A 666,468-nucleotide genomic window follows, 5' to 3' on the forward strand; every position below is an offset into this window, starting at 1 on the left:
CTGGCGGGTCTCGCCGCGGCCGATGACGATGATGTCGCCCTCGGCGCTCGCTTCGGGTTCTGCGGGTGCGGGATCGGCGGCAGGTGCGGCCGGTGCAGCGGCGACGTCGTCGCGACCGGTTGCAGTAGCGGCGAGCGGCCAGCCGAGCGCAGTGCCGGCGAGCAGGCAAGCGGTGAGAACACGCATTATGAAATCCCCTTAGGCAGAACGAGGCGCGCAACTGCGCGTCGCCCGCCGCCTAGGCGTTGTGCGTTGCACAATTACGCCGACGTGATGACAGTTCGATGCCGGTTGCATGGCGAATCCGAGACACCTTGCGGCGCGCGGTGCGTTACGCTCCAATCATCACGGCAAAGCTGCGGCCGGACGGGTTGTGTTGCATAAGTGCAACACTATATCGCACGAGCAAGTGGAGATGGGAGCAACATGAACCTCGAAAAATTCACCGACCGCGCCAAAGGCTTCCTCCAATCGGCGCAAACCGTCGCGATCCGCATGAGCCACCAGCGCATCGCGCCCGAGCATTTGCTGAAAGCGCTGCTTGAGGACGAGCAGGGCATGGCTGCCGGGCTGATCACCGCGGCTGGCGGTGATGCGAAAAAGGCGGTGAGCGAAACCGACCTCGCTTTGTCCAAGATCCCTGCCGTGTCGGGCGGTGGCGCGCAGCAGACGCCGGGCCTCGACAATGACGCGGTGCGCGTGCTCGACCAGGCCGAGCAAATCGCCGCCAAGGCGGGCGATAGCTTCGTGACGGTCGAGCGGCTGCTGGTCGCACTGGCCCTGTCGCTGAACACCGCGGCGGGCAAAGCGCTGCAGGCGGCGGGCGTTCGCGCCGATGCGCTCAACACCGCGATCAACAATGTGCGCGGCGGGCGGACCGCCGATTCCGCGGGCGCCGAGGACCGTTTTGACGCGCTGAAGAAATTCGCCCGCGACCTGACTCAGGCTGCGCGTGACGGCAAGCTCGATCCGGTGATCGGGCGCGACGAGGAAATCCGCCGCACGATTCAGATCCTCGCGCGCCGCACCAAGAATAATCCGGTGCTGATCGGCGAACCCGGCGTCGGCAAGACCGCGATCGCCGAGGGCCTCGCGCTGCGCATCGCCAATGGCGATGTGCCCGACACGCTGAAGGACCGCCGCCTGATGTCGCTCGACATGGGCAGCCTGATCGCCGGCGCGAAATATCGCGGCGAGTTCGAGGAACGATTGAAGGGCGTACTCGACGAGGTCAAATCGGCCGAGGGCGACATCGTGCTGTTCATCGACGAAATGCACACGCTGATCGGCGCGGGCAAATCGGAAGGCGCAATGGACGCGTCGAATATGATCAAGCCGGCATTGGCGCGCGGCGAACTGCACTGCGTCGGCGCGACCACGCTCGACGAATATCGCAAGCATGTCGAAAAGGACCCGGCGCTGCAGCGGCGCTTCCAGCCGGTATTCGTCGGCGAGCCCACCGTCGAGGACACGATCTCAATCCTGCGCGGGCTGAAGGAAAAGTACGAACTGCATCACGGCGTGCGCATCACCGATGCGGCGATCGTCGCCTCGGCGACGCTCGGCAATCGCTACATCACCGACCGTTTCCTGCCCGACAAGGCGATCGACCTGATGGACGAAGCGGCGAGCCGGATCCGCATGGAGGTGGAATCCAAGCCCGAGGAGATCGAGACGCTCGATCGGCGCATCATTCAGCTCAAGATCGAACGCGAGGCTTTGAAGCGCGAGAGCGATGCCGCGTCGCGCGACCGGCTCGCTGCGCTGGAAGGCGAGCTCGCCAATCTCGAGCAACAATCGGCCGAACTGACCACGCGCTGGCAGGCCGAGAAGGATAAGATCTCCGCCGAGGCGAAGGTCAAGGAAAAGCTCGACGCGGCGCGGCTGGAGCTTGAACAGGCGCAGCGTGCCGGCGACCTCGCCAGGGCAGGTGAGCTGTCCTACGGTACGATCCCGCAACTGCAGCGCCAGCTTGACGAGGCGGCCGGCGCGACCAAGGGCGCGATGCTGCGCGAGGAAGTGACCGCCGACGACATCGCCGCGGTGGTCAGCCGCTGGACCGGCATTCCGGTCGACCGCATGCTCGAGGGCGAGCGCGCCAAGCTGCTCGGCATGGAAGAGGCGATCGGCAAGCGCGTGATCGGCCAGCAACAGGCGGTCCATGCGGTGTCGACCGCTGTACGCCGCGCGCGCGCCGGACTGCAGGAGCCGAACCGTCCGCTTGGCTCGTTCCTGTTCCTCGGCCCGACCGGCGTCGGCAAGACCGAGCTGACCAAGGCACTCGCCGAATTCCTGTTCGACGATCCTTCCGCCATGGTGCGGATCGACATGAGCGAGTTCATGGAGAAGCACGCGGTCGCGCGGCTGATCGGCGCCCCTCCCGGCTATGTTGGTTATGAAGAGGGTGGAGTTCTAACCGAATCGGTTCGCCGACGTCCCTATCAGGTGATCCTGTTCGACGAGGTCGAGAAGGCGCATGGCGATGTGTTCAACATCCTGCTTCAGGTGCTCGACGATGGCCGGCTGACCGACGGGCAGGGCCGCACGGTCGATTTCTCCAACACGCTGATCATCCTGACCTCGAATTTGGGCAGCCAGTATCTCACCAACCTGGCCGACGGCCAGCCGGTGAGCGATGTCGAGCCGCAAGTGATGGAAATCGTGCGCGGTCATTTCCGTCCCGAATTCCTCAACCGGCTCGATGAGATCATCCTGTTCCACCGGTTGGGGCAAAGCGAGATGGCACCGATCGTCGACATCCAGGTGTCGCGCATCGGCAAGCTGCTCGCCGATCGCAAGGTGACGCTCGACCTGACCGACGCGGCGCGGTCGTGGCTGGGCAGGGTTGGATACGACCCGGTCTATGGCGCGCGGCCATTGAAACGGGCGGTGCAGCGTTACCTGCAGGATCCGCTCGCCGACCTGATCCTGCGTGGAGAGGTGAAGGACGGGGCAAATGTGCGCGTCGACGAAGGCGACGGTGCGCTCAGGCTGACGATCGACTAGGGTTCGGGCCGGTCGCTAGGCCGGCGCGCATCAAGCAATAGTGTCGGTGTGGAACAATGGCGCTCCGACACTATTCGATATGCGACAGAGCTCAGCAACCGGACTTTTGCTGGCACGAACCAAGCTGAGACCGCTCGACCAGGCTGCGATCGCTTTGGCGCTGCGCGGCCCATTCACTCCGGGTCATGCACACTTTCCGCACCGCCAAACGGCTGCCAAGAACTTCCTGCTTTTCACAGACCACCTGATTCGGATCTGGCGTCTTCCGCTGCGTCGATGGCGCGGGATCCTTGGCCGCTGCGGGCATCGCCAGCGCAAAACTGATCAATATTCCCAATGCGACTCGGTTCATTACCATCCTTTCAAAGTCGAAACGGAGCTAAAACTATAATAGCTGGACGTGAAAACCCAGACTTTTCGAACGCCCGAGATCTCGAACGATATGCGGGAACGGGGCTAAACCGGCGGCGCGACATCAAAGGCGACAGTTAGTCTTTCCCCGTTCGCAAAAGGACGCGTCCCATGCCACATCCATGAAGGGAAGAGAACCAGTCGCCCAGGCCGCGGTTCAACCATATGCAGTGGGGGAAGATCGAGGCCGAGGGCTTCCTGCGGCTGTCCAAGCGTCAGCCAACCGGCGTCTCCGCCACCGCGCACTGTCTCGTCCGGCAATGCGACATAGAGCGCGGAGCTGAGCCAACCGGCCGGATGAACATGATTGGTATGATAGCCCGAATCGGCAAGGCGCACCGACCAGGCGCCCGAAAAGCGGATCGGGCGGTCGCGGCGATAGCGAAGCGTCGGGTGCAAAGGATCGACCGGGGGCAGCCGGGCGACATGCGTTTCTACTGCATCGATCAGAACGGTGCGGAGCGCCTGGATTGCCGCATCGCTGCGTCGAAGCAAATGGCCATCGGTTTGAGTGCCGCCCCGCACGGACTGGTCGAGAGGCTGCGCGCGAGCGAGATGCAGATCGCGCAACACCGCCGCCAACTGGTCAAGGTCCGGCAGGCGATCGGCCAGGTCGATCACCGAGACCAGCCGATCGTCGCCTTCCAGCCACTGCCAGCGCGGATCCCCGGTCAAACGCCAGGCGATAGCGGCATTAGGCCAGATCAGCGCTGCGTCTCGCCGGGCGGTCCATCGGTCAATAAGGGGAAGCGCCTGTTCGACGCGACCGGAGCGCAGGAAATGACGCACGCGACGCACTGCGAATGTTTCTTCATCGGCGAGCGAGACACGCGCGAACAACGCTTCGGCGCGCACGACGTCGCCCGCCTCCGACAGCGCGATGGCTTCATTCGCATCAAAAAAGGGAGTGTCGCCCAGTTGTGCACGGCCTCGACGGATCACATCCAATGCCGCTGTATGTTGCTCGCCCTCGTTCAGCGTGAGGACCAGCGACTGCCACAAAGCCGCATTCCGCGGATGATCGGTCAGAGCGCGCTCAAACGAAGCCGTGGCAGTGGCGCACTCACCCATCATCGTGCGTAATCGCGCGAGGGTTGCATGTCCCTCCACCCAAGCCGGGCTGCTGGCAAGCAACGAGTCGAGTTCGGCGATAGCGCGGACGCCATCGCCCCCTGCGAACCGGGCCGCCGCCATGCCTAAATGGACGCCGCCATTGTCAGGATTGAGCATGCGGGCACGGTCAAACAGTGCGACGGCATCGAGCCCAGCCTCGAGCGCGACCTGCGCGCGGCCCTGGGCGATCTTCGCATCGGCCGGAGCAAGACGTGCCGCGCGGTCAAAAGCAATGGCGGCCTCGCCGTGCTGATCCAGCCCGCGGTATAACAGGCCGGTGCATTGCCAGAGCAAAGCATTGTCGCGGACGCGCTCGGCCGCTGCGGCGAGTGCAGGAAGGAGCTCTGCTTCGTTACCGTCGTCCAGCGCCTGCAGGGCACATTGGGCCAGCGCGTTTGGATTCTCGGCGGACGGTTCGCCTGGGCGGGAGCTCACAGGCCTGCCACTCCTGCGCCCTCAGCCTCCATCATCGCCTTGATCGCTGCTTGCTCCGTCGGGCTCAGGTCCGGATGCCATGCATCGATGATGAACACGACGCGAAGCAAGTCGCTTGGATTCATTGCCTCGTGCTCGATCGTGTCGTCGAACAGAAATGCCGCGCCGCGCTGCCATGCTCGCGTCTCCGCGCCGACGCGGAACCAACATCCTTCCGGAACGATCAGCGGCAAATGACAGACGAGACGCGTGTTGGCCACGCCAGTATGTGGCGGAATCCGGGTTCCGGGAGCGAGTAGCGAGAACATCGCATTGGGCGAACAACCGGCGATACGTGGCTGTGGAATGCGGTCGAGCAGCGACATGGTTTGCGGGCAATGGCGCGCATTGGCGTCGATGCGCCTGCCGTTCTGCATCAGATGGATCGCGGTCCAGTCCGGATTACGGTTCAATGCCTGCCATTGCCGCAGGGGTGCATGATCCGGATACTGGATATAGGGTACCAGTTCGGCGCGTTCGGCTCCCATGACCGTGCCAAACTCGGCGGCGATCAAATCGGTCGCGGCCTCGAGCTCGACGAGCCAGGGAAATAATTCCGAAGGGTGAAATTCGCGCTCGGTCAGTTCGGGAAAATGGAAATGCGTCGGTTCGCTGTGAAAAGGCCGCGTGCGGCGAAGCGCATTGGTACGGAAGCGCGCAATGCGCTTGCGCTCTGCGATATCTGCTGCCTGCTCTGGACCGGTCATTGCTGCCTTTAGCCGCGCCTCGCGCGCGTCAAGCCATGCGGTACAACGCTGCTCCCCTTCCGCGACCACTGGCTCCAACTGCGGAGGTAGAGGACCATCAGGCCTTTGCGCGAGTGCACGACTCCAGGCTTCACCCGCGGACGGGTCGCCGATGCGTTCGAGCAAACTGGCACGCATCAGCAGCGCCGCGAAATCGAGCGGCGCGACGGCAAGCGCGCGGTGCACCGCATCTAGGGCGACACGCGGCTGACTCAGCGCGCGGCTTACGCCGGCAAGACGCATCAGAATGGCGAAGTCGCCGGGTTGGACCTCCGCCGCTTCGCGCAACAGCGCCTGCGCCCGCGTGAAGTTCTGCGCAGCGGATGCTCGATCGGCCTCCGCCACTAGGACGGCTGGATTGCTCAAAGCGAATAGCCGAATTTCTCGACCCATGGCGCCAGCGTCGGCAGGATCGGCTCAAGATGATGGCGATATCGCTCCCACCGTCCGGCGGCGCGTTTATAGATCGGTTCGGTGACTTGCGAATAGCTGGCAGTAGTTATCAGCCCACGGCTCTTGGCCGTGCTGACATGGTCGAGCGCCGCCCCATGCCAGTCAAGACCCAGAAAATCGAACAATGGCCTTACCTCGGCTTCAACGTCCTCGACGAGCCGCTCATATACTATCGTGTGCACCTTGAGCGGGAACAGCTCGCGCGTGCGCTCCCAATGCTGGAAATTGAGATCGTAGAATTCGGCCGCATCCTTCAGTCGGAGGAAGTTGGACATGGCCGAGTTCAGTCGGAAATGGCTCATAAAGCAACTGAGCAGCACATCGCAGGGATGCCGTAGCGCGAGGATGAAGCGCGCGTTTGGGAAAAGGCGCTGAATCAGCAACGCCTTGTTGAGAAACAAAGGCGACTTGTCGATCAGCAGCTGAGAAGGGGCGATCGGCGTAACCTTGCCAACCTCTTCAAAGTAATGCCGCCGGGCATCCACGACGCCTTGCCCATCCAATGCGGGAATTCCGGCAATACCACCGATCTGCTTATCGACGTGATTCAGCGCGGGCTTTTCTTCCATCACCACCACGTCGGGATGGCCCATCAATATCGTGTCGAGCAAGGTCGTGCCCGATCGCGGAAAACCTACCAGGAAGGTCGGATCGGGACGATCGGTCATGGGCGTCGCCACGGGCCAGGCCTTCGCCCATGACGGTGTCATGAACGTCAGTTCCGTTCGGAGTTGATCCCGCAACTCCGCGGCCCGCTGCACTGGAGCGGTCGGGTTGGCTTCGTTCAGCTGGTTGTTCTCGACAAAGGCCGCGAAGGCCTCATCCGTACGTCCCAGGCGGTCGAGAATTGTGCCGCGAAGATGGGCCACTCGTTCCGGCTCGACCTCGACCGGGACCCGAGCCAGGCAGGCGAGCGCTTGTTCGAAACGCGATTGGCGACGATGTTCCAAGGCGCGGAGAAACGCCAGCACCTCTTCATCAATCCCGTTTGCCTCGGCAAGGGCGATCAGCGGCGCAAATTCATGCTCTCGATTGGTGTGTTCGTATTGAACCGCCAGCCCGAGATAGGCATCGACGATGCCCGGATCGAGCCGGAGAGTATTGCGAAAGGCTCGCTCGGCGTCTTCAATCCGCTCCACCAGACCGCATTCGATCGCGAGCTTCAATTGCAAATCGGCATTTCCCCCATCACGGGCAATCGCCTGCTCTAACGCTTCCAGCGCTTCTTCCTGTCGGGCGTCTATCTTGAATTGAACGTAGAGCTCGTAGAGCACGCGCGCGTCTTCGGGGAATTCTTTTGCCGTCCGACGCAGCAATGTCTCGGATTCGGCAGCTCGGCCGGCTTTCCGTAGTGCTAATGCAAGATTGAGACGCGTTGGTGCCGCCAGTGGATTCAGCTCCATTGCGCGCTGAAGCGCGGCCACGCTACCTTCAAGGTCGTTAACCGCCGATCGGGCATTCCCCAGATTATTCCAGCTCTCGAAATCTTGCGGATCGTAGCGAACCACATGCGCATAGGCTTCGATCGCATCGGGGAATAACGCGAGCGATTGCGAGAGAAAACCACGATAGCGCGCGATCCGTAACGTCGCATCGGCGAGCGCCAGTTCGTGCGTCGCGATATCGAGCGCCGCTGCCTGATCGCCGGCGTCGAGCAGTGCCGCGATCAGATTGCACGTGATCGTCGTATCGCCAGGGCGGCGGTCATGCGCGGCGCGCAGATGCCGGATCGCTCCCGACGTATCGCCAGCGCGCGCGCGGAGCATGCCGAGAAAGGCGTTGAGTGCAACGGGGTCTCCCTCGCGTGAAAGGCCGGCTTCGGCGATCGCTCGCGCCTCATGCAGGTCGCCGACCCGAGCCGCGTTCATCGCTTTTCGCAGAATATCGGCCGTGTGAGAATCCAGCAGGGGTGCGCTCGCCATGCCGCCTGTTTGAACCGTCCTGCGGTGCCAATGCAATCCCGTTCAAGAAAACGACCGCGAAATAAAAAAAGGGCGGCAGATCTAGGATCTGCCGCCCCGCATATCAGTCTTGCGACGTGGCTTAGAAGTTGAGCGTCACGCCAGCGAACAAGTAACGACCCAATGCATCGTAGGTCGCCGGATAAGTGTTGCCGTTGCACGGACCGGTCGGGCACAGGTTCGTACCGTCGACACCGCCATTGCCGCTCGTCACGTAAGGCGGTTGCTTGTCGAGGAGGTTGTTCACGCCAAGACGGAATGTGAACTTGTCATCGACGTTGAACGACGTCGCCAGATCGAAGTAGCTGTACGACTTGATTTCCAGGCCCGGGTTGAAGTTGGTGGCACCGCCAAGCGACTGATTGTCGTGCTCCAGCGTTTCCGCTTTCACCTTGCCGATATAACGCCACTGCAGCGAAATCCCGATACCATCGGCAAAGTTGAAGGTCGCCCGCGCCTTGTGGCGCCATTTCGGCAGTGGCGCACCGCTGTTTACAGTGCCGCCCGAGCTGCAGGTTGGACCATAAAGCCCAGCGCAGTCATAGGGCTGAGTGATGCCGTTATCGACCTTGTACTTGTCGAGGTAAGTACCGTTCATGCTGAGGTTCAGCGTGCCGAGATTGCCGATCCCAGTCGACCAGGCCGAGCTGACTTCGATACCCCGGGTCTGCGTGCTCCCCTGGTTGTTGGGAATGTTGTCGACATAACCGCCCGGAGTCAGCCAGATCGAGCCCGCTGCGTCGCGGTTGATCAGGCTGCAAGAAATCGGCGTGAAGGTTGCCGTCGCATTGAGACCGCAATCCTTGAGGATCGCGTCCTGCGCAGGCGGGCTGATCGCACCCTTGATCTTGATGTCGAACCAGTCGACCGTCAGCGAGAATTTGCGCAGGAACGACGGCTGAAACACAATGCCGAAAGTCTTGGTCGTGGCAATTTCAGGCTTCAGGTCGGGGTTGCCGCCGATCAGGCCGTTATACTGGCCGGCCGGGTTGCCGGCCGTGCCGGAGCCGACCGTCAGACCCTGCGCGATACAGCCATATTCCGTCGCCGTGATCGCGTGACCGGAGCACGGATCCGAGGACCCGTTCAGGCCGACCGTCGGGGTAGCGAACAGTTCCTGGATGTTCGGCGCGCGTGCCGCACGGTTGTACGCGCCACGGAACCGGATATCCCGGATCGGTGCGAAATCCACCCCGATCTTGAAGGTATCAGTGTCGTATTTCCTGTCGGCACTCGTTTCGTATGACGAATGACGATAGCCCAAGTTAAGCGACAGATCGTGGATGAAGCTCTCATGGATCAGCGGAACCTGCGCTTCACCGAAGACTTCGAACACATGGAAGCTGCCCGAAATCGGCAGCGTCGCGCCGCCCTGCCCAGTCAGATCGCCCGTGCTGAATGCGTTGTCGGTCTGCAGTTCCAGCGATTCCTTGCGATATTCAACACCAAGGTTGACCGCAACGCCGTCGCTCGCCCAGGGCGACTTGATTCCATAATCGCCGAGCAGGCCGGTGAGCGACGCGCTGGCAATCTGTTCGGACGTCTGGCCCTTCTGGAAGCCGGTCGCCGAAAGATAGGCAACCGATGCTGGGCTAGCCGCACCCGCGCCATTGAAGACGTTGTAGGGAACGCAGCTTGGATCGCTGCCATCGAGCACCGAGCGGCAGATCGGATCGAACCCTGGCGTCCGTGGATCATCGACGACATTCAGCGCGCGACCCAGTCGGGCTACTGAGAATTCGTTCGAATAAACCTGTGAATAGTTCGACCGGCCATATTGATAATAGGCATCATAGGACCAGTTCTTGTCGAGATCGCCCTTGGAGCCGATCACGCCACGAAAGTTGGTATGCTGCAGGTCGGATTGGCGAGGCCCGCCTTCGACGTTGCGACGCAGGAGCTGCATGAAGCCCTGATTATAGGTCGTGCCGAACGAGTCAGTAAAGACGAGCGGCGCAGCGCCCGGATTGGTATTGTAGGGAGCCGACTGAGCTAGCGGGAAGTTCCCCAGATAGCCGTTGATCAGATTGGGAGCAGCGCAGATCACGTTGCGCTGCACTGCAGACATTAACGCGTTGTCACAATTGACCGTCAGCGTGTTGCCGAAATCACCCGATGGCGCGATCTGCGCGACCGTGCGATCGTCCATGAACATGAATTCGACATAAGGCTTGATTGCGTCGCTGACTTCGTAGTTGGCGAACAGGCCGGCCGTGTAGCGCTCGTCTGGGCGCTGATAATGATTGGTTGGCGCAAAGTTGTACGGCGACGTCGTGTTCGCGAACCCGCCACCGGGCTGGAACGTATAAACAGTCGATGAAGCGGTGTTGAGATTGGGGTCGAACAGCACGACCGTGCCGTTGGCGTTGGTCAACGAGCCGCCGCAGCGCGGAACGCCGCCACCCGAATTCTGCAGTACGCACGCACTATAGTCGCGCTTGTTCTGCGTGATCGCATTTGCCTTGCGATAGCCGAAATAGACCAGCGCATGACCGCGATCATCGGCAAACTTGCTGCCGATCGAGATCGTGGCATCGACCGTGCCGCCATCAACGACATTGCCCTTGGGATTGGCGAAGCCCTTGGCGTCGAGCAGCGGGCTGAGGAACTTGTCGCGGTTATTGTGCTGGTACAGGCTGTACTGGCCATCGATCCGAACGCCGGTGAAATCGGTATCGACGATAAAATTGACCACGCCCGCGACCGCGTCCGCACCGTAAGTGGAGGATGCGCCGCCGGTCAGAACTTCGACCCGCTTCAGGATCGATGCTGGAATGATGTTGATGTCGGCAGCCGAACCACTGGTCGGGCTGGGATCACCTGGCAGCAGGCGCCGGCCATTGACCAAGGTGAGCGTACGGTTGGTACCAAGGCCGCGAAGATCGACCGATGCCGTGCCGTCGGAGCCGTTGGCCAGCGTCGAGGCCTGGCTGGCAAAGACCGATGGCAGCGAGTTGAGCAGATCTTCGACCTTCGTCGTACCCTGGAGCTTGATGTCCTGGCTGCTGACGAGCGTGACGGGGCTGACCCCTTCGAGGTTCGGCTGAGGAATGCGCGAACCGGTTACGACGATGTCCTCTGTCGGCGTGTCGGCGGCGGTCGCCGGAAGTTCAGTAGCCTGCGGATCGGCTGCCTGCGCAAAGGCCGGCCCGGAGATCAGCGCCAAGCCCAGCACGATCGGCGCGGCGCCGTTCCGGAGCTTCGCGATGGTTGCAAATTTATTCACGTCCCTTTTCCTTTCGCATCCGCGGCCCTGACCGCGAGGCTGTCCGTATCCGCAAGTGATTTTCTTGTCAGATCGGGCAATGGTGCGATGAGTGCCTTTCCGGCAATGCGCTGTAAACGGATTTGCTTGCGGCGCAGCAAATTGACTTACTAGTGTTGCGTCCTTGCCACATATCGCGGATGCCGGCGATTGAACGATAAAGCTGATGACATCCGGGGAGAAAGACGATGAAGCTGTTTTGCGCCGTACTGCTGGGCGGTATCGTGGCGAGCCCGGTCTTGGCAAAGGAGAAAGAGCCTCCGGTCCGTGCCCAAGCCTTTCAGCGACTGGTCGATTGCCGCACAATCAAGGATTCTGCGGCTCGTCTGGCCTGTTACGATACTGAAGTCGCCACGCTCGACGCGGCCGAAACGTCGAAAGATGTCGTCATCGTGGACAAGGAACAGCTCCGTCAGGCGAAGCGCACTTTGTTCGGACTGAGCTTGCCAAGCATCAAGCTGTTCGGGGGTGACGACGACGATGCCGTCGCCCAAATCGAATCCAAGATCGCATCGGCAAGCGAAGACGTGAACGGCTGGACGATACGGCTGGTCGATGGCTCCGTATGGCGCCAGATCGACAGCAAACCCTTCTATCGTCTTCCGAAAGCCGGCCTCGATGTCGTAGTCAAACGCGCGGCGCTCGGCAGCTACATGTTGCGGGTCGGCGGCTCACCGGGGGTTCGCGTCAAGCGCGTTATTTGAACGCGGGCGACGAGCTAAACTTATTCCGCACGCGGCATCGGCCCCGCCAACAACAGCGGGTCGATCCGTGACCCGCGCCATTTGAGACCCCAGTGAAGATGTGGACCGGTCGCCCGGCCGCTCATCCCGATGGCGCCGACCACCTGGCCGCGCCGCACCCGCTCGCCGACATGGACATCGATCCGCGATAGATGGAGGAACGCCGAATTGAGTTCCATCCCGTGATCGATCATCAGCAGATTGCCCTCCAGCGTGAAGGGATGATCGGCGGCGAGGATGACCACGCCGTCCGCCGGCGCTAGCACCGGCGTCCCGGCCGGCCGGGCGATGTCGGTGCCCGAATGATAGGCGCCCGGCTGTCCCTGATAGACGCGCTGCGACCCGAACATGCCCGAGATACGCCCGGTTGTCGGCCACAGGAACACCTGCCGCCAGCCTTGCGAATCCGACCGCACGCGCCGCGCGGCATTGATCTGCGCAATTTCGGCGGGGCGCAGCCGCTCCATCTCCGGTTGCGGCCGGGGGAATTTGGGCAGGGTATTGAGCCGTTCGATCAACCAGGCGCGCGGTGCGACGACCAGCGCGTCGCTGACCTGGCGGCCGTCATCGAGCGTGGCGACCAGAGTCGCCGAAGGCGGCGCGTCGCGATCGAAGGCGATCAGGAAGCGGCCATCGGCGGTCACCGGCACCGAGGCGCCGTTGAACGTCAGCATGCTCGTGCCGGCGGGCGCGATACCGATCACCGCGCCGCCCTGCATCCGCGGGCCGCTATAGCTGAAGGTTACCGGGCCGGGCGCACGGCGCAATTGCGGGGTGGGCTTGTCGGCCCGTACCGATGGCGGCACCGGCTGGACCCGCGGATGGTCCGTCACATTAGTGCAGCTTCCGAGCAGCATCAGCGCGGTGCCCCCCACACTCCAGCGCCGCATGCGCTTCATCTGGGCGGGCTCATCGCTTCGGTCGCGATCTCGGCGGTGGCATAGGCCTCCTGCGCAGCGACGCTCCAATAGCGCAAATCCTCAAGCGGGATGCGCGCGCCGGACACCGCGCAAACGACATGATCGCCGGTCGTCAGCACGCGAAAGCCGTTCGCCATATAATGAAGGCGCGCGGGGCGGTCACTGTTCGACATCAACATGGCATATCATCCGGTTACAATAATTTGGCGGTTACAATAATTTCGGTTGGTCGGGCTTGCTCTTGTCCGGCGCGCCTCTGTCATATGCCGTGCCGCCGCCGCGCTCAACCCGCGCCTCGACTTCTCCGTCCCGGAAATGGAGCGTAAGGGCTCCCGCCGCTCGTGCCGCCGCCGCCGTTGCGATCACCGCACCCGACAGTCTGGCCGAAACACGCACATAACCACGATCGAGCAACCGGTCGGGATTGAGCGATTCGACCAGCCGCCACGTCCGCTCAAGCCGGTCGCGCGCGCCGGCAAGCTGGCGTTCGAGCACCGACAACCGCAACGCGCCACCTGATCGGTCGAGGCTCCCTCGCGCCAGAGTCACGCGCCGTTCGAGCCCGCGATCGAGCCGTGCACCGATATCGTCGGCCTTTTGCCGCTGCGGGCCGAGCAGCGTGTCGCGTTTCGGCAGAACACGGACCAGCGCGTCGAGCCGTTCGCGGCTGAGCTCATGATAACGCCGTGCACAGCGTTCGGTGCGCTGGCGATAACCGTCAAGCGTCAGCCGCAGATCGGCCAGTACCGGCACTGCCATCTCCGCCGCCGCGGTCGGCGTCGGGGCGCGCAGGTCGGCGGCGAAATCGGCCAATGTGGTATCGGTTTCATGCCCGACCGCTGAGATGATCGGGATCGAACAGGCGGCAATGGCGCGCACCACGATCTCTTCGTTGAACGCCCATAGATCCTCGATCGAGCCGCCACCGCGCGCGACGATCACGAGATCGGGACGCGGTACCGGACCGCCCGGCGGAATCGCGTCGAAGCCACGCACCGCCGCGGCGACCTCGGCCGCCGCGCCGTCGCCCTGCACCTTGACCGGCCAGACGATGACATGCGTCGGACAGCGATCCTCAAGCCGGTGAATGATATCGCGGATCACCGCGCCGGTCGGCGATGTGACCACGCCGATCACGCGCGGCAGGAACGGCAGGCGCTTTTTAATCGAGTTATCGAACAGCCCTTCGCCCGCGAGCTTGGCCTTCAGCTTTTCAAGCAGCGCCATCAGCGCGCCTTCACCCGCCAGTTCCATCCGCTCGATGATGATCTGATATTTCGATCGCCCGGGATAGGTCGTCACCTTGCCGGTAACGATCACCTCGACCCCGTCCTGTGGCTGGAAAGCCAGGCCGGACACCTGCCCCTTCCAGATCACGCCGTCGATCACCGCGCTGTCGTCTTTCAGGCTGAGATAGGCATGACCCGAGGCGACTCGCTTGTAGCCGGAAATCTCGCCGCGCAGCCGAACATGGCCGAATTCGCCCTCGACCACGCGCTTCAGCTTCAGCGCCAGTTCGCCGACGCTGACCGGCGCGGCGTTGTCGCCCGCGATCTCCTCGGCTACGAGCCGGCCCATGTCCGTTGGGGGCATGTCGGAAAAAGGGTCGGCCATGAATATCCTGCTGATCGGATCGGGTGGCCGCGAGCATGCCCTTGCGTGGCGGCTGGCGCAATCGCCGGGCTGTACCAAACTCTATGCCGCGCCGGGCAATCCGGGCATCGCCGAGCATGCCGACCTGGTCGCGCTCGACCCCGCCGATCACCGCGCGGTGATCGATTTCTGCATTCGCCATTCGATCGGCTTCGTCGTGATCGGCCCCGAAGCGCCGCTGGTCGACGGCCTGGCCGACAATATCCGCACCATGGGCCTGCCGGTGTTCGGACCCGACAAGGCGGCGGCGCGGCTTGAGGGATCGAAGGGCTTCACCAAAGATCTGTGCGCGCGCGCGAACATCCCGACCGCGGCTTATGCCAAGGTCATATCGCGCGACGGTGCGTTGGCCACGCTCGACGATTTCACCATTCCCGTGGTGATCAAGGCCGATGGCCTGGCCGCCGGCAAGGGCGTGACTGTGGCGATGAGCCGCGAGGAAGCGGAAGGCGCGATCGCCGACCTCTTCTCCGTGTCGGGGGCCGAGGCGGTGATCGAGGAGTTCATGGAGGGCGAGGAAGTCAGCCTGTTCGTGTTGAGCGACGGCAGCGCGATCCTTCCGTTCGGATCGGCGCAGGATCATAAACGCGTCGGCGACGGCGATACCGGACCCAATACCGGCGGCATGGGCGCGTACAGCCCGGCGCCGGTCCTGACGCCGGCGCTGGAGCAACGGGCGATCGACGAGATCGTCGCACCGACCGTCGCGGCGCTGGCGGCGATGGGGGCGCCTTTTTCCGGCGTGTTGTTTGCGGGACTGATGCTCACGGCCGATGGCCCCAAGCTGATCGAATATAATGCCCGCTTCGGCGATCCCGAATGCCAGGTGCTGATGATGCGGTTGCAGGACGATCTGCTCGATCTGATGCTGGCGACCGCACGCGGCGAGCTTGCCGGGCGCGATGCGGTGCGCTTCTCCGCCGACACCGCGCTGACAGTGGTGATGGCGGCGCGGGGCTACCCCGCCGCACCGGAGACCGGCGGCGCGATCGATGGCATTGCCGCGGCCGAAAAGACCGGGGCGCGCGTCTTCCAGGCCGGCACGCGATCGGATGACGGCAAGCTCTTCGCGGCGGGTGGGCGTGTGCTCGCGGTGACCGCGACCGGTGCAAATGCCGGAGCGGCTCAGGCGGCAGCCTATGCGGCGGTCGGCAAGATCCACTTCCCGAGCGGCTTCAACCGCGGCGATATCGGCTGGCGCGAAGTAGAGCGGGAAACTCGCTGACCTGGCGGTGGGATCGACGACCGCAGATGGTGCTTTGTCGCCGGCCGTTCGTTAGAAGCGCACAGGATCGAGGCAGATCGACAGCGATGTTAAGCCAGCAAACTCAAGCGACAATGGGGCAGCCGATATGATGACGACAATCACTGCTGTGGAACTGATCATCATCGCGATATTCGCGCTGGTCACGATCTTCGGCATCTCGTGGGGCATCAAACGCAAACGCGAACGGCTGACGTCTGAAGCGGCGACCAATCAACATCGCGAGGCGATGCTCGGCTCAGTGCCAGATGCCGCCCGTGCTACGGCGGTGGTTACACCGCCCGTGACCCCTTCGCCACCACCGATCGTTGACGCACCCGTGGTCGTGGCGACACCGCCGCTGGTCGATGAACCTTCAAGCGTCGGTGACCCGCCGATCGCGGACGAACCGCCAATTGCTGACGAACCAATCGTGGCTGCCGCCGCATTCGACGCCAGCCCGGCGACGCTCGCCGCCGACATGGTCGCCAATACGCCAGTGCCCGAACCACTGGCCGGCGATATTACTCAGCTCAAGGGTCTCGGCCCCAAACTTGCCGCACAGCTTGCCGAACTCGGCATCACCCGCGTCGATCAGATCGCGGCAATGAGCACGGCGGAGATCGAGGAACTCGATGCGAAGCTTGGCGCATTCAAGGGCCGTATCGCCCGGGATCGTTGGGTCGAGCAGGCAAAGCTGCTGAGTGCCGGAGACCGTGCTGCCTATGAAGCGGAGTTCGGCAAACTCGGCGGATAGGGTGACGGATCCGGCGCATATCGGTCGAACGCGGCGACCAGTTCCTCGAAGCGGCGATCGGTGCCGGATACGCTGATCGCAATATCGCCGAAGCCCATCGCCCTGTTGACCCCGGCGAGCTTGCCCAGCGTATGGCTCGATGGATAGAGCACCGGATCGAACAGCCATGGGGCAAGCAGGTGCTGGCTGCGTAGCGCCATCGCCTCGGCGCGCTCGATCGCCGGCCAGGGGATGCGCTCATCGGACCAGCGCCGCCACAGGATGCCCCCGCGCGTCGATCTCCAGCACCGGGCCGGTACGCAGCAGCTGGCGCGCGCCGACCAGTCCGCATGCCCCGAAGAACAAGGCGCCAAGCCAGCCGGTGACCAGTGCCAGTGGATCGGTCAGGCCCTTGGTCTGCATGATGATGATGATGATGATGATGACGATGGCGGCAACGACAAAGCCGAGCGCGCCCAGCACCTCAGGCCGGAACGCCAGCGCGAGACATGAGCGACGAAACCGCCGTCCATTTCAGCCCTTCTTCTTCACCACGCTGACGAGCAATTTGTCGATCCGCCGGCCGTCGAGATCGACCACCTCGAATTTCCAGCCCTGTTCGACAAAGCTTTCGCCCTCGCCCGGCAAATGGCGGAACACCGCGAGCGCGAGGCCAGCGACGGTCGCGTAATCGCGGTCCTCGGGCAGGTCGATGCCGAGCCGTTCGGCCAGCGCGTCGGCCGCCATCTGCCCGGCGACGAGCAGCGACCCGTCGTCGCGTTCGACCACTGAGGGACTGTCGTCCGGATCGGTGTCCGAGGCGAACTCGCCGGCGATCGCGGCGAGCAGGTCGGCCGGCGTGACGATGCCTTCGAAATGACCATATTCGTCGTGCAGCAGCGCCATCGGCACCTCGGCCTCGCGGAGCGCGATCAGCGCATCCATCGCATCGAGCTGATCGAGCACGACCGGCGCCTGGCGCATCAGCGCGCGCAGATCGAGCGGGGCGCCACTGAGCAATGCGATCGCCACGTCGCGCGCCTGAACCACGCCGATCACCGCATCGACCGATCCTTCGGCGACCGGCAAGCGGCTGTGCGATGCCGTCATCAGCGCGGCGCGGATGCCGGCGGAATCGAGCCCGACATCGATCCAGTCGATATCGGTGCGCGGCGTCATCACTTCGCGCACCGGACGATCGGCAAGGCGCACCACACCCGATATGATCGAGCGTTCATGCTCCTCGATCACACCCGATTTCGACGCTTCGGCGACAATCAGATGAAGTTCCTCCGCCGTGACATGGTCCTCGGTCTCACGCTTCATGCCCATCAGCCGGAAGAGCAGCGCACTGGTCGAATCGAGCAGCCACACGATCGGCGCGGTCCCCCAGGCGAGCCAGCGCATCGGCGCCGCCATGAACGCGGCGATCGGTTCGGGCGCACGCAACGCGATCTGTTTGGGCACCAGCTCGCCGACGATCAGCGAGGCATAGGTGGTGAGGGAGATGACCAGCGCAAAGCCGACCGTCGCGGTCGTTTCGGGCGACAGGCCGAGCCAATGAAGACGTGCCGCGACCGGCTCACCCAGGCTTGCACCCGAATAGGCGCCGGCGAGAATACCGATCAGCGTGATGCCGATCTGCACTGTCGACAGGAATTTACCGGGATCGGCGGCGAGCAGGATCGCAGCCCGCGCACCGCGCTTGCCGCTGCGCGCCATCGCTTCGAGCCGCGCCTTGCGCGACGAGACGATCGCCAGCTCCGACATCGCGAAGACGCCGTTCAACGAGACCAGCGCGAAGATGATCGCGACGTCGATCCAGGGAAAGGGGGGAAGCGGTGCCATGACGCTCCTGACCCTTTGGCGCGAATCTGTCGGTTTCACAACAGCGCGATCATCTTTCATTCAAATCGGATGCGGAACAATCGCGCGACGAGACGAGTTATTGTGACCGTTCAGTCGCTCCGCACCGATGGTTCGGGGGATGAATCCAAGGGAGAATTTCAAGTGATCAAATCCAGGCTGTTGCTCGGTGCAACGCTCGCCGCGCTGGTCGCCACCAGCGCCTGCACGACCGATCCGGAAACTGGCGAGCGCCGCATGTCCAAGGCAGCGATCGGCGGCATCGGCGGCGCGCTGGGCGGCTATCTGCTTGGCGATCTGGTCGGCGGGCGCAACGACCGGACCGAGAAGATCGTCGGCGCCGGCATCGGCGGCCTCGCCGGCGCTGGCATCGGCGCCTATATGGACAAACAGGAACGCGAGATGCGCGCGCGCACTGCGGGTACCGACGTCCAGGTCATCCGCCAGGGCGACGATTTGATCCTCAACATTCCGTCGGGAATCAACTTCGCCACCGACAGCGCGGCGGTCGCACCGACCTTCCAGCGCACGCTCGATCAGGTCGGCCAGGTACTCGGCCAGTATAACCGGACCTATGTCGATGTGTACGGCCATACCGATTCGACCGGCAGCGATGCATATAACCAAAGCCTGTCGGAACGCCGCGCTGTGTCGGTTGCCGACTATCTGTCGAGCCGCGGCGTCCAGTCGGCGCGCATCGGGACGCGTGGCTTTGGCGAATCGCAGCCGATCGCATCGAACGACACGGAGGAAGGCCGCGCCGCCAACCGCCGGGTCGAAATCAAGATCGTGCCGATCCCGGAGAGCGATCTGCGCTAACCGGTGTTCCTGTCCGACTGCAAAGGCGGCGTTGCGAAAGCAGCGCCGCCTTTTGCTTATCGCCGCACGGCAAAGAAATCCCTGAGCAGCGCCGCCGCTTCGTCTTCGCCGATCCCGGCATAGATTTCCGGGCGGTGATGGCAGGTCGGCTGGGCGAAGAAGCGCGGGCCATGGGCAACCGCGCCGCCCTTCACGTCTTCCGCACCATAATAGAGCCGGGCGATTCGCGCATGGGCGATCGCGCCGGCGCACATCGCGCAAGGCTCCAGCGTGACCCACAGGTCGCATTCCTCGAGACGGTCCGTACCAAGTGCCTCGGCGGCGGCGCGAATCGCGCGGATCTCGGCATGAGCGGTGGGATCGTGGAGCGTGCGCGGAGCATTGGCCGCGATGGCGATGATCTGACCAGCATGGACCACCACAGCACCGACTGGCACCTCGCCATCGGCCGCCGCGGCATGGGCGGCATCGAGCGCGGCGCGCATCGGAGCAGGCATCGGAAACATTATACAGCTATGCCTGCCCGCAGCGGCCCGGGCCAGCCCCGGGCCGCCGTTGGAGTCTATTGGCAACTCGCGAGAGCGCGGGTTTCCAAACAGTCTCTTATTGGGCGGGCGCGGCGCTGTTGCTCGATGGCGTGTTCATCTTCACCGTGGGCACGGTGATCGTCTTTTGCGTGGTGCCAACGGTCGGCACCTCGATCGTCTTGTTTTCGGTACCGACCGAGATCGTCGCCATGTCGGCCTTGACCTTGGGCGCGGAGCCGCCTTCGAGCTTGACGGTGGGCAGAGATCCGGCCGTCCCGTTGAACGTCAGCAGGCCGAACGACATGAGGCCGACGACGACGAGAGCGGCGAGGCCGATTAGAACGAGTAGGGCGCGCATATACATTCTCCAGATCGACAAAATCGAATCGTTACCGTAACCAAACGCCACAGCAGCGCGGTTGGTTGCACGGGAATAGCCTGAATCGGTTGACGCCCTGTCCCGTCTCGGGTATCCGCGCCGCCTTCATGGGATTACCGGGCCGTCATGGCCCTGACCTTCAGGATACGATCATGTCGCGGATTTGCGAGCTGACCGGCAAGGGCCGGCTGGTAGGAAACAATGTTTCCCACGCCAACAACAAGACCAAGCGCACCTTTCTGCCGAATCTGCAGAATGTGACTTTGATGTCGGACGCACTGGGCACCAGCGTGAAGCTGCGCGTCTCGACCCATGGTCTGCGTTCGGTGGAACATGTCGGCGGGCTCGACAACTGGCTGGTCAAGACCACCGACGACAAGCTGTCGCTGCGTGCACGCCGCCTGAAGCGCGACGTTCGCAAGAAGCTCTCCACGGCAGTCGCCGCCTGACACTTTAGTTTGCAAATGCGTTGTTGACGCATTTGGGACGGTGCCAGCCCGCTCCCCTCCCGGCCACCCATCCAGGATATTCTGTGGGTGGCCGGGAGGGGAGTGGGCTGGCGCCGTCTTGAAATTCGCTCTTTCGCGAATTTCAACAAGCCTTAGGCGCCTGGTTCCAGTTTGAACTTGAGTAACAACGTGCGTTCCAGCACGAACTGGTTATCGTCCGAGACGATCCAGATTATCGTGTCGCGCCCCTCGCGCGTGACCGCGACCCCCTCATAATTGTCGTGCAGCAGCGGCGCCGCGAGCGTCGCGATTTCACGCCCGCGCACCATCGCGCCAGGCCGGATTTTCCGCTGGTCGACGATCGTCAGCTTGGCGGCGAAATCGAACGGCAGCGCGAATCGGCGGTTGAGGATCAGCAGCCGGCCATCGGGCAGCAATGTCGCATCGCTCGGATCATACCCTTCGGGCGGCAAATAGCCGAAGCGGAAGCCGGACCGCGGATGGCTGACCGGATCGCCGACGAATCGGAGCGCCGCCCGGCCTTTGCCCCTTGGCCCCTTGCTCGTCTCGGCAATGACGATCATGCCGCCGTCCGTGGTGCGCACCATCGTCTCGGGTCCGCCATTATCGTTCCAGCGGTGCATCGCCGGCGGGGCGACATGGCCAAGCACCCTGGTCAGCGACGAATCATAACGCCAGATCGCATTGGCCCGCTCGAAGCCGACCCAGACATCGCCGTTTGCCGGGTCGGCGGTCAGCGATTCGCTGTCACGATCGCTTTTCTGCCAGCCGTTGCCGGGGCCGTCGGGTAATTCGGCGAAATGCGGGTCGCGGACGCGGCCGTAAGTGTCCATCGCGAACCGGACGATATTGCCGCCATCGCTGAGCAGGGTGAAGCGGTCGCCCTGTACCTGCATTGCGGAGAAGCCACCAAAAGTGCGGTCCGGGCTGCTGAGCTGCACACCGCCGAGCCAGTAGAGCTTGCCGACGCGGCGCCGTGCCGGATCGTCGGGATCGAGCGCCACCCGGGTCGATTCGATCCGTGCGGTGCGGCCGAGCAGATCGAGGCGCTTGGGACCGCTCCAGGACGGCACCAGCAGCAGGACGAGCAGGATCGACAGCAGGATGCGCACGCGCCCCTCATAACCGCGAACGGCGCGCCGGCCAGCGGCGTTTGCCGGAAAATGGAACGGGCCGGAATAGAAGGGGGCGAGATGAACCGGCGATAACGGACGCATTCAGACACCGGTCAATGCGACTCGCCTAGAAGAAGTGCATCGACGGCGATCAGCAAATCCCGTCGCCACGAAATTCGAGACGAAGGAGACCGATCATGTTCAAGAAATTCACACTCGCCGCCGTCGCGCTCGCCATGGGCACCACCGCACTGGTTTCCGCGACCCCGGCCTCGGCTCAGCGCTATGATCGCTACAGCGATCGTTACGATCGTAACGACGACCGTGGCTATCGTGATTATCGCCGCGATGATCGCCGTTACTACAACGACAATCGCCGCAACTATCGCGACAACCGCCGCTATCGCAATAACCGTTGCGACAATGGTACCGGCGGCACGATCGTCGGCGCGATCGCCGGTGGCCTGCTTGGTCACGAAATCGCCGGTCGCCGCGGTGACCAGACGCTTGGTGCCGTGCTCGGCGCCGGTGCGGGCGCCCTGGCCGGCCGTGCGATCGATCGTTCGGATAACCCCCGTTACTGCCGCTGATAGCTCCCCGGTAGTAAGCTTGGCCCTCCGGTAGCGTATCGAGGGTCAGGGCCGGCTCCCGCAAGGGGGCCGGCCCTTCGTTTGGCAAAGCGCGGCTACGCCCGCGCGGTGCGCAAAGCGCAACGCCCAAACCGGCCGGCGGGCGCTTCAGCGACCCGACCGACGGCGGCTTTGCCGCTGGCTTCGACCCTACCCACCGCTCGTTCCGAGCGAAGTCGAGAAACAAGTAGGCGCTGCGCTCAGTTTCTCGACTTCGCTCGAAACGAACGGTGAGCGCTACGGGTTTGGTAAGGCCGGCGGCAAAGCCGCCGTCGGACGGGTTGGCTCTGCCACCCGCCGGCCGTGCCGGGTGATGCTCGCTTTCCGAGCACCGGCGGCACGCAGTGCCGCCTTCACCCGTCAGTACATATGCTGCCCGCCATTAATCGACAGCGTCGACCCGGTCACGAACCCGCCTTCTTCCGAGCACAGGAACGCAACGCCGCGCGCAATCTCATGCGCCTGGCCCAAACGTCCGACAGGAATCTTCGCGACGATCTTTTCCAGCACATCGGCAGGAACGGCGGCGACCATGTCGGTGTCGATATAACCCGGCGCGATCGCATTGACCGTCACCCCGGCGCGCGCGCCTTCCTGGGCCAGCGCCTTGGTGAAGCCGTGGATGCCCGATTTGGCGGCGGCATAATTGACCTGGCCGTACTGGCCGGCCTGGCCGTTGATCGATCCGATATTGACGATCCGGCCCCATTTACGGTCGCGCATGCCGGCAAAGGTCGCCTTGGCCATGTTGAAACAACCGCCGAGATTGGTGTCGATCACCTCTTTCCACGCCTGATAGCTCATCTTCAGAATCGTGCCGTCGCGCGTGATGCCGGCATTGTTGACGACGATGTCCACCGCGCCGAGCTCTTCCGCGACCTGCGCGCACCCCGCCTGGGTCGCGTCATAATCGCCGACATCCCATTTATAGGCCTTGATCCCGGTGCGTTCGCTGAACTCTCGTGCGCGTTCGTCATTGCCCGCATAATTGGCGGCGACGGTCACGCCCATCTCCTTGAGCGCAAGGCTGATCGCCTCACCGATTCCGCGCGTGCCTCCGGTAACGATCGCGACGCGTGCCATATATTCTCTCCACAAGATTTGCCGTTGGACCAAAGGCTAGGCGGTGACGTTCCAGCCTTCAAGCTCTCGTGACAGAAGACTTTGCAGCATGGCGATGCCGACCGGACTTTCATTGAGGCACGGCAGATACGCGAAGTGCGTGCCGCCTGCGTTCAGGAAGCTGTCGCGGCCGCGGATCGCCAGCTCCTCAAGCGTCTCGAGGCAATCGGCGGAGAAACCCGGTGCGACGAGCGCGACCTTCTTCACGTCCTGTCCCGGCAAGGCCTCGAGCGTCATGTCCGTTGCCGGCGTGAGCCATTTCGCGCGCCCGAAGCGCGACTGGAACGCGATCACCAGGTCGCGGCCAAGCGCTTCGCCGAGCAGGCGCGCGGTCTTCTGGCAGTGACAATGATAGGGGTCGCCCAGTTCCAGCGTACGCTGTGGCATGCCATGAAAGCTGGCGACGATCGCCTCAGGCTCGAAATCGAGCCGCGCGAGCGATGCCTCAACCGATTGCTTAAGCGCATCGATATAGGCGGGCTCGTCATGATAAGGCGGCAACGTGCGGATCGCCGGCTGCCAGCGCATTTTCGCCAGCGCGGCAAATGCCTTGTCATTGGCGGTCGCGGTCGTCGCGGCGCAATATTGCGGATAGAGCGGCGCGATCAGGATACGGTCGCATCCGGCCTGTTTCAGCGCGGCGAGCCGATCGGGGATCGACGGGTTGCCATAGCGCATCGCCCAGTCGACCATCACGTCCGGCCCGAAAACACCCTGTAGCGCGGCGCTTTGCAACCTGGTGATCGCGGCGAGCGGCGACCCGTCCTCGCGCCACACCAGGTTATAGGCATGCGCGGATTTCTTCGGCCTGGTGTTGAGGATGATGCCGCGCAGGATCGGCTGCCAGGCGATCGCCGGAATCTCCACCACGCGCCGGTCCGACAGAAACTCGGCCAGATAGCGTTTGACCGATTTCGCATCGGGCCCGTCGGGCGTGCCGAGATTGGTCAGCAGGACACCGATCTTGCGAGGCGCGATAGGTGGATGATCGCCAGGAAGGATCACGCTTCTCCGGGTCTGAGTGGCAAGCTGCGCATGCGGAAACCGGTCGCGGCCTGCAGCGCGTTGGCGATCGCCGGGGCGACCGGCGGCACGGCGAGCTCGCTCACCCCGCCGGGATCGGCCTCGTTACGGATCAGTTCGACCGTGATGTCCGGCGTGTCGGCGAGGCGCGGCAGCGCGAGGTCGCCGAAACCGCGCGCATCGGCGAGATTCTCGGTAAAGCCGGTCGATCCGCCAAGCGCCGCCGCCATGCCGAAGATCAGCCCGCTTTCGATCGCCTGCATCACCACGTCGGGATTGACCTGGCGTCCGCAATCGACCGCCGCGACCAGCCGATCGACCACCGGGCGCTGATCGTCGCCGACATGCGCCTCGGCCAGCACGGCGATATAGGACCCGCGAAATGCGTGGCAGGCGATGCCCTGACCGCTGCCCGCAACGCCACCTTCCCAGCCGCCCAGCGCCGCCGCGGTCGACAGGCAACGCGCCAGCCGCGCGTCCCCGCCAAGCATGCCGATACGGAATGACAGCGGCTCGTTGCCGCCGACATGTGCGAGTTCATCGAGAAAACATTCGGTGAAAAACGCGGTGTAGCTGTGTGCGCCCGAGCGCCAATGACCGGTCGGCACGCCGATCTCGGCTGGGTGATGATCGACCGCATAAGCCGGCATGCGGTAGAATGGCCTGGCGCCGGCCACCGCATAAGCGTCGCCGCCCCGGCTTGTCGCGAGCAGGGCGCGGGCAGTGGTATCGCCCGAGAGCAGCCGCCCGGCGATCTCGCGTCCGGTCGAAGGCGCGGCGATCTTCGCCAGCCAGCCAAGAATCTGCCCGTTGGGCCCGAGCCGCGCACTCATCCGCGCCGAAGCCGGCGGCCGGTAGCGATCGTGCAGCATATCCTCGCTCCGCGACCAGACGAGCTGCACCGGACGTTTGAGCCGCTCGGCGAGCAACGCCGCCTGTTCGGCGACCTGATGTTCGAGATTGGCGCCGAACGAGCCGCCGACGAGCATCGGATGAACGACGACCTGAGTCTCGGGAATGCCCAGCACCGCCGCCGCCGCACCGCGCGCAAGCCCCGGTGCCTGGGTCGGCAGCCAGAGTTCGAGCAGGCCGTCATGATAGTGCGCGGTCGCGGTCATCGTCTCGATCGCGGCATGGACGGCCAGGCCGGCACGGTATTGCGCGGTCACCACGTTCGCGCCCTTGAATACCGGGCCGAGATCGCCGAGCGCGGCCATGCGCGTGCCGGGCCCGTCCAGCGCGGCGTCGAGCGCCGCATCGATCGTCGCGCTGCTGACGATCGCACCCCTGGTTTCGAAACGCGGGCTGAGCGCGTCGAGCGCCTTGTTCGCCGCCCACCAGTTATTGGCGACCGCCGCGACCCAGCGGTCATTGGTCACGACCGAGAGCACACCGCGAATCCTGTCGGCCGCCGCACGATCGACGCGGATCAGTTTCGAATCGCCGACCGGCCCCTGGCGGATCGCGGCATAGACCATGTCGGGCAAGCGTATGTCGCCCGCGAAATTGGCCGAACCATCGACCTTGGCGGGCACGTCGAGCCGCGGCAGCGACTGGCCGTAAAGCCGGTTGGTGTCGCCGCCGCGCAACGGAATCGGGCTCGGCACCTTATGGCCGGCCGCGTCGGCCGCCAGTTCGGCGAAGCGCAATTTCTTCGTGCCATGAACGACGAAGCCGGCCGCGGTGCCGGTCGATTGCCACTCCACCCCCCAGCGCTTCGCCGCTTCCTTCGACAGCATGATCCGCGCCGCAGCGCCCGCCGCGCGCAATTCACCCTCGAACGCGCGCACCGAGCTGGAGCCGCCCGTCAGAACCAGCGCGCTGCGTTGCGCATGCGTCGCGCGCAGCGATTCGGGCAGCGCGCCGAACGCGCCGCCGAACAGCTCGCCCGCGGCAAGCGCATTGGCATAAAGCGGGTTGAGCGGCGCCGGCTGAACCGAGACGGTGCGCCAGTCGGCACCAAGCTCGTCGGCGACGATTTGCGGCAAGGTGGTGTAGACACCCTGACCATGTTCGGCCTGCGGCACCGCGACCGTGACATGGCCGTCAATGCCGATCTTGAGCCAGGCGCCGAACACCGTCTCGCCCTTGGCCGGGGTCAAATTGGGCACATAGCTGCGCGGCCACACGGCCCAGGCGATAATCAGCCCGACACCCGCCCCGCCGCCGATCAGCAGCGTACGTCGGTCGATCCTTGCCGGAGTGTCGCGCTGCGCCATCGACCTGCTCTATCGTGGTGAATGAGGTGTGGAAAGACATGGCGGCACGCGCCGACTCATATGGCCGGAAGAGGGACGCCCGGAGCCGCGTTCGAACGACGAGCCGTCGGACAGGCGAATTGAATCAGTGAAAATGTTCGGTTTCGACAGCCCGACATTGCCCGCCCTGCGGCAGTTCAAATTCGCGTGGCTACGGGAAGTTTTGCAGGAAAGAGCTTTTTCGAGTGGTTCACGGGAATTTACGGGAAAAACTGCGGGAAAACCGACCAGCCCGCACGGAAATTTTGCGGCGCGCTCACGGGAAAATCGGGAAGTGGCTGAGGCGGGAGTCATGGTGCTCGATTCCGGTCTGCTGATTCAAGATGGCCTGCTCGATTCCCGGCCCGCCCGATTCAACTGATCTAGTGGATGTGCTTTTACCCAACGCTCAAGGCGTGGGAGAGAACAGGCATAGCGACACCAGATAGCGAAGTGAATCAAGCGAGGCCTTCTGGGTCAAACGAGCGCGACGCGACTTATATCTGGCATGGATTGGCTGATTGCGGTCTGGCAGCTTGCAGGCAAACAGGTCCGGTAGCGGACGGTCGTTCAGTTAGTTGCTGGATCGGGGATGACCCAGATTCGGCCATTCAGCGGGGCGGCAGTGTTTCCCACAACCTGCCATCCATTTATCTTGGCTAAGTGCAGACACCGCTCCTCGCGAAACTCCCAACTTCGATGTTTGGATGACGAACGGTGCTACTGCGTTGCTGAGATCATTCGGCGGACGCACTCCACGCACCGTCGTACCCAAAATCTGGCTCATCTAAAGAGCGACCGCAAAACGACGCGCGAACCCTCATTGACAGGGGGCCGGATCTAAATTCTATATATCTCACCAATAGCGCTTGAATCCACGATCATGCTGGAGCGTCGCTGGGGTGGGAGAGGTATAATGGCCAGCAAGGCAATCGCTGCTGACGACGCGGTCTCGATCCGCCCGGAGCAGGGCTACCCGTCTCCCGTCTATGGCTGGTTTATGGTCTTCGTGCTGACGGTGGCGTATGTTTTCTCATTCCTGGACCGACAGATCCTCAGCCTCCTGGTCGAGCCGATGAAGCGCGATCTCGCGCTCAGCGATACGCAGATCAGCCTGTTGCAAGGCTTGGCCTTTGCGCTGTGCAACGTGCTGGTCGGCCTTCCGCTCGGTCGCCTCGTCGATTCGAAGCGACGCACCTGGCTCGTCGCCGGCGGGATAGCCTTTTGGAGCCTCGCCACCGCCGGGTGCGGACTGGTGCGAAGCTATGGTGCGTTACTCGCCTTGCGCATGGGCGTCGGTGCGGGTGAGGCCGTCCTGACGCCGGCGGCCAATTCACTGATCGGCGATCATTTCCCGCCGCATAAAGTCGGCTTGCCCTTGGCCGTCTACAGTATCGGGATTTACATTGGCGGTGGTCTGGCCCTGGTGATCGGTGCGACGATTATCGCGGGAACCTTGCAGTCCGGCCCGGCGCTGCTGCCGTTGATAGGCGAGATCAGGCCTTGGCAAATGGTCTTTTTGATCATTGGCCTGCCTGGCCTGCTTGTCGCCCTGGTGGCACTGTGCCTTCGCGAACCGCGACGGACGGGCGCGGTGCATTCGGTGACCGCTGCAGATGGCAGCCAGGTCGCCGCAGCCTTGCCGTTGCGCGATGTGCTCGCTTATCTCCGTGAGAACAAGCGCGCCTTTCTGGCGATCAACCTGTTCATGGGATTCTCCGCGGTCGCGGGCTATGGGGTCGCGGCCTGGATCCCGACGATGTTCATCCGGCGCTATGGCTGGAGCGCGGTGGAGATCGGCCATATCTACGGTTTGCTGCTGCTCACCTTCGGCACCGCCGGCGTGCTCTGCGGCGGGTGGCTTGGCGATGTGATGACCCGGCGGCGCGGCGCATCGGGCCGGCTGCGCGCGGCATTATGGGTGAAGCTCGCGACGATCCCGTTGATCTTCGGGTATACGCTGCTCCCGAACGGGTCCTGGGCGCTGGTGCCGCTGGCGGGCGCGGTGTTCCTGCCCACCTTTCTGAATGGCCTGAGCCCCGCGATCATCCAGCAGATGGTGCCGAACCAGATGCGCGGCACCGCGATCTCGATCGCCCTTCTGGTCATCAACCTGCTGGGGCTTGGGCTGGGGCCAACGCTGATCGCGTTGATGACCGACTATCTGTTCCACGATCCGGCGATGATCCATCTCGCCATTCTGGCGGTCAGTGTCGCCATGCTGATGCTATCGCTTACCTGCCTGCTGATCGGCTATCGGCCTTATGTCGCGCTGGTCGATCGGCTGCAGCATGCTGGACCCGCGCCTGCGAGCAGCGGGGTGTCGACCGACAGGGTTGCTGTACCTTGATCGCCGCAGACGATATGCCGGAGCGATGACCGAGCAACGATCGAAAAGTGCCGGCACCGAGCCGCCGTCAGCAGCGACCAGCGATCGTCAGCCGCGCTTCAATCGGGATGAACGCCAGGCCGACCTGCTGCGATATGCGGCGCGCGAAGTGCTCGACCAGGGCGGATTCCCCATTTCGTTCGAGCGGCTGGCTTGTGCCGCCAATGTCAGCAAGGCCTTGATCTACAACTATTTTCCGAACCAGCATGTTCTGGGATCCGCGCTCCTGGGCGAAGCGCTCGGCGGCGTCGACCGCGGCGCGCTGCGCCAGGCGGTCGCGCAGCCCGATCTTCTGCATGCTGCACGTGCCTGTGCGCTGGCCTATTTCGAACTAGTCAGCCGCCAGGGGCCGCTCCTGCACGTTCTGCTTGCCGATGCCTTTCTCGAACAAGGGGCGGACCGAAAACTATTTGGTCGTGCCGCAATGCTCCTGTTGCCATTGGCGCGACGACTGAAACGCGATTTGCGCCTGTCATCGCGCGAGGCCATGGTCATCGTGCAGTTGCTGCTCACGGTACCGGAGGAAGCGGGCCGAAAGGTTTTCCAGCATGATGCCGATCCCGAACTTGCCAGGCGGCTGTGCGGTGAGACGATCGTGGCGAGCCTGGCCGCTTTGGACAGCCAGACGCCCGAGCAGCTGGCGGACGTTGCCGCGAGCGCGGACTTCCTATGAGCGGCTGCCGTAGCGATCGATCATATGCGCCTGCCCGCCACCGATGGCGGGCATGACGAGGCGCTCGGCCGTTTCGAGATCGATCTTGCCGCGCGCCAGCAGCCGACCGCCCCGGAGCGACACCGCCGTCAGCATCGCGCCGACAATCGTGCTGACCTGTGGCGGCACCCGATACGCCTCCTGATACACGTCGCCGAACACCTTGCGGTTGGCGTTGCGCCGGTCCTCATGTTCACCCCGAAGGATGGCCCGAACATCGGGCAAAGCGAGCAATCGCTGCAACACTTCGCCGCGGGTGGCGACTTGCCGCAGATAGGCAAGCGTCGTCAGTGTGTAGCGCATTTGCGGATCGGTGCATTGGCGGCTGGCGGCAAGGCGCGCCTTGTTCATTTCGACCAGTTCGGAACGTGCGATCGCGGCGAGCAACTCAGCGGCGCTGTTGAAATAATTATAGCTCTGCGCCTCGCTCATCCCCAGTTCGCGCGCGACCCGTTTCATCGACACCGCATGGACGCCTTCGCTCCGGACCAGCGCCTCGCCCTGCGCCAAGATCTTCTCGCGCCGCTCCTCTCGCGTGAGCCGCAGCCGCGGCCGTCGCGATCGCGACCGGGCCGGCGCGATCGTGGCGTGTAATTCGGTTCCCGGCGGCGCGGCAGGCAGAGGCGCCTGAGCCTCGTCCTTGCCGGCATAGACTTTCGCCCAATATCCCCGCGTCGGATAGGGCACCAGCAATCGGTCGCAGATCTTCGCCAATCCGTTGCCGGATAAACCGAGCTCGCTCGCAATCGTCGTCATCGGCTTGGACCAGACCAGGTCGTACATTTCACCACGGGACAGCCTGGTCCCGTCGATGGCCGGTGCCGGCTCACTCGGCGCGACTGCGGAATGGGGCGGGCGGCGCATCGCGCGATCAAGCACGTTCGGCGGTCGGTTGGCAAGAGATCGATGGGGCTTGACGGATTGTCCAGTTCGAATCTAGTTTATAACTATCGCACCAATAATAACCGATAAGGATCGGGTGCGTCAGGAGAGAGTATCGCCGCGACGCAGGCCCGCGTCGCGGCCCTCCTCCGCATCTTGTCCGATCGAGGTCGGATCTTTTGAGGGGAGGATCAGAATGCACGCACGCACGACCATCGGGATGCTGCTGACCGGGGTTTCCGCAATAGCCGTTCCATCTGTAGCGGCCGCGCAAACCACGCCCGTTCAATCCGTTCAGGCTGACAGCGTCGCGACCCGGGCCGTGCCTGTCGATGCGACCGACATGGCCACGGAGACACCACCCTCCGCCGACGCGTCGGCAGACATCGTCGTGACGGCGCAACGACGCGCTGAAAGCGTTCAGCGGGTGCCCGTCGCGATCACGGCAGCACGCGGCGACGCACTCCAACGCCTCAATATCACCAGTCCCCAGCAGCTCACGCTGATCGACCCGAGCGTGAAGTACAAGCAAAGTACCAGCGCAGGGAATTCCGGCTTTCTGATCCGCGGCATCGGCACCAGCAGCTTTTCAGCCGGGATCGAACAGAGCATCTCGACGGTGGTCGACGGCGTGGTGCTCGGCGATCCCTCGACCATCTCGACATTGGTCGATATCGACCGGGTGGAAATCCTGCGCGGTCCGCAGGGCATGCTGTTCGGGAAGAACGCATCGGCCGGGCTCGTTTCCTTCACGACCGTTCGCCCCAAGATCGGTGTCACCGAACTGATCGGTCATGGCGAAGTCGGCTCGCAGGGCCATGGCGTCGCCAATCTCATCGGCAATCTGCCGCTGTCCGATACCACGGCGCTGCGGGTTTTCGGCTTCTACAAGCAACGCGACGGGGTTGTCCGCAACCTCAATCCGGCATTGCCGCGCGATGTGGATGGGCAGCTAAATTATGGCGGCGGCGCCAAGTTCCTGTGGAAGCCCAGCGACACGTTGAGCTTCTTCCTGTCCGCCGATTATTCCGAAGTCGGTCGGTTCTGCTGCTCGATGGTCTGGGCGAAGAATGCTCCGGGATACGCTCCCGCCGTGTCACTCGCTCAATATGGCGGCACCGCGTCGCCGACCAACCGGGACGTCGCGATCGGCGGACGGTCCTATGGCTATGCCCGTCGCGGGGGTGGCTCGCTGGAGGTTAATTACGACATGGGGGACTATGCGCTGACGTCGCTCAGCGCCTATCGGCAATCCTATCGCGAATCATTCTATGACGGCGACAATACGACCGTGAACTATGTCGACCGCAACGGCGGTTCGAACGCTCTGCGTCAGTTAAGCCAGGAACTCCGGCTTACCTCGCCCACCGGGGGGCTTGTCGACTATGTCGCCGGCCTGTTCTTCTTCGACCAGCATGCGACCGGATATATCGACCAGCAGGGCCGGCTGGAATGGATCGTTCCCGCGTCGAACGGGACGGTCATCCGCGTGGTCCCAACGCAGCCCGTCGGCACCATTTTCGACGGAAACCTGACCAACCGGGTCCATTCGCGCAGTTATGCCGCGTTCGCCCAGGCCAACGTGCATGCGACGGGCAAGCTCAACTTCATCCTCGGCGGTCGCCTCACGCGGGATGTGTTGAAGCTCAACTATAGCCGTGGTTCGGTGCCGGGCACGGTACCAATCCCCGGTGGCGTGACATTATCGCTGCGTCAAAGCACCGCGAACACGAACTTCTCCTTCCGCCTGGGGGCGCAATATAGTGTGAGCGACGACATCATGGCCTACGCCACCGTATCGCGGGGGTATAAAGGCCCGGGGTTCAGCGGCCTGACGGTTTCCAACGCTTCCCAGGATCAGCGTGTCGCGCCGGAAATCCCGACCAACTATGAAATCGGCATCCGCGCCGCCTTGCTCGACCGGCGGCTGACGTTGAACGCGACGCTGTTCAAGACTCATGTCCGTGACTTCCAAGCGCAGGTCGCCGATCTGTCGAGCGCAAGCTATGCCAACCGCATTACCAATGCCGGATCGCTCAACAGCAAAGGTGTCGAATTCAGTATCATAGCCCGGCCGACCTCCGACCTGACGCTCAGCGGCGGCGGTTCTTATGTCGATGCGAAATATGGCGAGTTCAACGGCGTGCAATGCTATTTCGGCCAACCCAAGGTCGCGCAGGGTGGGCCTTGCACGGCTCCGCCCGCCAACCCGAACTCGATCGACGGCTTCTTCAACGCCGCCGGCTTGCGGCTATCCGCCGCGCCGAAGTTCAGTTATAATATCGTCGCCGATTACCAGCGATCGGTCGGATCCGATCTGCGCGCTTCGGTGCAATTCAACTTCAATGGCCAGTCCGACGTCAATTATTCGGCCAATGGCGACCCGGGCACGATCCAGAAGGCGTTCGGCCTGCTTGGCGGCAATGTGGGGATCGGCGCCGCGGACGGCCGGTGGCGCGTCGGCCTGTTCGCGATCAACCTGCTCGATAAAAGATGGGCCGCCCAGAAGAATCCAAGTCCGACGACCACATTAAACCCGGGCGGCTATTTGCAATATTACAGCCCGGACGCTGTGCGTACCGTCGGCCTGACGTTTGATTTCAGACTGTGATGGAGACTGGTCAAATGAGGTTTTACGGCGCGCCGATGCCGGCCCCCAATCCCCGCAGGGTGCGCATCTTCGCTGCGGAGAAATCGATCTCGCTGCCCGAGATCCCGCTTGATCTGCGCGAACGAGACCATAAGTCCGCCGACCATCTCAAGCGAAACTCGCTCGGGCAGGTTCCCGTGCTCGAACTCGATGACGGCACGACGATCACCGAAACCGTCTCGATCTGCCGGTACCTCGACGCGGTCTATCAAGACCCGCCGATGTTCGGCCGGACTCCGGTCGAGATCGGCGTCATCGACATGTGGATTCGCCGGATCGAGATCCAACTCGCCGAGCCGACACGGATGTTTTGGCGCCATGCCCACCCCGCTACGGCCACCCTGGTCGAACAACATGTCGTGTTTGGAGAGTCCAATCGTCTCACCTTGTCACGAGCCATGGACTGGTTCGATCGAGAGATCAGCGATGGGCGGAGCTTCATCACCGGCAACACCTACACGATGCCCGACATCGCGGCATTGACGATGATCGATTTCGCGACCCTGATCGGCCTCGATCCGATCGCCGGCCGAAAATCGGTCGCCGCCTGGCATGAACGGGTTTCATCCCGCCCCAGCGCTACGGCATAACTCGCCCGCAACTTTCAGGAATTGTACCATGCAAGCTCGCCAGATTCATTTGATACGTCGCCCGAAAGGCGTGCCCGTCGCTGAAGATTTCAAGATCGTATCGGTGGACTTGGCCGACCCGCAAGCCGGCGAAGTCGAGGTCGAGGCGCTATTGCTCTCGGTCGATCCCTATATGCGTCCGCGGCTCAACGCCGATCAGGCACTGCACGAGGCGATGCTCGGCACGGGCATTGGACGCATCGTCAAATCGCGGGATCCGGCAGTGCCGGAAGGAACGCTGGTCCGCCATGCAGCCGGCATGCGCGAGCGATTCCTGTCGGCGGGCAATGCCGTGCGCATCCTCCGGCCCGATCCGGCCTTGCCGCTGAGCGTGTACATGCATGCGCTGGGCGGTACCGGGCTGACCGCTTATGGCGGCCTGCTCAAGATCGGCGCGTTGCAGGAGGGCGAGCAGGTCGTCGTCTCAACCGCGGGCGGTGCCGTTGGCTCCGTCGCGGTGCAGATCGCCAAGATCAGACAGTGCCATGTGGTTGGTATTACGGGAAGCGATGGGAAGCTGGCCTGGCTATTGGAACAGGCCGGGATCGACGCTGCGATCAACTACCGGACACAGGACCTGTCCGCCGCGCTAGCCGCCGTGACGCCGAAGGGTATCGACGTCTATTTCGAGAATGTCGGCGGCGCTCATCTCGATGCATCTCTACCACGTATGAATGTCAACGGGCGCATTCCGCTGTGCGGGATGATCTCGACCTATAACGGAGCGGGCGAGGGCGTAAACAATCTCTCCGAGATGATCTACCGCCGCGTCAGGATGCAGGGCTTCGTTTCAACAGACTTCGCTTCCCTGAGCGACCAATTCGTTGAAGACATGACGGCTTGGCTCAAGGCTGGACAGATCAAATATCAGGAAACGGTTATCCCAGGGTTCGAAAGCACCCCGGAGGCGTTGATCGGCCTGTTCAGCGGCCGCAATTCTGGCAAGATGCTCGTTAGCGTGTGCAACTGAGCCGCCAGGCAAGAAACTATTAGCGTCCAACTCGGTCATTGGTTCAGGGCCGCGCGCGGCTTCAATCGCTTGCGGACGTGCTGCAGCCTTGACCCAGTTGTCGGTATACAGCGACGCCTACCGCCCACCATTCGTGTCGAACGCCCTTACGTGAACGAATGACCGCTTTCGGGATTAGCTTCGAGGCGGCTGGATGGCCGAGATTGGCGCCAAGCTGCCACCGAAGCAGTTCGTAAAAAGTCTGCGTCGTTGGTTCGGAGTGTGGGCACTTCCGACATAGATTCACACCAGTCCGAAACCCAAAACCAGGCCACCTCAAGCCTCAGCCAAAGCCCGCGCCCGGTACGTCTCCCGGATACTCACCTTGTCGATCTTCTCGGTCCCCAACCGCGGCAAGGGATCGGCCGAGGTCCAGATGCGCTGCGGCACCTTGAACGCGGCGATGTGTGCGAACAGGAAGGCGCATAGTTCTTCGGGCGTCAGTTCCTCGCCGTCGCGATATTTGACCACCGCGCCCGGCACTTCGCCGAAACGCTCGTCGGGCAGGCCGAACACCGCGGCTTCGGCGACCGCGGGATGTTCGTAGATCGCCGCCTCGACCTCCTGGCAGGAGATATTCTCGCCGCCGCGGATGATGATGTCCTTCTTGCGATCGACGATGAACAGATAACCCTCGTCATCGAGATAACCGATGTCGCCGGTCAGGAAATATCCGTCGCTGGTGAACGCCTCTCGCGTCGCCTCCGGCCGGTTGTAATATTCGCGGAAATTGCAGACCGTACGGATGCCGACCTCGCCGCGCGCGCCCGCCGCGACCGGATTGCCGTGCCCGTCGAGGATCGCGAGATCGACCAGGGGCCGCGACGCGCGACCGGTCGAATTGGGCTTGGCGATATAGTTGCTGCGCCAATTGCCGCAGCCGACCCCGTTGGTTTCGGTCAGGCCATAGCCGAGCAACGGCGCGCCCTCGCCCTTGGGGCCGCCCATTTCGTCCTTGATCCGCCGGACATGATCGACCGGGCGCGGCGCACCGCCGGCGGCGAAGTCCGAGACGGTCGAGAGATTATATTTCGAGCGATTGGGATGCGTGAGCATCTCGAAGCTCATCAGCGGTACGCCGACGAAATAGGTCACGCTTTCGGCCTCGATCAGCCGCATCGCTTCCTCGGCATCCCATTTCGGCATCAGCACGAGCTTTCGACCCATCGCGAAGCTTTGCAGGAACACCGGCACTTCCGCCGTCACATGGAACAGCGGCACGTTGAGCAGGGTCGCGTGCTGGGCCGGCGGCGAAACGCCGTCCTCGGTCGAGATGCCAAGCATGACCAGGGCCTGGGTAAGATAATTGAAGATCGCCTGGATCACCGCGCGGTGATCGCTGATCGCGCCCTTGGACTGGCCGGTCGAGCCGGAGGTGAACAGGATCGTCGCATCGTCGCTGCCGGCAAGCATCGGCAGCGTTTCCGCCTGACCAAGGCCGGTCACCGGCGCCAAGGCGGCGGCGAGCGGCTGGAGATCGTCGATCGTCACGACCCGCGCGGTCAGGCCCGCAACCTCGGCGAGGCGCCTGGCACGCGGCGGATCGGCGAAGACCAGGCTGCATTCGACATCGCGCAGCGCTTCGTCGAGCTCGGCCGATTGCCACCAGCCATTGAGCAGCGTGGCGATGCCGCCGGCCATGACGATGCCCATGTAGAGCGCGATCCAGCTCGGCGAATTGCGCATCGCGATCCCGATCCGGTCGCCCTTTTGTATGCCGAGCTCTCCGGACAAGGCACCCGCGACCTGCTGGGCGAGTGCGTAGACTTCGGCGAAGGTCAGCCGCTCGGGGCCAGCAACGAGAAAGGTCTTGTCGGCATGTTCGGCGCTGTAATGCGCGAAATACCAGGACAGAGCGGGCGGCGCGGTGGCGATCATCGGCACCTCGACGCCGAAACGGTCGAGCGACACGTTCGTCAGCGGCAACGGCGCGCCCACTCCGCTCAGCTTGCCCAGCCCTTCATCCATTCGCCGGTCAAGCTCGGTGCGCATGCTCTCTCCTATTGGTTCTCGTGACCACCCCCTTTATGGAGACTGGAAACCCCGGGGAAAAGCCTTGATCCTGACTGCCGCCACCGCCGTCCAGACGCATCTGAGTTTCAATGGCCTCGGGCTCGATCCCGTGGCGCTCGATCTCGGCTTCTTCCAGATCAAATGGTATTCGATCGCCTACATCACCGGCATCATGGTCGGCTGGTGGTATCTGCTCAAGCTGATCGCCCAGCCCGGCGCGCCGATGGCGCGGCGCCATGCCGACGATCTGGTCTTTTATGCGACGCTCGGCATCATCCTGGGCGGGCGGATCGGTTATGTGATCTTCTACGCGCCCGAGATGCTCCTGAACCCGACGCACATCCTGCGGCTGTGGGACGGCGGCATGTCGTTCCATGGCGGGGTGATCGGCACCAGCCTCGCGCTGATCCTGTTTGCGCGCAAGAACGGGCTGAACTGGTTGCGCATCCACGATTATGTCGCTTGTGTCGTGCCGTTCGGCCTGTTCTTCGGGCGGCTCGCCAATTTCGTGAACGGCGAATTATGGGGCAAGCCGAGCAATGTCGCCTGGGCGATCATCTTCGAGCGTGGCGGCGGGCCGATAGCGCGCCATCCGAGCCAGCTCTACGAAGCCGCGCTGGAGGGCGTCGTTCTGTTCCTGGTCCTGTGGTTCGCCTTCTGGAAGACCAAGGCGCGGTATGACCCGGGCAAGCTCGTCGGCATCTTCGTCGCCGGTTATGGCATCGCGCGATTTATCGTCGAATTCTTTCGCGAGCCTGATTCGCAGTTCCGCGGCACGTTCGTCGAATCGACCGGCCTGCATATGGGGCAATGGCTGTGCGTGCCGATGATCCTGGGCGGTGCCTATCTGATCGCGACCGCGGCGAAACGGCGCGAGCGGGTCGAGCCGATCGCCGGCAGCGAGAGCGTCGCCTGAATTCTCTCCCCTCCCGCTTGCGGGAGGGGGTGGGGGAGGGCATGTCCTCCCGCGCTATGACTTTGACAGACCCTCCCCTAACCCCTCCCGCAAGCGGGAGGGGAATTGACGCGCCCCTTCCCGATCGACTCGCCCGGGCGATCACGCTCGCCGGGCCGATCCCGATCGCGCATTTCATGGGTGCGGCAAATGCGCATTATTATGCGACCCGCGACCCGCTTGGCGCGGCCGGCGACTTCGTCACCGCACCGGAGATCAGCCAGATGTTCGGCGAGTTGATCGGCCTGTGGTGCGCCGATCTGTCGGACCGCGCCGGGCGACCCGAGATCGCCTGGGTCGAGCTTGGCCCGGGACGCGGCACACTTGCCGCCGATGCGCTGCGTGCGATGGCGACGGTCGGGCTGGCACCGCCGGTGCATTTCGTCGAGACCAGTCCGGTGCTGCGCACGGCGCAAAGCCAGCATGTGCCGCACGCCGACTGGCACGACAGCGTCGCCACCCTGCCGGCCGATCGGCCGTTGATCGTCATCGCCAATGAATTCTTCGACGCGCTGCCGATCCATCAGCTGGTGCGCACGATCGGCGGCTGGCACGAACGGCTGGTCGCCTGCCAGGACCTGCTGTTCCTGCCGATCGCGGGCAAGCAGGTGCCCGAGGCGATCCTGCCGCCGGAGTTGCGCGAAGCGCCACCCGGATCGATCGTCGAAACTTCCCCGGCGAGCGTCGCGATCATGCGCGAGCTGAGCGCCCGGATCGTGGCGCAGGGCGGCGCGGCGCTGGTGATCGATTATGGTTATGAGGGGCCGGCGATCGGCGACACGCTGCAGGCGGTGCGCGCGCATGGGTTCGTCAATCCATTCGAGAATCCCGGCGACCATGACCTGACCGCGCATGTCGACATGGCGACTTTGGCCATCGCGGCACAAGCCGAAGGCGCGGTCGCGAGCGGCCCGGTGACGCAAGGAGTGTTGCTCGACACGCTGGGCATCGCCGCGCGCGCGACCGCGCTTGCCGCCGCCGCACCCGATCGTGCCGCGGGCATCGCCGCCGATCGCGAGCGGCTCGCCGCGCCCGCGGCAATGGGCGATCTGTTCAAGGCGATCGCGGTGACCGCACCCGGCTGGCCGACCCCGGCGGGCTTCGCATGATCAGCTATCGGGATGCCCGCACGATCGACGGACCGGCGCTGTCGGCGATGGCGCGGCGCAGCTTCACCGAGACCTTCGGCACGCTCTATCGCCAGTCCGATCTCGCCGCCTTTCTCGACGAAGCCTTCGGCGCGAATGGCCTGCCCTCGCAATTGTCCGATCCCGATTTCGCGGTCCGGCTCGCACTCGATGGCGACCAGATCATCGGTTTCGTCAAAATGGGTCCGGTGACCTTTCCCGGCGAATGGCGCCCCGACGCGATCGAGCTTTATCAATTCTATGTGCTGGGGCCGTGGCAGGGTCAGGGCGTCGCGCAGGCATTGATGGAATGGGCGCTGGAGCATTCGCGTTCGCATGGCGCGAAGGAGATCATCCTCAGCGTCTATGTCGACAATCACCGCGCGCACCGATTCTATGAACGCTACGGTTTTCGCGATATCGGCCGCTATGCGTTTCGCGTCGGCGAAACGGTCGATGACGACAATCTGATGAGGCTCGTCCTGTGAGTGATCTTGAATACCGTACCCCGACCGAAGCCGACGGCGCCGCGCTGTCCGCGATGGCGCGCAAGAGCTTCGCCGCGACCTTCGCGAGCAAGATCGCGCCGGCCGAAATGGGCGCCTATCTCGACCTGGCATACGGCCCGAGCGGGCACATGCAGCGCGACCTCGGCGATCCGGCGGTCCTTTGGCGCGCAGCGTTCCAGGACGGCAAGCCACTTGGTTACGTCAAGGTGATGCCGATGAGCCTGCCCTATGATGCCGCCGTGCCCGGCGCGCTCGAGGTGCGGCAGCTTTACGTGAATGAGGATGTGAAGGGCGCCGGCGTCGCCGCCGCGCTGATGGCATGGGCGATCGACACCGCCCGCGCTCGCGGCGTGGGCGAGCTTTATCTCGCCGTGTTCGACGACAATGAGCGCGCGGTGCGTTTCTATTCGCGGCACGGTTTCGCCAAGGTCGGCCGATTCGATTTCGTCACCGGTGGGCAGGTGCATGACGATGGCATCTGGAGATTGATATTGTGAACGAGGTCGAGGTGATCCGCAGCGGCGCGCTGGGCGGCGTGGCGCACGGCTTTCTCGGACGGCGCGGCGGCGTCTCGACCGGGATCCATGCCGGGTTGAATGTCGGCATCGGATCGGATGACGAGCCGGACGCCGTGACAAAGAATCGCGCGCGCGCGGTTGAGGCGGTGCTGCCCGGTGCAAACCTGGTCACGGTGTTCCAGATCCATTCCGCCGATGTGGTCGCGGTCACCGCGCCACCGGCGGAGCGCCCGCGCGGCGATGCGCTGGTCACCGACCGACCCGGCCTGTTGCTCGGCATCCTGACCGCCGATTGCGCGCCGGTGCTGTTCGTCGATGCTGCGGCCGGTGTGATCGGCGCAGCACATGCCGGCTGGAAAGGCGCGATCGGCGGCGTCACCGACGCTACGATCGCCGCGATGGAGACGCTTGGCGCAAAGCGCGAGCGGATTGCCGCGGCGGTCGGCCCGTGCATCGCGCGCGCCAGTTACGAAGTCGATGACGGTTTCCTGGCAAACTTCGCGACCGACGATCCGGCAAACGAACGCTTTTTCGCGCCGGGCAAGCCGGGACACCATCAATTCGACCTCGAAGCCTATGTCGTTGCGCGCCTCGCCGCCGCCGGGCTGACGCGAATCGAAGCGCTGGGACTCGACACCTATGCCGATGAGGATCGCTTCTTCAGCTTTCGTCGCGCGACGCATCGCGGCGAGCCGGGTTATGGGCGGCAGATTTCGCTGATCGGTCTGGAAGGCTAGGGCGGAAAGAGTTGGCTGGAATCTGCTAACCCGTGCGGGCTGAGCTTGTCGAAGCCCCCGTGCCACAAGCAACCTGCCACTTGTGGGTCACTGCCCTTCGACAGGCTCAGGGCGAACGGCGCGGGATCAACTCAGATCGAAACTGCTCCGAGTGCTCGCTCCGAGGAAATCAGCGTGTCTTCACCTCGTCCGGATCGGTCAGTTGCGACAGAATCAAGCCATTGCCGTCCGGATCGGTAAGCATGAAATAGCGCCCCCAGGGCTCTTCCGCGACCGCCGCCAGGGTGAGGCCGAGCCCGGTCAGCCGGGCATGTTCCGCATCGACATTATCGATTCCGAGCATCAGGCCTTGCTGGCCGCCGGGTTTGAGATGTTCGAACCAGGTGACCAGCGCGATCGTCGCACCCCCGTCCTTCGGTTGCAGCTGGATCCAGCGCATGTCCGGTCCCATCGGATCGTCGCGAAGCAAGGTCAGGCCAAGCGTGTCGACATAGAAGGAACGCGCGCGATCGAGATCGGTTACGGGTATCGAGACAATTGCGATCGGCATCATCTTCCCCCTTTCAACGGTCCGGACAGTATCAAATGCGACTATCCGGCGCTAGGAGGGGCCATCATCCCAATCGGATATCCAAATCATGGCAATCAAGAACGAAACCGAAGCCGATCTGACCGGCGTCCCCCCACGCGGCAAGCCAAAGGCGAGCATCGAGAAGATCGGCGACCGCAAATTAAAGCCCTCGACCATGATGATGGGCCATGGCTACGACCCGATGCTGTCGGAAGGCGCGCTGAAGCCGCCGATCTTCCTCACCTCGACCTTCGTCTTCCCCAATGCAGCAGCAGGCAAGCGTCATTTCGAAGGCGTCACCGGAAAGCGTCCCGGCGGGTCGGAGGGGCTGGTCTATTCGCGTTTCAACGGACCGAACCAGGAAATCCTCGAGGATCGGCTTGGCATCTGGGAGGAGGCTGAAGACGCGCTCGCTTTCTCCTCGGGCATGTCGGCGATCGCCACCCTGTTCCTGTCGATGGTCAAGCCGGGCGACACGATCGTGCATTCCGGCCCGCTTTATGCCGCGACCGAGACGCTGATCGCGCGCATTCTCGGCCGGTTCGGCGTGCACTGGCTCGACTTTCCGGCGGGTGCGACGCGCGAGGAGATCGATGCCGTCCTGTCCAAGGCGTCGAGCGGCAATGTCGCGCTGATTTATCTCGAAAGCCCGGCCAACCCGACCAACGCGCTGGTCGATATCCAGGCGGTGGCGGCGAGCCGCGACGCGATCTTCAAGGGCGCCAAGCCGCCGATCGCGATCGATAATACGTTTCTTGGCCCGTTATGGCTGAAGCCATTGCAGCATGGTGCCGACATCGTCGTCTACAGCCTGACCAAATATGCCGGCGGGCATAGCGACCTCGTCGCGGGCGGCGTGCTCGGGTCGAAGGAGCATATCAACACCATCCGGCTGATGCGCAACACGATCGGTACGATCTGCGACCCCAATACCGCCTGGATGCTGATGCGCAGCCTGGAGACGCTCGAACTGCGCATGAGCCGCGCCGGGGAAAATGCGGTCAAGGTATGTGAGTATCTGCGCACCCACCCCAAGGTCGAGCGGGTCGGTTATCTCGGCTTCCTCGAGAGCACGCCCGGCATGGAACGCCAGGCCGATATCTATCGCCGCCACTGCACCGGGGCCGGCAGCACTTTCTCGCTGATCGTCAAGGGCGGCGAGAAGGAGGCGTTCGCGTTTCTCGACGCGCTCAAGATCGCCAAGTTGGCGGTCAGCCTGGGCGGGACCGAGACGCTTGCCAGCCATCCCGCGGCGATGACGCATCTGTCGGTGCCCGACGCACGCAAACAGGCATTGGGCATCACCGACAACCTTGTGCGAATCTCGATCGGCGTGGAAGATGCGGACGACCTGATCGCCGATTTCGAACAGGCATTGGAGGCGATTTGAGCGACAGCGCGGAAATGATCGAGGGCGTCGACCCCGGGCAGATGCTCGGCGATTTCGCAACGCCCTTATGGTTTCCGCGTTTTCGCGAAGGCGTCTGGGGTCCCTGGTCGCTGCGCGTGATCGCGATGAGTGGCGCGCGTGGTTATTGGGGGCGGACCTATAACCTGCACGGCACGGTGATCCTGATGGGTCCGTTCGAAAAGGACGCCGCCGCCTGGATGTCGATCGTACCGATGGAGATCGAAAGCCAGGAGATCGGCATCGCCGCCGCGCATGGCCACACCGTCGTGCTTGGGCTTGGCATGGGGTGGTGTGCGGCCAATGTCGCGCTCAACCCGGCGGTGACCCGCGTCACGGTGGTCGAGCGCGACCCCGACATCATCGCGCTGATCGAGACGCTCGGCGTGTTCGGCCAGTTGCCCGAAGCGGCGCGCGCCAAGATCGCCGTGGTGCAGGACGATGCGCTGACCTGGCGCCCCGACGGCGCGGTCGACAGCCTGCAGGCGGATATCTGGGCGAAGTTCGTCGAGCCGCGGAAATGGGACGATGTCCGGCGCATGCAGGACAATATCGATGCCGGCTCGATCTATTTCTGGGGCCAGGAAATGGAGCTGTGGCGCCTTGCCTGCCGGTCGCGCGGCGCACTGCCGGAGCGGCTGGAGGAGGGCGAACTTGCCGCACTGGTCGCGCAGACCGGCCTGCCGCTGATCAGCCAGAGCGGGTCGGGTTATGAAGACCGCATTGCGGAAGCATCGCGCTGGTGGACGCCGAAGGAAGATGGGTGGTGGGACGCGCGCTAAGTCGCTTGCCCTGCCCATCGCGGCGCGCGATCATGGCGCATGACCGATCTCGACAGCTTCATCACCGGCCTGCCCAAAGCCGAGCTCCATCTTCATATCGAAGGCAGCCTCGAGCCTGAGCTGATGTTCGCGCTGGCCGAACGCAACCGGGTCGCGATCCCCTTTGCCAGTGTCGAGGAGGTGCGCGCGGCGTACAGCTTTTCACGGCTGCAGGATTTTCTCGACATCTATTACAAGGGCGCGGACGTGTTGCGCACCGAGCGGGATTTCCACGACCTCGCCATCGCCTATTTCGACCGCGCGGCGGCCGACGGTGTGATCCACGCCGAGATCATGTTCGATCCCCAGACGCACACCGCGCGGGGCATCTCATTCGACATCGTGATCACCGGCCTGTTGTCGGGCATGGCCGAGGCGGAAGCGAAGCACGGGCTGACGTCGAAGCTGATCCTGTCCTTCCTGCGTCATCTCGACGAGGAAGATGCGTTCGCCACGCTCAAACTGGCCGAGCCCTGGATCGATCGGATCGCCGCGGTCGGGCTCGATTCATCCGAACTCGGTCATCCGCCGGAGAAATTCGCGCGCGTGTTCGCCGCGGCGCGGGCGCTGGGGCTGAGACTGGTCGCGCATGCCGGCGAGGAAGGGCCGCCCGATTATGTCTATCAGGCGCTCGACCTGCTTGGCATCGACCGGCTCGACCATGGCAATCGCAGCCTGGAGGATCCGGTGCTGACCGCGCGGCTGGCGCGGACGGGCATGACCCTGACCGTCTGCCCATTGTCCAATTTGAAGCTGTGCGTGGTCGACAGCATGGAAGCGCATCCGATCGACCGCATGCTTCGCGCGGGCTTGCGGGCGACGGTCAATTCGGACGATCCGGCCTATTTCGGCGGTTACATCGCGGACAATTACCGCGCCGCCGCCGCCGGGCGCGGGCTCGATCGCGATGACCTGGTCGCTTTGGCGCGCAACTCCTTTCTCGGGTCGTTCCTCAATGATGACGAGGTCGCCGGGCACCTCACAACGCTGGATGCCTATGTCGAGGGGCGCGCGGCATGACGATCTACACGCATATTCCGCAGGCGCAGTTCGTTGCCGACATCCGCACGCTGGCGGGTCGGCTCGATGGCGATGCCGGCTGGAAACCGACCTTCATCATCGGCATCGGCCGGGGTGGGCTCGTGCCCGCGGTGTTCCTGAGTCACGCCACCGGGCTGCCAATGCTGTCGGTCGATTTTTCGTCGCAGGTCGAGGATTTCTCCGACGCGCCGCTGGTCCGCCTCGCGGCGCGCACGCGCGACGGTGAACGGCTGCTGTTTCTCGACGATATCAACGATACCGGCCGCACCATCGCCAATCTGCGTCGCGCACTGGCCGAGGCAGGCGCGGTGCCGGGCAGCATTCGATTTGCCACGCTGATGGACAATATCCGCTCCGACCAGCGCGTCGAATATCATGCGCGCGAGATCGACCGGTCAGTGACAAAGGACTGGTTCATCTTTCCCTGGGAAGCGGTCGCGCCCGATGTGGCGATCGCGCTCGACGCGGCGGCGGTGCCGGAGCGAACGGCTTAGACTTCTTTATACCCCTCCCTGCAAGGGAGGGGTTAGGGGTGGGTCAGCGGCGAGCGGGGCTCGAAGCCCCGGTCGCCGCTTCGCGCCGAACGATGCGCTTCGCGATCGCACCCACCCCTGCCCCCTCCCTTGCAGGGAGGGGAAAACAGCCTCAGCCGTCTCCGACGCGCTCGATATCCGCGCCGACCGCCTGAAGTTTTTCCTCGAGCCGCTCATAGCCGCGATCGAGGTGGTAGACGCGCTGCACCTGGGTTTCGCCCGATGCCACGAGGCCGGCAAGAACCAGGCTCATCGAGGCGCGCAAATCGGTCGCCATCACCGGCGCGCCGACCAGAGGCGAGACGCCGCGTACCACGGCGGTGCGGCCGCGCACCTGAATGTCGGCGCCCATCCGCGCCAGCTCGGGCACGTGCATGTAGCGGTTCTCGAAGATCGTTTCGGTCAGTACGCTGGCGCCATCGGCCTGGGTGAGCATCGCCATAAACTGGGCCTGCATGTCGGTTGCGAAGCCGGGAAAGGGCGCGGTCGACAGGGTCAGCGGGCCGAGGCCGTTCGATGCCTCGACATAAAGATTGCTGCCACGCTCCTCGACCGTCACGCCGGCCTCGACAAGTGCCGCGACGGTCGCGCGCATGTCGTGCATGCCGACGCCGACCAGCTCAAGCGCACCGCCGGTGATCGCCGCGGCGCAGGCATAGCTGCCCGCTTCGATCCGGTCGGGCATCACGCGATAGGTCGCGCCGTGCAGCCGATCGCGGCCTTCGATCTCCAGCGTCTCGGTGCCGATGCCCGAGATGCTCGCGCCCATCGCAACGAGCAGGTTGCACAGATCGACGATCTCGGGCTCGCGCGCGGCATTCTCGATGATCGAGCCGCCTTTGGCGGTAACCGCCGCCATGATGACATTCTCGGTCGCGCCGACCGAGACGATCGGGAAAGTGTATTTGCCGCCCGACAGGCGTCCGCCCGGCGCGGTTGCCTTGACATAACCGGCGGCCATTTCGAGGTTGGCGCCGATCGCCTCGAGCGCCTTCAGATGCAGGTCGATCGGGCGGTTGCCGATTGCGCAGCCACCGGGCAGCGACACGGTCGCCTCACCGGCGCGGCCGATCAACGGGCCGAGCACCAGGATCGACGCGCGCATTTTCCGCACGATATCGTACGGCGCCTCGGTCGAGGTCAGCTTTCCGGCGCGGATCGTCATGACCCGGCCGAAATCTTCCGGCCGTGATCCCTCGATCTGAGTCGAGGCGCCAAGCTGGTTGAGCAGATGCCCGAAACTGTCGACATCGGCGAGGCGTGGCAGGTTGCGCAAGGTCACCGGTTCGTCGGTGAGCAACGCACACGGCATCAGTGTGAGCGCCGCATTCTTCGCGCCTGAGATGGGCAGTTTGCCTGAAAGGCGATTGCCGCCGCGGATGAGAATTCGGTCCATGCCGAGCTTCTATCGCGTGTGCGCGTCCGCGCAACTGCCGTCTGGTGCGGATCGCCGTTGGAGGGCAACGGACCAGCGTCGACCTACTCCTACGCCTTCTCCAGCGTACATTGCAGCGGATGCTGATTCTGCCGCGCGAATTCGGTGACCTGCGCGACCTTGGTCTCGGCGACCTCGTAGCTGAACGTACCGCACACGCCGACGCCCTTTTGATGGACATGCAGCATGACGCGAGTCGCCGCCTCCATATCCATGCGAAAGAAGCGCTGCAGTACGAGGACGACGAACTCCATCGGCGTGTAATCGTCGTTGAGCAGCAGCACGCGATACGGTGTCGGCTGCTTGGTGCGGACGCGGGTACGCGTGGCGACGCCGAGGCCGGTGCCTTCGTCGTCACCAGTGCCGCCCTCATCGGGACCTTCGGCCATCGCCTTGATATTGAGCTGATCGATCATGAAGTCCGAAAATATGGCACGACAGAGCCCAAGGGCAAGGGGGTGCACGCGGGTTAGGGTTGTTTTAGGCGGTCGATCCCCGGCTTTTCATGGTGATTTGTTCACTGCCCATGAATCCCTTTGGCTGCCAATCAAACAGCCGGGCCAGGGCTTTCCCAAGAACGCGACATACAAAAGCTAGTCGAACACCTTCCCTATGTCGTCGACATCGAGGTCGCCACGCTTCAGCGCAAGGGCACCACGCACACCGTTGATCATGACCACCAGCAGAATGGCGTTGATGACGATGCCACCAAGGCCGATCATCGTGATGAGCTTTGCGACAATCTCGACGACAAGCAAAAGCGTCGCGACCCCGCCCCATATGACGCCCTTGCCGGCGCGCAACCGGAAGCCGGCGATGGTAAAGACGATGGTTTCGACCGCGACGCCCGCGATTCCCCCTGCGAGCTCTGCTGCGGGACCGGTGTGCGTCGCAACAATCACCGCGATGCCCAGAATGGTCAGCCCGGCCGCGATAAAACAGGCCAGGCCACCATTTTGCGCGGCGCTCTCCGCCCCGTCCTTGGTCGTCAGATCGATGTTCCAGAAAGCCATTCTATTCCCCCTCGCCCACTTGACGACATCCTAGCAGAGCAACGCATATCGTCGAGCGGGCTCGTGAGTTCGGCGGGATCCCCGTGCAACGAAAAAGAGCGGCCCCTTGCGGGACCGCCCTTTCCTGATCGGTTCGATTGCCAGCGATTAAGCGGCGATCTTGACCTTTTCGACCGCAACGGCAACGCGGTTCGAGATCGGCTGAGCGACCTCGCCGGCCAGCTTCAGCACGGCTTCGGTGTTCTTCGAGGTCTGTGCGACGATCGCATCGAACGACGAGCGGACATAGTCGCTGTGCAGCTTGAAGAAATCGGTCGGCGACTTGACGGTCGACAGGCTCTTCAGCGCGGCGGTCGCGCCTTCGAACTGCTTGCGGCTGTAATCAGCGGCATCCTGGCCGAGCGTCTCGAAGCCTTTGGCTGCGATCTTGCCCGATTCGACCAGGGCTTCGATGTTGCCCTTGCTGAATTCGTTGATTTCTTCGAACGCCTTGGTGCTCTTCTCCACAGCGGCCTTGGCGCGGTCGTTCGCATCGGCGAACAGGGTCTTTGCCTTGTCGGCAGCAGTCTTCAGCGTAGCTTCCATGACAGTCACTTCCTTCTGGATGACGGCCTTCGCTTTTGCGACGACCGGCTTGATTGCGGTGGGCACAGCCAGCTTGGCTGCGACGGTCTTGATCTTGATCGGGGCAGGCTTGAGGACCGCCTTGGCGGCGACCTTCTTCTTGGCCACCGGCTTGCGCTTGGCGGCGGTAACGGGCTTTGCCGCAGCCTTGGCAACCGTTTTTACGGGCGCCGGCTTGCCTTCAACCTTGGGCGCGGGCGCTGCTTCGACCTTGGCGGTCGGTGCTGCGACGGCTGGAGCCGGATCGGCCTTGGGCGCAGGTGCCGCTGCCGTTACGGCAGGAGCGGAAACCGGCGCAGCGACCGGCGCGGGCGCCTTGATGGCCGTGTCAGTGTTAGGCGACTTGCTGGCCAAAACGGCCTCCTTACATTCGTTGCTGCACTGCAATATAATTGCTGCGGCCCCAAAAGCAAGGATTTTTGTTGCAATGCAACATAACAGTCATGCACCGATAAAGAAACAAATATAACAGTGGCTTAACGAGACCTCACATAAGTCCCCGGCGCATCTTCGAGCGCCTTGAGCTTACCCCTGCCAGGCTGCCGCGCGGCCTTTGCCGCAACCGTTGCCAAGTTCTGATCGTGCAGCCAGCCAAGCCAGTCCGGCCACCAACTGCCCTTGGTCTCGGTTGCGCCGGCGACGAACTCGGCCAGCGTCTTCACGGGCGCCGGATTGAGCCAATATTGATATTTGTGCAGCGAGGGCGGATTGACCACGCCGGCGATATGCCCCGACCCGGCGAGAACGAATTTGATCGGCCCGGCGAAATGATGCGTGATGCTCCACACGCTTTCCGCCGGCGCAATATGGTCCTCGCGCCCGGCCTGGATATAGGCCGGCGTCTTCACTTTGGTCAGATCAATCGGCGTACCGCCGGCCTGCAGCGCGCCCGGTTTGGCGAGCAGATTGTCGCGGTACAGGTCGGTCAGATAACTAAGATGCCATTTGCTCGGCAAATTGGTCGTGTCGCCGTTCCAGTGGAGCAGATCGAACGGCGCATAATCCTGGCCGAGGAGGTAATTGTTGGTGACGTAGTTCCAGATCAGGTCGCGCCCGCGCAACAGGTTGAAGGTCAGCGCCATGTAGCGGCCGTCGAGAAAGCCATCGGGGGACATTTTGGCGATCGAAGCGAGCTGATCGTCATCGACGAAATGGAGCAGCTCACCGGCATTGGCGAAGTCGATCTGGGCGGTGAAGAAGGTCGCGCTCTTCACCTTCTCCGCTTCGCCGCGCGCCGCGAGAATGGCGAGCGTTGCGGCAAGCGTGGTGCCGGCGACGCAATAGCCGATCGCATGGACCGCATCGACCTTCAGCGCATCGCGAATCGTGTCGATCGCATCGATCTGGGCGGCGATATAATCGTCCCACAGCACGTCCTTCATGCTCGCATCGGCCGACTTCCACGACACCATGAACACGGTGATGCCCTGATCGACCGCCCAGCGGATGAAGCTCTTCTCCGGCGTCAGGTCGAGAATGTAGAAACGGTTGATCCAGGGCGGGAAGATCACCAGCGGCACGGCGAGCACAGTCTCGGTGGTCGGCGTGTACTGGATCAGTTCGTAAAGCGGGGTGCGGTGCACCACCTTGCCGGGGGTCGTGGCAAGGTTGCGACCGACCTCGAACGCGTTCGGATCGGTGTGGGTGAGCTGCCCCTTGCCGATATCGGCCAGCATGTTCTGCAGGCCCTTCAGCAGATTCTCGCCACCGGTCTCGATCGTCTTTTCGAGCACTTGCGGGTTGGTGGCGGGAAAATTGCTCGGGCTCATCGCGTCGAGAAAACCGCGCGAGGCAAAGCGCAACTGCTCCTTCTGCTTTGTGTCCACCCCCTGCATCGCATCGACATTCTGCAGCAGGTGATCGGAGATCAGGAAATAGCTTTGCCGGATCCAGTCGAACATCGGGTTGTCACGCCATGCCGCATCTTTGAAGCGCTTGTCGCGGGCATGTTCTGGTTTCTCCTCCGTTGCCGGCGCACCGGCCGGGTCGAGGAAACGTTGCCAAAGCGACAGGCTGTCGGTCCAGAAGGACTGCGCACGTTCGATCGTGGCCGCATCGTTGAAGCCGGGAATCACGGGTATGCCGCTTGCCTCAGGCGGCGTCATTGCGCCGAGCCCTTGTTCGAGCATCATCTGCTGCGCCCGGCCGATCACCCAGGTCCAGTGCTGAAGTTCCTCCAGGCTGGGCAAGGTCGGTATGGACGTGTCGGACTTGGCCATGGGATTCCTCGGAAGCTTCCTCGGGACTTTCGGGCACCCTAACGCATGGGCACGCTTGCGTCATTCCTGCCAAAGGAAGAAAGACGTAAGCAGGACAATACCGTCCCAGTGCAGAGAACCACTCATGTCCGACGATTTCTACCGCATCCGCCGCCTGCCGCCCTATGTCATCGCCGAAGTGAACGCGATGCGGGCCGAGGCGCGAGCGGGCGGCGAGGACATCATTGATCTCGGCATGGGCAATCCCGACCTGCCACCGCCACCGCACGTGATCGAGAAATTGTGCGAAGTCGCACGCAAGCCCGATGCGCATGGCTATTCGGCGTCGAAAGGCATTCCCGGCCTGCGCAAGGCGCAGAGCGGCTATTACAAGCGCCGCTTCGGCGTCGACCTGAACCCTGACACCGAAGTCGTCGTCACGCTCGGATCGAAAGAGGGCCTCGCCAATCTCGCCCAGGCGATCACCGCGCCGGGCGATGTCGTGCTCGCGCCTAATCCGAGCTATCCGATCCACACTTTCGGTTTCATCATCGCCGGCGCGACGATCCGCAGCGTGCCCACCACCCCCGACGAGCATTATTTCGAAGCGCTGGAGCGCGCGATGGCCTTCACCGTGCCGCGTCCGAGCGTGCTGGTGATGGGCTATCCGTCCAATCCGACCGCCGAAGTGGTCGATCTTGCCTTTTACGAACGCGTCGTCGCCTTCGCCAAGGAGCACAAATTGTGGGTGCTGTCCGACCTGGCTTATTCCGAGCTTTATTATGACGGCAAGCCGACCCCCTCGATCCTGCAGGTGCCGGGCGCAAAGGATGTGGCGGTCGAATTCACCTCGCTGTCGAAAACCTATTCGATGGCCGGGTGGCGAATCGGCTTTGCGGTCGGCAATCCGACGCTGATCGCTGCGCTGACACGCGTGAAATCCTATCTCGATTACGGCGCCTTCACCCCGATCCAGGCCGCCGCGGTCGCCGCGATCAACGGGCCGCAGGATATTGTCGAGCAGAACCGCAAGCTATACCAGCATCGCCGCGACGTGCTGGTCGAAAGCTTCGGCCGCGCCGGATGGGACATCCCCTCACCGCGCGCATCGATGTTCGCCTGGGCGCCGCTGCCGCCGGCGCTCGCGCATCTCGGCAGCCTCGAATTCTCCAAGCAATTGCTGACTCATGCCAAGGTCGCGGTCGCCCCGGGCGTCGGCTATGGCGAAAATGGCGAGGGTTTCGTGCGCATCGCGATGGTCGAGAATGAACAGCGCCTGCGCCAGGCGGCGCGCAACGTGAAGAAATATCTCCAGAGCATGGGGGTCAACACGCCGGCCAGTTCCGGCGCGCGCTCGGCCTGATGTTGCTGTTCAACTGATGTTTCTGTTTCGAGGTGTCGAGAGTCATCCCCGGTCGTTCGTCAAGGCGGTGTCGTGGCGCGCGCTGGGGAGCATCGACACCTTCATTCTGAGCTACCTGTTCACCGGCAGCGCGAAATCGGCCGGCGCGATCGCGGGCACCGAGGTCTTCACCAAGATCATCCTGTTCTATTTCCACGAGCGCGCCTGGTCGCTGGTGCGCTGGGGCCATCGGGTCGAAGATCCAGCCGTGCGAGACCAATCGGGCGAGGGCGCGACGCCGGTCCGAACAGGCGGTTTGCGGGAGGCGGATTGACGCGCCCGCCGCCGCGCGTCATCGAGGCGCCATGACCGACAGAATCGCCACCAAACTCGCCGAACTCGGCCTCGTCCTGCCCGAAGCCGCGGCGCCGATCGCCTCCTATGTCCCGGCCGTCGAAGCCGGCGGACTGCTCCATATCTCCGGCCAGCTGCCGTTCAAGGATGGCGCGGTGATGACCGGGCGGCTCGGCGAGAACCAGGATCTCGCTTATGGTCAGGAAGCTGCGCAACGTTGCGCATTGATGCTGGTCGCACAGATGAAGCAGGCGCTTGGCGGCCTGCACCGCGTCGAACGGATCGTGAAGCTCGGCGTGTTCATCAATTCGACGGGTGATTTCACTGACCAGCCCAAGGTCGCCAATGGCGCATCAGACCTGATGGTCGCCCTGTTCGGCGAAGCCGGCAAACATGCGCGCGCCGCGGTCGGCGTGCCGGCATTGCCGCTGAATGCAGCGGTGGAGATCGACGCAATCGTCAAGATCGCGGAATAGCGCGGGCCGGTTCAAACAAATCCAAGCAACGCCTTGGAGCAGGCCTTCTCGACCTCTACCTTAGAGGCAATGACCGCCGTCACCGCCCGAATCGCCCACGGCGTCGCCGCCATTGCGCCCGCCGAATGGGATGCGTGCGCCGGCACGGGCAATCCCTTTCTGAGCCACGCGTTCCTTTCGATCCTCGAGGAATCGGGCAGCGTCACCCCACAGGCCGGGTGGCAGGCGATCCCGATCGTGGTCGATGGCGCGGACGGTACCCCCGGCGCAATCGCGCCAGCCTATGCCAAGAGCCATAGCCAGGGCGAATATGTCTTCGATCATGGCTGGGCCGATGCGTGGGAACGCGCCGGGGGGAGCTATTACCCCAAGCTGCAGATCGCGGTGCCGTTCACGCCGGTGCCCGGCCCGCGGCTGTTGCTGCGCGACCCGGCACTGGCCGCGCCATTGATCGCGGCGATCGAGGCGGTGACCGACCAGCATGGCCTGTCCTCCGCTCACGCGACTTTCGTCGAACCCGACCAGCTGCCGCTGTTCGAGGCGGCGGGTTGGCTGATCCGCGCGGGCACGCAATTCCACTGGCGGAATGACGGATATCACAGCTTCGACGATTTTCTTGACTGCCTCGCCAGCCGCAAGCGCAAGACGATCCGCAAGGAGCGCGCCGCTGCAGTCGAGGGGCTGACGATCCGCCATGTCACGGGCAATGAAATCAGCGAAGCGGACTGGGACGCCTTCTGGATTTTCTATCAGGATACCGGCTCGCGCAAATGGGGCCGCCCCTATCTTACCCGTGAAGCCTTTACGCTGCTCGGTCAGCGTATGGCTGATGACATATTGCTGATCCTTGCCGAGCGCGATGGCCGGCCGATCGCCGGCGCGCTCAACCTGATCGGCGCGGACGCGCTGTACGGGCGTTACTGGGGATGCACCGAGGAGGTGCCGTTCCTGCACTTCGAGCTATGTTATTACCAGGCGATCGACGCCGCGATCGCACGCCGGCTGGCGACGGTGGAAGCCGGCGCACAGGGCGAGCACAAGCTGGCGCGTGGCTATGTGCCGGTCACGACCTGGTCGGCGCACTACATCCCGGACCGGAATTTCCGTCGCGCAATCGCCGATTTCCTCGTGCGCGAGCGAGAATCGGTCGAGTCCGATCAGGAATATCTGACCGAGCTCACGCCGTTCAAAAAGGCACTCGCCTGACATATTTGGGGTAAAGCTCGGCATCGGCGACGTTCGGGCCGGGTTTCGAATGATCGACCTTGAACAATACGCTGGTCCCGTCACGCCACACTTCGGTCAGCCCGGTATTGAATTTCGGATCATAGGCCGGCGGCTGGATCAACCACACATAGTCGAAAGCGTTGCGCGGAAAGCGTGCCATCGAACGGCTGATCGGGCGCCACCATTCGCGCGGGCATTGCACGCTGGTCACGATTTGCGACGGATCATGCGCGAAGCCCTGCGCCTTGGTGTATTTCGCGGTGAGCAATTGCGCGCCGGGCATCGACCATTGGTCGTTGGAATAGGCGATGCGCCGCTCAAGAGCGATCGCCGGGAGGTGTTCGACCCGCGACATCAGCCATTGGTTGCCGCACTGCTCGCCGACGAAACTGACCAGTCGCGCACCGACCGGCACATGGTTCAGCGCCTGCAGTTCGCGATCATATTTCTGGTCGAACATCCAATAGCTGATCGTTCCCGCGCCGATCCGGACGAGGAAGAAGGCGCAGCCGAGCGCCGCCAGCATGGCCGTCCCGCGGATCGACAGGCCCGGCCGGGGCCTGAGCGAGATCACCGCGATGGCGAGCATGAACGGCGCGAGCCGCATATCGGCATAGGCGGAGCCGAACACGATGCGCGGCAGCACGACGAACACCGCGAGCAGGAACAGTGCCGACAAGCCGAGATTGCGCGAATATTCGATAGCGGGGTCGCGGAAACCCTTGAACAGGATGAGATAGACGACCGCGGTCGAGGCAATGTCGAAAAACTGCCACCGGTCCTTCAGGGCCATGGTCAGCCAGCCCATCTTGGCGCGCCAGTTGAACCAGTCGGCGGTCTGGCCGGTGACATGGTTACCGGTGCGCCAGGCGACCATCAGCAACATCGGCAGCGCCAGCGGCAGGCAACTCAGCCCGGCGCGCACCCAGGCCTTGAACCAATGCCGCCACCCCTTGCCGCGGATCGCGTCATGCTGACGGATCATCTCGGATGAAAAAGCGAGTACGCCGAGTACGCCCCAGCCAAAGGTGTGGCACAACCACAACAGACAGGAGAGCGGCACGAAGATCGCCGCGCGCAGCCTTAACCGGCCGAGCCGCGCAAGCCGCAGCCACAGCGCGAACGCGTTGAGCGCGATCGCCATTGCCAGCGCGAAATTGACGAAGCCGAACTGGAACGGGAAACTATACGCCAACGGCAAGGCGAACAAAGCGGTTGCCGGGATGCGTCCATGCACTTCGCGCGCGATCCACAACAGGCCAAGGACAGTCAGCGCGGGAATGGCGATGACGATCAGCTTGACCGCCAGTTCGAGCCCGAAGACCGGCGCCAGCGGAATGACCAGCAGGTCGACGCCGAGATTGCCGATCAGCGACCAGTTGAAATCATACCAGTCCCGCAGCCATGGATAGGTGCCGATATCGAGTTGAACGCGGTAACGGCCCATATGGCCGGGCAGGTCGACCAAAGGCGGGATGTCGGGTTTGAGCAGCGGAATGATCGAGACGAGCACCATCAACGCCACGAACCAGCGCGTCTGCCACCAAAGCAGCCTGTCGGTATCCCCCTGCATAGTCACCGCCTTACCGCGATGAATGCGAGGCAAACAAGCGCGGTTCGACGGTAAATAGTGTCAAACCCGCGCTATTCCGCGCAATTGGTCGCATCCAGCGTGGAATCCGGCCCCGGCGGAGCTGTGCGAGCAAGTGATCAGGGTTGCCCGACATTGTCGTACCGAGTTCATCGAAACTGCCCGGACACAGCGCGATATAACGAACCTGCCAGTTTTGTGCGATCGATCGCGCCTGATCGGGCGTGCCCAGGAAGAAGCGATAGACTGCGGCGTTGCCGGCATTGTTACGATGATAGGGCGCCCCGACGACCGTCAACCGGGTCGCGACAAGCGCATAAGCACCGAGATCGAGCGGCGCGATCAGCCGTCCTTGGGGCAACGTGCCGAGTTCGGCCAGCGCCTCGGGCGAGGTGCAGCCCGGCCCGGCCCGGCCCCCGGTCTGGCTCCGACCTTGGCTCTGGCCCTCCGATTGCGGCGCGAAAGCATTGGCGGCGAGCGGGTAGAGCATGCCGGCCGAGCCGAGCCATGCCGCGGCGAGCCATAGCGAACCGCGTCGCCGCGCGACCGCGATCACCGCCGCGAGGGCCGGCGAAGCGAGGATCGCGCCGGCATAGGCGCCACGCAATTGCAGGCAGGTGAGCGCCAGCGCGGCAAGCTGAAACACGAGCAGCACCGACCAGAAACCGTCACGCGTCGCGCGCAACCGCCACAGGCTGGCGGCGATCCCGGCGACCATCAGTCCGGCATAGCCGATCGCCACCTCCGGCCGCGCGGCGAACAAAGGCTGCGCCTCGCCGACATTGGCGAGCCACAAGCGGTTGAGCATCGGATCCACCCCGCCATAAGGCGCCAGGCACGACGGCGCGACGAGCCACAGGCCCGATATCGCGGCGACCCCCAGCGCCATGGCCAGGCCAGCCCGGATATCGCGCCGCGCGCTGGCATAACCGGCAATCGCCAGCACGATCGGCGCGAACGCGGCGAACTGAGTCGCGCGCCATACGATCGCGGTGAAGCCATCGCATCCGGCGAAATCGAATTGTTCGGTCTTGAGCACGGTATTTGCGGCAAGCAGCCCGGCGGCCAGCGCGATGCCGAAACCCATCAGCGCATCGTCCCCACCGCGCCGGCCCCAGATCCAGCCGGTCACCAGCACCACGGCCGCCGCGGCGAGCAGCGGCAAGGTTTCCACCCCGATCGCGATGCTTGCCGCCGCCGCCAGCCCGGCGGTGAGGCCCCGCGACATGTCCGGCACATGGACCAGCGCATGGACGATGACGAGCAACAGAACCACCTGAAACCCGTGATGATCGATCCGGCCGGGCAGGAAGATCGTCGTCGTCGGATAGGCGATCGCCGCCACGACCAGCGCGGTGCGGGCAATCTCCGCACCGCCCAGCGCGCGCGCGATACGCGCGGTTAGCAGCAACGCGCCGGCGAGCAGCAGCGTCGGCCACGCGATCACCGCCGCGATTTCGGCAAAGTGCCGGCCAGCGAACGGAGTCAGCGCAGCGATGATCCCGCCCGGCACCAGATCGGGCAGGCGCGACCAGTGCATCGCGAGGCCGGGCGGCGCGCCGAGGCGGTGCTGTGCAAGATCGGAGAAACGCTGCCCGCCGAGCCAGTCGCGGATCTGTTGCAGGCGCATCACATCGTCGGTGTCGGGCAGGCGCAGCGCGGACAATTGATGCCAGTCGCGCAAGGTCCAGGCGGCGGCAAGCAGCAACGCCAGGACCAACGCGGCCAGCGTGTCCCCCTTCATGCCTTGCCGATCGCCATAATCCATCCCCGCGCTCTACGCAGCGGACGGTTAAATTGCCGTTCCCACTAAATCCTCCTCCGGGAACCGGGGGAGGATTTAAGGTTACCGATCGCGTCGTCCGAGCAAGCGCAGCCGTAATGCGTTGAGCTTGATGAAGCCCGCCGCGTCGCGCTGGTCATAGGCGCCCTGATCGTCCTCGAAGGTCACGACCTTTTCCGAGTAAAGCGAATTGGGCGATTTGCGCCCCGTGACGATGACCGACCCCTTGTAGAGCTTGAGCCGGACCGTGCCCGAGACCTTTTCCTGACTATGGTCGATCGCCGCCTGAAGCATCTCGCGCTCAGGGCTGAACCAGAAGCCGTTATAGATCAGCTCGGCATAACGCGGTGCGAGTTCGTCCTTGAGATGCGCGGCGCCCCGATCGAGCGTGAGCTGCTCGATCCCGCGATGGGCAAGATGATAGATGGTACCGCCAGGCGTTTCGTACATGCCGCGCGACTTCATGCCGACGAAGCGGTTTTCGACCAGGTCGAGCCGGCCGATGCCATGCTTGCGGCCCAGTTCGTTGAGCGACTCCAGCAGCGTCGCCGGCGACATGCCGACGCCGTTGATCGCGACGCCGTCACCGCGTTCGAAATCGACCGTGATTGTCTCAGGTTCGTTCGGCGCGTCCTCCGGGTTGACGGTGCGCGAATAGACATAGTCGGGGACTTCGTCCCACGGATCCTCAAGCACTTTTCCTTCCGACGAGGTGTGCAGCATGTTGGCGTCGGTCGAGAATGGCGATTCGCCGCGCTTGTCCTTGGGCACCGGAATCTGATGCTGTTCGGCAAAGGCGATCAGCGCGGTGCGGCTGGTCAAATCCCATTCGCGCCACGGCGCGATTACCTTGATATCGGGTGCGAGCGCATAATAGCCGAGTTCGAAGCGCACCTGGTCATTGCCCTTGCCGGTCGCGCCATGGCTGACCGCATCGGCGCCAACCAGCTTGGCGATCTCGACCTGACGCTTGGCGATCAGCGGCCGGGCGATCGAGGTGCCGAGCAGGTACAGCCCCTCGTACAGCGCGTTGGAGCGCATCATCGGGAAGACATAGTCGCGTACGAATTCCTCGCGCAGGTCATCGATGAAGATGTGTTCGGGCTTGACCCCCATCAGCTCGGCCTTGGCGCGTGCCGGTGCGAGTTCCTCCCCCTGGCCGAGATCGGCAGTGAAGGTCACCACCTCGCAATTATAGGTCTGCTGCAGCCATTTCAGGATCACGCTGGTGTCGAGACCGCCCGAATAGGCGAGGACGACGCGGTTGATCTGATCGGATGTCGGTTTGGACACGGGCAGGCTCCGGAGACAAGGGGACGCGGGCGGGTATCAGCCCACCTCGCGGACGGCAAGTCGAAGCGCTGTCTATTCGGGCGATGCGGTTTTCATGCCTCTGAGCAGGGCAGGCAGATAAAGGCCCAATGCGCCGGCGCGATAGGCATAACCGAGCAGCATCGCCCACCACAGGCCGATCGAACCAAACGGGCGGAGCAGCAGGTCGGTGACGATATACAATGTGGTCGCGACGATCGCGGCGTTGCGCAGCGCACGGCCGCGCGTGGCGCCGATAAAGATGCCATCGAGCAGCCACGCCGGCACGCCAATCAGCGGAATCGCCGCGGCAAAGGGCAGCAGCGCGCGTGCCTGAGTTCGCACATCGGCATTGGCCGCAAGCAGGTCGATCAACGGACCGCCAGCGAGGAAGAAGAGCAGCGCGAAACCGAGGCCGGCGAGCAGCGAGAATTCTCCGGTCAGTCGGATCGCGCGGCGCATCTGAGCCTCGGACCGGGCGCCGATCGCATGGCCGACGCGTGATTCGGCGGTGAAGGCGAAACCGTCGAGCACGAACGCGGCGACACTGACGAACTGCATCAATACGTGATTCGCCGCGAGCGGCACCGTTCCCAGTCGCGCACCGGCATTGGTGAACCACACGAACAGCAAAAGCAGCGCAATGGTACGGATCATGATGTCGGCGTTGACCGCGAACAGCCGCTTCAGCGCGCCGCCGCCGAACAGCGTGGCCGAGCCCAGCCGGCGCCAATCGATTCCTCGCCCGACGATCAGCAGCCCGGTGGCGAGCGCGATCCATTCCGCGCAGGACGTACCCAGCCCGACGCCGCGTGCGCCCATGGCGAAATGCCATACCAACATCAGGTCGAGCGCAATGTTCGCGAGGTTCATCACGATCTGCAGCGCCAGCGCCGCCCGTGTACGGCCGACACCGAACAGCCAGCCATTGATCGCGAACACGGCGAGGCCGGCCGGTGCGCCGATGAACCGCGCGCCGACAAAGGCGCGCGCGGCATCATCAAGCGCGCCGCCGCCGGACAATGCGGCAAAGGCGAGCGGGATCAGCAACAGCTGCAAGGCGAACAGGACCACGCCCAGCGCCAGGCCGACCGCGACACCGCGGAGCAGCATCGCCTCAACTTCCGGCACGTCGCCCGCGCCCGCCGCCTGCGCGGTCATCCCGGTCATGCCCATGCGCAGGAAACCGAAGGTCCAGAAGATCAGATTGATCACCGTCGCGCCGAGCGCCACCCCGGCCAGCGCCGCCGCGTCGCCGGTCGCGCCGATCACCGCGGTATCGACCAGCCCGACCAGCGGCACCGTGGTCTGGCCCAGCATGATCGGCCAGGCCTGGGCAAAGATCGACCGGCGGGTGAGCACAAGCGAGGTCATTGGCGGCGCTTAGGCAGGAATATCGTGTTGCGCTAGATTATCGGTATTTCGAGTCGGGGAATGATGATGGCGGAGAACAAGACCCAGGAAACCGGTGCGAGCGTGGAAACATTCCTCGCACGGGTCGAACCCGAACAGCGCCGCAGCGACGCGCGGATCATCATCGATCTGATGACCCGCATCTCGGGCGAACCGGCGACGATGTGGGGCCCCTCGATCATCGGCTTCGGCCGCTATCGATACCGCTATGACAGCGGCCGCGAGGGCGAAATGGCGCGGATCGGATTCAGTCCGCGCAAAGCGAGTCTGGTGCTTTATATCGCCGGCGGCTTTCCTCGTCACGACGCGCTGATGGCGCAGCTCGGCAATTTCACCACCGGCAAGTCCTGCCTTTACGTCAAGAAGCTGAGCGACGTGGACATGGGCGCGCTGGAAGCGCTGATCGTCGAGTCGCTCGACTATATGCGGATGACTTATCCGCCAGCCTGACGCAGCCGACGCTCCTCTTCATACATATAATCACGCGTGATCGGCAGGACGGTGCGGTTGCGCGCGAACTGGATCTGGTAATTGACCATCCCGCCATAACGGAACGCGGCGCTCGCACCCGCCAGATAGAACAGCCACATGCGATAGAAGCGCTCGTCGTACAGTTCGACGATCTGCGCCTTTGCCGCGACGGTGCGGTCGTACCAGAGATCGAGCGTGTAGCTGTAATGCAGCCGCAGCACCTCGACATCGGTGAGGAAGAATTTCTGCCCTTCGTTGGCGCGCACGATTTCCGACAGTGCAGGGTTGTAGCCGCCCGGGAAGATATATTTCGCGGTCCAGTCGTCGGTCACGCCGGGCGCGCCGGCCCGGCCGATGGTGTGGAGCAGCATCACGCCGTCTTCGGTCAGCAGGCTGCGGCATTTGCGCATGAAGGTGCGGTAATGCGCCGGGCCGACATGTTCGAACATGCCGACCGAGACGATGCGATCGAACGTGCCGGTGACGTGGCGATAATCGATCAGTTCGAACTTCACCTTGTCGGCGACACCCGCTTCCTCGGCACGGCGGCGCGCGACTTTGATTTGCTCCTCCGACAGGGTGACCCCCAGCACTTCGGCGCCGGTCTTGGCATGGAGGTACAGCGCCATGCCGCCCCAGCCGCAGCCGATATCGAGCACGCGCATGCCCGGCTTGAGCGCGAGCTTGGCGGCGATATGCGCCTTTTTGTCGTCCTGCGCCTGTTCGAGGCTGTTGGCCGGATCGGTGAAATAGGCGCAGCTATATTGCCGGTCGGCGTCGAGGAAGAGATCATAAAGCCGGTCCGACAGGTCATAATGGTGCGCGACGTTGCGCTTCGACGCGCGCGCCATGTTGATCCGGCCGACGCGGTGCACCACGGCCGCGACCGCGCGGCGTGGTGGAGAGGCGATCAACGCGGCCTTGCCTTCCTCCCACAGATCATTGGCGGTCATCAGCGTGACCAGACCCATGATGTCGTCGCCATCGACGAGCAGCCGGCCATTCATATAGGCTTCGCCCGCGCCCAGGCTCGGATTGCGCACGATGAAGTTTGCCGCGCCCTTGTCGGCGAAGCGTATCGTGACATTGGGGAAATCAGGATCCGCCGTACCGAAGCTACGGATGTTGCCATCGGCATGGTGGACGGTGAGCTGTCCGCGCTTCACGCGGGCGGCCAGGAATCGATCGATCAGCGCCATGCCCGCTCCCGTATCAATTCAGATGCCCGCATACCAATCGTAATCGACACGATCTTCCCAATATCCGCCTTTTCCGAGGCCGATTCCGGCCAGCGACGCTACGGCATCGACGCGCATGACATATTTGGCGTGTTTGTAACCGAGCTGCCGCTCGACCCGCAGCCGGACCGGCGCGCCGTGTCCGACATCGAGCAGATGATTGTTCATTGCCCAGGCGAGAATCGTCTGCGGATGGAACGCGTCGACCAGGTCGATCGATTCGTAATAGGGCTGTCCGCCATAGAGATCGGCGCAAGTGAACACGATATAGCGCGCGCCGTCCTTGATATCCGCCAGTTTGAGCAGAGATCCGAGTGTCGGTCCGCGCCACTTCCCGATCGCGCTCCAGCCCTCGACGCAATCGTGCCGCGTGATCTGGCTTCGCGCGGGCATCGAGCGGAGCTGGGCCAGCGACAGATCGAGCGGCCGCGCGACCAGGCCGGCGACCTGCAGCCGCCACGCGGCAAACTTGTCCGCCACCATCGCATTATAGCTCGGCGTATCGGGATTGGCGGTGCCGTTGGTGCGGAAGCGCGGCGACATCTGATCGGGACGGAATTCAGGCGCCAGTGCGCCGCGATTGGACAAAGCGCGTTGCAGCCCGAGATTCATCTGTTCGCCGGAGAAGAGGATTTTGCGAAAACCGGGGTTCTGCGCGACCTTGTCGCAGCCGCTGAGCAGTAGCCCGGCCGTCGCGGTCCCACCGATGATGAGCGAGCGCCTGGTGATGAAACCGGTCATTGCTCATCCTCTGGAACCGTCCAGCGCCCGGTGATCATCGATCGCACCTCGTTCCACGCACCCGCGAGGATGACCAGCACGAGATGGACGATGATGAACGCAACCAGCCCGGCGGCGGCGATGAAATGGATCGAGCGCGCCGATTGCCGCCCGCCGAACAGATCGAGCAGCCAGGGCCATGCCGCATCCATGCCCGGCGACATGGTGAGGCCGGTGAAGATCATCAACGGAATCAGGATGAAGATGACCAGCACATAGGAAAGCTTCTGGAAGATATTGTACGCGCCCGGAGTCTTCGCATCGTGAAAACGAAAGGCGAGATGTTCCTTCACATCATGGAGCAGCGCGGCGGGTTTCAACTCGCGCAGGCGAACCCGCAAGTCGCGCTGGAAATGCTTGTTGATCAGGCTCGACACCATCAGGAACAACAGGCCGAAAGCGAACACCAGCGCGAACAGCAAATGCCAGCGCCGCGCGATCGCGAGATTATAGCTGGCGGGAATGGTCAGCCAGCCCGGCCAGCGCGGCGTGTGCAGCCAGGCATGATCGAAATTGGCGCCATATGCGCCCCAATAAAGATGCGGATGGGCATTGAGGATGGTCAGCCCGCTGCCGAGCAGAATGAAGACCGCGACGACATTGACCCAGTGCCACAGCCGTGTGGTCAGCTTGTGGCGATAAATCGACGCGCCGCCCGGCGGTGCGGTTGCCGTATCCGTCTCGGCGGAAACAGGTTCGTTCCGGTGGTCCATCCAGGCCCTTACTCGCGCGCTACTGGCGTTCCGTTACATATCGGGCATCGCCGCGCAATTGACCAGTGACCGATACGAGCGGTGGCGATCGCCGGATGCCGAGACGCCAGTTCCGGAATCACGCATAAGCGCGCCAGAAGAACACCGCCGTCGTCACGCCCGTGATCAGTATTGTCCAAGTGCGGATGACGCGCGGCGGCAAGATCAGGCCCAGGCGCGCGCCGAGATAACCGCCAATCAGCGCGCCGGCGAGCATCGGCAGGCACAACATCCAACGCACCATGCCAGTGGCGATAAAGACAATCGCCGCTGCCGCATTCGCGGTCGCCAGCATCAGGGTGCGCGGTGCGGCAAGCTTGTGCGGTTCCGCGCCTGACAACAGGCCCCATGTCGCGGTCATCATCAGCCCGACGCCGCCGCCGAAATAACCGCCATAGATGCCGAGCAGCGTTTGCGCACAGATCAGGGTCTTCGGGCCGATACGGATCCGCTCACCGAGCACCGTCGAGGCGCGCTTGCCGAATGCGATGGCGATCGTCGCGAGCAACAATAGCCAGGGAATGACGAGGTCGAAAATGCGCGTCGGCGTGACGACGAGCAACAGGCTGCCCGCCATCCCGCCGGCAAAGGTGATTGCGGTAAGCAACCGCACCGACAGGCCGGACATCGGCTCGAGGCCCGCGCGATAAGCCCAGGCGCTAGCCACCGCGCCGGGCTGCAGCGCGACGTTGCTGGTCGCGTTGGCGATCGGACTGGGCAGACCGAGTGCGATCAGCGCCGGCATGGTGGCAAAGGTGCCGCCACCGGCCAGCGCATTCATAGCGCCGCCAAGCATGCCGGCACCGGCCGCGAAGGCGAGATCAGCGAGAGTCACGAAGCGCGCTACCCTTCCGTTCGCCCCGAGCTTGTCGAAGGGCCGTTCTTCTTGTCCGCCATAGAGAGAAAGAACGGTGCTTCGACAAGCATGGCTCGAGCTTCGTCGAGAGGCTCAGCACGAACGGGAGAGGTATCGACTGCGCTCAACCAAGCGCGGCGAGCTTTTCCTCGGCCTGCGCGTCGAGCTCGGCGCGGCTCTTCTTTTCCGAAGCGGTCTTAAGCTGGCCGCAGGCCGCGTCGATATCGCGTCCGCGCGGCGTGCGCACGGGTGCCGAAATGCCGGCTTCGAAAATGATGTTGGAAAAGCTGCGGATCCGCTCCGGCGTCGAGCATTCGTACGGCGCGCCGGGCCAGGGATTGAACGGGATCAGATTGACCTTGGCCGGCAAGTCGTAGTGTTTGATCAGCCGGACCAACTCACGCGCCTCGGCGTCGCTGTCATTCTTGTCGCGGAGCATGACATATTCGAACGTGATGCGCCGCGCATTGTTGGCGCCGGGATAATCGGCACAGGCCTGAAGCAGTTCCTCGATGCCGTATTTGCGGTTGATCGGGACGATCTCGTCACGCACTTCCTTGGTCACGGCGTGAAGCGACACGGCGAGGTTGACGCCGATCTCGGTCCCCGCGCGCGCCATCATCGGCACCACGCCCGACGTCGACAGTGTGATGCGGCGCTTCGACAGCGCGATGCCGTCGCCGTCCATGATCAGTTTCAGCGCGTCGCGCACCGCATCGAAATTATACAGCGGCTCGCCCATGCCCATCATCACGATGTTGGTCAGCATCCGCCCCTCGGGCTGGCTCGGCCATTCGCCAAGACCATCGCGCGCCAGCATGACCTGACCGACGATTTCCGCGGCAGTCAGGTTGCGCACAAGCCGCATCGTACCGGTATGGCAGAAACGGCAATTGAGCGTGCAGCCGACCTGCGACGATACGCACAAGGTGCCCCGATCGGCGTCGGGGATGAACACCATCTCGTAATCCTGGCCGTCATCCGAACGCAGCAGCCATTTGCGCGTCCCGTCGGTCGACACCTGCGCCTCGACCACTTGCGGACGGCTGATCACGAAACGTTGCGCGAGCCAGGGCTGCATCGTCTTCGAGATATCGGTCATCAGCGAAAAATCGGTGACGCCGCGATTGTAGATCCAGTGCCACAATTGCTTGGCGCGCAATTTCGCCTGTTTCGGCTCGAGCTGCGACGTCTCCAGCGCCATGCGCAAGTCGAGCTTGGACAGGCCGAGCAAGTCGATTCGTCCATCGCTACGCGGCACGAAGCTGCGCGGCACGGGCACAGGGTCAATGTGCCCGGGAATGGGCATGAGAGTCGTCGCGGTGTTCGGCATGCCCGCCATGTAGTCGAAAACACGATGGATTTCCAGCATGCGCCCGACGCCCCGCAACGACACCGTCCGGCATCAGCGATCGATACAGCCCAGCGCCGTCAGCGTAGCAGCCACTGCCCGATCAAGCGGCGTGTGCGGCTCCGGTCCGATCGCGGCGATCAGGGCGGCATTGTCCAGCCTGACGGGGTGCTCCCAAAAGGACCGCATCTCGATCATTTCGCGCATCGTCGGATTGAACGGCGCGATCAGCGGCAACAAGGCCCATGGCATGCGTGACGGCTTGATGTCTGGCTTTCCCGCCGCACGAGCGATGGCGCGCGTGATCGCGGTGCCGTCACCATCCCAGGTTCCGGCGAAATGATAGCGCGCCAGATCGGGCAACGACGCTTCGATGTTCAGCAACCGGGCAAATGCCTCGCCGACATCGGGCAGATACGCCCAGGCATGTCCCACCCCGCGTTTGCCGGGATGAAGGATCGACCGCACCGGCTTGCCGGGTTTGACAAGCCCTTGTGAAAACCAGTTATTTCCCGGCCGCGGCCCGAAGAAGTCGCCGGCGCGCAGGATGATCGCCCGAACACCCGACTCGGCGATACGCCGTTCCATCGCGATGCGGATCGCGCCCTTGCGCGTGAAGGCGTGCTGCGGTGAATCGGGTAGCGCCACCGGCGTGGCGTGCGGGTCGTAATTATAGATCGTGCCCGGCAAAGCGAGCCGTGCGCCGGTGGCTCGCGCCGCGGCGATGCTGTTGTCGAGCATCGGGAGGACTAGCTTTTCCCAGTCGCGATAGCCCGGCGGATTGACCGCATGGACGATCGCGTCCGCATCACGTGCCGCCTGCATCACCGCATCTGCGTCGAGCGCATCGCCTTGCACCCATTCGATTCCGTCGCCCGTTGCCGGCACGCGCCGGGCAAGTCCGCGCACCCGCCAGCCATGGGCGAGCAAGGCTCGTGCGGTTTCACCGCCTACGCCGCCGGTCGCACCCAATACCAACACTGTGTTCGTCATGATTGTCTCCATCGCTTGATGACGACGATATCGGTCAGCGATTGCTCAAAATAAATTGTCGAGCTTTGACCATCGGCCTATCATAAAATGATGAGCAATGATTTCGCAGGCGAGGATGATTGGGAACGCCACCGCGCCTTTTTGGCGGTGCTGCAGGGCGGCAGCCTGTCGGCGGCGGCGCGGATGCTCGCGCTGGCGCAACCCACGGTCCGGCGCCGGATCGCCGAGCTCGAACACCGGCTCGGCGTGGCGCTGTTCACGCGCGCGCCCGACGGGTTGCGGCCGACCGACGCTGCCCTTTCCTTGCGCGAGCCCGCCGAAGCGATGGCAATCGCCGCCGCCGCCTTTGCCCGTGCCGCGCAGAATCGCGAGGGCGAGGTCGCCGGGCTGGTGCGCATCTCGGCGAGCGACGTGATCGCCATCGAAGTGTTGCCGCCGATCCTCGCCGAGCTGCGCCGGCGCCATCCGGCGCTGACCATCATGCTGTCGCCCAGCAACCGGAACGAGGATTTGCTGCGGCGCGAAGCCGATATCGCCGTGCGAATGGTGCGGCCTGCCCAGGATGCGCTGGTCGCACGACGCATCGGGGCGATCGAGCTCGGGCTCCATGCGCATACCGACCTGCTCGGCGGACGCCCGTTGCCCCAAACGCTCGATGATGTACGGGCGATCGGCCTGATCGGGGTCGAGACCGACAATGCGGTGCTGCGCGGTTTGCGTGCGCAAGGCATCATGTTCACGCCGGTCGACTTCGCCTTTCGCACCGACAGCGACGTGGCGCAGTTCGCCGCAATTCGCGCCGGAATGGGCATCGGCGTGTGTCAGGTACCGCTCGCCGCGCATTATCCCGCCCTGATTCGCGTATTACCCGACGCGTTCAGCATCGATCTCGACACCTGGGTCGTGATGCATGAGGATTTGCGGACATCGACACCGGTACGGGCGGCATTCGACGCGCTTGTCGCCGGGCTCGACGCCTATCTCGCACAACCCAGCGACGCGGCATCGATCGCGGTCGCGGCACCGCGCAGCGCATAGACATCGGCGAACGGCGCGCCGGTCTTGCTCAATGTCTCGACGCTCATGCTGCGGCCCGACCGGATCGCCGCGACGACCGCAGCGTCGGTGCGTTTGTCGGGCGCCCAGGCATCGGCGCTGCCGGCGACCAGCGCGAAGCGGCGCTCGCCGACCGACAGCGTGACGCGCGCGCGCGGATCGCGTTCACGGCTGAGGCGGATATGGAGCTGGTTGCGCGCGCCCTGACCCGGCCAGGTCGCGATGCTCGCAAAGGGCCGCCAGCGCGATGCTCCGCCCGACGCGACCGGCTGGGCGATCGCATAGCAGCGCCGTGGCGATGGGTCGGTGAAGGCGCCCCAGCGATCGAATATGCCAAGCGATTCGCGGGCCACAGCCGGCCCGGCGACCAGCGCGAGCAGCAGCAGCGCGCGCTTCATGCCGGGGCGTGGCCAGTGCCAAGGTGCACGACCGACTCGATGCCATGCTCGATCTTGACCACCGACCCTTGCGGCAATCCGGGCAAGGCGGGGGCACCGAAGCCGGTGATCTCATCCGCACCGGTCATCACGCCGCGCAGCACCCGGCTGGAAATGCCATGCATGATGACCAGCCGGTCGCCCGGATCATGATCGGTGTCGCCGAGCCAGCCGCCGACCCGCGTCGCGATCTGATGATAGAGTTCGCCATCGGGCGAGGAGATCAACAGGCCCGATGCGGAATCGAACACCGGGCCGACCTCGGCAATCACATCGGCATAATAACGGCCGCCCCAGCCGCCCATACCGATTTCGACCAGGCGCTGATCGGTCTGCGCGCCGTGCCAGTCGAGTTCGAGATGCTCGGCGATCACTGCCAGGGTCTGCAGCGCGCGGCCGGTCGGCGAGGCCCACAAAGTCAATGCCGGTTTCGGCCCCAATTCCGCCCGCAACGCCCGGCCCATTTCATCCGCCTGGGCGAATCCGGCGCGAGTCAGCGGCGTGTGCGGGTGATCCCCCTGCATTCTTTGCGCGGCGTTGAACACGGTTTCGCCGTGCCGCGCGATAAAGTCCCTGCCGAGTCTCCTCGGGCGCTGATCTGCCTTGGAAGTCATGCCCCGCCATTCAACCCCGTGTGGCGCAAAAGCAACGGTTTTCCTTGTTTATCTGAGGTTCATGCAACTTCGAATGGGCTCACCTATTTGAGCATCCCCGTCCGAGTTTTGGGGGCGGGAACGACCAATGGAGTATGGTTATGCGTAAGTTTGTTCTCACCGCCGCCGCCAGCGCACTGGCGCTGGGTATCGCCGCCCCCGCTTTCGCGCAGGACGCCCCCGCCGATGTCACCTTCACCGGCCCGCGCGTCGGCGTGATCCTTGGCTATGACAAGCTTCAGCCCGGTAGCGGGCCCAATTCCGATATCGACAGCGATCGCAAGGCCGACGGCCTCGTCTATGGCGGCGACATCGGTTACGACGTTGCGCTTGGCAGCCTGGTCGTCGGCGCCGAAGGCGAAATCACCGGATCGACCTCCAAGGTCACCAACAACCCGCTCGACGCGGCCGCTCTCGGCTATGGCCGGGTCAAGTCGGGACGCGACTTGTATGCCGGTGTTCGCGTCGGCTTCCTCGCCGCACCGAGCACGTTGATCTATGCCAAGGGTGGCTACACCAATGGCCGACTCGATCTGGTCGCCAGCGATGGTACGACCACGACCGGCCAGCATTTCAACCTTGACGGTTATCGTCTGGGTGCCGGTGTCGAGCAGTCGATCGGCAGCAACACCTATGCGAAGGTCGAGTATCGCTACTCGAATTATGGCAATGCGCGATTCGAATATGCGAATGGCGCGAACACCAATAATTTCGATGTCGATACCGACCGGCATCAGATCGCGGTCGGCGTCGGCTACCGCTTCTGAGACGAACGCCCGATTTAGGGCCGAAAACTAGTCTCTATCTAGGGCCGGAGCGCTTGCTCCGGCCCTTTTTATCGTTAAGGAAAGGAGACGGCTAATTGCCCCCGGCTGTTGACGCTCGGTGGGAAGGAAATTGGGCGGCGGCCCGGGGGATTTACGATGAAGGCGACGATCGAACGCGCGACTCTGTTGAAGGGCCTCAGCCACGTCCAGTCGGTGGTCGAGCGGCGCAACACCATTCCGATCCTGTCGAACGTCCTGCTCGAGGCGACCGCCGAAGGCGGCCTCAAGCTGATGGCGACCGATCTGGACCTGCAGATCAACGAGACCGTGGCGGCCGCGGTCGACCAGCCCGGTGCGACCACCGTGTCGGCGCACACTCTGTTCGACATTGCGCGCAAACTGCCCGAAGGCAGCCAGGTCAGCCTCGCCGCGGCCGAGGGCAAGCTGACGATCATGGCGGGCCGCGCCAAGTTCCAGCTCGGCACCCTGCCGCGCGACGATTTCCCTGTGATCGCGGAAGGCGAACTGCCGGTCAGCTTCGAACTGCCCGCCGAAACGCTCAAGCAGATCATCGACAAGACGCGCTTTGCGATCTCGACCGAAGAGACGCGTTATTATCTCAACGGCATTTTCTGGCACGTGTCGGATGATCCGCTGCCCGTGCTCAAGGCCGCCGCGACCGACGGCCATCGGCTCGCCCGCGTAACCATGCCGCGACCCGACGGCGCCGAAGGCATGCCCGACGTGATCATCCCGCGTAAATGCATCGCCGAACTGCGCAAGCTGCTCGAGGAGATTGACGGCTCGGTCGGCGTGTCGCTCTCGCCGACCAAGATTCGTTTCGATCTCGGCCAGGCATTGCTGACCTCGAAGCTGATCGACGGCACCTTCCCCGATTACAGTCGCGTCATTCCGACCGGCAACGACAAGATCCTCAAGATCGACCCGCGCAGCTTTGAGGAGGGTGTCGACCGCGTCTCGACCATCGCCACGGAAAAGACTCGTGCGGTGAAGATGGCGCTCGACCGCGACAAGATCACCCTGTCGGTGACCAGCCCTGAAAACGGTACCGCTGCGGAAGAGGTCCCGGGCGAATATGCTTCGATGGGCTTCGAAATCGGCTTCAACAGCCGTTACCTGCTCGACATTCTCGGTCAGCTGCATGGCGACACGATCGAGGTCCACCTTGCCGATGCCGCCGCCCCGACGCTGATCCGCGAGAATGACAAATCATCGGCGCTCTACGTGCTGATGCCGATGCGCGTTTGATGCGGGATACGATCCACGGCATCGTCCTGTTGTGGATGAGGTGTTGACCGTCCAATGCCCAGCAAAATGACTGGGTTGTCCTTATGCCTGCCGCGCCGATGAACGATCGTTCCGCACCGAACTGGCATGCATCATTGCTCGATCGACTTTCGACGCCGCTCGGCGCGGCATGCCTGTGCCTGTTCGTCGCACTCGCGGCGCGCGCGGTGCAATTTGGCAACCCGGTCATCCATGTCGATGACCAGTTCTACCTCTTTGTCGGCGACCGGATGTGGCAAGGCGCGATGCCGTATCGCGACATCTGGGATCGCAAGCCGGTCGGTCTGTTCCTGATCTTCGCCGCGATTCGGGCGCTCGGCGGCGAAGGCGTCGTCCAGTATCAACTGGTCGCGACCGCTTTTGCCCTATCGACCGCGCTCGTCATCCGCACCATCGCCCGCCGCATCGCCGGTCCACGCGGCGCGACCGCCGCGGCGGTCATCTACCTGACCGCGCTCGGCATATCGGGCGGCGATGGCGGGCAGTCGCCGGTATTCTACAACCTGCCGGTCGCGCTTGCGGTATTGGCGACGCTGGCGGCGGTGGCGCGGGAACGCTTCGATAGCCGCGCCATGATGCTCGGCTCGGCAGCGATGCTGCTGATGGGGATCGCGATCCAGATCAAATATACGGTGTTGTTCGAGGGTGGTTTTCTGGGCCTGGTGCTGTTGTGGCGCGCGCACCGTTCCGGGCATGGTTGGGCCGCCATATCGACGCTCGCGCTGGGATGGATGATCCTCGGCCTCGCCCCGACCGGTCTGGCCTGGGGATATTTCGCCGCGGCCGGCCTTGGCCCCGATTTTGTCTACGCCAATTTCACTTCGATCTTCGACCGTCGCAAGGAACCGGTCGACGTCGTGCTGGGTCGGCTTGCCGCGATCGCCATCCGTCTCGCGCCGCTATCGATCGCGGCATGGTTTGGCATCGCCGGCGCGCGGCAACGCAATCCCGACGAAACCGCGATCCTGTCGCTTTCGCGACACGTGATTACGGGTTGGACGCTGACCGCGGTTGGCGCGGTGCTGTTGTTCGGCAGTTATTTCGATCATTACGCATTGCCGTTGCTCGTGCCGCTGACGGTCGCGGCTGCGCCGTTGCTCGGCGATCCCCACTCGGGCATTGCGCTGATCATCCGCGATCGCAGACGCACAATCTCTATCGCCGCGTTCCTCATCATCGCGACCAGCATCGTCACGATCTCCACCTCGGCGCGGTTCCGCAAGGAGCGCGGCACCGGACCGGAAGTGCGGGCGATGGCGGCCTATCTGAAACCGCGATTGAAGGATTGCCTGTTCATCTACGAAGGCGACGTCATCCTCTACATGATGACCAAAAGCTGCCTGCCGACGCGTTGGCCATTCCCGGACCATCTCAACAACAAACGCGAAGTCGGCGCGATCGGCGTCGATGTGATGACCGAAGTGCGGCGGATCATGGCCAAGCGCCCGACCTATGTCGTGTCGCGCGACGCGCCGCAGAGCAAATCCTACGTCGCCGGATGGGACGAGATGCAGACCATCCTCGCGCGCGATTATCGCCAGGCCGCGCGGTGGCGGGTCGGTCCCGGCTATCGGATTATCTACGAGCGCCTGCCGGGACATTGACATGCGACACTCCGACCTCTACTAACACTATTGTCAGTAAGGATCGATTCGATGGCAAAGCTTCCCCCCTTTCCCGGAACCACCGGTCGTCGCGACTGGCGCACCGCATTCGATGCGATCCGCAAGCTGCTCTCCAATGGAGACGACACGACGCAGGTTTTCCGCATCATGCGGGCGCTGAACGTCGGCAATGCGCCGATGAACTATGCGCGCTTCATCGCCACCGAAGAAGGTGGCCGGATGGCCTACGAACGAGTCGAACTGGCGCAGCGTTTCACCGACAAGGCATTCGTCGCGAGTTTCGCGCCGGGCACGGTCGGTGCGGCCTATCGCAATTTCCTCGAGACCACCGGCTATTCGGCTGACGGCCTGGCCGAGATCAGCAAGATCAACCGCGAAGAAGACATGCCGCACCCTTATGCCTGGTTCGGTCGGCGAGTGCGCGACACGCACGACATCTGGCACGTGCTGACCGGTTACAAGGCCGACGAAAGCCTGGGCGAAGCGGCGTTGGTCGCGTTTTCCTATGCTCAGGTCGGCGGGCTCGGCTGGGCATTCATCGGCGGCGCGGCGGCGCTCAAGAGCCTCAAGGTCACCGGCGGCACATTGTTTGCCCGGGCCGTATGGGAAGGCTATCGTAACGGCCGCAAGGCGAAATGGATTTCCGGCGAGGATTATCTGACGCTGCTGCACGAGCCGATCGACGCGGTGCGGGCGCGGCTCAACATCGTGACGCCGACCGCCTATCTGCACGCGCAACGCGAACTGGGCGCCGAACTGGCGTCTTATCTCAGTGCGTCGAAGGCGGACAAAGCGGCGCCCGCACCGGAGCGGGCAGCCGCCTGAAGCCGTTGTTTCACTCCCGCTCGGGTACCGGCACGTTGAAGCCGTTGAGCGTCATCGACACCAGCGCATAAAGACCGACGAGATAGATCAGCTCGTTCGCCCCATGCTGACCAAAGGTGTCGACGGCGAGCCGATAACATGGCTCGGGCAGCACACCGCCATTGACCAGCGCGAAGGCGACATCATAGGCGACGCTTTCTGTGTCGCTCAGGTCGACCGGCTTGATGTTCGCACATAGTTCGGACAACCGCCGGGGCGGCATCTTTTCGCGCTCCGCAACGGCGATGTGCGCGTAAATCTCATAGGCCGCGTCGAAATGCGCGCCTGTGACCAGGATCGCGACCTGCCGCGCGCTATCAGGCAAGGCCGCCTGCATCGACATCGCCTTGGTCAGATCCCACACCGCTTTGCCGATCACCGGTTCGTGCAACCACGGATTCCACGGGCCGATCAGCGCGCCGTCTGCGTCCACAGTCTTGAAGTCATTGAAGTTGGACGCGATTCCCGCTTTCATATCGTCGTAAAGCGGCTTCTGGGCATCGGTCAGGTCGGCGGGCGGGATGAGCGGCAGGCGCATGGAATTCTCCGGCTGTATCGCGATGGACAGATCACGGTTCCCGCGCGATGGCGCCGGAGCGATTGACGATCGCTTTCGTTCCATCAGCACTGCGTGCGAAAATCGCACCCGCGATTGCGTTTCGCGCTAAGGCTTTGATTGGAAATGCGCTGAGGCGCATTTGGCGGTTCCGGCCCGCTCCCCCTCCCGGCCACCCATTCAGGATACGCTGTGGGTGGCTGGGAGGGGGAGCGGGCCGGAACCGCCTTTGAAATTCGCGCTTTCGCGAATTTTCAAACAGCCTCTAAGGCATTCGACGACCATGCTCGCTCGTCTCGTCCTCACCGATTTTCGCAACCATGCCGATACCGTGATCGCGCCGGGGCCGGGCTTCGTCGTGCTGACCGGCGAGAATGGCGCAGGCAAGACCAATGTACTGGAGGCGGTGTCGCTGCTCGCGCCCGGCCGCGGGCTGCGCCGCGCCCCGCTGGGCGAGATGGCGCGTCAGGACGGGCCAGGGGGCTTCGGCGTTGCCGCCGATCTCCACTCTGCCGGTGATGGCGACATCCAGATCGCGACTGGCACTCAGGCCGCCGCGCCCGAACGCCGCATCGTCCGTATCCAGGGCGCCCCCGCCGCCGCAACGGCGCTGTCGGAATGGCTCAGCGTGCTGTGGCTGACCCCGGCGATGGACCGTCTGTTCGTCGAGCCGGCGAGCGAACGCCGCCGCTTTCTCGACCGGCTGACGCTCGCGCTCAACCCGGGTCATGCGGTGCACAGCAATCGCTATGAAGCGGCGATGCGCGCGCGCAACCGGCTGCTCGCCGACGATCTGCCGCCCGACCCCGACTGGCTGACCGCGCTCGAAGCGCAGATGGCGGAGCATGGCACAGCGATCGATCTGGCGCGGCGCGATACCGTCGCTTCGCTCGGCATCACCCTGGCCGACCAGCCCGAAGGCCCGTTCGCGCGCGCCGGGCTGGCGCTGCAGGGCTGGACCGGCGCCGGCAACACGCTTGCCGCCGACCTCGCGCGCGGTCGCGCGCGCGATGCCGCCGCCGCACGCGCGCTCGCCGGCCCGCACCGCACCGATCTCGCCGTCACCCATCTCGGCAAAAACCAGGCCGCCGCGCTGTGCTCGACCGGCGAGCAGAAAGCGTTGCTGCTCGGCCTGATCCTCGCCCATGCCGATCTCGTCGCCGCGCGCACCGGACTCGCGCCGATCCTGCTGCTCGACGAAGTCGCGGCGCACCTCGATCCCGTACGCCGCGCCGCCTTGTTCGAGCGCCTCACCGGCAAGGGACAGGTGTGGATGACCGGCACGGAAGACGCGCTGTTCGATGCACTCGGCCCCGACGTGTTCCGCATGACGCTGGGCGGCGGCGCTCGCTGAACCCAGCCTGTCAGGGCAACTCACGCGCGGTTCAAGCGTCTCCTGCCATCTGAGCCATATGGGGCGGGGGCCAGGAGACGAATAATGACAAAATTGAACAAGCCGATATCCGGTATCGCAGCCGCCGCTGTCGCGCTGCTCGCCGGCGCCAGCCCGGCCTTCGCCCAGGACCGCTGGGATTGGAACGGCGGCCGTCATGGTGACCGCGAGTACCGCCTGATCGGCGCGGGCGTGCCGATTCTCTTTCCCGAACTGCGCGCGACCAATCGCGGCCGTGCCTTCGTGATGCGTAATTTCGACGTCAACCGTGACGGTCGCGTCAATCCGCGCGAAGCTCGGGCCGCCAACCGCGCTTTTGCCAACGTCGCCGGCCCGCGTCGCGACCGTTTCGACTGGAACAGCCGTGATCATGCCGTGGTCGTCGAGGAACGCGGCGGCTGGGATCGCGGCGCGATGCGCGGCTACGGGTTCCGCCAGACGTCGCGCGGCGCAACGCTGCGCCTGCAGGAAGATGTGCTGTTCAAGACCGACAGCGCGGTACTGCGGCCCGGTGCGATCGAGAAATTGCGCCCGCTTGCCGACTATCTCAGCTCGGAACGCGGCGTGCGCGTGGCGATCGACGGTTATACCGATTCGCGCGGTACCGATGCGCATAACCAGGCGCTATCGGAACGCCGCGCCGACAGCGTGCGCGTCGCGTTCGACGAGATGGGTGTGACCCGTGCGCGCTTCTCGGTGGTCGGGCATGGCGAGGCCGATCCGGTCGCGACCAATGCAACTCCGGCTGGCATGCGTCAGAATCGGCGGGTCGAAGTGACCTTACTGGGTCAACGCGCCGATCGTTTCAGCAATATCGATTAAAATCAATAGAGTGCCAGTCGCCTATTTGTGGCGACTGGCACTCCAGCTGACTGCCGATCATGACGCTACGGAACTTCCACGCTTCGGAGTTCGTTACGTCGCCGCTTTAGAATTTCAGGAGAAGAGTTATGCGTAACTATTCAATGATGACGCGCGCACTATGCGTTTCCGCATTGCTACTTTCATCGGCCACACCTGCCTTTGCACGCGGCAAGACCGATCGCGCGCATGAGGCGATCGCCGCGGCCAAGGCAAAGGTCGAGGCAGCGAACAAACTCGGTGCCTCGGGCGAAGTACCCCGCTTGCAGGCTCAGGCTCAGGCCGCACTACGCAGCGCTGAAGAAGATCTCGCCGCCAAACGCAAGGACGAAGCGATCGCCGAGGCCAATCGCGCGTCCGAGCTTGCGGACACGGCGATCGGCATTTCCGAGCGCAATCGCAATGAAGCCGTGAATGCCGAACGCGCCGCAGCAGCCGATGCGCAGCAGGAAGCCGCCGCCGCCAATGCCCGCGCGCAGGCCGCGCAACAGGAGGCCAATGCTGCCGCCGCCGATGCCGCTGCGGCACGCGCCACGCCGCCACCCGCCCCGATCGTGATCGCACCACCGGCGCCGACGCCAACGACGACGATCACCACGGAAACGGTCAAGACCGCAGCGCCAGCGACCGTGGCACGCAAGAAGGTCACCGTGCGCAAGCCGGTGCGACGCGTCGTGAAAAGGTCGAGCACGCCGGCACGTACGGTCGAGAAAACCACGACCACGGTTACGACCAAAGCTGAATAAGCAAGACCGGCGGCCTGCGCCCCGCGCGGGCCGCCATTTTGCTTCCGTTTCCGAGAGTGAATCCCTATATACTCGGTATGGCTGAAGACCCCAACAAGAACGACTATGGCGCTGACTCGATCAAGGTCCTGAAGGGCCTCGACGCAGTGCGTAAACGCCCCGGCATGTATATCGGCGATACCGATGACGGCTCCGGCCTCCACCATATGGTGTTCGAGGTCAGCGACAATGCGATCGACGAGGCGCTGGCCGGGCATTGCGACCGGATCGACATCACGCTCAACCCCGACGGATCGGTGTCGGTCGAGGATAATGGCCGCGGCATTCCGACCGGTATTCATACCGAGGAAGGCGTGTCGGCGGCCGAGGTCATCATGACTCAGCTTCACGCCGGCGGTAAATTCGAAAACACATCCGACGACAATGCCTACAAAGTGTCCGGCGGCCTGCACGGCGTCGGCGTATCGGTGGTCAACGCGCTGAGCGAATGGCTCGACCTGACGATCTGGCGCGACGACCAGGAGCATTATATGCGCTTCGCCTTTGGCGATGCGGTTGCGCCGCTCAAGATCGTCGGTCCCGGAAACGGCAAGAAGGGCACCAAGGTCACATTCCTGCCCTCGCCTGCGACGTTCAAGATCATCGAGTTCGATTTCGAAAAGCTCGAGCATCGCTATCGCGAACTCGCGTTCCTCAATTCGGGCGTTCGCCTGTTCCTCAACGATGCGCGGCACGAAGAGCATAAGACGGTCGAGCTTTATTATGAGGGCGGCATCGCCGCGTTCGTGAAATATCTCGATCGCAACAAGATCGCGCTGATGCCCGATCCGGTCGCCATTTCCGGCACGCGCGACGATGTCACGATCGACGTCGCGCTGGAGTGGAACGACAGCTATTACGAGAACGTCCTCGCCTTCACCAACAACATCCCGCAGCGCGATGGCGGCACGCATATGGCCGCGTTCCGCGCGGCGATGACGCGTACGCTGAACAATTATGCCGAGAAATCGGGTCTCCTGAAAAAGGAGAAGGTCACGCTGACCGGTGACGATATGCGCGAAGGGCTGACCGCGATCGTTTCGGTCAAGCTGCCCGATCCCAAGTTCAGCAGCCAGACCAAGGATAAGCTGGTCTCGTCCGAGGTGCGCCAGCCGCTCGAAAGCCTGATGGCCGACAAGCTCGCTGAATGGCTTGAGGAGAATCCGGCGCATGGCAAGGCGATCGTCGCCAAGATCATCGACGCCGCCGCCGCGCGCGAAGCCGCGAAGAAGGCGCGCGAACTGACCCGGCGCAAGGGCGTGATGGACATCGCCTCGCTGCCGGGCAAGCTCGCCGATTGCCAGGAGCGTGATCCGGCCAAGTCCGAACTGTTCCTGGTCGAGGGTGACTCGGCCGGCGGCTCGGCGAAGCAGGGCCGCGACCGGCATTTCCAGGCAATCCTCCCGCTGCGCGGCAAGATCCTCAACGTCGAGCGCGCACGGTTCGACCGGATGCTGTCGAGCCGCGAAATCGGCACCTTGATCCAGGCGATGGGCACCGGCATCGGCCGCGATGATTTCAAGATCGAGAAGCTGCGCTACCACAAGATCGTCATTATGACCGACGCAGACGTGGACGGCGCGCATATCCGCACGCTGCTGCTGACCTTTTTCTATCGCCAGATGCCCGAGATCATCACCAACGGGCACCTCTTCATTGCTCAGCCGCCGCTTTACAAAGCGACGCGCGGGCGCAGCGAAGTGTATCTGAAGGATGATAACGCGCTCGACGACTATCTGGTCGAGAATGGCGTTGCCGGCACGCTGCTCGAAGGCGCCGCCGGCGGCGCGCGTTCGGGCGCCGACCTGCGCAGCCTGGTCGATCATGCGCGGCGCATGCGCACGCTGATGCGCTATGTTCCGCGGCGTTACGACCCGACGATGGTCGAGGCGCTGGCGATGGGCGGTGCGCTCGATCCCGCGGCCAGCCGCGATGTGCGTATGGCGCGGGTCGCCGAGGTAACGACCGGCCTGATCGCCGCCGATCCCGAGGCGCGCTGGACCGCGCGCCTGACTGAGGAAGGTGGCATCCATTTCGAGCGCGCCTGGCGCGGCGTGACCGATCATCACATCATCGAAGCGGCGTTTCTCGGCTCGGCCGAGGCGCGCAAGCTCCATGCGCTTGCGGTCGAGCAGGCGGACTCCTTCACGCAAACCGCCAAGCTGATCTCGACCAAGGCGGCAAGCGCCGCCCAGGCCGAAGCGGATGCGGCGAACGAAGCGGACGACGAGGACGCACCAATCGCGGTCGGCAAGGGCGAGACGATGGTCGCGCGGCCAAGCCAGTTGCTCGACGCGGTGCTCGCGGCGGGCCGCAAGGGCCTGGCGATCTCGCGCTATAAGGGTCTGGGCGAGATGAATGCCGAGCAATTGTGGGAAACCACGCTCGACCCGCAGAATCGCTCGCTGCTTCGCGTCGAGGTCGATCAGGCCGATGTCGCGGATGAGATCTTCACCCGCCTGATGGGCGATGTGGTCGAACCGCGCCGCGAATTCATCCAGGAGAATGCACTAAGCGTCGCCAATCTCGACGTCTGAGATTGCCCGGGACCGCGCCGGCGGGGCGTTCGCGTTACCGACCGGACCGTGCAAGCTTTCCGGGTGGACGCGTGCGCCCAAGCGCTTATCATCGCGCCGTAACGAACGTCGCATAACGACGGCGTGATCATATGGCAGGAGAGCGGTGATGAAGGCAGTGATGTTCGCAGGGCTGGCATTTGCCGGGTTGATCGTTGCCGGTGCCGGCATGACCGGGATCGAAGCCAGGACGACGAGCGCTCCCTTGTCGGCGGCAGGCGCCGATACGAGCAGTGCGGTCATAACCAAGGCGCTGGCCGATCCGGCACGCGCCGATCAGGCGGGCGACGATGCGCGTCGCAAGGCCGCAGAGGTGCTGGCCTTTTCGGGCGCGAAGCCGGGCGACCGGGTGATCGATTTCTTTCCGGGCTCGGGATATTGGACGCGCATCTTCACCGGCATCGTCGGCTCTGACGGTCATGTCTTCGCATTATGGCCGGCTGCGGCAGCAACCTACGCCGAAAAGCAGCTCCCGGCGCTGAAGGAGCGCAAGCTCGCCAATGTCACCGCCGAGTTGCAGACCGCTCCACTGCCGACGGTCGACGCACCTGTCGACCTGTTTTGGACCGTGCAGAATTATCACGACATTCCCAATGGCGGTCGAGGTGAAGCGGCCTTGGCGGCATTCAACGCAGCGGTATTCAAGACACTCAAACCCGGCGGCGTCTATATCGTCATCGACCATGCGGATGCCGCGGGAAGTGGCTTGAGCGGCACCGAGACACTGCACCGGATCGATCCGGCGGTGGTCAAGAGCCAGGTGCTGGCAGCAGGCTTTGCCTTTGAAGGCAGTTCGGATGCACTCGCCAATCCTGCCGACGATCACAAGGCGAAGGTCTTCGACCCCGCGGTCCGCGGCAAGACCGACCAGTTCGTCTTCAAGTTCCGCAAGCCGCGCTGATCGACCAGGGGCAGGCATCGGTCATGAAACAGTCGATCGTCATCGCCGCACTCGCGGCCGGCACGCTCGCCGCATGCGGCCCAACCGCGACGCCGGACCACGCAACCAATAGCGTTGCTCCGGCGGCGCAGAGCGGCGCACTACCCGCCAATATCGCCGCAGCCGCCGCCGATCCGGCACGCGGCGACATGCGTATGACCGATGCGAAGCGGCACGGGCCCGAGATTCTCGCCTTTGCCGGGGTCAAGAGCGACGACAAGGTGATCGACCTGATCCCCGGCGGCGGATACTGGACCAAATTGTTCGCCAAATCGGTCGGTCCGTCGGGCCATGTCTATGGCATCTGGCCGCAACCCTATGCGGCCGAAGCACGCACCAATGTGCTCGATTACCAGAAGCTCGCCGGCTCGGCCGACTTCGCCAATGTCAGCGCATCGACTCAGCCGGCGACTACATTGCAAGCGGCGGAACCCGTCGACATCGTCTTCACCGCGCAGAATTACCACGATTATCCCGACAAATTCATGGGCTCGATCGATCCCGCGGTGTTCAACAAGCTGGCGTTTGCCGCGCTGAAACCGGGCGGCACCTTGCTGATCATCGACCATGTCGCGCAGGCGGGATCGGCGATGCGCGATACCGATACGCTGCACCGGATCGATCCGGCAACGGTCAAGTCACAACTCGCCGCCGCCGGTTTCGAATTCGTCGGCGAAAGCGCGTTGCTCGCCAACCCGGCCGACGATCACAGCTTGCCGGTTTTCGACAAGGCGGTGCGCGGCAAGACCGACCAGTTCATCTACAAGTTCCGCAAGCCGGGCTGATTCCAGGCAGGCGATTTCAGCGCAGCGCCCCGCGCAGGGTAGCGCGCACACCGCTGTGCGCGGGGTCATATTCGACGATCGATTGCAGGCTCTGCGCCATCGCGCGGATCAGCTTGGTACCAAGCCCGGTACCGCGCGCCGGTGCGTTTTCCGTCATGCCGATGCCGTCATCCTCGACCGCCAGGACGAAATGCTCGTCCTCATCCCGACTCAATGCGATCCGCACTTCGCCCGCATGGCCGGCCGGATAGGCGTATTTGCACGCATTGGTGACCAGTTCGGTGACGATCACGCCAAGCGAAACGGCACGATCGGTCTTCATGCGGATCGGGTCGGCGGCGAGCGACAAGGTGCGCGGCGCGGCGTTGCTCGACCAGGTTTCGCCCAGTTCCTCGACCAGCGCGCCGAGATATTCCTGCATGTCGACGCTCTCGACATCGTTCGAGGTGTAGAGACGCCGATGGACTTGCGCGATCGCGGCGATGCGGCGTTGCGTATCCTCCAGCGCATCGCGCGCGCCGCTGTCGTCGAGCGCGCCGGCCTGCAGCCGCACCATCGCCGAAACGAGCTGGAGGCTGTTGGCGACGCGGTGATTGACCTCGCTGAGCAATGTTTCGAGCCGTGCATTGCTTGCGCGCAACTGCTCCTCGGCGGCGCTTTTGTCGCGTTCCAGTGCCGCGCGCTCGAGCACCTGGTCGAACGCAGCGGTGAGTAGATCGAAGAAATCGCTGCCGACGGTCTTCACGACATAGTCGGCGGCACCGGCCTTGAGCGCGGCGACCGCGATCCGGCCCTCTTCCGACCCCGTGACATAGACGACCGGCGGCGGCGCCGGGAGCGCGCGGAGCTTCTTCAGCGTCTCCAGCCCATCCATGCCGGGCATGTAATGGTCGACCGCGATCAGGTCGAAATCCGCTGTGCCGACCAGAGCCAGCCCCTCGGCCCCGCCCTCGGCGAGCGTGACGGCATAACCCCGACGCGTCAGCGACTTCGCCGCCAACGTGCGCAGGCCGGCATCGTCGTCGATATAAAGGACTTTAATCGGCACGGCCTGAGTCAAGCCTGACCCTCGATGTCGGGCACCTGAATGACCGAGAGGAACAGGCCGAGTTGGCGGATCGCCTGGGCGAAGCTTTCGTAATTGACCGGCTTGGTGATGTAGACGTTGCAGCCCAGATCATAGCAGCGCTGGATCTCGACCTTGTCGTCGGTGGTGGTCAGCACCACGACCGGCGTACGCTTCAATGCGGGCTCGCTCTTGATCTTGGCGAGGATGTCGGTCCCGCTCATATCGGGCAGGTTGAGGTCGAGCAGCACCAGCGCCGGACCGTTGAGCGCCGGGCCGTTGGCGTCATTGAACAGATAGTGCAGCGCGCTGGTGCCGTCGGTGAAATGGGTGATGTCGTTGAGAATCCCGGCGCGCCGGATGTTCTTCTCGATCAGACGGGCATGGCCTTCGTCATCCTCGATCATCACGATACTGACGGAACGATGGTCGTTCATTTGCGATTATCCTGTGCTTCGGAAAGGGTGGCGGGCAGGGTCAGCCGGAACGTCGCACCTTTACCGAGTTCGGAGCTGACGTCGATAATGCCGCCAAGACGATAGGCCAGGGCGCGGACATGGGCGAGGCCGATCCCTTCGCCCGGCTGGTCCTGATGACCCGAGCGGCGGAACAGGTCGAACACGCGCTGATGATCGCCGGGCGCGATCCCGCGGCCATTGTCCTCGATCTCATAGGTCACGCGCGGCCCGCTGCGCGACCCGCGCACGATGACGCGGCCGGGGCGGCCTGGTTGAAGATATTTGACCGCATTCTCGATCAGATTGGAGAAGATCTGCTCGATCGCCAGCCGGTCGCTGACCAGGGCGGGCAATTCTCCCTCGACGATCAATGTCGCATCGCGATCGTCGATCATGTGTTTGAGCGTTGCGCCGATCGTCTCGACTTGCGCATTCATGTCGATCGGCTGGGGTGAGATGACGCGGCGTCCCTCGCGCGACAATTTCAGGATCGCGTTGATCAGCCGGTCCATCTTCTGCGTCGAGGTGCGGATGAAACCGATCGCCTCGGGCAAATCCTCGCGCGCCGCCAGCCGCGCCTCTTGCGTGACGATATCGGGCGCGGATTCCTCGGCGCGATCGATCAGCTCGGTGATCGCCGCGGTCGCGGTGTCGAGTTCGGCGGTGAAGCCCATCACATTGACCAGCGGGCTGCGCAGGTCATGGCTGACGATATAGGCGAAGCGCTGGATTTCCTCATTCGCGCGCGAGAGATCGGCAGTGCGCTCCTTAACCAGCCCTTCAAGCGAATCGGCGAAGTCGCGAAGCACATCTCGCGATGCGGCGAGGTCGCGCGTGTAGCGCAGCACCGTCAGCAGGGAGGCGACCGCAACCAGCAGCAGCAAGATGCCGGCGACGATCAGCGTCGCATAGAAGGCGCGCACGCTTGCGCGTTGTTCGGCATCGCGAATGCCAAGCAAGCGCCGCTCCTCGTCACCCATGGCCATACTGAGATCGCGAATGGCGCGCATCCGCCGCCCACTGCTTTCCTCGACGAAAAGGCGGATCGCCTCGTCTCTTCGGCCGGCACGGGCCAACGCCATGGTCCGGTCGCGTTGCACCTTCAGATCGTCGGTGAGCGCCCTTAATCGAGCAAGGTTGGCGCGCTGACGTGGATTGTCACCGGACAGCAGCCCGATCCGGTCCAGCGCGACGGGCAGCCTGTTCGCGGTGGTCGTATAGGTATCGAAATAGATGGGCTGCCCGGTGAGAAGATATCCCCGGCGCGTGGTTTCCGACTGCTCGATGATGGTTCCCGCCTGGGCGATCGCGATCTCGACCTCATAGGTGTGACTGATCGAGCGCGTATGTTCCTGGTTCCGCACGGTCACCAGGAAGGCCGCGATCCCGGCAGCGATCAGGCTGAGGAAACCGATCACCATGAAGGTGATCAGCACGCGTCCAACCGAAGCCTCCCGGCCTCCAAGGCGCTGAACGAGCGTGCGAAACATTGTTGCGTTCTATGAGGGGTGCGGAGGAAAGACCAGCGCGACTCGATTGACTTCGATCAATCCGAATCGGCGCGCGGATCAGTCCTGAAACAGCGTCCCTTGCGGCTTGTCACGACCGACCACTCCACCGCCACGACGCCGTGCGAGCTCGGTTTCGGCGGTGAAGCGCACGTCGATGTCGCGGTCGCCAAGGAAGATAGCGAGCGAATCGTCACTGATCTCGCGCCAGTCCTTGCCGCGATCCGGCCCCTGCCGGACACTCGGCAACAGGCCAGGCAGGTTCGACCATTCGATCAGCTGCGCCACGCCGACCTGGTTGAGCATGTCACGCAGATGGAAGGCAGTGACATAGGAATCGGGGAAGGCGCGGTGCGCGGGCAGGCCGCGCTCATGGATCATCCCTTCCGGCTTGCGCCAGTAACGCAGCATCTGGTTCGAGAAGCTCGGGCTGTCGGGCCAGAGTCGCAGCGCGCATTTCCAGGTGCAGATCCATTGCGCATTATGGGTCAGCGCGGGCGTGCAGAATTTCATCTCATAGTCCGCGCGGTGCGCGGCGAGCGCGATCCGGCGCGGCCAAGGATCAAGCACCGGGCGCGCGACATCATGCCAGAAGGGCGCGTCGGCGACCTGTTCGTCGAGGATGTGATGGATCGCCTGAGTCAGCGGCGGGATCGGCCGCCCCGGATTGACGAAGCGTGCACCGCCCTCGCCCTGCAGCTCCCAGCGGCCATCGGCACCGAGCGCGACATCCTGCCAGCCAATCTCGCACACGCCGTGCGCAGGCGGGGCCTGGCCAGTGGTTTCGAGGTCGACGACGCGGATGATCTGGGGAGGTGGCGGAGGCATTGCATTCTAGGTGGCGGTTGCCGGGGCGAAATGCGAGTCTCTTCTTGGCGACAAAATCCCGAAGACGGCAGGGTTGGGCGTCGACCGGCCTGTGGACAGGCGAGTCATTGGTGGGTTTCGTCATGTCAAAGAGCGGTCGGCGGTCGTGATTGGAGAGTGCTAACCGTTGCGCCCGCAGCGTTGAATCGGCGGCATTGGTCCGCCTGAAACTGCTGCGTTTCCAAACCCGAATTTCCCGTGGCTACGGGAAAGCCAACGGGAAAATGCTTTTTCGGGCGCGCCACGGGAATTTACGGGAAAAACTACGGGAATTTCGGTGGAGCCGCACGGGAATTTTGTGAGCGCGCTACGGGAATATCGGGAAAAAACTGGGGTGAGATCATGGTCTGCTCGCTTCCGGATCTGCTCGATTCAATGGCCGGCCAGTGGGTTTTACCGATGACGTCAATGTGGCGCGGAGGGCAGACATGACGACGACGGTGAGCGCCGTGAATCGGTGCCAGCACCATAGCCGTCACCCCAGCGCAGGCTGGCATCTCTCTGCGAGGCTCGACGTGGTCGCCCAACCATGGAGACCCCCAGCCTTCGCTGGGGTGACGCCTTGGGTGGTCAGCACTGCCGGTTTTGACAAGCGATCCCGTACGAGATCAGTGCCCCGCCTGTTCCCCGCGCACCAGCCCGCTCGCGGCAAGCTGCGCGTCGATCATCGCGAGCAGCCGGTCGAGTGCGGCCTGATCCTTTGCTTCGGCGCGGGCAACAAGTACGTCCTGCGTGTTCGACGCGCGCAGCAGCCACCAGCCGTCGGGCGTGTTGACCCGCGCACCATCGGTGCGATTCACGTCCGCGCCTTCGTTTTCGAGCCGGCTCAGCACTTCCTCGACCACCGCGAACTTGCGGCTTTCATCGACCTGGAAGCGCATCTCCGGCGTGTTGACCAGGGCCGGCATCGCGCCCCTGATCTCGGTCATCGACTTACCGATCATGTGCACCGCACGGATCAGCCGGACGGCAGCATATTGCGCGTCGTCAAAGCCGTAATAATCATGCGCGAAGAAGATATGGCCGCTCATCTCGCCGGCGAGAGGTGCGCCCGTTTCCTTCATCTTGGTCTTGATCAGGCTGTGACCGGTCTTCCACATCAGCGGCTCGCCGCCGAGCTCCCTCACCCGGTCGAACAGTGCCTGCGATGCCTTCACATCCGCGATGATCGTCGCGCCGGGCAGTTCCTTGAGCACCGGCTCGGCCAGGATCGACAATAATTGATCACCCCAGATCACCCGACCCTGGCCGTCGATCGCGCCGATCCGGTCGCCATCGCCGTCAAAGGCGAGGCCGAAATCGAGCTGTTTCTCGGCAACCAGCTTTTTCAGATCGGCGAGGTTCTTCTCCTCGGTCGGATCGGGATGGTGATTGGGGAACGTGCCGTCGACATCGGTGAACAGCAGATGATGTTCGCCGGGCAGCAGCTTGGTCAGCTTCTCAATCACCGGGCCCGAAGCGCCGTTGCCGGCGTCCCAGCCGATCCGGTACGCGCCACCGGCATAGCCGGCGAGCAGGCGCCCGACATAATCGTCGACGATGTCGGCCTCGGTGACCACGCCCTCGCCTTCTTCCCAGTCGCCGGTCTCAGCCAGTTTCGCCAGATCCTGAATGTCGGCACCGAAAAACGGCAAATGCTGCAGCACCATCTTGAAGCCGTTGTAATTGCCCGGATTATGGCTGCCGGTGATCTGAATGCCGCCATCCACTTCAAGGATCGCCTCGGCATAATAAAGCTGCGGCGTCGGCCCCATGCCGGTGCGCACCACATCAACCCCCGACGCGGTCAGCCCGGCGATCAGCGCGGCCTCGAGCTCTGGCGACGAGGTGCGTCCGTCATAGCCGACAGCCACGCGCGTGCCCCCGGCGCGACGCACGCGCGTCGCGAAACCGCGCCCGATCGCGGTCGCATCGGCCGGACCCAATGTTTTTCCGACGATGCCGCGAATGTCATATTCGCGCAGAGACGTGGGGTCGAAAACATGGGTCATTCGAAAAAGCTCCGTGAAAGTGTCGGTCGCCTAATCTTCGGCGCGCCGGAAAGTTCAATGGCGCCGCAGCAACACATCGCGCGCGGCGTTGACCCGGCGCGTCAATTCGGCAGATCCGCCATGATCCGGATGGACCGCATTGATGAGGCGGCGGTGCGCGGCGCGGATCTCGGTCTCGCTTGCCTCCGCAGGCACGCCCAACACCGCGCGCGCCGCGCTATCCTCGCCATTCTGCGGCTCCGGCCGAATTCGCCGGTGAGTCCGTTTCGGACCCTGCCACAAATACCAGCCGGTATAGGCGACCAGTATAGCGATCAGTATTTTGAAGATCATGGTCGCGGGCTCAAGCGAACAGCGGCAAGACAGGTTCGGGCAAAGCGAGCGCACCCATCATCTCACGCAGTTCCTGGCGCGCGGCGACATGGGCAAGGCCCATTTCGCCGAATTCGCGCGCGTCGAGCATGGTCAGCCCCTTGGGAAAGAGCTCGCGATAGATGACACGTTCGCCAAGGCCCGGAATGATGCGGAAACCGACGCGCTTGGCCAGCTGGTCGAGCGCCTCAGACACGCGGCGCATATTGCGTGCCTCGATATGCTGGACGCGGTTTCGCAGCACGACCCAGTCGATGGTCGAACCATCGGCCTTGGCGCGCGCCTTGCGCGCATCCCAGATCAGCTCGGCATAGAAGCTTGGACGAGTGACTTTGTAAGTCACCGGATCGACCTGCCCGATCAGGTCGAAATCGACGAAACTGTCGTTCATCGGCGTGACCAAAGTGTCCGCTCGCTGCGCCGCGATGCGCGCAAAGCGGTCGTCGCGACCGGGCGTGTCGATGACCAGGAAGTCGCAATCCCGGGTGAGCGACTCATACACCTCTTCAAAGCGCGTCAGGCTTTCGCCGTCATGCGTTGCATGGCGCGGGATCGGTAGTTCGCGATTGGTCCGTTTCGATGTCTCGGCGCGATTGTCGAGGTACCGCCCCATGGTGCGCTGGCGATGATCGAGGTCGAACGCGGCGACCCGCGCCCCGCGTGCTTCCAGCGCGATCGCAACATGCACCGCAGTCGTCGATTTCCCCGTGCCGCCCTTTTCATTGGCGAACACGATGATGTGCGGCTTCCGCACCTGTGGCTTTTGCGCAACCGTCGACAAAGTCTGCTACATCCCCTGGTTGCTAGGCTGGACCGCCCCCCATAGAAGGCCCGACCGTCCATACCGCCCGTCCATATCGAAGGCCCGACCAGCGTGCAAACCATCCGTCAGACCGAGTCCCTGCGTGAGGCAGTCGCGGCATATCGCGCAGAAGGTGCCCGCGTCGCGCTGGTGCCGACGATGGGCGCGCTGCACGCCGGACATATGGCGCTGGTCGAGGCGGCGAAGCGGCCGGGCACGCGGGTGATCGCGTCGATCTTCGTCAATCCCAAGCAGTTCGGCGCGAGCGAAGACCTGTCGCGCTATCCGCGCAAGGAAGCGGCCGACACGCGCATGTTGAAAGAGGCGGGCTGCGACCTGCTCTGGATGCCGGCGGTCGAGGCGATGTACCCGGACGGTTTCGCCACCAACATCTCGGTTGCCGGGGTCAGCGAAGGGCTCGACGGCGCGGCGCGGCCGGGGCATTTCGACGGCGTCGCGACGGTCGTGACCAAATTGTTCAATCAGGTCCGTCCCGACATCGCCTATTTCGGCGAGAAGGATTTCCAGCAGCTCGCGGTGATTCGCCGCATGGTGATCGACCTGGATATGGATATCGAAATCATCGGCGTGCCGACGCAACGCGAGGATGACGGCCTCGCCCTGTCGTCGCGCAATGTCTATCTCGACGAGGAACAGCGCGCCCGTGCCGTGGCGCTGCCGCGCTCGCTCGGGGTCGCCGCGAAGGCAATCGGCCGTGGCGACGATCCGGAAGCTGCGCTCCAGACTGCACGAGAAGCGCTTATCGCCGCCGGTTTCGAGATCGACTATGTCGAACTGGTCGATGCCACCACGCTCGCGCCCGATGGTGATCCCGGGCAGCCGCGACGCCTGCTCGCCGCCGCCCGGCTCGGCACGACCAGACTGATCGACAATCTCGCAATCGACGCGTTTTCGATTCAGCAAAGCTGAACAATCCAAAACAGCCCCAACGCCCGTTAACCATTTGTTGACCACAGACCGGCAAGGTTGTGCCGTAGAAATGGTTAATGGGGGTTAATTGACATGGGCAGCAGCCTGAAGAGCGCACAGTTCCTGATCGAGAGCCGGCTCGCCGATGCGGCGCGCGGCGATCCGGATGCGTGTTATGATCTCGGCATGGTCTATTCGAGCGGCGCGGCCGGAATCGATATCGACCTGATCGAGGCGCATAAATGGTTCAACCTAGCCGCGGTCGCGGGCAGCGAAGCGGCACAACTCTGCCGCAGCGAGATATCGGAGGACATGACCGCGCGCGAAATCTCGATCGCACAAAAGTCAGCGCGCGCCTGGCTGCAGATGACGAGCGTTCGCGCCGCCTGAGATGGCCTTGTCCTTCGATCGGGCGTAGCACCGTCTCCGTAACGATATACGGAGAGGACGATGCACCTGACGATCACCGCACTGACCGCGGTCGCGCTTGCGCTGCTGCTGGTCATTCTGTCGGTCACCACGATCCGTATGCGCATGAAACATCGCGCATCGTTCGGCGACGCCGGTCAGCACGGCCTGACCTCCGCCATCCGCGCGCATGGCAACCTCACCGAATATGCGCCGATCGGGCTGATCCTGATCGCGCTGCTCGAAGTCAATGACGCCAGCCACACCCCGCTGGGCATCGTTGCCGCCGCCTTCGTTGCCTGTCGCCTGCTCAATGCGATCGGGCTGTTCAACCCGCCCGGACCACCAACCGCGACCCGATCGATCGGCATCGTCGGCACGCTGCTGATCCTGTTCGGGTTGGCGATCTGGCTGTTCATCCAGGTGCATTTGCCGCTGCTCGGCTGACGCCATTATCCAGCGAGCGGCAATTCCATATCGACGCGGTGCATGCCGGGTCCCCAGCCATTGTCGATCCGGCCGAGTTCGCGCGCGCCGAAGCGCGCGAAGAAAGGCGCGGAATGCTGGCTCGCCGCGATATCGAGCAGCGCGGCGTCCAGACCGAGCGCCCGCTCCTTCGCGGCAGCCATCATCGCCGCGCCGATGCCGCCGCCCTGCATCGCCGGATCGACCAGTATCCAGTTGAGATGCGCCCGGCCGGTCGCGCCCGGAGCGACAGCAAATCCGGCAGCGAGATCGGCGCCGCGCTCGACCACCATATAAAGACCGGCATTCCCGTCGAGATAATTCATGAAGTCCGCGCGTTCATTGACCGCGAAAAAGGCCGGCGCGTTGGCGTCGAAAATCGCCAGCATGCGATCGCGGTCGGTCTCGGCGTAACGCCGGATCCTGGTCATTCAGCCGCCACTGCCGCTTTTGTCTTTTTCGCCGGCGCCTTTTTGGCCGGAGCCTTTTTCGCTCCCGCCTTGGCTGGCGCTTTTTTGACCGGCGCTTTCTTCTTACCCTTTTTCGACGGTCCCGCCGCCGCACGCGCGTCGAGCAATTGCGCCGCCTCTTCGAGCGTCAGCGCATCCTTCTCGATCGACTTGGGCAAGGTCGCATTGGTTTCGCCATCGGTAACATAGGGTCCGTAGCGCCCCTCCATCAGCTTGATCTCCGCCTCGGTCCGCGGATGCTTGCCGAGGATCTTGAGCGGCGCCTGGGCGCCGCGCTGCGGACGCCCGCCGCCCGCCGCCGCCTCGGCGAGCTTGACCACCGCCGCATTCATCCCCGTTTCAAACACGTCCAGTGTCGATGTCAGCCGGGCATATTTGCCGGCATGGGCGAGATAGGGTCCGTAACGCCCGATCGACGCGGTGATCGGCTCACCGCTTTCAGGGTGCGTGCCCACGGTGCGCGGCAAGCTGAGCAGTTTCAATGCCCATTCCAGATCGAGTTCGGGAATGTCCTTGGGAATCGAGGCGCGCTTTGCATCCTTGCCTTCACCAAGCTGAATATAGGGACCGAACCGCCCCGATTTACGTTCGACCGGGAGGTTGGTCTCCGGGTCCACACCCATCGTCTCGGGACCGGCATCGCCGCCCTCGTCGCCGCCGCCCTGACCGAAGCGACGGGTATATTTGCACTCCGGATAATTGGAGCAGGCAACGAACGCGCCGAATTTGCCGCCGCGCAGCGCAAGCCGGCCCTCGCCGCAATTGGGGCAGAGCCGCGCATCGCCGCCATCGGCCTTGGCCGGGAAGAGATAGGGTTCGAGGAACAGGTCGAGCGCCGCGGTCACTTCCGACGGCTTCTGCTCCATCACTTCGGTGGTGCGCGGCTTGAAGTCCTTCCAGAACGCCTCAAGCACAGACTGCCATTGCGCGCGGCCGCCCGAGACTTCGTCGAGTTGGTCCTCAAGACCCGCGGTAAAGTCGTACCCGACATATTGTTCGAAAAAGCGTTCAAGGAACGCCGTCACCAGCCGTCCGCTTTCCTCCGCGAAGAAGCGATTCTTCTCGACCCGCACATAGGCGCGGTCCTTCAGCGTCTTGATGATCGAGGCATAGGTCGACGGGCGGCCGATGCCGAGTTCCTCGAGCCGCTTGACCAGCGATGCTTCGGAGAAGCGCGGTGGCGGTTGCGTGAAATGCTGTTCGGCGGTGACCTGTTTCTTGGCCGGCGCGTCGCCCTCGCGCATGCGCGGCAGGCGGCGGCTTTCTTCGTCGGCACTGTCGTCCGAGCCTTCCTCGTACAAAGCGAGATAACCGGGGAAGAGCACGACCTGACCCGTGGCGCGCAGGCCGGTCTGGCCCGATCCGTCGAGCAGTTCGACCGTGGTGCGCTCCATCCGCGCGGACGCCATCTGCGAAGCGAGCGCGCGTTTCCAGATCAGATCGTAAAGCCGCGCATGATCGCCGCCGCCCATCTTGTCCTTGCCGAAATCGGTCGGACGGATCGCCTCATGCGCTTCCTGCGCATTCTTGGCCTTGGTCTGGTACTGGCGCGGGCTATCCGGGACATAACTCGCGTCATAGCGATCGGCGACCGCTTTTCGCGCGGCGGAGATGGCGCTGCTGTCCATCTGCACGCCGTCCGTGCGCATATAAGTGATCGCGCCGTCTTCGTAGAGCCCTTGAGCGATGCGCATGGTATGATCGGCGGAGAAGCCGAGCTTGCGCGATGCCTCCTGCTGCAGCGTCGACGTGGTGAAGGGCGGCGGCGGATTGCGCGTGGCCGGCTTGACCTCGACCGAGTCGACGCTGAAACGGCCTTCCTCGACCGCCTTCTTGGCGCGCAAAGCGGTGCCTTCCTCGCCAATCGACAGCCGGTCGAGCTTCTTGCCTTCGAAGGTCACGAGCCGCGCCTGGAACGGCGTGCCGTCCTGTTCCATATCGGCGACGACCGACCAATATTCCTGTGCCTTGAACGCTTCGATCTCGCGTTCGCGCTGGACGATCAGGCGCAGTGCGACCGATTGGACACGGCCAGCCGACTTGGCGCCGGGCAGTTTGCGCCACAGCACCGGGGAGAGCGTGAAGCCGACCAGATAGTCGAGCGCGCGGCGCGCGCGATACGCATCGATCAAGTCGGTATCGAGCTCGCGCGGATGCTTCATCGCCTCGGTCACCGTCGCCTTGGTGATCGCGTTAAAGGTCACGCGCTGCACATCCTTGGGCAGCACCTTGCGATTGCGCAGCACTTCCTGAACGTGCCACGAAATCGCCTCGCCCTCACGATCGGGATCGGTTGCGAGGATCAGACGGTCGGCGGTCTTGGCGAGATCCGCGATCGCCTTTAATTGCTTCGCCTTGTCGGCGTAATTTTCCCATTCCATCGCGAATCCGTCATCGGGATTCACCGAGCCGTCCTTGGGCGGCAAGTCGCGCACATGGCCGTAGCTCGCGAGAACGCGATAGTCCGAGCCCAGATATTTCTCGATGGTTTTCGCCTTGGCGGGCGATTCGACGATGACAAGCTGCATAAATGGAAAAAGCGTCCTTACGTGTACGCGCGAGGGTGGAAAGCTTCGGGCCTGCCCGTCAAGGGGCATTACCATCAACAGATAGGAGGTCAGCTTTTGTTAGGAAGTGGCCGTCACAGTCAGATTGAGGAAGTGGAGACAAATTTCAGTTGGGTCTCAATGACATGGTCGATTACGAAACCCTGATGCTTGAACATGACGCCCTCACTGTGCTGGCGACCCGGCTGATCGACATGGTCGTGCCCGATGATGGAATGGACATCGGCCCGACGCGCCTGACAGCGGCGATCGCGGCGCGCGATGCGCTATCCGGCGCGCTGATGCAGCACCTCCATACCGAGGATAGCACCATCTACCCTAAGCTGATCGGTGGCAACGATGCCTCCGCGGCAGCGGCGGCGCGACAAGTCGTTGCTGAATTCAAGGACCTGATCGGCGACTGGATGGCCTATATGGCGGACTGGCCAATCACGCGGATCGAAGCCGAATGGCCGGTTTTCAGGAGCGCCACGATGGAGTTGATGCGCCGGCTGAATGGGCGAGTAAGGCGCGAGAACGAACTTCTCTATCCGCTTGCGCTCGCCGCCGCGCATATAACGTTGCGGGCCACGCCGGAATGCTGAACATCGGTACCCCACCGGCGCGAGGGTGAGGATATCGGTCATCGACGGGGCTCCCTTTGCGCCGGCTGCTGGTCGATTTCCCAGACATGATCCTCGACCAGGATCGACCGCACCGGCCGGCCGCGCGCGTCGCGTGACGGTTCGAAGCGGAAGCGCTGCTCGATCAGCCGGCAGGTGGTAAAGTCGAGCAATTCATTGCCGCTCGAATGGGTGATGAGGCAGCCGGTCGCGCGACCATTGGCTTCGACCGTGTAGCGCACCGACACGGTGCCGCCGATTCCCGCCGCGCCGACCGCGCCGGGATAGTCCGAATCCTTCAATCGTCCGCTGCGCCGGCGCGGCGGGCTTTCATAACCGCCATCGCCGTCACCATCGCCGTACCTGCCGCTGCCCAGCCCATTGCCTTCGCCGCCAGCCCCCGTGCCCGGCCCGCGTATATCCGCAGCCCCGGCCGATGCCTGGGCGCCAGGTCCGGCGATCGGGGCGGCGACCACCGGCGGCGGCACGGTCGTCACGACGACTGGTTGCGGCGCGACCACCTCGGTCGGTTTGGCGCGCAGATTGGGCGGCGACGCCGCGCCCTCGGCCCGGCTCGCCTTGCGGTGCGGGATCGTTCTCTCGGGTGGCGGGGGCGGTAGGCTCGGCGCGATGCCGAACAGCTTGAGGTCGTCGCTTAGCCGGTCGGTCGAATGCACCGCGAGGCCGGCGATCAGGATATAGCCAAGCACCAGCTGCACGACCACCGCGGCGATCGCGCCCTTGATCCGATCGGGCAGTCTCGATTGATCAGCCGTCACGCGCGATCCTCGATCCGAAAGCGGTGCCGGTATAACGCCCACCGGCCCGATCCGTCGCATCGTCGATGACCGCCGCTAGGCGTCGGACGGGCGAGAGCGAGAAATCGGTGCAGACCTCACTCAGGCAAAAATCTCGCTGAGGTGATCCTGCGTCGGCCGCAACAACGAGTAGAGCGCGACGCTCAGCAGCCATGAGCTGACGAACGCCGCGAATATCACGGGATAGAGTATCAGCGACGCAATCAACGGCTGCTGGTCGATCAGCATGCCCGCAACGCCGATCGCGATCACAGCCGCTGGCACGAAGATCACCAGCAGCACGCCGAGGATAGGCCATAGGTTCGGCCGAGTCAGCGCCCAGCTTTCGCCGAGCGCGCCGCTGACCGTCTGCTCTTCCGCCAGCAGGACGGCCGACGCCACCGACCAGCGCACGCTGAGAAATATGCCAGGCACGATGAGCAGGACATAACCGAGGAGAATGCCGAGGCCGGACAGGATATTGACCCCCCAGAACGCGCCGAGGCCATTTCGGCGCGTCTCGTCACGCAGGCCGCGCCGCTCGAGCGCTGTTCGAACCAAGACATATTGCGCGACCAGGCTGGCGATGCCCGCCGGCAGAGTGCCGGCATCGCCGATCGTCAAATCCAGCGCGATGTTGACCCCGACGAGACCGGCGAGGCAGGCCATCGCGGTCCCGGCATTTTCCTGCATGAGTTCGCCCAGCCGGGTGAAGATGTCCTGAACCGTCAATGCTTCATCCATCGTCCCGACCCCTCGATCAAACGCCGCTCACCCGGCCGCCGGCATGGCGTTCGAGCCGCCCGGCCAGCTCCAGTTCAAGCAACACCATCTGCACCACCGCCGGCGCGAAGCCCGACTGACGGATCAATTCATCGACCGCGACCGGCACCGGACCGAGCAACGACGTCAGCGCATGACGCTCGGCATCGCTGGCATCCTCGGGCAGCGGCCCGGCGAAGCGCGTGACCGGCGAGCGCACCATTCCCGCATCGATTGGGCGAATCGTTTCGAGCACATCGGCGGCGGACTGAATGAGGATCGCGCCGTCGCGGATCAGGCCGTTACACCCCTGCGCGCGCGGATCGAGCGGCGAGCCCGGTACCGCCATCACTTCGCGACCCTTCTCACCCGCCAGCCGCGCAGTAATCAGCGAGCCGGACTTTGGCGCAGCCTCGACCACCACTGTCCCAACCGCGAGCCCGGCAATGATGCGGTTGCGATAGGGAAAGTGGCGCGCACGCGGCTCAGTACCGGGCGGTTGTTCGGCGATCAGCAGACCTTCGCTCGCGATCCGTTCCTGCAGCACCGCATTTTCGGGCGGATAGACGATGTCGATGCCGCCGGCGATCACCGCGATCGTGCCGCCCTCCAGCGCGCCGATATGAGCGGCGGTATCGACACCGCGCGCCAGACCCGACACGACCGCAACGCCTTCATCGGCAAGCTGATACGCCAGTTGCCGCGCAAAACGGCACGCGGCAGCAGACGCGTTGCGCGCGCCGACCATCGCCACCGCGCTGCGGGCCAGCAACGCCATATTCCCGCGCACCATCATCACCGGCGGTGCATCGTCGATCTCGGCGAGCAGTGATGGATAGTCGACCTCGTCGATAAACAGGTGCCGCGCGCCGAGTTTCGCCGCCATTGCCAGTTCACGCTCCGCGACCGACCGGTCCGCCACGACCGGCGCACGACCACCGCCCCGCGCGGCAAGATCCGGCAGTATGTCGATCGCGGCAGCGGCATCGCCGAAGCGCGTAATGAGCTGGCGGTAGGTGACCGGGCCGATCTGCGCGGTACGGATCAGGCGGAGACGGGCAATCGCCGCTTCTTCGCCCCGCCCGACGGGTTCAGCCACTCTTGCGGCCGATCCGGGGCTCGGTACCGTCAAGCAGGCGGTCGATATTGGCGCGGTGCTTCCACAGCACCAGCAATGCGAGCGCGAGCAGCAGCAGGACGATGTCGAACTGTTCGAAGAAAGCGGCGGCGACCGGCGCGCTGACCGCCGCTGCCATGCCGGCGAGCGACGAGACGCGCAGCGCCGCGAGCAGGCCAAGCCACACGCCGGCATAAATCAGCGCGCTCGGCCAATGCAGCGCGAGGATGATGCCCATCATCGTCGCGACACCCTTGCCGCCACGAAATTTGAGCCAGACCGGATACAGATGGCCGATAAAAGCCGCGGCGGCCGCCACCACAGCGGTTCCGGGGAAAAGAAATTCGCACAGAATCACCGCGGCCCAGCCCTTGGCCGCGTCGAGCAGCAGCGTCGCCGCCGCAAGCCCCTTGCGTCCGGTGCGCAACACATTGGTCGCACCGATATTACCCGAACCGATCGTGCGCAGGTCGCCAGCGCCGGCCAGCCGCGTCAGAATCACCCCGAACGGGATCGATCCGAGCAGATAGCCCAGCACCAGCGCGCCCGCCGGCGCCAACCACAGATATTCCGTCGGCAAGTCGTCCCCCTTATGTTCGGATATAGCGGACACCGCGCAAGACGCCAACAATCTCCGTCAACCGACCTTGCCCCCGCGCCCATCGACGCTAAGCGACAGATATGAGCGATATGCGGCCGATCCTGTTCTTCGATTCCGGTGTCGGCGGCCTGTCGGTACTCGGTCCGACGCGCGCGCTGCTGCCGGCGGCGCCATTTGTCTATGTCGCCGATTCGGCCGGTTTTCCTTATGGCACCAAGAGCGAAGCCGAGATCGCCGCGCGCGTGCCCGCCTTGCTCGGGCGGCTCGCCGAACGATATCGTCCGCGCCTGATTGTCATTGCCTGCAACACCGCATCGACCATTGCGCTGGCGGCGGTGCGCGCCGCGCTCGACTTGCCCATCGTCGGTACCGTACCGGCGATCAAACCTGCCGCCGCGATCAGCGTGACGCGCGCGATCGGGGTGCTCGGCACCAAGGCCACAGTGCGCCAGCCCTATGTCGACGACCTCACCGCGCGCTTCGCCAGCGATTGCCTGGTGCTGCGCCACGGGTCGGCCGAACTGGTCGAACTGGCCGAAGCCAAGCTGCGCGGCACGGCGACCGACCCGGCGCGCTATGCCGCGGTACTTGATGGGCTGTTAAGCCAGCCGGGCGGCGAGCGGATCGACACGATCGTCAACGCCTGCACCCATTTTCCGCTGGTCGAGGCCGAATTGACCGCCGCCGCACCCCGGGCGATCCGCTTCGTCGATGGCAGCGCGGGGATTGCGCGGCGCGTGGCGACGCTGACGCAGGGGCAGGAATGGCCCGACGCCGCAGGTGAGGGGCGCGCCGTTTTCACCGGCGGAAACGCCGATATCGCCGCGCTGGCACCGGCGCTGGCGCGCTATGGCCTGAACCGGCTGGAACCGCTTTAGGGCCAAGGGCGCTGGCATCACCGGCCCCGGGCCGTTACCAGCGACGAGCGTGATGGTTCATGGCGGCCACAAGGACGGGGACTGTTCTGACCGATACCGTACAGGAGCCGCCATTCGCGGCGCGGAACGCCATTCGCGACCATGGCGTGCTGCTTGCAACCTATGTGGTGGCGATGCTGCTGTTTTTTCGCGCACCGGTGCTGAGCGGGTTCGATCTGGGCTTTGGCGATCGTGCCGATGGCCTGATCGAAATTTCCATTCTCGAACATTGGCGCAACGTCCTGTCCGGCGCCAGCAACTGGGCGACGACCGGCTATTTTTATCCCTATGCCGGCACGCTGGGCTATAATGACGGCTATTTCCTGTACGGCCTGGTCTATTCGTTCTGGCGCCTGTTTGCCGATCCATTTCTCGCCGACACGCTGAACATCTTCACCTTCAAGACGATCGGCTTTTTCGCCGCCTATGCGCTGGTGGCGCGAAGTCTGAACTGGGGCCGCCGGTCGGCACTGTTCGTCGCATCGATCTTCACCATCGCCAATGGCCTGTGGGTGCAGGCGGGGCATGCTCAACTTCATATCGTCGCGCTTCTGCCGCTCGCGATGATCCTGGTGATTGCCATCGTTCGCGCCGAACGGGAAGGACGTCCCGGCCGCAGCCGCCTCGCCGCGATCGCATTGGCGGCGCTGCTCGCCGCCTGGCTTCTCACCGCCTATTATATGGCCTGGTTCGCCATATTCTTTTCGGCACTCTATGTAATATCATATGCAGCGACGATACTATTCACCGACCATCGTCTGCTTTTCGCTCATTTCTATCGCCGAATCACGACGTTATTCATATTCTTGTTCTCATTTATCATATGCCTGATTCCCTTTCTTGTTCTCTATCTGCCGAAGTTGCGGGAGACGAACGGCCATGATTTCAAGGCTTATTCCTATTATTTGATCAGGCCGCTCGACCTGATCAATGTCGGATCCGAAAATTATCTATGGGGATGGCTGATCCGCCTGTTCCGTGACGCCATGGGCGATGCGGAACGGGCCGACCGGCTGATGGGCGGCGAACATGTGACGGGCTTCCCCGTGCTGCTGTTCATTCTGATCCTGGTTGCCATCGTCGGAGTCATTGCCGGGCGTCGCCCCGCCGCCGGACGCCCGACCCCACCCGAACTGCGCGCGCTGGCACTGGCGGTGGTCTTGAGCTGGGTGGTTGCCCTGAAGTTTTTCGGCTTCTCCTTCTGGCAGATCGTATCCGAATTCGTGCCCGGGGCGGGCGGAATCAGGGTCATTCTGCGCTATCAGTTGTTCGTGATCCTGCCCGCACTGCTGCTGGTGGTCTGGGCCCATCGCGAACGGGCGCACCGCCTGATGCAGGGAAGGCCCGGGCTGATGAGCGGCCTGATCATGCTGCTCATCGCGGAGCAACTCGGCAGTGCGTCGGCGGCGCATTTGAGCCGATCGGCGCACAGCGCGGAATTATCGGCGATCCCGGCGCCGCCGGCGTCGTGCCGCTCCTTCTACATCGTCGCCGCGCGCAAGGACGAAGCGACCTATGCGAACGACAAATTCGACAAGCTCTATCCGCACAATGTCGATGCCATGTTCCTTGCGCAACGCTGGAGGCTGCCGACGATCAATGGTTTTTCGACCTTTAATCCGCCGGACTGGGAATTCGCCGACCCGCTGGCATCGAGCTATGATTTCCGCGCGATGAGCTATGCGCGGCGACATGAACTGCGGCATGTCTGCCGGCTGGACATGCGCGACACCAAGCCGTGGAGATTGATGCCGGAAACGGAATGACAGCCGAAGAGCGCCAGCCGCCGGTCGATTTGCGCTCGATACGCCTAAACTGGTGCAATCCGATCACGCTGATCGTTGAAAGTCGCTGGAATTCCGCACCGGAGCGCGCTAGGGCGCGCTTATGGAAGCGGACGGAAAGTCGCTGCGGGGAGTCGACTACTCGCGCATCTTCACCCAGGCGATCGATCGCCTGCACGTCGAAGGACGCTATCGCGTCTTCATCGACATCCTGCGCAACAAGGGCGCGTTTCCCAACGCACGCTGCTTTGCCGGCCATAACGGGCCGAAGCCGATCACCGTGTGGTGTTCGAACGACTATCTCGCCATGGGCCAGCATCCGGATGTGATCGCGGCGATGGAAGAGGCGCTGCACGATGTCGGCGCCGGGTCGGGCGGCACACGCAATATCGGCGGCAACACGCATTATCATGTCGACCTGGAAGGCGAACTCGCCGACCTGCACGGCAAAGAAGGCGCGTTGCTGTTCACCTCGGGCTATGTCTCGAACGAAGCGACGCTGGCGACGCTGGCGAAGATCCTGCCCGGATGCATCATCTTTTCCGACGAGATGAACCATGCCTCGATGATCGCAGGTATCCGCAATTCGGGCTGCGAGAAGCATGTCTTCCGCCATAACGATCTCGAGCATCTCGAGGAGTTGCTTGCCGCGGTCGATCCGGCCGCGCCGAAGCTGATCGCGTTCGAGAGCGTCTATTCGATGGAGGGCGATATCGCCCCGATCGCCGCGATCTGCGACCTGGCCGACAAATACAGCGCGCTGACCTATCTCGACGAAGTCCATGCGGTCGGCATGTACGGCGCGCGCGGCGGCGGCATTTCGGAGCGTGACGGCGTTGCCGATCGACTGACGATTATCGAAGGCACGCTGGGCAAGGCGTTCGGGGTGATGGGCGGTTACATCACCGCCGACCAGACGATCATCGATGTGATTCGCAGCTATGCGCCGGGTTTCATCTTTACCACCAGCCTGTCGCCGGTGCTGGTTTCCGGCGCTCTGGCCAGCGTGCGCCATCTGAAGGCATCGAGCGTCGAGCGCGAGGGCCAGCAGGCCGCTGCGACGATGCTCAAGACGATGTTCGCCGAGGCCGGCTTGCCGGTGATGAATTCGACCACGCACATTGTGCCGCTGATGGTCGGCGACCCGATCAAGGCGAAGAAGATCAGCGATATCCTGCTCGCCGAATACGGCGTCTATGTTCAGCCGATCAATTATCCGACCGTGCCGCGCGGCACCGAGCGGCTTCGCTTCACGCCCGGCCCGGCACATGACGAGATCATGATGCGCGAGCTGACTGGCGCGCTGGTCGAGATCTGGAGCCGGCTGGAGTTGCGCAAGGCGGCCTGATCATGCCGACACGCAATGCAGACGATTGGGTGATCGCCACGGGCATGGCCGGCGGCAAACGCACCATCATCCGTGCCCTGTCCGAGATACCAGCGGCATTGGATCGCGGCGACCGCACGATCCTGATTCTGATCACCTGGACCTATGACGATACCGCAACGGGTATGCCGGATGTGACAACGCTCGATACGATCGAGGATTTCGAAGCGGCGATCTTCGCGTCGATCGATCAGGATGATTGGGCGACCGAGGCGGCAGCGATCACCGGCAATGGCGCCAAGCAATGGCGGTTCTACTGCGCCGACGAGAATGATTTCGTCACGCGCTTCAGTGCGGCGCTCGATGGCCATCCGGTCTATCCGATCGAGCTGGAGGCGATCGCCGATCCGGAATGGCAGGCGCTGCGCGAACTGCACCCCGCCTGAGCGCGGAAGCCTATTCCCCGAAGCTGCCGGCGCGATAGAGCAGGGTGATCGCCACGCGCCGGTTGCGTGGGTCCATCGCGTTGGCAACGATCATCGGCTCGCGGTCGGCCACGCCCTCGATCCGGTTGAAGCGGTTTTCGGCTATGCCGCCGGACGCCAGCCGCCGGCGTGTCGCTTCGGCGCGGCTCGACGAGAGCATCCAGTTGTTCATCGCCAGCGGGTCGCCATAAGGCAAGCTGTCGGTATGGCCGCGGATCATGATCGGGTTTTCCATCGACCCGATCGATTCGGCGATCAGCCCGATCAGCTTCGACGCCTCGGGTTCGAGCGCGGTCGTGCCGAGCGAGAACATCGAATAATCGGCATCGTCGAGCAGGTCGATACGCATGCCGTCACGCGTGCGCATGAAGCGGACATGCTTGCCGAGCTTGGACAGTTTCGGGCTGGCGGCCATTTCCTGCATGACGCGCTTGCGCATCGTCTCGAAATTCTTCTGATCCTCGAGGCCAAGCGCCATCTTGTTCTTCATCGAACCCTTTTGCCCGGTGCCGACCCGCGTCCCGCCAGTCGCCTCGACCGGCACGGTCATTGACCGCGTGCCTGTCTGCTGCGCTTTGTGCGGGTAATTGTCCTTGTCAGTGATCGACGAGCCGCCGAACATGCCGTTCGAGCCGGCACTATTCTGTTTGAGCTCGATCAAGGTCGGCGCGAAATAATCGGCCAAGGCCTTGCGCTGCTTCTCGGTGGTCGCACCGAGCAGCCACATGAGCAGGAAGAACGCCATCATCGCGGTCACGAAATCGGCATAGGCGACTTTCCACGCGCCGCCATGATGACCACCATGACCCTCGATATAGATCTTCTTGTAGATGATCTTGGGCGGCTGGTTCGAGCCGTGCGGCGCGCGGGCAGCCATTTTAGCGCCCTCTCAGGCCGTCAAATACTTCAGCGAAGCCTGGCTGGTTCGAATGCGCGATGCCCGAGCGCGCCGCTTCGATGACCAGCGGCTGCGGGTGACCGTGCAGCGACGCGATGATGATCTGCTTGACGACATGATAGATCGCGCCGTCGGCATCGATCACCTGCTGAAGCCGGTTGGCGAGCGGCGAGACGATGCCATAAGCAAGCAGCACGCCCATGAAGGTACCGACCAGCGCCGAGCCGATCATCGCGCCGAGAATCGCCGGCGGCTTGTCGATCGAGCCCATCGTCTTGACCACGCCGAGCACGGCAGCGACGATACCCAGAGCGGGCAGGGCATCGGCCAGCGTCGCGAGCGTTCCCTGCGGTCCCTGCACTTCGTGGTGATGGGTCTTGATCATGTTATCCATGACTTCCTCGACCGCATGCACGTCGAGCGTGCCCGATGACACCACGACCAGGCGCAGCGTGTCGGCGATCAGATTGACCAATGTATGATCAGCGAGCAGGCGGGGATATTCGGCGAAGATCGCCGATGACTTCGGATCCTCGACATGCGGTTCGAGCGCGATCGGCCCTTCCGTGCGGAGCATCTTCATCAGTTTCGACACCAGGAAGATGGTGTCGAGATAATCCTGTTTCTTGTATTTCGGGCCCTTGAAGATCTTGCTGAAGCTGCTGCCCAGCGCTTTCAATTCCTTGCCCGAATTGCCGATGATCAGCGCGCCGACCGCGGCGCCGCCGATGATGAGCATTTCGTGCGGGATCGCCTCCATAACCGGGCCGAGTGCCCCGCCGGTGATCGCGAAGCCGCCGAAGATCATCACCAGAAGGACGACGAGGCCGATTACCGGAAACATGTGTGTGAAACTTCCCCCAAGGATCGGCTCATGCAGCCCGAACCGGGCCGTCGCGATCAATGGTTAACCGGACTTCGTAGCCAACTGGTTAACCAGAGCGTGATCAGCTCAGATAATTGAACAGTGAGAGCGAGCTGAGCTTGGTGAAGCTCGCCTGAGTCGCCGACAGGACGGTCATCGTCTTCTGCAATTCGGTAATCGCGGCGGTGATGTCGGTATCCTCGATCCCCTGGCGAGTGATCTCACGTGTCGTACCGACATCCTTGAGCCGCTGCGCCTCCAGATCCATCCGTGCGCCGCGTGCACCGACCGAGCCGCGCGCCTGGGTGACCTGCGCCAGTGCCGCCTTCAAACCGTCGCCCGCCGCGGTATTCGCAGTCGGGCTGCCGCCCGCGTCGAGCGAATCGGCAAAGCTGCTGAGCAGCGCGAACATATCGGTCGTGCCGCCAGCCGTTTCGATTCCGCCGAACAGGCGCGCCGCGCTATCGGTCGCCTGCACCGAATTACCATCGCCGATCGGAATCGCCGAGGGTTCGCCGGTGCCGACGAAACTGACCGTACCGTCGCTCGCGACTGATACCGCGCTGTCGCCGCTCGATGCGCCGAACAGCGGCTGGCCGCGCAGATCCTTGCTGTTGGCCACGCCGACAATGTCGTCGAGAATCGCACGGACCTGCCCCGCGAGCACCTTGCGGTTGTCGTCGGACAGCGTCGCGCCGCCGGCCTGAATGACCAGCTCCTGCGCACGCTGAAGCTGTGTTTCGACCGACGAGAGCGCACTGTCCGACTGCTCGAGCAAGCTCTGCGCGAGACCGACATTGGATGCATAGGCGGTATCGTTCGCCGCGCCGATCTTGAGCGCGGCGAGCTGGCGATAACCGACCGCATCGTCGGACGGTGCCTGCAGCTTCTTTTCGGTCGAGATCTCCGTCTGCAACCGGTCGGCCTTTTGCGACAGCTTGGCCATCAGGCTGGTCGACCGGTCATAGAGTTGGCTGGTGCTGATCTGCATGGCTGAACTCACTGAATGCTGAGGATCGATTGCAGCGTCTCGCGCGCAACCTGGATGACACGGGCCGATGCCTGATAGGCCTGCTGGAAGCGCAGCAGGTCGACCGCCTCGCTGTCGATATTGACGCCCGACACGGCGTCGCGTGCGGCGACCGCGCCGTCGCGGATCGAGGATTGCGCCTCGGCCACGGTGCGGCGACCGGCCAAAGTCGCGGCGTTGCTCGCGACCAATGCAGTGGTCTTGCCTTCGAAGCCGCCCGAATTGCGCACCGCTTCGAGCGCGGCGAGATTGCTGTTGTCGCGCGTGCCGCCCCCAACCGACGCGGCGGCGATGCCGCGCGGATCGGTCAGCGACACGCTGATCTCAGTCGGCTGCACGCCGACGCTGAACAGCGCCGCGCCGGCATTGCCGTCGAGGTCGCGCCCGCCAGCCTGGACGGTGTTGACGCCCGCAACGAACTGGGTAGCGATCGCGTCGACCTGTTCGCGCGCATCGGCGATACGCTGCGCGCCGTCGGCGATGCCGGCAAGCACCCCACCCTGTGGCGAGATGGCGACCGTGACGCCATTGCTCTGCAGTGTGAAAGAAGCCGTGCCCTCTTCGTTGCGGGCATAGCTGACATGACCGGATTGATTGCCGGCGACAAACACCGGACCGCTCGCACCACCGAGCCGCACGGTCGCGCGGCCGGTCGTATCGATCGTTGCAGAGACGTCGCTGATTGCGCTCATCTGTTCGAGCAACTGGTCGCGCTGGTCGGCAAGCTGCGCCGCATTGGCGGTGCCGGGCGAAGCACGGCCGAGGCCATCATTGACCTTGGCCAGTGCCGCGCCGAGCTGATCGAGGCTCTTCACAGCATTGTCGGCGGTCGCATCGAGATCGGCAGCAATCGAATCGAGCGCCCGGCCGGTACCGGCAAAGGCGTTGGCGACCGACGTCGCGGATTCGAGCATGGCGACGCGCGGCGTGGTCGCCGACGGATCGGCGGCGACGGTCTTGGCCGAATTGAAAAAGCCGGTCAGCCGATCGGACAACTGGTTGCCGGTCAGCGCGTTCTCGATCCGGTCGAGCCAGGTGATGCCGGTTTCGGTGCGCGACAGATCGGCGCTGGCCGAACGGACATCGGCGGCGCGGAACATATCGGCGGAGCGGTTTACGCCCGAGATCATTACGCCGCCGCCATTGGAGACGTCGCGCTGGAACACGCTGCCACCGGCCGCGCTGATCTCGTTCATCGTCGATGTGCGGCGCGCGTAACCGGGCGTCGCGGCATTGGCGATATTGTCGGAAACGGTGGTCAACGCGCTTTGATACGCGCGCACCCCGCTGGCGCCGATGCCGAGCAGGTCGCTCATGGCGTCGTCGCTCCGCTAGTCGCCGCCTTTTGCGCGGCGGCGGTCTTTTCGGCATCGGCTTGCGATTTGGCGAGGAAATCGACCATCGCCTTGCCGATACCGAGCGGCGCGCTGTCGGCCATCGACTGTGCGATCTTCTGGTCCTGCATGTCGCGGAACGTGTCGAGTCCCTTGCTCTCGAACAATTCACTGGCGAGGTGCGCCTGGCGCATCGATTTCAGCATCATGCCGGTGAACACCGCCTCGAATTGCTTGCCCGCCTTTTCAAGATTGCCGCGCGACGACAGCCGGCTCGTGTCGAGCGAGATGCCGCTGGTCGGAGCCACAGGGGTGGGAAGGGAGCTGCTCACGGGGGCGCTCACAGCACGATCAATTCGGCTTTGAGCGCGCCCGCTTCCTTGAGCGCTTCGAGAATCGCGACCAGATCGGCCGGCGACGCGCCGATCGCGTTGACCGCCTTGACCACATCGGCGAGTTTCGGGCCGGGCTCGATCAGGAACATCGGACGACGCTCCTCCTCGACCGCGACGCCGCTCTTCTGTTCCTTGGCGGTCTGGCCCTGGCTGAACGGCTCGGGCTGAACGACGCGCTCCTGTTCGTCGATGCGTACGGTGAGCTTGCCGTGCGTAACGGCGGCGCGACCGACGCGGACCGCGGAATTGATCACCACGGTGCCGGTGCGAGCGTTGACGATCACCTTTGCCGAAGGTTCGGCCGAGACGACATCGAGATTTTCGATCGTGCTCATCAGCGTCGCGCGGATATCGCCGCCGACTGGCGCGCGGACCGATACCGACACGGCGTCGATCGCCTGGGCGGAACCCATGCCGAGCCGGCCGTTAATCGCGGCCGCGACGTTCTGCGCGGTGGTGAAATCGGCACGCTGCAGGTTGAAGGTCAGATAGGGTGCATTCTCGAAGCCGGTTTGCACCGCGCGCTCGACCGTCGCCCCCTCCGGGATACGGCCGGCCGAGGGCACGTTGACGACGATGCTCGAGCCATCCTTGCCTTCGGCACCAAGGCCGCCGACTGCGAGGTTGCCCTGCGCCATCGCGTAGATCTGACCATCCGCGCCGAGCATCGGCGTCAGGATCAGGCTGCCGCCACGCAAGGACTTGGCCTTGCCGATCGAGGCGACGGTGATGTCGAGGCGCTGGCCGGGCTTGGCGAAAGCGGGCAGATCGGCGGTGATCAGCACGACCGCCGCGTTCTTCATGCCCGGATTGGCGTTGGGCGGCAGCTGCAGGCCGAAGCGCGACGCGACCGCCTTCAACGACTGCACGGTATATTCGAGATTGTCGTCGCCCGTGCCCGGCAGCCCGACCACGATGCCATAACCCGTCAGCTGGTTCGAACGAATACCCTGAAAACCGCCCAGATCCTTAATCCGGTCGGCATTTGCGGGCGTCGCGACCAGCAGGGCGGCGAACGCAGCGATAAGGATGCGGAGCATGACGGGCGCTTTCATCAGAACGGGCTGATCACGGAGAAGAAGCGGCTGAACCAGCCCTGGCGACTGGCGCGGGCGACGTCGCCCTTGCCGGTATAAGCGATCTGGGCGTCGGCGACGCGGGTCGAGGGGACGCGGTTATAGGCGTCGATATCGGCCATGCGCACGATGCCGCGGATCTGGACGAATTCGTCGCCGCGGTTGAGCGTGACGCGCTTTTGCCCCTTCACCAGCATGGTGCCGTTGGGGAAAACCTCGGCCACTGTGACGCTGACTTCGCCCGACAAGGTGTTGGACTGGTCAGCGCTGCCGGTACCGGTGAAATTGCGCTTGCCGCTGATCGTCGCATCGGTCTGATTAAACAGGTTGAGCGCGCCGGTGGTCGGCGGGGTCAGGCTCGCGCCGCCGCCCGAATCGAGTTTCGAACTGGCGGACTTGGAAGCGATCGTACGCTCGACCAGCACGATGGTCAGCGGATCGCCGACGCGGCGCGCGCGCCAACCCTCGTAAAGCGCGGCATAGCCGTCCGACGCCTGGAAGATCGATCCGTTCGCGGGCGCCGCCACGGCCGGAGGCGGTGCCGGCATCGTCGCGGAGAAATCGACCGGGGGCTGTTTTTTGCCGAACAAGCGCGCGTCGGCGGTCGACGGCACACAGGTTGCGGCGACGAGCGCGGCCGCAGAAATGAGGGAAAGTCTGGTCATGGCGTTAACCATCACAGATTTTGGTTAACATATTTCAACATGTCGTCGGTCGCGGAGATCATTTTCGAATTGACCTCATACGCACGCTGCGTTTCGATCATGTCGACCAGTTCCTCGACGACATTGACGTTCGACGCTTCGAGCATGCCCTGGCGGATATTGCCGCGTCCATCGAGCCCGGCGACGCCGAGATTCACGGCGCCACTCGCGGCGGTTTCGGTGAGATAGTTGTCACCCTGTGCAAGCAGGCCCGCCCCGTTGGGGAAGGTCGCGATCTGAATCTGACCGAGTTCACTCGCCTCGGTCTGGCCAGTGATGGTCGCCGATACCGTGCCGTCCGTGCCGACGGTGATCGAGGTGGCGCCTTCGGGAACGGTGATGCCGGGCATCACCTGATAGCCTTCGGAAGTGACCATCATGCCCTCGGGCGAGCGCGAGAAATTGCCCGCCCGGGTATAACCGAGCGTGCCGCCGGGCATCTGGACCTGAAAATATCCGTCGCCGTCGAGCGCCAGATCAAGCGCATTGCCCGTGGTCTGCATCGCACCCTGGGTGTCGATCCGTGCCGTGCCCTGGATGCGCACGCCGGTGCCGAGATTGAGGCCGACGGCATATTTGGTTTCGGACGTGCTCGCCGTGCCCGGCGTGGTCACGGTCTGATAGGCGAGCGTTTCGAACGCCGCGCGGTCACGCTTGTATCCGGTGGTATTCACGTTCGCGAGGTTGTTCGAGATCACGCGCATCCGCATGTCCTGGGCGTCGAGCCCGGTGCGGGCGATGTGCATGGCTGCGCTGGTCATGTCTTTGGATTCCTTATGAAGGCATCCGCATCAGCGATGCGGCGCTTGCGTCCATGTCCTTGGCTTCCTTCATCAGGTTGGCCTGGACCTCATAGGCGCGCTGGTTCTCGATCATATCGACCAGCGCCTGAGTCATGTTGACGTTCGATCCCTCAAGGGCACCGGACGTCAGCTTTCCCTCCATATCCTCGGGCAGCACACCACCGCCCTTCACATGGAGGAGATTATCGAGACCCTTGACGGTCACCGACCCCTTGGTGCTGACCAGCTTGAGCTTGTCGATCACCTGCGGATTGTTGGCATCGCCGCCGATCGGCACGATCGAGATGGTGCCGTCCGAGGCGATCGTCATCGATTGATAGGGCGGCATGGTGATCGGGCCGCCCGACCCCATCACCGGAAAGCCGTCGCCGGTTTCGAGCAAGCCGGTCGGCGCGACCTGAAGATCGCCGCGCCGCGTATAGGCTTCGCTGCCGTCAGGCGACTGGACGGTCAGCCAGGATTCGCCGTTGACGGCGATGTCGAGCGGCCGGCCGGTCTGCATCACCGTGCCGGCGCGCCGATCGGCATCGACCACCGATTCGGACGCCGTGGTGCGGGTTTCGAAGCCCGAACCCTTGACCGACAGCCGGTCGAACACCACGCGATCGGAGCGGAATCCGATCGTCGAGGCGTTCGCGATGTTGTTCGCGATCGACGCCTGCGACGCCATATGCGCCTTGAGGCCCGAAGCCGCGGTATAGACCAGCTTGTCCATTCAGGGTTCCTTGTCCGCCTAAGATCAATTGCGGATGTTGAAGATCGTCTGCGAGATCTGGTTGGCGGTATCGAGCGCCTTGGCATTCGCCTGGAAATTGCGCTGTGCCGCGATCAGGCCGACCAGTTCTTCGGTGACATCGACATTCGATCCTTCGATCGTGCCCGACATCATCGAGCCGTAGCCGCTGTCATTCGCGGCGCCGAGCTTGGCCTGGCCGGAGATGCCACTGGCCGACCAATAGCTGTTGCCGTTCTGGCGCAGGCCAGCCGGATTGTCGAAATTGGCGAGTGCGACCTTGCCGAGCGCGACCGTATCGCCGTTCGAAAAGCTGGCCGAGACAAGACCGGATTCGTCGACCGTGACGCCCGACAATTCGCCGACCGTCGCGCCGTCCTGGGTGCGGCCCTCGACCATGAAGGCGCTTGCCTTTTGCGTGGTGCCGGCAAGATCGAAGGTGAGCGACTGCGCTGCGCCACCCGTGCTGGGTGTGAACGGATCATAGCTGATCGGCGTGGTCGGTGCGGTCATCGTGCCGGATGCGTCGAAGGTGACAGTCGCGGGCGTCGCCGATCCGCCGACCGTCAGCGGCTGGCTGCCGACATAGCTGTGGACCGACCAGCTGGTTTCCGATTCACGCACATAATAGCTGGTCATCGTCATCGCCTTGCCTGCCGAGTCGTAGATCGTCGTCGCGGTCGAGTTATTGTAGGTCGATGCGTTGAGCGGATCGAACGTGCCGGTCGGCACCTGCGCGCTCGAATAAAGGTTCACGTCGAGCGTGACCTTCGACGTCGCGACGGGCGTGCCGCTCGTTTCGGGCAGGCGCAGATTGATCAGGCCGTCGCTGCCGGTGGCCGTGACATTGCCGTCGGCATCGACCGGATAGACCTGCAGTGCGCTGTTCTGGGCATCGACGACGTTATGAGTCGCAGGATCGACCTTGAAGCTGCCGTTGCGAGTATAGGCGACCGCGGAATTGATACCGTTGGTCTTGACCGCGAAGAAGCCGTCGCCGCTGATCGCGAGATCGAGCGACGAACCGGTCGTCTTCAGATTGCCTTCCGTGAACAACTGGCGGTTGCCCTTAACGACCGTGCCCGAACCAACCATCTTGGTCGGGTCGGTGCTCAGGTTCGATGCGATCACATCGGCAAAGTCGGTGCGACTGCGCTTGAAGCCGTTGGTCGCGACATTGGCGAGGTTGTGCGAGATGGTCGACATCTCGGTCTGCGCCGCCTGCAGGCCGCTGAGCGAAGTGTAGAAGGACATGGAATTTGCTCCTGTTGAAGTCGATCAGCCGATCTGGCGAACGGCGGTGATGGGAACCTGGCCGATGCCGGGCAATGTGAGGACGGGTGTGCCCGAGGCGGGCATCGAGACTGCGGCGACCGGCGCCCACACGAGCGTACGGCTGGTCACGGCGCTATTGTTCTGAGCGGCGGTGACGACGACCTTGAACGGGCCGTTACCGGCGTCCGCACCGGCGTCCGTCTTGCCGTCCCAGTCGAATTCGACGGTGCCCTTGCTCTGCGGGCCAAGCTGCATGTTCTTGAGCACCTGGCCGTCGGCGGATTGGATCGAGATATTTACCTGGGTCGCGTCACCATCGAGTTCGATCGCGCCGGCGATCCCGCCGGCGGTGCGACCGAAAGCGACATTGCCTTCGGTCAGGACAGTGCGGCCGACATAGGCGAGCGCATCGCTCTGGCTGGTACCGGCGAGCTTGTCGGAGATCGCCTTGAGCGTCGAGTTCATCTCGCTGATGCCTGCGACCGACGAGAATTGCGCCATCTGGGCGACCATCTGCGTGTTGTCGACCGGTGCGAACGGGTCCTGGTTCTTGAGCTGCGCGGTCATCAGCTTGAGGAAATCGCTCTGCCCGAGCTGACCCGACGCCGATGGCGACGGCGTCGGCGTACTGGTCGTGCGATTGATGCCGAGATTATTCAGCGTGGTATCGAAACTGCTCATGATCAGCGGCCCAGCTTGAGGGTATCGAGGATCAGCGACTTTGCCGTCTGCATCACCTCGACATTGTTTTGATAACCGCGCGCCGTCTCCATCATGTCGACCAGCTCGCGGGTTTCATCGACCGCGCTTTCCCAGACATTGCCGTCCTTGTCGGCCATCGGGTGCGACGGATCGTAGCGTTTGGTGGGGGCTTCCCCGGCATTGACGATGCTCTCGACATTGACCGTGGCGAGGCCCGTCGCCTTGTCATATTCGGTGCGGAACACCGGCTTGATCGTGCGATAGGCGCCGGCCTCACTCGACGCGACCGACCCGGCATTGGCCAGGTTCGACGCGGTGGTGTTCATCCGCGTGAGCTGCGCCGACATCGCCTTGCCGGCGACCTGGAAAATGGTGAGCGGGTTATCGGACATGACTTATTCTCCCCTCAGCGCGCGCGTGATCGTGCTGATGCGTCCGTTCAGGAACGAGAGTGTCGTCTGATACTGGATCGCGTTTTCGGCGAAGGCGGTCTGCTCGGTCGACAGCTCGACGGTGTTGCCGTCGAGCGATGGCGACATCGGATTGCGATAGCGGACCGCGTCGCTCATCCCGTTGGCGGAGAGTCCCCCCGGACCCTCCGCCGCCTGGAGCGCAACCTGGAAGTCCAGATCCTTCGCCTTGAAACCCGGCGTGGAGGCGTTTGCGATGTTCGAGGCGAGCAGCCCCATGCGTTGCGAACGCACCTGGAGCGCTGCTCCATGAACCCCGAAAAGATTGTTCTCGTCCACCGTATCGGTCTCCGCACCTTGTTGTGCGCGGAAAGCTAAGCAATGGCCGTGCCAACCGGCCGCCAACGGCCCGATCCCGCTCCGATGGCGGTCCACAGGCATTCGGACGGCAGAGCGGGCGGCAACACTTTGCCGGTCGGCGGCAATCATTGCCGTTGGCGCCGGCCCGACGGCAAGGTGCAGCACGGTGTCGGCGAACTGGCCCGCCCCTTGCAGTAATCGCGCCGATGACATCCGCAGCCACAGTCGCCCAGATGCTGGGCCCATTCCTCGATCCCGCCGCGATCGCCATTGTCGGCGGCGGCACGTTGCTCGCCGTCGTGCTGCGCACGTCGCTGCGCGACCTGGCCGGAGCGATGGCGGCGCTGGCCAGCCTACCGCGCCGCCGCTTCGATGCTACGCCACTGATCGATCAGATCGCAGCGCTTGGGCGGATCGCCCGGCGCCACGGCGTGATGGCGCTCGATCGCTCGGTGATCGCCGATCCCGATGTCGCCGCCGCCGTCGCCGCGATCGTCGATGGCCAGGGGCCGGACGACGTCGCGGAGATCGTCCAGCATTGCCGCCGCGCGCGGATCGAGCGTCAGCTCGCCGCGGTCGAAGTGTGGAACGGCGCCGCCGAGGTCGCCCCGGCAATGGGCATGATCGGAACGCTGATCGGCCTGGTCGCGATGTTCACCCGGATGACCGACACGAGCGCGATCGGCGCGGCGATGGCGATCGCACTGCTCGCGACGTTATATGGCGCGATCCTCGCCAATCTGGTCGCCGCACCGATCGCGACGCGACTTAAACGCCGGGCCCGGATCGAAGCGTTCGAACGGACACGGCTGGAAGGACCCCTGATCGCGCTCGCCATGCGTGAGCGCCCGCGCGGCATGGAACGGCCCGTGATCGCCGAATTGGCCGGCGTCGCATGACGATCGAGGATTTCCCCGAAGATGTGCCGGGCCGCCCGGCCTGGCTGATGACGCTCGCCGATCTGGCGCTGCTGCTGGTCGGTTTCTTCGTATTCGTGCAGGCAGCGCAACATCTCGATCAGAACGCGCTCGCCAAAGGTATCCGCGAGGGTTTCGGCGCGCCGGCCAGCACGATTGTGGTGCCGGTCGAGCCGATGCCGGTCGCGGCCGCCGCGATGCTCAATTTCGCGCCGGGTTCGGCGGCATTGCCGTCATCGCCCACCGGCCTGATCGCCTGGGCGCGCGAGGCAACCCGCGACCCCCGCGTCACGCTGAAGATCAGCGGCGGCACCGATGGCTCCGCGACCGATGTCGATGCCGGCACCGGCAGCGGCGCCGTACTCGCCGCCGACCGCGCCCGCGCGGTTGCCGCCGAACTTGCGCGCGGCAAGGCGGTCGCGCCGGGCCGCATGACCATCGTCAACACTGTCACTGCCAATCGCCGGTCCGTCATCGTGACGATCGGCTTCGAGGGCGATCATACCGGCAACCGGCAATGATCGGCCGCCCGGCAACCCTATCCTGCCGTTCTGGAGACAACATCATGTTCCGTCCCTTCCTTGCCGCATTGCTGCCCGCGCTCATGATCGCGGCACCGGCCAGCGCAGCGCCCTTTCAGGATACCGTCTCGCTCGACCGCGCCGTCGCCGCCTTTACCGGGCGCGGAATCGGCGACCTGGGTGGAGCACGCAGTGTCGTCGATGGACGATTGAAGCTCGCGCAATGCGCCACGCTTGCTCTGTCATGGCGTTCCGACGCGCATGACGCGGTGGTCGTATCGTGCACCGGGCCGGAATGGCGCATCTTCGTACCGGTCCGTTTCGCGGCGACCGAACCGCGCAAGGCCGCGCCGCAAACCGTCGCGGCGGTGATCCCGGCACCAAAGGTCGACCCGGTGATCAAGCGCGGCGACCCGGTGACGATCGAGGCCGGATCGCCTGGTTTCTCGATCACGCGCGAGGGAGTCGCGGCAGGCGATGCGGCCCCGGGCGGGCGTTTCCTGGTCAAGATCGATGGCGGCCGGGCACCGGTCCAGGCGGTCGCGGTGGCCAGCGGACGCGCGACCCTGCCCGGATGGGCGGAATAATCGCCCTCCCCCGAACAAGCCGAATAATTTTTGTAAAGGTTTGCGCAATGCTGTCGTTTATCCCTGTGTGGCATGACCCGGAAAGGGGCGAACATGGTGGATCCTCTCGGCGCAAAGCCGGTTCAGACCGGCGATCGTGGCATTGCCCCGATCGAGCGCGTCGTGGCGCTGGCCGCCGTGCAGAAGCCGACCGCACCGGAAACGGAAATGGTCAGCCAATCTTCGCTCGCCACCGCGGCGAAGGAATTCTCCGCCAAGCCGCCAATCGACCACGAGCGTATCGCAAAGATCCGCAGGGCGATCGAGGAAGGCACTTTCCCGATCTATCCCGCGCAGATCGCCGATCGGTTGATCGCGTTGAAGTACGAATGGACCGGCCATGACGAGGCGTGACGCCCTGATCAGCGTGATCGATTCGCTGCACACCGAAATCGCCGCGCTGAAGGCCAATGATATCGAGGCGCTGGAGCGCGCGACCCAGGCGAAACTTGCCGGGATCGACACGATCGCATCGATGGGCACCGCGCCGGTCGGCCCCGAGCTGCGCGAACTCGCCGAAGAGGCCAATCGCCTCAACGAGACCTGCCGCATCTATGTGAACCTGATGGCGGCAAATGTTCGCCGTCGCCTGCAAACTCTGACCGGCGATGCCGGTGCGGGTTACCGGCCCAGCGGCGGGATCGCTGCCTACGCGTAAGGACAGCATGTCCTGCCGCCAATCGACGCTCGCGAAAGTACAGAAATGGCACGGTCCTTGCTGGTGTTTCCCTGAATAAGGGCAATCAGCCGAGGACCGATGAGTTTCAATCCGTTCGCCATCACCGGGAAAAGTTCTGGCCAGTCGGTTCAGTCGGCGATTGCGCTGGCGAGCCAGAAGACCGGAGTCGATTTCAATTACCTGATGGGTCAGGCGCAGCTCGAAAGCGGGATGCGCACCAATGCCCGTGCGAGCACCTCAAGCGCGTCGGGCCTGTATCAGTTTATCGATCAGAGCTGGCTGCGCGTGATGAAGCAGCATGGCGCCGAACATGGCCTGGGCTGGGCCGCCGACAGCATCAAGACCACCAGCAGCGGCCGCATGACGGTGAGCGATCCGACCATGCGCCGCGCGATCCTCAATTTGCGCAACGACCCGCAAACCGCTTCGCTGATGGCGGCCGAGCATGCGTCCGACAACAAGGACGCGATCGAACGGTCGCTCGGCCGCGACGCAACCGGCACCGACCTTTATATGGCGCATTTCCTCGGCCTGGGCGGCGCGCGGTCGTTCCTCGGTGCGATGGAGAACAATCCGGGCCGCAGCGGCGCGAGCATGTTCCCCGCCGCGGCGCGCGCCAATCGCAATATCTTCTATGGCTCGAACGGCCAGCCGCGTTCGCTCGAACAGATTTATAGCCGCTTCGCCGCCAAGCTCGACAAAGGCGCCAGCATCGCCACCGGCACGACCAATAGCAGTGCAAGCGACGCTTTCGCGATGAAGCCGGTGACCATGGCATCGGCGATGGAAATCGATGGCGCGACGGTCATTCCGGGAACGGGCGAGAGCGGCGACAATGCCGGTGCCTGGGCCAAGGCGACGCTCGACCAGATCAACGGCAGCACCAACCGGCAGACACAGAGCGCAAGCCTGATGCGCCCCACACCGACCACTGCACGGCTCGCTTATATGATGCTCGCGAGCCTGGGAGCTTAACGCATGGCCATTGCTCTCAAGTCGCGCGGCGTGTTGCCGCTGCTGCGCAGCTCCGCTCTGCCGCTCGCGACATTGCTGCTTGTCATCCTGATGGTCGTGCCGATCCCGACCTTCCTGCTCGACGTCTTCTTCATCATGAATATCGCGATCAGCCTCGCAGTACTGATGGTCGCGCTCAATGCGCAGAAGCCGCTCGATTTCTCGGCTTTTCCGACCGTGTTGCTGTTCGCCACCCTGTTCCGGCTTGGCCTCAACGTCGCCTCGACCCGCGTCGTGCTCGGCCATGGCCATGAAGGCGAAGCCGCTGCCGGTCATGTGATCGAGGCATTCGGCACCTTCGTCATCGGTGGCGATTATATCGTCGGCCTGTTCGTCTTCTCGATCCTCGTCATCATCAACATGATCGTCGTCACCAAGGGCGCGGGCCGCGTGTCGGAAGTCTCCGCGCGCTTCACCCTCGACGCGCTGCCCGGCAAGCAGATGGCGATCGACGCCGATCTCAATGCCGGCCTGATCACCCCGGAAGAAGCCAAGGCGCGCCGCGTCGAAGTATCGACCGAGGCCGATTTCTACGGCTCGATGGATGGTTCGTCCAAGTTCGTGAAGGGCGACGCGGTCGCTGGCCTGTTGATCCTGTTCGCCAATATCGCCGGCGGCCTGATCCTCGGCCCGGTCAGCCACGGCATGTCGATCGGCGATGCGGCTCAGACCTATGTGCTGCTCGCGATCGGCGACGCGCTTGTCGCGCAGCTTCCCTCGCTGATCCTGTCGATCGCCGCCGCCGCGATCGTCACCCGCGTCACGTCAAGCCAGGATCTCGCCGGCCAGATCGGCAGCCAGTTCGCCTCGGCGCGCACCTGGACGCCGGTCGCCATCATCCTTGCCTTGCTCGGCATCATGCCAGGCATGCCGCACTTCATCATTCTGCCCGCAGCCGCAATCGCCGGTTTCGCTGCCTGGAAACTCAATCAGCAGGCCAAGCGGCCCGCGCCGGTCGAGATCGTCGCGGCCGAGCCGATCGACCAGTCGAAGATCGGCTGGAACGAGGTGTCTGACGACATGCAGATCGTGCTCGACATCGGCTACGGCCTGGTGCCGCTGGTCGACGAGCGCCGTGGCAGCCCGTTGATGGGCCGGATCACCGGTGTGCGTCGCCAGCTGTCGAAAGAACTGGGCTTCGTCGTGCCGCAGGTACGGGTCCGCGACGACATCAACCTGCCGCCCTTCGCCTATCGCATCAATGTCGGCGGCGTCACCGTCGGCGAAGACAGCGTCTCGCCCGACGAGATGCTCGCGCTCGACACCGGCCAGGCGGTCGGCACGTTGAATGGCAAGCGCGCCAAGGATCCGACGTTCGGGCTCGACGCGGTGTGGATCGCACAGGGCGACGCCGATGCCGCGACCGGCGCGGGTTATCTCGTGGTCGATCCTGGCACGGTGGTCGCGACGCACCTTAACCATCAGCTCGGCGCGCATGCATCCGAACTGCTTGGCCCCGACGAAGTGCAGAACTTGCTCGACGGTCTGAAAGACCGCGCCGCCAACCTGGTCGCCGCGCTCTCGCCCAATCCCTTGCCGCTGACCACACTCACTCAGGTGCTACGCGGCCTGCTTGCGGAGAATGTGCCGTTGAAGGAATTCCGTCGCATCGCCGCCGCCATCGCCGTCGCCGCGCAGAAATCACCCGATGCCGACGAGATCATCGAGATGATCCGCCCCGAACTGGGCGGGCTGATCATCCAGAAACTGTGTGGCGTGCGCGAGCCGTTGCGAGTGATGACACTCGAAGGCCAGCTCGAGGGATTGCTCGGCCAGGCGGTGCGTTCCGATCCGTCGCGCCGTCACACGATCGAGCCCGATCTCGGCCGCCGCATCGTCGATGCACTGCAGCGCGCCGCCGCACCGCTGATCGCCGACGCCAAGCCGTTCGCATTGGTCGTGCAGCCGGCGATCCGCGTCGCGATCCGCAAGCTGGTGCGCACCATCTTGCCCGACACGCCGGTCATGAGCTTCTTCGAAGTGCCGGAGGAAAAGGCCGTCGAAGTGGTCGCCGTGATCGGCGCACCCGAGGCGCTGGCAGCATGAGCGCGCATCCCTTTCCCGCCGCCTTTGCTGACGCTGCGCCCCTGACCTATGGCCGCAGCGGCACGGCGCCCGATCTCGACAAACTCGCGCGCAAGCATCTGCCTTTGGTTCGGCGCATCGCCTGGCATGTCCATGGCAGCATGAGCAGCCTGGTCGAGGTGGAGGATCTGATCCAGATCGGCATGGTTGCGCTGGTCGAGGCGGTCAGCGGCTTCGAAGATCGCGGTCAGGTGACATTCGAACAATATCTCGTCACGCGCGTGCGCGGATCGATGATCGACGAATTGCGCCGTCAGGCGACGTTGACGCGCGGCGCGATGCAGCGCCGCCGTGCCTTTAACGAAGCGATCAAGGCGCTGACCGCGGAGACCGGGCAGGCACCGGCCGAAACAGCCATTGCGGAGAAACTCGGCGTGACGATTGAGAAGCTCAGGATCGACTATGCGACCGCTGAACCGCTGCGCTTCGAGCCGATCGACGACATTTATAGCGACGACAAACCATGGTTCGCGAGCGACGATCCCGATGCGTTCGAACAGCTTGCCGAGGCCGATCTGCGCGAGACGCTGATCGCGGCGATTTCGGCTTTGCCCGAACGCGAGGCGCAGGTGATCCAGCTCTATTATGTCGAGGAACTCAATCTCGAGGAGATTGGGATGGTACTGGGCGTCGGCGCCGCGCGAATCTGCCAGATCAAGAAATCGGCGCATGATCGATTGAAGAAAGTGCTCGCCAGAAAAATCTGAGGTCTCGCGTCAGCGCGGCAGCGCCTCGTCACCGAGACGTTCGACGAGATAGTCGATGAATACCCTCACCCGGGCGGGCATCGTCGCCCCGCCGACGAACAGTGCGTGGATCGGCTCGCGGTCACCCGGATTGAACGCGTCGAGGATGCTCACCAGCCGGCCCGCCGCGATATCCTCGGTCACGTGGAACGTGCCGACGCGCGCGATACCAATTCCGTCACGCGCCAGCTGAGCGACGGTCTCGCCATTGTTGGCCTCGATATTGCCCGTAACGGCCAGTTCCCGCGTGCCGCGATTGTCGCGAAACGGCCAGCCCGTCTGGTGGCGTCGAAAATTGAAGCCGATGCAATTATGCGCCAGCAGATCGTCGGGCCGTTGCGGCATGCCGTGTCGCGCGAGATAGGTCGGTGAGGCGACGACCGACCGGCCGCTATCGCCGAGGCGCCGCGCGGTCAGACTCGAATCAGCCAGTGGGCCGATGCGGATCGCGACATCCGCGCGTTCTTCCAACAGGTCGATCACCGTATCGGTCAGACTGATATCGGCCACGATATCGGGATAGCGCGCGAGGAAATCGCCGAGCAACGGCACGACGGCGATCCGACCGTGCGCCAGCGTTGCGCTGATGCGCAACCGTCCGCGTGGCGCACCCCGATCGGCGGCGATGCGTTCGGCATCGTCGAGATCGCGCAGGATACGTTGTGCGGCGCGATGATAAGCCTCACCCTCACTGGTCAGGGCGAGCGCGCGTGTGGTGCGCACAAAGAGGCGTACGCCCAGTCGCGCTTCGAGCTTGGTCACGGTGCGGCTGACCGCCGATGGCGTGAGATTGAGGGCGCGCGCCGCCGCAGAGAAACTGCCCCGCGCGACGACCTCGGCAATAACTTCCATTTCGCCGGTTCGATCAATCCAGTCACGCGCCATTTGTGCGTTTCACTCACAGATGCTTATCAATCAGTCAGCCTACAGCTTTAATCACGTGACGACCATATCCACGGCTCGCAGGGAGTCGTTCCGTATGAAGATCAATCCACCCATTCTCGCGCTGGCCGTCGGCGCCTTCGGCATCGGCGTAACGGAGTTCGCGCCGATGGGCCTGTTGCCGATCATGGCGACCGACCTTGGCGTCTCGATCCCAACCGCCGGTCTGCTGGTCAGTGCCTATGCATTGGGCGTGCTGCTCTGTGCGCCGCTGATGACGCTGACCACCGCGCGGGTGCCGCGCAAGACGTTGCTGATCGCGCTGATGGGCATCTTCACGATCGGCAATCTGCTGTCGGCACTGTCCGGCGGTTACGCGATGTTGATGGCCGCGCGGATCATCACGTCGATGACGCATGGCGCATTCTTCGGTGTGGGATCGATCGTCGCGGCAAGCGTGGTGCCGGCCAACAAGCGTGCCGGCGCGGTCGCGGCGATGTTCATGGGCCTGACCATCGCCAATGTCGCCGGTGTGCCGGCCGCGTCCTGGATTGGCGAAGTCGCCGGATGGCGCGCGGCGTTCTTCGGTATCGCTGGCCTTGGTGTCCTGGCGATGACAGCGCTGTGGCTCGCCGTGCCTTATGCAAAGCTGACCGAGACAGCGGATATGCGCGCCGAACTGCGTGTCCTGAAACGCCCGCAAGTGCTCACCGCGCTCGCGCTGACCGTGATCGGCTCAGGCGCGATGTTCACCGTGTTCACCTATATCGCGCCGATCCTGCGCGAAGAAACCCATGCCTCGGTCGCCTTCATCACCGCCATGCTCGCGGTCTATGGCATCGGCCTGACCGTCGGCAACTGGCTCGGCGGGCGTTATGCCGACCGCTCGATCGACGGCACGTTGATCGCTGTGCTCGCCGCACTGACCGGCTTGCTGCTGTTGTTCGCGGTGACGATGCACTGGCCGGTACCCGCCGCGCTATCGATCTTCGCCTGGGGCGTGGCGACTTTTGCGCTGGTGCCGCCGTTGCAGATGCGCGTGATGGCCGCCGCGTCGGACGCGCCCAATCTGGCCAGCGCGATGAACATCGGCGCGTTCAACCTCGGCAATGCGATCGGCGCTGCGATCGGCGGCGCGGTGATCAGCCTGGGTCTGGGTTATGTCGCCGTCTCGATCGCCGGCGCGATCGTCGCCGGCGCCGCACTCGTCCTGGCGCTGGCGACGCGAGGGCAGGACATCGCTGTCGCAGAGCCGGTCGTCTGCGCTACGTGAAAATGCTAAAAACCCCGGCGGTCTTGCGACCACCGGGGTTTTCAGTTGCCCGCCTCCTTGCGGAGAAGAGCCCGGTCGGCGCCGACACCCTATAGGGGGGCGGTGCCGGCGCCGTAGCCGTTAACTTAACGCAGCAGCGACAGAACGCCCTGCTGGCTCTGGTTCGCCTGTGCGAGCATCGCGGTCGATGCCTGGCTCAGGATCTGCGCCTTGGCGAGGTTGGTCGTTTCGGCCGAGAAGTCGGCGTCTTCGATCCGGCTGCGCGCGTCGGTCAGGTTCGTGACGTTCGAAGTCAGGTTGTTGACCACCGACTGCAGGCGGTTCTGCGACGCACCAAGCGATGCACGCTTGGTCGACACGACACCGAGTGCGGTATCAACGGTAGCGAGCGCGGCATCGGCATCGGTCGAGGTGGCGACGGTCACCGCAGCAACGCCGGTCAGCGTGACGGCGGTCAGCGCGAGATCGACGGTGTCGCCCGAGTTCGCACCGGTCTGGATCGAAACCGTGCCCGACGTGCCCGCCGAACCGTCGAAAAGCTTGACGCCGTTGAATTCGGTGTTCGAGACGATGTCGGCGATCTGCGTGCGCAGTTCGGTGACTTCGGTCTGCAGGTTGGTGCGGTCGTCGTCCGAATAGGTGCCGGAAGCCGACTGAACCGCGAGTTCACGAACGCGCTGCAGCATGTTGGTGACTTCGCCGAGCGCGCCTTCAGCCGTCTGCGCCATCGACATACCGTCGTTCGCATTGCGAACGGCCTGGTTCATGCCGCGGATCTGCGACGTCATCGACGATGCGATGGCGAGGCCGGCGGCGTCGTCCTTTGCCGAGTTGATACGTTTGCCGGTCGACAGGCGCTCGATGCTCTGCTGCAGGTTCAGGTTTGCCGCGGTCGAAGCGTTCGAAGCGCGCAGCGAACCGATATTGGTTCCGATAACAGTCATGTCAAAATCTCCATTATGACTCTGACGATCCCCGCCGCCCCCAAGCGGAGGGCTGAGCCGTCAAGCCATAGAACGACCGGCCGGCGACGGGATTAAGCACTTTTGCAAACCATCATCGAAAATCATTTTCGTGCCGGCGCTTTGCCTGCCGTCGAGCCAGGACGCCGCGCACGGGAGCACGCTCGCGCGTGAGGGCGGGACGTGCGCCCGGAAATATTTTGCCGGGCGGCAACGTGTTTAACGGGTCGTTTACCATCACGACCGCATGTCTCCTCGCCTCGAAGGGGGAAGTCCATGCGTTCCATCGTTCCATCAGCTGCAGTGCTCCGGCAGAAATATGCCCTGGTATCGTCGTTGCGCTCGCAAGGCTTCACGGTGCGGTCGTTCGAGGATGGCCGGACGCAGCCTGGCGACCTGTTCCTGATCGCGGAAGGTGAAGTGCCGCCCGCCCCCGCACGCACGGTGATCATCGGCGACAAGGGCCGCCATGTCAGCCCCTCGCGCGACGGCAGCCCGGCACGCATCGCCTTCTCCTCCGAAGATGCCGCCGTCGGTAACGGCTTTGTCCGCGCGCTGGTCGCCGGGGCTGAGACGCCAACTGCCGCCGACCCCGAGAGCCTCGCCCTTTATGCGCTCGCCGAGCGCGTTGCCGCTGCCGACATCACCGTGCTGATCAATGGTCCGACCGGCACCGGCAAGGAAGTGCTCGCGCGGCATATCCATCTTTCTTCCGACCGCCGCGACGGCCCGTTCATCGCGATCAATTGCGCAGCGCTACCCGAAACGATGCTCGAAGCCTTGCTGTTCGGCCATCAGAAAGGCGCGTTCACCGGCGCGTCCTCGGGCGGCGAAGGTTTTTTTCGCGCTGCCAATGGTGGCACGCTGCTGCTCGACGAGATCGCGGAGATGCCGATCCAGCTCCAGGCCAAATTGCTCCGCGCGTTGCAGGAGCGTGAGGTCGTGCCGATCGGTGCCTCGACCCCGCAAGCGATCGACGTCCGCGTCATCGCCTGCGCCAACCGCGACCTGCAGACCGAAGTCGCCGAAGGCCGGTTCCGCGCCGATCTCTATTACCGTCTGTCGGTCTTCCCGCTTCATACCAAGCCGCTCAACGAGCGTCGCCAGGACATTCCCGCGCTCGCCGCGACGATGATCCTGCGCCATGCCGGTAACCGCGTGTCGGTGCCATGGCCCGACGCCGCGGCGATCGAGGCACTGGTCCGCCATGACTGGCCCGGCAATGTGCGCGAACTCGAAAACGTCATCCAGCGCGCATTGCTGTTCGCCGCCGGCGACACGATCGGCCCCGAGCATATCGTGTTCGACCGCGCGCCGACACCGCTAGCCGCCAATGATCAACCGGTGGCCACCCCGACGACCCTGGGCAACATCGTCCAGATGCATGAATTCCAGGCGATCCGCGAAACGCTCGTCGCGTGCGGCGGCAGTCGGATCGAAACCGCAAAGCGGCTCGGCATTTCGGAGCGCACCTTGCGCTATCGTCTCGCCAAGGCGCGCGAACAGGGTGAGGACATCACCCGCCATCATAATCAGGCGGCATCGGCATGAGCGCGATCGGCAGTGTCGGCGGCGCGACTGGCGTCGATCGGGTGATGGCGCTTCGCGCCCAGATTCTCGAACGCAATCAGGCGCTGCAACGCGCCAACACCTCGGCGGGCGCCACTACCGGCGTGACCGAGACGAAGCCGACCAGCTTCGCCGCGACGATGGAAGACGCGCTGAAAAGCGTCAACCAGGGCCAAGCCAAGGCCGGCGAATTGTCCGCCGCATACGAACGCGGTGAAACGATCGACATCGCCAAGGTGATGCTCGCCCGTCAACAAGCTTCGGTCGGCTTCGAGGCGACCCTGCAGGTCCGCAACAAACTCCTGTCCGCCTATAAGGACATTATGAGCATGCCGGTATAAACCATGAGCAACGCCCTCACCCCGCAATCGAATTCGTCCCTTCCGGAGCGTTTCGCCAATCCGCTGCAGCAGATCTCCGGTCTGCTCGCCCAACCCGCGGTGCGCCGCAGCCTGCCGATGATTCTGATGGTCGGCCTGATCGCCGCCGCTGTGCTGGCATGGATGACGTTCAGCGCGGCACCGCAGAAAACCTTGTTCGCGCAGCTCAGCGACGCCGACAAGGGTTCGGTGACGCAAGCGCTCGATCAGGCGAACATCTCCAGCCGCATCGATAGCGGTTCGGGCGCTTTGACCGTCGATGAAGACGATTATTCCCGCGCCCGCATCCTCCTCGCGGGGCAAGGCCTGCCCAAGGCGACACCGGGCGGCTATGCGATCCTCGACCAGCTGCCGATGGGCGTTAGCCGCGCGGTCGAAGGCGAACGCTTGCGCCAGGCCCGCGAAACCGAACTCGCCCGCTCGATCGAGGAAATCGATTCGGTCGCCGAAGCGCGCGTGCACCTTGCGACACCGGAAGCATCGGTGTTCGTCCGCGACAATGCCGCGCCATCGGCATCGGTCATCCTCAAGCTCCAGACCGGGCGTAGCCTCGCCGATTCGCAGGTCTCGTCGATCATCAACCTCGTCGCCTCTTCAGTACCGGGAATGAAGTCCGACGCGGTGACGATCGTCGATCAGATGGGTGGGCTGCTGACCAAGGGCGCCAACCAAAGCGCGTCGGGCATCGCCAGCGACGAACGCATCGCCTTTCAGCGCCGCGTCGAGGACAAATATCGTGCGCAGGTCGTGCAGCTGCTCACGCCGCTGCTTGGCGCGGGCAATTTCACCACCGAAATCCAGGCGGATGTCGATCTGAACGAAACTCAGGCGACGCGCGAAAGCTATGAGAAGCAGGGCGCTCTGCGCGCCGAACAAGGCAACTGGACCGGCAATCAGAAGGGCGATTCCACGCAACCCGGCGGCATTCCCGGCGCATTGTCCAACACCCCCGCGCCGCCATCAACAATCTCATCACCCGCCGCCGACGCGGCAGCCGCTGCTGCCAAACCGGGTGCTACGCCGGCTGCCCCCGGCGCACCCGCTGCCGAACAGCCGGTGAAGCAGAGCGATCAGTTCGCCCGCGCCTATGACCTCGGCAAAGAAGTCTCAGTCAGCCGCACCGCGCCCGGTGCGATCACCCGGCTGTCGGTAGCCGTGCTGCTGCGCGATCCGGAGGCCGGCAAGCCGCGCAGCCCGGTCGAAATCCAGCAGATCACCCAGCTCGTCCAGACCGCCGTCGGTTACAGCCAGCCGCGCGGCGACCAGGTGACGGTGATCAGCCGCAAGTTCGCCGGCGCCGCGACGGTCGACGACAAGCAACCCTGGTATGATGCCGGCTGGCTGCCCGTAGTCGCCCGCAACGTCACCGCGATCGTCATCGCGATGCTCGTTCTGATGCTCGGCGTCCGTCCGCTCGCCCGTGCGCTGATGAAGAAACGCGACGACGCGACGCCCCGCCTCGCGCTGGGTCGTGATCTGGGCGGCACAGGCCAACCGCAAATGGCGTCATCGGTAAGCATCGACGCGATCGACGGCGCACAGAATTACGACGACCGCATCGGCATGGTGCGCGGCTTCACCCGCGATAACCCGGCCCGCGCCGCGCTCGCCGTCAGGGATATGATCAAGTCATGACCGCGCCCTTTCGCAACTATACCGGCGTCGAACGCGCCGCCGTGCTGATGATGCTGGTCGGCGAGGAAGAAGCCGCGGCAATCCTGCAGAAGCTCGACCCCGAAGAGGTTCGCCAGCTCGGCAAGGCGATGTTCGCCGTCGCCGATGTCAGCGAGAGCGAAGTCGAATTCGTGCTCGACGATTTCGTCGGCAAGGCGCGTGAGCGTACCGGCATCACGTTCGATCCGCGCCCGCAGATTGAGGCGGTGATGACCCGCGCGCTGGGCCAGGAAAAGGCCGACAGCGTACTCGCCCGGATCATTCCGACCGAGGATGCCTGCCAGATCGACCTGCTTGACTGGCTCGACGCCGGAGAGATCGCCGGCATGATCGAAAAGGAGCATCCGCAGATCGCTGCCGTGCTGATCGCCAATCTCGATCCGAATGTCGGTGCTCAGGTGCTTGAGCTGCTGCCCGATGCGGCGCAGCCCGACATTCTTCACCGCATCGCGCGGCTTGGCCCGATCACGCCCGAGGCGATCGAAACGCTGACCACGATGCTTGCCGGGCGCGCCGGGTCGGCCAAGCAATCTGCCGGCCTGACGCTCGGCGGAACGCGCGACGCCGCCAAGATTCTGTCGAGCGGTCGCAAGGCGACCGAGCAGCGCGTTATGCCGAAGCTGTTCAAGATCGACCGCGAAGTTGCCAAGGCGATCGAAGAGGCGATGTTCGTGTTCGACAATCTGCTTGAGCTCGACGATAAGAATCTGGGCACACTGATCCGCAACATCGATGGCGATATCCTGACCCGCGCACTGAAGGGCGTCGACGAAAGCGTTCGCGCTCGCTTCCTGGGTTGCATGTCGAGCCGCGCCGCCGATGGCATCCGCGACGAGATGGAAGCCCGTGGCCCGATGAAACTCAGCGAGGTGCTCGAGGCGCAGAAGGTGATTATCCAGATCGCGCGCAACCTCGCCAAAGACGGCACGATCATGATGGGCGGCGGCGAGGATGACTATGTCTGATTTCGCCCCCGGTTTCTCCGCGCGTCACAATGCCGCGGCACAGATACTGCACCAGGCCTTCTCACTGCCCGATGAAGGATTTGCGCCGTCGGATCTACGCGCCCGCGCCAAGCCGTCGGGTCCGGTGCCCTTCTCGCCGCAGGTCAATCCAAAGCATTTCGAACCGGCCGATCCCAATTCCAACCCGACCGAAGGATGGGACCCGTTCGATACGGGCACGCCATCCGGGTTCATCGATCCGATCGAAAGCGCCCATGCCGCCGGTTTTGCCGAAGGCGTCGCGGCCACGCTTGCCGAGAGCAATGAAGCGGGCGAACGCGACCGAGCGCTGCTCGCCGAGCTTGCCGCGGCGCTACGTGCCGACGATCGGCTCGACCGCGAACGCATGGCGCGCCAGTTACGTCAAACCGTGCTTTTCCTCGTCTCCAGACTGGTCGGCGAGGTCGGCATCGCGCCCGATATCCTTGCCGGCCGCATCGACGCCGCCGCCGACATCCTCGCCGACAGCGCCGAATCGGCGATGCTCCGGGTCAATCCCGACGATGTCGCGCTGCTCGAAGGCAAATTGCCCCGGACCGTGTTCGCAGTCGGCGATCCCGCCGTCGCGCGCGGTGGCTTCGTGCTCGAATCAGCGTCGACCATTGTCGAGGATGGCCCCGAGCTATGGCTCGAACAGCTCGCACTCGCGATCGACCGCGTCGCCGTACCGCCCAAATAACCCGCCAGAATGAAACGGCCCGCATGTTGAACCGCTTCACGTCCGACTATCTCGAATCACTCGGTGTCCCGGACTTCGCGCCAGCGCCCAAGGTATCGGGCCGCCTCGCTTCGTTCGATGGCCTGCTGATGGAAGCGATTGGCCTGCAATTGCCGGTCGGGACCGTCTGCCAGGTCGGCGCGAAAGGCGCGGGAGTCGAGGCCGAAGTGATCGGTTTCCGCAATGGCCGCACCTTGTTGATGAATCTCGGCGGCCCCGCGCCGCTACTGCCGCAAGCACCGGTTCGACCGATCGGCCCTCCCGGTGAAGCCGAGGTCGGCGCCGCATTGCTCGGCCGCGTGGTGGATGGCGCGGGTAAGCCGATCGACGGTCTCGGCCCGATTCGCGGCGCCGGACGCTGGCCGATCGGCGGTAAGCTGCAAAGCCCGCTCGATCGCGGCCGCGTGCTGCAACCGATGGATGTCGGCGTGCGCGCGATCAACGGCTTGCTGACCATTGGCCAGGGCCAGCGCATCGGCATCATGGCCGGTTCGGGTGTCGGAAAGTCGGTGCTGCTCGGCATGATCGTGCGCGCGGCGCAGGCCGATGTGATCGTCATCGGCCTGATCGGCGAGCGCAGCCGCGAAGTCGCCGACTTTCTCGAAACCAAGGTTGCCGGCGAAGCGCGGGCGCGTTCGGTCGTTGTCGCCGTGCCGGCCAATCATTCCCCCGTGCTGCGCATTCGCGGTGCGCTGCGCACTCATGCGATTGCCGAGGCGTTCCGCGCCGAAGGCAAAAAGGTGTTGCTGATCATGGACAGCCTGACTCGCGTCGCGCATGCCGGTCGCGAGATCGGCCTGGCGCTCGGCGAACCGGCCAGTGCGCGCGGTTACCCGCCCAGCGCGATCGCCATGCTGCCCAATCTGATCGAACGAGCCGGCACCTGCGTGTCGAGCGGCGGATCGATCACCGCCATCTATACCGTGCTTGCCGATGGCGATGACGGCAACGACCCGGTGGTCGATTCGGCCCGCTCGATTCTCGACGGCCATATCGTCCTGTCGCGTCAGCTTGCCGAGCGTGGCGTCTATCCGGCAATCGATATCGGCCCCTCGGTCAGCCGGGTGATGACCGATATCGTCGGCAAACCGCACGCCAACGCCGCGCGCGTGCTGCGACGGCATCTCGCAACCTATGAAGAGAATCGCGACCTGGTGCTGATGGGCGCGTATCGCTCGGGCGCGGATCCGGCGATCGACGCCGCTATCGCCTGCCACCCTGCAGTGATGGAATATATCCGCCAGGATCCCGACGAGACCGTATCGCTGAGCGATGCGACCGAGGAGCTCGTCGGCGTGTTCGGTCCGGCCTGAGATGGCGCACACGCGCAAGCTCGACCGCATCCTGCGCGTCCGTACCCTGCAACTCGGATTGGTTCGCGCCGAGGAGGCACGCGCCAATGAGCGAGTCGTCAGCGAGACATCGCTGAAGAATCGAATCGCCCAACTCGCCGAGGGCATCGCGCCCGCGCCGAGCGGCGGCCACGCTTTTTCGATGATCGCCGCGGCGCATTTCCGCGACCGGCTACAGCAATCGGCGGAAGCGGCGGATGCCCGGCTGCGTGTCGCCGAACAAGGCGTCGAACGCGCAGCCAATGCCTCGCGCGAAGCCAAGCGCGATCAGAGCGCGATTGAGAAGCTGCTCGCCCGCGCCGATGCGGAAGCGGCGATCAAGGCAATCCGCGCGATGGAGAGCGCTCCCTCGGTCAGGAAAATCCGGCACGATCCTTGCTGATTGCCCAGTGGCGATAATCGCCGACCGGGATGACTGAATGATCGAATTTTCGACAGCATTGGCGAGACCAACCGAAAAAGCGCCGAATAGCGCCGCTTCCGGCGGCGATCGCGCGCAGTTCGCCTCGACCCTGGCCGACTTTCTCGATGCGGGAGAGCCCGCCCCGCCCGATGCCCCGACACTGCCGGCCCTCCCGACCAAGCGGCAGGATATTGCCGGTGGCGGCGAAGCCTTGCCCGATGAGGCCGATGGCGAGACCGATCCGACGCTGATCTGGATGCCTGTCGCCTTGCCGATACCCGTACCGGTGATGCGGGTCATTCCGCTGCCTGGCACGGCGCTGAAAGGCGCGATTGATGCGACGCTGCCCGGCGGCCCCGCCCTGCTTCCGCCGACGCCCGGCGCGCCCGATCCGCTTTCATCGGTCACGGTGCCGGACTCGATCGCCGCGACCGACGCGAAGCTTGACGTGTCTCGCGTCCTGCCGGTCGAGGGAAAAGCTGCCCCGACCAAAACGGCGATCCAGCGCGTCATCACCGTCGACAAGCCGCCGGTGATGGACGACATCCAGGCATCGACGGCAAAGCAGGCTGCTTCACAGCCGACTCCGCCTGCCGCCCCGGTCGCGCAGCCAGCCAGCCAGGCGTTCGCCGCCGCGATCCTTGCCGCGGCCAGCCATCGCGAGCGGCGTGACAGCGACGATCGATCGGCCGCCGGCGCGGCGATGGCGTCCGCGCTCTCCGCCGTCGCCGAGACTGCCCACAAGCCGATCGTCCAGGCGGCCGGCGATGTGCAGCGCGCGGCCCTCGACCTGCGTCAGGACACCGGTCTGCAGGCGATGATCGATCGCATCGAAGTGCTGCGCGACGATGCCAATTCGCGCGACACGCGAATCCGGCTCGTTCCCGACGCGCTGGGCGCGGTCGATATCGCGGTACGCAAGGACGGCGACCGGCTGCACGTCCATTTCACCGCCGAAACTGCGGCCACCCGCACCCTGCTGACCGAAGCACAGCCGCGCCTCGCGGAACTGGCCGAGGCGCGCGGCGTGCGCATCGCCCAATCGACCGTCGATGGCAGCGGCCATGGTCCGGGGCGCCAACCGCACCAGCAGACTCCGACCCAACCGAGGGCACCGGTCCGCGTAGCGCGTGACACCGAGACCGAACAATCCACCGAACATCGCATCGCCTGAATTGAAGGAAACGAATGATGAGCGACATCGTAGAAGACGTGAAGGCGCCCAAGAAAAAGGGCGGATTGATGAAGAAACTGATGATCGGCGTCGGCCTGCTCGTGCTGGTCGGCGGCGGCGTCGGCGCCGGACTCTATGCCTCGGGCGCCGGCCTGATCGGCGGCGGCGCGCATGCCGAGAGCGAAGCGGCCGGCCCCAAGCTGGTCGCGAAGAGCGACCAAAAGCGTGCCTCGGAAGCCGGCGGCGAAGGCCATGGCGAGGAAGCGGCGAGCGAAGGCGTCGGCAAGCCCACCCCCAAGGGATCGGGCGGCGACAAGTTCGCGTCGAATTATTACGCGATGGAAAAGGAGTTCACCTCCAACCTCCAGGACAGCGTCCATTTCGTCCAGGTCGGCATCGCCATCTCGACACCCTATGACGACACCGTCATCGACAATCTCAAAACCAACGAGATTGCGGTCCGTTCGGCGATCCTCATGGCGCTTGGCGATACGTCCGAGGAACAGGTCTTTACGGTTGAGGGAAAGACCCAGCTGCAGCGCAAACTGGCCAAGGCGATCAACGACACGCTTAAGGAAAAAGAAGGTTTTGGCGGCGTTGGTAACGTCTACTTTACCAATTTTGTTGTTCAGTGAACAATGATGGTTAACGACGCTTCACCAAACGCTCCGGATCGACGGGAACGACCCCGCCAGCAGGCTGAAAATGCCACGCTGGGGGTCGCGAATATCAATCCGTTCGGCGACCTGCACACGCTGCAGCATCTGTCCGCGCGCCTCGCGCGGTCGTTGCGCGGCGTGTTCGAGCCGTTGCTGCGTCGTGAAGTCCGCACCTTTGCCGAACCTCTGGTCGTGCAGCGCTTCGCCGATTACCGTGCTGAGCGTCCTGATGGCCTGACCGCATGGCTGCCGCTCGGCATGACGCCCCCCGCCGGCAATGCGGTCGCGGTGCTCGACGGACGTTTCGTGCTCGAAGTGCTCGACCTGTTCTTCGGCGGCACCGGTTCGACACCGCATGAATTGCCCGCCGAATTCAGCCCGAGCGCCGAGGCGATGATCGCGCGGCTCGGCATGCTGCTCGCGGCCCCGCTCAAGGCAGCCTGGGAGCCATTGGCGCGAATCGAGTTCATGCCCGGTCATGTCGAGGCCAACCCGGCGCTGATTCAGGGCCTGGACGGCGACGACCCGGTCGTGGTGACCCGGTTCGGCATTGCCGCCGGCTCCTCCAAGCCGGTGTTTCTAGATCTTCTCTATCCGGTCGCCGCGCTCAAGCCGCACACTCCGTCACTGACCGGCAAGGTGCACGCCAAGACGGCTGCCCCCGATCCCGCCTGGCGCACCGGTCTGACCCGCGCCGTGATGGGCGTGAAATTCCCGATCCGCTCGGTCCTGGCCGAGCCGATGGTCTCGCTCAACCTGCTGATGGACCTGAAACCCGGCGACGTCATTCCGATCAGTTTCGGCGCGGAAGTGCCGGTGATGGTCGGCGGCGACCGACTCGGCTTCGGCACCGTCGGCACGTCGAACGGCAAGGCCGCGATCAAGCTCAATTCGATCACCCGTGAACTCGAGGATTTCCAATGAACGACATGACCGGCGGATTCCCGGTCGACGCCTCGCTCGCAGCCAATTTCCGGCTGCTGCAGGATGTCGACGTCAAACTGACCGTGGAGATCGGCTCGACTCAGCTGACCCTGCGAGAATTGCTCGCGCTCGGCGAGTCGAGCGTTATCGAGCTTGATCGCCAGGCCAATGAATTGCTCGACGTGTTCGTCAACGGCACGCTGATCGGCCGTGGCGAAGTGGTCACGGTCGGCGATCGTTTCGGCGTGCGCATGACCGAACTGGTTTCCCCTGAGAAGCGGACCTGACCGATCATGATGTGGTCCTATATCCTGAAGCTCGTCGTGCTGCTGCCGCTTGTTTGCGGCCTGATGATCGGCTGCCTCTATCTGTGGCGCAAGCTTGAGTCGCGCATGCCGGGTCAGCCCGCCAACCGCATGCTCAAGGTGCAGGAAACGATGATGATCTCCCCCGGCCTGCGCATGGCGGTGCTCGAATTCGAGGGCCGCAAGCTGCTCGTCTCGGTCGGCCGTGGCGGCGTCAATCTTATCGACAAGATCGAACCAAAATGAGCGCTCCCCAGCTTCGCCGCGTCCGCGAGGACGGCCCGACCCTGTTCCGCGGCACGCCGCCAAAGCGTGCCAGCATGGCCGGCAAGCTGTTGCTGATCATCCTCGGCATCATCGTCGCGCTGGTCATTGCGCATCCCGCGCTTGCTCAAGGGGTGCCGCCGGTAACTCCGCCCGCCACGCCCAATGTCGGCGACGGGATCGATCGCGCGCTCGGCGAACTCGGTGGTGGCGACGCGCCGATGGCGCTGTCGCTGCAAGTCCTCATCATCATGGGCCTGTTGTCGATCCTGCCCGGGATCCTGCTGATGATGACCAGCTTCACGCGGATCATCATCGTGCTGGCGATCCTGCGCCAGGCGCTCGGTCTGCAACAGACCCCGCCAAACCAGGTGCTGATCGGCCTGTCGCTGTTCCTCAGCTTCTTCATCATGGCGCCGGTGATCAGCACGATGAACACCACCGCGATCCAGCCCTATTCGGAAGGAAAGATCGGCGCGACCGAGATGATCAAGACCGCCGGCGTCCCGCTGCATGCGTTCATGGTCAAGCAGACCCGCGTCAAGGACATCACGATGTTCTCGACCATCGCCAAGAGCGGTCCTTATGCCAAGCCGGAGGACGTACCCTTCTCCGTGCTGCTGCCGTCGTTCGTGACCAGCGAATTGAAGACCGCGTTCCAGATCGGCTTCCTGATCTTCCTGCCCTTCATCGTTATCGATCTGGTCGTCGCGACCGTGCTGATGTCGCTCGGCATGATGATGCTGTCGCCGACGATCATCTCCCTGCCTTTCAAGCTGCTGCTGTTCGTGCTCGTCGATGGATGGGCGCTGACGATGGGATCGCTCGCTAACAGTTTCGTGAGTTAGCGGAGCCGTGGACGCGCAATATTTCCTCACCGTCGCCAACGAGACGATGTGGGTGCTGGCACTCGCCGCCGCACCGATCCTGATCCCGGCACTACTCGCCGGCCTGATCCTCGGCATGATCCAGGCGGCGACGTCGATCAACGAGCAGACTCTGTCGTTCGTACCCAAGCTGATCGTCGTCGCGATTTCGATCATGGTGTTCGGCAGCCTGATTCTCGGGCTGCTGAGCGATTTCACGATCGGCATCTTCGAGCGGATTCCGGATCTGGTTCGGTGAGCGTGTCGGACACATGAGCGTCCTGGGCTTCGGCCTCTCGATCGAGCCTCAGCTCTGGGCCCTGGTCTTCGTCATGGTGCGGATCGGTGCGGCGTTCATCGCCGCGCCGGTGTTCGGCGCCGTGTCGGTGCCGGTGACGGTACGCGTCACTTTGTCGGCGGCGATCGGTTTCCTGGTCATTGCTGCCCATCCGATCGTGCCACCCGCCCAAGTCTTTTCCGCCGCGACCGTGCTCGCCATCGCCGCCGAGGCGCTGGTCGGACTCGCCATCGGCTTCGTGCTGCAGATCGCCTTTGCCGCCCCAATGCTCGCCAGCGAAGTGATCGGCATTTCCATGGGCATCGGTTTCGCCAACGCGATCGACCCGCAGAACGGGCGTTCTTCGCCCGCACTCGGCCAGTTCTTCTCGATCATGCTCACCTTGCTGTTCCTGTCGGTCAACGGGCACCTCGTGCTCGTCGAGATGATCGTGAAAAGCTATGATGTGCTGCCGGTCGGCGCCGCGTGGCTCAGCGCGGACAAGCTCAAGGGCATCGCCTTTTTCGGCGGCTACACTTTCCTTGCCGGCCTGCTGCTCGCCTTGCCGGTCGGTTTCCTGCTGCTCTGCCTCAATCTCGTGGTCGGCATGCTGTCGCGCTCCGCTCCCGCGCTCAACCTGTTCGCGGTCGGCCTGCCCGCCAGCCTCGCGGTCGGCGTCATCGCGCTGGCGATCGCCTTCCCGGCGATGGGCGATTACATGCTGGTGATCATCCGCGAAGCGCTCGCCGCAACGCAGAATCTGGTGCTCGGCTGATGGCTGAGGAATTCGGCGACAAGACAGAAGCACCAACCGCCAAGCGCAAACGCGACGCGGTCGAACAAGGCGACATACTCCGCTCACGCGAATTCGCGACCGCGCTGGTGGTGATGGCCGGCTGTGGCTGGCTCGCCATGTTCGGGCCCTCGCTGGTTGCCGCGTGCAAGGCGGTGATGACCTCGAGCTTCCAGTTTGGCCGGGGCGATGTCGATGATTTCGAGCCATTCCGTCCGCTCCTCGCTTCGGGCTGGAAACTTGCGCCGTCGATGATCTCGCTGTTCGTGATCACGCTCGGCGCGGCCATACTCAGCCAGCTTGGACTCGGCTCGCTGCGCTTCAATGGCGGTCTGCTCGCGCCCAAAGGCAGCCGGATCAATCCGGCATCGGGGCTGAAGCGAATCTTCGGCCCGCAAGGCTGGATCGAGCTCGGCAAATCCTTGCTCAAGATCGTGCTGCTCGGATCGATCGGCACCTATATGCTATGGTCGTCGTCGAAGATGATGGTCGGGCTGGTTTCGTCCGATGTCGAGGTCGCGACCGGCGCGCTCGGCGGCACGCTGATGGGCATCTTGTTCGCCATGGCGGCGGGCCTGCTGATCATCGCCGGGATCGACGTACCGATCCAGCTGATCCGCCTGTTGAACAAGCTGCGCATGACCAAGCAAGCGGTCAAGGACGAGCATAAAGAAAGCGAAGGGTCGCCCGAATCCAAGGGCGCGATCCGCCAACGCCAGCGCGACATGATGCGGCGCGGCACGCGCAAGGCCGTCGCCGAGGCGCATGTCGTGCTGACCAACCCGACGCATTTCGCGGTCGCGCTGCGCTACGATCGTGACAATGACCAAGTGCCGGTGGTGGTCGCCAAGGGTCGCGGTGCGATGGCCCTTGCGATCCGCGAGATCGCCGCGGAGAACAAGGTGCCGGTGCTCGAATACCCCGCCATCGCTCGCGCGGTCTATTACACCAGCCGTGAGGGCCAAGAGGTCCGCGACGACCTGTATCTCGCGATCGCGACGATCCTGGCGTTCGTGTTCGGCATCAATGTCGCCGCCGGCGGCAGTGCTCCCGCGATTGCTCCCGCCGTTGCCCCCGCCGTCACTGTGCCACCCACTGCGCGTTTCGACGAAAACGGGGTCAATCAGAGCTAAAGAATCCGCGCCAACGGTCGATCTTAGAGGTGAGCGAAAAGGAATATCATGACCGCATCGATCACATCCACGCTCGGCGCCGGTTCGGGCATCGATATCCCGGCGCTGGTGTCATCGCTGGTCGAGGCGCAATTCGCCAACAAGACCAAGCAGCTCACCGACAAGTCCGAGACGCTGACCAAGCAGATTTCGGGCGTTTCCACCTTGAAGAGCGGGATTACCGGTTTCTCCTCGGCGCTCGCCAGCCTGGTCAAGGGCGGCACGCTGGCGACCGCACCGACCAGCTCCAACACAAATATCCTCAATGTCAGCGGTCTGTCCGGCGCGAAACTTGCCGGCCTCTCGGCAACGCTCGAGGTGCGCCAGCTCGCCGGTGCGCAAGCCGCGACCAGCGCACCGGTCGCCGATCCGATCGCTTCGGCCGGCCTTGGCAGCTTCACCCTGACCTTTGGTACCGCGACCGTCGTCGACGGCGCGATGACCGGCTTTACCGCCGGCGCCACCACCCCCGTCAATATCCCGATCACCGTCGGTAATTCCGGGCTGAACGGCATCGCCCGGTCAATCAACGCCGCCAATGCCGGGGTCACCGCAACGGTGCTGAGCGACGCCAACGGATCGCGGCTGAGCATCAAGGGACCGACCGGCGAGGCCAAGGCGTTCACGCTGACCGCAACCGAGGATCCGGCAGCACCCGGGCTGTCGAGCCTGAATATTGGCCCCGGCAGCGGCACGACGATCGGCACCGTCGCCAAGGATGCGATCGTCGCGGTCGATGGCGTCGCGCTGAAGCGGTCGAGCAACAGCATCAGCGACCTGATCACTGGCGTGAAGATCGACCTGGTCAGCGCGCAGGTCGGCACCATTGTCACGCTCGGTACCAGCGCGCCGACCAGCGCCCTGTCGCAGGCGGTCAGCGATTTCGTCGAGACCTTCAACCAGCTCAATGCGATGATCACCGAACAGATCGATCCGGTCAGCGGCGGGCTGAAAGGCGACACGGCGGCGACCACGCTGCAGCGCTCGCTGCGTCAATTGACTCTGACTCCGCTACTCACCGATGCGGCGGACGGCGTGCCGACGACGCTGGCCGAGATCGGCGTGCGGACCAATCGCGACGGCACGCTGTCGCTCGACACCGCACGGCTCGGCGCGGCGCTGGTCAAATGGCCCGAAGCGGTCGAGGCGATGTTCGCCGACGGCAAGGGCGCAACCGGCAAGGGCATATCGGGGGCGCTGAGCGCGATTTCCGATACCGCGATCAGCACCAAGGTCGGGCTTGGCGCCAGTGCCGCGCGTTATACCAAGGCACAGGCCGATCTGAGCGAGGACCAGGCCGACGTCACCGACGCCGAAGCGACGATGAGCAAGCGCCTGACCGCGCAATATGCCGCGATGGACGCGCGCGTCGCGGCCTATAAATCGACCCTCACCTTCGTCCAGCAACAGGTCGATGCCTGGAACAGCAACAATTGATGTACGCGACCGCACTGGGTCGTGACCCTGAAGCCACTTATCGCCAGATTGACATTGCGGGGCGCACGGCGGAGGCCGATGGGCCGGCGCTGGTACAACTTCTCTATGAGGAGTTGATCCGCGCGCTCGGCGGCGCCGCCTGGGCAGCGGAGAACCGTCAGTTTCGCATGAAGAGCGAGAAAGTCACCCGCGCCACGGCGATCCTCTTCGCGCTCGAAGCGGGTCTCGACTTCGAATCCGGCGGCACCGTCGCTCCGGCGCTTGCCCAGCTTTACGGCAGCGCGCGGCGTACCGTCGTCGAAGCCAGTATCGGCCATGATCCGGCACCGTTCCGCGAGATCGCGGCCAGCCTGTCGGAAATCGCCCAGGCCTGGCGGGAAGCCCGTGCCGCCTGATCGTTATGCCCTGATCGTTTCGGGCGCGTTAACCAAATAATGACCGCCGCTCGATAGGCTCGAACGATCATCAGTGGAACGGGTCGATCATGGAGCTATTCGAACAACCGGCGGCATCACGACACGGCCCGGTGCGCACGATCCTCGCGGTCGATGACAGCCGCACCAATCTCGGCGTGATTGGCCGGCGGCTTTCGCATCTTGGTTACCTCACCGCGCTCAGCGACAATGGTGCCGACGCGCTCGACCTGATCGCGGCGCGCGGCTTCGACCTCGTCCTGCTCGACATGGTCATGCCGCGTATGTCGGGTATTACCGTGCTGCACGAGATTCGCGGCAACCCCGAAACCGCCGACTTGCCGGTGATCATGCTGACCGGCCGCAGCGACCCGGCGGCAGCGGTCCAGGCGCTCGCGGCTGGCGCCGACGATCATGTCGCCAAACCCTTTGCCTTTGATGTCCTTGCCGCGCGCATTGAGCGCACCCTGGCACGCGCACGACGGATCAACGATCTGAAGCGCTCCAACGCCACGCTCGACGCGCGGATCGCCTCGCGTGCGATGGAATTGGGCGAAGCGCGCTCCGAACTCGCCGTAACGCGCGCCGACCGGATGCGTCTGATCGCATCGATCCAGGCGCTCAACGACGAAGTCGAACGGTTGAGCCTGGGCGTCTAACCGGCCAGGGTCAGATCGACCGATAGCCCTTTTCCAGGATCGACCGGCGCGGCATTGCATTCGATCCGCGCCGCATCCGCGCGCGCGCGATCGAGGATCGTGGCCGGGACATCGGCGCGATGATACACCCGATCGGCAAGCGCCAGCACCCTTGCCTGACGCAGCGTGAGATCATCGGCATCGGGCGAGGTCAGAGCGATCTCGACCAGTTCGCTTCGGCTCGCATCATTGCTCGCCCCAATCCACGCATCGACCGCCCCTTCTCCCGCACGAAACGGATCGAGCGCGCCGCCTTCGGCAAACGCGCCGCCCAGCGCACGACGACGATCGCCTGAATCGGGGTAGCGCCGCCGGATCGTCGGGCGACCAGTGAACAGCGCCGTCGCCAATCCGCCCAGCGTCGCGGGCAGCAGAGCCTCAAGCCGTTGACGCAGCGCCGCCGCAAGTCCTGCCGAAGCGCCGCCAGTGCCGATCGCGATCAGCACCGGATCGCGATCGACGATCGCCGGCAAGGTGAAGTCGCACCAGTCGGGCCGGTCGACCGCATTGACCAGGATATGCCGCGCCCTTAGCCGATCGATCGCTGCCCTGGCGTCTTGTTCGTCGTCGATCGCGACGATCGCCAGCACCGCCTCGGCATCCTCGTCGCTGACCACGGCCCCGGCGCGTTCAAGCAGGCGCCGCTTCGCGTCTGCCGCTTCGCCCTTGCCAAGCAGGATCACCGGCCGGCCCGCCAGCCGCACGAACAGCGGCAGGCTGTGCCAGCTCATCCCGCAACCTTATCGGCTTTGAGCCATTCGGGCAGGCGTTCGGCGGCAAGGATCGTCTCGGGCTGGATACGATCGGCGACCACGGCGAAGCGATCGCCATCGACCAATACCTCGGGCACTAGGGCGCGACTATTATAGGTGCTTGCCATCGTCGCGCCATAAGCACCGGCGCTGTGGAACACCGCCAGGTCGCCCGAATGGACCGCATCGATGTCGCGTCCCATTGCGAAAGTGTCGCCGCTTTCGCACACCGGCCCGGCGATATTCGCAATCATGCGCTTGCCGTCGGGCCGCACTGCGGCGAAATCATGCCAGGCATCATAAAGCGCGGGCCGGGCAAGGTCGTTCATCGCGGCATCGACGATGACATAGGGATTGATCGCGCCGGGCTTGACCCAGATCACCTTGGTCAGCAGCACGCCGGCATTGGCGACGATCAGGCGACCGGGTTCGAACATCAGCTCGACGTCCCAGTCCTTCGTCACCCGCGCGACCATCGCGCCATATTCGGCGGCGCTTGGCGGCACATCGCCGTCTTTGTACACTACGCCAAGACCACCGCCGAGATCGACCCGGGTGATGAAATGGCCGAACTTGCGCAATTCGGCGATCAGCGCACCGATCCGCGTATAGGCCGCCTCAAGCGGGGCCAGGTCGAGCAGCTGGCTGCCGATATGGATCGCAATGCCGTGCAGGCTGAGGCCGTCGAGTTCCGCAAGACGGCCATACATTTCCACCGCCTGATCAATCGGCACGCCGAACTTGTTTTCCTTGCGCCCGGTGGAGATCTTGGCGTGCGTGCCGGCATCGACATCGGGATTGACGCGCAGGGTGGCCGGCGCGCGCAGCCCGCGCGCGTGTGCCAGCGCGGCGAGCACTTCGCCCTCTTCCTCAAGTTCGAGATTGAACTGGCCGATCCCGGCATCGAGCGCGGCGGTCATTTCCTCGCGTGTCTTGCCGACGCCCGAAAAGACGATGTCCTTTGCCGGCATGCCCCCGGCGAGCGCGCGCATCATCTCGCCACCCGAGACGACATCGGCGCCATAGCCCTCATTGGCGAGCACGCGCAGTACGGCGAGGTTGGGATTGGCCTTGATTGCATAAGCGAGGTGGATGCGAGTCACGCCCGCACCGGTCAGGCCTTCGCGAAAAGTGCGTGCATGGTGCTGAAACGCGGCGGTCGAATAGACATAGACCGGCGTGCCGACCTTGTCGGCGATGGTCGAGAGCGCCACGCCCTCGGCATGGAGCGCGCCGTTCACCGGCGTAAAATTATCCATCGGTGAAACCGTCAATTGGAGGGGGGAAGGTCGAATTCGTCGCTGCGTCGCTCATCCGAGCTTTTCAGCAAATCGTCGCTGCGTTCGGGCCGCGCCTGGTTGTTCGGCAGCAACAACTGTTTGGCCGTCGGGGTCGCCTTGGCGCCATAAGGTGCGATGGGCAATTTCTTGCCCGGCGCCGGCTCGAGTCCGTCGGACGCGCCGCATCCTGCCAGCGCCAGCGCGATCGGTAGAACAGCGTATTTTGCGGCATGCTTCGCGACGCTTTTCGCAGGATTTGTCATCGCCCATCTCCCTCTCGCGCCGCTGCGATCGCCGCCCGCACGCGCGCCGGTGCGGTGCCGCCAAAGCTCGTCCGGCTGGCAACCGATGCATCGACGCTCAATACGTCATACACGCTCGCGTCAATCCGCGCATCGATCGCCTGCAGATCGGTAATCGATAATCTATCGAGCGCCACGCCCAATTCCTCGGCCCGCTTCACCGCGCTACCGGTGATGTGGTGCGCCTCGCGGAACGGCACGCCGGCTTCGCGCACCAGCCAATCGGCCAGATCGGTCGCGGTCGAAAAACCGGCCTCCGCCACCGCGCGCATGCGATCGGTGCGGAAGGTCGCGCTGTCGACCATGCCGGTCATCGCGGCGATCGACAGTGCGAGCAGGTCGTGCGCCTCGAACACCGGCGGCTTGTCGTCCTGCATGTCCTTCGAATAGGCGAGCGGCAGACCTTTCATGGTGATCATCAGTGCGGTCAGGCAGCCGATGATCCGCCCGGAATGGCCGCGCACCAGTTCGGCCGCGTCGGGATTGCGCTTCTGCGGCATGATCGACGAGCCGGTCGACCATTGATCGGACAGCGAAACGAAGCCGAAGGGTTGCGACGCCCATAGGATGAACTCTTCGGCCAGCCGCGACAGATGCAGTGCGCACTGCGCGGCAGCGGTGAGGTATTCGATCGCGAAGTCGCGGTCGCTGACCCCATCGAGCGAATTGCGCATCGGCCCGTCGAACCCAAGCGCCGCCGCCGTCGCCTCACGGTCGATCGGGAACCCCGTACCCGCCAGCGCTGCCGAACCGAGCGGCGAGCGGTTGAGCCGCGTCCGCGCATCGGCGAAACGGCTGCGGTCGCGCGCAATCATCTCGTGATACGCCATCAAATGATGCCCAAGCGTCACCGGCTGCGCGCTTTGCAAATGGGTAAAGCCGGGCATGACGCTGTCGGCATGCTCCTCGGCACGAGTCAGCAGCGCCTGCTGAAACGCGACCAGCGCCGCGCCGACCTGATCGATCGCGTCGCGCACCCAGAGCCGGAAATCGGTCGCGACCTGATCATTGCGCGAGCGTGCGGTATGCAGCCGGCCGGCGACCGGGCCGATCGCCGCGGCGAGTTTCGCCTCGGTCTGCATATGGCCTCGGTCTGCATATGAATGTCTTCGAGCGTCAGATCCTCGGCCACGCCATTGGCGTCGTAGTCCGCCGCGACCTGGTCGAGTCCGGCGGAAATGATTGCCGCGTCTTCGATCGAAACGATGCCCTGCTTGCCGAGCATCGCGACATGGGCCTTGGATCCAGCCACATCCTGGCGCCACAGCCGCTTGTCGAATGGGATCGAGGCATTTATCTCGCGCATCACTGCTGCCGGGCCCTCGGCAAAACGCCCGCCCCACATCGCATTGGAACCATCAATGTCGCTGCGCTCGACGATCATCTGTCTCCTGAGTATCGGCCTGATGGCCGGCGGCTGCGATAGGCAAGACTCGGCCGCGGAGCAAGCGAACGCCGTAGCGGCAACAAATGCGCAGGCTGAATCGAGCGCTGCGCGACCGGCAATCGATAGCACGAAAGAAGGCGAGAAGGTCGTGGTCGACACGATCGGCACGCTCGATCGCAGCCATAAGGGCGAAACGGCACCCGCCGTGCAATTCCAGACCCCGACCGGCACCACCACCTCGATCGCCGATTTCACCGGCAAGCCGCTGTTGCTCAACTTATGGGCGACCTGGTGCGCCCCGTGCGTCGCCGAAATGCCGACGCTCGATGCGGTCGCCGGGCGGCTGACCGTGATCGCGGTCAGCCAGGATTTGGACGGCGCGGCCAAGGTGACGCCGTTCTTCGCCAAGGCGGGGCTGAAGAATCTCAAACCCTATCTCGACCCGAACGTGGCGCTCAGCACCACTTATCAGGCGAGCCTGCCGACCAGCATATTATATGATTCGTCGGGCAAGGAAGTGTGGCGCATGGTCGGTGGGATGGATTGGACCAGCGAGACCGCGAAGGAATTGCTGGCCGAGGCGAAATAGACCTGCCCGGAAAAGCTGGATGCCCCGTGAGGATTCGAACCTCAATTAACGGAGTCAGAGTCCGTAGTCTTACCTTTAGACGACGGGGCAACAGCGGGCCGCGAGATAGGCGTAGCCCTCCGGGCTGTCAACCGACGCAAAGTCCGTTGAGGGGGCCCACGGTCCGCTCGCTTGCCGCTTCAGCCATGCTGCGCTAGCATCAGGCCAACCACCGAACGGGCGCATCTCGCGCCCGCGACGGGCAGAACAGAATGGTGAGTGTGAACGGCATGGGGGATCAGTCGCCCAGAATGCCGTACCGGCAGGAGAATCCTGCCCGTCCGGCGCCGAGTCCTGGCAGGGAGGCCTCCAAGGCTTCGTCTGGCAAGGGACCCGCGAACAAGGCCCAGGGAAGCCCGCGTGCGCGCTGGCCGGAGGCGCGCCATTATGCCGCGCTCGACCTTGGCACCAATAATTGCCGGCTGCTGATCGCGCGGCCCCAGGGTGACGGCTTTGCCGTGATCGACGCGTTTTCGCGCATCGTGCGGCTCGGCGAAGGCCTCGCCGCGACCGGACGGCTGAGCGATGCGGCGATCGACCGCACGCTGTCCGCACTGAAGGTCTGCGCCGACAAGCTCAAACGCCGCAATGTCGCGCTCGCGCGCTCGGTGGCGACCGAGGCATGCCGGCGCGCCGAGAACGGCCCCGACTTTATCGCACGCGCCTATGCCGAGACGGGCATCCATCTCGACATCATCTCGGCCGAGGAGGAAGCGCGCCTGGCCGTGTTGGGCTGCCATGTGCTGCTCGAGCCCGGCGACGGCCCCGCTTTGATTTTCGACATTGGCGGCGGATCGACCGAGCTGGTGCTGGTCGATACGCGGCCGGTCGTGCCCAAAGTGCTCGACTGGCACAGCGCACCGTGGGGCGTCGTCTCGCTGACCGAGCATGCCGGCCAGGCGGTCGGCGCGGAGGGGCGACTGGCGCTTTATGCACGAATGCGCGCGCTGGTGGCAGAGAGCTTTGCCGGGTTTGCCAGCCGGTTGCCGCGTGATCTCGATGGACCGCGACTGCTTGGCACATCGGGCACGGTGACGACGCTGGCCAGCGTCCATCTCGGCCTGTCGCATTACGACCGGTCGCAGGTCGACGGCCTGATCGTGCCAGCGACATCGATGCGGCGGATCAGCGCCGATCTGTCGCGGATGGACCTGAACGAGCGCGCCACCCTGCCGTGCATCGGCACCGAGCGCGCCGACCTGGTTGTGGCCGGATGCGCGATCCTGGAGACGATCATGGATCTATGGCCGGCCGAACGGCTCGGCGTCGCCGATCGCGGCATTCGCGAAGGCATATTGCGCCGCCTGATGCGGGGAGACCGGTTGTGAGCAAGGATGGGGGCGGCTTGCGCGTCCGGGTCAAGACCGCGCGCAAACGCACGCCGCAATCGACGCGCTGGCTCGAGCGGCAATTGAACGATCCGTACGTCAAGCGCGCCAAGGCCGATGGTTATCGCAGCCGCGCGGCGTACAAGCTGATCGAGCTCGACGAGCGTTTCGGCTTCATCAAGGGCAAAAGGCGCGTCGTCGATCTCGGTATCGCGCCGGGTGGATGGAGCCAGGTGGTCGGGCGGCAGAATCCCAAGGCGGCGATCGTCGGCATCGATCTGTTGCCGGTCGATCCGATCGACAATGTCGTCATCCTGCAAATGGATTTCATGGCCGACGCCGCGCCCGCGAAACTGATCGAAGAACTGGGCGGCGCGCCCGATCTCGTCCTGTCGGATATGGCAGCGAACACAGTCGGCCATCCGCAGACCGATGCGTTGCGTACCATGGCGCTGGTCGAGGCGGGGCTGGCCTTCGCGATCGAGACGCTCGAACCGAACGGCGCGTTCATCGGAAAGGTGTTTGCGGGCGGCGCGGATGCCGCGCTGGTCGCCGAGATGAAGCGCAATTTCGCCACCGTGAAACATGCCAAGCCACCGGCGAGCCGCAAGGGATCGTCGGAATGGTATGTCGTGGCGCAGGGGTTCAAGGGGCGGCGGGACAAGGTCGCAGACGAGTAACGACTATCGGTGTTCGCTCTGCACTTGTCGAAGAGCCTGTTCGAACATCCGATCGCAGATATGGGACACCCTATTGTGTCACGTTTCTGCGCGCCGACGATATGCCACAAAGGGTGTCCCATATCTCTCTGCCCCGCACGGCTTGTCGATGAATCACGCCGGACACAAAAAAGCCCGGGACTTTCGCCCCGGGCTCTTGTTCGCAAGCAACCGATTCGGGCTCAGCCCTCGTAATCGGCGCCCAGATTCTGGTTGCGCGGCGGCGCGGCGGCGGTGAGGCGGAGCGCCTCGGCCGATGCGGCGATGCTGCCGACGGCATCCGCCTCGTCCTCGTCATCGACCTGGACGCGCTGCAGACCCGAAATCACCGCCTCTTCGAGATGCGGCGGCTTGACGGTTTCCTCGGCGATCTCGCGTAGCGCGACGACCGGGTTTTTGTCGCGATCGCGATCGATCGTGAGGTCAGCACCGCCCGAAATCTGGCGTGCACGCTGAGCGGCAAACAGAACCAGATCGAACCGGTTGGAAATCTTGTCGACGCAATCTTCGACAGTGACGCGCGCCATGAATGGCTTTCCTTCGTTACGACGATGAGATGAAGCGCCGCGATCTAGGGTGCGGCCCGCAAAGAGTCAAGGAATCCAGCTTGCCCGCACCGCTTCGTACCGCCATCACCAAACCGATGATCGACCCGCCCGCACAGCCGAGCTTCACCGTGGACGGCAATCGCCTGACCATGCTCGACACAGGACCAAGGCGGATCGAGGCGCTGATCGCGCTGATCGAGCGCGCTCAGCGCACGCTACGGGTACTCTACTACATCTATGTCGACGACGACGCTGGCGCACGGGTCCGTCAGGCGCTGATCGCCGCGGCGGGGCGCGGGGTCGCGGTCTCGCTGATCGTCGACGGACTGGGCAGCGAGCCTGCCGCTCAGCGCCATTTCTTCGAACCGTTCGATGCGGCCGGCGTGACAGTGTGTCGATTCGTGCCGCGCTGGGGCCGTCGCTATCTGCTGCGCAATCACCAGAAGCTCGCGCTGGCCGATGCCGAATTACCGGATCGTGCCCGAGTCATCATCGGCGGTTTCAACATCGAGGACAGTTATTTCGGCACGCCGGCCGAACAGGCGTGGCGCGACCTGGGGCTGCTGGTCGAGGGTCCGGCGGCAACCCGGCTGGCGGGGTATTTCGACGCGCTGTCGCGCTGGGCGAAAAAACCCAAAGGGTCGATGCGCACGCTGCGCCGTATGCTCGACACCTGGAGCGAGCCGCACGGCACCGCGCGCTGGCTGCTCGGCGGACCGACGCGACGGCTGTCGCCCTGGGCGCGGACGGTTAAGCGCGACATGCGGAGTGCCGGGCGCTTCGACCTGATCGCGGGCTATTTCGCGCCCAATCCGGCGATGCTCACCCGGCTCGACCGGATCGGCAAGCGGGGGCGGGTACGCATCGTGCTGCCGTCGAAGAACGATCACGGCGCATCGATCTGGGCGTCGCGCTTCACTTATGCCGGATTGCTGCGCAAGCGCGTGCAGATTTACGAATATCTGACCACCAAGCTGCACACCAAGCTCTTCGTGATCGACAATGTGGTTTATGTCGGGTCGGCCAATTTCGACATCCGCAGCATGTTCCTCAATCTGGAGATCATGCTGCGAATCGACGATCCCGCCTTCGCCGCGCACGCCCGCGCCTATGTCGAGGACGAGATTGCCGAATCGGAGGCGATCACGCCGGCGCTGTACAAACAACGCACCACGCCGTGGCTCAGGGTGAAACAGGCCGCGGCCTATTTCGTGATGGCGGTGCTCGATTATAACGTTACGCGCCGACTGAACTTCGGCCCTGACGGGCATTAGTTCGAGAAGACGGTGCCGGCCCGCTCCCCAGCCAAAAAAATCCGTTAGGTGTCGCTGCGCGGTTTGAAATCGAGGCTGAGCGAATTCATGCAGTAACGCAGGCCGGTCGGCGGCGGGCCATCCGGAAAAACATGGCCGAGATGGCCATCGCATTTCGAACACCGCGCTTCGATCCGCGTCATGCCGTGGCTGACGTCACGATGTTCGGTGACATTCTCCGCAGCGATCGGCTGGGTGAAGCTCGGCCAGCCGGAACCCGAATCATATTTGTCGGCGCTGTCGAACAGCGGTGTCGCGCATCCCGCGCAGCGATACACGCCGTCGGCCTTGTTGTTATTGTAGCGGCCCGAGAAAGCAGGCTCGGTCCCGGCCTCGCGCAGGACATGATATTGCTCGGGCGACAGCTTTTTGCGCCATTCGGCTTCGGACAGGGTCAGATGATCCATCAGCTCAACCTTAATTTAGGGGAAAACTATGCGCCCGCGCGATCATGCCCGATCCGGGTCAATCGCGCGACAATCTCGATCAAAAATGGTGCCGCTCGCGCGATCGGCAAGACCGTACGAGCTATGCGCGGCGATTCGGCACCATCGCGGATCAATCCGGCCACACCAATCGGTCGGAACAGATCGCGTGCCAGCCGCTGCTGGAACACCATCGCGGCGGGCGCGCCACCGGTTGCATAAGCGCCGGCCGCGCGAATCCCGCTGGCAATGGCGATGCCCATACCCTCCCCCGCAAGTGACGGTATGACGCCAGCCTGGTCGCCGAGCCGAAACAGGCCAGCCTCGCCCCGCTGCGCGCGCCAGCCATAGGGGATATTGGCAACGGCATCGATCCCGCCGCCAGCCACCCGCCACGCCAGCCGTTCGCCGAGGCTCGGCAGTTCGCAACCGAGCGCATCAAGCAGCCGTTCGGGATCGCCGGCTTCGGTCAGCCGCGACCGGTGCACCGCCATGCATAGATTGGCCGTCCCATCCTCCTGCAACACGATCCCGGCATAACCGCGATCGAACAAATGGAGCTCGATCGCGTCGCCGATCATCCGATCGAGCGCCGGCGACGGCCCGAGGCGGACGCGCAGACCGAGCGTGGGATCCTTGCCGCGCGCCGATTCGGGGCGGGCGAGCCCGCGAATGTCGTGCTTGCCGCTGGCCAGAAACAGCGCGTCGGCCGCGATCTCCGTACCGTCAGCAAGTCGCGCGGCGCGACTTTCTATCGTCTTGACCGTGACGCCACGCTCGATCGCCGCCCCCGCGGCCTCGGCGCGGGCGAGCAACAGCCTGTCGAGATGACGGCGCGACACGGCATGCGCCCGACGCGGCAGCGACGCTTCAACGACCTTGTCGCCAGCAAGCAACCGGACCCGCGTGACCCGGGCCGGGCCAAGCGCTTGTGGGTCGATGCCGAGGCTGGCGAGCGAATCGAGCGTACGCCAGCTGAGGAAACCGCCGCACAGCGCATCGCCGGTCTCACGCGCACGCTCGACCAACAAATGCGGCAATCCGGCACGCGCCAGGACGATCGCGGCGCTGGCCCCGGCGGGCCCGCCGCCGACGATCAGCGCAGGCGTTCGACGCATAACCTGAACGGGAAGACGCGCTCGACCCGCGCATCGGTGATGCCGGCTTCGGCAAGGAGCGGCGGCCATTCGGCCGGCCGATAGGAGCGTGCGATCGACAGCTGGCCATCGTGCCGCACGATCGGATGCCACCGCGCTAGCGTCGCGAGGATTGGAAAGCCCCAATGCGCGAAACCGTGACGGTGGAGGTCGTTGACCTGCCAGCCCGTCGCCGCCTTCGCCTCCATGAAGCGCAGGAAGTCGATTAGCTGATCGTGCGTCATGTGATGCACGACGAGGCTGCTGATCACGAAGTCCCAGCCCTCCGTATGATCCGCATAATCGCCGGTGATATAGTCGATATCCATGTCATCCGGCGTATGGGCGCGGGCCGCGAGCTCGCTACGCGGATTGAGATCGACCCCGACCAGTTCGGCGGCGATACCGCGCCGCTTCGCCCAGCGCGCGATGCGGCGAAGCATGTCGCCATCGCCGAAACCGACATCGAGCAAGCGGAAGCGCGTCATGCCGCGCGTGCCGCGCCTCAGGAAGTCGAGCGTCGGGCGTGCCGCCATCGTCACGACATTGACCCGCGCGAGATCGCCGACGACATCGGCATAGGCGCCGGCGTCGAGATCCTCGGCATCCATCAGTTCCTCGGCCTGGGCGCGGACAGCGAGGCTCATGTCCCACTCCTGAACCCGAAACCCTCGGCCGCAAGGCCGGGGCCGAAGGCCAGTGCGACGCCATCGGCGACCGGCGGTCCGGCGAGCAACCGGGCGAGCACGAATATCAAGGTCGCCGAAGACATATTGCCATTGTCGGCAAGCACGCCGCGCGATGCGGTGAGCGCCCGCGGTGACAGGTGCAACGCGCCTTCGACCGTGTCGAGGATCGAACGGCCGCCGGCATGAACCGCCCAGCCATCGATCTCGCGCGGATCGCGACCGCCGGTCGCCGCCTGCGCGAAGGCCGGATCCGCAAGGCCCGCAGCGATTCGCGCCGGCACTTCGCCCGACAAATGCATTGCGAAGCCGCGATCGGTGATGTCCCAGCGGATCAGTTCGTCCGAATCGGGCAAGGTGGTCGCAAACGGCTCGCCGATAACGAAGCCGCCCGGCTCGCCGGTGACCAGAGCGGCCGCCGCGCCATCGCCGAACTGAAGCATCGCGAGCAGCGGCTCGATCTCCGCCACATCCTGCAGATGCAGCGTGGAAAGCTCGACGCTCAACACCAGCACGCGCGCGGCAGGGTCGGAGCGGACGATGTGGCGCGCGGTGCGCAACGCCGCGACCGCGGCGTAACAGCCCATGAAACCGATCAGCAGTCGCTCGACCGAGGGTGACAGGCCGATCCGCCGCGCGATGATCTGATCGATGCCGGGCGCGACGAAGCCGGTGCAGCTGGCCACGACGAAATGGGTGATCTCGTCGAGTTTTGCGTGAGCGCCCAGCGCTTCGATCGCGGCGATGCCGAGCGCGGGGGCGGCGTCGGCATAGAGCACCATCCGCGCTGCCGTGCCGGGCTGGGCCGCATCGGCATAGAAGCCGCCCGCATCGACCGGCGATCCGCCCTCCCCGGTCGGCGGCAGGATCGACCAGCGATGCTCGATCGCCGAGCGTACGGCCATGCGATCGAACAGCTTCGCGACGCGCGGATCGGTCAGCCGCTCGCGTGCCCAGCCGATGAAAGCATGATGGATATCATGGTCCGGAACCGCGGTGCCGATCGCATTGAGATACACGGAAACGGGCAAGGACACAGGCAGGGACAAGGGCGGGGGCGGCTTTCAGCAGCGCGGCCATGTGCCGTGCATGAGTTGCATAACGCTACTGTAAGCTGCGTGTTCAATCGCGGCAATGGCGCGACAGATCGCCGCGTCGGGCGATCGCTCCCCCGGCGCCGATCGGCGCGGGGTGCTGTTGCGATTTCAGAGAGTGGTGCGGCCGAGAAGACTCGAACTTCCACGGGCTTTCGCCCACAACGACCTCAACGTTGCGCGTCTACCAGTTCCGCCACGGCCGCACGTGAAACACCACCGGACAAGCCCCGGCAGCTGGTAGGGGAGCGCCCCTAGCAAGCACTTCGACAGATAGCAACCGGGGAACGCATCGCGCGCACCGCCCTTCCCCCGCCACCCTGCGCGCTATAGCAGGGCCGCCATGTCGAGCCCTGCGCCCTTCACGATCCGATCGGAGACGCGGCGCATCCTCGCACTGGCCTGGCCGGTCGCGCTGACCAGCCTGAACTGGACGATCCTGCACGTCACCGACGTCGTCGTGGTCGGTCTGGTCAGCACCGATGAGGTCGCCGCCTTGGGCGCGAGCCGATCGCTGACCTTCGTGACGATCGTCGCCGGGCTCGCCTGGCTGTCCGGCGTGCTGGTCTTCGTGTCGCGCGCTGATGGAGCCGGCGATTTGAAACGCACCGGCGTGGTGTTGCGCGAAGGCCTGGCGCTTGCCCTGGTGCTGGGCATTTTCAGCGCAATCATGCTGAGCCTGTTCGCGGGGCCGATGCTGACCGGCATGGGCGTCGCCGATGCGCTGGTCGATCCCGCGGCGCGCGTCGTGCGCGTGATGGCCCTGTCCTACCCATTCCAGATGATAATCGTCGCGGCGAGCTTCTTCCTTGAGGGTGTCAGCCGCCCGCGCCGGGTGATGACCGTCAATCTGACCATGTTGCCGTTCAACGCGCTGCTCGCCTGGGCGATGTCGGGTGGGCATCTCGGTTTTCCGGTAATGGGCGCGGTGGGCGCGGCGATGGCCACGGCGATCGCCTCGGCCGCCGGTGCTGCAGGGATGATCGGCGCGGTATGGACCCTGCCGCGTGCCGCCGCGCGCGGCATACACGGCGTCTCGCGCGCGGCATGGCGCGGCGTGCCGGCCGGCGCGGCACGCCTGGCGCTGTTCGGCATCGTGCCGGCAGTGGCATCGGGGCTCGAACTGGTCGGCTTCTCTATTCTGATCGCGCTGTCGACACAATTGGGCGACGTCACCGCACACGCCTTCCAGATCGTCTTCTCGATCCACAATGTCACCTTCGGCGTTGCCCTGGGCCTCGGATCCGCCGCCGGCGTGCGCGTCGGCAATGCGGTCGGTGAGGGCGATGCGGTGCAGGCGATCCCGCGCACGCTGATTGCGGTCGTCATCGCCGCCCTGCTGACCGGCCTGCTCGCGATCATATTGATCGTCGCGCGGGGCCCGCTCGTGGCGGCGTTCCCGGCGGTCGCCGAGGTCCATCTGCTCGCGCTGGCGATGCTGACGATATGGGCGCCGTTCATTCTGTTCGACGGTGTGCAGGTCGTGCTGGTCTATGCGCTACGCTCGCTCGGCGATCAGGTCGTCGCCGGGGTCAACAGCGTCATTGCCTTTTTCCTGGTGACGGGCGGCGCTGGCTGGTGGCTGGTCCATCACGGTGCCGGACCGATCGGCCTGGTCTATGCTTCAGGACTGGGCATGGTCGCCGCCACCATTTTGCACGGCATACGTTTCTGGATGATCAGCGTGGCGTTGCGCCGGAAAAACTCAGCACCAGTTCCTTCGAATTGACCGGCACGTCGAGCTTGGCGCTGTTGAATTCGATCGAACCGCGTGGCGGCAACACCGTCGCGTCGGGCCGGATCGTCCAATTATAGACCAGCCTCCCCTGCGGGTCGCGCAGTTCGGCGCGGATATCGGGTACCGATTGGCGTGTGTCGGTCGGGTTGACCACCTTGCCGCTGACCGCAAACAACTGGCTGCCGCTGAGCAGGTCGCGGCGATCGGGTTTGTTGGCGACCAGTCGGAGCGGTGTCTCCGCCTCGGCTAGCGGGATGCCGAGCCGCGCGATGAGGCCCGGCGCATCGGCAAAGAGCAAGACGCCGATACCGATCAGCATGGCGATTCCGGCGCCCAGCGCGATTGCCGTCCATCGCCGTGCAGGGTTGCGCCGCGGGCGGAACGGCGCGCGGTGCGCGAAGGCATCGTAATCATCGTCGTCACCCGCATAAGCCGGGTCGGGCGCCATCTGTGGTGGAGGTGGCGACGGCGCGTAAACCTGGGCGGGCGCGCCCGACGGTTGGGGAGACGGTTTGGGAGAGGGCTCGGTGACCGACGGTTGCGGTTCCGCCTCGGCGCGGGCGACCAGATCGAGCACCGTACCCGGCTGAAACCAGCTATGCTTGCAGCTGGCACAGCGCACCGTTCGTCCGTCGGCCCCGATCGCCGAATCGGGAACAAGGTATCGGGTACGGCATTCGGGGCATTCGAGGATCATGGCTGGACGCTTTACGGCCGCCGGATGACACCCGGCTGGTGACCCAAAACTAAACACCTGATGACCCGCCGTGGCAAGTCTTCTGGGACAAGTCCTGCTCTTCGGGGCGAGCTCTGCGCACCATGCTTGATGCCCCGGGTGCGAACGTGCGATGGCGGGACGGGGCAAATCAAAGAGTGAGCGGGCGTGCGCCGGTAATGGCCAATATCGTGCAGTTCGAAAATGTGGGGCTGCGCTACGGCACGGGCCAGGAAACGCTGTCCGACGTCAGCTTCACGCTGTCGAGCGGCTCCTTTTATTTCCTCACCGGCGCATCGGGCGCGGGCAAGACGTCATTGCTCAAGCTGCTCTATCTCGCGCAGCGCCCGACACGCGGGCTGATCAGGCTGTTCGGCGAGGATGCGGTAACACTGCCGCGCAAGCGACTGCCGGGCTTTCGCCGGCGCATTGGCGTGGTGTTCCAGGACTTCCGCCTGCTCCCGCATCTGTCGGCTTATGACAATATCGCGCTTCCCTTGCGTGTATCGGGCGTGCCGGAGAGCGATGTCGAGGCCCCGGTGCGCGAGATGCTCGCCTGGGTTGGGCTGTCCGATCGGGTCGAAGCCAAGCCGCGCACCATGTCGGGCGGCGAACAGCAGCGGGTCGCAATCGCGCGCGCGGTGATCGGACGCCCGGAAATCCTCGTCGCCGATGAACCGACCGGTAACGTCGACCCCGATATGGCCGAGCGGCTGCTGCACCTGTTCGAATCGCTCAACCGGCTCGGCACCACTGTGGTGGTCGCGACGCACGACTTCCATCTGCTCGGGCGGATCCCCGGCGCGCATATGATGCGGCTGGATAGCGGCCGCCTGCTCGACCCGACCGGCTCATTGCGCTTCCCGCCGGTCGCCACCGAGGACGAAACGTGAGTGTCCGTCTGATCCCCTCGGCCGCCGATCGCCGCCTGCTCGACGAAAGCCGGGGCACGCGCGCGATGATGTGGATCATGGCGATCATGCTGTTCCTGACCGTGCTGGCCGGCGCGCTCGGCCTGGGCACGCGGTCGGCCGCCAATCTGCTCGACCGCCAGCTTGCCGGACGGCTGACGGTGCAGATCGTCGAGCCGGTCGAGCGCAGCCGCGACGCACAGGCCGCCGCGGCGATCGCTACGCTGCGCGGCTTGCCCGAAGTGAGCAAGGCGACGCTGGTCGATCGTGCCGAACTGGCGTCATTGCTTCGTCCGTGGCTCGGTCCGGACGGGGCCGACCCCGATCTGCCGATCCCCGCGATGATCGATGTCGATCTCGGCAGCAGCGGCGACGCGGCGGTCGCGCGAGTCACCGCGGCAGTGCAGGCAACGGCGCCGGCGGCGCGGATCGATCGCCACGAAAGCTGGATGTCGCCGATCAGCAATTTCATGACGATGGTCACAGGGCTCGCCGCGGCGCTGGTGCTGTTGATGGCGGCAGCGACCGCGGCAGTGGTCATTCTTGCCGCGCGCTCAGGGCTCGAAACACACCGCGACACGATCCAGGTGTTGCACATGCTGGGATCGACCGATGTCCAGGTCGCCCGGCTGTTCCAGCGGCGCATTGCACTCGACACGTTGTTCGGTGGCGTCATCGGTACGATGCTGGCCTGCGGCATGGTCGGGCTGATCGGCATACGGCTTGGCGCGCTCGGCTCCGATCTGCTTAGCGGACTGACGCTCGATCCAGGCGACTGGATGCTGCTCGCTTTATTGCCATTTGCCTTCGCGCTGCTCGCGACCTTCGCGGCGCGGACCGCCGTGCTCGGCGTGTTGAGGAAAGTGCTGTGATCTGGCGCACATTATGCGTCGCGGCGATCCTGTGGCTGCTCGGCTTCGCGCTGTTCATGCTCGCATTGCCCAAGCCGCTCGACGATGTGATGACCGATGCGATCGTTGTGCCGACCGGCGGCGCGGGACGGATCGACCGCGGCCTGGTGCTGCTCAAGGCCAAGGCCGCCAAGCGGATGCTGATCACCGGCGTCGCGCCCGAGGTACGGCCGGTCGAGCTGGCCGTCGCGTACAAGAGTTCCCTCAAGCTGTTTGAATGCTGCATCGACCTGGGTCACGAGGCGGTCGATACGCGTTCCAATGCTGAGGAGACCGCACGTTGGGTGCGCGAGCACCAATACAAATCGGTACGGCTGGTGACGTCAGACTGGCACGTCGCACGCGCGCAGCTCGAACTGGTCTATGCCCTAGGCGACGATGTGACGGTGGTCGGTGACGGCGTGCCGAGCAATCCGCGCTTCGCACTGCTCATCGCCGAATATAACAAGCTGTTGCTGCGTCGTGTGGCGCTCTGGCTAGGGGTTCTCGGGATCGGAATCGGACAATGAACGGCCTGCGTACCCTGTTGTTCAAGCTGGTTTTCTACACCGTATCGGTGCCGATCGTGATGGTCACGCCGATCAGCGCCCTGTTCGGGCGTCAGGCGATCATCCGCAACACGCATTTCTGGACCCGCTTTCATCACTGGGCGACGCGCAACATCCTGGGCATCAACCAGCATATCGAAGGCACCCAGTTCAGTGACGGCCCGGTAATCTACGCTGCCAAGCATCAGGCGATGTATGAAACGCTTGAGCTCGGGCGGATGCTCAAGACGCCGGCGATCGTGATGAAGCAGGAACTGGCGAGCATTCCCGTGTGGGGGTGGGCAGCGCGACGTTATGGCGTCATCGTGGTCGATCGCGAGGCATCTGCAGGCGCGCTGCGTCGGATGCTGCGCGAGGCACGGGTCGCACTGGCCGAGGGGCGGTCGATCCTGATCTTTCCCGAAGGCACACGCGTGGCACCAGGCGAACAGCCGCCCTTGCGCGCAGGATTTGCCGGGCTCTACCAGATGCTCAAAATTCCGGTCGTGCCGATCGCGATCGATTCCGGGCTGGTCTGGCCCAAACACGGCCCGAAAAAGCCGGGCGTGGTCACTTTCCGCTTCGGCAACATAATCCCGCCGGGACTCCCCCGCGCCGAGGCCGAAGCGCGGGTCCATGCCGCGATCAATGCGCTGGATGTACCGAAGGCTGAGTAGATCGCTGATGGGTTTGACTCCGGTGATGTCCGTCATCCGGGTTGAAATCAGTCGTGGCTGCGTCCGAAATCGGGTGCGGGATCGTCCTGGCCCTGTTCGATGATGCCGCGCCGGATTGCCCGGGTGCGTTCGAAATGGTCGAACAGTTCGTCGCCCTTGCCGAGCCGGATCGCGCGCTGGAGCGCGGTCAGATCCTCGGAGAAGCGCTGCAGCATATCGAGCACCGCTTCGCGGTTGGACAGGAACACGTCGCGCCACATCGTCGGGTCTGACGCCGCGATGCGCGTGAAGTCGCGGAAACCACCGGCGGAATATTTGATCACCTCCGACTGAGTCACTTCCTCCAGGTCCGAGGCGGTGCCGACGATGGTATAAGCGATGAGATGCGGCAAATGGCTGGTCACCGCGAGTACGCGGTCATGATGATCGGGTGCCATCAATTCGATATCTGCGCCGAGCCGACGCCAGAATTCGGCGACACGTTCGACTGCGACCGGATCGGCGCCTTCGGCTGGCGTAATGATGCACCAGCGCTTGTGGAACAGCGTGGCGAAGCCCGCCTCGGGACCGCTACGCTCGGTGCCGGCGACAGGATGGGCCGGAATGATCGTCGCGCCGGGCAAAGCCTCACCGAGCGCGCGCGCAACCTCCGCCTTGCACGACCCGACATCGCTGACGATCGCATCGGCGGGCAGATCGGCGGCGAAGTCGGCAGCCGCAGCGCCCATCGCACCGACCGGCACGCACAGGATCACCAGGTCGGCATCGATCACCGCCGCGCCGGCAGTATCGGCGATATCGTCGCACAATTGCAGCGCATCCGCAGTCGCGCGCACCGCCGGATCGGCGTCATGGCCGGTCAGCCGCACCGTCGGCATGGTCTGACGCACCGCGCGCGCGATCGACGAGCCGATCAGCCCGAGCCCGATGATCGTGACACGTGCGAAGGGCAGCATCAGGCGACCGTTTCGACCAGCTGGCGCAGCGCCGCGGCGACGCCGCGCGTCTCCTCCTCGGTGCCGATGGTGATGCGCAGGCCGTGTGGGAGGCCCTGTCCGGGCAGCCAGCGCACGATATAGCCCGCGTCCATCAGCCCCTTATACGCGGCTTCGGCGGTCAGCGTTCCTTCGAACAGAACCAGGATGAAATTGGCCTTGGACGGCACGGCGCGTAAGCCCGCATTGCCGAGCGACGCGATCTGATCGGCGAACCACGCGCGCCAGGTCGCGTTATGCGACCGGGTATGTTCAACAAAATCAGTATCGCCGATCGCCGCGACCGCCGCATGCTGACCCGCAATGGTGATGTTGAAGGGCAGGCGGATCCGGTGCAGCGCCTCGACGATCTCCGCCGAGGCATAACCCCAGCCGATCCGTTCGGCAGCAAGGCCGTGGATCTTGGAAAAGGTGCGCGTCACCAGCACGTTGGGCGCATCGATCGCCAGCGCCATGCTCCCGTCGTCGTCCTCGGGCGCGAGATATTCGGCATAGGCCTGGTCGATCACCAGCAGGACATCGGCGGGTAGCTCGGCATGGAGCCGCGCGATCTCGCTCGCCGGCGAATAGGTGCCAGTCGGGTTGTTGGGGTTGGCGATATAAACGATCCGGGTGCGATCGGTGACACAGGCGAGAATCGCGTCGACATCGGTCGCATAATCCTTGTCAGGTGCGATCACCGGCACCGCACCAACGCGCCGCGCGGCGATTTCGTAGACCGAGAAGCCGTAGTGGACGAAGATCACTTCGTCGCCCGGCCCCGCGAAAGCGCCGGCCGCGAGATGGAGGATTTCGTCCGAACCATTGCCATAGATCACGCGCTGCGGATCAAGGCCGTGTTTCTCCGCCAGCGCTTCGCGCACGATCGCACCGCTGGCATCCGGGTAACGCGCGAGCGAGGTCTTGGCCGCGGCGAAGGCCTCGCTTGCCTTGGGCGAGGTGCCGAGCGGATTCTCATTCGACGAGAGCTTCGCGACCTTGCGGCCGTCATCGGTGGTCGAGCGGCCAGGAATATATGGCGCGATTGCCATGATCCAGGGTTTGGGCGTGGGTTTAACGGTCATGGCGCGCGGCATAACGCGTGGCCGCGAATTGACAAGGATTGGCGGCTGTTTGCCCCGAGCGACCGGGAAGCCGATTTGGATATTCTCGCGATTCCGTCATGCTGAACGTGTTTCAGCATCCAGGCGCGGTCATTCGCCCTACGAGCGACGTCTTTGGGGTAGCTGACCGCACATGGATGCTGAAACAAGTTCAGTATGACGTGGAGGGTGTTCACAATCGCCGGCGAACTCGCTAGCGCCTGCGGCGTGTCCGACACTGATCAACGCTTCGGCCTGGCCCGTACCGTCACCCTGCCCGGGCCGCTTCGGCTCGATGGCGGCGGACTGCTGTCGCCGGTCGATATCGCATACGAAACCTATGGCGACCTTGACGCCGATGGTGGCAATGCGATCCTGATCTGCCACGCGCTGACCGGCGACCAACATGTCGCGAGCGATCATCCAATCACCGGCAAACCGGGCTGGTGGGCGCGCATGGTCGGGCCGGGCAAGCCGATCGACCCGGCGCGCCATTTCATCGTCTGCGCCAATGTGCTGGGCAGTTGCATGGGGTCATCGGGGCCGGCGAGTGTCAATCCGGCGACCGGAGCGCCTTGGGGCATGGCGTTCCCGGTGATCACGATCCGCGACATGGTGCGCGCGCAGGCGATGCTGCTCGATCATCTCGGGATCGGCGTGCTGCGTGCGGTGGTCGGCGGTTCGATGGGCGGGATGCAGGCGCTGAGCTGGCCGGCGACTTTCCCCGAACGCGTACGGGCGGTGGTGGTGATCGCATCGGCGGCACGTCATTCGGCGCAGAATATCGCCTTTCACGAGGTCGGCCGCCAGGCGATCATGGCCGACCCTAAATGGCGCGACGGGGACTATTATAACGGCGGGAATGGCGGAGGTGATCCGCCCGCGGCGGGACTCGCCGTGGCGCGCATGGCGGCGCACATCACCTATTTGTCGGAAGCGGGACTGACCGAGAAATTCGGCCGGCGGCTGCAGGCTCGACCCGACCGGCCCGATGGCGCGAAGTCGTTCGGCTTCGACGCGGATTTTCAGATCGAAAGCTATCTACGCCACCAGGGGATCAGTTTCGTCGACCGCTTCGACGCCAATTCGTATCTCTATATCACGCGGGCGATGGATTATTTCGACCTGGCGGAGGAGCATGGCGGGCATCTGGCCGGCGCGTTCAAGGGGACGCGCGCACGCTTTTGCCTGGTCAGCTTCGATACCGACTGGCTTTATCCGACGCGTGAATCGCGCGCCATCGTCCATGCGCTCAACGCCGCCGGCGCACCGGTCAGCTTTGTCGAACTGTCGAGCCCTTTCGGACATGATGCTTTCCTGCTCGAATCACCCGAATTGAACCGGGTGGTCGACGGTTTCCTGAGGGCTGGCGCATGATCACCCTGTCCGACGACAAGGCACGACTGCAGATCGACCGTGTCCATGGCTGGCTGGCGTCGAGCTATTGGTCGCCGGGCATCGATCGCGCTTTGGTCGAACGGGCGATCGCGGGGTCGCATTGCCTGGGCGCGTATCGCGACGGGATTCAAGTCGGCTATGCGCGCGCGATCACCGACCATGCGACCTTTGCCTGGATCGCCGATGTCTGGATCGATGCCGATCAGCGCGGCGAAGGCCTGGGTCGCCGCATGGTTTCATGGTTCATCGAACATCCCGCGTTCCAGGGTATCCGCCGCATCGCGCTGGTCACGCGCGACGCGCATGGGGTTTACCAACAGATCGGTTTCGAGCCGCTGGCGCGGCCGGAGCGCTATATGGAGCGCGTCGATCCAGCCTTTGCGCAAATATTGCAGGACGACCGATGACGCTTCGCCCCGATCTTGCGATCATCGCTGAACATGTTGCGCAAGGCGCGCGTGTGCTCGATGTCGGCTGTGGCGACGGTGCGCTGATGGCGGCGCTGCGCGACACACGCGGGGTCGATGCGCGCGGCCTGGAGATCGTGCCGGGCAATGTTGCCGCCGCCGTGTCGCGCGGATTGTCGGTGATCCAGGGCGATGCCGATATCGACCTGGCCGATTATCCCGATGCCAGCTTCGACTATGCGGTACTCAGCCAGACGCTGCAGACAGCCAAGCGGCCCGATGTCGTACTCGATCATTTGTTGCGCGTCGGCCGGCAGGCGTTCGTATCCTTTCCCAATTTTGCGCATTGGCGCGTGCGCACCTCGTTGATGTGGGGCGGACGGATGCCCGTAACCCGGCTGCTGCCCGAACAATGGTTCGACACGCCCAATATTCATCATGTCACGATCGACGATTTTCGGGGCTTCCTCAAAGAGCGCGGAATCACCGTCGAAGACGCGTGGTTCCTGTCGGGCGACAAGCTGACGACATCGGCCGCGGCCAATTTCCTCGCCGAACATGCGGTCTTCCTGTTGAGAAATTGATCTCGATCAAGGAACCAAGCGGTTACTTTTCTGTTCTGAGCTTATCAACTGCTTGGAACCGCCCATTTAATGTCCGCAACTGCACTTATTGTCGAAGACGAGATCTTCGTCGCTCTGGACCTGGAACGCATCCTTACCGATGCGGGCTATAAGGTGAAGGCGATCGCGGCGGACAAGTCGGGCGCGATCGAGGCGGCGCACGATTGCAGTTTCGCGCTGGTCGACATCAACCTGCGCGATGGAGCCACCGGCCCGGAACTCGCCCGAACGCTGGCAGCCGATTACGGCATCAAAGTGGTATTCGTGACTGCCAATCCAGGGCAGATCGCCAATCCAAGCGGCGCGCTGGGTTATGTACGCAAACCATTCAGCGAATCGGCAATCCTGGCAGCGGCGGCGATAGCCAGCGCCAAGACTGAAGCACGGACCGGCGCTAACGATGATTTCGTGTTGCTGAACGGCGTTACGGACGCCTGCTGAAGGCCGATTTCGGAACGCGCACCGCGAAGCGCAGCCCCGCCGGATCCCATGATCGGTCGATTGCACCGCCCAATTGCCGCACGACACTCATTTCGATCAGTTGCGAGCCAAAGCCGTTGCTCGCCGGCGGAATGATCACGGCCGGGCCGTCGCGTTCCACCCAATTCAGCATCACCTGATCGCCATCAATCGTACAATCGAGATCGATTCGGCCAAGATCGTTCGACAGCGCGCCATATTTGGTCGCGTTGGTCGCCAGTTCGTGGAACAGCAGGGCGAGCGGAGTAGCTGAGCGATCGTCGATCTCGACATCGGCGCCGGTGATCGCGACGCGCTTCCCCGTTGCCGGCTGGTAGGGACGGAACAGTTCGTCGAGCAGGCCGTGCAGACTGGTCTGCGCCAGTTCCGGACGCGACTGGGCGCTATGCGGCCGGACGAAATCATGCGCACGGCCAAGCGCGGTCACGCGTGAGCGCAGATCGTCGGCGATCGGTGAGAAACCCGGGTTCATTCGGGCCGCGAAACTGATCAGGCCAGATATCACCGCGAAGATGTTCTTGATCCGATGGCTCAGCTCCTGCGCGATGATCTCGCGCTCCTCGCTCGATTCTTTCTGCTCATGGATATCGGTGCAAGTGCCGAACCAGCGCGTGATCGCACCCGCTTCGTCGCGGATCGGCAGCGCGCGGCCCAAGGTCCAGCGATACACACCATCGGCGCGGCGCAGGCGATATTCGATCTGATAGGGCTCGCCGGTATCGAGCGAGTGCCGCCAGCTTGTCCAGGCGCGCTCCCGATCGTGGGGGTGGAACATGCCGTTCCACTCCTCGCCATCGGTCGAGCCCTCCGGCATGCCGGTGAATTCGTACCAGCGCGCATTGTAATAATCGTGATAGCCGTCGGGCAGGGTCGACCAGACCATTTGCGGCATGGAATCGGCGAGTACGCGAAAGCGGTTATGGCTTTCCGACAAAGCGCGGTGATTGGCATTCTCTGTATCGCGCCATACCGCCGCGTCGCGGCTGTCGTTGAGCCGCGCCATCACCGTCCCGGCCAGCGTCCTCAACCCCTGATGCTGTAATGGCGTCAGCCCCGCACGCGGCACCGAATCGATCACGCACAGCGAGCCGAGTGGCGTGCCGTCATCGGCAATCAGCGGCGCACCGGCATAGAAGCGGATATTGGGCTCGCCGGTGACCAGCACATTGTCGGCGAAGCGCGGATCACACGCCGCATCGGGCACGACCATGACGTCATCGCCGAGCATCGCGAATGCGCAGAACGACGTTTCGCGCGGCGTCTCACTCGCCGCCAGCCCGGTCCGCGCCAGAAAGGTCTGGCGCCGCTCTTCGACCAGGCTGACGAGCGCGATCGGCGCGTCGCACAAGGTCGCAGCGAAATCGGTGATCGATTTAAGGCCCGAATCGTCGCGCAGCGATTCGATATCGTGTTCGGCCAGCGCCGCGGCGCGGGCCGATTCGTCGATGCGCCAGCCGCTCGCAGCCGGCGCATCGGTGGATGGGGAATCAATCATGCGATCAAGACAACGCGGCAGGCCGGTCCGGGTTCAAAACGGCCAGCTTAGCGCGTTCGGTCATCAGAACGGTACGTCGTCGTCGAGATCATCCGAGAAGCTGCCACGGCTCGCACCGCCCGACGTACCGCCGCTGCGGTTACCACCGCCACTGCCATAACCACCGCCCGAACCGCCCCCGGCACCGCCGCCGAAATCGTTGCCTCCGCCGAAATCGTCACGCGCGCCGCCACCGCCGCCCATGCCACCACCAGCACCGCCGCCGCCGGGCGCGCCGTCAAGCATGGTCAGGACGCTGTTGAAGCCCTGCAGCACGATTTCGGTCGAATATTTATCCTGGCCCTGCGCGTCCTGCCATTTGCGGGTCTTAAGCGCGCCTTCGATATAGACTTTCGACCCCTTGCGCAGATAACGCTCCGCGACATTGGCCAGACCTTCGTTGAAGATCGCCACCGAATGCCATTCGGTCGCTTCCTTGCGCTCGCCGGTATTCTTGTCCTTCCAGGTGTCGGACGTGGCGATGCGCAGGTTCACCACCTTGCCGCCATTCTGGAAGCTCTTGCTTTCGGGGTCGCGCCCGAGATTGCCGACGATGATGACCTTGTTGACGCTGCCCGCCATAACTTCTTCCTACAATCCGAGTCCAATGGCGGCCCAATAGGTCGCTCCTGCAGCGATGTAGGCGAGCGCGAACAAATAGCCAACCATGAAGGCAGGCCATTTCCACCCATTGGTCTCGCGCCGCGTGACCGCGATGGTCGAAATGCATTGCGGCGCGAACACGAACCACATCAGGAAGGCGAGCGCAGTCGGCAGGCTCCAGCGGCCGCGCAGATTCTCCGACAGCTTGCCCTGGCCGGCCTCGTCTTCCGGATTGTCGATCGCATAGACCGTCGCCATCGCGCCGACCGCGGCCTCACGTGCCGCCATCGCGGGCAACAGCGACAATGCGATGTCGTGATTGAAACCGATCGGCGCGACGACCACCTCGATCCCGCTCGCGATGCGACCGGCGATCGAATACTCACTCTGTCGCTGCCCCACCGGCGCGACCGGATAGCTCGCCAGCACCCAGAGCAGGGCGACGGTCATCGCGATCGTGGTGCCGGCGCGCTTGAGGAAGATCAGCGCGCGGCTCCACAGTCCAAGCGCGACATCGCCCAGGCGGGGCCATTGATATTTCGGCATTTCCATCATGAAGCCTGATGATGGCCCCCTGGTCACCGTTCGGCGCAGGGTGAGCGCCGCGAAGAACGCCCCGACGACGCCGAGCACGTAAAGGCCGAGCATCACCAGCCCCTGCAGGCCGACAAACGGCAGGATGCGTGTATTGGGGATCAGCGCGCCGATCACCAGCGTATAGACCGGCAGACGCGCGGAACACGTCATCAGCGGCGCGATCAGGATCGTGGTCAGCCGGTCCTTCTCATCGTCGATCGAGCGCGTCGCCATGATTCCGGGCACCGCGCAGGCGAAAGAGGAGAGCAAGGGGATAAAGGCGCGCCCGGACAGGCCGACACTGGCCATCAGCCGGTCCATCATGAACGCCGCGCGGACCATATAACCGCTCGCTTCGAGCACCAGGATGAAGGTGAACAGGATCAGGATCTGCGGCAGGAACACGATCACCGCGCCGACCCCGGCGATGACGCCGTCGCTCAGGAAAGAACGGATCCCGGTGATAACGCCGTCGCTCAGCACCGATCGGACAAAGCCGGGCACTGGTGCAGCGCGGACGCCGGTCTCGATCCAGGCGAACAGCGACTCGATCCAGCCGATCGGCATTTCAGACCAGGCGAACACCGCCTGGAACATGATGAACAGGATCGCCAGCAACAGGATGGGGCCAGCCACCGGATGCAGCGCGACCGCGTCGAGCATATGCGTCCAGCGCCGCACCGCCGTTTCGGAGATGGTCGAGGCGCTGGCAATGCTGCGCGCACGGCGCTGCAAGGTGACGATATCCTCACCGACATGGCCTTCGCTCGAACGCAGGCGCAGCGCGGCGCCCGATCCGATCACGCCGGTCAGCGCGGCCTTCAGCTCGTCTAGGCCACGCCGGCGTACCGCCACGGTCGGGATCACCGGCACGCCGAGCTCGGCCGAGAGCTTCGTCGGATCGAGCGTCAGCCCATCGCGCTCGGCAAGGTCGATCATGTTGAGCGCAACCACCACCGGCAGGCCAAGCGCAATCAGCTGCAACGCGAAGCGCAGGTGATTATCGAGATTGGCCGCATCGACAACGATGACGATCGCGTCGGGCAGCCGTTCGCCGGTCTGTGTTCCGGTCACTACGTCGCGTGTCACGCGTTCATCGGGACTTGAGGGATCAAGGCTATAGGCGCCAGGCAGGTCGACCAGTTCCACCGGCCGGCCATCGGCCAATGCCAGCTTGCCCGAATGACGTTCGACCGTGACGCCGGGATAATTGCCGACCTTTTGCCGCGCGCCGGTCAGCGCGTTGAACAATGCGCTCTTGCCGGCATTGGGATTACCGACCAGCGCCACCAATGGGATCGACGTCATTTATCCGGCGATGGGGGCAACATGGATCGTACCGGCCACGGCGCGGCGAAGCGCTACCGTCATCCGGCCGATCCGGCACGCCATCGGCCCCTGACCGAGCGGCGAACGGTGCAGCACCTCGATCCCGACACCCTCGTCGAAACCGAGCTCGCGTAAGCGCCGCGCCTCCGGAATGCTCAGACCTTGCCAGTCGATTCCCGCAACCGTCGCACGCTGACCGCGCGGCAGCGACTCGAGACTGATGGGAACAGCGATGGTGGTGACGGCGTCCATGATGCGACTGATTATCAATAACCGCTGTCAGATACTAGCGGAATCACACCACCGGATAGCGCAGCCGGCCGATAAAGCGCGACAGGCTCGGCATATTCTCGGTGCGCGACAAGAACCCGGCCTTGGCCTTTTCGAAGTGCATGATGCCATCGATGCGGCGCGACAGAAAGGCGCTGGTATCGGCATGGCCGACGCTCGCGTCGTCAAGGAACACGGTCAGCGTCGCGGCATAGACGCCGGCGAGGATCGTACGCTTGGTATAATGATTATAATCGGTCGCGGTGTCGCCCGCCGCGCGCCACATCACATCCGCGGCACGCCAGCCGAGTTTCGCCCCGCGCACGAGATTCTGCGGCAGGCTGAGGATCGCCAGCGCACGGCGCAGCGCTTCGCGATCGGGGGCGGTGACGGCAAGACGCGCCTCGACCAAGCCGGCGATCTTCGCGCGGATCTTCATCGTCGCCAGCGTCTCGGGCGGCAGAGCGGCAAGCATCGCACGGTCGATACCGGCGAACCACGCATCGATCATGTCGACCGGGCCGTCGGAAAAGGCGAGCAACGCGATGTCCCGATCGACGCCGGCCGCATCGGCCGCCGCATCGCGCGCGGCGGCGCCCCAGCCGTCGAACGCGGCATTGGCGGCGATCAGCGGCGCGAGCGCATCGCGTATTTCGTCCAGCGTCGGATCCTGTGGCAGCGCATCGGTCATCGCGGCGTCTCCTCGGACACCAATCTAGACCCGGCCCCATCGGACGCAAGCTCGGGCTGGACCGAAGAGGATGGGCGTCGCACCAGCACGAGTGCGACCGCAACCAGGACCGCGCCGATCCAGTCGGCGGCGCCGAGCCGCTCATCATAGATCAGCCACCCGATCGCGGCCCCAACCATCGGCTGGGTCAGCAAGCCGAGGCCGATGACCAAAGGCGGGAGTTGGCCGAGCGCATAGATCATCAGCCCCTGCCCGAACACCTGGCTGGCCAGCGCGAGCCCGATCAGTGGCGTCCAGTCGCCCGGCAGGATGCGTTCACCCAGCGCGAACGCGAAGACGAGCAAGGGCAGGATACTGGCGATCGTCGCCAGCGCCAGTGCGGGGAGCGGCGGCATCGTGTCGCGCGCACGCGCCATGCAGATGAAATAGAGCGTGTAGAGAATGCCGGCGAACAGACACAGCAAATCACCGACCAGATTGCGCGGATTGAGGCTGTAGGACTGGCCCATCAGCAACGCCGCGCCGATCGCGGCCAGGATCAGCGCGATCCCTTGTGTTCGGGTCGGCCAGGCACGCGCGACCAGGAAGCCATAGAGCGGAAAGATCAACGTCGCCGAATTGCCGAACAAGGTCGCATTGGCCAGCGTGGTGCGCAGGATGCCAAGATGCCAGCTTGCCAGATCGGCGGCGAAACTCACCCCGGAAATGGCGAGCATCAGCCACAGCCCCCGGCTCAGCCCGGCTGGTCGCCACCCGCCCGCCAGCGCCGCGGCGATCAGCACCGGCGCGGCGAGCGTCACGCGCCAGAAGCCGGCGGCGACCGGTCCGACATCGGTGAGGCGCACGAACCAGGGACCAAACGCGAGTAGGATATTGCCCGCGATCAGCGCCGCGAAGGCCAGGCCATGGGAAGCCTGGGGTGTGGTGGGAGTATCGGCCATGCTAGTTTTTCTTGGGATCGGGCGGGTGCATAGCGCGCCTTAGCGCTCTATCTGTCCGCAGTCAGGTAGCAAAAGGAAACGTAATGCCCGCCCTATCGTCGCCCAGTCTGTTCGACCCGATCCAGCTCGGTGCGATCCATTCCCCCAACCGCATCCTCATGGCTCCCCTGACGCGCGGCCGTGCGACCAGGGACGCGGTACCGACCGAGTTGATGGTGGAATATTACACCCAACGCGCCAGTGCGGGCGTAATCATCAGCGAAGCGACCGGGATCAGCCGCGAAGGACTGGGCTGGCCGTTCGCGCCGGGTTTATGGACCGACGAGCAGGTCGAAGCGTGGAAGCCGGTGACCAGCTCGGTCCATGCCGCCGGCGGGCGCATCATCGCGCAGATGTGGCATATGGGCCGTCAGGTTCATTCCTCCGTGATCGGCGGCCAGCCGGTATCGTCCTCCGCCACCGCCACGGCAGGCCAGGCGCATACTTATGACGGCAAACAGGATTTCGAGGCCGCCCGACCGCTGCAGATCGACGAGATTCCGCGTCTGTTGAACGATTATGAGCTGGCGACGCGTAACGCGCTCGCCGCCGGGTTCGACGGCGTGCAGATCCACGGTGCGAATGGCTATCTGCTTGACCAGTTCCTGCGCGACAACGCCAATTTCCGCGACGACATCTATGGCGGCAGTATCGAGAATCGCGTCCGCCTGATGCGCGAAGTGGTCGAGCGCGTCGCCTCGGTCGCCGGCGCCGACCGCACCTCGATCCGCCTCTCGCCCAATGGTGAATCACAGGGCGTGGACGACAGCAGCCCGGATAAATTGTTCACCATGGCGGCCAGGGCGCTCGACGAAATCGGCATCGCTTTCCTCGAACTGCGTGAGCCCGGTCCGGAGGGCACGTTCGGCCGGACCGACGTGCCCAAGCTGTCGCCGGCGATCCGCCAGGTGTTCAGCGGACCGCTGGTGGTCAATTCAGATTATACGACCGTCGAAGAGGCGCAGGCCGTGATCGATGCGGGCACGGCGGACGCGATCGCGTTCGGCCGCACCTTCCTCGCCAACCCCGACCTGCCCGAGCGACTGCGCACCGGCGCCGAACTCAACCCGTCGGACTGGAAGACCTGGTACAGTCAGGGCCCGGAAGGATATGTTGACTATCCGGCGCTCGCACGCGTCGCGGCGGAATAGTCCCGCCGCGTTCGTGTCGCTCAATCAAGCGGCACGAACCGCAGCGGCAACCCGTCCTTGGGCCGGGGAATCGGCCAGGCCTGCCATTCGTCGCCCGAACCCGCATCGAGTTCGATGCGGTAACGGCTCAGCAGTTGCGCCATCAGGATGCGGATTTGCATCGTCGCGAAGTGCAGTCCCAGGCACATATGCGCGCCGCCGCCGAATGGCACCCAGGCATATTTGTGCCGGCCCTTGCTTGCCTCCGGCGTGAAACGCAGCGGATCGAAAGCGGTCGGGTCGGGCCAGAGTTCGGGCATTTGATGGGTGTAGGCGATATTGACGCCGATAAAGGTGCCGGCCGGAATGTCGTAGCCGCCAAAGCTGAAGGCCTTCAGCGCGCGCCTCGGCAATGACGGAACCGGCGGGATCAGCCGCAGCGCTTCCTTGAAGGCATAATCGGTCAGCACCAACCGGTCGAGCTGCCCAGTCGGGACGCCGCCGCCATCATTGAGGCCGAACGAGAGAATCTCCTCACGCAACCGGTCCTGCCATTCGACATGGCGGCCAAGCAGCATGACCAGGCTAGTCGCCGACGAGGTGATCGTGTCGTGCGCGGCCATCATCAGGAAGTTCATATGATCGATGATCGCCGCGTCGCTCAGCGGCGCGCCGTCATCATCGACCGCCCGGCAGAATTGCGAGAAGAAATCCTGCCCCCCTTCTCGCTTGGCTCCATCCGCGCGCCGTTTGGGGATTTCGCGCGCGAACATCTCGCCGAGATATTCGCGCGCCTTGACGCCCTTGCGCATCATCGTGCCGGGCAGCGGGATCCGCACCGGGGCGATCGTTGCCTGAACCTCGTCGACGAACGCCTGGTTGATCCGGTCGGCCTCCTCGCCAAGCGGCATGCCGAGAAAGGCGTCGGCGGCAAGATCGAGCGTCAGCGCCTTTATCGCGTCGTAGAAATTGAGCGGCTTGTTGGCCCATCCGCTGACCTGGTTGGCGATGCCGGCGTTCAGGCTTTCGGCATAATGCCGCATCGGTTCGGGTTTGAACGCGACCGACAATATCTTGCGGTCGGCACGGTGCTTTTCGAAATCCATCAGCATCAGCCCGCGCGGAAAGAGCAGGTTGAGCATCGGGCCCCAGCCCTGTTCCGACGAGAAGATCTTCTCGCGATCGAACAGTAGCAGTTCGTTCGCGTCGGGCCCAAGCAGCACGAGATTGGGCCCGCCGAAACTGTTGTTGCGATAGACCTTGCCATAGGTCGTCGCCATGCGCTTGCCGAAACCGACCGGGTCCTTGAGCAGGCGCAGCGTGTTGCCGATGAAAGGCAGGCCGTTTTCGCCGGGAATCGCGCTCAGCGATCCCGGTTTCGGGCGGGGCAGCCAGTGCGGGTTCGCCTTGAAGCCGTGCGCATAAGCCATACCGATCTCCCTTACTTACATCAGTATAAGTAAGCGGCGCCGAGAGCAATATCAGCGTGGCAATTTCGGGAATTGATCGAGCCACCAAGCGAGAAGCCGGGTTGGGTTTCTGCCGAAGAGCATGATCACGACGACCATGACGAACAACGCATTGAAGCCTAACCAGACCACCAGCAGCATGGCGGTAATTGCCGTGCCCAGCATCACGGCAAGCGTACCCCCAAGCCAACGCACTCCAGCATCATCGAGCGCAATCTGCCGTGGCGCTTTCGGGTCGAACCACTCGGCGGTGGTAAAGATCGGGTGCCCATTCGCATCCGTCGCGCCGGCACAGGCAGCGAGCGCCGACCGGCGCAGGATACCCGGCATGCGCATGCCGGCGTCTCTTCCTCGGGGCGTGATCGGTGTGGTCCCGATCTGACGGGGAGCCGGTGAGGTCGGCGTAACCGGCCTGGCACCCTCCGCCCAGGTATCGGTGACGGTGATCTTACCCTTATGTTCAACCACGCGGTAACGCGGAGGCGGAATGTCGGTCATCCATACCTCCGCGCGCGCCAAGCGTCGGCGCTCTGCCCCCAATTGTCGACCGGGTCCGATTCGAATGGCGGCGGCAGGCGGGTCGGGCCGCGGTTGATGCCGCCGAGCCTGCGTGCAAGCGCGATCGACGGCGCATTGTCGGGGTCGATCGAATGCATCACATCGTCCCAGCGCAGCACATCGACCGCATAATCGATTGCCGCGGCCGCCGCCTCGAACGCAAGGCCCTTGCCGGCAAATTCGGGCAGCACGCCCCATCCGACCTCAGTGCCCGGCCAGCCTTCCGGTTGCCAGGGGCCGGCGCGGCCGATCCAGCGCCCGCTGTCGCGTTCGACCAGCGAGAACATCGAAAAACCGCGGATCGACCAGGCACCGGCCATCGCGCACAGCCCGCGCCAAGCGAGGCTGCGCGGCTGCACGCCGCCGAGAAACCGCATCGCCATCTCGTCGGCGTGGAAGCGTGCCCAATCCTCGAAATCCTCCACGGCGACCGGCCGCAAGATCAGGCGTTCGGTGAACAGCACGGGCAGGGTCATCAGCCGAAGCGGCTTTTCAATTCGAACATGGCGATCGCTGCCTTGGCCGCCTCGCCGCCCTTGTCCTTTTCGGTGGGACGCGCACGCGTGAGCGCCTGCGCCTCATTCTCGACGGTCAGGATACCGTTGCCGATCGCGACACCGTCCATCGACAGCGCCATCAGCCCGCGCGCGCTTTCACCCGCGACGATCTCGAAATGATAGGTCTCGCCGCGAATCACGACGCCGAGCGCGACAAAGCCATCATAGGCGCCGCTATCCGCGGCCAGGGCCACGGCACCGGGAATCTCCAGCGCGCCAGGGACGGTGATCGTCTCATGACTGTGTCCGGCAGTTTCGATCACAGCGCGGGCGCCCTCGATCAGCAGGTCGTTGAGATGGTCGTAGAAGCGTGCCTCGACGATCAGGAATTTTGCCACGTTTAGTCCTTGGGAAGTCCGAAATGGGAAAGTGCGCCACCTTGATAGCGCGGGTCGTCGCTGATGTCGCGTATCGCCCAAATCGGCGATGGCAAAGCGCGCAGGCCGGCATCGTCGGGCCATTCGATCTCTGCAAGTTCAAGCGGGGCCAGTAACCCAAGAAACTGATCGATGCTGAAAATATTTGCCCCGCCAGTCACCTCGAAGCGGCGCTTGGTCAGCGAGGCGCCCGGAAGACGATCGAACACGGCGAATTCGGCTTCGCTCAGATAGGCGGTGACGATCGGACGCGCGAGAGGATCGGTGACGTCATATTTCTTGGTGAGCTTGAGCGAACATGCGCCAGTCATACTGTCAGTCATGCGGCGCAGTCTTAGACGGGTGCTCGTGATATAACGGTCTTCGATCAGCGTGAAGGGTTGCGCCGAAAGATCCGGTCGTGATGCAGGATCGACCAGCCAGCGGCGTTCGCGCTCGATATGGGCATATTTCGGATCGCGCGCTTCATCGACGCCCGAGCGCATTATTCGCCTCCGGTCCCCGGAATCGCGCGCTCGCCGACGATCGACAGGCCATAACCATCGAGGCCAACCAATGTGTGATGCGTATTGGTCAGTAACACCATGTCCTGCACGCCAAGCTCGGCGAGAATCTGCGCGCCGACGCCATAGTCGCGCAGTTCCTCGATCTCCGGCGCACCCGCGCCCTTGCCTTCACCACGCAGCTTGATGAAGCGCGACAGGCTGTCCTTCATCGGGCGGTTGATCACCACGATCACGCCCGACCCGGCTTCCGCGATCATTTCCATCGATCGCGACAACAGGCCCGACCGCTCCGACGTCTCGCCAAACATGTCGACGAAATAGGATGCGGTATGCATCCGTACGAGCGTCGGGGCTTCGGGATCGATATAGCCCTTCACCAGCGCGATCGTCTCATCGCCGCTGGCTTTGTTGAAGAAGGTCATCGCGCGCCAGTCGCCGCCCCATTTGCTCTCGAACACCATTTCCGCGCGCTTCTCGACCAGATGGTCGTGCTTGCGGCGATAGGCGATCAGGTCGCGGATCGTGCCCATCTTCAGATTGTGCAGCCGGGCAAAGGCGACGAGGTCGTCCATCCGCGCCATGGTGCCGTCGTCCTTCATGATCTCGCAGATCACGCCCGACGGGTTGAGCCCGGCGAGCCGCGCGACATCGACAGCCGCCTCGGTATGGCCGGCACGGACCAGCACGCCGCCATCGCGTGCGACCAGCGGGAAGACATGGCCTGGAGTAACAATGTCCTCCTTGCCCTTGCCCGCATCGATCGCGACCGAGATGGTACGCGCACGATCGGCGGCGGAAATGCCCGTGGTCACGCCCTCGCGTGCCTCGATCGAGGTGGTGAAGGCGGTTTCGTGCCGCGTGCCATTGGCGCGGCTCATGAGTTCGAGACCGAGCGCGTCGACCCGCGTCTTGGTCATCGACAAACAGATCAACCCGCGGCCGTGCGTCGCCATGAAATTGATCGCATCGGGCGTCGCCATCTGCGCCGGGATGATCAGATCGCCTTCATTTTCGCGGTCTTCGTCATCGACCAGGATGAACATGCGTCCGTTGCGTGCTTCGTCAATGATCTCCTCGATCGAAACCAGAGCCGGCGTATCGTCATTCGAGAAGATGAAGGTCTCGAGCTTGCGCAATGTATCGGCGGTCGGGTTCCAGTCGGACTGGTCGAGATCCCGCAATGTGTTGGCATGAAGCCCCGCCGCACGGGCGAGGCCGGAACGCGACATGCCACCATCAGTGACGAGGGCGCGCAGCTTTTCGATCAATTGGGTGCTCATGCGCCGATCTAAATCACATCACAATGTGATCGTCAATAAACAAATCACATTGCCGTGGCCATGAAAAATCAGGTCGGCAGCAACTGTCGCATCCGGCCGAGATAACGTGCCAGCACATCGATCTCGATATTGATCGCATGGCCGGCCTCCAGCGTATCGAATGTGGTGACCGCGGCGGTATGCGGGATGATATTGACGCCGATCGTCACGCGACCATCATTGTCCTCCACCTCGTTCACGGTCAGCGACACGCCATCGAGCGTGATCGATCCCTTGGCTGCCACAAAGGGTGCGATATCGGGGCCCGCGGAAATGCGCACTCGTTTGGATCCCCCTTCGTCGGCAATCGATACGACCTCGCCGATGCCATCGACATGACCGGTGACGATATGGCCGCCCAATTCTTCGCCCAGCCTCAGCGCGCGCTCCAGGTTGAGTCGCCGCCCCTCGGTCCATTGGCCTTGTGCTGTGCGGCTGATCGTTTCGGCCGAGACGTCGACCGCGAACCAGCCGGGCGCGCCGCTCGCGGACTTGTCGACCACCGTCAGACACACGCCGGAGCATGAGATCGACGCACCGAGATCGACCGTATCCATGTCGTAAGCGGTCGCGATGCGCAGGCGCATATCGCCCTGCATCTCGATCGCCATGATCGTGCCGATATCGGTGATGATGCCAGTGAACATTCAGACGGGCTCCGCAACGCGCTTGTCAACCTGGCGCTCGTAGACTTCGAGCCGGTCGCTGCCAAGCATGCGGCTGTCGGCGAGCCACCACCGGCCGTGCGCGTCGGCCAGATCGCCGAGGCCGATGTCGGGTAGGGTGCGGCCGCCGCCGACAATGATCGGAGCACGGTAGAGCAACAGGCGATCGACCAAGTCGGCAGAGAGGAAAGCAGCTGCGGTTTGCACGCCGCCCTCTACGAGCAGGTGATCGACGCCCGAAAGTACGGCAACCTGTTCTGGCGCGGCGATATGTTCCCAGCCATCTTCCGGTGCGGCCGACAACAGGATGCGGCGCGGGCTGCGCTGTTCGAGTCCGGCCAAGCGGACGTCGAGCACCGGCGAATCGGCTTGCCAGGTGCCGCGTCCGACCAGGATCGCCTCGTGCCGCGACCGCTCGAGATGGGCGTGAGCGCGCGCCTCGGGACCGGTGATCCATCGGCTCGATCCGTCGGCCAGCGCGGTTGCACCGTCGAGCGACAGCGCCAGTTTCAACGTTACGAACGGCCGGCTAAGCGCCTGGCGCAACAGGAATCCGGCAATCGAACGCCGTGCCTCGACCGCGCGAAGACCATTGGAGACCGCGATGCCGGCATCCCTCAGCCTGGCGATGCCAAGGCCGTCAGTGCGGGGATCGGGGTCGCGGATCGCAACCACGACGCGCGCCACGCCCGCGGCGATCAGCGAATCGGCGCAAGCCGGCCCGCGCGGCGAGGCATGTGCACAGGGTTCCAGCGTGACGTAACAGGTTGCACCGCGTGCATCGTCACCGGCCGCCGCCAGCGCCATCGCCTCGGCATGGGGGCGCCCGCCCGGCTGGGTCCAGCCGCGCCCGAGGACGCGCCCGTCGCTGACGATAACACAACCGACATTGGGATTGGGTGCGGTACGGCCGCGACCGCGCTCGGCAAGGGCGAGCGCGGCGGCCATCCAGCGCGAATCGGCCCAACGCGACGCGGCTCGTATCGCCCCGCTCAGATGCCGATCTTTTCGAGCTTGTCGTTCAGCCGCTTGAATTCCTGCTGGGTCTTGACGCGCTGCGCCTCTTCATCGGCGCGGCGCTTGGCCTCGATCGGGCCGTCGATCTTCTGTTGCGCGCGAATTTCGGCATCGGTGCGCGATGCCGGCCATTGCTGAACATAGATGATGTTGGGCCGATAGACTCGCTCTTCGCGGCTATCGATCGTGAAGCCGACCAGGATCGTACCGAACAGCGCGACCGACAGCAGCAGGAAACCCAGTTCGTGCGGCCGGCGCTCGCGCATAAAGCCACGCAGGTCGGTGACCGCGCGGAAAATATTGAAATGGCCAAGGACGGATTTGGTGAACTTCATGCGCGCAAAGATAGGCGCGCGCGGGCGGCGATGCCAGCCCCGCGCGCCTCACCCATTCAACCGTCCTCGTCGAGCCGGAAGCTGACGCTCAGGATTTGCCAGGATTCCTGCGGCACCCCATCGCGGGTCGCCGGCTTGAAGCGCCATTTGTTCAATGCCTGGCGCTCGGTCACTTCGAAAAAGGCGTCACTCGCTGCGCTGACCTTCTCGACTTGCTTCACCCGGCCATCGGTGCCGATCAGCACGCGGACCACGACGCGCCCTTCATTGCCCGCACGCCGCTCGGCAGGCGGGTAGATCGGCTGGAACGCATTGGCGTATCTCGAGTCGCGCGTTGCGCCAGTCAGCGTAGGTATGTGGACCGGCACGTACGGCGCCGGGCCCGTGCCAGTCGCTGTTCCCTCCGGGACACCAGGATCGAGCGATGTAGTGCCGACCAATTCGGTCATATCCGCACTGCGCGGCATGATCGTATCGGGAATGAATGGCCGTTCGACTACCGGCTGAGTCAATTTCGGTTCGATCTTCGGTTCGATTTTCTTGATCGGCTCGATCGGCGGCGGATCCGGAAGCGGAATATTTCGCCCCTCGAATATCGGATCCACTTGGGTAATAATCTCCGGCGCCGAGAAGATCAGCGCGGCGAGGATCGCGCCGTTCAATCCGATCGCGACACTGAGCGAACCGGGCTTGATCCCGGTCTTGCCATATCGATCCGCGTACATTGGCCGTCTCCATCATCTCCTTGAGGGGCTCCAACCGGTCTATTGCCGGATTATAGGGCGATGATACATCATCTCTGATTGGGCGCAAGGATATAATATTACCTGCCGAATAGCGGTTATCGGGAGAGGCGCGCCATACTGCGGTCACGGCCGATCAGCGGCAGCAAAGCAGCCATGTCGGGCCCATGATCGCGACCTGTCAGCGCGCGGCGCAGCGGCAGGAACAGGGCTTTACCACCGCGCCCGCTTGACGCTTTCAGCGCGGCGGTCAGCGCGTGCCAAGGGTCGGCGCTCCAGTCGAGATCGGCCGCGACTCGCGCCGCCTCAGCCAGGAAATCGCGGTCGGCATCCTCGACCACCGAATCGATCGGCCCCTCGATCACGTGCCACCAATCGGCCGAATCGGCGACGATCGCGAGATTGGGGCGCACCGCTGCCCATTCCGCGCGGCCCATGCCGGCCGGTAGCCGGCCGGCGACGATGTCGAAATCCAGGCCATGGATGAGACGCGTATTGAGCGCGGCGAGTTCGGCATCGTCGAAACGCGCCGGCGCGCGACCGAATCGGGCGAAATCGAAGCTCTCGATCAAGGGCGCCACATCGGCGATCGGCTCGACCGGATCGCTGGTCCCCAATCGCGCGAGCAAAGCACGGATCGCCTGCGGCTCGATACCCTTTTCGCGAAACGAATCGACGCCGAGCGAGCCGAGACGCTTCGACAATTTTCCTTCGCTACCGACCAGCAACGCCTCATGCGCAAATGCGGGCGGAGTCGCACCCATCGCGGCGAACATCTGCAATTGCAGCGCGGTGTTCGACACATGATCCTCACCGCGCACGACATGAGTCACGCCCATATCCGCATCGTCGATCGCCGAGGGCAGCATATAAAGCCAGGACCCATCGGCGCGGCGGATCACCGGGTCGCTCATCGTCGCAGCATCGAAGCGCTGATGCCCGCGGATGAGATCATCCCATTCGATCGGCAAGGAATGATCGAGCTTGAAGCGCCAGTGCGGGCGAAGACCGTCGGCCTCCAGCGCGGCACGATCGCTGTCGCTCAGCGCCAGCGCGGCGCGATCATAGATCGGCGGCAAACCGCGACCGGCGGCGATCTTGCGCTTCAGATCCAGTTCCTGCGCGGTCTCATAAGCGGGGTAAACATGACCGGCGTCGCGCAGCGCCGTGAAACGCGCCTCATACAATGCGAAGCGCGCCGATTGCCGCTCCTCGCCGTCGCGCGCCAGGCCGAGCCAGTCGAGATCGGCGCGGATCGCGGTGACGAACGCCTCTTCGCTGCGCTCCGCATCGGTATCGTCGATGCGCAGCCAGAATTGCCCGCCATTCTTCTGTGCCCACAACCAATTGTGGAGCGCGGTGCGAATATTGCCGACGTGCAGGTTTCCAGTCGGGCTGGGGGCGAAACGGGTGATGACGGTCATGCAAAGCGCCTTAGCCGCGCACGCCGCGCCGTGCCAGCTTGTGCATTTGGCCGTCACGAAATCGTCACGCCCCTTTCGCCATGCGCAAGTGCTGGCTAAGAGCCGCTTCATCGGGGTCGCGGGAGTTCGTCGAGATGAAATTATTGACCGGCAATTCAAACCTGCCGCTGGCGCGCGATGTCGCGGCCTATCTCGAGATTCCGTTGACCGAGGCGAGCGTGCGGCGCTTCGCCGACGAGGAAGTATTCGTCGAGATCCATGAGAATGTCCGCGGTGAGGACGTGTTCGTACTGCAATCGACTGGGTATCCGGCGAACGACAATCTGATGGAGCTGCTGATCTGCATCGATGCGCTGAAGCGTGCATCGGCCAAGCGCATCACCGCCGTCGTGCCCTATTTCGGCTATGCCCGGCAGGACCGCAAACCCGGGCCGCGCACACCCATCTCGGCCAAGCTGGTCGCCAATCTGATCACCGTTGCGGGTGCCGACCGCGTACTCTCGATCGATCTTCATGCCGGGCAGATCCAGGGCTTCTTCGATATCCCGACCGACAATCTCTACGGCGCGCCAGTGATGTCGGCGGATATCCTGACCCGTTTCGGCGACAAGAACATCATGATCGTGTCGCCCGACGTCGGCGGCGTGGTGCGCGCTCGCGCATTGGCCAAGCGGCTCAACAACGCGCCGCTGGCAATCGTCGACAAGCGTCGCGAGCGCGCCGGCGAATCGGAGGTGATGAACATCATTGGTGAGGTCGAGGGCCGCTTCTGCATCCTGATCGACGATATCGTCGATTCGGCCGGCACCTTGTGCAACGCCGCCGCGGCGCTGAAGGAAGCGGGCGCCGAGGGCGTCGTCGCTTATGTCACGCACGGCGTGCTGTCGGGTGGCGCGGTCGCGCGGGTCGAAGGATCCGAGCTCGAGGAACTGGTGATCACCGATTCGATCGGCAGCCATGAGGTGATCAAGAACGCCAAGCGCATTCGCCATCTGACCATCGCGCCGCTGCTCGGCGAAGCGATCAAGCGGATCGCGGATGAAAGCTCGGTGTCTTCGCTGTTCGACTAAGCGCTCAGCGACGGAATTCTCAACCTCCAGATCAGGTCAGCGCATCCCAGATGAGCTTGGCCCCGACCAGCATCATCAGCACATAGATCGCGGCGTAGAAACGGTCCGGCGCGATGCGGCGCACGAGCCAGACGCCGGCCAAGGTCGATGCGATCGCTACCGGTAACAGCATCGCCGCGGTCACGAGATTGTCGTGGCTGAACTGGCCGAGCGCCCAATAGGCCGGCACCTTCGCCCAATTGACGATCGCAAAGAAGATCGCGGTGGTACCGACCAGCACATCGCGGTCGAGCCGGCGGGGCAGGACCCAGACCTGAAAGGGCGGCTGTCCGGCATGGGCGATCTGGCTGGTGAAGCCCGAGGCGATTCCGCACAGCGCCCCGACCCAGCCGGGCGAGCGCGAGGATGCGCGCAGCATGCCGCCGCGTTCGACCCAAAGGCGGTAACCGCCGAACAGCAACGAGATCGCGCCGACCAGACCGAGCACCGCATCGGCCGATACCTGCGCCGCGAAAAAATAACCGAGCAATATGCCAAGCGCCGCACCGGGCAGCATCCAGGCGATCACGTACCGATCCCAGGTCTTGCGGAACGCCCACACGCCGACCACGTCCTGCACGATCAGGATCGGCAACAGGATTGCCGCCGCTCGCACCGGCGAGATCGCCAGCGCCATCATCGGCAGCGACAGCGCGCCCATGCCGGCGAACCCGCCCTTGGACAGGCCGAGCAGGATCACGGCGGGCACCGCGAGCGCGAAGAACAGGGTGGAGTCGGTCAATCGACGGGGACGGCATCCGGCCGCGAGACGGGCGCGCGGACGCCGGCATGCGAGCGGCGCTTGAGTTCGGCCTTCAGTGCCTCGGGTTTGGGCGCCCAGAGGAAACCGAAACTGACCGTGCCGGCCTTGGTCTCGACCACATGATGCAACCGGTGCGCCTGGATGATGCGCTTCATATAGGATGATCTCGGCAGATAGCGCGTCGCGATGCGGCGATGGACGATCACATCATGAAAGCCGAAATAGATCGCGCCATAGCCGGCGATGCCCGCGCCGATCCAGGTGAAGCCCGGCCACCAGCCGAGTTGCGCGCCACCAAGCAGCAGCACGAAGGACGGCACTGCGAAGATCACCGCATAGAGATCGTTCAATTCCCAATTGCCGGTGCGCGGGCGATGATGGCTTTCGTGCAGGAACCAGCCGAACCCATGCATCACCCAGCGATGCGCGACATAGGCGACGAGCTCCATCGCCAGGATCGTCGCGAAAAACAGCGGCAGGCCGGTTGTCCAGTGCATGGCACGCGATATAGCGGGGGGACGGGCTTATTGCGAGGTGCCTCGAGATGACGCTACCGGAGTCTTCCATTCGTTCGGGGCTGATGTTGGCATTTGCGCTGGCCCTCGCCGCGTGTTCAAGCCCGGAGACGCTCACGCGCGATGGCCTTATCAATGCCGGCGTGCCGCAGCCGGTCGCCCGCTGCATGGCGGGGCGGATGGTCGACCGGCTCTCGCTGCTGCAGCTGCGCCGCCTGTCGGCGCTGGGCAAGGCGAAGCAATCGCGCGATCTCGAACAACTCCTTCACCGCGTCCGCTCGCTCAATGATCCGCAGATCCTGAGCGTGACGACCAGTTCGGCAGCGCTTTGTGCCGTCGGGCTCGGCGGCTGAGCCCAGACGACTAGTGTCCACGCCAAGGGGTGGATTCACTTGACGTGCTGTGCTTAAGGCCCCTTGCAACATTGATTTTGCGACATCGATTTTCCTGAAGAGGCGCCCGCCCCCATGAACATCCACGAATATCAGGCCAAGGAATTGCTCGCCAAGTTCGGCGTCCCCGTACCGGCAGGCTTTGCCGCGCTGACCGTCGACGAGGCGGTCGCCGCCGCCGCCAAGCTGCCCGGGCCGCTTTATGTCGTGAAGGCGCAGATCCATGCCGGCGGCCGTGGCAAGGGCAAGTTCAAGGAACTCGGCCCCGACGCCAAGGGCGGCGTCCGGCTGGCCAAGACCGCCGATGAAGTTCGCGCGGCAGCGGCCGACATGCTCGGCAACACGCTGGTGACGATCCAGACCGGCGAACATGGCAAGCAGGTCAACCGCCTGTACATCACCGATGGCGTCGACATCGCCAAGGAGTTCTACCTGGCGCTGCTCGTCAACCGCGCATCGGGTCGCATCTCGATGGTCGTGTCGACCGAGGGCGGCATGGACATCGAAACCGTCGCGCACGATACGCCGGAAAAGATCCAAACCTTCGACATCGATCCTGCGACCGGCTTCATGCCGCATCACGGCCGCGCTGTCGCCAACGCACTCGGTCTCGAGGGCGATCTCGCCAAGCAGGCCGCTTCGACCGCCTCGAAACTGTATGATGCGTTCCTCGGCACCGATGCCGAGCAGATCGAGATCAACCCGCTCGCCGTCACCGATGACGGGCAGTTGCTGGTGCTCGACGCCAAGGTCGGCTTCGACGGCAACGCGATGTTCCGCCACCCCGACCTGATGGCGTTGCGCGACGAAAGCGAAGAGGATCCGGCCGAGCTCGAAGCGTCGAAATACGACCTTGCTTACATCAAGCTCGATGGTGATATCGGCTGCATGGTCAATGGCGCCGGCCTTGCCATGGCGACGATGGACATCATCAAGCTCAACGGCATGTTTCCGGCCAATTTCCTCGACGTCGGCGGCGGCGCTTCGAAGGAGAAGGTGACCGCGGCGTTCAAGATCATTCTCGCCGATCCGGCGGTGAAGGGCATCCTGGTCAACATCTTCGGCGGCATCATGAAGTGCGACATCATCGCCGACGGCATCGTCGCGGCGGCCAAGGAAGTGAACCTTTCGGTGCCGCTGGTGGTTCGCCTGGAAGGGACCAATGTCGAGGAAGGCAAGCGCATCCTCTCGACCTCCGGTCTCGCCATCGTGCCTGCCAACGATCTCGGCGACGCGGCGCGGAAGATCGTTGCCGAAGTCAAAGCTGCAGCCTGAGCGTTTCCTCCCCAGGAACGCATTAGGTCACACGGAGAAGATGCAATGAAGGTGCTGGTGCCGGTCAAGCGGGTGCTTGACTATAACGTGAAACCCCGCGTGAAAGCGGACGGGACGGGCGTCGATCTGGCGAACGTCAAGATGAGCATGAACCCGTTCGATGAGATCGCGGTCGAGGAAGCCATCCGCCTGAAAGACAAGGGTGTCACAGAGATCGTCGTCGTGTCGATCGGTGAGCAAAAGGCGCAGGAAACGCTGCGCACTGCACTCGCCATGGGTGCCGACCGTGCGATCCTGATCGTCTCGGACGAGAAGGTCGAGCCGCTGGGCGTGGCCAAGCTGCTCGCCAAGATCGTCGAGGAAGAGAAGCCCGACCTGGTGATCCTCGGCAAACAGGCGATCGACGACGACAACAACCAGACCGGCCAGATGCTCGCCGGCCTGCTCGGCGTCGGCCAGGCGACTTTCGCGTCGAAGGTCGAGCTCGCGTCGGACAGCGTCACGGTGACGCGCGAAGTCGATGGCGGCTCGGAGACTGAGAAGCTCTCGCTTCCCGCGATCATCACCACCGATCTGCGCCTCAACGAGCCGCGCTATGCGTCGCTGCCCAACATCATGAAGGCCAAGTCCAAGCCGCTCGCGCAAAAGACCCCGGCCGATTACGGCGTCGATGTCTCCCCGCGCCTGACCACGCTGAAAGTGGTCGAGCCGGCCAAGCGCACCGCCGGCGTCAAGGTCGCCGATGTCGATGAGCTGGTGGCTAAACTCAAGGCGATGGGAGTTGCCCAATGACTGGTAACGTGAAGACGCTCGTCTGGGTCGAACATGACGGCAAGGTCGTCAAGGATGCCACGCTCGCCGTGGTCACCGCCGCGTCGAAGCTCGGCGAGGTCCATCTGCTCGTCGCCGGTTCGGGCGTCGATGCGGTTGCCGCCGAAGCCGCCAAGATCGCCGGCGTGGGCAAGGTCCATGTCGCCGACGACGCCGCCTATGCGCACGCGCTGGCCGAGAATGTCGCGCCGCTCGTCGTCTCGCTGATGGCGGATCACGACGCGTTCCTCGTCCCCGCGACGTCGAACGGCAAGAATATCGCGCCGCGTGTCGCCGCGTTGCTCGACGTGATGCAGATCAGCGACATTTTGTCGGTCGAGAGCGGAGATACGTTCACGCGCCCGATCTATGCCGGCAACGCGATCGCCACGGTGCAGTCGAAAGATGCCAAGAAGATCATTTCGGTGCGCGGTACCGCGTTCGAAAAGGCCGCCACCTCGGGTGGGTCAGGCACGATTGAGAAGGTCGCGTCGACCGGTGATGCGGGCAAGTCGACCTATGTCGGCAGCGAGATCGCCAAGTCGGAGCGTCCCGAACTGACCAGCGCGAAGATCATCGTGTCGGGTGGCCGCGCGCTGCAGAATTCCGAAAACTTCCATTCGATCATCGAACCGCTTGCCGACAAGCTCGGCGCCGGCGTCGGTGCGTCACGCGCCGCGGTCGATGCGGGTTATGTCCCGAACGACTATCAGGTCGGCCAGACCGGCAAGATCGTCGCCCCCGAGGTCTATATCGCGATCGGCATTTCCGGCGCGATCCAGCATCTTGCGGGGATGAAGGATTCCAAGACGATCATCGCGATCAACAAGGACGAGGATGCGCCGATCTTCCAGGTCGCGGACATTGGCCTGGTCGGCGATCTGTTCAAGATCGTACCGGAGCTGACCGAAAAGCTCTGACGCCGTGACGGCGTTGACGCTCGAGTTTGATGGGGCGGTGCGATCTGATCGCGCCGCCCTTTCGATTCTGGGCGCGCTCGACGACCTCGCTGATCGTCAACCACAGGATCGCGCCGGAATCAGACTTCGGGGCGTCGAAGCGCTTGCCCCGTTGCTGGCGAACGATGGGTCTCTCGGCGCACTGGCCGCTCGAACGCTCGGGTCCGGGTGTCGGCCGGTGCGTGCGATCCTGTTCGACAAGACCGAAGCGACCAACTGGGCACTGGGCTGGCATCAGGACCGGACGATCGTCGTGCGCGAACGTCGCGAGACACCGGGGTTCGGGCCCTGGACGGTCAAGGCCGGGTTGATCCATGTCGCGCCGCCCGCCGATCTGCTCGCCGGCATGGTGACGATGCGCGTTCATCTCGATCCCGTCCCTGCCGACAATGCGCCGCTGCTGATCGCGCCGGGATCGCATCGGTTCGGCCGGATCGCGGAAGGGGATATAGATGCGGTGGTCGAGCGATGCGGCACGATCGCCTGTCTCGCCGAACGCGGCGATGTGTGGCTGTATGCGACGCTGATCCTGCATGCATCTGAAGCGGCGACCAGACCGACGCGACGCCGTGTGCTGCAAATCGATTTCGCTGCGGACAACCTGCCGGGTGACCTCGATTGGCTCGGGCTCCAGGGCGGCGAGGCCGCGCCATAATGCCCATTTCCGGCAGCTGCGCGAATTGCTGCGGGAAATCCTGCGGGAATTTTGTTGGCGCGGCACGGGAATTTTGCGGAAGATTGGTTCGCGCAGAGAGCGCAGAGAAGTGATTTTCACCGGCTTGGGATCATTTCCTCTCCGCGCCCCCGCACGAACCAATCTTCTATTCAGACACAAGCCCGGAGGGATGAGTCGTCATTGAAGAGGCTTGATATTATCTGGTCATGAGAAGGAGCGCGGCGACGCGATGCAAGGGTTCCGTCTGACACCACGCTGCCATGATCGACGCGAGTTTTGAATCACGCCCGGCCGGCCTGAGCCGGCCGGGCGAATCGCGCCGGTCAGAATTTCGCCGACAATTGCACGCCATAGAGACGCGGCTCGGCGGGGATGTAGGTCGGGATACCGAACCCGCCGCCGGTGTTGCCCGCATCGAGCAGATAATCCTTGTTGAACAGATTTCGGGCGAAGCCGACCAATTCGAACTGGTCGCTATGGCTGCCGCCAAAACCAAGACCGGCGCGCACATTGACCAGAGTCACCGGGCCTTGCGCGATCAACGGGTTGTTGGGGATTTCGAAGAAAATCCGGCTGCGATAGGTGATCGTCGGCGTTGCGAAGAGACGCAAGCCGTTGCCGACCGGCGCGTCGATCATGATACCGCCCGATGCCTGAACTTCAGGCTGAAGCCGGAACTTCGCACCGCGGAAATTCGGCGCGATCCCCGGCTTGTCGTCGATTCCGCCATCGATATAACCAATATTGGCGAACGCGCTGAACCATTTGGCGGGGCGGATGTTCAGTTCGGCTTCGACGCCCTTGTTGCTTGCCGTGCCGGCGCTTTGCGTCTGGGTGGTGCCGTTAGGCAGGACCACGCTGACCTGGAAATTGTCATAGGTCATGTAATAGGCACCGATCGATCCCGACACGATGCCCGCCGATCCCTTCAGCCCGACCTCGTAATTCCAGACATTCTCTGCCGCCACCGGCGTGAAGGCAGCGACCGGTCCGGTTGCCCTCGCTGCCGCCCCAAGCTGCACGGTCGCCGAGCGGCGGCCCTTCGATACGGTGGCAAAGGCATTCACCTTGTCCGACAGGCGGTACAGTGCGTTGAAGCGCGGCAGAACGGCGGAAAAACTGTCTTCGGTGCGGAAGGTCTGGCCAGCGGTATCGACCTGGCCGGGAATCAGCGACGCACCGCCGGTGATCACCGAACGCGGCACGCGGGCGAAAAAGCCCGATTGGCGCTTTTCGATCAGCAGACGCACGCCGGCGGTCAGTTCGAGCCGGGGTGTCGGCGTGAAGGTGCCGTCGGCAAATACCGAATAGCTGTCGTTGATGCCCGAGTTCTGGAACACCGAGCTGTATGGAATCACTGTCGCCGCGCCGCCGGTGAGAATGGCGGTGGCCGCCGAGGCGGCAACGGTGCCGTTCGGGGCGATACAGGCGAGCCCCGGGATCAGCCGTGCGGCACATTGCAGATAAGTGCCTTCTTCGGTCGAGAAAGGCACATTCTGCAGACTGTTTTCATGGAAGAAGTTGAACCCGAACGAACCACGAAACCGATCGCTGGTGTAAGCGAAGCGCGTTTCGTGATTAAATTGGCTGCCCTTGGCGCCTTCGGCGAATTCGAGATACCAGGCCGCCGAGCCGTCGGCGTCGAAGATTTCGAGCGAATCGAACTTGCGATAGGCATTGACCATGGTCACCGACCAGTCATCGGCAAAATTATAACCGAGCGTCAGATTGGCGTCATAGACGTCGCGCTTCAGGCCGAGCTTTGCCGCGCCCAGCGCTTGCGCCGACAAAGGTGACCCACCAAGATAGGCATCACCGAACGGATTGCCCGGACCCGACGAGGTCGGCAGCGCGCGCGAAACGAATGCGGTGCCGGGATTACGCTGACGATCATAAGTCAGGATCAGATCGGCGGTAAAGTCCTCCGTCGGCGTGAAGCGCAGCGATCCGCGCACGCCGAGCTGGTTCTGGCCGTTGAGATCATCCTGGTTGGGCGCTAGATTATTCACATAACCATCGCGCTTCTTAAACGCGAAGGCGATGCGGCCGGCGATTTTGTCCGACCCGAGGTTGATATGGCCGGCGAGCAAGCGCTGGTCGAAATTACCGATCCCGCCGGTCAACTCGCCCGAAAATCCCTCTTTCGGACGCGCCGAGATGATGCTGATCGCGCCGACCGCCGAGGCGGTGCCGAACAGCGTCGCCTGCGGCCCCTTGATCACCTCGATCCGTTCGACGTCGTAAATGTCCTGATACGATCCGCGCGAGCGCGAGATGTCGACGCCGTTATAATAGAGCGTGACGCGCGCCGCCTGCTGTGCCGACCCCGAATCCGATGTGATGCCACGAATGACGATGCCGGGATTGTTGGCGCTCTGTTCCTGAATGTTGAGCCCGGGGACGAAAAAGGCCAGCTCGTCGAGATCGGAAACGCCGAGCTCCTTCATCCGCTCGCCGGTCACCGCAGTGAGGGTGATCGGCACGTTGACCTCCTTCTCGCTGCGCTTCTGCGCGGTCACGACAATGTCGTTCTTGTCGATCTCGGGGTTTGTTTCCTGCACTTGCGCCATGGCGGGCAGCGCCGTGACCGAGGCGAGCAGAAAGGCGAGTGTGGACGTGATGCGCATGGTAAGCCCCCGTTGAAGTACGAACGCCTTCGCGGGTGCAGCATGGTCGTGACGCGAACATTACCGTTCAGTGTCGGTTTGGATATTCGTTGGAAGGGCACTGGGAAGCTCGCCGCATCCATGCCGCGACAGAGGCTCGTCGATGAGAAGCGGGAGTCGATGAGAAGCGGGTTAGCTCAAAGCGGTCTCAACATCGCGGGACTGATGCAGGATGCGGACGATCAAAACACGGTCGTCATTGATGTTGTAGAAAATGCGATGGCTGCGATGAATCAAGCAGCGGACGGCAGGCCGCAGGCGCGGATAAATTGCACCGATCGCAGGGAATTCGCGGAGTTGCTCGCATCGCACCTCAAGGCCGGTCAGACAGGCATCCGCGACATCGGTCCCGAACTGTTCAACGCTGAAGGCTGCAATATCATCGATGTCGGCAATGGCGGCAGTGCTGAAAACCAGCCTAGCCATCCGAATTCAAATACTTCGCTCTGACCTCATTGAAGATCTGGAAAGACTGACGCGGATCGACGCCGGAGGCTAGCCCCTTGTCGATTTCCGTCTGCAACCAAGCAACCTCTTCCGCGCTGGCCCGGTCGCGATAGGCAAGTTCACTGAAATAGGCATCGATACTTGGAAATTCCCCGGCCTCGACGCGCGATCGAGCCCAGTCGATTTCCTCCTCGGGAACGGCAATGCTGACCTGTTTCATAAGCCCAAGATAAGAACGCACCTATGAGCTGTCAAAAGCCGCTCAGCAGGCTGGTCACATTCGCGCCCAGAGCATCGACCGCATATCCGCCCTCCATCGCGATCACCGTCGGCCAGCCGCGTGCGGCGATATCGCGTGCCAGCGTCGCATAGTCGGCGGTGGTCAGCTTGAAGTCGGAGATCGGGTCGCCATCCCAGGTATCGGCGCCGAAACTCAGGATCAGCAAGTCGGGACCGAACCGGGCGATCGCGTCCAGCGCTGTCGCCTGGGCTGCGCGAAAGGCATCGAGCGTTGCGCCCTGAGGCAAGGGCAGGTTGAGCGTGGTACCTTGCCCTTCGCCTTCGCCGTCCTCATCGGCATGGCCCCAGAAAAACGGATAGTCGGTCGCCGGATCGGCATGGATCGAGGCGTAGAAGACATCGCCGCGATCCCAGAAAATGTCCTGCGTGCCGTTACCGTGATGATAGTCGATATCGAGGATCGCGACGCGTTTCGTCCTCGCATCGCGTGCCGCCTGGGCGGCGATCGCGGCGGTGTTGAGATAGCAATAACCGCCGAGATAATCCGCGCCGGCATGATGGCCGGGCGGCCGGCACAGCGCGAATGCCACGCGGTCGCCGCCAAGTACGGCGTGGGTCGCCGAGAGGACGCTTTGTGCGCTCCAATAGGCGGCACCCCAGGTGTCGGCGGTCAGCGGGGTGGAGGCATCGAGGCTATATTGCCCAGCCAGCGCGTCGATCCGGTCGAGCTTAAGCGGCCGGCGCCCGACGATCGGCCAAATATAACCCATCACATCGCCGGGGCGACCGGCGGCGGCCCAGCGCTCCGGCGCGGTCTTGAGGAAGTCGATATAGCCGGCATCATGGATGGCGAGGATCGGCGCCTCACCGTGATCGGTGGGCTGTTCCACACCCGGCAATACCGCACGGATCGCCGCGGCGCGCAGCGGCGTCTCGGAATAATCGATGAAGCCGCCATTATGCAGTTCCCGGCGCGGCGCATGGGCCAGCTGCCGGGAGTCGAAGAATGCCCGCATCATGCCTCCATCGTCGTCTTTGAAGGAGCCGCCGCGAAGCGCAGCACAAGGAAGCCGGCGACCGCCGACAGAATCGACCCCGCGAGTACGCCGATCTTGACCTTGTCGATCAGCACCGCTTCGCCGGGGAAGGCGAGGCCGCCGATGAACAGGCTCATGGTGAAGCCGATTCCGGCGAGCAAGGCGACGCCATAGAGTTGCGCCCAGCTCGTCCCTTTGGGCCGCTGCGCGATCTTCAATCGCTCGGCCAGCGCGATGCCGCCAAGAATTCCCGCCTGCTTGCCCAGGAACAGGCCCGCCGTCACGCCGATCACCAGTGGTTCGGCAAGGATTGAGAGCGACATGCCGCTCAGCGCGACACCGGCATTGGCGAAACCGAACAAGGGCACGATGACGAACGCGACCCAAGGACTGAGCGCGTGTTCGAGCCGGTGGAGAGGCGAATGCGCGTCGTCGGGCGCGCCGGGGCTCGGTGTGATCGGGATGAAGACTGCCGCGAGCACACCGGCAACGGTCGCATGGACGCCCGACAACAGCACCAGCCACCAAAGCACGACGGCGGCAAGGAGATACGGCGCGAGCGACCGCACGCCGCGCCGGCTCATCGCTGCCATGATCGCGAGCACACCGGCCGCCGCGGCGAGCGCGCCTAAATCGAGGCCATGGCTATAGGCAACCGCGATGATCGCGACCGCGCCCATATCGTCGACGATCGCGACGGTCGTCAGGAACAGCTTCAACGCCGGCGGCACGCGCGGGCCGAGCAGCGCCATCACACCGATTGCGAAAGCGATGTCGGTCGCCGCCGGGATCGCCCAGCCGGGACGCAGCGCGGCATCGCCCATGGTGATAGCGAGGTAGATCAGTGCCGGCACGATCATCCCCGCCGCCGCCGCGACGATCGGCAGGCGCCGCCGTGCTGGCTGCGCGAGCTGCCCATCGATCAGCTCGCGCTTGATCTCCAGCCCGACGAGCAGGAAAAACAGCGCCATCAGCGCGTCGTTGATCCACAGATGCACCGTCATCGGCCCCAGCGCCGGCGCGAGCACCGGACCGGTTTCGAGATGCAGGAAGTGGAAATAGTCAGGAGCGAGCGGCGAATTGGCCGCGATCATCGCCAGCATGGCGGCGGCGATCAGTACGATCCCGCCCGCCGCCTCGTCTTTCAGGAAAGCGCGGAGCGCCGGTACCCGTGTTTTGCCCGTCATGCCTCATCTTAACTGCGGTGGCGGGCAGGGCAATCAAAACAGGCTAGGCTGCTCGTCCAGTCCTTTGAGAGTCCAGCGCCCGAGAACTTCGTGTCGGGTCTGGCCGAGCAGGCTATGGATCAGCACGAACTCTTCCGCTCTCCAACGCACTGGCGGTGCCAGTTTGCTGATCGGCGCGCCGTCGCGATAGGCGAGGGTCATGTGCGGCGAGAACCGATAGTCCTGGCGCTGCGACAGGCCCATTCGCGCCATCGCTGCCGCGATCTTCGCCCTGAGCGCGTCGAGCGAAGCATTTTTAAGCCTGGGGCGAAGGGCAATTGTTTCCGTGCCGCCCGATACCCGATCGAGTACGACTTCGAACGGGGCTGCGGTGATCTCCTCTCCAACCGCCAGCAGTGCAGCCACGACCTTTTCCGGCCAACGCTCGAAATCGTCGAGGATATCGAGCGTGATGTGCAGGCGCTCCGCTTGCATCATTCGACCGCCACCCGCGAACGGCTGCATCACACTCACGATTTGTCGCGCAATAATTGCTGGCGGCAGCAACGCGAAAAAGAAGCGATGCCGAACGCTGATTTTGTTCTCGAACATGACACATTCCTTCGAATCGATGTGTATGTTCTATATATGTTCCGACAAATTGAGTCGAATCCGCGCTACCCCCGCAAGCGCCTCGGCGATGAGCTTCCGTGTGTTGGGAATGCCGTAGAGCGCAATAAAGCTGCCCATGCGCGGACCTTGTTCCGCACCGAGCAAGGTTTCGTACAGTGCCTTGAACCAGTCGCGCAGGTTTTCGAATCCGCCGGTCTTGCCGATCTCATAGACGATATTCTGAATCTCCTCGGCGGTTGCGCCGTTGGGCAGCGCCGCGAGATCGGCATCGAGCCGCTCAAGCGCCGCAACCTCCACGCCCTCCGGCTTGCGCCGCTTGAGCGTGGGCGTGACGAAATCGCGGCCATAAGCGAGCGCGCGGTCGATCAGCCGGTCAAGCTCGGGATAGCGCTCGGGCGAAGCATCCTTCACATAATTGCCGAGATAGCCCCAGACCTGTTCCTTGGTCGCATCGCCCATCACGCTGACCAGGTTGAGCAACAGGCCGAAAGTGACCGGCAATTCGCCCGCCGGCAGCTTGCCGTCATGGATGTGATGCACGGGGTTGCCGAGCCGTTCCTTCAGCTGCTGACCGGCATAATTGCCGCGAAACTGCCAGTAATCGTCGACCGCGCGCGGGATCACGCCCATGTGCAGCGTCTTGGCCTTTTTCGGTTCCCGATAGATATAAAAGGCAAGGCTCTCCTCCGGGCCATAGGTCAGCCAGTCGTCAATGCTGAGCCCGTTGCCCTTGGACTTGGAGATCTTCTCGCCCTTTTCGTCGAGGAACATCTCGTAATTGAAGCCCTCGGGCGGGCGACCACCGAGCACGCGGGTGATCTTCGACGATTGCACGACCGAATCGATCAGATCCTTGCCGGCCATCTCATAATCGACCCCCAGCGCGACCCAGCGCATCGCCCAGTCGACCTTCCATTGCAGCTTGGCCCGGCCACCGAGAATCGACTGTTCGATCCGTTCGCCCTCATCCATGAAGGCGATCGTGCCCGCATCGGCGTCGATCACCTCGACCGGCACCTGCAGGACGATGCCGCTCTTCGGGCTGATCGGCAGCACTGGCGAATAAGTCGCCTGGCGATCGGCGCGCAGCGTCGGCAGCATCACGTCGAGGATCGCCTGATACTGGCGCAACACCGACTTCAGCGCGCGGTCGAAGCGGCCATTGGTGTAATAGTCGGTCGACGAAGCGAATTCATACTCAAAGCCGTAGCGATCGAGGAAATCGCGCAGCATCGCATTGTTGTGTGCGGCGAAGCTGTCATGCGTGCCAAACGGATCGGGGATGCGAGTCAGTGGCTTACCGAGATATTCGGCGAGCATGCCCTTGTTGGGGACATTGTCCGGCACCTTGCGAAGGCCGTCCATGTCGTCGGAAAAAGCGATCAGCTTGGTCGGCGTATCGGACAGCGCATGGAAGGCGTTGCGCACCATGGTCGTGCGCAGCACTTCGTTGAAGGTGCCGATATGCGGGAGTCCCGAAGGACCATAGCCGGTTTCGAACAGCACCGGACCGTCCTGCTTGCCGTTGGGATAGCGTTTGAGCAGCTTGCGCGCCTCTTCATAAGGCCAGGCCTTGGATTCCATGGCGGCGGTGCGCAATTCACTCACTTGCTGTTGCCCTTTCGTTCCGGTCACGCCACTGTCTTGCGCGAATGGCCGCGTCTTTGCCCTATCCCGCCCTCCACGCAAGCCATAGCGGCATCTGGATCGCCACGGCCGATGGCTCGCGCCAGGTCGGGCGCGGCGAAGCGATCCGCATTGCCGCCGATACGCCGGTGATCATGCTCAACGCCGTGCTGGCCGGACAGCGACTCGGCTATGCCGATCTGTCGGGGCTCGACCTGCTCGAATTGTTCGCTTTCATGTGCCCGGCGCGCTTCATGGTGCCGACGCCGCGCGGTCTGGCGCGAGTTACGGGGCTCGAAGTGCCAGCGCGCGACGACGAGATCGCGGCGTTCCTGCTCCGCGCGGCCGAGGCGATGCTGGCGATTCCTCAGGGTGACTGGCCCGAGCGCGAGGGCGCCTGGACAAGCGCTCAATCGCTCGCCCGGTTACGCTGGCCCTGGGCGCCTGTCGTGGCCGAGCATATAAAAATGCCCGAGCAGCATGAGCGCTGGCTGTTCTCGCGCCTGCCCGAATGGTCGGAAGGCGCACCACGCCCCGCGCCGCGTACCATTTCGATCGATGCGGCGGAGACACAGGAACGGCTGACGCGCCTGACCGGCAGCGCCGCGGAGCAGCGTCCCGGCCAGCGTGCCTATGCCGAAGCGGCGATCGAGGCGTTCGAACCGCGCATGGTGCGCGACGCACCGAACATGGTGCTGGCGGAAGCAGGCACGGGGATCGGCAAGACGCTCGGCTATCTCGCGCCTGCCTCACTCTGGGCGGAAAAGGCCGACGGCGCGGTGTGGGTGTCGACCTTCACCAAGGCGCTGCAGCGGCAATTGGCGCACGAAACGGCGCGGCTCTATCCCAATGCCGAGATACGCAAGGCCAAGGTCGTGACGCGCAAGGGGCGGGAGAATTATGTCTGCCTGCTCAACCTCGAAGATGCGCTGCAGGGCGGATTCGCCGGGCGCGCGGCGGTGCTGGCGCAGCTGGTCGCGCGCTGGGCCGGTTACACCGCTGACGGCGACATGGTCGGCGGCGACCTGCCCGGCTGGTTGCCGACCCTGTTCCGGCGCAACGGGCCGACCGCGCTGACCGATCGGCGTGGCGAATGCGTCTATGCCGGCTGCCCGCATTACCGCAAATGCTTCATTGAGCGCGCCGCGCGGAGCAGCGCGGAGGCGGATATCGTCATCGCCAACCATGCGCTGGTGATGGTCAATGCCGCGCGCGGGCGTGAAACGACGAGCCGCCCGACCCGCTATGTGTTCGACGAGGGGCATCATATCTTCGATGCCGCCGACGCGATGTTCTCGACCGCGCTGACCGGCCAGGAGACTATTGAGCTGCGGCGCTGGGTGGTCGGGCCCGAATCGGGATCGCGCGGACGGCGACGCGGACTGGCCGCGCGGCTTTCCGATGTCGCGAGCTATGACGAGCAGGGTGCGCGGGCGATCAACGATGCGGTGATCGCGGCGCAGGGGCTGGCCGCGGACGGCTGGCTGCAGCGGCTGGGCGAGGGCGCACCGTTCGGGCCGATCGAGTCGCTGCTCGCGGCGGTGCGCGGGCTGACTTACGCGCGCGCCGAGACCGCAGGCGATGCCGGCTATGGCCTGGAGACCGAACTCGCCGAGCCCGATGCCGCGCTGATCGAGGCGGCCGGGCCGGCCGCGCATGCGCTCGATGCGTTGGTCCGGCCGCTGGTTGCGCTCGGGCGGCGGCTCGAGGCGGTACTGGCCGAGGCGCCCGACTGGCTCGACGGCCAAGCGCGGGCGCGTGTCGAGGGGGCAGTGGCCTCGCTCGGCTGGCGCGCCGAGACGGTCGCTGCATGGCTGGCGCTGCTCGCAAGGATCGGTGGACCCGCCAGTCCCGACTTCGTCGACTGGCTCGCGGTCGACCGGATCGAGGGGCGCGACTATGATATCGGGCTGCACCGCCATTGGCTGGATCCGAGCAAACCCTTTGCCGAAACCGTGCTCAAGCAAGCGCATGGTGCACTAGTCACGTCAGCGACCCTGCGCGGCGGCGGCGACTGGGGCGTGGCGGAGGCGCGCACCGGTGCGCATCATCTGGTCAAGCCGGCAGCACATTTCGAAGCGATCAGCCCATTCGATTATGCGTCGCAGGCCGAAGTATTGATCGTCACCGATGTGAAGCGCGGCGATACCGGCGCGCTCGCCAACGCCTATGCGCGGCTGATGTCGGCGGCCGGCGGCGGGACTTTGGGCCTGTTTACCGCGATCCGGCGCTTACGCGCGGTGCATGCGCGAATCGCCGACCGGCTGGCGCGTGATGGGCTCTCGCTGCTCGCCCAGCATGTCGATCCGATCGATACCGGCACGCTGGTCGATATTTTTCGCGACGATGCCTCCGCCTCCCTGCTTGGCACCGATGCGCTGCGCGATGGCGTCGATGTGCCGGGCCGGTCGCTGCGGCTGGTGGTGATGGAGGGTGTGCCCTGGCCCAAACCGACCGTGCTGCATGCGGCGCGGCGACTGGCCGGCGGCGGCAGCGCCTATGACGATCGCATCGTGCGGGCGCGGCTGGCACAGGCGTTCGGGCGGCTGATTCGGCGCACCGACGATCATGGCGCCTTTGTGTTGCTGTCCGCTGCGATGCCGTCGCGGCTGCTCGCCGCCTTTCCGCCCGGCGTGCCGATCGCCCGCGTGACCCTCGACGAGGCGGTGGTTCGTGTCTCGCGTCTTCCTTCCGTCATCGAAAGTGGGCATGAGGCGCGCGAAGACCCCGGCAGAAATGCCAGTGGAAATGGGGGCGAGGGATTGGAGACGCGACAGGCGCCATGAAGACATTGACGCTGCTCCGCCACGCCAAATCGGGCTGGGACGATCCCGTCTCGCGCGATTTCGATCGTCCGCTCAACGGCAAGGGCAAGCGCGCGGCGGCGATGGTCGGACGCCATATGAAATCGCTTGGCCTGGCCTTCGACCATGTCATCGCTTCGCCGGCGGTGCGCGTGATCGAAACGCTGGATGAGGTTTCAACCGGTTATGGCGAGGCGCTGGCGCCCGCCTGGGACCGGCGCATCTATCTCGCCTCGGCAGTGACTCTGCTCGACGTCATTCACGATTTGCCCGAAACCGCCGAACATGTGCTGTTCGCCGGGCATAACCCGGGACTTGAGGATCTGGTTCTGATGCTCGTGCCCGACACACTGGCCGAGCCGCTGCGCGACGAGGTCGAGCAGAAATACCCAACCGCGACGATCGCCGAGCTGCGCTTCGAATCGGGCAATTGGGGCGATGTCGCGGCGGGCACCGCACGGCTCGCGCGTTTCGTGCGGCCCAGGGATCTCGATCCGGCACTGGGGCCGGACGAGGATTGAAATCATGTAAGGTGGGTGATTCCCACTTCTCCCCTCCCTTTATGGGAGGGGAGTAGAAGAGGTAAGGGTCAAGACTAATCTCGCCCCTTTTCCAACAAGCCCTTCAACCCGGCGAGCGCGCCGAGTGGTTTGACCTCGTCCTCGCTGATCACGCCTGCCGCGCGTAGTGCCGCCGCCGCGCGCGGGCCGCGCGGGAAGGGATCGAGCGCCAGCGCCATGGTTTCCGCCGCCGCTTCGCCCAGGTCGATCGCCGATCCGGCATAGAACATCGTGTCGAGCGCATCCTCGGACAATTCGATTTCTTCCTCGTCGACCGCATTATCGGCGACGAAGCGTAGCGCGACATCCTCTTCCACTTTCATCGGCAGCGGGTCGTCGGTGACCGAACAGGCCTGCACGACCGCCGCCGAGACATGACCGCGCGCGACGATACCCGCGGCTTCGATGCGGACCTTGAACTCGCCCTGGAGCCGGTCGATCGCCACCAGCCCGAAGCGGACCGCCAGCGCGACACATTCGGCGGGATTCGCAGCGATCGAGACACTGCGATCGCCCGCGCCGAACGTATCGATTCGTTCGGGACGCGAGAATTCGGCGGGACGCGAGAATTCGGGGGCGCTCACGACAATTGCCCCGCGATCACGGCATCGGTGCCGAGCGCGCCGAGCGCCGCATCGAAGGCGAGCAGTGAATCGCGCACATGACCGACCGCAAAAGTGCCCGGATCGACGCCACGATACAGGTTGCGCAACAGCGCGGGGGTCAGATCGCCAGCCGCGAGCCCGTCACGATAGGCACCGATGCGTCCGCCGAACATGCTCATCATCTTGCCGATATGCTTGCCGACCACGACGTCGCCGATGCCGATCTCACGTAATTGACCGTCCATATCGTCGACGAAGCGCTCGGTCATGGCGGCGCTGGTCGCGGCGCCGGCCGGATCCTTTTCCAGCCGCAGCACGACGAACGCCAGAATCGCGGCGATCATGTCGAAGCGGCCATCGACCGTGTCGGGCACCTGTCCGTCAAGATACCAGTGCGGCGCGCGGGCATGTGTCACCACCGCATTATAGAGCGGCAGTGCGTCTTCACTTTGGCGCCCGAACATCTTCGCCATCCAGCCCATCTGCGCTCCACTTTTCCCTGCGCCCTTGTTTGGCCGCGAAGCTCGGCATATTGAGACGATCGGTCCGCGATGCAATGCGCATCTGGGCGCGTCTGGTTTCGTGTGCGTAATGCCCCGCTGGGAGAGTTTGATGAGCGTCACCATTGCCCGATTGATGATGGGTGCCGCACTCGGCCTCTTGGCCATTACGGCAAGCGCCTGCACGCCGCTTCGGTCGCATCAGGGTTATATCATCGATGCCGACCTGGTGAATTCGGTCCAGCCCGGCGTCGATAACCGCCAGTCGGTGCTGCAAACGCTGGGCAAGCCGAGCTTCACCAGTCAGTTCAACCAGGGCGACTGGTATTATGTCGCGCGCGACACGCGCAACCTGGCGTTCAACAATCCCAAAGTCGTCTCGCAAATCACGCTGCGCGTGGCATTCGACCAGAACGGCACGGTGACCGGCGTCAGCCGCGGTGGCATGGAGCAGATCGCCTCAATCAGCCCATCGGGTGAGAAAACGCCGACATTGGGCCGGAAGCGCGGCCTGTTCGACGAATTGTTCGGCAATATCGGCACGGTCGGCGCGGTCGGTGGACAGCCGGGCGGCGGTGGCGACCGCGACGAGCCGTAAAACCCTTTCGGTTTCCTGACTGAGACGTTCCCGCTCCATTCAGCGCGGCCCTGCGAAAAGGGCGCGTGACGGCATCCCATCGGACGCCGTCGAATGAGAATGGAGTGAGACATCATGCGTAAACTGATCGTCACGGCATTGATGGCCGCAGTGGCCATCCCCTCTATCGCCATACCGACCGCTGCCAGCGCGCAATCGCAGCGCGAAGTACGTCGCGACCGCCAAGATCTGCGCCAGGAGCAGCGTGAGCTGAACCGTGCGCGGCGTAGCGGCGATCGTCACGATATCCGCGAAGAGCGCCGCGATGTCCGCGGCGCGCGCCAGGAACTGCGCGAGGATATTCGCGATCGCAACCGCGCTTGGGGCCGCAACGACTGGCGAGGCTATCGCGACCATAATCGCGGCATCTATGCGCGGGGCAATTGGCGGGCGCCGTTCCGCTATACAGCGTTCCGCCCCGGCATCCGGATCGCGCCGAGCTATTTCGGATCGCGTTACTATATCGCCGACCCGTGGCGCTATCGCTTGCCATTGACCGGCCGCAACCAGCGCTGGGTGCGTCATTATGACGACGTGGTCCTGGTCGATACGCGGCGCGGGATCGTGATCGACGTGATCCGCAACTTCTATCGGTAAGCGGATCCGCCCGGCGGCTGGTGTCGCCGGGTTTCCACTTCGCGCAAAATCCGGGCCGCGAACGCGTCACAACGCGTTCGCGGCCCGGATTTCGTTTGATCAGCGAATCGTGAAGACGATCTGGTCGACCACACGGCCACCGACATCGACCAGGCTGAGCCGATGCTGCCCCGGCCCCGCCAGCATCAGCGGCCGGGAATCAGCCGCGCCGAGATCGCGCTTGTCGAGTCGCAACCGGTGCGCCGCAACCTCTCCCGACACGCCGACCGCGAGCCGTTGCCGGTCGGGCGGAATATCCGGATCGAGCGCGTAGACGCTGCCCGATACCGGATTGACGATGCGCGGGCGACGCGATGCTTCCGGTGCGGCGGCAATCTGCGTCTGCGCGGTGCCGGCGAGGAAATATTCCAGGCGCGGCTGTTCGATCCCGCCGGTGAAGCGAATCGCGCGTTCCTCGATCCCGGTGGGGCGTTTCGGACGCACGCCGGGGCGGTCCGCATGGAGCGCGAGCATCAAGTCGCGCCACACCGGCGCCGCCCCGCTCGTGCCGGACACCGCGCGCATCGGATCGCCCTCGAGATTGCCGACCCACACCGCGACGGTGAAGCGATCGGAAAAGCCGATGCACCAATTGTCGCGCATCGCCTTTGACGTGCCGGTCTTGACCGCGGCCCAGAAGGGCAGGCGCAGCGCGCTGTCGAGGCCGAAGGTCCCCGCGCGCGCATTGGCGTCGGCGATCATGTCCGACACCAGCCAGGCAGCCTGTGGCGTGGTGACCGTGCGGGCCGGCGGACGCGGATCATCGGCGGTCAGCCGCAGCGGCGTCCAGCGCCCGCCATTGGCCAGCGCGCGATAGGCATCGGCCTGTTCGAGCAAGGTCACCTCGGCCGAGCCGAGCGCCAGGCTGAAACCATAATATTCCCCGCCTTCGGTCATACCGCGATAGCCGGTGTCCCAGAGCCGGTCGCGAAACGGCTCGACCCCGACCAGCAGCAAGGTGCGCACCGCAGGCACGTTGAGCGAGCCGGCCAATGCGCTGCGTGCCGAGACCGGCCCTTTGAAACCGCGATCGTAATTCTGCGGCACATACAGGCCCGACGCAGTGTCGAGCTGGACCGGCGAATCATCGAGGATCGAGGCGGGGGTGAGATATCCTTTCTCGATCGCCTGGGCGTAGAGGAACGGTTTGAGGGTCGATCCGGCCTGCCGATAGCTCGACGCGCCATCGACCGCGGGTGCGGTCGAGGCGCCGCCGATCCCGCCGACATAAGCGAGCACGTCGCCGCTGGCATTATCGACCACCACCACCGCACCGTCGCGCGCGCGGCTCCCGCCGAGACCCTGAAGCTGGCGGCGCAGCGCGATCGTCGCGATACGTTGCAGGCGCGCGTCGAGCGTCGTGTTTACCCGCAAGCCGGCCTTGGTGAGCAGCCGCTGGCCGAGATGCGGCGCAAGGCCGGGATCAAGCGCGAGGCTGCGCGCCGGACCGAGCATCGATGCCGCCTCGCCGGGGAAACGCGAACAATAACGCTCGTGCGACAGCGCACAGGCGCGCCGTGCGACGAGACGCGGATCGGCCTGCGGATTGGGCAACAGCGCAGCGAGCATCAGCGCATCGTCGCGGCCCAGAGTTTCGGGCGTCTTGCCGAACAAGCCAAGCGCCGCCGCCCCGACCCCTTGCGCTTCACCGCGGAAACCGGCGAGGTTGAGATAGGCTTCAAGGATCTGGTCCTTGCTCCACGCCCCGTCGATCGCCCACCCGGCGCGGATCTGGCGTAATTTGTCCAGCGTGCCACGCGACCCGGGATTGGCGAGCGTGGGCGCGAGAAAGCCGGCGACCTGCATCGAGATGGTGCTCGCGCCGCGGTGACGCTTGCCGCGAATCCGGTCGCGCAAGGCACCGAGCAGCGCCAGGGTATCGACCCCGCCATGGCTGAAGAAGCGCTGGTCCTCGGCCGCGACCAATGTGTCGCGGGTGACCGGCGAAACCTTGTCGAGCGGTGTCCAGGCAAGGCGGCGAGCAGCGAAATCGACCCGTGCCGAATCGATCAGCACGCCATTACGGTCGTACAGCCATGCTTCGGACGGATGCCAGCTGGCGCGAACCTGCGCATAATCGGGCAGGGGCGGGGGTTGCGTGGCATAGTCGGCGGCGGCGAACAGCGCGATGGCGGCGGACATGCCGCTCAGGGTCAGGCCCTTTTTGCTTGTGACCGCGCCCCACCATTGTTCGGGCCTGCCTTGCCGGAGTGCCGCACTTCTCTTTTCCCATAGCTGGAAAAGATAAGAACGGCCCTTCGACAAGCTCAGGGCGAACGGACGTTTGCGTTCGGGATCGGCCACGTCCCTACCGCTGCACCACCGTCACGGGCGCATTGGGCAGCGCGGCACGGATCGCCGGCGAATACATCGCCTCGACCCGTGTCGGCGGCAGGCTGAAGCGCCCCGCGCCGTTCAGTCGCATGGTGTAGGCGATGGTGAACGATCCGCGCGGCACCCAGGCGAAATAGCCGCGCCACGAGTCGCGACGCCGCTCGACATAGCTCGGCTGCACGCCGTCGCCGCCGCTGACCTCACCGAGCATCGCTGACTGGCCGCCGAGATTGCCAACGATCGTCGCGCCCGCCGGGATCGGATCATTGACCACCACCCAGTTGCGTTCGGCCGACGCCTCGACGCTGATCGTCACCTTGATCACGTCGCCGCGCGTCAGCACACCGGGAGTACGCGCCTGCACCACCTGGGTCTTCTTGGTCATTTTGTAGCCGGCGTTGAGCGGCTGAGTCAGCGGCACCGCCGCCGAGACCGAGACCATCGCCCATGGCCCCGCTTCGCTGCCTTGCGCCATTCTGAGCGGGGTCGCCGCCGCCGGAAGCGGGAACGAAGCCTGGCGCAGATCGACCGAGAGCGGCCACGCCTTGCTGATCGTCTGCGAGCCGAGCGACAGCGTGGTCGACCCGGTGATCGCGCTCGCCGGATAAAGCGTGCCGAATTTGCGCGCGGCGATCGTGCCCCAGGCATTGGCGGTGGTCGTATCCCAATGCCCGCGCTGCTGGCGCAACGAGACGCCGACCATCATCTTCGGCGCATCGTCCTGCCAGCCGGGGCGGCCGAGCGTGGCGATGACCGATTTGATCGACGCTTCGTCGCCCGACGACATCAGCCACCACGACGCGTTGCTTTGGTCGGAGAGATCGAGCCGCGTGCCTTCATAGACCAGACGCGTGCGCAGCTCGGCTTCGGCATTGGCCTTGAGCGCCACCGCATTGGCGATGCCAGGGATGCGGTCGAGCGCGACGAGATAATCGGCCAGCGTGCTGGTCGGCATCTCTTTCGGTGCGATGCCGATCTGGCCGAGCATGGCCGGTGTTGCCGCGCCCTGGCGGGCGAGCGCGGTCAACGCGGCGACGCGCTGGAGCCGGACATCGCCATATTCCTCTCGCCGCAAACGCCCGTCGACCACCGACTTCATCGCTTCGATCATGCGCGTGCGCGGCCCTTCGGGGATCGGCAGGCCGGCATCGGCGGTCAGCGACAAGACATAGGCGGTCAGCGCTTCCGATCCGGTCAGGCTTTCCGACGGCCAGTAACGCAACAGGCCATCGGATGCCTGATAGGTCGGGATTTCACCCGCCAATCGCGTCCAGGCGCCACTGTCGCCGAGCGCAACCGCACGCGACAAGCGTTGTTCGAAACAGTCATAGGGATAGGCGCTCATATAGGCGCGCACCCCCTGCAACGGCGGCTGCAGCGTATCGTCGAGACGGATGTCGACCGTGCCGCGACCCGGCAGCGCCCCGGCCGGCGGTGCGATCTGGATCGAGGTCGCCGTGCCCACGCGAGCGAGCGTCGCCGCCCAAACCTCGACCGGGATTGCGGGGATCACGTCCTGAGAGACGGTGATCTGGTCGAGCGCTTTTCCGCCTTCCGCCTTGGCTTTCACTTGCCAGCGCAGCGCAGCGATATTCTCCGGCGCGGTCAGGTTCCACGCGACCGGCGCCGCGCCGCCCGCCGGAATGGTGACGGTGAGCGGGCGTCCTTCCGCGACGCGCGGCGTGACATCGACCGTTGCGGTGACTTTCATCGGTTTGTCCGAGCCGTTGCGCAGCGTGAAGGCGGCGGCATAATAATCGCCGGAGCGCACCAGTGTCGGCATGCCGGCATAGATCGACAGATCCTGCGCGGTGCGGACGCTGGCCATGCCGGTGCCGAACAATTGCGCGCCATCGGTGGCGATCGCAACCAGCTTGAACGAGGTCAGCGCGTCGGACAGCGTCACGGGAACCCGCGCGCGGCCTTGCGCATCGAGCGCGACGCGGCCTTTCCACAGCAATACCGGCTGGAAATTCTCGCGGTTGAGACCCGACAGGTCGCCGCCACCACCGCCGCCGGCCTCGACCGCCTTGCGACCGTAATGGCGCTTGCCGACAACCTGCATCTGCGCGGTCGAGGTAAGCACCGCCAAGGGCCGTTCGCCCATCATCGCGGTAAGCACGTCCCAGCTGTCATTCGGCGCGAGTTGCAGCAGCGCCTCATCGACCGCCACGAACGCAACGTCGGCGCTCGCCGCCGGTTTGCCGTCGGGCGTTTTGACCTGGACATCGACTTGCGCGGTGTCGCGCGCGGCATAGCGTTGCTTGTCGGCCTTGACCGCGACCTGCAGCTTGTGCGCGTCCCAGCCGACCTTCACCTTAGCGATGCCGAGGCGGTAAGCGGGCTTGGCGAGATCGACCAGAGCGGTCGGCTCCTGGCCTTCGGGCGGACCGCTGGCCAGGCCAAGACTCTGCGCGATGCCGTTGACCCAGCTCCAGAAGCCGCTCTGCACGCGGCCACGCACCGCCATGACCGACACGAACACGTCAGGCGCATAGCTGCCCGGCATCTTCACCTCGACCACCGGGTCCTTGCCCGACAGCGTCGTCACGAAGCTCGACAGCACGCCTTCACGCTCGACCGTGACCAGAGCGGTCGCCTCGCGGAACGGCATGCGCACCTGGAAACGCGCGGTCTCACCGGCCTTGTAGCTGGTCTGTTCGGGGACGATGTCCATACGGTCGCCATTGTCGCCGCCGAACCACCAATCCTCATCACCCGCGAGCCATACCGACTGCGTCGCGTGCGCGACATTGCCATTGGCGTCGCTGGTCGTCGCAACGGCATAGACCTCGCCCGAAACACCGGGATCGATCGTGCATTGCGCCAATCCTTGCGCATCGGTCGTCGCGCTGCAGGTCGCGGACAGCTTCTCGGTACGCATCTGATTGTCATAGGCGTAGAAACCGCCGATCAGCCGGCGCCGCGCGGTCAGCACCTTGCGGCTGTACAGCGCAACCGAGATAGACTGGTTGGCGATCGGCTTGTTCGAAGTGTCGAGCGCGACGAAGCGTAGGCGCAGATCGTCCTGCTTCATCAGCCAGCCATCGCTCTTGATGCCGAGCTGTACCGCCGAGGAATAGATCGGGATGCGCTTCGAGGCGGTCAGCACCTCGCCATTGGCGTCCTGATAATCCATCTCGACCAGCATGTCGGCACCGTTTTCCAGCGTCTGCGGCACGTCGATCGTGGTGCGCGAGGTGCCGTCGCCGCCGAGCGTCGCGGGCAACGTCTGGGTCGGCGGCAGCGGGGTCGATTCCTCCTCGCCATCACCATTTAGCGGCTTCACGCCTTCCTTTATGTCGGTGCCGCCGAAACTATAGCCCTCATAACCCTCAGGGTTGGCGTTGCGCCCGAACCAGCCGACCCGCATATCGACCGCGAGGTTCGACGCGCCGCCACCCGACAGATACCCGACGAACAGGTCGAGCGGCATCGTCTTGGGCCGCACCGACGCTTCCTTCGGACCGGTCACGCTGGCGCGCATGGTCGGCAATTTATATTCGTCCACCTTGAACGATTGCTCGGTGTAGATCGTGCGATCTCCGATGATCACCTGCAGGTCGTAATCGCCCATCGGCGCGCCTTGTGGCGCGGCCCATTCGGTCTCGCCGATGCCACTCGCGTCGATCGTCAGCGGCAGATCGAACTGCGTGTCGGACCCGCGATGCGACAGGCGCAGCGTGCCGGTAAAGGCCGGGGTCATCGCAAAGCCCTCGCCCAGCGGCTTACGCACAATATGCTTCATATGGATCGTCTCGCCCTGACGGACGAGCGCACGATCGAACACGGTGTGGAGGATTTCGCTCTTGGCTTCATAGCCATAGGGCAGATCGAAATCATACGGCCGGATGCCCTGGCCCCATTCGGTCAGGGTGAAGCTGAAATCGTCGCCGGCGCGCGCCGAGACCATCAGCGGACCCATCGAACCATTCTCGCACGAGCCATAGGTTTGCGGTTCGGGCAGACCGGCGGGTACGAACAGCCCGCCCGCCTTGTCAGTCACGCCGCGCGCGAGCAGCCTGCCGGTGCAGCTGTCGGAAATGCGCACTTCGGCATCGGGCATCGGCTTGCCGGTGTCGAGTTGAGTCACCCAGGCAAGGCTGCGTTCGCGGCCCCATTTGAAATGCACCGCCATGTTGGTGACCAGAGCGGCGCTGGCGACATAACGCGGTGCCTTGCGCCCGAGCAGCGCCTGGCCAAGCACAGGACTCGCCAGTTCGACAACATAGAATCCGGGCTTGGTCAGGTTGATCCCGACGACCTCGAAATCCTTGCCCTTGCCGGGCAGCGGGACCTTCAGCGCGGTCGCGGAGCCGCCGGCGAGGATCGGCGCGGCACCGGTATTGTTGATGCGGATCGTTTCCTTGCCGCGCTTCACCTCTTCCGATTGATAATCATCGGCCTTGTCCACGATGCGCAGCCAATTGGCGATCTGCCCGTCCGAGGCATCGACGCGCAGCGACTGTCCGGCGATGGCGAGATTGCTGCCCTGGAGCGACTCCTCAACGTTGCGCACGGTGACCGGCAGCACGCCGCCTTCCTTCGCTTCGAGGATGCCAAACGGCGCGGCGAACTTCACCAGCGGCGGTGCCTCGTCAAAGCGAATATCGAGCGGGAAGCGCTCGGCATTGGCGAGTATGCGGCCGCTCTCATCCTTGATCCCGGCCGGGATGCTCAACTTGGCAGCGGTCGCGGCGGGCAACGGGCTGGAGAAGCTGATATCGCTGATCGTCGCCTTTTTCTTGTCGTCGTCATAGAACACCGGCTTGATCGTCTTGCCATCGGCGGTGGTGATGCTGATCTGCTGCGCGGCACTCATCGGGACCGGTGCAGTGAAGCGGATATAGGCCTTTTCGACCGGCGAGCAGCCGGCTTGGGCATTGACGCGGCTGCATTCGAAACGCGCGGTGAACGGCTTGCGCACGGTGTAGTCGAAACGCTGGTCGGCCCCGGCGAGCTTGCCGCCCGCTCCGGCAATGTTCGCGCCCCACATCAGTGCAACATCGCGGCCCGGCGGTAGCGGACGGCGGCATTTGAGCGCGGTGACGCCTTCATAGGCCTTGGCGCGATCGGCAGCGGAGGCCGGTACCGTCGCGGGCAGCCCGGCATTTTCCAGGAAGCTGCGCACGTTCCAATTGTCGGTGCCCATCTCGCCGAGCAGCTTGCCCGGCAGATCGGCGGACAGGACATCGACCGGAATCTTCTCGCCAATGCCCTCGACCGAGCAATAGGCATTGGCCCCGACCGAGGCGGCGGTCGCGGGCAGGTTGGCGGCGACCAGGAAGGTCTGATCTTCCTCGATCTCGCCATTATATTGCGCGGGCAGCACGGCGCGCGCGACCGGCCCGCCGCTGTCGACCTTGAAGCTTTGCTGGCCCGTCACGGCATAACCCGACACGCTTTTCAGCGCGGCCTTGAGCTTGAATTCGCACACCGTCCCGCCCGGCAGCGAGCTCTTGAATTCATGCACGAAAGTCTGCGGATCGACCCAACGTCCTTCGCCCTCAACCGGGCAGGTCACGTCGAACGGCCCGATCGCGCGTGGGTCGCCGAGCGCGACCATCGGCTGGCTGAAGCGCGCGGTGAAGCGCTCGATCGCGCCGCCGCCGATGCCCGGGGTGGCGAGAATGACCTGCGGACTGTTGTCACCGAGCGCCGCGACGGGCGCGAGCGCCAGTCCCAGAAGAGTGAGGCGAATTGCCAGCTTCATCGAACGCTCCCCTGAACCGGCGAAAAGGCTAATGCTTTCAACAGGCGCAAGTCCAGTACCGATTTCCGGCTGGGAGCGCTTCCGCCTCGTCCGCGAACAGGTTAGTCACTGACGGCAATGGACCTGTATCTGCCCATCGCCAACCTGTCGGTCAACGCGCTCGTCATCGTCCTGCTAGGGGGCGGCGTTGGCATATTGTCGGGCATGTTCGGGGTCGGCGGCGGGTTCCTGACCACACCGTTACTGATCGTCTATGGCATCCCGCCAACGGTTGCCGCAGCTTCGGCGGCGAGCCAGGTGACCGGCGCCAGCGTATCCGGCGTGTTCGCGCATGTCCGGCGCAAGGGTGTCGACTTCAAGATGGGCGGGGTGCTGGTGGCGGGCGGTGTGGTCGGGTCGTTCGCCGGCGCCGGCATCTTCCGATTGCTTCAGGCGAGCGGCCAGATCGATACCGTGATCGCGGTGATCTATGTCCTCATGCTTGGCTCGATCGGCGGGCTGATGGGATCTGAATCGCTCCAGGCGATCCGTGTGACGCGTGGCGCCAAGCCGCCCAAGCCGCGCAAGCGCCGCCATCATCCGCTGGTCGCCTCGCTGCCCGGACGCACGCGTTTCTATGCCTCGGGCCTTTATATCTCGCCGCTCGCACCGCTGTTGCTTGGTTTCTTCACCGGCATATTGACGATCCTGCTCGGGGTCGGCGGCGGGTTTATCCTGGTGCCGGCGATGCTCTATCTGCTCGGCATGGGCACGCAGGTGGTGGTCGGCACATCATTGTTCCAGACGTTGTTCGTGACCGCTGCCGCGACCATGGTCCATGCGATGACGACCAAGGCGGTCGATATCGTGCTCGCGGCCTTGCTGCTGCTCGGATCGGTGGTCGGCGCGCAGATCGGCGCGCGTCTGGCCAGCCGGGTGAAGCCCGAATATCTCCGCCTCGCGCTCGCGGTGATCGTGCTGCTCGTCGCGATCCGCATCGGCATTGGGCTGGGCTGGCGGCCCGACGAAATCTATTCGGTCGAACTGTCGTGAAGCGGCTGGTGCTGATCCTCCTTACGCCGTTGCTGATGGCGCAGGCAAAACCGGTCCTCGTCCCCGACGTGTCGCAGCGTAATATCGAGATCGCTTATTCCTTCACCGGCGCCGAACTGCTGCTGTTCGGCGCGATTCTCTATCCCGGCGGGCGTTTGCCCGGGATCGAGAAGCCGACCGATGTCGTCGTCGTCGTAAAAGGTCCGGTGCAATCGATCCTGGTGCGTGAGAAGGAAAAGGTCGCCGGTATCTGGGTCAACGCGGCACGGCTGCGCTATCGTTCGGCACCCAGTTTCTACGCGATCGTCTCGTCCAAGCCGATCGATCAGCTGGTCGATGATCGCACCCGCGCGATCTACGAGCTCGGACTCGACAGCCTGCAATTATCGCCGGCGAGCAGCGCGCCGCCGGAGGAGCAGAATCGCTTCGCCGGTGGCCTGGTCGACCTCAAGCGGCGTTCGGGGCTCTATTATGAAGCGCCGCGCGCGGTGGAGATCACCGACGGCGTGCTCTACCGCGCGCGCGTCGTCATACCGGCCCGCGTGCCGGTCGGGCGTTTCACCGCGGAAACCTTCCTGATCCGCGACGGCCGCGTGCTAGCCGCGGCGACGCGCGACATCGATATCCGCAAATCGGGCTTCGAACGCTTCGTCGCGCGCGCCGCGGACAATCATTCGATCGCATATGGCCTGGTCGCGGTCGCGCTCTCGGTAATCTTCGGCTGGACCGCCGGTTATGTCGCGCGGCGTGTTTGAGTGAGCCGGTGCCGGCCCGCTCCCCCTCTCCCCAACACCCAATCTTTACGAGTTTGCGCCATAGCTTCATGGGTTAACCCCGGGGGATATCCCAGATGACGGAAATGTTGGGCGGCCAGGCTTTCGACAAGGCAGCGCCCGCAACGGCGGCGGCGGTGATGCCCGGCGCCGCAGGTGATGCAATCGGCGTCGTGATCGAGATCGCCGGCTCGAGCAGTCAGGTCGTACTCGACGCACGCGCACTCGACTTGTTCGCGGACAGCCCGGATCCAGTGGTCGCCGGCGCCGGATCGGTCGGCAGCCAGATCAAGATGCGCGTCGGCGGCACCTGGCTGATCGCAAATATCCGCTCATTGCGCATGGTCGATGGCCATACCGACCGTATCGCCGCCCAGGTCGATTTTCTCGGCGAAGGCGATGAGGAAAAGCTGACTGGCAAGCTTTACAAGTTCCGCCGCGGCGTGACGCGCTACCCGGTGCCCGGTACGCAAGTCTTCCCGGTATCGACCGCCGACCTGAAACAGGTCTACGCCGCCGATGATCGCGCCTTTATCGAGATCGGCACGGTCTATCCAACTCGCGACATCCGCGCCTCACTGTATATCGATGCCATGCTCGGCAAGCATTTCGCGTTGCTTGGGTCGACCGGTACCGGCAAGTCGACCAGCGCCGCGCTGATCCTGCACCGAATCTGCGAGCTGGCGCCGCAGGGCCATATCGTGATGGTCGATCCGCATGGCGAATATGCCGCCGCGTTCAAGACCAATGGCGCGATCTTCGACGTGTCGAACCTGCAAATGCCGTATTGGCTAATGAATTTCGAGGAACATTGCGAAGTGTTCCTGACCACGTCGGGATCGGAGCGCCAGATCGATGGCGACATCCTCGCCAAATGCCTGTTGATGGCGCGCGCCAAGGGGCGGCTAGGGCAGGAGATCACCAAGCTGACGGTCGATGCGCCGATTCCCTATCTGCTCAGCGACCTGACCAATCTGATCAGCCTGGAAATGGGCAAGATGGACCGCGCCGGCGACACCGCGCCCTATCTGCGGCTCAAGACCAAGATCGACGAGATCAAGGCAGACCCGCGCTATGGCTTCATGTTTTCGGGCATGCTGGTCGCCGATACGATGGCGAATTTCATCGAGCGCATCTTTCGCCTGCCCGGTGGCGGCAAGCCGATCTCGATCATCGACGTTTCCGGTGTGCCGTCGGACATCACATCGGTGGTGGTCGCGGTGCTCAGCCGGATGGTGTTCGACTTCGCGATCTGGTCGCGCAACGAACCGCAGCGGCCGATCCTGTTGGTGTGCGAGGAAGCGCATCGCTACATTCCGAACGAACGCAACGCCGACAGTTCTTCGGTCGGTCGCATCCTGAGCCGGATCGCCAAGGAAGGCCGTAAATACGGCGTGTCGCTCGGCCTGATCACGCAGCGGCCGTCCGATCTGGCCGAAGGCGTGTTGTCGCAGTGCGGCACAATCATCTCGATGCGTCTGAACAACGACCGCGATCAGGCTTTTGTGCGCGCGGCGATGCCCGAAGGCGCGCGCGGTTTCCTCGATTCGATCCCCGCATTACGCAACCGCGAATGTATCATTTGCGGCGAAGGCGTCGCGATCCCGATCCGCGTATCGTTCGACGGTCTGGAAGAGAGCAAGCGCCCGGCCTCGGACGATCCGCTCTTCTCCGATTTGTGGCGCGAAGTTGGGTCGGAGGATCAAATCATCGCGCGCACGATCAAGCGCTGGCGGTCGCAGGGACGGTAGCCGGGCGTTTTCGATTCTCCTTGACCTGGCGAGATAGGTTACACCGGTTGTTGCATATCTTCGCGCGGGCTCGAGAACGATCGGGTCACACCGGGCCGGATGGGCGGTCGAGAGAGATATGGGACACCCCTCGTGGCATATCTCCGGCGTCCGGCGCGACGACATATCCTATAAGAATCAGTGATTTAGGTTGATTTCACATCGCCGCATCGTGGCGGGATCAGAGGAGTCCACGGCCGGCCTGATGCATGATAGCATTGATAGCGGTCCACGTTACCGGTGAGCCGCGAATAACACTGCCGTTTGTTCGAAATGAAGCCCGGGTCCGCTACGAACCAGCGAACCGTTAGCGCCCGCCCGGTCGGACCGACATCAGCGACGCGACGCGCGCCTTGAACGCCTTGAGCGTTGCGCCCGAGAGCTGCGCCATGGTGGTGAACGAGACCGAGCGCGGGTTGATCGCGACGCCGTTCTTCCACAATTCATAATGGAGATGCGGTCCGGTCGACATGCCGGTTGAGCCGACATAACCGATCACCTGGCCGCGCGCGACGCGGGTGCCGGGGCGCACCGCGATGCGGCTCATATGACCATAGCCGGTGGCCATGCCGCCGCCATGGATCAGCTTGACGAAATTGCCATAACCGCCGTTGCGCCCGGCCAGCGCGACCACGCCGTCCATCGCGGCATAGATTGGCGAACCATAAGCCGCGGCGATATCGAGCCCCTTGTGCATCCGCGCGGTGTGCAGGATCGGGTGAATACGAATGCCGAAGTTCGAGGTCAGGCGGCCGGCGACGGGCATGCCCATCGCGCCGCGGCGTTCGCCGACGCCATTCGCCTCGAACCATTGCTCGCGGCCTTCGCTGCCCCATTTGACCAGCTGAACCTTCTTGCGGCCCTGATCGAGGCCGGCGAACATCAGGGAGCCGAGTTGCACCTCGCCGGTCGCGGCGCGGGCCTGTTCGATGATGATGTCGAACGTGTCGGCGGATCTGACGTCGCCGCCGATCGAGATGCGCGAGGCGATCGCCTTGATATAAGCCTCGACCGCCCTGGCCGGGGCGCCAGCGGCGCGCGCAGAGCGATAGAGGCTCGATCCAACCAGGCCCTGAATACGCATCGGGGTATGATCGATGGCGATCGGCTGGCGCGTCATGCTTAGCGCATTGCCGGTGCGACTGACCGAAAGCTTGAGATCGAACTTGGCGCGAAAGGCGAGTTGCTCGAGCGGCCGGGCCACCGTGCGATCGGGGCGGCGGCCCAGAGTCATGTCGATCCGCGTGCCGGGTTTGATGTCGTCCAGCGCTACCGCGTTCGACACCAGGCTGGTCACCTCGGCGGAATCGGTCTTGGACACGCCCGCGCGCTCAAGCATGCGCGCGAAGCTGTCGCCCTGACCCAATGTCGTGGTCAGGTCCTGACGCGGTCGTTCGGGCTGTTGGGCAAGCGGCGCGACCAGATCGTTCGCGGCCATGTGCCGGCCGGTCGCCGCGCCCCAAGCGAGCGGCGCGATCGATTGCGCGCGGGCTTCGTCCCATTCGCTTCCGGACATCGCAGGCGCGACATCGCCAAGGATGGGACGATCGAAACCGGGCGAGAGAAAGCAAGTCGCGGTGATCAGCGCGGCGCAGGTCGCGGCCCCGCGCCACCAGTCGGCGGAGCCGATCCGCGCACCGAGATCGGGTGCCCAGTCGATCTGCGCGATGCCGGTGCGGAGTTTGTCGAACGGGGATAGAACTGTCGGCACATACGCGCCACGGCCGAACGAGAGGGTGGCCGTGCCACCCGCCTGCTCCTGTCCATGATCGCTGCGTAAGAACAAGGCGACTGATCCCCAAGTCACTCGTCGCCGTCACCCCCGGCAATGGGTGGAATGACTGTGACGCCAAAATCCTAAAGTCAAATTAAGGAATGTTCCGCATCCGGAACTCTACGGCCAGCCGTTAGCCCGTTGCGGCGAAACGAGATTTTTTGACGGAACTGCTAGATATATTAAGTGCTTGGGTGCGAATTTGTGCGCGGCGGGTTGCGCGCGCACCGTGCCGCGCCGATGTTGTTTCCGCCATGAGCCGCGCCGATCCCGACCTGACCGTCACTGCCGTGCTGGGTCCGACCAACACCGGCAAGACGCACCTCGCGGTCGAGCGCATGTGCGGCCATTCAAGCGGCATGATCGGCTTTCCGCTCCGCCTGCTGGCGCGTGAAGTTTACGACCGGGTGGTCAAGCTGAAAGGCGAAGCCCGTGTCGCGCTGATCACCGGCGAAGAGAAAATCGTGCCGAAGGATGCGCGCTGGTTCCTGTGCACCGCCGAAAGCATGCCGCTCGATCGCGACCTCGCCTTTGTCGGGATCGATGAGGCACAGCTCGGCGCGGATGCCGAGCGTGGTCATGTCTTCACCGACCGGTTGTTGCGCGCGCGGGGCCGGGAGGAGACGATGATCCTTGGCTCCGAAGCGCTACGCCCCATGCTGAAAGCATTGGTGCCCGAAGCGGATATCCAGAACCGGCCGCGCTTTTCGACGCTCAGCTTTGCCGGGGCGAAGAAGATCTCGCGCTTGCCCAAACGATCCGCGATCGTCGCGTTCAGTGCCGAGGAAGTCTATGCCGTGGCCGAGATGCTGCGGCGGCTGCGCGGCGGGGCGGCGGTGGTGATGGGTGCGCTCTCGCCGCGCACGCGCAACGCGCAGGTCGCGATGTTCCAGGCCGGCGAGGTCGATTACCTCGTCGCGACCGATGCGATCGGCATGGGCCTGAACATGGATGTCGCGCATGTCGCCTTTGCCAGCCTCAACAAGTTCGACGGCCATCGCCAGCGCCGCCTGACCGTTGCCGAAATGGCGCAGATCGCCGGCCGCGCGGGCCGCCACCAGCGCGACGGCACATTCGGTGCACTGGTCGAGCAAGGGCCGGGCGCGTTCACGCCCGAAGAGGTGCTGGCGATCGAGGAGCATCGCTTCCCAAAGCTCGATTTCCTCTATTGGCGCGATGGCGAGCCCGACATGGCGAGCGTCGATGACTTGATCGCCACGCTCGAAGCCCGGCCCGACAGCCGCGTGCTGCGCGCCGCGCCCGAGGCGGTCGATCTCGCCGTACTCAAGCGGCTGGCCGGTGAGGGATGGGTGCGCGATCGCGTGCGATCTCCCGCGATGGTCGCGCGGCTATGGGCGGCGTGCGGCCTGCCCGATTTCCGCAAGCTCGGCGTCGATCCGCATGCGCGGTTCGTCGGGCGCGTGTTCGGCCATCTCAGCGAAGGATCGGGCCATATCCCGCATATATGGTTCGCCGACGAGATCGCGCGTCTCGACACCGTCGCCGGCGATGTCGAGACGCTGGCCGGACGGATCGCGGCGGCGCGCAGCTGGGCCTATATCGCCAATCGCCCCGACTGGCTCGCCGATCCGGTGCATTGGGCGGCGCGCGCCGGCGAAGTCGAAGAACGGCTGTCGGACGCGCTTCATCTCAGCCTGACTCAGCGTTTCGTCGATAAGCGCACGACCATGCTGCTGCGCCAGATCGGCGCCGATCCGCGCGCGCTGCCCGTGGTGATCGGCGAGCAGGGTGAGGTGATGGTCGAGGATCATCCGATCGGGCGGCTCGAAGGATTCCGCTTCATCGTCGCGCCCGATGCCGGCCATAGCGACAAAAGGCTGTTGCTCGCCGCCGCCGAACGCCGGTTGGGCGACGAGCGGGCGCGGCGCGGCGGCGCGCTGGTAGAAGCCGAGGATTCCGCGCTGGCACTGACAGGCGACACGGGTGCGATGCCTATGCTCGCGTGGAACGGGCTCCCAATCGCGACATTGACCGCCGGCACCACGCTGGTCCGTCCGCGTGTGAAGCTCGACAAGGCGCTCGACTGCCTCGATGTCGCGATGCGCACGAAGATCGTCGCGCGGTTCGATCGCTGGATCGCCAGCCAGACCATGCAGCGCCTTCCCGCGCTGGTCGCACTCGATGCCGCAGCGCGCGACGCCGGCGCCAGCCCGGCGCTCCGCGCGGTTGCGGCGGCCCTGGTCGATCGCGGCGGTCTTGCCGCGCGGATCGATCTGCACGTCGCGGTCGATGGGCTCGATCAACCGGCGCGCAAGCGGTTGCGTGCGATCGGCGTGACGATCGGCGCGCTCGATTTATTCGATCCGCGCCTGCTCAAGCCCGGCGCCGCGCGCTGGCGGCGGGCGCTGCTCTCCGCGCAGACCGGTACGCCGATCGTCGAGGGTCCGCCCGATGGTGCGACTGTGCTGGCACGCGGCACGCCCGGCGCGACACTCGACGCCGGTTTCCGCCAGATCGCCACTCAGGCGGTGCGCGTCGACCTGGTCGAACGTATCGCCCGTAGCGCGCATGACGCGCGCGCCGGACGGCGCCCATTCGCGCCCGATCCCGCGCTCGCCATCTCGATCGGCCTGGCACCTGCTACGCTGGAGCGATTGATGGCGGGCCTCGGCTTTCGCACCGCGCCGCCGGAGAATGATCGCCCGCGCTGGGTCTGGCGCGGCCAGGCGCGCGCCAAGGCGACGCCACCACCGCGCGACAACGCCTTTTCGGCGCTCGCCGATCTTGCATTGTTCCGCGGTTGAGCTTCGTGGCTGACGGCACGACAATGCGGCTCGACCGCTTTTTATGGTTCGCACGGCTGACGAAGACGCGCAGCACGGCGCAGGCCGTCGCGACGAATAGCCGATTGCGCATTGACGGCCGACCGATCGACCGCGCGCACGCCGCAGTGCGGATCGGCAATGTACTGACCTTCCTGAGCAACAACACCATCCGCGTCGTCCGCATTGAGGCATTACCGCCACGCCGCGGTCCGGCGCCCGAAGCGCGGGCCTGCTACACCGAGCTCACTGAGAACGTCTCGCAGCAAGCCGGACCCGATTGACGAGGCCAGACTCGGCGCATAGCAGAAGCGGGTTCTGCCTGTTGGGGCCTATACGGGATACCGCTATGACCTACGTCGTCACCGACGCCTGCATCAAGTGCAAGTATATGGACTGTGTCGAGGTGTGCCCCGTCGACTGTTTCTATGAAGGCGAGAACATGCTCGTCATCAACCCGAGCGAATGCATCGATTGCGGCGTGTGCGAACCCGAATGCCCGGCAGAGGCAATCCTGCCCGATACCGAATCCGGTCTCGAGCAATGGATGGAGCTCAACAACACCTTCTCTGCGCAATGGCCCAATGTCACGCGCAAGAACGATCAGACCCCGGCGGATGCCGACGAGCACAAGGGCGAAGAGGGTAAATTCGACAAGTTCTTCTCGCCCGACCCTGGTGCGGGGGACTAGTCCCGGTCTTTTGCCAGATCGTCGAGTGTCTTCAGCAGCTGCTGCGCCTCAGTACGCTGCGCCGCGTATTTGTCGGCCGAAGCGGCCAGCGTCAGCCATTGCCGGGCCTCCTCCATGGCAGCCTTGTCGACAAAGTTCTTTCCATCGCGCTTGATCAGCATGCGCGAGAACGCCTCGCGTCCCAGCATCAAGGCAGCATCCGGCCGGCCGTTATCATAGGCGACCCTCCACCAGCGAGCCGCGACCACCCTGTCCAGCGGCACGCCGTCCCCATTCCAATATATCTGCCCCAACAGAAAGGCCGCGTTCGGCTGTTTCTGCTGGGCGGCGTCAGTCAGCCAGCGTCGAGCCTCAACCGCATCCTTGGCAATATGTTCACCGGTCAACAGATAGCCGCCCAGATCGGTCGCGGCATCGGGATCACCCGCCGCTGCACCAGCCCTACACAGTGCAAGGCCAGCGGCAGGATCGCGTACCCCGCCTTCGCCCTTGATCATCATGTTGCCCAACGCGCAGCCAGATTTCGGATAGCCCAGCTCTTGAGCCTGACGATATAATAACCGGGCTCGCGGTAGATCACGCGTCATACCGCGCCCGTTGTAAAGACATTGAGCGAGGTTCTGAGCCGAATCGCCACGCACTGTCGCAGTGCGTTTAAAATAGTTGCAGGCGCGGGCTGGGTCGGCAGCCAATCCAGCAAAACCGCCCCGATTGAATATCTCACCGAGAAACTCGTTTGCACTGGCATCGCCGCCCACAGCAAGTTTCTCAAGCTTTTCGACCAAGGCTTCGCCACCCAGGTTATTGGCCCGCTGAGCCAGTGCATGAACTTCCGGCGATACAAGCGGAACCGCCTGGCCACCCTGACCTAACAGCAATAATATGGCCGACGACATGATCATACGCGATTCCTATCGCCGGGCACGAACTGTGACAATCGACGGAAGGCGCAACGCGAAAAAAGCAGGTTTGGCTGGTAATTTTATTACGACTGTGTTAAATAGCCGGAGACGGAAGGCACGGTTGCGCGTTCTTCCAGTCTGGAGACGTACTGAAATCAACATTCCCCTATCGCGCGCATCCGGCATCGTGGCCGTCGCGCTTCCTCGGGGGCACCGGTCCACAGAAAGGCTCAACGGAATGGCTGCCAAGGCGCTGTCCTTCGACGTCGGCGATTATGTCGTTTATCCAAAGCACGGCGTCGGCCGTGTCATCGAACTGCAGCGGCAGGAAATCGCCGGCATGCAGCTCGAACTCTATGTGCTGCGTTTCGAGAAAGAACGCATGACATTGCGCGTGCCCACCAACAAGGCTGAATCGGTCGGGATGCGCAAGCTTTCCTCCGACAAGACGCTGCGCGAGGCGCTCGACACGCTGACCGGCAAGCCGCGCGTCAAGCGCACCATGTGGTCGCGCCGTGCGCAGGAATATGAAGCCAAGATCAATTCGGGCGACCTGGTGTCGATCGCCGAAGTGGTCCGCGATCTGTTCCGTGCCGACGACCAGCCCGAGCAGAGCTATTCGGAGCGTCAGATCTTCGAAGGCGCGACCAGCCGCCTCGCACGCGAACTCGCCGCGATGGAGCAGGTCGACGAGCCGACCGCACAGGAAAAGATCCTCGAGATCCTGCGCAAGGCCGCGGCAATCCACAACAAGGACAAGATTCCCGCCTGATCGGGATTTTTGACCGGATAATGAAAAGGGCGGCCAGCGATGGCCGCCCTTTTCATTAGTCCCCTTCCTATTTGCCCCGTTATATATTTGCACCGTGACGATCAGTGTGTTATCAAACCAACACACACTGGGAGAGTTTCGATGCGCCTTTTCACCCTGATCGCCGCCCTGCCGCTTGCGGCCTGTTCGTATGGCTCCGATGCTGCCGACAGCAAGCCGGGCCTGCCGGGATCGGGCAGCAGTACGACACGCACCTTCGCCGTCACCGATTTCGACCAGGTCGACCTGCGCGGATCGGACGATGTCGATATTCGCGTCGGCACCGGATTCTCGGTCCGTGCCGAGGGCGCGTCCGAAGAACTCGACAAGCTCAAGATCGAGAAGGTCGGCAGCACGCTGAAGGTCGGCCGGATCAACGGCACTGGCTTCAACTGGGGCGGTGGCAAACATAACGGCGTGAAGGTCTTCGTGACCATGCCGCGGATCGCCCAGGCGGGCATCGCCGGATCGGGCAATCTGGCGATCGACCGCGTCGAAGGGCAAAGCTTCACTGGCGAGACCGCGGGATCGGGTAATCTGGCGGTTGCCGCACTGAATGTGCAGACCGCCAAATTCTCGATCGCCGGATCGGGCAATATGAGCTTGACGGGCACCGCCAAGCAATTGTCGATGGAGATTGCCGGATCCGGCGACATCGACGCCGGGGGCGTCAAGGCCGAGGGCGCGAGCGTCTCGATCGCGGGATCGGGCAGCGCCAAGGCCGATGTGGCTGGCCCAGCCGATGTGTCGGTCATGGGGTCCGGCGATGTCGATCTGGGCAAGGGCGCGAAATGCAAGACCAGCAAGATGGGATCGGGCGAGGTGCGCTGCGGTTGAATTTCGTTTGAAATGCGCTGACCGCACATTTCGAACAATCTCGATATGCTTGCCCGATATGCTTGGCAGCATGGCGGATCGGTGCGATGCAGGTCGCATGATCCGCCATTCGCTCGCCGCCCTGCTTGTCCTGTTGTCCGTCGGCGCGGCGGCCAGCGCCGATGCTGCCGAGCGCAATTATTCGGTCGGCAGTTTCGACCGCATCCGCATCGATGGCCCGTTCGACGTCCGGCTCGACACGGGCAAGGCGCCCGGCGCGCATGCCGATGCCGATGTCCGTACGCTCGACCAGCTCGTCATCAGAGTCGAGGGCACGACGCTGATCGTCCGGATCGGCAATGAAGGCTGGGGCGAAACGCCCGGAGCTGCGCGCAAGGCCCCAATCGTCACACTGTCCACGCCGATGCTGCGCGCAGCCAACGTCAATGCCGGCGCGCGGCTGACCGTCAACGGCATGAATGGCCAGCGCATCGACCTTTCGATCAACGGCTCCGGCGTGCTGGTTGTTTCCGATATCGCGGCCGACCAGTTGAATGCGACGGTGATCGGCACCGGCAACATCACGCTGAACGGCCGCGCTGCAAAGACCCGCCTTCTGACCAACGGCTCGGGTTCGATCGACGCCAGTGCGCTCGACGTCAGTGATCTGGTCGTACGCCTCGACGGCACCGGCGAAACGCGCGCCGCGGCGCGTTATACCGCGTCGGTGACCACGACGGGGCTAGGCGCGGTGATTGTCACGGGCGACCCCGCCTGCACGGTCCGGGCGATCGCCGGGGGCCCGGTGACATGCGGTAAACTCAAACCGTCTAGATAAGGCCAAGCCCGGACAGCTTGCCCATCAATGCGGCGGGCATCACGTCGCCGGCCACTTCATCCACGCCGAGATCGACCGGCGCATCGGCGTCCTCGAGATAGCGCCAGCCCTGATGCGCGCGTTTCGGCCGCGCATGGGTGAACACCAGCTTCGGATCGATATGGATCGCGACCTTACCGCCTTCCGCGTCGCCGAAATGCAGGATCGGCGACCGCGCCACGAGTTGATGCTTGATGATCCAGAATAGCGAACCACCACCGATGATTTCCTCATGCCGTTTGGGCAGGTAGCGCGTCGTCAGAAACACTGGCCCCGCTTCGGCGCGCGCGAGCAGCCGTTCGGCGAGGTGATCGAGGCTGGTCGCGCCGAACGCGACTTTGGTGAGATGAAGCGGCATCTGTCCGAAATGGGTCGCCGGCGGCTAGCCGCCAAGCCCCCAGAGCGATGCGAGCCCGAGGAAACAGAAGAATCCCATCACATCAGTCATCATGGTCACGAACACCGCCGAGGACACCGCCGGATCGACCCCGGCGCGTTCGAGCCCGACCGGGATCAGCACACCAGACAGGCCGGCGACGAGATTGTTGATCACCATCGCCATGGCGATAACGATCGCGAGATCAGAGTTGCCGAAGATCAGCCAGGTGCCCATGCCGATCAAGATCCCAAGCATCGCGCCATTGGCGGCGGCGATGCGGAATTCGCGCAGGATCATGCGTGCGGTGTTGGAACTGGTCAGCTGATTGGTCGCCAGCGCGCGCACCACCACCGCCAAGGTCTGGGTGCCGGCATTGCCGCCCATGCCCGAGACGATCGGCATCAGCACCGCGAGCAGCGCGAATCTGGCGATTTCGCCCCGAAACGCCCCAACCACCGACGCCGCGAGCATCGCAGTGCCGAGATTGACGACCAGCCAGGTGATCCGGGTGCGCACGGTCAGCGCGATCGGTTCGTTGATGTCGCCTTCGCCGGCGCCCGACAGGCGCAGGATATCTTCACCCGCTTCTTCGGAAATGATGTGGACGATGTCATCGACCGTGATCATACCGACCAGCCGCCCGCCCGCATCGACCACGGCGGCGGAGATCAGCGCATATTTCTGGAACCGCAACGCGACCTCTTCCTGGTCCATATCGACCGGAATCAATGTCTGTTCGCGCTTCATTACATCCGCGATCGACACGGTGCGCGGAGTACGCAGGATCCAGGAGAGCTGACATGTGCCGACCGGTTTGTGACCAGGATCAACGACGAAGATTTCCCAGAAATCGGTGGTCAGTTCCTCATGACCGCGCAGATAATCGATCGCGTCGCCCACCGTCCAATGTTCGGGCACCGCGATCAGCTCGCGCTGCATCAATCGACCGGCCGATTCCTCCGGATAGGACAGGGCCTCCTCGATCGCGGCGCGATCGTCGGGGTCGAGCGCGCGAAGCACGGCGCGCTGCTCGTCTTCTTCCATGTCCTCGATGATCGCGACGGCATCGTCGGTATCGAGTTCGGAGGCGATGTCGGCGACCTGAGTCGCGCTGAGCGAATCAATCAGGTCCTCGCGGACATAATCGTTCATCTCGGCGAACACATCGCCATCGAGCAGGTCGGTAATCGCTTTCGCGAGGTCGCCACGGCGCTCGTTCGGAGTCAGTTCGAACAGATCGGCGATATCGGCCGGATGGAGCGGCTCGACCAAGGCGCGTGCTGCCTCGTCATCACCCGCCTCGACCGCGTCGAGCACCGCACGCACGAATTCGGGCTTGAGCCGATCGTCTTCGTCGAGCTGGCCGGTTTCGACCTCGTCTTCGTCCGGCGTCAGGTCGGTCTCGCTCATCTTGGGACCTCCCTTGCCGATATGGCGCGCCCGGTGCCGGGGCGGTCTAACGTCCTGAGGCAATTATGCCAATCCGGACTGACGGCCTTTGTCAGAGGACTGGCGAAAAGCGAGCGGATAGGAGGATGACGGCTCACAAGCCGGTCGGGAGGGGTATGACGCGACCCTCGCTCCTCCCGATCTCCCTTGTGGTGAGCATGAGCGGCAACACCCGATTTGCCAGCCGTGGCGCGGATCGCTACGGCGCGGGTTTCCCCTTTCAGGAGCCCGACATGGCCGACACCCCCGAAACCCTGACGCTGACGCTCGAGAGCGGCACCGTGACGATCAAGCTTCGCCCCGACCTCGCGCCACAGCATGTCGCGCGCATTGTCGAGCTGGCCAATGACGGCTTCTACGACGGCGTCGTGTTCCACCGCGTGATCCCCGGCTTCATGGCGCAGGGCGGCGATCCGACCGGCACCGGCATGCACGGATCGGACAAGCATCCCAATTTGCCCGCCGAATTCTCCAAAGAACCGCATGTCCGCGGTGTGGCGTCGATGGCGCGCGCGCAGAGCCCGAATTCGGCCAACAGCCAGTTCTTCATCTGCCTCGATGATGCCCGCTTCCTCGACGGTCAGTACACCGTATGGGGCGAAGTAACCGAGGGCATGGAGCATGTCGACGCGCTGCCCAAAGGCGAGCCACCGCGCAGCCCGGGCAAGATCGTATCGATGCGCGCCGCATAACCGACCTATGGGCCGGTCGAACGGCCGGCCCGTCCTATTTCTCCGCGACGGCCTCGATCAGCCAGTCGTGGAACAGCTTGACCGGCCGCAGGCTCAGCGCGCGCGGGCGGCACACGAACCAATAGCTGTACGGGCTTTCGACCTCGATATCGAACAGCCGCACCAGCCGGTCGTCATGCGCATCCTCGAAATGGCTTTCATGCATGAAGGCGATGCCGAGACCCTGCGCCGCCGCTTCGAGCATCAATGGCCCCGAATCGAAATGATCGATCGCCAGCGGCTCGAGGTCGCCGAGCCCCGCCGCATGGCGCCACGCGCTGAACGTGTCGGGCATGTCGCGATGGACCAATGCGGTCAGCGACTTAATCTGCGCCGGATCGGTGACCGGATTGTCACCCTCGATCAGTGCGCGTGCGCCGATGACATAAACCGAATTGCGATCGAGCCGCTTGGCATAAAGTCCGGGATCGATGTCGCGCGCCAGTGCGATCACCGCATCGAGTCCATCGCCGAGCCGCATCACGCCGTGTCCGGCAGTGTCGATATCGAGATGAAGTTCGGGATGCCTTGCGCGCAATTCGCCGAGCTTCGGAAATAGTCGCTGCGATGCGAACAACGGCATGATGCCGAGCCGGAGACGCAGCACATCGCTGCCCCCCATCATCGATTCGACCGCGTCGGACAGGCTGTCGATCGTCGGCGCAATCTGCGCGAGCAGGCGTTCGCCATCGGCATTGAGCACCACCGCCTGATGGCGGCGTTCGAACAATGGCTTGTCGATAAAACGTTCGAGCGCCTGAACGCGCCGGCTGAGCGCGGGTGGCGACAGCGCGAGTTCGGCGGAAGCCGCCTTGATCGACCCCAGCCGAGCCACCTGCACAAAGGCCTCGATTGCGGTCAATGGCGGCAATCTACGCATGAAAACCCCGCCTAATTGTGCGCTGCACCATATACCCTATCCTCGAAACCTTCCATCCCCCCTCGTACTGTTATCACCAGTAGTTGCATGAAACGCAATCACCGTCGCTCTTTTCGCACTTGCACAATAAACTGTGGCGGCGCACAAAGACGGTGCCTTTCAGGCATCCTCTCCTAAAACTTTCAAGGCCGATCCTTTGGGGTCGGCCCTTTTTTTGTCTTTTTCAACAGGTTGGCGTCTCAGTGACGACGCAACCATTGTTGCACTCTCGTATTGCCGGAACCCGCTCCCTATCTCACGCGCTCAACAGCCAAGTCTGGCGAGGGGAGTCTCATGGCCGATAGTGAATCACCGGTCCACAAATTGCAGGTCGCCAATGCGCGACCTGAAGACAGCGGCCGCGGGCTCGCGCATATTCCGCGTGCGCTGATGATGGCGCTCGGCCTGGCCGAGGGCGATGTGATCGAGATTGTCGGGAAATCGACTACGCCGGCGCGTGCGGTTGCGCCATATCACGAAGATGAAGGACTGGAGATCATCCGCATCGACGGCCTGCAGCGCGCCAATGCCGGCGCGGGCGCGGGTGATTTCGTCGAAGTGCGCAAGGTCGAATCCAAACCGGCGACGCGCGTCGTTTTCGCACCCGCTCAGCAGAACCTGCGTCTGCAGGGGTCATCCAACGCGTTGAAGCGCACGTTCTTCGGCCGGCCGCTGTGCCAGGGTGACGTCGTCGCGACCGCCGGCCAGCAGCGCGTCGACAATATGCCGCCCGGTGTACAGCAATTCCTTCGCGCTCCCGCTTATGCGCTGCAGGAGATCCGCCTCTCGGTGATCGCCACCACGCCCAAGGGTGTCGTGCATGTCGATGAGAATACCGAGATCGAGCTGCGCCCCGAATATGAGGAGCCGAAGGAAGCGCGCCGCGCCGACGTCACCTATGACGATATCGGCGGCATGGGCCCGACGATCGATCAGTTGCGCGAGATGGTCGAATTGCCGCTGCGTTATCCCGAACTGTTCCAGCGGCTCGGCGTCGATCCGCCCAAGGGCGTCTTGCTGCATGGGCCGCCCGGTACCGGCAAGACACGCCTCGCACGCGCCGTCGCCAATGAGAGCGCCGCCGAGTTCTTTCTGATCAACGGCCCCGAGATCATGGGGTCGGCCTATGGCGAATCGGAAAGCAAGCTGCGCCAGGTGTTCGAGGACGCGGCCAAGGCGTCGCCATCGATCGTGTTCATCGACGAGATCGATTCGATCGCGCCGAAACGCGGCCAAGTGTCGGGCGAGGCGGAAAAGCGCCTCGTCGCGCAATTGTTGACGCTGATGGACGGGCTCGAAGCGCGCACCAATGTGGTGGTGATCGCCGCGACAAATCGCCCCGAAGCGATCGACGAAGCACTGCGTCGGCCCGGCCGGTTCGACCGCGAGATCGTCGTTGGTGTGCCCGACGAGCGCGGCCGTCGCGAGATTCTCGGGATCCACACACGCGGGATGCCGCTTGGCGACAAGGTCGATCTCGGCGAGCTTGCGCGAACCACTTACGGCTTTGTCGGCGCCGACCTTGCCGCGCTCGCGCGCGAGGCGGCGATCGAGGCGGTGCGCAAGATCATGCCGCGGCTCAATCTCGCAGAAGGCACGATTCCGCCCGAGGTGCTCGATACACTCGCCGTCACACGCGAGGATTTCCTCGATGCGCTGAAACGTGTCCAGCCAAGCGCGATGCGTGAGGTGATGGTCGAAGCGCCGCGCGTCCGCTGGGAGGATGTCGGCGGACTCGACAAGGCGCAGATGCGCTTGAAGGAAGGCGTCGAACTGCCGCTCAAGGATCCCGATGCGTTCCGCCGCCTCGGCATCCGGCCGGCCAAGGGTTTCCTGCTCTATGGACCGCCCGGGACCGGCAAGACTCTGCTCGCCAAGGCGGTCGCGCGCGAGGCGGAGGCGAATTTCATCGCCACCAAATCATCCGACCTGCTGAGCAAATGGTATGGCGAGAGCGAACAGCAGATCGCCAAGCTGTTCAGCCGCGCCCGTCAGGTCGCACCGTGCGTGATCTTCATCGACGAACTCGATTCGCTCGTTCCCGCACGCGGCGGCGGCCTTGGCGAACCGCAAGTCACCGAACGGGTGGTCAATACCATCCTGGCCGAGATGGACGGGTTGGAGGAGTTGCAATCGGTCGTCGTGATCGGCGCGACCAACCGGCCGAACCTGATCGATCCGGCGCTGCTCCGTCCAGGTCGGTTCGACGAGCTGATCTATGTCGGTGTGCCCGACAAGGACGGCCGCCGGCGTATCCTGGCGATCCAGACCGGCAAGATGCCGCTTGCCGGCGATGTCGACCTCGATTCGCTGGCCGAGCGGACCGACCGCTTCACTGGGGCCGATCTCGAGGATCTGGTGCGCCGCGCAGGCCTCGTCGCGCTGCGCCAGTCGCTCAGCGTTGCTGAAGTGACGATGGCGCATTTCGAAGAGGCGCTCGACGAATCGCGCGCTTCGGTCACCCCCGAGATGGAGCGCGATTACGAGCAGATGGCGTCGCGACTGAAGCAGGATGCGTCAGCATTGCAGCCGATTGGCTTCATCACGCCCGGCCAGTTGCGGCCGCGTGGCCCGAAGGGGACTGATTGACCGACCGATCGGAATCTCGTCCGGCGGAAACGGTGGCGCGCAGCAGGAAGACCAATCCCGGGATTCTATTAGGCGTCGCCGCCTTTTCGATCTGGGGCTTGCTGCCCGCGTTCCTGAAGCTGCTCAAGCCGCTGCCGGCGCCGGACATCCTCGCGCACCGCATCCTCTGGTCGCTGCTGTTGCTGGCCCTGCTGGCGGCAGCGCTTCGTCATGGGCCGGCGCTGCTCAGGATCGTGCGGACCCCGCGCCTGTTGCTCGCGCTCACCGGGTCGGCGGCGCTGATCGCCATCAACTGGCTTTGCTATATCGTGGCGGTAAATGGCGGCCATGTCGCCGAGGCCAGTCTCGGTTATTTCATCAACCCGCTGGTCAATGTCGTACTCGGCGTGGTGATCCTGCGCGAGCGGCTCGGCCGGATCGAAGCGATCGCGGTGATCATCGCGACCGCTGCGGTGCTTTTCCTCGCCATCTGGCAGGGCGGGATACCGGTCATTCCGCTGACGCTCGCTTTCTCGTTCGGATTCTACGGTTTGATCCGCAAGATCACGCCGGTGGATGCGATCGACGGCCTGCTGATTGAAACCGCGATCCTCACACCGCCGGCGCTGGGCTGGCTCCTGCTCGCTGGCACGGCACTGTCCGCCAACGGACCGGGCGTGCCGCTCCTGGTCGCTACCGGAATCCTCACCGCATTGCCGCTGCTGCTGTTTGCCGCGGCGGCGAAGCGCGTGCGTTATACCGATCTGGGACTGCTGCAATATATCGCGCCGACACTTCAGCTGGTGCTGGCGGTGTTCGTTTATGGCGAGAAACTTTATCCGGCGCAGATCGGCGCATTTGCGCTGATCTGGATCGCGCTTGCCCTCTACGCCCTTGGCGCGTCGATCGGTGCGCGACGACATGCACCGGCCGTACCCGACTAATCGTCCAACGCAGGGGCTTTCAGGCTTTTCCAGGCATAGAGGATCAGGATCAGCAGCCCGGCGCTCGCGGTCAGATAAGGCAGCGAATGTTGCGCCTCATACAGGCCGACACCGATCGACGGGCCAAGCACGAATGACGCACCGTTGATCGACGTGACCTTGCCCGCCACCGATCCTTGCGATTCAGGCCCGACGGCGAGCGACGATCCGGCGGTGAAGCCAGGGCGGACGAAGCCGAACCCGGCCGAGGCAATCGCATAAGCAAGCGCGATGCCGTAGAGCGAGGTGGCGATTCCCGTCATGGCGGTGCCGATCGCCGCGACCACCAGGCCGGCGAGGACCAATCGGCGCGGCGTCAGATTGAGCAACGGAATCAGGCCCCATTACACCAACAGGGACGATCCCGCGCCCATCATCAGCACGATGCCGGTCGGCTGTAACGCCTCGATCGGCGCGACGTTCAGCCGGTCGATCACCAGGAAACCGATCGCCTGACCGGTCATCGCCTGGGCATGGCCCATGACCAGACCCATGATCATCCAGGCGCGGATGCGCGGATCGGCATAACCGACGCGCTGGTCGTGGCTATGCGTGGCGGCGGTAACGCTCGCACCGCTCGCCTGCCCGCCGATCGAGGGATAGGCATTCGCCGCCCCATGAGTGCCGGGCTCTGCGATCAGGTCGTTGGGCAACATGCGGCGCACAGCGAGGAAGATGCACGCGCCAAATGCCGCGCCGAAATAAGCCGGGCCGGCGAGCCCGATCTCAATCCCACCAACATGACCGAGCGTCAGATAGGGCGCGATCGCCGGCCCGAGGATCGTGCCCAGCCCAAACGCCGATCCGAGCAGGGTCAGCGCACGGGTGCGCTCCTCACGCGTCGTGCGCCCGGCGACCAGCGCCTGCACCGCCGGCGGCGCCGCCGAGCCGAAGCTGCCATAGATGAGCCGGCCGAGGATGAAGGTCAGGAACGCCGCCGTGCCGCCGATCCAGCCATTGATTCCCGCCGTTAGCACGATTCCGCACAGCAGCAGCGAGATGGTGAAGCCGCCGACGCCGAGCAGGATCATCGCGCGCCGCCCGTGGCGGTCGGACCGATTCGCCCAGAAAGGGGCGGACATCACCCACAGCAAGGCCGAAACGGAAAAAGCGGCAGCGACCGCGCTGTCGGGCACTTTCAGCGAGCGGCCGAGCGCGGGCAGCACCGATTGCAGCGCGGTATTGCCCGCCGCGATCGTCAGCATGACGAGGAACAGTAAGATGAAGTCGCGATTGACGGGGGTTGCGGGCTTCATCGCCGCAGGCCCGAGGCGTGCGGAGCCCCAATTTCACGATGGACGAGCCGGCGGGTCGCCAGCTTTTTCATCGCATTCGTCCGGTCGTCGTGCATGTGCCTCGCTTAGGCGAATCGCGAGGTCACGCAAGCCCGACAGCAGACGAGAAGCAACCCGATCGCTTGAATGTTCGTTACAAGTTTGCGACGGGTGAAACCGACACGTCTATTTCCCTTACGAACAGGACCATGATGCCAGCATCCACCGCCGCTCAACGCCGTCGGCGCCTTCGCGCCGCAGGTGTCCCCTCACCCATGGGGATGTTCCTGAAAGGCTTTATCAAGCATCCGGTGATGGTGGGGGCAATCTTCCCCTCGTCCGGCAAGCTGGTGCGTAAGGTGCTTTCCCGAGTCGATTGGCAAAACACCAAATTGTTCGTCGAATATGGCCCCGGTGTGGGTACCTTCTGCTCGTCGGTGCTCGAAAAACTGGGCCCCGACGCAAAATATATCGCGATCGACACCAATCCCGATTTCGTCCGCTATCTGCGCCACGAAATCGTCGATCCGCGCTTCACCGTGGTCAATGGTTCGGCCGCCGATGTGCGCCAGATCATCACCGATCATGGTTTCGAGCAGGCCGATTATGTCCTGTCGGGCTTGCCTTTTTCAACCTTACCGGCTGGCGTGGGCGATGCGATCGGCGCAGCGACCGCCGATGTGCTCCGGCCCGGTGGCGCCTTCCTGGTCTATCAATATTCGCCCAAATGCTATGATTTCATCGCGCCCTATATTCCGCGCGTCGAACACACGATGGAATGGTGGAACCTGCCGCCGGCACAGCTTTACTGGGCATGGAAGGATTAAGCTGGTTCTCGTGGCCGCTTGTGAGCCACGGGATTAGCGCGTAATCTCCGGCAGCTTCATGGCCACCTCAACAAAGCCCAAATCGTCCAGACCATGGCGTCGGCGGCTCGTCCGAACGCTGCAGGTGTTCGGCGTGCTCGCCCTTCTTGGGCTGATCGCGCTGGTCATCGCGGTCTATGTCGCACGCGCGCAGCTGCCGAGTTACGACGAGCTGAAATCCTCGCCCAATGGGCAGATGATCCGCGTCCACGCCGCCGATGGCACGGTCATCGTGTCGCTCGGGCCGAGCTATGGCGAATGGCTGCCCTACGACAAAATCCCTGTGGTGATGCGCGACGCGATGGTTTCGGTCGAGGATCGCCGTTTCCGCTCGCATCCCGGCGTGGATCCGATCGGGGTGCTGCGCGCGGTCAAGCTCGCCTTCAATAATCGCGGCACCGACAAGCGACTTCAGGGCGCATCGACGATTACGCAGCAGGTCGCGCGGACCATTTTCCTGTCGAACAAATATGATTTCGGTCGCAAGATTCGAGAGGCGATCCTGGCCCTGGCGATCGAACGCAAGTTCACCAAAGACCAGATCCTCGAACTCTATCTCAACAAGGTCTATTTTGGCGGCGGCGCTTACGGCATCGACGCCGCGTCGCGCCGCTTCTTCGGGCATGGCGCCGATACGCTGAACTTGAATGAGGCGGCGGTGGTCGCCGGTCTGGTCAAGGCGCCGTCGCGCTATTCGCCGACCGCCGATGCCGAGGCGGCGATCGGCCGCGCCGGCGTGGTGATCAAGCTGATGCAGGAAACCGGCAAGATCACTGCCGCGCAGGCGGCTCAGGCCAACCCCTCGTCGGTCACGCTCGCGCCTGAGCCCAAACAGAATAGTGTGCGATACTTCACCGACTGGGCGCTGCCCCAGCTTGAGGTACTGATCGACGAAACGACCCGTCCGCTTGAGGTGTGGACAACGCTCGACCTCGGTATGCAGCGCGCGGCCGATGCCTCGGTTCGCGCCAATGCACCGAAAAATGCACAAGGGGCATTGGTATCGATCGATCGCGATGGCGCGGTGCGCGCGATGGTCGGCGGCACCGATTATGTCTCGTCCAACTATAACCGCGCGACTCAGGCTGTGCGTCAGCCGGGATCGGCGTTCAAGCTGTTCGTCTATCTTGCCGCGCTCGAGGCCGGGCATAAACCCGAAGACACGCTGGTCGACGAACCGGTCACGATCAAGGGCTGGAGCCCGCGCAATTCGTCGGGCGCCAATCGCGGCGAAATGACGCTGCGCACCGCCTTTGCCTATTCGGTCAACACGATCGCGGCGAAGCTCGGGCTTGAGGTCGGCTTCGGCACGATCGCCGACATGGCACGCCGTTTTGGCATCACCACGCCGGTCGATACCCATCCGGCGATGGTGCTCGGCACGTCCGATGTGCGCCTGATCGACATGACCCGCGCCTTTGCCAGCGTCGCCAACAAGGGCGTCGCGGTGACGCCCTATGGCATCACCAAGGTTACCGCGCAGGGCGTGACGATCTATGCGCAGGAAGTCGATCGCAGCCAGGTACTGGTCGCGCCTTATGTCGCGGCGCAGATGACCGACCTGCTGCAGACCGCGGTCAACACCGGCACCGGTAAGGCGGCACAGATCGGCCGACCGGTCGCGGGCAAGACCGGTACGACGACGTCGAACAAGGATGGCTGGTTCGTCGGCTTTTCAAGCGGGCTGACCACCGGCGTGTGGATGGGCCGCGACGACGCCAAGGTGGTGCCCGGCCTGCAGGGCGGCACCGCGCCGGCGCGCGCCTTTGCCGGTTTCATGAAGATCGCAGTGGCCAATCGCCCGGTCGAGCAGTTCGACACTCAGGTCACGCTGCCCGAATGGCAGCTCGAGCCCGACGAGGAATCCTATTTCGGTGAGGCGGACAACAGCCTGTTTGTCGATCAGGACGGCAATCCGATCGAACCCGGTGCCGCGGTCGAGCCGTCCGAGGGCGATTCACAGGTCGATCCCGACGGCCAGCCCGTGCCACCCACCAGCGGCGCCAATCCCCGGCCGCAGGAACGGCTCGACCAGGACTGGATCGACAAGGTGCTCGATCGCAACCAGGCCCCGCCCCAGCGTCCCAACTCGGCACCTGGCCGGCCCCCAGCGACGCTACCGCCGGAAACGCCGCGCGAACGGCCTCAGGAAACCCGCCCGAACCAGTGAAGCGCCGCGCCGTTGGCGCGCAGCCAGGCGCGCGATGCGGCCGGGTCGCCTTCGGTCAAGGCATCGGCGAGTGCGTGGAATTCAGCGCTGTGATTCATATGGACCCGGTGCGCCACCTCATGCGCAACGGTCGAGCGGCGCACAAAGGGCGGCATCAGGATGAGCCGCCAGCTGTAGCGGATCACGCCGGTCGACGCACAACTGCCCCAGCGCGCGCGGGGATCGCCGATCGATACGCGCGTCACGGTTACATCGGCGCGAGCGGCGAATTCGGCGGTTTCCGCGCTCAGGACACGGAGCGCCTCACGTCTCAGCCAGGTCTCGATCCGCCGCGACAAGGCGTCGAGCGGTCCGCCGCAGCGAAGCAATGCTCCTTCGCGAACGACCCGGCGCGGCAGGGCCTCATGCCAGTCGATCGTTAGAATCGCATCGTCGAACGGGATCTCGGCACCGGGCGCAAAGGGCCGCGCCTGCGGCAATTTCGCGCGCTGTGCCTCGACCCAACCGCGCTGTTCCTCGGCCCAGCGCAGCGCCGCTTTCAGCGGTGCGCGCGGCGGCAGGGTCAGGCGCACCCGCCCGCTCGCCGGATCGACCGAAAGCTTGGCGCGGCGCGCGCGCGCGTTGCGGACGACTTCGACCGTTTCCGTCACAGCGTCTCCATCACAAGCGCCGGTCGACGATATGATGCTCCAACTCTCCGGCATCAACCTCGGAGATCGTCCAGCCACGCACCGATTCACCGGCACGGTGGACCGCGTCGCGATCGCCGCACACGAGATAATGCCAGCGTGGCAAGGGTTCGTTGTCGCGACGCAAACGATAGGCGCAGGTATCGGGCAGCCAGTCGATCTCATGCACATTGTCACGCGTCAGCCGGACGCATTCGCTGACGAATGCGTGACGGTGGCGGTAGTTCGAGCATTGCGCGGTGGCTCGGTCGAGCAAGCGGCACGCGACATTGGTCGGAATCAGTTCACCAGTTTCCTCGTCCTCAAGCTTGTGGATACAGCATTTGCCGCAGCCGTCACACAGGGCTTCCCACTGGCCGCGATCGAGCTTCTCTAACGGCGTATCTTCCCAGAACGCGCCACTCATATGACCAGACTCACTTGACCCAGCGCTTGAGTTCGATGGCGATCGCCTCCGGCTTGCCGTCCTGCGGCAGGAGCGCGAGCGGCTTGCCGTCGGGGTCCATCAGATACGCAACGCGCGAATGATCCATCAGATAACCGCCGCCGGGCGCCGGATCGCCCTTTTTATAATAGATCGCAAACGCCTTTGCGACCTTGGCGATCGCCTCCGGGCTACCGGTCAGGCCGACCATGCGCGGATGAAAGGCGGAGACGAATTGTTTGAGCGCTGCGGGCGTATCGCGCTCGGGATCGACCGAGATGAAGATCGGCACGATTTTCGCACCTAAACCGGGATCGCTCTTTTCCAGCAGGCGCAGTCCGGCGCCGAGATTCTGCACATCGACCGGGCAGACGTCGGGACAGAAGGTGTAGCCAAAATAGACGATGCGGTATTTGCCCTTGTACGCGGTATCGCTGACCTGCCGGCCGTCTTGATCGGTCAGGGTGAAGGGGCCGCCAATCGCCGCACCCTCAAGCGGCGCGCGCGGCAGCGCGGACGGCCCCGAACAAGCGGCGAGCAGCGCCGCGATAAGAAACATGGCGAGCGTACGGGCGATCAGTTTCATGGCGCGGTCAGCCATGATCTGTTAAGGCGACCCACGCAAGTTGGGTTGATTGTTCATCGTGCGGTGCACACATGATCACGCAGATGATTTTAAGGGCCGGCACGAGACAATGACCGTTCGTTTGAAGCAGATCGCGCTGGCCACTGCCGCGCTCCTCGTGACCACCGGAATCGCACAGGCGCAGCAGCAATCGGAGAGCTACAAGTTCCTCGAGGCGGTGCGTGGCGGCAAGGGCACCGAGGTGCTCGACATGCTCAACAAACCGGGCAGCCGGATAATCAACACGCGCGATATCGGTACCAGGGAAGGCGCCTTGCACATTGTCGTCAAGCGTGGCGATTCGGTCTATTTGCGCTTCCTGCTGCAACAGAATGCCGACCCCAATTTGCGCGACGGCGAGGGGAATACAGCGATGCTGCTCGCGGTGAATGGTGGCCAATCTGGATTGGTCGATATCCTGATCGAAGCCAAGGCGGATGTGAATCTGGGCAATTCGCGTGGCGAAACGCCATTGATTCGCGCCGTCCAGCGTCGCGACCTCGGCCTTGCCCGCACATTGCTCACCGCGGGTGCCGACCCCGATCAGCCCGACCTGCTCGCCGGCATGTCGGCGCGCGATTACGCGCATGACGACAAACGCTCGACAGTGATGGCCAAGCTGATCGATGAAACCCCGAAAAAAGCGCGCAGAGCCGTTTCGGGTCCCAAGCTCTAACCGTCGCCGGGCCGGAACTCGGCGACCAGGTCGAAACGATCGCCGCGAAACAGCTGGCGCACATGCGTGACCGGTTCGCCGGTTCGCCAGGTCATCCGTTCGAGCTCGAGACAGGCCGCGCGCGGCCGCAACGCCAGCGCACGCGCCTCTGCCGGTATCGCCTCCACCGCCCGGATACGATGGCGCGCGGATGTCCAGGGGATATGCGCGAGCAGCCAAGCGCCGGGTGCCTCATCGACAAAGTCCTGAGTGGCCGCTTTGGGTATAGTGCCGAGCGCGATCAGCCGGCGTTCGAGCGCGAACGGTTCGCCACCGCTGAAATGGACACCCTCGACCAGCATCGCAGGCAGTGGAATATCACCGCCCTCACCGTGGTTTACGTTGCGATACAGAGTGCGCTGCCAGCGATACTCCTCGCCACGCGCAGCGATGATCTGCGCCAGATCGGGGACCGCCAGGACCGCCGAATGAACCTGTGGATGCGCAACGAAAGATCCAGCCTTGCGTCGCCGCTCGATCAGACCGGTCCGGGCGAGCGCGCCAAGTGCCTTGCCGACCGTCGCACGCGAGCAGCCATAGGTCACGACAAGTTCGTGTTCGAAGGGAATCCGATCACCCGGACGCCACGCGCCCGAGTGAATCCGCGCCTCGATATCAGTGCGTATCCGCTCGGCGACCGTCACGCCAAAAGACCTGCCACGGTTTGGCGGTAGCGCGCGGCCACCGCGTCGGCAGCAATATGCCGGCCCGCCTCGACGCATTTCCGTCCGCCACGCCACACCGACTCGATCGCGCCGTGCCGCGCGGCGAAGATCCAATGATCGAGCAGGGTCTCGATCGTGGCGCCGTACAGGGCAGGATGGTTCATATCGAATGACACGATATCGGCCGAACCGCCGACGCGCAGCCCCGAAGCGATCCCCAGCGCCTGTGCGCCACCCGATTGGGCCGCCTCGAACAGGCGTCGCCCGACTGACGGCCGGGTATCGTCGGCGAGCAACGCCCGACGGCGATGTGACAGGCGCTGCGAATATTCGACCGCGCGCAGTTCGCTCGCGGCATCAACAAGAATGTTCGAATCGGTGCCCACGCCGAGCCGTCCGCCAGCGGCGAGATAACGCAGCGCCGGGAATATGCCGTCGCCAAGATTGGCTTCGGTCACGGGACACAGGCCGGCAACGGCGCCGCTGGCGGCGAGCCGGTCGCATTCGGTATCGGTCAGATGAGTCGCGTGGATCAGGCACCAGCGCCGGTCGACCGGCTGGTTGTCGAGCAGCCATTCGACTGGCCGCGCTCCGCTCCACGCCAGACAGGCTTCGACCTCGCGCAGCTGTTCCGCCGCATGAATATGGATTGGCCCGTGGCCGGCTAGCGCAACGAGCGCGTCCATCTCCTCAGGCGTGACGGCGCGCAACGAATGCGGCGCGATGCCCAGGATCATGTCGCCCGACAGCTTCGCCCGGCTTTGTTCGATCAGCTGCGCGAAACCATCGATATCGGACAGGAAACGACGCTGTCCAGGTGCCGGTTTGGCGCCGCCGAAATCGCCATGCGCGTAGAACACCGGCAACAAGGTCAGCCCGATCCCGCTGATGTCGGTCGCCGCGATGATCGCGCCGGCGGTTTCGGCCGGATCGGCATAGCGGCCACCATCGACGTCATTGTGCAAATAATGGAATTCGCCGACCCGAGTGAAACCCGATTCGAGCATCTCGACATAGGCCTGAGCGGTAATCGCCGCGATATCATCAGGGCCGAGCCGGTCGAGGAAGCGATACATCACCTCGCGCCAGCTCCAGAAATCGTCATCAGGCCGGCCGCGCCGCTCCGACAGGCCGGCCATGCCACGCTGGAAGCCATGGCTGTGCACATTGCACAGGCCGGGCACGCCGGTGCCGTGGCGGTCGTCCTTTGCCAACGCGTCGATGCCGGTCTCGATCGAGGCGATACGCCCATCGACGACGCCGATGCGGACCCGATCGGCCCAGCCCTGCGGCAGCAATATATGCTCGAACCAAAGATGCTGCATCGGGGCCTCCTGATTATTATGTCTAGACATAATAAATGTGGCGGGCAAGTATAGAGGTCATGGAGCGACTCTGGATCAATGCCCGATTGGCCACGATGACCGGCGATGGCCTTGGCGTGGTCGAGGACGGCATGGTCGCGTGCGAGCAGGGCCGGATTGTCTATGCCGGGCCAGGTGGAGGCGGGCCACGGGAAGCGGCTGAAGTGATCGACTGCGCCGGGCGCTGGATCACCCCCGGGCTGATCGATTGCCACACGCATCTCATCCATGCCGGTGACCGTGCCGGCGAATGGGCAATGCGGCTGGAAGGCGCGTCCTATGAGGAAATCGCGCGTGCGGGCGGCGGCATCCTGTCGACAATGCGCGCGACTCGCGCGGCGAGCGAAGCCGAGTTGGTCGAGATCGCCTTGCCCCGGCTTGATGCGTTGCTCGCCGAAGGTGTCACCACGATCGAGGTCAAATCGGGTTATGGCCTGACCCTCAACGATGAACTGAAGATGCTGCGCGCCGCGCGCGCTCTGGGCGACGAGCGCGCGATCAGGGTGTCACCGACTTTGCTCGGGGCGCATGCGTTGCCGCCGGAATATGCCGGGCGGGCGGACGATTATATCAACTTGGTGTGCGGCGCGATGATTCCGGCCTCGGTTGGCCTGGCCGATGCCGTCGATGCCTTTTGCGAAGGCATCGGCTTCTCGATCGAACAATCCGGCCGTGTCCTCACCGCGGCTAAAGCCGCTGGGTTGCCGGTCAAGCTCCATGCCGAGCAATTGTCCGCGCTGCACGGCGCCAGCCTCGCCGCCAGCCATGGCGCGCTGTCCGCCGACCATCTCGAATATGCCGAGGACAGCGATGTCCGTGCAATGGCGGCGGCGGGGACGGTCGCGGTGCTGTTGCCCGGCGCCTTTTACTTCATGCGCGAGGCCAAGCTACCGCCGATCGACCTGTTCCGTGCGCACCATGTCCCGATCGCGATTGCCACCGACTGCAACCCGGGCACTTCACCGACCACCTCATTGCTGCTCATGCTCAATATGGCATCGACATTGTTCCGCTTGACCGTGACCGAGGCGCTGCGCGGCGTCACTATCAACGCCGCCGGAGCGATCGGGCTGTCCGCACAGATCGGCACGCTTGAAGCGGGCAAAACCTGCGACCTGGCGGTGTGGGACATCTCCAATCCGGCCGAGCTGGTTTACCGGATCGGCTTCAATCCCTTGTTCATGCGCGTGAAGGACGGCCAATGCTGCTGATTCCGGGTGTCGTACCCTATGCCGACTGGCGCGCGCTTTATCTCGGCGCGAGACCAAGCCTCGACTCCGCCAGTCGCGCCGGGATTGCCGACAGCGCCGCGGCGGTCGAACGCATCCTAGCGCGGGGCGAACCGGTTTACGGGATCAACACCGGCTTTGGAAAACTTGCCAGCGTACGTATCGAGGCGGCGGACCTCGCTACCCTGCAACGCAATATCGTATTAAGCCATGCCGCCGGCGTCGGTGCGCCGATGCCGGTGGCCATCGCCCGGCTGATGATGGCACTGAAGCTCGCCAGCCTCGCGCGCGGCGCGTCGGGTGTGGCGCCGGCGACGGTCGAACTGCTCGAAGCGATGCTGACCTATGACCTGGTCCCGGTAATCCCTGCCCAGGGATCGGTCGGCGCCTCGGGCGACCTCGCCCCACTCGCGCATATGGCCGCGGCGATGATCGGGGTCGGTGAGATGTTCGTTGGTGAGAAGCGCATGCCCGCCGCCGAAGCGCTTGCCGCTGCCGGCCTTGCGCCGCTCGCACTGGGGCCGAAGGAGGGGCTCGCGCTGCTCAACGGCACGCAGTTCTCGACCGCCTATGCGCTCGCCGGTGTGTTCGAGGCGGAGCGTCTCTATCGCACCGCGCTGGTCACCGGCGTGCTCTCGACCGAGGCCGCAAAGGGTTCGGATACGCCGTTCGATCATCGCATCCACACGCTGCGCGGCCATGCTGGCCAGATCGAGACGGCCGATGCGTTGCGTGACCTGATGGCTGGATCGGCGATCCGCGCATCTCACCGCGAAGACGATCTGCGCGTACAGGATCCTTATTGCCTACGCTGCCAGCCACAGGTGATGGGCGCGATCCTGACCCTGTTGCGCCAGGCGGCCAACACGCTGATCGTCGAGGCGAATGGCGTGTCGGACAATCCGCTGATCTTCGTTGGAACTGACGGAGCCCCCGACGAAGCTTTATCGGGTGGCAATTTCCACGCCGAACCTGTCGCCTTCGCCGCCGATATGATCGCGCTGGCCTTGTGCGAGATCGGCAGTCTGGCCGAGCGGCGCATCGCCATGCTGGTCGACCCGGCCTTGTCGGGCCTGCCTGCCTTCCTGACGCCGCACCCCGGCCTCAACTCCGGTTTCATGATCCCGCAGGTGACCGCGGCGGCTCTGGTCTCGGAGAACAAACAGCGCGCTTATCCGGCGAGCGTCGATTCGATCCCGACCTCGGCAAATCAGGAGGATCATGTGTCGATGGCGGCGCACGGCGCAAGGCGGTTGTGCGAGATGGCGGCCAATGTCGATATGGTGCTGGCGATCGAGCTGCTTGCCGGCGCGCAGGGTTGCGATTTCCACGCGCCGCTGGTGTCGAGCCCGCCGATCGAGGCGGTGCGCGGCCTGCTTCGCGCGCAAGTCCCGACGCTGGAAGAGGATCGCCACATGGCGCCCGATATCGAGGCTGCCGCTGCGCTGCTCCGCTCGCCGGCCTTGCTCGATGCGGTTGCGGCCTTGCCGGGCCTCGCGCCGTGAACTGGCTCCATGTCGAGCGGCGCGATGCGCCGCTGATCCTGGCCTTTCCCCATGGCGGCAGTTTGATCCCAGACGATCTGATCGGACAGTTTCGGTCGCCCTGGTGGGCGATCCGCGATGCGGACTGGCATATCGCGGCGCTTTATGACGGGCTCGCCGAAGCGACGACGATCCGCACCGATATCTCGCGCAGCGTGATCGACTGCAACCGTCCGCCATCGGGTGTGTCACTTTATCCCGGTCAGGCGACCACCGGCCTTTGTCCGATCGACACGTTCGATGGTGAAGCGCTTTATCGCGACGGCGAGATGCCCGACATCGACGCACGCCGCGTGGCGTATTTCACCCCCTATCATGACGCGATCGAGGCGGAGATCGCGCGGCTGCGCGCGCTGCATCCTTGGGTCGTGGTCTATGATTGCCATTCGATCCGCAGCGTCATCCCGCGCTTGTTCGACGGCGAGCTGCCCGAATTGAATATCGGCACCGATAATGGCGTGACCTGCGATTCCACACTGAGCGATGCGGTGGTCGCGGCCTGTGGCGAGCGGTCGCATGTACTCAATGGGCGTTTCCGCGGCGGCTGGACCACGCGTCACTATGGTCGTCCGGCCAACGGCGTGCACGCGATCCAGATGGAAATCGCGATGCGCGCCTATCTCGATGAGCCCAAGGGCGAGCCCGACGAGTCCAACTGGCCACCGACCTGGACTCCCGATCGCGCCGCTCCCTTGCGCGCCGACTTGGCCAATATCCTCACCGCCGCCCTGACTTTTGCGAAAGGCCCCGCATGACCCGCCTCGACAATCAGCGTCATATCGTCGCTCCGACCGGCCCCGAGCTCAGCGCGAAAAGCTGGCTGACCGAGGCGCCGCTGCGCATGCTGATGAATAATCTTGATCCACGGGTGGCGGAGAACCCGCAGGAACTGGTTGTTTATGGCGGCATCGGTCGTGCCGCGCGCGACTGGGAGAGTTTCGACCGGATCGTCGAGGCGTTACGCCGACTGGGCGATGAAGAGACTTTGCTCGTCCAGTCGGGCAAACCGGTCGGTGTGTTCCGCACCCACCGCGACGCGCCGCGTGTGCTGATCGCCAATTCGAACCTGGTACCGAAATGGGCGACCTGGGAGCATTTCCACGAACTCGATCGCGCCGGACTGATGATGTACGGCCAGATGACTGCCGGCAGCTGGATCTATATCGGCAGCCAGGGGATCGTGCAGGGAACCTACGAGACATTCGTCGAGGCGGGCCGCCAGCATTATGGGGGCGACCTGTCGGGTCGCTGGATACTGACTGCCGGGCTTGGCGGCATGGGCGGTGCACAAACGCTCGCCGCGACCATGGCGGGCGCGTCGTGCCTCGCGGTCGAATGCCAGCCGAGCCGGATCGAGATGCGGTTGCAGACGGGCTATCTCGATTGCATGACCGAAAGCCTGGATGAGGCGCTGGAGATCGTCACCACCGCAAAATCGCCAATCTCGGTCGGGCTGCTCAGCAATGCGGCGGATATCTATCCCGAACTCGCGCGGCGTGGCGTTCGCCCCGATCTCGTCACCGACCAGACTTCGGCGCATGATCCGATCAACGGTTATTTGCCGCAGGGCTGGACGCTGGAACGCTGGATGGCCGAGCGCCAGAACGATCCGGCCGCGGTGGCGCGTGCCGCCAAGGCATCGATGGCGATCCATGTCCGCGCCATGCTCGATTTCTGGAAAGCCGGCGTGCCGGTGGTCGATTATGGCAACAATATCCGCCAGGTCGCGCTCGATGAGGGCGTGACCGACGCCTTCGCCTTTCCCGGCTTCGTCCCGGCCTATATCCGTCCGCTTTTCTGCCGGGGTGTCGGACCATTCCGCTGGGTCGCGCTGTCCGGCGACCCCGAGGATATCTACAAGACCGACGCCAAGGTGAAGGAGCTGTTGCCCGACAACACGCATCTGCATCGCTGGCTCGACATGGCGCGCGAGCGGATTCACTTCCAGGGCCTGCCGGCGCGGATCTGCTGGGTCGGGTTGGGCGATCGCCACCGGCTCGGCCTCGCCTTCAATGAAATGGTCGCATCGGGCGAGTTGAAGGCGCCGGTCGTGATCGGCCGCGATCATCTTGATTCAGGTTCGGTCGCCAGCCCCAACCGCGAAACCGAAGCGATGCGCGACGGGTCCGACGCGGTGTCGGACTGGCCCTTGCTCAATGCGCTGCTCAACACCGCTAGTGGTGCGACCTGGGTGTCGCTGCATCATGGCGGCGGGGTCGGCATGGGATATTCGCAACATGCCGGCATGGTCATCGTCGCCGACGGCACGCCCGAAGCAGCGGCACGGTTGGGACGCGTATTGTGGAACGACCCGGCGACCGGCGTGATGCGCCATGCCGATGCCGGGTATGACGATGCGATCGATTGCGCGCGAACGATGGGCCTGGATTTGCCGGGGCTTTGAGGCGGAAGAGGGTTCGCGCCGAAACGCGAGATCAGAGCATCGCCCCTGCTTCGGGATCGATCATGCCGATCAGGCGCCGACCCGCGCGCCGTGCGAATGCCAGGGTGCAGCGCTTGCGTGTGGCGGCGGGCAGGGGATCGGTATGCGCCTCGCGCACGATCTCCGCATCGTAGCGATCGGCGATGATGATTCCCGTACGCGCGGGCAGAAACGCTTCGCCATCAAGCGGCGTGGCATCGAATCCTGCGGGAATCGCCCAGTAGAAACGGTCGCAACAGCCGAGATAGTCGGTCCATTTGCCGTCGCCGAGCAAATCGGCGCGCGACACCTTGACCTCGACGATGAGGATTTGCCCACGCGAATCGATCGCCATCAGGTCGGCGCGTCGGCCACCGTCGAGCGGTACTTCCGCCATCGCGACCAGATCATGCCGCAATAGCATCCGCACCGTCCCGCGACACACATCGGCGGCGCACATCGGCGATCCGGGCGTATCGACACAGGGATCGGGCAAAACAGACTGGGGAGGGCGCTGCAGCATCCTCCCGATCTAGAACAATAGGCGAACGGAATAAAGCCCCAAGGGCTTCAGGCGTTACGACTTAGCGATAGAAGACGTGATTGCCGATCGACGCGACCTTGCTCATCCGCCAGCCCGGCGAGACGCGACGAGCGTGGAAATACAGCGCATTGGCCGCGGGGCTGTCCCAATGATCGGCCATGGCGACCTGCGCCACGGCGACTGCGGTGCGGAATTGCTTGTTGTTGGCAATCGTCGGAATGTGACCGCCGCGCACGAACGAGAATTGTCCGCGCTGGGTCACGACCGAGCACACCGATTTCGGAAAACGGCCCGACTTGGTGCGATTGAGGATAACTTCGGCGACCGCGAGCTGCCCGGTAAGCGATTCGCTCTTGGCCTCGAAATAGATCGCGCTGGCCATGCAATTCAGATCGCCCTGGATTGTCTCGGGCGCATCCTGGTCGGCAACGGCTGCGGCGAGGCTGGGATATTCGACGTCGTCGGTCGTAGCGACAGGCACTTCAGGATCGGAAGCAGGCGTAGATTTGGTCGCGGGCAGCGGCTCGATAGCCGGAATCAGCGCCGAATTTTCGGCAGCAGGTGGAACGGATACGAGCGACGGTGCGTTTACCGTGCGATCCAGTTCAAAGGCGAAGCCCGGTGTGCTGACGCCGATAAGTGCGGCGATTCCGAGCGACATCGCCGCAAGTGCTGCGGCGCGTTGAAAAAACGACATTCAATCTTCGAACTATGCGGTTGGTGCGTGGCACGACAAGCTCGATCTTCAAGCTGTCGCCCAGGCTGCCCCCCGACTGCGTAATCGAACGGATCGCACCCGCTTCGACACAACGCATTTGACAGAGATGGCGCTATCTTTGTGCAGCGCAACAATGTCAATCGTCGAGGATCGTTTCAGCGGCGAACCGTTCGGCAAACGGGATGTCCAGTTCGATCACCCACAGATCCGGATCGCGCGATCGCCTGCGTTGCCAATATTGCTCGATGCCGCCCGGCTTATCGGCCTCCTCACGCGCGGATTCGATCAACTCGATCGACCCCTCCGGCCCGATTCCTCGTTCCAGCGCGCGAGGATTTCGGCCATTTTCCAGTGCGATAATCAGAATCGCGCCGGCTTGGTCATCACCCCGCGCGAGCAACATGCCCATCCCGCCAGCGTCGTTGACCCGACGCAGCAGCGCGCTGACCAGGATCCCGCTGGGCAGCCGCCCGCTCATGGGGCGGGACGATATCCGGGCAAGCTGGCAAGCGCGACACGCGAGCGCATGAAGGTACCGGTGCCGCGCGCCGCCTCCTCGCCATCGGCATCGATCAACCGCGCCTCGGCGACGAAGACACGGCGCTGACCGCTGACCCAGCGCCCTTCCGCAGTCACCGGCCCCGCCTTGAGCGGACGCGTGAACAACAGATTGAACGCCGTGGTGAGCAGGAAGCGATCAGTAACCATGCTGTTTGCGGCATAAAAGGCCGCGTCGTCGAGCATCTTGAAATAGCTCGTGCCATGCGCCGCACCCGCAGCATGATAATAACGCTCGTCGATCAGGAAATGGATTCTTGCCACGCCGCTTGCAGGAATTTCCAAGGTCGATTCGAACAGCTGGTTGATCGGTGCTGCGGCATAAAGCGCCTCAAGCGCTTGGAAATGCGCCTCCGCCCCGCTCACTGCTTCAGGCAGCATCGCGCTCTTCGTCTTGCGTGAACAGGGCATAAAGCGCGTCGGTCGATGCCGCGCCACGCAATTTGGCGACGAAACCCCGGTCGCGCAGCCGCCGGGATACGCGCGCCAATGCCTTCAGGTGCGTCGCCCCCGCATCGGGTGGCGAGAGCAGGACGAACACCAGGTCGATCGGCAAATCATCGATCGCCTGAAACTCGACCGGCTGCGTCAGGCGCACGAACAGGCCGACAACATGTGACAATCCGGCAAGCTTGCCGTGCGGGATGGCGACGCCGCCACCGAAACCGGTCGAGCCCAGTTTCTCGCGCGCCGACAGCGCATCGGCGATCGCCTTCGCATCAAGCCCATGATTTTCGGCAAGAATCGCCGCCGCCTGTTGCAGCAACGATTTCTTGGTTGCCGCCACCATTCCCTGGACCACGTCCTCGGGCAGCAGCAAATCGCTGAAATCGTTCATCATTGTCCCTGAATCGCCTTAGCGTCACGCCCCCGCGTTCGGCGCGCAATAGCGCCGAACGCGGGCCGTTGAAAGCCTCAGGCCGAGCGGTGCGGTTCGACCCAGCCGATGGTGCCGTCGCCACGGCGATAAACCATATTGTACGCACCTGATCCGCTGTTCTTGAACAGCAAGGCGGTGGTGTTGCGCAGGTCAAGCATCATCACTGCGTCGGATACGCTGGCGTCGGGCACATCGACCCGCGTTTCGGCAACGATCAGCGGGAAATCCGCCGCCTCGACCTCATCTTCGGACTCGCGGAACACCGTATAGCCAGCATTGTCATAGGCGCCATTCTCGGCTGCGCCATTCGCCGCCCCGGCCGAATGGCGGTCCTTCAACCGGCGCATATAACGACGCAGCTGCTTTTCGATCTTGTCGGCCGCGCCGTCAAACGCGACATGCGCGTCCTTGCCATTGTTCGTGCCCTTAAGCACCAGGCCGTGCATCACGTGCGCGACGATATCGCAGGTGAAGCCGTTATCATGCGGACCCTTGCCAAAGGTGACATGCGCCGAAATCGCGCGCGAAAAATATTTGGTGGCAATGCCCTGGAGCCGATCATCGACATGGCTTTTCAGCGCCTTGCCGGTGTCGACCTGGTGGCCCGATACCCGGATTTCCATGAGCATTCTCCTTATTGGGGCCATCCAATCTGGGTGGATCCCGCTACCGCGTCAACCTGACGCCTCAAGCCGCCAAAGAGGATTGGCGATCTTTTCAATAAACGCCGCATGACGCGCAAGTTCCGCATCGCTCGCTTCGAATAGCCGCGGTGGACGTATGATCGCGGGTGCCGCCGCCGGCACGAAGCTGATCTGCTCCTCGATCGTCTCGCTGACCAGGGTCAGTCCGATCTGACGGCCGCCGGTCAATTCGACATAAACCTGCGACAGCAATTGCGCATCGAGCAGCGCGCCGTGCAGCACGCGATGGCTGCGGTCGATGCCATAACGACTGCACAGCGCATCGAGGCTGTGCTTGGCGCCCGGATGCCGCGTGCGCGCCATCGCAACGGTATCGACCATTCGATTCATATCGATCGGCGCCCGCCCGCATTTCAGCAGCTCGCCATTGAGAAACCCGAAATCGAAACCGGCGTTGTGCGCGATCAACGGGCAATCACCGATGAACTCGATCAGCGCTTCGGCCTGGTGTGAAAAAAGCGGTTTGTCGGCGAGAAAGGCGTCGCCCAGTCCGTGAATCCGTTGCGCCTCGGACGGCATCGGCCGCTCCGGATTGAAATAGGCGTGGAAGGTGCGCCCGGTCTCAACCCGATTGACGATCTCGACACAACCGATCTCGACCATGCGGTCGCCATTGTCGAAGCTGAAGCCTGTGGTTTCGGTGTCGAAGACGATCTCGCGCATGCGGCTGATTATCGACCTTCGGGACCGATCAAGCAAGCGATCACCGCATCGACCGCAGCGCGCGTCTCAGCGAGCGAACCGCCCGTCGGAATGACATAGTCGGCGCGCGCGCGCTTCTCCGCATCGGGCGTTTGACGCGCGAGAATCGCATCGAGCCGGTCGGCATGCATGCCCGGCCGAGCGAGTACACGGTGGCGCTGGATATCTGTCGGCGCGCTGACCACGACCACCTTGTCGACGCGCGATTCGCCACCGGTTTCGAACAACAAAGGAATGTCGAACACGACAAGCGGCGCAGCGGAATTTTCGGCGAGGAATGCGGCACGCTCCTCGGCCACGGCGGGATGGACTAGTGCCTCGAGTCGCTTGAGCGCTGCCGGATGGCCGAGTACCGCCTCGCCCAATCGGGTCCGGTCGACGCCCTCGGGGCCGGTCGTATCGGGAAACATCGCCTCGATCGCTGCGACCAGCCGGCCAGCCTTGCCCTGCAGCCGGTGCACTGCCGCGTCGGCATCGAACACCGGTATGCCGCGATCGGCAAACATTGCCGCGACGGTTGATTTGCCCATACCAATCGATCCGGTCAGCCCGATCGTGATCATGACATCAGCAGGTCGCGTAATTCGTCATCGCGATCACGCGGCGATTCCGCCCCAAACAACAGTTCAAAGGCGAGCGCCGCCTGACCGATCAACATGTCGAGGCCATCGACCGTATCGAGATCGCGATCACGCGCTGCCGCGAGCAGCGGCGTTTCGAGCGGCGCATAGACGATATCGTAGACCACTGCATCATCGGGCAGCGGTGCCAGGTCGATCTCGAGTGGCGGCTGACCGACCATGCCGAGCGCGCTGGTGTTGACCAGCAAGGCGGCGGACGGGATCGCGTTGCCGAGCGGCAACGCGTTGCCCTTCAGCCCGAATGACGACAGCAAGGCGGCCGCCTTCAGCACATTGCGATTAATGATCGTCACCGGTCCGACCCCAAGTCGCGACAGCGCGAACAGCACCGCACGGGCAGCCCCGCCTGCGCCGATAACCACCACCGGCTTGCCGGCCAGATCGAGTCCGGAGATTGGCGCATAGAATCCGCCAGCATCCGTGTTGGTGCCGATCACTGCGCCATCCTCGACGCGCAGCGCAAGATTGATCGCGCCGATCGTACCGCGCACGCCACCGCGGTCCTCGATCAACTCCAGCGCCGCCTGTTTATGCGGCAAGGTGATATTGCACCCTTGCCAGAGCGGATCGTCGCGCCGCGCGGCGAAATAGGCCGGCAGGCCCTCGGCCGTGACGAGATGCGCACGGTATTCGGCATCGATGCCGAGCGCTTCGATCCAGAACCCATGGATCAGCGGCGATTTGGACTGCGCGATCGGATCGCCGATCACCTCCGCATAACGCCTGTTCATGCCGGCAGCACTCCCCGCACTCTGAGATAATCGAGCACCGGTAGCAGCGGCATACCGAGCACGGTGAACTGGCTACCCTCGATCCGTGAGAAGAGCTGAGCGCCCGGACCTTCGATGCGGTAGCAGCCGACACACCCAGAAATGGCCGGCCATTCGGCATCGAGATAGGTTTCGATGAAGCTCGCGGACAACGGCCGCACATGCATTTTGGCGCGATCGACGATGCGCCAGACCGCACGGCCCTGTTCGGCCATCACCGCGGCACTGACCAGCTCGTGCCTTTTGCCTGAAAGGCGGCGGAGATGGTCGGCCGCCTGGGCACGATCGACCGGCTTGTCGAGCATCGTGCCGTCCTCGAGCGCAACGATCGAATCGCTGCCCAGCACCAGGGACTCGCCGTCGCGCTGCGATACTTTCAGCGCCTTCAGCTCGGCCAGCGCGTCGGCCATATCGCGCGCGGCCAGACCTTCGCCGGCGAGCGCTGCCTTGGCGCTCTCCTCATCGACTCCTGCCGCGACCGCCTCAAACGGCACACCCGCCGCGGTGAGCATCGCACGACGCGAAGCACTTTTCGAGGCCAAGACCAGTTTCATGCAATCCCCTTCACGCCGCATCGTTCACGCTGCCCCATTCACGGAGCACCGTCGCGCTCGCCGACCAATGCGATGATCGCCGCCGCCGTTTCCTCGATCGAGCGCCGCGTCACGTCGATCACCGGCCAGCCATTATCCGCGAACATGCGCCGGGCATAGGCGACCTCCCGGGTCACAGCTTCCTCATTCACATAGTCGGTCTCGGGCACTTGATTGAGCGACAACAGTCGATTGCGTCGCACCTGGATCAACCGGTCGGCGCTAGTCGTCAGGCCCACCACCAGCGGATGCTTGAGCGAATAAAGCATTGCCGGCGGCGGCGATTCCACCACGATCGGGATATTGGCGGTCTTGAAGCCACGATTGGCGAGATAGATCGAGGTCGGTGTCTTCGACGAGCGCGATACACCCGCCAGGACGATGTCCGCTTCCTCCCAATTCTCCCAGCCGATGCCGTCATCATGCGCCATGGTGAACTGGATCGCGTCGACCCGCGCGAAATAGGCAGCATCCAGCGCATGTTGCCGACCGGGCCGCGCCTTGGCCTGCTGGCCGAGCAAGCCGGACAACGCATCATTGACCGAATCGAGCGGCGCCACGGCCGGGAGGCCAAGCGCCCGGCATCGCGCCTCAAGCGTACGACGCGTCGTGCTGTTGACCAGAGTGAAAATCACCAGGCCGGGATTCTGTGCGATTTCCTGCAAGATCCGCTCGAGATGCGCTTCGGTGCGAACCATCGGCCAGAAATGACGGATCGTCTCGACATCGTCATATTGCGCCAGCGCCGCCTTGGCGATGTTCTCCAGCGTCTCCCCGGTGGAATCGGAGAGGAGATGGAGGTGCAATCTCATCGGTTGGACAAGCCTGTGGAAAACATCGTCCGAATCGGTAGCGGAACTCGGGGCTCGCGAAAAGCGGTGCGAGGCTGCGGATAAGTCGCGGCTTGTCCACAATACCATCGACAGGGCCCGATTCACCCCACAGCCTGTGGATAACGGGCATAATCTGTCCGACTCCGCGGCTTTGCACGGGACTCGCGTGGTCAAGCTGTTGGCATTATCGGGACGACGGCATAAGCCCCGACTTCCACCCGCCAATCACTTCAACAACCTCTTAGATTCTTAAATCTATATAGAAGAAGGACTGCTCGGCGTTGACCGATGCCCCGGATTTCAAACCCGCGATTGAGAAACCCCTGCTCGCCACGCTGAACGGCGCGAAATTCGCTATACCACCGGTATGGCTGATGCGTCAGGCTGGCCGGTATTTGCCGGAATATCGCGCGCTTCGGGCGGAAAAAGGCGGTTTTCTGGCGCTGGCGACAGATCCTGACACCGCCGCCGAAGTCACGCTGCAGCCAATCCACCGCTTCGGTTTCGACGGCGCCATCCTGTTCTCGGATATCCTGATAGTGCCTTGGGCGCTGGGTCAGGATCTAAGCTTCGGCGTGGGTGAAGGACCACGACTGGAACCTGCGCTGGTCGATCATGCGCTGGCGGGCCTGCAGGCGGCCCCTGAGCGTCTTGAACCGGTCTATGGCACCGTCGCGCGCGTTGCGGCAGCGCTGGCGCCTGAGACGACGTTTCTGGGCTTTGCGGGAAGTCCCTGGACCGTGGCCACCTATATGGTCGCGGGCCATGGCAGTCGCGACCAGGGCGAGACGCGCCGTTTTGCCTATGCCGATGAAGGGGCTTTCGGCACGATCATCGATGCGATCGCCGACATGACGATAGAGTATCTGTCGCGCCAAATCGCAGCTGGGGTCGATGTGGTGCAATTGTTCGATAGCTGGTCGGGCAGTCTGTCGCCGGCGCAATTCGAACGCTGGGTGATCGCCCCGACCGCGCGGATCGTCGCTGCGTTGCATGATCGTCATCCCGACACGCCGGTGATCGGTTTTCCCAAGGGGGCCGGTGGCAAGTTGCCAGCCTATGCCCGGGAAACCGGCGTCGATGCGCTCGGTCTCGACGAAACGGTCGATCCCCTATGGGCCGCCGCCTCGTTGCCCCGCGATCTACCGGTACAGGGCAATCTCGACCCGCTCGTGCTGATCGCCGGCGGCGAGGCGCAGGACGCCGCGGCGGCCCATATCCTTGAAGCGTTCGCTGATCGCCCGCATATCTTCAACCTTGGCCACGGCATCCTGCAGGACACGCCGATTGCTCATGTCGAGCGGCTGCTCGACTTCGTAAGGACGCCGCGATGATCGGAATGCTCGGCACCGCCTATCCGTGGGTCAAAGCGGCGCATATCATCTTCGTGATCTTCTGGATGGCCGGTATGTTCATGCTGCCGCGTTATCTGGTTTACCATCAGGAAGCGGCGCCTGGTTCGGCTGAGGCGCAAACATGGGTTGAGCGCGAGAACAAACTGCGCAAGATGATCCTGACTCCGTCGATGATCCTGGTCTGGATTCTGGGACTGCTGCTCGCCGCCAATCTCGGCCTGTTTTCCGGCACGCCGGGTCTCGGCTGGCTCCACACCAAGCTGCTTCTGGTCGTGGTGCTGAGCGGCTATCATGGCTGGGCGGTCGGTTATGCGAAGAAACTCGCCGCGGGAAAGCAGACGCTGACCGGCAAACAGCTGCGCATGCTCAACGAACTCCCGGCGATTCTCGTCACGCTGATCGTCGTTCTGGTAATTGTTCGCCCCTTCTGACAGCTTGACTTGAGCAGGAGGGACACCTAGGTCGCGGTCAGCCGACACGCGCTCCTGCCGTGCCGGTATCTTCTCCAGCATCGTCGCATATTCTTTGCAGACCGACGCTCCCCGACCAGCCCCGTGACGCCGGACGCCCCAAATGCATCTCAAAGACCTCAAGAACAAAAAACCCGCTGAACTGGTCGAAATGGCCGAGGGCCTTGGCATCGAGGGGGCATCGACGCTGCGTAAGCAGGATCTGATGTTCGCGATCCTCAAGGTCCAGGCCGAAAATGGCGAACAGATCATGGGGCTTGGCACGATCGAAGTGCTGCCTGACGGTTTCGGTTTTCTGCGCTCGCCGGAGGCGAATTACCTCGCTGGACCGGATGATATCTATATCTCGCCCAATCAGGTCCGTAAGTTCGGCCTGCGCACCGGCGATACGGTCGAAGGCGAAATCCGCGGGCCCAAGGACGGCGAACGCTATTTCGCGCTGGTCAAACTGACCGCGGTCAATTTCGACGATCCCGATGCGGTCCGTCACCGCGTCAATTTCGACAACCTCACTCCGCTTTATCCCGACGAGAAGCTGACGCTCGATCCGCAGGATCCGACGATCAAGGACAAGTCGGCGCGGGTCATCGATATCGTGTCGCCGCAGGGCAAGGGCCAGCGCGCGCTGATCGTTGCGCCGCCGCGCGTCGGCAAGACCGTGTTGTTGCAGAACATGGCCAAGGCGATCACCGACAATCACCCCGAGGTGTTCCTGATCGTCCTGCTGATAGACGAACGCCCCGAGGAAGTGACCGACATGCAGCGTTCGGTGAAGGGCGAGGTGATTTCCTCGACCTTCGACGAACCGGCGCAGCGCCACGTTCAAGTCGCTGAAATGGTTATTGAAAAGGCCAAGCGCTTGGTCGAGCACAAGAAGGATGTTGTCATCCTGCTCGATTCGATCACGCGTCTTGGCCGTGCTTACAACACTGTCGTGCCGTCATCGGGCAAGGTGTTGACCGGCGGTGTCGACGCGAACGCGCTGCAGCGCCCGAAGCGCTTTTTCGGTGCCGCGCGCAACATCGAGGAGGGTGGCTCGCTCTCGATCATCGCCACCGCGCTGATCGATACCGGCAGCCGCATGGACGAAGTGATCTTCGAGGAATTCAAGGGCACCGGTAACTCGGAAATCGTGCTCGATCGCAAGGTCGCCGACAAGCGTATCTTCCCGGCGCTCGATGTCGGCAAGTCCGGCACGCGTAAGGAAGAGCTGCTGGTCGATCAGGGCAAGCTGTCGAAGATGTGGGTATTGCGCCGCATCCTCATGCAGATGGGCACGATCGACGCGATGGAATTCCTGCTCGACAAGATGAAGAATTCGAAGACCAACGAAGATTTCTTCGATTCGATGAACCAGTAGCATGATCCTCGAACACGCGCTGCTGCAGGTCAGACCGGGGCAGGGCGCGGCGTTCGAGGAAGCGATCCTGGCGGCGCGACCGTTGATCGCGGCATCGCCGGGGTTCATCTCGATTGAGGTTCGCCCCGCGTCCGAACAGGCAGATCTATATCTGCTGGTTGTCGGCTGGACCGATATTGCCGCGCATCGTGATGGATTCCGCAGCTCGGATCGATATGCGCAGTGGCGCGCACTGCTGCATGGCTTCTATAAGCCGATGCCGACCATCACATATTTCGCCCAAGACCTGTTTGCCCAAGATCCATTTGCGGAGTCGATTCCTTGAGCGTCATCGCCCTATTGTCTGCCGCTGTCCCTATGGTTGAACCCATGTCGCTCAGCTGGTTGTGGGATCACATCGTTAGCGATTTCGCCAATATCGGTACCGCTTCCGCAATGACCGCGTTTGCGACTGTCGTTCTGCTCGATGTCGCCCTGGCCGGGGATAATGCGATCATCGTCGGCGCACTCGCTGCGGGATTGCCGGCGGATCAGCGCAAAAAGGTAATCGCGATCGGCATTCTCGCCGCATTGCTGCTGCGCATCGTGTTTGCGGTGGCCGTGCTCTACGGGCTGGAGAGCTTCAAACATTATGGTTTGGTGCTTGGCGGCGGCCTGTTGCTGCTCTGGGTCGCCTGGAAGATGTACCGCGAACTGCGCCCGCGCGGCGCCCCTGGCGGGTCTGCCGAGGTGGACGGCGACGAGCATAGCGGGATCAGGCCGGCCAAGAGCTTCATTTCGGCTGCCTGGGCGGTCGCGGTCGCCGATGTGTCGATGAGCCTCGACAATGTCCTCGCCGTGGCCGGCGCAGCGCGCGAGCATCCGGGTATCATGGTGATCGGGCTGATCCTGTCGGTTGCGCTGATGGGCATCGCCGCCAATGTGATCGCCAAATATATTGAGCGTTATCGCTGGATCGCCTGGGTCGGCCTGGTCATCATCCTGTATGTCGCGGGCAAGATGATCTTCGAAGGCTGGTACGATGTGCAGCCCTTCATCAACACCGTTGCCAGCTAAGATGATGACCAACCGCGATATTTTCGCGGTTGGTTAAAGTTGCATCTAGCCGAGATTTTCGGCAAAAAATGCCGCGCTACGGCTGTCCGCAAGATCGGCGGCGATGGCTGAGCGGCGTTCGCCAACTTCGGTCGCGAAGCCGTGATCCTCGCCGGGATAGTCGTACAGCGTGACCTTGGGATGATCGTCCAATCCCTCGTGCATGCGCGCCTGGGCCGCCTTGTCGACAAAATGGTCCTCCTGCGGAATGTGCAGCAGCACCGGACGGGCGATCGCGTGTTTCTCGCCGAGCAGGCCATCGATGCCGACGCCGTAATAACCGATGCTGGCGTCCACGTCGGTGCGCGTCGCGGTCATGAAGGCGAGGCGGCCGCCCAGGCAATAACCGACCGCACCGACCTTGCCGCCATCGACCAAAATGCGCGCCGCGCGGATCGCCGCTTCTATATCGGTGACGCCAAGTTGCTGGTCGAATTCACCGAACAGACCCAGGCCACGTTCGAATTCCGGCTTGGTGTCGGGATCCAGCTCAATACCCGGCGCGATCCGCCAGAACAGGTCGGGAGCGATGGCGAGATAACCGGCCTCGGCCAGTCGATCGCATTTGCGGCGGATGCCCGCGTTCACGCCGAAAATCTCCTGGATAACGACGATCGCGGCGCGAGGCTTGCCTGCAGGCTCAGCGACATAGGCGCTGAAGCTGCCCCCATGGTCGAGCGTTTCGATGCTGATCGTTGCGGTCATAACAGCGTCCTTTCAGAGTAGCGGCGTTCATGATCGAGCAGCCATTGTTTGGTCGCGGGCCCATCACCTGCCGAATAAGCACCGAGCGCTCCGTCGGCATTGAGGACACGGTGACAGGGCACCACGATTGGAAAGGGCTTGCGCGCACAGGCCGGGCCGATGGATCGCGACAGCATGCCATAGCTGGTCGTGCCACCGAACGGGATCGCGACCATTGCGTCACGCAATATCTTTCCTCGAGGCGTTCCCGCTGACGTAAACGGAAGGGAAAAATACATTTCTCTCGCCCACAAACCATTGTTCTAATTGGTTTATCGTGTTGATCACGGCGGCCGCTTTGCCCCTGATTGGCATAACGCCGGACTGCTCGATCAAGATCGCATCGATGCTTGCCTCGCCGCCGCAAACCCGCACCATGCCGATGGGCGTTGCGATCAGGGCAAAGTCTTGCGCATACATGAAGAACACTATGCCGAGCGCACGGTGCACGCTCAAGCGGAGAGACGCGGATGAAGATCAATGTCGAGGTGGACTGCACCCCTGAAGAGGCGCGCCGGGTCATGGGCTTGCCCGATTTCACGCCAGTTCATGAAAAATATATCGCGATGCTGACGGATTCGATGGACGGCGTGGTCGCGCCCGACATGCTGGAGAATGTGATGAAGAGTTGGGCGCCGATGGGTGACGCCGGCATGAATCTTTGGCGCAAGATGTTCGAATCATCGACCAAGTCCAGCGGTTGATTCCCCGCCATTGACCGATGATACGATCTTCGCGGTGTCGAGTGGGCCGCCGCCGGCTGCCATTGCGATATTGCGCATCAGCGGGCCGGCCGCTTTCGCCGCTGCAAAGGCTCTGGCGGGCGATTTGCCGCCCCCACGTTTGGCGACATTGCGCAGATTGCGCGCGGCAGACGGAGACCTGTTGGATCACGCCTTGCTTTTGACTTTTCCGGGCCCGACAAGCGCGACCGGTGAGGATATCGTCGAGTTGCATCTTCATGGCGGCCGCGCCGTGGTCGTCGCGGTTGAACGCGCGCTTGAAGCCTTGACCGATCTGAGGCGCGCTGAGCCAGGGGAGTTCACGCGCCGCGCGCTGATGGCGGGGCGGATTGACCTGACGGAAGCGGAGGGCCTGGGCGATCTTCTTTCCGCCGAAACCGAGACTCAGCGGCGCGCCGCGATCGCCGCTGCGGACGGCGGTGTACGCCGTCGCATTGAGCATTGGTCCAGGCAATTGCTTGCACTCGCCGCTCGCGTAGAAGCGCAGCTCGATTTCGCAGATGAGGATGATGTCGCGCCGGAGGGCGACGCTGCGATTAGGCAGACCGCACGGGCTATCGCAGATAATATCACAGCGATACTGGCAAACCCGCCGGTTGAGAGGCTGCGGGATGGCATTCGCGTCGTGCTGGCAGGGCCGCCCAATAGCGGCAAGTCAACGCTGATCAACGTGCTGGCGGATCGTGATGTGTCGATCGTATCGCCTATCGCCGGGACGACGCGTGACCGGATCGAGGTATCGGTTAGCCAGGGCGGCATCGCCTACCTATTGATCGATACGGCGGGTCTGGCTGGCGAAACACTGGATTCGATCGAAGCGATCGGGATGGAACGCGCCGAAGCGGCGATGCGGGCTGCCGACATCGTATTGTGGCTCGGTGATGATCCGCCGCCAATGGCGGGGTATCTCTGGATTCATGCGCGCGCCGATGTGGCCGGTCGAAGAGATTTACCGGAAGGGCCGTTGGTTGCCGTTGCTGCGGCGACCGGGGATGGCGTCGCTGATCTGTGGCGCCTGATCGGAGCGCGCGCTGCTGGCCTATTACCGCGTTTTGATGACGTGGTTCTTAATCGCCGCCAGCATGATCTGATCAGGCAATGCGCCGCATCGGTTGCTGAGGCGGCGCTAGCGTCCGACATGTTGATCACTGCCGAAAACCTCCGACTCGGTTTGGCAGCGCTTGATCGCGTTACCGGGCACAGCGATACCGAGGCAATGCTAGACACCTTGTTCAGCCAATTTTGCATCGGCAAATGACGTTCCACGTGGAACAGTTTTGACATGAGGGGCATCGCAACCTAGCGCACAGACCATGAGCGAGTTCGACGTTATCGTTATTGGCGGCGGCCATGCCGGCACTGAAGCGGCTGCGGCTGCGGCGCGCTGTGGCGCGCGCACCGCGCTGATCAGCTTCGATACCTCAAAAATTGGTGCCATGTCGTGCAATCCGGCGATTGGCGGGTTGGGCAAGGGGCATCTTGTTCGAGAAGTCGATGCGTTTGACGGGTTGATCGCGCGTGCCACCGACGCGGCGGGCATCCATTATCGTATGCTCAACCGCAGCAAAGGTAGTGCGGTGCAAGGGCCGCGAGTGCAAGCCGACCGGCGACTTTATGCGGCCGCGATTCAGCAGATGCTGCGCGACCAGGACAATCTAACAATCGTCGAGGGGGAAGCCGCGGCATTGTCCTTCGATGATGCGCGGGACGTAAACGGTCTTATCCTGGCAGACGGTCGGACCCTTGCAGCACGCTCGGTCATCCTGGCGACGGGCACGTTTCTTGGCGGGCGTATGTTCCGCGGCGAAGAACGGCTCACCGGCGGAAGAGTGGGCGAAGCGGCAGCGACGCGCCTCGCGGTTCAGCTCCGCGACGCCAAGCTTCCCATGGCGCGATTAAAGACGGGCACACCGCCCCGGCTCGACGGGCGTACGATCGACTGGTCTGCGCTTGTCGAACAGCCCAGCGACATAGAATTATGGACCATGTCGCCGCTGTCGCACGGGCGCCCCTTGCCGCAGCTGTTTTGCGCGATCACCCGCACAACCGCGCGCACCCATGGCATCATCCGCGCATCGCTCGATCGTTCGCCGCTCTTCGGCGGCGCGATTGCTGGCGCGGGGCCGCGCTATTGTCCGTCGATCGAAGACAAGATCCATCGTTTCGGCGACCGCGATGGGCATCAGATTTTTCTCGAACCCGAAGGGCTCGATGACTTCGCCATCTATCCCAATGGCATTTCGACTTCGCTGCCCACCGACGTCCAGGCCGCGATGATCGCATCGATTCCAGGGCTCGAGCAGACGAGCATCATGGTGCCGGGCTATGCGGTGGAATATGACCATATCGATCCCCGTGCACTCGCGCCGACTCTGGAAGTTCGAAATATGCCTGGCCTGTTTTGCGCCGGTCAGATCAATGGGACGACGGGATATGAGGAAGCCGCAGGGCAGGGGCTGGTTGCCGGCTTGAACGCTGCCGCGCGAGCGCTCGATATGAAACCAGTCGTCCTCGATCGGGCGAGCAGCTATCTCGGCGTCATGATTGACGACCTTGTCCTGCAGGGGATCACTGAGCCCTATCGCATGCTCACCGCACGTGCCGAGTATCGCCTGCGGCTACGCGCAGACAATGCCGAAACCCGATTGGGGGACATTGCAGAGAGCGCTGGTTGCCTCGGGAAAGTGCGACGGGGTCGGTTGGCAGCGCGACGCAAGGCGTTGACCAATATCGCCGAAGCACTGGAGCAGCGTGTTGCCTCTGTCGAAATTGTCGAACGTGGCGGTATTGGTGCTGAAGGACCTGCGCAGCGCGGCGCCGATTGGCTGCGCCTTGCGGGTGTGGATATCGCGCATGTCGCGCCGGATTTGACCCGGCAATACGATGCGACGCTGATCGCCGAAGCGGTGGAGGACGCGCGTTATGCGCCATATATAGCTCGCCAGGCCAATGACATTGCACGATTGCAGGGCAATGATGCGATCGCTCTTCCGGGCGATGTTGATTTTGCTTCGATCCCCGGCCTGTCCAATGAAATGGTCGAGAGGTTGGCGGCAGCGGCTCCTGCTACGCTGGGTGCGGCGGGACGGATCAGGGGAATCACTCCGGCGGCGCTCACGGCGATCCTGCTCTATGTGCGGCGGCGAGCGGCATGACCGAATACGAAGCTCAGCAATGGGTGATCGAGCACTTCGGTGTTGTGGCTCATGCACGGCTGGCACAGTTCGCCGATCTCGTACGGGCTGAATCGGTAAACCAGAATCTGATATCCGCATCGACGCTGGAAGGTATATGGGCGCGTCATATCGTTGATTCAGCGCAACTCATTAAACTCGCTGATGATGTTGAAGGAGATTGGCTTGATATCGGTACGGGCGCGGGGTTTCCGGGCCTTGTCGTAGCGATATTGCAAAACCGCCCCATGACGCTGGTTGAGCCGCGTCGACGCAGAGCTGATTTCCTTAAGGTATCAGCCGGGGCACTCGAAATCGCCAATCGGGTCACGGTCGTTGCTTCAAAGGTGGAGGCGGTCCGCAGTTCAGCTGCTGTCATTTCTGCCAGAGCAGTCGCGCCGGTGGGGGCTTTGCTGGCTTCGGCGTCTCATGCCGGCACGCAAAATACACGTTGGTTATTGCCAAAGGGCCTGCGCGCGCGCGAAGAGGTAGCGCAGGCCCGGCAGACATGGCATGGTATGTTTCACGTGGAACACAGCATTACCGATCCGAATTCGCTCATCGTAATCGCCAATAAGGTGTCTCGCCGATGAATGTCATTGCGGTCGCGAACCAGAAGGGCGGAGTCGGCAAGACGACGACCGCGATCAATCTCGGCACCGCCCTCGCGGCGACCGGAAAGCAGGTGCTGATCATTGATCTGGACCCGCAGGGCAATGCCTCGACCGGCCTCGGTATCAATCGAGCTGATCGCGACAAATCGACCTACGATATTCTGCTCGGAGAAATGCCGGTTGCCGAAGCGGCCATGCCCACATGCGTCCCCAAGCTCGACATCGTACCGGCTACCGCTGACCTCTCCGGTGCGGAGATTGAACTTGTCGAATATGAAGAGCGTACTCACCGCCTTAGTCGTGCACTGGGTCGATGTGACAGCCGCTGGGACGTTGTGCTGATCGATTGTCCGCCATCGCTGGGACTATTGACGCTAAACGCCATGGTCGCGGCCAATTCGCTACTCGTGCCGCTTCAATGTGAGTTTTTCGCACTTGAGGGGCTTAGCCAGCTACTTGGCACGGTCGAGCGGATCCGCGAGCGTTTTAACCCCGGCCTGTCGATTCTCGGCGTTGCGCTGACCATGTATGATCGTCGCAACCGGCTGACCGATCAGGTTTCGGCGGATGTTCGTGCCGTACTCGGCCGAGTCGTGTTCGAAACGGTCATCCCGCGCAACGTGCGCCTGTCCGAAGCACCGAGCCACGGCGTGCCGGCCCTGATTTACGATTATCGCTGCTCCGGGTCGGAGGCGTATATGGCGCTGGCCCGCGAGCTGATCGTCCGTCTTCCCAAAACCGCATCCGCCGTCCCCAACAGCGTTAAGGCCGCATGACCGATCAGGAACCGACCCCCGCAAATCGTATCAAACCCCGCGCTGGATTGGGGCGCGGCCTCAACGCTCTGCTCGGTGATGTCGCGCGCGAAGAACCAGTTGCCGAGGGCAGTTCCAGATCGCCCGGTATCCGCACCTTGCCGGTCGGATCGCTCAGCCCTCATCCAGGCCAGCCGCGGCGGCATTTCGACGAAGCCGCGCTTGAAGAGCTTGCCACATCGATCGCGATGCGCGGTTTAATCCAGCCAATCGTCGTTCGGCCCCACGGCAAGGGGTATCAGATTGTCGCCGGAGAGCGCCGGTGGCGCGCGGCACAGCGCGCGAGATTGCATGAAGTCCCTGTAATCGTTCGGGATTTTGACGATGCTGAAACTCTCGAAGTTGCGCTTGTCGAGAATATCCAGCGCCAGGATCTCAACGCGATCGAAGAAGCCGAGGCATATCACCGTTTGATCGACGATTTCGGCCACACCCAGGATGCGTTGGGCAAGCTGGTCCACAAATCGCGCAGTCACATCGCCAATTTGCTGCGGCTGCTCGATTTGCCTCAACCGGTGCAAGAACGCGTGGTCACGGGTGACCTGACCATGGGCCATGCCCGCGCGTTGATCGGTGCCGAGGATATCGAAAGCCTGGTCGATCAGGTGATCGCCGAGGGACTATCGGTACGCGAAACGGAGCGCCTAGTGCGCGCGGCTAAGCCCGAAACACAACGCGCGCGTCGTGGCGGGGATGGGGGACGCGATGCCGATCTGGCGGCGCTTGAACATCAACTGGGAGATTTGCTCGGCCTGTCGGTGCGCATTGCGCATAGCCCCAAGGGTGGCACGCTGACGCTGAGCTATTCGACGCTCGACCAGCTCGACATGGTCTGTCAGCGGCTCAGCGGCGAGCGCATCTAGAAATCGAGCGTAAAATCCGATCCGTTCCTGCCTGAGTGGAAATCGCTTGGAGGAATCCATATCGAGAGGATGGCGCGGAGGGGGCCCATCGCCTGCGGGCAACGCTCGAGAGCCCAAATTGCCGCGAGCCACGACCCGGCGGTGCCCAAATGCCTTTGTCGGCTTAGCGCATGATATATAACGATATTATATAAACTTCCCACAGCGCGACGGTAGGAAGATATGACACCACCGGTGTCCCATATCTCCCACTGTTTCCCCACAGCCAGGGCGCCGGTGGCGATTCAGCCAGCACACAGATTCGGCATGGCATCTCCTGGTAGAACTATGCCGGCTCGCTTTTCTTAGTGTTGAAACAGGATTGCCGCAGGGCTGTGAGCGCAAACCCTCGCGCATGACCGGAACCGTAGCCACGCATTTGATATAACGCTTGATGCCCTAGCGCTGCCGCGCCGCCATTCTAGCGACCGCCAGGATCGCTGACTGGGCGAGCACTTGCCCGGCGCTCGCCGATCCCATCATGCCGCGTTCGGCTAGCCGTATTCGGTCGATCGCGGCCGCGAGCCGGTCGCTCTTCCAATGCCGCAAAGCGCGGGCGGTAATTGCTTTTTCGCGAAAAAAGACACTCTCGGACACTTGCGCGACGCCGGCACCGGCATCGACCTGCGCGCGCAACTCGGCCAGGGTCATGAGCCGCCGCGCGAGCTGACGCAGCACCGGAATCGGCGAGACACCCGCTTCGTCGAGCCGCGCCAGCTCGGTGCCAAGCGTATCGGGCCGCCCGTCGATCGCGGCATCGATCGCGCGACTCATTTCGGCGTCGCCCAGGTCGGCGCCGATTGCGTCGAGCGCGGCGTCGTCGATCTCGCGCGGGCGATCGGGCGCGGCGTCGAGGTAAAGGGCGAGCTTTTCAAGCTCGCGGGTCATCACAGACCGGTCGCCGCCACTGGCATTGGCCAGCCGCATCGCGGTGTCGCCAGTGGTCCGCAGTCCCTGTTCGCGCGCGATCGCCACCGCTAGCTTCTCGGCGTCCGCGCCCTCGGGCACATAGCAGGCGAACGCCATTGCGCGTGGCGAGGCGAGGGCGAGTTTGACCACCTTGGCCGATGATTTGAGCGATGGTGCGATCGCGACCACCGGGTTCCCGGCGCGTTCGCCATCGAGCAGCAAGGTGAATGCCTCAAGCGATTCCTCGCCCGCGCCCGCAATGCGGATATGCCGCGCACCGCCGAACAGCGACAGCGATGCGGCTTCATCGCCGAGCCGGCCGGGATTTGATTTCAGCGCCGAGGGTTCGAGATCGACTCGTTCGGCGTCAGGTCCCATGGCGCGGGCAAGCCGCACCGCCCATTCCTGCGCGCCCGCCTCGTCCGGGCCGTGGAACAGGTAAAGCCGGATATCCGGACTGACGGCGTCGATCGCCCCACGTAACTGGTTGGCGTTCGCCTTCACCAGGCCGCTTTCATGGGGCCTTGGGCGCTTGCGTCCGCTGGGCGTAAAGCGCGACGCGCGACACGATCTGGTCGGCGACGATGTCGGACAGCCGTTCGAGCGCGGTATTCTCGGCTGCGATCGTGGCATATTCGGAGCCGACCACATCGATACCGGCATCGGAGCCCGCCGTGGCGTCGAGCAGGACCGCGCCGTTGGCGAGATCAATCAGTTGATAGCGTGCCCGAAGCTTGCGCTGTTCACGCGCGACACTATCGTCGCGGCGTACGCCAAGGCCGGTGATCTTGTCATCGAGCCGCACCTCGAGCCGGTAAAGTGGCGTGGCGCCACCGGCCGACAAGCGAGAATTCAATGCCCCGGTCATCAACCAGCCAGCCTTGCCCTCGATCGGGGCGACCTCGATCCGCGTCAATGTCGTCGCAACCACGCCAGATCCACCGCCGGCGTATAGCGGACGCAAGCCGCAGCCCGATACGCAAAGGGCGCTCAGGACAAGGGCGGCAAGGCTGGCGATGCGCTTCATGCGACGATGTTTATCAGACGATCGGGCACATAGATGATCTTTTTCGGTGTTCCGCCCTCAAGAATGCGTTGAACATTGGCATTGGCCAGCGCGATTGGCTCCACCGTCTCGCGTGGACTGCCCTTGGGCATGGTCAGCGTATCGCGCAGCTTGCCGTTGACCTGCACCGCGATGGTCACTTCATCCTCGACCAGCAGCGCCGGATCGACCTCGGGCCAGGCGGCATCGGCGATCAGGCCTTCTCCGCCGGCCACAGCCCAGGCTTCCTCGGCAAGATGCGGCGCCATCGGCGCGACGAGCAGCATCAGCGTACGAATCGCGCTGGTGCGCGAGGCGGACGGGGTGGCGCGTTCGATCGCATTGACCAGCTCGTATAGCTTGGCGACCGCCTTGTTGAAGGCCAGCGCCTCGATATCGATTGCGATCCCGGCGATCGTCTGGTGCAGCTTGCGGTCGATCGCCACATCGCTGCCCTCGGCCGTTTCAAGACCGTCGAACAGCCGCCACAGCCGCTGCGTAAAGCGCCATGAGCCCTCGATTCCGGCCTCGCTCCACGGCAGGTCGCGTTCCGGCGGGGAATCCGAAAGCATGAACCAGCGCACCGCGTCCGCGCCGTACTGATCGACGATCGGTTCGGGATCGACCGTGTTCTTCTTCGACTTTGACATCTTCTCGACGCGACCGATCATGACCGGTTCGCCGGTCGCCGTCTCGAACACGCCGTTATCGCGCCGCTCGATATCGTCGGGCGACAGCCACAGCGGCTTGCTGATCGTATCGACCCCGTCGGTGCCGACCTCTTGCACGATTCGGCTATAGGTTTCGTGCGTCACCATGCCCTGCGTGAACAGGCCGGCGAACGGCTCGGCCACATCGAGCCGCCCGATATGCTTCAACGCGCGCGTCCAGAAGCGCGCATAGAGAAGATGCAGGATCGCATGTTCGACCCCGCCGATATACTGGCCGACGGGCAGCCATTTCTCGGCCACTTCGCGATCGAACGGCTTGTCCTTGGGCTGGCTGGCAAAGCGTATGAAATACCAGGATGAATCGACGAATGTGTCGAGCGTGTCGGTCTCGCGCCGCGCTGCGCCACCACAGCTCGGGCAATCGACATGTTTCCAGGTCGGATGGCGGTCTAGCGGATTGCCGGGGATGTCGAAGCTGACATCCTCGGGCAGCACCACCGGCAATTGCTCGCGCGGCACCGGCACTGCGCCGCACACGTCGCAATGAATGATCGGGATCGGCGTGCCCCAGTAACGCTGGCGCGATACGCCCCAGTCGCGCAGCCGGAATACGGTCGATCCCTTGCCCCAGCCGTCATCTTCCGCGCGACGGATCACGGTGCGCTTGGCATCCTCGACATCCATACCGTCGAGGAAATGCGAATTCACCAGCGTGCCGGGTCCGGTATAGGCTTCGTTGTCCGCGAACACCGAATCCTCGACATCGCCGTCGGAGACCACGCGCCGCACCGGCAGATCGTATTTGCGCGCGAAATCGAGATCGCGCTGGTCATGCGCCGGCACGCCGAACACGGCGCCCGAGCCATAGTCCATGAGCACGAAATTGGCGATATAGACCGGCAATTGCCAAGCCGAATCAAAGGGATGTGTTGCCCGAAGCCCGGTGTCGAAGCCGAGCTTCTCCTGTGTCTCCAGTTCCGCCGCGGTGGTCCCGCCGCGCTTGCACAGTTCGATGAACTCTGCCGCTGCCGGGTTCGTCTCAGCTGCCGCTCGCGCGATCGGATGGTCCGCCGCGACCGCGACGAAGCTCGCGCCGAAGATCGTATCCGGCCGGGTCGTGAAGACCTCGACCTTTTGTCCGTCGCCGAGCGCGAAGTTGAAGGTCAGCCCCTGGCTGCGGCCGATCCAGTTCTCCTGCATTAGCTTGACCTTGTCGGGCCAATGCTCGAGCGCGCCGAGCCCGTCGATCAGTTCGTCGGCGAAATCAGTGATCTTGAGAAACCACTGGCTTAGCTTGCGCCGTTCGACCAGCGCGCCGGAACGCCAGCCGCGTCCGTCGATAACCTGTTCATTGGCCAGCACGGTCATGTCGACCGGGTCCCAATTGACCGCCGATTCCTTGCGATAGACCAGGTCGTGCGCGAACAGGTCGAGGAACAAGGCCTGTTCATGCCCGTAATAATCGGGCTCGCACGTCGCCAGCTCGCGCGTCCAGTCGAGCGCGAAGCCAAGCCGCTTCAACTGCGCCTTCATCGTCGCGATATTGGCGCGGGTCCAGCCGCCCGGATGGACGCCCTTTTCCATTGCGGCATTTTCGGCCGGCATGCCGAACGCGTCCCACCCCATCGGGTGGAGCACTTCATGTCCGATCATCCGGCGATAGCGCGCGAGAACGTCGCCCATCGTATAGTTGCGGACATGGCCCATATGGATCCGCCCCGAGGGGTAGGGAAACATTTCGAGCACGTAGGAACGGGGCTTCGCTGAATCGTCGCGCGCGGCGAAGGTGCGGCGTTCGTCCCACACCGCCTGCCATGCCGCGTCCGCCTTCAGCGCGTTGAAGCGCGAGGCCATTAAGTAATTACCTTATCCAGCGAGAGACGCGCGGCGCAGATCGCGGGCGCGCGTCAAAATGGCATCTTCCAGCTTCTGGACTGTCGCCGCCTTGACCGGCGCTGCAATCCATTGGCCATTCTGATTGACTTCGCGAAGTGCCGCGACGCGGAGGCCATCGGCGCGCAGATCCTGGTCGAGGATCGTCACGGTTACCTTGACCCGCTCGGTCGGCGCCGACGGGTTGATGTACCAGTCGGTCACGATCACGCCGCCGTTCGAATCGGTCTGCAGCAGCGGCATGAAGCTCAGCGTGTCGAGGCTGGCACGCCACAAATAGCTGTTCACGCCGATGGTGGTGATCTTCGACGCGGCGAGATCGGCCTGGGGGCGATCCTTGCCATGGCCGCATGCACCGAGCGCAAGGGCGGGGGCGACGGCGAGCAAAGCCAGAAGCGCGGGGGCCGGACGGCGGATCATTGGCGGTTTCCTGGGCGTAATTTGAACACGAGCGTGCATCTATAGATGGTCTCGCGCCCGCCGCAAGCATGGGCGGGCAACAGCGCTATTCGCGTGCCCCTGTGGGCGGTTTGCAACACTTACCAATAAAGCGACTCTGAACGGTAGTGACTCGCGCCGGAATCGTGATAGGCGCGTTATGAAACTTGGCGCGGATTCTCGCCGGGAGTGGGGTTGCACGTGATCGTTGGTCGCACGATTGTCGGGGTTGCTGTGGGGGCGCTGGTCGCCGCCGGCCTCGCTGTCGCGCCTGCGCTCGGTGCTTCGGAGGTCTCCAGCCGCATCGACAAGCGGCCGGTCGCGGTTCGCAGCGTCGGCACCTTCACGCCGGCATCGGCCGATCCGCGGCTTGCGGCGGTGTTCGCGCGCGGTGGCCTTGATACCACCGGCTTCCGCTTCACACCGTCCGAAACACGTCGCAACGTCAATCGCGCAGTGACTGTCGCGGTCCGTGCCCGTTCGACGCGCAGCGCGATCGACGCCGAACGGACGATTGCCGCGCCCGTCGCCTCGTCGGTCAGCCTGACGCCGATCGCCTATAATCTTGGCGTCTCGGTCGGCTGGAAGCGCTTCGCCTTGTCGGGCGATCTCGCACGGGTTGATCTCGCCGCACTGCCCGGCAGCCGTGAAAGCGTCGATCTCGGGATCAGCTATACCGGACGCAAGTTTAGCGGCCGAGTGAAGGCGGTCGCCGATCGACCGCTGGCCAATTCGCCCAAGCTGGTCGAAGAGGCTCCGGCCTATGCGCTCGATGTGGGCGGCTCCTATTCGCTCACTCGCAACCTCGATGTGACCGCGGGCGTGCGCTACAAGTCGGAAGCCGAGCGCTTGCCGCGTCTCGCCGACGAACGCCGCGAAAGCCAGGCCGTCTATATCGGAACCGCTTTCCGCTTCTGATCCTTTCGGCGCGCCTGCTGCCAGGCATCGATTGCCGCCCAGCCATAAAAGCCCAAAAGCTTCGTTGATCGTGCGCGTGACGCGCTCATGCCGCCGAGCGCGATCGTCTTTATCTGTAGCCCCCGCACCATCAACGCGGCGCGTATCGGGCCGAGCGACGGCTCGCCCGGGTGAGTCCTGGTCGGAAAGACCGGCGAAACGAACAAGAGGTCAGCGTCGGCGCGAATTCCGGCGATCGCTTCACGTCGCGAATGTGCCGGCCAGGTTCTGATACCGGCACTTCGGACCGATCCCGGGCCGTGAATGCCCATTTCGCCCACCATCCGTTCCCGGCCGGCGCGAATCAGAGTCAGCCGCCTGCGCCGCGCGATCCGCAAGATCCGCGCAAACAGCGCGTGGCGCTCGGACAGGGGCGTGCCGAAGTGCCGAAAAACGATCCCCGCACCGCGCGGCAGCGCCGCGATCGCTGGCCATAACGCGTCGCCCATGCGCTCGTCGGTCATCAGCCAGACGGACGGCACATGTTTCGGTCGGTTGGGGTGGCGAGCGGACACGGTGCTGCCTATAGCAGCGCCGATGCCGCCACACGATCCCGCCACTCGCCTCGCCACCGTCAAAGAATCGATCGCCCGCGCTGCCGTTCTGGCACAGCGCAAGGCGAGTGATGTGACGCTGATTGCCGTCTCCAAAACGCAGGACGCGGAAGCGATCATGCCGTTGCTTGCCGCCGGCCAGCGCGACTTTGGCGAGAATCGGGTACAGGAAGCCCAAGACAAATGGCCCGCGCTTCGCGAAACAGCGCCCGATGTGATCCTTCACCTGATCGGCCAGCTTCAGTCGAACAAGGCGGACGAAGCCGTCGCATTGTTCGATGCGATCCATTCGGTCGACCGGTCCTCGCTGATCACCGCGCTCGCCAAGGCAATGGACAAGGCGGACCGCCGCCCATCCTGTTTTATCCAGGTCAATATCGGCGACGAAGACCAGAAGGGCGGCTGCGCGATCGCCGATCTGCCCGCGCTGCTCACCGAGGCGCGGATGGCGAATCTGCCGGTCGTTGGCCTGATGGCAATCCCGCCCGCCGATGTCGAAGCCGCGCCCTATTTCGCACTGCTCGCGAAGATCGCGCGCGACAATGGTCTGATCGGGGACCTGGGCGGCCTCAGCATGGGCATGTCGAGCGATTTCGAGACCGCCGTGACGATCGGCGCGACCCATGTCCGGGTCGGCACCGCATTGTTCGGTGTTCGGGCATGAAAGTCGATGGGATCATCTTCGACTTCGATGGTGTGCTGATCGAAAGCGAGCTGGTCGGCAACCGCCAGATCGCCACCTATCTCACCGGAATCGGCCATCCGACCACGACCGAGGAGTCGATGGCCAATTTCATGGGGCTGGCCGGCGGTGACTTCATCGCTGCGGTCGAGCGCTGGATCGGCCGCGTCGTACCTGACGATTTCCACACCGCGCGCAAGGCTGAGGATGAGCGGGTGATGGCCGAAGGCATCGATGCGGTGGCTGGTGCGATCGCCTTTGTCCGCGATCTGCCCGGCGATCTGCCGATCGCCATTGCCTCGTCGAGCTCGAGCCGCTGGATCGAGCGCCATCTCGACCATATCGGTTTGCGCGCCCGCTTCGGATCGATGATCTTCAGCGGCCGCGAGCATGTCGCGCGTGGCAAACCCGCGCCCGATCTCTATCTCTACGTGGCGGCGGCGCTCGGCATCGACATTGCGCGCGCAGCGATCATCGAGGATTCACCGGTCGGCGCGACCGGCGCGGTCGCTTCAGGCGCGCAGGTGATCGGATTCGTCGGCGGCAGCCACTGCGCGCCCGACCATGGCGACCGGCTGCGCGCAATTGGCGTGCATGACATCGCAACGACCTTTGACGAGATCGCCGCGCTGCTCAGCTAAGCTGGCGGGAAACCAATCGCGCCTAGAATTCATGCCCGGTGCGGTCGCGCTTGGTCGCGAGATAGCGTTCGTTGTGCGGGTTGGTCGGCAGGAAATGGGGGACACGCTCGACCACGTTGATACCAGCGGTTTCGAGCTGTGCGACCTTTTGCGGGTTGTTGGTCAACAACCGTACCGAGCGCTGGCCAAGCAGTGCTAGCATCCGCGCCGCGACCGAGAAATCGCGCGCATCGACCGCAAAGCCAAGCCGTGTGTTGGCATCGACCGTATCGAAACCCTGGTCCTGCAGCGCATAGGCGCGCAGCTTGTTGATCAGGCCGATCCCGCGGCCCTCCTGGCGCAAGTAAAGCAGGATGCCCCAGCCACTCGCGGCGATCGCGGCGATCGCGGCGTCCAGCTGTGGCCCGCAATCGCATTTCAGGCTGCCGAGCACATCGCCGGTCAGGCATTCGCTGTGCAGCCTTACCAGCGGCGGCTGGCCATTGGGTGCGCCGATCAGCAGGGCGATATGCTCGCCCGGCGCCTCCGGCGTGCGAAACGCGACGATCTCGGCATCCTCCGCGCCCGATACCGGCAGCCGCGCGCGCGTCGCGATGGTCAGGCGCGCCGAATCCTCATGCGCGTCGATATCTGCGACGGCGATCACCTGGTCGGCGGTGCCGCCGGGGACGACGAAGAACGCTGGCAGCATCCCGCTGATCCGGGCGAGACGCAGCGCCGCCGTTGCCGCCGTGCGCGCTTCAAGTGGAATGGCGCGGAACGGACCCTTCATCGGCGTCTGCAGGTCGAATTGCGGATCGGCCAGCGCCGTCGCGGTGGCGAAATCGAGCCAGGGTGTGCGTTCGACCAGCACCGGCGCGTCGGGCACGGCCGCCTCGAGCTGGTTGGCCAGCTTGAGCGTCGCCGCGCGCCCTGCCGACAGCAGGACCGGTGCGACCTCGTCCGGGTCGAATGCCGCGAGTCGCACCGGATCGGCGGTCTCGATCGGCAGCAGCGCCAATGTGCCGTCGGTGCCGGCGATGGCGATCGGCCAGCCGCGCCGCAGCGAATCGATCGCGCGCGCCGCTGCCCGCCCATCTCCCGCCGCGCCGCTCCCCTTATCGTTCACAGCGCGAATTCGGTCATGATCGGAACATGGTCCGAGGGTTTGAGCCAGTTGCGGCAATCCTCGAACACGGTGTGCCCGATCGCCGTCCCGGCGACATCGGCGGTCGCCCACATATGGTCGAGCCGCCGCCCGCGATCCGACAATTGCCAGTCCTTGGCGCGATAGCTCCACCAGGTGAACAGGCGCGCCGGATCGGGGTGGAAATGCCGCCCGAGATCGACCCAGTCGTTCGAGGCTTTTAATCCGTCGAGCGCAGCGACCTCGATCGGCGTGTGGCTGACCACGTCGAGCAATTGCTTGTGGCTCCACACATCGCATTCGAGCGGTGCGATATTGAAATCGCCGACCAGCAACGTCGGCACGTTCAGCCCTTCCGACCAGCGCGTCATGCGCTCGACAAAATCGAGCTTCTGACCGAATTTGGGATTCACCTCGCGATTGGGAATATCGCCGCCGGCGGGCACATAGACATTTTCGACGCGCAAGCCGTTCGGCAGCCTGACGCCGATATGCCGCGCCTCCAGATTGGCCTGCCAGTCGAAGCGGTCGTCCTCGATCAGCGGTACACGGCTGATGATCGCGACACCGTGATGCATCTTCTGCCCGTGCAGAAAGATATGGTCGTAACCCAGCGCGCGGAACGGCGCGGCAGGAAAGTCCCCGTCGATCACCTTGGTTTCCTGCAGGCACAATATGTCAGGCGCGACCTCGCGCAGGAATTGTTCGACGATCTCGATACGAAACCGCACCGAATTGATGTTCCATGAAACGATTTTGAGCGTGTCCGACATCCCGGCGATGTAGCCATGCCGTCACGCGAGCGCCAGTGCGCTGCGCCACAGGGCGATCCGGGACTGAGACAGGTTCGCCCCAAAAAAGGAAAGGCCCCCGCTCCGGGGGCATGGAGCGAGGGCCGACCTAGCGTTCGTCACGCAGGCAGGATGGGGACCTTATTCGAGCAACAGGGGGAAAATCCCGAACTGCCCCTCATCCGCGAGGGTCGTATTAGTGTCTCAAACCTGTCGCCAATATGAATGAAACCCTATCGCGGCCCGGAATTTCTCCGTGGATCGTTCCAGCGGAACGCTCCGTCGCTGATTGCCGCATTGAAGCGCTGATTGGTCAACCGGATGGTCGTTCGGTTGTTCTGGCTATCGAGCGCGACCCAGCCCTGCAGCATCAATCCGCCCGGCGCGGATGCGTTGCGCACGAAGACCAAAGTGATGCGGCCATATTCGGGATGCTTGGGATCGTTCGCCTCGACCGAAATGATCCGCGGATCGGCGCCGGGGATCACCTTGGCGAAACGCGTCATGTCGCGATCGGGGTTAAGCAGGACCGACAGCGGCGAATTGCCGATCGGCCAGCGTTGCACCTGACGCACCGAATAATCGATAAAGGTCAGTGCCTTGCCGTCGCCGACGATCAGGATCGGGACGCCTTTTTCATATTGGAAGCGGATCTTGCCCGGTTTCTTGAGCGTCACCACCCCGGTCAGCACTTTGCCGACCCGGTCGGTCTGGGTGAAGTTGGCGGTCATGCTCTGCACCGATTGCAGATGCTGCTGGACCTGGCCGAGTTGGCCTGGGGCGGAAGCCGGCGCGGCGGCAATAAGGACGGGCACCGCGGCAAGCGCGGATAATAAACGGAAATTCACGAAACTCTCCCGATACAGGCCGCATGCAGTGGCGGCCCCGGCTTGAACCCGCTCTGAACCGTTTGATCTATAACGGGTTCCCGTCGCGGTCGCGCAACACGTCGCGGCGGCCGACATGGTCGGGTCGCGACACGATGCCGTCCTTCTCCATTCGTTCGATCAGCCGCGCGGCCGAATTGTAACCGATGCGCAGCTGACGCTGCAGCCAGGAGGTCGACGCCTTCTGGCTCTCGACGACGAGCTGGATGGCGGAGCGATATTGCTGATCCTCGGCCGAATCCTCGCCGGTCGGTGCGCCGTCCAGCGCGAAGCCATCCTCCGGTTCCTCGGTGACCGACTGGATATAATCGGGCCGGCCCTGGGCGCGCCAGTGATCGGCGACCGCGCGAACCTCGTCGTCGGACACGAACGGCCCGTGGACGCGGACCACGCCCTTGCCGCCAGGCATATAAAGCATATCGCCCTTACCGAGCAGTTGTTCGGCGCCCTGTTCGCCCAGGATGGTACGCGAATCGATCTTCGACGTGACGTGGAAGCTGATCCGCGTCGGCAGGTTCGCCTTGATCACGCCGGTGATGACGTCGACCGACGGACGCTGCGTCGCCATGATCAGATGGATGCCGGCCGCGCGGGCCTTTTGCGCGAGCCGTTGAATGAGGAATTCGACTTCCTTGCCCGCGGTCATCATCAGGTCGGCAAGCTCGTCGACGATCACCACGATCTGCGGTAGCGGCTGGAAGTCGAGCGTCTCCTCCTCATAGACCGGCTGGCGCGTGTCGGGGTCGTAACCGGTCTGCACGCGGCGGCCGAGCGGCTGGCCCTTGGCACGGGCGGCGCGGACCTTCTCGTTGAAGCTGGCGAGGCTGCGCACGCCGACCGACGACATTTGCCGGTAGCGATCTTCCATCTGCTCGACCGCCCATTTCAGCGCGCGCACCGCCTTGGCCGGGTCGGTGACGACGGGGGAGAGCAGATGCGGAATATCCTCGTACATGCTCAATTCGAGCATCTTGGGATCGATCATGATCATCCGGCACTGGTCGGGCCGCAAGCGATAGAGCAGCGACAGGATCATGCAGTTGAGACCGACCGACTTGCCCGAGCCGGTGGTGCCGGCGACGAGCAGATGCGGCATCGGCGCGAGATCGGCGATCACCGGATCGCCGGCGATGTTCTTGCCCAGCACCAGCGGCAGCGAAGCGGACTGGTCCTCGAAGCTCTGCGAGCCGATTAATTCGTGCAGTCCGACGGTCTCACGCCGCGCGTTGGGCAATTCGATACCGATCACGGTGCGGCCGGGAATGGTCGCGACGCGCGCGGAAATCGCCGACATGTTGCGCGCGATATCGTCGGCGAGCTGGATCACCCGGCTCGCCTTGATTCCCGATGCCGGTTCCAGCTCGTACATCGTCACCACCGGGCCGGGGCGGATATTGATGATCGATCCCTTGACGTGGAAATCGTCGAGCACCGATTCGAGCAACCGGGCATTGCGCTCCAGCGCGGCCTTGTCGACCGGCCCGCCCGGCGCCGGTGGCGCGGGCTTGAGCAAGTCGAGTGGCGGCAATTGCGAATTGTCGCCCAGGTCGAACGAAGCCTGTTTGGTCTTCGGTTTGGCGATCGAGGGCGCGAGCGATCGTTCGGCGATCACCGGGCCGGGCCGCGAATCGGGTTTGGCGACCGGGCGCGGCTCCGGCTTGCGTGCCGCGGCGCGCGGCGATTCGGGCGCCAGCACCTGCTGATCGGGAATGCTCAGATCGGCGTGGAACGGGAGAAGCTGTTGCCATTCGCGCTCCAGGCCGATGAGCATCGACCGCACATAGACGACGATACCGATGATGCCGGTCAGCAGCCCGACGCCGCGTCCGGTCCACATGATCGCAGTCGGATCACCGATGAAATCCACGCCCCAGCGCAGCAGGTCGGCCAGGATGAGCCCGAATATCCCCCCGACACCGGCGGGCAATTTCGGGATCGCGCTGGACCATATGAAGGACAATGCCGTGCCGATCAGCACCACGCCGATCACCGCGCCGACCAGCATCCTGACCCAGCGAATGGTGGGATGGCCGCGCCATAGACGTGACGCCATGATCGGGGCGATCGGCAGCAACATGATCGTCGGGAATGGACCGAACAGGGTGAACGCCAGATCGGCGAACCACGAGCCGGGCAGGCCGAGCCAATTTTCCGCCGGGGTGCCCGACGCAGTGCTCAGCGAGGGATCGCCAGAATGATAGCTGGCCAGCGCGATCACCATCAGGATGGTCAGCGTGAACAAGGCGATTGCGCTGAGCAAGGCGCTGCTGCGCACGGCTCCCGCCTTCATCGTCTCGCGCCAAAGCGGTGGCTGCGCCCGGCTCGCCATGTTTCGTCCTCGTCTGTCCGCTGTCTGTTCCGTTATGATCGCGCTTGTCGACTCCCCCGTCAAGCATTTGGCGTCAAGCCAAGGGTGTCGGGTCAGGCATCGGGTGAACGACATTTGGATATGGGCCTGTGAGCCGTCGCACTCTGATCGGGTGCGGTGTTCAATGTTCAACCGTTCAATCTGCTATACATTTTGAGCGGTTGAACATTGAACACTGAACGCCGTCATCGACCCACCACGCCTTTCGATAGCGCGATGGACCCAGCGGATATGTTGCGTTCGGCCGCGACGCCGCATCAGGCTGGGTCGACAGTCACATCTCGCGCGTGTCGATAAGCCAAGATGCTTCGCGTAGAGATGCGGGGATGACCGGTCAGCGGCACTGGATGGCAGATCGCATTAGGGTCAATCGACATTCAGCCGTTGGCGCGTGCTTTCCTCACCCTATACGTCACCCCGGCCTTGTGCCGGGGTCCACCCGGCGGCTTCGACAGCAAGCGCCTCGACGTGCGGAGCGTGCGGCACGGTGAACCCCGGAACCAGTCCGGGGTGACGGCTTGGGGACTGGCAACGCGCCCAGAAAGCCGACGGGAGACCCGTGAATGTCGATCGGCCCTAGTCCTGACCTGGCCTTGCCACTTCCCCGGCGAAGACAATCGGAAAAGAGTCTTGATCAAGAGGCCTTTGGCCTTGCGCCTTGATATGAAGAAGACAGCCGCCCGCATTACCCCGATCCGCTGAATCCGAGTCTGGCTGACGCAATGGCCGACGCTGTCCGAACGCTGACAGGAGTCGCGGATCACTTGAATCAGCGTCACCCCTGGCGGCTCGACGAGGGGTGTTCAATGTTCAACCGTTCAAACCGTATAGGGTTTTGAACGGTTGAACACCGGGCGTGATGGCGCTCGTTCACGCGATCGCCCGGAGACGCGCATTGGCAGCGCAGGGAGAGGGCGTTACACAGCGCGGATGGAAAAAGCCGATGTGATCATCTTAGGCGGCGGGCTGGTGGGCAGCGCGCTTGCCGTGGCGCTCGACACGCATGGACTGACGTCAATCGTCGTCGATATTGCCGATCCCGATGTGATCCTTGCGGCGGGGTTCGACGGGCGCGCTTCCGCGATTGCCAGTGCGCCGTACCGGATGCTCAGCGCGATCGGCGTGGTCGACCGGCTGGTCGGGCAGGGTTGCCCGATCCAGGGCATCCGGGTCAGCGATGGGCTCGAACCCGGCGCGCTCGATTTCGAGCCCGGTGATGACGCCAATGCAGATAACAGGGCGCTCGGCCATATGTTCGAGAACCGCCTGTTGCGCGGCGCATTATATGCGGCCGCCCAGGCCGCGCCGGGCGTCGATCTGCGTATGAAGACCCGTGCGGTGGCTGTCGATCGTGGGCCTCATGGCGTCACTGTTCAGCTCGATTCGGGCGCGACGATCACCGCACCGTTGCTGATCGCCGCCGAAGGGCGCAATTCGCCGACGCGCGATGCCGCCGGGATCAGGGTCGCGCGCTGGACTTATGACCACGCCGCGATCGTCACGTCGCTGCATCACGAACGGTCGCATGAGAATGTCGCATTCGAAATCTTCTATCCGCAAGGGCCGTTCGCGATCCTGCCGCTCAACGACGATGCCAAGGGCCATCGCTCGGCGATCGTCTGGTCGGTCAAGCGTCACGAAGCGCCCGGCATGATGAAATTGTCCGACCGCGGTTTCCTTGCCGAGGCGGAAAAGAAGATGGGCGGCTTTCTCGGCAGACTCGGGCCGCTCGGCGGGCGCTCGAGCTACCCGCTCGGTTTCCACCACGCCGCGCAGATCGTCTCGGACCGGCTCGCGCTGGTCGGCGACGCCGCGCACGGCATCCATCCGATCGCTGGCCAGGGCGTCAATGTCGGCTTTCGCGACGTGGCGACTTTGGTCGAGGTGCTGGTCGAGGGCAAAAGGATCGGTCTCGATCTCGGCGATCCGGCGCTGCTCGCGCGTTACCAGCGCTGGCGCAGCCTCGACACGCTGATGGTGTCGATCGCCACCGACGGCCTCACTCGCCTGTTCGGCATCCCCGGCAAGACCGCCAACGCGGTGCGCCGCTTCGGCCTGTCGGCGGTGCAGAAAATGCCGCCGCTCAAGGATCGCTTCATGGCCGAAGCACGCGGCGAAAGCGGCGAAGTGCCGAAATTGCTGCAGGGATTGATGGTCTAGGCGACGGGCTCGGCCACTTCGAGTTCGACGGTTTCCGCCTTGCCCGAAGGGCGGATCATGATGAACGTGCCCGACCAGATGCCCGGTATGTCCCAGATGCCGTTGATCTCGTTGCCGTCCGGGCTGACCGATCCGCGATAGGACACGGTGTAATCCGCCCTGTTCGGGTCATCATAGGCCTTCACAAAAGTAACGCTCGCGCCATCGTGCTGGCCTTCCAGCCACGCGATCAGCGTAGTGTCATGGTCGCTCCATTCATCGCTGGGTTCGGATGTTTCGCCGGTCAGGAGTCCGCCGCGATCGTGCAGTACCGCCACGAACGTGTTCGATCCGTGCCCGCCCGGATAATTGAAGATGCCGTCCCAGCGACCGCTCAGGTCGCTCGCAGCAGCGTCCTTCACTGCAGCGTCACCGATTCCTCGCCGTCGTGCCGGCCGAAGAATTGCATCAACTGGATGATCAGCTCGGCGCGATCTTCGATCCCCTCCGCCTCAAGCAACGCTTGTTTCGCGGCGACGTCGAACGGCGCGATTTGGGCGATGCCATTGACCAGGGCCTCGTCGTCAAGCCGCGTCACCGCTTCCCAGTCGACCGCATAGCCTTGCGCATCGGCAAAGCGGCGCGATTCCATTTCAAGCGACGAACGCCGCGACAGCGAGAGGATCTCGGCCTCGGCGGCGACCGGCAGCAACTCGGCCTCGACCTGGCGGAACGCCGTCGTGACGTCGAGTTCGCGCACGATGCGGAACAGTGACAGGCCTTCGAGCACGAGATTGTAACGCCCGTCCTCGATCGCTTCGAACTCGGCGATCTTGCCGACACAGCCTATATCGAACAGCGCCGGCGGCTCGTGCTGCGCGCCTAAGTTGGCACCCATATGAGGCCGAGGCTGGATCATGCCGATACGCCGGTCGCGCGCCATCGAATCGGAGATCATCGCGCGGTACCGCGGCTCGAAGATGTGCAGCGGCAGATGCATCCCCGGAAACAGCAGCGCGCCCGCCAAGGGAAAGACGGACAGGCGCGTGTTTCGCGGCGGGATGCTCATCCGAACAGTATCGCGGACAATCGTCGCCGCTGCGCCGAAACCCAGGGGTCCTCAAGGCCGACCACGTCGAACAGCTTGAGTAATTGCGTGCGTGCCGCGCCCTCGTTCCAATCGCGCTCGGCGGCGATGATCGTGAGCAGCGAATCGGCCGCCGCATCGCGGTCGCCCGCCGCCATCTGACCACCGGCAAGCTCGAATCGCTTGTCGTGATTCTCGGGGTTGGCCGCGACTTCCGCCGCCAGTCCGGCGAGATCGTCCACCGGCTTGGCGTCACGCGCCAGCGCCAGCGCCGATTTGGCGCGCTCGATCTCGGGCAGCTTCGCCATCTCGGCGGGCAAAGCGGCAATCGCCGCATCGGCCTCATCGACCCGATTCGCTGCGACCAAAGCGCGCAGCCGGCCCGACAGGATGGCGGGATGATCGGGCGCCATCTCGCTCAACTGGTCGAACACGGAGAGTGCGCGCTCGCCATCGCCTTCGGCCAGCACCTGCTCGCCCATCGCGATCAGCGGTTCGAGCTCGGCCTCGAGCGACGCGGCTTCGCTTTGCACGGGAATCTGCTTGAGCAGCTGGTCGAGCATCACGCGCAGCTGCGATTCGGTCCGTGCCGGGGTCAGGTCGGCGACCAGCTGACCCTGGAACATCGCATAGACGGTCGGGATCGACTTGATCTGGAACTGCGCGGCGATGAACTGATTCTTGTCGGTATCGACTTTGGCCAGCACCACGCCCTTATCGGCATAATCGGCGGCGACCTTCTCCAGGATCGGGGTCAACGCCTTGCACGGCCCGCACCATTCGGCCCAGAAATCGATGATCACGAGGCTCGTCTGCGACGGCTCGACCACGTCGCGGCGGAAAGCCTCCACGGCCTCGCGTTCGGCGGCGCTCATTCCAAGGGTAGCCAAGTGCTGCTCCAGTATCTTCAGTGTTGGCGCCTTATGTGGGCGCTCGGGCCAGCAAGCCAACCCTTTTCGTGGTAATGCGACGCTTATGGCGACGGGGCCAAGATGAGGGGCTTGCCGGACCCGTAACCCGCTGCTAGAGGCCACCGCCTTACCCGCCCGGTCCGTGACCAGGCAGGCGCCAGAGCGGGCGTAGCTCAGGGGTAGAGCACAACCTTGCCAAGGTTGGGGTCGAGGGTTCGAATCCCTTCGCCCGCTCCAGTCGCCGCACGAGATTTAGCGAAGCTAAAACGAGAAAGTGCGGCGACCCGGCCGGCGCGGCTTAGGCCGCGACCGACGACTCGGCAAAGTCCGAGTCGCTCTTCTCAATCCTTCTGCACCTCCGCCGCATAATGCGCCGCGATGTCATCGCTGGTGGTCAGCCACACCCCCTCATGTCCCGCGATATAGGCCAGCGCCTTTTCCAGATATTTGTGCCGAAACGGCTGGTTGATCACGAATGGGTGGAGGCACAACGCCATCACCCGGCCGCCCTGTTCGGCATCGCGATAGAGCTGGTCGAACTGGTCGACCACGGTGCGATAGAATTCCTCGCCCGACAGGCCATGCCCGGTGAACAGCATGACGTCATTGAGTTCGACCGAATAAGGTACCGAGATCATGCCCGGCACATTGAGCGGGAAGGGCTGATCGTCGGCGCACCAGTCGAGCACATAGGACAGCCCGAGTTCCTTGAGCAGGCCCGGCGTTTCGAATGTCTCGGTCAGCGCCGGACCCATCCAGCCGGTGATTCGCTTGCCCGTCGCCGCCGTGATCGTCGCGACCACCTCGGCCAGATAGGCCCGCTCCTGCTCGATCGTCATGTCCGCCTGGAAGATCGAGTTGTTCCTGCCGTGCGCGACCCAGGCCCAATCACGGGCACGTCCCGCATCGATGATCTGCGGGTAACGCGCACAGACATCGGCATTGAGCAGCACCGAGGCGCGCAAGCCGTATCGATCGAGCGCCTCGATCATGCGCCAGATGCCCACGCGCACGCCATAATCGCGCCAGCCATAATTGAGCGGATCGGGCTTGAGCTTGGCGGTGCCGGCGAAGATGCTCGTCGACGGTTTGTCGATCTCATAATGTTCGATGTTCACACCGACATAAAAAGCGACGCGTGCCGCGTTCGGCCAATCAAGCCGGGGCCGAGTCACGATCGGCGAATAGTCGTACAATGCGTTGTCCATATCGGTCTCTCCATGCCGGATGCGATGGAGGGCGACATAAATCGCCGCCTGACTCGGGAGAATGTGGCTGCTATTCCGAAGATATCGGATCTTTCCGTCCGTAATGGAGGAATGGCGTGGATAGCCTGGGCGCGCTCAACGCATTCGTTCAGGCCGCCGAGGCGCGAAGCTTCACCGGTGCGGGACGGCATCTCGGCGTATCCTCTTCGGCGATCGGCAAGGCCGTCGCGCGGCTCGAGGAGCGGCTCGGCGTGCGGCTGTTCCATCGCTCGACGCGGAGCATCACCCTGACGCCCGAGGGCGCGCGGTTCCTCGAACGCTGTCGCCGTATCTTCAGTGAGATGGAGGCGGCAGAACAGGAGATCGCCCAGACCCAGGGCGTCCCGCGCGGCAGGTTGCGGATCAGCATGCCACTTGCCGGCATGCTGATGATGCCGACGGTGAGCGCATTCATGCGCGCTTATCCGGAGGTCGAACTCGATCTCGATTTCACCGACCGGCTCGTCGATATCATCGATGAGGGGTTCGACGGCGTGGTGCGCGCGGGCGAGGTCAGCGATTCGCGGTTGATGTCACGCACCCTGGGTGTCTTCCGGCTCAAGCTCGTGGCGTCACCGGGCTATCTTGCCATGCGGGGCACACCGCAAAGGCCGGAGGCGCTCATCGATCACGCTTGCTTGCAGCATCGCTTCGCCACCAACGGCAAGCTCGAGTCCTGGCCGCTGGCCGCTGGCGTGAAGGAGATCGATTTACCCAACACGGCGGTGGTGAATACGATCGAGCCTTTGATCCATATGGCCGAACAGGGACTCGGCATCGCCTGCCTGCCGGATTTCGCTTTGCGCCGTCAGTTCCGCGACGGGACTTTGGTCGCCGTGCTCGAACCTTATGTGCAGCACCAGGGGGTGTTCCGCATGCTCTGGCCGTCAAGTCGCCATCTCTCGCCCAAACTGCGCGTCTTCGTTGATTTCATGGCGCAGAATCTTTTCGCCGATTGACCGTCCCGCGGTGAAGTTGCGCGGCGCGACTTGCCTGGTCAGCCCGCCTTCTTCGCTCCATCCAGTGTCAGGAAAGCAATCGCGCCCGACGCCACCGCCAGCACCGCGCAGATCAGCGCCGCCGCCTGGAACGCCGAGGTCAGCGCCGCACCGACCTGCGCGATCACCGCACCGGTCAGCGCGGTGGCGATCAGACCGCCGGTGCGTGCGATCGCGCTGTTGAAGCCCGACGCGGTGCCGGTATGGCGCTCGTCGACCGAGGACAGCACCGCGGTGGTCAGCGGCGCGACCGCGCCCGCCATGCCGAGCGCGATCACGACCATGCCGGGCAGCACGCTGGTCCAGTAGCTCGCTTGCGGATCGACTCGCACCATCAACGCAAAGCCGAGCCCGGTGACCGCTGGGCCGATCGTCAGCGGCCAGCGCGGGCCGATTCGCTCGGTCGTCCGGCCCATCACCCGTGACGCAACGCCGATCACAATCGAAAAGGGCAGCAGCGCCATGCCGGCCTGGAGCGGCGTATATCCCCCGCCGACGATCAGCAGATATGGCAGCAGCACGAACAGCCCGCCCAGCGCGCCGTAAAGCAGGAAGGTCAGCGCGGTCAGTCCGACGAACGCGCGCGATCCGAACAGCGACAGCGGCATCATCGCGCGTTCGCCCCGGTGATGTTCGGTGATCAGGAACAAGGCGAGCAGCACGATCCCCGCACCGGCCCCGATCCACACTATCGCGCTCGCCTCATGATGACTCGACCATAAGGTCAGCGCCCAGGTCAGTGCGCCGAGAGCGGCCGTGGCGAGCAGCGCCCCGGGCCAGTCGAGCGGCTGCTCGCCCTCCGCGCTCTCGGCGACATATCTCCAGGCGATCAGCATCGCCGCCGCCGCGACGGGCAGGTTGATCAGGAAGATGAAGCGCCAGCCGAACGCATCGACCAGCCACCCGCCGAGCGGCGGCCCCGCGGCGCTGGCGATCGCCCCGGCCGCCGCCCAGGTGCCGATTGCCCGGCCCCGTGCCTCGCCCTTGAACGCATTGCCGAGGATCGCGAGGCTGTTGGGCATCAACATCGCGGCGCCGATGCCTTGCACCGCGCGTGCGGCCAGCAGGATCTCGAGCGACGCGGCCATGGCACAGGCGATCGAGGCGAGGGCGAATAGCGCGGTCCCGGCGATCAGCATGCGCCGCCGCCCGAAATGATCGCCCGCCGCGCCGCCAAGCAGAAGCAGCGCAGAAAGCGGCAGCAGATAGGCGTTGATCGTCCATTGCAGATCGGCCGCACCGCCGCCGAAACTATGCCCGATCGCGGGCAGTGCGACATTGACCACCGAGCCGTCGATAAAGGCGAGGCTCGACGCAAGGATCGTCGCGACCAGCGTCCAGTTGGGATGCGCCGCGCTGCCGCCCGCGCCTGTTGCGGCCTGGTCGCAAGGGGCGGGGAGCGCGGTATTCATCCCGCGCCGGACGCCAGCAGGTCGCGCTCCTTCGGGTGCCGATTGAGATAGGCGGCGACGAACCCGCATTGCGGGTCGATCTTCAACCCCTGCGCACGGACGTCGTCGAGCGCATGGCTGATCAACTGGCTGGCGATGCCGCGCCCTTCCAGTGCCCGTGGCACGATCGTGTGAGTGAATATGATGACGTCACCACGCTGCTCATAGGCGGCGAAGGCAAGCTCGCCGCCCTCCTGCAATTCGTAGCGGCTCTCGGCGCGGTTGTTGATGATCTCGGCCATGTCGGGATTGTCGCCGCTTTACCGCGCCGGGGCAACAGGAGAGCATGATCCTTGCCGCGTGCCGATCCGATCGGTGGCTCGTGCGTTGCGACGTCATGCCATCAAGCGTGATCAGATCGTTCGACTATTACGAGGCCGCGCGGCGGCTCGACATCGAGTTCGTCAGCGGCCGGCGCTACACCTATCTCGACGTGCCCGTATCGGAGGTCGCAGCGATGCGGCGCTCGGGGTCGAAGGGCGGCTTCTTCAATCGCCGCATTCGCGATCGCTACGCCTTTATCGAACGCTGATCAGCCGAGGAAATTGCTCAGGATGTCGGGGTGGAATGCCCATCCAGCAAAACCGCACACCCCCATGAAGATGCCGAATGCACCAAACGCCCATGACGCCGCGATCAGGCCAAAGCTTTCGGTCAGGGCGGCGACCGCAGCGAGCGAAATCGCGGTCGAGATCAGCGCCTCGCTTGCGTCGAACTGATCATCATGGACGTTGAGCGCGTCATACTGGTCGGCAAAACCTTGAGCCTGGGTGGCGAGCTTCGGCGCCTCGGCGCGGTATTTGGCGATCTTCGTATCGGTCTCGGCCAGCGCGGCCGCTGCGGTCTTGGCTGAAGGAAGGGCGCTGGCCAGGATCGCGATCTCGCTCCGCGCTGTCTCGGCGATATGCGTCTTGGTCTTGGTCGCCTGATATTCGCCCCAGCGATCGACCGAATCCGCCTTGGCTTGCTGCATCGCCTGGACGATGTTGCCGTCCTTGATGTTGCCCAGGCCCATGAACACCGACAGGATCACGACGGTGATCGCGACCAGGCGGTTCAGGCGCTTGTCCTTGGCCTCGGCGGTGACTTCGACTTCCATGGCGTTCTCCAGCGTCGGATGTCGGCTCGACGCGCGCCATGCGCCAATGAATTCTTCGTCATGAAACGCGTGCGCCGGTCCAGGTCACACGGTGACTCCGCCTGATACCGTCAGCACCTGACCGGATACGAATCCCGCTGCCTCGCTGACGAAATAGGAAACGGCATGCGCGATATCGGCAGGGCTGCCGGCCCGGCGCACCGGTATTCGGGTCACCGCATCGGCCAGATGATCCTCCAGCGACAGGCCGCGCCGCGCTGCGGTGGCATCAGTCATCGCGGTCACGATCAGGCCCGGCGCGACGACATTTGCGGTGATGCCGAACGGTCCCAGTTCGACCGCCAGCGACTTGATGAAGCCGTGCATACCGGCCTTTGCCGCACAATAATTGGCGCGTCCCGCATGGCCCTGCGCGGAAATGCTCGAAATGTTCACCACCCGGCCCCAGCGCGCCGCCATCATGTACGGCAGGACGGCCTTTGCCATCAGGAACGAGCCGCGCAGATGGACATTCTGCACCGCGTCCCAATCGTCGATCGACATGTCGGCGAACGACACGTCGCGCGCGAAACCGGCATTGTTGACCAAAATGGTTGGCGCACCCAGATCGGATGCGACGCGTGCAACGGCATCTGCGACCGCATCCGGGTTCGCGATGTCCGCAGCGGCGGCCGCGACCTTGCCGATCGGACAAAGCTGTTCCACTGCGGCGTGGCAGGCGTCGGGGTCGATATCGACGATCCCGACGGCATATCCATCCTCAACCAACCGTCGTGCGATCCCGTGTCCGATGCCATGCGCCGCGCCGGTGACGATCGCGGTTCGCTGATTCACGGTTCGAGGTTTCCTTCGCATGCGCATTGATGGCCGCTCGAGGTGATTGGATCATGGCAGCGATGTCCAAATCGATCGAGCCTGTAAATGGGCAATGTCGGCCGTTTACCCGCGCCGATTTCGCGCTAGTCTCGGCTCATGACACAAGCACCCATTCGCGCCGGCATTGGCGGCTGGACCTTCGAACCATGGCGCGGGACCTTCTATCCCGACAAATGGCCGCAGAAGCGCGAGCTCGAATATGCCGCGAGCCATCTGACCGCGATCGAGGTCAACGGGACCTATTATAGCGGGTTCAAGCCGGCGACGTTCGAAGGCTGGGCCAAGGCCGCGCCCGACGAGTTTGTCTTCGCGGTCAAGGCATCCCGCTTCTGCACCAACCGCAAGGTGCTGGCCGAGGCGGGCGATTCGATCACGCGCTTCACCGGCCAGGGCATCGTCGAGTTGGGCGACAAGCTCGGCCCGATCCTGTGGCAGTTCATGGCGACCAAGAAGTTCGACGCCGAGGATTTCGGTGCCTTCCTGAAACTGCTGCCCGATAGCCAGGATGGCGTGAAGCTGCGCCACGCGATCCAGGTACGGCACGAGAGTTTCGCGGTGCCGGAATTCATCGAATTGTGCCGTGCCGCCGGTGTCGCGATCGTGTTCGCGGATTCGCCGCAATATCCTGCGATCGCCGATATCACTGGCGATTTCGTTTATGCCCGGCTGGAAAGCGGCGAGGATGACAATCCGCTTTGCTATCCCAAGGCAGCGATCGATCGCTGGGCTGATACGGCGAAAATCTGGGCAAGCGGCGGATCGCCCAAGGGGCTGCCCGTTGATCGTCTGACGTATGTCGGCACCTCGGCCCCGGAAAAGCCACGCGAAACCTTTGTTTTCTTCATCCATGGCGGCAAAGTGCGTGCGCCGGCCGCAGCCATGGCGCTGATCGAGCGGATCAAGGATTGAGCCTCTGTCGGCCCCTATTCAGAATAGGCTCGGTCGTTGGAAAGGGAGTGGGTCGGCGCTATCCAAGCCGAAAGATTCAGCGTGCCGATCCGGCAGGTGAGCTGGGCGGCACCGGGACAAGTTCGTAAAGGTCAAGCAGCGCGCCCTTGCCCGGATGGGTGAGGACCAGCCGCCAGCGGAACGGCGCCACGCGTTCGATCACGCCGGCGACGTCGCGCGCGGGATCGCTGCCATAAGGCGGCGCGATCTTTTCACCGCCGGTGCGAAAGGTGCCGAGAAACACCTGACGCTTGTCGGTGTCCGCATGCAGCCATCCGCCGGGCAAGGTCGTGCCGGTCTGTTTGGTGAAGGACAGGCTTTTGGCGTCGCCTTCAACATAGCAGAAATCGGGTGCGAAGCTCGCGAAGCCGGCGCGCCCGCCGAAGCGGACCAGGCGGCAGCGATAGGAGCCTGGCGGGAGCGCGGGCAGGTCGAGCGCCGCGTCGGGCTGGACCAGCGGCCCTTCCGCGGCGAGCTTCTTGGCGAGACGCTTGGGCACGGCGGCGCGCGCGCTCGACCAGCGCGCCGGCAGCGCGTTGATCCGCGCAAGGTCTTCCTGGGTTGCGACCGATTCCCAGCCTGAGCTTTGTTTGGATACATCAACGGCAACGGACGTGCGACCGCGCGTCGTTGCGCAGCCGGCGGCCAGCGGCACGATCAGGGCAAGCGTCATCAAGGCGCGAAGCATGGCGGCTGATCCTCGGCGGGTGTGAAGTACGTCCCCGCCACGACACAAATGCTTGGCGGGTTAACAATTCGTATGCCGAGATAGTTAACGAAAGGTTAATTTATTCATCTGGTGCGACGAGGCGTTGGTCGCAACCGCCAGCCGTCGGGGTCGGACTGAAGACAATGATTCCAGGTGCCTATGGCGCCCCAAAAAGCGGAAGATCAGCCCGCCGGGATCGTCTCATTGTCCGAAAGGTCGGCAGCTCCGGATTGGCCGAGGATCGCGGCCGCCTCGATCGTGTCTAGCGCGCGGCGCGCGCCGATGTAGCGCCGTGCAGCGGCGGTCCAGCGCGTCGCTTGGGCAGCGCCGGGCATGCGCGCGACCTCGGCCAGTGCCGCTTCGACCTTGCCCGCCTCAAGCAGTTGGCGGGCGCGGGCGAGACGATCGACCGGCAGTGGTGACGGGGTCGTCGCCTTGTGCAGCACGACCAGATTGCCCAGTTCGCGGCGAAAGCTCGACCACCAGCCAGTGCTTGCCGCCCCGGTGACCAGTTCGGGTGCGATACCGTCGAGCCCGGCGCGCAGTTCGCTGATCGTCACCGGTTCGCGTGCTGCCTGCAGGATCGCCGCGACGGCGCGCGGCTGGCCGGTGCCGAAGCGCGCGCGCAAATGCTGCTCGACATAACCGAGCGCCAGGCCGCGATCGAGCGCACGGCGCGCGGCAAAGGCGATCATCATGCCCTCCGCGCGCGTCGCATAACCCGATGCGGTCTGCGCATCGGTGCTGACGCGCGTGGTGCGCGCTTCCAGATCGGCGAGCCGTGCGGCGAGTTCGCTTTCGCGCGACGACAGCGCGTTGAGGTCGATTACCGGCGCTACGGCGGCCGGCGGACCGGCGGCAGGCACCACGACGACCGGCAACTGCCCCTTGGGCACGACCGCCACTGCCTGTTGTGCCGGGAACCAGCGGCTTTGATAGTGCAGGATGGCGGCCATCGCGATCGAACCACCGACAAAGGCCAGCACGGCGATGATCATGGCCGTGCGCCAGGGAGACTGGACGGTCGCAGCCATGGGGGCCGGGGCGGGTGTCTGCCCGGTAAAATCTGTCGGCATATCGCTCATGCTGCCTTATCCCCGTGCGCGCCGTCCCGGTCAATCGGCCAGCATTCGGGCCACCCCGAGCAGCATGCCGTCGTCGGGTGCGGTCGCGGCGAGCCCGCCGGCCCAGCCCGCGCCGGCTGCGTCGAGGATGGCGTCACTCAAAGCGGCAAGCCTGATCCGCGACCGGTCAACGACCAGCCCACCCAGCCTGTGCGCCGCTCGCGCCGAATGAAGCAGCGCCACCGCCCCGTCTAGCGCTTCGATCTCACGGCGCGCGAGGGGCAACGCGTCGCTGCCATAGACGGTGATTGCTGTGGCAATGACGTCACTGTTGACCGGAATCCTTTCCCGGCCACCAACAAACAGCGCACGCCGTATGCCGCGCGCCTCGGCAAGGGCCAGTAACGCTGTCACATCGGCGACCCCGGTCGCCATGACGTCAAACCCGGCTGAACGCGCCATCGTGGCGGTGCGTTCTCCCACAGCCAGGACCGGCAGCGCCAGCATCGAGCGCAGCGCCTCACCGCCATGCCGGATCGTATTGGCGCTGGTCAGGATCAGCGCATCATGGATGTCGGGGTCGGGCGCTGTCCAGGCAACCGGGCGCACGGCAAACAAGGGCAGGCGGATCACCGTCAGGCCCAGCGCTTCGGCGCGGGCGGCGGTGGCGCTGTTGCCCGGCTCGGGCCGCAGCACGGCCACCGGCCGAGTCATGCTGCGAACAGCGCCCGCACCGCCGCAGGCGCGCGATCGAGCAAGTCGTGCGTTAGGCGCTGCGCCAGATCGGTCTCGCCGATTGATCCGGTTATTTCACCTGTCACATGCTCACGGCCATCCTCGGACAGCAATTCGGCGCGCAGCACCATTTTGTCGCCGTCGATCTGCGCAAGTGCCGCGACGGGCGAATGGCAATCGGCATCGAGCGCAGCAAGCAGCGCACGCTCGATCAGCACGCAACGATGGGTCACGCCATGATCGATTGCTCTGACCAGCCCGGCGGCACGGGCATTGCCGGCGCGGGTCTCGATCCCCACCGCCCCTTGTGCCGGCGCGGGCAGCATGACGTCAGTCGCGATCGCCACGCCGACATCGTGCCGTCCGAGCCGGTCAAGTCCGGCAGCGGCGAGCAGAGTCGCATCGACCTCCCCGGCCGCCAGCTTGGCCAGCCTCGTGTCGACGTTGCCGCGGAACAGCGCAATTTTCAAATCGGGGCGCAACCGCAACAACTGTGCACTGCGTCGCGGTGAGCTGGTGCCGACAATGCCGTCCCGGCGGATTTCGTCGATGCTTGCCGCGCCGATCAGCCGGTCACGCACATCGGCGCGTGCCAGCATCGCGGTGATCGCCAACGTATCTGGGCGGATCGTCTCGACATCCTTCATCGAGTGGACCGAACAATCGATCTCGTCGGCCAGCAGCGCACGGTCGAGCTCCTTGGTCCACAACGCCTTGCCGCCGATCTCGGCCAGCGCGCGGTCCTGCACCCGGTCGCCGGTGGTGACGACGGTGACGATTTCGACTTCTTCTTCCTGCCAGCCATGGGCAAGACAAAGCGCGGTGCGAACCATGCGGGCCTGGGTCAGGGCAAGCGGCGACCCTCTGGTACCGAGACGGAAGAGAATGGGCATAGCTTGTGCTAGCCGCCGATCGGGCTAGAGGAAAGCCGTGGCGCTGATCCTCGGCCTTGAATCCAGTTGTGACGAAACCGCAGCCGCGCTTGTGACGAGCGATCGCGTCATCCTCGCGCATCGTCTTGCCGGGCAGGAAGCGGCGCATCGCCCCTATGGCGGCGTCGTGCCGGAAATCGCCGCGCGAGCCCATGTCGAGGCATTGATGCCGCTGATCGAGGATGCGCTTGGCGACGCCGGCGTCACGCTGAGCGAGGTCGATGCCATTGCCGCGACTGCGGGACCGGGTCTGATCGGTGGCGTCATGGTCGGCCTGGTCACCGGCAAGGCGCTGGCCCATGCCGCCGGCAAGCCGCTGGTTGCTGTCAATCATCTCGAAGGCCATGCGCTCAGCCCGCGCCTGACCGATCCCGATCTCGACTTTCCTTATCTGCTGCTGCTCGTCTCGGGCGGGCATTGCCAGTTACTGCTGGTCGAGGGCGTCGGCGCCTATCGCCGCCTCGCCACGACGATCGACGATGCCGCGGGCGAAGCGTTCGACAAGACCGCGAAACTGCTCGGCCTGGGTTTTCCCGGCGGCCCGGCGGTCGAGCGCGCGGCACTGCTCGGCAATCCCAGGGCCGTGCCGCTGCCCCGGCCGCTAAAGGGCGCGGTGGAGCCGCATTTCTCCTTCGCCGGACTAAAGAGCGCCGTGTCGCGAGCGCGCGACACGGGCAATTGGAACGCGGAGGATATCGCCGCCTCGTTCCAGGCGGCGGTGGTCGATTGCCTGATCGACCGCACGACCAAGGCGCTGGGCAATGCGCCCGGCGCGACCGCTCTGGTTGTCGCGGGCGGCGTCGCGGCCAATCAGGCAGTGCGTTCGGCGCTGGAAAGCCTGGCGCAGGCCAATGGTCTGCGCTTCGTCGCGCCACCCTTGTGGCTGTGCACCGACAATGCCGCGATGATCGCCTGGGCGGGAGCGGAACGCTTCGCCGCTGGTTTCACCGATCCGCTCGATATCGCCGCACGGCCGCGCTGGCCGCTCGATCCGGCAGCCGAGGCGGTACGTGGCGCGGGAGTGAAGGCATGAGGATCTGCTCATGAAGATAGGGGTAATCGGCGGCGGTGCCTGGGGCACCGCGCTGGCCCAGGTCGCGGCGCGCGGCGGCGACCCCGTGTTGCTCTGGGCGCGCGAGCGTGACGTCGTGGCGTCAATCAACGCTGACCATGAGAATCCGGTCTTCCTCGCCGGTGTGCCATTGCCGGAGAATATCCGCGCCACCGGGGCGCTCGACGATCTATCGGCATGCGACGCGCTGCTCGTTGTCGTGCCCGCTCAGCATGTCCGCTCGGTCCTCGCCGATATCGATGTTGGGGCAACGCCACTCGTGCTCTGCGCCAAGGGCATCGAGACGGGCACCCAATTGCTCGTCGGACAAGTTGCCGGTCAGGTCCATCCACAGGCGCCCATCGCGGTGCTGTCGGGGCCGACCTTCGCGCATGAGGTCGCCGCCGGGCAGCCGACTGCCGTTACGCTCGCCTGTGAGAACGAAGCACTCGGCGCGGCTCTGGCCGATCGGCTCGCCGGCCCTGCGTTCCGCACTTATGCCTCGAATGACGTAATCGGTGCGGAAATCGGTGGTGCGGTCAAGAATGTGCTCGCCATTGCCTGTGGCGTGGTCGAGGGCGCGGGGCTCGGGCAGAATGCCCGCGCCGCGCTGATTGCGCGCGGTTTCGCTGAGATGACGCGCTTTGGCCTGGCGCGGGGCGCGCGTGCCGAGACGCTGGCCGGGTTGTCCGGGCTCGGCGATCTCGTGCTGACTTGCTCCTCGACCAGTTCGCGCAACTTCTCGCTCGGTGTCGGGCTGGGGCAGGGGCGCAGTTCCAGCGAGATGCTCGCCGACCGCCGCACCGTGGCGGAAGGCGCCTTCACTGCACCGGTGCTGTGCCAGGCGGCGATCGCGGCGGGTGTTGCGATGCCGGTGGTCGATGCGGTCTGCGCGCTGCTTGAAGGCGCCGATGTCGGCGATGTGGTCGGCGCGCTGCTCGCTCGGCCGCTGACTCGCGAAGTATGATGCGCTGGGTCGCATTGCTGCGCGGGGTCAATCTCGGTGGCCGCAAGCTGCTGATGACCGATCTCAAGGCGATCACCGAAGGACTTGGTTTCACGCGGGTCGAAACGTTGCTCGCCTCCGGCAATGTCCTGTTCGACTCTGAGCAGCTGGGACCTGAGATCGAGACGATGCTTGAGGCGGCGCTGGAGCAATATGGCCTGAAGACTGACGTCATGGTGCGCGGCCTGGCCGAAATCCGTGCTGTCATCGCCGCCAATCCCTTTGCGGATGCGGTGCTCGATCATCCCAGTCATGTGCTGGTCAGTTTCCACCGCGAACCCTTTCCGCCCGACCGGATCGCACGGCTTGCCGAGGTCCATGGCGGCCCGGAACGGCTCCACGCCGTCGGGCGCGAACTCTATACCGATTTTCTTGGCCAGCAGCAGATGCGCGACTCGAAGCTGCTCCAGGGCATGAGCAAAGCGAAATTCCCCAAGATTGCCACCGCGCGCAACTGGAACACCGTGACCAAGCTCGCCACGCTGCTCGACGCGTAGCTTGCCCGGCCCTGGCGATCGATATCGCCGCGAGATGCTGCGGAGTGGCGATCGGACGAGACGTCGGTCAGGCGCTCTTGTCTCGCTCTTTCAAATGGCTGCGAGGTGCCAGGCGATGGTCGCCCTGTTTCGATCGAAACGGCTCCTGTTATTGCCCCCGTTATCTCCTGTTTTCATAACAGAAGCGGAATCAGCTATGCTATTGAAAATAGACGGGTAATCGGCAGCCAGCCCCAACAATAACAGGGGCGAGAAAATATACTGCCGGAAACGGGGGATAACAGGGGCGAAAGCCGGGCAATTAGTGGATGTGAAGTGCCCTAGCCGCCGCCCAGCGCCCGCGCCGACAGCGCGACGCAGTCCGCATCGCTCGCCTTGGGACCCTGGTTGCCGGTGATCGACCGCCCGATCGCTTTCAGCACATTGCCAACCGACTTCATCTTGGGTGGAATAGCAATGTCGGGGTCGCGGATCGTGCCCGCAACGGTTACCGATCCGGGCAGGCGCAACACGCTCTTCTGCTTCGGCGCGCCGGTCAGGGTGATCGCCAGCGCTTCGGACGGGAAACTGACGCTACCTTGGCCGTTCGACTGGCTGAGTGTGGTGTCGAGCACCAGTGGATCGACCCGGCCGACGCCCCGCCGCATGTCGAGTCGCAGCACGATGCAGCGCAAGCCGGCACGTTCGTCATCATCGCTGGTCAGCGCGCGCGAGGCGTCGAAGCCGATCATCGCCGCGACCTTGGCCGGCAGCCCGCCGTCACGTGCGACCAGACCGATGCTGCCATTGGCGTTGCCGACCGCTTCGCGGATGGTGCTGCCGGGGCCGGACAGATTCGCGCGGGCATCGACCCGCCCGTCGACTGCGCCGCCACCGCCGGCCAGCGCACCGACGCTGCTGCCGCTGAGCTTCAGATCGATCGTCACCATTGGCACCTTGACGCCACCACGTTGGTCGACGCGCATCGATCCGGTGATCGTGCCCTGTTTGAGACCGATGGCCAGCGGTGCGACGACCAGCAACTGATGATCTAGCTTGAGGCTTCCACGCAACGAGGTGACCGATGACGGTCGCTTCCCGCCGATCACTTGCCGCACATTGAAACGGATATCGCCGTCAGTATCATCGATCTTGACGATGTTGATCCGCGTATTGGGCACCAGTCTCAGCCCGATCGACTGCTCCAGCGCGGCGGCCTTGGCGAGCCCGGCATCGGAAGCGAAATCGTCGAAGTTCAGCCGGTTCGACACGACATCGCCGTCGAGCAGAGTACGCCCCCCCCGTCGACGCACGGTCAGGCCACCGGCAATGTCCGACTGGCCGATCGTGCCACTTAGCTTCGTGATCGTCCAGTCCAGCCCGTCCTGCCGGGCATGCGCCTTCAGCCGCACGTCCTGAGTACCGAACAGGCCTGCCTCGATCACCGCGTCGATCATCTTCAGATCGTCGGCGCGCGCGGTCAGGTCGATCGTCATGGCGCTGGCGTCGAGCGGCGAATCCATCTTACCGATTACCCTCATGCCCAGCCGTGGCCCTTCGATGGTCGCTTCGAAGGGCCAGAGCCTACCGGCGACGTTTTCGATCGCGGCGCCTTTGGCACTGAGCGCGACCGGCGCTCCTAGGATTTCGCCTTTGCCGTTCAGCACGATGCCCTTGGCGCTGTCCGCGGTCATTTTGACCGTAAAGCTGCGCCCGACCTTGGCGTCGCGGTAGCTGATGATGCTATCGACGATACGCAACGCGGTCAGGCGCGGGACTGGGCCGGACTCATCGGATCCGGACTGACGCCAGTTCTCGCGCCCATCCTTCGCCCGCACGAGATTGAGGCGCAGGCCGGACACATCGATCGATTCGGGCCGAAAATTGCCGGTCAGTAGCGGGAAAACGGAAAAACGAACCGTTGCCGCCCTGATCGTCGCGAGATCACCGGTCCCGACCCACTCGGCTTGCGGAATACGCATGTCATGAATCGCGATCGTCGGCGAGAACGAGAAGCCGTCGAGCCGGTCGATCCGCCCGATCGTCACTGGCCGGCCGAAGCTCTTGCTCATTCGGCTCTCGACCGTCGATTTCAGGCTGCCCCAAGGGAATGCTGCGAGGCCGAGCAAGGCAAGCACGATCAGGGCGACCAAGCCGCCGACGGTCCAGTAAAGCCGTCGATCGGCGATAATGGTCTTGAATCTCACGGCCTTTCGACGCGTCAACGCGTCGATTCGTTCCGTTTCGGTCAGAAATCGACCGCGATGCCCTTCAATTCCCAGTCGCCATAACGCACCGGATTAAGGCCGAGTGGGTCTTCCGCTCCCGCCTCGTTTTCACCCTTCGGATCGGGCGTCGGCACCGGCGGATTCTTCGACAGATAGGCTGGTGGCTTCACATGTGGCGGCCGCTGGGCCATGGGCTGCTCCCTGAGTGAACGGTGAAACGCGATTGAACCGCGACTCTCCCGACGACACATCGGTCCTGAAAGGAGTTGGTTCAAGTGAATCAGCTAAAGACGACGACATTGCCGCGCAACTCGCTCGGTCGGCGCTGAATTGGCTCATTCCCAATCCAACCAGCCCGAGCCCGCCGGCGTTCCTGCACGGCGCGCGGCACTGCGCCTGCTCGATGCCGTGCTTCGTCAGGGCCTGCCACTCGAGGCCGCGCTCGATCGCGCGACCTCCGGGATCGATCGTGCCGACGACCGCGCGCTCGCCCATGCCATTGCCGCTGAGACGTTACGCCGCCTGCCCGATCTCGACGCGCTGATCGATTCCGCGACCGCGCGACCTTTGCCCGAAGACGCCAAGGCGCGGTCGGCGCTGCGCATCGCCCTGGTCCAGACGCTCGCGCTCGGCACCCCGGCGCATGCCGCGATCAGCACCGTACTGCCGCTGGTCGATGGCGGGCCGCGCAAGCTGGTCCATGGCGTGTTCGGCACTTTATCGCGGCAGGGCGCGAGCTTGCCCGAGATTCCGACCTTGCCCGATCCCGTTGCGATCCGCTGGCATGCCGCCTGGGGCGACGATGCGATCGAAGGCGCCGAGCACGCCATCGCCGCGCCGCCGCCGCTCGATCTGGTCATCGCCGATCCCGCCACGACCGATGAATGGGCGGAGAAACTCGGCGGCGTGTCGCTGATGCCTGGCCATGTGCGCCTGCCCAGCGGCCATGTACCCGAATTGCCCGGCTTCGAAGAGGGTGTCTGGTGGGTGCAGGACATCGCGGCTTCGCTTCCCGCGCGACTGATCGGGCGCGGTACCGGCGTCGCGCTTGATCTATGCGCCGCGCCCGGCGGCAAGACGATGCAGCTCGCAAGCGCCGGTTGGCGGGTGACTTCGGTTGACAGTGCGGAAAGTCGTCTGGCGCGACTTCACGATAACCTCGCGCGGACGAAATTGTCGGCGGACGTCGTCACCGCTGATGTCCTGAAATGGTCGCCGCCCTCGCCGGCCGACGCGGTTCTGCTCGATGCGCCGTGCAGCGCGACCGGTATTTTCCGTCGCCATCCCGACGTACTTCACCGCATTCGCCCCTCGCAGATTTCCGAAATGGCCGCGCTGCAGGAGAAGATGCTGGCGCGCGCCGCCGACTGGGTTCGGCCCGGCGGGTTGCTGGTCTATGCGACCTGCTCGCTCGAACCGGCCGAGGGCGAGAAGCAGCTCAAGCGCTTCCTTGGCACGCGCGGCGACTATGCGGTCGATCGGATCCGTCAGGAAGAATTGCCCGAAGGCTTGACCGCGCATGCTGAAGGGTATCTGCGCACATTGCCCGGCGCGCTCGCCGATCAGGGCGGCTGTGACGGGTTTTTCATGGCGCGGATGAGGCGCGCTATCTGATCCATCCCTTGCGGGCCGAGTCGGTCGTGCTAGAGGGTCGGATCATGCAACATCCAGTCCGTATCGCCCCTTCGATCCTGTCCGCCGATTTCGCCCGGCTCGGTGAGGAGGTGCGCGCGATCGACGCCGCCGGCGCCGACTGGATCCATGTCGACGTCATGGACGGACATTTCGTGCCCAACATCACGATCGGGCCGGCGGTCGTGAAGGCATTGCGTCCGCACACCGCCAAGCCGCTCGACGTGCATCTCATGATCGCGCCGGTCGACGCATTCCTTGAGGATTTTGCCGAAGCGGGCGCCGATACGATCAGTGTCCATGTAGAGGCCGGGGCGCACACCCACCGCACGATCCAGCGCATCAAGGGCCTCGGCAAGCGCGCCGGCGTGGTGCTGACCCCACAGACGCCGGCCAAGGCGCTCGACTATTTGCTCGAAGAGGTCGACCTGGTGCTGGTGATGAGCGTCAATCCCGGTTTCGGCGGGCAGAGCTTCATCGAGAGCCAGCTGCGCAAGATCGAAGCGATCCGCAAGATGATCGACAAGGCCGGGCTAAGCGTCGATCTTGAGGTCGATGGGGGGATCGACCGCGCCACCGCGCCGCGCGCGATCGCGGCCGGCGCCGATGTGCTGGTCGCCGGCACCGCCACCTTTCGCGGGGGGGCATCCGCCTATGCCGATAATATCGCGGCATTGAGAGGCTGAGTGAGCGATCCCAGCGAGCCCGGCAACGATGGGATCGATGAAGGCAAGCGGCTGATCAGGCTGGGCGGCGACAAGGGGTTGTCGCTGTCCGAACGCCTTGCCGAACGGCTCCACCGCCTGACCTGGCGCACTCCGATCCATGGGCTGAAATTGAAGGGCCGGCATCCACTCAAGCTGATCGCGGTGCCCGACGATCCCTTTCTCGGCGATGTGAAGCGCGGACATGCCTTGCTTGAGGGCAATCTCAGCTTTCGTGGTGAAATCCGGCCGATCGATGCGATCAACCTGAGCAAGCCCGATTATTCCCGCGCGCTTGGCGATCATGTGCAAAGCTTCGCCTGGCTGCGCGACTTGTCGACCGTCGCGACGCGAGCGCAGGCAACGCCGATCGCCGAGGGGCTGATGCGCCGCTGGCTCGATGTGCATGCCGACACGGTCAGTGAGCCGGCCTGGCGTGCCGATCTCTGGGGCCGGCGCATCCTGTTCTGGACCGCCCATGCGCCATTGGTGCTATCTTCGACCGACCTAGTCTATCGTAGTCGGCTGCTCAATACGCTTGCGCGCGGTGCACGGCATATCGATCGCGGCGCGGAGAAGATGGCACCCGGCGCACCACGCATCGCCGCCTTGTGCGGCGTAGTCGCGGCGGGGCTGTTGATCGCCGGCGGCGATGCGCGTCGCTCATCAACTGAGGCGGCTTTGATCAAGGCGCTGTCGGCGTCGGTGTTCGATGACGGCGGTAGTGTCGCGCGCTCGCCGCATGCACAACTCGACATCATAATGCTGCTGACGATGCTGCGCGAGGTCTATGACTCGCGCCGGCTGGAACCGCCCGCCGCGCTGCTCGAAGTACTCAACCGCATGGTCCCGGCGCTGCTCGGCGTCTGTCACGGCGACAAGGGACTGTCGAGCTGGCAGGGCGGTGGTCCGGTGTCGGGCGAGACGCTCAGGCAGATCATCGACGCGACCGGGGTACGCGCAAGACCGCTGCGCCAGGCGCGCGACTGGGGCTATCAGCGCCTCGCCGCCGGTCCGGCCGTGCTGATCATGGACGCGGCACCGCCGCCCGTGGCGCGGTTGGTCGAGGGCGGTTGCGCTTCGACCCTTGCCTTCGAATTTTCCGATGGTCCACACCGGCTGGTGGTCAATTGCGGTGGCGCGCGGGCCGCCGTGGCGCAATTGCCCGCTGCGCTTGCCGACGGCCTGCGCACCACAGCGGCGCATTCGACGCTGATCGTCGGCGACAGCAATTCGACCGCGATCCATCCCGATGGCACACTCGGGCGCGGCGTCGCTGAGGTCGAACTGGCGCGGCAGGAAAGCGATGCCGGCAGCCGGATCGAAGCGAGCCATGACGGGTATGCGCGGCGCTTCGGCTTCATCCATCGCCGCCAGCTGGTACTGACCGGCAATGGCCGCGAACTGCGTGGCGAGGATTTGTTGCTGCCCGAGGGCAAGCGCCGCAAGACCGTCACGACCGCCTTTGCGATCCGCTTCCATCTCGGCCAGGGCGTGCAGGCCTCACCCACCGCCGATGGCATGGCCGCGCTGTTGCGCATGCCCGGTGGCGCGCTGTGGCAGTATCGCTGCCGCGGCGGCACGCTGACGATCGAGGACAGTTTGTGGATCGACGCCGAAGGCCGCCCACAATCGACTTACCAGCTCGTCATCACGGGCGAATCCCCCGCCGGCGGGTCCAGCGTCAACTGGGCCTTCAAACGCGCCAACTGATCTTTTTTCCGGAGCCCACATGACCAGCATTCCCATCCGCCGCGCCCTGCTTTCGGTGTCGGACAAGACCGGCATCATCGATCTGGGTCAGGCGCTAGCCCGTCACGGTGTCGAACTGGTCTCGACCGGCGGCACCGCCAAGGCGCTGCGCGATGCCGGACTCGATGTGCGCGACATCAGCAACCTGACCGGTTTTCCGGAGATGATGGATGGCCGGGTCAAGACGCTCCACCCCAAGGTCCATGGCGGGCTGCTCGCGGTGCGTGACGATCCCGCGCATGTCGCATCGATGGCCGAACATGACATCGGCGCGATCGATCTGGTGATCGTCAACCTCTATCCGTTCGCGCAGACCGTCGCGAAGGGCGCCGACCGGCCCGAGATCATCGAGAATATCGATATCGGCGGCCCGTCAATGGTGCGCTCGGCGGCCAAGAACCACGCATTCGTCGCGGTCGTCACCGATCCGTCCGACTATACCGCACTTATATCCGAAATGGATTCATCAGGCGGTGCAACGACGATCGAGCTGCGCAAGCGCCTCGCCGCGCGCGCCTTTGCCGCAACCGCGGCTTATGACGGCATGATCGCCAGCTGGTTCGGCTTTGCCGACCAAGGCGAGGCTTTCCCGGAAACGCTGCCGATCACGCTGAAGCGTAGCGCATCGCTGCGCTACGGCGAAAACCCGCACCAATCCGCTGCCTTCTACAGCGCGACTGGTCCGCATGCGAAGGGCATTGGCCAGGCACGGCAAGTGCAAGGTAAGGAGCTGAGCTATAATAATCTCAACGACGCCGATGCCGCACTCGAACTGATCGCGGAATTCCGCGATGCCGCGCCGTCGGTGGTGATCGTCAAGCATGCCAACCCATGCGGGGTCGCGTCGGCTGCGACATTGGAAGAGGCCTATGCCGCCGCCTTTGCGTGCGACACGGTATCAGCGTTCGGCGGGATCATCGCGCTCAACCGCCGGCTCGACGAAGCGACCGCGCGGGCGATCTCGGGCATCTTCACCGAAGTCGTCGTTGCGCCCGATGCCGATGAAGCGGCACTGGCGATCTTCGCGGCGAAGAAGAATCTGCGCCTCCTGCTCACCGGCGACCTGCCCGACGCGGCGCGGACTGGATTGCAGGCAAAGTCGATTACCGGCGGCTGGCTGGTCCAGACGCGCGATAACGGCGCTACGCCGGAACTGAAAGTGGTGACGAAGCGCGCGCCGACCCCGGCGGAACTGGCCGACTGTCGCTTTGCCTGGACCGTCGCCAAGCACGTCAAGTCGAACGCGATCGTCTACGCCAAGGATGGTTCGACCGCCGGCATCGGTGCGGGCCAGATGAACCGACTCGAATCCGCGCGCATCGCCGCCTGGAAGGCGAAGGACGCGGCAGACAAGGCGGGCTGGACGACGCCGCGCACGATTGGCTCGGCGGTGGCTTCCGACGCCTTCTTCCCCTTCGCCGACGGCCTGCTCGCCGCGGTCGAGGCGGGAGCGACTGCGATCATCCAGCCCGGCGGCTCGATCCGCGACGACGAAGTCATCGCGGCGGCGGATGAGGCGGGGCTGGCGATGGTCTTCACCGGCATGCGCCACTTCCGACACTAGGTCAGATCGGCCTTCGCATAACAGGCATCGGATCGAAAGGCGGGTTCGGAATGACGACGCAAGCTTCTCCAGATCCGTGTGATCGGCAACCCATCCAGCGCAACTCGGGCCGACACCGGGCGGTTGCCCTGACCGCGGCACACGAAGCGGAAGCCGTTCTGTCGCTGTTCGAAGCCGAGCATCCGAATGACGGTCGACCGCGCATGGCGATCGAAGCGATCCGCGGTTGGGCCAGCGGACGGCGCGAACTCAGCCTGGCCGAAGTGCGCAAGCTTTCTCTCGGGTCCCATGCCGCCGCACGCGAAGCTTCATCATCAGCGGCCCGGTTCGTGGCGCGCGCGGCAGGCCAGGCGGTGGCGACATGGCATGTGCCGACCCATGCAACGGCGGTCCCCGCTTATGCCACCAAAGCAATCGCCGCGATGAAAACCGAGATAACGAGCCGTTAGCGCCGGCTTAGACCGGCAGCGCGCCCTCGGCCGATTCTGGCCCCGCTTTGGGAATCTTGCGAAACAGCGCGCGATCCGACGGGCCGAATGCCCATTTGAACAGCACGAATAAATAAGTCGCGCAAATCGTGGGAATGCCGATCGCCGCCTCCGCCCATTCATAGCTTTTGGGCAGTGCGGTGAAGGCGCTGCCGACCAGCCCGGCGGCCAATGCCGCCCACAGCAAGGGCCAGCGCCAGCCGGCGACACCCGCGCCGAGCAGGCGCGACAGGAATTTCGATTTGATCACCGAGGTCAGGCTGACCGACAGCAGCAGCGCGATCGCCGGGCCCGCTGCCTGATAATTGACCGGCCATCCTCCATTGCGGATCGCGAAGATCAGCGCAAAGCTGAGCACGATCTGGAAACACAGCATGCCAAGCGAGATCAGCAGGTTCTTCAACCGCGCGATATAGACCAGTGCGCTTTCACACACCGCACCGGTCGACGCCGCCGCCTCGGCCGACAATAAGAAAGCAAGCGCCGCCGTGCCTGCGACGAACTGCGGACCAACCACACCCATCACCGCTTCGCCGGGGATCGATCCCATCAGTGCGAGTCCGACTTGCGCCGCCATGATCCAGAAGCCGACCTGCTTGACCTGCGCTGCCACCGCCTCGCGGTCGTTGCGCGCGAGTGCGGTAGTGATGACCGGGCCGAGGATCGGGTCGAAACTGGTCTTGAGCTTGGCCGGGATCGAAGCGACCTGCTGTGCCATATAATAGATGCCGACCACTTTGGGTTCGAACATCACGCCGAGGATGAAGCGGTCGACGTTGCGCGTGCCCCATTCGACCGCATCGGCGCCGGCGAGCGGCATGTTGCGCCCGGCCAGCGCGAGCAGCGGGCGCACACGCGGTTTCCAGCCATGGGGGATGCCATAGCTGCGCACGAACGGGATCAGCGACGCGACCAGTGCCGCCGCCATCGACAGGATGTAGGACAGGACCAGTCCATCGCGCAGCGAATAGAAGGAGAAGGCCCAGGCCGCGGCGCTGATCGTCCACGGCTCGACGATCGCGCGGGCGGTCACTGTCGCCTTGACGTTGCGGCGATAGGCGAGCGCGGCAAGGCTGACGTCCGACCACGCGGTAGCAAAGATGATGCACGGCAGCCACCGGTCCATCCCGGTGATCGGCGTGTTGGGATACATCACCTCGGGGAACAGAATCAGCACCGCGCTGGCGATCAGTGAGACGACGAAGGCCACCGCCATCGCGTCCCACACGACATGGACATGCGGGCGCTCCGTATCCGACAGCGCCTGTGCCAGGCCGCGCTTCAGCCCGAGCGTCGCGAGCAGTGCGGCGAGCTCGACCACCACCACGGCAATCGCAAACCGTCCGACCGTTTCCGGGCCATAGACGCGACCGGCGATGAACAGGAAGGGCAGGCGCGCCGCAAGCCGCAACAGGAACCCGATGATGTTGGTCCGCCCGCCCTTGGCGAGCGCGTTGAGATCATCGATGTCCCCCGTCGCTGCGGTCAATGCGCCGCGCCCCAGCTCTTCCCGGTCCCGATCTCGATGCCGAGTGGCACGCTCAGCACCACCGCCGGTTCGGCGGCGGTGGCCATGACGCGCTCGATCACCGGTTTTGCCGCTTCGACATCGCCTTCGGGCAGTTCGAACACCAGTTCATCATGCACCTGCAGCAGCATGCGCACATCGGGCAATCCTGCTTCGAGCAAGGCGGGCCCCATCCGCGCCATTGCCCGCTTGATGATGTCGGCGCTGGTGCCCTGGATCGGCGCGTTGATCGCCGCGCGCTCGGCGCCCTGGCGCTCATGCTGGATCTTTGATTTGATACGCGGAAAGTGCGTCTTCCGGCCGAACAGGGTCGTCGTATAGCCGGTCTCGCGCACGCCTTCGGTGGTCTGGACGATATAGTTGCTGATCCCGGGGAAGCGCTCGAAATAGCGGTCGATCATCGCTTGCGCCTCCTCCGCGGTGACGTCGAGCCGGCCGGCCAGGCCCCAGCGGCTGATGCCATAGAGGATCGCGAAGTTGATCGTCTTGGCACGGCCACGCGTGTCGCGGTTCACCTCGCCGAACAATTCCTGCGCGGTCAGGCTGTGGATGTCGTCGCCATTGGCGAACGCCGCCTTCAGCGCGGGCACGTCGGCCATATGCGCGGCAAGACGCAGTTCGATCTGCGAATAATCGGCCGCGAGCAGGACATTGCCCTCTTCGGCGACGAACGCATCGCGGATCTGCCGGCCGACCTCGGTACGGATCGGAATATTCTGCAAGTTCGGGTCAGTCGAGGACAGCCGCCCGGTTTGCGCTCCGGTCAGCGAGTAACTGGTATGGACGCGGCCGGTCGCCGGGTTGATCTGCGCCTGCAACGCGTCGGTATAAGTGGATTTGAGCTTGGACAGCTGGCGCCAGTCGAGCACTTTGCGCGCGATATCCTTGCCCGGCGAGTCCTTGTCTGCCGCGATCCGCTCAAGCTCGTTGACGTCGGTCGAATAGACCCCGGATTTTCCTTTGCGCCCGCCCTTGATGCCCATGCGCTCGAACAGCACGTCACCCAGTTGCTTGGGGCTGCCGATGGTGAAGGCACCGCCAGCCAGCGCATGGATCTCGACCTCGAGCGCGCCCATCTGGTGTGCGAACTCGGTCGAGAGCTGCGACAGCTTCGCCGCATCGACCTTGATACCGTGCCGCTCCATTTGTGCGATCACCGGGATCAGCGGGCGATCGACCATCTCATAGACGCGCGTGACCTGTTCCGCCGGCAGGCGCGGCTTGAACCGCCGCCACAACCGCAAGGTCACATCGGCATCCTCGGCGGCGTAGCGCGTCGCCGCCTTCAGATCGATCTCGGCAAAGCCGCGCTGCGTCTTGCCGGTGCCGACCACATCCTTGAACGCGATGCAGCTGTGCGACAGGTGCGTCGCGGCCAGCTCATCCATGCCGTGCCCGTGCAGGCCGGCATCGAGATCGAAGCTCATCACGATCGTGTCGTCGAACGGCGCGACATCCAGGCCAGCGCGACCGAGCACGATCATGTCATATTTGAGATTGTGCCCGATCTTGAGGACGCTCGGATCCTCGAACAAGGTTTTGAGCTTCGCGAGCGCGACCGCGCGGTCGATCTGCACCGGCACCTCGGCGAACATGTCGGTGCCGCCATGTGCGAGCGGGATGTAACAGGCCCGGTTGGGTTGCAGCGCCATGCTCACCCCGACCAGTTCGGCGCGGGTCGCATCGACTCCGGTCGTCTCGGTATCGATCGCGATCCAGCCCTGATGCCGTGCCGTGGCGATCCACTCGTCCAGCGCGGCCGTATCGACCACCGTCTCGTATCCGTCATGGTCGCACGGCGGATCCTCCACCAGCGGAACCGTCTTCGGTGTCTCGACCGGCGCGTCCGCGACCGCCGATAGCTTGGCGATCAGCGATTTGAAGCCGTGATGTTCGAGGAACGCACGCAGCGGCGCATCGGGAATGCCTTGCAGCGCCAGATCGTCGAGCGGCTCGGGCAACGGCACATCGCACTTCAGTTCGACCAGCACGCGGCTCAATCGCGCCATATCGGCCTGTTCGATCAGATTGTCGCGAAGTTTGCCCGGCTTCATCGACGGCGCGGCGGCGAGTACGCCTTCCAGATCGCCATGTTCGTTGATCAGCTTGGATGCGGTCTTCGGACCGACCCCGGTCACACCCGGCACATTGTCGACACTGTCGCCCATTAGTGCGAGCACGTCACCGAGTCGCTCCGGCCCGACTCCAAACTTCTCCTGGACATGTTCAGGCCCGAGCCGTCGGTTGTTCATCGTGTCATAAAGGTCGAGCCCGGGCTCGATCAGCTGCATCAGATCCTTGTCGGAACTGACGATCGTGACCAGCCAGCCCTGCGCCAGCGCCGCTTTCGAATAACAGGCGATGATGTCGTCGGCTTCCAGCCCCTCGGTCTCGATGCACGGCAGCGAAAAGGCGCGCGTGGCGTCACGAATCATGGGAAATTGCGGAACCAGGTCCTCGGGCGGCGGCGGCCGCTGTGCCTTGTATTTATCGTATAGCTCGTTGCGGAAGGTGTGGCTCGACTTGTCGAGGATCACCGCCATATGCGTCGGGCCATCGGCCTTATGCAGCTCGTCGACGAGCTTCCAGATCATCGTGGTGTAACCATAGACGGCGCCGACCGGCTCGCCATGCACATTGGTCAGTGGCGGCAGCCGGTGATAGGCACGGAAGATATAACCGGAACCATCGACAAGATAGAGATGAGGCATGGCCGGGGAATAGCCGTAACCTGCGAGCGGCACAAAGCCTTTAGCTGGGCGCTTTAGCGGGCGCCTTTCGCTCGCCGCTGTTGCGACGCTCAAGCTGCGTCGTGGAAGATGATCCCCAAAGTGTGCCGCGCACCCGAGCGCAAGGTGGATACGCCGTGGCGCATCGTCACGCGGTAATCGCCGCGCCCGCCCCGCACCGGCCGATGGTTGACCGCGAAGACCACCGCGTCGCCCTGTCGGAGCGGCACCACCTCGACGCGCGACTGCATGCGCGGGCGTTGTTCGGTCAACACGAAATCGCCGCCGGTGAAATCCTGTTGTGGTCGCGACAACAGGATGGCGACCTGCAGCGGGAAGACATGCTCGCCATACAAATCCTGATGCAGGCAATTATAATCGCCCGTTCCGTAGCGCAGGAGCAGGGGCGTCGGTCGCCTTTGTCCCGCCGCATGGCACCGTGCCAGGAAATCGTCATGGCGGTCCGGGAAACGAACATCGCTCCCCAGCCGCTCGACCCATCTATTGGCGATAGGCTGTAGTCGCGGATACAGTGCGGCGCGCAAGGTCGCGACGAACGGCGGCAACGGATAAGCGAAATAACCATAGGCACCGCGGCCAAAGCCGTGCCGTGCCATCACGATCCGGCTGCGGAACAGCGCGTCGTCGTTATAGCCGGCGGCAATGGTGGCACAGGCTTCGGTATCGAGCAGGCCGGGCAACAGCGCACAGCCGCCCGCATCGAGTGCGGCGTCCGTCCCCGGCCAATCCTGCGCGGCGATCCGCGCGTCGATCTCATCGATGTTCATGCCGACTCGCATCGCACGGCATTCTTAACGCGGAACTCTGCCGCTTGCGCTCAAACCGTCAAACCGAAAGCGCCTCTGCTATAAGTGCTGTGCCCGGCAAGTGCCGATCCAGCAGGGCAGTTCCCAGGCAAGGCGTGTCCTCCATCGGGCGACCGGCGCGACCGGCGCTGGCGATGTGAACGGCGGGGTCGGACCGGGTCCGCCCTGCGGCCAGTGGAGACCGGCAATGCCGTCCGGGTACCACCGGATGCCAGGGCCGAAATCCCGGCTGAGCGCAAGCAAGCGGATGTGGCCGTGGTCCAGCACTTGTCGATATTCGAAGACATTCCGCATTGGCCCGGCCGGGTCGGTCGTTGCGGATCTCGCGAAATAGATCGTGCCCCAGTCGGCATTTGGCGGTGCGATGACATCGATCCGCCGTGCGGGCTCGTCGGGTCCGGCAGGCACGGCGACGAGGCGCAACCCGGTCAGCAGGAATGTCCCCGCTATGACGGCAATGGCGTAGCGGGGCGCCGCGCGTGCGTCGCGTATCAGCAGCCACGCCATCAGCCCCAGCAGCGGCAGGAGCCATTTGAAATAATGGAGGCCGTTGAAGCGCCACAATCCGGTCGGCAGCAGATCGATATAGGCGGCAAAGACCATGATATAGCTCGCCGTGGCGAGCAACAGACAGGCTGCATAGCTGTGGCGCCGCGAGTCATCTGCCCGGCGGAGCAGGACGAAGAACGATCCTGCAAGTCCAAGCACGATCCACGGAATCCTGGTGAGCAACCCGGTGCCCTGGGGAAACCAGGGCGCGGGATCGACGAACAGGATCGACATCTTCCAGCCCAGATCGGCGAAATGCGTGCCGATCTCCATGGACAGTCGCGTATAATCGCTCGGTACGGCGCCGTAGATGGCGAGATGAAGTGCGGCGTAGCCAAGGATCGGCGCTGCTGCGGCGGCGAGCGCTGCGGTGATCTGGCGCCAGCCCAGCATGCCGCGCCGCGCGAGGATGATGGCGACCGACAGGCAGAGCGTCGTGGGCACGACCATATCGGCCGGCCGGGCGAGCGGAATCATCGCGGCGACGAAAGCGAAGCCCGCCGCATCGCGTGGCCGCGCCGGCGACTGGGCAACGATTAGGTCGCCGGTCCGCGCCATCAACCACCAGATCAATGCGGCGGACAGGGTCGAGGTCCAGGGCTGGACCCAGGCCTGCCATAGCTCGGGCGGCCAGGCGATGCTCAACAGCAGGATGATCAGCGCCGCACGCATGCCGATGCCGAGATGTGCTGCCACGCGGATCAGGGCATACACCAGCATGGCGACGCAGATCAGATCGAGCGGCAGGAACGGGTTGCCCGGCAGCAGCGGTACGAACGGCACGGCCAGCAGCGGATAGAGCAGGGGATACCAGTGGCTCGCGGGCGAAAGATCGCCCTGCGCCAGGGCAAGTGTGGAACGCAGATACTGGCTCTGATCATACCAGGCGTGCCACGACGACCCGGTCACCAATTTTATCGGCCCCGATTTGAGCATGCAGAGCAGCAGATAGACCAAGGTAGCGATCAGCGCCGGGTGCCAGTGCCGCAAAACAGCGCTCAACCGGCTCGGTCGAGCCTCCCGCCCATAATCCATCCCATATCCCCCGGTTACGATGGGATACAGGATCGCGTCGCCGGCGCAAGACGGACTGCCGCTCCGCGCTCATTCGCGACGCGAACGCGCTCAGTGGCCGGCGCTCTCCATGATGGCATTGATCTCGAACCGCTCCGGCGCGGCGGTCGGGCAGCCACCTGCGCGCCGGTAGACGCAGAATTCCATCGGCGCCCCCTTTCGGCCGGGCGCGCAATAGGTCAGGCGGTAAGCCGGGCCGAGCGCGGCGCCGGCGGCAAGCGGCGCGATCGCGACATTGAACGAGGCGCGCCACGGGGCCGCTTCGGCCGTCGCGGCCGGGCCTGAGAAATTATAGATCGGCGTCTGGCGACCATAGAAACTGTAGTTCGCGGGCGCCGGCGGTTTGGGACTGAAGAACCCCAGACCGCACGCCGCGGGATCGGCCCCCGCCACGCGTATCGCGAGCAGGATGGTGCGATGCGCTTGCCATAATTTTTGGGATGTTCCCGATACAGCGGCAATGCCGGAACATATCGCCCACGCCGCGATCATACCGATAGTCGTCCATTTCCCAGCCCGCGGGCTTGCGTTACGCGTTACGCGGGCCAGCAGGTCGCCACTGCCAAGGCTTGCCAGCAGGACGAACAGCGCCAGCGTCGGCAGGATGAAGCGCATTTCCTTGTGTGGGATCAGCGAATGCGCGGCGAGATGGACCAGAGCGAGTAGCAGCAACACAGGTTGGCGGCGCACGCCGACCAAAGCGAGCGTCACGATGGCAATGCTGGCAATGCCCCAATTTCGCACCGTCTGCGTTAGGTACCAATACCATGGCTCGACCCCAAACGCGGCGCTCTTGTGCTCGATCAGGTTGATGCGAAAATTCTCGATCATCCATCGGAACGGCACCTCGCCGGAAACCAGATCGACCCCCGCCGAGATCGCCAGCGCAGCGATGCCCCCGACGATCATCGGTACCCAGCGGTGCACGTCGCGACCCCCGCCGACAATCGCTAGCGTACCGACGATCGGCGCCATCTGCAGTCGTGCGCACACCGCGAGCCCGAGCAACAGACCGGCCACCGCGATGTGTCGCCGACCGGCATCGGCGCCCTTGCCGATCAACAGCCAGGCCGCGGGCATGAACAGCGACAGCGAGATCGGTTCGGACAAGGTGCGCGGGCCGTAGAACAGTAATTCGCTCCAGATCGCAGCGACAATACCGGCAATCAGCGCGTGGCGACGGCCGACCAGCGCTCCGAAACGATACCAGGCCCACACCACGCCCAGCGATCCGAGCGCACATAATAGCCGTGGCAACAGCACGGGCAGCATCGTGCCTGGCGCGATGAACTGGCCCACGCCCATCGGCCCCGCCAGCACCGCAGGGATCAGCCAGGACCGGATTCCGGCACGATATTCCCAGGCGCGCACCCATCTGCCGGTGGTCAGATAGTGTGCCGGCTCCAGATACTGCCAGAGTTCGTCGGGATGGGCGATAGCCGGCATGAAGGCGACTACGATGCGAAGCGCCAATGCCAGCAGGAGGATGACCGTCAGCGCGCGGTGGGCCGGAAGGCGAAATATGTTCCGGCCGTTCGTTGTGACCTTTGTCTCGTCAGTGATGGTTGACCACCACTGCTGCAACGACCGCCTGCATCAGCGCCTGGCGTTCGGGGATCGACTTGATCGTGTCGCCGATCATCACCGCAATGGCGTAGCTCTTGCCATCGGGCGCCATCAGCAGACCGACATCATTATAGCCGGCGGTGCGTCCGGCCAGGTCCTGGCCGGTGCCGGTCTTGTGCCCAAAGGTCCAGCCCTGTGGCACCGCGCCGCGCAGGCGCATCTTGCCGGTTTTGGACGATTCCATCGTGCCGATCAGATAGCTGGTCGAATCGGGCGAAAGCAGCCGGCCTTGTTTGAGCTTGGCCAGTGCGCCGGCGATCGCCATCGGCGCGGCGCCGTCGGGCGGGTCGGTAATATAGCTTTCGAACGCCTCAAGCCGCTCAGTCCGCGGCAAGCTCGCCCGCGCGCGCGTGAAGGCGTTGCCAACGGCATATTCGGGCTTCCAGGCGAGCCCGGCGGTCTTGGCCTGTAACAACCGCTCGCCAGGGCCGAAGCGGATATCGCCGAGCTGGTTGCGTTCGATGAACGCACGTACCACACGCGGCCCGCCGACATAACGCAGCAGCCGGTCGTTGGCGGTATTGTCGCTCATCGTCAGCGCGCGCTGCAGCAATCCGCCGATCGTTGTCTGATAACCCTCGGCCCTGACCAGCGCCGCGATCGGCTGATGGAACAGTGTCAGGTCTTCGGGCTTGACCGTGACCGGATCGTCGAGCTTGAGGCGGCCCGAATCGCGCAGGTCGAGCACCGTCATCGCCACCCACAGCTTGCTGACGCTCTGTTGCGGCAAGAGAATGCTGCCGTTGCTCTGCACACTCCAGCCACTGTCGATCGAGCGTACCGCGATACCGACGCGACCGTTAAAGCCACGGCCAAGCGTTTCGATGTTGGCGACCAACGCCTGTGGCGCGGTCACCTCAAGCGGCGCCGACGGTGGAACGGGAACGACGACTTGATAGGGTGGGCGATAGGCTGGCACCGGCGCTGTCGGGCGCGCGGCAACGATACGTGATTGAGGGCGAGATGGGGGTATGGCGGTGCTGCACGATGCCACCACCACAGAGATGAGCGCGATCGCCGCCAATCGACCCCGCCCCGAATTCAACACGCCGTCAATAGAGAGTCGTTCAGTCACACATGATGCCCCGTCCCCGAGCATGAGACTTTATAACCATAATTTTGTTGCGAAATCCCTGATGGCCAAGATTGCGGTGAAACGCCGCTGACACGCGGTGGGACGGTGCCATGGCTATCCGCGGCAACCCACTGACTCTGAACGCGACTTTCAGGGAATCAAAACCGTGTCGATCGCCTCGGGCAGCATCTCGGGATAATCGAGCGTGTAATGCAGTCCGCGCGATTCATGGCGGTGCAGCGCCGAGCGCACGATCAAATCGGCGGTCTGGAGCAAGTTGCGCAGCTCGATCAGGTCGGGGGTGACGCGGAAATGTCCGTAATAATCATTTACTTCCTCGGTCAGCAGGCGGATGCGATGCTGCGCGCGCTCGAGCCTCTTGGTGGTGCGGACGATGCCGACATAATTCCACATGAAACGGCGGATCTCGGTCCAGTTCTGCTTGATGACGACTTCTTCGTCCGAATCCTCGACCCGGCTCTCGTCCCAGGCGCGGATCGGCGGCGGTTCGGGCAGTTCGTCCCAATGTGCGTTGATATGCTTTGCCGCCGCCTCCCCGAACACGAAGCATTCGAGCAGCGAGTTGGACGCGAGCCGGTTGGCGCCGTGCAGGCCGGATTCGCTACACTCGCCGGCCGCATACAGGCCGGGCAGGTCGGTCTTGCCGTCGAGATCGATGACCACGCCACCACAGGTATAATGCTGCGCCGGCACGACGGGGATCGGATCCTTGGTCATGTCGATGCCGAGGCCGAGCAGCTTTTCGTAGATATTGGGGAAATGCTCCTTCACGAAATCGGGGCCTTTGTGGCTGATATCGAGATGGACGTAATCGAGGCCGAGCCGCTTGATCTCATGATCGATCGCGCGCGCCACGATGTCGCGCGGGGCAAGTTCGGCGCGGGCATCGAAATCGGGCATGAAGCGATAGCCGGTTTCCGGGATCAGCAAATGGCCGCCCTCGCCGCGCACCGCCTCGGTGATCAGGAAGTTCTTGACCTCCAGATTGTACAGGCAGGTCGGGTGGAACTGCATGAATTCCATGTTCGACACGCGGCATCCCGCGCGCCATGCCATGGCGATGCCGTCGCCGGTCGCGCCCCTGGGGGCGGTCGAGAAGAGATAGGTCCGCCCCGCGCCGCCCGTGGCGAGGATCGTCGCGCGCGCGGTGTACAGCTCGACCAGGCCCGTCGCGCGGTTGACGGCATAGACGCCCCACACATGGCCGGAACCCGAATAGCGTTCCTCGTGCCGCCCCGTGGCGAGGTCGATCGCGACCATGTCGGGGATCAAAGTGATGTTGGGATGTTCGGTCGCGGCACGTTGCAGCGCTTCCTGCACCGCCCAGCCGGTCGCATCGTCGACATGGACGATGCGGCGGTGGCTGTGTCCGCCTTCGCGCGTCAGGTGCCTGGCGTCGCCATCCATATTGAACGGGACGCCCAAAGCGGCGAGGCGTTCGATCGCGGCGGGCGCGCTTTCGACAACGAATTCCACAGTTGCGCGGTCGTTGAGGCCCGCGCCGGCGACCATCGTGTCCTCGATATGGCTGTCGAACGTGTCGCCGGGTTCAAGCACTGCGGCGATCCCCCCTTGCGCCCAGGCGGTGGACCCCTCATTGAGCCCGCCTTTGGCGAGCACCGTCACCTTGAACCGGTCGGCGAGGTTGAGTGCGGCGGTGAGGCCGGCCGCGCCCGATCCAATGATCAGGACATCGCTTTGCTTTGACTCCGGCACGCTCACTCCGTTCTTGAGCTTATGTGTCGCTTGCGCTCGAACGCGACAACAAGCAGAGGCTGGCCCTGACCGTCAGCCGTTCGATGCCCGTGTCAGGTTCAGGAACACATCCTCGAGATCGGCTTCTCGGGTCGAAACATCGACGATGCCATAACCGTCGGCCTGCACCGCCGCGAGCACTTCGCCGGCATTGGCGATATCCTTGCGATAAGTGATGGCGAGCGTCCGGCTGCCCTTCAATTCGATCTTCTGGAAACACACTGCATCGGGAGGCGTCACGACGTCGCGATCGACTGTTACTTCGACCAGTTTCTCGGTCGCCATGCCGACCAGTTCGCGGGTCGGCTTGTTGGCGATCACCTTGCCATGGTTGATGATCGCGATGCGATCGCACAACTGTTCGGCCTCTTCGAGATAATGGGTGGTCAGCACCACCGTCACACCTTGGGCGTTGAGTTGGCGGACATAGGCCCAAAGTTGCTGGCGGAGCTCGATATCGACACCGGCGGTCGGCTCGTCGAGCACCAGTACGGGCGGTGTATGCACCATTGCCTTGGCCACCATCAGGCGGCGCTTCATGCCGCCCGACAGGGTGCGGGCATAGGCGTTGGCCTTATCCTCCAGATGCACTGCGCGGAGCAATTCCATCGAGCGGCGCTTCGCCTTGGGCACGCCATACAGCCCGGCCTGGATTTCCAGCGTCTCGACTGGTGTGAAGAAGGGGTCGAACAGGATTTCCTGATTGACGATGCCGATCGACACCTTGGCATTGCGCGGGTGCTGATCGATGTCGAAGCCCCAGATCGACGCACTGCCGCTGGTCTTGTTGACCAGCCCGGCGAGGATATTGATCAAGGTCGACTTGCCCGCGCCGTTCGGCCCGAGCAACCCAAAGATGCTGCCGCGCTCGACCTCGAGCGTCACATCGTCGAGCGCGCGCTTGCCGCCCGCATAGGTCTTGCACAGATTGGCGATCGAGATGGCGGCTTCGGTCATGTGGCTGCGATAGGCGCAGAGCCAGCCAACCTCAATCCTCCCTGTGCCAGAGAGGATTGTCGGAAACTCGTCACCTTGCTATCCGCAACTCATGATCGCCCCACCCGAAACCCTCCGCGTCAGCCATACCCGTGTCGCCTGTGACGGCGCGACCGATATTCCGGGCGGCGCGTCGCTCGGTCATCCACGCGTCTGGCTGCAGATCGACGAGCATGGTTATGTCGATTGTGGCTATTGCGATCGGCGCTTCGTGCTGATCGGTGGGCCGGCCGATGGTGCCGATCAGGCGACACTTCCCGATATCGCGTCTGGCGCGAGCCTCTAACGCCCCTATATTGCGGGGCATGACCAGTCCCGCAGACCCCCGCGCCTTTCTCTACCATGCCGGCCAGCTCGAGCCCGAAGAGGCGCAGCGCCTGACCGCGCAAGCCTTGTCCAAGGCCGACGACGGCGAGCTCTATCTCCAGTATCGCAAGGCCGAGGCGTTCGGTTTCGATGACGGCCGGCTGAAGACCGCGAGCTACGACACCCATTCGGGTTTCGGCCTGCGCGCCGTGTCGGGCGAGACAACCGCCTTTGCGCATGCCAATGAGCTGAGCGCCGCCGCGATCAACCGTGCCGCCGAGACGATGGCGCTGATCGATCCGTCGACCGGGCCCAAAGCGGGTCCACCACAGGGTACGAACCGGCATCTCTATACCGACGCCGATCCGCTCGACCTCGTGCCGTTCGCCGATAAGGTGAATCTGTGCCAGACAATCGACGCTGCCGCCCGTGCGCGCGATCCGCGAGTCGCGCAGGTCTCGGTCTCGCTCTCGGGGACGTGGAGCGTGGTCGAGATCGTCCGCGCGGATGGTTTCGTCGCGACCGACATCCGCCCGCTGGTACGCCTCAACGTCTCGATCGTGGTCGAGCAGAATGGCCGGCGTGAGACCGGCAGTTTCGGCCTTGGCGGGCGCTATCTTTACGACCAGCTGATGCAGCCCGAGACCTGGAACCGCGCGATCGACGAGGCGCTGGCGCAAGCTGTGGTCAATCTCGATTCGGTCGCCGCGCCGGCCGGCGAAATGACCGTGCTTCTTGGCCCGGGCTGGCCCGGCATTCTGCTGCACGAAGCGATCGGCCACGGCCTGGAAGGCGATTTCAACCGCAAGGGCACATCGGCCTTTTCCGGCCGGATCGGCGAGCGCGTCGCGGCACCGGGCGTGACCGTGGTCGATGACGGATCGATCGCCGATCGCCGCGGCTCGCTGTCGATCGATGACGAAGGCACACCGACACAGGAGAATATCCTGATCGAGGACGGCATCCTCAAAGGCTATATCCAGGATCGGCTCAACGCCCGGTTGATGGGCGTCGAGCCGACCGGAAACGGCCGGCGGGAAAGCTTCGCCCATGCGCCGATGCCGCGCATGACCAACACCTTCATGCGTGGCGGCAAGGATGATCCCGCCGAGCTTTTGAGTCGTGTGAAGTCGGGAATCTTTGCCAAGAGCTTCGGCGGCGGTCAGGTCGATATCGTTTCGGGCAAGTTCGTGTTCAGCTGCACCGAGGCGTACAAGATTGAGAATGGCCAGCTCGGCGCGCCGATCAAGGGCGCGACCTTGATCGGCGACGGTCCGTCCTGTCTGACCCGGGTCGAAGGGATCGGTAACGACTTCGCGCTCGATGAGGGCATCGGTATGTGCGGCAAGGGCGGGCAGAGCGTTCCCGCCGGTGTCGGACAACCGACCTTGCTCGTCGCCGGCCTGACGATCGGCGGCACGGCGGTTTGATCTTCGCACCAGAAGCGCTCGCCGCTTATTGGCGGCGCATCGGAATCGCGGCACCATCGGAGCCGGATCGTGCCGCGCTTGCCGCGATCGTTGCGGCACATACCGCGCGCATTCCGTTCGAGGGTCTTGATCCGCTGATGGGGCGCGCTGTCGATCTGGCGCCCGACGCGCTCGCCGCCAAGCTGCTGACCGGGGGGCGAGGCGGGTTCTGCTTCGAACATAATCTGATTCTGAAAAGCGCGCTGGAGGCGGTTGGCTTCATCGTCACTGGGCTCGCCGCGCGTGTGTTGTGGTACGCCCCGCCGGGTACCGTCACGCCGCGCACGCATATGGCGTTGCTGGTCGATTTGCCCGGCGGACCGGCGATCGTCGATGCGGGATTTGGCGGCAATGTGCTGACCGGTGTGCTCGACCTGGTCGCCGATATCGAGCAGAAGACACCACATGAGCCGTTCCGGCTGATCCGCGATGGCGATTATTGGGTCCAGCAGGTGAGCATCGCTGGCGAATGGCTGCCCACCTATCGCTTCACGCTCGAGCCTCAGGCGGAGATCGATTACCAATTGCCCAGCTGGTACATGTCAACCAGCCCAAAATCGCATTTCGTGTTCGGCCTGACTTGCTCCATCACACCTCCGGGCCGGCGGCTCGCGTTGCGCAACTTCGATTATTCGATCCATCATAGTGGCGGCGCGACCGAACGCCGGAGGCTGGGCAGCGCGGCGGAGATTTGCGATGTTATCGAACGGGAGATCGGCATCGCGATACCCGACCGGTCCGCGTTGTGCCGCCGTATCGATGAGGGATTATCGTGATGACGTCATGGCCCGCACTGGACTGGACCGTCTGGCGTGAGACCGCGATCGGCCTGCAGCTGCGCACTCAGATCATCGGTAAAGTGCGGCTCGCACTGACGCCGTGGCTCAACCATAGCTGGCACGTACCGCTCTATCTCACAGCTCGGGGGCTTTCGACCTCATCGATCCCCTGTGGTGAACGCATTCTGCAGATCGATTTCGATTTCATCGCCGAGCGGGTCATGCTGGCGACGAGCGATGGGGAAGTCCGCACGGTACCGCTCGCTACGGGCACGATCGCCGAATTCCATAGCGCCATTATGGCGGCACTCGCTGAGTTGGGCGTCTCGTGCAACTTCGATCCGAAGCCGAGCGAGATGCCGGATCCCGTGCCCTTTGCCGAGGATCATGTCGAACGACCCTATGATGCCGATGCGGTGCGCGACTTCTGGCGGGCAATGATCCGCATCGCGCATGTACTCGGCGAATTCCGTACCGGTTTTCTCGGCAAGGCCAGCCCGACGCATTTCTTCTGGGGCAGTTTCGACCTTGCCTCGACGCGCTTTTCCGGGCGTGACGCACCGCGCCATCCCGGTGGCGTGCCTGGCCTGCCCGATGCGGTGGCGTGCGAGGCTTATAGTCATGAGGAATCGAGTGTCGGTTTCTGGCCGGGCAGCGACGCTTATCCGCAAGCGTCCTTCTACGCTTATGCCTATCCGGCACCGCCGGGCTATGCCGATGCCAGGGTCGAGCCGGTCGAGGCCGAGTTCAATACCGATCTCGGCGAATTCCTGCTTTCCTATGATGCGGTGCGCACCGCCGCCGATCCCGACGCGGCGCTACTCGCCTTTTGCCGCTCGACCTATGATTCGGCCGCGGATCTTGGCGGTTGGGACCGCGGGGCGCTCGAATGCCCGCTCGGCCGGCCGCGGATTCCGCGGGAGTCTAGGCACAACCTTGCTATTGGAGGCTTGAGCGAAAGGGCAAGACATGGCCGAATTCTTTGATGCACTGACCGACGATCACCGCGCCTTCATCGCGCGCCAGCCGGTGTTCTTCGTTGCCACCGCTGCACCCGACGCGCGGATCAACCTCAGCCCCAAGGGCATGGATTGTTTTCGCGTGCTCGACGACAGACGCGTCGCCTATCTCGATGTCGCGGGATCGGGCAATGAAACCAATGCGCATCTGCTTGCCGACGGACGCATCACGATCATGTTCTGCGCGTTCGACAACCCCGCCTTGATCTTCCGCATCTATGGCCGGGGCGCGGCGATTCTGCCGCAGGACGATCGCTGGGCCGAACTCGCGGCGAACTTCACGCCGCTTCCCGGCACGCGTCAGATCTTCGAGATCGCAATCGATCAGGCGCAGACTTCGTGCGGCTGGGGCGTGCCGCATATGAGCTTCGAGCGTGAGCGCCAGACCCTCAGCAAATATCATGCTGCCTCGACCGATGAGGCGCGCTTCGGCAAATATGCCATCTGCACCGCCAGTATCGACGGTTTGCCGGTACGCAACCCGACGCGCCCGGCGTACTGAATATGGCGCTCGTCGAACTGGGCCGTTTCAACCGCAATGAAGCGCATATTCTGATCGGGCGGCTCGACTCCGAAGGCGTCGTCGCGATCCCCTTCGACGGCGAGGCGAGTATCGGTGACGGGAGCTACCTGTTCATTGCGGTGCGCGTGTTGGTCGATGAAGACGATCTGGCGACCGCGAAGGCGATCGTGGAGTCTGCTGCCTGATTCTCGGGCACCCCTTCGCAACTGCACAAATTTTTACCTCTGCTTAATCTCTGGCGACGCGATTCCGCGCATTTCGCCCGCGATTCCGCGTCGTTTCGACTCTGGCACGAGCATTGCTGTGTCGCTCCCGGGACAATGAAAGGGGGCGCGAATGAAGCTCGTCATAGCAATCATCAAGCCGTTCAAACTCGACGAAGTGCGCGAGGCGCTTACTGAAATCGGGGTCGCGGGCATGACCGTGACCGAAGTGAAGGGCTTTGGCCGACAAAAGGGCCAGACCGAAATCTATCGCGGTGCGGAATACAGCACGAACATGGTGCCGAAGATCAAGATCGAGATCGTCTGCGCCACCGACCTCGCCGCGCGCGTGGTCGAGACGGTGCAGGCCGCGGCGAACACCGGCGCGATCGGTGACGGCAAGATCTTCGTGCTCGATGTCGGACAGGCGGTGCGCATCCGCACCGGCGAAACCGACCAGACAGCGCTGTGATGAAGGGGGTAATGATGAAGCATGGTTTGAAACTTGCCGCCGGCGCGGGACTCGCGCTGTTTGCGGCGATGCCTGCCTGGGCCAATGCGGCCTCGGCCGTAGCCGAAGCGGCGCCCGCAGCGGCGGCAACGGTAGCTGCCGTCGTCCCGACGGATGCGATGGTCAGCAAGGGCGACGTGTCGTGGATGCTGCTTTCTTCGGCGTTCGTGCTGATGATGTCGGTGCCTGGCCTCGCACTCTTCTATGGCGGCCTGGTCCGCACCAAGAATATGCTGTCGGTTCTGATGCAGGTGCTGACGATCGTCTGCGTGGCGGGCCTCGTCTGGTGCGCCTGGGGCTATTCGATGGCTTTCACCAATGGCGGTAGCCTCAATGGCTTCGTCGGCGGCTTCTCCAAGGCGCTGCTCAAGGGCGTCGATGCGAACACATTCGCGGCGACCTTCTCCAACGGCGTCTATCTGCCGGAAACGGTGTTCGTCGTCTTCCAGATGACCTTCGCGATGATCACGCCGGCGCTGATCGTCGGCGCTTTTGCGGAACGCGTGAAGTTCACACCGCTGATCATCTTCGTGGTGGCGTGGCTGACGCTGGTCTACTTCCCGATGGCGCACATGGTCTGGTACTGGCCAGGCCCGGACTTCACCGCCGGCCTGCCTGACGATCACGGCTATCTCTGGGGTCTCGGCGCGCTCGATTTCGCTGGCGGCACCGTGGTGCACATCAATGCGGGTATCGCCGGCCTGATGGGTTGCCTCGTGATCGGCAAGCGTGTCGGTTACCAGACCGAGCCGATGCCGCCGCACTCGTTGACGATGACCATGATCGGCGCCTCGCTGCTGTGGGTCGGCTGGTTCGGCTTCAACGCCGGCTCCAACCTAGAAGCCAACAAGTTCGCCGCTCTCGCCTTCATCAACACCATGACTGCGACCGCCGCAGCGGGTGCAATGTGGGCGATCATCGAACAGATCATCCACAAGAAGCCGTCTCTGCTCGGCGCTGCTTCGGGTGTGGTCGCCGGCCTGGTGGCGATCACCCCGGCTGCCGGCTTCGCCAGCCCGATGACCTCCATCATACTCGGCGCCGTCGCATCGATCGTCTGCTTCTTCTTCGTCACCACGGTGAAGCGGAAGTTCAAATATGATGATACGCTGGACGTGTTCGGCATCCACTGCGTCGGCGGCATCATCGGTGCCCTCGGCACCGCGATCGTCGCCAACCCGGCGTTTGGTGGTCAGGGCTTTATGGACTTCACCGTCATTCCCGCGGTCGCCGGCACCTATGACATGGGCGCTCAGATCATCACTCAGGCAAAGGCGGTCGGCGTAACGCTGCTGCTGTCGGGCGGCGTCTCGCTCGTCCTGTTCCTGATCCTGAAGCATACCATTGGCCTCCGCCCGAGCGCTGAAGTCGAGCAAGAAGGCCTCGACATCAACGAACATGGCGAACGCGCCTACAACTATTGACGAGATTGGGGACCGGCTTCGGGGGAGGCCGGTTTCCAAACCATGTTCCTCCTGCGGACGACCTCAGGCCGGTGCGGCAACGCACCGGCCCTTTTTTATGTCTCGGATTGATCCTCGGACTGATCGGACTCAGCCGCGTCTTCCGCTTCGGCCCGGGCCTTGGCATCCTGCTGTTGGCGATAACGCCGCGCGGCCAGCGTCGCGCCGATGATCATGCCGCCCGGCACCAGGCATACGGTGGCGATGAGGCCAATCCGGCTCCACAATTTCTTGTCCATCCGGCGTCCCTAGCGCCTCAGGTGAGATCGGCCTTCACGAAATCGGCGCAGCGCTCACCGATCATGATCGACGGCGCATTGGTGTTGCCCGAGATCAGTTTGGGCATGATCGAGGCGTCGGCGACGTACAGCCCCTCGACCCCGCGCACGCGCAGCTTCGGATCGCACACCGCCATATCGTCCGATCCCATGCGCGCCGTGCCGACCGGATGATAGATAGTGTCGGCGCGCGCGCGGATCAGCCGTTCCAGCGCCTCGTCGTTTTGCAGGTCGATCGGGTAACGATCCTTGCCCTTATGGTTGGCCAAAGGCGGCGTCTCAAGGATGCGGTACATCGCGCGCACCCCCTTCATCATCAATTCGATATCGCGCCGGTCGGTGAGGAAAGCGGGGTCGATCAGCGGCGCGGTGCGGGCGTCGATCGATTGTAGCTTCACCGTGCCATGGCTTTCGGGGCGCAGCACGCAGACATGGCAGGAAAAACCATGGCTTTTCAGCTTGGTGCGCCCGTGATCCTCAAGCACCACAGGCACAAAATGCAACTGGATGTCAGGCGCGGGCGATTTCGGATCGAGCGTCAGGAAACCACCGGCCTCGGCATAGGGCGTGGTCATCGATCCGGTGCGCCGGCGGAACCATTCGATCACTGCGCCGGCCGATTTCAGCGTGCCGGCCAGCGATCCGCCGATGAAATAGCTGCCCTTGGTCTCGAACCCCGCGACATAATCGACATGGTCCTGCAAATTGGTGCCGACCGCGGGACGGTCGGTGCGCACCGCGAGGCCATGCTCGTTCAGATGCGCGCCGGGACCGATGCCCGACAGCATGAGCAATTGCGGCGTACCGAACACGCCGCCGGCGAGCACCACCGCACGCCGCGCCTTGATGATCTTCTCCTGCCCGTCCTGCAGATAAGCGACGCCCCAGGCGCGGCCTTCGTCGAACAGCACGCGTTCGGCGATGACATCGGTCAGGACCTCGAGATTGCGGCGTTCCCTGGCGGGTTCGATATAGGCACGCGACGCGCTCCAGCGTTCGCCGCCATGCTGCGTCACCTGGTAAAGGCCGACACCTTCCTGGCGCGCGCCGTTGAAATCCTCATTGGCCGGGATTTGCAGGTTGCGGCCGGATTCGACGAACTCCAGGCTGCCGCGATGCGGCGAACGCTGTTCGCTGACCCTGAGCGGCCCATCGCCGCCATGAAAATCGTCAACGCCGCGCTCGTTGTTCTCGGCTTTCCTGAACCAGGGCAGGACCTCCTCATAAGACCAGCCGGGGCAACCCATCGCCGCCCAATTGTCGTAATCCCACTGACTCCCACGCAGATAGAGCATGGCGTTGATCGCGCTCGATCCGCCGAGCCCGCGGCCGCGCGGCTGGAAACCGCGCCGGCCGTTAAGCCCGGCCTGCGGCACGGTTTCGAACTTCCAGTTGGTCTTGTCGTTCTGGAAGGCGAGGAAGCCGGGGATGCGGGTACGCAAACCGGTGTTGCGACCGCCCGCTTCGAGCAAGGCGACGGTATATTTCCCATCTTCGCTCAGGCGGCCCGCGGCGGCGCTCCCGCCCGATCCTCCTCCGACGACGACGATATCGGCTTCTTCCACTGCGCATCCCCCGCTCGGCGCTGTTTTTCGAGCCAGCGCTCCTTGATGATTTCCGACGTGTCGCGGCTACCGTCATGGCTCCACCCCGGCGGCATGACCATATAACCGATCTTCGCGCGCCAGCCTGGCGCTGCCCAAACGTCCCTGGCGATGCCGATCCATTCGTGGAATGCGGCCCAGATCAGGTTGAAGCTGCCGAGATTGTGCACGATGCCATAGCGTGGCCGATCGTCATCGCGCTCTGGCTCGAACGTCCCGAACATCCGGTCCCAGACGATGAACACGCCGGCATAATTCTTGTCGAGATAACGCGCATTGGTCGCGTGATGGACGCGATGGTGCGATGGCGTGTTCATCACCGCTTCGAACCAGCGCGGCATGCGCCCGATCACTTCGGTATGGATCCAGAATTGATAGATCAGGTTGATCGCCGCGACGAACACCAGCATCGTCGGCGGGAAACCGATCAGCGCAAGCGGCAGGCGGAACAGGAAGCCAAGGCTGATGAACCCGGTCCAGGTCTGCCTGAGCGCGGTCGACAGGTTATAATGCTGGCTCGAATGATGGATGACATGGCTTGCCCAGAACCAGCGCACGCGGTGCGCCATGCGATGAAAGACATAATAGGCCAGGTCGTCGATCACAAAGGCGATCACGAACCAATACCAGGCATAATCGATCTGGAAGAGGCGGTACTGCGACACCCACACCACCATGGCGAAGGTGATGCCCGCGGTCAGCGCGCCGGCCACCGTACTTCCCAGTCCGAGCGACAATGACGTCAGCGTATCGCGCGGTTCATAACGAGTCCGGTCCCGCAGTCGCGCAACGATCATTTCGATCAGCACGAGCAGCACGAAGCCGGGCACCGCGTAAGTAACCGGGTCATATTTGACAAGGAAATGCCAATCCATAACGGACTGCTTACACTCTTGTCAGCGACGCTTCCAGCCCACGCACGTCATCGTCGATCACGCCAAGCAATATGACCCGACCGAACAGCCGCTCACCGGTCTCGACCTCGACACCCTCGATCGCCGGGCGGATGTGCAGCGGCGCGAGCAGGCGGCGCGCGGCAACCTTCGCGCCATGGCGCTTGAGGACCGCGATCGCGCCATTGCCGGCGACCAGCGCGGCATTGCCGTCGCTGCTGACAATCGCTGCGCGTGCCTCGAACCCGGCGAGCATATCCTCGGCCATCTCGCGCGCCTTGGCGGCATCACTGATTCGGCTTTCGCCGAGCTTGAGCAGATGGGCGATTCCGGCGAGCCCGAGGATCGCGATCAGGCTGCCGACAAGCTGGACCCAGTTCACCGGCCCGACGCTAGCGCATCGAGCAACGGGCGAATCCCGGTCAAATCATATCCCGTGGCTGCCGCTTTCGCCATCACCGTGTCGGGGTGATCGCCCTGCTTGACCCGCGCGAGCGCCCAGAGATTGCACGATCGCGTGCCTGATCGGCAATAAGCCAGCACCGGGCCGCCCGCATCTTCCAGCGCGGTCACCATCGCATCGACCTGATTGCCCGAAAAGCCGGCATGGGTGACCGGAATCTCGGTATAGTGCAGGCCCAGTGTCTCGGCCACCGCGCGGATCGCCGCGCCGTCGGGCTGGCCGGGGTCCTCATTGTCGGGGCGATTGTTGATGATCGCGGTGAAACCTGCGCGCGCGATTTCGGTCACATCGGCGGGACTGATTTGCGGCGCAACCGAGATGCCATCGTCGATTTTGCGTAAGGTCATAGTCCTACCTTTTCATAACTCGCCAGTGCCGCTGCGACATCCGGCGACGATCGATATCGGTTTGTCAGGTCGTGCAGTTTGGCATCGATTCCGCGGCAAGTCTCGTCGACCGCTGCCGCGATCTCGTTGCGGCGCTCCGCGTCATAGGGTTCCTCACCGGCCCAATGCTCGCACTCCTCATAATTTGCGATGAAATGCTGCACGTCGCCAGGCAGGCCGCGCGCCTTGGGATAAGCGGCGAGCTGTTGTTCGTTGAAGGCGGGTGCCGCTTCGGGCGCCGCTTCGGTCACGGGGGCAAGCGCGGAAGGCGGTGTAGGGGAGGCTTTTGGGGCAATGATTATCGCCTCGTTACGCACCACCAATGCCGTGTTGGTCTCGATCGTCCCTGCATTGCCGGGCTGAGGCTCGGCTGAACAGGCACAGAGCGCCACGCTTGCGAGCAATATGGTCGTCTTCATGCCAACTCCCGGATCACTTGCAGAAACGCATCGCCATAGGCCTCCAGCTTGCGCTGGCCAACGCCGGAGATGCGGCCGAGCGCGCTGCTGTTTGCCGGCCGCGACGTCGCCATCTCGCGCAACACCGAATCGTGGAAGATGACATAGGGCGGCACGCTCGCCTCCTGCGCCAACTCGCGGCGCTTGGCGCGCAGCGCTTCGAACAGCGGATCGCCGGTCGGGTTGGCCGCTGCACTGCCGCGCCGCCGCCGCTCGCGCTTGGGTGGGATGATCAGCGACACCGTGTCGCCTTCCTTCAGAATGCCGCGCGCGCCGGGGCCGAACTCCAGCCCCCCAAAGTCATTGGCGCGGAGCGCATCGCGCAGCAGCAAGGCGCGCGCAACCGGTTTGATCAGCGCCGTTTCTTCGGGCGATGCAGCGATGCCGAACACGCCGAGTGCCTCATGCCCGTTCATCAGGCTGCGCTCGCTCGACTGGCCGGTCAGGATGCTCTCGATGTAGCCGATGCCGAAGCTCTGCCCGGTGCGGAATACCGCGGAGAGGAATTTACGCGCCACCTCGGTCGCGTCGACCGCGCTTGGTGGGGTCAGACAATTGTCGCAATTGCCGCAATTCTCCGGACTGTCGTCGCCGAAATGCTTGAGCAGGATGCGCCGCCGACACCCTGCCGTCTCGACCAGCGCGCCGAGTGCGTTCAATCGCGTGCGCTCGCCCGCCTGGCGGTGCGGTTCGACTTCCGAAATGCGCTGTCGTGCCTTGGCGAAATCCTCCGCACCCCAGAACAGATGCGCGATCGCGGGGTCGCCATCGCGACCGGCGCGGCCCGTCTCCTGATAGTAGGATTCGATCGATTTCGGCATGCCGGCATGTGCGACGAAGCGGACATCGGGTTTGTCGATGCCCATGCCGAACGCGACCGTGGCGACGATCACCATATCCTCGCTGGCGACGAAATCGGCCTGGTTGCGCGACCGCACATGCGGTTCGAGTCCCGCATGATAGGGCCGCGTCGTCCGCCCCGTCGCGGCGAGTTTCTCCGCGAGCTGCTCTACGCCTTTGCGCGTCTGCGCGTAGACGATGCCCGGACCAGGCTGCTCGGCAATCAGGTCGGCGATCTGCCGCGTCGTGTTGTCCTTGGGGCTGATCATGTAGCGGATATTGGGCCGGTCGAACCCGGCGACGATCATGCCCTCGCGCGGAATGCCGAGCTGATCGAGAATGTCCGCGCGGGTCACTGCATCGGCGGTCGCGGTCAGCGCAAGCCGCGGGATGTTCGGGAAATGATCGAGCAAGGGCCGAAGGAGCCGATAGTCGGGGCGGAAATCATGGCCCCATTCGGACACGCAATGTGCCTCGTCGATCGCGAACAGCGCAAGCGGCGCCTGGCCGAGCAAGTTACGAAAGCTCTCCCCCGAGGCGCGTTCCGGCGCGACATAGAGCAAGTCGAGCTCACCGCGCCGAAAGCGCGCGATCGTTTCCATCTGGTCGGTATCGACGGATGTCAGGGTCGCCGCACGAATGCCGATCGCCGACGCCGCGCGCAACTGGTCGTGCATCAGCGCGATCAACGGGGAAACGACCACGCAAGTGCCCGGCAGCGTCACGGCCGGCAGCTGATAGCAGAGCGACTTGCCCGCACCGGTCGGCATCACGGCGAGCGTATTCTCTGCCGCCAATACGCGATCCACCACCTGCCGCTGCACGCCACGGAATTCAGGAAAGCCGAAGGTCTGGCGCAGAATGTCGAGCGGTTCGTTCACCGCCCCCTATTCGCGGGCAAGCGAGCGCGACGCAAGCGGGCTCGAGCCGAAACCATGATCATTTCCGCGGGATCAGTGGCGACGAGAAACTGCCATTGATGGTGTTGCCGTCGAGCTGGTTGGTGCCATAGCTGCCGAGTGTGGCGCCGCCATTGACCAGCAACCCGGTCGCATTGGCGGTGACCGTCGTGTTACCAACGCGCGCGGTGACCCCGGGTCCATTGATCATCATGGCATGCCCGGTTGCTATTCCGCCGCCATCCCTTGTTGGGCAGCGTCCTGCTCCTCGGCGCGCTCCTGCGCCTGGCGGTTCCACATCTCGGCATACAGACCGCCCTTGCGCAGCAGCTTTGCGTGATTGCCGCGCTCGACCACCTGACCCGCCTCAAGCACGACGATCTCGTCGGCATTGATCACCGTCGACAGGCGATGGGCGATGACGATTGTCGTGCGGCGCGCGGAAATCGCTTCCAGCGTGTCCTGAATCTCGCCCTCGGTGCGGCTGTCGAGCGCGCTGGTCGCCTCGTCGAGAATCAGGATCGGCGGGTTCTTGAGCAAGGTGCGGGCGATCGCCACGCGCTGCTTCTCGCCGCCCGACAATTTCAGCCCGCGCTCGCCGACGCGCGTGTGGTATCCATCGCTCTGGCCCTCAATGAACCCTGCAATCGCCGCGCCACGTGCCGCGGTCTCGATTTCGTCCTGGCCGGCGCCCTCCCGGCCATAGGCGATATTGTAACCGATCGTGTCGTTGAACAGCACCGTGTCTTGCGGCACGATACCGATCGCGGCGCGTAGGCTCGCCTGGGTGACTTGCGAGATATCCTGGTCGTCAATCGTGATGCGCCCGCCGGTCAGGTCGTAAAAGCGGTACATCAGCCGTGCGAGCGTCGACTTGCCGGCGCCCGATGGCCCGACCACCGCCAATGTATGCCCGGCCGGAATATTGAGGTCGATGCCCTTGAGAATTACACGCCCGCCATTTTCGGCATCATCATAGCCGAAGCGCACGTCCTCGAACCGCACATGCCCTTTGCTTACGACCAAAGCCGTCGCGCCGGGTACATCGACCACTTCCGACGGTGTGTCGATCAGGTCGAACATCGCGCCCATGTCGATAACCCCCTGGCGGATCGTGCGATAAACCATGCCGAGCAGGTCGAGCGGGCGGAACAATTGCGCGAGCAGAGTCGAGACGAGCACCACATTGCCGGCGGTGAAGCGTCCGCTGCTCCATCCCCACACGATCAGGCCCATACCGAACGCCATCATCAGGTTGGTGATCAGCGCTTGGCCGATATTGAGCCAGGCGAGCGAATTCTCACTGCGCACCGCCGCGCCGGCATAAGCCGCCATTGCACCATCATAGCGTTTAGCCTCGCGCTCCTCGGCACCGAAATATTTGACGGTTTCGAAATTGAGCAATGAATCGACCGCATGGCTGACCGCGCCGGTGTCGAGATCGTTCATCTGCGTGCGCAGCGCCGCGCGCCAGTCGGTCACCGCGCGGGTGAAGGCGATATAGACGACGACCATGATCAGCGTCGCCGTCACCAACCAGCCGCCGAACTTGGTCCAGAAGATGCCGACCACCATGGCCAGTTCGAGCACCGTCGGCGCGATGTTGAAGAGCAGGAAATAAAGCATCGTATCGATGCTCTTGGTACCGCGCTCGACCACCTTGGTGACGGCGCCGGTGCGCCGCTCGAGATGGAAGCGCAGCGATAATTGGTGCAGATGGCGAAATACCGTCGCGGCAAGCCGCCGCGTCGCATCCTGGCCGACGCGTTCGAACACGGTGTTGCGCAGGTTGTCGAACAGTACCGAGCCGAAGCGCGCAGCGGCGTAACCGATGACCAGAGCGAGGATCAGCGTGGTCGCGCTGCGATCGCCCCCCGCTGACCCTTGGCCCATACCATCAACCGCGCCCTGCAGCGCAAACGGCGCGCCATAGACCTGGACCACTTTCGACACCACGACCAGCGACATGGCCAGCACGATACGCACGCGCAGCGCGGGCGAGTCGGCCGGCCAGAGATAGGGCAGGAACCGCCTGAGCGTCGGCAGGAGCGGACGCTCTTTGGAAGTCGGTTCGGTCATGGGAGGCATAGCAAGAACATGTAGGCCGCCTGCGCGTCTCATAAAAGGTCAATCCCCCGAGAATTCATTTCACGGAACAAGAGAGTCGTCTCATCGATTTAACTTGCCTGTACGGGAGAAGAGACATGGAACCCTTGTTCTACGTCATGGCGATCATGGGATGTGCGGACGGCAGCGCGAATTGCGCCGAGGCCCGGGTCGAGCCGGCGCGTTATGAAACGATCCAGCAATGCCAGGCGGCGATGCCAGCCGCACTCGGCCGTAACAGCGATATCGATTATCCGGTGGTCAGCGCCGCATGCCGCGCGAATGGCCAGCGCATGGTCCGGAACAAAGATCATCGCGGCACTCAGGGCTGATTGGCTGCCACGCATCGAAATGATACGAGTCCCCATCGTTCGTGCGCTGGGGGCTTTGTCATGAAGAAGTTGCTGGGCACCGTTCTCGGTGCGATAGCCGCGATCACGATCGTTTCGCTGGCCGACTGGTTCGCCGGGACGCTGTATCCCTTGTCGGGTGAACTCGACAGCGCCGATCCGGACACGACCGCCGCGATTATCGCCGGCATGCCGCTCCCTGCGAAGCTGCTTATCGTGTTCGGCTGGTTTCTCGCCGCATTCACCGGCGCGTGGCTGGCGCTCAGGGTTTCGGATTGGCGCTGGTCCGGCTGGATCGTCGCGGTGCTGGTCGTCGCCGGCGGTATCGTCAACATCCTGCTGCTGCCGCATCCCTTATGGATGCAGGGCTGTGCGATCGTCCTGCCATTGCTCGGTGGATGGATCGCCGGGCGGCTCCACCATAAACCCTATCCCGGCGAGCCGTTACTCGGCTGAACGCGGCGCGGTTCGATCTGCCCGGCTTCCATTGGGAGCGACCAGCGGATCTGGTCACGCAGCAAGGCTTCGAGATCCTGCGCGCCGACATTATGCGCAGCGGCGCGTTTGCGCAGCAACGCCGCGAGCAGCGCCGCCCGACTGGGCGGTTCTGGTCGTGCGGCGCGCCCCTGCGCAAGCGCGCGGGACAGGCGGAGGGAGAGCATGGTCACCGCCAGAGCGATGCAGTGTGCGAGTAAGTGATTGGTGATCAACCAGAGTTAGCGCGATCTTCACCTTATCGACGGGGCCGCGTCCATAAGGCCGGGTCACGTGGAACGGGTGGGTAGAGCGCGCGGCGCCGCAACGCTTCACCCAAGGCACGGCTGATGAACCCGATCTTCGCTGAAGTCGATGTCGTTACCCGGTGGTCCCAGGCATGCTCGCCGCGCGCCGCGACCGCGCGTCCGATCGCGCCATAGATTCCTGCCGCCGCCAGTACGGCCCAGGCCGATCGCAGGTCGAGTCTGGTCGTGCCGATCCGCGCGCTTGCCTCGAACGCCGCGGCGCGATCGGCCAGCCGTTGTGTCAGGATTGCCAGCCGCGACCGGAATGGCGGTTTCATGTGCTGGCCTGGCGGCATGTCCATCTCGACCAGCCATTCTTCGGGCACATAACAGCGCCCGACTCGATCATCTTCTTCGATATCGCGTGCGATATTGGCGAGCTGGAACGCCATGCCCAGGTCGCAGGCGCGGTCGAGCGTCGCCTCGTCGTCCGGCGAAACACCCATGATCACCGCCATCATGCAGCCGACGACGCCCGCGACATGATAGCAATATTTATAGAGATCGGCCTCCGACCGCGGTCGCCAGTCGCGCGCGTCGAGCGCGAAACCCTCGATCAGGTCGCGCGCGAAACCGTGCGGCAGGCACGTCTCCGCCGCGACGATACGCAGCGCGTCGAAGGCGGGATCGCCGACCCATTCACCCGCCAGCGCGGCTTCGGTCATCGCGCGGACCCGGACGAGCCGTTCGGGCGCGTCGGCCACGACGCTCATACCGTGGCCATGATCCTGTCCATCGGCGATATCGTCGCACGCCCGGCACCAGGCATAGAGCAACCAGGCGCGTTCGCGCGTCGGGCGGTTGAACAATTTGCTGGCAGCGGCGAAACTCTTCGATCCGCGTGCGATCGATTCCTGCGCGGTGGCGACGATTGCGTCGCGTGTGGGGAGGGCTGCGGTCATCTCATACACCGTCCCGCGAAAGGGAAGGCTCGTAGTGGCGAGGCTTCACTCACAGATCGGACGCGCTCATCTTGGTGATCGCCTCGATCGGCTGGCTCTTAGCCATCCTGGCCAGCAGCGCTTCGATTCCGGTATCGACGATCAGCAAACCCTGATGCTGCGGCCGCAGGAAACCGACCTCGCCCATCTTGCGGTAAAAGGCGATGAGATGGTCGTAATAGCCCGCGACATTGAGCAACCCGATCGGCTTGGCATGATAGCCGATCTGCGCCCAGCTCATCGCTTCCCAGAGTTCGTCCATCGTGCCGGTCCCGCCGGGCAGATTGACGAAGCCGTCGGACAGGTCGGTGAACGCCTGTTTGCGCTGGTGCATCGTCTCGACGATATGCAGTTCAGTGCAGCCGCGATGCGCGACCTCGATATCGACCAGTGCCTGGGTGATGATGCCGATCACCTCGCCGCCCGCCGCCAGCGCGCTGTCGGCGACTGCACCCATCAGCCCGAGCCGCCCGCCACCATAGACAACACCGATGCCGCGCTCGGCGAGCAGGCGGCCGACCGCACGCGCGGACTCGATATAGACCGGGTCGGCCGGCGTGGCAGAGCCACAATAGATGGCAAGACGCTTCATGATTTAATCGACAACTTTCAGGGTAAAGGATGCGCCTTCGGGCAGATGGCGCGTCTGGCGTTCGACATCACCGGTCCAGCCGACAACTTCTGCAATCGGCAGGATACAGAGATTCTCCGGCGCATAATCGCCTTGCAGCAAGGCATGCGGCTTCAGCGAGTAACATCTTCCCTCTCCGGGAGGGCCCAGGCGCTGATGCGCGGCAGCAACCAGAACGGCGGCATCCCAGGTGAACCGGACGTTCTCATCTGAGAAATATCGTGCCAGTCCGGAATCATCGTCCGCGATTCGATTCAACTCACGCATTTCGGGATCGAGATACCAAAAGGCGCCGGCTTCGTCCTTGACGACGAGATGCCCGAACGGGCTTGTGGCCGTAACCTGCGCGGGCGCAACTCCTGTCCAGCCCCAATGCTCGCGCACGACTTCGACCAGCGCGGGGGTCACCGCGCACTCTCCAGCATTAGTGCAGCCGTCGCCTTGGCGCTGCCGACCACGCCCGGAATCCCCGCACCTGGATGCGTCCCCGCGCCGACGAAATAGAGGTTCGGGATATGATCGTCGCGATTGTGCACGCGGAACCAGGCGCTCTGCGTCAGGATCGGCTCCAGGCTGAACGCGCTACCGAGATGCGCGTTGAGATCCGCTGCGAAATCGTTCGGCGCATAATGGAATTTGGTCACGATCCGCTCATGGATGTCGGGGATCAGCCGCCGCCCCACTTCGTCCAGGATGCGTTTTTCGAGGATCGGCCCGATCTCCTCCCAATCGACCGGGAACTTGCCCATGTGCGGCACCGGGGCCAGCGCATAGAAAGTCGAATGCCCCTCCGGCGCGAGGCTCGGATCAGTGACCGTCGGGTGATGGAGGTAGAGCGAGAAGTCCTCCGGCAGGATGCCGGTATCGTACAGGTCGGCGAGCAGGCCCTTATAACGCGGCCCGAACAGGATCATGTGATGCGGAATCCCCGGCCATGTGCCCTTGATCCCGAAATGCACGACGAACAGCGAAGGTGAATAGCGTTTGCGTTCGAGCTTCGCCTTGGTCCGCTGCGCGCTGCGCGAGGTTTTCAGCAGGTCGCGATAGATGTGCATCACATCGCCATTGCACGCGATCATATCGGCGGTGCCGACCCAGCCGGCTTTTGTGGTCACGCCGGTCGCGCGATCGCCCAGCGTCTCGATGCTGGTCACCGGATCGTCGAGCCGGAGCTTGCCGCCGAGCCGCTCGAAATGCGTCACCATGCCGGCGATCAGCTGGTTGGTGCCGCCCATCGCGAACCACACGCCGCCGTCGCGTTCCAGCTTGTGGATCAACGCATAGATCGCGCTTGTGGTCATCGGATTGCCTCCGACCAGCAGCGTGTGGAACGACAGCGCCTGGCGCAGATGCTCGTCCTTCACGAAGCTCGACACGATTGAATAGACCGACCGCCAGGCCTGATATTTGGCCAAAGCCGGTGCCGCCTTGATCATCGAGGCGAAGTCGAGAAACGCGACATGGCCGAGCTTCTCATATCCTTCCTTGAACACGCCGGCCGAGTAATCGAGGAACTTGCGATATCCCGCAACATCCTCGGGATTGAGCTTGGCGATTTCGGCGTTCAGCACCTGATCGTTGTTGGTGTAATCGAAGCTGACGCCATCGGGCCAGTTGAGCCGGTAGAAGGGCGATACCGGAGCGAGCGTGACGTCCTCGGCCATGTCGCGCCCGGTCAGCGCCCATAATTCCTGCAGGCACGGCGGGTCGGTGATGACGGTCGGCCCGGCATCGAAGGTGAAGCCGTCCTTCTCCCAGACATAGGCACGCCCGCCGGCCTTGTCGCGTGCCTCGACGATGGTCGTGTCCACGCCCGCCGATTGTAAGCGGATGCCAAGCGCGAGACCACCGAATCCGGCGCCGATGATGATGGCGGAGCGTGGCGGCATGCTGCTCATCGATTCGTCCGGGGCCGGCCGCCCAAAATAGCGTTGATCGCGCGGCCGATCGGCACCGGTGGCTTGCCGGTCAATATACGCGCCTTATCGGTCATGGTCGAACGTCCTGCATAAAAGCGGCCTATAAGCGCTGGCGACAGCCGATAGAAGCGTTCGAGAATGCGGTAGCGTTCCGCCGGCTCCGCGGCGCGGAACAACATCTTGTCGAGCATGCGATAGAAGCCACGCTCACGCCATCGCGCCCGGGCATAACGATATGTCAGATCGTGCAGTGCGCTGCCCGACAGGTCGGTTGATTCAGCGACCAGTGCGGCAAGCCGCACTGCATCGGGTAATGAATAGCCCGTGGTCGGATGGAACAGCCCTGCGCGCATGCCGGTCTTGGCCACCTTGTTGCCGCCCGATCGCCAATATTCCTCGAAATCGCCGCCCATCGCGACCGGCAAGACGCCCGTTTCTTCGCGCACGACATGATCCACCTGCCAGCCTCTGCCATCGACATAGGAGTCGATCCGGACGCCTAGGGCCGCGCGATCGATGGCCGGGTCGTCGCTGTAATACGTGTCCTCGACGAACATTCGCGTCGCGGCGAAGGGCAGGCAATAGACGAAGCGATAACCATCGAGCTGCTCGATCGTGGCATCCATCACCATCGGTCGCATCAGCTCGTGGGGCGCGACCATGTCGAATTCGCGCCCAAGGAACTTCTGCCAGCCGAGATCGAGCAGCCCGAGATCACCCGGTCCGCGCGCGTCGATTACGCCTTTCGCCTCGACCCGGTCGCCGTCCGCCAGCACGATCGCGCGCGGGCTGGCGCCGAGCACCTTGCGGCCCATCATCAGCGCGCCTTCGGGTAGCGCCGCGCGAACCACTGCGTCGAGCCGCTCGGACTCGATCGAATAATAGGGGTTGGCCAGCGTTCGGGCATGACCGGGAAAGGCGACGTCGTAGGATTTCCAGCCGTGGCAGATCAGCGGCGCAACGATCCCGCGGTCACTATCGGCAACATCGCTGGCGAAGAACGACCAGACATGATTGCCGCCGATTCGTGAGCTCTCCTCGACGATCCGCACATCGAGTTCGGGATGCCGGCGCTTCAGCGCCAGCGCCATCAAACCGCCGGCGAGTCCCGCGCCGACGATCGCTACATCGCACGGAATGATCGTCGCCATGGATCAGCGCCTAACCGATCCACGCCCCTGCGCAAGCGCGGAATTGGGCGGTGTGGTGATGTGGCCACTACTGCCGTTACGGCGCGCGTGGCGGCTCGTGCCCGTAACTTGGCTTGCCGCATGCTGTGCCGATGCTAGGAATTGCATCTGGGAGGCTTTGGGGGAGACGGCGATGCGACGGTTCGGGCTCGAAGCATTGGCTCTGGCCGCCACGGTATTGGCCCCAGCGGCGCATGCCGACAAACCCGATATGCCGGCACATGCCGGAGAGGCAAGCAAGCCACCGACCATCCAGACCGCCGATCTCGCCGCAGTTGCCGCCCGTGGTGCGGAGATCTACGCCTTCGACCAGGCGGCCTGGCACACCACCGATGCGATGCTGGCGCGCAAGCTGCCTCAGGACGTCATGCGCGCGATCCGCGGCTGGGTGGTCGAGCCGGCGGGCGACCTGTTGACCGTGACCTATTACGGGCTGAACGACGCGACGCCCTATGCGATCTATGTCGCCGATTATCGCGATGGGAAGATACTCAACGACCGCGTACCCGATACGGACGGCGATCGCAGTCTGTCGGCACAAGCGGTGCGCATGGCGGCGGCGCATGATGTGGCGGTCGCGCAACCCTTTGGCGCCTGTGTCGAGCGGCCCTTCAACACCGTTACCTTGCCGCCCCGTCCGGGCAGCGGGACCATTCCGGTCTATCTGCTCACCCCGATGCTGAAACGCGACGCTTATCCCGCTGGCGGCCATCATGAGGTCGATATCGGTCCTGACGGCAAGCTGCTGGCGGTGCGGGATTTCAGCAAAAGCTGCCTGACGCTCGACAGCCCGCCTGATACGAAGGGCTTATGGATGACGCATTTGCTCGATCCACATCCCACCGAGATGCATGTCTATCTCTCGCTCTGGTCGGGCAAGCCGGTGTTTGTCGGCACCCCGGACGATGCTGTGTGGAGCGTCAACGGCACCAGGATCGTGAAAATGGACCCGAAAAAGGGCGGCGCGAAAGAGAAGTAACGCCGCCCTTTTCGGTTCATGCTGCCTGGAGCAGCGGCATCTCGGTTGCCATCGCGCGGGCGACCGAGGGCCGGGTCCGCATCTTCGTGCGCCACGCTTCGAGCACCGGCCAGATCTTGATCGGCACCCCGGCATATTCGCACCAGTTGAGCACTGCGAGCAGATAGGCATCGGCAACACTGAACCTGCCGATCAGAAAATCCTGCCCCTTGAGCTGCTGCGAGAGCAAGTCGAAACGCTTGGGCAACATGCCCAGGGCCCAGTCCCGTGCGCCCCGGCTCGACTTCTTGGTCATCAATGGCGAGAAGACGCCCTTGTGCACCTCGGTCGCGACGAAGTTGAGCCAGCGCATCATCTGATAACGCGCCTCGGTATAGGGCGCCGGCGCGAGCACGCCCTCGGCGGCGAGATCGGCGATATAGGTCAGCACCACCGTGCCCTCGCTCAGCACGATGCCGCCCGTCTCCAGCGCCGGGACATAATCCATTGGACTGATCGCCGAGAAGGGGCGGCCATCGGGCAAGACCTGGCCCGGCACGACCTGGATGAACTCGGCCTCGAGCTCAGCTTCCTCGATCGCGATGCGCGTCGCGAGCGAGCAGGCGAAGGGAACGAAATACAGCTTCATGGCGGCCTCCCGGGGCTTGGTTGATTTCTGTACCATTTCGCATAATATAAAGCGCGTCAATGATTCTTTGCGAAATGGTACATAATTGTCCGAGTCCCCTGCCGATATTCCCAAAGGCCGATCACGCGGCCGCCCGCGTGGCTTCGATCCCGAGATCGCGCTGAAGGCGGCGAGCGAGCGCTTCCGCACCCAGGGCTATGCCGCGACTTCGCTCGATGATCTGGTCGATGCGACGGGCCTGGCGCGACCAAGCCTCTATGCGGCGTTCGGCGACAAGCGCGCGATCTATCTGGCGGCGCTGGCGCGTGTCTATGATCGCGCCGAACGCGGTTTCAATGCGATCGCGGCACAACAACTTGGTGTCCGCACGCTGGTCGAAATCATGCTGATGTTCACTATCGACGGCTATCTGTCGGGCGAGAAGGGGCCATCGGGCTGCCTCGCGGTTAGCACCGCGAGCACGGAATCGGCGTCGGACCCTCAGGTGCGCGAGGCACTCGCCAGGTTCCTCGCGATGGAGGATCGCCGGATCGAGGAATTGCTCACCGCGGCCGGCAGCATGCGTCCGGCGGCCGATGCGCGGATCGTCGCCTCGGTCATCCACTCGCTTAGTGTCCGTGCGCGGGCCGGCGCGCCACGCGAAGCGCTCGAACAGATCGCGATGGACTGTGCCGCGCTGATCGCGTGACGGATATGCTCAGCCGTCTATAAGGGCACGGCATGACCGTCTTTCTCGCCATCCTGCTTTCCGCCGTCGCCATGACGGTGATCGTCGGCGTGCGGTATCTGATCGTCAGCGGCGGCTTCGCACTGGCCACCCGCTGGCGCTCGCCAGGCCTTTATACCGGCCTCGACCCGCAAATCCGGCGCGAGATATCATGGAGCCTCGCGTCCGCGGCAATCTATGGCGTCCCGGCGGGGATCGTCGCCTGGGGCTGGCAGAATCGCGGCTGGACCTTGATCTACAGCGACATCCACGTCTGGCCGCTCTGGTATCTGCCCCTGTCAGTGCTGCTTTATCTTTTCGCGCACGACACCTGGTTCTATTGGACGCATCGCTGGATGCACCGGCCACGACCGTTCCGTATCGCCCATGCCGTCCACCATGCCAGCCGCCCGCCCACCGCCTGGGCGGCGATGGCGTTCCATCCGTACGAGGCGCTGACCGGCGCTGTGGTAATTCCGCTACTGGTCGTCCTGATTCCGATCCATATTGCCGCCCTCGGGCTGGTGCTGACGATCATGACCGTTATGGGGGTCACCAACCATATGGGCTGGGAAATTTTCCCGCGCTTCATGTGGCGGGGGCCGGTGGGGGCCTGGCTCATCACCGCCAGCCATCATCAACGGCACCATGAACAGTATAAATGCAATTATGGGCTTTATTTCCGGTTCTGGGATCGGATCTGTGGCACCGACCGGGGGGTTGGACATTTTGGCAAACGATAAGGGTAAGACCATCGCACTTGCACACCGTTTCGCCACCCGGCGATTGGCACGACGGCTTGGCGCCGCCCTGGTTCTCGCAAGTATGTTGCCCGGCGCGATGCCGGTCGCCGACCTGCATGTCGATATCGCCAAGTTGCGTTCGACCAAGGGCATGCTGCGCATTTGCCTGACCGCCGATCCGAAGAATTTCCCCGCATGCCTCGATGACGCCCGCGCGGTGACTCGCTCGGTCCGTGCCGATGCGCCGGCGATCCTGTTCGCCGGGCTGCCGCGCGGCGACTATGCGGTCGCCGTGATCCATGACGAGAATGGTAACAAGAAGCTCGACACATTTGTCGGCATTCCGCGCGAAGGTTTCGGCTTCTCGCGCAACCCGGCGATCGGCTTTGGTCCGCCACGCTTTTCGGCGGCGCAATTCACGCTCACCGGCAACGCCGACGAACAGCAGATCAGGATGAAGTATCTCCTCTGACATTTGCTGAAACCCGCTCTTCCGGGAGTTTTCACGCAAGCCTCAAGCGCGGTGCAGCGGAGCCAAAGCGGCAAGCGGTGCGTTGCCCCCGATGGAATCATTTCACCCCGGAGCCGCCTGTGTCATTGAAAAACAGTATTTTTCTGTCCGTTGCCCTGTTGTCGCCCATCGTCGCGGCGCCCGCTTTGGCGCAGGATTCGACCCCGGCCGCCAATCCCGCATCCTCCGAGCCGGAGGTCGTCACCGGTGGCGACAGCCTCTCGATCGCGATCGGCGTCGGCACCATCCCTAGCTATGAGGGCTCGGATACCAACCGCATCGTGCCCATCGGGGTCGTTCGCGGCTCGCTGTCGGGCATCAACTTCATCACGCGCGGCACGCAGCTGTTCGTCGATGTCGTACCCAATGATCCGGGACCTGGCTTCGATTTCGAACTTGGTCCGGTGGTCGGCGCCAATTTCAACCGCAACAGCATCAAGCGAATCGACGACCCGCGCGTCGGCGCGCTTGGCACGCGCAAGACCGCGATCGAGGTCGGCGGCTATCTCGGCATCGGCAAGACCGGCCTGATCACCAGCGACTATGACAAGCTCTCGTTCAGCGTTTCGTACATTCGGGACGTGAACAACGCCCATAAAAGCTATCTGATCACGCCGCAGCTGGATTACGGCACGCCGCTCAGCCGCAAGGCCTATGTCGGCATCTCGGCGAATGCGACCTATGCCGGCGACGGCTATGCGCAGACCTATTTCAGCGTCGATGCCCCCGGTTCGCTGGCCAGCACGCTGCCCCAATACAGCGCGGGCAAGGGGTGGAAGAATTATTCGATCTCCGGCCTCGCGACTTATTCGCTGACCGGCGACCTGACTCACGGCCTGTCTCTAATCGGCGGCGTTTCCTATTCGCGATTGCTCAACGACTTTGCCGAAAGCCCGGTGACGCGCATCGCCGGCGACCGCAACCAGTGGCTGGGCGCGATCGGGATCGGCTACACCTTCTAGAAATATTCGCACCGATCAGAATTATTTAATCGGCCGCGCATCCGGGCAACCGGCGCGGCCGTATCTGTTTTTGCAAATGTTCCAATGATTTGCCTCGTGCCGTCCGCTCGGCGCGAATGCTTACGCTTGCGAGCAGAAACCGACGCCTGAAGACCCACGACGCACAGCGGGACAAATCTAGAGGGAGGCCCAAGCCGATGACCGAGACAAGTCAGCAACTGATCGAGGCGTTCGACGCCAGGGTCGATCGGCGCAACGAGCGCCGGGAGTTCTTCAAAACGGCATTCGGCGCCGCGGCGGTGGCCGGCGCGGGCGTTTCGGCGCTGACGCTGGCCGGCACGGCCACGGCGCAAAGCGTGACCGATGCCGATGTGCTCAATTTCGCGCTCAACCTCGAATATCTCGAAGCGCAATTCTACAATTACGCCGTGTTCGGTACCGGGCTTGCTGCGGCCAGCCTGACCGGCACGGGCACTCAGGGCGCGGTGACCGGCGGCCGGGCGGTGTCATTCACTGATCCGCTGGTCGCGCAATATGCCAAGGAAATCGCGCTCGACGAACGTGCGCATGTCGAATTCCTGCGTACGCAACTCGGTGGCGCGGCCGTGGCCCAGCCGGCGATCGATATCGGCGTCACGCCGACCAGCGCGTTCAGCAACGCGGCGCGAGCCGCCGGGCTGATCGGCCCCGGCGCCGCCTTCGACGTTTATGCGACCGATGAGAATTTCCTGCTCGGCGCGTTCATCTTCGAGGATGTCGGTGTCACCGCCTATAAGGGCGCGGCGCCGCTGATCAGCAACAAGGCCTATCTCGAGGCCGCCGCCGGATTGCTCGCGGTGGAGGCATATCATGCCTCGCTGGTGCGCACCGTGCTTTATGCAAAGGGTATCGCGACGCCGTCGCTGCGCACTTCGGCGGATGCGATCTCCGCCGCCCGTGACAGCCTGGATGGCACCAGCGATCTCGATCAGGGCATCTCCCCGGAAACCGTTGGCGGGTTGGTGCAATCCAACATCGTGCCGCTCGACGGCAACGGTATCGCGTTCAGCCGGACGACGGGCCAGGTGCTCAACATCGTTTATCTGACCAACACCGCCGCCGCGATGGGGGGCTTTTTCCCCGCCGGCGTCAACGGGACGATCAGGACCAGCGCCGCGAACTGATCCGCGCGCAGCCCGTCCTTAAGGGAGATATCCGATGCAACATAGTGAAACGCTTCTTCAGGTCATCGAAGCCAGTGACCGCCGCCGTGACGAACGGCGCAAATTCATCCAATATGCCGGCGGCGGCGCGCTCGCGCTGGGCGCCACCTCGCTGCTGTCCGCGTGCGGCGGCGGCAACAATAGTGGCGCGGTGACGCCTGCGCCGTCACCGACGCCGACCCCGTCACCGACCTCGACCGCCCCGATTGGCGATGCCGACATTCTCAACTTCGCGCTCAACCTCGAATATCTCGAGGCGCAATTCTATTCCTACGCCGCATTCGGCACTGGCCTTCCGGCGACGATGCTGGGCGGCACCGGGCGGCAGGGTGCGGCGACCGGTGGGCAGAAAGTGACCTTTACCGATCCCGTGGTCGAACAATATGCCCGTGAAATCGCCCGCGATGAGATCGCCCATGTCGCTTTTCTGCGGAGTGCGCTCGGCACCGCAGCGGTCGCGCAACCCGGTATCGACATTTCGGGCGCGGCGGACGGTCCCTTCACCGCCGCGGCACGCGCGGCTGGTGTGGTCGGGGCTACCGGCGTGTTCAACCCTTATGCCAGCGACGAGAATTTCCTACTCGGCGCGTTCATCTTCGAAGATGTCGGGGTGACCGCGTACAAGGGCGCGTCGCCGCTCTTGACCAGCAAGGTCTATCTCGAGGCCGCCGCCGGTATCCTCGCGGCGGAGGCCTATCATGCCGGCCTGGTCCGCACCGTGCTTTATGCCAAGGGTATGAACACCGCGATGCTGCGCACCGCGGCGGGGCAGATCTCCAATGCGCGCGATAGCCTCGATGGCCCGAGCGACGACGACCAGGGCATCGTCAACGCGGGCGACGCGACGCAGTCGAACATCGTGCCGACCGATAGCGACGGTCTTGCCTTTAGCCGGACACCGGGGGCGGTACTCAACATCGTCTATTTGACCAAGGCGGCGACGGTCGGCGGCGGTTTCTTCCCGGGCGGCGTCAACGGCCGGATCGCCACGAGCACCGCGCAACCCTGATCCGCCCCGATCATCACACACTCTCCCTGGCCGCGCGTGCGAACGCGCGGCCCTTTTTTTGGCGCGAGGTAAAAGCCGGGATGCGGGATCGCCCTGGCCAAAACGTCATATAATCAATTGATCGGCATCGTATCTGGTTGCGCTGGTTGAATGGATCAGCCAGTGTCGCGCCATGTTTGGGGGCGACACCGGACCATCGTAACGGATGTAATCGCAGCTATTGCCCAAAGACCCGCCAGCCATCACAGCGCGCCTGTAAAAGTATCAAAGGGAAGGTTCGTGCCCATGACCGACACAAATGAGCAATTGATCGAGGCACTCGATGCCCACACCGAACGGCGCAATGACCGGCGTGAATTCTTCAAGGCGGCGCTCGGCGCGGCGGCGGTCGCGGGCGCCGGTGCCTCGGCGATCACGCTTGGCGGCATCGCCACGGCACAAGGCCTCACCGATACGGATTGGTTCAACTTCGCGCTCAACCTGGAATATCTCGAGGCGCAATTCTACAGCTATGCGGCGTTCGGCACGGGGCTGGCGAACGCCGACCTGGCTCCCGGCTCGGCCTCTACTACCACGCAGGGCGCGGTCACCGGCGGCGCTCAGGTGTCCTTCGCCGATCCGCTCGTCGCGCAATATGCCAAGGAAATCGCCCAGGACAAGATCGCCCATGTCCGGTTCCTGCGCACCACGCTCAGCGGGGCTCAGGTCGCGCAGCCGGCGATCGACATCGGCGTTACTCCGACCAGCGCGTTCAGCAAATTGGCGCAGGCCGCCAGCGTGGTCGGTGCAGGGACTGGCTTCAATGTCTATGCCAATGACGAGAATTTCCTGCTCGGCGCCTTCATGCTCGCGGATGTCGGTGTCACCGCGTACAAGGGTCTGACACCGCTGCTCACCAACGCGAACGACCTCGCTGCCGTCGCCGGTATCCTCGCGACCAAGGCGTATCACGCATCCACCATCCGTACCGTGCTTTATGCCAAGGGCGCGACCACGGCGTCGCTGCGCACCAATGCCGATGCGATCTCCAATGCGCGCGATGTGCTCGACGGTGCCGGCGCCACCAGGGAGTTCGACCAGGGCATCTCGCCGACCGGCACCGGTACGACTCTTCAGTCGAACATTACGCCGCTCGACGGCAACGGTCTCGCCTTCAGCCGGACGACGGGCCAGGTACTCAATATCGTCTATCTGACATCGGCTTCGGTCACGGCCGGCGGTTTTTACCCCGCCGGCCTTAACGGCACGATCCGGACGAGCACGGCGAGCACCTAACTTTGCCGTCGATCCGAGCGTCCGAGCGTCCGAGCGATTATACAGAATTCAGGGGAGTTGACCCGATGACCGATACCGAAAAGCTGATCAATATTCTCGAAGCCGGCGAAACGCACGGCGCCGAGCGTCGCGTGTTCCTCCGGCGCGCCAGCGGCGTTGCCCTGGCGGCGGGTGCCAGCTCGCTGCTCGCCGCCTGCGGCGGCGGCGATGATAGCACGCCGACCCCGACGCCAACCGCGACCGGCACGCCGACTCCAACCCCGACCTCGACCTCGACCAGCACACCGGCGGCAACCGACGCCGATGTGCTGAACTTCGCGCTCAATCTCGAATATCTCCTGGCGCAATTCTATCAATTCGCCGCCAATGGCGCTGGCCTTGCCGCCACGCTGATCACTGGTAGCGGCACTGCCGGTGCCGCGACCGGTGGACGCCAGGTGACTTTCACCGATCCGCTGGTGCAGCAATATGCCAAGGAGATCGCGGCCGACAAACTGGCGCATGTGACATTCCTGCGCTCCGTGCTCGGCACGGCGGTGGCCGCGCAGCCGGCGATCGACATCGGCGTCACCGCAACCAGCGCGTTCAGCAAACTGGCGCAAAACGCCGGTGTGGTCGGCGCGGGTGCCGCCTTCGACGTCTACGCCAATGACGCGAATTTCCTGCTTGGCGCGTTCATGTTGGCGGATGTCGGCGTCACCGCGTACCGGGGCGGTGCCGGCCTGATCGGCAGCAAGACCTATATCGAGGCAGCGGCGGGCATACTCGCGGCGCATGCCTATCATGCCGGCCTGATCCGCACCGTCTTGTATCAAAAGGGCGTCGCCACGCCGAGCCTGCGCACCGATGCGGGCAAGATCTCCGACGCGCGCGACGCGCTGGACGGCACCGGCACCGGCGCTGACAAGGACCAGGGCATCACCGGCGATGCGACCACCGCGAACATCACCCCCGCCGACGCTGACGGCCTCGCCTTCTCGCGTACCCTCGGACAAGTGCTCAACATTGCCTATCTCAACCCGGCGTCGGTGGTCGGCGGCGGTTTCTTCACCGCCGGCCTCAACGGCACAATCAAGACCAGCAGCTTGAACGGCGTGGGTCCGACCGGATTCTGACGACACGCTGATCGTTTCTCCCTGGCCGCGCGGTAGCCCGCGCGGCCTTTTCTTTGCCCGCCTTCTTTGTGCGTCGTTCGGCTCGGGTTCTTCGCTGACCGTAAATGGCAATCCGACACGGCCGTGCTTCCCTTACTGCGACGATGTGCTAGACCATGGCCATCCCCGGGGGGCTGCGCCTGAGCAGCTGAGATATGGCTGATGCCATGACCCGCCGAACCTGATCCGGTTAAAGCCGGCGGAGGGAGGGAGCGGCATTCGCCTCGCGAAATCCGTGTCCTCGCTCCGAACATTTGGAGCGAACACCATGGCCGACATTCCCGCCCGCACCGAAATTGGCGTTACGACAGGCCCCATTCGCGGCTCACGCAAAATCCATGTCGGACCGTTGCGCGTTGCGATGCGAGAGATTGTGCTCGACCCAAGCTGCGACGAACCGCCTTTGCGCGTCTATGACACCAGCGGCCCGTACACCGACCCCAAGGCGCTGATCGATATCAATGCCGGCCTGGGCCAGCTGCGTCGCGACTGGATTGTCGCGCGCGGCGATGTGGAAGAATATGACGCGCGCGAGATCCGCCCGGAGGATAACGGTCTTTCCGGCCCCGATCGCTCGGCGGGGGTCCCGCAATTCCCCAATGTCGTGAAGCGCCCGCTGCGCGCCAAGGCCGGCCACAACGTCAGCCAGATGCATTACGCCCGGCGCGGCATCGTCACGCCCGAAATGGAATATGTCGCGATCCGCGAAAATATGGGCCGCGCGCAGATGAAGGAAGCGCTGATCCGCGACGGCCAGGATTTCGGCGCGTCGATCCCCGATTACGTCACCCCCGAATTCGTCCGGGATGAGGTCGCGCGCGGCCGCGCGATCATCCCCAACAATATCAACCACCCCGAATCCGAACCGATGGCGATCGGCCGCAACTTCCTGGTCAAGATCAACGCCAATATCGGCAACAGCGCCGTCGCCTCAAACGTGGCGAACGAAGTCGACAAGATGGTCTGGTCGATCCGCTGGGGCGCGGACACGGTGATGGATTTGTCCACCGGCCGCAACATCCACGACACACGCGAATGGATCATCCGCAACTCGCCCGTGCCGATCGGCACCGTGCCGATCTACCAGGCGCTCGAAAAGGTCGGCGGCGTGGCCGAGGATCTGACCTGGGAAATCTTCCGCGACACGCTGATCGAACAGGCCGAACAGGGCGTGGATTATTTCACCATCCATGCCGGCGTGCGCCTCGCTTACATCCCGATGACCGCGAAGCGCGTCACCGGCATCGTCAGCCGCGGCGGCAGCATCATGGCGAAATGGTGCCTCAGCCACCATAAGGAAAGCTTCCTCTACGAACGCTTCGACGAGATTACCGAGATCATGAAGGCGTACGACATCGCCTATTCATTGGGCGATGGTCTGCGCCCCGGCAGCATCGCCGACGCCAATGACGAAGCACAGTTCAGCGAACTCTACACGCTCGGCGAACTCACCCACCGCGCTTGGAAGAGTGACGTGCAGGTGATGATCGAAGGCCCCGGCCATGTGCCGATGCACAAGATCAAGGAGAATATGGACAAGCAGCTCGAGGTCTGCGGAGAGGCGCCCTTCTACACACTCGGGCCGCTCACCACCGACATCGCGCCGGGTTACGACCATATCACCAGCGGCATCGGCGCAGCGATGATCGGCTGGTACGGCACCGCGATGCTTTGCTACGTCACACCGAAGGAACATCTGGGGCTGCCGGATCGCGATGACGTGAAGGTCGGCGTGGTCACCTACAAGCTTGCCGCCCATGCCGCCGATCTGGCGAAGGGCCACCCGGCCTCGAAGATGCGCGACGACGCCCTGTCTCGCGCCCGCTTCGAATTCCGCTGGCGCGACCAGTTCAACCTGTCGCTCGATCCCGACACGGCGGAGCAATATCACGACCAGACCTTGCCCGCCGAAGGCGCCAAGACCGCGCATTTCTGCTCGATGTGCGGCCCGAAATTCTGCTCGATGAAGATCACCCAGGAAGTCCGCGACTTCGCCGCGAAGCAGAACCAGCCGGCGGATGCGTTCATCGCGGCGGACGGTGACGCGGCGCAGGGTGCTGACGCGGCGCGGTCGGTCTTTGCCAATCCGGCTGCGCTGGCTGAGGCCGAAAAGGGCATGGCTGAGATGAGTGAGGTGTTCAAAGAGAAGGGCGGGGAGATTTATCTGCCAGCGGAGTGACGATGGGGAGTGGTTAGGCGAGTTTTACTAACGCCGGAATATGTCGCGGCGCCCAGCGACCGCGCCTCCCCCATCATACTCTCATCTGCTACGCTTCCCTATGCGCGCCCGTAACCCGCTCTACATCATGGCCAAGCCGTCGCACGAAGCGCAGGCGCAGATCATCGCGCTCGCCCGCAACGATCCCGGCCGCGGTGCGGACCTGCTCCACGTCACCCTGGTATCGCTGTTCGACCTTCATTACGCGCCGCCCGAATGGCTCCCCGCGGTGATCGCCGCGCTCGACAGCATCGACGCCCCGGCCTTCCCGCTTGCCTTCGACCGGATCGAGAACCGCAAGGCCGTCACGCTGCGCACCCGCGCGCCGCTGGCCGAGGCCCGCGCATTCCAGGCGGCGTTGGTCCGTCATCTCCTCGAACGCAAGGCGCCGATGATGCTCGGCACCACGCCCGAACCGCACGTGACGATCAACTATCGCGGCGACCGGCTCGGCAGCCAGAAGATCGCGTCGATTGGCTGGACGGTTGAGGAAATCCTGCTGGTTGAGAGCATTGTCGGCCAGACCACGCATGTCGAACACGGCCGCTGGCGACTTCGTGGTGCCGACTGATGCCCACGCCCGTGTCACCCCTGTCTTCCGGAATAGGTCTCGCCGCAGTATTTGCATGCCGCGATCGAGATCGGATTACGATGACGCTCCTCTTAATTCCCCTGGGCATTTGCACTTTGACTACATCTCTTTGAGTGAGGCACGGGCAGAGCCAGGCTGGTCTTAATAATCAGTAAAATCAATAGGATGGCTCGCGCGTCTCGTGCCGAAGATATACAACGTAGGGTGTCCCATATCTCCTCCCTTCCCCAATCGCGCGGCTCGATTCAGGCGCTGCTAAATTGCCGCTATCGCAGCACGCATGGAAACGCGGCCCTCAAGTTTCAAACTTCCCTCTGTCTGTCAGCTCACGGCAACGGAACACTTGATTCCCGGTGGCAGCCCGAAGTCGCGATGACTGCGCATCGATTGCCCCGCGTCCGGCAAAATCTGCGGACGGCACTATTGCTGCGGCGTATCCCTCAGCGCGGCCAGCCTGGCGCGATAGTCGGCCAACAGCCTAGGATCGTCATCATCACCATGCTGCGTGATGAAGGCGGTCAATGCGCGTCGATATTCATCGCGAAACTCCGCATTGTCCGGCGCGGCCGCCAGCTTCGCCGCCGCGGTTTCGACCGGCGCGCGATCCTCCTCGATCTGGTGTTTCCGGCCATAGGACGATCGGTCGACCATGATCGCGATATTGCGCGGAAAGCCGGGCACATATTTGACCGTAAACCGCTCGCCCTCGGGCGGGATCAATATCTGGTTGCGCCATGGATAGATCGATGCCGACATGGTGTCGAAGCTGGTCTCGACATCGCGCCCGTCCGCGGTTCGCACCACGGCCTCGTAATACCAGATCGGATTGTCGTTCAGCGTCGAACTGGTTTCCTCGGAGTGGACGATCACCGCGCTGCCGACCGTCCCGGCGGCATTGAGGAAGATCGCGTTCACCGCCGACCCGAAAAAGGGGCTCAGCGCGCCCAACACGAAGCCGGGTATACCGAGGAACAGCCACCCGCTCCAGCCGGTCAGTCTGGTCAGCAGCGCGCCGATCATGAACGCGGTCAGCGGATAGAGCGGCAGGGCGAGAAAAGGATGCTGGCTGAGGAAATAAAGGACCGCCGAAACTGCACCCATCCCACGTCCTCCTACACCGTCGCGACACTGCCAGCCCTATGGTCACGGCGTCTGCGGGGGTCAATTCGGATCGCGGCCCGGACGGGAATTCGGTCTTGCCGGTGGCTCGCTTCGCCCGCGCCATCGGTCAAAAAATCGCTATCGGGCCTGATAAAGAAGAAATGGTCGTGCTAGAAATCGGCCATGCCCCATCTCGCCCATATTGCCCTGGTCGTCCGCGACTATGACGAAGCGCTCGCTTTCTATGTCGGCAAGCTCGGTTTCACCCTGGTCGAGGACACCTATCAACCTGCGCAGGACAAGCGCTGGGTCACTATCCGCCCGCCCGGCGCGGCCGAGGATGCGACCACCATCCTGCTCGCCCGCGCATCGCAGCCGGTGCAGGAGGCCTTTATCGGCGATCAGGCCGGCGGCCGCGTCTTCCTGTTCCTTGCCACCGACGATTTCACGCGCGATCATGCCGCCTTCACCGCTGCCGGGGTGGAATGGGTGCGCGACCCCGCGACCTATGACTATGGGACCGTCGCGGTGTTCAGGGACCTCTACGGTAATTTGTGGGATCTCGTGCAGTTCGCCGATCGGTGATTCAGCAACAGCGCCGATCATGGCGATGTGGGTGGAAAAGTACCGCTCAGACCGCCCGCCGCGCTGCCGTCTGACTCAGCGCGCGACCCGTATCATCGAATTGGTGCCAACCCGGATTGACGTCGGGCGGTCACCACGGTTTCATCTGACCAGGGGGTTCCCGATTTGCAACGTGCCATTCGAATCTGGTTGACCGTCGCGGCGGCGTTGGCGCTGTCGGGTTGTTATGGCCACGTCTTCCCGACCGCCGGGCGCTTTATCTATGCGGACGACCGGACGGCTGCCGCTCCGGCCGACGCGGCAGTCTTTGTCGATCCCAATGGCAGCTTTTATCCGACCGGCTGGTGCGGCTATTTCGGGTCGCGCGCGCAACCATGCGACATCTGGCGCGGGCCGCGCCGGTGGAAGGCCGCCAGCCTGTTGGGCGAAACCTATCTTCAGCCAAACCCCGGCTTCCGCGCGCTGATCGAATCCGACGAGAAGCGGCAATTGGAGCAGGTCCGCGCCCTGGCCAGCGGCAAAAAGCGCCTCTTCGTTCTGATCCATGGCTATAACAACACCGTTGCCGAGACCGACCCGCCGTTCAACGAGATCAAGGCCATGCTCGATCTGCGGCCCGATGACGGCGTGCTGCGCTTCTACTGGGATGGCCTGACCGCCAAGGGCATCTTCGGGGCGAAGATCTGGTTCAACGCGGTCGGCAACAGCCAGCTTGCCGGTTCGCGCGGTCTGCGCCGGGTGCTGGATCAGTTTCACGGCCAGGAAATCTATCTCATCGCGCACAGCCGGGGCGCCTCGGTCATCCTCTCGGCGCTGGGCGATCCGGTTTATTCCAGGGAATTTCGGGATGCGACCGACAAGGCGACCGCGGCATGGGGGGACGATTACAGGCATCTGCTGACGCCGAAACCGCCGGTCTCCGGCCGGAACAACCGCCTCCATATCCTGCTGATGGCCGCCGCGGTCGGACGGATCGATTTCTGCGACGTGAGCGAACAGGAGCGGCTCGATCGCAATCAGGGGTGCCGCAAGCTTCGCCCGCTCCCCGATGTCAAAAGCTTCCGCTACACGATCAATACCGGCGATCCGGTGTTGCGGAAGTTTCTTGGCCTGGGTTCGCGGCTCAACCCTACGACCTTCGGCCTCAATCCGGAGGTCGGGCGGGCAATCGACGAAGAAGCCTATGGCGGCATGATGCGGCAATATTACACCGATCCGCCACGCATGAAGCACAGCTTTATCGGATATGTCACCGACCAGACATTTGCCCGCATGCTGGCGGACGAGGGGGTATTGAAGCCTGATTGACCCGTGTCGGCCGCGCCTTCCTGACAGCTCCTCATTGCGTGAACGGTCATCGCCGTTCCAGGAACCACGGCCCGGCCATCGCGTTGGTTGGACCTTGTCCATGGCGCGAGCGGATTCATGCACATCATCCTTGGCGGAACGGGTCATGTCGGGTCGGCGGCGGCGAAGGCGCTGCTCGCCAGGGGCGAGCCGGTCACCATTGTCGCTCGTGAGGAAGCGAAGGCGGAAGATCTGAAGCGGGCAGGGGCGAAAGTCGCAGTCGCCGATGTACTCGACACCGACGCGCTGCACCGCGTCCTCGCCACCGGCACGCGCGCTTTCCTGCTCAATCCGCCGGCCGACCCCAAGACCGATACCGATGCGCAGGAGAAGCGCACCATTGCCGCGATCCTCACCGCGCTTGACGGCGCGGGGCTGGACAAGATCGTCGCCCATTCGACTTATGGCGCGCAGGCTGGCGATCGGCTCGGCGATCTCAACACACTCTATGCGCTTGAGCAGGGCGTGAAGGCGCAAGCCATCCCCGCCGCGATTATCCGTGCCGCCTATTATTTCAGCAACTGGGACGCAGCTCTGGAAACGGCGCGCGCGGACGGCGTCGTCCACACCATGTACCCGGTCGATTTCGAACTGCCGATGGTCGCGCCACAGGATCTGGGCGAGCAGGCCGCGCGCCTGCTGACCGACGATCGCACCGGCACCTATTATGTCGAAGGGCCGGCGCGTTATTCCTCCGCCGATGTCGCCGCGGCCTTTGCCGCCGCACTGGGCACGCCGGTCAAGGCGATCGCCACGCCGCGCGATCAATGGGTCGAGGGATATAAGGCGCTCGGCTTTTCCGACCGCGCGGCCGAATCCTATGCACGAATGACCGGCATCACACTCGACGGCGATTACGAACAGCCTGATTTGCCGATCCGCGGCAAGGTGACGTTGCACGACTATATCCGGCGGCTGGTCGATGAGTCGCCCGGTGGCTGATCGAACAATTCGCCCTTGTTTTGTGTTCCCTTTTCGTTCTAATTGATGACTCACCGAACCTGCGGTGATTCGTCATCGATGGAGTTGGAATGCAGCACGATCTGCAACTGCGTGCGGCGGTGCGCGCGATCTACGACGCCTGTTATCCGTCCGAAGACTGGGCGCCGACGGGCTTCGACGAAGCGGAGCGGTACCGCACAATTCATTATCGGCAAGCGGTTGATGCGGCGCTGGAGGCGAAGGCCGTTTTGGCCAGCCCGGCCGGGCAGCTGACGCTGTTCGCGGGGCAGTGATGCGCGGCACCTGCGAGCAGCCGGGACCAATTTTCCGGCAGCAACTGGCGAAGGATCATCCGGTCGCTTCGATGATGGCGACCGGTGATCCATGGCTTCTGGCGTGGCGCGGTCAAGCGCTCGTCCGGCTCGATCAACTCGCCCGCGACACCGGCATCCCGGTCGTTCGGCTGTTCGACATCGAACGTGGCGAATCCATCACGCTGGAAGAACTCATCTCTATCGCGCGCGTGATCCACGCCGACCCTGCCGAGCTGATTGCATCATTGCCCGATCCGGCACTGCTGATCGCATAAAGTCGGCATGATCGCGACCGCTGGCGCCGATCCGTCCGGCGCGGGTGATTCAATGGCTGTGCCGGTCGTGACAGAGCCAATTCAGCGATAGCATATCGCCGGCTCTTTCTCATCAGCGGGAAACAGATCGACCGAGTTCCTGAACGACGCTCAGCCCTGGGCGCTCGCTTCGGCCTTGATCACCACCTCACCCTCGTTCTCGCCATCCCAATAATGCGCGCGCTCGCCCTGCACTTTGATCAGCACCAAGCCAGGTGTGTCGACGCCCTGCTTGAACCAACGATCGAGCCCCTTGGCCCAATGTTGTTCGAACTGCGTCTTGTCGCGGATCAGCGCCGCACTCCCTTCGATCGCGACGAAGAAGGGCCGCATGCCGAGCATTCCCGCCTTGCCCTGGAAACTCAGCGAGACCTTGGGATCGGCGGCGATGTCGGTCACCATCCGCGTATCGTCGGTGGTGAAATAGAAACTGTCGCCGTCATACTCGACGTCGCGATTATTGCTCATCGGCCGCGCCCCGATCGCGCCGCCATCGGTATGGGTGGACAGCATCGCGAAATCGATATCGCGCATGCTCTCGGCAATGTCGGACAGGCTCTTGGCCACAGCTTTCTCTCCTTCGACTCTGGAATGCCGCCAACGCCTCAAAGCCGCCTTCGCTCCGTCGAGCGCATGCGATCAGATCCAGCCCGGCGCGTGGACTACCTCCAGCTTCATGCCGTCCGGATCCTCGAAGAACACCGCATAATAGTCGCCCCAATATTGCGGATAATGCGCCGGCGCATCGAGCACCTTGATGCCGCGATCGACCAGCAGTTCGTGCAGCGCATCGACATCGGCCCGGCTTTCCGCCCGCCACGCCAGATGATGCAGCCCCGGCGCATAGCGTTCATGGCGATGTCCGCTCAGCGCCGGATCGCAGGGTTTGAGGCCGAGCGCCGCGCCACGCCCCTCGATCTTCAAATCCCATTCGCATCCGTCGTCATCATCCTTGATGCAGGCATAACCGAGGAATTCGAGTACCGGGCCATAGACGGATTTCGCCGCAGCCAGGTCGCTGACGTTCAGGTCGATGTGATGGAATGCACCGCGATTGATCATGATCACCTCCTCTGGTCATCCGGCGCTATGTCACCCGGCTCGCTTCACGCCGGAAGCGCGGGCAATGCCCAGTCGATTGGCGTCCGGCCATGTGCTTCGAGGAACGCATTCGCCTGGGAAAAGGGCCGGCTGCCGAAAAATCCGCCATAGGCCGAGAGCGGCGAGGGATGCACCGACTTCAGCACAAGGTGGCGCCCGCCGCGGTCCACGCTATCGACGAACGCAGCCTTCTTCTGCGCGTGCGACCCCCACAGCATGAATACGGTCGGCTGGTCCTGCGCATTGACCAGCCGAATCACCGCGTCGGTAAATTTCTCCCAGCCGCGTCCCTGATGCGAGGCGGCGGCGCCCATCCGCACCGTCAACACCGCATTGAGCAGCAGCACACCCTGCTGCGCCCAATGTTCGAGGAAACCATGCCGGGCCGGCGGAATGTCGAGGTCGCTCGCCAGTTCCTTGTAGATATTGACCAGCGATGGCGGCGGCCTGACGCCGGGCTTGACCGAGAAGCACAGTCCATGTGCCTGGCCCTCGCCATGATAGGGATCCTGACCGAGGATCACGACGCGCACATCCTGGAGCGGCGTCAGGTCGAGCGCGCGGAACCATTCGTCGCCACGCGGAAAGAACCGCGTCCCCGCTGCCTTTTCGGCGACCAGGAAGCTTTTCAGCTCCCGCATGTACGGGCTGTCGAATTCGGCGCGCAACGGCTCGAGCCAGGCGGGGTGCAGCTTGATATCAGGCATCGGCGCTTCTCCTCCGGGCTGTGCAGTGCCGGGGGAGCGCGCTCGCTGTCAATTGCGCGCCGACGGGCAATCGTGCCGCAAGGGGCAAGCGTCGCAGTCCGGAGTGTCGGGGCGGCACGCGACCTGGCCCAGCCGCTTGAGCAGCATGTGCAGGGTCAGGAAGTCGTCGGCGTCCCAGTCGGGCATGGCCGCGGTCACTGCTTCGCTGGTTGCGCGCGCATCGCTCCGCGGGGTCACGAAGCTGAGCCTTACGAGCACGCGCAGGACATGGCCGTCGACGATCAGCACCGGCATGCGCAATGTGCTGGCGTTGAGCGTGGCCGCCGCGACCTTCCGTCCCACGCCCGGCAGCCGCTCAAGCCAGGCGAGTGCCGCTTCGAGCGACCGTCCGGCAAGGAAGTCGAGCGTATAATCGGGCCGCTCGCGTCCAATCGTGCGCAACGCCGCGACCAGCCATGCCGCTTTCTCCTGCGCGAAGGTGACATCGCTGATCACCGCCTCGATACCGGAAGGATCGGCCATGGCGATCCCGCGTGCCGAGCCGAAACGGGCGCGAAGCCGGCGATAGGCGGCCAGCGAGACCGGGTCGCGCGTCCGTCCGCTGATCAGCGACTTGACCAACTGGCCGATCGGCTTGCGGTGCGGTAGGGGTTCGATATCGGCGAGTACCGGCATCAGGCTTTCGCGCCAGCGCTCAATGTCCCGGGCTGCAAAATCGAACAGCGATTGCATCGATGCATTATAGAACAAATAGAGAACATATGGAAGCCCACACTGGTCCGGCGGTGGATTGATTTATACTGATCGAGATCAAGCCATTGCCTTTGATGGCAACTTGCTCCGCCGAACATCGTTTTTGGCGGCGTCGGCCCGGCATTCGTGCCGCGGCCGGCTGACCCGCAAGGAGGCACCAATGGGACTTTTCAGCAAGGATATTGCGACGCTCGACGACCTGTTCGTCCACACGCTGCAGGACATTTATTATGCCGAGAATCAGATCACCAAGGCGCTGCCGAAGATGATCGACAAGGCGACCGCGCCCGATCTGAAGGCAGGTTTCGAGCTTCACTTGAGGGAAACCGAGGGGCAGATATCGCGCCTCGAACGTGTTTTCGAGATGCATGGACAGGAACCCAAGGCAGTCACCTGTCCGGCGATCGACGGTATCATCAAGGAGGCGAACGAGATCGCGGGTGACGTGGCCGACAAAGCGGTGCTCGATGCGGCGCTGGTCGCTGCCGCGCAGGCGGTCGAGCATTATGAAATCACGCGCTACGGCACGTTGATCGCCTGGGCGACACAACTTGGCCGCGAGGATTGCGCGGCGGTGCTGGCGGAAACGCTTGCCGAGGAGAAAGCCACCGACGAAAAACTGACGGCGATGGCGGAAAGCAAGGTCAACGCAAAGGCCGAACTGGCCCACGCCTGACCGGCCGACAGGGAGAAGGCGCGGGCCGAATCCACGGCCCGCGTCATTCACCGCTTCTTGACGAACTCCGCACGCAACACGAGGCCCTTGATACCTTCGTAGCGGCAATCGATCTCCTGGGGATCGCCGGTCAACCGGATCGACTTGATCAGCGTGCCGCGCTTCAGCGTCTGGCCGGCACCCTTGACGGTCAGATCCTTGATCAGGGTCACTTGGTCGCCATCGGCAAGCAGATTGCCGACCGCGTCGCGCACCTCGATAGCATTATCACCTGCCTTGGCGCGTGCGTCGGCCGCGCTGATCCACTCGCCGCTCGCCTCGTCATAGACGAACTCGTCGTCGGTATCGCCCATCCCGCTTGTCGATCAGCTCTTGATCGTGGTCATCTCGACCGCCTTGCCCTTGGTCGAGCTGTTGGCGGCGATCGTCTTGACCTTCTCCGCCTTGGGTTTGCGGACTTCCTTGTTGGATTTCTTCTGGCTCTTGGCCATCACGGCTCTCCTTCGGGGCGAAACGCCCGCGTCCCGTCTTACACGAAAAAGAGGCTGGAATACCGTGCTTATACCACTGGGGTATATTGGGGCCGGTAAGGGCGCTGGCCGGATGCCCGATCGCGCGCCCTGCCGGGCCTGTCGCTCAGCTGATCATGTTCGCGCCGGTTGCGGCGCTCTGGCTGAGGATCATGAGGACGGTCATCGCGAAAGAGGCGACGCCGAGAAAGATGCTGCGGGTCATTGGTTTGGTCCCGTAAGGATCGGGGGAATCGTCGTTCCGGTTATGCAACCGGAACGACGGGGACTGCGGCGCTGATCATCACGGCGGCGACGAAGAGCGAGGCAACGAGCGAGAAAGCGACGCGCTGGAAAGCTTCGAAACGGACGGACATGGTATTTACTCCCTTGGTTCGGCGATCCGGACCATCCGGTCACCGATGCAAAGGGAATTGCAGGGAGCGTGCCAGTTTCATAACTGATTGTATTTCTACGATATTATATTTTGAGACCGCCCAATTCCGCCGTGCATGCCAAATTACGCGGTATTTTGCGCCAATAATTGGTGGGTCTGCGATCAGCCAGCCTTGCTTAAGTTCCGGCCGGCGTCCTTGGCGGTATAGAGCAGCCTGTCGGCGCGGGCGAACACCGTGCCGAAAACTTCTTCCGGCTTCGCGATGGTCAGCCCGGCGGAGAAAGTGACGGCACCAAGCGGCTCGTCGGATTCGCGCAGGCGATAGCGTTTCGCGGCGACGGCTTCACGCGCGTTTTCAAGCGTCGCCAGCGCGGCCTCCCGCGTGACACCGACGAATAGTATCGCGAATTCCTCGCCGCCATAACGCGCGACCATATGCCCTTCGCAGCCCTGACGGAGCGCCTCGCCGATTGCCTTGAGTACCCGGTCGCCGATCGAATGACCGAACCGGTCGTTGACCGTCTTGAAATGGTCGATGTCGCACACCGCCAGGCAGACATGGTCGCCGGCCTTCGACCGGGCGGCATAGGCCTCTTCGACCGCGCGGCGATTGGGCAGGTCGGTAAGCGGGTCGCGGCGCGCATTGGCGCGCGCCTCTTCAAGCTTGGTGCGCAGTTCAGCTGCTTCGTGAGTTGCCGCTTCGAGCCGGGTTTCCGCGACATTCACACGGTCGAGCATGCGGGTCGTGATGCGCACGACCTCATCGACGGCCACCGTTTCATGGCTGCGCCGAATCTCGTTCGCGCTCGCGGCCAGATCGCGGCTGAACCCAGCGGTGTCGGTGCGCATCGCCTGCATCATATCGGCAAAGCCTTCGACCTGTAACAGTGTCTGCGCGACCAATCCGTCGCTCTTGGCGAGCGCCATCGCCTCAGTCGGGGTGGGGGCGGCGAGCGCGCCGATTTCGCCGCCGAGATTCTCGATGTCGCGCCGTGACAGGCTAACGCCGCCATCGGTCAGGTGCGCGACAGCGCGGGCCAGCGGCCCCTGGGTGTCGGTAAGAACCCGATAGGCAAAGGCATAATGAAGAGGATCCGGGCTAAGATGATTGTCGCGCAAGAATTCGCCCACGCGACAGAATAGCTGGGTCGACGCGTCAACGGTGTCCGCCACCCGCTGTGTACTTACGCCCGCCATGCCCGCCTCTTTGCCTCTGATCACCTTCGCTTGCGACTCAGGTCGCTTATGGTGCGACTTTTCCGTTGGCGAGATGATAGGGCGGAACTGCTAATAACCGGTGACTGACCGTAACGATATCGTATCGAGCGACGCCGGAATCATTGTCGGTAGGCGGTACTAGCCTGATCAACCGGGATGATGGTCTACATTTTGGAGCGGGCTGGCACCGAATCGACTTCACTCTAACGCGTAAAGGCGAAGCCGATCCGGGCGTGGCTGTCGCTGCTGTCGAACCGGCTGAGCGCTTCGCCGTAGCCGGAAAAGGCCTGGCCGAAGAGATAGAGGCCCGCCGGGCCGATCCTGGTCAGCGGATAGGATATGAACAGTTCGCCCGCGCCCTTGCCGGTGCCAGGATTGCCGCGCAACGTGCCGGCGACTTTCAGCCCGTCGGTCTGGGCGACTGAAGCGCTGAGCGATGTATAACCCCAATAACGGTCGAGATCGGTGCCGCGACCCACTCGGCTCGAATAGAACCAGGCCTGTGGCGTCACCTCGAAGCGCCAGTCGCCGCCAAGGTCGAACGACTTGGTCGCGCGCACGAAGAGCCGATTGACGTCGATCGACTGGCCGCCCGCCTCTCCATTCGAATCGTGACGATAGCCCAGGCCGAGGATCGTCGACTGACCGAGCGGCAATTCGGCGAACAGTTCGGGACTATAGGTGGTTGGGCGAATCGGCCCCGACGGTTTGTCGAGCGCCCAGAACATTGTCTGGGTATAGGCGCCCTTGAACCTCAGGCCATCCTCGTTGCCGAACAACCTGACCGCAACGCTGAACTGCATCTTGGCACCGGCGTCGCCCGGGCCATAGACGCCATAGGTCGGCTCATAAGCACTGATCCGGTCGGCGAGCACGGTCGCGGTGCCGTTGGATCCGCGGGCCAGCGTTTCCGGCCGGCGGTCCGATGCCGCGGCTGTTGCCGCTGTCGCCGGCGGCGTGCCGGCCGTCGCCGCGACCATCTGAGCCGCGGCGGCGAGGCGATAGTGCATGCGTGCGAAGCCACCGGGCGACACCATGGTCTGCCCATCCGGCGCCGCGACCAGGCGCAACCTGGTGCCGTCCTTCGCCACCGTATCGATCGTATCGGGGCCGGCAGCGGGCAGCGCGACCTGACCCTCGTTGATCAGGAAGACCTCGACCCCGTCCTGTGCCGCCGCCGCCGATTCGGGCGGCTCGACCAGGGGGCGAAGCTGGGCAAGGGCCGGTGTGGCAAAGGTCAGGGTCGCAGCGGCGGTCGCCAGGATAAGGAAACGCATGGCCAACTGATGCCAGTCGATTGTTACGGGCGCGAGTCCGATTATCGGCACTGGCGGCGAAGGGCCGGCGACGCTAGGCGGGACTTATGCGCGTTTCCGAGTCAGACATCGCCTTTGCCGGCCGCCTTGCCGATGCGGCGGGCGCCGCGATCCGCCCTTATTTCCGCGAGGCCCATGGGCTGGAGGCGAAGGAAGACGCCTCGCCGGTGACGCTCGCCGACCGCGCCGCCGAACGCGCGATGCGCGAACTGATAGAAACCGCCTATCCGACCGATGCGATCATCGGCGAGGAATATGGCGTGCGCGAAGGGACCAGCGGCCGCGCCTGGGTGCTCGATCCGATCGACGGGACACGCGCTTTCATCTCCGGCCGCCCGATCTTCGGCACGCTGATCGCGCTGGTAGCCGATGGCTGGCCGGTGCTCGGCGTGCTCGACCAGCCGATCCTCAAGGAGCGCTGGCTTGGCGTGATCGGCCGTCCGACCCAGTTCAACGGCAAGCCCGCCAGCACACGGCGTTGCCCCGATCTCGCCAAGGCGCTGCTCGCCACCACGTCGCCCGCTTTGTTCGACGACGGCCAGCTCCATGCCTTCGAACATCTCGAGGCGAGCGTGATGAGCACCGTGCTCGGTGGCGACTGTTATAATTATGGCGGCGTCGCGTCGGGCTGGCTCGATGTGGTGGTCGAGGCCGGGCTCAAGCTGCACGACTTCGCTGCCCTGGTGCCGATCGTCGAAGGCGCGGGCGGGCGGATGTGCGACTGGTCGGGCGACCCGCTGACCGCCGACAGCATCGGCGAAGTGATTGCGGCGGGCGATCCGGCGCGGGTCGAGGAGATTCTCGAGGCGCTGGGCTGCCGGGGGCATGGCTAGCTAGAAATCTCACCTGTTGAAGCGAGGGAGGATTTCAGAAAATCCCGAGGAACTTCTTCTTCTCGCCCTTCTTCTCCGCGTCGGATTTCTTTCCGCTCTCCGCCTTGGCGGTGGTGCCCTTGCCGACATCGTCGCGCGGCTTGCCCTTGGTGGTGAGCTGCGCCTTGGCGGTCGCGCCCGACAGGATCGGGCCGCATGCCGCCGATTTGGCGTCGCCGACATCGACGAATGCGAGAACGCCGACAAGCGGTGTTGCGAGCAGGCTCAGGCCCAGCCCGGCACCGGCGCGACCGACCAGTTCAGGGCTGATCGGGTTGATCGCGGGTGCCGCGAAATAACCGCCGATCGCAACCGGAGACTGGGCGGAGATCAGGCTGAACTTCTTGCCATCGGCGCGAAAAGCGACATCGATCGCTTCGTTGCGGAAGCTAAATCCGCCGCGCCCGATCATCACATTCTTCTGTGTGTCGATCAGGATCGGGTCGGCGGCGGCGATGCCGTTCCTGACGGTAAAGCCGATCAACCCGCAATTGATCTGCACCGGTTCCTTCAATTTTCCCTGGAACATCTTGTACGCGAAGGTGCCGAGATCGAGTTCGGACAGCTGGATATTGCGCGTCCAGAAACTGCCCTTGGGCAGGATCACCGCGATCCGTCCGTTCGCGTTGCTCAGCGAATCATGCACGGTATTGCCGACGCCCCTCAGCTTGGCTCGTGCCCGGACCGTGCCGGTGGTGCCCGATTCCGCGACGCCCCAGCCAGCGAGCAGCACGCCGAGCGGTGTCGGCGAGAGGCGTATGTCATAGTCGGTGACGACCGGCGCGCGACGCGCATTGATGACGATGTCCGACGCGACATTGCCGCGCGCCATCGCGAATGTGAGCGGCGACAGCGTGAGCAGGCTGTTGTCGAGCTTTAGCGTCAGCGCGATGTTCGACACCGGCAGGCTCCGTGCCCGCAGGGTACGCACGGTGTAGCGGACATCGGCATCGAAATTGCGCAGCGCCTCGACCTGCAGCCTGGCGTCGGGCAGCAATCGAGGCGCGCCACCGACTGTAGTGATCGCCCCGGCGGCACCCTTGGCCGCGATGAGGTCGGGATTATAGCCGATGAACGGCGCGACATCGATAATGTCGAGTTTGCGCGTCGCCAGCGTCGCGGTCAGCAATATTCGCGGTTCCTGCATCGCCACGGTCAGCGAACCGGCGATGTCGCTGTCGCCGAAATGCCCGCTAAGACGTGTGAAGCGCCACTCATTGCCAGCCTTGGTCAGCGCCGAATTGAGCGTGTAGGTGCGCGTCTCCGGGATGACCACGCCGATTACCGCCAGCAGGTCGGCCAGATTGCGTCCGCGCGCCGTGACGCGCAGCTTCGATCCTTCGAGTTCGGTCGCGCCGGGCAAGGTGCCGGCAATGTCGAGCTTGGTCCGCGCACCATCGATATGCACCAGCAGCTGATTCTCGCCGCCGGTGACCGTGGCATTGGGCGACAGCAATGCGCCGGTCATCGTGAATGGCGTGCCGCGTGCGCCGCCGGTACCGGTGAAGCGGATCGCGCTGGCGAATCGGCTGTCGGCCGCCTTGGCGGTTTCGATCGTCGCATCGGCAGACAATTGCATGCGCGGGTCGCGGTAGCGGATTTGCGTACCGTTCACCGTGGCGCTGCGGATCAGCGGCAGTTCGAGCGGCTTGCCTTTGCCCTCGCTGAACGTCCAGCTGTTGCGCTGACGTGCCTTGTCCCATTCGGCATCGACCTTCGCCCCGTCGAGCTCGAGGCGATTGACCCGTTTGATGCCGCGAAACACGAACGGCACGACCGCGAAGCGTACATCGATCCGCTTCGCTTCGAAGAAATTGGCCGGGCCATCGCCGGCGCGCGCCCAGTCCGGGTTGGCGACACGCAGGCCCTCGGCATAGAATTTGAGGTTGATGGGATTGAAATAGAACTGGAAATCGCCTGCGACGCGGACCTCGCGATGGGCCGATCGGCTCGCGATCGATTCGAACGTATGTTTAAGGAAGCGGCCCTTGGTGATGAACAGGATCGCCCAGGCCAGGATGATCGCGACCAGCAACCACAGGATGATGCGCCCAATCCAGCCGAGCGGGGTGTGCTTGCGATAGCGCCGCTTGTACCACGGCGTCGCTCCCTCGGGCTGCGCCGATTCGGCTACAGGCGTCGCGCCAGTCTCCGGCACAGCGTCGGCAGGGATCGTTACGGGGTCATCGGTTTCAGCCATCGGCTATGCAAGCGTCTGGCGGCACCAAATCGTTCCCGCCCGAATCTCTACGCATGGTTGCATTTGCGCCGACTCCCGGTTATGCGCCCGCCTTTCGCGAGTAAGAGGAACTGCCCGGCCGGTATGGGCTGCCGTGGCTGTTCATAAATCGTCGCGTTTATAAGGAGACGAAAATGCCCAAACTCAAGACGAAGAGCGGCGTCAAAAAACGCTTCAAGCTCACTGCCACCGGTTTGTTGAAGCACGGCGTTGCCGGCAAGCGTCACCGCCTGCTGCATCACAACGGTAAGTACATCCGCCAGAATCGCGGCACCAAGCTATTGTCCAAGGCCGATACGGCCGCGGTCAAGGCCTGGGCGCCTTACGGTCTCGGTTGAGCGGAAGGAATTAGACAATGGCACGCGTCAAACGGGGTGTAACCACCCACGCCAAGCACAAGCGGGTACTTGAACAGGCGAAGGGCTTTTACGGCCGTCGCAAGAACACGATCCGTATCGCCCGTCAGGCCGTCGAAAAGGCCGGACAATACGCCTATCGCGACCGCAAGGTTAAGAAGCGTTCGTTCCGCGCCCTGTGGATTCAGCGCATCAACGCGGCCGTCCGCGTCGAAGGCCTGACCTATGGCACGTTCATGCACGGCCTGAAGCTCGCTGGCGTCGATCTCGACCGCAAGGTCCTGGCCGATATCGCGATGCACGAAGGCGCGGCGTTTAGCGCCATCATCGCTCAGGCGAAGGCGGCTCTGCCCCAGGCCGCCTGAGGCGACCTGTAGCGACCGAATATGGGGCGCGGGAGGCTATGCTTCCCGCGCCTTTTTTTCGTTTTACTTCTGGCGTCAGTCCTTATGGGTGCCGCTGCAAATTCTCCCCCTCCCCGTGCCGCGGAGGAGCGTTGATCGAACGGTGATTGAATGTCCGACCTGAACCAATTGCAAAACGACCTGCTCGCCGCGATCGAGGCCGCGGGCGGCCTTGATGGGCTCGAATCAGTGCGGGTCAATGCGCTCGGCAAGCAAGGCGTGGTGACCGGTCTGCTCAAGACGCTGGGCGGCATGTCGCCTGACGAGCGGCTCGTGCAAGGGCCGAAGATTCAGGGGCTGCGCGAAGCGGTCACGACCGCGATCGCCAACCATAAGGCAATGTTCGAACGCCTTGAGCTTGATGCGCGGCTCGCGCGCGAGACGATCGACATGACCTTGCCGGCGGATGCGCTGCCCGCGGGCACGATCCATCCGGTCAGCCAGGTAATGGACGAGCTGGCGGAGATTTTCGCCGATCTCGGTTTCGCGGTCGCGACCGGTCCGGAGATCGAGGACGACTGGTATAATTTCACAGCGCTCAACATCCCGGAAACGCACCCGGCGCGGGCGATGCACGACACTTTCTATTTCCCCGATACCGTTGAGGGTGACAAGAAGATGTTGCTTCGCACGCACACCAGCCCCGTGCAGATCCGCGCGATGCAGGGGGCAGGCGGCGACAAGCCGATTCGCATCATCGCGCCCGGCCGCACCTATCGTTCGGACAGCGATGCGACGCACACGCCGATGTTCCACCAGGTCGAGGGACTGGTGATCGACAAGGGCATCACGCTCGGCCATCTCAAATGGACGCTGGAGACTTTCCTCAAGGCATTCTTCGAGCGCGACGATGTCGTACTGCGCCTGCGCCCGAGCTATTTCCCCTTCACCGAACCCTCGGCGGAGATCGATGTCGGCTACACGCTGGTGAACGGCAAGCGCATCATCGGCGGCTCGGACGGCTGGATGGAAGTGCTGGGCAGCGGCATGGTCCATCGCAAGGTGATTGCTGCTGGGGGCTATGACCCCGACGAATGGCAAGGCTTTGCGTTCGGCTGCGGCATCGACCGGCTGGCGATGCTCAAATACGGCATGGATGATCTGCGCGCATTCTTCGACGGCGATGCGCGCTGGCTGAAGCATTATGGATTCTCAGGCCTCGACGTACCCACGTTGAGCGGGGGAGTGGGGGCATGAAGTTCACCCTGAGCTGGCTCAAGGAGCATCTCGACACCACCGCCTCACTCGAAGCGATCGTCGAGGCGCTGACGCGCGTCGGCCTCGAAGTCGAGGGCGTGGAGAATCCGGCTGAGAAGCTCGCCGCGTTCAAGGTCGCGAAGATACTGAGCGCCGAGCGTCATCCCCAGGCCGACAAATTGCAAATCCTGTCGGTCGACGCCGGTGACGGCCCGATGCAGGTGGTGTGTGGTGCGCCCAACGCCCGTGCGGGGTTGGTCGGCGTGTTCGGCGCGCCCGGCGCCTATGTGCCGGGCAGCGACATGACGCTGAAGGTCGCGGAGATCCGCGGCGTGGTGTCGAACGGCATGATGTGCTCGACCCGCGAGCTTGAGCTTGGCGACGATCATGACGGGATCATCGAACTGCCCGCCGATGCGCCGGTCGGTACGCCCTATCCCGATTATGCGGGCTTGGGCGATCCGGTGATCGATGTCAGCGTCACGCCCAACAAGCAGGATTGCATGGGCGTACGCGGCATTGCGCGCGATCTGGCGGCGGCGGGCATGGGCACGCTCAAGCCATTGAAGGTCGATGCGGTGACTGGCGAGGGTGACGGGCCGCAGGTCGGTACCGACGATCCCGAAGGCTGCCCCGCATTCTTCGGCCAGTCTGTGTCCGGCGTCACCAACGGCGCTGCGCCGGCCTGGATGCAAGCGCGTTTGAAGGCGATCGGGCAGAAGCCGATCTCGGCCTTGGTCGACATCACCAATTATGTGATGTTCGATCTCGGCCGGCCGCTGCACGTCTATGACCGCGCGACGCTGACCGGCAAACTGGTGGCGCGCAAAGCGCGCGACGGCGAACAGGTGCTGGCGCTCAACGGCAAGACCTATACGCTCGATGCCACGATGACGGTGATCGCCGACGACGCGCAGATGCATGATATTGGCGGCATCATGGGCGGCGAGCATTCGGGGGCGTCGGAGACGACGACCGAAGTGCTGATCGAATGCGCCTATTTCGATCCCGACCATATCGCGCGCACCGGGCAGAAGCTCGGCCTGACCAGCGATGCGCGCCAACGCTTCGAGCGCGGCGTCGATCCGGCATTCCTCGATGACGGCATCGCCATCGCGGCGCGGCTGATCACCGAGATTTGCGGCGGCACCGCAAGCCAGGTGACGCGCGCCGGCTCACCGCCCGATACAGCGCGGAGCATCGCCTATGATCCGGCGCGTGCGGAAACGCTTGGTGGCCTCGCGGTCGCACCCGATCGGCAAAAGGCGATCCTCGAGAGCCTCGGCTTCACCGTCTCCTCCGACTGGCAGGTCGGCGTGCCAAGCTGGCGCCGCGACGTGGAGGGCTATCCCGACCTGGTCGAGGAAGTAATCCGCATCGAAGGCATCGACAATGTTCCCTCGACCCCGCTGGAACGCCTGCCCGGGGTAGCGAAGCCGACCGCGACGCCCGAACAGAAGCTCGAGCGCCGCGTCCGCCGCGCTGCCGCCGCGCGTGGTCTCGACGAGGCAGTGACATGGAGCTTCCTGTCCGAGGCCGAAGCCGCGCCGTTCGGTGGCGGCAAATGGAGCCTCGCCAATCCGATCAGCGAAGACCTGAAGGTGATGCGGCCGACGCTGCTCGCCGGATTGTTGTCGGCCGCGGCGCGTAACCTCAAGCGTGGACAGCAGAGCGTGCGCCTGTTCGAGGTCGGGCGCCGCTATCTCGCCGATGCCGAGCGGCCGACGCTTGGCGTAATCCTCGCCGGCAATGCTCGTCCGCGCGGTTGGCGCGGCGGCAAGGCAACGACCTTCGACGCGTTCGATGCCAAGGGCGAAGCGCTGACGCTGCTCGCGGCGGCGGGCGCGCCGGTCGACAATCTGCAGGTGTTCGGAGAGGCGGGGGAGGCTTGGCATCCCGGCCAGTCGGGCACGTTACGGCTTGGGCCGAAGACGGTGCTCGCCGCATTCGGCATGGTCCATCCGATCGTGCTCAAGGCGTTCGATCTCGACGGCGCGGTGGCCGGTGTCGAGCTGTATCTCGACGCCATTCCGCCGAAACGCGCGACTGGCTTCATGCGTCCGGCCTATGCGCCGCCCGGGCTGCAGGCCGTGACGCGCGACTTCGCTTTCCTCGTTCCCGCCGACCTCGCCGCCGACGCGCTGGTCCGCGCGGTCAAGGGCGCGGACAAGGCGGCGATCACCGCAGCGCGGTTGTTCGACGTCTTCACCGGCGCTGGTGTCGAGGAAGGGCAGAAGAGCCTGGCGGTCGAGATCACGCTTCAACCTGACGTAAAGAGCTTCACCGACGAGGAATTGAAGGTGATCGCCGACAAGGTGGTCGCAGCAGCGGCGAAGCTTGGAGCGGTCTTGCGCGGGTGATTTCCAAGCGAACGGATGAGGTAGTAAGATGACTGAAACGCCGCTTGTTCGGATCGCCAGCGACACTCTATCCGCCGCGATTGACCCTTATGGCGCGGAACTTACCTGGCTGCGTGATGCCGAGGGTCGAGACCTGATGACCGATGCCGATCCGGCCTTCTGGACCGGGCGGGCGCCGATCCTGTTCCCCATTGTCGGGCGGGTGAATGGCGATGTGATTCGCGTCGACGGAATCGAGTATCCGATGCCCAAGCACGGCTTTGCGCGGCACACCGTTTTCGCCGTGGTCCGGCAGGAGGCATCGCGCGCGACCTTCCGGCTGGTCGACAGCAGCGACACGCAGGACAATTACCCGTTCCATTTCCTGCTCGAACTCGACTTCGTGCTGGATGGGGCGACGCTGATCATGACCGCGCGGATCGGCAATAGCGGCGACGTTCCGATGCCGGTAAGCTTTGGCTGGCATCCGGCTTTCGCCTGGCCCTTGCCCTATGGCGTGCCACGCGCCGATCATCGCATCGTCTTCGACCAGGACGAGCCAGGCCGGTTGAAGCGCATCACCGAGGAAGGGCTGATCGCCTGGGACGAGCGCAATTCGCCGGTCGAGGGTCGCACCCTGGTATTGCGCGACGCGTTGTTCGGGGACGATGCGCTGGTGTGGAACCCGATCGGCTCGCAACGCCTGACCTATGGCGGTACGACCGGACCGACGCTCGATATCGAATTTCCCGATACGCCGATGCTCGGCATCTGGACCAAGCCAGGTGCACATTATGTCTGTGTCGAGCCGTGGCACGGCATTGCCGATCCCGAAGGTTATGAGGGAGAGTTTCGCGCCAAGCCCGGCATTTTCGAACTGGCCCCGGACGAAGAGCGGCATATCGTGATGCGCGTGACGCTGACCTCTTGAGCCATCGTCTCTCGACTTCACGAGGGCCGACCGGGTAGGGGGTCGCGATGACGACCAGTTCCGACCATATTTCCGACCGGCGCACTTTCGCGATCATTTCGCATCCCGACGCCGGCAAGACCACTTTGACCGAGAAGCTGCTTTATTTCGGCGGCGCGATCCATCTTGCCGGTGAGGTCAAGGCGCGCGGGCAGAACCGGCGCGCCCGATCCGACTGGATGAAGATCGAGCAGCAGCGCGGCATTTCGGTCACCTCATCGGTAATGACCTTCGAGAAGGACGGGCTGACCTTCAACCTGCTCGATACGCCGGGGCATGAGGATTTCAGCGAGGATACCTATCGCACGCTGACCGCGGTCGATTCCGCGGTGATGGTGATCGACGCGGCGCGCGGCATCGAGGCGCAGACGCGCAAATTGTTCGAAGTGTGCCGGCTGCGCTCGGTGCCGATCATCACCTTCGTCAACAAGGTCGATCGCGAGGGCCGTCCGCCGTTCGAACTGCTCGACGAGATCGCCGATGTGCTGGCGCTCGACGTTACGCCGATGAGCTGGCCGGTCGGCATGGGCAGCGATTTCGAGGGGGTGTATGACCTCCACGGCAACACGCTGAGCCAGCCCGAGGGGCCTTCGCGCGAATTCATGGGCCGGGCGGCGGCGTTCACGGGGCTCGACGATTCGGCGCTGGAGAAGGTGATTTCCGCATCCGGTCTCGCGACATTGCGTGACGAGGCCGAACTGGCGATGGGCGGTTATGCCGGTTTCGATGTCGAGGCGTATCGATCGGGCGACCTCACGCCGGTCTATTTCGGCTCCGCATTGAAGGATTTCGGCGTGGCGGAACTGATCGCCGCGCTCGGCAAACATGCGCCGGGGCCGCGTCCACAGCCGGCCGAGCCCGCACCGGTCCTGCCGAGCCGTGCCGACGTCACCGGCTTCATCTTCAAGGTCCAGGCCAATATGGACCCCAATCACCGCGACCGTATCGCGTTCATGCGGCTCTGCTCAGGCACCTTCAAACGCGGCATGAAGCTCACCCCGACCGGGCATGGTAAGCCGATCGCGGTACATTCGCCGATCCTGTTCTTCGCGCAGAACCGCGAACTGGCGGACGAGGCTTTTCCGGGCGACATCATCGGCATTCCCAATCACGGCACGCTCAGGGTCGGCGATACGATGAGCGAGCGCGCCGATGTGCGTTTCACCGGCTTGCCCAACTTCGCGCCGGAAATCCTGCGCCGTGTCGCGCTGAAGGACCCGACCAAGACCAAGCAGCTGCGCAAGGCGCTCGACGACATGGCCGAGGAAGGCGTGACGCAGGTCTTTTACCCGGAGATCGGCTCCAACTGGATCGTCGGCGTGGTCGGGCAGCTCCAACTCGAAGTGCTGCTCAGCCGGCTCGAGGCCGAGTACAAGGTCGATGCCGGGCTCGAAATGGCGCCGTTCGACACCGCGCGGTGGATCTCGGCGGCGGACCCCGCCGATCTCAAGGCGTTCATGGATCTCAACCGCAACGCCATGGCCAAGGACCGCGACGGCAACCCGGTTTATCTGGCGAAGACCGCATGGGATGTGGGTTACGTGTCCGACCGCTATCCCAAGGTGAAATTCGCCGCGACGCGTGAGCGGTGATTCAGACCACCGGTTCGTCCACCCAATCGCGGCGCAGCGGCTTGATCGCGAGGAAAGCGAGCAAGGTGGCGACGAAGTAGAAGCAGACCACGATGATCGCCGAATAACGCAGCGCCTCATTGCCGAATTGCGGAGTCATATAATCGGACATTCGGCCCATCAGCCATGATCCGACGCCCAGCCCGATCAGATTGTTGATGAACAGGAAGCTGGCCGATGCGGTTGCGCGCATATGCGCCGGCACGAGATGCTGGACGGCGGTGACCAGCGGACCGAGCCATAATATATTGAGCGCGTTCGGAATCAGGAAGAATGCCCAGGCGACCACCGGTGATGGCGAAAGGAAGCCGGCGATGAACAGCGGCGCGGTGATCAGCCAGGCGAAGGCAGGAAGCTTGGCGTAGAAGCCGCGATCGATCTTGCCCAGCCGATCGGCCAGCACGCCGCCGAGGAACACGCCGGCCACGCCGCCGATCAGCAGCAGCGAGCCGAAATAATAGGAGGTGGTGGCGAGGTCGAAATGGAAACTGCGGATCAGCACAGACGGCACCCAAAATGCGAGGCCATAACCGGCCATCGAGCTCATCGAGGCGGCAAAAGCCATCAGCCAGAAGCTTGGTTTCTTTGCGAGGATCGCGAACACGGCGGAAATCGGCGCGGCGCCCTTGATCGCAGTGGGGCGTGGCGGCTCCTTCACGACAAGACGGAAGATCGGCGCGATGACGATTCCGGCGAGGCCGACGATCAGGAACGCTGCACGCCAGTCGACATGGTTGGCGATATACGCACCGAGCAAGGTACCCGAGGCGAGTCCGATCGGAATGCCGAGCGAATAGATCGCCAGCGCCCGCGCGCGGCGCTCCGGCGGGAAATAGTCCGCGATCAGCGCATAGGATGGCGCCACGCCGCCCGCCTCGCCGACACCGACGCCCAGGCGGAACGCGAATAGCTGCCAAAAGCCCGTGGCGATACCGCACAGCGCGGTGAAACCGCTCCATACCGTCAGCGACGCCGTGATCACCCAGCTGCGGCTGGTGCGGTCGGCAAGGAAGGCGAGTGGGATGGCGAGCGTCGAATACAGCATCGCAAAGGCAATCCCGCCGAGCGCGCCGAGCTGGGTGTCGGTCAGGCCGAGATCGGCCTTGATCGGCTGGACCAGGATACCAAGAATCTGCCGGTCGAGGAAATTGAAGATATAGACGAGCAGCAGCATCGCCAGCACGACGGCGGGATAGCGCGACTTGGTCACCGGTGTCTTCGTCGCCATCACGCCACTCCCCGATAGAAAGAACCGGACACTCGTACCGTGTCGAGCGCCCGGTTCCATCCCCCCTTAAACGAAACGCCGGATCAGAATTTCGCGATCAGAACTTCGCGGTGAAGGTCGCGAACACCTGGCGCGGGTTGCCGTAATAAGCGGTGAGCACGCCTTCGGCCCCAAGTGATGGGCGGAGCGCGTTTGCCGGCGCGGGCGTCCGCAAGAATGCGCCGGTATCGGGGTTTTGCAGCAGGAAGTTATAGCCGGACACGATGTAACGCTTATTGGTCAGATTCTTGCCGTGCACGCCGATCGAGAATTGGTCGTTGATATTATAGACGATGTTCGCATCGAGCAGCGCGTATTTCGGCTGGTCGAGACCCGGCGTGCGCAATTCGAACTGCTGTGAATCGCTGCGGTAAGACACGGTCGAGTTCATATCGACCGATCCCGACGCGATCGGCAAGCTGAGCGCGACCGTGCCGCTTGCGGTCAGGTCTGGCGTGTTCTGGAATTTGCGATTGGCCGCCACATTGATGCCGCGGCTGTCGATGAACTTGGTATATTTCGCATCGATATAACCGACCGTGCCCGCCAGCGTCAGCTTCTCCCCGCCGGCACCCTGGATGACGGTCAGATTGGCCTCGGCCTCAAGCCCGTTGATCCGCGCCTTGCCGGCATTGGTGGTGATACCGATAAATGTCTGGATACCCCCGACGATCGCACCGACCGATCCGGGCACCTGGACATCGGTATAGTTGGAATGGAAGCCGGCCAGCGCGAGGGTCAACCGACGATCGAACAGCGACGCCTTGTAACCGATCTCATAGCTCTCGACGGTTTCCGGATCGAACGATAGGAAATTATAGATATCGGATCGATCGCCGCCGGCACCCGTGATGCCATTGCCGTTCAGATCCGGCGCTGCCGTGCCGACGCCGCGTGGGTCGAAGCCGCCGCCTTTGAAGCCCTTGGCATAGCTTGCGTAAAGCGTGTTGTCCGCGTTGGGCTTGAAGGTGATCGATGCGCGCGGGGTGAATTTCTGGAAGCTTGCCGCACCCCGGAAATCGGTCTGCCGCACGAGCGGTGCGGTGGTGCCGCCGAAGAAAGGCGACGAACCGAGATAGACGTTGCGCTGAATCTGCGAGTTGCGATTGTCCCAGGTATAACGGCCACCAACCGACAGACTGAGGCTTGGTGTGACGTCGTAGGTTGCGTCCGCAAAGATCGCGACAGTATCGGTCCTGACGTTCCCGAAGGTCAGCGCGGTAACCGTGCCCGGCAGACGGACATCGAATACCGTGCGCGCTTCCGCGTCGAGATAATAAAGGCCGACCAGTGCGTTGAACGGACCGGTATCGATCAGCAGCTGCACTTCCTGGCTGAACTGTTTGTTGTTGTAGAAGGCGGGGACATCGACATCGACCGCAGGCAGTGCGTCGAAATCGATCGGCGAGGAGCTGTCATCCTTACGATAACCGGTAATGCTGCGGAAGGTCAGGAAATCGGCCGGCTTCAATTCGGCGAAGAACGACCCGCCATAGGCTTCGACTTGCTGTTTCGGTCCGGCAAGGCCGCCACGGCTATCGTAGACATTGGTGAGCACCGGGGCGCCTGAGGCCAGGCCCGGGATCAACCGATGGCCGCCGCGCGCATTGCTGTTGTCCTTGGTATAATCGCCCGACAGGCGGAAGAATGCGCTGGAACTCGGCTCGTACTGGATCGTGCCGCGCGCGCCCCATAAATCCTTGTTATAGTTTTCCTGGCCGGTGGTGAAATTGTCGCCAAAGCCCCCACGGCTGAGACGGGCAACCGCCGCGCCGACCTTGAAGCCGGTATTGCCGATCGGTGTGCTCGCGCTGATCACGCCGTCAGCCTGATTATAGCTGCCATAGCTCGCGCGCAGGTTGAGCGTCGGATCGTCGCCGATCCGCCTGCTGACATATTTCACCGCGCCGCCAATCGTGTTTCGGCCATAAAGGGTGCCCTGGGGCCCGCGCAGCACTTCGATCCGCTCGACATCGTAAATGTCGAGCACGGCGGCCTGCGGGCGATTGAGGTACACATCGTCGAGATAAATGCCGACACCCGCTTCGAAACCGGCAACCGGATCCTGCTGGCCGACGCCACGGATGAAAGCGCTGAGTGTCGAGTTGGTCCCGCGCGAGGTTTCCAGCGTGACGTTCGGCGTGACGTTGGAAATGTCGGTGATATCGAGTGCGCCCACCGCTTCGAGCTGCGCGCCCGAAAAGGCGGTGATCGCGATTGGCACGTCGATCAGCCGCTCATCGCGGCGACGGGCCGAAACAATGATGTCATCGCCCATGTCTTCGGCCACCGCCTGATCGGCGGCAGGCGCGTCCTGTGCGAAAGCTGGCGCTATGGAAAATGGGGCGGTGAGTGCGGCGATCGCGACGCCGGCGTTGAGTAGCGTGCGTGCGGCGTAAAGGCGTGACATGATGTTCTTCCCCTCCTTGTGGCGCCGCGCTGTCGCGTCCCGGTTCGTTCCGGGTTGTGCACCGTTCCGGGAGGCTATACTGAAACATGAACCAGGTTTCAACTTGGACTTGCTGGGGAGAGAAAGAATGCCGGTCGAGCGTGGCGAAAGAGCAACGCCTGCACAGGTCGAAGGCCATGATCGCGCAGTCAGCGCGGCGGGTGAGGGCAAGGCGCCGCGCACTGAGCGCGGTCGCAAGACGATGCGCGCGATCCTCGATGCGGCGGCGCTGGAATTCGGCGAACGCGGTTTTCATGAGGCGTCGGTCAGCGGTATCACGCGCCGCGCAGGTGTCGCGCTGGGCAGTTTCTATACCTATTTCGATTCGAAGGACGCGGTGTTCCGGGCACTGGTGCGCGACATGTCGGACCAGGTGCGCGACCATGTCGCGCCGCTGATTCGCGCCGCGCCAGACCAGATCGCAGCCGAGCGTGCCGGGCTGCTGCATTTTATTGAGTTCGTACGTGGTCACAAGGAATTATACCGAATCATCGACGAGGCAGAGTTCGTCGACCCGGAAAGCTTCCGCCTGCATTATGCGACCACCGCCGATCGAATTGCCCGTCGGCTCCAGGCCGCGGCGACGCGTGGCGAAGTGCGTGGCGACGTGTCCGAGGTCCATGCCTGGGCTGTGATGGGGATGAACGTGTTTCTCGGGCTGCGCTACGGCGTGTGGGAAGAGGATGTCTCGCCCGAGTCGGTGGCCGATGTGATCGCCGATATGCTCGCGACCGGTCTCGCGCCGCGTTAGTGCCAGCGAGGATCAGCTTAGCGCAAAAACTGCTTGGTAATCAGGGCAAGTCTTCGCGCAGCGCCCGTGCCAGGCGGTCGCGTACGGCCTTCACCTGATCGAGATTGGCGCCGCCTCCCGAGACATCCTCGCCTTCACCGCCGGATCGCTTGCGCTCCGTCGATAACATCTGCTGGACGCCGCGAATCGTATAACCCTGTTGGTCGAGCAATGCGCTGATCCGCAATACGAGCGCGACGTCCTCGGGCCGATAATAGCGGCGGCGCCCGGCGCGCTGCAGCGGACGTAGTTGCGGGAAGCGCGTTTCCCAATAGCGCAGGATATGCTGTGGAATGCCCGTTTCGCGGGACAGTTCGCCGATCGTCCGGAACGCGCCCGCCGCCTTTTCGGAGACGACCGCCATAATTCGATCAGCTACCGCTGACGATACGGTCGCGCATCATCTGGCTTGCGCGGAAAGTGAGTACGCGGCGTGGCGCGATCGGCACTTCGACCCCGGTCTTGGGATTGCGCCCAATGCGCTCGCCCTTGTCGCGCAGCACAAAGGTGCCGAAGCCGGAAATCTTGACGTTCTCACCCTTGGAGAGCGCTTCGCACATATGGCCGAGAATCTGTTCGACCAGCTTGGACGAGTCGGCACGCGACAGCCCCACCTGATGATGCAGTGATTCGGCCAGATCGGCCCGTGTCAGTGTACCGGCAGGCTCCATGCGACCATCCTTCCCCCAAAAGCGTGGCAGAAAGTCTGCCTAACACAATGATCGAACAGACGGAAAGGGGTTTGTGACGCTAGCGTTTCAACTCGCAAGTGTTTGTTGCGGCTGGAGCTTGATTCCGACCCTAGAGTCGAACGACCGCCGCACCCCAGGTGAAACCCCCACCCATCGCCTCGAGCACGATCAGCTGGCCGGGTTTGATCCGCCCGTCGCGTACCGCCGTGTCGAGCGCCAGCGGCACCGAGGCGGCCGACGTATTGGCATGCTGATCGACAGTGACCACGACCTTTTCAGGTGCCAGGCCGAGTTTGCGCGCGGTCGCGTCGAGGATGCGGGCATTGGCCTGATGCGGCACGACCCAGTCGACATCGTCCGAGGTAAGGCCGGCAAGCGCGAGCGATTCGCCCATCACGCTGGCGAGATTGACCACCGCGTGGCGGAACACCTCGCGACCCTTCATGCGGACCTTGCCAACCGTACCGGTAGTCGAGGGACCGCCATCGACATAGAGCAGTTCGTTATGGCGGCCATCGGCGTGGAGTTTGGTGGCGAGGATGCCGCGTTCGCCGGTTCCCTCTTCACCTTCAAGCACGATCGCACCGGCACCGTCGCCAAACAGGACACAGGTCGTGCGGTCCTCCCAGTCGAGGATACGGCTGAACGTCTCGGCGCCGATGACCAGCGCGCGATGGTACGCGCCAGCGCGAATCATGCTGTCGGCGACCTGCAACGCATAAAGAAAGCCGGAACAGACCGCGGCGACGTCGAATGCAACGCAATCGTCAATGCCGAGCATCGCCTGGACCTTGGTTGCGCTCGCCGGAAAGGTCTGGTCGGGCGTGGCGGTGGCCAGCACGATCAGGTCGATATCCTGTGCCGAGCGGCCCGCCGCACCCAGCGCAGCGCGGCATGCATCGGCGGCGAGCGTCGCGGTGGTCTCGTCGGGGCCGGCGATATGGCGGAAACGGATGCCGGTGCGCTCGACGATCCATTCGTCGGTCGTGTCGACGGTCTCGGCCAGTTCGGCGTTCGAGACGCGGCGGGTAGGCAGGGCCGATCCGGTGCCGGTGATGATGCTGCGGATCATGCTGCTTTAGCCTCGAAATTGCCGAGGTCCTCGGCGATGCGGCGGGTCAGATCGTCGCGGACCATTTTGGCCGCGGCGGCGATCGCCGTCGCCACGCCAACCTCGTTGGCACCGCCATGGCTTTTCACGACCAGGCCGTTGAGACCGAGAAACACCGCGCCGTTGTGATTATTGGGATCGAGATGATGGCGCAGCAGTTCGGTCGCCGGTTTGGAGATCAGGAAACCGATCTTGGAGCGGATCGAGCTGCGGAAAGCGCGCTTGAGCAGATCGGCGACGAAGCGCGCAGTGCCCTCGGCGGTCTTGAGCGCGATATTGCCCGAAAAACCGTCGCACACGATCACGTCGACATCGCCGTGCGATAGCTGGTCGCCTTCGACGAAACCGGAAAAGGTCATCGGCAAGTGAGTCGCGGCCTTCAGATCGCGTGCGGCATCGCGAATCTCGTCGGTGCCCTTCTGATCCTCGCTGCCGATATTAAGCAGCGCGACGCGCGGGGATTCGAGATCGAGCGTGGTGCGCGCATAGGCGGCGCCCATCACCGCGAACTGGACGAGATTGCGCGCGTCGCATTCGGTATTGGCGCCGAGGTCGAGCACGACCACGTCATTGTCGCCGAGCGTCGGCAGCAAGGCGGCAAGCGCAGGGCGGTCGATCCCGGGGATCATGCGCAGCGATACCTTCGCCATCGCCATCAGCGCACCGGTATTACCCGATGAAACGCAGGCGGCGGCGCGGCCCTGTTTCACCATGTCGATCGCAATGCCCATCGAGGTGGTCTTGGCGCGGCGCAGCGCCTGGCCGGGCTTGTCGCTCGACCCGACCACTTCGGGGGCATGGACGATCTCGGAATGCGCAGTCAGGTTCGGGTGACTGAGCAATCCATCGCGGATCGCCGTCTCGTCACCGACCAGAATGAACTGCATATCGGGGAAACGCCGGCGCGCACGCGCGACACCGGCCAGCATCACTGCCAGTCCCTTGTCACCGCCCATCGCATCGACGGCGATCCGGGAGCTGTTCGACACGTCGCTTGCTCCCTTCCGAAGTGAAGCCTTGGTCAGCCTTCGACCGAAACGATCTCGCGGCCATTATAATGGCCACACGAACCGCACAGATTGTGCGGACGCTTCAGTTCGCCGCAATTCGGGCATTCCTGATACGATTCGATCGGCAGCGAATCATGCGAACGGCGCATGCCGCGCTTCGACGGCGTGGTTTTTCTCTTGGGGACGGCCATTTCGGCGAAACCTTTGTCTGGATCAAAACTGCGATAAGCCCGTAACAGGCACCGCGCAACCGACGGGTAAGGTCGACCGCAGGTGGCACCGGCGGCCGGACACGTCGCGAAGCGTTGCGCCTATAGCGATTCCGCACGGCGTTGCAAGCTTGTGCGCGGACTGGCAGGGTCTGCCCTCATAAGATCAGGGGGAGACTAGCGATGGAAACGGTGATGCTGCCGGTCACTTTGGTGACCGCGGGCGGGGCGGCGCTGATTGCGCTATGGCTGGCGATTCGCGTCGGTCAGGTGCGCACGACGGCCAAAGTCAGCATCGGCGATGGCGGCGACGAACGGTTGATCTGCCGCATGCGCGCCCAGGCCAATTTCGTCGAATATGCACCGTTCATCGTCATCCTGATTGCGCTGATCGAATTCACCGCCGGCACAGCGACCTGGCTATGGGTGGCCAGCACATTGTTCCTGCTCGCTCGCGTCGCTCACCCGCTTGGCATGGACGGGCTGAAATATGCGCGGACGGCGGGTACGCTGGTGACGTTCCTGTTGTTGCTCGGCCTTGGCGGTTACGCCATTGCGCTGCCGCTGATCGCGGCACAGCACGCGCCGGCGAACGATCCGGTTGAGGTGATCACGCCGGCCGGCTGAATGCCTGTTTGAAATTCGCTCTTCTGCGAATTTTCAAAGATACCATCTTACTCTGCGAGCGCGATATCGCTGACGAACGGGTTGTGAGCGCGCTCATGCGCGAAATTGCTCATCGGGCCATGCCCCGGAATGAACGCGGTATCGTCGCCGAGCGGCCAGAGCTTGGTCGCGATCGATTTCAGCAGCTCGGCGTGATTGCCGCGCGGGAAATCGGTCCGGCCGACCGACCCCTGGAACAACACATCGCCGACCAAAGCGAGCTTCGATTCGGGATGATGGAAGATGACGTGCCCGGGCGTGTGGCCGGGCGTTTCATAGACGTGGAAGGTCAGCTCGCCGACGGTGACCGTGTCGCCCTCGACCAGCCAGCGGTCGGGTACGAATGCCTTGCCGCCCATGATGCCGTATTTTGCGCCGTCCTCGGCCAGCGTCTCGAGCAGGAACAGGTCGTCGCGGTGCGGCCCCTCGATCGGGATGCCAAGCTCCTCGGCGAGCGGCTTGGCCTCCCCACAATGGTCGAAATGGCCATGGGTCAGGATGATCTTCTCCACATCCACGCCATGCTGCGCCGCTGCCGCCTTGAGCTTGGGCAGGTCTCCGCCCGGATCGACAAACGCGCCCTTCATCGTGGCAGTGCACCACAACAGGGTGCAATTCTGCTGTAATGGAGTGACGGGGATGATCGCGGCGCGCATCGGTGGGTTAGCCATGCCCCCGAAATGGTCGCGCCACTGCTGCCAGTCAATCTTCGGTCGCCGATCTTTGGCGACGGCTCGCGTTTTTGCCGGGAAGTCGGCACGCGATGGAGCAATCTGGTCGCGCCGGCGGTGATCGAAGGGGCCGCACTGGCGCCCACACTGGCACATCGCCCCGTTTTCGCTCTACAGGGCGGCGACAATGCCGATCGATGCCCCCTTTGTCCTGCTCGATGATGCTCGTGACGGTGGTGCGCCGGCGCGGCTCTATCGCGCGCCGGTGCGAGTCATAGAGACATATGACACGATCATGGTGTTGCCCGCGCTCGCCGAATTGCGCGAGGCGCGCGGCGACGGCCTCCATGCGGCGGGTTTCCTGTCCTATGAGGCTGGCGCTGCGTTCGAGCCGGTGCTCGGTGAACTCGGTGCGACGACGCCATTGCTCTGGTTCGGCCTTTTCAAGGGATATGAGGAGATCGCGCCGGACGACGTGCCCACCTTGTTGCCCGACCCCGCGAGTGCGTGGATCGGGCTGCCGGTGCCGGAGATCGATCGCGCGACCTATGACGGGCAACTCGCCCGGGTCCTCGACCTGATCGCGGCGGGCGACATCTATCAGGCGAACCTGACCTATCGCTCGCGCGTTCGCTATGCGGGCGATCCGCTCGCGCTTTACGCGCAACTGCGCGGACGTGCCCGGGCGGGCTATGGCGCGGTCGTCAATACCGGCAAAGACATGCTTTTGTCGCTGTCGCCCGAATTATTCTTCGCCGCCGAACAGGGCAAGCTGACATGCCGGCCGATGAAGGGCACGACGCGACGGGGCAACACGCCGGAAGAAGACCGCGCCCTGGCAGCGGGACTCGCCGCCGACACCAAGCAGCGCGCCGAGAATCTAATGATCGTCGACCTGATGCGCAACGATCTGTCGCGCATCGCGCGGCCCGGCAGCGTCGCAGTGCCTGAATTATTCCATGTCGAACATTATCCGACCGTCCACCAGCTCGTCTCGACCGTCACCGCCGAGCTGGCCGAGCGCCGGGACGCGATCGACGTGTTGAGCGCGTTGTTTCCGTGCGGCTCGATTACCGGCGCCCCCAAGATTCGCGCGATGCAGGCGATTGCCGAGATCGAGCATGGTCCGCGCGGAACTTATACCGGGTCGATCGGGCGGCTCGATCCGAATGGTGATGCGATGTTCAACGTCGCGATTCGAACCTTGTTGATTCAAGGAGATGGCGGCTACGCAATGTTCGGCGCAGGCGGCGGCATCGTCGCCGATTCGCGCGCTGACGAGGAATGGGACGAGAGCCTGGCCAAAGGTGCATTCCTGACCGCGGGACAACGCGACTTCGACCTGATCGAGACGATGGCGTTCGATCCGGAGATCGGTCTGCAACGGCTCGAAGGGCATCTCGCGCGGATGAAGGCGAGTGCCGAGCGATTCGGCTTCACCTTCGACCGCCATGCCACGCGTAACGAACTCCAGGCCGCGACCTTCCGTCTGCGCAGCGCGCGCCGCGTGCGGCTGATGCTGGCGAAGAGCGGCGCGATCGCGATTGAGGTGTCGCCGATGCCGGAGCCGCGGCCGGGTCCTATGCGGGTGGCGATCGTGCCGCTGCCCGTCGCGGCGGAGGATTTCCGGCTGCATCACAAGACCAGCGACCGGCGTTTCTACGATGCCCCGCGCCATCGGTCCGGACAGGACGAGGTGTTGTTCATCGACCCCGCCGGTTTCCTGACCGAAGGCAGCTTCACCTCGATCTTCGTCGAGCGCGACGGCATGCTGGTCACGCCCCCGCTGTCGCGCGGACTATTGCCCGGCGTGCTGCGCGCCGACCTGATCGCCAGCGGCCGTGCGGTTGAGGGAGACTTGAGCCCCGCCGACCTCGCCGGGGGTTTCCTGCTCGGCAATGCATTGCGCGGGCTGATTCCGGCGATTGTTGCAGTTGCGAAAGAGAACAGTCGCGGGCTATAGCCGCGCCGCTCGTTCAAGAGCCGATCCCAAAGAGGTGCTCGTTCCCATGCAGCCATCCGCCGCGCTCGCCCGTATCAAGCCTTCGCCGACGCTCGCGATCACCTCGCGCGTGCTGGAGCTGCAGCGCAAAGGCGTCGATGTGATCGGCCTCGGTGCCGGCGAGCCCGATTTCGATACGCCCGAATTCATCAAGGAAGCCGGGATCAAGGCGATCCGCGACGGCAAGACCAAATACACCAATGTCGACGGTACGCCCGAGCTGAAGGACGCGGTGATCTTCAAGTTCAAGCGCGACAACGGCCTGACCTATGCGCGCGACCAGATCACCATCAATGCCGGCGGCAAACATACCTTGTTCAACGCGATGGTCGCGACGATCGATCCGGGCGACGAGGTGGTCATTCCGGCGCCCTATTGGGTCAGCTATCCCGATGTCGTGCTGTTCGCGAACGGCACGCCGGTGTTCGTCGAAGCGGGTCCGCAGCAGAATTACAAGCTGACCCCGGAACAGCTTGAGGCGGCGATCACGCCGCGCACCAAATGGGTCATCCTGAATTCGCCGTCGAACCCGACCGGCGCCGCTTATTCGCGCGCCGAACTGAAGGCGCTGGGCGAGGTGTTCGAGCGCCATCCGCATGTCTGGATCTTCGCCGACGATATGTATGAGCATATCATCTATGATGACTTCGAATTCACCACGATCGCCGAGGTTTGCCCTTCGCTCTACGACCGCACGCTGACCGCGAACGGTTGTTCGAAGGCCTATGCGATGACCGGTTGGCGGATCGGTTTTGCCGCTGGCGCGCCTTGGCTGATCAAGGCGATGGCCAAGCTGCAGTCGCAATCGACCTCCAACCCCTGCTCGATTGCGCAGGCCGCGTCGGTTGCCGCGCTGACCGGCGACCAGGCATTCCTCAAGGACAATGCCGCCAAGTTCCAGTCGCGCCGCGATCTGGTCGTGTCGATGCTCAACCAGGCCAACGGCATCACCTGCCCGCGGCCCGAAGGCGCCTTTTATGTCTATCCCGAATTCTCCGCGCTGATCGGCAAGACCACGCCCAAGGGCAAGCTGATCGATACCGACGAGGCATTTGTCGCCTATCTGCTCGACGATGCGAAGGTCGCGGCGGTGCAGGGCGCGGCGTTTGGTCTCTCGCCGGCGATGCGGATTTCCTATGCGACATCGGAAGATTTGCTCCGCGAAGCATGCGAACGCATCCAGACGGCTTGCGCCGCTCTACGGTAATCGAATTGCGGCTCCGTCTTACCCAGACGAACGGGGGATGAACGGATCTGCCAGCGGGCGTTAACGCTGGGTTTCGTAATTCCGCATTGCAGAGCGTCGGGGCACTCCCGATCTCCGCATTTCCGACGACCCGTTCCTGACGGGTCGGTCATTGAGGTTTTTGCCTGCGCGGTGCGACGACAGGCTCAAGAGGTGAGATCATGCGTAGCATCCTGAAGTCAGGGTTTCTGTGGCAGTTCATCGGTGGCTTTGCACTGGGCGCGGTCGGCGTCTTCAGCTTCCAGCCGGTCAATATCGATACGCCCGCAAACGGCGTCGCCACCACGACGGCGCACGTCTCGCGCTGAGCCGCGACTGGCGGGCGTCCGAACCGTCACTATATTCATACGTGATGTAACGGCGCGCGTATCGGCGCCACTCACGAGGCGGATTTCATGAACAGGATCCTTATTGCGGCTGCGCTGGCTGCCACGCTTGCCGGATGTGGCGTCGCCAATGCCGAGCGTGCGGTGCCGATTCCCGCTGTGGCTCAGGATGTTCCCAAGTCCGGCGGCATGCAGACTGCGGTTTTCGCCGGCGGCTGTTTCTGGGGCATGGAAGCGGTGTTCGAGCATGTGAAGGGCGTGCGCAACGTCATCTCGGGCTATGCCGGCGGCACCGCGACGACCGCGACCTATGCCCAGGTGTCGACCGAGACGACGCGCCATGCCGAGGCGGTGAAGATCGTCTACGATCCGGCGCAGGTCAGTTACGGCACGCTGTTGCGGGTCTATTTCTCGATCGCGCACAATCCGACCGAGCTTAATCGCCAGGGGCCGGACACCGGCATCAGCTATCGCTCGGCGATCTTCCCGCAGAATGCCGCGCAGAAATCGGTCGCCGGCGCCTATATCGCGCAGCTCGGTCGCGCCAAGGTTTTCCCAAAGCCGATCGTGACGAAGCTGGAGAGCGGCGGTTTCTTCCCGGCCGAGGCGTATCACCAGAATTTCTTCGATCGCAATCCGGGGCACCCGTACATCGTAAGATACGACAAACCCAAGGTTGCGGCGTTCAAGGCGGCGTTTCCCTCGATCACGCAGTAACCAAAGACAAGCCCCTCCCCTTCAGGGTAGGGGCTTGGAGCACCCGCTCATTTCAAGCCGCCAGCGGGAAGCGCAGCATTCGGTTGTCGACCGGCAGCATCGCCTCGGCCCCCGCGCCGACCGCGCGGACTATTTCCGGATGGTCGGCGTCCAGGCCGCCGGTCAGTGAACCGAAGGCCGGCAGGATCAACTTGGTCGCGGTCGCGATGAAGCAGCGGCGCGACACGTGGCGCCCGCGGACAGTGACGCGGAACTTGGGGTGAAAATGGCCGGACAGCTCGGGCCGCGCCTCGTCCCGCTCGGCCTCATGGCGCAGCACCAGCCCGTCGATCACTGCTTCGTCGACCACCTCGCCGCCGCAACGATCGATCAGCGCCACGTCATGGTTGCCGGTGATCCAGGTCCAGCGCCGTGTCGCAGTCAGCGCGCGCAACATCGCCGAGGCGTCCGCCGGCAACCGGTCGCACCCGGCCGAATCGTGAAAACTGTCGCCAAGGCACCAGATTTCCGCCGCCTGCGTGCTTTCCACCACGGCGGTCAGCGCAGTGAGCGTGGCGATCGAATCATAGGGCGGGAGCATCTGGCCGCGTGCGGCGAACCAGCTTGCCTTCTCGAAATGCAGGTCGGCGACCAGCAAGGCACGCCGCGCTGGCCAGAATAACGCGCCCTGCGCGAGCGCAAACAGGTCGTGGCCGGCGAACGAAAAGGGAACCATGTCATTGCTATGCCGCGACATGCCCCCATGATCAACGGGTTGCGCGAAATGACTTGCGCTGCAATGCAACAAGCGTAGAGCGCGCCGTCCCAACGACAGGCCATTGACGTAATGTCTTCCGGTACAGACGCATCCGGGCATTCCCCTTTTTCCCGGACCGACATTTCCCGACCGGCAACCGTCGCGCTGGCGATCGGTGCGATCGGCGTGGTGTTCGGCGATATCGGCACCAGTCCGCTCTATGCGTTCCGTGAAGCGCTCGGCCAGACCGCGCGCGACGGCGTCGAGGCGAGCGAGATTCTCGGCGTGCTCAGCCTGGCCTTGTGGTCGCTGATCCTGGTCGTCACGATCAAATATGTGCTGTTCCTGACTCGCGCCGACAATCAGGGCGAGGGTGGCGTACTCGCGCTGACCGCGCTGGCGCGGCGCGCGCTCGGAAAAAGATCGCTGATCGCGCTGGTCCTCGGTGCCGCCGGCGCGTCGCTTTTCTATGGTGACGCGATCATCACGCCCGCCTTGTCGGTGCTGTCGGCGGTCGAGGGATTGCGCACATTGCCCGGTATCGGGCCGATGATCGATGAACGGCGCATCCTGATCCTGACCATTATCATCCTCGTCGCATTGTTCGTCATTCAGTCGCGCGGCACGGCACGCGTTTCCAGCCTGTTCGGGCCGGTGTGCATCATCTGGTTCCTGGTGATCGGCGGGCTCGGCCTGTGGCATATCGCCGACGAGCCTTCGATCCTGCGCGTCGCATCGCCGCATTATGGCGCGTTCTTCCTCGCCAATCACGGTGTGACCGGCCTGTTCGTGCTCGGCGCGGTGTTCCTGACCGTTACCGGCGCCGAGGCGCTTACCGCCGATATGGGCCATTTCGGTCGCCTGCCGATCCAGCTCGGCTGGTTCGCGCTGGTCTTCCCGGCACTGACGCTCAATTATCTCGGCCAGGGCGCGTTCGCGCTGAATGCGCTTGAGGCGGCACAGGCGGCCGGCACGCCGTTCCACAATCAGGACTGGTTCTTCCTGATGGCGCCCGGTCACTTTCGGCCCTGGCTGGTCGGCCTGTCGATGGTCGCGACGGTGATCGCCAGCCAGGCGGTGATCACCGGCGCTTATTCGCTGACTCAGCAAGCGATCCAGCTCGGCCTTTTGCCCCGGCTGCGTGTGCGCCAGACCTCGGCGCGGCATTCGGGGCAGATCTATCTTCCGTCGATCAACTGGCTGCTGCTTGCCGGCGTGCTGGTGTTGGTCACCCAGTTTCGCAGTTCATCGGCGATGGCGGCGGCGTATGGCATCGCGGTGACCGGCACGATGGTCGTCACCACCTGCCTTGCCTATATCGTCGTGCGGCATCGCTGGAACTGGTCGCGCGCCGTCGCGATCATCGTCGTCACGCCGTTCCTGGCGCTCGATCTGATCTTCTTCGGCGCGAATATCCTGCGCGTGATCGAGGGCGGTTGGGTGCCGCTGGTGGTCGCCGGGATCATCGCGCTGCTGATTTATACCTGGGTGCGCGGGCGCGGCATCGTGCGCATGTTCGAACAGCGCCAGAGCGTGCCGCTCGCCGATCTGGCTGCCGCCCTGTCGCGCCGCCCGCCCGAACGCGTCGAGGGTACGGCGATCTTCCTCACCGCCAATCCGGACAGCGCGCCCGGCGCGCTGCTCCATAATCTGAAGCACAACAAGGTGCTGCACGAGCGCAATCTGGTGGTCAGCATTCGCACCGCCGATCGTCCCCATGTACCCGATGAGGAGCGCGTGGCGACGACCGAGGTCGATGCGAATTTCGCGACCGTCATACTAACCTATGGCTTTATGGACTCGCCCGACGTGCCGAACGACCTTGGCTTCGCGCCATCGGGTGTGCGCATGCCGATGAACCCGGCCAAGGCGAGTTATTTCATCGGCCGCAATACGATCAAACCCGCCGCGAAACAGGGCATGCCATTATGGCAGGATCGCATCTTCATGTTCCTGCAACGCAATGCCAGCGACCCGACCGATTTCTTCAAAATCCCGCCCGGCAAGGTGCTGGAGCTGGGCGAGCAAGTCACCGTTTAGCTGCTGGCCTTGCCGACTTGGGCCGATTCGGCTGGTACCGCTCAACCTGCTTGAAAACCCAGTACCGGTTGAGCGCAAAGCTCGCGAACGGCGTCACGAACAACATTGCCGGGACCGGCAGCCAGGCCGGTCCATGCAACAAGCTGGTCGCCAGCCATACCCACAATGAATTGAGCGCAAACGCGACACCCGATACCAGCACGAAGCGCAGGATGGTCGCATCGCCATGCCGCGCATCGCTACGGAAGCTCCAACGGCTATGTACCGCATAACCCGCGGCAACGCCCGCGCCATGGCTGACCATATTGGCGATCAGCGGCTCGACCTGAAGAAGCATCGCATAAAATAGGTAAACCGCGATCGAAAAGGCGGTGACGCCGAGCCCGGCTACAACGAAGCGGAGGAGCTGGCCGAACGCCGGATGATCCAGCACGACCCGCATGTGTCAGCGTCCGAGCGCGACCGAGCCGGCATAATCGACCGCGTCGAGCAAGGCGCGCGGTGCCTTGGGGATGGCGCGCAACGCCAGCACGGTGCCGGCATAAAGCGCATAGACGGCGAGGAATGGCAGCATGACTGCGGCCGACAGCGGCAGAACCACTGCACCGACAATGCGGCGGGCGGGAGTCGAGGCGGGCGCTTTCGCGGCGACGATCGGGGCCATGTACATGATGTGAATCCTTTCGAGACCAACATGCGACCCAATTGGTTAACGGATCGTCACGATGGGCACAGCAGGCCCCTCGCCAAGGCCGTTGAAATTTTATAACAAGGAGTGGAAATCGATTCCGCGCGTTACTTCCAGACCATCGTTGCGGCTGGGTACGCCGACAGAAGTGGAGAGAACATGGCAAGCGACAGTCCGCGCGCCAATTTGAAGCCGTTATCGCTGTACGTGCCGGAGCCCAAGTTCCGCCCCGGCGACACGGTCGACTTCACCGAAGTGACGATTCCGGCCGCCGGCTCGGTTCGCCGCCCCGATATCGCCGATCCTGCCGACAGTTTTATCGACCTGGCTTATGAGCTGGTCCGCGTGCTCGACCATGAGAGTCAAGCGGTCGGCCCGTGGAACCCGCGATTGTCGCCGGACACGTTGCGCGCGATGCTGCGCTCCATGGCACTGGTCCGCGCGTTCGACGAGCGCATGTTCCGCGCCCAGCGCCAGGGCAAGACCAGCTTCTACATGAAGTGCACCGGGGAAGAGGCGGTCGCCGTCTCGGCTGCCTTCGCGCTCGATTATGAGGATATGTGTTTCCCCTCCTATCGTCAGCAGGGGCTGTTGATCGCGCGCGGCTGGTCACTGGTCGACATGATGAACCAGATCTACTCGAACCGGGGCGACCGGCTGCAGGGCAAGCAGCTGCCGATCATGTATTCGGTCAAGGAAGCTGGCTTCTTCTCGATCTCGGGCAATCTCGCGACGCAATATCCGCAAGCCGTGGGCTGGGCGATGGCCTCTGCCGCGAAGGGCGACACGCGGATCGCGGCGACCTGGTGCGGCGAGGGTTCGACCGCAGAGGGCGATTTCCATTCCGCCTGCACCTTCGCCAGCGTCTATCGCGCCCCGGTGATCTTCAACGTGGTCAACAACCAATGGGCGATCTCGAGCTTTTCGGGTTTTGCCGGTGCGGAATCGACCACGTTCGCGGCGCGGGCGGTGGGTTATGGCATTGCCGGCCTGCGCGTCGACGGTAACGACGCGCTGGCGGTCTATGCCGCGACCGCCTGGGCCGCCGAACGTGCCCGGACCAATCAGGGCCCGACCTTGATCGAGCATTTCACTTATCGCGCCGAAGGTCATTCGACCTCCGACGATCCGGGTCAGTACCGCTCCGAAGGCGAGCCGACCGCCTGGCCGCTTGGCGATCCGGTCAAGCGTCTCAAGGATCATCTGATCGCGATCGGCGAATGGGATGAGGAGCGCCACGCCGCGCAGGACAAGGAGCTCGCCGAACAGGTCAAGGCATCGCAGAAGGAGGCCGAGCAGAACGGCATTCTCGGCCATGGTCTGCACCAGCCGCTCGATACGTTGTTCGACGGTGTGTTCGAGGAGATGCCCTGGCATTTGCGCGAGCAACAGGCGCAGATGCTCGCCGAAGAGACCGCCTCGGGCCGGCCATGGGCACGCAAGAAATGAACGAGACGATGGAAACCGCAACCCCGGTCGGCGCAACCGATTGCGAAGGCGCCACCGTGCGCATGAACATGATCCAGGCGATCAATTCCGCGATGGAAGTGGTCATGGCGCGCGATCCGAACGTGATCGTGATGGGCGAGGATGTCGGTTATTTCGGCGGCGTGTTCCGCGCCACCGCCGGCCTGCAGGAAAAATTCGGCAAGACCCGCGTGTTCGACACGCCGATCACTGAATGCGGCATCATCGGCGTCGCGGTCGGTATGGGCGCTTACGGCCTGCGCCCGGTGCCGGAAATCCAGTTCGCCGATTACATCTATCCCGCGCTTGACCAGCTCGTCTCGGAAGCGGCGCGGCTGCGCTATCGCTCGGCTGGCGAATTCACCTCGCCGATCACTGTGCGCTCGCCATTCGGCGGCGGCATCTTCGGCGGGCAGACGCATTCACAATCGCCGGAGGGTATCTTCACCCACGTCTCCGGCATCAAGACGGTCATTCCGTCGACGCCGTACGACGCCAAGGGCCTGCTGATCGCGGCGATCGAGGACAATGATCCGACACTCTTCTTCGAACCCAAGCGCATCTATAACGGCCCGTTCGACGGCCATTGGGATCGCCCGTCGCAGAACTGGTCGAAACATCCGGCCGGTGAAGTGCCGACTGGTTATTACAAGATCGAACTGGGCAAGGCGAAGATCGTGCGCGCCGGCGATGCGCTGACCATCCTGGCCTATGGCACGATGGTCCATGTCTGCATGGCGGTGGTGACCGAATCCGGCGTCGATGCGGAAATCATCGATCTGCGCACCCTGGTGCCGCTCGACATTGAGACGGTCGAGGCATCGGTGAAGAAGACCGGGCGCTGCATGATCGTGCACGAGGCGACGCGGACTGGTGGCTTTGGCGCGGAATTGTCGGCTTTGGTGCAGGAACGCTGTTTCTATCATCTCGAAGCGCCGATCGAGCGCGTCACCGGCTTCGACACGCCCTACCCGCACAGTCTGGAATGGGCCTATTTCCCCGGTCCGGTGCGGATCGGCGAGGCGCTCAAGAAAGTGATGAGGACGTAATGGCACGCTTCGAATTCAAATTGCCCGATATCGGCGAAGGCATTTCCGAGGCCGAGATCGTCGCGTGGCACGTCAAGATCGGCGACCGGGTCGAGGAGGACCAGGGTCTGGCCGACATGATGACCGACAAGGCGACGGTCGAGATGGAATCGCCGGTGTCGGGCATTGTGATCGAACTGGCTGGTGAAGTCGGCGACCAGGTATCGATCGGCGCGCCGCTGGTGGTGATCGAAACCGACGCTGACGAGGATGACGCACCGACGAGCGATGCGGCGGCACGCGCGGAACTGGCGCAGGACGTCGCCGAACAGATGGGCGCGGAGAATCCTGGGGCGGAGAAAGTGGTCGAGCCTGCTCCCCTCTCTGCAAGGGAGGGGCCGGGGGTGGGTACCGGCGCGCCAGCGCCGGGTGACGCGCCCGCTGTCGCTGCCGAAAGCTCGCTGCGCTCACCACCCACCCCCAACCCCTCCCTTGCAGGGAGGGGAGAAGAAGCACCGGCCCCGGTCACCCACGCCCTCGCCTCACCGGCGGTCCGCGCCCGCGCGGCCGATCTCGGCATCGATCTCACTCATGTAAAGACCGAGAGCGACCGTGTTCGCCATGCCGATCTCGATGCGTTTCTGCGCTATGGCTCAGGCCAGGGCTATCAGGCCCCGCACGCCAGCAATGCGCGCGCCGATGAGCCGATCAAGGTTATCGGCATGCGTCGGAAAATCGCGGAGAACATGGCCGCGTCGAAACGCGCCATCCCGCACTTCACTTATGTCGACGAAATCGATGTGACCGCGCTTGAGGAGATGCGCGCCGACCTCAACAACAACCGCGGCGGCCGGCCCAAGCTGACCATGCTGCCGCTGCTGATCGTCGCGATCTGCAAGACGATCCCCGACTTCCCGATGATCAACGCGCGCTATGACGACGAGGCCGGCGTGGTTACGCGCCATGGCCAGATCCATCTCGGCATGGCGACTCAGACTCCGGCGGGCCTGATGGTCCCGGTGATTCGCGACGCGCAGGACCGCAATGTCTGGCAGCTCGCAACCGAGATCACTCGCTTGGCCGAGGCCGCGCGCACTGGCAAGGCGAAGGTCGAGGAATTGTCGGGTTCGACCCTGACGATCACCTCGCTCGGCCCGCTTGGCGGAATCGCGACGACTCCGGTGATCAATCGGCCCGAAGTCGCGATCATCGGCCCGAACAAGATCGTCGAACGCCCTGTCTTTGATGGCGATGAGATCCGTCGCGCCAAGCTGATGAACCTGTCGATCAGCTGCGATCACCGCGTCGTTGACGGCTGGGACGCGGCGAGCTTCGTCCAGGGTTTGAAGAAATATCTCGAAACCCCGGTGCTGCTCTTCGCCGACTGATCGGAAGCCGCGTCAGGCGCGGACGGGTTTTCAGGCTATCCATCCCTTCGAGAGAAGGGTGGATCAGCGTTCGGCGCAGCGCGTCACGACCGCCGGCTGATCGGTGAAGTTCGCCACGTCGCCTATCACTTCGGCAGCCTCTGGCGATTCGATCGCCCGGTCGGCAGCTGCGGCGTCGGTGAAATCGAGTATCGCAATGGCGAAATAGGCGGCGCCGGGGCCCTCGGGGATCAGCGCTCGTGCGCTGGTCAATCCGTATTGAGTCCATTTTTCCCGCGCTAGCGGAATGTGCCGTGCGACATAATAACGCACGTCGAACGTGGCGCCGTCCTTGACGGGATAGGTCACTACCAGCGTCGTCATATCGATTCCACCTCCCGAGCCGCGGCCCCGAATCCGAGTCGCGACGTTGCGCCGCCGCATGTTGCGACCGGGATGCGATCAGGTAAAGGTCCGGCGAGACCGGTTTCACGATGCATGAACAAGCCCGGCCGTCGGATGGCCGGGCCGATTTTCGACGCGAAACTGTCACATTCTGGAGAAATGGGGGAGAGCGCCCCGGGCAGCTCGATCCCCCACACTGCAATCGCGCCGTTGCCGGGTTCTCCGGCGGGCTCCGCTCCACGAACATTTTTATTGTTCGGCGTGACGACAGCGTTGCTGTGCGTAGCGGAAAGCATCGACAAAAAAAAGGGCCAGCCCCGAAGGGCTGGCCTTTGAAAGTTTTAGGAGAGGATGCCTGAAAGGCACCGTCTTTGTGCAGTGCAGCGCAAAATCTCGCAAGTGCGAAAAATGCGACCATGATTGCGCAAACTGCAATCGTAATTGTGCTTGGGGCAATGGCCTTTTTCTGCGGCGGCACGGTCGATAGTCGCTAAGGCATCTGCTTCCGCTGTCCGACCGGCCAAAAACCAATCTCGAAAGATCGCCAACAGTCATGCCCCGTCCGTTCAGCCTGTCTCTGATCGCCCTGATCTGCCCGTGGCCTGCTGTGGCGCAGCAAAGTGCCGGACACGCTTCGGCACAGGCGCCCATTCCACCGGTTCCCATTTTCACTGCATCGGACACTGGCGATATTGTCGTGATCGGCACCGGCCTGCCGCTGCCGCCGGGCACGCCGGCTTATGGGTCGGTGGTGATCGACCGCGACCGGTTGACCGACGAGGCCTCGGGCAGAGTCGAGAATGTGTTGAAGGATGTCGCCGGTTTTCAGCAATTCCGCCGCTCCGACAGTCGTTCGGCTAACCCGTCGGCGCAAGGCGTGACCTTGCGCTCGCTCGGCGGCAACGCTTCGAGCCGAACGCTGGTGTTGCTCGATGGCGTGCCGATCGCCGACCCGTTCTTTGGTTATGTGCCCTTTACCGCATTGGTCGGCGACCGGCTCGGTGGCGCGCGCATCACTCGCGGCGGCGGTTCCGGCCCGTTCGGCGCGGGCGCGGTCGCCGGCACGATCGAACTGGTCAGTGCGACGCGGCGCGATTTGCCCTTCGTCTCTGGCGATGCATTCTATGGCAGCGACAATGCGATGAGTGTGTCGGGCAATGTCTCGCCCGATCTCGGTGGCGGTTACGCGACAGTGTCGGGCCGGTTCGAGCGCGGCGACGGTTTCTTCACCACGCCGCCGTCGCAGCGTGTCGGGGCAAGCGCGCGGGCGCGCTATCGCGACTGGTCGGCTGGCTTGCGCACCGTCGCACCGCTCGATGCCGAAACCGATCTGCAATTCCGCGGGCTCCTGTTCGGCGACAACCGCACGTTGCGCTTCACCGGCGCGGACAGCAGTTCGCAAGGCCAGGATGCGAGCATCAGGCTGGTCCATCGCGGCACCTGGCAAGTCGATGCGCTCGCTTATGTTCAGGCGCGCAATTTCTCCAACAAGGTAATCAGCGCGACCAGTTTCCGCCTGACGCTCGACCAGCGCAACACGCCCTCGACCGGGATCGGCGGCAAGATCGAGATCCGCCCACCGGTCGGGCCGGATCATGTGCTGCGCATTGGCGTCGACGCGCGGCTGGCCGAGGGCGAGCTGTTCGAGGATGCTTATACCGGCCTGGCCGTCACGACGCGGCGCAATGCTGGTGGCAAGACGAGCACGGCCGGCTTGTTCGTCGAGGACGACTGGTCGATCGGCAATCTGATCCTGACCGGCGGTGTGCGCGGCGATCGCTGGACGATCGCCGATGGATTCTTTCGCGAACGCAGTGGAACCGGACTTTCGACCGTTAACAACAACTTCGCCGATCGCGACGGATTCGAGGGCACCGGCCGGGTCGGCGCGCTGTTCCATGCGAGTGACGTCGTGGCCTTGCGCGCGGCGGCCTATACCGGCTTCCGCTTGCCGACGCTCAACGAACTCTATCGCCCGTTCGTGGTGTTTCCGATCACCACCCAGGCCAATGCGAATCTCGCGTTGGAGAAGCTCAAGGGCGTTGAGGCCGGGATCGATTTCAAGCCGGCGCGGGGCGTGTCGATCGGGCTCACCGCATTCTACAACCGGCTTGACGATGCGATAGCCAATGTCACCATCGCGCCCAATCTGCGCCAGCGCCGGAATGTCGATGCGATCGTCGCCAAGGGGGTCGAGCTGACCGCCGATATGCGCTTCGGTTCGGTTAGTTTCGACGCTGCTTATGCGTTCAGCGACAGCAAGGTGCTGGCGTCGGGCATTTCGGCCGGGCTTGACGGTTTCACCCCGGCGCAGAGCCCGCGCCATTCGGCCAGCGCGACGCTCGGCTGGGCGCCGGTCAGCGGCCTCGCTCTGTCGGCGACGGTGCGTTATGTCGGGGCGCAATTCGAGGATGATCTGGAGAAGGATGTGCTGCGCGACGCGCTGACCGTCGATGCGACCGCGCGGTTGCCGGTCATGAAGCATGTCTCGATCATTGGTAGGGTCGAGAATCTGTTCGACGAAACCGTCGTCACCCGCAACGCCGGCGGATCGATGGATTATGGGACGCCGCAGACCTTCTGGATCGGCATCCGCTTCAACTGATCACAGCCCGAGCTTGCGTTCCAGCCAGCGCGCCGCGGCTTCGGGCGATGCCTTGTCGGTGTCGCGGTCGACCATGTAGTTCGCCTCGCGCATCGCCTCGACCGACACCTTGCCGATCAGCGGCTGAAGTGCGGCGGTGAAGCGCGCATCGCGGGCGCGGCGCGGTGCGAGCAGCAGGATCGCATCATAGCCGGGGATCGCTCCTTTGGGGTCGGTAAGCACCGTCAATTTGTCCGCCGCGATCCGCCCGTCGGAGGAGAATGCGGGGATGACGTCCGCCGCCCCGCTCGCCAGCGCGCGATACATAAAGGTCGGCTGATAGGGCTGGGCCGAGGCGAAGCGCAGATCGTACGCCTTGCGCACCGCCGCCCATTCGGGCCGTTCGAGGAATTCGATATCGGTGGCGAGCTTGAGCGTCGACGCGATCGCGGTCAGATCCGCGATGCTCGTCACCTTGCGCCGCGCCGCATCGTCGCTGCGCATCGCAAAGGCATAGCTGTTCTCGAAGCCCAGGCTGCCGAGCAGGCGCATGCCGTGCTGGCTGGTCGCCCATGCCCCGACCCCGGAGACGATTGCCGCGCGTGGCGGCACGTCGCTGCGCTTCATCTCGTTGGTCCAGATCGTGCCCGAATAATCGACATAGACGTCGACATCGCCGCCCGCCGTGGCGTTGAATGCGACGACCGATCCCAGCCCTTCGCGATACTCGACCGTGTAACCGGCCTTTTCCAGACGATGCCCGATCAGCCGGGCAAGGATATATTGCTCCGAAAAGCCCTTCGCCCCCACCACTACCGCCTTGTCGCCGCCGCGCGGCCATATCGGCGCCAGCGCGGCAAGCACGCCCAGGCCGAGCAACGCTGAGGCGATCCACACGCGCCGCCGCTTGCGCGCCGCGATGCCATGCTCGATCGCGCCGAGCAGTCCGTCGACCGCCAGCGCCAGCGCCGCGGCGCTCAGGCAGCCGGCCAGCACCAGCGCCCAATTCTGGGTCTGCAACCCGGCAAAGATCAAATCGCCCAGGCTTGGCTGGCCGACCGTCGTCGAGAGTGTCGCCGCGCCGATCGTCCAGACCGCAGCGGTGCGGATGCCGGCCATCAACACCGGCGCGACCAGCGGCGCTTCGACCAGCCGCAATTTCTGCCATGCGGTCATGCCGACCCCGTCCGCCGCCTCGATCACCGCCGGATCGAGCCCGGTCAGTCCGGTCACGCCGTTCCTCAGGATCGGCAACAGCGCGTAGAGCGTCAGCGCGAGCAAAGAGGGCAGGAAACCGAGTGCCGGGATGCCGCCGCCGAGCAATGTCGAGAGCGACAGCAGCAACGGGTAGAACAGCGCAAGCAGCGCGAGCGAGGGGATCGTCTGGACCAGACTGGCGAAACCGAGTGCGATCCGCGCAACCGCCGGGCGGCGCGCCGACCAGATCGCAAGCGGCAGGCTGATCACCAGGCCCAGTGCCAATGCCGAAGCCGCGAGCAGCAGATGCGCGGCAAGCAAGTCGGGCACGCGTGCGAAAGCGTCGAAGAACGGGCCGCTCATGCGCCGCGCTCCAGCGCGATCAGCCGTCGGCTCTGTTCGCGCGGCACCGCGACCAGCGCATCGGCGGTTGGGCCGCCCTTGCCCGCGAGCAGTTCACGGGGTGTCGCGTCGGCGACGATCTTGCCCGCCTCCATCACCAGCACCCGGTCGGCGAGCAGCAGTGCTTCCGCCATGTCATGCGTGACCATGATGCTGGTCAGGCCGAGCCGGTCGTGCAGCGCGCGGATCGCCGCACCGAGGGAATCGCGCGTCACCGGATCGAGCGCGCCGAACGGCTCGTCCATCAGCATCAGCCCAGGTGCGGTAGCGAGCGCCCGCGCCACGCCGACACGCTGGCGCTGCCCGCCGGACAGCTCGTCGGGCATGCGCGTGGCGAACGCGGCGGGCAGGTCGACCAGGTCGAGCAGCTCGGTCACCCGCGCGGCATGGCCCACTTTGTCGCTCTGCCCGGACAGCTTCAGCCCGATGGCGATATTGTCCGCCACGCCCAGATGCGAGAACAGGCCGATATTCTGGAACACATAACCGATCCGCCGGCGCAGCGCGTAGGGCTCGATCGACCCGACCGCCTCGCCGCCGATCGCGATGCTGCCGGCGCTCGGCTCGACCAGCCGGTTGATCATCTTGAGCAGCGTCGATTTGCCCGATCCCGACGCGCCGACCAGCGCGACGAAGCTGCCCGCCGCGATCTCGGTCGTGACCTTGTCGACCGCAAGCGTCCCGCCGGAATAGGATTTGGAAATGCTATCAAAGCTGACCGAGGGACCGGGCGTGGGCGTCGCTGACATGCGGCATGTGTGCGGGAGGACAGCGTGCGCGTCAACGAAAGGCGCTTGTTCCGCGGGGCATGGTTCAGCATACCCTGAAGTCGAAATCTTGTGGCACGGCAGGTGCTGAAAAATATCGGGCGAGGAACGGGAAGCGATGACCGAGGGCATAGAAAAGGCGATCTTCATCACCGGTGGCGGATCGGGGATCGGGCGCGCCACGGCGCAATTGTTCGCCGCGCGCGGCTGGCGGGTCGGGCTGGCTGATGTCAACGTCACGGGCCTGGCCGAAACCGCCGCGTCGCTGCCGGCGGGCATGGTGTCGACCTATGCGATGGATGTGCGCGATCGCGACGCCTGGGTCGCCAGCCTCGACGCCTTCACCGCGACCACCGGCGGGCGGCTCGATGTGCTGTTTAACAATGCCGGGATCGGTACCGGCGGCCCGATCGCGCAGATGAGCTTCGAAGATATGGACCGCACCGTCTCGATCAACCTGATGGGGGTGCTGAACGGCGCGAAGATCGGCCATGCCTATCTCGCCCGTACGCCCGGTTCCTGCCTGCTCAACACCGCCTCGGCCTCGGCGATCTATGGCTCGTCGGGGCTCGCGCCCTATTCCGCGACCAAGTTCGGCGTGCGTGCGCTGACCGAGGCGCTCGACGGCGAATGGGCGGCTGACGGGATCAAGGTCCGCGCGATCGTACCGGCCTTTATCGAAACGCCGCTGCTCAATTCACCAGCGGGCGGCTCGAACCGCTCGATCCGCGAAACGGTGACCGGCGCGGGGCTTGAACTCACGTCGGCCGATGTGGTGGCGCAGGCCGCCTGGGACGCGGTGCATGGCGACAAGGTCCATACCTATGTCGGCAAGACCGCCCACCGCATGGCCTTTGCCGCACGCTGGATGCCCGGCAAGCTGCGCAAGATGATGCGACGCGGGGTCGGCGCGCCGGCGGAATAGTCTACATCAAAAGCCCCTCCCTTTTAAGAGAGGGGCTATTAGATCATCCGACCAAACCGTCGATCGCTTCGGCCATGTCCACGTCGCGGTGCGACAGGCCGCCGGCATCGTGCGTGGTCAGCAATATCTCGACCCGGTTCCATACGTTCGACCATTCGGGGTGATGGTCCGCTTTCTCCGCGAGCAGCGCGACGCGGGTCATGAAGGCGAAGGCCTCGCTGAAATCGGCGAAGGTGATGGTGCGCGTGATCGCGTCGCGCGCCTCGTCATAATCCCACTCGTCGAGCGCATCGAGCGCTTCGGCGCGGTCCTCTTCGCTGAGTGGTTCGATCGTCCCCGTCACGGCGTCCTCCTGCTGGCGCCACTTGCGCCTTGGCCTTATGGCATAACGGATGGCGACACCCGATCAACCCAACCCACGAGAATCCCGAGCGCCCGATACAAAGGCGATCGAAGACATTGCGCTGCGTACATTGGAGAGCTTGCCCGAAGAGTTCCGCGCGCATCTCGGCGATGTCGTGCTGATCGTCGAGGATCTCGCCGACGAGGAGACGCTCGATGCGCTTGGCATCGAACATCCGCTCGATCTCACCGGTCTTTATCATGGCCGGCCGCTGGGCGAAAAATCGTCGATGGAATCGGGCGCGCCGCCCGATCGCATCCATCTCTATCGCCGCGCGATCCTGGAGGAATGGGTCGAAACCGGGGTCGGGCTCGACGAACTGGTGAGCCATGTCATGATCCATGAGATCGGCCATCATTTCGGCTTGTCCGACGCGGACATGCACGCGCTGGAGGAAGCAGCGGCTTGAGTGCCCCTTTGCACGACAGCTTGCTCGAATTCGACGGCGTTACGTGCGCGCGCGGCGGGCGGATATTGTTCGAGCATTTGTCGTTCGCGCTGGGCGCAGGCGATGCCGCGCTGGTCATCGGCCCGAACGGGATCGGCAAGTCGAGCATGGTGCGCATCGCCGCGGGCTTGCTGCCACTGGTGGCGGGCCGGGTCGAAGTCACAGGCGAACGGGCCTTGCTGACCGAAGCGAGCGCGCTCGATCCCGATCCGACGCTGGCGCGGGCGCTTGGCTTCTGGGCATCGATCGACGGGCGCTCCGGTGCGGTGGCCGCAGCACTCGCGGCGTTCGATCTCGCGCTACTCGCTGATGTGCCGGTCCGGTTGCTCTCGACCGGCCAGCGTCGCCGCGCCGCGCTGGCGCGGGTCGCGGCGAGCGGGGCGGGGATCTGGTTGCTCGATGAGCCCGGCAATGGCCTCGATGCCGGCGCGGTCGGCCTGCTCGAGACGGCGATTGCCGCGCACCGAACGCAGGGCGGGATCGTGCTGATCGCAACGCATTTGCCGATCGCGGTGCCGGGTGCGCAGTCGATCATATTGGACGGGACGGCATGATCGCCGCGCTGATCCTGCGCGATCTGCGGCGTGCCTGGGCGGGTGGCGGCGTCACCCTGGTCGTCGCTTTCTTCCTGCTTGTCGCGATCCTCTTTCCCTTCGCGATCGGCCCCGATGCGGCGCTGCTTGCCCGGGTCGGCGGGGGGGTGATCTGGGCGGCGGCACTGCTTGCCGCGCTGCTGCCGGTCGAACGGCTGGTCGCGCCCGACGCCGAAGCCGGGATGTTTGATCAGCTTGCGGTTCGCGGCGTGAGTATGGCGACCGTCTCGGCAGCCAAGGTCGTTGCGCACTGGCTCAGTTTCGGGCCGCCGCTGATGCTCGCCTCGATCGTCGCTGCCGGATTGCTCGGCCTGTCGCTCGACACATTGTTGGCGGTCGAGCTTGGTCTGTTGATCGGCACGCCGGGACTGGCCGCGCTGGCGGTTGCCACCTCGGCGCTGGTCACGGGCGTACGTGGTGCGAGCGCAGTGGCGGGGCTGGTCATGCTGCCGCTCGCGGTGCCGCTGCTGATCTTCGGCGCGGGATCGATCGAGGGCGGCGCGGGGGCGGTAAAACTGCTCGCCGCAGTCAGCCTCGTCCTGATGGCCGGCGCGCCGTTCGTCGCGGGGGCGGCGATCAGAGCGGGGATGGATTAAGGGAATCGACGCCGTCCGCGTCGAACCACCAGCGAGCGTGGCAGTTACGCGACAGCGCGAGGCTTTTTTGGTTTCGTCATGTCAAAGAGCGGTACGGCGGTGGGTGAAGTGCCGTTTAGCGGGTGGGCAGGCGGGGTTGAATCGGGCGACGTTAATTCGCTTCAAGCCGCTGCCTTTCCAATCCCGAATTCCCGTGGTTGCGGGAAAACCCTCGGGAAAATGCTTTTTTGAGCCCGCTGCGGGAATTTACGGGAAAAACTGCGGGAATTTCGGCGGAGCCGCACGGGAAATCGCGAGTGCGTTACGGGAATAACGGGAAAATAATGGGTGAAGATCATGGTTGTTGGGATCCGGGTCTGCTCGATTCAATGGCCGGCCGGTGGGCTTTTACCGACGTCGATGTAAGGCTTAGAGCAACCATGACGACAACGGCCAGCGACGTGAATCGAGTGCCGGCTCCATAACCGTCATGCCAGCGCAGGCTGGCATCTCTCTGCGAGACTCGACGCGGTTGCCCAACCATGGAGACCCCAGCCTTCGCTGGGGTGATGTGGTTGTCGGGCTAACGTCGTTGTTGGGCTAGATCGTTGCCTAGCCCCATCCGTTCTTACCGGCTCCACCGCGCAAAGATCGCGGTCGGCAACAACAGCCCGCGCGCTTCCTCGCGTACGACCAGTTCGCCCGCCTCGACCGTGCCGCCAAGGTCGGCAAAGGCCTGGCGCAGCAGCTCGCCGATCGCCAGCGCGGACATGCGTACCGCATAGACGGTGAGGAACAGAAAGCGCGACTCGGCGTCGAGTAGCTTGCGGCAATCGGCGATCAGGTTGGGCAAGCCTTCCTCCAGCTTCCACACTTCGCCCTCCGGCCCACGGCCATATTTCGGCGGGTCGAGCAGGATACCGTCGTAACGCCGCCCGCGCCGTACCTCGCGCGCAACGAATTTGGTGCAATCGTCGATCATCCAGCGCACCGGCTTGTCGCTCATCCCCGACAGCACGGCATTGGCGCGCGCCGCCTCGACAGATTTCTTCGATGCATCGACATGGACCATCTTCACGCCCTTGTCGGCCATCGCCAGCGTGCCGACGCCGGTATAGCCGAACAGATTGAGGCACTCTGGCGCGTCGACGCCCGCCACGCGCTCGCGCATCCAGCTCCACACCGGCGCCATGTCGGGGAAGAAGCCGAGATGGCGGAACGGCGTGTTCTGCGCGGTGAAGGTGACGCCGTCCCATTTGAGCGGCCAGCCCTCGCGCGGTACCGGCTCGCTATACTCCCATCGCCCGCCGCCATCCTCGTCGGATCCGGGCACGAATTCGCCCTGCGCGCGCCAGTCGTCGCTTGCCGGCGCCCATAACGCCTGTCCTTCGGGGCGAATGAAGCGGAAGCGGCCATAGCGCTCGAGCTTGCGGCCATGGCCCGAATCGATCAGGCCATAATCCGCCCATGGCTCGCCGATCAGGGTCTGGAGTTCCATGGCCTTAAACCGCCACCGCCCGCTCGGCGATATAGGCGGTTACCGCGTCGAACGTGCCGGGCACGCTGTCATAGCGTTCCTGCCGCTCGAACAGGTCGCCGATCCGCGCCGGCAGGGTCGGGCGCACGCCGGTCGCGCGCTCGACCGCATCGTCGAACTTGGCCGGATGCGCGGTCGCCAGCGTTACCACGGGAATGTCGCCGAGATCGATCCGGCGGGCGGCGGCGAGGCCGATCGCGGTGTGCGGGTCGATCACTTCGCCCGACTTTTCATACGCCCAGCGCATTGCCAGCGACATGTCATCCAGGTCGATCCGGTCGCTGGCGAACAGTCCCGCCGCGCCTTCACGTTGCGCATTGGTCAGGCGCATCGTCTTGCTCGATTCGAACCCCGCCATCTGTGCGGCAAGGGCAATGCCGTCGCGGCCGCCAAGATCGAACAGCAAGCGTTCGAAATTGCTCGACACCTGGATGTCCATCGACGGGCTTGGCGTCGGCACCACGGTGCCTTGCGAATAATCGCCATCGGCCAGCGCGCGGTGGAGGATGTCGTTGACATTGGTCGCGACGATCAGTTTCGCGACGGGCAGGCCCATCTTCGCTGCGACATAGCCGGCAAAGACATCGCCGAAATTGCCCGTCGGTACGGAGAAGGCGACCGGGCGCTCGGGCGCGCCGAGCCGGACGGCGGCGTAGAAATAATACACCACCTGCGCCATCAGCCGCGCCCAGTTGATCGAATTGACCGCCGACAGCGCGAAGCGGCCGGAGAAGTCGGACGAATTGAACATCGCCTTCACCAGCGCCTGGGCGTCGTCGAAGCTGCCGTCGATTGCGATGTTGTGGATGTTCGGCGCAAGCACTGTGGTCATTTGGCGCCGCTGCACGTCGGACACGCGCCCCTTGGGATGAAGCATGAAGACGTCGACGCCCTCGCGCCCGGCCAGTGCATCGATTGCGGCGGAGCCGGTATCGCCCGAGGTCGCGCCGACGATCGTGACATGCTTGTCCGAGCCGCTGAGGAAGCGTTCGAACAACAGGCCGAGCAACTGCAGCGCGACATCCTTGAAGGCGAGTGTCGGGCCATGGAACAGTTCCAGCAGCCACTGGCGCTGGTCGAGCTGGACCAAAGGCGTGACGGCGGCATGTGAGAAGCGGCCATAGGCCTGGGCGCACAGGTCGCGCAGTTCCTCATCGCTCAGAACGCCGGCGACGAATGGCGCCATCACCGTGACGGCGGTGTCGACATAGGACATGCCGCGCATCGCCGCGATCGTCTCGGGCGAGAGCGTCGGCCAGCTCTCGGGCAAATAGAGCCCGCCGTCGCTGGCGAGGCCGGCCAGCGTGACTTGCTGAAAATCGAGAACGGGCGCGGCGCCGCGAGTGCTGATGTAACGCATGGCCTTGGCGACTAGCGGCGTGGGCGCAGAGTCACAAGCCGGTCGTCTCGGTACGCATCCGCCGCCTGAGCGCGAGCGCATAGATCACGCCGGCGATCAGCGCGAATAAGAACCATTGCACGGCATAAGCGAGATGGTTGTTGGGCACGGCCGACAAATCGGGTTCGGGATTGGCGTCGAGCCCGGCGAGTGGCGTGTCGCTGACCAGCATCAGCGTCTTGGGACGCGACTTGCCGATCAATGAGGCGATCAGCGGCTGGTCGTCGGGCGCATGAGTGATGTAGCCATGGACCTCGCCACCGGTCCAGGTCGGTTTGGCGTCGGGGGTGCGGGCCAGGCCGATCTGCACGGTCAGGCCAGGGCCTTCGGCACCGGTGCGGCACCGCGCGATCTGCCGCCAGCCGGTCGCACCCTTGGCGTTGCGTCCGGCACGGCTGGTCCAGCCGACCGGCTGCAGGCAAAAAGCGCCAGCCTTTCGGAACAGCAGCGCATCGTTGACCGGGATATTGGGAAACGCGATCGACGGCAGCGTGCTGTTCGTCGCATATTGTGCGATCAGCGCTTCCTTCTCGCCCTTGCGCTGCAACTGCCAGATGCCAAGCGCGACCATGATTGCGATGGCGAGGCCGACCAGGATGGTCGCGACGATCGGGATTCGTTTCACGCGTCTTCGCCCTTTATCCGGCCTTCGCGTGCGGCGTTGCGGTATTCGAGCGCGATCAGCACGCCCTTGGCCGCGCGCAGCGATCCGACCACGCCCGCTGCGGTCACCGGGATCCAGATCAGCATGTGAAGCCAGAGCGGCGGGTGCAGCGTCAGTTCGGTGGTGATGGCCATCGCGACGACCAGCCCACCGAGGATCAGCGTGAGGAAAGCCGCAGGCCCATCGCCGACATTGAAGCTGTCGAAATCGAGGCCGCAATTTGGGCAGTTCGGCGCGAAAGCGGCAAGGCCGGCGAACAGCGTCTTTGCGCCGCACCGCGGGCAAAGTCCCTTGATCGCGACCTGGGCAGGCGTTGGCGCCGTGGTGAGGTCAGGCGCGACCGACACACCATGGATCGGGTTGATGATCGACCGGAACGCCGGACTCGTCGGGCGCCGGGAAGCGCGCCTTGAAGGTGAAGGCCTGAGCCGTCGGGCCATAGCGGTCGAGCCGCCACAACCGTCCCAATGCTTCGTCTATCGTCGGGATATGGCCGGCGGGAATCCACCATAGCGCCTGATAGGCGCCGTCGAAGCGATCGAAGAATTCGCGCCGCCGTGCCATGATCAGCGTGTGCGCGCTGCGATAGACATAATCGAACAGCGCATCGGCATCGCGCCACACCGACATGTTGACCGCGAACAGCGGGTCGGATGTCGGCCGGATCGCGGTCGCGTTGCCGCTATCGTCCTGCAACCGCCAGATGAATCCCGGCGATGCGTCGGCAATGGCGTTGACCCGGTCGAGCGCGGCCATGAACGGCTCGATGCGCGGGTCGCCGGGCGGCGCTGTGAACCGCCCGACATTGACCTGCGCGAGGTGCCAGCTCTCGCTCACCCGCCGTGGACCGGTGCGCCCCAACCGCCCCAGACATAGATGGTGACGAACAGGAACAGCCACACCACGTCGACGAAGTGCCAGTACCAGGCGGCGGCCTCGAAGCCGAAATGCTGGCGCGGCGTGAAGTCGCCCTTATAGGCGCGCACCAGGCAGACGATCAGGAAGATCGTGCCGATCAGTACGTGGAAGCCGTGGAAACCCGTCGCCATGAAGAACGACGCGCCATAGTTGATGCCCTTGAACGGGAATGGCGCGTGAATATACTCATAGGCCTGGATCGAGGTGAACAGCGAGCCGAGGATGATGGTCAGCCACAATCCCTTGAGCACGCCGTCGCGGTCGCCCACGCCGAGCAGGCCCCACAGGCCGGTCTTCTCACCGCCACGCTGACCGTGGATCAGCGCATGATGCGCCCAGGTCACGGTGGTGCCCGAGGTGAGCAGGATGATGGTGTTGAGCAGCGGCAATTCGAAGGCATTGATCACTTCGATGCCCTTGGGCGGCCAATGCGCGGCACCTGCGGCAGCGTCCGCGATCACGCTCGTCGCGCCATCGGCATATTGGATCGCGGCAGGAAAGAGCGAGAAATCGAAGAATGCCCAGAACCAGCCGACGAAGAACATCACTTCGGAGGCGATGAACAGGATCATGCCGTAACGCAGGTGAAGCTGCACGACCGGCGTATGATCGCCCTGATGCGCTTCCTTGATGACATTGGCCCACCAGCTGAACATCGTGGTCAGCACGCCGGCCACGCCGAGGAAGAACAGGATTCCGCCGCCATTGGGTTTGCCGACATGGCCGCCATGCATCCACATGATGCCGCCCGCCGCCATGGCGAGCGCGGAGAACGCGCCGGCAATCGGCCAGATATCCGGTGCGAGAATGTGGTAATCGTGGTTCTTGGCGCCGGCCATGCGTCGGTCCCCTGTCAGGCGGTTGTCAGTTGATTTCGGATTGCTCTAGCTCGCCGCGCCGCCGGAATCCACCGCGTAAAACGTGTAGCTGAGCGTGATCGTCTTGATGTCCTTGGCGTCGGGATCATCGAGCATTTTGGGATCGACGAAGAAAATCACCGGCATGCGTGCGGTTTCCCCCGGTTTCAGCGTTTGCTGCGTGAAGCAGAAGCACTGGATCTTGGTGAAATATTTGCCCGCCTGAGCCGGGGTGACGTTGAATGTCGCGGTGCCCGTGACCGGCTTGTTCGACGTATTGGTGGCGGTGAAGAAAGCCATGTCGCGCGCGCCGACATCGACCGTTTCGGACGGGCGTTCGGGCGCGAATTTCCACGGCAGCTTCGCACTGACATTGGTATCGAAATCGATCTGCACGCGGCCCGCACCAGCGACCGCGCCCGGTGCGGCCAGGCCGCGTTGCGTCGTGCCGTTAAGCCCGGTCGCCGCGCAGAACATGCTGTAGAGCGGCACGGCGGCGAAGCCGAGCCCGGTCATGAAGCAAACGCCAAGGCCAGCAAGCAATGCGGTGCGGACCGGCGGGGTCAATGCGGCATCCCCGCCTTGATCTTCACGATCGTGATCGCGAACACCAGGATGACCAGTGCGCCGAGGATCAGACCCATGACAATGGCGCGCGAGCGTTGGCGTGCGCGGATCAGCTTGTCGGTGTCGGACTGGAGGTCGGGCATGATGTCAGATCCAATGATCGACGACGAGCGCGCCGAAGAGAATGAAGAGATAAAGGATCGAATAAGCGAACAGGCGCTTTTCGGGACGCATCGTGTCTTGAACGCCGGTGGTGCGCAGCGAGACCTGCAACGCCATCGCGCCGAACACCGCGGTCATGACGATCGCCACGATGCCGTAGAGCGCGCCCGCCTGCCCGAGCGGCCAGGGCGCGATCGCTGCGGCCGCCATCGGCAAGGTGTAGAGCCCGATCTGCACGCGGGTGGTGCGCTCGCCCGCGACGACCGGGAGCATCGGCACGCCGGCCGCAGCGTAATCGGTCTTCATGAACAGCGCGAGCGCCCAGAAATGCGGCGGCGTCCACAGGAAGATCAGCGCGAACAACAATATCGGCAGGACTGCGACGTCGCCGGTCGCGGCGGCCCAGCCGATCAGCGGCGGGAAGGCACCGGCAGCGCCGCCGATGACGATGTTCTGCGGCGTGCGGCGCTTCAGCCAGATGGTGTAGATGAAGACATAGAACAGGATCGACACACTGAGGATCGCGGCGGCGACGAGGTTGAGCGCCAGCCCCATCAGGATCACCGAAAAGGCGGCGAGCCCGACGCCGAAATGCAGCGCCGACTGACGGTCCATGCGCCCGGCGGGCAGGGGGCGGCCCGCGGTGCGCTTCATCACGCCGTCGATATCCGCCTCATACCATTGGTTGAGCGCGCCGGCCGCGCCTGCGCCAAGCGCGATGCACAGGATCGCGGTGAAGCCGAGCACCGGATCGATCGTCACTGGTGCGGCGAGCATGCCGCACAGTCCGGTGAACACGACAAGGCTCATCACCCGGGGTTTGGTCAGGGCGAGAAAGTCGCGCCAGTCGGCGGGCAAAATGAGAGTCGCGGAAGTCATGATTGCCAGCGCCTATAGGCCGCTGGGGCGGCTGGGGAAAGTGCCGCGTTTGCCCGCTGATCCGGCGGTCGCCATTGCCCCACCATTGTATTGCATGGCGCGTGATTCTAACCTTTGGCATGTCATCTGAACCTGCCGCCGCGATTGACCCGGCGCTGATCGAACCATGGTTGCGCGCCCGATCCGTGGCGCGGGGCCTGCCCCAGCCCGTCCGTGACCGGGGCGGCCTGAGACTGGACACCAATCTGCCCGTCGAGTTGCGGCGCTACGTCTTTGCGCGACCCGGGCCCGGTTTGATCGAGCTGGGCCGATCGATCACCGCACCGCTTGTCTTTCTAAAGCTGTGCGGGCCCCCGGAGCAGCTCGCCGCATTGCTTCCCGCGCACTGGCGTCTGTCCCCGGTCGGTTATGTGATGACCTGCGGCACGCCGCCGGCCACCGTCGGACTATCGCCGGGTTATCGGATGGAAATTCACGCCAACGGCCCGGTCACGGAAGTCTGCATCCTCGACGATCGCGATGCTCTCGCGGCAAGTGGCTTTGCCGCTGAATGGGATGGGCTGTTCATATACGACCGGATCGTGACGGATGCCGGGCATCGGCGCAAAGGCCTTGGCCGCGCCGTCATGGCCGCGCTTGGCGCGGCGCGACGATCACCGCAATCGCGCCAGCTACTCGTTGCCACCGAAGAGGGGCGTGCGCTTTACGCCATGATGGGCTGGGATGTGGGCCTGCTTTTCTCTTCTGCCGGTATTGCTGACGACACCGGCGTCTAGCGAATTTCCGCGGCCGCCTGCGTTATCTCGGCGGCATTGTCGCTGCCCGACATTCCCCGACCTGTCTCAGCAACGCCCCAAAAGCAAAACGCCCCGGCTCATCACCGGGGCGTTTCACTTGTTCGAAAGGTCGTCGGTCTCAGTGATGACCGCCGTCGTCGATCACCGGGAGCGTTTCGAACTGGTGATATGGCGGCGGGCTGGACAGCGTCCATTCCAGCGTCGTGGCGCCTTCGCCCCACACATTGTCCGCCGCCTTGCTGCCCTTGGCCAGCGACCAGAACAAATTGACGAAGAAGATGATCATCGACGCGCCCATGATCATGTAGCCGACCGTCGCGATATAGTTCCAGTGTGCCAGACCATCGGTATAGTCGGGCATGCGGCGCGGCATGCCCTGCAGGCCGAGGAAGTGCATCGGGAAGAACATCACGTTCACGCCGACGAAGAACACCCAGAAATGCAGCTGGCCGAGGAACTCGTTATAGTTCTTCCCCCACATTTTCGCGAACCAGTAATAGAAGCCCGCGAACAGGCTGAACACCGCGCCGAGGCTCAGCACATAGTGGAAATGCGCCACCACATAATAAGTGTCCTGCATGTAGTCGTCGACGCCGCCATTGGCGAGCACGACACCGGTCACGCCACCGACGGTGAACATGAAGATGAAGCCGATCGCCCATAGCATCGGGGTCTTGAAGCTGAGCGAGCCGCCCCACATCGTCGCGATCCAGGAGAAGATCTTGATCCCGGTCGGCACCGCGATGACCATCGTCGCGGCGGTGAAGTACATCTTGGTGTTCACGCTGAGGCCGGTGGTGAACATGTGGTGCGCCCACACGACGAAGCCGACCACGCCGATCGCGACCATGGCATAGGCCATGCCGAGATAACCGAAGACGGGCTTTTTCGAAAAGGTCGCGATGATCTGGCTGACGATGCCGAAGCCCGGCAGGATCATGATGTACACTTCGGGGTGACCGAAGAACCAGAACAGATGCTGGTAGAGGATCGGATCGCCGCCGCCGGCCGGATCGAAGAAGGTCGTGCCGAAATTACGATCGGTCAGCAACATGGTGATCGCCGCGGCAAGCACCGGCAGTGCGAGCAGCAACAGGAAGGCGGTGACCAGCACCGACCATACGAACAGCGGCATCTTGTGCAGCGTCATGCCCGGCGCACGCATATTGAAGATGGTGGTGATGAAGTTGATCGCGCCGAGGATCGAGCTGGCGCCGGCGAGATGGAGCGACAGGATCGCCATGTCGGTCGAGGGCCCGGGCTCGCCATAGGTGGAGAGTGGCGCGTAGAGCGTCCAGCCATTGCCGGCACCGCCGAAGAAAGGCGAGGCGAGCAGCAGCGTGAAGGCGGGCACCAGCAGCCAGAACGAGATGTTGTTCATGCGCGGGAAGGCCATGTCCGGCGCACCGATCATGATCGGTACGAACCAGTTGCCGAAGCCGCCGATCATCGCCGGCATGACCATGAAGAAGACCATGATCAGGCCGTGCGCGGTGACCAACACGTTCCACAGATGGAGCGAGTGATCGAGACCCGCTTCGCCGCCGGGCAGATAATGCACCCAGGTGTTGAGATACTGGATGCCCGGGTGCATCAATTCGGCGCGCATCAGGCCCGAGATCGTGCCACCGATGATCCCCGCGGTGATCGCGAAGATCAAATAGAGCGTGCCGATGTCCTTGTGGTTGGTCGACATGAACCAACGCGCGAAGAAACCGGGCTTGTGATCAGCGTCATGCGCGTGATCGTGGCTGTGGCCGTGCGCATCGAACGCGGACGAATGAATGGCGGTATCGGTCATGTCTTAGCGTCCGGTGCCGGCGCCGGCGGGGTTAGCCGTCGCGCCCTGAGTGGTGGTGGGAGCGGGCAGGCTCGCATTCTCGACCGGACCCGTGGTGTTGGCGACTGCCGCTGCGTCGGTTGCGGCCGGTGCCGCCGCTGCCGGGGTGGCGGCGGGCTTGGCGCCCTTGGGCGTGCCACCCTTGGCCTTGACCCAAGCCGCGAATTGTTCCGGCGTCACTGCCTCGACCGCGATCGGCATATAGCCGTGACGCGCACCGCACAGTTCCGAACACTGACCGAAATAGACGCCGGGCTTCTCGATCGTGAAGCTGGTTTCGTTGATGCGTCCGGGAACCGCGTCGAGCTTGATCCAGAACGCAGGGACCGCCCAGCTGTGGATCACGTCGTTGGCGGTGGTGATCAGGCGGATCGGCACGCCGACCGGCAGGACCACGCGATTGTCGGCAGCGAGCAGACGGGGACCGTCCGCGTCGGTGCGGAAACGCTCACCAGCGGCGACGTCGCCCTTTTCCTTGAGCATGTTGGCGGTCACTTCGAACCCGCCATTGTCGGGGTATTGATACGACCAATACCATTGATTGCCGATCGCCTTCAGCGTGATCGCATTGGCCGGGGCCGGCTTATACTGTGCCTGAAGCAAGCCGATCGACGGTACCGCGAGCAGCACCAGGATGATCACGGGAGCAAGCGTCCAGACGATCTCGATCAACGTGTTGTGCGACGTCTTCGATGCCACCGGGTTGGCGGCGGCGCGGTAGCGGTACATGACCCAGAACAGCAGGCCGAGTACGAACAGCGAGATCACGGTGATCACAGGGACGAGGATCGCATCGTGAAACCAGTGCGCAGTTTGACCATTCTTGGTGACCTGCGGCTGGATACCATAATGGCCATCGACCGGCTGGCCGATGCCGGCGATCGGAGCCATGATCGGCGCACCATCTTGCGCAAGGGCCGGATCGGTCGGCTTGGCTGTCGCGGGGTTGGCGGCTGGCGTGGCGACGGCTGGCGCGGTCACTGCCGGTGCGACCGGCGCCGTTGCGGTCGGCGCCGCGGCATGGCCGGCCCCTGCCAGCAGCAAGCCTGCCGCTAGTACGATCGATTTCAACCCCGTCATACGCATCAGTGTCGTCATCCCCAAAAACCTTGGTCGGGCGAACACGCCACCCCCTGTTTGAAAGGTGACGCTGGGCGGGAATACGCCCGTTTGTGACGGGCCTATACGCGCGACACTCGCGTGTCTCAAGCTTGCGAGAGGCTTTTTTGACCATAGCGTTGCGCTTGGGGTGTCCTCCCCCCTATTTGAGCCCCGACGAAAGGGCATCAGCCATGACCGAAGATCAGGTTCTCGCCGAATTCCGCGCTGCCGAGGCGCTGCTCGAGGGACATTTTATTTTGTCGTCGGGGCTGCGTTCCTCGCGCTACCTGCAATGCGCGCGGGTTCTGATGGATCCGGCGCGGGGCGCGAGGCTGGCCGAAGCGCTCGCCGCGCAACTCCCTGACGAACTTCGCGAATCGGTTCAGGCGGTGGTATCGCCGGCGATGGGCGGGGTGATCGCCGGGCACGAAATGGCGCGCGCGCTGGGCGTCGAGGCGATGTTCCTCGAACGGCCCGACGGTATTTTCGAACTGCGCCGTGGTTTTCGCCTCGCGCCGGGCACACGCGTGCTGATGATGGAGGATGTAGTGACCACCGGCCTGTCGTCGCGTGAGGCGATCGCCGCGATCGACCGCGCCGGCGGCGAAACGGTGGCTGCCGCGGCGTTGGTCGACCGGTCGAACGGTGCCGCCGATCTTGGCGTGCCGTTCTTTCCGCTGATCCGGCTCGACGTGCCGACCTATGACGCGGACAAATTGCCGCCCGATCTGGCGGCGATCCCCGCGATCAAGCCGGGCAGCCGCGCAGCGTGATCCTTCGACAGGCTCAGGACGATCGGGACCTTCGTCTCGGGGTCAATATCGACCATGTCGCGACGGTCAGGAACGCGCGCGGCGCGGGGTATCCCGATCCGGTGCGCGCCGCGCTGCTCGCTGCGGAGGCCGGGGCGGACGGGATCACCGCGCATTTGCGCGAAGACCGCCGCCACATCACCGACGATGATATCGCGCGGCTTGCCGAGCAGTTGACCATCCCACTCAATCTGGAAATGGCGGCGACCGACGAGATGCTGGCGATCGCGCTGCGCCATCGTCCGCACGCGGCGTGCATCGTACCGGAAAAGCGCGAGGAGCGCACCACCGAGGGCGGGCTCGACGCGGCAGGCCAGCACAACCATCTTGCCCCGCTGGTGACCAGCCTGAAGGGCGCCAACATCCGCGTCAGCCTGTTCGTCGAACCCGATGCGCGCCAGATCGAGGCGGCGCTCCGGCTCGGCGCGCCGGTCGTCGAATTGCACACCGGCCGTTATGCCGAGCTGGAAGGCGAAGCGCAGAGCGAAGAGTTGCGCCGCCTGGCCGATGCGGCGGCGCTGGCGGCGAAGAACGGGATCGAAGTCCATGCCGGTCACGGCTTGACCTATGACAATGTCGCGCCCGTGGCGGCGATTCCGCAGATACGCGAGCTGAACATCGGGCATTTTCTGGTCGGCGAAGCGATGTTCGTCGGCCTGGGCGAGGCGGTACGCCGCATGCGTGCGGCAATGGACGCGGCGCGATGAGGGGGGGTCTTAAATCCTCCCCCGAGCAGAGGGAGGGGGACCGCCCGCTTCTTCAGCGGGTGGTGGGGGGGGTGAGCGCGGGACGCTCGCTTCGCTCGCGGCCCCTCCACCATTCGCCTTCGGCTCATGGTCCCCCTCCCCCCTGCGGGGGAGGATTTAGATGATCATCGGCCTCGGCTCCGATCTGTGCAGCATCGAGCGCATCCAGGCGTCGCTCGACCGGTTCGGCGAGCGGTTCGAACAACGCGTCTTTACCGAAGTAGAGCGGGCCAAGGCGGCACGGCGTCCGTTCACCAAGGCGGGCACGCTGGCCAAGCGCTTCGCCGCCAAGGAAGCCTATTCCAAGGCGGTCGGCACCGGATTCAAGGCCGGCGTGTTCATGAAGGACATCGGCGTGGTCAATGCCCGGTCGGGCGCGCCAACGCTGGCGCTGACCGGCGGAGCGAAGGCGAGGCTTGACGCGTTAACCCCTGCGGGCCACGTCGCGAGAGTACATTTGACGATGACCGACGATCATCCCTGGGCGCAGGCCTTTGTGATCATTGAGGCCATCCCCCTTAACGACGCGTAATGGCAAGGACGAGTATGGCGGCCGAGGAGTTGGCGTTGGACGCAAATGAACCGGTGGCTGCGGAGGCCGCGCCGAAACCCAAGCCGCGCACCAATTGGTGGGAAGAGATCAAGGGCATCGTCTGGCTCGTGCTTGCCGTGCTCGGCTTCCACAGCTTCATCGCCAAGCCCTTTTATATCCCGTCCGAATCGATGCTGCCGGGCCTGCTCGTCGGTGATCGGCTGGTGGTGACCAAATATCCCTATGGCTGGTCGTTCGTCTCGCCGACCTTCCATTTGCTGCCCTTCTTTCATGGGCGGTTGTTCGGCCAGCTCCCGGAGCGCGGTGATGTGGTGATCGTCACGCCGCCGGGCACCAAGACCGACTACATCAAGCGCGTCATCGGCCTGCCCGGCGACCGGCTGCAAGTGCGCGGTGGCGTGGTGTTCCTCAACGGCGTCGCGGTAAAGCGCGGACCGGTGCATTTCATCGACATCCCCGATTATGGTGGCGTGATGATGCAGGACGGCCACGAGACCTGTGAAGCAATGCAATATGACGGCGGCCGCCTGACCGGCGCCGACGGCAAGCAGCATTGCCGCCTGCCGCTGGTTACCGAAACGCTGCCCAATGGCCGCAGCTATGAGACGGTCGATCTGCAGCCCGACAGCCAGGGCGACAATTACGGACCGGTGACGATTCCCGCCAAGCATGTCTTCCTGATGGGCGACAATCGCGACCGCAGTTCGGACAGCCGTTTCTCGCTCAGCGACCTCGGCCTGGGTGGCCCGGTGCCGTGGGAATATGTTGGTGGGCGCGCCGAATTCATCACCTTCTCGCCCGATGGCTCGGCAACCCTCAACCCCCTGACCTGGTGGGGCTCGTTGCGATCCGGTCGGGCGGGCACTTCGCTGCACCCGCGGGAAGAAACGAAATGAACGACGACGGCGTCGACCTCGTCCAGGGGGCAAGCCCGCACGAGGTTCGCGACCCGCTGGTTCGTGCCGAATTCAAGCGCGCCAGCGTGTGGCTCGGCCTCGCCGCGGGGATGGCGCTGGTTGTGCTGCTGATTCAGCCCTTGCTGATCATCTTCGCCGGACTGGTCTTCGCGGCGATGCTCGATGGGGGCGTGCGGCTGCTTGGCCGGATTCTCAAGATCGGGCGCGGCTGGCGATTGCTGATCGTCGTGATCCTGGTCGTCACCTTCCTGGCCGGCACATTCTATATGACCGGCGTGCAGGTCGTGCAGCAGGTCACCCAGTTGCAATCGACCTTGGTCGAACAGTTTAATCGCGCCACCGCCTGGCTGTCGCAAATGGGCATCATGCCCGGCCGATCCGATCTCAACAGCATATTGCAACAAGCGATGGGCTCGGTCGGCCGGCTCACCTCTTTCGTCGGGACCGCGGCGGGCGCGTTGACCAGCCTGTTCATGGTGCTGATCATCGGCCTGTTCCTGGCGATGGACCCAAGGGTCTATGAACGCGGCGTGCAGTGGATGATCCCGATGGACAACCGGCGCGAATTCGCCATCACTTTGCAGCGCATGGGCGTGACGATGCGCCGCCTGCTTGCCGGGCGGCTTGCGGGCATGGCGTTCGAGGGCGTGCTGACCTGGATCGTGCTCGCGATCGGCGGCGTGCCGATGGCGCTGCTGCTCGGCATCATCACCGGCATCCTAGCCTTCATCCCCAATATCGGCGCGTTCGTCAGCGGCGTGCTGATGGTCGCGGTCGGTTTCAGCGCGGGTGTGGACACCGGGTTGTGGGCGATCTTCACCTATTTCGCGGTGCAGACCTTTGACGGGTATGTCGTCATTCCGATGGTTGCCAAACGCACCGTCGATCTGCCGCCGGCACTGACCCTGGGTGCGCAGATCCTGGCGAGCGCGCTGTTCGGCGTGATGGGACTGGCGCTGGCCGACCCGATGACCGCGATGATCAAGGTGGCGCTCGAACGCAGTTCGGAACGCTCCGACGCGGAGGATGCAGAGGCGGCGGCAACATGATCCGGTTGCATGACTATTGGCGCTCCTCGGCGTCGTATCGGGTGCGCATCGCGCTCAATCTGAAGCATATCGCCTATGAGCGTCATGACATCGCGCTGCTCGAAGGATTGCACCGCGCGCCCGACAATCTGGCGCGCAATCCACAAGGGTTCGTGCCGACGCTTGAGATCGATGGTGCGATGCTCACGCAGAGCCTGGCGATCATCGACTATCTCGATGCGAAATACCCCGACCCGCCGATGGTGCCGCATGACGCGCTGGCGCGGTCACGCGTGCTGGCCCAGGCGCTGATCATCGCGGCGGATATCCACCCGATCGACAATCTGCGCGTGTTGAAGCGGCTGCAGAGCCAGTTTGGCGCTGACCAGGCAGCGCGTGATGACTGGTATCGGCACTGGGTTAACGAGGGCTTTGGCGCGCTAGAAATGACGGCTGGCGACGGGCCGTTCCTCGGCGGTGATGCCCCGAATCTCGCCGATGTCTGCCTGGTGCCGCAAATGTACAATGCGCGACGGCTGGAGATGGATCTGGCGGCCTATCCGAAACTGGTCGCGGCGGACGCGGCGGCGGCGGCCGTGCCCGAGATCGCGGCGGCGCATCCCGATCGGGTCAAGTCGACGGCCTGAAAACAGCCCGTTCGACCAGCCTGTCGAATAGCGCGAGATACGCGTCACTCGCATTTTCACCAGGCTGCGGCACCGGCGCGGGACGGATCCGGCCGGGAACGAGCCAATGATCGAGCGCCCCGACCAGTGCCGCCGCATCGTCCGCCGGGATGATTGTGCCGAGAGCCGGCCCGGTGACGATCTCGCGCACCGCGACGCTCGATTCGGTCGCTACGACCGGCGTGCCCAGCGCCAGCGCCTCGCGCAGCACGCCAGGCACACCTTCGAAATCGGACACCAGCGCGACCAGTGCGGCGCGCCCGATCACCGGCAGCGGGTCCGCGGCATGGCCGGGCAGCCGCACTCGATCGCCCAGGCCGAGCGACGCGATCTGCGCTTCCAGCGCCGCACGCTCTTCGCCTTCGCCAAGGATGACGAGATTGATCGCCGGATCTGCCAGCCGGGCAAGCGCGTCGATCAGCCGGTCCCAGCGCTTCTGCGGCACGAGACGGCCGACCCCAAGGATGAAACGTCCTTGCGGCAGGTCGGGCAGGGCCGCCCCGACGATCGCCCGCGCCGGCGGATTGGCGATGATGCTGATCCGCTCGGCCGGCATCGCCATCGCGGCCGCCGCTTCGGTCGCCATCGCCGGCGTCATCGCCACGACATGGGTGATGAACCGCGGATGCAGCCGCAGCCATCGGCGATAGCCTTCAGCGACCAGAAAGGACTGGTCGGGCCGGACCAGCGCATTCGATACCTTGGCGACGATCGGCGGGCAGGCGCCACCGCGCCGCACCCGGATCCAGGCGGCGATGCTGGTATAATGATTGCCGGGACAGAAGATCAGGTCCGGCTTCGTCCGATCGACCAGAGCGGGCATGGCGCCCAGCAACTGGCGATAATCGGCCGATCCGGTCGCGATCACCGCCACGCCATCGGGCAATTCGGTGGCGAGCGGCCCGCTCGGGTCGCCGATCGCCAGCGTGACGCGCCGGCCCGCCGCGATCCAGCCGCGCGCCAGCCGCAGCTGCACGCGTTCGACTCCACCGCCGCGCCAGGATTGGGCATAGGTCAGGATATGCCGGGCGTTGGGGGGTGGAGCGGCGGACATCGGGTGCGACAAATCCCCGAGACCCTGGCGGGCGTCAAAGGAATTCGGAACTCGACGGATCTCGTCTCGCCGCGCCTTGATTTGGCCCCGTCTTGAATTCGCCCCGTCGCACACAATGTTGCAGCGCGGCAAACTTACGGCTAAGTGCGCACCGCAACGTCTGGGAACTGTGCGGCAAAGGCGGACGTTTCCCTGATGGCGAATTCAACACGCGGAGCTTCGATGAGCACGAGCATGGCCGAGGCTTCGTTGCCGCTCGCCCCCGATCTGGCCGGGCTCGAGCCGCTCAAGACGATCAAGAGCCGCTGGCCGACGATCATCGGCGCGATCCTGACGGTTGCGATGGTGGTCGGGCTGGGCCGCGAATTGTTCGGGTCGGGGCTCGCCGGGCTGAGCCGCATGGTGCCGGCAAGCCCGTTATTCTATCTGTTCTTCGGCATGCTTTACATGTCGCCGCCGACCGGCGATCTGATCATCTTCCGCAAGCTTTGGGGCATTCCGATCGGTGAAGGCTATGCCGCGCTGCTCAAGAAACGGATCGCGAACGAAGTCGTGATCGGCTATTCGGGCGACGCCTATTTTTATACCTGGGCGCGGCAGCGCGCGCGGATGATCGCCGCCCCATTCGGTGCGGTGAAGGACGTGACGATCCTGTCGGCGATCGCCGGCAACGGCATCACACTGCTGATGATCGCGCTTGCCCTTCCGCTCGGCATCAATCTGCTGACCGAGGCGCAGCTGCAGACGCTCGGCGGATCGGCGGCCGTGGTCTTCGCGATCTCATTGCCCTTCCTGGTCTTTTCGAAAAAGGTCTTTTCGCTCGAGCGCCGGACCCTGTGGTGGGTGTTCATGGTCCATTGCCTCAGGCTGACTGCCGGCTCGGTGCTAATTGCGCTTGCCTGGCATTTCGCGTTGCCGACGGTGTCGGTGTGGATGTGGCTGTTCCTGGCCGCTGCGCGCTTGCTCGTCTCGCGCCTGCCGCTGGTGCCCAACAAAGACCTTCTTTTCGCCAATGTCGCGATCCTGTTTATCGGGCAGGATCAGGCCTTGTCCGAACTGGTCGCGTTCAGCGCAGCGTTAACCTTGCTGATCCATGTGGTCCTGATCGCGTCGTTCGGACTGCATGGCCTGGTGAGGAAGAAGAGATGAAATCTGTTGTGGCGATCGCGCTGGCCGGGATCGGTCTGGTGACGATGGCCGTTCCCGCGATCGATGCATCGGCGCGCGCGGGTGTGATCGGCAGCGACGCCGCGGCCTGTATCGGCGGCGGCGGCCCGGCGATTCGCGCCAATATCACCGGGTTGAAGGACCGCATCGGCGAGCTCAAGCTCGAACTCTATCCGGCGACCGAGGAGGACTTCCTCAAGGACGATCGCGACCTGATCAGGCAAGGAAAGTTCTTCCGCCGCGTGCGCGTGGCGACGCCGCAAAACGGTGCTGTCTCGGTATGCATCCGGGCACCGCGCGCGGGACGATACGCGCTGCTCTTCACGCACAATCGCGACGGCAAGAACAAGTTCGACTTCTGGTCGGACGGTGCCGGCTTCCCGAGCAATCAGAAGCTCGGCCGGTCACGCCCCAAACTGCCCCAGGCGGTGATCAACGTGCCCAATGGCGTGGTCACGACCGAGATCCGCGCGCAATATCTGCGCGGCCTTGGCGGTTTCGCGCCGATGAAGGGCGATTGACCCGCATGCGCATCGTCGACGTGAATGAATTCTACTCGCCGACCGGTGGCGGTGTGCGCACCTATATCGACCGCAAGATGGGAATCATGGCCGATCTCGGTCACGAACTGATCGTCATCGCTGCGGGGCGCGAGAATCTGGTCGAGGAACGTCCGGGCGGCGGCAAGATCATTTACGTCAAGGCGTCGCGCCTGCCGTTCGACAGCAATTACGGCCTGTTCTGGGATGCCGATCCGATCACCCGGCTGCTCGACGAACTGAAGCCGGACCTGGTCGAGGCGTCGTCGCCGTGGCGGCCGGCGTGGATCGTCGGTCAGTGGCAGCCTCAGCCCGGGCATGACGCCGCCAAAGTGTTCTTCATGCACAACGACAATGTTGCGGCTTATGCGCTGCGCTGGTTCGAGGGGCTTGCGCCGCACGACCGGATCGAGCGCGCCTTTGCCTGGTACAGCCGTTACATGAGCCGCTTCCTCGATAATTACGATGCGGTGGTGACCAACGGCCCGGCGCTGGAAAAGCGGTTGAAGGCACGCGGCGTCAGGATCGACGCCGCGATGCCGCTGGGAATCGAGCGCGGGCATTTCTCGCCCGAGTTTCGCGACGAGAAACTGCGCGCTTCGCTGCTCGCCCAGTGCGACCTGCCGCCCGAGGGGCTGCTGCTGCTCGGACTTGGCCGGCATCATCCGGAAAAGCGCTGGCAATTGGTCGCCGATGCGGTCGCGCGTGCAGGATCGACTATTCCGGTCGGCATGATCCTGCTCGGCACCGGTGTCGCCAGCCGCAGAATCGAGAAGACCATCGCCGGCTCACCCCATATCCGCATGTTTCGCCCGGTTTATGACCGCGAACGGCTCGCGCGCGTGATGGCCAGCTGCGATGCGCTGATCCATGGGTCGGAAGCCGAGCCGTTCGGCCTGGTCGCGTCGGAGGCGATGGCCGCGGGCCTGCCGCTGATCGCACCCGATACCGGCGGCTGCGCGGAGATTGCCGATCCCCATGCCTCGGAGCTTTATACCGCGCGCGATGCGGCGGCGTGTGCCGCGGCGGTCGAGCGGCTCTACATGCGCGATCGGACGCTGTTGCGCCGTGCGGCGGTGATCGCGGCCGGCAAGGTGCGCAGCGACCGCGAGCATACCGAGGAATTGATGGCCTATTATGCCGGGCTGGTTGCCGCCAAGCGCGTCGGACAGGTGCTTAAAGCGGCCTGACGTAAAGCCGGAAGCGGCCGCCGGCGACCGGCACCGGCCGCCAGCCATTACGCTTTGCCCAGTCTTCCAGAACCTCGTCCAGCGCGGGGTCGCCGCTGGTCCAATTGCCTTCGCCGCCGACCAGGATCGCAGCTGGTGATTGGGGGAAATGCCCCGCGAAATGAATGCCCAGCGTGTCGCGCGCGATGACGCGGTCGACCGCTTCGGCATTGGCGTTAAGCAGCTTGTGGCTGCGGAAATAGAACGGCCCGGTGGCGAAACGCGGATCGGGCAGCCGTCCGGTCGCGGGCAGGAATTGCGGCGACAGGGTCGCGACCGGACCGTTGACGCCACCCGCATCCAGCGCCGAGCGGATCGCGGCGCCCTGCCGCATCGCCTCGACCATCGGCACGCCGGGAATGGCGCGGACGAGCGCCTCGACCGACGGCGCAAGACCGGCACAGACGAAGACGACCAGTGCGATCCGGGTGCGCCGCCCCGGCGGGCTCGCCTGCCAGCCGATCGCCAGGCGCACGAACAGGGGCGGCAGGATCGGCAGCAGATATTGCCGCCAGGTCGGGAAAGGCGCCAGCGCGGCGATGATTCCCGCCCACAGCATCCAGTCGATCGCCCGGCCCGAGCGCGCGCGCCAGCGCACCCGGCTGGTGAGCAGCAACCCGATCAGCGCCGGCCCAAGAGCGAGGAATTTCAGCGTGTCGATCGGCTTGGCGAGCCACGACATCTTCCACGGCCGATCGATTGTCCGATAATATTCGCCCGGCGCGAGCGCCGGGAATGCGAACACGCCGAACCAGAAGCCGTGAGGATTCCAGGTCGTACTGATCGCGACGAACAGCGCGACCGGCAATGCGCCCAGCGCGACCCATAAAGGTCGGTGACCACGATCGAGCAACGCATAAAGGCCGTAGGCGACCGCCGGCAGCGCATAGGAGATCTTCGCCGCGCCCGCACCAGCCAGCAACAGGCCCGCGAGCAATGCCGTCCAGCGCGTGCCGCGATCGTTCGCAGCGCGGATCACCAGCGGCAAGGCGGCGGCGAGCAGCGCGACGGGCAGCGCGTCGTTACGCGCGGTGCCGATGCTGAACAGCAAGATATCGGTACAGGCGAACAGACCCGCGCCTAGCAGCGCGGGGCAGGGTTCCGCGCCGCCGTCGCGTGCCGCGCGATAGACGAAAGCGACCGCCGCCGCGCCAAGCAATGCATTGACCAGGCGCAAGCCCGGCCAGGCCCAGTCGCCGAACGCCCAGGCCAGTGGCGCAAACAGGATCGGCTGGAGCGGGACCTGCAGATAAGCAAAGTCGCGATAGGGCAGATAACCATGCGCGGTCAGCACCGCTGCGGCGACATATTGGCTCTCATCATGATCGAGCGGCCGGGCGAGCGCCAGCATGACGAACACCAGAGCCATCGCCGCAAGCCAGATGCGCACGGAATTGGAGTGTGGGCGCATGGCAGGTTCGTTTCGCAGAAGATTGGCGTTTCGCGGCGGATTGGCGCAGCCTTAGCCAGCGCGGGTGGAACTGTCACGGACGAGACTGTCACGAACCCGCCATATCCGCGGCGCATCAGACGCCGGAAACGCGAAGAGGGCTGCCATGGAATTCACGATCGACCGCCGTTCATTGATCCTGACCGGCGCGCTGGGGCTCGGCGCCTATGCCATTCCCGGCTTCGCGCAGACAGTGACGATTGCCGGCGGACGCGGCTTCACCCATTCGGTGGCGAGCGGCGAGCCGGCCAATGATTCGATGCTGCTCTGGACGCGCTATGTGCCCGCCGATGGCGGCGCGGTCGAGTTGAAGGCCGAGGTGTCGGCCACGGCGGATTTCGCGAAAATCGTCAGCGGCGGGGTGCAGATCACTGGCCCATGGCGTGACCATACCGCCAAGATCACCGTCGCCGGATTGCAACCCGGCACGGTCTATCATTATCGCTTCGTCGCGCCCGATGGCAGCATGTCGCCGGTCGGGCGCACCAAGACTCTGCCCGAAGGCAAGGCCGCCCGCTTCCGCACCGCGATCTTCTCCTGCTCGAACCTGGCGTTCGGCTATTTCAATGCTTATGCCCATGCCGTGGCGCGCGACGATCTCGATCTCGTCATCCATCTCGGCGATTATTTCTACGAATATAAACCCGGTGCCTATCCGTCGCTCAAGGAGACGATCGGCAACCGCTTGCCCGAGCCGGCGAGCGAATTGCTTCATCTCGTCGACTATCGCTTACGTTATGGCAGCTATCGCGCCGATCCGGACCTGCAGGCGCTGCACGCGAAGCATCCGATGATCGTGCAATGGGACGATCACGAATCCGCCAATGACAGCTGGGAGGGCGGGGCGCAGAACCATCAGCCCGACGAAGGTGACTGGAACGACCGCCGCGCCGCGTCGATTCAGGCTTACCGTGAATGGATGCCGGTCTCCGACGAGCCGTGGAAGGCCTATGATATCGGCACGCTGGCGACCCTGTTCCGCACCGAGACGCGGCTGCTCGGGCGCACCAAACAGCCCGATCTCGAGCCGTTGCTGAAGGGCCCCGATCCGGCTCGGGCACTGGTCGATTTCCGCAATGGCGCGTGGATGGATCCGGGCGCCACGATGATGGGCACGCAACAGGAATATTGGCTCGATCATGCCCTGCGTCAGTCGGTCAAGGCAGGACAAAAATGGCAAGTGGTCGGCTTCGGCACGATCATGGGCGAAACGATGACGCCGTCCAATGCACTCGACTGGCTCTCGCCCGATGCGCCGTCTTATGTGCGTGGTTATATCAATGAAGGACTGGCGGCGGCAAAGGCGGGGCTTCCGTCCAACCTCGACAATTGGGGCGGTTATCCCATGGCGCGGGCGCGTTTCCTGAAGGGCGCGCAAGGCTCGGGCGCGAATTTGGTGGTCATTTCGGGCGACAGCCACAATGCCTGGGCGTTCGATCTGGCGCAGGACGGCAAGCCCGCAGGCGTCGAATTCGCTGGGCATTCGGTCACCTCGGGCGGTTATGAATCCGCGCTGACGGCCGATCCGAAGATCGTCGCAGCGGGACTGATCAAGGCCAATCGCGAACTGAAATGGTGCGACACGTCGCGGCGCGGTTATATGGCGATGACCCTGACCCCAGAGCGAGTCAGCAACGACTGGGTGATGGTCGATCCGGTCAAGACGAAATCGGCAGGCGGCGCGGTCGGGCATAGCACGACGGTAACGCGGGGCCGGAATGTGATGGCCTAAAAATCCTCACCGTGCCGGGGAGGATCAATTTTGCGCGGCAATCAAGGCACGGGCCGTCGTTAGCAACAACGGCCCAGCTTCACCCGCCGAAAACATCTGCGAACTCACGAACGCGCCGTTGATCAGCAGCGACAATTGCATCGCCAGTTCATCGGGGCGGCGCACCTCGAGCCGGTCGGCGATGCCTTTCAGGCGCCCGCGAAGCTCGTTCTTGTGCTGTGTCGCCACCGCACGCGCGGGATGGTCGGCGTCGGGAAATTCGGCGGCGACGTTGATCTGCGGGCAGCCACGATAATCCGGGCGGCTGACGCGCGCCGCGATCCAGTCCAGCTGTGCCTCCAGTTCTGCGCCGGCATCCGTCTCATGACCTTGTGCCGCCCGGTCCCAGCACGCCCAGAAATCCTCGTCCTCGCGAGCAAGGAACGCGGCGATCAGGTCGTCCTTGGTCCGGAAGTGGCGATACAGGCTGGTTTTCGCCACGCCGGCTTCCTCGACCACCAGGTCCACGCCAACGGCGCGAACGCCGCGGCGATAGAACAGCGCCGATGCCGTTTCGAGAACGCGCTCCCGTACATCGGTCGCGCCTTGGGGCAGCCCGTCATCGGGCCTGGCGTCGTTCTTGTGTCGCATCGGTCGATCTCCTGATTCCCCTTATATCAGCAAAACTCTTGACACGCTACAGACCTGTTCGTAGTTGTGAGAAACATACAGGTCTGTAGCGCCGCGGGAGATCAACAATGCAAGATCCGGAATCAGCTAAAATGGGTCAGTCGATTGCCGTTTACGGCGCTTCGGGACACACCGGGCGGTTCGTGGTCGCAGAGCTTCAGCGCCGTGGGTTTGTCCCGATCGCCATTGGTCGCCATGCGGCCCGACTGGTTTCTCTAGGCTTGCCCGGCCAGGCGGTCGAAGCGCGGGTCGCCACGGTCGAGGAGGCGGCATCGCTTGATCGGGCGCTGATCGGTGCGGTGGCGGTGATCAACTGCGCGGGGCCGTTTCTCGATACGGCGGATGCGCTCGCCGCCGCCGCAGTGCGCGCGCGCATCCATTATCTCGATGTCACGCCCGAACAGTCGAGCGCCCTGGCGACATTCGAACGATTTGCCGCACCAGCTCGGGCGGCTGCTATCATCATGGTCCCGGCAATGGGTTTCTATGGCGGCCTTGGTGATCTTCTGGCCACGGCCGCGATGGGCGACTGGACGTCGGCGGACGAGATCCGCATCGGTATTGCGCTGGACAGCTGGCAACCGACACCGGGGACGCGACTGACCGGTCAGCGCAACACCGCCCGCCGCCTGGTTATCGCCGATGAGAAGCTGACGCCATTGGCCGATCCGGCGCCGCAAGTGTCATGGAGCTTCGCCGATCCGTTCGGCGTGCAGGACGCCGTGGCAATGCCGATGACCGAAACAATCCTGATTTCGCGTCACCTGCGCACCGACAGCCTTCATACCTATCTCAATCTCGCGCCGTTGCGGGACTTGCGCGATCCCTCGACGCCGCCGCCCAGCCCGGCCGACGATATGGGGCGTTCGTCGCAGACTTTCCTGATCGAGGTGATCGTCCGGAAGGGCCTGGTGGAGCGTCGGGCCAGTGCACAGGGCCGGGATATCTATGCGTTTACCGCGCCGCTGGTGGTTGAGGCCGTGCAGCGGATCCTGGCGGGCGCGGTCGATAATCTCGGCAGCGAGTCGGGCGTCTTTGCGCCGGGCGAGATATTCGATGCTGCGGATTTTCTGCGTTCGCTGGCGCCAGATCATCTGAGATTGGAAATCGGCTGATCTAAGCCCGCACTGCCGTCACGAAATAATCCAGCTTCACATCGTCGCTCAGCACGAAGCCCTTCGCGGCGGAAAAGCTCAAGCCTCGCGTATCGACTACGCTCAACCCGGCCGCCTCGATCAATGCGATCAGCTCTGCTGGCGTCAGGAACTTGTTCCAGTCATGCGTCCCGCGCGGAATCCGTCCGGTTCCTTCGGCGAGTGTGATCATGGCGAGCCGTGACAGTGCGGTGCGGTTGGGCGTCGACAGGATCAGCAACCCGCCCTCGGCGAGTGCGCCGGCCAGCCCGGCAATGAATCCGGCCGGGTCGCTGACATGTTCGATCACTTCCAGCGAGGTGACCAGGTCGAACGTCTCCCCACCCAACCCTTCGACGCCACCAGCCCGGTAATCGATCGTCAGGCCGGATTGGCTGGCGTGCACGCGCGCGGCGGCGACATTTTCGGGTGCGGCATCGATGCCGGTCACCGCGGCGCCGAGCCGGGCGAGCGGCTCGCACAACAGGCCGGCGCCACAGCCGACATCAAGCGCGGTCCTGCCCGCCATCGGCTTAAAGCTCGTCTCGTCGAGCTGCCAATGCCGGTCCATTTGCGACCGGAGATAGACCAGCCGAACCGGATTGAGACGGTGGAGCATTCCCGACGATCCGTGCGGATCCCACCAATCGGCCGCCATCGCGCCGAAATGCGCGGCCTCGGCCGGATCGATGGTCGTTACAGGTGTGCTTGCGTTTGCCATGACCGGTTTCTATCAGCAGCCCCTCCGCAGCCCAAGGACTTCCGACCTCAATGGCCCGTATCGTGATGAAATTTGGCGGCACGTCGATGGCCGGGATCGAGCGCATCCGCACTGTCGCCGCGCGCATCAAGCGCGAAGTGGAGGCGGGCAATCAGGTCGCTGTGGTCGTTTCGGCGATGGCCGGCGAGACCGACCGGCTGGTCAATTTTTGCCGCGAAGCATCGTCGCTCTACGATCCACACGAATATGACGTGGTGGTCTCGTCGGGCGAACAGGTGACCAGCGGGCTGCTGGCGATCGCGCTGCAGGCGATCGGCGTGCCGGCGCGCAGCTGGCTCGGCTGGCAATTGCCGATCCGCACTTCGGACGGCCATGCCTCGGCGCGTATCGGCGAGATCGAGACGGGGCGGCTCAACGAATCGCTCGCGCGCGGTGAAGTCGCGGTGATCCCGGGTTTTCAGGGCGTCGCGGCGGGCGAGCGGGTGACCACGCTCGGCCGAGGCGGATCGGATACGTCGGCGGTGGCGATGGCGGCGGCGATGGGCGCGGATCGCTGCGACATCTATACCGATGTCGACGGCGTCTACACGACGGATCCACGGATCGTGCCACGCGCGCGGAAACTGAAGCGCGTGACGTACGAGGAAATGCTGGAACTGGCGAGCGTCGGTGCGAAAGTGCTGCAGACGCGCTCGGTCGGTCTGGCGATGAAGGAAAATGTGCGGGTGCAGGTCCTGTCGTCGTTCGTCGATGAAGATGCGCCTTTGGGCAGTGCCGAACCCGGCACGCTGATCGTCAGTGAAGAGGAATTGGGCGACATGGAACGGCAACTGATCACCGGCATCGCGCACGACAAGAACGAAGCGAAGATCACGCTGACCGCGGTGCCCGACCGGCCCGGCTCGGTCGCGTCGATCTTCGCGCCGCTCGCCGAGGCCAATATCAATGTCGACATGATCGTGCAGAACGTCGCGCACACCACCGGGTCGACCGATGTGACCTTCACCGTGCCCGCCGCCGATCTCGCCAAGTCGCTCGACGTGCTGGGCAAGGCGCAGGGCGATATCGGTTATGTCGAACTGTTCCACGACACGCGCGTCGCCAAAATCTCGGTCGTCGGTGTCGGCATGCGCAGCCATGCTGGCGTCGCTTCGCTGATGTTCACCACGCTGGGTGAGCGCGGTATCAATATCCAGGCGATCGCCACCTCTGAGATCAAGGTCAGCGTACTGATCGAGGAGGATTATACCGAACTCGCGGTGCGTGTGTTGCACACGGCATACGGGCTGGATGCCGAGGACGCGGCCTGATTTTTTTCAGGGTGTGATGGTCGCGCGCTTGCCGCATCTTTGAACGTCGGTTTCCGACCCAGTACGGACGTTTAAATGGCCGTCAATTGCCAACAAAGGTTCGTCCTTCGTCAGGATCAAACCCTAGCAACGTCGCGAGTGCCATTCGTTTCACGCCCCGCCAATAAGGTCGCCGGGGCTCCGATTTGTCTCGACCGACGATCATCCGCAGCCAGTCGATATGTGCGCCGGACAGGTATAGCTCGCGCTCATCGGCGGTGACCCGGATACCTTTGGCCCACGCGCTCTCGTAATAGACATAACCGTCATCCATTGGTTCAAATGCGGTTGTCTTCAGATGTCGGTCATCCATGGCTGCATACTATCGCTCCAAATGATCGCTTTCCACCCACAACCGAATATGCCGTCACGAAAGAACAGACTATCGGCTGTGCGCGGGTCTTTTCCGGCACGGCCTCAGGATCGAACGAACAAGACGCTAGGCATTGCTTCATCCCGATCATCGCCCCGAGTTGCGATAATTGGCGACGGACCCTAAGCCCCCGCCATGAATCAGATAACTTCGATCGGCGCCGAGCGCCTGCAGCGGCGCATGGCGCGGGGCGCCGCCTTCCTGGGCAGCGAGGTCGCGATCCTGTGCGGCGCCATGTCCTGGGTCAGCGAGCGCAATCTCGTCTCGGCCATGTCCAACGCCGGCGGCTTCGGCCTGATCGCGTGCGGTGCGATGACCCCAGAATTGCTCGATGCAGAGATCGCCGGCACCAAGACGCTCACGACCAGGCCGTTCGGCGTGAACCTGATCACCATGCATCCCGGCCTGTTCGACCTGATCGAGGTCTGCAACAAGCACGGCGTCAGCCATGTCGTGCTGGCGGGTGGCCTGCCGCCGACCGGCAGCATCGATGCGATCAAGGCTAATGGCGCGAAGCTGATCTGTTTCGCGCCCGCGCTCAGCCTGGCCAAGAAGCTGATCCGTTCCGGCGTCGATGCGCTGGTGGTCGAGGGCATGGAAGCGGGCGGACATATCGGCCCGGTCTCGACCAGCGTGCTGGCGCAGGAAATCCTACCCGAAGTCGCCGAGCAGGTGCCGGTGTTCGTTGCCGGCGGGATCGGCCGGGGCGAAGCGATCGCCGCTTATCTCGACATGGGTGCGGCCGGTGTGCAACTCGGCACGCGCTTCGTGTGCGCGACCGAAAGCATCGCGCACACCAATTTCAAAAAGGCCTTCATTCGCGCCTCGGCACGCGATGCGGTTGCCAGTGTGCAGATCGACCCGCGCTTGCCGGTCATTCCGGTGCGCGCGCTGAAAAACGCGTCGAGCGAGTTGTTCACCGCCAAACAGCGTGAGGTCGCGCAATTGCTCGATGAGGGCAGCGTCGCGATGGGCGAGGCGCAATTGCAGATCGAACATTATTGGGCCGGCGCGCTGCGCCGCGCGGTGATCGACGGCGATGTCGAGAATGGCTCGATGATGGCCGGCCAGTCGGTCGGTATGGTCACGAAGGAAGAACCGGTGGCCGAGATCATCGCGACGCTGATGGCCGAAGCGGCCCATGCGCTGGAGAAGCGGGCGGCCTGAATGGAGATCGAGCGCGCCGGCCTGCCGATCCTGGCTTTTGCCGATGCCAAGGCATGGGAAGCCTGGCTCGGCAGACAGCCGCGCACGTCGAAGGGCGTGTGGCTCAAACTGGCCAAGGCCAGCGCTGGCGCCCCCTCAGTGAGCAAGGCGCAAGCGATCGACGGTGCGCTGGTCCATGGCTGGATCGATGGCCAGCTCAACCCTTTCGACGCCGACTGGTGGCTGATCCGCTTCACCCCGCGCAAGCCGCGGAGCAAATGGTCGGAGAAGAACCGCATCCGCGCGATCGAGCTGATCGCTGCGGGCCGGATCGCACCGGCGGGACAAGTGGAAATCGAGGCGGCCAAAGCGGACGGTCGCTGGGACGCGGCCTATGCGCCGCAAAGCACGATCGAGGTGCCGGATGATCTCGCCGCAGCGCTGGATGCGGAACCCGGTGCCAGGTCTTTTTTCGGCACGCTGACCGGTGCGAACCGCTACGCCATATTGTATCGCATCCATGAAGCGAAGAAGCCCGAGACCCGTGCCGCGCGGATCACGAAGTTTGTCGGCATGTGTGCGCGGGGCGAAACGGTGCACGGCAATCGGTGAGACCATGCGTCTTGCGTCGGCGGTCGGCCGGGTCAGCCATTATTCGTCAAGTATCTGATATGTAAAGAATTAAACGCTTCTCCGGCCGAAGGGATGGCGGGAAAAGATATTACACTACCGGTGTCCCATATCTCGCCGCCGTTCCGCAGCCATGGCACCGGCGGCGATTCAATCATGACGCAGGACCGGGCACGTCATCCCCTGCCGAACATGTACCGGTGCGCTCTTTCTCAGTGTCGGAAAATGGATGGGTCCAGCGCCGCCGGCGCAATGGCTTGGCGCACGACCTAACCCGATCTTAACCGTGTTGCGCCGATGCTGTCCGGGCCGGGGGGCGATGGAGAGCTTCGATGACACGCCTGTACCGCGTCCTGTCGCTGTCGTTCGCGCTTCTGGCGATGCCGGGTTGCGCGACCCGGCAAGTCGCCCTGGCGCCGCCGCCACCGCCAATGGTTCCGGTACCGTTGCCACCGTCCTTGCCGATGCCGGCGGGTGCTCATCCCGGCATGGCGATTCCCGTCATGCTCGGCGATGGCAGCTATCCGACGCCCAATCGCGATCTTTCGGCTGCCGCGAGCGTCTGGCATTTGCGCGCCGGGTTGAACTTCGCCGCGCTCGCCTGTCGCGGGCCGCAAGCGGGGATCATCGTCGCAAACTACAATGCCATGCTGACCGGGCGCAAAACGGTATTGGCCGAGGCGGAACGGTCGCTGGCGGCGGAGTATCGCGCTATCGGCGGCGCTGTCTGGCGCGATTCCTATGACGACGCGATGACTCGGCTGTACAATTATTATGCCCAAGCCCCGGCGCGCACAGCGCTATGCGACACGGCCGACCGAATCCTTGCCGAGGCGGTGACGGTGCCGGCCGAAAGCTTCACACTGTTTGCCGCGGCGCGTTTGCCCGAGCTCGACCGGAGCTTCACCGATTTCTACCGCGCCTATGACGCGTGGCGCACGCAGCGCCAGCCGTCCGGCCCGATCATCGCGCTCGTGTCGAACACCGCGCAGCGCCTGTCGCCGAGGATCGAGATCGATCCGGCGATTTTTCGCATGCCCTGACGCTCAACCCGGAAAATCTCCTCGGCTGGTTGGCAAGTGGTGCCCAATGCGGGCCGAACGGGGTTCCTTACCGCGCCCCGCTTCGCTACGACGAACCGATGGCCGAGCATGATCCCGACCAGCCGAGCCTCGATCTGCCGACCGGTGGGCGCTTCGCCGACCGGCAGCACCGTTTCCCGATCCGCGTCTATTTCGAGGACACCGATCTTTCGGGGATGGTCTATCACGCCAATTATCTGCGCTTCATGGAACGCGCCCGCTCGGACATGCTGCGCCTTGTCGGGGTCGATCAGCGCGGCGCGCATGATGCCGGCGAGGGCGCCTATGCGATCACCGAGCTTACCATTCGCTACAAGGCGCCGGCGAAACTCGACGACGCGCTGGTCGTTGTGTCGAGCGTGATCCGGGTGCGCGCGGCATCGGTGGATATTCAGCAACGAGTCATGCGTGGTGCGGAGATACTGACCATCGCTGAGGTGACCGCGGCGCTGGTCGCGGCATCGGGGCGACCGCGCCGGCAACCAAAACATTGGGTCGAGGCGTTCGAGCGTCTCGTCAGGCAGGAAATAGAAGGAAAGTAATGAGCGTATTGCTGAATACCGATGCCGCGACCATGTCGCCCATCGCCCTGTTTCTGCAGGCCGATTTCGTCGTGAAGTTCGTCATGCTCGGCCTGTTGCTGGCGAGCATATGGACTTGGGCGATCATCGTCAGCTTCGCACTCAAGATCGGGCGCACGCGCAAGAAGATCGATCGCTTCGAGCGCGATTTCTGGAAGGCCGAGGATATCGACGCCTTCCATCGTATCGAGGGCGACAGCGACCTGCCGATCGCCAAGGTCTTCTCATCCGGCGTGGCCGAATGGCGGCGCTCCACCGCAAGCGGCCTGGTCGATCGCGGCGGCACGCGTGAGCGGCTGGCGACGGCGATGGGTGCGTCGGTCGCGCATGAGATCGATAAATTGTCGGACCGGCTCAACATCCTCGCCACGGTCGGCTCGGTCGCGCCGTTCGTCGGATTGTTCGGCACCGTGTGGGGCATCATGCGCAGCTTCACCGGCATCGCGCAGCAGCAGAGCACCTCGCTCGCGGTGGTCGCACCGGGCATCGCCGAAGCGCTGTTCGCGACCGCGATCGGCCTGTTCGCGGCGATTCCGGCGGTGATCGCCTATAACCGCTTCAGCCATGGCATCAACCGGATCGAGGCGCGGCTCAATCGTTTCGCCGATGGCTTCCATGCGACGCTGAGCCGGCAACTCGAGACCGAGGTTCGGAAATAGGCGATGTCGATCAACCTTCCCTCGCAACGGGGCCGTGGCCGCCGGGCGCCGATGGCGGACATCAACGTCACGCCATTGGTCGATGTCATGCTGGTGTTGCTGATCATCTTCATGGTCACCGCGCCGCTGCTCACCGCGGGCGTGCCGGTCAACCTGCCGGACAGCCGTGCCAAGCCGCTCGACCAGGACCAGAAGCCGGTGCAGATTTCGCTCGACGAGCAGGGCAAGCTGTTCGTCGATGATGACGAAGTGACCGACGCGCTGCTGCCCGATGTGCTGCAGCAGATCGCCAGAAAGACCGAAAATGGACAACCGCCGCAGATCTTCCTGCGCGCCGACAAGACGCTGAAATACGACCGGGTCATGCGCGTGATGGGTGAACTCAACCGCGCCGGCCTCAACCGCGTCGCGCTGGTCACGGTGGGCAGCGACAAGTGAAGACGCGCCAACGGTATTTGAGGTAGCCCGGTGGAACGGAGCGAAAAGATCGGGCTGGGCGTCGCCGTGCTGGGCCATGTCGTGCTGTTCGGCGCCTTGTCGCTGAGCTGGCTCTGGCCTCCGGAAGAAACGCCCAAGGCGAAACCGATCGAAATCTCGCTGGTCGATGATGTCGCGCTGGAGTCGCAGGCGCCGCCATCGACCGAGCCGCCGGCGCAATCGCGTGCGCCCGAAGAGGCGCCGCCCGAAGACGCCGCACCGCCCGAGCCGGCGGTGGAAGAACCTGCCCCAACGCCGCCGGCCAAGCAGCCCGAGCCCGCGCCGGCGCCCAAACCCGCGCCCAAGGCGCCGCCACCGCCCAAGAAACCGCCGGTGACGAAACCCGACAAGGCCAAGACCCCGCCGGCCAAAACCGCGACCACCGCGCCGAAAGCGGCCAGCGTCGCCAAGGCGACCGGGGACAAGCCGGGGGCGAAACGGCGCAATCCGGGTGGTTTTGCTCTGTCCGCCGAAACGCTTAAGGGTCTGTCCGCTGCGCCGTCCAAGTCCAAAACGGCAACGCCGCCGGGTGCGACGATGAATACACAGGCTGCCGCCGATATCGGTTCGGCGATCGTCCGCCAGGTTCAGCCCTGCGCCAACCGCCAGGTCAAGCCGGGACCGGGCGCCGAGCGAATCCGCGTGCAGATCCGGCTGCAGCTCAACAAGGACGGATCATTGGCTGCGCGCCCGACGATCGTCGGGCATACCGGCGTGGATGACGAAAATGGCCGCTATGTCGACGCGGTCGACCGCAACGCGATCGCGACCTTCATGGGCTGTTCGCCGCTGCGCGGCTTGCCGATCGAATTGTACGACGTGCCCCGTGGCTGGAAGACGTTCAGCCTACGTTACAATCTACCCGGGTGAGGATAGACCATGATGCACCACAGTAAATATCTGGCGCTCGCGCTGGCGCTTTCCGGAACCACCGCCGCCTTGGCGCAGACTGCGCCGCCTCCCGTCCAGCCGTCCCAGCCGGGTCAGACCGCGCCGGCCGCCGGCCAGCAGCCGGACGAACTGGTCGTCGATGTCGTTGGCGGCATCTCGGCGCCACTCGGCATCGCCATCCCCGTCATGCCGACCGCCGCGGTGGTCAACACGCCGGCCGGCAGCACCGATGAGCTTGGGCGCCAGCTTGCCGCGATCGTGACCAACGATCTGCGCAACAGCGGTTTGTTCAAGCCGATCGCATCGGGCGGCCTGAAAGGCGTGGCCTTTCCCGAGGTGACCGCGCCGACCTTCGATTATTGGGGCGGTGCCGGCGCGTCCGCGCTGGTCCAGGGTTATATTCGCGCCAATGGCGACGGGACGCTGACCGTCGGCTGTTATCTCTACGATGTGTTTTCGCGCAACGAACTCGCGCGTCAGGGTTTCGTCGTACCGCCCGGCGACTGGCGGCGCGCGGGACACAAATGCGCCGATATGGTCTATTCGAAGCTGACCGGCGAAGGGCCTTATTTCGACAGTCGCGTCATCTATGTCTCGGAAACCGGCTCAAAGGCCAAGCGGATCAAGCGCTTGTCGATCATGGATCAGGACGGCGCCAATCACCGCTTCCTGACCAACGGCCAGTCGATCGTGTTGACGCCGCGCTTCGCGCCGAACCAGCAGACGGTCGTTTATATGAGCTATCTCAACGATCGGCCGGCGATCTATGTCTATGACATCGGGACCGGCAAGCAGCATTTGCTGGTCAACAATCCCAGCCTGAGCTTCTCGCCGCGCGTATCGCCTGATGGCCGCACCGTCGTGTTCTCGATGGCGGTCGCCGGCAATACCGACCTCTACAAGGTGGCGATAACCGGCGGCTCGCCGCAGCGGCTGACCGATGCCCCGGGGATCGACACCGGCGCCAGCTTCTCACCTGACGGCAGCCGGATTGTGTTCGAAAGCGATCGTTCGGGCGCGCAGCAAATCTATGTCATGAACGCCGATGGATCGAACCAACAGCGCATCTCGTTCGGCAGCGGACGTTATGCGACGCCGGTGTGGAGCCCGCGCGGCGACCTGATCGCCTTCACCAAGATCGCGGGCAATTTCCGCATCGGCGTGATGAGCCCGTCGGGCAGCGGCGAAAAGCTGCTCACCGACGACTGGCAGGACGAAGGACCGAGCTGGTCGCCCAATGGCCGCGTGCTGATGTTCCATCGCCAGGGCCGCGGTGGCGCCGGCAAGGCTGATCTTTGGTCGGTCGACCTGACCGGCGTCAATGAACGCCGCGTGCCGACGCCGCTCGATGGATCCGATCCGGGTTGGGGACCGTTACGTCGTTGAGACCGTTACACCCCCGATGCCGATTTTCGGCCGAGACACGACTTACGACTTTATAAGAAGGAGACGCCAGATGGCCAGATTGACCACCACGCTCATCATCGCGACAGCGCTGCTTGCGACCGCGGCCTGCTCGAAGAAGCGGCCGGAAACGCTGCCGCCGGCGCCGGGTGAGCAAACCTCCGGCCCGACCACGACCGACAATGTCGTGCCCGGTTCGCGCGCCGATTTCGAGCGTTCGGTGACCAGCAACACCGTCAATTTCGCGCTCGATCGTTATGATATCGACGCCCGTGCGCGCGAAATTCTCGACAGCCAGGTGGCATGGCTCGCCAAATGGCCCAATGTCCCGGTCAGCCTCGAAGGTCATGCCGATGAACGCGGTACGCGCGAATACAATTTGGCGCTCGGTGATCGTCGTGCCAATGCGGCGAAGAATTATCTCGCCGGGCGTGGTGTGAACCCGGCGCGGATTTCGACCATCAGCTATGGTAAGGAACGCCCGATCGCACTCGGGTCGGACGAGGCAAGCTGGGCGCAGAACCGCCGCGCCGTGACGATTGTGCTGAACTAAAAAAAACCCCTCTCCCTTCAGGGGAGAGGAGTATCGGGTCGGCCATGCTGGCCCGCCGCGCAGCGGTGGGAGGGTGAGGGCGACGCTGCTTGAGGCAGTGTCGCCCTTTCCATGTCAGCTCGCCCTCACCCTTCCGCGCTTCGCGCTCCCTCCCTCTCCCCAAATGGGAGAGAGGGAATCGATTCCGCTTGCACCGATCCAATACCCGATATAAATATGATATCATATTAACGGGAGGTTCCAATGTCGGATTCGGGTACGACCAACACCGCGCTCACGCTGTCGCGTGAGCGGCCGGCGGTGACGTCGAGCGGTTATATCATGCTGTTGCTGATGCTCGTCGCGATCATGGCGGCCGTGTTCGGGGCGTCGCTGATGCAGAACGATCCTGGTCTTGGCGGCATGATCATCGCCACCTCGGTCATCGTCTTCGCTTTCATCCTGTGCGGCTTTTATATGCAGCAGCCCAACCAGGCGACCGCGATCACCCTGTTCGGCGCATATAAAGGCACCGACCGCAATACCGGTCTGCGCTGGCTGATGCCGTGGCTTGGCCGCAAAAAGGTGTCGCTACGCGCCAACAACATGATCTCCGAACGCTTGAAGGTGAACGACCTGCGCGGCAACCCGATCGAGATCGCCGCGCAAGTGGTGTGGCGCGTGACCGACACCGCTCAGGCGCTGTTCGACATCGATGACTACAAGTCGTTCGTGATCGTTCAGATCGAGGCTGCGGTGCGTACGATCGGTTCGCGTTACCCTTATGACGATTTCGAACATCAGGAAATCACGCTGCGCGGCAATCACGATCAGGTCGCGGTCGAATTGCGCCAGGAACTGATCGCGCGGCTGGTGGTCGCAGGCATCACGGTCGATGAATGCGGCTTCACTCACCTCGCTTATGCGCAGGAGATCGCGGGGGCCATGCTTCGCCGGCAACAGGCGCAGGCGGTGGTCGCGGCACGCAAGACCCTGGTCGAGGGCGCGGTCGGCATGGTCGAAATGGCGCTCGAATTGCTCAGCGAGAAGAATGTCGTCCATCTCGATGACGAACGCCGCGCGGCGATGGTCTCGAATCTGATGGTCGTGCTGTGCGGCGAGCGCGATACGCAGCCGGTGGTCAATACGGGCAGCCTGTACCAATAGGTCGCGCGGCATGACGCCCCCTTCCAAAAAGGCGTTCCCGCTGCGCCTCGATCCCGCGCTCTACGCGGCGATCGAGCGCGCCGCGGCGAGCGACCTGCGCAGCGTCAACGCGCAGGTCGAATGCCTGCTTCGCGAGGCGCTGGCGAAGCGAGGGGTGAAGCTGGAAGCGCCGGTGCCGGCCAAGCGTGGGCGCCCGCCGAAATCGAGCGCAGGAGAAGCGTGATGGACATCGAATCGATCAAACGTGCCGATCGGGCAGGTGATGGATATTGGTTCGCGCCCAAGCTGTTCGGCCTCGGCGCAACGCCGGTGACTTGGCAGGGCTGGGCGATGACCCTGACCTATGTCGCGGCGATGCTCGCGACGCTGCGTCTCCTGCCGGGCATCGGTCCGCGCGTCCTCGTCTGCCTTGCCGTGACGGCCGCCTATATGAACATTGCCGCGCGCAAGACCGAAGGCGGCTGGCATTGGCGCTGGGGCGGCAAGTGACGGCCATGATGAAGATGCCGGGATTCGCCCTCACCGCGTTCGCCGCCGCGCCCGCTACCGCCGCTACAGCCCCGGCGACGACCGAGCTGACCGTACCCGGTCCGCAGGGGCCGATCGCGAACCCTGGTCGATCCCGGTGGTAAAGGGCCGGCGATCATCATCATCCCGGGTTCCGGCCCGACCGATCGCGACGGCAACAACCCGCTCGGCGTCAAGGCCGCGCCGTACCGCATGCTCGCCGAAGCGCTCGCAGCGCGCGGCATCGCGACGCCGCGCGCCGACAAACGCGGGTTGGCCGTCGCCGCGCCGCGTGCGACGCTGACGCTACTCCCCGGCGTCAACCATGTGCTGAAGCTGGTCGCCACCGACGACCGCGCGGCGAATCGGGCGACTTATGGTGATCCGACCTTGCCGATCGCGCCGGCGGTGGTCGATACGGTTGCCGCCTTTGTAACGACGCCGCGTTAACCCAGCGCTTCGTCGAGCAAACGCGCCAGCCTTAAGCCGCCCCGTTCGATTTCGAGCCGCGCGGTCGGCACCAATTTTTCGATCGTTGCCTGGTCGAGTTTCGCTCGCGCCGGCACCGGACCACAGGCATCGCCGCCAAGTGCGGTTGCATAGGTCGCATCATGCGCGACCTGCCAGCTCTCCCGACTCCAGTCCTCGACGCTACCCGCCTGGATCGCTGCCTTCTCTTCCGGCGAATAGCGCCGCACCAGCGACGGCGGCGTGGAGATCGCGCGCTCGGCGAGATAGCCGTCCCAGATTGCGTGCAGGTTGAGCCGTTCGGGCGCATAAGCGCCGTAAGCGGCGGTCACCTTGTTGCCGCCGAGATCGCCCCGGTCGCCGGCGTGGAGCGGCTGGTGCAGATCGCCCATGAAATGGACCAGGAAGGCCAGCGCCTGGACGCGTTCGCGCATCGGCAGCGTCTTGTCCTTGAGCAATTTCACGTCGCGCTCGATCTGCGCCGAGACGCAATTGCCGTCGCGGCACGCCGATTTCAGGTCGAACGGCTTGCACACATCGACATTCTGATAATGCCAGTTGGGCGTGTAGCTGAAGCGCGGACCCAATGTCTTGATACAGTCCGCCCACACGCTGGCCTGCTCGATCGTCCGGGCGGGACAGGTCGGGGTCTCGAGCAACTGCGCATGGCGCAGGATGCGCTCGATCGCGGCGCGGGTTTCCGGCTTGGCATTGCGATAGCCGATCGTGGCGACCGTCTCATGGCCATATTCCCAATAGGCGGAAACGGGCGCGGCGATGGTGACCGCGAACAAGGCGAACAGGACGGGGGCGAGCAGGGCGGGGAGGATGCGACTCATGGCACCGCTCTACTCCTCTCGCTTCCCCGGACAAGAGCGAGAGGTGTCCCCTTTATTCGTCGGCGTAGATCGCGATCGATCGTGCGCCATCGGACGTTGTGCGCGCGCGGTTCATGCCTGCGGTGATGAAGCTCCACGCCAGCTCGCCGTTCGGCGCGGCGACGATCACCCCGCCGGTGCCGCCCAGCGAGCGGACGTCGGCAAGCACCGCGTCCGCTGCGTCCTGTACGGTCGTGCCGCTGAGCCGGACCCGGGCGCAAATCTCGTGCGCGACGCCGGCGCGGATGAAGAATTCGCCCGCGCCCGTCGCCGACACCGCGCAGGCGCGGTCGTCGGCATAGGTGCCCGCGCCGATCAATGGCGAATCGCCGACTCGGCCCCAGCGCTTACCGGTCACGCCGCCGGTCGAGGTCGCCGCTGCGACATGGCCGTGCACATCGCACGCGACCGCGCCGACCGTGCCGTATTTCATGTCCACGTCGAACGCGTCGCCACCGCGTGATTTGAGCTCGTCCAGCTGCCGGCGTCGTTCGGGCAGGGCGAACCAGTCCTGATCCGCTTGGTCGAGTCCCGCATCGATCGAGAAGCCGTCGGCGCCCGCGCCGGACAGCAGCACGTGCCGCCCGGCCACCATCACCGCCTGCGCCAGATCGACCGGGTGACGCGTCGCGGTGATGCCAGCCACCGCGCCCGCGCGGCGGTCGCGTCCGTCCATGATCGCGGCATCCAGTTCGGCCACGCCGTCGAAGCTGAGCGCCGCGCCGCGCCCGGCGTTGAAATGCGGATCGTCCTCGAGCACGCGCACCGCCGCGGCCACTGCATCGAGTGCCGATCCGCCACGACCGAGTACCGCCGACCCCGCGTCGAGCGCTTCTGCAAGCCCTGTGCGGATGCCGGCGTCCTGCGCGGGCGTCAGCCGGTCGCGGGTCATCATGCCCGCCCCGCCATGGATCATCAGCGTCCAGCGCCGATCGGCAACGGGGTCGAGAACGGGGTCGGGCATGGTCGAGTTTCCGGTATCGGCGGGTCAGATAATCGCGGGTCTGGTATCAGATGGCAGGGGGCGTGCCACCCTTGCGCGCAACCCGATCAGCGGCCGCAGCCACCCCACTTCGCGTCCGACCAGATAAAAGGCCCAGCATCCGGCGACCGTGGTCGTGACCAGAATGACGAACTCGACGCCCGGCGGCAGGTGGAAAGGCAACAGCGCGAATTCGACGCCGACGATGATCGTCTGATGGATGATGTAGAAGGGGAACACCGCCTCGGTCAGCGTCGCGCGCCAGCGATGGTCGCGGTTCCAATGGCTGTCGGCAAAGCCGATCAGCGCGATGATCGTGCTCCAGCCCTGGATTGCACGCGCCCAGGAAAAGACCTGGCCAAAGGGCCAGGGCATGGCACTGCCGGGCCAGTTCCATTCGATCGTCGCGACCACCGCATAGCTTGCCACCGCTACGATCGCAGCCGGACGCCACCAGCGCCCGATCGCGGCAAAGGCGGGTGTCGACCCGGCCAGCGCAAAACCGAACAGGAATCCCGGTAAATATTGCGCATGCGCGACCCCGTCGTCGAATAGCGCATGCGTCTCGCGAGCACCCGGGAACAGCCATGCCGCAATGAGGATCAGCCACGCGGCCGGAATCAGCCAAGCGCCGATCCCGCCGAAGATGCGGTCGAACACGACCTGCAGCTTGAGTCGCTCGAGCAATGCCCCAATCAAGACGGCGCCAATCGCCAGCGCCATGGTGTAGACCCACAGATAAACCACGAACCACAGATGCTGCCAGGTCGGCAGGATGATGCCCATGAGCTTGCCGAAGCGAAAATAGTCATGCAGCCAGAAGGTCCACAAGCTGCCGGAATAGCCGTATTTGCTGGCCAGTTCGGCCCAGGGCTGCAGCGGGATGACCACCAGCACGCCGAACAGCAGCGGGATCAGCAAGCGCTTGCTGCGCGATCCGGCGAAAGCCCATGTGCCGCCGCCCTTCATCAGCAGCGCGCGGCTGGCATAACCCGACACCACGAACAGCAGCAGCAGCCGCCAGCTATTGGTCGCGAGCATCGGAATCGCCACCCATTCCATCGGGTGGGCGGTCTTCACATGATAGTCCCACGGCACGAAGACCATGCCGATATGGTAGAAAATGAGCAGCCCGAATGCGCCGATCCGAAGCCAGTCCAGTCCGTAGTGCCGTTCCATCTCAGTCCCTTTAACGCGTAAGATGGCGCTGGCTAGCGAGCAGCGCGCTCCGCCGGTATCGGGGAGGGGCGGATGGCGGCGAGCAGGGGACAAGCGTGACGCATAGCGGGACCAGCGGCGGGGATGGCGGGACGACCGGCGCGCGGCGGCGGCTCGTGCTGCTGCTCGGCGCCGGCTTCACGGTGATCCTGATCGCGATCACGATCGCCAATGCCGAATCGATGATGAGCGACTTCGCCTCGGCCGGCATCGCGGTTACCCGGACTCATGTCTGGGTGTGGGAAGTGTCGAGCATCATTGCCTGGCTCAGCCTGGCACCGCCGGTCTGGTACTTGATCGCGAAGGTCCGCCCGCCGCGCTTCACCTGGGTCCAGGTCGCGCTGATCCTGGTGCTGGCGACCGTCCCGGTATCGGCCTGGCACATCGGTTTGATGATCGTGCTGCGCAAAGCCTTTTACGCATTCGAAGGGCAAGCCTATCACTTCTTCGGACCGCTGAAGAACGCGCTGATCTACGAATATCGCAAGGATGTCGGCACCTATCTGCAATGGGCCGGCATGGCGGCGGTCGCGCAATGGTTGCTCGCCAACGCCGACGCTGCGGCGGCTCCACGGGAGGAGCCGGGCGCGGCCTTCCTCGCGGTGGCGGACGGCAGCGTCACGCATCAGGTACCGGTGGCCGAGATCGATCAGCTGACGGCGGCGGGCAATTATGTCGAGATCAGCTGGGGCACGCGCACCCTGCTCCACCGCGCGACACTCGCCGCGGTCGAAGCGGAACTGGGCGACGCGTTCGTGCGCATCCATCGCAGCCGCATCGTGCGCCGCGGCGCGATCCGCCGGGTCGAGACCGATCGCAGCGGCGACTTCACCATCGACCTGGCGAGTGGCGTCAGCGTGCGGGGGAGCCGACGCTTCCGGGCAGGGGTACAGGCCTGATCTGCGGCCGTGCGCGCAACCCGATCAACGGCCGTAGCCAGTTGATCTCGCGCCCGATCAGATAGAAACCGAGACAGGCCGATGCGGTCGCGCCGAACAGCAGCGCGAACTCGGTCCATGGTGCAAGGCCAAGCGGCAGCGTGAACCATGCCGTCACGACGATCACCGGGTGGTGGATGATGTAAAAGGGAAAGACCGCCTCGCCCAGAGTCGCGCGCCACCGATGGTCGCGGTTCCAATATGTCTCGGCGATGTGGAACAGCACGACGATCATGCTCCACGCCATGACAAGCTGCGCGGATCGCTCGATCGCCATCATCAGGTGCGAAGGCATCTCATGCGCCTGATAGATCAGTTCGAAACCGACGACGACCGCGCCGCTGGCCGATGCGATCAGCGCGGCGAGCCGCCAATGGCGCGCGATCGCCGGCCAGAGCAGCTGCGACCCGCCGAGCGCGAAGCCGAACAGGAAGATCGGCACATAATGCGAATGACCGGCCCAGTCGGTGAACAGTCCCTGTTTCTCCGGCACGACGAACAGCAGCGCCAGTTTCAGCACGACGATCACGCCGATCGGTGCCCACAGGATGCGGTGGCCCTGGCTGAGCCATTCGAACCAGCGCTGCAGCCGCGCCGCGCCGTCGCTGCCGAGCCAGGCGAGCAGCCCCGCGAGCAGCATGGTATAGGCCCAGAGATATTCGACGAACCACAGATGCTCGACACTCGGAAAGCTGCGTTCGTAAAAGGTACCGATCCGCCAGTAATCATGCGTCCAGAAGTGCATCAAGCCGAGCGGATAACCTTTCTCCATCACCCGCACCCACATTTCCGGCGGCACGATGAAGACCATCGCGAAGGCCAGCGGGATCAGCAGCCGGGCGCTGCGCGAGCGCACGAAGCCCAGCACCGAGGGCGATTTCTCGAACAGCTTGTATGAGGCATAACCCGACACCGCGAACAGCAAGGGCAAGCGCCACGGTGTCAGCAGCGCCATCGGCACGATCAGCTGCGGATAGCTATGGGCGGACTTCACCACCCAGTCCCATGGCGCGAAGACCATGCCGATATGATACAGGATCAACAGGCCGAACGCAGCGATGCGCAGCCAATCGAGCCCGTAATGGCGACCGCCTTTTATCAAACTCGTTCAACTTCATGAGAGTGGCTCGGTCTGTTATAGCGGGCGTCCAATCACCAAAAGGTTAGGACGAACGATGCGGATCGGCGGCTGGATCGGATTTGGGGGCTTACTCGTCGCGGGAGCGGCGACACCGGCGATGCCGCAGATCGGCGAGGCGCTGAAGATCGCGCGCAACAACCAGCCGCCACCATTTGCGTTCGACCCGCGCAGGGCACCGCCCGCGCCCGATTATGCAAGGGCGTCGAACTGGGCGGCGCTGCCGACAACACGTGATGAGGCGGATGTCACGCCGCGCGGCGTGACCGGCATCGACCAGCGCAGCGCCGACGCCGACGTCTTCTTCATCTACCCGACCGTGCTGATGAGTCGCACGCACTGGAACGCCGATGTCGGCGACGCCGCGCTCAACCGCAAAATCGAGGACACCACGATTCGCGCCCAGGCGAGCGTGTTCAACGGCTGCTGCGCGATCTATGCGCCGCGCTACCGCCAGATGACGCTGGGCGGCTACATCAAATGGTCGGCCAACAGCGAGGCGGCGACCGAGCTCGCTTACGGCGATGTCGCGCGCGCTTTTCGCTACTTCCTCGCCAATCACAACAAGGGCCGGCCGTTCATCATCGCCGGACACAGCCAGGGATCGCGGCTCGGCCGATTGCTGATCGAACGCGAGATCGACGGCAAGGCCGTAGCGCGGCGCATGATTGCCGCCTATCTGATCGGCACCTGGATCGAGAAGGACTGGTTCAAGGGCCTGCGCGACGTGCGCGCTTGCACCCAGGCCTATGATACCGGCTGCGTCGTCACCTGGTCGACCTATGCACAGGGGCGCAACGCGTCGTTGCAGCGGGTCAATATCGGGCGACAGTCGAAATATACGCCCGAAACCAGGATCAGGCCCTATGTCGGGATCAACCCGTATAGCTGGAGCGCCGGCGATACGATGGCGCCAAAGGCGATGAACAAGGGCAGCTGGCTTTATGGCGCGGGCGCCGGTTCCGCTGCGCCGGTACCCGGTCTGGTGTCGGGTCGGATGCGCGACGGCGCGTTGTACATCTCACCCCCGGGTAAGGCCTATACCGACCTGATGATCCCGTTCGGCAATTTCCATAATGCCGATTACAATATCGCCTATATGAACCTGCGTGAGAATGCCGTGGTGCGGGTCGGAGCCTTTTGGAAGCAATAGGTTCCGCCAAACTCCTGGTCACGCTATAGGGGAAGGTGCAGACACCCGAGGAATCCCAATGTCACTTCGTCCGTGGCGCGATATTACCCGCCGCAAGAGCCGCCAGATCATGGTCGGCAATGTTCCTGTGGGCGGCGATGCGCCGGTGACGGTGCAGACGATGACCAATACGCTGACCAGCGACCCGCGCGCGACGATCGACCAGATCCGCCGCTGCGAGGATGCCGGCGTCGATATCATCCGCGTGTCGTGCCCCGATGTAGAGAGCACCGCGGCACTGAAGCAGATCGTCCGCGCCGCCCGTGTGCCGATCGTCGCCGACATCCATTTCCACTATAAGCGCGCGCTCGAAGCCGCCGATGCCGGCGCCGCGTGCCTGCGCATCAATCCGGGCAATATCGGATCGTCCGACCGCGTGCGCGAAGTCGTCAATGCGGCCAAGGCCAATGGCTGTGCGATCCGCATCGGCGTCAATGCCGGCAGCCTTGAAAAGGACCTGCTCGAAAAATATGGCGAGCCGTGCCCGGAGGCTTTGGTCGAATCCGCGCTCGACCATATCAAGCTGCTGCAGGACCATGATTTTCACGAATTCAAGGTCGCGGTGAAGGCATCCGACCTGTTCCTCGCGGTCGCCGCATACCAACAGCTCGCCGAAGTGGTCGATTGCCCGCTGCATCTCGGTATCACCGAGGCGGGCGGGTTCGTCGGCGGCACGGTGAAGAGTGCGATCGGCATGGGTAGCCTGCTCTGGTACGGCATCGGCGACACGATCCGCGTCTCGCTCTCCGCCGAGCCGGAGGAGGAAGTCCGTGTCGGCTTCGAAATCCTCAAGAGCCTCGGCATCCGCAACCGCGGCGTGCGCGTCATCTCCTGTCCCAGCTGCGCGCGCCAGGGTTTCGATGTGATCCGCACGGTACAGGCGCTTGAGGAACGGCTCCAGCATATCCGCACGCCAATGTCGCTGTCGGTGCTGGGCTGCGTCGTCAATGGCCCGGGCGAAGCGCGCGAAACCGATATCGGCCTGACCGGCGGCGGCAATGGCAAACACATGGTCTATCTGTCGGGGGTCACCGATCACACCGTGTCGAGCGCCGATATGCTCGAGCATATCGTCAAGCTGGTCGAAGCCAAGGCGGCCGAAATTGACGCGGCGGACGAGGCGCGCGCGGCGGCGTAATGCGCTCCTAGTTCCGAGCACTCACCTCGCGAAGGGTGCCGAACCATCGGCCATGTTGTCGGTCATGAGAAAGAGCGGGACGGCGCACGAACCTCCGCCCAGCCGGGGCACTGCCATGGGCCGCCTTCTCTTTGAATCGGGGTGGGAGCGTGCGTGCACGGTGCGGTCTGGCACATGCCAAATTCCCGTGGCTAAGGGGCGTTCCGCGGGAAAACGTTTTTTTGAGCGTGCTACGGGAATTTACGGGAAAAACTGCGGGAATTTCGACGGAGCCGCACGGGAATTTTCTGACGCGTTACGGGAATATCGGGAAATGTCTTGGACAGGGGTCATGGTCTGCTCGCTTCCGCGTTTGATCGATTCAATGGCCGGTTAGATGGCTTTCACCGTGGCGCGCAAGCATAACGATATTGGCGAGTCATCTGAATCGGGCCTGCATTAGGACATTGTTTGCCATCGCTCTTAGTCCGGACCTAACGCCTGATCGTTAGGGCAAGGCCATGAAGATCGCGCTCACTATCATGGCGGTGACCGGCATCGCCATCGGCCTTGCCATCCCGGCCAAGCCCCGAGCCGCTGCTGCACCGGTGGCGCAACCGGTGGGCGACGTGCCGGTCGAAACCGTGCTCGACCGCACGCCGAACGGGCATTTCCTCGCAGTCGCCGACGTCAATGACGAGCCGATCCGCTTCGTCGTCGACACCGGGGCCGACACTGTCGCGCTGACGGTAGAGGATGCCAGGCGCGCGCATGTCGCATTCGACCCGTTGCAATTCCAGGTGGTCGGCCGTGGTGCCTCGGGCGATGTACGCGGGCAGGAGGTGCGGATCGCCAACATCGTGCTCGACGGCAAGCGCGCGACCGACGTCCGCGCCGTGGTGCTGGAGGGGAGCGACATGTCGCTGCTTGGTCATAGCTATCTGCGCCGGATGCAAAATGTGCAGATTGCCGGCGACAAGATGACGCTGCGCTAGGGCTCGATCCTAGCCCGCATAAGCCTTGACCAGATCGTACAGATAAGCGCGGCCGTCATAGAGCGACTTGACCCGGATCCGTTCGTTCAAGCCGTGGATGCCGTTGAAATCGGGATCGACGAAGATGCCGGGCACGCCGTAAACCGGGATGCCGATCGCCTGGAAGAAGATGCCGTCGGTCGCGCCGGTCGACATCAGCGGCAGCATCGGCACGCCGGGGAAATGCTTGGCCGCGATCGCCCGGGCCGGGCCAAGAATCTTGGGGTCGAGTGGCGGCGGCACGGCGGTTGGGCGCACCGGCATGTTCATCGTCACCTTGACCCTGGGGCCAGCAAGTTCGGTCAATTTGGCGAGTGTCGCCTCGACCGTTTCGCCGGGAAAGACGCGGCAATTGATGTTGGCGGTGGCGCGTTGCGGCAGAGCGTTTTCGGCATGGCCGGCGGCAAGCAGGGTCGCGACGCAGGTCGTGCGCAGTGTCGAATGCATCGTCTTGTCGCGGCTGACGATCTTGTCGGCCTCGACATCATTGGGATTGGCGAGCAGGCGCTTGATCGCGTCGCCCATCGGTCCGGGTGCGGACTGCGCCGTGGCCGAGAAAAAGGCCCGCGTCGTATCGGTGAACTTGATCGGAAATTCATAACCGCGCACCGCCTCGATCGCGTCGGCCAGCTCGTAGATCGCATTGTCGGGCACCGGTTGTGAGCTGTGTCCGCCGGGGTTGGTGGTCGCGAAGGTGTAATTCTGCGCCGCTTTTTCACCGACCTGGATTGCCAGTACTTCGGGCTTTCCCTTGGCGTCCGAGCGTCCGCCGCCGCCTTCGTTGAGCACGAATTCGGCAGCGATCAGGTCGGGCTTGTTGGCGGCCAGCCATTGCGCGCCGTTCCAGGCGAAGGTCGTTTCCTCGCCACAGGTCAGCGCCAGCTTGATCGTGCGTTTCGGCTTGTAACCGTCGGTCTTGAAGCGGATCATGCTGTCGGCCCAGATCGCCGACATGCCCTTGTCGTCGACCGTGCCGCGCGAATAATAATAGCCATCCTCTTCCGTGAGTTTGAAGGGGTCGCGAATCCAGTCCTCGCGCTTGGCTTCGACCACGTCGAGATGGCCGAGCAGCAGCATCGGCTTCAGCGCTTTGTCGCGGCCCGGCAAAACGACGACGATGCCGCCGTCCTTGGGATGGTCGGGCACCGAAAACAGCGTGATGTCCTGGTCGGTATAGCCGACGGCTTTCAGCCGCGTCGCAATCTGTGCCGATGCCTGAGTACAGCTGCCCGATGACAGCGTCGTGTTGGTCTCGACCAGTTCCTTGTAGAGATCGAAAAAGCGCTGCTGGTCGGGGGACAGTGTCTGGGCGGTCGCCATGCCGGGCTGCAATACCAATGCCGCCGCCATGCCGATGCCGCCGATACGCGCCAATGCCCTCATACCCTGTCCTCGAAAAACAACGGCCCGCGACATGCGGACTTAGTTGTAACTTGAACAGGACGTTCCGGCAGAGCAACCCCTTGTCGCCATTCGCGGGGCGGGCAGAGAAAACAAAATCTGGCGATTGGCGAAATCGATGTCGACGCGCCGGAACAGCCGCATCGTATCCATGCCGAGGATCAGCGCAGGGCTATTCTCCAGACCGAAGCGCTTGAACGGTGGAACGTCGGCGACCGCCATCGGGACGTGGTCGAATTCCAGGCCAGCGATATGCAGGTCGTTGATCATCACATAGCTGGCATTCAGTATCTGCCCGGTGACCGAGGTGACCGAAATCGGACCAAGCGATTTGGGCGGGCGTTGCGCCAGGCGCAGCAGCGCGAGATTGCCGATCGAGATCGGCGATCCAGTATCGATGATCACCGAGATACGCTCGCCATGGTAACGCGCGTCCGTCACGATCAACTGGCCATATAGATTCTTCGCGCTCACCAATATGTCGCCGGGATTGCTGGCGCCGCGTTTCCGCCGCCCGGACGGCGTGACTTTCATGACGCGCCGATCGAAGTCGATCGTGATGCGGTGTCCCTGCAGCGCATCGATGCCCAGCATGCCGCGCGCGCCGATATTGCCGGTCGCCAGCGCTGGCGCATCGACATTCCTCGCCCCGAGCGTGCTAATCGACAATTCGGGGACATGCACCGTCTCGACCGTCGTCGTCCCGGCGAGCCCGATCAGCCGCACTGGCTTTCCGGCGGTGAGGGTCAGCATGGTAGCCAGTTCACGCGAGATTACGGAGCGTTCAGCGCCCGTGTCGATAACGAATTTATACGGTCCGCTGGTGCCGATCGATACTGGCACGGTCATCCGTCCGCTATCGATATCGAGCCCGATACTGAGGTCGGTGGAGACCGGCGGGGGCGATCCGGGCGGCGACGGGCTGACCTGTTCGGCCAGCGGTACTGCGCCGGCAAGAGCGATTAGTGCGAAGGCGACCGACACGTGCATCAGGACAGGCCACGCTCACGGCGCGCGGTTGCCATCCGCCGCCGATCCTCCGACCGCGGCCGGGAAAAGCGCACTTCGCGATTGGCGAAATCGATCTCGACACGGCGAAACAATTTCATCGCGTCCATGCCGAGCAGCAGTGCAGGTTTGTCGGTCAATCCGAAACGGCGAAACGGCGCTGCGTCGGCAAAGGCGACGGGAAGATTTTCGAATCCGACACCGCCAACCTCAATACGTTCGACCTGAGTATAATCCGCCAGCAATGTACCGCCGGTCACACTGCGCAACGAAATCTGTTGCACTGACCCTTTCTGGCGGATGCGCTTGCGCAGCGCGCCGTTGCCCATGCTGACAGCGGAGCCGGTATCGAGGATCACGCGAATACGCCCGCCGCGATAATGCGCGTCGGTCACGATCAGCTGGCCGAGATAGCTTTTGGCGCGAACCACAATGTCGTCTGAGCGCCCGCCGCCGCGTCGCTGCCGCTTGACTGACGGCACCAATGTCATCCGATCGGCCTCGAAATTGATCGTCAGTGAATGACCGCGCAAGGTATCGATGCCGAGCATGCCCGGCGCGCCGAGATTGATTGCTTCTAGCGCGGGCGCTTCGATCGGGGGGCTGGTGATCGTGCTGACATTCAGCGACGGAATCGTCACGGTGCCGACGCTGGTCGTGCCGGTCATCGTGGTCACCCTGACGATGCGGCCGCTCACCAGACCCAGCGTCGCGGCAAGTTCGCGCGCGATGACCGTACGCTCCGCGCCGGTATCGATGATGAATGCGAAAGGCCCGCTCGCTCCGATCGTGACCGGGACCGTCATACGCTGGTCCGCCATGCCCATGGCCAGGTCGCCGGTGGCCACAGGCACGGGGGTCTGGCCGGTCAGCGGCATAGCGAGCGCCGCAAGAGTCAAGGCACGAAACAGGCGAATGATGAGAGGCTACGCCCGATCCGGACCTTTGCCAAGCCCGAGCGCCGTGCCGCTTTCACCCGTTCAATCGAGCCGCATCGCCTCGGCCGCCAGCACTTCCGCCTCGACCAGCAACGCATCGTCGGCCAGGCCCGTCGCGACCCGCTCGCGCCCGATCAACGTCAGTACCGGCACCGCCAGCGGCGACAGGCGGGGCAAGTCGATATGCACCATCGTCTCGACCGCGCGGTCGAGCAGGCTCGCCAGTCGCCCGACATCGGTCATTCGCGCGCGCGCATCCGCCCAGGCCGCCTGAAGCAGCAAATGGCCCGGTTCATATTTGCGCAGCACATCGTAGATCAGGTCGGTCGAGAAGGTGACCTGCTTGCCGGTCTTGCGCTTGCCGGGATGCTGACGCTCGACCAGCCCGCCAATCACCGCCACCTCGCGAAAGGCGCGTTTGAGCAATGCCGATGTCTGTACCCAATCGACGAATTCGTCTTCGAGGATATCGGGTGACAACAGGCTTGCCGGGTCGGTGATCGGATCAAGCGCGTAACAGGCCAGCGCATAGTCGTTGGATACGAAGCCGAGCGGCTTGAGCCCCTGCGTCTCCATCCGCCGGGTGAGCAGCATGCCAAGCGACTGGTGCGCGTTCCATCCCTCGAAGCTGTAGATCACCATGTAATGTCGGCCCTCGCGCGGGAAGGTCTCGACCAGCAATTGCCCGGGCTCGGGCAGGCGCGAGCGCAGTGCCTGGATCTCGAGCCATTCGCGCACATCATTGGGGAAACGCGCCCATTCGCTGCGGTTCCACAGGAAACCGCGCACCCGCTCGGCGAGGTTGGTCGAGAGCGCCATGCGCGCGCCGCCATAGGTCGGGATGCGCGCCGGCCGCGCCGTCGCGCGGACCAGCAGATCCTCGGTATCGACGCCCATCACTTCCAGGCTCATCCCGGCGAAGAAGAATGTGTCGCCCGGCGATAGCGTGGCGGCGAATGCTTCCTCGACCTTGCCCAGGCTGCGGCCATTCTTGAAGCGCACGGTCAGCATCGTCGCCTCGACGATGATCCCCGCATTGAGCCGGTGCTGCGCGACGAAGCGGGGATGGCTGACCCGCCAGCTGCCGTCGGGATCCTGGGTCAGCCGCTTGAACTTGTCATAGGCCTTCAGCGCATAACCGCCGTCGCGGATGAAGCCGAGCACCCGTTCGAACGTCTCGTCGGTCAGCGCCGAATAGGGCAATGCCGAGCGGATCTCGTCAAGCATCGCGCCTTGCGTGAACGGTGCGGCGCAGGCGCAGGCCATGATATGCTGCGCCAGCACGTCGAGGCCGCCGGGACGGAAGATATCTGGATCGAGCTCTCCGGCCTCGACCGCGTCGAGCGCCGCGCGCGCCTCGAGATATTCGAAGCGATTGCCCGGCACGAGCACCGCCTCGGACGGTTCGTCGAGCCGGTGGTTCGAGCGCCCGATGCGCTGCAGCAGGCGCGACGATCCTTTGGGCGCGCCCATCTGCACCACGCAATCGACATCGCCCCAATCGACTCCCAGGTCGAGGCTGGCGGTGGCGACCAGCCCGCGCAACCGGCCTGCCGCCATCGCGCCCTCGACCTTGCGTCTTGCCTCCAGACTGAGCGAGCCGTGATGGATGCCGATCGGCAGCCCCATCGCATTGACCTTCCACAGGTCCTGGAAGATCAGCTCGGCCAGGCTGCGCGTGTTGCAGAAGATGATCGAGGTCTTGTGCAACTCGATCTCGGCCATGACCTGCTCGGCAGCATAGCGGCCCGAATGCCCCGACCAGGGCACGCGTCCCTCGGGCAGCAATATGGTGATGTTCGGGTCGGCGCCGGGCTCGCCCTCAACCAGCGCGACCTGATCGATATCGCCATCGGGCGCGAGCCAGGCGCGATAGCCATCGGCATCGGCGACCGTCGCCGACAGGGCAACGCGGCGCAGGGCGGGGGCGAGTCGCTGAAGCCGCGCCATGCACAAGGATAACAGGTCGCCGCGCTTGCCGGTCGCGAAGGCGTGCACCTCATCGACGACGATCGTCTTCAGCCCTTCGAACATCAGGAAACTGTCGGGATAGCTGAGCAACAGGCTAAGCGATTCGGGTGTGGTGAGCAGGATCTGCGGCGGCCGAATGCGCTGCCGCGCCTTGCGGTCCGAGGGCGTATCGCCGGTGCGCGTCTCGACCCGGATATCGAGTCCCATTTCCTCGATCGGCGTGATCAGGTTGCGCTGCACATCGACTGCCAGTGCCTTTAACGGCGAAACGTAGAGCGTATGCAGCCCCGTCGTCGGCGCTTCGATCAGCTCGGTCAGCGTGGGCAGAAACCCGGCCAGCGTCTTGCCCGCGCCAGTCGCCGCGACGAGCAGCCCGTGCCGCCCGGCGCGCCCGACCTCGAGCATCTCCAACTGATGTCGGCGCGGCGACCAGCCGCGCGCGGTGAACCAGTCGGCAAGGGGGGCGGGAAGGGTGGCGGTCAAGGTGCGGGCGGCGACCCGGCAGGGTGAGTGACGAGCGCCGGCGCGGCCGTCCCCTTTGTCGACAGCCGGGCGCGCTCGGCCTGGGGTCGATCCTGCAGCGACAGCCACGCTTCGTCGCCCTTGGTGCCGATTCGCCAGCCTTCCGCATATTGGCCGACCGGATTGGCGTAATTGACGGTGACACCGGCAAAGCCGCTCTGTTCATTGACGATCATCGCGACAGCGTCGCCGCCGGGCCGGTCGAGCGCGACCACGCCGCGGCCATTGTCGAGATAGGACATGGCGCCGCGTTCGGAGCCGTTCCGGTCGTGCAGGACGAGGCCATAGCCGGCGGCAACGCGCGGATAGGTCTTGCCGTCGAGCCGGGGCAGCGGCTCCTCGCCCAGCACCACCCGATCTTCGCCGTTCGGGCCCAGCACGACGATCGAGGCAGTCTGGCCGTCGGTACGCTTGCGCCCTTCGATCGGAGGCGGGGCGCCGATCAGGATGCGCGGCTTGCCGGTCGCGTCGACGATACGAATCGCCTGCGCTTCGATCGTCTTCGGCGCGGCGGCGGTGAAGGCGGCGAGCGCGAAGCCCATCGCAGTCAATCCCACCGCCAGCAACGCGATGCGTTGATGCCGGACTTGCCGTTCAAGCCGTTCGAGGCGCCAATCCGTATCGATCATGTCATCTCCTTTGTGATCCGGTGGAACCGGGGCGGCATGCCGTTCATATAGGCATGATGGCAAAGCTCGGCGACTGGATCGATCCGCAACCGCACGGTATCTATGTGAAACCCGCCGACATCTGGGTTGATCCGTCGCGCCCCAGCCCCAGAGCGCTGGTCACGCATGGCCATGCCGATCACGCACGCGGCGGACATGATGCGGTGTGGGCGACGCCCGAAACGCTGGCGATCATGGAAACGCGCTACGGACCGCAGTCCGGGCATCCGGTCGCTTATGGCGAGACGCTGACCATGGGCGATGTGCAGGTGACCTTCGTGCCGGCCGGGCATGTGCTGGGCTCGGCGCAGATCCTGCTCGAACATCGCGGCGAACGAATCGTCGTCTCGGGTGACTACAAGCGCCGCGCCGACCCGACCTGCGCGCCGTTCGAGCCGGTCAAATGCGATATCTTCATTACCGAGGCCACTTTTGGCCTGCCTGTGTTCCGTCACCCCGAAACTGGTGACGAGATCGACAAGCTGCTTGCCGCGCTGCACGCCAATCCCGATCGCTGCGTGTTGGTCGGCGCATATGCGCTGGGTAAGGCGCAACGCGTGATTCGCGAGCTGCGCGACCGGGGGCATGCCGCGCCGATCTATATCCACGGCGCGATGCAGCGGTTGTGCGATCTCTATGTCGAACTTGGCGTCGATCTGGGCGAGTTGATCCCGGCGACCGGCGTGCCCAAGGCGGAGATCAAAGGCCATATCGTCATTGCGCCGCCTTCCGCGCTCAACGATCGCTGGTCACGCCGTTTGCCCGACCCGATCACCGCGATGGCGAGTGGGTGGATGCGCGTCCGGCAGCGCGCGGTGCAGCGCAACGTCGAACTGCCGCTGATCCTGTCGGACCATGCCGATTGGGATGAGCTGACCGATACGCTGACCGAAATCGCGCCGAAGGAGGTGTGGGTCACGCATGGCCGCGAGGATGCGCTGGTCCATTGGTGCATGACCCGCCAGATCAAGGCACGCGCGCTGGCGCTGGTCGGTTATGAGGACGAGGACGACTAACGCGACGCGGCGACGGCGGCGCGGTGCGCGATCAGGTCTTCGAACAGCCATTGTTCGGCTGCGAGCGGATCGGTGAAGCATTCCGCCGAGCGTGATCCGAGTGCGCGAACCAACTGCATCCGGGCGAGCGACGAGGCGACGACAAAGGCGAGCCGGCGCGATCGATAGGCCGGATCGGCCAGCACCGAATAGAATTTGCCGACGACATCCTGCGATTGAATCTTCATCTCACGCAGGTCGTTGATGGTCAGATGTTCGTTCGGGCCACAGCGTAACCGGGCATGCGCGTCGCGCCTGGCATCCAGGAAAGCCTGGATGCTGTCGATCGTGAAAAAGCCACTCATACGGATCCGAATCAGATCGCGCGAAGGATCGGCGTGGATGGAGAAATTTGCGCCCATGTGACTTTCGATACGCAGTGACACCTACGAAATTACTAATGCGTACAAGGTCATCCGGCATCATGGTGTGGAACAACGGCCCATCGGTTATGGTTTGTCTTGAGGAAGAGGAGCCTGTCATGTCGAACGCCGATCAACGCCCGACATCCGCCGAACTCGCCGCGAAGAGCAATTATCGTTTTCCTGGCGAGAGCGCGGAATACCGCGTCGCGCGGTCCGCATTGCTTGCCGAAGAGATCGAACTGCGGCGCCAGATCGAGCGCGTCGCCGAGCATCGTCGGCAGCTTCCGCCGGGACGCGACGTCACCATCGACTATCCGTTCGAAGGGGAGAATGGTCCGGTTCATTTCGCCGATCTGTTTCAGGGCCATGACAGCCTGGTCGTGTACAGTTTCATGTTCGGTCCGGAGCGCGAACGACCCTGTCCAATGTGCACCGCGTTTCTCGGGCCGCTTGCTGCCAACGCCGCCGACATCCTGCAGCGCGTCGGGCTGGCGGTGGTCGCGCGCGCGCCGATCGAACGTCTGGTCGCGTTCAAGCAGGAGCGCGGCTGGCGCAACCTACCCCTCTACACCGATACGACCGAGCAGTTCGGCAAGGATTATCTCAGCTGGACCGAGCAGGGAGACAATCCAGGCTATAATGTCTTCACCCGGCAGGGCGGTACGATCCGGCATTTCTGGGGCGGGGAAATGAGTGGTGAAACCGCCGATCCCGGCCAGGATCCGCGCGGCGCGCCCGATCTGACGCCGCTCTGGAATGTGCTCGATACGACGCCCGAGGGGCGCGGGTCCGATTGGTATCCAAGCCTCGATTATGATTGAAGCTTGAGGCTCAGGCCGGATCGCCGGCCGGAATCTCGCTTGCTTCGTACAGGCTGACCGACTCGCTCGATGCCGCCAGCTTGCGCACCGCGCCGATGAACTCGGCCGATCCCGGCTGGACGAAATGGGCCTTGAGCGCCGCCATGTCGCGCCAGCGTTCGTAGAAGAACAGCCTGAGCGGATTTTCGCAATCGGCCTGCACCGAATGGCTGATGCAACCATCTTCGGTGCGCGAGCGGTGGACATGGTCGAGGCTAACCTGACGCAGCGCGTCGAAACTATCCGGGCGGGCGGTGACGCTTCCGGTGACGATGATCATGCGGACTTCTCCCCTGCCTCTGACGAAGACTCTGCGCAGCGTTCCCGAAAAAGTTCAACCTGGACTGGTCGATCCACCGAATGTGCTGGCTAGTATCGCGGACGGGGATAATGCTGCTCTCTTTCCGGAGAGAGTGTCGATGCCGAACGGGATAGGGCGGATAAGGACTGGGTTTCGTTTTGCGGCATGCGCAATGGCGCTGATGAGCGCGAGTCCGGTGATGGCTGGCACCTATGCCGACGATCTCGGCAAGTGCCTCGTCGCCAAGTCGAGTGAACCTGACAAGCTGCTATTGGTGCAGTGGGTGTTTGCAGCGATGTCGGCTCATCCGGCGGTGAAATCCATGTCGACGGTCACGCCGACCCAGCGCGCCGGTTTTAACAAGGCGTTCGCCACCATGACCAATCGGTTGTTGTTTGCCGACTGCCGAAAAGAAATGGTGCTGGCGCTGAAATATGAAGGCGCGGTCTCTGTCGAGATAAGCTTTAGCCTGCTTGGTCAGATCGCGATGCGTGGGCTGATGAGCGATCCCAGCGTGACCGTGGAGCTCGAACAGATCGGGACGTTTATCGACGCAGTGCAACTCGCGGCGGTAGCGAAGGAGGCAGGGATTCCGGTACCGCCGGCGCCGAAATAACCCGGCTGCGCATCGGCCCCCATATGGTTAACTTGCGCCCTCCAGCGCCTTGGCGCGGCGCCGCTGTACCGAACTACCGATCCCCAGCGCCTCGCGATATTTGGCGACTGTGCGCCGCGCGATATCGAAGCCCTTGGCGTTGAGCAATTCGACCAGCGTGTCGTCGGACAGGATCTTGCTCCCCTCCGCGCCGATCAGTGCGCGGATCGCGCTCTTGACCGCCTGGGCCGATACCGCGTCGCCGCCATCGGACGACTGGATCGCCGAGGTGAAGAAATATTTGAGTTCGTAGAGCCCGCGCGCGCAACTCATATATTTGTTGCTGGTTACCCGGCTGACGGTCGATTCGTGCATCTCAATTGCATCGGCGACCTGGCGCAGCGTCATCGGCTTCAGATGCGCGACGCCGTGCAGGAAGAAGGCTTCCTGCTGCTTGACGATCTCGGTCGCGACCTTGACGATGGTGCGCTGGCGCTGGTCGAGCGCCTTGACCAGCCAGTTGGCGCTGGCGAGCATGTCGCTGAGCCAGGCCTTGGACGCCTTGTCCTGGTGCCCGCCCGACAGCTCGACATAATAGCTGCGATTGACCAGCAGGCGCGGCAGCGTCGCGGCGTTGATCTCGATGCCCCAGCCATCCTTGCGCCGCGCGACGAAAATGTCGGGGGTAACGGCCTGGGCCGGTTCGCCGCCGAAGCGGCAGCCGGGCTTGGGATCATAACCGCGCAGTTCGCGGATCATGTCCGCCATGTCTTCGTCATCGACGCCGCACATGCGCTTCAGCCGCGCGAGATCGCCGCGCGCAAGCAAGTCGAGATTGTCGATCAACCGCGCCATGCAGGGATCGTAGCGGTCCGCTTCCTTCGCCTGCAGCGCGAGGCATTCGGCGAGGTCGCGCGCTCCGACCCCGGTCGGATCGAAGGTCTGGATCGTCATCAGCACCGATTCGATCCGCGCCAGTGCGACGCCCAGGCGGTTGGCGATTTCGAGCAGCGGCACGGTTAGGTAACCGCACTCGTCGATCTGGTCGATCAGGTGCGCGGCGATGAACATGTCGGGGCCGTCGACCACCGGTCCTGCCTGGGCGAGCAGATGATCGGCAAGAGTCGTTCCCGTATCGGCAAAACTGTCGAAGTCGGGACCATCCTCGCCCATGCCGCCACCGCTGCTGCCGGTCAGCCCGAGCGAGCCGTCCATGCCCGCGCCGCCCGGCTGATCGGAGAGACTGTCGTGATGGAAGCTTTCGGCGGTGAAATCGACATCCAGCGAGGCTTCGCCGGTCGCATCGCCGCCCATCAGCAATTCGTCGGCGCTGGCCGGTTCGTCGCGCGGCGCGGCGAATTCTTCCGGCGGGGCATCGCGTTCCTGTGCCGGGCCGTCATCCTCGGCCGCGCCGCTTTCGAGCAGCGGATTCTTCTCGATTTCCTCGGCGATGAAGCCCTCGACCTCGAGATTCGACAGCGCAAGCAGGCGGATCGCCTGCTGCAGCTGCGGCGTCATCACCAGCGATTGCGACTGGCGCAGATCGAGGCGCGGGGCGAGACTCATGGGATCAGAGCGAGAAGCCCTCGCCCAGATACAGTCGTCGCACATTCGCATCGGCGACCAGTTCGGCGGGGGAGCCGGTGAACAGCACTCGGCCGTCATAGATGATGTAGGCGCGATCAACGATGTCGAGCGTCTCACGGACATTGTGATCGGTGATCAGCACGCCGATGCCGCGTTCCTTCAACTGGCAGACCAGGTCACGGATATCGGCGATCGAGATCGGGTCGATCCCGGCGAATGGCTCGTCAAGCAGCATGATCGACGGATCGGCGGCCAGTGCGCGCGCGATTTCCGCGCGCCGGCGCTCACCGCCGGACAGCGCCATCGCCGGGGCATCGCGTAGCCGCGTCAGCCCGAAATCGCCGAGCAATTTTTCCAGCCGCTCGGCGCGTGCCGCCTTGTCGGGCTCGGCCAGCTCGAGCACGGTCAGGATGTTCTTTTCGACCGAAAGGCCACGAAAGATCGAGGTTTCCTGCGGCAGGTAACCAAGGCCGAGGATCGCCCGGCGGTACATGGGCAGACCGGTGATATCGTCGCCGTCGAGCATGATGCGGCCCGAATCGGGCTTCACCAATCCCATCACCGAATAGAAGCATGTCGTCTTGCCGGCACCATTCGGCCCGAGCAGCCCGATCACCTCGCCACGCCCGACCGTCACCGATACGTCGGACAGAACCACGCGCTTGTCATAGGATTTGGCGATCGACACCACCGACAGGCCGGCCATCGCGGGCGCTTCATGGATCGGCGGGATCGTTTCGAGGATTGCGGTGTCGGTCATCGGCGCGTCCGTGCTCGCATCATAGGGTTAGCAAAACCTTACCAGGAAGCGACTTGGCAAGCTTCATGCATGTCCCTTTGCAGCAGGCCGATGATTTAGGGAAGGGGAGCGCGGCGAAACGCCGCAAAAACACGCGATGGTGATTTGCTAGGGCCGGAACCGTCTGATCACACCAAACTCAATTCCGCTTCGGGACCGAGAAACGTCCGGTCACCCGTCCGCCTGGCGTCGTGGTCGTGCTGCCGTCGGAATTGGTGCGCGTGCCGCCGACCGACGACCCGTCGATCACCGCTTTCCCGGAGTCGAGATTGATCGTCAGCCGCCCGCCATTGACGGTGTTGCCGCCCTGAAGCAGCGATACCGCGCCGAGCATGGTGATGACGCGGCGGTTAAGGTCGTAGATCGCATATTGGCCGCGTGCGCTCTGGTCGGGACGTGTCACGACGACACCGCCCGACGCGTCGAGCCGCGACACTTGTGGGCTGCCGTCGATCACCTGTCCGGTATAGGCGACGGTCATGCGCGCCGCATTGAGCGTCATCTCGGCCTGCTTGACCGACACGCTGCCCGACAGGATCGCACGGTTGGCCTTGTCCTGAAGCTCGATATGATCGGCGCCGAAATCAATCGGCGCGTTCGAATTATGACGCGACTGCGCACTCGCGGCCGTAGCGGCAGTAAGGGCGATGACGGCGAACAGGCGGACTGGCGTGACCATGGGCGCCTATCTGTTCCTTCCCGGCACGATCCGCAAGCGCGCGTTGCCATCAAGCGTAACGATATGCGATTCAAGATCGGCTTTCATGCCGTTTGCGCTGAACGTGCCTTGCGGTACCGTCCCGGTCACTGCGCTGCCGCTCTGCAGCTTGCGCGTTTTCAGATCGACCGTCGCGTCGTGGGTGTCGAGCTGATAACCGTTCGCGGCGCGGAAGCGGATCGGACCTTCGACCGCGACCTGCTCGCTGTTCATGTTATAATTGCCCTTGTTGGCGATCAACGTCGCCGGGCCATCGGGCAGGCTGATCGCCGCCGACAGCGTCTTGAGCTGGACGATCGGTTCGCGCGAACTCTTTTGTATCGCCGATCCCGCGGTCAGCGCGAAGGGCTGGCCCTTGCCATCCTCGCCGCGATAAAGCGCCTGCTGGATACGCAGTCGTTCCTTGGCGACCTCGACCTTGTTCTTGTCGAGCAGGAAACTGACATCGCCGCTCTTGGTCAGCGGCGCCATGACCAGGAATGCCGCGAGAATGCCGATGCCCACCGGCAACAGGATACGCGATGCGGTGACGACGCGGTCGTGGCTGCTGCCCGGCGCGGCCCAGACCTGTCGTTCCGAGCGGATCCGGGCGGCGACCTCAGACATGCGCGTTTCCGATAGAAAGACGGCACCAGCCCGCTCCCCCACCCGGCCACCCATTCAGGATACGCTGTGGGTGGCCGGGTGGGGGAGCGGGCTGGTGCCGTAGCCGCATGGCGTCAAACATGCGCGAACAAATCTATTTCCGGCCAGCCGGCGAGATCGAGTTCGGCGCGCGCGGGCAGGAAATCGAAGCACGCCTGGGCGAGATGCATGCGCCCCTCGCGCACCAGCCGGCGGTTCAGTTCCTCGCGCATCGCGTGGAGGAAACGCACGTCGGATGCGGCATAGTCCTTTTGCGCGTCGCTCAGTACCGGTCCCCCCCAGTCGGACGATTGCTGCTGCTTGGAAATGTCCTGGCCGAGCAGTTCGCGCACCAACTCCTTCAAGCCATGGCGATCGGTATAGGTGCGCACCAGGCGCGAGGCGATCTTGGTGCAATAGACCGGCGCCGCCGTGACTTTCAGATAATGGCTGATCGCGGCAAGGTCGAAACGCGCGAAATGATAGAGTTTCACGCGGTTCCGGTCGGCGAGCAACGCGCGCAAATTGGGCGCGGCATAATCGCTGCCGGGGGCGAAGCGGACGAGATGCTCGTCCGGCCCGCCATCGGACAATTGTACGACACACAGCCGGTCGCGCGGCGTGATCAGCCCCATTGTCTCGGTGTCGACGGCAATATCCGCGCCATCGACGAACAGGCCTGGAGGAATGTCTTCTTCGTGGAAATATACGGTCATGCGAATCGCCTAGCCGCGAACGCGAGTCCGCTCAATGGCCTGACGCTGACGGCGCGCCGGCCGCAGCGCGCTTTTCGCGGCGGCGGCGGGCGAAGATGTTGAGCGTCTCCACCCCGGCGGAAAAGGCCATCGCGGTGTAGATATACCCCTTGGGCACATGCACCCCGAAGCCGTCGGCAATCAGTACAGCGCCGATCATCAGCAGGAAACCGAGCGCCAGCATCACCACGGTCGGGTTGCGGGCGATGAAATTGGCCAGCGGCGTGGCTGAGAACATCATGACGCCGACCGCGACGATCACGGCGACCACCATGACGGGCAAATGGTCGGTCATGCCGATCGCGGTGAGAATCGAATCGATCGAAAAGACCATGTCGAGCGCAAGGATCTGCGCGATCGCCGATCCGAAGCTCAGAGCGACCTTGCCCTTCTTGTCGAGCTGTTCGCCCGTTTCCTCGGGGTCGACGCTGTGGTGGATCTCCTTGGTCGCCTTCCACAACAGAAAGATGCCGCCGGCAATCAGGATCAGGTCGCGCCATGAGAAGGCGGTTTCGAAACTCGGCTCGCCATGTGCGCCGGGCGCTCCGCTCAGTTCCAGGTCGAACACCGGCTGAGTCAGCCCGGCGATCCACGCGATCATCGACAGCAGTACGAGGCGAAGGCCCAGCGCTAGGCCGATGCCGAGCTTGCGCGCCTTGGCTTGTTGATGTTCGGGCAGCTTGTTCGACAGGATCGAAATGAAGATCAGATTGTCGATGCCGAGCACGACCTCGAGCACGATCAGCGTGGCAAGGGCCGCCCAGACGGCGGGATCGGACAGAAGTGCGATGATCGACATGGCTCCTTCCTGTGCCGTCTTGGCCACAGGGGCGCAAGCGAACGATACCTACCGTGCCGTAATTCCGACGAATTCATTCGCAGCACAGGTGTTTTTAGGCTAAACCGATTCGGTGGCACGATTGGTTTGGTGCCCGAAGACCTGCGCTTTTCGTCCGGCGCATCGGTTCTTGATAGGCGATTTGGGCGGACCGGGAAGACGAACAGGGCATGAGTTTCGATAAAGGACGCCGCGGGGATCGCGGTGGGCGTGGCCGCGACAAGCGCGATGGTTTCGGCGGCGACGATTTCGGCGGCGGTAGCAGCTTCGGCGGCGGCGGCGATCGTTTCGGCGGTGGTGGTGACCGCTTCGGTGGCGGCGGCGGTGATCGCTTCGGCGGTGGCGGCGGCGGTGGCGGTGGTTTCCGCAGCGGCGGCGGCGGCTTCGGCGGCGGTGCTGCCGGTGGCGGCGCGGGCCGCGGCATGCCTCCCCAGGTCGTTGGCGAAGGCACGGGCGTCGTCAAATTCTTCAATGGTCAAAAGGGCTTCGGCTTCGTCGTTCGCGATGACGGCGGCGAGGATGTGTTCGTGCACATCAGCGCGGTCGAGCAGGCCGGCCTGACCGGTCTGGCCGAAGGTCAGCCGCTTGGCTTCACCCTCGTCGATCGCGGCGGCCGTATTTCGGCGACCGACCTCAAGATCGAGGGCGAACCGCTCCCCGTCACCGACCGCGGCCCTCCGCGCGAGCGTGATGCGGCCCCGGGTGGTGCGCCTCGCGGTGGCGCCGGCGGTGCCGGTGGCCCGCAGCGTGAGCTGACTGGTGAGAAGGCGACCGGTACGGTCAAGTTCTTCAACGCGATGAAGGGCTTCGGCTTCATTCAGCGCGACGACGGACAGCCCGATGCGTTCGTGCACATCTCCGCGGTCGAACGCGGCGGCATGACCAGCCTCAACGAAGGCGACCGGCTCGAATTCGAACTCGAAGTCGATCGTCGCGGCAAGTACGCGGCGGTGAACCTCACTTCGATCGCGTAACCCGCGACTCGTTTGAGTTAGAAAACCCGGCGTGCCGAAAGGTGCGCCGGGTTTTTCGCGTCTGAAGCTGAAGAAACAGGGCGCTTCACCCAACCAGAATAAGCGCGGCCCCGGCCAATATCCCCAACACACCAATTATCCGCCCCCGTGTCACCGGCTCGCGCAATATCAGGATCGAAATGACCAGCGCGGTCACCATGCCGGTCTCACGCAATGCGGCGAGCGGTGCGGTCGGCCCGAGTGAGAAAGCGTAGAGCGCCATGCCATAGGTCAGGATCGACAATATGCCGGCGATCACACCCGGCCGCCACTGCCGCCGGGCGGCGGCAAAGATCGCGCCTTTCGACAGCGTTCCGAACATGACAACGACCACCGCGCCCATCTGTACGAAGACCCAGACGATATAGCTGGCCGGCGTCGGCGCGGCGCGTACACCGATCGCATCGACCACGGTATAGGCAGCGATGCAGGCTCCTGTGAGCAATGCCCAGACCAGCGCTTCACGCCCGATATGACGTCCCGCGATCATCGCCGACATCGCCACGCCGATCACCGCGACCCCGGCGATCTGGGCGGCCGTGGCGTGTTCGCCAAGCAAGCCAAGCGTCACGCCCGCGGTCAGTAACGGAGCGCTGCCGCGCAGCACCGGATAAACCGATGACAGGTCGCCGATCGAATAGGCGCGAATCAGTGCGTACAGATAGAAACCATGGATCACCGCGCTCGCCGCCAGCCAGCCCCATGCGCCATGCGGCAACGGCACGAGCAAGGTCGCCGGCAACAGTATGAGCGCGCTGGTGCCGTCGGTGATCGCACGCCCCGAGGCCTTGTCCTTGCCACCCTTGACGATCGCGTTGACCACCGCGTGAAGTGACCCGGAGGCGATCATCAGGATCGAGGCCAGCGCGAGAGGAGGCATGTATATCCGTTGGCCTATTCGCTCGGTCACGTCATCCCCAAGCATCGAGCTTTGCATCAGGCGCATGGGGCAACGGCGTTGGTCATGCGGAGGCGATTGCGCTGGTGGCCCCGCAGCAAAGCTGTTTCGACAGTAAGAAAGAGCGCGCCGGATAAGTCGGCAAGCAATGACATGCCCGACCCTGTGTCATGGTTGAATCGCCACCGGTGACAGGTGCGTAAGGCGACGGCCTGTCTGGGACCGGATCACGGAGAGCGCCGGAGATATGGGACACCCTATGTAGTATATGTCCTTCCGCGCCCGACCCCGCGAGAGATTCGATATGATCTCTCTATATATCAGTCACTTAGTGTGCCACCAATGCTATCATCAGGTCTCGATACTGTCTCACCAAGCGATCTCCGCTCAGCATGAACGGAACGGATTGAACGCGCGGTGCTCTAACCCGAAATGCCCGCCGCTCGACTTCGCTTGAAATAATGGGGAAGGTGAACCCACTCAGACCGAGGCTGCGCTATACGATCAGCCGCTTCAGCCCCGCCACCGTATCCGCCTCGGCTGCCGGCTTGTCGGTCCTGATCCGCGCGATACGGGGGAAACGCATTGCCACGCCCGATTTGTGGCGCTTCGATTCGTGGATCGAATCGAACGCGATCTCCAGCACCAGTGTCTTTTCGACCTCGCGTACCGGGCCGAAGCGGTTGAGCGTATGGCCGCGGACGAACTTGTCGAGCATCTTGAGTTCCTCATCGGTGATGCCCGAATAGGCCTTGCCGACCGGGAGCAACTCGCCATCATCGGTCCAGCAGCCAAAGGTGTAATCGCTGTAAAAGGATGACCGCCGCCCCGATCCGCGCTGCGCGTACATCATCACGCAATCGGCGGTCAGCGGGTCGCGCTTCCATTTATACCACAGGCCGGCGCGCCGTCCGGTGACATAAGGCGAATCGCGCCGCTTTAGCATTACCCCCTCGATCGCCGCGTCGCGGGCGCCGGCGCGGATGCCTTCCAGCGCGGTGAAATCATCCGCATCGATCAACTGGCTGACATCGAAGCGCTCCGGGTCGAGCGTCCGGGCAAAAGATTCCAGTCGCGATCGGCGTTCGGTCCAGGCCAGTTCGCGCAGATCTTCCGCGCCATCGAACAGGATGTCGTACAGCCGCACGAACGCGGGATAGTCGGCGAGCATCTTCGCGGAGACGATCTTGCGCCCGAGCCGTTGCTGCAGCGCGTTGAAGCTCGCCGCGCCACCGCCTTCCTCCCGCCCAGCGCCCTGGACATCGCCCTTCACCATCAACTCGCCATCGACCACGCCGAGCGCCGCGAAATCGCGCGCGACCTCGGGAAAGCTCGCGGTGATGTCGTCGCCGGCACGGCTGTAAAGCCGCGTGGTGCCGGCGACATGGACGATCTGCACGCGGATTCCGTCCCATTTCCATTCGGCGGCATAGTCTTTGAGGTCGAGGCGCAGGTCTTCCAGCGGGTGCGCCAGCATGAAGGGGCGGAACACGGGCACGTCCGCGGCGGTCGGCTGTGCCCCACGTCCCTCGGCCCAGTCGAACAGTGCGACATAGGGCGGCGAGATGCCGTGCCACACCTCTTCGACCGCCTCGACATCGATGCCGAACGCGGTCGCCAGCGCGGTCTTGGCGAGTCGCGCCGACACGCCGATGCGCAGCGCGCCGGTCGCCATCTTGAGTAAAGCGAAGCGCTCCTCGGCATCGAGCCGGTCGAGCATCGCGGCCAGTGCCGCGGGAGCATCCGAACGCGACAGCGAATTGAGCGTATCGACCGCCCGGGCGATGGTCAGCGGGCCGCTTTCCTCCGGCGGCACCAATGGTGTCGGCCATAGCAACGCGATCGTCTCGGCGCTGTCGCCGACATAGTCGCGGCTCATGCGATAGAGTACGGGATCGACCCGTGCTTCGATCAACCCGCGGATCACCGCCGGCTTGACCGCAGTCAGGTCGAGATCGCCGGTCAGCGCAGCCATCGCCCAGCCGCGATCGGGATCGGGCGTGGCGATCAGATAGTCGCCGATCAGTTTGAGCTTGGCGTTGCGCGACCGCGTATAGATCAGCGAATCGAGAAGGTCGGCAAAGGCGCGCATGACGGACCAACGCATGGCGCATCGCGGACGCTCCCGCTAGGGAGCTAATAATGCGTACCTTCCTTCGTTTCCTGTTTCGGTCGACCGCCTGGGTCGCATTGGCCGCCCTGCTGGTCTGCCTATATGGTTTCTTCGAGGCGCGGCGCGATCCGGTGATCAAGCAGGGGCGCATGGAACTGGCGGATTGGCCGAAGGGCGCGCCGCCAATCAGGATGTTGCTGCTCAGCGATATCCATCTCGGCAATGCGACGATGGGTACCGCGCGTCTCGACCGGATCGTCGATCAGGCGATGGCGCAAAAGCCCGACCTGATCCTGTTGGCGGGTGATTTCATCTCCGGTTACGATGCGCAAACCGCGCGCGCGGTCTCGCCCGACCTCACCGCCGCGATGGCAAGACTGCACGCGCCGCTCGGGGTGATCGCGGTGCTGGGCAACCATGACTATTGGACCGACGCCGCGACCGTTCGTCGCACGCTCTCGGCCGCCAAGGTCGATGTGCTGGTCAACGAGGCGATCCAGCGCGGACCGCTCGTCATCGGCGGCGTCAACGACAAGATCGCCAAGCACGACGATGTTCCAAAGACCGAAGCGGCAATGCGCAAGTTGAAAGGCGCAAACATCATTCTCGCGCATTCGCCGGACATCGCCCGCATCTCGCGCTTCGGCAGCCAGCCAGTCTTTGCCGGTCACACGCATTGCGGCCAGATCGTGGTGCCCTGGTTCGGCCCGCTCAGGACGATGATCGATCATCGCGAACAATTTCCCTGCGGCATCTCGCACCAGGGGCATCACGCGATGATCGTTACCGGTGGGGTCGGCACCAGCATCCTGCCGATGCGGATCGGCGCCCCGCCCGAGATGTGGGTCGTGACGCTGGGTCCGCGCGACGCGAACCCAGCGTCAAAACAATAGTCTAGTCGAGCGCGTTCTTGACGCCCTTGCCGGCGGCAAGACCCATCAGCAGCAGCACGACGAACACCGCGATCGCGACGAAGAACAGGATCTTGGCGATGCCGATAAAGGTGCCACCGAGGCCGCCAAAGCCAAGCAGCGCGAGAACGAGACCGATGACAAGGAAGGTGATAGCCCAGCGAATCATGTGACGTCTCCTGTAGTGTGAAGGCGAAACGACTCTCTTGGCGAGCTTGTTCCCGTCTTGTAAACCTAGGCGCCCCGGCTGGCTTCGAACAGAAACCAGGCGCGTTCCTCGGCCTGGTCGGTCCAGTCGTCGAGAATACCGCTGGTCGCATTGTCCTTCGCGTCGTCGACGATGTCCTTGGCCTCGCGCAATGCCTCGACCAGCTTCAGATTATCCTCACGCAGTTCCGACAGCATGTCTGCTGCGGCGACGAAGGCGGCGTCATTGTCCTTGATTGTCTGGTGGCGCGCAATGTCGCCGATCGAGCGCAACGTCGTATTGCCGGTCTTGCGCACGCGCTCGGCGATCGCATCGGTCGTGCCGAGGATCTGCGTCGCCTGATCGTCGAGCATCAGGTGATAGTCGCGGAAATGCGGACCCGACACGTGCCAGTGGAAATTCTTCGTCTTGAGATACAGCGCGAAGCTGTCGGCAAGGATGCCGTTGAGCGCTTCGGCGACTGACTTGGCGGCATTGGTCTTGATGTCGGTCGGCGTCTTGAGCGGTGCGGGGGGCGTTGCCATGGAATATCCTGTTTTCCGGTCGAGTCGTTGCGATAACGGTTCGATAGCGGAAATGCTCCGTCGATACGCGATGAACTTGTCCGATCAGAGCGATCGAAAAATCAGATCAGCCGGATCGCGCCAAGGCCAAGTACCACGCCGACGATCAGGAACAGGATGCCGATAGCGACGCGGATCGCGGGGATCGGCAGTTTTCTACGCACATCCTCCCCGGCGATGATCGCGGGAATGTTGACGACCAACGCACCGATCGTCGCGCCGACGGCAGCCAGAACGGGGACAAGCACGGGGGAGGGGCTACGCGCGGAAATGGCAAGCGTGATGAATTGAGTCCGGTCCCCGGCGGCGAGAATCGCGACACCAAGCAAACTCGTCATGAACGCACCGATCCGCCAGCCCGACAGCCGGTCGGGTGGCTTGATCGCGAACAGAGCCGATCCGCCGGCCGACATCAGGGCGAGCGCAAGGAACAGGTCCCGGGCGTTGGGCGATATGCGTGGTCCGATCAGTGCGCCACCGACAGCGGCAATGCCATTGCCGATCGCGAGGGCGATCGCGGTTGCCAGGATGACCGTGCCGGGTCGCGCGAATCGGGTGGAGAGTATGGCGGTCAGCCATGGCGTCCGGTCGCTCGCCTGCGCCAGCAGCGCCGCGACGAAGGCGGCCATCAGCGCATCCATATCGTTGGCTTAGCCGGTCAGGCGAACGGAGCAGGCCGCGGCGTAGGTCGCGCAGGCGGCACCATCGGTCCGCTCGCTATCGACCGCATCGCTGAGGATCGCCAGCCAGCCATGGATCAGCGGCCCGCGTTCGCCGCGCGCCAATGCCGATTCGAGCGCCTGGGCGACGGTAACGGCCGGATATATGCCGCTGCGATAGGCGATCGACCGGATCGCATCGATCTCATGTGCGACATTGGCCGATTCGCTGATCGACATACGTGCGTCGATCAGGCCGATTCGTGCCGCCAGTTCCGCCCTGATGGGGTCGTACCCCGATTGCCGCTGCGTCATGCCCCATTACCTCCCATGGGGCTCTCGCCCTCGGTTGGAAGCTGCGCCCTATATGGTAAACAGGGGGTTAAACCGGTGCCGGACTTGACATTCGCGCAGCCCTCGGCCAATCGCCCCGGTCTGTGAGCGGCGGCGCGTCCGCCGCTTTTGCATTTTTATCGTACAGGAATCGGGCTCATGGCCAAGCCGACAACCGTCAAAATCAAGCTGCTCAGCTCGGCTGACACGGGCTTCTTCTATGTCACCAAGAAGAATCCGCGTACCAAGACCGAGAAGCTCAGCTTCAAGAAGTATGATCCCGTCGTGCGCAAGCATGTCGAGTTCAAGGAAACCAAGATCAAGTGATCGGGCCGGGGGCGTAAGTCCCCGATCGGTTATCCCGATCCGGTCGGGATCCGGGGCCGCAGGCGCACGCCTGGCGGCCCTTTCCTATGTCTGGTTCCCAACGTCCGGCTCAAGCAGCAGCGACGAGACTGCATCGACGAAACGCGCCAGCGAAATCGGTTTCGAGACATAGGCATCCGCGCCGGCCGCGCGAATCCGCTCCTCATCCTCGCGCCCGGCATAGGCGGTCACCGCCATGATCGGGATCGCCTTGAGCGCATCATCGGCCTTCATCTGGACGATCAGTTCGAACCCGCTGATATGCGGCAACTGGATATCCATCACGATCAGGTCGGGACCGAAATCGCGCGCGCGTGTCAGCGCCTCACGCTCGTCACGGACCCCTTCTGCGAGGTAATCGTGCGCACGCAACAGGTCGCAGAACAGCTTTAGATTGAGTTCATTGTCCTCGACAACGAGCACTCTTTTTGCCACGCGAAACCCATCCTTCCATTCAGCTTCCGCTGATAGGCCCCCCTCCTTGATAAGAAAAGCGCGTGCCACAGACAAATGAAGACGCGGCTGAAGACGCTGGGGCGCTTGCCCTGCGCGCGCTGGTGTGGATCCTGAGCGACGCCGATCGCGCCTCGCGGCTGCTCGCCGTGACCGGGCTCGAGCCCGACGATCTACGCGCTCGCGCGGGCGATCCGGCGGTATTGTCGGCGGTGCTCGCGTTCCTCGAAGGTTATGAGCCCAATCTGATCGCCTGTGCCGCCGCGATCGAGGTGCCTCCCACGGCGCTGGTCGCGGCCAATCGGAGTCTTCAGGCATGAGGCCGCTGCTGATCTGCGATTGCGATGAGGTGCTGCTGCACATGGTGCGGCATTTCGGCGTATGGCTGGGCGAGACGCACGAGATCGATTTCTCCCCCAATGGCGGCGATTTCGCCACCTCGATGAAGCGGCGCGATGGCAGCCCGGCGCCGGCGCGGGAGGAAATGTGGGCGATGCTCGACCAGTTCTTCCCCGCCGAGATGGATCGCCAGACGCTCGTACCCCATGCTCGCGAAGCGCTCGCCGCGCTGTCTGAAAGCGCCGATATCGTCATCCTGACCAATTTGCAGGATCAGTGCCGCCAGCCGCGCATCGAACAACTCGCCCGCTTCGGTATCGCGCACCGCGTCGAATGCAATCAGGGCGGCAAAGGCGGTCCGGTCGCCCGGCTGGTCGCCGAACACAGGAGCGATGGGGTCGATCCGGTCACGGTGTTCGTCGACGATCTTGCCGTCCATCACGATTCGGTCGCGCGCCACGCGCCGCAAGTCCACCGCCTTCACATGATATCCGAACCGGCGCTTGCGCCCAACGTACCCAAGGCACCTGCCGCGCATGCGCGGATCGACGACTGGATCGGGGCGGAGGCATGGATCGCCGAGCGCTTCGCTGCGGGTCTGCCGGCGGAATGAGGGAGGGTTTCTCCTTCTCGACGCGCTTCAAGGTGCGTTATGCCGAGATCGACGGGCAGAAGATCGTCTTCAACTCGCGTTATCTCGAATATGCCGATGTCGCGGTGACTGAGTTCTGGGACTGGACCGGGATCGACGCGCTGCCCGAATGGCACGGTGCGGAGTTCAACGTTCGCCATACCGAGATCGATTATTTGAAACCGTTCAGGCTCGGCGACGAGATCGAGGCGTTCGTGCGACTCGACCGCCTTGGCGGGACCAGCCTGACCAAGCGTTTCGATCTGTGCCATGCGGTCACCGGCGACCTTCACTGCACGATCCTGATGGTCAGCGTGAACGTTGATCTGGAGCAGGGCCGCAGCGCACCTTTTTCGCCCGCGATGCGGGCGTTCCTGGAAAAGCTGGTCGCCGGCTAAGGTCTGTTATTCGGCCGCCTGTGCTGCCGGATCGCCCGTCACGACATCCTCGGGCAGCGCCCAGAGCAAGTCCTGCTTGGTCAGGATGCGGCCATCCCAGGCGCGGACGTCGATCGGCGCGATCGGACGCATGTCGCGTTCATCGACCAGCACCGGGGTCGCCGGCATGCCGGTTTCCCAGCGCTCGCCCCATTGCCTAAGCGCGATCATCGTCGGCAGCAGCGCGGATCCCTTGTCGGTCAGCCGATATTCGATCTTGCGCCGATCCTCGGGCAGCGCGTCACGCTTCAGGATGCCATGTTCGACCAGCCGCGCGAGCCGGTTGGCCAGGATGTTGCGCGCAATGCCCAATTCCGACTGAAATTCCTCGAAATGATACAGGCCGTTGAACGCAGCGCGTAAGATGAGGAAAGACCAGCGTTCCCCCATCGCCTCGAGCGCCGCTGGAAGGCTGCACTCGGCGAGATCGCGAAGGGGTTCACGCAGTTTCTGCTTCATAATCAACCAGCCTAGTCAATTTTACGGGTCATGCGAATGAAATAACGGTTTTCAGTTGCAACGAGAAACCTAACGAGATAAGTAGCGTTTGGCAACCTATGCTGCACCGCACTCCCCGGAGGAAAAAATGTCTCGTTTTGTCTCGCTCGCCATCGCACTTGCTTCCACCACGCTGCTTCTGCCCGCGACGGCGGCCAGCGCGCAGGGCGGGGGCTATTATAATGCAACCCCTGTGACCGCGCCGGCCAAGCCGAACGTCATCACCAATGGCATGATGTGGAAGTGCGGTGAGACCGCATGCACCGCCGCCAAGGGTTCGGCACGCGACACGATTGTGTGCGAACTCGTCGTCAAGCGCGTCGGTCAGCTCAGCACTTTCACCGCCAATGGCGCGGCATTCGATGCCGATGCGTTGGCTAAATGCAACTCCCGCGCCAAATAATCGGCGCTGGACCTAGAATTTGTTGCAAAGCAGCAGCACCCGGCCCCATCTTGGCCGGGTGCTGCGCCAATATGAACTTGTCGATCGCGTCCTGAGCTACGATCCCGACGCCAATGAGGCGTTGCTCAACCGCGCCTATGTCTTCTCGGTCAACGCGCACGGCACGCAGAAGCGCGCCTCGGGCGACCCCTATTTCAGCCATCCGATCGAGGTGGCCGGCATCCTGACCGAGCTCCATCTCGACGATGAGACGATCGCTACCGCGATCCTCCATGATACGGTCGAGGACACCGTCGCCACGATCGAGGAGATCGAGAAGCTGTTCGGCCCGGCGGTCGCGCGGCTGGTCGACGGCGTCACCAAGCTCTCGCGGATCGAGGCGCAGACCGAGAATGAGCGCGCGGCGGAGAATCTTCGCAAGTTCCTGCTCGCCATGTCGGACGACATCCGCGTGCTGCTGGTCAAGCTCGCGGACCGCTTGCACAATATGCGCACGCTCCATCACATCGCCAATCCGGACAAGCGCCGCCGGATCGCAAAGGAGACGATGGACATCTATGCGCCGCTCGCGGAGCGGATCGGCATGTATGAATTCATGAAGGAGATGCAGACGCTCGCCTTCGCCCAGCTCGAACCCGAAGCCTATCAATCGATCGATCGCCGCCTTTCGCAACTGAAGGAAGGCGGCGGGGATCGCATCGCCAAGATCGGATCGGGGCTGAAGCTCCTGCTCTCGCGCCATGGCGTCGAGGCGGATGTGTCGGGTCGCGAAAAACATCCCTTTTCGATCTGGAAGAAGATGGCCGAACGGCACATCAGCTTCGAACAGCTCTCCGACATCATGGCGTTCCGCGCGATCGTGCCGAGCGTCGAGGCGTGTTACGAGGCGCTCGGCGTGATCCATCGTCGCTGGCAAATGGTGCCGGGGCGCTTCAAGGACTATATCTCGACGCCGAAGCGCAACGGTTACCGCTCGCTCCATACGTCGGTGATCCATGCCGACAATACGCGTGTTGAAATCCAGATTCGTACCGAGGACATGCATGAAGAGGCCGAACTTGGCCTCGCCGCGCACTGGGCATACAAGCAGGACAAGGTGAAGCCGGAGACTCAGGTTACCTGGATCCGTGACCTGATCGAGATTCTCGACACGGCCGAATCGCCTGAAGAACTGCTCGAACATACCCGCATGGCGATGTACCAGGACCGCATCTTCGCTTTCACGCCGAAGGGCGAGTTGCATCAGCTGCCAAAGGGCGCGACGCCGATCGACTTCGCTTATGCCGTGCATACCGATCTCGGCGACCAGGCGGTCGGCGCGAAGATCAATGGCCGCGTCGTGCCGCTGCGCACCCAGATCGAGAATGGCGACCAGGTCCAAATTCTGCGCTCCAAGGCACAGGAGCCGCAGCCCAATTGGATGAACTTCGCTTTCACCGGCAAAGCGCGCGCCGCGATCCGTCGCCATCTGCGCCACAAGGAACGCGAGGAAACCCAGGCGCTGGGCCATAAAATCTATGATGAGATCGTCCAGCGTCTGCCCGCGCAGATCGCCGGCGACGCTTTGAAGGCTGCGCTCAAGCGGCTGAAGCTGGCCGACGAGCCCGCCTTGATGGAGGCGATCGCACGCCGCCGCATCACCGATGCCGAGGTGATGGAGGCGTTGATGCCCGGGTCGGCGGGGGCCGAGGCGATGCGCGAGCTGCCGCCGCAATCGAGCGCGATCTCGATCCGTGGCCTGACCCCCGGCGTGGCGTTCGACCTGGCCGAATGCTGCCATCCCGTGCCGGGCGACCGCATCGTCGGGCTACGCCGTCCCGACAAGGGGATCGAGGTCCATGCGATCGATTGCGAGAAACTTGTGTCGGGCGACGATGCCGACTGGGTCGATCTCGCCTGGGGCGACAAGACGGAGGGCGCGATCGGGCGCATCCTGGTCGAGGTCAAGAACGAGCCCGGCGCGCTCGGCACGATCGCGACGATCATTGGCGCGCAAAAGGCCAATATCGTCAATCTGCGGCTCGATAATCGCGACACCGGCTTCCACACCAATACCATCGATGTCGAGGTGCACGACGTGCAGCATTTGATGCGCGTGATCGCGGCGCTGCGTGCAGCAGACGCGGTCAGCACGGTCGAGCGAGTCTGATCACAGTGCTTGCCAGCGCTATCGGGTGCGGTAGGTTGGCGACACACTGATCGAAGGACCTCCTCATGGATCGCCGCAATTTTCTCGCCTCGGGTGGCGCTGCCGCCGCATTGACTCTGACGCCGGGCCTCGCATTCGCCGCCCGCGCGACCGCAAAACCCGCAGCAACGCCGGGGGACGCGGCGCTCGACAAGCTGTTCGAACGGATTTTCGACGAGAATCTGCTCCACTCGCCCGAAAACGCGACTCAATTGGGTCTCGACAAGGGTGCGCTGTCGAGCATGAAGTCGCGTCTCAACGACCGTTCGGCCGCGGAACAGACCGCCGATCTCGCCCGCACAAGCAAATCGATCGCGCGGATCGAGGCGGTCAAGCCCGCCACTCTCTCGCCCGCGGGCAAGCTCAATCGCGAGGTCGTGCTCTATTCGCTCAATAACCAGACCGTTGGACCGGCGAAATTCGGCGTCGGATCGGCAGTGCGGCCATTTACTATCACGCAGCAACAGGGCGCCTATTTCGAGCTGCCCGATTTCCTGAACTCGACGCATACGATCGCCACCGCGGCCGATGCCGATGCCTATTGCGCCCGGCTCGCGGCCTTTGCCGTCGCGCTCGACCAGGACAGCGATGTGCAGCGGAGCGAGGCGGCGCGCGGCATGCTTGCACCCGGCTTCTCGCTCGATCTCGCGCTCGGACAGCTCAAGGGTATGCGCGCGCCGGCGCCGGGCGAGCATAATCTGGTTGTTTCGGTGGTGAGTCGTGCCAGGGCAGCCGGGCTGACCGGCGATTGGGGCGCTCGCGCGACGTCGATCGTCGAGAGCAAAGTCTATCCCGCGCTCGACCGCCAGATCGCGCTGCTGGAGAAGCAGCGCCCGACCGCGAGCGATAAGGCCGGGATCTGGACCGTGCCGCACGGCGCGGAGCTTTACGCCGCCGCACTGGCGGGCGCGACGACGACCAATTTCACCCCTGACGAGGTTCACAAGCTCGGTCTTGAACAGGTCGCGCAAATCACGGCCGAGCTCGATACGATCCTCAAGGCGCAGGGCCTGACGCAAGGGTCGGTCGGCGCGCGGCTGACCGTGCTCAACAAGGATCCGGCGCAGCTTTATCCCGACAGCGCGGCCGGGCGCGTCGAGCTGATCGCTGGACTCAATGCCGGCCTGGCGGCGATGCAGGCGAAGCTGCCGCGCGACTTTATCGATCCGCCGACCGCGCCGCTCGAGATCCGCGCCGTGCCGACTGAGATCCAGGATGGCGCATCGAACGGTTATTACCGCCTCGCCGCGCTCGATGGTTCGCGCCCGGCAATCTATTTCATCAATCTGAAGAGCGTTGGCGACTGGCCCAAATATACCTTGCCCTCGCTGACCTATCATGAAGGCGTGCCGGGGCATCATCTGCAGCTCAGTACGGTTGCCGCGCTCAAGACGCCGTTGCTGCGCAAATTCTCCTTCTTCGGCGCCTATATTGAGGGCTGGGCACTTTATGCCGAGCAGCTTGCCGACGAACTGGGCGGCTATGCCGGGCCGATCGAACGTGCCGGCTATCTGCAGAGCTTCCTGTTCCGCGCCGCGCGCCTTGTCGTCGATACCGGCATCCATACCAAACGCTGGACGCGCGAGCAGGCGACCGATTATCTCGTCGAGACCGTCGGCTTCGCGCGCCCGCGCTCGCAACGCGAAGTCGAGCGTTACTGCACGATGCCGGGCCAGGCATGCAGCTATAAGCTCGGCCATATCAGCTGGCTGCGCGCGCGCGACAATGCGAAGAAGATCATGGGTGACAAGTTCGATGTGAAGCAATTCCATGAGGTGCTGCGCGACGGCGCCGTGCCGCTGACCATCCTGGAACGCCTGGTCGACGAGCGCGCCCGGGCACTCATCGCCTGAGCGTTTGTTTGAAAATGCGCCTGCAGGCGCATTTTCAAACCAGTTCCATACAAGTTGGCGATGACGCGCGCGTCGGTTCGCGGTAATGGCGGGTCATGAACCGTCCCGCTTTGTCCGTCGTCATCCCCTGCTACAATGAGGAATCCTGCCTCGACCTGCTCCATGCGCGCGTGTCAGCCGCCGCCCGCGCGGCAGTGGGCGAGGATTATGAGGTCATCTTCATCAATGACGGGTCGCGCGACGGCAGCTGGCCGGCGATGCAGCGCCTGGCCGCGGCCGATCCGCACCTCGTGGCGATCAACCTGTCGCGCAACCATGGGCATCAGCTCGCCCTGACCGCCGGGCTCGACCTGTGCGCCGGCGCGCAGATCCTGATCATCGACGCCGATTTGCAGGATCCGCCTGAACTGCTCGTCGAGATGCGCCGAACCATGGCCGCACAGGACGCCGATGTGGTCTATGCCGTGCGCCGCAAGCGTGAAGGCGAGACGGTGTTCAAGAAGATCACCGCGGCGATCTTCTATCGCATGCTCGACCGGCTGACCGATACGCCGATCCCGCTCGATACCGGTGATTTCCGGCTGATGAGCCGGCGCGCGCTCGACGCCTTTCTCTCCTTGCCCGAACAGGCGCGCTTCATTCGCGGTATGGTCGCATGGATCGGCTTTCGTCAGGTGCCATTCCTCTACGACCGTGCCGAGCGCCATGCCGGTGAGACCAATTATCCGCTCGGCAAAATGGTGCGTCTCGCGTTCGATGCAGTGACCGGTTTTTCGACTGCGCCGTTGCGTTTTGCCAGCCATGTCGGTCTCGCGCTCACCGGCCTGTCGCTGCTGCTGTTCGTGTATATCGCGATCGGCTTCATTTCCGGAACTGCGGTGCAGGGCTGGACCTCGACTATGCTGGTCGTGGTGTTGCTCGGTGCAGTGCAGATGTTCGTGCTCGGCATGATCGGCGAATATCTCGGTCGACTCTATGTCGAATCGAAACGCCGCCCGCTCTATCTCGTGTCGGACATCGCCGGGCCGGTAAAGGGTACGGCGACACTGGGCTATCGCGCTGAACCGCGCGCTGAGCCCGCTCCTAACCCGGCAGCAATAGCTGCCGTTCGCCCCGAATAGGCCTGGGTGCGCAGCTCAGGTCTTCGGTGCCGCCAAGGTGATGATCGATACTCCCGGCGACATCGGCACGCGCCCGACCAGATGGCGTTCCATCCGGAAGATCGTCTCGAACAATGAATTGACCGCCTTGGGTGGCGGCGAATCGTCGCTATCGTCACGGCCCGTCATCCGCCCGAGCAGCCTTGCCGCAGCGGCGAGTGGGAATAGCAGCGAATTGAAATAACCGAGCTTGCGCGGTTCCAGCCCGGCCTTGCGGATCGCGGCGGTCAGCGTCGCCTTGGAATAACGCCGATGGTGATGATTGACCACATCATGCGCGCTCCACAACCATTGGTGCGCGGGCACGGTGATCAGGATCTTGCCGCCCGGTTTCAGGCACGTCGCCATCGCCTTCAGTGCTGCGATATCGTCCTCGATATGCTCGACCACGTCGAGTACTGCGATCAGGTCATATGCGCCGCGCTCGACCCCGGGCAGGATCGGCAGCGGCGCCGCGCTGACCTCGCGCCCGAGCCTCAGGCTGGCGATGTCGCGCGCGGCCGGATCGATCTCGATAGCCTCGACCGTGCCGAAGCTCGCCAGCATCGGTAAATTATGTCCGGTGCCGCAACCGATTTCCAGAATCCGTGCGTTGCCAGGCACGCCAGCATAACGCGTGATATAGTCGTGCAGAATGTCGCGGCGCGCGGTGTACCACCAATGCGTCGAGTCATGTTCCGCCATGCGGTCGTAGACGATCCTATCCATGTCTTTTGGCCATCAGGCGAACACCAACCAGCGATTGAGAATGAAGGTAAAGACCGTCGCGAGCAGCACCGCCGGGAGCAAAGGCACCCAGGCCGGGTAACCGAGCAACGCAGTGCCGATCCAGGTGATGACCGCGTTCAGCGCCATGCCCGATGCCTGGACGCTGACGAATTTGGCCTGCTGTACCGCGCTGCTATCACGGCTATTATGACCCTTGAAGCTCCAGCGGCTATGCAGGAAGAAACCCGCGGTCACGGCAACGGCAAAGGCGAACGGTACCGCGTAGACCGCGTGCGCGCCGCGAAAAACCCAAGCCGTCAGCGGCAGATATACCGCCGAATAGATGACGGTCGAAATTCCCCCGGCAATGCCGAAGCGGATTAACTGGCCGAGCATGCCGCTCGTCCGCCACGTCTCCAATCGCCTGATAATCGCCGTCAACCCGTCTTGCCCTTTTACGCGGTCTTGCCCTTTACGCGCGCGCCGATAGAGCGGACACGCCCGTCCTCCGTTCGGACTGAGCTTGTCGAACGGCAGTAAGGGTGGCGCTGTAGAGCGCCAGTCCATTTTGGGGAAGCGGCTTTGAACGACGGTACGAAATCCGGCATGCCGCTCGGGCAAGAACTCGATCGCTATTGGCTGCGGCTGACGTTGATCGCGTGGGGCGTGTTGCTCGTCTGGTATGCGTTCGATCGCTGGTACGCGATCCATTGGCTGTCACTTGGCGACACCGACGACAATATGCGCCTGATGCAGGTCCGCGCCTTGCTCGACGGGCAGGGTTGGTACGATCTGCGCCAGTACCGGCTCAATCCGCCCGGTGGTTTCGACATTCATTGGAGCCGGATCGTCGACTTGCCGATCGCCGGCCTGATCCTGATCCTGCGTCCGTTTGTGGGTACGCCCGTCGCGGAACAGCTCGCTTGCGGTATCGCGCCTTTGTTGCCGCTGAGCATTGCGATGATCGGTCTCGCCGCGACGGTGCGACGGCTGGTCAGCCCGGTCGCCTGGCCGCTCTCGATCGTTTTCCTGATCGGCTGCACCGCAACGATGCTGATGTTTATGCCCGACCGCATCGACCATCATGGCTGGCAACTGGCGATGCTCAGCCTGACCGTTGCGGGCCTGGCCGACCCGAAAAAGATGCGCGGCGGCGCGCTGGTCGGCGTGGCGAGCGCGGTGTCGCTCAATATCGGCCTCGAATTGCTGCCCTATGCGGCGATGGCCGGCGCGATCATCACCTTGCGCTGGGTGTGGGACCGAAGCGAGGCGGCGCGCCTGTCGATCTATGGCCTGACGCTCGCCGGCGGCAGCGGAATCGGTTTCCTGCTCTTCGCCTCGAACGCCAATCAGGTGCTGCGCTGCGACGCGCTGACTCCGGTCTGGCTGAGTGTGATGGTGGTCGGCGGCGGGCTGTTGTTCGCGCTGGCGCGGCTTAGCCCGGAACAACGCTGGTTTCGCCTGACGCTGGCCCTGGTCGCCGGCGCGTTGATCGCGGGCGGCTTTGCGCTGCTCTTCCCGCAATGCCTTGGCCGTCCCGAACAAGTCTCGCCCGAACTGGCGCGAACCTGGCTCGACAATGTCCGCGAGGCGCGGCCGATCTACAAACATCCGTTTCGCATGGCATTCCCGATCGTCACCCTGCCGGTAATCGGCATTCTCGGCGCGGCGTTCGCGACCTGGCGTGCGCGGAACGACATCAGCATCAATGGCTGGGTACCGGTGCTGATGTTCTCGACGTTCGCCGGCCTGATGCTGTTGTGGCAGGCGCGCGCCGGCCCGGCGGCCCAGTTGCTCGCCGTGCCCGGTGCGGTCGCGCTGGCCTGGATCGTGCTCGGCTGGACGCTCAGCAACAATAATGTGCTGGTTCGCGTGCTCGGTACGGTTGTCGGGTTCATGGCGGTGTCGGGTATGTTCGCCGGCGCTGCGATCAAATATCTGCCGATCGACCGGCCTTCCCCGCGCACCAATGTGGTCAACCGCGCCAGCGGCCTGTGCATGACCGTGCCGGCGATGCAGCCGCTCAACCGTTATCCGGCGCAGACCATCTTCACCTTTGTCGATCTCGGTCCGCGGTTGATCGCGACGACGCATCACAATGCGGTCGCCGGACCCTATCATCGTAATGGCGACGCGATCCTCGACGTACAGCACGCCTTCTCGCGCAGCCCGGAAGAATTCCGCGCTATCGCCAAACGCCATGGCGCGACCTTGTTGCTGGTATGCCCGAACATGGCCGAATCGACGGTCTATCGTGCGCGCAATCCGGGCGGCTTCTACGACCAGCTTGCCACCGGCAAGGTTCCGGCCTGGCTCGAACCACTGCCGCTGCCGAAGAAATCGCCGTTCCGATTGTTCCGAATCAACTATGGAGCCGCTGCGGCAAAGCCTAAATCAGGCTGATCCGAATCCCGTCGATCACGAATTGCACCGCCAGCGCGGCCAGCAGCACGCCGAGCAGTCGGGTGATCACCGCTTCGATCTTCGCGCCGAGCACGCGCATGATCGGACCGGCGGCGAGCAAGGCGACCAGCGTCAGCGCCAGGATCGTCGCCAGCGCGCCGAGCACGACGAGCGTGCGTTCGATCCCCTCATTCTTGCTCATCAACAGCATGACCGACGCGATCGATCCCGGGCCGGCGATCATCGGCATCGCCATCGGGAAGATCGACACATCCTCGACCTCGGGTGTCGCGGCGACCTTGGCGGCACGGTCCTCGCGGCGTTCGGTGCGCTTCTCGAACACCATCTCCAGCGCGATCAGGAACAGCATGATACCGCCGGCGATGCGGAAGCTGGCAAGACTGATACCGAGCCCGCGCAGCAAATCCTCGCCGAACAGCGCGAAGACGAGCAGGATTGCTGCGGCGACCAGCACCGCGCGAACCGCCATCGCGCGGCGGTGGACGGAATCGGCGCCGGCCGACAGCCCGGCATAGATCGGCGCGCAGCCCGGCGGATCGATCACCACGAAAAAGGTGATCAGCGAAGAAACGAAAAGTTCGATCATTGCGGTGCGGCGATCTTGTCGTCGATCACGGTGGTCAGCGCTTTACCGTCCCAGATCGCCGCCCAGAATTGCCGCGCGCCGTTCGACGACACATGCCAGCGATAGACGACCGTACCGTCAGCCGAGGCGGCCGCTGCGCTTGGTCCTTCGCGATAGGCGATCGTCGGCGGCTTGGCCGGCGTTCCCGAACAGGATGCGGTGTGAATCGCTGGCATCGCCGGTCTGGGCCGTGCGGTGGTCAGACCGTCACCGCCATCGACGATCCATTTCCAATTGCCGTCGGGCTGCTTGATCCACACAGTCGAGAAATACCCGTTTGCGCCGTCCGGGCGTTGCCAGCCGCCGGTATTGACCGCGAACGATCCGTCACATGAGACATAACTCTCGGTCGGCCACCAATCGATCGCCTTGGGCGGGTCCTTGCGATCCTTGAGGAATTCCTGCGCCTTCACCACCTGAGGAGCGAACATCACCGCATCGTCGGTCGCGTGGCGTCGGAACGCGGTCCATTGCCCATCGCTTTGCGCCGCTGCGGCAAAGGCGCGTTCGGCATCGGCTGCCGTGACGGCCGGGGCGGCCGCAGCGAGTAACAGCGCGGCGAGCATCACAACGCACCCTTGTCATAGGGCACTTGCGCACGGCGATGCGCGGACACCAATGTGTTGCGCAGCAGCACCGCGATGGTCATCGGTCCGACCCCGCCGGGCACCGGCGTGATCGCGCCTGCGACGCTCGCCGCACCGGCAAAATCGACGTCGCCGACCAGTCCGTCCGCAGTGCGGTTGATGCCGACATCGATCACCGTCGCGCCGGGCTTGATCCACTCGCCTTTGATCATCTGCGGCCGCCCGACCGCCGCGACGACGATATCCGCGCGGCGCACCACGCTGGACAGGTCGCGCGTCTTCGAATGTGCCACCGTCACGGTGCAACTTTCACCGATCAGCAATTGCGCCATCGGCTTGCCGACGATGTTCGATCGGCCGATCACCACCGCGTCGAGCCCGGCGAGATCGCCGAGCCGGTCCTTGAGCAGCATCAGGCAACCAAGCGGCGTGCATGGCACGAAACCGTTCAGCCCGGTTGCAAGCCGTCCGGCATTGACCGGGTGGAAACCGTCGACATCCTTGTCGGGGTCGATTCGCGTGGTCACCAGACGTTCGTCGATATGACCCGGCAGCGGCAACTGGACCAGGATCCCGTCGACCGCCGGATCATTATTGAGCGTATCGACCAGTGCGAGCAAGTCGGCTTGCGACACATCGGCGGGCAGGCGGTGTTCGAAGCTCTCCATCCCCGCGGCACGCGTCGCCTTGCCCTTCGACCGGACATAGACGGCGGAGGCCGGATCCTCACCGATCAGGACCACGGCGAGCCCAGGCGCGCGGCCGGCGGCGGCGCGGAATTCCGCGACCTGAAGGGCGATGCGCCCGCGAAGGGCCTCGGCGAATGCCTTGCCGTCGATGATCTCTGCGCTCATGCCTCGGCCCCATAGAGTGCGGCGGCGATTCCCGCCAGCGTAGCGACGTCGCCCGTGATATGCAGCCGCTTCAGCCTCGCGGTGTCGCCGGCGATCAGGGTCACCGCGCGTTTTGGCACATCGAAGGCTTTGGCCACCAGCGGCGCCAGCGCCGCATTGGCCGCGCCTTCGACCGGCGGCGCGGTCAGCCGAGCGACGAAATGATCGGCCGTACCGGCGGCAAAATCTTCACGCGACGATCGCGGCGTGACGCGAACCGCGATGTCGATCCCGTCGCCGCGTTCGATCCAGGCGGGCAATCAGACCGCCGATGGTGCCAATAGCTGATATTCGAGCGCGGGGATCACATTGTTCATCAGGAGGAAGAGGATCAGCAGCACGACCAGCGGCGACAAGTCGAGCGCGCCGAAATCCGGCAGGATGCGCCGGATCGGCCGGTACAGCGGTTCGGTCATGCGCTTCAGCGCTTCCCAGATCGTGCGGACCGTGTCGTTATAGGTGTTGATGACGTTGAAGGCGATCAGCCAGGACAGGATCGCCTGAATGATGATGATCCACCAGACGACGTTAAGCAGCACCTTTACGATACCGAGAATGAAGATCAAATCTGCTCTCCGCTGAGCGTTGATGTGCACCGATAGCGGAAAGCGGGTGTCCTGAACAAGAGCACCCGGTTCGATCGTTACGCGGTCGCAAGGGCTCGCGACATTCCTAGTACGGGCCGCGCGGGACGTAGTGGCTCGGCGACCCTGACCACGGCCAGATGCGTGCGCCGAGCGGCACCCGCCGGCCCGCACGGCAGCGGTTCGGCCCGGCGCAGCTTGGCGATCGCGCGGCGGTCGAGGCTGGCATCGCCCGAGCCTTGCACGACGCGGATATCGGCGATCGCGCCGCCCGCATCGACACTGAAGGCAAGCGTCGTCGCGCCGCTGCGATAGGCGACGCCTGGCGAGACCGGGTCGGGTGCCGTGGCGCGATCGATTGCGGTGCCGAGGGCTGCGATCCAGCGCGCCTCGTCGAAGCTGTGGGTATGGGTCATCGCCGTTTCCTTCGCTTTGCCGGATTTCGGCTTAGCGCGACGATGTTAAGCTGACGCGACACTGGTGTGACGGCCGTGACACGAAAGCGTCACGGGACTGACACGGATCGTCCGGTGATCAGCCGCAGGGACGCACGGATTTCGTCAGACGCCTTTCCATGTCCCGTCGGCACCCTTGGCGAGTTCGACGACGAAGGTCTGTTTGGTGGCTTCGGTCGCGCCGGGCATGATGATCGAGACATTGACGGCGCATGCCTGGCGATCCGGCTTGGTGTTATTGCACAGTCCGCTTTTCGAGATGGTCGCACCGGCCACCGCCGCCTCAAGCGCTTTTTTCGCCGCCGGATCACCGGCGTCGGGGCCGAGATTGTCCAGCATCTGCTGACGCGCGACTTTCTCGATATCCCCCGCACCGGGTCCATTAAGCATGCTGCATCCGGCGAGCAACGCGGCCGCAGCGATCGAGGTGGCGAGCGATTCGAGACGATGCATGACGTTCTCCTGTTGCAGCGCGTGGGTTGCCGCGCCTGAAGCGAACGTCAGCGGTGGACCAGGGTTCCCGCGCCCTGACGGGTGAAGATCTCGAGCAGCATCGCGTGCGGGACACGTCCATCGAGGATGACCGCCGCGTCGACCCCGCCCTCGACCGCGGCGACGCAGGTTTCGAGCTTTGGGATCATGCCGCCGCTGATCGTGCCATCGGCGCGCAGTTTGGCGATCGCCGCCGGATCGAGGTCGGTGAGCAACTCGCCCTGCTTGTCGAGCACGCCCGCGACATCGGTCAGCAGGAACAGCCGGGACGCACCCATCGCGGCGGCGACCGCGCCGGCCATCGTGTCGGCGTTGATGTTGTAGGTATGGCCGTCATCGCCGATCGCGATCGGCGCGACCACCGGGATGACGCCTGCCGCGCTCAACGTATCGATGATCGAGCGATCGACCGAGACCGGCTCGCCGACGAAACCGAGATCGACCACCCGCTCGATATTGCTGTCCGGGTCGCGCTTGGTCCGCTCGACCTTTTTCGCGCGCACGAAGCTTGCGTCCTTGCCCGAAATGCCCACCGCGCGACCTCCGGCCTGACCGATCCACGCGACCAGTTCCTTGTTGATCGCGCCCGACAGGACCATTTCCGCGACTTGCGCGGTTTGTGCATCGGTTACGCGCAAGCCGTCGATAAAGCTCGATTCGACCCCGAGTTTCTTGAGCATCGCGCCGATCTGCGGCCCGCCGCCATGCACCACGACCGGGTTGATCCCGACCGCCTTCATCAGCACCACATCTTCGGCGAAATCGCGCGCCAGCTCCGGATCGCCCATTGCATGGCCGCCATATTTCACCACGAAAGTCGCCCCGGCATAGCGCTGCATATAGGGCAGCGCTTCGGTCAGCGTTTCGGCTTTGGCGAGCAAAGCGGGGTCTGGCGAATGATCGGTCATGGGCGACCCCCTACAAAGTTCCGCACGCGCTGAGTAGGGGTTGCGCGATTCAGGACGAACGGAAGGTGGATGAACCACCGTCCAGCCACCGCCCGATCGCAACCGCGAGATAGATCAGCGGCGGGACCAGCACGGCGGACAGCGTGACCTTGGCCAGCATCTGACCGATCAGCAATTCGCCGATCGGAAAGACGCCGAGAAAGGCGATGGAGATGAACAGCAACGTATCGACGATCTGCGACAATACCCCCGCGATCGCGGCACGCAGCCAGAGCAGCTTGCCGCCTTCACGTCTGAGCCAACTGAACAGCGTCACGTTCAACGTCTGTGAGACGCCATAAGCGACGATTCCGGCAATCCAGATGCGGATCGTTCCGCCCAGCACGAGTTGAAATCCGTCCCGTATTGCCGGGTTCATGCCGGGAGAAGCTGGCAAATGCAGGACGATCTCGAGCAGCGCGATCGATCCGAGCAGAGGCACGAATCCGAAGCGGACGAGCGTGTTGGCGGTGGTCGGTCCATGCAGTTCGGCGACCGCACTCGATACGACGACCAGCAACAGGAAGGCGAAAATCCCCGCTTCGACCGCCAGCGGCCCCTGTCCGAACAACGGCCCGATCGCTGAAATCGGGCCGAGCGAGACCTGCTTCGAGCCGAGCACTCCGGCGATGCAGACCATGCCGCCATAGAAGATCGAAAAGGCGAAGAGCGAACGCGGGATCGCGGGACTGGGTTGGTTCATGGCCGCGACGCTAATGGCTTGCGCCGTTGCGTCAATCCGGCAGGTGAAGGGCGGGCGCGGGGGGTGGGGCGCAATTTCCTTGCACAACTTCTCCTTATGCTGCGAAGCTGGGGTAAATTGGGGGCGTGGCAAACGCCGGCGGGGTTAATCGATGAACAAGTTTCTGATCGGTCTGGCGGGGATCGCCGTCATTCTCGGTATTGCGGTGTTGCTGTCGAACAATCGTCGCGCGATCCGCCTGCGCGTGGTCGGCGCTGCCTTCGCGCTGCAGGCCGGTATCGCTGTGCTGGTGCTCTATGTGCCCGCCGGCAAGCATATCCTGCAATTCCTGTCGGGCGGCGTCGCCAATTTGCTGGGTTATGCCAAAGCCGGCACCGATTTCCTCTTCGGGTCGCTTGCGAGCAACCCGCTGGGGCAGAATTTCGCGATCCAGGCACTGCCGGTGATCATCTTCTTCGCCAGCCTTGTCTCGATCCTCTATTATCTCGGCATCATGCAATTGATCGTGCGCTGGCTCGGTGGCGCGATCGAATGGGTGATCGGCGTGTCGAAGGTCGAATCGCTCTGCGCGGCGGCCAACATCTTTGTCGGCCAGAGCGAATCGCCGCTCGTCATCCGCCCCTATCTCGCCGGCCTGACCCCGCCGCAGCTGTTCACCGTGATGACCAGCGGCATGGCTGGCGTCGCCGGCACGATCCTCGCCGCCTATGCCTCGATGGGCATTTCGATCGAATATCTTCTCGCCGCGAGTTTCATGGCTGCGCCGGGCGGTATTCTGATGGCCAAGATCATCATGCCCGATGTTCCCGCGACGGTTCAGGGCGAGCTGCCGCTCGGCGATCATCCCGAGAACCATATCAAGCTGTCCGAGGCCCGCGTCAGTGGCCAGGGTCCGGCCGCGCTCCTGCCCGAGGGGACGCCCGGCGAGCCGATGCCCGAGGCGAGCCATGACGAGGAAAAGCCTGCCAATATCATCATGGCAGCGGCGCAGGGCGCGCAAACCGGCGTCAGGCTGGCGGTCGCGGTCGGCGCGATGGTGCTGGCGTTCGTCGCGCTGGTTGCGCTCGCCAATGGCATCCTTGGCGGCATCGGCCATTGGTTCGGCGTGGAGAATCTGAGCTTCCAGGGCTTGCTCGGTTATGTCTTCGCGCCGATCATGTTCCTGCTCAACGTGCCGTGGAACGAGGCTGGAGCGGCTGGCGGCCTGTTCGGGCAGAAGATCGTGCTCAACGAATTCGTCGCCTATATCGACCTCGGAAAACAGGTTGCCGTGCTGAGCCCGCGCACCGTCGCTGTGGTCACCTTCGCACTGTGCGGCTTCGCCAATTTCTCCTCGATCGCGATCCAGATGGCGGTCACCGGCAGCCTCGCCCCCAACCAGCGTCCGATGATCGCCAAGCTCGGCCTGCGCGCGCTGGCCGCGGGCAGCCTGGCCAACCTGATGTCGGCGGCGCTGGCCGGGTTACTGATCTCCTGAGCGAGCCGATGCACTGAGGTCACCTGTTCCGGGTCGAAGAAAAGCGACCTTTCGGCAAGCTCGGGGCGAATCGGGGGGGCAGGTTCGGTCCGAGTGGCGGCGCCGATTCAAGACCGGGGCCGATTGTTGCAGCATGCAAGCGAACGGAAGACCATCGGCATTTCCGTTCCGCTCTTTCTCATCATTGAAATTATTCAGCTGCGTCGGGCACGCTGTTCCGGCTCATAACAGCATGCTGTTCCGTGCTGTTATCATGCTGTTCCACTGCTGTTATTCGATAACAGCGGTATAGGCATCAACCCTTTGGAAAACGGTCGGAAAATTGGACCAGTCCGGCCGATTAACAGCATGGAAATATTTATGTCGAAATAACAGCCGGAACAGCATGCGGATCGCGCCGAAACCGAGCCCGCGCGGCAAGGCTTGGTTCGTCACATTTCGAGATCGAGTTGCGGTGTTGTATGTTCGTCCGTGTCGAAGGTCGACAGCGTGACCCCGATCAACCGGATGCCGGCGCGCAGCGGAAACAGCGTGCGCACCAGCGAGAGCGAGACATCGTACAGCGTCTCCTTGTCCGCCACCGGTGACGCGCGGGTCCGGCTGCGCGTGACCTGGCGGAAATCGGCATAGCGCGCCTTGACTGTGACGGTACGGCCGCGACCGCCCGATTTTTCGCACCATGCCCAGACATCGTCGGCCATCGCGCGCACCCCTGCTTCGACCTCTTCGGGCTCGATCAGATCGACTTCATAGGTCGTCTCCGATCCTGATGATTTGCGCGGCCGGTCGGGCGTCACCTGTCGTTCGTCTTCGCCACGTGAAATGGCATGGTACCAAGTGCCGGCCTTGCCGAAATGGGCCTGGAGGAATTGCAGGTCGCGTGTCCGCAGATCTGCGCCGGTGACGATGCCGAGCTTGTTCATCCGTTCCGCTGTCTTCGGTCCGATACCATGGAAGCGGCCGACCGGCAGTGCAGTGACGAATTCCAGGCCCGCGCCGGGCGGGATGACGCACTGGCCATTGGGTTTGTTCTGGTCCGACGCGAGCTTGGCGAGGAATTTGTTGTACGAAATGCCCGCCGACGCGGTCAGCCCGGTCGTCTCGAGAATGCGCGCCCGAATCTCCAACGCCGTCTCGGTCGCTGAAGAAAGGCCGCGCAGATTCTCGGTGACGTCGAGATAGGCTTCATCGAGCGACAGCGGTTCGACCAGCGGGGTATAGTCATGGAAGATTGCGCGGATCTGCGCGGACACCGCGCGATACACCTCGAAGCGCGGCGGCACGAACACCAGGTCGGGGCAGCGCCTGAGCGCGGTGACCGACGGCATCGCCGACCGCACGCCGAAGGTGCGCGCCTCGTAACTCGCCGCCGCGACCACGCCACGCCCGCTCGACCCACCAACCGCAAGCGGGCGCCCACGCAGGTCGGGATTGTCGCGCTGTTCCACCGACGCATAGAATGCGTCCATATCGACATGGATGATCTTGCGGGTCACGGTGCGGCGCTTTTGCCAGCAGCGCACGAGGATGACCACATCTCCGTGCCGCAGAGTCTTCGATCGTTGGTTTGCGGCTCGGTGGACCCCGGCATAAGGCCGGGGCGACGATGTTTGTCTATTCGTCCTGTACGATCGCGCCGATCTTCACCTCGCCTAGCGTCAGCCAATCCGCCATGCGCCGCAACTCGATCCCGAGCCGTTCCAGCGTTTCGGCCGGCGCGCCACGCTCTACCGTTACCCGGTGTGCGAGCAGCTTGCCCGCCTGACGGTCCGACTTCACATCGACCCGTGCGACGATCCGGTCGTCGAGCAGGAAAGGCAGGACGTAATAGCCGTGCCGGCGCTTCTCGGCCGGCACATAGATCTCGATGCGGTAATGGAAATCGAACAGCCGCTCGGTTCGGGCGCGCTCCCAGATCAGCGGATCGAACGGCGCGAGCAAGGCCGCGCCGGTGATGCGCCGCGGTCGCCGCGCATCGCGGTGGAGATACCCGGTCTTGCCCCATCCCGTCACCACGACCGGTACGAGTACGCCCTCTTCGACCAGCGCCGTCACGCTGGCCCGCGCCGCTTCGGGCTTGAGCCGGAAATAATCACGCAGATCGGTTTCGGTCGCGACGCCCAAGGTGCGGGCGGAGCGTTCGATCAGCGCACGATACGCGTCGTCATCGCTTGGCGTCGGCACCGCCATGATAGCCGCCGGGATGACCCGCTCGGTCAGGTCATAGACTCGTTCGAAACTGCCGCGCCGCGTCGCCGTAGTGATGTGCCCGGCGCGGAACAGCCATTCCAGCGCCTGTTTGGTATCGCCCCATTCCCACCAGCCGCTGCGACTCTTGCCTTCCTCGAAATCGGACGCGGCCATCGGCCCATCGCTGCGGATACGTTCCAGGATCAGTTCGGCCTCGCCGCGCCGTTCGGTCGCGAAGCGCCTGAGACTGGTCCAGCCACCCTCGCCGCGATCGGCCTGCGTCATGCGCCAGCGCAGCAGCGGTTGCAGCGCCATCGGCAGCAGCGACGCCTCATGCGCCCAATATTCGAACAGGCGCCGCTCGCGCTTCGGGCCCCAGGCGGCGCGATCGATCAGCGTCCGATCATAGGCGCCGAGCCGCGAAAAGGCCGGCAGATAATGCGCTCGCACCGCGACATTGACGCTGTCGATCTGATGCAACGACAAGGTCTCGATGGTGCGGCGCAGTTGCGCGTTGCCGACCGTTGCGGGCAAAATCGCGCCGAAACCCTGTGCCGCCAGCGCGATGCGCCGCGCCTGTGCGATCGTCAGCTTTTCGGTCAGGAGCCGCGCTCCTCGCGATCGACGGCGCGCGCGTAATTTTGCGCGGCCTCACGCTCGCGCTGGTCCTTGAACGCGATCGCCGGATCGGGCGCCTCGCCCAGCCCGTGCAGCAGCACCCAAAGCGCGAAACGACGACTCGATTCGCGCTCGGTGCCGAAGTCGATCCGCAGCCGTTCCAGGCCGGATTCGATCGCGGCATCATCCAGCGTCTCGATCGCCTCGGTCCCGAAATAATGATAAAGCAGCGCGTCGAGATCCAAGGCAGCTTCCTATGAAGGTGTCGGTGATAGCCCCCACGTCTAGCCTGTTATCGGGCATGGCGGCATGGCTAAATTCAGTGCGTCAGATCTCTTCCGAACCTTGCGCCTGCTCGAGAAGCCAGTGACGAAGGGCCATGACCGACGGGCGGAGATCAGCCGCAGCCGGCGTGACGAGATAATAAGCAAGCCCTTCTAGCAGCGCCGGATCGGCAAGCTTGACCAGCCGACCGTCGCGAATATCCGGTTCAGCCAGCGCGGCAGGCAGCAGCCCGGCCCCCTGTCCCGACAAGATCGCCATGCGCAACAACCCGACATCGTCGAACGATGCGCCGCGCGCTGTTCCCGCCAGCCCGTGGTGAATGAACCATAATGGCCACCCGCCCCGATCGGCGCCATGCACTTTCGGCCAGTCCAGCAGGTCGGCGGCACCGCTTGGCGATCCGAGCCGGGTGACGAGATCGGGGCTGGCGACCGGCACGACCATTGGTGCGATCAGCAGGTCGCTGATCATGTCGCGATACCCGCCGAGACCGTGCCGGATCGCGACATCGGCTTCACCTGCGGCGAGATTGGCGAGCCCTGTCGTCGCCATCACGCGCAAGTCGATCGCCGGATACCGCGCATGAAAATCGCCGAGGCGCGGGACCAGCCATGTCTCCGCGAAGAATGGCGTGACGCTCACCGTCAGCATGCCGCTATCGGTACCGCTGCGCACCCGTTCCGTCGCTTCGGCCATCAGGCGAAACGCATTGCGTATCGCCGGCAGCAGCGATTGCCCGGCAGCACTGAGATAGAGTGCGCGGTTGGCGCGCCGGAACAGGGATACGCCGAGCTCCTCTTCAAGGCCGCGCAGTTGCTGGCTGACCGCGCTGGGCGTCACGCACAATTCCTCCGCAGCATGTTTCATCGACAAATGTCGCGCCACTGCATCGAAGGTGCGCAATCCATTCAGTGCAGGCAATCGCATTAGAATAACTTAATCATTGAAGTTAGTGATGATCGTTTGTGCGCTGGATCATACACCCACAAAAGATGCCAAACAATGGCGATAGCGCTCAAGGTCTCAACATAATTCGATAAAGAAAAGCTATCGCGATCGACCTCGAAAGCTAGGAGTAATAGCCATGAACGGTGCGCCCGAAATCTCGACCGAAAATGCGATCTTCCGCAAACACGTCACCGTTCACGGCGTGCCGATGGCCTATGTCGATGTCGGTGAGGGCGATCCGATCGTGTTTCTCCACGGCAATCCCACGCCCTCCTATCTGTGGCGCAACATCATCCCCCATGCGCTGCCGTTCGGCCGCTGCCTCGCGCCCGATTATCCAGGCATGGGGAATTCGGGCGCTGAGCCAAACGGTGCTTATCGGCTGGTCGATCAGCAGAATTATGTGGACGGCTGGCTCGATGCGCTCGGGCTCGACCATGACGTTATCCTCGTGGTTCATGACTGGGGCTCGGCGCTTGGCTTTGACTGGGCGCGGCGTCATCCCGACAAGGTGCAGGCGATCGTGCATATGGAAGGGATCGTGCGGCCCTTCCTGTCCTGGGACGAATGGCCGGCGCTGACCCGCGATTTCTTCCGGGGGCAGCGGACGCCGGCCGGTGAGAAGATGATCCTCGAACAGAATCTGTTCATCGAATATCTGCTCCCGCTGCGCGGCCTCTCGGGCGAGGCGATGGAGGCTTACCGCAGCCATTTTCGCGTGCCGGGTGAAGCGCGCCGCCCAATGCTGGCCTGGACGCGCGACCTGCCGATCGCCGGCGAGCCGGCCGATGTCGTCGCGATCGTCGAAGCCTATTCCGCCTGGCTGATGTCCAGCCAGATCCCGAAACTGTTCATAAACGGCGACCCCGCGGGCTTTCTGATCGGCGCCCAGCGCGACTATTGCCGCGGCTTCCCCAATCAGCAGGAAGTGACGGTCGAGGGCGCGCATTTCCTGCAGGAAGATTCGCCGCGCGAAGTCGGCGAGGCCATCGCCAAATTCATCGCCGCCGTCCTGGCCGGCCGGTTCGCTGCGGCATGACCGACCTGCACTATCTGACCATCGCGGAATTGTCGGCAGCGATGGCACGCCGCGATTTGTCGCCGGTCGAGGTGGTCCAGGCGCAGCTCGATCGGATCGGCGCGCATGACGGTGCGCTGCACAGCTATGCCTGTGTGATGGCCGACGAAGCATTAGCCGCAGCCCGGCAGGCGGAAGGCGAGATCGCCATCGAAACGGTGCGCGGCCCGCTCCACGGCGTGCCGCTGGGCATCAAGGATCTGTTCTGGACCAGGGGCGTGCCAATGGCCGCCGGCACCGCGATCCATCACGACTTCCGGCCCGACCAGGACGCGACCGCAGTTCACCGGCTGCGCGAGGCGGGCGCCGTCCTGCTCGGCAAGCTCGAAATGACCGAGGGCGCCTATTCGGATTATCATCCGTCGATCACCCCGCCGGTTAATCCATGGAACGCGGATTATTGGCCGGGCATCTCGTCGAGTGGGTCGGCGGTCGCGGTCGCGGCCGGGCTTTGTTATGGCGCGCTTGCCTCCGATACCGGCGGATCGATCCGCTGGCCGGCCGCCGCCACTGGCGTTACCGGCCTCAAGCCGAGCTGGGGCCGGGTCAGCCGCCACGGCGTGTTCGAACTGGCTGCCTCGCTCGATCATGTCGGCGTGTTGACCCGTAGTGCGGCGGATGCGGGGCTGCTACTCGATGCGATCGCTGGCGCCGACCCGCTGGATCCGACAGCGGTGCAGGCGCTGGTTCCCGGTCGATATGGCGATATGGCCACCGACTTGCGCGGGATGCGGATCGGGATCGATCCGCACTGGAACGGCGACGGCGTGGATGGCGTCATTCTGCCTGCGCTCGCCGAAGCGCAGGAGACTCTTGCCGCGCTCGGCGCCGAAATCGTTGAAGTCACGGTGCCTGATGTCGATGACGCCATCGCCGATTGGCCGGCAAATTGCGCGGTCGAGGCGGCGGTCGCGCATCACGCGACCTATCCGTCACGGCGGCAGGATTATGGTGCGGTGTTCGCGGCGGTGCTCGATCACGGGCATGCTCTGTCGGCTCTGGACTATCAGCGAATCCTGCTGCGCCGCATGGCGCTTCGCGGCGCGTTCGACGCGCTGTTTGCGCGGATCGAGCTGTTGCTGACGCCAGTCCACCCTTTCGCGCCGCTTAGTCTGGCGCAAATCAGCACGCTCGGCGAGCAACCACACCTGGTCGCCCGGCTTCAGCGCTATACCTGCCCATTCAACATGACCGGCCTGCCGACCCTCACCCTGCCTGGCGGCCATGATGACGCCGGTATGCCGATCGCCTTTCAGCTGGTTGCAGGTCATCTGAATGAAGCGCGGCTGATCCGTGCCGGCATCGCCTATCAGCGCGAGACCGCCTGGCATCGGCGGCATCCGCCGGCCTGGGACGATTGATCAGGGAAATTGGAGTGAGAGCAATCCTGCGCTGGTCGCGATCACGGCTAAAGCGAGCAACCCTGTCGCGCCGCCGCTATGTTTCCTTGCCTGCCCATAGCGTTCATGCAGCATGATCAGCGCGACCGCCGCCATTACCAGAAGATGCGCCGCCCCATCGAAGCAGAAGGGTAGCGCCATCAGCGCCCAGCAAGATCCGACACAGGCGCTGGCGACCATGACGCCATGACGCGCGGCGGTCAGTTCGTGCGCGAAGCCCGGCGGGGCCATCGGCGCAGTGCCGCAGCGGTGCAGGCAGTGGCGCTTGAGGGGCGTCGTCTGCCACGCTGCCGCCAAGCCGAGCGCGATCAACGGCCCGGCCAGCGTGCTGGATGCAGTCGCCAACCGCAGCAATGACGTCAGCGCGACAAGCGGGACAATCGCCGCCATCCAGATGGCGAGATAGGCGATCAGGAAGGCCAGGACAGCACTGCCGCCGCGGCGCCCCCCGCCGCCGACACGCACCTGCGTCAGCGGCGCACGGAGCAGCGGCAGCATCATCGCGCACAGCATCACCAGCCAGGACAGGAATAGTGGCGGCAGCGGGTTGATGCGCAGCGCGATCTCGAAACTGGCCGGCACACTGGTCCAGAAATGCCCGTCCGGACCGCACAGATCGGGCAGGATCGGAATGATGCTCCACGACAGCAGAAATGCCCAGGCGAGCATGCTCGGTGCGACCAGCGGCCAGTAACGGGCGCCCCGCGCGATCACGGTGGGGCCTGTGTCCCGATCGGCGGCCAGGGCGGCACCGGACAGGTCTTCGCGGCGGGGATTTTACTGTGTACCGGCGGGTCGGGATAATATTGGGTCGTCTGCTGCACGCTTCTTGCGACCTTGCCGCCCTTGAGCATCTTGATCATCTTCAGCGCCTCGTCGAGCCCCGAGGAAATGCCACCGCCGGTCAGCCGGTCGCGATCGAGATGGAAACGCGGATGGCCCTTCACGACCTTCACGTGCTTATATGCCTTAAGGCAAGGAATGAACGCCCAGTGCGTCGTTGCGCTATAGCCGTCGAGCAGCCCGGCGGCGGCGAGCAACAGCGCGCCTTCGCACACCGACGCGACCAGCGGCGTTTTCACCGCCTGCTGCTTGAGGAAATCGAGATAGCGGCAATCCGGATCGTGGATCAGGCGCGACAGCGCCTTGGGATCGCCGCCGGGTACCCACAGGGCGTCATATTGGCGCGCTCTGGCGAAACTCCGCTCGACGCGAAACTCGAACCCGTCGCGAAACTGCACCATGCCGCGTCGCGCCGCAAGCAGATCGACTTCGATATCCGCCCAGCGGAACATCTCATGAGGCCCGGCCACATCGAGCATGTCGACATCGTCGTACACCGGGATCCCGATGATCATCGCGCCGTTCCTATCCGCTGTTGGTCAAGGGGAGATCGCCGTTGCCAGAATGGCGCGTCCGGCCAGCGCGATCCTTGAGCGTAATAGTCAGCCAGCGCGTGCGCATAATTTTCGAAGCCATGCGCGGTGATCATCGCATAGCGTCGTCGACTTTCTTCTTCCTTGCCGTCGAACATATCGGACGCGGCGTAGGCCGCCAGGATGCCCGAACGCAGCGCATGGACGATGCCGCGCGATGATAGCGGATCGGCGGCGAACAGCGTGTCTCCCGCCGCGATCCAGCGTCGCCCGATGGCGGGTTCGACCGTCGTGGTACCGGCCGACCGCACCAGCGCGCCGCCGATCCGCGCGTCGATCGGCACCAGTGCGCGCATATGGCGTGTGGCATCCAGCGCGTGCCGCCAGCCCCGGTCAGTGCGAAGCGCGAGTGCCTCGCCAAGATCGGGATCGGTCATGCACGCGACGATGCGGCGATCGCCGGGCAGGTCGGCGCTGTACCACCAGCCCTCCGGCCGTGCTTCGATCACCGTCCGATTATCCCCGGCCACGCCGTCGATGAAACGGCTATGCGCGACAAGGTCGCCATGCACCCGCACCCGCGCGCCGAACGGCCGCGCCAGTCGCCAGCTTCGCCCGGTCGCCCAGATGACCGCGCGGGCGGCGACCTCGCTGCGATCGGCAAGCGTCAGGCGCCAGCCTTCTCCCTCCGGCGCTGCGGACCGCACTGCGCTGCCTGTGGACAGCACTACACCTGCCGCCATGGCGGCAGCGGCAAGCATGCGGTCGAACCGTGCCCGGTCGAGATGCCAGCCCGGCCCTTGTGCGGAAAAAATGCTGTGGCGCTCATCAAGCTCGTCATTGGCCCAGGCCGAGGCGAGCGCGCGACCGGCGACAAAGCCTTGCGCTTCGAACGATGTCATGACGCCAAGCTGTTCGAGCAGGCTGCGTGCCACTGCCGGCAGCACTTCGCCCGGCCGTGGCGCGTCATAATCGCTTGCCTCGATCAGCCGCACCGCCAGCCCCGGCGCATGGCGGCGCAGGGTCAGCGCCGCTGCTGCTCCGGCGGGGCCACCACCGATGACCGCGATATCAGCCCTGGCGGGTGGCATAGAAGGACGCGACCACGCCCGCCGGAGAGGTACCGCCGCCGCCGCTCGAATGCGGGATGGTGCGCGTGACCGACCCGACGAATGCGGCGGTCTGCAATTCGTCGGTGCTGCTTGGCCAGACCGGCACCAGCCAGCCGATATAATCGTAGATCCATTGCTCGCCGCCGACCACGCCCTTGCCCTGGAAACGGACCGCCATCGGCGAACCGAACTCGAAACTGCCGCGCAAGTCCAGCGACCAGCCGGGTCCGCCGATCGTGCCGCCCAGTTCGGCCGGCGCGATCTCGGTGATCACCAGTGTGCCGCGCCCGAATTCGAGATCGTTGAACGCGGTATCCACGTCCGGATCGTTGAGCAGGCTGCGATAGGTCCAGCTTCCGACAAATGGATTGGTCATGGCTTAGTCTCCCGAATCTTCGACGCTGATATATTTCTGATCGGGCGAAGGGCCGGTGGCGGCTTGCGGATTGCGCACGACGAAGCCGAGCTTCGACCATTCGGTGACCATCTTCAGATCGCCGGCCGAAGTCTGCGGGATACCGCGCGCCCAGGCGCGGAACTGCAGCGTCGGTTTGCCGTCCACGACCGCCGGGACATAGACCTGCATCGGCCGGTGCGCGGGCCACCACAACGTCTCCCACGCGCGCTGTTCCTGCGTCATCAGGCTGTCGCCGACACTGTCCGGACTGAGCTGGTTCCACTCCTCATAAGTGACGTCGATCATCTGCGTGGAGCATTCGTTGAAGTCCGCCTGCCACGGCAATCCCGACAGCTTGGTCATGTCGCCCGGCTGCAGCCCGATGGTGAAATCACTGCCCTGCGACAGTGGATCGTTGATGTAGGAGACATAACCCTCCTCACCGACGCCGGCGCCCCAGCGATTGGCGTTCTGCTGCGCGGCGGTGAGCTGGAACTGATACCATTCGGGATCGGCCTTGATCCGGTACGGCGCACGCCAGATTGCCGGGTTGCGGATGATCCAGGTCACTTCGCCGCCGGGGCAGAAAGCGCCGCCAAGGCCATTCGACAACACGGCGCGATCGAGTTCGCGCCCGGTCGTCGCGGTCCAGTCCTTGTACGGCTGCCACGGATCGATCGTGTCAGGCACGAAGCCGGCGCCGACCTCATCGATGAACAGTCCCTTGGCCCATTGCCGCAGCATGAAGAGCTGCGTGTCGGTCAGGCGCAGGAACTTGCTCACCGTCTTGTTGGTGATCGGGTTATCACCGGCGAGCAGCGGCATCAGCGGTAAATGATAAGTTCGCGTCGCAGGGTTGCTGCCCAGGCGGAAGCTGTTCTCCTCGCCCGGCTTGCGCAGCAGGTCGAACAGATATTGGCGATAGCTGCGGCCGGGGTCAGTGGTCGCCTCGGCGCGCGCGGTGCCGAGCGCCTGATCGAGCAGGATTCCCGCACGATAATCGAAGGCGAGGCGGCGCAGCACCGATTCGATCGGTTCGTCGGGATTCTGCGTGCGGTCCGGCGCGTCCGGTTCCTGCCGTGACGATCCGCGCGCCAGCTTGAGCAGCGGCTTGAGGTTCGGCGATACCGCCGCCGCGACCGCGGCGATCGCCGCATCGACCGCTTCGCCCCATGCCGCGTGCGCGGCGGCATAATCGGGTGACGGTGCGGCCTCGTTCTCGCTCTGGATCAAATGCCAGCGCGCGGCAAAGGCTTCGGGAGTCTCCCCATGGATCGGCGGACAGACAGCCGCGGCAAAAGCGGCGGCCGCCGCCTTGAGCGGACCGGATGCGATATCGATCGCGTCCGCCGCCCCCGGCGCCTGAGTCGCATCGAGCTGCATCAGGCTCGGCTCGAGCGCCGTTTCGAGCAGCTTGCCCGTGCGATGCGCATCGACCGCCGCGGCCAGTTTCCTGGCCAGTGTGCGCGGCGCCATTTTCGGCGGAATGCACAAGCGGTAGGGGTCGAACGTGCCGCGGCTCGACTGGTTGTGCGGGAAATTCGACAGCTGCAGGATCGACGCGAAATAGGAGAATTCGTCGGCGCGGAACAGGATCGGCCAGATGTCGCGCCAGAACCATGGGCGATAATCCGGATTCCATTGCACCGGCCCGGCTTTCCAATGGAGCAAGGCGGGCGTGTCTTCCGGATCGATCTTCTGCGGCGCGGCGAATGTGCCGGCGGTGCCGTACATGTCGGTGCGATAGGCGAATTCGCGGATCGACATATCCTCGACCACGTCTTCAAGCGTGATCATGTCGAGCACTTCAGGCGCGTAGCGCGGATAACCGGCGAGTACCCAGGCGGGATATTCGACGTCGATATAGCGCAGCTGCCCGACATTCTCAGCCTGCATCACCAGCCGCGCCATCACTGGCCCGTCGGAGATATCGTCGAACCAGCTGTCGCTATTGGCATAGGTGTCGATGCGCGGATGGCCGAAGCCGGATGCGAACGAGCCGCTATTGCCGTGTCCGGCGAGCACCAACAGTCGCCCGTCATCGTCGGTGATCAGGTCGCCGAGCGTATCGATGTCGCGCGGTTGCATGCCGGTCGGTGGGAAATTGGCCGCATAGGCGGGATTGCCGTTGCGGCTGAAGCTCGCCTTGCGTCTTGTCTTGTGATCGACGGTCTGCGGGCCGGGATCGATGATCAGCTTTTGCCGCTCTTGCGGGTCGGTGATCGTCGGATTGCGTAAGGGGGCGTCGTTTGGATAACCGACCTCGCCGCGCAGGCCGTCGAATGTGTACCAGGCGGCCTTTTTATTGGCGAGCTGCACGCGCCACTGGATATCGACCAATGTCCCCTGGTTGCCGCCGCCTTCGATGCCATCGTTCAATTTGAGCGGGCGGCCGTCGGGATGCGCATCGTCATAGACATAGATCTGGAACCGCGCGGCCTGACGCTTGATCCGGCCCTTGCTGTCCTTGAAGGTCTTGACCGGCTTGTTGCCCTTGGCCGGATTGCCCGTGGCATCGCATTCGATCGGCAGCTGCGCCGGGCCTTCTGGCGTGATGCAGAAACCGTCGGGGCTGTCGCCGAGCCGGGCGATGCCGATCGCGGGATGGATGCGATATACCGGTGGCGACGCCATAGAATTCCCCTTTGGCCGGCGCCCAAGTCGGCGCCCCCTCCTGCTTCAATCAAGAAAGTTGAGCGATACCCCGTCGAGCCGCAGCAATTCGCGATCCTCCTCATACGAGGCGCCGATCACAACCAGGCTGACGGTCAGCGTCTTCACCCCCGTGGCGAGCAGCTTCTTCACGCAGCGCGTCACGTCGATGCGATAATTTCGCGGCGTGTTCATGCTGCGCTCGCGCCGGTCGAACTTGCGATTGTCCGCCGGGGGCAGTTCGCAATGACCGGGCCCGCCATAACATTCGCCATGCCCGAACACCGCCGCATAACCGGCATAGCCCTCGCTGGTCAGCGGGGTCGATGCATCGGCGTCGGGCGTGTTGAGGAACACCCGGATGAAGCAGGAGCGCGGCAATTGCGGCACGCGGTGCAGCCGCACCTCGGCCGAGCGGAAGCCCTTGTGCACCGCGTCGGATACCGGCAGTGGCGCCGACACGAACCGGCCGACCGGATTGGTCAGCCCGACCGGGATCATGCTGCCGCCGCGGACATATTCATAGCCGAAGCGGTGCATGTCGAGCGTATCGCGCGTCGCATAGCTCCACGGCGTCAGCGGCGAATCGAGATCGGCGGGCATTCCGTCGGGATGCTCCTGCTGCCAATTGTGCCATAGCCGGTCGATATTGGCGTGCACCGGCCAGAAGATCGGGTCGTAGGACGCGGTCAGATTGCTGAACATGTCGCCAAATTGCGGCTCGCTGTACAGATCCTCGCGCTGGTGGAATTTGCGGCCCGCGACTTGCACCGCGCGATTGCGGTCGAGTGGTGCCGCGGCATTGAATGCCGGATTGATGCCGCCGCTCCAGATATGCATCGTATTGTGCGGATTCTGGTCGATAAAGCCAAAGCTGTCGACATACAGGCTGCCCCCGCCGAAATCGCGGAAGGTCCGCAGGGACATGATCTCGTCAATGTCTTCCTGGCGCGGGTAATGGTAATGAATCCGAGTATTGATCGTCTGGCCGCTGCCGAATTCACCCGAATAGCGCAGCGGATACCACAGCGAATTCGCCTCGAGCAGCGCATCGATCAGCCGCTCGCGATAGGTGCCCTTGGTATATTTGTCGCCAATCGCCGCGCCGACCGCGGCGAGGATCTTGTTCAACGTCGCATAATGCACGCCGACCAGCGGCTGCAGCTTCTTCACCGGAAAGCCCTGGCCGGCGAGCGTGCGCAGCGAGGCTTCGGTCAGGAACGCCTTGAACGCCTCGGGCAGGATCGCTCCCTTTGACGGATCCTCGGGATTGTAGCGCGGCGCGGGAAAGTCCCACCACGGCATCGTCACATCCGGACAATGATCCTGCAGCGCCTGTTCGAATTCGTAGAGATAGACGCGGTGCCACGGCAGGAAGCGTTCCCAGCCATGCTGGCAGTGATTCTGGTGGATCAGCGCAAGGTTGTTGTAACTGCGCTTGTCGCCGACCCATTTGTTGAGATTGTAGAGCTCGCGAAAGGCGCATCGCAGCCGTTCTTTCTGTGGCTCGCTCATCGCATCGACGTCCATGCGCTGACGCAGCTCACCCTTGGCATAGGCGTACGCGCCGGGGTCGCTGGTCGGGGCGAACACCGGCCCGTTCAGCCCGATCACTTCGACCCGGGTTTCGCCGGGCACGCTGACTTCGCCGGCAATGGCGAGCGTATCGAGCAGCGCTCCGGGGCAGCCTTCGTCGATCCACGCCTCGATCCGGTCGATATCGGCAGCGGCCACCGCCGACCCGCCCCAGGGCAGGCGCGGGAATTGCGTGCCGTCGAACGGCGATTGTCCGCGCAGGCCGCGCACCAGGCCCGACTGCGCGCCGCGATCCGAGGTGCCGCCTTTGCCACAGCAGCTGCCGCCGCTCTCGGGCTCGATCAACGTCACGCCCATTACGCTCAGGCCGAGGAATTGCGCCAAGGGCAGTTCCCAGAATGCGCCGAGCGGCCCGGTCCCCGTCCCACCCGCGTCGCGCAGGATCGCCTGCACATCGCGATAGCCGAATACCGACGATACCGGGGGCTTGGCCGGTTTCGGCGCCTTGGGCGCCTTAGTGGTTGCCATGGGGATTAACCTGCGGTTGTTGCGGCGTACCGGCAGGCGCGCCGACATTGCCGTCGGGCAAGACCACGGCGACATTCTGCATCATGCCCTGATCCTCATGGTCGAGGATGTGGCAATGGAGCACGAATTCGCCGATATAGCGCTCGTACCGGGTGCGCACCTTGACCGTGTAGATGCCGGAAAAGCCCTCGGGCAGGCTGTTGCCGTTGATCAGGCTCTTGATCCACAGCGTATCCTTCCACACTCCCTTCAGCCCGGCATATTGCGGATCGACATCGCCGCCCGCATCGTCGATCGAACCGATCGCGCTGACATCCTTGCCGTTGGGATCGATGATCGAGACGATCTGGAACGGATTGACGTGGATATGGAACGGGTGGCTGACGAAATGCGACTGAAGGGTCCATTCGTCGACCCCGCCCAGCTTCAGCGCGCGGTCAAGCCGGTTGGGATCATAGGATTTCGCATCGGCCGTGACTAGCGTGTTGCCGACCTCGAACTTGGTATCGGGGGTGGAGACGTCGATGAAGAAAGTCAGCTCCTGCGTGCCGGTCACTTCGCTTGCCTCGATCGTCGGATGCGGTACGAAGCGGGTGAGCTTCATGCCGTTCTTGAGATCGGCGATCACCGCTGGCTGGACATCAGCCGGGATCACCTTGGTCGCGTTGGCGACCAGCGCGTCGGTGACATAGTCGGCGACCTTGCCGGTCACCTTGGTGCCCGGCGCGACATTGACGAAGCCAAGCAGCTGCCGGCTCACCGCCAGCGCGTTGACCGTGCCCGCCTTGGGCGCCTGCGCATCGATCACGCAGTAACCGGCGGTGTCGGGGAACACGACCAGCGCGTCATAGCGATAGCCGGGCTGGAAAGTGGTCAGCTTGGTCTGTTGCCCCGCCGTCATGGTCAGACCATCGGCCGCCACCACCGAATAGGGTAACGCCTCGGTCCCGCAATTCTCGCGGATCGCCCTTTCCTCATCCTCCGCCGATTTGATCAGGCGCAGCTTCCTGGTAAGCTTGCCCGGCTTGGCCTTGAAGAATTGCAGGCTGATCGTGTCGCGCACCCCGGCATGGATCATGCGCCAGCGCTCGACCTGCCCCTGCACCGCGTTGAAATAGGGCAGGACTTCGCCGTTGAGCGAGGTGTAGCGGCCCGATGCCGGCCAGGTGCCGGGACCGAACTGATCATAATCCTCGATCACCCCGACATCGCCCGGCTCGCACAGATAGCGGCCCTTGGCGGTCTGCTTGGTCGTGCCGTGCGGATGGCCCGGCGACGGCGCGGTGCGGCAGGCGTACTGGATCTGCTGCATGACCAGGATGCGCTCGGGCATACCCGCAACGATCGTGTCGAGATCGCCATTGCTCTTCAATGTCGGCAGCCGGTCGCCGCGGATGATCAGCGCGCCGGCCATGCCGCTCGACACCTGCAATGCGGTCGATCCGTGGCGGTGGGTATGGTACCAGAAGGTGCCCGAGGGATGCTCGCCCGGGACGTTATATTCATATTGGAACTTCACGCCCGGATTGATCGACAGCAGGACATTGTCGGCATTGCCCGCCGGGTTCACCCACAGGCCATGGGTGTGGAGATTGGTGCCGTTGAAGCAATGCGGCTTGTCGGGCATGTGATCGCCCGGCGCACATCCGGGATCGGCGGGCAGCTGATTGTCGAGATTGACCCGGATCGTCTCGCCCGGCCGGATCTCGATCGTCGGCGAGACATAGGGCTTGGTCGGATCGACGTCGGTGCCGTTATAGCTGCGCAGTCGCACCTTGTCGTTCAATCCGGTAGCGGGGTTGTAGAGCTGGCCGTCGGTCATCACCACATTCAGATTGAGTACGCGCTCCCGGACCGTCGGGCCGGGCGCCGGGCGCGTCGCGTCCGGAACGGCGCTGAGCAGCATTTTCGACGCTGGCTGGCTCGAATCACTCAAAGTACGCGGATTTTCCACGGTTCGTTCGGCTTCCTGCGCGGTCGCCTGGCCGACGGATCCGATCGCCAGGGCGATTGCCAGGGTGGACAGGCTGGTTCGGGCAAGTTTGATGTCGAGATGCAGCATGATCCCCCCTCATATCTTCACACGCTTGAGTGTGGCGATGAACTTGTCCTCCCAAGGGTCGATGATGTCGAGTGTCAGGCTTGGGGGAATTGGGACCATTTTGGCTATTGATGACGCCGCTATCTCCATTATGTCGGCAATTATGGCCGATAAGTTCGGTTTTACCTTGGTCCGGCAAGTGTTGTACAAGAATGGACCGTTTTGGCTCTATGACGGTTTCGAGACTGTTAACAAAATCCATCACGACAACTTGGCCGATTGTTGCTGTGGCATTCGTCGACTGACGGGCGCGGGTCTAGGGACGGCATCGCAGCGGTCCACACTGCCTTGGCGCGTTTCGGTGTGGTCAATAGGATTGACCGCAACATCCGGATTGAAAACGGCGTCGTATTGGCCGATTTGCAGGAGCAAGGCACAGGAGCGCGACATGGGCCAGACCCTGCAAAGCTACAATATCTTTGAGACCGCGAACGGCTTTGCCGCGATCGCCTGGCATTCGACCGGTATCACCGCCTTTCGCTTGCCCGCCAGTTCGCGCGAGGCGACCGAGCGTTCGTTACTGAAACGGTTGCCGCATGCCGTCGCGGCCGACCCCCCGGCCGCGGTGGCCGAGACGATTGCCGCCGCGCGGCGTTATTTCGCCGGCGAACAAACCGATTTCTCCGATGTGCCGGTCGATCTCGGTGATCAGGCGCCGCTCTTCGCTGACATTTATGCCGCGGTCCGGCAGCTCGGCTGGGGCGAGACGACCACTTATGGTGGCGTTGCGAAGCAATTGGGCGAGGGGCCGGAAGTGGCGCGCGATGTCGGCCAGGCAATGGCCGCCAATCCCGTACCGCTGATCATCCCCTGCCACCGCGTCCTCGCGGCGGGCGGCAAGGTCGGCGGTTTCTCCGCGCCCGGCGGGTCGGACGCGAAGATGAAGATGCTGGCGATCGAAGGGATCGATCTGTCGCCACCCAAGGCTGTTCAGGCGGGATTCGCCTTTTAGCGAACGGCCGCGATTGGTTGTGGTCGGCGCTCATGGACACACTGCCGATGGCGACTTAATTGTCCGTCCGGATAACGGAACTTCGGGGGGCGGTGTGAAGGTGAAGTTGGTCGTGGCAGGGCTCGCTGTGCTGGCTGCCATCATCGTGTTTGCGCTGCTGTCGGGGCGCGGCGGCACGCCGACGGGCTCGCCGACCGCAATCGCTGTCGTCGATGGGCCGGCATCTCATGGCGCTCCCGCTCCTGCATCGGCCATAGTTTCGCCGAGTCAGACCGTGGTGCCCGACATCATAATCCGGACACGCGACCGGCTTGTCGAGAAAACCGACGATACGACGGTTGCGGTTCGCCAAGCCCGCCTTGTGGATCCCGATACCGGGCTGGTCTGCGGCATAATGACGGATGCCCGGCATAGCGCGCCGACGCGCTTCTTGTGGGTCGGCGCTGCGCAAATGCTGGCCATCGACGACGGCAGCGCTTCCTTTGCAGGTCTCCATGCGCAAAGCTGCGCGCCGCGCGCCGCATAACCGGCGCGCTCATCTTTTTCTTCCGACCTGTTCAGGCGGTTGCGGCGATGGCCGGATGATGCTTCGGTCCCTGAAAGGGATACCGACCGATCATGACATTATCGAAAAATTGGTGCTGCCGGTGGGGATTGAACCGCGCGCAGGCTCAGCTCTACGAAATCACGCGTTCGAGTGCGACTGATCTGCGCGATTGACCTGTTGGGGTGCATGGCTCGCGCCCGCCCGCGGATGCCCGGGACTATTGTACTGCGCTACCCGCCAGGTCCGGCAAGGCGCTGGCGAGCGCGTCCATGTCCGCCATGGTGTTGAACAGAGCGGGCGTCACGCGGACACAGGCGCCCCTGGCCGGTCCGACACGGTGTACGGTGAAGATGCGGTGCCGTTCGAGCAACGTCGCGGCCAAAGCGATATTGTCCGCGACGCTCGTCTTGCCCGCGACGCGGAACGCAGTGATCCCGCCGTGCAACGCGGGGTCGTCGGGCGTCAGTACCTCGATCCCCGGGATTTGCCGCGCACCGGCGACCCATCGGTTGCGCAGCATGCTCAGCCGGTCGGCGCGACGTTTGGTACCGATGCCTTGCTGAAAGGCGATCGCGGCCGGCACGGTCAATTGCGCGGCGAAATCCAGCGTGCCGGTATGAACGCGTGCCTGAACCGTGTCGCGATCGGAGGCGTCATTGGCCGGATCGCGATCGATCGCCGCTAAAGCGCGTTTGCGGACATGCAGCGCGCCGACGCCGAGCGGCGCGCCGAGCCATTTGTGGCAATTCAGCCCGACAAAATCGCAATCGAGATCGGCCAGCGCGAAATCGAGCTGACCCCAGCTATGTGCTGCGTCGACGATCGTATCGATCCCGCGTGCCCGCGCCATCGCCGCGATCTCGCGCACCGGCACGACCAGGCCGGTGCGATGGCTGAGATGCGTCAGCAGCATCAGTCTGAGCCGGGGATTGGCATTCATCGCCGCGGCATAGACATCGATGATCGATTGCCGCGTGGCAGGTTCGGGCAGTGCGATCCGCACCACCGCGACACCGCGCCGCGCGGCCAGGCTCTCCACGCATGCCTGCATGCTGTCATAATCGAGATCGGCATAGAGCACCGCATCGCCGGTCTTGAGCCGGTTATAGCCGAGAATCAGCGTCTTCAGCGCTTCGGTCGCGTTGCGGGTGAAGGCGACTTCCTCGGCGGGCACGCCAAGCGCGGCGGCCAGCCCGTCGCGCGCGGCGATCACGTCGCGCACCATGCCGCGCCGGGCATAATAGCTGGTGTCGCGATTGACTCGCTCGACCGCTTGTTCATAGGCGCGCAGCACCGGCCGGGCCATCATGCCCCAATTGCCGTTTTCGAGCTGGATGACCTCGCGCGTCACGTCATACTGTGCCGCCACATTGCGCCAAAAGGCATCGTCGTCACCGCTCGCCCCAGGTAGCACCCCGGCGTGCGCGGCGGCGGGCAACGCCACCGCACCCGCCAGCAACGCACGCCGGTCGATCGGAAAACCGGTTGCCATCAAAAGGTCACTCCAAGCCGGACATAATATTGTCCGCCATCGGTATCGTATGGCGCGTTGCGCGAATAGATCAGACCGCGCACCGCCTGATTGGTCGCTTCGTCGGGATAGGTGTTGAACACATTCTCCGCCCCGACCCGTACCGAGACATGCTCGGTCACGGCATAGCGCGCCGACACGTCGAACAAGGCGATCGACCCGAAGCGCTGGAACAACTCGCCGGTCGCATTGCCGGTCACATCGGTCCAGGCACCATAATAGCGCCCGCGCGCCAGCAGCGAGACCGGGCCGATATCATAGCCGATCGTCGCCGTGCCATTATGTTTGGGCAAACGCTCCTCGAAGATCCGGCGCTGCGTGTCGTTGGGAATCGCTGCGGACACGCCGGTCCTCACCCTGGTCTGGTTGTAGTTATAGGCAAGGCTCAGATTGGCGCGCCCCGGACCGACCCGATGCGTATAGGACAGCACTGCATCCACACCGCGTGTCCGCGTGCCGAAGTCGTTGGTGAAGAAGCTGACCGCAGTGAAGCGCTGCGGATTGGGGAAGGTGGGCGGTACGGCGAAGGTCCGCGACTGGCTGAAGCGATCCTCGACGTCGATCTGGTACAAATCGATGCTGCCGCTGAGACCGAAGCCGCTCTGGAAGGTCAGACCCGCTGTGGCGGTGCGCGACTTTTCCGGCGTCAGCGGCTTGGCGCCGAGCGCGACAGCCAGTGGGTCGGTCGGCGACAGACGGCCCTGGTTGAAGATTTGCAGCGTCACCGTGTCGAGGCCCTGGGTAGTCTGGGACGTATTGAGCTGGGCCGGTGTCGGCGCGCGGAAGCCGGTCGAATAGGTTGCGCGCGCCGCGATCCCCTTGATCGGCTCGATTCGTGCCGCGAACTTGTAGTTGAACGTGTTGCCGAACTCGGAGAAATCCTCATAGCGCCCCGCAGCGCCGAGCGTCAGCATTTCGACCGGTTTCCACTCCAGGTCGAGATAGCCGGCATAGCTGGTCTGGCCAAAGGTGCCGGCCACCGCCGGGCTGAACCCCGGAAAGCCATTCGAATTGGGGGCAAGGCCGGTCGCCGCACCCGGGCCGACCGCATAGGAAGCGGGGTCGCCGGCGGAGACCTGATAGGTCTCGACCCGGCGTTCGGCGCCGAACGCGATATTGACCGGGTCGGCGGTGCCGACCGGCAGGCGATAGACGAAATCTGCATTCAGGTTGAATTCGCGCTGCTCCAGCCGGCCGAGATAGAAGCTGGTCGGGCTGAGCGGGCCAAGTGAGGCATTCAGGCTTTCGTTCAGCGTATAGTCGATCCGACTGCGGCCGGCTGCCGCGCTGATATCATAGGTAAAGCGCTCGCCGATCGCGCCCCGCACGCCGCCATTCGCCTGGTAGTCGCTGAACGTCGTGCTGAAACGCGGCGTGAAGCCGACCGGATATAGGGTGAGGAAGGAAAAGCCGGGAAAAGCGGTGCTGGTATTGAACACGCTGCCCGTGCCGGCCGGGTTGCGCCAGTTGAAATCGGTCACGCCCTCGCCCTGCTGCGCGGTGCCAAAGGCATAAAGGGTTGTCGCATCCGACAGGTCGTAATGAGCGTCGAGGGCACCACGGATACGCTCTTCGTCGGGCTGGCCCCAGCGCTGCACCGGATTGGGCACCGCCAGCGTCGGGTTGGCGTTCTGGAACAGGACGGCGTCGGGCCGCTGCCGCGTGCGCGATGTCGCTTCGCTATGGTCATATTCGCCGGTGATGACGAGCATGCCGCGGTCTCCCAGAGCGATACCGCCACGTGCGCCGACTTGATATTCCTTCCCATCGCCGCGATCATATTGGGAGAACTGGCCAAATGCATCCATGCCGACGGTGTCGTCGAGGATGATGTTGACCACGCCGGCGATCGCGTCGGAGCCGTACTGCGCCGACGCGCCATCGCGCAGCACCTCGATCCGCTTGATCGCCAGCGACGGGACGCCGGCCAGATCGGGCGCCTGCGCACCCCGGGTTCCGAGCAGCGCGGAGCGGTGATAGCGCTTGCCGTTTATCAGGACGAGCGTTTGGTCAGCTGACAGGCCGCGCAGCGACGCGGGACGCACGAATGCCTGGCCATCGGCGGCGGGCAGGCGCTGGACGTTGAACGAGGGCAGCAGTTGCGCCAGCGTGTCGGACAGGTCGCCCGAAACGCTCGACCGCACCGCGTCCGCCGACAGCACGTCGACCGGCGCCAGCGTGTCGAACTGAGTCCGTGACCGGTCGCGCGTGCCCGTCACGACGATATCGCCGATCGGCTCCGGCGCATCGGCGGCCGCTTCCGACCCGGAAAATGGCGGTCCGGATTGGGCTTGCGTCTGAGCAAAAGCGGGTGCGCAGGCGAATTGCAGCGCGATGATCGCGCTGCCGGTCTTGAACTTCATGAAACCCTCCCACCTGACCGAATGGATTGCCAAGTCGAGGCGGCTGTTAGGCACTCTATTGTTCAGCGCCGTGACGTTTGGAGCTCAGTTTTATTACATAGTAGGGACGTCGTGCCTCGGTGGCTGACACATTGGCCGGGCGCTTGAGCGTTGTGCGGGCTGAGCGCTGACCTGATCCTCGCACTGCGCGGCAAAGAAGATCATGATGCATTTCGGAACCCGTTGCTACGCGGCCGACCGCTTTCGCCGATGCTCTCGCGGCGAAGGTTCCCCGAAGGGAAACATCCAGTGCTTGATCTGCAGAGAAAAATGGTGCTGCCGGTGAGGATTGAACTCACGACCTCAGCCTTACCAAGGATGCGCTCTACCACTGAGCTACGGCAGCATACCGGTCTTGCGAGCGGAGCGCGCCTAAGAGACGAGGGCGGCAGGATTGTCAAGGCGAAGGCGCTGTTATGAGTGATAAGGACGAAAAGGCTGCACGACTGGCAGCGGCGCTGCGCGAGAATTTGAAGCGCCGCAAGGCGCAGGCCCGCGGTGGCGACGCGCCTGTCGTGCCGCGCGACGACAAGGCCAAGCCGGATGATAAGGCCGGATAACCGGTTTTCCGTCGCAGGGCGCGAATCACCCGTTCGGCCCGGCGTCGCCGTTAACCGATCGGCGCGCATTTTTCTTCGAGCCAGTCGAGCTCGTCGCCGTCCATTTGCGGCCCGAGAATCTCCAGCACGCGGGCATGATAGGCGTTGAGCCAGCCGCGCTCGGCCGAGGTGAGCATTTCGGGCACGATCAGGCTGCGTTCGATCGGGCAGAAGGTCAAAGTCTCGAACCCGAGCATGACCGCGTCGCCGCCGGCGATCTCGCGTTCCTCGACCAGGATCAGATTCTCGATGCGGATGCCGTACTCGTCCGCCTTGTAATAGCCGGGTTCGTTCGAGATGATCATGCCGGCCCGCAGCGGCTCGCTCGGGCCGCCGCCGGGATAGTTTGGCTGGGCGATGCGCTGCGGCCCTTCATGCACCGACAGATAGGCGCCGACGCCATGACCGGTGCCATGCGCATAATCGAGCCCTGCCTCCCACAACGGCCGCCGCGCGAACCCGTCGAGCTGTCCGCCATTGGTGCCGGGCGGAAAGATCGCGGTGGCGAGGCCGATATGGCCCTTGAGCACGCGGGTGAAGCGGTCGCGCATTTCCTCTGTGGGCTGACCGATCGGTAGCACGCGCGTCACATCGGTCGTGCCATCGGCATATTGCCCGCCCGAATCGACCAGATAAAGCTGGCCGAGTTCCAGCGGGGCGTTCGAATCGGGTGTCGAATGATAATGTGGGCTCGCGCCATGCCCGCCGGTGGCGGAAATGGTGTCGAACGACGTGTCCTTGAGCACGCCGGTCGCTTCGCGGAATTCCTGCAGCTTGGCGACGCAGCTAAGTTCGGTTTGCCCGCCCTTGGGCGCTTCGGCTTCGACCCAGCGCAGGAACCGCGCCAACGCCGCGCCATCGCGCGCCGATGCGGCGCGGTGGCCGGCGATTTCGACCGGGTTCTTCGTCGCCTTGGCCAGCACCACCGGGTCTCGCAACGCCAGGACCTTCGCCCCGCCCTGTTCGAGCCGGTCGAAAATCGCCGCGACCGCGCGTTCCGGGTCGACGGCTATGCGCTTGCCGGCATAGCCGCTGAGTGTCGCCGGAAAAGCCGCGCGATCCTGTACGCGGATCGCATTGCCAAGATGCTGGCGCACCGTCTCGTCGACCTTGTCCGGCGCGACGAACAGGTCGGCGGTGCCGTCGGCATCGACGATCGCGTAAGCGAGCGCGACCGGCGTATGCGCGACATCCTGCCCGCGCACATTGAGCGTCCAGGCGATCGAATCGAGCGCGGTCAGCACCACGGCATCTGCCTTGCGCTCGGCCAGCCAGTCGGCAATCTCCGCGCGTTTCGTGGCGGATGAAGCGCCGGCCTGCGCATCGGCCTGCACCACCAGCCGCGCATCGCTTGGCGAGGGACGGTCGGGCCATACCGCATCGATCGGATTAGTATCTACCGCGACCAGCTCGGCGCCGCGCGCGGCAAGCGCCTTTTTCGCCTCTGCGACCCAGGTGCTGGTGTGCAGCCAGGGATCATAACCGATCCGCCCACCCGTGGCGGCATGCTCGCCGAGCCAGCCGGCAACGCTGGTCGCGGGCACCGACACGAACTGCCAGTGATCGCCATCGACTTGCTGGCGTACCTGCAATGTGTAGCGCCCGTCAGTGAAGATCGCCGCCTGTTCCGGCAGGACGACGGCGCTGCCCGCCGATCCCTGGAACCCGGTCAGCCAGGCGAGCCGCTGCGCATAAGCGCCGACATATTCAGACATATGTTCATCGGTCAGCGGTACGACGAACCCGTCGAGACGGTCGCGCTTCAATTGTTCACGAAGGGCGGAAAGGCGATCGGCATAGCTGGACATGGGGAGATCCGGGACGAAGCGTTATTGATCGGCCATCCTTAAACCGCCCGATCCGGCTTGGCGACTGGCACCCGGCTCAGCCGCCACCGCACCCGCCGCATCCGCCACCGCCGCAACCGCTTCCGCCGCCACCGCCGCTATCGCCACCACCGCCACTGGATCCTCCGTCACTCCCCGACTGGCGCATGGTGTGAAAGCCCGACCAGCTCGACCCGACCAGCACCGTCGTCCCGAACAAGGCGACGGCGAGATCGCTCTCCTGCGGCAAAGGTGCGCGGCGCAGGCGATCGGCCTGGTCTCGCGCGCGGCTGAGGACGGCGCGACCGCCTCGGGTCAGCCGGTCGAGGCGGACCCAGCGGATGACTGCGAGCACTGCGGTGATCACCAGCAGAATCGTCAGGAAACCGACCGGCTTTTCGCGCAGTGTTCCCACTTCCCATTTGGTCGCGCCGAAGGCGAGCAGCATCAGATAGGGCAAGGTTTGCCAGAAGCGCATCTGGCGCATCGTCGCCTGGTCCATCAGCAATCCGCGGGCGATCAGCTCGCGTTCGACCGGCGCGGCATTATCGGCGATGGTTGTGGCAAGCGTCGGCCAGCGGAGCGGTGGGGGGAGCGCGAGTACCGCGCGTTCGAGCGCATTCTGTCCGCTGGGCAAGCCGCCGATCGCGAAGCCATGCTTGTCGGGAACCGCGAGGAGCCCCTTTTGCAGCATCCGGGTGACGACCGTATCGGCGAGGCGCATCTTGCCGCCGCCGAGCAGCGCGAGCTGATCCGGATCGTTGATCACGCTGTCGCGCCCTTCGGGCTTCAGCCAGCGCGGGATGATCCGCCCGGCGGCGATCACCAGGAATAGCAGGGTGATATAGAGAAGCAGGAATTCGGGTCCGGGCAAGTCGAAAGGTCCGAGCGACATCACGTCTTCTCCTTCACGTCAGGGACAACCACAAGATCGAAATCGTCAGGAGGGCAAGCGCACCGGATGCGGCCAGCGTCGTCCGGCGCGGCAGGATAAAGGCCGTGGCGGGGTCAACACGGCGCGCAAGCGGGTCTCGAAAGAAACGGCGTCGGGCATCGGGCCAGACCTCCCCTGGCGGCGCCTGGCCGAACCAGTGTTCATAGGCCGCAAGCGTCGCGGCATATTGGTCGAAGAAGCGGTGCTGCTCGTCCGCGCCGCCGGCGGTCGGGCCGTGATGTAGCGGCCGCCCGATGACGGTCGGGCAGAAGCGCTCCCAATAATCTCGCGTGTAGGTAAGGTGCAGGTGCCACGCCTGGTCGACCGCGTCGGACGGGGTCACCTCATGCCCGGCAACCGTCGCGAGAAAGACGAAGCGGCGATACTCTTCGATCACGCGGGGCGTGAAATCGGCGCGCCAGCCATTCTCGCGCGCCAGGCGCTGCTCGAAGGAGAGCGAGGCGGTTTCGGGGCCAATGATGTAATGGGAGAGCTTCGACCAGACTGGGTGGTCAAGGACCGCAGAGGGCAGACGCGGGGTCTCGCTCATTTATTATTCCTACTAATTCAATATGATTTATTTGTCAAGGGATAGGCCGCGATCGGGCCGCTGTTCGCGAGACGTGCGGGTCAGGCGCGCGATAGCGGATTCGTGTCGAAGGCCGTGATCTCGTCCGGAAGGATGAGCCAGCGATGACTTTCCTTCATCCAGACTGCTTGCTCCGGCGGCGGAAAGTTCGGATCGGCAAACGCGCCGGCGGCAACGCCGATCAGATGCGGCATCCGCGCCGGCTCCCAGAACAGGTTCGAGCCGCACTGGGGACAGAAATGAAACGCGACCGGAAAACCACTGGCGGATTGGCGTTCGAAGCTGTGCGTCGTGCCACGCTCGATCGTCACCTGGTCACGCTCATAAAAGACCGCGATGCTGAACAGGCTGCCGGTCCGGCGTTGGCACTGCACGCAATGGCACATGGAAATCTTTCGCGGTTCACCCGCGCATATCAGGTCGAGCTGCCCGCAATGGCAGCTGGCGGTGCGGGAGATCATGCGTCCGGTCCAGTGATGGTGAAACTCACCATGGTCTTCTATGCCTTTGACCCTGCCGGGCAACTCGGGCCGGTGCGATTGAACCTCCATAGACCAGGGCAATCGGCATCGCAGGCTTAGACAAGCCCGGCCACCACGCTAAGAGGCGGGAATGACAGTCTCAACGCCTCCGATCGCCGAACGGCGCCCTTACAGCTTCACCACCCATGACGTCACCATCGACGACCATTATGCGTGGCTCAAGGATCCGGGTTATCCGGACGTCACCGACAAGGATGTGCTCGCCTATCTCGAGGCCGAGAACGCCTATTTCGAAAGCATGATGGCGCCGCACAAGGCACTGACCGACCGGCTCTATGAAGAGATGAAGGGGCGCATCAAGGAGGATGATTCGTCGGTCCCGCAAAAGGATGGCGACTGGCTCTACTGGACTGCGTTCGAGACCGGCGGCGAGTATCGCAAATGGTGGCGCAAGCCCGTGGCGGGCGGCGAGGACGTGCTGATCCTCGATGAACCGGCATTGGCCGAGGGCAAGGAATATTTCCGCCTTGGCGCTTTCTCGGTCAGCGAGGACGGGCGCTACCTCGCTTATGCGATCGACGATAACGGGTCGGAACGCTTCGAAGTACGGGTCAAGGATCTGACCACCGGCAATCATCTGCCCGACGTGATTCCCGGCATGTTGTCGGAGATCGTCTGGACGACCGATTCGACCGGCTTCCTTTACGGTCTGGCCAATGAGCAATGGCGCACCGACAATGTCCGCTATCACCGGCTCGGCACGCCGATCAGCGACGATGTCGAACTGTTCAAGGAGGCCGATGAAGGCTTCCGCGTCGGCGTGTCGGAAACCAGTTCGCGCAAATGGACCGTCATCGCCAGCGGCGACCATGTGACGAGCGAAATCTGGCTGCTCCCCGCCAACGAGCCGTTGGCCACGCCGTTGCTGGTGTCGGCGCGCCAGGTCGGGCGCGAATATGATGTCGATGAGCATGACGGCACTTTGTTCATCCACACCAACGACACCGATCCGAATTTCCGCCTGTGCACCGCAAGCATCGAGGCGCCCGGCGAATGGACTGAGCTGATCGGTCCGTCGCGCCATTTCTACATGACCGGAGTCGAGTGTTTCCGCGACTTCTTCATCGTCGATGGACGCGAAGACGGTCTCGATCAGATCGAGATCCATCGCTATGACGGCGGCCTGCCCAAACGCATCGCCTTCCCCGAGGCGAGCTATGATGCGGGCCTCGGCAACAATCCCGAATATGACATGCAGGTGCTGCGCGTCGGTTATGAATCGATGGTCACCCCGGGCACCGAATATGATTATGACGTCGCCACCGGCACGCTGACCACACTCAAGGTGCAGGAGATCCCGAGCGGATACGACGCGAGCAAATACGCGACCGAGCGGCTCAAGATCACCGCGCGCGACGGCACCGAGGTGCCGGTGTCGATCGTCTATCCGAAGGATTTTCCGCGCGACGGATCGGCACCGCTCTTTCTCTATTCCTACGGCGCTTATGGTTACGCGATCCCGCCGGGCTTCTCGACCGGACGGCTGTCGCTGCTCGATCGCGGCTTTGCCTATGCCATCGCGCATATCCGCGGCGGCGACGACCTCGGTCAGCAATGGTATCTCGACGGCAAGCTCGACAAACGCGCCAACACTTTCAACGACTTTGTCGATGTCGCGAAGGGCCTGATCGCCGAGCGCTGGACCAGTGCGGGCAAGATCGCGATCGCCGGGCGTTCGGCCGGCGGTGAGTTGATGGGCGCGGTGGTCAATTCCGACCCTGAGCTCTGGGGCGCGGTGATCGCCGATGTGCCGTTCGTCGATGTGCTCAACACCATGCTCGACGCGGATCTGCCGCTGACCCCGGGCGAATGGCCCGAATGGGGCAATCCGATCGAGGACAAGGCGGCGTTCGACCTGATCCGTGGTTATTCGCCGTACGACCAGGTCAAGCGCCAGGATTACCCGCCGATGTTCATTTCGGGCGGGCTCAACGATCCGCGCGTGACCTATTGGGAACCGGCGAAATGGGCGGCGAAACTGCGTGAGATGAAGACCGACGACAATGTCCTGCTGCTCAAGACCAATATGGGCGCCGGCCATGGCGGCAAGTCGGGCCGGTTCGAAAGCCTGCGCGAAGCGGCCGAGGAACATGCGTTCGTGCTGTGGCAGCTGGGGGTCGAAGCCTGATCCATGGTCTTCACTCTCGCCATCACTGCGACCCCTGACGACATCGATGAACTCGGTCACGTCAACAATGCGGTGTGGGTGAAGTGGATTCAGGACATCGCCGTCGCGCACTGGACCGTGATCGCGTCGGCGGAGCAGCAGGCGGCCTATATCTGGGTCGTGACGCGGCATGAGATCGATTATCGCGGTAACGTCGCCGTCGGCGAGACGGTGACCGGCGAAACCTGGGTGCCGGAACCGCCAAGGGGCGCGCGCTTCGACCGCCATGTGCGGTTCACCGGAGCCGACGGTAAGGTGAAGGTCGAGGCGGTGTCGACCTGGGCGCTGCTCGATCGCGCGACGGGGCGGTTGTTGCGGGTGCGGCCGGAGCTTGCGGCGCCGTTCCTCGAATTTCCCTCTCCCCCTGTGGGAGAGGGAGGGAGGAGCGAAGCGACGGAAGGGTGAGGGGGAGTAGAGTGCGCAACACCGGCGTCCCCCTCACCCTTCCCATCGCTACGCGATGGGCCCCTTCCCTCTCCCACAGGGGGAGAGGGAGCTTTACCCGCTATTCCGCAACGCGGTGGCGATCGCGTTGATCGACAGGAGAATGCCCTCGCCGATCCGCTCATCGGTTTCGCCGGCGCGACGGCGCTTGATCAACTCGATCTGCAGCAGGTTGAGCGGTTCGATATAAGGCAGCCGCAACCGGATCGATTCATCCAGCGCAGGATGTTTGTCGAGCAGACGCGACTGGCCGGTGATCTCGAGCAGCCCGTCATGCGCCTTGCCCCATCCGTCGCGGATCGCGCCGAACACGGAATCGCGTAAGGCCGCATCCTCGACCAGCGCGGCATAGCGCTCGGCAATGCGCATGTCGGACTTGGCCAGCACCATCTCCATATTGGCGAGACTCGCGGCGAAGAAGGGCCAGCCCTCCGCCATCTCGGTCAGCAGTCCCTTGTCGGGGAAGGCGGCAATGGCTTGGCCGACGCCATACCAGCCGGGCAGCATGACGCGCGCCTGTGCCCAGCTGAACACCCAGGGGATTGCGCGCAGATCCTCGATCGCATCGGATTTCTTGCGGCTCGCCGGCCGGCTGCCGATCTTCAGGCCGGAGATTTCGGCGATCGGCGTCATCTGGCGGAAAAAGGTGCGGAAGCCCTCGGTGCCATAGACCAGGTCGCGATAGGCCTTGAACGCGGTGCCCGAAATCACGTCCATCGCGGCGCCGAAACGCTTGGTATCGGCGCGCGAAAACTGGTCGGGTTCAAGGCTGGCGAGCAATGTCGCCGATGCCATCGCCTCGAGGTTGGTCGCGGCGCTTTCGCGTGTACCATATTTGCCTGCGATCACTTCGCCCTGTTCGGTGATGCGGATGCGACCCTGCACCGTGCCCGGTGGTTGCGCGCGGATCGCGGCGAAGGATGATCCGCCGCCGCGCCCGACCGCGCCACCGCGGCCATGGAACAATTGCATCGCCACGCCGGCCTGTTCGAACACCGGCTTCAGGGCGGTCGACGCCTTGCTCAGGCTCCAGGTCGAGGTGAGATAACCGCCATCCTTGTTCGAATCCGAATAGCCGATCATCACTTCCTGATGGCCACGCGCCTGCGCGATCGTGGAGATCTCGGGCAGGCTGAGCCAGTCGGTCATGATGCCCGGTGCGGCCTCGAGGTCGCCGATCGTCTCGAACAGCGGCACCGCCATGATCGCGGCGGTCGGCTCCGAACCGGACCCCGAACCGGACGGGGAGCCCGGCCGATACAGCCCAAATTCCTTCAGCATCAGGTTGATCTCGAGCAGGTCGGACACCGACTGCGCCATCGACACGATGTAATTGGTGATGCAGCCGGGTCCGTATTTGGCGTGCGCCTCGGCAGCGGCACGCACGATCGCCAGTTCGCCGCTCGTCTCCTCCGAATAATCGGCGAAACTGCTGGTCAGCGGCCGCGCATTGGACAGTTCGGCGCGCAGCAATTTGACTCGTGCGGCCTCGTCGAGCGCGAGATAATCGGGCTCGACCCCGGCGACCTTGAGCAGTTCGGCGACGACGCGTTCATGCACTGCGCTGTTCTGGCGCATGTCGAGTGTGGCGAGGTGGAAACCGAATGTCTCGACCGCGCGGATCAGCCGGCCAAGCGCGCCGCCCGACGACAGGGACGCGCCGCCCTCGGCCGCCAGGCCGTGCGCGATCGCGACGAGATCGGCGCGGAATGCCTTTGGGTCGGGATAGACCTCGCCCTTCAGCGCCGACGGCCGTGGCGCGGGCTTGCCGATCAGCGCGAGATGCGTCGCCGACAGTCGCGCATAGATGCCCGACAAAGCGCGGCGATAGGGCTCGTCGGCGCGGCTCTGCGCGGTGTCGCCGCTCGCCTCGGCGAGGCGCAGCACATCGGCATCGGCATGTGCGATGTCGGTCGAGATCGACAATTCGGCGCCAAGCGCGTTCACCCCGTCGAGATAATAGCCGAGCACTGCCTCGCTCGCCTTGGCCAGCGCGATACGCTGGCTGTCGGCGGTGACGAAGGGGTTGCCGTCGCGATCGCCGCCGATCCAGCTGCCCGGTCGCAGGAAGCTCGGCGTGCGCTCGCCCAGTGCTCGGTCCCATTTCTGGTACAGCGCGGGGAGCGTGGGCAGAAATACGTCACGCAGATAACTCAGCGCGGTTTCGACTTCATCGGTGACGTAAAGCCGCTCGCGGCGCAGCACGCGGGTCTGCCACAGCAAGGCGATCTGGCGCAGGATCGCTTCGTCGATGCGGTCGCCGTCGCCAGTTTCGTCCAGTCCGCGATCCTTCATCGCCATTAGTTCGGCGATACGGTTGCGATGATCGATCATCGACTTGCGTCGCACCTCGGTCGGGTGGGCGGTCAGCACCGGCGCGACCAGCGCGCGATCGAGCAGCGCCATCACCGCCTTATGGTCGATGCCCTCGTCGGCGAGCCGCTTGAGTGCGGATTCGAGGTCGGCGCCCTCCTCCGCCGCGACGCCCTGGCGATCTTCCGCCAGATTGGCGAGCATCGAGAACAGCATGAAGCCGCGCACGAAATCGAGCGTCTCGTCGATATCGAGCCGGTCGAGACCCAGATCGGTTCCGCCGGCGCCTTCAAGCCCGCGATGCCGGTCGACCGATGCGGCGCGAATATATTCGGTGCGTTGGAACAATGTGTCGCCGCCATAAGCGCGAATGACGTCGCCAAGTAGCTTGCCGAGGAAGCGGATGTCGGGGTTGTTGGTGATCGGGGGCAGTTCGGTCATGGGCGAATGCTGCGCTGCGGCACGGCTCAGGTCAACCGCGCTTGGCCGATTTACGGTCGTTCGTCCTTCATCGCATCGCGTTCGGGGGTGGTCAGCGTGCCGTCGCGATTAACGTCAGCCTGATCGAAACGCGCAAGTTGCCCGGACTTGAACTCTTCGAGCGTGATAATGCCGTCACCGTTTACATCGAGCATCTTGATCCGCGCCGGCCGCTTGGCGATTTCGATCGCGTCGAGCGTACCGTTCCTGTCGGTGTCGAGCCGGTCGAAACGCTTGGCGAACCCCGCGACCAGATCGGCGCGCAGCACATTGACCGGGGGTTTGAATCCGGCCGCATCCTCGTCGCTACGGCTTGAACAGGCGGCGACGGAAAGCACAAGGGCGCAGATCAACGGACTTTGACGATACATGAATGTGCCTCCCTAACGCTCGCGCAACGGCGGGGTCGTCTTATCGTTCCGTCGTGCCGGGAAGCTGTCGATGGGCGCTATGCCGCCGCAATGCGGCCATCACGCCTCCAGCTCGACGTCCCAATAAAGCCAGTCATGCCACGTATCGTGAAGGTAATTGGGCGGAAAACGCCGGCCATGCTCCTGCATCTGCCAGCTGGTCGGGCGGATCGCGGCGATGTGCAGCGGCATATGTGCCTGTTTGGGCGTCCGCCCGCCCTTCTTCAGATTGCATGGTGCGCAGGCGGTCGCGACATTCTCCCAGGTCGTCCGTCCGCCTTGCGCGCGCGGAATGATATGATCGAACGTCAGGTCATGCCCGCTGCCGCAATATTGGCAGGAGAATTTGTCGCGCAGGAACACGTTGAACCGGGTGAAGGCGGGAAAGGCGCTCGGCCGGACATAGGATTTGAGCGCGATCACCGAGGGCAGCTTCAATCGCGCCGTCGGGCTGCGCACCTCGCGTTCATATTGCGCGACGATATCGACCCGGTCGAGAAACACCGCCTTGATCGCGGTCTGCCACGGCCAGACGGAAAGCGGATAATAGCTCAGCGGGGTATAATCGGCATTCAGCACCAATGCCGGGCAGCTGTCGGGGTGCCGGATCAAATCGGGATGATACACGCAGAACCCCCCTTGCTTCCTTGCGCGGCAATCGCCGATCAGGATGACGCCATGATGACAACACGCAATGCAGCACGGGGCGCGACTCGCGGTCAAGAGCGGGATTGATGCGGGGCACGATCATCACGCGCTTCGCGCCGAGCCCCACCGGACCGTTGCATCTGGGTCACGCTTTTTCCGCGATTCAGGCGCATGACTGCGCGCGACAGGAGGGCGGCACCTTTGTGCTGCGGATCGAGGACATCGACGGCGGCCGATCGAGGCCGGAGCATGTGCAGGGCATTTTCGACGATTTTGGCTGGCTCGGCCTGAGCTGGGACGGGCCGGTCATGCGCCAGTCGGAGCGGCTTGATGCTTATGCGGCGGCGCTCGATCGGCTCCGTGAGGCGGGCCTGCTCTATCCGTGCTTCTGCACTCGTGCCGATATCGCCGCCAGCCTGTCGGCCCCGCATGGCATCGGTGGCACGGTCTATCCCGGGACATGTCGCGCGCTTGATGCAACGGTGCGATCGAGCCGGATGGCGAATGAACCGCACGCATGGCGGATCGATATAGCCAGGGCGGTCGCTGCAGCCGGGCAGGGCGACCTGTTCTGGCAGGATGAACTGGCCGGGGCGGTGGTCGCCGATCCATGGGCACTGGGTGATGTCGTCCTGGCGCGCAAGGATGCGCCGGCCAGCTATCACCTCGCCGTCACGGTCGATGACGCAGCGCAGGGCGTAACGCATATCGTGCGCGGCCGGGACCTGTTCGAGGCGACCCATGTGCACCGGTTGCTGCAGGAACTGCTCGGCCTGCCGGTACCGGTCTATCGGCATCACGCGCTGCTGACTGACGCTGCGGGCAACCGCCTTGCCAAGCGCAATGGCGCGCCCACTCTGGCGAGTTTGCACGCGGCCGGGCAGGACGGCCCGGCGCTTGCCGACATGCTGCGTCGGGGGCAGGCGCCGCCCGGCTTTGCGCTGCCGCCGCCTTAGGTTCGGGCTCCCTTGATCCATTGCGGCTGCAGCACTTCGACCTGCGGCGGGCCTTCGAGCAATGGTGCTGCTTCCCGTTCATAATCGAGATAAGCCTGGGTTTTCAGGAACGCGCCGGCTTCCTCGGCGCTGCTGTAAACCTGGAAGGCGCAAATCCGGTCGGTATCGGCCCCGAACGAATAGACATAGACCTCATGGGCCGCATTGCCGTCGATCGCCGGCTGCATATGTTTCTGCCAGATCTTCTGAACTTCCGCGCGCATGTCGGGTTTGGTGCGATGCTGAAGGAAGAGTGCGTATCTGTTCATGTCGTATCTCCATTTTTCAAGAACCGGGATTCCAGCACTGTCGGTACATGACGAACTTGAAGCGAGAGAAGTGACATCAGGGCGAAAAAACCTAAGGGGTCGAAATCAATGCGCCATTGCCGACCTGCCTGCCTGATCATGTTGCCGATCTTCGCCGCGGTCGCGGCGCCGGCGACCGCCGCGCCATGGTGGTATGTCGGGCATGGCGCCGATCGCGTCGTGTTCATCGATGCCGGTTCGATCGAGCGGGACAAGAGCGTCGTCACTTATTCGTCCAAGACGATCATCCGCCAATCGGGCGACCCCGTCGCGATGACGCGCAATTTCATGCAGGCCGATTGCGCCGGGCGGAAGCTCGGCTGGTACGGCGTGCAGCGTTATGGTCGTGACGAGGCGGTGATCGACACCTCGACTCTGCCCAAGGCGAAACTGACGGACGTGTCCGCTGACACGCTGGATAATGCGGAACTGAGTTTTGTCTGTGCGGACCCCAAGGATCGCAAGGCGACCGGTTCTTTCCCCCTCGCTATCGATGACGCGAGTTTTACCGATGCTGTGCTGGCCGATCAGAGCGTATCGCCGCGTGCGCTGCACGACCGGATGGCTCGCGACCCTGGCGTCGCGGTGATTCGCTCCACCGCGCCGAATCCCACCACTTTTGGCCAGGTCCAGACCGTGAAGCTTGGCGAGCCGCTGGTGCCACCGCGCGATTATTCGAAAGGCCCGGTAATTCCCGACCCGGCTGATTATCCTTCCAACGAGGTCGGGAAAATCTACGATATCGCTTATGACGGTATCGAGAACGGCCGGATCCGGTTCGAGGTTCGCGGCTATTCGATCGACGATCTTGTCCATCCCGGTACCGGTCAGATCGAAACCGCTTATCCCGGCGAAAAAAAGGTCAATGTCCGCGACCTTGCCATCACCATCAAGCAGGCGCTGCCCGGTCGGATCACGTACAGCGTGGCGATAGAAAAAGTGGCGCCGGCGGCACCCGATTGCCCGGTCGGCGATTGCAGCGAAACCGAAGTCACGACCAAAGCCATTACGGCCGAAGCTCCCGACACGCCGCGGTGACGCATCCCATTGGCTTTGCGCCGTCGAAGCCCTAAATAAGAACCATGAGCATTTTCCTCGCAATCCTCCTCATCGCCGCGATGATCGCGGTGGTGGTCGTCTTCATCCGCGGCCTGGTCATCTTCATGATGAACGCGAGTGCAGAAGCGAAAGGCGGCGAGACGGGGCCGAGTGCAGCAGCTGTCAAATCGAACAAGATGATGCAGTACCGCATCTTCTTCCAGGCGATTGCGATCGTCATCGTCGTGCTGATCCTGATGCTCGCCGGGGCGCGTAGCTGAACCGCCGGGCTCGCGCAGGTGGTCAAGCTCAACAAGATCTACACGCGTACCGGCGATGACGGCACGACCGGTCTGGTCGATGGATCGCGGGTCGCCAAGACCGATCCGCGGATGGTCGCGATCGGCGATGTCGACGAAGCGAACAGCGCAATCGGTGTCGCGATCGCTGCGCTGGAACCGGGCGAAACAGCTGTCGCTTTGACTCGCATCCAGAACGATCTGTTCGATCTTGGCGCCGATCTCGCCACGCCTGGAAACGATTTCGCGCCCTCGGAAATGACCCTGCGCATCGTCGCCGCACAGGTCGCGCGGCTCGAGCTGGAGATCGACGCGATGAATGCGCGGATGCCGCCGCTGACCAGCTTCATCCTGCCCGGTGGCAGCGCGGCCGCTGCGGCGATTCACGTCGCCCGCGCGACCGTGCGGCGTGCCGAGCGATCGGCGGTTGCGGCGGCACAAGCGGTCCCGCTCAACCCACAGGCCTTATCCTACATCAACCGATTGTCGGATTATCTGTTCGTTGCGGCACGCCATGTGAACCAATCGGTCGGTGGCGACGTTTTGTGGGTTCCCGGCGCTTCTCGATAGCCGCTCGCTCCAGATCAATTGATTCGCGTTTCTATTCTGGATATGGAGAACAGAATGCGAACAGTGCAGCCTCTCGCGCCCTCCCCGTCAGCGCTCATCGAGCGCTTTTCCGCCGTGCGCGCATTGAGCGAAGCCCTGGTTGCGCCGCTGTCCGATGCCGATGCGACCGTGCAGTCGATGGAAGATGCGTCGCCGGCCAAATGGCATCTGGCGCACACCAGCTGGTTTTTCGAGACGTTCATCCTGCGCGATTTCGTCGCCGGCTATGCGCTGCACGACGAACGCTTCCCGTTCCTGTTCAACAGCTATTACGAAGCCGAGGGGCGCCGCCATGCGCGCGGGCGGCGCGGCATGATCACACGGCCGACGCTCGATGAAGTGCTGGCTTATCGCCATCATGTCGATGCCGCACTGGTCGCCGCGCTGCCCGGCTTGCCGGCGGCGGCGGTAGAGTTGGTCATTCTCGGCTGCCATCATGAGGAGCAGCATCAGGAACTGCTCGTCACCGATATGCTGCATCTGATGTCGGAAAATCCGCTCGAACCGGCGATATGGCCGGCGGCGCGCAAGGTGCCGGTCGCAATGCCCGGGCCGATCGGCTGGATCGAGGGCAAGTCGGACATTGTCGAAATTGGTCATGATGGCGTCAGTCAAAAGGGTGGGGGTTTCGCGTTCGATTGCGAAGGCCCGCGTCACCAGGCACTGCTCAGACCTCATGCGATCGCCGACCGTACCATCACCAATGGTGAATGGGCCGCGTTCATCGCCGATGGCGGATATCGCGACGCGCGTCACTGGTTGTCGGACGGCTGGGCCTGGGTGAAAGCTGAAGCCATCTCTGCGCCGCTATATTGGGAACAAAGCGATGGCGGCTGGACGCGCTTCGGGCTCGATGGGCGCCGTGAGATCGATCCAGCCGCCCCGGTGACGCATATCAGCTTCTACGAGGCCGACGCCTATGCGAGCTGGGCCGGCGCGCGCTTGCCGACCGAGGCCGAATGGGAATCCGCCGCCAGCGCTTATGACCCGGCCGGCGGCAATCAGTTGGATGCGGCTGGTCCGGTCGAGCCACGCCCATCGGAAGGCGGCCCGGCCTTTTTCGGCGATGTCTGGCAATGGACTGGCAGCGCCTATCGTCCCTATCCCGGCTTCCGGACGATCGATGGGGCGGTGGGCGAATATAATGGCAAGTTCATGTCCGGGCAGTGCGTGCTGCGCGGCGGATCTTGTGCCACGCCACGCGGCCATAGCCGGGCGAGCTACCGCAATTTCTTCTATCCGCACCAGCGCTGGCAATTCACCGGCGTGCGCCTGGCAAAGGATCTGTAAATGCTTAAACGCGAGATCGAAGACGGCGACGTCACCCTGGCCGATCCGGCGTTCCGCGCCGATGTGCTGCGCGGATTCGAGATGCGCCCGCGCGCAATCCCGGCGCGTTGGTTCTATGACCGGCGCGGCTCGGAATTGTTCGAAGCAATCACCGACCTGCCCGAATATTATCCGACCCGGACCGAGACCGCGATCCTGCGCGATGTGGCGCCGAAGGTCGCCGCGCTGGCGGGCGAAGGCCGCGCCGTGGTCGAGTTCGGCTCGGGTTCTTCGACCAAGACGCCGATCCTGCTCGGCGCGGTGGCACCCGCCGCTTATGTGCCGATCGATATCTCGGGCGATTTCCTGCGCGAATCGTCAGCCGGGCTCGCTTCGGCCTTTCCCGGCCTGTCGGTACTACCAGTCGAGGCGGACTTCCTTCACCCGATCGCGCTGCCGGCGCAGGTTGCCGGCTTGCCCAAGCTTGGTTTCTTTCCCGGTTCGACCATCGGCAACATGATCCCGCACGCGTCTGTCGATTTGCTACGCGCAATGAAACAGTCGCTCGGCGAAGGTGCGATGCTGTTGATCGGCATGGACCGGGTGAAGGATGCGGAAACGCTGGTCGCAGCCTATGACGACGCGGCCGGCGTGACGGCGGGGTTCAATCTCAACCTGCTGGAGCGCATCAATCGCGAGCTTGGCGCGACGATCCCGATCGACCGTTTCCGCCACCGCGCGCTGTGGAACGACGATCGCGCGCGGATCGAAATGCATCTCGAGGCGCAGGGCGATCTCGACTTCACGATCGAGGGGCGCCCTTTCTCGATTGGTGCGGGTGAGACGATCCACACCGAGAACAGCCATAAATACGGCCCGCGCGATGCGCGTATCCTGCTGCGCAGCGGTGGCTGGACACCGATCGCCGAATGGACCGATCCCGACGGGCTGTTCGCGGTGATCCTGGCCGAGGCGCAACCGGTGCGCCTGGCGCCTTAACGGGGATCCGGCCGATTGGATTAGGGACGCGTCACTCGCGCCCGCCAGGTGGTGATGAAATTCGTATTGCCGCGGCAGCTGTCCATGTCGGATTGTGCGCTGAGGCGGAATTTGGCACCGTCCCACACGAAGCTTTGCGCCGTCCCGCAATCGGCCAGGCCGCGATTTTTACCGTAGCTGGTCAGCGTTCCAGCCTTGTATTTGGCATTAAGCACCAGCGGCACGATCGTCGCTTCGCCCGAACCCGTGGGCGCATCAAAGCGCGCGGGACGGGGCTTGCCATTGTCGATGATGAACACCGCTGAGGAGACATTATAAACTGCCGCGACGCACTGGACCAGTACCAGCGCCTTGCCCGCGCCGAGTGCGAAAGCGTCGGCCTTGCCCGGTATGGTCGGATCGACATTGCATTTGGCCGAGCGGGCGAGCGCGGTGATCTGTTGCGCGGTCGGGCGCGCTGCCTGGCCGGATGGGCGCATCGCGATGATCATCGGCAGGATCGGTGCGGCGGGTACCGCGCTTGCCGGCTTCGCGCCTTTGGCGACGAGTGCGGTGACGCCGCCGTCGCGGCCCTGTACGGCGTCGATATGGCGCAGCGCGGCGGTAAGGCCGCTTGGCGACAATGTCGCGATGCGCTTGCCGCCGGCATCAGTCACCACCAGCGCCTTGCTGTTGCCGAGCAGCGCGGCGACCGCCATGGATCCGGTTCCGTCCAGCGTTACGCCGTGCGCCGCCGGCTTGAACGCCTTACCGACTGGCTTGCCGTCGATCGACAGGCCTGCCGGCGCCGGGCCATCGATGACCGCGGAGAGGCTGATGCGCAACCCGCCCTCCGGCCCGGCATCGCGGGTCAGGTTCAGCGTTGCGTCGTGGCTCTCGCCGACGACCGGGTCGAGCGATGCGAGGCTACAGCTATTGCCATTGTCGCAGGCGACCACCCAATCCTTGAACGTCTTGAGTTCGCCCGGGCGTGGGGCCGATGGGGACGGGGCAGTGGCCAGCGCGAGCGCGGCGAACGTCAGCATCGAACCTCTCCCATCATTCGGCGGCTATGGAATAGGCAGCTGAAATTGAACAATGCCAAAACGACCGTCCTTGGCAAAAGGCGATATGACGTGTGCGCCGTGCGACGGGATTTCAGGGCCTGACCGGCGTCGCCCGCCACACCGCGAGCCAGTTGCTCGACCCTTGGCATTCATCCATCCGCCGCGCCTCGACGAGGCGGAACGCCGTGCCGTCCCAGGCATAATCCTCGCTCGCTCCGCAATCGCCGATGCCACGCTGCTTGGCATAGCTTTGCAGCCGGGCGGTCTTTGCGTTCCATGCGGCATTGACCAGAGTCGATGTGCCCATCGCCTCGACTCCGCCGGGCTGGAAGTCGAACCGGGCGAGCATTGGCTTGCTGCCCGAGACGATCACCGCAACGGTCGAGAAATTATACGCGCCGCTGCCGCACGGCATCAGCACCAGCGTCTTGCCGCCGGCCAGCGCATCGCCTTTGATCGGATCGCTGACCTTGCTGTCCTCCGTGTCGCAGCCCGACAGGTCGACCATCTGCTTGAGCAATGCGGGCGTGATCACAGCGGCCTTTCCCGATGCCGGGAGCGAGGGAATTCGCGGCAAGGGCAGGGCAGCTGGCACTGCGCTGGCCGGCTTGCTGCCCTTTGCCACCGCTGCGGTAACGCCGCCGGCGCGGCCCTGATCTGCGTCGATGAAGCGCAGCGCGGCGGACGATCCGGCAAGCGAGGCATGAGCGATCTCGGTGCCGGCAGTGTCGGTCAGGCTGAGCCTGTTTCCTTTGGCCAGCGCCGCAACGATCGTCGCCGCTCTGGTGCCGGTCAGCGTCAGCGAATCCCTGACGATCGTGCCGCCGCCGACGACCTTGCCGTCGATGCGGATCGCCGTCTCGCCGTCATGATTGCCATTGCTCGAATTTTTGAACGCGAACCCGCCATCCGGGCCGGCCGCACGCGCGATCGAGAAATAACCGCCGCTATCGGTGCCATCGACCATCTCCTGAGTCGGGATGAGCGAGGTCATCTCGCAGGCATGGACATTGTCACACGCGACCGCCCAGTCGCCAAAGGTCTTGATCGGACCGGGCCTGGGCGCGGCGGCTTCGGCGCCAGCGGCAAACAAAAGCAGCGAAAGGATCATGCCGGCATCCTAGCTCAACGCGCTCCAAGTCGATAGGAGCGACGCGACATGGAACTGAACGGAGCGAAACGATGCAGTCGGTAGGCGTGATCGGGGCGGGGCAGATGGGCGCGGGCATTGCGCAAGTATCGGCACAGGCGGGCTATCATGTGCTGCTCACCGATGTGTCGAAGGACCGCGCCGACGCGGGCAAGCTCGGCATCGCCAAGGCACTTGAGCGGCTGGTGTCGAAGGAGAAGATCGACGGCGCGGCGCGTGATCAGGCGCTGGCGCGGATCGAGCCGATCGAGGGCGTGCAGGGCATGTCGTCCTGCGGCCTGGTGATCGAGGCGGCGACCGAGCGCGAAGAGATCAAGCGCACGATCTTCGCCGAAGTCGGCAAGGTGCTGGGCCATCAGGCGGTGCTGGCGTCGAACACCTCGTCGATCCCGATCACACGCCTCGCGCAATCCTCGCCCGATCCGAAGCGCTTCATCGGCGTGCATTTCTTCAATCCGGTGCCCGTGATGGGCCTGATCGAGATCATTCGCGGACTCGCCACGTCGGATGACACGGTCAAGCTGATCGAGACCTATGCCAAAGCACTCGGCAAGCAGGTGGTGCGCGCCAATGACGCGCCGGGCTTCATCGTCAACCGCGTGCTCATGCCGATGCTCAACGAGGCGTGCTTCGCCCTCGGTGAGGGTGTCGCGACGATCCGCGACATCGATCTCGCCTGCCAGCTTGGCCTCAACCATCCGATGGGGCCACTCACGCTAGCCGATTTCATCGGCCTCGACACATGCCTGGAGATCACCCGCGTGCTGTTCGAAGGCACCGGAGACCCCAAGTTCCGGCCCGCGCCGGTGCTGGTCAAATATGTCGAGGCCGGCTGGTTCGGCCGCAAGACCGGGCGGGGCTTCTACGATTATTCCGGTGACGAGCCAGTGCCGACGCGGTGAGCGTCAGGCGGCGAGCGCTTCGAGCCATTTCTGGTGCCAGCGTTCCATTCGATCGGGGAAGAGCCGTCGTCCGACGCGCGCGACCAGCCCGTGTTGCGTTTCCTCGGTCAGGATGGTGCAGCCGCCGCCGTTGCGCGGCGTGATGAGCCAGGCATGATAGGCGCGCACGCCAGTTGATTCGGCGAGCCAGGCGATGCGCGTCTCGGGTTCGAACTCGGTCACTCGAGTCTTCAGCGCGACGCCGAAAGTCCTCCAGGTGAAATGCGCACCGGCGAACAGGTCCGCGCCGCCACCTTCGATTTTCACCTTGTTGGCATTGGCGTAGATTAGCGGCCAGTCGGCGGCGCGGATCAGGCGCCGCCAGACAAGCTGTGGATCGGTCACGGTCTCGATGCGGTTGACGACATGGACTGGACTGTTTGCCGGTTCGAAGCCGTCCAGCCAGCGGATCGTCACTTGGCGGCGGTCTTGGCGGGCTGCTGGAAGGAGACGAGCGCCGCGACCAGCGCCTGATCGTCGCCGGGCGCGATCGGCGCCTTGTAGACCGCGCGCATCTTCTCGACCGTCGCCTGCCATTTCTCCGGCGCCAGATGCGGCTGGGTGGTGATCATCTCGACCGAATGGCACGCGGTGCAGTGCTGCGTGATCAGTTCGCCCGCCGCTCCCGCTGGCAGTGCGGCAGTCGAATCGGGCAGGGCAATCGTGTCGGAGACGAGCGTCACGCCCCCGCCTGAGACTGACGGGCCCTTGGCTGTGGCGGCGGGCGCTGCGGCCGGATCGACTCGGTCGATCAGAAAATTCCATCCGATCGTCAGCACGGCAAATACAAGCAGTGCGATAATCGCGACCTTGAAGCCGATCGATTTCATGCTGCTTTCACCGCGATCGACTCGATCGCATTGCGCATGAAGCCGCCGGGGTTCCAAATCGGATCGGCGACCTGCGTCTCGCCATTGGCGTTGGTGCAGCGCACCGCGATGCGATAGCCGCCGGGCCGCAACGCAGGGATCGTCGCATTCCACAGGCGGAAGCCGTATTTGCCTTCATCGGTGCCGAGCGGTGCGGCGCGCCAGCTCGCGCCGCCATCCATCGACAGGTCGACCCGTGCGACACCGGCAGCACCGCCCATCGCGAGGCCGCGCACGAAAAAGGGTGAATTCGCCACCACGCTCGCGCCGTCCGCCATGTTGGTGAAGAAGGCGCGCGGCACCATGCGGTTGATCGGCACGGTCGGAAAATCCTTCGCGCCCGGCACCACAGAGGCGCGCGGCGCGGTCGGGATGCGATACGCCTTGTCCATCCAGTATCCGGTGTCGGGCGCGGTCAGCACCTCGATCCGCTCGAGCGCCTTGATCCAATAGGTCGAATACCAGCCGGGCACGATGAGCCGGATGGGAAAGCCGTTAAGCATCGGCAATTGCGCGCCGTTCATCTGGAACGCGATCATCACCTCGCCGTCACGCGCATGGTCGAGCTCAAGCGATTTCTCGAACGCCGGCGCACCGGGCGGCGGCTTGTCGAGACCGCCGAGCCGCACCGCGATCGCGCCGGGCGCGATGCCGGCGCGGTCGAGCACGTCTTTCAATCGCACGCCGGTCCACCGCGCATTGCCGATCGCCCCATCGCCCCATTGCGCGCCGGGCACGCGCGGAAAGAAACGGCCGCGCGAATTGCCCGAACACTGGTTGATCGCGGCGATCTCGACGCGCGGCATGGCAAGCAGATCGGCGAGGGACAGCGCGACCGGCTGACGCACCGCACCACTAACCTTCAGTCGGAAGCGCGTGACATCGACAGAGGTCGGGATGTCGTCATAATGCCAGCGCACGAAGAAGCGGTCGTTGGGCGTGAAGACATTACCGTCGAACGCATCGATCGGCGTTTCGAGCAGCGGTGCACGCCCGCGCTGCAGGATCATGCTGCCCTTGCCGGGAAAGGCGGTAGTCAACGGCCGGCTGCCATTGCCGCCGGGCAGGCCGAGATCGGCCAGCGCCTGCCCCCAGACCGGCGCGGTCACCAAGCCGGCACCACCGAGCCCGATCAGCCCGATCGCGCGGCGGCGGTCCAGCTCAGCCATTGGTCTTGATCGACAGCGGCGCGAAGCGCGCGACCTGGCGTCCGACCATGCAGAGCTGCTCCAGCACCGCCGGTTCGCTCGCCCCACCGTCCTCGTCGAACTTGGTCAACTGGCTGTTGATCGCCGCGGCGAACGGCGTCGGCCAGCCGCGCAGCGCATGCACGATCGAGCGCAGCGCGGCGATCGTGCTGCCAGTCGCCTGCCAGCCATAAGCGGTGGCGATCAACCCGACCGGCATGTCGGCTAGATAAGGGCGCTCAACGTCCCGCGCCGTCTCCTCGAGGAGGTCGAGCGCGTTCTTGACCACGCCCGAGATGCTACCGTGATAACCGGGACTGGCGATGATCAGCGCGGATGCCTGGCGCACCGTTTCGACGAATTCGATCTCGTCGGGCGTGCGTGTGGTGGCCTTGGGGTCGTAAAGCGGCAGCTTCGCCATATCGGCGCCGCCGAACATGCGCGTGCGGAAGCCTTCGCGCCCCGCCGCGTCGAGTGCGATGCGCAGCGCGCGCTCGGTCGAGGAGATACCGCCGATCGTCCCGCCGATGCCGACGACAAGAGGAGCATCGGCCTGAACGTCAGTGGCGGCGGCATCGGCCATGAATAAACCTTCTACAGGGGGGCGTGTTCGATCCGCGGCAAGACATGCCGGGCGAACAAATCCGCCTCGGCAGCATGGGGATAGCCCGACAGGATGAATGCCTCAATGCCCATGTCGCGATAGGCGTTGAGCTTGGCGAGTACCTGGTCGGGATCGCCGACTATCGCGGCGCCGCAGCCGGAGCGGGCGCGGCCGACGCCGGTCCACAAATTGGGCTCGGCATAGCCGTCATCCGCGGCATTTTCGCGCAAAGCGGCCTGAGCGGCGACACCGGTCGAGGTCGAATCGAGCGACTTGGCGCGGATCGCCGCGCCTTCCGCCGCGTCGAGCTTCGACAGCAGCCGATCTGCGGCAATGCGCGCCTCGGCCTCGGTTTCGCGCACGATGACGTGCGCGCGATAACCGAAGCGCAGGGCGCGGCCGTGTTTCGCCGCGCGATCCTTCATGTCGGCGATGATTGCGGCGACATTTTCCTTTTTGTCGGGCCACATCAGGAACACGTCGCAGCCCCTCGCCGCCGCTTCGCGCGCATCCTCGGACAGACCGCCGAAATAGAGCAAGGGCGCCTTGCCCGACACGGTGCCGATGCTCGGCGGCGCGAGTTTAAGTTTCCAGAACTCGCCGTCATGGTCGAGCGCCTCGCCGTTGAGCAGGGTCTTGAGGATTTGCATCGCCTCGACCGTGCGAGCGTAGCGCGGCGCTGAGGCCATCGTCTCGCCGGGCATGTCCGAGGAGATGATATTCACCTTCAACCTGCCCCTGCCAGTTCCCTGGGCCGACATCCGGTCGATCGTGGCGATCTGGCGTGCCAGCTGCGGCGGCCAGGTCTCGCCGATGCGTACTGCCATGAGCAAATTGATCTGGCTCGTTGCGGTCGCGATCGCGGCGGCGAAGGCGGTGGTGTCGATGCCCAGCGCATAGCCGGAGGGCAGCAGCACATTGTCGAACCCGCCGGTTTCCGCCTGCACGACGATGTCGCGGCAATGCTCCCAACTCGATCTGAGTTTTGCATCGGGCACGCCGAGGAATTCATAATCGTCATCGCACAGCGCTGAAAACCAGCTGATCTCGCACGGTGGGCGTGTGTCGGTCATGGCAATCGCTCCCCACGCGACGCGATCAGCACGTCGTACCAGCTCTGGCGCGTCCAGCGTGGTTTGAACGCGTCGGCGATCTCCGCGATGCGTGTCACATTCTGTGTGCCGACGATCGGGATCGCGCGCGCCGGATGCGCCATGATCCAGCTATAGGCGGCCGCCGCGCGACTCACACCCGCCTGATTGGCGACGATATCCAGCGCGGCGGTGACACCCCGGCTGCGCTCGTCCTGCGGATCGCCGATTCGCCCGCCGCCGAGCGGCGACCAGGCGAGGATCGCCATGTCGCGCTCCATCGCCAGATCAAGCAGCCCGCCGGTAATCGGTTCGAGTTCGAGGGGTGAGAATTCCGGCTGATGGCTGGCCAGCGGGATGGTCAGGAAGCTGGCCAGCGCGGTGGTTTGCGCGACGGTGTAGTTGGACACCCCGACCGCGCGGACCTTTCCGGCCGCGACCATGTCCTCCAGCGCACGCGCGGTCTCTTGCGGATGCGCCAGGATGTCGGGGCGGTGGATCTGGTAGAGATCGACTTGGTCGGTCTGCAAACGCCGGAGCGAGGCGTCGAGTGCGGCGGCGAGATACGGCGCGCTCGAATCATAGGGCACCGGCGGGGCGATGCCACCCTTGGTCGCGAGCACCATGCGTGCGCGCAGATCAGGTGATTCGGCGAAGATCCGGCCGAGCAACGCCTCGGCATCGCCGAACCCGCCCGACCCGTTGAAGCCATAGATATCGGCCGTGTCGAACAGTGTCACGCCGGCGGCGAAGGCCGCCTCGATCAGCGCGCGGCCCTGTTCGGGGGAGGCGTGACCGAAGCGCCACATCCCCCATGCAATCGGGCTGACCATCAATCCGCTCTTGCCGAGCGGGCGGGAATCGGGTGTAAGTATGATTTCAGACATCGTTGTCATATAGGATTGGTCCGCGTGGTTGAGCAAGTGCGTTATGGTCTGGTGGGTGCGGGTATGATGGGCGTCGAGCACATCAACAACCTGGCGATCACGCCCGGCGCGGTGGTGACGGCGCTGGCCGATCCGACTCGCGGCTCGCTCGATTGGGCGAAGAATGCGCTGAAGGATCGCGCCGATGGCGTCGCGGTGTTCGACGACGCGGCGGCGCTCGCGGCGAGTGGGTTGTGCGATGCGGTGATCGTCGCCAGCCCCAATCACACGCACCGCGATGTGCTGGTCCCGCTGTTCGATGCGGGCCTGCATATCCTGTGTGAGAAGCCGGTTGCGACTCGAATCGAGGATGCGCGCTGGATCGTCGATCGCGCCGCGCAGAACGACAAGGTGTTCTGGACCGCGATGGAATATCGCTTCATGCCGCCGGCCGCCGAGTTCATCGCGGAGATCAAGGGCGGGCGCATCGGCAAGCTGCAGATGCTGTCGATCCGCGAGCATCGTTTTCCCTTCCTGTCCAAGGTCGCCGACTGGAATCGCTTCAGCCGCAACACCGGCGGCACGATGGTCGAGAAATGCTGTCACTTCTTCGATCTGATGCGCCTGATCACCGGCGCGGAGGCGGTGCGCGTCTATTGTTCGGGCGCGATGGACGTGAACCATCTCGACGAGGATTATGCCGGTGAGCGGCCTGACATCATCGACAACAGTTATACGACGGTCGATTTCGACAATGGCGTGCGCGCGATGCTCGACCTGTCGATGTTCGCCGATGGCGCGGAGAATCAGGAGGAGATCGCGGCGGTCGGCGATCAGGCGCGGCTCGAGGTGCTGATTCCCGAAGGCGCGATCGTCTATTCGCCCCGTGTCGGCTTCATGAATCCCAAGGCGGTCGAACGCCGCCTGGTCGAAGTCGATGAGGCGGCGCTGAACGCCGGCAGTCATCACGGATCGACCTTTTACGAGCATCAGAAATTCAACGCCGCGGTGCGCGGCGCTGGCCCGGTAGAGGTCACCGCGCATGACGGGTTGATGGCGGTCGCGATCGGCGCGGCGGCTGAAATCAGCGCGCGCGAACACCGCGTGGTGGAAATGGCCGAACTGGGAGTCTGACCAAGCCGAACTTTACGAATGCCAAGTCTGATCGCGCTGTCATATGCAGCCAATAATGATAATCCATCAATTGCATGGGAATTTGAGGGAGGATTTATGAAACACGCATTTTACCTGTCTGGCGCGGCTATTGCAGCGCTGATCGCCGTCTCTCCCGCCGTTGCGCAGGACGCGGCGCCAGCCGTCGAAGAGCAAGTCTCATCGGTCGATTCGGGTGACATCATCGTCACCGCGCAGAAACGTTCGGAGAATCTGCAAAAGGTGCCGGCCGCGATCAGCGTGGTCAGCGGCGAGCAGTTCGAAGCGCGCGGCGGCGTCAACGTCCAGTCGTTGCAACAGCTGGTGCCCAGCCTGAACTTCAAGGAAAGCGCGACGACGATCGATTCGTCGCTGTTCCTGCGCGGCGTCGGCACGATCAACTTCTCGATCGCCGCCGAACCGAGCGTCGGCTTCGTCGTTGACGGCGTCACCTATGCGCGCTCCGGCGAAGCCTTTGGCGATCTGTACGATGTCGAGCGGATCGAAGTGCTGCGCGGCCCGCAGGGCACCTTGTTCGGCAAGAATTCCTCGGCCGGCGTGGTCAACATCGTCACCAAAAGGCCGGGCGACAAGTTCGGCGGTTATGTCGAGGGTCAGGCGACCACCGACGACGAGTACAAGCTCAAGGCTGCGATCGACATCCCGCTCGGCGCGGGCATCACCAGCCGCTTCACCGGCACCTATGCCAATTTCGACGGCACGGTACGCAACGTCACGCTGAACCGCACGGTCAATGGTTATGAGCGCTATGGCGTGCGCGGCATGATCGTCGCCGATGCGACCGACGCATTGACCTTCACGCTGATCGGCGACTGGCGTCGCACCAATGCCGATTGCTGCGCCGAGGTGATTGGCACCTCACCCACTGTGGCGAGCAATCTCGCCGGAGCGCTCAGCGGCATCACGCTGGCCGGCGATGAAACGCGCGAAATCCGTCAGAACACGCTGACCGAGACGCGCGAGACAAGCTGGGGCGGGTCGCTCCAGGCCGATCTCGATGTCGGGTCGGCGGGCACGCTGACCTCGATCACCGCCTATCGCGACTACAAGAATTTCGGTATCCGTGACGGCGATTTCATCGATCGGGTCTATGCGATTGCGGGCGGCAATCAGCTCAACGATTTCGGGCCGCAGCCTTCGACCACCTTCACCCAGGAAGTCCGTCTCGCTTCGCCCGGCAACCAGACGGTCGAATATGTCCTGGGCGGCTTCTACTACAAGGCGAAGCAGGAACGGACTTTCGAGCGCGACGATATCGTCTGCTCGGCGACCACCTTGCCACCGGTCTCGCCGGGTCTCGCACCTTGCGCGGTTGGCTCCTCGACACAGACTTTTCCAAGCGCGATCGGCAATTTCGGCTCGACGATCGAAAATGTCGCGGCCTATGGCAACGTCACCGTTCGCGCGACCGACTGGCTGCGCCTGATTGCGGGCGGACGCTTCACCCATGACAATATCAGCGCTTTCAACGTCCGCGCGGCTGCGACCGGCGCCGGGCCCGGCCTGGTCGGGGCGGCGGCAAATTACCGGCTGAAGACCAGCCAGAGCGATTTCTCGGGCAAGCTTGGCGTCCAGGCCGACATCACCAACGGGCTGATGGCCTATGCCACTTTCAGCCAGGGCTATAAGGGACCGGCGTTCAACGTCTTCTTCAACCAGAATAGCGGGCAGCTTGCACCGATCGCGGCGGAGACGTCGAACGCGTATGAGCTCGGCACCAAGTTCAAGACCGCCGATGGCAGCTTCACGATCAACACCGCGGCCTTCTATGCCAAATATGATCACTTCCAGGCCAACAGCTTCGTCAATCTGAACGGATCGGTCGTTACTCAGCTGACCGATGCGGGTTCCGTGTCGACCAAGGGCGTGGAGATCGAATCGGTGATCCGGCCGGTGCGCAACTTCACCATCAACGCCGGTATCGCCTATACCGATGCGCAGATCGACAAATTCAATATCCCGGCCGGCTCGCCCGCGACGGCGACCGATCGGCGCGGTGAGCAATTGCCGCTCGCCCCGACCTGGAAGGGCAATATCGGCGCGACGTGGAAGATCGACACCGGTGGCTTCGCCAATGTGGAGATCGGCAGCAATATCTCGCTGACCAGCGATCAGGTCTCGTCGCTGCAGGCCGGCGTGACGCCAGGCGACCTCGCGGTGCGCCGCGCGATCACCATCGACGGCTACGCACTGGTCGATGCCAATATCGCGCTGGTCGATCCGAACGGCGTGTGGCGCGTTAATTTCATCGGCCGCAACCTGACCGACCAGAGCTATGCCTCGCTGATCACCACCGGCGGGCCCGGCGGCAGTTATCGCTATCTGCTGCCGCGCGATGTCGATCGCTATTTCGGTGTCGCGGTGCGGTTCAACTATTGATCGGGGGTCATGCCGATGAACTATCAGGAACAGGCACGGCAGTTCGTCGAGGACGGCTATGCCGTGTTCAAGGGCGCGCTGGCCGGCGATGCGCTCGACCTGCTGCGCGGCGAATGCGATGCATTCGTCGCGCGGGAGGATGCGCGGATGGATGCGCAGGGCGTCGACACGATCGGCCTCAGCCATCGCGGCAAGCGCTACTTCGCCAATGAATGCCAGCGCGTCGTGCCTGATATCCGGCGCATGCTGTTCAGCGAGACGATGGCCGATGTATGCCGTGCGACGATCGGTGACACCGCCTATTTCTTCTTCGACCAGTTCGTCGTGAAGGGACCGGAGGGCGGCCTGCCATTTTCCTGGCATCAGGATTCGGGTTATGTCGTCGGCAATGGCGGCCCTGCGGATCATGCGCCTTATGTCACCTGCTGGTGTCCGCTCGATGATGCGACGATCGAGAATGGCACCGTGCGCTTGATGCCGGGCAGCCACCGGAACGGTATCGTGCCGCATGAACGCCAGTCGGGCAGCAACGATCTGGTCGGCGCGCCGGCCGAGGCGGAAGGGATCATCGTCGAGGCCAAAGCGGGCGACATCGTCGCTTTCTCCAGCCTGTTGCTGCACGCGACCGGCGCCAATCGCACCGATCGCGCGCGACGCGTGTTTCTGGCGCAATATACGCCCGAGGCGATGCTCAATCCCGGCACGAAGCAGCTGCGCCGCAACGCAATCGCGCTGGTCCAGAATGGCGAACAGGTGACTTTTGCTTAACCGGCGGGGCCTCCGCTCGTGACTCTGTCCCCGGCGCGCCGCAACGTGATCTTCGCGCTGGCGATCACCGCGACGCTGCTCAATCTGGTCGATCGGCAGATCATCGCGGTGCTCAAGCCCGATATCGCGCATGATATGAGCTGGACCGACAATGATTACGGCACGCTCGCCGCCTGGTTCCAGGGATCGGCGGCGGTGGCGTTCTTGTTCACCGGCTTCGCGGTCGACAAGCTTGGGGTCAAATGGGCCAACCCGATCGGCGTGGCGCTGTGGAGCCTCGCGGCGATGGCGCATGCCTTTGCGCGCGGCTTCAGCAGTTTCGTGCTGTGCCGTATCGCGCTCGGCGCGACCGAGGCGATGGGCACGCCGGCGGCGATCAAGACGATCGCGGTGATCTTTCCGCCGACGATGCGCTCGTTCGGTTATGGCCTGGTCAATACCGTCGGCAGCCTGGGTGCGATCGTCACGCCGTTGCTCATTCCGACCGTCGCCTTGCTCTGGGGCTGGCGCGCGGCATTCCTGATCGGCGGCGCGCTAGGCTTGCTCTGGGCGATCGTCTGGCTGTTCGCGGTCAAGGGCGTGCATTTCGCCGGTGACGGTGCGCCGACACGCAGCGACCAAGGCGCAAAGACGACGGTCGGGCGCAGCATCTTTGTCGAACGCCGCACCTGGGCGATCGCGGTCGCCAAATTCCTGTCCGATGCGACCTGGTGGCTGATGCTGTTCTGGATGCCCGATTTCTTTCACCGCAGCTTCGGGCTGACCGGCATTGCGCTCGGCACGCCGCTGGCGATTGCCTATACCTGCAGCGCGATCGGATCGCTGATCGCCGGTACCGTCGCGTCGCGGCTGATCCGTCAGGGCTATAGTGTCGAGAAGGTGCGCAAGGGGTCGCTGCTCGTCGCCGCCTTGCTTGCCTTGCCGCTGCCCTTTGCCGACACGGTGCACAGCTATGCGCTGGCGGTCGCGCTGATCGGCCTGGTCATGGCCGCGCACCAGGCTTTCTCGGTCAATTTGTTCGCACTGATCGCCGATGTCTCACGCCCTGAAAAGATCGGGCGCGTGACCAGTTTTGGTGCGTTCAGCGGCAATATCGGCGGGATGGTGATTGCCAAGGTTGCGGGGCTGACGCTCGCCGCCGGGCTCGGCTATCTGCCATTGTTCCTGTTCGCCGGCGGTTCCTATCTGCTCGCGGTGATCGCGATCCAGTTGCTCCTGCCGAAGCTTCCGCTGGACGGGATGGGAACGGCGCTGCCGGTCGCGGCGCACTGACGGGTGTATTTCGGGACGGGTGTATTTCGGGGCGGCATTGGCCTAGCCTTGGCAGAAGAGAATAAGGGCGACCATGGCGACGAGACAACCCAGACCCCTGCCGATGGCGGCGGATCTTTACGGCGATATCGAGCCATCGCCCAAGTCGAGCTGGCAGGGCTATCTCCCCGGGCTGGCGATCGTCGCGGCGGGAACGCTCGCCGCTGCGTTTCTGTCGGATCATTATGGCGCGCCGCTGACGCTGATGGCGCTGCTCATCGGGCTCGCACTCAATTTCCTCAGCGCCGATACGCGGCTGACGCCGGGGCTGGCTTTCGCGTCGCGTTCGCTGCTGCGCTGGGGCATCGTGCTGGTCGGCGTGCGCATCACTTTCGGGCAGATCGCCGCGCTCGGGCCGGTTGCGCTGCTCTGCGTGCTAGCCATCGTTGCGCTCACCATCGGCGCGGGCATCCTGGCCGCGCGGCGCTTTGGTTTCGATAACGCGTTCGGCGTATTGGCCGGCGGCGCAGTGGCGATCTGCGGCGCGTCGGCGGCGATGGCACTGGCGACCACGCTCGGTGAGAAACGGACCAGCCAGACGCAATTGACCATGGTGCTGGTCGGCATCTCGGCGCTGAGCGCGCTGGCGATGGTGCTGTATCCGATCGCGGCGCACGCGTTGGCGATGAGCGATCTCAAGGCCGGCTTCATGCTCGGTGCGGCGATTCATGACGTCGCCCAGGCGCTGGGGGCGGGCTATTCCTATTCCAAGGACGCCGGCGATATCGCCGCGATCGTCAAGCTGACTCGTGTCGCCATGCTCGCGCCGGTGCTGGCGATCGTCGCCCTGTTCCTGCGCGGCGACGCGTCGCGCGCAAAAGGGCCGGGAATTCCCTGGTTCGTGGTCGGCTTCTTCGTGCTGGCCGGGATCAATTCATTCGGGGTGATCCCGACGGCGGTGGCGAAGGGCGCGGAACAGATCGCCGCCGGGTTGCTGGCAGCGGCGGTTACCGCAACCGCGATCCGCTCGCCTTTGTCGCAATTGCTTGAAGCCGGGCCGAAGCCGCTGTTCGTGATTCTGGCGGCGACGCTGGTGGCGTTTGCGCTGGCGCTTGGGGCGGCCCTGTTGTTCGTCGGGTAAGGTGTTGTAAAATACGCCATCCCGGAGCGGTAAATCGAGCGCGTCTTAGCCTCCCGGTAGGGGAAGGCCTATTTCGGAACCGGCCCGGTAGAATCGCGCACCACCAGTTCGAAGCCGATCTCCCGTCGCTCGACCGGCGCATCCTCGCCACCGAGCAGCAGGTCCGCCGCCTGATAGGCCATTTGCCGGGTCGGCTGGCGGATCGTGGTCAAGGGCGGCCAGACGAAACCGGCAAGCGCGGTATCGTCGAAGCCCGCGACCGACAGCTGGCCGGGCACACTGATCTCGCGCCGGTGTGCGACGGTCAGCGCGCCGGCCGCCATATCGTCGCTCGAAGCGAAGATCGCGCTTGGCGGCACTTCAAGCGACAGCAGTATTTCAGCGGCGGCGGCGCCCGAGGCGAAGTCGTAGCTGCCCTCGACGATTAGTGCCGGATCGCTTGCGATGCCCGCCGCCTGCAGGGCCTTGAGATAGCCGTTCCGCCGCTGTGTGCTGGTCTCATAGCTCGGATGGCCGGCGATGAAGCCGATGCGGCGGTGACCAAGCCCGATCAGATGCTCGGTCATCTCACGCGCTGCACGCCCATTGTCGATAAAGGTCGAGGAGGTCAGGTTGACATCGCCGCCGGGCGAGACTCGCACGAAACGTACGCCGCGCCGCGCAAGCAGGTCGAGCACCGCCGGATAGTCGGTCACCGGCGGGGTCAGGATTAATCCATCCACATTGGTTGCATCTACCAGGCTCTCGACATCGTCGAGCAATGTCTCCGAGTTGCGGTCATAGGGCTGCGCGATCATCCGCACCCCGTCCGCCGCACATCGGTCGCGGATGCCCGATTGCATTTCATAGACATAATAGGGGCTGGGATTGTCGCAGATCAGCGCGATCTGGAAGCTGCGCCGCCCGGCGAGCGAGCGCGCTGCGGTGCTTGGGCGGAAGTTGAGCAGGGCAACAGCGGCCTGCACTCGCTCACGCGTCGCTGTGCCGACATAGCGCTCGTTATTGAGCACGCGCGATACCGTCTTGATCGAGACCCCCGCTTCGCGGGATACGTCCTTGATGGTCGCACGCACTTTGTCGCTCCGGCGTTTCGTTTCACCATCGCATGTGCCCGAGCGGTCCGTGCGCGTCCATCCCCGCAGCCAATTGCTTGCGGTCACTGTTATATGACGATAATACAGTCATTCGCCATGTTGGCAGGCTGATCCGGGAACGATCGAGAACGATGCGTCCTTACCCCTTCGATCCGGCGACCGCGCCGTCGAGCAAATCGCCGTCCGGCGGTGCCGCCTATGGCTCCGACCGGTCGCCGCTCGACCTGTCCGGCGGGTTGCCGCCGCCGGGTGATTATTCGGGCGGTGGCGACGATTATGATGCCGATGCCGATGGCTACACGACCAATTTGCCGGTCGCCTATCGCGGGTCGCGCTGGCGCTGGCCGATGCGCATCTTTGGCGTCGGCATATTGCTGTTCGTGGTTGCGGTGATCTGGCTGATCTTCACCGCGCCCTTGTCGAAATCGCTCGAACCGCCGACGCCGCCGAGCATCACGCTGCTCGCCGAAGACGGCACGCCGATCGCACGGCGCGGCGCGATCATCGGCAAGGCGGTCGATGCGTCGAAGCTGCCCGCCAACGTCACCAACGCCTTTCTCGCGATCGAGGACCGGCGCTTCAAATCGCATTGGGGCGTCGACCCGCGCGGTATCGCCCGCGCTTTCTGGCACAATATCACCAGCGACGGGCGCAGTCAGGGCGGCAGCACGATCACCCAGCAGCTTGCCAAGAACGCCTTTCTCGATTCGGATCGAACCGCAGCGCGCAAATTTCGTGAGGTCCTGATCGCCTTTTGGCTCGAGGCATGGCTGTCGAAGAACGAGATCCTCTCGCGCTATCTGTCGAACGTCTATTTCGGCGATAACGTCTATGGCCTGCGCGCGGCGTCGAAACATTATTTCAACCGCGAGCCCGAGGATCTGTCGATCGGCCAGGCGGCAATGCTCGCCGGGTTGGTCAAGGCGCCTTCGCGGCTCGCCCCGACGGTCAATCTGAAGGGCGCGCGCGACCGGCAGAAGCTGGTCGTCGCGGCGATGGTCGATGCCGGTTTCCTCGACAAGGCGGTGGCGGCCGATGTGTCGCCGGCGCGGCTGTCGACGAGCAAGATCAAGCCGTTGCCCGACGGCACCTATTTCGCCGATTGGGTGCTGCCCGAGGCGCGCGACCGCGCAGGCGAGATCGCGACCGAAACCACGGTCAAGACCACGCTCGACCGCCGCCTGCAAAAGGCCGCGGAGCGCGCGATCAGGAGCGCGGGGCTGCGCCAGGCGCAGGTCGCCTTGGTTGCGATGCGCCCCGATGGCCGGGTCGTCGCGATGGTCGGCGGCAAATCCTATGCCGACAGCACGTTCAACCGCGCTGTCCAGGCGCGACGCCAGCCGGGATCGGCGTTCAAGCTGTTCGTCTATCTCGCCGCGTTGCGCAGCGGCCTGACGCCGGATTCGAAGATCGAGGACGAACCGGTGACGATCGCCGACTGGTCGCCGAAGAACAGCGATGGCCGTTATGAGGGCGAGATCACGCTGCGCCGCGCCTTTGCCAAATCGAGCAATGTCGCGGCGGCACGGCTGATCCAGCAAGTCGGGGTGAAGAACGTGACCCGTGCCGCGCGCGACCTCGGCATCTCGACGCCGATTGCCAATGAAGCGACGATCGCGCTCGGCACTTCGACGGTGTCGCTGCTCGAACTGACTTCGGCCTATGCTTCGATCGCCGCGCAAGGCTATCCGGTGCGGCCGCGCGGGATCGAGCCGAGCGGCGAGCGCAGCTGGCTGCAAAGCCTGACCGAGGGTGCGCACCCGCTGACTGGCGATCTGCACGCCAATATGCTCGACCTGCTCTCCGCGTCGGCGGAAACTGGCACTGGGCGTCAGGCGGCGCTGTCGGTCAAAACCTATGGCAAGACCGGCACAACGCAGGACAATCGCGACGCCCTGTTCATCGGTTTTGCCGGCGATCTGGTGGTCGGGGTGTGGGTCGGCAATGACGACAATACGCCGAATGCGGGCCTGTCGGGCGGCGGTATCCCGGCGCGGATCTGGCGCGCCTTCATGATAAGCGCGCTTGGCGTCGGCCCCGCCGTCGCGCCCGAACCGGAGGCGACCGAAGAAGAGGTCGATCCGGATGCCGCCAACCTGATTGGTGTCGACGGTGTCAATGTCCCGCTCGAGGGCGATCTCGAGGGCCTTGGGCTCAATCTGCGCGTTGGTCAGGATGGCAGCATCGAGATCAATCGCTCGAACCGCGGCGATCGCAGCGACCGGCCGCGCCGTGAAGATCGCGCGCCGCGTTATGAGGAACCGCAATATGACGAGCAGGCGCCCGACGAGCGATGATCTGTCGGGATTCGTCAGGGCGGTGGCGTCCCTGAAACCTCCACGGTTGACGAGGCCTGACCATCGCCGCAAGGCTGCGTCATGCGCTTCTTCTCCGATAATGCCGCCCCGGTTCATCCCGCTGTTTTCGCAGCGCTCGAACAGGCCAATACGCTCGACACCGCCTATGACGGCGATGGCTGGAGCCGCCAGCTCGATGCGCGTTTCTCCGACCTGTTCGAGGTCGAGGTGCGCGCGTTATGGGTGCCCTCGGGCACCTCAGCCAATTGCCTCGCGCTTGCCGCGCTGTGTCCGCCGCATGGCGCGGTCGTGTGTCACCGCGACGCGCATATTCAGAACGACGAATGTGGCGCGCCGGAATTCTACACCCATGGCGCAAAGCTGCTGCTTGGCGAGGGTGAGGGCGCCAAGCTGACGCCCAAGACCATCCTCGCCGTGCTCGACGCCACGCGCGATGATGTGCATCAGGTTCAGCCGCATGCGATCTCGATCACCAACGCGACCGAATATGGTCGCGTCTATACCCCCAATGAGGTCGCCGCGATTGGCCATCTCGCGCGCGAACGTCGGCTCGGCCTGCATATGGACGGTGCGCGCTTCGCCAATGCGGTCGCGCATCTCGGTTGCACGCCGGCCGACCTGACCTGGCGCGCCGGGGTCGATGCGCTGAGCTTCGGGTTTGTCAAGAATGGCGGGATGAGCGCTGAGGCGCTGATTTTCTTCAAGACCGATTTGCAGGCCGCGACGCTCTATCGCCGTAAGCGCGCCGGGCTGCTGCTGTCCAAGGGCCGTTATCTCGCGGCGCAGATTCATGCGCTGCTCGATCATGATCTGTGGCTCGACAATGCGCGTGCGTCGAACGCCGGCGCGACTATGCTCGCCGAGGCTGCGGGCGACCGGCTGGTCCATCCGGTCGAGGCGAACGAAGTGTTCCTGCGTGTTACCGCCGCCGAGGCCGAGCGACTGCGCGCCAAGGGTTTCGATTTTTACGACTGGGGCCCGGGCGAGGCGCGGCTGGTGATCTCCTGGGATCATCGGGCCGAGGCCATCCGCCCGCTCGCGGACGCGATCGCCGCACTCTGACGGGGCGCCGTCACGCATAAAAAAACCGCCCGCCCCGAGTGATCGGGACGGGCGGGGCAGGAGAGCTCAGAGGCTGAAGCGTAAGGTCGCGCGGATGTCGCGTCCGGCGAGCGGCGCGAAATCCTTCAGAAAGCTGGCATGGCGCCGCGCATCGACATCGAAGATGTTGTTGGCGCTGATGTTGAGTGTGGTCTTGTTGTCGGCGCCGAACGGGCTGAGCGAGATCGAGGCATTGACCATGGTATAACCCTTGGTCGGCGTCTCGAAGGCGGTCACGCGGTTTTGGTCGAAGACGCGCTCGGCCTCGATCCGGCCAGTGATGCGGTCCGATTGCGCTTCCAGCCCGCCGAGGACGCGCGGCGCGGGGATGCGCGGGATTGGGCCCTGATCGACGATATTGGCGTGGACGTAATCGCCCAGCGCATCGGCATTGATCTTGAAATCGCCGATCCGCGCCAGCAGGATCGACCCTTGCGCTTCGACGCCATAGTAGCGCGCATCGGACTGACTGAACTGGAAACAGGGGAATTCGACCTCGCGGCCGCTCGGCGCGGCGGCCGCTTCGCACACCGCCTGATTGACCTGGTTTTCCGAGATATAGTTGGAGAATTTATTGTAATAGGCTGACGCGTCGAAGCTGAACCCTTCACCATGTGCGTGGAGCGTGGCTTCCAGACCCCAGCTCTTCTCCAGCCGGAAATCGGCGCTGCCCAGTTCATAGGCTTGCGTTCCGGCATGGCCGCCATTGGCGAACAATTCCTCCGCTGATGGCGCGCGTTCGGTATGCGACAGGTTGATGCCGATGCGGATCGGATCGCTGATCGCATAGGACGCGCCGATCGACCCCGACAGCGCCTGGAAGTGACGCGCACCATGGAAGAAGCGTAAATCGTCGGCCGGGGTGCGTGCCGCGACATCGGTCAGTTCGTAGCGCAGGCCGCCTTCGGCCTTGAACGCGCCGAGATCGAGCTGCTGCAAGGTGAAGAAGCCGGTCTGGTTGGTCTCGTTTTTGGGCAGAAACGCCTCCTCGCCCTTCACGTCGAAGATGCGATTGAAGAACTGCACGCCCGATGCACCCTTCCAGCCGCCATGATCGGCCTGGATCAGCTCGAGCCGGCCCTCCAGGCCCTTATTGTAGAAGGCGGTGCCGACCGATCCGTCCTCCTCGAGTTCGAAATGGCGATAGCTCGCCTGACCGGCGCGAACCTTGATCTTGTCGAGGAAGCCGCCGCCGGTATCGACCTCGCCGCGCAGGTCGACGCGGTTCTGGACGATCGACAGGCGCGGTGCCTCCTGTCCTTCGCCGGGCAGCGTCGCATAACGGATCGGCACGCCGTACAGGCTGTCATAATGGCTGTACGAGACGCCGAGATTACCGCTGTCGGTGATGATCGACGCGCCGGCGCCGGCGGTCCAGGTCCTGCTCGCCGAATTGGGCAGCGTGCCCTTGATTGCGGCGTTGGCGGCATAGTCGATCGGTTCGGGGTCGGCCGGATCGACCGGCAACAGGCTGGTGGCGAGCGCTTCGCGGCGGCGTTCGGGGGTCAACGCATAGCCGCCGATGCGAAGATCGTCGGTCTTCGAATAGGAGCCATCGGCATGAAGCACGAGGTGCTCGCCGACCGCGACGTCGCCGGCGCCGCCGAACGAGCGCTCATTGGCAGCCGAGCCATAGGTGGCGGTGCCACTCAGCCGATAGCCCTTTACCGGCACGCTTCGTGGAATGCGTGTGTCGATGACGTTGACCACGCCGCCGACCGCCGAGGAGCCGAACAACAGGGCAGAGGGGCCGCGCAACACTTCGATTCGCTCGGCGAGCAGCGGATCGATGATCACGGCGTGATCGACCGAGGTGTTGGACACGTCAATCGATCCGATCCCGTCGGTCAGCACGCGGATGCGCTCGCCCTGGAAGCCGCGCAGGATCGGGCGCGATGCGCTCGGCCCGAATGAGGTTGCGGAAACGCCCGGCAGCCGGGCCAGCGTCTCGCCGATCGTCGGCTTCAGGCTGCGCGTCAGCTCCTGACCGGACAGGACCGACGTGCCCGACAGCACATCGGCTTCGCTCTGCTCGAATGGCGCGGTGATGATGATGTCGCGCATGTCGTCGTCGCGATCCGCTTTCACGTCCACTTTGACGGGGGCCGGAGCGGCGGTGGGATCGGACATGTCCTGAGCAAGCGCGGGTTGAGCGAAGGCGAAGGCAGAGACAGAGACGGTGCTGGCAAGCAGGAGACGGCGAATCATGAAGGCCCTTTCTTGTTCTTGTGCGGCGCAATAGATGTTATGGTATAAAGTCACAAGACGGTTCGTCGTTGCCTTGCCACGGCCCGTCTATGCTAGGGGGTTTTCCTGCCATCGAAGGAGAATCCGATGCCTCGCCTGCGCTCGCTGCTGTTTGTTCCTGGCGACCGTCCCGACCGGATGGAAAAGGCATTGGGGCTCGGCGCTGATGTGCTGATCCTCGATCTGGAGGATTCGGTCAGCCTGTCGGCCAAGCCACAAGCGCGTGCGGCGGTCGCGACTTTCCTGCGCCGGTCGCGCACGGTGACGCTTTATGTTCGGGTCAATCCGCTCGACTCCGGGCTGATCGATGACGACCTGGCGGCAGTGCTGCCTGCCGGACCCGACGGGCTATTGCTGCCCAAGGCCGAAGGCGCCGCCTCGCTTGCCGCGCTCGATGCGCGATTGTCGGGCGACATCGCGATTCTGCCGATCGCAACCGAGACGCCGGCGGCGATTTTCGCGCTCGGCAGCTATGGCGGAGTCACATCGCGCCTCGCCGGTCTGACCTGGGGTGCCGAGGATCTGCCCGCCGCGATCGGCGCGGCAACCTCGCGCGAAGCCGATGGCAGCTATACAGCACCCTATCAGCTGGCGCGCTCGCTGACCCTGTTCGGTGCGCATGCAGCGGGGGTGCCGGCGATCGAGACGGTCTATCCCGATTTCCGCGACCTCGACGGTCTGGCGGCTTATGCAGCGCGTGCGCGGCGTGACGGCTTTACCGGCATGATGGCGATCCATCCCGCGCAGGTTCCGGTGATCAACGCTGCCTTTACGCCGAGCGCGGCGGAGGTTGAGCGTGCCCGCTGCGTCATCGCGCTGTTCGAGGCGAACCCCGGCGCTGGCGCGCTGGCGCTTGATGGCAAGATGGTTGACGCGCCGCACCTGAAGTCGGCGAAGCGGTTACTCGCTGGGGTGTAACACCGAGACTCCGGCCCGCCTGAGCCGCGCCCAGGCGCCGATCGCCCACCAGCCGATCGCCCAAAGCGTGCCGAACGCCCAGCCGCCGAGCACGTCGCTCGGCCAGTGTACACCGAGATAGACCCGGCTCATGCCGATTGCGGTGACCAGCAAGGCCGCGACGATCAGGATGTAGCTGCGTGCGCCGCGGCCCTGCACGATCTGCATGATCAGTGTGGCGATGGTCAGATAGACGATCGCGCTGTTCGCGGCATGGCCGCTTGGGAAACTCGCGGAGCTGACTTGCACGAGATGATCGGTCAGGTCTGGCCGCGGCCGTCCAACCAGCAGCTTAACGAGGCCGACCGCGATCGAGCCGCTGATCGTTCCGCTAAGTACCAGCGCCATGGTCAGCCACAATCGCCTGACCGCGAGGAAACCGACGGTGATCGTGACGATCAGGGTCAGCACCGTCACACCGCCCAGCGCGGTGATGTCGACCGCCGCTGGCTTCATCCATGACGGTCCGACTGGTACGCCATGCGCCGTGCCGCCGCGTGCGGCGAGCAGGATCGCCGAATCGAATGCGAAACGGTGACCGCGATCGATGAACAGGCCGATCAGGGTAAGGATCAGCGCCGCCAGTGCGGCCGCGCCGCCCGCTGCGAGCAGCCAGGGCGGATGGCGCACGCCGCCCGGAACTTCGCCGGCGGCATCGACGCCCTCGGCGTGGAGCGGGTCGTTAGCGATCATCTTGGCTGATCATGGCGATGGTCTCGCGGCGATGGTGGGCCCGTCGGGATTCGAACCCGAGACCTACAGATTAAAAGTCCGTTGCTCTACCAACTGAGCTACGGGCCCCCACACATGCCGGGCAAGTGACGCGCGTTACGGGCGCGACGCGCGCTGGTCAACCGCGCGCAGACGATGGACGAGTTGTCGCACGGTCAGACCGGTGATTGGATCGCGCCAGTCAGGCGCAATGCGCGCGAGTGGATCAAGCACGAAACGGCGCTCGCGGAAATCGATATGCGGGATCGTCAGGCCGGCATCGCCCCAGGCGCCGCCCGACCACAGGATGATGTCGAGGTCGATCACCCGCGCGCCCCAGCGCTGCCCAAGCCGCCGCCCGAAATCGCGCTCGATCGCCTTGAGCCGGGCGAGCAGTTCGGGCGGGTCCTCGGAAGTTTCGAGCAGGACCGCACTATTGGCGAAACGCCGGATCGAGGGACCGACCGGCGCGGTGGTGAAGATCGGCGCGGTCGCCACGACGTCGCCAATTGCTCTAATCGCTGCCGCGACCTGCGCCTGCGGCGCACCATGACGACCGCGACGGTTCGATCCGATAGCGACGACATAGGTCGAAAGGGGGGCACAGGTTGAGTTTGGCACGGCAAGCTGCGTATCGCGTATCGATGAATTTCGCACCCAGTCCTTTGCCGACCACCGAGCCGCCGCACGATTGCCCGCGCTGTCCACGCCTTCTCGGGTTCCGCGAAGAATTGCAGGCCGAGCATCCCGATTGGTGGAATGCGCCGGTCAATGCGTTCGGCGACCCGGATGCATGGCTGGCGATCGTCGGGCTGGCGCCCGGCAAACATGGCGCCAACCGCACCGGGCGCCCCTTCACTGGTGACCAGTCGGGGCCATTGCTGTTCGACACGCTGGCCAAGTTCGGGCTGGCCAGCGGCAAATACGAAGCCACGCCCGACGATTCGCTAAAGCTCGACGGCGCGATCATCATCAACGCGGTCAAATGCTTGCCGCCGCAAAACAAACCGACGCCCGAAGAAATCCGCGCTTGCCGCCCGTTCCTTGCCGGTCAGGCGGCGGCATTGCCCAAGGCGCGCGTGTACATCGCGCTCGGCCAGATCGCGCATCAGTCGGCGGTCAAGATCCTGGGCGGCAAGCTGCCCAAATGCCGCTTCGCGCATCTCGCCCAGCACCGCGTGCCCGATGGCCGCATCCTGATCGATAGCTATCATTGCTCGCGCTACAATCAGAATACCGGACGGCTGACGGCCGAGATGTTCGAGGCGGTGTTCGCGCGGGCGCTGGAACTGCGGCCAGCGTGAAGAACATTCTCTTCGTGTGCAGCCAGAACCGGCTGCGCAGCCCGACGGCGGAACAGGTGTTCGCGTCGCGGCCCGATATGGAAATCGATTCGGCTGGTACCAATCACGACGCCGATAATCCGCTCACTGCCGAACTGGTCGAATGGGCCGATGTGATTTTCGTGATGGAGAAGATGCACCGAAACAAGCTGCAACGGCGCTTTCGCTCCGCCCTGAAGCAGGCCCGCGTGATCAGCCTCGATATTCCCGACGACTATGAATTCATGCAGCCGGAACTGGTGCGGCTGCTGGAGACGAAGTTCGCGCGCTATTTCCCGGATGTGCCGGTGAGCAGCTAGATATCCTGTACCAGCCGCCCGTAAAGCTCGGGCCGCCGGTCGCGGAAGAAACCGAATGCGGCGCGGTGGCGCTTGACCCGGTCGAGATCGATTGTTGCGGTGATCACGCCGGTTTCCTCGCGGCCCAGTTCGGCCAAAATGTCGCCGCGCTCGTCGGCGATGAAACTGGTGCCATAGAATGTCTGCCCGTGCTCCACGCCGATCCGGTTGGCGGCGACGATCGGCACCACGTTCGACACGGCGTGGCCGACCATCGCGCGGCGCCACAGCCGGGCGGTATCGAGCGACGTGTCATGCGGCTCGCTGCCGATCGCGGTCGGGTAGAACAGGACTTCCGCGCCCATCAGCATCATCGCGCGGGCGGTTTCCGGGTACCATTGGTCCCAGCAGATTCCGACGCCCAGCGTTGCTGAGGGGCCCGGCCAGACCTTGAAGCCGGTGTTGCCGGGACGGAAATAGAATTTCTCCTCATAGCCCGGTCCGTCGGGAATATGGCTCTTGCGATAGACGCCCATGACCCGGCCGTCGGGGCCGATCATCGCCAGGCTATTGTAATGATGCGGCCCGTCCGCCTCGAAGAAGCTGGTCGGGATATATACGCTGAGCTCGGCTGCGAGTTTCTGCATCGCCAGCACCGCCTTATGCTCGGCGGTAGGCTTCGCATTGGCGAATAGCCCCTCATCCTCGACGCGGCAAAAATACTCGCCTTCGAACAATTCGGGCGGCAAAATCACTTGCGCTCCCTTCGCCGCGGCCTCGCGCACGAGGGCGGAGACATGGGCGATGTTCGCGTCCATATCGTCGGTAAAGGCGGCCTGGAGCGCGGCGACGGTGATTTCGGTCATGGAGCGTACTTAGCGGTTCGGCGTTGGGTTTCAAATCGAGGGACGAAGATATGGATCGGTTTTTCGAAGCGGTCGCGCAGAAAGTGGCGAGTTGGGCGGGACGTCCGCCCGCTTTTATCCTGGCGTTTATCGTCGTCGCCGTCTGGGGCATCACCGGCCCGATGTTCGCCTATTCCAACACGTGGCAGCTGGTAATCAACACCGGTACGACGATCGTCACCTTCCTGATGGTGTTCCTGATCCAGAATGCGCAGAATCGCGACGCCAGTGCGATCCAGGCCAAACTCGACGAACTGATTCGCGCCAATAGCGAAGCGCGCACCGACTTTATCGGCATCGAGCATCTGACCGAAAAGGAACTGGAGAAGATCAAGGCGATGCTCGAACGCGAGTGCGGCGATAACGAGACGCATCACGAATCGATCGAGCGCATGCTGGCGCGGTTGTGACTGCCGGGAGCTGCCATTGCGGGACGGTGCGCTTCACCGTACCAGCGCCGCCAGACGAGGTGACCGAGTGCCACTGCTCGATCTGCTCGAAGCTTGGCTCGCTGTGTTGCTATTATCCGCCCGACCAGTTCGCGATCACCCAGGGCGAAGCGGAGCTGTCGATCTATCGATGGGGCGACCGGCTGCTCGATTTTCGCTTCTGTTCGCGGTGCAGCGCGATGATCGGCTGGCGCATCCATCCCGGGCTGGAGGAGGAATGCTACCCCGGCGGGGTCGGCGCCAGGGTCGGGGTCAATGCACGGCTGATTGACGGTATCGACGCGCGGGCATTGCCGCGCCGGGTCATCGCCGGCGCCCCCCAATGATCAGGCTGCCTGATCGAGCCGGCTGATCAGCCCGGAATCTGCTGGCTGATGCAATGGAAACTGCCGCCACCGGTCAGGATATGGTCGGCATGCAAGCCGACCGTCTCGCGATCCGGGAACAGCGCGCCGATCGCCGCGACCGCCGCCGCGTCGTTGGGCGCGCCATATTGTGGCACGACCACCGTCGCATTGCCGATATAGAAATTCATATAGCTGGCCGGCACGATCTCCTCGTCACGCAACACGCGGCCGGGCGAGGGGATCGGCACGATCTCGACCTCGTGGCGCGCGGCGTCGCGCGCGGCGTGCTGATAGATCAGCCAGTTGGGATCATTGTCCGCCGCAACGGGGATCGCCAGCCTTCCCGGTGCTACGAAACGTGCCAGGTTGTCGACATGGCCGTCGGTATGATCGTGCATCAGACCCTCGCCGAGCCAGATGACTTCGGAAAAACCGAGATCCTCCAGCAGCCGCAATTCGATCTCCGATCTCGACAGGCTGGGATTGCGATTATGATTGAGCAGGCATTGCTCGGTCGTCACGACCAGGCCGGTGCCGTCGCTGTCGATCGCGCCGCCCTCCAGTATCCAGTCGCAGCGTTCGGTACGGATGCGGCGGCGCGCGGCGAGGCGAGCGCCGATATCGTCATCGCCAGGCAGGTCGTATTTGCCGCCCCAGCCATTGAAGCGGAAATCGCGCGCGCTGTGGTCGCTCAGCACGATCGCTGCGGTATCACGAAGCCAGATATCGCCGAACGGCTCGATGACGATCTCGGCCACGTCGCCGGCCAGCTCCCTGGCCGCAGTCGCGGCTTCCGCATCGGCGACGACGAGGATGACGCGCTCGCCCTTGCCCCCGGCATGGATCGCGCGGGCAAAGGCGGTGACCTCCGCCCGCGCCGGCTCCAGGTCGTCGAGCCACAACTCCGGATGGCTCGGAAAGCCGATCCATACGGCCTTGTGGCGGGCCCATTCGGCGGGCTGGGTAACGCGGTTCGGCATCGACGGCTATCCTGTTGCCCTATTGCGCGTTCGCGCGGCTCTTGTCGCGAATGCCACGGAATTCGGCGGCCGGATACCAGTTGGGCCAGGTGTCGCTTTGCGCAAGGCCGTGACCCAGCCCGTAATAGATGTTCAGGTCGGACAGGGCGCCGTTCCAGTCCCATTTGGCGTCATATTCGTCCTGCGGCTTGTGGTAGCGGTTGACGACATAATCCTCGGTCGCCGCCTTGCCCGCCACCGTGCCGCCGACGACCAGATCCTCGCCGCTCTCGCCATAGAGCATCGGCACGCCCAATTTAGCGAAGCTGAAATGATCGGAGCGATAATAGGAGCCGCGTTCGGGATTGGCTTCGAGCGTGATGGCCCGGCCTTCGGCGGCGACCAATGGCTTGACCAGATCCTCAAGCTCGGACTTGCCTGCACCGACCAGTACGAAGTCCTTCGCCTTACCGATCACGTTGAGCCCGTCCATATTGACCCCGCCGACCGTCTTGGCGAGGGGGAAGACCGGGTTCTCGGCATAGAATTTCGAGCCGAGCAGGCCGGATTCCTCGGCGGTTACGGCCAGGAACACCTGGCTGCGCTTGGCGGGCCCGGCCTTCACTGATGCCTCGGCCAGCGCGACGAGCCCGGCCACGCCGCTCGCATTGTCGACCGCGCCGTTGCAGATATCGTCGCCTTTGACCGCGTCGCAGCGGCCGAGATGATCCCAATGCGCCGAATAGAGTACGACCTCGTCCGGCCGGGCGGTGCCGGGCAGGATGCCGACGACGTTCTTCGACGCCTGACGCCGGATCGTGTTGGTGAAGCCGACGGACGCCTTCACGCCGAGCGGCACGGCCTTGAAACCTTTCGTTGCGGCCGTCCTAGACAGCGCGGCGAAATCCTGACCAGCGCTGGCGAACAGCGCCTCGGCGACGGGTTTCTGGATCCAGCCGATCGCCTGGCTCTGGTCGAGATGATCGCCAGGTGTGTCCTGCTCCAGCTGCGGCCCGGTCCAGCTCGACTGCACCACGCCCCAGCCATAGGCGGCGGGTTCGGTATCATGGACGATGATCGCCGCGGCCGCGCCTTGCCGTGCGGCTTCTTCGAACTTGTAAGTCCAGCGGCCATAATAGGTCATCGCGCGGCCGCCGAATGGGCCGTCGAGCGTCATCGTTTTCCAGTCGGGATCGTTAATCAGGATGACCACGGTCTTTCCCTTCACATCGATCCCGGCATAATCGTTCCAGCCACGCTCGGGTGCATTGATACCGTAGCCGACGAATACCACGTCGCTGTCCTTGATCGCGACGTTCGGCACTACCCGGTATGTCCCGATGACCAGGTCGGAGCGATAGGCGGCCGATACCGGCGTCTTGCCGCCGGTGATGGTCAGCGGGCTCACATTGCCCGCGGTGATCTCGACCAGCGGGACGTCCTGATACCAACTGCCCTTGTTGGCCGGCTTGAGACCCGCTTTCTTGAAACGTTCGACGATATAGGCGGTCGTTTTGTCCTCGGCCGGCGTCGCGGGGGCGCGGCCCTCAAAGGCATCGGACGACAGGGTTTGCGTCACGTCCTTCAGCGTCTGGACCGAGACGGCGGGCGCTGGCGCTTCCTTGGCGAGTGCGGGCGCGGTGACCAGCACGCTTGACAGGGCCAGCGAGGAAACCAGCAGGGGCGACAGGCAATCGGAAACGCGCATGGTCATGCTCTCCGGGATATGGCGTTGATCGGGCGCTTTCTGGCAGTCCGGGCGGTGCCATGCAAGACGATCGGGTTTGGTGATGATCCTTATTGCTCACCCATCATGCACTGCTAAGCTGGGCAAATAACGCAAGAAAACGGGGGCTTTACTACATGGTTCGCCATCTACTGGCCACGGTGGCAGCGCTCGCGCTGGCGCCTTCGGCACATGCTGCAAATGAGGCCGCAGCAAAATTTGGCGCGCGTGAGGGCGTGCTGCAGATGAGTCTGTCACCGGACGGGACGCATGTCGCGATCATTGCGCCGGCCAAGGGCCGTGGAGCGATCTTGTCGATCGCGGATCTAGTGAAGGGCGGCACGCCCAAGGCGATCCTGAATTCGAGCGGCGACCCCGATCGGCTGACGAACTGTCATTGGGCGAGCGACACCAGGCTGATCTGTCGGGTGCACATCGTCATCCCCGGTAGCCAGTCTGCCAAGGCGCTCAATTTCACGCGCTTGGTTTCGATTAACAGTGACGGCAGTAGTGTGCGGCAATTGACCGTGGATACGAATGCTCGGTCACTCGATATAATCCAGGACGGCGGCGACGTAATCGACTGGCTGGCGGATGGCGCCAGCGGCAAGGTTCTCATGACCCGAACCTTCGTGCCGGAGGTATCGACCGGGACGCGACTCAGTAAAGACAAGGAAGGGCTTGGGGTCGATCAGGTCGATCCTGTGTCAGGTTCCCGCCGCACCGTCGTCCAGCCGAATCGGGAAGCGGTCGAGTTCATCACCGACGGCCATGGCGCGGTACGGCTGATGGGTGTGCAGCCCAGGAATGATTCAGGATATGTCAGCGACCATATCGATTATGTCTACCGCCTGTCCGGCAACAATAGTTGGAAGGCTTTGAGCACGCTCAAGCTGAACGAGGGATCGAGCGGTGGCTTCAATCCTTACGCCGTCGATCATGATCTCAACGTCGTGTATGGCTTCGATGGCAAGGATGGTCGGCGTGCGCTGTACAGCATCGCGCTGGACGGCACGTTGAAGCGTAACCTCGTCCTCGCGCGGCCGGATGTCGACGTCGACGGCCTGATCCGAATCGGCCGCCAGAACCGGGTGGTCGGCGCGACCTTCATCACCGATCGCCGCGAAAGCGAGTTCTTCGATGCGGAACTGAACAAGCTGCGCCAGTCGCTTGGCAAGGCGTTACCGGGAAAGCCGCTGGTGACGTTCATCGATGCCAGCGCCGACGAACGCACGCTGCTGTTGTTCGCGGGCGGCGATACCGATGCCGGACATTATTATGTCTATCACAAGGATAAGCGTACGCTAGAGGATGTGATGCTGGCCCGGCCGCAGTTGGAGAAGGTGGCGCTCGCTTCGGTCAAGGCGATCACGTTCCCGGCAGCTGACGGCACCCGGATTCCGGGCTACCTCACCTTGCCGCCTGGGAGCGACGGGAAGAATATTCCGGCGATCGTCATGCCGCATGGTGGCCCCGGCGCGCGCGACGAATGGGGTTTCGACTGGCTAGCGCAATATTTTGCCGCGCGCGGGTTCGCCGTACTCCAGCCCAATTTCCGGGGTTCGACCGGCTATGGCGATGCCTGGTTCCAGAAAAACGGCTTTCAGTCGTGGCGTACTGCGATCGGTGACGTGAACGATGCCGGTCGCTGGCTGAGTGCCCAGGGGATCGCGGCCCCGGGCAAGCTGGCGATCGTCGGATGGTCCTATGGCGGCTATGCCGCTTTGCAGTCGGCGGTACTTGACCCCAACTTGTTCAAGGCGATCGTCGCGATCGCGCCGGTGACCGATCTCGAGGCATTGCGGATGGAGGCGCGTGATTTCGCCAATTTCAGGCTCGTCGATGCCTTTATCGGCAAAGGCCCGCACGTGACTCAGGGATCGCCAGCGAGCAATGCCGCGCGCATCAAGGCGCCAGTGCTGCTGTTTCATGGCGATCGCGACACTAATGTCGGTATTCGCCAGTCGAAACTGATGGTCGACAAACTCAAGGATGTCGGAGGCAAGGTCGAACTGGTCGAGTTCCATGGTCTGGATCATCAACTCGACGACGATGTCGCGCGCACCGCGATGCTCGACAAGGCCGACACCTTCTTGCGGCAATCGCTTGGCCTGTGAACGAAAAAGGGCGGCCCCGACAGGGCCGCCCTTCTTTGAATTGGTCGGGATGAAACTTTAGCGCGAGTAGAACTCGACAACCAGGTTTGGCTCCATCTTCACCGGATAGGGTACTTCGTCGAGCGTCGGCACGCGGGTGAATGTCACCTTCGCATTGCCGTCGGGCGCAACGTAATCGGGGATGTCGCGCTCGGCCAGGCTCTGCGCTTCCATCACCAGCGCCATTTCCTGCGCCTTGTTGCCGAGCGTGATCTCCATGCCCGGGAAGCAGCGGCGCGACGCGATGTTGCACTTCACGCCGTTGACACGGATGTGGCCATGCGAAACTAGCTGGCGCGCCGCGAACACGGTCGGTGCGAACTTGGCGCGATAGACGATCATGTCGAGACGCTGCTCGAGCAGACCGATCAGGTTCTGACCGGTATCGCCCTTCATGCGCGCGGCTTCATGATAGCAGGCGCGAAACTGCTTCTCGGTCACGTCGCCATAATAACCCTTGAGCTTCTGCTTGGCGCGTAGCTGGATGCCGAAATCGGAAACCTTGCCCTTGCGGCGCTGGCCATGCTGACCGGGGCCATATTCGCGCTTGTTCACGGGTGACTTGGGACGGCCCCAGATATTCTCGCCCATACGGCGATCGAGCTTGTACTTTGCGCTTGAACGCTTCGACATGTGGTATTCCTTGCAAGTGCTGACAACAAGACCGGCGTCGCTGTGAAGCTAAGCTGATCGATACCCGGTCATCGCTCCGTCGAACCCTAAGGTTCGATCGGGGCCACCGCTTCACCGGGGTGCGGGGCCTTTTGCGAAGGCGGGCGGTTAGCGGGGGTGCGCAGGAGAGTCAAGTTGGGAAGTCACGCTGGACAGCCGCATGCAGGCTCGCCAAGAGCATGTGCATGAACGATCCAGTCCTTGCCGGCGCCCACTGCACGAAGATGATTGAGGTGCGGCGCGGCGTTGATCAGCTTGATCGCGAGCTGATCGCCCTGCTTGTCCGCCGCTTCGCCTATATGGATGCCGCAGCGCGGATCAAGCCGGAGCGCAGCGCGGTACGCGACGAGCCACGCAAGGCGCAGGTCATCGCCAATGCCCGTGCGCAAGGCGAAGCAGCAGGATTGCCCGGACCCTTGATCGCGTCCTTGTGGGACAAGCTTGTCGAAACCTCGATCGCGTACGAATTGGAAGCGTTCGATCGGCGCTGATGCGCGCGACGGCACGCTTCGTCGCCCTTCAGTTGTTGGGACGAACGCCTAGTATATCGCGGCTGCGCATGATGTCGTCGGCGTTGCCAGCCTGACCGTCGGTCTTGCGCCATTCCGCGGCGGTCTTGCAGGTCTTCTTGGAAAGGCGCGTCGAGGTGCGGGCGTCGCTGCGGCAGATCTTGCGCTCGCTTTCGGCCTTGGTCGATTGATCGGCGGTTGAAGCCGGTCCACCGTTGGTTGCGGTCTGGGCCATGGCGGGCGAAGCAAGGGCAAACGCCGCGGCGATAAGCAATTTCATCAAATTCTCCACTTCACAATCGGACCGGCCCATAATGCCAATGGGCTGATCTCGGAAGGATATATCTATATTTTGCAACGATCTCCGTTCCCGTCGGCAATCGTCGTCATGCTTGATGCGGCGGCTTCGCCTTCTTCGACCCCCGCAACGCGCTGAGCACGCCACGAAAGGTCCGTACTTCCTGGCTCGACCAGCCGGGTTTGGTCAGCAGCGTGCGCAAGGTGCGTTTGGTCACCGGCGTGCGGTCGGGTGGATAGAAGAAGTGCGCGGCCTCCAGCATCGCGTCGAGCTGCAGGATCATCCCCTCCAGTTCTTCATGCGGTGCCGGCCCGGGCAGGTCGGTTTCGGGCGGCGAGGCGAGATTAATGCCCTTCGACCATTCATAAGCGACCAGGATCACCGCCTGGGCGAGGTTGAGCGAGCCGAATTCGGCGTTGATCGGCACGGTGACGATCGTGCGGGCAAGCGCCACATCGTCGGTTTCCAGCCCCGACCGTTCCGGGCCGAACAGGATCGCCGAACGTCCCGGCGCTGCATGGATATCGGCTGCGGCGCGCTCGGGCGTCACGACCGGCTTGGTCACGCCACGCTTGCGTACCGTGGTGGCATAGACATGGGCGCAGTCGGCGACTGCGTCGGCGACGCTGTCGAACACGCCGGCCTGTTCCAGCACGATATCCGCGCCGCTTGCCGCAGGGCCGGCGGACGGATTGGGCCAGCCGTCGCGCGGGCTGACGAGGCGCATTTCGGTCAGTCCGAAATTGAGCATCGCGCGCGCCGCCTTGCCGATATTTTCGCCGAGCTGCGGGCGGACCAGGACGATGATGGGGGGCGGGGCCAGGTTGGCGCTCACGCCTTACCCGCTTCGCTCACATTGCCGGCGAATTCCTCGAAATCGCGCGCCTCGCGAAAATCCTTATAGACGCTGGCGAAGCGAATATAGGCGACCGAATCGAGGCCTTTGAGCCCGTCCATCACCATCTCGCCGATACGCTGTGACGGTACTTCGTTCTCGCCTTGCGTCTCCAATTGCCGCTGGATGCCGGAGACGAGCTTCTCGATCCGCACCGCATCGATCGGCCGCTTGCGCGCGGCGATCGAGACCGAGCGAAGCAGCTTCTCGCGATCGAACGGCTCCTTTTTGTCCTCGCTTTTCAACACGTAAAGTTCGCGCAACTGGATCCGCTCGAACGTAGTGAACCGCGCCGCGCACCCCTCGCACTGCCGCCGCCGCCGGATCGCCGCCCCGTCCTCGGTCGGCCGGCTATCCTTCACCTGGCTGTCTTCATGTCCGCAAAAGGGGCAACGCAAACGATCAGTCCTCCGTCAGTTTCTGGAACGCGGCGACGCCTGCGCCAACCACCGCACCGGCCAGGGGGCCGATCAACGGCACCGGCAATGCGACCACCGCGCCGATCGCCGCTCCCTTGGCCATGCTGGCGCCCAGCGTATCGGGCAGCGTATCGGGTAAGGCATGACGTTGCCGCGCATCTGCGGCAAAAGCCCGAGCAGCGCGAACATCGTCATTCGCCGCGCTGCGCCAGGTGCCCGGACCTGACGATGCTGACGTGCCACAATTGGAACAATAGCGGGCGTCGTCGGTCAGCTCCGTATCGCAGGTGGCGCACTCCATCGTCACACGCCTTCGGGATAGATTGGAAAGCGCGCACACAGCGCCAGCACGCGTTCGCGCACATTGGCCTCGACCTGGCCATCGCCGGCTTCGCCATTCTTGCGCAAGCCGTCGAGGACATCGGCGACCATATTGCCGATCTCGCGGAACTCGGCCGGACCGAAGCCGCGCGTGGTGCCCGCCGGCGATCCGACGCGAATGCCGCTGGTCTTGGTCGGGGGCAGCGGATCGTTGGGGATGCCGTTCTTGTTGCAGGTGATGCCGGCGCGCTCCAGCGCCTCGTCGGCGTCCTTGCCGGTCACGCCGAGCGGCGACAGGTCGATCAGCGCGAGATGCGTGTCGGTGCCACCCGATACCACTTCCGCGCCGCGCTCCTTGAGCGTCGCTGCCAGTATCTTCGCGTTCTCCACCACAGCGGCGATATAGCTTTTGTAATCGGGCTGCAGCGCTTCGCCGAACGCGACCGCCTTGGCCGCGATGACATGCATCAGTGGGCCGCCCTGCAAGCCAGGGAATACCGCCGAGTTGATCTTCTTGGCGATCGCCTCGTCATTGGTCAGCACCATGCCGCCGCGCGGACCGCGCAAGGTCTTGTGCGTCGTGGTCGTCACGACATGGGCGTGGGGGAGTGGCGAGGGGTGGTGCCCTGCGGCGACCAGTCCGGCGAAATGCGCCATGTCGACCATGAAAATCGCACCAACCTCATCGGCGATGGCGCGGAACGTCACGAAATCGATCTGGCGCGGATAAGCCGACCCGCCGGCGATGATCAGTTTGGGTTTGTGCTCATGTGCCAGCGCGCGGACCTGATCGAAATCGATCAGATGGGTGACAGGGTCGACGCCATAGGACACCGCGTTGAACCATTTGCCCGACATCGCCGCCTTGGCGCCGTGAGTCAGATGGCCGCCGGCATCAAGGCTCAGGCCCATGATCGTTTCGCCGGGCTTGACCAGTGCGAGCATCACCGCGCCATTGGCCTGTGCGCCCGAATGCGGCTGCACATTGGCGAAGCCGCAATCGAACAGCTGCTTGGCGCGCTCGATCGCCAGCGTCTCGACCTCGTCCGAGGGGTGGCAGCCCTGATAATAGCGCTTGCCGGGATAGCCTTCGGCATATTTGTTGGTGAACACGCTCCCTTGTGCCTGCAACACCGCCTTCGAGACGATATTTTCCGACGCGATCAACTCGATCTGCGTCTGTTCGCGGGTCAGCTCGTGCTGAACGCCGCCGAACACCGCCGGATCGGCCTCGGCCAGCGTGCGGGTGAAGAAGCCGTCCGGCTGCACGTCGTGAAGGGCTTGAGGATTGGTGCTCATACGGGCTCCTGTACCAAAGGGGGATGACCAAGCTTGTCGACACGGCCACCATGGCGGCCACCGGCGAATTCGGCGGCAAGGAATGCGGCGATACAGGCCTTGGCCATGTCCTCGCCGGTTAGCCGGGCGCCGAGCGCAATGACATTGGCGTCGTTATGCTCGCGCGCCAGCATCGCCGAATAGGGCTCACCGACCAAGGCGCAGCGCGCCGCCGGATTGCGGTTAACCGCGATCGAGATGCCGATACCCGATCCGCACAGCGCGACACCGCGATCGGCCGTACCGGCGGCAATCGCCGCGCCGAGCGTGTAACCGAAATCGGGATAATCGACTCGCGCGTCACTGTCCGGGCCAAGGTCGATCACCTCATGCCCTTCGTCGCGCAGCCACGCGGCGAGCACGCGCTTCAGGTCGAAGGCGGCATGGTCGGAAGCGATGGCGATGCGCATGATCGAAGCGCGCTCCTCTAGCGGGTGAAGCGGATGCGGCGGCTCTTACGCAATGCGCTCGCGGAACGCCACACCGGAAAATCTCAGCGCGGCTGCCGCAGCCATCCGCGCAGGCGCGCTGCCTTGGCATGGCCCGCGCTGACTGGCACGGTGGTGCCGTCGGGCAGGACGATCAGCCATTTCCGCCCCTCGCGGCGTGCACCCGCCACACCGTCCGCCGCGACCCATGCGCCGCGATGGACTTGCTCCCCGTCGAATTCCGCAACTTCGGCCAGCGCATCGCCGAAGCGGTGATGGATCAGGACATTGCGGCCATCGCTCAGATGCAGGCGGCAATAATGATCCTCCGCCCGGATCGCGAGGACAGCACCTGGCAGTTTAATCCCGGCGCGGGCCAGCAGGCCGTCGTACAGGATTACCGGGTCGGCGACCGGCGATGCTTCGGTGATCCTGCGGTGCCTGCCGATCGCGAACATCGTGACGAAGATGACCAGGCTGATGATCAGCGCCTGACCCCAGCTGCGCGCGATATCGACTGGCGCGCCGACCCCGAACAGGTTGAGGATGAGCGTGATCTCGAGCGGCAAAGGCAGGTTGATCACGATTGCGCCGAGCCCCGAGACCAATGGCCAGTCGGCCGGCTTGCGCACCAGCCAGACGAACCAGAGCTGCCATTTCAGGATATTCCACCCGAGTAATAGCCCCCAGAAACCGATCCGCATCGCGAGCGGCATCTCGCCGGTGCCAAAGCCGCCGACCACGACCATCATCACCCAGGCGGCGGCGCCGGCGACGGGCAATCCGGGAAAGCCGGGGAGCGACATTGCACGATTCGCGAAGTCGCGAACGCGTTTCGCGAAGCCGTCCTTGAAGCGCAGCCTCGGCGGCCGGAGGGAATGGGCGGGCATGGCACATAGCTGCCACCGCATCTTTCATCAGGCAAATTTCGGCCAGACTCCGGGGAGTATCACTCAGTGACGAAATTATTTTCGACCCGCCCATTATTGCTGGCCGCCGCGCTGCTTGCGTCAGCACCGGTCGGCGGCGCCGTGGCACAAGTCGCCGATAACGACCTGCTGACGCAGGAGCAGGCGGCGATCGGCAAGCTGTCCTGGATGGACGGCACCTGGCGCGGGCCCGCGACGACAAGGGGGCCGGGTGGCGAGCACAAGATCATTCAGACCGAACGGATCGGCAATATGCTCGGCGGTACGATCAAGGTGATCGAGGGCAAGGGGTTCAATCCCGATGGCAGCGTCGGCTTCAACGCCTTTGCCGTGATCTCTTACGATCCCGCAGCCAAGGCCTATGGTTTCCGGTCCTATGCGCAGGGACGGTCGGGCACCTTCGTGATCAGTCCGACCGCGGATGGTTATGTCTGGGAAATTCCAGCGGGCGGCGCGACGATCCGTTACACTGCCATCCTGGCCAAGGGCGTGTGGACCGAAGTCGGCGACCGGATCGTCGCGGGCGAACAGCCGCAGCGCTTTTTTGAAATGGTGCTGACTCGCGTCGGCGACAGCGATTGGCCGGCGGCGGGCAGTATGACCCGGAAATAACAGCGTTTCGGATGATATCGGGGTGCGATGGCGATTGCCCCGCACCCCTGCGCCGCGCTACGCATGCCGCCTGTGACGGATTTGCCTTCAGCCACGATCGAGCCAAAGCCGGAACATCCGTCCGCCGACGAGGCACGGGCGCGGCTGGTCGAGATATTGGTGCGTACCGGCGATGAGGATCGCGCGGCATTCCGCGATCTCTATGCCATGACGTCAGCGAAACTATTTGGCATATGCCTCCGTATCTGCGGCGAACGGCAAGCGGCGGAAGATGTGTTGCACGACGTATATCTGACGATCTGGAAGCGGGCGGGCGCTTATGAACCGAGTCGCGCGAGTCCGATTACCTGGCTCGCCACGATCGCGCGCAATCGCGCGATCGACTGGCGTCGGGCGCAGACCATTCGGCGCTCGACCCCGATCGACGAGGCACCGCCGATCGTCGATGCAGCGCCGCTGGCGAGCGACACGATCGTGGCCGACCAGGAGGCACACCGGCTGCATCGCTGTCTCGACGGGTTGGAGGATCGTCAGCGCGTGGCGATTCGAACCGCTTTCTTCGACGGGGTGACCTATGCCGATCTGGCCGAGCGTGAGGAGGTGCCGCTCGGCACAATGAAGAGCTGGGTGCGGCGGGGATTGATGAAGCTTAAGGAATGTCTCGAAAAGTGACCAAGGATCCGACCCTGACCGGCGAAGATCCGGATGTCGCCGCCGCCGAGCTGGCACTGGGTCTGCTTGAGGGCGAGGAGCGCGCCGTCGCGTTGCGCCGCGTACTCGCCGAACCCGGCTTCGCGCAGCAAGTCGAGCGCTGGCGTCTGCATCTCGCGCAATTGTTCGATGTCTGGCCTGAGGTTGATGCACCGTCCGGCGTGATGGAGCGCGTCGACCTGGCGCTGGACGGGCCGGCAACGCCGCCGCCGGTGACGTTGCTGCGTACCGGTCGGCTCTGGCCCGGTCTTGCCGCGGCGTCGAGCCTGATTGCGGCGAGCCTGTTGATGATCGTGCTGATCCGCCCCGCGCCGCCGGTGCCGGTGGCGGTTCCGCCCAAGCAGCAACCGGTCGCTGCCGCCCCGGCCAGGATGCTGGTTGCCTCGATCGATCCTTCGGCCGCGGGGAAACCGGTAACGGCGGTTTATGACCCTGTAACGGGTGGTTTGCGGTTGACCGAATCCACGCTCGCCGACGCCAATCGCAGCGCTGAGCTCTGGGTCATCGCGGCGGACGGCATACCGCACTCGCTCGGTCTGTTACGCACCAGCGGGGGCACCAATTTCACCCTTGCCGGTGACAAGCGCGCGCGGCTCGCCGTGGGAGCGACGCTGGCGATATCGCTCGAGCCCGTCGGCGGGTCACCGACCGGTCTGCCGACTGGCCCCGTCGTCGCCACCGGAGCGCTGTCGCAAGTCTGACGTCGAAGTCCGACGTTACAGGTTTAACCGCGACCCGCTGCATCTGTAACCCGCCGGTCATCGTAGCTCTCTTCGCATCCGGTTTCCCGGATCGACAGTAGGAGAGTATCCATGAGCCCCACATTCCGCGCATCGATCGTCGCCATCGCCCTGGTTGCCGGCGGCGCCGCGCTTGCCAGCCCGTCACAGAACCCGATGGTTGGCGGTGCCGCGATGTATCCGACCAGGAACATCATCGAAAATGCCGTCAATTCGAAGGATCACACGACGCTGGTCGCCGCGGTCAAGGCGGCTGACCTGGTCGAAACCTTGTCGAGTCCCGGCCCCTTCACCGTGTTCGCGCCAACCAATGCGGCATTCGCGAAACTGCCCGCCGGCACGGTCGACACGCTGATCAAACCCGAGAACAAGGGGACGCTGACCACCATCCTGACCTATCATGTACTGCCCGGCAAAATCAGCGCGGCGATGATCGCCGCCAATGCCAACGCGCATATGGGCAAGGCTACCTACACCACCGTGCAGGGCGGCACGCTGACCTTCATGAAATCCGGCAAGAGTTGGGCAATCAAGGATGCCAAGGGCGGCATCGCCAGGATCGCCATTGCCGACGTCAACCAGTCGAACGGCGTGATCCATGTGATCGATACGGTGTTGATGCCCTGAATCAGCGTCATCGGAGACGTCGCGTCAGAAAAAATCGTGCCGCTATGCATCCGATGGCCGGCCTCGCTCGTATTGCCATCGGTCTTTCCCCCAAATGGAAGACGTGTACGGGTGCCCGTTTCCCTCAGTAGCGGTGCCCTGGCGTAGAAAGGGCCTGCCGACGTTCAAGTCGGCGGGCCCTTTTTCTTGGTGCGTTGCAAGCACTGTTCGCAAGAACGCCTTCGCGCGCCGATAACCCAAAAGCATTAGAAGCCGATCCTCCCCATCGCATCCGGCTTGCACGCCGCCTCGCGCACCAGGCGGTCGAGTACGCCGCGCGCGTCGTCGGCCGGCGCATGGCGTAACTGGCGCGCCACCACCGCGAAGTCGCCTGGTGTCAGGCCCGCGACCTCGCACAATCCGGCGGGCGCCGGCATGCCGAAGAAGCGTTCGAACGCACGGACCGCCCGCGCTGTGCCGAGTGGACGCAGATCGAGCTTGAACACGAAACGCCGCAACGTCGCCGGGTCGAGCTTCCAGCCATGATTGGTCGCCGCGACGACGGGCAAGGGATGCCGGTCGAGCCAGGTGAGCAGCTCGTTGACCTGGCTGACCTCCCAGCTGGTCCGCGCGGTGCTGCGATCGAACAGCAGCGAATCCGCTTCGTCGAAGAACAGCACCGCACCGCGTTGCCGCGCCTCGGCAAAGGCTCTCGCGATCGCCACCTCGGTCTGACCGACATAGGCGGACAGCAGGTCGGAAGCGCGCTTGGTCACTAGCGGTCGATCGAGCACCCGCGCGAGATGGTCCGCCAGCGCGGTCTTGCCGGTACCGGGCGGCCCGGTGAGCAGCAACGACACATCGGTGTCGCTGCCCGCAATGATCCTTGCGAACAGAGGGCCAAGCGGCGCATCGGCCTCGTACAGTTCGAGGTCGAGCGGCCCCATGCTGCCGAACGGCAATTCACCGCCACGCAATGCACGCACCAGCGCCTCGGCCGGGCGTGCACCGCCATCGGCTTCGCCCGCCAGCTTTCCGGCGCGTGCCGCGACGCGCAGCACCGTCGTCGTCTCCGGCGCGGCGTCGAGCAGATGCTCCAGCGCCGCGCCCGGTTCGACGCCCTCTTCGCGCGCGATCCGATCGAGCATGCGCCGCCCCGCGGTACGGGTCGGCAGATCGAGCTTGAGCACGAAGCTCATCCGCCGAAGGATTGCGTCGTCGACATTGCCGATCGCGTTGGTGGTCCAGATCACCGGTACGGGGTTTGCCTCGAGCAGCCGGTTGACGAAGATCTTGCTGCCCGAACGTTTGGCGACCCAGTCGCCGCCGCTTGGCCGGGCATCGCCGATCAGATCCTCCATCTCGTCGAACAGCAACACGGCGCCCGTGCGTCGCGCGAGCAGCCGCTGAGCGAGCTGCAGCGCATTGACCCGGTCCCAGCGGGTCGGCTCCTGACCGTCTTCATCGACTTCGCCGACGCCGTGCAACGCGGTTTGCGCCGTCGCCGCGAGCGTCCGCGCCAGTTCGGTCTTGCCGGTACCGGGCGGGCCGTGGATCAGGATGTTGATCCCCGCCGCGTGCGCGTCGATCGCCCCGCGCAGCAACTGCACGAGGAAAGCCGCATCCGCGACATGCGCGAAATCGTCGAGCGTCAGGCGCGCCGACTGGCGAATGCCGACCAGCGTGTCGATCATCTCCTCGCCTTGTGCCGGCGCGCGATCGAGCAGGCGCTGAAGCGTCCAGTAGATGTCGACCTCGACCAGACCCTGGCGATTGGCGCAGAAACCGGCGAGTCCAAGGCGCAGCACCGGGCTCTGCCGAACCACGCGCACAACCTCATGCGGTAGTGCGCCGGCGAGTTCGCCAAGCAGGGTCGGCAAGTCATGGCCATGAGTCGCCGCGATCCGCACCAACCGATCGACGCGGGGCAGCCGGTCGCACGCCACCATCACGCTGAGCAGGCCGTGGTCGATCGCTCCGAACGCAAGCAGTTCGGAAAGGCGATCCGCGAGCTCCAGCGCATGCGGGCGCACGTCGTCCAGCGGCCGCGCAGCCGCAACCGCCTTGAGCAGCGCTTTCCATTTCAGCGGCCTGTCCGCCCTGGCGGACGTCGCCGTCAGCCAGGCCCGGTGCGGTTCGGCCCATTGCAGCACCGCCTGGGCCAGCGGTGTGGACGCGGCAACGCCACGCCCGATCCGGAGCAGCATGCCCCGGACGATTTGATGTTCGTCCATGATCTTTTCCGTATCCCCGGCCCGAGGACGCGCGGACGCACAAAGGCGCCGTACCCGATCGGGCCATTCAGTCTGTCATCTGGGAATACTGCGGCGGCGCCTCGCTCCGGCCGCAGCGCTTTACGGAAAAGCGCTTATGGCAGGGAGCGGTTGCCGCCGAACAGAACGCCCATCGAGGCGGTCGGGTCCAGCAATGCCTGTCTCCAACGTCCGGCCGGAATTGGCCATTCGTGCGGCGCGCCTAGCGGAAAAAGGCGCGTTTCGCAACAACGCTACTTCTCCCCTCCCTTCATGGGAGGGGTCGGGGAGGGTGCGATCGCGAAGCGCATCGCTCGGCGCAAAGCGCCGAACGGGGCATCGAGCCCCACCCGCCGCTGAAACCCTCCCCCTCCCCTCCCACAAGGGGAGGGGTGTAGAAGTGAGTCGACTCTTATCGAATCTCGACCCGGTGCGTGCCCGATGCGAGCTGTTCGAACACGCAGGTCCGGCCGAGGAATCGTTCGATGATCTCCGCCGCGGTCCGGCTGTGTTCGCTTGGCTTGACCGTGGTGAAACTACCACCACCCGCCAGCGCGAAGGGCAACAGCAACTGATCGGCTAGGTACGGTCCGGCAAACGCGTCCGATGCCTCATAGCCCGACATGCGTCCGGCCGCGCGTTTGGCAAGCTGTTCGGCGAGCACGCCAAGCTGGCCGAAACCGCTGACGATTTCGGTGACATGCTCATAAGCCGCCTCGAGGAGCAGGATGTTGCCCGGCCCCTGCTCCTCGGGCAGCTGGCGCACCGCGAACGCCTCGTCGGGCCAGCCGAGCAGTTTCTTCGCGGTACCGATCTCGCGATCGGCGACCTCGAACGGCAGTCCGGCGAACATCGCCAGCGCGGAGCGAGAGAGCAGGGCTCCGCGCTCGACACAGTCGATCGGCCGCAGCGGTGCCGGCGTGATGTCGATCTCGATCCGACCGCCGCCGCGCGGGTAGAAACCATGCCTGATCAGGCGCGCCTCGACCGTCGGTCCCATGCGGTTGATGATCGGCAGGAAGGCGCGCGCGATGAAATCAAACGGCGGCGCCATCATATTGTGCGTGCCGCCTTCGAGGATCAGCCGCGATGGCGCATCGGCCAGGACCAGCGGCATGAGGATCGTCTGCAGGACCAATCCCGTGCTGCCGGCAGTGCCGACCGCGAAGCGATATTCGCCGGGCACGACCGTGCCGGGCCGGAAGGCGAGCTCGCCCGATCCGACCGCGAGCCCGTCGCATTCCCCGCCGCCGACCGTGCACGCGGCTTCGACTGCGGTGACATGCTGACGCATCAGCCCCGGCTTCGACCGCTTGCCGCGCACATTGGTGATCTGGAACGGCTTGCCCGTGACGAGCGACAGCGCGCACGCATTGCGTACGATCTGCCCTCCGCCTTCGCCTTCCGATCCGTCGATGATGATCATTATCTTACCTAATCTATTAGGGTGCCTTCAATTTCGATCCAGCATCCACCAAAACATCCAGCTATTTGCGCGGCGATCATCGGAGGTGGCGATACCAAAATCCCCCAGTCCTACCGAAACATCGACGAACGCCGCGCGTAAACTTGCGAACTGCTTGGCGCCAAAGTGAAGCGTCAGGAGGTCGTCAGTGACGACAATCTCCAGATCTTCTCGCTCCGGTTCGAATTTGAAACGCAATCGCTCGAACGGCTCATTTATGGGACGGCCGTAATTTGGCACGCACCAGATGCTTTCTGTAACTTTGCCAAGCTTCAACGTTCGGTAGGACGCGATCCCGCCCGACCGCATATGGTCGAGCAGATCGATTAGAGACGAGCAGCCCGACGCATCACCGGTGAAGTGCCATTGGGCGTGTTTGTCCCGCCAACGCGGATACCGCCACACATACAGGCGACCGACCTGCTTCCACTCATCGACTTTCGGGGTCACGGCATCCTCGCCTGTGAATGCGTCAAGGGTTTCACCCCTTGACGCACACCACCTGCTTCAGCGTGTGAACGATCTCCACCAGATCGGCCTGGGCGGCCATCACGGCTTCGATCGGCTTATAGGCGCGGGGACTTTCGTCGATCACGCCTTCATCCTTGCGGCACGCCACACCCGCCGTATCGGCGATGTGCTCGGCCAGCGACACTTCCTTCTTGGCCTGGGTGCGCGACATCACGCGCCCCGCACCATGGCTGCAGCTGTCGAATGACTCCGCGTTGCCGAGACCCCGGACGATGAACGATTTCGCGCCCATCGACCCCGGGATGATCCCGAGCACGCCCTTTGCCGCACGCACTGCACCCTTGCGGGTGATGAGCACATTCTCGCCGAAATGGGTTTCCCGCGACACATAATTGTGATGGCAGTTGACCGCTTTCAGCTCGGCGTCGAACGGCTTGGTGATCTCGCTTCGAATGGCGCGGATCACATTCGTCATCATCATGCGGCGGTTGAGTGCCGCATAGTCCTGCGCCCAGCCGACCGCTTCGACATAATCGTCGAAATGATCGGTCCCTTCCGGGAAATAGGCCAGGTCCTGGTCGGGCAGGTTGATGTGCCATTTGCGCATGTCCTGCTTGGCCAGTTCGATGAAGAAGCTGCCGATCGCATTGCCCACCCCGCGCGATCCGGAATGGAGCATGACCCAGACCCGCTGCTCGGTATCGAGACACACTTCGATGAAGTGGTTGCCCGTGCCAAGCGTGCCGAGATGCACCAGGTTATTGGTGTTTTTCAGCCGCGGATATTTCGCCGTGATCGTCTCGAACCGCGCGAACAGAGTCGCCCAGGCCTCGACGATCGCCGGCGGCGGATCGCCCCACGAACCGGTGTCGCGTTTCGTGCGGCCGACCGACCGGCCATGCGGCACGGCGCGTTCGATCGCAGCGCGCACGCCCTCGAGATTGTCGGGCAGGTCGCTCGCGACGAGCGAAGTGCGCGCCGCCATCATGCCACAGCCGATATCGACGCCGACCGCAGCCGGAATCACCGCACCCTTGGTCGGAATCACCGAGCCGACGGTTGCGCCGATGCCGACATGCACGTCGGGCATCGCCGCGACATGCTTGAAGATGAACGGCATCTGCGCCGCGCGAGCGAGCTGCGCGCGCGCCTTGTCATCGACCGGCACGCCGCGCGTCCACATCTTGATTGGCACGCCGCCTTCGACATGCTGGTAATCGAAATTCGCTTCGGTCATCGCGACCTCCTTCTGTGTCCTGCCGCCGGGGCGGCATCACGATTGCTGGTCAGGGCGGCTGGATTTGAACCAACGACCCCCGGTTTCCAAAACCGGTACTCTGCGCAACTGAGCTACGCCCTGAAATGCCAATCCCTTGCGGCGATCCGGGGCGGCCGGCCTATTCCGACCGCCCCTGCCGCGCCGTCATGCCAGCGATGTTCGATCCACCAGCATAACGGAATAAGCTATTGCAGCAGGCGTGCCAGTTTGCGGCACCTGCGGGATGGAATCTATAAGCCACTGATTATAAAACAAAGATATCGTGATTATCGGGTGACGTGTCGCGGGCTCGCCAGCAGTTGCCTGTTCAAGTCGATAGACACAGCGCGTATTTTATCCTAAAAGATAAAAATGAGACCGCTCGTCGTCATCGGATTTCTCGGCTCGACTTTGGATGCCAGCAAGTTTGGCCCGGAGCGCTGGAACAAGTGGCGCCCGTCGGTCGGGCTGACGATGCATGAAGATTTGCGCGTCGATCGTTTCGTCATGCTTCATGGCGCGTCACATACGCGACTCGCCGAGTATATCGCCTCGGACATCATCGGCGTCTCACCCGAGACGACAGTCGATCGCCACCTTATCGATTTCCGCGACCCGTGGGATTTCGAAGAAGTGTACGGCAAGCTGCTCGATTTCACGCGGGGCTATCCGTTCGATCCCGATGTCGAGGACTATCTCGTCCACATCACGACGGGCACGCATGTCGCGCAGATCTGCCTCTTCCTGCTGAGCGAGGCGCGCTATCTGCCCGGCCGTCTGCTGCAGACCCAGCCGCATCGCGGCGCGCCGACCAACGCGCCGGGCAGCTGGAACGTGATCGACCTGGATCTGTCGCGCTATGACAGCATCGCGACGCGCTTCGCCGCAGTCAGCGCCGACAGCACCTCGTTCCTGAAATCGGGCATCGATACGAAGAACGCCGCGTTCAACCGGCTGATCGACGAGATCGAGCAGGTCGCGGTGCGATCGAGTGCGCCGGTGCTGCTGATGGGGCCGACCGGGGCGGGCAAGAGTCAACTCGCGCGGCGTATCTATGAACTGAAACGCTCGCGGCATCAGGTGAAAGGGCCGTTCGTCGAGGTCAATTGCGCGACGCTTAAAGGCGACGGCGCGATGTCCGCGCTGTTCGGGCACAAAAAGGGCGCGTTCACCGGGGCGGCCGCCGATCGGCTCGGCCTGTTGCGCACCGCCGATACCGGCATGCTGTTCCTCGACGAGATCGGTGAGCTCGGGCTCGACGAGCAGGCGATGATCCTGCGCGCGATCGAGGATAAGCGTTTCCTGCCGGTCGGCGCCGACAAGGAATCGGCGTCGGATTTCCAGCTTATCGCCGGCACCAACCGGGATCTCGGCCGTGCGGTGGGCGCGGGGCGATTCCGCGACGACCTGTTCGCACGGCTCAACCTGTGGACCTTCGCGCTGCCCGGCCTCGCCGACCGGCGCGAGGACATCGCGCCCAACCTCGATTATGAGCTCGATCGTTTCGCTGAGCGCGAAGGCGCGCGCGTGACGTTCAACAAGGAAGCGCGCGAGCGGTATCTTGCCTTTGCGACCGCGCCCACCGCGATGTGGCGGGGCAATTTCCGCGACCTCGCGGCAAGCGTTACGCGCATGGCGACCTTCTCGCCCAAGGGCAGGATCGATGCTGAATGCGTCGATGCCGAGATCGGTCGACTGGCCCGGCTATGGGCCGCCGATGGCGAGCAGGGCGACGATCTTGACGATTTGCTCGACCCGGCGGCATTGGACGCGCTCGATCCATTCGACCGGGTGCAACTCGCCCATGTCACGGGCGTCTGCCGGCGTAGCCGGTCGCTGTCCGAAGCGGGCCGGACCCTGTTCTCGGCATCGCGAACGCGACGCGCATCGTCCAATGATGCCGATCGGCTGCGCAAATACCTTGCGCGTTTCGGACTGGACTGGTTGCAGCTGTCTCGCTGAGGCGACAGGCCGAACGTCGACACCGTCATGATCGACAATGTCGGTTTGCTCATCAGCCGACCCTGCCCAACAGGTAGCCAACGGTCAAACGGGGTGCCGCTCCGCGCATCCATTTCCGTCACGTAATGATCGAAAATGATCGTTGACGTGATCGTGAAAGAGCAATAATGCTTGGAGCTGACAAGAGCGTGGATGACGCCACGATATTGCGCTGAACGGATGCCGGGAAAAACCGGTGCGGCAGTCAGCATGACAGGACGGGTTTATCGGCCCGCCGATTGGGGAGGATTAAATGATCAAGCGGCCTGAGAGTGGTATCACGTTGTCGCCGGGCGTCCGCGCGTTTCGCGCCGGCGTTTCCGCAGCGGCGCTGGCGATTGGTGTCATGGCCGGCCCGGCCTTCGCGCAGACCGCACCACCCGCAGAGTCGATCGCCGACGGGCAGGAAATCGCTCCCGAACAGATTCAGGACGATAGCGACATCATCGTCACCGGCACTTTGCTGCGCGGCGTCGCGCCGGTCGGCACCAACGTTGTCGGCGTGACGCGCGAGGATATCCTGAAATCCGGCGCGGCGTCCGCCAATGATCTGCTCGCCGATGTTCCCCAGGTGGGCAATTTCGGCACGGTCCCGGTCGGCACGGGATCATTCGCTTTGCCGATCGTTCGGCCGAATATCCGCAACCTCGCGGCGGCTGGCGGAAGCTCCACGCTGGTGCTGCTCAACGGTCATCGCATGGTTGGTGCTGGTGTCCTTCAGACCACGGTCGATCCATCAATTCTGCCGCCGGAAGTTATCGACCGGGTCGAGATCGTGCCCGATGGCGGTTCGGCAATCTACGGATCGGATGCGATCGGCGGCGTCATCAATTTTATCACGCGCAGCCGGTTCAATGGTCTTGCGGCTAATGCCCGCTATGGTCTTGCCGATAATTATCAGACCATCGACGGCAGCCTGACGGCGGGCAAGGATTGGGGCAGCGGATCGCTGCTCGTCACCTATGCCTATGCGTGGCACGACAATATTCAGAATCGCGATCGCGACTATACCAATGCCGACCATAGCGGTCGTGGCGGACAGGATTTCCGCTCGCAGGTTTGCTCACCGGGGAACGTGATCGACAATCCCCTTAATCCCCTTACGGGCGTTCCAATCCTGTTTCCCCTGCCGGGGAATATCCCTTATGCCATGCCTGGGTTGGTGCGGGGCGCTGTCAACAAATGCGATACCAACGCCAATTCGGATTTCTATCCGCGTGAAGAGCGTCACACGGTATTCGCGTCGCTGACGCAGCATCTTTCGGATCATGTTGAATTCTCGGCGACCGCTTATTGGTCGCGCCGCGATACGACGACACTGACGCAACAACCGGGTATCACGGGCTTGATCTGGGGGAGAACGCTGCTCGGGCAGCTCGGGCCGATAAATCCCTATTTCCAAGCCGTTGGTACCCCTCCGTTTCAGTCCTTCGTACAATCCGTCTCCATCTCGTTCGATGACGTGTTCGGTCCCACGGTAACGAGCAAATCCCGCTTCGACTCCTATGGCGTGACGCCAAGCTTCAAGTTCGATCTCGGCCATAATTGGCAATTGCGCACCGAGGCGAATTTCGGGCGCAGCGACAATCTGGTCCTCGACAACACGATCAACACCACGGCGGCGACCAATGCGCTTGCCGGGACCACGCTTGCCACCGCGCTCAATCCTTATGACCTGAGCGCGACCAATCCGGCGGTGCTGGCGGCGATCCGCGACTTCCAGAATTATGGACACGCTGTGCAGGAGCTGGCCGAGGCGCGTTTCGTGTTGGATGGGTCGCTTGCGCGACTGCCGGGCGGCGATATCCGCCTCGCGATAGGCGGTGAATATCATTATGAAAACCTTCAGTCGCAGATCAGTCAAAGTCCCCGCGGCGATCTTTCCAACTCCATCAGGTCCTTCTCGTCGCGTAACGTGAAGTCGGCCTTTGCTGAACTGCTGATCCCGATCTTCGGGGCGGACAATGCCGTGCCCGGGCTGCGTCAGCTCAATCTGTCGGGTTCGATCCGCCATGACGATTACAGCGATCAGGGCGGCTCCACCAATCCCAAGGTCGGGGTGACTTGGAAGCCGGTGGATCAACTGACGATCCGCGGCAACTATGGCACATCGTTCCATGCGCCGAGTCTTGCGGATACGACCAGCACATCGGATTCGCGCGCGCAGATTTTGTTGTTCAGCCCGTTCCGTGCAGGCGGCAGCCCGACAAGCGATTTGGCGCGTCCCACGATCATCCTTGCCGGCGGTAATCCCGCTCTGAAGCCGGAAACCGCCAATACCTGGTCCGCCGGTTTCGACTGGAAGCCGACCATCGCGCCTGGGCTCGTCGTCAGCGCGACCTATTACAATGTGAACTTCAAGGACGCGATCCAGGTTCCTCCGCTCACGTCGCCGATCCTATATTCGAATCCCGGCTATTCGAGCTTCTACATTCTGAATCCGACACTTCAGCAATCGCTGGCGGCGGTCGGCAACCTGCCACTGAATGGTGCACCAAGCATCCAGTCGCTTTACGCACTTGGTGCGCCCTATGTGCTGATCGATGCACGTCGCAATAATATCGGCGCGATCAAGGTCAGCGGGATCGATTTCAATGTGAATTATCTGCGCCCTACCGGCTTTGGCTCGGTGAATCTGGGCGTCAGTGGCACCTATACGCTGAGCCGCAAGAACCAGGCGGTGAAGGGGGATCCGTTCTCGGATGAATTGAAGAACGGCACCGGTCGGCTTGCGCTGGTGGCAAATGCGGGTGGTACGATCAGCGACTTCACCGCGCAGGCCAAGCTGAATTATCGCCAGGGCTATCCGATCCTCGGCTTGGTCAACCAGTCGCGGATTGGCTCATTCACGACCGTTGATCTGTTCTTCAGCTACGCACTGCCCGACAAGGGTGCGCTCAAGGGCACGATGCTGACCCTCAATGTCGACAATGTGTTCGATCGTGATCCGCCCTTTTCCGACACACTGGCCGGCTATGCCAATGGCAGCACGCTCGGGCGGTTGGTCTCGATCGGCCTGCGCAAGAAGTTCTGAAGGGGATGCCGTGGCAGTGGACAAAGGGAATTGAGGCGGCCGCCGCCGCAGCGATGTGACGGCGGCGATTCGTAGCGATAATGTTCGTACCAGAGTGTGAGGAGAGTCGCGTGCGGCGTCAGCCGGCCTATCGGATCACGAGTGGCGGTTCGCCTGTGCGCGGCCGCCATCGCTACGGGCTGACGACACTGGCGGTGCTGTGCTTCACGCTGGTCTGTGCTGGCGGTGTTCGTGCCGCGACCGCAGAGGCGCCCGATGCGCTCCGCGTCGAATATAGCGCCGCGCCGCTCGGGCTCGACGAGCCGGCGCCGCGTCTTTCCTGGCACTCGCCGGTGGCGCGGCAGAGCGCTTATCGAATCCGCGTCGGTGAGAGCGCGGATGCGCTGACGGGTGATCGGGCGTTGTGGGACAGCGGCAAGGTCACCTCATCCGCCAGCACTCAGATCGCCTATGCCGGCCCGGCGCTCGAATCAGGCAAGCGCTATGTGTGGCAGGTCCAGACTTGGGACGAAGCTGGCAAGGCGAGCGGCTGGAGCGCGCCCGGCTGGTGGGAAATGGGCTTGCTCAAGCCCGCCGACTGGACGGCGAGCTGGATCGCGGGGCCGAAGCGCACCGATCACGACTGGCGCGATTTCACCTTCACCGCCGACCTGACGCTGACCGGCAAGTCGGTCGACCTGTTGTTCCGTGCTCAGCCGATCGGCAAGACCTATGGTGAGGCCTATGTCTGGACGCTCGCCCGGACCGACAAGGGGCCGGCGCTGGTCGCGCAGGTCCGGCATTATCCCGGCGGCACATCATCGGCAGTCAAGGTGACTGAGTTGAAACGTGTAGCCTTGCCGGCAAAGGCGCTGGGAGATGGGCGGCATATCGTGTCGATCACTGCGGCGGGTGACCGGCTGACCACCGCGATCGACGGCGTCACGGTCGATACGCTGACCGACGCATCGGTCGCGCATGGCACGATCGGTTTCACCGCGAAGGAACCCGGCGCCGCGATCATCCACCGAGTCCGCATCACCGGAACCACGCCGTTCGAGACGCGCTTTGTGGCCAACGACAATGCCTTTACCGGTGGCGATGTCACGAAGGACGGGCTGGCCGTGCCGGGCGGGGTGCCCAAGGTCGATATCGTCCTGCCGATCGAAGCGCCAGCCCCGCTGCTGCGCCGCGCCTTCACCCTGCCGGCCAAGAGGATCGCCCGCGCACGGCTCTATGTCGCTGGCGCCGGCTGGCCGCGCTTCAGCCTTAACGGCCAGGTGATCGGCGCGTCGGCGATGGCGAGCGGTTATACCGCCTATGACAAGCGCGTACTCTATCAGACCTATGACGTAACCGCCGCGCTGCGCCCCGGTTCCAATGCGATCGGTGCTGAGCTCGGGCGTGGCTGGTATGGGCTGACCGATCCCAATGAATGGTATTGGCAGCAAGCGCCGTGGCACGGCGACCCGGCACTCCGTGCGCAGCTCCAGATCGACTTTGCCGATGGAACGAGCCAGCGCATCGCGACCGATGCGAGCTGGCGCACCGCCTTCGGGCCGACCTTGGCCGACTCGATCTATCGCGGCGAGCGCTATGACGCGCGGCTGCATCCGAACGGTTGGGACAAGCCCGGCTTTGCCGATCGCCGCTGGGCATCTGCGCGCATCGTCGATGGACCGGCGGGCACGCTGGTCGCCGCCAATGTCGAGCCGATCGCCCCGGTCGCCGATCTCAAGCCGGTCACGATCAAGCAAGTCCGGCCCGGCATTTGGGTGCTGGATTATGGTCGCATCATCGCCGGCTGGCCCGCGCTGCGCGTGTCGGGTCCACGCGGCCAGACGGTGTCGATGCTGTCCAGCGAACGCATTGGGGATGACGGGCTGGTCATACCAGCGGCCGGGCTGATCGACGCGCAATTGCAGACCGATCGCTACACGCTGGCGGGCGGTGGTGAGGAGCAATGGGAACCGCGCTTCGGTTATCGCGGCTTTCGGTATGTCCAGCTCGACGGCTTTCCCGGTACGCCTGGCCCCGACGCGCTGACCGCGCGAATCGCGCATAGCGCAGTGGCGGCGACCGGCGAGTTCCGCAGCAGCGATACACTGCTGATGCAGATCGACGCGGCGGCGATCGCGACGATCCGCAACAATATGCATGGTTTCCAGACCGACACGCCGACCTTGGAGAAGAATGGCTGGACCGGCGACGCGCAAGCCTCGGCCGGAGCGGCGGCGCGCAGTCTCGATGTCGCGCGCGTCTGGACCAAATGGCTCGGCGATTTCCGCGACGCGCAATCAGCCAGGGGCGAGATTCCCGAGATCGTGCCCGCGACCCCGCTTTACGGTTATGAGAACAGCCCGGGCTGGAACATGATCTGGGGCCCGACCCCGCCCTGGGACGTGGCGACGATGATCCTGCCCTGGGAACTCTACACCAGCTATGGCGACAGCCGCATCCTCGAACGGATGCACGACGCGCAGGCGCGGCTGGTCGATTATACCGGCGGCTGGTTCAAGGCGCCCGAGTATCGCCGCGAAGGCTTTGAGCTGAGCGAATGGTCGCCGCCCGGCGCGGCCGATTTCCTCAATCAGCGCGGCGGCGGGATCGATGCGGTTGCCAGCGCCTATTATTTCCTCGAGGCCGATTTGCTGGCGAAATCGTCGGCGGTGATCGGCAAGCAGGCCGATGCCGACCGTTACGGCGCGCTCGCCCGCAACATCCGCGATGCCTATAACCGGCGCTACTGGGATGGCGCGGCACGGCATTACCGCACGACCGATGCCAAGGGCGTGGCGGGTGCGCCGACCCAGATCCAGAATGTCCTGCCGCTCGCCATGGGCATGGTGCCGGACGGGGCGGAGCAAGCGGTGGCCGATACGATCGCTGCCGATGTCGAGAAGAACGGGCTGCGCACCGGCGTTTATGCAACGCGCTATCTGCTCGAAATCCTCAGCGATCATGGCCATGCCGATCTCGCCTACAAGGTCGCGACGCGCACGGACGAGCCGAGCTGGGGCTGGTGGATCAAGAACGGGCACGGCACGATGTTCGAAAGCTGGAGCCTCGAAAGCCGCTCGCGCGACCATCATTATTTCGGCTCGATCGCCGACTGGATGCGCCAGCGCCTGGCCGGTTTGCGGCCGGGCCAGCCGGGCTATGCCAGCGTGCTGGTACGGCCGGAAATCCCCGCCGGACTCGCTTCGGCCAGTGCAACGATGGACACGATCCGCGGTCGTGCCGCGGCCGGATGGACGGTCGAGCATGGTGTGCTGACGCTGACGGCGGAGATACCCGCCAATACGAGCGGAGAGATCTGGGTCCCGCTACGCTTCGGGCCGGTGCGCAGTGCCGCAAAGGATGCGACACTGGTGCGCACCACCACCGGCTTTGCGGTCTACTCGGTCGCGGCCGGGCGTCATGTTTTCGAAGCGGGAGCAAGCCAATGAGTTTCGCGCGCAGCTACGGGTTCGCCGCGTTGATCGCATCATGCCTCGCTATTTCGGCTCAGGCTCAGACCCCAGCCACTCCTGCCGCCACGGTCGAAACCGGCGCGCTTCAGGGTCTGACGGCGGACGGCATCGCGGTGTTTCGCGGCATTCCCTATGCAGCGCCGCCGGTCGGCGATCTCCGCTGGCGCGCGCCGCGGCCGGCGGTGCGCTGGTCCGCTCCCCGCGACGCGACCAAATTCGCCAATGATTGCCCGCAGACCTGGATGCCCGGCGATGCCGCGACGAGCGGTCAGCCGATGAGCGAGGATTGTCTTTACGCCAATGTCTGGACGCCGAAGCCGGGGAAACCGGGCGCCGGCAAAAAAGCCAGGGGCCTGCCCGTCATGGTCTGGGTCCATGGCGGCGCCTTCGTCAACGGATCGGGCGCGTCGCCGCCTTATGACGGCGTGCGGCTGGCGAAGCGCGGCGTGGTGGTGGTCAATTTCACCTATCGCATCGGCCGGCTTGGCTTCTTCGCGCATCCCGCACTGACCAGGGAAGCCAATGGCGCGCCGACCGGCAATTGGGGCCTGTTGGACCAGATCGCCGCGCTCAACTGGGTCAAGCGCAACATCGCCGCGTTCGGCGGCGATCCGGCGCAGGTGACGATTTTCGGCGAATCCGCCGGTGGCCAGTCGGTCAACCGGCTAATGGCTTCGCCGCTGGCGCACGGCCTGTTCGTGCGCGGTATCGCCTCGTCAGGCGGCGGGCGCGACAAATGGCCCGACCTCGCCACTGCCGAGGTCAAGGGCATCGCCTTTGCCAAGTCGGTTGGCGCTGGCGACGATGCCGCGTCGCTCCGCGCGATCCCGACCGATATCGTACGCGGCAAGATCGGCTTGCTCAACAATGAGGAGGCGACCTACTCCGGCGGAATCACCGACGGCCAGATCGTCACCGACAGCGTCGATGCGATCTTCGCGGCGGGCAAGGAAGCACGGATCCCCTATATCGTCGGCGCGAACAGCGATGAGCTCGGCTTTCTGCCCGCACCGTTCAAGGGGCCCGCGACCGCCGGCATCATCAAGCCGCTCGGCGATGTCAGTGCGCTGCGCACTGCGTATGGCGCGTCGTTCGATGATCGCATTGCCGGCGACATGGTGTTCGTCGAGCCGTCGATCGCGCTCGCCCGGCGTCATGCCGCGAACGGCAACCCGACCTGGGTCTATCGCTTCGGCTATGTGGCCGAGGCCAAGCGCGCCGAACTCAAGGGCGCGCCGCATGCCTCCGACATCAACTATGTGTTCGACACGCTCGATGCGCTGAAGCCCGCGCCCAGTGCCGCCGATCGGGCGGCAGCGGCGTTGGTGTCGACCTATTGGAGCGACTTCGCCAGGGCGGGTGACCCGAACAGCAAGGGCGCTCCGCGCTGGGATCGTTACACCGCCAAGGCGCCAGTCGCGCTGCATATCGGCATTGGCGAGACCGCCATGCATCCCGCCGCCGATGCCGGCCTGGATGCGCTGGCGAAACTTCGTGATGGAGAAAAGAAATGATGCGCCGTTCGATGCGCCGTTCGATCCTGGGCGGCGCCATCGCGCTTGGCTTGGCCGCGACCTGGAGTCTGGCCGCCTGTGCAAGCGCCGGTACGCCGACGACGATCGACAAGACGGTGATCCCGCTCTGGCCCAAGGGCGCGCCGGGCAGCCTGCCCGACATGCCCGCCGAGGTCACCGAGCTGCGAGCGTCCAATCCGGGCACGATCATGCGCAATGTCACCGTGCCGGGACTGCTGATCTATCCGGCCGATCCCAAGACCGCCAACGGCACCGCGATGATCGTCGCGCCCGGCGGCGGCTTTCACCTCCTCAGCATCGAGAATGAAGGCATTGCGGTCGCCAAATGGCTCAACAGCCTGGGCGTCACCGCGATCGTGCTGAAATACCGGCTGATCGCGACCGGTGACGATGTGCAGAGAGCGCTGATCGGCCGGCTGCTCAATCGCTCGGCAATGATGCGCGCGATCGACCCGCTCCAGCCGCTGGTCACTGCCGATGGTGAGCAGGCGGTGCGCTATGTGCGCGCCCATGCGAAGCAGCTGAAGATCAAGCCGAACCGGGTCGGCCTGATGGGCTTTTCCGCCGGTGGCGCGGTCTCGGTCTGGGCAACGCTCGCCAATCATGCCGACAGCCGTCCCGACTTTCTCGTGACGATCTATCCCGGCCTGATCGCCGGCCACGCGCCGGTTCCGGCCAATGCGCCGCCTTTGTTCGACCTGGTTGCCGATGATGATCCGATCGTTCGGCCGGAAGCCGAAGAATTGCAAAAGGCGTGGAAGGCGGCGGGTGGTGACGCGACCTATGTCACCGTCGCCAATGGCGGTCACGGCTTTGGTATGGCGAAAACCGGCAAGGCCTCCGACGCCTGGCCCGAACGGCTGCAGCAATGGCTCGACGCGAAAGGATATCTCCGCAAATGACCCCCAGATTGAGTATCGCGCTGCTCGGCGGTGCTGCCATGGGCATGGCGGCAGTTGCTGTTCTGGCGCCTGTCGAGGGCGTCCGCGCCGCGCCGGCGGGATCGTGCGGATCGCTGACCGGCCTGACCATCGCCAATGGCAAGATCGACAGCGCCGTGATGGTGAAACAGGGTGAGTCGATCACCACCGAGGCCGGCAAGCCCAGCCTGCCTGCGCCGGCGACGTTCTGCCGCGTCCATGCGGTACTCAAGCCCACACCGCGTTCGGAAGTGAAGATCGAGGTCTGGCTGCCCGAAAGCGCCGGCTGGAACGGCAAGCTGCTCGGCGCCGGCAATGGCGGCTATGGCGGGACATTGACCCTGCCTGCGCTGACCATGCGTACCGGTCTTGCCAGGGGCTATGCCGCGACCGGCAGCGACATGGGACATCTCAGCACCGACGTCGACGCGAAATGGGCGTTGAATGAGCCCGAGAAGATCGTCGACTTCGGTCACCGCGCCAATCACCTGGCAGCGCTGCTCGCCAAACAGGTCGTCGCGTCCTATTATCCGAAGCCGCTCGCCGCCGCCTATTTTCACGGCTGCTCCGACGGCGGCCGCGAGGCGCTGAACGAGGCGCAGCGTTATCCCACCGATTATGACGCGATCATCGCCGGTGCGCCGGCCAACCCATGGACGCGGCTGATGACCGGCTTCATGGCCGATCACCGCGCCGCGTTCGGCAAGCCCGAATCGATCATTCCCAATGCCAAGCTGAAGCTGTTGCAGACCGCCGCGCTGGCGAAATGCGACGCGGCGGACGGCGTCGCCGACAAGGTCATCGAGGATCCGCGCAAATGCGGCTTCGACCCCGTCGTCCTGCAATGCAAGGCGGGGGCGGGCGATGACGCGAATTGCCTGAGCGCGCCGCAGGTCGAAACCGCACGCGCGCTGTATCGCGGCCCGGTCGATGCCAAGGGCAAGTCGATCTTCCCCGGCTATATGCCCGGCGCGGAGGCGGTGCCCGGTACCTGGGATCTGTGGCTGACCGGCACGAACGCGCAGCATGGCCGCTTCGCGACCGAATTCTACCGCTACATGGTCCATGCGAAGCCCGACTGGCAGCCGGCGGATTATGATCCGATCGCCGATCCCAGGCTGGCAGCGAAAAAGTTCGCCAACGTCCTCGACGCCGGCACCGACCTCAGCGCCTTCTACAAGCGCGGCGGCAAGCTGATCCTGTATCACGGCTGGTACGATGCGGCGATTCCGCCGGAAAACACGATCAACTATTTCGAGGAACTCAAACGCACGCAGCGCCAGGCATCGTCGTCGACCCGGCTGTTCATGGTGCCGGGCATGTCGCATTGCCTGGGCGGGCCGGGCGCCACGGGGTTCGATCCGCTGACCGCGCTCGACCAGTGGAGACAGGGCGGGGCTGCGCCCGAACGGATCGTCGCGACGCGCTACGACAACCCGTTATTCGCTTATATCGGCTTGCCGGCAAAGGCGCTCGGCACCCGGCCGCTCTGCGCCTACCCCAAGGTCGCGCATTGGAAAGGGACGGGGTCGACCGACGATGCCGCCAATTTCGACTGCGTCGCGCCGAGCTGAAATGATGTCGCCGCCATTGACCCTTGCCCATGTCCGGGGCGCCGATGCGCCGCCGCTGATCGAGCACAGTATCGGTGAGGCGCTGGCCATCGCCGCGCGTCGCTGGGGCGAGCGCGATGCATTGGTCTCGGTCGCGCAGGGTATTCGCTGGAGCTTTGCCGAATTGCTCAAACGCGCCGATGCGCTGGCGGCGGGGCTGCTCGCGCTCGGCATGGTGCGCGGCGACCGGATCGGCCTCTGGGCGCCCAATTGCGCGGAATGGACGCTGACCCAGTTCGCCGCGGCGCGTGCCGGGCTGATCCTGGTCACGATCAATCCCGCCTATCGCGTCGAGGAAGCCGGCTTCACCATCGCCAAGGTCGGCCTGCGCGCGCTGGTCGTCGCGGCTGAATTCAGGACCAGCGACTATGTCGGCATGGTCGAACAGCTTTGCCCGGAGCTACCCGGCTGCGCGTCGGGACGGCTGGAGTCGGCGGCGCAACCGAGCCTGGCGGTCGTCGCCAAGATCGGCGGCGATACCCGTCCGGGCTGGCTCGATTTCGATGCGATCCCCGCGCTTGCCACTGCCGCCGACCATGACGCGCTGGCGCGGATCGGCGCATCGCTCGATGCGCGCGACGCGATCAACATCCAATTCACCAGCGGCACCACCGGCCTGCCCAAGGGCGCGACGCTGTCGCACCATAATATCCTCAACAATGGTTATTTCGTCGGCAGCGCGATGGGGCTGGGGCCGGAAGATCGCATCTGCATCCCGGTGCCGCTCTATCATTGCTTCGGCATGGTGCTGGGCAATCTGGCCAGCGTCACCCTCGGCGCGGCGATGATCTATCCAGGGCCAGCCTTCGATCCCGCGACGGTGCTGCGCACGATCGAGGCCGAGCGCTGCACCGCTTTGTACGGCGTGCCGACGATGTTCATCGCCGAACTGGCCGAGCTCGACCGCACGCCGGTCGATCTGTCGTCGCTGCGCACCGGCTGCATGGCGGGGGCGAGCTGCCCTGAATCGGTGATGCGCCAGGTGATCGAGCGGATGAATATGCGCGACGTGACGATCGCCTATGGCATGACCGAGACCAGCCCGGTCAGCTTCCAGACCGCGATCGACGACGGACTGGAGGCGCGCGTCGGCACGATCGGACGGGTCCAACCGCATCTCGAATGCAAGCTGATCGACGACGCGGGCGCGATCGTCGCGGCGGGCGAAACCGGGGAGCTGTGCACGCGCGGTTATTCGGTGATGCTTGGTTATTGGGACGATGCCGAACGTACCGCAGATGTGATCGACGAAGGCGGCTGGATGCACAGCGGCGATCTCGCGGTGATCGACGCCCATGGCTATGGCCGCATCGTCGGTCGCCTGAAGGACATGGTGATCCGCGGCGGCGAGAATATCTCGCCGCGCGAGATCGAGGAGTTTCTCTACCGCCATCCCGCGATCGAGGATGTCACCGTGGTCGGCATTCCCGACGCGCGCATGGGCGAGGAACTTTGCGCCTGGATCCGTCTGCGCCCCGATGCGGTGGGCGATGAGGGCGAGATCCGCGACTTCTGCCGCGACCGCATCGCGCACTACAAGATTCCGCGTCACATCCGCTTCGTCGATGCCTTTCCGACGACGGTCACCGGCAAGATCCAGAAATATCTCATCCGCGAGGCGATGGTCGCCGAGCTCGCTCAATCCCAGGAAAAGGAAGTCCAATGAAATATGCCGCTGCTCTGATCGCGCTTTCGATCGCCACCGCTGCCTCGGCCCAGACCGCGCCGGCCCCCGCCCCCACGCCAGCGACGCCGGCTGCGCCCGCCATCGGCGCCAAGTATACGCTGGATACGCCGCTGGCCGATCTCGTCGCTGATCCGGCCGCCAAGGCAGTGCTCGACAAGGATTTGCCCGGCCTGACCACGCTCGACGGCTTCGACTCGTTCAAGGGCGCCAGCCTCAACCAGGTCGTGCCCTTCTCCAACGGCGCGCTCATCCCCGAGAAGCTGGCCCAGGTCGCGGCCGATCTCGCGGCGATCAAATGACCGGGAGAGTGGCCATATTTCGTTTTTCGTCGCGCGCGGCATTGCTTGCCGCCTGCGCGCTGTCCGCATTGCCCGCCACCGCCGAAGACAGGGTGCTTTACCTCAACCCCGCCGCACCGCTTGAGGCGCGTGTCGACGATCTGCTGTCCAGGCTGACGCTCGAGGAGAAGATCTCGTTGATGGCCGGCGCGACCGGCATGACCGGGCAGGCGATTCCGCGTCTCGGCATCCCCGAGATCAAGATGACCGACGGGCCGACCGGCGTGCGCTCGCCCGAGGGTCAGCCGGCGACCGTCTTCCCGGTCGGTGTGGCGATCGCCGCGACGTGGAATCCGGCACTAGCGCAACAGGTCGGCGGCGCGATCGCCGAGGAGGCGCGGGGCTATGGTGCGTCGGTGTTGCTCGCGCCGACCGTCAATATCGTGCGCACCCCGCGCTGGGGCCGCAATTTCGAGACTTATTCCGAAGACCCCTATCTCACCGGCCGCATCGCGCTTGGTTATGTGCGCGGCGTGCAGGACAATGGCGTCGGCGTTTCGATCAAGCATTTCGCCGCCAACAATCAGGAGACCAACCGCTTCTTCACCAACTCGGTGGTCGACGAGCGGACCATGCGTGAGCTTTATCTTCCCGCCTTCGAAACGGTGGTGAAGACGCTCGATCCCTGGTCGGTGATGGCCTCCTACAACAAGCTCAACGGCACTTATGCGGGTGAGAATAGCTGGCTGCTGACCGATGTGCTGAAGAAGGAATGGGGCTTTAAGGGTTTTGTCGTGTCCGATTGGGGCGCGACGCACACCACCGCCAAGGCGATCAATGCCGGGCTCGACTTGGAGATGCCCGGTCCGCCGCAGCATTTCGGCGCAAAGCTGCTCGCCGCCGCCAAGGCGGGCGAGGTCACGCCGGCGCAGATCGACGAGACCGCGCGGCGCATGGTGCGCCTGATCGTGCGCAGCGGCGTGATCGAGGGCACCGCCGGGACAAAGGGCATGGTCGGTGGACCGGCGCATGCCGCGGTGTCGCAGCGTGCCGCCGAGGAAGCGATCGTACTCCTGAAGAATGCCGGGCTGCTCCCGCTCGATCCGTCGATCAGGACGCTGGCCGTGATCGGTCCGAACGCGGCCAAGGCGCGCATCCAGGGCGGCGGCAGTTCCGCGGTTCAGCCATTCGATGCGATCGCAGCGCCGCTCGATGCGCTGCGTGCGGCGCTGCCCGGCGTAAAGATCCTGTACGAACGCGGCGTCGATAGCGAAGACGTGCCGCCCGCCGCCGATGCCGCATTGTTCAGCATGGATGGGAATCGCACCAGGGCCGGCCTCGCGCAAAGCTATTTTGCGGCGGCGGACCAGGCCGGCGAACCGGTCGCTTCGGATGTTGCGACGACCTTCGTCAAATATATCAGCGGCAATGTCGCCGGCCCGCAATCGGCCAATTATCTGTCGCTGCGCTGGAAAGGCCTGTTCTGGGCGCCGGTTTCGGGTCGTTACGAATTCAGTATTCGCGGTACTGGCAAGGCCATGCTCGCCTTTGACGGCAAGACCCTGATCGACAAGACCATGCCGTCGGTGCCCGACAATCGCGATGTGATTGGCTTCCCGGTCGCGCGCCGGACCGCGACGGTCGAGTTGGAGGCGGGCAAGGGTTATCCGATCCAGCTCGATTACACGAACGGCAAGTCGCTCTACGAATCGCTCAGCTTCGGCGTGCGCGTGCCGCGCCCGTCGCTCGACGCTGCGGTTGCCGCGGCGAAGTCGGCTGACGCCGCGATCGTGATCGTCGGCTCGAACAGCCTGACCGAGGGCGAGGGCTATGACCGCGCCTCGATCGACTTGCCCGGCGATCAGGACAAGCTCGTCTCGGCGATTGCCGCCGCCAACAAGAAGACCGTGGTGGTGGTCAATGCCGGCGCGGCAATGACCATGCCGTGGAAGGACGAGGTGCCGGCGATCGTCGATATGTGGCTCACCGGCCAGTCCGGCCCGGCCGCGCTGGCCGGTATCCTGACCGGCAAGGTCAATCCGTCGGGTCGGCTGCCGGTGACCTTTCCGGCCAGGGATGCGGACGATGTGATCAAGATGGATGCGGGCACCAGCTCTTACTCGGAAGGGTTGCTGGTCGGGTATCGCAGCTTCGATGCGCGCGGGGTGACGCCGCTCTTCGCCTTCGGCCATGGGCTGTCCTACACCAGTTTCGACTATGGCAAGGCCGTCGCACCGGCACGGATCAAGGCGGGTGCCGCGACCAAGGTCATGCTTGAGGTGCGCAACACCGGCAAGCGTGACGGCATGGAGGTGGTGCAGCTCTATGTCGCCCCGGTCGATCGCGCCGCGACCGAACCGGTCAAGCAGCTCAGGGCTTTCGCCAAGGTCGCGATCCCCGCGGGGTCACGGCAATCGGTCGTGCTGACGCTCGATCCGCGCGCCTTCGCCACCTATGACGTGGTGGCCAAGGCCTGGATGGTGCGGCCGGGCCGCTACCGGCTGATGATCGGCGCGGCGTCCGACGATATCCGTACGGTCAAGGATATCGAGGTTAGCGGGACGGCGCGGGTGCCGTGATCAGCCACTTTCCCTCTCCCCTTGTGGGAGAGGGAGGGAGCCGCGAAGCGGCGGAAGGGTGAGGGGACTTCGGCCGATGCCCCGCACACCACTCCCCCTCATCCGGGCCTTCGGGCCACCGTCTCCCACAGGGGAGAAGGAAGGTTACTCAGCGCGTCGGTGCAACCACCAGCTTGATCCCGGCTTTTTCGATCATTGCCGCGTCGCGGTCGGTGATGCCGTCGTCGGTGATGACGATGTCGAGCTCGTCGGTGGTGCACACGACATGGCCGGCAGGCGCGCCGAACTTGCTGCTGTCGACCAGCACGATGACTTCATCGGCGCGGTCGAGCAAGCGCCTCTCGGCATGGACCAGCAAGACATCGGTCTGCATCAGCCCGTGCCGCCCGATCGACGCGGCACCCATGAACAGCTTCGATGCGCGGTAACGGCTCATGCCGTCATCGTCGAACGGCGGCAGCAGGATATTCTGTTCGCGGAACAAGGTGCCGGCGGGCATCGAGATGTGCGTCCCGGGCTGGCCGATCAGCGCGCTGACGATGTGCAGCGAGTTGGTCAGGACATGCAGCTCGAGCGGGGCGAGCAGCGGGCACATCTGCAACGTGGTCGACCCGCCATCGATGATCACTGTTTCGCCCGCGCCGCACAGGGCCGCGGCGGCGCGGCCGATCGCTTCCTTGGCGGCGCGGTTGCGCTCGACATTCTCGTGGAACGGCACGCCGCGCAGATGGCCGTCATTGGCGCCCGCGCTACCGCCAGGCGCATCCGGCGCGTCGACCAGCCGCGCGCCACCGCGCACCCGGACGATCTTGCCGCTGCTCTCCAGCCGGTCGAGGTCACGGCGCAAGGTCGCGCCCGATGCGTCAAGGGTGCGATCCAGTTCCTGGAACGACACGAATCCCCGTTCGCGCATCAGTTCCAGGATCAGTCGGTCGCGATCTTCTGCGTGCATTAAAGGGCCTTTAAGGATCCCGTCAGCGTATCACGCCTGATCCGCGCGGATGCAAGCATATCCGATCATCAGACGATGCCGGCGCCAAGGCCCACGGTGTCGCGCTCCTGCGCCTTGCGCTCGCGCCAGCCGAGCGTGCGGTACAGCGCGAGCGGATCGATTGCCCCGCCCGCCTCTGCCCGTGCCATGGCAACGATCGGCGCCACATCGGTATCATAGGCGCGGCGCAGAGCGCGAAAGGCGATGATCGCGTCGTTCGACTCCTGCGCGGCGCGCAACGCCTCGCGGTCGACCAGCAACGCCTTGGCGAAGGATCCGACGATCGCGTCGGCCGAACAAAGCATGCTCTCGATCGGGTCGGTCACATTGTGCGACTGGTCGATCATATAAGCCGGGTCGAAGCCGGTGCGCGGTTCGAGCGCCGCTTCGACCAGTTCATTGAAGATCAGGAACAGCTGGTGCGGGTTGATCGCGCCGGCGTCGAGATCGTCATCGCCATATTTGCTGTCGTTGAAGTGGAAGCCGCCGAGCTTGCCCGCCTTGTGCAGCCGCGCGACGATCTGTTCGATATTCACATTGGGCGCATGATGGCCGAGGTCGATCAGGCACATCGCCTTGGGACCCAGTTCCTGCGCCGCCATCATCGACGATCCCCAGTCGGAAATGACCGTCGAGTAGAAGGCGGGTTCGAACAATTTATGTTCGAGCAGCATGCGCCAGTCGCCGGGCAGCGCGGCATAGACCTGCGCCGCCGCATCGAGATAGCGGTCGAGCGAACGGCCGAGATGCTGCTGGCCGGGGAAGTTGGTGCCGTCGCCAACCCACACGGTCAGCGCGCGCGAGCCAAGCTGGCGGCCAATCTCGATACATTCGATATTATGGTCGATCGCCTGGGCGCGGACATCGGCATCGGTCGATGACAGGCTGCCGCTGCGATAGCTGTGCGCCTGGCCGGGCTGATCCTGAAACGTGTTCGAATTGACCGCGTCGAAGCCGAGACCAAGGCTCGCCGCCTCTTCGCGCAAGGCGGCATAATCGCTGACCTTGTCCCATGGGAAATGCGGGCTGACGCGCGGCGTGACCTGGCCGAGCTGCTGGATCAGGCCGCAATCCTCGAGCTTCTCATGGATGTTGGTCGGCTCGCCCGGAATGGGGAATTTGGCGAAGCGCGTGCCGCCGCGCCCGGCGCCCCAGCTCGGCACCGCGACGCTGAAACCGGCAACCGCCGTCTTAACCAGCGCGATGTCCACGCCGCGCCGCGCCAACTGGCGGTCGAGCGCGGCATAATCCTCCGCCAGCGCATCGATGCGCTCGGCATTGTGGCTGCCGATCTGGTCGAGCGTCAGCGCAGGGCCGTTCGCCATCCTTGGTCTCCCTCAATTATCAATCTTTTAGCGCGGAAAGGCCTGCGCATTGCCGGCATCCACATTAAGCAGATTACCGGTTGATTTCGCCGATGTCGCGGATGCGAAAAAGGCCACGGCTTCCGCGACATCGGCCGGCAACACGTCACGCTTGAGCATCGAGCGGTTGCGGTAATGCGCCTCCAGCTCTTCGCCCGAATCGATGCCGTGCGCATCGGCGCGTTCCTGGCGCCAGTCGCCGTCCCAGATGCGCGATCCCTTGATCACCGCATCGGGATTGACCGTGTTGACGCGGATGCCGTGCGGCGCGCCTTCCAATGCGAGACAACGCGCGAGATGCAGCGCCGCCGCTTTGGCCGAGGCATAGGCCGAAGCGTTGGTCGCCGGCGCGATGCCGTTCTTCGACCCGATGAATACGATCGACCCGCCGCCTGCTGCGCGCAGCAGCGGGAAGGCCTCGCGCGAGGTCAGGAAATAACCTTGCGCCAGCACATCGTAGTTGCGGCGCCAGATCTCGACGCTGGTATCCTCGAGCGAGGCGGCGGACGCGATGCCGGCATTGACCACCACTATGTCGAGCCCGCCGAATTCGCGCGCGCAATCGGCAAAGGCGGCCGCGATCTGCGTCTCGTCGGTCACGTCGCACAACGAGGAGCGGACGCGGTCGGTATCGAATTTGCGCTCGAGCGTCTCGCGCGCGCCGGCCAGAGTCTCGGCATCGCGGTCGAGCAGCATCACGCAGGCGCCGTCGGCAAGCAGCCGTTCCGCGCTGGCGATACCGATGCCGCCCGCCCCGCCGGTGACCAGCGCGATCTTGCCTGCCAGCGACTTGGGCTTGGGCATGCGCTGCAGCTTGGCTTCCTCGAGCAGCCAATATTCGATGTCATAGGCTTCCTGCTCGGGCAGGCCGAGATAACCGCCGATCGCCTCCGCGCCGCGCATCACGTTGATCGCATTGCCGTAGAATTCGCCCGCCAGCCGCGCGGTGGTCTTGTCGGCGGCGAAGGTGATGCGGCCGATGCCGGGGATCAGCACGACCACCGGATTGGGGTCGCGCATCGCCGGGTCGCCGGGATGGACGCAGCGCTGATAATAAGCGGCATAGCCGTCGCGATACGCGCCGAGCTGCGCCGAGAGATAGGCATCGTCGTCGAGCTGCGCGGGGTCGAGCACGAGCGGCGCGATCTTGGTGCGCAGGAAGTGATCGGGGCAGGAAGTGCCGATCGCCGCGAGCCGTGCGAAATCGGCGGAGCTGGCGAATTGCAGCGAGCCGGCATCGTCGGAAAAATGCCCAACTTTAGACTGGTTGCCGGTCATCAGCCCGCGCAGCCGCGGCATTAGTTGCGTGGCGGCCGCTTTGCGCTCGGCTGCGGTGCGCGGCGGTACGATCTCGCCGCCAAAGTCCGGGCGCAGCGCGAGCTTGGTGTTGAGATAGGCCGCGGCGTCGGCAATCAGACCGATGGTGCGATCGTAACAGGCGCGCGACGTGTCGGCCCAGCAGATCAGCCCGTGCCCGGCGAGTACCACGCCGATGCAGCCGGGATTGGCCGCGACATGATCGCGCAAGCGCAGGCCGAGGTCGAAACCGGGCCGTTTCCAGCCGAGCCAGCCGACGGCGCCACCCCAGATATCCTGCACCGCGGCTTCGCCGTCCTGCGCCGCGGCCAGTGCGATGACCGAATCGGGATGGACATGATCGACATGCGCAAAGGGCAGGAAAGCGTGGAGCGGCGTGTCGATCGACGCCGCGCGCGGATTGAGATTGAAGGTGCAGTGCGGCAGGTAACCGACCATCTCGTCTTCATGCTCGACCCCGCGATAAAGGCGTTGGAGCCCGATCAGCCTGTCGAGATAAAGCGTCGAAAAACCGTTCAGCTTCATCGAGCCGATATCGCCGCCCGATCCCTTGACCCACAGCACTTTCACCGTCTCGCCGGTCAGCGGGTCGGTCTCGCCCAGCTTGGCGGAGGTGTTGCCGCCGCCGAAATTGGTGATGGTCAGGTCGCTGCCGAGCAGATTGGAGCGATAGAGCAGCAAATGCTCGGCCGACAGCTCGGCTGCGGTCGCTTCCGACCAGAGATTGGCCGGCACCGCGAATGCCAGGTTTTTCTGGCCGGACTGGAGTGGCCCATCCGGGAGTGGCGCCGTACGATCGGCCATCGGTCGAATCCCCTCATTCTCGTTTGACGGCGTTCTACAACAGGCTATGGTCGTAAACAATCACGTTCGATAAAAAATGATCAGATTTAATCTAGGGCGGGGGTAAATAGCGGTGCTGACGGTGGTGCTCGATGTCGGAAAGACGATGTCAAAGCTCACTTTGTGGGACGGTGGGACGCTGCTTGAACGGCGCACGCGCGCCAATGAGATCGTTGCCGGACCGCATTATACCGCGCTTGATTCGGACGGAATCGAGGCTTGGATGGTGACGGTGCTGCGTGATTTCGCAGCGTTCGGTCGAATCTGCGCGATCGTGCCGGTGGCGCATGGTGCGGCGATCGCGGTGTTGCGCGACGGGCGGCTAGCGGTGCCGCCGATCGATTATGAGCAGAACTTGCCTGCCGAGCGCCGCGCGCTTTATGATGCGGGCCGCGATCCCTTTGCTGCAACCGGATCGCCGCCGCTGCCGGCGGGGCTCAATATCGGCGCACAGCTTGACCTGCTTGACGACCTTTATCCCGCGCTGCTGACGCGGGGTGCGACGATCCTGCCCTGGGCGCAATATTGGGCGTGGCTGTTGTCGGGCGTGCCTGTGTCGGAAGTGACCAGCCTTGGCTGCCATAGCGACCTGTGGCGTCCGGCGGACGAACGGCCGTCGCAGCTGGCCGAGCGGCGCGGCTGGGCGGCGTTGTTCGCCCCGATCGCGCGTGCCGGCGATGTCGTTGGTGCCATTTCTCCCGCCATGGCGGCGCGGACCGGGCTGCCGGGGGATGTCCGTATCCATGCCGGGCTGCATGATTCGAACGCGGCGCTGCATGCCGCACGTGCCTTTGCCGAGATTGGCGACCATGAGGCGACGATCCTGTCGACCGGCACCTGGTTCGTGGCGATGCGATCGCCGGGCGCTGAAGCGGTGGTCGATATCGCCGACCTGCCCGAGGCGCGGGATTGCCTGGTCAATGTCGATGTGCGCGGGCGCATGGTGCCGTCGTCGCGCTTCATGGGCGGGCGAGAGATCGAATTGCTCAGCGGCATCGACACGCGCCGGGTCGATATCAAGCCCGACCAGCCCGCGCTGGTCGCGGCGGTACAGGATGTGGTCGCGGCCGGCGCAATGGCGCTGCCGTCGATGATGCCGGGGGTGGGCCCCTTTCCTGCCGGTGAGGGCGACTGGATCGCCGAGCCCGACGATCCCTATGCGGTGCGCGCGGCCGCGTGCCTTTATGCGGCATTGGTCGCCGATGCCGCGCTTGACCTGATCGGGTCGCGCGATCGGCTGCTGATCGAGGGACGGTTCGCCGAGGCACAGGTGTTCGTGCGTGCGCTGGCCTCGCTGCGCCCCGATACCGCGGTCTATACCGGTGCGGCACATAACGATGTCTCGTATGGTGCGCTTCGCCTGGTCGATGCGACGCTGGCGCCGCCATCGGCGCTCGATCGGGTGATGCCGCTCGAGGTCGATCTGACCGGCTATCGCGACCTGTGGCGCAAACGCATCGCCGGCCTGGCGGTAGCCGCATGAAGGCGGCGAACATCCTCGACTATCGCGCGCTGGCCAAGGCGCGACTGCCGCGATTCCTGTTCGATTATATCGATGGCGGCTCCTATGCAGAGACCACGCTGCGCCGCAATGTCGCCGATCTCGAATCCGTCGCGTTGCGTCAGCGCGTGTTACGGGATGTCGGTTCGATCGATCTGTCGACCAATTTGTTCGGAGCGCGTCAGGCGCTGCCGGTGGCGCTTGGCCCGATCGGGCTGGCGGGCATGAATGCGCGGCGCGGCGAGGCTCAGGCGGCGCGTGCCGCCGCTAAGGCGGGCATTCCCTTCACCTTGTCGACCGTGTCGGTGTGCACCGTGGCCGAAGTCGCAGCGGCGAGCCCGGCGCCCTTCTGGTTCCAACTCTATATGATCCGCGACCGCGGCTTCATGCGCGAACTGCTGGCCGTGGCGCGCGACGCTGGATGCTCCGCTTTGGTGTTCACCGTCGACATGCCGGTGCCGGGCAGCCGCTATGGCGATCTGCGCTCGGGGCTGGCCGGCGCGCCTGGCTTGCGCGGCGGACTGCGGCGGTTCGGACAGGCGGCGCTGCATCCGCGCTGGGCGTGGGATGTCGGCGTGCGTGGGCGGCCGCACGGGCTTGGCAATGTCGCTTCGGTGCTCGCGGGCAAGACGGGGCTGGAGGATTTCTTCGCCTGGATGCGGGCGAATTTCGATCCGACCGTGACCTGGCGCGACCTGGACTTCATTCGTGCCGAATGGTCGGGACCACTGATCATCAAGGGGCCGCTCGATGTCGAAGACGCGCGCGAAGCGGCGACGCTCGGTGCGGACGGAATCGTCGTGTCGAACCATGGTGGACGACAGCTCGACGGCGTGCCGTCGACCGCGCGCGCCTTGCCGGCGATCGCGGCGGCGGTCGGCGACCGGCTCACCGTGCTGGCCGATGGCGGCGTCCGTTCGGGGCTCGATGTGGTGCGCATGCTCGCGCTCGGCGCGCGCGGCGTGCTGCTCGGCCGCGCTTGGGCCTATGCGCTGGCCGGTGGCGGCGAGCGCGGCGTCGCGCATGTGCTGGAACTGATTGCCGCCGAGATGCGCGTGGCGATGGCGCTGACCGGGGTGACCGACGTGACGGCGATCACGTCCGACATTCTCGTAAAAGACTGAACGGAGGGGATGATGGACGGAAACCCGTTGCTCGGCGTGCTGTTTCACTGGATCGGGGGCTTGTCCTCGGCCAGCTTCTACGTCCCCTACAAGCGTATCAAGGGCTGGTCGTGGGAGATTTTCTGGCTGACCGGTGGCGTGTTCAGCTGGCTGGTCATGCCCTGGCTGTTCGCCAGCCTGCAAACGCACGACCTGTTCGGCGTGATCGGCGCGGTGCCGAGGGAAACCCTGTTCTGGTGTTGGTTCTGGGGTGCGGGCTGGGGCTTTGGCGGCCTGACCTTCGGTCTCACCATGCGCTATCTCGGCCTGTCGCTCGGCATGGCGGTGGCGCTTGGGCTGACCACGGTGATCGGGACGCTCGGGCCACCGATCTTTCGCGGCACATTGCCCGCGCTTGCCGCGACGAGCAGCGGCCAGGTCACGCTGTTCGGGATCGTCGTGGCGGTGATCGGTATCCTGATCGTCGCTCGCGCTGGCCAAGCCAAGGAACGCGAGACGAGCGGCGAAGCGGCGACCGTCGGTGTCGCCGAGTTCAATCTCAAGCGCGGCCTTGCCATCGCGCTGTTCTCGGGGGCGATGTCGAGCTGCTTCGCCTTCGGGCTCGATGCGGGGCAGCCGATCCGCACACTGACGCTGGCGGCGGGCACCGACCCGTTATGGCAGGGGCTGCCGGTGCTGTGCATCGTGCTGCTCGGCGGCCTGACCACCAACCTGATCTGGTGCGCGATCCTAATCCTGCGCAACCGCAGCGCCGGCGAGTTCGTCGGCCGCACCGCGCAAGGGACGATCGCGGCCACACCGCCGCTTGGCGCCAACTATCTGCTCGCCGCGCTCGGCGGCACGCTCTGGTACTTCCAGTTCTTCTTCTACACGATGGGCGAGAGCCAGATGGGGCGCTTCGGCTTCTCGTCCTGGACGCTGCACATGGCGAGCATCATCCTGTTCTCGACGCTCTGGGGTTTTGCGTTGCGCGAATGGGCGACGGCCAGTTCCGGCACGCGCAACCTCGTGCGGCTCGGCATCGCGATCCTGATCGCGTCGACCGTGATCATCGGGGCGGGCAACGCACTGGCGAGCTGAGGTCGGCCGGCCGGTGATTCGGCATGCTGTTTATGCTGTTAATCGGCCGGTATTTTTTCCGATGCTGTTAAAGTTGGGTTTCCGGCTAAATTACCGACTGATTTCCAACGGCTTGACCCCCGTCGATGCTGTTATCGAATAACAGCATCGGAACAGCACATAACAGCAAGAATCCTATGCTGTTATGGCCGGAACAGCAGGCGCCAATCCGTTCAATTTTTGGGTGACGATGAGAAAGAGCGAGATGGTCGGCCGGACAGCCTTCCATCCGTCGCCACGCTGGCATGATCGGTAGCGGCGTTGAATCAATGTCGGTCGCGGCAGAGGTGCATTGAGTTGAACGGATGGAGCCGGTTCTACCTGAGAGCATCTTAAAGCTCAGTCAGTGCGTGGATCAGGCCGGGCGATACTTCGCTCCAGCCGCGCGGCGCGGCGCGGTCGATCGCCGAGGTCCGGATCGCTGCCGGGTCGGCAACTCGTGCGCGAACGCGGCCCGCCCTGATCGACAGCTCAAGCACATTCGCCGCGCCGCCGAGTGCTGCGATCCATGCGTCATCTGGTCCGGCAATCGGCGGTTCGGCTGTTGGCGCTTCGGCCGCCGGCTGCGCGACATGCGCCAGCGCGCGCATGTCGCCGGCGACCCGGTCGGCGATCGGGCCGAGCACGACCTGCAGCGCATTGCCGCCCGGCCTCACCACGCCGCGCGCGCCCAATGCTTTCAGCGCGACCTCATCGACCTGCGCCGGATCGACCAGCTTCAACCGCAGCCTTGTGGTACAGGCGTCGATCGACGCCAGATTACCCGATCCGCCCAGCGCGCGGACAATGCCCGCCGCCTGATCGCCCGATGTCGCGGGAGCGCTCGATTCGATTGCCAGGTCGGTTTCGCGGCCCGGCGTTTTCAGGTCGAAGCGTTGGATGCAGAACCGGAAGGCGAAATAATAGATCGCGAAATAAGCCGCGCCGACCGGCAGCAGCATCAAGGGTCGCGTGGCGAGGCCATAGTTCAGCACATAGTCGAACAGGCCGGCGGAAAAGCCGAAGCCGAGCCGCACGCCGAGCGCATCCATCACGACCATTGCCACCCCGGTCAGCACCGCGTGCAGCACGTAGAGGATCGGCGCGAGGAACATGAAGGTGAACTCGATCGGCTCGGTCACGCCGGTCAGCAGCGAGGTCAGCGCCAGGCTGAGCAGCATGCCGCCGACCGCCTTGCGTCGTTCGGGCAAGGCCGATCGATACATGGCGAGGCAGGCGGCGGGCAGGCCGAACATTATCACCGGGAAATGGCCGCTCATGAATGCGCCCGCACTCGGGTCACCGGCGAAGAAGCGTTTCAGGTCGCCGGTCGCGCCATGATAATCGCCCAGGATGAACCAGGCGATATTGTTGAGGATATGGTGCAGCCCGGTGACGATCAGCAGCCGGTTGAGCACGCCATAGACGAACAGGCCGAACGGCCCCGCGCTCACCACCCAGCGGCTCAGCGCATCGATCCCGCCCTCGATCGCCGGGAAGCCTAAGCCGAAGATCGCCGCACCGATCAGACCGGCAAAACCGGCGGCGATCGGCACGAAGCGGCGACCGCCGAAAAAGGCGAGATAGTCGGGCAGCTTGATCCCGGAATAGCGGTTGTACAACCAGCCCGAGACGAGCCCGGAGAGAATGCCGGCCGGCACGCTGAGCTTGCCCAGTTCCTTCGCCTTCCAGGCGGCGGTGGCGAGATCGCGCGCGGCCTGGTCGACAAACGCCGCCGTCACGTCGGGCGGGATGGTGAGCAGCGCCTTGGCGCCCTCGACCGTGACGAGGAAAGCGACCGCGCCGGCAAGGCCCGCCGCACCGTTATTCTCGCGCGCCAGCCCGACCGCGACGCCGATCGCGAAGATCAGGCCGAGATTGGAGAAGATCGCTTCGCCCGCCGCGGCGATGAAGGCGATGTCGAGCATGTCGGGCTGGCCGAGGCGAAGCAGCAGCCCCGCGACCGGCAGCACCGCGATCGGCAGCATCAGCGCGCGGCCGAGCGGCTGGAGACGGTCGAGACCGAGACGCATCAGGCGGTCCTTTGCAGCAACGAATGGACTTCGGCAGCGGTCGATGCGGCGAGCGCGCGATCGGCCAGCGTCCGGCACTCGGCCAGGGTGAGCTGCCGCACCACCGCCTTGAGCGCGGGGATCGCGGTGGGCGTCGCGGACAATTCGGTGACGCCAAGCCCGATCAGGATCGGCGCGGCGAGCGGGTCGGAGGCGATGCCGCCGCACACGCCGAGCCAGCGGCCATGCGTCCGCCCCCCCTCCGCCGCGCGCGCGATCAGGTGAAGCACGGCCGGATGCAAGGCATCGACCTTTGCCGCGACCGCCGGATTGCCGCGATCGGCCGCCAGCGCATATTGCGTCAGGTCGTTGCTGCCGATCGACAGGAAATCGGCTTCGCGCGCTAGGCTGGCGGCAAGCATCGCGGCGGCCGGGGTTTCGACCATCACGCCAAGCGGCACCGGCGCATCGATGCCCAGCGCGGCGCGCGCTTCGTCGAGGATCGTGCGCGCCGCGGCGAGTTCGCCGGCGTCGACGATCATCGGCAGCATGATCCGGCACTGTGCCGCCGGCACGCCGGCAAGGATCGCGCGGAACTGCAAGGCAAGCAGATCGGGCCGGGCGAGCGAAAAGCGGATGCCGCGATTGCCCAGTGCCGGATTTTCCTCGTGCGGGAAGGGCAGATAGGCGACCGGCTTGTCGCCGCCGATATCGAGCGTGCGCACGATCAGCGGGCGTCCGTCGAGCCCAGCTGCGACTGCGGCATAAGCGACGCGCTGCTCCGCTTCGTCGGGTGCGGTGTCGCGGTCGAGGAAGAGGAACTCGGTGCGCAGCAAGCCGCAGCCTTCGGCGCCGAGCGTGACCGCGTGCGCTGCCTCGGCGGCGTTGGCGAGATTGGCGAAGATCTCGATTCGCGTGCCATCGGCCATCACGCATGGGTCGAGCGCGGCGGCGGCTTCGGCTGCGATGCGATCGGTTCGTTGCGCCAGGCGCGCAGTGATCATGTCGATCATGGCCGTGTCCGGCGCGGGGTCGAGCGTGCCGCGATCGGCATCGAGCACGACCTGTTGCCCGTCGCTTAGCTCGAGGATCGCCGGGCCGGCGGCGACGAGCATCGGCAGTCCGGCCGAGGCAGCGAGGATCGAAGCATGCGCGGTCGGACCGCCGAACGCGGTGCAGATGCCGGCGATTCCGGCGTCCGCGAGCGAGGCGAAGTGCGACGGAAGCAGTTCGTCGGCGATCAGGATCGCGCCCCTAGGCGGCACCGGCAAGGTTGCTTCGCTGCCGGTGAGCAGCGCGATCACCTGGCGTTCGATATCCTTCAGGTCGGCGATGCGCTCGATCAGCAGCCGGTCGCCAGTAGCGCGGATCGCCTCGGCATGGCCGCGGATCGCGCCGCGCCAGGCGAAGGCGGCGCTCCGGCCCTGCGCGATCAGGGCTTGGGCCGCGCCGAGCAGTTCCGGGTCCTCGATCAGCGCGCGGTGCGCGGCAGCGATGTCGGCGCCCGCACCGGCGGTCCCTCCGGCGGCGGCGAGCAATGTGGCGCGAGCGGCATCGAGCGCGGTGGTTTCGGCCGCGATGCCGGCACCTTGCTCGGCCACCGCGACATCGCCGGGGCTGAACCGGAAGATCGGGCCGATGGCGAGGCCGGGCGCGGCGCGAACGGCGTGGATCAGGCCATCGCCCGATATAGCGGCAGTGGGAGCGGGGGCCGGGGCGGGTGCGTGCGCCTCCTCGCCCATGCCTTCTTCGATCATTTTGGCGACCGTAGCGATCGCGGCGCGGGCGTCGGGGCCGCGTGCACCGATGGCGATCTCGTCGTCATGCCGGATACCCGCCGACAGCAGCGCAACGATGCTGCGCGCATTGGCCGGGCGATTGTGCGCGACGATCGTCACTTCAGCGATGAAGGGCTTCAGCGCGGCGACGATGCGTGCGGCAGGGCGGGCATGGATGCCGTTGGCGAGCGGCACGCGGATCGTGCAATGCGCCGTATCCTCGCCGAGATCGGCGGTGGCAGCGCCGTCCGCGACCGGCGAGACCTCGGCGATCGGATCGCCGGCGGTCACCCGCGCGTCGATCGCAAGCACCGTCACCGCATAGCCGTCGCTAGTCACCGTCATCGGAGTGATCAGGCTCTTCGCGCGCAAGGCGACGGAATCGAGATCGACCAGCAACAGTGGCTGGCCGAGCGTCACCGTCTCGCCATCGCGCACTTGGGCGGCGAAGCCGTCGCCAGCCAGCGCGACGGTTTCCAGGCCGACATGGATCAGCAGCTCGGCGCCATTGGCAAGGCGCAGGCTGATCGAATGCAGCGTCGGGGCGATCGCGATCACCGTTGCGTCGCACGGCGCGCGGACCACACCATCCAGCGGATCGATTGCGAAGCCGTCGCCCATCATGCGATCGGCAAAGACCGGGTCGGGCACCTGATCGAGTGGCAGCGCCCAGCCGGTCATCGGGGCATGGAGCTGGACGATCACGGCGTGGTCACCAGTTGCACCGCGCCGATCGCCCAAAGCGGGTTCACGCCTTTTGCGGTGTAGGTGATGCACAGATCATGCGCGCCGCTCATTGGCTTGAGCGTGGCCGTCAGGCGCGTCACCGCGCGATTGTGCGCGGCGGGGCCGAGCGGCAGCGTCGCGATCCGCGGGCCATCGCAGCCATCGCGGACTTCGACTTCACCGGCCAGCGTGGCGGGGGCACGGAAACGAATCTTGTCCACGTCATGGCCGATCTGGAAGTTGAACGGCATCTGCCCGACATCGATCGCGATCTCGCGCACGCCGTCCATCGGTGCGGCCTGATAGATCCAGCACGGATTGCCGATATCGGTGAGGAAGGCCGCACGCGGGCCCTTGGCCGGGGCGTCGTCGATCAGCCGTAATGCGATGCCCTGAGTGCACAGCTTGAGTTGTGTATCGTCACGGCGGCGCAGCGCGGCGGCGGTGATCCGCAGGTCGATCGCGCCGGGCAGCGCGGTGCCGTCGAGCATGCTGGCGACGCGCAGGCGGGTCGGAACCGGCAAGGAGAGCGGCGCCGAATAGGTCGCCGAGCCGGAACCGGGCAGCGTGCCGTCGATGGTGTAACGCAACGGCAGCCCGGACTGGCCGGTAAGCGTAACGCGAGCCCGCGCTCCATCGGGCGAAAGCGTCACGACCGGGCGAAACACCGCTGGGCTCGCCGTGATGCCGAGCGCCGAGAGGCGCGTCATCTGCGGCGCGAGACGGCGTACGAAATCGCCGAAATCGCGGTGGTCGGCCGGCGACCAGCCAAGCTCGGCAATCGCGGCGGCGCGCGGAAAGATCGCTTCGCCGGCACCGGCATCGGTGCGGACATGCTCGGTCCACAAATTGCCTTGCAGGCCAAGGATATGGCGCTGCTGCTCGGCCGGGATCGAGGCGGGCGCGGGGTCGAAGCCATAGACCTGAGCGAGCGTGATGAGTTCGGCGCGCCCGGTTCCCTCGGCGGCGGTCACGCCTTGCCGGTGGTTGAGATACAGGATCGGCGATGGCGACAAGATCGCATCATGTCCGGCTTTGGCGGCAGCGACCGCACCGTCAATGCCGCGCCATGACATGACCGTCGCGTCCAGCGTGATGCCGCCGTCGAGGATCTCGTCCCAGCCGATCAGCCGTCGGTCGTGCGCGGTGAGATAGCGGCCGATGCGCTGGATGAACCAGCTCTGCAACTTGTCCTCGCTGGTGATGCCGAGCGATTTCATCTGCGCCTGGATCTTGGGTGACGCTTTCCACTGGTCCTTCACCGCTTCGTCGCCGCCGACATGGATGTAGCGTGACGGGAACAGCGGCATGACCTCGTCGAGCACGTCCTGCAGGAAAGCGAAGGTCGTATCGTCGGTGTTGTAGAGCCAGGGGAACACGCCCCAGTCGCTCTCAACGCCCTTGGGCAAGGGCACGCCCATACCGAGCCTGGGGTAGGCGCGTATCGCGCTCAGCGCATGGCCGGGCATTTCGATCTCGGGCACGATGGTGATGCCGCGTCTGGCCGCATAAGCGACGATTTCGCGGATCTGGACTTGCGTGTAGAAACCGCCGATGCGCGGCAGCGGCGGTGCGCCGGGCGCAGTGGCGGGCAGGCGCCAGGCGCTGACATCGGTCAGTCTGGGATATTTCCTGATCTCGATGCGCCAGCCCTGATCATCGACCAGATGCCAGTGCAGCGTGTTGAGCTTGTTCGCCGCCATCGCGTCGATCAAGCGCTTGATGAATTCGGGTGACTGGAAATGCCGCGCGCTGTCGAGCATCAGCCCCCGCCAGCGGAAGCGTGGGCCGTCGGTGATGGCGACGGCGGGAATGAAAATCCCCGATTTTCCAGGGCGGGCGAGCTGCCACAGCGTCACAGCGCCATAGAGCAGGCCGGCATCGTCGCTCGCGCTGATCGTCGCGCCGCTGGACGATGTGGTGAGGCGATAACCTTCGGCTGGAATGCCTGCGGCGCGTTCGAAGCGGACCGCGCCGCCAGTCTTGATCGTGAGTTTTGGACCGCCGGTACGCACTAGCATTTCGCTCAGGCGCTCCGCTGCGTTGCGCGCGCCGGCGTCGCTCGTCGGAATGGCGATGCCGCTGGTGGCGGTCAGCGTGAAGCTGCCTTCCGCCGCGGTCAGCGATTGTGGTGCAGGGAGCAAGGCGACCGGCTTCGCGGTGGCACCGGGGATGAAGGCCAGGGCTCCGGCCAGCAGCGCGGGCAACAGGCAGCTGGGATATCTCAAGCGTCTGCTCCCGGAATCGGCTGGGACCAAGCTTAGGCGGTTTCATCCGCCGCTCAATCGTCCCTGCACGGTTATATCATGCGGACAAAAGAAAAGGCGGCGGGGAAACCTGGTTTCCGAATCCGCCGCCCGTTCTTCCCTTGCGGATCAGTAATTGACGTTGATCGTGGCCAAATATTTACGGCCGCTTTTGTACACGCCGCGCGGCAGGCTCGGCGTATTGGCATAGGCGTAATATTGGCTGTCGGTCAGGTTCATTCCCGACAGGGTCAGCCCGATATTCTTGGTAAAGTTATATGTCGCCGACGCGTCGACATTGGCGGTGGCGCGGACATACATCTGATCGCCACGATCGATCCCGGTGAAATATTTCGACCGCCAGGTATAAGTGGTACGGAGCGCGATCGGACCACGTTCGAAGAACGGGCTCAGACTGACTTGATGCCGTGAGTTGTAAGGCAGATCCGTGCCGTTCTGTCCCTTGGCATCGGAATAGGTGTAATTCGCCAGGATGCCGAGGCCGAACGGCAAGCTTTGCTGATAGGCGACGGCGAAGCCTTTCACATTGGCCGAGCTGACATTGTACGGGCGGCTGATCTGATAGGTTGTGACGTGGCCCTGCGACAGGTTAAAGTATTGCTCGGGCGCGCTCTTCTTCAGGATATAGTCGCTGATATGTTTGTAGAATATCTCGCCCGACACGATTGCTCGCGGCGCGAAATAATATTCGATCGATGCGTTGAAATTGTCCGATCGATACGGCTTAAGATCGGGGTTGCCGCCCTCGCCGCTCAGGATCTGATCCGATAGCCAGAAGAAGTTGGTCAAGTCGGCATAATTGGGCCGGGCTATGACTTGTGCAGCGGCAAAGCGTAGCACCAGATCCTTTTTCAGATCGGCAATCAAGTTCAGGCTCGGCAGCACATTTTCATAGCTGCGATTGGTCTTCTGCCAGACCCAGTTGGACGGAGCATTGCACGGCGTGCCGGACGTGCAGACAAAACCCGCGCTGTCGGTGCCGGTCTTGACGTAGCGCACGCCGAAATTGCCGCGCAGCCAGCCGGCATCGAAATCGACCTGACCATAAGCCGCGTTGATCGTCTCATCGATCTGCCAGTTGCCGGCGGCGAACTCCGGCGCAGCGAACGGCGACGGTGTCGGGAAGGGGGTACCGGCCGGCAGCCATGTCCCGCCATTGATATAGTTGACCATCGATGGGCCACTGATGTGAAAGCGACCAGTCATCTGATCGTTCACGCCGCTGAAGCCCGACAGATAATTGTCGCGCACCTGACTTGGATCGAACATCGATGCGGATGCCGCCACGCCGGCAATGGTGACGCCGGCATAGTTCTGGGCCGCTGTATGCTTGCGATATTTGTAGCCGAACGCGAGGCGCTTGATCGCGCCATCGAAGTTGAAGCCGAGATCGACCTGGCCGTAGCGTTCCTTGTCGCTGGTCGGCTTGTCGACCATGTTACCGCCCCAGCCTGGATCGGTGGTGAACGCGGCGGGATTGCCCTGCACATTGCCGGTATAGCTGAGTGAGCCGGGTGAACCGGGTGCGCCGCTGAGATCGACGGTGTAATCGGCCCGGTTGAGGAATTCGAGGAACACCTGGCGCTTGGTGCCGCCATCGGCTTTGGAAAAACCGCCCTCGACATTCAGGTCCCAGCTGCCGCCATCCCATTTGGCGCCGCCATGATAGGTGTTCGAATGCATCTCGGCGACGCGATATTGTGCGTCGAGCACGCTGAGTGCATTCTTCATCGTCACCTGGGTGACGATGCCGTCCCTCACCTCGATCCCGCTCAGCGCGCCCGCGCTGTTCCAGGTATTGCCCTGAAACGCGTACATCGACTGATTGAGATTGTTATAGGTGGCGTCGATCTTGAGCCAGTCGAACCCGATGGTCAGCTCATCGACCGGCTTGACCTGTATCCCGGCCGAATAGGTCAGCCGCTCGCGGTCCTGTTCGAAATAGGAGGTGCCGAACGCATTCGGGCTCTTGGCGCCGGGGTTGGCGGTAAGGGTGGTGGCGCAGGCGCCGGTGCAGTTGCCGGTGCCGATCACGCCCGGAGCCGGATTGGCCCCTTGCACGAGCGAACTGGTGTGCGCATCGTTCGCTCCATTCCAGAAGTTGGCGGTGATCGTACCATAGGTTTCGAGGCCATCGCGGCGCAGCTGATCCCTGGCGCGCTGGAACGAGCCGATGATACCGATGGTGCCGGCCTCATTGTGCCAACTGAGCAGTGCCGCCCCCTGAACGTCGCCTTTTTTGGAACGGTCATTGTACTGATAGCCGACCGAGGCGGCGACGGTGAACGGCTTCAAGTCCAGCGGTTTGCGGGTGACGACATTGACGGTGCCGCCGATCGACCCTTCGTCGATGCGCGGTTCGGGTGATTTATAGATATCGACCCGACCGACAAGTTGCGGCGCGAGCAGTGCATAGTTGAACGTGCGGCCCGGCGAATCGAGGATGAACCAGTCGGCGGAGGCGACCGTCTGGCCGTTGAGCAACGTGCGGTTGAGCGCCGGGTCGGTACCGAGGATCGAGACCTTTTCGCCCTGGCCGAACTGACGATCGACGGTGACACCGGGAACCAGCGTCAATGCCTCGGCGACATTGTTGTTGGGGAATTTACCGACGTCTTCGGCCGAGACCGAATCGATGATCGCATTGGCGTTGCGCTTGGTGGCGATCGACGCTTCCAATGAAGCGCGAAAACCGGTGACGACAATGTCGTCGCTGTTCTCAGCTTCGCTTTGCGCCGCGCTCGACGTCGCGGTGCTGGACGTGTCGGCGGTCTGCGCCTGGACGTCCTGCGCCTGCGCGGTGGCGGCCAATGCAAACGAACTCACCGATGCTGCCAGAAGTCGTATAACGGTCATTGCCGATCTCCCCATGCCCTTGCCCTGATTCGATCTGACGGTGCCAATTGACTACCAATGCCAGACCAATCCACAGAACATGTTTCATACCAATGACAGCGTCAAGCATCTTTTTTACACTCAGACTGTAGCAATGGGCATTTTGTTGTGGAAACTGGTATTTAATTGGTCTTATAAGAGCCGAGCCGGGAGCGCCCGGTGGCAGGGGAATGGGCCAGAGTGGGGATGTTTAGCTTATGAATCTGGCCGAAAAGATCGGCGTGCTGGACGACAGCGTCCGTGCCCCGCTCTACCAGCAGATGCAGGATGCGTTGCGCCGTGGGATCGAGGCGGGCGCGCTCCGGCCACAAGAGGCGTTGCCGCCGGAGCGCGATATCGCGACCGAATTCGGCATCTCGCGAATCACCGTGCGCAAGGCGATCGACGGGCTGGTTGCGGACGGCATGCTGACTCGCCGCCAGGGCGCGGGCACCTTCGTCGGCGGGCGCGTCGAGAAGCAATTCTCCAAGCTCACCTCTTTCTCCGAGGATATGGCGGCGCGCGGACGCACCGCACGCAGCGAATGGATCGCGCAGACCGAGGGCGCGGTGAATTCGGACGAGTCGCTGACCCTGGGGCTCAGCCCGGGATCGCGCGTGTTCCGCTTCCACCGCATCCGCTACGCCGACGAGCAACCGATGGCGCTGGAATATTCTACCGTGCCGGGCTTCGGGTTGCCGGGCCTGGAAGCGGTCGGAGTCTCGCTTTATGCCGCACTTGAGGCGGCGGGACATCGCCCGGTGCGGGCGCTGCAGCGCTTGCGCGCAGTGCTGTTCAACGCCGAACAGGCGAAATTGCTCGATATCCAGGCGGGCGCACCGGGCCTGTTCATCGAACGGCGCGGTTTCCTCGAGGATGGCCGTGCGATCGAGGCGACGCACAGCTGGTACCGTGGCGACGCTTATGATTTCGTCGCGGAGTTGAATGCGCTGGCATGACCATCATCGCCGAATCGACATTGATGTTCGCCGAAGCCAGTGAAGCGGGCGTGGTGGTTGCGCGGCAGCGGGCTGCGAATGCGGCGGTGATCGCCGCGCTGGCGACACGGCTCCGCGCTATGCCGCCACGCGCGGTATCGACCTGCGCGCGCGGCAGTTCGGACCATGCCGCGACCTTCGCCAAATACCTGATCGAGACGGTGATCGGGGTGCCGGTGACATCGGCCGCGCCGTCGATCAGCTCGGTCTATCATGTGGCGCAGCGGATGGGCGACACGTTGCTGCTCGCCATCTCGCAATCGGGACGCAGCCCGGATTTGCTGAGCACGGTCGAAGCGGGCCGGGCAGGCGGGGCGTATCTTGCAGCGATGGTCAACGACGCCACTTCGCCGCTCGCCGATCTGGCCGATGCTCCATTACCGCTCCATGCCGGGCCCGAACGCAGTGTGGCGGCGACCAAAAGCTATATCGCGTCACTCGCCGCGATCGTCGATCTCGTTGCGGCCTGGGCCGGGGATGAGGCATTGGCGGAAGCGCTGGCGAGCGCGCCCGACAAGCTCGCCACGGCATGGGCGGCGGACTGGTCGCCCCTGGTCGACGGGCTCGCCGAGTCGCGCGGGCTCTATGTGATCGGCCGCGGTCTGGGGCTGGGTATCGCGCAGGAGGCGGCCTTGAAATTCAAGGAAACTTGCGGCCTGCATGCCGAGGCCTTCAGCGCGGCAGAAGTGCGCCATGGGCCGATGGCGCTGGTCGGTCCCGATTTCCCGTTGCTCGTGTTCCGCCAGGATGACGAGACGGGCGAGGGCGTCGATGCGCTGGTCGAAGAGGCGGTCGCGCGCGGCGGCGCGGTGTTTTGCGCGGGCATGGAGATTGCCGGTGCGGTGACCCTGCCGACGCAGGATGCAGCGCCAGCGATTCAGCCGATGCTGCAGATCCAGTCCTTCTATCGTGCGGTCAATGCACTCTCCGTGCGGCGCGGCTTCGACCCCGATCGTCCGCCAAATCTGCGCAAAGTGACTGAAACGATCTGATGACCATCGCATTCCTCAACTGCCGCACGCTGATCGATGACACGCTGGTTGACGGCATGACCGTGATCGTCGAGGGCGAGCGCATCGCCGCGGTCGTGCCGGAGGCCGATATCCCGGCCGGCGCCGAACGCCGCGATCTGAATGGAGCGATTCTCGCGCCGGGTTTCATCGATACGCAGGTCAATGGCGGCGGCGGGGTGTTGTTCAACGATGCGCCTACGGTCGAGACGATTGCGACGATCGGCGCGGCACATCGGCGTTATGGTACGACCGGTTTCCTGCCGACGCTGATTAGCGACGATCTCGCCACGGTGCGCGAGGGTATCCGGGCGGTCGATGCGGCGATCGAAGCGGGCGTGCCCGGCGTGCTCGGCATCCATATCGAAGGGCCGTTCCTCAACGTCGATCGCAAGGGTATCCACGACCCCGACAAGATCATCGTGCTGGACGACGAGGGATTTTCCACCGTCACCGGGCTGAAGCGCGGGCGCACATTGGTCACGCTGGCGCCCGAACAGACTTCGCCAGCGATGATCGCGCGGCTTGTCGGCACGGGGGTGATCGTCGCGGCGGGGCACACCGATGGCAGCTATGCCGAAATCCGCGCCGCGCTCGATCATGGCCTGACCGGCTTCACCCACTTGTTCAACGCCATGTCGCCGCTGACTTCGCGCGAACCGGGCGCGGTCGGTGCTGCGCTCGACGATGAGGATTGCTGGTGCGGGCTGATCGTCGATGGCCGCCATGTCCATCCGGCGACGCTGCGCATCGCGCTCAAGGCGAAGCGCGCTGATCGCTTCATGCTGGTGACCGACGCGATGCCGAGCGTCGGCCAGACCGACAAGGGCTTCATGCTGCAAGGCCATCGGGTCGAGGTGATCGACGGGGTATGCGTCAACGAGGACGGCACGTTGGCCGGATCGGACCTCGATATGGCGCAGGCGGTGCGCAACACGCGCGCGATGATCGGCGTATCGATCGCCGACGCGCTGACCATGGCGAGCCGTAATCCGGCCCGTTTCCTTGGTATCGCGGAGAGCCATGGCCGGATTGCCGCCGGCTGGCGCGCCGATCTGGTCGCGCTGAGTGAGGACGGCCAGCCGCTCGCGACCTGGATCGGCGGGCGTTAAGCGGTCGCTTTGGCGCGCCACCGGCGGACCAGCCATAGGCCCCCGGCAAGCAGGACAATCACCAGTCCTGCGATCTTGAGTTTGGGTAGTGCGACGCGGCGAAAGGCATTGTCGTTGATTTGCTGGTCGGCGGTATAACCGGCCGGCATCGGCAGGACCTGATCGCGCGCGGCGAAGGCATCATAATCGGACCGCATCGCGCGTAACCGCACCGGGTCGGCTGATGCAAGGTCGCGGGTTTCGCCGGGATCGCGCACGATGTCGAACAGCTGCCAACGCCCGTCGCCGGTCGGCGGCAGGTTACGGACCAGTTTATGGTCGCCCCGGAACAGAGCCGCGTTCCCCGACAGTTCATAGCCCAGGGGCTGATCGGCAGCATGAGCGGCGTCGCTGGTGCCGGTCAGTACCGGCATCAGGTCCATGCCGGTCATCGGCTCCACCGTCCGACCGCGATAGCGCGCGCCCTGTGGTGCGACCCCGGCAAAGGCGAGCAGAGTCGGCGGTAAATCGGTTGCATAGCTGAAGCCATGCGCGATCCGGCCCGGCTTGATCGCGGTATTGCCCGGCCAGGAGACGATCAGCGGCACGCGCAAGCCGCCTTCATAGGCGGAGAATTTATAGCCGTTGAGCGGTGCCGCCGCCGCACTTGCCCAGCTTGGACCGAGATAAGTCATTGTCCCGCGCCGCCCGGCATGAGCCGGGTCGAAATCATAATAGGCGCCGAGCACCAGCCGGTTGATCAGCCGGTTGCGCGGGTCGGTTGGTTCGGGGCCATTGTCGGACAGGAACACAAACACCGTATTGTCATACTCGCCGCTCGCCTTGAGATGACCGATCAGCCGACCGATCTCATGATCGGCCGCCTCGGCCATGGCGCCATAGGCGGCCATGGCGCGGGCCTGGCCATCACGGTCGGCTGGAGTCAGCGCATTCCAGTCCCTGGTGTCGGCCATCGTCGCCATTGGCGTGTGTGTCGGCACGATGCCGAGTTTGATCGCACGATCGCGCCGGGTCGCGCGCAACGCGCGCCAGCCGCCGCGATAAGCTTGTGCATAGTGTGCGATATAGGCGTCGGGCGCTTGCACCGGGATGTGGTTGGCGAGGAAATTGACCGAAGCGAAGAACGGCTTTCCCGATCCGCGCCCGGAATCGATATAGGCGATCGTCTTGTCGATGATGAAGGTCGACGAATAATAGCCCTTGGGCAGCCGAGCCGGCACGCCGTCCTCGGTCCAGTCGGCCTTGTCGTACAGGCCGTGGATCGGCTTATCCTCGAAATTGTCGGCGCCCGCATCGGCTAGCGCGAAGGCGCGGTCGTAACCGCGCGCATGGGGCAATTTCCCCGGCGTCCGGCCGAGATGCCATTTGCCGGTGAAATATGTGCGGTAATTCGCGTCGTGCAGCAGTTGCGCGATGGTCACGACGCGATCGTTCAGCACCGTGTCGTAACCGGGCTTGCCGATATGGGCGGGCGGGATCGTCTCGGGCATATTGCCGAGCCCAGCACGGTGGCTGCTCACCCCGGTCTGCAGCATCGCACGCGTCGGTGAACATGACCCGGCAACGTGGAAATTGCTGAAGCGGACACCTTGTGCCGCGAGCCTGTCGATATTGGGGGTACGAATCTCGCTGCCGAAACTGCCGACATCGCTGAAGCCCCAATCGTCGGCGAGCAGGAGGACGATGTTGGGGCGCTTGGACAAAGGCGGGGCTGGGGGCGGGGGCGGCGTATCGCCCGCCACGGGCGCGGCCACTGCAAGCAGCGCAGCGGCGATGATCAGCGAGGTGATCGAGCGGGTCACAACAGGCGTTGCTCGGTAATTGTCGTGCCGCGCGCCGGCAGGCTGAACATCATACCGTCCTCTCCCACCGTGATCGGGCCGCTATAGTGTCTGTGCGCGTCACCGAGAAAGGCGGCATAGGCGAAGCGCATCGGCATCGGCGGGACGATGTGGTTGAGCACCAGCGCCTTGACTCCCGCCAGCCGCGCGGCGTCCGCCGCCTGTTCGGGAGTTGTATGGTAATTGAGGATGTCGCGCGTCACCTGTGCCGTATTCTTGATACCGCGCGCCTCGAACGCGGCGGTGAGTTTCTTGACCAGCACCGGCTGGATCGCCTCATGCACCAGCAAGTCGGCACCTCGCGCCGCGGCGACGAGTGAGGGCGAGAAGATCGTGTCGCCGCTGAGCACCACCGACCTGCCCTGATAGTCGAAGCGATACCCGACCGCGGGAGAGATCGGCGCATGATTGACACGGAAGGCGGTGACCTTCAGCCCGCCATCGTCGAGGATCACCAAACCCTTGCCGGCGACCGGTACGGCGAACGGGAACGCGATGGCGCCCGCGCCCGAGGGCGGCATGATTTCAGGGCCGTGATGCGCGGTGCGATAGCCGTTATCGGCGGCATGCGCCTGGTTGAACCCGGCAACCACCGCCTCGACGCCGGGCGGTCCGGCGACCGGTAGTGGCGAGGCCGATGGCGTGCCGGCCCAGCGCAGCAGCATCATCGGGCCGAGGCCGTCGATATGATCGGAATGATAATGCGTCAGGAACAGGCGCTCGATCCGGCCGACCGGCAGGCCCATCAGCATCAGGTTGCGCGCACCGCCTTCGCCGGTATCGACGACGAAGATTCGTTTGCCCGCGATGACCATGGTGCAGGGGCCGGCACGGCTCGGATCGGGAAAAGGCGAACCGGTGCCGCACAGCACCACATGCAGGCCGTCGGGCAGGCCGGCGGTTGCGTCGCGACCGACGCGCTGATCGAGCGTCCGCTCGAGCAATGCCGTGGCGATCGGCACTTGGAACAGATACATCAGCGCGGCCCCGAAGAGCAGAATGACGGCGAGCGCGGTCAACGCCTTACTGCGCTTTTTCATGCTGTCGCTCCCCGATCTTGCCCTATTATCAACATGAGACAATAAATCGGCACAAGCAATGCCATAATATTACGGGCGGTCGCGGAGAGAATGAGATGAAGCAGGCAATTCGCGCGGCCGTGGTGCTGGTCGGGCTGTTCAACCTCGTGCTTGGCCTCGCCTTCCTGATCAGGCCAGCCGAGATGGCAGCCAAATTCTTCCTCGCGGCGCAAGGGGTACAGGGGCTCGCGACGATTCGCGCGGACTTCACCGCCCTGTTCGTCGGCGCGGCGCTGTTCGTGTTGTATGGCGCATGGAAGCAACGCGCGGCACCGCTGTTCCTGCCGATCATCATGTTCGCGATCGGGTTGTTCGGGCGCTGCGCCACGATCATCGCGGATGGAATAGTCGCGACGACCTACACGCCGATGATCGTGGAGGCGGTGATGATCACGGTGTTGATCGCCGGCGCGCGCGCCTTCAGCAAGCGTCGCTGGTCATGAGCCGAGGGATCAGTCGTACGGAGCGATAGTGGGGGGCTTCTGTTGCCCGGTGCCCCCCGTACCGCTGGTTTCCGCTTCTGTTGCCCGGTGCGGTCCCAACCGCGCTTTCGTCCTCGTAACTTAGACCGTTAGGCCTTAGTGTTACGCGGCAATTGCGAGTGCTTCGTTATCGTTAGCACTTGTGGTTTTGAGCCTTGAACGGGTTACTCAGCCCGGGCAAAAACAGCGCCTTTGAACACACGTCGATCCTGCTTCGGCCCCGTCATGACCGGTCCAAAAGGGCCGGTTGTGGTGGAGCCGCCGGGTACTGCCCCCGGGTCCGTTGCGTCTATTATACGCCGCATTTTATCACCATAGTCTCCGGCGAACCTTCGACACGCTCAATATAGGGCGTTCGAATCCAATGAAAAGCCCATCTCCGCCTTTCGCTCGCCACAAATCGGGTGCATGGACTATAGTATCATGTTGACACAGCGTTCCCGTTACGCGCTCCGCGCCATGTTGTTTCTCGCCGAAGCCCCCGCCGGAGGCCCGCCGATCCCGATGAACCGGATCGCGGTGGCGGCGAACGTGCCGCGAAAATTCCTCGAGCTGATCCTTGCCGACCTGCGCGAAGCGGGCTTCCTGCACAGCCATCGCGGCAAGATGGGCGGTTATTGCCTGTCGCGCCCGACTCATCTGATCTCGCTCGGCGAAGTGATCCGGGTGATCGAAGGGCCGCTTGCGCTGGTCCCCTGCGTCAGCCGCACCGCTTATCGCCCGTGTAAGGATTGCAAGGATGAGGCGACTTGCGCGATCCGCATCGCAATGGCGCGGGTGCGAGACGAGACGGCGCGGATTCTCGACGGCACCAGCCTTGCGGATGCCGTCGCCGAGGATCTTGCTGCGGCTTAAGTCTGGCATTGAATTCCAGTGGCTGTGTCTTCTTCTCCCCTCCCTTTATGGGAGGGGCAGGTGAGGGTGCGATCGCGAAGCGTATCGCTCGACGCGAAGCGTCGAACCCCGTCCGTCGCTGTGACCCTCCCCAGCCCCTCCCATAAAGGGGGGGCAAGAAGAGCATCGTGAGGCGCAGTTAGACCGACTTTTTCTTCAACTCATCCCTGATTTCACGCAGCAACGCGACTTCGGCAGCTTCCGGGGCGGCCGCCGCTTCGTCGGGCTTGGGCATCAGCTTGCTCACTGCGCGGATCAGCATGAAGATGATGAAGGCAAGGATCACGAAGTTGACCGCCGCCGTAATGAACGCGCCATAGCCGAACACCGGCACGCCGGCCTTTTTCAACGCGGCATAATCCGACGATCCGGCCAGCGCCTCGGGCACTTTGCCGAGTACGACGAAATAACTGGAGAAATCGAGCCCGCCGAAGATCTTGCCGATCACCGGCATGATCACATCGTCGGTCAACGAGGTGACGATCTTGCCGAACGCTGCGCCGATAATGACCGCGACGGCCAGGTCGAGCACGTTGCCGCGGGCGATGAATGCCTTAAACTCCTTGAACACGACGCACCTCCATCCGATTTAACTTCCGCCCGGCAAGGCTAGTCGAGTATGATGACCGTGCAAGGGTTGGAGAGATAATCATGAAGTTTCGTGCCATCATCACTATCGGCCTCGCCGCGATGCTGTCCGCTTGCGGGATCAACAGCGTGCCAACCGCCGAGGAGGCAGCGAAGGCCAAATGGGCCGAGGTGCAGAACCAGTATCAGCGCCGTTCGGACCTGATTCCCAACCTGGTCGCCACTGTGAAAGCCGCCGGCGCGCAAGAAAAGAGCATTCTGATTGAAGTGACTCAGGCGCGGGCTGCGGCCAATACCGTACGTGTTTCGGCCAGCGATCTGACCGATCCGGCCAAGCTGGCGCAGTTCGATCGCGCGCAAAGTGCGGTCAGCCTGTCGCTGCAGCGGCTGCAGGAGGCCTATCCGGAGCTCAAGTCGCAAGGCAATTACACGACGCTGATGTCGCAGCTCGAAGGTACGGAGAATCGCATCGGCGTCGCCCGGCGCGACTATAACGACTCGGTACAGGCCTATAATACCCGCATCCGCACCTTCCCCGATGCGATCGGTGCAAAGATATTTTACGGCGCGAAGCCGATGGCGCCGTTCCAGGCGACGACACCGGGTTCGGAAACTGCGCCGCCGGTGAATTTCGGGAACAGCAACTGATCCGACTGATTGCCCCGTTATTGCTTTTCGCCGGGTGCGGAGATGCCGCCCCGGCGAAAAGCGTCGCGCCGCCCGGGTATCAGTTTCCTGTGCTGTCCGGGCGGGTCGTCGATGCCGCGGCCTTACTGTCGCCGGACGACGAAGCAGCGATTTCGGTGAAATCGGCCGCGCTGGAGAAAGCCACTGGGCACCAACTGGTGGTGGTCACCGTTGCAAGCCTGGGCGGGCACTCGATCGAGTCATACGGCCTGAATCTCGGGCGAACCTGGGGTATCGGGCGGAAAGGCATCGATGACGGCGTGTTGCTGATCGTCGCCCCCAAGGAGCGCAAGGTGCGGATTGAGGTCGGTTACGGTCTCGAATCCACACTGCGCAACGAAGAGGCTGGCGCGATCATCCAGACCGCGATCCTGCCGGCATTCCGCGCGAAGGATTTTCCGCGCGGCGTGGCGGCCGGGGTCGATGGCATCATCAATGAAATTGGCACCCCACAAAGGAAGGCCGCGTGAACATCCTTCGTTATCTGGTCGCATCGCTCCTGCTGTGCTGCGCGACGCTCGCCGGCGCGCAGACCTTCCCGCCGCTCAGCGGACGGGTGGTCGATGCCGCGAACCTGCTCTCGCCCGAGCAGGAAGCGCAACTCACCCAATTGTCCGGCGAGATTGAAAAGGCCTCGTCGCGACAGTTCGTCGTTGCGACAGTGCCCGATCTCCAGGGGTTCGAGATCGAGGAATATGGCTACAAGCTTGGCCGCGCCTGGGCGATCGGCCAGAAGGACGCCAATAACGGCATCATCCTGCTGATCGCACCCAATGAGCGAAAGGTGCGGATCGAAGTCGGTTATGGCCTTGAGCCGATCATGACCGACGCGTTGTCGAGCGTCATCATCAATGACGATATCCTGCCGGCATTCCGCAACAAGGATATGCCCGGCGGGATCATGGCGGGTGCTGCGGCGATCGGCGAACAGATGAAGCTGCCGCTCGAGGCGGCCGAGGCGCGTGCGCAACAACTGACCAGTCAGCGCGCGGCGTCGGGCGGCTCAAGGAGCAGCGGCGGCAATGGCGCGGCGATCGCGATCTTCTGGATCATCATCCTGTTCTTCGTCGTGTTCCCGATGATCTTCGGCCGTGCCAAGGGCAAACGCTACCGCGGCGGCGTCGGTCCGGTGGTCATCTGGGGACCCGGTCTTGGCGGCGGCGGCAGCAGTGGCGGATCGTCCTGGGGTAGCAGCGGTGGTTCCGACTGGGGCGGTGGCGGCGGCGGATTCTCCGGCGGCGGCGGATCGTTCGGCGGCGGCGGTTCGTCGGGGAGCTGGTGATGACACGGATCAGGAAACTCAGCGAAGCGGACCACACGCTGGTCACCGATGCGGTGGCCAGGGCCGAAGAGGGGACCGATGGCGAGATCGTCACGATCGTCACCGAACGCTCCGATCTCTACCGCGATGTGGCACTGCATTATGCGATGGCGGCGATGCTGCTGCTCGTTGCGATCGTCGCGCTCAGTCCGGCGGCGATCGAATCGAAACTTGCCTGGTGGTCGGACGGCTGGACCGGCGAACCCGATCTGCGCAGCCTGTTCTTCGCGCTGCTGATCGGTGAGGCGCTGATCTTCCTTGCGGTGCGCTACGCTCTCGCCTGGACGCCGCTGCGGCTGGCGCTGACGCCCAAGGCGACGCGCTCGCGGCGGGTGCGACGGCTCGCGGTGCAATATTTCAAGGTCGGGGCGGAACGTCGTACCGAGGCGCGGGTCGGCATCCTGCTTTATCTCTCGCTCGACGAGCGCATCGCCGAAATCGTCGCCGACGAAGCGATCCACAAGGTCGTCCCGCCGGAGCGTTGGGGCGAAGCGATGGCGGCATTGATTGACCGCGTGCGCGTCGGTGAGCCCGGCCAGGGCATGGCGGCGGCGGTTGCGGCGATCGGCACGATCATCGCCGAACATTTTCCCAAGACCGAAACCGATCGCAACGAACTGCCCGACAGGTTGATCGAACTATGAGTGTTTGTTTGAAAATTCGCGGAAGAGCGAATTTTGCGGTGCCGGCCCGCTCCCCCTGCCGGCCACCTACAGAGTATCCTTGATGGGTGGTCGGCAGGAGGAGCGGGCCGGCACCGTCCATGAATCGGAACCGGTCGAAACGGCCTGGGAGGGTCGCTTCATCGCCGTGAAGAAGCGCGGCAAATGGGAATATGTCTCACGCACGCGCGATATTCAGGCGGCGGTGATCCTGGCGATCGATGACGGTCATGTCATTCTGGTCGAACAGTTTCGTGTGCCGCTCGACCGGGTCTGCCTCGAATTGCCGGCGGGACTGGTTGGTGACGAGGATGAAGGCGAGAGCATCGAAACATCCGCCGCGCGCGAATTGGAGGAAGAGACCGGGTATCGACCGGCGCATGTCGAATCGCTCGGCCAGTTCCAGTCGTCACCCGGACTGGTCAGCGAAGGTTTCACGCTGGTCCGCGCGACCGGGCTCGAGCGCGTCAGTGAAGGTGGGGGCACCGCAGACGAGAATATCGTCGTCCACCGCGTCGCGCTGAGCGATCTTTCGGCGTTCGTCGCCGCCAGGCGCGCCGAGGGCATGGCGATCGATGTGAAGATGCTGCTCTTGCTGAGTCCGTCGCTGCTGGGCTGAGTGCGTGTTGTAACTCCCGTCGGCGTAACTACTGCGTCAGAAAACCCGGATCTATCGCCGCTGCCATCGCCCGATAGCCGTCGTCGTTGGGATGCAGATGATCGCCGCTATCATAAGCCGGCAGCAGGCGATCCGGCTGGGCGGGATCGCGCATCACCCGCTCGAAATCGACGACGGCATCGAACGCGCCGCCACCCCGAATCCAGGCATTGACCGCCTGGCGCTTCGCTTCGGCCGCTGGCGAGGGCGCTTTCGGAAATGTCGTGCCGCCCTTAGGCAGCAGGGTGGCGCCGATGACCTTGACGCCTTTCGAATGCGCGCGTTCGATCAGCGTCTTCATGCCATCGATGATCTGCTCCGCGGACACTTTCGCCTTGGCCGAGGTCAGCACTTCGCCGGCGGAAATGTCATTGCCGCCTTGCAGCAGCACGATCCAGCGCACGCCGGGCTTGTCGAGCGCGTCGCGGTCGAAGCGGTTGAGCGTACTCGGGCCGCGATAGGGTTTGTCGGCGTCGTTGAGAATACGGTTGCCCGCCACGCCGGCGTTGACGACGGCAATCGAGGCGAGTTTCGGGTCGGCCTGTAACCGCGCGGCGAGTACATCGGGCCAGCGTGTGTTGCGCTCTTCGGTCGAGCCGACGCCGTCGGTGATCGAATCGCCGATCGCCACGATGACGCGTGCGTCGGCACCGGCGGCGACTTCGACATCGCTGAGGAAATAGCGGCTGTCGTCGGTCTCGCCAGCGGGGAGCGTCACCGCCGCGGTCATATCGCGCGCCGGCACGATATAGACGGTCTGGTTGCCGACGCTGTGGATGGTCGATGTCGCCGCGCCGTGCGGCAGATACACGCTCACTGCGAGTTCTTCGAATGCGGCCACCGGCAATGCCACGGGATCGCTGAGCGCGGCTTCGCCACTGGCGATGGTCACCACCGGCTTTCCGCCGAACGTGACCGCGCGATCGCTCGCCGGCTGGATCGCCGATCCGTCGGCGCGCCTGGCCACGCGCACCGCGCCGAAGGTCAGCGGCGCGGTGCCGAACAGGTTGGAGAGGCGGATGCGCACGCTGCCGCCGCCGATGCTGGGGCGGATAATCTGGCGCAGCGTCTGCGCCGGCAGGGCAGGGCCGGGCGAGTCCATTGCCGCGGTCCAGCCGGCGACCCAGTGCGCGTCGGTCGGCGTGTTCGGCGTGGATTGGGCCGGCGCGGTCGCGGCGCCGAGAACGAGCAACAAGCCGGCGGCGTATTTCAATAGAGAAGGATGCATCGACGAACCCCTGCGCGTGGTGGTGAGTGAATGTCGGGCGAGCACAAGGCTTCCGTCATGGTTCAGCGACGGCCGCGATGCGCGCGAAACGCGCAGTCGACACCGCTTCCACCCATGCCCTGCAGACCGTCAGACCTTATGCAATTTTTCGAAGCTGAGCCGGTCCCAATAACCACGCTGGACCGCGATTTTGCCATCGATCACATGGAAGAATCCGCAACCGCGAAACCCGATCGGATCGCGCCATTCGAGGATCGCCCATTCGCCGTCCTCGAACAGATTCTCAGGGACGCACTCCATTTGTGCTCCGGCGAACTCGGCGTCGAACATCGCGCGGATCGCCTCGATACCCTCGACTGGTTCGTTGGCGACCTGATGATTGACCGCATTGTCAGCATAAAGTGCGACCAGCGCGTTCACATCGGCATTATTGAACGCCGCGATCCATTTGCGGACGAGTAATTTGGGGGTCATCGGAAATTGTCGGCATAGGCCTGGAGCTTCAATTTGCGTTCCGGCGCGGCGATGACCTGGAAACCGAATCCCTCGCGCGCCGCATAGGCGATTGCCGCCTCCAATGTGGGGAAACTCAGCCGGACCTGATCGCGCGTGTCGCCTGAACCCGCCCAGCCGGTCAGCGGGTCGGGCCGCTTCGCCTCGGCGGGTTCGAATTCGAGCACCCAGGCCTGAGTGCGGGCGCGGCCCGACTGCATGGCATTTTTGGGGCGCTGAAAGATGCGGGCGGTGGGCATGGTCATTCTCTCGGCAGATCTTGGGGCAAGCTCTCGCGAACCTCTATCGCGGTTGCGCCCGGCGTGCATCCGCATTTTTCGTGCGGGTGGTCGCAATCGCCCCGGCCGGATCGTCCGGCCAAGGGTGGCGCGGATAGCGGCCGCGCATTTCCTTGGCCACCGCGGCCCAGCTTCCCGCCCAGAAACCGGGCAGGTCGCGGGTGGTCTGGATCGGGCGTCCGGCCGGCGAGGTGAGGCTCAGCACCAGCGGCACCCGGCCGCCGCCGACCGTCGGATGCGTGGCCAGGCCGAACAGGGCCTGGGGCCGCAGGTCGACGCGCGGCCCGCCCTCGGCGGCATAGTCGATCGGATGGCTGCTGCCTGCCGGGCTGTCGAAATGCGTCGGGGCAAGTCGGTCGATGGTCCGCATCGCGTCCCAGCCGATGATGTTGCGCAAGGCCTCGGTCAGTGCGCCCGGCTCGATCGCGTCCAGCCGGCGCTTCTTTTCCAGCAGTGGCGCGAGCCATTCGTCCGCGCGCGACAGCAAGGCTGCGTCGTCGAGCGCGAGTTCGGTCCCGCCATGCGCGGCGGCGAAATCGGCGCGGTGGCGCAGCGCCAGTGCGGCTTCGCCCCATGGCAGCCGGGCGAGCCCATGGTCGCTGACGCCCTTGAGCAGCGCCGCGCTGATCTCCGCCGGGTCGGCCGCGCTGTCCGGGCCGCCCGACAGCCGGATTGCGCCGAGCCGCCGCTCGCGGATTGCCTGCACCCCGCCGGTCGCCGCGTCGAACGTCACGCGGCGCCGCGTTTCGATGCGGTCGCCGAACAGCGTCTCGACCGTGGCAAGATCGATCGGGGCGGCGGAGAGAATGCGCGCGCCGGCCGCCATGCCCTGCGTCTCGGCAACGGCGAGCCAGTCGTTGCGCGCCAGCGAAGTGGCGCCGTCGAGCTTGAAGCCGCGCCCGCCCGCCGATGCCCAGGTTTCGCCGGAAGGGTCGCGGCGCCGTGCGATCCGGTCGGGGAAGGCGAGTGCGATGCACAGGCCGGCATCTTCTCCCCTCCCTGAAAGGGAGGGGCTGGGGGTGGGTGGCGAGCGAAGCGAGCTTTCCACAGCCGTGTCACTTGCCGCGCCCGGCGCTGGCATGCCGGTACCCATCCCCAACCCCTCTTGTGCTGGGAGGGGAGTTAGTTGCGCCCATCGCTTCGCCAGCTTGCGTCCGGCCTCGGCACGCGGTCCGCGTTCGCCGCGCCAGCGCCGCAGGCGCGATTCGAGATCGACATCGTTCCCGCCAAGGCCGCGTTCGCCAAGCAGGACCGCGATCTGCGCCGCCGTTTCGGCCAGCCCGATTTCGCCTGCGCGGACCAGCATATGGCCAAGTCGCGGCGGCAGCGGCAGGTTCGCGATCGCTTTGCCATGTGCGGTTGGACGGCCATCGCTATCGATTGCCTCCAATGCCCCAAGCCGCGCGCGCGCCTCGGCGACCGCGGCATCGGGTGGTTGATCGAGCCAATTCAGCGCGCGCGGATCGGCCACGCCCCATAACGCGCAATCGAGCGTCAGCGCCGACAGATCGGCCTCCAATATCTCGGGCGGGTCGAACCGTGGCAGGCCGGCGGTCGCGGCCTCCTCCCACAGGCGGTAAGCGATTCCCGGACCCTGTCGCGCGGCGCGGCCGGCGCGCTGGGTAACCGAAGCCTGGCTGGCGCGCTCGGTGACCAGTCGGGTCATGCCCGCGGCGCGATCATAGCGCGGGCGGCGCGCCAGGCCGGAATCGATCACTACGCGGATGCCGTCGAGCGTCAGGCTGGTTTCGGCGATCGATGTGGCAAGGACAATCTTACGCAGTCCTTCACCGTTGGGCGTGATCGCGGCGCGCTGCGCCTGCGGGTCGAGGCTGCCGTGCAGGCGGTGCAGAACAATGCCGCTACCAAGTCCTTCAAGGCGTTCGGCGGTGCGCTCGATTTCGGCCACGCCCGGCAGGAAGGCGAGAATGCCGCCCTGTTCATCGCGCAGTGCGGTGCGAATCGCGGCGGCGACGGAGTCTTCGATCCGCGCTTCGACGGCGCGACCGATATGGCGCAGGGTCAGCGGATAGCTGCGGCCGGCGCTTTCGATGACGGGTGCGTTCGCCATCAGGCTTGAGAAACGCGCGCCGTCGAGTGTCGCCGACATCGCCACCAGCCTGAGATCCGGTCGTAAGCCGGCCTGCATATCGAGCGCGAGCGCCAGGCCGAAATCGCTGTCGAGACTGCGTTCATGAACTTCATCGAACAGCACCGCGGACACGCCGGCCAGTTCGGGGTCGGCCTGGATGCGATTGACGAAAATTCCTTCGGTCACGACCGTCACGCGCGTCGCGGCGGAACGCTTGGTGTCCATGCGCGTCGCATAGCCGAAGGTCTGGCCGACTGGCTCGTCGGCCAGGTTCGCCATGCGCTCGCCCGCCGCGCGCGCGGCGAGGCGGCGTGGCGACAGCAGCAGAATCTCGCCGCTGCACCATGGCTGATCGAGCAAAGCGGGCGCGACCGCCGTGGTCTTGCCGGCACCCGGCGGCGCGACCAGCACGGCGTTCGACCGCTCGCGCAAAGCAGCGAGCAGGTCCGGCAGCACGGCATGGATCGGGAGCATGGTCATAAAGCGGGTGCCGGCCTGTTTCGCACAGGCGAATGGGTCGCGGATAGCGCCAATTCCGGTTTGCCGGGGTTAGAAGAAGACGCTGGCGTTGAGCGAGAGGTACCGCGTGTCGCCACCAAGCTGGGCATTGGGCGCGCGTTTCAGGAAACGACCCTTGTCGAGAAACGCACCACTTGCCTCCAGCTGAAGCCGCTTGGCGATCGCCCACCAGCGCACACGGCCCTCGATCTGGCGTCCGGCATAACGGCCCGAGGCGCCGCTCGCATCGCGCACGCCCGAGGAGGAAAACGCATCCTGGCCGGAGGCGAGCCACATCTCGCGATAGCTGATCATCGTTTCAAGGCGCTTGTGCGGCACTGCCTCGAGCCGGATTGCGGGTGAGCTGATGTTGGAGCGTGCCAGCGTGCTGTAGATCCCCGACGGCGCATAATCGGCACGACGCGAGCCGAACAACGGATCGAAGCGGGTGAAGCGTCCGCCACGATCGTCGCCGCTGGCATATTCATATTCGAACGACAGGCGCGGTTTCCAGGCGGCGGCGAAGCTGTAGCCGATTTCGCCATGCGCCGACCAGGCCGAGACCGGCAGGCGTGCGGCGGCTGCGGTTGCATCGGCGTTGATCGAGCCGCCCTGATGGAAGAGTTCGCCCTCGGCATCCCATTGTCCGGCCGCCGGCGCCTTGATCAGCCGCGCGCTGAGCGTGGTGAGATGCCGGTCGCGAGTCGCCAGGTCGGGCCGGTCGCGTTCGTCGAGCCGGAACCAGGCGGCATCCATATCGAACGGGCCGATCGCGCGCCTGCGCCTGACGGTCGCGCCCCAGAAACGCAGGTCGAAGCTTTCGCGGTCGATCTCGACCCGATTGGCGCGTAATGCCGCGCCACCCGAGGGCAGCCGCACTTGTGGCAGGGCGTAGAAGAGTGTCGCGTTGAAATTTTTGGTCGGAGCGAGGTCGATTCTCACCCCGGTATAGCCATTTGTGGTGTTGCGATAATCGTCATTGGCGACGATGCGGCGCGAACCGAGGTCAAGCGTGAAGCGCCCGGCCTGGACCTGCGTGCCGAGCGCACCACCCAGATCCGCCCTGACATAAGCCTGGACCAGTTCAAGCGCATTGACCTCGCTGGTGCTGACCGGGCTGCGCGGCGAGATCGAATAAGCCCGGCTGTCATAAAGCTCGCCACCGATGCGGACCGGGCCGGGGCCATATTCGGCCGCGATGATGGTGCGGAAAGTGACCAGCGTGTCGTTGCGCTCGAATCCGGCCCGGGCTTGATTCTCGATCATTTCCACGCGGGCGCGGGTGGTGGCGGAAATCGTGAACGGTGGTCTCGGGGTGGTTTGCGCCAGGCTGGCCGGCGACACCGTTATCACGACTGCCACACCCATGATCCGGATCGGACGGTGGCAGCCGCGCAAGGTCAATATGCCCGCGCTACGGCGAACTCGACCGCTTCGACCATTGCGTCCTTGGCCGCGCCGCCGGCAAAGCCACCAAGCGCATCGATCGCGCGCTGGCCGTAATGGCGCGCGCGCGCGAGCGTGTCGTCGACCGCATGGCTCGATTTGATCAGCGACACGGCATGGGCGAAGTCATCGTCGCTCGCGCGATGGCCCTCCATCGCCGCTTTCCAGAACGTGCGATCCCCTGCCGATCCCCGGGCATAAGCAAGGATCACCGGCAATGTCGCCTTGCCCTCGCGGAAATCGTCGCCGGCATCCTTGCCCATCGTCCCCGCGTCGGAAACATAATCGATCGCATCGTCGACCAGCTGAAACGCGATACCGAGATTGCGGCCATAGGCGTCGAGCGCAGCCTCCTCCGCCTCGGGCCGTTCGGCAACGACGGCGGCGATGCGGCAGGCGGCGGCGAACAATGCCGCGGTCTTCGCACCGATGATGTCGAGATAGCGTTCCTCGCCGATATCGATGCGCCGCGCCGCGGTCAGCTGATTGACCTCACCCTCGGCGATCACCGCGCTGGCGTTGGACAGGATCTTGAGCACTTTCAGGCTGCCGTCCTCGACCATCAATTCGAACGAGCGGCTGAACAGGAAGTCGCCGACCAGCACGCTGGCGGGATTGCCCCAGATCAAATTGGCGGTGCGCTTGCCGCGACGCAGATCCGACCCGTCGACCACATCGTCGTGCAGCAGCGTGGCGGTGTGGATGAATTCGACAGCGGCGGCGAGACGATGATGGCGGTTGCCCGAATAACCGAGCAGCCGCGCGCTCGCCAGCGTGAGCATCGGGCGCATGCGCTTGCCGCCGCCCGCAATCAGATGACCGGCAAGCTCGGGGATCAGCGGGATCTGCGACTGCATCCGGTCGAGGATGACCGCATTGACCAGATTGAGATCGCCCGCGACGAGCTGAACCATCGGTTCCAGCGAGGGCGGAGCGGTGCGCGCGTCGAGGCGGTGGATGGTTGCGCTCATATCACCGGGGGATGTGGCGGGGCGGGACACCAAAGGCAAGTGTTTCAGGCTTGCGCAGGCGCGATCGCTTGCGCAAGAGGGAGGTGCACCTTCATTAAGAAGGGCGGGCCGGGTGGGAGTTGCGACCAGTGAGCGACGAAACATTGCGGGGCTACCGCCAAAGCATCGACAATATCGACGCCGCACTCGTCTTCCTACTCGCCGAGCGGTTCAAGGTTACTCAGGCAGTCGGGCGATACAAGGCGACCACCGGGCTGCCGCCGGCCGATCCCAGCCGAGAGGACGCGCAGATCACGCGCCTGCGCGGGCTGGCCAAGCAAGCCGATCTCGACCCCGAATTCAGCGAGAAATTCCTCCGCTTCATCATCGATGAGGTGATCCGCCACCATGAACAGTTCCAGGGCGGGGAACAGTTCCAGGGCGGGGAGCAGGGGCGATGATGCGCAGCGAACTGTTTCCCGAATCGATCATGCCCTATGCTTGGCTCGATGACGGCCTTAGCGAGGCCGAACTGATCAGACGATTGATCGAGGTCGGCGATTCGCTCGTGCGCATCTGCGACGTGGTGGATCAGCCTACAGCGGGCAATTATATCGCAATGGCGCTTGATATCCTGCGCGCCGATTCGGACCTCAAGGCGGATATCGGCGCTATTGCCTGACGCGCGACAAGCGCCAGCGGTGATCCACGGACTGCCGTTTCCTGATTTATTACCGATAATTGCCGGGGTGAGTGCCCAATCGAGGATCATGCACGACTCGTTGCTCTGATCCAAAATGGAGGTACAATGACACCATGTCGCCGGGGGATATCGAGCAGCTGACCGAAGCCCAGCGGGCGTGTCTCCGCCTCGTACTGACGCGTCACAACTCCAAGGAAATTGCGCAGGTCCTCAAAATCTCGCCGCACTCGGTCGACAAGCGGATCGAGCGCGCGATCGCCACCCTTGGCGCCACGTCGCGCTTCGACGCGGCGCGCCGGCTTGCCGACCATGAGGGTATCCCGACATACGAGCCTTTCGCACATGAACCGATCGACGTTGCCGGACCCACCGTCGAGGCGTCACCCCCCTACTCGACCGCATCGTTCGGATATGGTCGCCGCCTCTTCGGGCTCAGCCCCGACCGGCGGATCAACGGGGATGCGCGAAATGATCTGACGAAGCTCCAGCGTGCCGGCATCATCCTTGCCCTGATGGTCGGGATTGCCCTGTCGACTGGTGCTTTGCTCAATATCGCGGCGACGCTCACGGACAAGCTCCGTGAGAATCGCATCGACCTTTCGCGCTGACGAAGTGCCGCCGGATGCGGCTTGGGAGGCGCAATGCTCAAGGAACGCCGTCAGGCAAATGATATAGTAACCCGGGATTTCCTGCAGGCCGAGGCCGCGACCGATCGCGCCGCGACCCAGGCAGCACAATGCATGGTGACCATGCTGCAGGCGCGCCAGACCGCCAACCTGCCGGTCGGCACCGGGATCGAGGCGTTGCGTCTCGTATCCGAAGGCGCCAGCGCGCTGGTCAAGGCGCGGCAGTCGTTCGTCGAGGCACATCGCATCCTGGCTGATGTCCGTGCCGAGATTGGTATTACTGGCTATGGCGATTCTTCCGAATGCCCGCCGACAGAGGGTACGCTCGCTACGCCGCACCGTCTGGCGGCTGTCGCCTGAACATCCGGCCCTTGACCGGGCCGCACAACAGATGGTCCGGTCTGGGCATGGATAGAGTCACAATCTTTCTCGCACTCCAGCTCATCGTGTCTGGATATGCCTTCATGCGTGGGGGTGCGCCGGAGCGGCTTACTGCCGTCGCGCTGGCCGGGGCATTCCTGCTCACGCTGGGCCTGCAATCGTCGATGTCGGCGCGTTTCGTCCACGTCGAATTCGGCATATTGGCGGTCGATATCGGGTTGTTCGGTGTCCTCGTAGCGCTCGCGCTTTACGCCGACCGATGGTGGACGCTTTGGGTGGCGGCGATGCAGGGATTGGGGGCAGGCGCGCATCTCATCAAGGCGATCGATTCGGAAACCATCCGCGTTGTCTATGCGATTCTTGCCGCAGCCTGGGGCTATCCGATCATCCTGTTGCTGCTGATCGGCACGGTTCGGCACCAGCGGCGCAAGATGCAGGGAGGCGACCTCGATTGGTCGACACAGGCGATGCGCAATCAACAACGCCAGGTTGCTGGCGATCACAATATCTGAAGGGAAACGTCATGGCGTTGCAACCAAAGGAAGCGGAGGGGTTCGAACCCTTTCTGCGCGCGTCGACACTGGCGATGAAAAGGTCTTTGGTGACCGTATCGGCCGATGACGACGAACATGAACTGCTGACGATCGCCAAACATCTTTATTCCGCCCGCCGGCGCCGCGCCAAGGCGTTTGCGGCTTATTCGATGGCCTTTCATGAGCCGCCCTGGGACATGCTGCTCGACCTGTATGTCGCGCGCATGGAACGACGTATGGTCTCGGCAACCAGTGCCTGCATCGCCGCCGACGTGCCGACCACCAGCGGACTGCGCTGGATCTCTACCCTGCGGCAGCGCGGCCTGGTCGACCTGTCGTCCGATCCGGCCGATGGCCGGCGCACGATCGTCCGTCTGTCGGACCGGGCGACCGAGACGATGGAGCGCTACCTGGAGTCGCTCTGAATCACGACGCGTCGCGCGCGGCAACACCTGAACGAAAAAGGGGCCCGGTTTCCCGGGCCCCTTTTCTTTTACGCCATCGCGGCTTTCGCTTAGTCGCGATCGCCGGTCAGGAAGGCCGGTGCGAACTCAGGCGCAGGGCCGTCATCATTGCCGCCGGAACGCTCGGGACGCGGACCACGGTCACCACCGCCGTCGCGACGCGGGCCCCTGTCACCGCCGTCACGGCGCGGACCGCGGTCACCACGGCCGCCGCCGTCGCCACGGCCGCCGCCATCGCCGCGGCCTTCGCCTCTGGGGCCACGGCCACCATCGCCATCACGGCGCGGGCCGCGCGGACCACGATCACCACCTTCGCGCGGTTCGCGTGCCGGGCGGCTGTCTTCCAGCTCGGCGCCGGTTTCCTGATCGACGACGCGCATCGACAGGCGAACCTTGCCGCGCGGATCTATCTCGAGGACCTTGACCTTGACTTCCTGGCCTTCGCTCAGGACGTCCGAGACCTTCTCGACGCGCTCGTTGCGAATTTCGGAGACATGGACGAGGCCATCCTTGCCGCCCATGAAATTCACGAACGCACCGAAATCGACCAAATTGACGACCTTGCCGTCATAGACTTTGCCGACCTCGGCCTCTTCGACCAGGCCCTTGATCCACTTGATCGCGGCTTCGATCTGCGCGGTGTCGGACGACGACACCTTGATCACGCCCTCGTCGTCGATATCGACCTTGGCGCCGGTGGTGGCGACGATCTCACGGATCACCTTGCCGCCGGTGCCGATGACTTCACGAATCTTCGATTTATCGATCGTGATCGTCTCGATGCGCGGTGCGTGTGCCGACAACTCCTCACGGGTATGGTCGAGCGCCTTGGCCATTTCGTCGAGAATGTGCGCGCGGCCTTCCTTGGCCTGGGCCAAAGCCTTGCGCATGATCTCTTCGGTGATGCCCGCGATCTTGATGTCCATCTGCATCGTGGTGATGCCCTCGGACGTGCCCGCGACCTTGAAGTCCATGTCACCGAGATGATCCTCGTCGCCCAGGATGTCGCTGATCACCGCGAAATCCTTGCCTTCCAGGATCAGGCCCATCGCGATGCCTGAGACCGGGCGCTTCAGCGGCACGCCGGCATCCATCATCGACAGCGAACCGCCGCACACCGTCGCCATCGACGACGAGCCGTTCGACTCGGTGATGTCCGACAGAACGCGGATCGTGTAGGGGAACTCTTCCTTAGTCGGCAGCACCGGGTGCAGCGCGCGCCAGGCGAGCTTGCCATGACCGACTTCACGACGACCGGGGGCGCCGAAGCGGCCCACTTCACCGACCGAATAGGGCGGGAAGTTATAGTGCAGCATGAAGTTTTCGTAGGACAGGCCGGTCAGCCCGTCGATCATCTGCTCGCTTTCCTTGGTGCCCAAGGTGGTGGTGCAGATCGCCTGCGTCTCACCGCGGGTGAACAGCGCCGAACCATGGGTGCGCGGCAGGAAATGCACCATCGCCTCGATCGGGCGGATCTGCGTGGTGGTGCGGCCATCGATGCGCTTGCCGTCCTTGAGGATGGCGCCGCGAACGATTTCCGCTTCGAGCTTCTTCATCAGCTTGCCGGCGGCCATCTGATCCTGCGGGGCGGCGTCGGCAAAGGCGGTCTTGCCCTTGGCGCGTGCCTCGTTGAGCAGGTTCGAACGCTTGGACTTGTCGGTCACCTTGTATGCGGCGGCGATGTCCTTGCCGATCAGCTTCTTCAGCTTGTCCTTGGCGGCCGAGAGATCGGCCTGAGCGGCCATTTCCCACGGATCCTTGGCGGCCTGCTCGGCCAGGTCGATGATCAGGTTGGCGACTTCGCGGCATGCCTTGTGCGCGAACTGCACCGCGCCGAGCATGATCTCCTCCGACAGCTCCTTGGCTTCGGATTCGACCATCATCACGGCATCGCCGGTGGCGGCGACGACCAGGTCGAGCTCGCCCGACTTGGTCAGTTCGGTGGTCGGGTTGAGGATATATTCGCCATCGACATAACCGACGCGCGCCGCGCCGATCGGGCCCATGAACGGCACGCCCGAGATTGTCAGTGCCGCCGATGCCGCAACCATCGCGAGGATGTCGGGCTCGTTCTCGCCGTCATAGCTGAGAACCTGGCAGATCACGTTGATCTCGTTGTAAAAGCCTTCCGGGAACAGCGGACGGATCGGACGATCGATCAGGCGGCTGGTCAGCGTTTCCTTTTCGGTCGCGCCGCGTTCACGCTTGAAGAAGCCGCCAGGGATGCGGCCCGAAGCCGAGAATTTTTCCTGGTAGTGGACGGTGAGCGGGAAGAAATCCTGCCCTTCCTTGACCGACTTGGCGGCGGTGACGGCGCACAGCACGACGGTTTCGCCGAGCGTCGCGATGACCGCGCCATCGGCCTGACGGGCAACGCGGCCCGTTTCCAGCGTGAGGGTCTTGCCGCCCCACTGGGTGCTTACAGTTTTCGTATCGAACATTTTATTTCCTTCACTCCGCACGCCCAATGCGCGCGGGGCCTATCTGCGAGCCGATAATGGCCCGGCTTGTCCCTTCCACTGGCCGTTCATTCGGCGGGAAGGGGGTTCGGGGAAACCGGCCGAATTGCCGGTTGCCGAATAGCGAAACGGCCCCCTTCCGGGGGCCGTCCGTGTTACTTGCGAAGCCCGAGCTTCGCGATGAGATCGGTGTAGCGCGCGCCATCCTTGTGGCGGAGATAGTCGAGCAAGCTGCGGCGCTTGTTGACCATCATCAGCAGCCCGCGGCGCGAATGATTGTCTTTCTTGTGGCCCTTGAAATGCTCGGTCAGGTTGCGGATGCGCTCGGTGAGGATCGCGACCTGGACTTCGGGGCTGCCGGTGTCGCCTTCGACGCGGCCATGTTCCTTGACGAGCGCGTCCTTGCGCTCTGCGGTGATCGTCATGCATTTTCCTTCGACATCGTCATAGGTTGAAGCCTCGCACGACATGGACCGATTGGCCCTGAACCTCGACCAGCGCGACCGGAATATCATCCAGCACCGCGAAGTGGAGGCCATCGTCTCTGGCAATCCCGGTCAGAACACGCCCCTGGCGGAGCGCCCCTGCCTGATCGGGGGTGAGGGATAGAGCCGGGATGTCGTCCAGCCCCGCCCTCAACGGCAGGAGTATTTGTTCAAGCCCGCGCGCATTACCGAGTTCAGCCAATTTGTCCAGCGATATCGCATTTTCTAGGGTGAACGGCCCGGCCTCGATCCGGCGCAGCATCGTCACATGGCCGACCGTGCCGAGCGCCAGTGCGATATCGCGCGCCAGGCTGCGGATATAGGTTCCTTTGGAGACATGGGCGGTGAGGGTGATGCTTTCTAGCTCTTCCCCGATACTCTGTGCCGGAGAGGAACTAAGGGAGTAGATCGTCACCGCCCGGCTCGCCAGCACCACTTCTTCGCCGGCACGCGCCAGATCATAGGCCCGTTCGCCATCGACTTTCAGCGCGGAATAGGCTGGCGGCACCTGATCGATCGGCCCGGTGAAGCGCGGCAGCACCGCTTCGACCTGCGCCAGCATCGGTCGCACCTCCGAAGTCGCGATCTCGACGCCCTCGGCATCGAGCGTGTCGGTCTGCACGCCGAAGGTTATAGTGAAGTCGTACACCTTGTCGCTGTCGAGCATCCGTCCGGCGAGCTTGGTCGCCTCGCCCACCGCGATCGGCAACACACCCGAGGCGAGCGGATCGAGCGTGCCGCCATGGCCGACCTTGAACTTGCCATAGTCGCCACCCCGCAACGCGCGCTTGACCGCGGAGACGGCTTGGGTCGAGCCCAGGCCGACGGGCTTGTCGAGGATGATCCAGCCATGCATCGTGTCAGAACTCGATCTGGGCCGGTAGGAAGAAGCGAGCCACCGCCGACGCGACCGGCGCGATCACCAGTCTGATCACGTCCGCACTCGGCGAGATGGCAGGCAGCACGAGCAGCAGCACGAGGAGGATCGGAAAGCCGAACCGGGCAAGTTTGCTATACTGGATCGCGGCGGCGCGCGGTAGCAGGCCCTGCACAACGTGCCCGCCATCGAACGGTGGCAGAGGGATGAGGTTGAAGACCCCAAGAAAGACGTTGATTAGGATGAAGTTGACCAGATTTTGAAAGACGAAGAGCATCACGCCGGCCTGGGGAATACCCAGCCCAGCGATCATTGCGCCGAGCGCCAGTCCGCTCAGCGCGGCAAGCACAAAACTGGTCGCGGGTCCGGCCAGCGCGACGAGCATCATATGAACGCGCGGGTTGCGTAACTGCGACGCGAGCACCGGCACCGGCTTGGCCCAGCCAAAGATCGGCGCGTTCGCCACGGCAAGGAGCAGCGGCAGCACGACCGTGCCGATCGGATCGACATGGCGGATCGGGTTGAGCGTCAGCCGCCCGCTCCGTTCCGCCGTGGTGTCGCCGAACATCCGCGCCACATAGCCATGCGCGACTTCATGGAAGACGATCGCGATCACTAACGGGATCAGCCAGACCGCAATCGTATAAAGCAGGTTGGGGTCGTTCATGGAATCCGTTCGATCAGGGGTGCAGCCAGCGCCTCGGTAAAATGGCGGCGGCACATCGCAATATAGCGGTCATTGCCGCCGATCTCGGTCTGTGCCCCTTCGGCGATCGCGCGGCCACCGGAATCGACGCGCAGGTTCATCGTTGCTTTGCGTCCGCAGGCGCAGACCGATTTGATCTCGATCAGCGAATCGGCAATCGCGAGCAACCGCGCCGATCCCTCGAACAGCCGCCCCTGGAAATCGGTGCGCAGACCATAGGCCAGCACCGGAACGCCGTGCGTATCGGCCAGCAGGGCAAGCTGATCCACTTGCGCTGCCGTCAGGAACTGTGCCTCATCGACCAGCACACAGGCCGGCAGCGCTTCGCCTGCGCGGTGGACGATGGCGACCAGGTCGGTGTCGCGCTCGAACGCGATCGCGTCCGCGCCAAGGCCGATGCGCGAAGTGACCGTCCCCGCTTCGAACCGGTCGTCGATTGCGGCGGTGAACAAGATCGTCCGCATGCCGCGCTCGCGATAATTGAAATCGGCCTGCAACAGGGTGGTCGATTTGCCCGCATTCATCGAGGCATAGTAGAAATAGAGCTTGGCCATCAGGCCATCCACGTGGCGCGGGTCGCTACCAATTGCCAACGCCCATTGCGATATTCCAGCGCCATCGTGCCCCCAGCGCCGCACCAGCCCCCGCACACGCTGCTGCTATCAACGAATGCGAAATTGCCGGCATAAACCGGAGCCGACAGTGAGAAATGTGCGGTGCAGGATTTTGGCCATTGCTTGTTGACGATGCGAGGAGTGGGGGCGCCGTGAAGTTTCAGAAGCGCCCGCGCAGAGGCTCTGCCCAATCGCGTTACCGACCCCGCATCGATCGGACGCTTCTCATCGATTGGATCATGCCAACCCTTCAGTCCGTCGCGCAATCCAAAGCGCATTGCGGCCATATTCCAGGGGTCGACGCGAGTCGCTTCGTCGTAAAGGCTGATTTCCGTGCCGTGCAGATCGGTGCAAGGATCGCTGGCGACCCATGAAGATAGCACTGGATTATCCTCGCCGATCATGGACATCACGACCGCCCGGCGCAGATCGATATCGACCAGCGGTGGCGGCGCGCCTTCCTGGCAGGCCTGCACCAACAACGTCGCGAGCAACGCAGGCACAATGCGGTGCATGGGAGAAACGATCATCATGTTGACAGCTTAGGTAAGCGCTGACCGAGTGTCTATTTCGCACCGCAGCAGCAGATTAGGTTTCGTCGCCAGCAGTATCGAGATCCCGCGCCACATGCGGCGTGCGCAGCAGCTGATCGATATGGCTGCCTTCGTCGAAGCTCTCGTCGGCGAGGAACTTTAGTTTGGCGGCGTATTTCATCTTCACCCGCGCGGCGACCTCGCGCTGCAGATAGGCCGTGTGAGTGCGCAGCGCCTTGAGCACCGCTTCCTCTTCCTTGCCGAGCAGCGGCTTCACGAACACTGTCGCATGACGCAGGTCGGGCGACATGCGCACTTCGGTCACGGTGACGAGATGCTTGGCCAGCGTCTCGTCATGCACGTCGCCGCGCGCCAGGATGTCGGACAGCGTATGGCGCATCTGCTCACCCACGCGCAGGACGCGGACCAAACGGGTTTCGGGTGTTTCGGTCTTCATGTCTGCGGGCTCCGCGGGATTCCGCCGCGCATCACCCGGCCAATAAAAGTACCACGCGCGATCAATTGGTCCTCGCTGTCGAACAGTTCGGCATCGGTCACGGCGATCGTCTTGCCGACGTTCACGACGCGCGCCTTGCCCACGAAACGACCGGGCCTGGCGGGCTTCAAAAAGGTCACGTGGAAATCGATCGTCGGAGCATACACGTCGCCATGGGTTGCGGCGAGCAGTGCCGGACCCTGAGTGTCGTCAAGCATTGCCGCAACGAAGCCGCCCTGCACGGTCCCACCCGGATTGAGGAACCGCTCGTCAGCCACGAAGCTCACCGTCGCGGTGCCCGCTGCAGGGTCGAGCGCTTCGATCTTCCAGCCCAGCAGCCGGGACGCGGGCGGAATCGGAAAGTCGTCGAAAACCGTCGACATGATGTTTCCTTTCCGCCCGCAGCCTCAGGCTAGAGCGTCCGTTCGCGCAGTTCGACTTCGAAGGTTTCGAGGAAGTCGCCCGGCTTGATGTCGACGAAGTTCTGCGTGAACGTCACGCCGCACTCCAGACCCGCACGGACTTCCGCCACATCGTCCTTGAAGCGACGCAAGGATGCGATTTCGCCCTGGTAGATGATGACATCCTCGCGCGTGATGCGCGCCTTGAGCGCCTTGCGGATGGTGCCTTCGGTGACCAGCAGACCGGCCGCCTTGCCATGCTTGCCGGCCGAGAAGACCTCGCGGATTTCGGCGCGGCCGACAACCGTTTCGAACGCCTCGGGGCCAAGCTCGCCCGCCATGCCCGAGCGGATCTCGTCGATCAGGTCGTAGATCACGTCGTAATATTTGAGCGCGACCTTCTGGCGTTCGGCAATCTCGCGCGCCTTGGCATTGGCACGGACATTGAAGCCGATGATCGGCGCGCCGCTGGCACCGGCCAGCGTCACGTCGCTCTCGGTAATGCCGCCAACGCCGGCATGAAGCACGCGCGCCTTGATATCATCGGTCGAGATCTTGTTGATCGACGACACGATCGCCTCGACCGACCCTTGCGTGTCGGCCTTGACCACCAGCGGATATTCGATCGCCTGCTTGTCCTTGAGCGCGGAGAACATGCTCTCCAGGCTGGCCGGGGCCGATGTCGTGCGCTTGTTGGTGATAACGCTCTGGCGATATTCCGCGACTTCGCGGGCACGTGCCTCGTTCTCGACCACCGAGAAAGGATCGCCAGCGCGCGGCACGCCGGACAGGCCGAGAACCTCGACCGGCATCGACGGGCCGGCTTCCTTGATCTGCTGACCCTTGTCGTTGGTCATCGCCCGGACCTTGCCGCTTTCGGCGCCGACGACGAACACGTCGCCGACCTTCAGCGTGCCACGGCTGACCAGGATCGTCGCAACCGGACCACGCCCCTTGTCGAGCTTGGCCTCGATCACGGTGCCTTCGGCGGAGCGATCGGGGTTGGCCTTCAATTCGAGCAGTTCGGCCTGGAGCTGGATCTTTTCGACCAGCTGGTCGAGCCCGGTCTTCTGTAGCGCCGAGACTTCAACATCCTGCACATCGCCCGACATCTCCTCGACGATCACTTCGTACTGGAGCAGGGCCTCACGCACCTTTTGCGGGTTGGCGTCAGGCTTGTCGATCTTGTTGATCGCCACGATCATCGGCACGCCAGCCGCCTTGGTGTGGTTGATCGCCTCGATCGTCTGCGGCTTTAGCCCGTCATCGGCGGCGACGACCAGCACGACGATATCCGTCACATTGGCGCCGCGCGCACGCATTTCGGTAAAGGCTTCATGGCCCGGCGTGTCGAGGAAAGTGACCTTCGACTTGTCCTTCAGCGTGACCTGATACGCGCCGATATGCTGAGTGATGCCACCGGCCTCGCCCTTGACCACATCGGTGCCACGCAACGCGTCGAGCAGCGAGGTCTTGCCGTGATCGACATGGCCCATGATCGTCACCACCGGCGGACGCGGCACGGCGGCGCCGTCCACATCCTCCGCGGTGTCGATCGCCAGATCGATATCCGAATCGCTGACGCGCGTGATGTTATGACCGAATTCGGTCACCAGCAGCTCGGCCGTGTCCTGGTCGATCGTCTCATTGATCGTGACCGGCATGCCCATCTTGAACAACGCCTTGACCAGGTCCGCGCCCTTTTCCGCCATGCGGTTGGCGAGTTCCTGCACGGTGATCGCTTCCGGCACGACGACGTCGCGGATCTGTTTGGCCTGCGCTTCGCGCGGGCCACCCATACGGCGATGTTCTTTCTCGCGTGCCCGCTTGAGTGCGGCGAGGCTGCGTGCGCGTGCGCCGTCACCATCGCCAAGCGCGCGGTTGACGGTCAGCTTGCCCGCGGTGCGGCGATCGTCGCCACCCTTGCGATCGCGCAGGCCGGTGCGCGGCACGGTCTCGCCGGCACGCTTGATCAAGCCACCGGCAGGTGCCGCTGGCGCATTGTTGTTGTTCGCATTGGCGGTCGCGGCCGGCGCCGGTGCTGCCGGGGCGGCGGGCGGCGGCGGGGGTGGCGGACGCGGGCGTTCGGGGCGCGCGACCGGCGTGAAGCGGCGTGGCGCCGGCATGCTCGGGTCAAGCGTGATCCCGATCGGTGCGGGCGGTGCGGCCGGCACCGGCGCGGCAACGGGGGCTGCGGGAGTTGGAGCGGCCACCGGAGTAGCAGCGGCCGGCGCGGGAACGGGCGTCGCCGGAACGGGCGTCGCGGCCTCGACCGGTGCGGGTTCGGGGGTCGGCGCAGGTTCGGGCGCAGCAGGCGAATCCGGGGCGTCGCCGGCAAGGCGCGCTTCCTCGGCGCGACGGCGTGCTTCGTCGGCCGCCTCGATGCGATCGCGCTCTTCGCGACGGCGCGATTCCTCCAGCGCGTTCATGCGCGATTCGTCGGCTTCGCGCAGCAGCTTGGTCTGAAGCTCCTGACGCGACAGCAGGGAATTGGCCGGAGAAACCGGCGCGGGCGCGGGTGCCCGTGGCGCGGGCGCTGCTACCGGCGCAGGGGCCGCGACCGGCTCAGCGACCGGAGCCGCCGGGGTAGCTCCCGGACCGAGGATACGGCGGCGCTTCACTTCCACCTGCACGGTGTTCTGGCGGCCATGGCTGAAGCTCTGCTTCACCTGGCCAGTCTCGACCGTGCGCTTCACCCCCAGCGGTGCGCGCATGACCAGTTTCGGCTTCTCGTTGTCCGTATCGCTCACTCGGATTCCTCGTAATTCTCGTCGGCCGGATCGTTCACTTGGTCGTCGGCGTCGTTTCCGTTCCCGGATTCAGACGGCGATGCGCCCTGCGAGGCCGTTTCGCAAGGCACGGGAGATGGGTCAGGGCCGATGAAATGCAGCCAGCGGTGGAGCGCTTCGCCCACCCTCTTGGCCGCATCGGGATCAGTCAGGCCTATATGTACCACATTTTGGCGGCCTAGTGCCACGGCCAATATGGTGCGCGGGACCGGCAGAACCAACCCCCTGCGATCACTGCCTTCTTCGTCGTTGCCGACGCGCCACGCCTGGTCGAGTTTGCGGTTGCCGTCAGTGCCCGCGTCGGACGCATGCAGCAGCAAATGAAGCTTGCCCGCGCGCGCCGCGGTTTCGATCTTGTCCGAACCCGAGAACAAGCCGCCGGAACGCGATTCGAGCCCGAGCCGGTCAAGTGCTGCACGTTCCAGTGCGGCCTCGATCTTCGCCGGCAGGTCGTCGGGTACGATGATCGGTCCGGTCTTGAAAGCACGCGCGAGCGCGCCTTTCAGCTTGCCCTTGGCGATCGCGGTTTCGAGCTCTGTCCGGGTCACGCCAATCCACGCCCCACGGCCTGGCGCCTTGGCGCGGACGTCGGGGAGAATGTCGCCGTCCGGCGACAGGGCCAGCCGCACCAGCGCATGGCGCGGCGCGCGGTCGCCGAGCAGGATGCAGCGACGAATCGGGTCAGCGGCGGTCATGCGCACGCCTCCACCCGCATCGCTGCGAACCCCGGCGCCTGTCCGGAGCAGTAAGGGAATGTCTGTAGCCCTAGCGCGTCATTGTGAGGGAACCGCATGCGCGTCCTCCCTCGACGGTGCCGGCTTCGGCGCATCACGATCGGCGATCAGCTGACCGCCCGCACCGTAATTCTCCGTCGACACCTCTTCGATCACGATCTGCACCGCGCCCGGGTTCTTGCCGAGGCGCGAGACCAGCGAAGCGGTGACGTCGGCGACGATCCCCGCTTTCTGATCGCGCGTCGCGGTGCCCGATATGCGGATGCTGACGAACGGCATCAGGCTTCTTCACCCTCCGACGCGTCGGCAGGTGCTGCGGGGGCCGGAGCCTCCTCATCTTCGAACCAATGCGCGCGGGCGGCCATGATGATCTCGTTGCCCTGCTCGTCCGAAAGACCATATTCGCCGAGCACACCACCCTTGTCTTCGGGGCGCTTGTTCTCGCTCTCGGCGCGGCGGCGCTGTTCCTGGCGCTTCTTCTGCACCAGCTCGTCGGTCGCCAGATCGGCGAGATCGTCGAGCGTCAGGATGCCGGCCTTGCCCAGCGTGACCAGCATCGCTTCGTTGAGATGCGGCATGGCCGCCAGATCGTCCGACACGCCCATTTCGCGGCGCAGCGTGCGGTTGGCTTCCTCGCGGCGCTCGAGCGCCTCGGTCGCACGACTTTGCAGCTCGGCGGCGAGATCCTCGTCGAATCCTTCGATTCCGGCGATTTCCTCGGCCTCGACATAAGCGACCTCTTCCAGCGCGCCAAAGCCTTCGGCGACGAGCAGCTGAGCCAGCGTCTCATCGACGTCGAGCTCGGTCTGGAACATCTCGGTACGCTCGGCGAATTCCTTCTGGCGCTTCTCCGATGCGTCGGCTTCGGTCAGGATGTCGATCGCCTTGCCGGTCAACTGGCTGGCGAGGCGGACATTCTGGCCGCGACGGCCGATCGCGAGCGAAAGCTGATCGTCGGGAACGACGACTTCGATGCGATCCTCTTCCTCATCGATCACCACGCGGCTGACCGATGCCGGCTGCAGCGCGTTGACGACGAAGGTCGCGGTGTCGGGCGACCAGGGGATGATGTCGATCTTTTCGCCCTGCATTTCCTGCACGACGGCCTGAACGCGGCTGCCCTTCATGCCGACGCAGGCGCCGACCGGATCGATGCTGGAGTCATGGCTGATCACGCCGATCTTGGCGCGGCTGCCCGGATCGCGCGCGGCGGCCTTGATCTCGATGATGCCGTCATAGATTTCCGGCACTTCCTGCGCGAACAGCTTCTTCATGAAGTCGGGATGCGCGCGGCTCAGGAAAATCTGCGGCCCGCGATTCTCACGGCGCACGTTGAGGATCAGGCTGCGGATGCGGTCGTTGACGCGAACCACTTCGCGCGGGATCTGCGCGTCGCGACGGATCACGCCCTCGGCGCGGCCTAGATCGACCACGACGTGACCGAATTCGACGCGCTTGACCACGCCGGTGATGATCTCACCCATGCGGTCCTTGAATTCCTCGAACTGGCGCTCGCGCTCGGCGTCGCGGACCTTCTGGAAGATCACCTGCTTGGCGGCCTGTGCGGCGATGCGGCCGAACTCGATCGGGGGCAGCGGATCGACGATATAGTCGCCGACCACCGCGCCGGGCTGCAGCTTCTGCGCTTCCTTCAGATTGACCTGCTTGAAATAGTCATCGACCGCCTCGACCACTTCGACGACGCGCCACAAGCGAAGGTCGCCGGTGTTCGCATCGAGCTTGGCGCGGATGTCGTTTTCGGCGCCGTAACGGGCGCGCGCGGCGCGTTGAATCGCGTCTTCCATCGCCTCGATCACGATCGCGCGATCGATCATCTTTTCGGTCGCGACGGCATTCGCGATCGCGATCAATTCTGCCTTGTTGGCGGAAACGGCAGTGGCCATCAATCTTGCCCTTCACTGGTGTTGGTATCGGCGGCCTCAAGCGCGCCTTCGTTGTCGGTAAAGTCTTCGAATTCTTCCTCGTCCGCGCCTTCGGTCGACAGCGGCCGGGTCGCGGCGAGCAGCCGGTCGGTGAACAGCAATTTCGCATCGGCGACCTGGTCGAACCCGATCGTCATCGGCACATGCTTGTTGACGTCGATCGTGATGCGGCCGCCCTCGACCCCGGCGAGATTGCCGGTCAACTGCTTGCGGCCCTCGACCGGTGCGGTCAGCACGATGCGCGCCTCATGCCCTTCCCAGTCGCCGAAGTCGCTCAGCCGCGTCAGCGGCCGGTCGATTCCCGGTGAGGACACTTCCAGGCGATATTCGCTCTCGATCGGGTCGGCCTCGTCGAGCAGGTCGGAAATGCGACGCGACAATTCGGCGCAATCGTCGATCGTCAGCTGGCGCGTGTCGGGTCGCTCGGCCATCACCTGCAGCGTGATATCGCCGGCGCCGCCGAACAATTTCACGCGCACCAGGTCGAAACCCAAAGCCTGTGCCTCGGGTTCGATCAGGGCCGTCAATTTGGCGAGATCCGCCATCTGCTCTCCGAATGAATACGTCTCGTCGCCGCCGCGAGCCGGAGCCCGCAGCCTCTTCATCAATCAACGATGTAGAGAAAGCGCGAGTGCGATATAGGCGGATCGCACAAGACTGGCAAGCGGGCCGCGCATTCGGCAGCGTGGCCCCGCATTGTCCCGCCCAACCGATCGACCGGAGAGACGATATGCGCCTGCTGTACCTGAGCCTGCCGATAGCGCTGATCGCCTGCAGCGCGAATCAGGCCGCGCCCGCAACGACGAGCGGCAGCTTGCCCTTTATTAAGACGGTCATGGCCGATTTCGACTCGCCATGGGCGATGACTTTCTTGCCCGATGAGCGGGGGATTTTGGTGACGGAAAAATCCGGAGCGCTCAAGCTGCTCTCGGTCGTCAGCTGGCAATCCGAGACCGTCGAAGGCGTTCCGCCAGTCGATAGCGACGGGCAGGGCGGACTGATGGACGTGGTGCTTTCGCCCGGCTTCGCGAAAGACCGGCTGGTTTATTTCAGTTTTTCGGAGAAAGGGGCGGGTGGGAAAGGCGTGGCGTTGGCACGGGGTCGGCTGACTTACGTCGGTGCATATTATGGCATAACCGCAGACGGCGCCGATGATTCGAGTCACGGCACGCCGCTGTTGGAGGACGTCACGGTGATCTTCCGCGCACACCCCTATGTCGAGGGCGACGGCCATTATTCGGGCCGCATCGTCTTTTCGCCCGATGGCCAATATCTCTTCTTCACCAATGGCGAGCGACAGAAATTCGACCCTGCGCAGGACCCCAAGGCCACACTCGGCAAGGTGCTGCGCCTGACGCCGGACGGCAAGCCGGCGCCGGGCAATCCACTTGCCGCGCAGGGCTTCGACCCGGCCGTCTGGTCCTATGGCCACCGCAACCTGCTCGGCATCGCGTTCGATTCGGCGGGTAACTTGTGGGAACAGGAAATGGGCCCGAAGGGCGGCGACGAGGCCAATTTGATCGTCGCGGGCAAGAACTACGGATATCCCAAGGTTTCGAACGGCAGCCATTATGACGGTCGCGACATTCCCGACCACAAGCCCGGCGACGGTTTCGAAGCCCCCAAAATGTGGTGGAACCCGTCGATCTCCCCCGCTGGGCTGATGATCTATTCGGGCGATCTGTTCCCGGCCTGGAAAGGCGATGCGTTCCTCGGCGGCCTGTCGTCACGCGCTCTGCTGCGCGTCGATCTCGACGGCACCAACGCGAAGAAAGGCGACCAATGGGACATGGGCGCGCGCATCCGCGAGGTCGAACAGGGTCCCGACGGCGCGATCTGGGTGCTCGAGGATGGCGACGACGGGTCCCAAGGCCGGCTGATCAAACTGACGCCGAAGGGCTAAATCCTCCCCGGCACGGGGAGGAGCAACCTATTCCCGCGCGATCAGATAGTTCATCCGCGCCGCGGCGATCGGCCTAGTCGGGTCGTCCTGCCAGGCCGTCGCCTCGACATTGGCGACGCGGGTGCCGAGCCTGGTGACGACACCCTGCGCGCGAGTCGGCTTGTCGCGGCCGCCGCGCATGAAATCGACCGTGACGTTGATCGGCTTGATCCGTCCCCGGGAATCTTTGGCGCCTTCCTCGGCCGCCAACGCATGCTGGAGCGCGGCGATCGCCGCCATCTCCATCAGCCCGCTGATCGCGCCGCCATGCAGGAAGCCGGGCCGCCCCAGCACCTCATCACGGAACGGCATGATCAGCACCGGTGCTGCATCACTCAGCTCGGGATCGACGGTCAGCCCGAGCAGGTCGGCATAGGGCGGCAGCATCAGCGATAGCCCTCCGGCGCCATGAAGGTGCCCGCGACATGCGCCAGCGGATCGTCCGGGTCGCCGTCATGCGCGGTGCCGCGCACGAACGCGATCGAGCGGGTCAGGCGATAGCATTCGCCGCGTCCGATCACCGTCTTGCCGGGTGTCGCGGGGCGCAGATAATCGACGCGCAGGTCAAGCGTGGCATGCGGGCGGAACGCGTTGAGCTTGAGCCACACCGACATGCTCGTCGCCATGTCCATCATCGACAGGATCGGGCCCGACGCGATTACGCCGCTTGCCCGGTCACCGATCTGTTCCTTGCTATAGGGCAAAGCCAGTTCGACCCAGTCCGGGCCATGCGCATGGTAATGCAGGCCGAGATGGCGGCCATGTCCGCCGGCACCGCTCTGCAGGAAGCGTTCGGGATCGAAGACGAAGCCGGTGGTCATGATGCGCGCTCTACACCGCGATACGCCCAAGGCAAGCGGTGCAGCCGATCGGCACAACGGTAATTCCGACGTTGCGGGGCGTAACGGTGCCGTCTAGCATTCAGTTGCAAAACAAAACGAGGAGAGACGGGTGCATCCCAGCGTCCATGGTGCGGCGACTCCCGACAAGCCTGCGCTAATCGTCGCCGAGACTGGCGAGACGGTCAGCTATGGAGAACTCGATCGCCGCTCGAACCGGGCCGCACAATTGTTCCGTGCCCGCGGACTGGTGGCGGGCGATACGATCGCGCTGTTCCTCGACAATATCCCCGAATTCTATGACGTCGCCTGGGGGGCCCAGCGTTCGGGGCTGTTCTATGTCTGCATCTCGTCGAAACTGACCGCGCCGGAGGTCGATTATATCCTGCGCGATTCCGGGGCGAAAATGCTTATCGCGTCAGCGGCGCTGGCCGACATCGCGGAGAAGGTCGACCTGTCGGGGTGTATCGGGCTGGCGATCGGCGGCCTGGCCGGCTCGGAAGATGGGCCCGGCTGGGAGAACTGGCGCGCGGCGGTCGCGGCGATGCCCGATACGCCGATCGCCGACCAACGCGCCGGCGTCGACATGCTCTATTCCTCGGGCACCACCGGCCGGCCCAAGGGCGTACGCGTGGCGCTGCCCGAGGATCCGGCGATTGCTGCGCCCAACGTGCTGATGATGCTCGCGCAAGGGCTCTATGGCCTTGGCCCCGACACGATCTATCTCAGCCCCGCGCCGCTCTATCACGCCGCGCCGCTCCGCTGGTCGATGACCGTGATGCGGCTCGGCGGCACAGTGGTGATGATGCAGCACTTCACCCCCGAATCCGCGCTCGCCGCGATCGAGCGTTACGCCATCACCGCGAGCCAATGGGTCCCGACGCATTTCGTGCGCATGCTGAAACTCGACGAAGCCGCACGCACCCGCCACGATTTGTCGACCCTGAAGGTCGCGATCCATGCCGCGGCGCCGTGCGCGGTGCCCATCAAACAGGCGATGATCGACTGGTGGGGGCCGGTGCTGTTCGAATATTATGCCGGGTCGGAAGGGAATGGCCTGACGACGATCAATTCGGCCGAATGGCTCGCGCATCCCGGCTCGGTCGGCAAGGCGGCCTATGGCGCGCTGCACATTTGCGACGAAGCGGGCGAGGAGCTTGGTCCCGGCGAAGAGGGGCTGATCTATTTCGAAGGCGGCGGTGTGTTCGAATATCACAACGACCCGGCCAAGACCGCCGAGGCGCGCAATGCGCAGGGCTGGACCACGCTCGGCGATATCGGGCGGATCGATGCCGATGGCTTCCTCTATCTCACTGACCGCAAGAGCTTCATGATCATCTCGGGCGGGGTGAACATCTATCCGCAGGAGATCGAGAACCGCCTGATCACTCACCCGCGCGTCGCCGATGTCGCGGTGATCGGCGGGCCGGACGCGGAAATGGGCGAACGCGTCATCGCGGTGGTGCAGCCGGTCGACATGGCGGAGGCCGGGCCGGATCTCGCCGCCGAACTGACCGCCTGGTGCCGCGCCGAGCTGTCGGGTGTGAAGACCCCGCGGCAGATCGACTTCGCCGAGGAATTGCCCCGCCATGCGACGGGTAAATTATACAAAAGGTTGCTCCGCGATCGTTATTGGGGCGAGAGCGGCAGCCGGATCGTCTAGGCGACCATCCATCGGAGATTTTATGAACGACCGCGTATCCATCACCGTGACCGACCATATTGCCGATGTCCGGTTGACTCGTGCCGACAAGATGAACGCGATCGACCCGGCGATGTTTCAGGGCATTGCCGACGCGATCGATCGGCTTGCCGGCATGGATGATGTACGCGTCGCGATTCTGTCGGGTGAGGGGCGCGGTTTCTGCGCCGGTCTCGACATGGGCAGCATGGCCAGCGGCGGTTCGGGGCTCGAATTGTCGTCGCGCCCCTGGGATGGCGCCAATCTCGTACAGCAGGTCTCGATCGGCTGGCGCAGATTGCCCATGCCGGTGATCGCCGCGGTGCACGGTGTCGCGCTCGGCGGGGGGTTCCAGATCATGTCGGGCGCCGATATCCGCATTGCCGCGCCGGGTACGCGCTTCGCGATCCGCGAACTGCATTGGGGGCTGGTTCCCGACATGGGCGGCTTCCCATTGTGGCGCAGCCTGGTGCGTGACGATGTGCTGCGCGAGCTGACGTATACGGCGCGCGAATTCGGCCCCGATGACGCGCTCGGTTACGGTTTCATCTCGCACATCGCCGACGATCCCCGCGCCGCCGCGATGACGCTCGCGGTCGAGATCGCTTCGCGTAACCCGCATGCGGTGCGCGGCGCGAAGCGGCTGTGCAACATGGCGCACGATGCCGATCCGGCAACGATGCTCGAGGCCGAGACGGTTGAGCAGCTAAAGGTGATCCGCCAGCCCAATCAGGTCGAGGCCGTGATGGCCAATATGGAAAAACGCGCGCCGGTTTTCCGGGATTAGGACCGATCGGCGTAAGGTTGCTGGCCGGGTCAGTCGCGCCGAGGCAAAGCGCTAACGGCCAAAACGCTTCCAGAGATTTGGATAACGCCTGGCCAACTCGGCGGGCGATTCGCTGAACCGGGCGCCAGCCGGCTCGGCATCGTAAGCCATATTGGCAATGACCGGCATCTCGTTCCAATCACGGCCCGTCTTTGCGGCCCATATTTCGCGCGCGACATAAGCAAGCGCTTCGAATTCGATATCGCCATTGCCGACCCCCGGTGCCAGAATATCGGCCAGTGCATCCGGACGGGCTGACACGTCCTCAAAGGCGGCACGCCCTTTGGAAATCAGCCAGCATCTGAAATATTCGAAACCGTCATCGGACGCGCCGCCGTTCGACAAATAGGCAGCGCCCCACAGGTCCCACGAATAGGACTGCCGCATCGTTTCATCGAAATGCCGCTCGAAATCGACGATCTGGGCAGGCGTCAGATGCGCCAGCGAAGCGCGCAAATCCGCCAGTTGAGCAGGAGGGTCGGCTTCGAATGCTGCGGAATGATCGATCAAGGCCCAAAAGCCGGCTTTGCTGAGCGGACCGGCATCGATCACAATGGCAGCCGGCGGCGTCTCGGGTGCCCTGGTCTTCGCCTTTGCACCATTGGCAAAGCCAAGCGTCAGGATCGCCACTGTGAGGATCAGAGCGAAACAAGTGGCAAAGACTTTCATGTCGTCCCTTCGTTGATCGGCCCGACTATCGTTAGTTGGTTGCGATGCGTGTGCGAAGGCCTCGCGTGGATGATCAATTCACGTGCGCCTTCACCGCAATCCTGTCACTACCGTCTGACATGAAAGTCTGCCGCATATGCCGTCGTTGCCGATAAGCCGCAGGCTTGCCTACATCCTTGTTCTCCTTCCTGTCATCGCTTTCACCGGGCGGATGGAGCTGGGATTGCGAGCCGCCTGGCTGGCGCGTTTCGGGTCGAGGTCGGTGATCGGCGCCCAATGCCGTTGCAGTCATCCTCATCGCCCTGATCTTCGCGGTCGTGAAGGGCCACACCGTCGACGCCACTCCGTCGAGGCTTGTCGCCGGCAGCATCGTCGCAATGACCGCTTACGAGGTTGCGCAGATCTGGATGCCCGGACGCACCTTCGATCCGTCCGATCTGGTCGCGTCGCTGATCGGCGGAATGGTCGCCTATCCGCTGCTTTCAATCCCCTATCGCCTGACCACGCCATCTGATGAGGATGCCGCCGAAACCTGACGCGGGCGGCATAGGCGGGGCGCCCGCGTGATCGGTCAGATGGGGGCGGGCCGACACAGCCAAATGACGACACCCCAGCGAGGGCTGGGGTCTCAGGCTATCGGGCGCGCGCATCGAATCTCGCAGTGAGATGCCAGCCTGCGTTGGCATGACGACTATGGTGCTAAGACCGATTCACCTCGCTCGCTTGCGTCGTCATGTCGGTCCTTCGGCGTATATTCTGCGCCATCGGCAAAACCCATCCGACCGACCATTGAATCGAGCGGACCCGAAAGCGAGCAGGTATGATCGTCATCCCAATTATTCCCGATCCTCCCGTAGAGCTCGCCCGAAACCCCCGTGCGGCTCGATCGAAATTCCCGTAGTTTTCCCGTAAATTCCCGTCGCGCGCTCAAAAAAGCATCTTCCCGTCAGCCTTCCCGTAGCCACGGGAATTCGGGATCGGAACGCTGCGGCTCTCCAGGCGGAACATGCCGCCGATTCAACCCCGCCGATCCAGCGGCTAGCACGCCCCGATCGGCACCGCCGCCGCGCTCTTTGACATGACCATCAGCCAGCGCGTCGCTTTGACGATCATATCCGGCATCCCCAAGGTCATGACCTTGGAGGTCATCGACCGCCTGACCTGAATTTGGCACGAGCGCTCAACTGGCGCGGGAGATAATACAGGTGAGATCATTCCTTTTGGCGTCGGCCATGTTTCTGACGATCGGTGCCTCCGCGCCGGCGACCTCGGCGCCCGCTGCGCCCGAAACGCGGCTCGATCATGTCCTGCTCTGGGGCCGCAGCATCGACGAGGTCACGTCGATCATGGCGGTGAAACTCGGCTTCCAGGTTCGTGCGGGGCGCAACCCCGGCGGCGTGGCCAACCGCTATATCCGCTTCGCCGATACCAGCTTCATGGAGTTGCTCGGCGTCACCCGGTCCGACCCGCAATATGATCCGGGCATGAAGGAGGATCGGGTCGCGCTCAAGGATGGTCCGGGCGCGCGAACCTTCGGCTTCCGTTCGTCGCGGCTCGACACGATCCAGGCTTCGCTCAAGGCGCTCGGTTATCCGGTGACGCAAATGTTCTCCGGTCCGGATAGCGCGAAGCCGGGCTGGCGGCTGTTCGCGTTCGATCGTCCGCCGTTGTCCAGCAACACCTTTTTCATCGACTATAACGCCGGTTACGCGCCGGATCAGGCTGATCCGACCAACGCGGACGACTATCGCGTGAGTCGTGACCATCCCAACAGTGCGCACGAGCTCTCCGCGATCTGGCTGGTCTCGCCGGATGCCGATCCCGACCGTCAGCAGCTCGAACGGATGGGCTATGGCAAGGCGGTTCCTGTGCGCTTGCCCGTAGTCGGCGCAAAGGGGTTCTGCGTCCCTGTCGGCCCCACCGCATTGCTGCTTCTGCAGCCCGATGGCGCGGGTGTTGCAGCCGATGTCGTGGCAAGTGGCGGCGCGCGCGTGCTGGGGGTCAGTTTCGGCGCGACCGATCTCGGTCGGGCGCAGCGCTGGGCCGAACGCGGTTATGAGCGCAAGCTGTCGCGCTATCCCGGCCTGTCGGGCGACTCATTCCTCGCACCGACGCGGGATGATCTTGGCATGGTGATCGAATTCCACGCGCTGCCGGCAAAAGCCGCCGGACCGTGCGGCGGGGCCTGAACCCCGCTCACTCGCGTTGCATGCCTCGCGGCTCGAGTTCTGCGCCGCTGACCTGCACGGTCTTCAGATAGTCCGCGATCCGGTCACTGTCCGCGACGGTGGCCCGCGCGCCGATATAGCCGTCCGGGCGGACAAGCAGCAGGGCGCCGTCGACCAAGCCATAAGCGGCGGCCAACTGATCCTCGTGGTCGTGAAATTCACCGTCCGCGCCGGTTCGGTAGACGTGCAGGCTGGGGCTCGCCGGCGGCAGAGAGGCGGCATCGACACTGCGGGCGATCAACGTCCAATGCGGTCCCCGGAACAGATCGAACAGCCGAAGGGGCTGGCCCCCGGCGCCATGGAGCAATGCGTCCGGCGCGCGGTCGCCGGATCGCACACCCTCCTGCCGGTCAGGCAAGTCCAGCGACAGCGACGATCCGGGATAACCGAGATCGAGTTGATGGACATCTCGGCCGCGCCGCATATCGCCTTGCTTGGCCTTTTCCAGCAGGTCGGTGGTCATGCCGAGCATCGCGGCTGCGATCGGGCGGCGTTCCTCTTCATAGGTGTCGAGCAATGCGTCAGGCGCGCCCGCCAGCACGGCCGCGAGTTTCCAGCCGAGATTATAGGCGTCCTGCACGCTGGTGTTCAGGCCCTGACCACCGGTCGGCGGATGGACATGCGCGGCGTCCCCCATCAGGAGCACGCGGCCAACCCGATAATGATCGGCGAGGCGCGCGTTCATGCCATAGGCCGATGCCCAGAGGACGTTGCGCACGGTGACGGTGTCACCGGGCAAACGCGCATCGATGAACGCCTGAAGGCCGGCCACCGACAGATCGGTCTCACCATCGATCGGGATCGGCGCCTGGAGCTGGAATAGGTCGCTATGCGGCAACGGGCAGAACGAGATTTGCCGCGCCATATCGCCTTCGTTAAACCGGTGCCACGCGTCGCGCGTCAGGCCATCGAGCACGAGATCGGCGACCATCGCCCGCACGCCAAGCGTCATGCCCGAAAAGCCGAGCTGCAGCGCTTGCCGAACGAAGGACCGCCCGCCATCGCCGCCGACCAGGTAACGACAGCGGATCGTCTCGATGCCGTCTGGCCCCGCCACCTGCGCGGTGACCATGTCGGCGTCCTGTGCGAACGCCTGGAGTTCGCGTCCATAGTCCGGCGCGGCATCGAATTCGGCCAGCCGCTCGCGCAGCACCGCCTCGGTCCGGTACTGCGGGACCATCAGCGGCGTGCGGTATGGTTCTCCGGCGCTCGGCGGTGCGATAACGATATTTTGCGAGTCGGTGGAGCCGCCATCGTCATGATGGTCGCGCAGCGGCGGATAATGGCTGCCGGCCGCGGCGATCCGGTCGATGATACCCAGATCCTCGAATACCTCCTGTGTGCGCGGCTGGATGCCCTTGCCGCGCGACCCGGCAAACGGCCCGGCGAGCTTGTCGATCAACCGGAACGATACTCCGCGCCGCGCCAGATCGACCGCTAGTATGAGTCCGGCGGCACCGGCGCCGCAGATCAGCACCTCGATCGAGTCCCGGTCTTCCATATCAGCCTCCTATGTGTATGATGCACATATCAAGCCGGAGGCGATGCGTGTCAATAAATAAAGTGCATAATACACATATATCGGCTGCCTTGCCCGAACTGCATCGCTCGCTGATCGATATCGTGAGCGTGATGAACCGGCCCGAAAATGACGCGGCGATGCTTGAAGCGGCGGGGCTGTCATTCGAACGCGCGCTGTTTCCGCTCATCGTGTTGGTCGAGCGTCTCGGCCCGATCGGCGTGGTCGATCTCGCGGGGCGGGTGGGGCGCGACTATACCACCGTCAGCCGGCAGGTAGCGCGACTCGAAGAGCTCGGGCTGGTAAGCCGCCGTGCCGGCACGACAGACCGCCGCGTGCGCGAAGCGGTGATCACGCCACAGGGCAAGATCGCCACCGATGCCGTCGATAAGGCACGCGAACGCATGGCCCTGGCGCTGTTCCAGGACTGGAGCCGCAGTGACTTCGACGAACTGCTACGGTTGATGCGGATGCTGGCCGACGGGTTCAGCGCGGCGCCGGCTGCGATTGCCGCTTCGACGTGAAGACCATCGCCGGCTCCGGTTCATCCCCGCCGGATGCGATGTGCCTCGAGTCCCGCGCGAAACTCGAGCGGGAGCGCGGTCGCGTTCACGCCGCCGCTCATCACGATCACCGTGTCGCAGGTCGCGATCGGTTCGCCGTTCTGGAACGCTGTCGACAGCAGGTACCAGCTACGCGTGCCGATATCGCCCACCCCGGTTGCGATCTCGACATCGCCAGGGAAATGCCCCTCGGCGAGATAGTTGATCTCGACCTTGGCGACGAGCCAGCGATGACCGTGCCAGCCCGACAGGTCCATCGCCTTGTTGAAACGCACCCGTCCGCTCTCGAACAGCGCCGCCATCGCGACATTGTTGATATGGCCGAGCACGTCCAAATCCTGGAACCGGGTCTGGATGGCTTCGCTATGCGGATAGCTGGCGGGGTCTAGCCGCCATGGTTCTGGTCGTGCGATCGGTCGTCTCCCCCTTGTCCGTTCGCTCCGCGCACCATCGCAACGCCGTCTCGATGCAGCGTTTTCGACGGCACCCGAACCGACCGGTGACGTATAGCGCGCGGCTTAGCGCGGCGCCATGCGGATCGCGCCGTCCAGACGCACATCCTCGCCGTTGAAATAGCTGTTCTCGATCATGGTCAGCGCGAGGTGGGCGTATTCAGGCGCGTTGCCGAGCCGTTTGGGGAATGGCACGCTGGCGGCGAGCGCGTCCTTTACCGGTGGCGGCGCGCCCTGCATCAGTGGCGTGTTGAAAATGCCGGGCAGGATCGTGTTGACGCGAATTCCCTCGCTCATCAGGTCGCGCGCGATTGGCAGGGTCATGCCGACCACGCCGCCTTTCGACGCGGAGTAAGCGGCCTGGCCGATCTGGCCGTCCTCGGCGGCGACGCTCGCGGTCATCACGATCGCGCCGCGCTCGCCATCGTCACCCGGGTCGAGCGTCAGCATGCCCGCCGCCGACTTGGCGACGCAGCGGAACGTGCCGACCAGATTGATCTGGATAAGCCAGTCGAACGCAGCGAGCGGGAAATGCTTGATGCTGCCATCTTCCTTCGACCGGCTCGCGGTCTTCACCGCATTGCCGGTGCCGGCACAGCAAACGAGAACGCTTTCCTGCCCATGCGCGGCGCGTGCCTTGGCGAAGCCGGCATCGACGCTCTCGTCCGAGGTCACGTTCACTTCACAGAAGATGCCGCCGATATCGGCAGCGACCTTCTCGCCTTTTTCCGCCTGCAGGTCGAAGATCGCGACCTTGACGCCCTTGGCCGCGAGCGCGCGCGCGGTCGCTTCGCCAAGGCCGGAAGAGCCGCCGGTGACGACGGCTGCGATGGTGTTGTCGAGTTTCATGATGTCCTCTCCCTAAAATGGACGTCATGCTGAACTTGTTTCAGCATCCAGGCGCGGTCAGTTGATCCACGACCATGTCCGTTTGGCGGATGACCGCGCATGGACCCTGAAACGAGTTCAGGGTGACGGGTTTTGGTTGGTTAAAGCCGTTCGACGATCGTCACATTGGCGATGCCACCACCTTCGCACATCGTCTGCAGGCCGTAACGCTTGCCGCGCGTGCGCAGCGCGTTGACCAGGGTTGCCATCAGCTTGGTGCCCGACGCGCCGAGCGGATGGCCGAGCGCGATCGCGCCGCCATTGACGTTGAGCTTGGCGGGGTCGGCGCCGACATGCTTGAGCCAGGCGAGCGGCACCGGGGCGAACGCTTCGTTGACCTCATACAGGTCGATATCCTCGATCTTCATGCCTGCGCGCTTCAGCGCCCGGTCGGTCGCGAACAGCGGCTCCTCGAGCATGATCACCGGATCGCCGCCGGTCACCGTCAGGTTGACGATGCGTGCGATCGGGGTGAGGCCATGCTCCTTGAGCGCGGCCTCACTGACGATCATCACTGCGCTCGCGCCGTCGCAGATCTGGCTGGCATTCGCGGCGGAGATCGCGCCGCCTTCCTGCAGCAGCTTCACCGAACCGATCGATTCGAGCGTCGCGTCGTAGCGGATGCCTTCGTCGCGGCGATGGCTTTCGATCCCGTCGGGCGTTTCGACATCGATGGCAACGATCTCGCGCTCGAACGCGCCGCTTTCGGTCGCGGCGATCGCGCGCTTGTGGCTTTCCAATGCGAATGTGTCGAGTTGCTCGCGGTTGAAGCCGTGCTTCTTGACGATCATCTCCGCGCCCATAAACTGGCTGAACATGATGCCGGGATATTTCGCTTCCAGGCGCGGCGACCTATAATTGCCCAACCCTTCCTTCATGTGGAGCATCGCGGTCGATCCCATCGGCACGCGCGTCATGCTTTCCACGCCGGCGGCGATGACGATGTCCTGCGTGCCCGACAAGACCGCCTGGGCAGCGAACTGGATTGCCTGTTGCGATGACCCGCACTGACGGTCGATCGATACGGCGGGCACGCTGTCGGGCAGGTTCTTCGCGGCAAGCACGGCGTTGCGACCGACCTGACCGGCCTGCTGGCCGCCCTGGCTGACACAGCCCATGATCACGTCGTCGACCGCCGCGCCGTCAAGTCCCGTGCGCTCGATCAACTGGTCGAGGACATGCGCCGCCATGTCGACCGGATGCGTGCCGGCAAGCTTGCCGCCGCGCCTGCCGCCGGCGGTGCGAACCGCATCCACGATATATGCCTCGGCCATTCCGACTCTCCTATAAGTCCCAATTTGCAACCTCTCTTGCTCAATCCGGCGTGCTCGGCAAGGGTCGCGCGAACAGCCTCATTGCCCGAAGCGGAGAGTCCCCGATGAAAGTGTCCGAAGCCGTAGCGGCACGCCGATCGGTGCGCGGTTTCCTCGATACGCCGGTCGATGCGGAGTTGCTGCGCGACGTGGTGACAAAGGCCGCACGAGCTGCGACCGGCGGCAATTTGCAGCCCTGGCATGTCGACCTGCTCAGCGGTGCGCCGCTGGCTGAGCTCAAGGCGATCGTCGCGGCGAAACTGATCGCCGGCGAGACCGAAGAGCCAGCTTATCAGATCTATCCGGCACCGCTCTCCGCCCCCTATCGCGACCGTCGCTTCGCGGTCGGTGAGGCGATGTATGGGGAGATCGGCATTCCGCGTGAGGACAGGGCGGCACGGCGCATGTGGTTCGCGCGCAACTTTCGGTTCTTCGGCGCGCCGGCCGCCCTGTTTTGCACCGTCGACCGTCAGATGGGGCCGCCGCAATGGGCCGATCTCGGCATGTATCTGCAGAATGTCATGCTGCTGGCGGTCGAAGCGGGGCTTGCGACCTGTCCGCAGGAATGCTGGGCGATGTATCCCGGGACGATCACGTCGTTCCTCGGCACGCCGGCCGAGCGCATGCTCTTTTGCGGCATGGCGATCGGTTATGAAGATACAGAAGAGCCCGCCAACCGCTTGCGCAGTTCACGGGCTCCGGAAGAGGAATGGCTGTCGGTACGGAGCTAAAGCACCACGGTTCGCGGTCTGGCTTCCTCGATCGCGACCAGAATCATGCGTTCCCACACCGCCGGGTCTCCGGCCGCGGCCATCGCCTCGTCGGGCGCGCGTAGCGTGTGCAGCACGGCGACCGCATCGTCGAGATGGTCTTTCCAGGCCCGTTCCACCAGATCGCGGGCGGAGTCTTCGTCGCCGTCGGCATTGGCGCTGATGCGCCGGCCGGCAAGCACCCGGGCGATCCGTTCGGCGGCTGGAGTGATGGCGACGTCCATGATGCTCTCCTCAGGGTTCACCCTGAACCAAACACCCGGGACGCCGCTGGTATCCCTTATGACGTCAAGCCGCTGGCGAACGACGTCCGCCGCCCGAATGCTGGCGGCGTGGACCGCCGCCCGCAGGACGGCCGGCATTGCCGCCGGAACGGCCCGGGCCACCGGGACGATGGCCGCCAGCCGGACGACCCGCACCCTCGGGACGGCCACCACCTGGACGACCGGCACCCTCGGCGCGCTGACCGGTCGGACGCGCGGCATGCGTTGCGCGCGGCGGCGCGCGGTGACGGCCGCTGTCGTCGCGGCGGCGCTCGTCATCGGCACCGGCCGGGCGGTTGGCCTTGATTTTCGCCGCCTCTGCGGTGAAGCCCTCGGGCAATTCCATCACGTTGGGCTTGACCCGCGTCAGCTTCTCGATGTCGCGCAGATATGGCCGCTCGTCGCTCGCGCAGAAGCTGATCGCCACGCCGCTCGCGCCGGCCCGTGCGGTCCGGCCGATGCGGTGGACATATTGCTCGGGCACATTGGGCAGTTCGAAGTTGAACACATGGCTGACGCCAGTCACGTCGATACCGCGCGCGGCGATATCGGTCGCGATCAGCACCTTGGCCTTGCCCGCCTTGAACTCGGCCAGCGCCCGCTCGCGCTGCGGCTGGCTCTTGTTGCCATGGATCGCGTTGGCGGCGATCCCGGCATGGCCAAGCAGCTTCACGACGCGGTCGGCGCCATGCTTGGTGCGGGTAAACACCAGCGCTCGCTCGACGGCTTCGTCGCGCAACAGGATGGTCAGCAGCGCCTGCTTCTCGGCCTGGTTGATGAAGGTGACATGCTGGTCGACGCGCTCGGCGGTAGTCGAAACCGGCGCGACCTTGACGGTCACCGGATCCTTGAGGAACTGGTCGGCCAGCTCGCGGATCGCGTTGGGCATCGTCGCCGAGAAGAACAGGGTCTGGCGCTGCTTGGGCAGCATCCGGACGATCTTGCGCAGCGCATGGATGAAGCCCAGGTCGAGCATCTGGTCGGCTTCGTCGAGGACGAGGATCTCCAGCGTCGCCAGGCTGACGAAGCGCTGCTCGATCAGGTCGAGCAGGCGGCCCGGCGTGGCGACCAGAATGTCGACGCCGCGTGCCATGTCCTGACGGTTCTTGTTGATGCTGGTGCCGCCGAACACGGTCGCGACCGACATTTTGGAGAACTTCCCGTAATCGCGCGCGCTATCGGCGATCTGGCTGGCCAGTTCGCGCGTCGGGGCGAGTACGAGCATGCGGCAATGCGTCGGCAGCACGCGCTTCTCTTCGTTGACCAGACGCTGGATCGACGGCAGCACGAATGCGGCGGTCTTGCCGGTGCCGGTCTGCGCGATGCCGAGCAGGTCGCGGCCTTCGAGGAGAGTCGGGATCGACTGCTTCTGGATTGGGGTGGGGGTGGTGTAGCCCTTTGCTTCGAGAGCGCGGACCAGGGGTTCGGCAAGGCCGAGATGTGCGAAAGACATGAGTATGGATAGCCTGAATCGGCCAAGGCGCGTCGAATCGACGCACCAATGGCGGGGATGGTGACACCCCGCGTGAAAAGGGAAGCCTGTTAAAAACGACCGAGGCGGAGCCGGAACCTTGCGGATCCAATCACGCTGCATGACGCCTCGATGGGCGCTATGTAGATGCTGCGCTGCAAAATGTCAATCTGGGCAAGATGGTCGGCGGCGGCTCTATACCCTGCGCGCGGTCACAATCCAGGCACGAGAGTCAAATAGGACTCCGTCGGCGGTCGCGTGCACATCCAGCAAGGCGCGTAGCCGTTGGTGGGCTTTGTCCGCTGTCGAGTGCGTATCGGTAAAGCTGTCCTGCATGAACAGCTCGACCACCGCGTCGTGCGCCGCATCGACGTTCGGTCCGTAAAAGACCGGTTCATGGACCTCGGCAAAGTCGATCGAGGCGAAGCCTGCTGCGGTCAAAATGCGCGAGGTGACCGCCCGATCGGCGAGCGAAAATGCTGGGCTTGCCTGTGTCGAAGAGGTTCGGGCCGGCGCCAGCGCCTGCTGGATGGCGATCGCCCATTCATTCTGCTTACGACCCTGCCACACCATCATTACGAGACGAGCGCCGGGGCGCATCGCCTGGCCGATATTAGTGAAGGCGGCGACCGGATCGGCGAAGAACATCGTCCCGAAACGACTGATGCACAGGTCGAAATACGCCGCCGGAAAGCGATACACCTGCGCGTCGCCCAGCTCGAAGGCGGCGTTGTGAAGTCCCGCCTTCGCACTGCGCCGGCGCGCAATTTCGAGCATGTCCTCCGCCACATCCACGCCGAGCACGCTTCCCTCCGCCGCGGCGCGGGCAGCATCCCGGGTGGATTGCCCTCCGCCGCAGCCGATATCGAGCACGCGATCCTGCAGACCGATCTTGAGGGCGGCTCGAAAATGTTCCTGGTGCCGGTGCAATTCAGCATCGTAAAAAGCTGCGCGATCCAAAGCCATCATTGCGCCTTTCCACGCTCACGGCGCAGCGCCGCCTGCACTGCAGGCCGCGCTTCGACGCGCGCCACATAGTCGCGATACGCATCGCCCAGCGGTAATTCCATCGCCAGTGCGCCACGCGCCATCGCGAACAGATAGGCATCGACCACGCCGAACGTCTCGCCGAACAGATAACCGTGCTGGAGCCGCGGGCAGAGATAACCGAACCATCGTACGATATCGTCGCCGACCGCCTCGCGCGCCTCCTCGGGAAGCGAGAAATAGATCGGAAAGCGCTTGTGAATCTCGCTGGCAATGCAGCTCAGCATCTCCAGCATCCGGTAATTGCCGAGCGCCCCCGCCGGCGCGAGATGCGCGGCGCGGTCGGCAATCCAGGCGAGGATCGCCACATTCTCCGTCAGCACCTCGCCATCGTCGAAGCGCAACGCGGGCACCTGTCCTTTCGGATTGACGGCGAGATAGCTGCTGCCATCGCCGAGACGCTTTGAATCGAGATCGACCTCGGAGAGCTCGAACGTAATTCCGGCCTCGAGCAGCGCGATATGGTCGGCAAGGCTGCTGAATTCTGGTGCGAAGAACAATATCATTGGATCAACCTCCATTCCCACGGACAAGTGACGGGAATCCCGACCGCCTCTGCAGCGACAGCGCGAGTGCGGGCGCGATGCAGCAAGCCGATGCGAGCGCGCAGCCGGTAAAGCCGAACTGCCCGAACAGTGGCCGGTAGAAAAATGCACCAGCCGAGACGGCGAGATAGGTAACGGCGCTATAAAGGCCCAGAATCGCACCGCGCAGCTGGCCGTCGAGCGCAGTCAGCCAGCCGACGATCAGGTTAAGGCCGATATGGTTGGCGACACCCCAAACCAGGCAGAGGATGATGAGAATCGCCGCATGGTCCGAAGCCGCGGCCAGCGCGAAATAGACGAGCCCGAGCCCCATAAACGCGACCGGCGCTGTAGCGGCTGAGCCATAGCGGTCGAGCAAGCGATCCGCGAATGCTGCAACCCCGAAGCCCAGCCCGTAGGCGGCAGGCGCGAGGCCGGCCATCGTTGTCGAGAGCTGCAAGGGGCCGGTGAGGTGCGGACCGAGATAAGCGTAAAGGCCGTAAAAGGCGGTCATATAAGTGGCGACCGTCAGCAGCGCTGGGGCGATGCCCGGCACGCGTAGCGCGGTTAGCGGTGAATTCGCGCGCAGCGAAAGAGCGGAGGACGGAAGCGGGAAAGCCAGGTCCCGGCTACGGCCAGCCTTCGCGACCAGCCCGCCGGCCGCGACCGCAAGCAAAGCGAATACAAGGCGCCAATGGATGAAATCGGCGATAATGGCGGACAGGCTGACGCCGAGCACCAGGCTGACGGTCCATCCGGTGAGGACCCATCCCAGCGTCTCGCTCTCGCGTCCTTTCTCGGCAACCAGCGCCGATAAAGCGTAGATCGCCGGCAGCGCACATCCCGCCGCCAGCCCCGCAAGCGCCTGAGCAAGGCAAAACACGACCAGGTTTGGCGCGAAGGCCGACAAGACGAGCCCCGCCGTCAGAACCAATAGCGAGCGGATGAGCGCCGCCCGGTGCCCGACCCGATCGATCGTGGGAGCGAGCAGCAACGCACTTGCGGCGGTCGCAAGGCCGTAGATCACGGCGGCATTCATCACGTCCGGCGCATCAGCGCCGGCAAAGGAGTGCGCGACCGTGCCAGCGATCGGGCTCAACGCCAGCGAGTTTGCACCGATCACCGCGATCGATCCGGCCAACGAGATTAGCTTGCGCATTGCCATGTTTGCGTCCTAATTTCATTCGGCTTTTCATTGAAAACTACGAATGAAATTCAGGAAAGGGCAAAAATGTCGGGTACGGAAAAAACAGATATTGTTCGGCAAGCGCAGCCGATCGGGCGGCCTATCGATGGTTTGGACCGAAAAATATTAGGCGTGCTCGCCGCCAATGCGGATGTCAGCTATGTGGAGCTCGGCCAGATGGTCGGCTTGTCGGCGCCCGCGGTTCATGACCGGGTGAAGAAGCTGCGCGCGTCGGGGTGCCTGCGCCGCACGGTCGCGGTGCTCGACGCCGCCGCAATCGGCAAGCCATTGCTCGCCTTCGTCCATGTCGACAACACCGGCTGGTGCAAAACCGCAGAACTGATGGCGTGGGCCGAACTGCCTGAGGTCGAGGAGATCCACTCGGTCGCCGGCGATACCGGTATGCTGCTCAAGGTGCGTTGCGCGTCCGGTCTCGCATTGGAGGCGTTGCTTGCGCGGCTCTACGCAATGCCGGGCATCAGGAGCACGCGCAGCTATGTTGTCCTGTCGACCTATCTGGAGCGCACATCACAGGCCGGTATCACCGATTTCCCGGAGGCCGGGTAATTTCCGCCTGATGGTTCGGCCTGCCGTGAATGACTGGAAATCATGCGAAGCCGCCGCAGCCTATGGCTGACTTTGCGACCTTCTCAGTCGCCAATCGAACGGATGACCCTTGCCGGGTTTCCGCCGACAAGAGTGTTGGGGAGGATATCCCCGGTGACCACCGAACCCGCCGCCACAACAGAATTTTCGCCTATCGTTACCCCGCCGATGATCGTTACGCCGGCTGCGATCCAGACGTTCCTCTCAATCACGATAGGCTTTGCGATCACGAAGTCGCGCCGCCGGGAAGGTTCGACCGGATGACCCGACGTAATGATGCTGACGTTCGGCCCGATCATTACGTCATCGGCGATGTCGATCCCGCCAAGGTCGTACATGGTGCAATTCTGGTTTATGAACACATTGCGTCCAACGCGGATATTCTCGCCGCCGGTCGTATAGAATGGCGGGATCAGCGAAAAACTGTCGTCCACCCTGTTGCCGATCAAATCGCTGAACATTGCTCGGATTTCGTCCGCATCGTCGAACGTCAAACGGTTGAGGATCGGGGTGATCGCCATCGCCCGCTTGACGCTCGCCACCATGGCTGCCGATTCCGGCGTCCTCCTGGGAATAATCCTTGTGCCGTTGTCATTCGACATTCGTTGTTTTCCTCGGGCCATGCCCGCACCCTCAGCGCTGATACGCCTTGGGCAATGCTCCCTCCTGCGGCACCAGATAGCGATCGCGCAGCATGCCCTGGCGCGTCTCGAGCGGTTGTTTGACCCCATCGATATAAACCGAGAGCGCAGCCGTATCGAGTTCGAGCGGGTCGCCGCTCCAGATCACCACATCGCCGCGCCGGCCGGGGCGCAGCGAGCCGATCTCGCCGCCCATGCCGATCGCTTCGGCCGGAATTGAGCTGATCGCGGCAAAGGCGCTGTTCCAGTCGAGTCCGGTCGCGCCGGGCAATTTCGTCAAGGCGACAAGGTTTCCGGCATATTGTTTTTCGAGCCGCGCCTGGCGCGCTTCATTGTCGTTGATCATGCCGATCCCGACCTGCACGCCCGCCGCCTTCATCCGGCCGATGTTCGACTGAGTCGATCCAAGCTGCTCGAACGACGCGGGCAGGTCGGTCAGCGCGCTGGCGATCACCGGCACGCGCGCGGCTGCAATCTGTGGCGCCACGATCCAGCCTTCCGCCGCGCCGACGAACACCAGCTTCAGCGCAGGCATTTCTTTTTTGAGGTCGAGCAGCACCAAAATGTCGGAGGCGCGTTCGACATGGATCAGCAGCGGCATGCGGCCGCTCACCACTGCACCGAGCGCTTCGGCATCGGCGCGGGTGAGCAACGCATCCTTGCCGAGATCGGCATAGCCCGCCGGGTTGCGCGCATAATCGCGCGCCTGGACTAGCGCGTTGCGGAACTGCAGGATCGCCGATGCGCGGCTGCCGCCGCCGGCGCGTGCGCCGGATTCGCCATATTCCATGAACTGGAAGGCACGCGCGCGCGTTACCGCGTCGCGATCCGCGCCGAGATCGATCACCGCGCCCATGCCGGCAAAGACCGAACCGTTATTGTCCGGCGCGACGATAGCGCGAGTCACGCCCTCGGCGCGATTGAGCGGGATCGAACTCGACTTGGGATTGACCGCCGGCGCGATATCGATCGCGGCATGGAACGGGCTGCTCGATGCGCCCGAATCATTGGTCTGCGAAACGCCGTCGACTTCGATGATACCCATGCGAGTGAAGCCGGCGACGATGCCGGGTGTGACCCAGCGGCCGCCGGCATCGACCGTCTCAATGCCGGCAGGAGTGGCGATGGCTGCGCCTGCTGCGACGATCTTGCCATCGCGCACCACGACGGTGCCACGCTCGATCGGTGCCGATCCGTCGCCGATCACCAGCTTCGCATTGACGATCGCGACCGATTGCGCGGCAGCCGGAGTTGCCGTGCCAATCAATGTCAGGGGCGCGACGGCGCAGAGCAGAAGGCGCTTCACTTCACATCTCCCGCGCCGGGCTGGCCAAGCTCGAAATCGGACACCGGCCGGAGTTTCGGATTGTTCGCATCGTACAGCAGGGCGCCATCGATCCAGACCTTTTCAGGGCGCGAATAGACGCTGAACGGATTGCCGTTCCACAGCACGACATCGGCCATCTTGCCCGGCTTCAGGCTACCGGTGCGGTCAGCGATGCCGAGCGCCTTTGCCGGGTTGATCGTCAGCCATTCCCACGCCACGGCGTCCGAAATGTCGATCCCCGCGCGCCGCCCGGCGGCCAGCGCCTTAGCGACTTCCTGGTTCAAACGCTGGATGCCGTTCTCGTCGTCGCTATGGATCATCGCGCAGGCGCCAGCCTTTTGCAGCAGCGCGAGATTCTCGCTGATCGCGTCATAGCTTTCCATCTTGAAGCCCCACCAGTCGGCCCAGACCGCCGCGCAAGTGCCGTTCTGCTTCAACAGGTCGCCGATCTTATAGGCCTCGACCGCATGGTGGAACGCGGCGACATGATAGCCGAACTCTTTGGCCATATCCATGACGATGGCCATTTCGTCGGCGCGGTAGCAGTGATTCTGGACGAGGATTTCGCCGTCGAGCACGCCGCGCAGCGTGTCCATCGCGATGTCGCGGGTCGGTGCGTCGCCGCCCTCCTTCTCGTACTTGTCCCATTTGCGCTTATACTCGACCGCCTTGGCCCAAGTCTGGCGATCGACCGCGATATTGCCCATCCGGGTCGAGGGCTGGCGGCCCTTGCCGCCATAGACGCGTTTGGGATTCTCGCCGCAGGCCATCTTCAGGCCGTACGGCGCGCCGGGGAATTTCATGCCCTGCATGGTGCGCGCATAGACATTCTTGAGCACGACCGACCGTCCGCCCATCAGATTGGCCGACCCGGGCAGGATTTGCAGCGTGGTGACTCCGCCATTGGTCAGCGCGCGGCTGAACCCCGGATCCTGTGGCCAGACGCTGTGTTCGGCCCAGACATCGGCGGTGATCGGCCCGGTCGCTTCATTGCCGTCCGAATTGGCTTCGACCCCGGGCGAGGGGTAATCGCCGAGATGGCTATGGATATCGATGATACCGGGCGTCACGACCTTGCCGGTGCCATCGACCACCGTCGCGCCTTCGGGCACGGTGAAGTCGGACGCGCCCAATGCGACGATCTTGCCGTCGGCGAACAGTACCGATCCGTTGCTGAAGGTGCCGCCCTCGCCATCGAAGATGGTGACATTGGTGATCACCGTCGGGGTGCCGGGATAGGCTTTGTAGGTCGAGGGATAGGGATCGTGGCTGAGGCTTTTGCGTGGTGCGGAGTCGCTTGCGCTCTTCGGCTTGTCGGCATTGGCGTCGGTGGCGCAGGCCGAGAGCAGAGCGGCCATCGCACAGGCCATCAGCGCGGCGCGTGGCCCCCTCTTCGCGGCACGCAACTCCTGTGCTGCCCGAAACCCGTTCGCCATGACGCCCCCTGTTTATCGGACCCGGCGTTGTCCCGGGAAGCGCCTGAAATCCGTTAGCGCGGCCCCCATGTCAACTGCCGTGTCAACCGCGCCTTGTCGAAAATCAGTCGCCGGCGAGCCAGGCTTCGGCGGCGGCAAGCGCCTTGGGATCGTCGACATCGATCCAGTCGATATCGCTGCAATCGACCACGCCCGCGGCGCGATCGGCGGCGAGCAAGCGTACCGCGTCGGTGATCGACGGCTCGGCCAGGTTTTCGAGCGCGGCGAAGAACGGCGCCCCGACCGCGAACACGCCGGTGTCGTAGCAATCATGCGGCGCCATGCCCTTGCCGATCGCGACGATTCGGTCGCCCTCAGTGGCGACGAAAGTCACGTCATCGGGGTCGACCCAGGGATGCCCGAGCCGGCGATCGATGCCGAGATTGAGCCCGTCGCCCGCGCCCGTATCGGCCATTCTCGCGTAGAGCTTCGGATCGGCCAGATGGTCGCACATCGCCAGCAATGTAGCGTCGCCCGCCAGCAACGGTGCGGCGGCTAGTGCGGACACACCGTTGGGCTGACGCCAGTCGGCGGTCAGCGCGGTCTCGACGGTGACCGGCCAGTCACGCGACGCAAGATGCGCCTCGATCGCTTCGGCACGGTAACCGGTCGTGACGATAATTCGGGCGATCCCCGCTGATGCCATGCGTTCGATCGCATGGTCGATCAGCGGTTTTCCGCCCACGACGCAGAGTGGTTTGGACTCGGCGGCCGATCGCAGGCGGGTGCCGGCACCCGCCGCGAGCAGTACCGCCGTCGTGATTCGATTCACGCAGCGGCGGCGATGAAGTCTTCAACCGCAAGCTGCGCCAGATCGTCGGTCATCTGGATCGGAGGATGCTTGCAGAAATAGGCCGATGCCGGATGGATCGGGCCGCCCATGCCGCGATCGCTGGCGAGCTTCGCGCAGCGGATCATGTCGATCGCGACGCCGGCCGAATTGGGGCTGTCCTCGACCGAGAGGCGCAGTTCCAGGTTCATCGGCACGCCGCCGAACATCTGGCCTTCCATGCGCAGGAAGCAGACCTTGTTGTCGTTCTGCCACGCGACATAATCGCTCGGGCCGATGTGCACATTGTCGTCGGTCAGGCGCTCTGCCGCGACCGATTGCACCGCTTCGGTCTTGGAAATCTTCTTCGATTCCAGGCGACGATGGTTCGACATGTTGAGGAAGTCGGTATTGCCGCCGGTATTGAGCTGATAGGTGCGGTCGAGCTTCACGCCGCGCTTGGCGAACAGGTCGGTCAGCACGCGGTGGACGATCGTCGCGCCGAGCTGCGCCTTGATGTCGTCACCGACGATCGGCACGCCGGCATCCTCGAAGCGCTTGGCCCAGACGGCGTCGCTGGCGATGAAGACAGGGATGTTGTTGACGAAGGCAACGCCCGCTTCGAGCGCGCATTCGGCATAGAATTCGGTCGCCTTCTGGCTGCCGACCGGCAGATAGTTCATCAGCACATCGGCCTTGCTCTCGCGCAGCGCGGCGACGACTTCGGCCTTGGTCGGCTGGGGCAGGTCGGCGACGATGAAGGTACGGTCATCGGCATAATCGGCCATATGCTCGGCCACGCCGTCCAGGACATTGCCCATCTTCACCTTGACGCCGCTTGGCGGCACATCGGCGCAGAACACCGCGGTGCAGTTCGGCTTGGCGAAGATCGCATCGGACACGTCGACGCCGACCTTGCGCGTATCGACGTCCCAGGCTGCGACGACCTTGATGTCGCTCGGCTTGTAGCCGCCCAGGTCCCAATGCATCAGGCCGACATGGTCGTTCGACCCCTTGTGGTAGAATGCCAGGCCCTGGACCAGCGAGCTGGCGCAGTTGCCGATGCCGATCACTGCGACATTGATGGTTTTCATGATTGAGGTAGCCCCTTCGATATTCAAATGTTCAAATGATGGTGTAGCGGATGGCGACCATATAGGTGCCGATGGTCATGTATTCACGGGTGCGGCGCCGCCCGGATGCACCAGGTCGGCTTCGACGCGCCGATGCCAGACGAGCGTGGCAATGATCAAGAGGGTTAACGGTACGATCTCGAACCACCAGAACAGGCGGGGATTGCCCACCAGGCAGGCGACGAAGATCGCCAGAACGCGCATATTGGCGCTTTCCAGCGCCATCAATTTCATCACCGGCGCAGCGCGCAGGCCGTAATCGGCGCCAAAGCGAGCGGGGTCGCGATTCGACCGCAGTGCCCGGTCGAACGGATCGGCGAGCCGGTCGACGACATGCGAGATCGCGTCATAACCACGTTCGAGCAGGCCGCCGGTCCGGGCCGGCGGTGATTCGCCCGAATCACCACGCAGCCGGCGATGGAAGCGTGCGCGCTCCGCCTCGTACAGGCTCGACTGAATGATGTGCGCAGCACCTGCGGTGACTGCCAGCGCCCAGCCTTCGCCGGTGCCGATCGAGGTGGCGATCACGATATAAATGAGGATGAAAACGCCGTGATCGCACACGCCGTCGAGCAGGCGGCCAAAGGGGCTGGCGGTCTGAGTCGCGCGCGCAACCATGCCGTCCAGGCCATCGGCGATGAGCCAGCCGATCGACAAGATCAGGCCGAGGACCGCAGCGAGCGGCGTATCCCAATTCCAATAAGCGATGGCCGCCCCGATGCCGAGAGCGAGACCAATGACCGATACCGCATTGGCGGAGACGCGCCATGCAAGCGCCACCGGAAGGAGCCGCCGTGCGGTAGGGTGGATCAGCCAGAGATTGGTTGGATCTTCTATCCGCCTGTCTCGGGTGCCGTCAGGCGTTGGGGGTGTCATCGGATCGCCGTCATGCCGATAAGGCAGTGTTTTTGCAAGAGACGACGCGACGAACGGTGACGTAGCCACCCCGTCACCGCCGTAAAGAGCTAAAGACTCCGCCCGATCAACTCCTTCATAATCTCGTTGGTTCCGCCATAAATCCGGCTGACGCGCGCGGCACGCCACATCCGCGCGATCGGATATTCGTTCATATAACCGGCGCCGCCATGGAGCTGCAGGCACTTATCCATCACCTCCCATTGCAGCTCGGTGTGCCACAGCTTGGCCGCGGCACCCTCGACCGGAGTCAGTTCGCCTTTCAGGTGACGCGCGATCGCCCAGTCGAGATGCGCCCAGCCGACCTGCAGCTTCGATTTGATGTCGGCGAGCACGAAGCGCGTATTCTGGAAATCGAACACCATGCCGGCAAACGCCTTGCGGCTCTTGGTGAATTCGACCGTCTCGTCGAATGCCTTTTGCGCCGACGCCTGTGTCCCGACCGCGATCGACAGCCGCTCCTGCGGCAGCTGGCTCATCAGATAGATGAAGCCCTTGCCTTCCTCGCCCAGACAATTGGTCATCGGCACGCGCACGTCCTCGAAGAACAGTTCGGAGGTGTCGGCGGCATCCTGGCCGATCTTGTCGAGCTTGCGCCCGCGCTTGAATCCCTCGCGGTCGCTTTCAATCAGCAGGATCGACATACCCTTATAGGCCGGCTTGGCATCGGGATCGGTCTTGGCGACGACCAGGATCAGGTCGGCATTCTGGCCGTTGGTGATGTAGGTCTTGGAGCCATTGACGACATAATGATTACCGTCCTTCTTGGCCGAGGTGCGGATCGCCTGCAGGTCGGATCCGGTGCCCGGCTCGGTCATCGCGATCGCGGTGATCGTTTCGCCCGACACGAAGCGCGGCAGCCAATGCGCCTTTTGCTCGTCCGATCCGTAAGCGACGATATAGTCGCAGACGATGTCGCTGTGCAGCGTGAAACCGGCGGGCACGCCATTATAGGCAAGCTCTTCGTTGACGATCGAATTGTACCCGAAGTCGAGGCCGAGACCGCCATATTCCTCCGGCACAGTCGGGCACAGCATCCCGATCTCGCCCGCCTTGCGCCAGAATTCCTTCGGTACAAGGCGGTTTTCTTCCCAGGTCGCGACATTGGGCACGCCTTCCTTTTGCAGGAAGCTGCGCACCGTCTGACGGAACGCTTCATGGTCTTCATTATAAGCGAAGCGGCCGGGGATGGCGTCGAGCATGGGATCAGTCCTCTCTTGAAACCTTTTCTCCGGTTTGGTCGTACTTGACGTATAGGTCAAGCGGGTAGCGCTCGACAGCGCGTATGAGGGGGGTATGCTTAGGCAAAATCCCAGGAGACCGCATGAAACTGGCCAGCCTCAAGTCCGCCGACCCAAAACAAGGGCGCGACGGAAAACTCGTCATCGTCTCCAACGACCTCGCCTGGTACGCCGATGCCAGCCATATCGTCCCGACACTCCAGGGAGCGCTCGACGATTGGGACCGGTTGCTGCCCGCTCTGCAGAATCTCGCGACCGATCTCGAACATGAGATGATCCCGATGCGGCGTTTCCACGAAAACGACGCCGCGTCGCCGTTGCCGCGCGCTTATCAATGGGCCGATGGTTCGGCTTATGTGAATCATGTCGCTCTGGTGCGGCAGGCGCGGGGCGCGGAAATGCCCGAAAGCTTCTGGCACGATCCGCTCATGTATCAGGGCGGTTCGGATGGTTTCCTCGGACCCCGCGACCCGATTCCGCTCGCCGATGAGGCATGGGGCTGCGACCTCGAGGCCGAAGTGGTGGTGGTGACCGGCGACGTGCCGCTCGGTGCGACCCGCGAACAGGCGTTGGACGCGGTGCGGCTGGTCGGCCTGACCAACGATGTCAGCTTGCGCAACCTGATCCCGGATGAGCTCGCCAAGGGTTTCGGTTTCTTCCAGTCCAAGCCGGCCAGTGCCTTCTCGCCGGTGTTCGTCACCCCCGATGCGCTTGGCGACTGGTGGAAGGACGGCAAGCTCCATCGCAAACTGATGGTCGATCTCAACGGCAAGCCGTTCGGCCGCGCCGAGGCGGGCGAGGACATGACCTTCGATTTCGGCACGCTGATCGCGCACGCGGCCAAATCGCGCGCGCTTGGCGCGGGCACGATCATCGGTTCGGGCACCGTGTCGAATCGCGACGCCGATGGCGGGCCGGGCAAGCCGATCGCCGATGGCGGCGTGGGTTATTCCTGCCTCGCCGAGGTGCGAACGGTCGAGACGATCAAGGGTGGCAAAGCGGTCACCCCGTTCCTGACCAAGGGCGACACGGTGCGTATCTGGGCGGAAGACGACAAGCACCACCCGATCTTCGGGGTGATCGAGCAAGTGGTCGGCGGCTGAGCCCGAGCCTTCTCCTTCAGCGGGTGGCGATGCGGCGGTCTTGATACTTGTCGGCGGGGAATTCGTTGTGGTGACGTGACGATCGAGCGCGGCTATCGCGCTCGATATGAAGCCAAGCACCACCGCCTTCGCCATCGCGACACTAGGCATCGCCTTGTTCTCGTGCATGGACGCGTTGATGAAGGGGCTGACGCTTGCGATCGGCGCCTATAACACGTTGCTGTGGCGCAACCTGGCGGGGGTCGCGATCAGCGGTGTGCTGTTCCTTGCGACGCGAACCGCCTGGCCGGCAAAGGCGGTGATGCGCGTCCATCTGATTCGCGGCGGCGTGTCGGCGGTGATGGCGGTGACCTTTTTCTGGGGCCTGGCGCGGGTGCCGATGGCACAGGCGGTGGCGCTCGCGTTTATCGCGCCGCTGATCGCGCTGTTCCTCGCCGCTGTCCTGCTCAAGGAGCATATCGGGCGGACCGCGATCATCGCCTCGCTGCTGGCGATCGCGGGGGTCGGCATCATCCTGGCCGGGCAGGCCCGCGCCGAACTCGGGCATGAGGCGCTGCTCGGCACGATCGCGATCCTGATCTCGGCGGTGTGCTATGCGTATAATATCATCCTGATGCGGCAGCAGGCGCAGCTTGCCGGGCCGATCGAGATCGCCTTTTTCCAGAGCGCGATCGTCGCAGGGATCCTCGCGCTCGCGGCACCCTGGCTGGCCGCGGTGCCGGACCTAGTCCATGCGCCGGCGATGGTCGGCGCGGCATTGCTCGCGGTCGGCTCGCTGTTGCTGCTCAGCTGGGCCTATGCGCGGGGCGAGGCGAGTTATCTCGCACCGACCGAATATACGTCTTTCCTGTGGGCCGCGCTGCTCGGCTGGCTGGTGTTCGGCGAAACCGTCTCGCTTTTCACGCTGGCCGGTGCCGCGCTGATCATCATCGGGTGCGTGATCGCGGCGCGCCGCCGCCCCGTCGCAATTTCCAATGTGGAGGCCGCCATATGAGCATTATCATCCGTTCCGCCATTCCCGCCGATGTCGCTAGGATCCTGGGTTTCGTGCGCGAGCTCGCCGAATTCGAGCGCGAGCCCGATGCGGTCACTGCGACCGCACCGCATCTGCAAGACGCGCTGTTCGGTCCGCACCCGGCGGCCGAAGCGGTGATCGCCGAGCGGGACGGCGTGGCCGTCGGCATGGCGGTGTTCTTCCACAATTTCTCGACCTGGACCGGGGTGCGCGGAATCTGGCTGGAGGATCTCTATGTCACCCCGGCGGCGCGCGGCTCGGGGGCGGGCAAGGCCTTGCTCGTCCATCTTGCCGGGCTGGCGGTCGATCGCGGCTGCGCGCGGTTCGAATGGGCGGTGCTCGACTGGAATGTCCGCGCGATCGATTTCTACCGCGCGATGGGGGCTGAGGCGATGGATGAATGGACCACGCAACGTGTGTCGGGCGAAGCGCTTGCCAGATTGGCGGGCAGGGGCTGATGGCCTGGGTTCTGCTGATCGTCGGCGGCTGTTTCGAGATCGGCTTCACCACCTGTCTTCGTTATGTCGATGGCTTTCGTAATCTACCCTGGACGCTGGGTTTCCTTGCTTCGGTGGCGCTGTCGATGGCGTTGCTGGAAGTCGCGTCGCGGTCGATTCCGATGGGTACGGCCTATGCGGTATGGGGTGGGATCGGCGCGCTTGGCACGGTACTGGTCGGCATCGTCTGGTTCGGCGAACCGGCGAGCTTGCCGCGTCTGTTGCTGATCCTTGGTGTGGTGTTGTGCATCGCCGGGCTCAAGCTGACGTCGGGGCATTAAGAAGACTGGGGAGGAGGACAGGATGGCGCTCGATACAGGCCTGATCGACTGGGTGGCCGAGGCGATGGCGCCGATCGGTACGGTGACGATGCGCCGTATGATGGGCGGCGCGACGCTTTATCTCGACGGGACGATTTTCGCGATCAGCAGCCGGGATGCGCTGTGGTTCAAGGCGGATGGCGAGAGCGACGCCGCCTGGGACGCAGCCGGCTGTCCCCGCTTTGCCATGGAGAGGCGTGACGGGAGTATCGCGTCGATGAACTATCGCCGCGCGCCCGACGATGTGTACGACGATGCCGATGCGCTCAGGGAATGGGCGGGGCTGGCGCTGGCGGCCGGGATGCGCGCACCGTCCAAGAAAGCAAAGTCTAGGAAGGGCGAGGTGAAAAAAACCGGGGCGCGAACGACGCGATAAGCGCCGCAACGAGTAAAGCGACCCAGGCGAGGACAAAGCCGGTCATCATTGTCGTATTGGGGAAATGGCCAAGCCCGTAAAACGCGGCCACTGCGCCAGCCCAAATGGGTATGCCAAAGAACCCCGCCAGTCGCCCTTTCGACAGCGCCAGCAATGGGCCGATACACATCGTGCCCAGTGCCAGCAGCACGAACTTGACATGCACCGCCCACCACAGCCAATCGATTAGCGTCTGGGTGCCCGGCAGGTCGCGCAAGATGAAATAAAGGATGACGCCTTCGACCTCATCGCTGACGCCGGCGATGGTCAGCGCCACCACCACAGCCATAGGCCAGAAGCCCCGCGCGCGCGTTGCCCAGGTGCCGAGGACCAGAAAAGCAGTATAGGCTGGGATAAAGCCGAATTCGTCGAGCAACAGGCCCGTCTTCTGCGCCGCGACCAGCGCCGACCGACACGGATCGCTGCCGAACAGCGTCGCGACATCCGCCGGGGTGCGTACGAATTCGAACGCGATGATCGGGCTAAGACCCCCGGTCGGGCCGCATGCGACCAGACCGGGGATTTGACCGAACAGCCAGGAGCAGAAGAACGCGACGACACCGGCCGCCGCGCAGAACCGCCAGGCCGTCCGGTCGCTCACGCGTCCTTGGCTGCCTTTGCGGCGTCGATCGCTTCCATCACGATCCGCCGCGCTTCCTCGGCATCGCCCCAATTGCCGATCCGCACCCATTTCTGGGGTTCCAGATCCTTGTAGTGGGTGAAGAAATGCTCGATCTGTGCGAGCACGATCGATGGCAGGTCGCCGCGTTCGCCGACGTCGGTGTAATAGGGGAAGGTCGTGTCGACCGGCACGGTGATGAGCTTTTCATCGCCGCCCGCTTCGTCTTCCAGCTTGAGCACGCCGATCGGGCGAACCCGAACCACGCTGCCCGGAATGAACGGCGATCGCGCGATGACCAGCGCGTCGAGCGCGTCGCCGTCGGGCGACAAGGTGTGCGGAATGAAGCCGTAATTCGCCGGATAGCGCATCGGCGTGTGCAGGATGCGATCGACGAACAATGCGCCGCTCGCCTTGTCGAATTCATATTTCACCGGCTCGCCGCCGACCGGCACCTCGATGATGACGTTGAGGCTGTTCGGCGGATCATCGCCGACCGGAATCATATCGATACGCATTTTGGATCCTTCACTGCGTTCAGGGCGCGGCGCCGGCCTGCTTTCCCTCCCGGCGAGAGGGAAAGCGGACCGGCGCCGCACGTCCCCGCGTCAGCGGGGCGACAAAAGCTTATCCAGGCCACCCTCTCCGGTGCCGATCTTTTCCAGGCGCGGATAACGCGGGCCACCATGATAGTCGATGGAAACCGTATCGAGCCGCTCGCCATTTTTGACCAGCAACCGGATCGAGTCCTTTGAGGTCTTTGCCGCAACGATCGCCGCCTTCAACACCGTATCGCTATAGGCGAGATCGTTGACCGCCATCACCTTGGTGCCGATGTCGAGTCCCGACTTGTAGGCCGGGCTGTCCCAGCCGACCGAGGTGATCTCGCCGTCCTTGTCGATCACCAGTCCCAGCGAATAGGTCAGGTCGGTCTTCTTGCCGGTCGTCTCGCTGTTCTTGAACGCCGGCGTCGGCTCGTCGGTATAGATCAGCCGGTAGCCGTTGGCGACAAACCCGCCGAGCGGGGCAGGTGCGCCGGTTTCGTTGATCCGCGTGCCGAGAAAGCCGTTCCAGTCATAGGGCTGAATCGCGTTTAGCGTCGCAACCACATCGTCGAAAGTGTAGGTTACCTGACCCCAGTCGCCGTCGTTGATACCGAAAAACGCTTTCGCGAAGTCGTCGATCGATTTGGTCCCGCCCGATTGCTTGCGCAGGATCGAATCGACCTCCATCCAGATCAGCAGGCCTTCATTGTAATAATCCTCGGAGCGCTGATAGCTGGTCCAGCCCTTGGGCTTGCGCTGCGACATCACGGGGTCGTTGGTGGTGTCGACCATCGGCCGCCAGTCGCGTGCCGGGCGATTGTCCAGGCTGGCGAGGATCGAGGCGTACATGTCGAGCGTATCCTGTTTCGACACGATCCCCGATCGCGCCTGCAGCACATATCCCCAGAATTGCGTCTGACCTTCATAGACCCACAACAAGCTGCCGCGCATCGGGGTACGGAAATCGGGCGTCCACAGATCGGCGCCGCGGCGGAACTTGCCATCCCAGCTATGCGTGAATTCATGCGGCAACAGGTTGCGCGATCCCGGGCCGTCTTTCCATTTGGTGAAATAACCGGGCTTCACACCGTTTTCGGATGAGCGGTGATGTTCAAGCCCGATGCCGCCCAGATCGTCGCTGATCGACAGCAGGAATTCATAATTGTCGTAATGCTGCGCGCCGAAATTCCTGACCGCCTGATCGACTAGCTTCTTGTGCACGTCGATCTGTTCGGGCGTGGCGACCAGTTCTTCGGGCGTGTCGGCGACGACGTTGAGATTGACGCGCGGCGACAGTTCCCAGCGTTTGAAATAGCGCCCGGCGAGCACCGGAGAATCGACCAGCACTTCGTAATTGGTCTTTTCATAAGCATAGGTCGATCCGACCAGCTTGGACGGCAGCGCCGATGCGGCGGTCCAGCCATCGGGATATCTTACGCTCGCCTTGATCGGAATCTGACGCGTGAAATAGCCCGCCGGATAAAGGCTCATCGAATTGAACTGCAGGCTGAGCATGCGCGGCGTCACCACGATACGGCCCTGGTCGGCCTTGGTTGCCGAGAGGAATTTCAGGTCGATATCGATATTCTTCGCGCCCTTCGGCACGTCGATATGGAAAGCGAATACGTCCACCGGATCGCGCTTCCACGGCACCGGCTTGCCATTGGCGCTGATCTTCAGGGCCGCGAGCTTCTCGATCTCGCCACGCGGACTGTGCGCGCCGGGTAGCCATTTCGGATAGAGCAGGACCATCGGCCCCGCTTCGCGCACCGGGATTGTTTCCTTGACCGTGAAGATGCCGCGCTTGGTGTCGGTCGCATCGACGTCGAGCGTGATCGTGCCGGGATAGGCGATATCGCGTGCCGCCGGGATCGTGTCGACATAAGGCACCGGCTGCGGTTTCGAATTCTCGGCGAGTACGGGCGTTCCCAGCAGCGCGGTGGACGCGAGCAGCGTGGCGGCAAACAACGGACGGATCATAGGGGACTGGCCTTTCGGCAAAGGGGGAGGATGTGCGTGGCTTAAGCCCGCAATACAGCGACCGTCCAGCCCCGCAGCCGCCCAAGCGCCGTTTGCGTCGGCCGTGCGAACGGCGCCGACTTTATCTCAGCCGCCCAATACGTTGATGGTAAAGGCAAGCACGCCGATGTTGAAGATGAAAGCGGCGAGGCAATGGCCGACCACCACACGGCGGATACGTGGCGAGCTTATCTCCACATCGGACGTCTGGAAGGTCATGCCGAGCGTGAAGCTGAAATAGACGAAATCCCAATAATCGGGCTCACCGGTGGCGGGGATATCGACTCCGCCGCTATCCTTGCCTTTGCCATTATCGACATAGAAGAGGTGCGCATAGTGCAGCGCGTAGACGGTATTGGAGAACAGCCAGGCGAGGATCAGCGTGACGACGATCATCGCCGCGCCGAAGCTGCTGCTTTTGCCGCCCAACATTTCGCTCACGACCGAGACGAGGATCACTGTCGTCACCGTCGCGGTGAGCGCGAGCAAGAGCGCGCGGTTTGCGTCATTGTCCCTGGCGTGCCGGCGCATGTCCTTCGCTTCGCTGCCGAGCAGCGGCGTGACCAGCGCAAGGAAGGCGGCAGCGGCAATGTCGAACGCCGCCATCGTGCCGAGGCCCTTGCCCAATGCGGGGATCGGGATCAGCACGATCAACCCCATTATGAAGACCAGCACAAATGTCAGAAAGCGCGGCGGCGCGATCTTGTTGCCGAGACCCAGGTTTTTCAGCGCCATCTCGAAGGTCTAGCGCTCCTTCCCGCGCTCGCATAGAGAGCAGCCGCACATGGCACGCATCGAAACCCCCAAACGCATTCGCGGCACGCAGGATATCTTTGGCGAGGAGCAGCGTCGTTTCGCGCGCGTTGTCGATGCATTCGAATATGTCCGCCGACTTTATTGTTTCCAGCGCGTCGAGGTGCCGATCTTCGAATCGACCGCGGTGTTCGCGCGCTCGCTCGGCGAGACGACCGATGTCGTGTCGAAGGAGATGTACAGTTTCGAGGATCGCGGCGGAGACTCGCTCACCTTACGGCCCGAATTCACCGCCGGCATCGCGCGCGCCTATCTGACCGAGGGCTGGCAGCAATATGCGCCGTTGAAGCTGGTCACGCATGGCCCGGTGTTCCGCTACGAACGTCCGCAAAAGGGCCGCTATCGCCAGTTCCACCAGATCGATGCCGAGATCATCGGCGCGCCTGAGGCGGCGGCGGATATCGAGCTGCTCGTCTTTGCCGACCAATTGCTGCGCGAGTTGAAGATCAGCGATGGCGTGACCTTGCAGCTCAACACGCTCGGCGATGCCGAAACGCGCGACGCGTGGCGCGCCGCGCTGGTTACCCATTTTGAGCAGCACGAAGGCGATCTGTCGCAGGACAGCAAGGACCGGCTAACGCGTAATCCGCTACGCATCCTCGACAGCAAGGATCCGAAGGACCGACCGATCGCCGACGCCGCGCCCGATATCGACTCTTACCTGACGTCCGAAGCGGGCGGGTTCTTCGAGAGCGTGGCCAAGGGCCTCGACGCCGCCGGCGTCGCCTGGACGCGCAATTCGCGGCTGGTGCGCGGGCTCGATTATTACCGGCATACCGCGTTCGAGTTCGTCACTGACCGGTTGGGTGCGCAGGGCACAGTGCTGGCCGGTGGACGCTATGACGGGCTGATCGGTTCGCTCGGCGGACCGGAGACGCCGGGGATCGGCTGGGCGGCCGGTATCGAGCGGCTGGCGATGTTGCTGGACGAGCCGGATGCCGAAAATTTCGAAGTTGCCGTTGTCCCTGATCGCGCCGAATTTGAAGAACGGGCGATTGGGATAGTGGCTCAGCTACGTAGGGCGGGTATTTCGTGCGATTTGGCCTTCCGGGGGAATGCCAAACGCCGCACCGAACTCGCGATCAAACGCAATGCCGGAGCAATTTTGTTCTTGCGCGATGAGAACGAACCGAGCGGCGACTTGTATCTGAAGTACTTGGGCAACGACATTGAGGGCGTGCGAGACATCGCGGCAAGAGTACAAACGGCGTTGGGCGTTTCGAACCTTTATAGCGGTACCAGATGACCGCAATCTCCGCAGCACGGATCGCGCAGATCGAGGCGCGGCGCGATGAGTTGCAGGCGCTAATGGCGACCGGCGACTTGCCCAGCGACCGCTTTGTCGCGGTGTCCAAGGAATATGCCGAGCTCGAACCCGTCGCGCGCGCGGCGGGCGAAGTGCGGCGACTGCGCGCCGAACTCAACGTGCTCGCCACCATGGAGGGCGATGCCGACCCCGAGATCAAGCAGATGGCGCGCGAGGAGATCGAGGCGATCCGCGAGACCCTGCCTGCCGCCGAGCGGGCGCTGGCGCTCTCGCTGCTGCCGCGCGATGCCGCCGATGAGCGCGCCGCGATGCTCGAAATCCGCGCCGGCACCGGTGGCGACGAGGCGGCTTTGTTCGCCGGCGACCTGTTCCGTATGTACCAGCGCTATGCCGAGAGCCAGGGCTGGCGGGTCGAGCTGATCTCCGCATCGAGTTCGGAGGCCGGCGGCTTCAAGGAAGCGGTCGCTTCGGTCGAGGGCAAGGGCGTGTTCGCGCGATTGAAGTTCGAAAGCGGCGTGCACCGCGTGCAACGTGTGCCCACCACCGAGGCGGGCGGGCGCATCCATACCTCGGCGGCGACTGTCGCGGTCTTGCCTGAAGCGGAAGAGGTTGACGTCAAGATCGACGACAAGGATCTGCGCATCGACGTGTATCGCTCGTCCGGACCGGGCGGGCAATCGGTCAACACCACCGACAGCGCGGTGCGCATCGTGCATATCCCGACCGGGCTGGTGGTGATTCAGCAGGACGAGAAGTCGCAGCACAAGAACAAGGCCAAGGCGCTCAAGGTGCTGCGCACGCGGCTCTATGAGGCTGAGCGCGAGCGGTTGCACAATGAACGCGCCGGTGCGCGCAAATCGATGGTCGGATCGGGCGACCGCTCGGAGCGCATCCGCACCTATAATTTCCCGCAGGGGCGCGTCACCGACCACCGCATCAACCTGACCCTCCACCGCCTGCCCGAGATCCTCGAGGGCGATATGAACGAGCTGATCAGCGCGCTGATCGCCGAGGACGAGGCCGAACGGCTGGCGACTTTGGATGCGGCCTGATTCCGATAGCCCTCTCCCCTCCGGGGAGAGGGCAGGCGAGCGCAGCGAAGTCGGGAGAGGGGAAGTGCGGGGCGGTCGCGAGACACACTGCCCCTCTCCCCGAGGGGGAGAGGGAGTAAGGGCGGCCCTCGGGACCGCAACCGCAGCCTTAGCCGGTACCTCGCAAACCCCAAGGCTCGACGCAGAACTGTTGATGGCTCACGCGCTCGGCATCACGCGTGAGAAACTGCTCCTCAGCCATCTCGATAGCGACACGCCGGCAAGCTTCGCGCCGCTCGTTACCCGCCGCCTCGCGCATGAACCGATCGCCTATATCACCGGCACACGCGCCTTCTGGACGATCGAGTTGCTTGTCGGTCCCGGCGCGCTGGTGCCGCGCGCCGATAGCGAGACATTGATCGAGGCGGCGGTCGAGCATTTCGGCGATGATCTCGCGCCGCTGCGCATTCTCGATCTTGGCACTGGGCCGGGCACTTTGTTGCTCGCCGCGCTCGACCAATGGCCCGAGGCGCATGGGCTGGGTGTTGATGCCTCCGGTCAGGCGCTGGGTTACGCCCAGACAAATGCGGAAGCGCTCGGCGTGACGGATCGTGCGATATTCCGCGCCGGCAACTGGGCCGAAGGATTGAAGGGGGAGTTCGACCTGATCCTCGCCAATCCGCCCTATATCGCTACGGACGACGACCTTCCCGCCGAGGTGCGCGACCATGAACCGGCGGGCGCGCTGTTTGCCGGGCCGGACGGGCTTGACGATTATCGCGTCATCGCGCCGCAACTCCGGGCGCTGCTGGCGCCCGGTGGCGCTGCGATCCTGGAGATCGGCATGAGCCAGGCCGAGGCGGTCAGCGCGCTGCTTGAGGCGCAGGGCTTTGCCGTCGCGCTGCGCCACGATCTCGCCGGGCACCCGCGTGCGCTGGTCGCGACTTGAACCGGTCATAATCAAGACACATATTTCCGCTTGGAGATTGACGCGCCAGCCGCTATTGAACGGGGAGGGGCACGCGCTTTCACCATAACTGGTTGAAAACGGGCTGTTGCCCATCTCCTTCGTCATCGCACCGCTGCAGTCCGGCGGTCGGGACAGGCTCGTTTCGCCGAAGGTCGGCGAGCACGGGCCAAGGAGCATTGCATCCACATTGTTGCGGAGCACGACCAGGTTGGTTTCGAAGGACAGGACAACAGCACTTGATTAATAATAATCGTCAGGCCGGCCGCCGTCGCGGTCGTGGCGGGCAGCAACAGCGCCCGCAGGGTAATTCGGGCCGCCCGGATAACGGCAACCGTATCGACAACCGGGCGCGCGGCAACGCGAGCCAGCTGCTCGAGAAATACAAGACGCTGGCGCGCGACGCACAGATGCAGGGCGACCGCGTCAACACCGAATATTATCTGCAGTTCGCGGACCATTATTTCCGTGTGCTCGCCGAAACGCGTTCGCGCTTCGAGGACAATCGCCGCCAGAATGGTGGCGCGGCGTTCGATGAGGACGAGCAGGAATATGACGATGACGGCGAGCCCGTCGCTCGCGTCGAGCAGCGTCCGCCGGAGCGCCAGAACCAGGGCTATGCCCAAGGTGGCGGCCAGAACGGCAACGGTCAATATGACGACGACCGCCGTCCGGCGCGGGGCAATGCCAATGGCAACAACGGCGATAACGACCGTGGTGATCGGCCCGAGCGTGCCGACCGTTATGTCCGCGACGATCGCGGCGACAATAACGACCGTGCTGATCGTCAGAACGGCGATCGCCCGCAGCGTCAGGCCAATGATCGGTACGAACGCAACGATCGCCCGAACAGTGATCGCTCCAATAACGATCGGCCCAATAACGATCGTCAGGGCAACGATCGTCAGAACAATGATCGCCTGGGCAATGACCGGGGCGGCAATGAGCGTGTAAATCGTCCGAGCTATGCACAGGACGACGAAGGCGCTGCTCCGGTTCGCCGCGAAGAGCGTGCGCCGCGTCTGGAGCGTGCTCCACGGCCGGAACGCGCACCTCGCCAGGACGCCGTGCCGCGTCAGGAAGAAATGGTCCAGCCCGAAGCGGCGCCGCAGCAGGAAGAGCCCAAGCGTCGCGGTCGTCCGCGGCGTGAGGTGCCGGCCGAGAGTCGAGCCGATGCGCCCGTTTTCGAGGCAGACCGTCTGCCGCCGTCGCTGGGTATCTCGGCGATCGTGCCCGATGCCGAGCCGGTGGCCGAGAAAAAGCCCCGCGCGCGCCGTGTACGGCCGGCAGCGGACGAATCGACCATCGCCGAGTGATCGGCTGATCGATCGAAGCGGTAAAAGGCCGGCCCGGTAACCACCGGGCCGGCCTTTTCCGTTTCAGGTCACAGACTTGCCGTTGACCTGTCACGTTTGCCGTCTAGCATGACCGGAATAGGCTAGGGGGAGAGTGATGATGCGGTACTGGATCGGCGCGGTCTTGGCCTTGATTCCATGCGTAGCCACGGCGCAGACGGCACCCAAAACCGCCCAGGGCGATGTCGCGTTGACGATCTATTCCAACGGCGTCGCGCTGATCCAGGACACGCGCCAGATCAATCTGCCGTCTGGCGTGTCGCGGCAGGATTTCGCCGATGTCTCGAGCAGCATCCGTCCCGCCACGGTGCGGCTCAGTGCGGAGGGCACGGAAATCGTCGAGCAGAATTACGATTATGACCTCCTCAGCCCCGAAGCACTGATGGACAAGGCGGTCGGCCAGACGGTCACGCTGCTGCGCACCAATCCGGCGACCGGCGTCGAGACGCGCGAAGCAGCCAGGGTGCTCGCGTCGAACGATGGCGTCGTGCTACAGATCGGCAATCGCATCGAGGTGCTGCGCGAAGACGGCCTGCCGGTTCGCGTGCTGTTCGATTCGCTCCCGCCCAACTTGCGCGCACGCCCGACCCTATCGGTGACGCTCGACACCAAGGCGGGCGGGGCGCGTCCGGTGACGCTCAGCTATCTGTCGGGCGGCTTTGGATGGAGCGCGGACTATGTCGCACTGTTCGACGAGGCGAAGCGCACGATCGACGTGCAGGGCTGGGTGACATTGCGCAACAATGACGACGTCACCTATTACAATACCGATACGGTGCTCGTCGCCGGCAACCCCGGCAAGGGCGGCAATGGCAATGGTGGCAACCCGGGCCTGGCGCCGGATAGTCAGGCCGGCACCGAAACGGCGGCGCGCGCAAAACTCGGCGATTATTATCTCTACCCGCTGAAGAATCGCACCACGATCGCCGCCAACCAGCAGAAGCAGGTCAGCTTTCTCAGCGTCTCGGCGGTCCCAGCGCGCAAGGCCTATGAATTCCGCAACGGCTGGCTTGGTGCCGCGAACGACCCGCGCAGTGCCGCTACCGTGCTCAACTTCTCGAGTTCGGCCAAGGGCGGTCTTGGCGACGCGCTCCCGGCCGGCACGGTGCGCGTCTATGTTCGCGACGCGAAGGGTCAGCCGCAGTTCATCGGCGAGAATGCGATCGGGCATACGCCGATGGGATCGAGCCTTGCGCTGAAGACGGGCGAGGCGTTCGACGTCAAGGTGAAGCCGGTGGTGACATTGCGCGAACGCGCCGGCAAGGCGCGCTGGAAGACCGGCATGACTTATACCCTGACCAATGCCCGTCCCGAGCCGGTGACTGTCGACCTGATCCAAGCCGGGCTCGGCAGTGGCTGGGAAGATACCAAGATTTCCGGGGAAAGTCAGCCGAGCGAGCGCCGCTCCGCGGACGAGGCGGTGTGGCAGGTCGTCGTCCCAGGCAATGGCGAGGCGACGCTGACCGCCACGTTCGACACACGCTACTGATCCGGTGCCGGTGATGCGTGCTGCGGGATTCCGATCGACGGGCGGTCTGGGCCGGGCACTCGCGCGCTGGGTAGTCGCGCTGTGGGCAACGATCGCGCCGGCCGGCGCGCAGGAAATCGTCACGTCCCCCGCCCCCGAAAGCGTATCGGTCACGCTCTATCGCGCGCCAAATCGCGCTGCCGATGACGCGATCGACAAGAATGATCCCGAAGGTTTTGCGCTGATCACCGAAACCCGCACGATCCTACTCCCGGCAGGTCGCGCGACGATCCGCTTCGAAGGCGTGGCGGGCAATATCTTTGCCGAAACCGCGATCGTGTCGGGCCTGCCGCAGGACGTCGCCGAAAAGAATCTCGACGCCGACCTGCTCAGCCCGCGCAGCTTGTACGACCGTGCGCTCGGCCGACGGGTGATGATCCGTCGCACCGATCCGGCCACCGGCAGGGTGCGTGAGGAACAAGCGACGATCCGTTCGGGCGCTGGCGGCGCGGCGGTTCTGCAGCTTGCCAACGGCATCGATGCGCTCGGGTGCAGCGGCTTGCCCGAGGCGCTGGTCTATGACGGCGTGCCCGATGGCCTGTCGGCCAAACCGACACTGTCGGTCCTGACCGACAGTGCGACCGCGCGGACGGTGACGCTGACGCTATCCTATCTTGCCGGCGGGTTCGACTGGCAGGCCGACTATGTCGTGCAGATGCGGCCCGATGGGCGCGGCGCCGATCTGTTCGCCTGGGTGACGCTGGCATCGAGCGATGTGACGAGTTTCGTGAATGCCGGCACGCAGGTGATCGCAGGCAAGCCCAATCGCGAATCGGATTGGAGCGACTTCGGCAATGTTCGTGGCGGTCGTCTCGATCTCAAATGCTGGCCGCTCCCGCGCCGCGAAGTTTCTGGGGGGGGCGTGCCACCACTGCCTCCTCCCCCGCCGCCGCCGCCCATGGCTATGATGGCGCCGGAAATGGCGCAGGATATCGTCGTGACCGGTGCAGTCAGGACGGTCCAGGAAGAACTCGGCGATTTCAAACTCTACCGGATTGCCGACCCGGTCACCATTGCGTCCAGAGCGCAGAAGCAGGTGGCCTTTCTGTCGAAACAGGCGGTGCCGCTGGCCGCGATCTATGTCAGCGACATCTGGGAGGACAATGGCGGTAACCCGGTGCTGACCCTGCGCGCAAAGAATCGTGCCGCCGAGGGACTCGGCGTGCCGCTCCCCGCCGGCCAGGTCGCGGTGTTCGAGAATGCCGGAAGCCGCCCGATCCTGATCGGCGAGAGTTCGACCGATGATAAGGCGGCCGGCGAGGATGTCGAATTCAAGCTCGACGAGACCGTCGGGGTCGCCGCCGATATCGACACGATCAAGGAGAACGATCGTACCGCAACGTACGCGTTGAGTGTCACCAACGCCAATCCCTGGCCGGTCGCTTATGAGGCAAAGATCGGCGCGCCCGGCGGCGCCAGGGTCGATGGTGTCGGAGCAAAACTCGGCAAGCGCGACGGCAAGACGATCTGGACGAAGACGATCCCGGCCAATGGCGCGGCCAGGCTGACCTATCGGATCAAGCAAGCCAGATAGGGCGGCCACCCCGATCGGGCGGTCAATCGATATCGTCGACCGACTCGTCATGCCCACTGCCCGAACTGAGAAACGCCAGGCCCATCAGCGCGGCGGCAAGCATCACCGATCCGCCGACCCCGCCAATCGTCGCGAGGATCGCGATCCAGCCGAGCGGACCATAGAAATGCTCCAGCCCTACGATCGCGATCGCAATGACCAGCGCCGTTGCCAGGCCCATCCACAACAGGCTGCGACGGAACCGCGCCCATGCGAAAGCGGCATATTCGGGATCGTCGAGGCCATTGGGCTTGGTCATGCTTGCGCTTTGCCTCGCAAAGGTGGAATCCTCAACCACCTCGGAAGACTCGGGACAGACGGGCGGCGGGCAAAGAGGAGACGGAACATGACGATCGCGGCGATCCTGGGCGGCAAGGGCCGCGATGTGGTATCGATGACGACGGATCAAAGCGTGCGCGAGGCGGTTGCCTTGCTGGCGCAACGACGCATTGGTGCGGTGCCGGTGATGGAAGGCACGACCGTTGTCGGCATCTTTTCGGAACGCGACGTTATTCATGGGCTCGAAGCGCATGGCGCCGCCGCGCTCGATGCGAAGATCGGCGATGTGATGACGTCGCCGGCGATCACGGTCGGGCCGTCGGAAGCGGTGATCGGCGCACTGTCGCTGATGACACGGCGGCGCATTCGCCATTTGCCGGTGATCGAGAATGGCCTGGTGATCGGCGTGGTGTCGATCGGCGATCTGGTCAAACACCGTATCGACCGGATCGAGGCCGATGCCGAGGCGATGCGGAGCTATATCCAGTCGGCCTAGGCGGAAGGCTCCGCGAGCGGTTGTTTGCGCACGATCGCGATCAGTTCGCGCACGACACCCCGCGCGAACAGCATCAGCCAGCCGCCATAGACGATCGCCCCGGTGACCACGAGAATCGCGAGGCGCGGCAGCGGGGCCATCGGCGGCAGTGCGGCATCGACCAGCCGCACGACCAGGGCCATGCCGACCGCCGCGAACAAGGCGGGCGCGACAGCCTCGGCGAGGGCCGATACCGACGTCCCGATCACCGGTAACGTGCGCCACATGCTGATCGCGAGGTAGAGTGGATAAGCCGCGATCCATGCCCAGGCGAGGCCGGCCGCGCCCCAGCGCACGCCGATCATGAAGGCAATCGACAGCAATACTGCACCGACCGCGCCGTTGCGCACA

Annotated in this window: 676 protein-coding genes, 6 tRNA genes, 1 other RNA gene, 2 pseudogenes and 1 riboswitch (2 of these 686 only partly in view); of the genes and pseudogenes, 320 read left to right on the forward strand and 365 right to left on the reverse strand. The window is 64.1% G+C overall.

All coding sequences use genetic code 11. The features are described from left to right. On the reverse strand, positions 1-186 hold the beginning of the coding sequence (locus G4G27_RS17880; protein WP_183109891.1) for a TonB-dependent receptor. The gene continues 2,160 nt to the left of window position 1, outside the view; the window shows 186 of its 2,346 coding nt (coding positions 1-186); the start codon lies at positions 184-186; the stop codon falls past the left edge of the window. 240 nt (positions 187-426) lie between these two features. Between G4G27_RS17880 and clpB the strand changes: the two genes are divergently transcribed. Further along, entirely contained in the window at positions 427-3,006 is a 2,580-nt protein-coding gene (gene clpB, locus G4G27_RS17885) for an ATP-dependent chaperone ClpB (RefSeq protein ID WP_183109892.1), read from the forward strand. Between the two features lie 91 nt (positions 3,007-3,097). Here clpB and G4G27_RS17890 read toward each other — a convergent pair whose 3' ends face one another. The 5 genes from G4G27_RS17890 to G4G27_RS17910 all read right to left on the reverse strand — a co-directional run bounded on the left by G4G27_RS17890 (position 3,098) and on the right by G4G27_RS17910 (position 11,390). Next, entirely contained in the window at positions 3,098-3,358 is a 261-nt protein-coding gene (locus G4G27_RS17890; protein WP_183109893.1) for a hypothetical protein, read from the reverse strand. Between the two features lie 104 nt (positions 3,359-3,462). Further along, complete coding sequence (locus G4G27_RS17895; RefSeq protein ID WP_183109894.1) at positions 3,463-4,965, reverse strand: putative 2OG-Fe(II) oxygenase; 1,503 nt, start codon at positions 4,963-4,965, stop codon at positions 3,463-3,465. Then, positions 4,962-6,116 (reverse strand): aspartyl/asparaginyl beta-hydroxylase domain-containing protein, encoded by a 1,155-nt coding sequence (locus G4G27_RS17900; protein ID WP_244624400.1) that lies wholly within the window; start codon positions 6,114-6,116, stop codon positions 4,962-4,964. The genes G4G27_RS17895 and G4G27_RS17900 overlap by 4 nt, the downstream gene beginning before the upstream one ends. Beyond that, the gene (locus G4G27_RS17905; RefSeq protein ID WP_183109896.1) at positions 6,113-8,161 is read right to left on the reverse strand and encodes a tetratricopeptide repeat-containing sulfotransferase family protein; all 2,049 of its coding nucleotides are present in this window, start codon (positions 8,159-8,161) and stop codon (positions 6,113-6,115) included. The genes G4G27_RS17900 and G4G27_RS17905 overlap by 4 nt, the downstream gene beginning before the upstream one ends. 85 nt (positions 8,162-8,246) lie before the next feature. After that, on the reverse strand, positions 8,247-11,390 hold the full coding sequence (locus G4G27_RS17910; protein WP_244624401.1) for a TonB-dependent receptor: 3,144 nt from the start codon (positions 11,388-11,390) through the stop codon (positions 8,247-8,249). A gap of 227 nt (positions 11,391-11,617) precedes the next feature. Between G4G27_RS17910 and G4G27_RS17915 the strand changes: the two genes are divergently transcribed. Then, positions 11,618-12,133, forward strand: coding sequence for a hypothetical protein (locus G4G27_RS17915; protein WP_183109897.1), 516 nt, complete (start codon positions 11,618-11,620; stop codon positions 12,131-12,133). 20 nt (positions 12,134-12,153) lie between these two features. On the opposite strand, the gene G4G27_RS17920 is transcribed toward G4G27_RS17915, so the two are convergent. The 3 genes from G4G27_RS17920 to xseA all read right to left on the reverse strand — a co-directional run bounded on the left by G4G27_RS17920 (position 12,154) and on the right by xseA (position 14,670). Beyond that, positions 12,154-12,891, reverse strand: a complete 738-nt coding sequence (locus tag G4G27_RS17920; protein ID WP_244624727.1) for a M23 family metallopeptidase — start codon at positions 12,889-12,891, stop codon at positions 12,154-12,156. 176 nt (positions 12,892-13,067) lie between these two features. Further along, positions 13,068-13,271: a DUF2093 domain-containing protein gene (locus G4G27_RS17925; protein ID WP_183109898.1), complete on the reverse strand. Its 204-nt coding sequence runs from the start codon at positions 13,269-13,271 to the stop codon at positions 13,068-13,070. A 31-nt stretch (positions 13,272-13,302) separates the two neighbouring features. Continuing rightward, positions 13,303-14,670, reverse strand: coding sequence for an exodeoxyribonuclease VII large subunit (gene xseA / locus G4G27_RS17930; protein WP_244624728.1), 1,368 nt, complete (start codon positions 14,668-14,670; stop codon positions 13,303-13,305). Between the two features lie 34 nt (positions 14,671-14,704). Here xseA and purD point away from each other — a divergent pair, with 34 nt between their 5' ends. Continuing rightward, on the forward strand, positions 14,705-15,970 hold the full coding sequence (purD, locus tag G4G27_RS17935) for a phosphoribosylamine--glycine ligase (RefSeq protein WP_183109900.1): 1,266 nt from the start codon (positions 14,705-14,707) through the stop codon (positions 15,968-15,970). A 127-nt stretch (positions 15,971-16,097) separates the two neighbouring features. Continuing rightward, positions 16,098-16,745, forward strand: coding sequence for a hypothetical protein (locus G4G27_RS24225; protein ID WP_244624402.1), 648 nt, complete (start codon positions 16,098-16,100; stop codon positions 16,743-16,745). Here G4G27_RS24225 and G4G27_RS17945 read toward each other — a convergent pair. From G4G27_RS17945 to G4G27_RS17955, 3 genes are read right to left on the reverse strand one after another with little or no spacing between them, the layout of a single operon-like run. Beyond that, the gene (locus tag G4G27_RS17945; protein ID WP_183109901.1) at positions 16,712-16,945 is read right to left on the reverse strand and encodes a hypothetical protein; all 234 of its coding nucleotides are present in this window, start codon (positions 16,943-16,945) and stop codon (positions 16,712-16,714) included. The genes G4G27_RS24225 and G4G27_RS17945 overlap by 34 nt on opposite strands. 37 nt (positions 16,946-16,982) lie before the next feature. Next, entirely contained in the window at positions 16,983-17,207 is a 225-nt protein-coding gene (locus G4G27_RS17950; RefSeq protein WP_183109902.1) for a hypothetical protein, read from the reverse strand. A gap of 51 nt (positions 17,208-17,258) precedes the next feature. Beyond that, complete coding sequence (locus tag G4G27_RS17955; RefSeq protein ID WP_183109903.1) at positions 17,259-18,572, reverse strand: hemolysin family protein; 1,314 nt, start codon at positions 18,570-18,572, stop codon at positions 17,259-17,261. Between the two features lie 165 nt (positions 18,573-18,737). On the opposite strand from G4G27_RS17955, the gene G4G27_RS24400 reads away from it, so the two are divergent. Further along, complete coding sequence (locus G4G27_RS24400; protein WP_244624729.1) at positions 18,738-19,409, forward strand: OmpA family protein; 672 nt, start codon at positions 18,738-18,740, stop codon at positions 19,407-19,409. 56 nt (positions 19,410-19,465) lie between these two features. Here the strand turns inward: G4G27_RS24400 and G4G27_RS17965 are convergent, their stop codons facing one another. Beyond that, a complete protein-coding gene (locus tag G4G27_RS17965; RefSeq protein ID WP_244624403.1) occupies positions 19,466-19,906 on the reverse strand; it encodes a nucleoside deaminase in 441 nt (146 codons plus the stop codon). A gap of 106 nt (positions 19,907-20,012) precedes the next feature. After that, positions 20,013-20,294, reverse strand: a complete 282-nt coding sequence (locus tag G4G27_RS17970; RefSeq protein ID WP_183109905.1) for a hypothetical protein — start codon at positions 20,292-20,294, stop codon at positions 20,013-20,015. A 173-nt stretch (positions 20,295-20,467) separates the two neighbouring features. Here G4G27_RS17970 and rpmB point away from each other — a divergent pair, with 173 nt between their 5' ends. Next, entirely contained in the window at positions 20,468-20,764 is a 297-nt protein-coding gene (rpmB, locus tag G4G27_RS17975) for a 50S ribosomal protein L28 (RefSeq protein WP_183109906.1), read from the forward strand. Positions 20,765-20,916: 152 nt separating this feature from the next. On the opposite strand, the gene G4G27_RS17980 is transcribed toward rpmB, so the two are convergent. Continuing rightward, complete coding sequence (locus G4G27_RS17980) at positions 20,917-22,002, reverse strand: esterase-like activity of phytase family protein (RefSeq protein WP_244624404.1); 1,086 nt, start codon at positions 22,000-22,002, stop codon at positions 20,917-20,919. 95 nt (positions 22,003-22,097) lie between these two features. On the opposite strand from G4G27_RS17980, the gene G4G27_RS17985 reads away from it, so the two are divergent. Further along, a complete protein-coding gene (locus G4G27_RS17985; RefSeq protein WP_183109907.1) occupies positions 22,098-22,490 on the forward strand; it encodes a glycine zipper 2TM domain-containing protein in 393 nt (130 codons plus the stop codon). Between the two features lie 399 nt (positions 22,491-22,889). On the opposite strand, the gene phbB is transcribed toward G4G27_RS17985, so the two are convergent. From phbB to G4G27_RS18000, 3 genes are read right to left on the reverse strand one after another with little or no spacing between them, the layout of a single operon-like run. After that, a complete protein-coding gene (gene phbB, locus G4G27_RS17990; RefSeq protein ID WP_183109908.1) occupies positions 22,890-23,612 on the reverse strand; it encodes an acetoacetyl-CoA reductase in 723 nt (240 codons plus the stop codon). Positions 23,613-23,648: 36 nt separating this feature from the next. Next, the gene (hemH, locus tag G4G27_RS17995; protein ID WP_183109909.1) at positions 23,649-24,656 is read right to left on the reverse strand and encodes a ferrochelatase; all 1,008 of its coding nucleotides are present in this window, start codon (positions 24,654-24,656) and stop codon (positions 23,649-23,651) included. Next, on the reverse strand, positions 24,653-26,893 hold the full coding sequence (locus tag G4G27_RS18000; protein WP_183109910.1) for a molybdopterin cofactor-binding domain-containing protein: 2,241 nt from the start codon (positions 26,891-26,893) through the stop codon (positions 24,653-24,655). The genes hemH and G4G27_RS18000 overlap by 4 nt, the downstream gene beginning before the upstream one ends. Positions 26,894-27,020: 127 nt before the next feature. Here G4G27_RS18000 and G4G27_RS18005 point away from each other — a divergent pair, with 127 nt between their 5' ends. From G4G27_RS18005 to G4G27_RS18015, 3 genes are all read left to right on the forward strand, one after another. Beyond that, a complete protein-coding gene (locus tag G4G27_RS18005) occupies positions 27,021-27,293 on the forward strand; it encodes a hypothetical protein (RefSeq protein ID WP_183109911.1) in 273 nt (90 codons plus the stop codon). Positions 27,294-27,827: 534 nt separating this feature from the next. Further along, entirely contained in the window at positions 27,828-29,261 is a 1,434-nt protein-coding gene (locus G4G27_RS18010) for an MFS transporter (protein WP_183109912.1), read from the forward strand. Positions 29,262-29,286: 25 nt separating this feature from the next. After that, positions 29,287-29,973: a TetR/AcrR family transcriptional regulator gene (locus G4G27_RS18015; protein WP_183109913.1), complete on the forward strand. Its 687-nt coding sequence runs from the start codon at positions 29,287-29,289 to the stop codon at positions 29,971-29,973. On the opposite strand, the gene G4G27_RS18020 is transcribed toward G4G27_RS18015, so the two are convergent. Continuing rightward, on the reverse strand, positions 29,968-30,876 hold the full coding sequence (locus G4G27_RS18020) for a TetR/AcrR family transcriptional regulator (RefSeq protein WP_183109914.1): 909 nt from the start codon (positions 30,874-30,876) through the stop codon (positions 29,968-29,970). The genes G4G27_RS18015 and G4G27_RS18020 overlap by 6 nt on opposite strands. A gap of 214 nt (positions 30,877-31,090) precedes the next feature. Here G4G27_RS18020 and G4G27_RS18025 point away from each other — a divergent pair, with 214 nt between their 5' ends. From G4G27_RS18025 to G4G27_RS18035, 3 genes are read left to right on the forward strand one after another with little or no spacing between them, the layout of a single operon-like run. Further along, the gene (locus G4G27_RS18025; protein ID WP_183109915.1) at positions 31,091-33,505 is read left to right on the forward strand and encodes a TonB-dependent receptor; all 2,415 of its coding nucleotides are present in this window, start codon (positions 31,091-31,093) and stop codon (positions 33,503-33,505) included. A 14-nt stretch (positions 33,506-33,519) separates the two neighbouring features. Next, positions 33,520-34,134 carry a glutathione S-transferase family protein gene (locus G4G27_RS18030; RefSeq protein WP_183109916.1) on the forward strand — a complete coding sequence of 205 codons (615 nt, stop codon included), beginning with the start codon at positions 33,520-33,522 and terminating at the stop codon, positions 34,132-34,134. A 28-nt stretch (positions 34,135-34,162) separates the two neighbouring features. Continuing rightward, a complete protein-coding gene (locus tag G4G27_RS18035) occupies positions 34,163-35,143 on the forward strand; it encodes an NADP-dependent oxidoreductase (RefSeq protein WP_183109917.1) in 981 nt (326 codons plus the stop codon). A gap of 315 nt (positions 35,144-35,458) precedes the next feature. Here the strand turns inward: G4G27_RS18035 and G4G27_RS18040 are convergent, their stop codons facing one another. Then, on the reverse strand, positions 35,459-37,174 hold the full coding sequence (locus G4G27_RS18040) for a class I adenylate-forming enzyme family protein (protein WP_183109918.1): 1,716 nt from the start codon (positions 37,172-37,174) through the stop codon (positions 35,459-35,461). On the opposite strand from G4G27_RS18040, the gene lgt reads away from it, so the two are divergent. The 5 genes from lgt to pgeF all read left to right on the forward strand — a co-directional run bounded on the left by lgt (position 37,173) and on the right by pgeF (position 41,041). Next, positions 37,173-38,111 carry a prolipoprotein diacylglyceryl transferase gene (gene lgt / locus G4G27_RS18045; protein WP_183109919.1) on the forward strand — a complete coding sequence of 313 codons (939 nt, stop codon included), beginning with the start codon at positions 37,173-37,175 and terminating at the stop codon, positions 38,109-38,111. The genes G4G27_RS18040 and lgt overlap by 2 nt on opposite strands. Positions 38,112-38,287: 176 nt before the next feature. Beyond that, complete coding sequence (locus G4G27_RS18050) at positions 38,288-39,259, forward strand: SAM-dependent methyltransferase (RefSeq protein ID WP_183109920.1); 972 nt, start codon at positions 38,288-38,290, stop codon at positions 39,257-39,259. After that, positions 39,256-39,765 carry a GNAT family N-acetyltransferase gene (locus G4G27_RS18055; protein ID WP_183109921.1) on the forward strand — a complete coding sequence of 170 codons (510 nt, stop codon included), beginning with the start codon at positions 39,256-39,258 and terminating at the stop codon, positions 39,763-39,765. The genes G4G27_RS18050 and G4G27_RS18055 overlap by 4 nt, the downstream gene beginning before the upstream one ends. Continuing rightward, positions 39,762-40,283, forward strand: coding sequence for a GNAT family N-acetyltransferase (locus G4G27_RS18060; protein ID WP_202049607.1), 522 nt, complete (start codon positions 39,762-39,764; stop codon positions 40,281-40,283). The genes G4G27_RS18055 and G4G27_RS18060 overlap by 4 nt, the downstream gene beginning before the upstream one ends. Further along, positions 40,280-41,041, forward strand: a complete 762-nt coding sequence (gene pgeF / locus G4G27_RS18065) for a peptidoglycan editing factor PgeF (RefSeq protein ID WP_183109922.1) — start codon at positions 40,280-40,282, stop codon at positions 41,039-41,041. Before G4G27_RS18060 ends, pgeF begins: the two co-directional genes overlap by 4 nt. Positions 41,042-41,210: 169 nt before the next feature. On the opposite strand, the gene G4G27_RS18070 is transcribed toward pgeF, so the two are convergent. Beyond that, complete coding sequence (locus G4G27_RS18070) at positions 41,211-41,591, reverse strand: VOC family protein (RefSeq protein ID WP_183109923.1); 381 nt, start codon at positions 41,589-41,591, stop codon at positions 41,211-41,213. A gap of 88 nt (positions 41,592-41,679) precedes the next feature. Between G4G27_RS18070 and G4G27_RS18075 the strand changes: the two genes are divergently transcribed. From G4G27_RS18075 to G4G27_RS18090, 4 genes are read left to right on the forward strand one after another with little or no spacing between them, the layout of a single operon-like run. Further along, positions 41,680-43,002: a cystathionine gamma-synthase family protein gene (locus tag G4G27_RS18075; protein ID WP_183109924.1), complete on the forward strand. Its 1,323-nt coding sequence runs from the start codon at positions 41,680-41,682 to the stop codon at positions 43,000-43,002. Then, on the forward strand, positions 42,999-43,802 hold the full coding sequence (locus G4G27_RS18080; RefSeq protein WP_183109925.1) for a hypothetical protein: 804 nt from the start codon (positions 42,999-43,001) through the stop codon (positions 43,800-43,802). The genes G4G27_RS18075 and G4G27_RS18080 overlap by 4 nt, the downstream gene beginning before the upstream one ends. Positions 43,803-43,841: 39 nt before the next feature. Beyond that, on the forward strand, positions 43,842-44,861 hold the full coding sequence (locus G4G27_RS18085) for an adenosine deaminase (RefSeq protein WP_183109926.1): 1,020 nt from the start codon (positions 43,842-43,844) through the stop codon (positions 44,859-44,861). Then, complete coding sequence (locus G4G27_RS18090) at positions 44,858-45,376, forward strand: phosphoribosyltransferase domain-containing protein (protein ID WP_183109927.1); 519 nt, start codon at positions 44,858-44,860, stop codon at positions 45,374-45,376. Before G4G27_RS18085 ends, G4G27_RS18090 begins: the two co-directional genes overlap by 4 nt. 151 nt (positions 45,377-45,527) lie before the next feature. Here the strand turns inward: G4G27_RS18090 and murA are convergent, their stop codons facing one another. The 5 genes from murA to phaC form a co-directional block, all read right to left on the reverse strand. Further along, complete coding sequence (gene murA, locus G4G27_RS18095) at positions 45,528-46,811, reverse strand: UDP-N-acetylglucosamine 1-carboxyvinyltransferase (RefSeq protein WP_183109928.1); 1,284 nt, start codon at positions 46,809-46,811, stop codon at positions 45,528-45,530. Between the two features lie 89 nt (positions 46,812-46,900). Next, the gene (gene clpS, locus G4G27_RS18100) at positions 46,901-47,239 is read right to left on the reverse strand and encodes an ATP-dependent Clp protease adapter ClpS (RefSeq protein WP_183113888.1); all 339 of its coding nucleotides are present in this window, start codon (positions 47,237-47,239) and stop codon (positions 46,901-46,903) included. A gap of 204 nt (positions 47,240-47,443) precedes the next feature. Then, positions 47,444-47,863 (reverse strand): hypothetical protein, encoded by a 420-nt coding sequence (locus G4G27_RS18105; protein WP_183109929.1) that lies wholly within the window; start codon positions 47,861-47,863, stop codon positions 47,444-47,446. Between the two features lie 147 nt (positions 47,864-48,010). Then, positions 48,011-48,841, reverse strand: a complete 831-nt coding sequence (locus G4G27_RS18110) for a phasin family protein (protein WP_183109930.1) — start codon at positions 48,839-48,841, stop codon at positions 48,011-48,013. 122 nt (positions 48,842-48,963) lie between these two features. Continuing rightward, positions 48,964-50,706, reverse strand: a complete 1,743-nt coding sequence (phaC, locus tag G4G27_RS18115) for a class I poly(R)-hydroxyalkanoic acid synthase (protein ID WP_183109931.1) — start codon at positions 50,704-50,706, stop codon at positions 48,964-48,966. Between the two features lie 124 nt (positions 50,707-50,830). On the opposite strand from phaC, the gene G4G27_RS18120 reads away from it, so the two are divergent. The 4 genes from G4G27_RS18120 (at position 50,831) to G4G27_RS18135 (ending at position 54,063) form a co-directional block, all read left to right on the forward strand. Then, the gene (locus G4G27_RS18120; RefSeq protein ID WP_183109932.1) at positions 50,831-52,048 is read left to right on the forward strand and encodes an LL-diaminopimelate aminotransferase; all 1,218 of its coding nucleotides are present in this window, start codon (positions 50,831-50,833) and stop codon (positions 52,046-52,048) included. A gap of 16 nt (positions 52,049-52,064) precedes the next feature. Further along, the gene (locus tag G4G27_RS18125; protein WP_183109933.1) at positions 52,065-52,361 is read left to right on the forward strand and encodes a DUF2061 domain-containing protein; all 297 of its coding nucleotides are present in this window, start codon (positions 52,065-52,067) and stop codon (positions 52,359-52,361) included. Positions 52,362-52,392: 31 nt separating this feature from the next. Beyond that, positions 52,393-52,857, forward strand: coding sequence for a RidA family protein (locus tag G4G27_RS18130; RefSeq protein ID WP_183109934.1), 465 nt, complete (start codon positions 52,393-52,395; stop codon positions 52,855-52,857). Positions 52,858-52,926: 69 nt separating this feature from the next. Beyond that, positions 52,927-54,063, forward strand: a complete 1,137-nt coding sequence (locus G4G27_RS18135; RefSeq protein WP_183109935.1) for a GNAT family N-acetyltransferase — start codon at positions 52,927-52,929, stop codon at positions 54,061-54,063. Here the strand turns inward: G4G27_RS18135 and G4G27_RS18140 are convergent. From G4G27_RS18140 to G4G27_RS18155, 4 genes are all read right to left on the reverse strand, one after another. After that, a complete protein-coding gene (locus G4G27_RS18140) occupies positions 54,044-55,657 on the reverse strand; it encodes a hypothetical protein (RefSeq protein WP_183109936.1) in 1,614 nt (537 codons plus the stop codon). The two genes, G4G27_RS18135 and G4G27_RS18140, sit on opposite strands and share 20 nt — an antisense overlap. 10 nt (positions 55,658-55,667) lie before the next feature. Then, entirely contained in the window at positions 55,668-57,443 is a 1,776-nt protein-coding gene (locus G4G27_RS18145) for a hypothetical protein (RefSeq protein WP_183109937.1), read from the reverse strand. A 78-nt stretch (positions 57,444-57,521) separates the two neighbouring features. Continuing rightward, positions 57,522-58,751: an argininosuccinate synthase gene (locus G4G27_RS18150; RefSeq protein ID WP_244624405.1), complete on the reverse strand. Its 1,230-nt coding sequence runs from the start codon at positions 58,749-58,751 to the stop codon at positions 57,522-57,524. A gap of 72 nt (positions 58,752-58,823) precedes the next feature. Continuing rightward, the gene (locus G4G27_RS18155) at positions 58,824-60,143 is read right to left on the reverse strand and encodes an MATE family efflux transporter (RefSeq protein WP_244624406.1); all 1,320 of its coding nucleotides are present in this window, start codon (positions 60,141-60,143) and stop codon (positions 58,824-58,826) included. Positions 60,144-60,203: 60 nt separating this feature from the next. On the opposite strand from G4G27_RS18155, the gene G4G27_RS18160 reads away from it, so the two are divergent. Further along, positions 60,204-60,632: a DUF1801 domain-containing protein gene (locus G4G27_RS18160; RefSeq protein ID WP_183109938.1), complete on the forward strand. Its 429-nt coding sequence runs from the start codon at positions 60,204-60,206 to the stop codon at positions 60,630-60,632. On the opposite strand, the gene G4G27_RS18165 is transcribed toward G4G27_RS18160, so the two are convergent. From G4G27_RS18165 to G4G27_RS18190, 6 genes are all read right to left on the reverse strand, one after another. Beyond that, the gene (locus G4G27_RS18165) at positions 60,617-61,852 is read right to left on the reverse strand and encodes a cyclopropane-fatty-acyl-phospholipid synthase family protein (RefSeq protein WP_183109939.1); all 1,236 of its coding nucleotides are present in this window, start codon (positions 61,850-61,852) and stop codon (positions 60,617-60,619) included. The genes G4G27_RS18160 and G4G27_RS18165 overlap by 16 nt on opposite strands. 18 nt (positions 61,853-61,870) lie before the next feature. Beyond that, entirely contained in the window at positions 61,871-62,632 is a 762-nt protein-coding gene (locus tag G4G27_RS18170) for a molybdopterin-dependent oxidoreductase (protein WP_183109940.1), read from the reverse strand. Next, on the reverse strand, positions 62,629-63,384 hold the full coding sequence (locus G4G27_RS18175) for a cytochrome b/b6 domain-containing protein (protein WP_183109941.1): 756 nt from the start codon (positions 63,382-63,384) through the stop codon (positions 62,629-62,631). The genes G4G27_RS18170 and G4G27_RS18175 overlap by 4 nt, the downstream gene beginning before the upstream one ends. 118 nt (positions 63,385-63,502) lie before the next feature. Further along, positions 63,503-64,258: a sulfite exporter TauE/SafE family protein gene (locus G4G27_RS18180; protein WP_345940651.1), complete on the reverse strand. Its 756-nt coding sequence runs from the start codon at positions 64,256-64,258 to the stop codon at positions 63,503-63,505. Between the two features lie 145 nt (positions 64,259-64,403). After that, on the reverse strand, positions 64,404-65,588 hold the full coding sequence (gene rlmN / locus G4G27_RS18185; RefSeq protein WP_183113892.1) for a 23S rRNA (adenine(2503)-C(2))-methyltransferase RlmN: 1,185 nt from the start codon (positions 65,586-65,588) through the stop codon (positions 64,404-64,406). Positions 65,589-65,684: 96 nt separating this feature from the next. Further along, positions 65,685-66,623: an NAD-dependent epimerase/dehydratase family protein gene (locus G4G27_RS18190; protein ID WP_183109942.1), complete on the reverse strand. Its 939-nt coding sequence runs from the start codon at positions 66,621-66,623 to the stop codon at positions 65,685-65,687. 90 nt (positions 66,624-66,713) lie between these two features. Here G4G27_RS18190 and G4G27_RS18195 point away from each other — a divergent pair, with 90 nt between their 5' ends. Further along, a complete protein-coding gene (locus tag G4G27_RS18195) occupies positions 66,714-67,661 on the forward strand; it encodes a LysR family transcriptional regulator (protein ID WP_183109943.1) in 948 nt (315 codons plus the stop codon). On the opposite strand, the gene G4G27_RS18200 is transcribed toward G4G27_RS18195, so the two are convergent. Continuing rightward, positions 67,601-68,077 (reverse strand): hypothetical protein, encoded by a 477-nt coding sequence (locus tag G4G27_RS18200; protein ID WP_183109944.1) that lies wholly within the window; start codon positions 68,075-68,077, stop codon positions 67,601-67,603. The two genes, G4G27_RS18195 and G4G27_RS18200, sit on opposite strands and share 61 nt — an antisense overlap. Further along, positions 68,074-68,730, reverse strand: coding sequence for a histidine phosphatase family protein (locus G4G27_RS18205; RefSeq protein ID WP_183109945.1), 657 nt, complete (start codon positions 68,728-68,730; stop codon positions 68,074-68,076). The genes G4G27_RS18200 and G4G27_RS18205 overlap by 4 nt, the downstream gene beginning before the upstream one ends. A 140-nt stretch (positions 68,731-68,870) precedes the next feature. Here G4G27_RS18205 and G4G27_RS18210 point away from each other — a divergent pair, with 140 nt between their 5' ends. From G4G27_RS18210 to G4G27_RS18225, 4 genes are all read left to right on the forward strand, one after another. Further along, complete coding sequence (locus G4G27_RS18210; protein ID WP_183109946.1) at positions 68,871-69,536, forward strand: outer membrane beta-barrel protein; 666 nt, start codon at positions 68,871-68,873, stop codon at positions 69,534-69,536. A gap of 156 nt (positions 69,537-69,692) precedes the next feature. After that, positions 69,693-70,805, forward strand: coding sequence for a DNA polymerase III subunit beta (gene dnaN / locus G4G27_RS18215; protein ID WP_183109947.1), 1,113 nt, complete (start codon positions 69,693-69,695; stop codon positions 70,803-70,805). A 98-nt stretch (positions 70,806-70,903) separates the two neighbouring features. Beyond that, complete coding sequence (locus tag G4G27_RS18220) at positions 70,904-72,448, forward strand: hypothetical protein (protein WP_183109948.1); 1,545 nt, start codon at positions 70,904-70,906, stop codon at positions 72,446-72,448. 51 nt (positions 72,449-72,499) lie between these two features. Continuing rightward, positions 72,500-73,294: a Coq4 family protein gene (locus G4G27_RS18225; RefSeq protein WP_183109949.1), complete on the forward strand. Its 795-nt coding sequence runs from the start codon at positions 72,500-72,502 to the stop codon at positions 73,292-73,294. 10 nt (positions 73,295-73,304) lie between these two features. Here G4G27_RS18225 and G4G27_RS18230 read toward each other — a convergent pair whose 3' ends face one another. Further along, complete coding sequence (locus G4G27_RS18230; RefSeq protein ID WP_183109950.1) at positions 73,305-73,871, reverse strand: carboxymuconolactone decarboxylase family protein; 567 nt, start codon at positions 73,869-73,871, stop codon at positions 73,305-73,307. A gap of 301 nt (positions 73,872-74,172) precedes the next feature. On the opposite strand from G4G27_RS18230, the gene recF reads away from it, so the two are divergent. From recF to G4G27_RS18260, 6 genes are all read left to right on the forward strand, one after another. Then, a complete protein-coding gene (gene recF / locus G4G27_RS18235; RefSeq protein ID WP_183109951.1) occupies positions 74,173-75,243 on the forward strand; it encodes a DNA replication/repair protein RecF in 1,071 nt (356 codons plus the stop codon). An 84-nt stretch (positions 75,244-75,327) separates the two neighbouring features. Then, the gene (locus G4G27_RS18240; RefSeq protein WP_183109952.1) at positions 75,328-76,104 is read left to right on the forward strand and encodes an OmpA family protein; all 777 of its coding nucleotides are present in this window, start codon (positions 75,328-75,330) and stop codon (positions 76,102-76,104) included. Positions 76,105-76,232: 128 nt separating this feature from the next. Beyond that, entirely contained in the window at positions 76,233-76,889 is a 657-nt protein-coding gene (locus G4G27_RS18245; protein WP_244624407.1) for a hypothetical protein, read from the forward strand. A gap of 77 nt (positions 76,890-76,966) precedes the next feature. Beyond that, a complete protein-coding gene (gyrB, locus tag G4G27_RS18250) occupies positions 76,967-79,465 on the forward strand; it encodes a DNA topoisomerase (ATP-hydrolyzing) subunit B (RefSeq protein WP_183109953.1) in 2,499 nt (832 codons plus the stop codon). Positions 79,466-79,613: 148 nt separating this feature from the next. Next, complete coding sequence (locus G4G27_RS18255) at positions 79,614-80,405, forward strand: methyltransferase (protein ID WP_244624408.1); 792 nt, start codon at positions 79,614-79,616, stop codon at positions 80,403-80,405. Positions 80,406-80,428: 23 nt separating this feature from the next. Further along, positions 80,429-81,229 carry a class I SAM-dependent methyltransferase gene (locus G4G27_RS18260; RefSeq protein WP_183109954.1) on the forward strand — a complete coding sequence of 267 codons (801 nt, stop codon included), beginning with the start codon at positions 80,429-80,431 and terminating at the stop codon, positions 81,227-81,229. A 16-nt stretch (positions 81,230-81,245) separates the two neighbouring features. Here the strand turns inward: G4G27_RS18260 and G4G27_RS18265 are convergent, their stop codons facing one another. The 7 genes from G4G27_RS18265 to G4G27_RS18295 all read right to left on the reverse strand — a co-directional run bounded on the left by G4G27_RS18265 (position 81,246) and on the right by G4G27_RS18295 (position 88,245). Further along, positions 81,246-82,277 carry a histidine kinase dimerization/phosphoacceptor domain -containing protein gene (locus tag G4G27_RS18265; protein ID WP_244624409.1) on the reverse strand — a complete coding sequence of 344 codons (1,032 nt, stop codon included), beginning with the start codon at positions 82,275-82,277 and terminating at the stop codon, positions 81,246-81,248. An 8-nt stretch (positions 82,278-82,285) separates the two neighbouring features. Next, a complete protein-coding gene (locus tag G4G27_RS18270) occupies positions 82,286-82,732 on the reverse strand; it encodes a response regulator (RefSeq protein WP_183109956.1) in 447 nt (148 codons plus the stop codon). Continuing rightward, on the reverse strand, positions 82,729-84,243 hold the full coding sequence (locus G4G27_RS18275) for a sensor histidine kinase (RefSeq protein ID WP_183109957.1): 1,515 nt from the start codon (positions 84,241-84,243) through the stop codon (positions 82,729-82,731). The genes G4G27_RS18270 and G4G27_RS18275 overlap by 4 nt, the downstream gene beginning before the upstream one ends. Positions 84,244-84,321: 78 nt before the next feature. Continuing rightward, complete coding sequence (locus G4G27_RS18280) at positions 84,322-85,089, reverse strand: 3'-5' exonuclease (protein ID WP_183109958.1); 768 nt, start codon at positions 85,087-85,089, stop codon at positions 84,322-84,324. A 647-nt stretch (positions 85,090-85,736) separates the two neighbouring features. Beyond that, positions 85,737-87,119 carry a phosphomannomutase/phosphoglucomutase gene (locus G4G27_RS18285; protein WP_183109959.1) on the reverse strand — a complete coding sequence of 461 codons (1,383 nt, stop codon included), beginning with the start codon at positions 87,117-87,119 and terminating at the stop codon, positions 85,737-85,739. A 54-nt stretch (positions 87,120-87,173) separates the two neighbouring features. Further along, a complete protein-coding gene (locus tag G4G27_RS18290; RefSeq protein ID WP_183109960.1) occupies positions 87,174-87,452 on the reverse strand; it encodes a DnaJ domain-containing protein in 279 nt (92 codons plus the stop codon). Between the two features lie 10 nt (positions 87,453-87,462). Beyond that, on the reverse strand, positions 87,463-88,245 hold the full coding sequence (locus G4G27_RS18295; protein WP_183109961.1) for a division plane positioning ATPase MipZ: 783 nt from the start codon (positions 88,243-88,245) through the stop codon (positions 87,463-87,465). Between the two features lie 120 nt (positions 88,246-88,365). Between G4G27_RS18295 and panC the strand changes: the two genes are divergently transcribed. From panC to G4G27_RS18310, 3 genes are all read left to right on the forward strand, one after another. Continuing rightward, a complete protein-coding gene (gene panC, locus G4G27_RS18300; protein WP_183109962.1) occupies positions 88,366-89,223 on the forward strand; it encodes a pantoate--beta-alanine ligase in 858 nt (285 codons plus the stop codon). Positions 89,224-89,316: 93 nt separating this feature from the next. After that, positions 89,317-89,613: an SEL1-like repeat protein gene (locus G4G27_RS18305; protein ID WP_183109963.1), complete on the forward strand. Its 297-nt coding sequence runs from the start codon at positions 89,317-89,319 to the stop codon at positions 89,611-89,613. A 60-nt stretch (positions 89,614-89,673) separates the two neighbouring features. Continuing rightward, on the forward strand, positions 89,674-90,078 hold the full coding sequence (locus tag G4G27_RS18310) for an MAPEG family protein (protein WP_183109964.1): 405 nt from the start codon (positions 89,674-89,676) through the stop codon (positions 90,076-90,078). Between the two features lie 5 nt (positions 90,079-90,083). Here G4G27_RS18310 and G4G27_RS18315 read toward each other — a convergent pair whose 3' ends face one another. Further along, the gene (locus G4G27_RS18315) at positions 90,084-90,527 is read right to left on the reverse strand and encodes a GNAT family N-acetyltransferase (RefSeq protein ID WP_183109965.1); all 444 of its coding nucleotides are present in this window, start codon (positions 90,525-90,527) and stop codon (positions 90,084-90,086) included. Then, the gene (gene topA / locus G4G27_RS18320; protein WP_183109966.1) at positions 90,524-93,094 is read right to left on the reverse strand and encodes a type I DNA topoisomerase; all 2,571 of its coding nucleotides are present in this window, start codon (positions 93,092-93,094) and stop codon (positions 90,524-90,526) included. The genes G4G27_RS18315 and topA overlap by 4 nt, the downstream gene beginning before the upstream one ends. A 149-nt stretch (positions 93,095-93,243) precedes the next feature. On the opposite strand from topA, the gene G4G27_RS18325 reads away from it, so the two are divergent. After that, positions 93,244-93,717, forward strand: a complete 474-nt coding sequence (locus G4G27_RS18325) for a hemerythrin domain-containing protein (protein ID WP_183109967.1) — start codon at positions 93,244-93,246, stop codon at positions 93,715-93,717. A 38-nt stretch (positions 93,718-93,755) separates the two neighbouring features. Here the strand turns inward: G4G27_RS18325 and G4G27_RS18330 are convergent, their stop codons facing one another. The 4 genes from G4G27_RS18330 to plsY form a co-directional block, all read right to left on the reverse strand. Next, on the reverse strand, positions 93,756-94,514 hold the full coding sequence (locus tag G4G27_RS18330; RefSeq protein WP_244624410.1) for a TonB family protein: 759 nt from the start codon (positions 94,512-94,514) through the stop codon (positions 93,756-93,758). 120 nt (positions 94,515-94,634) lie between these two features. Beyond that, positions 94,635-95,276, reverse strand: coding sequence for a hypothetical protein (locus tag G4G27_RS18335; protein WP_183109969.1), 642 nt, complete (start codon positions 95,274-95,276; stop codon positions 94,635-94,637). A gap of 16 nt (positions 95,277-95,292) precedes the next feature. Further along, the gene (gene dprA / locus G4G27_RS18340) at positions 95,293-96,393 is read right to left on the reverse strand and encodes a DNA-processing protein DprA (RefSeq protein ID WP_183109970.1); all 1,101 of its coding nucleotides are present in this window, start codon (positions 96,391-96,393) and stop codon (positions 95,293-95,295) included. Next, positions 96,386-96,991 carry a glycerol-3-phosphate 1-O-acyltransferase PlsY gene (plsY, locus tag G4G27_RS18345; RefSeq protein ID WP_183109971.1) on the reverse strand — a complete coding sequence of 202 codons (606 nt, stop codon included), beginning with the start codon at positions 96,989-96,991 and terminating at the stop codon, positions 96,386-96,388. Before plsY ends, dprA begins: the two co-directional genes overlap by 8 nt. Positions 96,992-97,092: 101 nt before the next feature. Between plsY and murI the strand changes: the two genes are divergently transcribed. The 4 genes from murI (at position 97,093) to G4G27_RS18365 (ending at position 101,486) form a co-directional block, all read left to right on the forward strand. Further along, a complete protein-coding gene (gene murI / locus G4G27_RS18350) occupies positions 97,093-97,890 on the forward strand; it encodes a glutamate racemase (RefSeq protein WP_183109972.1) in 798 nt (265 codons plus the stop codon). 59 nt (positions 97,891-97,949) lie between these two features. Beyond that, a complete protein-coding gene (locus G4G27_RS18355) occupies positions 97,950-99,695 on the forward strand; it encodes a hypothetical protein (protein WP_244624411.1) in 1,746 nt (581 codons plus the stop codon). 121 nt (positions 99,696-99,816) lie between these two features. Then, the gene (gene hemA / locus G4G27_RS18360; RefSeq protein ID WP_183109973.1) at positions 99,817-101,061 is read left to right on the forward strand and encodes a 5-aminolevulinate synthase; all 1,245 of its coding nucleotides are present in this window, start codon (positions 99,817-99,819) and stop codon (positions 101,059-101,061) included. Positions 101,062-101,063: 2 nt separating this feature from the next. Next, on the forward strand, positions 101,064-101,486 hold the full coding sequence (locus tag G4G27_RS18365) for a DUF695 domain-containing protein (RefSeq protein WP_183109974.1): 423 nt from the start codon (positions 101,064-101,066) through the stop codon (positions 101,484-101,486). 10 nt (positions 101,487-101,496) lie between these two features. On the opposite strand, the gene G4G27_RS18370 is transcribed toward G4G27_RS18365, so the two are convergent. The 13 genes from G4G27_RS18370 to G4G27_RS24230 form a co-directional block, all read right to left on the reverse strand. Beyond that, on the reverse strand, positions 101,497-102,402 hold the full coding sequence (locus G4G27_RS18370; RefSeq protein WP_183109975.1) for a flagellar motor protein MotB: 906 nt from the start codon (positions 102,400-102,402) through the stop codon (positions 101,497-101,499). Position 102,403: 1 nt separating this feature from the next. Next, the gene (motA, locus tag G4G27_RS18375; RefSeq protein WP_183109976.1) at positions 102,404-103,267 is read right to left on the reverse strand and encodes a flagellar motor stator protein MotA; all 864 of its coding nucleotides are present in this window, start codon (positions 103,265-103,267) and stop codon (positions 102,404-102,406) included. A gap of 103 nt (positions 103,268-103,370) precedes the next feature. Further along, positions 103,371-104,279, reverse strand: coding sequence for a flagellar hook-associated protein FlgL (gene flgL, locus G4G27_RS18380; RefSeq protein ID WP_183109977.1), 909 nt, complete (start codon positions 104,277-104,279; stop codon positions 103,371-103,373). Between the two features lie 8 nt (positions 104,280-104,287). Then, entirely contained in the window at positions 104,288-105,634 is a 1,347-nt protein-coding gene (flgK, locus tag G4G27_RS18385) for a flagellar hook-associated protein FlgK (protein WP_183109978.1), read from the reverse strand. After that, positions 105,631-105,984 (reverse strand): rod-binding protein, encoded by a 354-nt coding sequence (locus G4G27_RS18390; protein WP_183109979.1) that lies wholly within the window; start codon positions 105,982-105,984, stop codon positions 105,631-105,633. Before G4G27_RS18390 ends, flgK begins: the two co-directional genes overlap by 4 nt. 8 nt (positions 105,985-105,992) lie before the next feature. Beyond that, positions 105,993-107,087 (reverse strand): flagellar basal body P-ring protein FlgI, encoded by a 1,095-nt coding sequence (locus tag G4G27_RS18395; RefSeq protein WP_183109980.1) that lies wholly within the window; start codon positions 107,085-107,087, stop codon positions 105,993-105,995. A gap of 14 nt (positions 107,088-107,101) precedes the next feature. Then, entirely contained in the window at positions 107,102-107,788 is a 687-nt protein-coding gene (locus tag G4G27_RS18400) for a flagellar basal body L-ring protein FlgH (RefSeq protein ID WP_244624412.1), read from the reverse strand. Between the two features lie 11 nt (positions 107,789-107,799). Next, a complete protein-coding gene (flgG, locus tag G4G27_RS18405) occupies positions 107,800-108,588 on the reverse strand; it encodes a flagellar basal-body rod protein FlgG (protein WP_183109982.1) in 789 nt (262 codons plus the stop codon). A 13-nt stretch (positions 108,589-108,601) separates the two neighbouring features. After that, complete coding sequence (locus G4G27_RS18410) at positions 108,602-109,345, reverse strand: flagellar basal body rod protein FlgF (protein WP_183109983.1); 744 nt, start codon at positions 109,343-109,345, stop codon at positions 108,602-108,604. Between the two features lie 24 nt (positions 109,346-109,369). Further along, on the reverse strand, positions 109,370-110,617 hold the full coding sequence (locus G4G27_RS18415) for a flagellar hook protein FlgE (RefSeq protein WP_183109984.1): 1,248 nt from the start codon (positions 110,615-110,617) through the stop codon (positions 109,370-109,372). A 24-nt stretch (positions 110,618-110,641) separates the two neighbouring features. Then, positions 110,642-111,319, reverse strand: a complete 678-nt coding sequence (locus G4G27_RS18420; protein ID WP_345940652.1) for a flagellar hook capping FlgD N-terminal domain-containing protein — start codon at positions 111,317-111,319, stop codon at positions 110,642-110,644. 2 nt (positions 111,320-111,321) lie between these two features. Then, on the reverse strand, positions 111,322-111,732 hold the full coding sequence (gene flgC, locus G4G27_RS18425; protein ID WP_183109985.1) for a flagellar basal body rod protein FlgC: 411 nt from the start codon (positions 111,730-111,732) through the stop codon (positions 111,322-111,324). Positions 111,733-111,735: 3 nt separating this feature from the next. Beyond that, positions 111,736-112,029: a flagellar basal body protein gene (locus G4G27_RS24230; protein ID WP_244624730.1), complete on the reverse strand. Its 294-nt coding sequence runs from the start codon at positions 112,027-112,029 to the stop codon at positions 111,736-111,738. A gap of 287 nt (positions 112,030-112,316) precedes the next feature. On the opposite strand from G4G27_RS24230, the gene G4G27_RS18435 reads away from it, so the two are divergent. From G4G27_RS18435 to fliA, 8 genes are all read left to right on the forward strand, one after another. Then, positions 112,317-113,009, forward strand: coding sequence for a MotA/TolQ/ExbB proton channel family protein (locus G4G27_RS18435; RefSeq protein ID WP_183109986.1), 693 nt, complete (start codon positions 112,317-112,319; stop codon positions 113,007-113,009). Continuing rightward, positions 113,006-113,548 carry a flagellar motor protein MotB gene (locus tag G4G27_RS18440; protein WP_183109987.1) on the forward strand — a complete coding sequence of 181 codons (543 nt, stop codon included), beginning with the start codon at positions 113,006-113,008 and terminating at the stop codon, positions 113,546-113,548. Before G4G27_RS18435 ends, G4G27_RS18440 begins: the two co-directional genes overlap by 4 nt. Before the next feature lie 44 nt (positions 113,549-113,592). Beyond that, positions 113,593-114,135, forward strand: coding sequence for a flagella basal body P-ring formation protein FlgA (locus tag G4G27_RS18445; protein ID WP_183109988.1), 543 nt, complete (start codon positions 113,593-113,595; stop codon positions 114,133-114,135). 93 nt (positions 114,136-114,228) lie between these two features. Then, entirely contained in the window at positions 114,229-114,528 is a 300-nt protein-coding gene (flgM, locus tag G4G27_RS18450; protein WP_183109989.1) for a flagellar biosynthesis anti-sigma factor FlgM, read from the forward strand. Then, positions 114,515-114,832 (forward strand): flagellar protein FlgN, encoded by a 318-nt coding sequence (locus G4G27_RS18455; RefSeq protein ID WP_183109990.1) that lies wholly within the window; start codon positions 114,515-114,517, stop codon positions 114,830-114,832. The genes flgM and G4G27_RS18455 overlap by 14 nt, the downstream gene beginning before the upstream one ends. 99 nt (positions 114,833-114,931) lie before the next feature. Continuing rightward, entirely contained in the window at positions 114,932-115,828 is an 897-nt protein-coding gene (locus tag G4G27_RS18460; protein ID WP_183109991.1) for a lytic transglycosylase domain-containing protein, read from the forward strand. 3 nt (positions 115,829-115,831) lie between these two features. Then, positions 115,832-117,913 carry a flagellar biosynthesis protein FlhA gene (gene flhA, locus G4G27_RS18465; protein ID WP_183109992.1) on the forward strand — a complete coding sequence of 694 codons (2,082 nt, stop codon included), beginning with the start codon at positions 115,832-115,834 and terminating at the stop codon, positions 117,911-117,913. Further along, positions 117,910-118,659 (forward strand): RNA polymerase sigma factor FliA, encoded by a 750-nt coding sequence (gene fliA / locus G4G27_RS18470; RefSeq protein ID WP_183109993.1) that lies wholly within the window; start codon positions 117,910-117,912, stop codon positions 118,657-118,659. Before flhA ends, fliA begins: the two co-directional genes overlap by 4 nt. A gap of 9 nt (positions 118,660-118,668) precedes the next feature. On the opposite strand, the gene G4G27_RS18475 is transcribed toward fliA, so the two are convergent. Then, positions 118,669-119,583 carry a LysR family transcriptional regulator gene (locus G4G27_RS18475; protein ID WP_183109994.1) on the reverse strand — a complete coding sequence of 305 codons (915 nt, stop codon included), beginning with the start codon at positions 119,581-119,583 and terminating at the stop codon, positions 118,669-118,671. A gap of 94 nt (positions 119,584-119,677) precedes the next feature. Here G4G27_RS18475 and G4G27_RS18480 point away from each other — a divergent pair, with 94 nt between their 5' ends. Further along, a complete protein-coding gene (locus tag G4G27_RS18480) occupies positions 119,678-120,853 on the forward strand; it encodes an MFS transporter (protein ID WP_183109995.1) in 1,176 nt (391 codons plus the stop codon). A gap of 125 nt (positions 120,854-120,978) precedes the next feature. Here G4G27_RS18480 and G4G27_RS18485 read toward each other — a convergent pair whose 3' ends face one another. Then, positions 120,979-121,797 (reverse strand): flagellin, encoded by an 819-nt coding sequence (locus G4G27_RS18485; RefSeq protein WP_183109996.1) that lies wholly within the window; start codon positions 121,795-121,797, stop codon positions 120,979-120,981. 294 nt (positions 121,798-122,091) lie between these two features. Between G4G27_RS18485 and G4G27_RS18490 the strand changes: the two genes are divergently transcribed. The 19 genes from G4G27_RS18490 (at position 122,092) to G4G27_RS18580 (ending at position 137,858) form a co-directional block, all read left to right on the forward strand. After that, positions 122,092-123,366, forward strand: a complete 1,275-nt coding sequence (locus G4G27_RS18490; RefSeq protein WP_183109997.1) for a sigma-54 dependent transcriptional regulator — start codon at positions 122,092-122,094, stop codon at positions 123,364-123,366. Next, a complete protein-coding gene (gene fliE / locus G4G27_RS18495) occupies positions 123,363-123,725 on the forward strand; it encodes a flagellar hook-basal body complex protein FliE (protein ID WP_183109998.1) in 363 nt (120 codons plus the stop codon). Before G4G27_RS18490 ends, fliE begins: the two co-directional genes overlap by 4 nt. Positions 123,726-123,728: 3 nt before the next feature. Next, positions 123,729-125,399, forward strand: coding sequence for a flagellar basal-body MS-ring/collar protein FliF (fliF, locus tag G4G27_RS18500; RefSeq protein WP_183109999.1), 1,671 nt, complete (start codon positions 123,729-123,731; stop codon positions 125,397-125,399). Next, complete coding sequence (gene fliG / locus G4G27_RS18505; RefSeq protein ID WP_183110000.1) at positions 125,396-126,403, forward strand: flagellar motor switch protein FliG; 1,008 nt, start codon at positions 125,396-125,398, stop codon at positions 126,401-126,403. The genes fliF and fliG overlap by 4 nt, the downstream gene beginning before the upstream one ends. Continuing rightward, a complete protein-coding gene (locus G4G27_RS18510) occupies positions 126,396-127,121 on the forward strand; it encodes a FliH/SctL family protein (protein WP_183110001.1) in 726 nt (241 codons plus the stop codon). The genes fliG and G4G27_RS18510 overlap by 8 nt, the downstream gene beginning before the upstream one ends. 23 nt (positions 127,122-127,144) lie before the next feature. Next, complete coding sequence (locus G4G27_RS18515; RefSeq protein WP_183110002.1) at positions 127,145-128,473, forward strand: FliI/YscN family ATPase; 1,329 nt, start codon at positions 127,145-127,147, stop codon at positions 128,471-128,473. A gap of 1 nt (position 128,474) precedes the next feature. Beyond that, entirely contained in the window at positions 128,475-128,894 is a 420-nt protein-coding gene (locus G4G27_RS18520) for a hypothetical protein (RefSeq protein WP_183110003.1), read from the forward strand. Between the two features lie 37 nt (positions 128,895-128,931). Beyond that, a complete protein-coding gene (locus tag G4G27_RS18525) occupies positions 128,932-130,089 on the forward strand; it encodes a flagellar hook-length control protein FliK (protein ID WP_183110004.1) in 1,158 nt (385 codons plus the stop codon). A 17-nt stretch (positions 130,090-130,106) separates the two neighbouring features. Beyond that, complete coding sequence (locus tag G4G27_RS18530; RefSeq protein WP_183110005.1) at positions 130,107-130,724, forward strand: flagellar basal body-associated FliL family protein; 618 nt, start codon at positions 130,107-130,109, stop codon at positions 130,722-130,724. Positions 130,725-130,730: 6 nt separating this feature from the next. Further along, positions 130,731-131,672 (forward strand): flagellar motor switch protein FliM, encoded by a 942-nt coding sequence (locus G4G27_RS18535; RefSeq protein ID WP_183113898.1) that lies wholly within the window; start codon positions 130,731-130,733, stop codon positions 131,670-131,672. Then, positions 131,669-131,959 (forward strand): flagellar motor switch protein FliN, encoded by a 291-nt coding sequence (gene fliN, locus G4G27_RS18540; RefSeq protein ID WP_183110006.1) that lies wholly within the window; start codon positions 131,669-131,671, stop codon positions 131,957-131,959. The genes G4G27_RS18535 and fliN overlap by 4 nt, the downstream gene beginning before the upstream one ends. Before the next feature lie 6 nt (positions 131,960-131,965). Further along, the gene (locus G4G27_RS18545; RefSeq protein ID WP_034157876.1) at positions 131,966-132,223 is read left to right on the forward strand and encodes a flagellar biosynthetic protein FliO; all 258 of its coding nucleotides are present in this window, start codon (positions 131,966-131,968) and stop codon (positions 132,221-132,223) included. Positions 132,224-132,297: 74 nt separating this feature from the next. After that, a complete protein-coding gene (gene fliP, locus G4G27_RS18550; protein ID WP_244624731.1) occupies positions 132,298-133,089 on the forward strand; it encodes a flagellar type III secretion system pore protein FliP in 792 nt (263 codons plus the stop codon). 7 nt (positions 133,090-133,096) lie between these two features. Continuing rightward, positions 133,097-133,366 (forward strand): flagellar biosynthesis protein FliQ, encoded by a 270-nt coding sequence (gene fliQ, locus G4G27_RS18555; protein WP_183110008.1) that lies wholly within the window; start codon positions 133,097-133,099, stop codon positions 133,364-133,366. Between the two features lie 13 nt (positions 133,367-133,379). After that, complete coding sequence (gene fliR, locus G4G27_RS18560; RefSeq protein ID WP_183110009.1) at positions 133,380-134,159, forward strand: flagellar biosynthetic protein FliR; 780 nt, start codon at positions 133,380-133,382, stop codon at positions 134,157-134,159. Then, positions 134,159-135,310, forward strand: coding sequence for a flagellar type III secretion system protein FlhB (locus G4G27_RS18565; RefSeq protein WP_183110010.1), 1,152 nt, complete (start codon positions 134,159-134,161; stop codon positions 135,308-135,310). Before fliR ends, G4G27_RS18565 begins: the two co-directional genes overlap by 1 nt. Before the next feature lie 48 nt (positions 135,311-135,358). Beyond that, positions 135,359-136,786, forward strand: coding sequence for a flagellar filament capping protein FliD (gene fliD, locus G4G27_RS18570; RefSeq protein WP_183110011.1), 1,428 nt, complete (start codon positions 135,359-135,361; stop codon positions 136,784-136,786). After that, complete coding sequence (fliS, locus tag G4G27_RS18575; RefSeq protein WP_183110012.1) at positions 136,786-137,181, forward strand: flagellar export chaperone FliS; 396 nt, start codon at positions 136,786-136,788, stop codon at positions 137,179-137,181. Before fliD ends, fliS begins: the two co-directional genes overlap by 1 nt. Before the next feature lie 89 nt (positions 137,182-137,270). Next, the gene (locus tag G4G27_RS18580; protein WP_183110013.1) at positions 137,271-137,858 is read left to right on the forward strand and encodes a response regulator; all 588 of its coding nucleotides are present in this window, start codon (positions 137,271-137,273) and stop codon (positions 137,856-137,858) included. Here G4G27_RS18580 and G4G27_RS18585 read toward each other — a convergent pair. The 4 genes and pseudogenes from G4G27_RS18585 to argH form a co-directional block, all read right to left on the reverse strand. Continuing rightward, complete coding sequence (locus tag G4G27_RS18585; protein WP_183110014.1) at positions 137,855-138,628, reverse strand: NAD(P)-dependent oxidoreductase; 774 nt, start codon at positions 138,626-138,628, stop codon at positions 137,855-137,857. The genes G4G27_RS18580 and G4G27_RS18585 overlap by 4 nt on opposite strands. Then, positions 138,625-139,908: a diaminopimelate decarboxylase gene (gene lysA, locus G4G27_RS18590; protein WP_183110015.1), complete on the reverse strand. Its 1,284-nt coding sequence runs from the start codon at positions 139,906-139,908 to the stop codon at positions 138,625-138,627. The genes G4G27_RS18585 and lysA overlap by 4 nt, the downstream gene beginning before the upstream one ends. 11 nt (positions 139,909-139,919) lie before the next feature. Continuing rightward, positions 139,920-140,192: a hypothetical protein gene (locus G4G27_RS18595; RefSeq protein WP_183110016.1), complete on the reverse strand. Its 273-nt coding sequence runs from the start codon at positions 140,190-140,192 to the stop codon at positions 139,920-139,922. Next, positions 140,189-141,576, reverse strand: a pseudogene (gene argH / locus G4G27_RS18600) (argininosuccinate lyase). Before argH ends, G4G27_RS18595 begins: the two are co-directional and overlap by 4 nt. Positions 141,577-141,766: 190 nt before the next feature. On the opposite strand from argH, the gene G4G27_RS18605 reads away from it, so the two are divergent. Beyond that, on the forward strand, positions 141,767-142,207 hold the full coding sequence (locus G4G27_RS18605) for a TlpA disulfide reductase family protein (RefSeq protein WP_345940653.1): 441 nt from the start codon (positions 141,767-141,769) through the stop codon (positions 142,205-142,207). Positions 142,208-142,223: 16 nt separating this feature from the next. Here the strand turns inward: G4G27_RS18605 and G4G27_RS18610 are convergent. Further along, positions 142,224-142,297 (reverse strand) — tRNA-Gln (locus tag G4G27_RS18610). A 200-nt stretch (positions 142,298-142,497) separates the two neighbouring features. Here G4G27_RS18610 and G4G27_RS18615 point away from each other — a divergent pair. Both G4G27_RS18615 and G4G27_RS18620 read left to right on the forward strand, forming a co-directional pair. Continuing rightward, positions 142,498-143,574 carry a Ppx/GppA phosphatase family protein gene (locus tag G4G27_RS18615; protein ID WP_183113899.1) on the forward strand — a complete coding sequence of 359 codons (1,077 nt, stop codon included), beginning with the start codon at positions 142,498-142,500 and terminating at the stop codon, positions 143,572-143,574. Continuing rightward, entirely contained in the window at positions 143,571-144,254 is a 684-nt protein-coding gene (locus tag G4G27_RS18620) for an RlmE family RNA methyltransferase (protein ID WP_183110018.1), read from the forward strand. Before G4G27_RS18615 ends, G4G27_RS18620 begins: the two co-directional genes overlap by 4 nt. Positions 144,255-144,475: 221 nt before the next feature. On the opposite strand, the gene rpoZ is transcribed toward G4G27_RS18620, so the two are convergent. Further along, positions 144,476-144,820 carry a DNA-directed RNA polymerase subunit omega gene (rpoZ, locus tag G4G27_RS18625; protein ID WP_034156969.1) on the reverse strand — a complete coding sequence of 115 codons (345 nt, stop codon included), beginning with the start codon at positions 144,818-144,820 and terminating at the stop codon, positions 144,476-144,478. 116 nt (positions 144,821-144,936) lie between these two features. On the opposite strand from rpoZ, the gene G4G27_RS18630 reads away from it, so the two are divergent. After that, entirely contained in the window at positions 144,937-146,115 is a 1,179-nt protein-coding gene (locus G4G27_RS18630) for a phosphatidylserine/phosphatidylglycerophosphate/cardiolipin synthase family protein (RefSeq protein ID WP_183113900.1), read from the forward strand. Between the two features lie 44 nt (positions 146,116-146,159). Here G4G27_RS18630 and msrB read toward each other — a convergent pair whose 3' ends face one another. The 5 genes from msrB to G4G27_RS18655 form a co-directional block, all read right to left on the reverse strand. After that, positions 146,160-146,561: a peptide-methionine (R)-S-oxide reductase MsrB gene (msrB, locus tag G4G27_RS18635; RefSeq protein ID WP_183110019.1), complete on the reverse strand. Its 402-nt coding sequence runs from the start codon at positions 146,559-146,561 to the stop codon at positions 146,160-146,162. Positions 146,562-146,587: 26 nt separating this feature from the next. Further along, positions 146,588-147,697, reverse strand: a complete 1,110-nt coding sequence (locus G4G27_RS18640; RefSeq protein ID WP_183110020.1) for an FAD-dependent monooxygenase — start codon at positions 147,695-147,697, stop codon at positions 146,588-146,590. Next, positions 147,676-148,362 carry a methyltransferase domain-containing protein gene (locus tag G4G27_RS18645; protein WP_183110021.1) on the reverse strand — a complete coding sequence of 229 codons (687 nt, stop codon included), beginning with the start codon at positions 148,360-148,362 and terminating at the stop codon, positions 147,676-147,678. The genes G4G27_RS18640 and G4G27_RS18645 overlap by 22 nt, the downstream gene beginning before the upstream one ends. Beyond that, positions 148,359-149,432: a type III polyketide synthase gene (locus G4G27_RS18650; RefSeq protein ID WP_183110022.1), complete on the reverse strand. Its 1,074-nt coding sequence runs from the start codon at positions 149,430-149,432 to the stop codon at positions 148,359-148,361. Before G4G27_RS18650 ends, G4G27_RS18645 begins: the two co-directional genes overlap by 4 nt. A 182-nt stretch (positions 149,433-149,614) precedes the next feature. Further along, positions 149,615-149,701 (reverse strand) — tRNA-Leu (locus tag G4G27_RS18655). A 137-nt stretch (positions 149,702-149,838) separates the two neighbouring features. Here G4G27_RS18655 and G4G27_RS18660 point away from each other — a divergent pair. Beyond that, positions 149,839-151,224, forward strand: coding sequence for an MATE family efflux transporter (locus G4G27_RS18660; RefSeq protein WP_183110023.1), 1,386 nt, complete (start codon positions 149,839-149,841; stop codon positions 151,222-151,224). Here G4G27_RS18660 and G4G27_RS18665 read toward each other — a convergent pair. Beyond that, entirely contained in the window at positions 151,175-151,930 is a 756-nt protein-coding gene (locus G4G27_RS18665; RefSeq protein ID WP_183110024.1) for an MJ0042-type zinc finger domain-containing protein, read from the reverse strand. The genes G4G27_RS18660 and G4G27_RS18665 overlap by 50 nt on opposite strands. Before the next feature lie 197 nt (positions 151,931-152,127). On the opposite strand from G4G27_RS18665, the gene ftsE reads away from it, so the two are divergent. Genes ftsE through G4G27_RS18685 form a run of 4 tightly spaced genes read left to right on the forward strand, consistent with a single transcriptional unit; the run spans position 152,128 to position 154,974 of the window. Next, positions 152,128-152,841, forward strand: coding sequence for a cell division ATP-binding protein FtsE (ftsE, locus tag G4G27_RS18670; protein ID WP_183113901.1), 714 nt, complete (start codon positions 152,128-152,130; stop codon positions 152,839-152,841). Further along, positions 152,838-153,731, forward strand: a complete 894-nt coding sequence (locus G4G27_RS18675) for an FtsX-like permease family protein (RefSeq protein ID WP_183110025.1) — start codon at positions 152,838-152,840, stop codon at positions 153,729-153,731. The genes ftsE and G4G27_RS18675 overlap by 4 nt, the downstream gene beginning before the upstream one ends. Continuing rightward, positions 153,728-154,279: a YdcF family protein gene (locus tag G4G27_RS18680; RefSeq protein WP_183110026.1), complete on the forward strand. Its 552-nt coding sequence runs from the start codon at positions 153,728-153,730 to the stop codon at positions 154,277-154,279. Before G4G27_RS18675 ends, G4G27_RS18680 begins: the two co-directional genes overlap by 4 nt. Further along, a complete protein-coding gene (locus G4G27_RS18685) occupies positions 154,276-154,974 on the forward strand; it encodes a lysophospholipid acyltransferase family protein (RefSeq protein WP_183110027.1) in 699 nt (232 codons plus the stop codon). Before G4G27_RS18680 ends, G4G27_RS18685 begins: the two co-directional genes overlap by 4 nt. A gap of 47 nt (positions 154,975-155,021) precedes the next feature. On the opposite strand, the gene G4G27_RS18690 is transcribed toward G4G27_RS18685, so the two are convergent. Both G4G27_RS18690 and hisC read right to left on the reverse strand, forming a co-directional pair. Continuing rightward, on the reverse strand, positions 155,022-155,930 hold the full coding sequence (locus G4G27_RS18690) for a prephenate/arogenate dehydrogenase family protein (protein ID WP_183110028.1): 909 nt from the start codon (positions 155,928-155,930) through the stop codon (positions 155,022-155,024). Next, the gene (hisC, locus tag G4G27_RS18695) at positions 155,930-157,033 is read right to left on the reverse strand and encodes a histidinol-phosphate transaminase (protein WP_183110029.1); all 1,104 of its coding nucleotides are present in this window, start codon (positions 157,031-157,033) and stop codon (positions 155,930-155,932) included. Before hisC ends, G4G27_RS18690 begins: the two co-directional genes overlap by 1 nt. A 246-nt stretch (positions 157,034-157,279) precedes the next feature. On the opposite strand from hisC, the gene G4G27_RS18700 reads away from it, so the two are divergent. The 4 genes from G4G27_RS18700 (at position 157,280) to G4G27_RS18715 (ending at position 159,920) form a co-directional block, all read left to right on the forward strand. Continuing rightward, complete coding sequence (locus G4G27_RS18700; RefSeq protein ID WP_183110030.1) at positions 157,280-158,428, forward strand: homoserine O-acetyltransferase; 1,149 nt, start codon at positions 157,280-157,282, stop codon at positions 158,426-158,428. Further along, entirely contained in the window at positions 158,425-158,856 is a 432-nt protein-coding gene (locus tag G4G27_RS18705; RefSeq protein WP_183110031.1) for a GNAT family N-acetyltransferase, read from the forward strand. Before G4G27_RS18700 ends, G4G27_RS18705 begins: the two co-directional genes overlap by 4 nt. Next, positions 158,853-159,440, forward strand: a complete 588-nt coding sequence (gene metW / locus G4G27_RS18710) for a methionine biosynthesis protein MetW (protein ID WP_183110032.1) — start codon at positions 158,853-158,855, stop codon at positions 159,438-159,440. Before G4G27_RS18705 ends, metW begins: the two co-directional genes overlap by 4 nt. Before the next feature lie 69 nt (positions 159,441-159,509). Further along, the gene (locus G4G27_RS18715; protein ID WP_183110033.1) at positions 159,510-159,920 is read left to right on the forward strand and encodes a response regulator; all 411 of its coding nucleotides are present in this window, start codon (positions 159,510-159,512) and stop codon (positions 159,918-159,920) included. Here G4G27_RS18715 and G4G27_RS18720 read toward each other — a convergent pair. The 6 genes from G4G27_RS18720 to G4G27_RS18745 form a co-directional block, all read right to left on the reverse strand. Continuing rightward, on the reverse strand, positions 159,904-161,454 hold the full coding sequence (locus G4G27_RS18720; protein ID WP_183110034.1) for a PAS domain-containing protein: 1,551 nt from the start codon (positions 161,452-161,454) through the stop codon (positions 159,904-159,906). The two genes, G4G27_RS18715 and G4G27_RS18720, sit on opposite strands and share 17 nt — an antisense overlap. A 63-nt stretch (positions 161,455-161,517) precedes the next feature. Beyond that, entirely contained in the window at positions 161,518-162,075 is a 558-nt protein-coding gene (ssb, locus tag G4G27_RS18725; RefSeq protein WP_183110035.1) for a single-stranded DNA-binding protein, read from the reverse strand. Positions 162,076-162,084: 9 nt separating this feature from the next. Continuing rightward, complete coding sequence (locus G4G27_RS18730; protein WP_183110036.1) at positions 162,085-163,980, reverse strand: ferrous iron transporter B; 1,896 nt, start codon at positions 163,978-163,980, stop codon at positions 162,085-162,087. Continuing rightward, positions 163,981-164,253, reverse strand: a complete 273-nt coding sequence (locus G4G27_RS18735; RefSeq protein ID WP_183110037.1) for a FeoA family protein — start codon at positions 164,251-164,253, stop codon at positions 163,981-163,983. Positions 164,254-164,296: 43 nt separating this feature from the next. After that, on the reverse strand, positions 164,297-164,962 hold the full coding sequence (locus G4G27_RS18740) for a COQ9 family protein (RefSeq protein ID WP_183110038.1): 666 nt from the start codon (positions 164,960-164,962) through the stop codon (positions 164,297-164,299). Next, positions 164,959-165,903, reverse strand: coding sequence for a DMT family transporter (locus tag G4G27_RS18745; RefSeq protein ID WP_183110039.1), 945 nt, complete (start codon positions 165,901-165,903; stop codon positions 164,959-164,961). Before G4G27_RS18745 ends, G4G27_RS18740 begins: the two co-directional genes overlap by 4 nt. An 83-nt stretch (positions 165,904-165,986) precedes the next feature. On the opposite strand from G4G27_RS18745, the gene G4G27_RS18750 reads away from it, so the two are divergent. Further along, positions 165,987-167,093, forward strand: coding sequence for an alkene reductase (locus G4G27_RS18750; RefSeq protein WP_183110040.1), 1,107 nt, complete (start codon positions 165,987-165,989; stop codon positions 167,091-167,093). A gap of 20 nt (positions 167,094-167,113) precedes the next feature. Here the strand turns inward: G4G27_RS18750 and G4G27_RS18755 are convergent, their stop codons facing one another. The 11 genes from G4G27_RS18755 to G4G27_RS18805 form a co-directional block, all read right to left on the reverse strand. After that, on the reverse strand, positions 167,114-168,502 hold the full coding sequence (locus tag G4G27_RS18755; RefSeq protein ID WP_183110041.1) for a cytochrome P450: 1,389 nt from the start codon (positions 168,500-168,502) through the stop codon (positions 167,114-167,116). Positions 168,503-168,553: 51 nt separating this feature from the next. Beyond that, positions 168,554-169,039, reverse strand: a complete 486-nt coding sequence (locus G4G27_RS18760; protein ID WP_183110042.1) for a hypothetical protein — start codon at positions 169,037-169,039, stop codon at positions 168,554-168,556. Then, positions 169,036-169,575 carry a GNAT family N-acetyltransferase gene (locus G4G27_RS18765; RefSeq protein ID WP_183110043.1) on the reverse strand — a complete coding sequence of 180 codons (540 nt, stop codon included), beginning with the start codon at positions 169,573-169,575 and terminating at the stop codon, positions 169,036-169,038. Before G4G27_RS18765 ends, G4G27_RS18760 begins: the two co-directional genes overlap by 4 nt. Beyond that, entirely contained in the window at positions 169,575-169,994 is a 420-nt protein-coding gene (ribH, locus tag G4G27_RS18770; protein ID WP_183110044.1) for a 6,7-dimethyl-8-ribityllumazine synthase, read from the reverse strand. The genes G4G27_RS18765 and ribH overlap by 1 nt, the downstream gene beginning before the upstream one ends. Positions 169,995-169,996: 2 nt before the next feature. Next, the gene (locus G4G27_RS18775) at positions 169,997-170,518 is read right to left on the reverse strand and encodes a hypothetical protein (RefSeq protein ID WP_183110045.1); all 522 of its coding nucleotides are present in this window, start codon (positions 170,516-170,518) and stop codon (positions 169,997-169,999) included. Continuing rightward, entirely contained in the window at positions 170,518-171,819 is a 1,302-nt protein-coding gene (ribB, locus tag G4G27_RS18780; protein WP_183110046.1) for a 3,4-dihydroxy-2-butanone-4-phosphate synthase, read from the reverse strand. Before ribB ends, G4G27_RS18775 begins: the two co-directional genes overlap by 1 nt. Before the next feature lie 68 nt (positions 171,820-171,887). After that, on the reverse strand, positions 171,888-172,505 hold the full coding sequence (locus G4G27_RS18785; RefSeq protein ID WP_183110047.1) for a riboflavin synthase: 618 nt from the start codon (positions 172,503-172,505) through the stop codon (positions 171,888-171,890). Beyond that, entirely contained in the window at positions 172,506-173,471 is a 966-nt protein-coding gene (ribD, locus tag G4G27_RS18790) for a bifunctional diaminohydroxyphosphoribosylaminopyrimidine deaminase/5-amino-6-(5-phosphoribosylamino)uracil reductase RibD (RefSeq protein WP_183110048.1), read from the reverse strand. It lies immediately after the preceding gene. 44 nt (positions 173,472-173,515) lie between these two features. Further along, positions 173,516-173,875: a hypothetical protein gene (locus G4G27_RS18795; protein WP_183110049.1), complete on the reverse strand. Its 360-nt coding sequence runs from the start codon at positions 173,873-173,875 to the stop codon at positions 173,516-173,518. A gap of 56 nt (positions 173,876-173,931) precedes the next feature. Continuing rightward, on the reverse strand, positions 173,932-174,600 hold the full coding sequence (locus tag G4G27_RS18800) for an energy transducer TonB (protein WP_183110050.1): 669 nt from the start codon (positions 174,598-174,600) through the stop codon (positions 173,932-173,934). A gap of 116 nt (positions 174,601-174,716) precedes the next feature. After that, on the reverse strand, positions 174,717-176,042 hold the full coding sequence (locus tag G4G27_RS18805; protein ID WP_183110051.1) for a glutamate--tRNA ligase: 1,326 nt from the start codon (positions 176,040-176,042) through the stop codon (positions 174,717-174,719). A gap of 134 nt (positions 176,043-176,176) precedes the next feature. On the opposite strand from G4G27_RS18805, the gene G4G27_RS18810 reads away from it, so the two are divergent. Further along, positions 176,177-177,112: a ribose-phosphate pyrophosphokinase gene (locus G4G27_RS18810; protein ID WP_183110052.1), complete on the forward strand. Its 936-nt coding sequence runs from the start codon at positions 176,177-176,179 to the stop codon at positions 177,110-177,112. A 31-nt stretch (positions 177,113-177,143) separates the two neighbouring features. On the opposite strand, the gene G4G27_RS18815 is transcribed toward G4G27_RS18810, so the two are convergent. Beyond that, positions 177,144-177,893 (reverse strand): sulfite exporter TauE/SafE family protein, encoded by a 750-nt coding sequence (locus G4G27_RS18815; protein WP_183110053.1) that lies wholly within the window; start codon positions 177,891-177,893, stop codon positions 177,144-177,146. Then, on the reverse strand, positions 177,890-178,411 hold the full coding sequence (locus G4G27_RS18820) for a sterol desaturase family protein (protein ID WP_183110054.1): 522 nt from the start codon (positions 178,409-178,411) through the stop codon (positions 177,890-177,892). Before G4G27_RS18820 ends, G4G27_RS18815 begins: the two co-directional genes overlap by 4 nt. Before the next feature lie 83 nt (positions 178,412-178,494). On the opposite strand from G4G27_RS18820, the gene G4G27_RS18825 reads away from it, so the two are divergent. From G4G27_RS18825 to G4G27_RS18845, 5 genes are all read left to right on the forward strand, one after another. Next, positions 178,495-178,782: a hypothetical protein gene (locus G4G27_RS18825; protein ID WP_183110055.1), complete on the forward strand. Its 288-nt coding sequence runs from the start codon at positions 178,495-178,497 to the stop codon at positions 178,780-178,782. Between the two features lie 114 nt (positions 178,783-178,896). Beyond that, positions 178,897-180,096 (forward strand): ADP-forming succinate--CoA ligase subunit beta, encoded by a 1,200-nt coding sequence (gene sucC / locus G4G27_RS18830; RefSeq protein WP_183110056.1) that lies wholly within the window; start codon positions 178,897-178,899, stop codon positions 180,094-180,096. A gap of 45 nt (positions 180,097-180,141) precedes the next feature. Then, positions 180,142-180,888, forward strand: a complete 747-nt coding sequence (locus tag G4G27_RS18835) for an electron transfer flavoprotein subunit beta/FixA family protein (RefSeq protein ID WP_183110057.1) — start codon at positions 180,142-180,144, stop codon at positions 180,886-180,888. Between the two features lie 8 nt (positions 180,889-180,896). Further along, on the forward strand, positions 180,897-181,826 hold the full coding sequence (locus tag G4G27_RS18840) for an FAD-binding protein (protein ID WP_183113902.1): 930 nt from the start codon (positions 180,897-180,899) through the stop codon (positions 181,824-181,826). Positions 181,827-181,863: 37 nt separating this feature from the next. After that, positions 181,864-182,520, forward strand: a complete 657-nt coding sequence (locus tag G4G27_RS18845) for a phytanoyl-CoA dioxygenase family protein (protein ID WP_244624413.1) — start codon at positions 181,864-181,866, stop codon at positions 182,518-182,520. Positions 182,521-182,864: 344 nt separating this feature from the next. Here G4G27_RS18845 and G4G27_RS18850 read toward each other — a convergent pair whose 3' ends face one another. Next, the gene (locus G4G27_RS18850; protein WP_183110058.1) at positions 182,865-185,168 is read right to left on the reverse strand and encodes a TonB-dependent receptor; all 2,304 of its coding nucleotides are present in this window, start codon (positions 185,166-185,168) and stop codon (positions 182,865-182,867) included. A 42-nt stretch (positions 185,169-185,210) separates the two neighbouring features. On the opposite strand from G4G27_RS18850, the gene G4G27_RS24235 reads away from it, so the two are divergent. After that, the gene (locus G4G27_RS24235) at positions 185,211-185,657 is read left to right on the forward strand and encodes a hypothetical protein (RefSeq protein WP_244624414.1); all 447 of its coding nucleotides are present in this window, start codon (positions 185,211-185,213) and stop codon (positions 185,655-185,657) included. Here G4G27_RS24235 and G4G27_RS18860 read toward each other — a convergent pair. Genes G4G27_RS18860 through G4G27_RS18880 form a run of 5 tightly spaced genes read right to left on the reverse strand, consistent with a single transcriptional unit; the run spans position 185,626 to position 190,314 of the window. After that, complete coding sequence (locus G4G27_RS18860) at positions 185,626-185,874, reverse strand: hypothetical protein (protein WP_183110060.1); 249 nt, start codon at positions 185,872-185,874, stop codon at positions 185,626-185,628. The two genes, G4G27_RS24235 and G4G27_RS18860, sit on opposite strands and share 32 nt — an antisense overlap. Positions 185,875-185,905: 31 nt before the next feature. Further along, positions 185,906-186,910: a histone deacetylase family protein gene (locus tag G4G27_RS18865; RefSeq protein WP_183113904.1), complete on the reverse strand. Its 1,005-nt coding sequence runs from the start codon at positions 186,908-186,910 to the stop codon at positions 185,906-185,908. After that, positions 186,910-188,118 carry a Na+/H+ antiporter NhaA gene (gene nhaA / locus G4G27_RS18870; RefSeq protein WP_183110061.1) on the reverse strand — a complete coding sequence of 403 codons (1,209 nt, stop codon included), beginning with the start codon at positions 188,116-188,118 and terminating at the stop codon, positions 186,910-186,912. Before nhaA ends, G4G27_RS18865 begins: the two co-directional genes overlap by 1 nt. A 33-nt stretch (positions 188,119-188,151) precedes the next feature. Continuing rightward, complete coding sequence (locus tag G4G27_RS18875; protein WP_183110062.1) at positions 188,152-188,709, reverse strand: 2'-5' RNA ligase family protein; 558 nt, start codon at positions 188,707-188,709, stop codon at positions 188,152-188,154. A 30-nt stretch (positions 188,710-188,739) separates the two neighbouring features. Further along, positions 188,740-190,314 carry a lysine--tRNA ligase gene (locus G4G27_RS18880; RefSeq protein ID WP_183113905.1) on the reverse strand — a complete coding sequence of 525 codons (1,575 nt, stop codon included), beginning with the start codon at positions 190,312-190,314 and terminating at the stop codon, positions 188,740-188,742. Between the two features lie 68 nt (positions 190,315-190,382). Here G4G27_RS18880 and G4G27_RS18885 point away from each other — a divergent pair, with 68 nt between their 5' ends. Continuing rightward, a complete protein-coding gene (locus G4G27_RS18885) occupies positions 190,383-193,142 on the forward strand; it encodes an ATP-dependent DNA helicase (RefSeq protein WP_183110063.1) in 2,760 nt (919 codons plus the stop codon). After that, positions 193,139-193,681, forward strand: coding sequence for a histidine phosphatase family protein (locus G4G27_RS18890; RefSeq protein ID WP_183110064.1), 543 nt, complete (start codon positions 193,139-193,141; stop codon positions 193,679-193,681). The genes G4G27_RS18885 and G4G27_RS18890 overlap by 4 nt, the downstream gene beginning before the upstream one ends. A 74-nt stretch (positions 193,682-193,755) precedes the next feature. Here the strand turns inward: G4G27_RS18890 and G4G27_RS18895 are convergent, their stop codons facing one another. Both G4G27_RS18895 and G4G27_RS18900 read right to left on the reverse strand, forming a co-directional pair. Beyond that, on the reverse strand, positions 193,756-194,304 hold the full coding sequence (locus G4G27_RS18895) for a DUF177 domain-containing protein (protein ID WP_183110065.1): 549 nt from the start codon (positions 194,302-194,304) through the stop codon (positions 193,756-193,758). Further along, positions 194,301-194,789, reverse strand: a complete 489-nt coding sequence (locus tag G4G27_RS18900) for a ubiquinol-cytochrome C chaperone family protein (RefSeq protein WP_183110066.1) — start codon at positions 194,787-194,789, stop codon at positions 194,301-194,303. The genes G4G27_RS18895 and G4G27_RS18900 overlap by 4 nt, the downstream gene beginning before the upstream one ends. Positions 194,790-194,937: 148 nt before the next feature. Between G4G27_RS18900 and bamE the strand changes: the two genes are divergently transcribed. Both bamE and G4G27_RS18910 read left to right on the forward strand, forming a co-directional pair. Further along, entirely contained in the window at positions 194,938-195,423 is a 486-nt protein-coding gene (gene bamE, locus G4G27_RS18905) for an outer membrane protein assembly factor BamE (protein ID WP_183110067.1), read from the forward strand. A 114-nt stretch (positions 195,424-195,537) separates the two neighbouring features. Next, positions 195,538-196,059 (forward strand): RcnB family protein, encoded by a 522-nt coding sequence (locus G4G27_RS18910; RefSeq protein ID WP_183110068.1) that lies wholly within the window; start codon positions 195,538-195,540, stop codon positions 196,057-196,059. Between the two features lie 99 nt (positions 196,060-196,158). Here the strand turns inward: G4G27_RS18910 and pbpC are convergent, their stop codons facing one another. Continuing rightward, entirely contained in the window at positions 196,159-198,240 is a 2,082-nt protein-coding gene (gene pbpC / locus G4G27_RS18915) for a penicillin-binding protein 1C (RefSeq protein WP_183113906.1), read from the reverse strand. A 166-nt stretch (positions 198,241-198,406) separates the two neighbouring features. After that, positions 198,407-204,145, reverse strand: coding sequence for an MG2 domain-containing protein (locus G4G27_RS18920; RefSeq protein WP_183110069.1), 5,739 nt, complete (start codon positions 204,143-204,145; stop codon positions 198,407-198,409). Between the two features lie 117 nt (positions 204,146-204,262). Between G4G27_RS18920 and G4G27_RS18925 the strand changes: the two genes are divergently transcribed. The 3 genes from G4G27_RS18925 to G4G27_RS18935 all read left to right on the forward strand — a co-directional run bounded on the left by G4G27_RS18925 (position 204,263) and on the right by G4G27_RS18935 (position 207,701). Then, positions 204,263-205,177, forward strand: a complete 915-nt coding sequence (locus tag G4G27_RS18925; RefSeq protein ID WP_183110070.1) for a sulfite exporter TauE/SafE family protein — start codon at positions 204,263-204,265, stop codon at positions 205,175-205,177. A 35-nt stretch (positions 205,178-205,212) separates the two neighbouring features. Continuing rightward, a complete protein-coding gene (locus G4G27_RS18930; protein ID WP_183113907.1) occupies positions 205,213-205,932 on the forward strand; it encodes a TIGR02186 family protein in 720 nt (239 codons plus the stop codon). A 158-nt stretch (positions 205,933-206,090) separates the two neighbouring features. Next, positions 206,091-207,701: a DUF87 domain-containing protein gene (locus G4G27_RS18935; protein WP_244624732.1), complete on the forward strand. Its 1,611-nt coding sequence runs from the start codon at positions 206,091-206,093 to the stop codon at positions 207,699-207,701. Between the two features lie 346 nt (positions 207,702-208,047). On the opposite strand, the gene G4G27_RS18940 is transcribed toward G4G27_RS18935, so the two are convergent. After that, positions 208,048-209,526 carry a M23 family metallopeptidase gene (locus G4G27_RS18940; protein ID WP_183110072.1) on the reverse strand — a complete coding sequence of 493 codons (1,479 nt, stop codon included), beginning with the start codon at positions 209,524-209,526 and terminating at the stop codon, positions 208,048-208,050. Between the two features lie 242 nt (positions 209,527-209,768). Between G4G27_RS18940 and G4G27_RS18945 the strand changes: the two genes are divergently transcribed. From G4G27_RS18945 to fdxA, 3 genes are all read left to right on the forward strand, one after another. After that, entirely contained in the window at positions 209,769-212,279 is a 2,511-nt protein-coding gene (locus G4G27_RS18945) for a helicase-related protein (RefSeq protein WP_183110073.1), read from the forward strand. 23 nt (positions 212,280-212,302) lie between these two features. Then, a complete protein-coding gene (locus G4G27_RS18950) occupies positions 212,303-212,581 on the forward strand; it encodes a S4 domain-containing protein (protein ID WP_183113908.1) in 279 nt (92 codons plus the stop codon). Between the two features lie 65 nt (positions 212,582-212,646). After that, complete coding sequence (gene fdxA / locus G4G27_RS18955; protein WP_183110074.1) at positions 212,647-212,988, forward strand: ferredoxin FdxA; 342 nt, start codon at positions 212,647-212,649, stop codon at positions 212,986-212,988. On the opposite strand, the gene G4G27_RS18960 is transcribed toward fdxA, so the two are convergent. Next, the gene (locus tag G4G27_RS18960; protein ID WP_183110075.1) at positions 212,985-213,890 is read right to left on the reverse strand and encodes a tetratricopeptide repeat protein; all 906 of its coding nucleotides are present in this window, start codon (positions 213,888-213,890) and stop codon (positions 212,985-212,987) included. The two genes, fdxA and G4G27_RS18960, sit on opposite strands and share 4 nt — an antisense overlap. A 238-nt stretch (positions 213,891-214,128) precedes the next feature. Between G4G27_RS18960 and G4G27_RS18965 the strand changes: the two genes are divergently transcribed. The 3 genes from G4G27_RS18965 (at position 214,129) to G4G27_RS18975 (ending at position 216,355) form a co-directional block, all read left to right on the forward strand. Further along, positions 214,129-214,662, forward strand: a complete 534-nt coding sequence (locus G4G27_RS18965) for a CarD family transcriptional regulator (protein WP_183113909.1) — start codon at positions 214,129-214,131, stop codon at positions 214,660-214,662. 141 nt (positions 214,663-214,803) lie between these two features. Continuing rightward, positions 214,804-215,538: a head GIN domain-containing protein gene (locus G4G27_RS18970; RefSeq protein WP_183110076.1), complete on the forward strand. Its 735-nt coding sequence runs from the start codon at positions 214,804-214,806 to the stop codon at positions 215,536-215,538. Positions 215,539-215,635: 97 nt separating this feature from the next. Further along, a complete protein-coding gene (locus tag G4G27_RS18975) occupies positions 215,636-216,355 on the forward strand; it encodes a DUF2807 domain-containing protein (protein WP_183110077.1) in 720 nt (239 codons plus the stop codon). On the opposite strand, the gene G4G27_RS18980 is transcribed toward G4G27_RS18975, so the two are convergent. Then, positions 216,348-216,752: a DUF1489 domain-containing protein gene (locus tag G4G27_RS18980; RefSeq protein ID WP_183110078.1), complete on the reverse strand. Its 405-nt coding sequence runs from the start codon at positions 216,750-216,752 to the stop codon at positions 216,348-216,350. The genes G4G27_RS18975 and G4G27_RS18980 overlap by 8 nt on opposite strands. A 24-nt stretch (positions 216,753-216,776) precedes the next feature. Further along, a complete protein-coding gene (gene mgtE, locus G4G27_RS18985; RefSeq protein ID WP_183110079.1) occupies positions 216,777-218,183 on the reverse strand; it encodes a magnesium transporter in 1,407 nt (468 codons plus the stop codon). A 272-nt stretch (positions 218,184-218,455) separates the two neighbouring features. Between mgtE and G4G27_RS18990 the strand changes: the two genes are divergently transcribed. Then, on the forward strand, positions 218,456-218,914 hold the full coding sequence (locus G4G27_RS18990) for a peptidylprolyl isomerase (RefSeq protein ID WP_183110080.1): 459 nt from the start codon (positions 218,456-218,458) through the stop codon (positions 218,912-218,914). A 34-nt stretch (positions 218,915-218,948) separates the two neighbouring features. Here the strand turns inward: G4G27_RS18990 and G4G27_RS18995 are convergent, their stop codons facing one another. Then, positions 218,949-219,833, reverse strand: a complete 885-nt coding sequence (locus G4G27_RS18995; protein WP_183110081.1) for a LysR substrate-binding domain-containing protein — start codon at positions 219,831-219,833, stop codon at positions 218,949-218,951. A 333-nt stretch (positions 219,834-220,166) separates the two neighbouring features. On the opposite strand from G4G27_RS18995, the gene G4G27_RS19000 reads away from it, so the two are divergent. Together G4G27_RS19000 and rarD are read left to right on the forward strand one after the other, a co-directional pair. Further along, complete coding sequence (locus tag G4G27_RS19000; RefSeq protein ID WP_183110082.1) at positions 220,167-222,461, forward strand: CDC48 family AAA ATPase; 2,295 nt, start codon at positions 220,167-220,169, stop codon at positions 222,459-222,461. Further along, positions 222,458-223,384, forward strand: coding sequence for an EamA family transporter RarD (gene rarD / locus G4G27_RS19005; RefSeq protein ID WP_244624415.1), 927 nt, complete (start codon positions 222,458-222,460; stop codon positions 223,382-223,384). The genes G4G27_RS19000 and rarD overlap by 4 nt, the downstream gene beginning before the upstream one ends. Here rarD and G4G27_RS19010 read toward each other — a convergent pair. Beyond that, positions 223,381-224,679, reverse strand: a pseudogene (locus G4G27_RS19010) (MFS transporter). The gene rarD and the pseudogene G4G27_RS19010 overlap by 4 nt on opposite strands. A 230-nt stretch (positions 224,680-224,909) precedes the next feature. On the opposite strand from G4G27_RS19010, the gene G4G27_RS19015 reads away from it, so the two are divergent. Next, the gene (locus G4G27_RS19015; protein WP_183113911.1) at positions 224,910-225,524 is read left to right on the forward strand and encodes a methyltransferase domain-containing protein; all 615 of its coding nucleotides are present in this window, start codon (positions 224,910-224,912) and stop codon (positions 225,522-225,524) included. 58 nt (positions 225,525-225,582) lie between these two features. Further along, positions 225,583-227,733 carry a PBP1A family penicillin-binding protein gene (locus G4G27_RS19020; RefSeq protein WP_183110083.1) on the forward strand — a complete coding sequence of 717 codons (2,151 nt, stop codon included), beginning with the start codon at positions 225,583-225,585 and terminating at the stop codon, positions 227,731-227,733. On the opposite strand, the gene G4G27_RS19025 is transcribed toward G4G27_RS19020, so the two are convergent. From G4G27_RS19025 to G4G27_RS19035, 3 genes are read right to left on the reverse strand one after another with little or no spacing between them, the layout of a single operon-like run. Continuing rightward, positions 227,709-228,383, reverse strand: coding sequence for a SprT family zinc-dependent metalloprotease (locus G4G27_RS19025; RefSeq protein ID WP_183110084.1), 675 nt, complete (start codon positions 228,381-228,383; stop codon positions 227,709-227,711). The genes G4G27_RS19020 and G4G27_RS19025 overlap by 25 nt on opposite strands. Before the next feature lie 10 nt (positions 228,384-228,393). Continuing rightward, positions 228,394-228,828, reverse strand: a complete 435-nt coding sequence (locus G4G27_RS19030; RefSeq protein WP_183110085.1) for a YcgN family cysteine cluster protein — start codon at positions 228,826-228,828, stop codon at positions 228,394-228,396. A gap of 10 nt (positions 228,829-228,838) precedes the next feature. After that, positions 228,839-229,447 (reverse strand): SCO family protein, encoded by a 609-nt coding sequence (locus G4G27_RS19035; RefSeq protein ID WP_183110086.1) that lies wholly within the window; start codon positions 229,445-229,447, stop codon positions 228,839-228,841. A 94-nt stretch (positions 229,448-229,541) separates the two neighbouring features. Between G4G27_RS19035 and G4G27_RS19040 the strand changes: the two genes are divergently transcribed. Further along, the gene (locus G4G27_RS19040; protein WP_183110087.1) at positions 229,542-230,147 is read left to right on the forward strand and encodes an ankyrin repeat domain-containing protein; all 606 of its coding nucleotides are present in this window, start codon (positions 229,542-229,544) and stop codon (positions 230,145-230,147) included. Here G4G27_RS19040 and G4G27_RS19045 read toward each other — a convergent pair. Continuing rightward, positions 230,144-230,830: a UTRA domain-containing protein gene (locus tag G4G27_RS19045; RefSeq protein ID WP_244624416.1), complete on the reverse strand. Its 687-nt coding sequence runs from the start codon at positions 230,828-230,830 to the stop codon at positions 230,144-230,146. The genes G4G27_RS19040 and G4G27_RS19045 overlap by 4 nt on opposite strands. Beyond that, the gene (locus G4G27_RS19050; protein ID WP_183110089.1) at positions 230,827-232,176 is read right to left on the reverse strand and encodes a formimidoylglutamate deiminase; all 1,350 of its coding nucleotides are present in this window, start codon (positions 232,174-232,176) and stop codon (positions 230,827-230,829) included. The genes G4G27_RS19045 and G4G27_RS19050 overlap by 4 nt, the downstream gene beginning before the upstream one ends. Positions 232,177-232,235: 59 nt before the next feature. Here G4G27_RS19050 and hutI point away from each other — a divergent pair, with 59 nt between their 5' ends. The 4 genes from hutI to hutU are packed head-to-tail and all read left to right on the forward strand — an operon-like array spanning position 232,236 to position 237,392. After that, the gene (hutI, locus tag G4G27_RS19055; RefSeq protein ID WP_183110090.1) at positions 232,236-233,426 is read left to right on the forward strand and encodes an imidazolonepropionase; all 1,191 of its coding nucleotides are present in this window, start codon (positions 232,236-232,238) and stop codon (positions 233,424-233,426) included. Next, entirely contained in the window at positions 233,417-234,949 is a 1,533-nt protein-coding gene (gene hutH / locus G4G27_RS19060; RefSeq protein WP_183110091.1) for a histidine ammonia-lyase, read from the forward strand. The genes hutI and hutH overlap by 10 nt, the downstream gene beginning before the upstream one ends. Beyond that, positions 234,946-235,743, forward strand: a complete 798-nt coding sequence (hutG, locus tag G4G27_RS19065) for an N-formylglutamate deformylase (RefSeq protein WP_183110092.1) — start codon at positions 234,946-234,948, stop codon at positions 235,741-235,743. The genes hutH and hutG overlap by 4 nt, the downstream gene beginning before the upstream one ends. Next, positions 235,740-237,392, forward strand: a complete 1,653-nt coding sequence (gene hutU / locus G4G27_RS19070; RefSeq protein ID WP_183110093.1) for a urocanate hydratase — start codon at positions 235,740-235,742, stop codon at positions 237,390-237,392. The genes hutG and hutU overlap by 4 nt, the downstream gene beginning before the upstream one ends. 31 nt (positions 237,393-237,423) lie before the next feature. On the opposite strand, the gene G4G27_RS19075 is transcribed toward hutU, so the two are convergent. The 11 genes from G4G27_RS19075 to G4G27_RS19125 form a co-directional block, all read right to left on the reverse strand. Beyond that, a complete protein-coding gene (locus G4G27_RS19075) occupies positions 237,424-237,870 on the reverse strand; it encodes an MmcB family DNA repair protein (protein ID WP_244624733.1) in 447 nt (148 codons plus the stop codon). A 124-nt stretch (positions 237,871-237,994) separates the two neighbouring features. Next, the gene (locus tag G4G27_RS19080) at positions 237,995-238,651 is read right to left on the reverse strand and encodes a cell wall hydrolase (RefSeq protein WP_183110095.1); all 657 of its coding nucleotides are present in this window, start codon (positions 238,649-238,651) and stop codon (positions 237,995-237,997) included. A gap of 157 nt (positions 238,652-238,808) precedes the next feature. Then, on the reverse strand, positions 238,809-239,150 hold the full coding sequence (locus G4G27_RS19085) for a DUF1491 family protein (protein WP_183110096.1): 342 nt from the start codon (positions 239,148-239,150) through the stop codon (positions 238,809-238,811). Beyond that, the gene (locus G4G27_RS19090) at positions 239,147-239,611 is read right to left on the reverse strand and encodes a PaaI family thioesterase (RefSeq protein ID WP_183110097.1); all 465 of its coding nucleotides are present in this window, start codon (positions 239,609-239,611) and stop codon (positions 239,147-239,149) included. The genes G4G27_RS19085 and G4G27_RS19090 overlap by 4 nt, the downstream gene beginning before the upstream one ends. Further along, positions 239,601-240,068 (reverse strand): PTS sugar transporter subunit IIA, encoded by a 468-nt coding sequence (locus G4G27_RS19095; RefSeq protein ID WP_183110098.1) that lies wholly within the window; start codon positions 240,066-240,068, stop codon positions 239,601-239,603. The genes G4G27_RS19090 and G4G27_RS19095 overlap by 11 nt, the downstream gene beginning before the upstream one ends. A gap of 77 nt (positions 240,069-240,145) precedes the next feature. After that, the gene (raiA, locus tag G4G27_RS19100) at positions 240,146-240,733 is read right to left on the reverse strand and encodes a ribosome-associated translation inhibitor RaiA (RefSeq protein WP_183110099.1); all 588 of its coding nucleotides are present in this window, start codon (positions 240,731-240,733) and stop codon (positions 240,146-240,148) included. Between the two features lie 51 nt (positions 240,734-240,784). After that, positions 240,785-241,477: a DNA polymerase III subunit epsilon gene (gene dnaQ, locus G4G27_RS19105; protein WP_183110100.1), complete on the reverse strand. Its 693-nt coding sequence runs from the start codon at positions 241,475-241,477 to the stop codon at positions 240,785-240,787. An 8-nt stretch (positions 241,478-241,485) separates the two neighbouring features. Continuing rightward, positions 241,486-242,079 (reverse strand): dephospho-CoA kinase, encoded by a 594-nt coding sequence (coaE, locus tag G4G27_RS19110; RefSeq protein WP_183110101.1) that lies wholly within the window; start codon positions 242,077-242,079, stop codon positions 241,486-241,488. Next, the gene (locus tag G4G27_RS19115; protein ID WP_183110102.1) at positions 242,076-242,888 is read right to left on the reverse strand and encodes a shikimate dehydrogenase; all 813 of its coding nucleotides are present in this window, start codon (positions 242,886-242,888) and stop codon (positions 242,076-242,078) included. Before G4G27_RS19115 ends, coaE begins: the two co-directional genes overlap by 4 nt. Then, positions 242,885-243,481 (reverse strand): nucleoside triphosphate pyrophosphatase, encoded by a 597-nt coding sequence (locus G4G27_RS19120; protein WP_183110103.1) that lies wholly within the window; start codon positions 243,479-243,481, stop codon positions 242,885-242,887. The genes G4G27_RS19115 and G4G27_RS19120 overlap by 4 nt, the downstream gene beginning before the upstream one ends. Positions 243,482-243,519: 38 nt before the next feature. Beyond that, positions 243,520-244,332: a pyruvate, water dikinase regulatory protein gene (locus G4G27_RS19125; protein WP_183110104.1), complete on the reverse strand. Its 813-nt coding sequence runs from the start codon at positions 244,330-244,332 to the stop codon at positions 243,520-243,522. A gap of 302 nt (positions 244,333-244,634) precedes the next feature. Here G4G27_RS19125 and hemE point away from each other — a divergent pair, with 302 nt between their 5' ends. The 5 genes from hemE to G4G27_RS19150 all read left to right on the forward strand — a co-directional run bounded on the left by hemE (position 244,635) and on the right by G4G27_RS19150 (position 248,594). Continuing rightward, positions 244,635-245,687 (forward strand): uroporphyrinogen decarboxylase, encoded by a 1,053-nt coding sequence (gene hemE / locus G4G27_RS19130; RefSeq protein ID WP_267134675.1) that lies wholly within the window; start codon positions 244,635-244,637, stop codon positions 245,685-245,687. Beyond that, positions 245,684-246,139, forward strand: coding sequence for a CopD family protein (locus tag G4G27_RS19135; RefSeq protein ID WP_183110105.1), 456 nt, complete (start codon positions 245,684-245,686; stop codon positions 246,137-246,139). Before hemE ends, G4G27_RS19135 begins: the two co-directional genes overlap by 4 nt. Before the next feature lie 142 nt (positions 246,140-246,281). Continuing rightward, entirely contained in the window at positions 246,282-247,538 is a 1,257-nt protein-coding gene (rho, locus tag G4G27_RS19140; protein ID WP_183110106.1) for a transcription termination factor Rho, read from the forward strand. Position 247,539: 1 nt separating this feature from the next. Beyond that, positions 247,540-247,863 carry an antibiotic biosynthesis monooxygenase gene (locus G4G27_RS19145; RefSeq protein ID WP_183110107.1) on the forward strand — a complete coding sequence of 108 codons (324 nt, stop codon included), beginning with the start codon at positions 247,540-247,542 and terminating at the stop codon, positions 247,861-247,863. A gap of 44 nt (positions 247,864-247,907) precedes the next feature. Then, complete coding sequence (locus G4G27_RS19150; RefSeq protein ID WP_244624417.1) at positions 247,908-248,594, forward strand: YjbE family putative metal transport protein; 687 nt, start codon at positions 247,908-247,910, stop codon at positions 248,592-248,594. A 45-nt stretch (positions 248,595-248,639) separates the two neighbouring features. On the opposite strand, the gene G4G27_RS19155 is transcribed toward G4G27_RS19150, so the two are convergent. The 3 genes from G4G27_RS19155 to G4G27_RS19165 are packed head-to-tail and all read right to left on the reverse strand — an operon-like array spanning position 248,640 to position 249,806. Next, on the reverse strand, positions 248,640-249,338 hold the full coding sequence (locus tag G4G27_RS19155) for a dienelactone hydrolase family protein (protein WP_183110109.1): 699 nt from the start codon (positions 249,336-249,338) through the stop codon (positions 248,640-248,642). Further along, positions 249,335-249,565: a methylated-DNA--[protein]-cysteine S-methyltransferase gene (locus G4G27_RS19160; protein WP_244624418.1), complete on the reverse strand. Its 231-nt coding sequence runs from the start codon at positions 249,563-249,565 to the stop codon at positions 249,335-249,337. The genes G4G27_RS19155 and G4G27_RS19160 overlap by 4 nt, the downstream gene beginning before the upstream one ends. Beyond that, entirely contained in the window at positions 249,558-249,806 is a 249-nt protein-coding gene (locus tag G4G27_RS19165) for a hypothetical protein (RefSeq protein ID WP_244624419.1), read from the reverse strand. Before G4G27_RS19165 ends, G4G27_RS19160 begins: the two co-directional genes overlap by 8 nt. A 41-nt stretch (positions 249,807-249,847) precedes the next feature. On the opposite strand from G4G27_RS19165, the gene G4G27_RS19170 reads away from it, so the two are divergent. The 6 genes from G4G27_RS19170 to G4G27_RS19195 are packed head-to-tail and all read left to right on the forward strand — an operon-like array spanning position 249,848 to position 255,585. Beyond that, entirely contained in the window at positions 249,848-250,081 is a 234-nt protein-coding gene (locus G4G27_RS19170) for a DUF6489 family protein (RefSeq protein ID WP_183110112.1), read from the forward strand. A gap of 10 nt (positions 250,082-250,091) precedes the next feature. Next, the gene (gene mnmE / locus G4G27_RS19175) at positions 250,092-251,378 is read left to right on the forward strand and encodes a tRNA uridine-5-carboxymethylaminomethyl(34) synthesis GTPase MnmE (protein ID WP_183110113.1); all 1,287 of its coding nucleotides are present in this window, start codon (positions 250,092-250,094) and stop codon (positions 251,376-251,378) included. 55 nt (positions 251,379-251,433) lie between these two features. After that, positions 251,434-253,275 carry a tRNA uridine-5-carboxymethylaminomethyl(34) synthesis enzyme MnmG gene (mnmG, locus tag G4G27_RS19180; RefSeq protein WP_183110114.1) on the forward strand — a complete coding sequence of 614 codons (1,842 nt, stop codon included), beginning with the start codon at positions 251,434-251,436 and terminating at the stop codon, positions 253,273-253,275. After that, positions 253,272-253,886: a 16S rRNA (guanine(527)-N(7))-methyltransferase RsmG gene (gene rsmG / locus G4G27_RS19185; protein WP_183110115.1), complete on the forward strand. Its 615-nt coding sequence runs from the start codon at positions 253,272-253,274 to the stop codon at positions 253,884-253,886. The genes mnmG and rsmG overlap by 4 nt, the downstream gene beginning before the upstream one ends. Further along, positions 253,883-254,683 (forward strand): ParA family protein, encoded by an 801-nt coding sequence (locus G4G27_RS19190; protein WP_183110116.1) that lies wholly within the window; start codon positions 253,883-253,885, stop codon positions 254,681-254,683. Before rsmG ends, G4G27_RS19190 begins: the two co-directional genes overlap by 4 nt. Continuing rightward, positions 254,680-255,585: a ParB/RepB/Spo0J family partition protein gene (locus G4G27_RS19195; RefSeq protein WP_183110117.1), complete on the forward strand. Its 906-nt coding sequence runs from the start codon at positions 254,680-254,682 to the stop codon at positions 255,583-255,585. The genes G4G27_RS19190 and G4G27_RS19195 overlap by 4 nt, the downstream gene beginning before the upstream one ends. A 438-nt stretch (positions 255,586-256,023) precedes the next feature. Here G4G27_RS19195 and holA read toward each other — a convergent pair whose 3' ends face one another. From holA to G4G27_RS19215, 4 genes are read right to left on the reverse strand one after another with little or no spacing between them, the layout of a single operon-like run. After that, the gene (holA, locus tag G4G27_RS19200) at positions 256,024-257,037 is read right to left on the reverse strand and encodes a DNA polymerase III subunit delta (protein WP_183110118.1); all 1,014 of its coding nucleotides are present in this window, start codon (positions 257,035-257,037) and stop codon (positions 256,024-256,026) included. Between the two features lie 10 nt (positions 257,038-257,047). After that, positions 257,048-257,560 carry an LPS assembly lipoprotein LptE gene (gene lptE / locus G4G27_RS19205; protein ID WP_183110119.1) on the reverse strand — a complete coding sequence of 171 codons (513 nt, stop codon included), beginning with the start codon at positions 257,558-257,560 and terminating at the stop codon, positions 257,048-257,050. Continuing rightward, a complete protein-coding gene (gene leuS / locus G4G27_RS19210) occupies positions 257,557-260,103 on the reverse strand; it encodes a leucine--tRNA ligase (RefSeq protein WP_183110120.1) in 2,547 nt (848 codons plus the stop codon). Before leuS ends, lptE begins: the two co-directional genes overlap by 4 nt. A 12-nt stretch (positions 260,104-260,115) precedes the next feature. Next, on the reverse strand, positions 260,116-260,562 hold the full coding sequence (locus G4G27_RS19215; protein ID WP_183110121.1) for a DUF3576 domain-containing protein: 447 nt from the start codon (positions 260,560-260,562) through the stop codon (positions 260,116-260,118). Between the two features lie 219 nt (positions 260,563-260,781). On the opposite strand from G4G27_RS19215, the gene G4G27_RS19220 reads away from it, so the two are divergent. Continuing rightward, the gene (locus tag G4G27_RS19220; RefSeq protein ID WP_244624420.1) at positions 260,782-261,498 is read left to right on the forward strand and encodes a hypothetical protein; all 717 of its coding nucleotides are present in this window, start codon (positions 260,782-260,784) and stop codon (positions 261,496-261,498) included. Here G4G27_RS19220 and G4G27_RS19225 read toward each other — a convergent pair. Further along, the gene (locus G4G27_RS19225) at positions 261,471-262,052 is read right to left on the reverse strand and encodes a thiamine phosphate synthase (RefSeq protein ID WP_345940654.1); all 582 of its coding nucleotides are present in this window, start codon (positions 262,050-262,052) and stop codon (positions 261,471-261,473) included. The two genes, G4G27_RS19220 and G4G27_RS19225, sit on opposite strands and share 28 nt — an antisense overlap. Before the next feature lie 22 nt (positions 262,053-262,074). Between G4G27_RS19225 and G4G27_RS19230 the strand changes: the two genes are divergently transcribed. Both G4G27_RS19230 and G4G27_RS19235 read left to right on the forward strand, forming a co-directional pair. Then, a complete protein-coding gene (locus G4G27_RS19230; RefSeq protein WP_183110122.1) occupies positions 262,075-262,755 on the forward strand; it encodes a YggS family pyridoxal phosphate-dependent enzyme in 681 nt (226 codons plus the stop codon). Beyond that, positions 262,752-263,414 carry an HAD family phosphatase gene (locus G4G27_RS19235; protein ID WP_183110123.1) on the forward strand — a complete coding sequence of 221 codons (663 nt, stop codon included), beginning with the start codon at positions 262,752-262,754 and terminating at the stop codon, positions 263,412-263,414. The genes G4G27_RS19230 and G4G27_RS19235 overlap by 4 nt, the downstream gene beginning before the upstream one ends. 22 nt (positions 263,415-263,436) lie before the next feature. Here the strand turns inward: G4G27_RS19235 and ribA are convergent, their stop codons facing one another. From ribA to G4G27_RS19255, 4 genes are all read right to left on the reverse strand, one after another. Next, positions 263,437-264,522 (reverse strand): GTP cyclohydrolase II, encoded by a 1,086-nt coding sequence (gene ribA, locus G4G27_RS19240; RefSeq protein ID WP_183110124.1) that lies wholly within the window; start codon positions 264,520-264,522, stop codon positions 263,437-263,439. Then, positions 264,519-265,313, reverse strand: a complete 795-nt coding sequence (locus G4G27_RS19245; RefSeq protein ID WP_183110125.1) for an exodeoxyribonuclease III — start codon at positions 265,311-265,313, stop codon at positions 264,519-264,521. The genes ribA and G4G27_RS19245 overlap by 4 nt, the downstream gene beginning before the upstream one ends. A gap of 251 nt (positions 265,314-265,564) precedes the next feature. Continuing rightward, positions 265,565-266,179, reverse strand: a complete 615-nt coding sequence (locus G4G27_RS19250) for an outer membrane lipoprotein carrier protein LolA (protein ID WP_244624421.1) — start codon at positions 266,177-266,179, stop codon at positions 265,565-265,567. Between the two features lie 67 nt (positions 266,180-266,246). After that, positions 266,247-268,547 carry a DNA translocase FtsK gene (locus G4G27_RS19255; RefSeq protein ID WP_183110127.1) on the reverse strand — a complete coding sequence of 767 codons (2,301 nt, stop codon included), beginning with the start codon at positions 268,545-268,547 and terminating at the stop codon, positions 266,247-266,249. A 969-nt stretch (positions 268,548-269,516) separates the two neighbouring features. Between G4G27_RS19255 and G4G27_RS19260 the strand changes: the two genes are divergently transcribed. Continuing rightward, complete coding sequence (locus G4G27_RS19260) at positions 269,517-270,746, forward strand: UbiH/UbiF/VisC/COQ6 family ubiquinone biosynthesis hydroxylase (RefSeq protein WP_183110128.1); 1,230 nt, start codon at positions 269,517-269,519, stop codon at positions 270,744-270,746. Here the strand turns inward: G4G27_RS19260 and G4G27_RS19265 are convergent. Genes G4G27_RS19265 through G4G27_RS19275 form a run of 3 tightly spaced genes read right to left on the reverse strand, consistent with a single transcriptional unit; the run spans position 270,743 to position 272,702 of the window. Continuing rightward, a complete protein-coding gene (locus G4G27_RS19265; RefSeq protein WP_183110129.1) occupies positions 270,743-271,147 on the reverse strand; it encodes a hypothetical protein in 405 nt (134 codons plus the stop codon). The genes G4G27_RS19260 and G4G27_RS19265 overlap by 4 nt on opposite strands. Then, a complete protein-coding gene (locus tag G4G27_RS19270; protein ID WP_183110130.1) occupies positions 271,144-271,794 on the reverse strand; it encodes an LON peptidase substrate-binding domain-containing protein in 651 nt (216 codons plus the stop codon). The genes G4G27_RS19265 and G4G27_RS19270 overlap by 4 nt, the downstream gene beginning before the upstream one ends. Continuing rightward, entirely contained in the window at positions 271,791-272,702 is a 912-nt protein-coding gene (locus tag G4G27_RS19275) for a tetratricopeptide repeat protein (RefSeq protein WP_183110131.1), read from the reverse strand. Before G4G27_RS19275 ends, G4G27_RS19270 begins: the two co-directional genes overlap by 4 nt. 183 nt (positions 272,703-272,885) lie before the next feature. On the opposite strand from G4G27_RS19275, the gene G4G27_RS19280 reads away from it, so the two are divergent. Then, a tRNA-Gly gene (locus tag G4G27_RS19280) sits at positions 272,886-272,960 on the forward strand. Positions 272,961-273,064: 104 nt separating this feature from the next. Here the strand turns inward: G4G27_RS19280 and G4G27_RS19285 are convergent. After that, positions 273,065-273,931, reverse strand: coding sequence for a polysaccharide deacetylase family protein (locus G4G27_RS19285; protein WP_183110132.1), 867 nt, complete (start codon positions 273,929-273,931; stop codon positions 273,065-273,067). Between the two features lie 116 nt (positions 273,932-274,047). Here G4G27_RS19285 and G4G27_RS19290 point away from each other — a divergent pair, with 116 nt between their 5' ends. Beyond that, positions 274,048-274,929 (forward strand): LysR family transcriptional regulator, encoded by an 882-nt coding sequence (locus G4G27_RS19290; RefSeq protein WP_183110133.1) that lies wholly within the window; start codon positions 274,048-274,050, stop codon positions 274,927-274,929. A 38-nt stretch (positions 274,930-274,967) separates the two neighbouring features. Here G4G27_RS19290 and G4G27_RS19295 read toward each other — a convergent pair whose 3' ends face one another. Beyond that, positions 274,968-276,380, reverse strand: coding sequence for an MFS transporter (locus G4G27_RS19295; RefSeq protein WP_183110134.1), 1,413 nt, complete (start codon positions 276,378-276,380; stop codon positions 274,968-274,970). Then, positions 276,377-276,661 (reverse strand): GNAT family N-acetyltransferase, encoded by a 285-nt coding sequence (locus tag G4G27_RS19300; RefSeq protein WP_183110135.1) that lies wholly within the window; start codon positions 276,659-276,661, stop codon positions 276,377-276,379. Before G4G27_RS19300 ends, G4G27_RS19295 begins: the two co-directional genes overlap by 4 nt. A gap of 107 nt (positions 276,662-276,768) precedes the next feature. Here G4G27_RS19300 and G4G27_RS19305 point away from each other — a divergent pair, with 107 nt between their 5' ends. Beyond that, positions 276,769-276,951: a KTSC domain-containing protein gene (locus tag G4G27_RS19305; RefSeq protein ID WP_244624422.1), complete on the forward strand. Its 183-nt coding sequence runs from the start codon at positions 276,769-276,771 to the stop codon at positions 276,949-276,951. Here the strand turns inward: G4G27_RS19305 and G4G27_RS19310 are convergent, their stop codons facing one another. Next, positions 276,952-277,518 (reverse strand): DUF4337 domain-containing protein, encoded by a 567-nt coding sequence (locus G4G27_RS19310; RefSeq protein WP_183110136.1) that lies wholly within the window; start codon positions 277,516-277,518, stop codon positions 276,952-276,954. Between the two features lie 84 nt (positions 277,519-277,602). Further along, positions 277,603-278,352: an SDR family NAD(P)-dependent oxidoreductase gene (locus tag G4G27_RS19315; RefSeq protein ID WP_244624423.1), complete on the reverse strand. Its 750-nt coding sequence runs from the start codon at positions 278,350-278,352 to the stop codon at positions 277,603-277,605. A 138-nt stretch (positions 278,353-278,490) separates the two neighbouring features. Here G4G27_RS19315 and G4G27_RS19320 point away from each other — a divergent pair, with 138 nt between their 5' ends. Further along, positions 278,491-279,303 carry a DUF72 domain-containing protein gene (locus G4G27_RS19320; protein ID WP_183110138.1) on the forward strand — a complete coding sequence of 271 codons (813 nt, stop codon included), beginning with the start codon at positions 278,491-278,493 and terminating at the stop codon, positions 279,301-279,303. Positions 279,304-279,379: 76 nt separating this feature from the next. Here the strand turns inward: G4G27_RS19320 and G4G27_RS19325 are convergent, their stop codons facing one another. From G4G27_RS19325 to hemC, 4 genes are all read right to left on the reverse strand, one after another. Continuing rightward, positions 279,380-280,030 (reverse strand): DUF4893 domain-containing protein, encoded by a 651-nt coding sequence (locus G4G27_RS19325; RefSeq protein ID WP_183110139.1) that lies wholly within the window; start codon positions 280,028-280,030, stop codon positions 279,380-279,382. A gap of 203 nt (positions 280,031-280,233) precedes the next feature. After that, entirely contained in the window at positions 280,234-281,136 is a 903-nt protein-coding gene (locus G4G27_RS19330; protein ID WP_183110140.1) for a hypothetical protein, read from the reverse strand. A gap of 30 nt (positions 281,137-281,166) precedes the next feature. Beyond that, positions 281,167-281,829, reverse strand: a complete 663-nt coding sequence (locus tag G4G27_RS19335; protein ID WP_183110141.1) for a uroporphyrinogen-III synthase — start codon at positions 281,827-281,829, stop codon at positions 281,167-281,169. Next, a complete protein-coding gene (hemC, locus tag G4G27_RS19340) occupies positions 281,826-282,743 on the reverse strand; it encodes a hydroxymethylbilane synthase (protein ID WP_183110142.1) in 918 nt (305 codons plus the stop codon). The genes G4G27_RS19335 and hemC overlap by 4 nt, the downstream gene beginning before the upstream one ends. A 37-nt stretch (positions 282,744-282,780) precedes the next feature. Here hemC and tsaD point away from each other — a divergent pair, with 37 nt between their 5' ends. The 3 genes from tsaD to G4G27_RS19355 are packed head-to-tail and all read left to right on the forward strand — an operon-like array spanning position 282,781 to position 285,336. Continuing rightward, positions 282,781-283,815: a tRNA (adenosine(37)-N6)-threonylcarbamoyltransferase complex transferase subunit TsaD gene (tsaD, locus tag G4G27_RS19345; protein ID WP_183110143.1), complete on the forward strand. Its 1,035-nt coding sequence runs from the start codon at positions 282,781-282,783 to the stop codon at positions 283,813-283,815. A 10-nt stretch (positions 283,816-283,825) separates the two neighbouring features. Beyond that, positions 283,826-284,800: an NAD(P)H-dependent glycerol-3-phosphate dehydrogenase gene (locus G4G27_RS19350; RefSeq protein WP_183110144.1), complete on the forward strand. Its 975-nt coding sequence runs from the start codon at positions 283,826-283,828 to the stop codon at positions 284,798-284,800. Further along, positions 284,800-285,336, forward strand: a complete 537-nt coding sequence (locus tag G4G27_RS19355; RefSeq protein WP_183110145.1) for a DUF1697 domain-containing protein — start codon at positions 284,800-284,802, stop codon at positions 285,334-285,336. The genes G4G27_RS19350 and G4G27_RS19355 overlap by 1 nt, the downstream gene beginning before the upstream one ends. A gap of 320 nt (positions 285,337-285,656) precedes the next feature. On the opposite strand, the gene G4G27_RS19360 is transcribed toward G4G27_RS19355, so the two are convergent. Both G4G27_RS19360 and G4G27_RS19365 read right to left on the reverse strand, forming a co-directional pair. Next, entirely contained in the window at positions 285,657-287,522 is a 1,866-nt protein-coding gene (locus G4G27_RS19360) for an AsmA family protein (RefSeq protein WP_244624424.1), read from the reverse strand. A 41-nt stretch (positions 287,523-287,563) separates the two neighbouring features. Then, complete coding sequence (locus G4G27_RS19365) at positions 287,564-287,734, reverse strand: DUF1674 domain-containing protein (protein ID WP_183110146.1); 171 nt, start codon at positions 287,732-287,734, stop codon at positions 287,564-287,566. Between the two features lie 139 nt (positions 287,735-287,873). Between G4G27_RS19365 and G4G27_RS19370 the strand changes: the two genes are divergently transcribed. From G4G27_RS19370 to G4G27_RS24415, 5 genes are read left to right on the forward strand one after another with little or no spacing between them, the layout of a single operon-like run. Next, the gene (locus G4G27_RS19370) at positions 287,874-289,157 is read left to right on the forward strand and encodes a transcription antitermination factor NusB (protein ID WP_183110147.1); all 1,284 of its coding nucleotides are present in this window, start codon (positions 287,874-287,876) and stop codon (positions 289,155-289,157) included. A 44-nt stretch (positions 289,158-289,201) separates the two neighbouring features. Continuing rightward, positions 289,202-289,861, forward strand: coding sequence for a ribulose-phosphate 3-epimerase (rpe, locus tag G4G27_RS19375; RefSeq protein WP_183110148.1), 660 nt, complete (start codon positions 289,202-289,204; stop codon positions 289,859-289,861). Beyond that, positions 289,862-291,592: a heparinase II/III family protein gene (locus tag G4G27_RS19380; RefSeq protein ID WP_183110149.1), complete on the forward strand. Its 1,731-nt coding sequence runs from the start codon at positions 289,862-289,864 to the stop codon at positions 291,590-291,592. Between the two features lie 19 nt (positions 291,593-291,611). Beyond that, positions 291,612-293,195, forward strand: a complete 1,584-nt coding sequence (gene purH, locus G4G27_RS19385) for a bifunctional phosphoribosylaminoimidazolecarboxamide formyltransferase/IMP cyclohydrolase (protein ID WP_183110150.1) — start codon at positions 291,612-291,614, stop codon at positions 293,193-293,195. Positions 293,196-293,245: 50 nt separating this feature from the next. Beyond that, the gene (locus tag G4G27_RS24415) at positions 293,246-293,644 is read left to right on the forward strand and encodes a putative immunity protein (protein WP_345940655.1); all 399 of its coding nucleotides are present in this window, start codon (positions 293,246-293,248) and stop codon (positions 293,642-293,644) included. Between the two features lie 7 nt (positions 293,645-293,651). Here the strand turns inward: G4G27_RS24415 and G4G27_RS19395 are convergent, their stop codons facing one another. The 6 genes from G4G27_RS19395 to G4G27_RS19420 form a co-directional block, all read right to left on the reverse strand. Further along, on the reverse strand, positions 293,652-295,172 hold the full coding sequence (locus G4G27_RS19395) for a lipopolysaccharide biosynthesis protein (protein WP_183110152.1): 1,521 nt from the start codon (positions 295,170-295,172) through the stop codon (positions 293,652-293,654). Beyond that, a complete protein-coding gene (gene polA / locus G4G27_RS19400; protein WP_183110153.1) occupies positions 295,169-297,922 on the reverse strand; it encodes a DNA polymerase I in 2,754 nt (917 codons plus the stop codon). The genes G4G27_RS19395 and polA overlap by 4 nt, the downstream gene beginning before the upstream one ends. Before the next feature lie 89 nt (positions 297,923-298,011). After that, positions 298,012-298,728 carry a 2OG-Fe(II) oxygenase gene (locus G4G27_RS19405; protein WP_244624425.1) on the reverse strand — a complete coding sequence of 239 codons (717 nt, stop codon included), beginning with the start codon at positions 298,726-298,728 and terminating at the stop codon, positions 298,012-298,014. 78 nt (positions 298,729-298,806) lie between these two features. Beyond that, a complete protein-coding gene (locus tag G4G27_RS19410; protein WP_183110155.1) occupies positions 298,807-300,318 on the reverse strand; it encodes a hypothetical protein in 1,512 nt (503 codons plus the stop codon). Positions 300,319-300,441: 123 nt separating this feature from the next. After that, positions 300,442-301,836 (reverse strand): mannosyltransferase, encoded by a 1,395-nt coding sequence (locus G4G27_RS19415; protein WP_244624426.1) that lies wholly within the window; start codon positions 301,834-301,836, stop codon positions 300,442-300,444. A gap of 109 nt (positions 301,837-301,945) precedes the next feature. Further along, the gene (locus G4G27_RS19420) at positions 301,946-302,935 is read right to left on the reverse strand and encodes a serine hydrolase (protein ID WP_345940656.1); all 990 of its coding nucleotides are present in this window, start codon (positions 302,933-302,935) and stop codon (positions 301,946-301,948) included. A 52-nt stretch (positions 302,936-302,987) separates the two neighbouring features. Between G4G27_RS19420 and G4G27_RS24240 the strand changes: the two genes are divergently transcribed. Next, positions 302,988-303,182, forward strand: coding sequence for a hypothetical protein (locus tag G4G27_RS24240; RefSeq protein WP_244624753.1), 195 nt, complete (start codon positions 302,988-302,990; stop codon positions 303,180-303,182). A gap of 59 nt (positions 303,183-303,241) precedes the next feature. Here G4G27_RS24240 and nadB read toward each other — a convergent pair whose 3' ends face one another. Further along, positions 303,242-304,828: an L-aspartate oxidase gene (gene nadB, locus G4G27_RS19425; protein WP_183110158.1), complete on the reverse strand. Its 1,587-nt coding sequence runs from the start codon at positions 304,826-304,828 to the stop codon at positions 303,242-303,244. A 72-nt stretch (positions 304,829-304,900) separates the two neighbouring features. Beyond that, positions 304,901-305,824, reverse strand: a complete 924-nt coding sequence (locus G4G27_RS19430; RefSeq protein ID WP_183110159.1) for an ABC transporter ATP-binding protein — start codon at positions 305,822-305,824, stop codon at positions 304,901-304,903. Between the two features lie 91 nt (positions 305,825-305,915). Here G4G27_RS19430 and G4G27_RS19435 point away from each other — a divergent pair, with 91 nt between their 5' ends. The 8 genes from G4G27_RS19435 to G4G27_RS19470 all read left to right on the forward strand — a co-directional run bounded on the left by G4G27_RS19435 (position 305,916) and on the right by G4G27_RS19470 (position 312,097). Next, positions 305,916-306,149: a zinc-finger domain-containing protein gene (locus G4G27_RS19435; protein WP_183110160.1), complete on the forward strand. Its 234-nt coding sequence runs from the start codon at positions 305,916-305,918 to the stop codon at positions 306,147-306,149. Between the two features lie 19 nt (positions 306,150-306,168). Further along, on the forward strand, positions 306,169-307,599 hold the full coding sequence (gene tldD / locus G4G27_RS19440) for a metalloprotease TldD (protein WP_183110161.1): 1,431 nt from the start codon (positions 306,169-306,171) through the stop codon (positions 307,597-307,599). Then, positions 307,596-308,414: an arylamine N-acetyltransferase gene (locus G4G27_RS19445; protein ID WP_183110162.1), complete on the forward strand. Its 819-nt coding sequence runs from the start codon at positions 307,596-307,598 to the stop codon at positions 308,412-308,414. Before tldD ends, G4G27_RS19445 begins: the two co-directional genes overlap by 4 nt. After that, positions 308,414-309,403 carry a DUF5996 family protein gene (locus G4G27_RS19450; RefSeq protein ID WP_244624427.1) on the forward strand — a complete coding sequence of 330 codons (990 nt, stop codon included), beginning with the start codon at positions 308,414-308,416 and terminating at the stop codon, positions 309,401-309,403. Before G4G27_RS19445 ends, G4G27_RS19450 begins: the two co-directional genes overlap by 1 nt. Continuing rightward, positions 309,387-309,938, forward strand: coding sequence for a pyridoxamine 5'-phosphate oxidase family protein (locus tag G4G27_RS19455; protein ID WP_183110163.1), 552 nt, complete (start codon positions 309,387-309,389; stop codon positions 309,936-309,938). The genes G4G27_RS19450 and G4G27_RS19455 overlap by 17 nt, the downstream gene beginning before the upstream one ends. A gap of 2 nt (positions 309,939-309,940) precedes the next feature. Continuing rightward, the gene (locus G4G27_RS19460; protein WP_183110164.1) at positions 309,941-310,144 is read left to right on the forward strand and encodes a DUF2007 domain-containing protein; all 204 of its coding nucleotides are present in this window, start codon (positions 309,941-309,943) and stop codon (positions 310,142-310,144) included. Positions 310,145-310,295: 151 nt separating this feature from the next. Beyond that, positions 310,296-310,634 (forward strand): P-II family nitrogen regulator, encoded by a 339-nt coding sequence (locus G4G27_RS19465; RefSeq protein ID WP_183110165.1) that lies wholly within the window; start codon positions 310,296-310,298, stop codon positions 310,632-310,634. Between the two features lie 14 nt (positions 310,635-310,648). Next, complete coding sequence (locus tag G4G27_RS19470; RefSeq protein WP_183110166.1) at positions 310,649-312,097, forward strand: ammonium transporter; 1,449 nt, start codon at positions 310,649-310,651, stop codon at positions 312,095-312,097. Positions 312,098-312,192: 95 nt separating this feature from the next. Here the strand turns inward: G4G27_RS19470 and G4G27_RS19475 are convergent, their stop codons facing one another. Genes G4G27_RS19475 through G4G27_RS19515 form a run of 9 tightly spaced genes read right to left on the reverse strand, consistent with a single transcriptional unit; the run spans position 312,193 to position 320,045 of the window. Next, on the reverse strand, positions 312,193-312,375 hold the full coding sequence (locus tag G4G27_RS19475) for a hypothetical protein (RefSeq protein WP_183110167.1): 183 nt from the start codon (positions 312,373-312,375) through the stop codon (positions 312,193-312,195). Positions 312,376-312,392: 17 nt separating this feature from the next. Beyond that, positions 312,393-313,979: a GMC family oxidoreductase N-terminal domain-containing protein gene (locus G4G27_RS19480; RefSeq protein WP_183110168.1), complete on the reverse strand. Its 1,587-nt coding sequence runs from the start codon at positions 313,977-313,979 to the stop codon at positions 312,393-312,395. Further along, positions 313,913-314,893, reverse strand: a complete 981-nt coding sequence (locus G4G27_RS19485) for a sterol desaturase family protein (RefSeq protein WP_183110169.1) — start codon at positions 314,891-314,893, stop codon at positions 313,913-313,915. The genes G4G27_RS19480 and G4G27_RS19485 overlap by 67 nt, the downstream gene beginning before the upstream one ends. A 10-nt stretch (positions 314,894-314,903) precedes the next feature. Then, positions 314,904-315,293 (reverse strand): hypothetical protein, encoded by a 390-nt coding sequence (locus tag G4G27_RS19490; RefSeq protein WP_183110170.1) that lies wholly within the window; start codon positions 315,291-315,293, stop codon positions 314,904-314,906. After that, a complete protein-coding gene (locus G4G27_RS19495) occupies positions 315,290-315,721 on the reverse strand; it encodes a TIGR01244 family sulfur transferase (protein WP_183110171.1) in 432 nt (143 codons plus the stop codon). Before G4G27_RS19495 ends, G4G27_RS19490 begins: the two co-directional genes overlap by 4 nt. Beyond that, positions 315,718-316,179 (reverse strand): hypothetical protein, encoded by a 462-nt coding sequence (locus tag G4G27_RS19500; RefSeq protein WP_183110172.1) that lies wholly within the window; start codon positions 316,177-316,179, stop codon positions 315,718-315,720. The genes G4G27_RS19495 and G4G27_RS19500 overlap by 4 nt, the downstream gene beginning before the upstream one ends. Continuing rightward, the gene (recQ, locus tag G4G27_RS19505) at positions 316,176-317,939 is read right to left on the reverse strand and encodes a DNA helicase RecQ (protein ID WP_183110173.1); all 1,764 of its coding nucleotides are present in this window, start codon (positions 317,937-317,939) and stop codon (positions 316,176-316,178) included. The genes G4G27_RS19500 and recQ overlap by 4 nt, the downstream gene beginning before the upstream one ends. Positions 317,940-317,997: 58 nt before the next feature. Continuing rightward, positions 317,998-318,168 (reverse strand): hypothetical protein, encoded by a 171-nt coding sequence (locus G4G27_RS19510; protein ID WP_183110174.1) that lies wholly within the window; start codon positions 318,166-318,168, stop codon positions 317,998-318,000. A 17-nt stretch (positions 318,169-318,185) separates the two neighbouring features. Continuing rightward, on the reverse strand, positions 318,186-320,045 hold the full coding sequence (locus G4G27_RS19515) for an ABC transporter ATP-binding protein/permease (protein WP_183110175.1): 1,860 nt from the start codon (positions 320,043-320,045) through the stop codon (positions 318,186-318,188). A 116-nt stretch (positions 320,046-320,161) separates the two neighbouring features. Here G4G27_RS19515 and G4G27_RS19520 point away from each other — a divergent pair, with 116 nt between their 5' ends. Both G4G27_RS19520 and G4G27_RS19525 read left to right on the forward strand, forming a co-directional pair. After that, a complete protein-coding gene (locus G4G27_RS19520) occupies positions 320,162-320,395 on the forward strand; it encodes a hypothetical protein (RefSeq protein ID WP_183110176.1) in 234 nt (77 codons plus the stop codon). 60 nt (positions 320,396-320,455) lie between these two features. Further along, complete coding sequence (locus tag G4G27_RS19525) at positions 320,456-320,869, forward strand: hypothetical protein (RefSeq protein ID WP_183110177.1); 414 nt, start codon at positions 320,456-320,458, stop codon at positions 320,867-320,869. On the opposite strand, the gene G4G27_RS19530 is transcribed toward G4G27_RS19525, so the two are convergent. The 6 genes from G4G27_RS19530 to crtY all read right to left on the reverse strand — a co-directional run bounded on the left by G4G27_RS19530 (position 320,842) and on the right by crtY (position 325,837). Continuing rightward, positions 320,842-321,075 carry a hypothetical protein gene (locus G4G27_RS19530; RefSeq protein WP_183110178.1) on the reverse strand — a complete coding sequence of 78 codons (234 nt, stop codon included), beginning with the start codon at positions 321,073-321,075 and terminating at the stop codon, positions 320,842-320,844. The genes G4G27_RS19525 and G4G27_RS19530 overlap by 28 nt on opposite strands. Positions 321,076-321,146: 71 nt before the next feature. Beyond that, positions 321,147-322,097, reverse strand: coding sequence for a phytoene/squalene synthase family protein (locus G4G27_RS19535; protein WP_183110179.1), 951 nt, complete (start codon positions 322,095-322,097; stop codon positions 321,147-321,149). A gap of 49 nt (positions 322,098-322,146) precedes the next feature. Further along, a complete protein-coding gene (locus tag G4G27_RS19540; RefSeq protein ID WP_183110180.1) occupies positions 322,147-322,728 on the reverse strand; it encodes a TIGR00730 family Rossman fold protein in 582 nt (193 codons plus the stop codon). 3 nt (positions 322,729-322,731) lie between these two features. Beyond that, positions 322,732-323,175: a T6SS immunity protein Tdi1 domain-containing protein gene (locus G4G27_RS19545; RefSeq protein WP_183110181.1), complete on the reverse strand. Its 444-nt coding sequence runs from the start codon at positions 323,173-323,175 to the stop codon at positions 322,732-322,734. Beyond that, positions 323,172-324,656, reverse strand: a complete 1,485-nt coding sequence (locus G4G27_RS19550) for a phytoene desaturase (RefSeq protein WP_183113916.1) — start codon at positions 324,654-324,656, stop codon at positions 323,172-323,174. Before G4G27_RS19550 ends, G4G27_RS19545 begins: the two co-directional genes overlap by 4 nt. 5 nt (positions 324,657-324,661) lie before the next feature. Then, on the reverse strand, positions 324,662-325,837 hold the full coding sequence (gene crtY, locus G4G27_RS19555) for a lycopene beta-cyclase CrtY (protein ID WP_183110182.1): 1,176 nt from the start codon (positions 325,835-325,837) through the stop codon (positions 324,662-324,664). Positions 325,838-326,009: 172 nt separating this feature from the next. Here crtY and G4G27_RS19560 point away from each other — a divergent pair, with 172 nt between their 5' ends. Beyond that, positions 326,010-326,855, forward strand: a complete 846-nt coding sequence (locus G4G27_RS19560) for a hypothetical protein (protein ID WP_183110183.1) — start codon at positions 326,010-326,012, stop codon at positions 326,853-326,855. A 16-nt stretch (positions 326,856-326,871) separates the two neighbouring features. On the opposite strand, the gene G4G27_RS19565 is transcribed toward G4G27_RS19560, so the two are convergent. Then, a complete protein-coding gene (locus G4G27_RS19565) occupies positions 326,872-327,483 on the reverse strand; it encodes a glutathione binding-like protein (RefSeq protein WP_183110184.1) in 612 nt (203 codons plus the stop codon). Between the two features lie 85 nt (positions 327,484-327,568). On the opposite strand from G4G27_RS19565, the gene G4G27_RS19570 reads away from it, so the two are divergent. The 10 genes from G4G27_RS19570 to G4G27_RS19615 all read left to right on the forward strand — a co-directional run bounded on the left by G4G27_RS19570 (position 327,569) and on the right by G4G27_RS19615 (position 337,834). Next, entirely contained in the window at positions 327,569-328,171 is a 603-nt protein-coding gene (locus G4G27_RS19570) for a TetR/AcrR family transcriptional regulator (protein WP_183110185.1), read from the forward strand. A gap of 32 nt (positions 328,172-328,203) precedes the next feature. Then, a complete protein-coding gene (locus G4G27_RS19575; RefSeq protein ID WP_183110186.1) occupies positions 328,204-328,932 on the forward strand; it encodes a sterol desaturase family protein in 729 nt (242 codons plus the stop codon). Continuing rightward, complete coding sequence (locus G4G27_RS19580) at positions 328,919-329,404, forward strand: DUF2141 domain-containing protein (RefSeq protein ID WP_244624428.1); 486 nt, start codon at positions 328,919-328,921, stop codon at positions 329,402-329,404. Before G4G27_RS19575 ends, G4G27_RS19580 begins: the two co-directional genes overlap by 14 nt. Positions 329,405-329,529: 125 nt before the next feature. Then, entirely contained in the window at positions 329,530-330,405 is an 876-nt protein-coding gene (locus tag G4G27_RS19585; RefSeq protein ID WP_183110187.1) for a MipA/OmpV family protein, read from the forward strand. 197 nt (positions 330,406-330,602) lie between these two features. Next, positions 330,603-331,568, forward strand: coding sequence for a ferritin-like domain-containing protein (locus G4G27_RS19590; RefSeq protein ID WP_183110188.1), 966 nt, complete (start codon positions 330,603-330,605; stop codon positions 331,566-331,568). Between the two features lie 34 nt (positions 331,569-331,602). Next, entirely contained in the window at positions 331,603-332,616 is a 1,014-nt protein-coding gene (locus G4G27_RS19595) for a ferritin-like domain-containing protein (protein WP_183110189.1), read from the forward strand. 285 nt (positions 332,617-332,901) lie between these two features. Beyond that, positions 332,902-333,891: a ferritin-like domain-containing protein gene (locus G4G27_RS19600; protein ID WP_183110190.1), complete on the forward strand. Its 990-nt coding sequence runs from the start codon at positions 332,902-332,904 to the stop codon at positions 333,889-333,891. Positions 333,892-333,956: 65 nt separating this feature from the next. Further along, positions 333,957-335,006, forward strand: a complete 1,050-nt coding sequence (locus tag G4G27_RS19605) for a ferritin-like domain-containing protein (RefSeq protein ID WP_183110191.1) — start codon at positions 333,957-333,959, stop codon at positions 335,004-335,006. A gap of 156 nt (positions 335,007-335,162) precedes the next feature. After that, positions 335,163-335,270: riboswitch (TPP riboswitch) on the forward strand. Positions 335,271-335,313: 43 nt separating this feature from the next. Continuing rightward, complete coding sequence (thiC, locus tag G4G27_RS19610) at positions 335,314-337,224, forward strand: phosphomethylpyrimidine synthase ThiC (protein ID WP_183110192.1); 1,911 nt, start codon at positions 335,314-335,316, stop codon at positions 337,222-337,224. A 100-nt stretch (positions 337,225-337,324) separates the two neighbouring features. Further along, on the forward strand, positions 337,325-337,834 hold the full coding sequence (locus tag G4G27_RS19615) for a 2'-5' RNA ligase family protein (protein ID WP_183110193.1): 510 nt from the start codon (positions 337,325-337,327) through the stop codon (positions 337,832-337,834). Positions 337,835-338,275: 441 nt separating this feature from the next. On the opposite strand, the gene G4G27_RS19620 is transcribed toward G4G27_RS19615, so the two are convergent. Then, the gene (locus tag G4G27_RS19620; RefSeq protein ID WP_183110194.1) at positions 338,276-338,956 is read right to left on the reverse strand and encodes a hypothetical protein; all 681 of its coding nucleotides are present in this window, start codon (positions 338,954-338,956) and stop codon (positions 338,276-338,278) included. Positions 338,957-339,139: 183 nt separating this feature from the next. Here G4G27_RS19620 and G4G27_RS19625 point away from each other — a divergent pair, with 183 nt between their 5' ends. The 5 genes from G4G27_RS19625 to G4G27_RS19645 all read left to right on the forward strand — a co-directional run bounded on the left by G4G27_RS19625 (position 339,140) and on the right by G4G27_RS19645 (position 342,419). Next, the gene (locus G4G27_RS19625) at positions 339,140-339,541 is read left to right on the forward strand and encodes a VOC family protein (RefSeq protein WP_183110195.1); all 402 of its coding nucleotides are present in this window, start codon (positions 339,140-339,142) and stop codon (positions 339,539-339,541) included. A 165-nt stretch (positions 339,542-339,706) separates the two neighbouring features. Next, entirely contained in the window at positions 339,707-340,849 is a 1,143-nt protein-coding gene (locus G4G27_RS19630) for an alpha/beta hydrolase (RefSeq protein WP_183110196.1), read from the forward strand. A 117-nt stretch (positions 340,850-340,966) separates the two neighbouring features. Continuing rightward, complete coding sequence (locus tag G4G27_RS19635) at positions 340,967-341,830, forward strand: NAD(P)H-binding protein (protein ID WP_183110197.1); 864 nt, start codon at positions 340,967-340,969, stop codon at positions 341,828-341,830. A gap of 89 nt (positions 341,831-341,919) precedes the next feature. Beyond that, on the forward strand, positions 341,920-342,123 hold the full coding sequence (locus tag G4G27_RS19640) for a hypothetical protein (RefSeq protein ID WP_183110198.1): 204 nt from the start codon (positions 341,920-341,922) through the stop codon (positions 342,121-342,123). Beyond that, positions 342,123-342,419: a helix-turn-helix transcriptional regulator gene (locus G4G27_RS19645; protein WP_183110199.1), complete on the forward strand. Its 297-nt coding sequence runs from the start codon at positions 342,123-342,125 to the stop codon at positions 342,417-342,419. The genes G4G27_RS19640 and G4G27_RS19645 overlap by 1 nt, the downstream gene beginning before the upstream one ends. Before the next feature lie 150 nt (positions 342,420-342,569). Here G4G27_RS19645 and G4G27_RS19650 read toward each other — a convergent pair whose 3' ends face one another. From G4G27_RS19650 to G4G27_RS19665, 4 genes are all read right to left on the reverse strand, one after another. Next, a complete protein-coding gene (locus tag G4G27_RS19650; protein WP_183110200.1) occupies positions 342,570-343,025 on the reverse strand; it encodes a pyridoxamine 5'-phosphate oxidase family protein in 456 nt (151 codons plus the stop codon). A gap of 72 nt (positions 343,026-343,097) precedes the next feature. Continuing rightward, positions 343,098-343,520: a VOC family protein gene (locus G4G27_RS19655; protein ID WP_183110201.1), complete on the reverse strand. Its 423-nt coding sequence runs from the start codon at positions 343,518-343,520 to the stop codon at positions 343,098-343,100. A 44-nt stretch (positions 343,521-343,564) separates the two neighbouring features. After that, a complete protein-coding gene (gene ung / locus G4G27_RS19660) occupies positions 343,565-344,266 on the reverse strand; it encodes a uracil-DNA glycosylase (RefSeq protein ID WP_183110202.1) in 702 nt (233 codons plus the stop codon). Between the two features lie 48 nt (positions 344,267-344,314). Further along, entirely contained in the window at positions 344,315-344,998 is a 684-nt protein-coding gene (locus G4G27_RS19665) for an endonuclease (protein ID WP_183110203.1), read from the reverse strand. 181 nt (positions 344,999-345,179) lie between these two features. On the opposite strand from G4G27_RS19665, the gene G4G27_RS19670 reads away from it, so the two are divergent. Continuing rightward, a complete protein-coding gene (locus G4G27_RS19670) occupies positions 345,180-345,695 on the forward strand; it encodes a ferritin-like domain-containing protein (protein WP_183110204.1) in 516 nt (171 codons plus the stop codon). A 47-nt stretch (positions 345,696-345,742) separates the two neighbouring features. On the opposite strand, the gene G4G27_RS19675 is transcribed toward G4G27_RS19670, so the two are convergent. From G4G27_RS19675 to G4G27_RS19685, 4 genes are all read right to left on the reverse strand, one after another. Continuing rightward, complete coding sequence (locus tag G4G27_RS19675; protein ID WP_183110205.1) at positions 345,743-346,048, reverse strand: alkylphosphonate utilization protein; 306 nt, start codon at positions 346,046-346,048, stop codon at positions 345,743-345,745. A 12-nt stretch (positions 346,049-346,060) separates the two neighbouring features. Further along, positions 346,061-346,186: a hypothetical protein gene (locus G4G27_RS24365; RefSeq protein WP_267134676.1), complete on the reverse strand. Its 126-nt coding sequence runs from the start codon at positions 346,184-346,186 to the stop codon at positions 346,061-346,063. 577 nt (positions 346,187-346,763) lie between these two features. After that, positions 346,764-347,798 carry a GGDEF domain-containing protein gene (locus G4G27_RS19680; protein ID WP_183110206.1) on the reverse strand — a complete coding sequence of 345 codons (1,035 nt, stop codon included), beginning with the start codon at positions 347,796-347,798 and terminating at the stop codon, positions 346,764-346,766. A 224-nt stretch (positions 347,799-348,022) separates the two neighbouring features. Further along, positions 348,023-349,096 (reverse strand): phospholipase A, encoded by a 1,074-nt coding sequence (locus tag G4G27_RS19685; protein WP_183110207.1) that lies wholly within the window; start codon positions 349,094-349,096, stop codon positions 348,023-348,025. A gap of 86 nt (positions 349,097-349,182) precedes the next feature. On the opposite strand from G4G27_RS19685, the gene hisN reads away from it, so the two are divergent. Further along, complete coding sequence (hisN, locus tag G4G27_RS19690; protein WP_183110208.1) at positions 349,183-349,968, forward strand: histidinol-phosphatase; 786 nt, start codon at positions 349,183-349,185, stop codon at positions 349,966-349,968. Positions 349,969-350,002: 34 nt separating this feature from the next. On the opposite strand, the gene G4G27_RS19695 is transcribed toward hisN, so the two are convergent. After that, complete coding sequence (locus tag G4G27_RS19695) at positions 350,003-352,207, reverse strand: AsmA family protein (protein WP_183110209.1); 2,205 nt, start codon at positions 352,205-352,207, stop codon at positions 350,003-350,005. A 173-nt stretch (positions 352,208-352,380) separates the two neighbouring features. On the opposite strand from G4G27_RS19695, the gene rpmI reads away from it, so the two are divergent. The 6 genes from rpmI to G4G27_RS19725 all read left to right on the forward strand — a co-directional run bounded on the left by rpmI (position 352,381) and on the right by G4G27_RS19725 (position 359,104). Further along, positions 352,381-352,584, forward strand: a complete 204-nt coding sequence (gene rpmI / locus G4G27_RS19700) for a 50S ribosomal protein L35 (protein WP_183110210.1) — start codon at positions 352,381-352,383, stop codon at positions 352,582-352,584. Positions 352,585-352,601: 17 nt separating this feature from the next. After that, positions 352,602-352,967 (forward strand): 50S ribosomal protein L20, encoded by a 366-nt coding sequence (rplT, locus tag G4G27_RS19705; RefSeq protein ID WP_034157821.1) that lies wholly within the window; start codon positions 352,602-352,604, stop codon positions 352,965-352,967. Positions 352,968-353,117: 150 nt separating this feature from the next. Then, positions 353,118-354,203 carry a phenylalanine--tRNA ligase subunit alpha gene (gene pheS, locus G4G27_RS19710; RefSeq protein ID WP_183110211.1) on the forward strand — a complete coding sequence of 362 codons (1,086 nt, stop codon included), beginning with the start codon at positions 353,118-353,120 and terminating at the stop codon, positions 354,201-354,203. Then, complete coding sequence (gene pheT / locus G4G27_RS19715) at positions 354,200-356,563, forward strand: phenylalanine--tRNA ligase subunit beta (RefSeq protein ID WP_183110212.1); 2,364 nt, start codon at positions 354,200-354,202, stop codon at positions 356,561-356,563. The genes pheS and pheT overlap by 4 nt, the downstream gene beginning before the upstream one ends. 28 nt (positions 356,564-356,591) lie before the next feature. Continuing rightward, positions 356,592-357,473 (forward strand): aldose 1-epimerase family protein, encoded by an 882-nt coding sequence (locus G4G27_RS19720; RefSeq protein ID WP_183110213.1) that lies wholly within the window; start codon positions 356,592-356,594, stop codon positions 357,471-357,473. Between the two features lie 47 nt (positions 357,474-357,520). Continuing rightward, entirely contained in the window at positions 357,521-359,104 is a 1,584-nt protein-coding gene (locus tag G4G27_RS19725; RefSeq protein WP_183110214.1) for a peptide chain release factor 3, read from the forward strand. Position 359,105: 1 nt separating this feature from the next. Here G4G27_RS19725 and G4G27_RS19730 read toward each other — a convergent pair whose 3' ends face one another. Together G4G27_RS19730 and G4G27_RS19735 are read right to left on the reverse strand one after the other, a co-directional pair. Continuing rightward, complete coding sequence (locus G4G27_RS19730; protein ID WP_183110215.1) at positions 359,106-360,371, reverse strand: MFS transporter; 1,266 nt, start codon at positions 360,369-360,371, stop codon at positions 359,106-359,108. Between the two features lie 97 nt (positions 360,372-360,468). Continuing rightward, positions 360,469-362,820, reverse strand: coding sequence for a TonB-dependent receptor (locus G4G27_RS19735; protein ID WP_183110216.1), 2,352 nt, complete (start codon positions 362,818-362,820; stop codon positions 360,469-360,471). A gap of 127 nt (positions 362,821-362,947) precedes the next feature. Here G4G27_RS19735 and G4G27_RS19740 point away from each other — a divergent pair, with 127 nt between their 5' ends. Continuing rightward, entirely contained in the window at positions 362,948-363,610 is a 663-nt protein-coding gene (locus tag G4G27_RS19740) for a TetR/AcrR family transcriptional regulator (RefSeq protein WP_183110217.1), read from the forward strand. A 40-nt stretch (positions 363,611-363,650) separates the two neighbouring features. On the opposite strand, the gene G4G27_RS19745 is transcribed toward G4G27_RS19740, so the two are convergent. From G4G27_RS19745 to rpmF, 5 genes are all read right to left on the reverse strand, one after another. Further along, positions 363,651-364,013, reverse strand: coding sequence for a MerR family transcriptional regulator (locus G4G27_RS19745; RefSeq protein ID WP_183110218.1), 363 nt, complete (start codon positions 364,011-364,013; stop codon positions 363,651-363,653). 7 nt (positions 364,014-364,020) lie between these two features. Then, entirely contained in the window at positions 364,021-364,320 is a 300-nt protein-coding gene (locus tag G4G27_RS19750) for an integration host factor subunit alpha (RefSeq protein ID WP_183110219.1), read from the reverse strand. A gap of 130 nt (positions 364,321-364,450) precedes the next feature. Continuing rightward, entirely contained in the window at positions 364,451-365,413 is a 963-nt protein-coding gene (locus G4G27_RS19755; RefSeq protein WP_183110220.1) for a beta-ketoacyl-ACP synthase III, read from the reverse strand. Then, on the reverse strand, positions 365,410-366,441 hold the full coding sequence (gene plsX / locus G4G27_RS19760) for a phosphate acyltransferase PlsX (RefSeq protein WP_183110221.1): 1,032 nt from the start codon (positions 366,439-366,441) through the stop codon (positions 365,410-365,412). Before plsX ends, G4G27_RS19755 begins: the two co-directional genes overlap by 4 nt. Before the next feature lie 32 nt (positions 366,442-366,473). Continuing rightward, the gene (gene rpmF / locus G4G27_RS19765) at positions 366,474-366,653 is read right to left on the reverse strand and encodes a 50S ribosomal protein L32 (protein ID WP_034157833.1); all 180 of its coding nucleotides are present in this window, start codon (positions 366,651-366,653) and stop codon (positions 366,474-366,476) included. 201 nt (positions 366,654-366,854) lie between these two features. On the opposite strand from rpmF, the gene G4G27_RS19770 reads away from it, so the two are divergent. After that, positions 366,855-367,298 (forward strand): MAPEG family protein, encoded by a 444-nt coding sequence (locus tag G4G27_RS19770; RefSeq protein ID WP_183110222.1) that lies wholly within the window; start codon positions 366,855-366,857, stop codon positions 367,296-367,298. Between the two features lie 47 nt (positions 367,299-367,345). On the opposite strand, the gene G4G27_RS19775 is transcribed toward G4G27_RS19770, so the two are convergent. Next, on the reverse strand, positions 367,346-368,008 hold the full coding sequence (locus G4G27_RS19775; RefSeq protein WP_275944102.1) for an MBL fold metallo-hydrolase: 663 nt from the start codon (positions 368,006-368,008) through the stop codon (positions 367,346-367,348). A gap of 187 nt (positions 368,009-368,195) precedes the next feature. On the opposite strand from G4G27_RS19775, the gene pabB reads away from it, so the two are divergent. The 4 genes from pabB (at position 368,196) to msrA (ending at position 372,299) form a co-directional block, all read left to right on the forward strand. Beyond that, positions 368,196-369,971, forward strand: a complete 1,776-nt coding sequence (pabB, locus tag G4G27_RS19780; RefSeq protein WP_183110223.1) for an aminodeoxychorismate synthase component I — start codon at positions 368,196-368,198, stop codon at positions 369,969-369,971. 46 nt (positions 369,972-370,017) lie between these two features. Continuing rightward, complete coding sequence (locus G4G27_RS19785; RefSeq protein ID WP_183110224.1) at positions 370,018-371,217, forward strand: pyridoxal phosphate-dependent aminotransferase; 1,200 nt, start codon at positions 370,018-370,020, stop codon at positions 371,215-371,217. A gap of 200 nt (positions 371,218-371,417) precedes the next feature. Beyond that, positions 371,418-371,564: a hypothetical protein gene (locus G4G27_RS19790; RefSeq protein ID WP_183110225.1), complete on the forward strand. Its 147-nt coding sequence runs from the start codon at positions 371,418-371,420 to the stop codon at positions 371,562-371,564. Between the two features lie 87 nt (positions 371,565-371,651). Then, complete coding sequence (msrA, locus tag G4G27_RS19795) at positions 371,652-372,299, forward strand: peptide-methionine (S)-S-oxide reductase MsrA (protein ID WP_183110226.1); 648 nt, start codon at positions 371,652-371,654, stop codon at positions 372,297-372,299. 52 nt (positions 372,300-372,351) lie between these two features. Here the strand turns inward: msrA and pdeM are convergent, their stop codons facing one another. Further along, positions 372,352-373,014 (reverse strand): ligase-associated DNA damage response endonuclease PdeM, encoded by a 663-nt coding sequence (pdeM, locus tag G4G27_RS19800; RefSeq protein ID WP_183110227.1) that lies wholly within the window; start codon positions 373,012-373,014, stop codon positions 372,352-372,354. A 111-nt stretch (positions 373,015-373,125) separates the two neighbouring features. Between pdeM and G4G27_RS19805 the strand changes: the two genes are divergently transcribed. After that, a complete protein-coding gene (locus G4G27_RS19805) occupies positions 373,126-375,075 on the forward strand; it encodes a potassium transporter Kup (RefSeq protein ID WP_183110228.1) in 1,950 nt (649 codons plus the stop codon). On the opposite strand, the gene G4G27_RS19810 is transcribed toward G4G27_RS19805, so the two are convergent. Next, on the reverse strand, positions 375,065-375,517 hold the full coding sequence (locus tag G4G27_RS19810) for a GtrA family protein (RefSeq protein WP_183110229.1): 453 nt from the start codon (positions 375,515-375,517) through the stop codon (positions 375,065-375,067). The two genes, G4G27_RS19805 and G4G27_RS19810, sit on opposite strands and share 11 nt — an antisense overlap. Positions 375,518-375,520: 3 nt before the next feature. Next, positions 375,521-375,745 carry a hypothetical protein gene (locus G4G27_RS19815; RefSeq protein ID WP_183110230.1) on the reverse strand — a complete coding sequence of 75 codons (225 nt, stop codon included), beginning with the start codon at positions 375,743-375,745 and terminating at the stop codon, positions 375,521-375,523. A gap of 177 nt (positions 375,746-375,922) precedes the next feature. Between G4G27_RS19815 and G4G27_RS19820 the strand changes: the two genes are divergently transcribed. The 3 genes from G4G27_RS19820 (at position 375,923) to G4G27_RS19830 (ending at position 379,646) form a co-directional block, all read left to right on the forward strand. Then, complete coding sequence (locus G4G27_RS19820) at positions 375,923-377,212, forward strand: 3-methyl-2-oxobutanoate dehydrogenase (2-methylpropanoyl-transferring) subunit alpha (protein ID WP_183110231.1); 1,290 nt, start codon at positions 375,923-375,925, stop codon at positions 377,210-377,212. A gap of 62 nt (positions 377,213-377,274) precedes the next feature. Further along, positions 377,275-378,279 carry an alpha-ketoacid dehydrogenase subunit beta gene (locus G4G27_RS19825; protein ID WP_183113919.1) on the forward strand — a complete coding sequence of 335 codons (1,005 nt, stop codon included), beginning with the start codon at positions 377,275-377,277 and terminating at the stop codon, positions 378,277-378,279. Continuing rightward, positions 378,279-379,646: a dihydrolipoamide acetyltransferase family protein gene (locus G4G27_RS19830; RefSeq protein WP_183110232.1), complete on the forward strand. Its 1,368-nt coding sequence runs from the start codon at positions 378,279-378,281 to the stop codon at positions 379,644-379,646. The genes G4G27_RS19825 and G4G27_RS19830 overlap by 1 nt, the downstream gene beginning before the upstream one ends. 63 nt (positions 379,647-379,709) lie before the next feature. On the opposite strand, the gene G4G27_RS19835 is transcribed toward G4G27_RS19830, so the two are convergent. Further along, positions 379,710-380,009 (reverse strand): EthD family reductase, encoded by a 300-nt coding sequence (locus G4G27_RS19835; protein WP_183110233.1) that lies wholly within the window; start codon positions 380,007-380,009, stop codon positions 379,710-379,712. A gap of 574 nt (positions 380,010-380,583) precedes the next feature. On the opposite strand from G4G27_RS19835, the gene G4G27_RS19840 reads away from it, so the two are divergent. Then, the gene (locus tag G4G27_RS19840; protein ID WP_183110234.1) at positions 380,584-382,635 is read left to right on the forward strand and encodes a TonB-dependent receptor; all 2,052 of its coding nucleotides are present in this window, start codon (positions 380,584-380,586) and stop codon (positions 382,633-382,635) included. On the opposite strand, the gene G4G27_RS19845 is transcribed toward G4G27_RS19840, so the two are convergent. After that, positions 382,636-384,174, reverse strand: a complete 1,539-nt coding sequence (locus G4G27_RS19845; RefSeq protein WP_183110235.1) for a glycine betaine ABC transporter substrate-binding protein — start codon at positions 384,172-384,174, stop codon at positions 382,636-382,638. Then, positions 384,171-384,962, reverse strand: a complete 792-nt coding sequence (locus tag G4G27_RS19850; protein WP_183110236.1) for an ATP-binding cassette domain-containing protein — start codon at positions 384,960-384,962, stop codon at positions 384,171-384,173. The genes G4G27_RS19845 and G4G27_RS19850 overlap by 4 nt, the downstream gene beginning before the upstream one ends. A gap of 136 nt (positions 384,963-385,098) precedes the next feature. Here G4G27_RS19850 and G4G27_RS19855 point away from each other — a divergent pair, with 136 nt between their 5' ends. Continuing rightward, on the forward strand, positions 385,099-385,905 hold the full coding sequence (locus G4G27_RS19855; RefSeq protein ID WP_183110237.1) for an SDR family oxidoreductase: 807 nt from the start codon (positions 385,099-385,101) through the stop codon (positions 385,903-385,905). Positions 385,906-385,948: 43 nt separating this feature from the next. On the opposite strand, the gene G4G27_RS19860 is transcribed toward G4G27_RS19855, so the two are convergent. Then, a complete protein-coding gene (locus G4G27_RS19860; protein ID WP_183110238.1) occupies positions 385,949-386,248 on the reverse strand; it encodes a 4a-hydroxytetrahydrobiopterin dehydratase in 300 nt (99 codons plus the stop codon). A 49-nt stretch (positions 386,249-386,297) separates the two neighbouring features. Between G4G27_RS19860 and G4G27_RS19865 the strand changes: the two genes are divergently transcribed. From G4G27_RS19865 to G4G27_RS19875, 3 genes are read left to right on the forward strand one after another with little or no spacing between them, the layout of a single operon-like run. Next, entirely contained in the window at positions 386,298-386,717 is a 420-nt protein-coding gene (locus G4G27_RS19865) for a metallopeptidase family protein (protein WP_183110239.1), read from the forward strand. Further along, positions 386,714-387,310, forward strand: coding sequence for a heme ABC exporter ATP-binding protein CcmA (gene ccmA, locus G4G27_RS19870; protein WP_244624429.1), 597 nt, complete (start codon positions 386,714-386,716; stop codon positions 387,308-387,310). Before G4G27_RS19865 ends, ccmA begins: the two co-directional genes overlap by 4 nt. Continuing rightward, entirely contained in the window at positions 387,307-387,945 is a 639-nt protein-coding gene (locus G4G27_RS19875; RefSeq protein WP_183110240.1) for a heme exporter protein CcmB, read from the forward strand. Before ccmA ends, G4G27_RS19875 begins: the two co-directional genes overlap by 4 nt. A 607-nt stretch (positions 387,946-388,552) precedes the next feature. Here the strand turns inward: G4G27_RS19875 and G4G27_RS19880 are convergent. The 9 genes from G4G27_RS19880 to G4G27_RS19920 are packed head-to-tail and all read right to left on the reverse strand — an operon-like array spanning position 388,553 to position 394,907. Beyond that, positions 388,553-389,422, reverse strand: a complete 870-nt coding sequence (locus G4G27_RS19880; protein ID WP_183110241.1) for a class I SAM-dependent methyltransferase — start codon at positions 389,420-389,422, stop codon at positions 388,553-388,555. Positions 389,423-389,426: 4 nt separating this feature from the next. Further along, positions 389,427-390,821: a threonine synthase gene (gene thrC, locus G4G27_RS19885; RefSeq protein ID WP_183110242.1), complete on the reverse strand. Its 1,395-nt coding sequence runs from the start codon at positions 390,819-390,821 to the stop codon at positions 389,427-389,429. Positions 390,822-390,852: 31 nt separating this feature from the next. After that, positions 390,853-391,485 (reverse strand): SURF1 family protein, encoded by a 633-nt coding sequence (locus G4G27_RS19890; protein WP_183110243.1) that lies wholly within the window; start codon positions 391,483-391,485, stop codon positions 390,853-390,855. After that, a complete protein-coding gene (locus tag G4G27_RS19895; RefSeq protein ID WP_244624430.1) occupies positions 391,482-391,871 on the reverse strand; it encodes a DUF983 domain-containing protein in 390 nt (129 codons plus the stop codon). Before G4G27_RS19895 ends, G4G27_RS19890 begins: the two co-directional genes overlap by 4 nt. After that, on the reverse strand, positions 391,855-392,361 hold the full coding sequence (locus G4G27_RS19900; protein ID WP_183110245.1) for a DUF3291 domain-containing protein: 507 nt from the start codon (positions 392,359-392,361) through the stop codon (positions 391,855-391,857). Before G4G27_RS19900 ends, G4G27_RS19895 begins: the two co-directional genes overlap by 17 nt. Further along, on the reverse strand, positions 392,358-393,281 hold the full coding sequence (locus G4G27_RS19905; protein ID WP_183110246.1) for a cytochrome c oxidase subunit 3: 924 nt from the start codon (positions 393,279-393,281) through the stop codon (positions 392,358-392,360). The genes G4G27_RS19900 and G4G27_RS19905 overlap by 4 nt, the downstream gene beginning before the upstream one ends. 45 nt (positions 393,282-393,326) lie before the next feature. Continuing rightward, entirely contained in the window at positions 393,327-393,815 is a 489-nt protein-coding gene (locus G4G27_RS19910) for a cytochrome c oxidase assembly protein (protein WP_183113921.1), read from the reverse strand. A 47-nt stretch (positions 393,816-393,862) separates the two neighbouring features. After that, positions 393,863-394,009: a hypothetical protein gene (locus G4G27_RS19915; RefSeq protein WP_183110247.1), complete on the reverse strand. Its 147-nt coding sequence runs from the start codon at positions 394,007-394,009 to the stop codon at positions 393,863-393,865. 4 nt (positions 394,010-394,013) lie between these two features. Next, positions 394,014-394,907, reverse strand: a complete 894-nt coding sequence (locus tag G4G27_RS19920) for a heme o synthase (protein ID WP_183110248.1) — start codon at positions 394,905-394,907, stop codon at positions 394,014-394,016. Between the two features lie 119 nt (positions 394,908-395,026). On the opposite strand from G4G27_RS19920, the gene G4G27_RS19925 reads away from it, so the two are divergent. Then, a complete protein-coding gene (locus tag G4G27_RS19925; RefSeq protein ID WP_183110249.1) occupies positions 395,027-395,683 on the forward strand; it encodes a GNAT family N-acetyltransferase in 657 nt (218 codons plus the stop codon). A 139-nt stretch (positions 395,684-395,822) separates the two neighbouring features. Here G4G27_RS19925 and ctaD read toward each other — a convergent pair whose 3' ends face one another. Together ctaD and coxB are read right to left on the reverse strand one after the other, a co-directional pair. After that, a complete protein-coding gene (ctaD, locus tag G4G27_RS19930) occupies positions 395,823-397,505 on the reverse strand; it encodes a cytochrome c oxidase subunit I (protein WP_183110250.1) in 1,683 nt (560 codons plus the stop codon). A gap of 3 nt (positions 397,506-397,508) precedes the next feature. Next, complete coding sequence (gene coxB, locus G4G27_RS19935; protein ID WP_183113922.1) at positions 397,509-398,624, reverse strand: cytochrome c oxidase subunit II; 1,116 nt, start codon at positions 398,622-398,624, stop codon at positions 397,509-397,511. Between the two features lie 212 nt (positions 398,625-398,836). On the opposite strand from coxB, the gene pyrE reads away from it, so the two are divergent. The 6 genes from pyrE to maiA all read left to right on the forward strand — a co-directional run bounded on the left by pyrE (position 398,837) and on the right by maiA (position 403,348). After that, complete coding sequence (gene pyrE, locus G4G27_RS19940; RefSeq protein ID WP_183110251.1) at positions 398,837-399,418, forward strand: orotate phosphoribosyltransferase; 582 nt, start codon at positions 398,837-398,839, stop codon at positions 399,416-399,418. Next, positions 399,415-400,164 (forward strand): pyridoxine 5'-phosphate synthase, encoded by a 750-nt coding sequence (locus G4G27_RS19945; RefSeq protein WP_244624431.1) that lies wholly within the window; start codon positions 399,415-399,417, stop codon positions 400,162-400,164. The genes pyrE and G4G27_RS19945 overlap by 4 nt, the downstream gene beginning before the upstream one ends. 160 nt (positions 400,165-400,324) lie before the next feature. Further along, on the forward strand, positions 400,325-400,735 hold the full coding sequence (gene acpS / locus G4G27_RS19950; protein ID WP_183110252.1) for a holo-ACP synthase: 411 nt from the start codon (positions 400,325-400,327) through the stop codon (positions 400,733-400,735). 14 nt (positions 400,736-400,749) lie between these two features. Continuing rightward, positions 400,750-401,652, forward strand: coding sequence for a signal peptidase I (gene lepB / locus G4G27_RS19955; protein WP_183113924.1), 903 nt, complete (start codon positions 400,750-400,752; stop codon positions 401,650-401,652). Then, on the forward strand, positions 401,649-402,722 hold the full coding sequence (locus G4G27_RS19960) for an AI-2E family transporter (protein WP_183110253.1): 1,074 nt from the start codon (positions 401,649-401,651) through the stop codon (positions 402,720-402,722). Before lepB ends, G4G27_RS19960 begins: the two co-directional genes overlap by 4 nt. After that, the gene (maiA, locus tag G4G27_RS19965) at positions 402,719-403,348 is read left to right on the forward strand and encodes a maleylacetoacetate isomerase (protein ID WP_183110254.1); all 630 of its coding nucleotides are present in this window, start codon (positions 402,719-402,721) and stop codon (positions 403,346-403,348) included. Before G4G27_RS19960 ends, maiA begins: the two co-directional genes overlap by 4 nt. Here the strand turns inward: maiA and G4G27_RS19970 are convergent. Then, positions 403,332-404,441 carry a glycosyltransferase gene (locus tag G4G27_RS19970; RefSeq protein WP_183110255.1) on the reverse strand — a complete coding sequence of 370 codons (1,110 nt, stop codon included), beginning with the start codon at positions 404,439-404,441 and terminating at the stop codon, positions 403,332-403,334. The two genes, maiA and G4G27_RS19970, sit on opposite strands and share 17 nt — an antisense overlap. 234 nt (positions 404,442-404,675) lie before the next feature. On the opposite strand from G4G27_RS19970, the gene G4G27_RS19975 reads away from it, so the two are divergent. From G4G27_RS19975 to G4G27_RS19985, 3 genes are read left to right on the forward strand one after another with little or no spacing between them, the layout of a single operon-like run. Further along, positions 404,676-405,590, forward strand: coding sequence for a hypothetical protein (locus G4G27_RS19975; protein WP_244624432.1), 915 nt, complete (start codon positions 404,676-404,678; stop codon positions 405,588-405,590). Positions 405,591-405,634: 44 nt separating this feature from the next. Continuing rightward, positions 405,635-406,129 carry a DUF2141 domain-containing protein gene (locus G4G27_RS19980; RefSeq protein ID WP_183113925.1) on the forward strand — a complete coding sequence of 165 codons (495 nt, stop codon included), beginning with the start codon at positions 405,635-405,637 and terminating at the stop codon, positions 406,127-406,129. Positions 406,130-406,134: 5 nt separating this feature from the next. Next, positions 406,135-407,337 (forward strand): glycosyltransferase, encoded by a 1,203-nt coding sequence (locus tag G4G27_RS19985; RefSeq protein WP_183110257.1) that lies wholly within the window; start codon positions 406,135-406,137, stop codon positions 407,335-407,337. Here G4G27_RS19985 and G4G27_RS19990 read toward each other — a convergent pair. Beyond that, positions 407,324-408,787 carry a phospholipid carrier-dependent glycosyltransferase gene (locus G4G27_RS19990; protein WP_183110258.1) on the reverse strand — a complete coding sequence of 488 codons (1,464 nt, stop codon included), beginning with the start codon at positions 408,785-408,787 and terminating at the stop codon, positions 407,324-407,326. The two genes, G4G27_RS19985 and G4G27_RS19990, sit on opposite strands and share 14 nt — an antisense overlap. A 145-nt stretch (positions 408,788-408,932) precedes the next feature. Between G4G27_RS19990 and G4G27_RS19995 the strand changes: the two genes are divergently transcribed. Then, a complete protein-coding gene (locus G4G27_RS19995) occupies positions 408,933-410,558 on the forward strand; it encodes an alkaline phosphatase D family protein (RefSeq protein WP_183110259.1) in 1,626 nt (541 codons plus the stop codon). A 24-nt stretch (positions 410,559-410,582) separates the two neighbouring features. Here the strand turns inward: G4G27_RS19995 and G4G27_RS20000 are convergent, their stop codons facing one another. Further along, on the reverse strand, positions 410,583-411,188 hold the full coding sequence (locus G4G27_RS20000; RefSeq protein WP_183110260.1) for a TetR/AcrR family transcriptional regulator: 606 nt from the start codon (positions 411,186-411,188) through the stop codon (positions 410,583-410,585). Positions 411,189-411,295: 107 nt separating this feature from the next. On the opposite strand from G4G27_RS20000, the gene G4G27_RS20005 reads away from it, so the two are divergent. After that, positions 411,296-412,342, forward strand: coding sequence for a saccharopine dehydrogenase NADP-binding domain-containing protein (locus G4G27_RS20005; protein WP_183110261.1), 1,047 nt, complete (start codon positions 411,296-411,298; stop codon positions 412,340-412,342). 1 nt (position 412,343) lies between these two features. Here the strand turns inward: G4G27_RS20005 and ubiG are convergent, their stop codons facing one another. Next, positions 412,344-413,081, reverse strand: a complete 738-nt coding sequence (gene ubiG / locus G4G27_RS20010; RefSeq protein ID WP_183110262.1) for a bifunctional 2-polyprenyl-6-hydroxyphenol methylase/3-demethylubiquinol 3-O-methyltransferase UbiG — start codon at positions 413,079-413,081, stop codon at positions 412,344-412,346. A gap of 50 nt (positions 413,082-413,131) precedes the next feature. Between ubiG and G4G27_RS20015 the strand changes: the two genes are divergently transcribed. After that, positions 413,132-414,391, forward strand: a complete 1,260-nt coding sequence (locus tag G4G27_RS20015) for an aspartate kinase (protein ID WP_183110263.1) — start codon at positions 413,132-413,134, stop codon at positions 414,389-414,391. A gap of 82 nt (positions 414,392-414,473) precedes the next feature. Here the strand turns inward: G4G27_RS20015 and G4G27_RS20020 are convergent, their stop codons facing one another. Further along, positions 414,474-414,743, reverse strand: coding sequence for a hypothetical protein (locus G4G27_RS20020; protein ID WP_183110264.1), 270 nt, complete (start codon positions 414,741-414,743; stop codon positions 414,474-414,476). A gap of 195 nt (positions 414,744-414,938) precedes the next feature. Between G4G27_RS20020 and G4G27_RS20025 the strand changes: the two genes are divergently transcribed. The 13 genes from G4G27_RS20025 to G4G27_RS24245 all read left to right on the forward strand — a co-directional run bounded on the left by G4G27_RS20025 (position 414,939) and on the right by G4G27_RS24245 (position 424,329). Beyond that, the gene (locus G4G27_RS20025) at positions 414,939-415,970 is read left to right on the forward strand and encodes a nitronate monooxygenase (RefSeq protein ID WP_183110265.1); all 1,032 of its coding nucleotides are present in this window, start codon (positions 414,939-414,941) and stop codon (positions 415,968-415,970) included. Next, positions 415,971-416,561: a YdeI/OmpD-associated family protein gene (locus tag G4G27_RS20030; RefSeq protein ID WP_183110266.1), complete on the forward strand. Its 591-nt coding sequence runs from the start codon at positions 415,971-415,973 to the stop codon at positions 416,559-416,561. 350 nt (positions 416,562-416,911) lie between these two features. After that, positions 416,912-417,622 carry a hypothetical protein gene (locus G4G27_RS20035; RefSeq protein ID WP_183110267.1) on the forward strand — a complete coding sequence of 237 codons (711 nt, stop codon included), beginning with the start codon at positions 416,912-416,914 and terminating at the stop codon, positions 417,620-417,622. Positions 417,623-417,720: 98 nt separating this feature from the next. Then, positions 417,721-418,203 carry a YbgC/FadM family acyl-CoA thioesterase gene (locus tag G4G27_RS20040; protein WP_183110268.1) on the forward strand — a complete coding sequence of 161 codons (483 nt, stop codon included), beginning with the start codon at positions 417,721-417,723 and terminating at the stop codon, positions 418,201-418,203. After that, positions 418,203-418,901, forward strand: a complete 699-nt coding sequence (gene tolQ, locus G4G27_RS20045) for a protein TolQ (RefSeq protein ID WP_183110269.1) — start codon at positions 418,203-418,205, stop codon at positions 418,899-418,901. The genes G4G27_RS20040 and tolQ overlap by 1 nt, the downstream gene beginning before the upstream one ends. A 3-nt stretch (positions 418,902-418,904) precedes the next feature. Continuing rightward, positions 418,905-419,339 (forward strand): protein TolR, encoded by a 435-nt coding sequence (tolR, locus tag G4G27_RS20050; RefSeq protein WP_183110270.1) that lies wholly within the window; start codon positions 418,905-418,907, stop codon positions 419,337-419,339. Between the two features lie 30 nt (positions 419,340-419,369). Beyond that, positions 419,370-420,248: a cell envelope biogenesis protein TolA gene (locus G4G27_RS20055; RefSeq protein WP_183110271.1), complete on the forward strand. Its 879-nt coding sequence runs from the start codon at positions 419,370-419,372 to the stop codon at positions 420,246-420,248. A gap of 9 nt (positions 420,249-420,257) precedes the next feature. Beyond that, positions 420,258-421,655, forward strand: a complete 1,398-nt coding sequence (tolB, locus tag G4G27_RS20060) for a Tol-Pal system beta propeller repeat protein TolB (protein WP_183110272.1) — start codon at positions 420,258-420,260, stop codon at positions 421,653-421,655. Positions 421,656-421,725: 70 nt separating this feature from the next. After that, positions 421,726-422,226: a peptidoglycan-associated lipoprotein Pal gene (pal, locus tag G4G27_RS20065; protein WP_183110273.1), complete on the forward strand. Its 501-nt coding sequence runs from the start codon at positions 421,726-421,728 to the stop codon at positions 422,224-422,226. 243 nt (positions 422,227-422,469) lie between these two features. After that, positions 422,470-423,372 carry an SPFH domain-containing protein gene (locus G4G27_RS20070; RefSeq protein ID WP_183110274.1) on the forward strand — a complete coding sequence of 301 codons (903 nt, stop codon included), beginning with the start codon at positions 422,470-422,472 and terminating at the stop codon, positions 423,370-423,372. A gap of 10 nt (positions 423,373-423,382) precedes the next feature. Continuing rightward, positions 423,383-423,595 (forward strand): toxin-antitoxin system HicB family antitoxin, encoded by a 213-nt coding sequence (locus tag G4G27_RS20075; protein WP_183110275.1) that lies wholly within the window; start codon positions 423,383-423,385, stop codon positions 423,593-423,595. Further along, positions 423,595-423,861 carry a hypothetical protein gene (locus G4G27_RS20080; protein WP_183110276.1) on the forward strand — a complete coding sequence of 89 codons (267 nt, stop codon included), beginning with the start codon at positions 423,595-423,597 and terminating at the stop codon, positions 423,859-423,861. Before G4G27_RS20075 ends, G4G27_RS20080 begins: the two co-directional genes overlap by 1 nt. A 231-nt stretch (positions 423,862-424,092) precedes the next feature. Next, positions 424,093-424,329 (forward strand): hypothetical protein, encoded by a 237-nt coding sequence (locus tag G4G27_RS24245; protein WP_244624433.1) that lies wholly within the window; start codon positions 424,093-424,095, stop codon positions 424,327-424,329. Here G4G27_RS24245 and G4G27_RS20090 read toward each other — a convergent pair. The 3 genes from G4G27_RS20090 to G4G27_RS20100 are packed head-to-tail and all read right to left on the reverse strand — an operon-like array spanning position 424,326 to position 427,386. Beyond that, positions 424,326-425,186 carry a S1/P1 nuclease gene (locus G4G27_RS20090; RefSeq protein WP_183110277.1) on the reverse strand — a complete coding sequence of 287 codons (861 nt, stop codon included), beginning with the start codon at positions 425,184-425,186 and terminating at the stop codon, positions 424,326-424,328. The two genes, G4G27_RS24245 and G4G27_RS20090, sit on opposite strands and share 4 nt — an antisense overlap. Positions 425,187-425,238: 52 nt before the next feature. After that, the gene (locus G4G27_RS20095) at positions 425,239-426,189 is read right to left on the reverse strand and encodes an isoaspartyl peptidase/L-asparaginase (RefSeq protein ID WP_183110278.1); all 951 of its coding nucleotides are present in this window, start codon (positions 426,187-426,189) and stop codon (positions 425,239-425,241) included. A gap of 24 nt (positions 426,190-426,213) precedes the next feature. Beyond that, the gene (locus tag G4G27_RS20100; protein WP_183110279.1) at positions 426,214-427,386 is read right to left on the reverse strand and encodes an acyltransferase; all 1,173 of its coding nucleotides are present in this window, start codon (positions 427,384-427,386) and stop codon (positions 426,214-426,216) included. Between the two features lie 95 nt (positions 427,387-427,481). Here G4G27_RS20100 and G4G27_RS20105 point away from each other — a divergent pair, with 95 nt between their 5' ends. Then, positions 427,482-428,324 (forward strand): LytTR family DNA-binding domain-containing protein, encoded by an 843-nt coding sequence (locus G4G27_RS20105; protein ID WP_183110280.1) that lies wholly within the window; start codon positions 427,482-427,484, stop codon positions 428,322-428,324. Here G4G27_RS20105 and G4G27_RS20110 read toward each other — a convergent pair. Next, the gene (locus tag G4G27_RS20110; protein ID WP_183110281.1) at positions 428,278-429,465 is read right to left on the reverse strand and encodes an acyltransferase family protein; all 1,188 of its coding nucleotides are present in this window, start codon (positions 429,463-429,465) and stop codon (positions 428,278-428,280) included. The two genes, G4G27_RS20105 and G4G27_RS20110, sit on opposite strands and share 47 nt — an antisense overlap. Before the next feature lie 73 nt (positions 429,466-429,538). On the opposite strand from G4G27_RS20110, the gene G4G27_RS20115 reads away from it, so the two are divergent. The 3 genes from G4G27_RS20115 to G4G27_RS20125 all read left to right on the forward strand — a co-directional run bounded on the left by G4G27_RS20115 (position 429,539) and on the right by G4G27_RS20125 (position 432,805). Then, entirely contained in the window at positions 429,539-430,654 is a 1,116-nt protein-coding gene (locus G4G27_RS20115; protein ID WP_183110282.1) for a DUF3089 domain-containing protein, read from the forward strand. Positions 430,655-430,712: 58 nt separating this feature from the next. After that, a complete protein-coding gene (ispG, locus tag G4G27_RS20120; protein ID WP_183110283.1) occupies positions 430,713-431,831 on the forward strand; it encodes a flavodoxin-dependent (E)-4-hydroxy-3-methylbut-2-enyl-diphosphate synthase in 1,119 nt (372 codons plus the stop codon). Positions 431,832-432,331: 500 nt separating this feature from the next. Then, entirely contained in the window at positions 432,332-432,805 is a 474-nt protein-coding gene (locus G4G27_RS20125; protein ID WP_183110284.1) for a TIGR02281 family clan AA aspartic protease, read from the forward strand. A 9-nt stretch (positions 432,806-432,814) separates the two neighbouring features. On the opposite strand, the gene G4G27_RS20130 is transcribed toward G4G27_RS20125, so the two are convergent. The 5 genes from G4G27_RS20130 to G4G27_RS20150 all read right to left on the reverse strand — a co-directional run bounded on the left by G4G27_RS20130 (position 432,815) and on the right by G4G27_RS20150 (position 439,313). Continuing rightward, positions 432,815-434,227, reverse strand: coding sequence for a M20/M25/M40 family metallo-hydrolase (locus G4G27_RS20130; RefSeq protein WP_183110285.1), 1,413 nt, complete (start codon positions 434,225-434,227; stop codon positions 432,815-432,817). 39 nt (positions 434,228-434,266) lie between these two features. Beyond that, entirely contained in the window at positions 434,267-435,235 is a 969-nt protein-coding gene (locus G4G27_RS20135) for an aspartyl protease family protein (RefSeq protein WP_183110286.1), read from the reverse strand. Continuing rightward, positions 435,235-436,131, reverse strand: coding sequence for a retroviral-like aspartic protease family protein (locus G4G27_RS20140; protein ID WP_183110287.1), 897 nt, complete (start codon positions 436,129-436,131; stop codon positions 435,235-435,237). The genes G4G27_RS20135 and G4G27_RS20140 overlap by 1 nt, the downstream gene beginning before the upstream one ends. 102 nt (positions 436,132-436,233) lie before the next feature. Continuing rightward, on the reverse strand, positions 436,234-438,567 hold the full coding sequence (locus tag G4G27_RS20145) for a ligase-associated DNA damage response DEXH box helicase (protein WP_244624737.1): 2,334 nt from the start codon (positions 438,565-438,567) through the stop codon (positions 436,234-436,236). Positions 438,568-438,641: 74 nt separating this feature from the next. After that, positions 438,642-439,313: a hypothetical protein gene (locus G4G27_RS20150; protein ID WP_183110289.1), complete on the reverse strand. Its 672-nt coding sequence runs from the start codon at positions 439,311-439,313 to the stop codon at positions 438,642-438,644. 56 nt (positions 439,314-439,369) lie between these two features. Between G4G27_RS20150 and G4G27_RS20155 the strand changes: the two genes are divergently transcribed. Next, positions 439,370-440,368 carry a ligase-associated DNA damage response exonuclease gene (locus G4G27_RS20155; RefSeq protein ID WP_183113926.1) on the forward strand — a complete coding sequence of 333 codons (999 nt, stop codon included), beginning with the start codon at positions 439,370-439,372 and terminating at the stop codon, positions 440,366-440,368. Here the strand turns inward: G4G27_RS20155 and G4G27_RS20160 are convergent. Then, the gene (locus tag G4G27_RS20160) at positions 440,365-440,712 is read right to left on the reverse strand and encodes a hypothetical protein (protein WP_183110290.1); all 348 of its coding nucleotides are present in this window, start codon (positions 440,710-440,712) and stop codon (positions 440,365-440,367) included. The two genes, G4G27_RS20155 and G4G27_RS20160, sit on opposite strands and share 4 nt — an antisense overlap. A 176-nt stretch (positions 440,713-440,888) precedes the next feature. Between G4G27_RS20160 and G4G27_RS20165 the strand changes: the two genes are divergently transcribed. After that, complete coding sequence (locus tag G4G27_RS20165; RefSeq protein ID WP_183110291.1) at positions 440,889-441,593, forward strand: DUF899 family protein; 705 nt, start codon at positions 440,889-440,891, stop codon at positions 441,591-441,593. Between the two features lie 10 nt (positions 441,594-441,603). On the opposite strand, the gene G4G27_RS20170 is transcribed toward G4G27_RS20165, so the two are convergent. Continuing rightward, positions 441,604-441,912, reverse strand: a complete 309-nt coding sequence (locus tag G4G27_RS20170) for a putative quinol monooxygenase (protein ID WP_183110292.1) — start codon at positions 441,910-441,912, stop codon at positions 441,604-441,606. A 193-nt stretch (positions 441,913-442,105) separates the two neighbouring features. Between G4G27_RS20170 and G4G27_RS20175 the strand changes: the two genes are divergently transcribed. Further along, positions 442,106-442,549: a hypothetical protein gene (locus G4G27_RS20175; protein WP_183110293.1), complete on the forward strand. Its 444-nt coding sequence runs from the start codon at positions 442,106-442,108 to the stop codon at positions 442,547-442,549. A gap of 27 nt (positions 442,550-442,576) precedes the next feature. Here G4G27_RS20175 and rpoN read toward each other — a convergent pair whose 3' ends face one another. The 6 genes from rpoN to G4G27_RS20205 all read right to left on the reverse strand — a co-directional run bounded on the left by rpoN (position 442,577) and on the right by G4G27_RS20205 (position 447,810). Beyond that, complete coding sequence (gene rpoN, locus G4G27_RS20180) at positions 442,577-444,094, reverse strand: RNA polymerase factor sigma-54 (RefSeq protein WP_183110294.1); 1,518 nt, start codon at positions 444,092-444,094, stop codon at positions 442,577-442,579. Between the two features lie 4 nt (positions 444,095-444,098). After that, positions 444,099-444,875: an LPS export ABC transporter ATP-binding protein gene (gene lptB, locus G4G27_RS20185; protein WP_183110295.1), complete on the reverse strand. Its 777-nt coding sequence runs from the start codon at positions 444,873-444,875 to the stop codon at positions 444,099-444,101. 178 nt (positions 444,876-445,053) lie between these two features. Further along, positions 445,054-445,593: an LptA/OstA family protein gene (locus G4G27_RS20190; RefSeq protein WP_183110296.1), complete on the reverse strand. Its 540-nt coding sequence runs from the start codon at positions 445,591-445,593 to the stop codon at positions 445,054-445,056. A gap of 6 nt (positions 445,594-445,599) precedes the next feature. Continuing rightward, on the reverse strand, positions 445,600-446,238 hold the full coding sequence (gene lptC / locus G4G27_RS20195; RefSeq protein WP_183110297.1) for an LPS export ABC transporter periplasmic protein LptC: 639 nt from the start codon (positions 446,236-446,238) through the stop codon (positions 445,600-445,602). A gap of 113 nt (positions 446,239-446,351) precedes the next feature. Beyond that, positions 446,352-446,972: a ribonuclease D gene (locus G4G27_RS20200; RefSeq protein ID WP_183110298.1), complete on the reverse strand. Its 621-nt coding sequence runs from the start codon at positions 446,970-446,972 to the stop codon at positions 446,352-446,354. Between the two features lie 31 nt (positions 446,973-447,003). Further along, positions 447,004-447,810, reverse strand: a complete 807-nt coding sequence (locus tag G4G27_RS20205) for a TerC family protein (RefSeq protein WP_183110299.1) — start codon at positions 447,808-447,810, stop codon at positions 447,004-447,006. 209 nt (positions 447,811-448,019) lie between these two features. Here G4G27_RS20205 and G4G27_RS24405 point away from each other — a divergent pair, with 209 nt between their 5' ends. After that, positions 448,020-448,823 (forward strand): cold-shock protein, encoded by an 804-nt coding sequence (locus G4G27_RS24405; protein ID WP_183110300.1) that lies wholly within the window; start codon positions 448,020-448,022, stop codon positions 448,821-448,823. An 85-nt stretch (positions 448,824-448,908) separates the two neighbouring features. Here the strand turns inward: G4G27_RS24405 and G4G27_RS20215 are convergent, their stop codons facing one another. Together G4G27_RS20215 and G4G27_RS20220 are read right to left on the reverse strand one after the other, a co-directional pair. Further along, entirely contained in the window at positions 448,909-449,742 is an 834-nt protein-coding gene (locus G4G27_RS20215) for a DMT family transporter (protein ID WP_183110301.1), read from the reverse strand. 514 nt (positions 449,743-450,256) lie between these two features. Continuing rightward, positions 450,257-451,852: a cisplatin damage response ATP-dependent DNA ligase gene (locus G4G27_RS20220; protein WP_183113927.1), complete on the reverse strand. Its 1,596-nt coding sequence runs from the start codon at positions 451,850-451,852 to the stop codon at positions 450,257-450,259. Positions 451,853-451,902: 50 nt separating this feature from the next. Between G4G27_RS20220 and G4G27_RS20225 the strand changes: the two genes are divergently transcribed. Further along, positions 451,903-452,766 (forward strand): metallophosphoesterase, encoded by an 864-nt coding sequence (locus tag G4G27_RS20225; RefSeq protein ID WP_183110302.1) that lies wholly within the window; start codon positions 451,903-451,905, stop codon positions 452,764-452,766. A 1-nt stretch (position 452,767) separates the two neighbouring features. Here G4G27_RS20225 and G4G27_RS20230 read toward each other — a convergent pair whose 3' ends face one another. From G4G27_RS20230 to G4G27_RS20245, 4 genes are all read right to left on the reverse strand, one after another. Next, the gene (locus G4G27_RS20230; protein WP_034157851.1) at positions 452,768-452,953 is read right to left on the reverse strand and encodes a DUF1328 family protein; all 186 of its coding nucleotides are present in this window, start codon (positions 452,951-452,953) and stop codon (positions 452,768-452,770) included. Positions 452,954-453,018: 65 nt separating this feature from the next. Further along, positions 453,019-453,516, reverse strand: a complete 498-nt coding sequence (locus G4G27_RS20235; protein WP_183110303.1) for a DNA starvation/stationary phase protection protein — start codon at positions 453,514-453,516, stop codon at positions 453,019-453,021. A 101-nt stretch (positions 453,517-453,617) separates the two neighbouring features. Then, positions 453,618-454,184 (reverse strand): TMEM165/GDT1 family protein, encoded by a 567-nt coding sequence (locus tag G4G27_RS20240; RefSeq protein ID WP_244624434.1) that lies wholly within the window; start codon positions 454,182-454,184, stop codon positions 453,618-453,620. Between the two features lie 21 nt (positions 454,185-454,205). Continuing rightward, positions 454,206-454,529: a hypothetical protein gene (locus G4G27_RS20245; RefSeq protein ID WP_183110305.1), complete on the reverse strand. Its 324-nt coding sequence runs from the start codon at positions 454,527-454,529 to the stop codon at positions 454,206-454,208. A gap of 177 nt (positions 454,530-454,706) precedes the next feature. On the opposite strand from G4G27_RS20245, the gene rpmG reads away from it, so the two are divergent. Further along, positions 454,707-454,874, forward strand: coding sequence for a 50S ribosomal protein L33 (gene rpmG, locus G4G27_RS20250; protein ID WP_034157855.1), 168 nt, complete (start codon positions 454,707-454,709; stop codon positions 454,872-454,874). A gap of 84 nt (positions 454,875-454,958) precedes the next feature. Here rpmG and G4G27_RS20255 read toward each other — a convergent pair whose 3' ends face one another. After that, positions 454,959-455,348, reverse strand: coding sequence for a response regulator (locus G4G27_RS20255; protein ID WP_183110306.1), 390 nt, complete (start codon positions 455,346-455,348; stop codon positions 454,959-454,961). A gap of 62 nt (positions 455,349-455,410) precedes the next feature. Between G4G27_RS20255 and G4G27_RS20260 the strand changes: the two genes are divergently transcribed. Genes G4G27_RS20260 through G4G27_RS20270 form a run of 3 tightly spaced genes read left to right on the forward strand, consistent with a single transcriptional unit; the run spans position 455,411 to position 456,734 of the window. Next, positions 455,411-455,686, forward strand: coding sequence for a DUF3572 domain-containing protein (locus G4G27_RS20260; RefSeq protein WP_183110307.1), 276 nt, complete (start codon positions 455,411-455,413; stop codon positions 455,684-455,686). After that, positions 455,683-456,318, forward strand: a complete 636-nt coding sequence (locus G4G27_RS20265; RefSeq protein ID WP_183110308.1) for an HAD family hydrolase — start codon at positions 455,683-455,685, stop codon at positions 456,316-456,318. Before G4G27_RS20260 ends, G4G27_RS20265 begins: the two co-directional genes overlap by 4 nt. Then, entirely contained in the window at positions 456,315-456,734 is a 420-nt protein-coding gene (locus G4G27_RS20270; protein WP_183110309.1) for a thioesterase family protein, read from the forward strand. The genes G4G27_RS20265 and G4G27_RS20270 overlap by 4 nt, the downstream gene beginning before the upstream one ends. Before the next feature lie 6 nt (positions 456,735-456,740). Here the strand turns inward: G4G27_RS20270 and G4G27_RS20275 are convergent, their stop codons facing one another. Next, on the reverse strand, positions 456,741-457,232 hold the full coding sequence (locus G4G27_RS20275; RefSeq protein WP_183110310.1) for a helix-turn-helix domain-containing protein: 492 nt from the start codon (positions 457,230-457,232) through the stop codon (positions 456,741-456,743). Positions 457,233-457,359: 127 nt separating this feature from the next. On the opposite strand from G4G27_RS20275, the gene G4G27_RS20280 reads away from it, so the two are divergent. The 4 genes from G4G27_RS20280 to G4G27_RS20295 all read left to right on the forward strand — a co-directional run bounded on the left by G4G27_RS20280 (position 457,360) and on the right by G4G27_RS20295 (position 462,836). Next, positions 457,360-457,674 carry a hypothetical protein gene (locus G4G27_RS20280; RefSeq protein ID WP_183110311.1) on the forward strand — a complete coding sequence of 105 codons (315 nt, stop codon included), beginning with the start codon at positions 457,360-457,362 and terminating at the stop codon, positions 457,672-457,674. 58 nt (positions 457,675-457,732) lie between these two features. Then, the gene (locus G4G27_RS20285; protein WP_183113928.1) at positions 457,733-459,823 is read left to right on the forward strand and encodes a bifunctional (p)ppGpp synthetase/guanosine-3',5'-bis(diphosphate) 3'-pyrophosphohydrolase; all 2,091 of its coding nucleotides are present in this window, start codon (positions 457,733-457,735) and stop codon (positions 459,821-459,823) included. 65 nt (positions 459,824-459,888) lie between these two features. After that, entirely contained in the window at positions 459,889-461,715 is a 1,827-nt protein-coding gene (locus G4G27_RS20290; RefSeq protein ID WP_183110312.1) for a DUF885 family protein, read from the forward strand. Between the two features lie 95 nt (positions 461,716-461,810). Beyond that, entirely contained in the window at positions 461,811-462,836 is a 1,026-nt protein-coding gene (locus G4G27_RS20295; protein WP_183110313.1) for a glycosyltransferase family 2 protein, read from the forward strand. Between the two features lie 15 nt (positions 462,837-462,851). On the opposite strand, the gene G4G27_RS20300 is transcribed toward G4G27_RS20295, so the two are convergent. Both G4G27_RS20300 and G4G27_RS20305 read right to left on the reverse strand, forming a co-directional pair. After that, the gene (locus tag G4G27_RS20300) at positions 462,852-463,583 is read right to left on the reverse strand and encodes a class I SAM-dependent methyltransferase (RefSeq protein ID WP_183110314.1); all 732 of its coding nucleotides are present in this window, start codon (positions 463,581-463,583) and stop codon (positions 462,852-462,854) included. A 12-nt stretch (positions 463,584-463,595) separates the two neighbouring features. Further along, positions 463,596-463,979 (reverse strand): GtrA family protein, encoded by a 384-nt coding sequence (locus G4G27_RS20305; RefSeq protein ID WP_183110315.1) that lies wholly within the window; start codon positions 463,977-463,979, stop codon positions 463,596-463,598. A gap of 210 nt (positions 463,980-464,189) precedes the next feature. Here G4G27_RS20305 and G4G27_RS20310 point away from each other — a divergent pair, with 210 nt between their 5' ends. Beyond that, positions 464,190-465,986: an AcrB/AcrD/AcrF family protein gene (locus G4G27_RS20310; protein ID WP_183110316.1), complete on the forward strand. Its 1,797-nt coding sequence runs from the start codon at positions 464,190-464,192 to the stop codon at positions 465,984-465,986. Here the strand turns inward: G4G27_RS20310 and G4G27_RS20315 are convergent. The 9 genes from G4G27_RS20315 to G4G27_RS20355 all read right to left on the reverse strand — a co-directional run bounded on the left by G4G27_RS20315 (position 465,973) and on the right by G4G27_RS20355 (position 471,293). Continuing rightward, positions 465,973-466,593: a MarC family protein gene (locus tag G4G27_RS20315; protein WP_183110317.1), complete on the reverse strand. Its 621-nt coding sequence runs from the start codon at positions 466,591-466,593 to the stop codon at positions 465,973-465,975. The two genes, G4G27_RS20310 and G4G27_RS20315, sit on opposite strands and share 14 nt — an antisense overlap. Further along, entirely contained in the window at positions 466,590-467,198 is a 609-nt protein-coding gene (locus G4G27_RS20320) for a hypothetical protein (RefSeq protein ID WP_183113929.1), read from the reverse strand. The genes G4G27_RS20315 and G4G27_RS20320 overlap by 4 nt, the downstream gene beginning before the upstream one ends. Next, positions 467,198-468,073 carry a bifunctional methylenetetrahydrofolate dehydrogenase/methenyltetrahydrofolate cyclohydrolase FolD gene (gene folD / locus G4G27_RS20325; RefSeq protein ID WP_183110318.1) on the reverse strand — a complete coding sequence of 292 codons (876 nt, stop codon included), beginning with the start codon at positions 468,071-468,073 and terminating at the stop codon, positions 467,198-467,200. Before folD ends, G4G27_RS20320 begins: the two co-directional genes overlap by 1 nt. After that, complete coding sequence (locus G4G27_RS20330) at positions 468,070-468,372, reverse strand: DUF167 domain-containing protein (protein WP_183110319.1); 303 nt, start codon at positions 468,370-468,372, stop codon at positions 468,070-468,072. The genes folD and G4G27_RS20330 overlap by 4 nt, the downstream gene beginning before the upstream one ends. Further along, complete coding sequence (locus tag G4G27_RS20335; protein ID WP_183110320.1) at positions 468,373-468,678, reverse strand: YggT family protein; 306 nt, start codon at positions 468,676-468,678, stop codon at positions 468,373-468,375. 77 nt (positions 468,679-468,755) lie between these two features. Then, positions 468,756-469,112: a TonB family protein gene (locus tag G4G27_RS20340; RefSeq protein WP_183110321.1), complete on the reverse strand. Its 357-nt coding sequence runs from the start codon at positions 469,110-469,112 to the stop codon at positions 468,756-468,758. A gap of 144 nt (positions 469,113-469,256) precedes the next feature. Continuing rightward, entirely contained in the window at positions 469,257-469,604 is a 348-nt protein-coding gene (locus G4G27_RS20345) for a hypothetical protein (RefSeq protein ID WP_183110322.1), read from the reverse strand. A 47-nt stretch (positions 469,605-469,651) separates the two neighbouring features. Beyond that, positions 469,652-470,551 (reverse strand): acetylglutamate kinase, encoded by a 900-nt coding sequence (gene argB, locus G4G27_RS20350; RefSeq protein ID WP_183110323.1) that lies wholly within the window; start codon positions 470,549-470,551, stop codon positions 469,652-469,654. 49 nt (positions 470,552-470,600) lie between these two features. Next, on the reverse strand, positions 470,601-471,293 hold the full coding sequence (locus tag G4G27_RS20355) for a queuosine precursor transporter (protein WP_183110324.1): 693 nt from the start codon (positions 471,291-471,293) through the stop codon (positions 470,601-470,603). 151 nt (positions 471,294-471,444) lie between these two features. On the opposite strand from G4G27_RS20355, the gene G4G27_RS20360 reads away from it, so the two are divergent. Further along, the gene (locus tag G4G27_RS20360; RefSeq protein WP_183110325.1) at positions 471,445-472,770 is read left to right on the forward strand and encodes a NupC/NupG family nucleoside CNT transporter; all 1,326 of its coding nucleotides are present in this window, start codon (positions 471,445-471,447) and stop codon (positions 472,768-472,770) included. Positions 472,771-473,201: 431 nt separating this feature from the next. On the opposite strand, the gene dinB is transcribed toward G4G27_RS20360, so the two are convergent. From dinB to G4G27_RS20380, 4 genes are all read right to left on the reverse strand, one after another. Further along, positions 473,202-474,239 (reverse strand): DNA polymerase IV, encoded by a 1,038-nt coding sequence (gene dinB / locus G4G27_RS20365; protein ID WP_183113930.1) that lies wholly within the window; start codon positions 474,237-474,239, stop codon positions 473,202-473,204. A 145-nt stretch (positions 474,240-474,384) separates the two neighbouring features. After that, positions 474,385-475,494 (reverse strand): crosslink repair DNA glycosylase YcaQ family protein, encoded by a 1,110-nt coding sequence (locus tag G4G27_RS20370; RefSeq protein WP_244624435.1) that lies wholly within the window; start codon positions 475,492-475,494, stop codon positions 474,385-474,387. Between the two features lie 65 nt (positions 475,495-475,559). Continuing rightward, positions 475,560-475,823: a hypothetical protein gene (locus G4G27_RS20375; protein ID WP_183110326.1), complete on the reverse strand. Its 264-nt coding sequence runs from the start codon at positions 475,821-475,823 to the stop codon at positions 475,560-475,562. Between the two features lie 82 nt (positions 475,824-475,905). Continuing rightward, entirely contained in the window at positions 475,906-476,730 is an 825-nt protein-coding gene (locus tag G4G27_RS20380; RefSeq protein ID WP_244624436.1) for a LysR substrate-binding domain-containing protein, read from the reverse strand. A gap of 217 nt (positions 476,731-476,947) precedes the next feature. Here G4G27_RS20380 and G4G27_RS20385 point away from each other — a divergent pair, with 217 nt between their 5' ends. Both G4G27_RS20385 and G4G27_RS20390 read left to right on the forward strand, forming a co-directional pair. After that, positions 476,948-477,850: a haloalkane dehalogenase gene (locus tag G4G27_RS20385; protein ID WP_183110328.1), complete on the forward strand. Its 903-nt coding sequence runs from the start codon at positions 476,948-476,950 to the stop codon at positions 477,848-477,850. Next, on the forward strand, positions 477,847-479,250 hold the full coding sequence (locus tag G4G27_RS20390) for an amidase (protein WP_183110329.1): 1,404 nt from the start codon (positions 477,847-477,849) through the stop codon (positions 479,248-479,250). Before G4G27_RS20385 ends, G4G27_RS20390 begins: the two co-directional genes overlap by 4 nt. On the opposite strand, the gene G4G27_RS20395 is transcribed toward G4G27_RS20390, so the two are convergent. Genes G4G27_RS20395 through G4G27_RS20425 form a run of 7 tightly spaced genes read right to left on the reverse strand, consistent with a single transcriptional unit; the run spans position 479,251 to position 488,952 of the window. Beyond that, complete coding sequence (locus tag G4G27_RS20395; protein WP_183110330.1) at positions 479,251-480,003, reverse strand: DUF2182 domain-containing protein; 753 nt, start codon at positions 480,001-480,003, stop codon at positions 479,251-479,253. After that, positions 480,000-480,647 carry a DJ-1/PfpI family protein gene (locus tag G4G27_RS20400; RefSeq protein ID WP_183110331.1) on the reverse strand — a complete coding sequence of 216 codons (648 nt, stop codon included), beginning with the start codon at positions 480,645-480,647 and terminating at the stop codon, positions 480,000-480,002. Before G4G27_RS20400 ends, G4G27_RS20395 begins: the two co-directional genes overlap by 4 nt. Then, positions 480,644-481,756, reverse strand: a complete 1,113-nt coding sequence (locus G4G27_RS20405; RefSeq protein WP_183110332.1) for an FAD-dependent oxidoreductase — start codon at positions 481,754-481,756, stop codon at positions 480,644-480,646. Before G4G27_RS20405 ends, G4G27_RS20400 begins: the two co-directional genes overlap by 4 nt. After that, positions 481,737-482,153: a hypothetical protein gene (locus G4G27_RS20410; protein ID WP_183110333.1), complete on the reverse strand. Its 417-nt coding sequence runs from the start codon at positions 482,151-482,153 to the stop codon at positions 481,737-481,739. The genes G4G27_RS20405 and G4G27_RS20410 overlap by 20 nt, the downstream gene beginning before the upstream one ends. 3 nt (positions 482,154-482,156) lie before the next feature. Continuing rightward, positions 482,157-484,808, reverse strand: coding sequence for a LodA/GoxA family CTQ-dependent oxidase (locus tag G4G27_RS20415; RefSeq protein ID WP_183110334.1), 2,652 nt, complete (start codon positions 484,806-484,808; stop codon positions 482,157-482,159). A gap of 45 nt (positions 484,809-484,853) precedes the next feature. Beyond that, on the reverse strand, positions 484,854-486,890 hold the full coding sequence (locus tag G4G27_RS20420) for a tyrosinase family protein (RefSeq protein WP_183110335.1): 2,037 nt from the start codon (positions 486,888-486,890) through the stop codon (positions 484,854-484,856). Further along, positions 486,877-488,952: a multicopper oxidase domain-containing protein gene (locus G4G27_RS20425; protein WP_183110336.1), complete on the reverse strand. Its 2,076-nt coding sequence runs from the start codon at positions 488,950-488,952 to the stop codon at positions 486,877-486,879. The genes G4G27_RS20420 and G4G27_RS20425 overlap by 14 nt, the downstream gene beginning before the upstream one ends. A 427-nt stretch (positions 488,953-489,379) precedes the next feature. On the opposite strand from G4G27_RS20425, the gene G4G27_RS20430 reads away from it, so the two are divergent. After that, positions 489,380-489,943, forward strand: coding sequence for a methylated-DNA--[protein]-cysteine S-methyltransferase (locus G4G27_RS20430; protein ID WP_183110337.1), 564 nt, complete (start codon positions 489,380-489,382; stop codon positions 489,941-489,943). 94 nt (positions 489,944-490,037) lie between these two features. After that, positions 490,038-490,469: a hypothetical protein gene (locus G4G27_RS20435; protein WP_183110338.1), complete on the forward strand. Its 432-nt coding sequence runs from the start codon at positions 490,038-490,040 to the stop codon at positions 490,467-490,469. A 238-nt stretch (positions 490,470-490,707) separates the two neighbouring features. Here G4G27_RS20435 and G4G27_RS20440 read toward each other — a convergent pair whose 3' ends face one another. From G4G27_RS20440 to G4G27_RS20450, 3 genes are all read right to left on the reverse strand, one after another. After that, positions 490,708-491,982 (reverse strand): aminotransferase class V-fold PLP-dependent enzyme, encoded by a 1,275-nt coding sequence (locus tag G4G27_RS20440; RefSeq protein ID WP_183110339.1) that lies wholly within the window; start codon positions 491,980-491,982, stop codon positions 490,708-490,710. Beyond that, a complete protein-coding gene (locus G4G27_RS20445) occupies positions 491,982-494,384 on the reverse strand; it encodes a TonB-dependent receptor (RefSeq protein WP_183110340.1) in 2,403 nt (800 codons plus the stop codon). Before G4G27_RS20445 ends, G4G27_RS20440 begins: the two co-directional genes overlap by 1 nt. Before the next feature lie 310 nt (positions 494,385-494,694). Beyond that, positions 494,695-494,769: transfer RNA gene (locus G4G27_RS20450), tRNA-Thr, on the reverse strand. Positions 494,770-494,839: 70 nt separating this feature from the next. Here G4G27_RS20450 and G4G27_RS20455 point away from each other — a divergent pair. Further along, positions 494,840-494,983, forward strand: coding sequence for a hypothetical protein (locus G4G27_RS20455; protein ID WP_183110341.1), 144 nt, complete (start codon positions 494,840-494,842; stop codon positions 494,981-494,983). Between the two features lie 50 nt (positions 494,984-495,033). Here G4G27_RS20455 and G4G27_RS20460 read toward each other — a convergent pair whose 3' ends face one another. From G4G27_RS20460 to G4G27_RS20475, 4 genes are all read right to left on the reverse strand, one after another. Further along, positions 495,034-496,830 (reverse strand): aminopeptidase P family protein, encoded by a 1,797-nt coding sequence (locus G4G27_RS20460; protein ID WP_183110342.1) that lies wholly within the window; start codon positions 496,828-496,830, stop codon positions 495,034-495,036. Between the two features lie 76 nt (positions 496,831-496,906). Continuing rightward, the gene (locus G4G27_RS20465; RefSeq protein WP_183110343.1) at positions 496,907-497,743 is read right to left on the reverse strand and encodes a TIGR04222 domain-containing membrane protein; all 837 of its coding nucleotides are present in this window, start codon (positions 497,741-497,743) and stop codon (positions 496,907-496,909) included. 13 nt (positions 497,744-497,756) lie between these two features. Further along, the gene (locus G4G27_RS20470) at positions 497,757-498,332 is read right to left on the reverse strand and encodes a hypothetical protein (RefSeq protein WP_183110344.1); all 576 of its coding nucleotides are present in this window, start codon (positions 498,330-498,332) and stop codon (positions 497,757-497,759) included. 80 nt (positions 498,333-498,412) lie between these two features. Further along, positions 498,413-498,922 (reverse strand): GFA family protein, encoded by a 510-nt coding sequence (locus tag G4G27_RS20475; RefSeq protein ID WP_244624437.1) that lies wholly within the window; start codon positions 498,920-498,922, stop codon positions 498,413-498,415. Between the two features lie 61 nt (positions 498,923-498,983). On the opposite strand from G4G27_RS20475, the gene G4G27_RS20480 reads away from it, so the two are divergent. Together G4G27_RS20480 and G4G27_RS20485 are read left to right on the forward strand one after the other, a co-directional pair. Then, entirely contained in the window at positions 498,984-501,041 is a 2,058-nt protein-coding gene (locus G4G27_RS20480) for a S9 family peptidase (RefSeq protein ID WP_183110346.1), read from the forward strand. A 3-nt stretch (positions 501,042-501,044) separates the two neighbouring features. Further along, positions 501,045-501,485 (forward strand): acyl-CoA thioesterase, encoded by a 441-nt coding sequence (locus G4G27_RS20485; protein ID WP_183110347.1) that lies wholly within the window; start codon positions 501,045-501,047, stop codon positions 501,483-501,485. Positions 501,486-501,578: 93 nt separating this feature from the next. Here the strand turns inward: G4G27_RS20485 and ppc are convergent, their stop codons facing one another. The 3 genes from ppc to G4G27_RS20500 form a co-directional block, all read right to left on the reverse strand. After that, on the reverse strand, positions 501,579-504,278 hold the full coding sequence (gene ppc, locus G4G27_RS20490; RefSeq protein WP_183110348.1) for a phosphoenolpyruvate carboxylase: 2,700 nt from the start codon (positions 504,276-504,278) through the stop codon (positions 501,579-501,581). 50 nt (positions 504,279-504,328) lie between these two features. Then, entirely contained in the window at positions 504,329-504,688 is a 360-nt protein-coding gene (locus G4G27_RS20495; RefSeq protein ID WP_183110349.1) for a hypothetical protein, read from the reverse strand. Positions 504,689-504,787: 99 nt separating this feature from the next. Further along, the gene (locus tag G4G27_RS20500) at positions 504,788-505,354 is read right to left on the reverse strand and encodes an HNH endonuclease (RefSeq protein WP_183110350.1); all 567 of its coding nucleotides are present in this window, start codon (positions 505,352-505,354) and stop codon (positions 504,788-504,790) included. Between the two features lie 107 nt (positions 505,355-505,461). Here G4G27_RS20500 and gluQRS point away from each other — a divergent pair, with 107 nt between their 5' ends. Then, the gene (gene gluQRS / locus G4G27_RS20505; protein ID WP_183110351.1) at positions 505,462-506,331 is read left to right on the forward strand and encodes a tRNA glutamyl-Q(34) synthetase GluQRS; all 870 of its coding nucleotides are present in this window, start codon (positions 505,462-505,464) and stop codon (positions 506,329-506,331) included. Here the strand turns inward: gluQRS and G4G27_RS20510 are convergent. Continuing rightward, entirely contained in the window at positions 506,328-506,639 is a 312-nt protein-coding gene (locus G4G27_RS20510) for an antibiotic biosynthesis monooxygenase (RefSeq protein WP_183110352.1), read from the reverse strand. The two genes, gluQRS and G4G27_RS20510, sit on opposite strands and share 4 nt — an antisense overlap. Positions 506,640-506,747: 108 nt before the next feature. Between G4G27_RS20510 and G4G27_RS20515 the strand changes: the two genes are divergently transcribed. The 5 genes from G4G27_RS20515 to egtD are packed head-to-tail and all read left to right on the forward strand — an operon-like array spanning position 506,748 to position 510,892. Continuing rightward, complete coding sequence (locus tag G4G27_RS20515) at positions 506,748-507,716, forward strand: hypothetical protein (RefSeq protein ID WP_183110353.1); 969 nt, start codon at positions 506,748-506,750, stop codon at positions 507,714-507,716. Positions 507,717-507,760: 44 nt separating this feature from the next. Beyond that, positions 507,761-507,997, forward strand: a complete 237-nt coding sequence (locus G4G27_RS20520; RefSeq protein WP_183110354.1) for a twin transmembrane helix small protein — start codon at positions 507,761-507,763, stop codon at positions 507,995-507,997. Positions 507,998-508,015: 18 nt separating this feature from the next. Next, positions 508,016-508,585 carry a cob(I)yrinic acid a,c-diamide adenosyltransferase gene (locus G4G27_RS20525; protein ID WP_183110355.1) on the forward strand — a complete coding sequence of 190 codons (570 nt, stop codon included), beginning with the start codon at positions 508,016-508,018 and terminating at the stop codon, positions 508,583-508,585. Between the two features lie 54 nt (positions 508,586-508,639). Beyond that, positions 508,640-509,914, forward strand: coding sequence for an ergothioneine biosynthesis protein EgtB (gene egtB / locus G4G27_RS20530; protein WP_244624438.1), 1,275 nt, complete (start codon positions 508,640-508,642; stop codon positions 509,912-509,914). After that, positions 509,915-510,892, forward strand: coding sequence for an L-histidine N(alpha)-methyltransferase (egtD, locus tag G4G27_RS20535; protein ID WP_183110357.1), 978 nt, complete (start codon positions 509,915-509,917; stop codon positions 510,890-510,892). Between the two features lie 20 nt (positions 510,893-510,912). On the opposite strand, the gene G4G27_RS20540 is transcribed toward egtD, so the two are convergent. Further along, entirely contained in the window at positions 510,913-511,917 is a 1,005-nt protein-coding gene (locus G4G27_RS20540; protein WP_183110358.1) for a DUF1176 domain-containing protein, read from the reverse strand. Between the two features lie 112 nt (positions 511,918-512,029). Further along, the gene (locus G4G27_RS20545; protein ID WP_183110359.1) at positions 512,030-513,049 is read right to left on the reverse strand and encodes a DUF1176 domain-containing protein; all 1,020 of its coding nucleotides are present in this window, start codon (positions 513,047-513,049) and stop codon (positions 512,030-512,032) included. A gap of 71 nt (positions 513,050-513,120) precedes the next feature. Here G4G27_RS20545 and G4G27_RS20550 point away from each other — a divergent pair, with 71 nt between their 5' ends. Beyond that, entirely contained in the window at positions 513,121-513,990 is an 870-nt protein-coding gene (locus G4G27_RS20550; protein WP_183110360.1) for a 3-hydroxybutyryl-CoA dehydrogenase, read from the forward strand. Positions 513,991-513,993: 3 nt separating this feature from the next. Here G4G27_RS20550 and G4G27_RS20555 read toward each other — a convergent pair whose 3' ends face one another. From G4G27_RS20555 to G4G27_RS20580, 6 genes are read right to left on the reverse strand one after another with little or no spacing between them, the layout of a single operon-like run. Beyond that, positions 513,994-514,446, reverse strand: a complete 453-nt coding sequence (locus G4G27_RS20555) for an SRPBCC family protein (protein ID WP_183110361.1) — start codon at positions 514,444-514,446, stop codon at positions 513,994-513,996. Continuing rightward, on the reverse strand, positions 514,443-514,859 hold the full coding sequence (locus tag G4G27_RS20560) for a hypothetical protein (protein WP_183110362.1): 417 nt from the start codon (positions 514,857-514,859) through the stop codon (positions 514,443-514,445). Before G4G27_RS20560 ends, G4G27_RS20555 begins: the two co-directional genes overlap by 4 nt. Continuing rightward, positions 514,856-516,067 carry a molybdopterin-dependent oxidoreductase gene (locus G4G27_RS20565; RefSeq protein WP_183110363.1) on the reverse strand — a complete coding sequence of 404 codons (1,212 nt, stop codon included), beginning with the start codon at positions 516,065-516,067 and terminating at the stop codon, positions 514,856-514,858. Before G4G27_RS20565 ends, G4G27_RS20560 begins: the two co-directional genes overlap by 4 nt. Next, positions 516,060-516,668, reverse strand: coding sequence for an NADPH-dependent FMN reductase (locus tag G4G27_RS20570; protein WP_183110364.1), 609 nt, complete (start codon positions 516,666-516,668; stop codon positions 516,060-516,062). Before G4G27_RS20570 ends, G4G27_RS20565 begins: the two co-directional genes overlap by 8 nt. Positions 516,669-516,679: 11 nt before the next feature. After that, complete coding sequence (locus tag G4G27_RS20575; protein ID WP_183110365.1) at positions 516,680-517,762, reverse strand: LLM class flavin-dependent oxidoreductase; 1,083 nt, start codon at positions 517,760-517,762, stop codon at positions 516,680-516,682. Then, entirely contained in the window at positions 517,759-518,667 is a 909-nt protein-coding gene (locus G4G27_RS20580) for an aldo/keto reductase (protein ID WP_183110366.1), read from the reverse strand. Before G4G27_RS20580 ends, G4G27_RS20575 begins: the two co-directional genes overlap by 4 nt. A gap of 36 nt (positions 518,668-518,703) precedes the next feature. On the opposite strand from G4G27_RS20580, the gene G4G27_RS20585 reads away from it, so the two are divergent. The 5 genes from G4G27_RS20585 to G4G27_RS20605 all read left to right on the forward strand — a co-directional run bounded on the left by G4G27_RS20585 (position 518,704) and on the right by G4G27_RS20605 (position 525,358). Next, positions 518,704-519,780 carry a Gfo/Idh/MocA family oxidoreductase gene (locus tag G4G27_RS20585; protein ID WP_183113932.1) on the forward strand — a complete coding sequence of 359 codons (1,077 nt, stop codon included), beginning with the start codon at positions 518,704-518,706 and terminating at the stop codon, positions 519,778-519,780. A gap of 96 nt (positions 519,781-519,876) precedes the next feature. Continuing rightward, entirely contained in the window at positions 519,877-522,198 is a 2,322-nt protein-coding gene (locus G4G27_RS20590; protein ID WP_183110367.1) for a TonB-dependent receptor, read from the forward strand. A 15-nt stretch (positions 522,199-522,213) separates the two neighbouring features. Further along, positions 522,214-522,966 (forward strand): phytanoyl-CoA dioxygenase family protein, encoded by a 753-nt coding sequence (locus tag G4G27_RS20595; protein WP_183110368.1) that lies wholly within the window; start codon positions 522,214-522,216, stop codon positions 522,964-522,966. An 18-nt stretch (positions 522,967-522,984) separates the two neighbouring features. Then, positions 522,985-524,238: an MFS transporter gene (locus tag G4G27_RS20600; RefSeq protein WP_183110369.1), complete on the forward strand. Its 1,254-nt coding sequence runs from the start codon at positions 522,985-522,987 to the stop codon at positions 524,236-524,238. Positions 524,239-524,311: 73 nt separating this feature from the next. After that, positions 524,312-525,358, forward strand: a complete 1,047-nt coding sequence (locus G4G27_RS20605) for a putative sulfate exporter family transporter (RefSeq protein WP_244624439.1) — start codon at positions 524,312-524,314, stop codon at positions 525,356-525,358. 68 nt (positions 525,359-525,426) lie between these two features. Here the strand turns inward: G4G27_RS20605 and G4G27_RS20610 are convergent, their stop codons facing one another. After that, positions 525,427-526,431 carry a LacI family DNA-binding transcriptional regulator gene (locus G4G27_RS20610; RefSeq protein ID WP_183110370.1) on the reverse strand — a complete coding sequence of 335 codons (1,005 nt, stop codon included), beginning with the start codon at positions 526,429-526,431 and terminating at the stop codon, positions 525,427-525,429. Positions 526,432-526,583: 152 nt separating this feature from the next. On the opposite strand from G4G27_RS20610, the gene G4G27_RS20615 reads away from it, so the two are divergent. After that, on the forward strand, positions 526,584-528,749 hold the full coding sequence (locus tag G4G27_RS20615; protein ID WP_183110371.1) for a PBP1A family penicillin-binding protein: 2,166 nt from the start codon (positions 526,584-526,586) through the stop codon (positions 528,747-528,749). Positions 528,750-528,830: 81 nt separating this feature from the next. Then, positions 528,831-529,832, forward strand: coding sequence for a beta-eliminating lyase-related protein (locus G4G27_RS20620; RefSeq protein ID WP_183110372.1), 1,002 nt, complete (start codon positions 528,831-528,833; stop codon positions 529,830-529,832). 66 nt (positions 529,833-529,898) lie between these two features. On the opposite strand, the gene G4G27_RS20625 is transcribed toward G4G27_RS20620, so the two are convergent. Then, positions 529,899-532,079: a TonB-dependent receptor gene (locus G4G27_RS20625; protein ID WP_183110373.1), complete on the reverse strand. Its 2,181-nt coding sequence runs from the start codon at positions 532,077-532,079 to the stop codon at positions 529,899-529,901. 126 nt (positions 532,080-532,205) lie between these two features. Here G4G27_RS20625 and G4G27_RS20630 point away from each other — a divergent pair, with 126 nt between their 5' ends. Next, positions 532,206-533,036: a CoA ester lyase gene (locus tag G4G27_RS20630; protein WP_183110374.1), complete on the forward strand. Its 831-nt coding sequence runs from the start codon at positions 532,206-532,208 to the stop codon at positions 533,034-533,036. Here G4G27_RS20630 and G4G27_RS20635 read toward each other — a convergent pair. From G4G27_RS20635 to folK, 3 genes are all read right to left on the reverse strand, one after another. Next, the gene (locus tag G4G27_RS20635; protein ID WP_183110375.1) at positions 533,019-533,768 is read right to left on the reverse strand and encodes a phosphatase PAP2 family protein; all 750 of its coding nucleotides are present in this window, start codon (positions 533,766-533,768) and stop codon (positions 533,019-533,021) included. The two genes, G4G27_RS20630 and G4G27_RS20635, sit on opposite strands and share 18 nt — an antisense overlap. Before the next feature lie 32 nt (positions 533,769-533,800). Next, a tRNA-Lys gene (locus G4G27_RS20640) sits at positions 533,801-533,876 on the reverse strand. A 27-nt stretch (positions 533,877-533,903) separates the two neighbouring features. After that, on the reverse strand, positions 533,904-534,407 hold the full coding sequence (gene folK, locus G4G27_RS20645; protein WP_183110376.1) for a 2-amino-4-hydroxy-6-hydroxymethyldihydropteridine diphosphokinase: 504 nt from the start codon (positions 534,405-534,407) through the stop codon (positions 533,904-533,906). Positions 534,408-534,430: 23 nt separating this feature from the next. Between folK and G4G27_RS20650 the strand changes: the two genes are divergently transcribed. Then, the gene (locus G4G27_RS20650) at positions 534,431-535,090 is read left to right on the forward strand and encodes a uracil-DNA glycosylase (RefSeq protein ID WP_183110377.1); all 660 of its coding nucleotides are present in this window, start codon (positions 534,431-534,433) and stop codon (positions 535,088-535,090) included. Continuing rightward, the gene (locus G4G27_RS20655; RefSeq protein WP_183110378.1) at positions 535,087-535,428 is read left to right on the forward strand and encodes a low molecular weight protein tyrosine phosphatase family protein; all 342 of its coding nucleotides are present in this window, start codon (positions 535,087-535,089) and stop codon (positions 535,426-535,428) included. Before G4G27_RS20650 ends, G4G27_RS20655 begins: the two co-directional genes overlap by 4 nt. On the opposite strand, the gene aguB is transcribed toward G4G27_RS20655, so the two are convergent. Next, positions 535,425-536,273, reverse strand: a complete 849-nt coding sequence (gene aguB, locus G4G27_RS20660) for an N-carbamoylputrescine amidase (RefSeq protein ID WP_183110379.1) — start codon at positions 536,271-536,273, stop codon at positions 535,425-535,427. The two genes, G4G27_RS20655 and aguB, sit on opposite strands and share 4 nt — an antisense overlap. Before the next feature lie 50 nt (positions 536,274-536,323). On the opposite strand from aguB, the gene G4G27_RS20665 reads away from it, so the two are divergent. Together G4G27_RS20665 and G4G27_RS20670 are read left to right on the forward strand one after the other, a co-directional pair. Then, positions 536,324-536,722: a low affinity iron permease family protein gene (locus G4G27_RS20665; protein WP_183110380.1), complete on the forward strand. Its 399-nt coding sequence runs from the start codon at positions 536,324-536,326 to the stop codon at positions 536,720-536,722. Further along, entirely contained in the window at positions 536,719-537,087 is a 369-nt protein-coding gene (locus tag G4G27_RS20670) for a GFA family protein (RefSeq protein WP_183110381.1), read from the forward strand. Before G4G27_RS20665 ends, G4G27_RS20670 begins: the two co-directional genes overlap by 4 nt. A 26-nt stretch (positions 537,088-537,113) precedes the next feature. Here the strand turns inward: G4G27_RS20670 and G4G27_RS20675 are convergent, their stop codons facing one another. Both G4G27_RS20675 and G4G27_RS20680 read right to left on the reverse strand, forming a co-directional pair. Further along, a complete protein-coding gene (locus G4G27_RS20675; protein ID WP_183110382.1) occupies positions 537,114-538,088 on the reverse strand; it encodes an agmatine deiminase family protein in 975 nt (324 codons plus the stop codon). A 19-nt stretch (positions 538,089-538,107) separates the two neighbouring features. After that, positions 538,108-539,775, reverse strand: coding sequence for a M28 family metallopeptidase (locus G4G27_RS20680; RefSeq protein ID WP_183110383.1), 1,668 nt, complete (start codon positions 539,773-539,775; stop codon positions 538,108-538,110). Positions 539,776-539,930: 155 nt separating this feature from the next. On the opposite strand from G4G27_RS20680, the gene G4G27_RS20685 reads away from it, so the two are divergent. Continuing rightward, positions 539,931-541,910 (forward strand): S9 family peptidase, encoded by a 1,980-nt coding sequence (locus tag G4G27_RS20685; RefSeq protein ID WP_183110384.1) that lies wholly within the window; start codon positions 539,931-539,933, stop codon positions 541,908-541,910. Between the two features lie 57 nt (positions 541,911-541,967). Here G4G27_RS20685 and rpsD read toward each other — a convergent pair whose 3' ends face one another. Further along, a complete protein-coding gene (gene rpsD / locus G4G27_RS20690) occupies positions 541,968-542,582 on the reverse strand; it encodes a 30S ribosomal protein S4 (RefSeq protein WP_183110385.1) in 615 nt (204 codons plus the stop codon). A gap of 224 nt (positions 542,583-542,806) precedes the next feature. On the opposite strand from rpsD, the gene G4G27_RS20695 reads away from it, so the two are divergent. Further along, on the forward strand, positions 542,807-543,112 hold the full coding sequence (locus tag G4G27_RS20695; RefSeq protein ID WP_183110386.1) for a chorismate mutase: 306 nt from the start codon (positions 542,807-542,809) through the stop codon (positions 543,110-543,112). A gap of 28 nt (positions 543,113-543,140) precedes the next feature. Here the strand turns inward: G4G27_RS20695 and G4G27_RS20700 are convergent, their stop codons facing one another. From G4G27_RS20700 to G4G27_RS20730, 7 genes are all read right to left on the reverse strand, one after another. Next, positions 543,141-543,410, reverse strand: coding sequence for a hypothetical protein (locus G4G27_RS20700; RefSeq protein WP_183110387.1), 270 nt, complete (start codon positions 543,408-543,410; stop codon positions 543,141-543,143). A gap of 106 nt (positions 543,411-543,516) precedes the next feature. Then, positions 543,517-544,263 (reverse strand): RNA methyltransferase, encoded by a 747-nt coding sequence (locus tag G4G27_RS20705; RefSeq protein ID WP_183110388.1) that lies wholly within the window; start codon positions 544,261-544,263, stop codon positions 543,517-543,519. Beyond that, positions 544,260-544,721, reverse strand: a complete 462-nt coding sequence (gene nrdR / locus G4G27_RS20710; protein WP_183110389.1) for a transcriptional regulator NrdR — start codon at positions 544,719-544,721, stop codon at positions 544,260-544,262. Before nrdR ends, G4G27_RS20705 begins: the two co-directional genes overlap by 4 nt. A gap of 4 nt (positions 544,722-544,725) precedes the next feature. After that, positions 544,726-545,043 (reverse strand): zinc-ribbon domain-containing protein, encoded by a 318-nt coding sequence (locus G4G27_RS20715; RefSeq protein ID WP_183114008.1) that lies wholly within the window; start codon positions 545,041-545,043, stop codon positions 544,726-544,728. Positions 545,044-545,045: 2 nt separating this feature from the next. Continuing rightward, positions 545,046-546,362, reverse strand: coding sequence for a serine hydroxymethyltransferase (gene glyA / locus G4G27_RS20720; protein ID WP_183110390.1), 1,317 nt, complete (start codon positions 546,360-546,362; stop codon positions 545,046-545,048). Further along, positions 546,359-546,811 carry a ribose 5-phosphate isomerase B gene (gene rpiB / locus G4G27_RS20725; protein WP_183110391.1) on the reverse strand — a complete coding sequence of 151 codons (453 nt, stop codon included), beginning with the start codon at positions 546,809-546,811 and terminating at the stop codon, positions 546,359-546,361. The genes glyA and rpiB overlap by 4 nt, the downstream gene beginning before the upstream one ends. 83 nt (positions 546,812-546,894) lie before the next feature. Then, complete coding sequence (locus G4G27_RS20730; protein WP_183110392.1) at positions 546,895-547,719, reverse strand: LytTR family DNA-binding domain-containing protein; 825 nt, start codon at positions 547,717-547,719, stop codon at positions 546,895-546,897. A 66-nt stretch (positions 547,720-547,785) separates the two neighbouring features. On the opposite strand from G4G27_RS20730, the gene G4G27_RS20735 reads away from it, so the two are divergent. From G4G27_RS20735 to G4G27_RS20750, 4 genes are all read left to right on the forward strand, one after another. Continuing rightward, positions 547,786-548,370: a DUF1579 domain-containing protein gene (locus G4G27_RS20735; RefSeq protein ID WP_244624440.1), complete on the forward strand. Its 585-nt coding sequence runs from the start codon at positions 547,786-547,788 to the stop codon at positions 548,368-548,370. Between the two features lie 27 nt (positions 548,371-548,397). Continuing rightward, a complete protein-coding gene (locus G4G27_RS20740) occupies positions 548,398-549,042 on the forward strand; it encodes a sigma-70 family RNA polymerase sigma factor (protein ID WP_244624441.1) in 645 nt (214 codons plus the stop codon). Continuing rightward, positions 549,039-549,782 (forward strand): anti-sigma factor, encoded by a 744-nt coding sequence (locus G4G27_RS20745; protein WP_244624442.1) that lies wholly within the window; start codon positions 549,039-549,041, stop codon positions 549,780-549,782. The genes G4G27_RS20740 and G4G27_RS20745 overlap by 4 nt, the downstream gene beginning before the upstream one ends. A 111-nt stretch (positions 549,783-549,893) precedes the next feature. Next, the gene (locus G4G27_RS20750) at positions 549,894-550,448 is read left to right on the forward strand and encodes a fasciclin domain-containing protein (RefSeq protein WP_183110394.1); all 555 of its coding nucleotides are present in this window, start codon (positions 549,894-549,896) and stop codon (positions 550,446-550,448) included. A 245-nt stretch (positions 550,449-550,693) separates the two neighbouring features. Here the strand turns inward: G4G27_RS20750 and G4G27_RS20755 are convergent, their stop codons facing one another. The 5 genes from G4G27_RS20755 to G4G27_RS20775 form a co-directional block, all read right to left on the reverse strand. After that, on the reverse strand, positions 550,694-552,661 hold the full coding sequence (locus G4G27_RS20755) for an AAA family ATPase (protein WP_183110395.1): 1,968 nt from the start codon (positions 552,659-552,661) through the stop codon (positions 550,694-550,696). 430 nt (positions 552,662-553,091) lie between these two features. After that, positions 553,092-554,105 (reverse strand): RNA 3'-terminal phosphate cyclase, encoded by a 1,014-nt coding sequence (gene rtcA / locus G4G27_RS20760; RefSeq protein ID WP_183110396.1) that lies wholly within the window; start codon positions 554,103-554,105, stop codon positions 553,092-553,094. Positions 554,106-554,132: 27 nt separating this feature from the next. Next, the gene (locus G4G27_RS20765) at positions 554,133-554,594 is read right to left on the reverse strand and encodes a hypothetical protein (protein ID WP_183110397.1); all 462 of its coding nucleotides are present in this window, start codon (positions 554,592-554,594) and stop codon (positions 554,133-554,135) included. A gap of 31 nt (positions 554,595-554,625) precedes the next feature. Then, positions 554,626-555,852 (reverse strand): RtcB family protein, encoded by a 1,227-nt coding sequence (locus G4G27_RS20770; protein ID WP_183110398.1) that lies wholly within the window; start codon positions 555,850-555,852, stop codon positions 554,626-554,628. Between the two features lie 46 nt (positions 555,853-555,898). After that, a tRNA-Pro gene (locus G4G27_RS20775) sits at positions 555,899-555,975 on the reverse strand. A 270-nt stretch (positions 555,976-556,245) separates the two neighbouring features. Between G4G27_RS20775 and rtcR the strand changes: the two genes are divergently transcribed. The 9 genes from rtcR to G4G27_RS20820 all read left to right on the forward strand — a co-directional run bounded on the left by rtcR (position 556,246) and on the right by G4G27_RS20820 (position 572,972). Further along, entirely contained in the window at positions 556,246-557,835 is a 1,590-nt protein-coding gene (rtcR, locus tag G4G27_RS20780; RefSeq protein WP_183110399.1) for an RNA repair transcriptional activator RtcR, read from the forward strand. 292 nt (positions 557,836-558,127) lie between these two features. Continuing rightward, positions 558,128-560,908, forward strand: a complete 2,781-nt coding sequence (locus G4G27_RS20785) for a TonB-dependent receptor (protein WP_183110400.1) — start codon at positions 558,128-558,130, stop codon at positions 560,906-560,908. Positions 560,909-561,018: 110 nt separating this feature from the next. After that, a complete protein-coding gene (locus G4G27_RS20790; protein ID WP_183110401.1) occupies positions 561,019-564,336 on the forward strand; it encodes a family 78 glycoside hydrolase catalytic domain in 3,318 nt (1,105 codons plus the stop codon). Then, positions 564,333-565,874, forward strand: coding sequence for a carboxylesterase family protein (locus tag G4G27_RS20795; RefSeq protein WP_183110402.1), 1,542 nt, complete (start codon positions 564,333-564,335; stop codon positions 565,872-565,874). Before G4G27_RS20790 ends, G4G27_RS20795 begins: the two co-directional genes overlap by 4 nt. Next, on the forward strand, positions 565,871-566,797 hold the full coding sequence (locus G4G27_RS20800) for an alpha/beta hydrolase (RefSeq protein ID WP_183110403.1): 927 nt from the start codon (positions 565,871-565,873) through the stop codon (positions 566,795-566,797). Before G4G27_RS20795 ends, G4G27_RS20800 begins: the two co-directional genes overlap by 4 nt. Further along, on the forward strand, positions 566,794-568,389 hold the full coding sequence (locus G4G27_RS20805; protein ID WP_183110404.1) for a tannase/feruloyl esterase family alpha/beta hydrolase: 1,596 nt from the start codon (positions 566,794-566,796) through the stop codon (positions 568,387-568,389). Before G4G27_RS20800 ends, G4G27_RS20805 begins: the two co-directional genes overlap by 4 nt. Before the next feature lie 4 nt (positions 568,390-568,393). After that, entirely contained in the window at positions 568,394-570,094 is a 1,701-nt protein-coding gene (locus G4G27_RS20810) for an AMP-binding protein (protein WP_183110405.1), read from the forward strand. Next, positions 570,091-570,414: a hypothetical protein gene (locus G4G27_RS20815; RefSeq protein ID WP_183110406.1), complete on the forward strand. Its 324-nt coding sequence runs from the start codon at positions 570,091-570,093 to the stop codon at positions 570,412-570,414. The genes G4G27_RS20810 and G4G27_RS20815 overlap by 4 nt, the downstream gene beginning before the upstream one ends. A gap of 8 nt (positions 570,415-570,422) precedes the next feature. Next, entirely contained in the window at positions 570,423-572,972 is a 2,550-nt protein-coding gene (locus G4G27_RS20820) for a glycoside hydrolase family 3 protein (protein WP_183110407.1), read from the forward strand. Between the two features lie 148 nt (positions 572,973-573,120). Here G4G27_RS20820 and G4G27_RS20825 read toward each other — a convergent pair whose 3' ends face one another. From G4G27_RS20825 to G4G27_RS20835, 3 genes are all read right to left on the reverse strand, one after another. Next, the gene (locus G4G27_RS20825) at positions 573,121-573,924 is read right to left on the reverse strand and encodes a DeoR/GlpR family DNA-binding transcription regulator (protein ID WP_183110408.1); all 804 of its coding nucleotides are present in this window, start codon (positions 573,922-573,924) and stop codon (positions 573,121-573,123) included. A gap of 68 nt (positions 573,925-573,992) precedes the next feature. Beyond that, positions 573,993-575,288 (reverse strand): TIM barrel protein, encoded by a 1,296-nt coding sequence (locus tag G4G27_RS20830; RefSeq protein WP_183110409.1) that lies wholly within the window; start codon positions 575,286-575,288, stop codon positions 573,993-573,995. Between the two features lie 27 nt (positions 575,289-575,315). Then, the gene (locus tag G4G27_RS20835; protein ID WP_183110410.1) at positions 575,316-577,448 is read right to left on the reverse strand and encodes a bifunctional rhamnulose-1-phosphate aldolase/short-chain dehydrogenase; all 2,133 of its coding nucleotides are present in this window, start codon (positions 577,446-577,448) and stop codon (positions 575,316-575,318) included. A gap of 145 nt (positions 577,449-577,593) precedes the next feature. On the opposite strand from G4G27_RS20835, the gene G4G27_RS20840 reads away from it, so the two are divergent. The 3 genes from G4G27_RS20840 to rhaT are packed head-to-tail and all read left to right on the forward strand — an operon-like array spanning position 577,594 to position 581,192. Then, positions 577,594-578,970, forward strand: a complete 1,377-nt coding sequence (locus tag G4G27_RS20840) for a carbohydrate kinase (protein ID WP_183110411.1) — start codon at positions 577,594-577,596, stop codon at positions 578,968-578,970. Then, a complete protein-coding gene (gene lldD / locus G4G27_RS20845) occupies positions 578,967-580,112 on the forward strand; it encodes an FMN-dependent L-lactate dehydrogenase LldD (protein WP_183110412.1) in 1,146 nt (381 codons plus the stop codon). The genes G4G27_RS20840 and lldD overlap by 4 nt, the downstream gene beginning before the upstream one ends. Before the next feature lie 12 nt (positions 580,113-580,124). Beyond that, the gene (gene rhaT / locus G4G27_RS20850; protein WP_183113936.1) at positions 580,125-581,192 is read left to right on the forward strand and encodes an L-rhamnose/proton symporter RhaT; all 1,068 of its coding nucleotides are present in this window, start codon (positions 580,125-580,127) and stop codon (positions 581,190-581,192) included. A gap of 371 nt (positions 581,193-581,563) precedes the next feature. Here rhaT and nagE read toward each other — a convergent pair whose 3' ends face one another. From nagE to G4G27_RS20870, 4 genes are all read right to left on the reverse strand, one after another. Further along, complete coding sequence (nagE, locus tag G4G27_RS20855; protein ID WP_183110413.1) at positions 581,564-583,243, reverse strand: N-acetylglucosamine-specific PTS transporter subunit IIBC; 1,680 nt, start codon at positions 583,241-583,243, stop codon at positions 581,564-581,566. Further along, positions 583,243-585,705: a phosphoenolpyruvate--protein phosphotransferase gene (gene ptsP / locus G4G27_RS20860; protein ID WP_345940657.1), complete on the reverse strand. Its 2,463-nt coding sequence runs from the start codon at positions 585,703-585,705 to the stop codon at positions 583,243-583,245. Before ptsP ends, nagE begins: the two co-directional genes overlap by 1 nt. After that, a complete protein-coding gene (locus G4G27_RS20865) occupies positions 585,702-587,954 on the reverse strand; it encodes a family 20 glycosylhydrolase (RefSeq protein ID WP_244624443.1) in 2,253 nt (750 codons plus the stop codon). Before G4G27_RS20865 ends, ptsP begins: the two co-directional genes overlap by 4 nt. A gap of 147 nt (positions 587,955-588,101) precedes the next feature. After that, a complete protein-coding gene (locus G4G27_RS20870) occupies positions 588,102-590,849 on the reverse strand; it encodes a TonB-dependent receptor (protein ID WP_183110414.1) in 2,748 nt (915 codons plus the stop codon). Positions 590,850-591,085: 236 nt separating this feature from the next. On the opposite strand from G4G27_RS20870, the gene G4G27_RS20875 reads away from it, so the two are divergent. The 3 genes from G4G27_RS20875 to nagA are packed head-to-tail and all read left to right on the forward strand — an operon-like array spanning position 591,086 to position 593,987. After that, positions 591,086-591,826 carry a GntR family transcriptional regulator gene (locus tag G4G27_RS20875; protein WP_183110415.1) on the forward strand — a complete coding sequence of 247 codons (741 nt, stop codon included), beginning with the start codon at positions 591,086-591,088 and terminating at the stop codon, positions 591,824-591,826. Then, positions 591,823-592,857, forward strand: coding sequence for an SIS domain-containing protein (locus tag G4G27_RS20880; RefSeq protein WP_183110416.1), 1,035 nt, complete (start codon positions 591,823-591,825; stop codon positions 592,855-592,857). Before G4G27_RS20875 ends, G4G27_RS20880 begins: the two co-directional genes overlap by 4 nt. Further along, on the forward strand, positions 592,857-593,987 hold the full coding sequence (gene nagA / locus G4G27_RS20885; protein WP_183110417.1) for an N-acetylglucosamine-6-phosphate deacetylase: 1,131 nt from the start codon (positions 592,857-592,859) through the stop codon (positions 593,985-593,987). The genes G4G27_RS20880 and nagA overlap by 1 nt, the downstream gene beginning before the upstream one ends. On the opposite strand, the gene G4G27_RS20890 is transcribed toward nagA, so the two are convergent. After that, a complete protein-coding gene (locus G4G27_RS20890; RefSeq protein WP_183110418.1) occupies positions 593,984-595,789 on the reverse strand; it encodes an arylsulfatase in 1,806 nt (601 codons plus the stop codon). The two genes, nagA and G4G27_RS20890, sit on opposite strands and share 4 nt — an antisense overlap. Next, positions 595,786-596,868, reverse strand: coding sequence for an MBL fold metallo-hydrolase (locus tag G4G27_RS20895; protein WP_183110419.1), 1,083 nt, complete (start codon positions 596,866-596,868; stop codon positions 595,786-595,788). Before G4G27_RS20895 ends, G4G27_RS20890 begins: the two co-directional genes overlap by 4 nt. Before the next feature lie 95 nt (positions 596,869-596,963). Here G4G27_RS20895 and G4G27_RS20900 point away from each other — a divergent pair, with 95 nt between their 5' ends. After that, complete coding sequence (locus G4G27_RS20900) at positions 596,964-597,350, forward strand: DUF4345 family protein (protein WP_183110420.1); 387 nt, start codon at positions 596,964-596,966, stop codon at positions 597,348-597,350. Positions 597,351-597,377: 27 nt separating this feature from the next. Here G4G27_RS20900 and ssrA read toward each other — a convergent pair. Then, positions 597,378-597,764, reverse strand: a transfer-messenger RNA (tmRNA) gene (ssrA, locus tag G4G27_RS20905). A 48-nt stretch (positions 597,765-597,812) separates the two neighbouring features. On the opposite strand from ssrA, the gene G4G27_RS20910 reads away from it, so the two are divergent. Further along, complete coding sequence (locus G4G27_RS20910; protein WP_183110421.1) at positions 597,813-598,244, forward strand: Rrf2 family transcriptional regulator; 432 nt, start codon at positions 597,813-597,815, stop codon at positions 598,242-598,244. Positions 598,245-598,422: 178 nt separating this feature from the next. On the opposite strand, the gene mscL is transcribed toward G4G27_RS20910, so the two are convergent. After that, entirely contained in the window at positions 598,423-598,854 is a 432-nt protein-coding gene (gene mscL / locus G4G27_RS20915) for a large conductance mechanosensitive channel protein MscL (protein ID WP_183110422.1), read from the reverse strand. 80 nt (positions 598,855-598,934) lie between these two features. On the opposite strand from mscL, the gene G4G27_RS20920 reads away from it, so the two are divergent. From G4G27_RS20920 to G4G27_RS20940, 5 genes are all read left to right on the forward strand, one after another. Continuing rightward, a complete protein-coding gene (locus tag G4G27_RS20920; protein WP_183110423.1) occupies positions 598,935-599,519 on the forward strand; it encodes a LemA family protein in 585 nt (194 codons plus the stop codon). 20 nt (positions 599,520-599,539) lie between these two features. Beyond that, positions 599,540-600,028, forward strand: coding sequence for a TPM domain-containing protein (locus G4G27_RS20925; RefSeq protein ID WP_183110424.1), 489 nt, complete (start codon positions 599,540-599,542; stop codon positions 600,026-600,028). Further along, a complete protein-coding gene (locus tag G4G27_RS20930) occupies positions 600,025-600,840 on the forward strand; it encodes a TPM domain-containing protein (RefSeq protein ID WP_202049608.1) in 816 nt (271 codons plus the stop codon). Before G4G27_RS20925 ends, G4G27_RS20930 begins: the two co-directional genes overlap by 4 nt. Further along, on the forward strand, positions 600,840-601,523 hold the full coding sequence (locus G4G27_RS20935) for a hypothetical protein (RefSeq protein WP_183110425.1): 684 nt from the start codon (positions 600,840-600,842) through the stop codon (positions 601,521-601,523). Before G4G27_RS20930 ends, G4G27_RS20935 begins: the two co-directional genes overlap by 1 nt. Before the next feature lie 82 nt (positions 601,524-601,605). Further along, entirely contained in the window at positions 601,606-602,160 is a 555-nt protein-coding gene (locus tag G4G27_RS20940; protein WP_183110426.1) for an NUDIX hydrolase, read from the forward strand. Positions 602,161-602,188: 28 nt separating this feature from the next. On the opposite strand, the gene G4G27_RS20945 is transcribed toward G4G27_RS20940, so the two are convergent. The 6 genes from G4G27_RS20945 to G4G27_RS20970 form a co-directional block, all read right to left on the reverse strand. Continuing rightward, positions 602,189-603,427 carry an SGNH/GDSL hydrolase family protein gene (locus G4G27_RS20945; protein ID WP_183110427.1) on the reverse strand — a complete coding sequence of 413 codons (1,239 nt, stop codon included), beginning with the start codon at positions 603,425-603,427 and terminating at the stop codon, positions 602,189-602,191. Between the two features lie 129 nt (positions 603,428-603,556). Further along, positions 603,557-603,901, reverse strand: a complete 345-nt coding sequence (locus G4G27_RS20950; protein ID WP_183110428.1) for a nuclear transport factor 2 family protein — start codon at positions 603,899-603,901, stop codon at positions 603,557-603,559. After that, the gene (locus tag G4G27_RS20955; protein WP_183110429.1) at positions 603,898-604,179 is read right to left on the reverse strand and encodes an ETC complex I subunit; all 282 of its coding nucleotides are present in this window, start codon (positions 604,177-604,179) and stop codon (positions 603,898-603,900) included. The genes G4G27_RS20950 and G4G27_RS20955 overlap by 4 nt, the downstream gene beginning before the upstream one ends. Before the next feature lie 43 nt (positions 604,180-604,222). After that, positions 604,223-606,790 (reverse strand): ATP-dependent helicase HrpB, encoded by a 2,568-nt coding sequence (hrpB, locus tag G4G27_RS20960; RefSeq protein WP_183110430.1) that lies wholly within the window; start codon positions 606,788-606,790, stop codon positions 604,223-604,225. Positions 606,791-606,859: 69 nt separating this feature from the next. Continuing rightward, entirely contained in the window at positions 606,860-608,176 is a 1,317-nt protein-coding gene (locus tag G4G27_RS20965) for an alginate export family protein (protein ID WP_244624444.1), read from the reverse strand. Between the two features lie 32 nt (positions 608,177-608,208). Then, entirely contained in the window at positions 608,209-609,225 is a 1,017-nt protein-coding gene (locus tag G4G27_RS20970) for a polyprenyl synthetase family protein (RefSeq protein WP_183110431.1), read from the reverse strand. A 128-nt stretch (positions 609,226-609,353) separates the two neighbouring features. On the opposite strand from G4G27_RS20970, the gene G4G27_RS20975 reads away from it, so the two are divergent. The 6 genes from G4G27_RS20975 (at position 609,354) to G4G27_RS21000 (ending at position 611,872) form a co-directional block, all read left to right on the forward strand. Next, positions 609,354-609,665: a chorismate mutase gene (locus G4G27_RS20975; RefSeq protein WP_183110432.1), complete on the forward strand. Its 312-nt coding sequence runs from the start codon at positions 609,354-609,356 to the stop codon at positions 609,663-609,665. Next, entirely contained in the window at positions 609,662-609,886 is a 225-nt protein-coding gene (locus tag G4G27_RS20980) for a hypothetical protein (RefSeq protein WP_183110433.1), read from the forward strand. Before G4G27_RS20975 ends, G4G27_RS20980 begins: the two co-directional genes overlap by 4 nt. A gap of 134 nt (positions 609,887-610,020) precedes the next feature. Next, complete coding sequence (locus G4G27_RS20985; RefSeq protein WP_183110434.1) at positions 610,021-610,515, forward strand: helix-turn-helix transcriptional regulator; 495 nt, start codon at positions 610,021-610,023, stop codon at positions 610,513-610,515. A 33-nt stretch (positions 610,516-610,548) separates the two neighbouring features. Further along, positions 610,549-610,893, forward strand: coding sequence for a hypothetical protein (locus G4G27_RS20990; RefSeq protein WP_183110435.1), 345 nt, complete (start codon positions 610,549-610,551; stop codon positions 610,891-610,893). Between the two features lie 47 nt (positions 610,894-610,940). Further along, the gene (locus G4G27_RS20995) at positions 610,941-611,426 is read left to right on the forward strand and encodes a hypothetical protein (RefSeq protein ID WP_183110436.1); all 486 of its coding nucleotides are present in this window, start codon (positions 610,941-610,943) and stop codon (positions 611,424-611,426) included. Between the two features lie 11 nt (positions 611,427-611,437). Next, on the forward strand, positions 611,438-611,872 hold the full coding sequence (locus G4G27_RS21000; RefSeq protein WP_183110437.1) for a winged helix DNA-binding protein: 435 nt from the start codon (positions 611,438-611,440) through the stop codon (positions 611,870-611,872). 89 nt (positions 611,873-611,961) lie between these two features. Here the strand turns inward: G4G27_RS21000 and pnp are convergent, their stop codons facing one another. From pnp to rimP, 13 genes are all read right to left on the reverse strand, one after another. Further along, on the reverse strand, positions 611,962-614,352 hold the full coding sequence (pnp, locus tag G4G27_RS21005; protein ID WP_183110438.1) for a polyribonucleotide nucleotidyltransferase: 2,391 nt from the start codon (positions 614,350-614,352) through the stop codon (positions 611,962-611,964). A 173-nt stretch (positions 614,353-614,525) separates the two neighbouring features. Then, positions 614,526-614,795 (reverse strand): 30S ribosomal protein S15, encoded by a 270-nt coding sequence (rpsO, locus tag G4G27_RS21010; protein WP_183110439.1) that lies wholly within the window; start codon positions 614,793-614,795, stop codon positions 614,526-614,528. A 19-nt stretch (positions 614,796-614,814) separates the two neighbouring features. After that, the gene (truB, locus tag G4G27_RS21015; protein ID WP_183110440.1) at positions 614,815-615,711 is read right to left on the reverse strand and encodes a tRNA pseudouridine(55) synthase TruB; all 897 of its coding nucleotides are present in this window, start codon (positions 615,709-615,711) and stop codon (positions 614,815-614,817) included. A 4-nt stretch (positions 615,712-615,715) separates the two neighbouring features. After that, positions 615,716-616,399 (reverse strand): site-2 protease family protein, encoded by a 684-nt coding sequence (locus tag G4G27_RS21020; RefSeq protein WP_183110441.1) that lies wholly within the window; start codon positions 616,397-616,399, stop codon positions 615,716-615,718. Beyond that, positions 616,396-616,992: a thymidine kinase gene (locus G4G27_RS21025; RefSeq protein WP_183110442.1), complete on the reverse strand. Its 597-nt coding sequence runs from the start codon at positions 616,990-616,992 to the stop codon at positions 616,396-616,398. The genes G4G27_RS21020 and G4G27_RS21025 overlap by 4 nt, the downstream gene beginning before the upstream one ends. Beyond that, the gene (locus G4G27_RS21030) at positions 616,992-617,462 is read right to left on the reverse strand and encodes a hypothetical protein (RefSeq protein ID WP_183110443.1); all 471 of its coding nucleotides are present in this window, start codon (positions 617,460-617,462) and stop codon (positions 616,992-616,994) included. Before G4G27_RS21030 ends, G4G27_RS21025 begins: the two co-directional genes overlap by 1 nt. Before the next feature lie 178 nt (positions 617,463-617,640). After that, positions 617,641-618,042 (reverse strand): 30S ribosome-binding factor RbfA, encoded by a 402-nt coding sequence (gene rbfA / locus G4G27_RS21035; RefSeq protein ID WP_183110444.1) that lies wholly within the window; start codon positions 618,040-618,042, stop codon positions 617,641-617,643. Next, the gene (locus G4G27_RS21040; protein WP_183110445.1) at positions 618,039-618,464 is read right to left on the reverse strand and encodes a PaaI family thioesterase; all 426 of its coding nucleotides are present in this window, start codon (positions 618,462-618,464) and stop codon (positions 618,039-618,041) included. The genes rbfA and G4G27_RS21040 overlap by 4 nt, the downstream gene beginning before the upstream one ends. Before the next feature lie 29 nt (positions 618,465-618,493). Further along, complete coding sequence (gene infB, locus G4G27_RS21045; protein WP_183110446.1) at positions 618,494-621,232, reverse strand: translation initiation factor IF-2; 2,739 nt, start codon at positions 621,230-621,232, stop codon at positions 618,494-618,496. Then, entirely contained in the window at positions 621,229-621,966 is a 738-nt protein-coding gene (locus tag G4G27_RS21050) for a DUF448 domain-containing protein (protein ID WP_183110447.1), read from the reverse strand. Before G4G27_RS21050 ends, infB begins: the two co-directional genes overlap by 4 nt. 78 nt (positions 621,967-622,044) lie before the next feature. Then, complete coding sequence (locus tag G4G27_RS21055; protein WP_183110448.1) at positions 622,045-622,284, reverse strand: 4-oxalocrotonate tautomerase family protein; 240 nt, start codon at positions 622,282-622,284, stop codon at positions 622,045-622,047. Beyond that, positions 622,284-623,909, reverse strand: a complete 1,626-nt coding sequence (gene nusA / locus G4G27_RS21060; protein ID WP_183110449.1) for a transcription termination factor NusA — start codon at positions 623,907-623,909, stop codon at positions 622,284-622,286. Before nusA ends, G4G27_RS21055 begins: the two co-directional genes overlap by 1 nt. Further along, positions 623,909-624,493 carry a ribosome maturation protein RimP gene (gene rimP / locus G4G27_RS21065; RefSeq protein ID WP_183110450.1) on the reverse strand — a complete coding sequence of 195 codons (585 nt, stop codon included), beginning with the start codon at positions 624,491-624,493 and terminating at the stop codon, positions 623,909-623,911. Before rimP ends, nusA begins: the two co-directional genes overlap by 1 nt. A gap of 185 nt (positions 624,494-624,678) precedes the next feature. On the opposite strand from rimP, the gene G4G27_RS21070 reads away from it, so the two are divergent. Continuing rightward, positions 624,679-625,851, forward strand: a complete 1,173-nt coding sequence (locus G4G27_RS21070) for a PQQ-dependent sugar dehydrogenase (protein ID WP_183110451.1) — start codon at positions 624,679-624,681, stop codon at positions 625,849-625,851. A 27-nt stretch (positions 625,852-625,878) separates the two neighbouring features. Here G4G27_RS21070 and G4G27_RS21075 read toward each other — a convergent pair whose 3' ends face one another. After that, positions 625,879-626,277, reverse strand: coding sequence for a PaaI family thioesterase (locus G4G27_RS21075; RefSeq protein WP_183110452.1), 399 nt, complete (start codon positions 626,275-626,277; stop codon positions 625,879-625,881). Continuing rightward, positions 626,277-626,711, reverse strand: coding sequence for a PaaI family thioesterase (locus G4G27_RS21080; RefSeq protein WP_183110453.1), 435 nt, complete (start codon positions 626,709-626,711; stop codon positions 626,277-626,279). Before G4G27_RS21080 ends, G4G27_RS21075 begins: the two co-directional genes overlap by 1 nt. Before the next feature lie 130 nt (positions 626,712-626,841). Between G4G27_RS21080 and G4G27_RS21085 the strand changes: the two genes are divergently transcribed. Both G4G27_RS21085 and G4G27_RS21090 read left to right on the forward strand, forming a co-directional pair. Continuing rightward, positions 626,842-628,392, forward strand: coding sequence for an acyl-CoA synthetase (locus tag G4G27_RS21085; protein ID WP_183110454.1), 1,551 nt, complete (start codon positions 626,842-626,844; stop codon positions 628,390-628,392). 22 nt (positions 628,393-628,414) lie between these two features. Then, positions 628,415-629,197, forward strand: a complete 783-nt coding sequence (locus tag G4G27_RS21090; protein ID WP_183110455.1) for a crotonase/enoyl-CoA hydratase family protein — start codon at positions 628,415-628,417, stop codon at positions 629,195-629,197. A 51-nt stretch (positions 629,198-629,248) separates the two neighbouring features. Here the strand turns inward: G4G27_RS21090 and G4G27_RS21095 are convergent, their stop codons facing one another. After that, a complete protein-coding gene (locus tag G4G27_RS21095; protein ID WP_183110456.1) occupies positions 629,249-629,905 on the reverse strand; it encodes a DUF4240 domain-containing protein in 657 nt (218 codons plus the stop codon). A gap of 377 nt (positions 629,906-630,282) precedes the next feature. Between G4G27_RS21095 and G4G27_RS21100 the strand changes: the two genes are divergently transcribed. Both G4G27_RS21100 and G4G27_RS21105 read left to right on the forward strand, forming a co-directional pair. Beyond that, complete coding sequence (locus tag G4G27_RS21100) at positions 630,283-630,441, forward strand: VanZ family protein (RefSeq protein WP_183110457.1); 159 nt, start codon at positions 630,283-630,285, stop codon at positions 630,439-630,441. Positions 630,442-631,137: 696 nt separating this feature from the next. After that, positions 631,138-632,094 (forward strand): VOC family protein, encoded by a 957-nt coding sequence (locus G4G27_RS21105; protein ID WP_202049609.1) that lies wholly within the window; start codon positions 631,138-631,140, stop codon positions 632,092-632,094. Positions 632,095-632,101: 7 nt separating this feature from the next. Here the strand turns inward: G4G27_RS21105 and G4G27_RS21110 are convergent, their stop codons facing one another. Continuing rightward, complete coding sequence (locus G4G27_RS21110; protein ID WP_183110459.1) at positions 632,102-633,634, reverse strand: FAD-dependent oxidoreductase; 1,533 nt, start codon at positions 633,632-633,634, stop codon at positions 632,102-632,104. A 62-nt stretch (positions 633,635-633,696) separates the two neighbouring features. Here G4G27_RS21110 and G4G27_RS21115 point away from each other — a divergent pair, with 62 nt between their 5' ends. Continuing rightward, positions 633,697-634,176, forward strand: a complete 480-nt coding sequence (locus G4G27_RS21115) for a MarR family winged helix-turn-helix transcriptional regulator (protein WP_244624445.1) — start codon at positions 633,697-633,699, stop codon at positions 634,174-634,176. 20 nt (positions 634,177-634,196) lie between these two features. Here the strand turns inward: G4G27_RS21115 and G4G27_RS21120 are convergent, their stop codons facing one another. The 3 genes from G4G27_RS21120 to G4G27_RS21130 all read right to left on the reverse strand — a co-directional run bounded on the left by G4G27_RS21120 (position 634,197) and on the right by G4G27_RS21130 (position 636,829). Beyond that, positions 634,197-634,544 carry an acyl-CoA thioesterase gene (locus G4G27_RS21120; RefSeq protein WP_345940658.1) on the reverse strand — a complete coding sequence of 116 codons (348 nt, stop codon included), beginning with the start codon at positions 634,542-634,544 and terminating at the stop codon, positions 634,197-634,199. A gap of 189 nt (positions 634,545-634,733) precedes the next feature. Continuing rightward, positions 634,734-635,516, reverse strand: a complete 783-nt coding sequence (locus G4G27_RS21125) for an SDR family NAD(P)-dependent oxidoreductase (protein ID WP_183110460.1) — start codon at positions 635,514-635,516, stop codon at positions 634,734-634,736. A 140-nt stretch (positions 635,517-635,656) separates the two neighbouring features. Beyond that, positions 635,657-636,829: an acetyl-CoA C-acetyltransferase gene (locus G4G27_RS21130; protein ID WP_183110461.1), complete on the reverse strand. Its 1,173-nt coding sequence runs from the start codon at positions 636,827-636,829 to the stop codon at positions 635,657-635,659. Between the two features lie 104 nt (positions 636,830-636,933). Here G4G27_RS21130 and G4G27_RS21135 point away from each other — a divergent pair, with 104 nt between their 5' ends. Next, positions 636,934-637,599, forward strand: a complete 666-nt coding sequence (locus G4G27_RS21135) for a nitroreductase family protein (protein ID WP_183110462.1) — start codon at positions 636,934-636,936, stop codon at positions 637,597-637,599. Here G4G27_RS21135 and G4G27_RS21140 read toward each other — a convergent pair. From G4G27_RS21140 to G4G27_RS21160, 5 genes are all read right to left on the reverse strand, one after another. Continuing rightward, a complete protein-coding gene (locus tag G4G27_RS21140; RefSeq protein ID WP_183110463.1) occupies positions 637,596-637,862 on the reverse strand; it encodes a hypothetical protein in 267 nt (88 codons plus the stop codon). The two genes, G4G27_RS21135 and G4G27_RS21140, sit on opposite strands and share 4 nt — an antisense overlap. A gap of 64 nt (positions 637,863-637,926) precedes the next feature. After that, positions 637,927-639,354, reverse strand: coding sequence for a DEAD/DEAH box helicase (locus tag G4G27_RS21145; RefSeq protein WP_183110464.1), 1,428 nt, complete (start codon positions 639,352-639,354; stop codon positions 637,927-637,929). Positions 639,355-639,567: 213 nt separating this feature from the next. Further along, on the reverse strand, positions 639,568-640,341 hold the full coding sequence (locus G4G27_RS21150) for a class I SAM-dependent methyltransferase (RefSeq protein ID WP_202049610.1): 774 nt from the start codon (positions 640,339-640,341) through the stop codon (positions 639,568-639,570). After that, positions 640,338-640,925, reverse strand: coding sequence for a glutathione S-transferase N-terminal domain-containing protein (locus G4G27_RS21155; RefSeq protein WP_183110465.1), 588 nt, complete (start codon positions 640,923-640,925; stop codon positions 640,338-640,340). The genes G4G27_RS21150 and G4G27_RS21155 overlap by 4 nt, the downstream gene beginning before the upstream one ends. A 4-nt stretch (positions 640,926-640,929) precedes the next feature. Continuing rightward, positions 640,930-642,108 (reverse strand): MFS transporter, encoded by a 1,179-nt coding sequence (locus tag G4G27_RS21160; protein ID WP_183110466.1) that lies wholly within the window; start codon positions 642,106-642,108, stop codon positions 640,930-640,932. Between the two features lie 153 nt (positions 642,109-642,261). On the opposite strand from G4G27_RS21160, the gene G4G27_RS21165 reads away from it, so the two are divergent. After that, positions 642,262-642,696 carry an Lrp/AsnC family transcriptional regulator gene (locus G4G27_RS21165; RefSeq protein WP_202049611.1) on the forward strand — a complete coding sequence of 145 codons (435 nt, stop codon included), beginning with the start codon at positions 642,262-642,264 and terminating at the stop codon, positions 642,694-642,696. Positions 642,697-642,779: 83 nt separating this feature from the next. On the opposite strand, the gene G4G27_RS21170 is transcribed toward G4G27_RS21165, so the two are convergent. The 7 genes from G4G27_RS21170 to G4G27_RS21200 form a co-directional block, all read right to left on the reverse strand. After that, complete coding sequence (locus tag G4G27_RS21170; RefSeq protein ID WP_202049612.1) at positions 642,780-643,358, reverse strand: sugar O-acetyltransferase; 579 nt, start codon at positions 643,356-643,358, stop codon at positions 642,780-642,782. A gap of 10 nt (positions 643,359-643,368) precedes the next feature. Next, entirely contained in the window at positions 643,369-644,682 is a 1,314-nt protein-coding gene (locus G4G27_RS21175; RefSeq protein ID WP_183110468.1) for an amidohydrolase family protein, read from the reverse strand. Beyond that, positions 644,679-646,073, reverse strand: coding sequence for an amidohydrolase (locus G4G27_RS21180; protein WP_183113945.1), 1,395 nt, complete (start codon positions 646,071-646,073; stop codon positions 644,679-644,681). The genes G4G27_RS21175 and G4G27_RS21180 overlap by 4 nt, the downstream gene beginning before the upstream one ends. Before the next feature lie 169 nt (positions 646,074-646,242). Continuing rightward, positions 646,243-646,950 carry an NTP transferase domain-containing protein gene (locus G4G27_RS21185; protein ID WP_244624446.1) on the reverse strand — a complete coding sequence of 236 codons (708 nt, stop codon included), beginning with the start codon at positions 646,948-646,950 and terminating at the stop codon, positions 646,243-646,245. Continuing rightward, complete coding sequence (locus G4G27_RS21190; RefSeq protein ID WP_183110469.1) at positions 646,947-648,041, reverse strand: inositol-3-phosphate synthase; 1,095 nt, start codon at positions 648,039-648,041, stop codon at positions 646,947-646,949. The genes G4G27_RS21185 and G4G27_RS21190 overlap by 4 nt, the downstream gene beginning before the upstream one ends. Positions 648,042-648,116: 75 nt before the next feature. After that, positions 648,117-648,860, reverse strand: coding sequence for a CDP-alcohol phosphatidyltransferase family protein (locus tag G4G27_RS21195; RefSeq protein WP_183110470.1), 744 nt, complete (start codon positions 648,858-648,860; stop codon positions 648,117-648,119). 185 nt (positions 648,861-649,045) lie between these two features. Next, on the reverse strand, positions 649,046-650,197 hold the full coding sequence (locus G4G27_RS21200; RefSeq protein ID WP_183110471.1) for an acyl-CoA dehydrogenase family protein: 1,152 nt from the start codon (positions 650,195-650,197) through the stop codon (positions 649,046-649,048). Between the two features lie 122 nt (positions 650,198-650,319). Here G4G27_RS21200 and G4G27_RS21205 point away from each other — a divergent pair, with 122 nt between their 5' ends. The 5 genes from G4G27_RS21205 to G4G27_RS21225 all read left to right on the forward strand — a co-directional run bounded on the left by G4G27_RS21205 (position 650,320) and on the right by G4G27_RS21225 (position 653,547). Continuing rightward, positions 650,320-651,339, forward strand: coding sequence for a fumarylacetoacetate hydrolase family protein (locus G4G27_RS21205; protein ID WP_183110472.1), 1,020 nt, complete (start codon positions 650,320-650,322; stop codon positions 651,337-651,339). Between the two features lie 106 nt (positions 651,340-651,445). Further along, on the forward strand, positions 651,446-652,333 hold the full coding sequence (locus tag G4G27_RS21210; protein ID WP_183110473.1) for a DMT family transporter: 888 nt from the start codon (positions 651,446-651,448) through the stop codon (positions 652,331-652,333). After that, entirely contained in the window at positions 652,330-652,812 is a 483-nt protein-coding gene (locus tag G4G27_RS21215) for a GNAT family N-acetyltransferase (RefSeq protein ID WP_183110474.1), read from the forward strand. The genes G4G27_RS21210 and G4G27_RS21215 overlap by 4 nt, the downstream gene beginning before the upstream one ends. Further along, positions 652,812-653,132 carry a multidrug efflux SMR transporter gene (locus G4G27_RS21220; RefSeq protein ID WP_183110475.1) on the forward strand — a complete coding sequence of 107 codons (321 nt, stop codon included), beginning with the start codon at positions 652,812-652,814 and terminating at the stop codon, positions 653,130-653,132. Before G4G27_RS21215 ends, G4G27_RS21220 begins: the two co-directional genes overlap by 1 nt. Before the next feature lie 22 nt (positions 653,133-653,154). Further along, positions 653,155-653,547, forward strand: coding sequence for a TfoX/Sxy family protein (locus G4G27_RS21225; RefSeq protein WP_183110476.1), 393 nt, complete (start codon positions 653,155-653,157; stop codon positions 653,545-653,547). Here the strand turns inward: G4G27_RS21225 and G4G27_RS21230 are convergent. The 4 genes from G4G27_RS21230 to G4G27_RS21245 form a co-directional block, all read right to left on the reverse strand. Beyond that, the gene (locus tag G4G27_RS21230; protein ID WP_183110477.1) at positions 653,501-654,187 is read right to left on the reverse strand and encodes a hypothetical protein; all 687 of its coding nucleotides are present in this window, start codon (positions 654,185-654,187) and stop codon (positions 653,501-653,503) included. The two genes, G4G27_RS21225 and G4G27_RS21230, sit on opposite strands and share 47 nt — an antisense overlap. Further along, positions 654,184-654,723, reverse strand: a complete 540-nt coding sequence (gene ppa, locus G4G27_RS21235) for an inorganic diphosphatase (protein ID WP_183110478.1) — start codon at positions 654,721-654,723, stop codon at positions 654,184-654,186. Before ppa ends, G4G27_RS21230 begins: the two co-directional genes overlap by 4 nt. A 90-nt stretch (positions 654,724-654,813) precedes the next feature. Continuing rightward, a complete protein-coding gene (locus G4G27_RS21240; RefSeq protein WP_183110479.1) occupies positions 654,814-656,730 on the reverse strand; it encodes a M61 family metallopeptidase in 1,917 nt (638 codons plus the stop codon). Between the two features lie 126 nt (positions 656,731-656,856). Next, the gene (locus G4G27_RS21245; RefSeq protein WP_183110480.1) at positions 656,857-657,504 is read right to left on the reverse strand and encodes a DUF1345 domain-containing protein; all 648 of its coding nucleotides are present in this window, start codon (positions 657,502-657,504) and stop codon (positions 656,857-656,859) included. 49 nt (positions 657,505-657,553) lie between these two features. On the opposite strand from G4G27_RS21245, the gene hisS reads away from it, so the two are divergent. The 6 genes from hisS (at position 657,554) to G4G27_RS21275 (ending at position 665,264) form a co-directional block, all read left to right on the forward strand. Beyond that, on the forward strand, positions 657,554-658,828 hold the full coding sequence (hisS, locus tag G4G27_RS21250; protein WP_183110481.1) for a histidine--tRNA ligase: 1,275 nt from the start codon (positions 657,554-657,556) through the stop codon (positions 658,826-658,828). Beyond that, complete coding sequence (prfA, locus tag G4G27_RS21255; RefSeq protein ID WP_183110482.1) at positions 658,825-659,901, forward strand: peptide chain release factor 1; 1,077 nt, start codon at positions 658,825-658,827, stop codon at positions 659,899-659,901. Before hisS ends, prfA begins: the two co-directional genes overlap by 4 nt. Before the next feature lie 64 nt (positions 659,902-659,965). Next, positions 659,966-660,829, forward strand: a complete 864-nt coding sequence (gene prmC / locus G4G27_RS21260) for a peptide chain release factor N(5)-glutamine methyltransferase (protein ID WP_244624447.1) — start codon at positions 659,966-659,968, stop codon at positions 660,827-660,829. A gap of 257 nt (positions 660,830-661,086) precedes the next feature. Then, a complete protein-coding gene (locus G4G27_RS21265) occupies positions 661,087-662,163 on the forward strand; it encodes a DUF4167 domain-containing protein (RefSeq protein WP_244624448.1) in 1,077 nt (358 codons plus the stop codon). Between the two features lie 139 nt (positions 662,164-662,302). Next, positions 662,303-663,691 carry a DUF4139 domain-containing protein gene (locus tag G4G27_RS21270; protein WP_183113948.1) on the forward strand — a complete coding sequence of 463 codons (1,389 nt, stop codon included), beginning with the start codon at positions 662,303-662,305 and terminating at the stop codon, positions 663,689-663,691. A 13-nt stretch (positions 663,692-663,704) separates the two neighbouring features. Further along, entirely contained in the window at positions 663,705-665,264 is a 1,560-nt protein-coding gene (locus G4G27_RS21275) for a hypothetical protein (protein ID WP_183110484.1), read from the forward strand. 22 nt (positions 665,265-665,286) lie between these two features. On the opposite strand, the gene G4G27_RS21280 is transcribed toward G4G27_RS21275, so the two are convergent. Next, complete coding sequence (locus G4G27_RS21280) at positions 665,287-665,562, reverse strand: hypothetical protein (RefSeq protein ID WP_183110485.1); 276 nt, start codon at positions 665,560-665,562, stop codon at positions 665,287-665,289. A gap of 87 nt (positions 665,563-665,649) precedes the next feature. Here G4G27_RS21280 and G4G27_RS21285 point away from each other — a divergent pair, with 87 nt between their 5' ends. Then, positions 665,650-666,078 carry a CBS domain-containing protein gene (locus tag G4G27_RS21285; RefSeq protein WP_183110486.1) on the forward strand — a complete coding sequence of 143 codons (429 nt, stop codon included), beginning with the start codon at positions 665,650-665,652 and terminating at the stop codon, positions 666,076-666,078. Here the strand turns inward: G4G27_RS21285 and G4G27_RS21290 are convergent. Further along, on the reverse strand, positions 666,075-666,468 hold the 3' end of the coding sequence (locus G4G27_RS21290; RefSeq protein WP_183110487.1) for a lipopolysaccharide biosynthesis protein. Its footprint extends 1,097 nt past the window's final position; only the last 394 of its 1,491 coding nucleotides appear in the window; its start codon lies beyond the right edge, outside the window; its stop codon occupies positions 666,075-666,077. The two genes, G4G27_RS21285 and G4G27_RS21290, sit on opposite strands and share 4 nt — an antisense overlap.

The sequence above is a fragment of the Sphingomonas sp. So64.6b genome (assembly GCF_014171475.1).
Classification (GTDB): domain Bacteria; phylum Pseudomonadota; class Alphaproteobacteria; order Sphingomonadales; family Sphingomonadaceae; genus Sphingomonas; species Sphingomonas alpina_A.

Coding starts and splice junctions, on each gene's coding strand:
- thrC (WP_183110242.1), bottom strand. CDS start 390,821: ATGCGTTACATCAGCACTCGCGGCGCCGCGCCCGTTCTCGATTTTCAG.
- truB (WP_183110440.1), bottom strand. CDS start 615,711: ATGCATGGCTGGATCATCCTCGACAAGCCCGTCGGCCTGGGCTCGACC.
- ung (WP_183110202.1), bottom strand. CDS start 344,266: ATGCCTGATATCAAGCTGCACCCCGCCTGGCTCGAGCCGTTGCGCGCC.
- G4G27_RS20240 (WP_244624434.1), bottom strand. CDS start 454,184: ATGGCCGCCTTCGTCGCGGCGCTGCTGGCGCAGGCGAGCGACCGGACG.
- G4G27_RS17915 (WP_183109897.1), top strand. CDS start 11,618: ATGAAGCTGTTTTGCGCCGTACTGCTGGGCGGTATCGTGGCGAGCCCG.
- G4G27_RS20380 (WP_244624436.1), bottom strand. CDS start 476,730: ATGAAACATGCTGCGGAGGAATTGTGCGTGACGCCCAGCGCGGTCAGC.
- G4G27_RS21210 (WP_183110473.1), top strand. CDS start 651,446: ATGAAGCCAAGCACCACCGCCTTCGCCATCGCGACACTAGGCATCGCC.
- G4G27_RS20940 (WP_183110426.1), top strand. CDS start 601,606: ATGGGTGGTCGGCAGGAGGAGCGGGCCGGCACCGTCCATGAATCGGAA.
- hemC (WP_183110142.1), bottom strand. CDS start 282,743: ATGCCCATTCTCTTCCGTCTCGGTACCAGAGGGTCGCCGCTTGCCCTG.
- G4G27_RS18910 (WP_183110068.1), top strand. CDS start 195,538: ATGCGTAAACTGATCGTCACGGCATTGATGGCCGCAGTGGCCATCCCC.
- mnmG (WP_183110114.1), top strand. CDS start 251,434: ATGAGCGAGTTCGACGTTATCGTTATTGGCGGCGGCCATGCCGGCACT.
- G4G27_RS18715 (WP_183110033.1), top strand. CDS start 159,510: ATGTCCGCAACTGCACTTATTGTCGAAGACGAGATCTTCGTCGCTCTG.
- G4G27_RS20265 (WP_183110308.1), top strand. CDS start 455,683: ATGAGGCCGCTGCTGATCTGCGATTGCGATGAGGTGCTGCTGCACATG.
- G4G27_RS19500 (WP_183110172.1), bottom strand. CDS start 316,179: ATGAAGACGACCATATTGCTCGCAAGCGTGGCGCTCTGTGCCTGTTCA.
- G4G27_RS19835 (WP_183110233.1), bottom strand. CDS start 380,009: ATGACGACGCTGGTAGTGACCTATCCCGTCAAGGACGGCGCCACGTTC.
- G4G27_RS20750 (WP_183110394.1), top strand. CDS start 549,894: ATGAGCCCCACATTCCGCGCATCGATCGTCGCCATCGCCCTGGTTGCC.
- G4G27_RS18950 (WP_183113908.1), top strand. CDS start 212,303: ATGCGGCTCGACCGCTTTTTATGGTTCGCACGGCTGACGAAGACGCGC.
- gluQRS (WP_183110351.1), top strand. CDS start 505,462: ATGCGGGGCACGATCATCACGCGCTTCGCGCCGAGCCCCACCGGACCG.
- G4G27_RS20910 (WP_183110421.1), top strand. CDS start 597,813: ATGTTGACACAGCGTTCCCGTTACGCGCTCCGCGCCATGTTGTTTCTC.
- G4G27_RS19685 (WP_183110207.1), bottom strand. CDS start 349,096: ATGCGTTTCCTTATCCTGGCGACCGCCGCTGCGACCCTGACCTTTGCC.
- purD (WP_183109900.1), top strand. CDS start 14,705: ATGAATATCCTGCTGATCGGATCGGGTGGCCGCGAGCATGCCCTTGCG.
- G4G27_RS18460 (WP_183109991.1), top strand. CDS start 114,932: ATGAGTTTCAATCCGTTCGCCATCACCGGGAAAAGTTCTGGCCAGTCG.
- G4G27_RS19645 (WP_183110199.1), top strand. CDS start 342,123: ATGCGCGGCACCTGCGAGCAGCCGGGACCAATTTTCCGGCAGCAACTG.
- G4G27_RS19515 (WP_183110175.1), bottom strand. CDS start 320,045: ATGCCTCCCATGACCGAACCGACTTCCAAAGAGCGTCCGCTCCTGCCG.
- G4G27_RS21055 (WP_183110448.1), bottom strand. CDS start 622,284: ATGCCGTTCGTCAGCATCCGCATATCGGGCACCGCGACGCGCGATCAG.
- G4G27_RS19785 (WP_183110224.1), top strand. CDS start 370,018: ATGCAGCCATCCGCCGCGCTCGCCCGTATCAAGCCTTCGCCGACGCTC.
- G4G27_RS21285 (WP_183110486.1), top strand. CDS start 665,650: ATGACGATCGCGGCGATCCTGGGCGGCAAGGGCCGCGATGTGGTATCG.
- G4G27_RS21220 (WP_183110475.1), top strand. CDS start 652,812: ATGGCCTGGGTTCTGCTGATCGTCGGCGGCTGTTTCGAGATCGGCTTC.
- G4G27_RS20315 (WP_183110317.1), bottom strand. CDS start 466,593: ATGATCGAACTTTTCGTTTCTTCGCTGATCACCTTTTTCGTGGTGATC.
- G4G27_RS18640 (WP_183110020.1), bottom strand. CDS start 147,697: ATGCGTCGAACGCCTGCGCTGATCGTCGGCGGCGGGCCCGCCGGGGCC.
- G4G27_RS18285 (WP_183109959.1), bottom strand. CDS start 87,119: ATGACCCATGTTTTCGACCCCACGTCTCTGCGCGAATATGACATTCGC.
- G4G27_RS18490 (WP_183109997.1), top strand. CDS start 122,092: ATGCGTTCCATCGTTCCATCAGCTGCAGTGCTCCGGCAGAAATATGCC.
- phaC (WP_183109931.1), bottom strand. CDS start 50,706: ATGGCCAAGTCCGACACGTCCATACCGACCTTGCCCAGCCTGGAGGAA.
- G4G27_RS19295 (WP_183110134.1), bottom strand. CDS start 276,380: ATGAATACCGCGCTCCCCGCCCCTTGCGACCAGGCCGCAACAGGCGCG.
- G4G27_RS20310 (WP_183110316.1), top strand. CDS start 464,190: ATGCCGCTCGGGCAAGAACTCGATCGCTATTGGCTGCGGCTGACGTTG.
- G4G27_RS19745 (WP_183110218.1), bottom strand. CDS start 364,013: ATGGCGGTCGTCTCCGAAAAGGCGGCGGGCGCGTTCCGGACGATCGGC.
- G4G27_RS20135 (WP_183110286.1), bottom strand. CDS start 435,235: ATGCACGTGTCGGTCGCCTTCGCACTAATCGCTCTTGCCGGCGCAGTA.
- G4G27_RS18240 (WP_183109952.1), top strand. CDS start 75,328: ATGACAAAATTGAACAAGCCGATATCCGGTATCGCAGCCGCCGCTGTC.
- G4G27_RS18315 (WP_183109965.1), bottom strand. CDS start 90,527: ATGACCAGGATCCGGCGTTACGCCGAGACCGACCGCGATCGCATGCTG.
- G4G27_RS21270 (WP_183113948.1), top strand. CDS start 662,303: ATGCGGTACTGGATCGGCGCGGTCTTGGCCTTGATTCCATGCGTAGCC.
- pbpC (WP_183113906.1), bottom strand. CDS start 198,240: ATGTCCGCCGCCATCGCGCTGTTCGCCGCCGCCGACTATGCCACGCAA.
- G4G27_RS19905 (WP_183110246.1), bottom strand. CDS start 393,281: ATGGCCGGCGCCAAGAACCACGATTACCACATTCTCGCACCGGATATC.
- G4G27_RS18210 (WP_183109946.1), top strand. CDS start 68,871: ATGCGTAAGTTTGTTCTCACCGCCGCCGCCAGCGCACTGGCGCTGGGT.
- G4G27_RS18825 (WP_183110055.1), top strand. CDS start 178,495: ATGTTGGCATTTGCGCTGGCCCTCGCCGCGTGTTCAAGCCCGGAGACG.
- G4G27_RS21025 (WP_183110442.1), bottom strand. CDS start 616,992: ATGGCCAAGCTCTATTTCTACTATGCCTCGATGAATGCGGGCAAATCG.
- G4G27_RS19640 (WP_183110198.1), top strand. CDS start 341,920: ATGCAGCACGATCTGCAACTGCGTGCGGCGGTGCGCGCGATCTACGAC.
- G4G27_RS18220 (WP_183109948.1), top strand. CDS start 70,904: ATGAACGATCGTTCCGCACCGAACTGGCATGCATCATTGCTCGATCGA.
- G4G27_RS20540 (WP_183110358.1), bottom strand. CDS start 511,917: ATGCTGACGTTCGCCGCGCTCGCGCTGGCCACTGCCCCGTCCCCATCG.
- G4G27_RS18850 (WP_183110058.1), bottom strand. CDS start 185,168: ATGCGCATCACGTCCACACTCGCCTTTCTGCTCGCCTCGGTCACGGCG.
- G4G27_RS18200 (WP_183109944.1), bottom strand. CDS start 68,077: ATGAAGCGCGCGCTGCTGCTGCTCGCGCTGGTCGCCGGGCCGGCTGTG.
- G4G27_RS19145 (WP_183110107.1), top strand. CDS start 247,540: ATGATCCTCGAACACGCGCTGCTGCAGGTCAGACCGGGGCAGGGCGCG.
- dnaN (WP_183109947.1), top strand. CDS start 69,693: ATGAAGGCGACGATCGAACGCGCGACTCTGTTGAAGGGCCTCAGCCAC.
- G4G27_RS18980 (WP_183110078.1), bottom strand. CDS start 216,752: ATGCCGCTTCATCTCACCAAAGTCGCGTTCGGCGCGACCAGCCTCGAT.
- G4G27_RS20550 (WP_183110360.1), top strand. CDS start 513,121: ATGCAGTCGGTAGGCGTGATCGGGGCGGGGCAGATGGGCGCGGGCATT.
- G4G27_RS20220 (WP_183113927.1), bottom strand. CDS start 451,852: ATGCGCGCCTTTGCCGACCTTCTCGATTCGCTGATCTATACGCGGTCG.
- G4G27_RS19405 (WP_244624425.1), bottom strand. CDS start 298,728: ATGAACATCGATGAGATCGACGCGCGGATCGCCGCGCAGGATTGGCCG.
- G4G27_RS20215 (WP_183110301.1), bottom strand. CDS start 449,742: ATGCCTCCTCTCGCGCTGGCCTCGATCCTGATGATCGCCTCCGGGTCA.
- G4G27_RS19770 (WP_183110222.1), top strand. CDS start 366,855: ATGGAAACGGTGATGCTGCCGGTCACTTTGGTGACCGCGGGCGGGGCG.
- G4G27_RS20815 (WP_183110406.1), top strand. CDS start 570,091: ATGAAATATGCCGCTGCTCTGATCGCGCTTTCGATCGCCACCGCTGCC.
- G4G27_RS18070 (WP_183109923.1), bottom strand. CDS start 41,591: ATGCCGATCGCAATTGTCTCGATACCCGTAACCGATCTCGATCGCGCG.
- G4G27_RS18255 (WP_244624408.1), top strand. CDS start 79,614: ATGAAGGCAGTGATGTTCGCAGGGCTGGCATTTGCCGGGTTGATCGTT.
- G4G27_RS19695 (WP_183110209.1), bottom strand. CDS start 352,207: ATGGCTGAAACCGATGACCCCGTAACGATCCCTGCCGACGCTGTGCCG.
- G4G27_RS20875 (WP_183110415.1), top strand. CDS start 591,086: ATGAATCTGGCCGAAAAGATCGGCGTGCTGGACGACAGCGTCCGTGCC.
- G4G27_RS21110 (WP_183110459.1), bottom strand. CDS start 633,634: ATGGAAGACCGGGACTCGATCGAGGTGCTGATCTGCGGCGCCGGTGCC.
- G4G27_RS19980 (WP_183113925.1), top strand. CDS start 405,635: ATGGCCGTTCCCGCGATCGATGCATCGGCGCGCGCGGGTGTGATCGGC.
- G4G27_RS20390 (WP_183110329.1), top strand. CDS start 477,847: ATGACCGACCTGCACTATCTGACCATCGCGGAATTGTCGGCAGCGATG.
- G4G27_RS20355 (WP_183110324.1), bottom strand. CDS start 471,293: ATGAACCAACCCAGTCCCGCGATCCCGCGTTCGCTCTTCGCCTTTTCG.
- G4G27_RS20795 (WP_183110402.1), top strand. CDS start 564,333: ATGAGTTTCGCGCGCAGCTACGGGTTCGCCGCGTTGATCGCATCATGC.
- G4G27_RS20830 (WP_183110409.1), bottom strand. CDS start 575,288: ATGGCGAACGGCCCTGCGCTGACGCTCGACCAGATCGGCAGCCACAAT.
- G4G27_RS18920 (WP_183110069.1), bottom strand. CDS start 204,145: ATGAAGCTGGCAATTCGCCTCACTCTTCTGGGACTGGCGCTCGCGCCC.
- maiA (WP_183110254.1), top strand. CDS start 402,719: ATGATCCGGTTGCATGACTATTGGCGCTCCTCGGCGTCGTATCGGGTG.
- G4G27_RS19875 (WP_183110240.1), top strand. CDS start 387,307: ATGATCGCCGCGCTGATCCTGCGCGATCTGCGGCGTGCCTGGGCGGGT.
- G4G27_RS18290 (WP_183109960.1), bottom strand. CDS start 87,452: ATGATCTTCAAAATACTGATCGCTATACTGGTCGCCTATACCGGCTGG.
- G4G27_RS21075 (WP_183110452.1), bottom strand. CDS start 626,277: ATGCTGCCGCCCTATGCCGACCTGCTCGGGCTGACCGTCGATCCCGAG.
- gyrB (WP_183109953.1), top strand. CDS start 76,967: ATGGCTGAAGACCCCAACAAGAACGACTATGGCGCTGACTCGATCAAG.
- G4G27_RS20995 (WP_183110436.1), top strand. CDS start 610,941: ATGGATAGAGTCACAATCTTTCTCGCACTCCAGCTCATCGTGTCTGGA.
- hutI (WP_183110090.1), top strand. CDS start 232,236: ATGGAGCGACTCTGGATCAATGCCCGATTGGCCACGATGACCGGCGAT.
- G4G27_RS20320 (WP_183113929.1), bottom strand. CDS start 467,198: ATGCTCGCCGCGCTGTTACTCGCTGCGGCCGCCCCGGCCGTCACGGCA.
- G4G27_RS20025 (WP_183110265.1), top strand. CDS start 414,939: ATGAATCAGATAACTTCGATCGGCGCCGAGCGCCTGCAGCGGCGCATG.
- G4G27_RS19720 (WP_183110213.1), top strand. CDS start 356,592: ATGACTGAAACGCCGCTTGTTCGGATCGCCAGCGACACTCTATCCGCC.
- G4G27_RS19680 (WP_183110206.1), bottom strand. CDS start 347,798: ATGGCGGGCGTAAGTACACAGCGGGTGGCGGACACCGTTGACGCGTCG.
- flgK (WP_183109978.1), bottom strand. CDS start 105,634: ATGAGCGACCTGCTCGGCATCGGCGCCAGCGGGGTGCGCGCGTATCAA.
- G4G27_RS20560 (WP_183110362.1), bottom strand. CDS start 514,859: ATGAAATCGATCGGCTTCAAGGTCGCGATTATCGCACTGCTTGTATTT.
- G4G27_RS20650 (WP_183110377.1), top strand. CDS start 534,431: ATGAATTTCGCACCCAGTCCTTTGCCGACCACCGAGCCGCCGCACGAT.
- G4G27_RS19125 (WP_183110104.1), bottom strand. CDS start 244,332: ATGAGATTGCACCTCCATCTCCTCTCCGATTCCACCGGGGAGACGCTG.
- G4G27_RS18120 (WP_183109932.1), top strand. CDS start 50,831: ATGTCCGACGATTTCTACCGCATCCGCCGCCTGCCGCCCTATGTCATC.
- G4G27_RS21145 (WP_183110464.1), bottom strand. CDS start 639,354: ATGTCTTTCGCACATCTCGGCCTTGCCGAACCCCTGGTCCGCGCTCTC.
- G4G27_RS21100 (WP_183110457.1), top strand. CDS start 630,283: ATGACCGCTTACGAGGTTGCGCAGATCTGGATGCCCGGACGCACCTTC.
- G4G27_RS18660 (WP_183110023.1), top strand. CDS start 149,839: ATGTCGAGCCCTGCGCCCTTCACGATCCGATCGGAGACGCGGCGCATC.
- G4G27_RS18400 (WP_244624412.1), bottom strand. CDS start 107,788: ATGACCAGACTTTCCCTCATTTCTGCGGCCGCGCTCGTCGCCGCAACC.
- G4G27_RS18795 (WP_183110049.1), bottom strand. CDS start 173,875: ATGAAGTTCACCAAATCCGTCCTTGGCCATTTCAATATTTTCCGCGCG.
- fliS (WP_183110012.1), top strand. CDS start 136,786: ATGTACGCGACCGCACTGGGTCGTGACCCTGAAGCCACTTATCGCCAG.
- G4G27_RS19260 (WP_183110128.1), top strand. CDS start 269,517: ATGGAAAAAGCCGATGTGATCATCTTAGGCGGCGGGCTGGTGGGCAGC.
- G4G27_RS18585 (WP_183110014.1), bottom strand. CDS start 138,628: ATGAGCTGGCACAGCCTGCCGCTGTTCGTGCGGCTGGCGGGCCGGCCG.
- G4G27_RS18355 (WP_244624411.1), top strand. CDS start 97,950: ATGGCGGCCACAAGGACGGGGACTGTTCTGACCGATACCGTACAGGAG.
- G4G27_RS20245 (WP_183110305.1), bottom strand. CDS start 454,529: ATGACGCAGCGGCAATCGGGGTACGACCCCATCAGGGCGGAACTGGCG.
- G4G27_RS20040 (WP_183110268.1), top strand. CDS start 417,721: ATGGCCGAGCATGATCCCGACCAGCCGAGCCTCGATCTGCCGACCGGT.
- G4G27_RS19235 (WP_183110123.1), top strand. CDS start 262,752: ATGAAAGTCGATGGGATCATCTTCGACTTCGATGGTGTGCTGATCGAA.
- G4G27_RS24230 (WP_244624730.1), bottom strand. CDS start 112,029: ATGGGGCTGCTCGCCTCGAACATCGCAAACGCCTCCACGCCGGGTTTC.
- hrpB (WP_183110430.1), bottom strand. CDS start 606,790: ATGACCATGCTCCCGATCCATGCCGTGCTGCCGGACCTGCTCGCTGCT.
- coxB (WP_183113922.1), bottom strand. CDS start 398,624: ATGACGGGGTTGAAATCGATCGTACTAGCGGCAGGCTTGCTGCTGGCA.
- G4G27_RS18525 (WP_183110004.1), top strand. CDS start 128,932: ATGATCGAATTTTCGACAGCATTGGCGAGACCAACCGAAAAAGCGCCG.
- G4G27_RS18775 (WP_183110045.1), bottom strand. CDS start 170,518: ATGCGCTCGGGCGTCGATGAAGCGCGCGATCCGAAATATGCCCATATC.
- G4G27_RS18085 (WP_183109926.1), top strand. CDS start 43,842: ATGACCGATCTCGACAGCTTCATCACCGGCCTGCCCAAAGCCGAGCTC.
- G4G27_RS19755 (WP_183110220.1), bottom strand. CDS start 365,413: ATGATCCGCAGCATCATCACCGGCACCGGATCGGCCCTGCCTACCCGC.
- G4G27_RS21070 (WP_183110451.1), top strand. CDS start 624,679: ATGCGCCTGCTGTACCTGAGCCTGCCGATAGCGCTGATCGCCTGCAGC.
- G4G27_RS20625 (WP_183110373.1), bottom strand. CDS start 532,079: ATGATTCGCCGTCTCCTGCTTGCCAGCACCGTCTCTGTCTCTGCCTTC.
- nhaA (WP_183110061.1), bottom strand. CDS start 188,118: ATGACGGGCAAAACACGGGTACCGGCGCTCCGCGCTTTCCTGAAAGAC.
- ctaD (WP_183110250.1), bottom strand. CDS start 397,505: ATGACCGATACCGCCATTCATTCGTCCGCGTTCGATGCGCACGGCCAC.
- G4G27_RS19455 (WP_183110163.1), top strand. CDS start 309,387: ATGGCCGAATTCTTTGATGCACTGACCGACGATCACCGCGCCTTCATC.
- G4G27_RS18305 (WP_183109963.1), top strand. CDS start 89,317: ATGGGCAGCAGCCTGAAGAGCGCACAGTTCCTGATCGAGAGCCGGCTC.
- G4G27_RS20700 (WP_183110387.1), bottom strand. CDS start 543,410: ATGAAATTGCTTATCGCCGCGGCGTTTGCCCTTGCTTCGCCCGCCATG.
- G4G27_RS20605 (WP_244624439.1), top strand. CDS start 524,312: ATGGCGACGAGACAACCCAGACCCCTGCCGATGGCGGCGGATCTTTAC.
- G4G27_RS18445 (WP_183109988.1), top strand. CDS start 113,593: ATGTTCCGTCCCTTCCTTGCCGCATTGCTGCCCGCGCTCATGATCGCG.
- G4G27_RS19050 (WP_183110089.1), bottom strand. CDS start 232,176: ATGCAGCATCTTTGGTTCGAGCATATATTGCTGCCGCAGGGCTGGGCC.
- G4G27_RS21245 (WP_183110480.1), bottom strand. CDS start 657,504: ATGGCGCTGAAAAACCTGGGTCTCGGCAACAAGATCGCGCCGCCGCGC.
- G4G27_RS18480 (WP_183109995.1), top strand. CDS start 119,678: ATGAAGATCAATCCACCCATTCTCGCGCTGGCCGTCGGCGCCTTCGGC.
- flgG (WP_183109982.1), bottom strand. CDS start 108,588: ATGACCAGCGCAGCCATGCACATCGCCCGCACCGGGCTCGACGCCCAG.
- G4G27_RS18040 (WP_183109918.1), bottom strand. CDS start 37,174: ATGCGCACCGAGCTTGACCGGCGAATGGATGAAGGGCTGGGCAAGCTG.
- G4G27_RS20070 (WP_183110274.1), top strand. CDS start 422,470: ATGTCGGATTCGGGTACGACCAACACCGCGCTCACGCTGTCGCGTGAG.
- G4G27_RS20270 (WP_183110309.1), top strand. CDS start 456,315: ATGAGGGAGGGTTTCTCCTTCTCGACGCGCTTCAAGGTGCGTTATGCC.
- G4G27_RS18520 (WP_183110003.1), top strand. CDS start 128,475: ATGGCGCACACGCGCAAGCTCGACCGCATCCTGCGCGTCCGTACCCTG.
- G4G27_RS19450 (WP_244624427.1), top strand. CDS start 308,414: ATGACGTCATGGCCCGCACTGGACTGGACCGTCTGGCGTGAGACCGCG.
- G4G27_RS20170 (WP_183110292.1), bottom strand. CDS start 441,912: ATGATCATCGTCACCGGAAGCGTCACCGCCCGCCCGGATAGTTTCGAC.
- G4G27_RS21090 (WP_183110455.1), top strand. CDS start 628,415: ATGAACGACCGCGTATCCATCACCGTGACCGACCATATTGCCGATGTC.
- G4G27_RS20985 (WP_183110434.1), top strand. CDS start 610,021: ATGTCGCCGGGGGATATCGAGCAGCTGACCGAAGCCCAGCGGGCGTGT.
- rho (WP_183110106.1), top strand. CDS start 246,282: ATGCATCTCAAAGACCTCAAGAACAAAAAACCCGCTGAACTGGTCGAA.
- G4G27_RS18415 (WP_183109984.1), bottom strand. CDS start 110,617: ATGTCCTTCTACACTTCGCTCAGCGGCCTGCAGGCGGCGCAGACCGAG.
- G4G27_RS19285 (WP_183110132.1), bottom strand. CDS start 273,931: ATGGACAACGCATTGTACGACTATTCGCCGATCGTGACTCGGCCCCGG.
- G4G27_RS18760 (WP_183110042.1), bottom strand. CDS start 169,039: ATGACCGACATTCCGCCTCCGCGTTACCGCGTGGTTGAACATAAGGGT.
- coaE (WP_183110101.1), bottom strand. CDS start 242,079: ATGATCACGATCGGGCTGACCGGATCGATTGGTATGGGCAAATCAACC.
- lptE (WP_183110119.1), bottom strand. CDS start 257,560: ATGAAGCGCATCGCCAGCCTTGCCGCCCTTGTCCTGAGCGCCCTTTGC.
- G4G27_RS19015 (WP_183113911.1), top strand. CDS start 224,910: ATGCCAGCATCCACCGCCGCTCAACGCCGTCGGCGCCTTCGCGCCGCA.
- G4G27_RS19190 (WP_183110116.1), top strand. CDS start 253,883: ATGAATGTCATTGCGGTCGCGAACCAGAAGGGCGGAGTCGGCAAGACG.
- G4G27_RS19475 (WP_183110167.1), bottom strand. CDS start 312,375: ATGGACAAGAAATTGTGGAGCCGGATTGGCCTCATCGCCACCGTATGC.
- rlmN (WP_183113892.1), bottom strand. CDS start 65,588: ATGCCCATTCCCGGGCACATTGACCCTGTGCCCGTGCCGCGCAGCTTC.
- G4G27_RS20455 (WP_183110341.1), top strand. CDS start 494,840: ATGAGTGATAAGGACGAAAAGGCTGCACGACTGGCAGCGGCGCTGCGC.
- clpS (WP_183113888.1), bottom strand. CDS start 47,239: ATGGCCGAAGGTCCCGATGAGGGCGGCACTGGTGACGACGAAGGCACC.
- G4G27_RS20935 (WP_183110425.1), top strand. CDS start 600,840: ATGACACGGATCAGGAAACTCAGCGAAGCGGACCACACGCTGGTCACC.
- G4G27_RS19975 (WP_244624432.1), top strand. CDS start 404,676: ATGGCCGAGGCTTCGTTGCCGCTCGCCCCCGATCTGGCCGGGCTCGAG.
- G4G27_RS19310 (WP_183110136.1), bottom strand. CDS start 277,518: ATGGAAGTCGAAGTCACCGCCGAGGCCAAGGACAAGCGCCTGAACCGC.
- G4G27_RS18565 (WP_183110010.1), top strand. CDS start 134,159: ATGGCTGAGGAATTCGGCGACAAGACAGAAGCACCAACCGCCAAGCGC.
- rpiB (WP_183110391.1), bottom strand. CDS start 546,811: ATGCGCATCGCCATCGCTTCCGACCATGCCGCCTTCGACCTGAAGCGC.
- rpmF (WP_034157833.1), bottom strand. CDS start 366,653: ATGGCCGTCCCCAAGAGAAAAACCACGCCGTCGAAGCGCGGCATGCGC.
- G4G27_RS19560 (WP_183110183.1), top strand. CDS start 326,010: ATGCGACGGTTCGGGCTCGAAGCATTGGCTCTGGCCGCCACGGTATTG.
- G4G27_RS19085 (WP_183110096.1), bottom strand. CDS start 239,150: ATGAGCGGGCGGCTGCCCAGCGGGATCCTGGTCAGCGCGCTGCTGCGT.
- rimP (WP_183110450.1), bottom strand. CDS start 624,493: ATGGCGGATCTCGCCAAATTGACGGCCCTGATCGAACCCGAGGCACAG.
- G4G27_RS19460 (WP_183110164.1), top strand. CDS start 309,941: ATGGCGCTCGTCGAACTGGGCCGTTTCAACCGCAATGAAGCGCATATT.
- G4G27_RS19215 (WP_183110121.1), bottom strand. CDS start 260,562: ATGATCCGCCGTCCGGCCCCCGCGCTTCTGGCTTTGCTCGCCGTCGCC.
- murI (WP_183109972.1), top strand. CDS start 97,093: ATGAGCGATATGCGGCCGATCCTGTTCTTCGATTCCGGTGTCGGCGGC.
- G4G27_RS20230 (WP_034157851.1), bottom strand. CDS start 452,953: ATGATTCGCTGGGCTATCACCTTCCTTGTCATCGGTCTCGTTCTCGCG.
- rpe (WP_183110148.1), top strand. CDS start 289,202: ATGCAACATCCAGTCCGTATCGCCCCTTCGATCCTGTCCGCCGATTTC.
- G4G27_RS17945 (WP_183109901.1), bottom strand. CDS start 16,945: ATGGCGCTACGCAGCCAGCACCTGCTTGCCCCATGGCTGTTCGATCCG.
- G4G27_RS21130 (WP_183110461.1), bottom strand. CDS start 636,829: ATGGCCGAGGCATATATCGTGGATGCGGTTCGCACCGCCGGCGGCAGG.
- fliR (WP_183110009.1), top strand. CDS start 133,380: ATGAGCGTCCTGGGCTTCGGCCTCTCGATCGAGCCTCAGCTCTGGGCC.
- G4G27_RS18960 (WP_183110075.1), bottom strand. CDS start 213,890: ATGATCATGTCGTCGGCCATATTATTGCTGTTAGGTCAGGGTGGCCAG.
- G4G27_RS20825 (WP_183110408.1), bottom strand. CDS start 573,924: ATGCACGCAGAAGATCGCGACCGACTGATCCTGGAACTGATGCGCGAA.
- G4G27_RS19880 (WP_183110241.1), bottom strand. CDS start 389,422: ATGGAACTCCAGACCCTGATCGGCGAGCCATGGGCGGATTATGGCCTG.
- G4G27_RS21240 (WP_183110479.1), bottom strand. CDS start 656,730: ATGATCCGTCCGTTGTTTGCCGCCACGCTGCTCGCGTCCACCGCGCTG.
- G4G27_RS21150 (WP_202049610.1), bottom strand. CDS start 640,341: ATGATGGCTTTGGATCGCGCAGCTTTTTACGATGCTGAATTGCACCGG.
- sucC (WP_183110056.1), top strand. CDS start 178,897: ATGAACATCCACGAATATCAGGCCAAGGAATTGCTCGCCAAGTTCGGC.
- G4G27_RS17965 (WP_244624403.1), bottom strand. CDS start 19,906: ATGCCTGCTCCGATGCGCGCCGCGCTCGATGCCGCCCATGCCGCGGCG.
- G4G27_RS21190 (WP_183110469.1), bottom strand. CDS start 648,041: ATGAAAACCATCAATGTCGCAGTGATCGGCATCGGCAACTGCGCCAGC.
- G4G27_RS18395 (WP_183109980.1), bottom strand. CDS start 107,087: ATGCTCCGCATCCTTATCGCTGCGTTCGCCGCCCTGCTGGTCGCGACG.
- G4G27_RS24225 (WP_244624402.1), top strand. CDS start 16,098: ATGATGACGACAATCACTGCTGTGGAACTGATCATCATCGCGATATTC.
- ribB (WP_183110046.1), bottom strand. CDS start 171,819: ATGAGCACCCAATTGATCGAAAAGCTGCGCGCCCTCGTCACTGATGGT.
- rhaT (WP_183113936.1), top strand. CDS start 580,125: ATGGACGGAAACCCGTTGCTCGGCGTGCTGTTTCACTGGATCGGGGGC.
- G4G27_RS19600 (WP_183110190.1), top strand. CDS start 332,902: ATGACCGACACAAATGAGCAATTGATCGAGGCACTCGATGCCCACACC.
- G4G27_RS20095 (WP_183110278.1), bottom strand. CDS start 426,189: ATGCCCGACCCCGTTCTCGACCCCGTTGCCGATCGGCGCTGGACGCTG.
- fliA (WP_183109993.1), top strand. CDS start 117,910: ATGAGCGCGCATCCCTTTCCCGCCGCCTTTGCTGACGCTGCGCCCCTG.
- G4G27_RS17890 (WP_183109893.1), bottom strand. CDS start 3,358: ATGAACCGAGTCGCATTGGGAATATTGATCAGTTTTGCGCTGGCGATG.
- G4G27_RS20565 (WP_183110363.1), bottom strand. CDS start 516,067: ATGGCTGAGCTGGACCGCCGCCGCGCGATCGGGCTGATCGGGCTCGGT.
- G4G27_RS24405 (WP_183110300.1), top strand. CDS start 448,020: ATGAGTTTCGATAAAGGACGCCGCGGGGATCGCGGTGGGCGTGGCCGC.
- G4G27_RS18165 (WP_183109939.1), bottom strand. CDS start 61,852: ATGGCGCTGATCGATCGATTCCTGGCCGCCCGCGTGAAGCGCGGACAG.
- acpS (WP_183110252.1), top strand. CDS start 400,325: ATGATCATCGGCCTCGGCTCCGATCTGTGCAGCATCGAGCGCATCCAG.
- G4G27_RS19575 (WP_183110186.1), top strand. CDS start 328,204: ATGACCGTCTTTCTCGCCATCCTGCTTTCCGCCGTCGCCATGACGGTG.
- nagE (WP_183110413.1), bottom strand. CDS start 583,243: ATGCGTCTCGGTCTCGACCGTCTCCAGCCGCTCGGCCGCGCGCTGATG.
- G4G27_RS20950 (WP_183110428.1), bottom strand. CDS start 603,901: ATGACCCCCAAATTACTCGTCCGCAAATGGATCGCGGCGTTCAATAAT.
- G4G27_RS19470 (WP_183110166.1), top strand. CDS start 310,649: ATGAAGCATGGTTTGAAACTTGCCGCCGGCGCGGGACTCGCGCTGTTT.
- G4G27_RS18135 (WP_183109935.1), top strand. CDS start 52,927: ATGACCGCCGTCACCGCCCGAATCGCCCACGGCGTCGCCGCCATTGCG.
- G4G27_RS20005 (WP_183110261.1), top strand. CDS start 411,296: ATGCAAGATCCGGAATCAGCTAAAATGGGTCAGTCGATTGCCGTTTAC.
- G4G27_RS19525 (WP_183110177.1), top strand. CDS start 320,456: ATGAAGAAGTTGCTGGGCACCGTTCTCGGTGCGATAGCCGCGATCACG.
- G4G27_RS19960 (WP_183110253.1), top strand. CDS start 401,649: ATGAACGACGACGGCGTCGACCTCGTCCAGGGGGCAAGCCCGCACGAG.
- G4G27_RS20115 (WP_183110282.1), top strand. CDS start 429,539: ATGCGGATCGGCGGCTGGATCGGATTTGGGGGCTTACTCGTCGCGGGA.
- G4G27_RS20300 (WP_183110314.1), bottom strand. CDS start 463,583: ATGGATAGGATCGTCTACGACCGCATGGCGGAACATGACTCGACGCAT.
- G4G27_RS20440 (WP_183110339.1), bottom strand. CDS start 491,982: ATGGCAACCGGTTTTCCGATCGACCGGCGTGCGTTGCTGGCGGGTGCG.
- pal (WP_183110273.1), top strand. CDS start 421,726: ATGGCCAGATTGACCACCACGCTCATCATCGCGACAGCGCTGCTTGCG.
- rtcR (WP_183110399.1), top strand. CDS start 556,246: ATGAGACCGCTCGTCGTCATCGGATTTCTCGGCTCGACTTTGGATGCC.
- G4G27_RS20420 (WP_183110335.1), bottom strand. CDS start 486,890: ATGGCAACCACTAAGGCGCCCAAGGCGCCGAAACCGGCCAAGCCCCCG.
- G4G27_RS19150 (WP_244624417.1), top strand. CDS start 247,908: ATGTCGCTCAGCTGGTTGTGGGATCACATCGTTAGCGATTTCGCCAAT.
- G4G27_RS18270 (WP_183109956.1), bottom strand. CDS start 82,732: ATGAACGACCATCGTTCCGTCAGTATCGTGATGATCGAGGATGACGAA.
- G4G27_RS18930 (WP_183113907.1), top strand. CDS start 205,213: ATGGCGCAGGCAAAACCGGTCCTCGTCCCCGACGTGTCGCAGCGTAAT.
- tolQ (WP_183110269.1), top strand. CDS start 418,203: ATGAGCGTATTGCTGAATACCGATGCCGCGACCATGTCGCCCATCGCC.
- G4G27_RS20630 (WP_183110374.1), top strand. CDS start 532,206: ATGCCTCGCCTGCGCTCGCTGCTGTTTGTTCCTGGCGACCGTCCCGAC.
- G4G27_RS18885 (WP_183110063.1), top strand. CDS start 190,383: ATGGCCGCGTCTTTGCCCTATCCCGCCCTCCACGCAAGCCATAGCGGC.
- G4G27_RS18510 (WP_183110001.1), top strand. CDS start 126,396: ATGTCTGATTTCGCCCCCGGTTTCTCCGCGCGTCACAATGCCGCGGCA.
- G4G27_RS18455 (WP_183109990.1), top strand. CDS start 114,515: ATGACGAGGCGTGACGCCCTGATCAGCGTGATCGATTCGCTGCACACC.
- G4G27_RS20130 (WP_183110285.1), bottom strand. CDS start 434,227: ATGAGGGCATTGGCGCGTATCGGCGGCATCGGCATGGCGGCGGCATTG.
- G4G27_RS20980 (WP_183110433.1), top strand. CDS start 609,662: ATGATGCGCAGCGAACTGTTTCCCGAATCGATCATGCCCTATGCTTGG.
- G4G27_RS19465 (WP_183110165.1), top strand. CDS start 310,296: ATGAAGCTCGTCATAGCAATCATCAAGCCGTTCAAACTCGACGAAGTG.
- G4G27_RS20480 (WP_183110346.1), top strand. CDS start 498,984: ATGACAGTCTCAACGCCTCCGATCGCCGAACGGCGCCCTTACAGCTTC.
- G4G27_RS18685 (WP_183110027.1), top strand. CDS start 154,276: ATGAACGGCCTGCGTACCCTGTTGTTCAAGCTGGTTTTCTACACCGTA.
- G4G27_RS19855 (WP_183110237.1), top strand. CDS start 385,099: ATGACCGAGGGCATAGAAAAGGCGATCTTCATCACCGGTGGCGGATCG.
- G4G27_RS24235 (WP_244624414.1), top strand. CDS start 185,211: ATGGTCGTGACGCGAACATTACCGTTCAGTGTCGGTTTGGATATTCGT.
- G4G27_RS19615 (WP_183110193.1), top strand. CDS start 337,325: ATGCGCGCCCGTAACCCGCTCTACATCATGGCCAAGCCGTCGCACGAA.
- G4G27_RS18945 (WP_183110073.1), top strand. CDS start 209,769: ATGAGCCGCGCCGATCCCGACCTGACCGTCACTGCCGTGCTGGGTCCG.
- G4G27_RS21000 (WP_183110437.1), top strand. CDS start 611,438: ATGGCGTTGCAACCAAAGGAAGCGGAGGGGTTCGAACCCTTTCTGCGC.
- G4G27_RS20620 (WP_183110372.1), top strand. CDS start 528,831: ATGCGCTTCTTCTCCGATAATGCCGCCCCGGTTCATCCCGCTGTTTTC.
- G4G27_RS19335 (WP_183110141.1), bottom strand. CDS start 281,829: ATGACTCGGCCGGTGGCCGTGCTGCGGCCCGAGCCGGGCAACAGCGCC.
- G4G27_RS20615 (WP_183110371.1), top strand. CDS start 526,584: ATGCGTCCTTACCCCTTCGATCCGGCGACCGCGCCGTCGAGCAAATCG.
- G4G27_RS21125 (WP_183110460.1), bottom strand. CDS start 635,516: ATGAAACTCGACAACACCATCGCAGCCGTCGTCACCGGCGGCTCTTCC.
- G4G27_RS18245 (WP_244624407.1), top strand. CDS start 76,233: ATGCGTAACTATTCAATGATGACGCGCGCACTATGCGTTTCCGCATTG.
- G4G27_RS18755 (WP_183110041.1), bottom strand. CDS start 168,502: ATGGCTTATGCGCACGGCTTCAAGGCGAACCCGCACTGGCTGCCCCGC.
- G4G27_RS18580 (WP_183110013.1), top strand. CDS start 137,271: ATGGAGCTATTCGAACAACCGGCGGCATCACGACACGGCCCGGTGCGC.
- G4G27_RS17925 (WP_183109898.1), bottom strand. CDS start 13,271: ATGTTGATGTCGAACAGTGACCGCCCCGCGCGCCTTCATTATATGGCG.
- fliE (WP_183109998.1), top strand. CDS start 123,363: ATGAGCGCGATCGGCAGTGTCGGCGGCGCGACTGGCGTCGATCGGGTG.
- rbfA (WP_183110444.1), bottom strand. CDS start 618,042: ATGAAGACCGAAACACCCGAAACCCGTTTGGTCCGCGTCCTGCGCGTG.
- dnaQ (WP_183110100.1), bottom strand. CDS start 241,477: ATGCGCGAGATCGTCTTCGACACCGAAACCACAGGCTTCAGCTTCGAC.
- fliN (WP_183110006.1), top strand. CDS start 131,669: ATGAACGACATGACCGGCGGATTCCCGGTCGACGCCTCGCTCGCAGCC.
- dinB (WP_183113930.1), bottom strand. CDS start 474,239: ATGGACGCATTCTATGCGTCGGTGGAACAGCGCGACAATCCCGACCTG.
- G4G27_RS19095 (WP_183110098.1), bottom strand. CDS start 240,068: ATGAACGATTTCAGCGATTTGCTGCTGCCCGAGGACGTGGTCCAGGGA.
- G4G27_RS20280 (WP_183110311.1), top strand. CDS start 457,360: ATGTCTCGTTTTGTCTCGCTCGCCATCGCACTTGCTTCCACCACGCTG.
- G4G27_RS18000 (WP_183109910.1), bottom strand. CDS start 26,893: ATGGCGCAGCGCGACACTCCGGCAAGGATCGACCGACGTACGCTGCTG.
- G4G27_RS19830 (WP_183110232.1), top strand. CDS start 378,279: ATGGCACGCTTCGAATTCAAATTGCCCGATATCGGCGAAGGCATTTCC.
- G4G27_RS21020 (WP_183110441.1), bottom strand. CDS start 616,399: ATGAACGACCCCAACCTGCTTTATACGATTGCGGTCTGGCTGATCCCG.
- G4G27_RS20225 (WP_183110302.1), top strand. CDS start 451,903: ATGCGTACCTTCCTTCGTTTCCTGTTTCGGTCGACCGCCTGGGTCGCA.
- G4G27_RS19565 (WP_183110184.1), bottom strand. CDS start 327,483: ATGAAGCTGTATTTCGTTCCCTTCGCCTGCTCGCTCGCGACGCGCATC.
- G4G27_RS19605 (WP_183110191.1), top strand. CDS start 333,957: ATGACCGATACCGAAAAGCTGATCAATATTCTCGAAGCCGGCGAAACG.
- G4G27_RS18810 (WP_183110052.1), top strand. CDS start 176,177: ATGAAATTATTGACCGGCAATTCAAACCTGCCGCTGGCGCGCGATGTC.
- G4G27_RS18925 (WP_183110070.1), top strand. CDS start 204,263: ATGGACCTGTATCTGCCCATCGCCAACCTGTCGGTCAACGCGCTCGTC.
- lysA (WP_183110015.1), bottom strand. CDS start 139,908: ATGGATAATTTTACGCCGGTGAACGGCGCGCTCCATGCCGAGGGCGTG.
- G4G27_RS20340 (WP_183110321.1), bottom strand. CDS start 469,112: ATGACCCATACCCACAGCTTCGACGAGGCGCGCTGGATCGCAGCCCTC.
- G4G27_RS19620 (WP_183110194.1), bottom strand. CDS start 338,956: ATGGGTGCAGTTTCGGCGGTCCTTTATTTCCTCAGCCAGCATCCTTTT.
- pyrE (WP_183110251.1), top strand. CDS start 398,837: ATGACCGAAGATCAGGTTCTCGCCGAATTCCGCGCTGCCGAGGCGCTG.
- G4G27_RS19970 (WP_183110255.1), bottom strand. CDS start 404,441: ATGTCCGCCGCTCCACCCCCCAACGCCCGGCATATCCTGACCTATGCC.
- G4G27_RS19120 (WP_183110103.1), bottom strand. CDS start 243,481: ATGAAACTGGTCTTGGCCTCGAAAAGTGCTTCGCGTCGTGCGATGCTC.
- G4G27_RS17955 (WP_183109903.1), bottom strand. CDS start 18,572: ATGGCACCGCTTCCCCCCTTTCCCTGGATCGACGTCGCGATCATCTTC.
- nusA (WP_183110449.1), bottom strand. CDS start 623,909: ATGGCCACTGCCGTTTCCGCCAACAAGGCAGAATTGATCGCGATCGCG.
- rpmI (WP_183110210.1), top strand. CDS start 352,381: ATGCCCAAACTCAAGACGAAGAGCGGCGTCAAAAAACGCTTCAAGCTC.
- G4G27_RS17985 (WP_183109907.1), top strand. CDS start 22,098: ATGTTCAAGAAATTCACACTCGCCGCCGTCGCGCTCGCCATGGGCACC.
- G4G27_RS21140 (WP_183110463.1), bottom strand. CDS start 637,862: ATGGACGTCGCCATCACTCCAGCCGCCGAACGGATCGCCCGGGTGCTT.
- G4G27_RS20755 (WP_183110395.1), bottom strand. CDS start 552,661: ATGGACGAACATCAAATCGTCCGGGGCATGCTGCTCCGGATCGGGCGT.
- G4G27_RS19845 (WP_183110235.1), bottom strand. CDS start 384,174: ATGAGCGGCCCGTTCTTCGACGCTTTCGCACGCGTGCCCGACTTGCTT.
- G4G27_RS21095 (WP_183110456.1), bottom strand. CDS start 629,905: ATGAAAGTCTTTGCCACTTGTTTCGCTCTGATCCTCACAGTGGCGATC.
- G4G27_RS19810 (WP_183110229.1), bottom strand. CDS start 375,517: ATGCGGGTCGTGCTGGATCATCCGGCGTTCGGCCAGCTCCTCCGCTTC.
- G4G27_RS19430 (WP_183110159.1), bottom strand. CDS start 305,824: ATGACCGAAGCCGCCATCTCGATCGCCAATCTGTGCAAGACCTATGCG.
- ppa (WP_183110478.1), bottom strand. CDS start 654,723: ATGCGTATCGATATGATTCCGGTCGGCGATGATCCGCCGAACAGCCTC.
- raiA (WP_183110099.1), bottom strand. CDS start 240,733: ATGGAAATCCGGGTATCGGGCCACCAGGTCGACACCGGCAAGGCGCTG.
- G4G27_RS18665 (WP_183110024.1), bottom strand. CDS start 151,930: ATGATCCTCGAATGCCCCGAATGCCGTACCCGATACCTTGTTCCCGAT.
- G4G27_RS21280 (WP_183110485.1), bottom strand. CDS start 665,562: ATGACCAAGCCCAATGGCCTCGACGATCCCGAATATGCCGCTTTCGCA.
- G4G27_RS18440 (WP_183109987.1), top strand. CDS start 113,006: ATGACGATCGAGGATTTCCCCGAAGATGTGCCGGGCCGCCCGGCCTGG.
- G4G27_RS20140 (WP_183110287.1), bottom strand. CDS start 436,131: ATGCCGCTGACCGGCCAGACCCCCGTGCCTGTGGCCACCGGCGACCTG.
- G4G27_RS20590 (WP_183110367.1), top strand. CDS start 519,877: ATGAAACACGCATTTTACCTGTCTGGCGCGGCTATTGCAGCGCTGATC.
- G4G27_RS20740 (WP_244624441.1), top strand. CDS start 548,398: ATGGCGATTGCCCCGCACCCCTGCGCCGCGCTACGCATGCCGCCTGTG.
- rplT (WP_034157821.1), top strand. CDS start 352,602: ATGGCACGCGTCAAACGGGGTGTAACCACCCACGCCAAGCACAAGCGG.
- hemA (WP_183109973.1), top strand. CDS start 99,817: ATGGAAGCGGACGGAAAGTCGCTGCGGGGAGTCGACTACTCGCGCATC.
- G4G27_RS18410 (WP_183109983.1), bottom strand. CDS start 109,345: ATGGACAAGCTGGTCTATACCGCGGCTTCGGGCCTCAAGGCGCATATG.
- G4G27_RS20205 (WP_183110299.1), bottom strand. CDS start 447,810: ATGTCGATCATCGCACTTCTGTCCGATCCCGCCGTCTGGGCGGCCCTT.
- G4G27_RS20635 (WP_183110375.1), bottom strand. CDS start 533,768: ATGATCGCTAACGACCCGCTCCACGCCGAGGGCGTCGATGCCGCCGGC.
- G4G27_RS18970 (WP_183110076.1), top strand. CDS start 214,804: ATGCGCCTTTTCACCCTGATCGCCGCCCTGCCGCTTGCGGCCTGTTCG.
- fliG (WP_183110000.1), top strand. CDS start 125,396: ATGACCGCGCCCTTTCGCAACTATACCGGCGTCGAACGCGCCGCCGTG.
- G4G27_RS18420 (WP_345940652.1), bottom strand. CDS start 111,319: ATGAGCAGTTTCGATACCACGCTGAATAATCTCGGCATCAATCGCACG.
- G4G27_RS18025 (WP_183109915.1), top strand. CDS start 31,091: ATGCACGCACGCACGACCATCGGGATGCTGCTGACCGGGGTTTCCGCA.
- nagA (WP_183110417.1), top strand. CDS start 592,857: ATGACCATCGCATTCCTCAACTGCCGCACGCTGATCGATGACACGCTG.
- msrA (WP_183110226.1), top strand. CDS start 371,652: ATGAACAGGATCCTTATTGCGGCTGCGCTGGCTGCCACGCTTGCCGGA.
- G4G27_RS18535 (WP_183113898.1), top strand. CDS start 130,731: ATGGTTAACGACGCTTCACCAAACGCTCCGGATCGACGGGAACGACCC.
- G4G27_RS21080 (WP_183110453.1), bottom strand. CDS start 626,711: ATGACCACCGGCTTCGTCTTCGATCCCGAACGCTTCCTGCAGAGCGGT.
- G4G27_RS18880 (WP_183113905.1), bottom strand. CDS start 190,314: ATGGAATCCAAGGCCTGGCCTTATGAAGAGGCGCGCAAGCTGCTCAAA.
- G4G27_RS19080 (WP_183110095.1), bottom strand. CDS start 238,651: ATGTCGTTTTTTCAACGCGCCGCAGCACTTGCGGCGATGTCGCTCGGA.
- phbB (WP_183109908.1), bottom strand. CDS start 23,612: ATGGCACGCGTCGCGATCGTTACCGGAGGCACGCGCGGAATCGGTGAG.
- G4G27_RS21040 (WP_183110445.1), bottom strand. CDS start 618,464: ATGTCGACGGTTTTCGACGACTTTCCGATTCCGCCCGCGTCCCGGCTG.
- G4G27_RS20685 (WP_183110384.1), top strand. CDS start 539,931: ATGGTTCGCCATCTACTGGCCACGGTGGCAGCGCTCGCGCTGGCGCCT.
- G4G27_RS20575 (WP_183110365.1), bottom strand. CDS start 517,762: ATGACCGACACACGCCCACCGTGCGAGATCAGCTGGTTTTCAGCGCTG.
- G4G27_RS20580 (WP_183110366.1), bottom strand. CDS start 518,667: ATGTCTGAAATCATACTTACACCCGATTCCCGCCCGCTCGGCAAGAGC.
- hisN (WP_183110208.1), top strand. CDS start 349,183: ATGCGCGTTTCCGAGTCAGACATCGCCTTTGCCGGCCGCCTTGCCGAT.
- G4G27_RS20175 (WP_183110293.1), top strand. CDS start 442,106: ATGGCGCTGATGAGCGCGAGTCCGGTGATGGCTGGCACCTATGCCGAC.
- G4G27_RS19300 (WP_183110135.1), bottom strand. CDS start 276,661: ATGGCCGAGATCATCAACAACCGCGCCGAGAGCCGCTACGAATTGCAG.
- G4G27_RS18615 (WP_183113899.1), top strand. CDS start 142,498: ATGCCGTACCGGCAGGAGAATCCTGCCCGTCCGGCGCCGAGTCCTGGC.
- xseA (WP_244624728.1), bottom strand. CDS start 14,670: ATGGGCCGGCTCGTAGCCGAGGAGATCGCGGGCGACAACGCCGCGCCG.
- G4G27_RS19035 (WP_183110086.1), bottom strand. CDS start 229,447: ATGGCTGACCGCGCCATGAAACTGATCGCCCGTACGCTCGCCATGTTT.
- G4G27_RS18735 (WP_183110037.1), bottom strand. CDS start 164,253: ATGGACGCCGTCACCACCATCGCTGTTCCCATCAGTCTCGAGTCGCTG.
- G4G27_RS19195 (WP_183110117.1), top strand. CDS start 254,680: ATGACCGATCAGGAACCGACCCCCGCAAATCGTATCAAACCCCGCGCT.
- pdeM (WP_183110227.1), bottom strand. CDS start 373,014: ATGGTTCCCTTTTCGTTCGCCGGCCACGACCTGTTTGCGCTCGCGCAG.
- G4G27_RS20305 (WP_183110315.1), bottom strand. CDS start 463,979: ATGCTCGGCCAGTTAATCCGCTTCGGCATTGCCGGGGGAATTTCGACC.
- G4G27_RS18195 (WP_183109943.1), top strand. CDS start 66,714: ATGAGCAATGATTTCGCAGGCGAGGATGATTGGGAACGCCACCGCGCC.
- ppc (WP_183110348.1), bottom strand. CDS start 504,278: ATGACCGAACTGCCCCCGATCACCAACAACCCCGACATCCGCTTCCTC.
- G4G27_RS18890 (WP_183110064.1), top strand. CDS start 193,139: ATGAAGACATTGACGCTGCTCCGCCACGCCAAATCGGGCTGGGACGAT.
- G4G27_RS21105 (WP_202049609.1), top strand. CDS start 631,138: ATGTTTCTGACGATCGGTGCCTCCGCGCCGGCGACCTCGGCGCCCGCT.
- G4G27_RS18865 (WP_183113904.1), bottom strand. CDS start 186,910: ATGCGGGCATTCTTCGACTCCCGGCAGCTGGCCCATGCGCCGCGCCGG.
- G4G27_RS19020 (WP_183110083.1), top strand. CDS start 225,583: ATGGCCACCTCAACAAAGCCCAAATCGTCCAGACCATGGCGTCGGCGG.
- G4G27_RS20990 (WP_183110435.1), top strand. CDS start 610,549: ATGCTCAAGGAACGCCGTCAGGCAAATGATATAGTAACCCGGGATTTC.
- G4G27_RS18935 (WP_244624732.1), top strand. CDS start 206,091: ATGCCCGGCGCCGCAGGTGATGCAATCGGCGTCGTGATCGAGATCGCC.
- G4G27_RS18170 (WP_183109940.1), bottom strand. CDS start 62,632: ATGACCGGTTTCATCACCAGGCGCTCGCTCATCATCGGTGGGACCGCG.
- G4G27_RS20460 (WP_183110342.1), bottom strand. CDS start 496,830: ATGTCCAGCTATGCCGATCGCCTTTCCGCCCTTCGTGAACAATTGAAG.
- aguB (WP_183110379.1), bottom strand. CDS start 536,273: ATGACCGAAATCACCGTCGCCGCGCTCCAGGCCGCCTTTACCGACGAT.
- G4G27_RS18230 (WP_183109950.1), bottom strand. CDS start 73,871: ATGCGCCTGCCGCTCATCCCGCCCGCCGACCTGACCGATGCCCAGAAG.
- G4G27_RS20030 (WP_183110266.1), top strand. CDS start 415,971: ATGGAGATCGAGCGCGCCGGCCTGCCGATCCTGGCTTTTGCCGATGCC.
- G4G27_RS18145 (WP_183109937.1), bottom strand. CDS start 57,443: ATGGATTATGGCGATCGGCAAGGCATGAAGGGGGACACGCTGGCCGCG.
- leuS (WP_183110120.1), bottom strand. CDS start 260,103: ATGGCCTCGCGCTTCAACGCGCTGAAGGCGGACGCGGCATGGCAGGCG.
- G4G27_RS21160 (WP_183110466.1), bottom strand. CDS start 642,108: ATGGCAATGCGCAAGCTAATCTCGTTGGCCGGATCGATCGCGGTGATC.
- G4G27_RS18335 (WP_183109969.1), bottom strand. CDS start 95,276: ATGGATGAAGCATTGACGGTTCAGGACATCTTCACCCGGCTGGGCGAA.
- msrB (WP_183110019.1), bottom strand. CDS start 146,561: ATGGATCATCTGACCCTGTCCGAAGCCGAATGGCGCAAAAAGCTGTCG.
- G4G27_RS18020 (WP_183109914.1), bottom strand. CDS start 30,876: ATGCGCCGCCCGCCCCATTCCGCAGTCGCGCCGAGTGAGCCGGCACCG.
- G4G27_RS21180 (WP_183113945.1), bottom strand. CDS start 646,073: ATGGCCTGTGCGATGGCCGCTCTGCTCTCGGCCTGCGCCACCGACGCC.
- G4G27_RS20145 (WP_244624737.1), bottom strand. CDS start 438,567: ATGCTCGAGGTCGGGCGCGCCGGGCGGCACGGGCTGCTCGTCGCGGCG.
- fliF (WP_183109999.1), top strand. CDS start 123,729: ATGAGCAACGCCCTCACCCCGCAATCGAATTCGTCCCTTCCGGAGCGT.
- G4G27_RS19255 (WP_183110127.1), bottom strand. CDS start 268,547: ATGGCGAGCCGGGCGCAGCCACCGCTTTGGCGCGAGACGATGAAGGCG.
- rpmG (WP_034157855.1), top strand. CDS start 454,707: ATGGCCAAGCCGACAACCGTCAAAATCAAGCTGCTCAGCTCGGCTGAC.
- G4G27_RS19520 (WP_183110176.1), top strand. CDS start 320,162: ATGGAACCCTTGTTCTACGTCATGGCGATCATGGGATGTGCGGACGGC.
- G4G27_RS19625 (WP_183110195.1), top strand. CDS start 339,140: ATGCCCCATCTCGCCCATATTGCCCTGGTCGTCCGCGACTATGACGAA.
- G4G27_RS20415 (WP_183110334.1), bottom strand. CDS start 484,808: ATGGCGTCGCCACCGGTATATCGCATCCATCCCGCGATCGGCATCGCC.
- G4G27_RS20595 (WP_183110368.1), top strand. CDS start 522,214: ATGAACTATCAGGAACAGGCACGGCAGTTCGTCGAGGACGGCTATGCC.
- G4G27_RS18205 (WP_183109945.1), bottom strand. CDS start 68,730: ATGACTTCCAAGGCAGATCAGCGCCCGAGGAGACTCGGCAGGGACTTT.
- G4G27_RS19535 (WP_183110179.1), bottom strand. CDS start 322,097: ATGACCGCAGCCCTCCCCACACGCGACGCAATCGTCGCCACCGCGCAG.
- G4G27_RS18010 (WP_183109912.1), top strand. CDS start 27,828: ATGGCCAGCAAGGCAATCGCTGCTGACGACGCGGTCTCGATCCGCCCG.
- G4G27_RS18090 (WP_183109927.1), top strand. CDS start 44,858: ATGACGATCTACACGCATATTCCGCAGGCGCAGTTCGTTGCCGACATC.
- G4G27_RS19075 (WP_244624733.1), bottom strand. CDS start 237,870: ATGTGCGCCGCCGATGTGTGTCGCGGGACGGTGCGGATGCTATTGCGG.
- G4G27_RS20165 (WP_183110291.1), top strand. CDS start 440,889: ATGTCGAACGCCGATCAACGCCCGACATCCGCCGAACTCGCCGCGAAG.
- rpsD (WP_183110385.1), bottom strand. CDS start 542,582: ATGTCGAAGCGTTCAAGCGCAAAGTACAAGCTCGATCGCCGTATGGGC.
- G4G27_RS18050 (WP_183109920.1), top strand. CDS start 38,288: ATGGGTGCGGCAAATGCGCATTATTATGCGACCCGCGACCCGCTTGGC.
- hutU (WP_183110093.1), top strand. CDS start 235,740: ATGACCCGCCTCGACAATCAGCGTCATATCGTCGCTCCGACCGGCCCC.
- lepB (WP_183113924.1), top strand. CDS start 400,750: ATGGCGGCCGAGGAGTTGGCGTTGGACGCAAATGAACCGGTGGCTGCG.
- G4G27_RS20840 (WP_183110411.1), top strand. CDS start 577,594: ATGTCAAAGCTCACTTTGTGGGACGGTGGGACGCTGCTTGAACGGCGC.
- G4G27_RS19325 (WP_183110139.1), bottom strand. CDS start 280,030: ATGCTTCGCGCCTTGATGACGCTTGCCCTGATCGTGCCGCTGGCCGCC.
- G4G27_RS20545 (WP_183110359.1), bottom strand. CDS start 513,049: ATGATCCTTTCGCTGCTTTTGTTTGCCGCTGGCGCCGAAGCCGCCGCG.
- G4G27_RS20035 (WP_183110267.1), top strand. CDS start 416,912: ATGACACGCCTGTACCGCGTCCTGTCGCTGTCGTTCGCGCTTCTGGCG.
- G4G27_RS20675 (WP_183110382.1), bottom strand. CDS start 538,088: ATGCCGAACCGCGTTACCCAGCCCGCCGAATGGGCCCGCCACAAGGCC.
- G4G27_RS19355 (WP_183110145.1), top strand. CDS start 284,800: ATGCGCTGGGTCGCATTGCTGCGCGGGGTCAATCTCGGTGGCCGCAAG.
- G4G27_RS19825 (WP_183113919.1), top strand. CDS start 377,275: ATGAACATGATCCAGGCGATCAATTCCGCGATGGAAGTGGTCATGGCG.
- G4G27_RS19675 (WP_183110205.1), bottom strand. CDS start 346,048: ATGGGCGATACCGACGACGAGTTCGTCTATGACGAGGCGAGCGGCGAG.
- G4G27_RS20360 (WP_183110325.1), top strand. CDS start 471,445: ATGAACAAGTTTCTGATCGGTCTGGCGGGGATCGCCGTCATTCTCGGT.
- metW (WP_183110032.1), top strand. CDS start 158,853: ATGACGCTTCGCCCCGATCTTGCGATCATCGCTGAACATGTTGCGCAA.
- G4G27_RS19320 (WP_183110138.1), top strand. CDS start 278,491: ATGACACAAGCACCCATTCGCGCCGGCATTGGCGGCTGGACCTTCGAA.
- G4G27_RS20425 (WP_183110336.1), bottom strand. CDS start 488,952: ATGCTGCATCTCGACATCAAACTTGCCCGAACCAGCCTGTCCACCCTG.
- G4G27_RS18995 (WP_183110081.1), bottom strand. CDS start 219,833: ATGCGTAGATTGCCGCCATTGACCGCAATCGAGGCCTTTGTGCAGGTG.
- G4G27_RS20695 (WP_183110386.1), top strand. CDS start 542,807: ATGAACGATCCAGTCCTTGCCGGCGCCCACTGCACGAAGATGATTGAG.
- G4G27_RS20870 (WP_183110414.1), bottom strand. CDS start 590,849: ATGACCGTTATACGACTTCTGGCAGCATCGGTGAGTTCGTTTGCATTG.
- G4G27_RS18720 (WP_183110034.1), bottom strand. CDS start 161,454: ATGATTGATTCCCCATCCACCGATGCGCCGGCTGCGAGCGGCTGGCGC.
- G4G27_RS18485 (WP_183109996.1), bottom strand. CDS start 121,797: ATGACTGTTATCGGAACCAATATCGGTTCGCTGCGCGCTTCGAACGCT.
- G4G27_RS18900 (WP_183110066.1), bottom strand. CDS start 194,789: ATGTTCGGGCGCCAAAGTGAAGACGCACTGCCGCTCTATAATGCGGTG.
- G4G27_RS20965 (WP_244624444.1), bottom strand. CDS start 608,176: ATGGGTGTGGCAGTCGTGATAACGGTGTCGCCGGCCAGCCTGGCGCAA.
- G4G27_RS19790 (WP_183110225.1), top strand. CDS start 371,418: ATGCGTAGCATCCTGAAGTCAGGGTTTCTGTGGCAGTTCATCGGTGGC.
- G4G27_RS18160 (WP_183109938.1), top strand. CDS start 60,204: ATGATGATGGCGGAGAACAAGACCCAGGAAACCGGTGCGAGCGTGGAA.
- fliD (WP_183110011.1), top strand. CDS start 135,359: ATGACCGCATCGATCACATCCACGCTCGGCGCCGGTTCGGGCATCGAT.
- G4G27_RS21200 (WP_183110471.1), bottom strand. CDS start 650,197: ATGCTCGACGCCATCCCCGGCCGCTTCGCTTATAATGAAGACCATGAA.
- clpB (WP_183109892.1), top strand. CDS start 427: ATGAACCTCGAAAAATTCACCGACCGCGCCAAAGGCTTCCTCCAATCG.
- G4G27_RS20410 (WP_183110333.1), bottom strand. CDS start 482,153: ATGACCAATCCATTTGTCGGAAGCTGGACCTATCGCAGCCTGCTCAAC.
- G4G27_RS21135 (WP_183110462.1), top strand. CDS start 636,934: ATGAAAGTGTCCGAAGCCGTAGCGGCACGCCGATCGGTGCGCGGTTTC.
- G4G27_RS20080 (WP_183110276.1), top strand. CDS start 423,595: ATGGACATCGAATCGATCAAACGTGCCGATCGGGCAGGTGATGGATAT.
- G4G27_RS18225 (WP_183109949.1), top strand. CDS start 72,500: ATGGCAAAGCTTCCCCCCTTTCCCGGAACCACCGGTCGTCGCGACTGG.
- G4G27_RS20015 (WP_183110263.1), top strand. CDS start 413,132: ATGGCCCGTATCGTGATGAAATTTGGCGGCACGTCGATGGCCGGGATC.
- G4G27_RS18125 (WP_183109933.1), top strand. CDS start 52,065: ATGTTTCTGTTTCGAGGTGTCGAGAGTCATCCCCGGTCGTTCGTCAAG.
- G4G27_RS24245 (WP_244624433.1), top strand. CDS start 424,093: ATGCTCGCCGAAGCGCTCGCAGCGCGCGGCATCGCGACGCCGCGCGCC.
- G4G27_RS20955 (WP_183110429.1), bottom strand. CDS start 604,179: ATGCCCACCGCCCGCATCTTTCAGCGCCCCAAAAATGCCATGCAGTCG.
- G4G27_RS20125 (WP_183110284.1), top strand. CDS start 432,332: ATGAAGATCGCGCTCACTATCATGGCGGTGACCGGCATCGCCATCGGC.
- G4G27_RS19135 (WP_183110105.1), top strand. CDS start 245,684: ATGATCGGAATGCTCGGCACCGCCTATCCGTGGGTCAAAGCGGCGCAT.
- G4G27_RS18875 (WP_183110062.1), bottom strand. CDS start 188,709: ATGTTCGAGAACAAAATCAGCGTTCGGCATCGCTTCTTTTTCGCGTTG.
- rtcA (WP_183110396.1), bottom strand. CDS start 554,105: ATGATCATCATCGACGGATCGGAAGGCGAAGGCGGAGGGCAGATCGTA.
- G4G27_RS20190 (WP_183110296.1), bottom strand. CDS start 445,593: ATGGTCACGCCAGTCCGCCTGTTCGCCGTCATCGCCCTTACTGCCGCT.
- G4G27_RS18745 (WP_183110039.1), bottom strand. CDS start 165,903: ATGGCCGATACTCCCACCACACCCCAGGCTTCCCATGGCCTGGCCTTC.
- G4G27_RS18595 (WP_183110016.1), bottom strand. CDS start 140,192: ATGACAAATCCTGCGAAAAGCGTCGCGAAGCATGCCGCAAAATACGCT.
- G4G27_RS21215 (WP_183110474.1), top strand. CDS start 652,330: ATGAGCATTATCATCCGTTCCGCCATTCCCGCCGATGTCGCTAGGATC.
- G4G27_RS19270 (WP_183110130.1), bottom strand. CDS start 271,794: ATGAGCATCCCGCCGCGAAACACGCGCCTGTCCGTCTTTCCCTTGGCG.
- G4G27_RS20275 (WP_183110310.1), bottom strand. CDS start 457,232: ATGAAGCAGAAACTGCGTGAACCCCTTCGCGATCTCGCCGAGTGCAGC.
- G4G27_RS18785 (WP_183110047.1), bottom strand. CDS start 172,505: ATGTTCACTGGCATCATCACCGATATCGGCACGATCATGGCGATCGAG.
- crtY (WP_183110182.1), bottom strand. CDS start 325,837: ATGGCGACGATCATTCCGTGCGATGTAGCGATCGTCGGCGCGGGACTC.
- G4G27_RS18860 (WP_183110060.1), bottom strand. CDS start 185,874: ATGAAACAGGTCAGCATTGCCGTTCCCGAGGAGGAAATCGACTGGGCT.
- G4G27_RS19350 (WP_183110144.1), top strand. CDS start 283,826: ATGAAGATAGGGGTAATCGGCGGCGGTGCCTGGGGCACCGCGCTGGCC.
- G4G27_RS19485 (WP_183110169.1), bottom strand. CDS start 314,893: ATGGATTGGCATTTCCTTGTCAAATATGACCCGGTTACTTACGCGGTG.
- tolB (WP_183110272.1), top strand. CDS start 420,258: ATGATGCACCACAGTAAATATCTGGCGCTCGCGCTGGCGCTTTCCGGA.
- G4G27_RS20920 (WP_183110423.1), top strand. CDS start 598,935: ATGAAGTTTCGTGCCATCATCACTATCGGCCTCGCCGCGATGCTGTCC.
- G4G27_RS19985 (WP_183110257.1), top strand. CDS start 406,135: ATGCGCATCGTCGACGTGAATGAATTCTACTCGCCGACCGGTGGCGGT.
- G4G27_RS20100 (WP_183110279.1), bottom strand. CDS start 427,386: ATGGAACGGCACTACGGACTGGACTGGCTTCGGATCGGCGCATTCGGG.
- G4G27_RS19665 (WP_183110203.1), bottom strand. CDS start 344,998: ATGCAATCGCTGTTCGATTTTGCAGCCCGGGACATTGAGCGCTGGCGC.
- pabB (WP_183110223.1), top strand. CDS start 368,196: ATGCCGATCGATGCCCCCTTTGTCCTGCTCGATGATGCTCGTGACGGT.
- G4G27_RS19415 (WP_244624426.1), bottom strand. CDS start 301,836: ATGCCGGCTATCGCCCATCCCGACGAACTCTGGCAGTATCTGGAGCCG.
- G4G27_RS19155 (WP_183110109.1), bottom strand. CDS start 249,338: ATGACCGCAACGATCAGCATCGAAACGCTCGACCATGGGGGCAGCTTC.
- G4G27_RS18105 (WP_183109929.1), bottom strand. CDS start 47,863: ATGGCTTTCTGGAACATCGATCTGACGACCAAGGACGGGGCGGAGAGC.
- G4G27_RS18975 (WP_183110077.1), top strand. CDS start 215,636: ATGATCCGCCATTCGCTCGCCGCCCTGCTTGTCCTGTTGTCCGTCGGC.
- G4G27_RS20475 (WP_244624437.1), bottom strand. CDS start 498,922: ATGGAGGTTCAATCGCACCGGCCCGAGTTGCCCGGCAGGGTCAAAGGC.
- G4G27_RS18130 (WP_183109934.1), top strand. CDS start 52,393: ATGACCGACAGAATCGCCACCAAACTCGCCGAACTCGGCCTCGTCCTG.
- G4G27_RS20835 (WP_183110410.1), bottom strand. CDS start 577,448: ATGGCCGATCGTACGGCGCCACTCCCGGATGGGCCACTCCAGTCCGGC.
- G4G27_RS18805 (WP_183110051.1), bottom strand. CDS start 176,042: ATGACCGTCATCACCCGTTTCGCCCCCAGCCCGACTGGAAACCTGCAC.
- G4G27_RS20495 (WP_183110349.1), bottom strand. CDS start 504,688: ATGTATCGTCAAAGTCCGTTGATCTGCGCCCTTGTGCTTTCCGTCGCC.
- prfA (WP_183110482.1), top strand. CDS start 658,825: ATGACCGCAATCTCCGCAGCACGGATCGCGCAGATCGAGGCGCGGCGC.
- G4G27_RS19730 (WP_183110215.1), bottom strand. CDS start 360,371: ATGGCGACGAAGACACCGGTGACCAAGTCGCGCTATCCCGCCGTCGTG.
- tolR (WP_183110270.1), top strand. CDS start 418,905: ATGTCGATCAACCTTCCCTCGCAACGGGGCCGTGGCCGCCGGGCGCCG.
- flhA (WP_183109992.1), top strand. CDS start 115,832: ATGGCCATTGCTCTCAAGTCGCGCGGCGTGTTGCCGCTGCTGCGCAGC.
- G4G27_RS20430 (WP_183110337.1), top strand. CDS start 489,380: ATGGGCCAGACCCTGCAAAGCTACAATATCTTTGAGACCGCGAACGGC.
- G4G27_RS20470 (WP_183110344.1), bottom strand. CDS start 498,332: ATGAGCGAGACCCCGCGTCTGCCCTCTGCGGTCCTTGACCACCCAGTC.
- tldD (WP_183110161.1), top strand. CDS start 306,169: ATGACCAGTCCCGCAGACCCCCGCGCCTTTCTCTACCATGCCGGCCAG.
- topA (WP_183109966.1), bottom strand. CDS start 93,094: ATGCAGCTTGTCATCGTCGAATCGCCCGCCAAGGCGAAAACCATCGAG.
- G4G27_RS18175 (WP_183109941.1), bottom strand. CDS start 63,384: ATGGACCACCGGAACGAACCTGTTTCCGCCGAGACGGATACGGCAACC.
- G4G27_RS19655 (WP_183110201.1), bottom strand. CDS start 343,520: ATGATCAATCGCGGTGCATTCCATCACATCGACCTGAACGTCAGCGAC.
- G4G27_RS20235 (WP_183110303.1), bottom strand. CDS start 453,516: ATGGCAACGCCCCCCGCACCGCTCAAGACGCCGACCGACATCAAGACC.
- G4G27_RS20810 (WP_183110405.1), top strand. CDS start 568,394: ATGTCGCCGCCATTGACCCTTGCCCATGTCCGGGGCGCCGATGCGCCG.
- G4G27_RS20445 (WP_183110340.1), bottom strand. CDS start 494,384: ATGAAGTTCAAGACCGGCAGCGCGATCATCGCGCTGCAATTCGCCTGC.
- G4G27_RS21275 (WP_183110484.1), top strand. CDS start 663,705: ATGCGTGCTGCGGGATTCCGATCGACGGGCGGTCTGGGCCGGGCACTC.
- G4G27_RS20020 (WP_183110264.1), bottom strand. CDS start 414,743: ATGGATGACCGACATCTGAAGACAACCGCATTTGAACCAATGGATGAC.
- G4G27_RS19635 (WP_183110197.1), top strand. CDS start 340,967: ATGCACATCATCCTTGGCGGAACGGGTCATGTCGGGTCGGCGGCGGCG.
- G4G27_RS20800 (WP_183110403.1), top strand. CDS start 565,871: ATGATGCGCCGTTCGATGCGCCGTTCGATCCTGGGCGGCGCCATCGCG.
- G4G27_RS19170 (WP_183110112.1), top strand. CDS start 249,848: ATGAAGATCAATGTCGAGGTGGACTGCACCCCTGAAGAGGCGCGCCGG.
- glyA (WP_183110390.1), bottom strand. CDS start 546,362: ATGAGCACCAATCCTCAAGCCCTTCACGACGTGCAGCCGGACGGCTTC.
- thiC (WP_183110192.1), top strand. CDS start 335,314: ATGGCCGACATTCCCGCCCGCACCGAAATTGGCGTTACGACAGGCCCC.
- G4G27_RS21205 (WP_183110472.1), top strand. CDS start 650,320: ATGAAACTGGCCAGCCTCAAGTCCGCCGACCCAAAACAAGGGCGCGAC.
- pheS (WP_183110211.1), top strand. CDS start 353,118: ATGTCCGACCTGAACCAATTGCAAAACGACCTGCTCGCCGCGATCGAG.
- G4G27_RS18530 (WP_183110005.1), top strand. CDS start 130,107: ATGAGCGACATCGTAGAAGACGTGAAGGCGCCCAAGAAAAAGGGCGGA.
- G4G27_RS21170 (WP_202049612.1), bottom strand. CDS start 643,358: ATGGCCCGAGGAAAACAACGAATGTCGAATGACAACGGCACAAGGATT.
- G4G27_RS20155 (WP_183113926.1), top strand. CDS start 439,370: ATGGCAAAGCTCGGCGACTGGATCGATCCGCAACCGCACGGTATCTAT.
- ubiG (WP_183110262.1), bottom strand. CDS start 413,081: ATGGCAAACGCAAGCACACCTGTAACGACCATCGATCCGGCCGAGGCC.
- G4G27_RS18435 (WP_183109986.1), top strand. CDS start 112,317: ATGACATCCGCAGCCACAGTCGCCCAGATGCTGGGCCCATTCCTCGAT.
- G4G27_RS19920 (WP_183110248.1), bottom strand. CDS start 394,907: ATGACTTCCGCGACTCTCATTTTGCCCGCCGACTGGCGCGACTTTCTC.
- ssb (WP_183110035.1), bottom strand. CDS start 162,075: ATGGCGGGCAGCGTCAACAAGGTCATCATCGTCGGCAATCTCGGGCGC.
- rpoN (WP_183110294.1), bottom strand. CDS start 444,094: ATGAGTCTCGCCCCGCGCCTCGATCTGCGCCAGTCGCAATCGCTGGTG.
- G4G27_RS19735 (WP_183110216.1), bottom strand. CDS start 362,820: ATGTCACGCCTTTACGCCGCACGCACGCTACTCAACGCCGGCGTCGCG.
- G4G27_RS18705 (WP_183110031.1), top strand. CDS start 158,425: ATGATCACCCTGTCCGACGACAAGGCACGACTGCAGATCGACCGTGTC.
- G4G27_RS19000 (WP_183110082.1), top strand. CDS start 220,167: ATGGCCGATAGTGAATCACCGGTCCACAAATTGCAGGTCGCCAATGCG.
- G4G27_RS18765 (WP_183110043.1), bottom strand. CDS start 169,575: ATGACCCTGCCCGTGCTGTTCACCGAACGCCTGATCTTGCGGCCGGTC.
- G4G27_RS24365 (WP_267134676.1), bottom strand. CDS start 346,186: ATGGCCAAGAGCCAGAAGAAATCCAACAAGGAAGTCCGCAAACCCAAG.
- G4G27_RS18015 (WP_183109913.1), top strand. CDS start 29,287: ATGACCGAGCAACGATCGAAAAGTGCCGGCACCGAGCCGCCGTCAGCA.
- G4G27_RS19245 (WP_183110125.1), bottom strand. CDS start 265,313: ATGTCGGACACGCTCAAAATCGTTTCATGGAACATCAATTCGGTGCGG.
- G4G27_RS19435 (WP_183110160.1), top strand. CDS start 305,916: ATGATCGCCCCACCCGAAACCCTCCGCGTCAGCCATACCCGTGTCGCC.
- G4G27_RS19815 (WP_183110230.1), bottom strand. CDS start 375,745: ATGTACATGGCCCCGATCGTCGCCGCGAAAGCGCCCGCCTCGACTCCC.
- G4G27_RS19030 (WP_183110085.1), bottom strand. CDS start 228,828: ATGAGTGGCGCGTTCTGGGAAGATACGCCGTTAGAGAAGCTCGATCGC.
- G4G27_RS20770 (WP_183110398.1), bottom strand. CDS start 555,852: ATGACCGAAGCGAATTTCGATTACCAGCATGTCGAAGGCGGCGTGCCA.
- G4G27_RS21155 (WP_183110465.1), bottom strand. CDS start 640,925: ATGATATTGTTCTTCGCACCAGAATTCAGCAGCCTTGCCGACCATATC.
- G4G27_RS19910 (WP_183113921.1), bottom strand. CDS start 393,815: ATGACCGGGCTCGGCTTCGCCGCCGTGCCGCTCTACAGCATGTTCTGC.
- G4G27_RS19725 (WP_183110214.1), top strand. CDS start 357,521: ATGACGACCAGTTCCGACCATATTTCCGACCGGCGCACTTTCGCGATC.
- G4G27_RS20290 (WP_183110312.1), top strand. CDS start 459,889: ATGGATCGCCGCAATTTTCTCGCCTCGGGTGGCGCTGCCGCCGCATTG.
- G4G27_RS18730 (WP_183110036.1), bottom strand. CDS start 163,980: ATGACGTCGATCCCATTGGTGGCGCTGGTCGGTAATCCCAATGCCGGC.
- fliP (WP_244624731.1), top strand. CDS start 132,298: ATGGCCGGCAAGCTGTTGCTGATCATCCTCGGCATCATCGTCGCGCTG.
- G4G27_RS20520 (WP_183110354.1), top strand. CDS start 507,761: ATGAGCATTTTCCTCGCAATCCTCCTCATCGCCGCGATGATCGCGGTG.
- G4G27_RS21050 (WP_183110447.1), bottom strand. CDS start 621,966: ATGACCGCCGCTGACCCGATTCGTCGCTGCATCCTGCTCGGCGACCGC.
- G4G27_RS20665 (WP_183110380.1), top strand. CDS start 536,324: ATGGATCGGTTTTTCGAAGCGGTCGCGCAGAAAGTGGCGAGTTGGGCG.
- G4G27_RS18990 (WP_183110080.1), top strand. CDS start 218,456: ATGGCCGACACCCCCGAAACCCTGACGCTGACGCTCGAGAGCGGCACC.
- ribD (WP_183110048.1), bottom strand. CDS start 173,471: ATGGCCGCCGCGCTCGCCCTTGCCGAGCGCGGTCGCGGCCGTACCGCA.
- G4G27_RS19495 (WP_183110171.1), bottom strand. CDS start 315,721: ATGACCTTACGCAAAATCGACGATGGCATCTCGGTTGCGCCGCAAATC.
- lgt (WP_183109919.1), top strand. CDS start 37,173: ATGCTCTCTCCTATTGGTTCTCGTGACCACCCCCTTTATGGAGACTGG.
- G4G27_RS20945 (WP_183110427.1), bottom strand. CDS start 603,427: ATGCATCCTTCTCTATTGAAATACGCCGCCGGCTTGTTGCTCGTTCTC.
- G4G27_RS20075 (WP_183110275.1), top strand. CDS start 423,383: ATGACGCCCCCTTCCAAAAAGGCGTTCCCGCTGCGCCTCGATCCCGCG.
- G4G27_RS18190 (WP_183109942.1), bottom strand. CDS start 66,623: ATGACGAACACAGTGTTGGTATTGGGTGCGACCGGCGGCGTAGGCGGT.
- G4G27_RS19590 (WP_183110188.1), top strand. CDS start 330,603: ATGACCGAGACAAGTCAGCAACTGATCGAGGCGTTCGACGCCAGGGTC.
- G4G27_RS17980 (WP_244624404.1), bottom strand. CDS start 22,002: ATGCGTCCGTTATCGCCGGTTCATCTCGCCCCCTTCTATTCCGGCCCG.
- lptC (WP_183110297.1), bottom strand. CDS start 446,238: ATGTCTGAGGTCGCCGCCCGGATCCGCTCGGAACGACAGGTCTGGGCC.
- G4G27_RS20090 (WP_183110277.1), bottom strand. CDS start 425,186: ATGAGTCGCATCCTCCCCGCCCTGCTCGCCCCCGTCCTGTTCGCCTTG.
- G4G27_RS20880 (WP_183110416.1), top strand. CDS start 591,823: ATGACCATCATCGCCGAATCGACATTGATGTTCGCCGAAGCCAGTGAA.
- G4G27_RS18260 (WP_183109954.1), top strand. CDS start 80,429: ATGAAACAGTCGATCGTCATCGCCGCACTCGCGGCCGGCACGCTCGCC.
- G4G27_RS18740 (WP_183110038.1), bottom strand. CDS start 164,962: ATGACCGATGCGCTGCCACAGGATCCGACGCTGGACGAAATACGCGAT.
- G4G27_RS19995 (WP_183110259.1), top strand. CDS start 408,933: ATGGAATTCACGATCGACCGCCGTTCATTGATCCTGACCGGCGCGCTG.
- G4G27_RS20785 (WP_183110400.1), top strand. CDS start 558,128: ATGATCAAGCGGCCTGAGAGTGGTATCACGTTGTCGCCGGGCGTCCGC.
- G4G27_RS20400 (WP_183110331.1), bottom strand. CDS start 480,647: ATGATCATCGGGATCCCGGTGTACGACGATGTCGACATGCTCGATGTG.
- G4G27_RS20485 (WP_183110347.1), top strand. CDS start 501,045: ATGGTCTTCACTCTCGCCATCACTGCGACCCCTGACGACATCGATGAA.
- pnp (WP_183110438.1), bottom strand. CDS start 614,352: ATGTTCGATACGAAAACTGTAAGCACCCAGTGGGGCGGCAAGACCCTC.
- hutH (WP_183110091.1), top strand. CDS start 233,417: ATGCTGCTGATTCCGGGTGTCGTACCCTATGCCGACTGGCGCGCGCTT.
- G4G27_RS19230 (WP_183110122.1), top strand. CDS start 262,075: ATGCCGCCACACGATCCCGCCACTCGCCTCGCCACCGTCAAAGAATCG.
- G4G27_RS18820 (WP_183110054.1), bottom strand. CDS start 178,411: ATGCACTGGACAACCGGCCTGCCGCTGTTTTTCGCGACGATCCTGGCG.
- G4G27_RS19365 (WP_183110146.1), bottom strand. CDS start 287,734: ATGGCCCAGCGGCCGCCACATGTGAAGCCACCAGCCTATCTGTCGAAG.
- G4G27_RS21225 (WP_183110476.1), top strand. CDS start 653,155: ATGGCGCTCGATACAGGCCTGATCGACTGGGTGGCCGAGGCGATGGCG.
- G4G27_RS24240 (WP_244624753.1), top strand. CDS start 302,988: ATGGCGGTGCTGCACGATGCCACCACCACAGAGATGAGCGCGATCGCC.
- G4G27_RS19540 (WP_183110180.1), bottom strand. CDS start 322,728: ATGAAGCGTCTTGCCATCTATTGTGGCTCTGCCACGCCGGCCGACCCG.
- G4G27_RS20730 (WP_183110392.1), bottom strand. CDS start 547,719: ATGCCCGCCCATTCCCTCCGGCCGCCGAGGCTGCGCTTCAAGGACGGC.
- G4G27_RS19330 (WP_183110140.1), bottom strand. CDS start 281,136: ATGAGCGATATGCCGACAGATTTTACCGGGCAGACACCCGCCCCGGCC.
- G4G27_RS19750 (WP_183110219.1), bottom strand. CDS start 364,320: ATGGAGCCTGCCGGTACACTGACACGGGCCGATCTGGCCGAATCACTG.
- G4G27_RS20515 (WP_183110353.1), top strand. CDS start 506,748: ATGCGCCATTGCCGACCTGCCTGCCTGATCATGTTGCCGATCTTCGCC.
- G4G27_RS18475 (WP_183109994.1), bottom strand. CDS start 119,583: ATGGCGCGTGACTGGATTGATCGAACCGGCGAAATGGAAGTTATTGCC.
- flgL (WP_183109977.1), bottom strand. CDS start 104,279: ATGCAGATCAGCACCAGCCAACTCTATGACCGGTCGACCAGCCTGATG.
- recF (WP_183109951.1), top strand. CDS start 74,173: ATGCTCGCTCGTCTCGTCCTCACCGATTTTCGCAACCATGCCGATACC.
- G4G27_RS20200 (WP_183110298.1), bottom strand. CDS start 446,972: ATGACCGTATATTTCCACGAAGAAGACATTCCTCCAGGCCTGTTCGTC.
- G4G27_RS18690 (WP_183110028.1), bottom strand. CDS start 155,930: ATGCTGCCCTTCGCACGTGTCACGATCATCGGGCTCGGGCTGATCGGC.
- G4G27_RS18630 (WP_183113900.1), top strand. CDS start 144,937: ATGATCGACCCGCCCGCACAGCCGAGCTTCACCGTGGACGGCAATCGC.
- G4G27_RS18035 (WP_183109917.1), top strand. CDS start 34,163: ATGCAAGCTCGCCAGATTCATTTGATACGTCGCCCGAAAGGCGTGCCC.
- G4G27_RS20805 (WP_183110404.1), top strand. CDS start 566,794: ATGACCCCCAGATTGAGTATCGCGCTGCTCGGCGGTGCTGCCATGGGC.
- G4G27_RS18155 (WP_244624406.1), bottom strand. CDS start 60,143: ATGACCTCGCTTGTGCTCACCCGCCGGTCGATCTTTGCCCAGGCCTGG.
- G4G27_RS19510 (WP_183110174.1), bottom strand. CDS start 318,168: ATGATCAATGGACCCGGGGTCACCGCGCGCGTTGGTAACACGACGGTC.
- G4G27_RS18030 (WP_183109916.1), top strand. CDS start 33,520: ATGAGGTTTTACGGCGCGCCGATGCCGGCCCCCAATCCCCGCAGGGTG.
- G4G27_RS19990 (WP_183110258.1), bottom strand. CDS start 408,787: ATGCGCCCACACTCCAATTCCGTGCGCATCTGGCTTGCGGCGATGGCT.
- G4G27_RS20465 (WP_183110343.1), bottom strand. CDS start 497,743: ATGTCGCTCGGACCTTTCGACTTGCCCGGACCCGAATTCCTGCTTCTC.
- G4G27_RS20385 (WP_183110328.1), top strand. CDS start 476,948: ATGAACGGTGCGCCCGAAATCTCGACCGAAAATGCGATCTTCCGCAAA.
- G4G27_RS18140 (WP_183109936.1), bottom strand. CDS start 55,657: ATGCAGGGGGATACCGACAGGCTGCTTTGGTGGCAGACGCGCTGGTTC.
- motA (WP_183109976.1), bottom strand. CDS start 103,267: ATGTTTCCGGTAATCGGCCTCGTCGTCCTTCTGGTGATGATCTTCGGC.
- hisS (WP_183110481.1), top strand. CDS start 657,554: ATGGCACGCATCGAAACCCCCAAACGCATTCGCGGCACGCAGGATATC.
- G4G27_RS18545 (WP_034157876.1), top strand. CDS start 131,966: ATGATGTGGTCCTATATCCTGAAGCTCGTCGTGCTGCTGCCGCTTGTT.
- G4G27_RS20510 (WP_183110352.1), bottom strand. CDS start 506,639: ATGAACAGATACGCACTCTTCCTTCAGCATCGCACCAAACCCGACATG.
- G4G27_RS18055 (WP_183109921.1), top strand. CDS start 39,256: ATGATCAGCTATCGGGATGCCCGCACGATCGACGGACCGGCGCTGTCG.
- G4G27_RS19840 (WP_183110234.1), top strand. CDS start 380,584: ATGCCCCGTCCGTTCAGCCTGTCTCTGATCGCCCTGATCTGCCCGTGG.
- G4G27_RS20715 (WP_183114008.1), bottom strand. CDS start 545,043: ATGGAGTGCGCCACCTGCGATACGGAGCTGACCGACGACGCCCGCTAT.
- flgM (WP_183109989.1), top strand. CDS start 114,229: ATGGTGGATCCTCTCGGCGCAAAGCCGGTTCAGACCGGCGATCGTGGC.
- G4G27_RS19805 (WP_183110228.1), top strand. CDS start 373,126: ATGTCTTCCGGTACAGACGCATCCGGGCATTCCCCTTTTTCCCGGACC.
- G4G27_RS20345 (WP_183110322.1), bottom strand. CDS start 469,604: ATGCATCGTCTCGAATCGCTCGCCACCTCGATCGCTGCGGCCGCGTTG.
- G4G27_RS20970 (WP_183110431.1), bottom strand. CDS start 609,225: ATGAGCGCAACCATCCACCGCCTCGACGCGCGCACCGCTCCGCCCTCG.
- hisC (WP_183110029.1), bottom strand. CDS start 157,033: ATGACCGTTAAACCCACGCCCAAACCCTGGATCATGGCAATCGCGCCA.
- purH (WP_183110150.1), top strand. CDS start 291,612: ATGACCAGCATTCCCATCCGCCGCGCCCTGCTTTCGGTGTCGGACAAG.
- G4G27_RS20160 (WP_183110290.1), bottom strand. CDS start 440,712: ATGAGTGGCTTTTTCACGATCGACAGCATCCAGGCTTTCCTGGATGCC.
- G4G27_RS20570 (WP_183110364.1), bottom strand. CDS start 516,668: ATGGCCGATGCCGCCGCCACTGACGTTCAGGCCGATGCTCCTCTTGTC.
- G4G27_RS18515 (WP_183110002.1), top strand. CDS start 127,145: ATGTTGAACCGCTTCACGTCCGACTATCTCGAATCACTCGGTGTCCCG.
- G4G27_RS20150 (WP_183110289.1), bottom strand. CDS start 439,313: ATGATCGATACGGATTGGCGCCTCGAACGGCTTGAACGGCAAGTCCGG.
- G4G27_RS18835 (WP_183110057.1), top strand. CDS start 180,142: ATGAAGGTGCTGGTGCCGGTCAAGCGGGTGCTTGACTATAACGTGAAA.
- G4G27_RS19040 (WP_183110087.1), top strand. CDS start 229,542: ATGACCGTTCGTTTGAAGCAGATCGCGCTGGCCACTGCCGCGCTCCTC.
- G4G27_RS20900 (WP_183110420.1), top strand. CDS start 596,964: ATGAAGCAGGCAATTCGCGCGGCCGTGGTGCTGGTCGGGCTGTTCAAC.
- G4G27_RS18365 (WP_183109974.1), top strand. CDS start 101,064: ATGCCGACACGCAATGCAGACGATTGGGTGATCGCCACGGGCATGGCC.
- G4G27_RS17970 (WP_183109905.1), bottom strand. CDS start 20,294: ATGCGCGCCCTACTCGTTCTAATCGGCCTCGCCGCTCTCGTCGTCGTC.
- G4G27_RS18645 (WP_183110021.1), bottom strand. CDS start 148,362: ATGAGCCTCGCTGTCCGCGCCCAGGCCGAGGAACTGATGGATGCCGAG.
- polA (WP_183110153.1), bottom strand. CDS start 297,922: ATGCCTCATCTCTATCTTGTCGATGGTTCCGGTTATATCTTCCGTGCC.
- G4G27_RS19115 (WP_183110102.1), bottom strand. CDS start 242,888: ATGAACAGGCGTTATGCGGAGGTGATCGGCGATCCGATCGCGCAGTCC.
- G4G27_RS20405 (WP_183110332.1), bottom strand. CDS start 481,756: ATGCCACCCGCCAGGGCTGATATCGCGGTCATCGGTGGTGGCCCCGCC.
- G4G27_RS20000 (WP_183110260.1), bottom strand. CDS start 411,188: ATGCGACACAAGAACGACGCCAGGCCCGATGACGGGCTGCCCCAAGGC.
- flgC (WP_183109985.1), bottom strand. CDS start 111,732: ATGTCCGATAACCCGCTCACCATTTTCCAGGTCGCCGGCAAGGCGATG.
- rpoZ (WP_034156969.1), bottom strand. CDS start 144,820: ATGGCGCGCGTCACTGTCGAAGATTGCGTCGACAAGATTTCCAACCGG.
- G4G27_RS19775 (WP_275944102.1), bottom strand. CDS start 368,008: ATGGCTAACCCACCGATGCGCGCCGCGATCATCCCCGTCACTCCATTA.
- G4G27_RS19090 (WP_183110097.1), bottom strand. CDS start 239,611: ATGCTGCCTGAAGCAGTGAGCGGGGCGGAGGCGCATTTCCAAGCGCTT.
- pheT (WP_183110212.1), top strand. CDS start 354,200: ATGAAGTTCACCCTGAGCTGGCTCAAGGAGCATCTCGACACCACCGCC.
- G4G27_RS18275 (WP_183109957.1), bottom strand. CDS start 84,243: ATGTTTCGCACGCTCGTTCAGCGCCTTGGAGGCCGGGAGGCTTCGGTT.
- G4G27_RS21030 (WP_183110443.1), bottom strand. CDS start 617,462: ATGTCCATGATCGGCGAGGATAATCCAGTGCTATCTTCATGGGTCGCC.
- G4G27_RS18075 (WP_183109924.1), top strand. CDS start 41,680: ATGGCAATCAAGAACGAAACCGAAGCCGATCTGACCGGCGTCCCCCCA.
- G4G27_RS19820 (WP_183110231.1), top strand. CDS start 375,923: ATGGCAAGCGACAGTCCGCGCGCCAATTTGAAGCCGTTATCGCTGTAC.
- G4G27_RS19925 (WP_183110249.1), top strand. CDS start 395,027: ATGTCATCTGAACCTGCCGCCGCGATTGACCCGGCGCTGATCGAACCA.
- murA (WP_183109928.1), bottom strand. CDS start 46,811: ATGGACCGAATTCTCATCCGCGGCGGCAATCGCCTTTCAGGCAAACTG.
- G4G27_RS18965 (WP_183113909.1), top strand. CDS start 214,129: ATGGCTGCCAAGGCGCTGTCCTTCGACGTCGGCGATTATGTCGTTTAT.
- ftsE (WP_183113901.1), top strand. CDS start 152,128: ATGGCCAATATCGTGCAGTTCGAAAATGTGGGGCTGCGCTACGGCACG.
- G4G27_RS18310 (WP_183109964.1), top strand. CDS start 89,674: ATGCACCTGACGATCACCGCACTGACCGCGGTCGCGCTTGCGCTGCTG.
- folD (WP_183110318.1), bottom strand. CDS start 468,073: ATGAGCGCAGAGATCATCGACGGCAAGGCATTCGCCGAGGCCCTTCGC.
- G4G27_RS24415 (WP_345940655.1), top strand. CDS start 293,246: ATGACGACGCAAGCTTCTCCAGATCCGTGTGATCGGCAACCCATCCAG.
- G4G27_RS19595 (WP_183110189.1), top strand. CDS start 331,603: ATGCAACATAGTGAAACGCTTCTTCAGGTCATCGAAGCCAGTGACCGC.
- ispG (WP_183110283.1), top strand. CDS start 430,713: ATGTCACTTCGTCCGTGGCGCGATATTACCCGCCGCAAGAGCCGCCAG.
- argB (WP_183110323.1), bottom strand. CDS start 470,551: ATGACCGATCATTCGCCAGACCCCGCTTTGCTCGCCAAAGCCGAAACG.
- G4G27_RS20680 (WP_183110383.1), bottom strand. CDS start 539,775: ATGCGCGTTTCCGATTGCCTGTCGCCCCTGCTGGTTTCCTCGCTGGCC.
- G4G27_RS18800 (WP_183110050.1), bottom strand. CDS start 174,600: ATGTACGCGGATCGATATGGCAAGACCGGGATCAAGCCCGGTTCGCTC.
- rpmB (WP_183109906.1), top strand. CDS start 20,468: ATGTCGCGGATTTGCGAGCTGACCGGCAAGGGCCGGCTGGTAGGAAAC.
- G4G27_RS19550 (WP_183113916.1), bottom strand. CDS start 324,656: ATGCCGCCACGCTCCGCCATCATCATCGGCGCCGGATTCGGTGGTCTC.
- G4G27_RS19865 (WP_183110239.1), top strand. CDS start 386,298: ATGGCGACACCCGATCAACCCAACCCACGAGAATCCCGAGCGCCCGAT.
- G4G27_RS19530 (WP_183110178.1), bottom strand. CDS start 321,075: ATGCTCTCCCTCCGCCTGTCCCGCGCGCTTGCGCAGGGGCGCGCCGCA.
- fdxA (WP_183110074.1), top strand. CDS start 212,647: ATGACCTACGTCGTCACCGACGCCTGCATCAAGTGCAAGTATATGGAC.
- egtB (WP_244624438.1), top strand. CDS start 508,640: ATGCGAACAGTGCAGCCTCTCGCGCCCTCCCCGTCAGCGCTCATCGAG.
- G4G27_RS19850 (WP_183110236.1), bottom strand. CDS start 384,962: ATGTCAGCGACGCCCACGCCCGGTCCCTCGGTCAGCTTTGATAGCATT.
- G4G27_RS19740 (WP_183110217.1), top strand. CDS start 362,948: ATGCCGGTCGAGCGTGGCGAAAGAGCAACGCCTGCACAGGTCGAAGGC.
- egtD (WP_183110357.1), top strand. CDS start 509,915: ATGCTTAAACGCGAGATCGAAGACGGCGACGTCACCCTGGCCGATCCG.
- rsmG (WP_183110115.1), top strand. CDS start 253,272: ATGACCGAATACGAAGCTCAGCAATGGGTGATCGAGCACTTCGGTGTT.
- bamE (WP_183110067.1), top strand. CDS start 194,938: ATGAGCGTCACCATTGCCCGATTGATGATGGGTGCCGCACTCGGCCTC.
- mgtE (WP_183110079.1), bottom strand. CDS start 218,183: ATGAGCGAGACCGACCTGACGCCGGACGAAGACGAGGTCGAAACCGGC.
- G4G27_RS17920 (WP_244624727.1), bottom strand. CDS start 12,891: ATGCAGGGCGGCGCGGTGATCGGTATCGCGCCCGCCGGCACGAGCATG.
- rpsO (WP_183110439.1), bottom strand. CDS start 614,795: ATGACGATCACCGCAGAGCGCAAGGACGCGCTCGTCAAGGAACATGGC.
- G4G27_RS20295 (WP_183110313.1), top strand. CDS start 461,811: ATGAACCGTCCCGCTTTGTCCGTCGTCATCCCCTGCTACAATGAGGAA.
- G4G27_RS18370 (WP_183109975.1), bottom strand. CDS start 102,402: ATGGCTGCCCGCGCGCCGCACGGCTCGAACCAGCCGCCCAAGATCATC.
- G4G27_RS19670 (WP_183110204.1), top strand. CDS start 345,180: ATGGGACTTTTCAGCAAGGATATTGCGACGCTCGACGACCTGTTCGTC.
- lptB (WP_183110295.1), bottom strand. CDS start 444,875: ATGACCGACACCGCAATCCTCGAAACGATCCCGCCGATCCATGAAGCG.
- G4G27_RS18750 (WP_183110040.1), top strand. CDS start 165,987: ATGCCCGCCCTATCGTCGCCCAGTCTGTTCGACCCGATCCAGCTCGGT.
- G4G27_RS20895 (WP_183110419.1), bottom strand. CDS start 596,868: ATGAAAAAGCGCAGTAAGGCGTTGACCGCGCTCGCCGTCATTCTGCTC.
- G4G27_RS18280 (WP_183109958.1), bottom strand. CDS start 85,089: ATGCCTCCGCCACCTCCCCAGATCATCCGCGTCGTCGACCTCGAAACC.
- G4G27_RS19915 (WP_183110247.1), bottom strand. CDS start 394,009: ATGCCCGACCTCCAGTCCGACACCGACAAGCTGATCCGCGCACGCCAA.
- lldD (WP_183110412.1), top strand. CDS start 578,967: ATGAAGGCGGCGAACATCCTCGACTATCGCGCGCTGGCCAAGGCGCGA.